This is a genomic window from Thalassotalea agarivorans (assembly GCF_030295955.1).
Classification (GTDB): Bacteria; Pseudomonadota; Gammaproteobacteria; order Enterobacterales; family Alteromonadaceae; genus Thalassotalea_D; species Thalassotalea_D agarivorans.
Window position 1 is genome coordinate 2,191,513 of sequence record NZ_AP027363.1, and the last position, 922,746, is coordinate 3,114,258.

The 922,746-nt window shown below is 41.6% G+C and carries 833 protein-coding genes, 7 tRNA genes, 6 rRNA genes, 1 other RNA gene and 4 pseudogenes (1 of these 851 only partly in view); 359 read left to right on the plus strand and 492 right to left on the minus strand.

Annotated features, from left to right (window positions below; translation table 11 throughout):
* Window positions 1-184: 184 nt before the first annotated feature.
* Genes QUD85_RS10010 through QUD85_RS10020 form a run of 3 tightly spaced genes read left to right on the plus strand, consistent with a single transcriptional unit; the run spans window position 185 to window position 3,667 of the window.
* A complete protein-coding gene (locus QUD85_RS10010; RefSeq protein ID WP_093328253.1) occupies window positions 185-1,342 on the plus strand; it encodes a glycoside hydrolase family 26 protein in 1,158 nt (385 codons plus the stop codon).
* A gap of 5 nt (window positions 1,343-1,347) precedes the next feature.
* Window positions 1,348-2,964, plus strand: a complete 1,617-nt coding sequence (locus QUD85_RS10015) for a glycoside hydrolase family 43 protein (protein ID WP_245732071.1) — start codon at window positions 1,348-1,350, stop codon at window positions 2,962-2,964.
* The gene (locus QUD85_RS10020; protein WP_245732070.1) at window positions 2,957-3,667 is read left to right on the plus strand and encodes a phytanoyl-CoA dioxygenase family protein; all 711 of its coding nucleotides are present in this window, start codon (window positions 2,957-2,959) and stop codon (window positions 3,665-3,667) included. Before QUD85_RS10015 ends, QUD85_RS10020 begins: the two co-directional genes overlap by 8 nt.
* A gap of 21 nt (window positions 3,668-3,688) precedes the next feature.
* Here QUD85_RS10020 and QUD85_RS10025 read toward each other — a convergent pair whose 3' ends face one another.
* The 3 genes from QUD85_RS10025 to QUD85_RS10035 form a co-directional block, all read right to left on the minus strand.
* Complete coding sequence (locus tag QUD85_RS10025) at window positions 3,689-4,726, minus strand: LacI family DNA-binding transcriptional regulator (RefSeq protein ID WP_093328251.1); 1,038 nt, start codon at window positions 4,724-4,726, stop codon at window positions 3,689-3,691.
* Between the two features lie 82 nt (window positions 4,727-4,808).
* Window positions 4,809-5,765 carry a Gfo/Idh/MocA family protein gene (locus QUD85_RS10030; protein WP_093328249.1) on the minus strand — a complete coding sequence of 319 codons (957 nt, stop codon included), beginning with the start codon at window positions 5,763-5,765 and terminating at the stop codon, window positions 4,809-4,811.
* A complete protein-coding gene (locus QUD85_RS10035; RefSeq protein ID WP_093328247.1) occupies window positions 5,765-7,366 on the minus strand; it encodes a sugar porter family MFS transporter in 1,602 nt (533 codons plus the stop codon). Before QUD85_RS10035 ends, QUD85_RS10030 begins: the two co-directional genes overlap by 1 nt.
* Window positions 7,367-7,667: 301 nt before the next feature.
* Between QUD85_RS10035 and xylB the strand changes: the two genes are divergently transcribed.
* The 3 genes from xylB to tal all read left to right on the plus strand — a co-directional run bounded on the left by xylB (window position 7,668) and on the right by tal (window position 11,479).
* Window positions 7,668-9,125: a xylulokinase gene (gene xylB, locus QUD85_RS10040; protein ID WP_093328246.1), complete on the plus strand. Its 1,458-nt coding sequence runs from the start codon at window positions 7,668-7,670 to the stop codon at window positions 9,123-9,125.
* 32 nt (window positions 9,126-9,157) lie between these two features.
* Window positions 9,158-10,474, plus strand: a complete 1,317-nt coding sequence (gene xylA, locus QUD85_RS10045; protein WP_093328245.1) for a xylose isomerase — start codon at window positions 9,158-9,160, stop codon at window positions 10,472-10,474.
* Window positions 10,475-10,546: 72 nt separating this feature from the next.
* On the plus strand, window positions 10,547-11,479 hold the full coding sequence (gene tal / locus QUD85_RS10050; protein ID WP_093328244.1) for a transaldolase: 933 nt from the start codon (window positions 10,547-10,549) through the stop codon (window positions 11,477-11,479).
* A 105-nt stretch (window positions 11,480-11,584) separates the two neighbouring features.
* Here the strand turns inward: tal and QUD85_RS10055 are convergent, their stop codons facing one another.
* The 3 genes from QUD85_RS10055 to QUD85_RS10065 are packed head-to-tail and all read right to left on the minus strand — an operon-like array spanning window position 11,585 to window position 13,219.
* The gene (locus QUD85_RS10055; protein WP_093328242.1) at window positions 11,585-11,911 is read right to left on the minus strand and encodes a hypothetical protein; all 327 of its coding nucleotides are present in this window, start codon (window positions 11,909-11,911) and stop codon (window positions 11,585-11,587) included.
* A 3-nt stretch (window positions 11,912-11,914) separates the two neighbouring features.
* Window positions 11,915-12,367: a hypothetical protein gene (locus tag QUD85_RS10060; protein WP_093328241.1), complete on the minus strand. Its 453-nt coding sequence runs from the start codon at window positions 12,365-12,367 to the stop codon at window positions 11,915-11,917.
* Between the two features lie 15 nt (window positions 12,368-12,382).
* Complete coding sequence (locus QUD85_RS10065; RefSeq protein WP_143047923.1) at window positions 12,383-13,219, minus strand: hypothetical protein; 837 nt, start codon at window positions 13,217-13,219, stop codon at window positions 12,383-12,385.
* Window positions 13,220-13,415: 196 nt separating this feature from the next.
* Between QUD85_RS10065 and QUD85_RS10070 the strand changes: the two genes are divergently transcribed.
* Window positions 13,416-13,835: a DUF1801 domain-containing protein gene (locus tag QUD85_RS10070; RefSeq protein ID WP_093328384.1), complete on the plus strand. Its 420-nt coding sequence runs from the start codon at window positions 13,416-13,418 to the stop codon at window positions 13,833-13,835.
* Between the two features lie 7 nt (window positions 13,836-13,842).
* On the opposite strand, the gene QUD85_RS10075 is transcribed toward QUD85_RS10070, so the two are convergent.
* Window positions 13,843-15,192, minus strand: a complete 1,350-nt coding sequence (locus QUD85_RS10075; RefSeq protein WP_093328238.1) for a DEAD/DEAH box helicase — start codon at window positions 15,190-15,192, stop codon at window positions 13,843-13,845.
* A 107-nt stretch (window positions 15,193-15,299) separates the two neighbouring features.
* The gene (gene gltX / locus QUD85_RS10080) at window positions 15,300-16,712 is read right to left on the minus strand and encodes a glutamate--tRNA ligase (protein WP_093328236.1); all 1,413 of its coding nucleotides are present in this window, start codon (window positions 16,710-16,712) and stop codon (window positions 15,300-15,302) included.
* 220 nt (window positions 16,713-16,932) lie between these two features.
* Here gltX and QUD85_RS10085 point away from each other — a divergent pair.
* The 3 genes from QUD85_RS10085 to QUD85_RS10095 all read left to right on the plus strand — a co-directional run bounded on the left by QUD85_RS10085 (window position 16,933) and on the right by QUD85_RS10095 (window position 17,197).
* A tRNA-Val gene (locus QUD85_RS10085) sits at window positions 16,933-17,008 on the plus strand.
* Window positions 17,009-17,026: 18 nt separating this feature from the next.
* A tRNA-Val gene (locus QUD85_RS10090) sits at window positions 17,027-17,102 on the plus strand.
* 19 nt (window positions 17,103-17,121) lie between these two features.
* Window positions 17,122-17,197 (plus strand) — tRNA-Val (locus tag QUD85_RS10095).
* Window positions 17,198-17,895: 698 nt separating this feature from the next.
* On the opposite strand, the gene QUD85_RS10100 is transcribed toward QUD85_RS10095, so the two are convergent.
* The 3 genes from QUD85_RS10100 to QUD85_RS10110 all read right to left on the minus strand — a co-directional run bounded on the left by QUD85_RS10100 (window position 17,896) and on the right by QUD85_RS10110 (window position 19,701).
* Window positions 17,896-18,843 carry an efflux RND transporter periplasmic adaptor subunit gene (locus QUD85_RS10100; protein WP_093328235.1) on the minus strand — a complete coding sequence of 316 codons (948 nt, stop codon included), beginning with the start codon at window positions 18,841-18,843 and terminating at the stop codon, window positions 17,896-17,898.
* 1 nt (window position 18,844) lies between these two features.
* Window positions 18,845-19,153, minus strand: a complete 309-nt coding sequence (locus QUD85_RS10105) for an Mg2+ and Co2+ transporter (protein WP_245732068.1) — start codon at window positions 19,151-19,153, stop codon at window positions 18,845-18,847.
* A 170-nt stretch (window positions 19,154-19,323) separates the two neighbouring features.
* Window positions 19,324-19,701 (minus strand): hypothetical protein, encoded by a 378-nt coding sequence (locus QUD85_RS10110; RefSeq protein ID WP_093328233.1) that lies wholly within the window; start codon window positions 19,699-19,701, stop codon window positions 19,324-19,326.
* 333 nt (window positions 19,702-20,034) lie between these two features.
* Here QUD85_RS10110 and QUD85_RS10115 point away from each other — a divergent pair, with 333 nt between their 5' ends.
* Genes QUD85_RS10115 through QUD85_RS10130 form a run of 4 tightly spaced genes read left to right on the plus strand, consistent with a single transcriptional unit; the run spans window position 20,035 to window position 21,911 of the window.
* Window positions 20,035-20,559, plus strand: coding sequence for a prepilin-type N-terminal cleavage/methylation domain-containing protein (locus QUD85_RS10115; protein WP_093328232.1), 525 nt, complete (start codon window positions 20,035-20,037; stop codon window positions 20,557-20,559).
* Window positions 20,559-20,852: an RNA-binding S4 domain-containing protein gene (locus tag QUD85_RS10120; RefSeq protein WP_093328231.1), complete on the plus strand. Its 294-nt coding sequence runs from the start codon at window positions 20,559-20,561 to the stop codon at window positions 20,850-20,852. The genes QUD85_RS10115 and QUD85_RS10120 overlap by 1 nt, the downstream gene beginning before the upstream one ends.
* 11 nt (window positions 20,853-20,863) lie before the next feature.
* A complete protein-coding gene (locus QUD85_RS10125; RefSeq protein ID WP_093328230.1) occupies window positions 20,864-21,379 on the plus strand; it encodes a type II secretion system protein in 516 nt (171 codons plus the stop codon).
* A gap of 13 nt (window positions 21,380-21,392) precedes the next feature.
* Window positions 21,393-21,911 (plus strand): type II secretion system protein, encoded by a 519-nt coding sequence (locus tag QUD85_RS10130; protein WP_093328228.1) that lies wholly within the window; start codon window positions 21,393-21,395, stop codon window positions 21,909-21,911.
* A gap of 48 nt (window positions 21,912-21,959) precedes the next feature.
* Here the strand turns inward: QUD85_RS10130 and QUD85_RS10135 are convergent, their stop codons facing one another.
* The gene (locus QUD85_RS10135) at window positions 21,960-22,454 is read right to left on the minus strand and encodes a GNAT family N-acetyltransferase (RefSeq protein WP_093328381.1); all 495 of its coding nucleotides are present in this window, start codon (window positions 22,452-22,454) and stop codon (window positions 21,960-21,962) included.
* A 125-nt stretch (window positions 22,455-22,579) separates the two neighbouring features.
* Here QUD85_RS10135 and QUD85_RS10140 point away from each other — a divergent pair, with 125 nt between their 5' ends.
* The 3 genes from QUD85_RS10140 (at window position 22,580) to yfbR (ending at window position 26,238) form a co-directional block, all read left to right on the plus strand.
* Entirely contained in the window at window positions 22,580-24,289 is a 1,710-nt protein-coding gene (locus QUD85_RS10140) for a proline--tRNA ligase (protein WP_093328227.1), read from the plus strand.
* A 131-nt stretch (window positions 24,290-24,420) separates the two neighbouring features.
* The gene (locus QUD85_RS10145; RefSeq protein ID WP_093328225.1) at window positions 24,421-25,638 is read left to right on the plus strand and encodes a pyridoxal phosphate-dependent aminotransferase; all 1,218 of its coding nucleotides are present in this window, start codon (window positions 24,421-24,423) and stop codon (window positions 25,636-25,638) included.
* A 9-nt stretch (window positions 25,639-25,647) separates the two neighbouring features.
* Window positions 25,648-26,238, plus strand: coding sequence for a 5'-deoxynucleotidase (gene yfbR / locus QUD85_RS10150; RefSeq protein WP_093328223.1), 591 nt, complete (start codon window positions 25,648-25,650; stop codon window positions 26,236-26,238).
* A 43-nt stretch (window positions 26,239-26,281) separates the two neighbouring features.
* Here yfbR and QUD85_RS10155 read toward each other — a convergent pair whose 3' ends face one another.
* Window positions 26,282-26,860, minus strand: a complete 579-nt coding sequence (locus QUD85_RS10155) for a DUF4136 domain-containing protein (RefSeq protein WP_093328222.1) — start codon at window positions 26,858-26,860, stop codon at window positions 26,282-26,284.
* Window positions 26,861-27,331: 471 nt separating this feature from the next.
* Here QUD85_RS10155 and QUD85_RS10160 point away from each other — a divergent pair, with 471 nt between their 5' ends.
* The 3 genes from QUD85_RS10160 to QUD85_RS10170 all read left to right on the plus strand — a co-directional run bounded on the left by QUD85_RS10160 (window position 27,332) and on the right by QUD85_RS10170 (window position 30,038).
* Complete coding sequence (locus QUD85_RS10160; protein ID WP_093328220.1) at window positions 27,332-29,059, plus strand: acetolactate synthase 3 large subunit; 1,728 nt, start codon at window positions 27,332-27,334, stop codon at window positions 29,057-29,059.
* The gene (ilvN, locus tag QUD85_RS10165) at window positions 29,059-29,556 is read left to right on the plus strand and encodes an acetolactate synthase small subunit (protein ID WP_093328219.1); all 498 of its coding nucleotides are present in this window, start codon (window positions 29,059-29,061) and stop codon (window positions 29,554-29,556) included. Before QUD85_RS10160 ends, ilvN begins: the two co-directional genes overlap by 1 nt.
* Window positions 29,557-29,684: 128 nt before the next feature.
* The gene (locus QUD85_RS10170) at window positions 29,685-30,038 is read left to right on the plus strand and encodes a GNAT family N-acetyltransferase (RefSeq protein ID WP_286218774.1); all 354 of its coding nucleotides are present in this window, start codon (window positions 29,685-29,687) and stop codon (window positions 30,036-30,038) included.
* Here QUD85_RS10170 and QUD85_RS10175 read toward each other — a convergent pair.
* The 4 genes from QUD85_RS10175 to prmB all read right to left on the minus strand — a co-directional run bounded on the left by QUD85_RS10175 (window position 30,035) and on the right by prmB (window position 35,117).
* On the minus strand, window positions 30,035-31,852 hold the full coding sequence (locus tag QUD85_RS10175; RefSeq protein ID WP_093328216.1) for a collagenase: 1,818 nt from the start codon (window positions 31,850-31,852) through the stop codon (window positions 30,035-30,037). The genes QUD85_RS10170 and QUD85_RS10175 overlap by 4 nt on opposite strands.
* A gap of 63 nt (window positions 31,853-31,915) precedes the next feature.
* Window positions 31,916-33,091 (minus strand): MFS transporter, encoded by a 1,176-nt coding sequence (locus QUD85_RS10180; protein WP_093328214.1) that lies wholly within the window; start codon window positions 33,089-33,091, stop codon window positions 31,916-31,918.
* Window positions 33,091-34,179: a chorismate synthase gene (aroC, locus tag QUD85_RS10185; RefSeq protein WP_093328213.1), complete on the minus strand. Its 1,089-nt coding sequence runs from the start codon at window positions 34,177-34,179 to the stop codon at window positions 33,091-33,093. Before aroC ends, QUD85_RS10180 begins: the two co-directional genes overlap by 1 nt.
* A complete protein-coding gene (gene prmB, locus QUD85_RS10190) occupies window positions 34,179-35,117 on the minus strand; it encodes a 50S ribosomal protein L3 N(5)-glutamine methyltransferase (RefSeq protein ID WP_093328380.1) in 939 nt (312 codons plus the stop codon). Before prmB ends, aroC begins: the two co-directional genes overlap by 1 nt.
* A gap of 65 nt (window positions 35,118-35,182) precedes the next feature.
* Here prmB and smrB point away from each other — a divergent pair, with 65 nt between their 5' ends.
* Complete coding sequence (gene smrB / locus QUD85_RS10195) at window positions 35,183-35,725, plus strand: endonuclease SmrB (protein WP_093328211.1); 543 nt, start codon at window positions 35,183-35,185, stop codon at window positions 35,723-35,725.
* Here the strand turns inward: smrB and sixA are convergent.
* A complete protein-coding gene (sixA, locus tag QUD85_RS10200) occupies window positions 35,722-36,204 on the minus strand; it encodes a phosphohistidine phosphatase SixA (protein WP_093328209.1) in 483 nt (160 codons plus the stop codon). The genes smrB and sixA overlap by 4 nt on opposite strands.
* A gap of 449 nt (window positions 36,205-36,653) precedes the next feature.
* Here sixA and QUD85_RS10205 point away from each other — a divergent pair, with 449 nt between their 5' ends.
* The 3 genes from QUD85_RS10205 (at window position 36,654) to QUD85_RS10215 (ending at window position 44,713) form a co-directional block, all read left to right on the plus strand.
* Window positions 36,654-39,419: an insulinase family protein gene (locus QUD85_RS10205; protein WP_093328207.1), complete on the plus strand. Its 2,766-nt coding sequence runs from the start codon at window positions 36,654-36,656 to the stop codon at window positions 39,417-39,419.
* A gap of 179 nt (window positions 39,420-39,598) precedes the next feature.
* Complete coding sequence (locus QUD85_RS10210; protein WP_093328206.1) at window positions 39,599-44,053, plus strand: EAL domain-containing protein; 4,455 nt, start codon at window positions 39,599-39,601, stop codon at window positions 44,051-44,053.
* Between the two features lie 252 nt (window positions 44,054-44,305).
* Window positions 44,306-44,713, plus strand: a complete 408-nt coding sequence (locus QUD85_RS10215) for a hypothetical protein (RefSeq protein ID WP_093328204.1) — start codon at window positions 44,306-44,308, stop codon at window positions 44,711-44,713.
* 158 nt (window positions 44,714-44,871) lie between these two features.
* Here QUD85_RS10215 and QUD85_RS10220 read toward each other — a convergent pair whose 3' ends face one another.
* From QUD85_RS10220 to fadI, 3 genes are all read right to left on the minus strand, one after another.
* Window positions 44,872-45,066 carry a hypothetical protein gene (locus QUD85_RS10220; RefSeq protein ID WP_286218791.1) on the minus strand — a complete coding sequence of 65 codons (195 nt, stop codon included), beginning with the start codon at window positions 45,064-45,066 and terminating at the stop codon, window positions 44,872-44,874.
* A gap of 126 nt (window positions 45,067-45,192) precedes the next feature.
* Complete coding sequence (fadJ, locus tag QUD85_RS10225; RefSeq protein ID WP_093328201.1) at window positions 45,193-47,313, minus strand: fatty acid oxidation complex subunit alpha FadJ; 2,121 nt, start codon at window positions 47,311-47,313, stop codon at window positions 45,193-45,195.
* Window positions 47,313-48,620 carry an acetyl-CoA C-acyltransferase FadI gene (gene fadI, locus QUD85_RS10230; protein ID WP_093328200.1) on the minus strand — a complete coding sequence of 436 codons (1,308 nt, stop codon included), beginning with the start codon at window positions 48,618-48,620 and terminating at the stop codon, window positions 47,313-47,315. The genes fadJ and fadI overlap by 1 nt, the downstream gene beginning before the upstream one ends.
* A 211-nt stretch (window positions 48,621-48,831) precedes the next feature.
* Between fadI and QUD85_RS10235 the strand changes: the two genes are divergently transcribed.
* The 8 genes from QUD85_RS10235 (at window position 48,832) to QUD85_RS10270 (ending at window position 56,968) form a co-directional block, all read left to right on the plus strand.
* Window positions 48,832-49,788, plus strand: coding sequence for an AAA family ATPase (locus QUD85_RS10235; protein WP_093328198.1), 957 nt, complete (start codon window positions 48,832-48,834; stop codon window positions 49,786-49,788).
* Between the two features lie 9 nt (window positions 49,789-49,797).
* Window positions 49,798-50,781 (plus strand): DUF58 domain-containing protein, encoded by a 984-nt coding sequence (locus tag QUD85_RS10240; RefSeq protein WP_093328196.1) that lies wholly within the window; start codon window positions 49,798-49,800, stop codon window positions 50,779-50,781.
* Window positions 50,782-50,783: 2 nt separating this feature from the next.
* Complete coding sequence (locus tag QUD85_RS10245) at window positions 50,784-51,245, plus strand: DUF4381 domain-containing protein (RefSeq protein WP_093328195.1); 462 nt, start codon at window positions 50,784-50,786, stop codon at window positions 51,243-51,245.
* Window positions 51,242-52,246: a vWA domain-containing protein gene (locus QUD85_RS10250; protein ID WP_093328193.1), complete on the plus strand. Its 1,005-nt coding sequence runs from the start codon at window positions 51,242-51,244 to the stop codon at window positions 52,244-52,246. Before QUD85_RS10245 ends, QUD85_RS10250 begins: the two co-directional genes overlap by 4 nt.
* Window positions 52,239-54,059, plus strand: a complete 1,821-nt coding sequence (locus tag QUD85_RS10255) for a vWA domain-containing protein (protein WP_093328191.1) — start codon at window positions 52,239-52,241, stop codon at window positions 54,057-54,059. The genes QUD85_RS10250 and QUD85_RS10255 overlap by 8 nt, the downstream gene beginning before the upstream one ends.
* A 5-nt stretch (window positions 54,060-54,064) precedes the next feature.
* On the plus strand, window positions 54,065-55,675 hold the full coding sequence (locus QUD85_RS10260; RefSeq protein WP_177168851.1) for a BatD family protein: 1,611 nt from the start codon (window positions 54,065-54,067) through the stop codon (window positions 55,673-55,675).
* 65 nt (window positions 55,676-55,740) lie between these two features.
* Complete coding sequence (locus tag QUD85_RS10265; RefSeq protein WP_093328188.1) at window positions 55,741-56,259, plus strand: sigma-70 family RNA polymerase sigma factor; 519 nt, start codon at window positions 55,741-55,743, stop codon at window positions 56,257-56,259.
* On the plus strand, window positions 56,252-56,968 hold the full coding sequence (locus QUD85_RS10270; protein ID WP_093328186.1) for a DUF3379 family protein: 717 nt from the start codon (window positions 56,252-56,254) through the stop codon (window positions 56,966-56,968). The genes QUD85_RS10265 and QUD85_RS10270 overlap by 8 nt, the downstream gene beginning before the upstream one ends.
* A 38-nt stretch (window positions 56,969-57,006) precedes the next feature.
* On the opposite strand, the gene QUD85_RS10275 is transcribed toward QUD85_RS10270, so the two are convergent.
* A complete protein-coding gene (locus QUD85_RS10275) occupies window positions 57,007-58,470 on the minus strand; it encodes an FG-GAP repeat domain-containing protein (RefSeq protein WP_093328185.1) in 1,464 nt (487 codons plus the stop codon).
* A gap of 96 nt (window positions 58,471-58,566) precedes the next feature.
* Here QUD85_RS10275 and QUD85_RS10280 point away from each other — a divergent pair, with 96 nt between their 5' ends.
* Together QUD85_RS10280 and QUD85_RS10285 are read left to right on the plus strand one after the other, a co-directional pair.
* Window positions 58,567-59,166 carry a sulfotransferase family protein gene (locus tag QUD85_RS10280; protein WP_093328183.1) on the plus strand — a complete coding sequence of 200 codons (600 nt, stop codon included), beginning with the start codon at window positions 58,567-58,569 and terminating at the stop codon, window positions 59,164-59,166.
* Between the two features lie 157 nt (window positions 59,167-59,323).
* Window positions 59,324-59,719: a hypothetical protein gene (locus QUD85_RS10285; protein WP_093328181.1), complete on the plus strand. Its 396-nt coding sequence runs from the start codon at window positions 59,324-59,326 to the stop codon at window positions 59,717-59,719.
* Between the two features lie 57 nt (window positions 59,720-59,776).
* Here the strand turns inward: QUD85_RS10285 and pntB are convergent, their stop codons facing one another.
* From pntB to QUD85_RS10355, 14 genes are all read right to left on the minus strand, one after another.
* Window positions 59,777-61,156: a Re/Si-specific NAD(P)(+) transhydrogenase subunit beta gene (gene pntB, locus QUD85_RS10290; RefSeq protein WP_093328180.1), complete on the minus strand. Its 1,380-nt coding sequence runs from the start codon at window positions 61,154-61,156 to the stop codon at window positions 59,777-59,779.
* Between the two features lie 10 nt (window positions 61,157-61,166).
* Window positions 61,167-62,705 (minus strand): Re/Si-specific NAD(P)(+) transhydrogenase subunit alpha, encoded by a 1,539-nt coding sequence (locus tag QUD85_RS10295; RefSeq protein ID WP_093328178.1) that lies wholly within the window; start codon window positions 62,703-62,705, stop codon window positions 61,167-61,169.
* 172 nt (window positions 62,706-62,877) lie between these two features.
* On the minus strand, window positions 62,878-63,411 hold the full coding sequence (locus QUD85_RS10300; RefSeq protein ID WP_143047921.1) for a hypothetical protein: 534 nt from the start codon (window positions 63,409-63,411) through the stop codon (window positions 62,878-62,880).
* A gap of 59 nt (window positions 63,412-63,470) precedes the next feature.
* Entirely contained in the window at window positions 63,471-63,989 is a 519-nt protein-coding gene (locus QUD85_RS10305) for a hypothetical protein (protein WP_093328174.1), read from the minus strand.
* Between the two features lie 101 nt (window positions 63,990-64,090).
* The gene (locus tag QUD85_RS10310) at window positions 64,091-64,426 is read right to left on the minus strand and encodes a DUF6559 family protein (protein WP_093328173.1); all 336 of its coding nucleotides are present in this window, start codon (window positions 64,424-64,426) and stop codon (window positions 64,091-64,093) included.
* A gap of 56 nt (window positions 64,427-64,482) precedes the next feature.
* Window positions 64,483-64,836, minus strand: coding sequence for a nuclear transport factor 2 family protein (locus QUD85_RS10315; protein WP_093328171.1), 354 nt, complete (start codon window positions 64,834-64,836; stop codon window positions 64,483-64,485).
* Between the two features lie 199 nt (window positions 64,837-65,035).
* Window positions 65,036-65,539, minus strand: a complete 504-nt coding sequence (locus QUD85_RS10320) for a YcgN family cysteine cluster protein (protein ID WP_093328169.1) — start codon at window positions 65,537-65,539, stop codon at window positions 65,036-65,038.
* A 3-nt stretch (window positions 65,540-65,542) separates the two neighbouring features.
* Window positions 65,543-66,565: a lytic murein transglycosylase gene (locus tag QUD85_RS10325; RefSeq protein WP_093328167.1), complete on the minus strand. Its 1,023-nt coding sequence runs from the start codon at window positions 66,563-66,565 to the stop codon at window positions 65,543-65,545.
* On the minus strand, window positions 66,558-66,851 hold the full coding sequence (locus QUD85_RS10330; RefSeq protein WP_093328166.1) for a YcgL domain-containing protein: 294 nt from the start codon (window positions 66,849-66,851) through the stop codon (window positions 66,558-66,560). Before QUD85_RS10330 ends, QUD85_RS10325 begins: the two co-directional genes overlap by 8 nt.
* Before the next feature lie 130 nt (window positions 66,852-66,981).
* A complete protein-coding gene (locus QUD85_RS10335; protein ID WP_245732067.1) occupies window positions 66,982-67,425 on the minus strand; it encodes a methylated-DNA--[protein]-cysteine S-methyltransferase in 444 nt (147 codons plus the stop codon).
* 65 nt (window positions 67,426-67,490) lie between these two features.
* Window positions 67,491-67,745 (minus strand): hypothetical protein, encoded by a 255-nt coding sequence (locus QUD85_RS10340; RefSeq protein ID WP_093328163.1) that lies wholly within the window; start codon window positions 67,743-67,745, stop codon window positions 67,491-67,493.
* 74 nt (window positions 67,746-67,819) lie between these two features.
* Window positions 67,820-68,428: a fumarylacetoacetate hydrolase family protein gene (locus QUD85_RS10345; RefSeq protein WP_093328161.1), complete on the minus strand. Its 609-nt coding sequence runs from the start codon at window positions 68,426-68,428 to the stop codon at window positions 67,820-67,822.
* Window positions 68,425-69,363, minus strand: coding sequence for an alpha/beta hydrolase (locus tag QUD85_RS10350; RefSeq protein WP_093328160.1), 939 nt, complete (start codon window positions 69,361-69,363; stop codon window positions 68,425-68,427). The genes QUD85_RS10345 and QUD85_RS10350 overlap by 4 nt, the downstream gene beginning before the upstream one ends.
* Before the next feature lie 8 nt (window positions 69,364-69,371).
* Window positions 69,372-70,175: a sulfite exporter TauE/SafE family protein gene (locus tag QUD85_RS10355; RefSeq protein WP_177168850.1), complete on the minus strand. Its 804-nt coding sequence runs from the start codon at window positions 70,173-70,175 to the stop codon at window positions 69,372-69,374.
* A 127-nt stretch (window positions 70,176-70,302) separates the two neighbouring features.
* Here QUD85_RS10355 and QUD85_RS10360 point away from each other — a divergent pair, with 127 nt between their 5' ends.
* From QUD85_RS10360 to QUD85_RS10370, 3 genes are all read left to right on the plus strand, one after another.
* The gene (locus QUD85_RS10360) at window positions 70,303-71,049 is read left to right on the plus strand and encodes an MBL fold metallo-hydrolase (RefSeq protein WP_093328158.1); all 747 of its coding nucleotides are present in this window, start codon (window positions 70,303-70,305) and stop codon (window positions 71,047-71,049) included.
* 66 nt (window positions 71,050-71,115) lie between these two features.
* The gene (gene mltF, locus QUD85_RS10365; RefSeq protein WP_286218846.1) at window positions 71,116-73,254 is read left to right on the plus strand and encodes a membrane-bound lytic murein transglycosylase MltF; all 2,139 of its coding nucleotides are present in this window, start codon (window positions 71,116-71,118) and stop codon (window positions 73,252-73,254) included.
* An 85-nt stretch (window positions 73,255-73,339) separates the two neighbouring features.
* Complete coding sequence (locus QUD85_RS10370; RefSeq protein ID WP_093328156.1) at window positions 73,340-73,957, plus strand: glutathione S-transferase family protein; 618 nt, start codon at window positions 73,340-73,342, stop codon at window positions 73,955-73,957.
* A gap of 16 nt (window positions 73,958-73,973) precedes the next feature.
* Here the strand turns inward: QUD85_RS10370 and QUD85_RS10375 are convergent, their stop codons facing one another.
* From QUD85_RS10375 to QUD85_RS10400, 6 genes are all read right to left on the minus strand, one after another.
* Complete coding sequence (locus QUD85_RS10375) at window positions 73,974-74,561, minus strand: GTP cyclohydrolase II (protein ID WP_093328154.1); 588 nt, start codon at window positions 74,559-74,561, stop codon at window positions 73,974-73,976.
* Window positions 74,562-74,599: 38 nt separating this feature from the next.
* Window positions 74,600-75,577 carry a glutathione S-transferase family protein gene (locus QUD85_RS10380; protein ID WP_093328153.1) on the minus strand — a complete coding sequence of 326 codons (978 nt, stop codon included), beginning with the start codon at window positions 75,575-75,577 and terminating at the stop codon, window positions 74,600-74,602.
* A gap of 116 nt (window positions 75,578-75,693) precedes the next feature.
* Window positions 75,694-75,945: a hypothetical protein gene (locus QUD85_RS10385; RefSeq protein ID WP_093328151.1), complete on the minus strand. Its 252-nt coding sequence runs from the start codon at window positions 75,943-75,945 to the stop codon at window positions 75,694-75,696.
* Window positions 75,945-76,349 carry a hypothetical protein gene (locus tag QUD85_RS10390; protein WP_093328150.1) on the minus strand — a complete coding sequence of 135 codons (405 nt, stop codon included), beginning with the start codon at window positions 76,347-76,349 and terminating at the stop codon, window positions 75,945-75,947. The genes QUD85_RS10385 and QUD85_RS10390 overlap by 1 nt, the downstream gene beginning before the upstream one ends.
* A gap of 214 nt (window positions 76,350-76,563) precedes the next feature.
* Complete coding sequence (locus tag QUD85_RS10395; protein WP_093328148.1) at window positions 76,564-77,826, minus strand: Kelch repeat-containing protein; 1,263 nt, start codon at window positions 77,824-77,826, stop codon at window positions 76,564-76,566.
* Window positions 77,827-77,929: 103 nt separating this feature from the next.
* Window positions 77,930-78,349 (minus strand): VOC family protein, encoded by a 420-nt coding sequence (locus QUD85_RS10400; protein WP_093328147.1) that lies wholly within the window; start codon window positions 78,347-78,349, stop codon window positions 77,930-77,932.
* A 91-nt stretch (window positions 78,350-78,440) separates the two neighbouring features.
* On the opposite strand from QUD85_RS10400, the gene soxR reads away from it, so the two are divergent.
* Both soxR and QUD85_RS10410 read left to right on the plus strand, forming a co-directional pair.
* The gene (gene soxR / locus QUD85_RS10405) at window positions 78,441-78,914 is read left to right on the plus strand and encodes a redox-sensitive transcriptional activator SoxR (protein ID WP_093328145.1); all 474 of its coding nucleotides are present in this window, start codon (window positions 78,441-78,443) and stop codon (window positions 78,912-78,914) included.
* The gene (locus tag QUD85_RS10410; protein WP_093328144.1) at window positions 78,901-79,581 is read left to right on the plus strand and encodes a DUF2982 domain-containing protein; all 681 of its coding nucleotides are present in this window, start codon (window positions 78,901-78,903) and stop codon (window positions 79,579-79,581) included. The genes soxR and QUD85_RS10410 overlap by 14 nt, the downstream gene beginning before the upstream one ends.
* A gap of 26 nt (window positions 79,582-79,607) precedes the next feature.
* Here the strand turns inward: QUD85_RS10410 and QUD85_RS10415 are convergent, their stop codons facing one another.
* On the minus strand, window positions 79,608-81,518 hold the full coding sequence (locus QUD85_RS10415) for a S9 family peptidase (protein WP_177168849.1): 1,911 nt from the start codon (window positions 81,516-81,518) through the stop codon (window positions 79,608-79,610).
* A gap of 131 nt (window positions 81,519-81,649) precedes the next feature.
* A complete protein-coding gene (efpL, locus tag QUD85_RS10420; protein WP_093328143.1) occupies window positions 81,650-82,216 on the minus strand; it encodes an elongation factor P-like protein EfpL in 567 nt (188 codons plus the stop codon).
* Between the two features lie 141 nt (window positions 82,217-82,357).
* On the opposite strand from efpL, the gene QUD85_RS10425 reads away from it, so the two are divergent.
* Window positions 82,358-82,948, plus strand: coding sequence for a hypothetical protein (locus QUD85_RS10425; RefSeq protein WP_093328142.1), 591 nt, complete (start codon window positions 82,358-82,360; stop codon window positions 82,946-82,948).
* On the opposite strand, the gene QUD85_RS10430 is transcribed toward QUD85_RS10425, so the two are convergent.
* Window positions 82,929-83,501 (minus strand): DUF6942 family protein, encoded by a 573-nt coding sequence (locus QUD85_RS10430; protein ID WP_093328141.1) that lies wholly within the window; start codon window positions 83,499-83,501, stop codon window positions 82,929-82,931. The two genes, QUD85_RS10425 and QUD85_RS10430, sit on opposite strands and share 20 nt — an antisense overlap.
* A gap of 81 nt (window positions 83,502-83,582) precedes the next feature.
* Between QUD85_RS10430 and QUD85_RS10435 the strand changes: the two genes are divergently transcribed.
* A complete protein-coding gene (locus QUD85_RS10435; RefSeq protein WP_093328139.1) occupies window positions 83,583-84,041 on the plus strand; it encodes a hypothetical protein in 459 nt (152 codons plus the stop codon).
* Between the two features lie 23 nt (window positions 84,042-84,064).
* Here the strand turns inward: QUD85_RS10435 and QUD85_RS10440 are convergent, their stop codons facing one another.
* The 4 genes from QUD85_RS10440 to QUD85_RS10455 form a co-directional block, all read right to left on the minus strand.
* On the minus strand, window positions 84,065-85,981 hold the full coding sequence (locus QUD85_RS10440) for a monovalent cation:proton antiporter-2 (CPA2) family protein (RefSeq protein WP_093328138.1): 1,917 nt from the start codon (window positions 85,979-85,981) through the stop codon (window positions 84,065-84,067).
* Window positions 85,981-86,610, minus strand: a complete 630-nt coding sequence (locus QUD85_RS10445) for an NAD(P)H-dependent oxidoreductase (RefSeq protein ID WP_093328136.1) — start codon at window positions 86,608-86,610, stop codon at window positions 85,981-85,983. Before QUD85_RS10445 ends, QUD85_RS10440 begins: the two co-directional genes overlap by 1 nt.
* 86 nt (window positions 86,611-86,696) lie before the next feature.
* Window positions 86,697-87,029: a DnaJ family domain-containing protein gene (locus QUD85_RS10450; protein ID WP_093328135.1), complete on the minus strand. Its 333-nt coding sequence runs from the start codon at window positions 87,027-87,029 to the stop codon at window positions 86,697-86,699.
* 129 nt (window positions 87,030-87,158) lie between these two features.
* Complete coding sequence (locus QUD85_RS10455) at window positions 87,159-87,719, minus strand: fasciclin domain-containing protein (RefSeq protein WP_177168848.1); 561 nt, start codon at window positions 87,717-87,719, stop codon at window positions 87,159-87,161.
* A gap of 243 nt (window positions 87,720-87,962) precedes the next feature.
* On the opposite strand from QUD85_RS10455, the gene QUD85_RS10460 reads away from it, so the two are divergent.
* A complete protein-coding gene (locus tag QUD85_RS10460; protein WP_093328132.1) occupies window positions 87,963-89,081 on the plus strand; it encodes a hypothetical protein in 1,119 nt (372 codons plus the stop codon).
* Window positions 89,082-89,085: 4 nt separating this feature from the next.
* Here QUD85_RS10460 and bfr (QUD85_RS10465) read toward each other — a convergent pair whose 3' ends face one another.
* The 3 genes from bfr (QUD85_RS10465) to QUD85_RS10475 all read right to left on the minus strand — a co-directional run bounded on the left by bfr (QUD85_RS10465) (window position 89,086) and on the right by QUD85_RS10475 (window position 90,420).
* Window positions 89,086-89,556 carry a bacterioferritin gene (bfr, locus tag QUD85_RS10465; RefSeq protein WP_093328130.1) on the minus strand — a complete coding sequence of 157 codons (471 nt, stop codon included), beginning with the start codon at window positions 89,554-89,556 and terminating at the stop codon, window positions 89,086-89,088.
* Window positions 89,557-89,564: 8 nt separating this feature from the next.
* Window positions 89,565-90,029, minus strand: coding sequence for a bacterioferritin (gene bfr / locus QUD85_RS10470; RefSeq protein WP_093328128.1), 465 nt, complete (start codon window positions 90,027-90,029; stop codon window positions 89,565-89,567).
* Between the two features lie 196 nt (window positions 90,030-90,225).
* Window positions 90,226-90,420 (minus strand): (2Fe-2S)-binding protein, encoded by a 195-nt coding sequence (locus QUD85_RS10475; RefSeq protein ID WP_093328127.1) that lies wholly within the window; start codon window positions 90,418-90,420, stop codon window positions 90,226-90,228.
* A gap of 190 nt (window positions 90,421-90,610) precedes the next feature.
* On the opposite strand from QUD85_RS10475, the gene ahr reads away from it, so the two are divergent.
* Window positions 90,611-91,609: an NADPH-dependent aldehyde reductase Ahr gene (ahr, locus tag QUD85_RS10480; RefSeq protein WP_093328125.1), complete on the plus strand. Its 999-nt coding sequence runs from the start codon at window positions 90,611-90,613 to the stop codon at window positions 91,607-91,609.
* Window positions 91,610-91,705: 96 nt separating this feature from the next.
* Here ahr and QUD85_RS10485 read toward each other — a convergent pair whose 3' ends face one another.
* Window positions 91,706-92,467: a PEP-CTERM sorting domain-containing protein gene (locus QUD85_RS10485; protein ID WP_093328124.1), complete on the minus strand. Its 762-nt coding sequence runs from the start codon at window positions 92,465-92,467 to the stop codon at window positions 91,706-91,708.
* A gap of 139 nt (window positions 92,468-92,606) precedes the next feature.
* Window positions 92,607-93,083 (minus strand): pyrimidine dimer DNA glycosylase/endonuclease V, encoded by a 477-nt coding sequence (locus tag QUD85_RS10490; protein ID WP_093328122.1) that lies wholly within the window; start codon window positions 93,081-93,083, stop codon window positions 92,607-92,609.
* Between the two features lie 239 nt (window positions 93,084-93,322).
* Between QUD85_RS10490 and QUD85_RS10495 the strand changes: the two genes are divergently transcribed.
* Window positions 93,323-94,000 carry a response regulator gene (locus QUD85_RS10495; RefSeq protein WP_093328120.1) on the plus strand — a complete coding sequence of 226 codons (678 nt, stop codon included), beginning with the start codon at window positions 93,323-93,325 and terminating at the stop codon, window positions 93,998-94,000.
* 3 nt (window positions 94,001-94,003) lie between these two features.
* Complete coding sequence (locus tag QUD85_RS10500) at window positions 94,004-96,148, plus strand: ATP-binding protein (RefSeq protein WP_093328118.1); 2,145 nt, start codon at window positions 94,004-94,006, stop codon at window positions 96,146-96,148.
* A 32-nt stretch (window positions 96,149-96,180) separates the two neighbouring features.
* Here QUD85_RS10500 and QUD85_RS10505 read toward each other — a convergent pair whose 3' ends face one another.
* The 11 genes from QUD85_RS10505 to QUD85_RS10555 form a co-directional block, all read right to left on the minus strand.
* On the minus strand, window positions 96,181-99,315 hold the full coding sequence (locus QUD85_RS10505; protein WP_093328116.1) for an efflux RND transporter permease subunit: 3,135 nt from the start codon (window positions 99,313-99,315) through the stop codon (window positions 96,181-96,183).
* Complete coding sequence (locus QUD85_RS10510) at window positions 99,315-100,373, minus strand: efflux RND transporter periplasmic adaptor subunit (protein WP_093328114.1); 1,059 nt, start codon at window positions 100,371-100,373, stop codon at window positions 99,315-99,317. Before QUD85_RS10510 ends, QUD85_RS10505 begins: the two co-directional genes overlap by 1 nt.
* A gap of 238 nt (window positions 100,374-100,611) precedes the next feature.
* Window positions 100,612-101,154, minus strand: a complete 543-nt coding sequence (locus QUD85_RS10515; RefSeq protein WP_093328113.1) for a redoxin domain-containing protein — start codon at window positions 101,152-101,154, stop codon at window positions 100,612-100,614.
* Between the two features lie 111 nt (window positions 101,155-101,265).
* On the minus strand, window positions 101,266-103,443 hold the full coding sequence (locus tag QUD85_RS10520; protein WP_093328111.1) for a S46 family peptidase: 2,178 nt from the start codon (window positions 103,441-103,443) through the stop codon (window positions 101,266-101,268).
* 235 nt (window positions 103,444-103,678) lie between these two features.
* Window positions 103,679-104,371 carry a DUF3299 domain-containing protein gene (locus tag QUD85_RS10525; RefSeq protein WP_093328109.1) on the minus strand — a complete coding sequence of 231 codons (693 nt, stop codon included), beginning with the start codon at window positions 104,369-104,371 and terminating at the stop codon, window positions 103,679-103,681.
* Window positions 104,372-104,383: 12 nt separating this feature from the next.
* Window positions 104,384-105,955 carry an ABC transporter permease gene (locus QUD85_RS10530; RefSeq protein ID WP_093328108.1) on the minus strand — a complete coding sequence of 524 codons (1,572 nt, stop codon included), beginning with the start codon at window positions 105,953-105,955 and terminating at the stop codon, window positions 104,384-104,386.
* Window positions 105,952-106,680 (minus strand): ATP-binding cassette domain-containing protein, encoded by a 729-nt coding sequence (locus tag QUD85_RS10535; RefSeq protein ID WP_218139582.1) that lies wholly within the window; start codon window positions 106,678-106,680, stop codon window positions 105,952-105,954. Before QUD85_RS10535 ends, QUD85_RS10530 begins: the two co-directional genes overlap by 4 nt.
* 297 nt (window positions 106,681-106,977) lie before the next feature.
* Entirely contained in the window at window positions 106,978-110,127 is a 3,150-nt protein-coding gene (locus tag QUD85_RS10540) for an efflux RND transporter permease subunit (protein WP_093328103.1), read from the minus strand.
* Between the two features lie 18 nt (window positions 110,128-110,145).
* Complete coding sequence (locus QUD85_RS10545; RefSeq protein WP_093328102.1) at window positions 110,146-111,915, minus strand: efflux RND transporter periplasmic adaptor subunit; 1,770 nt, start codon at window positions 111,913-111,915, stop codon at window positions 110,146-110,148.
* The gene (locus QUD85_RS10550; protein WP_093328100.1) at window positions 111,915-113,330 is read right to left on the minus strand and encodes a TolC family protein; all 1,416 of its coding nucleotides are present in this window, start codon (window positions 113,328-113,330) and stop codon (window positions 111,915-111,917) included. Before QUD85_RS10550 ends, QUD85_RS10545 begins: the two co-directional genes overlap by 1 nt.
* 102 nt (window positions 113,331-113,432) lie before the next feature.
* Complete coding sequence (locus tag QUD85_RS10555; protein WP_093328098.1) at window positions 113,433-113,843, minus strand: hypothetical protein; 411 nt, start codon at window positions 113,841-113,843, stop codon at window positions 113,433-113,435.
* A 308-nt stretch (window positions 113,844-114,151) separates the two neighbouring features.
* On the opposite strand from QUD85_RS10555, the gene QUD85_RS10560 reads away from it, so the two are divergent.
* Window positions 114,152-121,336, plus strand: coding sequence for a LamG-like jellyroll fold domain-containing protein (locus QUD85_RS10560; protein WP_286218889.1), 7,185 nt, complete (start codon window positions 114,152-114,154; stop codon window positions 121,334-121,336).
* Window positions 121,337-121,907: 571 nt separating this feature from the next.
* On the opposite strand, the gene QUD85_RS10565 is transcribed toward QUD85_RS10560, so the two are convergent.
* The 18 genes from QUD85_RS10565 to QUD85_RS10650 form a co-directional block, all read right to left on the minus strand.
* Window positions 121,908-122,261, minus strand: coding sequence for a cupredoxin domain-containing protein (locus tag QUD85_RS10565; protein WP_093328094.1), 354 nt, complete (start codon window positions 122,259-122,261; stop codon window positions 121,908-121,910).
* 8 nt (window positions 122,262-122,269) lie between these two features.
* Window positions 122,270-124,513 (minus strand): heavy metal translocating P-type ATPase, encoded by a 2,244-nt coding sequence (locus QUD85_RS10570; protein ID WP_093328093.1) that lies wholly within the window; start codon window positions 124,511-124,513, stop codon window positions 122,270-122,272.
* Complete coding sequence (locus tag QUD85_RS10575) at window positions 124,503-124,934, minus strand: MerR family transcriptional regulator (protein ID WP_093328091.1); 432 nt, start codon at window positions 124,932-124,934, stop codon at window positions 124,503-124,505. The genes QUD85_RS10570 and QUD85_RS10575 overlap by 11 nt, the downstream gene beginning before the upstream one ends.
* A gap of 90 nt (window positions 124,935-125,024) precedes the next feature.
* Window positions 125,025-125,489 carry a YybH family protein gene (locus QUD85_RS10580; RefSeq protein WP_093328089.1) on the minus strand — a complete coding sequence of 155 codons (465 nt, stop codon included), beginning with the start codon at window positions 125,487-125,489 and terminating at the stop codon, window positions 125,025-125,027.
* A 14-nt stretch (window positions 125,490-125,503) separates the two neighbouring features.
* The gene (locus QUD85_RS10585) at window positions 125,504-126,421 is read right to left on the minus strand and encodes a copper resistance D family protein (protein ID WP_093328088.1); all 918 of its coding nucleotides are present in this window, start codon (window positions 126,419-126,421) and stop codon (window positions 125,504-125,506) included.
* A gap of 18 nt (window positions 126,422-126,439) precedes the next feature.
* Complete coding sequence (locus QUD85_RS10590; RefSeq protein WP_071815622.1) at window positions 126,440-126,787, minus strand: copper resistance CopC family protein; 348 nt, start codon at window positions 126,785-126,787, stop codon at window positions 126,440-126,442.
* A gap of 26 nt (window positions 126,788-126,813) precedes the next feature.
* Window positions 126,814-128,670 (minus strand): 2Fe-2S iron-sulfur cluster-binding protein, encoded by a 1,857-nt coding sequence (locus QUD85_RS10595; RefSeq protein ID WP_093328086.1) that lies wholly within the window; start codon window positions 128,668-128,670, stop codon window positions 126,814-126,816.
* Complete coding sequence (locus tag QUD85_RS10600; protein ID WP_093328085.1) at window positions 128,670-132,533, minus strand: efflux RND transporter permease subunit; 3,864 nt, start codon at window positions 132,531-132,533, stop codon at window positions 128,670-128,672. The genes QUD85_RS10595 and QUD85_RS10600 overlap by 1 nt, the downstream gene beginning before the upstream one ends.
* Window positions 132,534-132,547: 14 nt before the next feature.
* Entirely contained in the window at window positions 132,548-134,311 is a 1,764-nt protein-coding gene (locus tag QUD85_RS10605; RefSeq protein WP_093328083.1) for an efflux RND transporter periplasmic adaptor subunit, read from the minus strand.
* Window positions 134,311-135,726, minus strand: a complete 1,416-nt coding sequence (locus tag QUD85_RS10610; RefSeq protein WP_245732065.1) for a TolC family protein — start codon at window positions 135,724-135,726, stop codon at window positions 134,311-134,313. The genes QUD85_RS10605 and QUD85_RS10610 overlap by 1 nt, the downstream gene beginning before the upstream one ends.
* Complete coding sequence (locus QUD85_RS10615) at window positions 135,726-136,211, minus strand: DUF411 domain-containing protein (RefSeq protein WP_093328082.1); 486 nt, start codon at window positions 136,209-136,211, stop codon at window positions 135,726-135,728. The genes QUD85_RS10610 and QUD85_RS10615 overlap by 1 nt, the downstream gene beginning before the upstream one ends.
* A 133-nt stretch (window positions 136,212-136,344) precedes the next feature.
* Entirely contained in the window at window positions 136,345-136,737 is a 393-nt protein-coding gene (locus tag QUD85_RS10620; protein WP_071815626.1) for a hypothetical protein, read from the minus strand.
* 378 nt (window positions 136,738-137,115) lie between these two features.
* Complete coding sequence (locus QUD85_RS10625) at window positions 137,116-137,433, minus strand: antitoxin Xre/MbcA/ParS toxin-binding domain-containing protein (protein ID WP_093328081.1); 318 nt, start codon at window positions 137,431-137,433, stop codon at window positions 137,116-137,118.
* Between the two features lie 375 nt (window positions 137,434-137,808).
* Window positions 137,809-139,200: a TnsD family Tn7-like transposition protein gene (locus QUD85_RS10630; protein ID WP_407705065.1), complete on the minus strand. Its 1,392-nt coding sequence runs from the start codon at window positions 139,198-139,200 to the stop codon at window positions 137,809-137,811.
* A gap of 50 nt (window positions 139,201-139,250) precedes the next feature.
* Entirely contained in the window at window positions 139,251-140,174 is a 924-nt protein-coding gene (locus QUD85_RS10635; protein ID WP_093328078.1) for a TniQ family protein, read from the minus strand.
* Between the two features lie 5 nt (window positions 140,175-140,179).
* On the minus strand, window positions 140,180-141,559 hold the full coding sequence (locus QUD85_RS10640; RefSeq protein ID WP_093328076.1) for an ATP-binding protein: 1,380 nt from the start codon (window positions 141,557-141,559) through the stop codon (window positions 140,180-140,182).
* A complete protein-coding gene (locus tag QUD85_RS10645; RefSeq protein ID WP_093328075.1) occupies window positions 141,556-143,826 on the minus strand; it encodes a hypothetical protein in 2,271 nt (756 codons plus the stop codon). Before QUD85_RS10645 ends, QUD85_RS10640 begins: the two co-directional genes overlap by 4 nt.
* The gene (locus QUD85_RS10650) at window positions 143,826-144,680 is read right to left on the minus strand and encodes a TnsA endonuclease N-terminal domain-containing protein (RefSeq protein ID WP_093328073.1); all 855 of its coding nucleotides are present in this window, start codon (window positions 144,678-144,680) and stop codon (window positions 143,826-143,828) included. Before QUD85_RS10650 ends, QUD85_RS10645 begins: the two co-directional genes overlap by 1 nt.
* Window positions 144,681-145,154: 474 nt before the next feature.
* Between QUD85_RS10650 and QUD85_RS10655 the strand changes: the two genes are divergently transcribed.
* From QUD85_RS10655 to QUD85_RS10665, 3 genes are all read left to right on the plus strand, one after another.
* Complete coding sequence (locus QUD85_RS10655) at window positions 145,155-145,559, plus strand: hypothetical protein (RefSeq protein WP_093328071.1); 405 nt, start codon at window positions 145,155-145,157, stop codon at window positions 145,557-145,559.
* A 59-nt stretch (window positions 145,560-145,618) separates the two neighbouring features.
* Window positions 145,619-146,769 (plus strand): IS3 family transposase gene (locus QUD85_RS10660; protein WP_286218627.1). Its coding sequence is split into 2 segments (ribosomal slippage): window positions 145,619-145,853 and window positions 145,853-146,769, totalling 1,152 coding nucleotides; the frame shifts between segments, so codons are not numbered across the junction.
* 33 nt (window positions 146,770-146,802) lie between these two features.
* Window positions 146,803-152,442: a P-loop domain-containing protein gene (locus QUD85_RS10665; RefSeq protein ID WP_093331755.1), complete on the plus strand. Its 5,640-nt coding sequence runs from the start codon at window positions 146,803-146,805 to the stop codon at window positions 152,440-152,442.
* A gap of 284 nt (window positions 152,443-152,726) precedes the next feature.
* On the opposite strand, the gene gcvP is transcribed toward QUD85_RS10665, so the two are convergent.
* From gcvP to QUD85_RS10700, 7 genes are all read right to left on the minus strand, one after another.
* Window positions 152,727-155,621 carry an aminomethyl-transferring glycine dehydrogenase gene (gcvP, locus tag QUD85_RS10670; protein ID WP_093331757.1) on the minus strand — a complete coding sequence of 965 codons (2,895 nt, stop codon included), beginning with the start codon at window positions 155,619-155,621 and terminating at the stop codon, window positions 152,727-152,729.
* A gap of 535 nt (window positions 155,622-156,156) precedes the next feature.
* Entirely contained in the window at window positions 156,157-156,543 is a 387-nt protein-coding gene (gene gcvH, locus QUD85_RS10675) for a glycine cleavage system protein GcvH (protein WP_093331760.1), read from the minus strand.
* Between the two features lie 83 nt (window positions 156,544-156,626).
* Window positions 156,627-157,715, minus strand: coding sequence for a glycine cleavage system aminomethyltransferase GcvT (gene gcvT, locus QUD85_RS10680; protein ID WP_093331762.1), 1,089 nt, complete (start codon window positions 157,713-157,715; stop codon window positions 156,627-156,629).
* Window positions 157,716-157,959: 244 nt separating this feature from the next.
* Complete coding sequence (locus QUD85_RS10685; RefSeq protein ID WP_093331765.1) at window positions 157,960-159,186, minus strand: FAD-dependent monooxygenase; 1,227 nt, start codon at window positions 159,184-159,186, stop codon at window positions 157,960-157,962.
* Window position 159,187: 1 nt separating this feature from the next.
* Window positions 159,188-160,369, minus strand: coding sequence for a 2-octaprenyl-6-methoxyphenyl hydroxylase (gene ubiH, locus QUD85_RS10690; protein ID WP_093331767.1), 1,182 nt, complete (start codon window positions 160,367-160,369; stop codon window positions 159,188-159,190).
* A 1-nt stretch (window position 160,370) separates the two neighbouring features.
* Complete coding sequence (gene pepP / locus QUD85_RS10695; protein ID WP_093331770.1) at window positions 160,371-161,702, minus strand: Xaa-Pro aminopeptidase; 1,332 nt, start codon at window positions 161,700-161,702, stop codon at window positions 160,371-160,373.
* Between the two features lie 11 nt (window positions 161,703-161,713).
* Window positions 161,714-162,283: a UPF0149 family protein gene (locus QUD85_RS10700; protein WP_093331773.1), complete on the minus strand. Its 570-nt coding sequence runs from the start codon at window positions 162,281-162,283 to the stop codon at window positions 161,714-161,716.
* Between the two features lie 268 nt (window positions 162,284-162,551).
* Here QUD85_RS10700 and QUD85_RS10705 point away from each other — a divergent pair, with 268 nt between their 5' ends.
* The 5 genes from QUD85_RS10705 to ssrS all read left to right on the plus strand — a co-directional run bounded on the left by QUD85_RS10705 (window position 162,552) and on the right by ssrS (window position 165,517).
* On the plus strand, window positions 162,552-162,854 hold the full coding sequence (locus tag QUD85_RS10705; RefSeq protein ID WP_093331775.1) for a cell division protein ZapA: 303 nt from the start codon (window positions 162,552-162,554) through the stop codon (window positions 162,852-162,854).
* A 9-nt stretch (window positions 162,855-162,863) separates the two neighbouring features.
* A complete protein-coding gene (locus QUD85_RS10710) occupies window positions 162,864-163,073 on the plus strand; it encodes a hypothetical protein (RefSeq protein ID WP_093331777.1) in 210 nt (69 codons plus the stop codon).
* Between the two features lie 161 nt (window positions 163,074-163,234).
* Window positions 163,235-164,065, plus strand: a complete 831-nt coding sequence (locus QUD85_RS10715; protein ID WP_093331779.1) for a hypothetical protein — start codon at window positions 163,235-163,237, stop codon at window positions 164,063-164,065.
* Window positions 164,066-164,083: 18 nt separating this feature from the next.
* Complete coding sequence (locus tag QUD85_RS10720; protein WP_093331782.1) at window positions 164,084-165,247, plus strand: hypothetical protein; 1,164 nt, start codon at window positions 164,084-164,086, stop codon at window positions 165,245-165,247.
* Between the two features lie 87 nt (window positions 165,248-165,334).
* Window positions 165,335-165,517, plus strand: a non-coding RNA gene (ssrS, locus tag QUD85_RS10725) — 6S RNA.
* A 51-nt stretch (window positions 165,518-165,568) separates the two neighbouring features.
* Here the strand turns inward: ssrS and QUD85_RS10730 are convergent.
* Window positions 165,569-166,726, minus strand: a complete 1,158-nt coding sequence (locus QUD85_RS10730) for a porin (protein WP_177168932.1) — start codon at window positions 166,724-166,726, stop codon at window positions 165,569-165,571.
* A gap of 269 nt (window positions 166,727-166,995) precedes the next feature.
* On the opposite strand from QUD85_RS10730, the gene metK reads away from it, so the two are divergent.
* Window positions 166,996-168,183, plus strand: coding sequence for a methionine adenosyltransferase (gene metK, locus QUD85_RS10735; protein WP_093331881.1), 1,188 nt, complete (start codon window positions 166,996-166,998; stop codon window positions 168,181-168,183).
* A gap of 209 nt (window positions 168,184-168,392) precedes the next feature.
* Here metK and QUD85_RS10740 read toward each other — a convergent pair whose 3' ends face one another.
* From QUD85_RS10740 to QUD85_RS10750, 3 genes are all read right to left on the minus strand, one after another.
* Complete coding sequence (locus tag QUD85_RS10740) at window positions 168,393-169,007, minus strand: DUF3313 family protein (protein ID WP_093331787.1); 615 nt, start codon at window positions 169,005-169,007, stop codon at window positions 168,393-168,395.
* A 61-nt stretch (window positions 169,008-169,068) separates the two neighbouring features.
* Window positions 169,069-172,185 (minus strand): efflux RND transporter permease subunit, encoded by a 3,117-nt coding sequence (locus QUD85_RS10745; protein WP_093331789.1) that lies wholly within the window; start codon window positions 172,183-172,185, stop codon window positions 169,069-169,071.
* Window positions 172,186-172,193: 8 nt separating this feature from the next.
* Window positions 172,194-173,417, minus strand: a complete 1,224-nt coding sequence (locus tag QUD85_RS10750) for an efflux RND transporter periplasmic adaptor subunit (RefSeq protein WP_245732146.1) — start codon at window positions 173,415-173,417, stop codon at window positions 172,194-172,196.
* 264 nt (window positions 173,418-173,681) lie between these two features.
* Here QUD85_RS10750 and rsmE point away from each other — a divergent pair, with 264 nt between their 5' ends.
* The 4 genes from rsmE to ruvX are packed head-to-tail and all read left to right on the plus strand — an operon-like array spanning window position 173,682 to window position 176,405.
* Complete coding sequence (gene rsmE / locus QUD85_RS10755; RefSeq protein ID WP_093331795.1) at window positions 173,682-174,428, plus strand: 16S rRNA (uracil(1498)-N(3))-methyltransferase; 747 nt, start codon at window positions 173,682-173,684, stop codon at window positions 174,426-174,428.
* Between the two features lie 15 nt (window positions 174,429-174,443).
* Window positions 174,444-175,397 (plus strand): glutathione synthase, encoded by a 954-nt coding sequence (gene gshB, locus QUD85_RS10760; RefSeq protein WP_093331797.1) that lies wholly within the window; start codon window positions 174,444-174,446, stop codon window positions 175,395-175,397.
* A 9-nt stretch (window positions 175,398-175,406) separates the two neighbouring features.
* Window positions 175,407-175,961, plus strand: a complete 555-nt coding sequence (locus QUD85_RS10765) for a YqgE/AlgH family protein (RefSeq protein ID WP_093331799.1) — start codon at window positions 175,407-175,409, stop codon at window positions 175,959-175,961.
* Window positions 175,962-175,964: 3 nt separating this feature from the next.
* Window positions 175,965-176,405, plus strand: coding sequence for a Holliday junction resolvase RuvX (ruvX, locus tag QUD85_RS10770; protein ID WP_093331802.1), 441 nt, complete (start codon window positions 175,965-175,967; stop codon window positions 176,403-176,405).
* Window positions 176,406-176,612: 207 nt separating this feature from the next.
* Here ruvX and cydB read toward each other — a convergent pair whose 3' ends face one another.
* The 6 genes from cydB to QUD85_RS10800 form a co-directional block, all read right to left on the minus strand.
* Window positions 176,613-177,611 (minus strand): cytochrome d ubiquinol oxidase subunit II, encoded by a 999-nt coding sequence (gene cydB / locus QUD85_RS10775; RefSeq protein ID WP_093331804.1) that lies wholly within the window; start codon window positions 177,609-177,611, stop codon window positions 176,613-176,615.
* Window positions 177,608-179,008: a cytochrome ubiquinol oxidase subunit I gene (locus QUD85_RS10780; RefSeq protein ID WP_218139606.1), complete on the minus strand. Its 1,401-nt coding sequence runs from the start codon at window positions 179,006-179,008 to the stop codon at window positions 177,608-177,610. The genes cydB and QUD85_RS10780 overlap by 4 nt, the downstream gene beginning before the upstream one ends.
* A 71-nt stretch (window positions 179,009-179,079) precedes the next feature.
* Window positions 179,080-179,625, minus strand: a complete 546-nt coding sequence (locus QUD85_RS10785; protein WP_093331805.1) for a GbsR/MarR family transcriptional regulator — start codon at window positions 179,623-179,625, stop codon at window positions 179,080-179,082.
* Between the two features lie 932 nt (window positions 179,626-180,557).
* Window positions 180,558-180,992 (minus strand): hypothetical protein, encoded by a 435-nt coding sequence (locus tag QUD85_RS10790; protein WP_093331807.1) that lies wholly within the window; start codon window positions 180,990-180,992, stop codon window positions 180,558-180,560.
* Window positions 180,993-181,277: 285 nt separating this feature from the next.
* Entirely contained in the window at window positions 181,278-182,405 is a 1,128-nt protein-coding gene (locus QUD85_RS10795) for a PilT/PilU family type 4a pilus ATPase (RefSeq protein WP_093331810.1), read from the minus strand.
* A 12-nt stretch (window positions 182,406-182,417) separates the two neighbouring features.
* Window positions 182,418-183,461: a type IV pilus twitching motility protein PilT gene (locus QUD85_RS10800; protein ID WP_093331813.1), complete on the minus strand. Its 1,044-nt coding sequence runs from the start codon at window positions 183,459-183,461 to the stop codon at window positions 182,418-182,420.
* A gap of 150 nt (window positions 183,462-183,611) precedes the next feature.
* Between QUD85_RS10800 and QUD85_RS10805 the strand changes: the two genes are divergently transcribed.
* From QUD85_RS10805 to tadA, 7 genes are all read left to right on the plus strand, one after another.
* Window positions 183,612-184,283, plus strand: coding sequence for a YggS family pyridoxal phosphate-dependent enzyme (locus QUD85_RS10805; RefSeq protein WP_093331815.1), 672 nt, complete (start codon window positions 183,612-183,614; stop codon window positions 184,281-184,283).
* Entirely contained in the window at window positions 184,280-185,101 is an 822-nt protein-coding gene (proC, locus tag QUD85_RS10810; RefSeq protein ID WP_093331818.1) for a pyrroline-5-carboxylate reductase, read from the plus strand. Before QUD85_RS10805 ends, proC begins: the two co-directional genes overlap by 4 nt.
* Window positions 185,102-185,116: 15 nt before the next feature.
* Complete coding sequence (locus QUD85_RS10815; RefSeq protein ID WP_093331820.1) at window positions 185,117-185,668, plus strand: YggT family protein; 552 nt, start codon at window positions 185,117-185,119, stop codon at window positions 185,666-185,668.
* Window positions 185,669-185,746: 78 nt separating this feature from the next.
* The gene (locus QUD85_RS10820) at window positions 185,747-186,190 is read left to right on the plus strand and encodes a DUF4426 domain-containing protein (RefSeq protein ID WP_407705066.1); all 444 of its coding nucleotides are present in this window, start codon (window positions 185,747-185,749) and stop codon (window positions 186,188-186,190) included.
* A gap of 97 nt (window positions 186,191-186,287) precedes the next feature.
* Window positions 186,288-186,875, plus strand: a complete 588-nt coding sequence (locus QUD85_RS10825; protein ID WP_093331889.1) for an XTP/dITP diphosphatase — start codon at window positions 186,288-186,290, stop codon at window positions 186,873-186,875.
* Window positions 186,875-188,020 carry a radical SAM family heme chaperone HemW gene (gene hemW / locus QUD85_RS10830; protein ID WP_093331823.1) on the plus strand — a complete coding sequence of 382 codons (1,146 nt, stop codon included), beginning with the start codon at window positions 186,875-186,877 and terminating at the stop codon, window positions 188,018-188,020. The genes QUD85_RS10825 and hemW overlap by 1 nt, the downstream gene beginning before the upstream one ends.
* 3 nt (window positions 188,021-188,023) lie before the next feature.
* Window positions 188,024-188,530, plus strand: coding sequence for a tRNA adenosine(34) deaminase TadA (tadA, locus tag QUD85_RS10835; RefSeq protein ID WP_093331825.1), 507 nt, complete (start codon window positions 188,024-188,026; stop codon window positions 188,528-188,530).
* Here tadA and QUD85_RS10840 read toward each other — a convergent pair.
* On the minus strand, window positions 188,527-188,658 hold the full coding sequence (locus QUD85_RS10840; RefSeq protein ID WP_281241775.1) for a hypothetical protein: 132 nt from the start codon (window positions 188,656-188,658) through the stop codon (window positions 188,527-188,529). The genes tadA and QUD85_RS10840 overlap by 4 nt on opposite strands.
* An 81-nt stretch (window positions 188,659-188,739) precedes the next feature.
* Entirely contained in the window at window positions 188,740-190,098 is a 1,359-nt protein-coding gene (mltF, locus tag QUD85_RS10845) for a membrane-bound lytic murein transglycosylase MltF (protein WP_093331828.1), read from the minus strand.
* 207 nt (window positions 190,099-190,305) lie between these two features.
* Between mltF (QUD85_RS10845) and purL the strand changes: the two genes are divergently transcribed.
* The gene (gene purL / locus QUD85_RS10850; protein ID WP_407705067.1) at window positions 190,306-194,220 is read left to right on the plus strand and encodes a phosphoribosylformylglycinamidine synthase; all 3,915 of its coding nucleotides are present in this window, start codon (window positions 190,306-190,308) and stop codon (window positions 194,218-194,220) included.
* Window positions 194,221-194,284: 64 nt separating this feature from the next.
* Here purL and QUD85_RS10855 read toward each other — a convergent pair whose 3' ends face one another.
* Window positions 194,285-195,166, minus strand: a complete 882-nt coding sequence (locus QUD85_RS10855; RefSeq protein ID WP_093331830.1) for a universal stress protein — start codon at window positions 195,164-195,166, stop codon at window positions 194,285-194,287.
* 236 nt (window positions 195,167-195,402) lie between these two features.
* Here QUD85_RS10855 and QUD85_RS10860 point away from each other — a divergent pair, with 236 nt between their 5' ends.
* The gene (locus QUD85_RS10860; RefSeq protein ID WP_093331832.1) at window positions 195,403-196,077 is read left to right on the plus strand and encodes a nitroreductase family protein; all 675 of its coding nucleotides are present in this window, start codon (window positions 195,403-195,405) and stop codon (window positions 196,075-196,077) included.
* Here the strand turns inward: QUD85_RS10860 and QUD85_RS10865 are convergent.
* On the minus strand, window positions 196,072-196,287 hold the full coding sequence (locus tag QUD85_RS10865) for a hypothetical protein (RefSeq protein ID WP_286218952.1): 216 nt from the start codon (window positions 196,285-196,287) through the stop codon (window positions 196,072-196,074). The genes QUD85_RS10860 and QUD85_RS10865 overlap by 6 nt on opposite strands.
* An 83-nt stretch (window positions 196,288-196,370) precedes the next feature.
* On the opposite strand from QUD85_RS10865, the gene QUD85_RS10870 reads away from it, so the two are divergent.
* Window positions 196,371-197,204, plus strand: coding sequence for a pseudouridine synthase family protein (locus QUD85_RS10870; RefSeq protein ID WP_093331834.1), 834 nt, complete (start codon window positions 196,371-196,373; stop codon window positions 197,202-197,204).
* Window positions 197,205-197,206: 2 nt separating this feature from the next.
* Here the strand turns inward: QUD85_RS10870 and QUD85_RS10875 are convergent, their stop codons facing one another.
* The 4 genes from QUD85_RS10875 to QUD85_RS10890 all read right to left on the minus strand — a co-directional run bounded on the left by QUD85_RS10875 (window position 197,207) and on the right by QUD85_RS10890 (window position 199,704).
* Window positions 197,207-197,476, minus strand: a complete 270-nt coding sequence (locus QUD85_RS10875) for a SelT/SelW/SelH family protein (protein WP_093331839.1) — start codon at window positions 197,474-197,476, stop codon at window positions 197,207-197,209.
* Window positions 197,477-197,530: 54 nt separating this feature from the next.
* Window positions 197,531-198,442, minus strand: a complete 912-nt coding sequence (gene dapA, locus QUD85_RS10880) for a 4-hydroxy-tetrahydrodipicolinate synthase (RefSeq protein ID WP_093331841.1) — start codon at window positions 198,440-198,442, stop codon at window positions 197,531-197,533.
* A gap of 27 nt (window positions 198,443-198,469) precedes the next feature.
* Entirely contained in the window at window positions 198,470-198,850 is a 381-nt protein-coding gene (locus QUD85_RS10885) for a hypothetical protein (protein WP_093331843.1), read from the minus strand.
* Between the two features lie 95 nt (window positions 198,851-198,945).
* Entirely contained in the window at window positions 198,946-199,704 is a 759-nt protein-coding gene (locus QUD85_RS10890) for a DUF4097 family beta strand repeat-containing protein (protein WP_093331845.1), read from the minus strand.
* 79 nt (window positions 199,705-199,783) lie between these two features.
* Here QUD85_RS10890 and QUD85_RS10895 point away from each other — a divergent pair, with 79 nt between their 5' ends.
* Window positions 199,784-201,094 (plus strand): CinA family nicotinamide mononucleotide deamidase-related protein, encoded by a 1,311-nt coding sequence (locus QUD85_RS10895; protein ID WP_093331848.1) that lies wholly within the window; start codon window positions 199,784-199,786, stop codon window positions 201,092-201,094.
* Window positions 201,091-201,861 carry a DUF2884 family protein gene (locus tag QUD85_RS10900; RefSeq protein ID WP_093331850.1) on the plus strand — a complete coding sequence of 257 codons (771 nt, stop codon included), beginning with the start codon at window positions 201,091-201,093 and terminating at the stop codon, window positions 201,859-201,861. The genes QUD85_RS10895 and QUD85_RS10900 overlap by 4 nt, the downstream gene beginning before the upstream one ends.
* Window positions 201,862-201,905: 44 nt before the next feature.
* On the opposite strand, the gene QUD85_RS10905 is transcribed toward QUD85_RS10900, so the two are convergent.
* Window positions 201,906-203,558 carry an electron transfer flavoprotein-ubiquinone oxidoreductase gene (locus QUD85_RS10905; RefSeq protein ID WP_093331853.1) on the minus strand — a complete coding sequence of 551 codons (1,653 nt, stop codon included), beginning with the start codon at window positions 203,556-203,558 and terminating at the stop codon, window positions 201,906-201,908.
* Window positions 203,559-203,603: 45 nt separating this feature from the next.
* Window positions 203,604-203,804 (minus strand): hypothetical protein, encoded by a 201-nt coding sequence (locus QUD85_RS10910; protein WP_143047973.1) that lies wholly within the window; start codon window positions 203,802-203,804, stop codon window positions 203,604-203,606.
* Window positions 203,805-203,850: 46 nt separating this feature from the next.
* Here QUD85_RS10910 and QUD85_RS10915 point away from each other — a divergent pair, with 46 nt between their 5' ends.
* From QUD85_RS10915 to QUD85_RS10925, 3 genes are all read left to right on the plus strand, one after another.
* Window positions 203,851-204,600 (plus strand): electron transfer flavoprotein subunit beta/FixA family protein, encoded by a 750-nt coding sequence (locus QUD85_RS10915; protein ID WP_093331856.1) that lies wholly within the window; start codon window positions 203,851-203,853, stop codon window positions 204,598-204,600.
* Complete coding sequence (locus tag QUD85_RS10920; protein WP_093331858.1) at window positions 204,600-205,526, plus strand: electron transfer flavoprotein subunit alpha/FixB family protein; 927 nt, start codon at window positions 204,600-204,602, stop codon at window positions 205,524-205,526. The genes QUD85_RS10915 and QUD85_RS10920 overlap by 1 nt, the downstream gene beginning before the upstream one ends.
* Before the next feature lie 100 nt (window positions 205,527-205,626).
* The gene (locus tag QUD85_RS10925) at window positions 205,627-205,956 is read left to right on the plus strand and encodes an SUI1 family translation initiation factor (RefSeq protein ID WP_093331897.1); all 330 of its coding nucleotides are present in this window, start codon (window positions 205,627-205,629) and stop codon (window positions 205,954-205,956) included.
* A 1-nt stretch (window position 205,957) separates the two neighbouring features.
* On the opposite strand, the gene QUD85_RS10930 is transcribed toward QUD85_RS10925, so the two are convergent.
* A complete protein-coding gene (locus QUD85_RS10930) occupies window positions 205,958-207,475 on the minus strand; it encodes a sigma 54-interacting transcriptional regulator (protein ID WP_093331861.1) in 1,518 nt (505 codons plus the stop codon).
* A 251-nt stretch (window positions 207,476-207,726) separates the two neighbouring features.
* Between QUD85_RS10930 and QUD85_RS10935 the strand changes: the two genes are divergently transcribed.
* A complete protein-coding gene (locus QUD85_RS10935) occupies window positions 207,727-208,932 on the plus strand; it encodes a trans-sulfuration enzyme family protein (RefSeq protein WP_093331863.1) in 1,206 nt (401 codons plus the stop codon).
* A 1-nt stretch (window position 208,933) separates the two neighbouring features.
* Here the strand turns inward: QUD85_RS10935 and QUD85_RS10940 are convergent, their stop codons facing one another.
* From QUD85_RS10940 to QUD85_RS10950, 3 genes are read right to left on the minus strand one after another with little or no spacing between them, the layout of a single operon-like run.
* On the minus strand, window positions 208,934-209,356 hold the full coding sequence (locus QUD85_RS10940; RefSeq protein WP_093331866.1) for an HIT domain-containing protein: 423 nt from the start codon (window positions 209,354-209,356) through the stop codon (window positions 208,934-208,936).
* 2 nt (window positions 209,357-209,358) lie between these two features.
* Entirely contained in the window at window positions 209,359-210,294 is a 936-nt protein-coding gene (gene ylqF, locus QUD85_RS10945) for a ribosome biogenesis GTPase YlqF (RefSeq protein WP_093331868.1), read from the minus strand.
* Window positions 210,295-210,301: 7 nt separating this feature from the next.
* Window positions 210,302-210,763, minus strand: coding sequence for a DUF3859 domain-containing protein (locus QUD85_RS10950; RefSeq protein WP_093331871.1), 462 nt, complete (start codon window positions 210,761-210,763; stop codon window positions 210,302-210,304).
* A gap of 115 nt (window positions 210,764-210,878) precedes the next feature.
* Between QUD85_RS10950 and QUD85_RS10955 the strand changes: the two genes are divergently transcribed.
* Together QUD85_RS10955 and QUD85_RS10960 are read left to right on the plus strand one after the other, a co-directional pair.
* On the plus strand, window positions 210,879-211,283 hold the full coding sequence (locus QUD85_RS10955) for an ExbD/TolR family protein (protein WP_093331873.1): 405 nt from the start codon (window positions 210,879-210,881) through the stop codon (window positions 211,281-211,283).
* Between the two features lie 71 nt (window positions 211,284-211,354).
* On the plus strand, window positions 211,355-211,585 hold the full coding sequence (locus tag QUD85_RS10960) for a hypothetical protein (protein WP_143047974.1): 231 nt from the start codon (window positions 211,355-211,357) through the stop codon (window positions 211,583-211,585).
* Window positions 211,586-211,645: 60 nt separating this feature from the next.
* Here QUD85_RS10960 and QUD85_RS10965 read toward each other — a convergent pair whose 3' ends face one another.
* From QUD85_RS10965 to pssA, 8 genes are all read right to left on the minus strand, one after another.
* On the minus strand, window positions 211,646-211,810 hold the full coding sequence (locus QUD85_RS10965; RefSeq protein WP_177168933.1) for a hypothetical protein: 165 nt from the start codon (window positions 211,808-211,810) through the stop codon (window positions 211,646-211,648).
* Window positions 211,811-211,889: 79 nt separating this feature from the next.
* The gene (locus QUD85_RS10970; protein WP_093331876.1) at window positions 211,890-212,510 is read right to left on the minus strand and encodes a MarC family protein; all 621 of its coding nucleotides are present in this window, start codon (window positions 212,508-212,510) and stop codon (window positions 211,890-211,892) included.
* Window positions 212,511-212,570: 60 nt separating this feature from the next.
* The gene (locus tag QUD85_RS10975; RefSeq protein ID WP_093331878.1) at window positions 212,571-213,179 is read right to left on the minus strand and encodes a MarC family protein; all 609 of its coding nucleotides are present in this window, start codon (window positions 213,177-213,179) and stop codon (window positions 212,571-212,573) included.
* Window positions 213,180-213,997: 818 nt separating this feature from the next.
* A 5S ribosomal RNA gene (rrf, locus tag QUD85_RS10980) occupies window positions 213,998-214,112 on the minus strand.
* Between the two features lie 93 nt (window positions 214,113-214,205).
* Window positions 214,206-217,090, minus strand: a 23S ribosomal RNA gene (locus tag QUD85_RS10985).
* Between the two features lie 319 nt (window positions 217,091-217,409).
* Window positions 217,410-217,485, minus strand: a tRNA-Ala gene (locus QUD85_RS10990).
* Window positions 217,486-217,612: 127 nt separating this feature from the next.
* A 16S ribosomal RNA gene (locus QUD85_RS10995) occupies window positions 217,613-219,155 on the minus strand.
* The 16S, 23S and 5S rRNA genes sit together here with 1 tRNA gene alongside, the layout of an rRNA operon.
* A 640-nt stretch (window positions 219,156-219,795) precedes the next feature.
* Window positions 219,796-220,641, minus strand: a complete 846-nt coding sequence (gene pssA / locus QUD85_RS11000) for a CDP-diacylglycerol--serine O-phosphatidyltransferase (protein ID WP_093327186.1) — start codon at window positions 220,639-220,641, stop codon at window positions 219,796-219,798.
* 219 nt (window positions 220,642-220,860) lie between these two features.
* Between pssA and QUD85_RS11005 the strand changes: the two genes are divergently transcribed.
* Entirely contained in the window at window positions 220,861-221,268 is a 408-nt protein-coding gene (locus QUD85_RS11005; protein ID WP_093327158.1) for a DUF4124 domain-containing protein, read from the plus strand.
* Between the two features lie 28 nt (window positions 221,269-221,296).
* On the opposite strand, the gene clpB is transcribed toward QUD85_RS11005, so the two are convergent.
* The 3 genes from clpB to rluD form a co-directional block, all read right to left on the minus strand.
* Complete coding sequence (gene clpB / locus QUD85_RS11010; RefSeq protein WP_093327156.1) at window positions 221,297-223,867, minus strand: ATP-dependent chaperone ClpB; 2,571 nt, start codon at window positions 223,865-223,867, stop codon at window positions 221,297-221,299.
* A gap of 90 nt (window positions 223,868-223,957) precedes the next feature.
* Window positions 223,958-224,707 (minus strand): peptidoglycan editing factor PgeF, encoded by a 750-nt coding sequence (gene pgeF / locus QUD85_RS11015; RefSeq protein ID WP_093327154.1) that lies wholly within the window; start codon window positions 224,705-224,707, stop codon window positions 223,958-223,960.
* Window positions 224,707-225,681 (minus strand): 23S rRNA pseudouridine(1911/1915/1917) synthase RluD, encoded by a 975-nt coding sequence (rluD, locus tag QUD85_RS11020; RefSeq protein WP_093327152.1) that lies wholly within the window; start codon window positions 225,679-225,681, stop codon window positions 224,707-224,709. Before rluD ends, pgeF begins: the two co-directional genes overlap by 1 nt.
* A gap of 128 nt (window positions 225,682-225,809) precedes the next feature.
* On the opposite strand from rluD, the gene QUD85_RS11025 reads away from it, so the two are divergent.
* Window positions 225,810-226,571, plus strand: a complete 762-nt coding sequence (locus QUD85_RS11025) for an outer membrane protein assembly factor BamD (RefSeq protein ID WP_093327184.1) — start codon at window positions 225,810-225,812, stop codon at window positions 226,569-226,571.
* Window positions 226,572-226,614: 43 nt separating this feature from the next.
* On the opposite strand, the gene glnB is transcribed toward QUD85_RS11025, so the two are convergent.
* Window positions 226,615-226,953: a nitrogen regulatory protein P-II gene (gene glnB / locus QUD85_RS11030; protein WP_093327150.1), complete on the minus strand. Its 339-nt coding sequence runs from the start codon at window positions 226,951-226,953 to the stop codon at window positions 226,615-226,617.
* 151 nt (window positions 226,954-227,104) lie between these two features.
* Between glnB and nadE the strand changes: the two genes are divergently transcribed.
* The 3 genes from nadE (at window position 227,105) to QUD85_RS11045 (ending at window position 229,289) form a co-directional block, all read left to right on the plus strand.
* Complete coding sequence (gene nadE, locus QUD85_RS11035) at window positions 227,105-227,935, plus strand: ammonia-dependent NAD(+) synthetase (protein WP_093327148.1); 831 nt, start codon at window positions 227,105-227,107, stop codon at window positions 227,933-227,935.
* A 95-nt stretch (window positions 227,936-228,030) separates the two neighbouring features.
* A complete protein-coding gene (locus QUD85_RS11040; RefSeq protein WP_093327146.1) occupies window positions 228,031-228,594 on the plus strand; it encodes a GspH/FimT family pseudopilin in 564 nt (187 codons plus the stop codon).
* A gap of 101 nt (window positions 228,595-228,695) precedes the next feature.
* Window positions 228,696-229,289, plus strand: coding sequence for a GspH/FimT family pseudopilin (locus QUD85_RS11045; RefSeq protein WP_093327144.1), 594 nt, complete (start codon window positions 228,696-228,698; stop codon window positions 229,287-229,289).
* Between the two features lie 39 nt (window positions 229,290-229,328).
* Here QUD85_RS11045 and QUD85_RS11050 read toward each other — a convergent pair whose 3' ends face one another.
* From QUD85_RS11050 to murJ, 12 genes are all read right to left on the minus strand, one after another.
* Window positions 229,329-229,643 carry a TapY2 family type IVa secretion system protein gene (locus QUD85_RS11050; protein WP_093327142.1) on the minus strand — a complete coding sequence of 105 codons (315 nt, stop codon included), beginning with the start codon at window positions 229,641-229,643 and terminating at the stop codon, window positions 229,329-229,331.
* Window positions 229,644-229,647: 4 nt separating this feature from the next.
* The gene (locus QUD85_RS11055; RefSeq protein ID WP_093327140.1) at window positions 229,648-230,055 is read right to left on the minus strand and encodes a type IV pilin protein; all 408 of its coding nucleotides are present in this window, start codon (window positions 230,053-230,055) and stop codon (window positions 229,648-229,650) included.
* A complete protein-coding gene (locus QUD85_RS11060) occupies window positions 230,055-233,588 on the minus strand; it encodes a pilus assembly protein (protein ID WP_143047901.1) in 3,534 nt (1,177 codons plus the stop codon). Before QUD85_RS11060 ends, QUD85_RS11055 begins: the two co-directional genes overlap by 1 nt.
* A gap of 149 nt (window positions 233,589-233,737) precedes the next feature.
* Complete coding sequence (locus QUD85_RS11065) at window positions 233,738-234,220, minus strand: pilus assembly PilX family protein (RefSeq protein ID WP_093327134.1); 483 nt, start codon at window positions 234,218-234,220, stop codon at window positions 233,738-233,740.
* Window positions 234,221-234,224: 4 nt separating this feature from the next.
* On the minus strand, window positions 234,225-235,163 hold the full coding sequence (locus QUD85_RS11070; protein WP_093327132.1) for a PilW family protein: 939 nt from the start codon (window positions 235,161-235,163) through the stop codon (window positions 234,225-234,227).
* On the minus strand, window positions 235,163-235,708 hold the full coding sequence (gene pilV / locus QUD85_RS11075) for a type IV pilus modification protein PilV (RefSeq protein ID WP_093327130.1): 546 nt from the start codon (window positions 235,706-235,708) through the stop codon (window positions 235,163-235,165). The genes QUD85_RS11070 and pilV overlap by 1 nt, the downstream gene beginning before the upstream one ends.
* 287 nt (window positions 235,709-235,995) lie before the next feature.
* Complete coding sequence (gene ispH / locus QUD85_RS11080; protein WP_093327128.1) at window positions 235,996-236,925, minus strand: 4-hydroxy-3-methylbut-2-enyl diphosphate reductase; 930 nt, start codon at window positions 236,923-236,925, stop codon at window positions 235,996-235,998.
* An 8-nt stretch (window positions 236,926-236,933) separates the two neighbouring features.
* Window positions 236,934-237,368 carry an FKBP-type peptidyl-prolyl cis-trans isomerase gene (fkpB, locus tag QUD85_RS11085; RefSeq protein ID WP_407705068.1) on the minus strand — a complete coding sequence of 145 codons (435 nt, stop codon included), beginning with the start codon at window positions 237,366-237,368 and terminating at the stop codon, window positions 236,934-236,936.
* Window positions 237,365-237,877, minus strand: coding sequence for a signal peptidase II (lspA, locus tag QUD85_RS11090; RefSeq protein ID WP_093327124.1), 513 nt, complete (start codon window positions 237,875-237,877; stop codon window positions 237,365-237,367). Before lspA ends, fkpB begins: the two co-directional genes overlap by 4 nt.
* 14 nt (window positions 237,878-237,891) lie before the next feature.
* Window positions 237,892-240,717 carry an isoleucine--tRNA ligase gene (gene ileS, locus QUD85_RS11095; protein WP_093327122.1) on the minus strand — a complete coding sequence of 942 codons (2,826 nt, stop codon included), beginning with the start codon at window positions 240,715-240,717 and terminating at the stop codon, window positions 237,892-237,894.
* Window positions 240,718-240,755: 38 nt separating this feature from the next.
* Window positions 240,756-241,688, minus strand: coding sequence for a bifunctional riboflavin kinase/FAD synthetase (ribF, locus tag QUD85_RS11100; protein WP_093327120.1), 933 nt, complete (start codon window positions 241,686-241,688; stop codon window positions 240,756-240,758).
* Window positions 241,689-241,805: 117 nt separating this feature from the next.
* The gene (gene murJ / locus QUD85_RS11105; protein ID WP_093327118.1) at window positions 241,806-243,398 is read right to left on the minus strand and encodes a murein biosynthesis integral membrane protein MurJ; all 1,593 of its coding nucleotides are present in this window, start codon (window positions 243,396-243,398) and stop codon (window positions 241,806-241,808) included.
* Between the two features lie 278 nt (window positions 243,399-243,676).
* Here murJ and rpsT point away from each other — a divergent pair, with 278 nt between their 5' ends.
* Together rpsT and QUD85_RS11115 are read left to right on the plus strand one after the other, a co-directional pair.
* On the plus strand, window positions 243,677-243,937 hold the full coding sequence (gene rpsT, locus QUD85_RS11110; protein WP_093327116.1) for a 30S ribosomal protein S20: 261 nt from the start codon (window positions 243,677-243,679) through the stop codon (window positions 243,935-243,937).
* 141 nt (window positions 243,938-244,078) lie between these two features.
* Window positions 244,079-245,719, plus strand: a complete 1,641-nt coding sequence (locus QUD85_RS11115) for a dipeptidyl-peptidase 3 family protein (protein WP_093327114.1) — start codon at window positions 244,079-244,081, stop codon at window positions 245,717-245,719.
* A 58-nt stretch (window positions 245,720-245,777) separates the two neighbouring features.
* On the opposite strand, the gene QUD85_RS11120 is transcribed toward QUD85_RS11115, so the two are convergent.
* Window positions 245,778-247,574: an acyl-CoA dehydrogenase C-terminal domain-containing protein gene (locus QUD85_RS11120; RefSeq protein WP_093327110.1), complete on the minus strand. Its 1,797-nt coding sequence runs from the start codon at window positions 247,572-247,574 to the stop codon at window positions 245,778-245,780.
* A 196-nt stretch (window positions 247,575-247,770) separates the two neighbouring features.
* Entirely contained in the window at window positions 247,771-248,208 is a 438-nt protein-coding gene (locus tag QUD85_RS11125; protein WP_093327108.1) for a DUF3010 family protein, read from the minus strand.
* A 102-nt stretch (window positions 248,209-248,310) separates the two neighbouring features.
* Here QUD85_RS11125 and QUD85_RS11130 point away from each other — a divergent pair, with 102 nt between their 5' ends.
* The 3 genes from QUD85_RS11130 to QUD85_RS11140 are packed head-to-tail and all read left to right on the plus strand — an operon-like array spanning window position 248,311 to window position 250,420.
* Window positions 248,311-249,036, plus strand: a complete 726-nt coding sequence (locus QUD85_RS11130) for an SDR family NAD(P)-dependent oxidoreductase (protein WP_093327106.1) — start codon at window positions 248,311-248,313, stop codon at window positions 249,034-249,036.
* Complete coding sequence (locus tag QUD85_RS11135) at window positions 249,036-249,905, plus strand: amidohydrolase family protein (RefSeq protein ID WP_093327102.1); 870 nt, start codon at window positions 249,036-249,038, stop codon at window positions 249,903-249,905. Before QUD85_RS11130 ends, QUD85_RS11135 begins: the two co-directional genes overlap by 1 nt.
* 56 nt (window positions 249,906-249,961) lie before the next feature.
* Window positions 249,962-250,420, plus strand: coding sequence for an Lrp/AsnC family transcriptional regulator (locus QUD85_RS11140; protein WP_093327100.1), 459 nt, complete (start codon window positions 249,962-249,964; stop codon window positions 250,418-250,420).
* Window positions 250,421-250,471: 51 nt separating this feature from the next.
* Here the strand turns inward: QUD85_RS11140 and rhlP are convergent, their stop codons facing one another.
* From rhlP to QUD85_RS11155, 3 genes are read right to left on the minus strand one after another with little or no spacing between them, the layout of a single operon-like run.
* A complete protein-coding gene (gene rhlP, locus QUD85_RS11145; protein WP_093327097.1) occupies window positions 250,472-251,335 on the minus strand; it encodes a rhombotarget lipoprotein in 864 nt (287 codons plus the stop codon).
* Window positions 251,336-251,392: 57 nt separating this feature from the next.
* The gene (locus tag QUD85_RS11150; protein ID WP_093327095.1) at window positions 251,393-252,568 is read right to left on the minus strand and encodes a mandelate racemase/muconate lactonizing enzyme family protein; all 1,176 of its coding nucleotides are present in this window, start codon (window positions 252,566-252,568) and stop codon (window positions 251,393-251,395) included.
* 8 nt (window positions 252,569-252,576) lie between these two features.
* The gene (locus QUD85_RS11155) at window positions 252,577-253,347 is read right to left on the minus strand and encodes a class II aldolase/adducin family protein (protein ID WP_093327094.1); all 771 of its coding nucleotides are present in this window, start codon (window positions 253,345-253,347) and stop codon (window positions 252,577-252,579) included.
* 87 nt (window positions 253,348-253,434) lie between these two features.
* Between QUD85_RS11155 and QUD85_RS11160 the strand changes: the two genes are divergently transcribed.
* A complete protein-coding gene (locus QUD85_RS11160) occupies window positions 253,435-254,196 on the plus strand; it encodes an NRDE family protein (protein ID WP_093327092.1) in 762 nt (253 codons plus the stop codon).
* On the opposite strand, the gene QUD85_RS11165 is transcribed toward QUD85_RS11160, so the two are convergent.
* Window positions 254,177-254,353, minus strand: coding sequence for a hypothetical protein (locus tag QUD85_RS11165; protein WP_177168823.1), 177 nt, complete (start codon window positions 254,351-254,353; stop codon window positions 254,177-254,179). The genes QUD85_RS11160 and QUD85_RS11165 overlap by 20 nt on opposite strands.
* Before the next feature lie 190 nt (window positions 254,354-254,543).
* Here QUD85_RS11165 and QUD85_RS11170 point away from each other — a divergent pair, with 190 nt between their 5' ends.
* The 6 genes from QUD85_RS11170 to ahpF all read left to right on the plus strand — a co-directional run bounded on the left by QUD85_RS11170 (window position 254,544) and on the right by ahpF (window position 262,630).
* On the plus strand, window positions 254,544-255,761 hold the full coding sequence (locus QUD85_RS11170; RefSeq protein WP_093327090.1) for a threonine/serine exporter family protein: 1,218 nt from the start codon (window positions 254,544-254,546) through the stop codon (window positions 255,759-255,761).
* Window positions 255,761-256,363 (plus strand): TetR/AcrR family transcriptional regulator, encoded by a 603-nt coding sequence (locus tag QUD85_RS11175; RefSeq protein WP_093327088.1) that lies wholly within the window; start codon window positions 255,761-255,763, stop codon window positions 256,361-256,363. The genes QUD85_RS11170 and QUD85_RS11175 overlap by 1 nt, the downstream gene beginning before the upstream one ends.
* Before the next feature lie 189 nt (window positions 256,364-256,552).
* A complete protein-coding gene (locus QUD85_RS11180; protein WP_093327087.1) occupies window positions 256,553-258,610 on the plus strand; it encodes a M13 family metallopeptidase in 2,058 nt (685 codons plus the stop codon).
* A 115-nt stretch (window positions 258,611-258,725) separates the two neighbouring features.
* A complete protein-coding gene (locus QUD85_RS11185; RefSeq protein WP_093327085.1) occupies window positions 258,726-260,192 on the plus strand; it encodes a carbon starvation CstA family protein in 1,467 nt (488 codons plus the stop codon).
* Window positions 260,193-260,340: 148 nt separating this feature from the next.
* Window positions 260,341-260,910 (plus strand): alkyl hydroperoxide reductase subunit C, encoded by a 570-nt coding sequence (ahpC, locus tag QUD85_RS11190; RefSeq protein WP_093327083.1) that lies wholly within the window; start codon window positions 260,341-260,343, stop codon window positions 260,908-260,910.
* 148 nt (window positions 260,911-261,058) lie between these two features.
* A complete protein-coding gene (gene ahpF, locus QUD85_RS11195) occupies window positions 261,059-262,630 on the plus strand; it encodes an alkyl hydroperoxide reductase subunit F (protein ID WP_093327081.1) in 1,572 nt (523 codons plus the stop codon).
* A 162-nt stretch (window positions 262,631-262,792) separates the two neighbouring features.
* Here ahpF and QUD85_RS11200 read toward each other — a convergent pair whose 3' ends face one another.
* Window positions 262,793-264,649 (minus strand): hypothetical protein, encoded by a 1,857-nt coding sequence (locus QUD85_RS11200; RefSeq protein WP_143047900.1) that lies wholly within the window; start codon window positions 264,647-264,649, stop codon window positions 262,793-262,795.
* 129 nt (window positions 264,650-264,778) lie between these two features.
* Between QUD85_RS11200 and ttcA the strand changes: the two genes are divergently transcribed.
* A complete protein-coding gene (gene ttcA / locus QUD85_RS11205; RefSeq protein ID WP_093327076.1) occupies window positions 264,779-265,684 on the plus strand; it encodes a tRNA 2-thiocytidine(32) synthetase TtcA in 906 nt (301 codons plus the stop codon).
* 99 nt (window positions 265,685-265,783) lie between these two features.
* Here ttcA and fdx read toward each other — a convergent pair whose 3' ends face one another.
* The 9 genes from fdx to trmJ form a co-directional block, all read right to left on the minus strand.
* A complete protein-coding gene (gene fdx / locus QUD85_RS11210; protein ID WP_093327074.1) occupies window positions 265,784-266,122 on the minus strand; it encodes an ISC system 2Fe-2S type ferredoxin in 339 nt (112 codons plus the stop codon).
* A gap of 7 nt (window positions 266,123-266,129) precedes the next feature.
* Window positions 266,130-267,995: a Fe-S protein assembly chaperone HscA gene (hscA, locus tag QUD85_RS11215; RefSeq protein WP_093327072.1), complete on the minus strand. Its 1,866-nt coding sequence runs from the start codon at window positions 267,993-267,995 to the stop codon at window positions 266,130-266,132.
* Window positions 267,996-268,015: 20 nt separating this feature from the next.
* Entirely contained in the window at window positions 268,016-268,543 is a 528-nt protein-coding gene (gene hscB, locus QUD85_RS11220) for a co-chaperone HscB (RefSeq protein ID WP_093327070.1), read from the minus strand.
* A gap of 75 nt (window positions 268,544-268,618) precedes the next feature.
* Window positions 268,619-268,942: an iron-sulfur cluster assembly protein IscA gene (gene iscA, locus QUD85_RS11225; protein WP_093327068.1), complete on the minus strand. Its 324-nt coding sequence runs from the start codon at window positions 268,940-268,942 to the stop codon at window positions 268,619-268,621.
* Window positions 268,943-268,947: 5 nt separating this feature from the next.
* The gene (iscU, locus tag QUD85_RS11230; protein ID WP_093327066.1) at window positions 268,948-269,331 is read right to left on the minus strand and encodes a Fe-S cluster assembly scaffold IscU; all 384 of its coding nucleotides are present in this window, start codon (window positions 269,329-269,331) and stop codon (window positions 268,948-268,950) included.
* Window positions 269,332-269,349: 18 nt separating this feature from the next.
* The gene (locus tag QUD85_RS11235; protein ID WP_093327064.1) at window positions 269,350-270,564 is read right to left on the minus strand and encodes an IscS subfamily cysteine desulfurase; all 1,215 of its coding nucleotides are present in this window, start codon (window positions 270,562-270,564) and stop codon (window positions 269,350-269,352) included.
* A 30-nt stretch (window positions 270,565-270,594) separates the two neighbouring features.
* The gene (gene iscR / locus QUD85_RS11240) at window positions 270,595-271,104 is read right to left on the minus strand and encodes a Fe-S cluster assembly transcriptional regulator IscR (RefSeq protein WP_093327062.1); all 510 of its coding nucleotides are present in this window, start codon (window positions 271,102-271,104) and stop codon (window positions 270,595-270,597) included.
* Between the two features lie 149 nt (window positions 271,105-271,253).
* On the minus strand, window positions 271,254-272,066 hold the full coding sequence (gene cysE, locus QUD85_RS11245) for a serine O-acetyltransferase (RefSeq protein WP_093327059.1): 813 nt from the start codon (window positions 272,064-272,066) through the stop codon (window positions 271,254-271,256).
* Between the two features lie 35 nt (window positions 272,067-272,101).
* Window positions 272,102-272,854: a tRNA (cytosine(32)/uridine(32)-2'-O)-methyltransferase TrmJ gene (trmJ, locus tag QUD85_RS11250; protein ID WP_093327182.1), complete on the minus strand. Its 753-nt coding sequence runs from the start codon at window positions 272,852-272,854 to the stop codon at window positions 272,102-272,104.
* 307 nt (window positions 272,855-273,161) lie between these two features.
* On the opposite strand from trmJ, the gene suhB reads away from it, so the two are divergent.
* On the plus strand, window positions 273,162-273,962 hold the full coding sequence (gene suhB, locus QUD85_RS11255; RefSeq protein ID WP_093327057.1) for an inositol-1-monophosphatase: 801 nt from the start codon (window positions 273,162-273,164) through the stop codon (window positions 273,960-273,962).
* 47 nt (window positions 273,963-274,009) lie between these two features.
* Here the strand turns inward: suhB and QUD85_RS11260 are convergent, their stop codons facing one another.
* Window positions 274,010-275,449 (minus strand): coniferyl aldehyde dehydrogenase, encoded by a 1,440-nt coding sequence (locus tag QUD85_RS11260; protein ID WP_093327056.1) that lies wholly within the window; start codon window positions 275,447-275,449, stop codon window positions 274,010-274,012.
* Between the two features lie 902 nt (window positions 275,450-276,351).
* On the opposite strand from QUD85_RS11260, the gene QUD85_RS11265 reads away from it, so the two are divergent.
* The 5 genes from QUD85_RS11265 to QUD85_RS11285 all read left to right on the plus strand — a co-directional run bounded on the left by QUD85_RS11265 (window position 276,352) and on the right by QUD85_RS11285 (window position 283,337).
* The gene (locus tag QUD85_RS11265; RefSeq protein ID WP_177168822.1) at window positions 276,352-277,206 is read left to right on the plus strand and encodes a putative porin; all 855 of its coding nucleotides are present in this window, start codon (window positions 276,352-276,354) and stop codon (window positions 277,204-277,206) included.
* 80 nt (window positions 277,207-277,286) lie between these two features.
* Window positions 277,287-278,966, plus strand: coding sequence for an energy-dependent translational throttle protein EttA (gene ettA / locus QUD85_RS11270; RefSeq protein WP_093327051.1), 1,680 nt, complete (start codon window positions 277,287-277,289; stop codon window positions 278,964-278,966).
* A gap of 144 nt (window positions 278,967-279,110) precedes the next feature.
* Window positions 279,111-279,608: a glycine cleavage system protein R gene (locus QUD85_RS11275; protein WP_093327180.1), complete on the plus strand. Its 498-nt coding sequence runs from the start codon at window positions 279,111-279,113 to the stop codon at window positions 279,606-279,608.
* A gap of 86 nt (window positions 279,609-279,694) precedes the next feature.
* A complete protein-coding gene (gene ppk1, locus QUD85_RS11280) occupies window positions 279,695-281,809 on the plus strand; it encodes a polyphosphate kinase 1 (protein ID WP_093327049.1) in 2,115 nt (704 codons plus the stop codon).
* A gap of 1 nt (window position 281,810) precedes the next feature.
* Window positions 281,811-283,337 (plus strand): Ppx/GppA phosphatase family protein, encoded by a 1,527-nt coding sequence (locus QUD85_RS11285; RefSeq protein ID WP_093327047.1) that lies wholly within the window; start codon window positions 281,811-281,813, stop codon window positions 283,335-283,337.
* Here the strand turns inward: QUD85_RS11285 and QUD85_RS11290 are convergent.
* The 7 genes from QUD85_RS11290 to QUD85_RS11320 form a co-directional block, all read right to left on the minus strand.
* Window positions 283,334-284,479 (minus strand): ABC transporter permease, encoded by a 1,146-nt coding sequence (locus QUD85_RS11290; RefSeq protein WP_093327045.1) that lies wholly within the window; start codon window positions 284,477-284,479, stop codon window positions 283,334-283,336. The genes QUD85_RS11285 and QUD85_RS11290 overlap by 4 nt on opposite strands.
* Window positions 284,472-285,410: an ABC transporter ATP-binding protein gene (locus tag QUD85_RS11295; RefSeq protein WP_093327043.1), complete on the minus strand. Its 939-nt coding sequence runs from the start codon at window positions 285,408-285,410 to the stop codon at window positions 284,472-284,474. Before QUD85_RS11295 ends, QUD85_RS11290 begins: the two co-directional genes overlap by 8 nt.
* Window positions 285,407-286,354: an HlyD family secretion protein gene (locus QUD85_RS11300; protein WP_093327041.1), complete on the minus strand. Its 948-nt coding sequence runs from the start codon at window positions 286,352-286,354 to the stop codon at window positions 285,407-285,409. The genes QUD85_RS11295 and QUD85_RS11300 overlap by 4 nt, the downstream gene beginning before the upstream one ends.
* A 126-nt stretch (window positions 286,355-286,480) precedes the next feature.
* On the minus strand, window positions 286,481-287,443 hold the full coding sequence (locus QUD85_RS11305; protein WP_093327040.1) for a PstS family phosphate ABC transporter substrate-binding protein: 963 nt from the start codon (window positions 287,441-287,443) through the stop codon (window positions 286,481-286,483).
* Window positions 287,444-287,581: 138 nt separating this feature from the next.
* Window positions 287,582-288,898: a phosphate regulon sensor histidine kinase PhoR gene (phoR, locus tag QUD85_RS11310; protein WP_093327038.1), complete on the minus strand. Its 1,317-nt coding sequence runs from the start codon at window positions 288,896-288,898 to the stop codon at window positions 287,582-287,584.
* Window positions 288,899-289,594 carry a phosphate regulon transcriptional regulator PhoB gene (gene phoB, locus QUD85_RS11315; RefSeq protein ID WP_093327036.1) on the minus strand — a complete coding sequence of 232 codons (696 nt, stop codon included), beginning with the start codon at window positions 289,592-289,594 and terminating at the stop codon, window positions 288,899-288,901.
* Window positions 289,595-289,786: 192 nt separating this feature from the next.
* Window positions 289,787-290,794, minus strand: coding sequence for a porin (locus QUD85_RS11320; protein ID WP_093327034.1), 1,008 nt, complete (start codon window positions 290,792-290,794; stop codon window positions 289,787-289,789).
* Window positions 290,795-291,085: 291 nt separating this feature from the next.
* Between QUD85_RS11320 and rdgC the strand changes: the two genes are divergently transcribed.
* From rdgC to trhP, 3 genes are all read left to right on the plus strand, one after another.
* Entirely contained in the window at window positions 291,086-292,009 is a 924-nt protein-coding gene (rdgC, locus tag QUD85_RS11325) for a recombination-associated protein RdgC (protein WP_093327033.1), read from the plus strand.
* A gap of 97 nt (window positions 292,010-292,106) precedes the next feature.
* Entirely contained in the window at window positions 292,107-292,712 is a 606-nt protein-coding gene (locus tag QUD85_RS11330) for an acyl carrier protein phosphodiesterase (RefSeq protein WP_093327031.1), read from the plus strand.
* Window positions 292,713-292,795: 83 nt separating this feature from the next.
* A complete protein-coding gene (gene trhP, locus QUD85_RS11335; RefSeq protein ID WP_093327030.1) occupies window positions 292,796-294,157 on the plus strand; it encodes a prephenate-dependent tRNA uridine(34) hydroxylase TrhP in 1,362 nt (453 codons plus the stop codon).
* A 22-nt stretch (window positions 294,158-294,179) separates the two neighbouring features.
* On the opposite strand, the gene QUD85_RS11340 is transcribed toward trhP, so the two are convergent.
* Window positions 294,180-295,457 (minus strand): MFS transporter, encoded by a 1,278-nt coding sequence (locus QUD85_RS11340; protein WP_093327028.1) that lies wholly within the window; start codon window positions 295,455-295,457, stop codon window positions 294,180-294,182.
* 104 nt (window positions 295,458-295,561) lie between these two features.
* Between QUD85_RS11340 and QUD85_RS11345 the strand changes: the two genes are divergently transcribed.
* Window positions 295,562-295,807, plus strand: coding sequence for a YfhL family 4Fe-4S dicluster ferredoxin (locus tag QUD85_RS11345; protein WP_093327027.1), 246 nt, complete (start codon window positions 295,562-295,564; stop codon window positions 295,805-295,807).
* Between the two features lie 134 nt (window positions 295,808-295,941).
* On the opposite strand, the gene QUD85_RS11350 is transcribed toward QUD85_RS11345, so the two are convergent.
* From QUD85_RS11350 to cspE, 3 genes are all read right to left on the minus strand, one after another.
* On the minus strand, window positions 295,942-296,508 hold the full coding sequence (locus QUD85_RS11350; protein WP_093327025.1) for a hypothetical protein: 567 nt from the start codon (window positions 296,506-296,508) through the stop codon (window positions 295,942-295,944).
* 146 nt (window positions 296,509-296,654) lie between these two features.
* Complete coding sequence (locus QUD85_RS11355; RefSeq protein WP_093327024.1) at window positions 296,655-297,452, minus strand: DUF2884 family protein; 798 nt, start codon at window positions 297,450-297,452, stop codon at window positions 296,655-296,657.
* A gap of 211 nt (window positions 297,453-297,663) precedes the next feature.
* Window positions 297,664-297,870 (minus strand): transcription antiterminator/RNA stability regulator CspE, encoded by a 207-nt coding sequence (cspE, locus tag QUD85_RS11360; protein ID WP_093327022.1) that lies wholly within the window; start codon window positions 297,868-297,870, stop codon window positions 297,664-297,666.
* Between the two features lie 316 nt (window positions 297,871-298,186).
* Here cspE and QUD85_RS11365 point away from each other — a divergent pair, with 316 nt between their 5' ends.
* Window positions 298,187-298,918, plus strand: a complete 732-nt coding sequence (locus QUD85_RS11365; RefSeq protein ID WP_093327020.1) for a peptidylprolyl isomerase — start codon at window positions 298,187-298,189, stop codon at window positions 298,916-298,918.
* Between the two features lie 58 nt (window positions 298,919-298,976).
* Here QUD85_RS11365 and arfB read toward each other — a convergent pair whose 3' ends face one another.
* The 3 genes from arfB to QUD85_RS11380 form a co-directional block, all read right to left on the minus strand.
* The gene (gene arfB / locus QUD85_RS11370; protein WP_093327018.1) at window positions 298,977-299,396 is read right to left on the minus strand and encodes an alternative ribosome rescue aminoacyl-tRNA hydrolase ArfB; all 420 of its coding nucleotides are present in this window, start codon (window positions 299,394-299,396) and stop codon (window positions 298,977-298,979) included.
* Between the two features lie 62 nt (window positions 299,397-299,458).
* Window positions 299,459-299,812: a ribosome hibernation-promoting factor, HPF/YfiA family gene (gene hpf, locus QUD85_RS11375; protein ID WP_093327017.1), complete on the minus strand. Its 354-nt coding sequence runs from the start codon at window positions 299,810-299,812 to the stop codon at window positions 299,459-299,461.
* A gap of 233 nt (window positions 299,813-300,045) precedes the next feature.
* Window positions 300,046-300,183: a hypothetical protein gene (locus QUD85_RS11380; protein ID WP_177168821.1), complete on the minus strand. Its 138-nt coding sequence runs from the start codon at window positions 300,181-300,183 to the stop codon at window positions 300,046-300,048.
* Window positions 300,184-300,457: 274 nt separating this feature from the next.
* Between QUD85_RS11380 and QUD85_RS11385 the strand changes: the two genes are divergently transcribed.
* The 3 genes from QUD85_RS11385 (at window position 300,458) to QUD85_RS11395 (ending at window position 301,315) form a co-directional block, all read left to right on the plus strand.
* Window positions 300,458-300,688 (plus strand): hypothetical protein, encoded by a 231-nt coding sequence (locus tag QUD85_RS11385; RefSeq protein WP_093327015.1) that lies wholly within the window; start codon window positions 300,458-300,460, stop codon window positions 300,686-300,688.
* Between the two features lie 5 nt (window positions 300,689-300,693).
* The gene (locus QUD85_RS11390; protein ID WP_093327014.1) at window positions 300,694-300,894 is read left to right on the plus strand and encodes a hypothetical protein; all 201 of its coding nucleotides are present in this window, start codon (window positions 300,694-300,696) and stop codon (window positions 300,892-300,894) included.
* Window positions 300,895-301,015: 121 nt separating this feature from the next.
* A complete protein-coding gene (locus QUD85_RS11395; protein ID WP_093327013.1) occupies window positions 301,016-301,315 on the plus strand; it encodes a hypothetical protein in 300 nt (99 codons plus the stop codon).
* Between the two features lie 38 nt (window positions 301,316-301,353).
* On the opposite strand, the gene putP is transcribed toward QUD85_RS11395, so the two are convergent.
* The gene (putP, locus tag QUD85_RS11400; RefSeq protein ID WP_093327012.1) at window positions 301,354-302,832 is read right to left on the minus strand and encodes a sodium/proline symporter PutP; all 1,479 of its coding nucleotides are present in this window, start codon (window positions 302,830-302,832) and stop codon (window positions 301,354-301,356) included.
* A 152-nt stretch (window positions 302,833-302,984) separates the two neighbouring features.
* Here putP and QUD85_RS11405 point away from each other — a divergent pair, with 152 nt between their 5' ends.
* On the plus strand, window positions 302,985-303,572 hold the full coding sequence (locus tag QUD85_RS11405; protein ID WP_093327010.1) for an EAL and HDOD domain-containing protein: 588 nt from the start codon (window positions 302,985-302,987) through the stop codon (window positions 303,570-303,572).
* 415 nt (window positions 303,573-303,987) lie between these two features.
* Here the strand turns inward: QUD85_RS11405 and galE are convergent, their stop codons facing one another.
* The 8 genes from galE to galU all read right to left on the minus strand — a co-directional run bounded on the left by galE (window position 303,988) and on the right by galU (window position 312,290).
* Window positions 303,988-304,998, minus strand: coding sequence for a UDP-glucose 4-epimerase GalE (gene galE, locus QUD85_RS11410; protein ID WP_093327009.1), 1,011 nt, complete (start codon window positions 304,996-304,998; stop codon window positions 303,988-303,990).
* A gap of 14 nt (window positions 304,999-305,012) precedes the next feature.
* The gene (locus QUD85_RS11415; protein WP_093327007.1) at window positions 305,013-305,969 is read right to left on the minus strand and encodes a DHHA1 domain-containing protein; all 957 of its coding nucleotides are present in this window, start codon (window positions 305,967-305,969) and stop codon (window positions 305,013-305,015) included.
* A 3-nt stretch (window positions 305,970-305,972) separates the two neighbouring features.
* The gene (cysC, locus tag QUD85_RS11420; protein WP_093327005.1) at window positions 305,973-306,581 is read right to left on the minus strand and encodes an adenylyl-sulfate kinase; all 609 of its coding nucleotides are present in this window, start codon (window positions 306,579-306,581) and stop codon (window positions 305,973-305,975) included.
* Between the two features lie 2 nt (window positions 306,582-306,583).
* The gene (locus tag QUD85_RS11425) at window positions 306,584-308,308 is read right to left on the minus strand and encodes an SLC13 family permease (RefSeq protein WP_093327004.1); all 1,725 of its coding nucleotides are present in this window, start codon (window positions 308,306-308,308) and stop codon (window positions 306,584-306,586) included.
* 81 nt (window positions 308,309-308,389) lie between these two features.
* Complete coding sequence (gene cysN, locus QUD85_RS11430; protein ID WP_093327002.1) at window positions 308,390-309,799, minus strand: sulfate adenylyltransferase subunit CysN; 1,410 nt, start codon at window positions 309,797-309,799, stop codon at window positions 308,390-308,392.
* 94 nt (window positions 309,800-309,893) lie between these two features.
* A complete protein-coding gene (locus QUD85_RS11435) occupies window positions 309,894-310,235 on the minus strand; it encodes a four helix bundle protein (RefSeq protein WP_093327000.1) in 342 nt (113 codons plus the stop codon).
* A 161-nt stretch (window positions 310,236-310,396) separates the two neighbouring features.
* On the minus strand, window positions 310,397-311,296 hold the full coding sequence (gene cysD, locus QUD85_RS11440; RefSeq protein WP_093326999.1) for a sulfate adenylyltransferase subunit CysD: 900 nt from the start codon (window positions 311,294-311,296) through the stop codon (window positions 310,397-310,399).
* A gap of 103 nt (window positions 311,297-311,399) precedes the next feature.
* Entirely contained in the window at window positions 311,400-312,290 is an 891-nt protein-coding gene (galU, locus tag QUD85_RS11445; RefSeq protein WP_093326997.1) for a UTP--glucose-1-phosphate uridylyltransferase GalU, read from the minus strand.
* Window positions 312,291-312,445: 155 nt separating this feature from the next.
* Here galU and QUD85_RS11450 point away from each other — a divergent pair, with 155 nt between their 5' ends.
* The 4 genes from QUD85_RS11450 to QUD85_RS11465 all read left to right on the plus strand — a co-directional run bounded on the left by QUD85_RS11450 (window position 312,446) and on the right by QUD85_RS11465 (window position 316,349).
* Window positions 312,446-313,303: a glycosyltransferase gene (locus tag QUD85_RS11450; protein ID WP_093326995.1), complete on the plus strand. Its 858-nt coding sequence runs from the start codon at window positions 312,446-312,448 to the stop codon at window positions 313,301-313,303.
* Window positions 313,296-314,159 (plus strand): glycosyltransferase family 2 protein, encoded by an 864-nt coding sequence (locus QUD85_RS11455; RefSeq protein WP_093326993.1) that lies wholly within the window; start codon window positions 313,296-313,298, stop codon window positions 314,157-314,159. Before QUD85_RS11450 ends, QUD85_RS11455 begins: the two co-directional genes overlap by 8 nt.
* A 53-nt stretch (window positions 314,160-314,212) precedes the next feature.
* Window positions 314,213-315,382 (plus strand): nucleotide sugar dehydrogenase, encoded by a 1,170-nt coding sequence (locus QUD85_RS11460; protein ID WP_093326992.1) that lies wholly within the window; start codon window positions 314,213-314,215, stop codon window positions 315,380-315,382.
* Window positions 315,383-315,656: 274 nt separating this feature from the next.
* The gene (locus QUD85_RS11465) at window positions 315,657-316,349 is read left to right on the plus strand and encodes a hypothetical protein (protein WP_093326990.1); all 693 of its coding nucleotides are present in this window, start codon (window positions 315,657-315,659) and stop codon (window positions 316,347-316,349) included.
* Window positions 316,350-316,357: 8 nt separating this feature from the next.
* On the opposite strand, the gene QUD85_RS11470 is transcribed toward QUD85_RS11465, so the two are convergent.
* From QUD85_RS11470 to QUD85_RS11495, 6 genes are read right to left on the minus strand one after another with little or no spacing between them, the layout of a single operon-like run.
* The gene (locus QUD85_RS11470; protein ID WP_093326989.1) at window positions 316,358-317,167 is read right to left on the minus strand and encodes a polysaccharide pyruvyl transferase family protein; all 810 of its coding nucleotides are present in this window, start codon (window positions 317,165-317,167) and stop codon (window positions 316,358-316,360) included.
* Complete coding sequence (locus QUD85_RS11475) at window positions 317,168-318,175, minus strand: hypothetical protein (protein WP_143047899.1); 1,008 nt, start codon at window positions 318,173-318,175, stop codon at window positions 317,168-317,170. It abuts the gene before it with no gap.
* Between the two features lie 37 nt (window positions 318,176-318,212).
* The gene (locus QUD85_RS11480) at window positions 318,213-319,166 is read right to left on the minus strand and encodes a sulfotransferase family 2 domain-containing protein (RefSeq protein ID WP_093326986.1); all 954 of its coding nucleotides are present in this window, start codon (window positions 319,164-319,166) and stop codon (window positions 318,213-318,215) included.
* Between the two features lies 1 nt (window position 319,167).
* Entirely contained in the window at window positions 319,168-320,862 is a 1,695-nt protein-coding gene (locus QUD85_RS11485) for a glycosyltransferase family 2 protein (protein ID WP_093326984.1), read from the minus strand.
* A 4-nt stretch (window positions 320,863-320,866) separates the two neighbouring features.
* Window positions 320,867-321,331, minus strand: a complete 465-nt coding sequence (tagD, locus tag QUD85_RS11490; protein WP_093326983.1) for a glycerol-3-phosphate cytidylyltransferase — start codon at window positions 321,329-321,331, stop codon at window positions 320,867-320,869.
* Window positions 321,331-325,137 (minus strand): CDP-glycerol glycerophosphotransferase family protein, encoded by a 3,807-nt coding sequence (locus tag QUD85_RS11495; RefSeq protein ID WP_093326981.1) that lies wholly within the window; start codon window positions 325,135-325,137, stop codon window positions 321,331-321,333. Before QUD85_RS11495 ends, tagD begins: the two co-directional genes overlap by 1 nt.
* Window positions 325,138-325,324: 187 nt before the next feature.
* On the opposite strand from QUD85_RS11495, the gene QUD85_RS11500 reads away from it, so the two are divergent.
* Window positions 325,325-326,197 (plus strand): exostosin domain-containing protein, encoded by an 873-nt coding sequence (locus QUD85_RS11500; protein ID WP_093326979.1) that lies wholly within the window; start codon window positions 325,325-325,327, stop codon window positions 326,195-326,197.
* Window positions 326,198-326,291: 94 nt separating this feature from the next.
* Here the strand turns inward: QUD85_RS11500 and QUD85_RS11505 are convergent, their stop codons facing one another.
* The 11 genes from QUD85_RS11505 to wecA all read right to left on the minus strand — a co-directional run bounded on the left by QUD85_RS11505 (window position 326,292) and on the right by wecA (window position 336,548).
* The gene (locus QUD85_RS11505; RefSeq protein WP_093326976.1) at window positions 326,292-327,227 is read right to left on the minus strand and encodes a UDP-glucuronic acid decarboxylase family protein; all 936 of its coding nucleotides are present in this window, start codon (window positions 327,225-327,227) and stop codon (window positions 326,292-326,294) included.
* A 56-nt stretch (window positions 327,228-327,283) separates the two neighbouring features.
* Entirely contained in the window at window positions 327,284-328,363 is a 1,080-nt protein-coding gene (rfbB, locus tag QUD85_RS11510; protein WP_093326974.1) for a dTDP-glucose 4,6-dehydratase, read from the minus strand.
* Window positions 328,364-328,382: 19 nt separating this feature from the next.
* A complete protein-coding gene (gene rfbD, locus QUD85_RS11515; protein ID WP_093326973.1) occupies window positions 328,383-329,252 on the minus strand; it encodes a dTDP-4-dehydrorhamnose reductase in 870 nt (289 codons plus the stop codon).
* Between the two features lie 2 nt (window positions 329,253-329,254).
* Window positions 329,255-329,800 carry a dTDP-4-dehydrorhamnose 3,5-epimerase gene (rfbC, locus tag QUD85_RS11520; protein ID WP_093326971.1) on the minus strand — a complete coding sequence of 182 codons (546 nt, stop codon included), beginning with the start codon at window positions 329,798-329,800 and terminating at the stop codon, window positions 329,255-329,257.
* A gap of 2 nt (window positions 329,801-329,802) precedes the next feature.
* Complete coding sequence (gene rfbA / locus QUD85_RS11525; RefSeq protein WP_093326969.1) at window positions 329,803-330,681, minus strand: glucose-1-phosphate thymidylyltransferase RfbA; 879 nt, start codon at window positions 330,679-330,681, stop codon at window positions 329,803-329,805.
* Between the two features lie 9 nt (window positions 330,682-330,690).
* A complete protein-coding gene (locus QUD85_RS11530) occupies window positions 330,691-331,818 on the minus strand; it encodes a hypothetical protein (protein WP_093326967.1) in 1,128 nt (375 codons plus the stop codon).
* A 14-nt stretch (window positions 331,819-331,832) separates the two neighbouring features.
* Entirely contained in the window at window positions 331,833-332,480 is a 648-nt protein-coding gene (locus tag QUD85_RS11535) for an ABC transporter ATP-binding protein (RefSeq protein ID WP_093326965.1), read from the minus strand.
* Complete coding sequence (locus QUD85_RS11540; protein WP_093326963.1) at window positions 332,477-333,262, minus strand: ABC transporter permease; 786 nt, start codon at window positions 333,260-333,262, stop codon at window positions 332,477-332,479. The genes QUD85_RS11535 and QUD85_RS11540 overlap by 4 nt, the downstream gene beginning before the upstream one ends.
* Before the next feature lies 1 nt (window position 333,263).
* Window positions 333,264-335,063, minus strand: a complete 1,800-nt coding sequence (locus tag QUD85_RS11545) for a polysaccharide biosynthesis/export family protein (RefSeq protein ID WP_093326961.1) — start codon at window positions 335,061-335,063, stop codon at window positions 333,264-333,266.
* Window positions 335,056-335,400, minus strand: coding sequence for a hypothetical protein (locus QUD85_RS11550; RefSeq protein ID WP_143047898.1), 345 nt, complete (start codon window positions 335,398-335,400; stop codon window positions 335,056-335,058). The genes QUD85_RS11545 and QUD85_RS11550 overlap by 8 nt, the downstream gene beginning before the upstream one ends.
* A gap of 98 nt (window positions 335,401-335,498) precedes the next feature.
* Entirely contained in the window at window positions 335,499-336,548 is a 1,050-nt protein-coding gene (gene wecA / locus QUD85_RS11555) for a UDP-N-acetylglucosamine--undecaprenyl-phosphate N-acetylglucosaminephosphotransferase (RefSeq protein WP_093326957.1), read from the minus strand.
* A 492-nt stretch (window positions 336,549-337,040) separates the two neighbouring features.
* On the opposite strand from wecA, the gene QUD85_RS11560 reads away from it, so the two are divergent.
* From QUD85_RS11560 to serA, 4 genes are all read left to right on the plus strand, one after another.
* Window positions 337,041-338,546: a peptide MFS transporter gene (locus QUD85_RS11560; RefSeq protein WP_093326955.1), complete on the plus strand. Its 1,506-nt coding sequence runs from the start codon at window positions 337,041-337,043 to the stop codon at window positions 338,544-338,546.
* Window positions 338,547-338,689: 143 nt separating this feature from the next.
* Window positions 338,690-339,280 (plus strand): 5-formyltetrahydrofolate cyclo-ligase, encoded by a 591-nt coding sequence (locus QUD85_RS11565; RefSeq protein WP_093326954.1) that lies wholly within the window; start codon window positions 338,690-338,692, stop codon window positions 339,278-339,280.
* Between the two features lie 64 nt (window positions 339,281-339,344).
* Window positions 339,345-340,004 (plus strand): ribose-5-phosphate isomerase RpiA, encoded by a 660-nt coding sequence (gene rpiA, locus QUD85_RS11570; RefSeq protein ID WP_093326952.1) that lies wholly within the window; start codon window positions 339,345-339,347, stop codon window positions 340,002-340,004.
* Between the two features lie 86 nt (window positions 340,005-340,090).
* Window positions 340,091-341,320, plus strand: coding sequence for a phosphoglycerate dehydrogenase (gene serA / locus QUD85_RS11575; RefSeq protein WP_093326950.1), 1,230 nt, complete (start codon window positions 340,091-340,093; stop codon window positions 341,318-341,320).
* Between the two features lie 292 nt (window positions 341,321-341,612).
* Here serA and QUD85_RS11580 read toward each other — a convergent pair whose 3' ends face one another.
* From QUD85_RS11580 to QUD85_RS11610, 7 genes are all read right to left on the minus strand, one after another.
* Window positions 341,613-342,089, minus strand: coding sequence for a phosphatidylglycerophosphatase A family protein (locus tag QUD85_RS11580; RefSeq protein WP_093326948.1), 477 nt, complete (start codon window positions 342,087-342,089; stop codon window positions 341,613-341,615).
* On the minus strand, window positions 342,082-343,050 hold the full coding sequence (thiL, locus tag QUD85_RS11585) for a thiamine-phosphate kinase (RefSeq protein WP_093326946.1): 969 nt from the start codon (window positions 343,048-343,050) through the stop codon (window positions 342,082-342,084). Before thiL ends, QUD85_RS11580 begins: the two co-directional genes overlap by 8 nt.
* Window positions 343,051-343,058: 8 nt before the next feature.
* Window positions 343,059-343,475: a transcription antitermination factor NusB gene (nusB, locus tag QUD85_RS11590; protein ID WP_093326944.1), complete on the minus strand. Its 417-nt coding sequence runs from the start codon at window positions 343,473-343,475 to the stop codon at window positions 343,059-343,061.
* Between the two features lie 12 nt (window positions 343,476-343,487).
* Window positions 343,488-343,952 (minus strand): 6,7-dimethyl-8-ribityllumazine synthase, encoded by a 465-nt coding sequence (ribH, locus tag QUD85_RS11595; protein WP_093326943.1) that lies wholly within the window; start codon window positions 343,950-343,952, stop codon window positions 343,488-343,490.
* A gap of 204 nt (window positions 343,953-344,156) precedes the next feature.
* Window positions 344,157-344,387: a (Na+)-NQR maturation NqrM gene (gene nqrM, locus QUD85_RS11600; protein ID WP_093326941.1), complete on the minus strand. Its 231-nt coding sequence runs from the start codon at window positions 344,385-344,387 to the stop codon at window positions 344,157-344,159.
* 96 nt (window positions 344,388-344,483) lie between these two features.
* Window positions 344,484-345,497, minus strand: coding sequence for an FAD:protein FMN transferase (locus tag QUD85_RS11605; protein WP_093326940.1), 1,014 nt, complete (start codon window positions 345,495-345,497; stop codon window positions 344,484-344,486).
* 88 nt (window positions 345,498-345,585) lie between these two features.
* Window positions 345,586-347,313 (minus strand): cyanophycinase, encoded by a 1,728-nt coding sequence (locus QUD85_RS11610; RefSeq protein ID WP_093326938.1) that lies wholly within the window; start codon window positions 347,311-347,313, stop codon window positions 345,586-345,588.
* A gap of 388 nt (window positions 347,314-347,701) precedes the next feature.
* Between QUD85_RS11610 and QUD85_RS11615 the strand changes: the two genes are divergently transcribed.
* From QUD85_RS11615 to iadA, 3 genes are all read left to right on the plus strand, one after another.
* On the plus strand, window positions 347,702-350,629 hold the full coding sequence (locus tag QUD85_RS11615) for a TonB-dependent receptor domain-containing protein (RefSeq protein ID WP_093326937.1): 2,928 nt from the start codon (window positions 347,702-347,704) through the stop codon (window positions 350,627-350,629).
* Between the two features lie 97 nt (window positions 350,630-350,726).
* Window positions 350,727-352,196, plus strand: coding sequence for a putative basic amino acid antiporter YfcC (gene yfcC / locus QUD85_RS11620; protein ID WP_093326935.1), 1,470 nt, complete (start codon window positions 350,727-350,729; stop codon window positions 352,194-352,196).
* Window positions 352,197-352,218: 22 nt separating this feature from the next.
* Window positions 352,219-353,346 (plus strand): beta-aspartyl-peptidase, encoded by a 1,128-nt coding sequence (gene iadA / locus QUD85_RS11625; RefSeq protein ID WP_093326933.1) that lies wholly within the window; start codon window positions 352,219-352,221, stop codon window positions 353,344-353,346.
* Window positions 353,347-353,417: 71 nt separating this feature from the next.
* Here iadA and nqrF read toward each other — a convergent pair whose 3' ends face one another.
* From nqrF to QUD85_RS11685, 12 genes are all read right to left on the minus strand, one after another.
* Window positions 353,418-354,641 carry an NADH:ubiquinone reductase (Na(+)-transporting) subunit F gene (nqrF, locus tag QUD85_RS11630; RefSeq protein WP_093326932.1) on the minus strand — a complete coding sequence of 408 codons (1,224 nt, stop codon included), beginning with the start codon at window positions 354,639-354,641 and terminating at the stop codon, window positions 353,418-353,420.
* A 60-nt stretch (window positions 354,642-354,701) separates the two neighbouring features.
* Window positions 354,702-355,325 (minus strand): NADH:ubiquinone reductase (Na(+)-transporting) subunit E, encoded by a 624-nt coding sequence (gene nqrE, locus QUD85_RS11635; protein ID WP_093326930.1) that lies wholly within the window; start codon window positions 355,323-355,325, stop codon window positions 354,702-354,704.
* A gap of 5 nt (window positions 355,326-355,330) precedes the next feature.
* The gene (locus QUD85_RS11640; RefSeq protein WP_093326928.1) at window positions 355,331-355,954 is read right to left on the minus strand and encodes an NADH:ubiquinone reductase (Na(+)-transporting) subunit D; all 624 of its coding nucleotides are present in this window, start codon (window positions 355,952-355,954) and stop codon (window positions 355,331-355,333) included.
* Entirely contained in the window at window positions 355,954-356,727 is a 774-nt protein-coding gene (locus QUD85_RS11645; RefSeq protein WP_093326926.1) for a Na(+)-translocating NADH-quinone reductase subunit C, read from the minus strand. Before QUD85_RS11645 ends, QUD85_RS11640 begins: the two co-directional genes overlap by 1 nt.
* A complete protein-coding gene (locus tag QUD85_RS11650) occupies window positions 356,717-357,925 on the minus strand; it encodes an NADH:ubiquinone reductase (Na(+)-transporting) subunit B (protein WP_093326925.1) in 1,209 nt (402 codons plus the stop codon). Before QUD85_RS11650 ends, QUD85_RS11645 begins: the two co-directional genes overlap by 11 nt.
* Window positions 357,926-357,927: 2 nt before the next feature.
* On the minus strand, window positions 357,928-359,265 hold the full coding sequence (locus tag QUD85_RS11655; protein ID WP_093326923.1) for a Na(+)-translocating NADH-quinone reductase subunit A: 1,338 nt from the start codon (window positions 359,263-359,265) through the stop codon (window positions 357,928-357,930).
* A gap of 335 nt (window positions 359,266-359,600) precedes the next feature.
* Window positions 359,601-360,788 (minus strand): enoyl-ACP reductase FabV, encoded by a 1,188-nt coding sequence (gene fabV, locus QUD85_RS11660; protein ID WP_093326921.1) that lies wholly within the window; start codon window positions 360,786-360,788, stop codon window positions 359,601-359,603.
* A gap of 114 nt (window positions 360,789-360,902) precedes the next feature.
* The gene (locus QUD85_RS11665) at window positions 360,903-361,994 is read right to left on the minus strand and encodes a TRAP transporter substrate-binding protein (RefSeq protein ID WP_093326920.1); all 1,092 of its coding nucleotides are present in this window, start codon (window positions 361,992-361,994) and stop codon (window positions 360,903-360,905) included.
* A gap of 15 nt (window positions 361,995-362,009) precedes the next feature.
* Complete coding sequence (locus QUD85_RS11670; RefSeq protein WP_093326918.1) at window positions 362,010-363,392, minus strand: TRAP transporter large permease; 1,383 nt, start codon at window positions 363,390-363,392, stop codon at window positions 362,010-362,012.
* Window position 363,393: 1 nt separating this feature from the next.
* The gene (locus tag QUD85_RS11675; protein ID WP_093326917.1) at window positions 363,394-363,909 is read right to left on the minus strand and encodes a TRAP transporter small permease subunit; all 516 of its coding nucleotides are present in this window, start codon (window positions 363,907-363,909) and stop codon (window positions 363,394-363,396) included.
* A gap of 126 nt (window positions 363,910-364,035) precedes the next feature.
* Entirely contained in the window at window positions 364,036-364,353 is a 318-nt protein-coding gene (locus QUD85_RS11680; protein ID WP_093326915.1) for a BolA family protein, read from the minus strand.
* A 55-nt stretch (window positions 364,354-364,408) separates the two neighbouring features.
* Window positions 364,409-364,993: an alpha-ketoglutarate-dependent dioxygenase AlkB family protein gene (locus QUD85_RS11685; RefSeq protein WP_093327178.1), complete on the minus strand. Its 585-nt coding sequence runs from the start codon at window positions 364,991-364,993 to the stop codon at window positions 364,409-364,411.
* Between the two features lie 125 nt (window positions 364,994-365,118).
* On the opposite strand from QUD85_RS11685, the gene QUD85_RS11690 reads away from it, so the two are divergent.
* The 7 genes from QUD85_RS11690 (at window position 365,119) to QUD85_RS11720 (ending at window position 375,708) form a co-directional block, all read left to right on the plus strand.
* Entirely contained in the window at window positions 365,119-366,264 is a 1,146-nt protein-coding gene (locus tag QUD85_RS11690) for a methyltransferase (protein WP_093326914.1), read from the plus strand.
* Window positions 366,265-366,279: 15 nt separating this feature from the next.
* Entirely contained in the window at window positions 366,280-366,834 is a 555-nt protein-coding gene (locus QUD85_RS11695; RefSeq protein WP_093326912.1) for a YajG family lipoprotein, read from the plus strand.
* Between the two features lie 9 nt (window positions 366,835-366,843).
* Entirely contained in the window at window positions 366,844-367,440 is a 597-nt protein-coding gene (locus QUD85_RS11700; RefSeq protein ID WP_093326911.1) for a peptidylprolyl isomerase, read from the plus strand.
* Between the two features lie 231 nt (window positions 367,441-367,671).
* Window positions 367,672-368,055, plus strand: coding sequence for a hypothetical protein (locus tag QUD85_RS11705; protein WP_245732032.1), 384 nt, complete (start codon window positions 367,672-367,674; stop codon window positions 368,053-368,055).
* Between the two features lie 95 nt (window positions 368,056-368,150).
* Window positions 368,151-369,734, plus strand: a complete 1,584-nt coding sequence (locus QUD85_RS11710) for an AmpG family muropeptide MFS transporter (protein WP_093326908.1) — start codon at window positions 368,151-368,153, stop codon at window positions 369,732-369,734.
* A 290-nt stretch (window positions 369,735-370,024) separates the two neighbouring features.
* Complete coding sequence (locus tag QUD85_RS11715; RefSeq protein WP_093326906.1) at window positions 370,025-371,890, plus strand: autotransporter assembly complex protein TamA; 1,866 nt, start codon at window positions 370,025-370,027, stop codon at window positions 371,888-371,890.
* The gene (locus tag QUD85_RS11720) at window positions 371,890-375,708 is read left to right on the plus strand and encodes a translocation/assembly module TamB domain-containing protein (RefSeq protein WP_093326905.1); all 3,819 of its coding nucleotides are present in this window, start codon (window positions 371,890-371,892) and stop codon (window positions 375,706-375,708) included. The genes QUD85_RS11715 and QUD85_RS11720 overlap by 1 nt, the downstream gene beginning before the upstream one ends.
* 7 nt (window positions 375,709-375,715) lie before the next feature.
* Here QUD85_RS11720 and QUD85_RS11725 read toward each other — a convergent pair whose 3' ends face one another.
* The 5 genes from QUD85_RS11725 to guaB form a co-directional block, all read right to left on the minus strand.
* Window positions 375,716-376,135, minus strand: a complete 420-nt coding sequence (locus QUD85_RS11725; RefSeq protein WP_093326903.1) for a hypothetical protein — start codon at window positions 376,133-376,135, stop codon at window positions 375,716-375,718.
* Window positions 376,136-376,215: 80 nt separating this feature from the next.
* Complete coding sequence (locus tag QUD85_RS11730) at window positions 376,216-376,569, minus strand: hypothetical protein (protein ID WP_093326902.1); 354 nt, start codon at window positions 376,567-376,569, stop codon at window positions 376,216-376,218.
* A complete protein-coding gene (locus QUD85_RS11735) occupies window positions 376,569-377,015 on the minus strand; it encodes a hypothetical protein (protein WP_093326900.1) in 447 nt (148 codons plus the stop codon). The genes QUD85_RS11730 and QUD85_RS11735 overlap by 1 nt, the downstream gene beginning before the upstream one ends.
* Before the next feature lie 108 nt (window positions 377,016-377,123).
* Window positions 377,124-378,701: a glutamine-hydrolyzing GMP synthase gene (gene guaA / locus QUD85_RS11740; protein WP_093326899.1), complete on the minus strand. Its 1,578-nt coding sequence runs from the start codon at window positions 378,699-378,701 to the stop codon at window positions 377,124-377,126.
* 61 nt (window positions 378,702-378,762) lie between these two features.
* The gene (gene guaB / locus QUD85_RS11745) at window positions 378,763-380,235 is read right to left on the minus strand and encodes an IMP dehydrogenase (protein WP_093326897.1); all 1,473 of its coding nucleotides are present in this window, start codon (window positions 380,233-380,235) and stop codon (window positions 378,763-378,765) included.
* 184 nt (window positions 380,236-380,419) lie between these two features.
* Here guaB and xseA point away from each other — a divergent pair, with 184 nt between their 5' ends.
* Window positions 380,420-381,757, plus strand: coding sequence for an exodeoxyribonuclease VII large subunit (gene xseA, locus QUD85_RS11750; protein ID WP_093326895.1), 1,338 nt, complete (start codon window positions 380,420-380,422; stop codon window positions 381,755-381,757).
* Window positions 381,758-382,082: 325 nt separating this feature from the next.
* On the opposite strand, the gene der is transcribed toward xseA, so the two are convergent.
* The 13 genes from der to QUD85_RS11815 all read right to left on the minus strand — a co-directional run bounded on the left by der (window position 382,083) and on the right by QUD85_RS11815 (window position 399,849).
* On the minus strand, window positions 382,083-383,534 hold the full coding sequence (gene der, locus QUD85_RS11755) for a ribosome biogenesis GTPase Der (RefSeq protein ID WP_093326893.1): 1,452 nt from the start codon (window positions 383,532-383,534) through the stop codon (window positions 382,083-382,085).
* Between the two features lie 151 nt (window positions 383,535-383,685).
* Entirely contained in the window at window positions 383,686-384,888 is a 1,203-nt protein-coding gene (gene bamB / locus QUD85_RS11760) for an outer membrane protein assembly factor BamB (RefSeq protein WP_093326892.1), read from the minus strand.
* A gap of 30 nt (window positions 384,889-384,918) precedes the next feature.
* On the minus strand, window positions 384,919-385,545 hold the full coding sequence (locus QUD85_RS11765) for a YfgM family protein (RefSeq protein WP_093326890.1): 627 nt from the start codon (window positions 385,543-385,545) through the stop codon (window positions 384,919-384,921).
* A 9-nt stretch (window positions 385,546-385,554) separates the two neighbouring features.
* Entirely contained in the window at window positions 385,555-386,829 is a 1,275-nt protein-coding gene (gene hisS / locus QUD85_RS11770) for a histidine--tRNA ligase (RefSeq protein ID WP_093326888.1), read from the minus strand.
* Between the two features lie 95 nt (window positions 386,830-386,924).
* Entirely contained in the window at window positions 386,925-388,055 is a 1,131-nt protein-coding gene (gene ispG / locus QUD85_RS11775) for a flavodoxin-dependent (E)-4-hydroxy-3-methylbut-2-enyl-diphosphate synthase (RefSeq protein ID WP_093326886.1), read from the minus strand.
* A 10-nt stretch (window positions 388,056-388,065) separates the two neighbouring features.
* Window positions 388,066-389,028 (minus strand): RodZ domain-containing protein, encoded by a 963-nt coding sequence (locus QUD85_RS11780; RefSeq protein WP_177168820.1) that lies wholly within the window; start codon window positions 389,026-389,028, stop codon window positions 388,066-388,068.
* Window positions 389,029-389,032: 4 nt separating this feature from the next.
* Window positions 389,033-390,439 (minus strand): type IV pilus biogenesis/stability protein PilW, encoded by a 1,407-nt coding sequence (pilW, locus tag QUD85_RS11785; protein WP_177168819.1) that lies wholly within the window; start codon window positions 390,437-390,439, stop codon window positions 389,033-389,035.
* 38 nt (window positions 390,440-390,477) lie between these two features.
* The gene (locus QUD85_RS11790) at window positions 390,478-391,620 is read right to left on the minus strand and encodes a bifunctional tRNA (adenosine(37)-C2)-methyltransferase TrmG/ribosomal RNA large subunit methyltransferase RlmN (RefSeq protein WP_093326881.1); all 1,143 of its coding nucleotides are present in this window, start codon (window positions 391,618-391,620) and stop codon (window positions 390,478-390,480) included.
* A 165-nt stretch (window positions 391,621-391,785) separates the two neighbouring features.
* Window positions 391,786-392,217: a nucleoside-diphosphate kinase gene (ndk, locus tag QUD85_RS11795; protein ID WP_093326879.1), complete on the minus strand. Its 432-nt coding sequence runs from the start codon at window positions 392,215-392,217 to the stop codon at window positions 391,786-391,788.
* A gap of 172 nt (window positions 392,218-392,389) precedes the next feature.
* The gene (locus QUD85_RS11800) at window positions 392,390-394,999 is read right to left on the minus strand and encodes a TonB-dependent receptor plug domain-containing protein (protein WP_093326877.1); all 2,610 of its coding nucleotides are present in this window, start codon (window positions 394,997-394,999) and stop codon (window positions 392,390-392,392) included.
* A 504-nt stretch (window positions 395,000-395,503) separates the two neighbouring features.
* Window positions 395,504-397,192: an NAD-dependent malic enzyme gene (locus QUD85_RS11805; protein ID WP_093326875.1), complete on the minus strand. Its 1,689-nt coding sequence runs from the start codon at window positions 397,190-397,192 to the stop codon at window positions 395,504-395,506.
* Between the two features lie 115 nt (window positions 397,193-397,307).
* The gene (iscX, locus tag QUD85_RS11810; RefSeq protein WP_093326874.1) at window positions 397,308-397,508 is read right to left on the minus strand and encodes a Fe-S cluster assembly protein IscX; all 201 of its coding nucleotides are present in this window, start codon (window positions 397,506-397,508) and stop codon (window positions 397,308-397,310) included.
* A gap of 181 nt (window positions 397,509-397,689) precedes the next feature.
* Window positions 397,690-399,849 carry a M3 family metallopeptidase gene (locus QUD85_RS11815; protein ID WP_093327175.1) on the minus strand — a complete coding sequence of 720 codons (2,160 nt, stop codon included), beginning with the start codon at window positions 399,847-399,849 and terminating at the stop codon, window positions 397,690-397,692.
* A 173-nt stretch (window positions 399,850-400,022) separates the two neighbouring features.
* Here QUD85_RS11815 and QUD85_RS11820 point away from each other — a divergent pair, with 173 nt between their 5' ends.
* Entirely contained in the window at window positions 400,023-400,970 is a 948-nt protein-coding gene (locus QUD85_RS11820; RefSeq protein WP_093326872.1) for a D-2-hydroxyacid dehydrogenase, read from the plus strand.
* Here the strand turns inward: QUD85_RS11820 and QUD85_RS11825 are convergent.
* The 4 genes from QUD85_RS11825 to rplU form a co-directional block, all read right to left on the minus strand.
* A complete protein-coding gene (locus QUD85_RS11825; RefSeq protein ID WP_093326871.1) occupies window positions 400,967-401,263 on the minus strand; it encodes a hypothetical protein in 297 nt (98 codons plus the stop codon). The genes QUD85_RS11820 and QUD85_RS11825 overlap by 4 nt on opposite strands.
* A gap of 42 nt (window positions 401,264-401,305) precedes the next feature.
* Complete coding sequence (gene cgtA, locus QUD85_RS11830; protein ID WP_093326868.1) at window positions 401,306-402,469, minus strand: Obg family GTPase CgtA; 1,164 nt, start codon at window positions 402,467-402,469, stop codon at window positions 401,306-401,308.
* Between the two features lie 192 nt (window positions 402,470-402,661).
* A complete protein-coding gene (rpmA, locus tag QUD85_RS11835) occupies window positions 402,662-402,919 on the minus strand; it encodes a 50S ribosomal protein L27 (protein WP_093326866.1) in 258 nt (85 codons plus the stop codon).
* A gap of 18 nt (window positions 402,920-402,937) precedes the next feature.
* The gene (gene rplU, locus QUD85_RS11840; RefSeq protein WP_093326865.1) at window positions 402,938-403,249 is read right to left on the minus strand and encodes a 50S ribosomal protein L21; all 312 of its coding nucleotides are present in this window, start codon (window positions 403,247-403,249) and stop codon (window positions 402,938-402,940) included.
* Between the two features lie 205 nt (window positions 403,250-403,454).
* On the opposite strand from rplU, the gene ispB reads away from it, so the two are divergent.
* Both ispB and QUD85_RS11850 read left to right on the plus strand, forming a co-directional pair.
* Window positions 403,455-404,426 (plus strand): octaprenyl diphosphate synthase, encoded by a 972-nt coding sequence (gene ispB / locus QUD85_RS11845; RefSeq protein WP_093326863.1) that lies wholly within the window; start codon window positions 403,455-403,457, stop codon window positions 404,424-404,426.
* A gap of 4 nt (window positions 404,427-404,430) precedes the next feature.
* Entirely contained in the window at window positions 404,431-405,183 is a 753-nt protein-coding gene (locus QUD85_RS11850) for a glycosyltransferase family 25 protein (protein ID WP_093326862.1), read from the plus strand.
* 16 nt (window positions 405,184-405,199) lie between these two features.
* Here the strand turns inward: QUD85_RS11850 and QUD85_RS11855 are convergent, their stop codons facing one another.
* The 3 genes from QUD85_RS11855 to mdh all read right to left on the minus strand — a co-directional run bounded on the left by QUD85_RS11855 (window position 405,200) and on the right by mdh (window position 411,734).
* On the minus strand, window positions 405,200-407,110 hold the full coding sequence (locus QUD85_RS11855) for an alpha/beta hydrolase family protein (protein ID WP_093326860.1): 1,911 nt from the start codon (window positions 407,108-407,110) through the stop codon (window positions 405,200-405,202).
* Between the two features lie 79 nt (window positions 407,111-407,189).
* Complete coding sequence (locus QUD85_RS11860) at window positions 407,190-410,438, minus strand: TonB-dependent receptor domain-containing protein (protein WP_093326858.1); 3,249 nt, start codon at window positions 410,436-410,438, stop codon at window positions 407,190-407,192.
* A gap of 357 nt (window positions 410,439-410,795) precedes the next feature.
* Complete coding sequence (mdh, locus tag QUD85_RS11865) at window positions 410,796-411,734, minus strand: malate dehydrogenase (protein WP_093326856.1); 939 nt, start codon at window positions 411,732-411,734, stop codon at window positions 410,796-410,798.
* 243 nt (window positions 411,735-411,977) lie between these two features.
* Here mdh and argR (QUD85_RS11870) point away from each other — a divergent pair, with 243 nt between their 5' ends.
* A complete protein-coding gene (gene argR / locus QUD85_RS11870) occupies window positions 411,978-412,451 on the plus strand; it encodes a transcriptional regulator ArgR (RefSeq protein ID WP_093326854.1) in 474 nt (157 codons plus the stop codon).
* A 23-nt stretch (window positions 412,452-412,474) separates the two neighbouring features.
* Here argR (QUD85_RS11870) and QUD85_RS11875 read toward each other — a convergent pair whose 3' ends face one another.
* The 4 genes from QUD85_RS11875 to glnK form a co-directional block, all read right to left on the minus strand.
* Window positions 412,475-413,377, minus strand: a complete 903-nt coding sequence (locus QUD85_RS11875; RefSeq protein WP_177168817.1) for a TIGR01777 family oxidoreductase — start codon at window positions 413,375-413,377, stop codon at window positions 412,475-412,477.
* Between the two features lie 99 nt (window positions 413,378-413,476).
* Window positions 413,477-414,394, minus strand: coding sequence for a Dyp-type peroxidase (locus QUD85_RS11880; protein WP_093326851.1), 918 nt, complete (start codon window positions 414,392-414,394; stop codon window positions 413,477-413,479).
* Between the two features lie 147 nt (window positions 414,395-414,541).
* Window positions 414,542-415,792 (minus strand): ammonium transporter, encoded by a 1,251-nt coding sequence (locus tag QUD85_RS11885; RefSeq protein ID WP_093326849.1) that lies wholly within the window; start codon window positions 415,790-415,792, stop codon window positions 414,542-414,544.
* 10 nt (window positions 415,793-415,802) lie between these two features.
* A complete protein-coding gene (gene glnK / locus QUD85_RS11890) occupies window positions 415,803-416,141 on the minus strand; it encodes a P-II family nitrogen regulator (protein WP_093326847.1) in 339 nt (112 codons plus the stop codon).
* Between the two features lie 267 nt (window positions 416,142-416,408).
* On the opposite strand from glnK, the gene QUD85_RS11895 reads away from it, so the two are divergent.
* From QUD85_RS11895 to QUD85_RS11910, 4 genes are read left to right on the plus strand one after another with little or no spacing between them, the layout of a single operon-like run.
* Window positions 416,409-417,077, plus strand: a complete 669-nt coding sequence (locus QUD85_RS11895; RefSeq protein WP_286219192.1) for a potassium channel family protein — start codon at window positions 416,409-416,411, stop codon at window positions 417,075-417,077.
* Window positions 417,078-417,096: 19 nt separating this feature from the next.
* Entirely contained in the window at window positions 417,097-418,161 is a 1,065-nt protein-coding gene (locus QUD85_RS11900) for an AI-2E family transporter (protein WP_093326844.1), read from the plus strand.
* Window positions 418,161-419,276: an HlyD family secretion protein gene (locus tag QUD85_RS11905; RefSeq protein ID WP_093326843.1), complete on the plus strand. Its 1,116-nt coding sequence runs from the start codon at window positions 418,161-418,163 to the stop codon at window positions 419,274-419,276. The genes QUD85_RS11900 and QUD85_RS11905 overlap by 1 nt, the downstream gene beginning before the upstream one ends.
* A 15-nt stretch (window positions 419,277-419,291) precedes the next feature.
* A complete protein-coding gene (locus tag QUD85_RS11910) occupies window positions 419,292-420,332 on the plus strand; it encodes a DUF2955 domain-containing protein (protein WP_093326841.1) in 1,041 nt (346 codons plus the stop codon).
* Here QUD85_RS11910 and QUD85_RS11915 read toward each other — a convergent pair.
* Entirely contained in the window at window positions 420,265-421,128 is an 864-nt protein-coding gene (locus QUD85_RS11915) for a DUF2797 domain-containing protein (RefSeq protein ID WP_093326839.1), read from the minus strand. The genes QUD85_RS11910 and QUD85_RS11915 overlap by 68 nt on opposite strands.
* Before the next feature lie 67 nt (window positions 421,129-421,195).
* On the opposite strand from QUD85_RS11915, the gene QUD85_RS11920 reads away from it, so the two are divergent.
* Window positions 421,196-421,453, plus strand: a complete 258-nt coding sequence (locus QUD85_RS11920; RefSeq protein WP_093326838.1) for a GIY-YIG nuclease family protein — start codon at window positions 421,196-421,198, stop codon at window positions 421,451-421,453.
* Between the two features lie 126 nt (window positions 421,454-421,579).
* Window positions 421,580-422,287 (plus strand): DUF3581 family protein, encoded by a 708-nt coding sequence (locus QUD85_RS11925; protein ID WP_093326837.1) that lies wholly within the window; start codon window positions 421,580-421,582, stop codon window positions 422,285-422,287.
* Between the two features lie 13 nt (window positions 422,288-422,300).
* Here the strand turns inward: QUD85_RS11925 and QUD85_RS11930 are convergent, their stop codons facing one another.
* The 7 genes from QUD85_RS11930 to QUD85_RS11960 all read right to left on the minus strand — a co-directional run bounded on the left by QUD85_RS11930 (window position 422,301) and on the right by QUD85_RS11960 (window position 430,493).
* Entirely contained in the window at window positions 422,301-423,173 is an 873-nt protein-coding gene (locus QUD85_RS11930) for an alpha/beta hydrolase (RefSeq protein ID WP_177168816.1), read from the minus strand.
* Window positions 423,151-424,983, minus strand: coding sequence for an Lnb N-terminal periplasmic domain-containing protein (locus tag QUD85_RS11935; RefSeq protein WP_093326834.1), 1,833 nt, complete (start codon window positions 424,981-424,983; stop codon window positions 423,151-423,153). The genes QUD85_RS11930 and QUD85_RS11935 overlap by 23 nt, the downstream gene beginning before the upstream one ends.
* A gap of 77 nt (window positions 424,984-425,060) precedes the next feature.
* Complete coding sequence (locus QUD85_RS11940; protein ID WP_093326833.1) at window positions 425,061-425,540, minus strand: DUF3015 domain-containing protein; 480 nt, start codon at window positions 425,538-425,540, stop codon at window positions 425,061-425,063.
* Between the two features lie 148 nt (window positions 425,541-425,688).
* Window positions 425,689-426,582, minus strand: a complete 894-nt coding sequence (locus tag QUD85_RS11945) for a class I SAM-dependent methyltransferase (RefSeq protein ID WP_093326832.1) — start codon at window positions 426,580-426,582, stop codon at window positions 425,689-425,691.
* A 60-nt stretch (window positions 426,583-426,642) separates the two neighbouring features.
* A complete protein-coding gene (locus tag QUD85_RS11950; protein WP_093326830.1) occupies window positions 426,643-428,058 on the minus strand; it encodes a sodium-dependent transporter in 1,416 nt (471 codons plus the stop codon).
* A gap of 145 nt (window positions 428,059-428,203) precedes the next feature.
* A complete protein-coding gene (locus tag QUD85_RS11955; RefSeq protein WP_093326828.1) occupies window positions 428,204-429,850 on the minus strand; it encodes a M28 family metallopeptidase in 1,647 nt (548 codons plus the stop codon).
* 166 nt (window positions 429,851-430,016) lie between these two features.
* Window positions 430,017-430,493, minus strand: coding sequence for a winged helix-turn-helix transcriptional regulator (locus QUD85_RS11960; protein ID WP_093326827.1), 477 nt, complete (start codon window positions 430,491-430,493; stop codon window positions 430,017-430,019).
* A gap of 142 nt (window positions 430,494-430,635) precedes the next feature.
* Here QUD85_RS11960 and putA point away from each other — a divergent pair, with 142 nt between their 5' ends.
* The 4 genes from putA to QUD85_RS11980 all read left to right on the plus strand — a co-directional run bounded on the left by putA (window position 430,636) and on the right by QUD85_RS11980 (window position 437,412).
* Complete coding sequence (putA, locus tag QUD85_RS11965) at window positions 430,636-434,436, plus strand: bifunctional proline dehydrogenase/L-glutamate gamma-semialdehyde dehydrogenase PutA (RefSeq protein WP_093326825.1); 3,801 nt, start codon at window positions 430,636-430,638, stop codon at window positions 434,434-434,436.
* Window positions 434,437-434,537: 101 nt separating this feature from the next.
* Window positions 434,538-435,017 (plus strand): C40 family peptidase, encoded by a 480-nt coding sequence (locus tag QUD85_RS11970; protein WP_093326823.1) that lies wholly within the window; start codon window positions 434,538-434,540, stop codon window positions 435,015-435,017.
* A 145-nt stretch (window positions 435,018-435,162) separates the two neighbouring features.
* Window positions 435,163-436,323 (plus strand): helix-turn-helix domain-containing protein, encoded by a 1,161-nt coding sequence (locus tag QUD85_RS11975; RefSeq protein WP_093326821.1) that lies wholly within the window; start codon window positions 435,163-435,165, stop codon window positions 436,321-436,323.
* Window positions 436,324-436,428: 105 nt separating this feature from the next.
* On the plus strand, window positions 436,429-437,412 hold the full coding sequence (locus QUD85_RS11980; protein ID WP_093326819.1) for a glycoside hydrolase family 5 protein: 984 nt from the start codon (window positions 436,429-436,431) through the stop codon (window positions 437,410-437,412).
* A 45-nt stretch (window positions 437,413-437,457) separates the two neighbouring features.
* Here QUD85_RS11980 and QUD85_RS11985 read toward each other — a convergent pair whose 3' ends face one another.
* The 7 genes from QUD85_RS11985 to QUD85_RS12015 form a co-directional block, all read right to left on the minus strand.
* The gene (locus tag QUD85_RS11985; protein WP_218139565.1) at window positions 437,458-437,685 is read right to left on the minus strand and encodes a hypothetical protein; all 228 of its coding nucleotides are present in this window, start codon (window positions 437,683-437,685) and stop codon (window positions 437,458-437,460) included.
* A gap of 48 nt (window positions 437,686-437,733) precedes the next feature.
* Window positions 437,734-438,414: a carboxylesterase family protein gene (locus tag QUD85_RS11990; RefSeq protein ID WP_286219213.1), complete on the minus strand. Its 681-nt coding sequence runs from the start codon at window positions 438,412-438,414 to the stop codon at window positions 437,734-437,736.
* Window position 438,415: 1 nt separating this feature from the next.
* Window positions 438,416-439,945: a tryptophan halogenase family protein gene (locus QUD85_RS11995; protein ID WP_093326817.1), complete on the minus strand. Its 1,530-nt coding sequence runs from the start codon at window positions 439,943-439,945 to the stop codon at window positions 438,416-438,418.
* Between the two features lie 8 nt (window positions 439,946-439,953).
* Entirely contained in the window at window positions 439,954-441,324 is a 1,371-nt protein-coding gene (locus tag QUD85_RS12000; protein WP_093326815.1) for a tryptophan 7-halogenase, read from the minus strand.
* A gap of 2 nt (window positions 441,325-441,326) precedes the next feature.
* On the minus strand, window positions 441,327-442,886 hold the full coding sequence (locus QUD85_RS12005) for a tryptophan halogenase family protein (RefSeq protein WP_093326813.1): 1,560 nt from the start codon (window positions 442,884-442,886) through the stop codon (window positions 441,327-441,329).
* A 135-nt stretch (window positions 442,887-443,021) separates the two neighbouring features.
* On the minus strand, window positions 443,022-446,042 hold the full coding sequence (locus QUD85_RS12010; protein WP_093326812.1) for a TonB-dependent receptor: 3,021 nt from the start codon (window positions 446,040-446,042) through the stop codon (window positions 443,022-443,024).
* A 255-nt stretch (window positions 446,043-446,297) separates the two neighbouring features.
* Window positions 446,298-446,600 carry a hypothetical protein gene (locus tag QUD85_RS12015; RefSeq protein ID WP_093326810.1) on the minus strand — a complete coding sequence of 101 codons (303 nt, stop codon included), beginning with the start codon at window positions 446,598-446,600 and terminating at the stop codon, window positions 446,298-446,300.
* An 83-nt stretch (window positions 446,601-446,683) separates the two neighbouring features.
* Here QUD85_RS12015 and QUD85_RS12020 point away from each other — a divergent pair, with 83 nt between their 5' ends.
* On the plus strand, window positions 446,684-447,526 hold the full coding sequence (locus tag QUD85_RS12020; RefSeq protein WP_093326808.1) for an isopenicillin N synthase family dioxygenase: 843 nt from the start codon (window positions 446,684-446,686) through the stop codon (window positions 447,524-447,526).
* Between the two features lie 38 nt (window positions 447,527-447,564).
* Here QUD85_RS12020 and QUD85_RS12025 read toward each other — a convergent pair whose 3' ends face one another.
* The 3 genes from QUD85_RS12025 to nagX form a co-directional block, all read right to left on the minus strand.
* Window positions 447,565-450,747: an efflux RND transporter permease subunit gene (locus QUD85_RS12025; protein WP_093326805.1), complete on the minus strand. Its 3,183-nt coding sequence runs from the start codon at window positions 450,745-450,747 to the stop codon at window positions 447,565-447,567.
* Window positions 450,748-450,750: 3 nt separating this feature from the next.
* The gene (locus QUD85_RS12030; protein ID WP_322787090.1) at window positions 450,751-451,980 is read right to left on the minus strand and encodes an efflux RND transporter periplasmic adaptor subunit; all 1,230 of its coding nucleotides are present in this window, start codon (window positions 451,978-451,980) and stop codon (window positions 450,751-450,753) included.
* Between the two features lie 263 nt (window positions 451,981-452,243).
* Window positions 452,244-453,365 (minus strand): transmembrane glucosamine N-acetyltransferase NagX, encoded by a 1,122-nt coding sequence (gene nagX, locus QUD85_RS12035; RefSeq protein ID WP_093327170.1) that lies wholly within the window; start codon window positions 453,363-453,365, stop codon window positions 452,244-452,246.
* A gap of 157 nt (window positions 453,366-453,522) precedes the next feature.
* Between nagX and QUD85_RS12040 the strand changes: the two genes are divergently transcribed.
* Window positions 453,523-454,353, plus strand: a complete 831-nt coding sequence (locus QUD85_RS12040) for a CvfB family protein (RefSeq protein WP_093326803.1) — start codon at window positions 453,523-453,525, stop codon at window positions 454,351-454,353.
* A 96-nt stretch (window positions 454,354-454,449) separates the two neighbouring features.
* Window positions 454,450-454,875: a hypothetical protein gene (locus QUD85_RS12045; protein WP_093326801.1), complete on the plus strand. Its 426-nt coding sequence runs from the start codon at window positions 454,450-454,452 to the stop codon at window positions 454,873-454,875.
* Window positions 454,876-454,883: 8 nt separating this feature from the next.
* On the opposite strand, the gene tsaD is transcribed toward QUD85_RS12045, so the two are convergent.
* The gene (gene tsaD / locus QUD85_RS12050; RefSeq protein ID WP_093326799.1) at window positions 454,884-455,909 is read right to left on the minus strand and encodes a tRNA (adenosine(37)-N6)-threonylcarbamoyltransferase complex transferase subunit TsaD; all 1,026 of its coding nucleotides are present in this window, start codon (window positions 455,907-455,909) and stop codon (window positions 454,884-454,886) included.
* Window positions 455,910-456,123: 214 nt separating this feature from the next.
* Here tsaD and rpsU point away from each other — a divergent pair, with 214 nt between their 5' ends.
* The 9 genes from rpsU (at window position 456,124) to QUD85_RS12095 (ending at window position 463,686) form a co-directional block, all read left to right on the plus strand.
* Window positions 456,124-456,339, plus strand: a complete 216-nt coding sequence (rpsU, locus tag QUD85_RS12055; protein WP_074500846.1) for a 30S ribosomal protein S21 — start codon at window positions 456,124-456,126, stop codon at window positions 456,337-456,339.
* Between the two features lie 37 nt (window positions 456,340-456,376).
* Window positions 456,377-456,823 carry a GatB/YqeY domain-containing protein gene (locus QUD85_RS12060; protein WP_093326798.1) on the plus strand — a complete coding sequence of 149 codons (447 nt, stop codon included), beginning with the start codon at window positions 456,377-456,379 and terminating at the stop codon, window positions 456,821-456,823.
* Between the two features lie 93 nt (window positions 456,824-456,916).
* Window positions 456,917-458,692, plus strand: a complete 1,776-nt coding sequence (dnaG, locus tag QUD85_RS12065; protein ID WP_407705076.1) for a DNA primase — start codon at window positions 456,917-456,919, stop codon at window positions 458,690-458,692.
* Window positions 458,693-458,828: 136 nt separating this feature from the next.
* The gene (gene rpoD, locus QUD85_RS12070) at window positions 458,829-460,670 is read left to right on the plus strand and encodes an RNA polymerase sigma factor RpoD (RefSeq protein ID WP_093326794.1); all 1,842 of its coding nucleotides are present in this window, start codon (window positions 458,829-458,831) and stop codon (window positions 460,668-460,670) included.
* An 81-nt stretch (window positions 460,671-460,751) separates the two neighbouring features.
* Complete coding sequence (locus QUD85_RS12075; protein ID WP_093326792.1) at window positions 460,752-461,363, plus strand: hypothetical protein; 612 nt, start codon at window positions 460,752-460,754, stop codon at window positions 461,361-461,363.
* A gap of 239 nt (window positions 461,364-461,602) precedes the next feature.
* Window positions 461,603-461,679, plus strand: a tRNA-Ile gene (locus QUD85_RS12080).
* A 205-nt stretch (window positions 461,680-461,884) separates the two neighbouring features.
* Complete coding sequence (locus QUD85_RS12085; RefSeq protein WP_093326790.1) at window positions 461,885-462,127, plus strand: hypothetical protein; 243 nt, start codon at window positions 461,885-461,887, stop codon at window positions 462,125-462,127.
* Between the two features lie 191 nt (window positions 462,128-462,318).
* Window positions 462,319-463,107 carry a collagen-like protein gene (locus QUD85_RS12090; protein ID WP_093326788.1) on the plus strand — a complete coding sequence of 263 codons (789 nt, stop codon included), beginning with the start codon at window positions 462,319-462,321 and terminating at the stop codon, window positions 463,105-463,107.
* A gap of 105 nt (window positions 463,108-463,212) precedes the next feature.
* Complete coding sequence (locus QUD85_RS12095; RefSeq protein WP_093326786.1) at window positions 463,213-463,686, plus strand: NAD(P)-dependent oxidoreductase; 474 nt, start codon at window positions 463,213-463,215, stop codon at window positions 463,684-463,686.
* A 201-nt stretch (window positions 463,687-463,887) separates the two neighbouring features.
* On the opposite strand, the gene QUD85_RS12100 is transcribed toward QUD85_RS12095, so the two are convergent.
* From QUD85_RS12100 to QUD85_RS12115, 4 genes are all read right to left on the minus strand, one after another.
* Window positions 463,888-464,481, minus strand: coding sequence for an efflux RND transporter permease subunit (locus tag QUD85_RS12100; protein ID WP_093326784.1), 594 nt, complete (start codon window positions 464,479-464,481; stop codon window positions 463,888-463,890).
* 63 nt (window positions 464,482-464,544) lie between these two features.
* Complete coding sequence (locus tag QUD85_RS12105; RefSeq protein WP_143047897.1) at window positions 464,545-465,000, minus strand: hypothetical protein; 456 nt, start codon at window positions 464,998-465,000, stop codon at window positions 464,545-464,547.
* A 62-nt stretch (window positions 465,001-465,062) separates the two neighbouring features.
* Complete coding sequence (locus QUD85_RS12110) at window positions 465,063-466,016, minus strand: MMPL family transporter (RefSeq protein ID WP_143047896.1); 954 nt, start codon at window positions 466,014-466,016, stop codon at window positions 465,063-465,065.
* 102 nt (window positions 466,017-466,118) lie between these two features.
* Entirely contained in the window at window positions 466,119-466,316 is a 198-nt protein-coding gene (locus QUD85_RS12115; RefSeq protein ID WP_093326780.1) for a hypothetical protein, read from the minus strand.
* A gap of 820 nt (window positions 466,317-467,136) precedes the next feature.
* On the opposite strand from QUD85_RS12115, the pseudogene QUD85_RS12120 reads away from it, so the two are divergent.
* The 3 genes and pseudogenes from QUD85_RS12120 (at window position 467,137) to QUD85_RS15285 (ending at window position 469,709) form a co-directional block, all read left to right on the plus strand.
* A pseudogene (locus QUD85_RS12120) lies at window positions 467,137-467,541 on the plus strand (ecotin family protein).
* Between the two features lie 726 nt (window positions 467,542-468,267).
* On the plus strand, window positions 468,268-468,585 hold the full coding sequence (locus QUD85_RS15280; RefSeq protein WP_218139560.1) for a sulfatase-like hydrolase/transferase: 318 nt from the start codon (window positions 468,268-468,270) through the stop codon (window positions 468,583-468,585).
* 17 nt (window positions 468,586-468,602) lie between these two features.
* Entirely contained in the window at window positions 468,603-469,709 is a 1,107-nt protein-coding gene (locus tag QUD85_RS15285; protein WP_407705077.1) for a sulfatase-like hydrolase/transferase, read from the plus strand.
* Between the two features lie 5 nt (window positions 469,710-469,714).
* Here QUD85_RS15285 and QUD85_RS12135 read toward each other — a convergent pair whose 3' ends face one another.
* Both QUD85_RS12135 and QUD85_RS12140 read right to left on the minus strand, forming a co-directional pair.
* On the minus strand, window positions 469,715-470,758 hold the full coding sequence (locus tag QUD85_RS12135) for a serine protease (RefSeq protein ID WP_093326778.1): 1,044 nt from the start codon (window positions 470,756-470,758) through the stop codon (window positions 469,715-469,717).
* 128 nt (window positions 470,759-470,886) lie between these two features.
* Window positions 470,887-471,612 (minus strand): AraC family transcriptional regulator, encoded by a 726-nt coding sequence (locus QUD85_RS12140; RefSeq protein WP_093327168.1) that lies wholly within the window; start codon window positions 471,610-471,612, stop codon window positions 470,887-470,889.
* Window positions 471,613-471,757: 145 nt separating this feature from the next.
* Between QUD85_RS12140 and QUD85_RS12145 the strand changes: the two genes are divergently transcribed.
* From QUD85_RS12145 to QUD85_RS12210, 14 genes are all read left to right on the plus strand, one after another.
* Window positions 471,758-472,912, plus strand: coding sequence for a Gfo/Idh/MocA family protein (locus QUD85_RS12145; RefSeq protein WP_245732030.1), 1,155 nt, complete (start codon window positions 471,758-471,760; stop codon window positions 472,910-472,912).
* A 14-nt stretch (window positions 472,913-472,926) separates the two neighbouring features.
* Window positions 472,927-473,982 carry a sugar phosphate isomerase/epimerase family protein gene (locus QUD85_RS12150; protein ID WP_093326774.1) on the plus strand — a complete coding sequence of 352 codons (1,056 nt, stop codon included), beginning with the start codon at window positions 472,927-472,929 and terminating at the stop codon, window positions 473,980-473,982.
* Between the two features lie 131 nt (window positions 473,983-474,113).
* On the plus strand, window positions 474,114-475,322 hold the full coding sequence (locus QUD85_RS12155) for an MFS transporter (RefSeq protein WP_093326773.1): 1,209 nt from the start codon (window positions 474,114-474,116) through the stop codon (window positions 475,320-475,322).
* A 10-nt stretch (window positions 475,323-475,332) separates the two neighbouring features.
* Complete coding sequence (locus tag QUD85_RS12160; RefSeq protein ID WP_093326771.1) at window positions 475,333-476,025, plus strand: 3-keto-disaccharide hydrolase; 693 nt, start codon at window positions 475,333-475,335, stop codon at window positions 476,023-476,025.
* A 1-nt stretch (window position 476,026) separates the two neighbouring features.
* Window positions 476,027-477,706: a GMC family oxidoreductase gene (locus tag QUD85_RS12165; RefSeq protein WP_093326769.1), complete on the plus strand. Its 1,680-nt coding sequence runs from the start codon at window positions 476,027-476,029 to the stop codon at window positions 477,704-477,706.
* 1 nt (window position 477,707) lies between these two features.
* Complete coding sequence (locus tag QUD85_RS12170; protein ID WP_093326768.1) at window positions 477,708-478,448, plus strand: gluconate 2-dehydrogenase subunit 3 family protein; 741 nt, start codon at window positions 477,708-477,710, stop codon at window positions 478,446-478,448.
* 9 nt (window positions 478,449-478,457) lie between these two features.
* On the plus strand, window positions 478,458-479,309 hold the full coding sequence (locus QUD85_RS12175) for a sugar phosphate isomerase/epimerase family protein (protein WP_093326766.1): 852 nt from the start codon (window positions 478,458-478,460) through the stop codon (window positions 479,307-479,309).
* A gap of 9 nt (window positions 479,310-479,318) precedes the next feature.
* Window positions 479,319-480,056 (plus strand): ThuA domain-containing protein, encoded by a 738-nt coding sequence (locus tag QUD85_RS12180; RefSeq protein ID WP_093326764.1) that lies wholly within the window; start codon window positions 479,319-479,321, stop codon window positions 480,054-480,056.
* Entirely contained in the window at window positions 480,049-480,576 is a 528-nt protein-coding gene (locus tag QUD85_RS12185) for a gluconate 2-dehydrogenase subunit 3 family protein (RefSeq protein ID WP_093326762.1), read from the plus strand. Before QUD85_RS12180 ends, QUD85_RS12185 begins: the two co-directional genes overlap by 8 nt.
* 9 nt (window positions 480,577-480,585) lie before the next feature.
* Window positions 480,586-482,280, plus strand: a complete 1,695-nt coding sequence (locus QUD85_RS12190; protein WP_093326760.1) for a GMC oxidoreductase — start codon at window positions 480,586-480,588, stop codon at window positions 482,278-482,280.
* A gap of 206 nt (window positions 482,281-482,486) precedes the next feature.
* Window positions 482,487-483,440: an LLM class oxidoreductase gene (locus QUD85_RS12195; RefSeq protein WP_093326758.1), complete on the plus strand. Its 954-nt coding sequence runs from the start codon at window positions 482,487-482,489 to the stop codon at window positions 483,438-483,440.
* A 10-nt stretch (window positions 483,441-483,450) separates the two neighbouring features.
* Entirely contained in the window at window positions 483,451-484,275 is an 825-nt protein-coding gene (locus QUD85_RS12200) for an SDR family NAD(P)-dependent oxidoreductase (RefSeq protein ID WP_093326756.1), read from the plus strand.
* 202 nt (window positions 484,276-484,477) lie between these two features.
* Window positions 484,478-485,218 carry a THxN family PEP-CTERM protein gene (locus QUD85_RS12205; protein ID WP_093326754.1) on the plus strand — a complete coding sequence of 247 codons (741 nt, stop codon included), beginning with the start codon at window positions 484,478-484,480 and terminating at the stop codon, window positions 485,216-485,218.
* Window positions 485,219-485,345: 127 nt separating this feature from the next.
* Window positions 485,346-485,669, plus strand: a complete 324-nt coding sequence (locus tag QUD85_RS12210) for a hypothetical protein (protein ID WP_093326753.1) — start codon at window positions 485,346-485,348, stop codon at window positions 485,667-485,669.
* A gap of 38 nt (window positions 485,670-485,707) precedes the next feature.
* Here QUD85_RS12210 and QUD85_RS12215 read toward each other — a convergent pair whose 3' ends face one another.
* The 7 genes from QUD85_RS12215 to QUD85_RS12245 all read right to left on the minus strand — a co-directional run bounded on the left by QUD85_RS12215 (window position 485,708) and on the right by QUD85_RS12245 (window position 495,508).
* On the minus strand, window positions 485,708-486,304 hold the full coding sequence (locus QUD85_RS12215) for a sortase domain-containing protein (protein ID WP_093326751.1): 597 nt from the start codon (window positions 486,302-486,304) through the stop codon (window positions 485,708-485,710).
* Window positions 486,297-488,462 (minus strand): marine proteobacterial sortase target protein, encoded by a 2,166-nt coding sequence (locus QUD85_RS12220; RefSeq protein ID WP_093326750.1) that lies wholly within the window; start codon window positions 488,460-488,462, stop codon window positions 486,297-486,299. The genes QUD85_RS12215 and QUD85_RS12220 overlap by 8 nt, the downstream gene beginning before the upstream one ends.
* A 212-nt stretch (window positions 488,463-488,674) precedes the next feature.
* Window positions 488,675-489,274 carry a transglycosylase SLT domain-containing protein gene (locus tag QUD85_RS12225; RefSeq protein WP_245732029.1) on the minus strand — a complete coding sequence of 200 codons (600 nt, stop codon included), beginning with the start codon at window positions 489,272-489,274 and terminating at the stop codon, window positions 488,675-488,677.
* Between the two features lie 187 nt (window positions 489,275-489,461).
* Window positions 489,462-490,577 carry a PQQ-dependent sugar dehydrogenase gene (locus tag QUD85_RS12230; protein ID WP_093326748.1) on the minus strand — a complete coding sequence of 372 codons (1,116 nt, stop codon included), beginning with the start codon at window positions 490,575-490,577 and terminating at the stop codon, window positions 489,462-489,464.
* Window position 490,578: 1 nt separating this feature from the next.
* Window positions 490,579-493,731 carry an efflux RND transporter permease subunit gene (locus QUD85_RS12235; protein WP_093326746.1) on the minus strand — a complete coding sequence of 1,051 codons (3,153 nt, stop codon included), beginning with the start codon at window positions 493,729-493,731 and terminating at the stop codon, window positions 490,579-490,581.
* Between the two features lie 2 nt (window positions 493,732-493,733).
* Window positions 493,734-495,014 carry an efflux RND transporter periplasmic adaptor subunit gene (locus tag QUD85_RS12240; protein WP_093326744.1) on the minus strand — a complete coding sequence of 427 codons (1,281 nt, stop codon included), beginning with the start codon at window positions 495,012-495,014 and terminating at the stop codon, window positions 493,734-493,736.
* Window positions 495,015-495,142: 128 nt separating this feature from the next.
* Complete coding sequence (locus tag QUD85_RS12245; RefSeq protein WP_093326743.1) at window positions 495,143-495,508, minus strand: YacL family protein; 366 nt, start codon at window positions 495,506-495,508, stop codon at window positions 495,143-495,145.
* 102 nt (window positions 495,509-495,610) lie between these two features.
* Between QUD85_RS12245 and QUD85_RS12250 the strand changes: the two genes are divergently transcribed.
* On the plus strand, window positions 495,611-496,327 hold the full coding sequence (locus QUD85_RS12250; RefSeq protein WP_093326741.1) for a hypothetical protein: 717 nt from the start codon (window positions 495,611-495,613) through the stop codon (window positions 496,325-496,327).
* 171 nt (window positions 496,328-496,498) lie between these two features.
* Here QUD85_RS12250 and QUD85_RS12255 read toward each other — a convergent pair whose 3' ends face one another.
* From QUD85_RS12255 to QUD85_RS12275, 5 genes are all read right to left on the minus strand, one after another.
* Complete coding sequence (locus QUD85_RS12255) at window positions 496,499-496,816, minus strand: hypothetical protein (RefSeq protein WP_093326739.1); 318 nt, start codon at window positions 496,814-496,816, stop codon at window positions 496,499-496,501.
* A complete protein-coding gene (locus QUD85_RS12260) occupies window positions 496,816-497,412 on the minus strand; it encodes a colicin E5-related ribonuclease (protein WP_093326738.1) in 597 nt (198 codons plus the stop codon). The genes QUD85_RS12255 and QUD85_RS12260 overlap by 1 nt, the downstream gene beginning before the upstream one ends.
* Window positions 497,413-497,565: 153 nt before the next feature.
* On the minus strand, window positions 497,566-500,154 hold the full coding sequence (acnB, locus tag QUD85_RS12265; protein ID WP_093326736.1) for a bifunctional aconitate hydratase 2/2-methylisocitrate dehydratase: 2,589 nt from the start codon (window positions 500,152-500,154) through the stop codon (window positions 497,566-497,568).
* 184 nt (window positions 500,155-500,338) lie between these two features.
* Window positions 500,339-500,674 (minus strand): hypothetical protein, encoded by a 336-nt coding sequence (locus QUD85_RS12270; RefSeq protein ID WP_093326735.1) that lies wholly within the window; start codon window positions 500,672-500,674, stop codon window positions 500,339-500,341.
* Complete coding sequence (locus QUD85_RS12275) at window positions 500,664-502,487, minus strand: tetratricopeptide repeat-containing diguanylate cyclase (RefSeq protein ID WP_177168815.1); 1,824 nt, start codon at window positions 502,485-502,487, stop codon at window positions 500,664-500,666. Before QUD85_RS12275 ends, QUD85_RS12270 begins: the two co-directional genes overlap by 11 nt.
* Before the next feature lie 256 nt (window positions 502,488-502,743).
* On the opposite strand from QUD85_RS12275, the gene QUD85_RS12280 reads away from it, so the two are divergent.
* From QUD85_RS12280 to QUD85_RS12290, 3 genes are read left to right on the plus strand one after another with little or no spacing between them, the layout of a single operon-like run.
* Window positions 502,744-503,169, plus strand: a complete 426-nt coding sequence (locus tag QUD85_RS12280; protein ID WP_093326731.1) for a cytochrome b562 — start codon at window positions 502,744-502,746, stop codon at window positions 503,167-503,169.
* Between the two features lie 6 nt (window positions 503,170-503,175).
* Window positions 503,176-503,805 (plus strand): cytochrome b/b6 domain-containing protein, encoded by a 630-nt coding sequence (locus QUD85_RS12285; protein ID WP_093326730.1) that lies wholly within the window; start codon window positions 503,176-503,178, stop codon window positions 503,803-503,805.
* 4 nt (window positions 503,806-503,809) lie between these two features.
* On the plus strand, window positions 503,810-504,619 hold the full coding sequence (locus QUD85_RS12290; protein ID WP_093326728.1) for a polysaccharide deacetylase family protein: 810 nt from the start codon (window positions 503,810-503,812) through the stop codon (window positions 504,617-504,619).
* Window positions 504,620-504,651: 32 nt separating this feature from the next.
* Here the strand turns inward: QUD85_RS12290 and QUD85_RS12295 are convergent, their stop codons facing one another.
* From QUD85_RS12295 to QUD85_RS12320, 6 genes are all read right to left on the minus strand, one after another.
* Window positions 504,652-505,608 carry an LPP20 family lipoprotein gene (locus QUD85_RS12295; protein WP_093326726.1) on the minus strand — a complete coding sequence of 319 codons (957 nt, stop codon included), beginning with the start codon at window positions 505,606-505,608 and terminating at the stop codon, window positions 504,652-504,654.
* 21 nt (window positions 505,609-505,629) lie between these two features.
* Window positions 505,630-506,925 carry a hypothetical protein gene (locus QUD85_RS12300; RefSeq protein ID WP_093326725.1) on the minus strand — a complete coding sequence of 432 codons (1,296 nt, stop codon included), beginning with the start codon at window positions 506,923-506,925 and terminating at the stop codon, window positions 505,630-505,632.
* A 24-nt stretch (window positions 506,926-506,949) separates the two neighbouring features.
* Window positions 506,950-507,537, minus strand: a complete 588-nt coding sequence (locus QUD85_RS12305) for a penicillin-binding protein activator LpoB (protein ID WP_093326723.1) — start codon at window positions 507,535-507,537, stop codon at window positions 506,950-506,952.
* Window positions 507,537-508,085 carry an LPP20 family lipoprotein gene (locus QUD85_RS12310; RefSeq protein WP_177168814.1) on the minus strand — a complete coding sequence of 183 codons (549 nt, stop codon included), beginning with the start codon at window positions 508,083-508,085 and terminating at the stop codon, window positions 507,537-507,539. Before QUD85_RS12310 ends, QUD85_RS12305 begins: the two co-directional genes overlap by 1 nt.
* Window positions 508,086-508,406: 321 nt before the next feature.
* Window positions 508,407-508,916: a transcriptional regulator ArgR gene (argR, locus tag QUD85_RS12315; protein WP_093326722.1), complete on the minus strand. Its 510-nt coding sequence runs from the start codon at window positions 508,914-508,916 to the stop codon at window positions 508,407-508,409.
* Between the two features lie 70 nt (window positions 508,917-508,986).
* Window positions 508,987-510,162: an acyl-CoA dehydrogenase gene (locus QUD85_RS12320; RefSeq protein WP_093326720.1), complete on the minus strand. Its 1,176-nt coding sequence runs from the start codon at window positions 510,160-510,162 to the stop codon at window positions 508,987-508,989.
* A 158-nt stretch (window positions 510,163-510,320) separates the two neighbouring features.
* Here QUD85_RS12320 and QUD85_RS12325 point away from each other — a divergent pair, with 158 nt between their 5' ends.
* Window positions 510,321-511,400: a phosphotransferase enzyme family protein gene (locus tag QUD85_RS12325; RefSeq protein WP_093326719.1), complete on the plus strand. Its 1,080-nt coding sequence runs from the start codon at window positions 510,321-510,323 to the stop codon at window positions 511,398-511,400.
* Between the two features lie 37 nt (window positions 511,401-511,437).
* On the opposite strand, the gene QUD85_RS12330 is transcribed toward QUD85_RS12325, so the two are convergent.
* The 18 genes from QUD85_RS12330 to QUD85_RS12415 form a co-directional block, all read right to left on the minus strand.
* Window positions 511,438-512,226: an META domain-containing protein gene (locus QUD85_RS12330; RefSeq protein WP_093326717.1), complete on the minus strand. Its 789-nt coding sequence runs from the start codon at window positions 512,224-512,226 to the stop codon at window positions 511,438-511,440.
* A 285-nt stretch (window positions 512,227-512,511) separates the two neighbouring features.
* A complete protein-coding gene (locus tag QUD85_RS12335; protein WP_093326716.1) occupies window positions 512,512-513,183 on the minus strand; it encodes a M15 family metallopeptidase in 672 nt (223 codons plus the stop codon).
* Between the two features lie 32 nt (window positions 513,184-513,215).
* Entirely contained in the window at window positions 513,216-514,607 is a 1,392-nt protein-coding gene (locus QUD85_RS12340) for a Na+/H+ antiporter NhaC family protein (RefSeq protein ID WP_093326714.1), read from the minus strand.
* Between the two features lie 177 nt (window positions 514,608-514,784).
* Window positions 514,785-516,050 (minus strand): cytochrome-c peroxidase, encoded by a 1,266-nt coding sequence (locus QUD85_RS12345; protein WP_093326713.1) that lies wholly within the window; start codon window positions 516,048-516,050, stop codon window positions 514,785-514,787.
* Between the two features lie 407 nt (window positions 516,051-516,457).
* Complete coding sequence (locus QUD85_RS12350; protein ID WP_407705098.1) at window positions 516,458-517,678, minus strand: SAM-dependent methyltransferase; 1,221 nt, start codon at window positions 517,676-517,678, stop codon at window positions 516,458-516,460.
* A complete protein-coding gene (locus QUD85_RS12355; RefSeq protein WP_093326710.1) occupies window positions 517,659-518,435 on the minus strand; it encodes a DUF1365 domain-containing protein in 777 nt (258 codons plus the stop codon). Before QUD85_RS12355 ends, QUD85_RS12350 begins: the two co-directional genes overlap by 20 nt.
* A complete protein-coding gene (locus tag QUD85_RS12360) occupies window positions 518,432-519,688 on the minus strand; it encodes an NAD(P)/FAD-dependent oxidoreductase (protein WP_093326708.1) in 1,257 nt (418 codons plus the stop codon). Before QUD85_RS12360 ends, QUD85_RS12355 begins: the two co-directional genes overlap by 4 nt.
* A complete protein-coding gene (locus tag QUD85_RS12365) occupies window positions 519,688-520,416 on the minus strand; it encodes an SDR family NAD(P)-dependent oxidoreductase (RefSeq protein ID WP_093326706.1) in 729 nt (242 codons plus the stop codon). Before QUD85_RS12365 ends, QUD85_RS12360 begins: the two co-directional genes overlap by 1 nt.
* Window positions 520,413-520,847 carry a nuclear transport factor 2 family protein gene (locus tag QUD85_RS12370; protein ID WP_093326705.1) on the minus strand — a complete coding sequence of 145 codons (435 nt, stop codon included), beginning with the start codon at window positions 520,845-520,847 and terminating at the stop codon, window positions 520,413-520,415. The genes QUD85_RS12365 and QUD85_RS12370 overlap by 4 nt, the downstream gene beginning before the upstream one ends.
* Before the next feature lie 88 nt (window positions 520,848-520,935).
* Complete coding sequence (locus QUD85_RS12375) at window positions 520,936-521,880, minus strand: YbgA family protein (RefSeq protein WP_093326703.1); 945 nt, start codon at window positions 521,878-521,880, stop codon at window positions 520,936-520,938.
* 11 nt (window positions 521,881-521,891) lie between these two features.
* The gene (locus tag QUD85_RS12380; protein ID WP_093326701.1) at window positions 521,892-522,566 is read right to left on the minus strand and encodes a ChrR family anti-sigma-E factor; all 675 of its coding nucleotides are present in this window, start codon (window positions 522,564-522,566) and stop codon (window positions 521,892-521,894) included.
* On the minus strand, window positions 522,559-523,185 hold the full coding sequence (locus tag QUD85_RS12385) for a sigma-70 family RNA polymerase sigma factor (RefSeq protein WP_093326699.1): 627 nt from the start codon (window positions 523,183-523,185) through the stop codon (window positions 522,559-522,561). Before QUD85_RS12385 ends, QUD85_RS12380 begins: the two co-directional genes overlap by 8 nt.
* A 137-nt stretch (window positions 523,186-523,322) precedes the next feature.
* A complete protein-coding gene (locus QUD85_RS12390) occupies window positions 523,323-524,714 on the minus strand; it encodes a DUF4397 domain-containing protein (RefSeq protein ID WP_177168812.1) in 1,392 nt (463 codons plus the stop codon).
* A gap of 70 nt (window positions 524,715-524,784) precedes the next feature.
* Entirely contained in the window at window positions 524,785-525,276 is a 492-nt protein-coding gene (locus tag QUD85_RS12395) for a chalcone isomerase family protein (protein WP_093326697.1), read from the minus strand.
* A 57-nt stretch (window positions 525,277-525,333) separates the two neighbouring features.
* A complete protein-coding gene (locus tag QUD85_RS12400) occupies window positions 525,334-526,896 on the minus strand; it encodes an AMP-binding protein (protein ID WP_093326695.1) in 1,563 nt (520 codons plus the stop codon).
* A 314-nt stretch (window positions 526,897-527,210) separates the two neighbouring features.
* Window positions 527,211-530,282 carry an efflux RND transporter permease subunit gene (locus QUD85_RS12405; protein ID WP_093326694.1) on the minus strand — a complete coding sequence of 1,024 codons (3,072 nt, stop codon included), beginning with the start codon at window positions 530,280-530,282 and terminating at the stop codon, window positions 527,211-527,213.
* Between the two features lie 8 nt (window positions 530,283-530,290).
* Window positions 530,291-531,394, minus strand: a complete 1,104-nt coding sequence (locus QUD85_RS12410) for an efflux RND transporter periplasmic adaptor subunit (protein WP_093326692.1) — start codon at window positions 531,392-531,394, stop codon at window positions 530,291-530,293.
* Window positions 531,395-531,407: 13 nt separating this feature from the next.
* Window positions 531,408-532,130 (minus strand): TetR/AcrR family transcriptional regulator, encoded by a 723-nt coding sequence (locus QUD85_RS12415; RefSeq protein ID WP_093326691.1) that lies wholly within the window; start codon window positions 532,128-532,130, stop codon window positions 531,408-531,410.
* Window positions 532,131-532,273: 143 nt separating this feature from the next.
* On the opposite strand from QUD85_RS12415, the gene QUD85_RS12420 reads away from it, so the two are divergent.
* Window positions 532,274-533,953 (plus strand): alkaline phosphatase family protein, encoded by a 1,680-nt coding sequence (locus QUD85_RS12420; protein WP_093326689.1) that lies wholly within the window; start codon window positions 532,274-532,276, stop codon window positions 533,951-533,953.
* 75 nt (window positions 533,954-534,028) lie between these two features.
* On the opposite strand, the gene rsmI is transcribed toward QUD85_RS12420, so the two are convergent.
* Entirely contained in the window at window positions 534,029-534,877 is an 849-nt protein-coding gene (gene rsmI / locus QUD85_RS12425) for a 16S rRNA (cytidine(1402)-2'-O)-methyltransferase (RefSeq protein ID WP_093326688.1), read from the minus strand.
* 115 nt (window positions 534,878-534,992) lie between these two features.
* Between rsmI and QUD85_RS12430 the strand changes: the two genes are divergently transcribed.
* From QUD85_RS12430 to zapD, 10 genes are all read left to right on the plus strand, one after another.
* Window positions 534,993-537,149: a penicillin-binding protein activator gene (locus tag QUD85_RS12430; protein WP_093326686.1), complete on the plus strand. Its 2,157-nt coding sequence runs from the start codon at window positions 534,993-534,995 to the stop codon at window positions 537,147-537,149.
* A gap of 12 nt (window positions 537,150-537,161) precedes the next feature.
* A complete protein-coding gene (locus QUD85_RS12435) occupies window positions 537,162-537,515 on the plus strand; it encodes a YraN family protein (RefSeq protein ID WP_093326685.1) in 354 nt (117 codons plus the stop codon).
* Between the two features lie 16 nt (window positions 537,516-537,531).
* The gene (locus QUD85_RS12440; protein ID WP_093326684.1) at window positions 537,532-538,122 is read left to right on the plus strand and encodes a phosphoheptose isomerase; all 591 of its coding nucleotides are present in this window, start codon (window positions 537,532-537,534) and stop codon (window positions 538,120-538,122) included.
* A gap of 3 nt (window positions 538,123-538,125) precedes the next feature.
* On the plus strand, window positions 538,126-538,701 hold the full coding sequence (locus QUD85_RS12445) for a BON domain-containing protein (RefSeq protein WP_093326682.1): 576 nt from the start codon (window positions 538,126-538,128) through the stop codon (window positions 538,699-538,701).
* A gap of 292 nt (window positions 538,702-538,993) precedes the next feature.
* Window positions 538,994-539,464: a pilin gene (locus QUD85_RS12450; protein ID WP_093327164.1), complete on the plus strand. Its 471-nt coding sequence runs from the start codon at window positions 538,994-538,996 to the stop codon at window positions 539,462-539,464.
* 113 nt (window positions 539,465-539,577) lie between these two features.
* On the plus strand, window positions 539,578-541,290 hold the full coding sequence (gene pilB / locus QUD85_RS12455; protein WP_407705099.1) for a type IV-A pilus assembly ATPase PilB: 1,713 nt from the start codon (window positions 539,578-539,580) through the stop codon (window positions 541,288-541,290).
* 115 nt (window positions 541,291-541,405) lie between these two features.
* Complete coding sequence (locus tag QUD85_RS12460) at window positions 541,406-542,647, plus strand: type II secretion system F family protein (protein WP_093326680.1); 1,242 nt, start codon at window positions 541,406-541,408, stop codon at window positions 542,645-542,647.
* Window positions 542,648-542,719: 72 nt separating this feature from the next.
* Window positions 542,720-543,601, plus strand: coding sequence for a prepilin peptidase (locus QUD85_RS12465; protein WP_093326678.1), 882 nt, complete (start codon window positions 542,720-542,722; stop codon window positions 543,599-543,601).
* 14 nt (window positions 543,602-543,615) lie between these two features.
* Window positions 543,616-544,221: a dephospho-CoA kinase gene (gene coaE, locus QUD85_RS12470; protein WP_093326677.1), complete on the plus strand. Its 606-nt coding sequence runs from the start codon at window positions 543,616-543,618 to the stop codon at window positions 544,219-544,221.
* A gap of 139 nt (window positions 544,222-544,360) precedes the next feature.
* Window positions 544,361-545,107 carry a cell division protein ZapD gene (zapD, locus tag QUD85_RS12475; RefSeq protein WP_093326675.1) on the plus strand — a complete coding sequence of 249 codons (747 nt, stop codon included), beginning with the start codon at window positions 544,361-544,363 and terminating at the stop codon, window positions 545,105-545,107.
* Between the two features lie 27 nt (window positions 545,108-545,134).
* On the opposite strand, the gene QUD85_RS12480 is transcribed toward zapD, so the two are convergent.
* The 3 genes from QUD85_RS12480 to QUD85_RS12490 all read right to left on the minus strand — a co-directional run bounded on the left by QUD85_RS12480 (window position 545,135) and on the right by QUD85_RS12490 (window position 547,138).
* Complete coding sequence (locus tag QUD85_RS12480) at window positions 545,135-545,959, minus strand: alpha/beta fold hydrolase (protein ID WP_245732028.1); 825 nt, start codon at window positions 545,957-545,959, stop codon at window positions 545,135-545,137.
* 49 nt (window positions 545,960-546,008) lie between these two features.
* On the minus strand, window positions 546,009-546,530 hold the full coding sequence (locus QUD85_RS12485; protein ID WP_093326674.1) for a hypothetical protein: 522 nt from the start codon (window positions 546,528-546,530) through the stop codon (window positions 546,009-546,011).
* Window positions 546,531-546,598: 68 nt separating this feature from the next.
* The gene (locus QUD85_RS12490; RefSeq protein ID WP_093326672.1) at window positions 546,599-547,138 is read right to left on the minus strand and encodes a hypothetical protein; all 540 of its coding nucleotides are present in this window, start codon (window positions 547,136-547,138) and stop codon (window positions 546,599-546,601) included.
* A 114-nt stretch (window positions 547,139-547,252) separates the two neighbouring features.
* Here QUD85_RS12490 and QUD85_RS12495 point away from each other — a divergent pair, with 114 nt between their 5' ends.
* From QUD85_RS12495 to QUD85_RS12590, 21 genes and pseudogenes are all read left to right on the plus strand, one after another.
* The gene (locus QUD85_RS12495; RefSeq protein WP_093326670.1) at window positions 547,253-547,822 is read left to right on the plus strand and encodes an SOS response-associated peptidase; all 570 of its coding nucleotides are present in this window, start codon (window positions 547,253-547,255) and stop codon (window positions 547,820-547,822) included.
* 118 nt (window positions 547,823-547,940) lie between these two features.
* On the plus strand, window positions 547,941-548,510 hold the full coding sequence (locus QUD85_RS15290; protein WP_218139558.1) for a transposase: 570 nt from the start codon (window positions 547,941-547,943) through the stop codon (window positions 548,508-548,510).
* A gap of 297 nt (window positions 548,511-548,807) precedes the next feature.
* Complete coding sequence (gene rfaH, locus QUD85_RS12500; protein WP_245732027.1) at window positions 548,808-549,332, plus strand: transcription/translation regulatory transformer protein RfaH; 525 nt, start codon at window positions 548,808-548,810, stop codon at window positions 549,330-549,332.
* A 100-nt stretch (window positions 549,333-549,432) separates the two neighbouring features.
* Window positions 549,433-549,864 carry a low molecular weight protein-tyrosine-phosphatase gene (locus QUD85_RS12505; protein ID WP_093326667.1) on the plus strand — a complete coding sequence of 144 codons (432 nt, stop codon included), beginning with the start codon at window positions 549,433-549,435 and terminating at the stop codon, window positions 549,862-549,864.
* Window position 549,865: 1 nt separating this feature from the next.
* The gene (locus QUD85_RS12510) at window positions 549,866-550,972 is read left to right on the plus strand and encodes a polysaccharide export protein (RefSeq protein WP_093326665.1); all 1,107 of its coding nucleotides are present in this window, start codon (window positions 549,866-549,868) and stop codon (window positions 550,970-550,972) included.
* A 32-nt stretch (window positions 550,973-551,004) separates the two neighbouring features.
* Window positions 551,005-553,251, plus strand: coding sequence for a polysaccharide biosynthesis tyrosine autokinase (locus QUD85_RS12515; protein WP_093326664.1), 2,247 nt, complete (start codon window positions 551,005-551,007; stop codon window positions 553,249-553,251).
* A gap of 185 nt (window positions 553,252-553,436) precedes the next feature.
* Window positions 553,437-554,711, plus strand: coding sequence for a Vi polysaccharide biosynthesis UDP-N-acetylglucosamine C-6 dehydrogenase TviB (gene tviB / locus QUD85_RS12520; RefSeq protein WP_093326663.1), 1,275 nt, complete (start codon window positions 553,437-553,439; stop codon window positions 554,709-554,711).
* A 295-nt stretch (window positions 554,712-555,006) separates the two neighbouring features.
* Window positions 555,007-555,354, plus strand: coding sequence for a four helix bundle protein (locus QUD85_RS12525; protein WP_093326661.1), 348 nt, complete (start codon window positions 555,007-555,009; stop codon window positions 555,352-555,354).
* 82 nt (window positions 555,355-555,436) lie between these two features.
* The gene (locus QUD85_RS12530; protein WP_093326660.1) at window positions 555,437-556,462 is read left to right on the plus strand and encodes an SDR family oxidoreductase; all 1,026 of its coding nucleotides are present in this window, start codon (window positions 555,437-555,439) and stop codon (window positions 556,460-556,462) included.
* Complete coding sequence (locus QUD85_RS12535; RefSeq protein WP_093326658.1) at window positions 556,446-557,642, plus strand: lipopolysaccharide biosynthesis protein; 1,197 nt, start codon at window positions 556,446-556,448, stop codon at window positions 557,640-557,642. Before QUD85_RS12530 ends, QUD85_RS12535 begins: the two co-directional genes overlap by 17 nt.
* A 4-nt stretch (window positions 557,643-557,646) precedes the next feature.
* Window positions 557,647-558,699 (plus strand): glycosyltransferase, encoded by a 1,053-nt coding sequence (locus QUD85_RS12540; RefSeq protein WP_093326657.1) that lies wholly within the window; start codon window positions 557,647-557,649, stop codon window positions 558,697-558,699.
* Between the two features lie 43 nt (window positions 558,700-558,742).
* On the plus strand, window positions 558,743-559,807 hold the full coding sequence (locus QUD85_RS12545; protein ID WP_143047895.1) for a hypothetical protein: 1,065 nt from the start codon (window positions 558,743-558,745) through the stop codon (window positions 559,805-559,807).
* Window positions 559,808-560,153: 346 nt separating this feature from the next.
* Window positions 560,154-560,309, plus strand: a pseudogene (locus QUD85_RS15295) (DapH/DapD/GlmU-related protein); the annotation flags it as partial.
* Window positions 560,310-560,317: 8 nt separating this feature from the next.
* Window positions 560,318-561,415, plus strand: a complete 1,098-nt coding sequence (locus QUD85_RS12555; protein WP_093326652.1) for a glycosyltransferase family 4 protein — start codon at window positions 560,318-560,320, stop codon at window positions 561,413-561,415.
* Window positions 561,416-561,483: 68 nt separating this feature from the next.
* Window positions 561,484-562,635: a glycosyltransferase family 4 protein gene (locus tag QUD85_RS12560; protein ID WP_177168811.1), complete on the plus strand. Its 1,152-nt coding sequence runs from the start codon at window positions 561,484-561,486 to the stop codon at window positions 562,633-562,635.
* On the plus strand, window positions 562,632-563,234 hold the full coding sequence (locus tag QUD85_RS12565) for a sugar transferase (RefSeq protein WP_093326649.1): 603 nt from the start codon (window positions 562,632-562,634) through the stop codon (window positions 563,232-563,234). The genes QUD85_RS12560 and QUD85_RS12565 overlap by 4 nt, the downstream gene beginning before the upstream one ends.
* Window positions 563,224-563,874: an acetyltransferase gene (locus tag QUD85_RS12570; RefSeq protein ID WP_093326648.1), complete on the plus strand. Its 651-nt coding sequence runs from the start codon at window positions 563,224-563,226 to the stop codon at window positions 563,872-563,874. The genes QUD85_RS12565 and QUD85_RS12570 overlap by 11 nt, the downstream gene beginning before the upstream one ends.
* 3 nt (window positions 563,875-563,877) lie before the next feature.
* Complete coding sequence (locus QUD85_RS12575) at window positions 563,878-565,071, plus strand: DegT/DnrJ/EryC1/StrS family aminotransferase (protein ID WP_093326646.1); 1,194 nt, start codon at window positions 563,878-563,880, stop codon at window positions 565,069-565,071.
* Window positions 565,072-565,277: 206 nt separating this feature from the next.
* Window positions 565,278-567,170: a polysaccharide biosynthesis protein gene (locus QUD85_RS12580; protein ID WP_093326645.1), complete on the plus strand. Its 1,893-nt coding sequence runs from the start codon at window positions 565,278-565,280 to the stop codon at window positions 567,168-567,170.
* Window positions 567,171-567,322: 152 nt separating this feature from the next.
* Window positions 567,323-568,099 (plus strand): hypothetical protein, encoded by a 777-nt coding sequence (locus QUD85_RS12585; protein WP_093326644.1) that lies wholly within the window; start codon window positions 567,323-567,325, stop codon window positions 568,097-568,099.
* Between the two features lie 350 nt (window positions 568,100-568,449).
* Window positions 568,450-568,962, plus strand: a pseudogene (locus QUD85_RS12590) (redoxin family protein); the annotation flags it as partial.
* A 98-nt stretch (window positions 568,963-569,060) separates the two neighbouring features.
* Here the strand turns inward: QUD85_RS12590 and hemH are convergent.
* Genes hemH through QUD85_RS12620 form a run of 6 tightly spaced genes read right to left on the minus strand, consistent with a single transcriptional unit; the run spans window position 569,061 to window position 574,929 of the window.
* The gene (gene hemH / locus QUD85_RS12595; RefSeq protein ID WP_093326641.1) at window positions 569,061-570,083 is read right to left on the minus strand and encodes a ferrochelatase; all 1,023 of its coding nucleotides are present in this window, start codon (window positions 570,081-570,083) and stop codon (window positions 569,061-569,063) included.
* 9 nt (window positions 570,084-570,092) lie between these two features.
* Window positions 570,093-570,656 carry a glutathione peroxidase gene (locus QUD85_RS12600; RefSeq protein ID WP_093326639.1) on the minus strand — a complete coding sequence of 188 codons (564 nt, stop codon included), beginning with the start codon at window positions 570,654-570,656 and terminating at the stop codon, window positions 570,093-570,095.
* Between the two features lie 24 nt (window positions 570,657-570,680).
* Window positions 570,681-571,943 carry a c-type cytochrome biogenesis protein CcmI gene (gene ccmI / locus QUD85_RS12605; protein ID WP_093326638.1) on the minus strand — a complete coding sequence of 421 codons (1,263 nt, stop codon included), beginning with the start codon at window positions 571,941-571,943 and terminating at the stop codon, window positions 570,681-570,683.
* Between the two features lie 6 nt (window positions 571,944-571,949).
* Window positions 571,950-572,408: a cytochrome c-type biogenesis protein gene (locus QUD85_RS12610; RefSeq protein WP_093326636.1), complete on the minus strand. Its 459-nt coding sequence runs from the start codon at window positions 572,406-572,408 to the stop codon at window positions 571,950-571,952.
* A gap of 2 nt (window positions 572,409-572,410) precedes the next feature.
* Window positions 572,411-572,950, minus strand: a complete 540-nt coding sequence (locus QUD85_RS12615; RefSeq protein ID WP_218139567.1) for a DsbE family thiol:disulfide interchange protein — start codon at window positions 572,948-572,950, stop codon at window positions 572,411-572,413.
* Window positions 572,951-572,955: 5 nt separating this feature from the next.
* Window positions 572,956-574,929 carry a heme lyase CcmF/NrfE family subunit gene (locus tag QUD85_RS12620; protein ID WP_093326633.1) on the minus strand — a complete coding sequence of 658 codons (1,974 nt, stop codon included), beginning with the start codon at window positions 574,927-574,929 and terminating at the stop codon, window positions 572,956-572,958.
* A gap of 312 nt (window positions 574,930-575,241) precedes the next feature.
* Between QUD85_RS12620 and ccmA the strand changes: the two genes are divergently transcribed.
* The 6 genes from ccmA (at window position 575,242) to QUD85_RS12650 (ending at window position 579,550) form a co-directional block, all read left to right on the plus strand.
* Window positions 575,242-575,883, plus strand: a complete 642-nt coding sequence (gene ccmA / locus QUD85_RS12625) for a cytochrome c biogenesis heme-transporting ATPase CcmA (protein WP_093326632.1) — start codon at window positions 575,242-575,244, stop codon at window positions 575,881-575,883.
* Between the two features lie 2 nt (window positions 575,884-575,885).
* Window positions 575,886-576,587, plus strand: coding sequence for a heme exporter protein CcmB (ccmB, locus tag QUD85_RS12630; RefSeq protein ID WP_093326630.1), 702 nt, complete (start codon window positions 575,886-575,888; stop codon window positions 576,585-576,587).
* A gap of 2 nt (window positions 576,588-576,589) precedes the next feature.
* Window positions 576,590-577,330, plus strand: coding sequence for a heme ABC transporter permease (locus tag QUD85_RS12635; protein WP_093326629.1), 741 nt, complete (start codon window positions 576,590-576,592; stop codon window positions 577,328-577,330).
* Window positions 577,331-577,332: 2 nt separating this feature from the next.
* Window positions 577,333-577,536, plus strand: coding sequence for a heme exporter protein CcmD (gene ccmD / locus QUD85_RS12640; RefSeq protein ID WP_093326627.1), 204 nt, complete (start codon window positions 577,333-577,335; stop codon window positions 577,534-577,536).
* A 13-nt stretch (window positions 577,537-577,549) separates the two neighbouring features.
* Window positions 577,550-578,035: a cytochrome c maturation protein CcmE gene (ccmE, locus tag QUD85_RS12645; protein WP_093326626.1), complete on the plus strand. Its 486-nt coding sequence runs from the start codon at window positions 577,550-577,552 to the stop codon at window positions 578,033-578,035.
* A 138-nt stretch (window positions 578,036-578,173) separates the two neighbouring features.
* The gene (locus QUD85_RS12650; RefSeq protein WP_093326625.1) at window positions 578,174-579,550 is read left to right on the plus strand and encodes a DUF3943 domain-containing protein; all 1,377 of its coding nucleotides are present in this window, start codon (window positions 578,174-578,176) and stop codon (window positions 579,548-579,550) included.
* Between the two features lie 155 nt (window positions 579,551-579,705).
* Here the strand turns inward: QUD85_RS12650 and lysS are convergent, their stop codons facing one another.
* The 4 genes from lysS to QUD85_RS12670 all read right to left on the minus strand — a co-directional run bounded on the left by lysS (window position 579,706) and on the right by QUD85_RS12670 (window position 585,113).
* On the minus strand, window positions 579,706-581,250 hold the full coding sequence (lysS, locus tag QUD85_RS12655) for a lysine--tRNA ligase (RefSeq protein ID WP_093326623.1): 1,545 nt from the start codon (window positions 581,248-581,250) through the stop codon (window positions 579,706-579,708).
* 27 nt (window positions 581,251-581,277) lie between these two features.
* Window positions 581,278-582,376 (minus strand): peptide chain release factor 2 gene (prfB, locus tag QUD85_RS12660; RefSeq protein ID WP_177168810.1). Its coding sequence is split into 2 segments (ribosomal slippage): window positions 581,278-582,300 and window positions 582,302-582,376, totalling 1,098 coding nucleotides; the frame shifts between segments, so codons are not numbered across the junction.
* Window positions 582,377-582,489: 113 nt separating this feature from the next.
* Window positions 582,490-584,223, minus strand: coding sequence for a single-stranded-DNA-specific exonuclease RecJ (gene recJ / locus QUD85_RS12665; protein ID WP_093326622.1), 1,734 nt, complete (start codon window positions 584,221-584,223; stop codon window positions 582,490-582,492).
* A gap of 65 nt (window positions 584,224-584,288) precedes the next feature.
* Complete coding sequence (locus tag QUD85_RS12670) at window positions 584,289-585,113, minus strand: thioredoxin fold domain-containing protein (RefSeq protein ID WP_245732026.1); 825 nt, start codon at window positions 585,111-585,113, stop codon at window positions 584,289-584,291.
* A gap of 202 nt (window positions 585,114-585,315) precedes the next feature.
* On the opposite strand from QUD85_RS12670, the gene fldB reads away from it, so the two are divergent.
* Entirely contained in the window at window positions 585,316-585,840 is a 525-nt protein-coding gene (gene fldB, locus QUD85_RS12675; RefSeq protein ID WP_093326620.1) for a flavodoxin FldB, read from the plus strand.
* A gap of 39 nt (window positions 585,841-585,879) precedes the next feature.
* Window positions 585,880-587,115 carry an ATP-dependent RNA helicase SrmB gene (srmB, locus tag QUD85_RS12680; protein ID WP_093326619.1) on the plus strand — a complete coding sequence of 412 codons (1,236 nt, stop codon included), beginning with the start codon at window positions 585,880-585,882 and terminating at the stop codon, window positions 587,113-587,115.
* 52 nt (window positions 587,116-587,167) lie between these two features.
* Here the strand turns inward: srmB and aqpZ are convergent, their stop codons facing one another.
* From aqpZ to yaaA, 4 genes are all read right to left on the minus strand, one after another.
* Window positions 587,168-587,878 carry an aquaporin Z gene (aqpZ, locus tag QUD85_RS12685; RefSeq protein WP_281241736.1) on the minus strand — a complete coding sequence of 237 codons (711 nt, stop codon included), beginning with the start codon at window positions 587,876-587,878 and terminating at the stop codon, window positions 587,168-587,170.
* 98 nt (window positions 587,879-587,976) lie between these two features.
* The gene (locus QUD85_RS12690; RefSeq protein WP_093326616.1) at window positions 587,977-589,767 is read right to left on the minus strand and encodes a TIGR03545 family protein; all 1,791 of its coding nucleotides are present in this window, start codon (window positions 589,765-589,767) and stop codon (window positions 587,977-587,979) included.
* On the minus strand, window positions 589,764-590,285 hold the full coding sequence (locus QUD85_RS12695) for a TIGR03546 family protein (protein WP_093326614.1): 522 nt from the start codon (window positions 590,283-590,285) through the stop codon (window positions 589,764-589,766). Before QUD85_RS12695 ends, QUD85_RS12690 begins: the two co-directional genes overlap by 4 nt.
* 90 nt (window positions 590,286-590,375) lie before the next feature.
* On the minus strand, window positions 590,376-591,152 hold the full coding sequence (gene yaaA, locus QUD85_RS12700; protein WP_093326613.1) for a peroxide stress protein YaaA: 777 nt from the start codon (window positions 591,150-591,152) through the stop codon (window positions 590,376-590,378).
* 278 nt (window positions 591,153-591,430) lie between these two features.
* On the opposite strand from yaaA, the gene QUD85_RS12705 reads away from it, so the two are divergent.
* Together QUD85_RS12705 and QUD85_RS12710 are read left to right on the plus strand one after the other, a co-directional pair.
* Window positions 591,431-591,604, plus strand: coding sequence for a DUF3545 family protein (locus QUD85_RS12705; protein ID WP_093326611.1), 174 nt, complete (start codon window positions 591,431-591,433; stop codon window positions 591,602-591,604).
* A gap of 116 nt (window positions 591,605-591,720) precedes the next feature.
* Complete coding sequence (locus QUD85_RS12710) at window positions 591,721-593,058, plus strand: IS4 family transposase (RefSeq protein ID WP_093332494.1); 1,338 nt, start codon at window positions 591,721-591,723, stop codon at window positions 593,056-593,058.
* Window positions 593,059-593,116: 58 nt separating this feature from the next.
* Here QUD85_RS12710 and parC read toward each other — a convergent pair whose 3' ends face one another.
* From parC to QUD85_RS12750, 8 genes are all read right to left on the minus strand, one after another.
* Entirely contained in the window at window positions 593,117-595,414 is a 2,298-nt protein-coding gene (gene parC, locus QUD85_RS12715) for a DNA topoisomerase IV subunit A (RefSeq protein ID WP_093332079.1), read from the minus strand.
* 91 nt (window positions 595,415-595,505) lie between these two features.
* Window positions 595,506-596,666: a GGDEF domain-containing protein gene (locus QUD85_RS12720; RefSeq protein ID WP_093332081.1), complete on the minus strand. Its 1,161-nt coding sequence runs from the start codon at window positions 596,664-596,666 to the stop codon at window positions 595,506-595,508.
* A complete protein-coding gene (locus QUD85_RS12725) occupies window positions 596,657-598,528 on the minus strand; it encodes a diguanylate cyclase (protein ID WP_093332083.1) in 1,872 nt (623 codons plus the stop codon). The genes QUD85_RS12720 and QUD85_RS12725 overlap by 10 nt, the downstream gene beginning before the upstream one ends.
* A 37-nt stretch (window positions 598,529-598,565) precedes the next feature.
* The gene (parE, locus tag QUD85_RS12730) at window positions 598,566-600,455 is read right to left on the minus strand and encodes a DNA topoisomerase IV subunit B (RefSeq protein WP_093332086.1); all 1,890 of its coding nucleotides are present in this window, start codon (window positions 600,453-600,455) and stop codon (window positions 598,566-598,568) included.
* Between the two features lie 93 nt (window positions 600,456-600,548).
* Complete coding sequence (locus tag QUD85_RS12735) at window positions 600,549-601,154, minus strand: YqiA/YcfP family alpha/beta fold hydrolase (protein WP_093332088.1); 606 nt, start codon at window positions 601,152-601,154, stop codon at window positions 600,549-600,551.
* Window positions 601,155-601,157: 3 nt separating this feature from the next.
* Window positions 601,158-601,907, minus strand: coding sequence for a metallophosphoesterase (locus tag QUD85_RS12740; protein WP_093332091.1), 750 nt, complete (start codon window positions 601,905-601,907; stop codon window positions 601,158-601,160).
* The gene (locus QUD85_RS12745; RefSeq protein ID WP_093332094.1) at window positions 601,907-602,359 is read right to left on the minus strand and encodes a DUF1249 domain-containing protein; all 453 of its coding nucleotides are present in this window, start codon (window positions 602,357-602,359) and stop codon (window positions 601,907-601,909) included. The genes QUD85_RS12740 and QUD85_RS12745 overlap by 1 nt, the downstream gene beginning before the upstream one ends.
* Window positions 602,352-602,981 carry an NUDIX domain-containing protein gene (locus QUD85_RS12750; RefSeq protein ID WP_093332096.1) on the minus strand — a complete coding sequence of 210 codons (630 nt, stop codon included), beginning with the start codon at window positions 602,979-602,981 and terminating at the stop codon, window positions 602,352-602,354. The genes QUD85_RS12745 and QUD85_RS12750 overlap by 8 nt, the downstream gene beginning before the upstream one ends.
* Before the next feature lie 194 nt (window positions 602,982-603,175).
* On the opposite strand from QUD85_RS12750, the gene tolC reads away from it, so the two are divergent.
* Window positions 603,176-604,516 carry an outer membrane channel protein TolC gene (gene tolC / locus QUD85_RS12755; RefSeq protein ID WP_093332099.1) on the plus strand — a complete coding sequence of 447 codons (1,341 nt, stop codon included), beginning with the start codon at window positions 603,176-603,178 and terminating at the stop codon, window positions 604,514-604,516.
* A gap of 47 nt (window positions 604,517-604,563) precedes the next feature.
* Here tolC and hldE read toward each other — a convergent pair whose 3' ends face one another.
* Window positions 604,564-606,000, minus strand: coding sequence for a bifunctional D-glycero-beta-D-manno-heptose-7-phosphate kinase/D-glycero-beta-D-manno-heptose 1-phosphate adenylyltransferase HldE (gene hldE, locus QUD85_RS12760; protein ID WP_093332101.1), 1,437 nt, complete (start codon window positions 605,998-606,000; stop codon window positions 604,564-604,566).
* Window positions 606,001-606,054: 54 nt separating this feature from the next.
* Here hldE and lpxL point away from each other — a divergent pair, with 54 nt between their 5' ends.
* Window positions 606,055-606,993: an LpxL/LpxP family Kdo(2)-lipid IV(A) lauroyl/palmitoleoyl acyltransferase gene (gene lpxL / locus QUD85_RS12765; RefSeq protein WP_093332105.1), complete on the plus strand. Its 939-nt coding sequence runs from the start codon at window positions 606,055-606,057 to the stop codon at window positions 606,991-606,993.
* 13 nt (window positions 606,994-607,006) lie between these two features.
* Here lpxL and glnE read toward each other — a convergent pair whose 3' ends face one another.
* Window positions 607,007-609,868: a bifunctional [glutamate--ammonia ligase]-adenylyl-L-tyrosine phosphorylase/[glutamate--ammonia-ligase] adenylyltransferase gene (glnE, locus tag QUD85_RS12770; RefSeq protein ID WP_093332108.1), complete on the minus strand. Its 2,862-nt coding sequence runs from the start codon at window positions 609,866-609,868 to the stop codon at window positions 607,007-607,009.
* Window positions 609,869-610,000: 132 nt separating this feature from the next.
* Between glnE and QUD85_RS12775 the strand changes: the two genes are divergently transcribed.
* Window positions 610,001-610,903 (plus strand): DUF350 domain-containing protein, encoded by a 903-nt coding sequence (locus tag QUD85_RS12775; protein ID WP_093332110.1) that lies wholly within the window; start codon window positions 610,001-610,003, stop codon window positions 610,901-610,903.
* Here the strand turns inward: QUD85_RS12775 and QUD85_RS12780 are convergent.
* The gene (locus QUD85_RS12780; RefSeq protein ID WP_093332113.1) at window positions 610,892-612,403 is read right to left on the minus strand and encodes a CYTH domain-containing protein; all 1,512 of its coding nucleotides are present in this window, start codon (window positions 612,401-612,403) and stop codon (window positions 610,892-610,894) included. The genes QUD85_RS12775 and QUD85_RS12780 overlap by 12 nt on opposite strands.
* A gap of 227 nt (window positions 612,404-612,630) precedes the next feature.
* On the opposite strand from QUD85_RS12780, the gene QUD85_RS12785 reads away from it, so the two are divergent.
* Window positions 612,631-613,221 carry a TIGR04211 family SH3 domain-containing protein gene (locus tag QUD85_RS12785; protein WP_093332115.1) on the plus strand — a complete coding sequence of 197 codons (591 nt, stop codon included), beginning with the start codon at window positions 612,631-612,633 and terminating at the stop codon, window positions 613,219-613,221.
* 3 nt (window positions 613,222-613,224) lie between these two features.
* Here QUD85_RS12785 and QUD85_RS12790 read toward each other — a convergent pair whose 3' ends face one another.
* Together QUD85_RS12790 and QUD85_RS12795 are read right to left on the minus strand one after the other, a co-directional pair.
* Window positions 613,225-614,313 carry a glycosyltransferase gene (locus QUD85_RS12790; protein ID WP_093332118.1) on the minus strand — a complete coding sequence of 363 codons (1,089 nt, stop codon included), beginning with the start codon at window positions 614,311-614,313 and terminating at the stop codon, window positions 613,225-613,227.
* A gap of 12 nt (window positions 614,314-614,325) precedes the next feature.
* Window positions 614,326-615,372, minus strand: coding sequence for a glycosyltransferase family 9 protein (locus QUD85_RS12795; protein WP_093332120.1), 1,047 nt, complete (start codon window positions 615,370-615,372; stop codon window positions 614,326-614,328).
* A 92-nt stretch (window positions 615,373-615,464) separates the two neighbouring features.
* Here QUD85_RS12795 and QUD85_RS12800 point away from each other — a divergent pair, with 92 nt between their 5' ends.
* The 5 genes from QUD85_RS12800 (at window position 615,465) to leuD (ending at window position 621,961) form a co-directional block, all read left to right on the plus strand.
* Complete coding sequence (locus tag QUD85_RS12800) at window positions 615,465-616,985, plus strand: capsule assembly Wzi family protein (RefSeq protein WP_093332123.1); 1,521 nt, start codon at window positions 615,465-615,467, stop codon at window positions 616,983-616,985.
* 291 nt (window positions 616,986-617,276) lie between these two features.
* Window positions 617,277-618,833 carry a 2-isopropylmalate synthase gene (gene leuA, locus QUD85_RS12805; protein WP_093332126.1) on the plus strand — a complete coding sequence of 519 codons (1,557 nt, stop codon included), beginning with the start codon at window positions 617,277-617,279 and terminating at the stop codon, window positions 618,831-618,833.
* Window positions 618,834-618,853: 20 nt separating this feature from the next.
* A complete protein-coding gene (leuB, locus tag QUD85_RS12810) occupies window positions 618,854-619,945 on the plus strand; it encodes a 3-isopropylmalate dehydrogenase (protein ID WP_093332128.1) in 1,092 nt (363 codons plus the stop codon).
* Entirely contained in the window at window positions 619,945-621,351 is a 1,407-nt protein-coding gene (leuC, locus tag QUD85_RS12815) for a 3-isopropylmalate dehydratase large subunit (protein ID WP_245732151.1), read from the plus strand. The genes leuB and leuC overlap by 1 nt, the downstream gene beginning before the upstream one ends.
* A 10-nt stretch (window positions 621,352-621,361) precedes the next feature.
* A complete protein-coding gene (gene leuD / locus QUD85_RS12820; RefSeq protein ID WP_093332131.1) occupies window positions 621,362-621,961 on the plus strand; it encodes a 3-isopropylmalate dehydratase small subunit in 600 nt (199 codons plus the stop codon).
* A gap of 83 nt (window positions 621,962-622,044) precedes the next feature.
* Here leuD and QUD85_RS12825 read toward each other — a convergent pair whose 3' ends face one another.
* Entirely contained in the window at window positions 622,045-623,589 is a 1,545-nt protein-coding gene (locus QUD85_RS12825; protein ID WP_093332133.1) for an AAA family ATPase, read from the minus strand.
* A gap of 114 nt (window positions 623,590-623,703) precedes the next feature.
* On the opposite strand from QUD85_RS12825, the gene QUD85_RS12830 reads away from it, so the two are divergent.
* Window positions 623,704-624,957 (plus strand): multifunctional CCA addition/repair protein, encoded by a 1,254-nt coding sequence (locus QUD85_RS12830; protein ID WP_245732152.1) that lies wholly within the window; start codon window positions 623,704-623,706, stop codon window positions 624,955-624,957.
* Window positions 624,958-625,614: 657 nt separating this feature from the next.
* Here the strand turns inward: QUD85_RS12830 and QUD85_RS12835 are convergent.
* The 6 genes from QUD85_RS12835 to QUD85_RS12860 all read right to left on the minus strand — a co-directional run bounded on the left by QUD85_RS12835 (window position 625,615) and on the right by QUD85_RS12860 (window position 633,330).
* On the minus strand, window positions 625,615-625,833 hold the full coding sequence (locus QUD85_RS12835; protein WP_093332141.1) for a TIGR02922 family protein: 219 nt from the start codon (window positions 625,831-625,833) through the stop codon (window positions 625,615-625,617).
* 321 nt (window positions 625,834-626,154) lie between these two features.
* A complete protein-coding gene (nagP, locus tag QUD85_RS12840) occupies window positions 626,155-627,453 on the minus strand; it encodes an N-acetylglucosamine MFS transporter NagP (protein ID WP_093332143.1) in 1,299 nt (432 codons plus the stop codon).
* A gap of 41 nt (window positions 627,454-627,494) precedes the next feature.
* Window positions 627,495-628,631: an N-acetylglucosamine-6-phosphate deacetylase gene (nagA, locus tag QUD85_RS12845; RefSeq protein WP_093332146.1), complete on the minus strand. Its 1,137-nt coding sequence runs from the start codon at window positions 628,629-628,631 to the stop codon at window positions 627,495-627,497.
* Window positions 628,632-628,633: 2 nt separating this feature from the next.
* Window positions 628,634-629,632 carry a glucosamine-6-phosphate deaminase NagB-II gene (gene nagB-II / locus QUD85_RS12850; RefSeq protein ID WP_093332148.1) on the minus strand — a complete coding sequence of 333 codons (999 nt, stop codon included), beginning with the start codon at window positions 629,630-629,632 and terminating at the stop codon, window positions 628,634-628,636.
* A gap of 17 nt (window positions 629,633-629,649) precedes the next feature.
* Complete coding sequence (nagK, locus tag QUD85_RS12855; protein WP_093332150.1) at window positions 629,650-630,537, minus strand: N-acetylglucosamine kinase; 888 nt, start codon at window positions 630,535-630,537, stop codon at window positions 629,650-629,652.
* A 174-nt stretch (window positions 630,538-630,711) separates the two neighbouring features.
* Window positions 630,712-633,330, minus strand: coding sequence for a family 20 glycosylhydrolase (locus QUD85_RS12860; protein WP_093332152.1), 2,619 nt, complete (start codon window positions 633,328-633,330; stop codon window positions 630,712-630,714).
* Window positions 633,331-633,487: 157 nt separating this feature from the next.
* Between QUD85_RS12860 and QUD85_RS12865 the strand changes: the two genes are divergently transcribed.
* Window positions 633,488-634,963, plus strand: a complete 1,476-nt coding sequence (locus QUD85_RS12865) for a tetratricopeptide repeat-containing sulfotransferase family protein (protein ID WP_093332154.1) — start codon at window positions 633,488-633,490, stop codon at window positions 634,961-634,963.
* Here the strand turns inward: QUD85_RS12865 and QUD85_RS12870 are convergent.
* The 3 genes from QUD85_RS12870 to QUD85_RS12880 all read right to left on the minus strand — a co-directional run bounded on the left by QUD85_RS12870 (window position 634,951) and on the right by QUD85_RS12880 (window position 639,935).
* Complete coding sequence (locus tag QUD85_RS12870; RefSeq protein ID WP_093332156.1) at window positions 634,951-636,498, minus strand: tryptophan halogenase family protein; 1,548 nt, start codon at window positions 636,496-636,498, stop codon at window positions 634,951-634,953. The two genes, QUD85_RS12865 and QUD85_RS12870, sit on opposite strands and share 13 nt — an antisense overlap.
* Before the next feature lie 29 nt (window positions 636,499-636,527).
* Window positions 636,528-637,229 carry a SapC family protein gene (locus QUD85_RS12875; RefSeq protein WP_093332159.1) on the minus strand — a complete coding sequence of 234 codons (702 nt, stop codon included), beginning with the start codon at window positions 637,227-637,229 and terminating at the stop codon, window positions 636,528-636,530.
* Window positions 637,230-637,322: 93 nt separating this feature from the next.
* Entirely contained in the window at window positions 637,323-639,935 is a 2,613-nt protein-coding gene (locus tag QUD85_RS12880) for a TonB-dependent receptor (protein WP_093332161.1), read from the minus strand.
* Window positions 639,936-640,441: 506 nt separating this feature from the next.
* Here QUD85_RS12880 and QUD85_RS12885 point away from each other — a divergent pair.
* Complete coding sequence (locus QUD85_RS12885; RefSeq protein ID WP_093332164.1) at window positions 640,442-641,464, plus strand: LacI family DNA-binding transcriptional regulator; 1,023 nt, start codon at window positions 640,442-640,444, stop codon at window positions 641,462-641,464.
* 5 nt (window positions 641,465-641,469) lie between these two features.
* Here QUD85_RS12885 and QUD85_RS12890 read toward each other — a convergent pair whose 3' ends face one another.
* The 10 genes from QUD85_RS12890 to QUD85_RS12935 all read right to left on the minus strand — a co-directional run bounded on the left by QUD85_RS12890 (window position 641,470) and on the right by QUD85_RS12935 (window position 649,125).
* Window positions 641,470-641,631, minus strand: a complete 162-nt coding sequence (locus tag QUD85_RS12890) for a hypothetical protein (RefSeq protein ID WP_177168938.1) — start codon at window positions 641,629-641,631, stop codon at window positions 641,470-641,472.
* 90 nt (window positions 641,632-641,721) lie between these two features.
* Window positions 641,722-642,051, minus strand: a complete 330-nt coding sequence (locus QUD85_RS12895) for a ribonuclease E inhibitor RraB (RefSeq protein WP_093332166.1) — start codon at window positions 642,049-642,051, stop codon at window positions 641,722-641,724.
* Between the two features lie 2 nt (window positions 642,052-642,053).
* Window positions 642,054-642,272, minus strand: a complete 219-nt coding sequence (locus QUD85_RS12900; protein WP_093332169.1) for a hypothetical protein — start codon at window positions 642,270-642,272, stop codon at window positions 642,054-642,056.
* Between the two features lie 12 nt (window positions 642,273-642,284).
* On the minus strand, window positions 642,285-643,076 hold the full coding sequence (locus tag QUD85_RS12905) for a Rossmann-fold NAD(P)-binding domain-containing protein (protein WP_143047977.1): 792 nt from the start codon (window positions 643,074-643,076) through the stop codon (window positions 642,285-642,287).
* 1 nt (window position 643,077) lies between these two features.
* Window positions 643,078-643,560 (minus strand): nuclear transport factor 2 family protein, encoded by a 483-nt coding sequence (locus QUD85_RS12910; protein ID WP_093332174.1) that lies wholly within the window; start codon window positions 643,558-643,560, stop codon window positions 643,078-643,080.
* Entirely contained in the window at window positions 643,557-644,000 is a 444-nt protein-coding gene (locus QUD85_RS12915) for a GNAT family N-acetyltransferase (protein WP_093332176.1), read from the minus strand. Before QUD85_RS12915 ends, QUD85_RS12910 begins: the two co-directional genes overlap by 4 nt.
* The gene (gene dtd / locus QUD85_RS12920; protein WP_093332179.1) at window positions 644,000-644,437 is read right to left on the minus strand and encodes a D-aminoacyl-tRNA deacylase; all 438 of its coding nucleotides are present in this window, start codon (window positions 644,435-644,437) and stop codon (window positions 644,000-644,002) included. Before dtd ends, QUD85_RS12915 begins: the two co-directional genes overlap by 1 nt.
* Before the next feature lie 84 nt (window positions 644,438-644,521).
* The gene (locus QUD85_RS12925; protein ID WP_245732153.1) at window positions 644,522-645,397 is read right to left on the minus strand and encodes a virulence factor BrkB family protein; all 876 of its coding nucleotides are present in this window, start codon (window positions 645,395-645,397) and stop codon (window positions 644,522-644,524) included.
* A 153-nt stretch (window positions 645,398-645,550) separates the two neighbouring features.
* Window positions 645,551-647,374: a translational GTPase TypA gene (typA, locus tag QUD85_RS12930; protein WP_218139609.1), complete on the minus strand. Its 1,824-nt coding sequence runs from the start codon at window positions 647,372-647,374 to the stop codon at window positions 645,551-645,553.
* Window positions 647,375-647,556: 182 nt separating this feature from the next.
* Window positions 647,557-649,125, minus strand: coding sequence for a sodium/sugar symporter (locus QUD85_RS12935; RefSeq protein WP_093332184.1), 1,569 nt, complete (start codon window positions 649,123-649,125; stop codon window positions 647,557-647,559).
* A gap of 467 nt (window positions 649,126-649,592) precedes the next feature.
* Between QUD85_RS12935 and glnA the strand changes: the two genes are divergently transcribed.
* The 4 genes from glnA to glnG all read left to right on the plus strand — a co-directional run bounded on the left by glnA (window position 649,593) and on the right by glnG (window position 654,307).
* Window positions 649,593-650,999 carry a glutamate--ammonia ligase gene (gene glnA / locus QUD85_RS12940; RefSeq protein WP_093332186.1) on the plus strand — a complete coding sequence of 469 codons (1,407 nt, stop codon included), beginning with the start codon at window positions 649,593-649,595 and terminating at the stop codon, window positions 650,997-650,999.
* Between the two features lie 220 nt (window positions 651,000-651,219).
* Window positions 651,220-651,744, plus strand: a complete 525-nt coding sequence (locus tag QUD85_RS12945; RefSeq protein ID WP_093332189.1) for a DUF4124 domain-containing protein — start codon at window positions 651,220-651,222, stop codon at window positions 651,742-651,744.
* Window positions 651,745-651,815: 71 nt separating this feature from the next.
* Entirely contained in the window at window positions 651,816-652,907 is a 1,092-nt protein-coding gene (gene glnL, locus QUD85_RS12950) for a nitrogen regulation protein NR(II) (protein ID WP_093332192.1), read from the plus strand.
* A complete protein-coding gene (glnG, locus tag QUD85_RS12955; protein WP_093332194.1) occupies window positions 652,904-654,307 on the plus strand; it encodes a nitrogen regulation protein NR(I) in 1,404 nt (467 codons plus the stop codon). Before glnL ends, glnG begins: the two co-directional genes overlap by 4 nt.
* 24 nt (window positions 654,308-654,331) lie before the next feature.
* Here the strand turns inward: glnG and QUD85_RS12960 are convergent, their stop codons facing one another.
* Window positions 654,332-654,712, minus strand: a complete 381-nt coding sequence (locus QUD85_RS12960; RefSeq protein ID WP_093332198.1) for a MerC domain-containing protein — start codon at window positions 654,710-654,712, stop codon at window positions 654,332-654,334.
* A gap of 72 nt (window positions 654,713-654,784) precedes the next feature.
* Window positions 654,785-655,756 (minus strand): elongation factor P--(R)-beta-lysine ligase, encoded by a 972-nt coding sequence (gene epmA, locus QUD85_RS12965; protein ID WP_093332201.1) that lies wholly within the window; start codon window positions 655,754-655,756, stop codon window positions 654,785-654,787.
* A 177-nt stretch (window positions 655,757-655,933) separates the two neighbouring features.
* On the opposite strand from epmA, the gene QUD85_RS12970 reads away from it, so the two are divergent.
* Window positions 655,934-656,320 (plus strand): DUF4345 domain-containing protein, encoded by a 387-nt coding sequence (locus QUD85_RS12970; protein ID WP_093332204.1) that lies wholly within the window; start codon window positions 655,934-655,936, stop codon window positions 656,318-656,320.
* A gap of 502 nt (window positions 656,321-656,822) precedes the next feature.
* Here the strand turns inward: QUD85_RS12970 and rrf (QUD85_RS12975) are convergent.
* The 5 genes from rrf (QUD85_RS12975) to QUD85_RS12995 all read right to left on the minus strand — a co-directional run bounded on the left by rrf (QUD85_RS12975) (window position 656,823) and on the right by QUD85_RS12995 (window position 662,459).
* Window positions 656,823-656,937: ribosomal RNA gene (rrf, locus tag QUD85_RS12975) — 5S ribosomal RNA — on the minus strand.
* Window positions 656,938-657,146: 209 nt separating this feature from the next.
* A 23S ribosomal RNA gene (locus QUD85_RS12980) occupies window positions 657,147-660,031 on the minus strand.
* Window positions 660,032-660,431: 400 nt separating this feature from the next.
* Window positions 660,432-660,507 (minus strand) — tRNA-Ala (locus QUD85_RS12985).
* Window positions 660,508-660,704: 197 nt separating this feature from the next.
* Window positions 660,705-660,781 (minus strand) — tRNA-Ile (locus QUD85_RS12990).
* Window positions 660,782-660,916: 135 nt separating this feature from the next.
* Window positions 660,917-662,459: ribosomal RNA gene (locus QUD85_RS12995) — 16S ribosomal RNA — on the minus strand.
* A gap of 691 nt (window positions 662,460-663,150) precedes the next feature.
* On the opposite strand from QUD85_RS12995, the gene QUD85_RS13000 reads away from it, so the two are divergent.
* Both QUD85_RS13000 and trmA read left to right on the plus strand, forming a co-directional pair.
* Window positions 663,151-663,591: an RNA recognition motif domain-containing protein gene (locus QUD85_RS13000; protein WP_093331127.1), complete on the plus strand. Its 441-nt coding sequence runs from the start codon at window positions 663,151-663,153 to the stop codon at window positions 663,589-663,591.
* Between the two features lie 183 nt (window positions 663,592-663,774).
* On the plus strand, window positions 663,775-664,869 hold the full coding sequence (trmA, locus tag QUD85_RS13005) for a tRNA (uridine(54)-C5)-methyltransferase TrmA (protein ID WP_093331124.1): 1,095 nt from the start codon (window positions 663,775-663,777) through the stop codon (window positions 664,867-664,869).
* A 6-nt stretch (window positions 664,870-664,875) separates the two neighbouring features.
* Here the strand turns inward: trmA and fabR are convergent, their stop codons facing one another.
* On the minus strand, window positions 664,876-665,490 hold the full coding sequence (fabR, locus tag QUD85_RS13010; RefSeq protein WP_093331122.1) for an HTH-type transcriptional repressor FabR: 615 nt from the start codon (window positions 665,488-665,490) through the stop codon (window positions 664,876-664,878).
* Window positions 665,491-665,637: 147 nt separating this feature from the next.
* On the opposite strand from fabR, the gene QUD85_RS13015 reads away from it, so the two are divergent.
* Together QUD85_RS13015 and QUD85_RS13020 are read left to right on the plus strand one after the other, a co-directional pair.
* Window positions 665,638-666,774: an acyl-CoA desaturase gene (locus tag QUD85_RS13015; RefSeq protein ID WP_093331118.1), complete on the plus strand. Its 1,137-nt coding sequence runs from the start codon at window positions 665,638-665,640 to the stop codon at window positions 666,772-666,774.
* A complete protein-coding gene (locus tag QUD85_RS13020; protein ID WP_093331114.1) occupies window positions 666,764-667,288 on the plus strand; it encodes a SixA phosphatase family protein in 525 nt (174 codons plus the stop codon). Before QUD85_RS13015 ends, QUD85_RS13020 begins: the two co-directional genes overlap by 11 nt.
* On the opposite strand, the gene QUD85_RS13025 is transcribed toward QUD85_RS13020, so the two are convergent.
* Window positions 667,260-667,811 carry a DUF4136 domain-containing protein gene (locus tag QUD85_RS13025; RefSeq protein ID WP_093331111.1) on the minus strand — a complete coding sequence of 184 codons (552 nt, stop codon included), beginning with the start codon at window positions 667,809-667,811 and terminating at the stop codon, window positions 667,260-667,262. The two genes, QUD85_RS13020 and QUD85_RS13025, sit on opposite strands and share 29 nt — an antisense overlap.
* A gap of 94 nt (window positions 667,812-667,905) precedes the next feature.
* Complete coding sequence (gene tyrS, locus QUD85_RS13030) at window positions 667,906-669,096, minus strand: tyrosine--tRNA ligase (protein ID WP_093331108.1); 1,191 nt, start codon at window positions 669,094-669,096, stop codon at window positions 667,906-667,908.
* 161 nt (window positions 669,097-669,257) lie between these two features.
* Between tyrS and QUD85_RS13035 the strand changes: the two genes are divergently transcribed.
* The 5 genes from QUD85_RS13035 to QUD85_RS13055 all read left to right on the plus strand — a co-directional run bounded on the left by QUD85_RS13035 (window position 669,258) and on the right by QUD85_RS13055 (window position 674,962).
* Entirely contained in the window at window positions 669,258-670,619 is a 1,362-nt protein-coding gene (locus QUD85_RS13035) for a peptidoglycan DD-metalloendopeptidase family protein (protein ID WP_245732135.1), read from the plus strand.
* Window positions 670,612-671,712 (plus strand): anhydro-N-acetylmuramic acid kinase, encoded by a 1,101-nt coding sequence (locus tag QUD85_RS13040; RefSeq protein ID WP_245732134.1) that lies wholly within the window; start codon window positions 670,612-670,614, stop codon window positions 671,710-671,712. The genes QUD85_RS13035 and QUD85_RS13040 overlap by 8 nt, the downstream gene beginning before the upstream one ends.
* Before the next feature lie 93 nt (window positions 671,713-671,805).
* On the plus strand, window positions 671,806-673,611 hold the full coding sequence (gene ggt / locus QUD85_RS13045; RefSeq protein WP_245732133.1) for a gamma-glutamyltransferase: 1,806 nt from the start codon (window positions 671,806-671,808) through the stop codon (window positions 673,609-673,611).
* 34 nt (window positions 673,612-673,645) lie between these two features.
* On the plus strand, window positions 673,646-674,371 hold the full coding sequence (locus tag QUD85_RS13050) for a hypothetical protein (protein WP_093331104.1): 726 nt from the start codon (window positions 673,646-673,648) through the stop codon (window positions 674,369-674,371).
* A gap of 27 nt (window positions 674,372-674,398) precedes the next feature.
* Complete coding sequence (locus QUD85_RS13055; protein WP_093331102.1) at window positions 674,399-674,962, plus strand: hypothetical protein; 564 nt, start codon at window positions 674,399-674,401, stop codon at window positions 674,960-674,962.
* 59 nt (window positions 674,963-675,021) lie between these two features.
* On the opposite strand, the gene ssb is transcribed toward QUD85_RS13055, so the two are convergent.
* Both ssb and QUD85_RS13065 read right to left on the minus strand, forming a co-directional pair.
* Window positions 675,022-675,663: a single-stranded DNA-binding protein gene (gene ssb, locus QUD85_RS13060; RefSeq protein ID WP_093331099.1), complete on the minus strand. Its 642-nt coding sequence runs from the start codon at window positions 675,661-675,663 to the stop codon at window positions 675,022-675,024.
* Window positions 675,664-675,811: 148 nt separating this feature from the next.
* Entirely contained in the window at window positions 675,812-676,207 is a 396-nt protein-coding gene (locus QUD85_RS13065; protein WP_093331096.1) for an acyl-CoA thioesterase, read from the minus strand.
* A gap of 330 nt (window positions 676,208-676,537) precedes the next feature.
* Between QUD85_RS13065 and QUD85_RS13070 the strand changes: the two genes are divergently transcribed.
* The gene (locus tag QUD85_RS13070; RefSeq protein WP_093331093.1) at window positions 676,538-677,407 is read left to right on the plus strand and encodes a PEP-CTERM sorting domain-containing protein; all 870 of its coding nucleotides are present in this window, start codon (window positions 676,538-676,540) and stop codon (window positions 677,405-677,407) included.
* 50 nt (window positions 677,408-677,457) lie between these two features.
* Here the strand turns inward: QUD85_RS13070 and QUD85_RS13075 are convergent, their stop codons facing one another.
* Window positions 677,458-679,485, minus strand: a complete 2,028-nt coding sequence (locus QUD85_RS13075) for an NADPH-dependent 2,4-dienoyl-CoA reductase (protein WP_093331091.1) — start codon at window positions 679,483-679,485, stop codon at window positions 677,458-677,460.
* Between the two features lie 129 nt (window positions 679,486-679,614).
* On the minus strand, window positions 679,615-680,976 hold the full coding sequence (locus QUD85_RS13080) for an MFS transporter (RefSeq protein ID WP_093331088.1): 1,362 nt from the start codon (window positions 680,974-680,976) through the stop codon (window positions 679,615-679,617).
* A 215-nt stretch (window positions 680,977-681,191) separates the two neighbouring features.
* On the opposite strand from QUD85_RS13080, the gene uvrA reads away from it, so the two are divergent.
* The 6 genes from uvrA to QUD85_RS13110 all read left to right on the plus strand — a co-directional run bounded on the left by uvrA (window position 681,192) and on the right by QUD85_RS13110 (window position 688,597).
* On the plus strand, window positions 681,192-684,017 hold the full coding sequence (uvrA, locus tag QUD85_RS13085) for an excinuclease ABC subunit UvrA (protein WP_093331086.1): 2,826 nt from the start codon (window positions 681,192-681,194) through the stop codon (window positions 684,015-684,017).
* A gap of 24 nt (window positions 684,018-684,041) precedes the next feature.
* A complete protein-coding gene (locus tag QUD85_RS13090) occupies window positions 684,042-684,605 on the plus strand; it encodes a hypothetical protein (RefSeq protein WP_093331083.1) in 564 nt (187 codons plus the stop codon).
* An 84-nt stretch (window positions 684,606-684,689) separates the two neighbouring features.
* A complete protein-coding gene (locus QUD85_RS13095; RefSeq protein WP_093331081.1) occupies window positions 684,690-685,331 on the plus strand; it encodes a fused MFS/spermidine synthase in 642 nt (213 codons plus the stop codon).
* Window positions 685,321-686,211: a spermidine synthase gene (locus QUD85_RS13100; protein ID WP_093331079.1), complete on the plus strand. Its 891-nt coding sequence runs from the start codon at window positions 685,321-685,323 to the stop codon at window positions 686,209-686,211. Before QUD85_RS13095 ends, QUD85_RS13100 begins: the two co-directional genes overlap by 11 nt.
* A gap of 142 nt (window positions 686,212-686,353) precedes the next feature.
* On the plus strand, window positions 686,354-688,246 hold the full coding sequence (locus QUD85_RS13105) for a propionyl-CoA synthetase (protein WP_093331076.1): 1,893 nt from the start codon (window positions 686,354-686,356) through the stop codon (window positions 688,244-688,246).
* A gap of 108 nt (window positions 688,247-688,354) precedes the next feature.
* Complete coding sequence (locus QUD85_RS13110) at window positions 688,355-688,597, plus strand: DUF6868 family protein (RefSeq protein ID WP_093331074.1); 243 nt, start codon at window positions 688,355-688,357, stop codon at window positions 688,595-688,597.
* A gap of 33 nt (window positions 688,598-688,630) precedes the next feature.
* Here QUD85_RS13110 and rluF read toward each other — a convergent pair whose 3' ends face one another.
* The 4 genes from rluF to hrpB all read right to left on the minus strand — a co-directional run bounded on the left by rluF (window position 688,631) and on the right by hrpB (window position 695,553).
* The gene (gene rluF, locus QUD85_RS13115; protein ID WP_093331071.1) at window positions 688,631-689,491 is read right to left on the minus strand and encodes a 23S rRNA pseudouridine(2604) synthase RluF; all 861 of its coding nucleotides are present in this window, start codon (window positions 689,489-689,491) and stop codon (window positions 688,631-688,633) included.
* An 87-nt stretch (window positions 689,492-689,578) separates the two neighbouring features.
* Window positions 689,579-691,909: a penicillin-binding protein 1B gene (gene mrcB / locus QUD85_RS13120; protein WP_093331068.1), complete on the minus strand. Its 2,331-nt coding sequence runs from the start codon at window positions 691,907-691,909 to the stop codon at window positions 689,579-689,581.
* The gene (locus QUD85_RS13125; RefSeq protein WP_093331066.1) at window positions 691,902-692,966 is read right to left on the minus strand and encodes a CNNM domain-containing protein; all 1,065 of its coding nucleotides are present in this window, start codon (window positions 692,964-692,966) and stop codon (window positions 691,902-691,904) included. Before QUD85_RS13125 ends, mrcB begins: the two co-directional genes overlap by 8 nt.
* 94 nt (window positions 692,967-693,060) lie before the next feature.
* Window positions 693,061-695,553, minus strand: a complete 2,493-nt coding sequence (gene hrpB / locus QUD85_RS13130) for an ATP-dependent helicase HrpB (protein WP_093331064.1) — start codon at window positions 695,551-695,553, stop codon at window positions 693,061-693,063.
* A 175-nt stretch (window positions 695,554-695,728) separates the two neighbouring features.
* Between hrpB and QUD85_RS13135 the strand changes: the two genes are divergently transcribed.
* The 8 genes from QUD85_RS13135 to panC all read left to right on the plus strand — a co-directional run bounded on the left by QUD85_RS13135 (window position 695,729) and on the right by panC (window position 702,270).
* Window positions 695,729-696,124: a hypothetical protein gene (locus QUD85_RS13135; protein WP_093331061.1), complete on the plus strand. Its 396-nt coding sequence runs from the start codon at window positions 695,729-695,731 to the stop codon at window positions 696,122-696,124.
* A 73-nt stretch (window positions 696,125-696,197) separates the two neighbouring features.
* A complete protein-coding gene (gene sfsA / locus QUD85_RS13140; RefSeq protein ID WP_093331059.1) occupies window positions 696,198-696,911 on the plus strand; it encodes a DNA/RNA nuclease SfsA in 714 nt (237 codons plus the stop codon).
* A 272-nt stretch (window positions 696,912-697,183) separates the two neighbouring features.
* Entirely contained in the window at window positions 697,184-697,624 is a 441-nt protein-coding gene (gene dksA, locus QUD85_RS13145; RefSeq protein ID WP_093331056.1) for an RNA polymerase-binding protein DksA, read from the plus strand.
* A 6-nt stretch (window positions 697,625-697,630) separates the two neighbouring features.
* Window positions 697,631-698,527: a tRNA glutamyl-Q(34) synthetase GluQRS gene (gluQRS, locus tag QUD85_RS13150; RefSeq protein ID WP_093331053.1), complete on the plus strand. Its 897-nt coding sequence runs from the start codon at window positions 697,631-697,633 to the stop codon at window positions 698,525-698,527.
* Window positions 698,528-698,738: 211 nt separating this feature from the next.
* The gene (gene pcnB / locus QUD85_RS13155) at window positions 698,739-700,067 is read left to right on the plus strand and encodes a polynucleotide adenylyltransferase PcnB (RefSeq protein ID WP_093331051.1); all 1,329 of its coding nucleotides are present in this window, start codon (window positions 698,739-698,741) and stop codon (window positions 700,065-700,067) included.
* Window positions 700,067-700,552, plus strand: coding sequence for a 2-amino-4-hydroxy-6-hydroxymethyldihydropteridine diphosphokinase (gene folK / locus QUD85_RS13160; protein WP_093331047.1), 486 nt, complete (start codon window positions 700,067-700,069; stop codon window positions 700,550-700,552). The genes pcnB and folK overlap by 1 nt, the downstream gene beginning before the upstream one ends.
* A gap of 57 nt (window positions 700,553-700,609) precedes the next feature.
* Window positions 700,610-701,404 carry a 3-methyl-2-oxobutanoate hydroxymethyltransferase gene (gene panB / locus QUD85_RS13165; protein WP_093331044.1) on the plus strand — a complete coding sequence of 265 codons (795 nt, stop codon included), beginning with the start codon at window positions 700,610-700,612 and terminating at the stop codon, window positions 701,402-701,404.
* 11 nt (window positions 701,405-701,415) lie between these two features.
* A complete protein-coding gene (panC, locus tag QUD85_RS13170; protein WP_093331042.1) occupies window positions 701,416-702,270 on the plus strand; it encodes a pantoate--beta-alanine ligase in 855 nt (284 codons plus the stop codon).
* On the opposite strand, the gene panP is transcribed toward panC, so the two are convergent.
* The 6 genes from panP to QUD85_RS13200 all read right to left on the minus strand — a co-directional run bounded on the left by panP (window position 702,267) and on the right by QUD85_RS13200 (window position 709,727).
* Window positions 702,267-703,892: a pyridoxal-dependent aspartate 1-decarboxylase PanP gene (gene panP, locus QUD85_RS13175; RefSeq protein WP_093331040.1), complete on the minus strand. Its 1,626-nt coding sequence runs from the start codon at window positions 703,890-703,892 to the stop codon at window positions 702,267-702,269. The genes panC and panP overlap by 4 nt on opposite strands.
* Before the next feature lie 2 nt (window positions 703,893-703,894).
* On the minus strand, window positions 703,895-706,093 hold the full coding sequence (locus QUD85_RS13180; RefSeq protein ID WP_093331037.1) for a cation:dicarboxylate symporter family transporter: 2,199 nt from the start codon (window positions 706,091-706,093) through the stop codon (window positions 703,895-703,897).
* Window positions 706,093-707,229 carry an N-acetyl-alpha-D-glucosaminyl L-malate synthase BshA gene (gene bshA, locus QUD85_RS13185; RefSeq protein WP_093331036.1) on the minus strand — a complete coding sequence of 379 codons (1,137 nt, stop codon included), beginning with the start codon at window positions 707,227-707,229 and terminating at the stop codon, window positions 706,093-706,095. The genes QUD85_RS13180 and bshA overlap by 1 nt, the downstream gene beginning before the upstream one ends.
* Before the next feature lie 113 nt (window positions 707,230-707,342).
* Window positions 707,343-708,026, minus strand: coding sequence for a tRNA (guanine(46)-N(7))-methyltransferase TrmB (gene trmB, locus QUD85_RS13190; protein ID WP_093331035.1), 684 nt, complete (start codon window positions 708,024-708,026; stop codon window positions 707,343-707,345).
* Window positions 708,026-708,799: an ABC transporter permease gene (locus QUD85_RS13195; protein WP_093331033.1), complete on the minus strand. Its 774-nt coding sequence runs from the start codon at window positions 708,797-708,799 to the stop codon at window positions 708,026-708,028. The genes trmB and QUD85_RS13195 overlap by 1 nt, the downstream gene beginning before the upstream one ends.
* Before the next feature lies 1 nt (window position 708,800).
* Window positions 708,801-709,727, minus strand: coding sequence for an ABC transporter ATP-binding protein (locus QUD85_RS13200; protein ID WP_093331027.1), 927 nt, complete (start codon window positions 709,725-709,727; stop codon window positions 708,801-708,803).
* Window positions 709,728-709,955: 228 nt separating this feature from the next.
* Between QUD85_RS13200 and QUD85_RS13205 the strand changes: the two genes are divergently transcribed.
* Window positions 709,956-712,229 carry a S9 family peptidase gene (locus QUD85_RS13205; RefSeq protein ID WP_093331022.1) on the plus strand — a complete coding sequence of 758 codons (2,274 nt, stop codon included), beginning with the start codon at window positions 709,956-709,958 and terminating at the stop codon, window positions 712,227-712,229.
* A 57-nt stretch (window positions 712,230-712,286) separates the two neighbouring features.
* On the opposite strand, the gene QUD85_RS13210 is transcribed toward QUD85_RS13205, so the two are convergent.
* A complete protein-coding gene (locus QUD85_RS13210) occupies window positions 712,287-712,955 on the minus strand; it encodes an outer membrane beta-barrel protein (protein WP_093331020.1) in 669 nt (222 codons plus the stop codon).
* A 143-nt stretch (window positions 712,956-713,098) separates the two neighbouring features.
* Window positions 713,099-713,668, minus strand: a complete 570-nt coding sequence (gene efp, locus QUD85_RS13215; protein WP_093331018.1) for an elongation factor P — start codon at window positions 713,666-713,668, stop codon at window positions 713,099-713,101.
* A gap of 46 nt (window positions 713,669-713,714) precedes the next feature.
* Here efp and epmB point away from each other — a divergent pair, with 46 nt between their 5' ends.
* Both epmB and QUD85_RS13225 read left to right on the plus strand, forming a co-directional pair.
* Entirely contained in the window at window positions 713,715-714,731 is a 1,017-nt protein-coding gene (gene epmB / locus QUD85_RS13220; protein WP_093331015.1) for an EF-P beta-lysylation protein EpmB, read from the plus strand.
* Between the two features lie 35 nt (window positions 714,732-714,766).
* The gene (locus tag QUD85_RS13225) at window positions 714,767-715,069 is read left to right on the plus strand and encodes a hypothetical protein (protein ID WP_245732132.1); all 303 of its coding nucleotides are present in this window, start codon (window positions 714,767-714,769) and stop codon (window positions 715,067-715,069) included.
* A gap of 1 nt (window position 715,070) precedes the next feature.
* Here QUD85_RS13225 and QUD85_RS13230 read toward each other — a convergent pair whose 3' ends face one another.
* The 6 genes from QUD85_RS13230 to mpl form a co-directional block, all read right to left on the minus strand.
* The gene (locus QUD85_RS13230; protein WP_245732131.1) at window positions 715,071-716,672 is read right to left on the minus strand and encodes a mechanosensitive ion channel family protein; all 1,602 of its coding nucleotides are present in this window, start codon (window positions 716,670-716,672) and stop codon (window positions 715,071-715,073) included.
* Between the two features lie 247 nt (window positions 716,673-716,919).
* On the minus strand, window positions 716,920-717,462 hold the full coding sequence (locus QUD85_RS13235; protein ID WP_093331007.1) for a DUF3016 domain-containing protein: 543 nt from the start codon (window positions 717,460-717,462) through the stop codon (window positions 716,920-716,922).
* 84 nt (window positions 717,463-717,546) lie between these two features.
* A complete protein-coding gene (locus tag QUD85_RS13240; protein ID WP_093331004.1) occupies window positions 717,547-718,104 on the minus strand; it encodes a DUF4136 domain-containing protein in 558 nt (185 codons plus the stop codon).
* A 125-nt stretch (window positions 718,105-718,229) separates the two neighbouring features.
* Window positions 718,230-718,673 carry a DUF3291 domain-containing protein gene (locus tag QUD85_RS13245; RefSeq protein WP_407705080.1) on the minus strand — a complete coding sequence of 148 codons (444 nt, stop codon included), beginning with the start codon at window positions 718,671-718,673 and terminating at the stop codon, window positions 718,230-718,232.
* A 41-nt stretch (window positions 718,674-718,714) separates the two neighbouring features.
* A complete protein-coding gene (locus QUD85_RS13250; protein WP_281241771.1) occupies window positions 718,715-719,335 on the minus strand; it encodes a flavin prenyltransferase UbiX in 621 nt (206 codons plus the stop codon).
* Window positions 719,336-719,386: 51 nt separating this feature from the next.
* Window positions 719,387-720,757, minus strand: coding sequence for a UDP-N-acetylmuramate:L-alanyl-gamma-D-glutamyl-meso-diaminopimelate ligase (gene mpl, locus QUD85_RS13255; protein ID WP_093330994.1), 1,371 nt, complete (start codon window positions 720,755-720,757; stop codon window positions 719,387-719,389).
* Between the two features lie 113 nt (window positions 720,758-720,870).
* On the opposite strand from mpl, the gene QUD85_RS13260 reads away from it, so the two are divergent.
* Complete coding sequence (locus QUD85_RS13260; RefSeq protein ID WP_093330992.1) at window positions 720,871-722,022, plus strand: YcbX family protein; 1,152 nt, start codon at window positions 720,871-720,873, stop codon at window positions 722,020-722,022.
* A 4-nt stretch (window positions 722,023-722,026) separates the two neighbouring features.
* Here QUD85_RS13260 and QUD85_RS13265 read toward each other — a convergent pair whose 3' ends face one another.
* Together QUD85_RS13265 and hutI are read right to left on the minus strand one after the other, a co-directional pair.
* On the minus strand, window positions 722,027-724,117 hold the full coding sequence (locus tag QUD85_RS13265) for an EAL domain-containing protein (RefSeq protein ID WP_093330989.1): 2,091 nt from the start codon (window positions 724,115-724,117) through the stop codon (window positions 722,027-722,029).
* Between the two features lie 165 nt (window positions 724,118-724,282).
* Complete coding sequence (gene hutI / locus QUD85_RS13270; protein WP_093330988.1) at window positions 724,283-725,521, minus strand: imidazolonepropionase; 1,239 nt, start codon at window positions 725,519-725,521, stop codon at window positions 724,283-724,285.
* 161 nt (window positions 725,522-725,682) lie between these two features.
* Here hutI and hutC point away from each other — a divergent pair, with 161 nt between their 5' ends.
* Genes hutC through hutH form a run of 3 tightly spaced genes read left to right on the plus strand, consistent with a single transcriptional unit; the run spans window position 725,683 to window position 729,639 of the window.
* Window positions 725,683-726,384 carry a histidine utilization repressor gene (hutC, locus tag QUD85_RS13275; RefSeq protein WP_093330985.1) on the plus strand — a complete coding sequence of 234 codons (702 nt, stop codon included), beginning with the start codon at window positions 725,683-725,685 and terminating at the stop codon, window positions 726,382-726,384.
* A 16-nt stretch (window positions 726,385-726,400) separates the two neighbouring features.
* Window positions 726,401-728,098, plus strand: a complete 1,698-nt coding sequence (gene hutU, locus QUD85_RS13280) for a urocanate hydratase (protein WP_093330981.1) — start codon at window positions 726,401-726,403, stop codon at window positions 728,096-728,098.
* Between the two features lie 2 nt (window positions 728,099-728,100).
* The gene (gene hutH / locus QUD85_RS13285; protein WP_218139602.1) at window positions 728,101-729,639 is read left to right on the plus strand and encodes a histidine ammonia-lyase; all 1,539 of its coding nucleotides are present in this window, start codon (window positions 728,101-728,103) and stop codon (window positions 729,637-729,639) included.
* 107 nt (window positions 729,640-729,746) lie between these two features.
* Here hutH and QUD85_RS13290 read toward each other — a convergent pair whose 3' ends face one another.
* The 3 genes from QUD85_RS13290 to QUD85_RS13300 all read right to left on the minus strand — a co-directional run bounded on the left by QUD85_RS13290 (window position 729,747) and on the right by QUD85_RS13300 (window position 734,819).
* Complete coding sequence (locus tag QUD85_RS13290; protein WP_093330978.1) at window positions 729,747-731,063, minus strand: M20 metallopeptidase family protein; 1,317 nt, start codon at window positions 731,061-731,063, stop codon at window positions 729,747-729,749.
* Between the two features lie 125 nt (window positions 731,064-731,188).
* On the minus strand, window positions 731,189-734,404 hold the full coding sequence (locus QUD85_RS13295) for an amidohydrolase family protein (protein WP_093330974.1): 3,216 nt from the start codon (window positions 734,402-734,404) through the stop codon (window positions 731,189-731,191).
* Between the two features lie 145 nt (window positions 734,405-734,549).
* Window positions 734,550-734,819 carry a hypothetical protein gene (locus tag QUD85_RS13300; protein ID WP_093330971.1) on the minus strand — a complete coding sequence of 90 codons (270 nt, stop codon included), beginning with the start codon at window positions 734,817-734,819 and terminating at the stop codon, window positions 734,550-734,552.
* A 396-nt stretch (window positions 734,820-735,215) separates the two neighbouring features.
* Here QUD85_RS13300 and QUD85_RS13305 point away from each other — a divergent pair, with 396 nt between their 5' ends.
* Window positions 735,216-735,587 (plus strand): hypothetical protein, encoded by a 372-nt coding sequence (locus tag QUD85_RS13305; protein ID WP_093330967.1) that lies wholly within the window; start codon window positions 735,216-735,218, stop codon window positions 735,585-735,587.
* A 62-nt stretch (window positions 735,588-735,649) separates the two neighbouring features.
* Here QUD85_RS13305 and radC (QUD85_RS13310) read toward each other — a convergent pair whose 3' ends face one another.
* Entirely contained in the window at window positions 735,650-736,108 is a 459-nt protein-coding gene (gene radC, locus QUD85_RS13310; RefSeq protein ID WP_093330963.1) for a RadC family protein, read from the minus strand.
* A gap of 806 nt (window positions 736,109-736,914) precedes the next feature.
* Between radC (QUD85_RS13310) and QUD85_RS13315 the strand changes: the two genes are divergently transcribed.
* Window positions 736,915-737,184, plus strand: coding sequence for a hypothetical protein (locus QUD85_RS13315; protein ID WP_143047962.1), 270 nt, complete (start codon window positions 736,915-736,917; stop codon window positions 737,182-737,184).
* Here the strand turns inward: QUD85_RS13315 and QUD85_RS13320 are convergent.
* The 5 genes from QUD85_RS13320 to QUD85_RS13340 all read right to left on the minus strand — a co-directional run bounded on the left by QUD85_RS13320 (window position 737,157) and on the right by QUD85_RS13340 (window position 741,472).
* Entirely contained in the window at window positions 737,157-737,933 is a 777-nt protein-coding gene (locus QUD85_RS13320) for a DnaJ domain-containing protein (RefSeq protein ID WP_093330958.1), read from the minus strand. The genes QUD85_RS13315 and QUD85_RS13320 overlap by 28 nt on opposite strands.
* A 247-nt stretch (window positions 737,934-738,180) precedes the next feature.
* Window positions 738,181-738,450: a hypothetical protein gene (locus tag QUD85_RS13325; protein WP_093330953.1), complete on the minus strand. Its 270-nt coding sequence runs from the start codon at window positions 738,448-738,450 to the stop codon at window positions 738,181-738,183.
* Window positions 738,451-738,538: 88 nt separating this feature from the next.
* A complete protein-coding gene (locus QUD85_RS13330; protein WP_093330949.1) occupies window positions 738,539-740,002 on the minus strand; it encodes a type IV secretory system conjugative DNA transfer family protein in 1,464 nt (487 codons plus the stop codon).
* Between the two features lie 76 nt (window positions 740,003-740,078).
* A complete protein-coding gene (locus QUD85_RS13335) occupies window positions 740,079-741,083 on the minus strand; it encodes a relaxase/mobilization nuclease domain-containing protein (protein WP_093330945.1) in 1,005 nt (334 codons plus the stop codon).
* Window positions 741,084-741,088: 5 nt separating this feature from the next.
* Entirely contained in the window at window positions 741,089-741,472 is a 384-nt protein-coding gene (locus tag QUD85_RS13340; RefSeq protein ID WP_093330941.1) for a plasmid mobilization protein, read from the minus strand.
* A 394-nt stretch (window positions 741,473-741,866) separates the two neighbouring features.
* Between QUD85_RS13340 and QUD85_RS13345 the strand changes: the two genes are divergently transcribed.
* Together QUD85_RS13345 and QUD85_RS13350 are read left to right on the plus strand one after the other, a co-directional pair.
* Window positions 741,867-742,193 carry a type II toxin-antitoxin system PrlF family antitoxin gene (locus QUD85_RS13345; protein WP_093330938.1) on the plus strand — a complete coding sequence of 109 codons (327 nt, stop codon included), beginning with the start codon at window positions 741,867-741,869 and terminating at the stop codon, window positions 742,191-742,193.
* A gap of 17 nt (window positions 742,194-742,210) precedes the next feature.
* Window positions 742,211-742,693: a type II toxin-antitoxin system YhaV family toxin gene (locus QUD85_RS13350; RefSeq protein ID WP_218139603.1), complete on the plus strand. Its 483-nt coding sequence runs from the start codon at window positions 742,211-742,213 to the stop codon at window positions 742,691-742,693.
* A 104-nt stretch (window positions 742,694-742,797) separates the two neighbouring features.
* Here the strand turns inward: QUD85_RS13350 and QUD85_RS15300 are convergent, their stop codons facing one another.
* The 3 genes from QUD85_RS15300 to QUD85_RS13360 form a co-directional block, all read right to left on the minus strand.
* Entirely contained in the window at window positions 742,798-742,884 is an 87-nt protein-coding gene (locus tag QUD85_RS15300) for a hypothetical protein (RefSeq protein ID WP_456154907.1), read from the minus strand.
* Window positions 742,885-743,290: 406 nt separating this feature from the next.
* Entirely contained in the window at window positions 743,291-744,118 is an 828-nt protein-coding gene (locus tag QUD85_RS13355) for an N-6 DNA methylase (protein WP_177168919.1), read from the minus strand.
* Window positions 744,119-744,804: 686 nt separating this feature from the next.
* On the minus strand, window positions 744,805-745,413 hold the full coding sequence (locus QUD85_RS13360) for a hypothetical protein (protein ID WP_093330926.1): 609 nt from the start codon (window positions 745,411-745,413) through the stop codon (window positions 744,805-744,807).
* A gap of 500 nt (window positions 745,414-745,913) precedes the next feature.
* Between QUD85_RS13360 and QUD85_RS13365 the strand changes: the two genes are divergently transcribed.
* Window positions 745,914-746,354 carry a helix-turn-helix transcriptional regulator gene (locus QUD85_RS13365; RefSeq protein ID WP_093330919.1) on the plus strand — a complete coding sequence of 147 codons (441 nt, stop codon included), beginning with the start codon at window positions 745,914-745,916 and terminating at the stop codon, window positions 746,352-746,354.
* A 219-nt stretch (window positions 746,355-746,573) separates the two neighbouring features.
* Complete coding sequence (locus QUD85_RS13370) at window positions 746,574-749,366, plus strand: outer membrane beta-barrel protein (RefSeq protein WP_093330916.1); 2,793 nt, start codon at window positions 746,574-746,576, stop codon at window positions 749,364-749,366.
* A 394-nt stretch (window positions 749,367-749,760) separates the two neighbouring features.
* Here QUD85_RS13370 and QUD85_RS13375 read toward each other — a convergent pair whose 3' ends face one another.
* The 4 genes from QUD85_RS13375 to QUD85_RS13390 form a co-directional block, all read right to left on the minus strand.
* Entirely contained in the window at window positions 749,761-750,957 is a 1,197-nt protein-coding gene (locus tag QUD85_RS13375; RefSeq protein WP_093330913.1) for a tyrosine-type recombinase/integrase, read from the minus strand.
* A gap of 237 nt (window positions 750,958-751,194) precedes the next feature.
* Window positions 751,195-752,847: a chaperonin GroEL gene (groL, locus tag QUD85_RS13380; RefSeq protein WP_093330909.1), complete on the minus strand. Its 1,653-nt coding sequence runs from the start codon at window positions 752,845-752,847 to the stop codon at window positions 751,195-751,197.
* 65 nt (window positions 752,848-752,912) lie between these two features.
* On the minus strand, window positions 752,913-753,203 hold the full coding sequence (locus QUD85_RS13385; protein ID WP_093330905.1) for a co-chaperone GroES: 291 nt from the start codon (window positions 753,201-753,203) through the stop codon (window positions 752,913-752,915).
* Window positions 753,204-753,303: 100 nt separating this feature from the next.
* Window positions 753,304-753,771, minus strand: coding sequence for an FxsA family protein (locus QUD85_RS13390; protein WP_093330903.1), 468 nt, complete (start codon window positions 753,769-753,771; stop codon window positions 753,304-753,306).
* Window positions 753,772-753,857: 86 nt separating this feature from the next.
* Here QUD85_RS13390 and cutA point away from each other — a divergent pair, with 86 nt between their 5' ends.
* From cutA to QUD85_RS13425, 7 genes are all read left to right on the plus strand, one after another.
* Window positions 753,858-754,169: a divalent-cation tolerance protein CutA gene (gene cutA / locus QUD85_RS13395; RefSeq protein WP_093330901.1), complete on the plus strand. Its 312-nt coding sequence runs from the start codon at window positions 753,858-753,860 to the stop codon at window positions 754,167-754,169.
* A 4-nt stretch (window positions 754,170-754,173) separates the two neighbouring features.
* Window positions 754,174-755,970 carry a protein-disulfide reductase DsbD gene (locus tag QUD85_RS13400; protein WP_093331130.1) on the plus strand — a complete coding sequence of 599 codons (1,797 nt, stop codon included), beginning with the start codon at window positions 754,174-754,176 and terminating at the stop codon, window positions 755,968-755,970.
* A gap of 245 nt (window positions 755,971-756,215) precedes the next feature.
* On the plus strand, window positions 756,216-756,662 hold the full coding sequence (gene aroQ / locus QUD85_RS13405; RefSeq protein ID WP_093330899.1) for a type II 3-dehydroquinate dehydratase: 447 nt from the start codon (window positions 756,216-756,218) through the stop codon (window positions 756,660-756,662).
* Window positions 756,663-756,706: 44 nt separating this feature from the next.
* Window positions 756,707-757,168 carry an acetyl-CoA carboxylase biotin carboxyl carrier protein gene (gene accB, locus QUD85_RS13410; RefSeq protein WP_093330896.1) on the plus strand — a complete coding sequence of 154 codons (462 nt, stop codon included), beginning with the start codon at window positions 756,707-756,709 and terminating at the stop codon, window positions 757,166-757,168.
* 23 nt (window positions 757,169-757,191) lie between these two features.
* The gene (gene accC / locus QUD85_RS13415) at window positions 757,192-758,538 is read left to right on the plus strand and encodes an acetyl-CoA carboxylase biotin carboxylase subunit (protein WP_093330894.1); all 1,347 of its coding nucleotides are present in this window, start codon (window positions 757,192-757,194) and stop codon (window positions 758,536-758,538) included.
* 99 nt (window positions 758,539-758,637) lie between these two features.
* Complete coding sequence (locus QUD85_RS13420) at window positions 758,638-758,805, plus strand: oxidoreductase-like domain-containing protein (protein ID WP_093330892.1); 168 nt, start codon at window positions 758,638-758,640, stop codon at window positions 758,803-758,805.
* A gap of 182 nt (window positions 758,806-758,987) precedes the next feature.
* Entirely contained in the window at window positions 758,988-759,719 is a 732-nt protein-coding gene (locus QUD85_RS13425; protein WP_143047961.1) for a class I SAM-dependent methyltransferase, read from the plus strand.
* A gap of 209 nt (window positions 759,720-759,928) precedes the next feature.
* Here the strand turns inward: QUD85_RS13425 and QUD85_RS13430 are convergent, their stop codons facing one another.
* Window positions 759,929-762,343, minus strand: a complete 2,415-nt coding sequence (locus QUD85_RS13430) for a zinc-dependent metalloprotease (RefSeq protein ID WP_093330887.1) — start codon at window positions 762,341-762,343, stop codon at window positions 759,929-759,931.
* Window positions 762,344-762,492: 149 nt separating this feature from the next.
* Between QUD85_RS13430 and QUD85_RS13435 the strand changes: the two genes are divergently transcribed.
* Window positions 762,493-763,461, plus strand: coding sequence for a class 1 fructose-bisphosphatase (locus tag QUD85_RS13435; RefSeq protein WP_093330886.1), 969 nt, complete (start codon window positions 762,493-762,495; stop codon window positions 763,459-763,461).
* Between the two features lie 61 nt (window positions 763,462-763,522).
* Here the strand turns inward: QUD85_RS13435 and QUD85_RS13440 are convergent, their stop codons facing one another.
* Complete coding sequence (locus tag QUD85_RS13440; RefSeq protein WP_093330883.1) at window positions 763,523-765,577, minus strand: S9 family peptidase; 2,055 nt, start codon at window positions 765,575-765,577, stop codon at window positions 763,523-763,525.
* Window positions 765,578-765,824: 247 nt separating this feature from the next.
* Between QUD85_RS13440 and QUD85_RS13445 the strand changes: the two genes are divergently transcribed.
* Window positions 765,825-766,748, plus strand: coding sequence for a manganese-dependent inorganic pyrophosphatase (locus tag QUD85_RS13445; protein WP_093330882.1), 924 nt, complete (start codon window positions 765,825-765,827; stop codon window positions 766,746-766,748).
* 92 nt (window positions 766,749-766,840) lie between these two features.
* Here QUD85_RS13445 and QUD85_RS13450 read toward each other — a convergent pair whose 3' ends face one another.
* Genes QUD85_RS13450 through QUD85_RS13465 form a run of 4 tightly spaced genes read right to left on the minus strand, consistent with a single transcriptional unit; the run spans window position 766,841 to window position 769,181 of the window.
* The gene (locus QUD85_RS13450) at window positions 766,841-767,095 is read right to left on the minus strand and encodes a hypothetical protein (RefSeq protein WP_093330880.1); all 255 of its coding nucleotides are present in this window, start codon (window positions 767,093-767,095) and stop codon (window positions 766,841-766,843) included.
* A gap of 51 nt (window positions 767,096-767,146) precedes the next feature.
* Window positions 767,147-768,073 (minus strand): M14 family metallopeptidase, encoded by a 927-nt coding sequence (locus QUD85_RS13455; protein WP_093330879.1) that lies wholly within the window; start codon window positions 768,071-768,073, stop codon window positions 767,147-767,149.
* 5 nt (window positions 768,074-768,078) lie between these two features.
* Window positions 768,079-768,537: a YccF domain-containing protein gene (locus QUD85_RS13460; protein WP_093330876.1), complete on the minus strand. Its 459-nt coding sequence runs from the start codon at window positions 768,535-768,537 to the stop codon at window positions 768,079-768,081.
* The gene (locus tag QUD85_RS13465) at window positions 768,537-769,181 is read right to left on the minus strand and encodes a DsbA family oxidoreductase (RefSeq protein ID WP_093330875.1); all 645 of its coding nucleotides are present in this window, start codon (window positions 769,179-769,181) and stop codon (window positions 768,537-768,539) included. The genes QUD85_RS13460 and QUD85_RS13465 overlap by 1 nt, the downstream gene beginning before the upstream one ends.
* Window positions 769,182-770,297: 1,116 nt before the next feature.
* On the opposite strand from QUD85_RS13465, the gene QUD85_RS13470 reads away from it, so the two are divergent.
* Window positions 770,298-770,636 carry a DUF6678 family protein gene (locus tag QUD85_RS13470; protein ID WP_143047960.1) on the plus strand — a complete coding sequence of 113 codons (339 nt, stop codon included), beginning with the start codon at window positions 770,298-770,300 and terminating at the stop codon, window positions 770,634-770,636.
* Between the two features lie 117 nt (window positions 770,637-770,753).
* Complete coding sequence (locus QUD85_RS13475; protein WP_093330870.1) at window positions 770,754-770,945, plus strand: hypothetical protein; 192 nt, start codon at window positions 770,754-770,756, stop codon at window positions 770,943-770,945.
* Window positions 770,946-771,457: 512 nt separating this feature from the next.
* Here QUD85_RS13475 and QUD85_RS13480 read toward each other — a convergent pair.
* Window positions 771,458-772,501, minus strand: a complete 1,044-nt coding sequence (locus QUD85_RS13480; RefSeq protein WP_286219531.1) for an IS110 family RNA-guided transposase — start codon at window positions 772,499-772,501, stop codon at window positions 771,458-771,460.
* 327 nt (window positions 772,502-772,828) lie between these two features.
* On the opposite strand from QUD85_RS13480, the gene QUD85_RS13485 reads away from it, so the two are divergent.
* Window positions 772,829-773,851, plus strand: coding sequence for a DUF484 family protein (locus tag QUD85_RS13485; RefSeq protein ID WP_093332316.1), 1,023 nt, complete (start codon window positions 772,829-772,831; stop codon window positions 773,849-773,851).
* A gap of 38 nt (window positions 773,852-773,889) precedes the next feature.
* Here the strand turns inward: QUD85_RS13485 and erpA are convergent, their stop codons facing one another.
* Together erpA and QUD85_RS13495 are read right to left on the minus strand one after the other, a co-directional pair.
* Window positions 773,890-774,228, minus strand: coding sequence for an iron-sulfur cluster insertion protein ErpA (gene erpA, locus QUD85_RS13490; RefSeq protein WP_093332321.1), 339 nt, complete (start codon window positions 774,226-774,228; stop codon window positions 773,890-773,892).
* 80 nt (window positions 774,229-774,308) lie between these two features.
* On the minus strand, window positions 774,309-775,037 hold the full coding sequence (locus tag QUD85_RS13495) for a DUF6776 family protein (RefSeq protein WP_093332328.1): 729 nt from the start codon (window positions 775,035-775,037) through the stop codon (window positions 774,309-774,311).
* 70 nt (window positions 775,038-775,107) lie between these two features.
* On the opposite strand from QUD85_RS13495, the gene QUD85_RS13500 reads away from it, so the two are divergent.
* The 6 genes from QUD85_RS13500 (at window position 775,108) to QUD85_RS13525 (ending at window position 780,675) form a co-directional block, all read left to right on the plus strand.
* Complete coding sequence (locus QUD85_RS13500) at window positions 775,108-776,763, plus strand: chloride channel protein (RefSeq protein ID WP_093332329.1); 1,656 nt, start codon at window positions 775,108-775,110, stop codon at window positions 776,761-776,763.
* Window positions 776,764-777,189: a protoporphyrinogen oxidase HemJ gene (gene hemJ, locus QUD85_RS13505; protein ID WP_093332330.1), complete on the plus strand. Its 426-nt coding sequence runs from the start codon at window positions 776,764-776,766 to the stop codon at window positions 777,187-777,189.
* Window positions 777,190-777,320: 131 nt separating this feature from the next.
* A complete protein-coding gene (locus QUD85_RS13510; RefSeq protein WP_177168943.1) occupies window positions 777,321-778,340 on the plus strand; it encodes an aspartate carbamoyltransferase in 1,020 nt (339 codons plus the stop codon).
* Window position 778,341: 1 nt separating this feature from the next.
* A complete protein-coding gene (gene hemL / locus QUD85_RS13515; protein ID WP_093332389.1) occupies window positions 778,342-779,622 on the plus strand; it encodes a glutamate-1-semialdehyde 2,1-aminomutase in 1,281 nt (426 codons plus the stop codon).
* Between the two features lie 50 nt (window positions 779,623-779,672).
* A complete protein-coding gene (locus QUD85_RS13520) occupies window positions 779,673-780,098 on the plus strand; it encodes a secondary thiamine-phosphate synthase enzyme YjbQ (RefSeq protein ID WP_093332333.1) in 426 nt (141 codons plus the stop codon).
* A complete protein-coding gene (locus QUD85_RS13525) occupies window positions 780,079-780,675 on the plus strand; it encodes a uracil-DNA glycosylase family protein (RefSeq protein ID WP_093332335.1) in 597 nt (198 codons plus the stop codon). Before QUD85_RS13520 ends, QUD85_RS13525 begins: the two co-directional genes overlap by 20 nt.
* A gap of 67 nt (window positions 780,676-780,742) precedes the next feature.
* Here QUD85_RS13525 and rpsQ read toward each other — a convergent pair whose 3' ends face one another.
* Genes rpsQ through rpsJ form a run of 11 tightly spaced genes read right to left on the minus strand, consistent with a single transcriptional unit; the run spans window position 780,743 to window position 785,696 of the window.
* Window positions 780,743-780,991, minus strand: a complete 249-nt coding sequence (rpsQ, locus tag QUD85_RS13530) for a 30S ribosomal protein S17 (protein WP_093332336.1) — start codon at window positions 780,989-780,991, stop codon at window positions 780,743-780,745.
* Window positions 780,991-781,182 carry a 50S ribosomal protein L29 gene (gene rpmC, locus QUD85_RS13535; RefSeq protein WP_093332338.1) on the minus strand — a complete coding sequence of 64 codons (192 nt, stop codon included), beginning with the start codon at window positions 781,180-781,182 and terminating at the stop codon, window positions 780,991-780,993. Before rpmC ends, rpsQ begins: the two co-directional genes overlap by 1 nt.
* The gene (rplP, locus tag QUD85_RS13540) at window positions 781,182-781,595 is read right to left on the minus strand and encodes a 50S ribosomal protein L16 (RefSeq protein WP_093332341.1); all 414 of its coding nucleotides are present in this window, start codon (window positions 781,593-781,595) and stop codon (window positions 781,182-781,184) included. Before rplP ends, rpmC begins: the two co-directional genes overlap by 1 nt.
* A gap of 10 nt (window positions 781,596-781,605) precedes the next feature.
* Complete coding sequence (gene rpsC, locus QUD85_RS13545; RefSeq protein ID WP_093332344.1) at window positions 781,606-782,301, minus strand: 30S ribosomal protein S3; 696 nt, start codon at window positions 782,299-782,301, stop codon at window positions 781,606-781,608.
* Window positions 782,302-782,312: 11 nt separating this feature from the next.
* Window positions 782,313-782,645, minus strand: a complete 333-nt coding sequence (gene rplV, locus QUD85_RS13550; RefSeq protein ID WP_093332347.1) for a 50S ribosomal protein L22 — start codon at window positions 782,643-782,645, stop codon at window positions 782,313-782,315.
* An 11-nt stretch (window positions 782,646-782,656) separates the two neighbouring features.
* On the minus strand, window positions 782,657-782,935 hold the full coding sequence (gene rpsS / locus QUD85_RS13555) for a 30S ribosomal protein S19 (RefSeq protein ID WP_093332350.1): 279 nt from the start codon (window positions 782,933-782,935) through the stop codon (window positions 782,657-782,659).
* A gap of 37 nt (window positions 782,936-782,972) precedes the next feature.
* Complete coding sequence (gene rplB / locus QUD85_RS13560; RefSeq protein WP_093332352.1) at window positions 782,973-783,797, minus strand: 50S ribosomal protein L2; 825 nt, start codon at window positions 783,795-783,797, stop codon at window positions 782,973-782,975.
* Window positions 783,798-783,808: 11 nt separating this feature from the next.
* Window positions 783,809-784,111, minus strand: coding sequence for a 50S ribosomal protein L23 (gene rplW, locus QUD85_RS13565; protein WP_093332356.1), 303 nt, complete (start codon window positions 784,109-784,111; stop codon window positions 783,809-783,811).
* Complete coding sequence (gene rplD, locus QUD85_RS13570) at window positions 784,108-784,713, minus strand: 50S ribosomal protein L4 (protein WP_093332358.1); 606 nt, start codon at window positions 784,711-784,713, stop codon at window positions 784,108-784,110. Before rplD ends, rplW begins: the two co-directional genes overlap by 4 nt.
* An 18-nt stretch (window positions 784,714-784,731) precedes the next feature.
* Complete coding sequence (gene rplC, locus QUD85_RS13575) at window positions 784,732-785,370, minus strand: 50S ribosomal protein L3 (RefSeq protein WP_093332360.1); 639 nt, start codon at window positions 785,368-785,370, stop codon at window positions 784,732-784,734.
* Between the two features lie 14 nt (window positions 785,371-785,384).
* Window positions 785,385-785,696 (minus strand): 30S ribosomal protein S10, encoded by a 312-nt coding sequence (gene rpsJ, locus QUD85_RS13580; protein WP_093332363.1) that lies wholly within the window; start codon window positions 785,694-785,696, stop codon window positions 785,385-785,387.
* A 209-nt stretch (window positions 785,697-785,905) separates the two neighbouring features.
* On the opposite strand from rpsJ, the gene QUD85_RS13585 reads away from it, so the two are divergent.
* The gene (locus QUD85_RS13585) at window positions 785,906-786,238 is read left to right on the plus strand and encodes a hypothetical protein (protein ID WP_143047981.1); all 333 of its coding nucleotides are present in this window, start codon (window positions 785,906-785,908) and stop codon (window positions 786,236-786,238) included.
* A gap of 228 nt (window positions 786,239-786,466) precedes the next feature.
* Here QUD85_RS13585 and QUD85_RS13590 read toward each other — a convergent pair whose 3' ends face one another.
* Window positions 786,467-787,063, minus strand: coding sequence for a LysE/ArgO family amino acid transporter (locus QUD85_RS13590; protein ID WP_093332375.1), 597 nt, complete (start codon window positions 787,061-787,063; stop codon window positions 786,467-786,469).
* Window positions 787,064-787,345: 282 nt separating this feature from the next.
* On the opposite strand from QUD85_RS13590, the gene fusA reads away from it, so the two are divergent.
* Together fusA and QUD85_RS13600 are read left to right on the plus strand one after the other, a co-directional pair.
* Window positions 787,346-789,433: an elongation factor G gene (gene fusA / locus QUD85_RS13595; RefSeq protein WP_093332377.1), complete on the plus strand. Its 2,088-nt coding sequence runs from the start codon at window positions 787,346-787,348 to the stop codon at window positions 789,431-789,433.
* 128 nt (window positions 789,434-789,561) lie between these two features.
* Window positions 789,562-790,899: an IS4 family transposase gene (locus QUD85_RS13600; protein ID WP_093332494.1), complete on the plus strand. Its 1,338-nt coding sequence runs from the start codon at window positions 789,562-789,564 to the stop codon at window positions 790,897-790,899.
* A gap of 208 nt (window positions 790,900-791,107) precedes the next feature.
* On the opposite strand, the gene QUD85_RS13605 is transcribed toward QUD85_RS13600, so the two are convergent.
* The 6 genes from QUD85_RS13605 to QUD85_RS13630 form a co-directional block, all read right to left on the minus strand.
* Window positions 791,108-791,761, minus strand: a complete 654-nt coding sequence (locus QUD85_RS13605; protein WP_093328395.1) for a hypothetical protein — start codon at window positions 791,759-791,761, stop codon at window positions 791,108-791,110.
* Window positions 791,762-791,990: 229 nt separating this feature from the next.
* Complete coding sequence (locus QUD85_RS13610; RefSeq protein ID WP_093328396.1) at window positions 791,991-792,587, minus strand: DUF6624 domain-containing protein; 597 nt, start codon at window positions 792,585-792,587, stop codon at window positions 791,991-791,993.
* Window positions 792,588-792,649: 62 nt separating this feature from the next.
* Window positions 792,650-794,836: an FdhF/YdeP family oxidoreductase gene (locus QUD85_RS13615; RefSeq protein ID WP_093328398.1), complete on the minus strand. Its 2,187-nt coding sequence runs from the start codon at window positions 794,834-794,836 to the stop codon at window positions 792,650-792,652.
* A gap of 134 nt (window positions 794,837-794,970) precedes the next feature.
* Complete coding sequence (gene hemE / locus QUD85_RS13620) at window positions 794,971-796,038, minus strand: uroporphyrinogen decarboxylase (protein ID WP_093328399.1); 1,068 nt, start codon at window positions 796,036-796,038, stop codon at window positions 794,971-794,973.
* Between the two features lie 539 nt (window positions 796,039-796,577).
* Window positions 796,578-797,390 (minus strand): hypothetical protein, encoded by an 813-nt coding sequence (locus QUD85_RS13625; protein WP_093328401.1) that lies wholly within the window; start codon window positions 797,388-797,390, stop codon window positions 796,578-796,580.
* Window positions 797,391-797,525: 135 nt separating this feature from the next.
* The gene (locus QUD85_RS13630; protein WP_093328403.1) at window positions 797,526-798,332 is read right to left on the minus strand and encodes a DUF2059 domain-containing protein; all 807 of its coding nucleotides are present in this window, start codon (window positions 798,330-798,332) and stop codon (window positions 797,526-797,528) included.
* Window positions 798,333-798,400: 68 nt separating this feature from the next.
* Between QUD85_RS13630 and QUD85_RS13635 the strand changes: the two genes are divergently transcribed.
* Both QUD85_RS13635 and rsd read left to right on the plus strand, forming a co-directional pair.
* A complete protein-coding gene (locus tag QUD85_RS13635) occupies window positions 798,401-799,291 on the plus strand; it encodes a S1/P1 nuclease (protein ID WP_093328404.1) in 891 nt (296 codons plus the stop codon).
* An 85-nt stretch (window positions 799,292-799,376) separates the two neighbouring features.
* The gene (rsd, locus tag QUD85_RS13640; protein ID WP_093328406.1) at window positions 799,377-799,829 is read left to right on the plus strand and encodes a sigma D regulator; all 453 of its coding nucleotides are present in this window, start codon (window positions 799,377-799,379) and stop codon (window positions 799,827-799,829) included.
* A 29-nt stretch (window positions 799,830-799,858) separates the two neighbouring features.
* On the opposite strand, the gene fkpA is transcribed toward rsd, so the two are convergent.
* Window positions 799,859-800,620: an FKBP-type peptidyl-prolyl cis-trans isomerase gene (fkpA, locus tag QUD85_RS13645; protein ID WP_093328408.1), complete on the minus strand. Its 762-nt coding sequence runs from the start codon at window positions 800,618-800,620 to the stop codon at window positions 799,859-799,861.
* Window positions 800,621-800,793: 173 nt separating this feature from the next.
* Here fkpA and QUD85_RS13650 point away from each other — a divergent pair, with 173 nt between their 5' ends.
* Window positions 800,794-801,018 (plus strand): SlyX family protein, encoded by a 225-nt coding sequence (locus QUD85_RS13650; protein WP_093328409.1) that lies wholly within the window; start codon window positions 800,794-800,796, stop codon window positions 801,016-801,018.
* Between the two features lie 5 nt (window positions 801,019-801,023).
* Here QUD85_RS13650 and QUD85_RS13655 read toward each other — a convergent pair whose 3' ends face one another.
* Window positions 801,024-801,218 carry a YheV family putative zinc ribbon protein gene (locus QUD85_RS13655; protein ID WP_093328411.1) on the minus strand — a complete coding sequence of 65 codons (195 nt, stop codon included), beginning with the start codon at window positions 801,216-801,218 and terminating at the stop codon, window positions 801,024-801,026.
* A 103-nt stretch (window positions 801,219-801,321) separates the two neighbouring features.
* Between QUD85_RS13655 and QUD85_RS13660 the strand changes: the two genes are divergently transcribed.
* The 3 genes from QUD85_RS13660 to QUD85_RS13670 are packed head-to-tail and all read left to right on the plus strand — an operon-like array spanning window position 801,322 to window position 804,347.
* A complete protein-coding gene (locus tag QUD85_RS13660) occupies window positions 801,322-803,226 on the plus strand; it encodes an ATP-binding cassette domain-containing protein (RefSeq protein WP_093328746.1) in 1,905 nt (634 codons plus the stop codon).
* Window positions 803,227-803,256: 30 nt separating this feature from the next.
* Window positions 803,257-803,736, plus strand: coding sequence for a TlpA disulfide reductase family protein (locus QUD85_RS13665; protein WP_093328413.1), 480 nt, complete (start codon window positions 803,257-803,259; stop codon window positions 803,734-803,736).
* A gap of 11 nt (window positions 803,737-803,747) precedes the next feature.
* Window positions 803,748-804,347, plus strand: a complete 600-nt coding sequence (locus tag QUD85_RS13670) for a DUF2238 domain-containing protein (RefSeq protein WP_093328415.1) — start codon at window positions 803,748-803,750, stop codon at window positions 804,345-804,347.
* A gap of 59 nt (window positions 804,348-804,406) precedes the next feature.
* Here QUD85_RS13670 and QUD85_RS13675 read toward each other — a convergent pair whose 3' ends face one another.
* Window positions 804,407-805,267 carry a mechanosensitive ion channel family protein gene (locus tag QUD85_RS13675; protein WP_245732077.1) on the minus strand — a complete coding sequence of 287 codons (861 nt, stop codon included), beginning with the start codon at window positions 805,265-805,267 and terminating at the stop codon, window positions 804,407-804,409.
* A gap of 157 nt (window positions 805,268-805,424) precedes the next feature.
* Between QUD85_RS13675 and QUD85_RS13680 the strand changes: the two genes are divergently transcribed.
* Entirely contained in the window at window positions 805,425-807,692 is a 2,268-nt protein-coding gene (locus tag QUD85_RS13680) for a hypothetical protein (protein ID WP_093328417.1), read from the plus strand.
* Window positions 807,693-807,747: 55 nt separating this feature from the next.
* Here the strand turns inward: QUD85_RS13680 and QUD85_RS13685 are convergent, their stop codons facing one another.
* A complete protein-coding gene (locus tag QUD85_RS13685) occupies window positions 807,748-808,800 on the minus strand; it encodes an aldo/keto reductase (protein ID WP_093328418.1) in 1,053 nt (350 codons plus the stop codon).
* A gap of 197 nt (window positions 808,801-808,997) precedes the next feature.
* Here QUD85_RS13685 and QUD85_RS13690 point away from each other — a divergent pair, with 197 nt between their 5' ends.
* Genes QUD85_RS13690 through QUD85_RS13700 form a run of 3 tightly spaced genes read left to right on the plus strand, consistent with a single transcriptional unit; the run spans window position 808,998 to window position 810,542 of the window.
* Complete coding sequence (locus QUD85_RS13690) at window positions 808,998-809,423, plus strand: DUF3429 domain-containing protein (RefSeq protein WP_143047930.1); 426 nt, start codon at window positions 808,998-809,000, stop codon at window positions 809,421-809,423.
* Between the two features lie 8 nt (window positions 809,424-809,431).
* Entirely contained in the window at window positions 809,432-809,827 is a 396-nt protein-coding gene (locus tag QUD85_RS13695; RefSeq protein WP_093328421.1) for a thiol-disulfide oxidoreductase DCC family protein, read from the plus strand.
* Complete coding sequence (locus QUD85_RS13700) at window positions 809,820-810,542, plus strand: SDR family NAD(P)-dependent oxidoreductase (RefSeq protein WP_177168857.1); 723 nt, start codon at window positions 809,820-809,822, stop codon at window positions 810,540-810,542. The genes QUD85_RS13695 and QUD85_RS13700 overlap by 8 nt, the downstream gene beginning before the upstream one ends.
* Before the next feature lie 16 nt (window positions 810,543-810,558).
* Here QUD85_RS13700 and QUD85_RS13705 read toward each other — a convergent pair whose 3' ends face one another.
* On the minus strand, window positions 810,559-810,783 hold the full coding sequence (locus tag QUD85_RS13705) for a TIGR02450 family Trp-rich protein (protein ID WP_093328423.1): 225 nt from the start codon (window positions 810,781-810,783) through the stop codon (window positions 810,559-810,561).
* Between the two features lie 27 nt (window positions 810,784-810,810).
* Window positions 810,811-811,065 carry a DUF3081 family protein gene (locus QUD85_RS13710; protein ID WP_093328424.1) on the minus strand — a complete coding sequence of 85 codons (255 nt, stop codon included), beginning with the start codon at window positions 811,063-811,065 and terminating at the stop codon, window positions 810,811-810,813.
* A gap of 198 nt (window positions 811,066-811,263) precedes the next feature.
* On the opposite strand from QUD85_RS13710, the gene QUD85_RS13715 reads away from it, so the two are divergent.
* From QUD85_RS13715 to QUD85_RS13725, 3 genes are all read left to right on the plus strand, one after another.
* Window positions 811,264-811,920: an outer membrane protein gene (locus tag QUD85_RS13715; protein ID WP_093328426.1), complete on the plus strand. Its 657-nt coding sequence runs from the start codon at window positions 811,264-811,266 to the stop codon at window positions 811,918-811,920.
* Window positions 811,921-811,982: 62 nt separating this feature from the next.
* The gene (locus tag QUD85_RS13720) at window positions 811,983-812,846 is read left to right on the plus strand and encodes an alpha/beta hydrolase family protein (protein WP_093328427.1); all 864 of its coding nucleotides are present in this window, start codon (window positions 811,983-811,985) and stop codon (window positions 812,844-812,846) included.
* A 146-nt stretch (window positions 812,847-812,992) separates the two neighbouring features.
* Complete coding sequence (locus tag QUD85_RS13725) at window positions 812,993-814,078, plus strand: OmpP1/FadL family transporter (protein WP_177168859.1); 1,086 nt, start codon at window positions 812,993-812,995, stop codon at window positions 814,076-814,078.
* A 34-nt stretch (window positions 814,079-814,112) separates the two neighbouring features.
* Here QUD85_RS13725 and QUD85_RS13730 read toward each other — a convergent pair whose 3' ends face one another.
* A complete protein-coding gene (locus QUD85_RS13730) occupies window positions 814,113-814,496 on the minus strand; it encodes an MmcQ/YjbR family DNA-binding protein (protein ID WP_177168860.1) in 384 nt (127 codons plus the stop codon).
* Between the two features lie 164 nt (window positions 814,497-814,660).
* Here QUD85_RS13730 and QUD85_RS13735 point away from each other — a divergent pair, with 164 nt between their 5' ends.
* From QUD85_RS13735 to QUD85_RS13745, 3 genes are all read left to right on the plus strand, one after another.
* Window positions 814,661-815,059: a hypothetical protein gene (locus QUD85_RS13735; RefSeq protein ID WP_093328432.1), complete on the plus strand. Its 399-nt coding sequence runs from the start codon at window positions 814,661-814,663 to the stop codon at window positions 815,057-815,059.
* Between the two features lie 17 nt (window positions 815,060-815,076).
* Window positions 815,077-815,478, plus strand: coding sequence for a DUF3718 domain-containing protein (locus QUD85_RS13740; RefSeq protein WP_093328433.1), 402 nt, complete (start codon window positions 815,077-815,079; stop codon window positions 815,476-815,478).
* Window positions 815,479-815,547: 69 nt separating this feature from the next.
* A complete protein-coding gene (locus QUD85_RS13745) occupies window positions 815,548-815,931 on the plus strand; it encodes a DUF3718 domain-containing protein (protein WP_093328434.1) in 384 nt (127 codons plus the stop codon).
* 34 nt (window positions 815,932-815,965) lie between these two features.
* Here QUD85_RS13745 and QUD85_RS13750 read toward each other — a convergent pair whose 3' ends face one another.
* Entirely contained in the window at window positions 815,966-817,501 is a 1,536-nt protein-coding gene (locus QUD85_RS13750) for a serine hydrolase (protein ID WP_245732078.1), read from the minus strand.
* A 158-nt stretch (window positions 817,502-817,659) separates the two neighbouring features.
* Here QUD85_RS13750 and QUD85_RS13755 point away from each other — a divergent pair, with 158 nt between their 5' ends.
* A complete protein-coding gene (locus tag QUD85_RS13755; protein ID WP_093328436.1) occupies window positions 817,660-818,913 on the plus strand; it encodes a S1 family peptidase in 1,254 nt (417 codons plus the stop codon).
* Window positions 818,904-819,872, plus strand: coding sequence for an FHA domain-containing protein (locus QUD85_RS13760; protein ID WP_093328437.1), 969 nt, complete (start codon window positions 818,904-818,906; stop codon window positions 819,870-819,872). Before QUD85_RS13755 ends, QUD85_RS13760 begins: the two co-directional genes overlap by 10 nt.
* A 62-nt stretch (window positions 819,873-819,934) precedes the next feature.
* Here the strand turns inward: QUD85_RS13760 and trpS are convergent, their stop codons facing one another.
* Together trpS and rpe are read right to left on the minus strand one after the other, a co-directional pair.
* On the minus strand, window positions 819,935-820,939 hold the full coding sequence (gene trpS / locus QUD85_RS13765; RefSeq protein WP_093328439.1) for a tryptophan--tRNA ligase: 1,005 nt from the start codon (window positions 820,937-820,939) through the stop codon (window positions 819,935-819,937).
* Between the two features lie 11 nt (window positions 820,940-820,950).
* Entirely contained in the window at window positions 820,951-821,640 is a 690-nt protein-coding gene (gene rpe, locus QUD85_RS13770; protein WP_093328441.1) for a ribulose-phosphate 3-epimerase, read from the minus strand.
* A gap of 266 nt (window positions 821,641-821,906) precedes the next feature.
* Here rpe and QUD85_RS13775 point away from each other — a divergent pair, with 266 nt between their 5' ends.
* From QUD85_RS13775 to QUD85_RS13790, 4 genes are all read left to right on the plus strand, one after another.
* Window positions 821,907-822,572, plus strand: coding sequence for a TorF family putative porin (locus tag QUD85_RS13775; RefSeq protein ID WP_093328442.1), 666 nt, complete (start codon window positions 821,907-821,909; stop codon window positions 822,570-822,572).
* A 141-nt stretch (window positions 822,573-822,713) separates the two neighbouring features.
* The gene (locus QUD85_RS13780) at window positions 822,714-822,896 is read left to right on the plus strand and encodes a DUF2970 domain-containing protein (RefSeq protein WP_093328444.1); all 183 of its coding nucleotides are present in this window, start codon (window positions 822,714-822,716) and stop codon (window positions 822,894-822,896) included.
* A 170-nt stretch (window positions 822,897-823,066) separates the two neighbouring features.
* Window positions 823,067-823,285 (plus strand): hypothetical protein, encoded by a 219-nt coding sequence (locus QUD85_RS13785; RefSeq protein WP_093328446.1) that lies wholly within the window; start codon window positions 823,067-823,069, stop codon window positions 823,283-823,285.
* A 52-nt stretch (window positions 823,286-823,337) separates the two neighbouring features.
* Complete coding sequence (locus QUD85_RS13790) at window positions 823,338-824,012, plus strand: hypothetical protein (RefSeq protein ID WP_143047931.1); 675 nt, start codon at window positions 823,338-823,340, stop codon at window positions 824,010-824,012.
* On the opposite strand, the gene QUD85_RS13795 is transcribed toward QUD85_RS13790, so the two are convergent.
* The 8 genes from QUD85_RS13795 to QUD85_RS13830 form a co-directional block, all read right to left on the minus strand.
* Entirely contained in the window at window positions 824,013-824,828 is an 816-nt protein-coding gene (locus tag QUD85_RS13795; protein ID WP_218139584.1) for a Dam family site-specific DNA-(adenine-N6)-methyltransferase, read from the minus strand. It lies immediately after the preceding gene.
* Window positions 824,829-824,898: 70 nt separating this feature from the next.
* A complete protein-coding gene (aroB, locus tag QUD85_RS13800) occupies window positions 824,899-825,963 on the minus strand; it encodes a 3-dehydroquinate synthase (protein WP_093328450.1) in 1,065 nt (354 codons plus the stop codon).
* Between the two features lie 3 nt (window positions 825,964-825,966).
* Window positions 825,967-826,485 (minus strand): shikimate kinase AroK, encoded by a 519-nt coding sequence (gene aroK, locus QUD85_RS13805; protein ID WP_093328451.1) that lies wholly within the window; start codon window positions 826,483-826,485, stop codon window positions 825,967-825,969.
* 143 nt (window positions 826,486-826,628) lie between these two features.
* Window positions 826,629-828,671, minus strand: a complete 2,043-nt coding sequence (locus QUD85_RS13810) for a type IV pilus secretin PilQ (RefSeq protein ID WP_245732079.1) — start codon at window positions 828,669-828,671, stop codon at window positions 826,629-826,631.
* A 31-nt stretch (window positions 828,672-828,702) separates the two neighbouring features.
* The gene (locus QUD85_RS13815; RefSeq protein ID WP_093328452.1) at window positions 828,703-829,224 is read right to left on the minus strand and encodes a pilus assembly protein PilP; all 522 of its coding nucleotides are present in this window, start codon (window positions 829,222-829,224) and stop codon (window positions 828,703-828,705) included.
* The gene (locus tag QUD85_RS13820) at window positions 829,224-829,835 is read right to left on the minus strand and encodes a type IV pilus inner membrane component PilO (RefSeq protein ID WP_093328453.1); all 612 of its coding nucleotides are present in this window, start codon (window positions 829,833-829,835) and stop codon (window positions 829,224-829,226) included. Before QUD85_RS13820 ends, QUD85_RS13815 begins: the two co-directional genes overlap by 1 nt.
* Window positions 829,835-830,425, minus strand: coding sequence for a PilN domain-containing protein (locus QUD85_RS13825; RefSeq protein WP_093328455.1), 591 nt, complete (start codon window positions 830,423-830,425; stop codon window positions 829,835-829,837). Before QUD85_RS13825 ends, QUD85_RS13820 begins: the two co-directional genes overlap by 1 nt.
* Window positions 830,413-831,492 (minus strand): pilus assembly protein PilM, encoded by a 1,080-nt coding sequence (locus QUD85_RS13830; RefSeq protein ID WP_093328456.1) that lies wholly within the window; start codon window positions 831,490-831,492, stop codon window positions 830,413-830,415. The genes QUD85_RS13825 and QUD85_RS13830 overlap by 13 nt, the downstream gene beginning before the upstream one ends.
* Window positions 831,493-831,760: 268 nt before the next feature.
* Between QUD85_RS13830 and QUD85_RS13835 the strand changes: the two genes are divergently transcribed.
* On the plus strand, window positions 831,761-834,388 hold the full coding sequence (locus tag QUD85_RS13835) for a penicillin-binding protein 1A (RefSeq protein WP_245732080.1): 2,628 nt from the start codon (window positions 831,761-831,763) through the stop codon (window positions 834,386-834,388).
* 55 nt (window positions 834,389-834,443) lie between these two features.
* Here the strand turns inward: QUD85_RS13835 and argH are convergent, their stop codons facing one another.
* From argH to metB, 9 genes are all read right to left on the minus strand, one after another.
* Window positions 834,444-836,318 carry an argininosuccinate lyase gene (gene argH / locus QUD85_RS13840; RefSeq protein WP_093328460.1) on the minus strand — a complete coding sequence of 625 codons (1,875 nt, stop codon included), beginning with the start codon at window positions 836,316-836,318 and terminating at the stop codon, window positions 834,444-834,446.
* A gap of 13 nt (window positions 836,319-836,331) precedes the next feature.
* Complete coding sequence (locus QUD85_RS13845; RefSeq protein WP_093328461.1) at window positions 836,332-837,555, minus strand: argininosuccinate synthase; 1,224 nt, start codon at window positions 837,553-837,555, stop codon at window positions 836,332-836,334.
* 49 nt (window positions 837,556-837,604) lie between these two features.
* The gene (locus QUD85_RS13850) at window positions 837,605-838,522 is read right to left on the minus strand and encodes an ornithine carbamoyltransferase (protein WP_093328462.1); all 918 of its coding nucleotides are present in this window, start codon (window positions 838,520-838,522) and stop codon (window positions 837,605-837,607) included.
* Between the two features lie 19 nt (window positions 838,523-838,541).
* Window positions 838,542-839,324 (minus strand): acetylglutamate kinase, encoded by a 783-nt coding sequence (argB, locus tag QUD85_RS13855; RefSeq protein WP_093328464.1) that lies wholly within the window; start codon window positions 839,322-839,324, stop codon window positions 838,542-838,544.
* Entirely contained in the window at window positions 839,317-840,348 is a 1,032-nt protein-coding gene (gene argC, locus QUD85_RS13860) for an N-acetyl-gamma-glutamyl-phosphate reductase (RefSeq protein ID WP_093328465.1), read from the minus strand. Before argC ends, argB begins: the two co-directional genes overlap by 8 nt.
* Window positions 840,349-840,811: 463 nt before the next feature.
* Window positions 840,812-841,942 carry a GGDEF domain-containing protein gene (locus tag QUD85_RS13865; protein WP_093328466.1) on the minus strand — a complete coding sequence of 377 codons (1,131 nt, stop codon included), beginning with the start codon at window positions 841,940-841,942 and terminating at the stop codon, window positions 840,812-840,814.
* A 126-nt stretch (window positions 841,943-842,068) separates the two neighbouring features.
* On the minus strand, window positions 842,069-842,953 hold the full coding sequence (gene metF, locus QUD85_RS13870; RefSeq protein ID WP_093328468.1) for a methylenetetrahydrofolate reductase: 885 nt from the start codon (window positions 842,951-842,953) through the stop codon (window positions 842,069-842,071).
* On the minus strand, window positions 842,954-845,398 hold the full coding sequence (gene metL, locus QUD85_RS13875; RefSeq protein WP_093328469.1) for a bifunctional aspartate kinase/homoserine dehydrogenase II: 2,445 nt from the start codon (window positions 845,396-845,398) through the stop codon (window positions 842,954-842,956).
* 18 nt (window positions 845,399-845,416) lie between these two features.
* Window positions 845,417-846,574 (minus strand): cystathionine gamma-synthase, encoded by a 1,158-nt coding sequence (gene metB / locus QUD85_RS13880; RefSeq protein WP_093328471.1) that lies wholly within the window; start codon window positions 846,572-846,574, stop codon window positions 845,417-845,419.
* Between the two features lie 178 nt (window positions 846,575-846,752).
* Here metB and metJ point away from each other — a divergent pair, with 178 nt between their 5' ends.
* Window positions 846,753-847,079 carry a met regulon transcriptional regulator MetJ gene (gene metJ / locus QUD85_RS13885; RefSeq protein ID WP_093328472.1) on the plus strand — a complete coding sequence of 109 codons (327 nt, stop codon included), beginning with the start codon at window positions 846,753-846,755 and terminating at the stop codon, window positions 847,077-847,079.
* A gap of 55 nt (window positions 847,080-847,134) precedes the next feature.
* Here the strand turns inward: metJ and QUD85_RS13890 are convergent, their stop codons facing one another.
* From QUD85_RS13890 to QUD85_RS13940, 11 genes are all read right to left on the minus strand, one after another.
* Window positions 847,135-848,373 (minus strand): malic enzyme-like NAD(P)-binding protein, encoded by a 1,239-nt coding sequence (locus QUD85_RS13890; protein ID WP_093328474.1) that lies wholly within the window; start codon window positions 848,371-848,373, stop codon window positions 847,135-847,137.
* 311 nt (window positions 848,374-848,684) lie between these two features.
* Window positions 848,685-849,980: an adenylosuccinate synthase gene (locus QUD85_RS13895; protein ID WP_093328475.1), complete on the minus strand. Its 1,296-nt coding sequence runs from the start codon at window positions 849,978-849,980 to the stop codon at window positions 848,685-848,687.
* A 217-nt stretch (window positions 849,981-850,197) separates the two neighbouring features.
* Window positions 850,198-851,085, minus strand: a complete 888-nt coding sequence (gene hflC, locus QUD85_RS13900) for a protease modulator HflC (protein WP_093328476.1) — start codon at window positions 851,083-851,085, stop codon at window positions 850,198-850,200.
* 2 nt (window positions 851,086-851,087) lie between these two features.
* Window positions 851,088-852,236, minus strand: coding sequence for an FtsH protease activity modulator HflK (hflK, locus tag QUD85_RS13905; RefSeq protein ID WP_093328477.1), 1,149 nt, complete (start codon window positions 852,234-852,236; stop codon window positions 851,088-851,090).
* Window positions 852,237-852,337: 101 nt separating this feature from the next.
* Window positions 852,338-853,624 carry a ribosome rescue GTPase HflX gene (gene hflX, locus QUD85_RS13910; RefSeq protein ID WP_093328479.1) on the minus strand — a complete coding sequence of 429 codons (1,287 nt, stop codon included), beginning with the start codon at window positions 853,622-853,624 and terminating at the stop codon, window positions 852,338-852,340.
* 32 nt (window positions 853,625-853,656) lie between these two features.
* Entirely contained in the window at window positions 853,657-853,917 is a 261-nt protein-coding gene (gene hfq / locus QUD85_RS13915) for an RNA chaperone Hfq (RefSeq protein WP_093328480.1), read from the minus strand.
* A 90-nt stretch (window positions 853,918-854,007) separates the two neighbouring features.
* Window positions 854,008-854,940 (minus strand): tRNA (adenosine(37)-N6)-dimethylallyltransferase MiaA, encoded by a 933-nt coding sequence (miaA, locus tag QUD85_RS13920; RefSeq protein ID WP_093328482.1) that lies wholly within the window; start codon window positions 854,938-854,940, stop codon window positions 854,008-854,010.
* Between the two features lie 20 nt (window positions 854,941-854,960).
* A complete protein-coding gene (gene mutL, locus QUD85_RS13925; protein ID WP_093328483.1) occupies window positions 854,961-856,754 on the minus strand; it encodes a DNA mismatch repair endonuclease MutL in 1,794 nt (597 codons plus the stop codon).
* A gap of 5 nt (window positions 856,755-856,759) precedes the next feature.
* Window positions 856,760-858,079, minus strand: a complete 1,320-nt coding sequence (locus QUD85_RS13930) for an N-acetylmuramoyl-L-alanine amidase (protein WP_093328485.1) — start codon at window positions 858,077-858,079, stop codon at window positions 856,760-856,762.
* Window positions 858,080-858,089: 10 nt separating this feature from the next.
* Window positions 858,090-858,563, minus strand: a complete 474-nt coding sequence (gene tsaE / locus QUD85_RS13935; RefSeq protein ID WP_093328487.1) for a tRNA (adenosine(37)-N6)-threonylcarbamoyltransferase complex ATPase subunit type 1 TsaE — start codon at window positions 858,561-858,563, stop codon at window positions 858,090-858,092.
* Between the two features lie 33 nt (window positions 858,564-858,596).
* Complete coding sequence (locus QUD85_RS13940) at window positions 858,597-860,105, minus strand: NAD(P)H-hydrate dehydratase (RefSeq protein WP_093328488.1); 1,509 nt, start codon at window positions 860,103-860,105, stop codon at window positions 858,597-858,599.
* A gap of 26 nt (window positions 860,106-860,131) precedes the next feature.
* Here QUD85_RS13940 and queG point away from each other — a divergent pair, with 26 nt between their 5' ends.
* Complete coding sequence (gene queG, locus QUD85_RS13945; protein WP_093328490.1) at window positions 860,132-861,271, plus strand: tRNA epoxyqueuosine(34) reductase QueG; 1,140 nt, start codon at window positions 860,132-860,134, stop codon at window positions 861,269-861,271.
* A gap of 28 nt (window positions 861,272-861,299) precedes the next feature.
* On the opposite strand, the gene QUD85_RS13950 is transcribed toward queG, so the two are convergent.
* From QUD85_RS13950 to cyaY, 6 genes are read right to left on the minus strand one after another with little or no spacing between them, the layout of a single operon-like run.
* Window positions 861,300-862,877, minus strand: a complete 1,578-nt coding sequence (locus QUD85_RS13950; RefSeq protein ID WP_143047932.1) for a hypothetical protein — start codon at window positions 862,875-862,877, stop codon at window positions 861,300-861,302.
* Window positions 862,878-862,916: 39 nt separating this feature from the next.
* Window positions 862,917-864,101, minus strand: coding sequence for a heme biosynthesis HemY N-terminal domain-containing protein (locus QUD85_RS13955; RefSeq protein ID WP_093328493.1), 1,185 nt, complete (start codon window positions 864,099-864,101; stop codon window positions 862,917-862,919).
* Window positions 864,098-865,429, minus strand: coding sequence for a uroporphyrinogen-III C-methyltransferase (locus QUD85_RS13960; RefSeq protein WP_093328495.1), 1,332 nt, complete (start codon window positions 865,427-865,429; stop codon window positions 864,098-864,100). The genes QUD85_RS13955 and QUD85_RS13960 overlap by 4 nt, the downstream gene beginning before the upstream one ends.
* A 5-nt stretch (window positions 865,430-865,434) precedes the next feature.
* Window positions 865,435-866,175 (minus strand): uroporphyrinogen-III synthase, encoded by a 741-nt coding sequence (locus tag QUD85_RS13965; RefSeq protein WP_093328496.1) that lies wholly within the window; start codon window positions 866,173-866,175, stop codon window positions 865,435-865,437.
* Complete coding sequence (hemC, locus tag QUD85_RS13970) at window positions 866,165-867,094, minus strand: hydroxymethylbilane synthase (protein ID WP_093328498.1); 930 nt, start codon at window positions 867,092-867,094, stop codon at window positions 866,165-866,167. Before hemC ends, QUD85_RS13965 begins: the two co-directional genes overlap by 11 nt.
* Window positions 867,095-867,106: 12 nt before the next feature.
* Window positions 867,107-867,439, minus strand: a complete 333-nt coding sequence (gene cyaY / locus QUD85_RS13975; RefSeq protein WP_093328499.1) for an iron donor protein CyaY — start codon at window positions 867,437-867,439, stop codon at window positions 867,107-867,109.
* A 109-nt stretch (window positions 867,440-867,548) separates the two neighbouring features.
* Between cyaY and lptM the strand changes: the two genes are divergently transcribed.
* The 7 genes and pseudogenes from lptM (at window position 867,549) to QUD85_RS14010 (ending at window position 873,928) form a co-directional block, all read left to right on the plus strand.
* Entirely contained in the window at window positions 867,549-867,698 is a 150-nt protein-coding gene (gene lptM / locus QUD85_RS13980) for an LPS translocon maturation chaperone LptM (protein WP_245732081.1), read from the plus strand.
* 10 nt (window positions 867,699-867,708) lie between these two features.
* Entirely contained in the window at window positions 867,709-868,956 is a 1,248-nt protein-coding gene (lysA, locus tag QUD85_RS13985) for a diaminopimelate decarboxylase (RefSeq protein ID WP_093328501.1), read from the plus strand.
* Window positions 868,956-869,807, plus strand: a complete 852-nt coding sequence (gene dapF / locus QUD85_RS13990; RefSeq protein WP_093328502.1) for a diaminopimelate epimerase — start codon at window positions 868,956-868,958, stop codon at window positions 869,805-869,807. The genes lysA and dapF overlap by 1 nt, the downstream gene beginning before the upstream one ends.
* Window positions 869,804-870,484, plus strand: a pseudogene (locus QUD85_RS13995) (DUF484 family protein). Before dapF ends, QUD85_RS13995 begins: the two are co-directional and overlap by 4 nt.
* A 14-nt stretch (window positions 870,485-870,498) precedes the next feature.
* Window positions 870,499-871,206, plus strand: coding sequence for an HAD-IA family hydrolase (locus tag QUD85_RS14000; protein ID WP_093328505.1), 708 nt, complete (start codon window positions 870,499-870,501; stop codon window positions 871,204-871,206).
* 9 nt (window positions 871,207-871,215) lie between these two features.
* On the plus strand, window positions 871,216-873,390 hold the full coding sequence (gene uvrD, locus QUD85_RS14005) for a DNA helicase II (protein WP_093328507.1): 2,175 nt from the start codon (window positions 871,216-871,218) through the stop codon (window positions 873,388-873,390).
* 271 nt (window positions 873,391-873,661) lie between these two features.
* Entirely contained in the window at window positions 873,662-873,928 is a 267-nt protein-coding gene (locus tag QUD85_RS14010) for a hypothetical protein (protein WP_093328753.1), read from the plus strand.
* A 4-nt stretch (window positions 873,929-873,932) separates the two neighbouring features.
* Here QUD85_RS14010 and rarD read toward each other — a convergent pair whose 3' ends face one another.
* A complete protein-coding gene (gene rarD / locus QUD85_RS14015) occupies window positions 873,933-874,820 on the minus strand; it encodes an EamA family transporter RarD (protein WP_093328508.1) in 888 nt (295 codons plus the stop codon).
* Between the two features lie 128 nt (window positions 874,821-874,948).
* Between rarD and recQ the strand changes: the two genes are divergently transcribed.
* Entirely contained in the window at window positions 874,949-876,775 is a 1,827-nt protein-coding gene (gene recQ / locus QUD85_RS14020; protein ID WP_093328510.1) for a DNA helicase RecQ, read from the plus strand.
* A 40-nt stretch (window positions 876,776-876,815) separates the two neighbouring features.
* On the opposite strand, the gene QUD85_RS14025 is transcribed toward recQ, so the two are convergent.
* Window positions 876,816-877,115, minus strand: a complete 300-nt coding sequence (locus tag QUD85_RS14025; RefSeq protein ID WP_093328754.1) for a c-type cytochrome — start codon at window positions 877,113-877,115, stop codon at window positions 876,816-876,818.
* Between the two features lie 239 nt (window positions 877,116-877,354).
* Here QUD85_RS14025 and traF point away from each other — a divergent pair, with 239 nt between their 5' ends.
* The 6 genes from traF to QUD85_RS14055 all read left to right on the plus strand — a co-directional run bounded on the left by traF (window position 877,355) and on the right by QUD85_RS14055 (window position 884,098).
* Window positions 877,355-878,788: a conjugal transfer protein TraF gene (traF, locus tag QUD85_RS14030; RefSeq protein WP_177168862.1), complete on the plus strand. Its 1,434-nt coding sequence runs from the start codon at window positions 877,355-877,357 to the stop codon at window positions 878,786-878,788.
* 58 nt (window positions 878,789-878,846) lie between these two features.
* Complete coding sequence (greB, locus tag QUD85_RS14035; protein ID WP_093328513.1) at window positions 878,847-879,323, plus strand: transcription elongation factor GreB; 477 nt, start codon at window positions 878,847-878,849, stop codon at window positions 879,321-879,323.
* On the plus strand, window positions 879,324-880,313 hold the full coding sequence (locus tag QUD85_RS14040; RefSeq protein WP_093328514.1) for a hypothetical protein: 990 nt from the start codon (window positions 879,324-879,326) through the stop codon (window positions 880,311-880,313).
* Window positions 880,310-880,744: a hypothetical protein gene (locus QUD85_RS14045; protein WP_093328516.1), complete on the plus strand. Its 435-nt coding sequence runs from the start codon at window positions 880,310-880,312 to the stop codon at window positions 880,742-880,744. Before QUD85_RS14040 ends, QUD85_RS14045 begins: the two co-directional genes overlap by 4 nt.
* 79 nt (window positions 880,745-880,823) lie before the next feature.
* A complete protein-coding gene (locus QUD85_RS14050; RefSeq protein WP_143047933.1) occupies window positions 880,824-881,699 on the plus strand; it encodes a hypothetical protein in 876 nt (291 codons plus the stop codon).
* A 95-nt stretch (window positions 881,700-881,794) separates the two neighbouring features.
* Window positions 881,795-884,098, plus strand: a complete 2,304-nt coding sequence (locus QUD85_RS14055; protein WP_093328519.1) for a Tex family protein — start codon at window positions 881,795-881,797, stop codon at window positions 884,096-884,098.
* Between the two features lie 2 nt (window positions 884,099-884,100).
* Here QUD85_RS14055 and QUD85_RS14060 read toward each other — a convergent pair whose 3' ends face one another.
* Window positions 884,101-885,051, minus strand: coding sequence for a transposase (locus QUD85_RS14060; RefSeq protein WP_093328520.1), 951 nt, complete (start codon window positions 885,049-885,051; stop codon window positions 884,101-884,103).
* A gap of 233 nt (window positions 885,052-885,284) precedes the next feature.
* On the opposite strand from QUD85_RS14060, the gene QUD85_RS14065 reads away from it, so the two are divergent.
* On the plus strand, window positions 885,285-886,919 hold the full coding sequence (locus tag QUD85_RS14065) for a phytoene desaturase family protein (RefSeq protein ID WP_093328522.1): 1,635 nt from the start codon (window positions 885,285-885,287) through the stop codon (window positions 886,917-886,919).
* Window positions 886,920-886,998: 79 nt separating this feature from the next.
* Here QUD85_RS14065 and QUD85_RS14070 read toward each other — a convergent pair whose 3' ends face one another.
* Complete coding sequence (locus QUD85_RS14070) at window positions 886,999-888,033, minus strand: DcaP family trimeric outer membrane transporter (protein WP_093328524.1); 1,035 nt, start codon at window positions 888,031-888,033, stop codon at window positions 886,999-887,001.
* An 83-nt stretch (window positions 888,034-888,116) separates the two neighbouring features.
* The gene (gene acs / locus QUD85_RS14075; protein WP_093328525.1) at window positions 888,117-890,015 is read right to left on the minus strand and encodes an acetate--CoA ligase; all 1,899 of its coding nucleotides are present in this window, start codon (window positions 890,013-890,015) and stop codon (window positions 888,117-888,119) included.
* Between the two features lie 316 nt (window positions 890,016-890,331).
* Between acs and QUD85_RS14080 the strand changes: the two genes are divergently transcribed.
* From QUD85_RS14080 to QUD85_RS14095, 4 genes are all read left to right on the plus strand, one after another.
* Complete coding sequence (locus QUD85_RS14080) at window positions 890,332-891,168, plus strand: AAA family ATPase (RefSeq protein ID WP_093328527.1); 837 nt, start codon at window positions 890,332-890,334, stop codon at window positions 891,166-891,168.
* A complete protein-coding gene (locus tag QUD85_RS14085; RefSeq protein ID WP_093328528.1) occupies window positions 891,168-892,340 on the plus strand; it encodes a vWA domain-containing protein in 1,173 nt (390 codons plus the stop codon). The genes QUD85_RS14080 and QUD85_RS14085 overlap by 1 nt, the downstream gene beginning before the upstream one ends.
* Window positions 892,341-892,416: 76 nt before the next feature.
* Entirely contained in the window at window positions 892,417-893,709 is a 1,293-nt protein-coding gene (locus QUD85_RS14090; RefSeq protein WP_093328530.1) for a dipeptidase, read from the plus strand.
* On the plus strand, window positions 893,710-894,165 hold the full coding sequence (locus QUD85_RS14095; RefSeq protein WP_093328531.1) for a GNAT family N-acetyltransferase: 456 nt from the start codon (window positions 893,710-893,712) through the stop codon (window positions 894,163-894,165).
* Between the two features lie 129 nt (window positions 894,166-894,294).
* On the opposite strand, the gene QUD85_RS14100 is transcribed toward QUD85_RS14095, so the two are convergent.
* From QUD85_RS14100 to QUD85_RS14110, 3 genes are all read right to left on the minus strand, one after another.
* The gene (locus QUD85_RS14100; protein ID WP_093328533.1) at window positions 894,295-894,783 is read right to left on the minus strand and encodes an AAA family ATPase; all 489 of its coding nucleotides are present in this window, start codon (window positions 894,781-894,783) and stop codon (window positions 894,295-894,297) included.
* A 20-nt stretch (window positions 894,784-894,803) separates the two neighbouring features.
* A complete protein-coding gene (locus tag QUD85_RS14105) occupies window positions 894,804-895,490 on the minus strand; it encodes an exonuclease domain-containing protein (protein ID WP_245732082.1) in 687 nt (228 codons plus the stop codon).
* Between the two features lie 160 nt (window positions 895,491-895,650).
* Window positions 895,651-897,504, minus strand: a complete 1,854-nt coding sequence (locus tag QUD85_RS14110) for a putative nucleotidyltransferase substrate binding domain-containing protein (RefSeq protein WP_093328535.1) — start codon at window positions 897,502-897,504, stop codon at window positions 895,651-895,653.
* Window positions 897,505-897,713: 209 nt separating this feature from the next.
* Here QUD85_RS14110 and QUD85_RS14115 point away from each other — a divergent pair, with 209 nt between their 5' ends.
* From QUD85_RS14115 to QUD85_RS14130, 4 genes are all read left to right on the plus strand, one after another.
* A complete protein-coding gene (locus tag QUD85_RS14115; RefSeq protein WP_093328536.1) occupies window positions 897,714-897,965 on the plus strand; it encodes a DUF4212 domain-containing protein in 252 nt (83 codons plus the stop codon).
* Window positions 897,965-899,704 (plus strand): sodium:solute symporter family protein, encoded by a 1,740-nt coding sequence (locus QUD85_RS14120; protein ID WP_093328537.1) that lies wholly within the window; start codon window positions 897,965-897,967, stop codon window positions 899,702-899,704. Before QUD85_RS14115 ends, QUD85_RS14120 begins: the two co-directional genes overlap by 1 nt.
* A gap of 177 nt (window positions 899,705-899,881) precedes the next feature.
* On the plus strand, window positions 899,882-900,319 hold the full coding sequence (locus QUD85_RS14125; RefSeq protein ID WP_093328538.1) for a hypothetical protein: 438 nt from the start codon (window positions 899,882-899,884) through the stop codon (window positions 900,317-900,319).
* Between the two features lie 10 nt (window positions 900,320-900,329).
* A complete protein-coding gene (locus QUD85_RS14130) occupies window positions 900,330-903,755 on the plus strand; it encodes a hybrid sensor histidine kinase/response regulator (protein ID WP_093328540.1) in 3,426 nt (1,141 codons plus the stop codon).
* Window positions 903,756-903,780: 25 nt separating this feature from the next.
* On the opposite strand, the gene QUD85_RS14135 is transcribed toward QUD85_RS14130, so the two are convergent.
* The 4 genes from QUD85_RS14135 to coaBC form a co-directional block, all read right to left on the minus strand.
* Window positions 903,781-904,437: a response regulator transcription factor gene (locus QUD85_RS14135; protein ID WP_093328542.1), complete on the minus strand. Its 657-nt coding sequence runs from the start codon at window positions 904,435-904,437 to the stop codon at window positions 903,781-903,783.
* A 61-nt stretch (window positions 904,438-904,498) separates the two neighbouring features.
* The gene (locus QUD85_RS14140; RefSeq protein ID WP_093328543.1) at window positions 904,499-905,956 is read right to left on the minus strand and encodes an aminoacyl-histidine dipeptidase; all 1,458 of its coding nucleotides are present in this window, start codon (window positions 905,954-905,956) and stop codon (window positions 904,499-904,501) included.
* Between the two features lie 28 nt (window positions 905,957-905,984).
* Complete coding sequence (slmA, locus tag QUD85_RS14145; protein ID WP_093328545.1) at window positions 905,985-906,569, minus strand: nucleoid occlusion factor SlmA; 585 nt, start codon at window positions 906,567-906,569, stop codon at window positions 905,985-905,987.
* Between the two features lie 123 nt (window positions 906,570-906,692).
* Window positions 906,693-907,886: a bifunctional phosphopantothenoylcysteine decarboxylase/phosphopantothenate--cysteine ligase CoaBC gene (gene coaBC, locus QUD85_RS14150; RefSeq protein WP_093328546.1), complete on the minus strand. Its 1,194-nt coding sequence runs from the start codon at window positions 907,884-907,886 to the stop codon at window positions 906,693-906,695.
* Between the two features lie 95 nt (window positions 907,887-907,981).
* On the opposite strand from coaBC, the gene radC (QUD85_RS14155) reads away from it, so the two are divergent.
* The 8 genes from radC (QUD85_RS14155) to mutM all read left to right on the plus strand — a co-directional run bounded on the left by radC (QUD85_RS14155) (window position 907,982) and on the right by mutM (window position 912,918).
* Entirely contained in the window at window positions 907,982-908,671 is a 690-nt protein-coding gene (gene radC, locus QUD85_RS14155) for a RadC family protein (protein WP_093328547.1), read from the plus strand.
* Between the two features lie 92 nt (window positions 908,672-908,763).
* Complete coding sequence (locus QUD85_RS14160; protein WP_093328548.1) at window positions 908,764-909,081, plus strand: PilZ domain-containing protein; 318 nt, start codon at window positions 908,764-908,766, stop codon at window positions 909,079-909,081.
* A gap of 42 nt (window positions 909,082-909,123) precedes the next feature.
* A complete protein-coding gene (locus QUD85_RS14165) occupies window positions 909,124-909,792 on the plus strand; it encodes an AAA family ATPase (RefSeq protein ID WP_093328550.1) in 669 nt (222 codons plus the stop codon).
* On the plus strand, window positions 909,779-910,237 hold the full coding sequence (locus QUD85_RS14170; RefSeq protein WP_093328551.1) for a hypothetical protein: 459 nt from the start codon (window positions 909,779-909,781) through the stop codon (window positions 910,235-910,237). The genes QUD85_RS14165 and QUD85_RS14170 overlap by 14 nt, the downstream gene beginning before the upstream one ends.
* Before the next feature lie 237 nt (window positions 910,238-910,474).
* Window positions 910,475-910,711 (plus strand): 50S ribosomal protein L28, encoded by a 237-nt coding sequence (gene rpmB / locus QUD85_RS14175; protein ID WP_093328552.1) that lies wholly within the window; start codon window positions 910,475-910,477, stop codon window positions 910,709-910,711.
* Between the two features lie 9 nt (window positions 910,712-910,720).
* Entirely contained in the window at window positions 910,721-910,876 is a 156-nt protein-coding gene (gene rpmG, locus QUD85_RS14180) for a 50S ribosomal protein L33 (protein WP_044834320.1), read from the plus strand.
* A 150-nt stretch (window positions 910,877-911,026) separates the two neighbouring features.
* On the plus strand, window positions 911,027-911,902 hold the full coding sequence (locus QUD85_RS14185; protein ID WP_093328554.1) for a TraB/GumN family protein: 876 nt from the start codon (window positions 911,027-911,029) through the stop codon (window positions 911,900-911,902).
* A 200-nt stretch (window positions 911,903-912,102) separates the two neighbouring features.
* The gene (gene mutM, locus QUD85_RS14190; protein WP_093328555.1) at window positions 912,103-912,918 is read left to right on the plus strand and encodes a bifunctional DNA-formamidopyrimidine glycosylase/DNA-(apurinic or apyrimidinic site) lyase; all 816 of its coding nucleotides are present in this window, start codon (window positions 912,103-912,105) and stop codon (window positions 912,916-912,918) included.
* A gap of 4 nt (window positions 912,919-912,922) precedes the next feature.
* Here the strand turns inward: mutM and QUD85_RS14195 are convergent, their stop codons facing one another.
* Window positions 912,923-913,303, minus strand: a complete 381-nt coding sequence (locus QUD85_RS14195; protein WP_143047934.1) for a hypothetical protein — start codon at window positions 913,301-913,303, stop codon at window positions 912,923-912,925.
* Window positions 913,304-913,368: 65 nt separating this feature from the next.
* Window positions 913,369-913,854 (minus strand): pantetheine-phosphate adenylyltransferase, encoded by a 486-nt coding sequence (gene coaD, locus QUD85_RS14200; RefSeq protein WP_093328558.1) that lies wholly within the window; start codon window positions 913,852-913,854, stop codon window positions 913,369-913,371.
* Between the two features lie 186 nt (window positions 913,855-914,040).
* On the opposite strand from coaD, the gene QUD85_RS14205 reads away from it, so the two are divergent.
* A complete protein-coding gene (locus tag QUD85_RS14205) occupies window positions 914,041-914,691 on the plus strand; it encodes a TetR/AcrR family transcriptional regulator (protein ID WP_093328560.1) in 651 nt (216 codons plus the stop codon).
* A gap of 28 nt (window positions 914,692-914,719) precedes the next feature.
* Here QUD85_RS14205 and QUD85_RS14210 read toward each other — a convergent pair whose 3' ends face one another.
* Window positions 914,720-915,463: a 3-deoxy-D-manno-octulosonic acid kinase gene (locus tag QUD85_RS14210; RefSeq protein ID WP_245732083.1), complete on the minus strand. Its 744-nt coding sequence runs from the start codon at window positions 915,461-915,463 to the stop codon at window positions 914,720-914,722.
* A 49-nt stretch (window positions 915,464-915,512) separates the two neighbouring features.
* Here QUD85_RS14210 and QUD85_RS14215 point away from each other — a divergent pair, with 49 nt between their 5' ends.
* Window positions 915,513-916,580 (plus strand): glycosyltransferase family 9 protein, encoded by a 1,068-nt coding sequence (locus QUD85_RS14215; RefSeq protein ID WP_093328562.1) that lies wholly within the window; start codon window positions 915,513-915,515, stop codon window positions 916,578-916,580.
* Here the strand turns inward: QUD85_RS14215 and QUD85_RS14220 are convergent.
* On the minus strand, window positions 916,577-917,869 hold the full coding sequence (locus QUD85_RS14220; protein ID WP_093328563.1) for a 3-deoxy-D-manno-octulosonic acid transferase: 1,293 nt from the start codon (window positions 917,867-917,869) through the stop codon (window positions 916,577-916,579). The two genes, QUD85_RS14215 and QUD85_RS14220, sit on opposite strands and share 4 nt — an antisense overlap.
* A gap of 228 nt (window positions 917,870-918,097) precedes the next feature.
* Between QUD85_RS14220 and QUD85_RS14225 the strand changes: the two genes are divergently transcribed.
* The 6 genes in view from QUD85_RS14225 to ubiA are tightly spaced (at most 52 nt apart) and all read left to right on the plus strand, a layout consistent with a single transcriptional unit that may run on beyond the window.
* Window positions 918,098-919,291, plus strand: a complete 1,194-nt coding sequence (locus tag QUD85_RS14225) for a glycine C-acetyltransferase (protein ID WP_093328565.1) — start codon at window positions 918,098-918,100, stop codon at window positions 919,289-919,291.
* Between the two features lie 16 nt (window positions 919,292-919,307).
* Window positions 919,308-920,336 (plus strand): L-threonine 3-dehydrogenase, encoded by a 1,029-nt coding sequence (tdh, locus tag QUD85_RS14230; RefSeq protein ID WP_093328567.1) that lies wholly within the window; start codon window positions 919,308-919,310, stop codon window positions 920,334-920,336.
* Window positions 920,336-920,656 carry a thiosulfate sulfurtransferase GlpE gene (gene glpE / locus QUD85_RS14235; RefSeq protein ID WP_093328568.1) on the plus strand — a complete coding sequence of 107 codons (321 nt, stop codon included), beginning with the start codon at window positions 920,336-920,338 and terminating at the stop codon, window positions 920,654-920,656. The genes tdh and glpE overlap by 1 nt, the downstream gene beginning before the upstream one ends.
* Window positions 920,656-921,522 carry a rhomboid family intramembrane serine protease GlpG gene (gene glpG, locus QUD85_RS14240; protein WP_093328570.1) on the plus strand — a complete coding sequence of 289 codons (867 nt, stop codon included), beginning with the start codon at window positions 920,656-920,658 and terminating at the stop codon, window positions 921,520-921,522. Before glpE ends, glpG begins: the two co-directional genes overlap by 1 nt.
* A gap of 52 nt (window positions 921,523-921,574) precedes the next feature.
* Window positions 921,575-922,144: a chorismate--pyruvate lyase family protein gene (locus tag QUD85_RS14245; RefSeq protein ID WP_093328572.1), complete on the plus strand. Its 570-nt coding sequence runs from the start codon at window positions 921,575-921,577 to the stop codon at window positions 922,142-922,144.
* A 12-nt stretch (window positions 922,145-922,156) separates the two neighbouring features.
* On the plus strand, window positions 922,157-922,746 hold the 5' portion of the coding sequence (ubiA, locus tag QUD85_RS14250) for a 4-hydroxybenzoate octaprenyltransferase (protein WP_093328573.1). It continues 250 nt past the right edge of the window; the window shows 590 of its 840 coding nt (coding positions 1-590); it begins with the start codon at window positions 922,157-922,159; its stop codon lies beyond the right edge, outside the window.

Here is a 922,746-nt window from a genome sequence, read left to right on the forward strand (position 1 = left end):
GACTAAAATAACAAGAATATTCAATTGTATTCTAGGCATTACGAATCTTTTTATGTTAACGTTATCACGAAATGGTAATTTACTAATATAGCTAGTATGAATAACATACATATAGAAAAATTGTTTGGGGGACTACAATATGCCGTATAGAAACGCTTTAATAACGGCTTCATTCGTTACATGCATGTTAACGGCATGCAACTCAAGTCAAGAAAGGGTTAATTCTGATGAAGCGACTCTCGTAGGCGAAGATAGCACGTCATTTATTAGCACCAGATTTGTACCTCCACAAAACAAACAATTATTATTTATTGGACAAGATTCAGACACTATTCGTGACTACATTGCAGCTGTTCCAGAAGACAACATTGAAGCGGTCACATTGTATAGCCAGTTAAAACATAGCGATCCCAATCAAACATTAAAAGGGATTCATGAAAGCGCATCTTGGAACTCAGGTGAAGTCAGTTTTCCTAAAACGCTTGCCGCATCGCCACAAGCAGCAATTGCTATTGGCCTAGCGTTAGATACGTGCAATGGCCAGGCAAATCACACCGAGAATGTGGCACAGGGTAACTATGACGCATCTCTAGCTCAGTTGGTTACAACCCTTAAATCTTGGGCGCCAAGAAAAGTATTCCTGCGCATAGGTTATGAATTTGACGGTCCATGGAACTGTTACCAGCCAGACAGTTATAAAGCTGCGTTTCGCCATATCAAACAAGCCATTGATAACAATGGAGCTACCAACATTGCCACTGTTTGGCAGTCAGCAACTTGGCCTGATGGCTATGGCAACAAAGACTATGATGTACGAGAAAAGGACCATTTTGAAAAATGGTACCCTGGCGACGACGTTGTAGACTGGGTAAGTATGTCTGTGTTTTATCGCGATCTTTCGAATTGGAACTACGTACCGCCCTCTACTCCTGATTTTGGTCAACAAAAAATGTTAGCCTTTGCTCGCGCCCATAATAAACCTCTAATGATTTCAGAGGCCGCGCCCCAAGGGTATAGGACAGAAGCGCTAACCCAAAGCGTTATTCAAGAAAACAAGCCGTCACCTGTCTCTGCAGAACAAATTTGGTTGCAGTGGTACCAGCCTTTCTTTGACTTTATTGAGCAGAACAAAGATGTAATTAGGGCAGTAGCCTATATTAATACGCAATGGGAAGCACAAGGTATGTGGATTTGTGAACCCAATATAGCGGCTGGACAGCAAGGTTGTAACAACGGCAATTGGGGTGACAGTAGAGTGCAAGCCAATGAATACATTAAGTCTAAATGGCTAGAACAAATAAATGATGAATCCACTTGGATTCAAACGAGTCAATACGAGTAATAAAGATGCCACAACAAATGATTCAAAACCCGATATTGAAGGGATTTAACCCAGATCCAAACATTGTCAAAGTCGGTGACGATTACTTTATCGCTACATCAACATTTGAATGGTTTCCAGGAGTACAAATTCATCATTCAAAAGATTTAGTCCATTGGCAACTTATTGGGCAAGCACTCAATAGAACCTCACAATTAGATATGAAAGGTGTACCCGATTCTTGTGGTGTATGGGCACCACAACTTAACTATCACCAAGGTACGTTTTATCTGATTTATAGCAATGTAAAAAGCTTTAATGGTCAATGGAAAGATACGCCAAATTACCTAGTTACTACCGACGATATTTTTGGTGAATGGTCTGAGCCGGTATTTCTAAATGCAAGTGGTTTTGACCCGTCGCTGTATCACGATGATGATGGTAAGTCTTATTTGCTCAATATGGTTATGGACCATAGGAACAACTTGTTTTTTGGTGGTGTTGTTGTTCAAGAATACTGTAAGGCACAACAAGAACTCGTTGGTGATATTCACTATATTTTTGAGGGTACAGAATGCGGACGCACTGAAGCGCCTCACATTTTAAAGAAAGATGGATACTACTACCTGATAACAGCAGAAGGCGGCACAAGTTATGAGCATTGTATGACCGTTGCTCGCTCGAAATCGTTGTTTGGCCCATATGAAGTGCATCCTGACAACCCTTTCCTAACCGCCAAAGGTGTACCAGACAATGCATTACAAAAAACTGGGCACGGAGATATCTTTGAAGGACCTGATGGTCAATGGTATACAGTCTTCCTTACGGGTCGTCCACTCACGACATTGGGCCGATGCATTACCGGCAGAGAAACGGGCATAGAACAAGTCCAATGGCGAGATGGCTGGCCGTATACAGTCCATGGCAGCAAAGCAGCTAGGTTGCAAGTTCCTGCACCTAATCTGCCACAACACCCTTTTGAGGCGCCGCAATCTACTGTCGATTTTTCAAAGCCTTTACCTAAAGATTTTCAATCACTCCGTGTACCAATGGAAGACTCTTGGTTGCAATTAGATAAGTCGAGAGAAACGCTCCGTTTAATAGGCCGTGAATCGCTAAGTAGTTGTCATGAACAAAGCCTCGTCGCAAGACGTGTGCAAGCACATCATACGGTAACAGAAACATGTGTTGATTTTTCACCGACAAACTATCAACAAATGGCAGGATTGGTTTGTTACTACAATACCTTGCATTTTCACTATTTGCATATCACAGGAGATAGCTTTGGAGCGAAAGACAAACGTACCTATCTGACTATTGTCTCTAACGATTATTTTGATACAACCGAACCTGCCGGTCGCATTGATATTACCGGGGCTTCAAAAGTGTACCTTAAAGCAGACTTTAATGGCGCAAATCTGCAGTTTTATTACGCACTTAAACAGGGAGAGTGGCAAAAAATTGGGCCAGTATTAGACGGTTCAATTCTGTCAGATGACTATGTTGAACATAGCGACATTCGTTTTCACCCGTGTTTTACCGGCGCGTTTGTAGGAATGTGTTGCCAAGATCTATCAGGGCAAGCACTTCATGCTGATTTTACGTATTTTGATTATAAAGAATTTGGAGAATCGCATGATTGATATCGATGCGCTTGCACAACAATTTTGGAAAGATGGTTACATCGTTGTAAAAAACTTTTTTGATAGCGAGGTTATGGATGACCTAAATCAGCAAATCATCGAACATTTTGGCATGAAGCCGGCGTTTGAACATACCGACGAGTTTATCGAAAAGTCAGCTGTCGAAGTGGTCCCTTGGTTTCCACAAAGAGAAGGGGTAACCTCGTTTGATGTTATTGGTAAAAATGATCAACTGAATGCATTAACCAACACAATTTTAGACAACGAATGGTATGAACAATATGCCATGGTGATGTTTTCAAAGAAAGGCACCAAAGGTCAGGCTTGGCATCAAGACTGCCCTCCTACCGACCCTAAAAAATTCAACATGAATCGCTTGATCTATACCATGGACATCGACGCCGAATTAACCGGCGGTCAAACCATGGTTATGCCTGGTTCTCATAAGCAAGGTTTACTACCCTCACCAAGCGAGGCGTTTGACGAGAGCAAAGCAGTCACACTTACACCGAAAAAAGGTGATTTAGTGTTATTACATGGTCACTGCTATCACAAGGTCACTGAGGTCACAGGACAGTATCGCGTGTCGACAAACTTTCGAGTAGCACCAGAAGGAACGCCTGAAGATATTACTGATATTGGCGTGTACCGCAATATGCTGTATCAGTTTTCAACATCCTCAGTCGTTGAAGAGCGCACATAAAAAAAGCCCTAACGGGCTTTTTTATTTTATTACTTGGCTTGACTCTCGCTGAATAAACTCAAAATCAAGCACGTGTCTATATTCTCCTGGTGATTCAGGTTTACCATCGCTGAACTTACCTGATGCAAGCAATTCAACGGCTAATACTGCCATAGCATCTATAGGTTGCCTAACCGTTGTAAGATGAGGCGATACCGTTGTTGCTAAGGTCGTATCATCAAAACCTACGACTGAAATTTCATCTGGAATGTTGATACGTTTTTTATGGGCAGCAGTTAACACACCAGCGGCCATTTCATCGTTAGCCGCAAAAATAGCGGTTGGCTTATCATCCAACGACATGAGTTGTTCACCTGCTTCCACACCGGATTGATAGGTAAATTGCCCCTGAACTATGTAACTAGGCGGCACAGAAATCTGATTTGAACGCAGTGCATCTAAAAACCCTTGGTAACGTAATCGTGAAGCGCCTTGGGCATCAGAGCCAATGATATGGGCAATTTTAGAATGCCCTTGTTTGATTAGCTGTTCGGTTGCCTTATAAGCGGCATTATAATCATCAATACAGACATAAGGCGCAATATCTAAACGTGCATCTGGTGCAACGCGAACATAAGGAATATTAGCCTTTTGAAGCAAGGCTAATACATCTTCATTATCGCTAATAGGAGGTAATAAAATAATGCCATCAACGCGCGTTACATCAATAAGTTCGTTAATAGAACTAAGAGAAGCGGTTTTATTATCTGGTAGATATTCATCAACAATCAGATGATAACCTTTTGAGCGGCACGTTTTTAACGCGCCCAATAAAAAACTACTGACATAGCTCGCTGGTAAATCGGTGTACACCAAACCGATAAAAAAAGATTTGCTGCTCGCTAAGCGTCGCGCTGACACGTTAGGACGATAGTTTAACGCCTTAACAGCATCCAACACTTTTTTGCGTTTATCTTCACTTACTTTGGCTTCATTGTTAAGTACGCGGGAGACTGTCATATTAGACACTCCAGCTAATTCTGCCACATCCTGTATTCTTGCTCTTTTCACTTCGCTCATTCGTTGATTTGTGCTTCGTTATTATTAGTAACGCAAAACGCAAAGATTAAAGTATTTTGTACTTTTTCACAATAATGCAACTTTAATATTTAGCTTTAACACGCTCCATAGTTTGTTGAAATTTAATGGATTGTTCGGGGGTTACTTTGTCTGATGTAAGTTTTCCTTGCGCGATATACTGAGCAACCGCTTCAGCTTCATAACAAAAACCCAAACTCTCCCTTTGGTCGTTGTAATAATCGACTTTCTCATCAAGTACATACAATGTACATTCATTCGCTCGCCAAAAATCTGGTATCGCAATGTACCCTTCGTCACCTATGATGTAAGCCCAATTTTGTAGTTTGCAGCTAAAAGAAGATGCTAATGTTGCTTTAGCTTCGCCATAATTACATATGAACAAGCTATCGGCGTCGGCTCCATTTGGCGCAAGGGTAGCTTCAACATAAATAGATTTAATATCCTTATTCAAAAAATAATCCGCGATAGCGATAGGATAAATCCCCATATCAAGAAGGCTACCACCAGCTAAGTTAATATCCCACTCTCGACGATCCTCTTGATAAGGAATTGGATAACCGAAATCAGCTTTAATATGTTTAATATTGCCTATTCGACCTTGCTCTACCCACGTTTTTGCTTTCAATATCGCCGGCAAGTAATAGGTCCACATTGCCTCCATTAAAAACACGCCCTTTTCTTTTGCTAGTGCATACAGTGCGATAGCTTGCTCGCTAGAAACCGTAATCGGTTTTTCACACAGAACATGTTTACCCGCGTTGATAGCATCGGCCACATTTTGATAATGAAAAGTATGAGGTGTGGCGACGTAAATCACATCAACTTCAGGGTCTGCGTACAAGGCTTCATAGCCTTGATATACATTTGGGATGTTATATTGCTTAGCAAATGTTTTCGCATCGTCTAACGATCTCGCTGCAATTGCTTGCAAGCTGCCATGTTCAACAAATTGCATATCATGACAAAATTGATGTGCAATACGCCCTGCACTTACTATTCCCCAGCGCAACGTGTTCACTATACAGTCTCCTGCATAGCTTGATTACCTTTTCGGCTTTGGCGTTTTGCTTCAAATACCGACTCAATTTCTTCCAGTGACTTTCCTTTTGTCTCAGGAAGTAATCGCATAACCAAAATCAAGCCAAGGACAGCAAAGCAGCCATAGATCATAAATGTTGCTGCTGTGCCTATATTGGCTAACTCCCATGGGAAAACAAATTGTACGGTAAAACTAACGGCGCTATTGATTAAGCCACAAAAAGCAATACCAATCCCCCTTAAATGATTGGGGAATATTTCAGCTAATAGCACCCACATTACTGGACCCAGTGAAACCGCGAAAGATGCTACAAAGCCTAAGATACCAATCAATATTAAGGTTGAATTCATATTCGCTGCGGCTTGAATTAACGTCGCTTGATTGTTTCTAGCTTCTTGCTCACCAAGTTGTGTTATTAACGCTTCTTTGAAATCCAAATCGGAATAATAAGTCGTACCAATGATAGGTTGGATTTGCTGCTGCAATTCTTGACTTTCTATTGATGCAACGCTTGTAGGCGTTAATGTAAAAGTCGCCTTTGAAAAGCCATACGCGGCGATACTCATACTAACAAAAACGCCTGCCAGACCAACAACCATGAGCGGCTTACGGCCCACTTTATCGATAAGTAACATGGCTACAATTGTAAATACTACATTGATAATACCTACCCATATCGCTTGTGAAAATGCAGCATCCTGCCCTACACCACTTTGTTCAAATATACTTGGTGCGTAAAAATACACTGCGTTCACACCTGTGATTTGTTGGCTAATGCCTACAACTAATCCAACAACTAAAATGTAACGCATCTTGCCAGACAATAGTTCTTTCAAGCGAGACCACAGCGACGGTAGCACTTCATCGTGTGTTTGCTTCACTTCACGCAGCACTTGCTCTGGATTTTGATCTGGAAACACGCGTTCAATAACAGCTTTTGCTCGCTCATCTTGATTGTTTACGGCTAACCAACGAGGACTTTCAGGAATCATGAATAGAAAGCCGAGATATATAACAGCTGGAATTAACTCTATACCTAACATCCAGCGCCAAACATTTTCGGTAATTCCAAGCGATTGAGCCAAACCATCAACGCCACCACTAAGCTGGAGAAGATAATAGTTAGCAAAATACGCTGCCGAGAAACCTACAACAATATTAAGTTGATTAATTGAAATCATTTTACCGCGCAGTTTTGCCGGAGAAATTTCCGCAATATACATTGGCGCTAAAACTAAAGATGCAAATGCGATTCCGCCGATAAAGCGCGCTGCAATTAATGTTTCAACATTAGGTGCAAACGCAGAAAAGAAAGCTGACACAACATAAAGCGTAGCAATAGTTATCAATACCTTTTTACGTCCAAAGGCATCAGCACAGGGACCAGCGAAAAATGAGCCCAATACCGCGCCGAGCGTTGGTGAGCTAACAACAAAGCCTTGTTGGAACTCATTAAGATTAAACTCTTGAGTAACAAAGCTAACAACGCCAGAGATGACGGAAGCATCAAAACCAAAAACAAAGCCTCCAAGGGCAACGACTACGGCGATAAAAATGCTTGAAGAATAATTACTGTTCATTATATTTAGATTTTTTCATTGTATTTATATCACTATAACAACAGATTCAACGCGACAAATCAACAAAAATGTTAGCGCTAACAATTATTCACTATCAGTTAGTGGCAAAACTAGCGTTATCGTCTAAACCCTCGGTATGACCAACACTTAGACTCAATCTAGGTAAAATCGTGCAAGCGCTATAAATTTATATCTATATTTTAATAAAAATAAGTAAATTGACTCTTGTAAAGCTGATGCTCAACTGATAATGTTAGCGTTAACATTTATTAAGTAATTTATACATTAGGCGATAGAACATATGTATTTAGGTATTGATTTAGGTACGTCGGGCGTAAAAGTCATCATTTTAGACGACGCTGATAACATAAAAGCGCAAGCTTCTGAAAGCATCGAAGTATCTAGACCTCAGCCGCTATGGTCAGAGCAAGCACCTGAAGACTGGTGGTTGGCAATAGACAAAGCAATTAAGTCGCTTAAAATAAACAATGCCGACCTGTTAAACCAAGTCAGTGCCGTAGGTATTGCTGGCCAAATGCACGGTGCCACCCTACTTGATGAAAACAATGACGTATTGCGTCCAGCCATACTGTGGAATGATGGTCGATGTCAGGCACAGTGCGAGACACTAGAGCAACGTGTACCTAATAGTCGCGATATTACGGGTAACATAGCAATGCCTGGTTTTACCGCGCCTAAATTGCTTTGGGTTGCCGAGCATGAACCCGAAGTATTTGCACAAGTTAAAAAGGTTCTGCTGCCGAAAGATTATTTACGACTACTAATGACAGGAGAGTTTGCTTCTGACATGTCTGATAGCGCAGGAACATTATGGTTAGATGTTGCAAATCGCTGTTGGTCAGAAGCTATGCTAAACGCGACAGGCTTAACTCTTGACCACATGCCCACTCTTTATGAAGGCAGTGAGATCACAGGTACATTATTGCCAGAGGTCGCTGATGCTTGGGGATTAAACCAGGTACCAGTAGTTGCAGGTGGTGGAGACAATGCTGCCGGTGCTGCAGGCATTGGGGTAACATCGCCTAACCAAGCATTTTTATCACTAGGTACGTCTGGTGTTTACTTTGTAGCTAACGATAGTTATTTGCCGAACCCTGAAGGTGCAGTGCATACGTTTTGTCACTGCTTGCCTGATACATGGCATCAAATGTCAGTCATTTTAAGTGCAGCAAGCTGTTTAAGCTGGGTCACCGCGCTTACTGGCGCAAAGGACGAAGCGCTGTTGCTTGAAGAAGTAGCGCAATTGGACTTTTCCTCTCCTTGTGAAGTGACATTCCTGCCATACCTATCAGGCGAAAGAACTCCCCATAACAATCCGCATGCAAAAGGCGTATTTTTTGGTATGCATGGCAAAACAAATCGTGCCGAGTTAGGTCGAGCGGTGCTAGAAGGTGTCGCATTTGCGTTTGCAGATGGTCAAAAAGTGTTGTTAGACGCTGGCGCTCAAATCGACAATATCACCGTTATTGGCGGTGGTGCTCGCAGCGAACTTTGGGGAAAAATATTGGCGTCAGCATTAGGCAGAACATTAACTTATCGTAAAGGTGGTGAAGTTGGTCCAGCTTATGGTGCTGCGCGCTTAGCTAAACTTGCTGTATCTAATCAATCTGTCGCAGACGTTTGTAGCGCAGGCGAAATAACACATGAAATATCGCCAGATGAGGTGCTCGTAGCACAATATCTGGAAAAACAAACTGTATTTAATAATTTATATAAAACTTTATCGCCTTTGTTCTAACAGGGATATAGCGATTACTTGGAGTCAACACTATGAGTGAATTTTTTGATAACGTCGGCAAAATTAAATATGAAGGCGAAAACAGTACTAACCCATTTGCATTTAGATTTTACAATGAAGATCAGGTTGTACTAGGTAAAACCATGAAGGAACACCTTCGCTTTGCAGCATGTTATTGGCACAACTTTTGTTGGCCAGGATCAGACGTATTTGGTGGTGGAACGTTTGATCGCCCATGGATTCAACCAACAGGTGACCAATTAGCGTTAGCAGAACAGAAAGCAAAAGTTGCGTTTGAATTTTTTGAAAAATTAACGGTTCCTTACTTTTGTTTTCACGATACAGACGTTGCACCTGAAGGCGCATCATTAAAAGAAACAATCGCAAACGTAAACCATATCGCTGACATTTTTGAAAAAGAAATGGACCGCACCGGCGTTGAGCTATTATGGGGAACAGCAAACTTGTTCTCTAACCCGAGGTTTTGTGCGGGTGCTGCTACCAACCCTAACGCAGATCTATTTGCTTATGCGGCAGCGCAAGTTAAGAATGCTATGGATGTAACCAATCGTTTAGGTGGACACAATTACGTATTATGGGGTGGTCGCGAAGGTTATGACACCTTGCTGAACACCAACCTTAAACAAGAAGGCGAGCAATTTGCGCGTTTCCTTAAAATGGTTGTTGAATACAAGCATAAGATTGGCTTCAACGGTACTTTACTTATTGAACCTAAACCACAAGAGCCTACAAAGCATCAGTATGACTACGATACAGCGACAGTTTATGGTTTCTTAGCAGAACATGGTCTAGAGAAAGAAATTCAAGTTAATATCGAAGCTAACCACGCAACGCTTGCTGGTCATAGTTTCCATCATGAAGTTGCAGTAGCCTGTTCAAAAGGCATTATGGGTAGTATTGACGCGAACCGCGGTGACATGCAAAACGGTTGGGACACAGACCAATTCCCTAACGACGTGCCTGAATGTTCATTGGTGATGTATGAAATCCTTAAAGCGGGTGGCTTTAAAACGGGTGGTTTGAACTTTGACACGAAGATCAGACGACAATCTGTCGAGCGTGACGACCTATTCCATGGCCATATCGGCGGTATGGACACTATGGCACGTGCATTATTGAATGCAGCGGCTATGATTGAAGATGGTTCTATTGAAAAATTCAAAACTGACCGTTATGCAACCTGGAACAATGACTTAGGTAAGAGCATTATGGACGGTAAGCAAAGTCTTGAAAGCCTATCAGAATACGCGCTAGGCAACGACATAGACCCTAAAGCAGTGTCTGGTCGTCAAGAACTACTTGAAAATATTGTGAACAGATTCGTATAAAGAAATACTTGATAAATGATAAAGGGCAGGTCATTCTGCCCTTTTTACTTAGAAGGAAGCTTAGGAGTTCCCATGAACTTATTAGAACAACTAAAGCAGGTGACAACCGTAGTTGCCGACAGCGGCGATGTAGATGCAATTAAGGAATTAAATCCGATTGATGCAACCACGAACCCTAGTTTGATTCTTCAAGCGGCGAAGTTGCCTCAATATAAACACCTGATTACTGATGCGATTGAAAAAGGCAGTGACACTGAAGATATTTGCGATCGACTAACAGTAAATTTTGGTTGTGAAATCCTCAAGCACGTCCCTGGTCGTGTATCAACAGAAGTAGACGCGCGTCTTTCGTTTGATACAGAGGCGAGTGTGGCAAAAGCGCATAAAATAATAGCTTTGTATGAGCAAGCTGGTGTTTCAAAAGAGCGTATTTTGATAAAACTTGCTTCAACGTGGCAAGGCATAAAAGCGGCAGAACAGCTCGAAAAAGAGGGAATTGGCTGTAACCTAACCCTACTCTTTAGTAAAGCCCAAGCAATTGCATGTGCTGAAGCTGAAGTAACGCTAATTTCGCCTTTTGTAGGTCGTATTTTAGACTGGTACAAAGCGAGCACAGGCCAAGACTATGTTGGCGCTGATGATCCAGGTGTGCAATCAGTAACTGGTATTTATACTTACTACAAGCAGTATGGTTACGACACTGTAGTAATGGGTGCCAGCTTTAGAAATACAGGTGAAATAATCGAACTTGCTGGTTGCGACCTACTGACGATTTCACCTGCACTATTAACCGAGCTGCAAAATACCGAAGGTACACTTGAGACCAAGCTTTCTGCAGATGCGGTAGAAAAACGCTCTCGCGATGAAATTACGCCTCTTACAGCGGAATCTTTCGCATGGCAACATAATGAAGATGCCATGGCGGTTGAAAAACTTTCTGAAGGTATTCGCAAGTTTGCTGTCGACCAACGTGCATTAGAAGATCTAGTTGAATCTTTAAAATAACGATTTAAGAGCACTTCTTTACGTTTAACTGTGGTTCCTCCCCCACTAAGTTGTGCTCGACTTATTAAAAAGCCAGCGTAATGCGCTGGCTTTTCTATTTCCCGTCTACACAAAGACACCTAATGCGGTATCAACCACTAAATCAATCATGCCTTGCCTGAATCGGTCTAGTTTTGTTAACGACACGCCTTGCTGCCGCAAAGCAAAAAGTTTAGCTACGGCCTTTTTAGCTTCAACAAGATCGCGAAAATCCTGCGCATTAATATCACCTGTTGCGAGCAAAACCGTCCACCTTTCAAGGTCTTCTTTGCTTTCAGCTATAAACGCATCAACATCGCGTTTAACCTCATCATCGAAGCCATCAAAGTTTTCTTTGGCTAACGCTATAGTGCCCTCTTTTAGGGTATCAATAAATTGTTCAAACTTTGCCATTTGTTAGCGCCCCTCTGGTAAACAATCTGTCGCTTTTTCTTTATTTGCTTCTAAGCAAATAATTTGATCAAACGCCTCTGCTGTAAGTTTTTTATATTCATCAATCAAAACCTTTGATAGCACGCCACGTTCACGCCACCTTTTGAAGAATTTACCTAATAGATCTCCTTCAGGATCTTTAAGAATTTGCCATTGCTTAGCCGACAATTGATTGTTTGGCACACCATTGACAAACTCGTACGCTTTTTCTGCTTTTAGCATAACCTCCGCTACTTCATCTTGGTGCTGTTCATAGGGTAAATTTGCTTTTGAGAGCAGTACTAACGTCTCCGCTTTTAATGACGTTGCGTTTTCATAAGCTGTTGGGCTATGGGGCCCAATAAGTGGTGTACAGGCAACGCATAGTAGCGCCAAAACTGTAAAGAAAACATATCGCTTGTTTGTACTTTGCTTCATGACAAATCCCTTTATTTAACTGGGCTGAGAAGTAGCTTCTTTATCCCGCCCTGCGCCGCTCACTCGCCCTAAAATGTAACCTGACAAGCCACCGAGTAATGCTGAGAGTTCCTTACTTTCTAATACACCCATAATACCGAATAGAATAATGGCGATAACAATCAGGAAAATAGTTACAAACTGAATCCCCTTTTCGCCGGCAAAAATAGATTCTGCGATGGACTCTTTTTTGAGTGCGATAACATAAAAGCCAATAATGACAATGGCGACCAAGATACAAAACGCCACGCTGACCAAGGTTCTAAACTTGTTTCGCTCTTCCTCTAAATTGAGTAAGTTTGCAATTTTCTGCTCTATTGCCGCAATACTATTAAAGAGCTCTTCTCGGTGCTGTTTAAGCAATTGTATCTTTGCATCTAACGAAATCGCTTTTGCCCGCTCTTCCCTCATGCGGCTAATTTGATATTCATCTTCTTGAACATAGGATTTCAATTGATTTAATAAAACGAGTTGGTCGTCATTCTTGTTATCAATCGCTTCAAGATCATCAATATCCTTCTTGTCTTTGTCAACACGCTGTTGAATCACTTTGACGCGCGATTCAACTTCAGCATCACTAGAAGGTAAATAACGGCGCTCTTCAGTCAACTTAGCCAATTCATCTTCCGACGCACTTTGATTAATAAGCATCTTTTTACGAAGCACGATTAACGATTGAAAATCGTCCGGTAATGTTTTTTGAAGTGCTGAGTTTTGTTTTAAGTTAATACTCTCTTTTTCCAGCGTTTCGCTACTGATAGCAAAAAAGGAGCACAACACTGTAAACAACAAAGCAACCTTGATTTTATACATGATAGATTCCATTGTGCGATTTCCCTGCAAAGGCCGCCGAAACTTCAAATCGTTTCGCTACAGAGACAAATACCTAGCCTTAAGTAAAGCGTGAGATGAAAAATTTAGCCAAAAATCAGTGCTTTTTTACGCTATATTGTTAGGTTTAGGGCGTTTTCAGCATGAAAATGCTATCGAAAATAGAGGAAAAATTAATATGAGCGCGTTGAAAACTCAGCAAAATAATGGCGATGTATTAGCTTTTATTAACCAAGCGCAGCCCGCACAACGACAGTCAGATGCACTCAAATTATTGCCCATTATGGAAAAAATTTCTGGTCAAAAAGCGACAATGTGGGGTACTAGCATTGTTGGGTTTGGGCAATATCATTACACCAATACTGGTAAGGGAGGTAGTTGGCCTATTACCGGGTTTTCCCCTAGAAAAAACGCGTTAACAATTTATGTCATGCCAGGGTTTGAACGCTACAAACCCATGATGGATAAACTAGGAAAATACACGACCGGCAAGTCATGTTTATACGTAAAGAAACTCAACGATATAAACCTTGAGGTATTAACGCAACTATTAAAAACTGCTTACAAGGATATGCAAGCGATGTACGAAACTGACTGAGTAAAGGTTACTCTTCGTCATCCTGTCGTTCAATTTCTTCTCGCGTTAACGACTGTTTCTTGCGCATTACCGGCATATCACCCATATCTTTCGCAACAAGGAAAGACTTTTTGCGTTTAATAGGTGCGGACGCTTTAACTGTTTGTTTCAGTGACGTATCTTCTTGTACTTTTTTGACAAGCTTAGGTTTTGCTTTCTTCGGTTTTAATCCCTTAAATTTAGCAGGAAGTGAATCCACTTTTTCAAAGGTTAAGCTTTGTTGTAAATACCCTTCGATGTTTTTAAAGCTCTGCCAATCTTTCGGGCCAACAAATGAAATCGCAATACCTTTATTTCCTGCTCGGCCTGTACGGCCAATACGGTGCACAAACTCCTCTACATGCTTAGGCAAATCAAAATTAAACACGTGAGAAATATTGCTGACATCTAGCCCCCGAGCTGCCAAGTCGGTGGTCACTAAGATTTTATGCCTACCACGAGAAAATTCATCCATGATTTGATTACGCTTCGACTGAATCAATTCTCCAGATAAAGCGACGGTTGAGTATCCTTGCGCTGTCAATTCGTTGGCTAATACTTCAGTATCTGCGCGCGTTGCTGTAAATACTATAGCTTGATCAAGCTGCTGCGCTTTTAAAAAGTGTTCAAGCAACGCTTTTTTGTGGTCAAGGTTATCTGCCAAATAAAACTGTTTAGCGATGTCATCGTGTTCTGCTATGTCAGCGTCAACCGCTATTCTTTTTGGATCTTTAAGCAACGACAAAGCAAACTCATTTACTTGTGCATGATCCATGGTTGCAGAAAACAACAAGGTTTGGCGTTTACGATGGTTTGCTTCTTCATTAATTTTGGTTAATTCCTTAGAAAAACCAAGATCTAACATACGATCGGCTTCATCAAGAATCAGCAGTTCCAAACCTTGTAAGTAAAAATGACCATGACCTAAATGGTCCGCTAAGCGCCCTGGCGTAGCAACAATGATGTGTGGCTCTTTTGCCAGCACCTTTGCTTGATCATTGAAATTTTCGCCACCGAGTATTAATACAGACTTGAATGAGCTACCGGCAGTAAACAACCTAACTTGCGAAAAAACTTGCTTTGCTAGTTCTCTGGTTGGAGCAAGAATAAGCGCGCGAGGATCCTTCTTACTCAATGCTTTTTGCTTTGTTAAACGTTGCATCATAGGTAATACAAACGCCAAAGTTTTTCCTGACCCAGTCTTAGAAGAGGCGATCAAATCGTGCCCACTCATGGCAGCAGGAATAGCTTGCTGTTGTATCTCTGTTGGCGTGTCAAAGCCCAAATGCTCGACTTGCCCTGCTAATCGTTTATCAAAACCAAAATCTTTAAATTGCAAAATAACCCCTGGTAAAGTGCGTTAAATACTCATTACTTTGTGTGTTAAAAAAGGCCAACTTGCGCTGGCCTTTAATCTAAGTGATACCTTATAGCCTAGTTCGCAACTTAGCTATTTGCTATACGCTCTTCAATAAATGCAATAGCCATATCTATTCGAGCTAACACTTTATCTTTGTCTAGTAGTGCAAGCGTGATATCAAGCGATGGAGAGTTACCTGCGCCCGTTGCGGCAACACGTAAAGGCATGCCTACTTTACCCATACCTACTTCAAGTTGCTCTGCCGTAGCATTGATAGCAGCATGAATGTCTGCAGCGTTCCAGTCGGCTAATGCTGATAGCTTTTCTTTAATGACTTGCAATGGTTCTAGTGCTACCGCGCGTAAATGCTTTTTAGCAGCATTGGCGTCAAACTCTGTAAAGTCGACATAAAAATAACGGCTAATTTCTGCCATTTCTTTCAATGTTTTTACGCGATCCGCCTGTACTTTAACGATCTCTTCTAGCGCTGGACCATTTGCAACATCAACACCCTGGTTTTCCATATGCCATGCAAGATGCTTAGCTACATAGGAAGGAGCAAGTGTCTTCATGTAATGTTGGTTAACCCAAACAAGCTTATCTGTGTTGAACGCAGAAGGTGCGCGGTTACAACCTGTTAAATCAAATAACTCGATCATTTCTTCACGAGAAAATATTTCCTGATCGCCATGTGACCAACCTAGACGAACTAGATAGTTAAGTAGCGCTTCTGGTAAATAACCATCATCGCGATACTGCATAACGCCAACAGCACCATGACGCTTAGATAATCGCTTGCCATCGTCACCCAAAATCATTGGAATGTGCGCGTATTCAGGTAATGGAGCGCCTAGCGCTTGTAAAATGTTAATTTGTCTTGGCGTATTATTAACATGATCATCACCACGAATAACGTGTGTAATGCCCATATCCCAATCGTCAACAACGACCGTAAGATTATACGTAGGCGTGCCGTCTGAGCGTGCAATAATCAGATCATCAAGTTCTTGGTTATTAATAACAATATCGCCTTTAACCAAGTCTTTAATAACAACATCGCCTTCTAGCGGGTTCTTAAAACGTATAACGTATGGTTCACCTTCAGGGTAATCTGTTCTGTTACGCCATTTCCCGTTGTATTTTTCTTTTTCGCCTTTAGCACGCGCTTCTTCACGCATCGCTTCAACTTCTTCAGGTGTGCTATAACAGCGATAAGCATCACCTTGCTCAATTAACTGAGCGATGACTTCTTTGTAACGGTCAAAGCGTTTGGTCTGAAAAAATGGACCTTGCGTCCAGGTTAAATTAAGCCAGTTCATACCATCCATAATGGCGTCTACTGACTCCTGCGTTGAACGCTCAAGGTCTGTATCTTCAATACGTAATACAAATTCGCCGCCGTTTTTCTGGGCGTATAACCAACTGTATAGAGCTGTTCTTGCTCCACCTACATGTAAGTACCCTGTTGGGCTTGGCGCAAATCGCGTCGTTAATGTCATGTTTATCTCGCTAAAAGCTAAAGTTTTGCCTTAAAAATTGCGACGTATTTTATCAGGCTAACGCAAACAATACACTAGTAAAAAGAGCGCGACGCTTAATTTAAGGTCAATTTGATTATTTTTAAATCGAACAAATAAAAGATTTGGAAAAAATACGTTTTTTTACTTAGTTTTTGTTGACAGCTTTTTCCATCTCCCTATAATACGCCCCCACAGAGACGGACGATTAGCTCAGTTGGGAGAGCACCGCCCTTACAAGGCGGGGGTCACTGGTTCAAGCCCAGTATCGTCCACCACTTCTCTGTTCCTATGATGGACGATTAGCTCAGTTGGGAGAGCACCGCCCTTACAAGGCGGGGGTCACTGGTTCAAGCCCAGTATCGTCCACCAACTTCTCTGTTCCTACGATGGACGATTAGCTCAGTTGGGAGAGCACCGCCCTTACAAGGCGGGGGTCACTGGTTCAAGCCCAGTATCGTCCACCAAATTTCATCATTATATGATTCAATAGCCATAGGCTGTAAGCTTTATGCTGTATGTAGGTTTAAACGTTATAGCTGATAGCTGTTAACCTATAGCCAACGCATTTTATGCGTTTGAGCACCGCCCGCTTATTCAATGCCCGGACCAAGTCACTGGTTCAAGCCCAGTATCGTCCACCAAATTTCATCATTATATGATTCAATAGCCATAGGCTGTAAGTTCTATGCTGTATGTAGGTTTAAACGCTATAGCTGATAGCTGTTAACCTAAAGCCAACGCATTTTATGCGTTTGAGCACCGCCCGCTTATTCAATGCCCGGACCAAGTCACTGGTTCAAGCCCAGTTCAATCACCAAATTTCATCATTATATGATTCAATAGCCCTAAGTTCTATGCTGTATGTAGGTTTAAACGTTACAGCTGATAGCAGTTAACCTATAGCCAACGCATTTCATGCGTTTGAGCACCGCCTGCTTATTCAATGCCCGATCCAAGTCACTGGTTCAAGCCCAGTATCGTCCACCAAATTTTCGTTTCTTCGAAACTCAAAAGCTCTATGCTCTAAGCTCTAAGCCCTAAGTTCTAAGTTCTAAGCCCTAAGTTCTAAGCTGTATGCTGTATGCTGTATTTAGGTTTAAACGTTATAGCTGATAGCTGTTAACCTATAGCCAACGCATTTCATGCGTTTGCGCGCAATGCGCTACATTGCAGACAAAAATGCTTTTGCTGAGTGTAGTCGTACAGTAGCGCCACCTATGATATCTACGAAACCTAGCAAGGGGCTCGGCTTTTCTGCACTAATCCATGCACTGCCGGTAGCACCAATGGGTAACATAGCTGCTGTTTCGCTATCCATTTCTAACACCACAATTCGACCTTTTGCGCTCATTCCCTTGCCAACAAACTGAGTCAAGCTCTCTTCTTGCGGCAACAATGTACCGGTTGTTTCACCCTTGGCCGTGCCGATCGATTTTACCCTTGCTCTAAAGACATGGCCTGCATGAGAATCTACATAAAATTCAGCAAATTGGCCTGCTTTAACAAAAGGGTATGCCTGCTCTGGAATCCGCATTTGTACAAACTTCTTAGATGTATCATAAATATGGAGCGAACCAATAACCGTGCCGTCGGCAATCATAACTAACGATACTTTGCCATCAAAAGGCGCTTCAACCGTATAGTCGTCTAACGATACTTCTAGACTATGAAGCTGCTCTTCTAAGTCTGTCACTTTGTTTCTAGCGTCATCTAGTTCAGCCTGTGACGCATACTGCCCGATTTTCTCGAGTCGCTTCAACTCAATATCGGCCAATGCCAATTCAGATTCTACCGCCCTTATATCTGACTGCACATAGGTGTCATAGAGCGTATACAACAACTCACCTTTTTTCACATACTGATTATGTTCTACAAAAACGTGTTTAACCTGAAAGCCAACCGCAGGTGACATCACTGCGTGCGGCGCCCTAACTTGTGTTGACTTTGTAAAGTCGACAGGCGACCAAAATCGATTCGCTACAAGTAATGAGAAGGCAATAAGTACGCCAAAAGATACTGCAGTAAATACATTGCGAGGGCGCGTTTTAATGACACCAAACTTAAACAACAACCACATTACTAAACAGTAGGGTAATAATAATTCCTTCATATCATTCTCCTTTTAACCAAGTGCGTAAAGCGGTGTAATCTATTGCCATCAATAAAATGGCAAGAATCCAAAGCGGTTTGAAAAACAAGCCACATATACTGAGCCAAAAAATTAAGTTTGCTTGAGGTAAGCCTTTTTCTTTCGCTATTTTTTTGGGAATACAGTGCAGCTGCCATAACTTCCAAGCGACGAAAGCAAAAATGCCTGTCGTCACGATGATAATGACCCAAAAAAAGGCAACGCTGTCGAGCAATGCCATTACGCTGGGTAACTCGTTGTAAGCTAACGACGTTTCATGAATGTTCATCATTAAAACTCCTAACCGAAATACTTAAACGAATACTGCAACAAACGCTAAATAGCGTGTTATTCGTGGTGTATTGATTAGTGTAATGAGTTTAAATTATGATTAGAAACGACTTAGAGAAATAGGTGTTATGCGTTTAGGTAATATTGTTAAAAAGCGCGAGATCGCGCTTTTTAATGGCGGGTGTCGTCTAGTTGTTCACGTATTTGGTGTGTTGTTTTGATTAACTGAGTAATGAACAATTTATCTTTATGCGCTAAAGCAGCCTTGCTTTGTGCTTCTCGCACAGCATCTGAATCGATCAACAGATGAAACTTACCTTGCTGGTACATTTTTAACTTAATCTCTAGCATTTGTAGGCGCATAGAAGTTTCTAGCTGAGCTTGAGATTCAGTATCATTTCTTTCCCAGGTTTTTTCGATATTTTCAGCAACCTTGAGTACCAAGTTTTCAAAGATTTCTCGATTATAAAAGCGATCTGTAGTCTTTGGTTGATACGCTGTTTCAATTGAAGTCTTCATGTGATCAATATTCTGTATAGTCAATTTCATCGCATGGCTCCTTTCACTTTTTTAACAATTGGCCATCAATGTAGAAGGCATTTTCAGATTTTAAAAGTATAGCAACTGCTCTATTAACAAAGTTACCACAGCAAGTTACAAGCATTTACAGTTTCATTTTGATGTTCTGGAATAATGTCATCCTAGAAAATTGCCGCCGCAAATTAGTATTAACTTTTTTTTTACAAATTGGACTAAGCTAAATAAGAAGTGTAATATTTTTAGTAAGTTATGCTATTTGAAACAACTAATTGATACGGCAATACATTGAGTTAAATGTATTACGCGCTAAATAGTCGCGTTTAAATGATGGAGTATTTACCAATGAAGCATTCAAAAGGTTTCACATTAATCGAATTAGTCGTTGTTATTGTTGTTTTAGGTGTATTAGCAGTCACTGCTGCACCACGATTTATAGATTTGCAATCAGACGCTCGTATAGCCACCCTACAAGGTCTTAAAGCCGCAATTATAGACGGCGCAGATTTAACCTATTCAAAAGCTTTAGTAGATGGCGTAGAGAGTGAGTCGGACGCAAGTGTGCAAAATCCTTCGTCACCAAATGGGTTTATAGTGACTCACTTCGGTTACCCCAATGCAGTATTTAATTTAGGTATATCACAGGCCATTGATATCGACATGGCCGACTGGGCAACGGCATCAAATGTTGATCACCCTAATGGCGATCCCGGACTATATGCAGAAGGGATCACACTGATTGAGCTAACAAATGGGGGGGCAGATGTTGACGAAGCCACGCTAAAAGCGACAAACTGTTATATAGTATATGGAGAGTCACCTGCACAAGGTGAGCAACCCCAAATTGAGATGGTTACAACAGGCTGTTAATGGAATCAGGAAATCATTATGAAGTTCAATTGGAAAGCGAACCAATTGAACTGTACAAACTACTTAAAATTGCCGATTTAGTATCAGGCGGTGGCGAGGCAAAAATCGTTATCAGTGAAGGATATGTGTATTTAAACGGCGAAGTTGAAACACAGAAACGAAAGAAAATATATAACGGCGATGTGATTGAGTTTAATGGTGATGTACTCACCTTAACCGTAGCAAACATATCACCACAAGCAGCACCAAAACAAAAAGCAACACCCAAAAAAAGAAAACCAATTAATTTCTAACGGGGGTCATTATGACTAACAGAAATAAGGGATTTACATTAATCGAGCTAGTTGTTGTTATCGTTATTCTAGGTATATTAGCTGTTACGGTCTTACCAAGGTTTGTTAACCTGCAAGATGACGCAAGAAAAGAAGTACTGCACGGCCTAAAGGCCGCTGTCATTGACGCCGCAGAAATGGTTTACGATAAGGCAGTGATTGAAGGCAAAGATGCGACACATAATAAAGTCGATATAGGCGGTGGTAACGAGATCGTCACACTTTATGGTTACCCTTTTGCTGTTGGCACAAATGGAATTCTGGGTGCTATCGATATCGACCCGTCCGAATGGGTAACCGCTAACGAATTTAATAATATGGGAGCTAACAATACCGACGTAGCTATGGTGTTTGGCTTTCCTTCGCTGTTAACAGGTAGCAAAACTAAATCTGCTGCCGACATAAAAGCCACCAAATGCTTTCTCTCTTATGGCGATTCATCAGGAAATAAAAAGTACATTATCATTTTAGAAGATAGTGGTTGTTAAAAAAGGAGACGACATGGATTTAAACGCTAAACGCGGCGGTTTCACTTTAGTTGAAATGATCGTAGTTATCGTCATTTTAGGCATACTAGCTGTCACTGTGCTGCCTAAATTTATTAATATTCAGGATGACGCTCGCAAAGCAACCTTGCATCAACTTAAAGGCAGTTTTAAAGAAACTGCTGAGTTAGTCTACGAAAAAGCTGTTATAGAAAACAAAACCAGTGGTGTTTCTAGGGTCGAAGTATCAAAAAATCTAATTATAGAAACGCTACACGGCTACCCTATATCCGTTGGCAACAAAGGCATACTCCAAGCAATGAATGTAGACCAATCTGAATGGATTGTATTAAATACGCTTGAAAAAGGTAGCAATGGATTGGACTACATAAGCGTGTATATGACTTTTCCTAAGCTAGTTGCAAGCGCTAAGCCAGGCTTGGATGAAGTAAAAGCCACTAACTGCTATGTTAGCTACGGCGAAGCAAAAGCAGACATGAAATATCGATTAGAAATGGTCGATACCGGCTGTTAAAGCAATGCCCCAGCATGTGCTGGGGTTAGACAGCACATGCACTGCAGGTTAGGTACGTTTTTTCAACGATTTTTGCCAAAAGATGGCCTGCCCCATACTCGCGTCTAATTCATAAGGTTTATATCCAGCCTTCTCATAAACACGCTTGGCTCGCTCATTTCCTGCCAACACTTCTAACGTCATCTTACAGCAATTCGCGTCAAGCGCATGCGCTTCAGCAGCTTTCATCAACGCACTACCTACACCTAGCCCTCTGACATCTTCTACAACAACAAGGTCGTGAATATTAAGCAAAGGAGCCGCGGCAAAGGTAGAAAAGCCGAAAACACAATTCGCTAAACCAACAGGCTTATCAGTTTGATAAGCAAGAAAACTAACCACATTGTTTTGTTGCTGCAGCGCTGGAATTAACTTTTCAATGGTTTCCTGTGCAATTGCTTCTCCGCCCCCCATTGGGTCGCTGGCATAGTGCTGCATCATGGTAATCAAATCTGCTGCTTGCTGCTTGTCATCATAATTTACTAGTAAGATGTTAATCGACATTCCTGCTCTCACATTGTTTTCTGGATTAATCCAATAATTTCGACTCAATTTATAGGCTAAATGCTTTTTTAGCAACGCCTTGCCTGATAGAATATCGCCACTTTTTTGACTTTTGGAACATATTAATGCGTACAAGTAAGTATTTACTGTCGACTTTAAAAGAAACACCTGCGAGTGCTGAAGTAATTAGCCATCAATTTATGCTAAGAGCAGGCCTCGTAAGAAACGTAGCATCGGGTCTTTATACCTGGCTACCGACAGGATTGCGCGTACTTAAAAAAGTAGAAAACATCGTACGAGAAGAAATGGAACGAGCTGGCGCGATAGAAACCTTGATGCCAATGGTTCAGCCTGCCGACCTCTGGCAAGAATCTGGTCGCTGGGACGACTACGGTCCAGAATTATTGCGCTTAAACGATCGTCACGAACGTCCATTTGTTTTAGGTCCTACGCACGAAGAAGTGATTACGAAGCTTATTAGTAATGAAGTAGCAAGTTACAAGCAACTGCCGCTCAATGTATTCCAAATTCAAACAAAATTTAGAGACGAAATTCGCCCTCGTTTCGGCGTAATGCGTGGCAGAGAATTCTTGATGAAGGATGCTTATTCTTTCCATACAAGTGATGACTGTTTAAAAGATACTTATCAGGTAATGTACGACGCGTACTGTCGTATATTTGAACGCCTAGGTCTTGACTACCGTCCTGTTATCGCTGATACCGGCTCAATTGGTGGCGATGCGTCACATGAATTTCATGTGTTAGCTGACTCTGGTGAAGATGACATCGCATTTAGTGATGGTAGTGATTTTGCAGCGAACGTAGAAAAAGCTGAGGCGCTAGCGCCTGCAGGTGAACGCCCTGCCCCAAGCCAATCTATTGAAAAAGTATCTACGCCTAACGTTAAATCGATTGCTGATGTCGCAACGTTTTTAAACGTAGATACAAACCAAACCGTTAAAACGCTATTAGTTGTTGGCGAAAGCGCTGAAGGAGAAACTGCGCCTGTTGTAGCGCTTGTTTTGCGTGGTGACCACGAGTTAAACGAAATCAAAGCAGAAAAGCTTGCTGGCGTCGCCTCGCCATTGGAAATGGCATCAGAGGAACAAATTAAAGCGGCAGTTGGCTGTGGCGCCGGTTCTATTGGCCCTGTTGAATTAACAGTACCAGTGATTGTTGACCGCAGTGCCGCCCACCTAGCAGACTTTGTCTGTGGTGCTAACCAAGACGATTTCCATTTTACTGGCGTAAACTGGGATCGTGATGCCAGCAATTACCAAGTTGAAGATATCCGTAACGTTGTTGAAGGTGACCCTAGTCCATGTGGTTCAGGTAATATAATCATCAAACGTGGTATTGAAGTTGGACACATTTTCCAGTTAGGTAAAAAATATGCTGATGCAATGAACTGTGGCGTATTAATGGAGTCAGGCAAGCACGAAACACTGACCATGGGTTGCTATGGTATTGGTGTATCTCGCATTGTTGCTGCTGCTATCGAACAAAACCATGACAAATATGGTATTAAGTGGCCAGAAGCTATTGCACCTTTTAACGTAGCCATTGTGCCAATGAATATGCACAAGTCAGCGCGTGTTCAAGAAACGGCAGAAAGCATTTATCAGCGCTTTTTAGACGCTGGCGTTGAAGTGCTATTTGACGATAGAAAAGAACGTCCAGGTGTCATGTTCAACGATCATGAACTTATTGGTACGCCATACATAGTAATTGTTGGCGAGCGCAATTTAGATGCTCAACAAGTAGAACTTAAGAATCGCCGCACGGGTGAAAAGACCTTAGTAGATATCGATAAAATATTAGATATCATTAAGTAACTCCCACTACTTTATAGAAAAACGCTGTTTATACAGCGTTTTTTTTTACCTTATACCAAATAAGCTGTTTACCTTCCGCTCAGATTAAGGAATGATTAGTCCGACTAACAACTCTCTTTAAAGGAAGGACAATGAAACCGGTATTAAAGTCTTCTAAACTCGACAACGTTTGCTATGAAATTCGCGGCCAGATCGCGGCCGAAGCCAAGCGTTTAGAAGATGAAGGACATAAAATCCTAAAACTCAATATCGGCAATCCGGCGCCATTTGGTTTTGAAGCGCCAGACGACATCCTCAAAGACGTTATTCATAACCTGCCCACAGCTCAAGGTTATAGCGATTCAAAAGGTATCTATTCTGCGCGTGTAGCTGTTATGCAGTACTTTCAGCAACAAGGTATTCGAGAGATTAGCATCGACGATATATTCATTGGAAACGGTGTTAGTGAACTTATTGTTATGGCGATGCAAGGGCTGATTAATAACCACGACGAAGTCTTAATTCCTGCACCAGACTATCCACTTTGGACGGCAGCCGTATCATTGTCTGGTGGCAAACCTGTGCATTATCAGTGTGACGAGGAAAACAATTGGTATCCGAATATTGAAGATATGCGTAGTAAAATTAGCGATAAAACAAAAGCTATCGTTTTAATCAACCCAAACAACCCTACAGGTAGTGTTTATTCAAAAGAAGTACTAGAAGATATATTAGCACTCGCTAAAGAGCATCAGCTCATCGTCTTTAGCGACGAAATATATGACAAAATATTGTATGACGAAGTAAAACATATACCGACGGCGTCTTTGTCAAATGACGTACTTGTTGTGACCATGGGAGGCCTTTCAAAAAACTATCGTATAGCAGGTTTTCGCGCCGGCTGGATGGTTATTTCGGGGCCTAAACTACATGCTCAAGACTATGTAGAAGGATTAAATATTCTTTCAGCTATGCGTCTTTGTGCAAATGTACCTTGTCAGCATGCCATCCAGACAGCGTTGGGTGGTTATCAGAGCATCAATGAACTTATTCAGGCCGATGGCCGGCTTAAGCAACAACGTGATCTGGCCTATCAAATGATCAACGATATTGACGGTTTAAGCTGTCAGCCGGCAATGGGTGCGCTATATTTGTTTGTAAAGGTCGATATTGAAAAATTTGGCATTACCAATGATGAGCAAATGGTATTGGATTTATTAAGACAAGAAAAAATTCTTCTCGTACATGGTCGAGGGTTTAATATCGATACGCCAAACTATTTTAGATTAGTGTTTTTACCGCATGTCGATGATCTTAAATTGGCGCTAACCAAATTAAAGAGCTTTTTCGATAGTTACCAACAAAATTAAGGGTTAATTATGCAAAGTACATTTCTTGCCTGGCTGTTTAGGATGCCACTAATAAAGCGCTGGGCATTAATGTACTGTGTAAAACCTGAAAATATTGCAGAGCATAGTCACCAAGTGGCCATCATTGCTCACCTGCTCGCAGAAACACGCAATAAACTTTATGACGGTACGCTAGATGCCAACAAAATAGCCATGATTGCGCTTTATCATGACGCGTCAGAAACACGTTTTGGCGATATCGTTAGTCCTACCAAATACGCCAATAAAGAAATCGCTCGTGAGTTTAAACACATTGAAACGCTAGCTGAGAAAGAATGTGTTGCTTCGTTGCCTAAACCATTTCAAGCGACCTTCAGCAACATTATTGTGCAGCAAAACATAGACCCAGAGATTAAGAAAGTCATTAAAGCAGCGGATATTTTGTCCGCTTACCTCAAAGCCAAAGACGAGTTAAACCACCACAATAATGAATTTTTGCACGTCAAAGAAAAGCTAGACAAGAAGTTAGAAAAGTTGACCCAAGAGATGCCGGAAGTCGATTACTTTCTTAAAACCTTTGCACAAGCGTGCACCGCCACAGTTGATAAATTATCCCAATAAAAAAGCCAGCATTTGTGCTGGCTTTATTTGTGTAAAGTAACGTCTACTTGCTCACTGGTGCGTTAAATTGTTCGATGATTTGACGAACAACATCTTTAATTGCCGCCTCAGGATTTTCTTTATCGCTTGAAGATATTTTCTTCACAGCCCAGCCATGCCAAGCAGGTTGCTTCGTTTTAACATCATATACGTCAATCGCTAAACGACCTTCCGTGTATGTACGTACGCGAGTTTCATTACCCATGTACATGCCACCGTAGTAGCCACGTCCCCAACCAAAACCTGCGTTATATGTTGCTGGGTATGTATCTACTTTAATCTTGTCACGGTTACCCACAGTATATGAGATAGCAAAATCCGCTTGTTCTGGATCAGCGACTAAGCTGTAGCCTTTCTTTTTAAACTCGTCTTCAATAGCCTTTTCCATGCGTTGCAGAGCGACTGGATTGGCTTCAGCGGCTTCAACTAGGATCTTGCCCGGTTTCAACCAAGCAAATGTTTTGTAGTTGGAGATATCTACATTGGCATTTTGATCGGCGTCTACTTTGGGTGCATAAGTCGAAGTACAAGCAGCAATCAAACTTGCTGCAACAAAAACACATAAAGCCTTAAATTTATTCATCATTTCTTCCTTCAAACTGATTCAAATACAGCGTACTTTATTTAGCAATTACAAACTGTTAATTAATGTTACTCTTTATACAGTAACAAGGATCAGGATTTATTTACAATAAAAACACCTAAATACATGACACAAATAGACATTATAGGTGTAATTAATACTGACAATAAGACCCCGAAAACACTCGCTTTATTTCTCATGTCAATTAAATATAAAAAATAATTACATCTAATTCGTAATTAATGGTTGACACTATTTAGCAAAGCCCTTAAAACTATACTCAAATTAACGGAAAATAGTTTAGATGAAACATATTATTGTACTCACAGTCATGCTCTTAGTCGTAGTGGTAGTCAAATCACTGCGGGGCACGGTGCGTCTATAAAAATCATCTAACGATTAATAGAATCCCAAAAAACCCCGCACCTTAGCGGGGTTTTTTATGTTTAGCATTTAAATGGAAACAATATTATGACAACCGAAACATACTCGGGAGCGCAGCTGGTAGTTAAAGCCTTAGATGCCTTAGATGTAAAATACATATTTGGTTATCCTGGTGGCTCTGTTCTAGATATTTATGACGCCATATTTGAGCAGTCTAGTGTAGAACATATTCTAGTTCGCCATGAACAAGCGGCGACGCATATGGCCGATGGCTATACTCGCGCTACTGGGGAAACAGGTGTTGTTTTAGCAACCTCAGGTCCAGGTAACACCAACTGTGTAACCGGTATCGCTACCGCTTACATGGACTCTATCCCAATGGTGGTGCTTGCAGGACAGGTGCCAAGCAATATGATTGGCGACGATGCGTTTCAAGAAACTGATATCATTGGTTGTTCTCGCCCTATTGTTAAACATAGCTTCAATTGCCGTACCATCGAAGAAATACCTAATGTCATTGCAAAAGCATTTTATATAGCGAGCACAGGTCGTCCTGGGCCGGTTGTGATTGAATTACCTAAAGACATTCTATTGCCGCAGAATAAAGCTCCTTTTGTACTAGAAAAGTCTGTCAGTATTCGCTCATACAATCCAAGTGCCAAAGGCCACCCAAAACAAATTCGAAAAGCGGTCAGCACAATTACAGCGGCTAAAAAGCTGGTTGTATATTCTGGTGGCGGCATTATTACCGCCGATGCCTCAGAATTACTGACACAATTGGTAGAACGTCTAAATGCGCCATGCACCAATACCTTAATGGGCTTAGGCGGCCTTTCGGGCGTTCATGACAACTTTATTGGTATGCTTGGCATGCATGGTACGGTTGAAGCAAACAAAGCCATGGCACACGCTGACGTGATTCTGGCTTTAGGTGCACGATTTGACGATCGCGTTACTAATAATGTTAAGAAGTTTTGCCCGAACGCAACCATTATTCATGTGGACATCGATCCGACATCGATTTCAAAAACCATTAATGCGCATATCCCTGTTGTTGGTTTGGTGGACATTGTTATCCAACAGTTGCTTGACGAAATGGATGCAACACAATATCAAGTTGACGAAGAAGCCAACGCTAGCTGGTGGCAACAAATCAATCAATGGCGTGCGTTAAAGAGCTTGAGCTATGAGCAGCCGGCAGAAGGGTTAATCAAACCACAAACCGTTGTTGAAGCCATTTATAAACTGACCGAGGGTAAAGCGTACGTAACTTCAGATGTTGGTCAACACCAAATGTTTGCCGCACAATACTACCCTTTTGCCAAGCCAAGGCAATGGATCAACTCTGGCGGCTTAGGCACCATGGGATTTGGTTTGCCAGCTGCAATGGGTGTAAAGCATGCTCTGCCAGAGGAAGAAGTAATTTGTATTACCGGCGACGGCTCTATCCAAATGAACATTCAAGAGCTTTCAACTTGTCAGCAATATAATCTACCAGTAAAAGTTGTGTCCCTGAACAATCGTTCATTGGGTATGGTAAGACAGTGGCAAGACATGATTTATGGTGGCCGACACTCTTCTTCTTACATGGAGTCATTGCCTGATTTTGTTAAGCTTGCAGAAGCTTATGGCCACGTTGGTATCCAAATCAACACAATAGATGAGTTAGACGAGAAACTAGCCGAGGCATTTGCCATTAAAGATAGACTCGTTTTTATTGACATTTTAGTAGACGAAACTGAACACGTTTATCCTATGCAAGTGCGTCATGGTGCTGTTGATGAGATGTGGATCAAAAAAGGAGAGAAAGTCTAATGCGCCGTATTTTAGCTATTCTATTGGAAAATGAACCTGGCAGCTTATCTCGCATTGTAGGTTTGTTCTCTCAACGCGCCTACAACATCGAAAGCCTTACTGTTGCGCCAACAGCTGATGCTAGTATTTCACGTATTACCATTGCTACCAACGGTGATGACAAGGTATTAGAGCAAATTGTAAAGCAGGTAAACAAGTTGATCGATGTGATAAAAATTACCGACCTTACAGAAAGAAGTCATATCGAACGAGAGATTTTGTTGATCAAAGTGTTGGCTATGAATGATAAGACGCGAACAGAAGTTAAGCGTATTACTGATATATTTAGAGCGGGTATTGTCGATGTCGGTAAGCAGGTATATACCATTCAAATAACCGGAGATGCAGACAAACTCAATGCATTTGTCACCGCACTTTCTCACGAAACCGAAATTATTGAATCAGCGCGCTCTGGCAGTGTAGGTCTGGCTCGAGGTGAGAAAGCTTTAAGGGTATGATTGATAGACTGTTATTCAATTAGGCGGTCATTGACCGCCTTTTTATTATGCATATTGTTACACTGAGCAAAGCACATAAAAAAGCGCTATTGCGCTTTTATAAATCGCAACATTACCCAATATCCTATATGGGATTCGATACATGTTATGTGTTGGCCGATAGTCCATCGGTTAATAATGAAAACGATATGTTGGCAGCAGCATTTTGCTCTGAAATTAACCCTGAATATGGCTATACCTTCTTACACGGTGTAGTTGTTAAAACGCAACACCAACACCAAGGATTAGGTTCAATACTTGTAAAACATGCTATAAATCAGCATCGCAATATATATTGCTTTGCCGATGCTAAGTTAACGCCTTTTTATCTGCAGCTTAACTTTGTCAAAAAGACCCAATCAAACTTGCCAACATCGCTTTGCAACAGGCTAAAAAGCTACCAAGTAAAACATCCTAACCTTGTTGCTTTTATTCACCCTTAGCCCCAATTTTCAAAATGTTTGTGCCTGTCATTTATCTCTAGTGACGCCGGCATCAGATAGGCGCGATACATATAACGCCACATATAAGTGGGCGTATATTCATCTGGCGTTTTAACGGCTTCTGTTTCGGCTGGTTTATGAGATGTTTGCCAAGCGCGAAAGTCTGCTTGGTGCTCACTTGCTAATGTATCGAGCAACCTCGCGTATCGCTCAAAATCGTTATCTTTAAGCGCGTGTCCTAATGCTTGAAGCTGCTCTAAATAATTTTCAGCAAGATAACGGATTGCCTGGTAGCTCCAACGATAAACGCGGTCTGCACCATCATTGTATGACGTCGCAAAAATATCTTTCAATGTCGGCCACTGCCCTTCCTCTTTTTTCCTGAGTAAGGCAAAGCTACGTTTATTGGCATTTTGTTTAGAAATATACTCGGCAATGCCTTCTGACCACCACACTAAATGGCTCGGAAAATGCCCAAAGGTACCGTACTTTACGAAGCGGCCATCTAAGTAATGAACATACTCATGATTGAGGTTCCACACACTAAAAGCAGGTTGCTTCCAGAAGGCCTCAAATGCATAATATGTTGCTTGGTTACCTTCTTTTGCAGGATCACCTTCAATATACATACCGCCATTGTCAGTGCCTATATTAAAAAAGAGTTGGCCCCATCGATTGTATTCACTGTAATTATCAAAGATTACGACACGCAACTTTGTATTTTGATCATCTGCCGTGGGTACCCTACCCGTGGCAAGCGTATCATGAAAGAAACGCTCTTGAGAGGTAAGTACTGTGCAAGATTGTTCTAGTTGCTCCGCAGTCATTTGCGTCGCACGAATAAACAAGGTGTCTGAACAGGTATGGTTTACCGGTAAAAACTCATCAATTGTTGGGATCTCACATTGACCTTTAAAATCAGTTTCACATTGCTCATGGTAGCGATAAGAATTAACGAGGTAATGCTGGGAAAAAAGTTCACGCTGTTCTAAGTCTGAAAGGTTAGCATGATTAAACAAGTACTCACTTACCTTTTTGTCCAGCGCGGTTTGCTGCGCCTCATTGGCTATATAATGCTGCGAAGCTGCTAGCCACAAGGTGTGCGTTAAAGGCCAATCATTAGTGGTAAGGGAGTGCATGTGCTTATCGATAGCATTCATCAGCGCCGTCGAATTTTCCTCATCACCCATTATTTTTTCTTTAAGTTCGCTTTGGTCGCGCGCTTCAAATGAAACAAAGCCCAATGTGCGATAAAGCTCCCACAACGTGTATTGACCTTGTTTGGATAAAGTACTTACATCGACACCATTAAACTGTGCCAGCAATGTAACAAGTGTAGATACGTGTTCGCTAACAACATTGGCGCCGTCGTCTGTAGCAAAATAGCGATAAAGCGTTACGAGTACGTGTTCTTGTAACCGCCTCGCACTATCGTTTTGGTGATAAAAATCAGCTCTTGTTGTAACCGCATCTATCGCGCTAGACAATTGCGCTCGTTGCGCTTTGGTTAACTCGTCTGTATCAACATAATATGAGTGTGCTCGCAGATAATACAATAAATCGTCTAAATCCTGTGAGACGCTTTGTTGCTGAGACTCAGCAATTATTGCAGCTGTGACAGAGTCAATTAACCCTTCACTCTGATGATTGAAGCAGCTATTCCAACCCTTGTGTTCCAATGATAAAAGGTATTGTGCTGTTGCGGGATACGCCTCAATACATGTGGTATTCGCGTTATCTTCTTGTTTACTTGTGGGCGCGTCTTTACATGCGGTCAATAATGCACATATCCCAACTAAAAATAGTTGCTTCATTCAAAATTACACTTAACACTCAATTTAGGTATATTGTATACAAAAAGGCGTGAGGTACAAGCATTAATCTTTTGAGGCTGTTCCTAGTGAAATTGGTTTCATCAACAGAGACAGCAGAAAAGCAACTAATACAAAGCCGGTGGCGATATCAAAACTGAGCGTCGCACCTTCACCTTGTTGCCAAACTAAACCTGTAAGATAAACACCTAAAGCACCACCAATACCAAAGACACCAGCGATGTATAACGCTTGCCCTCTGTTTTGCTGATCATGTTTGAAATGATGATTAATGAATTGCATAGCGCAAGCATGATAAAGGCCATACGAAAGACAGTGACTAATTTGGCAAGCAACCAGTACCCATGCATGTTCAGCGAAATGCCCCGTAAAGTACCAACGCATTGCTGTAACAATCAAAATAAAGGTAAACAAATGATGAATATGAAAGCCTTTAAATATCAAGCCGGCAATAATAAAAATAAAGATTTCAGCAATCGCACCTACCGCGATCAGCAAACCAATTTCGTAACCCGCATAGCCAAGGTCTTTTAGAAACAACGCAAAGAAACCATTAAACGGGCCAAAGCTTGCTTGCAACAACAAACCAACAACGAAGAAGATCATAAAATTAGGTTGTAGAATTTGAGCCTTGATTGGCGAAGACTGCGCTTGTTGTCGCTGTGCTCGTTTCGGTTGTCGCAGCAACAAGGTAAACAGAAACAAACAAAAAGAGATAAATAAGGTTAAATGTAGGTAGCTTTCATCACCAAATAGATCGAGAATTTCGCCCGAGATAATGGCAAAAATAATGAAACCTAAACTACCCCAGCTTCTAATGCGCGCGTAAATCTTGGCCTTCTTGCGAACGGAAGCAACAGTCATCGCTTCTAATTGCGGCATGACGGCATTCCAAAAGAAGCTGTACATGGTAAAGCAAACTGCAACAGCCCAATAACCTTGGCTAAAATAAAGCGGAATGCAAAACACAAGCGATAATAATGCGCCCAGTCGAATGATGGACGCCTGCTGACCTGTTTTGTCTGAAAGTACCGCCCAGATAGGTGGGCCGATGATTTTTGTTGCCATCACAAATGCCAGTAATTCACCGATTTCCACTGAGGTGAAACCTAGCGCATTTAAATAAACAGCAAGAAAAGGAGCCATCAAACCAATGACGGCAAAATACCAAAAGTAATTACCCGCTAACGCGACATATAAGGACGGTTTTGCGGATCTCATTACTCAACAATAGGCGTGTTACATTCTACGCCAGTATTCTGTGCGCGATGTCGCATCAAATGATCCAACAAAGTTATAGCCATCATCGCTTCTGCAATCGGTACAGCGCGAATACCTACACACGGATCGTGGCGACCCTTGGTAATAATATCGGTCGGATTACCATCGCTATCTATGGTCTTGCCGCTAATACCAATTGAGGAAGTTGGTTTAAGCGCGAGATACGCGACAATAGGTTGACCAGAAGATATTCCGCCTAACACGCCACCGGCATGATTAGACAAAAATCCCTCAGGCGTAATTTCATCTCTATGCTCTGAGCCTTTTTGATTAACCACTGCAAATCCATCACCTATCTCGATACCTTTAACAGCATTAATACTCATCAAGCTATGTGCTAAATCCGCGTCTAAACGATCAAACACTGGCTCTCCTAATCCTACAGGAACGCCTTCTGCAACCACCATCACCTTGGCACCAATGGAGTCTTTTTGTTTGATGATACCGCGCAGGAACTCGTCTAACGCATCCAATTTAGTGGTATCAGGGAAGAAAAATGGATTGTGAGGCACTTGTTCCCAATCAAATTGTTCTGCTTCAATTGGGCCTATTTGCGTGACACAGCCTTTAAAAGACACACCAAAAGATTCTTTTAAATATTTTTTAGCAATGGCACCTGCAGCAACGCGCATTGCTGTTTCACGCGCTGAAGAGCGACCGCCGCCGCGATAATCACGAAAGCCGTATTTGTGGGTATAAGTATAATCAGCATGACCAGGTCTAAAGCTTTGAGCAATGTTGCCATAGTCCTTAGAGCGTTGGTCTGTATTTTCTATCAGAAGACCAATAGGTGTCCCGGTAGTTTTACCTTCAAAGACACCAGAAACAATACGAACTTTATCTGCTTCCCGGCGTGCCGTGGTATAGCGAGACGTACCAGGCTTTCTGCGATCCAAGTCGTGCTGTAAATCTTCTTCCGTTAAGCTGATACCCGGAGGGCAACCATCTACAATGGCGCCCAAACCCGCACCATGACTTTCGCCAAACGTTGTAACCGTAAACAACTTTCCTATTGTATTTCCAGACATTATGCTTCTTTTACTATTCGTTGATTAAAAATATCTTGATACTTATCAAGCTCTGCTTTTGTCAGCTTAAATACGCCGTGACCGCCATGTTCAAACGTCAACCAAGTAAATGTTACTTCGGGGTAAGCGGACTCTACATGGATTTGAGAATTACCCACTTCACATATAAGTACCCCATCGTCGTTAAGGTGCTCAGCAGCCTGCGCTAAAATTTTGCGTGTTATATCTAAGCCATCGCTGCCGCTGCCTAAACCTATTTCAGGTTCGTGAAGATATTCATCAGGCAAGCTTTCTACGTCTTCCTGATCGACATACGGCGGATTAGTCACAATTAAATCATATTTAAAACCGTCTAGGTTAGAAAAAACATCAGATTGAATTGGAATAACTTGTGCCTCTAGACCATGCCCCTCGATATTGATTTGCGCAACATCAAGAGCGTCTATAGATATATCAACAGCATCAACCTCTGCTAGAGGAAACGCATAAGCACATGCAATGGCAATACAGCCGCTACCTGTACATAAATCTAAAATACGATGTGGCGCTCTATCTTGATTAAATTCAGGTGAAAATTTGTTGTGTATTAACTCTGCGATTGGAGAGCGCGGCACAAGTACGCGTTCATCGACATAAAAGCTTAAACCAGCAAATTGTGCTTGATTAATCAGGTAAGCTGCTGGCTTGTGCGACGTTACACGCTGTTCAAATAATGCCAAAACACTTGCCTTCTCTTCTTCAAGCAATGTCGCCATTTTCGCACGCTCAAACAAATCGCGCTCAAGATGCAATGCAAACATAGTTAAACTTACCGCTTCATCCCACGCGTTATCCGTGCCGTGACCAAAAAATAAGTCAGCTTGATTGAACTGAGACGCACCATAGCGCACCATATCAAGGATTGTAAGTAATTGAGATTGAATATTCGATGATGACACAGCCAAATTATTCCTATGCTTAGTATTTTTCTTGTCTTCTATTGTAAATCATTTAGACTGCTCACATGAAATTTAAAGATTTGCTGAGTGAGCAAGAAAAACAACTGTTTAAAGACGCTACTAGCGGCACAAAGCCGTTAGTGCAAGACAAGATACACCCTGTGAAATCTTCTCGCAAGCACCCATTAGCCACTAAAAACCATACTAAAAAGAAACAAATTGCCAGCTTTCACTTTTCTGACGAATACGAACCAGCTTTAAACGACTCCGGTCCCACAAAATATGTGCGTGACGACGTTGATAGTTTTGAGGCAAAAAATTTACGCCGTGGCATATATCACCCAGATTTGATTCTGGATTTACATGGTCTTGATCAGCAAACATCAAAAGCAGAGATTGCGGCCTTATTGCATGCATGCCAAAAAGAGCATGCTAAATGTGTGTGTATCGTGCACGGTTTAGGCAGCAGAATCTTAAAAAACAAAGTACCGCATTGGTTAGTTCAGCATCCCGATGTGATGGCATTCCACCAAGCCCCCCTAGAGTACGGTGGTGATGGTGCTTTGCTTGTATTAGTTGATATCCACGATAAAGATGGCAAGCTTTAGCACAAGTCGTTTGGTGCGATTAGCTCCAGTAACTGTCCCTTCATTTTCTTCATGTCATAGTCAATCACCGCAATCGCTGCAGTTTGGAATATAGGGGTATTGTTTCCATCGGTAAGTTCTGCGGTTAAATAGCTCACGATTGGCATGTGTGAAAACAAAGCAATACTTTGCCATTTTTCAATCGCCAGTAAACCATCTAGATAATCATGCACATTGCTTGCATTGCCAGAAGGGGTAATGAGTGAAGAGGTTTCTCGCGAAGGAACACCTTGTTGCTGGTTCAGCACTATATCAGCGGTTTGCTGCGCTCTGATGTATGGACTTGCGATAACGAAATCTAATGCAGGCTGATGCTTTGCCAACCAACTACCCATAACTTTTGCTTCAAGCTTACCTTGCTCTGTTAACACTCTTTGCGCATCGGGTTTGTCGATAGATTCGGCTTCTGCTTGCCCATGGCGCATAATAAACAGGCGCATGTATTAATACCGTGTAAATGTTCGCTACAAATATTGTAACCCCGTTATCGATTAATTGTTAAGTGTTGTTTTGTTTTTCCCACATTTAGCTGACAAATGCTGTTAAAATCTGGCTTACTACGAACAAAGTAGTAGATATATTTTTGAATAAGATGTTAGACTTTTCAATAACCTATTCAGCAAACAAATAGTTTTATCGCTGCACAAGAGCATTATCGCCTTTAAATACAACATTATTGCACAATTGACGTACCATTAATCAGCCATGCTAGGTCGTTTGTTTCGCATACGTTAATAAGTTGTAGTAATTATGATTAAATCAGTGCTAAGCTAAAGTTAACGCAATGATAAACCACACTTTTAACTGTCAAAGCTTACATTGTTGCTGTTTGTGATCTTCGGAACCAGTACTCGGTTTATCTACATAACGCGAACGTTAGGAGCAACAATTGAAGCAAAGTATCAATGATCCCAAATCTTATCGTGCCATTTCATTGGCCAATGGTTTGCGTGTTGTCGTTTGCCACAATCCTACATCCAAAATGTCAGCGGCAGCGCTTGCCGTTAATGTTGGACACTTTTCAGACCCCGAAGACAAACAAGGTCTTGCGCATTTTGTAGAGCACATGTTGTTTTTGGGCACCACTAAATACCCAGACGGCAGTGAATACCAAAAGTATATTGCTAGTCATGGCGGCAGCAACAATGCTTGGACAGCAACAGAACATACCTGCTTCTTTTTTGAAATCAACGCTGATGTTTTGGCGCCCGCATTAGATCGCTTTGCTCAGTTCTTTATTTCACCCGTATTAGCGCAAGAGTTTGTAGAAAAAGAACGAAAGAATGTAGATGCTGAATTTAAACTGAAACTGAAAGACGATATACGTCGCGTATACGACGTACATAAAGAAACCATTAATCAGAGCCATCCTTTTGCTAAGTTTTCTGTGGGTAACATAGACACACTTGCGGATAAACCAAATGACCCAATTAGAGACCATGTCGTTGCGTTTGTTGATGAACACTATTGTGCTCCTTTTATGACGCTCGCTATCGAGGGCCCTCAATCGCTTGATGAGTTAGCCCAATATGCTGATGAATACTTTAGTGATATTAAAACAACAACAAAGTCTAAAGAGCCGCTTAGTGAGCCGCTTTATCTTGATGAAAACAAAGGCATCAAAATAGATATACAGCCGGTGCGCGATGACACACAATTAGTGTTAAGTTTTCCCATGGAAAACACACTACCCTTTTATGAATCTAAACCAGATGCGCTGCTCGCCTATTTACTTGGATACGAAGGTGAAGGCAGCGTATTATCATACCTTAGAGAAAAACAATGGGCATTGTCACTTAGCGCTGGCGCCGGTGTTTCAGGCGAAAACTTCAAAGATTTTAATATTAATATTTCACTGACTGATAAGGGTGAAGAAAACATAAGAGCCATTGTCGGTGCGGTATTTAGCTATATCAATCTTCTTCATAAAACGCCTATCGAGGCGCATCATTTTGCAGACAAACAAGCCATTGCTAACATCAGTTTCAATTATAAAGAGCGCCTCAAGCCACTAGCATCCGTTAGCCAAATTGTGATGAATATGCACTATTACCCAGAGCAAGATTATCTCTATGGTGATTATGCTATGGAGTACTTCGACAAGGATGCCTACAATCATTTGCTCGGTTATTTGTCCGCAGATAACGTGCGCATTGCGCATATATCTAAATCGGTCGTCGCCGATCAACAAAGTAAATGGTATGAAGTACCTTTTAAGGTGACCAAGATTGAACAACAAGACCTTAAACTTTTATCAGAAATAGCGCCGTTAGATCGTTTTCACCTGCCGAGTAAAAACCCTTATACCATAGTGTCGCCGGAACTCGTTGAAAACACGCATCCAGATAAAGTGCTTTTACCTAAAATCAGTCAACAAAGTGATGGTCTAACTGTTTGGTTTAAACAAGATCAAACCTTTAAAACGCCAAAAGGCTTTATATATATTGGCATTGATTCTCCCTTGTGCGTTGAGTCGCCGAAGAACATCGCATTAACACGCCTTTTTGTGGATCTATTTCTGTATTCTGTAGCTGAAGAGTTTTACGATGCCGAACTTGCCGGCATGAGTTATGGTGTATTTTCTCATCAAGCTGGCATTTCTTTGCAGGTTTCAGGCTTTAGTGAGAAACAACATATACTACTAGAAAAACTGCTGATACGTTTAAAACAACCGCAGTTTCAAGCGGAAAGTTTTGAGTTAATAAAACATCAAATGCTGATCACATGGGCGAACGCGCGTCGAAGTAAATCAATGTCGCAACTTTTTTCATTATTAAGTAGCTACTTACAACCTGCTAACCCTCATGCCGACGAGCTCTACGAAGCGCTATTAGAAACCCCTTTTGAAGCATTTGTCGCATTTTCAGCTAAGTTACTAGACGCAATTTCTGTACAGGCGCTTATTCATGGCAATTGGCAACAACAAGATGCCAACAAAATTAGTGACATCATCAAACATCAACTCGGTGATGCCATGGCAGATGATAATGAAGTAGATCCGAAACATGTGCTGCTTGCCGGTAAAGGTCAAATCAACATTCCGTTGCTGTTACCTGAACATGATAATGGCACTATTGTGTACTATCCAATGGCCGATAAAAGTCCTTTATACACGGCGTTGTGTATGTTGGTTAGTCAGCTTTTGGCCCCCTTGTTTTTTGAAGAAATGCGCACGGAAAAACAATTAGGCTATCTTGTGGGTGTTGGTTTTGTACCCATCCATCAATATCCTGGCATTGCCTTTTATATTCAATCTCCACATACAAATGCAGAATCTCTCCTTGCTGAAATGAACACGTTCATTTTCAACGCGAAAAGTATCCTTGCTCAATTATCTGAACAGGAATGGCAAAACTTAAAGAATGGACTTGCGGGGCAATTGTTAGAAAAAGCCACCAGTATGCGCATTCAAAGTCAGCGCTTTTGGGCAGCCATTTGTAATAAAGACCTACAATTTAATCAAAAAGCGCTATTAATAGACGCTCTGCAACACATTAGCATAGAGCAAACCGCGTCTTTCATTGATCAACACTTGATAGCCGATCACCAACCCGATCGCTTAGCATTACTTTCCTACAAAATTGCAGAAGAAATGAACGAAATGCCAAAATCTGGCCGTATCGTAAAAACGGCAGAAGAGCTCAAAGCGCTCTAATAAAATTAATCTATTAAAAGTGTCGTAATTTTGACTCTATTTAGTTGACTTGTCATGCCGCATGCATTGTAATGACAGGATAATTAAAAAAGAGTCTGGTCTTTACACCTTAGCTCTTTGAAAATAAAACACTTTCCTTTTAGGGTTGTTGTATTTTGCTGTTTGAATGGAAAAAATTTGTGCGTATTTTCGTGTCTACCCCTAGTGTAGTCGCGTTAATTTTTGCGTCCTGTTTTTCTTATGCATCACAACAATCTGCCGCTATCGAACTCGACTTTAAAAACTACACCATTCAAAAAGATGGATCAGGACTGTCGAACAACAGTACCTTTGATGTGGTACAAGACAAACATGGCTTTGTTTGGATAGCAACTGAAGACGGGCTTAATAGGTTTGACGGCGAACAGTATGTGTTTTACCGCCACAACCCCAACAACCCAAAATCAATTCCAGACAATTTCATCAGGCGCTTATATATAGATAGTGCTAACACGCTCTGGATTGGTACTGAGAAAGGCTTGGTACGTTACAATAAACAAACTGATGACTTTTCCACCTATACCCAACAAAACAGCAAATTACGAGATAACATAGTTTGGGAAATATTCGAATCAGAAAGTAACCAACTCTTAGTCGCCACTCGCTCAGGCTTAAATACTTTTGACACACAAACTCGCCAAGCTACCGCTATCAATCTATCCCGAGAAAATCAGTCTCTCACTGAAATAAAAAGTATCTTCCAAGATACTAAAGACCGTTTTTGGATTGGTACTTATGAAAACGGATTGTTTTTAGCTGACAAACAGCTCACTTATGCCGTGTCATTGGCTAAGCCCAACAGATGGGATATTAACGTTGCTGCTAGTTCGGTGTTTGAAATCAAAAGTATCGACGACAATATCTGGGTCGCAACAGATAAGGGACTGTACGTTTTTGACGATAATTACAGACCAACATCAAATTCCATAACCCAACAAATGAATGGTTTGGAGATAAGAGCCTTAAACGCAATTTCAGAAAGATTTGTGTTGATAGGTTCTGTCAATGGCTTATACCTTTATGATTCAATTACTCAACGACTTGATTTGCAAAGAGAAGCAATTGAAAATCAGTTTATAACTAAGATTGTTAAAGGACAGTTTGACAAGTATTGGATTACAAGTTGGGGGGGCGGATTATTCTTGTTTAATAATTTTAGTTCCACACAACTACAACCTCCTTTTACCTTTGTTAAATCTAGTAATTCTGTAACTGGCGTGGCTGTAGTAAAAGATAAGCTGTTTTGGATAACTCCCGATGGGAACCAGTTATACTCAAACGTGAATAAGCCAATCAATCTAGATTCATACCCTTTTGAGTTGTTAACTCATAACAACGAGCTCTATGTCGTAACCTGGAATAACGCTTTATACAAAGTAGACCTAAAGAATAATCGAGCATTCGAAGTACTAGAGTTTATTCCAAACTTTGAGGCTGAGGTTCTTGGCAGAGCTTTTATCAATGAGAATAAACTTTGGTATGTTGGTGAAGATGGTAGCTTAAACATAATTGATCTAGTCAACCAATCACACAATTCCTTTAATTTAAAAAACAAAGACATCTCACAAATCGTTTTAAACTCAAATGAAAAAAACAAAATTCTAGTCGCATCTAACGATGGGCATATCTTTCAATTTGATTTCATTTCTGAAACTTTTTCCGTGTTAGTGTCTGCAAAAGAGCTCAAATTTAACTTATCAAGACAGGTTTCTATGCTATTCAGTAATGGTAACCTCTGGCTAGCAAATGATGGGCAAGGTGTATTAAGTTATGACATTGAAAATAAAAGGAAATTGCTGTTTGACGAGAACAAAGGATTAGCCAACAACGTTGTAACTAACTTGGCTAAAGATGACTACGACAATATTTGGGTCGCGACAAGTAAAGGTTTAAGCGTAATTAACAGCAACACTAACAAGCTTCAACATTACTCATTTGACTTTCTAGATACAAACACAACGTTTAGTGAACATGCAAGTGCCAAATTTGCTAATGGCAATCTAGTCTTTGGCGAATTTTCTGGTGTGCATATCATAAACCCTAAAGTATCACTCGCTATAGAGAACAAAGTTTCTAAACCAATTTTGTCCAACCTATCAATTGCGAACAAACCGCTTCCAATAATTAGTAACCAAACTGATGAACAATACCCGTTAGACAAAGCTCTTTTGTTTAAAAATGAACTCGTTTTAAAACACAAAGAATCTCCTTTTACGTTCTCCTTTATCAGTCCAAACAGTAAAATTCAGGGGCAAGTAGCTTACAGATACTTCCTAGAAGGATTCGACGAGAACTGGATAACAGCAGCCCCTAAACAGCGGTCTGCAACATATACAGGGATACCTCATGGAAGCTATCGCTTTAAGCTAGAAGCATACGACACGAGAAACTCAAACCTCAAACAGACAACACAGCTAGATATTACAATCTTGCCACCCTGGTTTTTAACAACTGTAGCTAAGCCAGTATATACCCTACTAGCCATTCTTTTCATGTGCTATGTGGTTTACCAAGTCTACAAAAAACGTGAATACACTCTGAAAATTAAACAAAGTGAGGAACGCCTTAAACTATCGCTTTGGGGTAGTGGTGATGAAATGTGGGATTGGAACTTAAAGAGTGGCCGTATTTATCGTTCTAATATTTGGGGTGTGCTCGACTTTCCGCAAGATGGTCGCCGAAGTGCTGGTCCAGAAGATACCAATATTCATCCACATGATATTCCGCGTGTAAGACAAGCGTTGAATGAACATTTTGCACAAATAACCGATCATTTTGAATCGACTTATCGCGTTAAAAGTACACGCGGCGATTGGGTGTGGGTACTAGACCGCGGTAAAGTCGTTGAGCGTGACCACAAGCAACAGCCTATTCGTATGACAGGTACATTGAAAGACATCAGTGTCCTTAAAAATACAGAAGAAAGTTTAAAACTGTTTGAAAAATGCGTCGAAAACATCTCAGATGCAGTGGTTATTTACGACCAACATTTCAATATCATTGAAGTTAACGAAGCCTATGAATTAATTACCGGTGAAACTCAACAGCAAATTCTTGGTAGACCATTAGCCTTCTCTTTATACCCAGATTCTTTTGTTGAGCGCTTAAAAGCTGATCTTATTCGAAATGGTAATTGGCACGATGAAATCGAGGCTAAGCGCCCAGATGGTGAAACCTACTTGATAGAGTTGAACCTGGATGTAATTCGTGATGAAAGCCAAGCTATTTCGCATTTTGTTGGTGTATTTTCAGATATCACCGAACGTAAGAAAACAGAATCAGAGCTACGTAAACTTGCTAATTCAGATAGCTTAACCCAATTACCGAATCGCGCATTTTTCCAAGCAACTCAAACAAAACTTGTTGAACAAGGCACACCGCATGCTCTACTTGTCTTTGATTTGGATAACTTCAAGAAAATCAATGATTCTATGGGACATGAAATTGGCGACATGTTGCTATGTTCTGTAGCTGATCGCATTTCCAACATCGGCAGAAAACAAGATACCGTGTACCGATTAGGTGGTGATGAATTTAGTTTGATTATTGAAAATACAAACGACATTCACACCATTACGTCTATTGCAAAAGAAGTGCTAGAAACCATTGCTCAACCGATGAAATTGCGTAGTCAAGAAGTTGTGTTGTATAGCAGTATTGGTATTGTGCTCTACCCAGAAGATGGAGCATCTAGCCAAGAGCTACTTAAAAACGCTGATACCGCCATGTATCACGCCAAAAACTTAGGTGGTAATCGTTATCAGTTCTTTAGCGACAACATGAACAAGCAAGCAGTAAAACGCTTGCAGGTAGAAAACTTAATTCGCCATGGTCTCAAAGAAGACTACTTCTCTGTGTTTTATCAACCTAAAATTAATATTGAAACGGGTAAGGTTTCGGGTATAGAAGCATTAGTTAGATTTGAAACGCCTTCAAAAGGTTTGATTAGCCCACTAGTGTTTATCCCTGTATCAGAAGAAACGGGGCAAATCATAGATATAGGTGCAGTTGTCCTTAAGAAAGCCTGCTACGCTACCAAGAAGTGGCTAGATGCTGGATTGTTTGACGGCAAAGTCGCGGTCAATCTATCAGCGATTCAATTTACGCAACCTAATTTAGTTGAATCTATAGCGAATATATTGCAAGAAAGTGGATTACCTGCCAATCACCTTGAGCTTGAAATAACTGAAGGCACGGTAATGGAGAATCCTCAAAAAGCCATTGAAACCATGCTGCAGCTGCGCCATATGGGAATACATCTGTCACTAGATGATTTTGGTACGGGATACTCTTCACTCGCCTACTTGCGTAAGTTCCCGCTGAATACCTTAAAAATTGATAAAGCCTTTGTTGACGATATCGAACATTCAGAGCAAGGTCGTAATATGGTGGCAACCATCGTTACTATCGCACACAACTTAGGACTAGAGGTTGTTGCTGAAGGTGTAGAAAGCAACGGTCAGCTAAAATATCTATCTGAATTAAAGTGTGAACAACTTCAAGGCTATTTGTATAGTAAGCCTATTTCAGAAAACGACTTCCATAAATATTTGTTGTCTCATCAAATAACAAATATCTCTACTTCATTTAAGTAAAGCCAATACCACATCACTATCCGCACGCGAACTATTCTTATGTTCGTGCCCTATTTTTATTGCACTTGCAATCAGTCTGTCAATTATTTGACGAAGAATTTCGTAGATAAATCTTAATTTAGAATGTAAAATGTCAAATTCTTGAACATATGCCACACCCCTTTATTTACAATGCTTTTACACTTTGGCACGAGTTTCGCATATAAGAGTCACTATTATTTTAAAAATTCATAAAAACTAAGGATTTATACAATGTTAAGCTCTATTTTGATGTCACTCGCTGTTTCTGTTAGCCCAGCTACTGAAAGTGTAAATAGCGTCCAGCAAAACGATACAGGATCTTTTGAACAACTAGCTAAAGGTCGTGGTAGTGCTAAGAGAATATTGTTAGAGCTTGAGTCTGAATTAAAAGCCAAAGGACGTGGAAGTGCTAAGCGCATTGATATGGAACTTGAAGAAGAATTGGCTAAAGGTCGCGGTAGTGCAAAGCGTATTGACATGCGTTTAGAAGAAGAATTGGCTAAAGGCCGCGGTAGCGCAAAGCGCATCGATATGCGTTTAGAAGAAGAACTGGCTAAAGGCCGTGGTAGTGCAAAGCGTATCGATATGCGTTTGCAAGAAGAGTTGGCTAAAGGCCGTGGCAGCGCGAAGCGCATTTAAGAGGAGTTCATACAATGATTAAATTTATTAAAGAACTATTTGTAGCGCAAAAAACAACGACTATCGATATTCCAGATATCGAGATTAAAGAGATGTCAGCACAAAGCTGGTGGTCGTAGAATTATCCCTACAAAAAAGGCGCTTGAAAGCGCCTTTTTTTATGCTTTAAATATTAAGCAATCCCAACCATACTGCTGATAACCTTTAGTTCGTCTTTTCATAAAGAACAAAGGTAACACGGCTGGACCAAACAACATGCCTGCGAAAGCCCAACGCTTTCTACCCAGGCCATTTGCCAACGCAGCACAGTAAAAACCAATAGCGAATATCAACGAAAAAACAACAGCGAGCAAAATCATATCTTCAAAAAACCAACATCAAAAAAATGGTTAAAATTTAAGCGGCGAAAGTGTATCAAATCTCGATTAAAAAACAAACAAAAAAGGCGCCATTTGGCGCCTTTTTTACGTAATAAATTGTTAATAGAAAGATTTACCTTCTTCAGCCATCTTCACTAACAGTTCGCACGGTTCAAATCTCTCGCCTAATGTACCCTGCCATTGCTGCATTTGCTCAACAACTGCTTGAATACCTAGTTTATCCATGTAGCTAAACGGTCCACCTAAAAATGGTGGGAAGCCAATACCAAATATCGCGCCAATATCACCGTCACGTGCATTACGAATAATACCTTCATCCAAACAGCGAGCAGCTTCATTAAGCATCATAAACGTTGCTCTTTTCGCCATTTCTAGCTCATTCAGTTTGCCTGCAGGCGTTAAACCTAGGACGCTGTATACAGATTCATCTACCGCTTTCTTCTTCACGTTTTTACCATACTGGTAGAAGCCTTTCTGCGCTTTCTTACCTAAACGGCCATCTGCGATTAGTTTGTCAAACGCATCTGGTGGCGTAAATCTATCACCAAGCTCTTTCTGCAGAATTGGGCCAATTTTAGCGCCAATATCGATACCAACTTCGTCAAGTAACTGCATTGGACCTACTGGGAAACCAAATTTAACTAGCGCTTTATCAAGTTTTTCTACTGGCTCACCAGCAAGTAGCATTTGTGCTGCTTCATTCATGTAGGGCGCTAAAATACGATTTACGTAGAAACCGGCTTTATCTTTTACAACGATTGGTGTTTTGCCTTGTTTCTTAGCAAACGCAACTGTTGTACTGATAGTTTGGTCTGACGTACCTTCATGCGCGATAATCTCAGCCAATGGCATTTTGTCCACTGGAGAAAAATAGTGTAAACCAATAACCTGATCTGGGCGTTGCGCTTTCTCGGCAATTTGACCTATCGGTAAACTAGACGTATTACTTGCAAAAATAGTTGATGTTTTACAATGCGTTTCTACGTCATTCACCATTTGTTGCTTCAGCGCTAAATCTTCAAATACGGCTTCTACCACAATATCGGTTTCTTTAAAGCCTTGATAGTCTGTCGCACCAGTGATCATTGCCATTTGCTTTTGCATCTCACTTTTCTTAATAAAGCGACGCTTAACCTTTTTGTTAAGTAAATCATATGAATACTTTAACGCGTGACTGATTCCTTGATGGCCAATATCTTTAATACGAACCGGTAGCTTCGCTTTTGTTGCCGTAACAAACGCAATACCACCGCCCATTAAACCACCGCCTAGCACAGCGACTTTAGAAAGTTTTTCTGGAGCAACTCCCTCAACACCGTCTTCTTTTTTCATTTCAGTGGTAGCAAAGAAAAGCTTGCGTAGTTGCGCAGACTCTTCACTCATTACCAGATCACCAAAATGTGATGCCTCTACCTGATAACCTTTTGCTCTAGCGCCACTTACCCCTGCTTTAACACAGTCAATTATTTTAATTGGCGCAGGATAGTTACCTTTAGTTTTAGCTAAGGTCATTTTCGTCGCTTGATTAAACACTATGTTGCGGCCAATAGACGTGCCTTCCAAGAATTTCTCTACTAGGCCTTTTTTGCGAGGTTTTGCCTTAACATTTCCTGACATCGCCATTTTTTCAGCAACGTCAATCAATACACTGTTTGGCACTACGTCGTTTACCAATCCAGCTTTCAATGCTTGTTTAGGACGCAACTGCTTACCCGCTAACATCATATCTAGCGACTTTTGAATGCCAACAAGCTTAGGTAGTCTTTGTGTACCACCGCCGCCAGGTAATAGACCAAGTTGCACTTCTGGCAAACCTAAAGCGGTTTTAGGGCTATCTGAACAAACACGTGCATGACAAGCCATCGCTAGCTCCAATCCACCACCTAGGCAAGGGCCATTAATTGCTGCAACAACTGGAATAGAAAGTGACTCTAGCTGATCAAAGATAACCTGACCTTGTCGTGACAAATTAACCGCTTCTTCAGCTGTTTCGCAGCTTGCAAGCATATTGATGTCTGCGCCAGCAACAAATGAATCGGCTTTGCCGCTCATTAAGACTAAACCAGTAATGCTTGCATCAGACTTAATTTCCTCAAGCATTGCTGATATTTCGTCGGCAAATGCTGACTTTAAGGTGTTCATGGTTTCACCAGGCACGTCCATAATTAAACGCGCGACGCCATTTTCTTGGCGTTGTAAAGTAAAAGTATTATCGGCCATTAGTCTGTCTCCACGATCATAGCTGCGCCCAAACCACCTGCTGCACAAGCAGTAGTTAAGCCTACGCCACCACCGCGACGTTTCAATTCATTCAATGTTTGTGTGATTAAACGAGCACCTGTAGCGGCAAATGGATGTCCATATGCAAGTGAACCGCCCATCACGTTAAATTTGTCCATATCAATGTCGCCAATCGCTTTATCACGACCTAGCTTTTCTTTTGCAAACTTGTCGCTCGACCACATTTTCATGTTGGCTAATGCCTGCGCAGCAAAAGCTTCGTGCATTTCAATAAGATCTAGGTCAGCTAATGTCATGCCCGCACGCTCTAACGCTAGAGGCGTTGCATAGCTTGGGCCCATTAGCATATCTTCCCATACGTCAATGGCAGTAAAGGCATAACTTCTGATGTAACCTAATGGTTCATAGCCAAGTTCTTTTGCACGCCCTTCTCTCATTAATAAAATTGCCGCAGCACCATCAGTAAGAGGTGTACTATTTGCCGCTGTCACGCTTCCGTGTTTACGGTCAAATACTGGACGAAGTTTCGCATAGCCTGCTAATTCAGAGTTTTCTCGAATACAGTTATCTTTATCAATAAAACCTTTATATGGCTCACTGTGCGCCACCATCACTTCATCAGCCAATTTGCCTTCTGCCCAACTTTGTGTTGCTAAGGTATGACTGCGGTGAGCCATTTCGTCTTGTGCTTGACGAGAAATTTGATGTGTTTTTGCCATTTGCTCTGCTGTTTGTCCCATCGACAAACCTGTTGAATATTCAGCAACCGCCGGAGGCACTGGCAATATATCTTTAAACTTAAGCTGCTTAATAAGCTGCCATTTCTGACCGAAAGTTTTTGTCTTGCTTAGGTCCAGCAAAGTACGAGCAAACTTTTTAGAAACACCAATAGGTGCAACAGATGAACTATCGGCACCGCCTGCAACACCAATATCCACTGTACCTGCCATAATTGACTCAGCAATGTTTACAGTAGATTGGAAACTGGTCGCACACGCACGAGAAACGCTGTAAGCGTCTGTGTGCACGTTCATACCTGTACCCAACACAATCTCGCGAGCAATGTTAGGTGCTTCTGGCATTTGGACAACTTGCCCAAAAACAAGTTGATCAACCAATGTTGGATCTAAATCAACTTTATTAATCAGTTCATTGACAACAATTTTGCCTAAGTCGACTGCTGGTACGCCATGAAACGCTGTTGCTTGCTTAGCAAATGGCGTTCTCAAACCTGAGACAATAGCTATACGCTCGCCTGTTGCTGTCTTTAATGTTTTATTTGACATAGTGTTCCCTTATAGAGGTCAGACCTCTGTAGAATTTGTACTGATTGTACTCACTTAATAAAAATTTTCAACCGACGGTTTTTCAAACACAAGATTTGCGACCAAATGCACATATTTGCCGATAAAAGTAGGGATAAAGCTTGCAATACAAGTCACTAGCCTTATATTAACTACCCATAATAGCATTATGACAAAGATAAATTATCCCGCCATGATCAGAGACGATTTTTCAGTATTACAACAACATCTAAGCAACCAGATAATTGGCCAACAAGCATTAGTAGAAAATTTACTGATCGCTTTGCTTGCTGATGGACACTTAATTGTAGAAGGTCCTCCTGGTTTAGCTAAAACACGTGCTGTTAACGCACTAGCGCAAGGATTAGAAGCAGATTTCCATCGTGTCCAGTTTACGCCAGATCTGTTACCTGCTGATTTAACCGGTACCGATATCTATCGTCCAGAAGATGGCAGTTTTACTTTCCAAGCTGGACCGCTATTTCGAAATCTTGTATTGGCAGATGAAATCAACCGAGCACCGGCTAAAGTGCAGTCAGCGCTTCTAGAAGCAATGGCCGAAGGGCAAATTACCGTTGGTAGAAACACCTACCCTTTGCCTGAACTATTTCTTGTTATGGCGACACAAAACCCGATTGAACAAGAAGGTACATACCCCCTACCAGAAGCGCAGTTGGACCGTTTTTTAATGCATCTAGAGGTGAATTACCCGGACGGTGAAAATGAACTTGCGATTTTAAAGCTTAATCGTGGCGAGGCACTATCTCAGACATCAGAAGCCATCAGTCAGTTATCGCAACAAGCCATATTTGCAGCGCGCAAGGAAGTGCTAGCTATCCACATGGCAGAATCTGTCGAGCAATACATCGTCGATTTGATTCTTGCGACTCGTCAACCAGAAAAATACGACCCTAAGCTAGCACAATGGGTCGCCTTTGGTGTAAGTCCTCGCGCAACAATAGCCCTGGACCGCTGTGCCCGAGCTCGTGCCTGGTTAGCAGGTCGAGACTTTGTTAGCCCTGACGATGTTAAAGCAGTCATTCACAATGTGTTGCGTCACCGCATCTTATTAACGTATCAAGCAGAGGCCGAAGGTGTTTCAACTAACCAAGTGATCGATGAACTTCTTTCGCTTGTAGCGGTAGCCTAACGATAGCCTATGTGGTTTAAACAAACATCAATCACGACACAAGCGAATCAGCGACTCGAAGCATTAAAATCTTCAGGCGTTGATATGACGATCGATGAATTGGTGCTTTACCAAAGCAAGTCCGCGTTAATCAACCTTGCACCAAGTAAACAGTTTTTTGGCCATATGGCGGGTAATTCGCTCGCTAAAAATAAAGGTCGAGGCATGGAGTTTGATGAAGTGCGTCATTACCAAACGGGTGATGATATCCGTGCCATTGATTGGCGAGTGACCGCACGCACAGGTAAAACCCATACCAAGCTATTTCGCGAAGAAATAGAGCGCCCAGTATTGATAGCGACAGACCTAAGCGACAGTATGCGTTTTGGTAGCCAACTATTATTCAAATCTGTACAAGCGGGTCATATTGCAGCCCTTGTTGCATGGCACGCGAAAAAGCGAGGCGATAAAGTTGGCGGTATGATATTTACCGATTCCGACCACTTAGAATTGAAACCACAGTCAAGGCAACAAGGCGTGCTGCATTACCTTCACGCGCTAACACAAATGCACAACGTACAAAGCAATGACAATATAAGTGCTGAAGACGCTGAACTCGCATTTGCCAATAACTGTCAAAGATTAAGGAAATTGTCAAAACCAGGTGGTCTAATTTACCTCATTACTGACGGTACGCATTTTAGCGAGCAAGCTATTCGTCATCTGCGAACGGTGTCGATGCATTGTGAGCTGGTCATTTGTCTAGTGCATGACCCTATCGAGCGTCAACTGCCAGAAGCCAGTCAAACCTTATCACTAGCCTTTACCGATGGCCGTAATAGACAAACCATTAATGTTGGCGACAAAAAAGTGGCGTCCGCCTACCAGGCAAATGCCAAGTTGATTGAACATGAACTCATGCGTTCACTGCAACATATTAAAGCCCGAGTTGTCGAATTTAGTGCGGGAGAAACACTCGAGGCACAGTTAAAAATGGGACACAGAATTAAGTAGTTATGCAAAATCTTGATTTAAAAGATATCCATTTACCACAAGCTATTTCAGATGCGCCAATCGCGCTTGGCTGGTGGTTTTTGTATGTTGCTGCCGTTACTTTTGTAGTGCTAGCGATTACTCAAAGCTATCGCTATGTAAAACGCAACAAAGCGAAAAAAATAGCAATAGCAAATCTTGCTAACTGTCGCACAGAACATCAAATGCTAGCCACCTTAAAATGGGCAATTTTACAATATCTGCCGCGTAGCGAAGCAGCTCATATACATGGTGAAGCATTAGCTGATTACATGGTGTCATTATTGCCTGAAAAGCATCACCTTACCTTTAAACAAGAGCATCGCGAAGTATTCAATCAGCTCTATCAACAACACCTCGATACACAAGCACTCGCTAGTGCCAGTAAGTTTTGGCTAACACATGCACTTCCTAGCGCAGTCAAGCGAGCAGAGGAATTACGATGATAGAGTTTGCTTGGCCATGGTTACTGTTACTACTGCCTTTACCGCTGGTATTTTTGTGGGTGCCTGCTGTTAAAAAGCAAAACGCGACGGCATTAAAGCTTCCGCAATTGCCGCAAGCGCTGGCGAGTCAATCGCAGCAAGTTAAACGTGGTAAACAACATCTTTGGTTACTATGGCTAATATGGATGCTATGCATCGTTGCTGCAGCTAGACCTCAATGGTTAGGTGAAATTATGCCGATGAGTCAAGAGAGCCGCGAAATGATGGTCGCAGTGGACTTATCCGGCAGTATGCGTATTGAAGATATGAAACTAAATGGCCGTCAGGTTTCACGTTTGGCGATGCTTAAAGTATTGCTCGGCGATTTTATCGAGCGTAGAGAGGGTGACCGACTGGGGCTTATTCTTTTCGCCAACGATGCCTACTTGCAAACCCCAATGACATTTGATCGAAAAACGGTACAACAAATGCTTGATGAGGCTGTACTGGGTTTAGTGGGAAAAAAAACCGCTATTGGCGACGCTATCGGGCTTGCTGTAAAACGTTTTGATCAAAAATCAGAATCAAACAAAGTATTGCTCCTACTTACCGACGGTCAAAACACAGCGGGAAAAATCAAACCTAAAGAGGCGCTTGAACTTGCGATAGCGAAGGACATAACGATTTACACTGTGGGTATCGGTGCAGAAACCATGGTGACCAACTCTATTTTTGGCCGCAGACAAGTCTCGCCGTCGAGCGACTTAGACGTAAAGCTATTGCAAGAGATTGCAGATAAAACCGGTGGCCAATATTTTAGAGCGACAGACGGGCAATCGATGGAAAATATATATGCCACGTTAGACCAATTAGAGCCTGTAGAACAAGAAGCACAGCAAGTCAGACCGATGACCGCCCTATTTTACTACCCTTTAGCACTCGCATTAATACTTTTACTTATTGCTTTAATTGCGCAGGCATTAAGCAATAGATTGACGCAAAAGGACGTAAGCTATGGCTGATTTTCATTTCTTACGACCGTACTGGTTACTAGCGCTTATTCCGGCCATGCTTGCCCTGTTTTACATGTTAAGGCAGTTTAAACATCAATCCGCTTGGCGCCAGTTTGTTCCGCAACATTTAGCCAGCAAGGTGATTTCTGATGCAAAAGGTTCTAGACGCAGTGCGGTATTCATTCCGTTTTTTTGCCTGTTACTAGCTATCATAGCGTTAGCTGGACCGACATGGAAAAAATTACCGCAACCTCTCTATCAGGCAAAGAAAGGCAGTGTATTGGTGATGGATATGTCATTATCGATGCTCTCCACTGATCTCGCGCCTAATCGGCTAACCAGAGCTCGATATAAAGCGTTGGATTTGCTTGAACAACTCAATGAAGGGGAAGTTGGTTTAATTGCCTACGCCGGTGATGCGTTTATCATTAGCCCGCTCACTAAAGATATTAACAATATAAAGATATTGCTGCCTTCTTTAACACCAGAAATTATGCCAGCGTTTGGTAACAACCCTTATGCTGCGCTAAACCTTGCGTCGCAAACTTTAGCTAATGCAGGCTTTAACCAAGGGCATATCTATTGGATTACCGATGATATCGACCGAGAAGATATGGCAGATATTGCACAGTGGCACAAAGATAACGGTTTTACTACACATATACTTGCCATTGGTACAAAAGCAGGAGCGCCAATAAAGTTACCTAATGGTGAACTACTAAAAGATGATTTTGGGCAAATTGTGATGCCAAAACTTCCGGTGGATCGGCTTAAAACAATGGCCAAGCAACTAGGTGGTGTTTATAGTACAGTGACCGCAGATGATACCGACATTGAACGCTTGTCATTACCCATGCTGACTGATGTAGAAAAAGAAGAAAATCAAATGCAACAAAGTGGTGATAAATGGCAAGAGTTCGGCCCCTACTTGGTATTAATACTGCTACCTGCCCTATTGTATTTATTCCGTCGAGGCGTGCTATTGAGCGGCCTAATAGCGGTGCTTCTATTGTCACCTCAGCCGGCGTATGCTGATACTTGGAGCGATTTATGGAAAACCAAGGATCAACAAGGTAAAGCATTGTTTAATGCTGAAGCTTATCAAGATGCTGCAACAACATTTACCAACAGCCAATGGCAAGGCAGCGCCTATTTCAGAGACGGTGATTTTGAAAATGCTTTAAAAGCTTTTCAACAAGGTGATGATGCCAATGCCTATTACAACCAAGGCAACGCATTAGCACAATTACAACGTTATCAAGAAGCGATAGAAGCATATAATCAAGCATTAGAGCTCGCGCCTGATCATCAAGATGCGATGCACAATAAAAAACAAATTGAAGAATTGCTTAAACAACAACAGCAAAATCAAAGTGACCAGCAAAACCAACAAGAGCAACAAAATCAAGATCAGCAACAGCAGGATCAACAACAGAATCAGCAACAAAACAATAGTGAACAGCAGCAACAAGACAGCGAGCAGCAAAGTAGCGATTCACAGCAACAAAACCAGCAAGAGCAGCAAAATCAGCAAGAGCAACAACAGCAAAATGCTCAACAAGATGAACAGCGGCAATCAGCAGAAGAACAAGCACAAGAACAAGAACAAGCTCAGCAGCAAGACGGTGAGCAACAACAGATGCAACAAGTAGATGCTGAAAACGCCGATGATGAAAAATCAAAAGAAGAACAACAAAAACATCAACAGATTCTAAAAAAAGTCACTGACGACCCTTACCTTTTGTTGCGCAATAAAATGCAACTTGAATACCAAAAAAGGCGTCATCAAACTTCTTCCAAAGGAGACAGTAAACAGTGGTAAGGCTATTGATTACCTTGATTTTTTGCGCATTATCAATACAAGCGCATGCAACCACCAAGATAACGGCTACGGTAGATCAAAACCCTGCTGTGGTGAATCAGTCTCTATTATTAGAAGTCACTGCAGATGATAGTTTAGGTGACAAGACGCTCGATTTAAGCGCATTGGAGCAAGACTTTTTGGTCGGCAGAACGTCGGTCAGTAGCCAAACCCAAAGTATCAACTTTAAAACAACACGCAAAACAATCTGGCGTACGGTGTTAGTACCCAAAAAAGTCGGTCAATTTACAATTCCAGCGTTTGAAATAGATGGACAATTCTCCGAAGCATTTCAGCTAAGCGTACAAGCTGCCAATGAGGCGTCTTCTGTCGCCAATGACGTCTTTATGACGGTTGATTTATCGCAACATGATATCTATGTGCAGCAGCAAAGTTTACTTACCGTTAGGCTTCATTTAGCCGCTGAATTGCAACGTGGCAGTTTATCTGAACCTATTATGCCTAATGCGCTGATTGAACAATTTGGTAAGGACACTGAACAGCAAGAAATTATTGACGGTAAACGCTACAATATAATAGAAAGAAAGTATCTCGTTAAGCCACAACAAAGCGGACAATATACCTTAACGCCACCCCTTTTCTCAGGTGAAGTCATGGTGCCTTCTGCTAGGCGAGGAAACTTTTTAAGCTTTAACACGACCAAACCTGTGTCTGTTGCAGGTGAAAAGATTGCTGTAACGGTAAAACCGCAACCAAGCGAAGCACAAGGCGATTGGCTGCCATCGGAGCTGGTAATATTAGCTGAAGAGCAATCTGAACAATCGACATTTTTTGTCGGTGATCCAATAACACGTAAAATCACCCTTACTGCGGTGGGCGTGTCACAAGAACAATTGCCGCAGATCAATCTGTCTTTACCTGATGGTTTGCGAGCTTATGCTGATCAACCGCAAATTACTTCTGGGACGCGCGAAAGTAGGTTGATTAGTCAATCCACCACTAGCTTTGCCATTGTTGCATTGAAACCTGGCACATACACCATGCCAGCAGTCACCATTCCATGGTGGAACACCATTACTAACAGACAAGAGTTTGCCACGATAAACGCTCAAACGGTCACGGTTGAAGCAAGTCCTGACATTATCTCAGAGGTCCCTACTACTAGTGACGAGACCAATACTGTTACCGTTATTGAGACGCAAGCACACTGGCTACAATGGCTATTTCTTGCTTTATGGCTAGCCACGTTAGCTGCTTGGTTTTTTACCTGGTATTTACAACGTCCTAAATCTCAAACAGTTGCAATTAAAAATGGGACGAATAAACCATACCTAGCCTTGCTAGCCGCGCTCAAGCAACAACAAGCATCGCAGTCATTACAATTACTTTTACCTTGGTTAAATCAGGTATTAAATAGTCAGTTTGTTTCTCTTGCACAGGCAACCGCTCATATAAATGATTCAGCACTGAATGCAGCGATCGCTGAACTAGAGGCAAGCTTATACGGCAGCAATGAAGGTAGTTGGAACAGTCAAACGTTGCTAGCACAAGTACAAAAAATCAATAAAGTTTCCTATGCTAAACAAGAAGAAGGGACGCTTAAGATAAATCCTTAAACATAATTTGCGATAATTATACTTTTATCTGAAATTATTTTTGGCAACGCAAGGTCAATAATGGCATGACGATAAAACAATTAAAATATGAAGCCCTAGTCAAGACCTACCATGGCGATCTGTATCGTTACGCCTACTGGTTATGTCATGACAAACATGTGGCAGAGGACCTAGTGCAAGAAACGTTTCTTCGAGCGTGGAGAGCATTAGACTCGCTAAAAGACGATAAAGCCGCAAAATCATGGTTAATTACCATTTTGCGTCGGGAAAATGCGCGACGTTTTGAACGCAAGCAGTTTGATATGTCTGAGTATGAAGAATCGAGTATTCAGGATACAAAGACAAATTCTGCAGAGCAAGACATGGAAAATGGATGGTTACATCAGCGCATCGGTAAACTAGCCGAAGAGTATCGTGAGCCGTTAATTTTACAGATTATCGGCGGCTTCAGTGGCGAAGAAATCGCTGAATTGTTGAATCTAAACAAAAATACCGTAATGACGAGGCTTTTCAGAGCGCGTAATCAGTTAAAAGAGGCGCTAGATGAGCAACCGATGCTAAGACGAGGTCAATACAATGGATGATTTGCAATTTAGGCGCAGTATTTACGCAGATCCAAATAGCGATGACAAGCTAATACGAGAGGCAATTGCTTCAGATCCAAAGAAGCAAAAGTTTGCTGAAGAAATTAAAACGCTCGACAATTCTATTGCTCGCGTGCTGAATGTTGACGTGCCAGCTGATCTGGAAAACAAGCTACTTTTGAGGCAAAGCTTTGCCCGTAGCGCTCAGTCAACGAAACGTAGACGCGTTCATTTAGCGTTAGCTGCATCAGTTGTTTTTGCTTTGGCCGCAACCTTAAGTTATGTGCAGTTTACCCCTGTTCACTCTAACTTAGGTGACTATGCACTTGCACATGTTTACCATGAAGCAGACCATTTCAATAATGGTTTAACACAACGTGTCAACCTGACAGATTTAAACCAGGAGTTATCGGACTACGGTGCAAGCTTTGTTAGCTCTATTGGTGAAGTGATAGCAAGTAAACATTGCTTCTTTGATGGTATGGATAGCCTTCATTTAGTGTTAAAAGGTAAAAACGCACCTGTAAACGTGTTTATTACGCCAAAAGCCGAGCATTTAGTGTTTAAAGACAAGTTTGCCGACGAATACCTAAATGGTCAGTCAATTGAATTTAAGCAAGCGAATGTCATCATCGTTGGCGATAAGTCAGAATCTTTGAGCCAATGGCAACAACAGATAAAAGATAAGATACGTTTTCAGACTTTATAGAAAAAGGGCCCTAAGGCCCTTTTTTTTGTCTATATACTTTATTTTGCCAGCATGTAGATTATGTCAGTGTCACTTTTTTCTTCATCTAATCGACCATACTTAAAAAGCACATCGTCTTTTCCATCACCATTTATGTCTGCAATAAAAACGCTATTACCATCGGCCGGTAAATCTATATCGACGCCTTTACTCTTCTTGGTAAATAAACTTTTTGAACGCACGCCAGCATATACACGAATTTCATCGTCATCATCCGACAGCACCATATCGTCAAGTCCATCGCCATTAAAATCACCTAGTTGCACAACCGGGAAGCCTGTTTGACCTTTAGTTAAACTAAAATTAAGCTCAACCTCGCGCTTTACATTGGGCTTTTTAGGGTAGTTACGACCAGACAGTTTAAACATATACACTTTTTGATCTATGCTACCGCTTAGCAGCGCACCAATGATCTGCGAAATACCGATATCAAAGCCAGAGACTAATACTTCTCGTATACCATCGTTATCGTAATCAACAAAATTAAAACCGGTTAAGGTACCGTCCATTTGTATCTTGGTATCTGCCGTTAAATGATAATAAATGTTGCCCGCTTCTTGTCGCCCAAAATAGATTTCGTAATCATTAACGCGATCAAGCACACCTTCACTTTTAGTATATCTAACCACCATGTCAGGTAAGGCGTCATCATTAATATCTTCCAGTTTTTCAAGGCGCCTATACACCAGATTACTTTGATCTAGGCTCTCACCGCTGCTGTTGCGCTGATGCCACCAGTCAGTGCCAGAAATAGTTGGCTCAATGTCTATCACCTCTCCCTGCAATTCAAACAAGCCATTATTCTGTTGCGGGAAATAAACAACCTTGCCATCAATGACATTAACTATGTCCTTCTTGGTATCGCCGTTCATATCCGCAAAATACAAATCACGCGTAATGAATCGTGCGCCATCGCCTTCTAGTTGGACAATAGGCTTAATGGCGATAGATTGCGACAGCGATTCTTCAGAGCCTAAATTGGTATAAACGTTAATGCTGTCAAAGTCAGGTAAAACAGCTTCAGGTTTGCCATCACTATTTAAATCATAAATAAAACTTCGTCTGCCGATATAGCGCGGATTGTCCTTTAAATAAATCGATGAAACTGTCTGGAGCGGTTGCCAGATAAAGTTTTTGTCTTGCCATGTAAGGGCAAATATGCCGCTTTGTGACATGAAATAGAGCGTTTGTTTGTCCTGCTTTTGTTCTTTTTTAGGTAAGTAATAGTCAAATGCAAATACACCTGAAGGAATGCGGTATTGCGCAAGTAATTCAGCCTTTTGTGCATTTTCTACCTTCCACACCAGTAGAAATTTTACGCCATTGTCATCTTCACCAATACTGACCACTTCAAGGTCAGAACCACCATCAATATTAAGTGTAAAAGGCGAATAAATTAATGGATGTGGAGAGGTAAGCTTGCCCTGGTTAAATTCTTGTCCTTGCGCAAAGAAAACTGTCAAGGAGACCAGTAGTAAAAGGGGCTTAATTGACTTTCGAATTTGCCGAGATAACTTGTTAGAATATGACACCTGTACTCACTTTTATTACTTATTAAATTGTCTGAAAAAATACTGGTTTTGGGATTACCTCGCACAGGTACAACAAGTTTTTGCGCAGCGACACTAGATCTTGGCTTCCCAACAGCACATACGGCCTATACCGATAAAGCGATCAAAAAAGCGACTGTTATTGCCGACGCACCCGTCTTTTGTGACTATCCCAATTTATATGAGCAATATCCAACAGCAAAGTTCATCTTATTGCATCGAGATTTTCGCCTTTGGATACCCTCAATAAGACAATTATTGTTGCGAATGCATACTAATGTTACGCGAAGTGATGGCGGCTTTAGCCCAACTATAAAACGCGTTTACACAACAGTCTTCTCACCTTTTACCATAGAAAACATCAATAGCGATAGCTTTTTAATCGATTGTTATCAACAGCATAGCAAACAAGTGCGTGAATTTTGCGATATTAACAAGGTTCCATTGTTAGAGCTTGATATTAGCGAAGAAGGCAGCGAGCAGGCATTAGTCGACTTTCTAGCAATAAAAACCGAACCCTTTACCTTTCCTCACGTAAACAAAGCAGGCAAAGTCATTTATTGGAACAAGATAAAGCACCCGCTAAAAGTGAATGCGCTAGAAAAGTAGCTGTATTTTCTCTTTACCTATAGGGTTATCAGCCGCAAAGTTATTCTTGAATTTTCTTGTAACCGCGAAAAGCTCAGCTAAAATAGTATGAGACTGATTGATTTTATTAATAAAATTACTCATAACGTTGGTCGAGGAAACTCAAAAGGAATAAAGTATGAAAAAACGTGTATTAGCTTCTTTATGTGCCGCTACCATGCTATTTACTCACGCTGCGCATGCAAATGTAAAAGTTGGTGTGGCTGCCGATATGGGCATAAGTGTAACGTCGCAATTTAACGGTAATATGAACCTTATTGTTGGTGACGACGGTATGGCATTTGATTACTTGTTTATGAACGGCAAAGTAGCAGATTCAGAAGTAGACTGGTACATCGGTGGTGGCGCTTGGGCTAATTGGAATAATGGCTGGGGTGTGCGTGTACCACTGGGCGTTGAGTGGAGCTTTGCTAAAGGTTGGGATGTATACGGCCAGGTTCACCCAACAGTAGATTTTGACTTTGATACCGATTTTGATTTTGATGGCGCGTTAGGCGTTCGTTTCTCTTTCTAGTCAGCAAAAACATAAAAAAAGCGAGCTATTGCTCGCTTTTTTTAATTTGTTTATATCTTACGCATCAATTGCTTTAGATATTGCTTCAACGGATGCTTTTGCATCGCCAAATAACATTTTTGTATTGTCTTTAAAGAACAATGGATTTTGAACGCCAGCATAACCTGTATTCATTGAACGTTTAAACACGACTACTTCTTTCGCATGCCATACCTCTAACACTGGCATACCTGCGATTGGGCTATTAGGATCTTCTGACGCCGCTGGGTTAACCGTATCATTAGCGCCGATTACCAGCACAACATCTGTTTCAGCAAAATCATCATTGATTTCTTCCATACCTTCAACAATGTCATAAGGGACTTTTGCTTCAGCAAGCAATACATTCATATGACCAGGTAAACGTCCTGCAACAGGGTGAATACCAAAACGCACTTTTATGCCTTTGTCTTGCAGCTTTTTAGTTAAATCATGTACTGGATACTGAGCCTGCGCCACCGCCATACCATAGCCTGGTGTGATGATTACCGACTTAGCTTGCGATAGCATTTGAGCTACTTCATCTGCCTGCGCTTCGACGTGCTCGCCATAGTCAACATCAGTATCAACATGAACGTCTGTACCAAAGCCACCTGCGATAACACTAATGAAACTTCTGTTCATGGCTTTACACATGATATACGACAGAATCGCACCAGAAGAACCAACCAGCGCACCTGTTACGATAAGCAAGTCATTACTTAACATGAAGCCTGCTGCCGCAGCAGCCCATCCTGAATATGAATTCAGCATAGACACCACAACTGGCATATCAGCACCACCAATCGATGCAACCAAGTGCCAACCAAACACCAATGCGATTGCTGTCATGATTAATAGAGACGTGGTATCGCCGCCGACATTAACGAAATAAATCATTAGCGCAAATGACGCAACACCCGCTGCCAAATTCATTTTGTGGCGATGGGGTAACATCAATGCAGACGAGTTAATAATGCCTCTTAACTTACCAAAAGCGACAACTGAACCAGTAAAAGTTACAGCGCCAATGAATACGCCTAAGAAGACTTCGGTTAAATGAATGTTTTGCTCTATGCTACTCAACGAAACGCCATGTTCAAAGTAGCTATTAAAACCTACTAGCACGGCAGCTAAACCAACGAAACTATGTAAAATAGCCACCAGTTCTGGCATTTCCGTCATTTCAACGCGTTTAGCTAAGCGCAAGCCTATGGTTGCACCAATCGCCATAGTAACGGCAATAATCCATACGTTATCTACTCTTGGGTCTAGGATTGTCGCAACAAGCGCAATCGCCATACCAATGATCCCGTACCAATTACCTTGGCTAGCAGTTTCCTGCTTACTTAAACCCGCCAAACTGAAAATAAACAGTAAAGCAGCAATGATATATGCAGCTGTAATTACACCTTCCATACTCTACCCCTTATTTCCTGAACATTTTTAACATACGCTTGGTAACGAAAAAGCCACCGGCAATGTTAATTGAAGCGATTAAAATAGCGATACCGGCTAATACTTGAATCAGCAAACTGTCGCTCCCAACTTGTAGTAACGCACCAACAATAATGATGCCAGAAATGGCATTGGTAACACTCATCAAAGGAGTATGTAAGGCATGGGTAACATTCCAAACCACGTGGTAACCCACAACACAAGCGAGTACGAATACAGTAAAATGCGACAAGAATGAAGCCGGTGCAACACTTGCTAGCCAAGCGAACAAAGCGCCACCAACGGCCATAGCCACATACTTCTTCGTTGAAGATTGCTCTTCCTCTACTTTTTCTTCAACCTTTTCCGGTGCTTTGGCGGCCGGTTTAGGCGCAGCAGCGCTTACTTGAATAGGTGGTGGTGGAAAAGTGATTTCACCGTCTTTTACCACTGTCATGTTGCGCACTACTTGGTCTTCAAAATCAAGCGTAATCGCACCATCTTTTTCAGGGCAAATAAGTTTAGTTAAGTTGACCAAATTATTCGCATAAAGCTGAGAAGATTGGTTAGGTAATCTAGAGACTAAATCGGTATAGCCGAGAATTTTTACCCCTTCAGCATCAATGGCTTTTCCTTCTACCGTTAGTTCACAGTTACCACCACCAGCGGCAGCAAGGTCAACAATAACACTACCGGTCTTCATAGATCTAACCATATCAGCAGTAATGAGCTTAGGTGCAGGTTTACCAGGAATCATCGCGGTTGTGATAATAATATCAACGTCTTTCGCTTGCTCTGCAAACAGCGCCATTTCAGCGTCGATAAAGGCTTGACTCATTTCTTTAGCATAACCATCACCAGAACCTGTATCTTCAGGTTCTTCATAGTCAAGCTCTAGAAATTCAGCGCCCATACTTTCAATTTGTTCTTTAACTTCGGGTCTAGTATCGAACGCTCGAACAACCGCGCCCAATGAGCCTGCCGTACCAATTGCAGCCAAGCCAGCAACGCCCGCGCCGATAATCAATACTTTTGCAGGTGGTAAGTTACCCGCCGCGGTAATTTGACCGGTTAAAAAGCGTCCAAAATGATGGGTAGCTTCAATAACTGCTCGATAACCTGCAATATTAGCCATAGAAGACAAGGCGTCCATCGACTGCGAACGTGTCATTCTCGGCACCATTTCCATGGCTAGTGTATTAATATTTTTTGCTTTAAGCTGCTCCAATAATTCGGCATTTTGCGCTGGTGCAATAAAGCTGGTGAGGGTTGCTCCCTCTTTCATTGAATCGATTTCAGCTTCTGTTGGTGCATTAACTTTATAAACGACATCAGACTGCCAAACCGCTTTTTTGGTTGCTAATTTAGCACCGGCGTCTGCATAATCTTGATCAGCAATGCTTGATTTAACACCTGCACCTTTTTGCACTTGAACGTCAAAGCCAAGCTTAATCAGCGCTTTTACGGAAGCTGGCGAAGCAGCAACTCTGTTTTCTCCCCGCAAGGATTCTTTAGGAATACCTATGATCATGTTTCATCCTTATGCGTTAATTTTTATGTTGTAAAACAAATGTATTTTACAGGTTAATGTTTTAACACTAATTGCATGAAATTAATACAAAGGTAATATTCACTTTAGCTATTTGTAATAAAAAAATGATGAATAATAATATTTAGTTATTACGCGTTTACTAATCGTGCGTTTATTCCGTGTAGGTAAATTCAATCGGCGCTTCATCGATAAGCGTTGTGTAGCCATCCTGTGGTGCCAGTCTCACCATCACGGAAATTGTATTATCTTCGGTTAATTCTGTAGAATCATCAAAATTTGCGGTAACACTTAGCGTGAGTGATTTTGGTAGCGACTGTCGAATATCATTTTGTAGCAACCTAAATTGCTTTATGCCGTCTTCTGTCAATTCTAGGGTGTAGACATGTGTTGGACCCACGTCAGAAAACCACCCTTCTTGTGCCTCAAAAAACTCCTTTTTAGAAACCTGTAACGGGAATTTAAACGTTTTTTTATTATCCTCATAATCTAATACGACTCCCAATTGACTGCCCTGTGGTTCAAGCGTCAAGCCGCCAACAAGGGACACTTTACTACTGACATCCTGTGCATTAACTTCCAAAAAGTCTTGCTCGTCAAATGTGCTGTACTTGACCATAGTGGATAGAGGAATATTGGCGCATGCTGACAAAGCACAAACTGCGAGGACGACCAAGATATATTTCATTACAAATCCTTATTAAAATGAATATTATGTTGAATGAGGGTTGTTGTAAGCTAACTGAGTTAATTTGCTATAGCTGAGGTTTTCACTTCAACTTGCACTGGCTCAGATTGAACTGGGTGTGCGTATTGGTCAAAGTGAAGAAAAAATGATTGGTCAAAGTAATGGCCATGATTTCGCCAAACTTGTCTAAAATTTTCGCGGTTGAACCATTCTTTTATTTCAATGTTCCAACCATACCATTGACTGCTTTTAGACGATGCAGTTGAACGTTGGTACATTAAAAAAGCTCTTTCGAATATCGAAATTCGAATCATCAATATCGCTTCTTCTTGTTTCTTTTGTTCTTCTGTAAGGTGTCGAGGAGTGTCATACGGCGAGTCAAACGCGTCAAGCTCCGGGTATTGCAAGCACAGCTGCTGTATTTCGATATACTTGGCATCTAAGGCGTCGAAGGTGCCATATTCTCGTTCGATGCGCTGCCTATATTGTTCCTTAACGTAAAGATATATGGCAGTAGGAACACCTAAAATGGTGATGATAAAGGTTGTAATTTCTAGATAACTAGCCAGTAATTCCATTTACATTCTCTCTAAACGCAGATCGTGTATGATACTGCAAAATTCTATTATGTTATTGTTTTTAATATCAAATAATTATGAATTGAGCAAGTATTAAAAACCTATTCTCCCCCCCCTCCTGCGTCAAAACCGCCACCATCTCCATCGCCAGAAACAAGACTTAAACCGATAGCCGTTAGTATTCCACCACTTGCAACTGTGGTGATTGTATCTTGCATGTCATTAATTTGCTTTTCGCTAAATTCCTTTCCTTGCAACAGTTGGTTGTCACAATACATGACATAAGCGTAATGTGCATATCGTCGATTAAGTTTAAGGTCCTCAATGGTGCGATCAACCTGAGCCACAGAATAAGGTGCTCCGCCGCCGTAGCGTTGTAGTAACGCATTTTGCAGGTGCTTTCGGTATTGTTTAATCGCTGCTTTCTTACCAAACATACGCTAATCTCCTTAATTTAATTCATATTTCTCTAAAAAATTATGACAAAACAGACCTACTCCACAGGCAGGTTATGCGCTCTTAAAAAACTGAGTTTATCCCAATAGCCTCGTTGAAACTGAATCAAGTTATGTTGAATATGGAAAAAACCGCAACCTCTAAGTCCAATAGGATCTTTCCACTCAAGAATTGCCCACTCTCCGTCTTCGTAAACACGCTCCACGATGCATACCATTTCAGCATTGCTAAACTCTTGTTCAAACATTTGCCTTATTGCTTCTTTGCCTTCAACTTTTGCATTAGCCACTTGATGGTTAACGGCATTTTCATCATAAAACGCTGATATCTCATCTGCATCGCCGCGGTTGAACGCTTCTACCCATTTATGGACAATTTCCTTTGGTCGCATGCGCTTTGCTCCTGATAGAAGGTAACTTAAGGCTCAAATTAAAATGGTTAACTGGTAATATCAAGTGGGGGATGACGTTTTATTAAAGCTGAGTGCTCCGGGCTATGTGCTACGTATTTAAAGAAAACCACGTTCCTTGTCCCCTTAAGGGGCGCGTTCCTGTCCTGCCCATGCCCCATCAGCAAAGCGCCAACGCTCGCTAATCAACATCATTAAGTGGCCAAGTCACTATATGCTCGTCGAAGTATTCCATATCCACTTCATTGTCTTTTACAACTTTGCCTCGCACTGACATTCCCGCTTTATGCATCGCTGACTTTTTGCCTTTATTAAGCAATGGATGCCAAGAAGGTAAGCCTCTGCCCTCGTGTAACCTGCGATAGCTGCAACTTGGCGGCATAAAGAATACATCATCTAGATTTTCTTGCGTCAGCTGCACACAATCAGGCACTAGTACTGTGCGCTCTTGATAGCGGGTACACTCACACTTTTTGTCGTTAAGAAGGTAACAAACGATATTGGAATAATGCATTTGCTCACCGCTTTCAATATAGTCGGTTGGCTGCATTTCGGTTGCTTCAGAGGTATCTTCGTCGTCTATAAATTTATGCAAACAACATTTAGCACAGCCGTCACAAATCGACTCCCATTCTTGGCGGGTCATTTCACTGAGGGTTTTTGATTCCCAAAATGGTTGTGCCATATGTTATCCGTTTAACTCCACTTTTGGGTACTTAATTCTGTCAGACAAGTAGCCAACAGAACTCACAAAATAGTAAGACAAATTCCAATGCATCAGATGCTTATAGTTGTCATAAGCTAAATACACACGGCCGTTATGGTCATCAGGAAAGACTAAAGCAGCTTTAATATCAACGTCTGGTAAGTCTCTGCCATCCATACGACGAATACCAAGCGCTTGCCATTGTGCCAATGTCTTTTCTTTTTGCTTGAATGCTTTTAACCAGTTGGCTCGGCCACCGGTATTTTTGGGAATCGAATAACTTAAGTCGAAACCGTCTGGCAGTTTTACTTGTCTGCCCCAAGTGTAATTTGCATCCCAACCAACACGCTTTAAGTAGTTAGCTGCAGAGGCAAACACGTCAGCATGATTATTCCAAATATCTTTTTTACCATCGCCATCGCCATCGACGGCAAAGGTTAGAAACGAGCTCGGCATAAATTGATTTTGCCCCATTGCGCCTGCCCAAGACCCCTTCATTTGATCGACACTGATATGCCCTTCTTCAATAATTTGCACTGCAGCAAACAGTTCACGTTTAAAGAAGGCTTCTCTGCGACCATCGTAAGCCAAGGTAGACAATGCTGATATAACGTTGAAGTTACCCATTATCTTGCCGAAATTTGTTTCCAATCCCCACAGCGCTACGATAAAGCGCGGTTGAACACCATATTTTTCACCAATAGGTTGTAACAGTTCATAATGCTCTTTGTATTTGTCGCGAGCTTTATCCACCTTCCACTGCGGTACTCGCTTAGGTAGATAGGTATCTAGGGTTTCTACTGTTTCTGGTTGTTTGCGATCTGCCGACACTGCTCGTTTGTAATATTTAACGTTAGCAAACACGTCGTCTACAAACTGTTGGTCGTAGCCTTTAGCGACAACTTCCTGCTTGAGGGTTGCTACATACTGCTCAAAGGTTGGTTTTTCAGCCTGTGCATTAAAGGCGAAACACGCGCACAAAACTGCGATACATCGTTTAATCATTGTCCGTCCCCTTAAGTTGTTGCATTTGCGCTTTGTGCCCTTCTAACAAGTTTTCTACCGGCGGCGGAATCTGCAAGTAAAAACCTTGCTCATTGAGGCTTGCTTTTACTTTTGCTAAATCGGCAAAACCTAATTTTTCTTTGGTTGCTAAGTTAATCATGGTAACAAGTTGAGGCGCGCCAAAAGTATCTAATAACACTTGCGGCACTTTGGCAAAATCATCGCGTTTTTCGATAAACAAATACGTTTGTTGTTTCTTGGGGCTTTTATAAACTGCACACAGCATAATGGAGACCTATGTAATTCAAACAAGTTAAAAAAGAAGAGGTTAACTCGTATACTTCTGAAAATTGATTCAACGCATATCGCGTAAGATTACTATAGCATGCAAGTTAACATGCACCCTATCGAATTTGTTACAAAATACCTTCAAGCGATAAAAGTTTCTGTTTTGTATCAACCCCTGATGCGTAACCAACCAATTTACCATTTTGACCAATGACACGATGGCAAGGAACAACAATAGCTAAACGATTTTTATTGTTTGCCCCACCAACCGCTCTCACCGCTTTTGGATTTCCTATGCGCTGTGCCAAGGTTTTATAACTGATGGTTTCGCCATAAGGTATGTCTTGCAACGCTTGCCACACCTTTTGTTGAAATTCTGTTCCGGTTTGCCCAATAGGTAAATGAAACTGTGTTCTATCGCCTGAAAAATACTCGCTAAGTTGCTGCTCTGCGGCGCGCAAAATTGCTGAGTGTTTTGCACTTTTTAACGGTTTATCGACAAAGGATACCGATAACAAGTGTGTTTTTGATGCGCACAGCTCGATGTGTCCAACAGGGCTGTCTATTACCATTGAAACAGTCATATATTTATATAGAAGCTCGGGTGGTGTAAAAGTTCATTTTATCCTAGCCGTAGCTAATCCTTATATTCGCTTTTTATGTTTTTATCTTTCGTATTTTCTTTTTTCATCCATAAAAAGGTTAAATACATTTTCGTCGGTAAAGAAAGTACAAGGCCAAGCGCCATACAAGACGCGCCTATCACCATACCCATAACGCCAAGCTTTTGTGGAAGATCAAGATAAGAAATCAACATATGTCCAACAACAAAAAGACAGATGCCAAAGATCATGATCATTTTTAGTATTCGAATGGTTTGCTTGTCTTTCATGGTTTCCGATGATATTGCACAGCAATGCTAACAGCATAGCAATATGTTGTTGCCAATTCCTTGCGCTATATCAGTTATTCAGCTGTCCATAAGTGACTTACTAACAGCGTATCATGCTGGAATATTTTCCCCTCAAACACCGCACCTTTAGCGACTTCACCAACACCAGCGGGGGTTCCCGTCATCACTACATCGCCATCGGTTAGCGACGTAAAACTTCCTAACTCTTCAATAATATCATCAGGCTTGTACATCATTAACTCTATGCCACCCGATTGTATCAGCTCACCATCAATCCATAACTCAAGTCTCAATCCTTCAACTGAATCTATAGCAACAAAATCACTTAATACCGCCGCACCGTCAAACGCCTTTGCGCGCTCCCAAGGCAAACCTTTTTGTTTTAGTTTAGATTGCAGGCCACGTTTGGTTAAATCTAAGCCAAAGCCTACATAGCCAAATTTGCCATGTTCAATCATCAAGCAGATTTCACCCTCATAATGCAGTGTTTCTTGGTGAAAGGATTGCAACACAGAAGAAATAGCCGAGTTTGGTTTCATAAAAACCACCATTTGATCGGGTACTTCGTTACCTAACTCTTCAATATGTGCGACATAATTACGCCCAATACAGACAACCTTTGCAGGCGATTTTAATTGTTTTTCTACGTTTACTTGATTCATAACGACTCGTTAGCTTTGATAAATGAGGTCATCGCTGGCATTAGCGATTCACTGAGCGGTGTGTCAGGCTGCATATAGGTAGCAAAGTTTGCCATACGCTCTTTCGGTGCATCTTTAAGTACGTGGTTCATACCCTCAATGATCACCAATTTAGCTTTAGGGTAAGCGGCGCTTAACGCTTTAGCGTCGACCTCTTTTACTTGAATATCTGTGGTTCCTTGCACAATAAGCACAGGTACCGACAGACGTTTAATTTCTTTTGCCGGATCATACTTTATCCAGCTCATTAAATACGGTTGAATACTAGGACGAAACAAAGCATTTAGCAGTGGATTTACATTGTCTACAGTTTCACCTACGACTAATTTGTCGATAATAGGCTCCGACTGTTCAAACACTGCAGGATTGCTCGCTAACTGTTCTTTCAACACAACATCTCCACTGCGTCCAAGACCAGCAATTGAAATAAACCCGGCGGACGAGCTTTTTGCTGTTGCCATCATGCCTACGAGCGAACCCTCGCTATGCCCGGCGACAAAAATACGCTTGAAGCCATGTTGTTGCTGTAAATAAGTTATCCACCCTGTCGCATCATTTACATAATGCTCGAAGCGTAAATCTTGCTCTGCAATAGCTGCAGGTGCAGAAGCAGCCACACCACGTTTGTCGTAACGCAACGATGCAATGCCATCTTTGGCGAAATGCTGAGCAACCATCTTTAAGGCATTGTTGGTCATTTGCGTATTGTTCCCATTACGATCAGTTGGTCCAGAACCAGCAATAATCAGCACCACGGTTTCGCTTTTGTTCGCAGGCATCAGCAAAGAGCCAGCTAGCTCGCCCTGTTCAGTTTTTAAGGTAACGTTTTGCTCTGCAGCATAAGCAGTGTTTATTAGTATAAGCGCGCTTAGCACCAGCATTATTTGTTTAACCATATTGCTTCCTATCCGAGTGTTTTTAACACCATTTTTAATGACACTAAGAGCAAAAATACTCCAAACAACTTGGCCAAAATATGTTTGGGGAGTCTATGAGCTAACTTCGCTCCTAACGGAGCACAAGCCATAGACAAAGGTATTATTGCACCAACTGCTATCCAATTTACATAGCCAAGGTTACCTAAAGGTAAATTTTGTTGGTGCCAACCAGCGACAATAAAACTAACCGCACTAGGCAAGCTAATAATAACGCCAAACACAGCAGACGTAGCAACAGCTTGATGAATCGTTTTGTTCATCATGGTTAACACCGGCACGCTTAATGTACCGCCACCAATGCCCATCATCGCCGATAAACTGCCAATTGCTGTTGGAAAACTTGCACCGACAATACCTTTTGGTGGCTTTTGCCAACGGGTTTTAACCGTAATCCCCAGTAGCATTTTTAAGCCTACCAAGGTTGCGATACATGCAAAGATAATCGACAAGCTCAAGCTACTTATCTTAGTCGCTACAAAGACACCCAATATGGAACCTAACACTAGAGGAAGCGCCCAGTGTAAAACCAAGTTTACATCGACTTTACCTTTTCGATAATGTGCATAGGCAGAAGATAAGCCAGTAAATACAATACATGTAAGCGAAGTGGCTACTGCGATATGCATAGAATATTGATCTGCCAGATTAAAATATCGCAACATAAAATCGAGTACGGGTACAATCACAATACCGCCACCTACACCCAATAGTCCGGCAAGGATACCCGACGCAACGCCAGTAATAATCATGGCTAAGAGAAAAATTAGCAAGGTAGAAAAATCCAAAGAAACGCGTTGCCAATTACTTTAACCTGAGAGCAAAGAAAAACAAAGCGGGGTCTTTTTTTTCTGGTCAGATGTGTTAGATTAGGCTCCCAAAAGAATGACAAGCAGTACCATGAAACTTCACAAAATTCCGGGTTATATACAAACCATCTATCTTGCAGAATATCGTAATAAGCTACTTTTGTTAGATGGCTGCTCCCGTGCTGATGTTTCCGTTGTCATTGATTACATCAAAAATACCCTGTCTCGTCCTGTCGAACATTTAGATACTGTTGTTGTTACTCACATGCATCCAGACCATGCTGGTGGTGCCACATTTTTGCGTAACTTAACGGGATGTAAAATCGTTACCGCAGACATCGCGGGAAATTGGTATGACGGTATCGATGGCTTTGCCATGCATCTGACAGATATCTGGTTAGCAAAATGGGTTGCAGGAAGAATGGGGAAAAAGAAAGTGCCTTTGTATTACCCTCGCATACTCGATCCAGATATCATGTTAGTAGATCGCGAGTACCTACCGGGTTTTTCAGATTGGCAAATCATTTACACTCAGGGTCATACAGACCGCGATATTTCGTTGTTGCATTTACCCACTAATCAGATTTACATTGCTGATCTTATTGTCAAAGTAAAAGACAAATTCGTACCACCGTATCCAATTTTTTATCCTAATCGCTACAGAGCATCAATTAAGCTACTTACTTTACTAGCGCCTACAAAGTATTTGTTGGCCCATGGTGGCGAGCAAGCCTTATCAGAAGAGCAGTTAACTAAGATAATTGAAGATGCGCCGACCGTGCCGCTAACCCATTGGCGAAGCGTAAAAGGAAAAATACGTAAAATATTGGGCTTCTAAAGTAGAAATTTTGTCCAATAATCGCTAAGGTTAAATCACACTCAACGACTAAAAATAATTCATAGCATGCGTGTGAAGTTACTGTTAGTTCTCTTTAGCTTATTTGCTATTTTGTCTTGCGACACAGCAAGCCAAGCCACTGAAAGTAATACAGATTCTACAATATCTGTAGCCTCTGAAGCTATAGAAACAGAACAACCAAATAAACAATCACCTGAACCTGCACCTATCGTTCGGGAAACATTTCGTAGCTGGCAAGAAATCAAAGACTCAGGCGTTATTATTGCCGTGAGACTAGATTGGGAGTCAGAGTCTGAATTGCATGCTGTCGCGTCTGCTAGCGATTATCATCATAGCCTGTTGGAAGATTTTGCTCGTAGTCAATCATTAACAGTTGATTGGGTAGAAGTTAAAAGCCTTACTGATATGTTCAGTAAGCTTGATAAATATGAAATCGACATAATTCCTAGACACCTAACGATATCTGATGCACGTTTAAAAGATGTGGACTTCACCGATGTATTATCTTCAGACAAAGAAGTCGTTATCGCCAAAAAAGGCACTAAAGAAGTTGCACTAACACAAGCGATTAATGTTGTTGTTCCGAGCGGTTCCGCTTACATTGATTCGATCAACACCTATGCCCCTTCATGGAACATCACACAAACAGACACCACTGATAATGTCGAAGATATTGCAGACAAAATAGATGCAGGTGTCATCCAATATAGTGTCATCGATCTATCTGAATACAAATTGCTGCGCCAGTATCATAAAGGGGTCAGCACAGTAAGTGCATTTCCAAAAGAAGTACACCAAGCCTGGGCTGTTGCCAAAGGAAACCAAGACTTATTGCACTATGTGAACAACTACATTGCGGCAAGTCATATTATCCAGCTTGCAGACACTGAGCGGAAACTCGATATCAAGGCAATGAAACAAAAGAAATTGCCTCTGCGTGTTATCACGAGAAATAGCCCTGAAACTTATTTTATGTGGCGTGGCGAATTGATGGGGTTTGAATATGACCTAATGAAGAAGTTTGCTAAAAAGTACAACATTAAATTGCAAATGGTTGTCGCCGACTCTTTTGAAGATATGATTTCAAAGCTTGAAAACGGTGAAGGAGACATGATTGCAGCGGGTTTAACTCGAACACCGGAACGTATTGAGAAAGCCAATAAAGCTGGCCTTGCGACCAGTATAAGATATGCTCGTGTCAGTGAAATGCTAGTTGCAAACACTCAAGCTGCTGCCATTAACACCTTAGAAGATCTTAAAGGTCGCACTATAGTGGTTAGAAAAACCAGCAGCTTTTGGGATACCGCGCAAAAGCTAGCAGAAGATTATGGCGCTATCGTAGAGGCGGCTGATGAATCTCTCGCAACAGAAATATTAATCAGCCAAGTCGCGAACCAAGAGATCGATTTAACAATTGCCGATAGTAATTTAGTGGCGATTGAGCAAAGCTTTAGAGAAAACATTGACGCCCCGCTTACACTAAAAGAAGATGTGCCTTATGCCTACGTAGTGCGTAAAAACAATCCTCAGCTACTTGACCATCTCAATCAATTTGTTAGAACGACTTATCGCACAACCTATTACAACGTTGTTCGGAATCGATACTTTAAAACGCCTGAAAAACGCGCGAAACAGATTCAAAATCGTTTAAAAATGGGATCGGACTTATCGCCGTACGACCATATTGTGCAGCCTTCGGCAGAAAAGCATGATTTTGATTGGCGCCTAATTGTGTCGCAAATGTACCAAGAGAGTAAGTTTAATCCAAAAGCAAAAAGCTATGCTGGTGCACAAGGGTTGATGCAGATATTGCCGCGTACAGCCAAAGAGTTTGGCGTCACAAACCTAGAAGATCCGGAACAGTCTATTCAAGGCGGTGTAAAGTATTTAAATTGGACACGTGACAGGTTTAGCGAAGATCTACCTGAGCATGAGCGCGTCTATTTCGCGCTAGCTGCGTACAACGCAGGTTTTGGTCACGTAAGAGACGCACAGCGTTTAGCAAGACAGATTGGACTGCGCGATGATAAATGGTTTGGCAATGTAGAAACAGCCATGTTAATGCTACAACAGCGTAAATATTATAGTAAGGCGCGATATGGTTATGTGCGCGGCACAGAGCCTGTGAATTACGTTTACGACATCAACCAACGATATTTAAACTATTTAAGAATTACTCGTTAATCGTTTAAATATTATCGTATTCCACTTGATTTTATTGCCATATTAGCCTGTATTTAATTGCAACATTTGGCAATGGATTCAGGCTATGGCACAGATTAAACTTACCTACTTCGATATCAATGGTGGCAGAGGGGAGCCCATTAGACTCGCCTTTCATTTAGGCAACATTGCCTTTGAAGATAACCGTTTTAACTTCGCCCAATTTCCCGAAATCAAAAAATCTGCACCATTACATAAAGTCCCTGTGATGCAACTCGATGGCAAGGTGATCACACAAAGCAATGCAATGCTTCGTTACGCTGGTAAGCTCGCTCACTTGTATCCCGAATCAGCAGAAGCAGCGCTGTTTTGTGACGAGATATTAGATGCTATAGAGGATGCGACAAATGCCCTTATCGACACCTTTGGCTTAGAAGGAGACGCATTGAAAAGCGCCCGTTTAAGCTACACCGATAAATGGCTAGTACCTTATTTAGTGTGGCTTGAGCAAAAGTATGCATCAAATAATGGGGATTACTTTATTGGCGAACATATTAGTATTGCCGATTTAAAAGCTTACGTATGGATTAAAGGGATAATGAGTGGTTCATTTGATTACATTAATGATGATGTAGTGAGCAACAATACGCCACAGCTCGCGCTTTTTTGTCAAACGATAGAAGCATTGCCAGCAATCAATTTGTACTATCAAGAGCGGGCTTAATCGCCCGCTGATAAGTTTAAAGTTGGTGCTTACCCACTGAAGATTTTGCTGCTAGATAGTTTTCATTGCCATCTTTTTCATGACGCTGTGTATTGATAACTTCTATAAGGTTAATTTCTGATTCAAGTGCGGCAATCTTGCGAGGATTATTGGTAATCAATCGAATATCAGGCAAATTGAGCGCTTGCAGCATGCTTATCGCATCTTCAAAGGTACGCTCATCTTCTGCAAAGCCCAAATGTTGGTTAGCTTCGTATGTGTTCATACCTTCGCTTTGCAGCACGTATGCATCGATTTTGTTATACAAACCAATGCCTCGTCCTTCTTGACGAAGATAAAGAATCACGCCGCCTTCCTCTGCCATCTTTTCTATGGTTTCATCAAGTTGTTCACCACAATCACAACGAGATGAGTGAAACACATCCCCCGTTAAACATTCAGAGTGCATACGCACTAAGGGAGCTTCAGCTTGTTTATCCGCTTCCTTAAAAATAATCGCAATATGTTCTTTATCTTTATCAAACGCTGTAAATGTGGCTAATTCAGCTGGTATATCACTGTTTTTACCCACTTTAAAAGATACTCGAGCACGTACCTGATTCATATGTTTCCGCTAACCTTTTCTGGTAGCTTTGCTACCGACTATATACTGTCTCTGTTATGTGCTGCCATATAGTCAACAAATGGTCCTTTTGGCACAACGCCAGTGGGGTTGATCATCGTATGGCTAGCATAGTAATGGCGTTTGATATGATAAAAATCAACCGTAGGAGCAACATTTTCCCATTGAAAAAGTTCGCGCAAATAGTTCGATATATTTGGATAATCTTCGATACGCTTTAGGTTGCACTTAAAGTGGCCAACGTAAACGCTGTCAAATCGAACTAAGGTTGTAAACAAACGCCAATCTGCTTCGGTAATTGTATCACCAATCAAATAACGATTGCTTGCTAATATTGATTCGATTTCGTCAAGCGCCTTAAATAATGCGTCAAATGCATGCTCATAGGCTTCTTGTGTCGTTGCAAAGCCACATTTGTATACGCCATTATTAATATTGTGATAAACAAACTCATTAATTTTATCTATTGCTTCGCGATGTTGCGGGGGATAAAAATCGAGTGTATTACCAGTTAGCTCATTAAACGCCTGGTTAAACATGCGAATGATCTCTGAAGATTCATTGCTGACAATCTTGTTTTGTGTTTTATCCCAAAGTACAGGCACCGTAACACGACCAGTGTAGTTTGCGTCATTTCGGGTATAAATCTGGTGCATGTATTCGCTTTCGAATAAATCATCTGCTGTACCGCCATTTTCAGGATCAAATTCCCATCCTTGTCCTAACATATCTGGCGCAACTACCGACACACTAATGTAGTCCTGCAACTGCTTTAATTGTCTAAAGATTAAAGTGCGATGGGCCCACGGACACGCGAGTGAAACATACAAATGATAACGCCCTTTTTCAGCTTTAAAGCCTGCAACGCCGGTATCACCTGCACTGCCATCTTCGGTAATCCAGTTACGCAATTGTGCGTCTTCACGTTTGAACGCGCCTTTTTGGCTTTTTGTGTCATACCATTTGTCTTGCCAAGTACCATTAACAAGTAAACCCATACTTTTTGCCTCTTAAATATGTATAGGGCTTAAGTTTAGAAGCTAGGCGCAAAAAATAAACAAGCAATTACGTAAATCATTATTCTATTTTTGGAACACACCAAACGTGATTGGCGTTAACACAAAGTGTTTGAAGATTTGCACAATAAACACGCCAAAAGCGTTTGATGCACCAATTGTTTGCTCTGTTTGTCTAGCGGGTGAATATCACTGATGGTCAATCGCTTTTCCCTAATCAGTTGCTGCAATACATTTAAGTCAATATCGATATTCACGTATTGAGGCTGTGTCACTTGCTCCGCACAACTTTCGGGTATCGTATAGTTACTTTGTTGATAAATACAGTTGTCACAATTAGCCATTTTCACTAGTGCACTCCTTCACTCATTGACAACCGATTGGCGATTTCGAGCAATCTGATTTGCTGTCTTACAGTATTTTTAAAACGTTGCTCTCTCTCTAGTTTTTGCTTAGTAAATACTAGAATAGCTTGTCCTTGTTTATCATCACCGCAGTGAATAAAACACTGAGCAAGTATAATCGCTGATTGCGTCAACCATTTCACAGGGAAGTCACTGTCTATCTGCTTGCACGTGCAAAGCACCTCAGAAATTTCAAAAGCGCTACCAATAGAGTAAAGTGCTTGTGCATAGTCTTCCTGTAATAAGTATTCTTGTCCCAATTCTATATTGTTGTACCAACTCGCAATCGCCCTTTGCGGCGTATTTGACATATGAATCTTGTTTTGTGGACAAAGAAACCTGTATTTCATCACTCACTCCTTTTCTTAATCAATACAAATGATAATAATTATCATTTACAATAAATCAAGTAATGAAATGTAGTAATTAGTTAAATAACTGTTAAATATACATTTTAAAAATTAGTGATATATAAATATGGCTATGAGGCAAGACAGAAACCACTCAGGGTAGCCAATAAAAAAGCGGCAAAAGCCGCTTTAACTATGTGCGCTTGCTACAACGCTAATCAAAATGATACAAAATTCGGCGTTTATCCAACTGATACGCCCAAGAGAATCGCCAGACATCGTTGTCTACTTTCGAAATTTGGTCAAAATCAAACGGATCGAACGTTTCTCTGTCGCCACCAAAAGTATAAATACTTGGTTTAAAGCGGCCATTTACCTTAACAACAGAAAACGCAGCAAAATCATATTTAATATCGGCGGGTGAATTGGCCTGCCAAGGTTTACCTGCGTCTCCAGACAATTGCTGCCAATGCTTGCCGGTAAAACTTACCCAAACATCTATTGGATTGGCTGGTGCAAATGGTTGTGTAGGATCGGGGCTTAGGCCGAATCCACCAAAGCAAACAATTCTAAACATCAATACTTCACATTGATGACCAGGGCGCGCTGACCAAGGCGCATTGGCAGTCATTTTTTGCCATCGCTTACCGTTTTTACTTCGCCATACATCATTAAAATAAGGGGGACAACGTGGTGTAAATTCGTTACAAACAAACCCATCCTCTCCGCCGATCATGTACATGTAGCCGCCTTTAACTAATGCCACTCCACCAGCTCTAGGCTCCCACGGCGCATTCATGGTCACTTTTTGCCAATGCCTACCATTTTTAGAGCGCCAAACGTCATTAAAGTATTTTCTTGCCGGTCCAAAATCGCCAATAATGGCTGAATCATCATTAACCGATCCTGCCATAACATAAATCCATCCTCGAAAACTCACCGCACTTAAACCTGCTCTGCCCTCCCAAGGAGCTGCAGCCGTCATGCGTTGCCAGTTTTTTCCATCTTTAGAGCGCCATACATCGTTGAAAAAGTTAGATTGAAGAACAAATGGTTGGCACTGCGGTAAGCAATTTACATTAAATCCAGGATTATTGACCGCAATTGAGTCTTGACCACCCAGCAGGTAGATATACCCTTTATGTTTAAATGCCTGAAAGTAAGCACGCGCTGCCCAAGGTGCTGTGCCATCTTGCACAACTTCTTGCCAGGTAGCACCGTAGTCACTACTTTGCCAAACATCGCTATAAAATTGGCTATTGCCAAACGCTGGAATCGATTGGTCGGGTACTCGGCCCCCTAATACGTAAAATTTCCCATTAAGCTCTATCGCCTGCAGCCCTGCACGTTTACCAAAACTGCTACTTGCACCGTCGTTAATCTGTGTCCAATCAAAGCGCTCTAACGTATTTGCATTAACGTTAAACAGCGCAAAGGTTAAGACAATGGACAGTAAGTGTTTGATCTTTTTATTCATCGCTTCACTCCACCTGTTTCATGTTTTTATAAGAATAAGTGTAGAAGTGATTAGACATATGTCTAATATCTCGAAAAATACAAAAGAACAATATACCTTACAGTTAATACTGATTTCTCAGCGCAGGGTCATCTGTTAAATATTCGACAAATTCAACTTCAAAACCATCGGGATCATAATAATAGGCGTTGCGTATATAGGGATTGTCGTTCTGGCTAAATTTATTGGCATCAAACCCTACAGTTGCTAGTCGCTTCATTAACGCGGGCAAATCATCAACGACAAAGCCAAAGTGAGCTAACCCCACTTGGTGGCCTGTTAAATCTCGGTTTTCGCCAATACCATCATCATTTAAAGTGATATACATACTATCGGTACCTAAGTGGCACCAACGTCTATCTTTACCATACCACTGCGCCTCTCCTTCGCCGCGCACACGCCATGAAGGAAACGCGGCTTGATAAAAATTGATGGACGCTTGAATGTTAGTCACCACTAAATTTAAATGTTCTAGTTTCATTATATTCTCCTATTTTTTCTTGCATTAATTGCTTCACTAGACTTAGCATAAAACCTCAAGTAAGCTTGAGGTAAAGTGTTTATTTGGTAACGTTATGCAAGAAGCAAATTGGTCTGTGGGTAAAATCGCGAAGCGCTGCGGCGTAAAAGTGTCTACACTGCATTTTTACGAAGACAAAGGGTTGATAAAAAGTTGGCGGAATGCGGGTAATCAAAGACGTTACAAACCTGATGTGATGCGACGTATATCTGTAATAAAAGCTGCGCAGCGATTAGGCATTTCATTAGAAGAAATCAAAAATGCTTTTGCTCAGTTGCCTGAAAATAGAACACCAGACAAACAAGATTGGGCCAAATTATCTGCACAATGGCACGCAACACTAACGGAAAAAATAGTGTATTTAACCGAACTTAGAGACTCATTAACCGACTGTATTGGGTGCGGTTGTTTATCTTTAACGTCCTGTCCGATATACAATAAAGAAGATAATCTCGGCAGCAAGGGTCATGGAGCTGTCTTGCTAAATCAACATGTACAAACGTCAATAAAGAACAATGAGCAAAGCTGAACTTATCTTTCAAGTAAAACCAATCAGTCGTCATCATGGTCTGTTTGTAACCCTAGTAGGCCTGGCTGGCTTGTTGACAATACTGCTGGTATCACAATTGTTTTGGATGCATTTTCGATTGCCACTTATTTTTCTGACGATGGCAGCGCTCGTTACGATTTTTATTGGACTGTTAAAGCTTACTGAACCTAAATTCAGCTACGAAATATACCCAGATCATTTTGTCTTTATTCATCGAGCAGGTTCTTGGGCTTTGCCCTGGCTTGCTATTGGGCGCGTCGCACAAGTTAAACTCGATCGTATCGCCGGTGACACGCCACTACCGTATATTGGTGTTAAGTTAACGCAGCTAGCACCATTAGCAGAGTCTATATCTCCAAGGCTTGCGAATAAGTTAATACATATACAAAAAGGCCTGCTAACAGCAGCCATTGGCCATCAACAAATGACCTTTGAACAAGGCATTATTAACTTCGAGCCGTTTGACATAGAAGGCAAGCTATATAAAGGTCCGATTGGCAGTTTCTTGCATCAGTGTGAAGTGTTAAACCAAGCCTATGGTTTCCACTTATATTTACCTTATGACAGCATGGATAGAGAAGCAGATGCGTTTGTAACTGCGCTGCAATCAAGTTTAGAAAAGGCAAAAAGAAAGGCGGCTATATAATACAACCGCCTTTGCTATGTTTATGTTTACAAGTGGTCTCGTAAGAAGGATAGATACTTATGTGCCGCTTCTATACGATTCTCTTTTTTGGCAAAGCCATGACCTTCATCGTCGAACACTAAGTAGTCTACGTAGGTGCCACCTTCTTTAATCGCAGCGACCATATCGTCACTCTCTACTTTGAGTACACGTGGATCGTTTGCGCCTTGTACAACCAGCACTGGACTTTTCACTTGATGACCAAAAAATACTGGTGAAATACTATGCAGACGTTCTTTATCTGTTGCAGGATCGCCCAGTTCATCGTAAAGCGCTTTTCTGAAGGCTTCCCAATAAGGAGGTATGCTTTCTAACGTGCGCACCCAGTTGGTAACGCCAAAAATATTTATGCCTAGTTTAAATTCATCGGTAAATGCCATCGCTGCCATGGTTAGATAGCCGCCATAGCTGCCGCCAATAACACCGATACGGTCAGCATCTACCCAGTCTAAAGACTGCAAATAATACTTGTTGTACACCACATCTTTTAGATCGTGATCACCATGCTTCTTATCATCTAAATGGAAGAAGGTTTTTCCGTAACCACTAGAACCACGGTTGTTGATCATCGCAATTGCATACCCTTGGTTAACAAGTAACTGTATTAACGCAGAATACCCCTTACGGCTTTGACCACCAGGACCACCATGAATCCAAATCAGCGCCGGCACTTTCTCGGTTGCAGCTTGTTTTGGCTTGTACAAAATAGTTGGAATCTCTAAGCCATCAAAGCTTTTAAAACGCACTACTTCACTTGTAACCAAGTTATCTTCGCTAATATCTGGATTACCATTATCCGTTAGTCGAGTGACTGTATCGGTGCCAATGGAGTGCACATACAAGTTGGATGGAGAAGTGTCAGAATTAATATAGAAAACCAGTGTTTTACCATCGCGAGAAAAGTTAACTCCACGTAAATCACCAGCCGGTAGCTGTGGTAAATCTATCCCTTTATTTTCCTGTAAGTCAGCGATAGTAATTTGTGTTTGCGCGTCTGCATTAATACCTGAAATTTGATATCGACCATCTCTAGAAAAATAGGTGAACATCACATCCCAATCATCTGTGACTTCTAACGCCTTATCACCGGAGTCAATATCATAGGCCCATGCTTCCCTGAACTCACCAAACTCATCGGTACCAAAAATCAATTTCTTGCTATCGCGAGTAAAGGTATAACTGCTGTGCTCTACATCACCCTCATGTTCGGTTATTAGTTTCGGCAATGCTTCTTTAGACTTGGTATCGACTAAAAATAGGTTTGAGTCTGCGCCAGAATTCACTTTACTCAGTACGATGTACTGGCCATTAGGACTGACTAAATCAATGCTATAGCCACCGTTGTTTTCATAAACAAGTTCACGGCCATAATCGTCAGTTCGATATTTGTACAAATCGAAAAATTTAGGATCACGTTCATTGCTCACTACAAAGAAAGCTTCATCATTTTCATGCCAACCAGCAAAACTTGCACGTAAGTTCTCGCCAGGTGTTAAATCGATTTCTTCGCCAGATAGCGTTTTAACAAACACATGATCTAGCTCGTTACCGCCTTTATCAGCTGTAAATAAAAAACGCTCATCTTTTGGAAACCAACTTACCGCAAAGATTGACTCTTTGGTTGAATGCGTTAACTGTGTCGGCGCATCACCATTAACAGGTACTTTGTAAGCATTGAATATGCCGGTTGAATCGTTACTCACCAATACCGCTGTGGCATCGCTATTGATAGACGAACCAAAGGTTGTAGTAGTTTGATAGAATTGTTCTGGCGTATATTGCTTGAACGTACTTTCTACTTGCTTAGGCGCTTGCGCTTCAGGTTGTGGTTGCTCACTACAAGCAACAAGAAACAACGCAGAAGTTGCGAGCATGCCTAAACGCTTTAAATTAGCCATGAAATGTCCTTTTTTATATTTTTAACAACAAGTTAATGCGGTGGATATAACATAGCGATGGAAAGAAAATAAGGCAATAAAAAAGGCGGTAAAACCGCCTCTATTCATATTTGTTTACATAAAAGTTTTCGCTATGCGCGGCTCATAAACTTTTTATCTTCAGTATTTACTTTTACTCTGTCACCGCTAGAGATGTATTCTGGTACTTGGATAACAAGGCCAGTGCTTAACGTTGCTGGCTTTGTACGAGAAGTTGCAGAGGCACCTTTAATTGAAGGGTCTGTTTCAACAATATCAAGCTCTACACTTGGCGGCACATCAATACCAACAGCATTGCCGTCAACAATAATGGCATACATACCCTCTGTCGATTCCGTAATAAATGGAATTTGACCTTCTATTTGCTCAGAATTTAGGTTGTACGGGGTATAGTCTTCATTATCCATAAAGACATATTCATCACCATCGATGTAAGAAAACATCGCTGGACGTCGAATCAGGTCGGCCATATTAAGCATATCGCTATCTTTAAACGTGTGATCGACCTTTTGACCGGTTACTACATCGTAAATACGCATTCTATATAAACTACCGCCTGCTCGTCCCTGTGGAACGCTGCGTTCGATATCTTTGACAATATAAACACCGTTATTGAATTCTATCGCCTGATTCTTTTTTATTTCACTTGCCTTTGGCATAACCGTTCTCTCATAAAATGTGATGCGCAGAAGATAGCATACTCAACTAAAACCACAAAATTGAAGATTTTCAAGATAAATCCAACTTTTTTGCCTTTGCCAACGACTGTAGTTAATAACACTAAAAAATAGGACATCGTAATGCACTTACTAAAATCAATAGCTATTGCCGCAACAGCATGCACAGTCGCCATCGCATCGGCTCAGCAACCCCTTAAAACAATTGAAGAAAATACAACAATTACCCGCTCTAACAACACGGTAGAAATTACCGCGCGACAACAAGGCAAAGAGAAAAGCATTACCTACAAGGTCAATGGTAAAACCTTTACTCATCAGCAGTTAACTGAGGCGCAACAACAAAAACTCAATGACATTCAACAAAAGCTACATATGGCTGAAGCAAAGCTCGATGTTAGCGAACATGAAATGGATATTGTTATTGAAAAGCTAGACAAAAAAGTCGCACAGCTCGACGTTGAAATAAAGCAGTTAGAAGACGCTAAAGTTGAAATTGAATATACGTCAGTTGGACACAAGGAACTTGATGAAATCCACCAACGCCTAGACAAAGAAACTGAGCAGCTCGAGAAAGTGATTGAAGTAAAGGAAATTGAAATCGCAGAAATTGAAGCGTCATTGCCTGATTTAGATGAGCAACAATTTGACGAGATAACCAAGCTAACAGAAGCATTGCATAGCGAGTTGGTGGCTATTGCTGAGACCTTGTAAGCGTTGACGAAAAATGCGCTAGAATTAGCTCTGTCAGATAAACTATCTTAATGTTAGAGAGCTGCCGATAATCAAAATAGGGACACACAATAAGGTTGTGCGCCTCACTTATCGCAAATTCATTATTTAGCCATTTGAGTGAAGGTAAATTGAGTGATTTTGCATATTGCCTGCCCATCACAATATGCAGTTGTTCGCTTTGTTTGGAGGTATCTGGCGCCGTAAAAAACAAACCGGTTTCACTCTTGTTCTGCAGTAATCGTTGGTCGCGATAGCTCTGCCAACGATCATACTGCTGCGAAATAGTGGCAATAACGCCATCAGTTTTTGATGAAAGGCAAAGTTGTGACGACAAAGCAAACATCACTTTCGCATAAACATTAAATACCTTGCGCCAGCCATTACCGCATGCTTGACCAATCTCATTAATATGACCTGCTTGCAACTCGCGTACCGAGCTAAGTTGATTATAAGGCGTTAGTTGTGGTGTATTGGCAATGTAAACGCAAATGCGCGCGTCGCTTTGACCTAAGCCGATAGTCTGTTGTGTCATTGCAAAAATGATTTAATTAAGTATGGTGAACATACTACGCTTTATTAGAGGCAAATTACTATTTTAAACACAGTTTTAGTTTTGTGGGCATCGTTTATATCCTCCAATGGAATCAACGTAGACGGTGAATGCGTACAAGTACCTCGTCAAGACAATACTGCTATTTGCACCTTTACTAACGCAAGTGAAACTGCGCCTTATCAGGACTACAAAATATCGGTCAAACAACCAGGTAAAATCACGAAATTGTTCGAGCAAACCTACGCTATTACCGTACCAGGGCATGTCTTTTTTAGTAATGGCGGGCGCTTAGTCGTATTTGAATTTGCTGAAGAGGGACATCCTCAGTATTGGATTTATGCCACAGCTGACGTGCTTAAAGGGAATATAGACGACATGGTGTATTATTTTGAGCGTTATGAGCTTAAATACATCGAATCGCTAAATGATGATGGTACCTTAGTTTTTGCTGTGCAATGTCATGAACAAGGCGAAGACACCTGCAAAGAGCAACTCAATATATACACAGCGCAAAAATAAAAAGCGCCGAAGCGCGCTTTTTGTTAATCTTTAAAATCATCCAGATAGTCTTTGGGCGGCGGCGTCCAACCTCGCTCGGTCGCATTATGTTTATCTAAACGATTGGCTTCCATCGCCGTTTTAATGGTTTCTTCTAGCGTCATAAACATGGTGCGATAGTCTTGCCCAAATTTTTCACCCTCTGTCCGTTTTTTCCACTCGTTATACAGCTCATCAGACGCGTTGTTTTCAACGGTATTAAACGCATGCTTTTTCTGCTCAATATCAAAGGGATGAAAACCTAAATGAGTTAAAGCAGATGCTCCCATTTCGAGCGCGGAAAAATAGGTTTCAGCGACAATAATATCAGCACCTTGATCTCTCAATTCGTAGGTATGGCCTTTATCGAATGAGCGCGCAAGAATTTTAACCTTAGGGTAACTGTGCTTAATATGATGCGTTAAGCTAACAGCCTCTTCTTTATCATCTATGGCAATAACAATCATGTCTGCCGTTTCAATACCTGCGGTATGAAGCAAATCTGGACGACTGGCATCACCATAATAGGACTTAATGTTGATACTGCGCAGGTTTTGCACTTGCGTGGCTTGTCTATCCAACACCACCGTATTAATACCATTGGCGGTGAGCATTCTATTGACGATTTGGCCAAAGCGTCCAACGCCAGCAATAATGACCGTTCCTTTGTGCATATCTTGATCGTATTCGCCTTGTTCATTTGACTGTAGCTCGTAGCGACGCAATATCACTTTCTCATACAAAATGAATAGCAGCGGTGTTAGGAACATTGATATGGCGACAACCAACTGCAGCATACTGGCAAGTTCATTCGACAATACATTGTTTTGCAGACTAAAACTGAGTAGAACAAAACCAAATTCACCTACTTGTGCAAGGCTTAACGCAAATAGCCATCGGTTGCTGCCTTTAACTTTGAATATGATCGCCAGCACATACAAAATCGCACCTTTGATCAAGATAACGGCCGCTGTAATGACTAATATCGGGGTTAAATTTTGCGATAAAATATCAAAATTAATTCCTGCACCTACTGTAATAAAGAACAAGCCGAGTAAAAGCCCTTTAAATGGCTCTATATTGGTTTCTAATTCATGTTTGAACTCACTATTTGCCAGCACCACACCCGCCAAAAAGGTACCGAGTGCAGGCGATAATCCAACCAGGCTCATCAGCGCGGCAATACCAATAACAAGCAGCAATGCTGTTGCTACAAATATTTCTCGCAGCCCCGAATTCGCAACATATTTAAATAACGGACGACTTAAGAAATGGCCACCAAAGATAACTGCTGAAATACTGGCGATAATAGCAAGGCCATATGCCCAACTCGGCAAGCCTGCTACTAGACTTAACTCTTCATGATGTTCTGTCGCTGTCTGTAGCGATGAAGCGGCTTCAACCAGCTCAGGTAAGGCAAGCATGGGAATAAAGGCAAGCATAGGTATGACCGCAATATCTTGCATCAACAGGACCGAAAATGCGCTTTGTCCGCCGGAAGATTTATTCAGCCCTTTTTCGTTGAGTGATTGCAAAACGATAGCGGTAGAAGATAACGAAAAAATTAAACCTATCGCTATCGCAACGGTAACGGGTTGACCAAATGCCAGTGCAATCGCCATTACAATGACCACTGTTAGCGACACTTGTAATCCACCTAAGCCGATCAACTTGGACTTCATATTCCATAGCATTTTTGGCTCGAGCTCTAAGCCCACCAAAAATAACATCATCACCACACCAAATTCAGCGAAATGCTGAATAGCCGTGGTTTCTTGCCCAACTAAGCCAATAACAGGACCAATGATAACACCGGCAATGAGGTAACCTAAGACGCTACCAAGTCCTAGCTTTTTAGCTAAAGGTACGGCAATAACAGCGGCAAAGAGATAAATAAAGGCTTGAATAAAGATAGAAGTCATTACTTGTTCTCCTCTGTTGTAGAGGCAATAACAGCTTCTAAATCATCGTTAATTCGTTGCAATTCACTGGCTTTGCTAAGGTCGACTCGCCCTTGATGTAATGCGGTAAGCAAGGCGACATAATCGCCAACATGTTGTTGTACGCGCCCCTCTTCTACAGCGGTGCGGCTGGCAAACAAAGCAAAAGGCGGAAGATATTTCATTCCGGTGAGATTGGCTGTTTGCTCAAGTGGTTGCAATAACTCCCGAATAGTAAAGTGATTATAACCTTGCGCTCGATAGGCCTTTTCGGCGCCACCAGCGGTTAACGCACACATAAAGGTTTTACCGTGCAATGCCGTGCCCTCGCTGCCATAAGCAAACCCATATTCAAGCACCAAGTCTTGCCACTCTTTTAAGATTGCAGGTGTTGAATACCAATAAAATGGAAATTGAAACACCACAATATCGTGGGCGTTCAATCGCTGTTGCTCTTTATCTATATCTATTTTGAAATTTGGATATTCGCCATACAAATCAACGACGGTAACAAAATCGAGTTCCTTAGCCGCTTTGAACATGGGTCGATTGACCTCGGAACGGCTTAAAGAAGGGTGAGCAAACAAGAGTAAAATCTTATTATTTTTCATGGCAATACCGATTGTTATAGGGGTATCAATCGATTATCGCTTATGTAGCAAAAGTTGCAAGTTTAACAGAGAAGCTAGCGCGTCGATTAACGGCAAAAATCTGAGAAGCCTCCAGGCATCATAGATTGCTGCTTTAAACGTAAATCTCTAATCGCTTTTTTGAGTTCGTTTTGCTGTTGCTTATCGGTTGTGCGTTCCAGCTCTTGTTGCAACGACTTTATGTCTTTCATTGTTTCAACCGCAGGTGGCACATAGCCAGCATTTTTTAGCATTTGATAGCCAGCCCGCAAATGTTTGGGTGCTCTGAAATAATCATCGAAAGACAATGACTCTCCACGATACGCATTGTTTTCAAGTTCAATGTCTGTTTGCTTTTGTTTGCGCCAAGCGCTAATCACATTTTCGGCAAGTAAAGACATATAATACTCCACACAATTATATGGAGATATTTTACGCAATTCCTTTAATATTTACCGTTGTATCTGGTTACCCCATGTAAAAAGATGTAAAAAAGCGGCCATTAGGCCGCTTCAACAAACGCGTTTGAATTAAAACTGTGGCAGCAATACGCTGTCGATTACCCAAACAGTACCATTGGTGGTTTTCACGCCGGTACAGCCTGTCACGAATGAAGACTGGTTAACCATCGGCTTGCCCTTGTCTAAATAGAAGAACAAATCACTACCTAGCAGTGTATTGATTTTGCGTGGGAAGAACGCTCTGCGTGGGTCAAAGCGCTTACCAATCACGTGATACTGCAACACAGCAGTTAACGTTGCTTGGTCGCCCACCAGACCGTTGAACACGTAGTCTGGTAGTGCTGCAAATGCTTCTGACGTTGGAGCGAACACAGTCAGATTACCATCAGCTTGTAGCGCTTCTGCAATCGCTGGGTCTGCTAGCGTGACTGCTGTTACAAGCGTATCTAAATTAATACCTAGGCTTGCTAGGGTTTCCGAATCTGTTGCAGCGTCAAAAATAGTACCTGGATATTCAATAGGCTTTTCTTTCAAACACTGAAAATATTGACCTCTAAAGTTTTTCGCTTCAGAGAGTGGGGATGCAAGTAGAGTGATAGCCACGACTGCGGCGGTAATTAACTGTTTCATAATAGACCTTTGTGTTTCAATCAAGTTCATGCCTGTCACTGACAAGCGAGTTAACATAACAAACGACCGCCGACTACCATTTGTTTTTCTGTCAATACGCAACATTTACTATTTAGATCACCACTGCTTTTGTTTAGAAACTAAGCTATTGATTAACTTAGCCTTATATAAACTGTCGTAACAACAGTGTCTTTCCAAATGCATGAACTATACTTTCGAAAGCATCATTGAAGAGACGTTTAGGTGAAAATAACAAATTTAAAGGATTCTACTCAGGGTGATAGGCGTACAATATCCGTTGATATCGGCGGCTTTGATTTGTTTTTTAACATGCCCACCAACTTTGGTCGGGTCGACAATGCCGATCCTTTTGTAGCAGCAGCACTGCTGCCTGCAATGTATAAAGGGGAAGATATTCATCTTGCTTTAGATTTGCCTATATCGCAGCGGTTGCTGAGCAACCTAAAGCAACTGCAAGACATATATGTGCAATGGTGGCCCGAACTTTCAGTGATTAATATTGATGTTGAACAGACTACCGTTTTGCAGTTGAAAAACAGCGAAACAGCCTCATTTTTCTCCGGTGGCGTAGATAGCTTATACAGCTTTTATGCTCATCAAGATGACATCGATTACTTACTCTATGTTGAAGGCATAGACATCCAACTGGACAATACGACATTATCAACTCAAGTGCATCAAGCGAATCAAGCGTTTGCCGATAAACATGCTACGCCGCTCATTTACGTGCAATCAAATATTCGTTATCTGCCTCATCATTTTGGTTTAAGTTGGAAAAAATATTACTGTGGTGCAGGATTAGGCGTAACAGCCATGCTTCTTGGCATAGGCACGGTACTCATACCTGGCAGCCAACCAATTATTGACGTTTATCCCGACGGTACAACGCCTGTGACTGACCCTTTGTATGGTAATGGTGCGACAAAGGTGTATTACGATAGCGCATTGGTGCGCCATGAAAAAATCGCCTACCTTGCAAAGCATCCTGATGCAATTGAGTTGCTGCGTGTATGTTGGATGGACAACGGTTACAACTGCGGCGTTTGTGAAAAATGTGTTCGAACAAGACTTATCTTTACCCTGCTTGACATCACAAGTCCGACGCTAACCCCCTTGTCGTCGATGAAACCTGTTCTTGCTTGGCGGTTACGCAGTGTTGAGGATTTTAAAGTGATAGACCATTTATTGCATGCCGCCGTGCCAAAAAAGGCGTATAAAATCGCCCTAACACTTTATTGGTTGAAACTCAGGGAAACATGCAAAAATGCATTGGGCAAAATGGAAAGGAAACTGTTTGCTGGCAAGCTAAAACGATTCATTCGTACTATTTTGCCAGCATAAATGGCTAGCCCATTTGCGATTGAAGGTAGTTTGCTAAGCCAATTTTATCGATCAAACCTAACTGTTGTTCCAACCAATAAGCATGATCTACTTCGGTATCATTAAGCAAGGTTTGCAATTGATCACGAGTAACGTAATCTTGCTTTGATTCACATAAAGCCATTACCTCTTTGAGTTTTTTATCTACCGCATACTCTACATCAAGGTCACTCTTTAACATGGCTGGTACATCTTGACCAATATTAATACCTGAACGAGTGCTCATATCAGGGACACCTTCAAGAAACAAAATACGCTCAATTAAGACTGAAGCATGCCCTTTTTCATCGTCAAATTCATGATCAATTCGTTCAAACAGCTTTTCTAAGCCCCAATCTTGATACATTCTTGAATGAATGAAATATTGATCCATTGCCGCTAGTTCAAAAGCAAGGAGCTCGTTTAAACTATCAATAATTTGTTTATCACCTTTCATAACGCCTCCTATAATTGCGATTGAATATATTTTTCCATACCAATGTTTTCAATTTGATATTGCTGCACTTCTAAAAAGTCGATGTACTCTTCTTCGCCCTCTAGAATTTCTACTAATATGTCTCTACTGACATAATCCTGTTGTTCTTCACAGTAAGCGATTGCTGCTTTTAAAACAGGTAATTGATCTAACTGAAAGCTATAGTCGCAATCCAACATCTCTTTGGTTTCTTCACCTATAGCTAACTTCCCTAGTTGCTGCAGATTAGGCAAGCCTTCTAAAAACAAGATGCGTTCAATCAACTTGTCTGCTTGTTTCATATCAAGTATGGATTTTTTATAGCACTTATCGTTTAACTGGCTAATACCCCAATTTTTATACATTCTGGCATGCAAAAAGTATTGGTTGATTGAAGTGAGCTCTACAGTAAGCACTTTGTTTAAATGAGAAACAACTTTAGCTTGCGATTTCATTGTTAGGTCCCTAAGTCTCGATCTAGTAAAGTATAGATATATTTAACGACATTTCAAAAAATATCAATAAAAACAACACTTTGAGAATAGGAATGATTATCAACATCACTTTTAAGACAAGTACATTAATCCATGTACTCAACGACATTGATGTTTTAAAAGTATTAACGAATGGGAATTGGGTTGTAAGGTGTGTTTAGCCGACGTTTTGGAACAAGCTTTCGTCAATGATGGTATCGTCAATAACTTGCTTGGCAGCTTTAACGCAAATACCACAATCGGTAGATACGTCGAGATGAGCTTTTAATTCACGCACACTACCAACACCTTTCTCTTGAACAAGTGCTGCTATTTGCTTATCTGTAATACCTCTACAAAGACAAACGTACATGATTAAATCGACCTCAAATAAATAATGAGGGAAGTTTATAGAAGGCAGTATAGGAAATCAAGTGATAATTATTCTTATTTACATTTATATAATTAATCAGATACTTAGCAGTCGTTAAACATAAAATGTGATCTGTTCAGTCTTCTATAATGTAAAAGTTAGCTAAACTTTCACATACTAAGGATTCGTTATGATCAACGCATATGCTGCCCAAGAGCCTAATGGCGCCCTCTCCCCTATCAGTTATGACCCTGGTGAATTAGGTGCCCACCAAGTTGAAATCGAAGTAGACTATTGTGGTATCTGCCATTCAGATTTATCTATGATCGATAACGAATGGGGTTTCACCCAATACCCTGTAATTCCAGGCCATGAAGTCGTTGGTCGAATTTCCGCGTTAGGCGAGCATGTCAATCATTTAGTCATCGGGCAAGTGGTTGGCTTAGGCTGGCATTCAGACTACTGTAACACCTGTGTTTCTTGCGCCAGTGGCGATGAAAACCTCTGTCAACAAGCGGTCCCTACGATTATGAGCCATGGTGGTTTTGCCGATAAGGTTCGAGCAAATGAAAAAGCCGTTGTACCCTTACCAAAAGGCTTAGATATCGAGTCTGCGGGACCACTGTTTTGTGGAGGCATTACAGTATTTAACCCGTTAGTACAATTCGATATTAAGCCAACAGATAAAGTAGCTGTCATCGGTATTGGTGGACTTGGCCACTTAGCGTTGAAATTTTTGAACGCTTGGGGATGTGATGTTACCGCCTTTACTTCGACTGAAGCGAAAGCAAGCGAAGCTATTGAGATGGGTGCTCACCAAACGTTGAACTCTAGAAGTGCCGAAGACATCGAAGCCGCGGCCAATCGTTTTGACTTCATAATTTCCACTGTTAACGTCAAACTTGATTGGAACCTGTACTTAGGTACGTTGAAACCAAAAGGTCGCCTGCATTTTGTCGGTGCAACATTAGATCCAATTGATATTGGCGCATTTGGACTCATTGGTGCACAAAAGCAAATATCTGGTTCGCCGGTTGGCAGCCCTGCTACCATCGCACAGATGTTAGAGTTTGCGCGACAGCACAATATAGCACCTCAAATTGAGCGCTTTAAAATGAGTGACGTTAACGACGCTATAGAGCATTTAAAATCAGGCAAAGCACGCTACAGAATTGTACTAGAGCGATAATCAGGCTAACCGGACTAGCTTATTATTCCCATAAAAAGAAATAGAAAAGGCAGCTAATCGCTGCCTTATTGATAACGCTTAAATTATCGATATTTACTAAACAGATCGTTTACGTAACCCTAACATCAGCAGTAATGCACTAAACAAACCAAGAGTTGCTGGCTCAGGCACCGGCTCGCGCACGATTTGCACACCGCCAACACCATCTGCGCCATACGCCGCTAGGGTATTCGTTGCTACAAAAACGCCAGCACCCGATGTCCTATCAAGCGAAATGGTATCGCCAGCTGAAGTAAATCCAAACAAAGTACCTTCGAAAAAGTTTAAACCGTAGACATTGTTGAAACCAATGTCGCCTAGCAAGGTTCCTGAACCATCTGACGTATCTAACGTCCACAAACTATTCGATGAACCTGAATTAGATGTCAAAAATAGCGTACCACTACCATCAAATGCGATATCGCCAGCAGAGCTGTAACCTCCACTACCAATTAATGTGGTGATACCGTTACCGATATCGACACTATATAGGCTATTCGATCCTGTTCCGTACAAGGTACCATCACTAGCGAAGGTGAGACCGTTTAAGCCAAAACCCGTGTTACCAATGAATGTCGTTGATGCGTCAGATGTTGATATTTCATATAGGTCACTACCACCGGTTACGCCGTACAATTTTCCTGTTAATGGGTTCATCGCGATATCAAACATCACACCTGAGCTACCGATAAAGGTGACCGAATTATTGTTGGTGTCTAAATCCCATAGACCACCATCACCTGTGCCTATTAACGTCGCTGAAGTATTTCCAGTAAAGGCAAGCGTGACAAGACAAATTAGTATTTTAATTATCCTCATTGTTGCTCCTTGTTCTTAATGTTGTGAGCACAACTAAAGTGCTCGGCACTAATGAGCAACAAATGTACCAAAGAAACTTTTGCTATTTTTTTCAACGAATTAGAAATGTACCTCAGTTAGATGAGGGAAATGTGTAAAACTAATCGACAGTTGCGCTAAGCCAAACAGGTGGCTGGCGTTTGCGCCAGGTGGCAAACTTCATTTTATCTTCGCGATAGAAGTTACGGTAAGCATCAACGGCATTTTGTTTTACTTTATAATCATCCGGCATCGCTTGCGCGAATTCAGTTAGGCCCTTTGATTCGTAGGGGTAATCCAATATCTTCTCCAACACTGCCATAGACTTATGGTCTGTCGTTTTGTCGTAGCGGTACTGATACTCTGTGTTCAGCGCACGTGTTAGCTCAACTAACCATAAAAAATTGTCATATGACTCTTCCACCCATAACACACATGGGTGCTTAGCATGCGTTGACTTATATGGTGTGCTAAAGCCTTTTTTGTTTAGCGCCGTGCAAAGCAACTGCACGCTTTCAAGAATCATTTTTACAACATGCTGGTCGCAGTGATACTGCGCGCAGCGCGTTATGTCTTCATCAAGTATAAAAATATTCATGGGTTTTTCCGCGTCTTTTCATATTTTACGGCGCTATTAGCAAAAAAGATTACATCAATAAGGATGGTTGCCGATGGAATGACAACCTAGTGTTAACACACTGCTCACACTTTTTTGATGATAAGACCTTGTAACTCAAATTTTAAAACACTACAGTAGCGACACAGTGATTATTGATAGTAGATAAGCGCGAATAGACGCTATCGCTCTAAAGCATTTTACGAGAGTGACAACACTTCATGCAGCAACACATTTTAATGGTGGAAGACGACGAAGATTTAGGTCAAATCTTGCACCAATTCTTGGAAGCCTCTTCTTACAAAGTAGACTGGATAAAAAGTGGCGAAAAAGTTTTACCATTTTTATCGTCGCAATCGCCAGATATTATTCTTATGGATGTTCAATTGCCTGTCATCAGCGGTATAGAGCTTACAAAAGCGATTCGTAAAACAAGCGATATCCCGATTATTATGGTGACCTCAAAAACGGATGAAGTTAGTCGCCTTATTGGTTTAGAAACTGGCGTAGATGATTATGTGTGTAAACCATTTTCGGCACCAGAACTCATTTTACGTATCAAAGCAATTCTAAGAAGAACGTCTTCAGTCAAAGATGTCAAAGCTGATTCAGATATAGTATTCGTTGATAAAAACCAATTGTGTGTAACGTATCAAGAACAAGCAGAAAAATTGACCTTACTTGAAGCAAATCTATTGGATTTATTGTTGTCCTCTCCTCATCGCATTTACAGCAGAGAGCAAATCCTCGATTTAGCCTATAACAATGACAGGCATACTAGCGATAGGACTATCGATAGTCACATTAAAAATGTGCGCAAAAAGCTAGAGAAAATCGGACTAGGTAAAAACGTAATAGAGTCGGTATACGGTGTTGGTTATCGATATGTTAAGAGTTAAATAATGAAGTATATCGATACAAAGCTTAAGCAGTTATTAGTCATAGTTACCTTAATGGTAATGACTTTCATACCTTCTACAAGTATTGCTGAAGAAAAGAAAGCAACAAAAGAAGCCTTGGTTGAGCAGCTTGCCAAACCTGAAAATATTAATGCTAAACGTATTCCAATCTTAGTAGAGCTGGTCAAGCTTTGCTGGCTTAAATGCCCGTTAGAAGCTGAATTATACGGCACAGAAGTGCTTTCATTGTTAAAGCAATACCCCGATCCAGTTCAAGAAACAAAACTACTCGTCTATTTGCCTCGCATCTACCTAGATAGAGGAGACACTGACACAGCATTTAGAATGGTCGAACAAGGGATTTCCGTAGCCACAAAATCCAATGATGATGAAGGCCTAGCGCTTATTTTATATAACAAAGCGATTTACTACTATAAAAATGACGAGCTTGTACTTGCTTTAGATATCTATCAAAAGTTAGAAGCGACATACAAGCGCTCGGAAGATCAGCAAGCGCTAGGGAGTGTCTACAACAACCTTGGCAATATTCAACGCAAACTAGGCAACAATGGCAGCGCACTAGAATATTATGAGCTTGCTGCGAGGCTGCAACAAAACAACCCAAGAAAAACATACTATGCCAATACCCTAATGAATATTGGAGATTTATATAGTAATCAAGGAGACTATCAGCAGGCGCTATATAACATTAATCTTGGTATGGAGCATTTAAGTGCCACTGAGGCGCCGTTGCAATTTGGAGAAGGACTATTACGACTTGCCAATGTTTATGGCCGATTAGGTGATATTGAAAAGGCGACCAATTTTTTTGAACAAACACAGCAGATCTCTAAAGAAAATGGTTATCAGCGTTTATTAGTTACTACTTATTATTACGAGATTATTCTTGCGCTTAACCTAGGCGACGTGGATTATGCAGAGCGTGCCATATCTAATGCAAAGGTAAACTTTTCAAATAAGCTTCCTCCGTATTACCACAATGCACTACGTTTTTTTGAATCGCGGCTTGCTGCTGAACATGGTAATTGGCAGAAAGCAGAAGAATTAGTGCAGCCACTACTAGACGATAAATTATATGAACAGCGATTTTATCGCTCATTAGCCTTATCTGCACACGTTGTGCGTATAAAAGAAAAACTCGGAAAGTTTGAGCAAGCAAACGAAATATTAACGGATTTTTTTGAGCAGTATCGAGAAAACGTCAAAGCTAACAAATTGAGTCTTGCTCAGCAGTATTCTGAACTTTATAAGGTCAGAGAAAAAGAACGTCAAATTGCTGTACTGCAAGAACAGTCAGCGAAGCAACAAGTGCAAGCACTTCTTGATAAGCAAGAGAAACGTCAACTCATCTATTTGCAAGTAGTACTGGTAATACTGGTGATTGCCGCCTTATTATTTGGCTTTCAAAGGCGCAAAGCGCTGCAAAAAGAAGCCGCTTTAACCAAGCAATTAATCGAGAAAAAGAACCAAGCATTGGCCGATATTTGCCATGAATTAAGAACACCATTTAGCGTACTTAAACTGCAAATTGAAGCGCTGTTATATAACATAGAAACCGATACAGAGCTTGCCCACAATCGTTTGTACAACAAAATTAATGAACTCACGACACTAATCACAGATATCGACCAGTTAGCTAAGGCCGATGCACTTGTATTCGATATGGATAAACAGCCTACTAACGTATGGCAGCTGCTTAACGAAAGCACGAGTGAACTTGAGGCATTGTTTGAAGAAGCTAATCTTGAGTTTGTCGTTCGAAATCAGTTGAGTGAGTCTCAAATGGCTACGGTTGACTATGCGCGCATCAAGCAAGTCGTTACTAATTTACTCACTAATTCGCTTCGCTATACCGATGCGCCTGGCAAGGTTGCTATTGCAGCACAAGTTATCCAAGGAGAACTAGTGCTTACGGTCGACGATTCTGCGCCCGGTGTACCAAGCGATCAATACAGCGCGATATTCGAGCGGCTGTTTCGTGTTGAAAAATCAAGAAGCAGAAAGACTGGTGGTTCTGGTTTAGGGCTATCTATTAGTAAGAGCTTAATCGAATTGCATGGTGGCCAGATAGCGGCAAAAGCTAGTCATTTAGGTGGCCTTTGCATCACGATACGCATGCCAATATAAAAAACGCGAGCAAATCGCTCGCGTTTATCTCATTACTGCGCGTCTTGCGGTGTTTCTTTTAACACCGCAACAAGCAATGCGGGCAAAAAGGTTAGTGTGATTAAAGTCGACACTAAAATACCACTCAGTACGATAACACCTACACCTCGATAAAGTTCAGTACCCTCACCGGGGATCAACACCAAGGGGGCTAAACCAAATATGGTCGTAGCAGTTGACATCAGTATTGGCTTTAAGCGTTTTTCTAACGCCATCATAACCGCTTGTTTTACAGCAATGCCCTGCTCTAAAACAAAGCGGCGGGTTTGATCAACAATCAATATCGGGTTGTTAACTACGGTGCCCAATAAGATCAAAAAGCCCAGCATGGTGATCATATCAAACGGCAAATGAAAGCTACTTAAGCCAACCGTTGCCATCAGCATATTAACACCGTTAACGGCGACTAAACCCAAAAGGCCCCCTGCCATTCCCAGCGGAACTGTCGCTAAGATAAACAACGGATATCGCCAATGCGTGAAAATAGCAACAAGCAATAAGTAACAAAGCACGAGCGCAATAATAAAATTACTAGAAAGCGAGGCTTTGGTTTCTTCCAATTGATCCGCTGCGCCACTAATACTCACCTTAATACCTTGTGCTATTTTTCCGTCTTGCCAAAGTGCGGGTAAAAGCTCTTCTCTTACCTTTTGTTCTGCAATTTCTAACGCAACATCTCTTGGCGGGATAATGTAAACAGATACAGTTCGATTGCCGTCAACGCGTCTTACTGAATTACTGTTTTGACTCTCTACCAAATCGGCTAAGGCATTAAGCGGTAGCACATTGCCTTGCGGTGTTACTAAAGGCGTATCTGCCAGTTGTTGCAGCCCTTGTTGATTGCCCGCGCCGCTGAATAAGAATATGTCGACCTTATCGTCACCCAAAATAAACTCATCGACATAAGCACCATCACTCATTGCAGCAACTGCATAGCCAAAATCGTTATTGTCGATATTAAGCTCCGCCAGTCGTTGCCAACGTGGTTTTATCTCTATTAGTGGCTGATCAAGGGTGAGTGAACCTGGATCTGAGTTGATTTGAGGGTTGTCGAACACCAGTGACGCTTGCTGATATACCGCTTCTGCCGCTTGATACAATTCATTGATGTTACTGCCCGCGATATCAACAGCTACCGCTCTTGTACCACCGTCGTTACTCGAAATAATTGAGCCACGTGAAGAAAACGCGCGCATATTGTCATAACTTCTAAATTTGGTGGTGATCGCATCCATCATCGCATTGATGTATTTAGGATCGCTTGGCGCACTTAAAAACCATATACGACCAACAGACACTGACATGGAATAGTATTCCAATGGCGGCATGTTGGTTTCACCGTTAAGAAACGTCTGCTCATCAGCCTCGATAAACGCATCAAAATAGGTGCGAAGTTCTTCACCTATTATCGCCATTTGTGACAAGTTATAACTGGGCGGCGCAATCATCATTGAAAACGCTTTAGGTTCTTCCCCTTCAGGTAAGTATTCTGCCGCGGGCATTAATGCATAAGCCGCGCCTAAGATACCTACAATAAAAGCGACGGTTACAAGGCGCGCACGCTCTTTAGTTTTAGTAAAAGCTTTCGCCCAAGATAACCAGCGCTTAGACAGTTCGAACTGTTTACCTTGTTTTAAATCTTCTTTTTTACTTAGGTGGGCAAGTGCCACAGGTACGACAAAAATAGCCACTAACATAGACGCAATAATGGCGCCTGAAATTGCGATAGCAATGTCAGAATAAAGCTGACCTGCTTCTTGTTCTATAAACAAAATAGGCGCAAATACTAATACCGTTGTTGCCGTAGATGCTAGCACTGCAGGCCATACTTCAGTCACACCATTAATTGCTGCCTCAATTTTACTTATGCCACGCTTTTTAGCTTGGACGATAGACTCTAAAACAACGATGGTATTGTCGACTGTCATCCCAATAGCAAATGCGACACCCGCAAGGGATATAACATTGATGGTGCGCCCAAATGCCATTAACGCGAGGAAAGCTGCAATCGTACACAGCGGAATACCAAGTACGCCAACCAAGGTTGCTTTGCCGCTACGCAAAAAGAAATACATCACTAGTGTGGCTAACAATGCGCCCAAGCCAAGGTTGGTCCATACATTTTCAAGCGAGCTTTTTACATACTTAACATCATCACTAGTCAATTTCAGCTCTAAGCCATTTTGCACCAGTAAAGACTCATTGATTTCCTGTACGATAGGTAACATGGCTTCTTTTATGGCCAATACATTAGAGCCACTTTCACGGCGCACCGACAGGCTCAATGTGCGTTCACCATCTTTAAAAGACAAACTACGCGTTTCAAAATGATCCAGGGTTACAACAGCAACGTCCTTAAGACGGATATTGGCATTGTTTTTACGGCTAATGATCAATTCTTCAAGCTCGGATAGTTCCTCAAAGCGCCCTATCACTCGCAACAAATAGCGGCTCTTGCCACTTTCAATATCACCTGCTGAGGTATCTTTGTTTCTTAATCGAATGGCTGAGCGTAGCTGCACTAAACTAATGCCGCGTTGCGCAAGTTTATTAGCATCGACTTTAATCTGTATTTGCCTTTGTGCACCACCACCAACGCGTACTTCCGAGACGCCTGGCACGCTTTCCATACGCGGTCTAATAAAGTCTTCCGCGAAATCCCTAAGCATATCCATATCGAGGTTTAGTGGGTTTCCAGATTGCGGTTTTAGAGAAAAATACATGAAAGCATTGCCAGAAAATGAGCTCGCGAATATTCGCGGTTGATCGACATTTTCTGGGTAGGCCGGTACTTGGCTTAGCGCATTATTTACCCGTATCAATGCATCATTTTCATCAACACCAAACGGAAACTCCAATTCAATAGAAGCGCTGCCCATTTCTGCATACGAAATCATACGCTTCAAGTTAGATAAACCACGCAGATAGCGCTCTTGTTCTATTAAAATTTCTTTTTCAACATCCTGTGGTGTTGCGCCTGGCCAACCTGTTTGTACGGTAATGGTTCGCACTTCAAGGTCAGGGATCATTTGTACCGGAATACTGAGTGCAGCAACCAAGCCCATAATGGTGCTAATTAACACGATAACGGCAACTAATATGCCGCGATTAACCGCTTGTGTGATCATTACTTAGCGTCCTGCGTTGCTGTAATTGTTACCTGAGTATTGGCCCGCAATACAGCGACACCCGAAATGATAATCGGGTAATTTCCTGGTGCACCTGAAACAGCAACCGAGTTATCCTTTTGCTCAACGATAGTGACCGGAAAGTTTTTAGCTTTGTTGTCAACAACAGCAAAAATGCTGCGACCACCGTCTGGGTGTTGCTTAATGGCCGATTTAGGTAACCAGACAACATTTTTTGAGCCACTGGCAATATTCATGCGCACTTGCGCCGACATACCCGGTAACAGGTTAGAGTTTGCTGGCAAATTAGCCCATGCACTAAATGCCCTACTGCCACTATCAGCAACTTTAACAATCGCATCTAGCTTAGCATTTATAGGATCAGCGCCAATTACATCAGGTAGCAGTATTACAGGAATGTCACCACCTTTTAGTGCCGTATAATATTGTTGTGGAATAGCCACTTTAACTCTTAACAGTGTTTGCTCTACCAAAGTAAACACAACACCCTGTTGCGTTACCCACTCACCTACATCAATATTTCTGGTTGCAATTACACCATCAAATGGCGCTACCAGAGTATGTCTTGCTAACTCTTCTTGTTGATGCGCCAATACTGCATTCGCTCGCCCTAACTGCGCGGTTGCAATAGCGACACCCGAGCGGCGCTCGCCAATGGTGGTTTTAGCTGCAACCTCTTTTTTCGACAACTCTAACACTTCTTGTAATAAGCGATTCGCTTCAGACAGATTAGCTTTCGCTGCCGCCACGTCGGCCTCACGCTCGGCGACCATCAATTTTGCTAACTTGTTATCCAATACCAGTAGCGGTTGGCCTTTTGTCACTGTGTCGCCGGCATCTACCAGCAACTGCGCTACAACGCCAGATTGCAAAGACGCAAGTCTTGCGTGTTGCTTAGCTTCAACAGTACCTGACAATGTCACCACATTAGCTGACTGAGTAGCAACAGGTTCCACCACGGTAACGCTGGTAGTATCACTTGCAAATGACAACCCACTGGCTGCAGTTAAAAAGAAAAGAGTAAAAAATTGGCGCATAGAGATAGCTAGTAAACTTTGTTAAATAATAATTATTATCAATAAGATAGGATATATCGACACAATATTCACCTTTTATCAGACAAATTGCGCCTTTTTTGCTGTCAGCGACAAGAATTCAAGAGCGTTTCAAAAATGGCTATTTTTATTCCGTCGAGTAATAGTTAAAAGCCGAACTCAATGTCTCACAGAGTAATTTTTGATTGTGCTTTTGCCGCGTGACATTAAGTCCGTTAGGTTATCTGTGCATTCCGCGAATAGGATAATTGTTTTCAGGGTTTCGTATCCAAGCTAAGCCGTTTACTAAGGTTCTTAGTTCTGGGCGAACAAAGGGGTTATTGGAGTAATCAACCACTTGAATAGTGCCTTCGCTGTTAACGACAAACAATGCGGGCTCTGCAAAGGGATGATCTGTTTCTTGCGGTGAGCGCGGATCAGAAATGTAGGTACCCAAGTCAGTCATCTGCTGAGTTGTTAAACCAAAACCTAGAGGAAAATCTAACTCTAAACGGGACATATGTTCACGAAGTTGTGCTTCACTGTCGCCGGAGGCAGCGACTAAATCGACACCTATCTCTGCAAGCTCTGCTTTAAATGTTTGTAGCTGATTTAAATATTTAGTGCATAGTGGGCAGTGTCTGCCGCGGTATATCACCACCATTTGCCAATCTAAACCATGTTGAGGTTGCCCTAAGGTTAAACTGTCGCCGCCCCTAACGGTGACTTCGATTGACGGAAACTTAACCCCTGGATGTAATTTCGATGTGTAATCTGAGCTCATGCGCACTCCTTAATAAAAATCACTTTTTATACTAGTCAAGCTTGTTAAAAAAGGCATAAAAAAAGCAGCTAAATAAGCTGCTTTTTAAGATGAACTAACATTATCAATGTCTTATCTAACAATCGTCATCTCATCTACGATGTTTTGTGCACCGTCGATCTTTTCCATTGTCCACAGCATGAATGGCACGCTGGTATGAATAGCACGATTGTATGTCGGGTTGTAATCCCAATCACCAATAATAGACTCATAAACACCATCAAACACTAGGCCAACAAATTCGCCTTTGCTATTTAATGTTGGAGAACCTGAATTACCACCGGTAATATCTAAGGTAGAAAGGTAGTTAACAGGCACAGAGTCTAAACTCTTACGGTAGTAGTTGCCGTAGTTTTTGTCAGCAATTGCCCTGCGAATATTCTCAAACAAATCAAATTCATGATCGCCAGCAATGTATTTCGCTAACATACCTTCAAGCGTAGTAAATGGTGTTGCAACTAGGCCATCTTGCGGCGAGTAACCTTTTACGTTACCAAAGGTAATGCGCAAAGAACCATTTGCATCAGCATACACTGGCTCGCCTTTACTTTGTTTAAAGGCGATCATTGCAGACATAAACTGAGGGCGAATTTGAGCAAGCTTACCCGCAAGTTCTTGTGCTTGTTTTTCTAGTTTCGTATCGTTTTCATACTGAGAAACAGCATACTGAATGTAAGGGTCTTTGCTTTCTTTGAATGCTTTAACTGGCTTTTTCATCCATGCTAAACGCATCGCTTCTTCGTCAAGCTGAGTATTGCTATGCATTGCATCAAGTTGTTTCGCTAGCTTTGCAGCGTCAAAACCTTTGTCTAAACCAAAGAATTTATCAAATGCTAAGTTACGTTCTGCCTTAGGGAATTGTGCGTATTGTGCAATGAAATGAGCAAGCACCGCTTTATCAACTTCGGCATCATAGCGACGATTAACACGCTTCATACCTTGTGTGAAACGATTCATATCACGCTCTTGGTAGCCCTGTTTACGCTCCGCATCCGGCTTTTCATTTTCATGAGCCAAACGATACAAACGTTTAGAAACGCCCATTAAATTAGTACGACCGATATACGCTAGGATCAGCCCGCGTGCCTGGTTCTCTTGGCTTTGCAAAATTAGCGCGTTAAGTTCGTCAAGTGTTTTGCCATATTGGCGTTTACGCTCGCTTGATGCATTTACCCAAGCTTGCAGCTCTGCTAATTCATTTTGCTTGCGCTGCAACATGTCGCCTTTGCTAAAACTTTCCATCATTGAGCCGTAGTTTTTTGCATAATTGGCTAAACCAGCTAATGTGCTTTCATATTTGATACGCGCGTCACTGCCTTCAGGTGCGACTGTTTTAATGATATCGATATACTCTTCGCGATAGCGCTTAGCTGTTGGGTAAACCCATGTAAACTGATTTTCAACTTCTTGAGCTGTACGGTATCGGTTTGTTCTACCAGGGTAACCTAACACCATAACGTAGTCGTTTTCTTCTACACCGTTGGCGTTAACTTTTAAGAATGCTTTTGGTTTAAATGGTACATTGTCTTTTGAATAATCCGCTGGCTTACCATCTTTGTTTACGTAAGCGCGATAAAATGCCCAGTCACCTGTATGTCTTGGCCACATCCAGTTGTCAGTGTCACCACCAAACTTACCAATACTTGACGGCGGCGCATAAACTAAACGTACATCACGAATGGCTAGCTGTTTAATTAGGAAATACTCCAAACCACCATGGAAACTATATACTTCACAACGATAGTCTTGTGATGTTTCACATGCTGCAACAAGCGCTTTTTCATTAGATTCAATCGCTTTGAAGTACGCTTCACCCTTTACAGATGCAGGAATGTTACCGGTGACTTTATCTGTCACGTTTGTCAATGACTCAGTCACGTATACGCGAGAGCCTGGCGCAGCCTGCACTTCTTCAGCCAAAGATTTTGCTACAAATCCTTGCTCTAGCAAGTTGTTATCTTCAGATGAATTGTATTGGATTGAACCGTAAGCACAGTGATGGTTTGTTACCACTAAGCCTTGTTCTGATAAAAATGAAGCGGTACAGCCACCTAAACTAATAATGGCATTCATTGGGAACTGATCTAGGTTCTGCATTTGCTTCGGGTCTAACGCTAACCCTGCTTTTTTAAGTTCAGCGCTGATATCTTTTAGTTGATGCGGTTGCCACATACCTTCTGACGCTTGTGACTGTGCAACAAACGCAAACGATATGAAAGACAATGCCTTCAATAGTTTTTTATTAATCATAATGTTTCCTAAAAGTACGTCCAATGTAATTTAGAATCGTCCTTGTTGTCAGGGAATGGATATGTTTTGTGATATTATCACACTATCTTTAACTTTATAATCGAGTCACCAAACAATGTTTAGTCAATTGCGATAGAGCGATAAGTTTTAAAGTTAAGGTGTCGTGTTTTCAAATAAACCAGCTAATACATGACTTTCATTTGAATACGTCTGTATCTTAAACAAAAGGTGAAGGTTAAAACAAATCACCTACATTGTTGCTATGTTCATTTACCTTTACAGAATCGGCGCTAATGGTATAACTCGTACCTACAGGTTCCGTGCCATCAACCAAGGTAAGGTTGGTTGTTAAAATTTCTTCTTTTAACTTGCCCTGTACAGTTACAGAAATAAAGGTTGATAACTCGGGGAAACTAATCGGTTGTTTGATTTTTACAAAAACAATTTGATTCGGTGGCGGCGTAGGCTGGTGAATACAGGCGCCAACGTATGGTACAAGCAGGAACTCTGACAGCTTCTTTCCTTGCCATTCGATTGGCAACACAAAACCTTGTATTTCAACGTTTTTATTTACAATAACCGGATTAACCGACATATTTTGCGCTTCCCATTGCGCTATAATTTCCAAGCGTTTCTTTAGCAATCCGTCGACATCAACGTTTAACGCTTTAAGCGAACTTCTTGCTTGCTCATATTCTTGTTCTTCGCCTGGGGTAACAGGCACGTTAGCATCGCGTTTGTCTTGATAAACAACAACGATACTAAGTAGCTCTAGTACGTCCATTTCTAGATCCCAAAAAGGATCATCTATTTGCTCATAGTTGACGTGTTGATTCAGTACCGAAAAATCAACCGGTTGGTAATCAGTGGCGTTGGTCGCGAAACAAAAGCCTGCAATAAAAACCAACCATAAGCGTTTTAACAACATAACAATTCCTAACTAAACTCGTACTGACATACCATCGGCTAAGGTATAACGATAAATCTGAATACTTGGCCATAAACTGATAACTAATGAACATGCTGCCATAGCCATTACTAGTTGCAGCTCATAACCACTTAACGGGGTAATACTAATAAATATACCCAAGCTCGACAACAACATAGGTTTAATCAATAACAGTGCGCCATAAAGGGTGGCGATACCTAGGCCAATGCCAAGTGCAACGATAACCAGTGCTTCTAACATCATCAAACTAAAAATGTGTGTCGGTCTTGCACCAATGGCTCTTAATATCGCCATTTCTCTTCGGCGTTGTCCTAAACTAGAGAGCAATATAATCAGCATACTGCTCAGTGCAATCGCAACAACAATCAAAGAGAGCACAAACAATACTTTTTCAACCATACTCATCATCGACCATAGTTCTAACAAGGCAACCCCTGGCATCACCGCCATCAACGGTTCGTCGGAAAAATCGTTAATAAATGCCATAACAGACAAGGCTTGTTGTCGCTGTTGCAAGCCAATATAAAAGCCCGATATCTGCTCCGATGTTAAATGGTTGTGGTGTTCATGCGAATCATGTCCTTCATCGTGAGATTGGTGATGCTCTTGACTCTCAATGCGCCCTTGATGGCTAAGAGCATGCTCATCGTCATATGCATGATGTTTATGTTCGCTATGTTGGTGATGATCATGGTCGTGATGACCTTCACTCGTAGCGTGCGGCTCATGGCTATGATCGTGCCCATCATCATGTGCTTGGTGTTTATGCCCGTCATGTTGATGACGATCATGGTCGTGATGCTCATCACTGTCAGCGTGGACAGTATGTGAATGCTGTTTTACTTGTTCGTTTTGCGACTGCGCTTTCCTAGCTTTGAAATTATCAAGTCTAGATCTAAACGGATCAGCGCCGCGCTCAAACGCTTTTTGCTGAACATGTAATTTATCTAGGTCAGCTAAATCTGCAAACAAACTTTTATCAATGGGCGTTGACGTCGGCGCTAGGATGCCAACCACATGAAAGGCGTGTGCATCATGGGTCATATAACTTTGTCCTTCGCCATGACTTAAGGTAATTTTGTTGCCCAATTGATAACCTAACTGCCTTGCTACTTCTGCCCCTAATACAACATCTAGTGGCTGTTCAAACCAATGACCTTGAGCGGCGCGTAACGCTTGTCTATTGCCATATTGGTAATGCAATAAATAGGTTTCGTTAGTACCAACAACTCGATACCCCCTGTGCGAGTCTCCCAAACTATATGGTATCGACCATTTTACTGCTGGTAGTTGACTGATTTTCTCAAAAGAATCTGTTGATATACCACCTGTTGCCGTGCCCATTTGAAAGACGGACGAAAGCAAGAGATTTACTTGGCTCGTTCTACCGCCAACAATCAAATCGACGCCGGAAATTGTCGAGGTGAAACTATCTTTAACTTGGGTTCTGATTTTTTCTACAGATAATAGCAATGCCGTGCTTATAGCGATCGACACAATTGCAAGTAGGGTTGCCGACTTTCGATATCTAAAGCTCTTTAGCGTTAACGTTACAACATTCATGATGTGCTTCGCTCAGGCTGTGTTAGTAATAATCGACTTTCCTGTTTGTCTTGGTCATGCATCAGTGTCCAAGTGCTATCAAATCGCTCTTTAAGTCGGGTGTCATGGCTGACAAACAATAACGTTGCGTTACACGCTTCAATTTCAGTAAACAATAAATCCAGAAACGATTCGCTCACTTCATGATCGAGCGACGAAGTTGGTTCATCTGCAATAATGATATCTGGTGAACCTATCAGTGCTCGCGCTGCTGCAATACGTTGTTGTTGGCCAATACTTAATTGCCCAACCGGCTTATTAAGGAGTTGTTGGTTAGATAGCTCAAGCTTGGCTAGTAGGCGTATGGCTTCTTGCTCAAGTGAGCCTGATTTTGCTATCGCTTTTTGCGCGCGCTGTTTTGAAAATTTACATGCCAGTACAACATTTTCTATTGCCGTTAGATAAGGCAGTAAATTAAACAACTGAAAAACCACGCCAATGTGATCTGCTCGAAACTGATCTCGTTGACCACCTGATAAACTAGAAAGTTGACTTCCCAACACTGATAGTTGTCCTGAATGGGTACGATTGACGCCACTAAGCAGACTAAGCAGGGTTGTTTTACCACAACCACTCGCTCCTTGAATAAACACTTTTTCGCCTTTGGTCACTGTTAAGTGGTCTATCGACAACGTAAAAGACGAAGATTTTGGCCACATAAATACTATGCTTTCAGCCTTAATCACATTGACCTTGGTCATATAATGCCCTTGCGGTTTGCACCTATAGTTTTTAGGTAACAGAAATAACGATTATATCGAGAGAAAGTGTAATGATATAACATATCACAATCAATTGATTAAGTGATTTTTGTATCCGAGCCCCCTTTTTGCAATGCCAGATGTCCCAGATAGAATTTATAACAGCGACACGACACACCAGCTCTAAAACTAAAAATCTTATATTTAGTAAGAGCTGAATACATCCGGGCCGCTGTAGCAATCGTTTTAAATGCGTCATTCAAAACTATGCTATTTCTTTGTTTAAGATTTTCTAGTCGCATTTTGCATTGGCTTTTTAACCAAAGAATAAATCACCGGCAAGACGATAAGGGTCAGTAACACGGCACTTGTCATGCCACCAACTAAAGGTGCTGCGATTCGGCTCATCACCTCAGAGCCTGTGCCTGTACCATACAAAATTGGCAATAAGCCAAGTATTATCGTTGCTACTGTCATCATCACAGGTCTAACTCTTAAACCTGCCCCTTCAATTAGCGCCTGCCGGTATGCTTGCTGCGTGATAGGTTCATTGTTCTCTTCAGCTTTTTCTTTGAGTTGCGCTAAGGCTTGATTAAGGTATACAAGCATGAGCACCCCTATTTCTACTGCAACGCCAGCAAGGGCGATAAAGCCAACACCAACAGCGACAGAGAAGTTAAAGCCTTCCAAGTACATCAACCAAAGACCGCCAATCATAGCCATAGGTAAGGTAACAATTATAATCGCTACTTCACTCAACGAACGGAAGTTTAAATAAAGTAGGATCACGATGATCGCAAGCGTTAGCGGCAACACATAAGAAAGCTTTTCTTTAGCGCGTTCCATGTATTCATATTGTCCCGCCCAAGTAATTGAATAGCCTGCAGGTAGCGCAAGGTTGTTTGCCAAATACGCTTTAGCGTTTTCTACATAGCTACCAACATCCACACCGTCAATATCGATAAATGTCCAACCGTTGATACGTGCATTTTCACTTTTGATGCCAGGCGGTCCGTTTTCAACGCGTATGTCTGCTACATCACCTAATGCAATACGCTGACCGTTCGGCGTAACAACGGGCAGCCTAGCAAGCTGTTCAGGAGAGTCACGATAGTCCTGAGGATAACGCAAATTAACAGGGTACCTTTCTTGCCCTTCAACTGTTTGTGTCACATTCATGCCACCGATGGCAGTAGACACCACTTGTTGAACGTCTTCGATATTAAGGCCAAAACGACTCGCTTTGTCGCGCGATATATCCACCTTTATATAACGACCTCCCGCTACGCGCTCCGAATAAACTGACGCTGTACCGGCAACTTGTGGCAGCAACTGTTCAATTTGTTGGCCAATGGTTTGAATAGTATCCAAATCAGGGCCTGCTACCTTAATTCCTACCGGCGTTTTAATACCTGTTGCTAACATGTCGATACGCGTTTTAATGGGCATTACCCAGGCATTGGTTAACCCTGGAAACTTCACTAAACTATCTAGTTCAGCTTTTAAAGATTCCGTGGTTACACCTTCTCGCCACTCTTCTCGAGGCTTAAGTTGTATAAAGGTTTCTATCATGGTCAAAGGCGCTGGATCCGTTGCTGTTTCGGCTCGCCCGACTTTACCAAAGACATTGTCAACTTCCGGCACCGTACGAATAAGCTTGTCGGTTTGTTGCAATAACTCTCTTGCCTTACCTATTGAAATGCCAGGATAGGTTGTTGGCATATACATCAGATCGCCTTCATCCAATGGAGGAATAAACTCACTCCCAATTTTGTTTACCGGATAAAAGCCGACAAGGGTAACGAGCAAAGCAGCCACCAGAGTTGACTTGGGGAATTTCATCACCGCTGTAAGCACAGGCATGTACAGTGAAATAAGCAGGCGATTTAACGGGTTTTTCTTTTCAGATATGACCTTCCCGCGAATAAAGTAGCCCATTAACACGGGTACTAAAGTGATTGCTAAACCTGCCGATGCCGCCATTGCATAAGTTTTGGTATAAGCCAGAGGAGAAAACATTCTTCCTTCTTGCGCTTCCAATATAAACACAGGCATGAATGACACCGTGATAATAAGCAAACTAAAGAACAAAGCAGGGCCAACTTCACTTGCCGCCCGCGCCACTATTTGCCAGCGGTTGTCATCGGTCAGCGGTATTCCTTTTTTGTTAAGAGCTTCCATGTGCTTGTGCATATTTTCTATCATCACAATAGCGCCGTCTGTCATGGCTCCTATCGCTATCGCGATCCCACCAAGCGACATAATGTTGGCATTGATTCCCTGCAAATGCATGATAATAAATGCCACTAAAATACCTAAAGGTAGGGTGACAACTGCGACAATGGACGAGCGAAGATGAAACAGAAACGCCACGCAAACAATGGCCACGATGGCGAGCTCTTCAAGCAATTTACTCCAGAGATTATCAACCGCCCTTTCAATCAATTTCGACCTATCGTAAACAGGCACAACCTCAACACCCTCAGGTAAAGACGATTTAAGCGTTTCAAGCTTTTCTTTTACGCCGTTTATGGTTTGCTGCGCATTTTCGCCAAAGCGCATCACCACAACACCGCCCACGACTTCGCCTTCACCATTTAACTCGGCAATGCCACGGCGCATTTGCGGTCCTAAGTTAACGTTGGCAACGTCGCCAATACGAAGTGGCGTGCCTTGCTCATTGATGCCTAGCGGTATTTTTTCTATGTCTTGCACGGATTGTATGTAACCCGTCGCGGTTACCATGTACTCGGCTTCTGCCATTTCGACAACAGATGCGCCAGTTTCTTGGTTACCGCGTTTAAGCGCCATTTGAATATGACTTAACGGCACGTTGTAGGCTCTTAGCTTGTCAGGGTCGACTTGCACTTGATATTGCTTCACCATACCGCCTACGGCAGCAACTTCAGATACGCCAGGTACAGTTTGCAGTTCATACTTTAAAAACCAATCTTGAATACTTCTTAACTGACTTAAATCGTGATGACCCGTTTTATCGGTTAACGCATAGATGTATACCCAACCCACGCCTGTCGCATCTGGTCCTAATTGCGGTTTAGCAGTATCTGGCAAACTAGAGGCAACTTGGCTTAAGTATTCAAGCACTCGGCTTCTCGCCCAATACAGGTCGGTGTCATCGTCAAAAATGATATACACGTACGAGTCACCAAAAAATGAGTAACCTCGCACTGTTTGAGCCCCTGGCACAGACAACATGGCTGTTGTAAGTGGAAAGGTGACTTGATCTTGCACAACTTGTGGCGCCTGCCCTGGGTAGCTGGTTTTGATAATCACCTGCACATCTGATAAATCAGGTATGGCATCTACAGGGGTATTCTTTAACGAGTAGAGCCCGCCAAAAGCTATGATTAACGTGATCAATACCACGAAAAAACGATTGCCTACAGACCACCTAATTATTGATTCAATCATAATAAAGTTTCCTATCAGCTATCCGTGATTACTGTGATCTACGCTATGGCTTTCAAAAGCGTCATCGCCCATGTCTTTTGAGCCTAAAGCGATATCAGTGATAATAAAGTCGTCACGAATTTCAAATGTGAAGATGATCTGATCACCAATATTGAAACCTGATATATCGAGCTCGTCTGCCACCACAAAGTCCATTGTTGCCGCCGCTCGATTCCATTTTTCAATAGGGCCTCGGCTAATATTCATGGTGCGTGTCGCAAGTTTAATCGCATTAATCGTGCCTGTTACCGTGGCGGAGGATATCGCTTCGCTGCCATCTTGAGGCTCTGACATAATATGGATACCTGTAACTTCATAGCCTCCAACGTCTGTTTTAGACACTTCAAAATGCAGTGTTTGCCCTGCTTTTAACTCGTTAATATCAACGCTGCCTGCCACATTAAAATCCATGGTCATTTCTGGCCAGTCCCACTCATCACTTGGACCATGGGAAATGTTTGCCATCTTCTGCTCTGCCATAACACGATTAACTTTGCCCTCCATCCATACTGACTGAGGCACGTTTTCGTATGTCATCCGCTTAAAGTCAGATGTTTTACTCGATTCTGAGTCAATTAAAAACTGAGCAGAGGTTACAATGACGTCATCTTCATTTAACCCTTCAATGATCTCGATGTTGTCCTGATCGACACGGCCAACAGCCACTGCAATCGATTTAAACTCACCATTACCAAGCGCTAATACCACGCGATCTTGTTTTCCGGTGCGAATAACCGCTTCTTTAGGTACCAGTAGCGCGTTGTCACCTTGATTGGCATGAATCGAAATTTGGGCAAACATATTAGGTTTTAACTGATAATTTGGATTCTCAAACTTTAACCGTACGCGCAGAGTTCGGGTTTTGTTATTCAGCGTTGGGTAAACATAATCAACTACGCCAGCCCAGCGTTTACCTGGTAAATAATCTAGCGTCATTGATACGGGAAGCCCTTTGCTAATAAGCGCTGCATCACGCTCAAATACTTCTGCTTCAACCCAAACTTGTTCCAACTTACCGATACTCATTAAGGTATTGCCCGGTTTCACAAAGAAGCCTTCACGAATTTTTAACCCATCAACTACACCGGATTGCGGCGAGTAAAAGGTGATGCTTTGCTTCACTTTTTTGGTTCTTGCAAGTTGATCAATAAACGTAGGCGAAAGTTGAAGCGCCTTTAAGCGGTTTTTAGCTGCTGATATCAAGGATTTGTTGTTGCGATTCAGCGCAATCAGCAGCTCTTCCTGCGCATTAACTAGTTGCGGTGAATAGAGTGTATAAAGCGGTTGTCCTTTTTCTACTGGGTTTCCCGCCGCCTTTACGAATAGTTTTTCTATCCAACCATCTACGCGAGGGTGAATATGAACAAGCTGATCTTCGTCATACTGCACATAACCCACGGTCGTCACTTCAGACAGCATTGGTTTTAATGCAACTTTTGATGTTCTTACACCTAGGTTATTAATAACTTGCGGCGATATTTTTATCGTGCCCGGGCTGTCTGCCGAGCTATCTTCTTGATAAACGGGCACCAGATCCATTCCCATCGGTGACTTGCCTGGTTTGTCTCTGCGATAATTCGAATCCATAGGTGCTACCCAATAGAGCGGCTTACTCTCTCCATCAGATTCATCTTGGTTGTCAGACAATGTCGACGCTTGATACATACTCAGTGCGCCAGCACCTATCATTGCACCTATTATGGCTACGATTACTAATTTAATGAATGCTATGTTGTTTTTATTTGACATTACTTGCCTCCAACCTGCGCCGTTGAACTGGTGTATTGTGCGCTACTAAAGTTATTGCTAGCTTGCTTTTCGCTTGGGTCGGCTGCGAAAAAATAGTTAATTCGAGCCACTGTTTTTAATGCATCAATATCTATTTTTAAGGCGGAAATTCTGGCATTTAACTCGGCAATTCTTGCACGAACCACTTCGGCAAAGTCGCCATCATCATTGGTGTAGGCAGTTAAAGAAGCTTCCGCTTGATCGTGTGTTTGTTTGAGCAATTGGTCTTGATATATCGTTTGCCTTTGGGACAACCTTTGCAGCTGCCTAAGCTCTTTTTCAATCGTACTTATCATGCGTTTTGTGACGATTAACTTTTCAGTTTTAATCGCTTCTGATTCAGCGACAGATGCAGCAACTTGCTTGTCTTGCCTGTTTTCAGTAAACAGCGGAATATCAAAGGTCACGCCAATCGAAAACAGGTCCGAACGACTATCGCCAGTCGGCATATCATCGCGATAAGCATAGCTGGCATTGACGCCCCATTGTGGGCCATATTGCTGTTCAGCAAGCTCTACCCCTTTTTGCATCGCTTTGTACTTGGCGTCGATAGCGCGAAGCGCTGGATGCTTAGCAAGCTCTCGTGCTAAGGCATTTCTCGAATAGTTTGAACGTTCAAGTACACTTGGGTTAGCTAGTTGAATTGTCGGCAATTGGTTAGCGACAGAAAAATCCATCGGGCTAGCATCAAAATCAAAAGGCTGATCAAGCTTTTGCGCGTCGTAGGTATGCAGCCATTCATTTAACTGAGCGTGTGTTGATTCCAACAATTGTTGCTGCATAGCAAGACGCTCTTCTAACTTTACAAGCTCTAGCTGTGCGCGAATCACATCTTGTTGTCTAACTCTGCCAACTACATTGGAATAGTTTGCTTCAGCAATTTCCACCATTTGTTCAAACAGCGCTCTATCTTGCTCAATTAGCGCGATGATTTGTTGCGCTAAGTAAGCATCTAACCACAACTGTGCAACATCTCGTTTTACTTGAGCCTTTCTATCTTCGCGCAATAGCGGATAGGCCGTTGATTCTATTTGCAATTGTTCCTGTTTGATCGCCAACGAGTCTCCTCTTGGAAACATTTGCGTAATACCTACCTTGAACTGGCTCATTGCCTCTTGGTCAAAATTCCATGTGTCAGTTGGCATATTCAGCAGGCCTATCGATACAGTAGGATCAGGCAACGTGCTAGACACCTTACTTCTATTTTCAATCGCTTGTTGTCGTAACTTATTACCATGCAACCATGGGTCATTAAAAAGTGCGACATCTATCGCATGCTCTAGCGATAATGCTTTTTGATGTTGAAGTTCGGTCGCATGAACGCCAAACGGCAGAAACAGTGAGACTACTGCAAGTTTTAAGTATGTATTGATCATCTTTGCCCCCAGACAATGCTGGCAGTTTCTTTAACGCATACGCGCTATGTTGATTAAGAAAATAAGTGGTTGTGCGTAAATTTCAGACGCACTGATGCTAGGTTAGGCAAAAATCGGTGGACGATATAACGAGGTGTAGATTGAAGTTGTGTGATTAACTGATGGAGAAAATACGGCTTCGCTTAGACGCGCTAAATAGGCTGTTTTTGGCTCTGAGCCAACCATGCTGATATTCATGCACGCCGCCACGGGACAAGCACAATCAGCACCACAACAATCTTCATGACTATTTTGGCTGTTGTTACTCATAGTGCCGTGATTCATGGTACTGTGATCCATCATGCTATGATCCATATCAGCATGACCCATAGCGCTGTGATCCATATTTTGGTGCGACTGATGAGATGATTCACTCGACATATCGCAAGACATAGCAGTAAACGCCAAGGCTTGCCCAACAAAGGCAACCAACATAGCGACAACTATAAATGCGTTTAATGTGCGTTTAATCATAAAAGTCTCATCAATAGATCACCGTAAGGGTAAGGCAAATTATTAAAAATGTAAATCTTTCAACACCTAAAACCGTGTTTGCTATGGCTGCTAGCAACGTTTACAAATACAATGATTATTTGGCAAACAACAGTTGTTAAAAATTTTCCATGTCTCTTGCTGTTGAATGCGGCCTATGTCCATTTTACGTACACGGCACCTTTAAACTCATTGATAAACATAATTTTTTTTCGTTCTCCATATTTAATCCACATTTAATTGTTAACTTGCGAGCGTGGGAGATATCCCCGATGTGCGGAGAACAATAAATGAACAAGAAAACTATCTTAAGCAGTATGTTTTTGGCAACAGGTGTCATGCCATATGCTGCGCTGGGGGAAACTTCCTTACCAGCACAAGTTTTCAACGTAGATGAAAACACGAAAGTTAACACGACGATAGGCACCATTCGTTTCCTTGATGGCGTATCAGACAAAACGGTACGTTTAGAAGTAGGAACAACGGATATAAAAAACTGGACGACTAACGGTGAAGCGTTTGAGCCTATCGCATTTAAATCGACGTTTGCCCAGGCTCCTATTGTGTTTGGTCAGATTCAATCAAATAGTGATTATCAAGTTGAATATGAAGTAAACACCTATTCATATTCAGGCGTAACCAGCAAAAACAATAATCAATTGCTGATGCGTCATCGTTTAGACAATGTAACTGCCCTAGGTTTTGACGCAGTACTTGAGTCTGAATTAGACAAAAAAGGCACCAGCGTTATCCAAAGCTTCCTTAATACTGGTGAAGGCGAAACACTAGGTTGGATAGCATTTGCTGAGCCTATTTCTGCTATATTGAATGACAAGCCTATTGAGGTAGCAAGTACAGGCATTGCTGTTACGCATAACACATATGGTCATGCGTTTAGCGCACCTTTCACAGATACTCCGAATATTTTGACATCCTTATCAACGTATAACGGCACTTCTCAAAGTGGCGTCGCGATTGATGAAATAAACGCAAATAGAGTAAAACTTCATATTGATAACCTCGACGATGATACGCATGTTGCTGAAAACGTGAACGTATTTGCGTTGCAAGGTACTGGATTATTGTTTACTGAGACTATGGCGATTGTTGGTGAAACAGGCGTGGTCACAGTTGAAGATACAGGTAAAGATAATCCATTCACGATCAATTTTTCAAAATCTTATAATAACCCGGTCGTCTTCGTGCAGGCGGTTGGTAAAGACAAAGACATTTATGATGCAGCAGTGCGCTTAAACTTCGTTGCACCTATGATGCTTGAGGCCTATTTGCATTCAGATAACGAAAGCGTTGTGCCAAAAAGCTTTGGCGAGTTTGACCTTCATTACCAAGTTTTTGAAGCTGGCCGTTGGGATATCCCTCTTGAGCATTACAGTTATGAAATTGTTGCTGGCAACGATGCAAGTGTATTCTCAATCGACGCAGTTAAAGGTGACATTAAAGTTGCAGATCAAACACAATTAGACTTCGAACTAGGCAACAACCAATACACACTAACGATTCGTGTAACCGACGGTGCGGGTAACCATTATGATACACCTGTGACCATTAACGTGAATGACATTAACGATTCACTCAACAACAATGCGCAATCTATCGATGGTTTAAGTGCTGATGAGTGGACAGGTTGGGCAGTTGCACCTGCTGGTGACGTAAACGGTGATGGTTTCGACGATATAATTGTTGGTTCTCCCAAAGCTGATCTGCTGGCAAATGATGGTTCTTATGTTTTAGAAGATAACGGAGCGGCATACGTTCTATTCAGTGATGCTACAGGTACTTTCCCGTCATTAACTGAAGTTCGAGGTGGAACTAGAGGTTTCGGCATCATGGGGGCGGCCTCTGGCGATAACGCAGGTTTTGCTGTTGCCGGTGGTGTAGACATAAACGGTGACGGTTTATCAGACGTTGTAGTAGGTGCGCCATATTCAAGTATAAATGGGGCGAGCTCAGGTTCTACCTACGTTGTGTTTGGTAAAACTGATACTAACTACGTTCCTTTATCATATTTAAATGACGGTGACAGCGACGACGGTTTCGCGATACACGGTGCATACGAGGACGACCTAGCTGGTGGTTCTTTAGTCGTTGGCGACGTTAATGGTGACGGTCTTGGTGACATCATTATTGGTGAAACGGTTACTCGCTACCTAGCAGGTACTGGTGTATTTGCATTAAGAGACCTGTTAGAAGACGCATCTCCAGATCCAAACCTCGCCTATGTTGTTTACGGTAAAACAAACACTGACGTGGTTCAGCTAGCAAATGTTGCTACCGACTACAACGAACAAGGTTTTGCTATAACTCGCCCTAGCCGCAAGCTATTTAGCGATTGGCAATACGGTGCCCAGGTGCTTCCAACAGGTGACTTTAATAGTGACGGTTTGACAGACTTTATTGTTAGCCATGGTTTGTACGTTGATTTTTCAGGTACAAGTTACGTGGTGTATGGTCGTATTGGTGGCGAAGCGGTTAAATACAACAGCATTAAATCAGCTGGCAATGGTATCAAAATTGTCCCTGAGGGAAGCGGTAATTATGGCTTTGACTTCGGTGCATCAACGTTAGATGCACTTCCTTCATTTACCACGTCTCACGTAGGCGATGTAAACGCTGATGGTGTCGACGATATCGCATTATTACTGACAGATACTGGATGTTGTTCTGCCATTGACCATCCTCGTGCGTATATTTTATTTGGTGGCGTAAACGTTGCCGATGAAATTAACCTAGCCGACATTGCTGATGGCAACGGAGGCTTTGTTATTCACAACGATGCGTCAAATATCGATCATCATCAATTACAAGTTATCTTGGGATCAATTGGTGGTGCCGGTGACCTAAATGGTGATGGTTTTGACGACATCATTATTGGCGACCCGTTTGCTGAAGGTAACAAAGGTCGTGTATATGCCGTTTATGGCCGTAAAGGTACCGACCCAGTTTATTTAAGCGAAATTATTGAAACCAGCCAAGGCTTTTACTCTGAAGGTAACGGTGGTGAGCAGCTAGGTCAGTTCATTGCTAGTGCCGGTGACATAAACGGCGACGGTATAAAAGACATTCAATTTGGTACGCCATCTTCAAACAAAAATAACCTAAACAATACAGGTGCTGTCTATGTGCTTAATGGTGATGGCAACCTAATCTCACTTTGGGGTACTGATGGTAATGATTCGATCACTGGGTCTTCTGCAGCTGACAATATAGCTACAGGTACCGGTGATGATGTTATTCTCACCAATGGTGGTGCAGATGCGGTTTATGCTGGCCCTGGTGAGGATACCATTTACATATCAGACAACGACTTTACCCGCATTGACGGTGGTGGTAATACCGATACGCTAGTGTTTGAGGGTTCTGGCATTAATCTTAACCTTGCTGCTGAGGCGTCTCGCGTTCGTAACGTTGAAGTGTTTGATATACGTGGTTCGGGTGCAAACTCCATTACGCTTAACAAGAGTGTGAGCAGCAACTCAAACTTACGCATTTTAGGTGATGACAATGACTATGTAGGTGCAGCGAACAACCAATGGGTTGATTCAGGCGCGACGCAGGTTATCGACAATATAACCTACAAAGTGTTTACTGCAGGCTCTGCCACTATGTTAGTGCAAGAAGCAGTGACGATTAGTGTTAACAATGCACCGACCATTGAAAGCCAAGTGTTTACGGTAAGTGAATCAGCAGCAAGTGGCACTGCAATTGGAACTATTGCAGCCGATCCAAACGATGTCGGCGACTTTGTGACGTTCCAAATATTAAGTGGAAATTCTGATGGCGACCTAGTGCTTGATACACAAACAGGTGTATTAACGATAAGTGACTCAATTTCCCGTTTAGACTTTGAGCATACCTCAACTTATTCGTTAGAAGTGATTGTTTATGACCAATACAACGTAACGGATAGCGCAACGGTTACCGTCAATGTATTGGACATGGATGCCATAACTGTCAGCTTCGACGGCGATGTCAGTGGTGAAGGCAGTTATTGGGGCGAAAACACCGTACTTGAGTTATTGGGTATGAGTTCTCCTGACTGGGCGTCTACAGAAACGAAAATGACTTGGACCCTGCCTGATGAAGATTCAGGAGCGGCCACATGGCCAGCTTTTAGAGTGCAATCTGGCGGTAAAATTCACTATGTTGGCGGTTTAGATGTATTCGGTGGTTGGGTTGAAGCCGATATTCCATTAACGATGGACTTGAAATACCCGGATGAAATCCAAGTTGGTCAACCTGTCAACTTAACAACCTTGTTTAAGGTTGATCAGAACGCAAACTTTATGGCGTCTTCTCCAGGTGTGGAAATTTCTGCAGAGTTAATTGTTGAAGACTTCTTTATGAGTTTCGAATCAGAAGTTTTCCCCAATATGAACGACACAACAGAAATCGATTACGGTTCTGTGTCGAAAAGTGTTGGCGCAGAATCGTCAGGTGTTTATGGGGATAACTGTGCTAATGCGCTTAATCGAGCCGATTGTTACAAGTTAGACGATAATACTGAAGTATTTGATTTAACTAGAGCATTAACCGACGATGAAATTACTGCGCTTATTACAAACAATTTCTATGAACTGTCGTTAGCAACAACAATCGCGCAAGCCAGAGAAATTAGCACAAACATCACCTACGATACTAGCATGGTGAACGGTGTGTATCAGGTTGATGTTGTTTATGCGCATGTTGGTGCGACTGATGGTATCGAAATAATCAGCGACGATATTTCAGATCCAACCGCAACAATCTACTCGTTCATTCCAGCGAATAGAACCAATCAAGAGATCTCACTATTCATTAAAAACCTGACGCGTGAAACCTTGGCCGGTGATGTAGAACCTAAGGCAAGAAAAGCCATTGAAAAAGCCATCAAGTTAGAAGTAGACAAATTACGCTTCCTTGCAGGGCACGATTTAGTGGATTGGGTTGCGGAAGAAATCTACTGGGGTAAAAATTGGACGAAATGGCATGCCAAAGCAGGTATGGAAGCCGTTGAAGGTTCAACGGATACCTGTATTGAAGATTACTTTGCGCCAGTAGGTGATGACTTATATCGTAGCTACAAGTTCAGTACCTTAGATACGTTTGTTAGCTTCACATTCGACTTATATCAAGACTTTGAATTGAATGTTGAATCTACGGCAATTCTTGTGTTGGAAGATGGTACAGAAATCTACTTCGATCCTGAAGAAGACATTAATTTTACGCCAGAACTAGCGCATGATGTAAACAATGACGGTATGATCGACGCCGTATTAACCGTCAACGCTGAATCGAACTTTGTGAACAAGAGTAAAATGGCAAGTTCACTGAAAATGCCGTTCAAGTTCTTAGAGTTTGAATATAACGTGCAAGAAGCGGTTTGTACTGCAGCCAATATTTACGTAAAAGGTAATCAAGGTGCAATATTCGAAAAGGGTTCTTATGGTCCGTTAATGGATACAGAGTATGTTGTACCATTTAGAGAAACTGATTTTGGTGGTTCAACAAAAATCACGTTAGCACAAAACACCTATACAACGCAGTTGTCTTTCGATTTGTGTAACCAAGGTGGTGTGTGTGGTGAACCGGTATTGTCATACAAAAACAACCCGCCAACGGCGTCTGATATCACGATAGCAGGTGATTACATTGGCAAGTCGACAGTGACTGCAACGTACGCCTATAGCGATCCAGAAGATGATATTGAAGAGTCATCAAATTACCAGTGGTACCGCTCTGCAACGGGCAGTGACACAGACGCACAAGTTATCGGCGATGAAGTGTATGAGTCGTATACCTTATCAACTGAAGATGTTGATAGCTATGTTGCATTTTGTGTAACGCCTTACGATGGTACGGATTATGGCAATCCAGCGTGTTCTGAATGGGCATACGTTGAAAGTCCATATTCACAAGACTTGTCGATAAAAAGTGGCTTTGGCAATGCGATTGTCTTTGATGGCACAGATCAAAGCATGGTTCAAACCATGAACACTGGCTTCAATCCAAACAGTTCGTATACGATGGAAGCTTGGGTGAAAGTTGATGCGCTAAACGTTGACGACAAGTCTAATATCGTGACGTTTACTCAGGGTGAAAATACATCCAAAGCAGCGATTAGGGTGCTATCTGACGGTCGCATACGTATCAAGGCGACAAATACCACGTTTATATCAACGGAAACTGTTAGTGTTGGTCAATGGCAGCATTACGCCATAAGTTATGATCAACCGACTCAGCAGTTATCGGTTTACCTAGATGGTGAATTGATCATCTCAGCTGTGGATGCGGCGGATACAAGTGACGTTTACTTTGTCTGGGCGTCAGGTAATGACGGTATAAGCAAAAAGCTCTACGGCCAAATTGATGAAATTCGAATTTGGAATCAAGCGTTATCTCAAGAAACGATTGCAGCGAATCGTACATTAGGCGTGTCATTAAACGATGCAAGCTTAGTGTCTTACTACAACTTCGATACACTTGTTAATGGTGAATTAGAAGACTTAACGGGTGCAAGCGAAATGGTATTGGTAAACGCGCCAACACTTGAAAAGCACAACGCGCACATGACGCTTGATGGTAATGGCGATTATATCAATTTGGGTGACCCGTCCGACGGTTCTCTAGATTTTGCTGGTGAGAATTTTACTATTCAAGCTTGGATTTATTTAGCGCCTGGTTCAAACGGTACCAAACGTATGATAGCGACTAAGAAGATTGGTGGTGCGGCAGGATATAAAGGTTGGACTTTTAGTATAAATGGTTCAAACCGATTAGAATATCACCATGATGCTGCTAATAACGGTGTAAAAACATACAGCGCAGGATCATTTAAGACAGGTCGTTGGTATCATGTCGCGGTTGTTGCGGACTGGGATCGTGGCAAGATAGCCTTGTATGTTGATGGTAGTGAAGTTTCTGGTTCAGGTAACGGCCTAGGCACGAAACGTAATATGAGCAATCATGCACCAATGAGAATAGGCGCTTACAGTGTCGATCAATATGCTTCATCTTCAGGAACGTATTTTGAAGGAAATATAGATGATTTTGCGGTATGGACACGAGCATTGTCTGCAGACGAAATCAAAGCGTGTAAAGACGAAATGGTACTGGGCTGTGAACAAGATCTATTGTTGTATTACGATTTCGAACTAGAAACCCGTAAGAACAAGGCAACAGATAGACATAACGGCTCTATCTTTGGCGCAATAACCGTTGAAAATGGCATTAACTTATCATTCGAAACAGGTCACAACGAAACCTTCACTGGTGTATTGCCAATTGGTGAGGGTGTTGAATTTAATATTGTCGACATGCCAAGCAATGGTGAACTAGTGTTCAGCCATTATACAGGTGAATTCACATACACACCTGACGGTGATAACACGATTACGACGGATTCATTCACGTATATTGTTTATACTGCTGATGATAGAGAAAGCCTTAAAAAAGTGGTCACAATTAACCGCCAATAATGGTTAATGAGAAATAAAAAAAGCAGCCTTAGTGCTGCTTTTTTATTGCATAGTGATAAATAACGAAAAGCTTATTAAGCATCAACAATAAAGTGCTAAGTGAACCGATATATACCCACTCTTTAGGGTTAAAGCGTCAAGGGAAATTCAATGTCTCTAAAAACCAAAAATTGTAGCTAGAACAGAAATTAGTATGAACTTTCATGCAAATTTTATCGATGTTTTGCATCCATCGGTTGATACCACAACTCATAGCTACCTTTCATGTAAGAACTTCAAACTGTCTATCAAAACTTTGAGTTCAACTATGAACGGAAGTGCACAGCCATAAAAAAAGCGAGCCTGATAGCTCGCTTTCTTATCTATACAGCTTAGGGCATATCGCCAATAGCTATGCTGTCAGATTCGAATAAAGTTTGCAACTTAAGAGCATTGTTTTAAAAGGAATTAATACAAAAAGCAAGTTTGAAACTAAACAACTAAAACCCTACTTTTGAACGTTAGAGTTAAAATAAAGTTTGAAACTCCTATTTTTTAAATAACTAGCGCTATTGTTATGTTGGTTACAAGTCTAAATTGCTCTTATCAGTCCTTTATACATATTCATTTGACAGTGAAACTTGTACTCCCCAATTGTGAGCGCTGGCAAAACAATTTCAGTTTCCTTATTAACTAATAATTGTTCACTAATTTCGAGCTCAGGGATCAATAACATTTCTGCACAAGGAGATTCATCTAAACGAGTGAACCTTAGTTGTATTGGTTTACCAGTCGGCACATTGATCAATGCTGGTGAGTAAACGCCATCTTTAACGATTACCTCTACATCAGTTTTGAGTGCATTTTTGGCCTCAGGTTTATAAAGCCAAAACCACCAAATAATAAGAGCGATTGTCGCCAAACCAACTATATTTGCTATCAACATATCAACTCCTAACTTTCTCTCGATTTGAATAAGCGTAATCTGTTTGCGTTGGAAACTACCGTTAATGAAGAGAACGCCATAGCAGCACCAGCAATAACGGGGCTCAGTAAGATGCCAAATACAGGATAAAGCACACCTGCCGCCACAGGGATCCCTGCGATGTTGTATATAAAAGCGCCAAATAAGTTTTGTTTTATATTTCTTAACGTCGCTTTACTCACTGCAATAGCATCAGCAAGACCATGTAAAGAGCCTCTCATTAAAGTAACATCGGCACTTTCGATGGCCACATCAGTACCTGTACCAATTGCAAAACCAACGTCTGCTAATGCCAAAGCTGGAGCGTCATTGATACCGTCTCCAGTCATACCAACAATTTCACCTAAGTTCTGAAGTTCCTTAACTTTACTCGCTTTATCTTCAGGAAGGACTTCTGCGTAAAATTCAGAGATCCCCACTTTTAACGCAACCGCCGCTGCGGTCTCTCTGTTGTCGCCAGTCAGCATAATCACTTTAATACCGTTTGCTTGCAGTCTCTTAATGGCAGAAATGGAGTCGTGTTTAATAGGGTCTGCCACCGCGATAATTGCTGCTAACTCGCCATCAACAGCAAAGTACATTGGAGTTTTTGCTTCTTTAGCTAGGGATTGTGCTCTTCCTGTAAAACCAGTCAGGTCTACATCTTCTTCAGCCATCAATTTAGCGTTGCCGAACAATAGCGACTTTCCTTCACATCTTGCTTTAACACCTTGGCCTGTAATCGCTTTAAATGATTGAATTTTTAACAGTTCGATTTTTTTCAGAGCTGCACTTTCTAAGATTGCTTCTGCAAGAGGATGTTCAGAACCATTTTCTAAACTGGCAGCTAACTGAAGCACTGACTTTTCATCTGTGGCATTTGCTAAGACTATATCAGTAACCTTAGGAGCGCCCTCTGTAATTGTGCCTGTTTTATCCAAAATCATTGCCGTAACTTTTGATGCTGTTTGTAATGCTTCACCGTTACGAATTAATACGCCAGCCTCAGCAGCTTTTCCAACGCCAACCATCACTGACATAGGAGTTGCTAAGCCCAATGCGCATGGACAAGCAATAATCAAAACTGTTGTCGCAGAAACGGTAGCAAAGGCAATGGCAGGCTCAGGACCAAAGTTGAGCCACGCTAAAGCACTTAACACAGAAATTATCATCACAGCTGGCACAAAATAGGCTGAAATAGAATCAGCTAAGCGACCAATAGGTGGTTTTGAATTTTGTGCTTTCTTTACCATATTAATAATTTGAGCAAGCGCAGTGTCTTTTCCAACTCGAGTAGCCCTAAAAAGGATTAAGCCTGACTTGTTAAGTGTTCCTGCCACTACTTGATCACTCACATTTTTTTCAACAGGTATTGGTTCACCTGTCAGCATTGACTCATCTATAGCGGTATGACCGTCCACGACTTCACCATCTACAGGAACTTTTTGGCCAGGCTTAACCTTTACAACGTCGTTCTCTAAGACTTGCTCAATACCTATTTCAACCTCTTTATTGTCTCGAATAACAATAGCCGTTTTTGCTTGCAACCCAATCAAACGTTTTATGGCTTGTGATGTCTTGCCCCGTGCTTTTAGTTCAAGTGCTAAACCTAAGTTGATTAACCCAATGATCATTGCTGTAGCTTCGAAATATACATGACGAGCCAAAAAGGGAAGTACGTCAGGTGAAAGCACAACAACCATTGAATAAATCCAAGCTGTGCCTGTGCCTACAGCTATAAGTGTATCCATATTGGCAGAGTGATTTTTGAAACTGTTCCATGCACCAACATAAAAATGCTTACCTGAAAAATACATCACACCCAAAGTGGCAATACCTACAATAAGCCATGATATTCGTTCTGTTGTTGTAACAACGGTCATCTCACCAATGAACAACCCATAGATCATTAGTGGAATACCTAGAGACAGTGCAATAAAAGTATCTCGCAGTAACTTCTTGTAATACTCCCAATCAGCAGCTTCTTTCTCATCCAAAATCTGATCCGCTTTTGCGTTATCCAATAGCTTTGCATTGTAGCCAGCCGACTCGACCGCTTTGATTAGTTCATTAGCGTGCGCTGTACCAGAAACCATCACCGTTCTATCTGCAAAGTTCATTTCAGCTGAAACAACTCCCGCAGTCGATTGAATTGCGGATTCAATTTTACCAACACAACTCGCACAACCTGCGCCTTCGATAATAAGTTGCTGGCTAGGTTCTTTATTTTTCATCACTTGGTTCCTCCGTACCTACAGGCTCGAAACTATCGATAAGATGACAAACCATCGTAGATGTTGGTGCTTTATCCTCTTTACATTCCCATTGCTCTAGGGCACTGCTCATATTTTCACGTAACTTTAGCATTGCCTGGAATTGTTTTTCTGTTTCAGCTAATCGCTCTTTAATAAGCGTTCGAACCAATGGACATGCAGCTTTGCCATGACTAGCCTCATCAACTATTTGCTGAATATCAGACACCGAAAAGCCAAGTTGCCTTGCACTTAAGATAAACTTGAATCGAGAAACCTCTGTGGGCGGATAATATTTGTAGCCATTTTCCGACTTTATCGGATTAAGCAACTTCAAACGCGTGTAATACCTTACTGTATCAGGCGTTGTGCCATAAGCCTTGGCTAGTTCGGACACTTTCATATGACCTCGCAACTTAAAATATTTGAGTAGTTAAGTTGAGTGTAGACCTGTGTGTAAGACACAGGTCAATACTAATTTTAAGTCATGAGTCTAATGTGACCAATGAATATGTTTGATTTTCCACTCACCACCTTGCTTTTCAAGCACCATGGTTTCCATGCCTTGATAATCGCGGTCTTTACCTTTGTAGGTGCCTACTGTGTGAGTACGTGAAGCAGATATAGCGGTATCCCCCAAAACAGTCACTTGATGTTCTAATATTTTGCTATCGACAGCAGCTAGGTATTTCATATCTGACAACATGTGGTGATGAGCATATTCATTCGCACTTCTTTCCACACGCCCCCCTTCATATATAGTGACATCATCAGCTAACAGACTTCTCGCTGTTTTTTTGTCGCCGGTTTTTAGTGCTAGATGAAATGCAACTACTACTTTCGCAGCGGGAGTATCAGCCCCTTTAAATAAGCCTTGCTCTTTACTTTTATCACCATGTGCATTAGCAAGTAGACTGGTTGTCACTAGTAAGCTGAGTATTATCTTTATTATTTTCATTTTTAATTTCTCTTTTAAAGGTAGCTTTCAGGACCAACTAAACTTGTTAGTGCTGATGTGGTTACTAAAATGGCGAGCGCTATCATTATTTCAATGGAAATAGATTTAGATAACATTTCTCGGCCGGTTGAATTGTTAAGTGCAGGAACTAGCTTAAATTTGTGCCTTGCTGCGAGTAATAAAATTGAATTAACTAAAATCAATTTAAAAAGAAGGACTTGTCCATAAGAAGTGGTCACAAGGGCGTCAATACTGCCTACAAGCTGAATAGATAACCAAAGGCCAGCAATAATTATCAGTGTCACCATGGGAACGGCTTGCTTGCCAAATTTTTCCATTAGTATAAAAAGCTCATTATGCGCTAAAACGCTACAAGCGTACCTCAACGGTAACAACGCCCCCATCCACCATGCGATTAAAAGGACATGAAAAATTAGCGTTATTCTTTCTAGCCAAGCTAATTCGGAGACATGTCCCAATACTGAAAATGAGTATGCCAGTAGTAGCAAACTGCACAAATAAAGTAAGTGAAAAACATAGCGCTTTATCTTAGTAGGTTTACTATATACAGAAAAAACAAATGCAAATATTGCAATTGAAAAGCCAATGGAACGATAAAACGTTACTTCGCCAATAGAGGAATCCCACATGAGCTCAATCATGTCGCTATCCAGAGCTCCTCTAATACCATCTTCAGCCATTGCACCTGTGCTAGCTATGAACCATATAAAATTGGCAACGAGCCCAACAAAAATCCAACCATTGATTAGCTTTAAAAATGTCGAAGGTGTTGTTGTCGTTTTCTGTTGAGCTTTCTGTTGAATTTGATCAATAACTTGTCCAAGAAATATATAACTAGCGATACTTACAAAGCCAAGGTAAAACGAAAATTTTGACAGTACAATTAGCGTACTCCAGATATACATTTCCATAGAATTTATCACTCCAAATTAATGAACCATAAAGCCAAAGCTTTCTTTCATTTTATGGCCATCCTTACCTAAAAACGTGGCCTCAACGATGTAATTTGCAGGTGCCAATTTAGGGAGTTTCCATGAGAATTCTCTGTTCGACTCTTTCGTTGGCTTAAAACCAAATTTAATCTTTTCACCTTGTTTATTTTTAAGTGACAACTTTACGATCTTTACATTTTTAGTGAAGCTCAAAGATAAGGTCTCTGGAGACTTCATTAGCATTGCATTATCTGTAGGCATTGACGCTTTTAAACTGACATGAGCTAACGCACTCACACTAAATGTCATAATTACGACCATAATAGTTTTGATTAATGTATTCATATTTTTACCTCTTTATACTTTATGAATTAACGAGTAAATTTATCTTTAAATATAAGCTGTGAAGGCACACCAATATCTAGGATCATATTTTCAACTTCCTCCATCATTGCCGCAGGCCCACACAGATAAAACTCAGTAGCGAAAGGCTGCACATTTTCACTGAGTTGCGACAGCAATGATTTTTGTACGTAGCCTCGATTACCTTTCCACTTTGGAGAAGGTGCTGATAATGTTGGTATATAAGTGAAATTGTCATGGCTCTGCTCTAACGCTTCTAACTCACTTTGGTATAACAAGTCTTCTTCCGTTCTAGCACCATAAATCAGTATCATCTCGTCTTGATGGTTGTGCTTTTTCAATTCTTCGAAAATGATGGCTCTCAAAGGAGCCAAGCCTGAACCTGCCCCAATAAATATACGTCGATGTTTGTTAGTGCTACCGGATTGGGACATCGCAAAGAAATCAGAATATGGACCTCTAGCCGTTACTGTTTCTCCCACTTCAAGTGCCCCTAAATACGAAGATCCAATACCCGCTCTATAACCATCGGCACTGGTTTGCCAACGTATGTTAAACGTTAGTTCATCGGTTTCTTGGTCAAAATTCGCTAAGGAGTAATGACGGCTTGCACCACTGTGGGTAAACCTTCCATGAGCATATTCGCTCCAGTATTTTTCAAATGCCTGGGGCATATCATTTGGACGCAAATCATTCATACCTGCTGGTATGTCAAATTCCATATACGCCCCCGCTTTGTATGTAAGTGGGTTGCCAGACTTAACCTTAAATTTCACTTCCTTGATGAATGGGGTTATGAACTGTGATGCAACGACTATTAATTCGTGGGTTTCAATTTTATTACTGGACATGACCTCCACAGAATCAACTTCTGAAATGGTATGCTGACAGCCTAGTCGATAACCTTGAGCCAATTCTTCTTCAGTAAGCTGTTCTATTTCAGCTGAAGTTGGAGGAAGGTCATTTTCGCTCTTAAAGACACATTTGCCACAGGTTCCACCACCTCCGCAGCTAGAAGGCAAGTAAACATGCGAGTTAGCTAACCCCTCAAGGATTGAATGATTTTCAGAAGCTGAAACATCACAGCTTGTTCCCGCCTCAGCAAACGTCACAGCAACTGTTTGATTGCTTTGATGCCATTTCAATTTGAGTAATCCATTCTTGTATAGTTGGACTAACCAAATAACGCCTGTAATTGATAAGAGTAAGGTACAAATGGCAAAAACAATTATCCACCAATGATTAAAGCCACCTGAATTTCCGTAGTCCATAAAGTGCAGCTTCATCATTAGGTCTTTAAGTCTGAAATCGTCATTGGCATGTCGAAGTACTTTACCTGTCGCTGCATCTAGGTAGATGGTTGTATTGTTTTTATCTCGAACGTTAACTTTCCACATCGGATTTTGTTGAGCAACATAGTCGTCAAACGGTGGTTGTGAGAGCTCTGGTTTCAACAATTCTCCTGGACCCGAATATGATTGCTGAGCAATGATTAACACCAGTGACGAAGAAAGCTTAAAAGGTTCTCCCGTTACAGCATCGAATAATTCAGAACGGCTTTTCTGGTAACTGTGTTGGCCCGCTTGGTAAACGAAGTGATAGTATGGGCGTTCCAGAATCCATATCAGTTTTACACTTATCGGCTGAATGTCCTTTGACACACGACCTACGACAGAAACAGGTTTAAGTTCAAACGCTGATAACTTGTGGTCACTATGAGAGTGAACACGATATTCATGTCCACCTGCTTTATGATGATCCATCAAATTGAAATAAACGCCGGTTCCCAACCAAATAAGTAATTGAATACCCACCACTAAAGAAAGCCACTTATGGAGGGTTTTGCTTGATTTAATAAATGACATTAAACCGCCTCACTTTTATTTGGCGCAGCTACACGGTAGTAAGTCAGGACAGCACCAGCCAATGCGGCTAAAAGTCCTAGCGACGCAACTAGCAACAAAAACCAGTTTGAGACATTTTCACCGTCGTCATAGTCCATAATGTGAAAACGCCACATCCAATCAAATAGTCGCCAAAAGTCATGTCTTTTAGCCACTACAGCTCCTGTATTTTGATTTACATATAACGTAGGCGAAGAAAGCCCTTCAAACTTGATCTGCCAAAACGGTAGGTGTCTAGGTGACAATTCCGCTGGCATCTCAGATGCTGAAGTCATTATAGTTAATGCTTCAATCTGCCCCGAACCGGCATAGTGGTAGTTTCCGATTTTTCTGGCCATAGTTTCGTCAATCTGAGGTATAACGTCACCAGTATTTGCGTCTACCGCGACTTTGCCTTCACCCCCATTGGTAAAACGATACACTTGCTTATCCAAAAGCTTACCTAGAGAGATATCTTTAGCCTCTGGAAAATTCTCGATTAAAGAAGCTGTAGTGAAGTTAACCTCGTTCAGCTCAAGTGTTTGATTTTGATTCTTTACTAAGGTTTCGCCATGTATATGGTGAATATCCATGCTCACCATATATAAACCTGTAATAGACCAGAACAGAAACTGCACGCTAATAAACGCCATTATCCATTTGTGATATTTACGGCTGGATTTCAACAAGTTGAATGGCGGTTTTGTTGGCTGTTGAACTGTTCTAACACGCCACAGATAGTAAATTGCAGGTAGTACGATTAAGGTTAAAATCACGGCGCTAGCCATGCCTCCAACCATAGGTGCAGCTATACGACTCATGACTTCTGAGCCGGTGCCTGTTCCATAGAGAATAGGCATTAATCCAATTATAATGGTCGCCACAGTCATCATTACTGGACGGATACGCATACCTGCGCCTTCCATAATCGCTTGCGCTAATTTTTGCTTGGTGAATGGTGTATTAGCTTGTTCACATTCTTCTTTTGCGCTCTGGTATGCTTGATTGAGGTATACAAGCATGATTACCCCAATTTCCACAGCCACCCCAGCTAGTGCAATAAACCCAACACCCACTGCCACTGAAAAATTAAAACCTTCTAAATACATCAACCATAGGCCTCCAATCATGGCCATAGGCAAAGTAGCAATAATAATCGCTACTTCACTAAATGATCGGAAATTTAGATAAAGCAGAATGACAATGATTGCAAAGGTTAGTGGCAATACGTATGTAAGTTTCTCTTTAGCACGTTCCATGTACTCATATTGACCAGCCCATGTAATCGAATAACCAGCTGGAAGCTCTAGATTATTGGCCAAATAAGATTTTGCATTTTCAACATAAGTACCAACATCTACGCCATCAATGTCGATAAACGTCCAGCCATTAATTCGAGCATTCTCACTCTTAATCCCTGGAGGCCCGTTTTCAACTCTAATGTCTGCAACATCACCTAATGCTATTCGTTGACCATTAGGCGTAACAACTGGCAACCTCGCAAGCTGCTCTGGAGAATCACGATAATCCTGAGGATAACGCAAATTGACGGGGTATCTCTCTTGTCCTTCAACGGTTTGGGTAACATTCATTCCGCCTATCGCTGTAGATACAACTTGTTGAACATCTTCAATATTAAGACCAAAGCGACTCGCTTTATCGCGAGATATATCAACTTTAATGTATCGACCTCCGGCAACGCGCTCAGAGTACACAGAGGCTGTACCTGCAACCTGCGGCAGCAGTTGTTCTATTTGCTGGCCAATCTCCTGAATTGTATCCAAATCAGGACCTGCAACTTTGATCCCTACAGGCGTCTTAATCCCAGTAGCAAGCATGTCGATACGTGTTTTTATTGGCATTACCCACGCATTGGTTAAGCCCGGAAATTTAACTAACTTATCAAACTCAGCTTTCAATGAGTCGGTTGTCACACCTTCACGCCACTGATCTTTTGGCTTAAGTTGTATAAAGGTTTCAATCATGGTTAATGGTGCCGGATCTGTTGCTGTTTCAGCTCGGCCAACCTTACCAAATACGTTTTCAACTTCAGGTACCGTGCGAATAAGCTTATCCGTTTGCTGTAATAACTCCCTTGCTTTACCTATTGAAATACCAGGATATGTGGTAGGCATATACATTAAATCGCCTTCATCCAACGGAGGGATGAACTCACTACCGATTTTATCAACAGGCCAGAAGCCAACAATTGTCACTAAAATGGCTGCGACAATAGTCGCTTTCGGGAACTTCATCACCAATCTTAAAACCGGCATATACATGGCAATAAGCAACCTGTTTAACGGATTTTTCTTTTCAGAGACTATTTTCCCCCGGATAAAGTAACCCATTAAGACCGGCACTAATGTAATTGCAAGACCCGCTGATGCTGCCATTGCGTAAGTCTTTGTATAAGCGAGCGGTGAAAACATTCTGCCTTCTTGGGCTTCCAAGATAAACACAGGTAAGAATGAGACAGTAATAATGAGCAAACTGAAAAACAGTGCAGGACCAACTTCACTTGCCGCCTTAGCAACGAGTTGCCATCTGTTTTCATCTGTCAGAGGTATTCCCTTTTTATTAAGAGCTTCCATGTGCTTGTGCATATTCTCGATCATGACAATTGCACCATCTGTCATAGCACCAATTGCAATAGCAATACCGCCAAGGGACATGATGTTTGCGTTAATCCCTTGCATATACATGATGATGAAAGACACCAAGATACCTAACGGCAGCGTTATTACGGCGACAATTGAAGAACGAAGATGAAACAAAAACGCTGCACAAACTAAGGCTACAACGACTAACTCTTCGAGTAACTTTTTCCAAAGGTTGTCTACAGCGTTGTTTATCAATTTAGATCTATCGTAAACAGGGACAATTTCGACGCCTTCAGGCAGTGAAGATTTAAGTGATGCAAGTTTCTCTTTTACACCATTGATAGTTTGCTGCGCATTTTCACCAAAGCGCATGACTACAACACCACCAACAACTTCCCCCTCACCATTAAGTTCGGCTATCCCTCGACGCATTTGAGGGCCTAGATTGACGTTTGCGACATCTCCTATACGAAGGGGTGTGCCTTGCTCGTTAATACCTAATGGTATTTTTTCGATGTCTTGTACAGATTGGATATAACCTGTCGCAGTAACCATATACTCGGCTTCTGCCATTTCGACAACTGATGCACCAGTTTCCTTATTACCTCGTTTAAGCGCCATTTGGATATGGCTTAACGGTACGTTGTAGGCTCTAAGTTTGTCAGGGTCAACCTGAACTTGGTATTGCTTTACCATTCCGCCCACTGCGGCGACTTCAGACACACCTGGGACAGTTTGAAGTTCATATTTTAGAAACCAATCCTGAATACTTCTTAGTTGGCTTAAATCGTGATTACCTGACTTATCTGTTAAAGCATAAATGTATACCCAACCCACACCTGTAGCGTCAGGTCCCAATTGCGGTTTAGCCGAGTCAGGTAAACTAGAGGCTACTTGGCTTAAGTATTCAAGAACGCGGCTTCTTGCCCAATACAAGTCGGTGTCATCATCAAATATGATGTAAACATATGAGTCACCGAAAAACGAGTAACCTCGAACGGTTTGAGCACCTGGAACCGATAACATGGCTGTTGTTAGCGGGAATGTAACCTGATCCTGAACAACCTGTGGTGCTTGACCCGGATAGCTAGTTTTAATGATCACCTGCACATCCGATAGATCAGGGATCGCATCAACAGGCGTATTCTTTAATGAAAATAGTCCACCGAAGGCAATGATTAACGTTATTAGTACAACGAAAAATCGATTGCCTACAGACCATCTAATAATTGATTCAATCATTACTGGTCTCCGTATTAATGGTGCGAGTGATCAACAGCAGAGCTGTTTTGTTCATTCGAATGTGGCATAGCTGCATTACGAGAAACCTCTGTAATGACAAAGTCATCTCTAATTTCAAATGTAAAGCTAATTTCATCGCCAACATTAACGCTAGAAAGTTCAAGGTCATCTGCCAATACAAAGTCCATTGTTGCGGCAGGTCTGTCCCACTTTTCAATTGGGCCACGACTAATGTTTAGCGTGCGAGATGTGGGGTCGATAGAGTTTATTGTTCCAGTTACTGTTGCTGATGAAACTTCTGGCTGTGACATGATATGAATACCCGTAACTTCATAGCCTCCGTCTTCTGTTTTTGACACTTCGAAATGCAACATTTGGCCTGCTTTTAATGAATCGATATCAACACTATCAGCTACATTGAAATCCATCGTCATTTCTGGCCAATCCCAAGCCTCAGCTGGACCATGAGTGATGTTGGCCACTCCTTGTTTAGAGCCGTGTCCTGCGGTTACGCTATTTATTTCTCCTTCCATCCAAACTGATTCAGGAACTTCTTCATGTGTCATTCTTTTAAAGTCAGAGCTTTTGCTAGACTCTGAATCAATTAGGAATTGAGCAGATGTCACAACAACATCGTCTTCATTTAAACCTTCCAGAATCTCGATGTTTTCTTGATCAACCCGCCCAATCGAAACTTCGATAGATTTAAATTGCCCATCACCTAGAGCTAGTACTACGCGGTCTTGTTTACCCGTTCTTATAACCGCTTCCTTAGGCACCAAAACTACATTTTCGCCTTGATTAGCATGAATAGATACTTGCGCAAACATATTGGGTTTTAATTGATGCTCCGGGTTATCAAATTTCAATCTCACTCGAAGCGTTCTTGTTTTACTGTTTAAGGTTGGATAGACATAATCAACAATGCCTGCCCATTCTTGACCAGGCAGATAGTCAAGTGTCATTGAAACAGGCAACCCTTCTTTGATTAATACTGCGTCTCGCTCGAAGACTTCAGCTTCAACCCAAACTTGTTCCAATTTACCAATACTTAATAACGTATTTCCTGGCTTGACGAAAAATCCTTCACGGATTTTTAATCCATCTACAACGCCTGATTGAGGTGAGTAGAAAGTGATGCTTTGTTGAACTTTGCCATCTCGCGATAACTGTTCAATAAAATCGTTAGATAATTGCAGTGCCTTAAGGCGATCTTTAGCAGCAGAAATCAACGACTTATTGTTACGATTTAACGCAATTAGCAGCTCCTCTTGCGCATTAACGAGCTGAGGAGAGTAAAGCGTATATAAGGGCTGACCTTTCTCTACTGGGTTACCAGCTGCTTTAACAAATAGTTTTTCAATCCAACCATCAACTCGAGGATGAATATGTACGAGTTGATCTTCATCATATTGAACGTAGCCCACCGTGTTGATTTCTGAGTGCATTGTTTTCAACTCAACTGGTGACGTCCTAACCCCAAGGTTATTGACGACATGAGGAGAGATAGTAACTGCTCCCGGACCAAAGTCGTCATTCGCAGAGTTTTCCTCATATACCGGAATCAAATCCATCCCCATCGGCGACTTGCCCGGCTGATCTCTTCGATAGTTAGAGTCCATTGGTGCTACCCAATACAAAGGTTTCTTCTCACCAGACTCTTCACCTTGCTCAGATGAGGTGGGCGAACCTTGGAACATATTCAATGCGCCAGCACCTAAAATAGCGCCAATTATGGCTGCGGCAATTAATTTAATTTGAGGTTTATTGTTCGACATTATTTATCTCCAAATTTCGCATTTGAGCCATTTTTAACCCCGTCACCAACCTGATGTGAGGGTACTGCTGCGAAAAAGTAGTTGATTCGTGCAACGGTTTTTAACGTTTCTACATCAATTTTCAATGCAGCTATTCTGGCGTTCAATTCAGCAATTCTGGCCCTAACCACTTCAGCAAAATCACCATCATCGTTGGTATAAGCAGTTAAGGAAGCCTCTGCTTGTTCATGCATTTGCTTCAATAAGTTATCTTTATAGAGTGACTGACGTTCCGACAAACGATTAAGCTGCCTTAGCTCTTTTTCAACAGCACTGATCATTTGCTTTGTCAGCAATAACTTCTCTGTTTTAACTGCTTCTGACTCAGCAATCGATGCTGCAACTTGTTTATCTTGTCGGTTCTCTGTGAAAAGTGGTAAATCGAATGAAACACCTACAGAAAACAAGTCGGCTCGCTCATCACCCGAAGGCATATCGTCTCTATATCCATAACTTGCATTAACGCCCCATTGAGGTTTGTATTGCTGTTTCGCAAGTTCAATCCCTTCTTCTGAAACCTTTCTCTTTATATCTATTGCTAATATTGCGGGGTGGTCTGAAAACTCGATCGCAAGCTTATTTCTCGAGTATCCTGTTGATTTCAACAGAGACGGGTTCTCTAGCCTTATTGTCGGGAGCTGCTCTGATACCCCAAATGCATTAGGTTGCGAATCAAAATCAAATATGTCATCTAAATTGCTGCTGTCATATACGTGCAACCATTCATTCAATAGAGCAATTGTCGTTTCAAGCTTTTGCTTTTGAGCTGTAAGTCTGTCTTCCAACTGAACAATTTCAAGCTGTGCTCTAATGACATCTTGCTGCCTTGTTTTACCTACGGCGTTCGAATAACTAGCCCTTGCTACTTCGGCCATTTGTTCAAAAAGAGTCCAATCCGACTCAATAAGCGCGATAGTTTTTTGCGCTTGATAAGCATCTAACCAAAGCTCAGATACTTTAGTTCTTAATTTTGCTTTTCGGTCTTCACGCATTAAAGGGAACTTAGAAGCTTCTATTTTTAATTGTTTTTCTTTTATCTCTAAGCTGTCTCCACGGGGGAACATTTGAGATACACCAACTTTAAACTGCGTCATACCCTCTTGGTCAAAATCCCATGAATCAGTAGGCAAATTCATCATGCTTATTGAAACCTTGGGATCTGGTAGAGAGCTTGTTGCGACACTTCGATTTTCCACAGCCGACTGTTTTAGCTTGCTACCATGCAGCCAAGGATCATTTTGCTCTGCAAGAGCAAGTGCTTGCTCGAGTGATATAGTCTTTTGTGCATGAGCAGAGAAGACTGACGTGCCTAACATTAAGCTTAAAGCCAATGTTGAAATAGTCGACATCTTGCCGGTTGAGGTGAAAGTCTTCATTAGAATTGTTCCTCGTAAGTATTAACTTCTGCGTAAACCTTACTAGAACCATCTTTAAGAAGGATAAGGATCTTGTAAGGCATAAAGCGATCGTCCACTTCCATTCCTGGTGAGCCCACAGGCATGGCAGGTACAGATAGACCTATAGCATTTGGATGTTCTTCAGTTAGGAATTTTTTTATAAATTTAGCTGGAACGTGGCCTTCAAAGGCAAAGCCGCCTCGACTCACGGCAGTATGGCAAGAGCGATAGTTTGGCTTGATACCATATTTATTCTTGATAGAACTTATACTGCGGTAGTCTTTTGAATAGGCAACAATACCCTCATCTTCAATATGACTTATCCACTTTTTACAACAACCACAGGTTGGGGTTTTATAAACCAATAGTTCGAATAATTTTTCGTCTTGTCGTTTCTCTTCAGCTTGCGCAAAAAGAGGTAAAAGCATTGCAAACAATGCTATGTTAAAAAATCTAATAATCATTTTGCCCCCAGATTACTCTGGATTATTTCAAACAAAACTTCGTAAAGAGTGTTCGTTTGAGGTTTAACGTTTTGTATAGAGAGTGTGCGAGAAAGGACGCTTTAACAGATAAAGCAGACGCACTGATCCTGTGTTAGGCAAAAATCGGTGGACGATATAGAGAAGTGGGGATTGACTTAGTTTGGTTAAGTGGCTGGAAAGATACACCTTCGCTTAAACGAGCCAAATATGCAGTTTTGGGTTCAGAGCCCACAATGCTAATACTCATACACGCACTGGCGGGACATACGCAATCTGAACCACAACATTCTTCATGGTTTTGTTGGCCACTTTGGTCAACAGAAGAATGATTCATCGAGGCATGATCCATACTTGAATGGTCCATAGAATCATGGCTCATATTCATATGAGACTCGTGTGAGCCATCAGACATTTCGCAAGACATAGAAGAATACGCCAATGCTTGCCCGATAAAGGCAATCAGCATAGCAGCAACTACTAAAACTTTTGAAAGTGGCTTTAACATATAAATCTCAATTAGAAATGCATCTACAGATTATTTCATTTGGATAAAAAAGTAAATGATAGAATTAAGTAGAGTGAAGTTCACATGCTATGCTCGTTGAGAAAGCTTGCATTCTTCAAGAGAAGTCGCCTCTTTGAATTTGATTTAATAAGTCCAAAGCTCGATTCGGCTCTAACTCCAATTGATCAGCTCGGGCAGCTCCATTTAATTGCGCTTTAGGTACCAACAACCACTTTGTAACTCTCTCTGGCTCGAGGAAGGCTTTAATAAAATCTTTTTAATTTCAGGATTATCCCTTACTAAGTGTTCAAACATAGTTTCATAATTCATTATGATAATTTCCTCTTAGATTTACGACATTTCAATTAACAGATAGCTTTATCTGATAAAAAGTCCCTCTTTTAAATAGTTGAATACTTTTATTAACTCGTTTAAACCTCCTGAGCTTACGACTTCAAGGGGCGTTTTACCTTTAAAAGTGTCGTTGTGATTTGGCATTCTCATAAAACCATTAATGTTGTCTGGGTTGTTGAACATAATTTTTAACGCTTGGTCGATTTGTAAAATCAGTCTACTCCTTTCTTCAAGCTCTTTTTCATTAACTCCTAACGGCAATATCGAATCAATTTGCCGAGAGCTTGCTTTCCAGTTTTGCAAAATTTTCTGAGCTTTTGTCACTGCGTATTCGTCTACCATGGTTCACTCCTTTATTTTTACTTGCCCGCTTCGCGGAACTGAAACCAGTTGCACTGTAAGCACCTGAAAATCTGCTTTTAGATCAATTTCATCAAATATGTGTCAAGCGATATATTGGCAAAATCGGTTACATGTACAGCGTTCGGTCACGCCGAATCAATGATTTAGCAAATTCACTGTTGCAAATTTTTTAATTCTCATTATTCTCTTTTTTGAGGCCAAAATAATTTCTCTTTTGGTGAGAAATTCCTTCCTGCTTACTACTTTTAACTGTTATTCATAACTCTCTGGATTTATTCACAGCTTGCTGTGGTACATAACGATAAGTTTGAAATCAAACAAACGCCGTATACCAATTTAAAAAATTCGAGCGACTCAAACACCGGATTTACCACCACGCGTATAACGTTGACTGCGTGGAATTTCAGCAGGAAGTTGCGAATACAACCAATCTTTGTCGTGCTTAAACAGCCAGGTATAACTAGAGGAAACTGCCTTCTTTACTTCTTGGCGGGAAGTACTGCTTTGAACAGCCGAAATTAACTGGCCACGATGCTTCTTGAGTAGATTGTGAAAACGAATTTTCTTTCTAAGCTGAACAATTTCAGGGTGACAAGAAAGTATTTGCTCAACTGCCCCCACTGACGTTTCCACCGAAGCAGCTATATTTTGCGTAGACAAGCCAACTAAGAGCTTACGCCATATTTCACGCCTTTTGCCTTCGTCAATAAATTGAGTGCGTCTATGGATAGTAATTCCATATATCTGTGAAATTTTCTTCGTATAACCTATGCTCACTCCGCACAGAATAGAAGTCCGCCTTAAGCTATAACCATTTTCTAAAAAGCCAAGAATCTTTTTGTCAGGCATACTGCGAGCTAAGTTATCACCATTTACTTCAACCTCAGAATCGACGCAAGGTTCTTGCCCTTTTTCAAATAAACGATATATCGACATAAATTCATCAAATGTATTAAACATATGACCAATAACTAGCAAATGCTTTAGAGGATGAAATGTCTTACTTTTTCCATACAACAAGTTTGCTGGATACTGCCAGGGTTTGGACTTGCTTAAAATCTGTGAAATTTGCGGATCATCGCAAATAGACTCCCAATAAAGCCTTAGGTGTTTTCGCCATTGACTAATCTTAATGCGAATTGACTGGTTACATGTTGCTAACCCGAGTTCTACTAAACGATGACGATAAACACGATTAATAATTTCTGAATTAAGCCCATACCCACCCAACTTAAATATGTTTTGGCTTAGCATTGCGAGTTTCACTGCTTTTTCATTTACTGTGCTAAGACTTGCTTTTTCAGTTGGAGGCAATATTAAGCGTTTTCGGTTTACCTTTATGCCTTCGAGTCTACAGTCATGAATTGCACAAGCTAAAGCGCCTGGCAGTTGATGCTGTAAATGCCAATAGCACCATGCATACTTTTCGATGTCTTGTTTCGTACATAGTGGGCAATACTTTAGTTCTCCTGTCATTTTTGAACGGTTAGCAACCAACGACATTTTTGATTCTAAATTTAATGTTCCACCAGCCAATAAAAGCTCTTCAACTTTAGTGGATACTGCTTTTGATAAGAATGTTCGATACAAGGGATAAACAGTATGCTTATACAGCAACTGCTGAAATGGAATACCTGAGAATGACGAAACTTGAGATATGAAGCTAGGAAAAGAGGCACTCCATTGCTTACTTGAGCTTCCTATTCTGTATTTTAACGCACACGCCAACGTTGGATAACCATCCATTAAACAACAGCGAGTAAGGTAACTATAAATGGTCTCATCTGGCAGGAGTACTAACATAGTACCTCCCTACAATAACGGCTAAATAACAGGTGAATTATTGGCGCATAATCATAACTTTTAAACACATAAGTACTGACATTAAATGCGGGATGCTCTGAGTTATTCCTGCCATTTGGCAAAGGTGTTAAATGATTTAATAAGTTGAGTGAGTCAATCCAGTTTCCAAATAAGTCTTGCTGATCTCTAATTTGTTTTCTCTCAGCTACAGACCACTGCCGCTTAAATTCACCAAAACCGTACTGTACTTTGAAGCATTCTTTAACTTTATTTTTATCAAACTTTAAACTTCCATTTAAAATACCGTTTGCACTTCTTTCGATCCATAAATCGTCGTAACTATCTTCTCTGTGACGCTCTGAGAATGTACTTCCACATTTAGGGCAACTCGCTGAGGGGCCAGGCCCTTGCAAAATTGAAGACCAAGCAAAACCGCAGCTCTGACAACCAGATAATAATAATGCCCCATGTTTTGTACATCGTTTTTTGAGCGGAAATTGGTGTTCACAATGCCAATAAGCGACTCCACACTCACCTTCATCATCGAATATACATTCAGGGCACCACTTCCAGCCTTTATGAACCTGTTCCAGATTTGCATGTTTGAGTTGTAACTTGCTGGGATACTTTACTTGCTCCGCCAATACAGTGGAAAAGTCACTTTCAATTAAACTGGTATAAACATTTAATAACGTATTGTTAAGCGCTAATTGATGGTGGTATTTGGGTAAGTATTGCTTGAGAATATCGGTATAAACAGATTGCCAATAACTGTTCGAATTAACTTTACTAACATTTGATGACACTCGTTTAGCTACTTTAACGTATTCCTTCCGGCCTTGGGGTAAGACGTAGCGCATTAAACATCCAAGAAGGTGCTCTTTTTCAAAAGGGGCAGGAAAGTGATAGACGCTCATAAGCACTAGCCTTTATGATCATTATTAATGTCCGGAACACTTACCCGCTTTTGGATTTTTTTTCCTTTCTGTTCTTCCAATGCCCAAACAACATTATTAGCATCATCTCGGTTCAATAGATTCTCTAGCATGTCTTCATTGCCCGTTTCGTGCAAACGTCTTAATGCTTCAGCTAACGGACCGAATTGTTCAATAAATATGTCTTCCAGTAGTTCTTCTTCAGGTATATCTGTCACACTCAACGCTATTCGATGATAAAGCTGCGCTAACCTCGTGATAACAGCTAATAAGCCAGCACTTAAAGTCGCTACCTTAAATTTAAAAGATTCACTAAACCCCTTTTGCTTCTGACTGAGGGATGCGGGAAAGAAGGCACTAAATAAATCATCAAATAAGTCGGAGTCTATCGGGGCAAGCTCAAACACATAGATCTGATCAGAATAGACGCGACGAGTTGTCGTTATTACATCGAGGTTATTCGAAAACTCAGCTGGCACAGGATCAAATAACTTTAAGCCTTCCGGCGTACAACTGGTTAAAGTCGGTACAGACAACTTATTAAAAAGAGCTTCGACGGCTTGCAAAGTAACAGAGTTTCGCCCCGAACCAAACTTCAACATAAATTGCATTTCATCAATGTGAATAAACCCGATATTGTACTTTAGTATCAGTAGTTGCATCGCCGCATAATGATGCTCTATTCCCTCTGATTTTCGCCCCTTCCATTCATTGTAGTAATTGCTACCAATTGCCATGTCTATAGCTCTAAAGAACGCTAATGCGAGTGCTTTAGGTGAGTCACTAGCTGGCATATCAAAGCTTAACCATACAATTTGAGTTAGCTTCTCTGGTGTATTATCAAACTCTGGATGAATGATCACCTGTGGAATTGCTAGCAGTGTTCGTCGAATTGTTGTTGTTTTGCCGCTACCCGAAGGGCCGGTGACAACAGCGTTACTAGTGGTTGTTAGCGGACTAAGAGGAGAAACAAATATTTTTTCATAGATCTCATCACGCTTTTTAAGCATTGATAAACTTGATAACTCTCTTTGAAACCTCCGAATTTCGGGTTTCCTAGGATCTCGGTTAATATATCCAAATAAAATTGCAGACAAAATATCTTCATAAAGTGCCGCAGACCAAGGGTGTACGACATTAATACAGCTCAGTCGATGTAATGCTGTTTTTTGATAAACACCGTTTAGACTTTGAATATTACTTGGTAATTTAGGAATATATCCTATTTCACTTTCAACATCGTCTGTATCTTTAACCGTGATAGCCCGGATCAATGGATTATCGTTTAACCATTCATCTTGATGATTATGATATTCAGCCTCTTCAATGAGCACAGGTTTAGGAAAAGCTGGGTCGAATAATTTCATTTGTCCCCCTTACCATTATTTTTTGAACGCTGTAGTCGAGAGTTTAAGCTTCGTTTCTTTGGCTTCTTAGTTTGAGGCTTTGTTTGCATTTCCTCATGATCGCCCTCACTTGCTTCTGTCTTCTCTATTTGCCCAATCGCTTGCTTATTACGTTTATCAATCTGAGCTTTATCAATAATCGCTTGCTCATCTTTTCGTTCTTGAATACCTTTTTGACGGGACTTTACTGTATTTTCAGGTATCCCACTTATCCCTTCTTTATTCCTATCAAGTAAGTCACGCTGTTGCTGCTCTTTGATTAATTCTTGCCTCGTTTTTTCGCGTTTGGCAGCATGCTTTTCTCTAGCGTATTCGTGCTGACGAATGGCCACAGCCTCCCAAGTCTGACGCATAAATCGACGACTTTTATCAGGTTTTATTTTCAAAGCGATGACTTCGTTTTCGGGCGTTTGATACCAAATTAAATCCGCTGAAACTCTACTCCATTTAACCGTAATCGGAAAAACTCCGAACTGCTTGGCTCGAAAATACCACTTTTGCTGCTTAGCATAAGGAGACGTGTAGTAAACTCCTTGAAACTTAATACCCTGAGCTGTAACTGAAGCCTCGTTTTCAGGAAGACACGCTAATCTGATCCGACCCTCATCTTTTTCAGTTGTTGGGTTACCACCTCCCATTTCTTCACCGATAAAAAAGTCAAAGATCGACTGAGCAGAAAGACCCGCACGTTTTTTTGCCGCTTTAAAATCATGATGTTCTTCTCTTAGGTTTGTATGGTTTTGATAGATTACCTCTAAAATAATCGCTTGATACAAAGACTCTAAATCCCAAACGGCGTTTTGCGATGGGTCCTGCTCTTCTCTGCGTACTTCATATACTGCACCTGGTTGATAATGAAGAAAGCTATCGTTAATAACACCGAATTTTCTTTCGGCTACAGCCTTAGCAACCCCCATATAACTTCGGGTCTTTGTCCACTCCTGAATACCTAAATTTGCTTTTAAAAGTGGCGATATATTCCCCAATGAATACTCTCCACCATTATCACTATTAATCCAGTAACATAGATGGTGGCATGGCCAATCTTTTTTATTTATTTTAAGACCATAGCGTGCAGCAAAAGAGACTTTATCCATAAATGCATTAACTAACGCCTCAGCAGCTCCAACCCAGTCAGGACCATGAAACCCTATATATATTCCAACAATACATGTAGAGAAAACGTCGACAACGACATAAAGCACAGGTCTCCCCATAGATAATCTTTCATTCTCTGAATATGGGTAACGAACGTGGATATCCATGACTGTTGCATCAATCTCATATAAATGCGTTGGCCCGATTAAAAACTCCCATGTAGATCCACTTCTATCAGCATGATCTTTATCAAAAACAATCTGTCCTTTGGCTGCTCTGATTTTATCTTCTTGAGTTATAAACTTTTGAAAATGGTATCTAAATTGCGCATCAGATAAACAATCAGGCTCTTCATCCCATTTTAGTTTTTTATTCGTACCATAGGGGGTTGCCTCATCAACAAATCGGCATTCATTTTCACGCCGATACAATAACCGGGCTCGAGCAGTAATATTTTTTCGTGCTGAGCTAATAACAGCCGTAACAGTTTTCTTAATTTTTTTTATTTCTTTTTTAGTGATCCCTGGAGCCACTGAAAAAACGGATTGATGCAAATGACCAAGCAGCTTAGGTGAAATAGTTTTACGTCCACGCTTTACATTTTCTACCCCACGTTCTTCAGGGATAAAATAATTACTACCGCAATTCTGATAGTCAAAAGGTAACAAAGCATTGTTGGTGCAACCATAAGTGATATAGCGATTTAGCTGTCTGTAATAATTACTAGATTTTTTCCAAATAGAGTTTTCTATTAGTAGAGCTCCTATTTTTTCTCCAACCCCGCTCCCGTATAAATATTCACGTACAGTGTCCTCGTTAAGTAAAGAACCTACTATGTTGAGCTTTTTATCCCGTTTAGCTACCCAATGCTCTTTGCCAGACTTAATTAATTTTTCATCGTCAAAATTAATCCATGCCGGCAACATTTCAACTGTCCGGTGTAGTTTGTTTTTTTTAATATAATCGGCAAATTTTTCAAAATTATATACCTTAGGTTTACAACAAGGCTTTCCTTCTTCTAAACGAACCAAATCAACCACAGCAATCAGAGCTAGATCTATTGCTACGTGGCAAACTTTAACTTGAATAGATTGCTTGATATCGCTAAAAACTTCATTAACGCTAAACATTACGCGTTCACCGCTACCGGCTCTGAAAGCCTAATTGGATATTCAATATTGAGACTGAGTTCATGATGATATGCAGCAAACTGAAAGATTGCTTGGGCATCTCGAAATGAACTGTTCATAAGCTTACACACATTGCTTAAGTGTTCTTCTAGCCATGCCCGAGGGTTATTCTTGTGACTCTTGATAAAATACGCTTTAAATTGCTCCAGTTCTTGCTGCCCAACATCTAAGTCATGCTGCATCTGAAACCAAGTAATATTTTGAACAGCTACCTTTGAGGAGTCTCTTTCAGTTGCCTGAATAAATTTGACGCTCTTTTCTAGCCAGTAAATTTCTTCTATCTTATTTTTTTGCCAAGTCCGCCAGCTCTTTTGGATGACAAAACCATCTTCAGAATATTGGTAAATGGCATCCCAATATTTAAAGTTATAGGATTGTTGGTAAACCTCACCAGTCTCGAAATCAACACGATCAACTAACAAGTCAGTTGTCATGATATACAATTCTTTAGTCTTCCAATTTCTGGGGTGAATAAATTTTAAACTTTTAGCTATTTCCAGTGTTTTTGGTAGGTGCAGTGGAAATTGCTCTCTAATACCGAGAATATCTGGCTCAAAGATCAGTCGCTTATAAGCATTTGCTTCTCCATCGCTAAGAAGATGAATTAATCGTTTCTGTATAGGGCAGGAATATAAATGTCTTCGACTAATAGAATTAACATCGTCAATAGTGATAAACGGGCGATAATATTGAAAACGATGCGCCAATTTTTGCTTACGAGCATCATCACACTTTTCTTTCCACTCTCTAAGTCTGGCTAATTCTTTTATGTTTACTTTATAAATCGGTTTCATTTTTACACCTATATCCAATTAATTCAGATATAGAGTAAAAACAAAACAAGATCAACATAAGTAATTGATTTACATACTATTTAACTAATTACACTTTCTGTCAATTTGATTTTTTTATTTAAATATTTCAAGTTCTTGTATTTACAGATTTCAATTTATTAGCGAGTTAATGTACGAAAAAAAATTAAAAAAAACAGCCCTATTTACAAAGGCAATTTAAATCAGACTAAAACATTGGTTAATTTTAGTTGAAGTGAACAAATATGCTCTTGCATGATTGCTATCTCTGAGCGCTTCAACAACAAAGCAATATTACTTTCATAAAATAAGAATATTGAATATTACTTTTAAATAAGTAGCCATTACTCTTGATATAAGCCGCTAATGCCCAAACCTATAATAATTAAGTAGTTTTACTATAATTTTAATTTCCAATTACTATCAGGAAGCAACGTATTAAAATAAGGATTTAGTTTGAAAGGTCGAGGATTAACCCCAGCTCATCAAGGATATCGATATCAAGATATTTTTACAGCGTATTTTTTTATGCGATGCCTTAGCGAAAGGTATGAATATATTTCTGTAGATAAAAAGCGTTTTGATGGTGATATATTTGACGATCTGCATATTCAACAGGGGCTTCTTACTAGACACTTCCAAGTAAAATCTAGCAGAAACGAAACAAAGCAATTTCACCATTCTCAGCTCTATCGAAAATCCTCTGACATTCGAATTGACTTGCTATTCGATAGTTTCCTTAAATCTGATAGCAAAGAGGACCTTTATATTTTATGTGCTACCTGGCTGCCCCCAGTAGAAACTAAATATTTGCGTGAAACTCGAACTTGTAAAAGTATCGAAAACACTTCAAGCTGGTAAGGCCCTAGTTCACTAAACAGTTCTTAGCTTTATAATATATAAAACTAAGAGGTGTAATAATGAGCCGTCAGCGCTATACAGAAGAATTTAAAATCCAAGCAGTCAAACAAGTAACAGAGCAAGGTCACTCGATGACTTCCGTTGCTGAGCGATTGGGAGTCAGCTACAAGTCCATTCATGATTGGGTAAAAAGATATTCCAAGCCCGCCAAGCAGCGTCAAGTAGATGATGCCCAATCTGATGAAATACGTCGCTTAAAAGCCGAATTAAAGCGGGTTACAATGGAACGTGACATCTTAAAGGAGGCCGCCGTGTACTTTGCAGGGGAGTCAAAGAAAAGTACACGTTCGTGAAATCTCGACTCAAGCAATATCCTGTCGAGTTAATGTGTCAGGTTCTTAACATCAACCGCAGTGGTTTTTATGCCTGGCAGAAAAAGCCATTGAGTAATCGTGCAATCGAAGACCAAAGGCTGTTGGGCAAGATTAAACAATTCTGGCTCGAAAGTGGCTGTACCTATGGTTATCGCAATATCACGATTGACTTGAAAAATGATGGTGAGATATGCGGTAAAAATCGCATCCATCGGATAATGCGAACCAATAAAATTAAAGCTATCAGAGGTTACAAACGCCACCGAGGCTTTGGAAATAATAAACAACATCCCGCAGCGCCTAACACTTTAAATAGGGAGTTCAAGGTGAATAAGCCCGATCAAACGTGGGTGACAGATTTCACATATATCCGCACTTACGAGGGGTGGCTATATCTCACGGTTGTGATTGACTTATTTTCTCGAAAAGTCGTTGGCTGGACGATGAAAAGCAGCCCCAAATCTGACCTAGTAATCGATGCTTTACTGATGGCCGTATGGCGTCGAAGACCACAAAGTAAGGTGCTGGTTCACTCTGATCAGGGAGTCCAATATACCTCCTCTGATTGGCGTAGCTTCTTAAAAGAGCACAACTTGGAAGCTAGCATGAGTCGGAAAGGTAATTGCCATGATAACGCCGTGGCGGAGAGCTTTTTCTCATTGCTCAAGAAGGACAGAGTTAAACGTAAGATCTATAAAACCCGTGACGAAGCAAGGGCTGAGATATTTGACTACATTGAATGTTTCTACAATTCAAAAAGAAATCATGGTACAAATGGTGGTGTTTCTCCAAACGAATTTGAGAAACGTTATTTTAAGGAGCTAGAAACTGTCTAGAATTCTGGGGCCTTACCAAGCATTAGCTACAAATTGGATGCTGAATCCATTTGGCCTATTAATTCAGCTCCAGTTTGGGAGCCTCTAATTGATAAAAAGTACGACAGACAAAAATTTATCAAATTTTGCGACGCTTTTACTATTGAATTGGCACTCCCAATTTCTAGTGAGACTCTCAATGAGCCAAGTATTTTAGAACAAGAGCTTATAAATTTAGTTAAGTATAAAGTCGGTATAGGCTCATACCCAAATCAAGATAGGGATCCTATTGATTTTTCCGGTTTATCAATTTCCCTCGCCAATTTAGCAAGAACTCAAAACGCAACACACACTCCTAGTAGCATCGAATCAGAACTAGGATTGAGGACTGATTTTGGAAAGCTCAACCAGATATTCCCTGTAAACTCAGATGTTTTTGTTAACAGAGATTCGTTTGAACAGTCACTTATTGCTAATGCAAAAAAGTTAAATCACCAAGTTGTTTTGGGAAGCCCTGGAGCCGGGAAATCTTGGAGTCTGACCCGACTGGCTGAAAAGCTTGAAGGCGAAGGAATATGTGTAGCAAAACATTACTGTTACCTTGAGCCTGGAGATGAAGAGCTAGAGAGAAGAATAAGTACCGAGAGTTTATTTGCTAACTTGCTGTACGAACTTACGAGCAAAAATACAAAGTTACGAGATAACCTAACTTCAAGATATTCATCAACTTTCGAGTCATTAGATGAAGCTATAAAAGTTGCGTGCGAACAAGAAGAGCTGGTGGTAATTATAGTAGACGGCCTAGACCACATCAGCAGGGTTTTGTCTGAAGCGGAACAATTAAGTTTTTCTGATACTGATATCATAGGCCAAATTTGTAGTTTATCACTCCCTAATAATGTAGTTTTAATACTTGGGTCTCAACCCGGCGAACATATACAACGAATCACAGAATCCCTAGGCGAACGCGTCTCTATAAACTCTGTTCCACCTTGGGATCGATTCGAAATCGAAATCCTGTTGAACGCTTTTAATATACGGCAAATCTACAATAGCAACTCAGCAATTACTTTCAAAAAACTAACTGATGCTATTTTGGTGAAGTCAGATGGTAACCCGCTATATGCAACTTTTTTGGCAAAAGAGATACTTAATAGAAATGATATTAACTCAATACATGATTTAGACGACTGGTTCGGTTTACAACCTACCGTAAATGGGAATGTATCTTCGTACTATCAGTATCTCTTGTCAAAAGAAGACGATGGAACGTTGTTAATTGCTAACATTTTAGGACTGATAGACTTTGGAATTACGACCGAAGAATTAAAGCAAATCACCCCTTTGTTAGCCCCTATAATAGATTCAAGCATCAAGCATTTATCTCCCATTTTAACAGACGTAACAGGACAAGGTGGCCTTAGAATTTATCATGAAAGTTTCAGGAGGTTTGTTGTTGAGAACCAATCTAATTCAGATCAGATTAGAAATATCTTACAACCAATAACCGAGTGGCTTTTTAAAATTGGTTTCTTCAAATCCGCAAAATCTTATCGTTTTTTGCTCGTTTTACTCAGACGACAAAAAGAGTCTGGCAAAGTGCTAGAACTAGTTTCCACCGAATTTATTTCTAAGAGTCTAGAATTCGGACACCCTGAATTGGCGATAGGAAAAAATCTTGAGATAGCTATAGAAGTCGCATCTCAGCAGAATAATTGGGCTGCACTAACAAAGCTCGCCGAATTAAAAAGATCTTTGCACACTTGTTTTGAAGAAAAACTTAACGAACAGTTCACATACTGGGAGACTTTTACAAAGGTTTTTGGTGCAGAATTAACCTCTGAGCGCTTACTGTTCGACGGTGAACCAACTTTACCCTCTGGATTAGGACTAGCAGTGTGTTCCCTCATAACAGATGCTGGACATGTCGCTCCTTGGAGGGAATATCTTCTCAAAGAGTCCACAGAAAATACCATTAACGATTCAGCTCGGTCGGCTGGCAACTCTGACTATGATGAAAGCTTCCAAAAATCCATAAATAGATTCAAAGGACTACTAGCTACAAAAGGAAAGCTAATAGGATACAAAAAATTAGTAAAGTTCCTTCTAAAGCAAAAAAGAGCACTAAAAGAAGATTACATATATGAATTAATCACAGCGCTACAATCATATTTTGACAACGATATAGGCCTAAGGATATCAAAATTTTTATCTCATCATACAAGTATAAACAGTAACTCAATATTAGGGATTTCACATTTATGCAAAGCAGAGCGTGAAACAGCTCAAAATAAGGCTTCCGAAGCCAACTTAGCTGTGGGATATTTGAAAAGTAGAGATAAAATCAAACTTTGTTTGATGCTTGGTGCGGTTCCAAGTAATTGTGTCTCTGTTTCCCAAAAGCCAAGTGACATAGACCTTTCCATTGGAAGCTACTCACCTGAATATGAGAACATTCTAGAATGGTTTGTTTCCCTGCATATTAACCCGAAGAGCTTTAGTGTCGAGTTAGAAAGGGTAAGAAAAGGTGATAATTGGTATTCCCAGTGGCTAGAGTTCTTAATTCGACTGGCGGAACACCGCACTTCAAATAATTCATTAGCTATTACAGACATTTTCAAGCTTATCTCTGAGAATACAGCCCCGTTTAAAGGGGAGCCTCGATCTTGTGACCTATACCGTGTACAACCACTAATTATTGAGTCAATTATTGACGGCTTAAAGCTGACCAATAGTGCAGAAGAGTTCAGGGAATGTATTCGCTACGTTAAGATAGCTATGAATGAAACAGCAACGTCTATGGATAGAGGCGAGTCGGGGCCAATACAAACAATCCCCCTGCTTACTCGGTTATGTTCCCTAAGCAATTTAAATTTTGCGCAGAATGAAATTCTAAAGTTCTCCATGGAAGTTGTTAAAGAATCAGAGTCCTACGGTACTTATTTTGAAAGCCATGCAGAGATGGGGATGTCGTTGGCTTATTTACTTTCTTCTTCTGGTTTTCAAGACGAATCCAAAAAAGAGTGGAGAAAAATCACACAATACTTGTGCGCATATGGTTGGAGAAAAGATGTTACAATTAACGAAATATTGGACTCTTTACCCTCCATCGCTAAGCCAAACTGGCCTGTGGGAAAAGATGCTTTTATCAAATCTCTTCCTTTAGCTCAAGCTTTGCGTAGACACACAGACGGCAGGGAAACCAAACATGCGATTAATCATTGGTTTTCAAGTCTATGCCATTCAAATTTAAACATAGCTTTAGAAGTACTAAGTGGCACTCTTCACGACTATGACGGTGGAGTGAGTTGGGTATTAGACAGTGCAACGCACTCAGTGCTTGATGAATATTTTAAGAAATCGATTGACCCGGTTGCTTACCATGTACTTTGCACTACCGAATTCAATTTCAGGTATGAAGGAGATGCAAAAGAAAGAATTAGAGAAGAGCTGAAAATAATCGAAGACTTCCTAAAAAATGATAAAAAACTCGGCACAAAATATTTTGAAAACTTAGTTAAGCGTTATCTTGGTAGCTCATCCAAGTATCCTGAAGAGGTTTTGCCACAGCTAGAAAAGTTTGCACAAATTTACTCTCTGAGCTTCAACCAACAAGTACCGCCGAAGCCAAAAGAAAAGAAATCAGAATATTTAAAACAAGATCAATTTTCAGTTTGTATTCGACAGAGAATAACTCCTCAAATCCGACTCCCTTTGACTAGTGCAGTTTCAAAAAACAAAGAAACCGAATTCAGAAAAATTATTAACTTTGTTACTGAAAAAATGGATTCTAGAGGCCGAGTTTCTATAGATGCGTTTATAAATTATTTTGGTTATGCCCTGTATGAATACTCGGAAACCAATGGAGAGCAACAAGCGGGAGAGTTCTTATTATTATTTGTTGAAAAAGCATATTCGGCATACATGTCTGATCACCATCCAATCATAGATTTAGCAGAAGGATTTAGTCGTCTAAAGAAATATGAATTGTCTTGTATTGCATATACGCTTTCGCATGTATACCGTAGAGGAAATAGAGGTTGGGGAAACATTGGCGATGAACTATCAGAGCATCACCTTTTAAAGGCAGTTGAGATCAATAAAGAGCTAGCACTGAACATATATGCGAGAGGTGCTGGTCATCTAATATCCACAAACAGTTACAATTATGGAATTACTGAAGGTATTATTAGTAGGCTATCTAGCGTGGGATTACACGACGATGCAAATCAAGCTTGGTGGGCCGCTTATGAAGTCATAAAGCACCGATTACCTCTAACCGAAGAGAGTGATTACTGTTGGCTAAACTCAACACCTTTAATAAAGTCTAAGAGCTGGTCCGAACAAGAAGGAATTATCGCTGTACTCCTAGCAAAACTAGATTCTCCATACATTGCAATTAAACATCAAGCAATGCTAGCAATAAAACACTTAATCGAAACAGATAACTCTAATTTGGTTAAACCACTGAGGTGGTATTTAACTGAATCTACACCTATTACATCTTTGGAAGTGTTATTAGCATTGTTATTGAAATATGACACCGAAGAATATTCACTATCGAAAAAAATAAAATCTACGTTGGAATTGTTAGCTAATTCTCCTTTATGGATTGTAAAGAACTGCGCTAGGGCCCTACTAAGACAATTTTGTAACGATGATTATAAAGACCATATGATTCATTTTGCTAAGGAAGCTTTGGAAGACAGGTTTGTAGTCGAGCTTCTTGCAATGGATAAATCCGACAAAACATTTTTTATGAGTTCTATTTGGAGTGATTTTGCGCAGGTTTATGCCAGCACCCTTAGTTATAGACTTTCAAAATCCGAATTCAATAAGGAACAATGGAAAACGAGAATACAACTTGTGCATGGTGATAGAGGAGATTGCTATCCTGGAGTTCAGGTTATGGGCTGGGATGAAGAACTTGCTGAAATGACTACTAATGAGGTTCTTAACAACTTAGAGATTCAAAAACAAGAATTCTCAGATCCATCTGAAGCAATGGAGTTGGCAGAATCACTACTTCCAGATGTCGAAGCATATATCACATTCAAGGAGCTTCAATGCACGAGGGAAAACTACCCTCTACCCGCTGAAATTAAAGAAACATATAAAAGTAAAGAATTCACTTACGTTATGAGCAATGGTCTATATAAAGGATGGATAAGAGCAGCATATATAGAGCGACAATGGCTATTTGATGAAGAGTCCTATTCCAAAGAAGCAAAAGAAAAAGTTGAAGTTCAATCTGCATTAGCAATAGAACCTGATGAATTTCCGGCTCCTGAGGGCATAGCACCAATATTCCCTTCAAATGATATTAGCTGGGAAGTTCCGATTGATGGGCTAGATATGCCAATGGGACTATGTTTTGGAAAAGCTGACTACAGTACATTTTTAGGCAGTATAGAAGTACTTATGCCTCACCCAAGTCTAATATCAGCTCTTAATCTGAAACTTAGTAGCCCATTTTCATTGAAGGATGAATCTGAGCAAGAAGTTGCAGTGTTTAGAAACTGGCGAAAAATCTATGAGCGCTCATATGATACTGAAGTAGTTGAATTGGAAGGCTCAGAGATACTAATTCATCCCAAGTTAATAGAAAAGATAGAACGTATTGACGGCAGTAAAATCATTACATTAACCTCGAAATTTAAAGAGGCCGTATCTAATCCAGTAAAAGGCAGATGAATTGATGGCAATAAATTGAAATTATTAATAACTAATTCAGATTATAACGTGTAGATTTGAGCATGATTTTACGTGCTAATTTTTAAACAACACTCTTCACTGGCTGATTAACTAAAATAGAAGTGGATCCCCCGAGATAAACTAAGGGTACATACTATTATTCGCTGACGCCCAATAAAAAGGCGAGCTAATAAGCTCGCCTTTAATAACTTTTACTTTCAAACTCTATTAAAGTTTCAAACTTGTTTATGTTGTTTCAAACTTCATTCGAAAGTGACATATGCTTATTCCGCGTCGATATACGTCTCAACGGCTGGGCAAGAACAAATTAGGTTACGGTCGCCGTATACATCGTCGATACGGTTAACCGTTGGCCAGAATTTGTTAGCTGCTGCCGCTGGTACTGGGAACACAGCTTCTTGTACTGAGTACGCTCGGTTCCAGTTAGCGTCTGTAATGTCGTCAAGTGTGTGCGGTGCGTTAGCAAGTGGATTGTCTTCCACTGTCCATTGGCCCTGCTCTACTTTACGAATCTCTTCACGGATTGATGTCATTGCTTCGATGAAACGGTCAAGTTCTACTTTTGCTTCCGATTCAGTTGGTTCGATCATCAATGTGCCCGCTACTGGGAATGACATAGTTGGTGCGTGGAAACCGTAGTCCATCAAACGCTTAGCTACGTCCATTTCAGTGATGCCTGACGCTTCTTTAATCGGACGTAAGTCAACAATACATTCGTGCGCAACACGACCATTGTTACCCGTATATAAAATTGGGAAGTGCTCACTTAACTTGTGTGCAAGGTAGTTTGCGTTAGTAATAGCGTACTTAGTTGAATCAGTTACACCTTGCTTACCTAACAATGCGATGTAAAGGTATGAAATACATAGGATACCTGCACTACCAAATGGCGCAGCAGAAATAGCACCGTTACCTTGTAGCTCGTTATTAAAGTCTACCAACTTGTGACCTGGTAAGAATGGCGCTAGGTGTGATTTAACACCGATAGGACCCATACCTGGACCACCACCACCATGTGGAATAGCAAACGTTTTGTGCAAGTTTAAGTGTGATACGTCAGCACCAATGAAGCCTGGTGAAGTAATTCCCACTTGTGCGTTCATGTTAGCGCCGTCTAGGTAAACCTGACCGCCATTAGCATGTACGATGTCGCAAATGTCTTTGATCGTTTCTTCATAAACACCATGCGTTGATGGGTAAGTAATCATGATACAAGACAAGTTATCTGCTAACTCTTCAGCTTTCGCTTTAAGGTCAGCCATGTCGACGTTACCGTTTTTATCACAATCAACCACAACCACTTTCATGCTAACCATTTGTGCAGATGCTGGGTTAGTACCGTGTGCTGAGCTTGGGATCAAACAAATGTTACGATGCCCTTCGCCACGGCTTTCATGGTACTTTTGAATAGCAACAAGACCTGCGTATTCACCTTGTGCACCAGAGTTTGGTTGCATTGAGATGTCGTCGTAGCCAGTTAACTCAACCAACCATTTGCCAAGTTCGTCGATCATCGACTTATAGCCTTGCGCTTGGTCTAGTGGAGCAAATGGGTGCATGTTGGCAAATTCAGGCCAGCTCACGGGGATCATTTGCGCTGTTGCATTCAGCTTCATGGTACAAGAACCTAGCGAAATCATTGAGTGATTAAGCGCTAAATCTTTGTTTTCTAATTTTTTGATATAACGAAGCATTTCTGTTTCGCTATGGTAAGAATTAAATACTGGGTGCGTTAATATCGCTGATTCGCGCACTAAGCTCGGTGGGATCGAGCTATGACCACACTCGATGATCTTAGCGTCTAATGCTGCAACATCTAAGCCATGACCTTCGCCTAGTAATACATCGAATAACACCGCAACATCTTCACGCGTTGTCGTTTCATCAAGTGAAACAGACACGTGACCATCAACATCTGTGCGTAAGTTGACATCGACTGCTAATGCACGAGCTACGACTTCGTCTTTGTTTGCTAACTTAAATGTTAACGTATCAAAATAGTGCTCGTGAATCGCTTGTACACCGTTAGTTGCTGTACCTAAGCAAAGAATATCAGTTAAGCGATGGATGCGCTCAGCGATTGTTTTAAGTCCTTGCGGACCGTGATATACCGCATAAAACGCTGCCATGTTTGCTAACAACACTTGCGCTGTACAAATGTTTGAGTTGGCTTTTTCACGGCGAATATGTTGTTCACGCGTTTGCATTGCCATTCTTAGCGCATCTTTACCACGTGTATCACGAGAAACACCGATAATACGACCTGGCATTGAACGTTTGTACTTGTCAGATGTTGTGAAGAATGCTGCGTGAGGACCACCGTAGCCCATTGGTACACCAAAACGTTGTGATGAACCAATTACAACATCAGCGCCTAATTCGCCCGGTGCTTTAAGCATCACAAGGCTCATTATGTCTGCCGCTACTGCTGCAATCGCTTTTTTGTCATGAACCGCATCAATTAATGACGTGATATCTGCTACTTCACCTGTTGCTGATGGGTATTGGAATAGCGCACCGAATACATCGTGTTCTGCAACTGTGTTAGCAGGTGCAACAATCACGTCAAAACCAAACATGTCAGCACGTAGTTTTACGACATCGATTGTTTGTGGATATACGTTGTCAGCAACAAAAAATAGGTTTGATTTTTTATTTTTAGATACACGCTTGGCAAGCGCCATTGCTTCAGCAGCCGCTGTACCTTCGTCAAGTAAAGATGCACTTGCTAGGTCTAAACCCGTTAGGTCTAAACACATTTGCTGATAGTTAAGTAAAGATTCAAGACGCCCTTGAGCGATTTCTGGCTGATACGGCGTATAGGCCGTATACCAACCTGGATTTTCCAGGACATTACGCAAAATAACGTTCGGCGTTAACGTACCGTAGTAACCCAAACCAATATAGGACTTGTTCACCTTGTTTAGGCTAGCTACCGCTTTAAGGTCGCTCAACGCCTTCACTTCAGTTTTGCTTTCTTCAATGTTTGGCAAGTCTGCTAAACGAATATCCGCAGGTACAATCTCATCGATTAGTGCATCTACAGAGTCAGCATTGATTTCAGCCAACATCGCTTTAGTTTGCTCTGCATCCGGGCCAATATGACGACGGATAAATTCTTGGTTTTGCTCTAAATCAGCTAAAGTGCGATTTGTCATAACAACTTCACTTAACAAAAAATAAAAAAAGAATTAAACCTACGGTTTAATTCAGGTAATGGTTTACACGGTACGAAAAAACTAAGGACTAAGGGCTAAGAATTAAGATCTAAGTGCTAAGAACTATTTATTTAGTCGTTACACTTTTACTAGCTACCCTTACCCCTCTCATCGTAATTTCTCAAAAAACACGACGCGACATTTCGTTAATTAGTTCGGCTTTAGACAAGGCTATTCCTTATTACTATCACCGACTCTCTATAGCTCTAGAAGATATAATTGCTTCCAGCCATTTCGCTAATTAGTTCGGCTTTAGACAAGGCGGAGTTTTAAAATTTTTCGGGAGTTTATATTGAATAAATGACCGAGAAAATTTAAAACTTCAACGCAGTATAAAGTCGAAATAAGACGCGAATTTCTCAGTGAATCGGATTTAGACAAGGCTTGAATCAAAATTTTCTTGGGTGTTTATACGTGATAAATGACCGAGAAAATTTTAATTCGTAACGCAGTATAAATTCGATTCACGACGAAATTACTCTTCGATTGAGTTTTCGTAACCTTCCGCGTCTAAAAGATTGCCCAATTCACCTTCATCAGAAAGCTTCACTTTGAACATCCAGCCGTCACCGTATGCGTCTGAGTTTACTAGCTCTGGGGAGTCTTCTAACTCTTCGTTTACTTCAACGATTTCACCTGATACTGGTGCGTAGATATCTGATGCTGCTTTAACAGATTCAGCTACTGCTACGTCGTCACCTGTGTCTACCGTATCACCTACTTCTGGTAATTCTACGAATACCATGTCGCCCAATAATTCTTGTGCGTGCTCTGTGATACCAACAGTTACGATACCGTCGCCTTCGTTACGCACCCATTCGTGCGAAGAAGCGTACTTTAATTCAGAAGGAATGTTGCTCATTTTAGTATTTCCTAATTAATCAACTTAAATATATTTATTGTTAAAGCAAAAGTGCGCTTAAAATATAGCGCACCTTTGTTTAATTAAAAGACTTTTTTACCGTTTCGAACGAATGAAGGTTTGATTACTTGTACCTTCACTAATTTCTTACGCATTTCTACTTCAACTATGTCACCAACTTTCACTGCTCTTGGCACACGAGCCATGGCAATTGAATGGCTTAATGTCGGTGAAAATGTACCTGATGTAATTGCTCCGTCGCCATGTTCGGTGACGACTTTTAGCCCGCTGCGAAGTACACCTTTTTCTTCTAGTACTAGGCCTACAAGTTTTGGTTGGTCACCTGCTTCACGCTGCGCTGCTAGTGCCTGGCGGCCATTGAAATCACGTTCGGCTGGCTCCCATGCTATGGTCCATGCCATGTTAGCGGCTAATGGAGATACAGACTCATCCATATCTAAGCCATATAAATTCATACCTGCTTCTAATCGCAAAGTATCACGTGCACCTAGACCTGCTGGTTTAACGCCTGCATCGAGTAGTTGCTGCCACAACGTTGCTGCTTGCGCTTCTGGTACAACGATTTCGTAACCGTCTTCACCTGTGTACCCCGTGGTCGCGATGAAAAGCTCGCCTGTTTGTACACCAAAAAATGGCTTCATACCAGCAACTGCGGTTTTTTGCTCGTCACTTAAAATAGTGTCTACTTTTGCTTTTGCATTTGGACCTTGAACAGCGATCATGCCAAATTCTGGGCGCTCGGTAACGGTTACGTCAAAACCTTCAGACTGCTGCGCAATCCATGCAAGGTCTTTTTCACGTGTCGCTGAGTTAACAACTAAGCGATATTCGGTTTCAGTGAAGAAATAAATAATTAGGTCGTCAATAACACCGCCATCTTGGTTACACATACCGGTGTAAAGTGCTTTACCTGCTACCTGTAGCTTTTCAACATCATTGATGACAAGTTTGCGAAGGAAAGGTTTTGCGTCGGCACCCTTTACGTCAACAATTGTCATGTGTGAAACGTCGAACATACCTGCATCTTGACGAACTGCATGATGCTCTTCGATTTGAGAACCATAGTTGATCGGCATTTCCCAGCCGTAAAAGTCAACCATTTTTGCGCCAGCTTCTAGGTGCTTAGCGTGAAGGACAGTTTGATTTGTCATCGTTTTTCCGCCGTTTAAATCTGTTGAAAATTGGGCTATCACCCAAGTATAAGTAACAAGATAAAATTTGGCTCAAAATTATAAACTTAGCTGGCACTATGATCAATGAAAAACAGCAACAAACTAGAATAAAAAACAATCACAAACAGATAATCCGAATTAAATCTAATTTTTACTATTATTTCGAATTTATATTTCTACAAAAGCTATATTACTGGAGATAATAGAATAATTGTCGCTTTGGCTATTTTTCCGTTGTTTTGGCAAGCGAAGGCAGATGAGATTTATAGCCCAATGCTTGTGCTGTTAGCGCTGATTTAATCGGTGAAAGTCGATTAATTGTCGACATACCAATACCTCGCATCAATTTTGCAAACGGATTACGCACCGCGAATACCTGCTTGATTGATTCCATCGCGGCAATTAAATCAACCGCTTCTGATTTGCGCCAACGAGCAAAAGCTAGCAGTTCGGTTTGCGGATATTCTTCGGCTAAAGGACGCGACAATTGTGAAAAGGTATCCGCAAGTGCTGCTGCATCGAGTAAGCCTAAGTTAACACCCTGTCCCGCCAAAGGATGTATGGTATGGGCAGCATCGCCTATAAGGATGATACGATTTTTAACGAAATCCTGCGCATAACGCATCGACAAAGGGTAAGTAAAGCGCTCACTAACTAGCTTAATGTTACCCAATTTGCCATCACTGGCGGCGCTAATGTGCTTGTTAAAATCAACTTCATCCATGGCCATTAGTTGGTTAGCATGCTCTGGCGAGGTTGACCAAACAATGGAGCATTGCTGAGCATTAAATAAAGGTAAAAAGGCTAACGGTCCCGTATCTAAAAAGCTTTGCCAAGCTGTATTTTGATGGCCACCAGTACTTTCGACGGTGGCAACGAGCGCGGTATGATCGTAGTCGCGAAAAGTTAATGTTATGCCCGCTTGTTTGCGCACCCAAGAATTCGCGCCATCTGCGCCTACAACACATTTCGCTAATACAGGGGCTGCATTTTCTAGCGTAATGAAGACCTCGCCATCACCTTGCGCTAATTGAGTAATAGATTGCCCTGTTAACAGGGTAATATTGGCGTTTTGCTCTGCCTGCTGGTATAGCGCATTTCTAATGACTTTATTTTCAATAATCCAGCCGATATTGTCGGTTGCATTTGCGCCCGTTAATGCTTTGGCGTCAAAGTCTAAATGGCCAAAACCAGCACTATCCCACACATGCATGTGTTGATATGGCTGTAATCGCGTTGCTTCAATTAAAGGCCACACACCCAGCTGTTGCAGTATCGTTTTACTGGCCATATTTATCGCACTAACGCGCACTTCAGCATCATCTGTTAACGGCGAAATACCTTGCGCATCTATTACAGCAACAGATAAATTGGTGAGTTTTTCAATCGCTAACGCTGCCGTCAAGCCAACCATTCCGGCACCAACAATCGCGATGTCGACTTTATTCATACTACTTATATCCCATGGTTTTATTGACAAACGCCTGCTTAAGTGGCGATACGTAATTAAGCACTTTTAGGGCAATATTTCGACCGGCGACGAGTGGCGCATGGTCATTTGAAAACAGCGTTACTAACGAATCGGTTAAGGAAATAATCGCTTGCTGATCTGATAACCTTTGCTGCTGATATTGGCTCAACAACGCCAACTGGCCAATGTCTTGTTGCTGCACAATAGCTTGTTGCACCAACGTCGCCATTAATTCAACGTCTCTTAAGCCTAAATTAAAGCCTTGCCCTGCAATTGGGTGAATGGTGTGCGATGCATTTCCAATTAATGCAATACGGTGGCTAATATTTTGCTTGGCTTGCACCAATGACAGCGGAAAACTGCCCCGTTCGCCAACCTTTACAACGCTGCCAAGCCAGTAACCAAAGGCCTTTTCAAGCTGCTTTGTAAATTCTTGCGTGTCAGCGTTTATGAGCGCCAATGCTTGCTCCGGTGTCGTTGTCCATACAAGCGAGGTATTGGTTTGTTTAAGTGGTAACATGGCAATGGGCCCATGACTGGTAAAGCGTTCATAAGCTTTACCAAGGTGAGCTTTTTCCATTTCAAGATTACATACTATCGCCGACTGCGCATATTCACTTTCGATGGTATCTATCGACAGTGACTGTCTTATTTTAGACTGGCCGCCATCGCAGGCGAGTAGTAATTTTGCTTGTAAATTGGACCCTGAATCTAGCGTGATATCAACATGCTGTTGATGCTGCTCAAACGCCACGATACTGTCGGGCGAGTACCAACATATATTGTCTGCGTTATTCACGGAATCTTGCAGCGCCTTACCTAGGTCTGCCATGGCGATGACATAACCTAACGCCTCAACATTGTGGTCGCAGGCATCGATACGTGCTTTACCGTAATTGCCACGATCTGAAATATGGATATGATTGATCGCCGTTGCATGGGCTTGGCAAGCAGGCCAGACGCCAATTTTCTCAAGGTATTTAGCACTATGATGAGATAGTGCTAACACGCGCTGATCAAACTGATTAGCTTGTTTAAAACTAATCGATTGCGACTCAACCACTGCAATTGAAAGCGATGGACTACTCGTTATTAAGCTGCGGGCTAGTAGTAAGCCTGATAAGCCGCCACCAGCTATAACAATATCGACAGAATTGTTCATCTTAGCTGCCCATCAACTGTTCAATGTCTTCAACCGACTTCGGCGCATTAATCGTGAGGTTTTGGCAGCCAGACTCCGTTACTAATACATTGTCTTCAATTCTTATCGCAATGCCTCGCCATTTTTCGTCGACATCAGCATCGAGCGGAATATAAATACCTGGTTCAATGGTCATCACCATACCCGGTTCAAAGGGTCTATGCTGCTTTCCATCTTCGCCAATGCCATAGTCGCCAACATCGTGCACATCCAAACCAAGCCAGTGACCAAGACCATGAATAAAATACTTTTTAACCATGTTTTCATCTAGCAGCGTTTGCAGGTCCCCCTGCAGAATACCTAAATCTACTAAACCATGAGTTAGAAAAGTATTTACTTTGGTGTTGAGCTCGGCAAAGCTAGCACCTGGCTTTATTGCATCGATTGCCAGCTGCTGTGCAGCTAGAACTAAGTTGTAAATGGTTTTTTGCGGGTCGGTGAAGGTGCCATTAACCGGAAATGTGCGGGTAATATCGGCGGCATATCCATTGAGCTCAGCACCGGCATCAATCAAAAGCAAATCGCCCTGCTTAAGCGCCATATCATTGGCGGTATAATGCAAAATATTACCGTTGTCGCCACCTGCAACAATACTATTGTAAGCAGCAAATCGCGCGCCATTTATCGCAAATTCGTGCAACATTTCTGCTTCAATTTGATATTCAAACTGAAACGTTTTACAGGCTGTCATCGCGCGTTGGTGGGCTTTACCACTAATCTCACTAGCCGCTTGCATTACCGCAATTTCCTGCGATGACTTGATTAAACGTTGCTCATGAATAATAGGTTTAGCATCAAGCAGCGCCGTTGGCGCAACAAATCCTTGTCGAGCTCTTACACGCACATCATCTAGCCAGCCTTGAATTTTAGCTGCTACACCTTGATTACCACTAAATGAATAATATACAGCATGCATGCCATTCAGAATGTCAGGCATATGGGTGTCGATATCATCAACTGAAAAACAAGCATCAACTCCTAAAGATTCGGTTGCGAGTGCTTGCCCTAATCGGCGACCATGCCACACTTCGTGATGCGGATCTTTTGGCAAAGAAAATAGCGTTGTTGACACTTCACCCTTTACTTTAGCGATCACTAAAATGCCGTCAGGTTCGTTAAAACCTGTTAAGTAGAAAAAGTTTTTATCTTGGCAAAAATGATATTCCGTGTCGTTACTTCGGGTAACCTCTGTATTAGCGAAAATGATGGCTACACTGTTGTTCTGCATTTGCGCAGCAAAAGTTGTTCTGCGCAATAAAAATTCATCCAATGAAATAGTAAACGTCGCTGACATCGAGGCTCTCTTTAATGCAAGGTTTCTTGTGCTTTTTTATCTTCGGGAGGAACGCCTAGTTCTGAAAAACACAGTAATGACGAAATACGTACATACTCTGATATTTCATAAAAGGCTTGTTCTGTATCTTCGTCTTCCTCTAGGTCTTCAGACAAGTTGGCTATTTCGCTAAAGTCATTTAAAACTTCTTTAACATCGTCCGACAAACTTGCCTTGCTGGTTTGTTGTAAACCAAAACCCAAATTGTAGCCTTGAACCCATACCGCTAAAGCATGGCATCGTTCAAGCAAGGATTCATCATCGTCTGGCAACAGCAATTGAAAAGCAAATTGGTCATCAAGCATGGCTTGCCAAGTTTGCGACACCATTCCCTTAACCGTGTTTTTGGCATTAATAGGTAAACCTTCGCCATTATTAAACATGTCGTTAATGATGGTTAAGTATTCACTGCTTTCAAAAGGCATACCTGCACTGATTAAGCCCGAGATAACACCATGCAATTCAGATGCGTGAAGTTGTACATCGTTAGATGTTAGCGCTGCCTGTAAAGAGGCGAAATCGATTGTTTCTTGATTTGTCATAAATAGAAGTAAGCCGTTGCTTTAATACTGTTAATACTAACACTGCCTGTCTATTGATACCAAATTTTAACGCCCGATAGATGAATAAAATCCAAGTCACTTTTGTTTGCTATTTCTAGTAAGAATTTGCAAGCAATGAAATGTCTACTTCGTTGATATATGCAGTGGTAAAACCACGCACTAAAAGTGAGGAAATTCTTGCCATTAACACACGATATCTTTATAGTTTCACCTGAGATCTCAATATTTTAGTTGCTAATAATAAAAAATGGACAATCGTTCTGTAGAAATTCAATTGGCTAATCGCAAAATGAAGGTTGCATGTCCGCTTGGGCAGGAATCTGCGTTGCTAAATGCCGCTGAATTGGTCAACGAACAATTTAAAAAGCAACAATCCCTTGCCGCTATTAATGCAACAGAGCAAGCCGCCTTAATGGTTGCGCTTAATCTAGCCAACGAATTACATGAAGTAAAACAACAGTTGGTAGCAGAACAAAAAACCAATCAAAATAAAATAGCGCTGTTACAAGCAACAATAGAAAACGCGCTAAATCAAAAGACAGGCAGTTAAGGAGACATCATGGATGATGACAAGAAAGACGAAAGGGTAAAAAGATTATTATTAGTGGTGTTTGCAGTTCTACTGACAACCTACTTCTTCATTGGCGAAGGCGGGTTATTCTCCGCTGACAAAAGCTCTGATAGCCTTCCTGCTACACCTACAACGCCTGTTGAAACTGAAACGATCAGCGCTGACGATGCAAACCCTACTCAAAAAAAAACACTTTAGCTTCTAACCTATCTATTAATCAGGACTCTCCTGATACTGCTAAGCGAAACTTTGCACAAGAATGTCAAACTAACCTTGAAGCGCTTAAACAGCAAGTTGCGATCAATGATGATGAAGTTCCATTAGAAAGCTATTGGGCAAACTCTACAGATGACAAAGTGATGCTTGCGCATGCATTGCATGTTTTCGAAGACGAACTGCTAATCGTTAATAGTGAATACTCACTTACCCAAGCAAGCAAAGAAGTTAGCCTACTTAACTACCACCAACAGTATCCAACGAATCAATTGGCGTATTTACACCTACTAAAACAATGTGCCATCAACGAACCAAGCTACTGCAGTGAGTCTTTTTACAGGAAAGCCGATGCGCTGTTTCCTAACAATGGCGCGCCAGACTTCATACGTGCCACTATTGCGGCCAAAAACAATAACCAAGCACAATTTGAACGTTTGATTGAATCCGCTGCAGAAAAAACCGCATTTGATTTCAAGTCTTTTGATTACAACGATTATTTCATTCACAGTTACACCAGTGTCAACGACATACCTATTGGTTATGCTGCCTTGAACAGTCAAGGTTATGTTGCAGCAATGGCTGTGCCCAACCCGACGCATGTTATAGAGCAGTGCGAACAAGCGTTTGATCAGAACCTATCGCTACATGAGAGCTGCTATATATTGGCGTCGACAATGTCTCGAAGTGGTGGGGAAATGATTGTACAAGCCATAGGCTTAAAGATTGAAGAAAACTATTTTCAACAAACCGGTAAGCCCGGCCTAGACGAGGTTTATGCGCAAAAGCAGCAATTTGAACAATCGCTCGACAAAATGCATCAATTGAACGGCATGACATTAAGTTTAGTGGATGAACAATTTGTTGAAGGTTGGTTATCGCGTGGCCTGAAAGGTGGCGAGCTTGCCGCACAAGCTTACGCAATAGAAGAATCTAAGCGGCTATCGCTTGATCAAAACTATCATCCCTGCTTATAGAAGGCTGCTGTATACATAATGAAGAAATGGATTATTATTATCATTCTTTTAGCGCTTTTCGTCGCTTATTTTTTTGGCCCTTCTGCACCTAGCAACGAAAAAGTAGAATCGCTAGCTGATGGTGAGCCTGAGATCTCAGGCGCGATAGAAAATACTTCGAAAAACAAAAACAAAGAACCTGTTGAAGATAAAGTTAATCTCGCTGAAGTTGCTTTAACAATGGATAAGCCTCGCGACTTTGAACAAGAATGTTTAGTCAAAATGACGGCTATTGCGATAAGCCAAGCAGACGTTTTTGATAATCTAGACAGCTATAGCGAATCTTTGCGCGATACGGGTGATATACAAGCGCAACTTAGCTACGCGTTAATGCATATAAATTATCCTGCTGTCTATGGAACAGAAACGACTATTGTAGAGCGGGAAGATATTTTGAATGAGCTTTATCAATTGTGGCGCGCAGACCAAAACGATAAAGCAGCCTACGCCTATTTGTTTCAGCAATGTATGGTCGAACAGGCTGAATATTGCTCTGACACGTTTTTATCTCAATATAGCACTGTTGACGCTGAAAATGCTTACTACGACCACCTGCTTTTTAACCAAGCCATAGCAAAGCAAGATGGAATCACTGCACAATATTACTTGGCGCAAGCGTCAAACAAAGCAAGGTATGACTTATACTTTTACAAACATGCTCGTATCATCAATCAAACACTTAACAGCCGATTAAATCTTAATAAAGGGCTAGCCTTTGCGCCGGCAATTAATGCAACAACCAAAAATTTACCAGCATATAACCCACTGATTGATTATTGCATAAAAAATGAATCTCTTTCGCCCGTTGATCTAGAGCATTGTGGTCAATTAGGACAGCTAATGGCTGAAAAAAGTCACGAATTGCTTTCACAAAGTATTGGCTATGAGCTTGAAGAAAGCTACTACAAAAAAACGGGAAAAACCGGCCTAGAAAAAGTTGCAATACAGCGACGAAGCTCTAAAGCAGTTAATCATTTGTTTAGTACAGTTCCAGTTTTCACGATGGCTGTTGTTGATGAAGATATAGCGGATTTATGGTTTCAAACAGGAGCCGAAGAAGGGGAAACAGCTGCGATGATCAAAATAGCGGTGAAAGTAACTGAGCTTGCAGATAATCCTGACTACCGCCCTTGCGGCAGTTAACCGGTAAGTTGTTGAAATTATCTGCACTTAACAATTTCTTACGTAGTTTTTCTTTCTACTTCAGGCAATCCTTTAGTATAATTACTATGCCTTCTAGGATGTTTGCATGTTAACGATGTCCCTGAGCCGATAAGTTTTACCTAAGGGAATTTATCGCTTGCTATTGCGCAAGCCCGACGCGTATCGGGAAGCCTACGGCAAGAGTGCGATTTCCGCCTTGAACACACGGTTGTTCAAGGGCTAAGTTGACAGCGGCATTCTGGAATGGCGATCAAAAAAAACGGCAACCTAAGTCGCCGTTTCCCATAGCTTTAAACTATTCTAAAAGTCCATTCTAAAGCCTAAACCAATTTGATCTTCACCTATATCTGATCCATCAGCACCCTTGGTAGAATCAAGTACCCCCTCGATATAAGCTGAAAAACCCTTCGTGAACTGATAATCGGTACCAAGGTATATATGAGTCAATTCATATTGATTTAACGGGCCGGAGCTTTCATCAGATAAGTAGTTGAAACCACCATGTACGCCCCAATTGTTCTCGAAGTTGTATTTAACCATCAACTCCGCACCCATAGCATCGGCCATAATCGAGTTTAAATCATTAATTTCGTGATATTCCATTGTGGTTAATACAAGTGCAGCATACAAACCTTTGTTGGCAAGAGAGCCATAGCTTGCACCAAAAGTTAAAAGCGTATCACTTACGTCTAAAGAGGGTAAAACACCAGCGTCGTCAATAATTTTTAAATTAGCTTTGTTATAAACTGCGCCAATCATCAAGCCAAAATCAAACGTGTACCCCACTTTCACAGCAAACGAGTTGTCATAAGCCAAATCAGTGTCTTCAATGATATCACCGGTATCGTCGTCTACGATGTAGATGGTTTCATCTGTAAACTGAAATTGTACACCTAAATCCAAACCACCTAAAATCTCTACGTCGTATTGCAATGCCTGTTCAGCACGACCGGTACCGGAAATACCACCGTCGATACCAAAGTTGTAAGTACCTGAGGCTTTACCACCAAAGACATAAAAATTATCGGTAACGCCACCAATATCGTAACTCAGCCCCCACTGCTTACCCAGTGTTAACTCACCTACGCCATCTTTTTTAATACCTACAAAACCTTTACGAATGAAGAAGCTTTCTCCATCTGCGCCAGCTGGTCTGAGACTGTTTCCGCCGGTGTTTCTGACAAACTCAACACCACCTACATTATTTGTTAATACCACACCCCATTCAGAGCGAGCAAAACCCGTCCAGCCATCGCCTAAATCTTTTGAAAAGATCAGCCATAAACGTGATGCGCCGTCTTCAACGGTATTAGTGTCTTTTCCTTGTAATATGAAGGCAGAATATGAAACCCCAAGGTCAACAGCCCCTACATCAGGATTATTATATAGCTCCGCGCCATTACTGCTTCCCGCAAATACTGCACTTGCGACCCCTACTGCTAACATTGATTTTGTCATTTTTAGCATAAGCTTCCCATTCTCTTAGCGATTGCTTGATCCAAAGTGGATTTTTATAAGTATTACCACCACTTAATACACATTTAACACATACAAATTTATAACATAATTATTACATCTATTCCTAATTTCACAACTTTAAGGTATATAGATTTAAAAACATATAGACGTCTAGACGTAAAAAACTGGAAATATAAAAATTACTCCGTATAATGCACGTCAATTACTTTGGGTAAATGCCCTTAAAAAAATTTTTGGAAAATATCATTATGTCGACCCATTTATTTACTTCAGAATCAGTATCGGAAGGTCATCCGGATAAAATTGCTGATCAGATTTCAGATGCTGTATTAGATGCAATCATTGCTGAAGACAAATATGCACGTGTTGCGTGTGAAACTATGGTTAAAACAGGTGTAGCGATAATATCAGGCGAAATCTCAACGTCAGCGTGGGTTGATTTAGAAGATTTAACGCGTAAAGTCATCACTGATATTGGTTACACTTCGTCAGACGTAGGTTTCGATGGCGAAACCTGTGGCATCATGAATTTAATTGGTAAACAGTCTGTCGATATTGCACAAGGTGTAGACCGCAGCAAGCCAGAAGACCAAGGTGCCGGTGACCAAGGGTTAATGTTTGGCTACGCAAGTAACGAAACTGACGTATTAATGCCTGCGCCGATTACGTATTCACATAGAATCGTTGAGCGCCAAGCTGAAGCACGTAAATCAGGTTTATTGCCGTGGCTTCGCCCAGATGCGAAAAGTCAGGTGACGTTTGTTTACGAAGATAATAAGCCTGTTGCCATCGATACAGTTGTCCTTTCTACTCAGCATAATCCAGATGTGACACAAGCCGATTTAAAAGAAGCGGCGATGGAACTCATTATTAAGCATGTTTTGCCTGAAGAGCTACTAACAAAAGCAACAAAATTCCATATAAACCCAACAGGTAACTTTGTTATCGGTGGTCCAGTAGGTGACTGTGGTTTAACTGGCCGTAAAATTATTGTTGATACCTATGGTGGTATGGCAAGACACGGTGGTGGTGCTTTCTCTGGTAAAGATCCATCAAAAGTAGATAGAAGTGCTGCTTATGCTGGCCGCTATGTTGCTAAGAACATTGTTGCTGCTGGTCTTGCAGACCGTTGCGAAATTCAAGTGTCATACGCAATTGGTGTTGCAGAGCCGACCTCAATTCACGTTGAAACATTTGGCACGGGTAAAATCTCAGATGAGAAATTAGTTGCCTTGGTGAGAGAGCATTTTGATTTGCGCCCATATGCAATTACAAAGATGCTTGATTTACTACATCCTATGTATCGCCCAACAGCAGCTTATGGTCACTTTGGTCGTAACCCTTATGAAATGACAGTAGCAGGTGAAACCTTTACAGCCTTCTCTTGGGAAAAAACGGATAAAGCTGACGAACTTCGCGCAGCGGCTGGGATATAAGCTACGGGCTACGGGCTACGGGCTACGGGCTACGGGCTACGGGCTACGGGCTACGGGCTACGGGCTACGGGCTACGGGCTACGGGCTACGGGCTAACAAATGATAAAGTCAGTTGAACTTGGTCAACAGATTTTTAATAACTAGCATTACTATTATTCAGTATAAAAAAAGGAGCTCCAAGAGCTCCTTTTTTTATTGCTTAAACTAACCTAGTTTGCTTTTTTATCATGCGCTTCGTCAACAAATGCACGTAAGTTTGTGCCCCATTGCTCAAACAACTCTTCTGTGTTTTCTTTACGCGCTAAATCAGTGTTTGGTTGGTAATCACTACCTACACTTTCTACACCTTCTAGCATATAAACTAATTCACCAGTGCCGCCGTCTCTTAATTGAATATTTACGCGCATTTCGCCTACACCCTTAGTGCGAGCTTCAACGTCGTCCTTTGAAACAAATGGCGTAAAGGCAATAATTGTCACGTGAACAACAAGCACACCTTTATCTGCTTCTGCCACTACGGCATATTTGTCTTTTAAAGCGCCTTCAATACTCTTTTTGAACTTGCCTTGCATCCATGAACGATTGCCAGGCTGAACATCCCATTTGAATGTTTTCTTGTCAATCCAAGGTGCAGGTACAATCTTTGAATGGCTTAAATCCAATTCATCTACATGAAACTTGTCGTAATCGGCAAGTGTTTTGTATTCATGCGTATATTGAATATCAACTTCAATAAACTTGCTCTCATTTGCTGTTGCCATAAACGATGTAGCACTTGCCAACACGGCGGTTAATGCTAATGTTTTAAGATTTTTAAACACCATAATCCATCCTTATTTTACTTGTTAATTTCACGTTACAAGTTAATTTATTCAGAGTCAATAATTAATCAGCGTCGGTTTGAGGACCTTTCACTTTTTCACGCATTCGCTGCACTAGCATGTAATAGAAAGGAACTAAAAACGTACCGATTAGTGTTGCAGCTAACATACCTGCTAACACAGTTAAACCCAGTGAAACCCTGCTCGCTGCACCCGCGCCAGTTGCAAATACTAGTGGTAATACACCAAGCACGAACGAAAGTGCCGTCATTAATACCGCTCTAAAACGCATACGCGCAGCAGTTAAAGCAGCATCAATAATTGATTTGCCCTCTGCTCGTTGCTCCATGGCAAATTCGACGATCAATATTGCGGTTTTAGTCGATAAACCTATCAACAACACCAAACCCACTTGCGCATAGATATTATTTGCCATGCCGACCAAAAACAGCGCCAGCATCGCGCCGAATATCGCTATCGGTACAGCGGCAATAACGCTAAATGGTATTGTCCAACTTTCATACTGAGCAACTAAGAACAAGTATACAAACACAACAGCTAAACCAAACAATACTGGCGCAAGGTTACCTGCTTCAATTTCTTGTTTAGACTGCCCGGCCCATTCATAAATAAAGCCTTGTGGCAGTTTATCAGCAAGTTCTTGCATAATTGCAATGGCATCACCAGATGAATACCCCGTTGCCGCTTGACCTGTAATACTTGCACTACGATACAAGTTAAAGTGATTGATACTGGTTGGCCCTAATACCGGCTCAAGTTTTGCAAGCGTCGTTAGTGGCACCATCTCTCCGTCTTTATTACGCACATAGTAGTGACGCAAGTCAGCCGGCTCTTTCCTAAATTCGGTTTCCGCTTGAATAGTTACCCTATAGGTGCGGCCAAACTGCGTAAAGTCATTAATATAAAGCGAGCCTAATTGCGCTTGTAAGGTCACAAAGATATCTGATAACGCAACACCTTGTGCCTTAACTTTGTCACGGTCTACTTCTAGGAAGTATTGCGGCACATTCGCTCGATAGGTACTAAATACACGTGATAGTTCTGGTCGTTGATTGGCTTCATAAATTAAACCATTCATCACCTGCGCAAGCTCAGCAGGCGAGCGCCCTTCACTGTCTTGTAGTCTGAACTCAAAACCGGCACTTGAGCCAAGGCCTGGAATTGGCGGTGGATTGAACATCATGATTTGGGCGTCAGGCAATGCCCATAGCTGGCCCATTAAACGGCCTATTACTTGTCTTAACCCAAGCTCTGGCGTTGTCCGCTCTTCCCAATCTTTGAGCATGACGATACCAAAACCATTGTTGGAGCCCGCGCCACCTAACAGTGAAAAGCCTGACACGGTAATCACTTCTTCAACTGCCGGGTCATTTAGTAAAGTTGGCGTGATTTTATCAATAAGCGCTTGCGTTCGATTGCTCGATGCTGCATCTGGCAGCTGAATATCTAAAAAGACAAAACCTTGGTCTTCTCCCGGCACGAAGCCGGTAGGCACTGTTTTAGCTAAGTAGGCAGTTGCGCCAAACAATATAAGTACCAGTATGCTAATACGGGCAACGCGTTTTAATAAAAAGCCAACCGTTGCAACATAACCGCCTGTCGATTTCTCGATAAGCTTTTCTACAGGTCGCAACCACTTCATTGTTTTCATGTGTTTTGCACTTAGCAGAACCGTACATAGTGCAGGGCTGAGCGTTAATGCATTTAACGAAGAAATCAGTACCGCAAACGATATCGTTACGGAAAACTGTTTGTATAACTCACCGGTGATACCTGGCATAAATCCGACCGGCACAAATACCGCCAACAATACTAGCGTCGTTGCAACTATCGGGCCCGATACCTGACTCATGGCTTTCGCCACGGCTTCCTTAATTGGCAATTGCTCTTCTTTAAGGATCCGTTCGACATTCTCAATAACGATAATGGCGTCATCTACCACGATACCAATGGCGAGTACTAAGCCAAACAAGGTGATTAGGTTAATTGAATACCCCATCACTAACATGAAGGCAAAGGTACCAATAAGTGATACTGGAATCGCAATACTTGGTATTAAGGTTGCGCGCCAATTTTGTAAGAATAAGAAAACGACAATGACAACAAGCCCAATAGCTTGGAACAGCGTTACCTTAACTTCGTCAATAGAGCGTAGAATAAACTCGGTTGTGTCGTAAGCAATAACGTACTCTAAGCCGTCAGGAAAGCGCGAAGATAACTTGTCCATTTCCGCTTTGACCAGCTGTGCAACTTCCGTAGCGTTGGCATCTGGTAATTGGTAAATAACCAAAAAGGCGGTGTCTTCACCATTGAGTCGCGCCTGAATATCGTAGTCTTGAGATCCCATTTCAATGCGCGCAATGTCGTTTAAGCGAACAAAGTTACCATCAAGGTTATCTCTTACTATCGTTTGCCCAAACTCTTCTGGCGTTTGCAATCGGCCACGTGCTTGAATGGAATATTCAAATTGCTGATTAGGCAAAGAAGGACTTGCACCAAGTTTACCAGCAGCAACAATCACGTTTTGTTCTTGCAAAGCTTGCTGTACTTCAGCTACGGTAATGCCAAGCGATGACATGCGATCTGGTCGCAACCATATGCGCATGCTATAGGTCATTTCACCCATCACTTCAGCAGAAGCAACGCCTTTAATACGACCAAGAGGCTCTACCAAATAGTTGGTGGCATAGTTACTTAAAAAGATTTGATCTAACGCATCTTGTTCTGAGTACAAGTTAATCGCCATCAACATACTAGTTGATTGCTTCTTAACGGTGACACCTTGCCTAATAACTTCCTGCGGCAAGGAATTCTCAGCAAGTGCTACCCTATTTTGCACGTTAACTTGGGCAATATCGTCGTCAATGCCAACCTTAAAATATACCGTTATCGTGGCAACGCCATTGTTTGACGCCGTTGATTCGATATAAAGCATATCTTCAACGCCATTGACCTGCTCTTCTATCGGCCGTATCACCGACTCCTCGACAACCTGTGCACTCGCCCCTGGGTACACAGCAGTAATTTGCACTTGTGGTGGTGTAATTTGCGGATATAAGTTGATCGGCAAGGTAAATAGCGCGATTAAACCCGCTATAACAATGACAATAGAGATTACAAAGGCAAATTTAGGGCGATGTATAAACGTATTACTAAACATAAGCGCCCCTATTCAGTTGCTGAACTTGTATCTGTACTACCGCTTTCTTCGCCCGATTGCTCGTGTGATTCTATCGTGCCCGTTACTGGATCGACTTTTCTTTCGGCTGGCATCACCTCAATACCTGCACGCACTTTCTGAACGCCCTCGATGATGACGCGCTCACCCTGTTTCAAGCCAGACTCTACCGCCCACATAGCATTCATACGGCGGCCCAGTTCAACGTGACGCTGAACGACTTTGTTGCTTTCATCAACCACCAATACAAATTTACCTTGTTGGTTCGTTTGCACTGCCACTTGTGGCACCAATGCCGTTAAGGTTTTATCTCTAGTTTCAATAATTAGGGTAACAAACATACCTGGAATAATAATGCGCTCTGGATTAGAGAACACAGCACGTAATTCAACCGTACCTGTACCTTCGTTAATGCGCGTATCGGCGTAATCTATGTAACCTTTTTCTTTGTATAGCTGATTGTTCGGCAAGCGAATAGACATATCGATAGGAATGTCTTTAGGGTTTTTAAATTCGCGGTGACGCTGCAAGTAATCGATGTAACCTTCTTCCTCAATTTGGAAGTTAACAAAACTAGGGTCTGTTACCGTAAGCTCTGCAAGCGAACCACTAGTAGGACCAACAATGTTACCAACGTTGTAGGTAACCTTACCGATGCGCGCATCAAAAGGTGCTGACACCGTGGTGTAACTTAAATTAAGTTCAGCTTGTTCTAACGCAGCTTCAGCAGCTTTCACAGCTGATTCTGCTTGGCTCGCTTCACTGTCTAGTTTGTCTAAGTCTGATTGGCTAATAAAACCATCTTTTGAAATCTTTTGGCCACGCGCTAAATTACGTTTTGCCGTTGCTGCGGCAGACTGGCGCGAATGCAAATCAGCTCTCGCCTTTGTTAAGTCCGCTTGATATTTGGCAGGATCGATTTTAAACAGCACCTGTCCCTGAGTAACTAAAGAGCCTTCTTTAAAACGTCGCTCTAAAAGCTCACCTTCTACTCGTGCTTTTAATTCGGCAACTTTAGACGCTTCTGTACGTGCAACAAACTCGCGATATCGCCCTATTTCTTCCGTTTTAATGGTATAGACGGACACTGCAGGCGGTGGCGCCTGAACGGCTGCTTGCTGATTGTCTCCGCAACCCGTTACTGAAACGAGTAACCCCAGTGGAAGTACCGTAACGATTGCTTTCGACATCTTACGGAAAAGTAGTTTTTGCATAACATACACTCAATTATTTTTTATCGTTCTATAAAGCAAAACAATAGCTTAGACATCTGATATAAATTTAATGCAATTTTTTGTTAATAACACGTTATTTTTTACTTATTGGGCATAAAACACGCCATTTGACCTTGAAAAAGAACAAGAATGGACTGATAAACAAAATCTTAGCGATCAAATAAAATCATTGATTAGTTACATTATACTTTGTCGCAAGCAAGACATTTTGTAGAATAAAGGTAAAAGTTAATAGCGTTCACTATGCGAAATCCACGACTCTATATCGATATTCCATTAACCGTAGGCTCAACTGTTGAGTTGTCTGCTGACGCATTTGGCCATGCCATTCGTGTACTTAGACTGAAACAAGGCGATCAAATCACTTTGTTTAATGGTCAGTGGCACGATGGAGAGGCATTGGATTTTAATGCTAGGTTAACTGAAGTGACCAAAAAGACGGCGAGTGCAACGCTTGAGAGCAGCACTGTAATAAATAGCGAGTCACCCGTGTCTATTCACCTGGGGCAAGGTATATCTAGAGGCGATCGTATGGATTTTACTTTGCAAAAATCCGTTGAATTAGGCGTTTCACAAATAACCCCAATATTTACAGAACGTTGCGGTGTGAAATTATCAGGCGAACGCCTCGCAAAAAAAGTCGACCAATGGCAAAAAATTGTCATTAGTGCGTGTGAACAAAGTGGTCGTGCAATCGTACCTAAGGTCAATGAACCGCTAACTTATCAACAATGGTTAGCAAATGACCGTGATGAGCTAAAATTAAACCTGCATCCAAAAGCGACGCAATCTATTATGACCTTGCCAATGGATACGCAATCTGTGCAATTGCTGATAGGCCCAGAAGGTGGTTTATCCGATGAAGAAATACAATTGGCAAATGATGCTGGCTATCAAGACGTCTTATTAGGTCCACGCGTTTTAAGAACCGAAACAGCAGCGCTTACCGCCATAACAGCTTTACAATGTCGCCTTGGCGACTTGGCCTAAACTAGGAAAACAACAATGACAATCAAACTTGGCATCGTCATGGATCCCATCCAAGACATCAAAGTAAAAAAAGATTCTTCGCTCGCTATGATGCTTGAAGCGCAAAGTCGTGGTTATGAAATTTACTATATGGAAATGGATGACCTGTTTCTAATTCAAGGCGAAGCGAAAGCGTTTTGTACGCCAGTAAAAGTGTTTGATGACGAGTCGCATTGGTACGAGTTTGGTGAACAACAAGAACTGTCATTGTCAGAACTTGATGCCATTTTAATGAGAAAAGATCCTCCGTTTGATACCGAATTCATTTATGCAACGTATATCCTAGAGAGAGCGGAGCTTGAAGGCACATTAATTGTGAATAAACCACAGAGCTTGCGCGACTGTAACGAAAAATTATTTACGGCGTGGTTTTCTGATTTAACGGCAAAAACCTTGGTAACTAGAAATGCAAAACAGATAAGAGCATTTCATCAGCAAGAAAAAGATGTCATCGTTAAACCACTTGATGGTATGGGCGGTTCGTCTATCTTTCGTATGAAAGAAGATGAGTCAAATGTTGGCGTAATTATAGAGACGTTAACGCAACACGGCAGTCAATATGCCATGGTGCAAGAATTCATGCCTGAAATAAAAGACGGTGATAAACGTATACTTATAGTAAATGGCGAAGTTATTCCTTATTGTTTGGCACGTATTCCAGCGCAAGGAGAAACAAGAGGAAACTTAGCTGCAGGTGGTACCGGCGAGCCAAGACCACTATCACCATCGGACAAATTAATTGCCGAAACTATTGCGCCAGAATTAAAAGCGCGAGGTTTGTATTTTGTTGGACTCGATGTCATCGGTGATAAAGTCACTGAAATTAATGTCACTAGCCCAACCTGTATTCGAGAGATTGAAGCCGCTTTCCCGATTAATATTAGCGGCAAACTGATGGATGCTATTGAAGCGGACATCAACAAAGCTTAGGAGCATATTGTGGACAGTTTAGAAAACCATCTATTAATTGCGATGCCCTCGTTAGACGATTCGTTTTTTCATAAAACGGTCACCTACATTTGTGAACATAACGAAGAAGGCGCGATGGGGTTGATAATAAACTTGCCACTAAATCTGACCGTTAACGATCTACTTAACCACATCAATCAAGAAGATAAGCACCTAGCCACTAGAGAACAGCAAGTACTCACGGGCGGCCCAGTGGCGCAAGATCGTGGTTTTGTATTGCATAGCCCGCAACCCGGGTGGCGCAGTTCATTATCGCTAAGCCGAGACATTATGATCACAACGTCAAAGGACATACTTGATGCCTTAGGCACAGAGCAAGCGCCTAACGATTTTATCGTGACACTCGGCTATGCCGGTTGGTCAGCGGGGCAGCTTGAGCAAGAATTGCAAGAAAATGCATGGCTTACCATTCCAGCATCTACCGAAATTCTGTTTCAAACGCCCGTGCCACAGCGCTGGCAAAAAGCAACGGAACTGCTCGGTATTGATGTCGGCCATTTGTCTAACGATATTGGACACGCATAGTTTATGGCAAGTAAACAAATCGGCGAACGCAGTGCCTTGGGTTTTGATTTTGGCAAAAAATATATTGGCGTGGCTGTTGGTCAAGAACTCACAGGAACTGCAACCGCATTAGGCAGCGTTAAAGCGTATGATGGTATTCCCCATTGGGATAACATCAAGAAGTATCTCGATGAATGGCAACCCGATTATGTTGTGGTTGGTTTACCCTTAAACATGGATGGCACCGAACAACAGCTAACCAAAGATGCCCGTAAGTTTGGTAATAGAATTCACGGACGATTTGGTATAAACGTGGAATTTCAAGACGAACGCTTAACCACCACCGATGCCAAGGCTCGCCTATTTGAACGCGGCGGCTATCGTAACCTCAAAAAAGACAATATTGACGCTGAATCGGCGAAACTGATTGTAGAAAGTTACTTTGAATCCCTGTGGGGGGAGTAAGGTTTCAAGCTACGAGCGGCGTGCGGCGAGCTTCGTGTTGTATGGAGCATGGGGCATGTGCGCTTCGCAGTGAGGGACAAGGGACAGGAGCGCGTTGCATAAGGGAACAATGAACGAGGCTTTCTTTTAACTCGTAGCACACAGCTCGAAGCACGTAGCACCAATAAAACGTCATCCCGTACTAGGATGACGATTAAGATTTTGACGTTAATAATTTAACTTACTGGTTTTGCCCCAAAACACTTTATAAGCAAATATGGTGTAGCCAATAATGGTAGGTAACACCACAACTGCACCCCAAAATATCACTAGCAAAGATTCTCGGCTACTTGCCGCGTCATAAATGGTTAGTTGGTTAGGCACAATGTAAGGGAAAAAACTATAGGCCAAACCGCCAAAACAAACGGTAAACACAATAATGGCTGACGCAAACGGATACCAACAGCCCAAGTCATCTTCAAGCGGCACTTTCTTCAAGTAAAACTCTACCGTTGAGAAGATAAATACAAATAGCAAAATCAGTGGTGCCAACACAAACACTTGTGGGAAGCCTAACCATTTTTCAGCAATGATTGGGTCTATCGATAAATTAGCAATACACACCGCCAAAATACCTAGCACCATCAATCTATTCGACCATAATGCCCATTGCGCCGAACGTTTTTGTAAAGAGCCTTCCGTTTTCATCACTAACCAAGCTGCGCCAACAAAGCAGTAACCTGCCGTCACGCAAACAGCGGATAACATTGAAAACATATAGCTAGCAAGGCTGGTATCAAAAGCCGTTACATAACGACCTAACATATACCCTTGGCATAGCGTTGCTAGTAGTGAACCCAGCTTAAAGGTTAAGTCCCACTTTTGCTTGTCTTTGCTTGGCGCTTTGGTGCGAAAATCAAACGACACACCACGTAATATAAGTCCTGCAAGCATTAGTGCGGTTGGCAGATAAAGCGCCTGTAACACAATAGAATGCGCTTTAGGAAAGGCTATCAGCATTAAACCAACTGCAAGTACCAACCACGTTTCATTAGCATCCCAAAATGGGCCGATTGAATAGATCATTTTGTCACGATGTTGTTGGCTGTCTTTTGGTAGCAAAACGCCAACACCTAAATCATATCCATCTAAAATGGCATAAACCAAAAACGACAATCCCATTAAACCGATAAACACCGCCGGTAACCAATCTATTGATGTATTCATGACTGCGCTCCTTGTTCAACTGGCAAGTGATTTTGTTCGTCTAGCACTTTCGGATTATGCTCCTCTAAATGCACTGCTCTATTTGCCATCACAAACAAAGTGCGTATGTAAGCAACGAGCAAGAAGCCATAAATAACCAAGTACATCGTTAATGAAAAAGCGATATTCTCTGGTGCGATAGTAGTTGCCGCATCTCGTGTATTTAATACGCCTGTTACTAAGTAAGGTTGTCTACCAATCTCGGTAACATACCAACCAGCCAAGGTTGCTATCCAACCTGAGAATGTCATAACCACAGCGGATTTAAGTAGCCAATTGGGGTAGCGCTTTTTAAAGCTAAAGTGATAACTAGCCAGCCAAGAAAACAGTAACATCAGCATGCCAATACCTACCATCACCCTAAAGCTATAAAACACAGGAGCGACCGGTGGATGCTCGCCCTTGAACTCATCTAGACCTGTTATTTCACCATCAATGTCATGGGTTAAAATCAAGCTAGCAAGATATGGCACCTTCACTTCAAAATGATTCGTTCGCGCCTCTTCGTCTGGCACAGCAAACAATAACAGTGGCGCTCCACGCTCGGTTTGCCACACGCCTTCCATCGCTGCAACTTTAGCGGGTTGATGTTTAAAGGTGTTCAAGCCATGTAAGTCACCGACGAAAATTTGCAATGGAATTAGCAATGCCGCCAGCACAACGGAAAAGTTGAGCGCATATTTTACCGAGCGTTTCTGGTCGCCTTTAAGCAAACGATAAGCAGATATACCCGCAATTAAAAAGGCAGCGGTTAAACCAGATGCTAACACCATATGGGCTAAACGATATGGCATTGAAGGATTGAAAATGACCTCAAACCAACTAGTAACATGCGCCACACCGTCGATCATTTCAAAACCCGCAGGGGTTTGCATCCATGAATCAAGTGCCAGTATCCAAAAGGCTGATAAACTTGTCCCTACAGCTACCAGTAGGGTTGCAAAAGTATGTACTCGATTAGATACCCGCTCCATGCCAAAGAGCATGATGGCTAGAAACGATGCTTCAAGGAAAAAAGCTGTCATAACCTCATAACCGAGCAATGGACCAGCTATATTGCCAACCGTTTCCATATACCCTGGCCAATTGGTGCCAAATTGAAACGACATGGTGATACCACTGACCACACCAATAGCAAACGTTAACGCGAATATGCGCACCCAAAAGCGGTACACGCGAATCCAGGCGTCATCGCCGGTTTTGTTGTATCGCAGTTTGAAAAATACCAAGATCCAGCACAGGGCTATGTTGATAGTAGGAAATAAAATGTGAAAACTAATGTTGGCTGCAAATTGAATGCGCGACAGCATAAAACCTGAATCGCTTGCAACTTGAGCTAATTCGCCAGTGGCTAGCATATGCACCTCCTTAGGTGCCCAAAAACTATATCTAAACGAGAAAAACGACTTAAATCGTGACTAAATACAAGTTATTTACTAGGTAGAAGTTTGTCTTTTACCTCCAATATTTTGCTTATGCCCTCACCTAATTTTAAAAGCGCCGACAGCTTTTCGGAGGACATGTGCTGCAATTCATTTGACCAAACGGTAACCATTTCCATAAGGTCATGCATTTCTTGCACCCGCTGCTGCACATATTCATCGCTATCGTTGCTCGGCTCTTGCAACAAAGTATCTCGAAGCATCGATAAGGTTGGATCGAGTTCACGCTTTCTGCGCTCTACTACTAGGGTACGGGCAATCTCCCAGACATCACTTGGCGCTGAGAAATACTCTTTTCTGTCGCCAGGAATGTGTTGTAGCCTGATCAGGTTCCAAGATTTCAATTCTTTCAGCCCCATAGATACATTGGAGCGAGAAATTTGCAGCGCATCACTAATTTGATCTGCATTTAAAGGCGCTTCTGTTAACACGATTAGCGCATACATTTGGCCTAAGGTGCGGTTTAAGCCCCATTTAGATCCCATTTCACCAAAGTGAAGAATCAGTGATTGCGTCATTGGAGAGACTTTCATTGTTTACCTATTTCTGAACTTTCAGTAATTTCTGAAAAATTGTAAACATTTGTTGATTTGTGTCAAGGAATGTTGTGAATTTATTTTGTACTGTGTAGAAGGGAAAGTTTACGTGTAGGCGCCAGCCTGCCATTTAGAGGTGTATTAATTGCTAAATTAGCTTTGAATGATAACAACTTCGACACAACTCATCAGGTAAGCAAACACAACGAGCCGTCCAACATAACCAATTCCCCATTGAGGGTTGCCGATAGTTTTTTTGATGATCACGTATAAGTTCTTCACGGACGAAGAACAAGGTGAAATAGGACAAGGATGTGCTATTGAGACGGTACGTCGACATCATCACAAAAAGATAGCGGGGTCTTCAAACCGAGTTGGGGCGTGGGGGTATGTCCTAGGGGTGTCACGCTACACCCCTGGACTATTGCTCCTTTAGGAGTAATAAACTGCACGTACATTGAAAACAAGCCTTTGTTCTGTACATTCACCTGAAACGACCTTATTTCCCAAAACTTTGGACCATTACAGGAACAAAAAGGCCTACGAATGAGAGGCCTCTTAGTTACGGTGGGTGTCATAGTTATTTATTTCAACCGGGCGTCCATATGTGTCTTAGTTATTTTCGAACATATGTATTGGCATGTAGGGTGGTAGAGTTAAAAAACTTAGCCACCCACAGTTTTAATGATTTAAAGGTTGCCACAAATATTGGTTTGGCTCCACAAGTAAAACAGTAACTTTCAAAGTGATTATGATGATGTTTGTTTACTTCGCAGTGAATTTGACGTGCTTAGGCTTATTTTAGCTATAACAATGCCTTAGCTCAGGCTAATGGTGTTTTTATGGTAGTTGTTTGTTTATCTTTTATGTCGTTAGCGATTTTGATTAAGACATCCATCGTTTGAATGGGTGTGACCAATAAAACAGAATCAACATTCAGCCGCATAAACCAAAATTTCAAACCAAGAAGCATTAACTTTTTTAGTAAAAGTGACGCTATCACCAAATTTTTCATTAGGTGACAACTTGAGCGTCAACTCTTTATGTATGAACACAAAATCTCCTGTATGCCCTTTTCCAAATCCTATCAATCTGTCAACAAGCACTATTGTGAAACATTCAACATTGTTTTCCAGATTTTCAATTGTATAGTCCACACTACAAACTTCTCCGATGCAATTTTCTTCTTCAAATTCAAGTATGTATTTTCTTTTGAGCAGTAAATCATCGCTGTTGGCAATAAATACACCTAAAATCAATACGGAAAGGATCACATAAAATGTGCTTAGGGCTTTTTGTTTCAAATGAGATAGCACACTCCACTGAGCCCGAGTAAACAATGATTTTAACTTTTTCAGTCCCATAAATTATCAACATCCATATTAATTGGGTATGTTCATTTTGGCTTAGTTGCAAAACCTAAAGTTCCCAGCCAAACAAGAAACGCGCGAAAACTATATTTTTAATAAGGTATATGTTTATTAAGCATTTTACTGTTAACGCACATTATACTTGAGCTTTTTCGTTGCATTTTTTCAATAGGGGTATCAATTTCTAGCACATGAACGAAGTTTCGTCACTCAATAAAAAACCACCTAAACGGTGGTTTTTTAACTAGTCATACAGCATAGAGCTACGCGCAAAGCGCGTTAAAACTCATCTTCCATACCATCTAAGGTAACACCTTTAAGCGAACCAACACCGTCTTGTTCATTACTACGTAATTTGATCATTAGACGAAGATCGTTCGGAGAATCAGCATGATGAAGCGCATCGGCATAACTAATTAGGCCACGTTGATACAAGTTAAATAAGGCTTGGTCAAAGGTCATCATGCCAAGCTCATTTGATTTTTGCATCACTTCCTTGATATCACCCACCTCACCTTTCTTGATGAGTTCAGCGATATACGGCGAATTAAGCAGTACTTCAATCGCAGCAACACGAGAGTGACCATCACGCGTAGGAATTAGCTGCTGTGCCACGATACCACGTAGGTTCAAGGCCAAATCAAATAACAATTTACCATGCTGCTCTGCTGGTACTAAGTGCATGATACGGTCAATTGCTTGGTTTGCGTTGTTGGCGTGAAGCGTAGCAATACACAAGTGGCCCGTTTCTGCGAAACTTAATGCAAATTCCATGGTTTCTTGATTACGAATCTCACCGATTAGGATAACGTCTGGCGCCTGACGAAGTGAACTTTTCAGCGCCGCATCAAAGCTTTCAGTATCAAGTCCAACTTCACGTTGTGTGATCATTGACTGCGCATGTTCATGAACAAATTCTACCGGGTCTTCAATAGTCAAAATATGACCGCGAGAATTACGATTACGATAGCCAATTAACGCCGCCATCGAGGTCGATTTACCGGTACCGGTACCACCAACGAAAAGTACAAGGCCACGTTTAGACATCACCACTTCTTTTAGTACAGGTGGCAAGCCTAACTCTTCTACATCAGGAATTTCAGTAACGATACGACGAATAACCATACCCGCCATATCTCGTTGCCAGAAGGCAGAGACCCTGAATCGACCGATTTCATCTATTGAAATTGCAAAGTTACACTCTTTCTCTTCGTGAAATTGGAGCTTTTGCTTGTCATTCATTGCATCTTCAACAAGTGCAATCGCTTGCTCTGGCGTTAAAGATTCTTGGTCAATTGGCGTTAACTCACCATTAACTTTGGCACTCACAGGTAACTTGGCAGTGACAAAGACATCAGACGCGTCTTTCTCTACCATGATGCGGAGTATATCGTTTAAAGAAAGCATACTTGTTGCTCCTTAGTAACCTTGGAATTGGTTTTTGTCTGCAGCTTTTGAAGCAGCATCTTGGCGGGTAATCAAGCCGCGGTTAACCAAGTCCATTAAACATTGATCCATGGTTTGCATACCATGTTGCATCCCGGTTTGAATCGCCGAGTACATTTGCGCCACTTTATCTTCACGAATTAGGTTACGAATCGCTGGAATACCTATCATGATCTCATGGGCAGCAACACGGCCGCCACCCACTTTTTTCACAAGTGTTTGTGAAATAACTGCACGTAATGATTCAGATAACATCGAGCGAACCATAGATTTTTCCTCTGCTGGGAATACATCGATAATACGGTCAATGGTTTTTGGCGCTGAGGTAGTATGCAAGGTACCAAATACTAAGTGACCCGTTTCCGCTGCAGTCATTGCAAGTCGAATCGTTTCAAGGTCACGCATCTCACCAACTAGAATAACATCTGGGTCTTCACGAAGCGCGCTACGCAGGGCGGCATTAAAGCTTAGTGTGTCACGATGCACTTCACGTTGGTTGATCAAACACTTTTTGTTGTCGTGAACGAATTCGATCGGATCCTCAATGGTTAGGATATGATCGTGCTTAGAGTTGTTGATGTAATCAATCATCGCAGCTAGCGTTGTTGACTTACCTGAACCTGTTGGTCCCGTTACCAGTACTAGGCCACGCGGGTTTTCTGAAATGTCTCTGAAGATATCAGGGCAACCGAGCTCTTCTAACGACAAAATTTTACTTGGGATAGTACGAAATACAGCAGAAGGACCGCGGTTTTGGTTAAACGCATTAACCCTGAAACGCGCCAAGTTAGGCACTTCAAACGAGAAATCCACTTCTAGGTTTTCTTCGTATTCTTTACGCTGGCGGTCATTCATGATGTCGTAAACTAAAGCGTTAACATCTTTTGCATCGAACGCTGGAATATTAAGTTTTCTCACATCACCATCTACACGAATAGAAGGCGGTGTTCCTGTCGATAAATGCAAGTCAGATGCGTTATTTTGTACACTAAACGCTAGTAGTTCAGTAATATCCATACAAACCTCTTTGTTAATCAAAATTGTTGAATATGCGAATTTAATGTTCGCTTTTAATTCTTTTTATTTACTCAAGCATCCCGATAAATCATAATTTGCGTTATTACTCTGCCACGTGATGCTAGACATCTTGTTACTAGAACAAGGCTCATGACTATTAAAAGTAACCTGTTAGCGGTAAAACAACAAATTATCAATGCTTGTTTTCAAGCTCAACGCGATAGCGCTGATGTAAAACTTCTTGCGGTAAGTAAAACTAAACCTACCTCGGCGATTGAAGCCGCGTATGCCGAAGGTCAAAAAGACTTTGGTGAAAACTACCTGCAAGAAGCGGTAGAAAAAATTGAATCTCTTCAACATTTGCCTGATATTTGTTGGCACTTTATTGGCCCGATACAATCAAACAAAACACGTTTAATTGCAGAGCATTTTAGCTGGGTTCACAGCGTAGACCGACTAAAAATAGCGCAACGTTTAAACGAGCAAAGGCGTTCTCAAGATACCCCGCTCAACGTTTGTTTACAAGTGAATATTAGTGAAGAAACAACGAAATCAGGTGCAACTGCTGAAGAAATAATTCAATTGGCTCAATATGTTGCAGAATCTGAGCATTTAGTACTCAGAGGTATCATGGCAATTCCCGCAAAAAATGCGCCGATTGAACACTATCAAAAAATGCAGACATTATTTCTTCAACTAGCTAAACAATATGATAGCGTAGACACCTTATCACTCGGTATGAGCAACGATTTAACTCAAGCAATATTGCACGGTAGCACTATGGTAAGAATAGGTACGGCGATATTTGGAACAAGAACATGAATAACGTAAAAATAGCTTTCATCGGCGCAGGTAATATGAACGGCGCTATCATCAAGGGGTTAGTGGCTAATGGCTACCCTGCCGATAATATTATTGTCTCTAACCCATCTTTAGAAAAACGTGAAGCGTTGCACCAATCACTTGGCATTCGTCATACTGCAAACAATGCTGAAGCGGCCACATTCGCAGATTTTATAGTACTAGGCGTCAAACCACATCTAATTCATGAAGTATGTGAGTCGTTAAAAGACATTATTGTTGCTGGCAACAAAACTGTTTTGTCTGTCGCCGCAGGTGTTACGCTTGAATCCATGCAAAAACGCTTAGGGAACATTGCCATTGTACGCACCATGCCTAACACACCTAGCCAAGTAGGGCTGGGCGTGACTGGCCTATTTGCTTCAACAGAATGTGAACAAGTGCAAAAAGACACTGCAGGCATGATCATGGCAAGTGTTGGCAATATTGTTTGGCTTGATAGTGAAGATGATATCGACCATGTTATTGCTATCTCGGGCTCTGGCCCTGCTTACTTTTTCTTATTTATGGAAGCATTAGAAGAGCAAGCTTTAGCGCTTGGATTTAGCGCGAATCAAGCGCGAGAAATGGTGCAGCAAACTGCCTTAGGCGCTGCCACTATGGTTAGAGACAACCCCGAATTAAGTATTGAAACATTGCGCCAGAACGTTACTTCTAAAGGTGGCACAACTAATGCTGCTATTGAAAAAATGAAATCTGACCATATACCACAACATATAAAAGCTGGCGCTTTGGAGGCTCTTGCACGCGCTAAAGAAATGGCTGCAGCAAACAAATAACCAATTGGATAGTTCATGGATATTGTAAATTACCTTCTTCGATTTGCTTTTGATGCGATCATTTCATTATTGATCATACGTGTTTGGCTACAACTGGTGCGTGCTGATTTTTACCACCCGTTAAGCCAATTCGTTGTGAAAGTGACCAACCCTGTGGTGGTGCCATTTAGACGCATCATCCCTGGCTTTGCTGGTATTGATATTGCCACCATTGTTATTGCGTTTATTTTTGCAACACTGAAATACAGCGTTATCCCTTTCTTAATGGGCGGGCCTTTTGACCCGCTAGCGGCAACATATTTTGGCGGCCTATTTTTGATCAAACAAACGGGCTTTTTATTGTTCATGTGCATGATTATCATGGCGGTGATGAGCTGGGTTGTGCAAGGCTATAACCCTACTATGGTCATTCTGCAACAGCTTACGCAACCGATTCTTGCTCCAATTCGTCGCATAATACCGCCTATTGGAGGCTTAGATTTATCGATTATTGCTGCTTTTCTGTTGTTGAACGTACTTAATATGTTTATCGGTAAATTCGTGCCTTATTGGCATACGCTGTTTTAAACAAAACCAGTACTTTAACGCTATACTAATTAGAAGTCAGGACGTATTCAGTAATCAATCTACTGGAAGGAGTTGCACATGAAAAATAGATTTAAACATTACCTGATGACCGCATTTTTGTTGATTGCGCCTTTAATGTCACCAGCACAAGCTGAGAACATGAAAAAAATGGGGTCGATGAATGTGCACTATATTGCCATCAACTCGACCTTTTTAACGCCAGCAATTGCAACGGCCTATGATATTCAACGTAGCCGATATAATGGCTTAGTTAATATTTCAGTGTTGGATAACAGCAAAGAAAATTTTCCCGCCAAACATGTGTCTATCACAGGCAAAGCCAAAAACTTAGCCGGGCAATTAATTTCGCTGGAATTTGTTGAAGTTACCGAAGGTGATGCGATTTATTATCTTGCACAAGTTAACTATTCAGATGAAGAGACCATTAGTTTTGATTTAACCATTACTGATGGCGTCGAAACACATAAGCTTCAATTTAAACAAAAGTTTTATGTAGATTAGCTTTCAAGCAGGTAAGCCCATTGGCGCTTACCTGCGTTTAATCATTGTGCGAGATAAAGTACAATACCCTCCTCTTATTTCTTAATTAATGCCTATCATGCAAAAAATAGTGTTAGCCACTGGCAACCAAGGAAAAGTAAAAGAAATGGCAAGCTTGCTTGCCGAGCGCGGTTATACTGTGTTGCCACAAAGTGAGTTCAATGTCGTCGATGCTGAAGAAACAGGCACAACATTCATTGAAAATGCCATCATCAAGGCAAGACATGCCGCCAAAATTACCGGACTTGCCACCATCGCTGACGATTCAGGTTTAGAAGTAGACGCGCTTAATGGCGCGCCAGGCATTTATTCGGCTCGTTATAGTGGTGAAGATGCCTCAGATAGCGATAATATTACCAAATTGCTTACAGAAATGGCTGATATTCCCGAACAGGAAAGAACAGCACGCTTTCATTGCGTGCTTGTTTACATGAAGCATGCGCTTGATCCAACGCCGCTAGTTTGTCATGGCACATGGGAAGGTAGAATCACTTCAGAGCGCAGTGGCGATGAAGGTTTTGGTTATGACCCAGTGTTTTGGGTTGACGATATGAGTAAAACTGCTGCGCAGCTCAGTAAAGCCGAAAAGCATGCACTCAGCCACCGCGGTAAAGCGCTAAAGCAATTATTTGAGCATATCAGTTAATGTTAGCGCAGCAGCCGTTATCGCTATATATACATATCCCTTGGTGCGTGCAAAAGTGCCCTTATTGTGACTTTAATTCACACGCACTTAAGCATGACATTCCAGAGCAAGATTATGTCAACGAGCTTCTTAAAGACTTAGACAGTGACATTGCAAGGTTTGAGCTTACTGGTAGAACACTACATACTATTTTTATCGGTGGTGGCACGCCAAGCCTATTTTCGGCAGACGCAATGTCCACGTTACTAGCGCAAGTTAAAACACGATTTAACTGCTCAGAAGACTTAGAAGTCACGCTAGAAGCGAATCCTGGCACAGTAGAAGCAGACAAATTTACCGGCTTTGCCAAAGCAGGTGTAACACGTTTATCGATTGGCGTGCAAAGCTTTGAAGGTGAGAAATTGCTTACTCTAGGCCGTATTCACGATAGCGAACAAGCAAAAAATGCTGCGCGTTTAGCTAAAACCTGTGGCGTAAAAAGCTTTAACTTGGACTTAATGCATGGGCTGCCCAACCAAGCTATTGACCAAGCATTAAACGATCTTAAAACAGCCATTTCGCTAAATCCTGATCATATTTCTTGGTATCAATTAACCATTGAACCTAACACGGCGTTTTACTCTAAGCCGCCAGAACTGCCGCAAGATGATGTACTATGGGATATACAGCAACAAGGCGTTGCATTGCTTGCAGCTAACGGCTACGAACAATATGAGATCTCCGCCTACGCCAAACCAGGTAAGCGTTGCCAGCACAATATTAACTATTGGCGCTTTGGTGACTACTTAGGTATCGGTTGTGGTGCGCATGGAAAAATTACCTTGCCCGAGCAAGGCAAGATTATGCGTACCGTAAAGGTCAAACACCCTAAAGGCTACCTAGATACCAACCGAGAACATCTAGATCATCTAACGACTATTGCAGGTGAAGAACTGCCTTTTGAATTTATGATGAATCAATTACGCTTGTGCGCAAGTTTTACCTATGATGACTATGAAAAAGCAACGGGGTTGTCGCGTCAGAGTATTGAGCACGAAATAGCAAAAGCAATCAAACTCGGGTTAATATCTAAGCAAGACGATGCGATGGCGGTCACTGAAAAGGGCCACCGTTACCTTAATGACTTACTAACGCGGTTTTTATAAACAATGGCTGAAACAACGCAAGACCTTTCATTTATGGATGAAGCGATGGCATTAGCACTGCAAGCGCAAGCTATCGGAGAAATACCTGTCGGGGCTGTTGTCGTCCACAACGGCGAAATAGTTGGCCGCGGATACAATCAGTCGATCACCTTAAATGATCCGTCTGCACACGCTGAAATGCTTGCCATTCGAGAAGCGGGTAAAACATTAGGCAATTATCGGTTGTTAGACTGTACCTTGTACGTGACTTTAGAGCCCTGTCCAATGTGTGCAGGTTTACTGGTGCATAGTCGGATCAAACGCCTTGTTTATGGCGCAAAAGATGAGAAAACAGGGAGTGCCGGTTCAATTATGGATTTAACTAATCACGTAGCGTTGAATCATAAAATTGAGGCGCAACAATCTTCACGAGCTGAGCAGTGCAGCGCGATGTTGTCTGCGTTTTTTAAACAACGCAGAAAAGAGATTAAAGCATTAAAAGCAGAAAAACGCGCTAACGCGCAAGACTAAGACGCTTTCAAGTCTTCTATTACTTGGCGATAAAACACATGTCGCCTTTCAACCACTTTTTTACGACGCTGATGCACCATTCTTTTTCTTTTATTCGCAATTGCTTGTCGTCTAAAGTTCTTGGCCATGACAAATTCCATTGGCTAATTGCCGCTCTTCTGCTCCCGTAAAGCACGGCATTGATTGACAAAGTCTTTATCCTTGGGTCGTTACTCTGTCACTTTTTCATCTAACCAAGTTAAAGTATCGTAGTAACGGCGGATATTGTCCACATAATTTACTGCTTCGTCACCACGTGCATAACCGTACTTGGTATGTTTGTAATATTTCTTTTGTCTTAATAGAGGCAGACGTTCTTTTACATCTACCCATCTATCAGCATCACCACCCTGCTTGCGGGTTATTGCCCTTGCATCATTTAAATGGCCATAACCAACGTTATATGCAGCAAGTGCAAACCAAAGCCTATCCGGCTCAGGAATACGTGCAGGCATTCTTGCAATCAGTTGCTGAAAATACTTTGCGCCACCGGCAATACTTTGTTCTGCATCGAGGCGATTTTTAACGCCCACTTGTTTCGCAGTTGGTAGTGTCAGCATCATCATGCCACGCACGCCAGTGTATGATTTTGCTCGTGGATTCCAATGAGACTCTTGGTAGCTAATGGCAGCTAGTAAACGCCAATCGATAATATCGCTATGCTTTTCAAAGGTGGCTCTGTACTTAGGCAAGGTTTTGTCTACGGCGCGAATAAAGGCGCGGGTATTTACAAAATTGAATTCTTGAATATGGCCGTAGTACTTGTCTTGCATGGCGATTATGGTGCCATCGTGATGCACTGTGCCAAAAAATTCTATTAACGAAGTGAACAAGGCTTTGTCGCTACTTTTGTTAATAACCCAAGCGATTGGCTCGGCTTTTTTTAACTCAAGCGCGGGCGAAATTTCTGGGTAATAGCGACGATTCACTGCAAGCTGATTACTATCTACAACCGTATATGCTATCTCGCCTATAGAAATTTTCGCCATTAATTCCTCAGCATCGTGCTCAGGAGATTCTTTCCACTGTAAATTAGGGTATGTTGCCTTAAGCGCAATTAAATTTTCTAGGTGTGAAGAGGCAGAAGTTACCAGCAACGGCTGAGTAATATCTGTGATTTCTCTTGGTCTTGTTGTACCGCGTTTGTAGACCAACAGCTGGCTAACTTCGTCATAGCTGGGGGAGAATTGATAATGCTTTTTACGCTCTTCGGTGACCGTTAAACCAGACGCGAGCATATCTACTTCATGATTATCTAGCTTGGCAAAAAGATCATCGAGGGAATAGCTGGCAACAACTTCTAACTCAACGTCTAAATACTTGGCATAAGCTTTGGCTAATTCATACTCAAAACCCTCAGGACCCTGCGCCCCCAAGTAATAGGTCGTAGGACCAAACATCATGCCGACACGCAAGGTTTTTGCAGAAAGGACAGTGCCAAGAGAGGTGTCGTTTGGTGCCGGTTTACAGGCTACAAGCGCCAATGTCAGCGCCAGTATCAAGCATAGTGTATAGGTGTTTCGAATCATTTTAGTCGTTATAAAACATGAATATATCTATTCAGCTAACGCTCACTATACGCGAATTAGTATGAAGGTGCATGTGGAATTACAACTAATTTAAAAAACTTAAAAAAAGACACCAATTCTCACAGAATTAAACTACTCAATAGCCACGGTTTACTTTATAATACGCGCGATTTCTTAATCCATTACAATTTGGTAAATAATATTATTATGGCGATGTTGATAAAGACCCTTCGTGGTGCACCGGCCCTTTCGGATTTCAGAATCCAAAAATTGTTGAGCCAGTGCCGAGATAAAAAGCTCCCAGTTTCAGACATTTATGCAGAGTTCTATCACTTTGCGCATGTAAGTGAAGCACTCTCTGACGAGCAACAATCTGTACTAGATAAGCTCTTAACTTACGGACCTAAGATTGAAGAACACGCCCCTGAAGGCCAACTTCTTCTTGTTACTCCTCGCCCAGGCACTATCTCGCCTTGGTCTTCTAAGTCTACCGACATCGCCCACAACTGCGGCCTTAGCAACATCATTCGCCTTGAGCGCGGTATTGCTTACTACGTTAAAGCCGACGCATTAACTGACGAACAACAGCAACAACTTATCGCTATTTTGCATGACCGCATGATGGAAGTTGTATTTGCTGAATTTAGCGACGCAGAGCAATTATTCGCAAGCGCGGAACCAGGACAATTATCATCAGTTGATATTTTATCCGGTGGTCGTGAAGCACTTGCAAAGGCAAACATTGAATTAGGTTTAGCGTTAGCCGAAGACGAGATTGACTACCTTGTCGAAAACTTTACTCGCATGGCGCGTAATCCTAACGACATTGAACTTTACATGTTTGCACAAGCAAACTCAGAGCATTGTCGTCATAAAATTTTCAATGCAGACTGGACAATCGACGGTCATGCGCAGCCAAAATCATTGTTTAAAATGATCAAAAACACCTATGAAACAAACAGCGACTACGTGCTAAGCGCATACAAAGATAACGCTGCTGTTATGGTAGGTAGTGAAGCCGGTCGTTTCTTCCCTGATCCAGAAACAAAAGAGTACGCCTACACAGAAGAAGAAATTAATATTCTGATGAAGGTCGAGACACATAACCACCCTACTGCTATTTCGCCTCATCCGGGTGCGGCAACTGGTTCTGGTGGCGAAATTCGTGACGAAGGCGCAACGGGTATTGGTTCAAAACCAAAAGCCGGCCTTGTAGGTTTTTCAGTATCGAATTTACGTATTCCTGGTTTTGAACAACCATGGGAAACTGACTTTGGTAAGCCAGAGCGTATTGTAAACGCTCTAGATATTATGGTTGAAGGCCCGCTAGGTGGCGCTGCCTTTAACAACGAATTTGGCCGTCCAAATATTCTTGGTTACTTCCGTACATACGAAGAGCAAGTGGATTCATTTAATGGCGCTGAAGTGCGCGGTTATCACAAGCCTATTATGATTGCTGGTGGTTTAGGTAATATCCGCCGTGAACATGTAGAAAAAGGCGAAATTAATGTTGGTGCTAACCTGATTGCATTAGGTGGCCCAGCAATGAACATTGGTTTAGGTGGTGGCGCAGCGTCGTCAATGGCATCAGGCCAATCAGCTGAAGACCTTGATTTTGCATCAGTACAACGTGAAAACCCAGAAATGGAACGTCGCTGTCAGGAAGTGATAGATCGCTGCTGGCAACTTGGTGACGACAACCCAATTTTATTCATCCACGACGTTGGTGCGGGCGGTTTATCAAACGCCTTCCCTGAGCTAGTTGCTGATGGCGGCCGTGGTGGTAACTTTGAGCTGCGTAACGTACCAAATGATGAGCGCAGTATGTCGCCTCTAGAAATTTGGTGTAATGAATCTCAAGAACGCTATGTATTGGCTGTTTCTGACGAACAGTTACCAGTGTTTGAAGCGATTTGTCGTCGTGAACGTGCACCGTTTGCTGTGGTTGGTAAAGCAACAGAAGAAGAGCACCTAACGTTAACAGACAGTCATTTCAACAATACACCAATTGATTTATCTTTGGATGTGTTACTAGGTAAGCCACCTAAAATGCACCGCGATGTAGTTAGCAAAACGGAAACAGGTAAGGCACTAGATCTCAACAACGTCGATGTTGCTGACGCTGCAGATCGTATTCTACGTTTACCTACTATCGCAGAGAAAACATTCCTTATTACTATTGGTGACCGTTCTGTAACTGGCATGGTTAGCCGCGACCAAATGGTTGGTCCTTGGCAAGTACCTGTTGCAGACTGTGCGGTTACAGCGGCAGCGCTAGACACCTACCATGGTGAAGCCATGTCTATGGGTGAGCGCACGCCAGTTGCACTACTAAACTATGGCGCATCAGCACGACTAGCAGTTGCTGAAGCGCTGACTAATATCGCAAGTGCCGATATTGGCGATTTAAATCGTATTAAACTGTCAGCTAACTGGATGTCGGCTGCTGGTCACCCTGGTGAAGATGCGGGCCTTTATGAAGCAGTAAAAGCGGTAGGTGAAGAACTTTGTCCTGCGCTTGGCCTGACTATCCCAGTTGGTAAAGATTCAATGTCTATGAAGACAAAGTGGCAGCAAGACGGCGAAGAAAAAGCAGTCACGGCGCCTATGTCTCTTATCATCACAGCCTTTGGCCGTGTTGAAGATATTCGCAAGACAGTAACGCCTGAGCTTAGAACAGACAAGGGCGATACACGTATCGTCGCGATCGACCTTTCTGGTGGTAAGAACCGTTTAGGCGCAAGCTGTTTAGCACAAGTTTATAAGCAATTAGGTAGTGAAGCACCTGATGTGGATAATGCTGAAACATTAAAAGCGTTCTTCAACGCTATTCAGCAATTAGTTGCAGAAGAAATGTTAATCGCTTACCACGACCGTAGTGACGGTGGTTTGTTCACAACGCTTGTTGAAATGGCGTTTGCAGGACACACAGGTATTGATGTTAATTTGTCTGCGCTTTCGGGTAGCAACTTAGAAGTACTGTTCAATGAAGAACTTGGCGCAGTGATTCAAATCGCAGAAAGCGATGTTGATTATATCCATCAAGTATTTGAGCAACACGGTATCCTAGCGCTTTGTAATGATATCGCTCGTTTGAACAACGACGATACCATTCGTTTTACTCGCGATGGCGAAACAGTACTAGAGAATTCACGCACGTATTATCGTACTGTTTGGGCTGAAACAACGCTTAAGATGCAAGCAATGCGTGACAACCCTGAGTGTGCTCAACAAGAGTTCGACGTTAAATTTGATACAGAAGATCCTGGCTTGAATGCAAGCTTAAGCTTCGACATTAATGAAGATATTGTTGCTGATTTAATTGTTAAGGATGCTGACAATGAAACCAACCCTCGCGTAGCAATTTTGCGTGAGCAAGGGGTTAACTCTCACGTTGAAATGGCAGCAGCATTTGATCGCGCTGGTTTCATTACAGTTGACGTTCATATGTCTGACATCTTAGGTGGTCGCACAGACTTAGCTGACTTCAATGGCCTTGTTGCATGTGGCGGTTTCTCTTACGGTGACGTACTTGGTGCTGGTGAAGGTTGGGCGAAATCAATCTTGTTTAACGCTAAAGCACGTGAAATGTTCAAAACATTCTTCGAGCGTAAAGACACCTTCTCTCTAGGTGTATGTAATGGTTGTCAGATGCTTTCTAACTTAAAAGAAATCATTCCAGGTAGCGACCATTGGCCACACTTTGTACAAAACAAATCAGAGCGTTTTGAAGCGCGCTTCTCATTAGTTGAAATTCAAGAAAGTCCGTCTATCTTCTTCAAAGGTATGGAAGGTTCGCGCATGCCAATCGCCGTGTCACATGGTGAAGGTCGCGCAGAATTTGCTAGTGAAGATGCAATAGCAAACGCCAATGATTCAGGTACAGTGTCGATGCGTTATGTAAACAACTACGGTGAAGTAACTGAAACGTATCCAGCGAACCCGAATGGTTCACCAGATGGTATTACGTCACTTACAACAACCGATGGTCGCGTTACAATCATGATGCCTCATCCAGAGCGTGTATTTAGAACAGTGTCGAATTCATGGCACCCAGATGAGTGGCAAGAAGATTCACCTTGGGTCCGCATGTTTAGAAACGCGCGTAAATTTATTGGCTAGTTAATCTAAGTCACAAAAAGGGAGCACTTGCTCCCTTTTTTATGTGCTATATAAAGCTGTAGAGTTAATGAACCGCTTTGTACGCCAGCATATCACTGTCTAGTTTGTCGATAACATATTCGCTGGTGTGGCCGCGCAGTCGACCCAAAATACCTTGATGGCTGCGAGCGCCTAAAATGAGAATATTACTCTGATGCTCTTTGACCACGCGCGGTAACACATCATCAGGCAAACCTTCCTCTATTCTGCATCGCTCTTGGGGAATTTGAAACTGGCTCGCTTCCGCTAAAATCTTTTGAATATGCTCTTCTTTTGGCGACAACTTTCTATGTTCAATATCGTCGGTATGACAAGACATGGTTAAATCGTCGTTTAAAAAGCAGGTTAACAACTGCACGTCAAAGTCGAGCAACTGCGCAATATACTGACTTTCTTCGACAAGTTGATCGTTTAGACCATTTGGCATATTAACTTCGCTTTCATCCAAATCTAACGCCGCTGTCAGGACACCATTTTTAAGCCAAGGCTTTTTATCAACAAACAGTACCGGCACATCAGTATCTCTAAGTAAATGCAAATCTAACGGCATGGTGAGCGGTAGCTTGTAATCGTGATGATGGTCATTCTCCACCACAATCAAATCTGCCATTTTGACCGAGAGTTCTTTTTGTACCGCCGAGAAAGGCATGCCCGATTCGGCTAGTTTAACCTTTGCTTGCGGCACAAAATCTTCATATTGATCAATTCGATCAAGCAATACTCTAAATTTTTGACGAATAATGGAGCGTTCAGTGCCCCACGTAAAAAATCGCTCTTCAATAGACAACACGATCAAAAAGGTGAGACTTGCCAGTGACGCAGCCGCTATTCGGCTGGCTTTGCTGATCACAGCGGCGTCGCTAGGTTTCCCTTTTAACACCGCCAAAATATGATGTAGGTCTTTCATAACAACCTCCTTGTAAGGTCACATAAAAGCCTAGTCAATTTTTCCTAAGTAGTATGTACCGGATAAGACTATTTCATTATAAAAACCCTTTTTTTATAATGAAATTATTAGTGGTTATTTAACTCTTTGTTTGTTCTTTGTTTAAAAACACTTTACCTTATATTCTCTGCATTTCTGCAGCCCAGTAAATTGTTACAAATGTTGTCTATATCAACACATCGACTAGAAAAATAATTATGCAAAAACACGATTGTTCCCCTTTATCAGATTTTATTGAATATCCACAAGAAGAAATGCTAGCGCGCTCACAAGCGTTTTTAGCTGACATTAGCCGCCGTCATTCTATTCGAAGTTTTAGCGACAAAGCTGTACCTAAAGAAATCATAGAAAACTGCATCATGGCTGCAGGCAAAGCACCAAGTGGAGCAAATCACCAACCTTGGCATTTTTGCGCCATTTCGTCGCATGAGATAAAACAACAAGTACGCGAACAAGCAGAACAGCACGAGCGAGGATTTTATGATGGCAGAGCCGGTGAAGAGTGGTTAGACGCTCTAAAACCATTAGGCACTGATGCTGAGAAACCTTATCTAGAACATGCACCATGGTTGATTGCGATATTTAGCCAAAAGAAAGGTGGCATTCACGCTGAAGATAAGAATACAAACTACTATGTACACGAATCTGTTGGTATTGCCACAGGCTTTTTAATTACTGCATTGCACAATGCTGGCTTAGCAACGCTGACTCATACACCCAAGCCCATGTCTTTCTTGAACAAAATTTGTCAGCGAGGCGATAATGAGCGCGCTTATATGCTGTTAATAGCAGGTTACCCTGCCGAAGATGCGACCATCCCTGCACACGCTAGTGTTAAAAAGTCTTTGGATGAGATAGCGAGCTTTTTATAGCTCAACCTCTAGTTCGATATCAGTACAGCCTTTTTTGCAACGAATTGAAGAAGGCGTACCTTTATTTAACGTAATCGTCAAAGCCTGCTGACAATGTTGGCAGGCAACTGTCTTTCCCAGCAGCATCTTTTTAATGATCGTTTTGTGATCAAAAAACGATTTACTTTTTAATTTAGTCTGTTGTTTAAGGGCAGATATATCTATAGTCACGCCAGTTTAAACGCTTAGTAAAATTTCTGATAGAATAACGCATTATCACCTAAATGCGTAACTGTATTCACGGTTAAAACGAGATGTCGCCTAAAGAATTTCATATTACTGTTGATGTGCCAGACCTTGGCTTGCTTCATCTTTTAAAAGAAGAAACGCAGTTATCGTCTTCGACGCTAAAAACAGCTATTCAAAAAGGCGCATTATGGTTGTCTCGCGGCAAACAAACGCGGCGAGTTCGAAGGTTAAAAACAACATTGCAGCCTAACGATAGTTTGCATTTTTATTATAACCAATCGGTACTGGCACAGACGTGCGAAGAGGCGATTTTACTGGCGGATATGCAGGATTATAGTTTTTGGTTTAAACCGTCAGGGATGTTATCCCAAGGCAGTAAATGGAGTGATCATCTCACCATAACGCGCTTTGCGGAAACACACCTCCAGCCGCAGCGTGTTGCATTCTTACTGCACCGTCTCGACAAAGCGGCAAGTGGCATTATTGTTATTGCGCATAGCAAAAAGGCGGCGCGAGCCTTGAGTCACTTATTTGAACATCATCAACTCAATAAACAGTATAAAATTATTGTTGCGGGCCACCTAAAAGCAGACGCGCCTATCGTTGTAGAACATGCTATTGACGGTAAAGCGGCGTACAGTGAATTTTTACCACTTGAGTACGATGCAAAGTTAGATAGAACGCTGATTCAGGTCACTATTAAGACCGGACGAAAGCACCAAATTCGAAAACACGCCGCGTTTCTTGGCCACCCCGTTGTTGGCGACAGGCTTCATGGTAACGCAACGGCCGAAGATGTAGATCTACAATTGCGCTCATCTCATTTAAGTTTTACCTGCCCACTGACCGAGCAGCACAGAGACATTACATTGCCAGAATCGCTGCAACTGACGCTTTAAAACTACCGGTCAATATGGCCTAAATCTTTTGACGGAATAACAATGTCACGAACGCGTTGCTTGAGTGTTTTAATATCAGGAAAGCCGCCGTCATGCTCACGTGACCAAACCCGTTTACCATTTACGACGATTTCAAACAAACCGCTGCTGGCTGGTTGTAAACTCACTTCATCTAGTTCTTGGCTAAACGTTGTCAGTAGCTCTTGTGCCATCCAAGACGACCGAATTAGCCACCCGCACAAACTACAGTATTTAATTTCAACTTTATTCATGGCTTTTCTCTAAACAAAAAAAAGGGAGCGTATGCTCCCTAATATTCATTTTTGCTAAGCGACATAGATAAAGTCATCATCTGATTTATCTTTTAAATGGCCGCCAACTATATCTGTTTTCTTAATAGCGTCAAATAACGCCTTACCTTGCTGTCGTTGCTCTTGGTTAAGTGCAATATAAGGTAGCTTAAACACCGGTTTTACCGCGCCATTCATCACTAGTGCAGTATTTAATGCGATTGGATTTGGCTCACAGAATAACCAATCGAAAACGTCTGTTAGTGATTCATTTAATTCACTGGCATTTGCATCGTCCATCAAGGTACGCATGTACCCTGGCAAAATATTAGAGGTCACCGAAATAACACCGTGTGAATTGCTTCTGTGTCTTGACGTAAATGCTTGGTCGTCATTACCCGACCAACAAGCGACACCACGCGACTCCCAGTAAGCGATACGCTCGTCACCTGCACATTCTTTAATACCAATTAAGTTTTCATGATGAGCAAGTGGTTTCAAAATCTCAGGTGTTAAATCCTGCCCTGTTCGACCGGGTACGTTGTAAATAAACGTTGGACCAATCTCAAGCACTTTAGAAAAGTGTGCTCTTAAACCTTCTGTTGACGTGCGACCATAATAAGGGTTGATTTGCAGCGCTGCATGCATACCCATAGCAAAACCATGTTTTGTCGCTTTTATCGCTTCTTTGGTATTGTTACTACCGGTGTTACCGATGATTAAAATACGATCGCCAAACTTATGGCTTGAATGGGCAATCAGCATTAAATGCTCTTCCCAGCTAAGCAAATGGCCCTCACCTGTTGTGCCACCTACGACAATACCGTCTACACCTGCGGCAATTTGCACCTCCATAAGGGCGTCATATGTCGTAATATCAATTTCACCAGACGGTAAAAAAGGCGTTTTTATTGCTGTTATTAAGCTCGCCGACTTAAATTGGTTCATTTTCTTTAATTCTTCACACGTTTGAGACTAACAGTAGGCAATTTTATCAATTACCCGCTTTAGGATAAACACTTCTTTGGTCACTATATGCTGATATTTAAAGACCTTATCACTTAATTCCAAAACGCGATAAGCGTGATAATTGTCGGCTAAGGTAAGGTCGCACGCAAAGTGCTCGTCATTGATGTATTCACTTTTCGCTGTCGTAAAGTGGATATCGCCACACAATCCCCAGTCCCCTAATTCGATAGACTGTTGTTTCACTTGACCGTCTTTGTCGTGGTAAACAAACGAAAACTCGTAGCCACCATCGGCAAATAGTTGAGCAAATTCAGACACTAAACAGCCTTGCTGATCAAGCTCATTGCGATACCATTGGCCGATAAGCTGGTTTCGTTCAAATGTCATTATTATTCTCAAAGAAATATCTTGCAGGCAGTGTAACTAAAAAAGGCGAGTATTTATACTCGCCTTTTATTACTATTTATATCCTTTAATACACTTTAGCGTTTATAAAGCTTTACGCTGCCATTCACAGTTTCGATTTCTACACTGACATCGCCACTACCAACGCGCCCAGACACGCTATTTCCAACAACCAAGCCCTCTTCTTCAACTAAACCAAATTGATTTTTAATGCTGCCGTTTAGTGTTTCGATATCGACATCCGCATTAAAAGGTTCAGGTACGTAGATTTGAATCACTCCATTGACTGTATCTACATCAATTTTTTGAGTGTTTGCTAGATCACTAACTGTCAATTTGATCTTTCCATTAACAGAATCCAATTCGATATCACCGGCAACATCTTCAATCATCATTTGACCATTAACAGTCGCTGCTTCCACGCCGCCTTGCACGCCAGTAATGGCTAAACTTCCATTAACAAGCTCCACGTCTGTTAACTCTGCAGACGCCGGCACCTTAACCTGATAAGTAACAGAAGCATTCACGTTATCGTCGCCACCCCACATAGATGATTCTTTGTGTTTAGTTTCAACTTCAACTTTGCTTGAACTCGATTTAAATTCAATTTTTACTTTATCTCTATCATCCTGTGTTTTCGCTTTGATCGTCGCGATAACTTCGATACTGTTTTGTGACCAGCTTTCGATAGTAACCCCACCGTTTATGTTTTCTAGTGAGAACTTAACGTCAGCATCGACATCAAATGTTTTTTGAATAACATCTTCGACATCAGCCAAGGTATTGAAGGAAATCGTTACAATTAATGTCGCCAGTATTTTCGATAAACTTTTCATTTTTTATCCCGTTTTCGTTTAGTATTATGGTGTTAGATGTCGCAATTTATTAAAAGGTTTAAAACCATATTAGGCGAATATGAAAAAAATTAGTATTCAGTTATTACTGACCGGCGATGAACTTATGGCGGGTGACATTGTTGATTCAAATTCAGCTTTTCTCGCACATGCGCTTGCAGAAAGCGGATTATCGATCGCTCGTAAAGTCACTGTCGGAGACGACCTTACCTTGCTCACGGAGGAAATATCGGCGATTTCAAAAAGCGCAGACATTTTGATCATAAATGGCGGCCTTGGACCCACCGTTGATGACCTTACCGCACAAGCGCTAGCACAAAGCATGGATACTAGCATTGAACAACACAGCGAGGCGCTAACGCAATTATCGCAGTGGTGTGAAAAAAGAGGTGCGCAACTTTCGCCAGCAAATCTAAAACAAACCATGCTTCCCAAAGGCGTTGATATTGTAAAAAACGAGATTGGTAGCGCGCCCGGTTTTATGACTGTACTTAATGGTTGCACAATTTTTTGCACGCCAGGCGTACCAAGAGAACTTAAGCTGATGATGCATCATCAGATCATGCCGCAAATTGTTGCGAGTTTACCGCAAGCACAAAAGACTAATACCATTCGCCTGCAAGTGTTTGGAATGGGCGAATCTCAAATACAAGAATTATTGTCAAGCAATATCCCCGATTGGCCGGAGCAACTTTCTCTCGGATTTCGCGCAGGCTTACCAAGCCTTGAAGTGAAAGTTACTGCCTATCGAGAACAGGATAATCAGCTACAACAAACTTACGTAAAAAAAATAGCGCAATTACTTGGCGATCATTTATTCAACTATGTTGATGAAAAGCCGTTATCGCTACAAGAGGTGGTGCTTAACTTACTCGCTGACAAAGGATATACCTTAACAACTGCTGAATCTTGCACGGGTGGTTTAATTGCAAGCCAGATCACTAGTATCGCCGGCGCGTCGCAAAATTTTCATGCAGGCTTTGTCACCTATGCTAATGAATCAAAACAGCAACTGGTCAATGTTAATGCTACAACATTGGCAGAATATGGCGCAGTGAGTGAACAAACTGTGAAGGAAATGGCGCTTGGCGCAATATCAACTGCAAAAGCGGATGTAGCCGTTGCAGTATCAGGTATTGCTGGCCCAGACGGTGGCAGTGAGGAAAAGCCTGTCGGAACAGTATGTATTGCATGGGGAAGCGCAAGCGATATGCGCACCATTACTCTACTTATTCCGGGCAATCGCGTTTTGTTTCAAAAATATGTTGCCTCTATTGCGCTAGACTTAATTAGGCGGTTTTTGCGCGCAACAACAAGCACGCCTACTTATGTTACACAGAGACAAGTTAAAAAAGAGGTTGAGTCCCTATGAAGTATTTAGCATCTCTTATGGTGTTTTTTAGCCTATTTGCACAGGGGCAGGAACAATCTTGCAATATTAGTTTTAGCTATGGCGTGATAATTGACCCATCACATATTCGCTTTGTTAAACATGGTCAAACGCAAATACAAATCAACAATGAGCATCAACTGTTCATTCATGGTAGAGAACAAACGCTAGACGACAAACAAAAACAATTGTTGTCGAGTTATGCTGCGGGGCTAAGAGAACAAATACCTGAAATCGTTGATATTGCATTAGAAAGTGCGGAAATGGGCCTTAAAACTGTTGATAAAATCGTAGGAACATTAACAGGTGAAAATAGCCGCGCACATCAAAAAGTACAAAAACAATTTGAAGAGCTCCATTGGCGATTAAGGATGCGTTTTAATCATAGTGACAATAGCTATTATTTAGCACCGCAAGATCTTGATAGTTTCGATCAAATATTCGCCGGCGAATTTGAAGCGCAAATTGAAGAAGTCATTTCTGAATCACTTGGCACGATATTATTAGCTGTCGGCGCCAACTTAAGTGAGCAAAATGACGAAAATAGTGAAGAGCGCATATCAACGATGGATGAACGGATCGACACCCTCACCGAAGATATTGACGCTGAAGTTAGTCAAAAAGCCCGTCGCATTGAATTAAAAGCGCAGCAGTTTTGCTATGAGTTAAATGAGCTTAATATGCTGGAGTTTGAACTTCACCAAAACATGCCTGCATTAGCAGAGTTTGATTTAATTAACGTTCAATAAAAAAGGCAGCAAACGCTGCCTTTTTCTTCCCTATTCTTTAATTACTACATATTAGGGTAATTTGGACCACCCGCGCCTTCTGGTGTTACCCAGGTAATGTTTTGGCTTGGGTCTTTAATATCGCAGGTTTTACAGTGGACGCAGTTCTGCGCGTTAATCACAAATTCCTGCTCGCCAGATTCAGTGGTTTGAACTTCGTATACACCGGCTGGACAATATCTTTGTGCAGGCTCAGCGTAAGTGGCTAAGTTCACCTTAATTGGGATCTCAGCATCCGCTAATTGCAGGTGACAAGGCTGTTCTTCTTCATGATTGGTATTAGATAAAAACACCGAAGATAGTTTGTCAAAACTTAGCACACCATCTGGTTTTGGATATTCAATTTCTTTACAGTTCTGCGCTGGTTTCATTTGTGCGTAGTCACGTGAATCATCTTTAAAGTTGAAAGGTAATCGCCCACCAAAAAAGTTTTGATCTAAGGTGTTGTATGCCCCACCCCAAAACGTACCTAGCTTATGCATTGCAGGACTAAAGTTTCGTGTATTGTGTAGCTCTGGTTGCAACCAAGACTGTGCAAAGTTTTGTTCAAAAGCGACTAAATCACTACCACCTTGATCACCACCAACAAGCGCTGCGGCTATGGTATCTGCAGCAATGATGCCAGACTTCATAGCAGTGTGGTTTCCTTTAATTTTTGCGGTATTGATTGTGCCAGCGTCGCATCCAACCAATAACCCACCTGGCATGGTCATTTTAGGTAAAGAATTTAATCCGCCTTTTGCCAGCGCTCTAGCGCCATAAGATACTCGTTTTGCACCCTTAAGATATTGTGCGATAACAGGGTGGTGTTTATAACGCTGAAACTCGTCAAAAGGACTCAAATAAGGGTTTGCATAATTAAGATCAATAATAAGCCCAACCAACACTTGGTTATTCTCGGCGTGATACAAGTAGCCACCGCCACCCGTGTCTGATTCTAGTGGCCAACCTGCTGTGTGAACAACCAATCCTTCTTCATGAAGGGCTGGGTCGATATCCCAAATTTCTTTAAAACCAATACCATAATGCTGTGGTGACTTGCCTTCATCTAGATTGTATTTTGCAATTAAACTTTTACCCAGATGACCACGACAACCTTCAGCGAAGACTGTATATTTGGCGCGCAACTCCATCCCTTGAACATAAGAGTCTTTAGGGTTGCCTGCTTTATCCAGTCCCATATCACCGGTTATAACACCTGCTACGCTGCCATTGTCATCATATAAGACTTCTTGTGCTGGAAAGCCTGGAAAAATCTCTACACCAAGTGCTTCGGCTTGCTCCGCCAACCAGCGACATACGTTACCCATACTGACAATGTAGTTACCTTCATTGTGCATAGTTTTAGGCACGACAAAGTTAGGTAATTTTGTCGCTTTTTCTTCATTTTTTAACAGGTAAATACCATCACCTGTTACCTTAGTAGTGACAGGCGCACCCATTGATTCCCACTCTGGGAACAATTCCGCCAATGAGCGAGGTTCAAACACGGCACCTGATAGAATGTGAGCGCCAACTTCTGAGCCTTTCTCTACAACACAAACCATTAATTCTTGATCATTTTTTTGTGCATTTTGCATGAGTCGTATTGCTGTAGATAAACCGGCTGGACCAGCACCCACTATAACGACGTCAAAATCCATTGATTCGCGTTCCATATTCGTACCCTCTAATTATTATAAATTCAAACACACGTTTGAAATTCAAACACCTGTTTGATAATATCGTTTCATTATCGATTTGTCACCACAAGAATCATAGTTTTCAACTATAGTTGATGACATATATCGCTTTATGTAATCCGTATTAGGTGTAAGGTCAACTTGACAGGTAAAATACTTATCCAGTTGACGTAAACGTAAACTAACAGTAACCTGTCGAGCATCCATAAAAATGAATGCCATGCTACCTATTAAAGGTAGTACAACAACAAGCACATAGAGGCTAAATATGAAAGTTTTAGTTCCAGTGAAACGCGTTATCGACTACAACGTAAAGGTACGTGTAAAAGCTGACAACACAGACGTTGATTTAACCAACGTAAAAATGTCTATTAATCCATTTTGTGAAATCGCTGTAGAAGAAGCGATTCGTTTAAAAGAAGCTGGTGTAGCTACAGAAGTAATCGCTGTTTCTATTGGCGATAAAGCGTGCCAAGAACAACTTCGCACAGCCTTAGCACTTGGTGCTGATCGCGCTATCCAAATTGACACTGCAGACAATTTAGAATCACTAAATGTTGCAAAACTACTTCAGAAAGTTGTTGAAGAAGAGCAACCAGGCCTGGTTATTTTAGGTAAGCAGTCTATCGATTCAGATAATAACCAAACCGGTCAAATGTTAGCGGCATTAACAGGTATGCCTCAAGGTACGTTTGCCTCAGAAGTGAAAGTTGAAGGCGACAAGGTTAACGTAACGCGCGAAGTTGACGGTGGCTTACAAACAGTAGCATTAACTTTACCAGCGATTGTTACCACTGACCTGCGCCTAAATGAACCACGCTATGCCAAGCTACCTGACATCATGAAAGCAAAGCGTAAGCCGTTAGAGGTTAAAGCTGCAGCAGACTTAGGTGTTGACCTAAAACCTCGCTCTACCGTTTTGAAAGTTACACCTCCAGCGCAACGTAGCGCAGGTATCGTGGTTGAAAGCGTAGAACAATTAGTAGAAAAACTTAAAAATGAAGCGAAGGTGATCTAATGAGTATTTTAGTTATTGCAGAACATGACAACGCTAGCTTAAAAGCTGATACGTTAAAAACTGTTGCAGCAGCTCAAGCGATCGGTGGAGACATTCATGTACTAGTTGCTGGTAGTGACTGTGCGGTGGCAGCAGAGCAAGCGAGTAAAGCTAATGGCGTAAGCAAAGTGTTTGTTGCTGACAACGCAGCATATACAAATCAACTGGCAGAAAATGTCAGTGCTTTAGTTGTTGAACTAGCCGGTGATTACGACCATATTCTGGCCGCAGCATCGACAACAGGTAAAAACTTTATGCCACGTGTAGCGGCGCTACTCGATGTTGCGCAAGTATCAGACATTATTGCGGTGGAGTCGGCAGACACGTTTGTTCGTCCTATCTATGCGGGTAACGCTATAGCGACAGTGCAAAGTTTAGATGAGAAAAAAGTGATCACTGTGCGTGCAACAGGCTTTGATGCGGTAGCAACAGATGGCAGCGCAGAAATCGTGACACTATCGCAAGCTACTGATGCAGGTATTTCTAGCCATGTAAGCGACGAGTTTACTGAAAGTGAGCGCCCTGATTTAGGTGCAGCTTCAGTCGTTATCTCTGGTGGTCGTGGTATGCAAAATGGTGAAAACTTTAAACTACTTGAAGGTATTGCAGATAAATTAGGTGCAGCTATTGGTGCATCACGTGCAGCTGTAGATGCTGGTTTTGTGCCAAATGATATGCAAGTTGGTCAAACAGGTAAAATCGTTGCACCAGACTTATATATCGCTGTTGGTATCTCAGGTGCTATTCAACATCTTGCCGGTATGAAAGATTCAAAAGTCATCGTGGCGATTAACAAAGATCCAGAAGCCCCTATTTTCCAAGTGGCGGATTACGGCTTAGTAGCAGATTTATTTGATGCCTTGCCGCAACTAGAATCGTCTTTGTAAAAGATAAGCGTTTGTGAAAAAACCAGCCAATTGGCTGGTTTTTTTATGTGCCAATTATTCTATAATAGCGCTATACCCATCAATCATTAAAGAGTGTTTTATGTCTTGGCAAGATCAACTGTCGCAACTCGTGTATTCCACTGACGGTGGCCGCGTTAAAGAAGAAAAACAAGAAGAGATCACCCCAAGCGATGGCTTTGCCAAAGTGCGCAGAGAAACCAAAGGCCGCAAGGGCAAAGGTGTAATGGTGGTGTCTGGTTTAGGACTTAACCAGAAAGAGTTAAAAGCGCTTGCCTCTAAGTTAAAAAAATCATGCGGCACTGGCGGCAGTGTGGTCGATCAAACGATTGAAATACAGGGCGATAAACGTGAACAAATTAAAGCCGTCTTAGAGAAAGAAGGTTTCAAAGTTAAGTTTACTGGCGGCTAGGCTACTCAATCTGGTACAGCCGTAACTTCATCGCTATTTTGTTGTGCGACACCCCTAACCGTTTAGCTAACTTTCGTGTGCTTGGGTATTGCTGGTACAAACGCTCAAGCAACGATTTTTCAAATTGTTGCTGAGCATCATGCCATGACTCGCAATCACTATAGTCAGCATCTGCTTCATTGGAAGCTGGCGTTTCAAATTGACTTATCGCATTGAGCACATCGTCAGCTTCAATAATTTCACTATCAGTGAGTGCCGCCACTCTAAAAAGTGTATTTTGCAATTGCCTAATGTTACCGGGCCAACGATATTGTTTGAGTGTCAGTAATGCATCACCTGAAAGTTTTTTTGTTGCCGTTGCCATCTGACTAGCCGCTTGTTGCAAAAACTCCCTACTCAATAAAGTAATGTCGTCGCCCCGCTGCGTTAATGCTGGCAATGCAATGTTAAGCACGTTAATTCTGTAATACAAATCTTCTCTAAAACGTTTTTGTGCCACCAATTCATTAAGGTCTTGGTGACTTGCAGAGATAATTCTTACGTTGGCAAATAGCTCTTTTTGCCCACCAATGCGTCTAAAGGTAAAGTCTTGCAAGAAACGCAGCAGCTTAACTTGTAAATAAGTCGACATTTCAGCAATTTCATCTAAGAAAATACTGCCGCCTTCGGCCAATTCAAACAAACCTGGCTTACCTTCTTTACGCGCCCCTGTAAATGCGCCAGTTTCATAACCAAACAACTCGCTTTCTAGCAAATGTTCTGGCAATGCGGCGCAGTTAATCGCCAAAAAAGGGCCCTCTTTACGCTGACTCTCAACATGTATCGCTTTCGCCATAAGCTCTTTACCTGTGCCTGTTTCACCAGCAATAAAGACAGGCATGTCCAGAGAGGCAAATCGCACGCCTTGGGCAATAACTTGCTTTATGGCTGGAGATTGACCAATAATTGCCTCCACACCTTGCACTTGTTGCGATTGAATGAGTGACAATTCTTTACCGACTTTCTTTAATTCTCTTAAGGTAATAACCGCACCGGCGTGACTATGTTCAATGAAAACAGGGTGAATTTCAGCAACGTAACTCCCCTGCTCCAAACTCACGGATTGCCTATGCTTAAGTTTCAGGTCAATTGGGTTTTGCTGAGCAAAAAGTTGTTGGATTGAATACTTCTCTTGCGCATCAACTTTAAACAAATGTTCTGCGGTGGCATTCATCGCGATGATAACGCCCGTTATGTCGACATCGATAATGGGGTCAGGTATTCGGTTAAGTAAGGTTTTTAAATGCTGTTCGCGCTCTTGAGTGGGCAGTAAGGCAACTTGCTTGCAATGAACAACATCATCAATATTGGTGACGATTGCTTGGACTTTTTTAAAATGTTTAGCATCACAGTCGATTTCAACAAAGGTTGTATGCTGCTCTACTTCCGTGGCAATTAGGTTGTAACCTTGTTGTGCGAGCGTGGTAAGAATATCACCACTAATACCCACTCGATCTCTTGACGATATTTTTAATCGCATGTCATACCTTAGTTACACTCGTAATATATACATTACAATATAGTAAAAATCATGCGAATACTAAGCATTAAACCGATAAAACTAGTTTCATTTTTACAAAAACCTCTCACACCGTAACTAAATTATTACAATCATACCAAAGCGAACACCTAACCCATTGAATTATATACATTTAAATTATTGGCAAAGATATTGCTCTGTTTATATCTCAATACTATTACAACAATAACAATCTTTTTCTGGGAGTTAACATGTCATCAAGTAAGCACATCGAAACACAAGCGATACATGCAGGTCGCATTAATGATGAGCAATTTGGATCTTTGGCAACGCCTTTATACCAGACCTCCACTTTTATCTTTGACGACGCTCAACAGGGCGCCGCGCGTTTCCAAGGAGAACAATCTGGCTATATTTATTCAAGATTAGGTAACCCAACAACGCGGCAACTAGAGCAGCGCGTAGCAGCGATGGAAGGAATGGAAGATGCAGCTGCAACAGCAACAGGTATGGCTGCGGTATCTGCTTCGTTATTAGCAAATTTGCAATCGGGAGATCATCTCATCGCATCAAAAGCGGTTTACGGCTGCAGTTATGCATTGATGAGTCATATGCTGACTAAATTCGGCATAGAAGTGACTTTTGTTGATATGGAGAATCCAGAAAATATTGTGACGGCATTTAAGCCCAATACTAAAGCTGTTTTTCTTGAAAGCCCAATTAACCCCAACTTAGTGGTATTGGACTTAAACACAATTGGTAAGATTTGCCAACAACACAATACCTTATTTATCGTCGACAATACCTTTTGCACCCCCGTACTGCAAAAGCCTGCAGAATTTGGCGCGGATATCGTCATTCACAGCGCAACCAAATACTTAAATGGTCACGGAGATGTGGTTGCCGGTATCATTTGTTCTACGCAGGAGATGATTGCCCACATAAAAACAACAGCATTAAAAGACATTGGCGCCACAATGAGCCCACATGACGCATGGCTAATTATTAGAGGATTGAAAACGCTTCCGATTCGCATGGAGCGCCATTGCGACAATGCGATGAAAATAGCCACATATCTATCACAACATGAAAAGATTGCACACGTGTATTACCCTGGTTTAGCCAACGATAAAGGTAACCAATATATCGGCAAGCAAATGAAGGCTGCAGGAGGCGTAATTGCCTTTGAATTAAAAACAGATATTGAAGGTGGCGCTGCGTTTATTAATCGCACCGCGCTTTTTTCTATCGCGGTGAGTTTGGGTGATGCCGAATCGCTGATTCAACATCCGGCGTCCATGACGCATTCACCTTATGAGGCAAATGAACGACTTGAAGCCGGCATCAGTGATTCATTGATTCGTATTTCATGTGGCCTTGAGCACGCTGACGATTTAATTGCGGATCTTGAACAAGCTCTGGCTGGTGTGCATTTAAGCCAAAATTGGGCCGCTTAAGTTAAGGGGCTATTTGAGCAAATTTCGCCTGAAGTTTACTTACTAATACATCTAGCGTTTCTTGCTGATAAGGAATCGCTGGGTGTTGGCCCCACACCGGTTTTGGCCAGCTGGCATCAGTTTTACGACGAACGACATGATGAATATGCAGTTGGGGACACAGGTTTCCAATAGCTGCAACATTAAGTTTATCTCCATCAAACATGCTCATGAGTAACTCGCTCACAACACTCGATTCATTTAAAAATTGTTGCTGCTGTTGCCATTCCAACTGATAAATCTCTGTGAGTGCCGGTTTGCGCGGTACTAAGATTAACCAGGGATACTGACTATCGTTCATCAACAACACTTTACATAGAGGCAGGTCGTATATCTCAATGCAATCATTGGCCAACATGGGGTGTAGTGTAAAGTCTGTTGTCATCGCTATTTCCTTTTATTTTTGCGACCGCGGCCACGTGCTTTCTTGCGGGCTTCTCGCTCAGCGATTTTCTTTTCTTCAAGCTCAGCAAAATGAATATTCTCTTGCTCCACCATCTCTGGTGTTTCAAAGGTTAGTTCGCCCAAGGTTTTATCGCGTATTTCATTAATTAAAATCTCGGAGGCTTTGTGAAAGTCGACCATGCCACCACTGCGCACACAACCGCGCTTTCTGCCGATCTCTTCAATCAATTCGACTTCTTGCTGCGGCAGTTGATCTATTTTATAGCGCTCTTCTAAACGCTTAGGGTAAGCCTCTAGTAAATACTCTGCGGCAAAGCATGCAATTTCTTCATGATCAAAGGCGGTATCTTTAACCGCACTTGTAATTGCAAGACGATAGCCACTATTTTCATTGACTATTTTTGGCCAAAGCATGCCCGGTGTATCATAAAGGTACAAACCTTCTTCAAGCCTGATTCTTTGTTGGCCTTTGGTCACAGCTGGCTCATTTCCAACTTTTGCTTTTACTTTGCCAACGAGCGTATTTATCAGGGTAGATTTGCCTACGTTTGGAATCCCCATAATTACGGCATTAATTTGTTTACCTGTTTCATCCTTATTGGGCACTAATTTGCGAATTAGCGCAGGTATCGTTTTCGCGATCGCAGGGTTTTCAGTGGTCAAGGCGATAGCTTTTACATGCTGCTGCGCATCTAAATAGGCTATCCATTGCTGGGTTAGCACAGGATCGGCTAAATCCGACTTATTTAGAATTTTAATCAGCGGTTTATTTCCCCTGATCTCTGTGATCATTGGGTTCTCACTACTAAACGGAAGCCGTGCATCGCAAACTTCTATTACCACATCTATCTGCGGTAATATTTCTTTAATTTCTTTTTGGGCCTTATGCATATGCCCAGGAAACCAATTTATCGCCATTACTTATTTATTTCCTTGCTGTTTTTCTTCTTTTGCCAAATGTGGGTGACAGCTGTTGATAGTAATTTTGTTCACTATCTTCATCTTTTATTACGTTAAAGAGCTCATCCGCTACAATACGGTCTTGCCATTTTATTACGATACGCCATGGCCCTATCTTATTCTCTATAGGCGCCCATATTGTATCACCCAAATAAAAATCCCAATCACTGTTTCTCACGTAAACTTCACCATCGAAGGGCGCCATTACCCTACCATTATCGTCGGGAATATCTGGATGATATATACAATAATCTAATTTAATGCCTTTGCCTTTCTGCACATTCAGAATATAACCAAATTCTATGTCTATTTTAGCAGGTACTTCATGGGTAAATGCTTTAATTTTAGGCAGGTTTTTTGAGGTTTCATCCCATGAAGAATGGATGCCACAAGTTTTTAAGGTGAAAACTGGTTTTTGTTTAGCCATATACAAAATTTTAAACTAAAAAACATTGATATTTTATCAAAGTTAAGTAAAGTTGTATGCCTGTTAAATCATCGGCAATTTCTTTATAATATCAGTCGATGAACTGGAGAGATTTATGAGCAGAAGAAAAAAGGCCGACGAGATCCAAGAAAGTGAAGTAGATATGACACCGATGCTAGACATCGTTTTCATTCTATTGATTTTCTTTATCGTAACTACCTCGTTCGTGAAAGAGGAAGGTTTAGAGATTAACCGCCCGAAAGCGGAAAATAATCCTAATCCACCTAAAACACCAGTAATTGGTATTAAAATTACGGATAACGGCCAAGTAGTTTTCAACAACAAGCTTGTTGATATTGAGCGTTTACCTGCTCGTATAGAAAACTTCTTAGCAAACACGCCAACAACTTCAGCAGTTATTATCCCAGAAGATAATGCTGTATATGAAGACGTTGTAGCGGTTATCGACCAAGTAAAACAGTTTAACGAATTAACGGTTTCTATCGGTAAAGCGAAATAACAAATCATACTTGACAAAAAAAGCGCCTGTTGGCGCTTTTTTTGTTTTTAAAGACGGTCTACACTGATTCTATGAAAATATTAAAAACCTGTTTAGCACTTAGCGCTTTGCTTTTAGCCAGTTGCACTACACAATATTCAAGCCCTGTATCTGATGGTGCAAGCAGCGATCAATGCAGTGAGGTTGCACGTTTTTGCCGTGAAAAGAATGTCGGTATCTATGATGAGTGGTATCGAGAAAACGGTGAGAAGAGCTGCGTATGCCATCAAAATGTAGACAATCCAGAACCAGTTAGGAAATAAAGAACTTAACCCAATACTTCTTTTACTAGTGGCTTATTCGAGGCATAACTTTTTAATGGGTTAATGTTTAGGTTTCTTTTTACCGTAATTAAAAATTCCTACCCAAAAGCCTAGTTCAAAAATAGCACCCAATATCAGAAAAAAACCACCACCTATTGCAAAGCCACGGGTGTAACAAATTAGAGCTAAAATAATTAAAGTAAGTAATATTAAAAAACGTTTCATAATGCCTACTCGCTACTGTTTTTAGCTATTAAAGCTCAAGCAAGCTTAAAAGTAAAAAATCAAATGTTACAGCATTTTGCTAGCTATTGGCCGAAGCAACAATAGCCATTGTGCCAGCAATAAACATTTGCGTGCCGATAACCGCAAGTATTAAGCCCATGAGTCGAGTAACGATACTTAGTCCGCTTGTACCAATAACCGACAATATTCTCCCGCTAAAAACAAAGCAAGCGAAAGTAACTAGACACAAAAAGGCAAATACAGATAGCGTAATTAAAATACCCGAAAAGCCGCCTGATGCGGAGTAATTCATCGCTGTTGCTATAGTGCCAGGGCCGGCAAGTAAAGGAACCGCTAAAGGCGAAACAGCGACATCTGATTCATCATCGCCTTGTGCCGAATGTAACTTAGAGCCATGGCCATTTAGCATATGATAACCGACAATAAACACCAAAATACCACCGGTTATTCGCAGTGCATCTATGGTAATGCCAAACAAATGAAAAATAGCTTTACCAAGCACAGAGAAGGCGACAATAATCAAGAATGTGATAAGTAGTGCTTTAGCTGCAATTTGCTTTTGTTCGCTTTTAGGTTTATTAACTACCAAACCAGCAAACGCCGCAGTATTAGCGATAGGATTCATTATCGCAAAGAAGCCAAGAAATACTGTAACTAACTGCGTTATCATTTCATTCATACTTACTGTTCTCGCTTAAATAATTACTGTTAATAGCGCCAGATTAAAGAACTGCCCCAACTACAAGGCATAATAAATCTTTAACCCTTCTAATACGTTAGCCGTTGCAACCGATGCTAGTATAAGCCCCATTACACGGCTTACAACGCTAGCACCGCTGTTACCGATAAACTTATGTATCCATGTAGCACATAACATCAACACTAGAGCAAGTCCCAATACAGCTAACAATGTAAGAGTCACTTGAGTTTGTTCCAACAGCGTATACTTAGCATTTTCTGTCATCAATACTGCGGCCAACATAGCACCTGGGCTTGCGATCGAAGGTATGGCCAATGGGAAAATAGCTGTTTCTTTAACATTGTTGAGCATTTTAATCTCTTCTTCAGGCTTACTTTCGCCAAAGATCATGCTAAATGCGAACATAAAGAGAATAATGCCACCAGCGGTTTGAAACGCTGATAGTGGTATATCCATAGCAGTTAGAATTAATTCACCAGCGATTACAAAAAACAATAACACCGCAGCTGCAACTATGGTGGCTATGAATGCAATTTTACGTTTATCGTGACCTTCATAACCATTTGTTGTTGCAATAAATACCGGTACGGTACCGATAGGATCTATTACTGCAAAGAAGAAAATAAAGGTAGCTAAGTAATCAATCACAACACTCTCCATACATCATTTACGTAGCTCTAATGCCGCAAAGTGGTGTCGTCACCTAACATTGGCTAACGTTTTATTGTTGTACATTGATTACATAATACGCAAAGTATTGAAGGATTGGCAATTATTGGGGGTTGGCTTGTGGCTTCGTGCTGCGTGTATAAAATCTGCGTTTCTATTTTAGCTACGTGCCTCGAGCTGTGTGCTGTGTGTAAAAAGACTCCACGTTCCTATTTTAGCTGCGTGCTTCGAGCTGTGTGCTGTGTGTAAAAAGACTCCACGTTCCTTGTTCCCTTAAGCAACGCGCACCTAAAAAGCTGTAGATCCCGTATCATAGTAAGGGATGACGATGTAAGAACTAGCTATAGGCTATTAGCTTTATGCGATAAGTAAAAACGATTCATACTTCGAGCTTCGTGCTGTGTGTAAAAAGACTCCACGTTCCTTGTTCCCTTAAGCAACGCGCACCTATAAAGCTGGAGATCCCGTGTAACGACATCACGGGATGACGATGCTTTTTTCGTCCCATGTACTGAGTAGACATCCTAAAATTATTCCAAAAAAAAAAGCCTGACGTAAGTCAGGCTTTTCTTAGGAATAAAAGCTTAGCTCAGGTCCAGGGTAAGCCAGAGGCTAACCCGCTTATATGGCCATGGATGGTCGGTATACCTAAACTGCAGGAGCAAGTTTAGGTGCTAGGGCAAACATAAAATTGTTTATCTTTACGAAAACCTGAAAAGCCCTACTCGAGAGTACGGACATGCAAGCGCTAATAACAAAAAAGCCCGCTCAATGAGCGGGCTTTCTCTTAATTAGAAGCTTAGCGATGTCCTACTCTCACATGGGACCTCCCACACTACCATCGGCGCTGCTGCATTTCACTTCTGAGTTCGGCATGGGATCAGGTGGTTCTACAGTGCTATTGTCGCTAAGCAAAAACTTGTTAACTTGGAAAGCGTCTACTAATACTCAATTCTTATCGATTCAATCAATCTTCATACAAGGCCTAAATCATTTAGGTGTTGTATGGTTAAGCCTCACGGGCAATTAGTACGGGTTAGCTCAACACCTCACAGTGCTTCCACATCCCGCCTATCAACGTCGTAGTCTCCAACGACCCTTCAGGGACCTTAAAGGTCCAGTGAGAACTCATCTCAAAGCCTGTTTCCCGCTTAGATGCTTTCAGCGGTTATCAGTTCCGAACGTAGCTACCGGGCAATGCCATTGGCATGACAACCCGAACACCAGAGGTTCGTCCACTCCGGTCCTCTCGTACTAGGAGCAGCCCTCTTCAATTCTCAAACGCCCACGGCAGATAGGGACCGAACTGTCTCACGACGTTCTAAACCCAGCTCGCGTACCACTTTAAATGGCGAACAGCCATACCCTTGGGACCGACTTCAGCCCCAGGATGTGATGAGCCGACATCGAGGTGCCAAACACCGCCGTCGATATGAACTCTTGGGCGGTATCAGCCTGTTATCCCCGGAGTACCTTTTATCCGTTGAGCGATGGCCCTTCCATACAGAACCACCGGATCACTATGACCTGCTTTCGCACCTGCTCGACGTGTCTGTCTCGCAGTTAAGCTGGCTTATGCCATTGCACTAACCGTATGATGTCCGACCATACTTAGCCAACCTTCGTGCTCCTCCGTTACGCTTTGGGAGGAGACCGCCCCAGTCAAACTACCCACCAGACAGTGTCCCCAAGCCCGATAAGGGCCCTAGGTTAGAACATCACGCATACAAGGGTGGTATTTCAAGGTTGGCTCCACACAAACTGGCGTCTGCGCTTCAAAGCCTCCCACCTATCCTACACATGTAGGAGCAATGTTCACTGTCAAGCTATAGTAAAGGTTCACGGGGTCTTTCCGTCTAGCCGCGGGTATACGGCATCTTAACCGCAATTTCAATTTCACTGAGTCTCGGGTGGAGACAGTGTGGCCATGATTACGCCATTCGTGCAGGTCGGAACTTACCCGACAAGGAATTTCGCTACCTTAGGACCGTTATAGTTACGGCCGCCGTTTACCGGGGCTTCGATCATGAGCTTCGCAAAGCTAACCCAATCAATTAACCTTCCGGCACCGGGCAGGCGTCACACCGTATACGTCATCTTTCGATTTTGCACAGTGCTGTGTTTTTAATAAACAGTTCCAGCCACCTGGTTACTTCGACCGACCAAAGCTTAGGGAGCAAGTCCCATCACCCTAGCCGGCGTACCTTCTCCCGAAGTTACGGTACTATTTTGCCTAGTTCCTTCACCCGAGTTCTCTCAAGCGCCTTAGTATTCTCTACCTAACCACCTGTGTCGGTTTGGGGTACGGTTCCTATATATCTGATGCTTAGAAGCTTTTCCTGGAAGCAGGGCATCAACAGCTTCTGTTCCGTAGAACATCGTCTCGACTCTCAGCCTTAAGGCGACCCGGATTTACCTAAGTCACCAGCCTACAATCTTTCACATGGACAACCAACGCCATGCCTGCCTAGCCTTCTCCGTCCCTCCTTCGCAATATATAGAAGTACAGAAATATTAATCTGTTTCCCATCGATTACACCTTTCGGTCTCACCTTAGGGGCCGACTTACCCTGCCCTGATTAACATGGGACAGGAAACCTTGGTCTTTCGGCGAGGGGGTTTTTCACCCCCTTTATCGTTACTCATGTCAGCATTCGCACTTCTGATACCTCCAGCATGCGTTACCACACACCTTCAACGGCTTACAGAACGCTCCCCTACCACTTATCCAAAAGGATAAATCCGCAGCTTCGGTGACTAGTTTAGCCCCGTTACATCTTCCGCGCAGGCCGACTCGACTAGTGAGCTATTACGCTTTCTTTAAAGGGTGGCTGCTTCTAAGCCAACCTCCTAGCTGTCTAGGCCTTCCCACATCGTTTCCCACTTAACTAGTACTTTGGGACCTTAGCTGGCGGTCTGGGTTGTTTCCCTCTTCACTATGGACGTTAGCACCCATAGTGTGTCTCCCGGATAGCACTCATCGGTATTCGGAGTTTGCAAAGGGTTGGTAAGTCGGGATGACCCCCTAGCCTTAACAGTGCTCTACCCCCGATGGTGTTCGTCCGAGGCTCTACCTAAATAGATTTCGGGGAGAACCAGCTATCTCCCGGCTTGATTAGCCTTTCACTCCGACCCACAGGTCATCACCGCATTTTTCAACATACGTGTGTTCGGTCCTCCAGTTGGTGTTACCCAACCTTCAACCTGCCCATGGGTAGATCGCCGGGTTTCGGGTCTATGCCTTGCAACTAAACGCGCAGTTAACACTCGCTTTCGCTACGGCTCCCCTAATCGGTTAACCTTGCTACAAAACATAAGTCGCTGACCCATTATACAAAAGGTACGCAGTCACCCCGAAGGGCTTCCACTGCTTGTACGTATACGGTTTCAGGTTCTATTTCACTCCCCTCACAGGGGTTCTTTTCGCCTTTCCCTCACGGTACTGGTTCACTATCGGTCAGTTAGGAGTATTTAGCCTTGGAGGATGGTCCCCCCATATTCAGTCAACATTTCACGTGTGCCGACCTACTCGTTTTCACAAAGTGCTTGTTTTCGTGTACGGGACTATCACCCTGTATCGTTGTCCTTTCCAGAACATTCCACTAACGCACACCCGCTTAAGGGCTAATTCCCGTTCGCTCGCCGCTACTAAGGAAATCTCGGTTGATTTCTTTTCCTCGGGGTACTTAGATGTTTCAGTTCTCCCGGTTCGCCTCTTTATCCTATGAATTCAGATAAAGATACCCGCCTGATGACGGGTGGGTTTCCCCATTCAGAAATCTCAGTCTATAACGGTTTTTATCACCTCAACTGAGCTTATCGCAGATTAACACGTCTTTCATCGCCTCTAACTGCCAAGGCATCCACCATATACGCTTAGTCACTTAACCATACAACCCTAAATAATCTAGGATGTATGCGGACTGATTGCGCTCATAATGAGCTTCTTGAGTAAGAATTTTGAGAACGTCTTAATAAATTAAAACGTTTTCTGATAAGTCGTTAAACTTATCGTGATACATAACAAGGAAGATTATGTATCTGTTGGTATTTATAGCGCGACACTATAAACACCGGGTATTAATATCAGCTTTCCAAATTGTTAAAGAGCATGTTTCTTAAAGAAACTAAATCTAAATAGTCGCTCAGTTTGTTGAACTGGCCATTTAGATTTAATTTCTAGCGTAAGAGTTATCAAGGGCGCCTAATTGGTGGAGCTAAGCAGGATCGAACTGCTGACCTCCTGCGTGCAAGGCAGGCGCTCTCCCAGCTGAGCTATAGCCCCAGTCAGGCTTCTCTTACATGCGTTATCAAAGCAATTTGTGTGAACACTCTTGGTACATGGATGTACCTGTGTCGATTTAACACGGATGTTATATTATCGACCGATAATGTTGTTTCACCTTTCAAGATAAGGAGGTGATCCAACCCCAGGTTCCCCTAGGGTTACCTTGTTACGACTTCACCCCAGTCATGAATCACAAAGTGGTGACCGTCCTCCCGAAGGTTAAACTAGCCACTTCTTTTGCAACCCACTCCCATGGTGTGACGGGCGGTGTGTACAAGGCCCGGGAACGTATTCACCGCGACATTCTGATTCGCGATTACTAGCGATTCCGACTTCATGGAGTCGAGTTGCAGACTCCAATCCGGACTACGACGTACTTTCTGGGATTCGCTCCACCTCGCGGTCTCGCTGCCCTCTGTATACGCCATTGTAGCACGTGTGTAGCCCATCCCGTAAGGGCCATGATGACTTGACGTCGTCCCCACCTTCCTCCGGTTTATCACCGGCAGTCTCCTTAAAGTTCCCGACATTACTCGCTGGCAAATAAGGATAAGGGTTGCGCTCGTTGCGGGACTTAACCCAACATTTCACAACACGAGCTGACGACAGCCATGCAGCACCTGTCTCAGAGTTCCCGAAGGCACTAATCTATCTCTAGAAAATTCTCTGGATGTCAAGGGATGGTAAGGTTCTTCGCGTTGCATCGAATTAAACCACATGCTCCACCGCTTGTGCGGGCCCCCGTCAATTCATTTGAGTTTTAACCTTGCGGCCGTACTCCCCAGGCGGTCAACTTAGCGCGTTAGCTACGTCACCCACGCATCAAGTGCACAGACAACTAGTTGACATCGTTTACGGCGTGGACTACCAGGGTATCTAATCCTGTTTGCTCCCCACGCTTTCGTGCCTCAGCGTCAGTATTTGTCCAGGTGGCCGCCTTCGCCACTGATGTTCCTTCCAATCTCTACGCATTTCACCGCTACACTGGAAATTCCACCACCCTCTACAATACTCTAGTCACACAGTTTCAAATGCAGTTCCGAGGTTGAGCCCCGGGCTTTCACATCTGACTTATGTAACCGCCTACGCACGCTTTACGCCCAGTAATTCCGATTAACGCTCGCACCCTCCGTATTACCGCGGCTGCTGGCACGGAGTTAGCCGGTGCTTCTTCTGTTGCTAACGTCACAGCTAGCAGGTATTAACTACTAACCTTTCCTCACAACTGAAAGTGCTTTACAACCCGAAGGCCTTCTTCACACACGCGGCATGGCTGCATCAGGGTTTCCCCCATTGTGCAATATTCCCCACTGCTGCCTCCCGTAGGAGTCTGGGCCGTGTCTCAGTCCCAGTGTGGCTGATCATCCTCTCAAACCAGCTAGAGATCGTCGCCTTGGTAGGCCATTACCCCACCAACTAGCTAATCTCACTTGGGCTAATCAAAAGGCGAAAGGTCCGAAGAGCCCCTCCTTTGGTCCGTAGACATTATGCGGTATTAGCAGTCGTTTCCAACTGTTGTCCCCCACCTTATGGCATATTCCCAAGCATTACTCACCCGTCCGCCGCTCGACGCCAGAGGTGCAAGCACCTCTTCGTTTCCGCTCGACTTGCATGTGTTAAGCCTGCCGCCAGCGTTCAATCTGAGCCATGATCAAACTCTTCAATTAAAATCGTTTGTGTATCGATAAATCGATACGATGCTCAATGAATATTAATCGTCTCCGCTTTTAAAAAAAGCAGAAGCAAAAAACTGACAAAAGCGCCTAATCAATAAAATATCGATTTAGACTTTGTGTCACTCACTGAGTTAATTATTTGGTAAAACCAACATTAACGTGAGTGCCCACACAAATTGCTTGATAACTATTTGTTAAAGAACGATTCTTGCGAATCTCACCGAATATCTCATTCGTATTCGGCGTGTGCTCTACCGTTGAGAGCGGATGCGCATTTTACGCGTCCCTGTTTTGATGTCAACCTTTTTCACAAAAAAACTTTAATTTATTTTGTGAGGTTTTGTTAACTGCTTAGTAACCATATTTGCTTACTAAACTTATCAAAACCGACCTTTCGTCATCCTGACTCGGCCTAATAAGTATTTCCTATACAAAACCTTCTTGGCTTGTCCCCGAGAAGTGGATGCGCATTTTAGGGATTTTTTAGGTCAATGCAACCCCTTTTTTAAAGTTTTGGTTTGTTCGCTCAAAATATAAACAAAACCATTAAAATTCTCGAAAGAGCATAAAGTATAGACAACAAAAAAGGAGCTTGCGCTCCTTTTTTAAGAAATCGGTGATTAAGTATAGATTAACTGTCGTCTTTACTCGCTTTATCGGTACTTTCTTCCGATTTCACCTTTTTTTGTTCAGCGACATCTTCCAATGTGAAGTCTGCATCTTCATCGTCGCCAACAACGTGCTCTAGTTTCAAAGACTCTACCGTTCTTAGTGTCGTAATAGGACCAGACAGTGCATACAATGCAAACACACCTAACAATAATTCAGCCGGACTTGATGCTACTACTACAAATACCAACACGATAATTAGCAATACTAGAAAATTGACTTTACCTTTCCAGTCAACCTCTTTAAAACTGTTGTACCTAAAATTACTAACCATCAGTAGCCCGGTAATGATTGTAATAACCCCCATTACAATGCCGTAGTCATGACCATTAATACCATTTTCTGTACCTGTCCAAACGATACTTGCAATTACAGCCGCCGCAGCTGGGCTAGCAAGGCCTTGAAAGAATCGTTTATCAGCTACACCAACTTGAGTATTGAATCGTGCTAAACGCAGCGCAGCACCCGCTACAAATACAAACGCGGCCAACCAACCAAATTTGCCTAAATCGTTCAAAGCCCAATTGTATGCAACGAGTCCCGGCGCAATTCCGAATGAGACCATATCGGCCATAGAATCATATTCTGCACCAAATTCACTCTGTGTATTTGTCATACGTGCAACACGGCCGTCTAAGCCGTCAAAAATCATTGCAATAAATATCGCAATAGCGGCTAACTCAAATTTTCCATTCATTGAAGAGACAACGGCATAAAAACCAGAGAATAACCCAGCCGTTGTTAGTACATTAGGTAGTAAATAGATGCCTCTATTTGGTGTTGAACTACCTGATTTGTTGTCTGACATAGTAAAACCATTATTTTTGTCATTGTTTAACTGCGCACAATTTAACATAAAATTGCTTACAGATCCCAATATAAACTTAGCGACCTAGCGGCTGCAAACTCAAAATAATTTGTAAAGCCATAGCTAGCTTGTTATAAACGTATCATAAGAAAAGGTATTGCAAACAAAAGGATAATTCTTTTTGTACGCTTTTCATAAATATAACAATAAGGATAAATAATGCGTTTGTTAATTATAGCGTCTGCATGCGCACTTTGGGTCTCACCGGCATTTAGCGCAGATAAATTGATTTATCGTTGGGTGGACAATAACAATGTTGTGCATTACAGCGAGCAACAACCTGATCACAATAACTACACCACCATTAAAGTAGCCGATACTAATAGCGCTCCGAAACAAACTCAATCAGCAAGCGAACTTGCACAAGAGCAAGCTAAAAAAGCGGACGAAAACGACAAAGCATTTAGCAAAGAGTTATGTGAAACGGCACAAACCAATTTGAAAACGCTCACAAGTTTCGACCATATTCGTATTCAAGAAGACGGTAAATCTAGGACATTAACGCCCGAAGAAGTTGAAACTCAGATAGCGAAAAACAAGAAACAAATTTCCGCCTATTGTGATTAAAAAAAGGCTGCATTGCAGCCTTTTTTATTTAATTAAACGCTAACTCTCCATTAGCAGCACTCACCTCGATAACATCCCCATTATCATATTGCCCTTGCAGTATGAGCTGAGCCAATGGATTTTCCAACTTATGTTGTATCGCCCTGTTAAGGGGTCTCGCGCCATAAACGGGATCGAATCCGGCTTGCGACAATAACGTTAATGCATCATCGTTAATCGACAATGACAAACCGCTACTTTCAATACGTTTAGCTAATTTTGCGACTTGAATTTCAGCAATAGCTTTAATCTGATTGGCAGCAAGCGAATGAAATACCACACTCTCATCTATCCTATTGATAAATTCGGGTTTGAAGAAATTGCCCACTTCTGCCATAACGCCTTCACGCATTAATTCGTATTCGCCGCTACCATCAAACTGCTGGATAACCTGAGAGCCTATGTTGGAGGTCATAATAATAACCGTATTTTTGAAATCTACAGTTCGACCTTGACCGTCGGTCAACCTGCCATCATCTAATACCTGTAAAAGAATATTGAATACATCAGGATGCGCTTTCTCTACTTCATCTAATAAGACAACCGAATAAGGTTTTCTTCTGACCGCTTCAGTTAAATAACCGCCTTCCTCATAGCCAACATAGCCAGGAGGTGCACCAACTAATCTAGCAACAGAATGTTTCTCCATAAACTCACTCATGTCGATGCGTATTAATTCATCTTCGGAGTCAAACATAAAGTTTGCCAGTGCTTTGGTTAATTCCGTTTTACCAACACCCGTTGGTCCTAGGAAAAGAAAAGAACCAATAGGTTGGTTGGGATCGCTTAAACCAGCTCTAGAGCGTCTAATCGCATTGGCGATAGCGGTGACAGCTTGCGCTTGTCCGATAACGCGTTGATGAAGTTCTGACTCCATATTAAGTAACTTATCACGTTCCTCTTCTAGCATTTTTGCAACAGGTATCCCTGTTGCTTTGCTGAGTACCTCGGCAATTTCGGCATCAGTTACTTTGTTCTTCAGCAAGCTGGTTTCTTGTGTTTCGTTTTCAGACGCTAGTGCTAGCTGTTGCTCTAGTTCTGGTATAACACCATGTTTAAGCTTGGCTGCTTGTTCAAAATCGTTATTACGCGTTGCTACTTCTAGTTCATAGCGGCTGCGCTCTAATGATTCTTTAATGCCATGTGTGCCGTGTAAAGCCGCTTTTTCACTTTTCCAAATCGCTTCTAACTGATCAAATTTCTCTTGTTGCTTTGCGATATCAGATGAAATGTCTGTTAGCCGCTTTTTAGAGGCATTGTCACTTTCCTGCTCCAACGCCTTTTGTTCAAGTTTCAATTGGATAAGTTTTCTCTCTAACCTGTCTAAATCTTCAGGTTTTGAGTCCATTTGCAAACGAATACTAGAAGCAGCTTCATCAATCAAATCAATGGCTTTATCCGGTAGTTGGCGATCACTAATATATCTGTGCGACAAAGTGGCAGCAGCTACGATAGCAGGATCAGTAATATCTACCGAATGATGTAGCTCATAGCGCTCTTTTAAACCGCGCAAAATGGCGATGGTATCTTCTACACTTGGCTCTTCGATAAGGACTTTTTGAAAACGACGTTCTAATGCAGCATCTTTTTCGATGTATTGACGATATTCGTCCAAAGTCGTTGCGCCAACGCAATGCAATTCACCTCGGGCTAATGCTGGTTTAAGCATATTACCGGCGTCCATAGCGCCGTCAGTTTTACCGGCACCGACCATAGTATGTAATTCGTCTATGAATAAAATGACTTGCCCTTCTAATTTTGCCAGTTCATTCAACACAGCTTTTAATCGCTCTTCAAATTCACCGCGATACTTAGCGCCAGCAACCAGTGCGCCCATATCTAAAGACAAAACTCGTTTATCCTTTAAACCTTCTGGTACTTCATTTTCAACAATACGTTGTGCCAACCCTTCAGCAATAGCTGTCTTACCAACACCTGGCTGACCAATTAATACTGGATTATTTTTTGTTCTGCGCTGCAGAACCTGAATGGTGCGGCGGATTTCATCGTCACGGCCAATGACAGGATCCAATTTACCCTGCTCGGCTCGTTCAGTCAGATCAACTGTGTATTTGTTAAGCGCCTGCCTAACATCCTCTGCGTTTTGATCATCCACCGTTTGACCTCCTCGAACACTTTCTATTGCAGCTTGCACTTTTGCCGCATCTGCTCCCAACGTTTTTAAAAGTTGACCAAGTTTGGACTTATCTTGAATTGCTGCCAAAACAAAAAGCTCGGAAGAAATAAACTTATCACCAAATTTTTGAGCAAATTTGTCACACAGGTTCAACAACGTGGCTAGTTGAGAAGATACTTGTACGTCTCCACCGCTGCCAGACACTTGCGGCATATCGGCAATGGCACGTTTAACTTCTTGTTTGAGCGTATTGGTGTTCACACCTGCGGTCGCTAGAATTGGCACGATAGTGCCACCTTGTTGGTTGATCAAGGCAAGCATTAAATGCAACGGCTCTATAAATTGATGGTCTTTGCCTAGCGCGATTGATTGCGCATCCGCAAGGGCATTTTGAAATGATTGGGTGAATTTATCTATTCGCATTACTACTCCTATTGCCATATTACTGGTCTTACGTTTACTAAATAAATAGGGGTAGATGGCGATTTTTCAAGCGTTTACATGAAAATTATCTTATTTGAGACAGATCACGCTAGCCATGCGTCCTGTATTTGGTTGACGTCTATAAGAGTAGAATGTGTCCTCTTCAGTATAAGTACAGCGGGCCAATTGTGTTACATCTTTGACACCTAACTGTTGCAGTTTATAACGCGCTATTCCCTGCAAATCTGCAAGGTATTTACCCGCTTTAGATTTTGGCTGAAAAAAAGAAGAGTAATTTAAATCCTGTTGCTTAAAAGCGTCGAGGACATCTTGTCCCACTTCAAAGTGCTGTTTTGATATACATGGGCCAAGCCATGCTTGTATATCTGAGGCAGACGTTTTCATTTGTTCAATGGTTTTTTCTATTAGCCCCGCAGCTAGGGGGCGCCAGCCACAATGCAAGGCAGCAATCTCATCGCCTGATTTAGCGGCAAGTAGCACAGGCAAACAGTCTGCCGTCATAATGGCAAGTGCTGCGCCCTTAGTAGATGTTAATTGTCCGTCAGCTGTAATCGGGTTGGTGCTGGGTGTTGATATTTGAGCCAATTCTATGCCGTGCACTTGATTTAGCCACTGGATCTGACTCTGCGCTGGCAATTTGCTCAATAAGGTCGCACGATTGTGATTGACAATGTTAGCATCGTCACCAACATGCAGGCCCAAATTAAATGCGCCAAAGTCACCCGACTTTGCAATACCCTCTGGGTGATGGATTGTCGTAGTGAATGCTACAACATTGGCGCTATTAAACGCGATATCAATAAACGCGTCACTATTCATTAATATTCAACTTCTTGATTTTCATTGGAATCGTCTCGAAGCGTATCCGTGAGCTTTACCATATCCTCTGGCACATCTGCATGCCAAGTCATCAACTCTCCAGTCGTGGGATGATACAGTGACAACATTGCTGCATGTAATGCTTGTCTTTTGAAACCACGAAGTTCAGAGAGCAACTCAGGTGTTGCATTTTTTGGTGGACGTGGGCGTCCGCCATATAAAGGATCCCCGACAAGCGGATGTTGTATATGGGCCATATGCACCCTGATTTGGTGAGTACGGCCCGTTTCTAATCGCAGTCGCAAGCGCGTATGCAATCTAAATTTTTCCATAACACGAAAATGTGTCACCGATGGTCTTCCGGATATAGTCACGGCCATATGCGTACGCTTTGTCGCATGACGGCCTATTGGTTCATCAACCGTGCCGCCACCAGTCATTTGACCACTGGCAATCGCCTCATATTCACGCGTAATTTCTCGGTGCTGGAGGGCATCGACTAAATATGTCTGAGCAGCGATATTTTTCGCAACAACCATCAAACCTGTTGTGTCTTTATCAAGTCGATGAACAATACCTGCTCTAGGAACCACTGCAATATCAGGGTAACGATGCAGCAAGGCATTTAAAATAGTGCCATCTGGATTGCCTGCACCAGGATGAACAACTAAGTCAGCAGGTTTGTTGATCACAAGTAAATCATCGTCTTCGTAAACCACATTTAGGGGAATATCTTGCGCTTCAAATCGTTGTTCTGCTTCGACGACGGCCTTAATTATAACAGCTTCACCACCAAGTACTTTCTCACGTGCTTTGCTAATTACAGCGCCATTTACACTGACATGGCCAGCTAAAATCCATTCTTTTATGCGCGATCTTGAATATTCTGGAAACATTTCGGCCAAAGCTTGGTCTAAACGTTTGCCAAGACATGATTCTGGGACGGTTTCTTTGTGTTCAATTTGTTCTGACATGGAACTCTCTTTGAATTAGCGCTGTGCAAGACACGATTGCTGAGTTAGAATGCTTGCAATTATTTTACCTCGTTGTGGCGATTAACGCCTAACAAATTTTATTAAAACAGATGTGTGATTTTAATATTATGAAAAATCTGACCCTAAAAGTAGCAACAGTACTTCTAGTTTTTGGCCTAGCTGGCTGCTCATCATCAAGTGAAGATGATTTAGAAGTTGTTCCTGATAAATCAGCTCAGGCGCTGCTAACTGACGCACGTGAAGCGCTTGACGTAGGCTTATACCAAAAAGCCATTCAAATTCTGTCGGCGGTAGATTCTAGATTCCCGTTTGGTCCTGTATCACATCAAGTACAACTAGATTTACTTTTTGCTTATTATAAAAGCGGCGATGCTGACCAAGGCATTGCATTAGCGGATCGTTTTATTCGTTTAAACCCTGATAATCAAAACCTAGATTATGTTTACTACATGCGTGGACTTATTAACTTGTCGACGGAAGAAAACCTATTCCAAGATTTAGTTGGCATAGACCGTTCAGATAGAGATCCTACAGCCGCACGCGACGCATTCGCAGATTTTAAAACAGTCGTTTCTCGCTACCCTGATAGTAAGTATGCAAACGATTCACGTAAGCGCATGATGGACATTAAATCGCGTTTAGCTAAATACGAGCTTGCAGTAGCTAAATTCTACATGAAACGCGACGCTTGGGCGTCTGCTGCAAACCGCGGTAAATACATCGTTAGATACTATTCACCGAGCCCAGAAGTAGAAGAAGCGTTAGAAATCATGGTTAAGTGTTATGAAGAAATGGAGTTAGAAGATTTACGCACTAACACTTTGCGTGTGCTAGCAGCGAATTACCCAAATAACTCGCTCGTCAATTAATTTATAAACTAAAAAAAAGGCCAACATCAAGTTGGCCTTTTTTTTATAACGCTTGTTCGTCTTCTTCGCCTGTTCGAATGCGCACGATGCGTTCAACCGATGTGACAAATATTTTACCATCACCAATTTTACCCGTATGTGCATTATCAACAATTGTTTGCACACATCTGTCAACTTCACTTTCAGCAACGACAATCTCTATTTTAACTTTTGGCAAAAAGTCGACCATATATTCTGCACCGCGATAAAGCTCTGTATGCCCCTTTTGACGGCCAAAGCCTTTGACTTCAGATACAGTCATACCTGTTATGCCAATTTCTCCTAATGCTTCCCTTACGTCATCCATTTTAAATGGCTTAATGATCGCTTCTATTTTTTTCATTGCCGATATTCCTAATGCATCGAATTAATAACCTTGATTGTACAAAGTAAGACTGCATAAACAAAGCATATAAGTGAAATCTTTTTTGGTATCTATTGACGTATTATTTGATACACTAACCTCGTTTAACAATACCCTGTAAGGAATAGCAATGGATCCGAAATTGATCATCGAAGAAATGAAGGTTTTACCTGAAATTGATGTCGATTTTGAAATTAATCGTCGTGTGGCATTTATCAAACAACAACTTGTCGCTTCCGGACTAAAAAATTTAGTACTGGGCATTAGCGGTGGTATCGACTCTTCCACCTGCGGCAGGTTAGCACAACTAGCGGTTGAGCAACTTAATCAAGAACATGGTGGCGGATATCAATTTATTGCAGTGAGACTACCCTACTATGTACAAGCCGACGAAGAAGATGCGCAACTTGCACTTTCATTTATCAAACCTAGTAAGTCTGTAACAACCAACATATATGCGGGTGCTAGAGGCATACATGAAGAAACGCTCAAAGGTTTGCAAGAGGCAGACTTACTTGATGCTAGCGAAGGACAAATTGATTTTTCAAAAGGTAATGTAAAAGCCAGAACTCGTATGGTTATGCAATATCATATTGCCGGCATTCTTGGTGCGCTCGTGTTAGGTACAGATCATTCCGCTGAAAATATTACTGGCTTCTTCACTAAATGGGGTGACGGTGCGTGTGATCTGATCCCATTATTTGGCTTGTCTAAACGCCAAGTTCGACAGCTCGCTATGCATTTGGGTGCACCAGAGCGCTTGGTCACTAAAGCCCCTACGGCGGACTTAGAAGACCTTGAGCCAGGCAAAAAAGATGAAGACGCTCTTGGGTTAAGCTATGACCAGCTTGACGACTTTTTAGAAGGCAAAGGGGTGTCTGCAGAGGTTGAAAAAGTTATTGTCGATACATACCGTAAAACGCAGCATAAACGCCTCGCCATTCCGACTGTTTACGATTAATCACTTTTGTAAAAGCTTGACTATAATGAAAAGGCTACGATTTGTAGCCTTTTTTTGTGCACGGACGCACGACTCTAAGAAACAAGGATGTGATCATGATTACTTCTCACTACACGTCTAGAGCTTTTTCATTGCTTGAAGGGCTTATTACTGTGTGTTTAATCGCTATATTTATGAGTATTTCTTTACCCAGTATAGAAGAATTTATTGTAAAACAACGGGTGCAAAAAGAGATAATAACGCTGCAAAGAACGCTTTCAATTGCTCGTAATTATGCGGTTAACTACGGCGACGTAACTGTTGTTTGTCCATTGAAAAACAATAAGTGCTCTAATGATTGGCAATCAGCTATCTCGGTATTTAGTGATGCGAATAGAAACTATCAGTTAGATAGTAAAGAAGAGGTTATTAACATTTCCGAATCAAGTTTTGAAACAAACCATCGTTACTTTTCTTCAAAAAGGCGATACATCGCTTTCGCTCCTACAGGAAGGCTTCGCGGATTATCAAATGGCACCTTTAAAATTTGTCCAATAGGAATGCCTCGATATGCTAAAGGGCTTATCGTATCACCCAGTGGAAGAACCTATAAATCGGTAAACCAAGATAGTAGCGATATTGAAAAAACACGTTCTGGAAAAACGATACTTTGCAATTAATACTAATGTTTACGTATTAAAAAGTAGAGTAAAGAACAATAAATTGATATAAATGATGTTTATAGGAGGTAACACCTCAGCAGTCTATAGAAGGGAACGGCATGGATAACAAAACAAAAACTGCCTTAACAATACAAAAGCGTAAAGGTTTTACTCTCGTTGAATTAATCGTGAGTATCGGTGTGGTAGCCATAATAGCGGCAATTGGTTTGCCCGCCTTAAGCAATTTTTTAGTAAAAAATAGAGTGGACAACGAGATTAACAGTTTTCAGCGAGTTTTCTTGTCGGCACGTAACGAAGCTATTAATACAGGGAAATTTGTCACTGTTTGCCCTCTAGACGCAAACAATACATGTTCGAATAACTGGGGCAACGAAATAACTGTCTTTTCAAATAGTGAAAATTCAATTGCAAATAGCATTGTTTACGACAATGCGAATGATACTGAGATATTAATAAAAGAAGCGATTAATCAAAGCGATACTGTGGTTTTTACGCCTAATCAGCTTATTTACAGCCCAACCGGCAGTTTAGTTATTCAAGTAAGTGGCACTATTGTTTATTGTCCTGAAGATAAGACGGAGTTTAATAGAGGTATAGAAGTATCGACCTCAGGAAGAGTATTAACGACTAAAGATTATGACAAGGATGGCGACAATGAAACAAGAGCAGGTACAGCACTAACTTGCGTTTAACATACAGCATAAGAAAAAGGCGGCTTATTGCCGCCTTTTTTATTTTGGTGTAACCTCGTCTAGGCGTTTTGCCGCTAATGTTTTAAATTCATCTTGCAATGCGACACATTCAAAAGCTTTAACTACTCTAGACTCCTTTTTTCTTTTTATATTGTAAAATTTTTGGCCTAAAATACCCTTTGTTTTAGTGTTTATTTTACTTTCTTTATCAACCGTAAACACTATTGCTTGGGTTTTGTCGGTGAACTCGACATGACATTTTATATCTATTTTCTTTACCGTATCTTTTTTAGCAGCAAATGCTAAGTTAAACGGTAACGATGCTAAAGCGGTTGCCAATACTAATCTTTTCATATTTTTACTCCCAACAACTACCTGTTCCAGAGGCCGATTTTCTGCCAGTATGTGTAATGGACAAATTCTTACATGCGTCGCGCGACGCCTGGCTTCCTTGAGGTACTGCTGTAAGCGTAAACGTAGCACCATTTACCGCCGCTGAAATAGAGTAGTGTGAATTTTCCGTTATAAACGGACTTGCATTTAAACCTAATTTTTTCAAGTCGGTTGTATAACTTTTGTTATCAATAAAATGTTGCTCTTGCAGGTTTGCTATCCTTACTAATTCCCTATGGCCTTCCGTTCTATTAGATCTAGTAACATGATCTGTATATGTAGGATAGGCGATAGACGCTAAGATGCCGACTATAGCAACCGCTATCATAAGCTCTATAAGCGTGAACCCGGATATATTAGCCTTGCTAAACATTACTGCTCCTCTTCAACATATAAATAAGTTTTCATCGTTTTTAGCTCGAAGCCAACAGGTATAATCCTACGTCCAACAATAATATTACCTTTACTTGTTGAAGTAGAGTCACCATCTACCTCCGGCAATACGATTAAGGTTGGGGCACCCAAAAACTGCTCACTAACATAGGCGATTCTATCTTCTCTATTCTTAGTATCTTCCGATTGCCATGCATATTTAGCTAAACCTTTTGCCAAATCAATCGCATACAACCAACCGCTTCCCGCAGGCGGCCTACAATTGACTAACTCCCCTCCCAATGGTGGTGGTGAGTATGTTGTAAAGTAAGCAACACCATTAATTACGATTGCTGAAGCGGAGTTCTTTTCCCCAGTAACACTTAAGTTCACAAACCAGCCATCTTTCTCACTAACGGCTAAAGAAAGCGTCTCTATTTCCGTTGTTGAAGATACTTTAGAAAATGGATTGTCAGAATAATCATATAGATCGCTTAATGTAATAGCAGACGGCACAGTCGCACCACTTGTTCCACCAAAAGTCTGCGTTTTCACGTTACTATCTTTGATCATAAACATGGCATCTTGATTGTTCTCTGCCAAAGGATTTGAACGATCACCACTACCAATCAAAATAGCGTCGTAAGGTCTTTCGACTTTTCGTATAACAGGCTGACCATTGGCATTATCAGCCTTCATCGTTTCGACAACCAATGTTCTCACAATCGATGGTTCATTAAAAAACCTGCGATCGCTAGCATGTGTTGTACCGCCGAGCTCAGCAAGTTTAAATACGCTCCATTTACTTGTATCAGCATCAGGCATATCAACGCGCCATAGGTTTCCACCAGTATCTCCAGCGTATAATCGGTCAGCAAAACCATCTCCGTCACTGTCTAGCGGCGCTAAACTTGACGGGATACTATCTGTACCAGAAAACAGGGTTGTACCACCAGTTGGCGAAGCACTCCACAATAAAGCCCCAGACGCAGCATCTATCATATACAGTGCTCTGCCTTTGGTATCGTTGCCACCGGCATTACTTCTATTGTCTTTAGCTATATCGTATCCGCCGCCAATAAATAGTACTGGTTTAGCGGTATACACTTTATTTCCATCAGTATCTGTCGTTGTTACAGCATTCTTTTTCGAATAAGCGACTTTAGGTTGCGACCAAGATTGTCCAAGTTCGCTAAAGCCAAGCGAATTATTGTCAATCTTCCACATTAACTTTGGATTACCTGGGCTTGATATATCAAGCGCGTAATAACTACTGCCACCACGTCTTAGTCCAAAAAAGATATAGACTTTGTCACCACTTTCAATAATACCGTCGCCGTCATAGTCCTTCACATATGACGTAATTTTTCCGTCGATACCATATACTTTAGAACTGGCTACATCGTTTTGGCGAAGGGATTTATGAATATCAAGTAGCTCTGAAGGCATAAATGCCCAATTTTCAGATACTGTAGCGCCCTTATCTTCGAACATATGTAAGGCACCAGCATTAGTACCGACTAAAATACGTATACTATTGCCATAGTTCACCACGAGTGGTTTCGAATGCAACGGGTCGCCAAATGTATCAGGTCTATAATCAGTTACCTTTCCGTCATTATTTTCATCATCGACATCTTTACCCGTTATCCAATCAAGCATTTCATCGACATTTTCACTGGCTACGTCTAACTCTGTTTCAAGATTAAGTCCGGCATTGACTAAATTTGTCTTATTAAATTCCTGCAAAGATCCAGACAAATCTGTGTAGATTTTTCTAGCGGTTGCACTTCTATACCAATCAACAACACCACCAGAGGCGACACGATTTCCATCGATATCTTTAGACCAAAAACTTTGTACCTGCGTAGAGAAGTGTCCAGTTGCCGGATCGACAGCTAGCTTTCCATTGGTACCTACTTGCAAGCCATTTTTAACTTGATACTTTTTAAGGTTACCTTGCCATCTTGTGCCAAGTTGCGGATCGAACATCGCATAATAAACCGCATTTAAGGTTTGAGTTCTATCGAAGTTATTGGCGGCAACTGATGCTGACGTTAGCGTATCATTTGCGGCTGCCAAATTTCGTAATGAATTCGATATTGCCTCCGCCAAAGTTGCGCCATTATCAGCGTATTGATATTTACCAATTATTCGGCCATATTCATCAACGCTTTGATTAGCAGTTTCTAACAGAACACCTTCAGCTTCTCGGACGGTGTTACCATCACTATCTACTTCCTCAATACCGAATCCTATGGTATGGGTAACCACTGTTTGTTTCCCATCAAGGTCTAGGTTCATATCTTGACTGGACATCCAGCTTGCTAACGCGGGTAGATAACTCTTTTTACCGTTTGGCAATGTGTATGGCGAGCCAGAAAAGCTCACTGATTCCATAACAGGCGCGCCATCTGCATCAGTGATGACGATACCATCTGAATCTCTTTTTGGTTGTAAAGATGACAATGCTAAAATCTTGCTATCAGCATCATTGTCGTGAGTGGGTAGACCATCGGTGATTAAAATAACATAAGCTGTATCGACACATTCGTCAAACGGACTTACATATGTGCCGCTCGACTGAGCTGTCATATCTTGTGGAGGCGTATTGCCTTTATATGAACTTCCAAAGTTCTTATCTTTGTCGCCAAAGGTTACTGCTCCGCCTTTGAAATATTGATGCGCTTCATATAACGATTCACATAAAGGCGTCCATGTTTCTGCGGCAAGCTGATTGTTGACCAAGTCTAATATACTGGATTTGTTTGTGGCATTCATCTCCTTAATGCCGGCGATAATACGCCCACCATCGGCCCCAGAATCTTTCGAATTATAATTAAATACCTCGATACCAAATTGCACACTTGGCGTCGCTTCAATTACGTTAGTTATCGCCTCTTGAGCCGTTTCTAAACGTGTTTTCAACGTCTCAGCAATCGTTTCACCATGGTGCCATCTTAGGTAATTATCTGAATAAAGTGTTACCAGCTGGCCTGTCCAAGCCACAGTATTTTCTGAGTCTTCCTTCGAACCAAAATACACTGGGTTTTTCTTATCACCAAAACCATTAACAGGATATCCATCTTGACCATCAGCGCTAAAAGTGTTGCCGGTCGCTGGGTTTACCCCTAAGTTAATACTTGAATCAACGCTTGGAGTAAATGTTTCTGGTATGCCATCAACATCATCCTTACAATCAATTACCTCTATATTTGCGCCATTATTGTCGGGAATTTCTTGCCAGCTGCCTGAATTTCCTTTTTGGACATACTCTCTAATGTATCCCGTATAGAAACCTTTGGTTTCGATTAAATGTCTTGCAGTTGCACAGTTGTTAATTGCCCCTAAAAATCGTCTAGCTTCACTTGGGCTATCTGGCACTGGTAGTGAAGAGCCATCGACACCACCTTTAGTGAAATAAACCATTCTCTCGGCAAAAGCATTGAGCGATCCAACCGCGGGATAATCTTCTGCTGGGTTATAACTTTCTTTGGCCGAAAAAGTAGCCCCCCATACTTCCAGAATTATCAAGAATTATAAGTACTTTCGCATTATTCGCTGACTTTTTGATACGATCATTGATATACAATTCAATATCTTCTGCAAATGCAGTAATTGATATTAATGCTACCAACGACGTTAAGATTTTATTCTTCATGCTTTGCTCCGAATCCTACTTCTTATCTAAGCAATTGTTGTGCAATGCCCGCGTTAACATCCACATCACTCGCTTTATTACGACCGTACTGTCTAGAAACTTTGACTTCTAATACGTTACAAGTGAATACTTGCGATGACGATGCTGTATTTGAATGAGGGCAGTCTGCTTCTAATTGAAACTCATTATTTACAATACCTACCTCAGCCGTAGTGTCTTTGCCCTTATTCGTTTGGACTAAGTCATTTGTTAGGTTTTTAGGGTAGGTGCTGATCGGTTTTGCAAAACTATTATTCGCGCTTCCACCAGTCACTTGTTTGTATATAGCCTCATCTACCGCGCTTATCGCTTCTTGTTTTGCAACTACCATTTCCTGTGTCGCGCCAGCCATTTTTATATCGGTTGTAGTGCTTTGCACAAGCACCACAGCAATTGCGGTCAACGAACTAAGAAAAACTAAGGCAATAACGAGTACCATACCTTGTTGTTTTGTCGGGTGAAACATAATGCTATACCCCTCCTGAATTATGTAACGTAACTGTGCTGGAGAAGAGCAGTCGCCTAAAGTTATCATTAGGTGTAACGCTTATTTGCCCCAACTGATATGTATTTCCATTTGTATAGTCAAAATCTTCAGTCACCGCTCTAGCTAACACATACACTTTAACGGCCAATATTTTTGAATCGATTGAACCATTCCAATATGCGTCCGTCATATCCGACGCAGCGATAAAGCTATTGACTGAACCATCACCATTAGTATCAATACCAAACTCAAAATGAATGCGCTCTATGCCTTCGACAAGCGGAGAAAATACCATTCCTGTCGTTAATCTACCTTGCATAAGCACTGGAACATTTGATGGTCCCTCTTCTCTTATATAGTAGATTCTGTGCTGATATTCCCACGTTCGGCTATTTTCTAGAAATGGAATGGAACCAGCGCCAGCATAAATAGCGCCAACCGACAAATTAGAGGTTAGATAGTAGCGCCCTGCCGTAGCGGCTGTTACGGGTGTCGATACGACCCGTTTTAATTGTAATAAATCAGAGTTAAGTTTTGCGTCAGCAATACAATTTATCGGGTTAGCGGCTGAAACCGCATCGCTCCATAATGTTCTAAATGGACCAACCGCCTGGGGAAATGTGCGATTGTTTAGCCCATCACCGATACAATCCGCACCTGTTGGTGATGCGGGTGAGCTGACGAGACTATCTTTACTAAATTTAGATGCAAAATCGCCCCAAAAATCGGCCCTTAGCAGTTCATCAGACAGCACTGCTAGCGCGAAACGACCATTTTCTTGGAGTTCTCCATAATCAGACGTTTCTTGTGTTGTCGCTCTCATACTGACAAAAATACTTAATACGCCTGCGAACAGAAATACGCCAATAGTTAAAGCGACCAGTATTTCCAATACTGTAAAACCTTTTTGACTTTTTTGCATTAAAACACAAACCCCTCTACAACCAATTGACGTCTTGTATTATTCGCAGCCCCACAGTCACCTGTTCCACCGTCGCTAGTTTCTGTTCTGCCTTGCCAGGAAATAGTAATCGTTACCGCATTAAGTGTGTGCTCGATACAACCTGTCGCGGACAACAGTCCACCGGCACCTGAAGCATTAGCGCCAATCAAGGCCTGCTCCCATTCGTAGAGATCTTGGTCTTTAATTTGTGCAGCGGTACAACTGACAGCCAGTTTACATATTGTTGGCTTAGTTAACCCTTTGCTTCCAAAGTTACCCACATAATCATTCAAAGCAGTTTCATTATTGCGCATTCGCTCAATAATATCTTGTGCTAACGACGTCGCAACACTGCGTTGCATGGCATCATAGCTGTTTCTTTTAGCTACACCTTCCAGCGCAACCGCGCCAAGAATGCCAGTAACAATAATGAAAAGCGCAACAAGTACTTCTAAAAAGGTCATCCCCTTAATTTTAGAAGGTGTGCGAGAAGAAATGTTTTTTGAAACTGCTTTAGTCAGCATTCATGTTTCCTCAACCTATCGAGAGAGGAATAAACTAATGCACAACTGACAACAACGTGAAAAGTTTTTACAAACCTTAGCAGCCTTGGGGCTACTAAGCTTACTGCGTTTTTGCCATATGTGTTAAAAATCACAAATGTGAACTGCATTAACCCATACCTCAATATCCATATAACAAACGACATTCCAAGCTTTTTTGTTAGTCTTAACGTGTCGTTTGATTGTCTTTATTTCTACTTAAGAATAACGACTTAAGTAGAAATATACAATTTTTCGTAGATATAAGGCTAGCGTAATTCGGCAGGAACCGCAAATACAATATTTTCTTCGCGGCCTTGGTGTTCAGATACGATCGTGCCACCATTAGATTTAAGTGCTTCTATCACTTGTTGCACAAGCACTTCTGGAGCTGAAGCACCTGCTGTTACACCGACTTTAGATACGTTTTTCAACCAGTCACAACTAATATCGTCAGAGGTGTCGATAAGGTAAGCTGTTGTACCAATTTTTTCCGCTAGTTCTCTAAGTCGGTTAGAGTTCGAACTATTTTTAGCGCCAACTACTAGCATTAAGTCAACTTCATGCGCTATAGCTCGCACGGCATCTTGGCGATTTTGAGTGGCATAACAGATATCATCTTTGCGTGGCCCTTCAATATTCGGGAACTTAGCACGCAATGCGTCTATCACGTCAGCTGTATCATCAACAGACAAGGTTGTTTGACTGCAATAATAGAGCTCATCTGGGTTTTTAACCTCGAGTGTATCAACATCACGTGCTGACTCGACAAGGTAAATACCGCCTTGGTCACTTTCATATTGGCCCATGGTGCCTTCAACTTCTGGGTGACCTGCATGTCCTATTAAGACACACTCAACGTTTTTTCTACTTGCTCGAGACACTTCCATATGCACTTTCGTGACAAGCGGACAGGTCGCATCAAATACTTTTAAACCACGTAGCTTGGCTTCTTGTCTAACCGCTTTTGATACACCATGGGCGCTAAAGATAACGGTTGAGTCATCCGGCACCTCATGCAGTTCATCTACAAACACCGCACCTCGGTTTTTCAAGCCATTAACAACAAACTTGTTATGCACAACTTCATGACGCACGTAAATTGGCGCATCAAACAAGTCTAATGCTCTATCAACAATACTAATTGCTCGGTCAACGCCGGCACAAAAGCCGCGCGGGTTTGCTAAAATGATTTCCATGAAAGCCTCTATTTCACCTCGATGACATCAATTACAAAGGTAACCGCCTGCCCTGCTAACGGATGGTTAAAATCCACCGTTACCGACAAATCCGAAACTTCTTTTACAATGCCTGGCAGCTCCACACCACCCGGTTGTGTAAAGGTAATGATACTACCTACTTTTGCCGGAGCGTCAGCACTAAATTTAGTTGCGTCTACGTAGTGGATATTATCAGGGTTAGACTCGCCAAACGCGTCTTTCGCTTCTAACGTAAATTCTTTGCTATCACCCGCTTTCAAGCCCAACATTTGTTGTTCAAACGCAGGTGAGATGCTCGCATTACCCATCACAATTTTTGCTGGTTTGTTATGCACCTTAGTGCTTTCTGCCGCACTTCCATCAGATAACTTCATGGTGATATGCGCCAAAATTGTTGAGGCATCGGTTATGACACTACTCATGATTTTTCACCTGCTGTCGTTTTCGAGTCATCATTAGACAAAAACGCGTCTAAAATCATAAACGCCGCGCCAATAAATATGGCAGAGTCTGCAACGTTAAAGGCCGGCCAATGATAGCTTCCCCAATAAAAATCAAGAAAGTCGATCACGTAACCAAATATCAATCGATCAATTAAGTTGCCCAAAGCACCGCTTAGCATCATGGAAAAAGCCACGTTTAAACGTGTATTACTTTTATCTTCTTTGGCAAGCCAATATACAAAAAGGATGCTAGCTGCAATCGCAATAAAGGTAAAAAACCAACGCTGCCAGCCACCTTGATCGGCTAAGAAACTAAAGGCTGCGCCATAGTTTCTTGCATAAGTTAAATCAAAAAATGGTAACAAATTAACGCTTTCACCAAGATAAAAGTTTTGCGCAATGAGTTGCTTTGTTACTTGGTCTAAAACCAAGAAAATAACGGTTAACCATAGGTAGGCTAATCCTGTTGTTTTAAACGCTTTCATCATACTTCGTACTTCTATTAAGCGAACTCGCGTTGCTCACCTTCACCATCAACATTTGTTACACAACGACCGCATAATAATGGATGCTCTTCATAGCTACCCACATCAGTTGTCACATGCCAACAACGGTCGCATTTTTTACCTGACGCCGGAGCAACTGCAACAGCTAACCCTTCTAGCTCTGTAGTGCCCGCTGATTGTGGTGCTTCTGACAGTGGCTTAACAAGCGCTTCAGAGGTCAGTAGTACAAAACGTAACTCGTCACCTAATTTGTTCACTAGCGCAGCTAATGCATCGCTTACATAGAGTGTTACGCTTGCTTCTAGCGCTTTGCCCACAGTTTTTTCTTTACGAGCAAGCTCTAAAACTTTATTTACTTCATTGCGCACTTGGATCAGCGACTGCCAATCATCATTACTTAACGATGATGCGTTATTAGAAGTTAAACCGTCATACCAAACATCAGTAAATACGAAATCGCCTCTCTCTCCTGGTAAAGCAGACCATATTTCTTGCGCAGTAAAAGACAAAATAGGTGCCATCCAACGCGTCATGGCTTCTGCAATAACGTACATCGCTGTTTGACATGAACGGCGCGCATGTCCATCAGCCTTAGCGGTGTATTGTCTATCTTTGATGATATCTAAATAGAAGCCACCTAATTCCGTAGTACAGAAATTCATTAGCTTGTGGACAACTTGGTGGAATTCGTAGTTGTCGTAGGCTTCGATAATTTCAGATTGAAGCTGAGCCGCTCTATCAACAACCCATGCATCAAGTGCCACCATGTCTTCAACTGCAACACTGTCTGTTTCTGGATTAAAGCCATTGATGTTAGCCAACAAGAATCGTGACGTGTTACGAATACGACGATAAGCATCTGCCTGACGGTTAAATATTTCGTCAGATACGGTAATTTCCTGCGTATAGTTTACTGACGCGACCCACAAACGCAGAATATCAGCACCAAGCTTGTTAGTGATTTGAGATGGTGTAATTACATTACCCAATGATTTCGACATTTTGTGGCCATTAACGTCTACAGTAAAACCGTGCGTTAATACTTGTCTATATGGCGCTTTACCATTCATCGCAACGGAAGACATCATAGAAGACATAAACCAACCACGATGTTGGTCACTACCTTCTAAATATAGGTCTGCAATATCATCAAATTCTTCACGAGCATTGATCACAGAATGGTGAGTAACACCGGAATCAAACCAAACATCTAAGGTATCTTTCACTTTGACGTATTCTGCTGCATCTTCGCCTAAAAGCTCTTCAACCTCTAAATCGAACCAAGCTTGGATACCTGTCTTTTCAACGCGCTGCGCCACTTCCTCAATCAACTCAACTGAACGAGGATGTAGAGCACCCGTATCTTTATGAATGAAGAATGCAATCGGCACACCCCACGTTCTTTGACGAGAAATACACCAATCTGGGCGGCCCTCTACCATTGATTCGATTCGGCTTTGTCCCCAGTCTGGGATCCACTGTGTTTTTTCGATCTCAGCCATTGAGTCTTTACGCAGATTATTTTTGTCCATGCTAATAAACCATTGTGGCGTAGCGCGGAAGATAATCGGCGTTTTATGACGCCAGCAATGCGGATAAGAATGCTCATAGGCATGATGGTGCAACAATGCGCCTTTTTCAGTTAGCACATCGACAACACTCGCGTTAGCTTTAAACACATGTTGACCTGCAAACAATGGCGTATCTTCGAGATAGACACCATTTGCGCCCACTGGATTTGCAACTTCTAAATCGTATTTTTTGCCAACAGAAAAGTCATCTACACCGTGACCTGGTGCTGTGTGAACACAACCTGTACCAGAGTCTGTAGTAACATGGTCACCTAAAATAACAGGCACAGTAAAGTCGTAAAATGGGTGTTTTAGTTGCACAAGTTCAAGCGCTTCACCCTTGGCAAAACCAAGTGCGTGGTAACTGTCTACTGAAAAACGGTCCATACAATCAGCAACTAAGTCTGATGCTAGGATGAGTCTAAACTTTTCACCGTCTTTTTCACATTGAACCAATGTGTATTCTACTTCAGGGTGGATTGCGACAGCTCTGTTAGCTGGCAATGTCCATGGCGTCGTTGTCCAAATAACAGCAGATACATCACCTTCGCCAGCATGGCCGTCAGGGTGAGAAAACAAGTCTGCAACGGCATCTGAATCAACGGCTGTAAACTTCACATCAATCGCTGGCGATTGCTTGTCTTTATATTCTACTTCCGCTTCTGCTAATGCTGAGCCGCAATCTGTACACCAGTGAACAGGTTTGAAGCCCTGCTGAATATGGCCATTTTCGGCGATTTTACCTAATGCACGTATAATGTTTGCTTCGGTGTCAAAATTCATTGTTAAGTATGGGTTTTCCCAATCACCAAACACACCTAAACGTTTAAAATCTTCGCGTTGGCCATCAACTTGTTTAATGGCGTACTCGCGACATTTTTGGCGAAAGTCAGCTGCCGACACTTTATGTCCTGGCTTACCCACTTTCTTTTCAACCATTAATTCAATCGGCAAACCATGACAATCCCAACCAGGCACATAAGGTGCATTGAAGTCTGATAAAGTTTTAGCCTTAACGATAATGTCTTTAAGTATCTTGTTAACTGAGTGACCTAAGTGAATATTGCCGTTGGCGTAAGGAGGGCCATCATGCAAAATAAATGATTTCTTACCTTTCTTCGCGGCACGAATTTGGCCGTACACATCTTGTGCAGCCCAATCTTTCAGCATCTGTGGTTCGCGATTTGCCATATTTCCACGCATGGGAAATTCAGTATCTGGCAAATTTAAAGTATGTTTGTAGTCACTCATTTACTTAGTATCCGTTTGGGTATTACCCATTTACTCAATTATAAAACAAGGTTATTGAGATATACTCGACCTTGTTTACTGTCTTCTATAATTTGTTTCGTTAATTCGTCTATCGAATCAAACTTTTTCTCATTTCTGATTTTGTTTAGAAAAGCAACTTCGATGGTTTGACCATATAAATCACTTTCAAAATCAAACAAATGTACTTCTAATTGTTGCCTAATACCAGCAACCGTTGGTCTCGAACCAACATTAGCAACACCATAATGTGTGCCATAACGAGTTGTCGCCTTTACCACGTAGACACCTGATACCGGCGAAACACGACGTTTTAACTTAATATTTGCCGTTGGAAAGCCTAAGGTACGCCCACGTTTATCGCCATGAAATACGCGGCCGATTATACTGTATGGCCTGCCAAGCATTTGCTGCGCTTCGTTTAGCGCATCTTTTTCGAGCGCCTGCCTAATTTCGGTACTAGAAATTCTGCAGTCAGATAGCATAAAACTTTTAGTATCTGTCACAGAAAAACCAAAGCGTTGACCAGCATCTACTAACGTCTGGTAGTTGCCTTGCCTATTCTTACCAAAATGAAAGTCATCACCAACAATTAGGTGTCTAACGCCCATCTTTTCAACCAGCAAGTGTTCAACAAAATAACTCGCGGATTGCGCCGCAAAAGCTAGGTTAAAATTAACGCATAACAATTTGTCGACACCTAGCTTTTCAAGCTGTTGATACTTTTCTCTTAATCGAGATAATCTGGCTGGTGCCGTATCAGGCGTAAACACTTCTCTTGGTTGTGGTTCAAACACCATAACCACGGCAGGTAATCCTGACGCTTTCGCTTTTTCAATCAGAGCTGAAATAACGCGTTGATGGCCTAAATGTACACCATCAAAATTACCAATAGTTAATACACAGCCGAAATCAGCTGTTTTAATATTGTGTATACCACGTATTAACTGCATGTAAGTATTTTAGCCCTTGTTGCGTATAGCCTAATTGGCATACTAAAAACCGCCGAATTATATATTAGTCCAGTCAAAGAATCAGCATTTTAACGTAATTACTGAGACTTTTTTTGTCTAAACTTGTTCGCTTTCTGAGCGGGTGGTCTGCACTTTAAAGTCTGATAACCTGACACCGAGTAACAACGCCAACACAAAATACACCGTAACCCCTAATAGAATAAGCCCTACAAGCAAACTGACTTTTCTAGCGAAAGTGAAAGTTAACCATTGTTCAAAAGCCGGAGAAAAGTGATATACCACTGCCGCCATCAAAGCAGCACTAACAACCAGTTTTAACGCAAATAACAGCGTTGCCTTGCTTAACGTAAACACTGACGATTTATGCAAACCACGATACAACAAAATGGCGTTTAATGTACCCGATAAAGTCGTCGCTAAAGCTAAGCCAACGTATCCTAATATTGGCGCTAACATCAGGTTTAGCACCATATTAGCAACCATTGCGATAATACCAATTTTGACGGGAGTTTTTGTATCCTGTCTGGCGTAATAACCGGGCGCAAATATCTTAATCAGCATGAAACTTACCAAGCCCGACAAATACGCAAACAAGGCGTAAGACACTTGCGCCACATCATAAGCTGTAAAGGCACCACGCATAAATAGTACACTGACAATTGGCTGGGCTAGTACCATTAAGCCAGCAAGTGCCGGCAGTCCCATGAATAATACGAATTTAAGTCCCCAGTCCATTGTATCGTTAAATTCTTGCGTACCTTTACTGGTATGGAGACGAGACAAAGTTGGTAGAATAACGGTTGCAATGCCAATTCCAAACACCCCTAACGGAAACTCAAGGAGTCTATCAGCGTAGTAAAGCCAACTGATTGAGCCGGAGACGAGAAAACTTGCAATCAATGTATCTAGTAACAAATTGATCTGTGTCACTGAAACACCAAACAGCGCAGGAATTAAAAGACGTTTTATCTTTTGCACACCCGGCGTTTTCCAACCCCAGGACGGCTTAACTAAAACTCCTGCTTTATACAAAAACGGCAGTTGAAAAAGAAACTGAACCAAGCCACCAAAAAATACACCCCATGCAAGTGCATAAGCCGGTAAATCAAAATAGTCGTGCCCAAACACAGCGGCTAAGATAATCGTAATATTAAGCAACACAGGGGTAAATGCTGCGACAGCAAACTTGCCTAAAGTATTTAAAATCGCACCTGCAAGCGCTGTTAGACTAATAAACCAAAGATAAGGGAAGGTGATTTTAAGTAAGCTCGACGCCAGTTCGAATTTGTCACCGTTTGGTCCATCATTTAGCCAATCGTAAAACCAACCAAAACCAAACAACATGACAAGTAGTGGCGATGCAACGACACCGACTAAGGTGACAATCGATAAGATAACGCCAAGCGTACCCGAGACATAAGCGATTAACTGACGGGTTTCGTCTAGGCTTTGTTCTTTTTCTTGTTCGTTAACTTCGCTCAAGACAGGCACAAATGCCTGTGCAAAGGCACCTTCAGCAAATAACTTTCGTAAAAAGTTAGGGATTTTATTAGCGAAAAAGAAGACATCAGCGCCAGAGCTTGCCCCCATAAAATTAGCCATAACAACGTCACGTACTAATCCGAGTACGCGTGAAATTAAGGTCATAAAGCTAACGATAAGTCCTGATTTTAGGAGCTTTTTACTCAAAGGTATCCCTGCTTAAGTGGTTGTTTTCGCTTTTTTGTTATTATCTATGTAAAACCAAAGGCTTCTCAAGCAAAGTTTTACAAAAATTGCTAAAAAAATAGACGACATTATTAAAACAATCAGGTACAATGCGCGCCAATGTCTCAGTCGAAAGCTTGTTTTTAACATCCCTCAGCGTGACGAAGCCCTTAAAACGGTTGACTTTACGTACAAAAGCAGGCATATTTCGCAGCCTTATTTTTAGGCTTAAACTTATTATTGTTAATTAGGAGTTCACCTTGGCTAACTCAAAACAAGCTAAGAAGCGCGCAGTACAATCTGAAAAGCGCCGTCAACACAACGCAAGTCGTCGCTCTATGATGCGTACTTTAGTTAAGAAAGTTATCGCTGCTATCGAAGCAGGTGATAAAGAGCTTGCAACTAAAGAATTAGCAGCTGCTACGCCAATCTTAGATCGTTACGCAACTAAAGGCCTTATTCACAAGAATAAAGCTGCACGTAGCAAGAGCCGTTTAAACGCTGCTATCAAAGCACTTTAATCGCTTACAAGATTTCTTAAAAGAACCAGCCTAGTGCTGGTTTTTTTATATCTCCATTTTATTCCAATAGTTGCACCTCGCCCCACATTGCTCTAGTCTCACTGACTATCCTATCTACTCAACGACAGTATGAGCGATATCATGAAAACAAAAATAGTGGCAATTGCCTTAACCATCAGCACACTAGTAGGCTGTGGTGAACAAAATCAAAGTAAACAACTTTCCCTTGTTGATGGCGCAGAGCAGCGTCTTGATATCTACTATCAAGTTCCCCTCACCGCAGATTTAACGCATCTTTCAGACAATCAAAAAGAAATGCTTGGTTTGCTTATTGAGGCTTCCAACATTATGGATGATTTATTTTGGCAGCAAGCTTTCGGTGAAGGCAAAGACCAATTTTTAGCGGCTATATCAGATCCAAAGGTGCGTAAATTTGCGCAAATGAATTACGGCCCTTGGGATCGGCTAAATGGTGACAAACCTTTCATACAAGGGTTTGAACAAAAAGCTGTTGGCGCACAATTTTATCCGCAAGATATGACTAAAGCGGAATTTGAGGCGCAAGACTTCGCAGACAAAGACGGCTTATACTCTTTAGTTAGACGAGACGAACAAGGAAAACTAACCGCTATTGCCTATTCTGAGGCATATCATGAGCAACTCACTCGCGCTGCAGCTATCTTAGAACGTGCGGCGAAGCTTGCTGACAACGAAGCTTTTGCGAACTATTTGAGTATGCGTGCATCGGCCTTTTTATCCGACGATTACCAACCATCCGACTTTGCTTGGATGGATATGAAAGACAATCCGATTGACGTCGTCATTGGCCCGATCGAAGTGTACGAAGATCAATTATACGGATATAGAGCTGGTTTTGAGTCATATGTCCTTATTAAAGATCTGGCATGGAGTGAAAAACTTGCCAAGTATGCACAGTGGCTCCCTAAACTGCAAAAAGGCCTACCTGTAAGTCGCAAATATAAGGCGGAAAAACCGGGTACTGACGCTGACTTAAACGCGTATGACGTCATCTACTACGCCGGTCACTCAAATGCTGGTAGTAAAACGATTGCCATAAACTTACCCAATGATGAGCAAGTACAGCTTGAAAAAGGAACGAGAAGATTACAACTTAAGAATGCGATGAAGGCAAAGTTTGATCACATATTAGTGCCGATTGCAGATGAGCTTATTGTTGAGCAGCAAAGAAAACACATTACCTTCAATGCCTTTTTCGCGAATACCATGTTTCATGAAGTTGCACATGGGCTAGGTATAAAAAATACAATTAATGACAAAGGTACTGTTCGCCACGCGCTTAAAGAACATGCCTCGGCATTGGAAGAAGGCAAAGCCGATATTTTGGGCTTGTATATGGTCCGTCAGTTGTTAGACGAAGGCGTAATCACCGAGGGCGAATTGGCCGATTATTATGTTACCTTCATGGCAGGCATATTCCGCAGCGTACGTTTTGGCGCAAGCTCCGCACATGGTAAAGCCAACATGGTGCGTTTTAATTATTTTGAAGAACAAGGCGCCTTTAGTCGCAACGAACAAGGCCTGTATCAAGTTGATTTCGATAAAATGACGGCAGCTATCGATAGCCTGTCAGAACTGATTCTAACCTTGCAAGGTAATGGCGATTACGACGGCGTAGATAAGTTAGTTAAGGAAACTGGCATGATCAAAGAAAATTTAGCCAACGATTTGGCACGCCTTGAGGCGGCTAGAATTCCGGTCGATATTGTATTTGACCAAGGCAAAAACGTTTTAGGGTTGTAAAATGAAAAGCCGAGCAATGCTCGGCTTTTTTTATCACACTAATTCCTGTTTTAATTACTTAAAACTGAAAACTATCTTCATCGTGCGCCATTAAGGTATCAACACCGTTTTCTACGCAAGCTGCATGTCCCAATGCTCTAGGCAGAATGCGAGCAAAATAGAACTTAGCGGTATTAATTTTCGCTAGGTAAAAAGCTGATTCGTCCGTACCTGCGGCTAATTTTTCTTGTGCAACTTTTGCCATTTTCGCCCAAAAGTATGCGAGCGTTACATAGCCAGCAAACATTAAGTAGTCCACCGATGCGCCACCAATTTCATCAGGGTTTTGCATAGCCTTTGCACCGATACCTTGTGTCATTTTTTGCAATTGTCCCGCATATTCCATTATCGGTTTAATGAACTCAACCATTGCTTCGTCCGCCATATTTGCCATACAAAATGCTGTTACTTCTGCAACAAATGGTTTGAGTATTTCACCTTGCGTACCTAATACCTTGCGTGCAAGCAGGTCAAGTGCTTGGATACCCGTAGTACCCTCGTAAATACAGCTTATTTTGGCGTCGCGCATTAATTGCTCCATGCCCCACTCTTTAATAAACCCGTGCCCGCCAAGGACCTGCACACCATGACTCGTTGCTTCCATTGCTAGCTCTGTCAAAAACGCTTTTGCAACAGGCGTTAACAAAGCAAGTATTTGTTCAGCATTATCAACCGCTGTTTGATCTTTCTGAACATGCACGATATCAACAAGTTGAGCTAGATAGGCTATCAGTGCTCTACCACCTTCAGCAATCGACTTTTGCGTCAACAACATTCTACGGACATCAGGATGAACGATGATAGGATCAGCTGCGCCTTCTGGATTCTTTGGACCAGATAAAGAGCGCATTTGTAAACGGTCTTTAGCGTAGGCTAGCGCTCCTTGGAACGAGATTTCACATGCTCCAACACCTTCATTGGCTACCCCTAAACGTGCAGCATTCATAAAAGTGAACATACAGTTCAAACCGCGATTTACTTCACCAATGAGATAACCTTTTGCACTATCAAAGTTGATAACACAGGTCGCATTGCCATGAATGCCCATTTTGTGTTCAATTGAGCCACAATTTACAGCATTTCTATCCGCTTTTTCACCTTCTGCAGTAACATCAAATTTTGGTACGGTAAACAGTGAGATACCTTTTGTGCCTGCTGGCGATCCAGGAATTCGGGCAATCACAATATGCACAATGTTTTCTGACAAGTCATGCTCGCCGGCAGAAATAAATATTTTAGAGCCAGTAATTGCGTAGCTACCATCATCGTTAAGCTCGGCTTTAGTGCGCAACAAACCTAAGTCTGTACCACAATGTGCTTCAGTTAAGCACATTGTACCTGTCCAGGTACCTTCGACTAATTTAGGTAAAAACATGGCTTGCTGCTCTTCCGTGCCATGTGCCTCTAATGTAGCAATTGCGCCATGACTTAGTCCTGGGTACATAGCGAAACTATGATTCGCCGCAGATAGGTATTCTCCAATGGCCGTATTTAAAGAATGGGGTAACCCTTGTCCGCCAAAATCGATATTTTGTGCAAGTGTCGGCCAGCCAGCTTCTACATACTGCGCATAGGCTTCTTTAAATCCATCTGGTGTGGATACGTTACCATCATTAAATTGACAGCCTTGTTCGTCGCCAATTTGATTCAATGGCGCTATAACTTGTTCGGTAAACTTTGCCGCTTCCGCTAAAATAGCGTCCACCATATCAGGTGATGCATCTTCATAACCTAACGATTGAAAATGTTGCTCGCTATTTAGTAACTCTTGCATGACAAATTGAGTGTCACGGACGGGCGCTTTATATTCAGGCATCCTCTTCTCCATTAATTCGCTAAACACTGGTAAGTGGTCAGATGTGTATACTGTTAAATTAAAGCATGCGATCACAATTTAGGAAAGGTGAATAGCTGTTTGAATCTGTAAAATACTGATTAAAGGTTTAAAAAACTTTTGTTTTTTTATATAAAAAAAAGCCCACTGGTGTGTGGGCTTTAATATTTAAGTGAAACTACTTGTTTGATTGATAATGTTCTAAAAACGCAAACGCCGTTTGGAATGCGCCTTCTTGAAACTTTTTAAGTCCTGTATCTCTAAAGTCGATTTGCAATTGTGTTTTTGCTAATGTCTGTTTAATGAAATTTGAAGAGACTATTTCACAATTGGCGCTGGGCAATAATTGAATAGCGGCTTCCAATTTAAAACCTACTGGGCCACCGGCAAATTTACCTTTCATCGCTCTGCCTTTGATCACCACTTTATCGATCGCATAATCCTGCAACAATTTCTCTATGGTAAACTGAAACTTTTGCATTTGTTCAGCATCACCCGCGTCATTGATAGCAATTTTAGGTACTCTAATTCTCGGCAAATCATAGAGTCCGTTAGCCAAAGACATCACACAAATAATTGCGTCATTCCCTTTCAATTCAACACCACAAACTTTCATGTTCCAACCCTTTACTGTTTTTGCATATTATAACAGGGGTGTTGCGTTTTATTAGGTAAAATTAGGTATACTGAGAAAAAACAACATAAAACTCGACTTTCTATGAATAAAGTATGCGTTATTACAGGTGGCAGTTCAGGTATCGGGCTTGCAATCGCTAAAAAATTTGCTTCACAAGACCATGATGTATTTAATCTAGACATCGCTCCCGGTGAATATGGTCAGCATATTCCATGTGATGTAACCGACACTGAGGCGATTCATAGTGCTATCACCCTCATTACAAAGACGCATAATATTGATTGTTTGGTGTGTAACGCAGGCAAGCATTTGTCGGCAAATATTGAAGAGACGTCAGAGCAACAACTAGACCAAATGTTTGCACTAAACGTCAAAGGCGCATTCAATGCGATTAAAGCCACCTTACCCAATATGAAAGCAAATCAGGCCGGCACCATTATTATCATGTCTTCTGATCAAGCCCTTGTCGGCAAGTACAACTCTTTCGCATACAACTTAACTAAAGCAGCGCTAGCCTCAATGGCGAAAACAACTGCTCTCGATTATGCCGCATTCAATATCCGTGTAAATGCAGTGTGCCCTGGTACAATTGAAACGCCGCTATACCATAAAGCAATCGAGAACTACTGCCAAACCTCGGGGGAATCACTCGACAAAGTTCACCAAGAAGAGGCAGAAATGCAGCCACTTGGGCGCATTGGCAAACCACAAGAAGTGGCTGAACTTGTAGCTTTCTTGGCATCTGATAAAGCATCGTTTATCACCGGATCATTACAGGTAATAGATGGCGGTTACACGGCAAAGTAATGAACGTTATCGATAGCCATATCCACCTGATTGCGCAACCACACGGCCACTATCAATGGCTAAAGTTAGATAATGCGCCGCATTGGCCAAACAAAGCACGAGTTGTTGAGCAAGCAAGGCTATCGACTCCTCAACTACCCACCCCATTGATAAGCAGCGGTGTGGTTCATATAGAAGCAGGATTTAACAACGAACACCCTTGGCAAGAGATTGCATATGTTGAGTCACTAGAAATAGAGCAGTTACGCAGTGTTGCTTACCTGGATTTTAGTTTGCCATTGGCGATGTTTGAACAACATCTTAGAAAACTAACGCAGTATCAATCTGTCGTCGGTGTTAGGGATATATTAGAAGATTCTTTTGACGCCACTTTCAGCCAAAAAGATATCCTTGATAAATTTACCATGCTTGCAAATGCAAACCTGCACTTTGAACTGCAATGCAACATCACGTTACCAAATATTGTTCCCACAATTAATCAGCTGCTAAGCGATGTACCCAACTTACGCTGCGTCATTTGTCATGCAGGAATTAGTGGTCTTGCGCAAAAAAGTCTTGATTGGAATGACTACGAAACGGCAGTGCATCACTTGCACTGCGACAGAGTATTTTGGAAGGTAAGTGGTATAGAAATGATGCTAGTTGGCGATGACGCTGAGCAAGAAAAAATGCTTAAGTTGCAACAACGCATTATCGAACTATTGTTGTTACATTGCACAGCGGCTCACGTGATGTTAGCTAGCAATTTTCCTGTTATGTACTTAATGACTACATACCAAGATTACTGGCACTATTGGCAGGAAAATCTACCCAAAGACATATTCTTAACTATCGCTTATTCTACACCAAAGCAGTGTTATAGCTTTTAAAATAGCATTTTATCCTTTACTCTGTTCTGAGAATTTTCATTTAAGAGTCCAAATTTATGGACAAGTTTGATCAACATATTCTAAAAATCTTGCAACAGGATGCTAGTATTTCCATGAATGACCTAGCAGAAAAAGTGGGTCTGTCTGCAACGCCTTGTTGGCGCAGAATTCAGGCAATGGAAAAAGCGGGAATCATTCGTGGCAAAGTTGCTTTAGCCGATGCAGAAAAACTCAATGTCGGATTAACTACGTTTGTTATGGTAAAGACCAATCAACATAACCAGGCTTGGTTAGAAAAGTTTGCTGCAGTTGCCGATGCTATGCCTGAAATTGTCGAGTTTTATCGCATGAGTGGCGAAGTCGATTACCTGCTAAAAGTTGTAGTACCAGACATGAAAGCTTATGACGCTTTTTACCAAGAGCTTATCGAAAAAGCTGACTTTTCTGACATATCTTCAAGTTTTGCTATGGAAGAAATCAAATATACTACTGCCCTACCGGTTACTTATAGTTAACTGTCGATATCAAATAGAAACAAAAAAGCCTGCTTTTGCAGGCTTTTTCTTTTAAACAACTCGCTTTCTTCGAACTAATGCATAAGCAAGAATTAATAAAACAACATGGATGGTACCACTACTAGAGGAATAACCTGGTTTGTAGCTTACTTCCACTGTTTTGTTATTGTTTTGAATATCTTGCTCAAACATCGCCAGTTGCGTATGCAAGTTGGTGATCATATCTGATGTAGCCAAATCAAACCCTTGTTCACTGTCAGCTTTGAGCTGCTCGCTTTGATTTACAGGAGTCGCAGTGCCTTTTACTCGGCTAATGCCCGGCGCTCGAAATAGCATTTTTTGACTATCGATATCGACTACCACCGTATCCATCATGGTGTTGGTGTCGTTTTTTTCACCTTTTACTACGTATGCACCTACTATCGTCCAATAGCTTAGAGATGATAAGCCTTCGTGCGTAAATTGCACTTGGTCATAGGCTACCAAAGCAACAACGTCGACTTCATACATGGTTTTTATTTGGGCTAAGTTGTTAAAACCGCCACCTGGTGTTAAATATGCACTTGGAATGATTTCGATTGTTTGCACATAATCCAGTTGCTTAAATTGTTGCGCGACTTTAGACAACAATTCCATTTTTACGGTTTCTTGCAAACTGCCATCATAACGTTTGCTAGTCCATTCATTGTAACCATAATCTTTGTCACTGCTTTCAGGAACAAAGGCTATCCCTACCTTTAAAGGTAATTTAAGTTTAGGGATAGAGGGTGTTATCGTTTTTTGTTCGATGTTTGGATAAAGGTAATCAACGACGCTACTTTTAGTACCCGCCTTTTGACCGGCGCAGCCAGCAAGCAGAGTTGTTAAACACAATAATGTAGTAAATGTAAAAAACGCTCTAGTTTTTCCAGACATAAATATCCTTTTTAAACAATTGTATTCGGAAAATTAGACCTAATTTTTAAAATTAGTTCACTTTACAACTACATACGGCGAACGTTTTACTACATCATCATTTAACTCTATACCAATACCTGGCGTGTCTGGCGCTTCAAAAAATCCGTCAACAGGTTGCGGGTCTTGAATACACAATTCTCTATTCCACTGTTTTATCGCATAAGTGTGATGCTCGTGGATTAAGAAATTCGGAATCGCTGTTTCTAAATGCAAAGACGCCGCCGTAGCAACAGGACCACCGCATACATGGGCCTGCACGCGAATATCGTAAACATCCGCGTAGTCGCACACTTTTTTAGCTTCAGTGAAACCGCCGCATAGTCCAACATCCGGTTGTAATACATCAATACTTTGGTCCTCAAAATATGGACGTACATCCCAACGATGGTACAAACGCTCCCCGCCAGCAATAGGCACATTAACATTGTCTGCAACTTTTTTATGGACGGCAGAATTAAGGTAATTAACTGGCTCTTCATACATCATACAGCCTACTTCCTCGATAACTTCCGCCATTTGAATAGCTGATGCTGCGCCCATCAAAGAGTGAGATTCAAAAATGATATCCACGTCGTCGCCAACGGCATTTCGAATGGCTCTCAAGCGATCACCAAATAGTCGCATTTGAGGCCTTGTGAATAACTTAGTGCGATCAAAGGACGAGTTACCATCTTTGTCATAAACAATAGGGTCAACTTTTACCGCATCATAACCTTGTGCAACAGCCTTGAGTGCCGCTTCACCATATTCTTCAGGTGCTAACAGTTTTTTACACTCAGTATCCCAATCAAATTGTAATTGGCTTGCGTAAGTACGCAATTTTCCATTGGTTTTACCGCCTAACAATTGATAAACAGGTAAACCGAGTGCTTTGCCTTTAATATCCCAAAGCGCTGTATCTATTGCGCTCATCGCAGCATAAATGACGGGTCCACCACCCAGTCCCCAGAAACTTTCTCTGAGCATTCTCGACCATAAAAGCTCGGTATTAAATGGGTTAAACCCAATTAAAACAGCTTCAGCAATTTCTTTGATCATGGCTGCTGCTGCGCTGTGCCCCCAGTCATAAGCCAAGCCTGCTTCACCAACACCGTGGATGCCTTCATCAGTATGTATACGAATAAAAACAGGATTCCATTGCTCGCGATCAGGACAATGAATATCAAAAATTTCTACATGGGTTATTTTCATTATTAATTTTACTCTGCAAAAGAGGGATCGATTTTATGTACGCGCCTTAACATTGCTGGCCACGCTTTTTGGCCGCCTGTTAATCCTGTATGAACAACATTTGCCTGTGCTTTTATACCGTCAATCACGCTTTGTGGCACATATATAGGTTCTTGCCCAGTCGACTGAATGTGAAGCTGTACCTGACAAGCTCGAATCAAGTCATACATATGCATAAAGGCATCACCGATAGTGCGCCCCATAGTGAGTGCACCATGATTTCTTAGCAGCATAAAGTTTTTGTCACCTAGATCTTGTTGCAAACGCAACTTTTCATCTTGGTTTACCGCTAAACCTTCATAGTCGTGATAGCTCATCGAAGCTAATGCAAACGCTGCATATTGACTCAATGGCTGTAAACCTTGTTTTAAGCTGGCAATGGCGATAGTTTCGTTGGTATGCACATGTAAAGCACAGATATCATCGTGTCGTACTTCATGTATGGCACTGTGAATAGTGTAACCGGCAGGATTAATTTCAAAAGGAAATTCTGGATCTATTTTATTCCCTTCTAGATCAATTTTAACCAGGTTTGATGCCGTTATTTCTTCAAAGGTGAGTCCGAAGGCATTAATTAACACGTGTTCAGTGTCCGGGATTCGAACGGAAATGTGTGTGTATATCAGATCATCCCAACCATGCAACGCTAAAAGGCGATAGCACGCGGCCAAATCAACGCGCAATTGCCACTCTAAATCCGATACTTTACCTTTAAGATTAGGCTTGACTAATTCCTGCATAACGCTTTCCCATTAAAATTTCGCCTTATTTTAGCTAAGCTTAACCTATGGTTAAAGAGATTCGTACTGGATAAATAGGTTTACTTGATGTGTATTTTGTTTTTTGCAATCAACCAACACCCCAAATACCCACTAGTGGTATGCGCTAATCGCGATGAATTTCATTTGCGCGAAACGCAAAGTATGCATTGGTGGCAATCACCTGCTATTTTAGCCGGCAAAGATTTGCAAGCAGGTGGGACTTGGCTTGGCGTTAATAAAGCAAAGAAATTTGCCGCCTTAACAAATTACCGCAGTGTCGACATTGCCAACAAACATGTGCAGTTAGTTAAACCAAGTAGAGGCGAACTGGTCACTATGGCACTGAGTATGGATACACAGGATTTTGAGCAATATTTAGATGAACACGGGCAAAGCTATGCAGGCTTTAATATTGTTTACGGCGACGTCAACGGCATAAAATGTTTTGACAATAAATCTAATCGCTTTGTCACACTAAACAATGGGTTTCACGCCTTGTGCAATGGCGCTATTGACGACATTTGGCCAAAGATGGCAAAAGGTGTGAATGCGTTAAGTTCTCTTGTTGCGAGCGAACAATTATCAAAGCAAGCGCTACTTGCACTAATGACAAATAAAGAAAAAGCATCTATTGAAGAGTTGCCTGAAACAGGCATAGGCATTGATTGGGAGCACTTACTGAGCAGTATTTTTATTGTGTCGCCAGAATACGGCACTCGAAGCACCAGTATTCTAACGATAGACGACAAAAATAATCTGACAATGTTGGAACAAAGTTACGATAGTGACGGTGAAGTGACGTCAGCGACTAACCTGTACAAGCTTTGAACGTAGCCGATACCAACATGATGACCATTAAAATAGGCAAGATTTTACCAAATTTTTGTTTTTGTTCATCCGTCATAGGTTTTCCATGTTTTTCGCCAACCGCCACCATAATGGCTAATCCCGCGAACAACACACCTAGAATAATCAATAAAGTCATATTTCACCTTTGTAATTAACAACGCGCTGCCACTAAGACAACAATGCGCCATAGTCTACTACACCAATCAGTTATGAATCCACATTCATTATTGGCATAAAAAGTTCGATTAAGTTCAACTAGCGCTTACATTTTTATCAAAATTTGGTAACAATATAGCCCATGTAATTGGTGCAAGTATGTAGTGACTATGGATTCAGTGTTTGACGAAAAAAGACGATTTATTATTCGCCTAGGTAAAGCATTGCATAAATTTGGTACGCCAGCCTATCGTTTAGAAGCGCATCTGCAAAATGTTGCTAAGCTATTGCAAATTGAAGCGAGCTTTATGGTCACGCCAACTGCCCTCACCTTTGTTTTATCTAACGAAGAGTCACAAGATTTCAATTATCATATCAGGGTAAAACCTGGCGATCTAAACCTTGGTGCTTTAGCCCGTACCGACCAGCTCGTTGATGAATTAGAAACGGGGCAACGCACTTTATCTGAAGCGATTGAACGCTTAGACGAAATTGCAGATAAGCATGACCCCTATGGCAAGTTTTTAACCTTTCTATCGTTTGGTGCGGCATCTGGTGCCTTTGCCATGCTAATGAATACTGGCTGGAATGATGTGTTTTGGTCGACTATTTTAGGCTTCATTGTCGGTTTGTATGTTTTTTGGGCCGAACGTTCTAGCCGAATCGCAGAAATGTTAGAACCTCTAGCTGCACTTACCTGCGCACTTTGTGCTTCAGCAATTACCCTTATCGATCCACACATTAACGCGCCACTTATTATCCTATCGAGTGTCATCGTCTTTATTCCAGGTCTTGCCCTCACACTAGGACTATCAGAGTTAGCAGCAAGACATTTAATGTCCGGTACCGCGCGTATTATGGACGCCTTAATGATGCTATTTAAGCTTTATTTTGGCGCCGTCTTAGGTATGGCTATTGGTACCAAACTATGGGGGATTGGCGAGTACGTTGCGCCAGAGGTAATCCCGGCTTGGACGGCTTGGTTAGCGGTGACTATTTTATCTATTTCGCTGGTGATCTCATTTAAGTCGAGAAAGAAAGACGCAGTTTGGGGCATTTTATCGGGCTACGTTGCATTTGGCGCCAGCATATTAGGCGCAGAGTACTTAGGTGCAGCCTTGGGCGCATTTGTAGGTGCCTTTGCACTCGGCGTATACAGCAATTTGTTCTCTCGCATTAGAAACCTTCCTTCAAGCATCGTTAAGCTACTTGGGTTAGTTGTTCTTGTTCCGGGCAGTAAAGTTTACATCGGCTTAAACTCTTTAGTGTCTGGTGAAATGATGGTTGCGACAGACAATATCGGTTCAACAACATTTTTGATCTTTATGTCTTTAGTGGCAGGACTCATTTTTTCTGATGTCGCTTTACGCTCACGGAAAACACTCTAATGATGAAAAAGAAGTATCATCACGGCGATTTAAAAAGCGCACTAGTTGACGGTGCAACACAGTATATTGAGACACACGGTGTTGAAGCCTTGTCCTTTAGAAAGTTAGCAGTAGAAATTGGCGTATCACGTACCGCCGCCTACCATCACTTTGCTGATAAGAATGATCTACTTTGTGAAGTCGCTGCAGCAGGATTTAAACGTTGGAGTGCAAGTTTTAGTGCGCTTTTCGCAGAAAAAGATGATCTCAGTGCAGAGCAAGTTTACCGACGCTTTGTTTTCCACTACATGCAATTTGCCATAGAGAATAATAAGCTTTATGACCTTATGTTTGGCGCCACTATTTGGAAAGAAAACAAAGGAACATCACGTCTAAAAAGTGCGGCCTACCCGTCTTTTGAACAACAACTCAACATGACTAGCTACTGGCAAGAACAAGGTGTGTTGCCTCGGCATATCAAAAGCTTGCGATTGTCCCAAGTTATTTGGGGAACGCTTCATGGAATTGCACGACTTGCGATTGATGGTGTATACCACGAGCAAAGCCCGATTGATGAAATGTGTGAATCGGCAATTCAATTATTTTTACACAATTCTCAATAACGATACGCTAGGTCGCATAGACGGCACAAACTGTCCTAGTGTCAGCATATCCATACACATTGTATGCAAAAGTTGTAAACGAATATGTCAAAGTCTAGATTTATTGCTTACATCTCATTTACACTGCCTAAGTACTAAAAAGGTCACCTATAGACCTTAACGGCTCAAAAAAAGATTAAGAGAGAGATTATGAAAACACTTATAACGGGTGCAGTATGTACTTCTCTGCTTTTGGTGGCTGGCTGTAACAGCTCATCAGATGTCGCAGAAAAGCCTGCAATGCAAAAGACGGCGTTAGCTTCCGGTATTGATAAAGCTAATATGGATCTGAGTGTTAGACCACAAGACAACTTCTACCGTTACGTTAACGGTGGCTGGATAAACAAACATGAGATTCCAGCAGACAAAACCGCTATTGGTTCTTTCTATGACCTACGTGATGAGTCAGAAGAAGCGGTAAAATCAATCATCGAAGAATTAGCGGCTACGCCTAATTTACAACAAGGTAGCGATGAGCAAAAAGTTGCTGATTTGTTTAACTCTTATATGGACAAAGACGCGAGAGAAGCAAAAGGTATTGAGCCTATCATGCCTGTGCTTAATGAGATCGCCGGCTTAAAAAGCAAAGATGATTTGGCTACGTTCTTTGGTACTTACCAAGCTAAAGGATTAGGCAGCCCACTTGCGTTTTACATTTCAATCGACGCAAAAGAATCAACACGTTACGCGACGCATATTTGGCAATCTGGTTTAGGCTTGTCAGATCGTGATTATTACTTTAATGAAGGCGAGCGCTTCGAAACGATGCGCGATGGTTATAAAAAACACATCGCTAACATGTATCAATTAGCTGGCTTTAAAAATGGTAGCCAAGCAGCTGATACTGTCATGGCAATTGAAACAAAGTTAGCCGAGCATCACTGGACCCGCGTTCAAACACGTGACAGTGAGAAGCGTTACAATAAATTTGCTGTGGCAGATTTGAACACAGTAACTGACAAGTTTAACTGGACAAATTATCTAACTGCACAAGGTGTTGCTAACCAACAAGATATCATTATTAACCAACCTGACTTTGTGAAAGCCTTTGGTGAAATCTTTGCTGATACCTCGATGACCGACTGGAAAACGTATTTACGTTTCCACGCGCTAAGTAGCTATGCAAGCTATTTAACGAAAGCAATCGATGATGAAAACTTTGACTTTTATGGTCGTCAAGTTAGTGGTCGTAAAGAACAAAGAGAAGCGTGGAAACGCGGTGTATCTGTTGTTAACGGTAGTTTAGGTGAAGTCATCGGTAAGGTTTATGTAGGACGTTACTTCAAGCCAGAAGCGAAAACCCGCATGAGTGTTTTAGTGGAGAACTTACGCAATGCCTACGGTGAAAGCATTAATGACTTAGAGTGGATGTCTGAAGATACCAAAAAGCAAGCTCAAATTAAGCTGGCGGCATTCACACCAAAGATTGGTTATCCGGACAAATGGCAGGATTACAGTGGCCTAGAAATTAAACGTGGTGACCTTGTTGGCAACATCATGCGTGCTAACCAAGACGCTCATAACAAGCAAGTGGCTAAACTAGGTGGCGCTATTCAAAAATGGGAATGGCTAATGACACCACAAACAGTCAACGCTTACTATATGCCACCGGCAAACGAAATCGTTTTTCCAGCCGCTATTTTGCAACCGCCATTTTTCAATATGGCTGCAGATGACGCAGTGAACTACGGTGGTATAGGCGCTGTTATTGGTCACGAAATGGGCCATGGTTTTGACGATCAGGGAAGTCGCTACGACGCAGAAGGTAACTTGCGTAACTGGTGGACAGACCAAGATCTCGAAGAGTTCAAAAAGCGCACGACACAACTAGTGGCGCAATACGATGGCTATCAAGTGTTTGATGATTTGGCTGTTAATGGCAAGCTTACTTTAGGCGAAAACATTGGTGACCTATCAGGCGTTACTATCGCTTATAAAGCTTACAAAGCATCGTTAAATGGTAAAGAAGCGCCCGTTATTGACGGATTGACAGGCGATCAGCGTTTCTTCATGGGTTTTGCTCAGATATGGCGCTCAAAGATTGTAGAAAAATCTATGCGTAACCGTGTCGAGACAGACCCGCATTCACCTGCAGAATTTAGAGCATTAGGAAGTTTATCAAACATGCCAGAATTCTATGAGGCATTTGATGTTAAAGAAGGCGACAAGATGTATATTGCGCCGGAAAACAGAGTTAAAATTTGGTAATTTTTATCAAATCAAAAAGCCACCATCGAGGTGGCTTTTTTTTGCCTCATCAATTCGCAAATTCAATAACTTAGCGCTACGCTTAAAGAATCTTTAACTGCACCACGCGTATACTATGCTTATATTTTTTATTTGCCTGACCATTTTGTTTTTAGGTTACAAACTTTATAGCCCGTTTATTGAGAAACAATCAGGCATCGATCCCAGTGCCGAGACTCCTCAAGCGAAATACAGCGAAGGGGTTGATTATGTAGCAGTTCATCCAGTAAAAGCCTATCTCATTCAGTTTCTCAATGTCGCTGGTGTCGGACCAATATTTGGCCCTATTTTAGGCGCATTATATGGCCCAGTTGCGCTCATATGGATAGTAATAGGTAATGTCATTGGTGGCGCCGTACATGACTATTTTTCTGGGGTGTTGAGTATAAAAGAAGGAGGTAAAAGTTTACCTGAGATAGCGGGTCATTATGTCAATAAAACTTTTAAAGCGATTATGCTGCTGTTTACCGCCATGTTACTGTTTTTCGTCGGGGTTGTATTTATCATGAGCCCTGCCGGGTTACTAAGTAATCTCGCTTATTTTGACGGTACAATTTTGGCAAACAATACTTTTTGGGTAGTGGTTATTTTAGGCTATTACTTTTTAGCAACCTTGCTACCTATTGATAAAATTATCACTAAATTGTATCCCGTGTTTGGCCTACTTATGATTGTAATGACAGTATCTATCGCCATTTCATTACTGGTATCAGCGCCTCATTTACCTACTGGAGATAGTTTTTTCGCATATTTCAATCACGAACTCTACAGTGAAGACTTACTCGCGCCGAATCCCAATGGCCTACCTGTTTGGCCGTTATTGTTTCTCACCATCACCTGTGGCGCTATTAGTGGATTTCATTCTACTCAAGCACCCATAATGGCACGTTGCCTAACCAATGAAAAATATGTACGCCCTGTCTACTATGGTGCCATGATTTCAGAAGGTGTAGTGGGTTGTGTATGGGCACTCGCTGGTATCGCAGCTTTCCCTGGTGGCTATGAGGAATTAAAAAGCGTCCTAGATCAGGGTGGTCCAGGATTGGTGGTTGATCAAATATCGACTCTTTATCTTGGCGTTGTCGGTGGCATAATGGCGATTGTTGCCGTTGCTATCTTCCCAATAACATCAGGTGATACCGCTTTTAGAAGCTTACGATTAACCATTGTTGATGCCTTTAGTATTCCCCAAAGTATTCGTAATCGTTTGCTATTAGCGACACCTATTCTAATCATCGCCTACTTTATGACTAAGATAGATTTCTCATTGATTTGGCGTTATTTTGCTTTTTCAAACATGCTACTTTCTACAAGCGTATTGTGGTTAGCAAGTATTTACATCTATCGTCGAAACGCATTTCATTGGATAACAAGTTTACCTGCCATTATCGGTACCAGCATTACTATTAGCTATATTATGACGGCAGATATTGGCTTTGACCTCCCGATGGAACAGGGTAAACCCATTGGCATCGCCGTTGGTATTGTTGCCTTAATCGCACTACTTTTTGCTCATAATAAACGAAAAACAGCCACCGCATAGGTGGCTTAAACCAACAACATCAAATCCTCATTTAAAAGGCCAGCTTTCCTAATCTATTTTTCCGATTGTAATAATCTAATCAATCAATTTTATCTATATTTGATAGCGTCATACACTAGCTTCCGTAAACTTTTAACGGAGAACAATAATGACTCAATCAATTATCAATACCAAACTTAAAGAATTTAACGCTACAGCTTTTCACAAAGGTGATTTTATTGACGTAAGCGAAGCAGACTTACTTGGAAAATGGTCAGTGGTCTTCTTTTACCCTGCAGACTTTACCTTTGTTTGTCCAACAGAATTAGGTGATATGGCAGATCACTATGCACAGCTTCAGGATATGGGTGTAGAGATTTACTCTGTATCAACAGACACCCACTTCACGCACAAAGCATGGCACGATTCATCTGACACGATTAACAAGATTCAATTCCCAATGATTGGTGACCCAACAGGTAAAATTAGCCGAAACTTTGGTGTAATGATTGAAGAAGACGGTCTAGCACTTCGTGGTACTTTTGTGATTAACCCAGAAGGTGAAATCAAAATAGCAGAGATTCACGATTTAGGTATTGGCCGAAGCGCTTCTGAACTTGTTCGTAAAGTTCAAGCAGCACAATATGTGGCTGAACACGACGGTGAAGTATGCCCTGCAGCATGGACACCAGGAGAAGAAACATTGGCTCCATCGTTAGACCTAGTAGGTAAGATCTAGGTTGCAATAGTATTAGAGGCGCCCTAGCGCCTCCAATACAACAAAATTCCGCTCGCTGAAGGTTTTCCTTCGTAGCCCAACTTGGGCAGTTTATGCCAGCGCTTCCCTTCTCTTCGCGCTGGCTTTTTTTAATTATCAGGAGTTAACTATGTTAAATGCACAGTTAGTTGATCAACTTAAAGCTTACTTACAACACATTAAAAACAACATCGTATTGTCGCTTGCACTTGATAACAGCGCTAAATCGCTAGAGCTAAAGCAATTGGCTGAGCAACTTGATACGTTATCTTCAAAAATCTCGATACAAACCAACGACACCCCAGACGCTCGCGTTCCGTCTATGACGCTATCTAATGAGCAAGGCAACCAAGTTGCTTTTGCCGGTATTCCGTTGGGCCACGAATTTACCTCACTAGTTTTAGCGCTTTTACATATCGGTGGTCATCCAACAAAAGTGGAAGCAGATATTGCAGAGCAGATTAAAAATCTCGAGGGCACATTTCATTTTGAGACATATATTTCGCTAAGTTGCCAAAACTGCCCAGATGTTGTTCAGGCGCTAAATATGATGGCCGCGATAAATCCTAATATTAGACATACCATGGTCGATGGTGCGCTGTTTCAAGATGAAGTTGACGCTAAAAACATCATGGCCGTGCCGACAGTTATGCTTAACGATGAAGTCTTTTCACAAGGTCGAATTTCGCTAACAGATATCGTCAGTAAAATTGATACCAACGCCGCTAAAACGCAAGCTAAAAAATTAAATGCCAAGAAACCATACGATGTATTGATCGTCGGTGGAGGTCCAGCGGGTGCTTCGGCAGCTGTATACGCCGCGCGCAAAGGGATACGCACAGGCCTAGTTGCTGACAAGTTTGGCGGGCAAGTAATGGATACCGTGGGTATCGAAAATTTTATTTCAGTAAAAGCTACTGAAGGGCCAAAGTTAGTCGCCAGCTTAGAAGAGCATGTTAAAGATTATGACGTCGATATTATGACAGGACAGCGCGCAACAGCCGTCTCTCAAAATGGCAATATCGAAGTTGAACTAGAAAATGGAGCTAAATTGCAAAGTAAGTCAATCATCCTTGCAACCGGTGCTCGTTGGAGGCAAATGAATGTGCCGGGCGAAACTGAGTACAAAGGAAAAGGCGTGGCTTATTGCCCGCACTGTGACGGACCTTTGTTTAAGCAAAAAGATGTAGCCGTTATTGGTGGCGGTAACTCGGGTATCGAAGCGGCAATAGATTTGGCAGGGATTGTTAATCACGTGACGGTTTTAGAGTTTGACAGCACATTGCGTGCAGATGACGTTTTAGTGAAAAAAGCACATTCACTAAATAACATTACCATCGTTAAAAATGCACAAACGACGCAAGTGCTGGGTGATGGCAATAAAGTTACAGGCTTGCATTACACAGATAGAGTGTCAGGTGAAGAGAAGCAGCTGAATTTATCAGGCATTTTTGTTCAAATTGGACTGGTGCCAAACAGCGAGTTTTTGCAAAATACGATTGATTTGACAGAGCGTGGTGAGATCATCGTAGATGGCCAAGGCGCAACATCAATGCCAGGCGTATTTGCCGCAGGTGATGTTACAAATTGTGCCTACAAACAAATCATTATTGCCATGGGCAGCGGCGCAAGTGCATCGTTAGGTGCGTTTGATTACCTGATAAGACAAAGCGATAACGTGGCAGAAACAAAAGCTGCATAATTTTTAATTAGCATTGATCCTTTATAGCAACGTCGCCGTATTTAACGCTGACTTCTTGAAAATCCCTTACGGATTTCCATTCAAAGATGCAAAGGACTGCCCTTGACCACGGGATAAGCCCCCTGCTTATCCCTTTTTTTTTGTCTGAAAATTATAAGTCTGTTACTCAGTCGCAACTTGGTAAATACGGCGAGAATTCCAGCCTCTTTCGAGCGCTCCATCAAGGTATAATCGAATTTTATATATCGCGTGATATTTATCATCCACTCTATCAAAAAACTCAACGTTACGAATCAAGACATATTGCCCAGAGTCTATGACTCTTGTTAAACATTGCTCAAATGTTTCACCATCACTACACGATAAACTAGACGACCAAGTTAAACTGCCATTGGTTTCAGTATTCATGGTGTAAGGCGATGAATCACTAAAATCCAGCACCGTTTTTTGGTCATCGAACAAATCATTAAACCCTACATCATAAAACGTTTGTTGATAGTCTTGTGAGGTATAAGTTGGTGGATTATATTCGACAAAACTGCGCAATTCAGCGTAAGTTTCATGATAAATAGCAGCCGCTAGTTGATCATTGGGAAGCATAAAAAATTCTAGTTTTAAATCTACGCTGCCAACAGTTAATATTGCGTCATCACCATTGTTTTGCCACGAGAATGACGCAGATTCTAAAGCATCACCGGCTAAATTGGAAAACAGTAACTCTCCCGCAGTTTCCGAGCTAAATGAAAACATTTGTCCACCATATTCAAGCTCACTTTCAGCCAACGCACCTTCGTCTAATCGAATTGATTTTGGTCCTAACCAAGTTTTGTTTGCTAAGTTGCTTGGTACCGATACTTTCTCAATTGGTATCAACAATTGCTCACTGCTCACAGTACCTAAAACTTCTGAAATAAGTTGACCGTCAGTTTCATAATGCTGAGGATCACGACCTTCTGCGTTTGCCCATTCAATGTCATAAACTGTTCTTTGTATGAGTTGTTCATTGTGCCCAGGGTTTAAGGTTACAGACCTTACTTTGAATGCAAACTCAGCTTGAACGGTTTCACAACATGTCATTGAATTTTCAACATTAATTGTCAGACTGTATGCTTGATTATTCGCAAATGAATCCATTTCTGCCTTGTCATTGCTTTGCGTCCACTGCCCTATGACACTACCTGTAAGGTTGGTATACGAATACCTTCCAAAAGAAAAATCACCGATATTGACGGTTACATTATCTTGTTCGGTGCCATTGAACGTCACTAGTTCGGCGTAAAGATCAGGCTCTAGCGTCGACGTATAGTAATCTGTTAGCTGGATAGTATCGGCTTTTGTTAATTCAACAACTTCCACTGAGTCACCTGAACCTATGCTTACTCTGATCTTGTTTTCCTGCTGAGCAACAATTTGCCACGTCTCATTATATTGCGCGTCACATGCTTCTGTGCAGTAGGCAGTCAATACGTTTACGGAAATACCATCGGATGACTGCCAATCAAGCGGAGAGTATGTATCTTCATGAGACATTACACCGCGACCATCAACAAATAGGTTATAGCTAGTCTCTGAACCAGATACTTTCCAAGCGCCAGTTAACTCTTCGTGTGTTAGTTCTATGTCACCCCAAGCACTAGGATTATCTTCAACCTCAATTTTTAAAGAATAGCCTTTCGACGCGGTTCCGTCAGATAAGGTGATATCGACGCTATGCTCTGCAATATCAAAAAAGCCGGGTTCTACAGACACGGTTAGTTCATTTGATTCGAAAGTATAGTTAAGCCAGCTTGGCGCATTATCAATTGAAATGGTTAACTCGTCGCCATCAGCATCAGACGCTGAAAACACTATATCCGTCGATACTGCGGCTTTGACAGTTTGACTGTAAGTACCGGACATGGAAGGTTCAGCGTTTGTAGGTGGAGGCGGAGGCGGTGGTGGCGTAACACCAGAATCTGAAGATCCGCCGCAGGCAACAAGGGTTGATGCCAGCGCACTCATGATTAAAAACCGTTTCATTACTACTCCAATATGTTTGTTATTTTTATTGCGGCATTAAACTACTACACATCGGAGTTGTTCGAAAGTATTTTTTAGTTGTTTTTGCTATAATCCGCGCGCGGAAAATCAGTTCAATTGGGCGCACAAATGGCAGAACATCAAAAGCAATCAAATAATTTCAATAAGCTTGAAAAACGCATCAGACGCGACACAGGTAAAGCAATCGCTGATTTCAATATGATTGAGGATGGCGACAAAATAATGGTGTGTTTATCTGGCGGGAAAGATAGTTATACATTGCTCGACACCTTACTACATATGCAGCGAGTTGCGCCTATTTCTTTTTCCATTGTCGCGGTTAATTTAGATCAAAAGCAACCGGGATTTCCAGAGCATGTGCTACCACAATACCTATCCAGCTTGGGTGTAGACTATCAAGTGGTTAACGAAGACACTTATTCTATTGTTAAAGAAAAAATTCCAGAGGGTAAAACTACCTGTTCACTGTGCTCACGATTACGTCGTGGAATTTTGTATCGAACGGCGAGTGAATTAAGTGCGACAAAAATTGCGCTTGGCCATCATCGCGATGACATTATTGAAACACTATTTTTAAATATGTTTTATGGCGGTAGCTTAAAAAGCATGCCACCTAAACTTGTGACGGACGATGGCAAGCATATTGTTATAAGACCCCTTGCTTATTGCCGCGAAAAAGATATTGCAAAGTACGCGGCGGGTAAAAACTACCCCATTATTCCGTGCAATTTATGTGGCTCTCAAGAAAATCTTCAACGACAAAATATTAAGCAGATGTTGCAGTTATGGGATAAGCAACATCCCGGCAGAATTGAATCAATGTTTAGAGCGTTGACTAATGTCGTGCCTTCACACCTTGCGGACTTTAGTCTATACGATTTTAAAGGGTTGCAAGCGACTGGAGAAGCTTTTGCAGAGGGCGATATAGGTTTCGATCAGCCAGTGTTTGAACACGCAAGTGTGCCACCAGATGACGATATTGAAGATTCTATTGAGGTAATTAATATATCCTAGCTTCGTTGTAGCTGCTCCGGCATTGCTGAGATGTAAAAAAGCCAGTTGAATATACATCAACTGGCTTTTGAAAAGATTCTTTTAAAATCTAAAAGCTTCCTAGTGATTTTCAGACACCATATTGACCGTGTATTTCGGTATTTCTACCACTAAATCTTCGTCTTTGATAATGGCTTGACACCCTAAGCGTGATTCAGGCTCCAAACCCCAGGCTTTATCTAGCATGTCGTCTTCAAGTTCATCACTTTCGTCTAATGAATCAAAACCTTCACGGATAACCACATGACATGTTGTACACGCGCATACTTTCTCACATGCGTGTTCAATACCAATATCACTTCTCAAAGCAACATCAAGTACGCTTTCACCTTGCTCTGCTTCAACAGCCGCGCCATCTGGACATAGTTCTTCATGTGGTAAAAAAATAATTTGTGGCATAACTCACCTATACTTTGTCAACAGATTGCCCAGACAATGCTGCACGGATAGAAGAATCCATGCGACGTTCTGCAAAATCTGCTGTTAACTTGTTTAACTGTTCAATAGCAGCTTCGATTAGCTCTGCTGCTTCTGCTTTTTCACTGATAGCGGCAAGTGACGCTATACCTGCCGTAATATCATTTAATTCTTGTTCGCTTAAAAGTGCGCCATCAGCGTCAATCGCCGATTGCACTGACTCAATAACACGTTGTGCTTCAACCTGCTGCTCTTTTATCATACGTGCTTGCATATCTTCTTGCGCATGGGTCATAGACGATACGATCATGTTTGAAATCTGAGATTCATCTAGACCAAAAGATGGTTTAACTTCGATACTTGCTTCAACGCCAGTTGATTTTTCCATTGCAGATACTTGTAACAAGCCATCAGCGTCTACTTTAAATGTGACGCGAATATGCGCAGCACCTGCTGCCATTGCTGGAATGCCTCTCAGTTCAAATCGAGCTAAAGAACGACAATGATCAACTAGTTCACGTTCACCTTGTAAAACGTGAATTGCCATCGCGGTTTGGCCATCTTTAAATGTGGTAAATTCTTGTGCTTTCGCGACAGGAATGGTTGTGTTTCGAGAAATAACCTTTTCGACAAGACCACCCATGGTTTCTAAACCAAGCGATAGCGGAATGACATCCAACAGCAACATATCACTGTCAGGTTTATTGCCCGCCAATATATCGGCTTGTATGGCTGCACCAATCGCTACAACTTTATCTGGGTCTATCGATGTTAATGGTGTTTTACCAAAATAATCAGCAACTTTTTCACGCACAACAGGCACACGTGTAGAGCCACCAACCATTACCACCTCGTTCACTTCTGATGCACTTACTTCTGCATCTTTCAGCGCTCTGCGACAAGCGCGCAAGGTTTTAGCGACTAAGCTTTCAACCAATTGGTCGAACTGTTCTCGAGTAACCTTAGTGTTATAGCTTTCACCAGTACTTAGAGTATAACTTGCTTGCACTGTATCTTGCTCAGATAATGATTCTTTTACATGGCAGGCCAACTCTTGCAACTGTCTTTCATCACTGTGCGAAAGTGGGCGTTGTAAATTAAACGCGTCAGCTAAATAGTCTGCAACAGCGTGGTCAAAGTCGTCGCCGCCAAGGGCTGAATCGCCACCGGTAGACAGCACTTCAAACACGCCTTTGTTTAGTCGCAAAATAGAGATATCAAAAGTACCGCCACCTAAATCGTATACCGCTATAACGCCTTCTTGACCACTATCTAAACCATAAGCCACGGCTGCAGCTGTCGGTTCATTCAATAATCTTAATACATTTAAACCCGCAAGCTTCGCTGCGTCTTTTGTACTTTGCCTTTGTGCATCATCAAAATAAGCAGGTACTGTGATTACCGCACCCGTTAACTCGCCACCTAAGGCTGACTCAGCGCGTTTCGATAAACTTTTTAATATTTCTGAGGATACTTGAACAGGGTTTATTTGCCCTTGATTAGTCAATATCTCAGGGTGATTTTCGTCACCGACAAATTGGTATGCTAGCTGCGGGTACTTCGCTTTTATATCAGGTAGTGAGCGACCTAAAAAGCGCTTAGCAGATACGATAGTATTTTGAGGGTCAACAACAGATTGTTTTTTAGCTTCCGCGCCAACAAGTACGCTATCTTTACCGTAATGTACTACCGACGGTAAAATTTCTTCGCCAAGCTCGTCGATTAACGTTTCTGGCAAGCCACTTTTGACCGTAGCAACTAAAGAGTTTGTTGTGCCTAAATCAATACCAATAGCCAATCGATGTTCGTGCGGTACGGTACTTTGACCAGGTTCTGCAATTTGTAATAATGCCATGTGTAATTCTTTACTTAAGACTAATCGTCAAACACTTGATCTTCAATGCGATCAAGCTCAATCAATAATTTGTGATAAAACTTCAGTTTACGAACAGTGTCAGCGGCTAGGTTATTTGAATCGGGCGTACTTTCAATTAGCGCAGCTCTAAGTTGTGTTAACACCGTTTGATAATCCCCTTCTAGGGTTTCTCTTGCTTCTTCAAGCGCCGCCTCTGCGTCGTTACTTGTCAAAATCTCTTCTAACATTTCGCGAAGCTCCATTTGACGCATTAAAAACGACATATCACCAACGGTAGCTTGCTCATCAGCAAGAACAACGCCACGCTCTGTAAGCATATATTCTGCACGGGATATTGGTTGCTTCAATGTATCAAAAGCATCATTAATCATAGAAGACTTTTGCACCGCTAGCAGTTGTTCTTGCGCGCTTGCATGCGCGAACCTGTCGGGGTGTACTGATTTTTGCAATTGCTGGTATGTTGCTTTCAGCGCTGACACATCAATATCAAATGAGCTGTCGATACCGAATAATTGAAAGTAATTCAAGGAAACTCCGCTACCTAATTTGATCAAGTTAGCAAGCTATATAACAAAAAAACTCCGGTGTTACCGGAGTTTTGATTATACGTTAAAGCTCTCTCCGCACCCACATTCGCCTTTGGCGTTAGGGTTGGTAAATTTAAAGCCTTCATTTAAGCCTTCTTTAACGAAGTCCAGCTGCGTGCCGTCCAAGTAAACTAAACTTTTACCATCGATAATGATGTTAACGTCATCCACTTGAAACATTTCGTCGCCTTCAGTCATTTCGTCGACAAACTCAAGTACGTACGCTAAGCCTGAACAACCCGTTGTTTTCACACCTAAACGTAAACCAAGGCCTTTACCTCTGTTTGAAAGAAATGCTTTTACGCGTTCAGAAGCCGCTGCCGTCATGGAAACTGCCATGTTAACTACTCACCTTGCTTCGTTTTGTAATCTTCAAGTGCCGCTTTAATTGCGTCTTCAGCTAGAATTGAACAGTGAATTTTAACAGGTGGTAATGCAAGCTCTTCTGCAATATCAGTATTCTTGATTTCAGACGCTTCATCAATTGACTTACCTTTAACCCACTCAGTTACTAGCGAGCTTGACGCAATCGCACTACCACAACCATATGTTTTGAATTTAGCATCTTCGATGATACCGTCATTCGAAATTTTAAGTTGAAGTTTCATTACGTCACCACAGGCAGGCGCACCTACCATACCGGTTGCAACTTGAGGATCGTTTTTGTCTAAAGAACCAACGTTACGTGGGTTCTCATAATGATCGATAACTTTTTCGCTATATGCCATAACTCTACTCCTAGGCGCTTAGTGCGCTACCCATTCAACCGAATCCAAATCGATGCCGTCTTGGAACATTTCCCAAAGAGGCGACATTTCACGTAGGTGGCTGATGGCGTTTTTAATTAATTCAATTGCGTAGTCAATTTCTTCCGTCGTTGTATAACGACCGAAGCTAAAACGAATTGAGCTATGCGCTAACTCGTCGTTTAATCCTAATGCACGTAGTACATATGAAGGCTCTAAGCTTGCAGATGTACATGCTGAACCCGATGATACCGCTAAGTCTTTCAGCGCCATGATAAGTGATTCACCTTCAACGAAGTTGAAGCTTACGTTTAGGTTACCTGGGTAACGTTTGTCGAAGTCGCCATTAACGAAGACTTGTTCCATATCTTTAACGCCAGCCCATAAACGATCTCTCATTGCTGTTACGTGCGCTAAATCTTGAGCCATTTCTTCTTTAGCAATGCGGCATGCTTCACCTAAGCCGACAATTTGATGCGTTGGTAATGTACCACTGCGCATACCGCGCTCGTGACCACCACCGTGCATTTGTGATTCTAAACGAATGCGTGGTTTACGACGCACGTATAATGCACCGATACCTTTAGGGCCATACATTTTATGAGCAGAAATTGATAACAAGTCTACTTTCAGTTGTTGCATATCAATGACAATTTTACCGGCACTTTGCGCTGCATCTACATGGAAGATGATCTTACGTGCACGGCACATTTCGCCAATTTCAGCAATATCTTGAATCACACCAATTTCATTGTTGACGTGCATTACTGATACCAACACAGTATCTTCACGCATTGCCGCTTCTAACTTGTTTAAGTCGATTAAGCCATTTGGCTCTGGATCAAGATACGTTACTTCGTAGCCTTGACGCTCTAGTTCACGACAAGTATCCAGCACAGCTTTGTGCTCTGTCTTCACCGTAATAATGTGCTTGCCTTTCTTGCTGTAGAAATTTGCAGCACCTTTAATGGCCAGGTTGTTTGATTCAGTTGCACCAGATGTGAATACAATTTCGCGAGGATCAGCATTTAATAGATCAGCGATGTGGTTACGTGCAATATCAACTGCCTCTTCTGCCTGCCAACCAAATTTGTGGGAGCGTGACGCCGGGTTACCATACAACCCGTCAGTCGTCATGTATTGCATCATTTTCTCTGCAACACGCTTGTCTACTGGCGTAGTTGCTGAGTAATCAAAATAAATAGGCAGCTTCATCGGCTTTAAATCTCCTAGTGCTACGCAGGCTTATTGCCAGTCGTGCATTACTTGTTTCGTCGATATCAATGTCTCTAAAATCGCGTCGTCATGATTCGCCAAATAGCGTTTATCCTGACGTGCAGACACTGACTTAACATCTCTTTTTTCTACGAGCTCAGATAAAGAAATGCTTTTTAAAAAATCTTCAATACGTTGGCTTAAGTCTTCCCAAAGAGAATGCGTTAAGCATTTGTCACCACCTTGGCAATTACCTTGCCCTTGGCAACGAGTAGCGTTAATGGACTCATCAACGGCATTTATTACATCTACGATAGATATTTGTGCTGAACATTTACCCAGTCGATAACCACCACCTGGGCCTCTAATACTAGAGACAAGACCATGTTTACGCAGTTTGGCAAACAATTGTTCAAGGTAAGATAACGAAATTTCTTGGCGCTCTGAAATATCAGCAAGAGGTACCGGACCAGAAGCCGCGTGAATAGCGACGTCAAGCATTGCCGTTACCGCATAGCGTCCTTTAGAAGTTAATTTCATACGTTACCCCATTTAAAATGCCGCGCAATTGTACATAACCAGACAAATTAGTCAACTATATACCCGAGTAATTTACTCAAGTATTTTACGCGCATTTTTAAGGGAGTCAATAAATACTTGAGCATTTTACTCAAGTATTTACGTTTTGGCTAAATTCCGGGATCAAACTTTTCAGCAGCTTGCTTGCGTCGCTCTGCTGCTTTGGCTTCATCTTCGACAAATTCTCCGACACTCAATTGAGGCAATTCGTCTTGGCAAACATTACCGCCAAGTTCATTTACCTCTTTACAAACGTCCGACATTTTTTTGTCGACAAGGTGGATATGGTCAAGCAATCGGCCAATCGCTTTAGCGACAGGATCAGGATTTTCATCAGATACAGCATAAGCGTCAAAACCATATTGCTTGGCCATTTCGGCACGTTCTTTCGTTTGCGACGCTTTGGTTGATGCATCATTAACAATACGGCCCGGAATCCCAATAACGGTAGCGCCAGGTGGAATGTCTTTTACGACAACGGCATTAGAACCAATACGAGCATTTTCGCCAATATCAAGCGGGCCTAGTATTTTGGCGCCAGCACCGACCACTACATTGTTACCCAACGTTGGATGACGCTTGCCCGCATTCCAGCTAGTACCACCAAGAGTTACGCCATGATAAAGCGTTACATCGTCGCCAATTTCCGCGGTTTCGCCAATAACAACGCCCATACCATGATCAATAAAAAATCGTCTGCCTAACGTGGCGCCTGGATGAATTTCCACCCCAGTGAACCAACGAAACAAAGTCGATACTGTGCGCCCTAGCCATTTAAAGCCGTTGCGCCAAAAGAAGTTGGAAAGTCTATGTCCCCATATCGCATGCATGCCTGGATAGTTTGTTAAAACTTCAAACATATTGCGTGCAGCAGGGTCTCGATCAAAGACGCTATTTATATCCTCTTTGAGCCTTTCAAACATGAACTTCCAACTCCTTCTATGCAGCTACTTGCTGCCTAATTTTCGCTTTTTGCGCGTTTTAACGCTTTCTCCACAGAAGAAAGAATACCACGCACCATTTTTAATTCTTTGACATCAGGTCTAGCACGGTTAAACAAGCGTCGAATCTTTGTCATCACTAAACCAGGATGTTTCGGTGTAATAAATCCCGTAGCACTAAGTGCTTCTTCAAAATGCTTATACATACGTTCGGTTTCTTCAACATTTGGATAAGCTTCTTCATCATCTGACAAGTACTGCGTATTTTTATCAGCTAAATAACCGTTGCGCACTTCGTAGCTTAGCAGTTGCACTGCCATGGCTAAGTTCAACGAGCTATACTCAGGGTTCGCTGGTATTTGCACATGAAAATGACACAGTTGCAATTCTTCGTTGGTTAAACCGCTGCTTTCGCGACCAAATACAAGTGCGACCGGATACTGTTTTGCTTCAGCCACCATTTTCTCGCCACATTCTCTTGGCTCTAGCATCGGCCAGGGTAATGTACGCGATCTGGCACTGGTTCCTACCACAAGACCACAATCAGCAACTGCTTCTTCCATAGTAGAAACAACTTTCGCGTTGGCCAATACATCAGTTGCGCCGGCGGCTAAAGCTTGCGCTTGTCCATTAGGCATTTCCAGCGGGTCGACCAAAACAAGTTGGCTGAGCCCCATTGTTTTCATCGCGCGGGCTGCTGAGCCCATATTGCGACAATCCGACGTATTTACTAATACGATTTTTACTTTATCTAATAATGAATCCGACATAGCACTTATAAACTGTACAAAAATTGCCGAGAATTCTATCACAGAACCTTAATTGTTTAGAGTAAAAAAAGCACCGTAATTTTGTGAGTTTGTTATCGAATTTCGCGATGATTTAGTTAAAAAATGCATAAAAACCAAATCGATGTACAATTTTTAACCAAAAATAGCCGTTCTTTACGTGCATTCCCCCATAGTGCCTGCTATAATTCGCGCCGATTTTAGGGCAAGCTGCCCCCTGTTCTTTTACAAAGTTTTGGTAACGCTGTCGCCTATGGCGAGGCGCTCATTTATTTGAAGGGTTTTCAATATGCATCCTATGCTAAATATTGCGGTGCGCGCTGCGCGTAACGCAGGTAAAGTAATCGTCCGTACTTTTGAGCAAACTGACAAAGTTGAAGTGGATTTAAAAGGGCAAAATGATTTAGTCACGAATATTGATCGTGAAGCAGAAAGTATCATTATCGATACGATTAAAAATGCATACCCAGAGCACAGCATCATTGGTGAAGAAACCGGTGTAGTGTCTGGCGAAGATGATAGTTACCAATGGATCATCGACCCTCTCGATGGTACCACTAACTTTGTAAAAGGTATTCCTCATTTCGCGGTTTCTATCGCATTAAAAGTTAACGGTAAACTAGATCAAGCGGTTGTATTTGATCCCATTCGTGGCGAACTTTTTACTGCAAGTCGTGGTAAAGGTGCGCAATTAAACGGTATGCGTATTCGCGTAAATAAAGCAAAAGAATTGTCGGGTGCTGTTTTAGCAACAGGCTTTCCATTTAAGCAAAAGCAACACATGAACGCGTTCATGGAAATGTTCAAAGCCATGTTCACCAAAACAGCAGATATGCGCCGTGCAGGTTCTGCAGCGCTAGATTTAGCTTATGTTGCAGCAGGCAGAGTCGATGGATACTTTGAGCTTGGTCTAAAACCTTGGGACAGCGCGGCAGGCGAATTACTTGTGATAGAAGCGGGCGGATTAGTTACCGACTTCCGTGGTGGCGCGGAACAATCAAAAACTGGCAACATCATCGCGGCAAGCCCGAAACTAGTAAAAGAGATGGTTAAAGATGTGCGCCCATTTTTAGGTGATGCTATTCGATAACGTAAATGAAATTACGTAAAAAAAGGCTGCAATTGCAGCCTTTTTTATTATCTTAAAAACATCTTATACAACATTTTATGGATTGGCTTACCAAAAGGCGGAATGGCCATCTTAGCTGAGTTAAACTTACCTTTGGCAAATACTGATTTTGCTTTTGATAAGGTTAAGAAGCCCTCATGACCGTGGTAGTGCCCCATGCCAGATGGTCCGATACCACCAAACGGCATATCATCTTGTGCTACGTGTAATGTCGCATCATTAATACACATGCCACCTGCATGAGTACCTTCTAACAATTGTTTCTGAACAGTTTTGTCGAATGAAATCACATACAAAGCAAGCGGACGTGGTCTGTCATTAACGTATTGCATTGCTTCTTCAATCGAATCATAACCAATGATTGGTAATAGCGGACCAAAAATCTCTTCTTGCATTAAGGTCATGTCATCATTCACATTGGTGACCAGAGTCAGCGGTATCTTACGTACACTTTTATCTGTTGTTTCTTCTGATAAAGGTAAAATTTCCGCACCTTTTTCTTTAGCATCCCCTAACCAACTAGTAAGTCGTTCAAACTGCGCGTCATTTATAATTGAACCATAGTCGGCATTGTCATTAATCGATGGGTACATTGTATTAAATTGCGCTTTACAAGCACTCACTACCGCATCAATTTTGTCATTTGGACATAAGATGTAATCTGGGGCAACACAGGTTTGACCCGCATTTAATGTTTTACCAAGTATAAAACGAGAAACGCCCTCATCAATTGCCATATCCGGACCAATGATCGTTGGTGATTTACCACCTAACTCTAATGTAACAGGGGTTAAATGCTGTGCTGCCGCCGCCATTACAAGCTTGCCAACACGAGTAGAACCGGTAAATAGCATATGGTCAAAAGGCTGTGACGAAAAATGTGCTGCCACACTTGGGCCTCCATCAATTATCGCAACTTTATCTTCAGGAAACACACTGGCAATCATCGATGCAATGACTTTGTTTGTTGCTGGTGTAAATTCAGACATTTTAATCATCGCACGATTGCCCGCGGCTAACGCTGTCGTTAACGGACCAAGCGCAAGGAATACAGGATAGTTCCACGGTGTAATAATGCCCACCACACCAAGTGGTTGATACATTACATAGGCCTTCGCGGGTTGGAACATCATGCCGACGTGACGCTTCGATGGCTTCATCCATTTTTTAACGCGCTTTATCGCGTAATTAATCCCCATCACTGTCGGCATAATATCGGCAATTTTTGAATCATCTGCGCTACGACAGCCAAAGTCCTGGTTTAATGCGTCTACTAGCGCTTGTTCATGAGACAAAATTGCCTGCTTAAGCGCTTTAAGATCTGCAATACGATAGTCCGCACTTGGATACGGCATCCCAGCATATGCGCTCTTTTGAATTGCGAGCGTTTGGTCAATTTTTTCTATTAGCGACTGATCATATTCAGCGCTGTATGGATTATCCGCCATATCACTTTCCTCAATACATGTTAAGCGGACTATATCAGCCCTCTTTTTATTTGCAAGCAGTGTAACCAAACAAGTGTTTAAACACCACTAAAATTGTACATTTATACAATTTTAGTGATTGTTTTTTTTCCGTGTATAGATAAATACCGCTTCTAATAGATTATCCTATCGATTGAAAATCTACGTTTTTTCTGCACGTGAATAGAAGTTATTCGTCGTTTATGTTTGCGCAACTCTTAATTTGAATCCATGCTTACTACTATTAAAGCACGGGGGTTTCATGCGTATTAGTGTACATGTTTTGTGGTTAACTTTAGGCTTACTGCCTGTTAAAGCTATCGCCTATGACTGGTCAAAAACCGTTAAACACAAACTCACACACAATGTTAACTACCAACCATATTGGCACAATTATTACGAGCCTACGTCGGCAAATTGGCTATTTCCGATAGGGAACAACACAAGTTCGAGTTGGTTAATAGGCTTCGAAGACAATACCCCTTTGTATACGACAAGCATACAATGGCAGCCTTATAGTAAACACAATACTTACCAATTAGAGAATTGCTGCTCACAGAGCAACAAACCCACTAGCCTTGCTACAAGTTATTACTCTGCTGAAACAACAAAACTCAATAATGTTTTACATGCAAAAACGGTTAACAATCAGCGCACCGTTGAGTTAAGACTAAAACGACAACAACAAACGTATAATCAAAGCTCTCGAAATATACTCCCAAAAGTCAAAAATAAATCCCCTTATAAGCACAAAGGGATCAATAGAAAATTTAGGCTACCACAACTAAGTAACCGGCTAAACAAAAGGGATTAACCTATTGATTTAAAGATGAAAACAAACTAGTATTTTTTACATGGACTTGATGTTTCAAATGGACTTAAAAATGAAAAAAATACTACTCGCCCTTATATGTTTAAGTGCAGCCTTGCCCGTATACGCAGAACAATATAGAACAATAGCAAACACTTCTTTGGGAAAAGAAGAAATCAAACCTTCCTTTGGTTCAAATGCAAAGGCTGACTTCTTTAATTTCAATGCTATTTACTACTTTGACGACAAACTAGCTTTAGGTCCTCTGGATGAATTTGGATACCTGAATCGAATATCTAATGTTTATGGTTCTGCTAATCATTTACAGAATGACTCATTCACATTAATAGATTATCACGTTGGTGGTGACTGGCATCTAGGAGATTTCATCGTTGGTGCAGAAATTAGAGGGATAGATATTTCTAACCGTAATGATTTTCAAGATGACAACAAGATATTGAAAGGAAAACTAGGCTATTTTATTGATGAAAATTTGTTGTTCAATCTAACCTACAATTATGATGATGAAACTAAAGATTCGATGGTCGATATCGGCGTAAATTATCAAGTAATATTGCCTGGTTATGACTATGTTGGTTTCGGATATAAAACTAATGACGAACTCGATGTACATAGTGTCGATGTTCAGTATTTTAGCAACATCAACGAAAGCCAATATATACGCTTGTACGCTGAGTACAATTATTGGGTCGACGCAGAGAATGACTCTTGGTCTGTTGGTGCAAATTATAACATTAGCCAAAATACCTCGTTCTATGCGACGTTAGATGTTAGCGGAGACAGCTATTCTGTTGGTGCTAAACACTATTTCAATCGTTCATGGGCGCTTGCAGGAGAATATCGTGAACTAGACGCTGACATTGCAGATGTGTCGCAATACACGCTCACTGTATCAATGCAGTTTTAACTAGAATATATTTGCGCCCTTAGCTAGTTAAAACTAAAATAAGCGCAATTCATAATAGCCAATAATTAAGGGCATTTAATATGGCGTTGCCAGACAAGTTCATATTCAGCATGTCTCGTGTGTCTAAGTACATTTCGAGTTCGAAAAAACATATTTTAAAAGACATCTCCCTTTCATTTTTTCCAGGTGCCAAAATTGGTGTACTAGGTCTAAACGGTGCCGGTAAGTCAACCTTGCTACGAATTATGGCAGGTGTCGACAAAGACTTTGAAGGCGAGGCGCACGCATTGTCAGGTACTAAGATTGGTTACTTGCCGCAAGAGCCTGTACTTGACGAAGAAAAAACGGTTCGCGACATCGTTGAAGAAGCTGTTTCAGAAGTAAAAGATGCCCTAGCTCGTCTTGATCAAGTATATGCTGCTTATGCTGAGGCTGATGCCGACTTTGACGCATTAGCTAAAGAACAAGGTGAATTAGAAAACATTATCAATGCCCATGATGGCCACAATATCGAGAATGCGCTAGAACGTGCTGCTGATGCGCTAAGACTGCCAGACTGGGACCAGAAAATAAAAGTATTATCCGGTGGTGAGCGCCGCCGTGTTGCCCTATGCCGACTGTTACTTGAAAAACCAGACATGCTGTTGCTTGATGAGCCAACTAACCACTTAGATGCAGAATCTGTTGCATGGTTAGAGCGTTTCTTACATGACTACAGCGGCACCGTAGTAGCCATTACCCATGACCGTTACTTCTTAGACAACGTAGCTGGTTGGATCCTCGAACTTGACCGTGGTGAAGGCATACCTTGGGAAGGTAATTACTCAACATGGCTTGAGCAAAAAGATAAACGTTTAGAGCAAGAAAAACGCGCTGAAAGTGCACTGCAAAAGACCATTAAGCAGGAATTAGAATGGGTGCGCCAAAATCCTAAAGCGCGCCAAGCAAAGAATAAAGCGCGTATGGCAAGGTTTGAAGAACTTAACAACCAAGACCATCAAAAACGTAACGAAACTAACGAACTTTATATTCCGCCTGGGCCTCGTCTTGGTGACAAGGTTATCGATGTAGAAAATGTACACAAAGGTTATGGCGAACGCGTTTTAATTGACGATCTATCATTTAGCATCCCTAAAGGCGCTATCGTCGGCATCATTGGCCCTAACGGTGCAGGTAAATCTACCTTGTTTAAAATGCTATCGGGCGCTGAACAGCCGGACTCAGGTTCAGTTGTTGTCGGTGAAACGGTTAAAATGGCAAGTGTTGATCAGTTTAGAGACAATATGAACGAAGCAGCGACTGTTTTCGACGAAATTTCTGAAGGTCACGATATTCTAGAGATTGGAAATTATCAGGTGCCATCACGTGCGTACGTAAGTCGTTTTAACTTCAAAGGTAGCGATCAGCAAAAGTTTATTAAAGACTTATCAGGTGGTGAACGAAATCGTGTGCATTTGGCAAAACTGCTTAAAGCTGGCGGTAACTTGTTATTACTCGATGAACCAACAAACGACCTAGATGTTGAAACGTTACGTGCACTTGAAGAAGCGTTATTGGAGTTTCCTGGATGCGCCATGGTTATTTCTCATGACCGTTGGTTTTTAGATCGCATTGCAACCCACATTATTGATTACCGCGACGAAGGTAAAATCAATTTCTTTGAAGGCAACTTCAGTGATTATGAAGAGTGGATGAAGAAAACCTATGGTGCTGAATCTGTGCAGCCTCATCGCATCAAATATAAGAAAATATCAGCGTAGCGGATATCTAATGCCATAATAGGTAATAAAGATATTACACCCTATTGATATTAAACAATAAAAGGCACTTTTTAAGTGCCTTTTTTATTTCCTTCGTCTATGCTGTTAGAAAGCAATATCACAATTATTCTTCAAGGTATTTTTATGTCATTACTTGTCGTTTCATTTATCTCTCCAGACCGTCCGGGTATCGTCGATACACTGTCAGATTTAATTAACCAACACGGAGGCAATTGGCAGACAAGTAGTTTGCATCACTTACATGGATTATTCGCTGGTACAGTAGAAATCGCGATAGAAGAAAACCTTATCGAGAAACTTATAGAAGACCTCCAAAGCATTCCATCGCTTAAAATAGTCAGTCAAACAACACCTAGAAAAGATTCGCAGCAAGATAATGTCATCGTATTAGAACTTACTGCAAATGATAGAAGCGGCATCATTCAAGAAATTTCGTCCAAGGTACACAAACAAGGTGGCAATCTAATGAAGCTCGTCAGTACAACTGGCCCTGCTGCCCACACAGGCCAAGACTTATTCAAGGCAAAAATGACGATTTCAATAAATCCGCAGGACAAAGATACGTTGATTGATGCCCTTGAAGGTATTTCAGATGACCTGATGATAGATATTACACATTAACTATCAATATCAACTAGTTATGTAATAAAGCAGTCATAAACAGGTCATATAATGTAGCGAATTTAGCAACAATAACAAGGGCAATAATGCAAGGCGAGCAAGGTTTTTTTGACAAAGAAATTAGTTGGCTATCGTTTAATGAACGGGTATTACAAGAAGCTATGGACAGCTCGGTACCGATTATTGAACGCGCTCGTTTTCTAGGTATATATTCAGCCAATATGGATGAGTTTTTTCAAGTCCGTTTTGCCAAGCTACGGCACAAAGCGCTGATCGAGATTGCTAAAAATATTGAAGACGGCCCTGCTCATCAATTGCTTGACAAAGTAAACGCTAAAGTCGCGATGCTAACTCAGCAATTTCAATTTGCTGTAGATACCTGCTTTTCAGAGTTGGATCGCAAACACATTCATATCCACTTTATCGACAAAGAGATAAAAGAACTCAAAGACAACTTATCGAGTAAACAGCTTCGCTGGCTAAATACTTACTTCAGACACAGAATTCTTAGGCACATTAACCCCATTATATTAACCGCTGATACGACTCTGGCTCAGACAGTTGACGACGACGATGAGATTTACTTTTTGGTTGCGTTAAAAAGTGAAAATCATAAACAGTTTGCCCTCATTGAAATTCCTAGGCTAGAGGAACAGCGCTTTATTATTGTGCCTGCAGATGGTTCTAAAAAAGAAAAGCATATCGTGTTGCTTGATGATGTTATTCATTACTTTATTGATGACATATTTGCTAGTTTCTTTAGCTACGATAGTATCGACGCCTATTCGATTAAGTTAACACGCGATGCTGAATTCAACATAAATGATGAACTTGACCAAAGTTTTCTAGACAAGATGTCAAAGGGATTAAAGCAACGCGTGAAAGGCGATTTAGTGCGTTTAGTGCATGATAAACTTATGCCCGACTACATGCTTAAATTTCTGCGCAAGTCGATGAAAATAAAAGTATTAGAAAACTTAGTACCGAGTATTCGATATCGTCATTTTAAAGATTTTGTAAAGTTTCCAAATCTTGGTCGTAAATCACTTGAAAGAGAAGATTTTAAAGCGCTTGATGCGCAACGTTTCACGCAGTATTCATCGGTATTTAGCGCATTAGAAAAACAAGATGTTTTGTTGTACTACCCTTATCATAAATTTAGCCATTTCACCGAATTTGTTCGCCAAGCGTGCTACCACCCAGAAGTGGTGGACATCAAACTTAATATCTACCGTGTCGCTAAAAACTCACGAATTATTCGTTCGCTCATGGAAGCGGTTAAAAATGGCAAAAAGGTCACCGTTGTTGTCGAGCTAAAAGCACGCTTTGACGAACAAGCAAATATAGATTGGGCCAAGCTGATGAAGGATGCCGGCATAAAAGTATTGTTTGGCATAGAAACCTTAAAAATACATTCAAAACTCTGCTTAGTAACGCGTAAAGAGCAAGACAAAAAAATTAGATATGCGCACATTGGCACAGGTAATTTTCATGAAAACAATGCGCGTGTCTATACAGATTTTTCATTGTTTACTCAGCACAAGGAAATTTGTCAGGAAGTCGAGAGTGTCTTTTCATTTATCTCGCATAGTTACCAAAGGTTTAGGTTTAATCATTTAATTGTGTCTCCGCTTACCTCAAGACGACGCATTTATCAGCTAATAGACAACGAAATTAGCCATGCACAGCAAGGAAAAAAAGCAGAAATAATCATTAAAGTAAATAATTTAGCTGACAATGGTTTAGTCAACCGTTTGTATGGGGCATCTCAAGTGGGTGTAAAAATTAAAATGATTGTGCGTGGCATGTGCACGTTAATCCCTAACCTGCCTACCTTGAGTGAAAATATTAAAATTATTTCTATAGTCGACCAATTTTTAGAACACCCACGAGTCATGGTGTTTCATAATTTAGGTGACAAACAGGTATATATTAGCTCAGCGGATTGGATGCATCGCAATATGGACGATAGGGTTGAAGTAAGCTGCCCTATTTATGATGAAACATTAAAAAGACGCATTCTAACAATCTTAGATTTACATTTTAAAGATACAGTTAAAGCCCGTATTATTAATAAAGCACAAGATAACAAGCGCGTAGCACGCGGCAATCGTAAAAAATTACGCTCGCAAGAGGCAATCTATAATTTTCTTGCGGAAGAAGAAAATGTCGATAAAACACAGATTTTGAATAAGGGCTAAGATGACACAAAGTGAGCTAATAGAACATGTTGCAAATGAAGAGGGGCAATACCTAGCCGCTTTAGATATTGGGTCAAATAGCTTTCACTTTGTTAGTGCTCGAATCGTTAAAAAAAACCTACAAATTTTGCATAGCGAAAAATATCAAGTACAGCTCGCGAATGGTCTGGATAGTAACGATTATCTATCAGATCAGGCTATGGAGCGCGGTCTAGAAACATTACGCAACCTAGTCTCTACAACAGCTGAATTTACCCCTGACAACTTTAAAATTGTCGCCACCTACACGCTACGTCAGGCTAAAAATGCTGAAAAATTTTTGAGAAAAGCAGCTAAGGTTTTTCCGTTTGATATCGAAATTATTACCGGTCATGAAGAAGCTCGGCTTATTTATCAAGGTGTGGCTTACTATACCGATCCGACCAAAGATATTTTAGTTGTAGACATTGGTGGCGGTAGCACGGAATGCGTGATAGGAAAAAACTTTAAAACCCGTGCGGTGTCGAGCACCAATATTGGTTGTGTGAGCTTTCAACAAGCTTATTTTCCCACTGGAGAAATCACAGAGGAAGCATTTGAGCAAGCAATTGTTGATGCGAAAATAGAATTAGAAGCCGTGGGTAACCGCTATAAAAAAATGGGCTGGCAGTTAGCCTACGGCACCTCAGGTACGATTAAAGCTATTAGTCGCCTAATATCAAATAGTGAAGAAGACTTAAGGCCCTTTAATCTTAAAGCACTCAATAAACTGAAGAAACAGTTAATCGCTTTTGGTCACGTCGATGACATAGAGTTAGCACTGCTTAAAGAAGCTAGAAGAAATGTGCTGTGCTCAGGGCTTGCCATTTTAATAGCATTGTTTGAGATGTTAGAAATAGACGAGCTAACCTACTGCGCATATGCATTAAGAGAAGGTGTACTTTACGAGCATATCGACGCCATTGCCCATGAAAACATCAAACAGCGTACCGTAGATAGTTTGAGCGAGCGTTACAACATCGACCAAGGGCAAGCGAACAACATCGTACGCATTGCTTTGTTATTGTTTAACCAAGTAAAAGACGACTGGAAAATAAAACAAGAGACGTATCAAATCTTGCTTCATTGGGCCGCACAATTGCACGAAATTGGTGTTGATATCAATTCAAGTGCTTACCACAAACATAGCGCTTACATTCTCGCCAATGCCGATTTAGCTGGTTTTAATAGAGAAGAACAAATGGCGTTGTCTTGGCTAGTAGAAAACCACCGTAAAAAAGTAACCAGCGCAAAAGAGCTCAATTGGTACCAGTTGAAAACTCACAAGTTAAACAAAACGCTGGCGGTGCTGCGTATCGCGGTGTTGCTTAATCAGCAAAGGCTTTTAAATCTCGATTTTGAACCTGAACTCACCTTGGTCGATCAAACGCTTTTGCTAACACTTGATCGTGACTGGATAGCGCAACGTCCACTGATGCGAGCAGAATTAGCAAGAGAAGCCAAGCAACTGGCTAATCTTGATATTACCTTTGAAGTAGCGCGAGATTAATCTAAGGTTTTCTTAAAGCGTAAACTCGCCACTAGCATTCCCACTAAAGTAAACACGCTCAGCCAGATTATATCGTCAGTTAAATGTGCGAGTTCATTGTCTTTTAAAACCACCGCTCTCACTAATCGCATAAAATGCGTGGCAGGTAATGCTTCCGCTATATATTGTGCCCCTTTAGGCATGCCCTCGTAAGGAAACATAAAGCCAGAAAGTAGAATAGACGGTAGTAATACAAAGACCGTCATCTGCATCGCTTGTAGTTGATTTTTAGCGATGGTTGAAATGACAAGACCCAGTACTAAACTGGCAGCAATGAATAACAGCGTAATCGCAAACAGTGTGTCCAAGCCGCCATTTATAGGGACATGAAATACGTAATGCCCGATCCCTAGAATAATGGCAACTTGTATCAATCCGATAAAAATATAGGGCACAATCTTGCCTACCATTAGTTCTATCGGCCTAATTGGGGTTGTAATAAGTAGCTCCATATTGCCGCGCTCTTGCTCTCGAACAATCGCTGCTGAGGTAAACATAATCATGGTCATGGTTAAAATAACGCCGACTAAACCCGGTACAATATTAACCGCGGTTCGTTGCTCCGGATTATAAAATAAGGTCACCTCAAAGGTCGGAGTATTGCGATTGGCGTTTTTATTGAGCAGTTCCGCCATTGGCATTTGCCGAAGTCCTTTAATTGCTGCTGCTATCATGGTGTCAGAACCATCTACAATCCAATGAGCAATTGGGCGCGATAATTCTTGTTCGGTAGAAGGCGGTGTTTTTAGTCCGACCGTTTGATGCCGAACTAAGCGCTTACTTACATCGGCAGGAATAATCAGCGCGGCTTTAATATGTCCATCAGCTATCGCCTGCTCTGCTGCTTGAATCGATTTTAATGATTCGGTAAAGGTGACCACCTGAGTTGCAGACACCGTTTGGGTTAATATACGACCAAGCGCAGACTCACTCTGGTCTACCACCGCCACAGGGATAAAACGGATGTTGGTATTGATGGCAAAACCAAACAACAACAATTGAATAAGCGGTATCATAATGACCATACCAAAGGTCATTTTATCTCGCTTTAGTTGCAGTAATTCTTTTTTGAAAATAGCGCCGATACGGCTAAGGCTAATCATGTTTAGCCTCCTTGCCAGTGCACATCACAAACACATCTTCTAAACTTGGCCTGACTTCGCTAATTTCATCGATAGTGAGTGAGCTGTTTGCAAGTGCTTGCTTTAAGTAAGCAATGGGATCAGTTTGTGCTTTGGTAACTAACACTCGTAAAAACGAACCTAATTGCGCCGCTGACTTTACATCCTTCAACGTTAATACTTGTCGTTTAACCTCTCTAATATCTTTACTACTAAGTTCAATGACATGGGCATCCATGTCTTGCATCAATTGTTTTGGAGAACCGTCGGCTCGTTTTACTCCGCCTTCTAAAATAGCCAGTTTATGGCACCGCTCCGCCTCATCCATGTAATGTGTTGAAACCAAGATGGACGTGCCCTGGGCGGATAAATCAAACAGTTTTTCCCAAAAGTCTCTACGTGTTTCAGGATCTACAGCAGATGTCGGCTCATCAAGAAATAAAATACTTGGATCGTGCAATACCGCGCCAGCAAGCGCTAGCCGTTGCCTTTGACCACCACTCATACTGCCAGTTATTTGCGAAAGAATATCAGTCAAATCATAAAGCTGTGTTAACTCATCAATACGAGCATTAGATTGCTTCTTGGAAAAACCATACGTGGTGGCGAGAAACTGCAAGTTTTCTTTCACAGTAAGGTCGTTATAAAGCGAAAATTTCTGTGTCATGTAACCAATATTGAGACGCAAATTCTCGGCGCCTTTAGGCAGCTGATGATTCAATACGTTGATATCACCACTGGAGGGTTTAAGCAGCCCTGTTAGCATACGAATAGTCGTTGTTTTGCCACAACCGTTAGGCCCCAAAAAACCATAGATTGTGCCCTTCTCTATCGCTAAATCCAATCGGTCAATTGCCGTAAAATCACCAAATTTACGCGTTAACTGATTAGCCGATATGACTATATCATTCATGGCATTTTGACCTGAGCGGGCAAACCTGTGGGTAAATCAGCGGCATCTTCACCTAGCTGTACTTCAGCCAAATACATCAAGCGAGCGCGATCTTCTTGATTCAGCGCATAATAAGGCGTAAATGCTGGCTCTGTTGCTATCCATTTAACTTCGCCTTGCAGCGGCGCTTGGATGCCATCAACATACACTGTCATGGTATCGCCTACGTTAACCTTTGCTCGATAAGTCTCAGGTACATACACTCTCGCATAAGGCGCAGTATCAGCTAAAACGATAGCGACGGGGCTACCAATAGTAACGCGCTCGCCAAGATTCCAGGGTAAATTATCAAGCCGCCCACTGCGCGTTGCTTTAATAGTTAAATCTTCAAGCAAGGTTTGCTCATAATCTAACTGTGCCTGAGCCGCCTGTAAGCTAGCTTCTCCCGCTTGTAAATCTTCAACACGAGTACCATTGGTAAGTTCTTTGAGTTGTTGTTGATTGGCTTCTAGTTCAGCTTGATTAGCGTCTCGTTGGGCAAGTGCTTTTGTGTAATCAGCTTCACTATTGAGTTTACTTTTGTATAACTGAGACTCGCGCTCAAAATTTGCTTGGCTTTCTCTTAAAGACGCCTTTGCGCCCTCCACTTTTGCAGTTGCCGCTGCTACCTCTTCTGCGCGGGCACCATTTCTTAACTTAGCCAATTGCGCTTGAGCTTGAAACATTTGTGCTTTTGCAAGGGCGACTTTTGCCTGTTGTCGATGTTTACTTAACTCAACCAGAATTTGCCCTTGCTCGACAAAACTACCTTCATTAATGGGCAAAGACTCAACGACTTCATTGGCCGTTGCAATATGAGCGACTCTTTCCCGCTCTAAGGTACCAAGTGCTACACCTGCTTCTCTGTTTTCACAAGCAAGTAATCCAGCAAGCATTAACATTGCAGTAATTTGACGAACAAACATGCCTCACCCCTTTTTTACACTGTTCTTACAAAATGGCATAAAAGCGTATAAATAACAATGAAGTAAAGGCATAAAAAAAGCCGGCAACAATGCCGGCTAATGGTTGGGAGAGAATAGACTTACTTATTACAGTAAACCTAATTTCTTAAACTCTTTTTCTACAACAGATGCTGGTAGTGGAATATAACCATCTTTTTCCACTATTTTCTGACCTTGCATAGACAAAATCATTTTCAAAAATTCAGCTTCTTTAGGTGCTAATGGCTTGTTTGGGTGCTTGTTAACATACACGTATAGGTAGCGTGACAATGGATAGTCACCAGAAACGGCATTGTCCATGTTTGCTTCTACGTAGTTTGTACCTTTTTTAGATAAAGGTAACGCACGTACACCAGATGTTTTATAACCAATACCTGAGTAGCCAATACCGTTTAATGACGCTGATACTGATTGAACAACAGATGCAGAACCTGGTTGCTCATTTACTGTGTTTTTAAAGTCTCCTTTACACAGTGCTTTTTTCTTAAAGTAGCCATAAGTACCAGACACAGAGTTACGACCGTACAACTGAATATCGCGTGCTGTCCAATCGCCGGTTAAACCTAAAACGCCCCAACGATCAGCATCTTTGTTAGCACCACATTTGCGATTGCTTGAGAATACTGCGTCTACTTGCTCAATTGATAAACCTTCAATTGGGTTATCTTTGTGAACGAATACCGCGAGAGCATCAATTGCTACTCGAACAGCAGTAGGCTTATAGCCGTAACGCTTTTCGAATGCTTCGACTTCCTTTGATTTCATCTTCCTACTCATAGGACCCATGTTAGAAGTCGCTTCAGTTAATGCTGGTGGCGCAGTTGATGAACCAGCAGCTTGAATTTGAATGTTTACATTAGGGTAAACACGCTTAAATTCTTCCGCCCAAAATGTCATCATATTTGCTAGCGTATCTGAACCAACAGATGAAACATTACCTGAAATACCGCTTACTTTTTCATAAACAGGTAAATCTTTGTCAACAGCGTTTGCTGTAAAGCTGATACCTGCAGAAATAGCTGCTACAGATAGTAAACGTTTGAAGTTCATAGTTTTCTCCAGTTAAAGCCAAACATTGGCAATACTTAGTTTCTAAATAATATGGTTGGCATTATACGGAGGGAATATGACAGTATTGTTACAGCAGTAATAAAAATGTCACTAAACGTTTGACACCTTGTAGCAGCGCTAATTAACGAGGCTTTTCTGGGTAAAAATTGATTTTTCGCCAAACTCTATAATGAACTCAGATCCTTTTCCAAGTTCGCTCGTGATAATGAGTTCACCGTCATGATGGTTAATCACATGTTTGACGATAGCAAGCCCTAAGCCAGAGCCGCCGGTATCACGAGAACGTGATTTATCAACGCGATAAAAACGCTCTGTTAAACGGTTTATGTCAGCAGGTTTAATGCCAACACCGGTATCTTTTACAGAGAAACGAGCTTTATCGCCAACACGCTTCCATGAGACAGTAATTGTGCCTTTAGCAGGCGTATAGTTAATTGCATTGGTAATTAAATTTAAACAAGCACTTTTAAGTTCAGTTTCTTGCCCTTTAACACCCAATGATTCATCCACGTCAACTTCAATACGATGTTGTTTGTCTTGATTCAGCCATTTTACATCATTCACCAACTTGTCGATCAGCGCAGGAACATTAACCTTTTGCTTCATATTAAGCTCGGTATTAACCTCAACTCGTGAAAGCACCAGTAATTGCTGCACCAGTCTGTCCATGCGGGTGACTTGATCTTCAATAGTAGAGAAAGCTTGAAGCCAGTGATCTGAAAAATCTTGCTCGCTTGCCTGAATCATTTCAACATAGCCGCGCACAACCGTTAGCGGCGTTTTTAATTCGTGAGAAACATTGGCAACAAAATCGCGACGCATTTCTTCTAGTTTATAGACTTTACTGATATCGCGGGCGAGTAATAAATATTGATCACTACCGTACGGCATGATCCTTATTTCCAACCTAACCTCAAGCAATATAGGTGACGGAATAACACACGGCTTGTCGAACTTATTTTTCTCGATGTACTGACTAAATTCAGGAAAACGAATTAGGTTATCTATTCTTTGTCCTTCATCTGCCGGCCATTTTACGCCGATCAGCTTTTTAGCTTTTTTGTTGCCCCATGTAATGGTTAGATCATCTGACAATAACAATGCGGCATCTGGTAGCGCCTCAGCACCATCTTTAAAGCGACGAATACGCTGATTAAGGGCTTTTTGTTTTATTCGACTTTTACGAATTAATCGATATAAACCGTCATAAATGTTGCCCCAGGTACCACTTGCAAGTGGCGGCGTTAATGACTTACTTTGCCAAAGCCAGTTAACAAGTTGGTTGACATGTCGATAATGCCAAAATAACAAAGCAAGGCTGACTATCGCGATAGATTGCCAAAAATAACCAATAAAAAAACCTATCAACCCCGCTATGACAAATAAAGCAGATAAGCGAATTAATAGGTTCTTAATTGAAAGTCTAAAATACATCTATGCTGTTACTTTTCCGGAAAATCTATAGCCGGCACCTCGAACAGTCTGGATAAAGTTTTCATGGCCTTGTCCAGTAATGGCTTTGCGAAGACGCCTAATATGGACATCTACCGTGCGATCTTCAACAAATACATTTGTTCCCCAAACATTGTCTAACAATTGCTCTCGTGAATACACACGTTCTGCGTGCGTCATAAAAAAATGCAACAGTTTAAACTCTGTAGGACCTAATTCGACAGGTTCACCGTCTATAGCGACTCTATAGGCTACAGGATCTAACATTAAACCCTGGAATTCAATAGGCTCTTCTAAAGAAGTTGGTGATACGCGACGAATAACGGCTTTAATGCGCGCGATAAGCTCTTTTGGCGAGAATGGTTTAGTGACGTAATCGTCAATCCCTGCATCAAACCCTGTTACTTTATCATCCTCATCGCTGCGCGCTGTTAACATAATAATAGGAATATTACGTGTATATTCATTGCGCTTTAATGTTTTGGCAATTTTCACACCTGAACCACCTGGCAACATCCAGTCAAGCATGATCAAATCAGGATAAGGTTCCTTGATCTGTTCCATGGCGCTATCAAAATCTTCGGCTTCGATGACGTTAAAGCCATTGTTATCTAATACAAAGGCTATCATTTCTCGAATAGGCGCTTCATCTTCAACAACTAATATATCTCTACTCATATCCTGTTTCCAATGCGTAGTAGTCAACTATGTAGGTTAAATGACTATTCTGCTTACTTTATATGACGCTTTTATGACAGTGAGTGATTCTTTGTGAATTATGACACAAATATTTAACAATGGGATGTAGAAAACAGTTAAATATGCACAAAAAAGGCCGCTTTAGCGGCCTTTTAAAACAACCTGTTAGGTCTAGAATACGTATTCTGTACCAATAGCAAAGTAGCTTTGCTCTAGCTCTGCTGCATTTGGATCATACGCAACACCTAAGTCGCTTTGCTCAAGATTAAACGTACTGAAGAAAGTGTACAATTTTACTTGTTTGTTTAAGTTATAGTCAGCACCTAAACTGATACCTGAGTTAGTACCACCTTGATCAAAACTTGCTTGTTGGTATTGTGCACGAATCACATACTTCTCTTGAACATAGCGTAGTGACGCGTTAAATCCGTCAAGCTCTTGGCCAGATACAGTGTCTTCTTGCATGTGGTAAATACCACCTAAGATAAAACCAGCACCAACATCAGCTTGTACACTCGCACGAGTAACATCATAAGTGCTCTTAGAATCTGACACACGTTTCATGCTACTTGAAACACCTGAATCTGCTGATAGAGCAGCGTAGATAGGTCCGCGCTTAAACTTCGAATCACCATAAATTAGTGCAGCTGAAAATTGTGCATCTTCGTCAGTTGCTTCAGGTGCAATGTATGTACCCCAGAAGCTAAAGTTTGCAACACGAGCCGACTTAAAAGTTACCGAATTTGATACACGGTTTTCACCAGCGAATAAACCAGCAACATCAGCCTCTAAATCGTTGAAAATATCGATACGGCCAACAGACTGTTTTAATGCACTATCGTTCTTACCGAAATATAGTTCACCAAACCAACCTCTGAAACCTACATAGATGTTACGGTGTTTGAATAACTCGTTGTCACCTTCCATGTCAACTTGGAATTCAGCACGGTAGTATACTTCTACGTCATCAGTGATGTCATAACCACCTTTAAAACCGATACGTGAAGCATTACTTTTCAACTCAGTAAATGAACCATCACCATCGTCAGACGATTGCATAGACACATTAGCTTTACCATAAATTTCGATTGTTGGTAGTTCTGTCTCAGCTAATGCTTGTGACGAAAATGCCATGACGCCTGCGGTTGAAAGCGCTGCAAAAACCTTGTTTAGTTTCATGTTTTTACCCTATTAAGTAAATAATACAAATATTTAAATACAAGTGACCTTGTTTTTGATGGCGCTAGTGTGACAACCGAATATTACAGATTTATGACAAAGTGACACTTTTGTTACAAATTTATTTATACATTCACCTTCATGAAATCAAAATGTCATAAACAGCAAGGACTTACGTTAACCTGTCGTAGGCAAATAAAAAGAACGCGTTTTTTTAACTTGTGCATGTAAAGCGCAATCGCTAATATCGCTCTTCATAATTTTCCCAGCTGTTATTCAAGGAATGTCTTCATGTGGTTTAAAAACCTTTACTTTTTCGCCTTCACAAAACCATTTAATTGGACACAAGAAGAGCTAGAAAAATATTTAACTGATCATAAATACACGCCATGCAAGTCCACTGAACAAATGCATTTTGGTTGGACCAATGCCTTAGGAAAACAAGGCCAAACATTAGTGCACGGTGTAAATCAGAGCTTCATCCTAACTGCTCGCAGAGAAGACAAGATCATTCCACCACAAGTGATTAAAGAAATGCTTGAAGAGAAAGTGTCTCTATTGGAAACAGAGCACAGCAGAAAGGCCACTAAAAAGGAAAAAGAACAGTTTAAAGAAGATATTGTACTTAGCCTTTTACCCCGTGCTTTTTCAAAGCTCAGTGATACGCAAGGCTATGTCAGCCCTAAAGACAACTTAATTGTTGTTAATGCCTCTAGTAGGTCAAAGGCAGAAGACTTTTTAGCCTTGTTGCGTAAATCCTTGGGTACGTTACCTGTGTCTAGCTTAACACCAGAGAACGTAGCACCCGATGAAGTGATGACAGATTGGTTAATCGATAAACCACTTTCAGGTCCATTCGAGCTTGGCACAGAAGCAGAGTTTAATGCGATTGGTGACGACGCGGCCGTGATCAAGGTGAAAAATCAAGACTTAGCCTCTGATGAAATTAAGCATCATTTAGACGCGGACAAATTTGTGGTTAAACTTGCCCTTGAATGGAAAGAATCATTGTCTTTTGTACTAGCTGACGACCTTTCGTTTAAGCGATTAAAATTTTTCGACGTGATCCAAGAGCAAAATGACGACATTGATAAAGAAGATGTTATGGCTAAATTAGACGCCGATTTTGCATTAATGATTGGCGAGTTGAATGAATTAATTCATGATTTGCTGCGAGAGTTTAGCTTAAACACAGAAAGCTACTTAACTGAATAAAAAATAAAAAGCCGCGCAAGCGGCTTTTTTTCATGTTGTTCCATTTTTAAACACTCCTTGTATACTTACATATCAAGCTTGTTCATAAGGAATAGGATTGAACTTTTTAGCCCACCTTTTTCTCGCGCAACCTACGCCTCATTCTTGTGTGGGTAATTTGTTAGGTGATTTTCGCAAAGGGATAGCAAGAGATGCTTTTCCACCACTGGTATTGGCTGGACTAGAAAACCACTATGCGGTGGATAAATTTACTGATACACACCCCGATATCCTCGCGTTAAAATCTCTTTTTTCACCGCAAAAACGGCGGTTTTCTGGCATTATCATTGACGTAACTTTCGACCATTTTTTACTTAAACATTGGCAGGAATATTCAACTCAAAACCAACAAAGCTACATCGCGCAATGCTACCAACATTTAGTTGACGGTCACAGCTATATGCCTGCGTCAATGCAGCTTACTATCGAGAAAATGGTAACGCAGGATTGGCTGTCAAGCTACCAAGATATTGAAGCCATTGGTCGAGCACTGAATAACATCGCAAACAGAATCCGTTTTAAAAACCAGTTCCAAAACAGTCTTGAAGAAATTAACGCAAATTACTCACAACTTGAGCAAACTTTCCTAGCATTTTTCCCTGCCTTGATGCGTCATGTTAACAGCCAAGCGATAGAAGGTAATTTGTTTCATCATGGCGATTAACGAATTGTAACCATATCCCGCTAGCCTTTATGCGCAAAAGCCTCTAAAATACCCTACTTTTTTTGTGGATATAGAGTTTGAGCATGTTTAAACCAGAACTTTTATCGCCTGCGGGTAGTTTGAAAAACATGAGATATGCCTTCGCTTACGGCGCAGATGCCGTTTATGCTGGCCAGCCAAGATACTCGCTTCGTGTGAGAAACAACGAGTTTAATCATGACACGATCAAACAAGGCATAGACGAAGCACATGCGCTCAATAAAAAGTTCTATCTGGTCAGTAATATCGCCCCACATAACAGTAAGCTTAAAACCTTTATCAAGGACATAGAGCCGGTGATAAACATGCAACCTGACGCACTGATCATGTCTGATCCAGGGCTTATCATGATGGTTAGAGAGCATTTTCCTGACATGCCTATTCACTTGTCTGTACAAGCGAACGCCGTGAACTGGGCAACCGTTAAATTTTGGTATCAACAAGGTGTAGAAAGAGTCATTCTCTCGCGCGAGCTATCACTCGATGAAATTGAAGAAATTCGTTTGCGTGTACCAGAAATGGAAATTGAAGTATTTGTCCATGGCGCGCTGTGCATGGCGTATTCCGGACGATGTTTACTCTCTGGTTATATTAATAAGCGAGATCCAAATCAAGGTACCTGTACTAATGCCTGCCGTTGGAAGTATGACGTGCATGAAGCAAAGGAAAGCGAAACAGGTGATGTTATTGCAGTACAACCAACCGGTATTATCTTGCCTGAAGAAAAACCGACATCCGATATTGTTTTACTACAAGAAGCTGGCCGACCAGGTGAATATATGCCTGCTTTTGAAGACGAACACGGCACTTACATTATGAACTCTAAAGACCTGCGCGCGGTAGAACATGTCGATAGGCTGGTAAAAATGGGTGTGCATTCTCTAAAAATTGAAGGTCGAACAAAGTCTTTTTACTATTGTGCTCGTACCGCACAAATATACAATCAAGCGATTGAAGATGCGCTTGCTGGACGCGACTTTAATGAGCGACTTAATACCGACTTAGAGCATCTCGCACATCGAGGGTACACCGATGGTTTCTTAAGACGTCATAGACACGATCAAAGACAAAACTATGACTATGGCTATTCAAAAAGTGATACCCAGCAATTTGTTGGCGAAATATTAGGTAGGGATCCGAAAACAGGGTACCTAGAGATTGACGTAAAGAATAAGTTTCTCGTTGGCGATTCGCTTGAAATTATGACGCCAAAAGGCAATATCAGCTTTACCTTAATGGATATGTTAAACCGCAAAGGTGAAGCCATTACTGATGCTAAAGGTTCAGGTCACTTCGTACGCATTCAATGTGATGCCGACATCGACTTAGAATACGGTATTTTGATGCGCTATTTAAACACTAACGAAACAACTCGCCAACCCTTTGTAAGTGCAGCAAATCTATAAGATTAAAGCATTGCGCGCGGCATCAAGCAGCGCGCAATGCTTTAACCCTTCGAATCAACAGGTACGTTGATATCGCGCCAATCGCACTGAATAGTCCCAGCATGATGAACAAATGGCTGAAACCAACAACGCCTGGATTGGCATCTATCAAACGTCCCGCTACAGGCGCTAGGAAAATATCAGGTGTATAGCCTACGACCGAAATAACACCAACAGCGGCGCCTGTTCTGGTGTCTGCAATCTTGCTTTCTTCTAACAGAGCAAAATATATCGCACGCACGGCAAACACCAACACAAAAGTGACAATAATGTTGGCTAGCACCAAAAACTGGGGTAATGCCTGCACCGGAGATGTAGCAAACAGCGCATAGCACACAACCAAAGCACTAAACGTGATTAAGACCGTTTTGCCAATACCAATTTTGTCCGCTAGAAAGCCAGCGCAAAGCGCAGCAAATACGCGAGTATAGGAAATATAAGCAACGGTTTGCGCCGATTGTACTGCGCCAAAATCCAATACATTGGTTAGATATAAACCAAAGTAATCAAGACCTTTGTAGCCACAATAGGCAGTGAGTACTATCATGCCTTGTAACCACACAACGGGGCGTTTTAACACAATAGAAAAGTCGTGTTTAATACTGCTTTGTTCACCGTCATCATCGGTCGACTGTACTCCACTTTCTTTTGGGATAACCAAAAAGACGATAAAAGCCGCAAATGTCGTAATCGCGCCATAATAATAGATGACCGACTGAATACCTTGACGCTTACTTGCTAGGTCTGTATCGATACCATCAGGTACAAACAAGGTTAAAATAGCAACGGCGCCTGTTGCCGCAGCCGCTGCCACCAACCCTCGCCCACCATCTAAAATAGCGAAAGCTTTGCCTTGCGCATGCGCGCCTCCCCATATGCGCGTTAGCTTAATCATCGCCGCCCAAAACAAAAATATGGTAGTCACGCCCCAAAAAGCAAACAAAAAGCCAAGTGAGCTAGCACTTGGAATTTGCGCGAAATAAAGTGAGCCTGATGCAGTAAGTAACAAGGATATCATCATTAATTTTCGGGCAGAGAAACGATCCGCCAGCGGCCCGCCGGGAAAATAAACCAGCATTGCCAAAATGCCATACAATCCAAAAATATCACCCAACTGTGTATTAGTTAAATTGAATACTTCTAAAAAGGTTGGTCTGAAAAATCGTACGACATGAAAAGGTAGGCTGAAAATCAATTCTCCTGCTAACACTATCGTGAAGATGACGAAGGCACGTCTAAGAGGAGAATGTATTGTTGTCATAGCTTCATTTTTTTGTATTTGTTTGTTCTAGATTGACCGATATCAATAAGAAACTCAACAAATGGATTATAATTAACAAAGGCTGAATAGGTTTACGATGAATTATGGCGCTATTGATTGAGAGCGATTGTATAAATTGCGATATGTGTGACCCAGAATGTCCCAATGAAGCGATATCGCTGGGTGATGAAATATATGAGATAGATCCCGACAAATGTACCGAATGTGTGGGTCATTATGATACGGCGCAATGCGTTGCTGTATGCCCTATTGATTGCATTTCCAAAGATCCAAATCATGAAGAAAATGAAGCGCAATTGTTAGCTAAGTTTACCCGCATGCATGGTTAAACTTTATCAGTCTGAACTCGAATTGCCAGTTGTGGACAATAGGTCTAAACCAAACCTAACAATAAAAATTAATCGCAGATCTGATAAATGGGCTATGACCGCTTTGTGCCAATAGCGGACAAAGTAGAGACTCCTTAGTCAACAAATGTGCTTTCCTTCCATAGTTGTTTAATAGGTGCTTTAGATTTTAAAATACTTAATAGGTGTTCAAGTTTATTTTCGATGAAGTCACAGGAGAGTTTTAACTTAATACATTCCCTTCTAGTTGTTCTAAGTGGATTGAGAAATACCTCCATCAAATAGAACTCATCTCCTTGGAATTTGATTTTTTCTATTTTTATATCTTTGATTTCATTTATGAAAAATTCAGGTTCATCGTCTGGTTTTTCGCATTTAGTCTCAGTATAAACTGCTACTTCAGTGACGCGAAAGAATGCGGGTTTACCTAAGTTAAACTTAGCCATTAAAAATAACATGGCGTAGCCCATTGGATAAATAGCAGTGAACAAAACAACAAAAATTGTCAAAAGCACATATTGGCTTTCAAACAGCTCATTATAAGAAATGAATAGGTATGGTAATAAACTTAGAGTCATAATTATAAGAGACCATTTTATTAACTTTTTATGGCTATTTTGATAATTATGCAAAGCCCACTTTTTAGTGTTGGTAGGTTCATACCAGCTTAGTAAAGTCTTCAATTAAATCTCTTTTTGTTATTGCTCTAGAATGGCTGCAATTCGCTCATAGCAGTCTGTCAGATCGCGTTTACCCATGTCAATTGTATGTATCAGATTAGACACTAGCTACTACGGATAAATAAAAAAAGAGGCTTTCGCCCCTTTTTTTACATCATTTTCTTTTTCGAACCTTTGTATTCAACCTTGAATACGTCTTGATTATTTAGTTCAGGTATTGCGTCCAGCATTTCGCTTTCTAGTGCATCGATTTTTTTCACCGATATACATAGCTGGTCAGCTTTTTGTTCAATAATCTCTGCACGAGCTTCCATATCTTTTTCGATTTGTTCGCCAAATTTTTCCATGCGAGTTTCAAACGCTTCACTGTCACCACCAGAGGCGATCATTTGTGTACCTAGTGCAATCATAATTTTGCCGATAGATTGCTCTACTGTGGTTTCTACCGCTTTCTCGATACGTTGCTCAAACTCCGGATCAAATACATCGCCTTCTATGCCATTGTCATCAATATATAATCTTTCACCTTCATTGAAACGTGTTTCAATCTCTACTTTAATGGCATCCAATTCAGCTACTAATTCATCAGTTAAACCGTTGTTTTCACCAAGTAGTTCAGTAAAAGCAATACCTATACCTTCGGCAGCAAGGTCGACCGCTTCAACAGCGATATCTTTAACTTGCGGTACAACCGCTCTAATTTCTTTTGAATACTGTTTTACCAGAGCTTGCTGGCTAGCGGTTAACGAAACCTGCTTGTCATTTACAAGTAAAATTTCATTATCAATAATTTTATATACTGGTTGCTTGTTATCAGAAAACTCAATATGTTTTTTGGTGATTTCTATACCTAAATCTAAGTCAACGTCACATTGATCTGTTTCGATGTTATGTGCCGATACCATTGACGAAAATAAAAATACAGACGTTGCTAAAAAAGCTTTCATGTTTAATCCCTAAAAAATGTTGTAATCACTGAAATACAATCAACTGTCGTGCCAACTATTAAAAACTCAATAATATCAATAAATTAAGGCAAAAACCGGATTGAAATACTAAAACTAAGTTCAGGTTGGGTTGTGTAAAAAACTATTTGTTAGTGAAAATGACAAAAAAAAAGCAAAACTTACGTTTTGCTTTTTCTACTGAATGTGTGCATTAAAGTGCAACGATGTTTTCTGCCTGTAGGCCTTTTTGACCTTCAGTAACATTAAACTCAACTTTCTGGCCTTCAGCAAGCGTTTTGAAGCCGTCGCCTTGAATAGCTGAAAAGTGCGCAAATACATCTGGTCCTGATTCTTGTGCAATAAAACCAAAGCCTTTAGATTCATTGAACCATTTTACGGTTCCAGTAGTTTTTGACATAACAAAATTGTCCTTAAATAAGTAATATTGCCCTACGGGCGGGTGTAGCTTGTTGTTTCACTATTACCTATTAAACAGGGTAATTGTTACATCACGATGAATAAATAGAATAGCAATTACATACTCGCAGCTACCATGCTACCGTTTTGCTTTGTAAATTCAACTAGTTTTTAACATTTTATTTGCATTCTATGCTCATTTTTTACGTTGTATATGAATAAGATAGGTCTGATGAGTTAAACAGAAGGCAAGAATGCTTGTATCTTAACCGCTAGCCATATAATATGCTGCCTCTTGTGGATTTAGGGCTGTAACTATGTTCAAACAAATACTCAAATATGCTGCATTAGCTGCAACATTTCTCGTTGGCACAACACACGCTACCATTGTTGAATTTCAAACCAACCAAGGTACTTTTCAAGTCAACTTATACGATCAAGGTACTCCAGGTACCGTAACTAACTTCTTGCGCTATGTAGACAGTGGAAGCTATAACGGTTCCGTTATTCACAGAAGCGTACCAGGATTTGTTGTACAAGGTGGTGGCTACTTCTACGATGGCACACCAAATCTTGCTTTCATTGAAGATTTCGGTGCGATTTTAAATGAACCCGTTTATTCAAATGTTCGTGGTACTATCGCCATGGCAAAAGTAGGCGGCAACCCAAATAGTGCAACAAGTCAGTGGTTTTTTAACTTAGTAGATAATAGCGCCAATCTTGATTTACAAAATGGTGGCTTTACTGCGTTTGGGCAAGTAATTGGTGATGGTATGACGGTTATTGACGCCATTGCAGATATTGCCATTTGTTCAGGCGTGCCTATGCCTGACTTTGATTGTTTAGCATCAAGTACGCCAGGTGCTGAAAATTTCGTGATTATTGAGCAAATTACCATTGTTGATTTCGCACAAGATAGCGCAAAAGACCTTAATCCGCCGCTTAACACTTTACTCGAAATAGAAGAGCCTGAAGATGAAAGTTCTGGTGGTACCTTATTCTATTTATTACTTCCGCTTCTTTATCTCGTAAAAAGAAGATACTTATAAATCATAAAAAACCGCCAACAGGCGGTTTTTTATTGGTCAGTGTTTATAGGCCAAAAGCTTAGTACTTCATTTTTTGTCTGAGCTTTTTCACATCGCCTCGTTTCTTTTTATCATCTGTGCGCTTTCGTTTGGCAGACTTTGAGGGTTTGGTAGCACGGCGTGTTTTTGCAACGACTGCATGTTTGTTAATCCACTGCATTAAACGCTCAAGCGCGTCATTTCGATTCGCTTCTTGCGTCCGAAATTGCTGCGCTTTAATAATTAAGATGCCTTCAGTCGTTAGCCGGGTATCCGACACATCAAGCAATAGCGCTTTTACAGCATCAGGCAAGTTTGACTGGGCAATATCAAAACGCAAATGCACAGCGGTTGATACTTTGTTTACCTTCTGGCCACCACTCCCCATCGCTCTTATATATTGCATCGAAAGCGCAGGGTCATCTAACAGTCGTTGAGGATTAGAAATAGAAAATTGCATGAGCAAAGCATAACAAAAAAAAGGAGGCTTATGCCTCCTTTTATTTTAGTAAGTGATGTTATTTAGAGTCTCATTTCTTGGACTTTTTCATGAGCCAATGACGATGTAGTGACATCAGGCTTATGATGTAAATTTGATTTTAAAATACCTTTACGATGCTTTAATGCAGCATCTAGCTTTTTAATAGCGCCTGCAATAGCAGGATACATTACCTCACCTTCAGCAGTTGCTGACAGGCGGCTACCCTCATAATTGGCAGTCATTTCAACTTGGTGTTTACCGTGTTGTTTAGTAATAAATACATTGGTAGAGATCAGGGTTGGAAAGTGATTAGCGATCTTATGGAACTTTTCTTCAACGTGCGCTTGAACAGCAGGAGTAACGTCTACATGATGACCAGTGATGTTTACTTTCATAAGGAGTCCTCTTTGTTATTTACTTGAAAGACTTATGTAAGCAGTAAACTAGTTTCTTCCTTAAAACATTGCGTTGCTTACACTATAAGAATTGAGCCAAATTGATCAAAAGACAAGTTATTTTTTGAGGATAAAAAGTAATTTATTGTAATCAAAAGAATTTAAGTAAAAAAAAGTGCTGTGTATTAACAACAGCACTCTTTAATTGCTTAAATGTTCAATATCCAAAATGACTACCTATGTTGAATTAAACTAGGAACACCATGACGACTATCCATCAGATGTTTTGCTTTTTCAGCACGTTTAACGTTTTTCTCCAATTGGTGCATGGCATGGCGTTTGAAGAATGTGGTTTGCTTGCTAAAGATCATGAGTTTTCCTCCTGTGTATTAATCAAGTGATTGTGAAGGCGCATTGTAGTGTAGCCGATCATATAGTGCTGTGAAATTGTGTAATTAAGGGTTAAACTAAGTAAATCAAAACACCTTTAAAATTCATCAAACTATTGATTTATATGTAATTAAATTCACTACCAGGTGTTTTTGGATAACAACAAATTACATTCTTACGATTACAAATATCTATTCAATCACAGTGAATAAAATATTAAATAATCGCTCATTTTCATCAAGATGGAGTATAAATATGTCAGGTACAACTATGGTGGTTATTATTGTTCTAATCTCTGTTGGTTTTGGAGTGATGTATGATATGTACAAAAAGCACCTAGAATTCAAAGAGAAAACGCTTGGTGTTAACGAAAAAGAGCAAGAACTAAAAGATGAAATAGCGGCGTTAAACAAACGTATCGAAGTATTGGAAAAAATTGTTACTGATGATGGCTATCAATTAAAAAATGAAATAGACCAATTGTAAACGATATGAAATTAATCATGCGCAGCGAGTTTGATGCACTTCGACTCAACCCTGATCACAGTTACGATGCAGACCGCAATGGCGATAAGCAGATTGTTCGAATTTATTGCGACGATAAGCTTATCGCTAAGAAGGTCACACAAAAAAAACACGTAAGATATTTTGGCGTAGCAGACTACAAACAATACTTGAGCGCGACAGAATAAAGAAGTAAGGATTTATCTTTAGACGTAACACGTCTACAAATTCATACCACTAATTTACAAAGCTTAACAGTGTTTCAAGCTTTATTTCGTACAATTTTTAGCCTAGTTAATAGAGGTTATTATGCGAAATTTAGTTGTATTAATAGTATCGGTTTTATTATTTGCTTGTGCTTCACCTTCAGGCGTTGCGCAATGGCAAGGAAAACCTCTTAATCAGGTAGTTGCGCAATATGGCGTGCCACATGGCTTCCACAAAATGGACGATGGCTCTAGGTTTGCTGAATATTACTACGACACCAAGACGCAACAACTTGATCCAGTAAACGGTCAATGTACTATCACTTTATTGGTGAACAAACAGGGTATTATTGAAGCTACCCACAAATCAAAAGACTGTGAACAACAAATAGCTGCTCATTAACAGAGCAGCTATTTAAATCTGTACTATAACGTGAGCATTTAACTAGTATGCTCGCGTTCTACTTCCTCAAACGTTGCTACAATTTGCTCGTCTGCAGGTTTAGTTATAAAGCTGCCAACAACAACTGCTAAGAACCCAACGATAAAGCCAGGAATAATTTCATAAACAGCCTCACCTGAAATCGTAATTGGGTATTGTTTAGCCAAGATTACGGTTGCAGCACCGGCTATGATGCCAGCTAGCGCACCATTCTTGTTCATTCGCTTCCAAAACAGACTAAGCAGTACGACAGGACCAAAGGCAGCACCAAAGCCTGCCCACGCATACCCAACTAGACTCAAAATAGTACTGTTTCTGTCATACGCTAACGCGATAGCAACAATAGCAACTAGAAGAACGGAAATACGCCCAACGGTTACTAATTGCTTTTCCGACGCTTCTTTGTTCAAAAATAGTTTATAAAAATCACCCGTTAACGAACTCGACGTAACCAACAACTGAGAAGAAATAGTACTCATAATTGCCGCTAAAATAGCCGCTAGTAAAAAACCACCGATAAAGGGATGAAATAGAACTTGTGACAATAAAATGAATATGGTTTCAGCATCTCCTAATGTAACATCATTGTTTGCTACATAGGCAATACCTGCAAAACCCGTTGCCATTGCGCCACAAATTGAGATGATCATCCACCCCATCCCTATACGCCTTGCAACAGGTAAATCTTTAACGCTTCTAATCGCCATAAAACGCACGATAATGTGCGGCTGGCCAAAATAACCAAGCCCCCAAGCCATTGCTGATATTATGGCAACGAAAGATACACCACTTAGCATATCAAGCAGTTGTGGGTTGATTTGGTCGATAGCTGTAACCATTTCGGCTGTACCACCAACATCTGTTAACACCACGACAGGTACTAATACCAATGCAATGATCATAATGATGCCTTGCACAAAATCGGTGAGACTTACTGCAAGGAACCCGCCAAATAAAGTGTAAATAACAACGATGCCCGCCGTGACATAAAGACCTAGCTCATAGGAAAGCCCAAACGAACTCTCAAACAGCTTACCGCCCGCAACCACGCCAGAAGAGGTATATAGAGTGAAAAAAATCACGATAACTAAAGACGATATAATGCGAATCAGGTGACTCTTATCATCAAACCGATTTTCGAAAAAATCAGGCAAAGTAATCGAGTCATTTGCTTTTTCTGTATAAGTTCTCAACCTAGGCGCCACTAACAAGTAGTTGCAATATGCACCAATGACTAAACCTACAGCAATCCAGGCACTGCTTAAGCCGCTGACATACATTGCCCCAGGCAAACCCATTAACATCCAACCACTCATATCTGATGCACCAGCAGATAAAGCAGTGACCGAAGGACTCAAATTTCGCCCACCTAACATATAACCCGAGATATCGCTTGTTGATTGTTTGTATGCATACAAACCGATGAGCAACATAACAATAAAATAAATAGACAAAGATACAATTGTTGCGGTAGCCAAAATCAGCCCCCTTTAAATAGTTTTTATGGCAAAACTATAGCATTTGTTGGATATGACTGACCATGTGAAAACATTCTTTAATCCAAAAAAAAGATGTCAATATTAATAAATATGTAATATATTCGAATGAGTAGGTAGTTTTGGAATTAATTATGCAGTTTTTCGCCGCTAGGCAACCTATCCTCGATAAAAATAAAAATCTTTACGCTTACGAACTACTCTTCCGTGACAGTGATTCGAATGCCTTTCCAGACATTGATGGAGACGAGGCAACCCAGAAAATGGTAACCCATTCAAACCATATAAATTTTAGTAAAGTCACAGAAAATAAGCCAGCGTTTATTAACTTTACCATGGGAACGCTAGTAAAAGGCTATCCGAAGCTTCTCAATAAGGCTGATGTGGTCATCGAAATCCTAGAAAGTGTAAAGCCGTGTGATGAACTTCTATCGTTATGTCGTGAGCTTCACAATGAAGGTTATACCATTGCCCTTGATGACTATGAGCATCAAGATATTTGGAAGCCTTTCTACCCATACATCGATATTATAAAAATCGATGTGCAGCAAAGTACGTTGAATGATATTGGCGAGTTAAAAACCGCTATAGAACAGTTTCCACATATAAAGTTGCTTGCCGAAAAAATTGAAACCCAGCAAGAATTTCAGCAAGTCAAAGACTTGGGCTGTGAATTGTTTCAAGGTTTTTTGTTTTCTCCACCAGAGATGGTGATGGGGTAAACTTCCGTGCCTTACGGTACTCAGTAGCTGCATGCTGCGAGCTTTAAGGCTGTGAGCTGTTCGTTTGAACGTTATAGCATAGAGTCTTAACCTCACCAAATACAATTGGAGAGCAATGACTTAGATTCTTGCGGTACTCAATAGCTGAATGCTGCGGGCTATGAGCGTCGAGCTGTTTTATTTACTACCTGAATGAGATACCGGCTCTAAGGCCGGTATGACGATGATTTAACTCGAGGCCCGCTGCCCGTAGCTCGCAGCACTTTAAACAACAATCGAAACCCTAAGTTCGTAGCTCTAGGCATTTAGCTTTAGGCCTGTATGACGATGATTTTTAAAACTCGAAGCCCGCGGCACGCTGCCCGAAGCACACAGCTCATTAACCTAAGCTCGCAGCCCATTGGCCATTTTTCTATTACTCAAAACCATTCGGGTTTTTTGACTGCCATCGCCAAGTGTCGGTTAACATTTCGACGAGCTTTTTTTCCGCGCGCCAATCTAATGTCTGGTGTGCTAACTGAGCATTTGCGTATACGGTGGCGATATCCCCTGACCGTCTTGGAACGATGTCATAAGGAATATCTTTTCCTGAAACACTTTCGAAGCCTTTAACAATTTCAAGAACGGAAGTCCCATTTCCTGTACCAAGGTTTATAGCACGGCACCCTTTAAGTTGCTGCAATGCTAATAATGCTTTGACGTGGCCGATAGCCAAATCAACCACATGGATGTAATCTCTAATACCGGTACCATCATGCGTATCATAATCGTCGCCAAATACTTGCAATTTTTCTAGGCGGCCAACGGCTACCTGAGCTACATAAGGCAATAGATTATTGGGAATACCATTAGGATTTTCACCAATAAGCCCAGACTCATGAGCACCAATCGGATTAAAATACCTCAAATTAATAATTGACCAATTAGGATCGCTTGCAGCTAAATCGAACAAGATTTGTTCAATCATTAACTTGGTTTGTCCGTAAGGATTAGTCGCAGAGGTTGGCATAGACTCAACAAGAGGCGACGCATTATGTTCGCCATATACGGTCGCAGAAGAGCTAAAAACCAAATTATAAACTTGGTGCTTAGCCATAGATTCGAGCAATACCAGCGTTCCAGTAACGTTGTTATGATAGTAGCTAAGGGGGTTTTGGCATGATTCACCTACCGCTTTTAAGCCAGCAAAGTGAATCACAGAATCGATATTGTAAGTGGAAAATAGCACATCCATTGCGACCCTGTCGCAAATATCACTTTCCACAAATACTGGTGTCTTTCCGGTTATTTGCTCAATTCTTTGCAGCACTTTAATTGATGAATTTGATAAGTTATCAACAATAACCACCTCTTGGTCAGCACTGAGCAATTCAACTACTGTGTGACTACCAATATAACCTGTTCCACCTGTTATCAATAACGCCATAACTTTCCCTTTATTTAACGATAATACGCCCCTAGCACCTCAATGAATTGTTCAAGTTGGTTCGCTGGTAACGCGTTAATTCCTGCAGCTCCGGCGCGACCGCCTCCTGAAGGAAACTGCACACAGATTTCGTCTGCACCTTGTTTGTTGTTTAGCGGTGCTCTTACCGACACAGTATAGCTATTGTCACTGTTAAGTGTGATAACAGCATGCGCTTTATCAGGAGATAAATTTGCCAGCTCATTGCCAAAAACACCGCTCACTCTGCGCGCCCAAGGTGCGTCGTCTAGTTCAACAACCTTAGCCGTATCATTGTCGGCTAAAACTTTAGCCGCTTTGGCGTTAGCCATATCTTCTTTATATGCTTTTTCTAACTGATGAAAAACAGAGTCTTTAGCATTAATAGCATCAAATGGTGACTCGAACTGCACTAGTTCTCTAAACAATAGATCCGGTGCAAAGTGCAAATCGTCAACCGTTCTACCGTAACCATTATAATTGACATAGATTCCAAAGTTTTTCAATTGCGCTCTTTGCGCATCCGTCAATCCCACTTCATCTGCTAAGCGCTCTGCTGAAGCTAACATATTGTCACCGTAGGCTGCTGTGATTGCCCAAAGTACATACTGCCCGTTCAAACGTTCATTTACTAGCAACGCGGTACACGTATTTGCATCAGTATCAATAACCGCTTCTAGTGCACTATTGCTCGGAATATCGCCCGATCTGTGATGATCAATATAAAGCACGTTTGTATTTTTATTAAGCAATTCGTTAAGGGCTTCAATGTTTTTTTCCATTGAAATATCTAGGGTAGTCACACTAGTTGCTGCTTTAACATCTACCTTCTTCAACAGGTTAATATCACGTTTAACCCCTGTAACGAGCACACTTTCTTTAGGCTCGGCTAGCCTTAATTGAACTAGACTCAATATGCCATCGGCATCGCCATTAAAAACGTCAAAATGCATTGATTAGGCCTCTAAAAATCCGTTTTTCTCTAAATAACTGACAATCTGCATAGCACATTCTTCAATGGATAACTTTGCGGTTTCCACATGAATTTCAGGCGACACAGGAACATCATAGCTTGAGTCAATGCCAGTGAAATTTTTAATTTCGCCTGCGCGAGCTTTCTTGTATAGCCCTTTGGGATCGCGCTGTTCACAAATTTCTATCGGGGTATCAATAAATACTTCGATAAACTCACCTTCAGGTAATTTTTCTCGTGCTTGCTGACGATCGCTTGCAAAAGGAGAAATAAACGCTGTGGACACAATAAGGCCAGCATCAGTAAACAACTTAGCCACTTCACTCAATCGACGAATATTTTCGATTCTATCTGTATCCGTAAATCCTAAATCACCATTGAGACCATGGCGCACATTGTCGCCATCTAACAAATAGCTATGATGACCTCGCTCAAACAATAGCGCATCCACGGCATTTGCCACCGTAGATTTGCCAGAGCCACTTAAGCCGGTATACCAAAGTAAACAAGGTTTTTGTTTTTTTAATTGGCCACGTTGCGATTTGCTCACTTTTTGCTCGTGCCAAACCGTATTTTCTGTTTTCATTGTCATCCTTAAAATGGAAATACTTTTGGGATCATATACAGCACTACCGCTGAATAGGTAATGGATACCGGTATCCCGAATTTTATAAAGTCTTGAATCTTGTAATTTGCTGCGTTAAATACCATGACATTGGTTTGATAGCCGTACGGGCTAATAAAACTACCACTAGCACCAAAGGCTACAGCCATTACAAAAGGCATAATGTTGACGTCAAACGCGAGCGCCAAGTTGTATGCGATTGGAAACACTAATGCTGCTGCAGCATTGTTTGTGACAAGTTCAGTGGTCAATAATGTGATAAAAAAGACCAAAACAAAGGCTACGTATATACTTTGCCCCGCTAAAAGGGATTCTGCCCACTGGGCAAAAATCACCATAACACCACTATTTTCAAGTGCCGTGGCGAGTGTTAATGCGCCAAGTACAATTGTCCAAATCTCAAGTGGGAATCGGCGTTTAATTTCATCGACATTTAAGCCACCTGAAAACACTAAAAATGAGAGGTAGAAAAACAAACAACTAAGTAGTGATATATCTGTGACAACTGAGATAGCAATCGTAAAAATAAACCCTGCTATTGTCGAAATATCTCGCCAACCCGATAAAATGTTATCTGGTTCATGCCCCGACAGAATATAGAAATTTTTTGACAAGTTGGTACGTGAGCTAAAGTCATTACCTACAGCAAGCACTAAGTAATCACCAGCTTGTATAACAATATCACCAAGCTTACCTGATAACACGCCCCCTTCACGCCTTAGCGCAACGACCGCCGCGTCAAATCTTGCACGAAAGCCCGCTGATTTTAAGCTTTTCCCAATAATTGCCGCACCAGGCTTTACCAATACTTCGGTTAAGTTCTCTCGCAAAAGACCATCTTTTTCAGCAAACAGGGTTAAGCCGTCGAACTGCTGAAGCACTTTTACTTTGGAAATGTCGCCAGTAAAAATCAGTTTGTCACCGGCGTGGATAAACTCATCGGGAGCAACTGGCGAAATCAACCGGTCATTGCGAATGATTTCAACCAAAAACAATGAATCTAGTTTACGTAAATCGTTTTCTTCAATGGTTAAGCCAATCAGTTTAGACTCTGCGCTTACCTCTGCTTCAACGAAATATTCTGCTGATTCTACATTTTCAAGCTCCATATTTGGCAAGCTATTGCGACGTAAAATAATAACAACAAAACAAGCTAGTAATGCAGCTAAACCTATCAAAGTAAAATCAAAAAAGTTAAAACCAGAATACCCCTTATCGATAAACAAAGAATTTACGATTAAGTTAGTGGATGTACCTACTAACGTTAGCGTTCCGCCCAATATCGCGGCAAAAGACAACGGTATAAGTAATTTACCAGGGTTTATTACCGTGTTTGCTTTAATGGTACTGATAAGTGAAGCAACTACAGCGGTATTGTTCATTAACGCAGAGGACACAGCAGTAATCGACAAGGTTTTTAGTGTGGTTTTAAATCTAGAGCCACTTAACATGGTAGAGCTTATTTTTCTAAGGATACTAGTTCGCTCAATTGCAAATGACGCGAGTACCAGTAAAAGTAAGGTGACTAACCCTGGGTTAACTGCGTTCTTAAGTACTTCTTCTGAGGAAACAAATGAAAAAATAAGACAGGCGAGAATGGTGCCCATAAACACACGCGCAGGCGAGTCTTGAAATTTGAATAAGCCGACAAAGGTACCAACAAAGATTGCCAGCATGAGCAATTGCATTAGCATATGAAACGCTCTTAATAATTATTGTTGTGTTAGCACTACTATAAAAGAGGCTAGCACCCTAGCCTCACTTTGCAACTTTTATTACTTTACCTTTAACAAATCGCGTGCACCCCAATGCGGGAAGTGTTTACGAACTAGCGCATTTAATTCTACTTCAAAATCAGAGTATGATTTTTCAGTTTGTTCATCTATTTCACTTGCAATCATGCCTGCACCAACAGTGATGTTAGTTAAGCGATCGACGATAATAAATGCACCCGTATCTTTGTTGTCGTCGTAGGCATCGAAATGTAGCGCTTCAGCCACTTCAAAATCAACGCTACCAATCTCATTTAACTGAAGCTGTGATGTCTCACTATGCTCCATGGTATTAACATCAATTCGGTGTTGTATTTTTAATGCGTGACCTGTGGTTAGCTTACTACCATGCTTGATGTAATATTCACGACCGGTCTCTAGTTCATCTTCATGCATCCAGACAACATGCGCGTTGAATTCTTTAGACGAATGAGGCAATGCCCCTTTACGCACAATCATTTCACCACGGCTAATATCAATCTCGTCTTCTAGCGTTAACGTGATCGCTTGTCCTTGTGCTGCACGCTCTAATTCGCCTTCAAAGGTAACAATCGATTTTACCTGGCTTTCTTTCATCGAAGGCAGCGCAACAATGTTATCACCAACACGAATATTGCCTGATGCGACCGTACCCGAGAAACCACGAAAATCTAGGTTTGGACGGTTTACATATTGTACTTGCATACGAAAATCAGAGAAGGTCTCTGCTGGCTCAACTTTAATGGTGTTTAATAACTTCATTAATGTTGCACCTGGGTACCAAGACATTGCGTCGCTTTCTTCTACGACGTTGTCACCTTTGAGTGCTGAAATAGGTACAAAACGGACATCATCAAAGTTTAAGTTTTCTGCAAACTCGCGATAATCCTTTTTGATTTGTTGGTACACTTCCTGATCGTAATCCACTAGATCCATTTTATTTACTGCAACTAATACATGCTTGATGCCTAGTAGCGAGCAAATAAATGAATGGCGACGCGTTTGCACTTGCACACCGCGACGAGCATCGACTAGGATGATTGCTAAGTCACATGTTGAGGCGCCTGTTGCCATGTTGCGGGTATATTGCTCATGACCTGGGGTATCAGCAATAATGAATTTGCGCGTATCTGTAGAGAAATAACGATAAGCGACGTCAATAGTAATGCCCTGTTCACGCTCAGACTGTAATCCATCGACTAGTAATGCTAAATCGACTTCCTCACCTTGTGTGCCCGACTTCTTACTATCTTTTTCAATTGCAGCCAGCTGATCTTCAAAAATCATTTTTGAATCATGTAATAAACGACCAATTAAGGTACTTTTACCATCATCTACACTGCCACATGTTAAAAAGCGCACTAGCTCTTTGTTTTCGTGCTGTTTTAAATATGCTTCTATATCTTGTTCAATTAGTTCTGATTGATGAGACATAATAATTTTCCTACTGAAAATTATTGGACGGATTAGCTGCGTGCTGCGTGCTTTAAGCTGCGAGTAACACTACCTCTAAACCCCAACAATGTATTTATTTATCCAGCGCTTTCATCAAACCCGAAAGCATTGCCGAAATAATATATATTTCCTTTTTCCAATTACTAGCAATAGAGCGTTCAATATAATCAATCTCACTGCCAATAATCACTTGTGTATTAAGTTCAGCTGAAGACGCTTTTGCAATCGCTAAAAAATGTCTTTTTTCTTTGTTTCCAAGCCTCGTCATACCTTCTGCAATGTTACTTGGTATAGACAAAACAGAACGAGTTAGCTGATCTTTGAATCCATAATCTTTGAAAGTTTTTGCGTATTTAAAAACTTCAATTGCTAGATTCGTAGCGCGCTGCCACACTTCTAATCTTTCATAATTCATAGTACCTCCATGTACTCAAATTTTGTTTGCGTAGCACTTGGGAATGTTCCAGACAACCCAAGTATACCGTCCATCCATAGACACACCCGTAGCCCGTAGCCCGTAGCCCGTAGAATATTATGTTGGCTGTTGAACATGGCTCAACACATATTCAGACGGTTTTAGAAATAACCTTCCATTTTCTTCTTCTCCATCGAGCCTGAAGAGTCGTGGTCGATTACACGACCTTGACGTTCCGACGTTTTGGTTAGAAGCATTTCTTGAATAATATCAGGTAATGTCGCCGCATCTGATTCAACCGCACCAGTTAATGGATAGCAACCTAGCGTTCTAAAACGCACATTTCTCATTTGCGGCTCTTCACCTTCCTCTAGCGGCATACGATCGTCGTCAACCATAATAAGTGTGCCATCACGCTCTACCACTGGACGAGGTGCTGAAAGATAAAGTGGAACAATTTCAATGTTTTCTAGGTAGATATACTGCCAGATATCAAGCTCAGTCCAGTTTGATAGTGGGAAAACACGGATGCTCTCACCTTTGTCAACTTTACTGTTATAAACGTTCCAAAGCTCTGGACGCTGACTCTTTGGATCCCAACGATGATTTTTATCGCGGAATGAATATACGCGCTCTTTTGCTCGTGATTTTTCTTCATCACGACGCGCGCCGCCAAATGCAGCGTCAAAGCCGTATTTATCTAGTGCCTGTTTTAAGCCTTGTGTTTTCATGATATCAGTGTGCTTGGCACTACCGTGGTCAAATGGATTTATACCCATTCTCAACCCTTCTGGGTTTTTATGCACTAACAACTCAAAGCCATATTGTTCAGCCATACGATCACGAAACGCGATCATTTCTTTAAATTTCCAATCTGTATCAACGTGCAGTAGTGGAAATGGAATTTTACCCGGCGCAAATGCTTTACGAGCAAGGTGAAGCAACACTGCTGAATCTTTACCAACAGAGTACAACATAACTGGTTTATCAAACTCAGCAGCAACTTCCCTGATGATATGAATCGATTCTGCTTCGAGCTTTTGAAGATGCGTTAAGTTCATGAATCTTCCGTAACGTATTTAAAAAAATTAAGGCTATTCTGCCATAAAGCCAGAATAGCCTCCATATGATAACAAGATTGCTTATAAGAAAAGGAAATAAAAACTACAAACTTAATGACTTTAAATAATCTTTAAATCGCTCTGCAAGCTCTGGATGACGCAAGCAATAATCAACATTCGCTTTCATGTACCCAAACTTTGAACCACAATCATGTGACTCTCCGGTTTGATGAAACGCTTCAACTGTTTCATTTTTCATTAAAATGGCAATAGCATCAGTCAATTGAATCTCGTCGCCAGCACCCGGCGGCGTAAACTCCAATAAATCCCAAATTTGTGCAGACAATACATACCGTCCGACAACGGCTAAATTTGAAGGTGCCTCATCAATTGTAGGTTTTTCTACCATCGCCTTTATTTTTGACGCTTCACCCGGCTTCAGTTTTTCACCATTGCAATCGACAACACCATAACTACTAACCTTTTCCATCGGAACCGGCTCAACAAGAATTTGGCTACATCCATTCTCGTTAAAACGATTAATCATTGCAGCTAAGTTTTCAGTTTTGGTATCAGCAGATGCATCATCTAAAATAACATCAGGTAGCACTACAACGAAAGGAGCATCGCCCACTAGTGGTCTTGCTTTAAGCACAGCATGACCTAAGCCTTTTGCTTCGCCTTGCCTGACTTGCATAATAGTAACATCCTTAGGACAAATCGATTGAATTTCCTCTAATAATTGGCGTTTCACACGTTTTTCAAGTGTCGTTTCTAATTCGAAAGATTTATCAAAATGGTTTTCTACAGCATTTTTAGATGAGTGCGTGACAAGCACAATTTCCTTAATGCCCGCATCAATACATTCATTTACGATATACTGAATGAGTGGCTTATCAACAATAGGAAGCATCTCTTTTGGAATAGCCTTTGTCGCAGGAAGCATTCGAGTGCCTAAACCAGCGACCGGTATAACTGCTTTTTTTATCTTCATACTTTAACAATCCTTTATAAGCTTAACCCTATTTTACATGACCTCTATTAGTTGTCATCAAAGCTTTGACAAAATTTTCTCACTTATAAAAAATTTCGTCATTACCTAATAAAATGATAACATTAGCTGAATATAATTAAGCCATCATCTAATTAATGAGTTCCTCAGATAAACCTCAAGTTGCAGTTTTAATGGCCGTATATCGTGGAGATGATGCGAGCCACTTCAAACTAAGTGCGGAAAGCGTTCTGAAACAAGATTACGATGCAACCTTCTTATACCTTGTTATTGATGGACCAATATCTAGGGAACTTAGTCAAGTTGTTTCACAACTAGATGATGAAGTTACCGTACTCGCTCTCGAAAAAAATCAGGGTTTAGCGAAAGCATTGAACCATGGATTGCACCACATTTTTAAGAGTAAAAAACAATTTAAATATATCGCTCGAATGGATGCTGACGATATTATGGTTGCTGAACGAATTTCGACGCAAGTCAAGTATATGGAAAACAATCCACATATAGGTGTATTGGGTAGCTGTTGTGAAGAAATAGATAGCGCCGGCAAGAAGATTGGCGAAAGAATTATGCCAACCCAGCACGATACCATTTATCAATCAATGGCCCGACATTGTTCAATGAATCATCCGACAGTTATGTTTAGGTCTAAAGAACTAAAAAACATTGATTACCCCCATTGGCTCCCTAATTCAGAAGATTATTTATTGTGGGGAGAACTGCTAGCCAAGGGTAAAAAATTTCATAACCTACCTCAAAATTTACTATTGTTTCGCAGAAGTAAAGATTTTTACAGCAAACGCGGGGTCAAAAAAGCGATTCAAGACCATAAAGCAAGAACCTACATTCAAAAGCGATTAAATTTAAATTCAGCGAGAAACATTTTATACAGTTACTTAGTGCTTGCAGTGCGATTATCACCAAAGTTTATAGTTAAGTTTGGCTATCGTATATTGGCTAAGTTTAGAACCAAACATCTGGAACCAAATGCATAAAATAAACGCCATTGTCGTCACATATTATCCCGATGATAGTGTCTTAAAGAAAAACATGCTTGCACTGTCGTCTCAAGTGGATCACGTCTTTATCATCGACAATACACCTAAAGGGCATTGCTTTAATAGTGATGTTGATTTGTCTAACATTAGTATTTTTAAACTAAATGAAAATTTAGGTATCGCCGCGGCTCAAAATGTAGGGTTAAAGATGTGTTTAGCATCATCGATTGACTACTGTATTTTGTTTGACCAAGATTCAACCATATCACCTGGACTGATAAATAAGCTATACAACGCCATCACATCTAAGGAAGCGATAGACAACAGTGTTGTCGCAGTTGGTCCTCGCATTATTGACGCTTACACCAATAAATGGGTAAAGCCCAAATTCCAACGAGAAAAAAAATCGGGGAGTAATTTAATGCTTACCCAGCAAATCATCGCTTCTGGTAAATTACTTCGGACAAACGCATTGCATACCATAGGACTTATGGAAGAAAGTTTGTTTATTGATGGTGTTGATCATGAATGGTGTTGGCGTGCAATAGGTAACGGGTGTAACATTGCCATTTGTAACGATGCCCTAATGGTTCACAGGTTGGGAGACGGCGTTAAGAGCTTTCTAGGTATGAAGTACCATGTTGGAAGTCCGAAAAGATTGTACTACCAGTACAGAAACTATTTTATTTTGAGCCAAAAGAAATACACCCCTTTTTACTGGAAACTTAGACATTTGTTTTCATATTCAGTTAAAATTTTCTTGTTTTTTGTTTTTGGTCCCGATCGACGATTACGAATGAAGTACATAAGCAATGGAATAAAAAGTGGCTTGAGATACAAATCAACCGAATAAATAGAAATAGACGATTTTTACACGTCAATCTACACTCAACTTAAGGATATTTAATGAAAATTGCGGTCGCTGGAACTGGCTATGTTGGTCTTTCAAATGCCATTCTACTATCACAACACAACGAAGTAATAGCTCTCGATATTGATCAACATAAGGTTGATCTTATCAATAATAAAACCTCTCCAATTGTAGATGCCGAAATATCTGATTACCTAGCTAACAAAGAACTAAAATTAACTGCCACAACTGATAAACATTTAGCTTTCACCGATGCAGACTATGTCATCGTCGCTACACCAACAGACTATGATCCAGAAAAGAACTACTTTAATACCTCAACTGTCGAAAGAGTTATCGAAGATATTGTTGCTATTAACCCTCAGACGCAAATAGTCATCAAATCGACTATTCCTCTAGGCTATACAGTAAAATTAAGAGAAACATTCGATTTTGACAACATTATGTTTTCGCCCGAATTTCTGAGAGAAGGTAAAGCTCTTTATGATAATCTTCATCCCTCTCGCATTTTGATTGGCAGAAAGTCCAAAGAGGCTCAAGTATTTGCGGACCTATTATTGCAAGGTGCAGAGAAAAAAGATGTCCCTATATTAATAACTAACGCAACAGAAGCCGAAGCTGTAAAACTATTTTCCAACACTTATCTTGCTATGCGTGTGGCGTTTTTTAATGAACTTGATACTTATGCAGAACTTCACGAATTGGATACCAAGCAAATTATTGAAGGTGTTGGACTAGACACTAGAATAGGTAGTCATTACAACAATCCTTCATTTGGCTACGGTGGTTATTGCCTCCCTAAAGATACAAAGCAACTACTTGCAAATTTCAGCGATGTACCCAACGAAATAATTTCGGCAATTGTAAAATCAAATAGCACGCGCAAAGATCATATAACCGATATGATATTATCTCAAAATCCAAAAGTAGTAGGTATCTATCGATTAATAATGAAAGAAGGATCAGATAATTTTAGAGCATCTGCAATTCAAGGTGTTATAAAAAGATTAAAGGAAAAAGGTGTTGAAGTAGTTATTTTCGAACCTGCCATTTCTGAGAGTACTTTTTGGAATTGTAGGGTAATTAAAAACTTATCTGAATTTAAAGCTAAAGCATCACCTATAGTAACTAATAGAATGACTCATGAACTAATGGATATTAAAGGAAAAGTTTATACTAGAGATGTTTTTGGCTCTGATATTTAATCGCTTGTGTTTAACATCATTTAGCGCCTATTCGCAAACTTAATTGGATGTTTCTTCTTCAACAAGGGAAACAGTTACAAACATGAGAAAATTTAAAATTTTTATTATATCGTTCAATAGACTTTCAGTATTGAAAAAGTCTTTGAACTCGTATCTTCCTTTTTTCCGGTACAGTGATATCTACATAATAGACAAGGGGAGCTCGTATCCCGAATTGTTTACGTACTATCAAGAATTAAAAAATTTAGGAGTAAACATAATTAACTCCACACCAATGGAAAATGGTCCTTCAGGTCCCGGAGGCTTGAATGACCTGTACAAAGATATCGAACCGAACAAATCGGATTGTGACTACTATGTTGTTACCGATCCTGATATAGAGTTAGACGGTTGCCCTAAAGATATGCTCGAAAGATATGCTGATATTTTAGATGCGGAAAATGATATAGAGATAGTGGGCCCAATGTTAAAGATAGATGATATTCCAGACAGTTATCCAGCTAAAGAGATTTGTCTGTGGCGCCATGTGGAGCAGTTTTGGAATAAAACCCCGCAAAAAAAGAAAGCGTTGGGCAAAACAATTTATGTTCAGAACGCACCAATAGATTCAACGTTTGGTTTAGTGCGCCAAAAAACTAAATATCAGAGACTATTACAAGGGTACCGTACTTACTTTCCATATGAAGCAAAACATTTAGATTGGTATATTACACCCGAGAACATAGAGTCAGATCAACAGCATTATATCGACAATAGTAATAACACTGTTTCCTCTTGGGGATCTCGATTATTAAAAAGCCAACCTAAATTTGACAAACTTGTTGCTGATCAGAGAATTATCCAATCTGTGCAACGCAAATGGGGTAAGCTTGTCCCTTACTCCTTGTATTTGGGTGAGCAAGGAGAAAGGAATAGGTTTGTTGACCGCAATATTTTGTCACTAATCATTAAATGGCTAAAAAGCTAGTTAAAAAGTTACCCAAATGGACAAGCATTAAGCAGTTTGTCTAAATCGATATCAATTTTATAGTCATAAAATGAATCAATAATTTCGTCTAAGTTGGATATGTTTATATCTAACTTAGACTTTTCTTTATCCCTACCTACTGACATAAAATAGTCTTCAAATTTAAAACCGTTACCTGCAACCTTATTGGATAGCTCTACCCATAAAGAAGGAATGTCGTATGCGTCTGCAATAATAACACCATGTAAAGAACTAGACACTATGCGTTCACATTTAGCTAACTCGTCTACAAACTTCTCTACATCATCTGTTTGTATATCAATTATGTTTACCGCAGCATTTTTAGATAAGTTTTCAACCCAAGGACTATTTTTATCTACATAGTGAGGAATGACACCAAGTTTATACTGCTTAGTTTGTTTTGGTTGATAAAATTTAGGAAGGAGAAGAGCTGGATCTCCATAAATTTCAGGACAGTCAATTTTTTCTCTCAATAATCTATCCCTGGTTTTAGGTCCCCTAACTGCACATATTTTTGCTGGAGCAGCCTTCAATCCACCTGAAGCAAACATATAACCACTGCCCCAAACAATACTGTGAGTATTAGCTTGTGAGAGCACAGAACCTATCACAAAGTAGTTTTTTTCTTGGAAAGTTTGAGGGTCAAAAGGAATTACATTTTCATCTGAGATTTTTTCAACTAAATAGACGTTTAATACATCGCCCAAATTTACAACTCTAGAAAACCAAAGTACTGGTAGCTTTTCTTTTTCTATCAATTTTAGCTTTAATCCAATACTTCTTATTAGTTTATTCATCTAACTCTCACTACTATTAATTTGTCGAATCGCCTGTTCGATATTAGCCATCAGCGTTGTATCAACAGAACGGATAAATTGTTCAATTTCTAATTTGATTTCGCTATCAAAAGACTGCTTTTTATAATTAGTTCGTTGGTAATTATAGATATTTTCCAGAAACTGAGTTTGTAAATCCTGTGGAACTCCATACTCTGGCAGAATATGTTTAACTCTGTTGATTGCTCGTTCTTTCAATTCTAAAAACACATCTTCGGGCAACAAAGTATACATTCGTTCTCCAGCTTTATAGGACTGTAAAATAACATCTAACTGCGAGTCTAAATTTCTATTTAAGCAAAACTTGTTGATCCATCTTTTATATTCGAGCGCTTGATAGGTATACGAATTATTCACTTCAAAAGTATTATCTAGATGCGTAATTGTTTTTACTTTAAAGATTTCTAAAAAATCATTTAAGATATTACCATCTTTTAAAATTTTTCTATCGTACAGTCTAATAATAAACTTTTCAGCACCCAAAGTTCTAAATGCAGGTAATACTTTTTGAGTTCCATAGGGATTCGGGGAATATGTATCGAGCCTATCAACTAAGGGAGCCGTAACGTAATTTCTTTTAACTACTTGATTGTAACTCGACTCAAAGAAATCAATAGGTGATCTTACATAATAGATAAATTTTATCTTATCAAAAAACTTATTAAAAACCCCTATGTGCATCCAAAATACTTCTGAAGAAATTAGTACTTTGTCGTAGTTCAATCTTTGTAATCTATTTCTAAACAACTCAAATTTTTGTAAATCGGGGTCGAGCTTTCCGTCTTGGTTATTAAACAGTAAATTCACATGGCCACTGCTTACTCCGTTAGCATCCAAATTATGGTTTGGGTAATATATGCCGTGTTTTTTCAGCAGCTTTCTATTATTTTTGCACCAGTTTTGTATCACTGACGTTCCAGTTTTTCCCGGACCAATATGCACAAAAAGCTCTGGTGTACTTCTATTCAACTTAAATAGAGTCTTAATAAATGAAATCATAGATTATTTAATTACTATCAACGGTCACGATTTGGTTAGTTTTTTGATCCTTTAAAACTATCGTTTTGTTGTTACTGAGATCTTCTATTGTTAGGGGAAATTGAAAACCTGTGTTCCCTAGGATAGCTTTACTGACATAGTTTGTGGGGCTCTCGGCAATCACTTGTCCTTTGTATTCACCATCGACATATACGTCTAGAATGACTTTTTCATTACTTAAGCCAAACCATGCATTACCGCAAAGAATTTCTTCTTTCATCTCAACATGACAATGTAGCCAATCACTTGCCTGCTTACGTTGCTCAAAGATTGACAAGGCTTCATTATAAAGAGCTACATCCTTAGCATTTGTGGTTAGTATTTTTTGGCGAGTCTGTTCAGACAACTGAAGAAACTTACTCTCAGAAGCTTTATTTGTGTTCATTTTTTTTATAGGCACTTTCAGACCAGTGTACCGGTTAAAAATGTTGATAGATTCGTTGTAGTATTCTGTAATTCCAATAAAGCCATATAAACCAACTGGTATGCCTGCCAGGTAATTATATTGGGTATTATGATAAATTGGATTATCCAAGAATTCTTCAAAACCAACTGAAATCTTGTTGTTCTTCTTTAGATGCTCATACAGAGAAACAGTTCTAGCCACAGGTTCTCGTATAAAAGTACACATATTCCGAGGAGGAATAATGTTAACGTACTCCTGACTCTTTTTGTGACCAGCTACTACAGCATTTCGTTTTAATATTGACTCATAAAACTGCTGCTCAGTCATATTGCCACTAAGCTTTTCACGTACCAATTTATGCGTTATTTTTTGATTTAACGCGTAATGTGGAACAACATATAGCTGCGACTCTAAACCGACACGAAAACTAGTTCCTGCTGTTTTGGGGATATGGATAAAAAATCGAGGTGTGTTTTTACGTTTTTTGCGAAAAAAATTAATAATTTTGAAATACATTTTAAAGCCTAGACAAGGAAAAATCTTCAGATGTTAGTGACAGATTAGGGTTGTATGCTGGATCAAAGTGAGATTCAGTTTTCCATTTTAATCGGAGGTTGTTTATCTCCATTTCAGCTCTTTTCGCCTTTTCTGGAGTTACATCATCTCCACGGCTAATTGATTCATGGTGATAAAGTAAGGCATAAGGAGTCCATAGGTTTCTTAAACCCAACGCTTGAACTTTCAAACAAAGATCAACATCATTAAATGCAACGGGAAACAACTCTTCATCAAACCCACCAACATCGTTGAACAATTTTTTCTCCATGACCAAGCAAGCTGCCGTTACCGCACTATAATTTTGTACCAACTGCAGTCTATCCATATAGCCATTTGAGTGTCTAGAATACATTTTATGAGAATGTCCAGCACCTCCCCACAAACCAATAACAACGCCTGCATGCTGGATAGTTTCGTTAGGATATAGAAGTTTTGCCCCTACACATCCAATGTCAGGACGAACTGCATGCATTACCATTTCACTCAACCAATTTCCTGATATCACTTCAATATCGTTATTGACAAAAGCTATCAGGTCACCTTTTGCTTGCTTCACAGCGTAATTATTGATAGCAGAATAATTAAATTCAAAATCGTAATCTAATATGCTGATATTATCTCTAGCAGAGAGCTCTTCCATGAAAGCAATTGTCTTTTGGCAATCACTTTGATTATTAATAATCAGAATATCGAAATTTGGATACAAGGTTTTTTCTACTATTGAATCAATCGCATTCTTTAGAATATCGTAACCATTTCGTGTAGGTACTATCAAAGTAACCTTTGGGCTATCGAGAAGTGGCCAATTAAATTTAACATGGGCGCTTTCTTTCACATCTGCCTCAATTGCTAAGGTATTTTCTGCAAGATTTATCATATCCTTTGAAAGGTGAGGCTGAGCACCTAAATTATGAAACAATATCGCTGCACAGTGCCCAACATTCACATTGTGCCAAGGTGTAGATAGTGAATTGAGGATCCGTCTATAACAAATTTCTTCCGAATCTATGTGTTGCTCTTTCCAGTTAGCATGCCATTTTATTGCGAAGCCTTTGGAAAAGTAGTTATTTACTAAGAAAAAATCTGGATTCCAGTCAGGAAAGAAGAATGGATTCTTGCGACGACCTTTATCATCGACACTATCTATATCAGAATAAACTACATCAAAATTGACACCTTTTGTTTTTGAACACTCAATAAAATAATTAAGTTCTGCTAAACAGTGCTGAGACAACACAACATCTTTATGCAAAGGCAATACCCAAGCTCCATCACGAATCTCTAATTCTTGCGCATTGCTGAAGCATTCCATTTCTATATCTGGATAGTCGATGTTTAGCGCTTCATTGTTAATAATTACGATTTTTTTATTGCTGTAGTTTTGTTTCGCAATAGAGGCTAATTGATTCGCCAACAATTGTTCTTCATTCAATTGATAATTATTACAATCTATTAAAACAAAAAATGTATTTTCTACATCTACGGTTTCAGAGAGGTAACTAAAAGACTCTGATTTCTTTATCCAGTTTTTATAACTTCTTGGGTACTTGATTTTATATAAATAATAAATATCTACTAGTTTCTTATAAGCGAAACTAAGGTATTTATGTTCACGAAAAAATTTTTTTGTTTTAAATACTACCGAATCTAACATCTCGCTACTCTAGATCTTTTCGTAATTGGTCTAGAATATCCAGCGCGCTAATAATATCTTTCTTGGATATTTTATTTATCGCGGACAAAGACTGTTTGAGCATAGTAGTTGAAACGCCATCGGTTCGACTCAAATACTCGACTTCACAATATTCTTCTAAAAAGTCAAATTTTCCAGACCAATCATCCCCTATTACAAAAAGGTCTATTTCGTGAGCTTTTATGTCTTCTATTTTTTGCTCCCAGGATGATTCTGGAATAACCAAATCTACATACTTAATCGCCTCTACAATAGCTGCGCGCTGCTCATACGGTATTAAGGTTTTTTTGCCTTTTAATTGATTAAATTCGTCTGTAGAAACGCCTACGATTAAACGACTCCCCATGTCCTTTATTCGCTTTAATAGATTTAAATGCCCAATATGAAACATGTCGAATGTTCCATAGGTAATTATTGTTCTCTTGACCATTACTTTAATCCAAAAACCATATTCGCTACACGTTCGCTATTGTTGGCATCGTCATACTTGAAAAACATAGAATGAACATCAAGATAATTTTCATGTAGAACATTGGTTGTCTCTAGTGAACTCTCAATTGCTTTCAATAGCGCTTCAAAAGTAGTGCAAATAGGTCCAGGGAATACATCTTGTATATCATAATAAAAGCCTCTCTCTTTTTGCATGTAGTTTTCTAAATCATATGCAAAACTAATCACTGGTTTCCTAGTGTTTAGAAAATCGATATAACAACTTGAGTAGTCTGTGATCAGGATATCGGCGGCACGATATAACATTTCAATATTGGAAATTTCTTTTGCAGAAAAATCTAAACACCCAATAGATTCCAACACAGAATTGTAACTACCCGTTGAATCAGCCATATGTTCCCGAACGCCAATTACAGCATTTGAGCCCTTTAACAAACTTCCCAATTTATCAAGTTCAGAATTTTGAAACTTAAAGTACCCTTCTTCCTGAGAGTTTCTAAACGTTGGAGCATACAAAACAAGTTTTCTATCGCCTACTTTCTCCTTGATATATTGCAACTCTTTTTGCAAATCAATAGGTAAATTTTCTTCAGGCATAGTAATAAAATCGACGCGAGGCAACCCAGTTATGTGCACCTGGTTAAAAGTTAAAGGAAAAAAGCCACTTGCCATGGCTAACCTGTCTATATTTGACGATGCAATAACGGCCTTATTGGGTTTATTGTGCGTAACAATATCGTTAAAGCCCCTTTCGTCAATATCTAAGGATGAAACACCTATTCTCTTTAGCGGGATACCATGCCACAAGTTGACAAAGTTGCGTGTATTAAATTCACAAGGATAAGGGATATTTATCCTTGGGCCATGCTTCAAAAATATATTACCGGCTCGCAGTATCAAATGCTGTGCTTCTGGTGATTCAATATCGTAATGAAAGACATTTACTCCCCCTTCCACAAATATAGACTTACTGCGAGTCAATATGACTTTGCGTATGCGGGGATCATTCTTAACATATTCAAACAACGCCTTATCATTACCTGTCAATAAATGATCATAGTAGCAGACAGGGAAAATCCATAAATTAGGGTCTTTAACGATACTTTTATCTAATACCTTAAAAGCGCGATTATCTAAGTATTCTGGAGATGCAATCTGATATGCATCTAATAAATTTAAATTTAAGTTACGTTGTACTACGTCGTTTCCAACCGTACGCTTTAAATGACTATTTATTTTTTCATCATTCAACAAATCGTAGTGCGTTAACAATTTACCTAACTGTGGAACATTGTAATGGTTGTTTGAAATAAAATATCGTTTTAAAAACGGAAAACCTTTCTTCTCAATCAAATGTAACAATGTTTCACTATAAATAGGATGAAATGCATATAGCTCTTCTATAAAAGTGTCTAGTTTGAATCCTTGAGACGTTAAAAAGCGACTTATCCCAACTTCAAACTGAAGAATCAGTTGTTTTTTATTAACATAAGAAACGGACTCAATGATTTTCCTAAAATACGGATTTTTAACGACATTAGACCTAAACGCTACAAAATACGAACCAATATGAAAGTCATAGTAAGGATTGTCTTCAAAACTTTCTAGCAAATCTCTAGACACTTCATCTGTTTTATTTTTGACAAGATTTTGAGAATGGCAATATTGCGTAAAGGCCATCCCTTTTGTCGCTTGAATACCCCACCAACTGCAATCACTTTGTTCCATTTTACTAAACACTTCGTCCAAAGGTTTAAGTAAATAAACGCTGTCGTTGGCAAACAATATTTCGTCGTATTGCTCAACTTTTTCCCAACCTAGTTTATCGACAAGAATGCGCTTGTAAGAACCAAAATCGTATTCGCCATGACGTTCAGCCCATGCCCCTTTTACGCAATGGGCCAGTTTGGCCAATTCATTTTCGGGCATATTGCAGTCAGCATAAAAATATATATCACTATACTTTGACAATTCTTCCAAATACTCTACTAAGGTGTCATCGACCATGCCGTCGGGATCATAAGCTGCGAAGATACAAGCACGTTTGATAACTTGATTGTTAAAGGTTATTTGTTTAGAAGTTTTAATGGGTGACGAGAATAAACTGCCACTGGATTTAGCAAAAAACAACGCATGAATAATGGGATGATAACTATCAAGATTAGCGTTATATTTGCCATTTGATAAGTCATACCACCATGAAGAAAAATGCTTACTCGCTTTTCTTCCTTCACGGGCACCTATATTTGTGAAGTGTTCTATACAGTTTTTACCCAATGCATCAGGGTACATATCTAAATAATCTACTTCATTGAGTAAACCACAATCCTGAATAATATCAGACCTGATATCTTTGTTGTTCAAAGCAAACTCATACAGGTCTGTTGGCGTGAACTCCATAAGAGAAACTTCTTTATTTGCTAAAAGAAACTTATACAACGTGTGAAGTTTAGCCGCGACAAAAGTTGCGCTGTGCGTCACCGCAATAGAAGTTTTTGCAGATTCACCAAGTTTTTGTCTAAACTCAGAGTTTTCAACTAACAGATTAATCGATGAAAGCCACTCAGTAGTATTTTTGGCTAACATGCCATTATGATTATGTTTTATTGTGCTTGAGAAGGCGTCGGTGGAACTGGCTACAGTTGGAATAGCATAGTATGCTGCCTCAAATATTTTTAGCTCGCTTTTACATTCTGTAAACTCATTGCCTATTTCCAACGGTGCTAAATTAATATGCATGGAAGATAAAAATTTAAGCATTTCTTCATGAGGCATAAAATCATGTCGAACAAGTTGGGCGTGTTGCTCTAACGTGTCCGGTAGCGTCAATTGCCCTACAATGTGTAATAACACATTACTATGAGTCTTTAATACTTCAACCAAGGCGTTAGCACATTCTTCAAAATCTCTATCATGTGTAGCCGTACCCGACAAATAAACAATATTCACGTTCTCATGACAATGTGAACTTTCTTCCTTCAAAGGCATATTGTTGTCTAGAGAATTAGGTATAACAAACGCATTCTTATTTATTGACCTAACCTGTTTTGCTAGCGCGTCGGTTGTTACGGTAACTAAATCAGCGTTCAAAACAGAATTGTTTATTTTAGCCATTGCAGCAAGTCTGGCATCTTGACCTGCTTTATCCCTTTTCTGGAAAGAATCCTGAAGTTTAGCTTTTTCAGGCAAGAAAATTAAATCATCAATATCATATATTAAGATCCCACCGCGTTTTCGATAAGCTTGTTGTGCCTTAATTAAAGAATCACCTGCCGCTATTCGATTAAATACAACAATATCCCAATGATTTGATAACTCACCTAAGGCTTGGTTGTCTTTAATAACTCTTACGGTCCAACCATAATCCGATAATTGTTTTGTAAAATTAAAGACTCGATATTTTTGAGTCGCAAAATCATAGTTATTTATTACAAAAAGGATGCTGCCTTGAAACGGACGTTTAGTTTTCTTGGAAAATACTACCGCTGCTTTAAAACCTTCACGCCCTTCGTTTTTGCCATGATAAATGTAGTGAATTAGAGGACACTCTCCTAATGCTTTTACATCCTCATAGCTATTCAAATATGTATTTGTTGAAAAATTTGGGCTAGGATCATTCCCCAGCTTCCATCCTACCTGCAAATAGTGCTCTAACGGGGAACCATCAAAGGTATATAACTGTTCTCCATATTGTTTTTCATACCAAACCTTTGAAAAAAGATTTGAACTACTAATCTTGTGTTTAAGTTTTAAATTTCTAATTAACTTTGATGCTGAATTGAACAACGGAGTTTCCTAAGCGATTTATTATCGAGTATTAACCGATTCTTATATCCTATATTGAATTGAAATTATAATGGAGTATAAACTCAAAATCGAGTTAAATAGAACTAAAAGAACTTAGGCAAGAAAGCACAAAGTAGCTAAACTTCAATGCGACTAAATTCTCTGAACAAGCAGGCATTCTTGCTCAATGACAAACAAAGCTGAGAAAAATATGCAAGATATAAAATTACAAAAACCATTCCATTTAATTCAAGAAATTCGCCTTGCACATGCAATTACCGAAAGTCGTTTTAATGTTGAAATTCCAACTAGCCAACAAGAAAAATTTTCGATTTTTGAAGAGACAATGGGAATTAATTTTAATCAACCAACCGCGGAGTCAGTTGATGTAGCTCATTTAATGAGTATTAACCACAAAGACCCGAAGACTTCATTTGGTGATATTGAAAGAACACTGATATTTCCGTTAGCAATAACTAATCACTGTAAAACACTTTGGAAAGAAAAACGTAAAAACAAGTATTCTTTTCAGGGACTTGTTACCGACAAAAGAAAAAAACTGCTAGAACATTGGATTTCTAACAATATTACAAAACATATCTTCAGCTTTGACGCGCCGCCATCTATTAAAGAAAAATTAACAAAAATATTTTTTCCAGTTGCCGTTCCCAAAGAAGGAAATATTGACGTCAGAAAAATTGGTAAACTTCTACTGTGGTCTTCTGATAGAGGGCGTAACTTTCCAATAAAAAGTTGGGACAATGAATACTTCAAAGTATTGGCGAATAGTAAGTTTGTGCTGTGCCCTAGTGGGGACTATGTTTGGTCTTACCGCTTTTTTGAGTCAATTTTGTGCGGAGCGATACCAGTCATTGAAGAGTATTGCGAGGCATACAATGGTTTTAGATTTCAATATATGTCGGAAAAAGCAAGTAACTTGAAGTGGAGTAAGGAAGACGCCGAATACAATTTCAATTTGTGTGTAGAAAGATTGACTATTCCTCAAAGAGATCTAGACAACGAAATTTTAAAACAACTAGAAAAAATAAAGTTAAAATAGTTTTAATGTATATAGCACAACTCTTTGTAAGTTGTGCTATTTTACTGCAAATCAACAATTTAGTAATAACTTAACTAACTAGAAAGCCTTGTAACTAGAGTTGTTTTTTAAAATACTCTATCGTTTTATTAAGACCTTCAGATAATTTTATTTTTGGCTCCCAATCTAATTCTTGTTTAGCTAGAGAAATTATTGGTTGGCGTTGCATAGGATCATCTTGAGGCAATGGTTGATATATAATTTGACTTTCACTACCAGTCAACTCGATCACCTTTTGCGCCAACTCTAACATAGTAAATTCATCAGGATTACCAATATTTACAGGACCGGTAAAATCGTCGGCAGAATTCATTAATCGCATCATCCCGTCGATTAAATCGTCTACGTAGCAAAAGCTTCTGGTTTGCAAACCATCCCCGTATATCGTAATGTCTTCACCTTTTAACGCTTGGACGATAAAATTGCTTACAACACGACCATCCTCAGGATTCATGTTTGGCCCATAAGTATTAAATATTCGCATTACTTTTATATCCACAGCGTATTGTCTGTGATAATCAAAAAACAACGATTCTGCACATCGCTTACCTTCATCATAACAAGCTCTAATTCCAATCGTATTAACAGCACCACGATAGCTTTCTGGTTGTGGATGAATTTCAGGGTCGCCATATACTTCGCTGGTGCTTGCTTGTAATATTTTAGCCTTACACTTTTTCGCTAAATCAAGCATATTTATTGCACCTAAAACTGACGTTTTAGTTGTTTGTATAGGGTCAAATTGATAGTGAGGAGGTGAAGCGGGACACGCTAAGTTGTATATCTCATCAACTTCTAAAGATATAGGAAACGAAACATCATGCCTAATCAGCTCAAAGAAAGGACTATCCATTAAATGTAGTATGTTTTTCTTATTACCAGTGAAATAATTGTCAAGGCAAATAACTTCATGCCCTTTATTGATCAATCGCGTACACAAATGGGAACCTAAAAAACCTGCTCCGCCGGTTACAAGTACTCTTTTTTTCATAAATTTCTTAATACCAATTATTCTGTTTCAATTTAACAGTAAACAACCCGTTGACCTTAAACTAAGTTATTCCACCAGTTGTCATTATTCAAATACCAGTTTACTGTCTTGTGAATGCCTGATTCAAAGGACTCTTTTGGTTTGTATGCCAACTCTAAATTAGTTTTCGTTGCATCAATTGCATAACGGCGGTCGTGTCCAGCCCTATCTTCTACATAGGTAATTAAAGATTCAGCACTATTATTTATTGCACTTATTGCATCAGGGTATTTCGCAGTTAACTGCTGATCCAAAGCAAAGGCTTCATTCATTAACTTACACACTAATTTCACAATATCTATATTGGCCCACTCATTGTGCCCGCCAATATTGTAGTTCTCACCAATACGCCCTTTCTTAAGCACTAAGTCAATACCTCGAGCATGGTCTTCGACGTATAACCAATCACGAATTTGCTGACCATCGCCATAAATCGGCAAAGGCTTATCTTTCAATACATTGGTAATAATCAGTGGAATCAACTTCTCTGGAAAATGATAGGGCCCATAGTTATTAGAGCAGTTGGAAGTTGTTACTTCTAGGTCGTACGTATGATGATAAGCTCTGACTAAATGGTCACTCGCAGCTTTTGATGCTGAGTAGGGTGAATTAGGTGCATATGGTGTATCTTCCGTAAACGCAGGGTCTGTTGGAGATAATGTACCATAGACTTCATCTGTAGATACATGATGAAAACGATGTGGTATAACCGTTTTACCTTCAGCTTTAGGTTCGTCAATCCACACCTGCTTTGCTGCTTTTAATAAGCTATATGTACCTAAGATGTTTGTTTCGATAAATGCATCGGGACCTGTGATCGAACGATCGACATGTGATTCAGCGGCAAAATGAACAATTGTATTGACTTGCTTGTTTTTGAGCAAAGACGTGACTAACTCAGTATTGCAAATGTTACCATGAACAAATTCAAAGTTTTCATTGTTTTCTACAGAAGCCAAATTCGCTCTATTGCCTGCGTATGTTAATGCATCTAATACAATAACACTGTCAGCTGGATACTTTTCCAACCAATATAAAGCGAAGTTAGCGCCTATAAAACCTGCGCCACCAGTCACTAAAAGAGTATTTTTTTCCATGTGGGGAACCTTAAAATTTTTAATTTAACTCATCAAGCATGTCAGATAACTGAGTTTGCCAATGCGTTGTTTGAATATCTAATGCTTGTTCCAAAGCTGTCTTTTCCAGGACACTAAATGATGGACGCTTTGCCGATGTAGGGTATGCAGAAGCAGGAATAGCGCTAATAGGAATGGCTTTTTGCAATAAACCTTTCTCTAGTGCCAGCGATTGTATGTTTACTGCAAAATCATACCAAGAGGTAACACCTGCGTCCGTCCAATGATAAATACCTGAAGGCACTGTATCTTTGCGTTCGATCAAACGCCATATTGCTAAAGCTAGGCCTTTCGCCCAAGTGGGGGTACCAATTTGGTCGTAGACCACGTCAAGCTTGTCTAGTTGCGCCATTAATCTGAGCATTGTTTTGACAAAATTGTTGCCATGCGACGAGTACACCCAGGCAGTTCTAATAATATAGCTACTTTCAGGTAACGACTCTATTAAGGCAAGTTCGCCTGCTCGTTTCGATTCGCCATAAACCCCCAAAGGGAAACATTCATCTTCTATTGAATAAGGCGTATTTTTTTCGCCATTAAAAACGAAATCTGTAGAGACATGTACGACTTTGGCGCCTACTTGCTTAGCAGCATCCGATAGGTGTTTGATACCATCTCTATTGACCCGAAACGCTGCTTCTCTATCTTCTTCTGCTTTATCAACTGCTGTATAAGCTGCCGCATTGATAATAATATCCGGTTGGATTTGGTTAATTGTTTCTATAACGTGTTCAAGCTGAGTAATGTCTAAAGTGGCAGAGTCAAACGTAAACAACTCAATACTCGCAGGTACAGTGCGCGACAACTCATAACCTAGCTGTCCATTTTTTCCGGTAATTAGTACTTTCATGACTAAAACTTTGGCGCCGCTTCAAATGACAAACCATCTTCATCTTTTGCCGACAAATTTGGCAATTGACAGTCAACAAGCGGCCACTTAATACCTATAGTAGGATCGTCCCACTTTACCGATACTTCTGCATTAGGATTGTACGAATCAGTGCATTTATAGACGAACTCCGCACTTTCACTAGTAACATAAAAGCCGTGAGCAAACCCTTCAGGAACCCATAGTTGACGCTTGTTCTTCTCAGACAAGTATACGCCAACCCACTTGCCAAATGTTGGGCTGTCTTTTCGCATGTCTACCGCAACGTCAAATACTTCACCACTAACAACACGAACAAGTTTCCCTTGTGTATTTTCAGTTTGATAATGAAGACCTCTTAGAATCCCCTGCGTCGACTTACTGTGATTGTCTTGAACAAAAGTGCGCTCGCCACATTGTTCATTAAACAAAGACAAGCGGAAAGTTTCCATAAAGAACCCTCTCTCATCTCCAAATACGGTCGGTTCGATTATTTTTACATCAGGGATATCTGTTTCAATAAACTTCATTGTTAAAACACTTTATATTCTAGTAAGTCGAGTAAATATTGACCGTAGCCGCTCTTTTTCAATGGCGTTGCTAGTGACTCTAATTGCTCTGCCGAGATATAGCCCATTCGATATGCAATTTCTTCTGGGCAGCAAATCTTAAGGCCTTGACGCTTTTCAATCGTTTCTATAAACGTTGCCGCCTGAAGCAGAGAATCATGCGTGCCTGTATCTAGCCATGCTGTGCCTCGACCCATGACTTCTACATTGAGTTCATCTGCCTGCAGATACTGATCAATCACGTCAGTGATTTCTAATTCGCCACGAGGCGATGGTTTTACATTTTTCGCAAATTCAACTACGCGTTCATCGAAAAAATACAACCCAGGTACCGCGTAATTAGATTTAGGCTTTGCTGGCTTTTCTTCGATAGAAATCGCTTTACCTGTTTCATCGAATTCAACCACGCCATATGCTGTTGGGTTGGCAACATGATAACCAAAAACAGTACCGCCAGATTCGCGAGCGCAAGCATTTTGAAGCGATTGTGCAAGATCATGACCGTAAAACAAATTGTCACCCAACACCAATGCTGCGCTTTCTCCAGCTAAAAACTCTTCCGCAAGAATAAATGCTTGTGCTAGACCGTCAGGCGATGGTTGTTCAACGTATTCAAAAGTAACGCCCCACTCTTTACCGTCACCAAGTAACTCTTTAAACCGAGGTAATTCTGCTGGTGTAGATATGATTAAAATTTCCTTTATACCCGCTACCATCAGTGTTGATATGGGGTAATAAATCATTGGTTTATCGTAAACAGGCATTAATTGTTTACTAACAACTTTAGTTAGCGGATACAAGCGCGTTCCGCTTCCTCCTGCAAGGATAATTCCTTTTGTCATAATTAGTCTCTAATTCAATTCTCTGATAGTTGCCAGGATAATTTTGCCAATTCCAAACAAAAACAATAGTGAAACACCCAACAAAACTAAGTTATAGGTTACTTTGGGATATGCATTAGCTTCTGGAAGCGTAGCTGACTCTACAGACACTAGATAGCTCATCTGTTTATACGCTTCTATTCGAGATTTTTCTAAAGAAATTAGAGAAGACGCATAAGCTTCTAATGCCAACTCTAAGGCAACTTTTAGTTCTGTAGAGCGAGCAATTTTTTCACTGACTGTAAGATTATCTTGTTTGTCGTGGCCGGAAAGACGTTTGTTTTCCTCTTCCAATTGGTTTTCAATCGCCTTAATTTCTCTTTCTAAAGCCATGACTTGAGGTGAGTCATTAGACATAATTTGTTGCAATGCATGTAAATTAGCCTTTTTTTCAGATAACAGACCTTCAAGCGAGTATGTAATTTTTTGATATGCGACACCTTCGACTTCAGGATCTAATAAATTATGTTCAGCCTGAAAAGACAATAGATTTGCTTTCGCGGACTCTAACCTCTTCCTAACTAATTCATGCTCCCCTTGCATAAACTCTAATTGTGTTTTTGCTATCATGTTGCTGACGTTATTAATGAACCATTCTGCACGACTCACTATTTCATTGCTAAGTTGTTGCGCAAATTCAGGCGTAAATGCTTGTACTTTAATCGTAATAACGGCATTAACATCGTTTGACTCTACAGTAACTCTAGATAGGTAATAAGCTAAGATGTCTTCTCTGCTGTCCCAGGCGTTAATTCTACTAAAAATATCAATCTCTGAGTTTTTATAGTGCTCCAATAGCCCTAAACTTTGATCAAGATACTCGAGCATGTCTGTGGACAAAATATAAGCTAATACTAAAGCTTTGTCTGAACCATCGGTTGACATTCCCAAGCCCGACAATATTGCCATGGACGAATCCATTAACGCCATATTATCTGGTTGACGCACGATTACTTGTGACTGACTTTCATATCTTGGAGTTGCAATAACTAATTGATAAAACGAAAAAATGAGCCATGGATACAACACAAAAATAGATATCGCTTTGGTTCTGTAGGGCTTTATTTTAGCTATTACACTTTTGATTGATTTCTTCATTATATAAGTTGTATCTATAAAGATTGATAAAATGAGATTGCTTCTTCAAGGTCTGCATAATAGGTTAATTGCATGTTATCAATTACGATAGCACTCTCGCAAAACTCTCTAATTTCTTTCATATTGTGGCTTACCATAATAAAATTAGCCTCTCCTAATTTACCTCTGAGTGCGTTTTTTACTTTACTTTTAAACTTTACATCACCTACAGCTGTAACTTCATCTATCAAATAAACATCAAAATCTATCGATATACAGCAAGCAAACGCTAGTCTAGAACGCATCCCACTTGAATACGATTTTACTGGTAAATGAAACTTGGGTCCAAGCTCTGCAAACTTTTTAACTTTTTCTTCAAATTCATTTAGATTCTTAACACCATTTACTCTCCCTATAAAGCGAGCATTTTCACTACCTGTCATCTGTGGATGTATACCCGTGGCAAGTGCTACAGGCCAAGAAATATGAAGATTCGTTGTAACTTTCCCACTGTTAGGGTATTCACTGCCAGCAATCATTCTAAAAAGAGTTGATTTACCGGCGCCATTGGCTCCAAGAATGGCAATATTACCTCTAGGAATAACAAAATCAATATTCTTAAAAATATATTGTTCGCCCAATGGTGAAGGATAGTATTTGGTTATATTATCTAGTTTAATCATCTACTTAAGAGACTTTTCCATGTTATTCGATACAAAGCTAGTGCCAAAAAAACTGAAAACAAAGTAAATAAGGTCAAATACATATGGCTTACACCTTCCGCAGCAAACGAAGGGTAGGCACTATCTCTTGACAATTCAATAGCATGTAAAATTGGATTCCAAGTTAAGTAGACCCAAAACTGCTCTGGTATATCCTTTAAACTAAAAAATGCTCCGGAAATAAAAAATAGAGGCCTAATAGCCAAATCGACAAGCTTCTCTACTTCTGGAACGTAACAGGACAAAATAGCTGCTATTAACCCTAAAGAAATAGCCAATAGCCACAATTGGAAGAATATAACTAAAACGTTCAGTGGATCTGCTAATTGTTTGTCTTCTTTCAACAAATAAACAATTAACACTAAAAAACAAACGATGAATAATTTTACTAATAACTCAAATAAACCAGCCGCTAAAGCCGCACTAATAGGCTGAACTTGTCGAAAAGCAAATAAAGATTTATTTCGCTTTATTGACTTGGCTACATTCTGAAACGTTGTGATGAATAACTGAATCAAAACCATGCCATACAGCATAAAAATGAAAATAGGGATGGTATGAATGACATCTCCCATCAACATGCCACGTCCATATGACAAAACAAAAATAAATAGCACAGGTTGAAAAACAGACCAACTCAACCCAAATTTGTCGTTAAAACTACTGCGAATATTTCTTAAAAATATTGCAAATACTACGTCACTCCAAATTTTGAATTTAGTCCGAGTTTCTACTATTGCCATTTTAATTCACTGCGTTTACGGCAACTGCTATTTGATAAAGTATTTGGGTAAAATCTTTTACAGATTGCATTGTTTTAGCCTCTACCCTTGGCAATACGATAATTTGGTCGCCTTTTTGAATGCGTTTGCCACTATCACCGGCATCAAAAAACTCTGACAAGCCATTGGCATGAACAACCACAATATCTTCGTAGTTAGCGCGCACCGAATAACCACCTGCCCATGCGATGTAATCTTCTATAGTAGCACCTTCGCTATAAACAACCGCTTGTGGCATCAATACTTCACCACCAACTTGAACCAAATCAGTTTTAGAAGGAATAACAATTTTATCGCCTTGCTCTAGCACAATATTAGCGACTTTACCTTTATCAGCCACAATAACCTTTCCCTGTGGCATAGTATTGCGAGCGCGTTCGATATACTGAGATATTAATGTTGCTTCTTGTGTGCGTATAGAAGCTTCCCCTGTTGAAGAAGCGGGCGCGGCATAAACTGATTGTTCAAGTCTATCTAAAGACCTGTCTAGCATTTCCTTCTGCTTTAAAGCGACGCTTTGCCTTAATATGTAAATCGAAGAAACATCGGCCAATTCAGGCTCCACTTCGATATGATCAAGTAAGTCATATAACTTTGTTTGTTTCTTAACCGCATAGTACGACGGACCAAGATATGCCCCAAGCACTTCAATGTCATATATTTGCGCGTGAAGGTCGTCATTAAAATACAGCTTGTCACCATTTTCTAGCGTATAATTTGCAAACTCATCAATCGGTAAGTAAACAGAGAAAGGGCCAGATTTTCTGCTACCAGCAACCGCGACGTGGCTAGTTTTTGATAAAGGTTTTACAATGCTGAGCAACTCCAAACCATTAACTTGCTCTTTTAAAAATTCAAATCGAAAGGGATTTTTAACACCTCCCGTGACATTAACCACAGCGGATTGACTATTGACTAAAATCACATCTTTATCTTTAAAGCTAAACGGCTCTAAGTACCCGAATTGAATAAATTTGTACAAATCGATAGCGTGTATCACTTCGCCATTTCGCAATACTTCTATATTCCTATAGCTGCCTCTTTCAGAATCGATACCACCAGCACGCTTTAGAAAATACAATAAACTGTCCGATGCCATGCCAGCATATTGCCCTGGACGAACCGCATAACCTGTCACATAAACAGATACGGGTGTCGCGGTTAATAAATTAACGTAAACTTCTACATTATTGCGATATATAGCTTTAATCTTTTGTGACACTAAATTATTGATGTTGCTTGCAGGCACATCCGCGACTTTTATAGGTCCTATATTGGGAATAAAAATATTACCTTGGTTATCCACTGTTGCTACATCTGAAAAGCTAACAGCACCCCACATCCAGATGGACAACTTGTCGCCGGCCGCAACCAGGTAATTGTCATTAAGCCCATCAATACGTTCTGTTTCATAACCACCAGCAAAAATATTGGCTCCAAATGGAGGTGCAAGACCATCTTCTGGCAAAGGCAATAAATCCCGAATGTTTGCTTCACCTGGTAAAAGCAAACCATTACGGTTTTCTAACTGTAATTGACCTTTGGTTTCCGGTCCCGAAGATAATTGTGACTGTAACTGCAGTAAATCGTCAGTTGATTGCCCCTTAGAAGACGCCACTGACGGAATGCTGTTAACTAACCCGGAAGGCTGCAGCGACTGCTGATTTTGATATTGTCTAAGCAATTCTTCTTGGGACTGTATGGCAAAAGATGAACACGACAAAACCGCAGTGATAAAGAAAAGAAATAGTTGTTTAGTCATTGCTATCTCCGCTAGAAAATAAAGGCGCTTGCTTGCCGTGCTTTACAATATCTGGGCTTAAGACCCAAAAAGTACTTTGTTTTTCCTCGCCTTTACCATTGGATTCTTTCTTGCAAGCTATACGTTTTTTATTAGAGCTACCTTCTACTATGTAAAGCTCACGGCATAATTCTAGTCGAGCAGACGTATAAAGTCGTCCTAGGTATATCTTCTTTTTGTGTATTTCAACGAACGTTTCAGATGATTGCCCCAAAAGAAAGTCATTGAATTTAGATGGGATTGCACTTGCTTGCTGCGAAGGAGTATCCTTAACAAGTGGTTTAGATGAAGTAAGCACAGGCGGGGTACCTGTGCAACCGGATATAACGACAAGAGCGCAAAGCGCTATTACTTTTTTTACGACACGCATGATTACTATAAAGAAAATTATTTTTATTAATCTTTGTTTACACTAAAACTAACATATTTTAGCGCACGACTGTACAAAATAAAAATAAGGATGAACGAAGAAACCATCAAGCTATCGTGGATTTGATAGATATGACCAATAATTCCTATAGAAGACATCACGACCGCCACAACGGACAGAATAAATAACGTTTGTTTCGCAGTATAGCCAGACCTTAATAAAATGTGATGAATGTGGTCTCTGTCCGGTTTAAAAGGTGAATTACCCTTTTTAACTCGACGGATAACTATAGCCAACATATCCATTAAAGGAAGCGCGGTTATCCATAAAGCAGTAACTGGACTAAAGGACGCATTTTCACCTTGAGTGCCTTTAGCAAGCAACCAAATCACGCTCAGACCAATAAACATGCTTCCTGCGTCACCCATGTATATTTTATTTCTGTCTTTTCTGGAAACGCCCAGATTAAATGCAAGATAAGGGACAATTGCAAACGAGATAATCAGTGGAAAATTGATATCTGATGTTTCACCCGACAGCAGCAGCAACAGCGTTATAGAAAGCAATGTATTTAGCGACAGCATCCCTAACAAACCATCAATACCATCAATCATGTTGAATGCATTGATTAGCACAAGAATAGCAAAATAAGTGAAGAATACGCCAAGTAGTCCAATATCTATTGAACCTAACCTGAACAAATCTCCTAAATTGGAAATATAGGTACCAACACCAAAAATTAAAATACTGGCAATCAAAATTTGACCAACAATACGAACTCGAACGCTGAGGTCATATTTATCATCTAAAATACCGATAAAAACCATCATGCCAGAGGCAATCAAATACATACGCAGTTCTTGCGTATCTGGCAACCAAATTGAAGAAGAGACCAATACGCCAATGAATATAGAAATACCGCCGATAAGCGGAATGTTACCAATGTGATTCTTACGGGATCCTGGGCGGTCAACTAACCCGACATCATAAGCAATAGGCTGTAGGGCTTTTAATGCTAAAAAAGCCAATAGTAGAGAAGTTAGTAATTGAGGCAAATAGTAAGTCGCTGCTAACATTGCTAACCTCTATTAAACATGCTGAAAAAAACGTGCTTGCAACTTTGCAAATCTAACGCAGTAGTGGAAATCGAATTCATAAATCCCTTTAAAGTAACATTTTTTTTACAAGATACAGTGGTTACTTTTCAATCAAATATTTTCCATGATTGTGTCGAATAATAGACGCTAGCCCCCTAAATTTCAAGTAAATTAATTTAATCTATGAGGAAATACGGAAATAGTCGTATTCCTGTAAAAACTATTACACTTTAGTGTTATTTTAGAGTTACGGCACTATATATGCCGAAACAATATACAATTCTTTGGAATTAGTGCTTTACGAAAATTGTATACAAAAATGGGCAAACACTTGCGTTTACTGCAACACAAAGGTATAACTCCCGCTAGCTAAATTTATCTAGCAATAATAAATAATCTTCTCTTAAAAGTTTTCGACACAATAAAAAACAATACTAGAAAACATTAGGTAGTTAATTACAGGAATATTTTATGAGTACACCTCAAGCAGGATCTGATGGCTTTTTCGGTCACCCGTCTGGATTAAAAACATTATTCTTTACTGAAATGTGGGAAAGAATGAGTTACTACGGCATGCGTATGTTACTTGTTCTATTTATGACCGCCACATTGCAGGAAGGCGGATTAGGCCTAACAGTAGCATCTGCTGCTGCTATATACGGTTTATACACAGCGAGTGTATATTTCATGGGCTTGCCTGGAGGTTGGATTTCTGATCGTTTAATCGGCGGACAAAAAGCAGTTTGGTACGGTGGTATTATCATCATGATCGGCCATATAGTGCTTGCAATCCCAAGCGAATATAGCTTTTTCATCGGATTGATATTAGTAATCTTAGGTACTGGTCTTTTGAAACCTAACATTGGTGCAATGGTAGGTATGATGTATTCCGACGAAGACAAGCGCCGTGATAGTGGATACGCAATTTACTACATGGGTATCAACATCGGTTCTATCATTGGTTACATTGTTTGTGGTTACTTAATGGAAAACCAAGGCTGGCATTACGCTTTCGGCGCTGCTGCAGTTGGTATGGCAATTGGTTTAATTGCTTATAAGAAAACACTACCAGACTTAAATGGTGTAGCGGAAAAACCAGCAAATCCAATGACGCCGAAAGGTCAGAAAATTAGTTGGTCAGTTATCGTCGCATTCCTTGTAGTGCTTACTATTACTGCTGGTTTAGTAATGACGGGAACAGTAGTAGTTGATCCTATTACTATCGCTGAATATGTTGCAGTAGGCTTTACCCTAATTTTTGTGCTTTACTATGCCGCTATATTCTTTTTAGGTGAGCTTAATGGCAGCGAAAAGAAACGTTTATTAGCCCTACTTCTTGTTTGTATCGCCTCTGCATGTTTTTGGTCTGGCTTTGAACAAGCTGGTTCATCGCTAAATTTATTCGCAAGAGACTATACTGACCGCATGATTGGTAGCTTTGAAGTACCAACAGGTTGGTTCCAATCGCTAAACTCTTTCTTCATTATCTTACTATCACCATTTTTTGCTGCTTTATGGATTAACATTGGTAAGCGCTTCGTTAGCCCTGGATATGGTATTAAGGCAGCCTTTGGTTTAATTATTATGGGTAGTGGCTTTATCGTAATGTTTTTTGCAGCTCAATACGCTGCAGCAGGCATGAAGGTTGCGCCATATTGGTTAGTCGCAGTTTACTTCTTACATACAGTAGGTGAGCTTTGCTTAAGCCCTGTTGCGTTGAGTGCGGTAAGTAAACTAGCGCCGCGTCGCTTCGCTGGTCAAATGATGGGTGTGTTTGTTTTAACCTACTCAATCGGCAATATTATCTCAGGGTTGCTAGCAGGTAACTTCGATCCAAATAATGTAGAACAAATTCCAAACCTATACGCACAAATTACTGTGTTTAGTATTGTTATATTATTGATAAGTTTAAAAAGTCGTTTCTGGGAAACCGTTACCGAAGAAGAAAATAAGGAAAAAGCTGCTGCAAATGCATAGCCTTTAACTTACAAACTTTCTTAAAAGGTAAAACAGCAATGTTTTACCTTTTTTTATGCGTTAAAAACAATTGCTATCTTTACTATTGTTTACCTATGTTAAATTCGCGACACTAAATTGACGCATTCAATGTAATCATAACCATGACAACTAGAACTGTAATACGCAAACAAGTGCGCACAAAGCGAAAAGCACTATCGAATACCGAGCAACATGATGCATCTTTAGCGGTGTGTAACATGTTAATTGAAAAGGACGTTATTCAGCGAGCCGATACGATAGCGCTATATCTTGCAAGCGATGGTGAACTAGATTTATCGCCATTCATTAACTGGTGTTGGCAACAAGGTAAAACATTGTACCTTCCTGTTATCCATCCCTTTAGTAAAGGCTACCTTTTGTTTTTAGCGTTTCGTAAAAATGAACAACTTGTCAACAACAAGTACGGCATCAAAGAGCCTAAATTGAGTGTGTGCAATGTATTACCGATGGAATCGCTCGATGTCATGCTTACGCCTTTGGTCGCATTTGACGATAAAGGCAATCGTTTAGGTATGGGCGGTGGCTATTACGACCGAACGCTACAGCAATGGCATTACGGCGGTTTACCTCAGTTGTCTGTCGTCGGAGTTGCTCATGATTGTCAGCTCGTTGAGCACGTGCCTATCGACAGTTGGGATATTCCAATTCCAACAATCATAACGCCTTCTAAGGTATTTCAATTTAACCAATAATAAACGTTTATTAATCAATTTAAGGCTTGTTATAATCTGCTTTTTCTGCTGCGAGAACGCCAATATGAACCAAGATGAATTAAAGAAACAAGTAGCGCTTAAAGCCGTTGAGTATGTCGAAGATGACGCTATTTTAGGTGTAGGTACTGGCTCTACTGTTAATCACTTTATTGATGCGCTTGCACCAATAGCGCATAAGATTAAAGGCGCGGTTTCAAGCTCAGAAGAATCAACGAAACGACTAAAAGCCATAGGCATTGATATTTATGACTTAAATGAAGTCGATTTACTGGATGTGTATGTTGATGGTGCAGACGAAATTACTGAGCACATGGCTATGATTAAAGGCGGTGGTGCAGCTTTGACTCGCGAGAAAATTGTCGCAGCTGTGGCAAAACAATTTGTTTGTATAGCTGACCAAACAAAACGTGTAGATGTCTTGGGTAAGTTCCCTTTGCCTGTTGAAGTTATTCCTATGGCTAGAAGCTACGTTGCAAGAGAGCTAGTGAAACTCGGCGGAGATCCTGTCTATCGCGAAGGTGTAGTGACAGATAATGGCAATGTAATCCTAGATGTGCATAACCTTACAATCCTTGACCCAAAGCAACTAGAATCACAAATTAATGCCATTGTCGGTGTCGTAACAAATGGTTTATTCGCGCACAGAGGCGCTGACACATTGCTACTTGCAAGCGAAAATGGCACGCAAAAATTCGGCGTCTAAATTGTATACAAAAATAACACTTTAGAGTTTTAGCACTATATGTTAGTTTAGATATCTAGCCATCTAAATAAATTTGAGACTTGGACATGACAACCCAATCTTTAGCAAAAGAAAAAATTAAAATCCTTCTGTTAGAAGGTGTACACCAAAGCGCGGTAGAAGAACTTAAAGCAAAGGGGTACAGCAATATTGAGTACCATAAATCTTCGTTAGCTGAAGAAGATTTAAAAGCGAAAATTAAAGATGTCCATTTTATTGGTATTCGCTCTCGCACAAACCTAACGGAAGACGTGTTGTCTCATGCTAAAAAATTAGTGGCAATCGGTTGTTTTTGTATTGGTACAAACCAAGTAGACTTAGCTGCAGCGAAGAAGCTAGGTGTACCCGTATTCAATGCGCCATTTTCAAATACTCGCTCGGTAGCAGAGCTAGTGTTAGGTGAAGCGTTGTTGCTACTACGTGGCATCCCAGAGAAAAATGCACAGGCGCACAAAGGTATTTGGAACAAATCAGCTGCTGGTTCGGTAGAAGCAAGAGGTAAAACCCTTGGTATCGTCGGTTATGGCCATATCGGTACACAGCTAGGTATTCTGGCCGAAACCTTAGGCATGAAAGTTAAGTTTTACGACATTGAAACAAAACTACCACTTGGTAATGCACAGCCAGTTCAAACATTAAATGCCCTGCTTGCCGAATCAGATGTTGTTAGCTTGCACGTACCAGAAACACCGCAAACGCAAAACATGATGGCAGCTGAGCAGTTTGCTGCAATGAAAGACGGCGCAATTTTTATCAACGCGTCTCGTGGCACTGTTGTAGACATTGATGCGCTAGCAGCTGCCGTAGAATCGAAAAAACTAGGTGGCGCTGCCATCGACGTATTCCCTGTTGAACCAAAGAGCAATGACGAAGAGTTTGTTTCTCCATTACGCGAGTTCGACAATGTGATTTTAACGCCACACATTGGCGGTAGTACGAAAGAAGCCCAAGAAAACATTGGCCTAGAAGTGGCGAGTAAGCTAGCTAAATATTCAGATAATGGCTCTACTCTATCTGCAGTTAACTTCCCTGAAGTGTCATTGCCAGAGCATACGCAAGCAAGCCGACTATTGCATATACATAAAAACCAACCTGGTGTGTTAACGCAAATAAACCAAATTTTTGCCGAGCTTAACATCAACATCGCCGCGCAATATCTACAAACCGATGACGAAATTGGTTATGTAGTTATCGATATCGATGCTGACTCAAGCAAAGCAGCACTCGCTGAATTAAAACAAATTGACGGTACAATTCGCGCTCGCGTTTTGCACTAAACAGCAGACCCCTTTACTCAAAAAAGGCGCATCTAGCGCCTTTTTTTATGCCTACTACATGAACATATGGGGTCAGAACATGTTCTGACCCCAGCCGATAAATACTTAGAATAAATTTCACGTTATTTAGTTAAGTTGCTGAATGAATTGAATAGTTGATAATTAAATGGATAAATTTGGGGTCAGAACATGATCTGACCCCAAATATTTTTAAAAACAAAAAAAGGCGCTTTATGCGCCTTTAACTACTTACTTTAGGCATATTGCCTATAGCTTTTAATGATGTAGTTCTTTAATGCAAAAACACGAAATACATAATCAACCAAGCCATCGCGCCAGCAAGAATATCATCTAGCATGATACCCAAACCGCCATGTACTTTTTTATCTAGCAGGCTAATAGGCCAAGGTTTTAGGATATCGAAAATCCTAAACAGTACGAAGCCTAAAGCAACAGATTGCCATGTTATTGGCATCATAAACATAGTCACCATAAGGCCAGCAATTTCATCCCATACAATTGCACCATGGTCGTGAACGCCTACATCACGCGCCGTTTTGCCACACAAATAGACGCCAAATACGATGGCTACAGACATCACTGCGGCATACTCTAACGCAGGTAGATAGGCCATTAGCAAAACCAGTGGAATAGCAGCTAATGTGCCAAAGGTTCCTGGCGCTTTAGGTGCTAATCCACTACCAAAGCCTAACGCTAGAAAATGGACAGGATCTGATAGCTTAAAATTAACTTTGGTTGATTTATTCATTGCTAGCAAAGTGCTGGTAGCCTTGAATATCTATTGCTACCGGTTTGTTATTCATGGTTGTTGTTATTTTACCCGAAGCGTTCGTTTGACCAATGCAAGAAAAAGGAATGTTGGCATTAGAAAGCGCGGTTTCTGCGGCCACTTTGTTGGATTCAGATACGGCAAACAACAATTCATAGTCGTCACCACCATTGAGCGCTAGTGAATAGGCTTTGTCTTGTGGAAGGTAGTGACTAATAGCCGCGTGCATGGGCATATCATCAAGCACAATATTGGCTCCAACCGATGACGCATTGCAAATATGGGTTAGATCAGCCAAAACCCCATCGGAGATATCGATTGCCGCGCTGGCATAATCTTTAATGATCTGTCCCGCTAATACGCGAGGAGATGGGTGATTTAACCGCTCAAATACGGCTTCTTTGTCTTCTTGTGACAATGTTAGTCGACCATAGTGTTGCTCGAGCGCAAGCGCTGCACCGCCAACATTACCAGTAACATACAACCAATCGCCTCTGGACGCGCCGCTGCGAGTTAAGAACTTGTCTTTATTAACGCTACCTTGTGCTGTTGTCGTAATGGTTAGAGGGCCTTGTGTGGTATCACCACCTACTAATTGCACGTTGTAGTATTCGCAAAGTTCAAACAAGCCTTCACAAAACTCTTCAATCCATGACTGCTCTACACGCGGAAGTGAAATAGCTAAAGATATCCAAAGCGGCTCGGCCCCCATAGAAGCTAAGTCCGATAAACTAACAGCTACGGCTTTATGTCCAATAGCTCTCGCAGGCGTATCTTCAGGGAAGTGTGTACCTGCAACGAGAGTATCGGTAGTGATTGCTATTTGCTTGTTTTCAGGGGCAGATAAGATGGCACAATCATCTCCAACGCCCAATGCAACGTCTTTACGTTTAACCAGTTGCTTCGCAAAATAGGTTTTGATCAGATCAAATTCTTTCATGACAAGCACTAGGCGCCAGGGCGTACTACCTTCACAGCCTTATCTAATACGCCATTAACGAACTTATGGCTATCATCAGCAGCAAAACTTTTTGCCAACTCAATAGCTTCATTAATAACAACACGATATGGCACATCTAAACATTCGCTTAATTCATATACAGCAACGCGAAGGATAGACTTTTCAACCAAATCAATATCTTCAAACGGACGATCAACATATGGCTTGATGGCCTCATCAAGCGAAGACATATTGCTATTAACGCCTTTAAACAGCTTTTGAAAATATTCAATGTCGAAACGACGTTTTGCGTTCTCAGTCAAAAAATGAGTTTCAACGTCTAACACGCTGTTGTTACTCATTTGCCAAGAATATACGGCTTGAACGGCAAGTTCTCTTGCTTTTCTACGCGGTGATGGTTTCACGCTTAATACCTATTAAAGTTGCTCTAGTACATTAACCATTTCAAGCGCGCTCAATGCCGCTTCACCACCTTTATTACCAGCTTTAGTGCCAGCACGTTCGATAGCTTGTTCAATGGTATCAGTTGTAATTACACCAAATGCTACTGGTGTATCGAATTCCATGGCAACCTGTGCAAGGCCTTTGTTACACTCGCCAGCAACAAAATCAAAATGTGGTGTACCGCCGCGAATAACAGCGCCAATAGCAATGATTGCGTCGAAATCGCCTTTAGAGGCAACACGTTTTGCTGCAACAGGAAGTTCATACGCACCAGGAACACGAATTACGGTAATGTCAGCATCGTTTACAGCGCCATGACGTTTCAACGCGTCAACTGCACCCTCTAACAAACTCTCTACAATAAAGCTGTTAAAGCGAGAAACAACAATAGCAAATTTCTTGCCTGTAGCGACAAAGTTACCTTCAATTACGTTCATTTAAATATCCCAGTGGAAAAAAGTGGCGCAATTCTACCAAAAACAAAGCATTTATACCAACATATTAGCGGTCGCTAAGTTTTGCGCTCTATTGAATAAAATAATAGTAGATCAAGGGATTAAAGTTTTCCGCAGAAGACTGGCAAAAAAGAAGAAGAATTAGATAAAGTGCAATAAAAAAAGCGCCATTTTAGGCGCTTTTATTTAAATATTTTTTACATCGATGAGGTTTTTAGCTTTCTCTTTTTGTGCCGCTTTCTTTTCTCTTTCTAAGCGTTTTTCACATGGGTTATCGCAGTCGCAAGCCTTTTCAATACCCATTGTAGATAAGCCACCACAACTACCCGCTAAACTTTTTTGCTGAAATATATAGCCCACGGCCATAGCCGCGACAACAACAATAAAAAAACCAAATGTAATAAGAAAAATTGTCATATTAAATTCCAGCAAATTATGCCCGATGAATAAAGCGGCGCTATTCTACCTATTTTTGCGCGACAACTCCAATGGCAAAGTCACGAAATTGTAACGCTACTTAAGGTATTGCATGAACGACTTTGTCACAATTTCTTCAAAGCCAGTGTCAGTTTTGACAATCATCAAAGCGGCAAGTTCATGCTCTTCTGCAAAGGCCAAACCAAGTTCTGGCCCCATCACCATTATAGCAGTCGACAAGCCATCCGAAATCATCGACGACGGATGGATAACCGTCACTGACACCAAACGATGTTCAATAGGATACGCAGTATCTGGATCTATGATGTGAGAATAACGCTTTCCATCAACTTCAATATAGTTGCGATAATCACCTGAGGTAGCGACTGAGTTATTTTTAGGTACGATGATTTGATGGACTGCACGCTCTGTTGTAACCGGCTTTTCTATTGCCACATGCCAAAGCTCACCTGTCGCTTTAAATCCGCTCAAACGCATTTCACCGCCGACCTCTACTAAATAGTCAGTAATGCCTTCAGCTTCTATTAACATGGCAACGACATCAACACCCCACCCTTTCGCAATGGTTGATAAATCAATGTAGATATCCGGTTGCGTTTTACTTAGTCCTTGCTCGGTTAGCACCACTTTGTTGTAACCGACACGCTCCCTGGCAATACTAATGTCTTGTTCTGAAGGAACTCGCTCAGGCTGTAAATCAGGTCCAAACCCCCATAAATTTACCAACGGGCCAACCGTAATATCTAACTTGCCATTAGTTTGTTCAGCGATTTTTAGCGCTTCGGTTAATACTGTGCGAAAGCCTGCTGAAATAGCCACAGGTTGCTTACCTTGAGACTGATTAAAGCGCGTTATTTCAGAATCTTGTTGATAAGTAGACATTTCATCATTAACTTGCACCAAAGCCGCATCAATCTTCGTTTGCAACGCTGCTGAGTCAAAGTCATTGTCGACGATAACTTTTACGTTATAGGTTGTACCCATGGTATATCCTTGCAAGTGCAATTCCTGTTTTTTAGGAATGCCCTGCCCAGGAAAACAACCTGCAAGAAAACACAGTAATATGACAAAAGTAAAACGTCTCAACATCAATCAACAACCTAGCAAAAATTTAATCGCGCTATTCTACCAATAAAACCGCCGCTATCACATGCAAAAATGCGCATTGAACTATTGTTTAATCGGTAAACGCGTAAGAGAAATCCAAGCCGACATAACTACAATAAATGCGCTCTGGTCTAAATTTGCTAAAACGCCCCTGTCCGCTTCTCCAATCATCAGTTTTTGTAAGGGTAACTAAGATATCTGAATCTAGATACTGACTAGTCAGTTGCATTTTTTTTGAAGCATTTTGACAAAATGCAGCAACAGCCTTAACAAATTTGTCGTCAGCAAACACATCTGAATCAACACTCAAGGGTTTAGTTGTCACTTTCGGCGTTTTTTTCCAATCGGCAAATTGCGCGCTTAATGTCGACTCGTTCAGAAACATTGAATCGCCACGCGTTAAGTAATGGACACTCACGTTATTGTTTTGCTTACCCTCAACAACAAAAACACCGGCTTGCCCAACTATATTCATACTAATTGGTGAATCTTCCTGCCACGACACCACTAATGCTGTTGCCTCATCAACACCAAAAGCAAATGGGACGGCGGTATCCTGCACTAATCGGACTAATCGGCCTTGTCTGCCGCGTTCTGAAAAATGAGTGTCCATTATCCCCCATTGAAACAAGCCAATCCCGCCAGAAGATTTGTAGGTTAGATCATCGTTTAACACATCATTTTTACATGCGTTTGCCTTTTGACATCCTGCGCTAGGCAGCACATTGGCTTTAGCGCCACGCACCAGGGCATTTTCACTTCTACCGTTAGTGATCATTGGTAACGATAATGCTTCATTACCAGACATTACAGCGGTACCGGCACTAGTGCCTCCCACGATTAACTTATTACTATTCATTTGCGTACGAATAGCTTTTAACACTGCATTGTCTTTACCATCGTTATTTTTAAAGGTAGCTGCGGTAAGTGATTGATCACCACCGTTAATAAACAACCCATCTGCGTCTTGTATCAGCTCAACAAAAGCTTGTTGGTTTGCGCACATTTTTTGCTGCTGCATAAAATGATCAGGATATATCTGCGCTCTTTTTAGGGTATTTAATGCGCTTGCTTGAAACTGCGCTAACTGCTGACACTGCCCACTGTTTTGCCATAACGTATTTAACGCTTTATCAATCGGTAACCATTGCGTTGTAGCGCCCGCTTGTTCAAACACTGAGGTATAAAAATCAACGGCTTCATAAGGATCTCTTGCTGATGCGGTAACAACTAATACAACCGGCTTTTCTCTTTGTTTTTGCTTGGCTTTTTGTTTGGCTAGTGAAACAAATTCATAAAAGATTTCCTGAGAAAATTCATTCTTTGACAATGAAAGCTGCACGACCTCTTTCATGCGAGTGCCATCTTCCAAAAATAACCCCACCTCTAAAGCATCCAGCATCAGGTAGAATTCTTTGTCAGCCAATGCATTAACTGTTTTGCGGCCATTATTGTCTAGCCACAATTCCCGTAGTTGCGTATAGGAAAGGTTTTTTCTATTTTTTCGCGCAATACGTTTAAGTAGACGCTCTAAATCACGCCTTTGCTGAGGCAAATGATCTGGCGACCAGTGCGAGAAAAGCAATGCTATATTTTCATTGGATAAACGATATAGGGGGGATTTTTTACTATCAGCAACAACGAAATCAGATCGCTGACAATGTTTAAGTGACATTGATGAGCAGGTATTTAAACCACCACCTACAAGAAAAAGCTTTGCGTCTTGATTAACATTTTTGCCCCAAGAAAGGCAGGAAATTAGTAATAATATCGACAAGATAGCGGATTTTAACAGCATTTTTTGTCCTTTGTTTTATTGATAAGTTAGTTTTTTTCTTGCATCAAAGTGTTGACAAGAAAATTCAACCAGAGTATTTCTAAAAATAAGACAACAAAAACACTGCTTGCGCCAACAAGCACTTTTTTAAACCCAAGATGAACAACACACTGTTTTTCATCGATGAGATAAGAACCTTTATATATGTACAAGAAAGCTTTCTCGCTATCAACATATTCTTATCAAAACTACTACCTTTCGGAGTGGTTTGACGAATAAATCGTAATACAAGTTATTGTATTTGCGAACGTTTGTCATTCGCCATCAAAACCCAATAAAAAATATAAATTGATTTGTCACGTCGCTGCGACTGTGCGCGCATGTCCGTCGTGCTTTGGAAGGATTTAACATGTCACTTTTTAAACCAAATTCTGTAGCACTTGCTATTGCGAGTGTTCTTTTTACCTCTTCTGCTTTAGCGCAAGAGGAACAACCGGCGCAAGAAACAGACGTCGAAAAAATTGTTGTAACAGGCAGTAATATTAAAGGCGTTGATCTAGAAGGTATGCAACCCATGGTTGTGTTATCGGCTGAGGATATAAAATCTTCAGGAGCCTCAACAGTGTCTGAGCTGATGGTACAAATTACGCAAACGCGCGGTGGTACTGGCTCATTTAACACTTCTGAAAGTGGTGCTACTTCAACCTCTACTCCGGCTGGTCAAGCTGCCGCTTCGCTAAGAGGCTTAGGCGCAAGTTCAACACTTACATTAATCAACGGCCGTCGCGTAGCTGCAAGCTCGTTTGCTTCTGGCACGCAAAACTTTGTCGATGTAAACAGTATTCCATTAGCAGCAATAGAGCGTATTGAAATTTTAGCGACAGGCGCATCAGCCACGTATGGTGCAGACGCGGTCGCCGGTGTAATTAATTATATTCTGAAGAAAGATTACGACGGCGCTGAAATTAACTTGTCGTACGGTAATAGCTTCGCCGATAGTGACGAAGGCAAATACAACATTAACTTTATTTGGGGCACTGAAGTACTTGGCGGTCAGTTGACCTTGTTTGCAGATTATTTTGATCGCAATAGCTTTAGCGCACAAGATCGCGACTACACGGCAACGCCAGTGTTAGAAAGCAACTATTCTTATCTGCCCAAAGATACGCCGAACATCTACTACCTTTCTTCATACTCTGGTTTAGATGAAATCGGCGCGCCAAATTGTAAAACGGAGTTTGTGACTACTGAATTTGGCGAAGAAATATGTGCTTATTATCGCAATGAAGATGATGAACTATTAAGCGCTTTGGAAGCGGGCTCTACAGGTTTGATCTTCAGTAAAGAATTCGGAGATATTACTTGGAACACCGACTTTTTTTACAGTCATAACAAGTCAGTTGCAGTATCCTCGCCTGCGCCAATAAACCGAGTGGATGATACTGAAGGTCCATTTGTACCAGTATCGGCACTTGACGTTTTCGATGACGAAACACGCGACGCATTGCTTTACGATATGTGGATTGAAGATTTTGATTCCTTGCTTGGCAGAGTTATTGATGAAGGCTTTATGTTTGACGCCAGATTCTCTGATCCTCGTACCATCGAAATCGAAACAAACTCCTTCAGACTTGTCTCAGGACTAAGCGGCGTAATCAACGATTGGGATTGGGAAAGTGCCATCACTCTATCTAAATCTGAATCGCAGCAAGAAGCGGTAAAAGGCATCTACAATCGCTACAAATATCATGCGGCTTTAACAGGTGAACTTTGTAACGATGGTTCAATTGCAAATTTTGACGGCGCCAACTTAAGCTGCGCAGCGGGCGGGCTTGCAGGAGTTTACAATCCATTTTTAGAAGGCGATAGCGCCAACAATGCAATTTTAGCGCTTGCGCAAGAAGTGCCAACACGTGACGGTGAAAGTACCGTTTACGCTTGGGACGCCAAAATTTCTGGTGAATTGTTCGAGCTTGGAAGCGACTACGTAAGATCAGCCTTTGGTGTTGAAGTGCGCAAAGAAGAAATCACTGATACGCCATCAATGAACGCTGTGGCAAGAGCAGAGAACGAATATCTTGTTGACGTGTTTGGCTTTGGCTCGAGTATTTCAGCTGCAGATAGAACGCAATATGGCGCTTTTGCCGAATTTTTTGTGCCTGTCACTGATCAGTTAGAAGTGCAATTAGCCGGTCGTTACGATCATTATGATGACTTTGGCGGAACCTTTAACCCGAAAGTTAGTTTTAGTTACAGACCATTTGATTCGTTAATCATGCGCGGTTCATGGTCAACCTCTTTTAGAGCACCTTCTTTAACCCAAGCCGGTGTGAAATTGCGCACCACCACAGCAACTTTTGATTGTGGTTCAAACCAAGCAGTAGCAGATTTGTATTGTGAAGGCTTTGGCGATGAGCGCAGCAACAACGTACTAGAGCTTGGTAACAGTGCATTAAAAGCAGAAGAGTCAGAGGCTGTAAGCTTTGGCTTTGCCTTTAGCCCAAGTAATGACACCACTCTTTCTGTCGATTATTGGCAGTTCGAACATGATGACCTGGTAGATACAGATATGACAGCGACATTGGACGCTGCTATCACCGACAGTAGCCTGCGCCATTGTGGTATTGTGCCAGAAGGCGAAATGGGGATTTCATATGAAGAAGATCTGTGTCTAGTGACAGATTTAAGCGGCCTAACAATTGAACAGGATGGTGCTAACTTAACTGAAATCTTGGATGAATGGGTGGCATTCGACAACCCTCGTTATGCTGAATTACCGCTTTATCGCGATCATGTTATTCAACTTGAAAACACTGGTTCACAATCGGTGAAAGGAGTTGACCTTGCCTTTGAACAATACTTTGATTTTTCGGCAGGTACTTTGTCATTCGATATCAATGCAACACATTACATTGAGTTTGACCGCAACAAGCCGGGATCAGATGAAATCGAAGCGTTAATCGGCACATGGCGTTACCCTGAAAACATCGCGAGCTTGCGAGTTGGTTGGTCACAAGATAACTTCTACGCAAGTATCACCGCGGATTATACCGATAGCTATGCAGATGATATTGATGGCCTGCGCGGACGCAATATCGATGAGTTAGAAGATTTGGGTGAGCTAGATAGCGAAGGCCAACGTGACGTTGAATCATGGACCACCATCCGTGCCAATATCGGATACGATTTCGACAATATGAATATCAACTTCACAGTGAATAACTTACTTGATGAAGAGCCACCTGTGGCTTACGGTTCATCACGTGGTTACGATTCATATAATCACAATGCGCTTGGCGCAAACTATCGCGTTTCTTTTACTTACTTTTTTAAATAAACGCACGCAGGTGGCTAGTTATTCTAGCCACCATTTTTCTCTCACTAATTTAGTGCTTTAATTAGTAATAACTCTATAGCCATTTTGGGTAAACGAAATGACTCAATCTTCGCAAGACACTGCTGCTAAGAGAATGCCTGATGCATTCATTATTTTATTTTTTGTAGTACTAGTTGCAGCAATATCAACCTACTTTATTCCTGCAGGAAAATTTGAAACCACGATTGATGCTGACACAGGCAAAAAAGTACTTGTTGCCGATAGTTATCAGGTTGTTGACGACTATCAAAGTGTCAAAGTGTTCGCCGATGGTGATGGCGTAGGCTTTATGAATTTTGCCTTTGAGGGCATGGTTTCCGGCGACAAATGGAGCTCTGCCATCGGCGTCATGATCTTTATCATTCTTACCGGTGGCGCGTTTGGCATTGTAATGAAGACGGCCGCTGTAGATAACGGTATTTTGGCGCTAATCAAAAAAACGCAGCATCTTAACGTACTATTTATTCCCATTCTGTTCGTGATTTTTTCTCTTGGGGGCGCGATATTTGGTATGGGAGAAGAGGCTATCGCTTTTTGTATCGTCCTCTTGCCTCTTATGCTAGCCATTGGCTATGACTCCATCACAACAGTGCTAGTCACCTACGTTGCCACTCAAATAGGATTTGCCGCCTCATGGATGAACCCTTTTAGTGTCGCAATTGCACAAGGAATAGCCGATGTACCGCTAATGTCAGGTATGCAGTTTCGCATGGTGATGTGGTTTGTACTAACAACCATAGGTGTTATTTTCACTATGCGATACGCAGCTAAAATAAGAAAGCAACCTGAACTATCGCCAAATTACCTGGTGGATAAACAGCACAAAAACACGGCGGATAAACCGCAAACACAGCAATACTCTTGGGTAGATACTGCAATTTTACTCACCTTTTTCGCTGCTATCTTATGGGTGATTTATGGTGTGGTTTCTAAAGGGTACTATATTCCTGAAATTGCTAGTCAATTTTTTACCATGGCGGTGGTAATTGGGTTTATCGCTGTCCTCGCCAAACGACTCCACGTCAATGAAGTAGCAGATGCATTCCAACAAGGCGCAAAAGATTTATTACCTGCAGCCATGATAGTCGGAATGGCAAAAGGTATCGTTATAATGCTAGGCGGTGACCAAGCAGATCAGCCAAGCGTTTTAAATACTATTCTGCACGCTACTGGCAACACGTTAAGTGAACTGCCAGCGATGTTATCTGCGTTGTTCATGTTTGTATTTCAATCGATTTTCAACTTCTTTATTGCGTCAGGCTCCGGGCAAGCAGCATTAACTATGCCCCTGATGGCACCATTAAGTGATATAGTTGGCGTCAATCGACAAATTTCAGTACTAGCCTTTCAACTTGGCGATGGTTTAACTAACCTGATCATTCCTACTTCCGCGTCATTAATTGGCTGTTTAGGGGTCGCTAGAATTGAATGGCTAGTATGGGCGAAATTTATTATTAAATTTATGGCAGTTATAATGTCGAGCGCTATGCTATTTATAATTTTGGCCGTACTGATCAATTTCAGTTAACAGTCAAAGCAAAGGATTCTTTATGAAGTTAATTCAACAGGTTGATGTATATGCACCTGATTCATTGGGCATTAAAGATGTACTCATTGCGGGCGAAAAGATAGTCGCCATTGAAAATGATTTATCTAGTTATGCATTACCTGACGTAGAAGTCATCGATGGACAAGGACAAATTCTTGTACCGGGATTTGTCGACTCGCTTGTTCACATCACAGGTGGTGGTGGTGAAGGCGGCTTTGCAACTCGCACACCTGAAATGTCTGTTGAAGACGCATTAAAAGGCGGCGTTACAACGGTTATAGGGGTACTTGGTACTGATTCTATCAGCCGAAGCTTGGAAAATTTACTAGCAAAAAGCTACGCCTTAGAAGAACAAGGTATTTCGGTGTTTAGTTACACCGGCTCGTACCATGTACCGGCGGTTAATGTCACTGGTTCTATTACCAAAGATATTATGATGATAGAAAAGTTCATTGGCATTGGCGAAGTTGCTATTGCTGACCATAGAGGTTCACAATTGACTGTAGCCGAACTTGCAAGGCTTGCATCAGAAGCGCGCGTCGGCGGTATGCTATCAAACAAAGCAGGTATAGTTAGTATCCATGTGGGGGATGAAGAAAGTGGGCTATCGCTATTACACAGTGTGGCTAACGAAACCGATATTCCTATTACGCAGTTTTATCCTACCCATATCAATCGAACAGGCGAACTTTTAGCGAAGGGTATTGATTACGCAAAACAAGGTGGATTCATCGATTTAACCACTAGTACAAATGAGCAAATTCTTGCATCTGGCGAGGTAAAGGCCGCTAGAGCACTAGCAATGGCTTTAGAGCAAGGCGTGCCAGTCGCGAACATCACCATGAGCTCCGACGGCAATGCAAGCCTGCCAGTATTCGATGAAGCGGGTAAGTTAACGGATTTACAAGTGGGCGAAGTCCGTAGCCTTCATGAGGCTATGGTAGAAGCAGTAAAAGTGCACAAAGTTGATTTATCGAGCGCGTTAGCAAGTATTTCTAGTACGCCTGCAAACATCTTAAAGCTAACGAACAAAGGAAGAATATACGTTGGCGCGGATGCTGATTTAAACTTACTAGATAAAGAAAGTCTTGAAATAATTTCCACAATTGCCAAAGGCATTTCGCACTAAGCCAATAGAAAAATAGTAAAAAAAAGAGCGACTATTAGTCGCTCTTTTTATATCAAATATATGATTTTGGATTAACCACCAAAGTCATCTAACATGATGTTTTCGTCTTCAACACCAAGATCTTTTAGCATGCCGATAACAGCTGCGTTCATCATTGGTGGACCACACATGTAGTATTCACAATCTTCTGGCGCTTCATGGTCCTTAAGATATTGTTCGTATAATACGTTGTGGATGAAACCTGTTAAGCCATCCCAGTTATCTTCAGGTTGAGGATCAGAAAGTGCTACATGCCAATCAAAGTTGTCATTTTCAGCCGCTAAGCCATTAAAGTCATCTTCATAGAACATTTCACGTAATGAACGCGCACCGTACCAGAAAGAGATCTTACGCTTAGAGTGAAGACGCTTAAGTTGGTCAAAGATATGTGAACGCATTGGCGCCATACCTGCACCACCACCGATAAAGACCATTTCTGCGTCAGTTTCTTTGGCGAAGAACTCACCAAATGGACCAGAAATCGTTACCTTATCACCTTCTTTTAAGCTCCAAATGTACGACGACATTTTACCCGCTGGCAAAGATAGATTATTAGGCGGCGGCGTAGCGATACGCACGTTAAGCATAATAATACCTTCTTCTTCAGGGTAGTTAGCCATTGAGTAGGCACGAAGCGTGTCAGTGTCTACTTTAGATTCGATATCGAAGAAGCCAAAACGCTCCCAGTCACCACGATATTCTTCTGGAATATCAAAATCACTGTATTTAACGTGATGGGCAGGTGCTTCGATTTGAATATATCCACCCGCACGGAATGGTACAGATTCACCCGCTGGGATAGCTAATTTAAGCTCTTTGATGAAGGTTGCTTTGTTATCGTTAGAGATAACTTCACATTCCCACTGTTGAACACCGAAGATTTCATCTTCTAGTTCAATATCCATGTCTTGCTTAACCGCTACCTGACAGGATAAACGACAGCCTTCTTTCGCTTCACGCTTTGTAATGTGGCCAAGCTCTGTTGGCAGAATGTCTCCACCACCTGAGTGAACGTGTACACGACACTGACCACATGTACCACCACCACCACAGGCAGATGGTACGAAAATACCTTTGTCGGCTAATACGCCTAAAAGCTTACCACCAGCAGCGGCTGTAATGCTTTTATCCGGGTCGCCGTTAATTGCGATGTTTACGTCACCCGTTGATACTAACTTAGACTTAGCAAATAAAATCACTAAAACTAATGCTAGTACTATAACTGTGAACATCGATACGCCGAGAATAATTTCCATCGACTTTTCCTTTGCTATTCTACAAGAGAAGGTAAGTTAACCTCACCTTCTACGTTAACCTTACAGTGAAATACCACCAAACGATAAGAAACCAAACGCCATTAAGCCTGCTGTAATAAAGGTAATACCTAAACCTTTCAGACCGTCAGGAATATCTGAGTATTTCATTTTCTCACGAAGACCCGCTAGCAATACGATAGCAAGTGCCCAACCGATACCAGAACCAATGCCGTAAACGACACTTTCACCTAGGGTTAAGTTTTTCGCAACCATAAACGAAACAGCACCAAAAATTGCACAGTTAACTGTGATAAGTGGTAAGAAGATACCTAGCGCTTGATACAAAGCTGGGAAGTACTTATCAAGTACCATCTCAAGAATTTGTACTAATGCCGCAATTACACCAATGAAGGTAATAAACGACAAGAAGCTAAGATCAACTGTTTCTGCTGGATCTGTAATTCCTAGCACACCATCTAACGCACCTGGCGCTAAGATCGCTTGATAAATAATTTGGTTAACAGGAACCGCTAAACCTAAAACAACGATAACCGCTACACCCAAACCTATCGCTGTGCTTACTTTCTTAGATACCGCTAAGAAGGTACACATACCTAGGAAGAATGATAAGGCGATGTTCTCGATGAAAATCGTTTTAACAAGTAATGATAAATAATGTTCCATCGTGACTAGTCCTTCTCAACCTGCTCTGGCTTCCATTGGCGAATTGCCCAAATGATCAAGCCAATAATGAAGAATGACGAGAATGGTAAAACTAGTAAACCATTCGCTTGATACCAACCACCGTTTTGAATAAGCGGTAGGATTTCGATACCGAACAAGGTACCAAAACCTAGCAATTCACGGAAGAAAGCAACGGCGATTAAGATGAAACCGTAACCTAAACCGTTACCGATACCATCTAAAAAGCTCACACCTGGCTTTTCTTTCATTGCGAACGCTTCTGCACGACCCATTACGATACAGTTGGTGATAATCAAACCAACGAATACCGACAGCTCTTTTGATAGCTGATAAGAGAAGGCTTTCAATACTTGGTCAACCACGATTACAAGTGAAGCGATAATCGCCATTTGCACTATGATACGTACACTTGAAGGAATGTGGTTGCGGATGATTGAGATAAACAAGTTCGAAAATGCTGTAACAAATACTACCGCTAACGTCATTACTAACGCGTTAGCCATAGAACTTGTTACCGCTAGCGCAGAACAAATACCAAGTACTTGTAATGCAATCGGGTTGTTATCAAAAATCGGTTTAGTTAAAACTTTGCTGTTTTCTGAAGACATTAGTTAAGCCCTCCACGATTTTTCTTGATGAAAGGTAAATATCCTTCTGCACCAAACCAGAACTGAAGCGTGTGTGTTACGCCGTTACTTGTTAGCGTAGCACCTGATAATGCATCAACACCGTGGATGTCATCTTCTTTAGCGCCGCCTTTAACAAGCTTAGCTTCAACAACATCACCTTCGCCGTAGATTTTCTTACCTGGCCATAAAGCAATCCACTTAGGGTTCATCACTTCCGCACCAAGGCCCGGAGTTTCTTTATGATCAGAGTAAATGACGTTTTTAACAGTGTTTAAGTCGGCTTCTAAGCCAACATAGCCGTGCATTAGGTCCCATAAACCAGAACCTACAATCGGTAATACTACTGTATCTACTACACCAGCACCGTTACGCACTAAGTAAACTACCGCGTCTTTTGAACGACGATTAATACCGGCAATATCATCTTCTGGCTTGTCTGATAACTTTGTATCACGCGCATTGCGACGCTCATCAAATAATTCAGGGTTGCCTTCAATGTATTCACCTGAGTCCAAATCAATCATTTTCGCTTCAACAAATTGTTTGAATGTTTGCTGAATTGAAGATTTAGATTGATCTTCAGGCAAAATACCAGCCGCTTGTAAAATTTTTGTTTGTTGGTCTAATAGCTTGTTTTCTACTTGCAATGGCTTTAATTGAACCGCTGCAAAAGATACTAACAATGCACAGACCAAACAAACTGCAACAACAAAACCTACCGTTCTGCCGAATGATTCTTTATTAGCTGACACGAGCGATCCTCCTTTTCACATTCGACTGAACCACAAAGTAGTCGAATAAAGGTGCAAACAAGTTAGCGAATAGAATTGCTAACATCATACCCTCAGGGAATGCTGGGTTAACAACACGAATAAGTACAACCATGACACCGACTAAAGCGCCGAACCAGTATTTACCCGTATTGGTAAATGACATAGTTACCGGGTCAGTTGCCATAAACATCATACCGAATGCAAAACCACCAACAACAAGGTGCCAGTACCAAGGCATTGCAAATAATGGATTGCTTTCACTACCAATTGCGTTAAACAATAACGAGGTAACAACCATACCGCCAAACACAGCAAGTACAATTCTCCACGACGCGATACCTTTATAAAGGATATACGCACCGCCGATAAATATAGCGAGTGTTGACACTTCACCTACAGAGCCTGGAATGAAGCCGTAGAATGCATCCATCCAACTTGCAGAGAAGATAGGCGCATATTCAAATGCTCCAGTTGCTGCAGCACTTAATACTGTTGCACCAGAGAAACCATCTACCGCTACCCATACTGCGTCACCAGAAATTTCAGCTGGATAAGCGAAGAATAAGAAAGCACGACCGGCTAATGCAGGGTTTAAGAAGTTCTTACCTGTACCACCAAAAATCTCTTTAGCAATGACAACACCGAATGTAATACCGATAGCTGCTTGCCAAAGTGGAATAGTTGCAGGAAGAATTAAGGCAAATAGAATTGAAGTTACGAAGAAACCTTCGTTTACTTCATGCTTACGTACCGCCGCAAATAATACTTCCCAGAAACCACCAACGATAAACACCGTCATATAGATAGGTAGGAAGAAACAGGCGCCGTAAAGCATCATGGTAAACCAACCACTGTCAGCACTTAACTCGCCACCTAGCATGTGGAACAAACCCACTTGCCAAGTATCAGCAAGGCTATAGCCTGCTTGTAGTGCATCTACGGCTTGGTAACCGATGTTATACATACCGAAAAACATGGCTGGGAATACCGCAAGCCATACTGTGATCATAATACGTTTTAAGTCGATGCTGTCACGGATATGCGTTTTACCCTTAGTTACATAACCAGGAGTAAACAAACCAGTAGCAATCGCTTCGTATAAAGCAAACCACTTTTCATGTTTGCCGCCTTTCTCAAAATGCGGCTCAATATCTTCAATAAAGGTTTTTAAGCTCATGTCTAACCTTCCTTCTCAATCGTGGTTAGGCAGTCACGAAGGTACACACCGTAATCTGTTTTACCTGGGCAAACAAATGTACATAGTGCTAAATCTTCTTCGTCTAGCTCAAGCGCACCTAAAGATTGTGCACCATCGGTATCGCCAGCCACTAAGTCACGTAATAACAACGTTGGTAAAATATCTAATGGCATTACGCGCTCGTAGTTACCAATTGGTACCATGGCACGAGGAGAACCATTCGTTGTTGATGTCATGTTGAATAATTTCTTCGGGAAGAAATGGGACATATAAGCACGTGTCACAGAGAACTTGTTAGGACCTGGATACATGTAACCGATAAATTCTTTTTCGCGGCCTTCTAGAATGAGGCTCACTTGCACATGGTAACGACCAAGATAAGCATGAGGTCCCTGTGCCGTAGTACCTGATAATAATGAACCAGATACAACACGTAATTCACCGTCTACCGCTTCACCTGCAACAAGTTCATTAGTACTAGCACCTAGAACTGTGCGTACTAAACGAGGATTTTGCGCAGCAGGGCCTGCAAGCGCTACAACTCTCTCGCTATTAAGTTCACCTGTTGTGAATAACTGACCAATAGCAATAACGTCTTGGTAGCCTACATGCCATACGAATTTTTCCGCACCGACAGGCTTAAGGTGATGAATATGAGTACCAACCAAACCAGCAGGATGCTTACCTGCAAATTCGTGTACCGTTGCAACACTATTTGTCGCAACTTCAGCATTCGGTGCTTTAGCAACAAATACTTCACCTTCAGTTAAACGAGATAAAATGGTAAGTCCGTCTTGGAAAGCTTGCGCTTGCTCAGCAATAATCACTGCAGGATCTGCCGCTAGCGGGTTAGTATCTAACGCGCTAACAAAAATTGCTTCTGGTTGAGCATCAACAGCAGGAATCTTGCTATATGGGCGCGTTCTAATTGCAGTCCATAAACCCGAATCAACTAAGTTTTTCACCACGTCTTCACGGGACACACTTGGTAATTCAGCTGCAGCAAACTTTGCAAACGTTTCTTGCTCTTCGCCGTCAGCTTCAATGACAACAGATTGCAAAACACGCTTTTCACCACGGTTAATTTCTTTAACCACACCGGCAACAGGAGCTGTGAATTTAACGCCAGGATTCTTTTTGTCTTCAAAAAGTACCTGACCTTTTTTTACGCGATCTTCAACACGAACATGCATTGTAGGTCGCATACCCACAAACTCTTCACCTAGCGTGGCAACGGTTTTGATGGCTGGGCCATCATGGATTACTTGCTGGGGAGCACCATTAACAGGAACATCCAGACCTTTTTTTATTGTAATCATAAACACTTGCACTACTTTGATGGGAGTTAAAGACAATAACTAGACCTAAAAAAAAGCGTTCAAGTTTCCCTAAACAGCTCTTTTACAAAGGAAAATCATTGCCCTAAGTGTATTACGGCAGCAACAATTTCGTTAGAAATCAAAGCCACCAACGCTTAAGTTAAAAATTTCTGGCGCGAATTCTATCAAAAACTATCCTTTTTAGCTATCAAAGAAAGCATTAAATATCGGTGATATTTATCATACTTAAGTATAACTTTTACAAACAAAAAAAAGCGCCAAGGATATTCCATGGCGCTTTTGTTGTAGTCGCTTAAATTCGCCTACTTTAAAGTTTAGACAAGATTATTTATTTCTGCCAAAGGAGACACGTCTTGATCATAATCAACGCCTGCAACATCAAAGCCAAATAGTTTCAAAAACTCTTGGTGATAGCTGGTGTAATCGGTTAACGAATCGATTGTATCAGTGGTAACACTATCCCAAATATCTTCAACGCGCGCTTGCACGTCGTCAGCTAATTCTTTGTAGTTTTGGCTAAAACGGCCCGCTTCATCAAATCGAGGCGAATCGCTGTAAAGGTTTTCATTAAACAAGGCTTGGATTTGCTCAATAACACCTTCATAAGTGCCATCTTCTTTCATTACCTTAAACATCGCTGAAATATAGAGCGGCATAATTGGAATAGCTGAGCTTGCTTGTGTAACTACAGCATTCAATGACGTGACATAGGCTTTACCCGGAATGCTTGCGCTGTCACTCATTGCTTTTGCAGCGCGATCTAAATCTTCTTTCGCGCGACCAATGGTTGCATGTCCATAAATAGGCCAAGTCAGTTTTTTACCAATGTAAGTATAAGCAGTTGTTTTAAAGTCTTGTGCTAATACACCAGCGTCATTAAGCGCATTAATCCATAATTCCCAATCTGCGCCACCCATGACGTCGATAGTACCTTGGATTTCTGCCTCATTTGCTGCTTCAACCGTCACTTCATCAATTTCACGTTTTGATGTATTTAAGTTTTTCGTCGTGACTGTCTTGCCAATAGGTTTAAGCGTAGAAGAGTATACTTCACCGGTATCAGGATCGGTGCGACGAGGAGAAGCTAGTGAGTAGATTACTAGATCGACTTGGCCTAGTTCTTCTTTAATCACGTCAATTGCTTTTGCTTTAACTTCATGCGAAAAGGCATCACCATTGATATTTTTCGCCCAAAGACCTGCCGCATCTGCTGCATTTTGAAAAGCTGCTGTATTATACCAACCAGCGCTAGCTGTTTTCTTTTCTGTCGGCGGCTTTTCAAAAAAGATACCTAATGTTTTTGCACCACTGCCAAAAGCAGCCGTAATTCTTGACGCTAGGCCGTAACCCGTTGATGCACCAATCACCAGCACATTTTTAGGCTGGGTACTAGGTTGTGTTTGGCTTTTTACATAATCAATTTGTTCTTGAACATGCGCAGCACATCCTACAGGGTGCGCATTAGTACAAATAAAACCACGAATTTTTGGCTTAATGACCATTCTATCTACCTTCTTAATTAGGTGGTTAGGTGAAATGATGCATAGTTTACCTTGCTTTCATTCCAGAGAGGTACGAGCAGTACAAAAAAGGGCAAACTCTCGTTGCCCTTTTATTTATCTATTTTGATAATACTCTTTAATGGTTAAATCGTTGTAACCACGAATTTGTAATAGGAATTCGCTATACGACACCCATACTTTTGCAAAAGCTTCATCGTTTGCTACTTGTTCTTCGATGACTTCAAAGGTTGTTGCTTTTAACGCTTTAACGACAGCGTCAGGAAATTGCTTCACTTCAACGCCATGCTTTTCTTTTAGTTCTTTCAAAGCGGTTAAATTACGCGCATTGTATTCATCTAGCGTATCTTCATTCACTGCTCTTGCAGCAACTTCAACGATTTTTTGCAGATCACTTGGCAAGCTATTAAACGCTTCTTCATTTATCAAAAACTCTAAACTTGCATTGGGCTCATGCCAAACCGTTGAATAATAATGATCTGCTGCTTGATAAAAACCAAAGGCTAAATCGTTGTATGGACCTACCCATTCGGTTGCATCAATAGCACCACTTTGCAATGAAGAAAAGATTTCGCCGCCTGGCAAGTTAACAGGAATACCACCCGCTTTTTTAAATACTTCACCACCCAAACCTGGGATGCGCATTTTTAGCCCTTGCAGATCGTCAATACTATTAATTTCTTTTTTAAACCAACCCGCAAATTGTGCACCCGTATGGCCCCCTGCCAAAGGAATAATGCCAAATGGTTTATACTGTTCACGCCACAATTCTATGCCGCCACCATAATGTAACCATGCATTAAGTTCTGTCGCTGTCATACCAAAAGGCATTGCGCCAAAAATAGGTGCTGCAGGTATTTTACCTTTCCAGTAATAAGGGCCACTGTGGCCCATTTGCACGGTACCACTAGAGACCGCATCAAACACTTCAAATCCAGGCACCAGTTCGCCAGCACCATAGACTTGCACGGTCAAACGACCATTGGTCATTTCGTTTACATACTTTGCAAATTTCTCTGGTGCCATACCTAAACCTGGAAAGTTTTTCGGCCAAGACGTCACCATTTTCCATTTATAGGTTTGCTGCTCAACTGTTGAGGCTTCGCTTACTGTCTGCTCTTTTGAGCAACCGGCTACAAACAGCACCACCAAAGATGCTAACGCGACAACTCGTGTTTTAAATCCCATAACTATTCTCTCATTTTAATTGTAAATTTGTGCTGGCAACCAGGTAATAAGTGCCGGCCAAATTGCGAGTACTCCCAATAGTATCAGTTGCATGATGATAAAGGGAATGACACCTTTGTATATAGCGGAGGTGGCAACTGTTTTAGGGGCCACACCTCTTAAATAAAAGAGTGCAAAGCCAAAGGGAGGTGTCAAAAAGGAGGTTTGCAAATTAATCGCTATCATGATGCCTAACCAAATAGGATCTAGCCCCATCGCCAATAAGACGGGGGCAACAATAGGCACAACGACGAAGGTTATTTCGATAAAATCGAGGATAAAACCTAATAAGAAAATGACTAACATTACAATTAGCGTTGCACCAATAACCCCACCTGGCATTTGCTCAAACACACTTTGTACAAGCTCTTCTCCACCAAAGCCTCTAAATACTAAACTAAATAGGCTGGCACCAATCAGGATCAAAAAGACCATGGAGGTAATTTTTAGCGTGCTGTCCATCACGGCTTTAAGGTTTATTTTACTCAATTGGCGTTGCCAAGCTGCAAGCAACGTGGCACCCATAGCGCCAACACCTGCAGCTTCCGTTGGTGTAGCAAAACCCAGTAATATCGAACCAAGTACAGCAAAAATAAGTAACAATGGTGGAACAAGTGCCGAAAGTGTTTGCTTAAGTAAAGAAGTGGTTATGTCTGATTGCGCGTCCTGCGCTGACGCAGCTGGTGCAAAATCAGGTTTAATTTTCGCGAGGAAAAAGCTGTAAGCTATATACATCAGCACTAAAATCATGCCCGGTACCACGGCACCAGCAAATAAGTCACCTACAGAAACCGTTTCAGGGTTAAAGATCCCCATCGACAGTTGGGCTTTTTGATAGGCACTACTTAAAACGTCGCCCAACAACACAAGTGCAATCGATGGCGGAATGATCTGGCCTAAGGTTCCAGTTGCGCAAATAATCCCTGTTGAAAAACTGGTGTTATATCCACGTTTAAGCATTGTTGGTAGTGACAATAGCCCCATGGTTACGACCGTCGCACCGACAATCCCCGTACTGGCGGCAAGCAGCATACCAACAAAGGTAACAGCGATGGCTAACCCGCCTGGAAATCTGCCGAAGAGTATAGACATAGTGGTCAATAAATTCTCGGCAATTTTAGCGCGCTCTAACATCGCTCCCATAAACACAAAGAGCGGCACGGCAAGCAATGTTTGATTATTAACAACACCAAATAAACGACTCGGAAAGGCGTTAAGAAAAGCGGGCTCAAAATACCCGGTAGCAATACCGGCGCCAGCAAAAATCAGCGCAGTTCCCGCTAAAGATAAAGCTACGGGGTAACCTAGTAGTAGCACAAAGCAAACGACTACAAACATTAAAATGGCGATATATTCCATGTTATGCCTCCTTTGCTTTTACAAGTATTAATGTGTTCTTACCTAACTCACTTAAGCCTTGTAGCGCCAGGGCAAAAGCAAACAGCAACAGGTAAGATTTACTCAAATAAACAAAAGGCAAACCGCCGGCTTCGCCAGATTTTTCCATGATGCGCCAAGCGCTCGCTACGTAGTCAAAGCTGATCGTGAACACAAACACACAAAACGGTAACAACAGAAAAAGTGTGCCGAGTAAATTTACCCAGGCTTTACCTTTATCTGAAAAGCGTTGATAAAAGATATCGACACGCACGTGACCATCTTCTTTAAGCGTGTATGCCGCGCCTAGCAAAAACACCAAACCATGGAAATAAAGAACAGATTCCTGCATTGCTATCCAGCCTAAATTAAAGCCATAACGCAAGACAACAATCAAAAAGGTAATAACCACCATCAGCAGCGTAAACCAAGCGATTACTCTGCCAGTAAGTTGAGAAAAGCGATCTAGGAAATGCACTAGCGCTGTAATGATGTTCATGAAAAATTCCGACAAGTGCTGCGGCGAGCTAGCGTCTCGGGGCAGCTTATTTTTTGTTATAGTCGGGAGATAATAGCGCTAATCTGGGGTAAGAGTAAACCATGCTTTTAGCATAGATTATTACCGTTATTTTTTACTACCACCCATACACTTAGGCGACAATGGTGTATTAGCTTGATAGTGGTCTACCCACTCTTTTTGAGTATAAGTATGTAAGGCAAGTGCATGTATTTTTTCGGCAAGCTCTTCTTTTAATACCGCATTAACCAAACGATGACGTTTAATCAATCGTTCGCCTTCAAAGGCTTTCGCAACAATAATCACTTTAAAATGAGATTCACTGCCTGGCGCAACGTTATGCATATGGCTCTCATTGACTACATCTAATTGATAAGGCTCAAATGCGGTTAAAAGTTTTTCTACAATGGTGTTTTCTACTGTCATGGAATATTCACTAGCGATAATATACGCAACTATTTTACGAAATACTGGCTAAGCTTCACAACAGAATTTTTCGAAAAGTTAGGTTAATGCGTTCACTCATTGCCTTGGCGGTTCTTGGTAATGCATGTACATAATTATGCTGAGTTTCACCTGACATCACTAATAAAGAACCGGGCGCTAACGCGAGCTTAGTTAACTGCTTTGTGCGCTTGTGCTTTAAATGAAACACGCGCTCAGCCCCCAAAGATAGAGATGCAATCACAGGATTTGTTCCCAGCTCCTTTTCATCATCACTATGCCAGCCCACGGTATCTTTCTGATTTCTGTATAAGTTTGCCAACACAGCATTAAAAGATGCCGAAGTTTCACGTTCTATGGTTTGTTTAATGCTCAACAACATAGGGTGCCAAGGGCGAGGCCACATCGTTAGTCCAGAATATTGATACTGCGTCCCCTCATCACCATACCAAGCTTGTAATCGAGGAATAGCAACCGATTTACCATACACAGTTATATTGTCTTGCTGCCAAGCAAGTTCTTGATAGAGCGTGTTGTATGCTTCAAAAGCAAATCGCTGACTTAAAAACTGCGGATAATAATCGACAGTAGCATCTTCTAACTTTACTGATATTTTTTGCATATAACCTTGTACGATTGGATCTGAAAAAATGTCCAATGCTCCAATATAAATGTATTTGCAAGCCCTAGCTTGCCACTGACTTTTTTGAGAAAATAGAGCCCAACCCTGTTTAACTAGTTCAGCTTATGCAAAGTCCTTTTGTTGTCAACGAGCAACCACTGATACTTCATCGCTTTCCCATTGCGCAAGTCAATAGAAGCTTGCAAGCTTGGGATTCAGCAGATGAGTATATATTGCAACATCTAATGCAACATGATCTGCTAAATCAGCCACGCCGATTTTTAATTTTTAACGACAGCTTTGGTGCGTTAACGTGCAATTTAACAGGCCATAACGTAACAGCCATTAATGACTCTTATGTTAGCCAACAAGGTATACGCTACAACTTGGACGAAAACTTTTTACCGTCAGAGAATATTACCCTACTGGACAGTTTGCATGAGTTACCTGAGCAAGTTGACATTATTTTGTTTAAGTTACCGAAAAGTAAAGCGCTACTTACCCATCAACTAGCCGCTGTTCGCAAGCAATATAGTAATAATGTTGTGTTTATTGCCGCAGGCAAAGCAAAGGAAATACACACTTCAACATTGGCACTTTTTGAAAAGTATATTGGCGACACAAAAACCTCGCTAGCCGTAAAAAAATCGCGTTTAATCTTCAGTGAAATAAACACAGAGCCTGCGCTTCCCATGCCAGCGAATAAAACTTGGCCATTGGAAAACGGTGCGTTTACTATTCACAATCTTGCTAACGTTTTTGCCCGCGATAAGCTCGATATTGGTGCCCGTTTCTTTTTGCAACATTTACCTGAGCTAAAAGACGGACAGCAAATTATCGATTTGGGCTGTGGTAATGGCGTGATTGGGCTCAGTGCACTTGCCAAAAAATCTGTCACTGTTACCTTTACCGATGAATCCTATATGGCAATCGCATCTGCAAGAACCAATGTTGAAAAAAACCTGCCTGAAAAATTAGATAATGCGAACTTTTTGGTCAACGACTGTCTGACAGATATCGCCGACGCAAGTGCTGATGTGGTGCTGTGCAATCCACCTTTCCATCAACAACAAGCGACTACCGATCATATTGCATGGCAAATGTTCAAACAAAGCTTTGCCGTATTGAAACCTGGCGGCGAGTTACGTATTGTGGGCAATCGACAATTAGGTTACCACGTTAAATTAAAACGACTTTTTGGCAATGCTACATTAATCGCTAGTGATAAAAAATTTGTAGTGCTGTCGGCAATAAAACAACATAACAACTAAATGTAAGGCTTACATATGAAAAAGACTTTAGTTCTACTTGCAGCTGCCCTGCTTGCCGCTTGTGCTACACCCGTTAAACATGTCATTGTGGCGCCACTGATGATGTACACACCAAGCAAAGTGTATTTAAACAAAGAAGCAAGTCTGACGGTGTCAGATGCACGTGCCTCAAAAAATGTACTTACCATCAACAAAAAAGATCAAGCCACTTATTTAGGTAGTCAAGAAGCACTAGATACCATTGTAGAAAGAGAGCTACGCATAGGTTTGTCAAAAAAAGGATTAACCTTAAACGGTGGCGCAAACAACAGCATCAACGTGGAGATTAAACAAGCTGACACTGTGGTTGAGCAGACCATGACCGATTATGTTGCGAAAAACGAGTTCAACTTTTTAGTCACTGTTAAAAGCGGCGAAAAAACGTTAACCAAAACCTTTAAAATAAACGGCGAGAATAACGGTGTACTTAACGCTGATGTCGCTGTTATGGAAAGAGACTACAATCAAAACTTAGGCAAAATTATCGCGCGTATTTTACAAAGCGCGGAAATTCAGCAAGCTATCAAGTAAATTTAAGTTATGAAAAATATCATCTTCATTGCATGCCTGGTATTAACAGCATTTAGCGCTAGTGCCACGCAAAAGAAAAATTTGGCTATCGACCCAGACAATTTATACCCGCAAGTAAAAATTGAAACGTCGATGGGTACCATGATTGTTGAACTCGATAGAGTGCGGGCACCTATTACTGTCGACAACTTTCTCACCTATGTTGTTCAAGGTGAGTACAACGGTACGATTTTTCATCGTGTCGAAGCTGACTTTGTGGTGCAAGGTGGTGGCTTTACCAAAGACTACATGGTGAAAAGAGATAAAGGCAACATTTTCAATGAGTCAGGTAATGGTCTAAAAAACACCTTTGGCACCATTGCCATGGCACGAGAAAGTGCGCCGCATTCAGCTAATCGCCAGTTTTTCTTCAACCTTGGAGATAACAAAAGTTTAGATCCTGGCAGACGCTGGGGCTACGCTGTATTTGGCATGATAGTCGAAGGTGACGAAGTGCTTGAAAAAATGGCACAAGTGAAAACTGATTACAATGATTATGTCGGTTGGGAAAACGTCCCTATTGAGCCTATCGTCATAACTAAAGTGACGCTACTAAGAGCACAGTAAGATAAGCGAGCCATGGCTCGCTTTTTTGTGTCAGCTAATTACTGATAAAAGACCCACACTATTTCTATTTTTCTTTTCCTAGATTTCAAACATTTGTACAAAATATTACAAGTTTTTTAAGTTTTGACTTTGACAATTTCACGCTTATAAACCATAACTATTTAGTGGATATTATAAAGATAAATTTGCGCACCTAAATAGCTTCCTTTTAGGGGTAATTGGTCAAGAAAAATGAATAATTTTCAATATATTAGGTCTTCTGGCTTAAGGGACTTTTGTGGAGAAAAAATGGTTGTTGAACAATTTATAAATGAAAAGATTCAACAAATTCACCACTATATTTCAGCGGTAATTTTGCATCAAATACATTATACCGAATTAGACAAATTTGTGACTGACACCATGGAAGAGTGGACGTTTTTTCAAGTAGCCGACGACATGCCAAGTAACGCTAGAGAGCGTGTATTTTGGCATGTTATTCACGAAATTATGCTAAATGGCGCTCAATCGCTTGATACCAATTTGTATTTTAAAAGTGAGATAACAACTTGCTTGGACTTTTTTCAAGGTACAGGAAGCTACCCCATCGATTGTGTTGGCTGGCGACCGGTTTAAGTTCACCATTTAAAATAAAAATAATTACTTCGATGTCAGGCAACGATCTGTTAGTCTGACAATCGTCTCTTCGCATTTTGGCAAATAGTGTTTGCATGACCGAATCCACTTCTTTTAGATCTGCCCTGTTATATTTCAAAGATAAACGTCTCGTTACCATATTTTGTTTTGGTCTCGCTAGTGGTTTCCCATGGATCATGATTGGTTCCGCCATGACGGCATGGTTGTCTGATGCTGGGTTAACACGTACTTCTATCGGATTGTTTGGTCTTATTTTTGGCGCATACAGCTTCAATTTTATGTGGTCGCCATTGGTCGATAGGCTCAAAGTTCCCTACCTTTGTAAGGCGTTAGGACAGCGTCGGGGATGGATTTTTGCCATGCAACTCATCATAGTATTAAGTTGTTTGGCGATCACGCAAATAGAAGTGGAAATAGGTCTAGCAACCCTCGCATTATGCGGACTCATTATCGCCATTAGCGGCGCTACACAAGACATTGCTATTGATGCTTATCGTATTGATATTTTATATGACAAAGACAAAAACTATTTGGCCGCGGGTTCTGCGATGGCTACTTCCGGTTGGTGGACAGGTTACGCCGGTTTAGGCAGCATACCGTTTATTTTGGCCGATAACCCAAATTGGCAGTGGCAGGAAATTTATTACGTGCTAGCACTAATAATGTTAGTGGTATCAATAGCAACATTTTTCGCCAAAGAGCCGGTTAATAATCGCGCGCAAACACAAGCGAACATTCAACAACAATATCAGTTCGCTTTAGTGCAACATGACAAAAAGCCTGCATTAATGTTATTACCCTTAATGCTGATTTTTACCGCTATAGTATTGGCTTTTGTCGATGTAGGGCAACACATCATATCTAACAACCAACAAATCCTATTAACAAGTATTGTCGCCGTAGCAGGTTTAGTGTGGCTGGCAAGGCTACTCTATCAGCTGCAAGTCAACATTCATCAATTGCCTCAAGTGCAGTACACCGAGCAAAGCCCTACTTCAGTAAAAATTGCCGCGTGGGTGTTATCGACACTAGTCGCGCCACTGCAGGAATTCTTTCAACGTAATGGCGTGAAACTGTCTTTGTCATTGCTCGCTTTTATCTTTCTGTTTAAGTTGGGCGAGGCTTATTTAGGCCGCATGTCTATCGTGTTTTATAAAGAAGTTGGCTTTTCAAACAGTGATATTGCCTATTATTCAAAGCTTATCAATTGGGCAGTTACCATCGTCTTTTCTCTGATTGGCAGTATCTTCACCATTCGATTTGGTATTCTTAAAGGCTTGTTTATTGGCGGTATTGCTATGGCCAGTAGTAACTTGCTGTTTGCTGTGATCGCGTTAGTAGGACCAAACAAAGGTCTATTTGCATTTACCGTGATTGTCGATGGCTTTACCTCTGCTTGGGGATCGGTGGCATTTGTCGCACTACTGAGTGTGTTATGCAATAAAACCTTTACTGCATCACAGTATGCTTTAATGGCCTCTTTGGGCACATTAGCAAGGGTTTTATTAGGTTCCTATTCCGGCATATTAGTTGACGCATTGAACGGAAACTGGGCGTTGTTTTTTGTGTTAACCGCATTGATGGTCATTCCCAGTTTACTGTTCTTGTATGCGATACGAAAACCGATAAATCGACTGATTGAATCAAACAGCGAATAAACATTTCTATGCTTTACCGATCCCGTATTGGTATTCGTAGATTATTGTTTTATTATGAATTCATGATTGAATATAAAACAAACAAGAACAGCCGTATATTATGATCAGATTGTTTTTTCTTTTGCCTATTTTCATGTGCCTTGTTTGGTACCTCTACATAAAACAGAAAGGATTTTCGATAAAACAATGCTGGCGCGGGTTTGCCTATATCCTCGCGTTTAACCTGATCATTTTTGGCTTCTTCGTTGTTATGCTTTATGTAACGAATTAACACGTTTATTGGCAGTTTGGTGTTATTAGTCGTATCGCTCTTTCAAAAAAACACCACAAGCTTACTAGCAAAGCTTGCACTTTTATTCGCGTTGCTTTTAATCTCCCCCCTTGCAAGTGCAGATGATGATGACGAAAACATTGTCGTTGAATTGCCAGAAGATCTGCCTGATCCGATCGCTGACAATATCATGGCGCACTTAGGCGAGCTGCCTACTACCCCTGAGGCGAGAACGAATTTTATCTTCTCCGCTGAAGGGCACGCAGAGAATGCATTACGAGCGCTTGGTTATTATCGCTCGGCAATCGATACTAAAATTACCAAAGATAAAGAAGATGATGAGTGGACGCTGACCTTTTTTATCGTGCTCAATCAACCAACTGTGATTAACCAAATCAATATCGAGCTAGTGGGTGAAGCAAAGCAGGATCCCGCCTTTACAAAATTACTGACAGAATTACCAGTAAAAGAAGGTGACACACTTAATCACGGCTTATATGAACAAATAAAGTCTAAGCTAACCTCATTGGCGCTAGAACATGGTTATTTTGATGCTAAATTTGAAAAAACCGATCTCGCTATAATCGACACCTTTATTTATGCCGACATTAATATTATTTTTAATGCCGGCAATCGATATTATTTTGGTGAAACATTTATTCAACCTTTTGATATCGAGCCTTGGTTATTGGAAAGCCTGATCCCTTACGAAGTTGGCGAACCATATACCACACAGCAGTTGTTTAGATTTCAAAATAACCTGCAACAAACACGCTACTTTAACAACACAATGGTTGTGCCCGATAAAGCCAATGCACAAGATTACCAGTTGCCGATAAATGTCGATTTACTCAAAAACAAGGTGCACTACTTTGATGTCGGTTTCGGTTGGTCTACCGATACTGAATATCGCGTATCAACGGGTTGGCGTACGCCACTGGTCAACCGATATGGTCACAGCCAAGAAACAAAAATTGAGTACTCTCAAGTTAACCCTACGGGACGATTTACCTATCGCATTCCTTGGACACATCCATTAAACGATATTATTCAGTTCCAAGTATTACTGGAAGATGATGAATACGGTGACTTAGAAGGTAAATCATTTGAAGTAAAGCTGAGTAACATTCGCAAGTTTGGCGCGTGGAATGCTCAAATTTACTTACGTTTTCTTAAAGAACTATGGAAGTTTAATGAAGAAGAAATCGATCTGGGTGAATATAGAGTTAACACCTTAAATGTGTGGGACGATCCAAGAGTCACCTTAAATGCCTACTATTTCTTTCCTGGTATTACCATAACGCGCGTAAAGCGTGAAGGTAATCCGTTAGACCCTTCTTGGGGCTACTTACAGTATTACAATATTGAAGGTGCCAGCGACAAGGCAGCCAGCGAGTTAACGGTTTTTCGTGCCATCGCTAAATGGAAATTAATTGTAACCCCAATATCACGTCATCGATTTGTATTCCGTCTGGAAGCAGGTGCTAACTACTTACCCAGTGATCCCAAAACATTTCTGGCACCAAGTTTGAGGTTTTATGTGGGTGGCGATCAAAGTTTGCGTGGCTTTGATTATCAATCGCAAGGACCTTCGTTGGAATTGCCAACACCAGATGGCGGCACACAAACTGCGGTTGTTGGTGGTAAATATATGTTAGTGGGTAGCGCCGAGTATCAATACTATTTTACCGAAAAATTTAGAACTGCATTGTTTACCGATATTGGTAATGCTATGGATACCATAGAAATAAATCCACTATATTCGGTAGGTACAGGCTTACACTACATATCGCCGATCGGGGCAATCAGGTTAGACTTTGGTTATTCCATCAGTGAAGAAGATCCTGATTGGAAGATTCATTTTAGTTTTGGAGCAGAGCTATAATGATCAAGCGCATCTTAAAAATACTGCTAGCCATATTCCTATTTTTGATCCTATTCATTCTCTTTTTAGTGGGTACCTCTTGGGGCGCACAATTAACCGTATGGGCAGTAAATAAAATAGAGTTTATCGATATTGAATACCAAGATGGTGCTCTACTCAACAAGGCTCAGTTCAAATATATTCGTATCGACTTACCCAGCTTCAAACTAGATGTTGAGTCTTTTACTTTAGATCTGAAACTAAATTGCCTATTAAGAAAGACCGTGTGTGTTGAAGAACTTTCGGCAAAAAGTATCAATGTCGACTTGCCTTATATTCCACCGCCAGAGGAAATCGAAACACCAGTGGTGGAAGAAGAAGTTACTGTACAGAACCAACTGTTTTCGCTACCCGTTGGCGCCGACGTAAAATTGCTTTCAGTTGATGAATTTACCTTAACTATGGATGGCTTAGCGGTGCGCGTAGATGCGTTTAAGACGGCCGCAAAAGCAAAGGGCACACTTGTTCAAATTCTACCTACAACAGTGAATAATGTTGACGTTACTTTGCTCGAAAGCAAAGCACCACCTGCACCACCAAGCGATGAATGGGCAATGGCTAACTTGCCTGAGGTTTATATTCCAATAGAGTTACATGTCGCCTCTTTGGATGTATCTCAAACCAGAATTATGCAGCAGCAAAGTCAGTTTAATATTACTGATATACATACTGAAATTGCTATTGGCAAACATACTTTCGATATTAGTGAGTTATCACTAACTTACCCAGAATACGGCAACGTTAATTTAGCGGGCGATATCCACCTTATTGAGCACTACCCACTAAATATCGAACTTAACACCGAACTTCAGCGCTTCGAACCTTATCCTCAACTAGCCAACTCTAATCAAAATTTATTCGCAAATGGCGATTTTTCAGATCTTAAGGTGAAGTTAAGAAGTCATGGCAGTTTGGAATTAGACAGTGATATTCATGTTAACCTGACGGATGAAACACTCCCATTTGATGTTTCGTTAATAGCGAACAAAGTACCGCTTCCTGCGAACGTTACCGCACAAGTGCAACCAGCACGTATGACGCTTGATACCCAAGGAGATTTGTCGAAGCAATTAGCAAAACTCATGGTCGAGATAAAAGGTTATGGCTATCAGGACGCCATTGTTAACACCGATATCATTCATGATATGCAATCTTCAACTGTCACCTTGAACACATTGCATTTTTCAGACGCACATACCGGCTCAGACCTATCAACTACCGGCCAGTTGATTTACGGCGATATACTGCGTTGGCAACTTGATCTGATCAGTGAAAAACTCACCATGCCAGTGATGCCAGAAAGCCTACCACCGCTGCCCGTAACCGGTGAAGTTACAGCAAGCCTGCATACTGAAGGTTTTTTTGATACCTCTCAGGAAATAAAAGGTAAAGATGAACTAGGCAGTTGGCAAGTACTATTAAATAACACCAATGTATCAGGTGAGTTAAATGATATTCCAGTTTCACTTAAAGCCGATATCAGTATTGATAGTAGCCTGAGAATGCCTGCAAGTGTTATAGAAGTAGCGGCTAAAGAAACAAGGTTGAACCTGCAGGCGCAAAACGCCGGTAGTTGGGATATTAACGGCACATTGTCGAGCCCAAATATTAATGAATGGTATAGTGAAGCTACCGCAAAAGTGGATACTAATTTCACTATTAGCGGTGATAACTTTGCGCCAATTGTTTCGCTAAACACCTTAGTGACTGATGCCAATTATGAAGACTACGCGATAAAAGAAACACGCTTAATAGCAGAGTATGAGTTTGCAAAAAATCACGCCTTTGATGTTCAATTACAGAGTCCAGAAATTCATCTAGACACTTTCATAATTAGCGAATTTGACCACCATATTGTTGGCGATATTAGTAAGCAATCGCTTACTCTAAACTTTGCCGGAGACGCGACAGCAGATATCGCTTTAGACAACGAATTCGATCAGTCTAAAAACAGTTTAACCACTGTATTAAATACCGCAGATTTTGAATATGGTGAACTAACGCTTAACCTTGACCAAAGCGCGAAGTATCAAACTTCAATCAATAATAAAACGCTCACGATATCACCCCATTGCTGGCTAACCATTGGTACCTCTTTGTGTATTGATGAAACTTCAACGGTTGGGGAATCAGGTAATTTGTCTATTAAGCTTAACATCGATAGCCAACCTATTAACGAATTGGTATTCCCACCTGAAATGAAATTGCTGACCAAACTGTCGGGCGACATAGACGCCAATTGGCAGCCAAATAAACAACCGATTGTTGCTGCAGATTTAGACTTACAACCAGGCAAAATAACACTACTATCCAATGGAGAAACGCTGGAATTGATGACCTGGCACGATGGCTCAATAGACGTTACAAATGATGCGCAACAATTGGTTGCCAATGTCAGCCTTAACAGATCCGACACTGACGCTATCCTCGATTTTGCGACTCGCATTGATTACCAAAATCAAAATTCGTTAGATGGTCATTTGAAAATTAATCAATTTAGTATTCAACCGATACAGGAACTTGTCATTGAACTTGAAGCAATTGAAGGTTTCATTAACAGTAATATTGCCATATCAGGCACGACAGCGGCTCCCAAGTTAGACGGTTTCTTGGCGTTAGAGCAAGGCAACATCGACTTGCTACGAAGCCCCAACGATATAGAAAATGTTGAAGTAAGAGCAGACATAGATCATCAAAAAGCGGAAATAAATGGTCAGTTTTTCATTCTAGATAATAAAGGCACATTGACCTCTAAAATTGAATGGGTTGATAAATTCCATGCCTATGCGCATCTCACCACGGAAACATTAACATTTGCGTTTCCGCCAAGTTTGACGGCAGATGTAGCTACAGATATAGAAGTCGATTTCACACCTGAACTGCTCAGTATCAATGGTAAAGTGGAAGTGTTTGACGGCTTGTTTCAATTGCAAGATTTGCCACCTGGCAGTGTTGCCATTAGTGACGATGCAATTATTGTTGATGCGCAAGGTAATCAAATTGAAAAACGTTCGCGCTTAAACATTGAAAACAACCTTGAGGTTATCATTCGCGATAAATTTACTGTTAGAGGCCAAGGCTTCAATGGCAACCTCGGCGGTAAGTTACAAATGACGCAGCGTAAACAGCAACCAATGCAAATTTATGGTGTTATGGGGATCAAAAACGGCAAATATCAGGCCTATGGACAGCACTTGAATGTCGACAATGGACGCGTAACGTTTAATGGGCCACCAGCCAACCCACACGTTGATCTGACTGCAACTAGGAAAATTACATCGGACGATGTCACAGTAGGTATATCAATCACCGGCCTTGCCAATGCGTTACAGATCAATTTGTTTTCGACGCCGAGTATGCAACAAAACGAAATCTTGTCTTATTTAGTTAGAGGTCGTGGCTTAGATTCAGGCACGAACAATGCTGCGGCTATGGGCGCTGTGCTGGCTACAACCATTAATCGCGCACAAGGCGTGCAAGAAGCATTGCAAGAGGTACCGCTGTTGACTGACATACAGGTTGGCGCCGAAGTTGATGGTGACGATGCACAAGCTACTATTAGTGGTTATCTTGGCGAGCGAACATATCTTAAATACGGTATTGGCGTCATTGAACCAGTAAATGAAATAACGATTCGCTTTTATTTACTTTCAAGGCTTTGGTTAGAAACGGTATCAGGGCTCGAGGATTCTGCGGATATCTACTATTCATTCGAAACTGGGAATTTGTTTACAGAAGAAACCGCGCCTGAAGCGCCCTCAGCACAACAAGACCCGTAAATAAGGGTTAATCTAGCTGCCTGAGTTGGCTTTTAACAGCTTGGCGGACCTGCTCTACGTTAGTCAAAACACGCTCCACTGAATCTACCTGCGTTGCAACATTGGGCCAGTTTTCACCCCACACCTGTTTTAAAGCTCTTGCTTGTTGCTCCACTTGTGGCGAAATAAACACCGCTAAATCGGCAATCAACCCTACTTTCACCCATCCTTTTCGCGGGCTACCCTCAACGGTATTTTGATCGTAATGCGCAGCAAATACTATTTGCTCAAATTCAGCCAATTCATTAAGCACTGAAAAAGACGCCATACGAATATTATTATTATCTTCAGTAACCTCTAGCCGCCAGGTATTGTATGAAAAGCCTAAAAACGCAAACGCAAAACTTATGATCGCTGTAAACAAATAGATCCTGTTTTTTCGTTCCATTGTTGTCCTTGCTTAAAACAAACTCTATATTGAGTTTAGTCAAAAACCTAGCGAACAATGAGTTTTTGCACTAACAAACCTTACACTGTGATAAAACAACCAAACGCTAATCCGCTTAAAAACGCTAGACCGATAACGACAGTTAATACTATCGACAGTAACTGGTGGCGCCAATAAGTATTCTTTTTATAAACAGAGACTGCAATCATCACCAATTGCGCGGCGATAATAAATGGCGTGACTAAGTAAATCCAGATGACGCCAGCGCCATAAAACGATTCATAGTCCAGAGAGTTTGGCGACAAGGTGCAGAACAATAAATACGGTGTTGTTATTAATAAACAGATTACCGGATTAGCAAAAATCAACAGAAGCTCTTCAGTGTGACTGGCTGCTGTATGGTTATTATCAATTTTGCCCGGTCGCTGAAACATCAGAAGGCCTCTTGCAATTGAAAGGTCACCATTAATTTATCCCCTTTCTTAATCACGTCAATTTTGTTCCATACAGTTGTGCGGACGCTAACGTCATAATAGATCATACTAAATGAGCCTGTATTCGCCGATTTGACAGTAAAATCATAGACATCAAAGTCCCTTTGACCTTTAACAAACTCGTCGACATCTAATTTATCAATGTCTTTCAAATATTCTTTTTTTGTGAACTCAACGGTAATACCCATCGCCGAGTCGCCTAGTTCAGTTTTAATCACAAAGTTTTCTGCCAGCACATCAACTATATCTAGCGGTCGTTTGGTGTATATTTCAACGAACTCATGAGCAAAAGTTTCAATGTCTTTAATTACAAGATCTTTCGCCGAAGCGGCATGGCTTATGATGCCTAACAAACATCCTATTATTGGGGCAAAAAAGTGTTTCATCGCTATCCTTGTCTTACTGCAATATCCTATTTTATTCATACTTTTTAGTATCTTGCAAAAAAAAAGCCAACCTAAATAGGTTGGCTTCTAAAACTTAATTGAAAGGCATTATTCCCATTCAATTGTGGCAGGTGGTTTACCTGAAATATCGTATACCACACGAGAAATACCGTCGATTTCATTAATGATACGGTTTGAAACGTGCCCTAAGAAATCATAAGGTAAATGTGCCCAGTGAGCTGTCATAAAGTCGATAGTTTCAACAGCTCTTAAACTAACAACCCAATCATATTTTCTGCCATCACCCATAACGCCAACAGAGCGCACAGGTAGGAACACTGTAAATGCTTGGCTTACTTTGTTATACAAGTCTGCCTTGTGTAATTCTTCAATGAAAATTGCATCAGCACGGCGTAATAAGTCACAGTACTCTTTCTTGATTTCGCCCAACACGCGAACGCCTAAACCTGGCCCTGGGAAAGGATGGCGATACAACATGTCGTATGGCAAACCTAACTCTAAACCAATCTTACGTACTTCATCTTTAAACAACTCACGTAACGGTTCAACCAAGCCAAGTTCCATGTCTTCAGGTAGGCCACCAACATTATGGTGAGACTTAATAACATGTGCTTTACCCGTTTTTGACGCGGCTGACTCTATAACGTCAGGGTAAATTGTACCCTGTGCTAACCATTTAGCGTTGCTTAGCTTTCCTGCTTCTTCGTCAAACACCTCAACGAAGACGTTACCGATAATCTTGCGTTTAGCTTCAGGGTCATTTTCACCTTTTAGGCGATCTAAAAATCTATCTTCGGCGTTTACGTGGACAATGTTTAAACCAAAATGGTCGCCAAACATATCCATTACTTGTTGCCCTTCATTCAAACGAAGCAAGCCGTTATCAACAAAAACGCAGGTTAACTTGTCACCAATGGCTCTGTGCAGCAACATAGCAACAACAGATGAATCGACACCACCAGATAAACCAAGCACAACCTCGTCTTGACCCACTTGCGCTTTGATTTTAGCAATCGCATCTTCAATGATAGAAGCAGATGTCCATAGTTTTTCACAACCACAAACATCAACAACAAAATGCTCTAAAATGCGCATCCCTTGTTTGGTATGAGTTACTTCAGGGTGAAACTGTACACCATAGAACTTGCGCTCTTCATCAGCCATAGCAGCATGGGCACAGCTAGGCGTTTGAGCAATTGTGGTAAAACTTTCTGGAATTGTCGCAACTTTGTCGCCATGACTCATCCAAACATCCAAACATGCATTACCTTGTTCGTTGATAGTATCTTCAATATGGTTGAATAATGCTGATGTTTTTAATACTTCAACAGAGGCATAACCAAACTCTTTGTGTTCAGAACTTTCTACGCTACCGCCTAATTGCTCAGCCATTGTTTGCATGCCGTAGCAAATACCCAATACAGGGATGCCTGCATTGAACACGTACTCTGGCGCACGAGGAGAGTTTGCTTCTGTTACACTTTCTGGACCACCGGCCAAAATAATGCCGGTTGGGTTAAATTCTTTAATTTGAGCTTCGGTAACATCCCATGCCCACAATTCACAATAAACACCAATTTCACGCACGCGTCGCGCGATTAACTGTGTGTATTGAGAACCAAAATCTAAAATTAAAATTCTAGAATCATGAATATCTTTGGTCATTGTAAACCTATATATTTGCGCTAAAACAAAGCCGCCAGCGTGTTGCTGGCGGCGTAATTTTTTATCCTAATCGGTAGTTAGGAGCTTCTTTGGTAATGGTCACGTCATGTACGTGCGACTCACCCATACCTGCTGAGGTTACGCGATTGAACATAGCTTTAGTATTCAGCTCTTCAATCGTTGCACAGCCAGTTAAACCCATACATGAACGTAAGCCGCCCATTTGCTGGTGAACAATGTTTGCAACAGGGCCTTTATAGGCAACACGTCCTTCAATACCTTCTGGTACAAGCTTGTCTGCTTCACCATCTGTTTTTTGGAAGTAGCGATCACTAGAGCCTTCTTTTTGTGCCATTGCACCTAAAGAACCCATACCACGGTATGATTTGTAATAACGGCCTTGGTATAACTCAACTTCGCCAGGAGACTCTTCAGTACCTGCAAGCATACTGCCTACCATCACACAATTTGCGCCAGCAACAAGGGCTTTTGCAATGTCGCCAGAAAAACGGATACCGCCATCGGCAATGACAGGAATACCCGTACCTTTCAACGCTTCAACAGCATTTGAAATAGCAGTAAGCTGCGGAACACCAACACCGGTAACAATACGTGTTGTACAAATAGAGCCTGGGCCTATTCCCACTTTAACCGCGTTTGCGCCAGCGTCTGCAAGTGCTTTTGCACCCTCACCTGTTGCCACATTACCAGCAACAATTTGAAGATCAGGGAATGCTTCACGGGTTGCTTTTACGCGATCAAGTACACCTTGAGAATGTCCGTGAGATGTATCAATAAGCAATACATCAACGCCTGCATCAACAAGCGCAGCGATACGCTCATCAGTACCTGCGCCTACACCAACGGCAGCACCTACACGTAAACGACCAAATTCGTCTTTACATGCATTTGGTTTCTTCTCTGCTTTTTTGTAGTCTTTAACGGTAATTAAGCCTTTCAGCTTAAAGGAATCGTCTGTCACCAATATTTTTTCAATACGGTGTACATGCATAAGATTTAAAATATCTTCTCTGCTCGCGCCTTCTTTCACCGTGACAAGCTTGTCTTTTGGCGTCATAAGTGCAGAAACAGGCTTTGATAAATCTGTTTCGAAGCGAAGATCTCGGCCAGTAATGATACCGGCTAAGTTATTGTCACTATCAACAACAGGAAAACCAGAAAAACCAAGGTCTTTGGCCAACTCTATTGTTTGAGCAATGGAATCGTCTGGATTCACTGTTACAGGATCTGCAACAATTCCACTTTCATATTTTTTAACTTGAGAGACATGACGCGCTTGTTCATCAATGGTCATGTTCTTGTGAATAAATCCGATGCCACCTTCTTGAGCCAAAGTAATAGCTAAACGTGCTTCAGTTACCGTATCCATAGAGGCGGATACCATAGGCACATTAAGGGCTATTTTCTCGGTTAATTGGGTGCGCAGGTCGGCAGTGTGGGGTAATACCTGTGAATGTGCAGGTACTAATAATACATCATCGAAGGTCAAAGCTTCTTGGGCTATACGTAGCATGGCAATATCTCACTGAACTTATATGGAGTGCTAATATTGCGGCAGCATTTTAATCTTTTTGGTCGGTCAGGTAAACCTAAATTAGCAAATAAATTGTAAATTATTGCAATTTGTTCAAAATTTACTGCTCAACTCGTTATAATAACGACAATTCTTGAAACAAAGCAGCACCATCCTTACAAAAATGACAACAAAAAATATATTAAAAGTAAGCCAATTAACGAAACAAGTTCGCTTTTTACTTGAATCTGAAATGAGAACAGTATGGCTAACTGGCGAAATATCGAATTTTGTCGCTGCAAGTTCAGGTCATTGGTATTTGTCGCTAAAAGACGAACGTTCACAAGTAAAGTGTGCAATGTTTCGTGGTAACAATATCAGAGCAAAAATTAAACCAAACAATGGTTTGCAGGTGTTGGTAAAAGCGCGGGTGTCCCTTTATGAACCTAGGGGTGATTTTCAGCTTATTATTGAGCAGATGGAAGATGCTGGTGCGGGCCTGCTACAGCAGCAATATGAAGCCTTAAAAAACAAATTGCATGCCGAAGGCTTATTCGACCTTTCTTACAAAAAAACATTACCTGAGCAAATAACCAAAGTGGGTATTGTGACATCGGCAACAGGCGCCGCTGTTAAAGATATTCTTACCGTATTAAATCGACGAGACGCATCGATTGAAGCGATTGTGTACCCCGTATTAGTACAAGGTGAACAAGCATCTCTAGATATTGCTAATACAATAGCCCTTGCAAATGCTAGGCAAGAAGTGGACGTATTAATTGTAGGACGCGGCGGCGGCTCTATCGAAGATTTATGGAGTTTTAATGAAGAACGCGTGGTAAGGGCAATTTTTGATAGCCACATACCTGTTATTAGCGCTGTAGGACATGAAACTGACACCACTCTCGCTGATTTTGTCGCCGATATGCGAGCGCCAACGCCAAGCGCTGCAGCGGAATTAGTGTCAAAGGATGTGCAGACTAAAATAGACAAACTTAACAAATTAAAACAACAATTAAGCTATAGCTATCAGCAAGTTTGTCATCGAAACAAGCAGCGTATCGCCTATTTGCAGCACCGACTAAGTCAAACGCACCCAGAGCAACAAATACTTCACAAAGCGCAGCGCATAGATGAACTCACTGCTAGATTGACCAGTGTTTCAAGCAAATTAACCTCTGTGCAATCACAATCTCAGCAGTATCTGCATAACCGTTTACTGGCTGTATCCCCTGAGCATAGCATTGTGCAGATGAAACAGACTTGTATTGATCTGTCTGAAAGAACGCAGCAAGCATTTAACTATTACTGGCAAAAAAAGACAGCTGATTTTGGACATTTAGCTGAGCAACTCCATATGGTTAGCCCACTAGCCACCATCGCAAGAGGTTATGGGGTTGTGCGAGATAATCAGCAAAACATCGTTAACAGCACATCTCAAGTGAGTAAAGGCGAGGAAATCGCCGTCCAATTAAAAGATGGTGAACTGTTCGCTCAAGTCACAGAAATAAAGCCCAAATAAAAAATTCACTATATTTGGGGTCAGAACATGTTCTGACCCCATTTGTTTATTCCATGTTATGGCCAAGTATGTCTTGATACGCAAGACCAAATCCTTCCCCCCCTACAAACTGCGTAACTCGCAAGCTGTCGCCCATTTCAGATGCATTGAACTTGGCAGTATCGCTTCGAACAAGCTCAACCATTTTGGATATTTGGGGTCAGAACATGTTCTGACCCCAAATGTTTTAGACGTTGCGTAGCTCTGCTTGTGGTTATACTTTCATTGGTTTTGAGGCATAAAAAAACCAGAAATAAATTCTGGTTTTTTAGATCGTTGGTTTGGGCTATTCGTCTTTCTTGTATCCCTGAGTCGCTCTTGCGCGCTTTTTCTGCTCGGTATAGTTAAGCTTTTTCTTACCCGCGAAAGGATTGGACGTTTCTCTAAATTCTATTTTAATCGGCGTACCCATAATTTTTAACGACTTACGATAGTAATTCATTAAGTAACGTTTATATGAAATCGGTAAATGTTTTACCTGGTTACCATGAATAACAACGATTGGCGGGTTGTAGCCACCTGCGTGCGCATATTTTAATTTGATGCGGCGACCATTGTGCATTGGCGGCTGATGGTCAAAAGCAGCCATTTCTAATACCTTAGTAACCATCGACGTTGAAATACGTTTAGTAGCCGAAACAAATGCTTCTTCAACCGATTCAAACAAATGCCCTACACCTGTGCCATGAAGCGCAGAGATAAAATGGATACGCGCAAAATCGATAAAACCTAATCGTCTGTCGATTTCTTTATTGATGCTATCTTTAACTGACTGATCAATGCCATCCCACTTGTTAACTGCAATCACCAACGAACGACCCGCTTCTAGAATAAAGCCCAATAGACTCAAATCTTGATCGGTCAAGCCTTCTCTTGCATCAACCACCAATAAACAAACGTTGGCATCTTCAATCGCGCGCAGCGTTTTAACAATAGAGTACTTCTCTACAACATCGGTAATATTTTTTCGGCGCCTAATGCCCGCTGTATCGATTAGCGTGTATTCTCTGCCGTTACGCTCCAACGGAATGTAAACACTATCTCTTGTAGTACCTGGCATATCGTAAACAACAACTCGATCTTCACCCAAAATACGGTTCGTTAGTGTTGACTTACCTACATTTGGTTTACCAATAATAGCCAGCTTTATCTTGTCATCGTGTTCAGGTGCTTCGACCTCTTCGACCGTCTCCTCAAGCTCAGCATCTAGCTGCTGGGCGTCTTCTTCGTTCGATACGTTTAAAGACTCAATGTAAGGAGAAAGTGCTAACGTAAGCAATTGCGTTACACCACGACCGTGTGCTGCGGCTATTTGATGCACGTCACCAAGCGCTAAGGCATAAAACTCAGCGACAGCGGAATCGGCATCAATACCATCTATTTTGTTAGCAACTAAGAACACTGTTTTATCTTGCTTTCGCAAGTAGTCAGCGATAGCTTCATCAGCAGAAGTTAGCCCCGCTCTTGCGTCCACGAGAAAAAGTACCGCATCCGCTTCATCTATAGCTGCAAGCGATTGCTGCGCCATAAGTGCATCAATGCCTTCTTCGTCGCCATGAATACCACCGGTATCGATAACGATAAAGGGTTCATCTTCTACATACGCTTGGCCATACTGACGGTCTCGCGTTAATCCAGGATAATCCGCTACTAACGCGTCTCGACTGCGAGTTAAGCGATTAAATAACGTTGATTTACCGACATTAGGGCGACCGACTAAAGCGACTACGGGTAACATTTAAACCTCAAAGAGTTAATTACTGGGGTTAGTGGTTATATTCTAACCGATATTAAAAGATAACTATAGCATTGCCACTATAGCCACAAAGAAAAGGCGCAGATTATACCCTTGTATAATCTGCGCCGCATGTATTTTGTTTGTGTAAAGACTAGTTTTCTAGTTCTGGCGTTTCGACAGCAACAATATCACCATTTCTTGCTTGCACGTAAATGATGTCTTCATGCACTACAGGTGTTGTATATATACCACTACCATTAACATAGAAGCGTGCTACGAATTCACCTGTTTCTTGGTCAATCCAGTGCAGAAAGCCTTCAGTATCACCGACTACAACATAATCACCAACAACAACTGGGCCTGTGACGCCACGATTAGTTAAGCTAAGCTGACTCCACTTTTCTAATCCATTGTTACGGTCCACGGCATAAACATGGCCTTTAACGTCTGTCAGGAAAATAGTATTTCTGTCTAACGATATTTGACGATAAGAAGAATATTGACGTTTCCACGCAATGCTACCGTTGCGAAGTTCAATCGCCACCAAGTTACCGCGAGCTGCAATCGCATACACTTTATCACCGTAAGCAATAGGCTTAGCGTCTACATCAATAACACGTTGCAATTCAGTTGTACCTGATGGTTCACCTACTTCAACTGACCAACCTTGCTGTCCTGTTTCTAGTAAAAATACTGATAGCTGGCCAGTAGCAGTACCTACCAACACACCACCTGAAGCAATAACTGGTGTACTTGTACCACGAAGAGTCAACGCAGGAATATCTTGCTCTACCATCCAGACTTCTTCGCCAGTCTCAGCATTGAAAGCATGCATAACACCCGACGTAGTGTTGACTATAACATAACCAGCGTCTACCGCTGGTGCCGAAACGACTTCACCTTTAAGCTTCGCTTCCCAAACTAGCTCTCCTGTTTCTGCATCTAAAGCAAACAGTTCGCCATTTTCGGTACCGTAAAAGACTTTGTTTATGCCGGTGACAGGGCCACCATTTACACGAGCATTGCGGCGATTGTCAAAAAATCCTCGCTCGTCGTGTATGTCACTTAAGTCTGCGTACCAAATTTCGTCACCGCTTTCTAAATCATAGGCTACCGCGTGTCCTTCGCGACTGGCAGTAAATATTTTGTTGTACGCAACGGTTGGTCTTAGTGTTGAAAAGTGACCACTAATCCCTTCACCAATACCGTCACTCCAAATCTCATCTGGAGAAAACTGCTCTTCGATCTCTACTAATTCAGCAACATAGTCATACGCTTCTTCATCATCTGTCGATGAACAGCTAACAACGGCTAGTGCCAATAGACTTGCTGTAATAAGTTTGTTTTTAAACATGTGCAACCACTACTCCAAACGAGAAAATACTTACTGTAAAACGTCTGCTTGCGCTAAGTCGTCTAACTTCATTTGTAGCGCAGCATTCATGCCTTGCTCAGATGCATCAAGGGCAGCTTGATACGCAACGCGCGCTTGTTCTGTATTTCCTTGTTTTATGTAGGCATCACCTTTTGTTTCTTCAACAATAGAAACGAAAGATTCTGGGAACTGAGCGCCTAACGTGGCTAAAGCTTGGTCATATTGCTCTAGTTGAATTTCTACGCGCGCTAAACGCACGGTAGCAATAGCTTTTATACCCTCGCTTTGCGCCTTAGCTACAGCAGTCTCAAGGTTAGTTTTAGCTAATGCCCAGTCTTCAGCTTCTACCGCTTTTTTAGCTGCTGCTAATGCAGAAAGGCTGGCATAGCTTGAATCACCATGCTCTGCAACAAACGCTTCAGTTTGCGCTTGGTCAACACCTTCTTCTTGTTCAACTAGTTGCAGAAATGCATCAGATGTTGCGTATTGCTCTGCCAATTTTGAATCTTTATAAAAATTGAATCCAACAAAGCCACCTAAGCCAATAACAATACCTGCAATCAATACATTGCCGTATTCTTTCCACAGCTTTTTGATCGCTTCAACTTGTTGTTCTTCAGTTTGATATGTTTCCACTGTACTTCCTTAAATTAATGTCTCTAGCAAAGCAGCCACATCTGATAATGCAACTGTTTGTTGTTCATGTTGCCCACGCAGATATTTTACGGTTATCTGCTGATTGGCTAATTCGTCTTCACCTAGTATCAAGGCAATTTGTGCACCTGATCTATCGGCTTTTTTCATTTGTTTTTTCATATTGCCGCCACCACAGTGGTTTTGAATATGAATATCAGGGACTTGACTACGCCATTGTTCAGCTAGCGCAACGCCCTTAATGTCGATACCTTCACCTAATGTAATTAAATAGGCGTCTACTTGAGGTCGAACATTATTCACTTTTTCTAAGCTGGTCAAGAGTAAAACTAAACGTTCAATACCCAAGGCAAAACCAAAGGCTGGTGACGCTTTACCGCCGAGCTGTTCTACCAAACCATCATAGCGGCCGCCGGCACATACAGTACCTTGAGCGCCAAGGCTAGAAGTTACCCATTCAAACACGGTGCGATTATAGTAATCGAGACCTCTCACTAACTTATCGTTAATGGTGTATTTGATACCTGCCGCATCTAAACGCGCGCACAACTGTTCAAAATGTTGCTGTGACTCTTCACCAAAATAATCACTCAGCTTCGGTGCACCTTGAAGTGCCGCCTGTACATCAGGATTCTTACTATCAAGCACACGTAACGGATTAGTATGCATTCGACGCTTACTATCTTCATCAAGCTGCGACTCTCTTTCTGTTAGAAACGCAACTAACGCATCACGATAAGCGGCGCGCTCTTCATTAGAACCTAACGAATTCAACTCTAGTTCGACAAACTCTGAGATACCAAGTTCCCGCCAAATGCGCGCAGATAGCATAATAATTTCAGCGTCAATATCTGGCGTTGCAATACCAAAGGCTTCAATACCAAATTGATGGAACTGTCTATATCGGCCTTTTTGAGGACGCTCATGTCGAAACATTGGGCCCATATACCACAATCGTTGTTCTTGGTTGTACAGTAAACCATGCTCGATACCCGCTCTCACGCAACTTGCTGTGCCTTCTGGACGAAGTGTTAAGCTGTCGCCATTACGGTCGTCAAAGGTATACATTTCCTTTTCAACGATGTCCGTTACTTCACCGATAGAACGTTTAAATAAATGGGTCGATTCAACGATCGGCATGCGGATCTCAGCAAAACCGTAGTTGCTTGCAACACGGCGTAATACCGACTCTACCATTTGCCAAATATTGGTTTCTGTTGGCAGGCAATCATTCATTCCTCGAATGGCCTGTATCGCTTTACTCACGTAGTTTTTACCTATTACGATTTAGGTTAAAGGGCGCATTATAATCAGGTTAAAGAAAAAGACACAAGACCTGACGCGTCCCTGTAACAATTTAGTTAGATATCGTCTTGATCAATTACTTTGACATCAAGGCGTTGTTCTTCATCCATCAACTTGGCTTTAGCGCGAATGCGTTGCTCTAACTGATCGACTAATTGATCATTGTCAAAGCGTTCTTTTTGTCTCACGCCATCAAGGTAATAACCGCTTTTCTTACTACCTCCGGTTAAACCAAGATCAGAAACTTCTGCTTCGCCTGGCCCATTGACAATACAGCCAATAATAGAGACATCCATCGGCGTTAATATATCTTCAACACGCTGCTCAAGTGCATTAACAGTGCCGATTACATCAAACTCTTGGCGTGAACAACTTGGGCAGGCAATAAAATTTATGCCTCTTGAACGCAGTTTAAGCGATTTCAATATATCAAAACCGACCTTAATTTCTTCGACAGGATCTGCTGCTAAAGACACTCTTAAGGTGTCACCTATGCCTTCATTCAATAACAGGCCCAAACCAATCGCTGATTTGACTGAACCTGATCTAAAGCCACCAGCTTCGGTTATGCCAAGATGCAAAGGGTTTTCAATCTGTTTTGCTAAAAGTCGGTACGAATCTACCGCTAAGAATACGTCGGAAGCTTTTACTGATACTTTAAATTGATCAAAGTTAAGTCTATCTAATATATCAATATGACGCATCGCAGACTCGACAAGCGCTTCTGGTGTTGGTTCACCATACTTTTCTTGTAAGTCGCGCTCTAAAGAGCCACCGTTAACGCCAATACGGATGGGAATATTTTTATCACGAGCAGACTCAACTACCGCTTTAACACGATCTTCTCGGCCAATGTTGCCTGGGTTAATGCGCAAACAGTCGGCACCATACTCTGCCACTTTTAAGGCAATGCGATAATCAAAATGGATATCAGTGACTAGCGGCACATTGACTTGTTTTTTAATTTCTTTAAATGCTTCAGCAGCATTCATGGTGGGTACGCTAACACGGACAATGTCTGCGCCTACAGATTCTAACGATTTAATTTGTGCAACAGTAGCATCTACATCAGTCGTTAGGGTGTTAGTCATTGATTGCACCGAGATAGGTGCGTCACCACCTACGGCAACATTACCGACATGAATTTGTTTTGATTTACGACGGACAATAGGAGATTCTTTAAACATAATTCGTTGTTTATTCTACAACAGCAGCTTGTGTTAATGGCAAAGTGAACTTGGCGATATTACCTTCACCAAATTGACTCATATCTACTTCTTGCCCATCTAAGTCGATAGCAACAAGTTCAGGTTTACCAAGTGTCACTGACAAAGGTGCGGCACCATTTATACGCATACTATAGCCACCTTTCTTGATACCCCAGGCTAATCGCTTACCATTGGCGTCAAAAATATTGACCCAACAGTCACCTGCAAAATCAAACACAGCAGAAACTAAAATAGCGGGATCGTCTTGTGGTAGCACACCCTCTTGTTGTGGTAACTGAATAACTACAGGTGTTGATTCTTGCGGCGCAGAAGATGTGTCGGCTGCTACTGGCGCTTGTTCAATTTCAACCGCTGGTTCACTGTTTTCAACAACGGCAGTTGTTGGCATAGATGTAGCCAAGGTTTCTTGTTCATTATTCGAAGGCGCGCTATCAACCGTTTGTTCGTTAGCCTCTGCTGGTTGCTCTGTTGTACTGGCTACAACAGCTGGCACTGGGACATCGCTTGATTCGTTTGATGCTTGTAACCACCAAACAAATGATGATCCAAATACAATAGCCGCAACCGCATAACTAATCCACATAACAATATTATGTTGCTTTTGTTTTTCGGTAACACGAGAGAAACTCAACATTTCTGCACTTTGCTCGGCCGCTACTTGTGTTGACTCATAACTGGCGATTACGTCGCTTTCAAGCAATCCAACAAGGCGCGCATAGTTTCTTAAAAAGCCTCTCACATAGGTTGGTGGCAAGCTTTCATCGATTTGCTCAGCTTCAATTTGTTCAACTAACGCAACACGCAAATTCAGCTTACTTGCGATATCTTTGGCTGTTAACCCCTTTGCTTCCCTGGCGTCTTTTAACAAAAGGCCAGGACCTACGATTTCAATGTCTTCAGTGAGTTCTTCTATTTTTAATTCTTCTGACATGATACTACTTCGACTGTTCAGGTTGAGAAACAACGAGTACATCACCCACTTCTATTTGGTCGGCGTTTGTAATGTCATTCCATTTCATTAAAGTACTTAAGCGAATGTTGTACATTTTAGAGATACGGAATAGTCCTTGTCCCTTTTCTACAACATGGGTTTTCGCCGCTGCAACTTTCTTCTCTTCTACCGCTTTTTCTTTCTCTAGGTCTACCTGACCTACTGAAATTACATCAGTATTTTCTTTGATATTCTCTTCGGGTAAATCTTCAGGCCTTTTCAACGCAACAGGCTGTGTACTAGTCACGCTGCGCTCTGGCACTTTAGTGTAATTAGCCGGTTGCTTCTTCGCAGGTGCATTTGGCTGCTGCGGCTTGCTCTCTGCCATAGCATTGCTCACTGCCAACATACTTGCATTCGCACCTAATTGTGCCGTGGGTTCGACAGCAGCTGCTGTTGATACCATTACAGGTGTTGCCGCTTTTTCTACAGATGGCGGTGCTGTTTTAACCGGAATTTCAGGCTTTTTGGTATTGGCTGTTAGGGTTTTCTTAGAAGGTGAAAGCACAACAACACGCTTTTTAGGTGCATGTAAAATGCGATACTCTTCAGCCCAATCATCTTCTGGAATATGTTGTAAGCGATTTTCTTTATACGCCTTCATTTGCTCTGATGCTGGATATAGCTGAAACAACAGCGCAGCATATTTGTTAGCGGCTGTTTCATTATTTTGATTGGCGTATATTTTGTATGCTAGCGCCAGCGCGTCGGGTGCATATTGGCTCATAGCACCTTCATAGCGTTTTAGATACGTCGCTGCTTTTTTATAATCCGCTTTAATGTATTGCACTTGCATCATCTGGTGCAGTGCAGACACGCTTGTAGGACTATGCAACACAGCTTTTTCGGTATATTGCTCAGCTTTTTTGTAGTCTTTTGCTTCAAGCTGACATAAGGCTAAATTTTGATAGCTTTGGCTCACCAATAAGTAACTTGGTACTGCAATCGCTTGTAGGAATTTTTCTTCAGACTCTTTGTATTTGGCATGCTTACATAAGAACACGCCATAGTTATTCAAAGTGTCTGCATTTTGTGGGTCTAAATCTAATGCTTTTTCAAAGCTTTTTACTGCTAACTCTGGCTCACTTACTGAGTCATAGTAATGGGCAAATGCTGTATGCACCTGCACAAGATTAGGTGAGGTTTTCTTAGCTTTTTCTAGATTTAGCTTAGCTTTACTAGTGTCGCCTTTGTTTAAGTAACTTAATCCAAGTGAAATTCGCGTCATCGCGATTTCATTGTTTGACGCTTCACTTAACACGATAGGTGTTTCGTTGTCAGCTTCATATGTTTGTGTAACACAAGCTGACAGCACCGAAATACATAGTGAAGATATTATAATTTTTTTCATTGTACTCATATTTTTACAGCCGTTTTTAGCGCACGTTACTATTGAACTAGTTTGACCGCTATATCACCGCCTTGTACTTTGCTTTTGGCTTGTCTTTCAGCCATTGTACGTTTGGTGCGGTCTAAAACATCACCCGCTAATTGACCACAGGCAGCGTCAATATCGTCACCACGGGTTCTGCGAGTAATTACAGTAAAACCATAACTTTGCAATACTTTATCAAAACGATCAATACGAGAATTACTCGAACGCTTGTAAGGAGAGCCGGGATAAGGATTAAATGGGATTAAATTTATCTTGCTCGGCGTATCTTTCAATGCATGTGCTAATTCGTGTGCTTGATCCGTACTATCGTTTACACCTTCTATCATGACATATTCTATCGTCACTTGCTTGTTTGCTTTTGATCCATCTATGTAACGACGTGATGCAGCTAAAAACTCTTCTAACGGATATTTCTTGTTAATTGGCACTAATTCATCGCGTAGCGCATTGTTTGGCGCGTGTACAGAAATAGCCAGGGCACAATCGATTTTTTCTTTTAACATGTCCAGTGCAGGTACAACGCCAGACGTGCTCACGGTTACTCGTCTTTTCGACAAACCGTAAGCCAAATCGTTCAACATTGTATCTAAGGCAGGGATCAAGTTCTTCATGTTAAGCAAAGGTTCACCCATGCCCATCATCACAATATTAGTGATTGGGCGAGTGCCGGCAATACGGGTAGCGCCAATATCATTTGCTACACGCCACACTTGACCTATGATTTCAGCCATCGACAAATTACGATTAAAACCTTGTTGCGCCGTCGAGCAGAACGAACATTCTAATGCACAACCGACTTGAGATGAGACACACAGTGTTGCGCGATTGTTTTCAGGAATCCATACGGTTTCTACTTCCTGTCCACTTTCAAGTTTTAACGCATACTTTATTGTGCCATCTTGTGAGACTTGTTTTTCAGAAATTTCAGGCGCAGTAATAACACAGTTGCGAGTAAGTTTTTCACGCAACTTTTTATTTAAGTTGGTCATTTTTTCAAAGTCGTCATAACCAAAATGGTATATCCACTTCATCAATTGATCTGCTCGAAACGGCTTTTCACCGATCGACTCAAAGTATTCACGCATACTTTTGTGATCAAAATTCAGTAAATTGACTTTTTCTGCTACTTCACTCATGCAATCTGTCTCTTTCCAACTCGTTAGGCTCAGCCCAGGTTTAACGCCGAAAAATTCGGGGGCGCAATTGTACACTTTTAGGGCATTGCTGACAAATTATTACGGCCTTACACATACAAAAAAGCCCCGCTAACTAGCGAGGCTTTTTGAACTCGATTCGCAATATTAGCGAGTGCGAGGACAAATCTCTTCGTCAGAGAAAAAGTACGCGATTTCACGTGCTGCTGATTCTAATGCATCAGAACCGTGAACAGCATTCTCATCGATTGAGTTTGCGTAGTCTGCACGTAATGTACCTGCTAATGCTTCAGCTGGGTTAGTAGCGCCCATGATTTCACGGTTTTTAAGTACTGCGTTTTCACCTTCAAGTACTTGAACCATTACTGGACCAGATGTCATGAACTCAACAAGTGCACCGAAGAAAGGACGCTCGCTGTGCTCAGCGTAGAAACCTTCAGCTTGCTCTTTTGAAAGGTGAACCATTTTTGAAGCAATGATAGTTAAACCAGCAGTTTCAAAGCGGTTGTAAATCTGACCAATAACGTTTTTAGCCACTGCATCAGGCTTAACGATAGAAAAAGTACGTTCGATAGCCATCGTGTGTCCTCTTAATAAAATAAATAATAATGGGTAAAAATTTTGCGCGGATTATAGACTAATTCGATGCGTTAACCAAATAAATTGCATAAATGATGGTAAAACGCAGTAAACATTGGCTTGCAGATAAAAAAAAGACCAGTAAAACTGGCCTTTTTAGTGTTTTCTTTGCTTAGAAGCGAACGGTTGCGCGAGCAAACAATGTTCTACCTAACACATCATAGGTGTATGGGTCGGTATTTGAGTCATTGTTACCCGTGTAATACGGCGGCGTTTTATCAAACAAGTTGTTGATACCACCAGACAAGGTGACTTGATCAGTGACGTGGTAAGAGGCGCTCACGTCATGATAAACAACACTTGGCGTGCTTGGCGCGTAACAACCACTTGGGTCGTCTAGACATGCATAGCTATCCATACCCGAGATAAATCTCGCTTTATAGGTTGCATCCCAGTCGTCTGCACGAGCCGTTAAGGTAAAGTTAGATTTAATATCGGCATAGCCACCTGAGCCACTTGTAATAATGCCAACATAGTCGATGGTCTCATCTAGAATAACTTCTTCAGATTCTAACAAGAAGGTACTATCGACACTCGCTTTCCAGTCTAATCCACCTGCTTCAAACAAATAAGACACATTTAAATCGATACCTTTAGTCGTCGATGCACCTATGTTTTGCAAGGTATTGTTAAAGATGATGCGATTTGAATTATCCATCGAAATATTGGCAGACTGACACAAAGCGCTACCAGTATTAATTGGGTTACCTGCTGCATCTAAACATTGATCTACGATGTACTGCGAGCTTACTTGTGCAATCGCGTTGTCAATCTCAATACTGTAGTAATCGGCAGTTAATGATAGACCGTCTACAAACGAAGGTTCATAAACTAAGCCTACGGTAAACGTATCGGCTTCTTCTGGTTGTAACATTGGGTTACCACCTACCGTCACTTCTGCTTGGTCTTGTCCGATTGGGTGCGAAACTTGATCGAAAGACGGAGACTTACCACCGTACAATTCATCCACGGTTGGCGCACGGAATGCCGTAGATGCCACACTGCGTAGCATTAAGTCTTCATAGACTTTCCAGGTTAAACCTAACTTCCAAGTAAAGTCATCACCAAAGGTTGAATAGTCAAAGTAGCGTATCGCTGTACTTAGCTCGACTGAATCAGCCAAAAAGCTGTCAGCAATAAGTGGAACAGCCAATTCAACATAGGCTTCGTTCACTTCAAAACCACCACGAGTTTCTTCAACGCGTGGATCGTTTGCTAAACCTTGCGAGGTTAACGAGTCAGGAATAAACCAAGCTTTTTCTTTACGATTTTCAATCCCTGAAGCAAAGCCAACATAGCCTGCTGGTAATTCGAATAGCTCACCCGATAAACTTGCCGCCAAAATCGCTACCTGGCTACCGCCTGAATTTTGTTCCGTATAAATATACGGGCTTAAGTTTTCAGTTTCCCAAGAGGCCTGATCTAACGGATTAAAAGTACCATCTTTGATTGCATCGCCAATGCTCCCCATATTGTGTAGGTTTGCTAAGCGGTCAACCGAGTCATTGCGACCGAAGTTGTATGAAAGATCCCAAGTCCAACCATTGTCCAAGAAGCCTTCTACACCAATCACATTTCTGAAGGTATCAACCACCTGTGAAAAACCACGTGCGCCTGTATCGGTCATACGACGGCCGTATGAAAGTTCATCGCCGTAATTTAAACCGTGGGAAATTAATGAGTCGCCCATCCAGTTTTCATAAGTGAAATCAAACCAAACTGGTTGTGGTGCCATTTGTTGCTCAGACCAACGTTTTGCATAGGTCACTTCTGAAAATAGATTTAAATCATCAGTCAATTCATAGTTTGCAAGGCCGGTTACATTGAACTTTTTCATCGGTGTAAACAAATAGCTTGTTGATGAATAGTTGTAGCGGTCAGCATCGCTAAAATCGTGCCAACCATTGCCAGCTTCGCCTTGTAAGCTCTCACCATTTGGTCCCCAAATGTGGCCATAAGGCGTGTAGCTTGAACCTGCGCAGAATAATTCTAACTCGCCAGCAGCGTTAGTGCGCTCAGCGATTGGGCATTCAGAAAACTTGCGGTCTGCTTGGCTTGCTTCACCGCGATCCATGTACTGAACACCTAAAACGATATTACCTTTATCAAACTCGGTACCAACGGTTAGATCAATATTGTATTCTTCGGCATCACCTTTGTCGGTCATTTGACCCGAGGTATTAAGCTCTAATCCTTCAAAGTCCTTCTTTAAGATGATATTTACAACGCCAGCAATAGCATCTGAACCATAAACGGCTGATGCGCCATCTTTTAGCACTTCAACACGCTGAATCATAGAAACAGGTATGGTATTCAAGTCAACACTAGAGGCTGCGCCTGTGCCCGAATTGACCATACGGCGACCATTAACTAATACTAAGGTACGAGCAGAGCCTAGGCCACGAAGATTGATAGTTGCGTTACCGCCTGAGCCATTGTTGATACCAGGGTTAACCATTGCACCGCTAGCAGCCGTTGTTTTTTGTAATATTTGGTCTATTGAGTTGGCACCTGAAGCAAGGATCTCGTCTGCGCCAATAACAGTAACGGGACTTGCAGTCTCCATATCAGAACGTTTGATGCGTGATCCGGTTACTTGGATTTTTTCTACTTCCTTAACTTGCGCGTCTGTTTCTTGAGCAAAAACTTGAGAGGATATTAGTGCAGTAGAGGAAACAGAACCCAACACTACCGCTTTTGTGATTACGTTTTTATTAAACATGATTTTCTCCGACATAAGTAAGCTTTTAATACAGCTTTAAAAGCTTCAGCTTCATCATAAGTAGGAGAATCACGCCTTCACAGACTTTATAACAAAGAGTAAACAGGTGTGTATTTTTTTGTTACCTAGGATAAAAACAATATTTAAACCATTGATTTACATTAAATTATATGGATTTTACAAATAAACCCTGTCATTTAAATTTACGTCTACGTAAAGGCAAAATGTTTAATAGTGTAAACACCATTAATCTTCAGAAAATCAGGGGGTTATTCAGCACTACTGGTTACCCTTACAAATTTGCTGTTCATAATGGAGAAAACTGTAACCAGAATGTAGCAAAACAAAACTTTTTTCATTGGGCAACATAGGGTTACATTGCCGCTTAAAAAACAATCAAATTGTTATAAAAACTTCACAACTTAGCGCTCAGGTGACGTTAGTTAACAAAGCTTGTAACCAAAAAAAGGGCCCTGAGGAGGCCCTTTTACACGTTAACTCTGATTAAATGCTGATACGTTTATATTCTCGGTATTCTGGTTGCCAAAAACATTTTTCAATATTTGCTAACAGCTGCTCATCCGAAAGCTCAAGCGCAAGGCCTTGCTCCATCGCAAGCTTACCTATATTAAAAGCGATCTTCTTGCTGAGCTCGCCAATAGATGTTAACGGCGGTAATAACTCGCCTTCGCCGTTATTAGCCAGCGGCGACTGAGATGCCAGTGTTTCACTTGCTACCATTAACATGTCATCGCTAATAAGATTAATGTTTGCCGCTACAACGCCAAGGCCAATACCAGGGAAAATATAACTATTGTTGCACTGCGCGATAGGATACGACTTGTTGTCGAATTGCACTGTATCAAACGGACTACCCGTTGCAATGATCACGTCGCCTTGCGTCCAAGCTATCACTTGCTCTGGTCTTGCTTCTACTTGTCTAGAAGGATTACTTAGCGGAAAGATAATAGGCGTTTTACAGCCTTTGTGCATAGCTTTAATCGCTTCTTCCGTAAACAAACCAGGTACACCTGATACACCAATAAGCACGGTTGGCTTCACGTTCTCCATGACATCGATAAGCTGCGCATATTCGCTTTCCATTGACCATTGCTTGGTTAAGGCTTTAGCTTGTACCAAGGCTTGTTGGAAGTCTCTTAATCCTTCCATGCCTTCAGTCAATAAACCAAAACGATCAATCATAAAGATTTGAGCGCGAGCTGACGCTTCATCTAACCCTTCTTTAACCATTTGCGCAATAATTTGTTCAGCAATACCGCAACCCGCTGAACCAGCGCCAACAAACACTACTTTCTGTTCAGACAGCTTCGCTCCCTTAGCGCGACACGCGGCAAGTAAACTACCTACCGTGACTGAAGCAGTTCCTTGGATATCGTCATTAAAGCAGCAGATCTCTTCTTTATAGCGTTTCAATAATGGCATGGCATTAGGCTGTGCAAAATCTTCAAACTGCAACATAGCCTTTGGCCAGCGACGTTTTACCGCTTTAATAAAGGCATCTAAGAAGTCGTCATATTCTTGTTGACTAATACGTTTATGGCGATTACCCATATACATAGGGTCATTTAACAGCTTCTCGTTATTGGTACCTACATCCAGAGTAATCGGCAAGGTGTAAGCTGGACTAATGCCACCACATGCTGTGTACAACGAAAGTTTACCGATAGGTATGCCCATGCCACCAATACCCTGATCGCCAAGACCTAGAATGCGTTCGCCATCGGTAACCACAATTACCTTAACTTTATTTTTAGTCGCGTTACGCAAAATATCATCTAGATTGTCTTTTTCTGTGTGAGAGATAAACAAACCACGCGAACTACGGTATATATCTGAAAATTGCTCACACGCGTCACCCACAGTTGGTGTGTAGATAATGGGCATCATTTCTTCTAGGTTTTGTTTGATCAACCTAAAAAACAACGTTTCATTTTTATCGTGAATCGCGCGTAGATAAATGTGCTTGTTTAGATTAGTTCTAAAGCTACTGTACTGCCTATACGCCCTGTCTACCTGCTCTTCAATCGTTTCATAGGCAGGTGGCAGTAGTCCATTTAAGTTAAAGTTAACACGTTCTTCACGCGTAAACGCACTGCCTTTGTTTAGCAATGGCGTTTCAAGTAACGTAGGACCTGCATAAGGGATGTAAAGAGGTTGATTGTTTTTAGACATTGATATGTATGTATCCTGGTCAGCTTTAGTACATAATAAATTTTTGGCGCATTATAGATGAGTTGTGGTCAAACAGAAATCAAACCACTTACTATTTCGTGTAAATAAGTGTGATCTAATCCATTTCATCAATCCAAGCCATTTGAATCGCTTCCAAAATGCGTTCACCGCAATGTTTTGGGTCGTCGTCAAACTCATCTAGAGCAAGCACCCATTGCATTAATTCTGGAAAATGCAACTGCATAGGATCAACGTCTGGATGTTCGTCAATTAAGGCTATTGCTATATCCAGTGAGTCTGTCCACTTTAATCCCATACGTCCTCCGCAAGCAATGATATATTCCGCTTAAGTTAGGTAAGTGATTCAAGTATAGATGAATTTTCACCACCTACTGTCGCAATATAGGAAAGCACAAACGCCATTGGCTGCTTTGTTAAAAACTCCAAGGCAAAAAAAAGCTGCGCCCTAAGGCGCAGCTTTTTTTGTTCGTCATGACTTATTCAATAAATCCGCGATCTTTAAGCAATGCTTCTACCTGAGCATCACGACCTCTGAAGGCGCGATAAGCATCAGCAGGGTCAACTGCGTTTCGAACGCTGAACAGATGCTCGACCAATTTCTTGGCAACATCTTCATCGTAGTAACCACCAGGCGCTTGCTCAAATGCCTGAGCTGCATCAGAAGTTAATACGTCTGCCCACATGTAACCATAGTAAGCAGCTGCATACCCTTCTCCACTGAAGATGTGTCCAAAATGCGGTGAACGATGACGCATTACAAGCTCGGTAGGCATATGTAATTTAGTTAACGTCACATATTCAAATTTGTCTGCATTGATGCCTTTCGGATCAGTCATATGAAACTTCATATCAACAAGCGCAGATGCTAAATATTCCGTCGTTTTAAAACCTTGGTTAAAGTTTGCCGCTGCTTTGATCTTAGCAATTAATTCAGCAGGCATGGGCTCGCCAGTTTTGTAATGTACTAGATAGTTATCGATAACTTCGTCAGTAGTTAACCAACGTTCTAATAGCTGCGATTGAAATTCAGTGTAATCTCTAACGCCGCCATTAAGGCTTGGGTAGGTGACATTTGAAGAAAGAGCATGCAGCGAATGGCCAAATTCATGGAAATAAGTTTCCGCATCATCCCATGAAATCAAAGTCGGCTGCCCGTCTACACCTTTCACGAAGTTTGAATTATTAGACGACAACACGTTTGTCTTACCTTCGAAAGTAGTATGGCTGCGGTAGCTTGTTGCCCAAGCACCAGAGCGTTTACCTTGTCGTGCAAACGGGTCTAGGTACCATAAGCCAACATTCTCACCTGTTGATTTACGTGTTACTTCCCAAACGCGCACGTCTGGATGAAACACAGGTACGCTGCCATCGCTGACTTCTTTAAATGAAAAGTCAAATAGTCTGCCTGCAACATAAAACATTGCTTCACGTAAATTGTCTAGTTCCAAATATTGTTTAACTTCATTTGAATCTAGGTCATACTTTTCTTTACGCACTTTTTCTGAGTAGTAGCGATAATCCCAAGGCTCTATTTTATCTAAACCATCGAGTTTTTCCGCCAGTACCGCCATATCTTCAACTTCTTCTTCTACTCGCTTGATCGCATATGGCCAAACAGTAGTCATCAGCTTCATTGCATTTTCTGGCGTTTTTGCCATGCGATCTTGTAATCGCCAGCTAGCATAATTTTCGTAACCTAACAGCTGTACGCGTTCGTGGCGCAGTTGTAAAATCTTGGCAATGTTTTCATTGTTATCAAACTCATCGCCATTATCGCCACGGTTATAATAGTTGTTCCAAACTTGTTCTCTTAACGCTCGCTCAGTTGAGTAAGTCAAGAAAGGCGACATAGAAGAGCGGGTATTGGTAACCGCATACATGCCCGGCTTTCCGCGCTGCTCTGCCGCTTTTGATGCCGCCGCAAGATATGACTGCGGTAAACCACCTGTTTGCTCTTCAGAGAAAAAGACCACATAGTTTTCTTCGTCTGCCAAAACATTATTAGCAAATTGCGTATGCAGGACAGAAAGCTCTTGGTTGATATCTGCGTAGCGTTTCTTCTTTTCTGCTGACAAAGTCGCGCCATAATGGGCAAAACCATTGTAAGTCAACCAAGTCAAACGCTGTTGCTCTGCGTTTAACGTTTTAAACTCTTCGCCTTCATAGACTGTTTGGATTCGTTTAAACAAGGCTTCGTTTTGGTTTATTTTAGAACCATAAGCAGACAGTTTTGGCCCAAGGTTTTTAGAAATTTCACGAAATTCTTTAGACGACATATTGCTTCGCCAGATACCATAATAGGTATATAAGCGGCGCAATGGTTTGCCGGCTTTTTCCATCGCAACGACAGTATTTTCAAATGTTGCCGGAGCTGGATTTTGTGCAATCGTTTCTATTTCGGCTAAATGTAGCGCCATCGCCTCGTCAAATGCGGCATCTAAGCCCACATAGTTCACCTTGTCAAAGGCAGGAACACCTTGATATGGACCTTCCCAAGGCGCAAGTAATTGAGCTTTCGCGCTTACAACATCACTCTGCTCACTAACGACTGGTTGCTCAGACGTGGTATTTGCGCCGCTGCATCCCATTAAAATTGCCGATAACAATAAGCTCGGCACAATATTAAAGTTTTTCATCATTATTTTTTTCAACCTGTATAGATGTCACTTACAGACTAACTGCAACTTCAAAACGCAGAAAGTAAAATCGTATTAAATCACGTATTTTTAAGATAAACGGAGAATGTATGTTGCATTTACTTCCGGCTACCTTAAGCTATGTGCTACTACCATATTACGCTTAGTATAGAATGAACATCGTTTTTTTAGATAAAAAGACATTCAGTAACTCGATTGATTTGAATGCGCTTGAAACAGAACATAGCCTCACAAGTTACGAAACAACCACACCAGAGCAAGTTGTTTCACGGTGTATACATGCCGACGTAGTGATCACCAATAAAGTCGTTATAGACAGCGACACCTTGTCTCTTCTGCCAGATTTAAAACTCATTTGTATTGCTGCAACAGGTACTAATAACGTCGATTTAGAAGCGGCTAAAGCGCTTAACGTTCGTGTGTGCAATGTATCAGGTTATTCAACGCCATCTGTTGCCCAGTATGTTTTTTCACAGTTGCTAGCTCATTTTCAACAAATTGTTGATCACAACGCCAATACGCAAGCGGGTAATTGGTCTAAAAGTGAGACTTTTTGCATTCTTGGGCAGCCAATCGATGAATTAAAAGATAAAACAATTGCGATTGTTGGCTATGGCACATTAGGACGCAAAGTTGCTGATATTGCCACCGCCTTTGACATGCAAGTTATCATCGCAGAGCGCCCTGGCGAAACACCTCGAGAAGGTCGCGTAGTGTTTGAAGAAGCGATGTCACAGGCCGATATTGTCACGCTACACTGCCCTTTAACACCACAAACTCAAGACTTGATTAATCAAGATACGTTGGCGTTAATGAAGCCAAACGCAATACTTGTTAATACCGCAAGAGGCGCTGTGGTAAACAGTCAGGCGCTATACACGGCGTTGAAGCAAAAACAAATAGCCTTGGCAATTGTTGATGTATTAGAACAAGAACCACCGCCACATGATCACATTTTATTGCAGGGCGATTTAACTAATTTAGTGGTAACGGCGCATATTGCGTGGGCGAGTCAGCAAGCGCAGCAGCGATTGATTAACCTGATTGCGCGCAATATCTCAGCATTTCAGCAGGGGCAGCCAACTAACGTCGTGGCCTAATATTTAGAGCGCCAAATGCCTAGCAGGGCAAGCAACGCGACTAAACTAATCGATAGATAAGCAAACCATATTAGGTACACCTGATTACCTTGCCAAAAAATATCAAGCACGCGAATATTCGAGTGAATGTTTAAAGTGCCGCTTTGGATTGCGGGTAATATAGAGTGATTAAAAATATAAAACGCAAAGTACAAAAAGCTCACGCCAACGGCAACAGCAAACAAGGTGGCGAGTATTTTACACAGCAGTAATCCGTATCTCATATTTTCATTGTGCAATAAAAAAAGGTACATGCAAATACATATACCTTTTTATTGATTAGAGCTAGTGGCTAACTATCGACGATATTCAACCTCAACGTCATAATCGTCTTCATCCCAGTCGTCATCGTCTAGAATGTCGTCATCTTCAAAATCATCTAAGGTATCTTGGTGGTAGGTATCCCACTTAAATTCTACCGCTTTCTCTTCTGCCGTTTCTTCTTCCTCAGCAGGAAGTGACTCAATGAAGCTCATAAGCTCTGTACAGAGCTCTTGTGTGCCCATTTTATTGAATGCTGAAATAGCAAATACCTTGTCATCCCAGTTCAACGCTTGTTTGATTTGCTCAGTGAGCTCCTTCGCTTCTTCTTCCAGCATTAGGTCAAGCTTATTAAGTACCAACCAACGAGGTTTGTCGGCGAGCTTTTCAGAATGTTTGCTTAGCTCGTCAATAATAATACGCGCGTTTTCAACAGGGTCACTTTCGTCTATTGGCATGACGTCAACAACGTGCAACAACACACGGCAACGTTCAAGATGCTTTAAGAACTGTGTACCTAAACCTGCACCATCGGCAGCGCCTTCAATTAACCCAGGAATATCGGCAATAACGAAACTGCGTTGAGCATCTAGGCGTACAACACCTAAATTAGGCACTAAGGTGGTAAATGGGTAGTCTGCAACTTTTGGCTTAGCCGCTGATACGCTACGAATTAACGTCGACTTACCTGCGTTTGGTAGCCCTAATAAGCCAACATCGGCAAGAAGCATTAACTCAAGTTGTAAACTGCGAATTTCGCCTGGTGTACCGTCTGTTTTTTGTCGCGGCGCCCTGTTTGTACTCGATTTAAATCGAGTATTGCCAAGTCCATGCCAGCCACCTTTGGCTACCATAAGCGTTTCTTTGTGCTTAGTTAAATCGCCAATTTGCTCGCCAGTATCTACATCAACGGCACGTGTTCCTACCGGTACTTTTAGGTACAAGTCTTGACCACGTTTACCCGTCATGTCTCGGCTTTTACCATTTTCACCACGCTGCGCACGATGAAAACGTTCAAAACGGTAATCGATCAGGGTATTTAAGCCTTCATCCGCAATGAGATAGACATCGCCACCGTCGCCACCGTCACCGCCATTTGGTCCACCAAATTCGATGTACTTTTCGCGGCGAAAACTGACACAGCCATTTCCACCGTCTCCGGCTTCAACTCTAATTTCGGCTTCATCAACAAATTTCATAGCCCTGATCTAACTCCTCGGTTATTTTTGGCATTGCACACTTTGCTAATTATAAGCGAATAATCAACAAAGCTACTGATCTTTTATGTAATTTCCTAATAGATTGGGGAAATCATCTCATATTCAAGAGAATTCCCTACTATAGGCAAAAAAAAACCCCGCTTTTGCGGGGTTTTCTAAGAATGCGTTATATTATTCAGCGATAATACTTACAAACTTGCGGTTTTTAGGACCTTTAACTTCAAACTGAACTTTACCGTCAGTTAAAGCAAATAAAGTGTGATCCTTACCGATACCCATGTTAGTACCTGCGTGGAACTTAGTACCACGTTGACGAACGATGATGTTACCAGCTAATACTGACTCACCACCAAAACGCTTAACACCTAGGCGTTTGCTTTCTGAATCGCGACCGTTCTTGGTACTACCTGCTGCCTTCTTATGTGCCATTTCTAAATGCTCCTAAAATTAGCCGTTAATACCAGTAATCTTCACTTCAGTGAACCATTGGCGATGGCCCATCTGCTTACGTGAATGCTTACGACGTCTAAACTTAACGATTTTAACTTTCTCACCACGACCTTGGCTTACAACTTCAGCAGTTACTTTACCACCGTTAATGTAAGGCGCGCCTACATTAACATCGTCGCCGTTAGCGATCATTAAAACGTTATCGAATTCTACAGTTGCACCTACTTCAAGCTCTAGCTTTTCTAGGCGTACAGTTTGACCTTCAGTCACACGGTGTTGTTTACCACCGCTTTGGAATACCGCGTACATAGCTACTCCGTACCGCGCCAACTCTTACATTTGACGCTAAAATTAAAAATATAGGGCGCGAATTCTACGCGAACTTATAAGTGAGGGCAAGCCTAATTTCACTTTTTATTATGATTTTTTTAAAGCGTGTCGATTATAGCTTCTTTCTGTTACAAAATGGTGTAAAATCTGCGCCATAAAAACTCGTAAAAACCCGTTAAATGCCATGGACCTAAAACAAATCCTCGCTTTAGCTGAAGAAGATATGACGGCTGTTAATCAGCTAATATTTGATCAGCTTGCTTCAGATGTCGCATTAATTAACCAGCTAGGTGTATATATCGTTAATGCCGGTGGCAAGCGTATGCGTCCATTGTTATCTGTACTCGCGGCAAAAGCGCTAGACTATTCAGGCAAAGACCATCAAGCCATAGCGGCTATCATTGAATTTATCCACACAGCTACCTTATTGCATGATGATGTCGTCGATGAATCTATGTTACGTCGTGGCAAAGATACCGCTAACGCCCTATTTGGTAATAGCGCTAGCGTGCTCGTTGGTGACTTCCTTTATACCCGTTCATTCCAAATGATGGTAAAACTGGACGATATGCGCATCATGGAAATTCTTTCTGATGCAACCAATATTGTTGCAGAAGGCGAAGTGTTGCAGCTAATGAATTGCAATGATCCCGACACGACTGAAGAAAGCTACATGCAAGTCATCTATTCAAAAACGGCAAAATTGTTTGAAGCAGCAACCCGTTTAGCCGCAGTAGTCAGTCATCAACCACAGGCAATCGAAGACGGTTTGAAAGATTACGGTATGTATCTGGGCACCGCCTTTCAGTTAGTGGACGACATAATGGATTACACCGCCGATGCCAAGGAAATGGGTAAAAATGTTGGTGACGACCTAGCCGAAGGTAAACCAACCTTACCGCTGCTTTATGCGATGAAACACGGCAATGAAAAACAAGTTGCCATTATTCGCGATGCGATAGAAAACTGCACAGGCATGGAGAATCTCGATGCGATATTAGCATGTCTCGAGGAGACAGGCGCACTTGCCTACTGCCAATCAAGAGCTGAAGAAGAAGCGGACAAAGCGATAAAGGCCTTAGCACCAATCCCTGATTCACCTTATAAACAAGCACTCGTTGCCCTTGCACATATAGCGGCGAATAGAAGCGCGTAAAGCCATGCCAACGCCCTTACCTATTTTCGTTATCAACCTAGATAGAAGCAAGTCTCGTTGGCAACAAGTAACGTCAAGGCTTTCACAGCTCAACCTTGAGCATCAACGCGTCAGTGCTGTTGATGGCAAAACATTGCAAGTAGAAGATATCAGCCAAGTATACTCGGCTACGTTAAATAAGTCCCTTTTTCGCTATGATTTAACCTTAGGTGAAATCGGCTGCTATTTAAGCCATCGTCATATTTGGCAAACGATGGTTGACCAGCAAATCCCTTACGCCGTTATTTTAGAAGACGATATTAATATTCAAACTGAATTTGCCCACGTTTTAGACATGCTTGTGCAGTATTCTGATTGGGAATTAGTAAAGCTTGGCGATGATAGGGACTTACCTTTTTACCAGCAGCACTCTGAGGCGCCATTTATTTGGGGAAATTATAAGAAAATACCCAACTGTACCTTAGCCTATGCCATTAGCTTGTCAGCAGCAAAGAAATTGTTATCACGAGAGAAGTTCTATCGACCTATTGATATCGATATGCAGTTTCCAACCAAGCTATCGTTAAATGTTTTGGGATTAAAACCTTACGCTGTATCACCCAATCTGGATTTTGATTCAGAGATTGTTGCCATCAACAAAGGCAAGCACAAAGGCAATACCTCGTTTTGGCGAAATCTAAAATATAGAATAATGCTAGCCTGGCAAAGAAAGAAATATACCTCAGGTAATTTGAATCAAATAAAAAAGGCTACCTAAGTAGCCTTTTTGTTGATTAAGCTTTAGTGCTTAATCCGCATTTGTTGTCTAACCAATCAATCAACTCACCATAAAACTCTTTTTTATGTTCATAGAAAAGATAATCGCCAAAATGATCAGCATCCTTTAATTCAACATATTTAAAGTCTTTGTCGTAATCTTCCAACTCATCAACGAACAAACGGCTATGTTTAACTGGCACACGCTGGTCTATGTCTCCATGCACAACTAAAATTGGTACATTCACTTTTTCAACCTGCGCTAAAGGAGATACACCTTCGATTGTGGGACGTTGCAATATCGACAGAAAACGACTGTCATTTAATGTTGCATTAATGCGGTTTAAGTCACTAACCCCTGCGCCTGCAACCGTACATTGATAGATGTTGTTTTCACGCATTGAGGCAGCGAAAGCAGCATAGCCACCGTAGGACCAACCAAACATTGCCAGTTTATCTTTTGTTGCTAGTCCTTTATTAACAAGAAACATCGCGGCATCGTCTAAATCATCTTGCATGCTTAAACCCCAGTTTTTATCACCGGCAATCCAATGATCTAATCCGTAACCTGTAGAGCCGCGATAATTGGGTTGAATAACAATATAACCACTTGATGCCAACAATTGAGCCCATTCATCAAAAATGATGGTATCTCTTACCCATGGTCCACCATGTGGCAATACAACCGCAGGAAATGGAGCCTTACCCTTAGGGATAGTAACATAAGCTTTTACTTTACGGCCATCGCGCGCTTTATAAGTAATGTACTTAACGTCACCTAGTTTCGCTTTATCAATGGCAGGGTGTGCTTCACCAATTTTATCTAGTTTCTTTTTATTTGTGATCAAATAATAGCTACCGGCATCATTTGCCGACTGAGTAAATATCACCAACGCATTATCGTCGTCTGAGCGACTACGAATACTGACATGCTGCTTAGGGAATAAACCTTGTAGTGACTTATAAAGGCTTTCTTCATTGGCATCAATCCAATAGCGTTTTGGTTGCTTAGTGGCATAACTATAGCCTTTTAGTTCGCCATAACGATCAAAAATAGCGCCGCCAGCATCAACATTTTCTAAGCCAAAAATACGATCAGATACTTTGTTTGTTTTAATATCATAGGTGTAGATGCCAGCTTTATCTTCGCCAAAATTTGCGCGGACAAATATTTCGTTTGGGTTATCCTTTGCAAAACCTAAAAAGTCATAATCTTCACGGTTTTCAGGGCTGACATGATAAGCGAGTTTCCAGTCTGTACTGCCTTTTTCGCGCACAAACAAATCGATACCACCTTTACTTCTATTCCATCCCGACGCAGCTCTCACTTCACCATCGTGGTCCGCTATAAAGCCACCATTAACCTTAGTATTACCGCGCATCACTGTTACAAAATTGCCCGTTTCAATATTCAAACGCACAACATCAGGGATAAAGTTTTCGTTAATATCAGTTTCAACCAATATTTCATTTTCAACGCTAGGGAGTAAATCTAAAATGCTAAAGCCACGCGCTTTGTTTTCCATTGGGATAACCCAATTGCCTTTTCCGTCAGCATCAACAATGGCAAATTCGTTAACCCAGTAACGACGAGCACCATCTTTTAGAATTTGTCTAAATGATACTCCTAACTTTTTGTTATTTAACCAAGTCACCGAAGAGATCTTCATTTTAGAAGAGCCAAGGCGGACAGGTTTGTCTAACAAGCTATAAGGGTTACGAACTTCGATAAAATAATTACCTGTTTTATCGGCGGCTCTTAATACTGCAAGCTGTTTACCGTCTGGAGATACTGTCACTGTTCTTACAGCAGGTAATATGGAGAATTGTTCAACCGTATCTAATGCATTTTCATCAGCAATTGAATGTGGAGCTACTAGCAACGACATTGCTACTAGGGCTGAACGTGAAAAGATTGTTAACTTCATTTATACCTTCCTACTTTACATTGCCATTAAACAAAATGGCCTCATAAGAGGCCATTTAATTCATTATTAACCCACGCTACTAGAAGCTAGCAGAGAAGTTAATGTATGGCGTACGACCATATGTATCATAACCAACACCTAATGGAATGTTAGTGTTAGAGAATGAACCACTTGGATCTACTTGCGGTGGCGCTTCGTTAAATACGTTACGAACACCTACAGATAGTAAATAATTATCTGTTGACCAAGATACGCTCATGTTATGAACGAAGTAGTCTTCAGTAAAGTCTTTCTCACGACACATTAGGTTAGAACCATCGTCGTTATATAGACCAGTACAACCGTTTGATAACTCATAGAACGGGTTCAACTCATCACCATCAGCATTAAATTGGTCTTCTTGACCTTTACCAATGAATCGAGTTTCCCAATTGAAACGGAAGTCTGAATATTCAAACTGCATACGCGCAAATGCACGCCATTCTGGATAATCAGGCTCACCTAAGTCATCATCAACTGTACCTAATACGTCATATAACGCTTCAGTCATTTTAGTTGCTTGTACATCTAACGTAACACCTAAGTTTTCATCACCTAGCACGAAGTCTTGGTTGTAGTAGATGTTGTAATCGTAACCTTTAGACGTAATCAAACCAATGTTGATAAAACTTTGGTCAACTAAAGAAATACGACCATCTGCGCTATCACGGTCAATACGGTCACAGAATGCAGTAATACCACCTGCAGAGTAACACTGGTTTACACTATATGCTGCTGAAGGCTCAGCAATTGAGTTTTTAACTTCGATATCGTAACGCGTCATTGATAGCGTTAATTCGAATTCTTCGCTAAATGGTTGCTCAATAATGAAACCGTATGTCTTAGCAGTAGACGTTTCTTCCACTACTTGCGTAGAACCACCAGTTACAACTTCAGCGCTATAGCTGCTTGTAAATTCAGGCGTGCCATTTTGGCCCATACCCAATGAAGTTGGATCTACACCATCACTTTGACAAGCTGCTAGTACAGAAGGGTCACGTTGATCTAATGTTGGATCATATGTTGGTGGAGCTGAAGGATCCGAAGGATCTTGAACTCGTGCATCATCTGGAACCACACAAGGGTCAGTTACAGTATTAAAACCTGTTGTACCATTGATGAAACGCTCACGTAAGTTAGGTGCACGGTATGAAGTACCTTGTGTACCACGTAACGTTACCCACTCAACAGGACGATACACACCTTTTAAGCTGTATGTAGTCGCTGGATCGTAGTAGCTCTCATCTGAAATACGGCCTGATGCTGTGAATGTTAATTCTTCAACGGCAGTCATACCACGAACTAATGGGAAATCAAATTCAGCAAATGCTTCTTTTAAGTTACGAGAACCGTCAGCACCTAAATCTGAGAAGTAGCCCCATAGTTGAGAACCATCAACACCAGCTGCTACGTCATTCGGATTAGATTTAATTTCATCTTTGCGGAATTCTATACCAACTACACCGTTAACCGTTTCGTTGTTCCAAGGAAGAGTTAAGAACTCACCACCAACGAAACCACTGACGATAAACTGAGAAACATCTGTTTCCATTACACGGTCAAGCATTAAGTAATCGTATGATGCTGGCGTTAAGTAACCACCACCTGCTTGCCATAAACCTGGACGGAAGAAGTTTGTTGGTACACAACCATCAGATGTATCAGCACAAGATACTGAACCGTCTGCATTAACAACGGCATCTAAAGAGTTGATTAACTGCGCTTCACCAACACCCGTACGAGTATCTTTACCAGAAGAAGCACTGTATGAAATAAACGCGTCATAGTACCAAGTGTCTGTGATGTTACCTGTAATACCTGTCACTAAACGGTATTGTGATACTTCAACATCAACTCTGTCTCTGTCACCACGGATATTCAATATAGGTCTAACCGCTTGTGGACCACCTGGACCAAATCCAAGTACACCAAAACAGTCAACACCATTTAGGCCATTAGGATTACAAGGGTTGAATGGGTTATTTGAAGGTACCCATTGGAAAATTTGCGCGCCAGGCGAAAAGATTGGCGATTCACGTTTTGCAAATAATGCTTCACCATAAATCGTTGTATCCATGCTATCTTGGAGATTGTATTCACCGTTAGCGATTACAGAGAAACGTTTGTTTTCGCTGCGATAATCACCTGACTTGTAATAGTCTGATTGCTGATAAGCATATAATGGGTCTTGGAAATCAAAATCTTGATAACCATCGCCATTTCCATCAACAGTTACACCGTCACCGTTGTTAAGATCAATAACACCGTCTTGGTTAAAGTCACCAGGTACCCATGTAGGCAATAAGTTTGCGTAAATTGAAGGCACTGATGATTCTGAGAAGTTTGGAATACCCGTGTTAGTATAACCAGGTGTATAGTACAGACTACCCCAGAAGAACTGGTCTTGCATACGGTTTGTTAGTGGGAATATATCACACGTATCGGCTGTAGGAAGTGCACCTAAACCTGAGTTACGCTTGATAATACGACCGTCTTCAGTTTCCCAAATTCGCTCTTCACAACCTTTCGCAAATGGGTTACCTGCATAAGATTGCGCTTCTTCTAACGTATATTCTGCACCGATAGTGAAATAACCATTATCTGATGAAGTACCATACATACCTGATACAGTTGTACGAGCACCTTCACCGCCTTTCGGCGCATTACGGTATGCTTGTACTTCAAATCCTTCAACGTCTTGCTTCAAGATAATGTTTGCAACACCAGCAACAGCATCAGAACCATATACGGTAGAAGCACCATCATATAAATTCTCAACTCGTTGAATCATTACACCTGGAATAAGGTTAAGGTCAGCAGACGTTGGTGCGCCACCTACACCTGCAGGCGCCATACGACGACCATTGATAAGTACTAACGTACGCTCTGCACCTAAACCACGGAAACCAACAGTTGAAGCACCCGGGCCATTATCTAATACGAAACCACCAAAAGTGTTATCGATTTGAAGACCAGAAGCTTGGTTAGTTTGTTGAAGCATATCACCGGCACTGAAAAGACCTAATTCACGAGATAGGTCACCACTGATAACTTGGACTGGAGAAGCACTGTCAAATTCAGCTTTACGAATACGAGAACCCGTAACCTGAATTTTTTCCGTTTCATCTTCTTCCTCTAAAATAGCTGTTTCTTGTGCAACTTGTTCTTGCACTGCAACAGTTTGCTCGGCTGCCGCTTCTTCTTGTGCAGCGAAAGCACCAAAGCTCCCAACAGCACCGAAAAGCAACGCAGTTTTTACACTACGAGCCAGTAGGTTTAATTCTCTCACAATGTTACTCCCTAGAGTGTTTAATTGTTTTTGTTAAAATGTGTAGAAAAGCTAGTTATTTTTTTTACTACCAGCTAATTTGTAACACACTTATTTACAAATGCAAATGCCGTTATAAGGTGTGCTTTTTTTTTATTAGAAAAGATTTCTTTACACCTGTATGAAAAACACTCAAGAAATAATTAAAAACCATATAAAACAGCAGGTTAAAATACGAAAAGAAACGTAGAAAATATTATCATTAAGAAAAAAAATTCATTCATCAATTGTAGCGAATTGTACAAACAAAAAAGCCCAGCTTTCGCTGGGCTTTTTGTAACACTTTGAATCTAAATAATATAACGATAAAAAGTCATATTATCCGTTAGCAAAATCAACACCTTCTTGGATGTCTTTATTTAAGGTAGCTAACATATCTTCTTTTGCTTTCGTTTCAAAAGCGCTTAACTCGCCATATGAAAGAATTTCTTCAACACCATTTTTACCTAAACGCACTGGATGTGCGAAGTAAGGGGCATCACCACCGTCAACTGCAACATATGCATAGTCAACAACATCTTCACCTTGAAGACCTTTCACTAAAGATAAACAAAAACGTGCTGCTGCAGCGCCCATTGAAAGCGTAGCACTACCACCACCCGCTTTTGCATTTACAACTTCTGTACCTGCGTTTTGGATACGGTCTGTTAACTTAGCAATATCTTCGTCGCTAAAGTTTGCACCTTCAACTTGAGAAAGCAATGGCAAAATTGTTGTGCCAGAGTGACCACCAATAACTGGTACTTTAACATCAGCAACATTGAAACCTTGGTTTTCTGCAACAAACGTTTCAGCACGAATCACGTCAAGTGTTGTTACACCAAAGATGCGGCGACCTTCATTGTAGATACCCGCTTTTTTAAATACTTCAGCAACAATTGGCACTGTACCGTTTACTGGGTTAGTGATTACACCAACCATAGCATTTGGACAGTTTGCAACGATACCTTCTGCTAACGTTCTAACAATACCTGCATTTACGTTGAAAAGGTCCGCACGGTCCATACCCGGCTTACGTGGCATACCTGCAGGAATGATTACGATATCAGCATCTTTTAGTGCCGCTCCTAAATCATCTGCGCCAAAACCTTTTACGTCTACAGCTGTTGGGATGTGGCTAAGGTCTACAGCAACACCTGGTACTACTGGTGCTACGTCGTATAAAGATAACTCAGAACCAGCAGGTAATTGAGTTTTTAATAATAAAGATAGTGCTTGACCGATACCGCCAGCAGCGCCGAGAACAGCTACTTTCATGAGTTAATCTCCAAAATTTGAGTAATTACGTAAATTTTTCGCCGCAAAAAGATAATCTATATTGCGGTAAAAAACAACAATTAACTGACTTAATGCATTACTAGTCTAACTAATATATTATTTTATGAAATAATACTTAGGTATTACGATATATTGTGTAAAGCATGGATTGTGTCACACCCATAGGCAAAGTTAAGGCGGGCACATGACTGGTATTCATTATAGAATAAATAGAGACTTACTATGACGGCTCAACAAAAACAAGAAGCACTAGTACAAGCGTTCAAAGATTTGTTAAAACAAGAACAGTTTGGTTCACAAGGCGACATCGTCAATGCGTTAAAATCTCAAGGCTTTGAAAACATTAGTCAGTCAAAAGTTTCTCGCATGTTAAGCAAATATGGCGCCGTTAGAACACGTAATGCTCGTCAAGAAATGGTCTATTGTTTACCTGCTGAATTAGGAGTTCCTACCGCAAAAAGTCCGCTACGCCAGCTGGTGCTCGATATCGAGCATAATGAAGTGATGATTATTATTAGAACAAGTCCTGGTGCAGCGCAGCTAATCGCTCGTTTGCTAGATAGTTTGAGTAAAAGCGACGGCGTTCTAGGTACCATTGCTGGGGATGATACGATTTTCATTGCCCCAACAAAAGTGTCAGAAATTGACGAAACCATTGCTCAGCTAGAATCGCTGTTTTCAAAAAACTTAGACTAGAACACTGACGAGATGCAAACAAACTAAAGCTTTTGTCTAATAAGCATCTCTATTTGTTTCTCCATCGGCAACTTATCGAACGAAAACTCATGCTCAATAAGCTTTGTTGGCACTACACGGTTACTCGCCAATAATAACTCTTCAGCCATTTCACCCAACATGATTTTGGCCACAAACGCTGGCAATGGAAATATAGCCGGCCGTGAAAGGGCTTTAGCTAACATATTAGCGAATCGATGATTAGTTATAGGCTGTTGTGAGACAAGATTGACCGGTCCTTCGATATCCTTAGTGTTAATAAGAAAATCGATCATATTGGCATATTCAGGCAGTGTTACCACACTCATATACTGCTGCCCTGTGCCCACTTTCCCTCCTAACCCAAGCTTAAAAGGTAACAACATTTTGGCCAAAGCGCCTCCATGGGTTGATAACACCACGCCAGTTCTCAGATTAACCAAACGAGTGGTATCTGATTTAACTGGCGAAATAGCTGCTTCCCATTGCTGACATATATCCGACATAAACTCATCAGGTGGCGATGAATGCTCGTCGACCTTTGTCGTTCCGGTATTACCATAAAACCCAATGGCACTGCCGGACATAACCAGACTTGGTGGTGATGGCATTCGTTCAATAATATCAACAAGTAAGGCTGTACTTTTTACGCGGCTATCGATAATCCGTTTCTTTCGCGCATCGCTCCAACGCTGAGCAGCAATATTTTCACCGGTTAGATGAATTACAACATCGCAGGTAAAATCAGCAGGAAGGTCCCAAGCGCCAGAATTAATATCCCAGTAAAATCGATTGGGATCGTCAAAACGATGGCGGTCCAAGGTGAACACCTGATGCCCTTGTTGTTGAAAACGTTTAAGTAGAAAACTGCCAATTAAGCCAGTACTGCCAGTGAGTAATATTTGCACGGTAATCCTCAAGTTGTCGTCTTTATAAACGTAGTACAAACTTAAATAGATTACTTTATTATCAGATAAAAAAAGCAGCTATTGCTGCTTTTTCTTTACTTATAAACTAGCTAACAGGGTGCGACTAGGCGCGAAAAAAGCAGCCCCGGTTTCTGCTTGCGTGTATTTAAGCATGTGATCAAAATGGCCATGACCGTCAGCGTAAATCATCGCTTTTAACATCTGCATGAAAGGTTCCGGTTCACGACAGTAGGATACAAAAAATAGCCCCTGAGTTTTCATATCACCATAAGGCATACTTTGCCTCAAAATTTCAATACTATCGCCATTTTCATCTTTCAAGTTAACACGTTTGATATGTGCTGTCGGCGGTTTCTCTTCAGATTTGTATTCAACATTTGCCATTTTTGTGCGAGCAAAAATGTCTTCCTGTTGTTTCTGCTTTAACGTACCCCACAAGGCTAAATTATGGCGGTAACGTTGAATATGCAGATAGCTTCCACCTTGAAACTGTTCATCGTAGTCGGCTTTAACAAGCGCCACTTCTCGGCGATGACGACCCTGAGGATTTTCTGTGCCATCTACAAAACCGGTTAAATCTCTGCCATCAAGAAAACGAAAAGCGCGCGTTTGCTCAACAAGTTCGACACTATCGCCAAACATTTCACAGACTTTAGAGGCAATAATATGATTTACATCAAAACGGTCGCTGCGCACCTCAACATAAATGTCATACCCAACAGCCGGTGCAATTCTATCTTCGTTTTCCATACCTAAGAAAGGTGCTAGCCCTTTCGGCCTAGCTTGTGGAAAGAAGTCATCCCAGTAGCTCGCACCAATAGCAACAACACAGTTTACATTTGATTCGGAGAAACGATCGCCGAAACGATCAAAGACTTCTGGCAGACTCGCCACGATAGCTCTCACCTCATCGTCTCTATCATCCATTACATTAAACAACAAATAATAGCCATGAAGATTTGGTTCCGAGCAAATGCCAAATTGTTCTATTGCCATAGTGTTTTTCCTAAAAGGCTTGTTGGTAAAAACGGTATACCTACATTGTATACTACACATTTAAAATATTTAATCTTTATCTATCAATCCGCTAGACATAAAAAAAGCAGCCTAAAGGCTGCTTTTTATAACAACATTATCGAGTGATTAGCTGCGAGTAAACTCTGGGTAAGCTTCTAAGCCGCAATCAGACTTATCAACACCTTCGTACTCTTCTTCTTCGCTTACGCGAATTCCAATAACAGCTTTCAGGATAGCCCAAACAATCAAGCTTGTAACAAATACCCATACAAAAATAGTAAGTGCACCTAACAATTGCATACCAAAAGAAGCCGCATCATTTGTCAGTGGAACGATAAGTAGGCCAAATAGACCTACTACACCGTGAACAGAGATAGCACCCACAGGATCGTCAATCTTAAGTTTGTCTAAACCGACAATTGAGAACACAACGATTACACCACCGATTGCGCCAAAGATAGTGGCTTGCAATGCTGTAGGTGTAGATGGTTCTGCTGTAATAGCAACTAAACCTGCTAATGCGCCGTTTAATGCCATAGTAAGGTCGGCTTTCTTAAACAATATTTTAGCTAACAATAATGCACCAATTGCGCCACCTGCTGCTGCCGCGTTAGTGTTTAGAAAGATCATTGCAACCGCAGAAGCGTCGTCAGATGTTGAAACGATTAATTGAGAACCACCGTTAAAACCGAACCAACCCATCCAAAGGATAAATGTACCTAATGTTGCTAGTGGTAAGTTTGCGCCAGGAATCGCGTTTACTTTACCATCAGCAGTATATTTGCCTTTACGAGCACCAAGTAACAATACACCTGCTAATGCTGCCGCAGCACCTGCCATGTGTACGATACCTGAACCAGCAAAATCTTGGAAATCAAATATGCCATTTTCCCCTGCACCTTCAATTCCTTTGATTTGGAATAGACCGAAAACAGATTGACCACCCCATGTCCAAGAACCTTCCATTGGATAGATAAAACCAGTCATTACAACGGTAAAGGCTAAAAATGCCCATAGCTTCATACGCTCAGCAACCGCACCAGAAACAATAGACATTGCTGTTGCAACAAATACTACCTGGAAGAAAAAGTCAGCTGGCTTAGCATATGATAAATCTTCTGCCGCGCCCATATTTGATAGGAAGAAGCCAAAATCATTACCGCCATACATGATGTGGTAACCACACACCATGAACATGGTGCAAGAAATAGCAAACAAGGCTACGTTTTTAGTTAAAATTTCTGCTGTGTTTTTAGCGCGAACAAGGCCTGCTTCTAGCATAGCGAAACCCGCTGCCATCCACATAACCAATGCACCACACACTAGAAAGTAAAACGTATCTAGTGCAAATTGAAGGTTTGTTATATTTTGTTCCATGACTTTACCCCTACAGCGCCGCTACATCTGATTCACCTGTACGGATACGCACAGCTTGCTCTAAATCGTAAACAAATATCTTGCCGTCACCGATTTTGCCGGTGTAAGCAGCTTTTGTGATCGCTTCTACTAAGCGCTCTACTAAGTCATCATTTACTGCAATTTCTAATTTTACTTTTGGTAAGAAATCTACTTGATATTCTGCACCACGATACAATTCCGTGTGACCTTTTTGACGGCCAAATCCCTTAACTTCGCTGACCGTAAGGCCTTCAACACCAACCTCTGAAATAGCTTCACGAACATCGTCAAGCTTAAAAGGCTTTATGATTGCGTTTATGAGTTTCATTATCTACCCCTTTATTATAGTTTCGCTGTTATTAAACAATTCACGTGCCAAGTAATTAAAAGCGTTTAATTACAGCAACTTAAGTAAATCACCATGTAAAATTGCGCAGCGCGTGCACCAAATATGTGCACCAACATAGGTGTGAATGGTTGATCATGGTGCGTCGGCAAAATAGGCGCTGTTATAACCAGCGCTTTACATACTTAACAAAGGCTTTACACTAGAGAATAAAAGAATAGATAACGCGCTAATAAGTCGGGGTTTTTCATGCGACACCATATGAGTCAACGCGATAATTTTGTTTACTTAACCTTTGCTTTAATCTTGTTGTTGCTAGGCATGGCATTGGCGCAACAGTTTTTCTCTAGTGCTGTGCAGCATTTGATGCAGTCCACCACAGTGATCACTTTACTAGTAGCTGTTTGGGGAGTAGAGAAAGACAAACACATATTAAGGCGAGCTGCTGTTTTTCCTGTCGCTATTATCGTTACAGCTTGGACAACTTACCTCGTCGACAGCGTCGGTGGTGATTATTTACTGCTGTCACTTATGCTTATCTTTTTTATTAGCACAGCCTATAAAACAGCTCGACAAGTGCTTTTCACCGGTGACGTTGACGGCAACAAAATTCTTGGAGCTATATGCCTCTACTTATTGATGGGACTGATATGGGCACTTATTTACTCGCTAATAGAAATATTTTTCCCAGAAGCCTTTAATAATTTACAACATCAAACGCATTGGTATTTGCTGTTACCCGAATTTGTCTATTTTTCTTTTGTTACCTTAACTACATTGGGTTTTGGCGACATAACACCAGCGATACCTTTGTCCCGCTTTTTTGTTTACATGCAGGCCGTTGTCGGTCAGTTTTATATCGCAATACTTGTTGCGAGCCTTGTTGGCTCTCGTATGAATGCGAGACAACACCACTAAAAAAAGGAACGTTTTGCAAATGAATAATACAAAACAGATTATTGATACATCAGTCAAAGTCGCAGCACTTTTTTTGACTTTGTATGTTTGCTACACCGTTTTAAAACCCTTTATCTTGCCTCTTGTTTGGGCGGCTATTTTAGCCATTGCCTTATTTCCTGCTCACAAAAAACTCAGTAGAGCGTTAGGAAAACGAGAAAAGACAAGCGCTACATTAATAGCACTTATAGGTATTGCCCTGCTTGTTGTACCTTCAGCAATTTTTGCTACTTCAACCATCGAAAGTGCTACTTACGTCATGGAAGAATCGCAAGCAGGTACGTTAGAGGTTCCGCCGCCTGGCGAAAGTGTAAAAGACTGGCCATTAGTGGGTGAAAAACTGTATACCTTATGGAGCGACGCTAATGCCGACATTCAGGACTTTTTTATAAAGCACATTGACCAAATTAAAAATGCTTTATCGGGCCTTTTTGGTGCAATCGCAGGCATTGGCGCAACGGTATTACAGATGGTGTTGTCGCTGATAATTGCCGCCGTATTTTTAGTAAAAGCACAAGCCTGTCAGCAAGGCTGTATTATGGTGTTCAAAACGCTAATGGGTGAAGAGCACGGCAACAAAGCACTTGAAACCTCAATACTAACGGTACGCAGTGTCGCTGTAGGTATTTTGGGTGTCGCCGCTATTCAAGCCTTTTTATCGGGGATAGGCTTAATGTTTGCCGGTATTCCTGGTGCTGGTGTTTGGGTGTTACTCGTGTTGCTATTTGCCATAATGCAACTACCTCCGATTATCGTGCTTGGCCCTATCGCTGCATATTATTTTTCAATCGCAGACACCACACCGGCAATCATATTCCTCGTATATGCCATTATTGTTAGTGGTAGTGACGCATTTTTAAAACCTATGTTTTTGGGACGTGGCATGGATACACCTATGCTGGTTATTTTACTCGGCGCACTTGGCGGGATGATGGCATCAGGCATTATTGGTCTATTCGCTGGTGCAGTTGTGCTGGCATTAGGATATCAATTGTTAATTGATTGGCTCGAAACCGAATATAGTGCACAGCAAGAGGAAAGCTAATGTCAGAAAGCAACGCGGCTGAGCAAGAAGTGGCAGAGAACGCGACACAAGAAAATAAAAAGGACTTTACCCATAAGTTTACCAAGATGGTATTGATTATCGCAGGCCTATATTTTGTTTGGTATTTGGTCAGCGATCGCATCACGCCAATAACGGATAATGCGCGAGTACGCGCTTTTGTTATCCCAATAGTGCCTGAAGTATCCGGCACCATCACCAAGATTCATGTCGGTGGAGACAAAGTCGTTAATCTTGGTGACCCGCTGTTTGAAATTGATAACAGGGACTATGTACTTGCCCAGCAACAAGCACGTGCGTCACTTGAGTTAGCGGGTCAGGAAGTTGGTGCTAATACCGCCTCGGTAGCAGCAGCGGAGGCTAGCGTTGCTAAAGCAGAAGCTGACTTATCATTGAAGCAAGCCAATGCCAATCGTATTTTGCCGCTTGAAGCGCAAGGCGTTGTCAGCTTTTCTGATGCTGATAGAGCGAGAAGCCAACTCGCGCAAGCAGAGCAAAATGTAGCAAATGCAAAAGCCGCGTATGAACAAGCTAAACAAACCCTTGGTCAAACAGGTCAAGAAAACGCGAAAGTACAAAGTGCAATGGCGCAATTGCGATTAGCGGAATTAAACCTAGAACGCACCAAAATTAATGCACCAGGTCGCGGCGCAATTTCGTATGCCAAAGTATATGAAGGGTATTACGCTAAAGCAGGTAGTCAGGTGATGACTTATATTTCTAGTGACTATGTGTGGATCGAAGCATCATATCGTGAAAATAATTTAGCCAATATTGATAAAGGCGACAGCGTTGATATTGTGCTTGATGCTCTGCCAGGTAAAGTGATTTCCGGCACGATTCAAAGCGTAGGTTATGGTGTCGACTTTGATAAGAGCAAACCCGGTAGCTTACCAGTGCCTGAGAAATCTACTAGCTGGATGCGAGACCCTCAGCGCTTCACCGTGATCATCAAATTTGACGATCCAAGGGCAATCGGTCAGTTAAGAGAAGGTGGTCAGGCAGACGTTATCACCTACACCGGCAACAACTTTGTATTTAATGCGTTAGGCAAAGTCTATATTCGATTGATTAGCTGGTTTTCTTACATTTATTAAAGCAACGCCGACGAGATGATTTTAAAACTGGGTAGTCGAAGCGAACTGACAACGCGAGAATGGCAATTCTTGCGTTTTGTCTTTGGCGTCACACTATCAATTGCCCTCGCCTACGCCATTAACTGGCCGCTGTCTTTCGTTGCGCCAGTATTCACCGCTAAATTTTTGGCTCCTGGCACACCGCGTATACCGCTCAAGCTTTTAGTGTCAATATTAATGGTAATAGCGACAGCATTTATCCTGGCCATTTTATTTACAAAAGTTCTGGTGCAATACCCAATAGTTTTTATGATGTGCTGCACGCTTATTGTGTTTTGGATAGCTTACTGGGCTAATTCAGGCGGCAATGAGTTTGTCATCACTATGTTATTAGTAGGCCTAACCTTGGTGCCTTTACTGTCGTTTATGCACCCTGCTCTTGTAACACAGGTAACCTTGGGGCTTTTATTCTCCTGCTTAATCGCCTTAACCATTGCCATGATAAGTAATGAGCTTTTTATTAAAGGCACTAGCCCAGCAGCTAAAAAAACAGCGCAAGCACAACTCGATAAAGCGACAAAAACCAAATTAGCCATGCTTACCACAGTGCTGATTATCCCGATGCTTGCGTTCTTTTTATTCAACAACTTAACGGGTGGTATTCTCGTAATAGTGTTTATTGCGATTATGGCATTAAAGCCCGATATTGTTGCCGGTGTACAAGGCGCAAAAGCTTTACTGATAGGTAATGCATTAGGCGGTGTTGCCGCGATAGTTGTCTATAACTTTTTAATTATTGCGCCTAACTACACCTTTGCCATATTGGTCTACGCGAGCGCTATTTGCTTGTTCACATTAAAAATATTGAAAGAAGATAAGCTCGCACCGATATATACCATGGCATTAACTACTATGATTATTATTGTATCTGGCGCGAGTTTGGGTGACGGTGGCGCGAGTAGTAAGTTTTACACTAGGCTAGGTCAAATCGCCCTAGCCTGTACTTATATTATATTTGCAATGTTTGTTGTTGATTGGTTGACGACTCGACGGAAAAATCGACAAAGTACGAAGTAAACTTACGCATATTGATGACACCTGTATCAAGCAACAAGTATTGACCTTTAATCCCCTGCAAAACGCCCGATACAATAGGCGCTTTATCTAAATTAAATGACGTTATCTTTGTCGGAAATTCAGTTACCGGAAAATCCAAATCAATAATATCTTCGTCGAGCTGTTCAATAGCGTCACTGCCATAAGTGAGTTTGAGTTGCGACAAACGCTCAGCTATTAAGGGAATAAGCTCACTCGCTTTGGCCTTTAAATCTATGGCTTCATTATTTCCTTTTAACATGGCTCGCCAATTAGTTTTGTCAGCTATAAATTCGGCTAATGCAGTTTCAACTAGTCCCGATTGAATGCGAGATGCCACTTTAAATATCGGTAACGCTTGGGTCGCACCTTGGTCGCACCATCTTGTGGGTATTTGGGAATGGCGAGTAATACCCACCTTTAACCCTGATGTATTGGCTAAATAAACATAATGAGGAATCATGCAGTTTTCTTGGCCCCACTCAGGCTCCCTGCATGTACCTTTTTCAAAATGGCAAGTTTCAGGTTTCATGATACACATATCGCATCGGGCTAATGATTGCATACACGGGAAGCAGTAACCTTGGGAATAGCTTTTTTTGGTTTTTCGATCACAGTGCTGACAACGAATTTCATTTAGAAAATGAATATTAACCGTTTGCCCGATCAATTCATTCATCGCAACTAAGGAATCGCCTACAGGAAGAGAATATTGGACTTGCCCATTGTCTAACGCGGTTTTCATTTTACGAATTGGGCCACTTGCTAATAGCTTCATGTTTTACTTTTTAGTTATTCTGTTTCATGTCATTATCAGCTAGTTGATCTCAAATACAAAGCATTTAATGTCCAATTGGTATGTTTACATGGTGCGCTGCGCCGACAATAGTCTTTACACAGGTGTCACCACTAATCCCACAAAACGAATAGATGAACATAACTCCTGCAATAAAAAAGGCGCTAAATATACAAGAGCAAGGCGACCAGTCACACTTGCTTATACAGAAGCGTGCAGCGACAAAATAGCGGCCTATAAACGAGAGTATCAAATCAAACAATTGTCCAAACAAAAGAAAGAGCTTTTGGTCGCCGAAAAACAGTAGCTCAACGTACACGTGTTCGCTCAACCCCTTGATTTTACTGGTCTGCCCAGTAAATAAACCTTCGATTTTTTGCTTTCTTCTTGCTAATATGCGCCAGTTTTTTAACCAGCGAGATGTAAAAGTAGTATGTTTTTAGAGCAATTTTTTGAGCAAAACGACGAACAAATTGTATTTAAAAGAGCGCATGGTTGCAGCTTTGCAAAACAAGTGGCAAACGATTTTAACCCGCTTCATGATCATGATGCGAAGCGTTTTGTTGTGCCTGGCGATCTGTTATTTGCTATCGTTTTAAAGCGTTGTGGCATCCATCAAAATATGCGTTTTACATTCTCCGGTATGGTGTCTGATGACACGCCGCTTAATTTCCCAACGCAGCTAGAGAGCGAAAGCTTTGTTACTGATGTTAACGACAAAGAATATGTCGGTATCAACTGCTCAGGTAATAGCATTAAAGACGACGCATTGACCCATGATTTGATTCAAGCCTATGTTGCCTTTTCAGGTCAAACATTCCCAGGCATGTTGGTAGAATTAATGGAAGAAAACAATGTCATGATAAACCCTGCGCGCCCAATGGTAATGTATGAAAACATGTCATTAACGTTAGATACTTTCGATATTAAAGGTCTACGATTAGAAACCGCATCAACAAACCTGTCTGTAGACGGGAAACGTGGTAAAGCTATCTTAGCGTTTAACATCGTTGATGATGCCGGCAATATTGTTGGCCATGGTGAAAAGAACATGTTGTTGAGCGGCTTAAAACCATATTGCTCTGATGCAATTTCAGACATTATCGAGCTATACAACGACCGCAAACAGACATACGCGTAAGTAAAATAATCCTCTATTGATTGCGCGTTGTGGCATTTTGCTGCGCGTCGATTTGGTCTTGCATATATTTTAGAACGGTTTTGCGATTATTGTGATTGAAAAAGACCGCAATATGATCGCCATGGTATTCAAAAAACGCTTTCGGTAATTGCGCTTTTTCATAAAGCGCTTGCCCGTGAGCAAACGGTATTACTTGGTCTTCTTTACTATGCAATATAAGCAGCGGTGTTGGCGACATTTCATCAATCACATTATCTAAGTTGTATTCACTCGGCATTGACCAAGCTACAGGATATTGAAACAACCAAGTAAGCCATGTGCGAGAGGCAACATCTTTACCAATTTCATCGTATCCAGTAAACGCAGAATCTAGCATGATTGCGGTCACAGCTTGTTTTAGTTGTGGGTCTGTTGCAAATACATAACCCGACATCGACGCACCAAGACTTTGCGCAAACACAAATATGGGTTTTTGTTTCACTTCTTCGCGCGTTAGCAAATACAAAAATCCGCTACGAATATCATCAAAAACATCAGGAATGACTGGAATACCAGTAGACCTGCCATAGCCTCGGTAGTCAATCATAAACACTTGATAGCCTGCTTCAGCCATCCATGCCACATTCATCATATGGGTACTGATGTTTTGAGCATTACCATGTAAAAAATAGACCGTCCCTTTTGCCGGACCAACGCTAGGCAACCACCATCCATGAAGTTTGATATCTCGAGACAAAGGTAAATAGACATCTTCATATTTAAGGTCGAGTATCTCTGGTGTCTGATACATAGTTTTATCAGGATAAAACAATAAACCACTGCAGCTTGAAAGCAGCAGCACAAGCAAAAGACATAACGCGCGTTTAATAGTAGTGGCGATATTCAAGTTTAACATCCACGTAGTCTAGATCTTCAACGTCATGATAATTAACGCCAAGACGAATACTATGATTTGTTGCAAAAGAAACGCTTTGTGAAAACCCTACCCTTATACGATAGATATCATTAATAAATTGATAGGCCTGCGCATCAAATAGCAATGAGGTATTGTCCCAAGCTTGCAAGTAACCGAGGTGCAGTCCGCCAGCAAGGTTTACTTTATGCTCAAAACCTTGGCTAAATTCAAGCCGAGCGGTCAACAATGCAAATAAATAGGCATTATCAACAGGTTGATAGCTCCAACCTGCGCCACCACTGCCTTGAAACGCATACCTAAATTTACCGCCCGACCAAGCTTGTTCTAACCCAACATTGGCATTCCAAGACAAAGGGCTAAAATACTGATTTCGGCCATTTAACGACATGATATCAAGCAATTCAAACTGCTGTACGACCACTTCATCCTCATAGGCTCTGGCCACAAATTTGAGCATATTAAGTGACATCCCTGGAAAAAAACCAGGGGCAGGGTCCAGCAAATCGTGATAACTCCCTCGCAGAGTAATGTCGCCATAAGCGCCCTTTTCATCATGGCCACCGCCAAATCCCCACATGGTCGTTAAATGGCCATCAAGCGGATCTGTGGGACGAGGTATTACAGGTAATTCGCCCAGTTTATTCGCCCGCATCAGTTTTAATAAAGCAAAACTGCGTTTACTAATTTCAGGGTCTCTTTGCGCATGGGTGTTTTGGTATCGTAAATAGCGATAAGCCGTATCTATAGCTAAGTTTTGCTGTTGCTGTGGCAGCTGTTTAAATGTTGAAGACTGCGCATAAGTTGCATCTTGTGCAAGCAATAAAACTGCTTGTTGGCCTGCCTCATCGAGCAAATCGATTTGATGTTTTAATTCAGTTAATACTGACGGTCTATAATACGCCGAGGCTATCATGTCATTTTGCTGCGCTATCCGTATGGTATCGATAGGAATCGCTGCCACTGGAAAGTCATCAAGTAGGTTAACCGTAGGTCTTGCCACTTCAAGCAGCTCTAGCAACCTAAATGAGCAATTTTCATCAAAGAAATAATAATCAAACTCTATCTCCTTAAGCTCCCAAACATGTTCTAGCAGTCGATTGACTTCATCAGGAGTAAGGTTGAGACGATATTCCCACATATCGCGATTTTCAAGGCGGCTGTATTCTTGAATTTTTTCAAAATAAGGGTTAGATGCAAAGGTACCAGGATAGCCGCCTGTCAGACCTTTTATCGCATATAAAGCGCCGCCATCATCTTCGGTTACATTCGCGCCAAAATTAAGCGCAAAAGACAAATAGGTAGAGTGCTTTTCTACATTTTTTGGATCGAAACGAAGGAATGTATGGCCATACATTGAAGAGGGGCTATTAAGCATCGCGGAGGCAAACACCAACACGATAGAATCGGTGTTCAGTTTTTCTCGCCAGCGGGTATACAAGTCGCAATGTTGGTCTTTAATGTGGGTTTTGAGATCAGGCAGTTGATCTAAAATAAAGCGCTTTCTTGCTTGGTAACGACATTGCGCTTCAGGCTCAGCAATCAAAACGTCAATAGTTGCCTGTAATTCAGCGACCGGATCAACATGCCCATTGGGGCTACTAAAGAATTTTTCGTCGTCTACATAGCTTTCTAGCCCACTTTGCTTGGTTTTTCCATCATAGTGTAAAAGCGCCAACCATGCTTTACTCCAAGCCAATTCTTCTAATTTTTGTGGGGCAACATCTGCGCCATAAGCTTGTGAAAACGTAAGTGTTACTAGTGCAACAATTAGATACTTCATGTACTTCGTCAAATTTTCCCAAAATAAAAAAAAGAGGTTGCTAGGCAACCTCCTTTATTAACACTTAGTTTATTTAATTAAGCAACATATTTTGCTAATTTTTGATCTTCTTTCATGATCGCAAACATAGTACTTACTACGTGCTCTGTTGTAACGTCTTCAGACGGGAACAGTGAATCGAAGTTTGTATGTAATGTTTGTTTGAAGTGTGAACGGTCTGCTTCAGTTACGCCCATTGATACAGCTACAGCAGTAATTGCTTCGCCATCACCACGTGCTACGTCTTCAGAAAACTCATCGATAATTTTACCTACATTAACTAAACCTTTACCGCCATACGTTAATGAACCGTCTGTAGAACAGCCGTTCGTGCCTGACGTCATACCAAAGGTGTTGTTTGCAGTAATACCGTTAGTAGTTGCTGCTAATACGTGAATAGGTAATCCATTTTTACCAGCAAATAACATACTACCCCAACCACATCCACTACCGCCTGGAGCTGTTGCCATTGCTGACGCTGAAACTAATAACGCAGAAGCTAAAAGAACTTTTTTCATAACTCATCCCTTCTTTCATTTTGTTGTTTTATGCAATTGCAAAAATACCGCCGTTAGGTCAACTACTTCCGACTGCTAAATAATTAACACGTAATGACTATTTCCGAGTCTAGTATAAATAAAATGTAAATACTAGATTAATAAAATATTAACATTTAGGTGAGTAATGAAATAACAGCACTTTTAGTCCTTTTCCTTGGTGTGCTTCCTTGTATACGTTGGGGTTATCTAACTTTTCGATGAACTGGCAATCTGCACATTCACGCGCGACTTCTTGCAGCAAAAAAGCTTCGTCTAAATCAGGCGAATTCAAACATAACAATAGCTGCCCACCGGGCTTTACTAGGGCTGGTATGCGTTTAATGATTTTTTTGTAGTCGCGAGCAATATCTACACTCCCTTTTTGAAAAGAAGGCGGATCACAGACCAAAATATCATAGGGGCCGAACTTTTTAAGACGACTATAGGATTTGAATATATCGACACCTTGAAACTTCACCCGTTCAAGGTTGTGGTCGTTGAGGCGATGATTTTCTCTGCCCTTAGCTAACGATGATTTACTGATATCGACATTAACCACTTGCTTGGCACCACCGGCAATGGCGGCAACTGAAAAAGCACACGTATATGCAAACAAATTGAGTACGTTCTTACCTTCAGCATGCTGATTGAGCCATGCCCTACCGTTAGCCATATCAAGAAACAGCCCCGAATTTTGTGCGTTACTCAAATCAATATTAAACTTTAGCGAACCCTCTTTAACAACGGTCGCTCTAACCTCTTCACCTAATATATGCTCGGTTGGCGACATAGAGAGATAACGACGTTGCACCAGCACAGATTTGCAACCGGTAATGTTTTTAGACAGCCAATTCGCCTGATGATGCAGCCAAGTATCTTCTACTTCGCTGTATAAAATAATGACAACAACAGGTGGATACCAGTCCACGTTTACATGTGACAAACCTTCATAGGCATGCCCTCTTCCATGGAATAAACGCTGACAGTAGGAAAAATCTTGAGCAGAAATATATTGATGCATAGCAATAAAAAAAGGCCACTAATGTGGCCTATTTTAGCTGAATGTTACACCTGGCAATAGCTAAATTAAGCTTTTCCCAAAGAATATTGTCGCCACTGTATTTATAAAAATACCTAAAACAATAACAGGAATAAACGTGCTCAGTGAAAAGTTCACGTACTTCGCCATCAATGTATTTGGGTAATTCTCATTGCCGACAGAAAGCTCCGCATTTAGGTTATGCTTTTTCCAGCGGTAGCTCACAAACAAACATAATAAGAAGCCATTAAGCGGCAGAATAGTGTCATAAAACACATCGTAAATTACGTCAAAAAATGACTTCGACTTATCGGCATACGACGTAAACTCGGTAAAGAATGACACCATACCGAAAGAGACCATAGCAAATACGGTCAATACGCCAGCAGTTATTAATAATACGCCTAGCGCTTTTTTACGGCTGTGATTCTTTTCCGTCACTAAATATGACACTGGTACTTCTATAATCGAAACTAAAGACGTAATCGCTGCAAAAAAGACAAGTAAGAAAAAGAAGATAGCGATTGCGCTAGCACCGATATAACCAACAGAACCTTCAAGCGCTAAAAAGATTTTTGGCAGAAAGTTAAAGATTAATGAAACCGAGCTATCACTTAAGTTGTTAGGATCAACATTAGGGTTAAATGAAAATACCGCAGGTAGAATCATTAGACCGGCCGTAAAGGCTACAGCAGTATCGGTTAATGCCACTAACTTAGCAGAGCCAGCAATGTCTGTTTTACGGTTAATGTATGAGCCATAAGTAATCAATATACCCATACCCAAAGATAGCGAGAAGAAGGCCTGGGCCAATGCTCCGTTGATCACCGTTGGCGTAATTTTATCAAAATCAGGGATAAGGAAAAACTTTACACCGGCCATGGCATTGTCTTGGAACAAAACAAACACTACCATCACTATTAACATCACGAACAAAGTTGGCATCAGTGATTTGGCGGCTTTTTCTATACCGTCTTTTACACCTGCAACTAAAATAAAACCAACGATTGCACTGACAACGGCTAGTGAAATAAACAAGTAAGGGCTGTTAATAAACTCACCAAAGCCACCGGCAGCTAAGTAATCAAGTTTACCCATCGCAGTTAGCGCGATGTAACCAAAAATCCATACGGTAATAACCATGTAGAAGACGCCGATCATAAATGGTGTAAGCACACCTAGAAAGCCAACGCCGCCCCAAAATTTGTTACCTTGGCTCAAATCTTTATAGGCACCAACAGGCTCCTTTTCAGTTTTACGACCAACTGCCATTTCGGCAATCATCACAGGTAAACAGATAAAAAATACGAATAATGCGTAAACAAGTAAGAATGCGCCACCACCATTTTTGGCTGCGTTTACTGGAAAACCAACCAGGTTACCAATACCAACAGCTGAACCAGCGGCAGCTAATATGAAACCAATACGTGAACTAAAATGTTCTCTATTTGCGCTCATAACTGTCCTTTATTTTATAATAATTTTTCATGTGCCAGACACAGACGCGTTGTGTGGCTAGGTTTCCTCGATGCTATCAAGGATTCAGTTCATTGTCTTGCAAAAAGAAAAGGAGTAGCCAAGCTACCCCTTTCTTGAGTAAAGATTATTGTGCGAACGTTTTACCAAAGAAATCATCTTGATTCCATTGTGGACGCTCGTCACCATTTGCGATTTCTAGACCAATCATGAAGTTAACTTCCGCAAAACGCGCAGCCGCATCGTAGTTAATTGGTAAATCTAACTCATCGCTATGTTGATGGTAATGATTCTTTAGAAAATCTCTAAATACTTCACCACCGTCGATTTCTGGATCTTGAGATTTAAACCCTGTCATTAGAAATACTGAAGGAATACCTTCTTTTACAAAAGAGTAATGGTCACTGCGTACAAAAAGCGATTGCTCTGGCATAGGATCTGGACTTAAGCCAATGTTTATTTTTCCTGCCGCTTTTTCAACAATAGGCCCTAATGTTGAATGAGTTGCACCAAAAGCCACAACATCAGCAAACGGGTATAGCAACAATGGCATATCTAAATTAACGTTACCGACCATTTGCACTTGCGGAACCGTTGGGTTTCTAGCGAAATAGCTTGAACCAAGTAAGCCTTTTTCTTCCCCTGTTACCACTACGAATAGAATAGAACGTTTAGGTTTGACGTCCATTGCAGAGAACACACGCGCGGTTTCCAACAAAGTTGATACACCTGATGCATTGTCCAACGCGCCATTATTAATCTTATCTTCATGATCGCCGTGCGTTGATACACCGATATGATCTAAATGTGCACTGAATACAACATACTCATCTTTAAGCACAGGGTCACTGCCTTCAATAACACCTACGACATTAGGGCTAGTGATTTCTTCATGACGTGACTTACTTTCAATAGCGATAGATGCATTTAATGCAAAACCTTTAACGGCTTTGTTTTCCTCGTCTAAGGCAAATACTTCTTCCGCACTCATTTGCGCACCTTCAAATAGTGCAACAGCGGCTTCGTGCGAAAGATATGCACCGCCACGAATATCACCATAGGTGTTTGCGGTCTTACCGGTCTTATCAACCCAAGTGTAGCGTGGTCCATAGGCAAAACGAGAGCTTACTTTAAACGAGCGTACCTTTTCTCTTTTTGGCGTGTGGATGGTCACAAAGCCAATAGCACCAGCGTCCGCGGCTGCTTGATATTTAATTGAGCTAGAACCTAGTACAGCACCTTCTTCCGATGGAATGTCTTCTGGACGACCTGATAGTGCAACCACTATCTTACCTTCGACATCTAAACCCTCGTAGTCATTCAAGCCAAATTGTTCAGAAACGATACCGTAACCAACAAATACTGTTTCACCCGAAAGATTAGTCTCTGCACGCGCCGTTGAGCCGCCAGCAATAAAGCCTTCACCTTCAACTAACGCTATCGAACCATTGCTATTGGTAATAGAAACTTTTGCGGTATCTTTTTCTAAGAATGCTTTTCGGAAAGTCACTTGTTGTTCATAACTGCCGTGGTCACCCTTTGGTTCAACCCCAATTTGTTTAAACTGAGAAACGACGTAATTAGCGGCAATTTGGTAGCCTTCGCTTCCTGTATCACGACCTTTAAGCGTGTCATCAGCTAAAAAGGTCATGTGAGCTTTTATTCTGTCAGCTTCCACTGAAGCGTTAGAAATTGGAGCATCTTGCTCTTGGCCACACCCAACTAATCCAGTGAGTAGCACCGCCCCTGTCAGTGATAATAAAGTTGTTTTCATTGTTTTGCTTCTATGCAGGTTAATCATTGTCATGGGCACTATATCAGGTTTATTACTTGATAAAAGTCACACACGACAAACGGGTAATGTTGCACGATAACATTTTTTGAAGCTAGCGACACCCTTCACAGCAATAGCGCTTATTGCAAGCGAATTATTTGTATCATTATGCTGACACTAACGGCACACCACCATCTTTTTTGACTTGTTCCATAACAACATAGGTGTGAGTTTGTGACACTGCAGGTAGTTCGACAATCACGCCCAATACTTCGCGATAAGCATCCATGTTTTCAAAACGTAGTTTCAACAAATAGTCAAAGCCGCCGGCAACCATATGGCACTCGGCGACCTCTTTAATCTTGACGACTTCATCTCTGAATTTGTTAAAAACGTCTCCTGTTGTACGGTCAAGGGTAACTTGAATAAAAGCCGACATACCATATTTAAGTTTTGCCGCATTTAAAAAGGCGCCGTATCGTTCAATATATCCTTCCTGCTCCAAACGTTTGACCCTATCTAAACAGGGACTTGGACTCAAATTGACCGTTTTCGCTAAATCTACGTTAGAAATTCGGCCATTTTTCTGAAGAGTGTCTAAAATTGTTAAATCGATACGATCTAAACTTCGTATTTTTTCCATACAGATAAGCACCATATAAGGCTAAAAGCATTTTATACAAAATAAAATACTGCATTTAGTGCAATTAAGCCATCATATACTGTGATTAATTGGATAAAATACACAACTAATACTAAGTAAAACATTTTTTTAAGGTACGGCTATGTTATTTGACGGTTCTCTCACGGCAACTACACCTATCAGACAAACGATTCGCGACCATTATCGTTGCGACGAAAACACCATACTGGATCATCTTTTACCGATTGCAGAAATCGATGTTGATGCAAAATCCCGCGCATGGGAGTTTGCGCGTAAATTGGTGGTAAACATTCGAAAAGATCAAGTAGGCAAAGGTGGCGTTGATGCCCTACTCAATGAATTCTCGTTGTCTACCGAAGAAGGTGTAGTGCTGATGTGTTTAGCCGAAGCCTTGTTGCGTGTACCAGATAAAGATACTGCTGACAGCCTTATTCGCGATAAATTGGCCCATGGTGATTGGTCTTCACACATTGGTAACAGTGAATCACTATTTGTAAACGCCTCTTCATGGGGCTTGTTGCTCACTGGCAAGCTAGTCAATTATTCAGACAAGAATAAAAAAGAGCAATTTGGTTTGTTAAAACAAACTGTAGGCCGCCTTGGTGAGCCTGTTATTCGCAAAGCCGTGCGTTATGCCATGAAGATTATGGGTACACAATTTGTTATGGGCCACAATATCAAGAGCGCTATTAAACGTGCCCGTGATACTGAAGCTAAAGGCTATACATATTCGTATGATATGCTCGGCGAAGGCGCTCGCACCATGGCTGATGCGGACCGTTATTTCGACGCCTACATGTCAGCAATTAACGCCATTGGTAAAGCAGCAAACAACAAGGGGCCACAAAAAAGCCCAGGCATTTCTATAAAGCTTTCAGCTATTCACCCACGCTATGAGTTTTCTCATCGCGATCGTGTCATGAGTGAATTAATCCCAAGATTAAAGGAACTTGCCATAGCAGCAAAAGGCTATGACATCGGCTTTACTGTTGACGCTGAAGAAGCTGACCGTTTGGATATTTCATTAGATATTATTGAAGCTGTATTTGCTGACGAAGATCTCGCAGGCTGGGATGGCTTTGGTATTGCCGTGCAAGCCTATCAAAAACGCGGCATATTTGTGATTGAATGGGTACGCGAACTGACTCAAAAAGTGGGCCGTCAAATGATGGTAAGGTTGGTAAAAGGCGCTTATTGGGACAGTGAAATTAAAGAAACACAAGTCGAAGGATTTAACGACTTCCCTGTGTTTTCTCGCAAACCATCAACCGATGTTTCCTACCAAGCATGTGCAAAAAAACTGCTTGAGTACCGCGACACTATCTATCCTCAATTTGCCACACATAATGCCTATACCGTAGCTACTATCATAGAAATGGCCGGCGATGCGCAAGGCTTTGAATTCCAGCGCTTACATGGCATGGGTGAAACGCTTTACGATCAAGTCGTCACCGGTAAAAATATTCCATGCCGCGTATATGCACCTGTAGGCGAACACTCTGATCTATTAGCTTACTTAGTTCGCCGCTTACTAGAAAATGGTGCAAACTCTTCATTTGTGAACAACATTGTTGATGACAATATTCCTGTTGAGTCACTATTGTCAGATCCAGTTGAGGTAGTCAAAGCTTGGCATAACAAATACAACCCAGAAATTCCTCAATCTCTTGAGTTGTATGGCGATGAGCGAGCAAACTCAAAGGGTATTGATTTAACCCATGTAGACGACCTAAATGTGATGCGCAAAAACCTAGATGATTGGTTTGCACAAGCATCACAAATCGAGGTTCCAGAAGATGCTCATGCCGTCGTTAATCCTGCCAACCATAGCCAAACCATTGGTTTTATCAACCACGTACCGGCTGAAGAAATGACCGCTATCGTTGATAAAGCACAAGATGCATTTGCTAGTTGGAGTGCATTAGACGTTAGCGAGCGTGCAGCAATTTTAAACAAAACCGCAGATGTACTTGAAGCACATCGTGACGAGCTTATTGCGCTTTGTGTTAAAGAAGCAGGTAAAACCATTCCAGATGGTGTTGCTGAGGTTCGCGAGGCCGTAGATTTTTGTCGTTATTACGCGGCTAGAGCGCAATCGTTAATGGCAGATCAGTCGCTAGTATCACGAGGCGTAGTGTTATGTATTAGTCCATGGAACTTCCCACTAGCGATCTTTTTAGGGCAAGTTGCTGCAGCGATTGTTACCGGCAACACAGTAGTTGCGAAACCTGCAGAGCAAACAAGTTTAATTGCACTACGTACAATCGAATTAATGCACCAAATTGGTCTACCTGAAGGCGTTGTTGTACCAGTAATTGCTCGCGGCAGTGTGGTTGGCCAAAACATCGTTCCAGATGAGCGCGTGCAAGCAGTTATGTTTACAGGCTCAACGGAAACCGGCACCTGGATATCGAAGAAACTTGCCGAGCGTGATGGTGACCCAGTGCCGCTAATCGCGGAAACAGGTGGTCAAAATTGTATGGTTGTTGACTCTACTGCACTTCCTGAGCAGGTTGTTGACGATGTCATTGCGTCAGGCTTCCAAAGCGCGGGACAACGTTGTTCAGCGTTGCGTGTATTGTTTTTGCAGGAAGATGTCGCCGATAAAATCATTGATATGATCAAAGGGGCAATGAAAGAATTGCATGTTGGTGACCCATCGCTATTATCAACAGATGTTGGCCCAGTTATTGATACAAAAGCTTATAACAGTTTGAACGAACACGTTGCTTACTTAGCAGATAAAGCAACGCTTCACTACGCTTGTGAAGGACCTGATATGGGCGATACAGGTAATTTCTTCTTTGTTCCTCGTCTCTATGAAATTGAAAACCTGTCTGTATTAACCAAAGAAGTGTTTGGCCCTTGCGTACATGTTATCCGATACAAAGCGTCAGAGCTAGAAAATGTAATCGACCAAATTAATGGTACCGGCTTTGGTTTAACTATGGGTATTCATACGCGAATTGAAGAGAAGAGTCAGTATTTAGCGGCTCGCTCACGCGCCGGTAACGTGTATGTTAATCGCAATATGATTGGCGCGGTTGTTGGTGTTCAACCATTTGGTGGCCGTGGTCTATCAGGCACCGGGCCTAAAGCAGGTGGACCGGCTTACCTCACTCGTTTGGTAAAAGATACCATGTCATTACCAAGTGTGTCGCTAAGCGAAGCGCAAGCGACAGATCTTGCAGAAAAGGTTGCACGCAGCACACCTGATAGCGTTATTGTTGATAGTGCAATGCATTCAGCGAAAGAAGACGAACTAACTTGGGGCTTTACTCCAGTAAACACTAAATTATCTATTGTTAGACAACTGTTAGCTAAATTAGCTTCTGGTGGCATTAAACTGAGCAACAGTGATGAGCTTAAGCCATTTTTAACAGCTGCTAGAGAACACGTGTTATATATGGAAAAACAATTATCTCACGCTACGGTATTACCGGGGCCAACAGGTGAATCAAACACGCTATACCTTGAGTCTCGAGGCACATTAGCAGCAATTAGATGTAGTGAAACAGGCTTTGGTTATTGGATGATGTCGGTTATCTCGGCCCTTGCAGCAGGTAATGTCGTTGTAGCATTAGTCGATGATGACTTCTTAGAAGAAACAAACGATATTGCTGCAGCATTACATGAAGCAGGCTTACCAAAAGGCAGTATTCAAGTCCTTAATATTGGCCACCTTTATACGGTTCTGGAGCATCCAACGTTGTCGGGTGCAATTGTCGATAACATCAGCCCATATAAGGGGCTAGTTGGAGAGACAGTAGCGGCTCGCAGCGGTGCAATATTGCCTTTAATTACCGCGTACACAAATAAGGGATTGTTTGAACGTATGGTCACTGAAAAAACAGTCACCATCGACACAACGGCAGCAGGTGGTAATGCGTCGCTGATGACGATGGAATCAAACGTCGCATAAACACTTTGTTTATAAAGCAAAAAGCCAGTGAAGAGTACTCACTGGCTTTTTTGTTTGCACATAACAATAGTGATAGTATTTGATAAAAACACGGTTTTTTCATGCGTTACCTTTTCGCCACTTTAATACTTTTACTCTCTGCGTGTTCCACGGTGCGGGAGCAAGATCGTACTGACATTGCCATTGAAACTAACTCGACGGTTAGTGACGACAAAACTGCGCAGATAAATAAATTTTATAGCGACTGGCAAGGAACACCCTACAAATTAGGGGGTATGTCAAAACGAGGCGTCGACTGCTCAGCTTTCACTCATATCGCGTACAAGCAATTGTTTGCGACCTACCTACCTCGGACGACCGAACTGCAAGCGCAACAAGGCCACATCGTTAAACAATCTGAATTGCAACAGGGCGACCTTGTATTTTTCAAAATAGATAAAAATACAAATCATGTTGGCGTCTACTTAACACAAGGGAAATTCATGCATGCCTCTAGTAGCAAGGGTGTCATGATTTCATCTCTATCAAACAGCTACTGGCGCGGTAAATATTGGCGCTCAGTTAGTATCCTTAAGCGCTAAGATACAGGCGACTTTGTTGTCGATAAAAGATTAATCTGTGATGAGAAAAGCGAAAGGTTTCAAGCGACAAATTCGTTGACTCTGGCGTCGATTAAGCGCACGATAAGGTTAATAGATAAGCGTTTTAAAAGAATAAAAATCATCAATGAGTGCTGTAATTTTTAATTTGCATGATGTGGTATTGCTGATCACCATCTACCAATGCATTTTGTTTGCCTGCTTTATTCTCCCGTTTAAGAAAGGAAAGAAGTTAAGTAACAAGTTACTCGCTTGCTTTTTGTTATGTTGGGCCGCAATTCCACTTGATATTCTGATCAATTTTGGCGAAGCATTTAGACAGTTTGCGCTCGACTTTTCCCCAAATGTATTCTTTATTTTTGGCTGTGCTTATTGGCTTGAATCCGTTTTCCTGTTGCTGTTTGTCAGGTCTCTAATTTATAAGGACTATCGTCTTAAAAGATCAGACTTATTATTTTTCTTACCCTTCTTGCTCTATCTTGTGTATGAAATGGATAATTGGTTTTTACTCAGCTACCAAGAAAAAATGAATTTTTTAACGGGTTATCACTTAGAAGATGAGCCTACCTACAAATTTGCAGTAAACATTTTTAGAGAATTGTTTAGGGCATTCTGTGGCGCACTTTGTATTATCGAATTACTGAAATACCAAAACCGTATCAAAGATGAATACGCCAGCATAGAAACCATTGATTTGAAATGGTTGAAATTGCTTATCGTTGGTTTTTTACTTGTTTACGTGCAAGCAGTATTTGTTGTAGTAGCCATTCTATTCTCGGTAGAATTGCACGTACTTATCGATTTTGAAGCGATGGGCCTTACCGCAAATTACTTCACAATGTTCTTAATTTCGCTCCTGATATTCTTCAGTACAAGTTACTCGCCAATATTCCAGGGGGTAACAAAAAGTTCATCTAAAGAACAAGAAAAATTACCTTTTGATCCGCAAGATATTCAGAAATTAGAAACCTATATGGCAGAGCAGAAACCGTTTCTTCACCATTTGTTAACGCTGGAAAGCTTGGCCAAACAAGTCAATATTTCTCCGCGATTATTAAGCCAGATCATTAACCGTCATTTTGAACAAAACTTCTTTGAGTTTATTAATGGTTATCGCATCGAAGAAAGTCAGCAACTCTTGCAGAATACCGACAACCATAAACTAACCATGTTAGATATTATGGATATGTCTGGCTTCAACAGCAAAGCGACATTTAACACCTTTTTTAAGAAGATTGTCGGTGCAACGCCAACTCAGTATCGGAAGCGTTTTATCAAGTATGAGTAATTGACGAAAAGAAAGTCATACGTTCAAGTTTTGCAAACGGTATTTGCTAAGACGACATGCGAATCCTGACTCCTAAAATAGACTTATCTATTGTAGGAGGTTTACATGAAGAAAACTGCGCTTATTTTATCTTGCATTATTGCAATACTAGTTCCCTCATTAGCTAAGGACACGCCAACTGGCATTGTCAGTAATCATGGCGCTTTAAGCGTCAAACAAAACACCATCGTTAACAGTCATGGTCAAGTAGCTTCACTTGCTGGCCCTTCATTCTTCTGGAGCAACACCGGTTGGGGACAAGAAAAATTCTATCATCAAGACGTTGTTAAATATTTCGCGACTAAATGGCATGCTGGTATTGTTCGTGCGGCAATAGGCGCTGACCATAATGGTGGTTTAGAAGAAGACTACGACGAAAACCTTGCTCGGGCGAAAACAATAATCGACGCTGCGATAAAGCAGGATATTTACGTTATTGTAGATTTTCACTCGCACCACGCAGAAGATAAAGTTGCACTGGCAAAACGCTTTTTTAGCGACATAGCAACCCAATATGGTAGCTATCCACACGTCATCTATGAAATTTACAATGAACCGCTTAACAACACTGATTGGGAATCAACCATCAAACCCTACTCGCAACAGCTAGTGGAGCATATTAGAGGTATCGATAAAGACAATATTATTATTGTTGGGACACAAACCTGGTCTCAAGATGTCGATAAGGCAGCCCTAAGTCCGCTAGAGGGTAAGAATCTCGCCTATGCCTTGCACTTTTATGCCGGTAGCCATAAAGCATCACTGATAGCGCGCGCGCAAAAGGCCATAGATAACGGCTTACCAATCATAATCTCAGAATGGGGTGCTGTGAATGCAAATGGAGATGGCGGTGTTGACAAAGAATCGGTCAGTTCATGGATGGCGTTTGCCAAAAAGAATCAGTTAATTCATCTATCATGGTCTGTTTCAGATAAAGATGAAGGTGCCTCTATTTTCAAACAGCAAACAAATCCTTCAACGCTATCTGCTGACAGCCTCACTGAAAATGGTCGTTTATTAAAAGGCATTATTTCAACTTGGAATGAATAAAGATAAACGCTTAGAAAAGGTACTCGGCAGCAGAGTACCTTTTTACTACTGAGCTAACTTATGAGTGAGTAGCCAAGAATAGAAATCCTCGCTTTGATAGACCCTAGTCCAAGCATCGTGTCCCATATCTTCATGCACAGTAAAGCGCACATCTTTATGCCCTAACGATTCTAGTGTTGCTAATCCCGGATAAAAATAACGAATATCAATAGCGCGATCTCTGCCAGCTGCAAATGCCCAAACAGGTATCTGATGCTGAGCAATTGGCGCCATTAAATCAGGGTGTCCCCAACCAACAACAGGTGCAATGGCGGCAAATCTTTACGGGTGCTTGCTTGCCATGTACCAGGTGCCAAAGCCACCATAGCTTAAGCCACTTAAATAAGTTCGCTTTGTATCAACACGATACTTTGCCGTTACAGCATCCAATATGCTTAGTAAGTCCCTTTCGCTTTTTTCCCAACCCAGCGGCAACAATGGTGCAACATCATTCATTGATGTAACACTTTGCGCACGCTGTATCGGTTGACTAGTAGCAAAAGCTTTGGGGCGAGCCTCTACCCCTTTTTCTAATCTTTGTGGGATCTCGTCTCTGGTTCTATTGCCAATGTAATCTAACTTTTTATCAAAGTCATACATATGCAATTGCGGTGAAATGATGATAAAGGGTAAGTCTTTCTTTTGTATCCAGGCCTCATATAAAGGGCCATGCTTTAACACGAAATCTAATTCATCTAAGCCATTGCCGCGTTCGCCATTACCATGCAAAAACAATAATACAGGCCATGTTTTATCGCTAGCCTGTTGATATCCTTTTGGTAGATATACAAAGTATTCTCGGGGCTTCTGATCTACGTTTGAAACGTAGCCTTCTCGATTTAAACTCGCATCAGAATCAGCAAAGTTGCAACCTTGTATCACCATAATTAATGCCAACAATAAAGTAGTTTTCATAAACAAGAGGTTTAATTCAAAGTAGACTAACACTTTTTTGTGAGACACTTTACACCATCTCTTTTTTCATGCTTTCGGCTTTGCAGTACTTATCAATGAAATCTTGTTGCTTAGGAATTAGCGTAACCGATTTATCGATAACCGATTTAATATGCATTAAACGGCGTTCTAGTTCCTGTTGCGATAGCACATCCACTAGCGGATGATAGCCCGCAGGCGTTACCCCTTGACCTTGCATCACAGCTAACCACGATGTTTCGTTAAACAGTTCACCGTCTTGTCGGTATATTCGACCATTTGCGCGATATAGGTCCATTTTTTTGGTTAAGTATTCTGGCACCTCCATATGCTTACAATACTGCCAAAATGGCGTATCTTCTCGTTCCGTTGCCTTGTAATGGAGAATTATGAAATCGCGAATCCTTTCCATTTCAACTGTCAATTGACTGTTATAAGCATCAATATCTTCCTGTGCAAAACCCTGGCTAGGAAAGAAGCCCAATAACTTGGCAATTGCCGATTGAATCAAATGCAGACCTGTTGATTCGAGCGGTTCGATAAAGCCCGCTGACAAACCAATCGCCACACAATTTTTGTTCCAGCCTTTCTTGCGAATACCTGTGGTCCAGCGCAAAAAGTTTGGCTCCGCAATCGGCTCACTTTCCATTGATTTGCGTAAAATAGCTACTGCTTCATCGTCACTGACAAATTTGCTTGGATAAACATAGCCATTACCAACACGGTGTTGCAGCGGTATCCGCCAAGTCCAGCCCGCATCACGTGCGGTTGAGATGGTATAAGGTAGAGACTCTTTTGTCGCCATACAAGGCATTGCAACAGCGCGATCGCAAGGCAACCAATGGCTCCAATCTTCGAATCCAGTTTCTAACGCTTGTTCGATTAATAACCCTTTAAAACCTGAGCAATCAATAAATAAATCCGCGTTAAGGTGTTCCCCTTTTTCCGTAACAACAGAATCGATAAATCCATCACTATGGCGAAGCACAACATCGACGATTTTACCTTCTTTACGCACAACGCCCCTTTGCTCAGCGTAGTTTCGCAAAAATTGAGCGTACAGGGTTGCATCAAAATGAAATGCATATGTGATTTGAGACAGCGGCGAGTTTCCCATATTTTGTGGGCGAACAAACCTACCTTGCCTTGCTGCTTGTGATGCAAGTGAATAACTGTCTAAGTTTGGTACTTTGCCTTGCTGATGGGCTTTAAGCCAATAATGATGAAATGGAATAGCATCCATGTCGTTGCCAATGGTTCCAAATGGATGCATATAGCTATGACCTTTGCGCAACCAATCGACGAACTCTATGCCAAGTTTAAACGTACCTTGTGTTTGTTTGATGAATTCATTCTCATCAATATCAAGAATACGATTAAACAGCTGTATTTGTGGAATTGTTGCTTCGCCTACGGAAACAGTACCAATAGCATCTGATTCAATTAACGTAATGTTGCAGTATTGGTCGCCCAATACTTTGGAAAACGCAGCAGCTGTCATCCAGCCTGCTGTACCTCCGCCAACAATGACGATGTTTTTTATACTATTATTTGTAGTCATTACGTGTCCTATTGGTGCTGCTTTAAATATGTCTGTCGATAATCTTGCTTACTTGGAAATGCGTTACTTTGTTGACTAAAAAACTGTGCTAATTGCGACAACTGTCGATCAATTTGTTGCGTTGGCATATGGCTAACAATAGCATCAACACTGTGTTGCTTTATACCCAAATTCATCAACAACGCTATCCACTGTTTGCTTTCAACTTGCCTGCCCTCTATTTCCGGCAATTGTCCGGTATGTGTAAACACTTCCAAATCATAGGTTAGCGCGTCAAGTTCGTGTTGCGACAACACAGATTGCACGTCATTCCAAAGGTAGGCAGGCAAAGCATAAAAAGTATTCATCGTGCTATTGCCCAAGACAGTTTGCGCATTAAACGAAGTAGCTAGTGCTTGAGAGTAACCGTTAAAAATTGGGTATTGCCAAAGGCGATTTAGGTCCCATCGCAGGTTAGTCATGTGCCCAATATGATGATAGCAATTTGCATAGGCAGACAACCCCAGTTTTATACCATCGCTACTCATCACCGTGGTCTCCATATGATGCGACGCATTGGTTTCCTGCCACGTGATTTGTTCGTGTTTAATAACATGGCGGCAAACATAATCAGTAAGCGCATCGATGTTTTCCTCAGACGCCACAATACATACTTCAACGTTGCTGTGACTTGGGCTTATTATGATGTGTCCCAAGGCGTGCTGATAATAGTACGTATCGGGTAGTGATACTTTACTGCGGTCTAATACAACTCTGCGTTGCCGTAACGAGTTAACTTTATCTGTTAAACCACACGCAAAACGCAAATCATGTGGTTGGCTCTGCTTACTAATATTGACGTTTTGTTTGTCCAAACGCTGCGCTAAAAGGTCGCAAAGTTGATTTAGATCGCAATTGAGCTGATATTCAATGGTCGAGGCAACATTTGTAGGGTCTTTGCTCGGGTGGGCGAATTTTTGGTGTTTTGCCAACAGCGCAGATAGACAAAAACTGTCAAAGCTATGCTGCGTTAGGTTGCTCGCAGAAAAATACTGATTGAATGCAAATCCCTCAAAACCAATACCATACTCACTGCTTGCCTGATAAAAATATTGCCCCGTTTGCAGATTTTCAAACCGTTGAGCACTAACAAAATCGGCATCAGCATCTGTTAGCAATAGTGCTTCTGTAACATCAAATTTCGCCAATAAATGTAGCCAATGTTGATCAAGCAATACCACACCATCAACGGTCTCTGTATCGGCAGGTTTTAGGATATTAACCGTTACTTGATTATTTGTTTTATCGACGATAAACAGCGCAGATAGTAACGCTTGTATTAGCCCGTACCCCATTAAATGGGAGTGATTATGCACGTCGATCTCTATTGTATATGGCATAACTAGGCTCTCCTTGCACCATATAAACTAAAGGTTGCAGGTGCTGGGCTTTGTTGGCTAGAGCCAAGAAACTTTTGTAATACTTGGCTGTGCTCATGGGCACCATCAACACAACGTAATACTTGCTCTTTATAGTGCTGCAATAAAGCCTTTCTGTCAGCGTCCGATAGCTGTGTTGTTCTGGTGTCAATTTGATTAGGTCGCACTCTTTGGCCATGATAAACCGCTTGCCAACTTGGCGTTAGAAACAAACCATATTGATACTTTTCGATATAACCTGTCGATTTGTACATCGCCATTTTCTGACCCAATGAATCTGGTAATTGCATATGTTTTACATAACGCCAAAACTCGCTATCTTCTCTCTCTGTTGCGCAATAATGGAGAATAAGAAAGTCTCTTATTCGATCCATTTCCATACCCATAAAGCGATTAAACTCTGTTCTGCATTGATTGATATTCTGCGATTGCGGTAAAAACTCTATGAGCTTCATAATGCTGCTTTGAATCAAGTAAATACTGGTTGATTCAAGCGGTTCTAAAAAGCCACTAGAGAGCCCTACTGCTACAACATTGTTTTTCCATGCACATTTAGTTTTCCCCGCCGTAAATGACAAGCTATTGATATCATTTATTTGCTCGCCGTTTAAATGCTGTTGCAAAGTATCTATGGCCTGTGTTTCGCTAATAAACTTGTCGCAATAAACATAGCCATTACCTTGCCTGTTTTGAAGCGGTATATTCCATTGCCAGCCCGCATCGCGAGCCATCGCTTTGGTATAAGGCAAAACGTTGCTATCAACCGCTTTTGTGGCCACGGCGACAGCACGGTTACAAGGAAGGAATTCACTCCAATCTTCAAAGGCAACACCCAACACTTTTTGCAGTAATATACTGCTAAAGCCGCTGCAGTCGATAAATAAGTCACCTTCAATGACTGCGCCGTTTTCCAGTATTAGTGATTCAATATTGCCAGATAATGCCCTGCGCTTAACATCAACTACTTTTCCTTCAATACGCCTTGCACCATGTTGCTCAGAAAATTGGCGCAAGAACGTGGCATAAAGGCCTGCGTCAATATGGTAAGCATACGAATAGGTAGACGAAATATTGGATAAATCATCGCTAGGAAAAGCGAATTTTTTAGCGTTACAAAGTGCCACAGGAAGCGAAAAGTTATCCAAGTCATGTATGTCAGCAATGCCTTCTGCGAGCCAATACTGATAAAAATCAACCCCATTGTGGCCCTCACCATAGTCGCCAAAAGGGTGAATGTAGGCATCGCCAATTTGAGCCCAATGAGAAAATTCTATGCCTAATTTGAAGGTTGCGTTGGTTGCACGCATAAATGCTTTTTCGTCAATGCCAAGGCGCTGATTAAAAAAACGTAAGTGTGGTAGGGTTGCTTCTCCGACACCGACAGTGCCGATTTGCTCTGATTCAACGAGCGTAACGGTATAATGTGTTTTAGGTAATAGTTTTGATAACGCCGCGGCTGTCATCCATCCCGCAGTGCCACCGCCCATAATCACGATACGGTTAATACTATTGACCTTACTCATTCACTACTCAAAAACCAGGTTGTTATTGTTTACTTGTTACCTTAAAAAGAAAACGCGTTGTTGTAAAAGAAAAATTTGGTGCCCTTTCGGGCACCAAACAGCGTGTAAGTGACTCTCGTCACTTGAGGGAGACTATTAGAAATTACCACGCACCACGATAGAGTAGCGTCTATCGTTGGTAAACCAAGAACGTATCACTCTGTCACCGTCCTCGTTCACCTGCATAGTTGTTTCCGTAATATTGTTGTTCAAGTTTGTCCCTTGGAAACCAATCTTCCAGTTTTCTGTTACATCATAGAAAATAGAAGCATCAAGTTGTCCATTGGCCTCGTTATAAATTGGCAATGTCGTAATAACATCACGTGTAGTTAGCAAGTAGTCACTACGCCAGCTATAAGCAACACGGGCTGATATTCCGTATTTTTCATACATAGCAGCAACATTGAAGTTATCTTGCGACAAGCCTTCTAATGGTAGGTTGTCAAAAGCAAAGTCACCTGCATCTACACTATCGCCCGCATCATCAGACAGACCCTCATTGGGTGAACCTTCTTCGTCTATATAGGTATAGTTAAACTGCATACCTAAACCAGACAATGCACCTGGTAAAAAGTCATAGAATTGCTGATAGGCAAATTCGAAACCTTTAATTGTACCTTCATCACCATTGGTTGCACCGGCAACTTCAACCTGTTGAGTAGCACCATTATTGGTGTAATCACGCACGGTAACGCCATTGATGAAATAGTTTTCTAAACTCTTATGGAATAAGGCTAAGGTTAATGAATCGCCCTCACCGAAGTAGTATTCAAAAGAGATATCAGAATTCATTGATTCCATCGGTTGTAAATACGGGTTACCTGAGGCCGCGGTATAACGGTCATAGGCAGCGCTTACAGGCACCGGTGGATCAACACTGTCGTCATAATCCACTTGTAAATCTTGACCACTGATACTGACGTAGTTACGCAAGTTACCGAGCGCAGGTAATGCAATCGCTTGTGACCAACCAATACGAATTAAGAATTCGTCGGTGATGTTGAACTTGACGTTCAAACTAGGTAACACAGTATCATAAGTACTGGATTCGACCGTATTTTCAGACGCACCATTACCAAAATCTTTTTGGTCTTGTGGTAAGTAGTTTTCAACCTCAGTCGGGTCATTTGGATCATCAGGGCGATCATCTGGGTAGCTAATGAAACCGTATGTGTCGTTTTCTAAACGCACATATCGCGCACCGACGTTTGCGTCGTATTCAAATCCACCAATCTCACCTTCAAAGTTCAAGCGTACATAAAAGGCCGTACTCATTTCATCGGTTTGGTTAATTTCATTTGGTAAGAAGTTACCTTCTGCGCCTGCACGCGCAGCCAAAGGTAACCAACCGCTATCATTTACACTGGCTAAACTGGTCGCAAGATTATTGTAATCTCGTACCATATCCATTGCTGGGAACAACAAATCGTTGCCGCCTTCAATAGCTAGTTGACCTCTAGCTAAGTTGTCAAAACTAACCACATCATAAGGTACTGTGTTTTGGTCGTACCAACGCGGGCCATTTGCCGTCCAACCTTCACTTAAGTTACCCCAGTTGTACGTTGATTGACGTGTTGTTTGTTCTCGAGATGAGTGACGCACACCCACCATAATTGACGTTAACACGCTATCATCTAGCGTATATTCTGTGTCAAAACGAGCTGCTAATTCCTTACCTTCGTTATCTGAGATGTGGTCCATCGCGTAACGCCAGAAGTAAGAAGAAGGGTCTTGTAAATAGGTTGAATCAAATGCATATCCAGGCTGATTGTTAAATGTTGGATCTAGTAAAACTACATCTGCAACACCGCTGCCACTGCGATCTAAACCAACAACCGCTCGAGCAGCACCACCAACTGACACATCAAGGATATCCATATCCGCATCAACTTGTTGCACGTCAAAATTAAATGCCCAATTTTCATTTGGTGTCCATTTAATATTGATACTCGCATCTGAAACTTGAGATTCCTGATCGCGCACACGCGTCAACAATGAGTGCTTCGCACCGTATATACCGCCTGGTGCGTCACCACGCCAGCCCGCATCCGATGTCATAACACCTGATTCAAAGTAGCCTGCACTATCTGTTTCAAATGTAGTGCCTTCGACTGGCAATAAATTAGTCGCCACACTGCCATCATCCGCCCATTCAACTACATTTTCACCCCAAGCCAATGTTGCTTCAGAGCGAATGTATTCACCGGTAACAAGTAGCGTTTTATCAGGACTTTCCCACTGTACTGAGCCACCAAAACCTTCACGTGTTCTATCGTCTAGCTTTTTACTTAAGCGCACAGACTCTGGCACAAATAGGTTTGGATCGCGATCTTGTGCTCGATAACGACCAATTTGGACAGCATCAGATTGCACGTCCATCGTCGCATTTGTGTAATTTACCAAGAAACCAAAACGACCCGCGTCTGTGTCGTAGTTTTCACTAATAAGACCTGAAAAGTTAGGTGACCATTCTTCACGTAAATCGGCATAAGTACCGTCTACAGTAAATGCAACCACACCATCATGATCGTCAAATGGTTTACGCGTGTTAAGGCTGATTGTGCCGGCGATACCGCCTTCAATCATATCAGCCGTTTGGTTTTTAAAGACTTGTACCGAGCCCATCAGCTCCGGCGATACATCTTCAAAACTCAAACCACGACCGGAGTCAGCAGAAAAACTGTCACGGCCATTAAATTCTGTTCTTGCATGAGTCAAACCACGAACTACCGCGCCACCACCTTCAACGCCAAAGTGATCAGGGTCGTTGGCTGCTGCAAATCGCTCAATGGCGACACCTGGTAATCTGGAGATAGCTTCTAGAACGCTTCGATCAGGTAGTGAACCCATATCTTCCGCGGAGATGGCATCCATAACTGTGTCGGCGCCCATTTTCATTTCACGGGCAGTAATAAGGTTACGGCGTTGACCCGTCACTTCAATAACTTCTACATTATTTTCAGCGTTTTCAGCGGCAACATTTTCGGTATCAGGCGACGGCTGAGCTTGTTCTTCTTGTGCAATTGCATTGGCAGAAATACCTAATACTGCGCAGGCAACTAAAGAGTACTTAAAAGCTGTTTTTTTGCTTCGCCCCTTTTTGGTTTGATGTCTCATATAAATCCCTAACTGAATGTTGTAAGCGAGCTTTTAATGCCCGCATTATTTTTTTATTCATGTTGAGATTAGCGAAGGGAATGTAAAGGGTCGTTCAATAAAGGAATTTAGCGTAAATTTGAACGTTCAACTTTCTACAAAACGTTCAAATACAGGTACCAAAAAAACACCAAGCTAATGAATTATATAGGTTTTATAAAAAACAAAAAAGCGCCACAAGAAAATGTAAGCGCTTTCAAAAAATAGTTAAAAAACCTACTTTTTCTCTTGTTTTTGCTTCTCTACAAACGCTTTTGCCTCTTCTTTGTTTTCGCAAATTGCAGGCTGTTTATCATCTCTATAGAAACGAATATCAACACAATCTTGTTCAAATCTGCGCTCTAGTTCAGTTCGTCTAAGCGGTTGATCTTTTGCGTTATCAATTTGTCTTTGCAGTGACTGACAATGCTGAATCTGCTGATGCTGAACATTAACATCTTCGCACGCGTTTTCGTTTGATGAACAGGCAGCTATGGTTGCCACGGTAGCCGCAATAAATAGTGTCTTAGTTATCTTCATTTGGTTAAATCTTTAGTAGAATGCTACATTTAGCTTAATTGTAACTAACAATTAATTCAAAGCCTAGCTTAGGAATTTCCACAATGTTCGTAGACGTCGTCAATTATGAAGATGAAAATGCCGCTGAAAAATTTGTAAAAAGCTTACATAACAGTGGATTTGGTGTTTTAACTCATCACCCGATCAAACAATCATTGGTCAATCGCATATATGAGCAATGGTATGCCTTTTTTCAATCACAAGAAAAAAACGACTTTGCCTTTAGCGTAGAAAAGCAGGACGGTTATTTTGCTCCTGAAATATCTGAAACTGCAAAAGGTCATACTAAAAAAGATATTAAAGAGTATTACCACGTATACCCTTGGGGGAGGATTCCTGATTCACTTAAGGACGATATTCTTGAATATTATGCACTTGCCTCCGAATTAGCCGCAGAGCTGCTAGACTGGGTAGAAAAATATAGCCCACCAGAGATTGCTCAAAAATATTCAGAGCCCTTGTCTAATATGATTAAGGATACCCCTAATACCTTGCTAAGAGTATTGCATTATCCGCCATTAACTGGTGATGAAGAGCCTGGCGCTATTCGCGCAGCCGCTCATGAAGATATTAACTTGTTGACTATTTTACCAGCAGCCAACGAACCTGGATTACAAGTACAACAAAAGGATGATACTTGGGTTGATGTACCAGCAGATTTTGGTACCTTGATCATTAATATCGGCGATATGCTGCAAGAAGCTTCAGGCGGTTATTTTCCATCAACAAGCCACAGGGTGATCAACCCAAGTGGTGAAGAAGCAATGAAGTCTCGTATTTCTTTGCCGTTGTTTTTGCATCCGCGCAGTGAAGTTGTGTTGTCTGAGAGGCACACACAACACAGTTATTTGATGGAACGATTAAAAGAACTCGGCGTTAAACCTTAAAATTTTCCAAAAAAAAGCCACCTTACGGTGGCTTTTTATTATTCATGCGATTTTCGCTGGAATGGTTTAGAAATAAGACCACCATACCACTTAAATCCTTTACCGGTATGATACCAAGTACGTGTGTTCATATGTCTAATATCATCAAATATTAAGTACAGTGATGGTATTAAGATTAATGTAACCGCCGTTGCAAACAAGACACCAAAGCCAAGTGATACAGCCATTGGAATGACCAACTGTGCTTGCAAGCTTGTTTCAAAGAACATGATTGGCACTAAGCCTATAAAGGTCGTTAGTGAGGTCAGCATAATCGCTCTAAAGCGTTTGGTGCCCGCATATTCAACAGCATCAACAAGTCGTATACCCTCTCTTCTTGCATTGTTGACATAATCAACCATGACCAGTGAATCATTCACTACCACCCCAACAACAGCCATAATACCGAAGACCGACATCATGCTCATATCCATACCCATGATGATGTGGCCATAGACTGCACCGACAATACCGAATGGAATAACTGTCATAATCATCATCGGTTGCGAATAAGAACGCAGCGGTATTGCTAACAACGAGAAGATAACCATCAATGAAATGACCAAATTCTTTAATTGTTCATTAGCACTGCGCATTTCTTCTTCTATACGACCCGAAACATTGGTTTTAACCGTTGGGAATTGGCGCAACAATTCTGGAATATAGTTGTCGCGAATGTCGTTAGCTACCTTGAATGGCTCTACTTGTTCAGCATCAACGCTACCCCAAATATTAATGGTTCTATTACCATTTTCACGACGGATACGTGTTACACCTTGCTTCATCGTAATATCTGCTAATTGGCTTAACGGTAATTCAGCGCCATTAGGAGCTTGAATAAGCGTATCTTCAACGTGTCCTACTGAGCTACGCTGCGCTTGTGGATAGCGCACCATCACGCGAATTTCTTCACTATCGCGCAAGATACGTTGCGCTTCTAAGCCATAGAAACTATAAGCGACTTGAGACGCGATATCAGACAATGATAAGCCTAAGCTATATGCCAATGGCTTAAGGGTAAATTGCACTTCCTTCGCACTAGTTTGACGAGAATCTGCAACATCACCGACACCTTTAATTGAGTTCAACTTGGCTTTCAGTGCAGTCGCCGCTGCTACTAATTGTTCGTCATTGGTACTTTCTAGCCTAAATGAGATATCACCATCCTCTCGGCCACCGCCATCTATTGTGTCTTGTACGCGAACAGATTTTACGCCTGGAAGTGATGGTATTGCCGTACGCCAGCGGTCAGACAGTTCAAACGGGTCAATTGGACGGTCATCAGGTTGCACTAGTTTCATCATAATGCGACCTTGGGTACGACCATTCATTTGCACGTGCATGTCTTCCACCATAGGCTTGCCGTACTCATCTACAATCTTCTGCTCTACGTCATTAACGATGTTTTCAACACGTAACAATGTAGCTAACGCATCTTTTTCAGCAGTATCAACATTCATTTCTATGGTAATACGCGGAAAATCATGTGGTATTTTTCCGTTACCAACGTAGCGAACAAGGCCACCTTGGAATAAGCCCACAGTAATAAAGATTACCGCGATGAAAAATGATAGTACTGCCCAACGATGTTTTAAAAACACCTTCAATGATGGGTGATAAACCTTATAAATCAAAAACTGTACACCGCCATCTACTTTACGACGCATGCGATCAGATAACGAATTAGAATCAGCTGGTTTTTCTTTCATTCCAGCTAAATGCGCAGGAAGAATCAACTTCGACTCTACCAGTGAGAACAGTAAACATAAGATAACGACGTAACCAATTGATTTACCAAAGGCACTTTCAGGACCATCGCCTAAGATAAATGGTACAAACACAGCGATTGTTGTTAACACCCCGAAGGTTGCTGGCATTGCAACACGTTTTACACCTCGAATCACGTTATCAACACTATGCCCTTTCGCTTCGGTTTCGGCATGCGCACTTTCTCCCATAACAATGGCGTCATCGACCACGATCCCCAGCACCATAATAAAGGCGAATAAACTCACCAGGTTAATGGTAACATTGGTGAATTCCATAGGCATAAGCATTAACGTACCTAGGAAACACACAGGTAAACCTATCATGACCCAAAACGCTAGTTTAATTCTTAAAAATAGCGCCAGCATCATGAAAACTAAGACCGCACCGCCAAGCATGTTTTCTAACATCATGTCTAAGCGACCTTCCAAATAGAAGGTTAAATCCACCCAAGGGTCAATCATCACACCATCAGGTAATTCAGCTTTCTTTGTTTCGATAAAACGATTAATAACACTGGCAACATCTGTAATACTTTGATTCTCAGCCGCGCCAATAAAGAAGCTTACCGCGTTCTTACCATTAAACTTAGAGTATTGAATACCTTCTTGAAAGCCATCAACAACTGTTGCTACGTCGCCAAGTAATATCTTGGTACCATCAGCGCGCGTAATAACAGGCAGGTTCTCAAATTCATGGCCTCTATAGGCCTGATTTTCAACACGTAGGTTGATGTAACCATTTTCTGCCCGTATTTGACCTGCAGACATGTTGCGAGAAAAACCTCTTACTGCGCTAGCAACTTGTTGGAAGCTCAAGCCATATTCACGCAGCTTATCTTTACTCACTTCAATTGATATTTCATAACCTAAACCGCCGTAAAAATCTGAAACGTTGATCATCGGCAGCTGCTGAATCTCATCATGAATATCGCGGCCTAGCTCTTTTAGATCTCGATAAGACAAGTCACCATACAAACTGACCCAAAGCACTTCTTGGGTAAACTTAATTCGTTCAATTTTGGGGCGTTCCATACCTGCGGGGAAACTCGGAATAGAATCAATTTGAGATTTAACTTCTTCCAAAACGACCTGAGGATCATAACCTTCTTCCACTTGAAACCAACCGTTTGAGTAGTTTCGGTTTGAATAGGTGATAACACGCTTTAAGCCCTGTACGGTTTCAAGCGCTTCTTCCACTTTAATGGTGATCCCTTCTTCCACTTCCTGTGGCGCAGCGCCTGGGTAAGCCGCGCTGTATTCAATCCAGTTAATTTTAAATTGTGGAAACATTTGCTTGTTGATGGTGCCTGCAGTTAGCAATCCACCAACAATAATGAATACCATCAACAAGTTTGCTGCAACGCTATTGCGAGCAAACCACGCAATAATGCCTTTATTGGTATCTATTTTCATGGCTTAGCCCTCGTTGCTCGCGATTTGTGGTTCTTGTTCTTCCTCTACCGCTTCTTTTTCTTCAAGGTCAGTTTTATTGCTAGGTAACGCAAGTTGCATTCCATCAACAGGGAAGTCCAATGCTGAGGTAATAATGCGATCGCCTTGATTTAAACCATGAGACACCACCACTTGTGCGCCATCTTGTCTTAATATAGTAATATCTACATATTGCAATTTAAGCTCTTCGTTTAAGATTGGTACACGAGAATCACTCACTAAATAACGTGGTACTGTAGTCGCTTGCGCTATTTCTTGTCCTTGAATTTTTGCGTTAACGTATGAACCAAAGCGCAATGGTGTTGTGTTTTCATCAATGTTTTCAACAAGACCTAATAGATACGGGTCTGATACTTCAGCAACCAGATAGCTCATGCGACTTTCGCCGTCTATTACACCTTCACTGCGTGCAACATGTGCGTGCCATGTCATTGGTTGGCCAGAAAATTTACCTTCTAATTCAACCTTAGCTGCAATGCCTTGGTCGATAAGAAATTGTAATTGTGAATCTGGTACCGGCAGACGAATTTCTGCAACATCAGTACCAAGCACCTTGCCTAAGCGAGAACCCATGTTTACGAATGCGCCTAAACCAATGTTTCGCATTTCAATCATGGCATCGTATGGCGCCTTAACTTGAGTTCTTTCTAAGTTTCTTTCCGCTCTAAGCACTGCAGCTTGCGCCGCTTTTACACGCGCTATTTCCTGAGCCAATTGTGGTTTACGTAAACTAAGTTCAGTCGGTGAAGCGTTAGTAATGCGTTTCCACTCTTCTTCCGCTACTTTCGCCTGCGCTTTCTCTTGCTCCAAACCGGCTTTAGCTGTTGCTAAGCTTGCTTGCGCTTCAATTAGTGCAGCTTCGTAATCACTTGGGTCAATACGCGCAAGTAATTCACCTTCTTTGACAAAGCCACCACGAACAAAAGCGTCAGACAGTTCAACAATTTGTCCACTTACTTGCGAAATGAGCTCAGTTTCAAACTTAGGTTTAACAACGCCGTATGATTTTACTTCTAACATTAACGGCGAGACTTCTACTTCCTGTACAGCGACAATAGGAGTGTTATCAACCTTCTCTTTTTCTGCAGGAGGCTGCTTCATGCCGCTAAACATGCCCATGAATACCACGCCGATGATAAGAATTAAGATAGGTAACAGTTTTTGTAAGATACGACCTTTTTTAGATTCAGCCACTTTTCAATCCTCGAAAATATTGCAATTACGATTGCTTTGCCACATAGACTACCTATTTAGATGCAACAAAACTTAACAAAGTTGTAAACAGGTATTACAAAATTCGCGCCTAAATCACGAAAACACGGAAATAAAATGCAAATAAAAAGAAAAAAGCTAATTAAAACAATACATTAAAAGTTTTAATTGGCTTTAAATTGTTACAATATTTTTTACAATTACAATAATGTAAATTTAGCTGAATTAGTCAATTACACCAATTTTTATACTTTTATAAAAATTTTGTGTCTAAATAACCAATACAATATTAACCACTGTACGGCGACCATAAAGAGGATAGTAAACAGCGCATGATACGCTGTTGGAAACGCCTGTATTACACCGCCAAATAAGCTTTGCGTTGTATACTGCCAGTTCACTAATGCACTAGCGAGGTAAATGATAATTGAGTTGACACCAATAATGGCGAAAAACTGCCCCCAGCGATTTATACCCAGCACATCTATAACACCATAAAATAGCGCTAGTAATAATATGCTGTAGCCAATGGTTAGTATCGCAAATGAAGATGTCCATAGCGTTTTGTTTATCGGCAATACGTTATGCCAAAGATAAGCAATTGCGATACATGCGACACCCGCGCCAACGAGGATACGAAGTAGCTTATTAGGGTTGTCCTGATATGCTTTAAGCCATCTACCGACAAACACACCAGCAACCGCGTTAACGATAGAGCCTAAATTGGATAAAATACCTTCTGGATCTAATGGCGCATTTTGATAAGTAATACCTGGCAACAAGTGTTGATCAAACCACACATTCAAGGCACCCGTTGCAGTGTAGTCGCCGCCGCCATAACCACCAATTGAAACCCAAGCTTGCAGTGCCCAATAACCTAACAGTAAACCTATAGTAACGGCGTATTGTGTTCGCACAGTGGTATACCAAACCAATAATGCCGCCAAATACCAAGCAATAGCAATTCGCCCTAAAACACTTGCATAGCGGATAGCGTCAAAGTCTGCAGGAATCCCACCGCCCCAGCCATGGTTGTACAGCACACCAAAAAACATCAGCAGGAGAAATCGCTTTACACCATGTATTTTTATTTGCCTAGCCTTTTCAGTTGGTAACTGACTTAGCGGTTTGGCGGCAATACCAAGGCTCACACCTGATAAAAAGATAAACAGCGGAAAGATAAGATCATAGGCAGTAAATCCATGCCACTGGCTGTGTAGCATTTGTCCCGCCAAAGATTGAAAAAAAGCAAAACCCGTAATGGTGAAAAGCGCAGCGAATATCCCTTCTAGGCCCAGAATCCAAATCATGTCGAAGCCACGCAAGGCATCAATCGATAGTATTCGTTTTTTTTGTTGTTGTGACATAGCAACCCCGTTATTAATGACAACGCTGTCAAAAGCTAATTGTATAGTAGCCAAAAAATCAGAATAATCACAGCACTTGTTTAAAACCCTCAGACAAACATCGCGATTTCGTGCTATTTAAAGTAAAATACAGAAAAATCATTCGTCGATGCCCACCATGTTAAAAATCGGTCAATACAACACCTTAGCAATAGTTAATGAAACACCTCAAGGGTTATACCTTGACGGCCTTGATCACGGAGAAATTATTCTTCCACACAAAGAAGTACCTGCAGATACTCAAAACGAAGTGTCCGTGTTTGTATACAAAGATGCTGCCGATAGATTAGTAGCAACAACAGCAAACGCTAAAGCAGTGGTAGATGATTTTGCTTGTTTAAAATGTATCGCTGTTAATAAGATGGGCGCGTTTCTTGATTGGGGTTTAAAAAAAGAACTATTGGTGCCTTACAACCTACAACATACTCGTATGGAAGTGGGTAAGCACTATATGGTAAAGGTGTTACTCGACGAACGAACTGAGCGCATTGTTGCCTCTAGCAAGCTAGACAAATATTTGCACATTTGGGCGCCTAACTATAGTCCATTTGAACAAGTTGACCTGACGGTCGCTGCTAAAACGGATCTAGGTTTTAAGGTAATCGTCAATAATGAACACTGGGGGCTGTTGTTTTTTTCTGATGTGTTTAAACCACTAAAAACCGGCCAGCAATTAAAGGGCTTTATAAAAGAGCAACGTGACGACGGCAGATTAACCATAACGCTGACGCGCCCCGGTAGAGGAAAAGTTATCGACTTTACTGATACGCTGTTAAAACATTTAGAAGAAAATGGTGGTCAATCACCACTACACGACAAAAGCTCGCCTGCACTGATTCAAAAAGTACTCGGTGTTAGTAAAAAAACATTCAAAGCAACAGTCGGGAACCTTCTTAAAAAAGGTAAAATCGAGTTAATTGACCATGGCATAAGGCTTAAGAAGCGTTAACTCTCGTTGTTCTCATTGTTTAATTTTCTTGTTAAATATTAACTATTTAACTATATTGGTGGTAGCAGTATAGTTAATAATAATAAGGAGATTGAAATGAAGAAAATAGTTGCCCTAGTCATCACTGCGCTGCTAAGTGCGTGTGCAAGTGAACCCTACGCCATCATAGACGGCTCAAAAAGTAATCCCGCAGATGATCAAAATGTTGATGTCTATATAACAGGTATAGACGGACAACGATATTTTGACGATAGAAAGTGGGATACACTAACACCCGGTCATCATGATATCCAATTTACCTCAAGTAAAGCCGATAAAAATGGAAACTACCGCTACACGTCTGTACCGCTTGTGCTCAAGCCATGTGTGCGCTATTCAGTGTCAGCACAACACGCAAGTGCCCTGCGCTATGACAATAAAGAGTGGAAAATTGTCATCGAAGAAAAACCAATTAAAAGCTGTGAATCGCTAATAAAGGAAACGCCGCAAAACGCTGATGTTGAGCAAACAACAGCGCCTTAAAAGTAGGGTTACTTCGTTGTTTTAATCGACGGCAAGGTATCTATTGGCCAGCGTGGTGTCGCCTTAAAGGTAAGATCCGCGCTTGTGCCAGCTTTTAATCTTTGCATCCCCGCAAATGCAATCATCGCGCCATTGTCGGTGCAAAACTCTGGTCTTGGGTAATACACTGTACCACCTAATTTTTGCGTGATTGTTGCTAACTTTTCTCGTAATGCAGTATTAGCACTTACGCCGCCTGCTATAACTAATCGATTGAGCTGACAATGTTCTAATGCTCTGCGACATTTTATTGCCAAGGTATCAACAACCGCTTCTTGGAAGGCATAAGCGATATCAGCAAACGTCTGCTCGTCTTGTTCATTGTCACGTATAGTATTAGCGGCAAACGTTTTAAGGCCAGAAAAACTAAAATCAAGACCCGGACGGTCGGTCATAGGGCGAGGGAATTTAAAGCGACCAGGGGTTCCATTTTCTGCCATTTTCGCTAGTACAGGACCACCTGGATAGTCTAAACCAAGCAGTTTAGCGGTTTTATCAAATGCTTCTCCGGCAGCGTCGTCAACAGATTCTCCTAACATTTGATATTCGCCGATATCGTCTACACGCACCATCATGGTGTGGCCACCCGATACTAACAAAGCGACAAATGGAAATTCAGGTACATCTTCTTCTAACATGGGTGCAAGCAAATGTCCTTCCATATGATGCACTGGCACAGCAGGTAATCCCCAACCATAAGCCAAACTGCGGCCGATAGAACAACCGACAAGTAATGCACCAACAAGCCCAGGGCCTGCGGTATATGCAACCCCATCTAAATCAGCAGGGGTTAAGTTGGCATCAGCTAACACTTCTTTTACCAGCGGGATTGTTTTTCGCACATGATCGCGAGAGGCAAGTTCAGGTACAACGCCACCATAATCGGCGTGCACAGCGATTTGGCTATATAAACGGTGCGCCATTATGCCTTGCTCTTCGTCATATATAGCAATACCGGTTTCGTCACATGAGGTTTCAATACCCAAAATTCGCATGAAAAGCCCTGAAAATAAGAATCTTTGATTAAAAACGGGGCGATTTTACACGGGTTAGACTAAATTCTCTAGAAAATTTAAAATATAGCTTTACAAATAGACATGCTCGGCATTAGAATACCGCACCATTTTTAACCAGTGAGCGGGTGAAAGCGAGGCCAAAGGCCGAAGTAACTAGCCGACTTATATAGATTTCAACTAAGGTAAAAGGCACATGCCAGTAATTAAAGTTAGAGAAAACGAACCATTTGACGTAGCACTACGTCGTTTCAAACGTTCTTGCGAAAAAGCAGGAATCTTATCAGAAGTTCGCCGTCGCGAATCATACGAAAAACCAACTTGGGAGCGTAAGCGCAAGAAAGCTGCTGCTGTTAAACGCGCTGCTAAGAAACTTTCTCGTGAGAACGCACGTCGCGTTCGCATGTACTAAGAATACCTTAGTTAAATATTCTATTTGAGTAAGTAGCATGAGCCTACTAGAACAACTCAAAGACGAAATGAAAAACGCCATGCGTGCTAAAGACAAAATCCGTCTTGGCGCTATTCGCATGGCGTTGTCAGCTGTAAAGCAAGCTGAAATCGACAACAAAGTCGAAACAACTGACGACTCTATCATCGCCGTGCTTACCAAAATGGTAAAACAGCGTAAAGAATCTATCGCCATGTTCACTGATGGCGGTAGAGAAGATATGGCTGCTCAAGAAGCAGAAGAAGTCAAAGCGTTGGAATTCTTTTTACCTCAACCGTTATCAAATGAAGAAGTAGAAGCCCTCATTGCTCAAGCAATTGCCTCTACCGGTGCTTCAAGTATGGCAGACATGGGTAAAGTAATGGGTTTATTAAAACCGCAACTGCAAGGCCGCGCAGATTTAGGCCAAGCAAGTGGTAAAGTAAGAAGCGCATTAAACAGCTAACACACACTAGCTATCGAATCCTATAAAACCGCGTTTATCGCGGTTTTATTTTCTCTGCATTCATGCCAAGATAACACTACTCGAAATAACAACATGCGAACAATGCCTGGCTTAATTCCGCGACACTTTATAGACGATTTACTTGCGCGAGCGGATATCGTAGAAATCATAGATGCCAGAGTACCGCTAAAAAAGGCGGGCAAAAACTATCAAGCATGTTGTCCTTTTCATACGGAAAAAACACCGTCTTTTAGCGTAAGCCAAGACAAACAATTTTATCATTGTTTCGGCTGTGGTGAGCATGGCAATGCGATTTCATTTATCATGGAATTTGATCGCTTAGAATTCCCAGATGCCGTCGAAGAATTGGCGTCATTTTACGGGATGGAAGTACCGCGCGAAGAACGCAATCAAACACCGGCTCAAATCGCACAACATCACCAACAACAACAGCAAAAACAAGACGATTTTGCTCTAATGCAAGAAATATCGCGTTTTTACCAACTGCAGTTAAGACAAGCAAGCGACAAAGCTACTGCCATTGACTATTTAAAAGGTCGAGGACTGTCAGGTGAAATCGTCAAAGCATTTGGTATTGGGTATATCAGCGATGCTTGGGATGGCATGATGAATCAATTCGCTACGACTCAGAGTTTATCAAAACAGCTTGTCGATCTGGGTATGGCAATAGAAAGTGATAAAGGCGGAAAGCCCTACGATCGTTTTCGCGGCCGGATTATGTTTCCAATTCATGACAGACGTGGTCGCGTTATAGGCTTTGGTGGCCGCGTGTTAGGTGACGGTACACCAAAATATTTAAACTCGCCTGAAACGCGGATTTATCACAAAGGGCAAGAGCTTTACGGTTTGTTTGAAGCTAAAAAAACAAACAAGCAATTAGAGCAACTGATCATTGTTGAAGGCTATATGGACGTAGTAGCACTTGCCCAACATGGTGTTACAAATGCGGTTGCATCGCTTGGTACATCGACAACGTTTGAACAGTTACAACTGCTTTTTAGAACGGTAAAAGAGGTGGTTTGTTGCTACGACGGTGACCGAGCAGGTCGCGAAGCAGCGTGGCGCGCCATGGAAAATGCATTGCCTTTAATACGAGATGGTATTTCATTAAAATTCGTCTTTGTGCCCGACGGAGAAGATCCTGATTCATTGGTGCGAAGCAAGGGAAAAGCCGCTTTTGAAGAAATCATTGCTCAAGCACAGCCACTTTCTGCCTTCTTGTTTGAACAATTGCTCACACAAGTGGATACAAATACATTAGAAGGCAAAGCGGCTCTCGTTGATAAGTTTCAACCGCTATTGAAAAAGCTTCCTGAAAGCGTACTAAAAGAAGCCATTATCAATGAGCTTGCCAACAACTTTGGTACTGGCAGTGAGCAAATTGCCAACAAGTTAAGTCAAAGCACTACCTTTGAAAGCAAAGTAGCTCAACAAAACAAATCAAGCAAAGGTACACCGGTGCGCCGAGCAATAGCCCTATTGCTAGAGTTTCCACAAATCACTTCGAGTTTTGACGACCTTAACGCGTTGACGCATATTGCAATGCCGGGATTACCATTGCTGATTGAAGTATTTGGCCTGTGCAAACAAAACCCTAATGGCAACAGCGCGCAATTTATTGAACATTTTAGGGGACGCCCGGAAGCCAACCAATTAGCCAAAGTGGCGACATGGGAGCATCACGTTACTGAAGGTGCTGCTGAACAAGAATTTATCGACACGATAGATAAAATTTTTGATCTGTATTTAGAGCAAAGATATGAAACTTTAAAGCAAAAAATACAGTCCAAAGACATAAGCCAAGACGAATACCAAGAATTCATTGAATTGGCGAGCAATAAACACTAACCAAGCACAAACGTAATCTATAAATTTTTTTACGATAAATTACCCTTTGATTCTGGCAATTTTTTGCCCTTTTTGCTAGAATTTCCTGCTTTACGTTTTAATCATTTGACAGTTGTTCTTAGGTGGATACTACTCTATGGCTCAAGCCCCGCAATCTAGACTTAAAGAGTTGATAACTAAAGGTAAAGAGCAAGGCTACTTAACCTTTTCTGAAGTTAACGACCATCTTCCTCAAGATATTATTGATTCCGATCAAGTTGAAGATATCATTCGCATGATTAATGACATGGGTATCCAGGTGTTCGAAAATGCACCAGATGCTGATGAATTAATGATGAGCGAAGCGAATACTGATGAGGACGCAGCCGAAGCTGCTGCTCAAGCACTTGCTACCGTAGAAAGTGAAATTGGCCGTACAACAGATCCTGTTCGCATGTACATGCGCGAAATGGGTACGGTAGAGCTTCTAACGCGTAAAGGCGAGATTGTAATCGCCAAGCGTATCGAAGAAGGTATCAAGGAAGTTCAGCGTTCAGTAGCTGAATATCCGCCAGCAATCAATTATTTACTTGAGCAATGGGACAACTTCTTAGCGGAAGAAATTCGCCTTAGCGATATCATTATCGGCTTCTTAGATCCGGATGCGGAAGAAGAAGACATTCCAGTGGCAGCAACACATGTTGGTTCTGAGCTATCTGAAGAAGAGCTTGAGGACGAAGATGATGATTCAACTGATGACGATGATGAAGAAGAACAGGACACTGGTCCTGATCCGGAGCTAGCAAAAGAAAAATTCGACGCACTTCGTGAGAAATACGAAGCAGCGAACAAAATCATCAATAAGAAAGGTCGCGATCATAAAGATGCAGCCGCTGCTATTGAAGAATTAGCAGAAGTATTTAAAGAGTTTCGTTTAGTACCAAAAGTATTTGATAAACTTGTGAAGAACATGCGTGAGGTAATGGATCGCTTACGAGTTCAAGAACGTCTCATCATGAAGCACTGCGTTGCCGGTGCTGGCATGCCTAAAACAACATTTATCAAGATATTCCCTGGCAATGAAACGTCAATGGATTGGTATGAAGAACAACGCAATGCAGGTGAAAGCTACTCAGCTAAGCTAGGTGACGTTGAGCTAGAGATTGAGCGTTGTGTTGTTAAACTAAACCAACTTGAAGAAGAAACCTATTTAAACGTGCACGGCATCAAGGACATCAACCGTAGAATGTCAATTGGTGAAGCAAAAGCTCGCCGTGCGAAAAAAGAAATGGTTGAAGCAAACTTACGTCTTGTAATTTCAATTGCGAAGAAATATACAAACCGCGGTTTACAATTTTTGGATCTTATCCAAGAAGGTAACATTGGTTTGATGAAGGCGGTTGATAAGTTTGAATATCGCCGTGGTTATAAGTTCTCGACTTATGCGACATGGTGGATTCGTCAGGCAATTACTCGTTCTATTGCCGACCAAGCAAGAACTATCCGTATTCCAGTACATATGATAGAAACGATTAACAAACTAAATCGTATTTCTCGTCAAATGCTGCAAGAAATGGGTCGTGAGCCAACACCTGAAGAATTAGCTGAACGCATGATCATGCCTGAAGATAAGATTCGTAAGGTTTTGAAAATCGCAAAAGAGCCTATTTCAATGGAAACGCCTATCGGTGACGATGAAGATTCGCACTTAGGTGACTTTATTGAAGATGGCAGTGGTGAATTACCTGTAGACTCTGCAACGTCTGAAAGCTTGAAAAATGCGACCCACGAAGTCCTAGCCGGCTTAACGGCAAGAGAAGCTAAAGTACTTCGCATGCGTTTTGGTATCGATATGAATACTGACCACACGTTGGAAGAAGTTGGTAAGCAATTTGATGTTACACGTGAACGTATTCGTCAAATTGAAGCTAAAGCCCTTCGTAAGCTAAGGCACCCTTCACGTTCTGAGCAACTGAAAAGTTTCTTAGACGGAGAATAATTGATAAAGCCACCATTAGGTGGCTTTTTTCTTATTCAGATTCATGTTAAAAATAAATAAAAAAGTAAGTGGACCCCGATCATGAAGTATTTGCCTTTGTTTCTCGCTGCCCTAACCCTTGCAACAACACTGCAAGCAGAAGAGCAAGATTCCTCATTCGAAATTACACCGTTTATTGGCTATCGCTTTGGTGGTAGCTTTGACGATACCTTGGCAGATACTGGCGTAGATGTTGACGAAGACCTTAGCTACGGTTTAGTTTTTGCGTGGGATTATGACCCTAAGCGTCAGGGTGAATTGCTACTGAGTCATTTTGAAGGTGCGACGCTAAATGGTAATGGTACAGTTAGTAGTATTGGCGATATTGCGATTACCTACTTACATATTGGCGGCAACGTACCATTGTCGGATGGTAATTTTAAGAACTATATTTCTGGTGGTTTAGGCTTAAGTCACTTTAGCCCTAAAAATGAAATCTACGCGAACGAAACCAAGTTTTCACTTAATGTTGGCTTTAATTCACGCTACTACTTTACAGACAATATTAGCTGGTATGGCGGCGTACGTGCATACGCGACATTCTTCAATTCAGACAGTGCGCTGTTTTGTAATGGCGGCAACTGTAACATCTTTATTTCATCAGATTTGTGGATCCAATCAGAGCTTACCACGGGTATAGGCTTTAAGTTTTAAGCTCATTTAATCCAAATTGTTCAAAAAGCGCGCGATCAGCTTTTGAATCAATAAATTTGTATCTCGGGGTGGTGACAACATTTAAAAAAATGCTTATACTGCCCCCGCTTTTTCTTAAAGCATTTCTGATTGCACATGCAATTCGATGGCCCCTTAGCTCAGTTGGTTAGAGCACCCGACTCATAACTATCGGGTCCGTGGTGGTACAATAGATAGCAAGTCCCAAGATTCCTAGTTTTGGGCCCGTAGCTCAGTTGGTTAGAGCATCCGACTCATAATCGGCAGGTCGAGTGTTCAAGTCACTCCGGGCCCACCATCTTCCCTTAAATCAAGCAGTTACATCATGATAACTGCTTTGATAATTCAACCTTACTAAAAAAGTAGACGCGTCCAACCATGGCTAACTTGGACACCGTAATTTTCGAGTGGAGTTGATGGATTAAAGTCGCCACATTCGGTGCAGTATCGCACCTCGTGTAAAAAGTCGTGTAATAGATTTTGTTAAATGGAAACAGAAAACCGTGAAGTTAGTAAAGCTGATCGAAGAAGGCAGAGCTATTCGGTTCTTTCAGGCTGATTTCAACCGTTTTGCCAAGCTATTGCTCAAGGAGCTGGGGTATACCTCGCAATACAAATTTTCAATACCAGCTGTATCCCATAGCCGAGATATGAATGGCCAGCGTGACATCTACAATATCCGATTACACATCGAAAAGCCGATTAAGGCGCATGAAATAGCTTACGAAGAAAAATTGAAACCCTAAAAAGAGAAAAGATACATGTCAAGATTTCACCCTAGATGGAACATTGAACTTATTTTTCAAGTGATGAATGGAATCGCCACCACTTAACAATCTGGAAGTCCAGTTTCTAAATAGGGTGCAGTTATTCAGTAATTGATTTATAGTTATTCCAAAAACATGTATGAACTTTAGCTATTATGGGAGTATTAACGATGATCAAATCATTAACTATAGTTGCAGTATGTATTTTATTAGCAGGTTGTCCTCTTGACGGAGATGACGGCAAATCAGGGGCTGCAGGCCCACAAGGCATTCAAGGCCCTCAGGGGCTAGCCGGGCCGCAGGGCGATAGAGGTATCGACTGCTGGGATATTAACAACGACGGAATTGACGATGCTAATGAAGATACAAATGGTGACGGTCAGTTCGATAGTGCTGACTGTCGAGTGCTTCCGTTTGCAGATCAGCACCCTGAGCTGAAGTTTAATCACAAAAGTATCTGCGATGCTTTTGCAAATCTCACTCCTCCTGCTTTCCCTAATGGCTGCCCTACCAGTACAGCTGGTTCTACCAAGCCTTCAGGTTCTATAGTTCGAATTGACGGTAATCAATTTTCCGATATTGATGCAGACCCTGACACCCTCGAATCGGGCCAGAGTGCATTTTTGAGCATTCGATATGACGGCTCAGTAGCTTACTGGTCACTAAAAAATGCCTACATAGTTAACCAATTCACTTTCCCCGCCAACACCACTGAAGGCAGGGTTTGTGAAAAGGCCTGCGGTTTACCGGATGGTGATGCAGATTGTATAGCCTCTTATGCAACGTTTCTTCCAGGGGCAACGACATTTTCTTGTAGTGTTTTTCATTACACTGACTCCGTGGTTGAGCCTTGGGAAAAACTCTGTGGCGGTGGTTCTGACAGAGATGGCGCTATGCAAATCTGCACCGACAACACGGGTGATGCGTTCCGTTGGTATGCTTTAGATCCAGGAACCTAATTCTGATTTGATACGGTTAAGACTGTCTTTGTTCAGGGTTAATAAGTCAACGGCTTAACCCTGTTCATCAACTTTAAATTCCACGTTTTTTAAAAAAGATAATGAATGAAAATAACTCTATTAGGCGCAACAGGTGATTTAGGTCTGGAATGTTTAAAGCAAAGCATTGCTGCCGGGCATGATATTACGTTGTTGGTGAGAACGCCCGCAAAACTGTCCGCAGAGTTGGCGGCCAAGGTGCAAGTTGTGCAAGGCGACGGCTTGGAATTGGAAGATGTCAGAAAGGCCATACCTGCTGAAACTCAAGGTATTCTATTTGCTGTGGGCGTGGATGAGAAAACATCGCCTGAAAACCTTTGTACTAATGTCACAAAAAATATTTTTCAGGTCATGAGGGAAACCCTCAAACCTGAAGTGCCATTTGTATGGTGTGGCGGTGGTTCTAACCTGTTGCCGGAAGATGTTGTTAGCTTTGGTTCAAAGTTTGTTTACTGGTATGCGGAGTTATTTTTGAAGTTGCGCCACAAAGACAAGGAGCGCCAGTTAGAATTTCTCGACAATAACAAAGATATCAACTAGATTGGTATCAGGCCTTTGCAGATGAAACATGGGCCACAAAAAAGCCAATACAAGTTGGGATATGATAAGTTTAGTGGGCTTTCAAAAATTCACTTTGCTGATTGCGCCCACGCAATGCTTGGCGATAACACCTGGTTGCACAAGGCGCCCATTATTCAGTACTCAACGCTCTCTAATAGAGTTTAGTAAAATTTTGCATGGCTACTTTTTCCAGAACAGCGTAAGCAGAACAGGGGCCAGCATCAGGTTTGCAAACAGCGCAATAAAAATGGCAAAGCTGAGTAAGGTGCCAAACTGATAAGAGGTTTCGAATACATCAAAGGCATATACCAAAAAGCTGCCAATCAACACAATCGATGTAAAGGTAATGGCTCTGCCTGACATTTCCAGCGAGTTGAAGATGGCTTTTTCAGAGCTATCATATTTTGCCAAGCCGTCTTTATAGTGATGCATAAAATGAATAGTGTCATCCACAGAGATACCAATAATAATGCAGCCCAGTAAGCTGGTTAGAATGTTCAATGGCATACCAATCCAGCCCATCATGCCCAAAGTAAATATGATTGGAATAATATTGGGGATAAACGCCAGTAAACCCTTTCTGAAAGATTTCATCAGCAGAAACATTAATAAACTCACAAAGATAAACGCCAGAATATAGCTTTCCACTGCGCTGCTGATCATGGAAACCAGAACAGCCACACCTACAATTACCCTGCCAATTAAATTGCTTTCCATCTCTGCCAGTTGGTGTTTTTCCTTGAGAACAGCGATACCGACTTCCAGTTCTGCCAATTAATCCCTGAAATACAACATATCCACGCTAGGTAATAATATGGTGGCGCGTGTGATTCTGAATTAATTGTCTGTAAAATCTTTTAGGCTATCAGCACCGCTGTTTTCAAAAAGCAGCAACTCCTGTGCAATTAATGCCCGTGTTTCAGGGATTGAATAAAACTCAGGTTTATTTTCATTCAAGGTTTGATGGGTTTGTTTGATGACATTCAAAATGGAATTCATTTTTTTTGCTTTAATGCCATGAACCTCCAGCTCGCCGATCAGTAATTCAATGTCTTCAAGAAGTAACAGTACATTACGATCATACAAACCATTTGCCATGCCGGTATCGATATATACTTCCAGAGTGCGTGAGCCACTAACATTTTCATCAAGTGTCTCTACCGCAATGCGTGTTGGGTGGCTTTCCGGGTACCAGCGCACATCGTCGTGGCTCATATAAACCTTGAAAATGCCTGCACAAGCGAACACAGTAAAAGTGCCGCAAATTGCGGTGATGATCTTTGGGTAGGCCATGCCGAATTTCCCGGTCGCCATCACAAAGCGGTCAATGAGTAAAAGCAACTGCTCAGATAGTTTTATACTTTTTTTGTGGTGGTGTCTTTTTGTTTCACCTTGGTCAATGCCAGCAAAGGTGGAACAATAGTCAGTGTCAGAATTAAAGCGATAAACACACCAACCGCACCAAAAATGCCGAGCATTCTAGTTGGTTCCAGGTCGGCAAATGAAAACGATAGCAAACCTGCAGCAGTGGTTACTGTTGTCATTAAAATCGCGGTTGCCGTTTTGCCAACGGCAAAGGTAATAGCCTGATTTTTTTCTCCGCTGCGATCATATTCACGATAAAAAATACTGAGTATGTGTACCGTATCGGCAATACCAATTGCCAATAAGAAGGTGGGAAGCACCTTATTAGTGGCCGTCATCGGCACGCCAAAAACCGGCATTAAAGCAATGGTGGTGGTGATAGAGGCAATCACAACAATCAAGGGTAAAATCACCCCAGAGACACGCTGAAATAAAACCCATAGCAACACAGCAACAACCAGCATGCCAAACACCATATTCTTGGTGATCATGTTGCTCATATCATGCGAAAGTTGATAGGTAACAACCCTGTCACCCGCAATAAACAGGTTTGCATTTTCAAGCTTGTAGTTTTCCACAAGCCTTAAAATACTTTCCACAAACTCTGTTTCTTCTTCGCCGCTTAAAAGTTCCAGTTGCTCGTCATCCATGCCGGCGTTATCAGAAAAGCCGCCTAAAATATCGTCCATGGAGTTATTGTTGAGGCTCTTCTGGGAAAACCTCTCAAGTAACACAACAATGTTTGCAAATTTGCCATCCTTGGAAATGATATTGCCAACATAGTTGGGGTTGCTGATTACCTCATCTTTAAACTCGGGAATGTCTTCGGGGGAAGGGGGCCAGATTTCGATAAGGTCTTTGGAGATAAGGCCTTCTTCAGTGCCTTTTAAATGATTCACAGATACCAGACTGGTAACGTCATCAATAAAAGGCACATTCTCCACAATGCTTTCATGCAAACTCTTAATGGTTTGCAGGTTTTCCAGAGTGAAAACCGTGTCTTCAAATTGCAGGGAAATAATTGTAGTGCTGCCAGAATCATATTTTCATTTGAAGTCATCAAGGTCACCAACTGCGGTTGCCCCTTCTGGCAAATAAGCTTCAGTGGAAACATCAATCCAGACATTTTTCAGCTGAAATGAAATAATCGCAACCAGGGCCAGTGTTATAGCCAAACTGGTTTTTGGTTTATTGATTAATGCAATACTGAACCTTTCCAGCAGAGACTCAGATGATTTTTTCATAAAAAAAGAGAAAGAAGGTGGAAGTGATTATGTTATCCAAGCTAATCGAAGTTGGCCATTTTACATTAAACGCCGCTAATAACAATCTGGCTTGCTCGAGAATCAGGAGTTTTTAATTGAATGGCGATTCTCAATGGGTTTGGCTCAATAAATATGTTCTTTCTATTGTGCTGCGTTCTGATGAGAATATTCGCCAGCTGTTAAACATGGCGCTTTTTATTTCTGGCATATGCTTGAGTGTAAAGCAAAAACCGGGTTGGAAAACCCAGTTTTTGTACCGCCGAGACTAGAAACGAGCCAGGACACCGATGAGGTAAGTGTTGATGCTGGTAAGCGGTAAAAGAACTCTTTTACTTATCTTTTTGTGCTGGTGGCTTGTTTATTGCTGGTTTTTCTGACTTCTGCAAGCTGGATCTATACGCTTCATAAAGAAAATGTTCATTTAGTAGAGTCACTTTAACAGTTAGTCATGCTGGTTGATTTGCATCAGCGACAGGCAGGTGTTTTACCAAAGCAGACTTGCCAGTCTTGATGGTTTCCCGGAAGACTTGAGGGAGCTTGTATTTGAACAATGGGGTATGGTGAACCATAATGCTAAAGTAGAGGTTTACTAGTTGCCTTCTGATAATGAGGACTACAGCATTAGTCTTCGCAAGGGCCAAAAATCCTGATACTACGAATCCACCTTGAGTGAGATTATACAACACAAGGAAGGGTGACAAATGAGTAGGAGAAGACCAAAGTGAAAACAAATATGCATAAACTTGTCTTGTTTATAGCGTCGCTATTGATCCAGCCATCTGCTCAAGCCACGGATTATATGAAAGCTTTTCCTGTCGCTGAGGGTGGAGCGCTGCGTTATGTTCTGAAACTGCCCGAAAAGGAAAACGAAAGCTTGCTTAAAATAGAATTGGTTGTTGGAAAGATAATTAATATCGATCAGGAAAATAGATATTTTTTTGCTGGCGCCATAAAAGAGGAAACCATTAAAGGCTGGGGTTTTGTTCGTTATGTGGTGAGTGACTTGGGGCCGATGGCTGGCACCATGATGGCAGTTGCCCCAAGTGCCCCTATATCCGAGCATTTTATAACCTTGGGTGGCAAACCTTATTTGATTCCCTAAAACAGTAAGTTGCCCGTGGTGGTTTATGTGCCTGAGGACGCCGAAGTTCGTTACCGCATTTGGAGCGCGGCGCCAGAAATGAAGCCAATGCTACAAAACTAGATTTTGCTGTTGAGGGGTAGTGTGCCGCAGCCTCCTCCCAAGCCGATTGAAGATTCACTTCCAGTTGTTCCTCTGCTCGCCCTCATCATTCCCAAATGATCAAGCAACATCGGGTTTTCGTTGGGTACCGAATGGCAAGAGCAGTCTACGGCACGTGTTAATCAATGCGGATTCTGCCTGTGTAGATACGAATCTAGCCTCGTAAGAGCACAACGGTTGATTTGATCGAGATAGACACCTTATTTCTTGTATCTCATTGATGACTTACGACTCAATGCATTTTGAAGTGATGAAGTCGTTACGAAATTAGTTATGGATTTTTAATCCATCAACTCCACTTATGGGGTAGTGGTAAGACTGCTATCGCATAGGTAGCATCTTCACTCTACATGGTACGGAAAACGGTAAGGTTCTGGTTATGGCTACGCTAAAAAGCGCGGGAAATGTGGTGTTTCTGTCACGCTAGTCGGGCCTCATAATCGGTAGGTCCCCTGTTCAAGTCAAGGAGGGGCCACCATCTTAATTTGAACAATTCAAATTAGCTCTAAGCTAAATGCTGTTAGCTGTAAGGTGTAAGGTGTAAGGTGTAAGGTGTAAGGTATAAGGTGTAAGAAAGAACATCCGCCTCTCTCATTACAAGATAAATCCGCACAATTTTTGTATCAACTGCCCACTTAGGCTATAAATAAAAAGTACTAAAATCATAATATTACGTGGAGAATTCCCATGAGAAGGATTTTGTCGCTTTTAACATTAGCAACAACTATGCTGTTTACCCCGTTGGCGTATAGCCAAGATAAACCAAATATTGTGCTCGTTTTCTTAGACAATTTTGGCTGGGGAGAACCTGGGTTTAACGGTGGTGGCATTACGCGAGGCGCTGCCACACCGCGATTAGACGAGATAGCTAATCAAGGTTTACGCCTAACCAATTTTAATGTTGAAGTGCAGTGTACGCCGTCAAGAGCAGCCCTTATGACAGGCGATACGCAATCAGAACTGGTAACGCTAAGGTTCCTATCGGTGAGGGCATATACGGTTTAGTGCAATGGGAAGTGACGATGGCAGAAATGCTATCAAGTGCCGGTTACGCGACGGGTATGTATGGCAAGTGGCATTTAGGAAGAACACCCGGTCGTTTTCCAACCGACCAAGGGTTTGATGAATGGTACGGCATTCCAAATTCCACCGATGAATCAACCTACGCTTCGCTCGACGGTTTTGCTCAATCAGGGGTAAAAGAAACCTATGTGTTAGACGCCGTAAAAGGCCAAACACCAAAACAAGTGCGCCCCTACAGATTAGATTATCGCCCTTTAATTGATAGAGATTTAACAGATAGAGCTAAATCATTTATTCGAAAAAATGCAAAAGCAAACAAGCCTTTTTTTGTGTACTTACCTTATACGGCTACCCATTTCCCCACCATGCCTCATCCCGTTTTTCGTGGAAAATCGGGTAATGGGCCTTGGGCGGATCTATTAATGCAAATCGACAGCTACACAGGAGAGTTACTCGATACACTTGAAGAGCTTGATATCGCTGATAACACTATTTTTATCTTTACCGCTGACAACGGCCCAGAGGCAGTTCGAAGAGACAATACAAATCTAACGACTGAGACGATTATTAATGGATCGTCTGGTCCATGGCGCAGCACACTATTTACCAGTTACGAGGGTGCACTGCGTGTACCATTTGCTATACGCTGGCCAAATAAAATCAAACCCGGTAGACACAGCGACGAAATAGTCCATGCCATGGATATGCTCCCTACCCTAGCAACAGTTGCCGGTGCAGAGGTTCCACAAGACCGTCCTATAGACGGTGTTGATGTCAGCGAATTTTTAACAGGTGATACCAATAAATCTGGGCGGGAAGGGTTTGTCGTCTATATGGGTGACCAGATATTTGCAGTTAAATGGCGAAATTGGAAATTGCACTTCAAAGAGCAGTCTGGTTGGGATGGCACCTTAAAAACGTATACCATGCCAAGAGTCTACAATCTGTTCTTAGACCCACAAGAAAGAAACAATGTACTGTTTCCACATACTTGGGTACCAAAAGCTGCATTAGGCCAGTTACAAGAGCATATCGTATCGCTGAAACAACATCCGCCAATTCCGATGGGCGCAAAAGATCCTTACTCACCTCCTGCTACAAAGTAGTATTTTCAATATTTGGGGTCAGAACATGTTCTGACCCCAAATATCAAAATCAATAATATCAATAACTTGAAATTTGACCCTGCTACAGAATCTGATGCTTCTGAGTCCGTTTGCTCTGAATGATGCACTTCAACCGAAGAATGTTGTGTGTTAATTGGCATTGAGTCGCTATTAAATGATGCTATTGCACGATCAATCCACTGCCTGTAATCAGCAACGCGCGTGTATACTGCGGGCTCTCCTAATAACCCACATCCAAACATACCGAAAGATGGGACGTGAGGACTGCCAAAACTCAAGAGACCAACCTGGAGATATCGCCCACCACTTTTTGCCAAAAGTGGACCTCCCGAATCGCCGTAACATGATTGAGGAGCACCAAAATATTTTGGTAATGCGCAGACGTGTTTCTCATTTAGCCAATTGGGATCGATATTGAGCGCCCGCCAATTTGGCGAACCTTGCTTAAAGAATGCAATACAATGATGATAACTTAAATACTTCAACTCTGTTTCTCGCAAGTTTGTCGAAGCATTACCATTGCGCTTTGTCATCCCCCAACCTACTAATAGCGTACGCTGCTCTGGTTCCATGCTGTCTATAAAATCTTTATCTGCAAGCTCAGCCAATTGATATCCATAAAGGTGAGGAACATATAACAACGCTATATCATGGTTGTACTTTTCTGGGTGATTATACTGCTTGTGTAACTTTGTCTTTGCGACACTAAATTCGAGGCCATATTTAGTTAAGTCGCTACTACCGAAATATACACGCAAACTTTCTGGCGATATATCTAATAAACAGTGTGCAGCGGTTAACACAATGTGATCGTCGATAAGAGTGCCCGCGCATAAATGCTGCCATTGCCCTTGATTATCGCGCTGAATACTAACTACGTAGGGTGTTTGATGGTATGAAGCTAAATCACCATCAATAATTGAATCTACTGATTGAGGCAAGGCGATAGTGCTGAAGGTTAAACCAACAACAAAACATGAATAGCCCATTATTTTTGCGGGCAACAACAAAAAGAGGAAGGTGTTCATACACAGTCCTTTGTTAACGTGTTAAAAATCCCTTTAACTGATTTTTGTTGTTGCTGTGTGAACGACAAGGGTGATGCCAATACTTAATCAAGTATAGCAGTTAATACTCACTATCACCTGTTACCTACCTACATACGCGATTTTCGGTACTGCAGCGGTTGCTCACCAAACATTTTGAAAAACTGTTTACTAAAGTAACTCGGCTCTGAAAAGCCGCACTGAAATGCTATATCTGCAATCGGTAGTTGCGACTCAATTAACAGACGTCTAGCGTGGTCTAATCGCACCTCGTTAATAAATTGATTAGGCGTTTTCGCTAAATACTTTCTAAAACGGCGTTCAAGGGCGCTGACCGACAAGTGCGCATCTTTTGCCAACTGTTCTACCGTAATCGCTTTGTGATAGTTCTTTTGAATATATTTAACCGGTGCATCTACAGCTTTGACATTTGACAAAGCTTTCGACGTTTTTTGTAGATGGCGCGTCAATCCATAGGTGCCAATGATGTCATCATTGCCGTTTTTTAATATACGTTTTGACGTTGAAAACCACCCAAGTTTGCCTGGTGATATTGAGTTTAATTCCAACCGATTGGTCACGAGTTTTCCAGACAATACCCTTTGGTCATCCTCTACATATTGCTTTGCCAAATGAGGCGGCGAAAAATCATAATCGTTTTTGCCAATTAAATGGTCCATATCTTTGCAACCTAAATGATGCATAAATTGACTGTTGCAATAGATAAAACGACTATCTATATCTTTAACCCAAAAGAGCACGTCCTGCAACAGGTCAAACGCTGTAATAATCTGCTTTACAGCTGAGTCATCTAAGAGGTTTTTACCATGAAACATAAAGAATTGAGCACTTACTCTAATAGTTATCGTTATTTTATTAAACGCCGATTTTTTACTATTTTCAACCGAAAATTTATTATCGAGCAACTAGCGCATAAGGATATGCTGTAATGCAATAAGAAAGCTTTAAGGTGCAGCAACAATGACTAGAAAAATTAGAATGGGTATGGTCGGAGGCGGTGAAGGCGCATTTATAGGCGCTGTACACCGAATGGCGGCAAACTTGGATGGACAGATAGAGCTAGTTTGCGGTGCCTTTAGCAGTAATGCCGAACGCTCTATAGCATCTGGCAAAAGTTTGTTTCTTGACCCTTCTCGCTGCTATGCAAGCTATCAAGAGATGTTTGAACAAGAAGCAAAACTTCCGCCACAACAGCGCATGGACTTTGTTGCTATTGTTACACCCAATCATCTTCACTTTCCTGTCGCTAAAATGGCGATGGAATATGGTTTTCATGTCATGTCAGACAAACCCGCCACCTTAAACCTTGATGAAGCAAAGCACCTTAACGCCATTATCAACGAAACAGGCAGACTTTATGGCTTAACTCATACCTACAATGGTTACCCTCTCGTCAAAGAAGCAAAGCAGCTTATTGCTGATGGCAAACTTGGTAAGGTGACAAAAGTTGTTGTTGAATACAGTCAAGGCTGGCTCGCCTCCGCTGATGACGAAGGAAGCAAACAGGCAAGCTGGCGTTTAGATGAAAAACAGGCTGGTATTAGTTGCTGTATGGGCGATATAGGTGTTCATGCCGCAAATCTTGCTGAGTATGTCAGTGGCCTCACCATCAGCGAGCTATGTGCCGATTTAACCTCGGTTGTTGCAGGAAGGACACTAGATGACGATGGTACGGTTATCCTTAGATTTAATAATGGTGTTAAAGGTCTGCTTTTTTCCAGTCAAATATCAGTTGGTGAAGAAAACAATCTACGCTTGCGCATTTATGGCGAAAAAGGGGCGATTGATTGGTCGCAACAAGAACCTAACACGCTGTGGCTTAGATCAAACAACAACCCTACTCAAATGATTCGAACAGGTGTTGGCCAAATGAGCGACGCTGCACTCAATGCGATCAGAACTCCCGCAGGTCACCCTGAAGGTTACATAGAGGCATTTGCCAACTTATACCTAAATTTTGCGAAGCAAATTCAGGCACACAATGCCGGCAATCCAGCAACTAATTCACAATTTGACGTACCAGGAATAAACGAAGCGCTGCGAGGTATGGCTTTTATAGAAAACGCTGTAGCAGCGAGTAATGCTGATACTAAATGGCATAAATTTACCGTCTAATAGGAATCATAAAGATGAAAGAGATTAAAGGTCCTGCAATATTTTTAGCACAATTTGCTGGTGACGAATCGCCTTTTAACAACTTCAAGGACATTTGTCGCTGGGCTTCAGGGCTAGGCTTTAAAGGCATTCAAGTCCCTAGTTGGGACGGTCGATTCATGGATTTGGAAAAAGCTGCAAGTAGCAAAGACTATTGCGATGAGCTTGCAGGCACTGCGGCTGAATTTGGATTAACCATCACTGAATTGTCGACGCATTTACAAGGCCAACTAGTGGCTGTTCATCCTGCCTACGATCAAATGTTTGACGGATTTGCTGCTGAGCACGTGCGAAACAATCCACAAGCTCGCACAGAATGGGCTGTTGAACAAATGAAGTTTGCAGCCAAAGCAAGTCAAAACCTCGGCTTGAATGCACACGCTAGCTTTTCCGGTGCGCTGCTCTGGCAAACTGTTTATCCATGGCCACAACGTCCCGCTGGCTTAGTTGAAAGCGGATTCAAAGAGCTCGCTAATCGTTGGCTTCCTATCCTCGATGCCTTTGACGAAGCGGGCGTTGATGTATGTTATGAACTCCACCCTGGAGAAGATTTACACGACGGTGTTACCTTTGAACGTTTCTTGGAAGCAACAGGCAATCATCCTCGCGCTAATATTTTGTACGATCCAAGTCACTTCGTGTTGCAACAGCTCGATTATCTAGCCTTTATTGACATCTATCATGAACGCATCAAAGCCTTTCATGTAAAAGACGCAGAATTTACACCAAATGGCCGCAGCGGTGTTTACGGTGGATACCAAGATTGGATAAACCGTCCTGGCAGATTCAGATCATTGGGTGATGGCCAAACAGATTTTAAAGCAATTTTTAGTAAACTGACTCAATATGGATTTGATGGTTGGGCCGTGCTTGAATGGGAATGCTGTATTAAACACCCACTGGATGGTGCTGCCGAGGGCGCTAAATTTATTCAAGACCATCTAATTAGGCCCACTGAAAAAGCCTTTGATGATTTTGCAGGTGTAGGTGCTGACGAAGATTTTAATAAAAAACTATTGGGCATCAAATAAACAATAGATTACAACAATAAAGATAAGGCAATGAGCATAGCGTTGTAGCTGTTCGACAATTCAAAAAATAATAAGTCGCAACAAGCTGTTTATGAAACTAAATTGCCTAATTGGTATGAGGAAAGCGAACAATGAACAAATCAAGATTATTCCAGCTGTGCTGTTTTGCACTGACGGTTACGTCGATGACATTTGCAATTCGAGCCGGCATTTTAGGTCAACTAGGCATTGATTTTGGACTAAGCGATACAGAGCTAGGCTGGGTCAATGCAATGGCCTTTTTAGGTTTTCCGATTGCAACCATGGTAGGTGGCGCAATCTATAATGCGATAGGCGCTAAACGCTTAATAGCTTTAGCATTTGCTTGCCACCTTATAGGGCTTGTAATGACCATTACAGCTGGAGGCTTTTGGGGGCTGCTAATCTCTACTTTCCTTATTGGCTTTGCAAATGGTGCCGTAGAAGCCGGTTGTAACCCGCTGATTGCGCAAATTTATAGCGATAACAAAACAACCATGTTGAATAGATTCCACGTCTGGTTTCCAGGTGGTATTGTTATTGGCGCACTCGCGTCTCAAGGCATGACAAGCATGGGATTGAATTGGCAGTGGCAAGTCAGCATTATTTTAATTCCTACCTTCATTTATGGCGCTATGTTGCTTAAAAGTGAATTCCCTGAATTTGATAAGCAATTAAATTCGACATTAAACAACTTAAAACATCTTATCTCGCCTTTATACCTATTCTTAGTAGTTATTATGACGTTTACCGCGACAGCAGAATTAGGTACTCAGCAGTGGATTGAGCGTATTTTAGGTGCTACCGGTGTATCGCCAATGATTGTGTTAGCCATGGTCACAGGTCTAATGGCCTTGGGCCGCTACTTCGCAGGCCCAATCATACATCGCTTTAATCCGACAGGCGTATTATTGGGTAGTGCAGTATTCACCTCTCTAGGTATCTACCTAATGAGCCAATCAACAGGTAGCATGGTTTATGTTGCGGCGATTATTTTTGCGCTAGGTGTCACTTACTTTTGGCCAACTATGTTGGGTTGCGTTGCGGAATACACACCTAAAACCGGCGCTTTAGGTTTATCACTTATAGGTGGCGCAGGCATGTTTGCTGTCAGTATGTGGAACCCCGTGATTGGTAGCTGGATTGATGGCGCAAAAGCCGAAGCAGCAGCACAAAATTTAGCAGCAACTGAAGCCGATATTATTGCAGGACAAACTGTTTTAGGGAATCTCTTGATGTTCCCTCTCATTGCTGTGGTGGCATTCATTATTTTGTATGTTTACATTAAAAAACAAACGCAACAAAGCCAGCAAGTAGCGTAAGGGTTTAAGTATGAAACAATGCTTATTTATAGCGCTGACAATTGCGTTGCTATGCATTACGCAAGCACAAGCAGGCGACAATCAACTGTCTAAACAGGAAATAGCTGATGGCTGGGTATTATTGTTTGATGGTAAAGACTTATCGCAATGGCGCAATTTCAAACAAAGCGACATTAGTCCTTTGTGGCAGGTACAAGACGGCGCTATCCACCTGACTAAAAAAGGTGGAGGCGACATCTTAACCAAGCAACAATTTCAAAATTTCTCCTTGAAGTTGGACTGGAAAATTATCGAAGCGGGCAACAGCGGCATTTTTATACTGGCCGATGAAAACGGCAAACGTATTTATTCACACGCGCCTGAAATACAAATTCTTGACAACGAGCGTCATAGCGACAACCTAGTAGATTCTCATTTATCCGGTTCACTCTATGATTTAGTGGCCTCTCCGGCGGTATCACACAAGCCAGCGGGGCAATGGAATCAAGTTGAGATATCACTAAAAGATAACCACTTACTGGTGAAACAAAATGATATCGTGACAGTGAGTATTGTTATTGGCAGTTCTACCTGGAATACGTTGGTAGCAGGCAGTAAGTTCGCTACTTGGCAAGGCTTTGGCGTTAACAAAGCGGGTCATATTGGTTTGCAAGACCACGATGACAAAGTGTGGTTCAAAAACATCAAAATAAAGGAGCACTAATATGGCTGAATTTAAGCATCAAGTATTAGTGGTTGGTTCAGGCGCAGGCGGTGCCATGGCAGCTTACATACTTGCCAAGCAAGGCCATAAAGTGCTGATGTTAGAAGCGGGACGAGATTATGATCCCAAAACTGAAACACCAATGTTCAAACGAAAAAATCAAGCGCCCTTAATGGGGACTGGCACACCAGATAAAGACTTTGGTTTTTATGACTCCACAGTCGATGGCGGCTGGCAGGTACCCGGAGAGCCATATACTAGCGCAGAGGGTTCAGACTTTATGTGGTGGCGAGCACGCATGTTAGGCGGTCGAACCAATCATTGGGGGCGTTACTCTCTGCGATTTAGTCGTCACGATTTCAAAGGAAAATCACGCGATGGCCTAGGTGCAGACTGGCCCTTTGACTATGACGAAATTGCGCCTTGGTATGACAAAACTGAAGCCTTGGTTGGTGTTTGTGGTAAAAATACCGGCTTAGATGACATGCCAGATTCATCAGCAGGTATCCTGCAAAAGCCACCTAAGGCGCGCGTACCTGAATTGCTCATCGCCGCTGCAGCAAAAAAGCATGGTATTGACGTTGCGCACATGCACAGAGCCGTATTAACTAAACCTTTAGATGATCGCGCTGCCTGTTTCTATGCGACGCCTTGTGGCCATGGCTGCTCTATTGGCGCAGCTTTTCAAACAACCACATCGCTTATTCCCATGGCAAAAGCCACCGGCAACTTGAAAGTCATCACCAATGCTATGGTGAAGTCGGTCGATACCGATGACGCCGGCAAGGTCATTGGTGTTACTTATATAGACAAAGAAAACAAAAGTGCAGTGTCCATAAACGCACAAGTGGTAATTCTTGCTGCAAGTGCATGTGAATCTGCGCGCGTTTTACTTAATTCAAAATCTAAAAAGCACCCAAATGGCTTGGCAAATTCGAGTGGTCAGGTAGGTCGCAATATTATGGACTCAACTGGCGCATACCTTGGCGCTATGGTGCCGGCTCTAAAGGGCCGCCCAAGGTACAATGAAGACGGACATACCGCAAATCACCTATTTATTCCTTGGTGGGGTCACAAAGCACAAGAAAAAGGCGAATTGGACTTCCCACGTGGCTATCATTTTGAATTGGGTACTGGCTTTGGTGAACCTGGTGCTGGCGTGCCCGGTAATCCACAAGGTTATGGAAAAGCCTTCAAGCAGGAAGCAAAAGATAGTTATGGCGCTTGGGTAGGTTTTTCATTAAGAGGGGAAATGGTCCCCAATGAAAACTGTTTTATGGAAATAGATGAGCAGGTTAAAGATGACTACGGCATTCCTGTTGCAAAGTTTCATTGGAAATGGAGCAAACATGAAATCAATCAGGTTGCCCACGGACTAAAAACTGCGAAGAAATTACTTGAAACCATGGGGGCAGAGGTGGGTGAATTGCCGCCAGCAGAGAAAGCTATTCTCAAAGGTGGGCAGATTATTCATGAAATAGGTACTACCCGCATGGGCAGTGACCCTGAGCAGTCAGTAACCAATCAATGGGGACAAACATGGGACTGTAACAATCTATTTGTCATGGACGGAGGCGTGTTTGCTTCTAATCCACATAAAAACTGCACACTAACCATTATGACGCTCGCTATGCGCAATGCTAATTGGCTGTCGATGCAATTGAAAACGGGGGATATTTAACATGAGTAAACCTTATATTGCTAGTATGACGCGTCGACAAACACTGAAATGGATGGGTAAACTTGCCGCAAGCGCTGCAGCTTTTCCGTTAATTTCAGGCTGCGGCGACCTTACTGACAAACCAAGCCTTAGCGGTGAGCATTGGCCTTCGTTAAACCTCACGCCAATTACTGGTGCGGGCTATGGCAAAGATCCTAATTTGATCATTGTGCCATCGTCACCATGGCCACTTACGTTATCTAACGATCAATTACAGTTAGTTGCATCCCTTTGCGATATGCTGATCCCGGCAGAGGGAAATATTCCTTCCGCGACTTCGCTTGGCGTGCCAGATGTTGTCAATGAATGGGTAAGTGCACCCTATCCTAACCAACAAAACGATAGAGATGTATTGTTGCACGCTTTTGCATGGATTGATGATGAAGCAAGGCTTAGATTTGATAAAACGTTTGTTAAGTTAAATAGTCAACAACAGGCTCAAATTTTAGACGATATTGCTTACCAAAATGCTCAAACGAAGCCTCAATTTCAGCGTATCGCCAAAGCTTTTAATCGCTTTTCTCGTTTGGCATTGGCCGCGTTTTTCTGCACAGACGAAGGCAGCAAAGATCTTGGCTATATGGGTAATGTCGCTATTTCAGGCGAGTACCCTGGCCCGTCTAACGAAGCGAAAGCACACCTTGACAGCATGTTGCATGATCTTGGGTTAACTGAATACGCCTTTGATGAAGGTTTAGACTAGGAGTCGCATATGAAAAAAATAATCAATATGAGCATTGTGGTAGCACTAATTTCACTGGTAAGTGCCTGTATGAGCAGCAGCAAAACAACTATTCCACCACTGAGTGTTCAGTTATGGTCGGTAAAGGATAGTCTAAAACAAGACTTCAAGGGTACTTTGTCACAATTAGCCGACATGGGATTTGATGGCGTAGAATTTGCCGGTGAATTTGGCGAATTTAAAGAAGATCCTAAGGGGCTTAAAACTTATTTGTCCTCTTTGGGTCTAGTGGCTAGCGGCGCGCATGTTGGTGTAGATCAACTAAACAGCGAAAACATAGATGCTACATTGACGTTTTACAAAAATCTTGGCGTTTCATTGTTGATCGTGCCGTGGGATGAAAGAGCATGGCACCCTGAGGGCGTTAAAGCCTTAGTGGCAGAATTAAACAGCGCAGCAAAATACGCTAAATCATCTGGCGTTGCCATAGGTTTCCACAATCATGACAAAGAATTTAACGAGTATGAAAACGAAACTTATTGGGATTACATTGCTCAAAATACTGCGCCTGATGTATTTCTTCAGCTCGATGTTGGCTGGGTCAATTATGCAGGTAAAGACGCTATTGCTTATGTTAAACGATACCCTAATAGAACCCTTACAACCCACTATAAAATTGTGACAAAAGAAGGCTTAAACCAATCGCCCATTTTGGGACAGGACGACTATGATTGGGCCGCATTAATTAACACAATGGTTAAATTTGGCAATACAAAATGGATTGTGGTTGAACAAGAAGAGTATCCAAATGGCCTGAGTGAATTGCAATCTGTTGCAGCCTCAAAAGCAGGTTTGGACGCCATTATTGCGGACATGAAGTAAGGTAAAAATATGAAAGTCTTGATTGCGCTACTCTTACTGGTATACCTACCGTTTGGTCACGCCGAGCCGGGCAAACACATTCTCGTGTTTTCAAAAACAGAAGGTTGGCGCCACAAGTCGATAGAACCGGCGATTAAACAAATAACGGCTTATGCCGAGAAATACAACATTGCAGTAACGAGTAGCGAAGACGCTCAACTGTTTAATAGCGAACAATTAGCAAAATATGACGCCGTAGTATTTTTATTAACAACAGGCAACGTATTAAATGCGTCGCAACAAAAATCCTTTGAGCAGTATATTAAAAATGGCAACGGATTTGTGGGCGTACATTCAGCCACAGATACTGGTTACGATTGGCCTTGGTACGGAAAGTTAGTGGGCGCCTACTTTAATGGGCACCCCAATGACCCGAACGTAAGAGATGCCTTGTTGTATCCTATGAATCAAGACCACGCCGCTACTGAGATGTTACCAACAACATGGCCAAAAAAAGACGAATGGTATGACTTTAAGTCACTTAACGCGGACGTCCAAGTATTAATCAACATAGACGAGCAAAGCTATAAAAAACCCAAAGAAAACCCTGTGAAAGAGCAAAGACCGATCAGCTGGTATCACGAATATGACGGCGGCCGGGCATTTTATACGGGCTTGGGCCACACCACTGAAAGTTATAGCGAACCTTTGTTTATGCAACATCTATTCGGTGGCATTCAGTACGCCATAGGAGGAAACAATGACTGATACATTTATCAGCCGTAGACGATTTTTAGCGGGTACATCAATGCTATTGGGCGCAGCGTTAACGCCAATAGCTAGTAAAGCGTTTGCCGCTATAGCAAATAACAACGACAACCAATTCAAGATGTTGATGTCCCCTGTGCAACTTAACGTTGCCAAACAAATGGCCGATACCATTATACCGACTACCAATACCCCTGGCGCAGCGGCGGCTATGGTCCATGATTTTATCAATATGATGGTCAGTAGTTACTTAACAGAAACTGAAAGAGCCATGATGCTAGCAGGCTTTGATAATCATCAAGCAATACTGAGCATGACAGAGCAGCAACGTATTGACTATGTATCAAACCTTGATAAAAACCGCCACAGCGATGAGTTCTTCAAATCATTCAAAGAACTCACTGTGATTGGTTATTACACCTCAAAAATTGGTGCAAGTGTTGAACTCAACTACGATCCAGTACCTGGTCCGTATAAAGAATTACCGTTTAAAGATGTTGGCAAAGTGTGGTCTACCTAAGGAGTTGCTATGAGTACGTATGATTATGACGTAATAATTGTTGGTTCTGGCATGTCAGGTGGCATTGCAGCCAAAGAGTTTTGCGAAAAAGGCTATAAAACCTTGGTGTTAGACCGAGGAAAGCCACTGGAACATCGTCACTACAAAACAGAAAATGTGCCGCCTTGGGAAATGGCACAACGTGGTCAGAAGCTGTCAAAGAAAGAGCTCGAAGAAAATTACCCCGTTAATCAACATTGCTACATTTTAAATGAATATACCAAAGGCTATATGTTGAAAGACGTTGATCACAAATATGTTCAGAAAAAGCCGTTTAATTGGTATCGAAGCAGCAGTGTTGGCGGTAAATCTTTGCTGTGGGCAAGGCAAGTGTATCGTTGGAATGAAATCGATTTTGAGGCTAACAAAAAAGATGGGCACGGCATAGATTGGCCAATAAGGTACCAAGATGTAGAGCCTTGGTATGATTACATTGAACCTTTTGTTGGCGTTTCAGGGAGTGTTGAGCAACTAGACATATTACCCGACAGTAAGTTTTTACCCGCGCATCCTTTAAACGTTGTCGAACGTGAGGCAAAACAAAAAGTTGAGCAGGCGTTTCCGGGTAGAAAAATTATCCCATCTCGAGTCGCTCATTTGACTGCGCCGCAGCCTATCCATACAAGACTAGGACGGGCGCAATGTCAGGCAAGAAGTGAATGCCAACGTGGGTGTTCATGGGGTGGATATTACTCTTCACTTGCCGGCGGTTTGGCAGCGGCTAAACTGACCAACAATATGACGCTAACAGCGAATGCGCAGGTGCAAAAGGTTTTGCTTGACGAAAAAACGGGCAAAACAACCGGTGTTCAGTATATAGATACAGAAACACTTAAAGCTAAAACAGTGTCTGCTAAGTTAGTATTTATGTGCGCTTCAACAGTCGCAAGCGTACAAATACTGCTTAATTCAACATCAAAAACATACCCAAATGGTATTGGAAATAACCACGACGTGTTGGGCCGTTATATTACCGATCATGTTGGTGGTGCTGGCGCAAGCGGCACCATTGAAGGGCATTTAGATAGCTATTATAAAGGCCGTCGCCCGAGTGGTATTTATGTTCCTCGCTTTCGCAATATTAATAAAGCCCATGGCAAATTCCTACGAGGGTTTGGTTATCAAGGTGGTGCGGGTCGAAGTGGCTGGAGAGATGGCATGTATAAAGATGGTATCGGTGCCGAGTTTAAACAAAGTAATCAGCTACCAGGGAATTGGTACCTGACTATGTGGGGCTTCGGCGAAATGTTACCGCGCTACGAAAACCGCATGTACCTGGATAAAGAAAAGACAGATATCTGGGGACTTCCGCAGCCGGTAATGGATGTTGCTGTTAATGACAATGAAGTAGAAATGCAAAAAGACATGGAGCAGAGTGCGATAGAAATGCTGACCGCCGCTGGCGCTACTAATATCAGTTCAGGACGTGGTGATTTCATCCCTGGCTCTACTATTCATGAAATGGGTGGAGCGGTGATGGGCAGAGATCCAAAAACCTCTTACTTGAATAAGTGGAACCAATGTCACGAAGTTGCTAATTTGTTTGTGACAGATGGTAGCGCTTTCCCTTCGCAGTCCTGTGTTAACCCATCGTTGACTTTTATGGCGTTGACTGCACGAGCTGTAGACTATGCCGATAAACAGCTTAAGGCGGGCAAACTCTAATTACTGTAGGCGCCTTAACGGGCGCCGTTTTATTTTCAAAAAATTTTTGAAAGTTATTCTGCTATTACCTCGTTTTTACTTCAAATTCAGCCCCTATAATTTATATCTCGATTTAAACATAAAGTTCGCCACAAACGAGTGACATTTGCGGTTATTCATAACAGCGAACACACCAGCTTTATGAAACAAAGCGCTAGAGGTAATCAATGCAAACAAGTTTTCCAACTTTTAACTCAGGTTACAACCAACTATTTAAGCTGGGCAAATTAACTGTGGGTATCATTGCGCCTGTAGATAACTATGCGGTAGGCGAACAGCCCGATTTAACCCAGCATGTGAAAAGAATCCAACTTGCTGAATCTATGGGGTTTAGCGGAGTATGGCTACGTGATGTGCCCTTTAATGTGCCGGCATTTGGCGACGTTGGTCAAGTCTTTGACCCGTTTGTCTACTTAGGTTTTTTAGCGGCGCAAACAAAGTCGATAGCATTAGGCGTAGCTAGTTTGATTTTACCCCTACGACACCCTGCTCATATAGCCAAGGCCATCGCCTCTGCGGATGTGCTATCGCAAGGTAGAGTCGTTGTAGGCGTTGCCTCAGGCGATAGACCAGAAGAATATCCAGCACTCAATAAGCCTTTTAGCAATCGTGGCGAAACTTTTCGTGATAGTGTCGAATACTTGCGCCAAATGTGGCAGAAGTTTCCAACCTTTAACAATGAACTCGGTTATTTCGACGGACAAGTTGATATGGTTCCGAAACCGACAACAGGTAATTTGCCACTTTTGTTTACAGGTGGCAGTCGCCAGCACCCTGAATGGATAGCACAGCATAGTGATGGGTGGATAACATACCCCAGGCCAATAGCAATGCAACAACAAATTATTGCGCAATACCGTGAAAATTTAAGAAAATTTGAGCGACCAATACAGCCCGTGATGCAATCTTTATATATAGATTTAGTAGATGATCCTAATGCCCTACCAACACCCATACACTTGGGCTATCGTTTAGGTGTTAATCAACTAGTCAATTATTTGATCGCGTTAGAAGAAATTGGCGTAAACCATGTAGCTTTAAATTTAAGGTTTAGTACAGGCCCCATCGAACAAACAATGGCAACACTGGCTGAAACTATTTTGCCAAAATTCAACCATTAGAGGATAACTTATGTCTGACAGCACGACTAAAACCATATTACTAACAGGTGCCACAGATGGTATTGGACTTGCCACTGCAAACAAGCTTGCCCAGCAGGGGCATACCTTATTGCTGCATGGGCGCAATCCAACCAAGCTTAATGACGTTATAGCGAAGTTAGAACAGACATACCAAACAACGGCTTACCCATTTATTGCAGATATGAGTGATTTGCATGAGGTTAACAAAATGTGCCAAAGCGTATTGGCACAACATGAGCGTATCGATGTCATAATAAATAATGCGGGTGTCTTTAAAATGTCTCAGCCGATCACAGCAGACGGACTTGATGCACGCTTTGTTGTCAATACGTTGGCGCCTTATCTTATCGCAATAAAACTAAATGCTTTACTACCTGCAGGTGGTCGCATTGTTAACCTATCATCTGCCGCACAGGCACCAGTAGATGTCGACGCTATGAATGGTCATAACCAACTAGGAGATGAATTTAGTGCTTACGCGCAAAGTAAACTTGCGCTAACGATGTGGAACAACGCCCTAGCTCAAACACCTGCGTTTATCAACAAAGTGCTTGTTGCGGTCAACCCGGGCTCTCTGTTAGCAAGTAAAATGGTAAAAACTGGCTTTGGTGTAGCGGGTAAAGATATAAACATTGGCGCAAGTATTTTGTGTGATGCTGCGTTGTCGGCTGGGTTTGCCAATGCCTCTGGCAAATATTTTGACAACGATATCGAAAATTTTGGACCACCGCATGGTGACGCTTTAAACCAAGACCTTTGTAAACAAATACTTGCCGATGTAGATGGCTTAACAACACAGCTAATATTGGGCTAAACAGTACAGAGCTAGCGGGTGTCAGCAATTTTTACAACTTGTTAACACCGCAACCATCTTATAATTGCATCTTTATGTTTTAATTAGCTTTTTCAATTCTGGATCAATACTTGCTTTAAGAGTAACAGTGGACTTAAGAGCGATTGGCTTTTGTCCCAAAGGATAAAATCTCATCGCTTTTAAAAGCACTTAGGAGAAGGAAATGAAATTTTTAGTTAGAAAAATATTGTTAGCTGCAGCGTTTTGTTTGCCGATGTACGCTAGCGCTGGCCTTATGGTTGGCGTAAGTAATGTAACAGCTGATTGGGAAAACCCTGTTGGGGGTATTTCAAGTATTTTCGATTTTGCAGGTGACCCTACTCAACCAGCGATCGAATGGGGTGTTACTGATGACGACGGTGACGTTAGTGGTTATTTGTTTGTGTTAGAAGACTTTCCGTTAGAAGTTATGACTGGTGAAGAATTCTTGTTTGGTACTTTGTTCCATGCAAACTTCCCTATTCAAGCCGGTACTGCAATCAGCCAAGTTGATTTAAGCTTAACAGCAGACATTTCGTACAACGGCGACACTGTGTCTCGTGGGCCGTTTAGCTTCACTATTGAGCACAACGAAACGCCAAATTTTTGTTCACCACAGCCAAATTGTTCTGATGATTTAGTTGATTTACCTACGGTATTACCTATTTCTCCAGTGGCATTTGCCGTGGGTGGTAACCTGTTTAAATTCCAAGTAGTTGGTTTTAAGCAAGTTCCAGATGGCGAAGATCCAGCTGATTACGCATTAACACCAGAATTTGTTTCTTCGGAAAACGGTGTTAACAATGCTCAGTTATACGGTAAGTTTATTGATTTTGGTGCAGCACCTGTGCCAGAGCCAAGCACACTTGCTATCTTAGCATTAGCACTATTAGGTTTTACTGCCGGTCGTCGCAGACGTCTATAGTAGAACTATTACCATAAAAGAAGCCGCTTTTAGCGGCTTTTTTATTACTTATTCTGTGCGTTTCTATTGCTAACAACGCTTATCCCTTGTAACCTACTGTTAACATTTGCAAATATTAGGGCAAGTTATGAAAAAAGTACTTCCGGTAATTATCGTATTAATTATTGTTGCGGTGTTTGCTGTGCCTAAACTAATGAGCTATATCGATAGCCAAAAAGAAGTAGACGGTGCGGTCTATTTTGCACTTGCAGATGAACTTAGCGATCACTACAAAAACAAGCAACTCAAAGCTTTGATTAATGATGCATTTGCCGATAAAAAAATTACCAATGCAGAAAAGGATGCCATCGTTGCTTTGCTACTCGATCACTATGGCCTTTACACAGAGCCACCTCATGATGGTGACCAAGTAGCGGGTAAAGCGGCACTAGAAGCCGCACTCGCTGATTAATTCGACCTCGCGTCCACCGACAGATATATACTCAAGTATCATAGTGAAACCAGTTCTGGTTGATGCGCCTTTGCAAAGACAACTAGTCGCTGTGATGTCTGCTCAAAATTAGTATTAAAAGGATAGCAAGTCACTAATAGTAGATGTGGTTCTTGTGGTGGTTGTGATACAAAAATTTCACCCTGTGAAAGATCGATTATCTGCGTATCAAAAACTCTGTATGACTGGCTTAATGAACGAGAAAACTGCTTCGACTCCAACGTAATCGTATCACCCTGTTCAAAATCCGCTATATCATCAAAATGTGTATCATTGTGAGCTGAAATTATAGTCAGATTTTCTTGGCTTACCCCATTGAGTCCAGGTGCAAATGCTAAAGCTTGCCCTGAGTCAGTATTTAATACAATGTAACGTTTCTCTTGCTTCTCAAATACTAACTCCGCAACTGGGTACATATCCGCCCATGGCCATGGCCGTTTAGGGGCGCTCGTTTTACTTTGTTTATAGTCCTGCCAAGAGTGTTGCAAAAGTTGTTGTGCGATAAATGCTTTCCCCTTGATAACAAGGATCTGGCCTAGAAGAATAAATGCAGTTAATACCGTCATCGCTAACAAGATTTTTATAAAGTTATGCATGACGCCCCCTTTTTGACTGAATCTGAACCAGGCACCATAAATTAGCTGCGCTAATCAGCATTATAATGAGCATGTTCCATAAACCATTTAATCCTAAGCTGGTATTTGCCATTGGTATGGCTTGTGCAGAGCCATGCGGCATTAAGTTTTTAACTCCGTGAGGTTTTAAAGGTGTATCAACAGGGCGCACTGGTTGCTGCTCTACAGCGACGAATGCTGTGTAGGGTGACATGATCTGATAACGTAAAGCCGTTTCCTTAATTTTGTTTGCAATGCTCGCGCGCTCGTTATGCTGCGATCTACGTAACTGATTTTGCATATCCTTTATTTTTGCGCGGGCCCAAAGCTTGTCTATACCAGCAAGCGTATGCTTGGTATTGGCAGTAACCTTAGTTTGCCAATCGCTGTTGGCACGTTTTCCAAAAATCTCCATGGAATTAGTGGCCGCTGCCGTCCTTGGCCAGCGAGAATAAAGTACCAATGGCTGACCACGATACAGATCTGGAATCTTTCTTGGATAAACACTGATATCGGCTTGACCCCATTCAATGGCAATATCCGTTAGTAAAGGGTAATTAATCACATCCACCAGAGCCTGCATTTGCTGCTGCACTTGGTTGATATCACTGATGTAGCGAAAACTGCCGCGACCCGATTCAGCAGCTTGAGACATGAAAAAACTATTGGGAGCGGAACCTATACCAATGGTATGAAGACGTGTATTTCCCAGTTCATTTTCTATGAGTGAAAACAGCTGCTCCTCATTACCTATCGCCCCGTCAGTAATAAAGATAACCTGCTTAGACTTGCCTTCAATTTCAGCGCTTTGTAGCACCTGAGCTAACGCTGGATACATATTGGTTCCGCCATCAGCAGTCAACTCTTTTACCCACCTTGATGCCCAGAAAATGTTTTCCTTATTTGCAAGTTGACTGGTTAAATACAAAGGCTGTACATCCGAGTCAAAGGCAATAATGTTAAAGCTATCTCGCTCAGCCAACTGGCTCAACGCGTACAGCAGGGCATTTTTTGCTTGTGTGATCGATACGCCGCCCATAGAACCCGACGTATCAATGATATAAACAACTTCTTTGTCTACACTCTTTGGTTTGCCTGTATTAGCTGGAAAAATAGAGGTGAAACCATAGTTGTATTGCTCATCTTGAGTAACAAACATAGCCGCTTTGGGTTGATTGTGGGGCTGAAATTGCCAAGTTAACGTAAAATCCCGATCGAGTTTGGTCTGTGCGTTGCTAAGCGAAATCAAGGTAGTATTTTTTGCAGACTGCTTGGCGATTGCATGGCTGTTACTGGAAATATAGGACAATGCGCCCCCTGCCGACAAAGCAACTCGTATTGCGACGTTTTGTTGAGCGTTCTCGTGTTTTGAGAGACGCTGCTGGAAAGGCGTGATTTGCGAAGCATCTGGCACAATATCGTTATCTATGCCCCAGCCAAAAGCATTGATTGAGATCTCACTCGATTTAGTGGCTGAGTTTGTTTCTGCCATCACATATTGTGGTTGAGGTATAAACCTAGGTGTAATCGTTAAGGGTAAGCGAAAACTAAATTGCCCATGACCAAACGCTACCGATTGATTGAACTTTATTTCAACAGTGATTTCTTCGTTAGGGGCAATATTAGCAACTTTTGAAGTAAACATATTGGGTCGTTGTTGGGTCAATAAACTCGTAACTTTGCCCGCCTTTTTAGCTTCCGTGTATATTTTCCTTGCTACTTGCTTTTCCTTAATTTCCCCTTTGATTCTTCTCTCACCAATAATCATATCCATTGCATAAACCGCGCTACCTTCTGCCAGTGGAAACACATAAATTGCTTCAACAAATTCGTTGGTTGGATTGCTAAACACTTGTTTAAGACTGATATCTGCAACAAGTCCATTGATCTCAACATCGAAATCACTCGATTGTGCTAAAACGGGTACATACCCATTCTCTTGCTTGATAAAAACTGTTCCAGATTCAACGTCATTGTATGGAATATGCTCAAATGAAATGCTGTTATCGGGTGAAAATGCCATTAATTTAAAAGGTAGCAATAACAACAAAATTACAAATAAAAAAGTACCTATATGATTAAGTGAGCTAACGAAAAAGAGCGATTCGAAGTCATGATTGTGTTTAGATAAAGTTGCCATTAAAGATCCCGTTTATTTTTTATTCACCAATAGTGTGAAACATAAACATGGAGTTTCAGTAGCTTAACTGTGACGTATGCGGGAACAAAAATGATCAAAAATGGCGAATATAGCCATTCCTGAATATTTGGGGTCAGAACATGTTCTGACCCCAAATATAAAAGGTAAGTTAATTAATGACTTAAGCTTTCAGAAATTAATGAAAATTAAAACTAGCTAGCAGATTTATAGCGTTTATGGAGAATTTGAACACGTTCTACGTATACTTTTGTTTCTTTATAAGGCGGAATACCGCCATACTTTTTAACGGCTCCTTCGCCAGCATTATAGGCAGCAGATGCTAGACGTGTATTGCCATTGTATTTTTTCAGCAACTTAGCTAAGTGTTTAACGCCACCGTTAATATTATCTTTTGCATCAAACGGATTCTTTACACCGAGCTCTTGTGCCGTTGCCGGCATTAATTGCATTAAGCCTTGCGCCCCTACTCTAGACACAGCGTCTTTTTTAAAATGTGATTCAGCGTGAATGATTGCTTTAACTAATGCGGGATCAACCTCAAACCGAATTGAAGCTGTCAGGATTTGGCTGTGATATTTATCTTGGATAAGTTTGGTTTTGTGCCAGTCTACATGGGTAGATACTTTGCATGCATAGCAATCTACTTTTATTAACTCGAAATGGCGATCTATAGGTTGCATATCAGAAAACGATACAACGCCATCCTTATCCTTGTATTTGTAAATTGGTTTGTCTTGCGCTGCCACGCCGTTTATAGACAAGGCTAAAAGCGCCAATAGAACTACACGCACTGTATCGGCCTTCTTAGATTGATTAGTCGTTAATTTAGCTAACACAGCTCAGAAAGTAAATTAGTTAACCTTATTTGGGGTCAGAACATGTTCTGACCCCAAATATTTTAAGTATAGTTATCAGTCAGTTAGTTGCTTTGAATTTGGGATTTTTTTACAAAAAAGCCGCTTTTCAGCGGCTTTTGTTTTAAGGTTCTAGGCGTTTGATGCCATAGCCATCAATACCTACATATATGTATCCGTCGGCACCCTGATGCAAGCTGCGAACACGGCCGATGCCTTGAAGTACTTTATATTGTTTAACCACTTTATCACCGTCCACTTCAAGTGCAGATAGGAAACTAAACTTCATTGAGCCCAATAGAAATTTGCCCTTCAGTTGCGGGTATCGATCAGACGTCACGTGAATCATTCCAGATGGTGCAATAGAAGGATCCCAATATAACACTGGATTTGTCATACCTTCTTTTTCAGTGAGGTCGGTAAATGATGTACCACTGTAGTTAACACCATAGCTCACAACCGGCCAACCGTAATTCGCACCTTTTTCGATGACATTAACTTCATCGCCACCACGTGGACCATGTTCGTGCGACCAGATTTTTCCTGTAAGTGCATTTTTGACTAAGCCTTGAGGATTGCGATGTCCATAGCTATATATTGCTGGTTTAGCATCTTTTACATTTACAAAGGGATTATCTGCTGGAACCTTACCGTCTTCGTGTAAACGGTAAACCTTGCCGCCATCAAGCGTTAAATCTTGAGGTAATACGTCTCTATTGCCTCTGTCACCGATAGAAAAATACACAAAACCTTCATTATCAAAGGCGATACGGCTACCAAAATGCCTGCCGTTATCGGTATTACCTTCACCTTTATACAATACCGTTTGGTCAGAAAGAGACAGCGATTGACGATCTAATTTAGCCCGCATTAATGCCGTGTGACCACCTTTTTCTTTCCCTTCTGGCGATGAGTAAGTGATATAAATCCAACCATTCTTGCGATAGTTAGGGTGAAGTTTAATATCGAGTAAGCCACCTTGGCTTTTCGCGAAAACTTCTGGTACACCCTTTACTTCTGTTTTTTTGCGCGTGGCTTTGTCGACAAAATATAAGCTACCTTGACGCTCAGTAACGAGCAAATTGCCATCAGGTAACTGTGCTATACCCCACGGGATGGTAAATCCGTCAGCGAAATCTACTGACTTTGCAGTTATGTTCAATGAACTTGCTTTGTCATAGTCGCTTGCACAAGCAAAAAATGTAAGGGAAAGCCCCAGTGCAGACAATAAATGTTTCATATTAAGCAATTAAATCCTGATCGTATTGAGTGTTTTTATTTTGTTTTCTGCGTCTAAATAAGTTCGCAATATCTTCTTTAATCATATAAAGAGACGGTATTAAAAACAGCGTGATAACGGTAGCAAACATAATACCGAAACCTAGTGATATTGCCATAGGAATAATGAACTGGGCTTGTAGACTTGTTTCGAAATAAAGCGGAAGTATACCAAAGAAAGTGGTTAGCGAGGTTAACAATATAGCTCTAAAGCGCATTGTTCCAGCTTCACATACTACGTCTATCATTCGCTGGCCCGAATCTTTTGCTTTATTAATGAAGTCGACCAAGATCAAACTGTCGTTGACGACGACACCTGTCAAGGCAATAAACCCATATAGCGACATCATATTAACCGTTTTACCCATAATGAAATGGCCGATTATCGCGCCAATAATACCAAAAGGTATAACAGACATAATAACCAATGGTTGAGCGTATGATTTCGTCGGTATAGCGATTAGGCCATAAATTAGAAACAGCGCACCTAATGCCGCAAAACCAAGTTGCCGTAAGAAGTCGGCTTGTTCTTTACTAGCACCTTCAACGCCATAGCTTACTGAAGGGTAGTTAGACAAAATTTCAGGAATGTAACGGCCGTTCATCTCACCTATGACGATACGTGACTCTACTTTTTCTGAATCGATATCAGCTGAAATAGTTATCGAGCGTTTTTGATTTACGCGGCGAATGGTTGAATAGCCTTGCCCTATTTCAATATCCGCTACTTGGTAGAATGGCACTAAATCGCCTGTTGGTGTGCGAATCCACATATCTTCTAAATCAGTTACAGATAAGCGTCTGTCTTTTGGATAGCGCACCATCACTTTTAATTCATCACGGCCACGCTGAATACGTTGAGCCTCATCGCCATAAAATGCCTGTCTAACTTGACGCGCTAAACTAGACAATGTCAGCCCAAGCACTTCAGCCTCTGGCTTGATGTTTAACTTAATTTCCTGATTACCACGGCTAAAAGAATTCCTAATATCATAGACACCATCATAAGAAGATAGTTGTGATTCTATGTCAGCTGCCGCCGCTTCTAATTCATCATCATTCTTTCCGTTTAACTGAAACTCTAACGCGGCACCACCGCCAACATTAGTACCGGCGAAGAAACGAATCTCCCGAGTACCAGGAATTTCACCAATTTCATCTCGCCATAGTTTTTCTATTTCATAGGCGTCCAACACCCTATCTTCAGACTTAACGAGCTCTAGCAAGAAAGTTGCAGAGGTATTGCCTTCAGTAAAAATAAGCGAGTGTTTGATAAAGCTTTGGCCATTATGTTGATTTTGCTCGGCTATGCGCTGCGCGGCATCATTTACCGCTTCTATAGCACGGTTTCGCGCCGTAGGAGAGCTTCCGTCGACCATCACCACTTGACCTTGAATAAAGTCAGAAGGGACATTTGGAAACACTTCTACTTTCACAAATGACGCGGCAATCAAGCCGATTGATAGCAACAGAATCGCAAAGAAGATAGCCAAAGTGTTGTATCTTGCCACTAGTGCAGTGCGCAAAAACGGCTTGTAAACATTATGGATAAAGTTGTCTAACCCTTTCTTAAACGACATTTGAAAACGCTCAAAGGCATTCGCATTTTCTTTAGTTAACGGTACATACTTCATATGAGCAATATGAGCAGGTAATATCCATTTCGACTCTACTAAAGAGAAAATCAAACAAAAGGTCACGACTAACGCGATTGCTCTAAAGAAAGCGGCAAAGGTAGCATCGATAAACAGTAAAGGCGCAAAGGCGGCAATAGTAGTTAAAACGCCAAAGGTTGCCGGCATTGCAACCCGCATTGTCCCTCGAATGACATTATCTGTTGAGTGCCCATAACGTTGTATTTCAGAATAGGCGCTTTCACCAATGACGATGGCATCGTCAACGACAATCCCCAGAACCATGATAAAGGCGAACAGGCTTAATAAGTTTATCGAGACCGCCCAATCACCAAACAGTGGCATTAATATAAAGGCACCTAAAAAGCTAATAGGAATACCTAGCATGACCCAAAACGCTATGCGTAGTCTTAAGAATAAGGTCAATACCAAAAATACTAACAAGGCACCCAAAAACATGTTCGAAATCATCATGTCTAAGCGCTCAGACAAGTAAAAAGAGGTATCTCCCCATACCGTAACTTTTGCCCCATCTGGCAGCTGCGTATTTTTTCTTTCTACAAATTGACGCACTTCCTTTGCAATGGCCAAATCATCCTGATCGCCCGTTGATTGCACCATAATACTGGTAGAAGGAAGGCCATCAAACTCAGCAAAATCATCGCTTTCTACAAAACCGTCGACAATATTAGCAACATCGCGCAATAGCAACCTTGTGCCGTCCATCGATGTTTTTAGTACAATACGACCAAATTCTTCTCCGGTGTAGGCTTGGCCATCGGTGCGCAATAATATATCGCCACCTTCGGTTTTGATTGTGCCACCGGGTAAATCAATTGATGAAGCGCGAACCGCTTGGGTTACTTGGTCAAAGGTTAAGCCATATTTCTGCAGTTTTTCTTCAGTAATTTCTATGCTGATTTCATAAGCACGCTTACCGACAACACGCGCACTGTTAACACTCGGCAGCAACATAATTTCGTCGCGAATTTGTTGCGCCATATTTTGTCGCGCTCGACGATCCATGGTGCCACTTACAGAAAGCCACATGACTTGGCTCATAAACTCTTGTTTTGTTACTAAAGGCTTTTCTGTTTGCTCTGGGAACGTGGTTATCGCGTTAACTTGCATTTGTACTTCATCAAGTTTCTCAGATAGCGAGTAACCCGATTGAAGTTCGATATTAACCACACCAACCCCTTCAAATGCCGACGAAGTCACACGCTTTATGCCGTTAATATCCTCTATAGCTTCTTCAACTTTGAGTACTACAGATTCTTCAACTTCTTCTGGTGATGCGCCTAAATGAGCAACACGCACCTGAATGCTGTTTGGGTTAAATTCAGGAAACATTTTCTTATTGATGTTTTGATAGGAAAACAAACCGACAACAATAATAAACACCATCAATAAGTTGGCAGCCACACTATTATTGGCAAACCAAGGAATTATGCCCCTTAAAGGCGCTTCATTTTGACTCATGTCTAGCCTTCCTCTGCACTAACGGCAGCGATGCCTTCTTCTGTATCCTGCTCGGAGTTTTCTTGATCTACTGGCGTAGAATCGGTTTCACCTTTAACGCGCAATGTCATGCCTGGAACGGGTGTTTCTAGTTTGGTTGTAACTAAACGATATCCCGATGGAAAGTCTTGGGTTGTGTATAAATTCACGTCATCAGCTCTAACAACATCTACCGTAAATTCACTTAATTTATAACTATCATCAAGTAAAAAGACTTTATTCGCGCCATACACAGCGCTGCGAGGGATGGTAATAACGCCATCCAAAGTTTTGCCGTAAATGGTTGCGTTGACGAAGGTTCCTATGCGAATTTCATCATGTTGCGTTACATCTTCAATGGCATATGGATCATCGATAAGAGCAACGACGTAATGAACGCGTGAATTGTTATCTACCACCCCTTCGTAGCGAGATAACTTTGAGCGCCACTGATAAGTTGTACCCGATAGGTCATAAAACAAATCGACATTAGACACGTACTTATCGGATTGATGAATGCGCGGTAAATTAATGTATTGGGCATCACGCTGTTTAATTGGTAATCGAATCTCTGCGTAATCGACAGCAAAGGTTTCAGCTAACTTTGTACCTGTTGATACATACTGACCGATATCAACATTTTTCATTTTTATCATGGCGTCATAAGGCGCTAATATTTTGGTGCGAGCAAGCTTCACCTCAGCCGCCTGTAAATCTGCCTCAGCAGCTTGTACGTCAGCTTTTGCTCGCTGCAATTGTGGAATACGCAACGCTAAAACGGGCGCTTCTTCTTCTGGCTTACCAGACAAACGCCATTCATCTCTTGCTTGTTGCGCCCTTGCTTCTTCTTCCGTTAGTGCCGCTTTAGCAGAATTAAGCCTCGCTTTCGCCTGAATATGCGCCACTTTGTAATTAATATCGTCAATTGCTAGTAACAGCTCGCCTTTCTTAAAATAGCCGCCCACTTTAAACTTGTCTGACACCATAGTTACCACGCCAGCAACTTCTGCCACTAAATTGGTTTCCGTACGCGGCGATACCGAACCTTGAGATTTAATGGTAAACGTAACGTCCTGCCTATCCATTGCCATAACTTCAACTAAAGGCGCTTTAATCACCGTAGGCTTTTGCATTGGTTTAGGTTTCATGCCCATCAGCACGAAGAGTGCAAAAAATGCCAAAAGAATAATGAGAATAGGCGTCAGTACATACCTTAAAGGGATCATGGTACGCTTTTTGGTTTTACGGGAATCAATTGTTGGCATAATTAACCTTTAGCATTTAATTTAATAAGCGAGACATCTTTTAGTGGATTAAGTTTATCTAATAATCAACGGCTTAACACCTTTATACGATAAATATTGTTTTTTTGGCGTTAAAATAAAATTCCACGCTATTTCGCCAATTTTGACCACGCTACTAGCATCTTTCTAAATTCCTCAGGATCACATTCTACTTTTTGAAACTGTTCAAAGGACAAGGTATCGTATGCTAGCTCTTCCGGTAAGTTGACGTTGTTATTCGTCTGCACGTTAGCAAACACCTGCACGTCATCTTGCTCGACTACTACGGAATATTCTTTGCCTTCGATCAACTTTTCTTGACCGTTTTTATTATCAATAGCCGTAAGCACCTCGGACAGCTTTTCGCTATCATTCTCAATTTCAGATTCCAACCAGCGGCCAATGAGCTCGTGCTCAAACGAAAATTTGGCTCTATTTTTGCCGGTTACAGAATCATTTATAAACTCGTATTCCATTGTTATATCGTGCAATTAAACATACCCTTAAGTTTAGCAGAGGAACTTTCAATCAAACATGTACTCTTAACAAAACAAACAAAATGGCGTTACTTAGATTAAATGAAGGCTAAAAAGCTCGAATTTTGGCACTATCTGTTACTTGCAATGCTGTTGCATGGCGCCCTATTTGTTTGGCTATTGCTTTCACCTCATACAGCTATTACTCCAAGCAATACTGCGGTCACGCCTATTGAAAGCTACCTTTATCAGCCGCCTGAAATCCCTGAACCTAACATTGAATCGCCGAAGCCTGTAAAGGAAGAAACGATAGTCACTAAAGAAATACATCAACAAGTCAGTACAACGGCGCCCCAAATAGAGACAAATGAGGAACAATTGCCCGCTGTGACAAGTGAAGATGTGGCAACAGCCGATGTAAATGAAGATGCAGTAACTGTGCCTCGCTTTGACGCAATCAACGCGTTGCAGTCTTTAAAGAAAAAACAGGCGGTTGCGCCGGAATATGGCTCTGTTAACACTAACCAAAACGCATCTGTGTTTAATCCGCAGCCACAAAGTGTGTCTCCGTCGCTAGGCACGCCTCTTACCGACAGAGAAAAACAAGAACAACGCACAACACATTATGGCGCAGTGGGACAAAAGATAATAAAGGGTGATGATGGCCGCTGCAGTTTAGTGCAAGACTTAAGTTTTGTCGGCATGGAGGGCATTACCGCAGTACAAAGCTTTGCTTGCGGCGAAACCAAAATGGAAAGGGATTTTAGAATGCATATGCAACAGTACAAAAAGAAAAGTCAGCTTCTTACTGATGACTGAATCAGATATAGCTACTTCCTAAATGTATATTCCACCCAAAACGGCCAGCAATCCAAACCAACAGGACCGCAGTTCCAATTTAACAGGACCACCATTCCAATAACCTTGGACCATTGCCCACATTAAAAAAACCTTCTACAATGAAAAGTTTTTTAATGATTCTTAATTGATTTACGTTTTAATTTGTTGAAGAGAAATAATAAATGCAGAGTGCTCCTCTGATTCATTTTCTATAAACCTTATAGCTTCTTCACATGCTGACAATTGTTTACCATTACAAACTATTCCTCTATCCCATATACAATCTAAGCGCATTTCAAATCCTGGGTTATGCCAAATTCCCCCTTCAACTCGAGATACAATATAATTTAAATCAGTGCTACGTCGGCAAACTTCTATGGCTGCCGCTGGAGTCAACTTCATTATATTATTACCTTGGTTTGTAAAAAACTCTGTTGCATCCGAATACAAGAAATTTCTATCAAGCATTACCTATTATCCTCTTTCCATTCAATTCGACTATCAGGTATCCAATTAGGATCATTTTTATCACTTACATGAGTAACTTCATTTGTATTGTCATTCACTACTACATGACCGCCATTTTTAGAACCATACACTGATGCGGGATCATTTCTCCCTTTTCCGTCTTCTGTTTTATCAGCCCCTCTATTATCAGTTGATTGACCTGTCAGTTCCGTGCTATCGACCAAATCATTGATTTCTTCTTCCGTCCAACCTCTATCACCTAGCTGATCTCTAACTTTATCATCTATCTCAACGCCACTATCAGATGATTCATTGTGCATTATATCCCAAGCTACATCTGCAATCATTCTGGACAACGTTCGCCCAGCTACGGCTCGGACACCAGCGTTAATTGCATTTCCGATCATCAAACCGCCTCGATAAGCAATATGAGCAGTTTTTCCATCTGGGTCTATATATTTATATGGGTTATTGTTCGCATAGGCATAGCGGTTAAACCCCTGAATACCATTAGGAGTAAATAAATGGCTAACAGTATCAACAGGATCATTCGAGTAGAAACGACCTATGACTGGATCATAGTATCGTGCCTGCATATAAATGCGGCAAACGAAAAGCCCTTAAAGCGCTGGAAACTATACATCATATCGAATTAGGCGCTTTGTCCAAACAGTACTAAAACACTACTATTGTACAAGCATAAAAAAAGCGCTACTAGGTAGCGCTTTTTATCGATAGTCGACTTGCTTTTACACAGCCGCTTGAACGATCACGTTGTCTGCTTTCTTCGTATACTCTTCCATTTTGTGGAAGTTTAAGTAACGGAAGGTGTCAGCAGCTTGTGCATCAATCAACTTCGCATATTCCATATATTCTGCTACCGTTGGAATACGTCCAACAATTGCACCTACCGCTGCAAGTTCTGCTGATGTTAAGTAAACATTAGCACCCGTACCTAAACGGTTAGGGAAGTTACGCGTTGACGTTGAAAGTACAGTCGCTTTATCAGCAACACGTGCTTGGTTACCCATACATAATGAACAACCTGGCGTTTCAATACGAACACCAGCTTTACCATATGTAGAGTAGTACCCTTCAGCGGTTAATTGATCGCGATCCATTTTCGTTGGAGGCGCAACCCACATACGTGTTTTCAAAACACCGCCAAAGTTTTCAAGTAATTTACCTGCTGCACGGAAGTGACCAATGTTAGTCATACATGAACCGATGAATACTTCATCAACTGAATCGCCAGCAACGTCTGACAATAGTTTTGCGTCGTCAGGGTCATTTGGACAACATACGATTGGCTCGTTGATTTCAGCAAGATCGATTTCGATAACATGTGCATATTCTGCATCAGCATCAGCTTCCATTAAGCTTGGGTTAGCAAGCCATTCTTGCATTGCAACAATGCGGCGCTCGATAGTACGGACATCACCGTAGCCTTCAGCGATCATCCACTTAAGCATAACAATGTTAGATTCTAAGTATTCTTTAACAGAATCTTCAGAAAGCTTGATTGTACAACCAGCAGCACTACGTTCAGCAGACGCGTCAGATAATTCGAACGCTTGCTCAACAGTTAAGTTTTCTAAACCTTCAATCTCTAGTACGCGACCAGAGAATTCATTGATCTTACCGGCTTTCTCTACAGTCAATAGACCTTGCTTGATACCGTAGTAAGGAATTGCATGTACTAAGTCACGCAATGTAATACCTTCTTGCATCTCACCTTTAAAGCGAACAAGTACTGATTCAGGCATATCTAGTGGCATAACACCTGTTGCAGCAGCAAATGCTACAAGACCAGAACCCGCTGGGAATGAAATACCTAGAGGGAAACGCGTATGAGAGTCACCACCTGTACCAACTGTGTCAGGCAATAACATACGGTTTAACCAAGAGTGAATAACACCGTCACCTGGGCGCAGAGAAACACCGCCACGGTTCATGATGAAATCAGGTAATGTGTGATGTGTTTGCACATCAACTGGCTTAGGGTATGCCGACGTATGACAGAAAGATTGCATTGTTAAGTCTGCAGAGAAACCTAAACATGCTAAGTCTTTAAGCTCATCACGTGTCATAGGGCCGGTAGTATCTTGTGAACCTACAGTAGTCATTTTAGGCTCACAGTATTGACCAGCGCGAACACCTTCAACACCACATGCCTTACCTACCATCTTCTGCGCTAGCGTAAAGCCTTTGTTTGATGCTTCTGGATCAACTGGCTTAGCGAAAAGATCAGTTTCAGCTAAACCTAATGCTTCACGTGCACGACCGGTTAAACCACGGCCGATAATTAATGGGATACGACCACCAGCACGCACTTCATCTAATAATACTGGACTTAGTTCAAACGTTGAAATAACGTCGTCACCTTTTTTCACAACACCTTCGTATGGGTAGATATCAATCACATCACCCATGTTCATTTGTTGTACATCTAATTCAATTGGTAGGGCACCTGAATCTTCCATTGTGTTGTAGAAGATTGGCGCAATTTTACCACCTAAACATACGCCACCTGTGCGCTTGTTTGGTACGTAAGGAATATCGTCGCCCATGAACCAAAGCACAGAGTTTGTAGCAGATTTACGAGAAGAACCTGTACCAACAACGTCACCTACATAAGCTAACGGGATACCGTCTTCTTGAAGCGCTTCAATTTGCTTGATTGGACCAACAGTACCTGGCTCGTCAGGGTTAATACCTTCACGTTCCATTTTTAGCATAGCTTTAGCATGTACAGGGATATCTGGGCGTGACCATGCATCTGGTGCCGGTGACAAATCATCAGTATTTGTTTCGCCAGTAACCTTGAATACTTTAACGGTAATTTTTTCAGCTACTTTATCGCGTGACGTGAACCATTCAGCATCTGCCCATGATTGCATCACTTCTTTGGCTGCCGCATTGCCAGCGTCTGCTTTTTCTTTAACGTCATAAAACGCGTCGAACATAAGCAAGGTTTTTTTCAAACCATCAGCCGCAGTATTTGCTAATGCTGCGTCGTCCAACAACTGGATCATAGGTTCGATGTTGTAACCACCTAACATGGTGCCTAGTAATTCAGTTGCACGCTCTGCACTCAGGATAGAAGAGCTCGCTTCGCCTTTAGCAACAGCAGCTAAAAAACCAGCTTTAACATAAGCGGCGTCATCTACACCCGGAGGTACGCGATTTACAAGCAAATCAAGAATAAACTCTTCTTCGCCTGCAGGTGGGTTTTTAATTAATTCTACTAATGCTGCAACTTGAGTTGCATCTAACGGCTTAGGTACTACGCCTTCAGCCGCACGTTCTTCGACGTGTTTACGATATTCTTGGAGCACAATTTTCTCCTTGGCCTAACGGGGATTATCTGAAGAATAGCAGACAATCGAATGATTAAAATTTTTCCGAGGCGGATTATACGTCAATTGCGATTAAAGTTGAATTAAACCTACAATCATTGAGGTTATAACTGGTATAACTGGTATTTATAATAGTTAAATTTTAATCAATTTGATGAATACTCTAAGCAGAACAATGGACGTCCGCTTTTAAGGTAGGTGTAATGCGATTAGGCTCTGCCTTCATACTATCAAAGGTCTGAACGCCTTCAATGTTGCGCAAACTAAAGGGTTTCGATTTGCACAGTTTTTCTGCTTGTCGAATTAAAAAAGCGGACATACGCACAAAACGTGTTTTGCTGTTAGGGATAACAGAAAGTCTTACTACATTTTCGCTCAGACGCTGCTGATAGTATTGGACTTGATGGTCAAAATCCCACTTTAGGTTGTCATTCGCCTGTGCACTATTGAGTGTGAACATAGTTGCAATCAATAGCATAGCTAATTGTTTAAGTTTCATCTGTTTTATCCTGCGCGCAAACAATACAATCTTTACCCGCTTTTTTGGCTTCATACAAAGCTTGGTCCGCTTGTAAATAAAGACCGTTATTTTGGCGATTAGTTGCATTGATACTAGCAATACCTGCACTCATGGTAACTTTTATCGGCATGTGTTCTTTATTTTTAGCAACAAACTTTTGAGTTCGTATTTTTTCTAAAATACGTTCGGTGATAAACAATGCTTGCTTCTTATCGGTACGTGGCAATACACACATAAACTCTTCACCACCGATGCGTCCAAACACATCGCCCTTTCGAAGTTGAGACTGCGCTATTTTTGCTATTTGTCTAATTACGTAATCGCCAAAGGGATGCCCGAATGCATCATTAAGTTGCTTAAAGTTATCAATATCAAACATTGCAATGGCAAAGTTATGCTTTTCATTTTCAGGCTCGTCTAACAACGAACGTAAATACTCAAAGGTATAACGGCGATTAAACAGGCCGCTTAACTCGTCGGTAATGGATAACTTACGCATTTTTCTGTTGGCACGCAGTTGCATAACAAAAGCAATCAATAAAATAGCGAACAATATAGTTGCTAACACGTAGACACTGTAACGCAACGACTTATTGTCTTGCTGCCGCGCTGCATTTAAAGCATTAATTTCTTCAACTGATGGCATCAATGATTTTTCTTGCTGCCTAAGCGACGCTTCTAAGCTCATGCGTTGTTGACTCAACTTTTCACTATTTCGCTTTTCAATGAGTTGTTTGTGCTGTTGATGGTAACGGTGCATGAGCGTATAAGCGCGCTCGTGGTTACCTTCGCCATTGGCAATTTGCGCTTCGATATAAAACAGCGAAATATGCCACGTAGTACCTATTAATTCAGGATATTTTTCAATTAATACTGTGGCATTTTTATGAGCATCTTTTGCCTGTTGATAATTCCCCTGCTTCACTAAACACAGTGCCCTGCTTTTATACAATTCCGCTTTAAAGTCACCTGCTCCAGGGTAGTTTAGCGCTTGCTGAATGACTTTCAGTGCGGCGGTACAATCGCCAACTATCTGATGGGTCGTACCTAAGCCGTAATAGCCAAAAAAGTCTTGTCTTGGATTTTCAAAAACCTGAACTTGCTCTAAATACAGATTGTACTTATCTATTGCTCGCTGCGGTTTTCCCCAATCTCTGTAAATCGTGGCTAGGCCGTACAAAGCATCGGCTCGCTGAACTTGATAGCCAAGCTTTTCATATCGCTCGAGCGCTTTTAGGTAATATTCTTCGGCTTTCTCATTGTCTTCAATGTAGCTATATATCGAACCATATATTTCATACAACTCTGCAATTAAACCCAAATCATTATTAGCAAATGCAATTAGATAAGCTTCTTTTAGATGGGTAATCGAATTTGAATAAGCATCGGTTTGGCTCAAAGTGTAGCTATAGTCGCCCTTTGCTCGAATAAACAGGGCGTTATCCCCGATGCGCTGTGCCTTTTCGATAGCAGCTTGAAAAAAGCCTAAGGCTAATTGGTAGTTTCCTTGTCGTAGCGCTACGGTTGCATTTAAGTAGTCTATTTTTGCGACCGAGGACAAAGGCGCATATTCATCGACAAGGCCATTAGCATAATCAAGCGAGACAGGTATTAAATCGTCGTAATATAGCAGACGTTCAATATCTGCCTTTTGCAACCACCACATGAGTTGCACTGTGTTGGAATAAGTTGGAAGGTTTTTCTCATAGGCTAGCGTTGCTCGATAGCTTATTAATGGCGAACGATTAATTTCATCTTGCGATAAAATAAAATCGGGTTCCATCTGCGCCATTGCAATGTTGCTGAACATTGGCAACAAACAAACTATTATCAAAAACCTATGCATTACTCAGTTAGATACAAGAAAGTATATTCGGAAGATAACATACAAAATACCGAATTAACACGTGAATAGTACCAAGCAATGCGCTAACTAAAGCATAAGCTTTACCTCAAAAAATAGGTAAATCATCTAAATTTAGATAGCAAAATGAAGACAAGGGCTGTTAATATCGGGACAAATAATCATAAAGGTATGAAACAACGATATGAAAAAATTAACACTTTTACTTTCTGCTTTATTACTAAGCACGTCTGCATTAGCAAGTCACCCACAATGCGGTAAAACTGACCTTGCCGAAGTAATGGATGAAATGAAAGACAGCATGAAGGCTTATAAACAAGCATTTAAAGCAAGTGACGAAGCTAAAATGGCTGCAGTTGTAGAGCAACTTTTACAACAAATTGATAAAGCAGAAACGCTTGTTCCTCTTCAGATCAGCGACCAAGCAACGTTAACTGCTGAGCAACAAGCTCAATTTGAAAAATACCAAAAAGGCATGGCATATCTTGAAAAGTCAGTGCTAACGCTTAAAGACGCTAAAACTGCCGACGAACGCAAAGCAGCATTAAATGCTATCGGCAAATCAAGCAAGAAAGGGCACAAAGCATTCAAAATGAAGTGTGACGACTAAGCCCTGATGAAAAGCTACAAAGTCTGGGACAGCTACACCCGCCTATACCATGCCGCTCAAATTGTGTTATTTGGACTGCTTTGGTACAGCGGGGACGAAGGCGATTTTGATAACCACTTTTTATATGGTTACGCGCTAATAGCGCTTTGGTTTAGCAGACTTTGTTGGGGCTTTATGGGTAGTGAGAGTGCAAGATTTTCCCATTTTTTGCGCTCTCCACTAACCCTTATCAAGTCACCTCAGTTGCTGAGAAAGCAACATGCTAGTCATAACCCTCTGTCGGGTTATATGGTTATCGCCTTGTTAATTGCACTCGCAACGCAATTCACTTCAGGGTTGTTTATTTCTGACGATGTGCTTTACGACGGTCCACTATATGACATGGTTAGTGAGTCGACGGCAGAAACAATGAAATCTATCCACTATCAAACCTTTGATATTTTGCTGATATTAATTTCAATCCACATATTGTTTGCCCTTGTCCATTTGTTTAAGAAAGATAACCTTATTTGGGGCATTGTTTCAGGCAATAAAAAACTAGAACAAGCGCCTAATTTGTTTTTTAAGCCCAGCATCATCGGCATAGTAATCTGGTTGGCGATCTTCACCTCCCTCTACCTTATGTGGGCAGAGTAAATCCATGCCAGCATTGCGAGTAAGTGTATTGTGCTTATTAGCAATAGCGACCACCAGCGCATTTGCGCAACAACAACTCGAGTTTAAATGGCCTAACAATGCCAAAATCGCTGTATCACTTGGATATGATGATTCACTTGCGTCTCACTTAGATACAGCGGTGAAAGATCTCAACGATTTTAAACTGAAAGGGACATTTTATTTAACGTTATCACACCCCAGTATTGCCAACAGAATAGATGAGTGGCGAGATGTCGCGAAACAAGGTCATGAGCTAGCAAACCATTCGTTGTTTCATCCCTGCTCGGCGACGCCAAAAGGCAGGGAATGGGTAAGCGAAGCGAATAATTTAGACACCAAAACAATTGCTGCAATGGCGCAAGAAATACAATTAGCCAACCACTATTTGCACGCAATAGATGGCAACAATCAACGCACATTCACGGCACCTTGTGGCGACCAGTTCACGAAAAACGGGAACTATTTACCAGCGATAGCTAACTTATTTGAAGGGATGAAAACACATATTGGTCCAAGCCCTAAAAACATAGCATCATTAAATCGTATGGACCTACCTACTTGGGCACCTCATCAAGTAGATGGAAAAACATTAATTGATTACGTTAAAAGCGCCGAAAAAACGGGGACTATTGCCAGCTTTACCTTTCATGGCATAGGTGCAGATCACCTAGCAGTAAGCCAAAAAGCTCACCGAGAATTGCTCGCCTACCTAAGCGAACATAGTGATAAGTACTATGTAGATACTTATCTGAATATCAGTTTATACCTCAAGCGCGCGCAACAGCAGCCTTAATTAGTCTTGTGCTAGGCACAATTGATTTGGCATTAATCGCTTGCTCGCACGAGCGCCAGCAAATAATCCATCATACTTTCTGACATCTTATCTTTGAGCCTTTTATCTAACATAGACTCCTGTTGAGCAGATACTTTGACATCATATCTGTTTTTACTGGTACTAACGCCATCTTCTGTAGCCGTTAGGTTGAGGCTACCTCTGAGCCAATACCAACCCTGTTCTTGCAACACAGGCTGATTGTCAAAGTTTGCAGTGATAACTAATGGCGACTCTGCAACTACCGCCGCACCTAATTGCGATACTGCAGCACTTACCTGACTTTGTAATTCTGGTGAATTAGCATCGACTTGTACGGCTAATCCGGCAAGCTTATTACGATACAGGGTTTCTATACTATTAACGGAATGTTGCGCTGGCATACCTTTGTCCGCTACCAATATTAGGTCGCGATTAATATTGTCTCGAGCTTGCTGACTCAGGTAGGCTTTCTCGATAGCCGCAAGTGCTCGAAAAACATTAGGCGCTTTATTTGCTGCGTACAAAAGCTGCTCATTTACACGCTCGTCTAGTACTGCGATATCTTGTTTAAACTTGGTTGCTGCTTGCGCCTTATCGAGTGTTGCTACAGCAAAAACACTGCCATTTTCTTGGCGAAAATACTCGGCGATTTTAGCCCCTTCTAGCTCTTTTTGCGCGTTAGTTGAAATAAAGCGTGACACGTTCACATCAGTTGACTGATTACGCGTGCTAAATGTACTAGAGTCAATTTGCTTCTCTACAATAGAAACACTAAAAATTTTGCTTAAGTTCGCCAGTGCGCGCTGACTTGCTTGCTCATTATTGCTGCCTTCACCTACTGCCGACAAATATTTATTGGTGTCGAAACTTTCTTCTGGATTTGAAACCCAATCGGGTGCTGACGTACTTTGGCACGCAACCAACATGGCCGCTAATACCAACCAAGTTAAGCGTTTAATCAAATGCATAAAGCCCCCTTTTCAATAAAGCTACTGGTTTAATTGGACAAAATGTGCCGAACTAGAAATTGATGTAAGAAAAATAACCGTATGGCTAGGGTTATCATTGGTAATCTCAACATTCGCACGAGGTGTTGCTACAGAATATAGAGGCAAATTCGGAATATATCGAGCGACTTGTGCCGATGATGGCATGGTATTCCACTGCCTTAAATCCGCAACTTCACTCGCCAAAGTCAAAATATTCGCAAATGCCCCCAACATAGGATCTTGATCGTGTGCGCTTTTTACTGCTGCATATTTAGTCGCCGCTCGTGCCACGGCTGTAGCAGTAATTCTTGGCAATTCATCGTCAAAATCATTTCGCGCTCTACGCTCTAAATCTTCTATCATCTCAGTTCGTAGCAAGTTGGACTGAGTTTCAACCGTTGCATTGCGTGGCGAGTAATTGTCGCGACCAAAACGAGGCAGTGCCACGTTTAAATATGTCCCGTCAATGTCATACCAAACCATAGTGCGCGTTTCTTTCAGCTGAGAAACAACACCATCAAAATAGATGACATGATGAGCTACGCCCTGCATTTCAGATTGATTAACGGCCTCAACATCAAAAGCGGCTCGATATTGATCGTACTCATTTTTCAAACCAACTTGTTGACTCATTCTAAGTAATGCCACTTGCAGTGCATGAGGCACAAACTGACTTCGTTGTTCGACAATCTCATAACTTTTACGGTAGCTAATCAACGCATTGTCGGTTTCACCATTTAACTCATAAACAAGACCGGCTAAATAACGAATAAACGCGAGTTGACCAAGTTCATTATTAGATTCTGCTAGTTGCTGCATCAATGTATCCGCCTGCAACATTTCAACCCGCGCACCATCTACGTCAGATTTCATGATGTAGGCAATAGCTAGCAGCCCATGTGTCATGACCCTATCTGTTGGCCAACCCGTATAAGCGCGCAACGTTTCGTTAACCGTTACTGCAGACAAATTCTCAGACACCGACATTGCTTGCAGATTTCGCATCGTTACTTTTGCACGAGTAAGGCTAGAAATTGCAGAGTCAAAATCACCAGTTACCAGCTGTAAATAGCCTAAATTCAGATAATGCTGAGCCGTATCTCTGTCGTTGTAGTCTATCTTTGCGATCTTCTCTACAGCGGTTTCCGCAGCCATGGTGCGATTCAACTGTTGAGCAATTGAAGCGGCAGTACGATTATTTGCCGTACATGCACTAAGTAAAAGTAGAATAACAGGAAGAGCAAAACGCCAACGATTAACTGTTGGCGTCTTTAAACCCAAGTATGCAGCTATCAAAAGAACTGTCCCTAGATCTTTGTGTTAGTAACGAATCTTAGCGTTAGATACCAGTTTCTTGATTTTCTCTTGACCAACCCAAACAACGCGGTTGTCTTTAAGGCTTATCAGATTCAAATCCACTTGATAAAAGCGTACTTGGTTTTTACCTTCAACGTCTAAGATTGTGTTGATTTGACCTTTCATCATGTAATCAGCACCAATTTCTTGACCAGCTTCACTGCGAGTATCTTCTCTTGCATTTAGGTCTTGGTCTTTTCTCTCATTACGAATTTCTTGACGTTGGGTACTATCGGCAACAAATTCAACTTTGCCAGAATTAATCAATTCGCGTTGAATATCGCTAACAAACGTACCCGTGCTAATGTGCTCGTGGCTTAGATTACGAATTTGGCCAACAATTACTGTTGGTTGTTTTCCCGTACTAGCCACGTGGTTGTTAATCCAAGCACTTGATAAAGACTGCTCTACCATGGTTTTTGCTACGCGAGCAGAGTCCGCATCGTTCCATGCACCTGAAAGATCTACTGTTGAATTAGGATCTACACGTTTTACTGATGTCGAACATGCCGCCAACACCACAACTAAACAACATAACAGCAGTTTCTTCATTAGTTTTGCTCCTTCTTCATAAAGCGATCAAAATTGGCGTCAAATTCATCGTCAAAGTATTTTTGAAAAGACTTATTCATGATATCCGCATTAGCAACGGCTTCTTTCAATTTGCTCATGTCTAACTCTGCAAAAGAGAACAAGATACCTGTTTCAGGATCACGCCAGTTACCCATGATTTTTGAGCCATTCAACGCGATTTGGGTAGATGACTTGATGACTTGTTGCACTTGCATGTCAAATTCTTCGCCGTTACTCGCTGAATAGTCTGACATTGTTGCATCCATAAAGGTTGACATAATACGTGCTATTTCGGCACGAGCTCGATTATCAGCCGTTGATTTTTGAAGTGATAAGTCACCCATTTTTGGCGCGCTACCCACACCTTGAACAAGTCGACCATCGTCGTTATCAATTGCTTTTGAACCTTCATTAACCCAGTCTGGGGCATTTTCTAAACCAAGATCAGATTCTATATCTGTGCCACTGGAGCACCCGACAATTACGACCACGATAGATAAAGTTAATAATTTAAATAGCTTTTTCATTGCATCCTCTCATTAGCATTCTTAGGTGGCCTAAACGACAGTGTTCAGGATTCATTAACCATGTATTAACAATAGCAAATCAATTAATTAGGGTATAGTTTATTTGATTTGCCTACACGCAATCCCGCGTGTAAACCGATACATTTAAGATACTATAACTTTTTAAAAGTTCAATAAAATTAATACGTTAATATTGGCATCAAATATATTGATAGCCGCATGAAATACAAGTAAAAACCCAAAAAGCGCTAATAAAACAAACTCAATTAGACCAATGCAATAGGTAACAGCACCAAGCGTTTAATTGCTCACTAAAAAAGGCTAGGGGTTGGTTGCTTTCTCAACACCAAGCAATTGCGCTATTTCTTGTGTGATGTCGTCAATGTTTAATGGATCGGTTGGGGCGATAAAAATAGTATCGTCACCGGCTATGGTACCTAAAATACCTGCCGACTCTCCCAAACTATCTAGCATTCGAGCAATTAAAGGTGCGCCGCCGATACCGGTTTTAAGAACAATTTGGTGCCCATTATGCTTCACACTTTGCACCACAGACTCAATCGCTTGTTTGGATTTAGGTACGGCGAGTTCCTCGGGTAATACATAGACTTTTTGGTTAGAAGCATTGCGCATCTTAACTGCTCCCAGTCGAGCTAGTAACCGAGAAATTTTCGCTTGCGCAATATTAGGATACCCATGCTGTGCTAAAGCCTGCGCGAGCTCACCTTGAGAGCCGTAGTTTTGCTCTTTCAGTAGCTTTTTAAAGGTTTGCACAAATGCAGATTCACCGTGGTTGCGACTAAGGCGAATGTCTTCAGGTGATATGGCCATATCCTCATTAACTCCATTACGTATGCGAAACTAAATTTTATCCTTAATTATTACGATAATCTACGTGCACTTAGAAAAATGCTTGAATACCCGTTTGTGCTCTTCCTAAAATTAACGCGTGGATATCATGCGTGCCTTCATAAGTATTGACTGCCTCTAGATTCATTACGTGGCGAATAACGTGATATTCATCGGCGATACCATTACCACCGTGCATATCTCGAGCCGTGCGAGCAATGTCTAATGCCTTTCCACAAGAGTTACGCTTTATCAAGCTAATAGACTCTACTGGCAAAGTATCAGCATCCATCAGCCGCCCTGCTTGCAAACAGGCAAGTAGCCCTATTGATATATCTGTTTGCATATCTGCCAGCTTTTTCTGAATCAGTTGTGTCGCTGCTAACGGGCGCCCAAATTGCGTTCTATCTAAGGTATATTGTCGCGCAGCATACCAGCAATACTCAGCCGCACCGAGCGCCCCCCAAGCTATGCCATATCGAGCTTTGTTGAGGCATGCAAAAGGACCGGCTAAACCATGTGCTTTGCTAAGTAAATTTTCACTTGGCACAAAAACGTCTTCCATCACAATCTCCCCTGTAATAGACGCTCTGAGCGAAAATTTACCGTCTATCTTTGGAGTGGTTAACCCTTTCATATCTCGGGTTAAAATGAACCCTTTTATCTCGTCCGCTAGCTTTGCCCATACCACGAATACATCTGCTATGGGGGCATTAGTAATCCACATTTTACTACCGGATAAAAGATAACCGCCGTCGACTTGTGTCGCTTTTGTTTTCATACTGGCAGGATCAGAACCAGAATCTGGTTCCGTTAGACCAAAACATCCAATCCATTCACCACTTGCCAGTTTGGGTAAAAAACGTTGTCTTTGATTTTCATCACCAAATTGATAGATCGGAAACATGACTAATGACGATTGCACGCTCATCGCACTGCGATAGCCGCTATCAACTCGTTCGACTTCTCTTGCTATAAGCCCATAGGACACATAACTTGATTCCGCGCAGCCATATTCACTTGGTAGTGTGCTGCCCAATAATCCTAGTTCACCCATTTGGCTGACGATAGAAGGATCAAACGTTTCCTGACGGTTCGCCTTTAAAATGCCAGGCATGAGTTGCTGTTGGCAAAATTCATGTGTTGTATCTTGGATCAAACGCTCTTCTTCAGAAAGCAATGATGTTAGCAGCAAAGGATCTTGCCAATTGAAAACAGGTTTACTCATAGTATCTACCCTATTAAATATATCTGCATAGTAGCGAACATTGATAATGATGTCTGAAAAATACCACCGTCTTTTGATCTCAAACAATAAGATAAATCTGACAAACTACCAAAAATCACGCATAATCAGGCCATTATTCGTAATTGTCTCCAAGGTATATGGAACAAACATTAAGTACACGAGAACTCGTTGAAGTACTGAGTCATTACGAACTCGACATAAATGACTGCAAAGTTGAGCCATTGGGCAATGGTTTGATCAATACCACTTATCAAGTGAGAACACCTGACAAGAAGTATGTATTGCAAAAAATAAATAACCAAGTTTTCACAGAACCTTTGCTGCTGATTAATAACACGCAATATGTCAATCGTTGCCTAATTGATGCTATCGAAAAACAGCAATATCAACTTACTGCGACCCCACAAATAACAACCAAGCATGGCGTAAAATATGCTTTGGTTAATGGTAGCTTTTGGCGATTAATTAATTTTGTGACAAACAGCTATACCATTGAGCAAGTTGAATCACCGCAACAAGCCGCAATGGCGGCTGAAGCATTCGCGCATTTTACAGCGACTTTGTCAGTGTATGATGCCACTCAAGTTGACGAGATTATCCCTGATTTTCATCATCTTCCATTTCGATTGCAGCAGTTACAAAAAGCAATTGATGCCGATATGATCGGCCGGGTTAAACATGCAAAATCATTGATAGAATTCTGCCAAAGTCAGCATAAATTTATCAGCGAAATTGCTGACATTTCTTCAAAGCTGCCACTGCACATTACTCACAATGATACCAAGATAAACAATTTGTTATTCAGTAAAGATACGGACAAACCGATTGCCGTGATTGACTTAGATACCTGTATGCCTGGTTTTCTGATGAACGATTTTGGCGATATGGTGCGTACTTGTGTTAGTAGCCTTGCTGAAGACGACCCTAATATAGAACATATGGAGATAGATCTTGATGTTTTAGAGGCGCTATCAACAGCATATGTTGGCGGGTTAGCGAACAAAATCACTGATATCGAAAAAGAAAGTTTAGTACTTGGCGCCCGCTTGCTACCATTTATGGTGGGTGTAAGATTTTTGACCGACTACCTAGATGGCGACAACTACTTTCATGTTGCGCACAACAGCCACAACAAAGATCGCGCTGCAAACCAGTTTCAGTTATATAGGCTTTTGACTCAGGTGCAGCCGACGATCTCAGGGTTTATCAAGCAATAATTGCTTGAACGAGAAAAAGGCGCAAATTGCGCCTTAATTATTTTAAGTACACTGCGGCAAATGTTATTAATGTTTGACCATCTGCATCCATCAAAGACATACCGTCACCATCAATCGAAAATTGAGTGGCTTTAGCTAACTGAGTAAAAAACAGTAACTCCTGCGTTGAAACATCTTCCTCGGCACAAGACCGCAACTGCGCAGCCATAGGTGCTAAGGTTAGAGTATTACCATTGACTTCATACCCTCCCTGAAAATTGTTGCAACCAGCATAACCGCGCACAATATTTTGCTGAGTAAAAGTAACACTTAATTCCTTGTCGCCAGCACCTATTACAACGGGTTGTTCATCTATAGTTAACACTTTCCAATAAGTATTGCTAAAACTTGCATCAGGCTTACTTCGCCTTTGCGAGCGAGCCACACTTTGAACCATGACTTTGACAGGGCTTTGATCAAAGGCATTGTATGCTTGGGTATTAATCATACTTAATGCACCATCAACTTCGATTTTTGCGCGAATTGTATAACGAGCTTTTTCATCTAGCCTACTTGCATCTATATCGAAGGTCACCAAATAAGGCGGAGCTTGCAAGTTTGATAGTGTTTTACTCACCAATGTTGTGGCAGCCACATCCATTTTTGACGTATCTTCTATCGCTACATAAAGCGTAGCATTGGGCGGTAATAACATACGCTCTCGATAAAACACTTCGACAGATACCTGTTTCATTTCTTTACCTTTGGGCGATTCGGCTTTACCACAACCCAATAACGTCACCGTCAATACAGCAACTAAAAAGCTTTGTAACAATTCTCTTCGCATGGTCAATCCTAAGTCATCTATTTAGCTAAAGTATTGCACAGATTTATCAAACCATAAAAAAGAGACATTTGGGGTCAGAATATGTTCTGACCCCAAGTATGAAGTAAAGATTTGGAATCAAATTTTTAAACAAGTATATCCAACTAATTATTTGTTAAGAGTATGAATCTCTTATAGAAAAAGAGCAGAGAACTTAAAAACACCAAAGTTGCACACGTGCAAACTACTTAAAAATGGGGTCAGAACATGATCTGACCCCAAATATAAAAACAAAAAAAGAGAGGGTTACTTTACGTCAAAATCGTAAAACGTTGCGCGTTCGTTTGAAGGGACAGCGGTGTAAGTGAAATGCCACCATTCCATATCGTAAGCACTAAAGCCGACTGCTTCTAATGACTTTTTAAGCAAATATCGATTTGCTTTTTGCTGTTTAGTAATGCTCGGATTGTCGGTATTAGATACTAGATCAAACATATCAAATGCACTGCCCATATCCACTTCGGTGTAACTACCATTTGGCTGTTTTTGTTCCAAGGTAAGATCAACGGTATAGCCTTTACTGTGGCCCGATCTCGGTGCAATGTAAGGCCCCACAAAAGCAGATTTATCGAGGTTTGGATAGTAAGTTTTTTTTGTTTTAATATCTTCTAAGTCTTTCGCCCAACGCATAAAATGCGCGACCGCCTTTTCAGGGCGATAGCAATCAAAAAACTTAAACCTATCTCCTGCTTTGTTTAATGCTTCGCTCGCTTTAGATAAGGCTGCTATCGCATTTTTATGAACAAGACATTTTGCCGCTTTGTAGCCATCAATGCGTTCGCCCACAAAATTGTTTCCACTGTAATAACGGATGTCATAATTTACATTGGTTATATGGCTTTTAATATCAACAAACTCTTGCTCTTTTGCTTGTACTTGCACCGCCACTAAAGCAAGAATTAATATCCGTTTACTCATCCTTGTTCACTACCTTTTATAAGCCTTTGAAACTAAATTCCAATCATGACAATGCCCATGATTAAGTAGGCAACTAATGAAGCACCACCGGCAACCAATGCATAAGGTAGCTGGGTTCTAACATGTTCTAACAAGTCACAACCAGACGCCACCGAGCTCACTGCCGTGGTATCAGATATTGGAGAACAGTGGTCACCGAATACACCGCCACCTAAGATCGCCGCTAGTAACAGCGGAGCCGGTAAACCAAGTTCGACAACAAGTGGCATGCCAATAGGGATCAATAAAGCGAAAGTGCCCCATGAGGTGCCCGTGGTAAATGACATAATTCCACCTGCAATAAATAACATGGCAGGCACTAAAAATAGCGGCAGATTTTCTGCAACTAAGCCGGACACGAAATGCCCAGTGCCTAATTGTTTTAAACTTGCCCCGAGCGCTAAAGAAAACAATACGATTGTTACTAGTGGCAATAACTCCGCCATACCTTTGAAACCAATTTCGGTCATTTGTTTGTGACCAAAACGTTTGCTAGACACCATCATTACGTAGCTCACTACGCACGCCAGCACTGTCGCATATAGTACAGACTTGCTACCTGAACCATCAGTAAATGTGCCACCGCCGGTATAAAACATAAAACCAACAATTGAAAATGACATAGTTAAAAGTGGCACTAACATAAATGAAGGTTTAGAAGGCTCTACATCAAGTTCCATGCGGGTATTAGTCGAGTTTTGTTGTAGTTCGGCCTGCTTCATCGGCCCATGCACTTTGTCTGCCCAAATGGTGTAAAACACAATGGCAAGCGTGATAAGTGCATAGAAATTTAATGGTATTGTTTGAACCAAAATGCTCACCACCGACTGATCTAAATCATATGCACCAAGCAAACCAAGCACATAAGCACCCCATCCATTTAACAACAGCAAAATACAAATCGGCGCACTGGTACTATCAATGATATAAGCCAAACGAGCTCGGCTCATATTAAACTTATCGAACAATCCACGAGACAAAATACCTGACATCAACACGCTCAGATTTGACTCAATGAACACAGCAATACCAGTAAAGAAAGGGAGTAATCTAGCGCGCCTAGCTGTACCGCTTAAGCCTTTTTGAATCAGAAAGTTTACCGTTGCACTAACGCCACCCGATGCTCGCATATAGGCAAGCAAAGCACCAACAAGTAATGAGAAAACCAATACTCTAGTATTGCCGCCATCGCCAAACACATTAACAACTCGCTCAACTGACGCGATAGAAAAAGTAAGGATAGACGTTGTTGCATCCTGGCCTGCCAGCAGAATGAGTAATTCAGAACAACAGATAGCCGCGAGTAGCGCAACAATCACTTCTTTTTTCCATAACACTACTATTATGGCGACTAATGGGGGTAATATTGAAAACCAATCCGACACGTTCACTCCGCTTTTTTGTAGGCGTCTTAAGCTGTCGCCTAGAGTATCTAAGCGATAGCACAATAGCAAAAAAATAATTGCCTAACCTACTATAATTTCAAGCAATATACTGGTCGTTTGGATTCATTAGAAGCTTCATAAAAAGCAGAAAAAAGCTATAAATTACAGATGATTAAGTTACTCAATAAAAGGATCATTATACTTTTCGTCTGTTAACATTTCATCGTCGGTCAATGTATTTAGAAAGGCAACTAATGCTGCTTTTTCTTCCTCACTGAAAGCAAATTGTACTGGCTCCCCAGAGTCTGTACGCAAAGGGCCGGCAAGTTGCGGATGATTTTGGATATTGGTGCTGTAATGATCAATTACTTCATCTAGTGTCGCAAACCGACCGTCGTGCATATAAGGTGGTCTTATGGCAATATTGCGCAATGAGGGAACTTTGAACTTCCCTGTATCCCTTTGTAACCCTGTTGTTTCTGCAACGCCTAAATCGTCATTAGATATCGCATCTAAACCATTGTTGGTTGCTATCGTGCTGCCAACACCATCGTTGGGCACCGGGCCAACAAAAGCTTCACTAACATGACATCCTGCGCAATTTGCGCGTTCGCCATTTTCGAGTACTCTCGGTAAAAAGAATAAGTCTTTCCCTAAGTTTTCTTGCGCAGTAAACGCTGGAAAGTCTGCCGTAGGCGAGGATACTTGTGCTCTGGCAACATCGTATCTAGACGTTGTACTAACTAAACTTCTAACAAACTGCGCCAACGCAAATGATATACGTTCGCTTGAGACATCTGAATCGCCAAATGCCTGTTCAAACAACGGCGGGTAGTACGCTTGATTCGAGACTATTTCTTCAAGTTCTGCAAGCACTAATCCCATCTCCACAGGATCTTGGAATGGCATTAATACTTGGTCTTCCAATGCAGCCGCCCTTTCATCCCAGAAAAATTTACCGGTAAAGTAAAACCTTGCGTTAACTAACCCCATTGAATGTCTTCGGGTAAGTCCACCGTCAAAACCTTCGCTAAGGACTTTTGGATCTGAAAAACCATGCGCTGGTAAATGGCAAGACGCACATGCTACGGAGCCATTTGCACTAAGTTTCTTGTCAAAGAATAAAACCCTACCCAAGGTTGCTCCAGCATCTGTTATCGGGTTATGAGCAGGAGTGTTATCTAAATCTGAAGCAGGGCGCTGAAACATGAATTGCGCGCCAAATGCGTTAGAAGTGAGGTGCTCTGGCAACTCAATATTTGCGTAATTAAATGGCGTATCGGGCAAGTTTAGCTGAGCAAATGGATCATCTTGTTCTATGGGATCGTTTGGTTCAGCGGATGCGTTATTGTCGGGTTCTATGGTATTACTCGACTCTCCGCCACAAGCAAGCAGGCTTAACGACAAAAATACAATAAAAAAGTTTTGTAGACGTAGTTTCATTTAATGTACCGGGACTAAGCATTTCCTCTATGCCAACAAAAGCGCAGGCTATCTTAATTTTTCGTTGCAGCAAACTAGGAGCAGCGAAAAAACATTGCATGAGGGTATTATTAGGCTGTTTGGAATAGCTTAACAATTGCAATGTAAAGATATGTCAATGAAATTAAAAGTTGCGTAAAAAAGAAAGTAAGTAGCCCTGTTCGATTCAATCAATATTTGGGGTCAGAACATATTCTGACCCCAAATACAGAAAAAGAGACAAGCGAATAGTATAAAATTCATATACTTAACTTATTTTCGGTAAGCAAATAACCAGATGGGATGCCTGGGGTCAGAACATGTTCTGACCCCAAATGTAAAAAAGACCTGCTAAGGTGCAGGTCTTTTTTGTTTATTGATGGGTTGGCTTAAGTTCTGATGAGTAAATGGATTGTGCTGGTGTGGCGCGCTAAAAAAGCACCCTCGCAATAACCAAAGTAATATAACCACAAACGTTTAAAACGCTCGTCAAAGCCATAGGTCGCAATGGTGTCCCAATTTTGCAAAAAGTTTTCACGCCAGTGCGATAATGTTTTCGCGTAATCTAACCCTATATCGTCAATACGCTCTATGGTACCACGTGTTTGCTCAGCGACTTGTTTAGACAACTCTGAAATAGCAGGTAAGCAACCTCCAGGAAAAATATAGCGCTGGATGAAGTCGGTACCCTTCAGGTAGTCTTTGTACTGCTGGTCATTAATGGTAATGGCTTGGATCAGCATCTTCCCAGACGGTTTTAGTAGTTGCTGACAAACATTAAAAAACGTTGGGAAATACTTATGCCCCACTGCCTCGATCATTTCTATCGACACTAATTTGTCAAACTGACCAACCAAAGACCGATAATCCTTATTAAGCAAGGTGATTTTGTCACTTAGCCCTTCTTTTTCGATGCGTTGTTTAGCCCATTCATATTGAGCGTCAGAAATAGTTGTAGTGGTTACATGGACGTCGTAATGCTTGGCGGCATAAATTGCAAAGCCTCCCCAACCCGTGCCAATTTCAACAACATTTTCTCCTGGCTGAAGGTCAAGCTTTTCACAGATTTGCTGCAATTTATATTGTTGCGCTTGTGCCAAAGATGCATCTTCATTAGGATACACAGCGCTTGAGTACATCATGCTGTCATCGAGAAAATGTCTATAGAGCTCATTACCTAAATCGTAGTGAGCCAAAATATTTTTCTTTGAACCTGAAACGGTATTTTGAGTCACCCATGCGTAGGCTTTGCGTTTAATTTTCGAAAAAAGCCCTACTTGTTCTTCTATAGCATCCAACTGTTGTTTGTTGATTGCAAAAAGTTTTATCAGCTCCGGCAAGTTATCTGTTGTCCATTTTCCTTCAATAAAGGCTTCAGCAACGCCGATGCTGCCCCCCATAACAAAGTCTTTGTATAGTGACTGATCCAACACCGTTAATTGTATCTTTAGGGCTGCATCAATATCACCATATTGCACCGTATCTCCATCTTCATGAATGACGATACAAGCACCTGATGTAGCGGCTAGGATGTTGTGCACTTGTTGCTTGTAAAATTTCAAAAATGTAGGAAGCGCTTTCGTTGCAGAACTAGTAGCTAATTTTTCCATCATTGTTTCCTTTATTAATTTCATCCGCTCTAGGTGCTTGTTGATATGGGACAAAAGGTACCCGCTTGCACAAAAGTTTCAATGCTTGCCAGTAAATAAGAATAACAACCTTTAATGTTGCCACCCCAACTTTAAGCATAGACAAAAACCACTGCTTGTCAGTTATCGGTTTTTGACGTAACGCCATAGAAGCATTAAATATTTTTTCATCTGTAACATTGTCAATGCCAATAATAACTTGATTGTCACGCAGTGAAATCTTCCAATGGTACTTCATATTTAAGTCCATAAAAGGAGAAACGTGAAACGTTTTTTGACTTGCTTTTGGTTCAACCATGTCCACTAGGTAATAATGCCTTTTATTCCAAGGTGTATTGCTAACTTCCGCTAACATATAACTTTTACCATCATCTTGTATGCAAAAAAACAGATTAATTGGACTAAAGTAAATACCAAAATGTCTACATTGAGCTACAGCGAAAATACGTCCGGATCTAAACTGACCACCTAGAGTATTAATCTTGTTGATGATACGTTGTTGAAGCGTCCCTGGTTCACCTTTTAGGTAATCGTTTTGGTTAAATCGAATAGGTTTGTACCATTGTTCCCCAAACAACACCGACCGTTTTTGTTTGATTTCATCAAGCCATACACCGGCCATATAATAGCTGTATTTGAAGCTATTAAGCTTAGGCGCATAACGTTTATGAAACACCAACCCTTGGTATATACCAGAGTCTACCTTTAGATCGGTCATAACTCGCAACCAAGTTTATTTGCGACATCAACCGCGCTTCTAACGCCATCTTCATGGAAGCCGTTGTACCAATAAGCGCCAGCAAAATAGGTATTATTCTGGCCACATATTTCTGATTTTCTCTGCTGTGCAGCTAAAGAGGTTTTGTTAAAAACAGGGTGAGCGTAAACAAATTTTTGTATAATTTTACTCTCATCGATATGTGCTGTTTGGTTCAGCGTGACACAAAATGTTGTATTCGTGCTCAATCGCTGCAAAATATTCATATTGTAAGTCACACTTGCGGGTTGCTCGTCATCATTAGACAAGAGGTAATTCCAGCTCGCCCACGCTGCCCGTTTTGTTGGCAACATTTTCTCATCAGTATGCAACACCACATCATTGTTTTGATAAGGCATTGCAGACAAAATCTCTTGCTCTTTACTTGACGGGTCTGATAGTAAATTTAACGCTTGATCAGAATGACAAGCAAACACAACCGCATCAAAAACTTGTTGTTCACCTTCAGAAAAATGCAGAATTGCTTGTTCAGCTGAGCGCTCAACTTTGACAATATTTGCATCAAGCACAATATTGTTTTCAAAAGGCTTAATCAAACTTGGAATATACTGGCACGACCCACCCTTGATTACATACCATTGCGGACGGTTAGCTATATCAAGCAAGCCGTGATTAATAAAAAAGCGAATAAAAAACTTCAATTGAAATTCATTCATGCCAGCTAAGCTAGTTGACCAAATTGCAGCGCCCATAGGCAAAATGTAATGGGTCCTAAAATAGTCGTTAAAACCATGTTTATTTAGGAAATCAACTAATGTCAGTGCAGGGTCAATATCTCCTCTTTCGTGGAGTTGCTTGCAAAGTTTATTAAATCGCAAAATATCTTTAAGCAGTCGCCAAAACTTAACATTTAAGATGTTTCTCTTTTGAGCAAACAAACTCGCAAAACTATGGCCGTTATATTCCAGTCCATTTAACGGGTTGAATACGCTAAAGCTCATTTCTGTCGGCAAAGACTCAACGTCGAGCTGAGCGAGTAGGCGATTGAAGTTGGGGTATGTTCGATCGTTAAATACGATAAAACCAGTATCTATTGCGTGTTGTTCGCCAGCATAATCAACACCTATAGTCGCCGTATGACCACCTAGTTTTGATGCTTTTTCAAACAAGGTAACTTCATATTTTTGCGACAACAAGTAAGCGCTCGCCAACCCGGATATGCCACTACCAATTACTGCTATACGCTTAGTCATTACAATTTACTCTTCATCATGTTGAAATACAGCGACTTGGGCAAGGCATTTAACATATGCAGCGTCCAGATAAGCCTTTTGGGAAACGCAATGTCATGCTTGCGTTTATTTATACCTTGGTAAATTCGATTAGCAGCGTCTTCGGCGCTTATCATAAATGGCATGTCGAATTCGTTTTTATCAGTTAAAGGCGTTTTGACAAACCCTGGTGATATCGTGGCGACGTGAATATCTTTAACGTGCCATTCAAGTGCAAGCGATTCAGCCAGATAGGCTATTGCCGCTTTTGACGCACCATATGCTTGCGCCTTAGGAAAGGGTAAATACCTAGCACTTGAACTCATTAAAGCTAGCACCGAACCAGTGCGCAACGTATGTTGAAGGGCTTCAATACAATAAACCATACTAGCAAGGTTTTCCCGCATTTGGCTGGTAAAATATTGGCTATCAAACTGAGAAACATCCATATATCTACAGGTGCCGGCGTTCAACACAATCACATCAAATGAGGCATCTTTGTATTCTGCTTTTAACGATTCAATGGCAGACGCATGTGATAAATCACAAGCATACCCAGAAATAGAAGAAGACTGTTCTTGCATCTCGGTCAGTTTGTCTTGATTGCGTCCTATCGCGTGTACAAGCCAACCTTGATCTGCATAAAAATAGGCAAGTGCTTCGCCAATACCGGACGTAGCACCTGTAATGAGTATGGACTGAGCACTCATACAGCTGCTCGCTGATTGATATATTTAATTACTTTACCAAGCACAGGAACGTGCTGATATACCATAGCACCTAGGTCAACATAATCTCTATGTTGAGCAATCAGCCCATCCTTAGCGCTTAGCATGCTATGGCCTTCAACAATAATTTGTTGACCACCGTTTAACTTGCTGTGGCGATAGGTCATTTGCCAGTATATGGCAGCGTTATCTTCGCTCGAGATTACTTGTGTAATATCAAAGCGACATTCAGAAACATGCGTGTAAATGCGATGAAAATACTGCATCAAGGCTTCTTTGCCTTGCAACAAATGCATGGGGTCCTGAAACGTGACGTTGTCATCGTACAAGCTGGCAATAGTATCTATGTTATCAACGGATAGCTGCTGATAAACTTCAATAAACCTTGCCAACCATTGAGGGTGGTTCGACATATATATTCCTCGATAAATCTTTTATTGTTATACGCTAACGACGCTTATTTAGTTCTTTATCATGTCATTTAAAATTGCTATCGATGCTCTAAAAGTTAACTCTTAGTCGCAACGCAGCAGGATGTGGAGAAAAGTACGCTTGCTTTTCCAAGTAGGCATTGGGATATTTTTTCAAATAATGATTCAGTAGAGCCAATGGCACCATAAAAGGCACCAGACCTTTTCTATAATCATGCACCTGCTGAGTAAGCTCCTCTTTTTCTTCTTTGCTCAAAAGCTTAGAAAAGTAGCCTTGCAAATGTTGTAGGGTATTTACGTGCTTCTTACGCGTAGCAATCTTCTTCAGCGCTTTCATTAGGCCAGCTATGTATTCCTCGGCCAATTGTTCTGGGCTTTTTTCAGATTCACCTAACAAACGACCAAGCTGACGATAGCCTTCTACATCATGACTCATCACCAAATATTTGTGCTGGCTATGAAAATCATAGAGTTTGGCTTTGGTAATCTCCTCCGAAGCAAGTACCTGCCACTTTTGGTAAACAAATAAGCGAGTGATAAAGTTTTCACGGATCTGCGCATCGTTAAGTCGTCCATTTTCTTCGCAAGGAAGGTTAGGATTCATTTCCATCACGCGCCTTGCGAAAGCGCCAATGCCGTCGTGACGAATTGTTACGCCGTTTTCATCATAAACTTTAACGCGCTCCATACCGCAGCTTGGGCTTTTGGCACAAAAGATGAAACCAGTTAATGATTTCACCTTTTCCTCGAGAGAATTCGCATAACTGGTCATGTTTTGACCATATCCGTCTTCTTCGTTTGGACGTGTAACAAGAATAACGTCGTCTTTTTCGACGAGTCGAATGGTGGGGCGTGGCGATCCTAAACCGATCGCCATTTCTGGGCAAACAGGATGATAATCAGCATACTCTGAAAGAATATCGGTACAAAACTGCGAACGTTTGTGTCCGCCATCAAAACGCACCTTGTTGCCAAGTAAGCAACTACTGATGCCGATTTTCATCGTTTCAACCATATTGGTACTCCTTAATAAATGAAACTACCAATTGGGTTTAATAATTTTCCCAAGCCCTTAGTAAAGTGTAGTGCATCATTTGACACTGTGTAGCATAAACAGCCTTCATCACTCACTGGGTTGTGAGTATTTGCCTGGTCTAGCCAGATAAAATCGCCAGCAACATAGTCGCCTTTGTCATCTGAAAAGCTACCATCTAAAATTAATGTCAACTCAAAGCCTTTGTGAGTATGCTCTGGCACACCGCCGCCAGGTTGCATATGCAACAGGCTCGTGTGAACATCTCCTTCGCCAAGTTCTATACGTGCTCTGGACAGTTTTCCTAAGCTATTAAATTCTGCTATATCCATATTTTGAATCGCGCGAGGAAGCTTGTATTGATCGCCTTTTACGTCGATAGTGACAGCTTTCGCAAGTTTTACTTCGTCCATCGCGACATCCATAACAATGTCATCGATCATCGCGTCGAAATCTAAAGTGTCCTGCGGCGCTTCTTCCACTGTTGCTAATTCTTCGCCATCAAACATAAAAGCCTTGCTCGCCTGAGCATGCGTTATTGCATCGACCTTCTCTTTGCAAATTGGGCACATGTCTGTGTGCATTACAATCGCAGCAGTTAACGATGCAGGCAATTCGCCGGCAACAAATGAATGTAATAGCGCTGATGTAGGGTGATGTTTAATCATGCTGATCTCCCAACAAATGTTTTAGTTTTCCAAGGGCAAGTCTCAATCTTGATTTGACGGTTCCAAGAGGAACATCAAGTTGTTGAGCCAACTGCTCTTGGGTTAAATCTTGAAAATAAAACCCGATCACCACTTGCTTTTGCCCCTCAGGCAAAGAAGATAGGTGTCGCTCTACTTTTTCCGACAGTAAGTGATCTTTAAAAAGCACGCTGTCGTCCACTGGTTTCTCCACCATTGGCCATAAGTCGTCACTGAGTTGTTGTTCATTTTGAGATCTGAGTTTTCTCAGATAATCAAAAATCACATTTCTCATAATTGTATATACCCAGGTGGTGGCATTGCCTTTCTCTGGATAGTACAAATGTGCCTTACGCCAAACGTTGGACATAGTTTCCTGTAAAATATCGTGCGCTTGCGCTTCATTGTTTAATTGCTTAAAAGCCACAGCTCTTATCTTCGGCGCAAACCAAAGAAAAATCTGCTTAAACGCGCCAGCATCTCTATATTCGGCAACGGAAAGTATCCAGCCACTTAATTGTTGTTGTTCATTACCCTTCATACTTAAATTTTTAGCTTTAAATACAGGGCTTTGCAACTCTTTTATTGTTGCTACGCTCATTGTCGACCTTTTAATAAAAAACCAACCTGTCCAATAATACGGACAGGTTGGCTAATGAGATCACTTTTTAAACGAGAAAAACACCTAGCAGCGAATTGCCACTAGGTGATTGATTACTAAGACCTTTACTTTATTAACTAGTTAACAAAGTCGTCTTGTAAGATTAAGTTAGCTGGAGTACCGCCGGCATTATCTACTGCTGTTGCAGAGTAAACACCGCCGCCCATCAACATTAATGAACCAGTATCAATAACTACTGTTTTGTCGCCAGGAGGGGTAATCTTCACGTTGTATTCACCCGGTGGTAAAGCTACATAACCTGTACTTGCTTTGAATGGGATATCAGCAAATGTTGGGTCAACACCATCGATTACACCATCACCTGTTACATAAATATCTACATTACCTACCGTTGGGTGTGCGTGCGTTAAACGAACGCTTGCTTGCGTTGCAATGCTGCGCACTTCATCCATCAATACATAGAATTCTAATGGAATGTCTGGGTCTTCCGCCGCTAAAGTACCAACCGCATATACTGTGTAAGACATATCTGCTGACACATCTAGGTCACCTTCAATGCCTACAACATTATTGTCTGAAGACAAAGCAACTTTCACGTTGTAGATACCATCTGGCAGAGGCAGATAATCTGAAGCGCCTGTGAATGGCACGTTTGTTAGTGCCGCTGTATCGTTCACTAGAATATCAACTTCAGGTACATCTGGAGCGGCATGTACAACACGCACCCAAGATTCAGTTCTGTCATCAATAATCGTTAACGTGTCTGTACCGTTATTTGCAATCAACTGCACTGGTGATGTAGTTACGCCAGTTTTTGGTGCAGCTGCAACAAATAGGTCACTGCCTGCAGGCAAATCTGGTAGCACAGCGTCAAACGCTACAGCGCCCATACTATCGCCTTCTGCGATAACTAAACGTACACGGTACGTGCCCGCTGCAACTTCTACTTGATCTGTCACATCACCGTAGGCTAGCGTACCTAGTGGGTCGCCAAGCTCATCTGTAGCGCCTGTCACGTGCAGGTCTACTGTTGGTGCGTTTGGAGCGCCATGTAAGACTTGAAGGCGGATGTTACCTTCAGTTACGTCTGATTTTGCATTTGCAATTACAGCCGTGGTTAAATCGTTTGTTGTATCACCGTCGTCTGCAACATATCCATGCGCAAACACTGTGTATTCCATGTCAGCCATCAAATCTACTGCGCCTAAGTCTAAAACTTGCACAGTTGACTCGTCCGCTAAAATGCCGTCTACCGTTACCATGTAGCTACCTTCATCCAACATGATGAAGCCAGAACCCTCAGTATAATCAACCATAGAAAGCGCTTCCGCACCATCTACGTTAACGTTTACCGCAGGCGCATCAGCACTACCGTGGATAACTCGGATGTAAGAAGAGCCAGGCTCGACCGGTGGTGGTGAAATAACAACATCATCGTCGTCATCATCACATGCTGCAAGCACTGAAATGGACAATGCTATGAGAAGCGATTTTGTAATTTTATTCATTGTTAAACCCTCGTTTAAAAAGTGCATTGGGCAATACGCCTTGCCGTAAGTATCAGATCACAAAAAAGTTTTATTTTTCTGAAAGCCCCAGAAGACGTGCTCTAAGCTCTGGTTCACTAGTTCCTTCTGACAACCAAATAGCTGCAAACAACGGACCAAAATCCTGATCTTGGACTTGCCCGATCATTTCATTGTTGAAGTGGAACATGCTGCCGTTTTCGTTCACAGTTAGCGTTAACGAGTCACCTTCTTTGATGTCCGGCCACATGGTAAGGAGCATTGGAATGTAGTCTTGATAGTTTTGCGAAGGCACGTTTAAGTGTTGCCATTGTTCTTGAGTAGATTCGACAAGCGCTTTCGCCTTGATGTCGCGTAGATAGGTAATTTGGAGTTGAATCGGCCACTCGCTTTCATTGTAAGAGCCAGTGGGCGTTAGAAGCTTGCTGTCGTAAATATCCCAGAAAAAGTAAGAAAAGCGAGCAGAGCCCACTTCTTTAAAGTTGTCAGTGCCCCAGGATAGGTTAGAAAAAATAATTAAAAAACAAAATGATAATATACGCATCACGCCTGACTCCGCAGTTCTAATACTTAGCTATACGGAGTAAGACGTTTTAGGGATCTATTTCCTTAATTCACGTCTAAGGATTTTACCTACTGTAGATTTTGGCAATTCATCCATAACGGTTATTTTTCTGGGCACTTTATAGCCGGTTAGTTGTTCTCGACAAAAGTTGATAACCTCCCTTTCCTCAATAGTGTCATTGATAGTCACGTAAGCTACGACTTTTTCACCCGCTCGGGCGTCCTGCTCTGAAACAACCGCTGCTTCAACAATATTTGGATGCTGGACAAGCACATCTTCAACTTCATTCGGGTACACGTTAAAGCCGGAAACTATAATCAGGTCCTTTAAGCGATCCACTATTTTAATCGCGCCAGAGGCTTGCTTGATGCCAACGTCCCCTGTTTTAAAGAATCCATCACTAGTAAAAACAAGCTTTGTTTCATCTGCCTTTTGCCAATAGCCAGACATTACTTGAACGCCCTTTACAGCGACTTCACCTTCTTCGCCATCAGGAACCGCTTCTTCGTTTTGGTCGATAATTTTAACGTCAGTACCCTTTAAAGGCGGGCCTACTGTGCCAACTTCTTCGAAGCCAGGTTTATTAAAGCAAACAACAGGTGAAGTTTCAGATAAGCCATAGCCTTCACTTATTGAACACCCTGTAACTTGCTTCCACAAATTAAATGCGGCCATGGTGAGAGCGGTTCCGCCGCTGATGGTTAATTTGAAACTAGAGAAATCTAACGCTTTAAAGTCTGGATGGTTGCATAACCCGACAAAGAGCGCATTTAACCCTGACATACCGGTAAATTGAAACGGCTTAATTGCAGCGACAAACGCATTAATATCACGAGGATTTGGTATTAGGACGTTTAAATTACCTTGACCGAAAAACACCACCATATTTACCGTAAACGCATAAATATGATATAGCGGCAGTGGGCAAATAAAGGTCTCCTCCCCTTCCTTACAACCATCACCTAATCGTTCAAGAAGTTGCATCGCATTGCCAACAATATTGCCATGGGTCAATGCTGCACCTTTAGATACGCCGGTAGTGCCACCCGTGTATTGTAAGATACATACATCTGATAACTGCGCATTAACATGTTGCTGCAACTGCAAAAACTTACCCTTTGACAGCGCATCGTTGAATGCTGTTGCGCCTTCAACTTCAGGTTTATTGCCTGTAAGAATATCAGCAGCATCTGTTACCAGTGTTGTTTCTATGCTCGTATTAGAGGCGATTTGCTCAAACTTAGGAAACAAGTCAGAAAGGATAACAAGCGCCTTCGCACCCGAATCTGCAAATTGGTGCTGCATTTCTCTGGGCGTATACATTGGATTGGTATTCACAATAACAAGACCTGCGCGCAACGCTGCATATACAGCTATTGGAAATTGCAAAATATTGGGCAGTTGAATCGCTATTCTGTCACCCGGATTTAAATGAGCTTCCTGTTGAAACCAAGCAGCCAAATCTTTCGACTTATCGTCAATTTCCGCAAACGTTAGTGTTTGCCCCAAACACGAAAATGCAGGTAAGTCAGCATGCTGATGAAACGCATACTCTATAAAGTCCACTAAATTATTAACACTATGGTTAGCAATACTCATTCACCCAGTCCTTAACGCTAAGTTATTGAAAGACATACAATGACATTAAGTATGGCAGTTAAATAAAAACGTGCCTAAATATTTGGGGTCAGAATATGTTCTGACCCCAACCAACCGCTCCCATTCTTTTATAGCCAAACCTGCTCAATGTTCAAACATCCCTGATTCACTGAGATAGCGCCGAAATTGGCGTATATGGATTTAATTCTTGGATAAGTTATATGTGGCTAGATGTATCTTTTTAACATTTGGGGTCAGAACATGTTCTGACCCCAAATGTTGCAGGCATAAAAAAAGGCCTTGCGGCCTTTTTTTTAATCCCAAGCGGGTTCAGGTTTATGGCGAGTTTCCGCAAGCCACAAATAGAAGCAAGGTAGTACCACTAAAGTAAAGAAAGTACCAACCAACATACCGGCAACTAAAATAATACCAATACTGTTTCGTGCTTCAGCGCCGGCTCCTGTTACAAGTACCAGTGGGAAGTGACCCAATACGGTTGCGCCCGTCGTCATCAAGATAGGACGCAAACGCGTTGTTGCTGCTTCCTTAACTGCCTCTAGTTTAGATTTGCCTTGCAATTGAACATGGTTGGCAAACTCAACAATTAAGATACCGTTTTTCGCAATCAAACCAATCAGTGTAATCAATCCGATCTGCGAATAGATGTTGATCGTGACATCTTTTATTTCTAAGAAAGTGAGTAGCAGCGCGCCGCTAAGCGCCAACGGGACACAGCCTAATAGAATAACTAAAGGATCTCTGAAGCTATTAAACTGAACAGCCAATACTAAGAACACGATTAAGCAAGAAACTGCAAGCACTGTCATTAATGTGCTTCCTTCCTTGCGCAACTGACGTGACTCACCGGTATAATCTAAAGAGTAATTCGGTGGCAAAATATCTCTTGCTGTGGCTTCTAACGTCGCTAAAGCCTGTTCTTTGGTAACACCTGGCGCAGCACCACCATAGACTTTGAACGAGTTTTGTTGACCAAATGTTGCGAGCGATCTAGGCACTGTTTTCCAATTTAAACTGGCAAAGCTTGAAACCGGTACTAAGTCGCCTGAAGGGGTTTTAATATCAAGATCCAATATACTTTCCGTTTGCCCACGCACTTCGTTCGATACAATAGGTATAACGCGATACGCCTTACCATTAGAGTCAAATCTATTAACAAAGTTGCTCGACAGTAATATCGCCATTTGATTAGAAATTTCGGCCATGCTTAAGCCCAAATCAGCAACCTTTTGACGGTCAATTTGCAGCTCTACCTGAGGTAAATCTATCTTAAGGTCAGTATCAGCAAACAAAAATTGTCCGCTACCAAAGGCCGCGCCAACAAGCTGATCAGCATAACCTTTCATTTCCTCATAAGGTGCAGACGCTTTAACGACCAGTTCTACATCGAACTGCCCCGGCGTTGGCAATGGTGGAAACAATATTGGGAAAAAGTTTAGCCCAGGAATAGAGATGATCTGACCATACACCATAGGTAAAATTTCTTCCGAAGACATTTCACGTTGGTCAGCTGATACCAGCTCCAAGCCCCCAAATCCGCCAGATGGGAAAACTATTTGCCATACTTGCTTGCCGCCATCAACCGTCTTTAATTTTTCAACCAACGTATTCATGTGTGACACATTGTATTCTAGGGACGCTTCAGGCGGAGACTGGATCACGAACATTACGCCATTTTGATCTTCCGTTGGCGCCAATTCTTTTTTGGAGCCTAAATAAAATGGGATGGCCGCTAGTGCTACAGTGAGTGCAATTAGAAATACTATGGCTTGATTCTTAAATATTTTCTCTAACGCTCGTCCATATAAGCGCTGCATGCCATCAAAAACACCATTCACTGACTTAGTAAAACGCCCTTCTTCTCCACCTCTTGGTGACACATAGGCACTCATAATCGGTGATAGCGTGATAGCAACAATACCTGAGAAAATAACGGCGATTGCTAATGTAAAGGCAAACTCTTTAAACAAGACACCGGTAAGTCCAGATAAAAAGCCTATTGGCGCATAAACAGCTGCTAGCGTAAGCGTCATTGATATAATCGGCACCAATAACTGTCTGGAGCTCAGCAAGGCAGCATGTGTTTTTGACATGCCTTGACGCATATATCTTGCAACGTTTTCTACAACAACAATGGCATCATCTACTACTAAACCTACCGACAATACAATAGCCAAAATCGTGAGTAAGTTTAATGAGAATCCCATTAATGACATCGCTGCAACAGCACCTAAAATCGAAATAGGTATGGTGATTAGTGGCACCATCGCGCTACGCAATGAACCCATCATCAGTAGTACAACGATACCCACCAGAGTTACTGTTTCAGCTAACGTTGTGAATATTTCTCGTAGCGCATCGCGCATATAAATAGTAGCGTCAAAGGCGTAACCAATTTCCATCCCCATAGGTAAAGATTGGTTGATCTCATCTATTTTCTCATAGAGTCGATCGCCAATAGCAATTTCATTAGCACCAGGTAAGGGCCAGATAGAGATGTATACGGTATCGTTCTCGTCAAGTCGTGCAGTTACTGCAGCATCCTCAGCCCCTAGCTCGATACGGGCAACATCACCGAGATAAATAACGTCATTATCGACGCGTTTAACTACTAACTTATTAAACTCACTTACATCACTTAATTGCGTGTTAGCGACAATATCGATGCGTTGTCGACTATTTTCAGCGTAACCCATCGTAGCAATGGTATTGTTTGTTGCTAGAGCTTGATATACATCTGTAGCGCTTAGATTAAACATCGCTAATCGTTGCTTATCTAGCCAAACGCGCATCGCTGGAGTTCTAGCTCCTTCAATGCCAACTCGTTGAACACCTTCAATAGATGTCAGTACCGGAGTCACTTGCCTTGTTAAGTAATCCGTTACTCGAGACAGTTCATTTCCTTTGGTATCAACATCCAAATAGAAAATAGCAAAGGGTCTATCAGCTCGTGTTACAGAAACCACGGGATCTTGCGAGCCAGCCGGCAATTCGTACCTAATCTGACTTAGCCTTGAGTTAAGCTCCGCAAGTGCCGCCGTACTGTCCTCATTCATTTTCAACCAGGCAGTAACTGTACTGCTTCCTGACGTTGTATTTGAATCAACAAATTCAACACCTGGAACCGTAGCAGCTACCCGTTCTATAGGTTCAGTTACATAGCCTTTGACAACTTCCGCTGATGCCCCAATATAGTAGGTATTAATTACAAGAGATGCACTTTGGATACGAGGAAACTGCAATACAGAAATAGTATTGCTCGCCCATAAGCCCGCTAAACAAATAACAAGAGACAGCACTATAGCGATAACGGGTTTTCTAACGAAAACATCCATTACCGATGATTTGGATTCTAATTGTTGGTTCATAATGCTGATTATTCCCCGCCAGATGATGCAGGCATGCCATCACCATTTTGCACAATAACCTTCATTTGAGGGCGTAATTTGAAAGAACCTTTTGCAGCAATTAACTGACCAGGTTGTATTCCATCACTCACTAAAACCTGATCGCCAACTCGCTCTTCGACGGTTATTTTTTGTAAAGAAGCACGATACGCACCGCCTTCTTCAGGTGTTAACAAGAACACGAAGTTACCTAGCTGGTCGCGTTTTATTGCGACATCAGGAATTGACACAAGCTCATTTTCTGGCGCTACCGGAACGGTTACACCGACAAGTGTATTTGGCTTCAAGGCAACGTAATCATTAGATAGTTGAGCACGATATTTTAAATTACGTGTACTTGCCGACAAATGTGGATCAACCGCAATCACTCTCGCATCAAACGACTCTTTTGTACTAATTTTTTGAATCGAGACAGCATCACCTACCGCTAATTCGTTATAAACCTGCGGCATAGAAAAATCGACCCAAATGTGGTCTTGAGTACCCACCAAGGAGACAATATCTGAATTCGCCTGCAAATATTGACCCACCTCCAAATGATGGATACCAATAGTCGCATCGAATGGCGCTCTAAGTTGCTTTTTACTGATGCTGTTTTGCAGTAACGCGATATCTGCCTTTGCAATATCGACTGCAGCCTGACTTTGATCAAACAACTCATCACTAATTTCTTTGCGCTTGTGCAGTTTTGCATGTCTAGCCAAAGTTTGTTGGTTTAACTTTAACTGTGCTTTTGCCGCGAGTAACTGTGCATCTTCTGCATCATGGTTGATTTCAAGTAAAAGTGTCCCTTTCTTAACAACCTCGCCGGCAGGTAAGTTTAACGTGACTATTTTGCCCGCTAGTTCATTCATCATTTCAACATGTTGTGGCGCGCGAACATGACCATTTACGTTAATCGACTTAGTGTAAGCAACCGAAGGTACTTCCAATGACTCTACGAATGCAACGGGCTCAGGCATCATGGCGTCTTGAGCCGCTTGTTCGTCTAATAAATTCGCTTTGTATAAATAAATGCCAGAGCCAATAGCAGCGAGAATAACAATGGCAAAAATCCAATTTAAAAATTTCATAATTTTCCTGTGGTTATCGATAACCTAATCCTGAAAGAGCATCACAAACCGCCGCAATACTTTGGTCGTCCAGCGGTTTATTAAAAGGGTAACTGTTTAATAGGCGCGTCATCGCCTGAATATATGTATCATCTGCGCTAAGTGGCTTTTGCTTCGTAGGAACGCCCGTTTCGCGTTCTTGATACCAAGTTAAGTGTACTTGCACCGTACTGAAATAGCCCACCGCAATAGACCAGCAAGCGAGGTTTAATTGTTCACACAATTTATTATCTGCATCGAGTTCACCTGACTCAACTGCCGAATTCAGCATATTAACAAACGTCGCTTCGCAAACTTTGTTCGCACTAATCATTTGCTCAGCCCAATAATTACTGCTGCGTTTTAATACCGCTTTAGAATTTACAAAGTTTTCTAATTCTGGTTCGAAGCTGTAAATAGCAACCTTAGAAAAATCGAGCAAACTTAAGGCGATCATTTTCTGAGGTGTTGTTAAAGCCATTTCGTTGATAACAGCAAAGACAGACTGTCTTTGTTTAAACATGCGAGTAGCAAGCGCAATTAGAACGTCTTCCTTGCTTTGCACATGCTTATATACTGAGCCCATAGAAATGCCGGCTTCTTTGGCGATAGCAGACATAGTGAAGTCGAGCAAACTGGTTTGCTCGATAATAGTTTCAGCCGCTTTGAGCACGATTTGCTCTTGTTGCTGATGTGAATACTTTGGCGCTGGCGACATTTAAATACCTATTCGAACATTATTCGAATGTAAAATTCTAGCTTAAATTCAATGTATTTAAAAGCTAAATTATTAAAATTCTATCAAGTAATGTAATTAACTGTTAACTTTACATTAACACCTTTGCATTATAGAAAAGATACATGAAAAACCACTATCTACTGTCGATTTTATTAGTAACAAGTTTTGTCACGCTAGCAAAAGATAAACCAAAACTGGTTCTTCAAATAACAGTGGATCAAATGCGTGGAGACTTTATTAATCGATATCAAGGTAACTTGAGCAAAGGTGGATTTAACTATTTGGTAAAAAACGGTGCGGTGTTTTCTCAAGCACATCACATGCACGCCAACACCGAAACCATCATTGGGCACACCACCCTTGCAACCGGTGCTCACCCTTCGGTTCATGGCATGGTTGCCAACTTATGGTATGACCAAAAACTCAATCGTTTGCAATACAATGTAGAAGATCCCAACTTCCCACTGCTATCAAAAGGTGCAGGCGTTAATAAAAGTACGGAAATTGATCCTACGCAGGCAGCCGCAAACTCTGATGGCAGAAGCCCAAATGCTATATTAACTACGACGTTATCCGACGAAATTGCGATAAGTAGCAATAAACAAGCAAAAGTATTTGGGATAAGTGTAAAAGACAGAGGCGCTATCGCAATGGCGGGACATAGCGGCAAAGCTTTTTGGTTTTCCAAGAAAAATGGTGAATTTATCACCAGCCAATACTACTACTCGAAGTATCCTCAATGGGTAGAGCAGTTTAATAATAAAAATTCAGCGGCTAAATATGGCAATCAACAATGGTCGTTATTAAAAAACCAATCAAGCTATTTATTTGCGAAAGATGATGAGCAAGCTTGGGAACAAGATATTGCAGGTTTTGGCACTACTTTCCCTCACCCATACGGAGATAATTCAAGTCCCTACTTCAATACGTTATTAACACTAAGTCCCGCTGGAGATGAATTAACCTTACAATTTGCAAAAGCGTTGATAAAACAAGAGAAGCTTGGAAAAGATAACATCACCGATTATTTATCAATCAGTTTTAGTTCTACTGATTACGTTGGGCATATTTTCGGCCCTAATAGCCTAGAATCGGAAGATAACTTCTTAAGGCTCGATAAAAAAATAGCAGAACTTATCGCCTATGTTGACGACCAAGTCGGTATCGAAAACACCTTGATTGTACTTTCGGCTGATCATGGCGCAGCGAATACACCAGGCTATTTAAATAAGATAGGCGTTAAAGCAAGCTATGTGTCTCCAGAGGCATGGAATATAGAAGAGAAAATAACTGCGCTTGAAAAGAAATGGCGACTAAAAGGGAAACTGTTGGAGCAATTTGTTTCTCCCTATGTTTATTTAAATGATTCAGTGCTTGCCAGCCATAAAAACAAAGATGAAATAATAAGCGAAGTTGTAGCCATGTTTGCAAGCTTTGATGGAGTTTTACATGCGATCCCCGCTACGCACATCGAAAATGGACAACTTCCTGACACTATGACCATGAAAAGAATAACCAATAATCATCATAACGATCGCTCTGGTGATATTTATCTGGTGTATGAAGTGAACCATTTTATCAACGACTTCGACGGCCTCCATGTTGCCTCAACACACGGTTCTCCTTGGCACTATGATACTTACGTGCCACTTATTTTCGCGGGCTGGGAAATAGAAACTGGTGAACATTCAACGTCAGTTGCCACCGCAGATATTGCTGTGACGTTAGCCGATTTACTTGGCATTAATGCGCCAAGTGGCGCGTCTGGAAAAAGCCTGAAACACTTTCTTTTAGACGACTAACATCTAATATTTGGGGTCAGAACATGTTCTGACCCCAAATGTTATTAATATAAAAATCAGCTACTTAATTTTTTGTTACTTGAAAGATAGGGCTAAATTGTACAAGGCATTTTTCTTGACGCCATGAATTTCGGCCGCAATGGCACATGCTTTTTTAGGAGGTAATTCTTTAAGTAACAGTTTTAACGTTTGAATGGTTGCATCGTCTATCGCATTAGGATCAACTTTATGCCCTTCGATTATTAATACCATTTCACCTTTTAATTGATTGGCATCGCTATTTAACCATTGCAATAAAGCGCCAGCGGAATCAGATACAATAGTCTCAAAGGTTTTAGTCAATTCACGCGCAATAACCACTTGCCGATTATCTCCTAACGTGTCGCAAATATCTTGTACGGTATCAATAGCTCTTCGTGGAGCGTCATAAAACACCATAGTTCTTGGTTCTGAAGCTAACGCTGAAAGTGTTGCTTTTCTAGCGCCTGATTTTGATGGAAGAAATCCTTCAAATGAAAATCGATCGGTTGGCAGGCCCGCCGCACTCAATGCTGCGATAGCCGCGCACGCACCTGGAACAGGCACCACTTTGTGGTTGTTTTCTTGGCAGAAACGAACGATGTGAAAGCCTGGATCGCTAATCAATGGCGTACCAGCATCAGACACCAAAGCAATCGATTTGCCCTGCGATAACAATTCACCGATATAGTCTTGGCGCTGCCTTTCATTATGATCATGTAAAGATATCGTCTTATTGGTGATAGAAAAAGCCGACAAAAGTTTGTGGGTATGACGCGTGTCTTCGCATGCGATTAAATCAACGTCAGCGAGCAATTTAAGTGCTCTGTCGGTTATGTCAGCCAAGTTTCCAATGGGCGTAGCAACAATATATAAAGTGCCAGGCTGTGCAGTTATCGCTGTCATTTAACTTTCTTTTATTGAGAGAAAACAAGATGATGTTTATTATACATATATCTTGAATCGTTCGAGCGAGATTTTTCGCTTTCTTATAGCTCGTAATTGGTAATCAAATTCATATATGCAAAAACATCTGTCTAAAGCCGCAATATTAAGCGTATTCCTTGTTGGTTGTGCTACGTCGCCACCTCCAACGCCAACTCCTGTAGAACAGGACCTATCTACCATTACGACACTCGAAGAAGATCATGCGGTTACCGCACAAACTTACCTTGATTATGCTGCAGATGCAGAGCAACTTCAGTCGCTTGACTATTTGGTTTATGCCAGTGAACAGTTTGCCAATGAAGAAAATTATCACAAAGCACTTTGGTTAGCGCTTCAAACCGATGTGTTGATTGATGAGGCTAGTGCAAATGCTGACTACCAATCGGAAGAACAACAGTTAAAGTTTGAGATAGCTCATTATCGTTTGGCCTTAGTTAAGGCAACTAGTCTGGTTTCAATGCAAGAGTTTACACGCGCAAGTAAAAGCCTAGACACTGCAAATGAAATCGCTACTACATATAGCTTGCAGCACTTGAGCCACTATTATTATCTTGAAAATCAAGTGCAGTTGGAGCAAAAACGCGACGTATTAGCATTAAATGCTTATTTGAATGCTGTAGCCTTGAATGAAGAAACAGATGAACAGGATATTTACACGATTTGGTTTGAGCTAACGCAGTTAACAAGTTGGCAGGTTGATCAATTAGAGGCACTTTCACCACCAGATTTTGCCCCTTGGAAGGCACTTATATTAGCCGCCCACAAATACGGTTATGACCAAGATGCATTCAACACACAATTAAGCAAATGGCAAAGTGAGTATCCCGGTCATGATGCGAATGCATTAATAGCGCATCTATCTACGCCTTTATCAGAGCGCCCTGCACTATTCGATAAGTTTGAATCGCAGCAGGTAGAAATGCCTATTGATGACCTTTCAAACAGTAATGAGAGCGAATCAAACTTAACTTCTGATTCACTCGACGAGCCGCAATTGGCAGAAAATTTATCAGACACCTTACCCGATGAATCAACTGCTGATAGCAACGTTTTAGCTAATGAAATAGCACCTGAAAGCAACGAGATGCTAGGTGAGGACAGCATGCTCGAAGGCGATGAACTTATCGAGCACGAAGGCGAAGAACAGACACAAATATTGCCACCAAACAAAGATCATATTGCGGTATTGCTACCACTTACCGGGCGTGCCAAAACAGCGGGACTTGCTGCGCAACAAGGGATCATGACAGCTTACGAGAAAAAGCCAGGCAAGAAACTGTTTTTTTATGACACCAATGCCCAGGACATGACAGAAATTGTCGGTCAATTTGAACAACAAGCCATAGGTTACGTTATCGGACCGTTATTGAAGTCTAATATCGATGATTATATGGCACAAAGCACCTTGGCTTTGCCTACGCTTTTCTTAAACTTACCTAACAAATCGATCGTCGAAGAGAAGCAAGTTGCCTTTTCAATGCGACCAGAAGACGAAGCGGTGCAAGCAGCAACAACACTTGCGCGACAAAACTACAAGTATCCTTTAGTTATGGCGCATAAAGACAAAACAAGTGAGCGCATTACGCAAGCGTTTATCACCCGTTGGCAACAAGAAACCGGCGTTAAACCGCAAGTAAGCTTTTTCTCAAAAGGGTCAACCATGCAAACTGCGTTAAAAGACGGCTTTGAAGTAACAGAGAGTAAAAAGCGTATTGCTTCAGTGAGCCGACAGTTCCCGGTAAGCATAAAGTCAGAAGCGCGTAATAGACGTGATATAGACATGGTTTACATTATTGGTAGTCCTCGCCAAACCAGACTGCTAAAACCTTATATCGACGTTAACGTTAGTCCTTTCGCTAAATTAGTGCCTGTTTTTGCTTCATCAAAAAGCCATAGTCTTAAAATTGAAGGTGTTGACTACCGCGACTTACGCGGGCTTATTTTTACCGATATGCCAGTAGCGCTTGAAGACCCAGCCAATGAGCAATCATTAATAAGGTTGGCAAACCAATTATGGCCTACACGCAGTGACACACTGCATCGAATTTTCGCTATGGGCTATGACAGTTACCAATTAGTCGAAAAAATAGAAACAATGAAACAAGCGCCTTATGTACGACACTTTGGCGAAACAGGTGTGCTGCAATTAACGGACGAAAATATCATATTGCGTAGTTTGTTATGGGGCCGTTACGACACCAACGAAATTCAACAAGTGGTACTAAACTAGGGAAAGAATTTAATGAAACGCGAAACAGGGAAGTTAGCGGAGCAAAAAGCAGAATACTATTTAAAATCAAAAGGACTAAACGCCATTACGCAAAATTTTTTGTGTAAACTAGGTGAAATAGATTTAATCATGTCAGAACTAAACACCTTAGTTTTTGTCGAAGTAAAATATAGAAAATCAACTTTGTTTGGTGGAGCCATCTCCGCAGTTTCTGCACAAAAAATAGATAAAATAAAAAGAAGCGCGCTAATTTATATGCAACAACAATCAATTAATGCCTATAATACCGCCTGTCGCTTTGACGTCGTCGCATTGAGCGGCGATGTAAATCACCCCAAAATAGAATGGATAAAAAACGCCTTTTAGCGGAGTTTTCTTACATATGTTAGAGCTTATTAAAGCCAATTTTACCGAGAGTATTCAAACCAAAATAGCTGCCAGCGAAGCGCTAGCTAGCCCTATAGAACAAGCAGCAATGTTACTTGTGCAATGCCTATTAGCAGGAAACAAAATTCTAACCTGCGGTAATGGTGGCAGTGCAGGCGATGCTCAACATTTTTCTTCAGAGTTACTCAACAGGTATGAAACTGAGCGTCCAAGCTTACCGGCAATAGCACTTACCACTGACTCTTCAACGCTTACTTCTATTGCAAATGACTACGCTTATGAGGAAGTTTTTTCTAAGCAAATACGTGGATTAGGTAATCAAGGCGATATTTTATTAGCGATATCCACAAGCGGCAATTCTCGCAATATCGTTAAAGCGATAGAGGCTGCAGTGTCTAGAGATATGCCGATCATTGCCCTAACAGGTGGTGACGGTGGCGATGTTGCGGGTTTGCTTGGCGAAAATGACATTGAAATTCGCGTGCCTTCAAATAGAACAGCACGTATTCAAGAAGTACACCTATTAGTTATTCATTGCTTATGTGACCTAATAGACTCCATTTTATTTCCTCAAGGTGATTCTTAACCAATGCAAGCAGTAAAGCTATATTCCACATTACTTTTGTTGTTCGTCCTGCAAGGATGTGCAGCGGCAGCAGCAGTCGCTGTAATCGGTGGCGCAACGCTTGCAACAGACGAGCGCAGTTTGGAACAACAAGCGATAGATCAACAAAATGAAATTGAAGCAGCAGCGACCTTTGCCGAAGACGAAGCACTCAATGAGCAAACGAATCTCACCGCCATTAGTATGAATGGCAAGATGCTCATTGTAGGTCAAGCACCCACTCGACTACTGAGGGATTCTGCCATTAGACAAATTGGTGAAATTAAGGGTGTAGAGAAGTTATACGACCAAATCCGCATTAGTAACATTACCACCTTTACCACACGCCGTAATGACGAGTGGCTAACAACAAAAGTAAAAACCCTGCTTTTTGGCGGTGATCACGTGAACGCAACCAATGTAAAAGTGGTTACTGAAAATGGTGAAGTGTTTTTGATGGGTTTAGTGACTGAAAAGCAAGCGGCGGAAGCGGTAGAAATTGCGCGAAACATTAGCGGCGTGCATCGAGTGTATCGCCTCTTTGAAATTATTCCGGAATAACTAAAAAAGCGCCAACTCACATGGCGCTTTTTTTAAAACGTATTGCTCAAAATACAAAAATTATTTTCCAATATTCCCTACTTTTTTGTAAATCCTGAATTTACAGCTGTTAATACTGAATTAAATACCGCCTAAATTAGAAACACTTATGTTAATTTTCCGTTAAAAAGCATAAAAATCGCACTTTTCAAGCAAAAAAATGAAAAAAAGTGGCTTACAAGGTTTTACATTTCAAAAAAAATAACGCAGTATTGGTCTCAGCCCCCTAAACAATCTATGGATGTTTATAACAATGAAAAACTTAACAACTATGAAAAAAGCTAAGGGTTTTACCTTAATCGAATTAATGATCGTTGTAGCGATTATCGGTATTTTGGCTGCGGTAGCATTACCTGCTTACCAAAAATACGCTGACAGAGCAAAATTCTCAGAAGCTATGATGGCATCAACTATCTATAAAACAGCGGCTGAATTAGCCTACCAAACAAAAACTAAGACTGACGCAAATACTGGTGCAGTGACCAAACTAGCAAAAGCAGATTTAAGTGCTGGTTCATACGGTATTCCTGCGGCAAATGATGCAGGCGCGCTAAACGGTGCTTACGTAACTGGTGCTACAATGGCAGCTGGTGTTGTTACTATCACTACTAACCTAGGCGCAAATGGCAACGCTACTTATACGTTGGAAGCAACAGTTGATGCAACATCTGGTGGTATTAGATGGGCTGAAGGCGGTACTTGCTTAGCTGAAGGTTTATGCTAATTAGCTAACCATACATATCTTTAAAAATGCTCCTTCGGAGCATTTTTTTTGCTTGTCGTTTACGACAATTACTATAAACTGATATTACAATTGAAAATGACAAGGTAAGCTGTATCAGCATGAAAGGACTTCACCAACAATCTAGCTTGTTAAACGTGCTCATGGATAACGATATTATCTCAAAGCATCAAGCAGAGAAGATCAGTGTTGAATTTATCCGTCAAAAAAAACCGTTTGTAAAATTTCTTGTTGAAGACAAGAACGTCAATGCAGTACAAATTGCGCAAACGCTGTCTACCACCTATGGTTACCCATTTATTGACCTAACAGCGTTTGATTTAAGCCAAATTCCCGAAGGTGTCCGCAACGAAAAATTGATGAACAAGCACAATGCGTTGCCACTCTACCTCAAGGGCAAAGTATTATACATAGCGGTTTCTGACCCAACCAATCTAGAAGCACTCGAAGAAATCAAGTTCAATACCGGTTATACGACAGAGTTTGTATTAACCGACGAAATAAGCTTGCACAGATCCATAGAAAAGGTGCTTGAAGAAGAAGGCGATGGCTTAGATATAACAGACATCGATTCCGAAGAATTGGCCGGAATGGATGTTGAAGAAGAGCGCAAAGAAGATGATTCTGGAGGCGATGGCAAAGATGATGCGCCAATCGTTGTCTACATTAATAAGATACTTCTTGATGCGATTAAAAAAGGTGCATCGGATTTACATTTTGAGCCCTATGAAAAAGCCTATCGTATCCGTTTTCGTATAGATGGTGTTTTACAGGAAATTGCAAGACCACCTGTAACGCTCGCTGCACGTATGGCTGCACGTTTAAAAGTTATGTCTAAACTAGATATAGCCGAACGTCGAGTACCGCAAGATGGCCGCATAAAACTCGCTCTTTCAAAGAAAAAATCGATCGATTTTCGTGTCTCTACCCTACCAACTATGTGGGGAGAGAAAATCGTAATGCGTATCCTAGATTCGTCGAGCGCTATGCTTGGTATCGATATGCTTGGATACGAACCCGATCAAAAAGCCATTTATATGGAAGCACTCGCTCAACCTCAAGGCATGATACTTATTACTGGACCAACGGGTTCTGGTAAAACAGTATCGCTATACACGGGTTTGAATATTCTTAACACCCCAGAACGAAATATTTCTACTGCTGAAGATCCAGTAGAAATCAACTTAGAAGGAATTAATCAGGTTCAAATTAATACTAAAGCTGGCCTTACCTTCCCTTCTGCTTTACGTTCATTCCTGCGTCAAGATCCTGATATTGTCATGGTTGGTGAGATTCGAGACTTAGAAACCGCCGAAATCGCCATTAAAGCAGCGCAAACCGGTCACTTGGTGTTATCAACTTTACATACTAACTCCGCACCAGAGACACTAACTCGTCTACTTAATATGGGTGTCCCGTCCTATAACGTGGCCAGCTCAGTCAGTATTATTATCGCGCAGCGTCTTGCGAGACGATTGTGCCAAGCGTGTAAAACTGAAGACAATGTGCCAAACGAGGAGCTTTTAAAACTTGGGTTTCCACCAGAAAAGGTGGCACAAGGTGTAACACTATATAAACCAGTGGGTTGTGAGCAATGTACTGGCGGATATAAGGGCCGAGTTGGTATTTATGAAGTAGTAAAAATTACTGAAGAGTTATCTGATATTATTATGCGCGGTGGTAATTCACTAGATATCGCAGAAGCTTGTAACAAACTTGGTTTTAATGATTTACGCCAATCTGGCATAGAAAAAGCAATCCAAGGCGTAACCAGTTTAGAAGAAGTAAATCGTGTTACCGAAGGTTAAAATCTAGCGTTAGAAAATAAACTTGATTTTGGTCACTAAAAACCGATATAACTGTACGAAAGAATTCCTAATAAAATTCGCGCACAATAACGAAGAAGAACAATAGTAGGACGTTATGGCAACAGACACATCAAAACAAGTAAAGCCTCAAGAATCAATTACCTTTGTATGGAGTGGTGTTAACCGAAAAGGTAAAAAAGTATCTGGTGAGTTGCAAGCCAATAGCCAACTGGAACTTAAAGCTCAACTTAGAAAGCAAGGGGTTACGCCAGGCTCCGTAAAAAGAAAACCTAAGCCTTTATTTGGGTTAGGGGGCGACAAACCTATAAAACCAGCAGATATTGCTGTGATTACTCGCCAAATTGCCACTATGTTGGGCGCAGGTGTTCCGTTGGTGCAAACAATCGATATGATAGGCAGTGGACACAATAATGGTAATGTTAGAAAACTGTTAGCAGATGTGCATCAAAAGTTAGCTTCAGGTATTCCTTTATCTGATTGTTTACGCGAGCATCCAAAGTATTTTGACGACTTGTATTGTGATTTGGTAGCGTCTGGCGAGCAATCAGGTTCTTTAGAAACCATCTATGACAGAATTGCAACATACAAAGAGAAAGCTGAAGCGCTAAAAGCAAAAATTAAGAAAGCATTAACTTACCCAATTGCAGTAATAGTAGTTGCAATAATAGTTACATCCATACTTTTAATTTTTGTTGTCCCTGTATTTGAAGAAATCTTTGCAAGTTTTGGTGCCGAGCTACCTGCATTTACTCAAATGGTTATCAATTTGTCTGAGTTTTTACAATCTTGGTGGTACTTCATATTGGCTGCTTTATTTGCTTTTGGTTATGCTTTCAAAAAAGCACATCAAGCCAACCCTAAATTTAGGGACCAAGTAGATGCCCAAATTTTAAAGCTACCTGTTGTAGGTGATATCCTTGAAAAAGCCGCCGTCGCTCGGTATGCAAGAACACTATCGACGACCTTTGCTGCTGGTGTACCTTTGCCAGACGCATTGGAATCCGCTGCTGGTGCATCAGGTAACGCTGTATTTAGAAATGCCATACTAGATATTAGAAGCGAAGTTGTTGCAGGTATGCAAATGAACCTAGCAATGCGAAATACCGATATTTTCCCTGATATGGTTATTCAAATGGTCGCTATTGGTGAAGAGTCAGGATCAGTTGATGACATGCTAGCCAAAGTGGCTAACGTATATGAAGCAGAAGTCGATAATGCTGTTGATAACCTAACAGCCCTTCTAGAGCCTCTTATTATGGCGGTTCTAGGTGTGCTTATTGGTGGGCTTATTATTGCTATGTATCTACCAATCTTCCAAATGGGTATGGTAGTTTAACACCTGTTTTGATACTTTACAGAGGCTAGCAAACGCTAGCCTTTTTTCGTTTTTTATTAAAAGAATAATATTATGTTTCAACAACTCATTGAATCTTTTCAGCAAAACCCTACTTTTTTCTTAAGTTTTGTTGGATTGGCAAGTTTAGCTATAGGTAGTTTTTTAAACGTTGTCATTTATCGCTTTCCCAAAATGCTAGAGCGCGGATGGTATCAAGAGTGTCGTGAGTTTCTTGGCGACGAAGTAAAAGATATTCCAGAAAAAACCTTTGAACAGCTATCACTATCTAAACCTGATTCCACTTGCCCAAAATGTGGGCATGCTATCCGCTGGTATGAAAACATTCCGGTGTTAAGCTGGATTGTTCTGCGTGGCAAATGTAGTAATTGTAAAAACGGCATTTCTTTTCGTTATCCCAGTATAGAACTAGCAACAGCAGTATTAAGCGTGATTGTGGCACACTATTTCGGTGTTAGCCTATTGACCGTAGCTGTTTTATTACTCACTTGGGGGTTAATAGTGCTTACTATGATCGACCTAGATCATATGATCTTGCCCGACCAATTTGTATACCCGCTGCTATGGCTTGGTTTGCTGATTAATATTGACGGAACGTTTGTCCCTCTAGAGACAGCCGTTATTGGCGCGGTTGTAGGCTATTTAAGTTTATGGGTTGTTTTTCAACTATTTAAGTTACTAACTGGCAGAGAAGGTATGGGGCATGGTGATTTTAAACTTATTGCTGTGTTCGGTGCATGGTTTGGTTGGCAGTTGTTACCTTTACTCATTCTTATGTCCTCCGCCGTGGGTGCTGTTGTCGGCGTGATTATGATGTTCGCGCAAAACAAAGGACGACAAACAGCGATACCTTTTGGTCCATACATTGCCACTGCAGGATGGATTTGTTTGCTGTGGGGTAACCAAATATGGGACTGGTATTTGTCTAAAATTTAACTAAACATAATGTTATGAGCAACTTAATTATTGGCCTAACAGGCGGCATTGGCAGCGGTAAAACTACCGTAGCAAACCTTTTTATTGCACTAGGTGTTGACGCTGTAGACGCTGACCAAGTTGCTCGTGACGTTGTTATACCAGGTACTTTAAGTTTATCCCGTATTGTCGAACGCTACTCTGACGACATATTATTAGCAACGGGTGAACTTAATAGAGCTAAGTTAAGAGAAATCGTTTTTAACAATGACGCTGAAAAACAATGGTTAAATGATTTGTTACACCCTCTGATAAGAGAGAAAATGTTAAGAGATTTAGCTGCCTGCGATTCACCCTACTGTCTGTTGATAGCCCCTCTACTCATTGAAAATGACCTAACAAAATACGTGGATAAAACCCTGGTAGTCGACGTCCCCGAAGAAATTCAGCTTACTAGGACGTTAAAACGCGACAAAAGTAATGAAACGACCATCAGACAGATAATGAAGTCGCAGATAACTCGCAAAAAACGATTAGCATCTGCAGACTATATTATTGATAATACGTCGGAAAATTTGGCAGTAATTGAAGAAAGTGTATTTCAGTTACATCAAAAATTTACGGAACTCGCCTCTAATTAACCTTATTTTTACATTAATTTGTCAACTTTCTAATAAAGATAAAATAATTCATCAATAACTGCGAAAACATTCGCCATTTCTTACTTTCGTGGTTAGTATTAATACAGTTTTGTAACGGAATTGTAATCCAAGCGTTTGTATGGCAAAGATTTTATACGAACATCCATTGAATCAGCGCGTAAGGAACTATCTTAAATTAGAGCACCTTTTTACGCAGGCTCAGGATTGTATCGAATGTGACATAAGTGTGAGTCAGGGGGTGTTTTTCAATGCGCTCTTTGCCCTTATAGATACGCTTGAACGAAACGATATTCGCGGCGATCTAATTAAAGATCTCGAAAAATTGGAACAAAACCTTGTTTCTTGGAAATCGTTACCCGATGCAGATACCAATGCCGTCGAACAAAAATTGCAAGAAGTCGTTACCCTCATTTCTCAATTAAAAACGCCGAAACAGCTATGGTGGCAGCTTAAAGACGATAAGTTCCTCAATAGTGTAAAACAGCGATACGCTATTCAAGGCGGCAATGCCAGTTACGACTTACCTCAGTTACATTATTGGCTAAGTAGAGAGCGTTCACTTCAATTCAAAGACATCGAAAGTTGGTTGACGAAATTTGAACATATTAGAAACGCGTTAGAATTGGTACTTGTTTTTATTCGCCAAAAAGCCACGTTCGAAAAGATATCGACAGAATCAGGATTCTATCAAGATAATGGTGAAGGGATTGTGCTGCTTAGGATTCAAGTTGCCGAAGATTTAAATTACTACCCTACTGTCAGTGGCAATCGTTTTAGGTATTCCATCCGATTTATGTCCCCTTGCCAAGAAAACGGTAGGAAGTACTCTACCAGTGCCACTTTATTCGAACTAGCGAAATGCTAGTACTCGCGCACCATTGAATATAATGATCTAACTAGCTTCAGAAATAAATTTAATCGAGTGCCGGTTGAACACATCTGCTTTCTCAACATTGCATACATGGCCGCAATCATCGATTTCAATCAATGTCGATGCACTATGGTTTTTCGCCATCTCTCTAACGGGTCTAATGAACATATAATCATTGACGCCCATTAAATAAAGCGTAGGGATGTTGAGGTCTTTTTCTTTGAGGAATTTCATTAGCGGATTGACGTCGCCAGCAAGCTTGAACCAACGTTTAAACTCTTTTTGGCAAAGTTTTTTAGCTTCTCGAATGAACATATTTCTCGATTCATCCTGTGCTTTGGTCGGCATCAATACATGAGCAAAAAGTCGGTACAGCCACATATACGGTATAAAGTGTTTACACGCGTCGCCAAGCTTTACAAGCGTTTGAGTGCGAAAGCCCAGACGAGTAACCGCTCCGCCCATTACCATGCTTGCAACACGTTGTGGCGCTAACTCGGCAAGGTTTCGAATCAAAATAGTGCCTAACGACATGCCAACAAAATGTGCTTTTGCTATCTTAAGGTGGTCTAACAACTCCAATATGTCATTGGTAACTTCTTTGAAGGAATACGTACGCAGAAAGCCCTTGGGCTTCTTTTGGTAACTGCGGCCATGTCCACGTAAATCTAAAAACAGCAAATTGAAGTGTTTTTTGTACTCTTTGATTTGTTTAAACCAAATTGAAGAACTACCACCAGCGCCGTGAACAAACACGACCCATTTGTTACTAGAGGGGTTAGGTACTATTTTGTGATACAACATGTCCATTATCAATACGTCAAACAATGGGGAAACAACGGGCACAATACCGACTTCCTGCCCTGATGTAAACCACCAAATAATCTATACACAGCTAGACCAATTTTTGAAGCAAAGGTATCTGTTCGCCGCGCCCCTGCTCTTTGGCAAGAGGAAAACCTTTCATTAGCTTGTTTAACAGTCGCTCTTGTGTGTGTTTAATATCGACAAACAGCACGTGTTTTCCTCTTAATAGGGTACTGTTGAATCGTTTTAATAATTGGTTTTGACGATGCATACCAATAAGGCCGCCTTCCCATGTAAAAAAGCCGACAGCCGCTATTGCTAAGAAAATAAATGGCATCCAGCCCACTTGTGATTGGTACCACTGCAACTGGTAGGTGAATATTAGTAATGTTGTCGCTAGAATCGTGCCAATACCTGCACCAATAATTGCGCATCTTAATGCGTCTTGCTGCAATATTGACTCCACTGCAGGCAAACGGCGTTTGCTAAGTTCTGCTTCGCTTTTGCTTAAAACATGAAGTTGCTTTTTGTTGATACCTTTATCGGTCAGCGCTCGCTTGAGCCCTGATATAGTATCTAAATCGTCTGTTACGTAAAAATGTCTTAACATGATGTACTCTCCTTAACAGTGAGTATTTATTAATTACGTCTTTTCATTAGGGCTGGATCAGAATAAGCCTACAAAGCCTTTTTACGCTTGAATTTAGCCTCCACAACCTGCTTCTGATATGCCATCAATGGAAAAAAAGACCGAATAGTTATTTCTTCTATAGGGCTGTATACACTAATATCTCTCAGCCACTCAATGTTGTATGGGCACTTATCGATAAGTAGCTTGATATGAACTAAAGCGTTGTCAAAATCTTCATGCAAGTAATGTCTAAACAGCGATTCAGCGAACATAGTTGGCGTGACACAATAAATTCTATGCTGATTGGGCGCTATATAAGCATCGATAAAGCTTGAATGAGCAAGCAGCCTGCTAGGTTTTGGTAAAATAACTTCGTATTCATCTCGCACCATTTTCGATCCGGATGCTAGACTAAAACCCCAGCGCTCAAAAAAATGTATTAAATACTTTCTCTGACCATGTGTTAATACATCGTAATCGTTTCGTACAAACCAATTGTCATCATAAATTGTAATGATGGGCAGATCTTTAACGGCGTAAAGGTGTTTATCTTTGTTTATTTCACCAAGTTGTTCTTTTGAGAACATAAACTCTCCTCATACTTATCTATTCATTTCTACGCAAAGCACAGTTAAAAAGATCCATCGTCAGTAAAGTATGATATAAGGTTAATAGAGTTGCAGCGACAGGAGTGCCCCTTTATGTGTGGACGATTAAACGTACTTGATGATCCATTGGCACAAATGGTCAGTGACTTGTTGGGTATTAACTTCTCTACCGAGACAAATGTCGATTTATGCCCAAGCCAACGAGTCGCGGCTATCATTAAGCCTCCTTCTGGGTTTCAGCAGCTTGATACTATTTGGGGAATTCAGCCGGTTTGGGCAAAAAAGCTATTAATCAACGCGCAAAGCGAAACAATAGCATCCAAACCTACTTTTCGAGAGTCTATTCAAATAAGGCGTTGTCTTGTGCCCTGCACTGGCTGGTATGAGTGGAAAACAGAAGCAGGTAAAAAACAAAAATACAGTTTTACACATAGCCAGCATGAACCCTTTTATATGGCGGGTATTTGGTATGATCACAAACAACCTGAGCTAGTAACTTTAACAACAAGACCCAATGAGCTCTGCGGCCAAATTCATAGCCGAATGCCAGTGATCATAACACCGGACAACATCGACTATTGGTTCCATTCATCAGTAGACGCCTTGCCGCCCCTGTTTGACGCCATTGATGAAGCACTCATCACGATAGAAAAGGCTAGCTAGTTAGCACAAACATTGGTGTCGTACACCACTCTGACACCACTCTGGCACCAACTAACGTCTTCGTGCTAACTGCGTTATACTCAGAAATGAAACATTAATCATTCAAGGAAGAAAGATAATGGGCAGACCCAAACGAAACATTGTAGCAGGCGTTCCACAGCACATAATTATCCGCGGTATTAATAAGCAAAGCTGTTTTTGTGAGAATACTGACTTTAGGCTTTACCTCCATCGACTGCGAATTAACGCTAAAGAACTAGGCGTAGCTATACATGCGTGGGTATTAATGACAAACCATGTTCATTTGCTTTGCACAGCGCCTGATTCACGTGCTATTAGCAAAATGATGCAAAAACAAAATGTTAAATATACTCATTATTTTAACAAAAAGTATGAACGGACTGGCACATTGTGGGAAGGTCGCTTCAAATCCATCGCTGTCGAAGATGAGTTTTACCTGTTTGAGTTATACAGATACATCGAAATGAATCCGGTGAGGGCCAAAATGGTCAGATCGCCAGCAGACTATGCTTGGTCAAGTTACCTGATAAATATAGGTGAAATACATTCAGAGCTTTGCACGCCTCATGTTTTGTTCCAGCGCTTGTGCGACGACACAACTGAACGAACAAAATTTTATAAAAATTACGTTATTGAGCGCGAGAATGTTTGGGACGTTCATAGGTAAAGTTCAAATTGGTGTCAGAGTGGTGTCAGAGAGGTGTCAGAGTGGTACCGGGTTGGTGTACGACACCAATATGCCCCTTCCCGTGGTTGATGCGATGGATGCATGACACATAAACATTGATAGGACTTGAATAGCTTATTTACCGCAATATTCTTTATTTTAGAGCACAATTGTTATCAAATTTTCACATCCGCATTATTAGGTAGTATTTCGTAATTTATTTACATATAATTCGTTCGCTAAATGTCTATTTGTATTAAATGTAAAGTAAGTTGTAATAAAATTTCAGGTTGTAACGTGTTTAATGAAAAACCTGGTCAGTGGCATGTACTCACCACTAAACCGAAGAATGAAAAGCGAGCACATGATAACCTGAAAGCTCAAGGATTTGAGGTATTCTTGCCACTAATTGCGCAAGTCAAGAAAAGACAAGGATTAAAGTCTGTTGCAATAGAACCTCTCTTCCCCAATTATTTGTTTGTAAAATTCAATCAAAAAGATACTAACTTCAACGCGATTAGATCGACCCGAGGTGTTGGCCAGCTGTTACGCTTTGGAAAAATGTTGGCAACCATTGATGAAGCGATTATAGAGAAGATCGCGGAGCAGACATCTCATGAAGAGCAAACATTTAAACAACTAGATGAGATATTAAATTATCAAGCAGGCGATAAAGTTGAGATAAATGCTGGCCCGTTTAAGGGGTTAGAGGCAATTTACAAAGCTAAAGACGGTTTTGAACGTAGTGTGCTTCTCATTAATCTGCTCGGCAAAGAGCATGATGTATCTATAGAAACACAGCACTTTGATAAAATATCTTAGATTAAAATAAGCCGCTTGTATGCAAATGCATAAAAGTTAAAATTTTGCTTTTTGGAGCCAAACCAAAGGGCGGAAGCGTGAAAAAAATATAGGTTTGCCAATGTTTAACAACATTCTAATTGTGTGTGTCGGGAATATTTGTCGCTCCCCATCGGCAGAAGTTATTCTAAAGGAGCTTCTGCCAAACAAAGACATTTCTTCAGCTGGCATACACGCGGTTGTTGGCGCAGATATAGAGAGTAACGCCGCCAACCAGTTAAACATACATGGCCATCCATATAACACACACCAAGCTACACAATTAACTGAAGAATTGGCGGCTCGTGCTGAATTAATCCTAGTGATGGAAAAAAAACATCAACAAATATTAATGCAAAAATACCCTTCAGCATCAGGTAAAATTATGTTGCTTGGTAAATGGAACTGTGACGAAGACATCCCAGATCCATACAAAAAAGATACTGTTGCTTTCGAGCACGCTTACAATCAAATCAACAAACACTGCGCACTTTGGGCGGACAAGATTAAATAAAATGAATGTAATAAGACTATACACTGTTACCTGTCTAACAATACTAGCCTCTGCATGTACAGTAGTACCTGGTGGCCATATTGATGATTTATCCTCTCAAAACGAGTCACTAGATTTAACAGACAAAATCAACACACACTATGTTACGCCTGCGGTAATAGCCAATTTAAAAAAGGCGGAACCAGAGGCAAAGGCAAACTTATCGCTTGATGCCGAAATTGAAGCTTACGACTATATCATTGGCATTGGCGATGTGCTTAACGTAACAGTTTGGGATCATCCTGAATTAACAATTCCAGCCGGACAATTTAGAAGCGCCGGTGAAGCCGGAAACGTTGTTCATGCTGACGGTACGATTTTTTATCCCTACATTGGCAAAACAAAAGTTGCGGGCAAAAGCGTAACGCAGGTGCGTGACCTTATTGCCAAAAGGCTCGCCAAGTATATTGAAGCACCGCAATTAGATGTAACCATCGCGGCATTTCGTTCAAAGCGTACTTTTGTTACGGGAGAAGTAAAAGCACCATCAGTACTTCCTATCACAAATGTGCCATTAACGTTACTGGATGCGCTAAACACGTCTGGTGGCTTAAGTCCACTTGCCGACTGGCGTTCGGTAGTGCTTACGCGAAAAAATAAAGAAGAAACGCTAGATTTATATGCGTTGTACCAAAAAGGTGACATGACCCAAAACAGGTTGTTGCAGCACAACGATATCATTCATGTGCCACGCAACGACGCGCTTAAAGTGTTTGTAATGGGAGACGTCAAACAAGCCCAAACGCAGGTGATTTCTCGCGCTGGGTTAACCATAGCTGAAGCATTAAACAACAGCGGTGGTTTCAGTGAACAAACTGCAGACGCAAGTGGTATTTTTGTACTAAGAGCAAGTAAGCAGGAAGGCAAGCTCATCGACGTATATCAGTTAGATGCATCGAATAGTAGTGCGCTAGTGCTGGGCACACAATTTGAGTTACAACCTATGGATATTGTCTATGTTACTTCGGCGCCAATCTCTCGCTGGAATCGAGTTATTCAACAATTGCTGCCAACAGCTCAGCTAATTTACTACTCTAGCAATACTTATTCTGAATTCGACAGCTTGTAATTGAATTCGCAAATACATTAATCAAAAACGTTATGACAGAACAAAAATATAAAAAAACCGACAACGACTCACATGACGAAATAGACTTGGCACGACTATTTGGTTTATTGATCGATAAAAAGTGGCTGATTGTTGCGATAACGACTTTATTCTTTCTAGTAGGTGTAGCATACGCTTTGTTAGCAACTCCTATTTACAAAGCTGATGCCTTAGTACAAATAGAGCAAAAGTCTTCAGGCATGCCAGGCTTAGATAGCTTAGGCGACATGTTTGCCGCTGAAAGCGAAGCCGTTACTGAAATAGAGCTAATGAAATCGCGCTATGTTATCGGCCAAGTAGTAGAACAGTTGAAGTTAGACATTATCGTAAAGCCAAATACGTTTGGTGCAATTGGTAAACGCTATTCTCGCAAGTTTACATCAACAGACGGTAAGCCATTTAATGCACCCGCTTTAGCAAGCTTGTTAAGCGATGAATATGCTTGGGGCGGCGAAATAATCAATGTTGCAAGTTTTGACGTAGCGCCGCATTTTGAAGACAAGCCTTTTACGATTACCTTCCTTGGAAACGAGAGCTATCAATTAACGTTTAATGAGCAAGCCATACTTACTGGTAAATTAAATCAACTCGCCAGTAATAGTAGCGAAACCATAAAGCTATTAATTACAGATTTAAAAGCACAAAGTGGTACAAGCTTCACTATAGAAAAGCAAAACAAAGCTGAAGCCGTTGCAGCTTTACAAAAGCGTATATCAAGCAGTGAAAAAGGTAAAAAATCAGGCATTTTATACGTTGCATTGGAAGGCGAAAACGCCAAGCTTACGGAACAAGTGTTAAACGGTGTAGTGAATACCTACTTACTCCAAAATGTCGAACGTCAAAGTGCAGAAGTGCAAAGCTCTATTGATTTCTTAGACAGTGAGCTACCTAAAATTAAAGAAAGGTTAGATATTGCAGAAGCACAATTGAATCAATATCGCCTAGACAATCAATCAGTAGACTTATCGTTAGAAACTCAAGCGGTGCTTGAACAAATTGTCGAACTAGACACAGCGTTGCAAGAACTCAGCTTTAAAGAGGCGGAAATTTCTCAACGCTATACCAAAGAGCATCCTAGCTATGTGTCTTTAATGAAGAAAAAAAACGAGTTGGAACGCCAAAAAGCAAATTTGTCTCAGTCGGTTAAAAACCTACCAGAAACACAACAGCAAATTCTTCGTTTAACACGCGATGTTGAAGTTAATCAAGAAATCTACCTTGCGCTCCTTAACAATGTGCAACAATTGAAAGTGGCTAAGGCAGGTACGGTAGGAAATGTGCGCATCATCGATACCGCGCAAGCGCAGCGTAAAGCTGTAAAGCCTAAAAAAGCACTAATCGTTGTCCTAGCAACCATGCTAGGCGGTATGTTTTCTATTGCTTTCGTGTTGGTAAAAGCAGCGTTTAATCGTGGTGTTTCTAATCCTCAAGAATTTGAAGACATTGGTTTAACGGTATACGCCACTGTGCCAGTAAGCGAAGCACAGCAAAAATTCTTAAGCATTACTCGTGTTAAAAACAAAATTCGTGGTAAGTTAAAACGAACGCAAAAAGTTAAACAGTCGTTGCTAGTTGCGCAGGAGCACCCCACCGATTTAGCGGTTGAAGCGCTGCGCAGTTTACGTACTTCCCTGCACTTTGCGATGATGGAAGCTAAAAATAATATTGTAATGATTTCTGGCGCAAGCCCTGGCGTAGGCAAGTCTTTTGTTTCAACGAACCTTGCTGCTGTGCTTGCTCAGGCGGGACAAAAAATTCTACTAATAGACGCAGATATGCGTAAAGGCTACAGCCACGAATTGTTGCATACCTCAGAAAACATTGGGCTATCTGGTTATCTCGTTGGCGACAGAACAATAGAAGACATTGTAAAAACAACAGAAATAGAAAATCTCCATTTTATTAGTCGTGGGCAAATACCACCCAACCCATCAGAATTGTTAATGAGCAAACGATTCGCTGGTTTGCTCGGTGCACTTGAAAGTGAATATGACCTAATTATTATTGATACGCCGCCAATTTTAGCGGTTACCGACCCAACAATTATTGGTGCGCATGCTGGCACTGCATTTATGTTAGCGCGTTTTGAGCAATCTAGTTTGAAGGAAATAGCCACCGCAGCAAACAGATTTGAACTCAACGGTATAGAAATCAAAGGTTTAATCTTTAACGCAGTGGAAAAGCGGGCAAGTAGCTACTATGGTGACTATGGCTACTACACAAACGAATATAAAACGTAGAAAACTAGCATTAGGTGCTGCGGGCTTCGTGTTACAAGATATTGCGCCCCGCGCATAGACTAGTGAATTAGTTAGAAAGAAATAAAATAAAATATTTTCTCGTACCGCGTACCTTGTACCTTGTACCTTGTACCTTGTACCTAGTTTCGTCGGTAACGAATGCTAAATTAGAGTGAATAAAAAATATGAACTTAGAAAACCTAAATATTGCAGTAATAGGCCAAGGTTATGTAGGCCTGCCGTTAGCGGTTGAGTTTGGCAAAAAAGTAAATACGCTCGGCTTTGACATTAACCAAGCCCGTATTGCCGAACTGCAATCAGGCCACGATTCTACCTTAGAAGTAAGCGACGAAGAATTAGCGCAATCACCGCACATTACCTATTCTCACAATGTTGAAGACCTAAAAGCCTGTAACGTTTATATTGTTACCGTACCTACCCCTATCGACGATTATAAAAACCCTGACTTAACACCGCTTATAAAAGCCAGTGAAATGTTAGGTAAAGTGGTGAGCAAAGGTGATGTTATTATTTATGAATCAACGGTTTACCCCGGCGCAACAGAAGAAGACTGCTTACCGGTTGTTGAAAAAGTATCAGGCTTAACCTTTAACCAAGACTTTTTCGCAGGCTACAGCCCAGAGCGTATTAACCCCGGTGACAAAGAACACCGCGTAACTAACATTAAAAAAGTCACATCAGGTTCAACCCCTGAAATAGCGCAATACGTTGACGATATTTACAACCTAATTATTGAAGCGGGGACGCACAAGGCAAGCAGCATTAAAGTGGCAGAAGCGGCTAAAGTTATTGAAAACACCCAACGTGACGTAAACATTGCGTTAATTAATGAACTTGCTCTTATCTTCAATAAGTTAGATATCGACACATTAGAAGTGCTCGAAGCAGCCGGCACCAAATGGAACTTCTTACCATTTCGCCCGGGCTTAGTAGGTGGTCACTGTATTGGTGTAGATCCATATTACCTAACGCACAAAGCACAAAGCATTGGCTATCATCCAGAAATGATCCTTGCTGGTCGCCGCCTGAACGACAATATAGGTAGCTATGTCGTATCCAACCTAGTGAAAACTATGGTGAAAAAAGACGTACAAGTGCGCAAAGCAAACGTGCTGTTAATGGGCTTAACTTTTAAAGAAAACTGCCCAGATTTACGCAATACAAAAGTGGTAGATATTGTTACTGAGCTACACGACTTAAACATGAATGTGGATATTCTGGAACCTTGGTGTTCTAGCGAAGAAGCTCAGCATGAATATGGCTTAACCACCATTAAAGAAGCTGAAGAAGGCAAGTACGACGCAGTCATCATTGCCGTTGCGCATAACGAATTTAAAGCCATGGGCACAGACAAAATCCGCGCGTTGTGTAAGCCAGAGCATGTAATTTATGACTTGAAATATGTGCTACCGAAGGAAGATGTGGACATAAGACTTTAACAAAGTCTTATAGGTACGCGTAAATAGGTACGAGGTACTAGCAAAAGACCGTCATCCCGTGATGTTGTTACACGGGATCTCCCTCCCCTTTAAGGAGCGCTTCGCTGATGTAAATGGATTTACTAATACTGCGAAAGCCTGGACGCGAAACAGCAGTGAAGGGAGCAAGGAACGCGGAGCCTCAAACAAATTGGTGCGTGTACGCTTCGCTAATGGGGCGTAAATATTCTCGTACCGCGTCCCTAGTCCCTCGTACCCACATATTAACGAATAATTATCAACAAGGAGGTTGATTATGTATTTTGAACGATTAGAGGTTTGGAAACGAGCTCACAAACTGACAGTAATGGCGTATAAAGCTCTTTCTCAATGTAGAGATTTTGGTTTTAAAGATCAGATTACGCGCTCTGTATTGTCAGTTCCTTCAAATATTGCAGAAGGTATGGGACATATCTCTATAAAAGAAAGAGCTCGCTTCTATCAATATGCTAGAGCATCCATAAGTGAATTTAGAGCACAAGTGTTAGTAGCAAAAGATATTGGTTACTTAACACCTGAAGACTCAACGTTCTTCGTAGAGGAAAGTTTAGCGATTTCCAAAATGCTATATGCACTTCAGAAAAGCTTAACTTCTATAAATTAAATTTAATTTTCGAGGAGCAGGCGACGTAAATACTCTCGTACCGCGTCCCTAGTTCCTCGTACCAACATATTAACGAACAATTATGAAATACAATGAAATAATCACTGAGTTAACATCGGCCCCCCGCACCTGGTTGGTGACAGGCGTAACCGGCTTTATCGGCTCAAACCTGCTGGAAACTCTATTAAAGCTAAACCAACGTGTAGTTGGATTGGATAACTTTGCGACGGGTTATCAGAAAAACCTCGACGAAGTGCAGGGTGAGGTCACAAGCGAGCAATGGGCTAACTTCAACTTTATTGAAGGTGATATTCGCGATGCAGCAACCTGTCAAGCGGCTGTCGCAGGTGTTGACTACGTGCTACATCAAGCCGCCCTTGGCAGCGTACCTCGTTCAATTAACGATCCGCTAACGTCAAACGAAGTGAATGTATCTGGCTTTTTAAACATGCTCAATGCTGCACGCGAAGAAAACGTAAAAAGCTTCACTTACGCTGCTTCAAGCTCTACCTATGGTGACCACCCTGCTCTACCAAAAGTAGAAGAAAATATCGGCAATCCATTATCACCTTACGCGGTCACCAAATACGTAAACGAGTTGTATGCAGACGTATTTAACCGTTGTTATAACTTTAAAACTATTGGTCTGCGTTATTTTAACGTGTTTGGCAAACGCCAAGATCCAGACGGCGCTTACGCAGCAGTTATTCCTAAATGGACAGCGGCACTTATTAAAGACGAAACAGTATTTGTTAATGGCGACGGCGAAACTAGCCGCGATTTTTGTTACATCGACAACGTGGTACAAATGAACATTCTAGCAGCCACCGCAAATGATGATGCAAAAGGTGAAGTGTATAACGTCGCCGTTGGCGACAGAACCACCCTGAATACGCTTTTTGACAGCATTAAAAACGCGCTAAATGAGCAAGGCGTAAATTGCGATGCATCACCTACTTACCGCGACTTCCGCGCTGGCGATGTTCGCCACTCTCAAGCTGATATTTCAAAAGCGAAAAAACTCCTCGGCTATGCTCCTCAGTATCGTATTCAACAGGGGATATCGTTGGCGATGGGTTGGTACTGTAGCAGTGAAGCAATTCAATAAACAGTTTTTAACTCTCTTCAGCGGTGTAGGTTTTGCGCAAGCAATCCCTGTTTTGATTAGCCCAATACTCACTAGAATTTATTTAGATGTTGAATTGGGCGAATTGGGAAGGTACCTGGCAATTGTTGGGATACTATCAATTGCACTAAACTTTAAGTTTGATGCAGCTATTGTTCTAAGTAAGTCGAAAACAATAGCGAAAATTGGTTTACAGTTCAATCTACTATTAATCATAATAAATAGCTCAATTGCTACTTTGCTTGGTGGAGTGCTGATTTTTTTCAACGTAATTGATGTACTCGTTTATGATTTGCTATTAGTCATAATATCTTCGCTATTGCTTTCTTTATTTAATAGTTATTTATTCTTCAATAACTTCACTGAAGAGTATATAAAGTCTTCAATTTTCAAAGTCAGTCAAAATGCGGCTATAGCAATTTTACAAGTTGGACTCTCGACTACAGGTAAAGGATTGTTGCTAGGTGACTCTTTAGGAAGACTTGTAAATACTTCTGCAGCTTTGAGTAGATGTATTTTTCCTATTAAATTGACCCCAAAAAGAATCGGATACTTCTTTAAAAAAAATATCCGGTTTTTATACTTTTCTTTTCCGCATGCTTTGCTAGGATCAATATCGTCTAACTTCTTGACAATTTTATTATTCTATTATTCTCCAAAAGCAGCAGGTTTATTCTTTTTAGCAAATAAGTTAGTAATGCTTCCCTCGACACTAGTTTCTAAAACGATTGCTCAGCTATATTACAAACAAGTTTCTACACATAAATTTGCTAGAACTCGAAATGTAAATCTCATTAGAAACACGTCTTACAAAATGTTGTTTCTTTGGGGGGGATTCATATTATTTGTCGTATTGCTTGGAAAGGAAACTTTTGAGCTGATTTTTGGTTTAGGGTGGGGCAAAGCAGCTGAAACTTGTTTATTAATAGCACCTATGGCTTTTGCGACGTTTTTTTCCGGTACTTTAGGTTTTATTCCGAATGTATATGATGCTCAAAAGCAAAGTTTTGTATTGGAAATTATTTCTACACTTTTTCGATACAGTATATTTTTAGTGTTAGTTAATGTTCATGACATAGATTCTGCCATACTGGGCTATTCTATAGCGGTGTCAATATTTGCAGTTATCAAGTTCTTTTGGTGTTTAAAGTTACTAAAGTAGATTTATGAAGAGTGTATTATTTTTTGGGAATGATAGAAGTCCTCTATCGAATGAACGCTTTATGCTGCTCAGGAAAAGTTTAGAGAGGGATGTTTATTATTTCGCTTACAATAAACTTGAAATAAGGAATGATGACAAAGTTATATCGAGTTTGCCTGTAATTTTTAATTTAAGTGTAATTAGATTGTTTGCCATGTTTTTTTTAATGGGATGGTTTTTATTTCGCAAACAAATAAGTGTAATTCACTTCCATGGAGCGAGCACAGTATTTTGCTCGCTGTATAGCTTTTTACCTCGAACAAAAATAATTACTACTCCTCAAGGAAGTGATATAAATCAAAATTTTAAAGGATATAGAAAACTTTTTACATGGTTACTTCTTAAAAATTCTAACGTAATAACAGCCAAGTCCAAAACTATGGCGAAAAGAGTTTATGAAATAGCTTCAAAGCAAGCAAAGATATTAAATTGGGGACTTGCAGATGAAGTATTTGAATTTAAATATAATCCTAGCGAATCAGATAAAAAAATTAAGTTTCTTTCTCCTAGAGGAGGTAGCTCTATTTACAATTTGGATCTTATTTTTAAAGCAATAGCACAACTAAAGAGAAAACATCGTAATATTGAATTTACATATATAGATTTTAATAAAAAAGAACAACTGGAATTAGATAAATCGATAGTAGATATAGAATACAAGGATCTGAATAAAAAGGAATTTTATGCTGTATTATCCAAAAACGACTTTATTTTGAGCTTACCAAGTCACGATGGCTTTTCAACTACAATCATGGAAGCTCTAGCTGTTGGCAGTTTGCCCGTCATTAGTGATATTCCGGCTTATAAAGCAGAGTTTGATGAAAGAGAAAATATAGTGTCTAAAGTAAGTATTAACAATATATCTGTTCTAGTTGCACATTTGGAAGAATTAATAGCAGCGATAGCAGATGTAAGAGCAGGGCAAAAGAGAAGAACATTATTTGCTTATGACAATTACTCCTTGGAAATGCAGGTAGCAATTTTAAAAGCAATCTACCACAACCTGAATAGTAAATAACTTAGTGATTTATTCCATCTTTATTTTAATGGCGTCATTTTTAGTGACGGCTCCAGAAGGAGAATCTACCTTTGTCTATTTATATAATCTGCTTTTATTGACTCTAATAGCCTTTCTAAATCGTAGTTTTCCATCTTCTTTAAATAAAAATGTTCTAGTATTTTCATTTGTCCTTCTTAGCGCATATGCGATTAGAATATCGACAGACTCGCTATTTCAATTTATTAATCTTGCGATCGTTGTTTTAGTTTCCATCTTGTTTGTTAACTTACTGAGAAAACAAAAAAGTTTAATTATTGCATCAATCAACATCGCTTTGTTGTTCAATGTAAGTGTTTTCTTTATCCAGTTTTTAGTATGGGTGACATTTGGTTCTATTATCGATTTTTATGGCTATATAATGCCATGGGAAGTGGTAGGGTATTCTGTTTATGAAGATATAGGCTTGTTTAGAGCCACGGGTATTCATAATGAACCGGGAACTTATGCAACAGTTATTACTATTCTCACCTTTTGGTATATTATTCTAGCTCCTACTAAATTGGTAACACCAGTGTTAGCTATGAGCACCGTGGCGTTAACAAGCTCTGGTACTGGCATAGTATTTTCTGGATTGTTTTTTTCTTTGTTGTTTGTGAATTTTTTACAGAATAAGAAAGGGGTTTTAAAGAATATTATCTTGATATCAATAATATGTTTACTAGGTTATTTAGTCTTATTTCTAACCCCTATTGGCGAATACCTATATTGGAGATTTATATCAGGTGATGTTGATCACTCATCAGGAACTGTTGGGTTGAAATATGATGCCATGAGATTCCTGGTTGAATCCACCGAATCCCGCCAACTATTAGGTAGTGGGAGCTTTCTGAATGATTGTTTATATTGTAAAAGCATCAATGACACAGGGCTTATCTTTAATATCATCTTTCAGTTGGGGTTGGTGGGTTTTGTACTGCTCGCTTATTTAATTTATAAAACGATAACTTTACAAGTTTTCTCGATTGGCTTAGTAGTAGTTGTATTGCTTTCTAAATTACCTATTAGTTCACCTGTCATTATTATATCTTTATTTATTTTGTGCTTTAAAAAATATGAATCTACTTAAAACTGTACTCGCAATATTTGTTGGTGCAATCTACTTAATTCCATTTTCTAAATTTGCTAGAAAACTTCGCTTATACCTTTATCAATATAAACGAAATGATTGGTCTAAAGAGTTAAATACAATCAACATCTCCAGGAATGTAAGATTTTTTGGTTATAAAAACATTAAGATCAATCCAAACGTTTTTATAGGTGAATCATGCAGAATAGTGGCTTACGAAGCGCAAGTTGTTATTGGAAATAATACTTTGATCGCTGCAGAGACCATTATAATTACGCGAAATCATAATTATAGTGATCTTAATACACCAATTATTAAACAAGGGTACAATAATAGAGCCATCTCTATAGGAAGCAATGTTTGGATTGGATATCGATGCACTATTTTGCCTGGCGTAAACATAGGTGATGGAGCTATTATTGCAGCGAACTCTGTCGTAACTAAGGACGTCCCCCCCAACAATATCTATGGGGGTGTGCCTGCAAAAAAGATATCTGAAAGAGTGTAGCTATGAATATCTTGCACTTTTGTAGTTATTTTGTTGGTTCCAAAGTTTATTCAAAATTGTTTGTTGAATTAAAAAAACAAAAAATACACCAAAGAATAATCGTGCCTATTCGTTGCTCAAACTTATATTATCAAAATAATGAAAATCTTGAAGAAAATATTCTATATATAAAATGTTTAAACACATTAACTAGAGCCTTGTATTCTTTTAAGTTACTTTCATATTTCATATTCGTTTTTCCTAAAATTAAGAAGACTAGCAATGCTGTAATACATGCCCATACTCTTTATTCAGATGGAATCCCCGCATATTTATATTCACTGTTTTTCAAATCTAAAGAGTTAATTATTACTGTAAGAAATACTGATGTAAATTTAGGTTTTAAATTTTATCCTCAGTATAAATGGCTCGCTAAAAGAGCTTTAAGAAAATCTAAGAAAGTAGTTTTCATTTCTCACCAACATCTACTTAAATTTCAGAGTTATTTTGGACGAGAGTTTGATAAGAAGCTTGAAGTAGTTCCTAATGGAATAGATGAAAGTTTTCTTAGAAAAACAGTTAGATTACCTAATAAATCAACCGAAGGAAAATCAATACTTTTCGTTGGACGGATAGACAAAAATAAGAATGTAGAGAGTCTTGTAAAGGCGCTATACGTACTTCAAGAATGGCAACTTAAAGTTGTAGGAGGTACTTACGCTGATTATCACGCTGTGCATGGAACTATAAGTGTCGAACTACGTAAAAGGGTAGACTTTTTAGGGAAAGTCCAATGTAAATCAGAATTACGTAGACTGTATCAATCTGCCGATGTCTTTGCTATGGCGTCATTCAGCGAAACTTTTGGTTTAAGCTATGTAGAATCGTTAAGCCAAGGAACACCTATAGTCTATACCCAAGGAGAAGGGATAGATGGATACTTTGAAGAAGGACAATGTGGCTATTCATGTGACCCGTATTCAGTTGTAAGTATTATAAATGCTATTACACAATGCAAAGCGAAATTTCCAAAAGGTATTGATATGAGAAGCCATTCTTTTATTAAAAATTTCAATTGGGAATATATCGCGAAAAATTATCTAAGCTCTATTTATAAATAATGAAAATCACCTATCTACACCAGTACTTTTGCACGCCTAACTCTAACGGTGGAATTCGATCATATGAAATGGCTACTCGATTAGCAGCAAAAGGAGAAGATGTAACATTAGTCACATCTTCGGCTTTCATTGAGAATGAGTTTGACCTCCAAAAAGGCTGGAATGAGTTATCAGTTTCCGGAGTAAAAGTTTGGGCTTATAAGCAAGCATATTCAAATGAGATGTCCTTCACTCAGAGGCTAAAAGCCTTTATCTTATTTGCATACCACTCATACAAAAAGTCAGCTGAGACTAAAGCAGATATAGTTTTTGCAACAAGCACCCCTCTTACTATTGCATTACCAGCTGTGTTAGCGTCTAAGAAACGTAAGATACCTCTAGTATTTGAAGTAAGAGATCTATGGCCTGAAGCCCCCATAGCTATTGGTGCTTTAAAACATCCTATTTTAATATGGCTAGCTAAAAAGCTAGAAGCATGGGCTTACAAACACTCTACGCAAATAATCGCTTTGTCTCCAGGGATGAGTGAAGGTGTAAAGGCAGTAGACTCTCGAGCCAAAGTAACAACGATTCCAAATGCCGCTGATATAAAGCTATTTGAATCATTCACGGACACCCTCCCTAACTTTATAACTGAAGAACCTTCTCTCGAAAGGCGAAAGATTCTGACTTATACAGGAACATTTGGAGAAGTTAACAATTTAACATACCTTATTAATCTTGCTGAACAACTAAAGGCAATAGATTCAAATGTAGCTATTGTTTTAATTGGTAAAGGAAAAGAAAGAGGTTATTTAGAAAAGCTTGCACTAGATAAACAGGTATTAAATGAATATTTTTATATTTTTAATCCCGTACAGAAAAGAGAACTTGCTGATGTTTTAAAGCATTCAGATATGATGATCTCGACAGTAAAACCAATACCTGAACTTTGGAAAAATTCAGCTAACAAATTTTTTGATGCTTTAGCAGCTGGGAAGCCAATTGCTATAAACCATGGAGGCTGGCAAGCAGACTTAATACAAAATGAGAAATTAGGCATAGTCCTTTCTAGTAATAAGCCAGAAGATGCAGCACATTTATTGCACGATAGTATGAATGATAAAGATTTGCTGAAAGCCCTTGGAAATAATGCAAAAAGATTAGCTGTTGATAAGTTTTCCAGAGATATTCTTTTTGAAAAATTCCATCAAGCTTTAAAGAAGGCAGCAGAAAAATGATTAAAAGATTGTTTGATATTGTGGTTTCTCTGATTGCATTAATTATATTTTCCCCAATTATTTTGTTAGTTGCGTATAAGATAGCTAAAAACTTGGGCAAGCCAGTGTTATTTAAACAAAAACGTCCTGGTTTGCATGGCAAAGTGTTCGAAATGATAAAATTTCGCAGCATGAAAGATGCAAAGGACGAAAATGGCAATCCGTTACCAGATCAACAGCGCTTAACGCCATTTGGTATGAAACTTAGATCATCTAGCTTGGATGAATTACCAGGCCTTTGGAATGTATTAAAAGGCGACATGAGCCTTGTTGGCCCTCGCCCTTTACTGGTTGAATATTTGCCCTTATACAATGAAGAACAAGCTAAACGTCATAATGTTCGCCCTGGTATTACCGGTTGGGCGCAGATAAATGGTAGAAATGCCATTAGTTGGGAAGATAAATTTAAACTTGATGTGTGGTATGTTGAGAATCAAAGTTTTTGGTTAGATATTAAAATACTGTTTTTAACCGTTAAAAAAGTATTTATTAAAGACGGGATTTCCGCTGAAGGAGAAGCAACTATGACTAGATTTACGGGAACCAAAAATGACAACTAAATGTATTGGTATATATGGCGCGAGCGGATTCGGTAAAGAAGTTTTGCCACTTGTTAGGCAGCTTATTCATAAAGATAAAAGTAAAATAGAAATTGTTTTTATTGATGATAACGAAAGCGTACAAAAGCTTTCTGGGTTAGCTGTTCTTCCTTACCAAGTATTCAAAGAAAAATATGAAGAAAAAAGCGTAGTTATCGCAATTGCTAATAGTCAGGTTAGAGAAAAAATAGCAGCTAAACTAGAGGGCGATGGAATATCACAGTTAGCTGTTTGTGCCGATAACAATATAATTATGGATGATGTTGAAATAGATCAGGGCTCGTTACTTTGCCCCTTTGTAACATTAACGTCCAATATCAAAATAGGTAAATCATTCCATGCAAATATATATAGCTACGTAGCACATGACTGTGTTATTGGTGATTATGTGACGTTTGCACCTAGAGTCATGTGTAATGGCAACATCCATATAGAAGATCATGCCTATATCGGAACGGGAGCAATAATCAAACAAGGTACCCCTGATAAACCTTTAGTAATTGGTTCAGGTGCTATTGTGGGAATGGGAGCGGTAGTAACTAAAGATGTACCACCCAATACTGTAGTTGTCGGAAACCCAGCTAAACCTCTTAAGAAATAAATTATGTTGAATACTAAATTCTCTCCTTGGCCGTCATTTTCTCAGCAAGAGGCTGACAAAGTATCTGAAGTCTTATTGTCGAACAAAGTAAACTATTGGACAGGGCAAGAAGGTCGTGAATTTGAAAAAGAATTTGCTGCTTTTACTGATTGCGGATATGCCGTAGCGGTATCTAATGGAACGCTTGCGCTAGATTTAGCGCTTGTTGCGTTAGGTATTGGCGCACGTAATGGAGGCAGTGAACAAGATGAAGTTGTTGTTACTTCTCGCACATTTTTAGCTTCCGCTTCTTCCATTGTTACCGCTGGCGCAAAACCTGTTTTTGCTGATGTAGATGCGAATTCACAGAATATTACGGCCGATACCGTTAATGCCGTAATAACAGGCAAAACTAAAGGTATTGTTGCTGTTCATTTAGCTGGTATGCCATGCGAAATGGATGAGCTAATGTCGCTTGCTAAAGAACATAACTTAGCGGTTATTGAAGATTGCGCTCAAGCACACGGCGCAAAATATAAAGGGCGTTCTGTTGGTTCAATTGGCGATATTGGCTGTTGGTCGTTTTGTCAGGACAAAATTATGACCACAGGTGGCGAAGGTGGCATGGTAACCACTAACGACAAAGCGTTGTGGGATAAAATGTGGTCGTATAAAGATCATGGTAAATCGTTTGATGCTGTATATAAGACACAACATCCACCGGGGTTTAGGTGGTTACACGAATCGTTCGGCACCAATTGGCGACTAACAGAAATGCAGTCTGCTATTGGCCGTATACAACTAACAAAAATGCCGCAGTGGTTTGCCAAGCGCGAATTATATGCAGGCATGATAGAAGCTACATGTAGCGAATTTTCCTGTATTCGGGTGCCAGAAGTGCCAGAGCACATGGAACATGCCAACTATAAATACTATGTGTTTGTAGAGCCGGAGCAATTAGCCGAAGGTTGGACTCGCGACCGTATAGTAGATGAAATTAATCAGCTAGGCGTACCTTGTATGCAAGGTAGCTGTTCAGAAGTATATTTGGAAAAAGCATTTGATAACACAGGCTTTAGGCCTGAAGAGTCTTTACCCGTAGCAAAAGAACTTGGCGAAACCAGCTTGATGTTTTTAGTACACCCAACCTTAACCGAAGGTGAATTAGAAACTACGTGCCATGCGATTCGCGAAGTACTAACGCTAGCACAAAAATAAAAAACTAGAGCTTAGAAGCTAAGGGCTAAAAACAGGCAGGAACAAATCTCCACGTCCCTTGTTCCCTTTCACTGCTGTTAAGCGTCCACGCTTTCGCAGTATGAGTAAATCCATATACGTCAGCGAAGCGTACATGCACCATACACCTATAGCAAAGCGCAGAATCCGCGCTTCACGAAAAATAACCAACATGGAAAAGCAGTTTAATGGATAAAATATTTAAATTACCCCGCTATACCAAACGTATTATAAGCGTGCTTATTGATACGGTATTTATTGTGTTTGCTTTTTGGGCTGCGATGGTACTGCGTTTAGAGTCTTTAGACTATTTTACCAATGTTCACTACTGGGCAATGTTAGCGATTGTCGTTGTTGTGAGTATTCTGATTAACATTGTGTTGCGATTGTATCGCTCGGTTATGCGCTATTTAGGCAGCAAAGCGTTTGCAGTAGTAATAACGAGTGTATTGTTTTCTTCGTTCTCAGTGTGGCTGGTATGTTTTAACTTAGATTTGTTCTTGCCTCGATCCGTGCCAATCATTTACTGCGCCATTTTACTCGTGCTGATTGGCGGTAGTCGTCTATCTGTTCGCACATTAGCAACTAGCATAAACCGTAAAACAAGAGGTAGTGTCATTATTTATGGTGCTGGAGACTCCGGTACTCAACTAATGAACGCACTGAACACAAGCCGCGAATATCGCCCTGTTGCGTTTGTAGACGACAACCCTGCTCTGCGAAAGCTTTCTATAAATAATATTCGCGTATATGAAGTGGAGGCATTAGAAAAGCTAATCAAAAAACACAAGGTAAAACGTGTACTGTTAGCTATTCCATCGGCAAGTAAATCGCGTCGCGCAGAAATACTTAATACATTAGAAGCATACGCAGTAGAAGTATTAGCTATTCCTAGTTTTAGTAATTTGGTTAGCGGTAAATCCAAAATTGACGACTTGGTGGAAGTCTCCATCGAAGATTTATTAGGGCGTGATCCCGTGCCACCAAACACAGCATTGATGCATGCAAATATTAAAGACAAGGTAGTGATGGTCACTGGCGCAGGCGGTTCGATTGGTAGTGAACTTTGCAGGCAGATAATCCAACAGCAGCCGTCGTCTTTATTGCTGTTTGAGTTAAATGAGTACGCACTTTACGCGATCAACAAAGAACTTGAACAAGTCATTCGTGAACAAGAATTGGCTATTCAGCTAGTACCATTAATTGGTTCTGTTAACAATCGTGAACGCCTTAATGCTGTAATGCGCTCCTTTAAGGTAAATACTATTTACCATGCCGCCGCATTTAAACATGTACCGTTAGTTGAACACAACGTTTGTGAAGGTGTACGTAACAATACCTTCGGCACATTAAAATGTGCACAAGCGGCGATTGCCAATAAGGTTGAAACTTTTGTATTGATATCAACCGATAAAGCCGTACGCCCTACCAATGTTATGGGTACAACCAAGCGAATGGCAGAGCTTTGTTTACAAGCCTTGGCAAACAAAAACGACCATAGTACCCGATTTTGTATGGTGCGCTTTGGCAATGTGCTTGGCTCTTCTGGTTCTGTCGTCCCTTTGTTTAAACAGCAAATTGCTATAGGCGGGCCAATTACGTTAACGCACAAAGACATCACTCGTTACTTTATGACAATTCCAGAGGCTGCACAGCTTGTTATTCAAGCTGGTGCTATGGGTAAAGGCGGCGACGTGTTTGTATTAGACATGGGTGAACCTGTAAAAATTTACGACTTAGCGTATAAGCTTATTCATTTATCTGGCCTTCACTTAAAACATCAAGGCAACCCGCATGGCGATATTGAAATAGTCGAAACTGGCTTGCGCCCTGGTGAAAAGCTTTTTGAAGAACTGCTCATTGGCGACGGCGTTGAACGTACCTCGAATGAACGCATTATGACCGCAAATGAGGTGTTTCTGCCTTGGCCTGAACTCGAAAAGACACTTGCACAACTGAAGCAAGATTGTGATAACTTAGCTTTTGAAGCCATTCGTGAAACATTGATAAATGCGCCAACCGCTTTTACACCTGTAAACGAAATTAGCGATTTTATTTATATAGAAAGTAATCAACAGTAATCAATAACATTAGCGCTACGGTATAGAGTAGTACGCAGTGCTTTAACTTAAAAGAACAAAAAGCAGTTTTGTTGTTAAGCTACTCTATGCCCAAGCCCCCCCACTCAACTAAACGCCACTCATGGCGTTGTTTCCGCCTTTGTGCATTATATATGCTATCTTTGCAAGTCACTGCAAATGAAGACACTGGCATGCTTTGTGACGCCAACAACTGTGGTACAGCAGACGACCCAATTTTGTTTGGTGAACCTGTGCCTAATCCTGAATTACGTGGCTTAGAGTTGTCTAACCTTATTTTCCTAGACGAAGTAAGTACCGGCTTTATCGACATTCAAGCAAGTGTTATTACAACGTTAGCAACAGAAATTTTTATTGAGTCAATTATTTTGGTGGATAGCGACTTATCGGCTTATACCGCCGAAGGGTTGTTGAATATTCAACGATCTATCACTAAAACGTTGTCGCTTATGTTTGGTATAACGTCAGATGCGAACGCCAACCTATTTATGTTGACACTACCAAATTTAAATGATGAAGAAGAGTCAATGAACGCTGTAGGGTATGACGCCACATGGAGCGTTGTCAACGCGGCAACAGGTAACAACATTAATGAAAGCGTACAAAAAGCTGTAGATATTATTATTGACGCAGTTGTCGCGATTTCAAATACACCTCCTTCAGATCCAAACTACGATGAAGTAGCCAGCAATTGGGAGTCAAATCAACAATTTGTCATGAATGCTGCGGTAGAGTTGCTAAACAGCGGTAACTTAAGCTTACCTGAAGAAAGCATGGAATTTACCGATGCCATTATAGATGCAGCTAACAATGGCGTTGATATTGAAGCGATTGCAGCAGCTATTGAAGAAACAACCGCAATAATTGGCAACAACGGTGAAACAGGTGGCACAGGCGGCACAGGCGGCTAACCATTAACGGTTGGTGTCGGAGTGGTGTCAGACACCAACCCGACACCTTAAAATAGAACAAGGCATTTCATTAGCCATGGCTTGCTGAATAGCCCATCATCAAAAAAAAGCGCTACCAACGTAGCGCTTAAACAACAAACAGTATGAAAGCATAGAAATCGGGGAGATTTCAAGCATGGGACTATACTAATCTGCCTCACTTTCCTCGACAAACGAAAGCTATTCAACCAACACGTTAAAAAAAATCATTTGTTTTATGCTTTTTTTATTTTTGAAAGTGATTGCAATTAGCACCTTTTTTTTTTTATTCGTCTATAGTTAATTAAGTCGTTAAATCATAGGAGAAAAAAATGAGATCAAAGGTACCCAACGTCGTTTTTAAAACTCGCGTTAGAAATGATGCGCTAGGTGGTGACAACCCGTTTGAATGGAAAGACCTATCTAGTGACGAACTCTTTGGCGGCAAAAACGTCGTGGTATTTTCATTACCAGGGGCGTTTACACCTACCTGTTCAACTTCCCACTTACCTCGCTTTGAAGAGCTATATGACGACTTTAAAGCGTTAGGCGTAGACGAGATCGTGTGTATATCAGTTAACGATGCATTTGTTATGTATCAATGGGGATTAAGCCAAGGTGCGAAAAATGTCTTCTTATTACCGGATGGTAACGGAGAGTTTTCACGCAAGATGGGGATGCTTGTAGACAAGTCTAATCTAGGCTTTGGTTATCGCAGTTGGCGTTACTCGATGTATGTTGAAAATGGTGACATTCAGAAGTTGTTTATTGAAGATGACTATTCTGATAACTGCCCTACCGATCCGTTCGAGGTCTCTGACGCAGATACTATGCTTAATTACTTGAAAAACAAGTAAACACAGCGGTTTATTGATGTTAAAAAAGGAGCCTTAGGCTCCTTTTTTGGTGTCGGAGTGGTGTCAGACACCACTTGGTAGTGTGATTATTGCGTATTTTTGAGGTATGGTGTTATCAAACTGACGATTGCGTCGATATGATCTTCGCGCGCGTTTAAACAGGGTATATAGTGATACGACTCACCACCCGCCTCTTCAAATATCTCTCGATTTTCTTCTTCAAGCTCTTCGAGCGTTTCAAGGCAATCAGCACTAAATGCAGGACTGACAATCGCAATATGTTTTGTTCCAGCTTTAGCTAAAGACTCCAACGTTTCGTCAGTATAAGGCTTAAGCCACTCCGCATTACCAAAACGAGATTGGAAGGTAAGTATGTATTCATCTTCCTTTAAGCCTAGGCGTTTGGTTACTATTTCTGTTGTTTTGTGGCAAAAATCGAAATAAGGGTCACCAAGGTTATGAAAACGTTTCGGCATACCATGATAAGAAAATACCAGTTTTTCCGGTTTACCATGCTCTGCAAAATGCTCTTCTATCGATTTGCGCAGTGCTCGAATATAAAGCGGATTGTCATGGTAGCTGCTAATAAAACTGATGCTAGGCACCCAACGCCACGTACCTACTTCTTTAGCAATGGCGTCAAAGGTTGAGCCGGTAGTCGGGCTGGCATATTGCGGATATAGCGGCAACACAATAATGTTGTTGATACCCTGCTCTTGCATTGCTTTGAGGCGACTTGGAATTGAAGGATTTCCATAACGCATTGCAATATCTACAACAACATCGTCGCCATAGCTTTTATGTAATTGTGCTGCCACAGCATCTCTTTGTTTCTGGGTGATAGCCAATAACGGTGAACCTTCTTCGGTCCAAATGCTATCGTACAGTTTGGCTGATTTTGCTGGGCGAATACGTAAAATAATACCATGCAAAATGACCATCCAAATTAGTCGAGAAATTTCCACCACTCTTGGATCCGATAAGAATTCTGCTAAATATCTCCTTAGCGCAGGAGCGGTGGGAGCATCAGGTGTACCTAAATTAGTTAGCAGTACACCTGTCTTAGGCGTTTTTTTACTAAAGGCTAAATCGCCTTTAAATCGGGACATTACCTATCCTTATAAAGCCGCTTCGATAGCGTCGACAAACGCTTTATCGTCTGGAGCTACACGTGTATTAAAATGCTGTACTTCGCCGTCTTTATTAACTAAATACTTGTAGAAATTCCACTTCGGAGCGGTTGTTTCAGACGCCAAATGCTGAAAGACTGGATGCGCTTCATCGCCACGTACTTCTACGGTATTTACCATAGTAAAAGTTACACCATAGTCGATAAAACATACCTTCGCGGTTTCTTTCTCGTCATCACGCTCTTGAAAAAACTCACCTGATGGAAAACCAACAACAACTAAGCCCTGATCTTTATATTTTTTATGAAGTGCTTCCAACCCTTCAAATTGCGGCGTGTAACCACAATCAGATGCAGTGTTTATAATCAACGTTGCTTTGCCTGCTGTTAATTCACATAAATCTATTTCATTGGTTGCGTTCAATTTACGTACTTTATGATCTAGAAAAGATGCACATTCTGCGGTTTCGGCTTTAGCAGCGTCATTTGCTTGCGCGGGAGAATAGGTAAACGCTACAAGCGTAACTAGTGAAGAAATTAATAACTTATTCATGAAAACTTCCTATATAAAAATGTTTTACGGCACTACGCTATCGACTACTAATGAGATCACATCCGTGGTGCTCACCGCGACATTTAATTTTTCTGCTTTGTAATCGCCCGATTTAATACCTGCACCGCCGGATTCAGATACGATAGCATAGATATTAACGAATTCTGCACTACTTAATTTGGCTTGCTCCATCATCGCTTTAGAGTCGTCAAGTAAGACAACCGCTGGCAGATCGCTAGCTTGCAATTTGACTGCCGCTAACGGCATACGCCCGCCACCACTTGGAGTTGCGTAAACAAACACCACGCGGTCAGAACCTGCCATCAATTTTTCCAAAATTTCATCGGAAAGCGACACTTCAATTTGCAGTTGTGGTCCGTCTATAACCTCTGGTGTAGGCGCGACTTCTTGACCTGCCATAGCCATACGACTTTTAGCTTCCGCTACAGCGCCTTGCAGGGCTTCTATATTCACAGACTCACGTCCTGAATCAATGACTTTTTGCCAAAAATCAATAGCGCCTTGATAGTTTTGGTGCATAAACTCATGCATACCCAGCAATATATTGGTTGATGGGTCTAGCGGATCCAATGCCAATGCCTTGTCTACAAGCGCTTGTACAGGTGGTGTAATCTCTTGGTTTTCAGCGTAAAACATTGCTTGTGCTTTAGCGCCATACAAATCTGCGTGTTCACCATCGATAGCAATAACCTTATCAAATGCAGCTGCAGCTTCTAAAAACTCGCCAGCGCCAACCAAGGCTTGCCCTAGCATATACCAAGCTTCACCATTTTCAGGTTCTTGCTCAGTTAGCATTTTTAACTGCCTTACTCTAACTAGCGCTTGCTGATCAGCAGTCAGATTTTGATGCCCCTGTTGCTCGCTCATTTGGCCACTGTTGACTTGAGCGGCTAATTCGACCCCCTCATACGCACCTGTTTTTAGGTAGACGGCAAAACTAAACACGATAACGAACAATGAAGTGACAACTGGCCACGTAATCGCGATATTGCCCTCGGCTTCCGGTTGTTTGTTTTCATTCTCTTCAATATCTTGCAACAATCCTCGGTTAAGCTCTTCCATTAAATAGTCAAAATTTTCTTGATCTATCTTACCTTGCTCAAAGTCTTGCTCTATTTCCGCTTTATGTTCTTTATAGAGCGCTACATTAGTTTCATCGCGCACTGAAGGTTGCACTGGACGATTATTCTGTCCTAAAAAAGGCAGCCAAATAATGACCAGTAACAACAACACAAAAACAACAATAAGGAGTAATGATACGACCATAATTATTTATTTCTCTTTCAATAAGTCTTCGAGCTTTTGTTGTTGCTCAGCGGTAAGTGTTTTTGCTTTTTTCTCAGGCTTTTTTCTAAGAATTAGAATAAGCGCTATAAAGCCAACAATAACAAGTACAATAGGACCAAACCATAATACGTAGGTCAGTGGACTAATTTTAGGGCGATACAGAACAAACTCACCATAGCGCTCCACCATAAACTGCACGATTTCTTGGTCAGAGCGGCCTTGTTGCAACATGTCGTATACTTGTTGACGCAGGTCAATTGCTATTTCAGAATTAGAATCCGCCAGATTTTGATTTTGACACTTTGGACAACGTAATTCTTTAACCAAAGACTGATAACGTTTTTTAGTGACTTCGTCTTGAAAAACATATGTATCTGAAGACGCGTTCACTGCAAATGTAGCTGAGACAATAATAAATAAAACTAACGTAATTATCGGCTTCACTCTTACTCTCCTCGCGCTATTTCTTGTTCTATCATTTTAACGACGGGTTCAAATTTTTGAGCCCAGCTATTACTGTCCACGATACCTGCATAACGCATACGGATAAGCCCATGATGGTCGATAATAAACGTTTCCGGTGCTCCATAAACACCTAAATTCAAACCTAAACTACCCATTTCGTCAAACAAGGAAAACACATAAGGGTCACCTAGTTTATCTAGCCACTCACGTGCAATACTGCGTTCATCTTTGTAGTTGACGCCATATAGGGTGAATCTATCACTTTTCGCTAAATCTAATAAATATGGATGTTCTACCCGGCAACCAGGACACCATGTACCCCATACATTTAGCAAAACAATCTCGCCCTTTAAGTCAGCAGCAGTAAATTGCGCATTTTTATCTTTCACACTGGAAAGGTTAAACGCAGGAACGGGTTTACCAATAAGTGCAGAAGGTAACTCTTGTGGGTTTAAGGACAAGCCTCGATACAGCACAATGGCTAAAACCACAAATAGTATTAACGGCAGAAAACGAATCATTTTATTCACGCTAAGCTCTCCTTCGCCGACGGTGTTTTTTCCACTGTTTTTTGTTTTCTGCGGCGATAGCGCTTGTCTAAAATTGCGCATAGTCCACCTAACGCCATAAAGATAGCACCTAACCAAATCCAACGAACAAATGGTTTATAGTGAATGCGAATAGCCCAAGCGCCGTCACCTAGCGGATCGCCCAGGGCTACATAGACATCGCGGAATAAGCCAGGATCGATACCTGCTTCTGTCATGCCCATGGTTTGTACTAAATAGGTACGTCTTTCAGGTTTAAGATGACTAATAAATTTGTCGCCTTTATAGACCATCAGCTGCCCCTGTTCGGCACTATAATTTGGTCCCTGCACCTGCTTTGTGCCTTCAAAAGCAATGGTATAGCCTGAGACGGTATAAGTGTCGCCTTTCGCCATTCTAACGTTCGTTTCCGATTCATAGTTAGATACGATGGTTACACCCACTATAGTAATGGCAATACCTGTATGTGCTAATGTCATACCCAACTGGCTAAGCGAGAACTTAGGACCAGCTTTTCCATTTCTTGCTTTAACCTGATTGATAAAATCACGTGCAACAACTAGAAATACCCACATTGCCAGCGCCATGCCCAAAGCGACTTTCCAATTGAAACCATCACCATAAACGAATGGGAAAGCAATACCAAAGACAATACTAAAGACAGATGCCTTACTAATTTGTTTTCTTAATTCACCAGACTTCGCTTTTTTCCACCGTATCAGCGGCCCTATTCCCATGGCTAAGAACAGCAGTACCATGATAGGTACAAAAACGGCATTAAAGTACGGCGGTCCAACTGAAATTTTCCCTTGGCCCATTGCATCAATTAGCAATGGATACAGTGTACCGATTAGCACCGTAATTGCTGAAACAACCAATAAAATATTACAGATCAGCAACGCCGTTTCACGCGAATATAGAGAGAAGCGACTAAAACTTTGAACATTTGACGCTCTAAAAGCAAATAGCGTGAGAGAACCGCCAACCGCTATGGCAAGCAGCACCAAAATAAACGCGCCTCTACTGGGGTCTGCTGCAAAAGAGTGAACCGATGTCAGCACCCCTGAACGCACGAGGAATGTACCTAATAAACTTAAGCTAAAGGCAAATATGGCAAGCAGCACAGTCCAGTTTCTAAACGTGCCGCGTTTTTCGGTCACCGCCAATGAATGTATAAGCGCTGTACCTACAAGCCAAGGCATAAATGACGCGTTTTCTACCGGATCCCAAAACCACCAGCCACCCCAGCCAAGTTCGTAATATGCCCACCAACTGCCAAGGGCAATGCCTAAGGTTAAAAATGCCCAAGCAGCAACAGTCCAAGGACGAGACCACCTAGCCCATGCGGCATCCATTTTGCCAGAAATTAAGGCCGCCACCGCAAACGCAAAAGCGACTGAAAAGCCGACGTAGCCAAGGTACAGAAGTGGCGGATGAATTATCAGTCCAATATCTTGTAGCAGAGGATTAAGGTCCCTACCTTCTTCCGGCGAAATAGGTAAAAGTCGATCAAACGGGTTCGATGTAAGTATGGTAAACAACATGAAGCCCAACGCAATCATGCCCATTATTGACAGCACAATAGCGATGAACTTAGGTTCTAACTCTTTGCTAAATTTGGCAACCGCCATTGTCCAAGCGGTCAGCGCTAAGACCCAAAGTAACAATGAACCTTCGTGTCCACCCCAAACGGCGGATATTTTAAAATAGATAGGAAGTTGAGTATTGGAGTGACTTGCTATGTAACGTATGGAGAAGTCATCTATCGTAAAACTGTACGTTAGAATAACAAAACTGATGGCAGTAAATGCGAACATACCAAAAGTAAGGGGACGAGCGAAATTATATAATGCTCGATTATTGCTATATACCCCTATCATCGGGATAAAAGACAAACATATCGCGAAAGCCAGCGCGATTATCAGGGCAAAATGGCCCAGTTCTGGTAACATGCAAACTCTCCAAGCTTGAATAAGCAAGCACTCAAGGCGCGAATGGCGCGTTGTAAATGTGCTTCTCTAATTTACGTGGTAGCAGACCAACAAGATTACATTTTTTGTTTTTTGTTGGCATTAGCGAAATTCTAACATTAACTGACTTTAAAACGCATCCAAGATAGCTATGTTTCGATGATTAAATGCATAAAAAGTTAAGCTATTTCAAAAAAACTTAGTTTTATGAGAAAACAACAGGCTTTGCCACTGGCAAGGTGCGCTATAAATCTGTAGTATTTTCCTCACCATAACACCAGAAATCAGCTAACTTTGACAAAAGATTCAACGACTTTGTTATCTGCTCAAAACCTCACTTGCATAAGAGAGGACCGTATATTATTCGAGCACCTTTCTTTTACAATTAACGCTGGTGATATTGTCCAAATTGAAGGTCCTAACGGTGCTGGAAAAACCAGCTTGTTGAGAATTTTGGCGGGCTTGTCTCAGCCATTTGAAGGCGAGGTGTTGTTTACAAATAAAGACATCAACAAGCACCGCGAAGACTATGTCAGCGAACTCACCTATTTAGGTCATCTCGCGGGCGTAAAAGGTGAAATGACGGCCGAAGAAAATTTAGCATTTAACTTAGCATTGCACGGCCATGAAAACATCGATAGTGACCAAGCATTAGCCAAAGTAAACTTAACTGGTTTCGAAGATGCGTTAGCATCACATTTGAGCGCGGGGCAGCACCGTCGAATAGCCTTGGCAAAACTATGGCAAACTAACACACCTGTTTGGATTCTGGATGAACCCTTTACCGCTATAGATAAGCAAGGTGTAGCTACTCTCGAAAAACTATTTGTAGAGCACGCTAAACGAGGTGGTTGCGTGATATTGACGACGCATCAAGATCTGTCTTTATCAGATGATTTGTATAGTAAAATAACGCTTGAATACAGGTACTTTTAATCATGACTGATTCAATAGTTTCTCAAGCACCAAGTTATTCAAAAGCGTTCAAGCTTATCGTTGGCCGCGACCTTACCATAGCTTTTCGCCATAAAGACGACATAGCGAACCCTTTACTGTTTTTTATCATCGTCATTACGCTATTTCCGCTAGGAATTGGTCCAGAGCCCAATATGTTGACACGCATAGCGCCTGGTATCCTTTGGGTATCTGCCTTGCTCGCAACCCTGCTGTCTCTCGATAGAATGTTTAAATCAGATTACGCCGATGGTTCTTTAGAACAAATGATGCTGTCGCCTACCCCTATGTTTGTGCTGGTGCTTGCTAAGGTGACCGCACATTGGCTACTGACGGGACTACCTCTGATTTTGATGGCTCCCCTGTTAGCCACAATGTTGCACCTTGCGCCAGAAAGCTACATTCCGTTGTTAATTACTCTGTTGTTGGGAACGCCGGTACTCAGCATGATAGGGGCTATTGGGGCGGCATTAACTTTGGGCATTAAAAAAGGCGGTGTATTGCTAAGCTTATTGGTAATACCGCTCTACATTCCATTACTTATCTTTGCGACGAGTGCCATCGATACTGCCGCAATGAACTTACCTTATGATTTTCAACTTGCTATAATAGCGGCGTTATTTTTTGGCACACTAACGCTATCACCCTTTGCTGTGAGCGCAGCCTTAAAAGTGAGTACAAACTAATTATGTGGAAATGGTTACACCCCTACGCTAACCCTGAAGTAACTTATCACTTTACCAATAAACTTATCCCGTGGTTTAACCGTATTGCCTTTATATTGTTATTAACCGGTATGGTATGGGCACTACTTTTTGTGCCACCTGATTATCAACAAGGCAATAGCTTTAGAATATTTTATATCCACGTACCGGCTGCTATTTTGTCCATGGCTATCTATTTTTGGATGGCGGTTGCCGCGCTAACGAGTTTGGTTTGGCAAGTTAGACTCGCCGACGCCTCTGCTGCTGCAATGGCTCCTATTGGTGCCATCTTTACCGCAATTGCCTTATTTACAGGTGCAGCTTGGGGCAAACCAACATGGGGTACTTGGTGGGTGTGGGATGCTAGGCTTACGTCAGAGTTAATACTGCTTTTCTTGTATCTAGGTGTCATCGCACTGCATAACGCCTTTGACGACAAAGTATTAGCAGGAAGAGCCGCAAGTATTTTAGCACTTGTTGGCGTTGTAAATTTACCTATCATCCATTACTCGGTTGAATGGTGGAATACCTTGCATCAAGGTTCAACGGTCACCAAACTCGGCGCGCCTAATATGGCGATGGAAATGTATTGGCCGTTTGTAGTATGTTTCTTTGGGTTTGCATTTTTAGCAGGCAGTATTATTTGTACTCGATTTAAAACAGAAATATTGGCCAGAAATAGTATGCGCCCTTGGGTAAAATCATTAGTGAGTGAAGGAGCGTAGCAATGCAATTTGACACGTTTTCACAGTTTATCAATATGGATGGCCACGGCTTTTATGTCTGGTTATCGTATGGGTTTTCTTGGCTACTGATTGCTGTAATAGCGGTAATGAGTAAAAAAAGTTTAACCGATAAAAAACAAGAGATCGCCAAGCGTATTGCAAGGCAAGATCGCTTGAAAGCTGCTCAAAAACAGCAGTCATCATAGTTTGAGGTAGTTTATGCATCCGCGTCGTAAAAAAAGATTAACCGTTGTCACATCAATACTTGTGGGATTTGCAGTGGTACTAGGGTTCGTGCTTTACGCATTAAGTAATACGGTCGACTTATTCTTTACCCCATCCGAAATCGTACAAGGGAAAAAAGAAACAGGTGAAAAACCTGTTATTGGCCAGCGTATACGAGTTGGTGGCCTTGTAGTACCAGGTACCGTAAGCCGTGACCCGAAGAGTCTAAAAGTGAGTTTTCAACTTGTCGATACAGGCCCAATAATTACTGTTAAGTATGATGGAATCCTGCCAGATCTATTCAGAGAAGGGCAAGGCATCGTTGCCAATGGCATACTTGTGGGTGATACCGTGCTAGAAGCTAATGAAGTTTTGGCAAAACATGACGAAAACTATATGCCAAAAGAAATTGCAGATGCAGTTGGTCAATATCACGACAAACCAAGCTACAGTAAAGAGCAGTTAGAAAACAAAAACTAAGCCAACACCATTCTTAAACAAATGAGCGAGAAACATGCATTTAGGCCGTGTTTCTCGCTTTTTTCTACCTTTTTAACCCCTATTGTGCGACACTATCAGGTATAAAAATCTTCTACATCAATTAAATAGGATTGCCCAGTGACGGCGTTTTCAAAAAGTTATAGGTTTAAGAAATCTATTTCTTCTCTTATTTTTTCCAGTGTATTGATTGGCATGCCGTCTTTTGCCAATGCACAGCAAGACCAACAAGAAGAACCTGAGTTGGTTGAAATTGAATACACACCTCGTATCACCAATACCGATTGGCAAAACTTTAAAGTAGATCCTTCGTTTTATGAAGATCCTTTCCAAATGTCTTTGTTCTCGCCGCAAAATGGTGAAGATAGTGAAAGACTATGGTCTCAAACCAAGTCAATCTTTACCTTTGGGTTTGCAGTAATTGGGGTTATCGCCTTGCTACCGGAAGATATATCCAACTGGGAGAAAGGTAACATCCTGGGTAAATGGGATGAAAATGTTAAAAACCCTGTGTGGGACCGAGACGGCTGGGTGATTAATGTCGTTGGCCATGGTTACTTTGGTGGTGTTTATTATCAAGCCGCGCGAAAGTCAGGTTACCGTCAGTGGGATTCATTCCTTTATTCAACGCTTATGTCTACCTTTTATTGGGAATTTGGCATTGAAGCGTTTGCTGAAAAGCCGTCAATTCAAGATTTATGGCTAACGCCAGTGATTGGTTGGGGTCTCGGTGAATGGATGTATCAACAGGAAAGAAGCATTCTCGCCGATAATGGCGAAGTTTGGGGCTCTGAAACGCTTGGTAGCGTTACGCTTGCGGTATTGGATCCAGTTGATGCTATTTCAGTTGGCGTCAATAATCTTTTTGATCACGAAGTCTTTACCGCAGGTACAGGGTATATCTCGGCAAATGAAGTGCCACTGGCAAACGGTGAAACAGAAAATCAATATCAAGTTGGTGTCACCTATCAATTAGGTTCTGGTAAGCGCAAGCATCGCAAGTACAGAAGTACCTACAGTAAAGTATCTGGAGACCCAGTTGATGTAGGTGTTTTAGGGATTAGCTTTGGTTTTGGCCGAGTTCACTTTGACCCCGTATGGCAGATTCCTGATGACAATTGGTACGAATACGCCATGGGCCTATATTTGTCGCCCCGTTACTCGTTAAGACTTCAGTACGCAAGACAAGATATTTTTCAAGCAGGTGTAGACCGCAAGCAGCGCTATGAGAATTATTCAATTAGCAACCAAGTTTATTTCTATCCTGAATATGACTTAAGGCCATTCGTAAGTTTTGGTTTTGGTGAAAGCATATTGGATAAGGACTACGACCGTAAAACGTTCCAGCTTCACTATGGCGCTGGATTACACTACAAGATTGCCACCAAACTTGCGCTCCAGGTTGACGCTAGAAACTACTATTCAACTAATACTGACACGACTGAATCAAGCATAACCACTACCTTGATTTATCGTTTCGGCCAAGGCGAATTTTAATCAATATTTGGGGTCAGAACATGTTCTGACCCCAAATTTTTTCTCTATAAATTTTAGTTAGTTAACTTTTCATTTGCGACGTAATAGCGCTACTTTTCAGAATTATGGTAATAAAAAAGGCTGCAATTGCAGCCTTTTTTAATGAGTGCGAAATGTTACTCGCCGCCTTGAGGTTTCATGTGCGGGAATAAAATAACGTCTTTAATTGTTGGTGAGTCGGTAAATAACATTACTAAGCGGTCAATACCAATACCTTCACCTGCTGTTGGCGGTAGGCCAAACTCTAAAGCACGCACATAATCTTCATCAAAATGCATTGCTTCATCGTCACCAGCATCTTTTTCTTCTACCTGCTTACGGAAACGCTCTGCTTGGTCTTCAGCATCGTTAAGCTCTGAGAAACCATTAGCAAGTTCTCTTCCACCGACAAAAAATTCAAAACGATCGGTAATAAAAGGATTGTCGTCGTTACGACGCGCCAATGGTGATACTTCCCAAGGATACTCTGTAATAAATGTCGGCTGATCAAGTTTATGTTCAGCAACTTCTTCGAAAATCTCACAGATATATTTACCAGGGCCCCAAACTTTAGCAGCTTCGCCTTCTTTAACGCCTACCTGTTTAGCCATAGCTTTAAGCGCGTCAAAATTTTCTTCAGGGTTACGCAGCACGCTCTCATCCAAGTTAGGAGCATGTTTTAAAATAGCGTCAACCATAGACAAACGAGCAAATGGCTGGCCAAAGTCATAGAATTTTTCTTCTGCTACTTCACCTTCACTATTTTTAACTGTATTACGCACCGTCGTTGTACCCAGAACATCTTGTGCTAAGGTGCGCAGCATCTCTTCAGTTAAATCCATCAAGTCGTTGTAATCGGCATATGCCTGATAGAATTCAATCATGGTGAATTCTGGGTTGTGACGGGTAGACAAACCTTCGTTACGGAAGTTACGGTTAATTTCGAATACTCGCTCAAAACCACCAACTACAAGACGCTTCAAGTAAAGCTCTGGTGCAATACGCATAAACATTTCAATGTCTAATGCGTTGTGATACGTCACAAATGGCTTAGCTGTCGCACCCCCTGGGATTGTCTGTAACATCGGCGTTTCGACTTCCATGAAGTCACGCTCTGTTAAAAACTTACGAATTCCGTCAACGATTTTTGAACGCACTTTAAAGGTATTGCGTGTTTCTTCGTTGATAATCAAGTCAACGTAACGTTGGCGATATTTCGTTTCTTGGTCTGATAAACCGTGGAATTTTTCAGGAAGCGGACGCAACGATTTTGTCAGTAACGAATACTCATCCATATTGACATACAAGTCGCCTTTGCCTGATTTATGCAATGTACCTGTTACACCGATAATGTCACCAATATCTAACAAGCCCCAACGCGCTTTAATGTCTTTTTGCACGTTTTTATCAGCATACGCTTGAATACGGCCAGTCATATCTTGTAAAACAAGAAATGGACCACGCTTAGCCATTACACGACCCGCTACACTGTATGTAGCCGTTTCAGCTTCTAACGTTTCCTTATCCTTTTCACCGTGCGCCAACTGAAGATCGTTCGCATAGTCTTTGCGATCGAACGTATTAGGGTGGCCGTTTGCCGAGCAATTTTCACGGATTTTCTCAAGCTTACCGCGACGTTCTGCAATTAGCTTGTTTTCATCTTGTTTTATTTGATCTGTCATTTCAAATCTCTATCTTTGGATAAACTGTTATAAGCCTGACTTTAACGAGGCTTCAATAAATTTGTCTAAGTCACCGTCTAACACGGCTTGGGTATTTCTGTTCTCAACACCCGTTCGCAAGTCTTTAATGCGGCTATCATCAAGCACGTAAGAACGTATCTGACTGCCCCACCCTATGTCTGACTTGCCGTCTTCTAGCAGTTGCTTGTCTTTATTCTGCTTTTGAATTTCTAATTCGTATAACTTCGCTTTTAATAGCTTCATCGCAGTCGCGCGATTTTTATGCTGTGAACGATCATTTTGGCATTGCACAACCGTATTGGTTGGCAAATGCGTAATACGAATAGCTGAATCTGTTTTGTTAACGTGTTGGCCGCCAGCACCCGAGGCTCTGTAGGTGTCAACGCGCAAGTCTGCCGGATTAATATCTATTTCGATATTGTCATCAATTTCTGGGTAAATAAACGCAGATGCAAATGATGTATGACGCTTCGCATTTGAATCAAATGGCGATTTGCGAACCAATCGGTGAACACCGGTTTCTGTGCGTAACCAACCATAAGCGTAGTCGCCGCTGAATTTAATTGTACAACCTTTAATACCAGCGACATCACCAGCGGTTTCTTCAATAAGTTCAGTTTTGAAACCGTGCGCTTCCCCCCAACGTAAATACATACGTTGCAGCATTTCAGCCCAGTCTTGTGCTTCAGTGCCGCCTGAGCCAGATTGAATATCAAGATAACAATCAGCTTGGTCTTGATCGCCAGCGAACATGCGACGAAACTCAAGCGCTTGCAATTGCTCATCTAAAGCATTTGCCTCAGTTGTAGCATCATCAAATGTTTCTTGATCGCTTTCTTCAACAGCCAGTTCAATCAAGCCCTCAACGTCTTCGCAGCCAGCAGTCAAATCGTCTATGGTTTTAACGACCGCTTCTAAAGACGAACGTTCCTTGCCTAATTGTTGCGCCCTTTCAGGCTCATTCCAGACATCGGGCAGCTCTAATTCACGGCAAACTTCTACTAGGCGCTCTGCTTTAGTTTCGTAGTCAAAGATACCCCCTAAGCATTTCAGTACGCTCACGGATTTCTTTTAATTGATTAACTAAAGGATTTGTTTCAAACATAACGCCAAGATCGCTAATTACAGCTAACAAAATACAAGCGCGGTATTTTATCGGAAAACGCGCACTAATGGTAGCCCAAAGTTTGGGCTAATAGCACAATATAACAGCGTTTTTTATAGGTTATCCAACGATAATTGTTCGACCATCAGTTGCACATTTTGTTTACCTCTAAACTCATTAATATCGAGCTTAAAAGCGACATGGACTTGTGTTGCGGTAGCGTTAGGCCAAATGTCTAAATCAACGTTGAAGGCTATCGCATCTAGTGCTACGTCTTCTTTCGCTAGCACCAACTTTAAGTGCTTCTCGCCAACAATTCGTTGCTGAACAATAGTAAAAACATCATCAAATACAGGTTCTTCAAATTTTTGCCCCCACGGTCCAGACTCGCGCAGTAAACTGGCAAACTCTATTGAGTAGGCTTCAACTGGAAGTTCTCCATCTGACAAGACAACACCTTGCAAGTCTTTTTCATCAAGCGCTTCTATGGCAAAAAGGTCGAATAGTTTTTCAAACTGTTCAAAGTCCGTTTCTGCTATCGTAAGGCCGGCGGCCATAGCATGACCACCAAACTTTTTAATCAAGCCAGGATGCTGGCTGCTAATGTTTTCAAGCAAATCTCTGATATGTAGCCCAGGGATAGATCGAGCGGAGCCCTTTATATCCTGACCGTTTTCATCTTGTGCAAAGACAATACAAGGACGGTGTAGTTTTTCCTTTAATCGGCCGGCAACTATGCCAATAACACCTTGATGCCAATCTCTTTGATATAGCGCAATAGCGGTCGCATTATGTTTTGAGGAGTCATTAAGCTGCTGCAGAATCATCTCTGCTTGATGTTGCATAGATTGCTCTATTTCACGACGCGCTTTATTAAGCAGATCCAGTTCTTGCGCCATCTCCTTTGCTTGTTGATCACTTTTAGCCAATAAGCAACGAATACCAAATGTCATATCATCTAATCGCCCGGCGGCATTAATTCTTGGCCCCAAAGCAAAGCCAAAATCGCTGGCAACCAAGTTAAACTGATTTCGCTTCGCTACATTAATTAATGCTTGTATGCCTGGTCGAGTTAGGCCCCTGCGAATACGCTCAATACCTTGGGCAACTAGAATACGATTGTTTTTATCTAACGCTACGACATCGGCCACAGTTCCCAAAGCGACGATATCTAGCAATTGTGCCAAATTTGGCTCGTCAAACCCTTGTTCTGAGAACCAATTTTTTTCTCGTAGTAAAGCGCGTAATGCGAGAGCTAGATAAAATGCAACGCCTACACCAGCAATCGATTTGCTCGCAAAAGAGCAATCCAATTGATTAGGGTTTACTATCGCTGCAGCTTCTGGCAAATGTGCACCAGGTAGATGATGGTCTGTTATCACCACATCAATACCTAACTCGTTTGCCCTTTCAACACCTTGATGGCAACTAATTCCGCTATCAACCGTAACAATTACATTAGCTCCTTGTTTGCTCGCAACCTCTACAATTTCGGGTGACAAACCATAGCCAAATTCAAAACGGTTAGGAACTAAAAAGTCATGATTGAAACTACCGAACAAGCTAAGCGCTTCCATCATAAGCGCGGTACTTGTTGCACCGTCAGCGTCAAAGTCGCCAATTATGATTATTTTATCTTGATTGAGAATGGCTTGATAAAGAATCAAAGCTGCTTGTTGCAAGCCTTTCATTGTGTTTGGCGGTAACAAGCCTTTTAGTGTCAAATCGGCATCAGCGGGATCAGACATTCCCCGACTGGCGTACACTTGTCTGATAATCGGGTGAAGGTCTTGCGGTAAATGAGCGTCATCCACTTTAGCGCGGCGAAAAATAGTTTTTATCGTCATACAAACAAAAATGGCAAGGAAGTCCTTGCCATTCTAACGAGTGTTTATGCTTTACGCACTTATTTTTAGCCTTGCGCGTAATAATCCAAAATACGTTTTAAATCTTCTGGATCGCGTTTTCCTGATAGCATAGTGCCATCTTCTAGTATAATTGCCGGTGTACCTGTTACACCAACTTGTCTACCGAAGTTAAATTCAGCTTCAATCGGTGTTTCACAAATGCGACGCTGAGCTACATGGCCACGCTGTGCTTTTGCACTGGTCAACGCTTTTGCAGGATCTTCATTACACCAAATAGAGCGCAGGTTTTCATAACCTTGGGTGTAGTTGCCACTGCGATCTCTTATGCCTTCTCTAGGATAAGCTAAATAACGTACAGTAATACCTAGGTCATTGTATTGATTCATCATAGTATGCATTTGACGACAAAAGCCGCAAGTAATGTCGGTAAATACAGTTACCACATACTGTTCGTTTTCGGCTTTGTATTCAATCATGTCGTCTTTAAATTTTTCGACACCTGACAAACGCATTTTTGTCATTGCTTGTTCGGTAACATCGATAACGCGATCAGCCATACTGTAAATTTTTCCTTGCATGAAAAACTCACCGTCATAGCTGATGTAAAACAAACCTCTATTGGTTACCACTTCGGCAAAATTAGGTACCGGACTTGGCGATACACTTTCTACCTCAAGATTTAGCATCATCGCAATTTTAGCGCTTAAATATGCTTCGTTGTATGCAGCGTCATTCGGGGCAGCCAATGGTTTTGCAGTATCAGCTTGTACATGTGGCGCACCTTTTTCTTTGTCAGAAACAGTAGCGTAAACACCATATGTGAGCGCGAGTATAAAGCCTAATGAGATCAAGCCTACATTTTTAATCATTACTACTTCCTATATTTTGGGGTCTTCTAAAAACTGACCTATAGTGATTATAGCTTACTAAGACCCTTGAATAGCCGCTAAACTTACAGATAAAAACAACACAATTCAATGATAATGTGCGTTTTAATAACAAATGAATTACCCATTAAGGGTTTGCTTCTGTTAAAATCGCGGCAAAAATTTTAACGAGATCATCAGGATTATGAAAATAGGCCTATTTTACGGCTCTAGCACATGCTATACCGAAATGGCTGCTGAAAAAATTCAAGCCCATTTTGGTAGTGACACGTTAGATATTTTCAATATTAAAGATACGCCGATAGCGCATTGCCACCAATATGACATCATTATTTTCGGTATTTCTACCTGGGATTACGGTGAATTGCAGGAAGATTGGGAGTCTCACTGGGAGCAAGTTGGTGAACTACAATTAGAGGGCAAAATAGTCGCCCTTTATGGTATGGGTGACCAAATCGGCTATACCGACTGGTTTCAAGATGCTTTGGGGTTATTACATGAAGCGTTGCAAGTAACGGGCGCGTATATTATTGGTCAATGGCCAAACCAAGGATATGAATTTGCAAAGTCAAAGGCGCTAACAGAAGACAAATCACACTTTGTTGGCTTGGCTCTTGATGAAGACAATCAATATATGTTGAGCGACGAGCGCATAGCGACGTGGTGTCAACAGTTACAAAATGAACTAGACGATATACTTTCGTCTTAACAACATTAAATGCGTTACACGCAAAAAGGTTACTAATACATGTTTGAGCAATTTGACCTAGATGAAGCGCTGCTTGGCGGCATTCAAGCATTGGGTTACAAGAAACCTACATCGATACAAGAATTGGTATTGCCTGAGGCTATGGCAGGTAAAGATGTACTTGCAAGCGCGCCTACAGGCACGGGAAAAACAGCCGCATTTTTGTTGCCAGCTGCTCAACATTTGTTAGATTACCCGCGCACTAAACCTGGATACCCAAGAGTACTTGTACTTACCCCTACCCGCGAACTCGCCATGCAAATCAGTGACCTTAACAGCGACCTGACAAAACATACTCAAATTAAAACAGGGGTTATTACAGGCGGTGTCAACTACGGTAGTCATAAAGATATTTTGACGAGCACCACTGACATGCTTATCGCGACACCGGGTCGCCTGCTTGAGTATATAGAAAACGAACAGTTTGATGCGCGTGAAATTGAAATCCTTATTCTAGATGAAGCCGATCGTATGTTAGATATGGGGTTTGCTGAAACGATTAATCGTATTGTCGGTGAAGCTCGTTGGCGCAAGCAAACCTTACTGTTTTCTGCAACGTTAGAAGGCTCTGCAGTCCTTAAGTTTTCTAAAGACATTCTTAATGAACCTGTCTTTTTGGAATCAAATCCTTCACGCAAAGAAAAGGCTAAGATTCATCAATGGATTCATCTAGCTGATAACAAAGAACATAAGTTTGCCTTGTTATCACATATTCTCAAACAAGAGGAAGTGACAAGAGCTGTCGTCTTTGCCAATAAACGTGAAACAGTTCAGTTTTTGCAAGGCAAGTTGCTCTCTGAAGATATTCGAGCTGCTTGGCTCGAAGGTGAAATGCCTCAAGATAAACGTAACAATGCCATCGATCGCGTTAAATCTGGTCGAGTAAACGTACTTGTTGCTACAGATGTTGCTGCTCGCGGCCTAGATATTGACGATATTACCCATGTCATCAATTATGATATGCCTCGCAAAGCAGACATCTATCTACACCGTATTGGTCGCACCGGCAGAGCAGGTAACAAGGGTACTGCGATTTCGTTGGTTGAAGCACATGACATGTTATATATCGCTAAGATAGAGCGTTATATGAAAGAGAAATTCCCGAGGCGTGTTATAGACTCCTTACGTCCAATGCACAAAGAAGCGAAGGTTCCACTTAAAAAGCCAAAAGTGAAAAAAACCACAGCACAAAAGAAAGCAAAAGCGAAAAAAATTGCCAAGCGTAAAAAGAAATAAAACGCGAATAACGATGTTTAACTTATAAATAAAGGGGCTTTCGCCCCTTTTTTTATTCGCTCTCTTTCGCGAACATATTATAAAGTTTAGCGCCGATGAATCCACCGACAATTGGTGCGAGCCAAAACAGCCAAAGCTGAGATACGGCCCAATCACCAACAAACACAGCAACACCTGTACTACGTGCTGGATTAACAGACGTATTTGTTACTGGAATACTGATTAAGTGAATCAAGGTTAAACATAAACCTATCGCGATAGGCGCAAAACCCGCCGGTGCGCGTTTATCAGTTGCACCCATGATAACGATAATAAATACAGCAGTAAGCACCACTTCCGCTACCAATGCTGCCGTCATTGAATAACCACCTGGCGAGTGCTCACCAAAACCGTTCGAAGCAAATCCAGAGGCAACGACATCAAAGCCTGCTTGACCGGTTGCTATGACGTAAAGAATACCACCACCAATAACACCACCTATGACTTGCGCAACGATATAAGGCAATAGTTCTTTTGTTTCGAAACGACCGCCAGCCCACAAACCAACCGATACCGCGGGATTAAGATGACATCCTGAAATGTGCCCGATAGCATATGCCATAGTCAACACGGTTAAACCAAATGCCAATGACACCCCTAAGAGACCAATGCCCACATCGGGAAAACCTGCTGCTAAAACAGCACTACCACAGCCCCCTAAAACTAACCAAAAAGTACCTATACACTCTGCAACATATTTATTCATATTTCTTTCCTTCTTCAGAAATGAAATCAATACGATACTGCTGTATTAATTGTAGCTACTATCAGATTATTATTATCGGTTCTGATAGATCACCTATCGGCAATACTTTTTAAAAGTTAGTTGAATAAATCACCCAACTTTTCTTTAATCTTATTCTTTGCTTTATCTTCCAACTGTTTCTTTTGCGCTTTCACAACGTCTGAACTCATTAAATCATTGAGCGCTTGATCTGTATTGTTTAGCAATTTATCCAATGACACTATTTCTTGGCCTGCTTGCGCATTTAGGTTTGTTGCACCAGCAATTTTTTCATTCAAGCCCGCTTGCACCTTATTTTGAAAAGATGCGACTTTGTCGCTAACTTGCTTTTGCAATACTTTAGATAACAAATTGTTTAAAGGTGACGTAATCGAAAAGGATGGTTTTTGCCATGGACCAGAAGCGACAACAACTAAACTAAATTGTTGTGCGTCGTTTAGTGTATCAACTACACTACCATTGATTGAAGAGCTATTGCCGCCAGCAAAGTTTACGTCAGTTAAATTTGCGGTTGTTTTTGCTTTAAGCTCACCGTTAATCAATGCTAACTCACCGTTACCTTGCATGGCACCTTGGGTTAATGTTAACGAAAACTTGTCGCTATCTTGTAGTACTTTGTCAGTCAGTTTTATATTTTCATAATGCCAATCACTGTCAGCTTCATATTCACCGCTTTCGAGTGATTTATAACGAGCACTAAAGTCTGCTTTACCCTCGCCCATTAAATCATCTGAAGCAAGCTTGATAGCAGACGGTTTATTCCTGATCCAATGTTGGTGAGTAAGCTCTTCACCCGAGCCTGTCATAAAGCCTTGTGGTGTTTTTACTGACAGCGTTAATTGCTCTATCAAAAAAGAGGGCATGGGATTTTCTTCTTTGAAATATACAAAACGTCCCTGGCTGCGTTTTTTCTGAACTTGCTCTTGGTTGTCTTCACCAGCACTTAAAAAAGGTGCAATGGCATCCATTCCTTTCTTCAAATATGCATAGTATTGTCGTGCTTGAGCGCCGAACAAAATATGGGCAAAGTCTGCTGTATCAATTTTATCTAGCTGATACTTTTCCTTGATTAGTTGCCAATCTTGACCCGGTGCATCCTTTACATCTTTTGCGGCTTGCGCAAGTACTTTTTTCGAATTAGCTAACTGTGTTTTTGCCGCTTCGACCTTTGCTTTATCCGCTTCAAACTGCGCTTTTAAGGCATCAAACTCTGTTTTAATAGCGTTTACATCGTCTACCGTTTTAACCTTACGTTTTGACAGCGCTTTAACTTTTTGTTGGTACTGCTCTAGAACCGCTTTATCAGGTAAGTCATCTTTTAGTGACGCTAGTGCTGCTTTCTCTTGCTCGTAAACTTGTTTAAACGCCTCAGCTGATTGGTAGCTTCTCAAACCGGCGTCAGCCATCAAGTCATCCACATTGGGCAGTGAAATATCAACGCTCGGCATTACCGCTTTCATTTGATCTTTAAATGAAGCGTCGTCGTCTGCGTCACTGGCAACAAAAACCTCACCAGCACGTGTGCGCTTTTCACCAAACGCTAGTTCTTCTAGCGCCATTTCTCTAATAACTGTTTTACCAAATAGATACTGCCAAAAATCTAACGATGCTGTTGCTCTATTAAATGAGACCAGATTATATTCAGGACGTTCTTTATCTGTTGCCTGAAACTGTATGACCGTCAAGCTCAATGGTGAATAGGTTATCTCAACCGCTTCAACATTAACTTCGGCACCTGTATATAACCCAACACCATATTCTATGCCACGTTTGACCGCGCTCTCTGCAATGAGATAGACAAACGCCAGCAGTAACGCCAAGAATACTAAAAAGCCAATTAGGCCTTGCCAACGGATAAATCGCTTCATATCGTTTCTCCTTGGCCGGCGAACTTGAGATAAATACGATAAAACTTACTTGCTTTGATCGCTTTGACTATCTTGAATTTATTGATATAGGCCATGACTTTGTCGCGATACTTCTCAACTAAAAACTTAGCGATAAAATAAATCGGCACTAACAACAACCAGCCGAGTACGACAGCCCCAAGCATGTAGGTATGATGGAAGTGAGCTAACTTGAACAAATTGATTTGGTATAGGCTGTTAAACAACCCATTGAGAGCAGGTGACGTTAGTAAAGATTCACCGATACTAACGATAAGAGGTGATAGCGGAAAACTAGCAAGTTTAGCTAAGCCAATGGTTAGTATAAATGCGCCCAAATTCACTTTAATTAGCGCGACGATAAGAATGATGAACAAACCATGTACTGAGAAAATCGGCGCTAAACCGACCATAAAGCCCAAGGCAACTGCCAGTGCAATTTGACGACTTGAGCTTTCAGAATTAAGTGCTTTTAAAAGCTTGGCTAACAAAGTGAGCATCAATTCTCCTTAAAAGAGCACTTTGCACTTCGTGTTAATATTTTTATGTTACATTCAATATTAACACGAATTTTACAATCTCAAAGCGAATTATGCTTCTTGCTTACGAGTGAAAACCCAGTCATTACCTTTCGATAGAGATTCATTGTAACTATAACCCGCTACATCGAATTGTTTCACTTGCTCGACATCAGTGATTCGGTTTTCGATGATATATCTTGCCATCAGGCCACGGGCCTTCTTAGCAAAGAAACTAATCATCTTATATTGGCCATTCTTCCAATCTTTAAATGCCGGTGTAATGATGTCTGCATTTAACTGCTTTTTCTTCACCGATTTGAAATACTCATTCGAGGCAAGGTTCACTAGCGCTGTAGTGTTACTGCTCGCTATAGCGTCATTCACTTTATCGGTAATAATGTCACCCCAAAACTGGTACAGATTGTCACCGCGCTCATTCTTTAACTTAGTACCCATTTCTAAGCGGTACGCTTGCATTAAATCAAGTGGCTTTAGTAATCCATACAAACCCGAAAGAATACGCAAATGCGATTGTGCAAATGCAAAATCTTCCTCTGAAAATGACGCGGCATCTAACCCCGTATATACATCGCCATTGAAAGCTAGCACAGCAGGTCTTGCGTTGTCTGGTGAAAATGGTTGTTGCCACTCGCCAAAACGCGCAGCATTGAGTCCAGCGATCTTATCGCTCACACCCATCAGCGATGAGATATCTGCAGGTGAAAGTTGCTTACACTGATCAATCAATAATTGGCTATGGGCCAATAACTCTGGTTGTGAAAATGTTTGTGTCGCTAGTGGTGACTCATAGTCTAGATTTTTTGCTGGTGATACAAGCATTAACATCGTTTTGGTCTCTTTCTTACACGTTAAATTAATTGTTTTGCACTATAACACAGGCAGCAAGAAAACTACCAAATGGAAATGTCGATTAGCGCAATCGATTAAACCAACATCTATTATGCTTATTTGCAATTAACTTAAGCAATTTTGGTATACATAATGAACGCCTTGTTATCCGTACAAAAAATTACAAATCAGTAAAAAAATCGTAAAAAAAGGATTTTATTCTTAGAAAAGATGTGATATTAAAAAGGTGCAGTTGTCTAAAAAAGGAGCATTTTATGGATAGTTTCCAACAAGTATTGGATACCCTTGGCAAACAACAAAAAAGCAGTGGGGGAAATAATAAAAAACGTAAATGGCGAGAGATTGAACAACTGAAAGAGCAGTTTGAATTAGAAAAAGAACTTAAAACATACGATGACTCATTAGAGCACATGCTAGACGAATTCTAGTCAGATAAAAAAGCCCAGCATTAGCTGCAATGCTGATCTATTAAGAATGTGATCAGTTGACCGATCCAAATGATCGTGCAAAATCCGTAGTCAGTTTTCTGATTACGGATTTTTTTATGCCTGCCTTCACCCAGTTTCACGATTTTATCGAAGAATCCCCAGTAGATATTGCCAAGTTAACCACCTTTTGTGAGCACATTCCTGACGATTGGGTTTATCAAGCGACAGGGTTGTCAGCCAAAGCTACAATCCGAAGACGGCGTTTGCCCAGTGATATGGTGCTTTGGTTGGTAGTTGGTATGGCATTTTTTAGAAACGAACCGATTGCTGAAGTAGCAAGGCGTATGAACATATGTGCTGAAGGCTTAGCTGATGAAAAACTTTTAGCTAAAAGTGCATTAACCGAAGCGAGAAAACGTCTTGGCTCTGAATCGATGGCATGGCTATTTAGGCAATGCAGCAACCAATGGGGATTAGAGCGTTACCCAGGTGACACTTGGCACGGCCTTCAGGTTTTTGCTGTTGATGGGGCTTTATTTCGCACAAATGATACGCCTGAATTACGTGAGCATTTCGGCTCTGGAAATACGAGCACAAATCGGCAAACGCCATTTCCTATGTTAAGGCTCGTGACGCTAATGAATGTTCGCTCTCATGTGATTGTTGATGGCGATATAAGCCCTTATCGAAAAGGTGAAATTCCTCTCGCAAAGGGGTTCATGGATAAGTTGCCAGATAACTCAGTTACCCTACTAGACAAAGGTTTCTATAGCGCAGAGCTACTTCTGGGTATAAACAAACTGGGAGACAACAGTCATTGGCTTATTCCCGCAAGAAAAGGTTTAAAGTACACGCTGCTCGACAAGCAAGAAAGTAATGACCAATTGGTCGAGATGAAGGTCTCCCCTCAGGCAAGAAAGAAGAATCCTGACTTACCGGAAACTTGGAAAGTTAGGGCTGTAACGTATGAAGTTGCTGGCAAAGTAAAAACGGTATTCACATCATTACCTCGTGATAAATACAACGCTCAAGATGTTGCCGAGTTATACCATGAGCGTTGGGAAATTGAGCTAGGTTACCGAGACATCAAATCATCAATGCAACACAATGCGATCACCCTTAGAAGCAAAACAGTTGATCTTGTATATCAAGAGTTATGGGGACTTGTGCTGGGTTACAACCTTGTTCGAAGAGAAGCTAGTCAAGCGGCCGTTTCTCATCAAAGAGCTCCTAACGAAATTAGTTTCAAATATGCTTGCCAGTTCATCGCCAGTCAATTGAAAGTGATGGCAAAAGCGCTATCACCTGGTAATACACCAAAACGATTAGCTCAGCTTCGAGGTGACTTGACCATGCTCTTCAAAGAAAACCGCCCTAGGCCATCAAGACCTAGGGCGGTAAAGATATCAAAGACCCGTTATCCAATTAATCGCAATGCTGCTCCACTAAAGTGAACAGCATTGCAGCATTAGCTGGGCTTTTTGTTTTAAACCTTACTACAGTTAATTTGCATTAATCCTCTGTCGCCGATTCGTCCTTCGCTTCCTCAACTTCGCTTGGTAATTCCATTTCAATGCTATCAACGCGTTGTAATCCTCTTGGCAGTTTGTTGCCTCTTCTGCCACGCTCGCCTCTATAGTGTTCAATATCTGCTGCTTTAAGCGTAAGTTTTCGCTTACCTGCATGCAAGGTCACCGCACTGTCTGAAGATATAACTTTGACTAGAGTGACATATTCTTCTCGCGATTTTGCGCGTGCCGATGGAATATTGATTATTTTGTTCCCTTTACCTTTACTTAGTTCAGGTAAATCTTTCACTGGGAAGACCAGCATTCGACCTTCGGAAGTGACCGATAACACCAAGTCGTTGTCAAAATCATTGATCGACTGTGGTGGCTGCACTTTTGCCGCCGTTGGCAAACTGATAAGCGCCTTACCATTTTTATTACGACTGATCATGTCTTCAAACTTACCAACAAAGCCATAACCAGCATCGCTACTTAATAGGTAACGTTGACCATCATCCGCCATGACTGCCTGTTCAAAGGTTTCACCCGCAACCAAATTAAAGCGACCCGTTAAAGGCTCACCTTGGCTACGTGCACTTGGCAAGGTATGAGCATCCGTTGCAAACGCTCGTCCTGATGAGTCTATAAACACCACAGGTTTGTTGCTACGTCCGCGAGCACTGCATAAAAAAGTATCTCCCGACTTATAGTTCATTGCACTAGGGTCAATATCATGACCTTTGGCACAACGAGCCCAGCCTTTCTCCGATACAACAACAGTAACTGCTTCACTTGGCACTAGATCTTTTTGCGACAAGGCTTTTGCCTCACCACGCTCAACTAGGACTGACCTGCGCTCATCACCATATTTTTCTGCTGCCTCAATAAGCTCTTTCTTCATCAAGGTATTCATACGGGCTTTAGAGTTTAAAGTTTTCTCTAAATAGTCGCGCTCTTTACTCAGCTCTTCTTGTTCGCCACGTATTTTAATTTCTTCTAATTTGGCAAGTTGTCGCAATTTAATTTCTAGTATTGCATCCGCTTGCTTTTCCGATAAAGAAAAGCGGCTAATCAACTCAGCTTTAGGGTCATCAAAATTGCGAATGATTTCTATCACTTCATCTATATTGAGATAGGCGATAAGTAAACCATCTAAGATGTGCAATCTAGCCAATACTTTATCTAGTCGATACTGCAAACGTTTTGTAATTGTGTCTCGTCTAAACACCAACCACTCAGACAAAATATCACGCAGATTCTTAACCGCTGGTTTTGCATCAAGCCCAATCATGTTGAGGTTAACGCGATAGTTTTTCTCTAAATCTGTTGTCGCAAACAGATGTTGCATAACTTGTTCAACATCTACACGATTTGAACGCGGTACGACTACTAATCTGATCGGGTTTTCGTGATCAGATTCATCTCTCAAATCAACCACCATAGGTAGTTTTTTGGCCTGCATTTGAGCTGCTATTTGCTCTAAAATTTTAGCGCCACTTGCTTGGTGAGGTAACGCGGTAATAACGATTTCACCGTGCTCCATTTCATACTTAGCACGCATTTTAATGCTGCCACGCCCTTGCTCATAAATTTTCGTTATTTCATGTTTAGGCGTAATAATCTCTGCGTCTGTTGGATAATCAGGACCTTGCACAAACTCAAGTACATCAGCTACGTCTGCTTTAGGGTTCTCGATTAAATGGACACAGGCATTAGTAATTTCTCTGACATTGTGTGGCGGGATATCCGTCGCCATACCAACGGCAATACCGGTAATACCATTAAGTAAGATGTGAGGTAATCGAGCGGGCAGCGTTTTAGGTTCTTTCATGGTGCCATCGAAGTTAGGAATCCAATCCACAGTACCCTGCCCTAACTCAGACAGCAGTACTTCACTAAACTTCGACAGGCGTGCCTCGGTGTAACGCATCGCCGCAAACGATTTAGGATCATCAGGAGCACCCCAGTTTCCCTGTCCATCTACCAGTGGGTAACGATAAGAGAACGGTTGCGCCATTAGCACCATAGCTTCGTAACAAGCTGAGTCGCCGTGAGGGTGAAACTTACCTAACACATCACCAACTGTACGCGCCGATTTTTTATACTTAGCAACGGCTGACAAGCCCAGTTCGGACATGGCATAAACAATTCTTCGCTGTACCGGCTTAAGGCCATCTCCAATATGTGGAAGTGCGCGATCCATGATCACGTACATCGAGTAATTTAAGTAAGCGTCTTCAGTAAATTGTCTTAAAGGTACCTGCTCGATCCCTTCAAGGCTTAGGTCAATAGCGTCTGACATAATGATGAGTGTCCCAAAATATTACGCACGAATAATTTTAATGATGATGTGCTAACAACAAGCTTATCGCATCTTTGAATGGCTTAAAACCCTAATAACACATTACCGCATTCTTACCTTGCTCTTTGGCGCGATACATCGCGACATCGGCTTGCTTGAGTAAGGATGAAAAGTCGCTATCTAGCGTATGGCTACTACTGATGCCAAAACTCGCAGTGATGTATTTCCCTTGAGGTAAAAAGCCATATTCTTGTTGGCACAGCTTTTCTTGAATACGCTTGGCTATTGAAGTTGCCTCTTCTATCGACGTATTTGGCAGAACGACGACGAATTCTTCGCCACCAAGTCGTGCAAAAATGTCACGTGCACGCAAAACATCCTTTGTCACTTTGGTTATTTTCTTAAGCACGCTGTCACCGATATGATGGCCGTGGTTATCATTGATGGCCTTAAATTCATCTAAGTCGAATAAAATCAAGCTAATGCTTTTGTTGCTCGCAGCGTGCTCAGCTAATAGTTGCTCTCCTTGTGAAAACAAACTTCTGCGATTGATGAGACCTGTAAGGCCGTCTCTTTCAGCGAGATAACTTAGCTTTTGCTTAACAATCAATTGTCTAACTACTGCGATGGCAACAATTGAGCATAATAGAATCAGTAGGATATTGTTCCGCCTAGCAATGCTATTTTTTTGCTGTGCCTGTTCCAGTGACAATGCCACCAATTCCTGCTCTTGCACTAGCAACTGATGTTGTTGGCGTTTTTTGACAGAATTGTACTCAATCTCTAATTGCGTTATTTGAATTTCGCGCTCAAGCTGTTGCTGCACTTGATACTTTTCTACGTATGTCTTTCTCTCTTGTAAGGCAGATTTATAATCACCAAGTTCTTGGTATGCCGACGACATCAAATGATGAATGGCGGCAAATTTTTCGCGATGAAGTTGGCGCTCAGGGATCTCACTAGCAAGCAATAGTGCTTTTTTACAGAGCTCAATCACTGTGACTGCATCATTTTCTCGCTTGGCTACTTCTGCTTTGGCAAACAACAACAAATATTGCTCAGCAGGATTTAATACATAATCCTGTTGCTGAGCAAACGCTATGTTTTCCTTAGCTTGATTGAGGGGTATCTGATCCACATTTGCAAGTACATGAATGGCTGCCCGTAGCGGCAATTCAGCACGTTGAAAACCTTCAACGGGTAAAACTAATAATATGATAAAACATAACGCAAGCCTGTTAATTAGTAACATACCCTATCCTTCCCTGCTCGCTTCGCTTCGTAAAGATGTTTATCTGCAACGATAGCTAAATGTTCAAAGGTATCCGCCATGTCTTGTTGTACCGCTATACCAATACTCACTGTTTTTGCATGCGCACCCGCTACTTGCCAATGTATTTTTGCTAACATTTCTCTAATGCGGTTGGCGATTTCAATGGCTTGTTGCAAGGTTATTTTGGGTAAAATAGCAATGAATTCTTCACCACCTAAGCGCCCTAGTGCATCGTCTGTTCTTAAGGTAGATCGAATACTGTTTGCTATTGTGCGTAACACCTCGTCGCCAACATCGTGGCCATATTTATCATTCAACGCCTTAAACTCATCAACATCTATCATCATCACCACTAACGGTTTTTGAGCGTCTTTACTGCGGCGCAGCATCACTGGCCCAAGTTCCATAATAGCGCGTCTATTGAGTACACGAGTTAAGTCATCAACCGTGGTTGCCATGGTTAATTTTTTTCTATTTTTTACCAAACGATAAGCAACAAACAGCAAGGTTAATAGGCAGAGCAATAGCAAAACACTGAACAAACTTTTTTGTTCTATTTGCTCTTCGTGGGCATCAAGCTCGAGCTGACTAATTTCCTTATTTTTCTGCAGTATTTCTGCTTCTAATCGCTGTTCTAATTGCTCGAATTTAAGGTGATTGGCATCTACTTCTCTTTTATTTATCGCTGTTAAGTAGGAAGTATAACGACGTTCAAAATCATTATAGAGTTCAAATGCTTTTTGATAGTCCTGCTTTTGTTCATATATTCTTGCACGTATACGAGAGGCTCTTAGCCTTACGTACATAACACTGTCATGGGGTATTTGGAGAAGCAGTTCATCTATCTCTGCCATCGTTTCAAGAGCAGAGTCAAAACGCTCTACTTCAGCCAAAATTTGCGCCTTTTCTAATAGGGAATCTATCAGCTCGAGGGGTGATTCGATTTGTCGAGCCAATCGCTCCGCAATATCGACGTATTCCAGGGCTTTAGTTAAGTTTCCATTGTCGGATTTAACATGAGCAGAAGCTAAATTAGCAAAAATACCGGCTAATACCTCTTCCGAGCCGTCTTCTTCAACCGACTCTATTGCTTCAGTTAGAATGAATATCGCCTTATCATGCTCTTCACTATTGATATAAGCGATACCAATATTTCTCGCTAAGCCAAGTGCTTCTAAAGGTTGCTCTAACGACTTGTAAATATCATATGAGCGTTGGTAGTAATTGATTGAACGTTGTTCTTTATTAATGTTGCCATAAAGAACGCCCAACACATTATATACATATGCTAAAAGCTGCTGATCTTGCAATTCTTGCGCAATTTGAAGTGCTTCATTAAGTGTTTTTATAGACTCTTCGTATCGATAGGTTTGATAATAAACAGCGCCTAAGTCCGTTAAGCCAGAGGCGATACTTTCTTGATCGTCTAAGATTCGAGAGAATGAGAGTCCACGTTCATAGTCATTTTCAGCTGCATCCAGCTGACCTTGTACTTCGTATGCGTAGCCTCGACTGTAATACAAAAGTTGCAAACATCGGCTGGGTTTACCCAAGCTATTTGCTAGTGTCAGCCCCTGATCTGCAATCTCTATGGCTTGTTTGTACAGGCCTAACTGATTAAACACTTCTGCTTGGTTTTGATAGAAACGAACCCGCTCTCCTTGCGAGGCTGTTGGTAGGTGCTCTGCCAGTTTGTTTAACAACAATTGAGCTTGTTCAGCGTCATTGTCTTTGACTGACTCAATATAGAGAATACGTTCTTTAAAGGTAGCGTTATCAGCAACACATAAGGGCGCGGCAGCAAAAATAAAAATCAATAAAACAACTTTGACTACTGGCACGTTATTCCCTTATTTACTGCACATCGAGCGGTATTAACTACAACTCAACTAGGTCGCCTTTATTCTGCAACCAGCTTTTGCGGTCACCACTACGTTTTTTGGATAACAGCATATCCATCATTTCCATTGTCTCGTCGTGTTCGTCAACGGTCAGTTGTACCAAACGGCGAGTATTTGGATCCATGGTCGTTTCTCGAAGCTGCATAGGGTTCATTTCACCCAATCCTTTAAAGCGTTGTACGTTTACTTTACCTCGTTTTTTTTCTGCTTCGATTCGATCTAATACGCCATCTTTTTCTGATTCATCAAGCGCGTAATAAACTTCTTTGCCTACATCGATTCGATATAGGGGTGGCATCGCTACATATACGTGGCCGGCTCTAACAAGCGGCAGAAAGTGCTGTGTAAATAAAGCGCACAGTAATGTCGCTATATGCAAGCCGTCGGAATCGGCATCAGCCAAAATACAGACCTTGCCATATCGCAATGCAGATAAATCTTCACTTTCTGGATCAATGCCTAAAGCGACAGATATATCATGGACTTCTTGTGACGCAAGAATTTGACCTGATTCAACTTCCCACGTATTAAGAATCTTACCTCGCAGCGGCATAACTGCCTGAAACTCGCGATCACGCGCTTGTTTCGCACTACCACCGGCTGAATCACCCTCTACAAGGAACAGTTCTGTTTTCTCGCTTTCTTGACTACCGCAGTCAGTCAACTTACCAGGTAAAGCAGGCCCCTGAGTGACTTTTTTACGCACAACTTTCTTCGCGGCGCGCAAACGCCTTTGCGCGTTAGCAATACAAAATTCAGCCAGCGCTTCTGCTATTTCAGTATGCTCATTGAGCCATAGCGAAAATGAGTCTTTAACAACGCCCGTGACAAATGCTGCGCTTTGGCGCGAAGATAGGCGCTCTTTCGTTTGCCCAGCAAACTGAGGGTCAGCCATTTTTATCGACAGAATATATGAACACTTATCCCAAATATCATCAGGCGTTAGCTTTACACCTCTTGGGATCAGGTTTCTGAATTCACAAAACTCACGCATAGATTCCAGTAAACCCTGTCTTAGACCATTAACATGGGTACCGCCTTGAATCGTCGGAATTAAGTTTACGTAACTTTCACCAATACTATCGCCACCTTCTGGGAGCCAAGTAACCGCCCAGTCAGCCGCTTCACTTTGTGCACTAAAACTCCCAACAAACGGCTCTTGAGGTAGACTTTCAAACGCTTTAACAGATTCTTTTAAATAGTCTCTTAGGCCATCTTCGTAACACCACTGATGTTTACTATCATCGTTTTTATCGTGAAATTTGATCGTTAAACCAGGGCATAAAACCGCCTTGGCTTTTAACAAATGAATTAAACTTTTGGCTGAAAATTTTGGTGAATCAAAGTAACTACCATCAGGCCAAAATTTAACACGAGAACCGGTATTACGTTTACCAACCGTGCCAACTTCAGTTAATTCTTGTACTTTTTCGCCATTCTCGAAGGCCATTTCAAACACTTTGCCATCGCGTTTAACAGTTACATCAACGCGTGTAGACAAGGCATTCACAACAGATATACCAACACCATGCAAACCACCAGAAAACTGATAGTTTTTATTGCTAAATTTGCCACCAGCATGGAGTTTACAAAAAATTAATTCTACCCCTGAAACACCCTCTTCTGGGTGAATATCAGTGGGCATACCTCGACCATCATCGAGTACTTCCAAAGATTGGTCTTTATCCAGAATAACCGTGATGTTTTTACAGTGACCTGCCAGCGCCTCATCGACAGAGTTATCAATGACTTCTTGGCCTAAGTGATTAGGGCGGTTTGTATCGGTATACATGCCCGGGCGACGCCTAACTGGCTCAAGACCACTTAAGACTTCAATAGAATCAGAATTATATTGTTGTTCACTCATGAATATTTAGAATCGTTGTTATAGTGAAATTTACAGCTAATAAGTACAAATTGCCTTAATACAAGCTTCAGGTCAAGGCATTAAAAAAGCAGATTATGCTTGGGCAACACGCAAGGACAATTTTTGTTCAAAGAACTGGCCGATACGCGGCAATTGGCGCTCGTAATTAACAAAGCTATGATCGCCACCTTTTTCTACTAGCAGATCTGTTTTTGCGTATTTTTTTTGTGCTTGACGATAGTCGAGTACCTCATCACCGGTTTGTACCAGTACTTTAAACAGTGATGGTTCAATGGCGTCAATAAATAGTGAACGCAATTGTTCCATATGCTGAGGTAGTACTTGATATACCTCATGCGTGTATGGGTTCGTTTGCTCTCCAATAAAATCCTGCAACAATTCAAAAGGTTTTACCGCCGGATTAATCAATACCGCAGGAGCATTGTACTTAGTCGCTAAGTAAGTAGAAAAATACCCCCCTAGCGAAGAGCCCATAAACAGCCACTGCGTATCAGGATACTCATCGACAATGCTTTGTAATTGCGATATGGCCTCTTGCGGCGAATTTTTTAACTGCGGGCATACAAAGCCAATATCAGGGAAGTGTTCATTAAAATACTGTTTAGTTTGCTCTGCCTTTACGGATAACGGCGATGAATTAAAACCGTGAATATAGAGAATAGAGACGTTGTTATTCAATACTTACTCCAAATAATGGCATTGCGTTGTATAGCTGCCATCTTGATAGAATTGCCAAATGCGTAAGCCCGGCCTTATAGACGCGGCAACTAAGTCCGCTGGGTGCTTATCGAATTCAATCGACGTAGCTGGGCAAGTGTATACGTTGCAACAAAGACCTGTGTCTTCTTTGCTAAATTTCAATCCTTTGTGCACATGGCCACAGGCTACCAGTTTTACATTATTATGCTCTGTTAAAGCAGGCCAAAATGATGCGCTATTCTTTAGGCCATGGCGATCTATGAAATAACCTACGGGAACAGGATGATGATGCATGAACAAGGCTATATGTCGCTCCGCATCAAATTCAGCTAACTGGGCTACATCAAAATACCCTGCAGGCGTATCAGATGTAGAGTCTGTAAAAGCACATTGCCAATAGGCTGTTTTAAGCGAATTTGCTTGCACAAAGGGGTTGTCATTGAGGACGGTTTGTAAATAGTGGCTGTCATCATGATTCCCAGGCAAAACATAAACGGGTATACGTATATCGGCACCTTGAAATGCATCAACAAACCTTTGATAAGATGCTTCACTGTGATCTTGCGTCAGGTCACCCGTAAAAACAATCGCATCCAATGAAAACTGTTTACTATACTCGAGAACTTCAACAAGGTTGTTGTAGACAGATGCACCAAAATGTAGTCCATCTTTCTCTGCAAAAAGGTGGCTATCCGAAATTTGAAGAATGGAAAGATCTAATTTAGACGTCATTAAACAACCGACTCAGATATCCTGCCTTGTTCAATACACATGTTTAACCATTCTTTTAAAAATTGGTTAATTTGCATTTTTTCATCCGGCAATTTCATTTCTTTATTTGGATAAGGGTATTTTGGTTTTATTTGCCTCACCCCTTGACTTGAAATCACCTCTGCAACGCGCGCGTCATGATAAAGGCGCACCTCCATCGTCGGTGTAATCATAGTGGGAATGGCGACATTTTGTGCATTAGCTACCTGTTCTAAATGAACCAACGTGGTGTACTTGGTCACTTCTTTTATGTCCAGAGTCAGAGTTAAATTTGTAGCAACATTGAAGACTAGCGAATGCCCCTTTTTCTCATTTTTCACTATCAACCGAGACAACAAGGCATAGTTTTGTGCACACAACCGCATTAATTGCGCAAGGCTTGGATGATAAGGTTTTGTGCCAAATTTAGTCATGAGTAATTGTGTTGTAGTGTAAAGCCAACCATTGTAGCGCAATTATAGTCGAAGCATTAACAATTTCGCCTTTCTCAACCATGGATAAAGCATGCTCCCTTGATACTTTATGCACTTTAATATCTTCATGTTCATACTCCACACCAAAGACGCCGCAAACATTTTTACTATCAACGCGCGCTACAAACATGGTTATACGTTCGCTGGTGCCACCTGGACTGGTGTAATAAGTAAAAACTTCACGCAAATCTGTTGGCTTAATGTCAAGATTTGCTTCTTCCTTTGCCTCGCGTATGGCCACATCAGCAGGTGACTCTCCAGTGTCGTACATACCTGCAACACATTCCAACATCCAGGGGGAATTAGCATCTTTTAATGCGCCTGCTCTAAACTGTTCTTGCAACACGACCATATCTTCAATGGGATCATACGGAAGCACAACAACGGCGTCACCTCGTTCAAATACTTCTCTCGAAAATACCTCTGTTGACCCGCCGTTGAACAGCGCATGACTTATCTGGTAACACTCTATTTTAAAAAAACCTTTGTAGTATGTTTTTTTGGCATGAACCGTTGCATCTAGTTTGGTAAAAGTGGGCTTTAGCATGGTTTTCTCTTTCATAATTGTTCACTTGTTTCAACAAAGTGGCTTAAACCCGCATAAATCTTAAGCCATACATGGTGATTGCTTATCCTTTCTTAAATATTTTGTTACACTAGATCGCATCGGTAAACATTTATTTTATTTGGCTTTAATACAAAGCCGTGTAGGATAAACAAAAAATAAAAGCAGCTGACATTAGGAATTGCTTATCTATGAAAAGAACCATTTCATCTTTACTAATTGGTTTGGCTTGGATTGCCCCATCTTCAGCAGAAGATCTAAAAACAGTTTATGAACAAGCAAAAGCAAATGACCCGGTTGTGCTTAAAGCGCAAGCGTTGTATTTGGCTTCAGAAGAAAGTGTTGATGTAGCGCGTTCAGTGTTATTGCCGCAAATCAACGCAAATGCTAGCGCAGGCTTTAGCAGCACAGAATCTGATCGTCTCGGGACTGTCATTGAATCTGAAGGTACCACGGTAGGCTGGGGTGCCAGCCTAAACATGCAACTTTATCATCACGATTCTTGGTTAAACATGGACATTGCAGACATGCAAGCCCATCAGGCGGACATTGCCTTTCAAGCAGCGAAGCAAGACTTGATATTACGCGTAACACAAGCCTACTTCGATGTGCTTCAATCTGAAGATGATTTAGAATTTGCAATCGCCGAAACAGCTGCCATCGAACGCCAGCTTGAACAAACTAAGCAAAGATACTCTGTTGGCTTAACGGCCATTACGTCGGTACATGAAGCACAAGCACAATACGATTCTTCAGTTACTGAACAGATTCGAGCTGAAAACGAACTTGCGAATTCAAAAGAAGCACTCCGCGTGCTTACCAATGTTTACCCTGGTCCACTACATAAGTTAGATATCGCGAAGTTTAGTACGACACGGCCAACACCTGATAGTGCTGATGGCTGGCAGCAATATGCGGAAGATAAAAATTTAGACCTGATTTTTCAAAAAATTGGTGTCGATATTGCCAAACAAAACATCGACGCGACTCGCGCAGGTCATTACCCAACGTTAGACTTGGCCGCCACTTATGATTCAGATTCAACAGAACCTGATGTAGGTAATGATTTTTACAACGACCAGTTGTTTGTTGGTGTGCAGTTCAACCTACCTATTTATTCAGGTGGTAGAACATCAAGTCAAACTGACGTCGCACAGAATCAATATGTTGCATCTAGCCAAGATTTAGCACAAACACATCGACAAGTTGTGCAAGTGGCACGCAATTCATATAACTTAGTGATTGCGGCTATCTCGGCGATTAGAGCATTCGAACAGTCGGTAGTTTCAGCAGAAAGTGCGCTTAAAGCGACACAAGCCGGTTTTGATGTAGGTACTCGTACAATCGTTGATGTTTTGGATAGTACACGTAATGTCTACAATGCCAAAAGAAATCTATCGTCAACACGTTACGGCTATATCAGCGCTATTTTAACGTTGAAACGTGCAGGGGGCATGATTACAGAGCAAGACCTGCTTGATATCAACAAAGGCTTAATTCCAGCAGAATTAGCGCCGCCAACAACGAATTAGTTTTCTGTTTCAAACTAAAAAGCCCAAGACAATGTCTTGGGCTTTTTTTATGACGTTTCGGCGTTATCTTTTATCACTTGGATAATGTTTGATGTTGATATGCCTGCTTCAAAATTAAGCACCTGCACGTCACCACCGTTAGCAAAGACTTCTTTAGCCCCTGCAATTTCATCAACATGGTAGTCACCGCCTTTAACAAGAAGGTCTGGTAAGATATCTGCAATCAGTTGTTGCGGCGTATCATCAGAAAAACTTACAACCCAATCGACTGCGGTAAGCCCGGCAAGCACTTCCATGCGCTGAGCTAAAGGATTAACCGGACGAGACTCGCCTTTCAACGTTCGCACCGAATCGTCTGAGTTTACGGCAACAATTAATCGATGCCCCATCTCTGCCGCTTTGTTCAAATAAGAGACATGTCCCGCGTGTAATATATCGAAACAACCGTTGGTCATTACAATGCGCTCACCCTTTTCTTGCGCTGTTTGCACAAGCACTTTCAATTGCTCTTTTGAAACAACTCCTGATTTAGTGGCATGCCATAAATCATTTCTCGAACGCAATTCATCTTTAGTTACGTTTGATGTCCCGAGCTTACCTACTGCTATTCCCGCAGACAAATTAGACAGCGTTGCGGCTTGCTGCAGATTAGTTGACGCAGCGATAGCTATCGCCATAGTTGCGATAACAGTATCGCCGGCACCTGTGACATCAAAAACATCTTGTGCTTGAGTAGGAATATGAAAAGGTGGTTTGTTAGGTTCAAATAACGTCATACCATGTTCACTACGCGTTAATAGAAGCGCACTGAGCGAAAAGTTATTAAGCAACCGTTGCGCCTTTTCAGTTACAACCTGCTCTGAATCGCATTTACCCATAATGCGTTCAAATTCCGACATATTAGGCGTGAGTAAATTAGCGCCTCTGTATTTATCAAAAGAGGGACCTTTTGGGTCAACTAACACCGGAACTCCTTGTGCAGTTGCTAATTCGATCAATTCGCGACAATGCGATAAAGTTCCTTTGTTATAATCTGACAAAACAATTAAATCATGTGTTGCTAGCAGTGCTTGAGCAACCGTTACCAGTGATTCTTTTGAAAGCTCATGCATAGGTTCTTCAAAATCAACACGTAACATCTGTTGGTGGTGGCTAACAACTCTATGTTTGGTAATAGTTGGAACATCTGGAGAGCGAATAAGATGATGCGTGATCCCTTGTTCGTTTAACAGCGATTGCACACTATCCGCGGCTTCATCTTGACCAACTAGTCCTATCAAGGTTGCTTGCCCACCAAGGGCTTGAATATTAGAAGCGACATTAGCTGCACCGCCAAGCCTGTCTTCACTTTGTGCTACATTTACAATGGGTACTGGTGCTTCTGGAGAGATTCTGTTGGAGCTTCCATGCCAATAGCGATCAAGCATAACGTCGCCAACTACCAGTACGTTTACCTGAGAAAATTCAGGAAGTTCTACTTTCATCCTTAGTTCCTTAATGGATATAATATGGTTAGTGTAACATGATATGGGCCGATTGTGAGTAAAAATAAAGTCTTACAACCTAATTTTAAAGTGTCTTTTCTTTTGCCAAAGTATTGGTTAACTTGGCTCGGTGTAGTTGTTCTTTATTCCATTTCTTGGCTCCCCTATAAACTCCAACTAGCAATGGGACGCGGTCTTGGTTTGATATTTTACCGCATTGGCTCAAAACGCCAGCATGTCGCGCGCACCAATTTAAAGCTATGCTTTCCAGAAAAATCTGAACAAGAAATCGAATTTTTACTCAAAGAAAACTTCAAAAACACCGGTATCGCTTTATTTGAAACGGGCATGGGTTGGTGGTGGCCAGATTGGCGGGTTCGCAAACATGCCACAATTGAAGGTGTCGAGCATTTAGAAAAAGCTCATGCTGAAGGTAAAGGCGTTTTAATGATTGCAATGCATTATCTTAGCGTTGAAATTAATTGCCGCTCTATTGGCTTTGGACACCCTATGGTGGTGTTTTATCGCCCGCACAACAACCAATTAATGGAGTATTTCCAGTTCAGAGGCCGTGGTCGCTCGAATAAATACATGCTAGGAAAACGCGATGTTAAAGGACTTATAAAGGCGCTACGCGATGGCGAAGTCTGTGTTTATTTGCCTGATCAGGACTACGGTAGAAATAAAAGCATGTTTGTACCGTTTTTTGCGGTACCAGATGCGGCAACTACCATGGGAACACTTATCTTTGCTAGGCAGCCTGATATAGAAACAGTAATGGTAACGCCAACAAGAAACGACGACGATTCTGGTTATACGCTGACTATATCGCCCCCGTTTAAGGACTTCCCGACAGGTGACGATGAGCAAGATTTAATTAGAATAAACCAAGAGTTAGAAAAGGCGATAAGCTACAAGCCTGAACAATACATGTGGCTTCATAGACGTTTCAAAACACGTCCTGATGCTGACGCGCCCTCTGTCTATAAATAGGCGAACTAACTGCTTAATGTTTTGGTGTTACAAGTGCTGGTAAATACTGATGGCATATTGAGAGTACTTGTGTCGCTAAACGTTCAAATGAAGCCTTTTCTAGCATCCGCTGACCACCTCTTAGCGTCGCATGATGACCAGCATCCCTTAATTGACAGTAGCTTTCTATCAATAACAGTGCTTCTGATTGTGCAATAACTCCTGTGCTTGCAAGCGCTTCAAACATTCTTACATTATCACTGTATTCGTAAATGACGGGATTCTTTTTGCTATATGCCAATACCAGGTATTGCGCTAAAAATTCTATATCTACAAGTCCACCAAGCCCTTGTTTAATATCTATGTGGTCCTCGGATGATTTGTCCAAATGGTCTCGCATTTTTGCGCGCATAGTGGCTACGTCCGCCGAAAGAGAGTCCAAGTCCCGTTCAAGTGAGAGTATATTGCCCCTAATGTCATCGAATCGTTTCAAAATACTTTGATGCCCAAAAATACACCGAGCACGCACTAAGGCTTGATGTTCCCATGTCCAAGCCTCATGCATCTGGTAATGTTCATAGGTGTCTACATGAACAACGAGTAGACCTGAATTACCAGAAGGTCTTAACCTTAAATCAAGTTCATATAAAATACCTGTTGCCATACGTGTGTTGAAAATATGCATCACACGTTGTGCCAATTTCAAATAAAATTGGCCGGCAGACACGGTATTCGTGCCGTTAGTGAATTCATTCACATCTCGATCATGAACAAAGACTAAATCTAAATCGCTACTATAACCAAGCTCAATGCCACCCACTTTGCCATAACCAATAACACCAAACCCTTTCTCATCAGTACCTTCCAAAGACGCAGGAATGCCAAACCGTTCACTTACCTGTTGCCAAGCTATTTGTATCACCTCGTCTAATATTGCACTAGCAAGCGCGGTTAGGTGATCACTCACTTGCATAATAGGTAATACGCCAGAAATATCTGCAGCCGCAATACGCAATGACTGTGCTTTTTTGAAATGACGTAACTGTTCCATTTGCGCTTCTAAATCTTCCTCTGGAATTCGCAGCATAACTTCTCGAATATCCAAGGCATATTGCGCTAACTGTGGGGGGTTATGCAGCAGTTTTGGATCAAGTAGTTCATCAAGTAAAATTGGGTACTGTGCGATTTGCTCTGCAACCCAATCGCTAGCTGAACATAGCTTGATGAGCTGCTTTAGCGCCCCTTCATTCTCAAAAAGAAGCTCCAGATAAGCCGTACGAGTTAGTACTTTCCGAACAATGTTAAACAACAAATTGAGCGTAGCAACACTGGCCTTTACTTCGATCAAATGCCAAAACAAAATAGGAACAAGCTTATCAAGCACCTGCCTGCCGCGCTGACCTATGGCGCGCTTGCTCACTTCCAACTGGAAGTCTTTGACGGTTGCCCAATATTTATCGCTATCAGTTTTGGTGACGAACTCTTCGATATACTCAATCGCGGTTTCATCATCCCAATTGTTATTCCAAAGGAGCTGCCACTTCTCCTCTTTCGCCTCAATATTGGGTGTTTCTTCACCTATAAGTAGATGAAATTCTTGATGCACCGCCGTGGTATGCCGTGAGAGCAAACTCAAAAAATCAGACCAAGTGTCGATAGACAATACGTTAAGTAGACGAGCTTGATTGAGCGCGTCATCAGGCAAAGTTTGCGTTTGTTTATCCGCAAATGCTTGAATCGCATTTTCAACCCGCCTCAAAAACAAATAGGCGTCAGTCAATACACCAGCAGTTTGTGCTGAAACCACCTCTTTTTGTTTCAACATGTCTAGTGCGTTGAGCAAATGCCGTTGCTGCAGCTGTGGCACACGACCGCCTCTAATCAATTGAAATACTTGTACAATAAACTCAATTTCTCTGATACCGCCAAGGCCTAGTTTAATATTGTTTTTAAGCTGCTTTCGTCTCACTTCCTGTGCAATCATTAGTTTCATTTTGCGCAAGCTATCGATAACACTAAAGTCGATATATCGCCGATATACAAAGGGTTTAAATAATGATGTTAGTGCCTGATTATGTTCTGGTGTGACAACACGTGCTTTGAGCATGGCATACCTTTCCCAGTCCCTACCCTGCTCTTGATAGTAGTCTTCCATTGCGCTGTAAGTAAGTACTAACGGACCGCTTTCACCAAAAGGTCTCAACCTCATATCCACACGATATACAAAGCCATCGATTGTCTGCTGGTGAAGCGCCGCAATGAGTTTTTGTGCTAGACGCGTAAAAAAGGTTTGAGTGTCTAGCGTCTTGCCACTACCTTGTGTTTCGCCCACTTCGGGATAACAAAATATCAAATCGATATCAGAAGAAAAGTTGAGTTCTCGACCACCTAATTTGCCCATACCAAGCACAGAGAGCTGCTGAACATTTCCATGTTTATCTATAGGTGTTCCCCATTTTTCACAACAAAATGTCATCAGCCAATCTCTAGCAGCAACGATAAGCGCGTCAGCTAAACTAGACAAATTTGCCAGAGAGACATGAATAGGTGCATCAAACACTAGGTCACCAATAGCGATTTCGGTTAGCTTTTGATGGCGAAAAATACGCAGTTGTTGATGTAAACTGCTTTCAGAATCACAATTTGAAAGCAGGTCTTTTAGCTCAGATAAATAGCTTTCAATCGTTGATTGAAAGGATTGTTTTTGAATGATGGAAAATACGGCGTCAGGTTGCGATAACGCTGTTTGCAGTATGTAGTCACTGAGTGTGATTGCGCGCTTAAAGTCAGCCAAATCTTGCGCTGACAGTTGCTCGGTAACCCCTTCATCATACTTATCAATAAATTGTTGCCATGCGTTACTTTGTTGTGCATCAAGTTGTACCTGCGCAGACATCGAGCTTCTCCATCAATACTCAGTAAAATAATAGGCTATTGATATAGTTCAAATTTCGCCAAAAAATATGCTAATTTAAGAATACCACTTTTTAAAGGGCTAGCCGTAAAAAGTTAGCGCAAGCTATTGTCCATGAATCCGTTTATAACTATTACTAACTTTACTAGTCATCAAGTACTGTTGCTTTTCGCCGACTTCGTATTGGCCCTTATGCTGCTTTTTGCTACTCGTATTTTTCTCAAATCTCGCGTCAAATCAAAGCCTGAGGATATGCTAGCGTCTCAAGACAACTTCGCTTACGGCATTAGCTTTGCTGGAAGTTTAGTGGCGATGGCAATCATCTTAAGTGGTGCCATTTCAAGTGGCATGCGATCAGATTTTATTGAAGATTTCTCTCGTATGCTCAGCTATGGCATTTATGGTCTGATTTTAATTCGCGTGGGAACCTATTTATTCGACCGCATTGCCCTAAATCAGCTCGACAAATGGCAAGAGCTTTATAATAAAAACATCAGCGTGAGTATTGTCGACGCGGCAAGCGCCATTGCTATTGCCATTGTTATTCGCGAATTATTGATTTGGGTCCATGGATTAAGTGTTTACACTGTCATTGCCGTAACGGTCGGCTTCGTTATTGCGTTTTGTGTCCTGATTATCGTGACCAGAATGAAAGAAAAAGAGTACGCAAAAAACAATCAAGCAGATTCAATGCAAAAGGCCTTTAAACTTGGGCAGGAAGCACTTGCGCTTCGATTTTCTGGACAATTGATTAGTACTTCGTTAGCTGTCTCTGCAGCAGGTCAATTTTTTATTTTTGACCCGGCTACCCTAGTCTCTGCGCTGCTTGGCTGGAGCGCTATTGCTTTGATCATGATACTACTGGTATCAACAATATCACGTATTGCAAAGCACTTTATTCTTTGGAAGGTCAACCTAGTGACTGAGGTAGATCATCAACACAATATCGGTGTCGCTAGTATCGAAATGGCCACCAGTATCTCAATCGCGTTAATTCTGACCTCTTTAATCGGCTAGCCAATATGGTTGTTGCTCGAGCGCATTTAGCCTCGAGCTCTCCAAGGCCACGAGTAGTTTACTTAGCTTAGTACTTTGCCATTTTAAAAGCTTTTGTTCAGGGGTATCTAGGGTCAACAATTGTTGATGTAACAGCCACAGCACTTCAAGTTCGCTTATACCTTGTTTGATATCCAACCACGGGTTGCGAAACTCTAATCGCGCGGCTTTATCAAATAGGTTTCCAAACCAGCAGCCGGTCAACAGACTTCTCACCACAAGCTTATGCCGCTCGAGATACTGCTCAACAGGCAAAGGTGTTTGGCTTGCCATCGCAGGGATAAGGTTTTGAAAGTGAACATCTAAACACGCTCTTGCCACGTCAAATGTTTTTTCATTTTTTGGATTTACCGTAACACCATTGTTTTCAATAGCTAAAACAAGCTTTAACAATTCAAGCAGTAGCTGATTAAATGATTGGCTATGCAAAATTTGAATAACGCTGTCCGCTTCTGGCAGTGCTTGTTGCTCTAGATCCAATTGTTCGATTAATTGCTCACTGTATTCTATTTTACGGCGAAAATTTCCGGTTTTGTTGGTCAACTCATTTAAATACGTCGCTTTGTCTACCCAAGAAAATTGCTGCATAAATGCGCTAAGCTGTTCTCGAAGCACTAAAACTTGCGCAGGCAACGCTTGCTCAAACATCCAGAATCCATGACGCATGATGGCAAGCATTTCAGTCATTTTAACTAAATAAATCAACCTAGGCCGCTGTGTATAGGCGTTAATCAAACCATGTAATTGCGCCAAGCTCTCGCTGATTGCTTTGCTAAATACCGAATCTAAGGTATCACTAGGTTTTACTGCGATTAAACTAAGCGGTGTTAAATCGGGCTCAATTGGCCGACGATGAAAGAGTGCATAACCACGAGCGGCTTTACTGACGTTGCCAACACGAAGCGGTAAAAATTCAAACAACTTTTCGGCTAACAAAAATAAACTTTCACGAGCACCTGAAAGCAGTTCAAGCTCTATCTCGTTAATTTTCTCATTGCCATTGTTACTAGAAATAGAGCCGCTGTCATAAGCGAGTTCTATTGAACCTCCAGCAATGTTTTCTACCGTAAATACCTGACGCACAAAATGCGTGTCAAAGAGTGGCGTAAGTTGCTCTTGAATGAGCTGGCATTGACTAGCGTCTTGCCAAAGCTGTTCTGGGAAAAGCGCGAGCTCAGGCACAGAGCCTGATATTTCAACATTGTATTCTGGTCTTGAGTGCAAACCAGAAACAACTTGCCCTCTGGTTTTAATCGTCTGCTCTTGGAAAGTACTATATGTTCGGATTCTCAGACCATAGTCAAGCTGACGCAGTTTAAGATCTGGCGTATCAAAATAGGTATTTTTAAGTGTTTTTTCTTCTTCTTTAAATGTGAAATTATGATGGGTCAGACATTGTCTGATGTTATCTGCAACATTTTCACCTTGAACCAAAAACTTCAGCTCTATTTCAGTGTCCATATAGTGGTAATTTGACGAGTTTTTTCTTATGCGTTTAACTAAACATACAAAAGCTTTGTCATCCCCGCAAATAATTCACGTTAATTGCTTAAAAAAAAAGCAAACAAACCTTATTTTACACGCTTTTTCGCTACAAACTTGCTATAAATAAAGCAACGTTCTAATATCGTGGCTTATCTACGAAAAACACTCTAGTTTAAAGCTCACACGCTTTTCTTGGTTTAAATATGAAAAATGTAAAGCAAATCATTATTGCTTGGACGCTGGTGCTGAGCGCACTTTTTAGTTTTGGTGCTAACGCGCAACAAGGCTATGTCATTGATGACTTATTTATCTACATGCACTCTGGTGCAGGTAATCAATATCGTATCGTGGGTACGGTAAACGCCGGTGCTGATGTAAAACTAACTGGTCAAGTGGCTAATGGTTATACTCAGATCATCACAGATAAAAATGTAACCGCTTGGGTCGAATCAAAGTTTGTTACCCGTACAGCAGGTATTCGTGTTGCCTATGCTCACTTAAACAATCAACTTAAAGAGAGCAATTCAGGTATCAATGCGTTATCAAGCAAATTAGAAAGCGCTCGCGATCAAGTCATTACACTGAAGAGTGAAAATACTGACTTGACGAATCAAATCGCTCAACTAACCACAGAGTTAGCACAAGTAAAAAGCGATATGAAAAGCCAAGACAGTAGTTTGATCAATCATTGGATGATGCGTGGCGCAATGATTCTTGGTGTTGGATTGATATTAGGCCTTGTGCTTCCTCGTTTAGGAGGAAGCAAAAAACGTCACTCACAGTCTTGGAAATAGAACTTAGTCTTTAATTAGCTTTAGGTATTGTTTTGCAATATCTAAAGCGCCTACCTTATCTAGTATTTCTGGCTTCGGTATAACACCTTCTTTGTGTTCTAGTATGCCGTCAAGCTGATTCGCTAATGCCCCTGAATCGCCAACAGGCCACAAGCAACGAGAGAGCTTGCCCGTTAATATTTCACTTGGACCATGCGGACAGTTTGTACTCACTACCGCTACACTAAGTGCCAACGCCTCAACCAAGACGTTGCCAAAGCCTTCATAATCCGACGTTAATACAAGACACTCAGCGTGTTTTATCCAAGCATAAGGGTTTTGAACAAAACCTGGAGTAATCACCTGATCATCCACCTGATATTTTCGAGCAATTGTTCGCACTTTTTTAATGTTACTGCACAGCACCACTACTGATATCTTTTGCTTCATTTTAGCCAAGGCGCTAAAAAGAACATCATGTCTTTTTTGCTTGGCCACACGGCCAACATGAATAATATAGGGATGCTTGGGAATACCCATTTGTTTTTCTTGTGCAAACCGCTTTATTTCTTGGAAATTAAAGGGGTTATAAATGCGCGTTATGGATTTTGGGACAAGCCAATCCAATGATTCGATTTCACTTTTAATACCGTCTGATACTGCCACTAGATTTTCACCAGACAACCTTTGTTTAGATGATTTCAGGTAGCGATAGGAAAAGAAACCAAGCTTAGTTTGACGTTCAAGCTCACCTTTAATCGAGTTATGTACTACATAAAATACGTTATTTATTTTTGATTGGGTGAGTAAATTATTCGCTTTGTCTAAGTGTGAAAGCACTAAATCAGCAGGAATTGGTAACCCATCAAACCAACGTTCCAATAACTTAATACTGTAACGCTTTCGCCAAAAAGCATCTATCTTGCGTCGATTATCTATATATAAAAACTCGACATCAATGTCGACAGGAAGGTCATAATCGTGCTTTTTTACTAGAGACAAAAACGTCACTTTATGTCCCAAAGCCTGCAGAGACTGCGCCAACACAATCGCCATTTTTTCTGCGCCGCCACCAGATAAGCTGTCGATGACACAAACGATGTGTTTTTGCATAGCAATCCTTTATTAGTTTGACATAAGTGCTTCTAGTATAGTGCTTAAACCATTTTTTAACGGCGGCTGAGAACTTACCCCTTGTTGTTTGAATAATGTCATCACTTTTGTCGCTTGAATCACTATTTTCTTGGGTTCAACTGCAAGGGTAAGCCCTTCACTTTGAAATTGCTGTAAGCGGCGATATTGGTCTTTAGCTATTGCCTGGCATAACGACGGCACTTGCATTGCCGCAGACTGAACTAAGGTATCTCCCGCGCTTATGACAACAAGTTCCGCTAACTTGAGCAAACCGACAAAGGTATCGTTTTGCAATGCCCTAACATACGTGATGGCCGCTGAGTTTTCAGGGGCTTCATAAGGGTAGTTTGGACCAATAACCACGATACAATGAAGCTTGAGTGCTTGCGATAACTGCAGCGCATAGTCATTAAAAAGCTCCGTCGCATAAAGTCCGTTAATATGGTGGCCACCTGATCCAGCGCTTAACAACACAAAAGGTTTATCGTTCAAGTTATGGTCGATTAACCATTGCTGCGTTTTTGCGATATCAGGCTCATTGTAAACCGCGTCAATGTGCGTAGGTCTCGCCGCAGGAAAAATCCGAAGCTTTAAACGTGCAACAAGCGATAATGGCGGTAAGCAGAAGCTTGGTTGAACAACAAAATGATGGTCTATGTAAGGCAAGCGGTTTAATTTGAGACCACGCGCTCTTTTTTTCTTGTGTTGAGAAATAAAGACAACTTTTGCACCTAAGCGTTTTGCTAATTTGAATTGTTTCGCCCGACCAGACGCATCAAAGATGACTACATCTGGCTGAAATTCTTTCAATGCCTGTTCAACCGCTTTTGAATCCTTTGTTGCTGACCCTTTTGAACCAAAAACTGTATATGGACAGTGTGCGGTATAAGGCGCTCTCTCATTCAAAATAAATGCGATTTCAGCATTTGCTCTTTTTTCTTGTAGTGCATCAGCCACCAGCAAACTGCGCATATATTCACCCATACCTTCGGGTGAAGATACAGGAATAAAAAGCACCTTTAACGGTTGATTTTCCAACTAAAGCACCAAGTATTTAAAAAAAGACTAAGTTCCTATTCTAGCCTTTGATACACTACGAAGTCATTAAAAAGAACAACAAGGATTTAGCGATGCTTTTTTCCAAAGCCAGCATAGTATTAAGCGCTGCATTGTTATACTCCGCGTTTTCGAACGCGGCAAAATGGATTGATACCGACAACCTTACGCTTAGACATCATATACAACTGCTTGCTGATACAGGGATATTATCAGCGCCTACTTCGACTTATCCACTAAAATGGGCCTCGATCGCTGGAGATCTAAATAAAGCCCAATCGTCGAATTTATCAGCGTCACAACAATATGCATTGAATTATGTATTGGCGGCATATCAAGCCCAGCAAAAGACAATGCAGTTAAACGTGCGATTGCAAGCAAGCAAAAACGAACGTTTTTTCACAGGTTTTGGTGATGAAGTGCGTGACAAAGCCAAATTGACGGCAAGTGCACAGTACAATGGTGAGCGATTTTTTGGCAAGTTATCACTAAATGCCCTGCCCGCTATCGATGATGCAACAAATTATAGCGATCAAAACACGATTAATGTTGATTATAGTTACGTTGCCATGACGCTTGGAAATTGGTTGCTGTCTGCCGGCAGTGTTTCTCAATGGTATGGCCCAGGTTTAGATACCAGTTTAGTGTTATCCAACAATGCGCGTCCTATGCCTGGCATAACCGTAAGCCGCAATGATTCTTCGGCATTTGAGACCCCATGGCTAAGTTGGATAGGCCCATGGACCTACACCGCAACCATGTCTAAACTTGAGCAGCAACGCTTTGTACCGGACGCATTACTCTTTCAAAACCGAGGGACGCTTCGACCATTTACAGGACTAGAACTTGGTATTTCGTGGGTCGCTCAATGGGGTGGCGAAGGCCAACCAAGCGGCGTTTCGGACTTCTTTGATATTATATTAGGTAAGGAAGATTGTGCGGTCAATATTGACCCCTGTCCGCCAGGTCAAGATACACAGTTCGGTAACCAGTTGGCGGGGTATGACGTTCGATGGTCTGATACTCTGTTTGAGCTACCATATGCGCTCTATTATCAAACTATTGGCGAAGACAAATCACCTAATTTTGGCGTGACAGATAAGGGCCATCTTTTCGGTATTGAAATTAGACCATTTGTAAACAATACACCTTGGCTATTTAACCTTGAATATACAGATACCTTTGCCGTTGATTGCGGTGGACGTGGTGGCGTTTTAGGCAATTGTTATTACGAGCATAATATATACGAGAGCGGCTACAGGTACCATCGCAGAAGCATTGGCGGCCAATATGATAATGATGCGACCAGCGTTGTGCTTACTGTGCTTGCTCCACTTTCGTGGGCTAACCATTGGCAAAGCAAACTCCGCTACATCGAACTAAACAAAGATAATAGCGATAAATACAAATCACAGCCTTGGCTGGGTAATACGCTATCAAAAGTTGCCCAAGAGTTATGGCAGTTTGACAATCAAGTGAGTTTTAATATGCTCGATAGCCAAGTGATGCTTGGTGTTTCTATTACGCAACGTGATGATGGTGTTCAAAGCGATACAGACGCCAATGTTTACGGAAGTTGGCAATACAATTTTTAGCGAGTCGATATAATGCTATATGCCTAGCTAATAATTATTAATTATATCTGCATAAAAATTTGTTGTTGCAACCTACCCGTAACTGCGGTAAAAATAAGTCAGTTAGATAGAGAGATATCGATGAATACTACGAAGCAAACCTTATTACTAAACCTCCTCCTCGCGACATTATCGCGCGGTTAGGTCGTTGTTTGCTTTTTTAATTAGAACACATTCCAGAAACCCGCGCTAAATACGCGGGTTTTTTTATACCTGTAAATTGGTGCAGCATTGAATCTAAAGGAATAAGTCATGGACAATCAGGTAATTATATTTGATACAACATTAAGAGATGGTGAGCAGGCCTTAAATGCGAGTTTATCCGTCAATGAAAAATTACAAATAGCGCAAGCGATTGAACGTCTTGGCGTGGACATCATGGAAGTAGGCTTTCCGGTGTCTTCACCTGGAGATTTTGAATCGGTCCAAAAAATCGCGCAAACGGTTAAAAATAGCCGTGTCTGTGCATTAGCTCGAGCCGTAGAAGCTGATATTAAAGCCTGTGCAGATGCATTAAAACCAGCTGACCAATTTCGTATTCATACCTTTATTTCAACCTCTGATGTTCATGTACAACACAAGTTAAAGAAGGAGTTTACTGATGTTGAAGCAATGGCTGTACATGCGGTTAAGTACGCTAGGCAGTTTACTGATGATGTAGAATTTTCTTGTGAAGATGCTGGTAGAACGCCAATAGACAACTTATGCCGCATGGTTGAAAAAGCTATCGATGCCGGTGCAACCACAGTCAATATTCCTGATACCGTTGGCTATACACTGCCGTTTGAATTCCAAGGCATTATTGAACAGTTATTTAATCGTGTACCAAACATTGATAAAGCCGTTATTTCTGTTCATTGTCACAATGATTTAGGGTTGGCGGTAGCAAACTCGATGGCTGCGGTGCAAGCCGGTGCAAGACAAATTGAATGCACAGTGAATGGTATCGGTGAGCGCGCAGGTAACTGCTCTTTAGAGGAAGTTGCCATGATTATGAAAACGCGCGAGTCTTTATTAAATGTGCACACCAATATTAATCACCATGAAATCGCCCGCACGTCAAAGATGGTGAGCACGCTATGTAATATGCCTGTTCAGCCGAACAAAGCAATTGTCGGTGGCAACGCCTTTAGCCACTCTTCTGGTATTCACCAAGACGGTATGTTGAAAGCCAGCAATACCTACGAAATTATGACGCCGGAAAGTGTTGGTATAAGCAAAACCAAGCTTAACCTAACGTCTCGCTCAGGCCGCCACGTGATTAAACACAGAATGGAGACTTTAGGTTACAAAGACACCGACTATGTGTTGGACGATTTGTACGCAGACTTTTTAGCGCTTGCAGATAAAAAAGGGCAAGTCTTTGATGATGATCTAGAGGCGATTTTATTTAATAAGCAGCAACAAGAAGCCGATGATTACTACCAACTTAAGGCGCAAAATGTGCAGTGTGGTAGTGGCGAGTTTGCTACTGCAAGTATCAAATTCTGTAAAGGGCAAGACGATGTTATCGAGTCTGCAACGGGTAATGGCCCAGTTGATGCACTTTATCGAGCAATCAAACAAGCCGTTGATATCGAATTCGAGATAGCCGACTACAAAATTTCTAACAAAGGAAGTGGTGAAGATGGTTTAGGCCAAGCTGACCTTGTCGTCGCTTGGAATGGCAGAAATTTCCACGGTTATGGTCTAGCTACAGATGTAATTGAAGCATCTGGGCAAGCACTTATACATGCGTTAAATAGCATACGTCGTGCAATCACTATTTCACAGCTAAAGCAAGCTGCACAAGATAAAAAACAAGCTTAATAGAAGGATTAATAAATCAAATGTCAAAAATTGCAATACTAGCGGGTGACGGTATCGGCCCTGAAGTAATGGCCCAAGCCGAACGTGTATTGGAGACCGTCGCAGAAAAATACAAATTTCCACTATCCATGCATCGCTATGATGTAGGTGGTTGCGCTATCGATAATCACGGTGAAGCACTTCCGCGCTCAACCATCGAAGGTTGTGAACACGCGGATGCTATCTTGTTTGGTTCGGTAGGTGGTCCAAAATGGGAATCATTGCCGCCAACCGAGCAACCTGAACGAGCCTCTTTGTTAGGCCTTAGAGGTCACTTTGGTCTGTTTTGTAATATGCGCCCTGCTAGCTTGCAAGATGCGATGTCGCATCTATCACCATTGAGAAGCGATATCTCAGACCAAGGCTTCGACATTCTTGTCATGCGTGAATTAACTGGTGGTATTTACTTTGGCGAACCAAAAGGAAGACATAATCCTGGCACACCAGAAGAAGCTGGCTACGACACCATGATTTATAGTCGCGCTGAAATTACACGCATTACCCGTTTAGCGTTTGAAGCAGCGCAAAAACGCAATAAAAAAGTTACCTCTATCGATAAAGCAAACGTCCTTCAAACTTCTGTACTTTGGCGTGAAGTCGTTAATGAAATTGCTGGTGAATATCCAGATGTAGCGCTTGAACATATGTATGTCGACAATGCGGCAATGCAACTGGTGCGCAATCCAGCACAATTTGATGTGATGTTATGTTCAAACTTGTTTGGTGATATTTTGTCTGATATCTGCGCCATGATCACAGGCTCTATGGGGTTATTGCCTTCAGCGAGCTTAAATGAACAAGGCTTTGGTATGTATGAACCGGCAGGTGGCAGCGCACCAGATATAGCTGGTAAAGGCATTGCCAACCCGGTTGCCCAAATTTTGTCAGCGGCGCTAATGCTGCGTCATAGCCTCAATCAAACAGAAGCCGCAAATGCAATTGAGCGTGCAGTTGCCAAAGCATTTGACGCAAACTACTTTACCCGAGATTTGCTATCAGCAGATCAAGCGGAGCAAGCAAAAACAACCGCCGAAATGGGCGATGTTATCTGTCAATTTATCAAGGAAGCCTAATGATGACTTCTCAAGCAATCACATTATATGACAAGTTATGGCAACGACATATTGTCGATGAAACGCCCGGAGAAACGCCACTTATTTACGTAGATCGCCACTTAATTCACGAAGTGACATCGCCACAAGCTTTCGCTAACTTGCGTTTTCACGATCGTCCATTGAGACATCCACAGCGCACGACAGCAACAATGGATCACAACATTTCGACGCGTTCAATTGAAATCCATGCTGCAGGTGAAGGTGCTGCCAACCAGCTAAGAACACTAGAGAAAAACTGCAAAGCGTTCGATATTGAGCTGTTTGGTATGGGCCACAAAAACCAAGGCATAGTGCATGTTATGGGGCCAGAATTAGGTTTAACCTTACCAGGCACTGTGATTGTTTGTGGTGACTCTCATACTGCAACGCATGGTGCGTTTGGTGCATTAGCGTTTGGCATAGGCACATCAGAAGTAGAACATGTTTTTGCAACACAAACACTTCGCCAAAATAAAGCAAAATCGATGAAAATCGAAATCACAGGTGATGTTGGCGTTGGCATTAGTGCGAAAGATATTATTCTAGCCATCATCGGTAAAACCGGCAGCGCCGGTGCCACTGGCTACGTAGTGGAATACTGCGGTGACGCCATCAAAAAATTATCGATGGAAGAACGTATGACCATTTGTAACATGAGTATCGAATTTGGCGCGAAAGCAGGCCTTATCGCGCCAGATGAGACAACCTTTGAATATTTAAAAGGTCGTGAATACGCGCCAAAAGATGATCTGTGGCAAATGGCTGTAGAAGATTGGCGTAGCCTTAAAACAGACGATGGTGCCGCATTTGACGCCGTTGTTACGCTAAAAGGTGAAGACATCAAAGCACAAGTGACATGGGGCACAAACCCAGGGCAAGTGGTTTCTGTCGATGGCGCAGTGCCCGCACCGGAAGATTTTAGCGATCCAGTTGAAAAAGAGTCTTGTGTCAATGCTTTGAAATATATGGATTTAGCGCCAGGCACAAAAATAACAGATATATCAGTTAACAAAGTCTTTATCGGTTCATGTACGAATTCTCGTATCGAAGATTTGCGCGCAGCGGCGGCAATTGCTCGCGGCAAAAAAGTTGCAAGCTCTGTTGAGGCGATCGTTGTGCCAGGTTCTTATCGCGTGAAAGAACAAGCCGAGCAAGAAGGGTTAGCAGATATATTTACTGAGGCAGGCTTTCAATGGCGCTTACCTGGCTGTTCAATGTGCTTAGGTATGAACGATGACATTTTAGCGGAAGGCGATCGTTGTGCATCTACAAGTAATCGTAACTTTGAAGGACGACAAGGGCGCGGCAGTCGTACCCACTTAGTGAGTCCTGAAATGGCAGCTGCTGCAGCGATTGCAGGGCATTTTGTAGACGTTAACGGTTAAGGAGAGAACAATGGAAAAGTTTACTACACATCACGGTTTAGTCGTGCCATTAGATGCTGCTAACGTCGACACAGACCAAATTATTCCAAAGCAGTTTTTGCAAAAAACTGAGCGCGTTGGTTTTGGCCAGCACTTGTTTCATGATTGGCGGTATTTAGATCACGAAGGCAAACAAGAAAATCCAGATTTTATTATTAACCAACCTAAATATAAATCAGCCTCTATCTTATTGGCTCGTGAGAACTTCGGATGCGGCTCTAGTAGAGAACACGCGCCATGGGCATTGCAAGAGTACGGTTTTAAAGTCATTATCGCGCCGAGTTTTGCCGATATATTCTATGGCAACTGCATTAACATTGGTGTTTTACCTATAAAACTGGCCGATGAGCAAATTAATCAATTGTTTGCCGCTGCCAATAACGCCGAACTATCACTAGAAGTTAATTTAGAAGCGCAGTATGTGAAAGCTGGCGATGTAAGTTTTAGCTTCGAATTAGACAAATTCCATAAATATTGTCTCGTAGAAGGTATAGATAGCGTCGGTTGGACCCTTACAAAATTAGATAAAATTAAGGCGTATGAAACAACCAGACCTGCTTGGTTAAAATAAAAAAAGGAGCTTAGGCTCCTTTTTTATTGCTTCAATACAACACCGCTGCATTAATGCTTTTGAATTTCTACCTTACAAAAGGGTTACCAGCTGGTTAGTGCTGGTAGCGAAAATACATAGCCATCCATTGATAGGACAACATGTTGCGGATGGATTTCCTCAAGAACAACGTTTGGCGCAATTAAACTGCCTTCGTATTTGTCGCGACCATTAACTCGAACCCAACCCTCGCCTTGCGTTGCGTACATATGCATTTCAAAGGCTAATGATGGCACAGCCTCTTGCACATGAGTAGGCATTTGAGAAAGCGGCGTTACATCGCTTTCGTTAGACAGCTCTGACACTGCAACCTCATCACTCTCTTCATTGCCATTGTCGGTTTCTTCCATGGCATTTTGAAACAACGTCATCATCTCGTCAGACACGCCATCGACGGCTTCAACTGTGAATGTTTGAGATGCGTTGTCAGGTGCAGTCGACGCGTAGTCTCCCAAATCAGTATAGCCAGAGGTTTCACCCAAGATTAAAGGCTGTTGCTCTGCTTGTTGCTGAGCGGCTTGCTGTTGCGCGCTAATCGATGCATCTAATGCTTTTTGTTGCTGTTCAACGTTGTCACTTAATTGGTTGATCGCTGTGATTAAATCCGCTTGTTGCTGCTGTTCTTTGGTTTGTTGTGTTATCGCAGTATATTGCTCCTGCGCTGACTGCTGATAAAAATGAAACGTGATAAAACCGGCTGCTGCACAAACAAAAGAAAACGCGCCACCGTATATCAATGGTTTAAAATCCATACTGGGCGATTTCGGCTTATCTTGCGTATCAAAAACGAGCACTTCGCGGGCAACTTGGTCGACCGTTTTTTTACTTACACTATCCACTTTTTCTAGATAACTGTGTAATAACGCTTTGTCGGCGAGTAAATTAATCAACCGAGGAATACCGCCACTTTTCTGATATATACGGCTAATTGCAGATTTACTAAACAGGTGTGGTTCAGAACCGGCAACCTCTAGGCGGTGGGCGATATACTGAAACACTTCCTTTTTGGTCAATGGCATCAAGTGATAACGTGCTGTAATGCGCTGCGCAAGCTGTCTCAAATCTCTTCGGTGAAGGAGCGTTTTCAGCTCAGGTTGGCCGATTAACACAATTTGCATCAGCTTTTGTGTATTCGTTTCTAAGTTAGTGAGTAGTCGCAACTGCTCTAATACTTCAGCCTGCAAATGCTGCGCTTCATCAATAATCAACAGGGTGTTTTTATTTTCCTGATGATTTTGCGTTAATTTTTTAAGAATCTTATCTGTCAGGGTTTTTAATGACGGATCGGTTTTTCTGTAACGAATCTTCAACTGGTCACATATTGTCGCTAACAATTCATGGCTCGATAGCGTTGGATTAAGTATGTAAGCAACTTCAGTATTCTCTGGTACACGCTCTAATACATAGCGACTAATGGTTGTTTTCCCTGTCCCTACTTCGCCAGTGAGCAATACAAAGCCACCACTTTCGCCTAAACCATGAGACAAGTGTTGTAGTGCTTCTTTATGCCTGTCGCTAAGAAACAAAAATGCAGGGTTGGGCGCTATTGAAAATGGCGCCTGAGAAAATCCAAAATAATTGAGATACATGCCTAATTCATTAAAAAAGCCTTTACGGCGATGCTGTAAAAACTAACCTGTTCAATTGCTGATGTCAAAGCTATGATACACTGTGAAAACAATTGCCGTAAAAACTTTAACAGCTTGAAACAAACTCAACTACAAATCTCTGATTTAGATACCTATTTGGTGGGCGGTGCTGTGCGTGACTCACTATTGGGTCATCCAGTAAAAGATAAAGATTACTTGGTCGTTGGCGCAGACGTTGAGCGCATGCTGTCGTTGGGCTTTACCCAAGTTGGTAAGGATTTTCCTGTCTTCCTTCATCCGGAATCAAAAGACGAATATGCGTTGGCTCGCACTGAAAAAAAGGCCGGACAGGGCTATGCAGGCTTTACTTGCTATGCTGAGCCGGACGTTACACTCGAGCAAGATCTATTGAGGCGAGACCTTACAATTAATGCGATGGCAATAGCAAAAGACGGTAGTTTGCTAGATCCATACGATGGGCAAGCCGATCTAGATAATCGACTTTTAAGGCACGTATCACCTGCTTTTGTTGAAGACCCGTTACGTGTGCTTCGTGTCGCACGTTTTGCTGCTAGATACCACCAATATGGTTTTGTCGTTGCAGAAGAAACACTGTCATTAATGACACAACTATCTCAATCAGGCGAGCTAAACACTTTGTCAGGCGAGAGAGTATGGCAAGAAATGGTGCGAGCTTTAGCTGAACCCAATCCCGAAATATTTATCGAAGTGCTGCGCGCCTGCGGCGCCTTGGCAGCACTTTTACCAGAATTGGATAAGCTTTGGGGAATACCTAATCCGGCGCAGTGGCACCCAGAAATAGACTCCGGCGTTCATACCCTGATGGTGCTTAAGCAAGCGGTGATATATACCAAGGACACTAAAATTAGATTTGCCACGCTAATGCATGACGTTGGTAAAGGGCTTACGCCAGAAAATGAGTGGCCTTCGCATCGAGGACATGAAAAGGCCGGTATAGCACTGATAGACAACGTTTGTGAGCGTTTAAGAATACCCAACGACTATAGAAAACTTGCTAGATTAGTCAGTGAGTTTCATTTACATGCGCATCGGGCATTTGAGCTGAAACCTGTAACCATTTTAAAAGTTTTTAATGCCTTAGATATTTGGCGTAATCCAGATATGTTAGATGCCTTTGTAATCAGTTGCCAAGCGGACTTTACAGGCCGCACCGGTAGTGAGCAAAGTCCATACCCGCAAGCCGATTACTTAATGCAATGTGCTAAAGCATGCAGTTCGATTAGCGCTCGCCATTTTGTCGAACGAGGCTTGCAAGGAGCCCAAATAAAGCAGGCAATTATTGAAAACAGGATTGCTGCAATTGACGAAATAAAAAAGGCCGTTTGACAATTAATACAGACACCACTATTGTCGTAAGTCATACCTGTTTAAAGGACTAAATAGAGGTTGGTTATATGCCATTTTTAAGGAAAGAAGTAGATTCTTTTAATTATTTTTATCTAAAGTGTGTGTTAATTGCACTGAGATCCCTTTTCCGCTGGCACAGAATGCTTTTGCAAAGAAGCCAGATCTAAGCACCAGCTAGCAAAAAATCCAACATAAATATCTTGTATTAAAGCATTGTAAGGGGCGCAAACATGAAAACATTGGTAGTTATCTTGTTAGCGATAGCAGTACATTTACTAGTCACTCATTTTTTTATTTCGTCTTACAACCCGTTTGTGGATGAGTTTAATCTACCTAAGCTAATTCTAGATGTTTTAGTCTTTGTTCTAATTTGCTTGATTATTAATGGAGTTTGGAGTTTTATAACTAAATATTTCAAAAAGCAGCAAAGCTAGCAATTCAAATAGGTTTAGCTATCATCGAACCCCAACTAGTTAATCTTAAGACTAGCCTTAGATTCTGTTCATCGAGTAAGAAAGCGTGCCAATCATCAAGGAGCAAATCAGTATCCTAACTCCCCAAAGGGCAGCGATACATAGCATTGATGCATAAGCACCTAAAAAATAAAAAAGGCCGTTTAACGGCCTTTTTTGATACTTAAGCTACCCACTCTATCGCGGCTACTCGGTCGCCAACTTTATTCAGTACTTCGACTTCGCCGTCTACTACCGCAATAATTGACTTACCTATTTTAAAAGATTCTGGGATCTGAACTCGGCCATCTGATTCTTGTGGATATTGACCGATATGTTGATTAATTTCGAGAGAACCATCTTTGTAAAATAAAATGGTTACGGTGCGCTTTGCATTGTCCATGACTACTCCGACATACTTCTTATAATTGTTAGGAATAACTTCCTGTCATTCTACGGCTAAGGGTTTCATTTTAGGGCGATAAATGACGATTGCAAGACAATTTTCTATCCCTTTCAGCACCTTACAGACCGCAATTTAGCTGGAGCCTAGATAAAACCTGCAGTTTATACGAAAAATTTAGTATTTGAGCATAAAAAAAACCTCGGCATTTGCCGAGGTGACCAACTATCGCTAAGGTCTATTAAGTTTCATCACATGATGAAATGCCACTTAAAAAACAAGGGGGATTTGGTGACGTTGAGGGTAAACAACCCTCAACAATTATTTCCAAGAAGTCATTTTATGACCTTTGACGGCATAAAATAGAATGAAGATATAACACGGTAGCATTACTAAGTAGGCACCCTGTTGTCCAATACTAGTACCTGACGCCAAGCCCCAAAACAACGGACCAAATGCTCCACCTGCTATGCCCATAATCAATAAGGCAGAACCTGTACTAGTTAGTTTCCCTAATCCAGATAACGCAAGTGGCCAAACAGCAGGCCAAACAATAGCGTTAGCTAAGCCCAGAAAAGCAATAAACATTAAGGTATCTGGTAATTGGGCACCACCAAATGGCACCAGTAATGCGTTAGAGATAACAAACGAATCATTGCTACCAAAGGCTACTAAGAAAGTTAAAATCACACCTAGTACGGCTGAAACCATTAAAGCAGTTGGCTGCGAGATATAACGTGGGATTAAGATAATACCTAGAGTATAACCTAACACCATGCATACCATGGTATATGAGGTCATCACAGCGTAATTTTCTACACCTAACGACAAGGCGTAAGTACCTATTGTATCGCCGGCAATAACTTCAACGGCAACATAGACAAACAGTGCAACTACACCTAAAGCTAAGTTTGGTTTAGCCAATACATCTTTAATTCGGCCGCTTTCTTGACCTTCTTCATCGTCTTCACTATCTAATTCTGGCAACGGTGATTTTTTGACCAGCAAAGCTAAAAATCCAATAAACAATGCCATACCTAGATATGGGAATACCAAGCTATTGGCCATATCGTCAATTTGGGTTTGAGAAAGTTCTTGACCAACAGTATCTGAGAAACCGCTCGAAATTAATGCAGCAAAAACAATCGGTGCAACAACACCCGCCGTTTTGTTAAGGATACCCATGATACTTATACGTGCAGCAGCTGATTCTTCTGGACCTATGCGCACAACGTAGGGGTTAACAGAGGTTTGCAACAGTGTTTGACCCGCACCCATCACTAATTGTGCCAACAAAAACAGAGGAAAGATCTGCGTCTTCGCTGCCGGTATAAACATCAAACCAGCCAACATCATGCCAGCCATACCTAGCGCCATACCATTTTTGTATCCGACTTTGCGAATTACCCATGAAGATGGAATCGCAGTGAAGGTAACAGCAATATAAAAAGAGAATAAAATAAGTGACGCTTGAAAAGGCGTAAGTTGTAAAATTTGCTTGAGATACGGCATTAAACTGCCGTTAATCCAAGTCGCAAATCCTAAGATAAAAAATAAGCCTGCTACGATCGCCATTGGGATCCAGCTAGATTTACTTTGCTGCTGTACAGTTGATTCCATACTTTCCTCACATAGTATTGGCTGTGCCAATCTGATTATTGTTATTGTTGATTAAAAACTTGTTTGCCTGCAATCCATGTTTGCGCAACGGTTAAGTCATCATTAAGCACGGCAAAATCTGCCTGTGCACCTTTAACTAGCGTGCCCAACAAGGGATCTTTATTGATATATTGCGCTGGATACAAGCTCGCCATACGTATCGCTTCATCTAGCGGTACATTCAAATGGTTTTGTGTATTCTTTACGGCCGTTGCCATATCAAGCGCAGAACCCGCAAGTTCTCCAGTAGTGGATGTTAATTTGCCATCTTCAAGGAAGACTTGTCTATCAAAGAAGTCGAATTTGTCATCATCCGTTCCAACTGGCGGCATAGCATCTGTGACGAGAAATAGCTTGCCACTTGGTTTTGCGTTGAGCGCCACTTGGCAACTGGTATAATCGACGTGATGTCCATCAACGATAAGGCCACAACTGGTATTATCGTACAACAATGCAGCGCCTACGACACCAGGCTCTCTGCCTTGTAGCGGTGACATTGCATTAAATAGATGAGTGAAACCATCAGCGCCTGCTTGCAAGGCTTTGTTTGCTATTTCATATGTTGCGTTAGTATGACCCAAACAAACCTTAATGCCTAAAGACACCATTTTTTCTATATCATCAGGTGCCACATTTTCAGGCGCTAATGTCACCAGGATTTGACCTAAGTCTTTTCGAGACAACACTGCCCACTCGCGTTCACTTATTGGGCGAATAAATTCTTCACTATGTGCGCCTTTTTTAGCAACACTTAAATGTGGCCCTTCAAAATGAACACCAATAATACCCGGGACGTTTTGTGAAATTGCCTCGGCTATCGCATCCGCGGCTTTTTCCATAACCTCAATCTGATCGGTGATCAAGGTTGGCAGCATGGCTGTGGTGCCATACTTACTATGAGCGGTCATGATGGCTTTGATTCCGTCTAGCGAGGGAGAAGCATTAAACAAAACACCGCCACCACCATTGACCTGTAAATCGATATAACCCGGCACAACTATCCCTGGTAACACACTATCTGTATTCGACGTATCGCGATCGATTGCAACTATCTTGCCATCGGCAATAACGAGTACATGATCATCAAAAAAATGCTGACCATCAAATAGGCGTTTGGTTAAAATCCGAGTAATCGTCATCTTTATAAAGTCCGTGTTACCTTTTTCAGGCCTTTAGGTTCATCTGGGTTAAAGCCTCTGTCTACGGCTACTTTTGCAACGTCCAAATAAAAGCGTTGCAACACTGCAAGCGGCGCAAAACGCGGATGAATATCATTATCTACCTGCTTCATATGAACAAGCTCTGCACCACGACTAGCAACTTCGTCAATTTGTTCTTGATGAGACTGCGCACTTTCATCATTTACAAAACAGTTTAGAATCGCTAAACCCTGCTCTACAAGTGTTACAGGCCCATGTAAGAACTCTGCACTTGAAAAAGCTTCGGCATGGATACTACTAACTTCTTTAAGCTTAAGCGCCATTTCTTTAGAAACAGCATAACCTAAGCCGCGGCCAAGCACGACCATGTTCTTCACGTTTTCTATAGAATTAGGCGTTAATTGTGGCTGTGCATCAATCATGGTTTGCAGTGCAGCAGGTAATGTATCTAACGCCTTAATAAGTTCTTCATTTTCCGTCCAATGAGCGGTCATTTGAAGTAAGGCTGATAGCGTAGCTAAATAACTTTTTGTTGCCGCGACTGAAATTTCTGCGCCAGCTTTTAAAGGTAAAACAACATCCACAATATCTTTAAGTGGTGCTGACTCGTCGTTAACTAAAGCAACACAATACGCACCGGCTTTTTTAGCCATCTCTGCTTGCGCTAAAATATCTGGGCTTCTGCCAGATTGAGAAATAACAATAACTAGCGCATCTTTCAACTTAAGTGATTTTCCATATACGCTCGCCACAGATGGTGCAGCAGCAAACGTCGGTACGCCAGCTTCTACTTCAATTAAGTACTTACCAAATACACCTGCGTGATCTGAACTTCCTCGTCCAATGATCATCACCATTTTAGGATCTATTGTTCTTAAGGTATTACCTAAAGAGATCGCCAAAGCATGATTGTCACTAAGCTGTTTCGCGATGACACTAGGTGTCTCCATCGCTTCTTTTTCCATGATTGTTTGAGTCATTGTTTAATACCTAATTATTAATTGTTCAACGCCAATTGTTGTCTAGCGTAGATAACCGAACCTATTTCAGGTGGTTGTAGTGGTTCCTCTAGAACGGCTTGGATATTATTTGCTAACCAAGGTTTAATCCTTGGCGTTAATCCACCGATCAGGGATAGACGTGGGGGCTTATCCTTAAGTAAACTTTCGGCCAGCTTGTTGATGTATTGCGAGCCTTCATCGACGATAGATAACGCTATTTGATCGCCCTCTTCGGCTGCGTCAAATACCAGGTTTGCCAATTGAGCAAAGAAGGTTGCTGGTTTTTTAGCAACCGCTTCTACTAGTTCGGTAGCGTCTTTTATTTTCAAAAGATCAAAGAGTTTTGGGGTTAATGCGGTCTCTTGTACTAAACCATCAGTTGCTTCAAGTGCCTGTTCAACGGCTTGTAAACCAAACCAAGCACCACTACCTTTATCGCCATGAGGGAAACCGTGCGCGCCCAACATATGTGCTTTTCCATCAATGTAAGAAAAACCGCAAGAGCCCGTGCCTGTTATCATAACTGCACCATCATGTCCCTGATGCGCACCTAGGCAAGCCACTAATAAATCAGTCGCTAAATACATATCTTTAAATGGATGTTGCCAATGCTCTATCTGATCGAATAAAACAGGTAGATTTACGCCGGCTAGGCCAATGCCAGCAACAATATTGCTCAGTTCACTTTCGTCAATATTGGCAGCCTGAAGTGCAAGCTTTGCCGACTTAACAATATTGGTCGTCGCTTGCTCAAAACCATGCAAAGGATTGCCTGGGCCGGCAATACCCTCTCCTAGAATATTTTCCCCTCGCATGAGGACGGCTTTGCATTTACTGCCGCCACCATCAATACCTAGGATTAGTTCATTGTTGCTTGAATTCATGTTCAACCCGTTAAACCGTGACGCTGTCGTCACCTTTAGCCATTTGACAACGTTGTCATTCATAGCTTTAGTGTACCAAAAATGACAGCGTTGTCATTTATTTTTTATTACATTCTTTAACAAATTATCAAGTCTATGATTTTGTTATGTTTTTAAGTGTTATTTTTGGTTGCATTAAGGTGCAACAGTGGTGGTTCTACCCTTTCTGTTTGACAATGGGTCAATACTTCTTACCCATACTTGACCAGAAACCGGAATAGGTGCCGTGTAACGCTTCCAGGTATTTGCCTCATCCTTAAATTCTATTGCAAGACCAGGAAAAGCGATATTCGCCTTAAGCGTGCCATTTTCAATAATCGCACCTACCGTGGGTAGTCGGAACTGGATGTTTGACTGACTTAGCTTGGCCAATTCTTTCTTACCGAGAGCATGCGCAAATAAATGCCATGCGTTATCTCGTTGCAGTCGTTTCTCTGTCGTAAACGCACCGCTTGATTGGTCATATTTAGCTCCCTGAAAATTATAGGGTACTGCCCAACTTGGTTTGTGCCACGCACGCTCAGCGAGCGCAATAGCACGAGGAAAGAGTTTATGCTCTGCCATTTCGTCGCTGCGTAGGTTTTCGCTCCATAGCTGCCCTTGCATGCCTAAAAATGAAACATTAGGCGCCAACATCGACTTGGTGTCGTCAGCAACATAGGGGTTGTCTTCTCTATCAAGCCAAAATTCAGCATGAACAGGTAAATTATCCGGCATCATTTGGAACACTTTTTCCGTGTTTGTGTGGCGGCCTGCCCAATAGTATCCATGTTCTTTTGGATCGGCTTCATAAGGAAAATCAAAATACAACGCATCTGGTGAAGAGATAACAATTTGCCACTTTCGGTTTGCCATTTCATGAACTCTAGCGTGTCCACCCCAGAAAAGTGTATCCCAAGCATTTGCTTGAACAATGGCCGGCATTTTTTCAACACGTGTTGCATGCATTCCATCACTCCAGCCAGCTGCCTCTATACCAAGTTCTTCAAGAATTGTTGACACACGCTCGACAAAATAAGCACCTAATTGCTCAGGCTTATCGATACCTTCATCGTTGTTTGCGAGAAACGCTTTACAAATCGGCGATTCAACCCAAGCGCCTGCCGTCTCGTCAGCTCCGATATGGTATCGAGTTAACGGATGATTTGCCTCGCTATGAATAGTTTTAACTTGTTGCATGACCTCAGTTACAAAGTCGTAAGAAGACTCCATACAAGCGTTAATCGTATTATCGCCATAGAACTGAACAGAGTGATACTTAGTTTTATCATCAAAGTCGTGCAACAAAAATTGCGTTGCTTTTTCTTCATCTTCAGCTGCCATATAACGATTATATCTGGCTGTCATTGCTTTAATCGCAGCTCGCGCATGCCCTGGCATGTCTAAAGAAGGAATTACTTGGATGTGTCGAGCTGAAGCGGCCGCTAGAATTTCTTGATAATCAGCAACAGAGTAAAAACCATTGTTTTCAGCATTAGGATCTAAACCAGCACCAAGTTGTGGCATCAAACAATTTTGTTCGCTTGGATCGAAACAACGATGGGCGCCAACTTCTGTCAACTCCGGTAATGAAGGAATTTCTAACCTCCAACCTTCATCATCCCCTAAGTGAAAGTGCAGTTTATTAAGTTTGTATGCCGCCATTTGATCAAGTAGATCCAGGATGAATTGCTTACTTCGAAAGTTGCGAGCGACATCAACCAACACGCCCCTAAAATCATATCTCGGTGCATCGACTATTTGACCATAAGGTACAACAGCAGAATCGATAGAGATAAGAGCAGCCAATGACTGTAAACCATAAAAAGCGCCAGCGGCGTCGACACCAATAATTGTTATACCTACGTCGTTTAGGGTGACTTGATACGCGCCAGAAATATTATCATCACTACTGACTTTAATGGAAACAGCTACACCCTGTTGTTGCTCAGCAATACCAAAATACGCTAAGCGTTCAATGGCAGCTTGAACGTCTTCCCTTGCCACGTTTTCAAAAGAAAAATTTACGCCATTAGCTAAATCTAGCTGCCCTGCTTTTTTGTCTAGTGCAACAAACTCTGGCGTAGGAATGATTTGAGCATCAACCTCGACTTGCGCTTCATTCACCGCTTTGTTTCTGTAATAAAGAGATTCACTATTAAGCCAAGGGGTACTGTCATTTTCAGTGCGTTTAAACTGCGTCTCATAGTCACTAATAGTGACCACATGAGGAATGATTTCCAACCCTGTTTCTGGATCTGTTTTCAATTGGGTGCTTGCCAATACAACAGGCTCAAAACCCTCTACCGCTAAAATGTAATTAGGCATGATATCTGAGTCGGATAAATGCCAGAACATCGCTCTAAAGTCGATAAAGGCTTTCTCGCCTTGCACAAACTGCTTAAAACTCTCTTTTGGCGAAATTACATGGATGTCACCATTAACATGTTTAACGTCAAAAAACTCGCTTTGCGAACTTTGAATTGGCGCCATGTGACTAAAGTAAATCTTCCAATTTTGCGCCTCGAAGTTTGTGTTGCTTAAAAATGAAATACGCGCTTGGAAACAAGTATCCGTTTCAGCACCTTTTGTACATTTGTCATCTGAACGATTAGTTAACACCTGATACTTAACTTGTACTTGCTGTGCGAACGCACTGACCATTTGCTGACTAAGGGGGGTACTAACGTCATTGTCAGGCGTTTTAGAAGACTCGCTGCAGGAGAAAAGCAACAATAAAAATGTAAGTAATGTAAATGAACGTATTGGTTTCATAGCGCTTGATGTAGGGTATTTGATTAATTTTTATTACCTTACTATCGCTGTTTTTGACAGCGCTGTCAAAAACTATTTACCCTTTTGTCATTTACGCGCTACTATAGCTTCTTAAACAGGTAATTAGGCTGCCAACAATTATTTTGTTGAGGGTGATGTGGAACAATTAAAACAACTAAGGCAACAACTTAACGCTGCAATGCATCGCAGAGATATAAGCACTGCGTTACAAGTCGCTGATAAGATTTGCTCTTATACGACAGCAACGGAACAAGACTATGAAATGGTCTTATCTATGTATAGCCAAACTACCCATTACGACAACCTCAAAAGCGCAACTAAATTAGCCATTCATGCCTTTCCATCCAACGCTAGTTTTTACTATACGTATTACCAAGCCTTGCGTTTTTTTCGAGAGACAGAGAGCGCTAAGAACGCGCTACAAGAAGCGATTAGGCTAGCGCCAAACCAAGCGGAGTGGCAACTTGATTTAGGGAATTGGTATCGAGAACATGGTGAGTTCGACGCAGCGATAAAAGTATTTGAGCGTGTTATTAAAACAACACCACATTTGTATAAAACCTACTGGTATCTCAGTAGTATCCAACCAATACTTAACAGCGATGCGTTGGCCCTGTTAAAGAAGATGTTTGCTCAGGAAAACGTCAATCAATCGGATGCAAAAACCTACATTGGTTACGCCCTTTTTAATCATTACCATGCACAACAAGCCCATGAAAAAGCGTTCCACTATTTGACAGTTGCAGCTGAACATCGCAAAAGTTTAGCGCCGTTCAATATTAATAAAGAACGCGCAGATACTAACGCGCTTTTAGACATATTCAATAAATCCTACATCAAATCAAATCTACCGGCGGTTGATCTAAAGACCGATAGTAAGCCTATTTTTATTTGTGGCTTGCCTCGCAGTGGCACGACCCTATGCGAGCAAATTCTTTCAAGCCATAGTGAAGTTACCGGCGGTGATGAGATTTTTGCTTTTTCAGAAGCGGTCGCAAGTATCGTTGAAGAAAATAACGTTACTTCGCCATATCCAGCTTTGTTTAAGGAATTGGATAAAGGCCATTATCACGAAATCGCTCAAAACTACTTGTATCGCACAACATATTTGCAAAACACACCTCTTTTTACAGACAAAATGTTATTGAACTACAAGGTAGTTGGTGCGATTCTGCTCGCGTTCCAGCAAAGTAAACTGGTGTTTTGCACGCGTGATCCGATGGACACCTTATTTGCGTGTTATCGCCAAATACTTGGCAGTGGTAATCAATACTCTTACTGTTTAGATCAAATGAGTGACATGATTGTGATGTATCACCAACTTTTAAAACATTGGCAGAAGCTATTTCCACAGCGTGTTTTTCATCTGCAATATGAGCAGCTAGTCGAGCATCCCGAGCGGACAATCAAAGCACTTGTTGCTAGTGCCGAGCTAGATTGGCAAACTCAATGTTTGCACTTTTATGAAAATGAACGCCCTGTGCATACCTTAAGTAACACGCAAGTGCGTAAACCAATAAACAAACAGCACGTTGCGAGTTGGAAGTGCTATCAAAAGCAATTACAAAAGTATCATGAAAAGTTTGTTGAGAAGGGGCTCTATACTTTTTGAAGACCAAAACGTTTTATTTTTTCTAAAAGCTCGCGATGTTTAGGCAGTCTGTCTAACGCTGTCTGACAATGTTGCTCTAATTGCTGAAAATACGCCTTAGCGTGTTCTTCTTGCCCCGCTTTGTATGCCAAGTGAGTCGCGTCAGTGTCAAAGTGCATGCCATAAAGCACATAAAGGTAATTTTCTTTATTGAAGACAGAAAATTTATTCTCAAAGTCATACGCATGTGGGGGCTGCAACGCCCATCGTTCCAGCTTTTGTTGTAATGATAATGGAATAGAAGCTAATGAACGATTGTCACGCCAGAAAGGCGTATCGTCTCGCTTGCTAATACAGTAATGCAATTTAATAAAATCTATAACATGCAACCAACTGGCTTTGACGCGCTCATTAAAACAATCAGCCATTAGTGGCATTTGTTCTTTAAAGGTAGGAAACTGCTCTGCTAACATTCGGGCTGTAGCATCAAAGACTAAAAGGCCTGTAGCCTCCAGCGGTTCAACAAACCCCTGAGAAAGACCTATTGCCGCACAGTTTTTGAACCAAAACTTTTCTCGATAACCAATATTCATGTCGATAAAGCGAGCACCTTCGACTAAAGCGTCATCACCTAGGTATTGTGCTAGCGTGTATTTAGCTTGTTCGTCACTACAGTATTTAGATGAAAAGACATAACCAGTGCCTCGCCTCGTCGTTAGTCCAATATCCCAAATCCAGCCTGCATCTTGAGCCGATGCAATGGTGTAGGAGGGAATTTCATCTGATGGCGCAACGTAAGGCACCTGAACAGCAAGCGCTCTATCGGCAAAAAGGACGTCACTTTGATCAATGAAGCTAACATCAAGCGTTTTACCCAACAGCAAACTTTGAAAGCCAGTACAATCGACAAAAAAATCACCAGAAATGGCACCTAATTCTTTAGTGATAATCGCAGAGATATCACCTAAAGGCGCTGTTTCAACCTGCTCAACCGTCGCCTTTACATGCTTTACGCCCATGTCGGTCGCATGCTTAGTCAGTAATTTTGCAAACTTTGCGGCATCAAGATGGTAGGCGTAAGAAACCGCACCCTGATATTCCGGCGTAGTGATGAGTTTTGGCGCCAAGTTGTTGTCGCACACTCTCCCCTGAATAGAAACCGCATCAACAAAGCTTTGATGGGTGTTACTATTTAGCCAATACAATGTTGAATCAATGTCGGCTGGCGCAGGATAATCAAAAATATGATGATAACTATGCTCGCCTTTATCGGCTGGATTGTGCTCCCAATTTACAAACTTAATACCTTGTTTAAATGTGGCATCACATTGTTGCAGAAAATCGGTTTCTGATATGCCAAGGTACTGCAACGATTGACGCATCATAGGCACAGTCCCTTCGCCAACACCTACCGTTGGAATATTGGGCGATTCGACTAACGTAATCGTTACATCAGTATTTGAACTTGGTTGGAGTTGTTTGGCTAAATGATTCGCCGTAAGCCAGCCGGCAGTACCGCCACCGACGATGACAATATGACGTATTTTCTCAGACATAATGTCGACCTTACTCCAACCTAATTGACCTAGTTACTTGCTTTTAAGCGAGCAACATTTTTTAGCTGATGAAGCGAACCAAGATGATGATAAATTAAGGCGATAAAACCTTTTTCACGCAACGTCAGATAATCTTCATCTGAAAGCTGAGCAAGCGCTTTTTCGTCAACTAAATAGACTCCTTCAATAAGGATTTTGTCACCACTAAAGTTAAGTGTCAGTTGTTGCTCTTTTAACAGGCCCATATCAGACAACATTTTAACAAAAGCCGTTGTTACCTGTGCATTTTCAAAATAGCGACCGAGTGCATTCTTGCGTTGCGTTAAATACTCACTTTCGTTACCAACATCATCAAATAGACCTTCACCTTCAGTCTTGTTAACCAAAGGGCTTTCTTCGTTGATCAACAACTGCAATTGCGTTTCGTCAGACACAGAAGGCATTAGCGCAAAAGGCTGGTGAGTTAAAATACTCGGAATATAATGACCACGCCATTTTTCATCTTGATAAAATACATTTTCTTTCTGGTTTAAGCCCAGCAATGCTACCGCTTGAAATGCACCAGTTTCTGCATTCTTCACAAACACTACTGGCATCTCCGAACCCGCTGTCGCGAATTCATGCGCCGCTACTGGCACAATTTGTTGTGTTTCAAGCCCAGGAAAAGAAGTGATTGGTTTTACTTTAAGTTCACTATGAAGCTCAAAATTGAGTGGTTTGAAAGAAGACATGTTACACCTAGAAAAGTCATTAAAATTTTAGAAGTTAAATTTAGCGACAAAAAAGGGGAGTTACAACTCCCCTTTTGTTACTTTTCGCTAATTTTAGAAGCGAACCGCTACACCAGCAACAACACGTGTTGCCATTTCATATTGGTATAGTGGGAAGCCGTCAGCAAAGCCACTTGCATTTGTTTGGAACGCATTGTTACCAAATTGCAATGAGTCTTCACCTGTCGCATTGATTACGTCAAGTGACAAATCAATGTTCTCAGTTACGTGGTATACACCGCTGATATCAAGTGTACCGAAACCATCGTGTAAACGGTTACCGTATGCACCTTCTTCACGTAACATGTATTCGCTACGGTAGTTGTATGAAACGCGTACTGAGAAATCATCGTTTTCATAGTAACCCGTCGCATTGAATACGTGATCTGAACTGTCACTTAAGAACGGGTTCATATCTGTAAACGTATCAGAATCAGTCGACGTATCAGTGTATGTATAGTTAGCTAACAAACCGAAACCGTTGCTGAAATCTTGTTGGTATTGAAGTTCTAAACCAGAAACATCACCTTTTTTCGAGTTTTGCTTCTCTTGAACTGTCCAACCGTTTGCGATTTCATCAGGGCGCATGTTTGCTGTGTCGTAACTACCATTTGGTAAGTCTTCTGTCGCAACATTGTATGTCTCAGCAATGCTGATGAAGTTTTCTACTTGCTTCATAAATACTGTTGCAGAAAGTAGAGAACTCTCGTTGAAGTACCACTCAACACCAATTTCAAACTGGTTTGCTAAGAACGGATCCAAATCAACGTTACCCATGATCCAGAATTGGTTATCTGGTACATCATCGTTTGCACCAACCGCACTTGGGTTAGTATACATATCGTTATACTGAGGACGTGCCATTACACGCGCAGCAGCTGCACGAAGAACAACTTCATCAGTTAGGTCATACGCTAATGTGAAACTTGGAAGAATTTCGCTGTAGTCACCTTCTGCTTCTGTTTTATTACCGTCTAAGTAATATGTAGATGTTGCATCAGTTTGTACGTAACGAACACCAAAGTTACCGCGGAAGTTTTCACCACCGTAGTTAGCCATTACGTATAGCGCAGTGTTGGTTTCATCAATTTCACTGTAAGCACCAAGCTCTTCAGTTTCACCAACGATACTTGCTTTCGCCCATGCTTTGATTGCATCTACGTCAAATTTTGAAATTTGGTAGTCGCCGTAGCCTACATCAATTGTACCAACACGTAGGTCAGCTGTAGAAATACGGTTATTAAAACCAGCTTCTTGATCTAAGTACATTTGACGAGAAGTTGTGTTGTGTTGACCAACACGAGCACCCATCTTAACGCTTGAGATAAAGTCCATATCTAGTGGAAGCTCTAAATCAATTTGTGCGTAAGTTTCTTCGTCAGTTTTCGGTGTTTTGTTGAATGCAGTACCAGTACCCATTAGTAATGAACCTGGGTCATAGTCAGCCATAGATTGGCCGCCGATACCATTTGGTAATGACCAAGTTAACTCGTCACCAGTAAAGTCATATGTGCCGTCTACGATAGGTGTGTTTACACCGTCATCAACAACCATTTCAAAGTCAGTACCACCTGTTGATGTTGTTCTACCGATTTGAACATCTAAAGTGAAGCTATCAGCTTCATATGTTGTTACTAAATCGATAACATCAGAATTCATTGTCGCTTCACGAGGACGCGCTTGATAGTAACCTGTTGCTAGTTGACCTTGAACAGCTGTACCACGAGGGTTTACACAATTACCACCTAAACATGCATCTGGTGTATTACCTGACCAAGATGTATCACCTTGCGTTAACCATAATGCGTAGTTTGTATTGTCCGCTTCCATTTTCATGTCTAGCGCATTAAATACAAAAGAAAGGTTTTCAGTCGGTGCGTATTCTAAAGCTACAGTTAAAGCGCTACGCTTACGATCTTGTTCGAATGCAACCGGACCTGCACCCCATTCCCAGAATGCTTCGTTACCTTGACGCTGAAGAGCACGCTCTTGTGCTACAGCTGATACTAAAACACCAAAGTTTTCTGCATCGTTTTTCCAGCTATACATACCTGAAAGTTGAGGTGATACTTCACCTGAATCGTCAGAATGTTCGCCTTCTAATGAAGCGTAAACAGTATTGGCGTCTAACTCTAGCGGAGTGCGCGTGTTTACAATTACAGTACCACCAACACCACCTTCAATTAGGTCAGCTTGAGCAGACTTGTAAACTTCTAAGTCACCAACAAGTTCAGATGGAAGCAACTCATAGTTAAAACTACGCTTAGCCGGCTCTAATACGAACCAACCTGTTGAAGCAACGTTTTGACCATTTAACGTTGTTTTAGTGAATTCAGCACCAGCACCACGAATTGATACTGCAGAACCTTCACCAAATTGTCTTTGGATAGTTACACCCGGAATACGCGCTAAAGATTCAGCTACGTTTCTGTCTGGAAACTTACCAATATCTTCTGCTGTGATTACATCAACTACGCCGTCAGAAAAACGTTTCGCATTGATATTTTCTTTTAAAGAACCACGTAAACCGCGGACTTCAATTACTTCTGTTTCGTCATTAGTAGCATTAGCTTCTTCAGCTGCAATTGCCATTGGTGCAGATACACCAGCGACAGCCATTGCGATTGAAGTTGCTAAGATGCCTTTTTTAAAAGTTTTAGATGACATCGACTTTCCCTTACACACGTTTTTATAGAAATATGCTTGTTAACACCAATAGACAACACTTTCATCTCCCTAATGACAGCGTTGTCAATTTGATTATGTAAACCATACACATAAAAAACCGTCTTGGCTACATTTTATAACAACAAAATTATTACATTATATTAAGGTGCTGATTTTAAAAGAATTATATAAACAAGATTGGAGCGTTAACCACACCGTAAAATGTAAATTTATCGTTAATAACAAGAAAATAATGCTAGTTTTGTAACCAAATTCGCACTAAAAAGATGACTTTTTGTCAATATGAAATGACAACGCTGTCCAATTGATGATTATTTTGTTATAAGATTACTAAAGAATTACATTCACCCAAGAAAATTTGAGCATATTGACTTAAAAAGTGGTAATTTTTCTACATTACAAAACAACAAGATAAAGTGTAAAATATGGCGATCAAAGGTTAATTATCCGTTAATTTTTTGGTTCGCAATAAGTGAGCAATAGCAATGTCTAAAGCAACAATAAATGAAGTGGCTAAAGAAGCCGGCGTTTCAATAAAAACGGTTTCTCGAGTAATGAACAATGAGCCGTCAGTGAGAACGGCAACGCGAGAAAAAGTCTTAGCGGCAGTGGCGAAATTACATTATCAGCCCAACTTAGCAGCTCGCAACCTCGCTGGCACTAAATCTTATAGTTTGGCGTATATATACGACAATCCAAATGCTTACTATGTTATTGATATGCAGGAAGGTATTTTATCTGCTTGTCGGCAACAGGGTTTTGAACTTGTCATTCATCCTTGTAGCGCTAAGAACGAAAATATTGTTGAAGAAATCAGTGAAATGGTGAAGCACTCTCGCGTCTCTGGTTTGATACTTACACCGCCATTTTCCGAACGACCTGACTTTGTTAAAGCGCTGATGGCTCTTGACATAAATATAGTCCGAATTATGTCTGGCGATGCCGTACCTGACGACCTAACACCTTGCATTATGGTAAACGACCATGAAGCAGCCTATACCATTACTCAGCATTTATTGTCTCTCGGTCATAAGCAAATTGGTTTTATAGCAGGGGATTCAAGTCACCAATCTACGGTTGAGCGACTCAAAGGTTACAAGAAGGCCCTAGCTGATGCCAATGTGTCACTTGATGAATCACTGATATACAACGGCAACTACTCTTTTGAAACGGGTGTAGACGGTGCAAAACATTTACTTGCAAATAAGGCTAAACCTACGGCGATTTTTAGTTGTAACGATGAGATAGCGGCAGGTGCATTATTCGCTGCTCGACTTATGAATGTCTCGATACCTGGGGAGCTGTCGCTTGCGGGATTTGAGAACAGTCCCTTCTCTAGACAAACGTGGCCTCGATTAACAACCGCAGATCAACCAAACAAAGAAATCGCGGAAAATGCGGCAAACTTACTGATAGCACAAGGCCGTAAGCAAAAACCTACGCATGTTTCAATGCAGTACACGCCGCAACTGGTAAAAAGGGACTCAACATCGCTGAAAGAGCAATAGGAATATTAATTAGCGTCAGGGTCGATACCCTGTTTGATCTTTTCAATACGCTCATGATGTCGATGGTGAGCTTTAAGCGCTGCCACTAAAAACGCTCCTACAATAGCAACGATAGGAATGAGTAAAGCGAGCGTTTCCGCTTTGAACAGGTTTTGAATCCAATCCATGATGAACCTACAAATAGTTGAAGTTGATTATAAAATTAACACAATATCCTTGCTTTTCAAGCGTATGTATAACTTTTTTCGGTTACCGGGCTAATCATTTATTTCAATACCCCAGCCATCATTGTAGCCATTAAACTTTGCTGACAATTTTTCAAACCACTGCTCTTGCTCAACAATATTGTCGTAGCTTGGTATCTGCTTAACTACACAATCGACATCCCAAACATTTGGTATTTCATCGGGTTTGAGCGTGACTTGGTACTCTTGGTATTGCGTTTCTATGTGGGCAGCTAATGCTTGTGCGTCGTCTTTATTTTCAAATAAGTGGAAATAAACAACATTATGCTCGACCGATAAATCAACACCTGCTTCAGCCATATCGGCTAATACATTGCCTGTATCATCATTAGGAAAGTACACGTTTACCTCATACTCGAAATTAACTTATAGACAATAAACACGATGGCCAATACCAACAAATGCATGCCTTGCGTTACAAAACTTAGATTCTCCTGCCACATAACAACAGCACCTTGCTCCGAAATATAAAAAAGATCGAGTAAGGTAATATGTAGAAAGAGAAACAAAAATAGGTATCGCTTTCGATCAAAAGATTTAGCTTTTCGTACCGAATACTTCATGCGATTACTTCCTTAATTATTTATCCAATGCACTAAGTCATCTACTTGATAGCTGTAATTTAGCCGATCTCTAGTGATGGCGTCCATAACTATTCTATTTTTACCGTCATCATTATTCGGCAGAGCATTAAACTGGCGACCTATCGATTGTGCCGCCATTTTATAAAATTCATATTTGCTTAGATGGCAGTGACTAACACCATGAAATATGCCGCCAAGTTTAGGGCTTTCTATCAATTTAAGTAGTAAACCTATTGCATCTTGCTGGTGTATCAAATTAATAGCTTGTGTGGCACTAATAGTTTGAGCCTTTCTAAGAAAGTTGCCGGGATGCCTGTCTTCACCAATCAGCCCCGATAGCCTTAGTACCGCATTATATTCACTTGCATTTAGTACATGTTGCTCTGCTTGATTGAGTAAAGTCGCTTTTTCTGAAGAAAGGTCCGGAGCTGTTTGCTCATCGACGTCACCGATGTGATTCTCAAATACGCCTGTAGAGCTCACTAGTATGATGCGTTTTTCTGTTTTTTTCGCCATATCACAGACACTTAGGATGTTATCAGCATAATCCTTTTTGCCACGTTTGAGCCCCGGTGTTATCGCAATCACTATGGTGTCATTAAACTGCATTTGCGCCTGTTCAGTTAGTGGCAACTGGCATTCAAATGCATCTATGCCCTGTCGCTCAAGTTTAGCGACACCTGTATCGCTGCGCGAAGTACCGTTGACGCCCATTTGCTGACTTTTTAACGCTTGAGCAAGTGGCGCACCTAACCACCCACACCCTATTATTGTTACCGACACGTTATTTACGTTGCTCATTTTTCTGATATTGACGAATTTGTTTTACAAGAAGTTTTGCGATGTCATTTGGCATGGGTATAGACAAATTGTATTGCGCTATTTGCCAACCTTTAGCTGTTTTTACTAAAACACCCGAACCTCTGGTTTGGCCATAATTATCGTTATGCAGCAATTCATCAAAAAAGGCGACCTCCGCATTAACCTGCGTTATTAGGCGCTTGGTTGGAGTATATGTCCACCCAATACCTTTATCGAAATAAGGTTTTACATAGTCGGAAAACATGTCTTTTGTCCAACGTTCCGTGGCATCGGTACCTAAAAATATTGCTTGTGGTGTTAATGCACCAAAATAAGCGTCATAATTTGCTTCGGACGCTGCTTGATGAAAGCCGTCGAGCAGATTGTTTTGCGCTTTTTCAATATCGCTTGCGTAAACCTTCAATTGCACGACGCAGCAAAGCACGATTAGCATTATTTTTTTCATAGTAAATCCTTCGCCATTTTAAAATGGTTCACCTCGCCATAAAGGCAGTGGCTAAACCCTAACTCTCGATAACCTAGTTTAAGATAAAATGCCAACGCATTTTCGCGAGCGTTAAGCACCACAGTGTTGAGATTTTTGCTCTTCGCCCATTGTTCCAATGCTTCAATCACCATTGCACCAAGCCCTTCACCTTGGGAACTCTCTTGTACCGCCATGTAGCGAATTTGTGCTTCAGATGCTGACGCTTGATGAATTCTGCCTACGGCCACAACCATTCCTGATTTGTCTACAGCGATAATGTGCTTGCTACTATCTTCTAACTCATCTTTTTCAGAACCTATTGGCTGTTGCCAAGGCTGTCGCAGGATTTGATAGCGCAACTGGTAATACTGCTCAAACTCTTCAGGCGTTTGTGGGCTTCGAATAATATATTTCATCATTACACCTTTAGTTGAAAGGTAACCGGTCCATCATTTAATAACGACACTTTCATATCTGCACCAAAGCGACCTGTAGGCGCTTTAAACCCTTTTTCACGCAGGCATTGCGTAAAGTATTTATAGAGAGATTTCGACATATCTGGTGCAGCAGCACTTGTAAAGCTAGGGCGCATTCCGCGCGTTGTATCAGCAGCTAAAGTGAATTGTGATACCACTAAAATATCGCCACTAGCCTGTGATACATTTAAATTCATTTTTCCATTGTCATCTTCAAAAATGCGATAGCCCGAAACACGCTCTGCTAAGCGTTTAGCCTTTGCTTCATCGTCTTCTGGCTCTATCGCAAGCAAAACTAATAAGCCTTTACTTATTTCACCTACAGTCTCGTTGTCTACAGCAACGTTGGCATGCGATACACGTTGAATGAGCGCAATCATGATTTTTCCAAGCAATTAAAAGGTGTCACAGTATAAATCTAGCGACGCAGAAATTCATTACTAATAGCTGCACAATTGGCAGCATTAATTTTGCGAGCGACCTTTCGACTTGATAACCGCATCAAAATTTTGAAGTGCTACTGTGGTCACGGCACCTGATAACACCACAAACCACGAAATATAGACCCACAAAAAAAGTATTGGAATACTCGCTAATGCGCCATAAATCGCTTCATAAGATGGGATTGCAGTCACATAGGCTGCGAAACCTTTCTTTGCAATTTCAAACAGTAAGGCAGCAAATACACCACCTATGGCGGCAAAACGAATGTAAACCTGCGTGTTGGGTACGACAGAATACATAAAAGTGAAAAACGCGACTGAAGCTATGAGCGGTAGCATACGCAACAATATGTCAGCAAAACCAAACAAGTTGTATTCACCGCGCGAGACAAGCGAAATGATATATGAACTTACAGCAATTGAACTACCAAGCAAAATTGGACCCAAGGTTAATACGGTCCAATACATTGCAAGCGATGTTGCAAACTTACGGCGCTTATTCACACCCCAAATATTGTTAATTGTTTTGTCGATTGACGATATCAATAATATGGCAAAAATCACCAATAGCGAAATCGCAAATGTCGACATTTTCTTCGCATTTATAACAAAGCTTGTAATATATTCATGCACCACTTCGCCGGAGGCTGGGACAAAATTAGAAAAAACAAATTCTTCTACTTGGTGTGAGATATCACTGAACACTGGAAATGCCGTCATCACGGTGAAGATGACCATTAAAATAGGCACTAAAGACATGACGGATACAAACGATAGGTACCCTGCTATAACGCCTATTTGTTCTTGTTTGACTCGTCGCCAAAAAAAGCTTGCGAAAAAGAGCATAGCGTTTTTATTAAGCAATTTTTTCCAGCTTTGAGGAATATGAATATCCATTTAGCCCCTAACGAAAGACGCTTATACTGCAACATTAAGCTAAGTTACTGTTTTAACTAATATAGCATGCTGTCTAGAGAGCGTCACGGGTTAGCGTTATGCAACGATAAATATTCACCATAAAAAAAGCCGGATTAATTCCGGCTTTCTTATCTATTTTTTCGCTTGTCTTGATTCGCGTTTACGGTCTGACTCTTTTAGCCACTTCTTACGAATACGAATATTCTCAGGCGTGACTTCAACTAGCTCGTCATCATCGATAAACTCAAGCGCTTGCTCTAGCGTCATCTTGATTGGCGGAGTTAACACCTGCGCATCATCTGTACCCGCTGCACGCACGTTGGTCAATTGCTTACCTTTTAGCGCATTAACGGTTAAGTCATTGTCGCGGCTATGAATACCAATAATCATACCCTCATAAACTTCAACACCGTGACCAATCATCAAGCGACCACGCTCTTGTAAGTTAAATAATGCGTTAGTTAATGCTTTACCCTGTGCATTAGCGATAAGTACACCATTGATACGTTGACCAATTTCACCACCTTTGTGTGGGCCATACTCGTAGAAGGTATGGTAAATTAGGCCAGAACCAGAAGTTAGTGTCATGAATTCAGTTTGGAAACCAATTAAACCACGACTTGGCATTATAAAGTCCATACGAATACGACCTTTACCATCTGGCGCCATATCTGTTAGCTCAGCTTTACGTAAGCCCATTTTCTCCATGATCGCACCTTGATGTTCGTCTTCAACATCAACTGTCACAGTTTCATACGGCTCTTGTAACTCGCCGTCGATTTCACGCATGATAACTTCAGGACGAGATACAGCAAGTTCGAAACCTTCGCGACGCATGTTCTCGATCAAAATACCTAAGTGCAATTCACCACGACCTGACACGCGGAATTTATCCGGATCATCAGTTTCTTCAACACGCAGTGCTACGTTATGTACAAGCTCTTTCTCTAAACGCTCTAGGATATTACGAGAAGTAACAAACTTACCTTCTTGACCGGCAAAAGGCGACGTATTTACTTGGAATGTCATCGTTACAGTTGGCTCATCAACAGACAATGCTGGCAATGCTTCCACTTCGTTTGGACAACAAACGGTATCAGAAATCTTTAATTCACCAAGACCAGTGATGGCTATAATGTCACCCGCTTGCGCTTGTTCAACTTCATTACGCTCTAGTCCTAAGTAACCAAATACTTTACCAACTTTACCGTTGTGAATGTTGCCATTAGCTGCCTGCACCGTCACTTGTTGATTCGGTTTAACAGTACCGCGAGTAACACGGCCAACACCAATAACACCAAGATATGAGCTGTAATCTAGCTGTGAGATTTGCATTTGGAAAGGACCATCTAGGTCTGCATCTGGCGCTGGCACTTGTTCAACGATGGTTTCAAAAAGCGGCGTCATATCGCTGCCCTGCTCACCTTCTTCTAGTGAAGCCCAACCATTGATAGCAGAAGCATATACAACTTGGAAATCAAGTTGCTCATCCGTTGCACCTAAGTTATCGAATAAATCGAATACTTGATCCATTACCCATTCAGGGCGTGCACCCGGCTTATCAATTTTATTGATAACTACGATAGGCTTTAGCCCCTGAGCAAATGCTTTTTGCGTTACAAAACGCGTTTGAGGCATTGGACCTTCTTGCGCATCAACAATAAGTAATACTGAATCAACCATCGACATTACACGCTCTACCTCACCACCGAAATCGGCGTGACCAGGGGTGTCTACGATGTTTACACGGTAATCATTCCATGTGATTGCTGTATTCTTAGCAAGAATCGTGATACCACGCTCTTTCTCAATGTCGTTGGAATCCATAACACGTTCGTCGTGGTCACTACGAGCGTCAAGCGTACCTGACTGCTCCAACAATTTGTCGACTAACGTGGTTTTACCATGGTCAACGTGCGCAATAATCGCAATGTTTCTTAACTTATCTAACACAATAATGCTCTACCTAGAAAATATGGGCGCGAATTATACGCTAAAGCAATGATTAAATAAAACGAAAGGAGGTTTTACCTGCATAAATTGACAAAAAATTACGCAATTAAAACGATTTTATCGAAAAGTAGGGGTTAAATTAACGATTTACGCCCTAGCCCAAAGGCTAAGGCGTCACATCAAAATTACCACCAGACGGTGTAAAACACCACTAAGATCACTGTGACCCCAAGTGCTGCGATGTTAAAAGTACGGTCAGTTGCAAAACTCACTTCGGATAAGTGCACGCTAGTATCATTTTTCTCTTTGTTAGTCATTAATGAGAAGATAATTGCAAGTGCAATACATAAAACGAACACTAAACCGATGCGGTCCATAAACGGCAACTCTGGCCAAAACTGTCTAAACAGTAACGAGAAGCCGGCGGAGCCGATAGCCGCTGCAAGTGCGCCTGTTGATGTTGTGCGCTTCCAGAACATGCCCATAATAAATATAGCGGTAATACCTGGCGAGAATAGACCAGTAAACTCTTGAATATACTGGAACGCCTGATCAAATTTACCGAGCAATGGCTCAGCCATAAACAAAGCAATGACCAAAGACACTAACGTGGTTATACGGCCAACGGTAACGTAATGATTCTGGCTTTTATCTTTGTTAATACTCTTATAAATATCCATTGTGAAAATGGTGGAAATACTGTTTGTCATCGATGCTAGCGACGAAACAATTGCAGCGACTAAAGCCGCAAAAACCAGACCTTTAATACCAATAGGCATTAGATTCATCATTGTTGGATAAGCTTGGTCTGGTTTCGCTAATGTCGGGTAAAGTACAGCAGCTGCGATCCCTGGCAATACTACAATCACCGGCATTAATAGTTTTAGATAGGCTGCAAACGCTATACCCTTTTGCGCTTCACCAACACTTTTAGCCGCCAAAGCACGTTGAATAATGTATTGGTTAAAACCCCAATAGCCAACGTTCATTACCCATAAGCCACCAATTAACACCGAGATACCTGGTAAGCTCATATAGTGTTCGTTTTCAGGACTTAGAATCATATCAAAATGACCAGGCATTTCTTCGGTTAGCTTTGTAAACCCTGCAACAACGCCTTGGCCATCTGACACTTGATTTAGTGCTAAATAACTGAGTAACAAACCACCAAAAACAAGTAATACAACTTGAATAATATCGGTATAAGCGACCGCTTTTAGTCCACCATAAAGAGAATAAGCGACAGAAAACAACGCAAGGAAAATCATGCCGTACAACCAATCAACACCGGTGACAGTTTCTATCGCTAAGCCACCTAGCCAAAGCACAGATGTAAGATTTACGAAGATAAATACCGCTAACCAAAATAGCGCTAAGGTCACTCTAATTCTTCCGTCGAAACGCTGCTCCAGATATTGAGGCATGGTATAAATTTGATTCTTCAAAAATATTGGTAACAAGTACTTACCGACAAGGATAAGTGTAATTGCAGCCATCCATTCATAAGATGCAATGGCTAGACCTAGCGCATAACCTGAGCCCGACATACCTATAATTTGCTCTGCTGATATATTCGACGCTATTAACGACGCGCCAATTGCCCACCAGGGTAATGATTTACCTGCTAGAAAATAGTCTTTGGTATCTCGTTGATGATTTTTGTCTGCTCTTGAAATCCACAATGCTATGGCGATTAGGGCTAACACATAACCGACAAAAACGGTTATGTCGAGCGTGCCTAATTTAAGGTCCATGATTATTCCTTATTATTTTTGTTATGTATAAAACATGTACTTTGTTGCAGCCTCTTGAACAATAAATTGTTCTGTTAATATTGCTTGTGGTGAAGAACTAGCACTCAAATATACCTGCGGTAGGCACTATACTTTGAGGCTTGCTTTCTTTGCAAGAAAACGATTAATTGAAAATAAAAAGACCGACCAGTTTTACAAGAGCGCTAGCTAAAATTTCAAAACATCTAAAATAGAAACCCAAAAAACAAATTTGTTTCAAAGCCGACTCGTATGAGCAAAAGCACCTCATTGCACCATAACAGAACATAAAAGCACCAAATTAGTGCAAAGAACAGTTTTTTCGCTAAACTATAAACACGGTTTTACAGGTTTTATATGTATTTATAATATTGGCACGATAATCGCATACGATTAGCCAACATATTTTATGTATTTAATTATTACTCGAACAACTCTGGAGACAAAACATGTCACAAGCAGTATTAGACTTAATCAAAGAAAACGACGTTAAGTTCGTTGATCTTCGTTTTACTGATTCTAAAGGTAAAGAACAACACGTATCACTTCCATTTCATCAAGTAGATGAAGACTTCTTCGAAGAAGGCAAAATGTTTGACGGTTCTTCAATCGCTGGCTGGAAAGGTATTAACGAATCAGACATGGTATTAATGCCAGATGCTAGTACTGCAGTTTTAGACCCATTCACTGAAGAAGTAACGTTAAACATACGTTGTGACATCATTGAACCAGCTACAATGCAAGGCTACAGCCGTGACCCTCGTTCAGTTGCTAAGCGCGCTGAAGAGTACATGCGTTCTACAGGCATTGCAGACACAGTATTATTTGGTCCAGAGCCAGAGTTTTTCGTATTTGACGACGTAAAATTCCACGCTGACATGAGCGGCGCTAGCTACTCTATCGACGATAAAGAAGCAGAGTGGAACTCTAATAAAGATTATGAAGATGGTAACTACGGTCACCGTCCTGGCGTTAAAGGTGGTTACTTCCCAGTAGCTCCAGTTGACTCTTCACAAGACTTACGCTCTGCAATGTGTTTAGTAATGGAAGAAATGGGCTTAGTTGTTGAAGCACATCACCATGAAGTTGCAACTTGTGGCCAAAACGAAATCGCTTGTCGTTTCAACACTATGGTAGCAAAAGCTGATGAAGTTCAAATCTACAAGTATGTTGTTCACAATGTTGCTCACGCTTACGGGAAAACAGCTACATTCATGCCTAAGCCATTAGTTGGTGATAACGGTACTGGTATGCACTGTCACCAATCTCTAGCAAAAGACGGTGAAAACCTTTTTGCTGGTGACAAGTACGGTGGCCTTTCTGAAACAGCTTTATACTACATTGGTGGTATCATTAAGCACGCTAAAGCAATCAATGCTTTCACAAACGCTTCAACTAACTCATACAAGCGTCTAGTTCCAGGTTTTGAAGCACCAGTAATGCTAGCTTACTCAGCACGTAACCGTTCTGCTTCAATCCGTATCCCAGTAGTTCCTTCTCCGAAAGCTCGTCGTATCGAAGTACGTTTCCCTGATCCAACAGCAAACCCATACTTAGCATTTACAGCAATGCTTATGGCTGGCCTTGACGGTATCAAAAACAAAATCCACCCTGGCGATGCTATGGACAAGGATTTGTATGACCTTCCAGCTGAAGAAGCTGCAGCTATCCCACAAGTAGCTTCATCTTTCGAAGAAGCGTTAGACGCGTTAGAAGCAGACAAAGACTTCTTAACTGCTGGTGGCGTTATGGACGAAGACATGATCGATGCATACATCGGCCTTAAGCGTGAAGAAGTAGAAACATTGAACATGACTACTCACCCAGTTGAGTTCAAAATGTACTACAGCGTTTAATTTCGCATTTATGAAAAAAGCTTACTTCGGTAAGCTTTTTTTTTGCTTTTTTTTCATAATTAAAAAGACAGGCAATCATTTATATTCGCTGGCTTACATCCACGCAAAAATAAGATTTGCCCTTGCCAAAACAACTTTTTTTGTGTCAAAGTCTTTGTTCAGGCTTATTTTTTGAGCAAATTCATATTACACTTATACTTAATGGACTAAGGATTTTTGTATGTTTAAACAGCTGGCATTCGTTTTATTTTGTATAGTCTTTGCTGTACCAGTTAATGCGGTACAAGCAAAAGTATACGTGTGGCGAAACGAAGATGGTGTATTGGTGTTTTCTGACACACCAAAACCAGGTGCCGAAGAAATGGAAGTCGAGTCAACTAACGTCGTTCAATCCTCAGTTGATACCTCTATATTAGACATCAAAAAACAAGCCCCAAAAGACGAGTATACTGTCACTATTACCCAACCTGCTAGTGATGCCACTATCCGCGATAATACCGGCTCTGTACATGTTACAGGCCAAATAGGTCCAGTGTTTAAGCGAGGATTTAAAATTCAACTTATCGTCGACGGGCAACCCTACGAAAAACCTCAAACTCATACCATGTTCGCTTTAAGAGATATTGATCGTGGCGAACATCAATTAAAAATGCAATTAATCGACACAAACGGCAAGGTTATTGCAACCTCAGAAGAAGTAACCTTCTATATGCATCGAGCGGCCCTTAAAAAGCGCGCTAGATAGCACTAATTACGTGCAATATAGATAAAACAACATTAAACTAATTTTATCATGCACAGTTTTGGTGCAACTATATGACTATACGCGATCGTCAAGAATTACTGTCGATTAAAGAAAAATATCAACACCAGTTAGCCAACCAATTGGTTACGGCTGTCTTGGTGTTGGATGATAGCTTAACTATCCAGTACCTAAATCCTGCTGCTGAAGCGCTATTGTCGAAAAGCTTTAACCGCACCATAGGCAAAAACTTTTTTGATATTGCCTATGCTTCATCTATTTCGTCTGAAAGACTGCAACAACTATTGATCACAGGGCAAGAATTTTCCGATGCGGATGTAAGGCTTGATGTGAAAGAAATCAAACCGATGTCCGTAGAAATTACAGCCTCTTACGTTGAGTTTGATAAAGCGCCTCATGTTTTGCTTGAGTTTAAGCAAATCGACAAGCAGAAACAAATTAGTGCAGAAGCATTTCAACAGCAGCAGTGGGAAAACGCGCGTGACCTGATCAGAGGATTAGCGCATGAAATTAAAAATCCTTTAGGTGGTTTGCGAGGCGCAGCACAGTTACTTAATAAAGAGCTAAACGATACGCAAAAAGAATACACCGCCATGATAATTGAGCAGTCGGATCGACTAACTAATCTTGTCGATAGACTGTTAGGCCCTAATCAATTGCCCAACATGTCTGTTCAAAATATTCATCTGGTTTTGGAGAAAGTGAGTCAGTTGACAAGTTTTAATAACCCCAAGGGTATTAAGATTTGTCGAGATTATGATCCGTCGATTCCGGAAATTTGTTTTGACGAAGAAAAGCTGCAACAAGCAGTTTTAAATATCGTCAGCAATGCAATACAAGTGATTGATGCAGACGACACCGTTACATTAAAAACCCGTATTGCTTCAAATCAAACGATCAACAATCAATTAGTCAAAATGTGCGTTCGGATTAGCATAATTGATACAGGTCCAGGTATTCCACCTAATATCCAAGATACATTATTTTACCCAATGGTTTCAGGGCGTGCTAATGGCACCGGTTTAGGTTTATCTATTTCACAAACATTAATTAACCAACACAGCGGAAAGCTTTCTTGTGTGAGCTACCCTGGACACACTGAATTTATTATTTTATTACCAATTTCTGAAGAGGGAAGCCCATGATTACAGAGCAAGTCTGGATAGTAGACGACGACAGTTCAATTCGTTGGGTGTTAGAAAAGGCGCTCTCCGGCGACAATATTACCTGCGCATCTTTTGAAAATGCGAGCAATTTACTGGTCGCATTAGACCATGGACAACCAGAAGTGATCATTTCAGATATAAGGATGCCAGATATAGATGGTATGACGCTTTTGGCTGACATAAATCAGCGATACCCAGATATCCCAGTGATTATTATGACTGCGCATTCCGATCTTGATAGCGCAGTAAACGCATATCAAGGCGGCGCTTTTGAATATCTGCCGAAACCCTTTGATATTGATGATGCCGTAGTTTTAACTAAACGCGCATTAACACATGCTCGTGAAAATAAATCAAACGCTCAACAAGAGCAAGACTCAAAAGTAGCTGTTGGTATGATTGGTGAAGCACCAGCTATGCAAGATGTGTTTAGAGCGATTGGTCGATTGTCTCGTTCAAGCATCAGCGTACTGATTAATGGTGAATCAGGTACTGGTAAGGAGCTTGTAGCACACGCACTGCACATGCATTCACCACGGTCTAACGCTCCATTTATCCCACTTAATATGGCCGCGATCCCAAAAGATCTTATTGAATCGGAGCTATTTGGCCACGAAAAAGGTGCTTTTACTGGCGCCAATTCAGTAAGACAGGGGCGCTTTGAACAAGCGCATAAAGGGACATTGTTTCTTGATGAAATTGGCGACATGCCACTTGATATTCAAACAAGACTACTTCGTGTACTTGCCGATGGGCAATTCTATCGCGTAGGCGGTCACTCACCAATTCAAGTGGATGTGAGAATCATTGCTGCAACACATCAAAACCTTGAAGATTTAGTTAAGAAAAATGAGTTTAGGGAAGATCTTTTCCACCGCTTAAATGTTATTCGCATTCAGATTCCAGCACTAAGAGATAGGAAGGAAGATATAGAGCAACTTTCAAATCACTTCCTGCAATTAGCAGCAAAGGAGCTGAGCGTAGAACCTAAAACATTATCAAAGACTGTCGTTGATTATCTAACCCAATGCAGTTGGCCAGGCAATGTTAGGCAACTGGAAAATATTTGTAGGTTCTTAACGGTAATGGCAAGTGGTCAGGAGGTGTTAGTTGACGACTTACCACCAGAATTAACAGACGAACCACAATCTACATCGGTGAATGGAGAGGGATCTTGGCAAACGTTATTAGCGCAATGGATGGACGACCAGCTCAAAGTAGGAAGAAACGCTATTTTAGATGAAGCAATGCCAGAGTTTGAAAAAATTATGCTTAATCGCGCCCTTGCTTATACAAAAGGGCATAAACAAGAAGCGGCTAAAAAATTAGGATGGGGTAGAAATACGCTCACCCGAAAATTGAAAGATTTTAATATGTAAAAAAAAGAGCCATATGGCTCTTTTTTATTCTGTATTACAGCTATCATCACAAGATTTGCATTGATTGCATAATCTCAAATTAATCCAATGAGAAGCAACAATTAAACCTGCGCCAATAATAATGAACACCAGTTCATAATCTGCAGGTACATCATGCTTCATCCAATAAATAATAATACCCAATACCAGTAAATAAAATGGGTAAAGTTTTCTATGGTATCGCTTAAAACCTGAGTACAGCGCTATTGCACCGAGAACCGCGGTAAGCAACAAAAATATATGTTCCCAAGTATGATCAGCTAGAAAACTCAAACCTAAAAGAGGTAAAACTGGCAGAAGAATGGGAACTAATATACAGTGCAACGCACATAAAGACGTCGCTGTAATACCAATTCTATCTAACATAAAAGTTGGTTAATAATCTGAAGTGTTGTTAGTTGATACAGTATAACACAACCTTTGATACAATATCACATCTTATGCGCGATCAAATGGGAACGTGAGTACTTGTTTTATATTGTTTTTATTTAGAGCAAGCATGGCCAACCTATCTACACCTAGGGCTACTCCAGAACATGTTGGCATACCATTTTCCAGTGCACTAATGAAACGTTGATCAATCGGCTTTTTAACCAGATTCAACTTATTTCTCATCTCATTATCATGTTCAAACCGTTGTAATTGCTCAAAACTATCCGTTAATTCTTGAAAACCATTAGCTAGTTCAACACCTTTAAAGTAACACTCAAATCGGTGTGCAACTCTTTCATCCTGTTTCGATACTTGCGCAAGGGACGCCTGGCTTGCCGGAAAGTCATAGACAAAGCAAGGATGTGTTTTACCGATACAAGTCTCGACAAATTCAGCAAATATAAACTGCAATAACGTATCAATACTTGTTTCTTTGTCTAACCAATCGTCTAACTTATTTTGTTCCAATAGAAATGATTTTAATTGTTCTATTGTGGTTTCAAGCGGGTCAATACCTGTAAATGTTAAAAAGGCTGTCTGATAGCTGTACTCTTCAAAAGACTGACTACCCAATAAGTCTGTAAGTAGAGATTTAATCTCTTCTATTAATTGTCGATAATCAAAACCCACTCGATACCATTCCAACATGGTAAATTCTGCATTATGAACCTTGCCGTTACTTTCATGCCTAAATGATTTTCCTAAAAAATAAATTGATTCGTAACCGTTAGACAATAAACGCTTCATGCCAAATTCTGGGGAGGTTTGCAAATAATAGGTTTCTGTTTTTCCACTATTCGAAAAATCAAAAGATGTACTAAAGCCCTCCAAATGTACATCTGTTACTGTCCCTTTAGATAGCAGTGGAACTTCCACCTCTATGACATTTAAATGATAGAAAAATGCTCTAATTTTAGCTAATAATGCGGCTCTATCTTTTGCAGTTTGCCAATCCATTGTAGATTGCCATTCATTCATACAGTGGCCTAGGTTTAGTTGATGTTATTTAATTGTGCATAATAGCAAGGTCTTTAACATAATTCCCTTTCTATACGCTGATTACCATTCACTAGAGACAATAGTGAGTTATGTAAGATTGCTACATTCCTTACTTTTGGTTAAATTCAAAAGAAACATATTTTACTAGGTTCAAAAATGACTATTGCAAAAGCCTTTATCTACTTTACCGCTATTGTCTTTTTCGGTTACGGTGTCCTTTTTCTTGTCAAGCCAGGGGAGCAATTCTATTGGCTGACACATCAAGTCATTATTGAAAACAACGCTTTTATAGATCTAAGAGCGACATATGGCGGCTTCTCAATCGCCATTGGTATTTCTCTATTTTACTTAGCACGACAAAACGCATTGATAAAACTAGCACTAGCTTGGATAGTAATATTGATGATTGCTATGGGTGGTTCCCGTACTATGGGCATGATTATTGATGGCGAAGCTAACAATTTAATGATCGCTTACCTAGCTTCTGAGATATTCGCTGCAATCTTTGCTTTTTGGTTACTGAAACGATTAGATAATAAATAAGTCACATCATCCACGTTTTCATTGCGGGTTGCGAGCCTCGAGCTACGTGCTGCGTGTAAAAGAACCTACTTTCCTTGTTCCCTTAAGCAACGCGAACCTATAAAGCTGGAGATCCCGTGTAACGACATCACGGGATGACGATGCTTTTTTCGTTCCTATTCTGCTACGTGCTTCGAGCTGTGTGCTGTGTGTAAAAAGACTCCACGTTCCTTGTTCCCTTAAGCAACGCGAACCAAAAACGTTGGAGATCCCGTATCATAGTACGGGATGACGGTGTAAGAACTAGCTATAGGCTATTAGCTTTATGCGATAAGTAAAAACGATTCATACTTCGAGCTTCGTGCTGTGTGTAAAAAGACTCCACGTTCCTTGTTCCCTTAAGCAACGCGCACCAAAAACATAGGAAATCCCGTATCATAGTAGGGATGACGATGTTTTTCTCGTCCCTTTTTTATTCCAAAAAAAAAGCCTGACATAAGTCAGGCTTTTCTTAGGAATAAAAGCTTAGCGATGTCCTACTCTCACATGGGACCTCCCACACTACCATCGGCGCTGCTGCATTTCACTTCTGAGTTCGGCATGGGATCAGGTGGTTCTACAGTGCTATTGTCGCTAAGCAAAAACTTTGTACATGGATGTACTTATGTCGCGATGCCATGGAAGGCAAGGAGCGACGTCTATCCATCTACTTCAATATTGGAAAACTAATAGTTAATACTCAATTCTTATCGATTCAATCAATCGTTACATACGAGGCCTACATGGATGTAGGTCATCAGGTACCTGTCTGGAACATGGTACGTGGCCTAAATCATTTAGGTGTTGTATGGTTAAGCCTCACGGGCAATTAGTACGGGTTAGCTCAACACCTCACAGTGCTTCCACATCCCGCCTATCAACGTCGTAGTCTCCAACGACCCTTCAGGGACCTTAAAGGTCCAGTGAGAACTCATCTCAAAGCCTGTTTCCCGCTTAGATGCTTTCAGCGGTTATCAGTTCCGAACGTAGCTACCGGGCAATGCCATTGGCATGACAACCCGAACACCAGAGGTTCGTCCACTCCGGTCCTCTCGTACTAGGAGCAGCCCTCTTCAATTCTCAAACGCCCACGGCAGATAGGGACCGAACTGTCTCACGACGTTCTAAACCCAGCTCGCGTACCACTTTAAATGGCGAACAGCCATACCCTTGGGACCGACTTCAGCCCCAGGATGTGATGAGCCGACATCGAGGTGCCAAACACCGCCGTCGATATGAACTCTTGGGCGGTATCAGCCTGTTATCCCCGGAGTACCTTTTATCCGTTGAGCGATGGCCCTTCCATACAGAACCACCGGATCACTATGACCTGCTTTCGCACCTGCTCGACGTGTCTGTCTCGCAGTTAAGCTGGCTTATGCCATTGCACTAACCGTATGATGTCCGACCATACTTAGCCAACCTTCGTGCTCCTCCGTTACGCTTTGGGAGGAGACCGCCCCAGTCAAACTACCCACCAGACAGTGTCCCCAAGCCCGATAAGGGCCCTAGGTTAGAACATCACGCATACAAGGGTGGTATTTCAAGGTTGGCTCCACACAAACTGGCGTCTGCGCTTCAAAGCCTCCCACCTATCCTACACATGTAGGAGCAATGTTCACTGTCAAGCTATAGTAAAGGTTCACGGGGTCTTTCCGTCTAGCCGCGGGTATACGGCATCTTAACCGCAATTTCAATTTCACTGAGTCTCGGGTGGAGACAGTGTGGCCATGATTACGCCATTCGTGCAGGTCGGAACTTACCCGACAAGGAATTTCGCTACCTTAGGACCGTTATAGTTACGGCCGCCGTTTACCGGGGCTTCGATCATGAGCTTCGCAAAGCTAACCCAATCAATTAACCTTCCGGCACCGGGCAGGCGTCACACCGTATACGTCATCTTTCGATTTTGCACAGTGCTGTGTTTTTAATAAACAGTTCCAGCCACCTGGTTACTTCGACCGACCAAAGCTTAGGGAGCAAGTCCCATCACCCTAGCCGGCGTACCTTCTCCCGAAGTTACGGTACTATTTTGCCTAGTTCCTTCACCCGAGTTCTCTCAAGCGCCTTAGTATTCTCTACCTAACCACCTGTGTCGGTTTGGGGTACGGTTCCTATATATCTGATGCTTAGAAGCTTTTCCTGGAAGCAGGGCATCAACAGCTTCTGTTCCGTAGAACATCGTCTCGACTCTCAGCCTTAAGGCGACCCGGATTTACCTAAGTCACCAGCCTACAATCTTTCACATGGACAACCAACGCCATGCCTGCCTAGCCTTCTCCGTCCCTCCTTCGCAATATATAGAAGTACAGAAATATTAATCTGTTTCCCATCGATTACACCTTTCGGTCTCACCTTAGGGGCCGACTTACCCTGCCCTGATTAACATGGGACAGGAAACCTTGGTCTTTCGGCGAGGGGGTTTTTCACCCCCTTTATCGTTACTCATGTCAGCATTCGCACTTCTGATACCTCCAGCATGCGTTACCACACACCTTCAACGGCTTACAGAACGCTCCCCTACCACTTATCCAAAAGGATAAATCCGCAGCTTCGGTGACTAGTTTAGCCCCGTTACATCTTCCGCGCAGGCCGACTCGACTAGTGAGCTATTACGCTTTCTTTAAAGGGTGGCTGCTTCTAAGCCAACCTCCTAGCTGTCTAGGCCTTCCCACATCGTTTCCCACTTAACTAGTACTTTGGGACCTTAGCTGGCGGTCTGGGTTGTTTCCCTCTTCACTATGGACGTTAGCACCCATAGTGTGTCTCCCGGATAGCACTCATCGGTATTCGGAGTTTGCAAAGGGTTGGTAAGTCGGGATGACCCCCTAGCCTTAACAGTGCTCTACCCCCGATGGTGTTCGTCCGAGGCTCTACCTAAATAGATTTCGGGGAGAACCAGCTATCTCCCGGCTTGATTAGCCTTTCACTCCGACCCACAGGTCATCACCGCATTTTTCAACATACGTGTGTTCGGTCCTCCAGTTGGTGTTACCCAACCTTCAACCTGCCCATGGGTAGATCGCCGGGTTTCGGGTCTATGCCTTGCAACTAAACGCGCAGTTAACACTCGCTTTCGCTACGGCTCCCCTAATCGGTTAACCTTGCTACAAAACATAAGTCGCTGACCCATTATACAAAAGGTACGCAGTCACCCCGAAGGGCTTCCACTGCTTGTACGTATACGGTTTCAGGTTCTATTTCACTCCCCTCACAGGGGTTCTTTTCGCCTTTCCCTCACGGTACTGGTTCACTATCGGTCAGTTAGGAGTATTTAGCCTTGGAGGATGGTCCCCCCATATTCAGTCAACATTTCACGTGTGCCGACCTACTCGTTTTCACAAAGTGCTTGTTTTCGTGTACGGGACTATCACCCTGTATCGTTGTCCTTTCCAGAACATTCCACTAACGCACACCCGCTTAAGGGCTAATTCCCGTTCGCTCGCCGCTACTAAGGAAATCTCGGTTGATTTCTTTTCCTCGGGGTACTTAGATGTTTCAGTTCTCCCGGTTCGCCTCTTTATCCTATGAATTCAGATAAAGATACCCGCCTGATGACGGGTGGGTTTCCCCATTCAGAAATCTCAGTCTATAACGGTTTTTATCACCTCAACTGAGCTTATCGCAGATTAACACGTCTTTCATCGCCTCTAACTGCCAAGGCATCCACCATATACGCTTAGTCACTTAACCATACAACCCTAAATAATCTACCGATTATTTGCTGTAAGCTGTCAGCGATAAGGCGATAACGAAAAAATCATTAACGCTTTACGGCTAAAAACCTAAAACAACACGGATGTGTATGTGGACTGATTGCGCTCATAATGAGCTTCTTGAGTAAGAATTTTGAGAACGTCTTAATAAATTAAAACGTTATCTGATAAGTCGTTAAACTTATCGTGATACATAACAAGGAAGATTATGTATCAAGTTGGTATTTATAGCGCGACACTATAAACACCGGGTATTAATATCAGCTTTCCAAATTGTTAAAGAGCATGTTCCTTAAAGAAACTAAATCTAAATAGTCGCTCAGTTTGTTGAACTGGCCATTTAGATTTAATTTCTAGCGTAAGAGAGTATGTGAAATTGGTGGAGCTAAGCAGGATCGAACTGCTGACCTCCTGCGTGCAAGGCAGGCGCTCTCCCAGCTGAGCTATAGCCCCATATTTCTATGGCAGGTCTGAGCAGACTTGAACAAAAACAGGCCGACCTCACCGCTTTTTATAGCTTCGCGACGGGGTGCGCTCTATTGAGTATGCATGTTCTATCCAATCATTTAGGATGAATATCGTTAGTTCTTTTATGGCGACGTTTACTTTAGCTAAACGAGTCATGAAAAAATGACGATAGGCGCCTAAATTGGTAGGTCTGGGCAGACTTGAACTGCCGACCTCACCCTTATCAGGGGTGCGCTCTAACCAGCTGAGCTACAGACCTTCTGCAGTTTCATTTCTTCTCTTACATTCGTTATCAAAGCAATTTGTGTGAACACTCTTGGTACATGGATGTACCTGTGTCGATTTAACACGGATGTTATATTATCGACCGATAATGTTGTTTCACCTTTCAAGATAAGGAGGTGATCCAACCCCAGGTTCCCCTAGGGTTACCTTGTTACGACTTCACCCCAGTCATGAATCACAAAGTGGTGACCGTCCTCCCGAAGGTTAAACTAGCCACTTCTTTTGCAACCCACTCCCATGGTGTGACGGGCGGTGTGTACAAGGCCCGGGAACGTATTCACCGCGACATTCTGATTCGCGATTACTAGCGATTCCGACTTCATGGAGTCGAGTTGCAGACTCCAATCCGGACTACGACGTACTTTCTGGGATTCGCTCCACCTCGCGGTCTCGCTGCCCTCTGTATACGCCATTGTAGCACGTGTGTAGCCCATCCCGTAAGGGCCATGATGACTTGACGTCGTCCCCACCTTCCTCCGGTTTATCACCGGCAGTCTCCTTAAAGTTCCCGACATTACTCGCTGGCAAATAAGGATAAGGGTTGCGCTCGTTGCGGGACTTAACCCAACATTTCACAACACGAGCTGACGACAGCCATGCAGCACCTGTCTCAGAGTTCCCGAAGGCACTAATCTATCTCTAGAAAATTCTCTGGATGTCAAGGGATGGTAAGGTTCTTCGCGTTGCATCGAATTAAACCACATGCTCCACCGCTTGTGCGGGCCCCCGTCAATTCATTTGAGTTTTAACCTTGCGGCCGTACTCCCCAGGCGGTCAACTTAGCGCGTTAGCTACGTCACCCACGCATCAAGTGCACAGACAACTAGTTGACATCGTTTACGGCGTGGACTACCAGGGTATCTAATCCTGTTTGCTCCCCACGCTTTCGTGCCTCAGCGTCAGTATTTGTCCAGGTGGCCGCCTTCGCCACTGATGTTCCTTCCAATCTCTACGCATTTCACCGCTACACTGGAAATTCCACCACCCTCTACAATACTCTAGTCACACAGTTTCAAATGCAGTTCCGAGGTTGAGCCCCGGGCTTTCACATCTGACTTATGTAACCGCCTACGCACGCTTTACGCCCAGTAATTCCGATTAACGCTCGCACCCTCCGTATTACCGCGGCTGCTGGCACGGAGTTAGCCGGTGCTTCTTCTGTTGCTAACGTCACAGCTAGCAGGTATTAACTACTAACCTTTCCTCACAACTGAAAGTGCTTTACAACCCGAAGGCCTTCTTCACACACGCGGCATGGCTGCATCAGGGTTTCCCCCATTGTGCAATATTCCCCACTGCTGCCTCCCGTAGGAGTCTGGGCCGTGTCTCAGTCCCAGTGTGGCTGATCATCCTCTCAAACCAGCTAGAGATCGTCGCCTTGGTAGGCCATTACCCCACCAACTAGCTAATCTCACTTGGGCTAATCAAAAGGCGAAAGGTCCGAAGAGCCCCTCCTTTGGTCCGTAGACATTATGCGGTATTAGCAGTCGTTTCCAACTGTTGTCCCCCACCTTATGGCATATTCCCAAGCATTACTCACCCGTCCGCCGCTCGACGCCAGAGGTGCAAGCACCTCTTCGTTTCCGCTCGACTTGCATGTGTTAAGCCTGCCGCCAGCGTTCAATCTGAGCCATGATCAAACTCTTCAATTAAAATCGTTTGTGTATCGATAAATCGATACGATGCTCAATGAATATTAATCGTCTCCGCTTTTAAAAAAAGCAGAAGCAAAAAACTGACAAAAGCGCCTAATCAATATAAACATTGATTTAGACTTTGTGTCACTCACTGAGTTAATTATTTGGTAAAACCAACATTAACGTGAGTGCCCACACAAATTGCTTGATAACTATTTGTTAAAGAACGATTCTTGCGAATCTCGCTAAACATCACACTCGTGTTCAGCGTGTGCTCTACCGTTGAGAGCGGATGCGCATTTTACGCGCCCCTGTTTTGATGTCAACCTTTTTTACAAAAAAACTTTAATTTATTTTGTGAGGTTTTGTTAACTGCTTAATAACCATATTCGCTTACTAAACTTATCAAAACAGCTTCTTGGCTTGTCCCCGAGAAGTGGATGCGCATTTTAGGGATTTTTTAGGTCAATGCAACCCCTTTTTTAAAGTTTTGGTTTGTTCGCTCAATAAACCAACAATAACGATGCAGAGCAAATATCCATAACTGTATGTAAAGCAAGCATTATTAATGCTTTAATATTGATTTTATTAGAATTTTTATTCAAATAGTTGCACTTCATAAAAAGCTCGGTAACATAAGACATGCAGCGTTATTTTCTTTTACTACTGCATATAACAAAATTTAGAATAATAATTAGGTATAACTATGAATAATCGTCATCTTATAACGATATTAATTGCCATTATCTTAGGCACCATCGGGTACTTTGTATTTCCTTATGTTTTAACTAACTTGTCACACCAAGGTGCAATCGGGATATTAGTAGGCGCGTTACTTTCTCCTTATATAGTTCAAGCTATTTGCAAGGATGCCAATAACACCAATCAAGATATTAAAACTTTATATGTTGGCAATCTGCCATACAGAGCTAATGAAGCAGCGGTTCGCACCTTGTTTTCAAACCACGGTTATGTGCACTCTGTTAGACTTATGAAGGATAAGCAAACAGGCAAAAGACGTGGATTTGGTTTTGTGGAAATTGCTGCAAGCAGTGCAAAAAGCGCGATAAATGCGTTGAATGATTCAGAGTTTCAGCAACGCACTCTAAAAGTGAGAGAAGCTAAAGAAAGACCAGAACATAATTAAAGAAAAACATAGACGATTAATTAGGCCCCATTATATGGGGCTTTTTTGTATCTATTACTAAAATAACTATAAATCTGGGTACAAAGCACAATCTTTTATAGTTTTGTATTTGTTAACACGGTTTTTATGGACAACTAAAAATCTATCAGTAGAATTTGCGCGTTTCCATAAAGAGGGTAAAAAATGTTCGACCACATTAAGGCAGAAAACTACGAGTCACAATTAGCATCTAAGCAAGCTAAAATGCGCGAGCTTTTTGAAGATATGGATATGCCAACGTTTGACGTATTCACGTCAACGCCTCTTAACTATCGCCAACGCGCCGAGTTTCGTGTTTGGCATGACGGGGACGACTTGTTTTACATTATGTTTAATAGTGAAACAAAGGAAAAATATAGGGTCGATCAATTTCCTGTAGCTAGTCTAACCATCAATAAAGCGATGGAAGCACTTATCACTTACTGTCGCCAGAATGAAACATTACGACGTAAATTGTTCCAAGTAGATTTTTTATCAACCAAAAGTGAAGAATTACTGGTCAGCCTGCTTTATCACAAGCCGCTCGATGACAATTGGCAAAAAGAAGCCGCATTACTTAAGGCTGAATTAAATAACATTGCACCAACCAATATTATTGGTCGATCGAGAAAACAGAAAGTCGTAATCGACAAAGATTTTGTCAATGAAACACTGACTGTTAATGGTCAGCAGTTTCATTATCAGCAAGTAGAGAATAGCTTCACTCAACCCAATGCTGGTGTAAACGAAAAAATGCTGACCTGGGCGCAAAATGCCACAAAAGGGCTAGGCGGAGATTTAATCGAGTTCTACTGTGGTAATGGCAATTTTAGTATTGCACTTGCACAAAACTTTGACCGTGTATTAGGAACAGAAATTAGTAAATCTTCCGTTTATTCCGCACAGGAAAACATAAAAAGAAACAATCTTGATAATGTTGATATTGTCAGAATATCGGCGGAAGAGTTTAGTCAAGCTATGGCTGGCGAAAGAACTTTTCGTCGCTTAGCTGATTTTGATTTGACCACATACAGCTGGGAGACTGTGTTGGTCGATCCGCCGCGCGCAGGATTAGATGAAGACAGCTGCAAATTGATTAGCCGCTTCAATCGTATCATTTATATTTCGTGTAACCCGGCAACATTAAAAAATAATCTAAATGTTCTGCTGCAAACACACACGATTGAAAACTCTGCGCTATTTGATCAATTTCCCTATACGGACCACATAGAAATGGGCGTTGTTCTGGTTAAGAAATAAACGCACCTATTTTTTATAGCGCGCGTTGTAATCTGCAGCGCCGCGCGCAACGATTCGAAGTTGCTGAATTGTGCGCATCGCTATGATTTCTCTTTCCTTACTATTAGCGTCCAACGCTTCTGAGCCCGCACTAAAGACTATCGTTACAGCCGCATTCGCCTGCAAATAAGCGACTTCCACATCCATACTATTGGCAATTTGCAAATAGTCTGAAAGTTCTAGGGTGAAATAACGAATTTCCCGATTTACCGCCGAACGAAACGCTTTACTTGTTCCTGAGCGTTCACGCAGTAGCAATCTGAAAATATTCGGGCTTTGCTCAATAAACTCCATAAAGGTATGAACAGCGCTCTGTATAACTGAGCCACCTTTTTCAATGCGTTGCCGTGCTTGACGCATTAATTGACGCAATGTCAAACCTGCTTCATCTACTAAAGTTAAGCCTAACTCATCCATATCTGAGAAATGTCGATAAAAACTGGTGGGCGCCAATCCAGCCTCTTTGGCTACTTCGCGCAAGCTTAAACTAGAAAAACTTCGCTCAGCACTCAATTGGCCTAACGCGGCATCAATTAATTGGCGTCTCGTTTTTTCTTTTTGTTGAGCTCTAATACCCGTCATTGCGTCTTACTTGTAATAAATAGTGAAGCATAGTTTACAAAAAATACCGTTTTAATAGCAACTTAGTAAATCAATCAAGATTGGGACTTGATACTTTTAGCGTGAGAATTAAAATAGCGTACACGTGTACACTTAAATTTTTAAAAGATGACTGATAACAAACCACGCATTATTTGGTTAAACGTAATCATATTTGTTTCTACTTTTCTCGTCGCCGCTATTGGCGTGCCATATCGAGCATTCACGCATGGGTTTACTGGACTCGAACTTTTCGCAGCTCTGATTTGTTTTATTTTTTGCGGCATATCTATAACCGCTGGTTACCATAGATTATGGTCCCACAAAACCTACAGTGGACATTGGAGCGTGAGGTTGTTGTTTGCTATAGGTGGAGCCTTTGCACTGCAAAATAGTATTCTACACTGGGCGTCTGACCATCGTGTCCACCACAAACATGTAGATAACAACGACAAAGATCCCTACTCGGCAAAGAAAGGGTTTTGGTATTCTCATATTGGTTGGATGTGCCGAGAGTATACTGCCAGCTCATACAGTGACTACAGCAATGCGCGTGATCTTCAAAAAGATAAAATAGTGATGTGGCAACACAACAACTACATACTATTAGCGGCGCTAACTAATTTTGGTATTCCAATTTTGTTTGGACTAGCAACGGGCGATGTGATTAACAGCTTACTATTGCTGGGCTTTTTACGTTTAGTGCTTAGCCACCACACAACATTCTTTATCAATTCTCTAGCACACATTTGGGGTAAACAAACCTATACCGATAAAAACACGGCACGTGACAACGGTGTTTTAGCGTTTTTTACGTTTGGTGAAGGTTATCACAATTTCCATCATATCTTTGAGAACGACTACAGAAATGGGATCCGTTGGTGGCATTTTGATCCAACTAAATGGCTAATCAAAAGCTTTGCTTTTTTGGGGTTAGCCACCAAGTTACGAGTAACACCTGAAGATAAAATCAGAAAAGCTAAATTGGCCATGATTCTTAAACGTAGTAAATCTCGCGTCGCTAAAAAAGCGCTGCCTAATGCTGACCAAATTATAGAAAATTTGCAGCATGACTATGAGCAATTGCTACTGAAAATGAATGAATTTTATGAGGCGAAAAAACAAGTTATTACCCTAAAAAAGGAACAGTTGTTAGCTGACGTTGAGCATTCTGAATTAATGCACCAATACCAAGAGCTTAAGCAACACTTAAAAATGATGCAAAAGCATTGGATAAGGCAAGCCCAGGCGGCTTATGCCGGCTAAAATTTTCTGGATTTTAACCACTGTGGTATTACTGCTGGGGTGCACTAGCACTCCGGCAGATACACACTCTCATTCGTTTTACTTAGTCCGGCACGCTGAAAAACAAGACACTAAAGACACCCCTCACTTAACTGAATGTGGTCAGTTACGAGCTCTTTCGCTGAGTAAGTACCTGTCCGACGCGAATATCAAACAGATTTTCTCCACACAATACAATCGCACTTATGAAACGGCCCTGCCGCTTGCAAAAAAGCAAGGTTTACCTATTCAGTATTATCAACCACGTGCATTGGCAGATTTTGCCAGTCAACTCCAAAAGATAGATGACAATACGCTGATAGTCGGGCACTCAAACACCACGCCTATGCTCGTTAATGCATTGGTTGGGTCAAACTATGCTTGGATTAATGAAGATGAGTACGATGTTTTGTTTAAAATCAATTACACGAAAGAACACATGCACGTAGAAAAATTAACACATACATTTACTTGCCCTTTAAAGGGATCTGACTAAACATCTCAGCAATCATAGCACGGACTTTTTGCTGAACTTGATTACTATTGTCTTCTTCTTCTAATTTAAGTTCACCGACACTTCGCCAGATCACTCTTTCGTGCTCAGTCTCTAGTAAATCTACAACCAAAGAACCTGGATAGGCTGGTAAGATAGTGCGTTTCTCATCCTCTCTACCATAGGCAGCCAGGCAATATTCACAGAACCTTACACCACGATTGTAACGCTTAAAATTTCGGCTTGAGTTACTGACAATGTAATAGGCAACGATAATATCGCTATCATCAGTTTCTACATAGGTGAGACCGTTTAAATCGAGCGTTTTTTCTATCGCTATTTCAATACTGTTTCGAAACGAAAAAGACAGATTTTGGTAATCTGAAAACTGAGAATTACGTTCATAAAAGCGATACGTTTCGATATCGCCAAAATCATAATTACGTTGATACTTAGCAAAAACTACAGGCGAAGAACTGCATGCACTAAGCAGTGTGAGCAACAATAATGACGAGAGTAGTTTCATAGAGCTAAGGGAGTCTATCCAAAAACATTACAAGATTTTTTTAATGCTATCTATCAAAACAAAAAAGGCCATTGCAAGCAATGACCTTTTTCAATTAAGCGATTGTGACACGGGCAAACTTTCGTTTACCCACTTGAAACACTGCGTGGGTGCCAGATTCGACAAGTAGCTTATTATCCGTAATTTTTTCACCATCAATTTTAGCTGCACCTTGCTTGATCATGCGCATAGCTTCTGACGTACTAGCAACTAAACCGGCCTCTTTTAACAGATTAGCGATTGGCATTTCGGAATCGAAGGTAAATTCTGGCATTTCATCTGGGATCGCTCCTTTTTGGAAACGATTGATAAATTCTTGATGCGCACCTTCGGCCGCTGCGTCATCATGAAAACGTGCAATAATTTCTTTAGCAAGCAAGATTTTAAAATCTCTTGGGTTAGCACCTGCTGAAACTTGACCTTTAAACTGATTGAGCTCTTCAAGTGGTCTAAAGCTTAACAAATCAAAATAGCGCCACATCAAATCGTCGGAAATAGACATTACTTTACCAAACATATCTGATGGCGTATCAGTGATACCAATATAATTGCCCAAAGACTTTGACATTTTTTGTACGCCATCTAGGCCTTCAAGGAGTGGCATCATCAAGACAGTTTGCGGACGTTGTCCTTCACCTTTTTGAAGCTCGCGTCCCATCAACAGGTTGAATTTTTGGTCTGTTCCACCTAGCTCTACATCTGATTCAAGCGCGACTGAATCCCAACCTTGTACAAGTGGGTACATGAATTCGTGAATAGCAATCGATTGGCCAGCGCTGTAACGCTTTTTAAAATCATCTCGTTCCATCATGCGAGCAACTGTTTGACGACTTGCTAGTTTCAACATACCAGCAGCACCAAGTTGTTCCATCCAAGTAGAGTTGAATTCAACACGAGTTTTCGCCGGATCGAGAATTTTAAATACTTGCTCTTTGTAGGTTTCAGCATTCGCTAGCACGTCTTCTTTAGTTAACGGCTTACGAGTTACATTCTTACCAGTCGGATCGCCTATCATACCGGTGAAATCACCAATCAAGAAAATGACTTCATGGCCTAGCTGCTGAAATTGGCGTAATTTGTTTATAAGTACTGTATGCCCTAGGTGAAGATCGGGTGCCGTCGGATCAAAACCCGCTTTTATCTTAAGCGGTTTACCTTCTTTTAGCTTTTCTAACAGCTCATCTTCTAACAAGATTTCTTCGGCACCACGTTTGATTTCTGCAAACGCGTGGTTAACGTCAGTCATTACTTCGACTCCGGGTTGTACAATATTTATTAACACATTAATTGCCGAATTCTACTGTATATTAGACACGTTAGGAAACCCTAAAGCTGTTTAGATTAAACTTTTTTGATATAGTTGCTGTCTATAAACGTATATCAATCCCCTAGTTTGCAGTTAATATCTTGAATACGCTAAAGAATTTATATTTTCAGTTTCCAGAGAAGCACAGAGCGATGATCGTCATCGTGCTGTTGGCCGCCTTTGTTTTCCTTATTTTGTCCGCTTTTTTAGGTAACGATGAACCTGCACCGGAATTTAGTCCGGGCGAACGCTATCACATTGCATTACCGAACGAAGATACGCCTACTATGGTCATTGATGCAGATGCGCCAATACTAACGCCGAAAAAAAAATCTTCGCTCTTTTCTGACCAGTTAACTTGGTTGAAAGAGTCGGTTAAAAGTGGTGATTCATTAGCTAAAATTCTCAATAGACTCGGTTTTAACAGCCGCGTCACACATGATATTGCCAACGCGAGCGGAGAAGACACCGGTTTTCTCAGAAGCATAAAGCCGGGCGATGAGATAAATGTTGGAACAAATACTGAAGGCAAATTAATCGAACTTATTTATGTGGTCTCAAAAACTGACAGCTACCATATTAAATATGACGGCACAGAATATGTTGCTACCAAGCAAGTTAAAGACGTTGAAATCAGATCAGCGTTTGCTCATGGCTACATAGAAACAAGCTTTTGGAACGCTGGAATCACAGCTGGTTTAAGCGATAGCCAAATCATCAATTTCGCTAACATTTTTGGTTGGGATATCGATTTTGCACTAGATATTAGAGAAGGCGACAGCTTCCATATCACCTATGAAAAGCGTTTTGTAGACGGCGAGTTTATCGGTACGGGAAAAATATTAACGGCAGAATTTATCAACCGAAATGAGGAATTTCAGGCCATCCGATTTAAAGATGGAGAGTATTATTCTCCTGATGGAAAAAGTATGCGAAAAGCATTCTTGCGCGCCCCCGTTAATTTTCGATATATCAGTTCAAATTTCCAACGAAAGCGATTCCACCCTATTCAAAAACGCTGGAAAGCACATAATGGTGTAGACTATCGCGCCAAAACAGGTACCCCTGTGGTAGCGGCAGGCAACGGTCGCGTTACACATTCAACATACAACAAATACAATGGCCACTATGTATTCATCCAACATGGTAATGGCATAGTGACCAAGTATCTGCACTTTTCAAAACGAGCCGTAAAAAAAGGCCAACGCGTCAAGCAAGGACAAGTTATCGGTTATGTCGGCTCAACCGGCATGTCTCAGGCTCCACATTTGCATTATGAGTTTTTGCTCAATGGCGTTCACAGAAACCCGAGAACGGTCAAATTACCCGATGCAAAACCTATAGCAAAGGAATACAAAGTTGAGTTTGAACAACTGGCACAACAAAGACTGAGCGAACTGTTTAGTTCAAAACAAGCATTCACCATGTCTTATCCAACGCAGGATGTCGTAACTGGTGGCTAACTATTATCTTGGTTTGATGTCAGGTACCAGCGTAGATGGTATCGACATTGCTTTGGCCGAGATTAACCACGAACAAACAACGTTAGTTACTGCAGAAACCTACCCTTTTTCGATCGAAATAGCGTCACAAATACGTGCACTATTCAATGATGGCGAACGAGAAATAGAACAACTTGGCCGTCTAGACAAGCAACTTGGTGGTATATACGCAGAGGTTGTAAATGATTTTCTCTTGAAGCAGAAAATCAAACCGTCAGAGATTGTTGCCATTGGAAACCATGGTCAAACTGTGCGTCATCGACCTAATATCAAGCACCCTTTTAGCTTACAACTTGGCTGCAATCAAACGCTCGCTACCTTAACTAACATTCCCGTTGTAGGTGATTTCAGAACCAAAGATATCGTATTTGGTGGTCAAGGAGCACCTTTGGTACCTGCATTCCACAACTATTTGTTTTCACAACGAAAGCAAAATTACATCATTGTGAATCTTGGCGGGATCGCAAACATAACGGTACTTCCTGAAGACAAGTCCATGCCAGTTCTTGGTTTTGATACTGGACCCGCCAATTGTTTACTCGATGATTGGTATCAGCAACATTTTGATGGTAGCTATGATGTAGATGGCGAATTTGCTGCTTCAGGACAATCAATAGCGCCTTTGTTGACAAACTTACTAGCCGATCCGTATTTTGCAAAGCCATCGCCTAAAAGTACCGGTAGAGAATATTTTAACTTAGATTGGTTAGCATCTTTTAATGTTAACCAGTTTAAAAAAGAAGATGTTCAAGCGACATTGGTTGCGCTTACAGCACATTCTATTGCCGATTCAATTAAGCATAGCTGCGACGCGGGTCAAATCATTTTGTGTGGCGGTGGCGTGGCCAATCCAGTTTTATTCGATGCAATCAATGCAGCATTACCGAGCTTCACCTTCGACTCTCTTCATAACTTAGGGTACGAAAGCGACTCGTTTGAAGCCCTAGCCTTCGCTTGGCTAGCGTATGCACACCAACATCAGATAGTAAGCAACATACCTTCTGTTACTGGCGCACGAGCGAACACGACATTAGGCGTAACTTTCCTACCGTAGAACGCACTTCAACTTGCACTTTTGTGCACTATTCAATAGTCTGATTTTAAGCAATTTATCCGTGTAAAAAACAGTCATTCTGGGTTGGTGTACATGAAAAAAATAATGATAAGCTTGTTTGCTTGCCTCGCTTTTAGCGTGATAGCGAACACTGAATTTAAACAACATAATATTGTTGTAGATGATCAAACAGGTAAAGAGGTTGCCTTGCGAGAGGATGGTCGAGGAGACCGTGTTGTGGGGGCACCTTGGGCAACGCGCTCACCTGTACTCGCTGTTAACGGTATGGCGGCTACTTCACACCCTTTAGCAACGCAAGTTGCCATTGACGTACTAAAAGATGGCGGCAATGCAGTGGATGCTGCCATTGCAGCAAATGCTGCTATAGGATTAATGGAGCCCACGGGTAACGGCATAGGCGGCGATTTGTTTGCTATCGTTTGGGATCCAAAATCAAAGCAATTATACGGTTTGAATGGTTCAGGGCGAAGTGCAAAAGGTCAAACATTAGCGCAACTTAAAGCCAAAATAGGCGATGTTTCACAAATTCCTAACTGGGGCACACCACCTGTAACCGTGCCGGGAACCGTCGATGCATGGTATGAATTACATGGAAAATTCGGCAAGCAATCAATGGCAAAGAATTTAGCGCCAGCAATTCAATACGCGGATCAAGGCTTTCCTGTAACCGAAGTCATTGCCTACTATATGGATATTTATCAAAAGCGCTATGAAAAATTATTTGCAAACGGCGAAATTGAAGAGATTAGCAATTACAAATCAACCTATCTAATCAATGAGAAGTCGCCTACAGAAGGGCAAGTATTCAAAAACCCTGATTTAGCTAACACCTACAAGAAAATTGCGAAAGGAGGGCGTGACGCATTTTACAAAGGTGACATTGCTAAAACGATGGACGCGTACTTTAAACGTATTGGTGGTCCACTTCGTTTTGACGACTTCGCCTCTCATACCAGCACTTGGGTAACCCCGGTATCCGTCAACTATCGCGGTTATGACGTCTGGGAACTGCCACCAAATGGTCAAGGTATTGCAGCATTGCAGATGCTAACAGTATTGGAACAATATGACCTAAAAAAAATGGGACACAACAGCGCTGACTATTTGCATGTAATGACAGAGGCTAAAAAACTGGCTTTTGAAGACAGAGCAAGATTTTATGCTGATCCAGCCTATCACGATATTGACCTGTCTTACCTGCTTTCTGAAGCATACGGCAAACAACGTGCTAAGCTCATTAATATGGACAAAGCCGCGACGCAAGTTGAACACGGCGATCCAAAACTTATTGAAGGCGATACTATATATCTAACCGTAGCTGACAAAGACGGCATGATGGTCAGCTTAATTCAAAGTAACTATCGTGGCATGGGCACTGGACTTGTTGCTGATGGACTAGGATTCATTTTCCAAAATCGTGGTGCGCAGTATTCTTTAACACCAGGGCATCCAAACGTGTATGCGCCAAACAAACGTCCTTTTCATACCATCATTCCTGCATTTATTACCAAAGACGACAAACCTTATATGAGTTTTGGTCTTATGGGCGGCGCGATGCAACCTCAGGGGCATGTGCAAATGGTCACCAATATTGTTGATTTTGGTATGAATGTGCAACAAGCTGGCGATGCTGCGCGTTTTCACCATAAGGGCTCTACATCGCCGACATGGGAAGGCCGCATGAATGACGGTGGCACGCTTGAACTCGAAAGCGGTGTTAAAGCAAGCGTTGTACGAGAATTGCAAAAACGAGGTCATAAAGTTCACATTACCAGTGGACCTTTTGGTGGCTATCAGGCCATATTAAAGGACCCAAAGTCTGGCGTGTATCACGGTGCAAGTGAAATGCGAAAAGATGGTCAAGCAAGTGGTTACTAAGTAAAGTAGATAAAAACAAAAAGGACGTCAACTTATGAAATATTTAACTACAGCGATTTTGTATTGGAGCCTTATTTTTAGTGTACAAGCAAGCGAATACTGGCTCGATGAGAATACAAACGAAGTGATAAAACTATACGAAAGTGGTAATGGTTTTTACGTGCAACTGCCGTTGGCTTTTGATAGCAGTAAAGATCTTAAAAGAGTGTCCTTTGTTTTTGTAAAAGCAAATAACAGCGAGCTAATTTTTACTATCGAAGGGCGTCGATACCGCACAAAAGTAGATATAAAAAACCAAATCATAGAATTTCCTTCACCACTCAAAGGTAAAGCGGGAAAGTTTCAACGAATAAAGGCTGTTGATGCCAAGCAACTCATCGGTATCTGGCAAGGAAAAATAGAAGATCCAGATGAAAACCTAACGACCCATGTAACAGCGGACTACTCTGAAAACTATGTAACTGTGAGAATGTTAGAACTAGATAATAGCGCTAAAACCTATAATTATCAGACCTATACCAATATGCCTTACAAGTGGTCATATAACCTCTATGTTACTGAATGTGAAAATACTGAAAGCCGCTATGCTTACGCTTTAATTAATCAAAATAAAAACACTAAAGGGCAGCCTCAACTTTTATTGAAAGATGACTATGAGATAACTAGATATACCAAAACAAACGATCCAACACTACCCTCACCTCCTTCTGGTTACAGCCAATCAAAAAAACCGTCGATCACTAGTGGCTGTGAAAGTTAATATGAAGCAATTCAAGAGGAACATAGGTTGTCGACTTCCAAGTTAAAAAATAAGCTTGATAGGCTTAACCACTTAAACGCGGTTAAACAAGAAGTCGCCGCGTTTAACGTTGTTGTAGCCGAGCTTCAGCTTTCTACTAACAAAATATCGTGGGCGAGCGACCGTTTCATAGGGGTTGGTTACAACACTGGCGTGTTTGCCGGTGCTGTTGATACAAAAACGTTTAATTGTGAAGACTGGATTGAACAACACTTTGGCTGGCAAAAAATCAGCAGTTACTACGTGCAGCCAAGACCAACAAACAATTCTAAAACGCTTGCATCATGCAGCGAACTTACTCTTAGCCCAGAAGATTTGGCCACATTTGACCAAGCTCTTAAACTATCTAAACCGGATGGTTTAGCCTACATATTTGGTGAAAGCTTTTCTGGAATTTGGATAAAGGCTAAGGATTGGCAACAGGTAGTACAAAACAGTCAACATACTCATCTCGTTTGGTGGATTGCCTTTTTAGATGATGAAAAAATCTTACAATTAGATTGTTCAAATCATCTTAGTAATGAGGGAACAATCACTCTAATCCAGCATTAGTTGTCTTGTAGCATAAAAAAACCAGCATAAAGCTGGTTTTTTTATAAATCATTAACGTCTTAGAACGGAATATCGTCGTCAAAATCGATAGTAGGCTCTTGTGGGTTAACTTTAGCAGGTTGCTGCTGATTCTGCTGTTGGTTGAATCCACCCTGTTGTTGACCACTAAAATTACTATTTTGTTGCTGTCCACCACTAAACCCTTGATTTTGGTTTTGTGATGGTGGCTGATAGTTATTTTGTTGCATGCTTGCAGGTGCTGCTTGCTGCTGTTGACCACCAAATCCTTGATTTTGGTTTTGGTTGTTAAAACCGCCTTGCTGTGCATTTTGGTTAAAACCACCAGCACCCTGACCTGCACCGCGCGAATCTAGCATTTGCATATCGCCACAGATAATTTCTGTCGTATATTGATCAGCACCTTGTTGGTTTTGCCATTTACGCGTTTGTAAGCGACCTTCTAGGTATACTTTTGAACCTTTTTTGAGGTATTCACCAGCAATTTCAGCTAAGCGGTTATACATCACAATACGATGCCACTCAGTTTTCTCTTTTTGTTCACCTGTTTGTTTGTCTTTCCAGGTTTCCGATGTTGCAACGGTAAAGTTCGCAACAGCACCACCGTTTGGCATAAAACGAACCTCAGGATCTTGCCCCAAGTTGCCGACGATAATGACTTTGTTAATTCCTCTGCTGGCCATATTTCCTCTCTTATATATTAGGTTTTAGTGACTGCCGATGTCGCGTGAGAACTGAGGATCCTTAGGTGCGCATCGGTAAAATTTTCTGTAAAACAGAAGCAACATTGTACTGCCAATTTTTCGCAATAGCGAGTACAAAAACATGCTTTTATTCAACTTTTAAATGCTGCTGCATTTGCGCTCTTATATCGTCTGGAATTTGCGCAGATTTTTGCTTTTTATAGTCGAAATGAACCATAACTGCCTCACCATTTGCACAACATTTTCCGTCTTGCCATACCTCTTGAAACACAGTGAAAGAGCTTCCACCAATGCGTGACAAAGAGGTTCTTATTTCAACCGTTTTTCCGTAGTAAATTTGTGCTAGAAAATTAACGCTGATATTGGCAAGAATTAGTCGCCACTCTTTGGGCGAAAGCGTTGGTGTAAACCATTTGAATATAGGCTCTCTGGCCCCTTCAAACCAGACCGGTATAACGGTGTTGTTGATATGTCCTAATGCGTCGGTATCAGTAAACCGAGGCTCAATATGTTGTACAAACATAGAAATGCCTTACAGGTGATTTTTAACTTGAATGAATTAAAACATAGTTAAACCTTGGATTCGAGAACTGACGGAGTGATCTTCATAAATTCTCAAGATTAATTCATCCAATCTCAATAGGCCATAAATACACTTTGATGAAACTCTTTCCAGGTAACCAACCTCCATAAAATCGACATTGCGATGTCAGTTATCTTTACACTTCAAAACCACTTTTTTGTAGTGAAGACAATAAAACCATGTTTTCTTTATGGTTTTTTAGTCAGGTATATTTTATGCATAAAACAGACGCTACCAAGTAAGGTGGCGCTTACTAACAAGGAGATAATTATGCTGAAATATAATTGTTTGAAAGCAATTTTATGCAGTATGTTGTTTGTAGTTTCAAGCTATTCCTCCGCCGGTTACATTGTCGGTGGAGCTTCAACAACCATAACACCTCAAAGTAACTGCTGGGCATGGGATAGCACCTGTGTGGCAGATTTTCGTGCTGCTTTGGAGAATCCAGACTATTTTGGCCCAGACGGCATTGTAAAAGAAACGATCACCACGGTTACCCTTAGTGAAGTAACCGAGGAATCTCTAAGCGGTGTCAATATGTTCATTGCACCTTGGGTAGGAGATGGCGATGGTTTTGCCTTTTCATCTGCGGTAATCGATTTCTTTTTAAACGGCGGCGATTTGTTTTTACTCCAAGATGACTCGGCCCATGATGTTCTAGGCACATTGTTAGGTATGAGCACGACCGGAAGTGATGGGAGCGTTTCTAATGGTGGCGCTCCACTGTTTGACGGTCCTTTTGGTACAGCATCAAATGTGACTCAACACTACAATGTAGGGCAACTAAGTGAAGCAGAAATACTAGCGAAAAATGGTAATATTGGAGGTGTAAATGCATCAGGCCAAATTACCTCTGCCTACTGGGCAGCTGGCGAGTACGCAGCGGGCGCAGGTTCGCTATTTATCATTGCCGATGTGGATATGATAGCGACCACATCAAATTGTGGCTTGCCTGTTTGTGGAGGCGATTACACGAACTTGAATGACAATGCTATTTATGGCCTTAACGTCTTTCATTTTCTGCGCACAAGTGGCGGATCTAGCAGCCCTCCGGGAGCACCACCTGCTACAGGCGTGCCAGAGCCAGCAAGTTTCATGTTGCTGATGTTAGGTTTGTTAGGCTTTGTAAGAAGAAAGTAATAAAAAAGCCGGGGTAACCCGGCTTTTTCTTAAATCACATAGTTCGCGGCTTATAGCGTCATAGCTAGTTCTGCGGCTTGACGAATTGCGCGTTTAGCGTCTAGCTCTGCAGCTACATTTGCGCCACCAATCAAGTGAGTACTAACACCCGCATCAAGCAACCCTTGATATAAACTACGGTTTGGCTCTTGACCAGCACAAATAACAACGTTATCGACTTCAAGTAATTGTTCTTTACCATCAATATCGATAACCAAACCTTTGTCATTTATCTCTTTATAAGAAACACCCGGAATCATCTGCACACCATTTTTTTGCAACGTTGCACGATGGATCCAACCTGTTGTTTTGCCTAAACCTGCACCTACCTTCGTGGTTTTACGTTGCAACAAAAAGACTTCTCGTTCAGATTTATGAAATTCTGGTTGCGATAATAGTGCGCCAGCATGTTCGTAATTTTTGTCTACACCCCACGCTTTCATCCACTCTTCAGGTTTAGTTGTCAAAGATTCGTCTTCAACCAAATATTCACTGACGTCAAAACCAATACCGCCAGCACCCACAACAGCAACACGTTTGCCCACAGGCTCTTTGTCTTTTAACACTTGGATATAGCTCTTTACCTTTTCATGGTCTATACCAGGAATATCAAGCTTCCTTGGTACAATACCCGTGGCAAGCACTACTTCATCAAAGCCTTGTTTAAGTGATTCTACAGATTGTTCACTGCCTAACTTAACCTCAACACCAAGTGCTTCCATGCGATGAGTAAAGTAACGCATCGTTTCATAAAACTCTTCTTTGCCTGGTATTTGTTTGGCTATGTTAAATTGACCACCAATTTCATCGGCTTTATCAAATAACGTGACCTGATGTCCTTTTTCAGCAGCGTAACAACTAAATGCCATACCAGCTGGACCTGCACCAACAACGGCAAGTTTTTTCGGAGAGGTTGTTTTTTCAAAGGTAAGTTCTGTTTCATAGCAAGCAACAGGGTTAACCAAACAGGAAGCTCTTTGCTGCTTAAATACGTGATCTAAACAGGCCTGATTACAGCCAATACAGGTGTTGATGTCATGTGCTCTATCTTCTGCAGCTTTTATCACGAAATCAGCATCTGCTAAAAACGGCCTCGCCATCGATACCATATCAGCATGTCCTTTTGCCAACACATCTTCAGCGACATCCGGCATATTGATACGGTTGGTCGTTACGAGCGGAACCTTTACTTCTTTTTTCATACGTTCAGTAATCCATGTGAACGCTGCACGAGGCACTGAAGTTGCTATAGTAGGTACCCTAGCTTCATGCCAACCAATACCTGTATTGATAATAGACACACCCGCTTGTTCAAGCGCCTTAGCCATAGTGACGACTTCTTCCCAAGTATTACCACCTTCAACTAAATCAAGCATTGAAAGTCGGAAAATAATAATAAAATCATCTCCTGCTGATTGCCTTACTTCTTTGACTATCTCAACAGCTAAGCGCATACGGTTTTCAATACTACCGCCCCACTCGTCATTTCTTTTGTTGACGCGTTTACAGGCAAATTGGTTAATCAAATAACCTTCCGAGCCCATAATCTCAACGCCGTCATAACCTGCCTTTTTGGCAAGTTTAACTGAGCGTCCATAATCTTTGATGGTCGACTTAATTTGTCTGACTGATAATTCAGACGGTGTAAAAGGCGTAATAGGTGCCTTTATCTTGGTTGCAGACACACTAAACGGGTGATAACCGTATCGGCCGGCATGTAGTAATTGAACACAAATTTTAGTGGGATACTTATGGACAGCCTCAGTTATGATTTTATGTTTTTTTACGTGCCAAAAATGACTCAATTGGCTGCCAAATGGTGCTAATCGACCGCGAAAATTTGGACTGATACCGCCCGTAACAATGATGCCCACGCCACCTTTGGCACGTGCTTCATAAAAAGCAGCCATCTTTTGAAAGCCACCTTTTTCCTCTTCAAGGCCTAAGTGCATAGAACCCATCAGTGTGCGGTTTTGAATTTGTGTAAAGCCTAAATCTAATGGCTCCATTAAATGCGGATATGCCGTATTTTTTGTCATCTTTTTTCGTACCATTGGTCTAACCAGTTATCATTAAGTGTATCGTTCTACGGCGAAAGATCAAGCAATTTTGACAGGTGTCAGTTTAAGTCAAAAGAGGAGTGTTGATTCACGCGATAAAGTTACTCTTTAACTAAGGACTTGCTTAACGCGGTTTATATCTGTTTCTTTGTCATTGAGTTTGACGTAAGCAACTGACTCGGAATGGACAATTGTTGCTTCTAATACGCCTGGAATAGCCGTTAATTTAGATAGGGCAATCTCAGCTGTTTGCTCGTCATATTGTGGCGTCTTAAAACTAAAGTTTTTGCCTTTTGGCGCCATTTTTAGCGATAAATTAAGTAAGAACCAACCAACAATACAGAGTGTCATCACGGCAAAAAGCATATGATCGTTGTATTCTACGGTTAACCACCCACCTACTAAGCCGCCAACGAATGCACCAAAAAATTGGCTACTCGAATAGATACCCATTGCACTGCCTTTTACGCCTGCCGGAGTAATGCGAGACAACAGCGATGGCATTGTTGCTTCTAGATAATTAAATGCAATGAAAAAGGCCATCAATATCACGATTAAATTGATCAAAGTCACAGGCGCAACATATGCGGCAAACATCGCAATAGCTAGAAGCGCTATAGCACTGTTAAACATGCCCTTTTCTTTGTTTTTCTTCATTGCCCAAATCATAAAAGGCACCATAACAAAGAACGAACCAAGCAAAACAGGTAAGTATACAAGCCAATGAGATTCTAGATTTAGACCAGCAGACACTAGATACGTAGGAATAACCACAAAACAAGCAGTAAGCGCCATATGAAGTACAAATACACCAACATTAAGTCGCAGTAGCTGCGGATGCGAGATCAGCTTTTTCATTTGCTGTGGCATAGGCAGATTGTCGCCCTTAGGGGCCTTATTGATGGCATTGGGTACAACAAACTGAATCGCCAACATCGCGAAAAGTGTGAGCAATGCGGTCAACCAAAACAAGCCAGACAATGCGAATGCATCAGCAACAATAGGGCCAATAACCATTGCCAAGGTAAAAGACAAACCGATAAACATACCAATAGTTGCCATTACTTTGGGGCGCTGTTCTTCTCGCGTTAGATCTGCGGCCAATGCTAAGATGGCACTAGCAATAGCCCCCATGCCCTGCAATGCTCTACCAAACACTACCTCGTATATCGTTTCGGCATTTGCTGCAATAACACTACCGAGTAAAAAGACAAAAAGTCCGGCGAGAATAATCGGCTTACGGCCAAATTTGTCCGATAACATGCCCATTGGGATCTGTAAAATAGCTTGCGTTAAGCCATATGCACCTATCGCTATACCGACCCAAAGCGGGCTATATCCCTCTAGTTCAGTGCCATAAATAGCAAAAACAGGCAGTAGCATAAATAAGCCAAGCATACGCAGGCCAAATACTGCAGCTAAAGAGATTGCTGCTTTTTTTTCTGTAGTGTTAAGTGCATCGACACGCATGATTCGTTGAAGGTGTAATAGCTCACGGGATTTTTGTTGCGTTATTCTAGCACGCTTAATTATGTTTCATAAACACAGCTAAACTTTTCTTTTGCTCGTTTTGGTAGCAATGCAAATAAAACAATCCGAAAGTGTTTATTCTTTTTGTATTGATAGGTGAAATCCTGACCAAAGTTATGACATAATGTTTGGTTCCATCATTTAATGGCGCCATTATGAAAAAGATAGAAGTTAGAGGGGCTAGAACCCACAATCTTAAAAATTTTGATCTTGATATTCCCCGCGACAAACTCATCGTTATAACCGGTCTATCGGGTTCCGGTAAGTCTTCTCTTGCTTTTGATACCTTATACGCTGAAGGGCAGCGACGGTATGTTGAATCGCTCTCTGCGTATGCAAGACAATTTCTATCGTTAATGGAAAAGCCTGATGTTGATCATATAGAAGGCTTATCGCCGGCGATTTCTATAGAACAAAAATCAACATCGCATAACCCTCGCTCAACGGTTGGTACCATTACTGAAATATATGATTATTTGAGATTGCTTTACGCTCGTGTTGGTGAGCCGCGATGCCCAGATCATAGTATTCCGTTGGCGGCGCAAACCGTGTCTCAAATGGTAGATAAAGTATTAGCGCTAGATGAAGGGACCAAAGTCATGGTGCTAGCGCCCGTGTTACAAGATCGAAAAGGCGAGCACATAAAGCTACTCGACAACCTTGCTGCACAGGGTTACATTCGCGCTCGCATTGATGGCGAGGTATGTGATTTATCCGATCCACCGGAATTAGAACTTCATAAAAAACACACTATTGAAGTCGTTGTCGACCGTTTGAAGGTGCGCGACGATATTCAATTACGCTTGTCAGAATCATTTGAAACAGCGCTAGCGCTTACTTCTGGTACAGCAAAAGTAGCCTTTATGGATGAGCCAGATCGTGAAGAATTAATCTTTTCTGCTAATTTTGCCTGTCCTGTTTGTGGTTACAGCATGCAAGAACTCGAACCTCGCTTGTTCTCATTCAATAATCCCGCAGGTGCCTGTCAAACGTGTGATGGTCTTGGTACGCAGCAATTTTTTGATCCAAGTCGAGTTATTGTTAACCCAGAGCTATCTTTATCGGGCGGCGCGATTCGCGGCTGGGACAAGCGCAATTTTTATTATTTTCAAATGCTACAAGCGCTCGCCGAGCACTTTAACTTTGATCTATCCAAGCCATACAATGAATTGCCTGAGCAAGCAAAAACACTGATTTTATATGGTTCTGGAAAAGAAGAAATAGAATTCAAATACATGAATGATCGCGGTGATGTTGTAATTCGCAAGCATCCATTTGAAGGTATTTTGAATAATATGGACAGGCGATATCGAGAGACTGAATCAAATGCTGTGCGCGAAGAACTAGCCAAGTATTTAAACAGCCAGCCTTGCCCTGATTGTCATGGTAGCCGTTTACGTCTAGAAGCGCGTAACGTATTTATTGATGATACACCGCTACCTACGATTACTGAGTATTCTATAGCTGAAGCCCTTAGTTTCTTCGAGTCGGCTGATTTTCAAGGACAGCGGGCGCAAATAGCAGAAAAAATTCTAAAAGAAATTAATGACCGTTTAGGCTTTTTGGTCAATGTTGGCCTTAACTACCTAAACCTGTCACGCAGTGCTGACACGTTGTCAGGGGGCGAAGCCCAGCGTATCCGTTTGGCGAGCCAAATTGGTGCGGGTTTAGTGGGTGTCATGTACGTGCTAGATGAACCCTCAATTGGTTTGCATCAGCGCGACAATGAACGCCTATTAAATACCTTGGTCCATCTGCGCGATCTAGGTAACACGGTTATCGTTGTTGAACACGATGAAGATGCTATTAAAGAAGCAGATTATATTATTGATATCGGCCCTGGCGCTGGTGTACACGGTGGTAACGTCATTGCACAAGGTTCACTAGAAGACATTTTAAATAATAGTGAATCACTCACCGGTAAGTATCTCTCGGGTAAGGAATCAATCGATATCCCTGAGAAACGTACGCCGTTCAACGCAAAAGAAGTGGTTGAACTTAAAGGTGCGAGTGGTAACAACCTTAAAAATGTCGATTTAACCGTGCCTATTGGCCTAATGACCTGTATTACGGGTGTATCTGGCTCCGGTAAATCCACGCTAATTAACGATACGTTGTATAAGCTTGCGCACACTGAACTTAATGGCGCAACAACGGCGGAACCCGCTCCTTACACATCGATAACTGGATTAGAAAAACTAGATAAAGTCATCGATATTGACCAGAGCCCGATAGGACGTACGCCAAGATCAAACCCTGCAACCTACACAGGTATTTTTACCGCTGTACGTGAAATTTTTGCTGGTACGCAAGAAGCTCGTTCACGCGGTTATAAACCTGGCAGATTCAGCTTTAATGTCAAAGGTGGACGCTGTGAAGCTTGCCAAGGTGATGGTGTGATTAAAGTAGAAATGCACTTCTTACCTGATGTTTACGTGCCTTGCGATGTGTGTAAAGGCAAGCGCTACAACCGTGAAACATTAGAAGTAAAATACAAAGGCAAGAACATTCATCAAGTATTGGATATGACCATTGAGGATGCCTTTGAGTTTTTCGCGCCAATTCCAGCAGTTAAACGAAAACTGCAAACCTTAATGGATGTCGGCCTAAGCTACATCAAGTTAGGACAATCGGCTACAACCTTGTCTGGTGGTGAAGCACAGCGGGTTAAGTTGTCGAAAGAACTATCAAAACGAGATACAGGTAAAACCTTGTATATTTTGGATGAGCCAACCACAGGTCTGCATTTTCACGACATAAAACAGTTATTACAGGTCATTCATAGGCTACGCGATCACGGCAACACTATCGTTGTCATAGAGCATAATCTAGATGTTGTAAAAACGGCTGACTGGATTGTAGATTTAGGCCCTGAGGGTGGCTCCGGTGGTGGCGAAATTCTCGTCGCTGGTAGCCCTGAAGATATTTGTACTGAAAAACGTTCTCATACCGCTAGGTTCCTTAAACCTATGTTGAAGTAAATAGAAATTATATAGAGGTAAAGTGTGAAGCAATTTTTAACGATTATTTCATTCGCTTTGGCGTCCACAAGTGTTGGTGCGCAGCAGGTTGAACTATCACAATTACAAGCATGTAAAAAAATAAATAATAGCTTAGAAAAATTAAGCTGTTATGAAAAGTTAACTGACGACCTATCGCAGTCAGCAACTGAAACAGCAAGCGCAACTACCGCAGCCGAAACCGTCAAGGAAGCTGACAAGTTACCCGCGCCTACTGAAGCAGAAATAGCTGCGCCGGCGGTTGCGGCAACATCTAGTAGCACTGCTGCACCACAAGCAATCAAAGAAGACAATTTTGGCTTGGAAGAAAAGCGCGCATTAGAAGACGTTATTGATGAAATTTCAGCGACAGTAACCAACGTTAAGAAAAACCCACATGGTCTGTTTATTTTGTATTTAGACAATGGACAAACGTGGAAACAAACAAGTAGTAAACGATTTAAAGTAAAAGTTGGCGACACTCTGATTATCACTAGAGGTTCATTTGGTTCATTTAGAGCGCAACGCCAAGATAGCAACAGAACAATTAATGTAAAAAGGCTAAAATAGCATCAAATTATTGGCGGAAATTGCTACTAATTTTCGCCAATAAAGCATAAGATAAAGCCACTGTTGTTCTAAGTATAATTATAAATGGCTAACCAATCTCGTAGCTCTTTTGCCTACAATCTTTTTATTTATGTTCTCGCGTTCACATCAGGTTTTTCTATCATGGGCATAGAGTTACTTGGTGGACGTATCCTTGCGCCTTATTTCGGATCTAGTGTCCATATTTGGGGCAGTATTATCACCGTGTTTATGTTGGCACTGTCCATTGGCTACCTTATTGGTGGTAAGTGGTCGGTTACTAACGCTAACCTAAAAAAATACGGTTCAATTTTTGGTGTTGCAGGTGTTTTAGTTTTGCCTATTGCGCTGTTTGCTACACCTATCATGGAAGCAGTTTTCCTTGCGATAGAAGACCCTAGATATGGTTCACTTGTTACCTCGATGATTCTGTTTTTTATCCCAACGATCGTACTTGGGATGATTTCTCCTTATTCAGTTAGACTGCTGGTAACTGACAAAGAACATAGTGGTCAAGTTGCCGGTACCTTGTACTTTGTATCAACACTAGGCAGTGCTTTGGGGACAATTTTCACATCGTTTTATTTTGTCCTTTATTTTGAAGTTAACACCCTAATTGTCACCTATAGCAGTTTGCTTGTATTCCTTGGCGTAGTTGCTATTTTACTTAATAAAAAGCATCAAGAGGCAATGGCACATGCGCAATAAACTCTTTGTATTATTGTTGGCGGCTTTAACGAGTACACTTGCTAACGCTGATATTATTCATCAAGAGAAATCCCTTTATCGCAATATTTTTGTTGAAGATAGAGACAATTTACGCTGCTTAAAATTCAACGTAAAAGATACCCTGACGCATCAAAGCTGTATGTTAAAAAATGACCCTGATTACTTAGTGTTTAATTACACTAAAATGATGTTCGCTAGCTTGTTGATGATAGAGCCACCAAAAAGCGTACTTATTATCGGGCTTGGTGGCGGTACAATGTCAAACACCATTCATCACCTATATCCAGATGCGATAATAGACAATGTTGAAATCGACCCTGCCGTTGTAAAAGTGGCAAGGAAGTACTTTGATTTCATCGAAAATGACAAGATTTCCACCATTGAAGCGGACGGCCGAATTTTCATAAAACGTGCAGCACTGCGCAAACAATCTTATGACTGGATTATCTTAGATGCGTTTAACGGTGACTACATTCCAGAACATTTACTTACCAAAGAATTCCTAGAAGAAACAAAAGCTTTATTAAGTGAAAACGGCGTAGTTGCAGCGAATACATTTAGTAGCTCAGCCTTATATGATTATGAATCAGCGACCTATTACGACGTATTTGGAGATTACTACCAAGTCCAAACACAGCGTAGAAGTAATCGCATTATTTTAGCGACTAAGTCTGGTCAAGTTGATAGTGAGCTCATCACAAAACGAGCTGAAGCAGTTGATGCAAGTTTAAAAGATTATGGTATTGATATTTATGAATTAATTAATGCCATGTCATCCACAAAAAACAATCAAGATTGGCCTAAAAATACGCGTATTTTAACCGACCAATATTCGCCGGCTAATTTACTTAACCAGTAAGCAATCTGTTAAAAGAGCATGTCGTTCCTGAGATCAGCATGCTCCTCTCTTTCTAAAGACTATTAGCCAAAGGTCTAATTCAAACTAGCACAATCTCGCTCTAGACTAACTCTTACAAAACCACAATAGGATTGAGGTTATTATGAGTTACGCTGAGCACTATCAACATTCCATAGCTAAACCAGAAGAGTTCTGGCAACAAAACAGCCAACGTATTGATTGGTTTGAATCGCCCAAACAAATACTGTCACAAGATCAATCTGGTTTTTATCGATGGTACGAAGGCGGTATGCTTAACACCAGTTATCTCGCGTTGGACTACCATATTAACCATGGTCGAGGCGAACAAACGGCGCTGATTTATGACTCTCCCGTAACCAATACAAAACGTCGATATAGCTATGTTGAACTAAAGCATCTTGTTGCTAAATTTGCTGATGTGCTCGCTAAAAAAGGAATTGCTAAGGGCGATAGAGTGCTAATTTATATGCCTATGATTCCAGAGGCTGCTATTGCAATGTTGGCAACAGCACGTTTAGGTGCGGTCCATTCTGTGGTCTTCGGCGGCTTCGCCCCTCACGAACTTGCTGTACGTATTGATGACGCTAAACCTAAAGTAATTGTTACCGCCAGCTGCGGTATAGAAGTTAGCAAGCTCATTCCTTATAAGCCATTGGTAGATAAAGCAATCGAAGAGTCTGTAAACAAACCCGAAAGCTGTATTGTTTTTCAACGGGACATGCACATCAGTGAGCTCATTGTTGGCCGCGATTTTAATTGGCAAGAGCTAATGTCAGAAGCCACAGAACACCCTCCCGTACCGGTTAATGCAACAGACCCGCTATATGTACTTTATACCTCCGGCACAACAGGTACGCCAAAAGGCGTGATGCGCGACAATGGCGGCCATGCGGTAGCCATGCACTATAGTATGGAGGCGGTTTATGGCATGCGCCCCGGAGAAGTCTTTTGGGCGGCTTCAGATGTAGGTTGGGTTGTTGGTCACTCCTATATTGTGTATGCACCTTTGATTTATGGATGTACGACCGTGCTGTATGAAGGTAAACCGGTTATGACACCAGACGCAGGCGCTTTTTGGCGGGTGTGCGAAGAATACAAGGTGACCGCTTTATTTAGTGCGCCAACTGCTTTTCGCGCCATTCGCAAAGAAGATCCTGACGCCACATTGATGGAAGGCTATGATCTTACTTCGCTCAAACGCCTATATTTGGCGGGTGAAAGGCTCGACCCAGCAACTTATCATTGGCTGCAAGAAACAACCAAACGACCTGTTATAGATCATTGGTGGCAAACAGAAACCGGATGGGCAATTGCAGGAAACCCTGTTGGTATAGAACCAATTGCTACTAAAGCTGGCTCTGCTGGCAAGCCTACACCTGGCTACCATATAGAAATACTAAGCCCTGAAGGTCAGCCGATGCCTCCTGGCGAGGAAGGCTGCATCGCGATCAAACTTCCGCTGCCACCAGGCACGCTGCCGACTATCTGGAATAACCCCGAACGCTTTAAAGCGGGCTACTTAAATACCTTCCCTGGCTATTATATTACTGGCGATGGTGGCTATATTGATGAACAAGGTTATGTACACATTATGGGGCGTACCGACGACATCATTAACATCGCAGGACATCGCTTATCTACCGGTGAAATGGAGCAAGTTGTTGCTCATAATCACTTGGTTGTAGAGTGCGCTGTTGTTGGTATTAAATGTCCGATTAAAGGACAAGTTCCGCTCGCTCTGGTTGTAGTCAAAGATGGAATAGACTTCGAAAAAGCGAACTTAACATCAGCTCTCAAACAGGACATTCGTCATAAAATTGGTGCAATCGCGTCCTTAAAGCAAGTGCTTATCGTGCCTCGTTTACCTAAAACACGCTCGGGAAAAATACTGCGAAAAGTGATGCGACAAATGGCCGATGGCGAACAATATGTGGTGCCATCCACCATAGACGAACCCGATACAATTGATGCGCTTGATGTGCAATTTAAACAAGAGCTTGAGGCAATAATCTAAACCCCATAAAAAGCGAAGTAGAATTACAATTTTCAACAACTATAACTTTGCCTATCAGATGCTTATGCGATATAAATAGCATAGAAAACAGGCCAAAGGAGTAGCATTATGGGTATTGCAGAACTGACTGCGTTTTTTGGTTGGATGACAGTAATTAATCTTTCAATTATTGCCTTTACTGGTATTTTTCTGGTGTTTTTTATCAATGTTGTGAGCCCCATTCATCAAAAAATGTTTGAACTCTCAGACGTTGAAATAAAAAAGGCCTATTTCAAATACTTAGCTAACTACAAAATGCTTTTTATTACCTTTAATTTGGTACCGTATATTGCGCTAAAATTTATGCTTTAAGAAAAAAAGCCAGTGGTTATCACTGGCTTTTTCTTATGTAGGTTTCTTTAGCGAAAGCTTTCCTTTCAATGGCTTTTTGTGCCTCGTTTCTTGTTGTTTGGCTCGAACCGGTTTTACAGCAGGTTTTTGCTGATATTTTTCCTGCATTTCTGCTTTGACAGAGGTTTTTCTGCTGCCTTTAACAGCGTCATTAATCTGCGCCATTTCCTGTTTTGTCAAATTGCGCCACTTTCCAACGGGCAAACCTTCAAGGGTAACGTTCATTATGCGCGTCCGTCGTAACTTTTTGACTTCATAACCGAGATATTCGCACATACGGCGAATTTGCCTATTAAGTCCCTGTGTAAGCACTATTTTAAAAACAAACTTAGAAACTGGATAAACCTTACAAGGATTTGTGATGGTACCTAAAATAGGAACACCGCGTGACATACGCTCGACAAAGCGCTCACTAATAGGCTTATCAACGGTGACCACGTACTCTTTGTCGTGAGCATTTTCAGCACGCAGAATTTTATTAACGATATCGCCATCTGAGGTAAGAAAAATAAGCCCTTCTGACGGTTTATCGAGTCGACCTATGGGAAAGATACGCTGCTTATGTTTAATTGCGTCAATGATATTTCCTTTAACATGACGCTCTGTTGTACAAGTGATACCAATAGGCTTGTTATAGGCAATATAAACGCGATCTGATTTGTTGTCCGGCATAGCAGCGATAAGTTTGCCATTGACCGCAACCTTATCCGTAGGCATAACCTTAGTGCCGAGGGCGGGAATGACGCCATTTATCGTCACTTTTTGTTGTTCTATTAACTTGTCAGCTTCTCTTCGTGAACAAAAACCTGATTCGCTAATAAATTTATTGAGTCGTTTACCTTCACTTTCTGTCATTGCTGCCTCCCGGCGTTTTATGTTGCGGTTGAATTATACCTGCGACAGCTTCACAAGACCAATTAACCTTTAATACCGCAAGGCACGCTATTCATCATCTCCAAATAGTCTTCCAAGCCAAGTATTAATTTTACCACGGGGCTGTTGGCATTGCTCAGAGACTACGATACCAGCAACAATAGCTGGATACTGCCTTGTATCAGCGCAATAGTCTGTCACTGCATTACCTGTGGTGTTTTCAAAACGCATCATAGCGACGCCATCTGGCGCTGTTCGTTGCAAAGGTACAACACCCTGCTGTTTCATAAATTCTGCAAATACCACCAGCGCACCGCTACTACCTGTATGTGAAGTCGCTTTGTTGTCATCTCTACCAACCCAGGTAGTAACAAGGTGGCGATTATCATAACCAACAAACCAACTATCGCGTTGCTCATTGGTGGTGCCGGTCTTTCCTGCGAGCGTCTGCTCGGGCAATCGCCATTTTAGTGAACGCGCTGAGCCTCGTTCGGTGACTTGCTGCAGACTATAATCAATTAAGTATGACGCCTGCAAAGACAACCGTTGTTCCTTAGGATGGTCATATTGATACAAGGTTTCACCTTGCGCCGACAACACCTTTTCAATCGTATGTGCGCGCTGATATCTACCATGATCTGATAATGGCAGGTATATCTGATTGACTTGCCAAGGGGTCATATCTATTGCCCCTAACAACATCGATGGATTATGTCGTACGTCTTCATCATAACCCAATATGTGTAATAAATTAGCAACCCTGTCCAGACTAATTTCCATGCCAAGATTTACGGTAGGCACATTGAGCGAATACACTAAGGCATCGAGTAGACTCACCCTTCCTCTAAATTCGCCGTCATAGTTTTTGGGTTGCCATGTTTTTCCTGCGTCACTTGTTAATGTAATTGCTTCGTCATTAAGTATACTACCCAATTGATAAGACTCGTATTGCTCCAATGCGCCAGCATAAACAATAGGCTTTATTAACGAACCAATGGGACGCGCCGCATTTAACGCTCGGTTAAAACCAGCATATTGCGTTTCCTTTCCGCCGACAATTGCCCGAACTTGGCCACTATAGCTATCAGTAACAATCATCGCACTTTGCAATGCTTGCTCACCATCTTTGGCAAATAGTGACAAGCGCTTAGCCACTGCTTGTTCTGCATTTTTTTGAATTGATGGCGAAAAGCCAGTAAAAATCCGTATCCCAGATTGTTGTAATTGAGGCGACAATATATCTGCTAATTCTCGTTTAACCTGTTGAATATAAGCAGGGTAATCTTGTTGGCTTAACCGGCGTGTTTTGCGCACGGACAAGGGCGATTCAACGGCGTGCTGATACTCAACATGGTTAATTAAGTTGTTTTCAGCCATCATGCGTAGAATCAGGTCGCGCCTTTTTGTTGCGCGCTCAGGGTAACGCCAAGGGTCGTAGTAACTCGGGCCTTTAATCTGACCTATTAAAGTAGCCATTTGCGCAGGTGACAACTGATCGATTGTTTTACCAAAATAAAATTTTGCCGCTAAGCCAAAACCATAAATACCATTGGCATAATGCTGCCCCAAATACACTTCATTAATGTACGCTTCAAGTAATTGGTCTTTGCTGTAACGATATTCCAAAATTAGCGCCATTAACGCTTCGTTCGCTTTACGCGTGAGTGTTTTTTCACGCGTTAAGTACATATTTTTCACCAATTGCTGAGTAAGCGTACTCCCGCCCTGCACGGTTCTGCCAGCAGCTAAATTGGCAAAAAGCGCTCGAACGATAGCTAACGGCGCAACCCCTTTATGAAAATAAAAATCTCTATCTTCAACTAATAGTAAAGTGTCTATTAGTCGTTCAGGTACCGTTTGCAATGGCGCTATGACGCGGTCTTCTTTATTGTCAGGCACAATCCTAGCGATAAGTTTGGGTTCTAAACGCACAACAAATGCTGGGCTATCTTCTAAGTAAACTTGGCTAACCTGATTGTCTTCAACGTCGATAGTTATCCGCACGGGTTGCTCGAGTCCACTGCCAAAATCGAACGACCGACGATAAATGATGATGCGACTTTCTGACATGGCAAACTGCCCAGGCTCAAATACCGTTTTAACTTTTTGATAGCCCAATAGCGTCAAGTTTGTGCGCAGTTCAGATAAATTTAGAAAGTTGCCTTGGGCAAAAGTTTCTATCTCACCATAGACTTGGACAGGTACATGCCAACGTTGCCCTTCAAACGTTTTTCGAACTTTCGAGTCTAAATAAATAACGTATAAACCAAGGGCAAGAATAAACACCAAGCTTGCTTTGAGACAAAACAAGCTGAAGCGTTTAAGTTTACTTTGAGGAACGTTTGAAGACGGTTTGCTGACTGCTTTTTTTGATGGGGATGTGCGTCTTTTCTTACTCATCAGAATCTGTATCACTTACGGTGATTTTAGGGTTTGACCTTACGCGGGCACGATAGTTCTTTTTCGCCAGTGCTTGCATGTCTTCTACTTGGTCACTTTCGTCTACAATTTCTCGCCCAAGCAAGGTTTCAATCGCATCTTCTAAAGTAACAATGCCCGCTGTTTGACCATATTCGTCTTCAACTAAAAAGATGTGCGCCTTGCGTTTAATAAACAAGTCTAACAATGCTAGTACTGGAAGGTTCTCTGACACGCGCTTCAATGGCTTAGTATATTGTTCGATTGCTTGGTCGCCATGACCTTGGCGATCTTGTTCATACAACGCACTTTTATGAATAAAGCCAACCACTTTATCAATAGTGCCGTCATAAACCGGTATGCGCGTAAAATTCGCCGTGCTTTCCTGCTCTAAAGCTTCTGATACCGATACTGATTTGTTAAGCGCATGAACGACTGTCCTTGGTGTTAAAATATCGTCAGTTTTTGCTGCTCTTAAATTAAGGATATTCTCCACAAGAATACTTTCGTTATAGGCAATAGCACCCGCTTTGTGACTCAACGCGGCAAGGGCAAGGACTTCTTCTCTACTGATCACGTCACCTTGTTTACTATTGAACAAACGGGTAATTTTGCTCGACAACCAAACCAGTGGGAACACTAGTTTAACCAATACATTGATCAAATAGGCTGAGGGTAGAGCGAGTTGTCGCCAATACCTAGCACCCAGTGTCTTAGGAATAATTTCTGATAAATACAAAATGGCAAGCGTTAGAACAAATGCGACTAGCGTTTCTTTTTCCGGCCCAAATACGCTAATGGCTTGAGCACCTACACCCGCTGCACCCATAGTATGAGCAAATGTATTTAAAATTAGAATGCTTGAAATCGACTGATCCAAGTTGTTCTTTATCTTAACTAACAGCTTGGCTGCTCGCGGCGATTCTTGTACTTTTTGCTCAACAAAACTAGGCGTGACAGACAGTAAGACGGCTTCAAGAATAGAACACAAGAATGAAACGCCAATCGCGATACAAAGATAAAAAATTAGTAGAGTCATATATGTTTAAACGTTGCTGTTAAGTCAGATTTAACCATTGAAACGTGATGTAAACATTGTAACCAGTTAAACAACCTGGGTATAGATCTTTATATTACATGCGCCGTTTGGTTTTAATGGTTGGTTTCGCTTGAGCAGGATTGTCAGGCCAGAAATGTTTAGGGTATTTCGCTTTCATGTCTTTTTGCACTTCACTATACGAACCTGCCCAAAATCTAGCTAGGTCTTGAGTTAACTGAATCGGTCGACCTGCTGGTGACACGATTTCAAGTAAAACTGCTATACCTTTTCCTGCGCTGGAATCACCCACTTCTGGTGTATTTTCTTGCCCATAGAGTTCTTGCATGGGTACAGACAAAATCGGTGATTTTTCTTCCCCATAGCGAATAGGGCATTTTCTTCCGGTCGGGCCAACATAATGACTTGGTGCTACCTTAGTTAGTAATTGCTGTTGCTGATAGGTGAGCAATGACAATAGCTGCGCTTTTAAATCGAGCTGTTTAAGCTTTTTCAAAGACACAATGTCACCAACAAAAGGCACCAACCAATCGTCCAGTTTACTTAGTAATGCCTGTTCATCGAAACTGGGCAGCTCAAGGTGAGATTGATGCCGATTTAACCAGCGTAGCTTAGCTAAAAATAATTGATCAGCAGCTTGCCAATTTAGGCAACCTAACCCTTTCTTCTCAATGAACGTGCGCCACATATCGCTAATTTGTTCAGCGGTTAATGTCTCTTTTATTGGTTTGCTGTCCAATACAATACGACCAATAACAGTTTGTCGTTGCGCAATAACAGCTTGTTTTCGTTCGTCAAAATAGACAGTATCCACATCTTCCGGCGCAATTATGTCCAATGCCTTTAGTTGCGTTAAAGATGCCCTCGCAGCCATCCTCACCAAATTCTGATGCTTAATGGTGTAACTGCTCGCATAGACGATGACCTCTTCAAAGCTCAATTCATCTTGCACAGGCACAACAACCCCTTTGCCATCATAGGTTAAATAGCGTCCTTCACTTTGGGTTTGTTTTGCAATGTTTTCGGGGAAAGCCAACGCCAATAAACAGCCACTATATTCAAGGGGCAGGCTGTCTACTTTTTTAACATTGAGCGCTCGCGATAGTCGCGTTACTTGCCGACCAATATGTTCAAAGCGTTTTGGCGCGTCACGCCATAGCATTACTCGCCTGTTAATGTCTGTTTGATTACGACCTTGATCGCCGCTTAATATATCTTTTTCCTCAAGCAATGAAACTAGTATGCAGGCCAAATAGGCTAAGCCATGAATTTCATGTTTTTGTTCAATTGATTTGCCGCCAATTAACATATGTGCAAATCTCGGCGACGTTGGAAATGCGGCTACAGAATCGCCATGGGCAGTAAGTTTTCGATTGTCATCAACAATCTTTAATTGTTTAAGCTCTTGCCAAGCCAAGTTTTCCGTAACCAAAACGGGGAGCGTAAGTAATGGAAGTTGCGACAATGCGGTTACACCCCATCGAGCAGCCTCGAGGACCACAGGTAGTAAATCAGTCCTCAAAATCTCACTTTCATGCTGTGCAGGCCGTCTAGCGTAAGCTTCTTTGTCATAAAGCCGGATACATACGCCCTCACTCAATCGCCCTGCTCGGCCAGCACGCTGGGTTGCTGAAGACTTTGCTATTTGCTGAACAACTAAGCGATTACTGCGTACATTTGGATCATACTTTGCCGCTTTTTCAAAGCCCGCATCAATAACAATACGTATACCTTCAATCGTTAAACTCGTTTCAGCGATATTGGTACTTAACACTACTTTACGTTGCCCCGTTTGATGCGCGATGGCAAGTTGTTGCTGTTGCGGCGTCAAACTGCCATGTAAGGCGACAACTTTTACGTCTTCATGTTGGCTTTCCGATAATTGACGAGCGATAAAATTAATATCTTTGACACCAGGTAAAAAAACCAAAATCGAGCCTTGATATTGCGTCAAAGCCCGTTTAATTTCTTTCGTAGCATGTAACTGCCAATCAAGTGCATTAGCAGGCGCATAATGAATATCAACTGGAAAAGATTTGCCCTGACTATGCAAAAACACCGCGTCTGGAAGTGCGCTTTGCAAATACTCCACATCTAGCGTCGCAGACATCAAAACTAATTTCAGCGATTCGTTAAAACCTTGTTGAATATCACGAGCAATCGCAAACGCTAAATCGGCATGTACCGACCTTTCATGAAACTCATCAAGCAGAATCATTGCGCAATCATTCATCTCTGGATCTGATTGCATTATCTGGGTCAATATCCCTTCAGTAATCACCTCTAATTGCGTGTGTTTTGAGACACACACGTCATGTTTTAAGCGATAGCCCACTCGCTGCCCAACCTCTTCTTGTAGCTGACTTGCGAGATATAAGGCAATCATCTTTGCGGCAATTCTGCGAGGTTGTAACAAGTAAATCTTTTTACCTTTAAAAGCATCGATATCTAACAGCCAAAGCGGTAATACCGTAGACTTACCCGCACCTGGAGGTGCAGTTAAAACTACAGTGTCATGTTGCAAAATAGCATCAATAAAAGGCTGTTGGATTTCAGATATAGGGTACATACAACTCGCTGTTTTACTTTTTAAACTATTATATCTAGATGCAGGTAAAGACGTGAGTAAAAGTTTGGTCCAATACAACCGTCTATTTAACTTGCAATTGGAGAAAAATCTGCTTACTTGGCTTTAAAAAAACAACTTGATATAAAAACTTATCCACTCACCCTAGGTCTAACATATGCTTAAAGAAGGCACATACAAACTCAACGTTACCGATAATATTTTGTTTGTGGAAGCACGTGGTCCATTTGATGAAGATGTTGTGAAGCAGTTTTCACAAGAAGCGCAATCCAGCGCGCATCAATTTAATGGACGCCGTTGGGGTAGCATTGTCACCTATTATGGAAAGGGGATTTTTACACCTGATGCGGAAGAAGCGCTGATATCCCTAACCAAACACCGCGTTGAACATGGCATGGTTGCTAATGCCAGTATTTTGCTAGAAACCAATCATGGTGACCTACAACAAATGCAATTACAGCGCGTATATCAAGCATGTAATGTGCAGTTTCATACCTTTTGTGACAAGCAAAGTGCGACCGATTGGATGCAAACCTTTTTAGCAAAAAAATAACTGATAAATCAATCTAAACAGTGCTTAGTCATTAAGGCATAATATAACCAATGATGTTTTTGTGACTGTTGCTATGAAGCTTACTCTTTTTCGCTCTACCCTAATTAAACGCTATAAACGCTTTTTAGCGGATATTTTTTTACCCAATGGGCAACAAGATACGATCCATGTTGCCAATACCGGTGCGATGACAGGCTGCGCTGCCCCCGGCGACACTGTTTGGTTTAGCGAAAGCAATAGCAAGACTCGCAAGTACCCACGCAGCTGGGAAATTACGCAAACAGCCCAAAATCACTTTATTTGTGTGAATACCATTCGCGCTAATCAACTGGTAGAAGAAGCTTTAATGAATGGCGTTTTCGATGAGTACTTTACCTTTGATACCTTAAAGCGAGAAGTAAAGTACGGCAACGAGAATAGTAAGGCCGATTTCATGCTTTATCAGGGAGACTCTGCCCACATCATTGAAGTTAAATCAGTGACACTGCTCGAAGGTAACCAAGGGTATTTTCCTGACGCTGTTACGCTGCGAGGTCAAAAACATTTGCGTGAACTTGCAGATATTGCAAAAAGCGGTGACAAGGCAACACTTATATTCGCGGTTCTACACTCTGGCATAGACTCTGTAGAGGCAGCTGAGCATATAGATGCAAAGTACGCACAACTCTGTGTTGAAGCCCAAAATGCAGGTGTCAATTTTCTGGGCATTAAAGCGCAATTTGCTCAAGCCGCAGAATCATTCGACATTTCTCTACTTAATCATGTGCCCGTTTTACAAAACCAGTAACAAATAAGTAACATTTTTAATCGAAATTATTTGACGAGCATGGTAAAAAATTGCTAAAAGGTCATGTTCATTCATAATGAATGGCCGTTTAAAATTGGTCTCTGCGCTAATATTTTCATAAGCTTTTGATTTAATTAAATAATAAATAAAATCATTCGGTTTACTTGAAATTACAATTCGAGACACAATATAAGCGAGTAGTTTTATCAGATGTATTGGCAGTCCAGTTTACGTTTGCCAGAGCGTTAACTGCTAGCATTAGGAGAGTCAGCATGCCAACAAACAAACCTTTAGGTATTTTAGCCCTTGCCGGTGTTGAACCGTATCAAGAAAAGAAAGGCGAAGAATACATGAACCCTGAGCAACTAGAACATTTTAAAAAGATTCTAGAAGCTTGGCGTAATCAACTTCGTGAAGAAGTAGATCGTACGGTTACACATATGCAAGATGAAGCTGCTAATTTCCCAGATCCTGTTGATCGAGCAGCGCAAGAAGAAGAGTTCAGTTTAGAGTTAAGAACACGTGACCGTGAGCGTAAACTCATCAAGAAAATTGAAAAAACACTTCAGTTAATTGAAGAAGATGATTTCGGTTTCTGTGATGCGTGTGGCATCGAAATAGGCATTCGTCGTTTAGAGGCACGCCCTACAGCGGACCTTTGTATCGAATGTAAAACATTAGCAGAAATTAAAGAGCGTCAAATGGCAGGTTAGTCCTGCATGCTCAGTACAGTAAGTCAGCGACCGACTCCTTATCGCGGTCGCTTTGCTCCCTCTCCCTCGGGCCTGTTACACTTTGGCTCCCTGATCGCAGCACTCGCGAGTTATTTAGACGCAAAAGCCCATCAAGGCCAATGGTTACTTCGAATAGAAGATATCGATCCACCTAGAGAAATGGAAGGAGCTGCCGACCAAATACAACGTACGCTAGAGGCATACGGCTTGTATTGGGACGAGTCGCCACTTTATCAAAGCCAACAGTCGAGCTATTACAAAGAGTTATTGGCCGAGTTGCATGCTAGGCGGTTAACCTATCATTGCAATTGCACGCGAGCACAAATAAAAGCTGATGGCGGTATTTACCAAGGTCGCTGTAAAAACAAAGAAGATGTTAGCGCACCTTATGCTATTAGACTGAATAATCAGCAAGCTATTTATCAATTCAATGATTTGATTCAAGGTAAAGTCGTCTGTGACAAAGCACTCGCTGCAGAAGACTTTATACTGTTTAGAAAAGACGGGTTATTTGCATATAACTTAGCAGCGGTTGCCGACGATGCCTATCAGAACATTAGTCATGTAATTAGAGGCTGTGATTTACTCGAACCAACAGCAAGGCAGCTGTCTTTATTTCATACCTTGAATCTGCAAGCGCCGACTTACGGTCATTTTCCTTTAGCAACAACGGATCAAGGATATAAGCTGAGTAAGCAAAACAAAGCCCCAGCGATAGACTGTAACAACCCCACTCCAACACTAATAGCCGCTTTAAACTTTTTGGGGCTGACAACACCAAAAGAGTTATCAGAAGGAACACATACAGAAATTTTAGGTTGGGCCATATCTCATTGGCAACGCCAATTAGTTCCTCAAACCACAACTATCGAAATCAGCTAGAAGTACACATATTTTCGTAGAAAAAACCATCAAAATACAGCAAAATTAACCGAATTTGCATTCTCATTTATACGCGCTTGGTATATCATACTCGCCTTATTTTTAACCAAAACAAGCACTAAATCTATCTTCTAAGGATTTGGTCTACACTAGTTTCTTACATCATTTGATTAAACGAATTTTATCCAAACTTAAGAATGGCAAGGCGAATATGAAACAGGCCGGCACAACCAAATTGACACGCGATCAACATCCCGTGTCGCGCAAGATGCTGAGCCCAAATGCCGTAAAAGTAATGTATCGTCTCAACAAAGCTGGCTTCAAGGCTTACTTAGTTGGAGGTGGCGTTAGAGATATTCTGTTAGGTCTTAAACCCAAAGACTTTGATATAGCGACCGATGCAACGCCAGAACAAGTTAAATCTGTATTTAGAAATTGTCGCTTAATTGGACGCAGATTCCGTTTGGCGCATATTTTGTTTGGAAAGGAAATCATTGAAGTGGCGACCTTTAGGGGTCACCATGACGCGAATGAAAAGGCGCATCACGACAAAATATCTAAAAAAAGTAACGAAGGCATGTTACTTCGAGACAATATCTACGGCTCGATTGAAGAAGATGCGCAGCGACGTGATTTCACCGTCAACGCTTTATATTACGGCGTGGATGATTATTGTGTATATGACTACGCCAATGGTTTGCAAGATATTGCCAATAGGCAAATCCGATTAATTGGTGACCCCGAAACACGTTACCGTGAAGATCCTGTGCGCATGATCAGAGCGATTCGTTTTGCCACTAAGCTGGATATGACCATTCATCCAGATACACAGGCGCCTATCGCAGAGCTTTCGTCGTTGATGGGTAATATCCCGCCAGCACGTATGTTTGAAGAATACACCAAAATGTTTTTATCGGGCAAAGCGTTGGCTAATTTTGAAATGTTGCGTCAGTACGGTTTGTTCCGCTACTTTTTCCCTGCAGCAGATCGCATGCTAAACGATGATAATCCGCAATTACTGGCTTTTATCAGACAAGCTCTGAGCAACACAGATCAACGTATAGCGAATGAACAGCGGGTCACGCCTGCCTTTTTATTAGCTGTTATGTTGTGGGTTCCGTTACAACATCATTATCAACGTTTCATGGAAAAGAAAGGCGCCGTTGCACAAGATGCAATGTACGCTGCCATGGGGCAAGTGATCGACGAGCAGCAAGCGGCGATCGCGATACCTCGCCGTTTTCAAACGGTGATGCGAGATATATGGATGTTGCAAGAGCGCTTAACTCGTCGCGAAGGAAAGAAAGCATTTCGACTCGTTACACATCCTAAGTTTAGAGCCGGCTACGACTTCCTATTGCTGCGCGCCGATACTGCAGAAGTAGATAAAGAAACCTTATCTGCGCTTGCAAAATGGTGGACAGATTTCCAACAAGTGCCTGCACAAACGCAAAACCACATGGTAAAAGCTGTTAATAGTGGAAGAACGACAAAGAAACGTAGTTATCGCCGCAGAAAAAAGCCGAGTACAGGTAACTAATGAATACCGTGTTTATTGGTTTAGGGAGTAATTTAGACGACCCTCTAAATCAGCTAAAGCAAGCGATTGAAGCATTAAAGCGTTTACCTCAGTCTACGTTAACAGGTGTGTCGTCCTTATATGGCAGCAAACCAATGGGACCGCAAGATCAACCTGATTATGTTAATGCCGTTGCACAATTATCTACGTCTTTGGAGCCCATTTTATTACTAGATTCGCTACAAGCCATTGAGCAAGATTTTGGCCGTGAGCGCATTAAACGTTGGGGCGCGAGAACCTTGGATCTAGACATTTTGCTTTATGGCCAACACATTATCGACGAACCGAGACTTGTTGTGCCCCACTATGGCTTAACTGAACGTGAATTTGTGTTGATCCCACTTGCAGAAATTTCCCCAGAATTAACGCTTCCAAACGGACAATCTATCCAAGCATTAGCAGAGACAATTGACCGCAATGGTCTTGAACGTCTTTGTACAATATAATAGGCAAAATTTAGCACGCAGTATCTGCTATAACTTTATATAAAAGCGAGTCTACCTATGGCAAAAATCACCACCGCTACACTTCGAAAAATGAAAGACAACGGTGAAAAAATCGCAACTATCACCGCATATGATGCAAGTTTTGCGAAGCTTTTTGATCAAGCTGGCGTACATGCCATTTTAATTGGCGATTCATTAGGCATGGTATTACAAGGCAATGACGATACGCTGCCAGTATCAGTCGATGATATGGCCTATCATACCCGTAGCGTTGCCAATGGTGTAAGCGAAACCTTAGTAATCGCTGACATGCCATTTATGAGTTATGCCACCAAAACACAAGCGTATGAGAATGCCACTAAGCTTATGCAAGCGGGTGCCTCAATGGTAAAAATGGAAGGTGGCCGCTGGTTGGTTGACACCATTGAAGGGCTAGTAGAGCGAGGCATTCCTGTGTGTGGTCACTTGGGCCTAACCCCACAGTCAGTCAATGTGTTTGGTGGTTTTAAAGTGCAAGGTCGTAGTGAAGAACAAGCTGCTGATATGATTGAGCAAGCCAAAGCACTAGAAAAAGCAGGCGTGCAGTTAATTGTATTAGAGTGTGTCCCTGCATCATTAGGCAAAGCAATTACAGATGCTGTCAATGTGCCAACAATTGGCATCGGTGCAGGTAAAGAAACAGACGGTCAAATCTTAGTCATGCACGACGCACTTGGGATTTCATTTAGCTATATGCCAAAGTTCTCTCGCAATTTTCTGGTTGACACCGGCGACATAAAAGCGGCTGTTGAACTTTATATAAAGGAAGTTCAAAACGGAAACTTCCCTGGTCCTGAGCATACCTTTAACTAAAAGACGCTAATATGATCACAGTAGACAACATAGAGCAACTTAGACAACAAATTCAAGCGTGGAAACGAGAAGGCCTAACCATAGGTTTTGTACCAACCATGGGCAACTTGCATGCCGGCCATATTTCCTTGGTTGAGGAAGCACATAAACACGCGGATAAAATTGTAGCGAGTATTTTTGTCAACCCAATGCAATTTGGCGCTAATGAAGATATTGATAACTACCCGCGCACTTTGGAAGATGACAAGTCAAAATTAGTCGCAGTTAATACGGATTTGCTGTTTTTACCTACCCCTGAAATCATGTATCCAAAAGGATTAGACAAGCAAAGCTTTGTCGAAGTGCCTAATGTGTCAAACATATACTGTGGTGAAAGCCGCCCAGGCCATTTTAGAGGCGTGGCTACTGTGGTGTGTAAACTTTTCAATTTGGTGCAACCTGACAACGCCTGTTTTGGCCTTAAAGACTATCAGCAGGTCAAAGTTATCCAAACGATGGTCGAAGATTTATCTATGCCTGTTGAGATAATTCCTGTTGCTACAAAACGTGAAGCAAGTGGACTTGCCATGAGTTCGCGCAATAACTACCTGAGCGATGAAGAAAAGGCGCAAGCCGCTGAGTTGTTTAAAGCGCTAAGCTGGTTGGCGGAAAAAGTGTCGCAAGATTCGGACTTTATTGGCTTGTCAAAGCAAGCAGGTGAAATGATAGATAATGCAGGCATGCAGGTGGATTACATCCATATTGTTAATGCCCGTACATTACAACCTGCTAGCGAAGACGATAGAAACCTTGTCATTTTAGCGGCTGCCCATTGCGGTAAGGCGCGACTAATCGACAATCTAGCGGTTAGTCGCAAAGCCTCTTAAGTAAAGTCAGCGAGTAAGTGCTGATGCTGTTCAGCAATAGCAACTTGCTCGTTGAGAATCTCTTGTAATACTTCCTTACTGGTCAGCGGATTCGCCAGTACGACCCGAAAGACAACTACTAAACGATTATTGTATCGTTCCATATTAATACGCGTCCGTGATACAAAAGATTGACCGCTTTCACGTTGTTGCTTTTGTATCACTTTAGTTAATCTATCAAGTTTAGCGTTGATAAGTTCTTCCGTCGCCAAAGGCGTGTTCTTGTTCTTCAGCTTTTGTTGCAACCAAGCAGGCACGTAACGATAAGTGAGTAAACACAGCTCAGGTGCTGTCATCAATTCAAAATCATCATGCTGTGCTATCAGCTGAGCAAAATAATGAGCTTTTTCAATGCCCTTATCGATTAACAGCTCATATCCAGGGCGGCTGATAATGTGCAAACTTGCATACAGTAACAAAGCCATACCCGGTCTTGAACCTTCTAACGTATGAGAACCTAAATCCTTAGAGCCCTTACGTAAAATATACTCTGCATGATGTTTAATGATATTAGCAGCTTCCGCATCTTTAAATACGACTATGCCTGCTCCCATCGGGATATACATCTGTTTATGAGCATCAATAGTAACAGAGTCTGCCTCGTCGATACCTGCCAATAGATGACGATAATTGTTAGACAATAAAGTGGCTCCACCCCAAGCCGCATCAACATGAAAATGCGCTTGATACTGGCGAGCTACCTCTGCCATTTCAGCGAGCGGATCAACTTTGCCGGTTTCGGTAGTACCTGCAATACCAACGATTGCCATGATTTTTTTGTTCTGTTTTGACAGCGATTCACAGCATTTTCGCAGTTGTTCAATATCGATTTTTTGCTCGGAGTCTGTTGCTACTGCGATCACGTTGTCGCGCCCTAATCCAAGCACGTCAGCAGACTTTTTAATGGAGTAATGGCCACGCTCAGACACTAAAATTACCGCATCGTCATAGCCGTAATACGCTAGTGCTTTATGCAGCCCCTCAGCCGCGATGCCTTTAAACGAACCTTGTGCCTTAAAAGCGTTGTTTCGCGCCACCCAAAGCGCGGTTAAATTGGCAATAGTGCCACCTGAACAAAACGCACCAAGCGCATGAGTGCGGCTGTGCATATGAGCGTCATAGAAATCGTCTGCTTGTTTATATACAAGATTGTGCATCATCCCAAGCACTTGGCGTTCAAGCGGAGTAAACGCTTTCGATGTTTCAATTTTGACGAGGTTTTGGTTTAGACCCACCATGATTTTAGACAAAGGCAAAACAAAATAAGGTAATGCCGAAGTCATATGGCCGATAAAGCTGGGGCTTGCAGTATGGACAGACTGTGCAACTAATTTATCAAGGAGGTGTTGAGTATGATCTGAAACAAAACTTGGTTGCTCAGGTATGTTGGCGCCGCTAAAGTCTTGTTCGATTTCAGTCAAAGGCTTTTCTAACGCAACAATATGTTCGTTTAAGAATCCACCCAAATTTTCAGAGATTTGTCTTTCTATTTTTCCTAATGTCGTTTCTGGCGACTCAGGTATAGTAAAAATGCGATTGAGCGTTGCTTCTGTCGCTTTCGCTTGTTGTTTTTCAATGGTCATAATTACGGATCGTTATTCTTTTTAGCTGAGCTCTTATCATCTTCTACCCAACCTAATACGTCCTTTATTATCGACCATCTTGAGCCTTTAGGCACGGCATTTTCACCTAAAATCCAATAACTATACAATTCATTAACAAAACCTGAGGCATGTTGAATGGTTAACCAGTTGTTTAAGAATGTATGTAAAGACTCATTTCGCTTAGCTACTGCATAGGAAGCAGGATATGACTTAATTTTTTCTCGATTAAACAGCGTGGTATATCCAGGATACAAAATTGTCCAAGCTTTACCCGCCTCTAAGCTAATCAATAAACCGTCCCAAGTCTTGCCATCATCTTCAAAAAAGGTGCGATCTGAATCTATATTTTCTACCACCAAATTAGGATAGCGTTTCTTCAACTGTGGAATAATTGAATAGTCACCAACTGCTGCAAGCCGCACTTCTCTGTGATCAAGTATGTTTTTCTCGTTACTAAATTCTTGTACACGATGATCTTTTACAACAACCGAGTAATGAAGCTCTAGTACAGGGTCGGTATACATAAGGCGCTGGATACTGCTCGTTGTCATTTGCAAACCCGAAACAGCAATATCAAATTCACCACGATTCATCGCTGTCGATGCTTGTGATATACGATAAGGAATAAACGCAATTTTAACGCCAATTTCAGACGCTAATTGCTCCATCATATCAACATCGAAACCAACCAATTTACCATTTTGATTAAAATAACTAAAAGGCACCTGCTTAGGGTTGTAGCCAACACGCAATACACCGCTTTTTTGGATTGCAGCAATATTTCGAGGTGGTGTTGGCTCGGTATTCGTGTCTAAATGGTATGTGCGTACTTCCTCTGGTAAATCCTTGGCTGTACTCATTTGCGCAATCACTTCATCCATTACGTATTCAGTATCGATAAAGCGATTTAACGTTACCGTTGTAGCAACCAATATGCCGCCAACGACAACAGGCGTGAGTAAGCTGTATGCAAGCAAACGTTTCGCGTTAAATTTGGCTCTACCAGTTAAAATAGCCGTGCCACCAACAGCGAGTACAAAAATATTCATGGCAGCAAGCAAAGACGTAAAACGACTGGTAAACAAACTTGAAACCATATAGAGCTGGAATAAATCGGCTGGTAATTCAAGCGAGTCTAATAACATAGGCACTGTTAGGTAGACACTACCAAAGAGGCTAATCAAACCGTTGATAGCCATGGGAATATAACCGACAAAATCGACATCCCTGCCGGCAAACCAACCCGCAAACAAAACAAATACTATGGTCAGTAGCTTGCCTAGATTTGGGAAACTAAAGACGATTGGAATAATAATATTGGCGTAGTCATCGGTACTTTTATCGCCGATATCATATTTGTGAAACAGCTCTTTGGTGCGCTCAATAAGCAGCGGCAAAATAATAAAAATATTACCAGCTGCAAAGGCCGTAATGAGTGCATCGCGAGCAATCGTCGTGATATCGCGATAACTAAATGGCGTAAAGGCTGCCAATATTGCCGGCAATAACCAATAAGTAAGAATGACGGTCATAATGATATGCGCGACAAAATATACTTGTAGCTTTTCAAACTCGCCGATATCCATTGTGCCAGCGGTAGATGCGGTCATCGCAAAAATACCCAAAGGCATCAATTTAACAATGTATTGTGTAACCTTGTTAAATGCCTCTCCCAGCAGTTGCATAGGCTCTAACAATATTTCTTTTTTATCCATTGAAATAAGTGCAATACCTGTTGCAACACAGAACAATACAATGGCAGGAATATAGCTATTAGATAGCGAGAAAAATGGGTTTGACGGTATATACAAATCCAATAGGTTGACCGTAGGTGGCGCTTCCAAAGTTTTTAAGTTGAAGAAATCCCCTGCTTCCCAAACTGGAAAGGTAAACTTAATCAGGTAGATGAACAGCAGGCCAAAGAACCAGATGACCAACATAAGTTTGCCCACCTGCACACCCAACGATCGTGCCTGCTGGTGAGACAATCGTCCTAAACTTGAAATGAGGCTCACCAAAATATATGGAATGATGGTCATTTGCAGTAATTTGATGAAGGCATCACCAATAATGGCCATCCAAGCCACCATTTCACCAAAAAACAAACCAACAACGATCCCTATTGCAAAAGACAATAGGATCAAAGTAGACATACTCATTTTTAGTTTTTTAAATGCCATTAACACTTCTCATTTTGGCGCAATACGATTGCCTGTTGATACACAGCTTCATACTCACTGACCTTCTCTTCCCAAGCAAAGGTTTTAATGGCATGCGCTCTGCCTGCATCAGCCATTTTTTCGGCCAACACACGATCACTTAAGATTTTATAACACGCATCTGTTAATTTTTCGACATCTAACGGGTCTGCCATAAACCCTGTAACGCCATCAACAACAACTTCTGGTATGCCATCACAATTGCTCAGCACAGGCGGGACTCCACATGCCATAGCTTCTAGCGCCACCATGGAAAACGATTCATTAAAACTTGGTTGAATAATACAGTCAGCAACAGGAAGCAAAGTTTCGACATTTCTGACCTTTCCCAATGCAGTAACTTTATCGCCAATACCCAGTTCGGCGCACATGGTTTTTGTTCTTGCAAGCTCAGGGCCGTCCCCTAATAAAATTAGTCTAGCATTTACTTTTTCGGTCAAGTTCTTAAATACCTTAATCACCGTATCGGTATTTTTCACCGGTCTGAAATTCGAAATATGCATAATGATTTTTTCATCAGCGGCAGCCAATTTCGCGCGTGTTTTATCACTGTAGTTATTCGGCGTAAAAACTTTTGAATCGATAAAGTTATGCACAACAACAATTTCTTTTTCGATATCAAAATGTTTCTCGACATAATGTTTTTGGAAATGAGACACAGTGGTTACCATACAACTGCGATTGATACTAAACCGATTTAATGGAAATAACGGCTTGTCACGACCAACAATGGTGACATCGGTGCCATGTATGGTGGTAATTACGGCAAATTTATGTGGACTAATTTCATTTGCTAAATAACAACTTAGCGAGTGTGGAATAGAATAGTGAGCATGAACGATATCAAGTTGAAACTCGGTGGCAACTTCGACAATTTTTGCTGTTAACGCAAATGTCACCAAAGGGTCGTCAAACAACGGATAGTTAATGCGCTCTACGTCATGAAAGAATACATTGGGCAATTCATCTAACTTGAAAGGTCTCATCTGTGCGATAAAGTGCACTTCATGGCCTTTTTTTGCTAGCCCTACACCTAACTGAGTCGCAACAAGACCCGAACCACCTATGCTAGGGTGGCAAACAATACCTATCTTCATCGCTTTGCTTTCTAATACCTGATGTCTGGAATTTTGTAGACACAACAAACGTCACAAAACAAGGTGAACTGTTTATATATTAGTAGCTTAGCTTTTAAACTTGCAACTATTTATTAACTTAATTTTAACTTGAGTTGCCAGCACTGTTGACTGCTGTTTTGGTACTTTGCTTCAAAGGGAGTAAGCGCTTGTTGCGCAGGTGCAACAGCACTGATTTCACTACTGATATTCAACAATTGAGCGGCGTATTGAAACTCTTCTAGATATAAACGCCAGTTACTTCGCAAAATCATCTCTTTGCCAATATTGAGCATCGTTGGAAAAACAGCACTGCCATGCCAGCGGCGCTGAACATGCTTAGATTTTGGCCATGGATTAGGGTACAACACATAATGCTTGGTTACCGGCCACTTTGCTTGTTCAACGAGTCTGAAAAAATCATTTAAATCTGCACGCACTAAAACATAATTATCTGCAGACCAAATATCCTCCACCTGCCGTTCGATACGATTAGCTGATTTGTCCACCCCAATCACTAAAGCGTCAGGATGTTGTTGTGCGAGAATTCGCGTGCTTTGCCCGACACCGCAGCATGCATCAAGAATAATGTCGCCTTGGTGTGCCTGAACTAATTTATTAACTTCATCAAAGGCGATTTGCGTATGCGCTTGAATAGGCTTTTGAAAAGCATGCTTAGCATGCTTCTCAACGATTTTCTGCAAATTGTCATGTATGCCCGTCTGGTTGCTGATGATCGCCTTTGAATCACCCGATGGTGTTGTTTCAATATCAGACATTACGAGCGTAACCCTATCCCTTTAGTTATCAGTGTCATTGCAACGGTAAACAAAGTCACAATAAATACGCCAAGCACGGTAAAACTCAAGGTTAAATCGACATCGGTATAGCCTAAAAATCCATACCTAAACGCGTTAACCATATAAACGATTGGATTGACTTTTGACACCCACTGCCAAAACTCAGGTAATAAGCTCAATGAATAAAACACGCCACCCAAATAAGTTAATGGGGTTAATACGAAAGTTGGGATGATTGATATATCATCGAAACTGCCGGCAAAAATCGCATTAATCAAGCCACCAAGCGCAAAAGTAGCAGAGGTAAGTGCAACGGTTACGATGATTACCCAAATATTGTGAATTTGAATTTGAGTAAAAAACATCGCAATAATGGTAACAATGATACCGACTAGGATACCTCTTGCCATGCCGCCACCCACGTAGCCGGCGACAATAACCCAATTAGGCACAGGTGCTACCAACATTTCTTCAAGGTTTCGCTGCCATTTAGCCGAGAAAAAGCTCGATGCCACATTAGAGTAGGAGTTTGTTATTACACTCATCATAATCAGGCCAGGGACGATAAATGACATATAATCAAATCCCCCCATTTGACCTATTCTAGAACCAATCAACGAGCCAAAGATTATAAAATATAAACTTATGGTAATGGCAGGCGGTACAAGTGTTTGCACCCAGATACGCATAAAGCGGTGTGTTTCTTTATGTAGAATGCTTTTTAGAGCAATGTAATTCACACTCGATGACATGTTATGCGTTCTCCTGTTGTGCGCTTTTTACAAGGTTAACGAAAAGCTCTTCCAAGCGGTTTGATTTATTGCGCATACTGATCACGTCGATGCCTTGCTGTGACAGCTGAGCAAATACCTGGTTTACGCGACGCGTTTTCTCAACATCTACTTCCATCGTTGTTTCGTCGATGCGTCGATACTCGAAACCTTCCAGAATTGCTTCGCCACTACCTGTCGCTAGATCCAAGACAAACGTTTCTTTATCAAGTTTTGCCAAAAGCGACTTCATATCGGTATTTTCAACGATGGTACCTTTGTCGATAATAGCGATATTGCGACACAACATTTCAGCTTCTTCGAGATAATGCGTTGTCAAAATAATGGTGATTCCTTGCTGATTTAGGGTGCGCAAAAAATCCCACATAGAACGTCTTAATTCGATATCTACGCCAGCAGTTGGCTCATCGAGTATAAGAATTTTTGGTTCATGCATTAACGCCCTTGCGATCATCAAACGACGTTTCATACCACCTGACAACATGCGAGCAGCATTGTCGCGTTTGTCCCATAAATCGAGTTGCTTTAAATACTTTTCGGCGCGTACATGTGCTTCTTTTCTTTCTACGCCATAGTAACCCGCCTGATTAACCAAAATTCGGGTGAGCGATTCAAACTGATTGAAGTTGAATTCTTGAGGCACTAATCCAATATAACTTTTGGCGGTTTCCAATTCGCTGTCGATACTATGCCCAAAGACTTCAACTTGACCAGCAGTTTTGTTGACTAGCGAGGTAATAATACCGATGGTGGTAGACTTGCCTGCGCCATTAGGCCCAAGTAAAGCAAAAAAATCGCCCTCTTTAACAGATAGGTCGATACCTTTTAACGCCTCAAAGCCACCTTTATAGGTCTTTTTTAATTGCGTTATTTCCAATGCATGTTGCATATAAAACGACTCCTCGCGTAGGAAAATTAGTGCTAATCATATGATAAGTCAGGCAGTTTAGCAGATTCACAATCAACTTATTAGCATTGTTCATTACTAAGCCATCAAGCTCAATTATAAGCCCCGTCAACACCTGTTTAAACACATTTTGAAGATTGTATACAATTAGTTGTAACTCAAACTTAAACAACTTATAGTGTTTGCGTACAGTCTATATGGTATGTAAACATGAATTTTAAACCCTTTACAAAGGCATTGCTAATTTCGGCGGCCACTGCCTCCACATTATTTGGTTGTCAGCAAGAAGATAAAAACACCCAACACATAAATGACACAGCGCCATCATTAACATTGGAACAAATCTACAAAGACCAAACTTTTCGTTCTGATGGTATAGGCCGCATCAGATGGTTAGCCGACGGTTCAGGTTATACCGCAGTAGAAAACGGCGAAAGCGGCAAAGATATTGTCGTTTATAATCCGGATACATTAGCCCGAACTGTTTTGGTAAGCGCGGCTCAATTGACTCCCAAAGGAAGCGACAAGGCATTAACCATCGACGATTACAGCTGGTCAGCAGATCGTTCAAAGTTACTGATTTACACCAATAGCAAAAAAGTTTGGCGCTCAAATAGTCGTGGTGACTATTGGGTGTTGGACTTATCAACAAATGCACTTAAGCAATTAGGTGGCGAGATGCAAACGCCTAGCAGTTTGATGTTTGCTAAGTTTTCACCCGATGGTGAGCAAGTTGCCTATGTACATGCTGACAATATTTATGTCGAATCCTTGAGTAGCAGTGCAATAGATGCGCTAACCAAAGACGGTAAAGACGGTATTATTAACGGTTTGTTTGACTGGGTTTATGAAGAAGAATTCATCATCAGAGACGGCTTTAGGTGGAGCCCTGATGGACAACACATCGCGTATTGGCAACTCGATACTAGCGGTAGCAAAGACTTCATCATGATTAACAACACCGATACCTTGTATCCAACCATTACCAAATTCCCATACCCTAAAGTAGGCGAAACCAATGCACTTGCTAAAGTCGCTATTGTTAATCTAGAGACCAAGAAAACATTATGGCCAGAATTGCCTAACAATTCCCGAGAAATGTATATCCCGCGAATGAATTGGGCCGGTAATAGCGACGCTATTCTGATTCAACATGTCAATCGCAAACAAGACACCAATTTGCTTTATCTTGCCGATGCTAAAACCGGTAATACACGCCATGTTTTTACCGAGAAAGAAGAACACTTTTTAGATTTTTATGATGATGCGCATTGGCTTGACGGCGGCGAGGATTTTATCTGGACAAGTGAACGCAGTGGCTGGCGTCATTTTTACAAAGTATCTCGTGACGGTTCGTCACTTGTTAACTTAACGGATGGCAATTTTGACGTCACCGGTTTACAAGCCATCGATCAAACCAACGGTTGGTTGTACTTTATCGCTTCGCCCGATGACGTTGCTCAACGCTATTTGTATCGCAGTAAACTTGACGGCTCTGTATTAAATCAGCGCGTCACGCCAAACAATTTCTCTGGTTCGAATAACTATTACATGTCTGACAATGGTCAATGGGCTATTCACTATCACTCAAGTTTTACTGAGCCAACACAAATCAGATTAGTTGCTGTTGATGGTCATGAGACTAAACACACCTTGATGGATAACAAAGCATTACGGGATAAACTTGCCACATTTGAACATGCGAAAACAGAGTTTTTCCAAGTAAAAGCGCAAGATGGATTACCACTAGATGGTTATATCACAAGACCTGCAGACTTTGATCCAAACAAAAAGTATCCGATTATCTTTTTCGTTTATGGCGAACCATGGGGACAAACGGTACAAGACAGGTGGCGTGGCAACAGTTATTTGTGGGATCAGTTACTCACCCAAAAAGGCTTTATAGTTGCTTCAATAGATAATCGTGGTACGCGAGCGCCAAAAGGCCAGGCGTGGCGTAAATCAATTTATGGCGCGGTTGGTGTGCTATCTTCACGAGATCAGTCTGATGCATTAACAGCTATGGCAAAGCAATGGCCTTATATCGACACAGACAGAGTGGGTATTTGGGGACATTCAGGTGGTGGTTCTATGACACTTAACATGTTGTTTAGATATCCGAAACAATACCATGTAGGTATTTCTTCTGCACCGGTACCCGATCAGAAGCTTTACGATACTATTTACCAAGAACGTTATTCAGGATTATTACCTGAGTATGAAGAAGGCTATGTAGAAGGTTCACCGATTACTCATGCAAAAAACTTAGAAGGTAAGTTATTGCTTATTCATGGTACAGGTGACGACAACGTGCATTATCAGGGGGCCGAAAGTTTAATTAACGAACTTATTAAACATAATCGTCAATTTGATTTTATGTCGTACCCAAATAGAAGCCATTCGATTCGAGAAGGCGAAGGTACGGTATTGCATTATAAAACCATGCAAACAAACTACTTTGTTGAACACTTGAAACCAGAGTAATTTGCTACAAAAAAAAGCCAGTAGCATGCTACTGGCTTTTTTATTTCTTTCGCTTGATTAAAACAGCGAACCAATCTCTAGTTTTACCACAGTTAGATCGAGGTCTTCCCCGCTATTTGTGCTGACAAAGTTCATGCCGACACCCGCACGTACAAAACTATAGTTATCAAATTCATACTTCAAACCCACGGCGCCATTGTATGAAAAGCGCGAGTCATTGTAGGTCGCTTGATAGGTGTCGCAAATCCAACCCCACCAAGGATCCCACCAACAAACGCCTTCTGGCGGCGCGCTGGCAATGTTCGAATCAATATAGGTCCAGCCAACGCCAGCTTGAACGTACGGCGTAAACTTTGTGCTAAATACGTTATAAACCAGATTAAATTGGCTATGCCAAATATCTGCTTTGTGATGAATCTCAGGTACTTCATTACCATTGTCATCGATTAAGTTGGCTTTATAGGTAGGTCTTGTCGCTACCATTTCAAAATTTACGGCGACGTGTGGGTTAAAGTTATACCCTAAAGTAAAACCCCAACCTAAATCATCTTTAATTTCGAGTGTTGAGCCTTCGTAACTTTCAATGAATTGATCATCAGCACCAATAATTTGGAAACTGCCTTCCCATTTGCCCGAGCGAATGGATTCATTGGCAAGCGCTTGTGTCGTTGTGATCCAAAAGAGCAATATACTCCCGACGATAGTACCCCATTTACTCATTTTCATATCTCGTCCTTATTGTTGCTGCGATGTCCTCTAAAAAGTTAACACAAAATTTACATCGATGACTAGCGTATGTCGATATATAGTCAGAAATACAAATAAAAAAGCCACGCTTTTGCGTGGCTTATCAACATTATATGGGCTTTCTATTTACCAGCACGAGAGACGTATTCACCTGAACGAGTATCAACCTTTACTACCTCACCAATCTGAACAAACAAAGGTACTCTGACTACAGCACCCGTTGTTAAAGTAGCTGGTTTACCACCAGTTCCGGCAGTATCACCTTTAAGGCCTGGATCTGTTTCAGTAATTTCCAACTCAACAAAATTTGGCGGGGTTACTGAAATTGGAGAACCATTCCAGTTAGTGATCGTACAGATATCACCTTCAACTAACCATTTTGCCATGTCACCAACTGCTTTCTCGTCAGCAGCAATTTGCTCAAAGGTTTCATTGTTCATGAAATGCCAGAATTCACCATCAGCATACAAGTATGCTAAGTCAACATCCATAACATCAGCGCCTTCAACAGAGTCACCTGACTTGAATGTTTTTTCCAGCACTTTACCCGATAATAATTTGCGAATTTTTACGCGGTTAAATGCTTGTCCTTTACCTGGCTTAACAATTTCGTTCTCTAAAATGTTGCAAGGTTCGCCGTCAACCATTATTTTAAGGCCGGCTTTAAATTGGTTTGTACTGAAATTAGCCATAATATAAATTCTCTTATGGAAGCTTTTGACTTTACGAAATATAGAAATGCCGCAAATAATAACGCAAATCGAACCAAATTTGCACACTTCTTGGAAAAAAGAATTGGCAGAAGTGATCACAGATCCCAAAGAACTGTTGCTCGCTTTATCCATTCCACCTGAACAATACGAACAAGCCTTTGCTGCGCGTAAACTTTTTCCTGTGCGCGTACCGCGTCCGTACCTATCACGAATTGAGCAGGGCAACATCAACGATCCGTTGCTAAAACAAGTGATGCCGATGGCTGACGAGTTTGTGGAAACACCTGGTTATGTAACCGACCCGTTAGAAGAGCATGATACTGCGGTTGAAGGTTTACTACATAAATACAAAAATCGAGTGCTGTTAATCGTAAAGGCCGGATGTGCAATCAATTGCCGTTACTGTTTTAGGCGACACTTTCCCTACGAAGATAACAGCCCCAATAAAGTGAGGTGGCAACAAGCACTCGACTATATCGAGCAGCACAGCGAAATAGACGAAGTGATTTTTAGCGGTGGCGACCCATTGATGGCAAACGATCAGCAATTAGCATGGTTTGTCGAAAAAATAGAGCAGATAAGCCACATAAAAAGGTTGCGCATTCATACTCGATTAGCGGTGGTAATACCGAGCCGTATCACTCAGGCCTTTTGCCAAATGTTAGCGCAATCGCGCCTTAATGTTGTACTAGTTACTCATATCAATCACGCCAATGAAATCGACCAAGATGTCGCTGATGCTGTTGAAAAACTTAAACGTGCAGGTATCACGCTGTTAAACCAAAGCGTTTTACTTAAAGAGGTTAATGACAATGTTGAACAGCTAGTTGCGTTAAGTAATGCATTATTTGATATCGGTATTTTACCCTATTACTTGCATACTTTTGACGCCGTCCAAGGTGCAGCACATTTCGATACAGGCATCGAGAAAGCGCAAGCTTTGTATGAACAATTGTTAGCAAACTTGTCGGGCTATTTAGTCCCTAAATTGGTAAAAGAAATCGCAGGCGAACCTAACAAAACGCCTATAAATTTGAGATAATAACTGGGTCTTGTAATTAAACCCTAAGCCTTATCATGAGCGATATTAATCAACAATTGATCGACAACATATCGATAATTCTGAAAAAATCTTTGGCAGCAGACGCCACGTTGGCTGATTTACGAGCTAACGACAAAGCGAAGTTTAAGTCTATTTTTACGACAGATTCAGCGTTCAGTGTAAGCGCAGATACCTTTCAACCTTATGTCGAAGAACTAGCGGATGATTTAGTGCGTTGGCAACAGTCGCAAAGCCAAACCACGTTAGTGGCAATGGTGAAAAAGATAGAACAATTGTTTGCGGTACTTGGACAGTTTGAAAGTAGTTACAGCGACTAAATCACGTCGCTGTATTCATGTCGATAGTATATACTACTTTAACGTCATGTTTATTAAGCAACTCCAATGCTTGCAAGTTAATCTCACTTGTCGTACTTAAATACAGCTCCCAATCCAAGGTACCCACGTACGCCAGTACATAAAGATCTAACCCTTGAACGGTAAAGCCCCGCAAAAACACACGACATGGCTTTTCCAAAATCATATCATGAGCATCAAGCAGCGCTTTAAAGTCGGTCATAAATGCCTGTAACTTTGCATGCTTAGTATCTGGCGCTACCCGAATTCTTGGTCTGTAAGCGATTCGCTCGCGTTCCGTATAGTTTTCGATTTGTAGGTCAACAAACTGAGAATTGGCAATATGAACAACTGTGCGTTCAACAGTACGAATACGCGTTGCTCTTAATCCTATTTCTTCAACCACACCACGTTGCGTGCCAAAACGGCAATAGTCGCCAATTTTAACGGGCGCCGAAGTATATAAGGTCACCGCACCAATGATGTTTTCAATAGTTTTTTGGGCGGCCAAAGCAAACGCGATACCACCAATACCTAAACCCGCTAGCAGCGTGGTTGCGCTAAAGCCAAGATTTTCCAACCAAACTAAAAAGCCGACGATAACGATAATACTTTTAAACACTGTACCTGCTGGACGCAGTAAGTAGACGGCTAGCGGTTTTTCTTGTGAAATAAAGCGCTCTTTCATCACTTCATTAACAAGATCTACCGCGCGGAAGAAGAACCAACACCATGCAAATATCAGTATGGTGGCCCCTTCAAATATCGCCCTAACGGCAAATGTCATGTTCTCTTCGACTAGAATTGATCGTGCAATAATAATCGTAGCGAGCAAGGTAACAGGACCACGAATAAAACTAATGGTGTAAGGTTTAACTTCTTTATTGACGCGTTTAATAATCAAGGTAGCGATAAAGGTTACGATTGCCACCGCTAGGTAATACGCAAAGGTAATTGACAAGTAATACAGCCATTGCCAAAGCTCAACACCAAACGCACTTGCTGAAGGCAGATGACGACTTAACCACTCTCCGTACGCGTCATAACCAAATTCTTTGTATAGCGCAGGAATTTGTTCTACTGTTGCGTTTGAGATTTTCCAAATTCGTACCCGATCTTCCTTGCGCGGAATACGCTGCAGTAGCACGTTCACGCGACCATTTTTGGTTGTGATTTTGCCTACCAGTTCTCGGTAACTAGGTACTTCTTCAGTCAAATTCCCTTTGGGGTGTTCACTAATGGCATGCAAGTCTACCCATAATGATCGATTCAGTATGACGTAAAGCTTACGTGCAAGTTCTTCACCACCATACACTTTGGTCGCGTCTGATAGGTTGCGTAAATCAAGATAGTTTGCCGCCAATGCAAAGTCATTATTTCTTGCTGCACGCAAAAAACCCGCCATTGCACTTCTTGGTTGGCCGCGATTAAATTCGTCAGAAGGCACATCAAAGGCATTTTCAGCTCCTTCTAGCTGTTCTTTTTCAGCGTCTTCTTGTTGCTCTAGCACTTGTTTAACGGATACACCTTCCTCCTGATAAGCGAACGCTTCAGGACTCAAAAACAATAGTAAGCTAGCAAACATTAAGACTCTGACCATAAATCAACAACTCTATCTATCTGAAATAAAAGTAGTGTTTTGTAATAACAGCATATAAGTAGATCAAAATCTAGGCAACAAAAAGCCGCACAGTATGCGGCTTTAGTTATTTTCTATTCAATTAAGATTGATAATAAGGTTTATATGTTGATTCAAAACTGTTACTCAACATATGTTTCATTCACAATAAAAAAGCCGCTTCAAGAGCGGCTTTTTTTAATGTTTAGCTAAACTATTTTGCTTCGTAAAATTCACCAAAGGTATCTTTGAACCATTTATCGAACATAAATTTCTCATGTCCTAAAAAGTCTCTACGATATTTCAAGGTAACACTTTGTAAGAAGTTCATGTCTTTTACATTAACATCTGTAGCTTCAGCTACAACCTTACCTGTGTTGTCCATCAATTTGTATGAAAAATCAAAGCTTGGGTAGTATGGCTCTTTAATCACACGGATTTGATTTGTGGTCATAATCGTATCACCAGCTAAATCAACATTGGTAACAACCATATCTAACTTGTAACCTTGTGGTAAGTTACCCATAAGCTCATTGAAATGTTTGTTCATAGTATTGAATACACGCTCTCTAAAGCCCTTGCGAGACTCTTGTCCGGAGCGAATATCACGATACTTGTCAAAGTCTTGCCAAGTAATTTTTACCGTTTCAAAACTATCAGAAACATACGAAGTTTCTTGCTCTCCAGTAGAAGAACAACCCGCCATTAACGCTGCGCCAAACACTAACACAGCTATTTTAGAAACTAATTTTTTCATACGCTCTCCTCAAAGCAATAAAAATTAATTCAGCTACAAACTAAATATACGACAATTTCACTAAATAATTGTATTTATTTGTAATTATTTTGGCTGATATTGTTTAAACACTTGTGAAACGATATTTTCTGTACGTGCAATACGCTCATTTACAGGCAATTCTTCATGCACAAAACCCTGTGCAGCGCCACGCCATACACGTTGCATTTGTTCTGCATCTTCTATAGCAACAAGAAAGCTGCCCTTTTCTAAACCGTCTGTATGAGGTAATCCAGGTACAACGCCAAATTTCTCCGCAATCGTCGCATCAGACACATCTTCTTCTAGGACAAGCGCAAAACGCACCCATATCTTGGCTATTTTTGGCTCCTGAACAACAGTGTAACCTCTGTCGATCATCTGTTGTGTGATCGCATTAGCATAAATGTGGTAAGCGCCGTCGACCTCTTCGTCGCTATAACGTTGGTGCTCGACCTTTATCGGCACAATGGCAAATGTGCTACCTTGTTCAAAATTAGCCGGCATATCTTGTACTGCAGATACAGCTAAGCGAGATGCCTGAGTACTGTTTTCTTGCACTTGAACGCATGCACTTATTAAAAGGATAGATGCAATTAAACTAATAATACGGGGAGTAGTCATTGTTATTATTTCCTTGTGTTATTTACTTCATTTTTACACTTTATCAGCAAAAAATCATAACTATTTTGCAACGATTTGTATTCACGTTAGCAAACTGCTGTGATGGCAGTTTTCAAAACCTACGTCTATTCTTTGGCAGCAAAAAGATGTTTAAACGTAAATGCTTGCTCTGTCTCACCATGAGCGCGTAAATAATGTAATTTTTGCGCGGCTTCTTCTAGCGAAGGGATATGATCTTTAGGAATCCACCATAGTACATAACTAGCGGCTTTTATTGGCTCAAACCACTCTTTCTTACGACTTAGAAAGGGTTTGTGTTGGTCACCCATCATAAACTGCTTGAGCGTGTCTGGCGAGGTCCAAACGGACATGTTTACGATGACATTTGATTCGTTAAACAGCGGGATATTAGCCGTTTCCCCCTCTGTTTCTTGCCAACGCCAAACAAAGCCTTCGCTTTGTTCAGCATTTAAATTCACGGGTTCAAGATTCTCGACAAAGGGCTGTATTTCTGGTGCATCTAACGGGTATTTAGCTTTAGCAATATTTAGTTGGGCAAGATACATCATGTTTTCCTTATTGTTGTATAAAAAGCCCTTGTAAAAAGCGCTTAACTTTCGCCGTAACCCCAACGCGGCATAATCGATTGATCGATTCCCAAGTGGTCTAAAATACGACCCACAACAAAATCAACAAGATCGTTTATATCTTTAGGGTTGTGATAAAAACCTGGGTTGGCTGGCATTATCGTGACGCCCTGCTCAGATAGACTAAGCATGTTGCGTAAATGAATGGTTGAAAATGGCATCTCGCGAATCAACATCACAAGTTGACCCTTTTCCTTGATCACTACGTCAGCAGCTCGCTCAATCAAAGTATCACTCAAACCATTAGCGATAGATGCTAAGGTGCCTGCAGTGCACGGAACAACAACCATCTGTTTTGGCGCTGCAGATCCCGATGCCACAGGCGAGAACCATTCGTGTTTGCCAAAAACTTTGATCTGCTCTGCTTTCGCATTAAAGTGCTGAGTAAATTTTTCTGTTGCAGCATCCGGTGATGAAGGCAACTTAAAACCTTCTTCTGTATCTAAAACGATTCGCCCTGCACTAGAAACAAGGATATACAGTTGGTAATTTGCCGCCAGCAAGCACTCTATCAAACGCATGGTATAAGGCGCACCTGACGCACCTGTAATTGCTAACGTAATCGTTTTTTCAAATGAAGCCACATCTTCTCCAATCATTGGGGTCAGAACATGTTCTGACCCCAAATATAAATATTAACTCGCGAGCGCCTTTAATAGTTTGTCATGTATTGCACCAAAACCACCGTTGCTCATTACCACAATGGCATCATCAGGCATCGCATCTTTTGCTATTTTATCAACTAATTGCGAAAGTTGCGATGTGGCAAACCCTTTTGCTTTATCCGCAATAACATCATCTACCGACCACTGCACATCTTCACCCTGATAGAGATAGACATAATCTGCAATAGCTAAAGCATCGGCGAGCGCCTGCTTATGTATGCCTAGTTTCATTGTATTGGATCGCGGTTCAAGTACCGCAATCACTCGACCTTGGTGTTTATCCGCCTGCACACTTTTTAACGTTTGAGAAATAGCGGTTGGATGATGGGCAAAATCATCGTAGACCTTGATTTGATTAACCTCGCCTTTTAACTCTAGTCGGCGTTTAGTATTAATAAACTCGCCTAACGCTTGGCACGCAATATCAACCGTAACGCCGGCATGCCTTGTAGCTGCTATCGCTGACAACGCGTTCTCAATATTAAAATCGCCGATGAGTTGCCAAGCGACATGTCCCACTTTTTGTTGGTCAAAATAAACGTCAAAAGCACTACCATTGCCATGGGTTTTCACTGCTTGCCAGCCATTGTTAATCTCGTCTTCTGAGACCACACCATGACTCACTTCTTGTTCACTCCATATACCTTTGTCTATAACTTGTTTAATTGATTGAACCGGCGGGTAAATAACACGGCCGTTACTGGGTACCATGCGAATGACATGATGAAACTGAGTTTGGATTGCGCCAAGGTCGGCAAAAATATCAGCATGGTCAAACTCTAAATTGTTTATCACCAACGTTCTTGGTCTGTAATGAACGAACTTAGAGCGTTTATCAAAAAATGCGGTGTCGTATTCATCAGCTTCTATCACGAAAAAAGGGCTTTCACCGAGTCGTGCAGACTGACCAAAGTTTTGTGGCACGCCGCCAATTAAATAGCCAGGGGATAACTCGGCGTATTCCAAAATCCAAGCCACCATTGACGCAGTTGTTGTTTTGCCGTGCGTACCCGACAATGCAACTACCCATCGATCTTTCAATACATGTTCCAGCAGCCATTGTGGTCCTGAGATATAAGGAATATTGCGATCTAATACATACTCAACCATTGCATTACCACGACTCATGGCATTACCAATAATCACCATATCAGGTTCATCATTTTCTAAGTGCTTACTGTCATAGCCTTGATAAAGCTCGATACCAAGTTGTGCTAATTGAGTGCTCATCGGTGGGTAAACATTGGCGTCAGTGCCGGACACCTTAAAACCAAGTGACTTAGCAATAGCGGCAATGCCGCCCATGAAGGTGCCACACACCCCTAAAATATGAATATGCATAATAGAATTCTTAACAGTGCAATGAGCAAAATATACCGTAGACGTGAAGTATTTGCATTACCCGAATTTAGCTTTCAAAATAAAAGCCTATAATTTTTTACCCACACAAAGCTATGACTGACATTTTTGTATCCGACATCGTCACCTACCCGATAAAATCAATTAAAGGCGTGCACCTATCTAATAGTTGGATTGACGACTATGGATTATCCTTTGATAGACGATTTGTTGTCAGTGATTTACTCGGTAAATTTATTACTGCTCGCAGCGATAGCAAACTTTGTTTGATTCAGGCCAATATTACGCCAACAGGCCTAATACTGATCGCGCCCGATATGCCGAAACTCGAGTTGAATTATCAAAGCTTTAGCCAACGCTACCAAACGGTTACTGTGTGGAGTAGCGAAATAGCAGCGCAACATTGCGGCCAGCAAATAGATAAGTGGTTTAGCCAATATCTAAATAAGCCCTGTCAATTACTGTACTTTGGCAGCGATTCGAGCCGTCTGGTAAAAAATTCTACCAAACAAGTCGCGTTTGCCGACGGTTATCCGCTATTACTCGCTTCGCAATCATCTCTTGCCGATCTATCCGACAAAGCCGGGCAAACATTTTCAATGGCGCAGTTTAGGCCAAACATTGAAATTTCAGGTGCTGAAGCTTTTGCTGAAGACCAATGGCTGCATATTCGAATCGGCGAAGTAGAGTTTGAAGTTGTGAAACCCTGTACGCGCTGTAACTTCACGACAATAGATCCCAAAACGGGCGAAGCATCTTCCGACAATGAGCCACTTGCTACATTAATGAAATATCGTCGCGACGAAGAAGGAGAAGTGCTGTTTGGACAAAACATGATCCCCCTTAATCAAGGCCAAATTAACGTTGGTGATAGCGTAGAGATTATCCGCACAAAAGCAACAAGGCCAACGTTAGTGCCGCAAAAAAAGTCTAACGAGAAAACAACGGAAATTGAAAAAATCGCACCACCTTCAAATGAAACAAGCGTTAATATACTTTTTGACAGTTGGGACACTTACCATAAAGGTAACAACCAAGAAACTATACTAGAGCAAGGTGAAGCGGCAGGTCTGATATTGCCCTATTCTTGTCGAGGTGGTATTTGTGGTCGCTGCAAAATCAAAGTGGCAGATGGGCAAGTACTGCAGCTAAAAGATGATGCATTAACAGATCAAGAAAAGGGTGAGGGCTATGTGCTTGCATGTAGTAGTATTCCACTGGGCAACATAACCCTCGTTCAGGGATAAATTGTTAATGGAGTGCGTATGGATGGCGCTCAAAATAAGCAGAGAGCCACGGCGTAAATTCGGTAATTTCTAATGGTTTTTGCGCCGCATGACCCTGCGTCCAGTTGCCACCGCTACCTCTAAATATACGTACCACTTCTTGGCTGTCCACATTAATACCAATAACAGGTATATTCATGCTTTGAGCCAGTTGAATAAAAGTGAGTAGTATCGCTCTATCTGCGCCATTGTCGTCTTGTTCAGACAAGTGTCCACAATCTATTTTTATTTCATCAACCGCAGTGCGACGAATGTAGCGCAGTGATTCATAGCTACCTGAAAAATAATCAATTGAGATGACCACACCAATTGCTTTTAACTGGTCAACAATAAACTTGCTTCGTTCACACGCGTCAATTACTACCTGTTCATTAAGCTCTATTTTCAATCGCTCTGCCGGGATATCGTGCAGTGCCAACTGCATTTCGATAAAGTCGATAAGGTCTGCTTCTAGCAGGTCGGTACTCGATAGGTTAATTGCTACTGGCAGGTGACTATTAAGCTCGTTTAGTTCCTTAATCAGCGCAATCGCATGCGTAATCGCGAGCTTAGTTACGGCATAAACGTCACCACTATGCTCTGCAATTTTAACAAACTCATTCAGCGGCAAGACAACGCCCGTATTAGTTACCCATTGCACCTTAAGCTCAAAGCCACACAAGGTATCTTCAGTTAGACTAACTTGCGGCAATACTCGCCATTGCAAGTTGTCCTGAGCGATATCTTCTTGAAGTTGTTCCATTTGCGCTAGTTGTGTATCGGTATAAAACGCATCCGCCGCGTCATAATGGTGAATTAACTGTTCTTGCTGCTGAGCAACACGAAGCGCATCCTCAGCTTTTGCAATAGCATCAGCAGGCGAAGTATTAAAATCACCGATAATGGCGCTACCAAAAGATAATTTAAAATTTAATGAAAAATTCTTAAAGCTCATCGCATCGGGCACGGCGCCAGCAATCTTTTTGGCCATATCTCTAATCATGATATCTGCGGGATGATTAGTGCTAGTTAAATTCAATGCCACAATAAATTGTAAGCCGTGCGCGCGTGCTACTCGTACAGGCGAAGCCGAGCCTTCAAAATTGAGAAGTGATTCTTCTTCGGCGAGTGCAAGCTGCAAACGATAAGCAAACTGCAACAACAAAATATCAGAGTTCTTATGGCCAAGAATGTTGTTAACCTGAGAAAAATTGACAGGTTTAAAGACTAAAACGGCAAAACGATTATCGGGCGATTTTTGTAGCTGACTTTCGATCTTGTGGACAGCATGTTGTTCGGTTGGCAAGTTAGTTGCCGGATCATGGCTGTATACGAACAATGATTCATAATCTTGCTCGTCACGACCGGCCTTTTCTGACACATAGGTCAGTAATTTAAGTACCATCATCCAACTACCATTAACTAAAGCGACGAGATAACTTGTCACCGTATACACAACAAGCGCTGTATCTGTAATGGCATTAGTTAAATAAAAGTAAGTTGCTACGGCAAATATAAGTGCACCTGCCCATTGGCTAATATAGCGTGCAAAATGATGCTCGCTGTTGGCGCTGAAACTGATCATTCGATAAGCACCAAGTAACAGAGGCACACTGGCAAAAGCAATCCAGGTAAGTCCAGCTGACATATCTGGAAACAGCCATAAAGCAAACACATAAAAACCGGTAATAAATCCAGTAAGGTAGGTTAATCCATTAAGCACCATGCCTTCTTTCTTATTTAGGATGTTGAACGGCCACATATACACAACCAGCAAAAATATTGCCGCGCATGACAGCATCAACGACTGCTGATAAGGGGAAGACTGAGACAAGGCGTTAAGCATGGCAAGGGCACTGCCGGAAAGTAACAATGCATACTTAAGTTTGACCGAGAACATCGGCTTTATGAGTACAGCAAATACAACAACAGGCAGACTAATACCAAGGACAAACGCGAAAATAAAATCGACAAACGTGAAGCCTGAATCACTAGCCGAAGCTGGTAATGCAAACAATAGCGCAAAGAACAATACGAACTTACGCCCTGAATATGTAGAAGAAAATATGCCGTCCATGAATAACTATATAGTATTGTTGTTTTTTTACTTAGGCTAAAGATAGCAAAGTACGAAATCCATTGTAAGTACTTTTATCAACTATTTTTCACGCTATCGCCTATATTTCCTGCAAGAATATCGTTTTATATTTACTATCAATAAGTTACTAATACGCCTTATTGTTTAATTTTCAACCACTTGTTGACCATTAACGATAAGAGTATGTAGCGGATTAACACCGAATTGATAACAAAGGCTTGCAGGCTGTTCTATATTCCAAATAGCAATATCTGCGTCCATACCCACTTTAAGTTGACCTTTAACGTTTGATAAACCCAACGCTTTAGCGGCGTTTATGGTAACGCCTTTTATTGCCTCTAAAGGAGTTAGCCTGAATAAGGTGCACGCCATATTTAGCATAAGCTGTAAATTACACAGTGGTGACGAACCCGGGTTTGTATCCGTTGCAACGGCCATGCTTACCCCGTGTTTACGCAATAGCTCAATTGGGGGTAGTTGTGTTTCTCTTAGAAAATAAAAAGCGCCTGGCAACAACACCGCAGTGGTACCAGAAGACGCCATCGCTTTGACACCCTGTTCATCTAAGAACTCGACATGATCTGAAGACAATGCCTGATATGAAGCGGCTAATTCTGTGCCGCCTAAATTTGATAATTGCTCTGCATGAATTTTGATAGGCAAAGATAATTTTGTCGCAGCGTCGAATACACGCTGAGTTTGTGCCAAATTGAAGCCAACGCCTTCGCAAAAAACATCCACCGCATCGGCAAGACCCTGCTCGGCAACTTTTGGCATCATTTCATTGCACACTAGATCAATATAGCCATCGGCATCGCCACTATATTCTTTAGGCAGAGCATGTGCTCCCAAAAAAGTCTTTTGAATAGTAACCGGGTTACTATCAGCTAACGTTTGCGCTACGGCTAACATTTTCAATTCAGTTTCAATATCAAGCCCATATCCTGATTTAATTTCTACTGTAGAGACACCTTGTGACATTAACGCAGATAATCGTTGCTGGGCACCTGCTAATAACTCTTCTTTAGAGGCTTGGCGCGTAGCGGCGACGGTTGAGACAATACCACCACCAGCATTTGCAATTTCTTCATAGCTGGCGCCATTTAATCGCATTTCAAATTCGTTGGCTCTACTACCACCAAACACTAAATGTGTATGGCAATCAATCAAACCAGGGGTGACCCAGCGACCACCACCATCGATTACATCAACTTGCTCTTGTGGATAGTTTGGTAGTTTTGAAGCTTCGCCTAACCACACAATTTTGCCATCACTTATCGCAATAGCACCATTTTCAATAACACCATATCCTTGCTCATTTTCAGACATGGTCGCGATATGAACATTGATCAAGAGGGTTTGCCAGCCAGATGTTTCTTGCATGATGAATTCCAAGGTTAGTGATAACAGCAGTGTAGACAGTGCATACGAATTGGTCGAATGCTTTGCGTGAGCACTCTAACTGAAACTATTTTGCAACGCAAGGTTGTATATACAACTAAATCGGTTAAAATAACCTGTATATACAACTTGAGAATTCCCTGATGAGCACACCAAAGTTCCAACAAATAAAAGCTTATATCATCGCTAGAATTGAAGCGGGCGAATGGCCTCACAATAAAAAAGTGCCTTCAGAAAATGAACTTTCCCAGCAATTCACTGTAAGTCGAATGACCGCTAGACGTGCATTGCAGGACCTGACTGAACAAGGCGTGTTAGTACGCTCGCAAGGTGCCGGAACCTTTGTCGCTTCGTTGAAATCTCAATCTTCGCTGCTCGAGATTCGCAACATAGCGGACGAAATAACGGACCGCGGGCACAAGCATCATGCTGTGCAATCCGCGCTTAACACTATCTCGGTAAATGAAGAGCTCGCCATACTGCTCAATGTGCCAACAGAAAGCCAGATTTTTTACTCTGAAGTACTACACTTTGAAAACGACGCCCCCATTCAGTTGGAGCAAAGATACGTGAACAAACGCCTTGTACCTGAATATCTTGAGCAAGATTTTTCAGCGCAAACACCACACGAATACTTATCGTCTGTTGCCCCATTAACAGAAGCAACACACGAAATAGAAGCCGTTAATGTCAATGGTCATACATGCCAATTACTCAACATTTCGGCAACAACTCCCTGTTTACAAATAAAGCGCCGCACTTGGTCAAGCCAAGGGGTGGTGAGCTTTGCTATTTTAACTTCACCTGGTGATCGCTATCGTTTAGGCGGCCACCTCGTATTTTGATTTTGAGGACTTTTTCATGTCGACAGATAATCGTTTAGACACAAGTCGCACTATTCGCGCCGACCGTGGTAGTGAAATAACCGCAAAAAGCTGGTTAACCGAAGCAGCTAAACGCATGCTTATGAACAACTTAGATGACGAAGTTGCCGAACATCCACAATCACTTGTTGTATATGGTGGTATCGGTCGTGCTGCTCGCAATTGGGAGAGTTACGACAAAATTATTGAGGTACTTAACCGTTTAGAAGACGACGAAACCTTAATGGTGCAATCGGGTAAGCCAGTTGGCGTGTTTAAAACACATGCTGATGCACCTCGTGTGTTGATTGCCAATTCTAACCTTGTGCCAAATTGGGCAAATTGGGAACACTTCAATGAGCTCGATAAAAAAGGCCTGATGATGTATGGCCAAATGACAGCAGGCTCTTGGATCTATATTGGTTCTCAAGGTATCGTTCAAGGCACTTATGAAACCTTCGTCGCAATGGCCAAACAACACTTTGGTGGTGATGCCAAAGGTAAGTGGGTGCTTACGGGCGGTTTAGGTGGCATGGGTGGTGCGCAACCACTTGCAGCGACCATGGCGGGCTTTTCAGCGCTTGTTGTTGAGTGCGACGAAACACGCATCGATTTCCGCTTAAAAACACGTTATGTCGACAAGAAAGCGACAACATTAGACGAAGCCCTAGCGATGATTAATGACGCATGCGCGAAAGGTGAAGCGATTTCTGTTGGGTTACTAGGCAACGCCGCTGATGTATTCCCAGAGTTAGTAAAAAGAGGTATCACACCTGATGTCGTTACTGATCAAACATCTGCTCATGACCCACTAAATGGTTACTTACCGCAGGGTTGGAGCATGGCACATGCTGCAGAAATGCGTAAGCAAGATGAAGCAGCCGTGGTAAAGGCAGCAAAGCAATCTATGGCTGTGCAAGTACAAGCAATGCTTGACCTGCAAGCAGCGGGCGCGGCGACGACTGACTACGGCAACAACATTCGTCAAATGGCGCTAGAAGAAGGTGTAAGCAATGCCTTTGATTTCCCGGGATTTGTCCCAGCATATATTCGTCCACTATTCTGCGAAGGTATTGGGCCATTCCGCTGGGTTGCACTATCTGGCGATCCAGAAGATATCTATAAAACCGACCAAAAAGTAAAAGAGCTTATTCCTAACGACCCACACTTGCATAACTGGCTTGATATGGCCAGAGAGCGCATTGAGTTCCAGGGATTACCTGCACGTATTTGTTGGGTAGGGTTAAAAGATCGCGCTCGTTTGGCGCTCGCTTTCAACGAAATGGTCAAAAATGGCGAATTAAAAGCGCCTATCGTGATTGGACGTGACCACTTAGATTCTGGTTCAGTGTCATCACCAAACCGCGAAACTGAGGCGATGTTAGATGGTTCAGATACTGTTTCAGATTGGCCTTTACTTAATGCGTTATTGTCTACTTCAGGTGGCGCTACATGGGTAAGCTTGCACCATGGTGGTGGCGTTGGCATGGGCTTTAGCCAGCATGCTGGTGTGGTTATTGTAGCTGACGGTACAGATGCAGCGGAAAAACGTCTGGCTCGCGTATTGTGGAATGACCCTGCTACGGGTGTCATGCGTCATGCCGATGCTGGTTACGATATCGCAATTAACTGCGCACGTGAGCAAGGGCTAGACCTGCCTATGGTTGAAGGTGCAAACGGCAAGAAAGGAGCGTAACGATGATAGATACGTTAAACATTGTTCCCGGCACATTAACACTGGCGCAACTGCGCGATGTGAGTCGCTATGATGGCATCAACTATTCTTTGGATGAAAGCGCCTTTGAAGCGATTAATAAAAGTGCTGAAGCGGTTCAAAATGTTATTCGCGAAGATCGCGTAGTATATGGCATTAATACCGGCTTCGGTTTACTAGCGAGCACCCGAATCAAAGAAGACGAATTAGAGCTTTTACAGCGTTCGATTGTATTGTCTCATTCAGCAGGTTTTGGCGAATACATGGAAGATGCCACGGTTCGACTGATGATGGTGTTAAAGATAAACTCGTTAGCTCGCGGATTTTCAGGTATTCGTTTAAGTGTTATTCAAGCACTTATAGCGCTACTAAATGCGCAAGTATATCCGTGTGTTCCTAAGAAAGGTTCTGTTGGCGCATCTGGCGATTTAGCGCCACTGTCACACATGGTGTTACCGCTGTTAGGTGAAGGCGAAATGTCTCACAACGACCAAATTATTCCTGCCGTTGAAGGCCTAAAAATAGCAGGACTTGAGCCAATCACTCTTGCCGCTAAAGAAGGTTTAGCGTTGCTAAACGGCACACAAGCATCGACAGCATTCGCACTAGAAGGTTTGTTCTTTGCAGAAGATTTGTATGCCGCAGGCACCGTTGTTGGCAGTATGTCGGTTGAAGCCGCTATGGGTTCTCGTGCGCCTTTTGACGCACGTGTGCACGAAGTTCGCGGTCAAATAGGTCAGATAGATGCGGCCGCACTTTACCGAGACATATTAAGTGATGCTTCCGAGATTGGTGCGTCACATGTTGATTGTGAAAAGGTACAAGATCCTTATTCACTGCGTTGCCAACCACAAGTTATGGGCGCATGTTTAACGCAAATTAGGCAAGCCGCGCAAGTGCTTCACACCGAAGCAAACGGTGTCACTGATAACCCTCTCGTTTTTGCCAATGAAGATGACTTTATCAGCGCTGGTAATTTCCATGCTGAGCCGGTTGCTATGGCTGCGGATAACCTAGCGCTTGCTATCGCTGAGATTGGTTCATTGTCAGAGCGCAGAATGGCGCTACTTATTGATGCGAACCTAAGTAAGCTACCTGCATTTTTAGTCGACAATGGTGGCGTAAATTCTGGATTTATGATCGCACAAGTCACCTCTGCAGCGCTTGCTTCTGAAAATAAAACACTGGCACATCCTGGTTCTGTTGATAGTCTACCAACATCAGCAAACCAAGAAGATCACGTGTCGATGGCAACTTTTGCCGCTCGACGTTTGCAAGATATGGGTGAAAACACCTGTGGCGTGTTAGCGGTTGAGTATCTTGCTGCTGCCCAAGGTCTTGATTTTAGAGCGCCATTAAAGGGCTCTGAAAAAGTCGAACAAGCCAAAGCAATTCTGCGTGAGTATGTCGCGTTCTACGACAAAGATAGATACTTTGCGCCAGACATCAACGAAGCTTCTGGCATTATCGCTGATGCAGAATTAAACACCTTGATTCCTGCTGGTATTTTGCCAAGTATGTAAGCAGTGTACATGTGTGAAAATAAAAAAAGCAGTTGCCATTGGTAACTGCTTTTTTATTGGTTGAACTAAACGCTTTACATTCAAAATAAAACGTTTTCGCAAAGGCGTTATTTACCCATTAATTCCATCAAGGCTAATACCGTAGTTTGTACGCCAAAAGGTACTGAGTCGGCTGATACTTTGAAAAACGGTGAATGATGGCTAGCGATTGAGCTACCACCACCGTTGGCAGCCTCTAGTTCTGCTTTCGGTGTGCCACCTATCGCCCAATAAACGCTAGGGATATAAGGGTCCATAATAAAATAGGAAAAGTCTTCGGCGCCCATCCCTTTGTTTGGCAAGTCAACTACTTTGTCTTTGCCAAGGGCCGCTTTCCACGTTGCTTTCATGCGCTTAGTCAGCAAGGTGTCGTTTAGCGTTGGTGGCGTAGCTTCTTCTTTGGAAATGATCACTTCTGGCAATTTATCTTCGGGTAACCCATTGGCGCGGCCGATATTGGTAGCGATGCGCTTAACACCGTTTAGCAATAAATCACGCGTCTCAATGCTGGCATTACGCACTGTTAACTGTAAATGAGCTTTATCAGAAATAATGTTGTGTTTAAAACCCGAGTTAAACGCGCCAACAGTTATTACCCCCGCATCTTTTGGCGGTAGCTCTCGACTAATCAAACCTTGCAATGCGATAACAATTTGAGAACCGATGTAAATAGGATCTTTACCTGCATGTGGATATGCGCCATGCGCCCCTACCCCGTGTACGATAATATCGACACTATTTGAACCGGCATATGCAGCACCTTCTTGAACATCAATTACACCCGTTTCTAAACCCGCACTGACATGAAAAGCAAAAGCATAATCCGGTTTACCATATTTATCCCAAATGCCTTCTTCCATCATTTTGCGCGCACCCATTATGCGCTCTTCGGCCGGTTGGCCAATTAGCATCAACGTGCCTTGCCATTTGTCTTTATTAGCCGCCATATAGCGCGCTGTACCTACCAAAGAAGTTATGTGTACATCATGACCACAAGCATGCATTACCGGCATTTCTTGACCGCTAATTGGGTCAACCTGCGTCACTTTTGACTGGTAGCTTAAGCCACTATCTTCTTTAACAGGTAATCCGTCCATATCGGCGCGCATCATCACGGTAGGGCCATCCCCGTTTTTCATAATTGCGACAATGCCAGTTTTACCTATGCCCTCATGCACTTCGAATCCAGCGGCACGAATCTCAGTGGCTAAACGTTTAGAGGTTTTAAACTCAGCCATGGACAATTCTGGATTTTGATGAAAATGGATAAATAGAGATTTCAAATGGGCTTTGTAATCTTTGGCAACCGCTTTTTCCAAGGCAACATTATCAATGGCAAAAGCCGAGGTACTAATCGCGAGTAGCGACGCAATAATTAGTTTCATACAAATCCCGTTTTTAAGTTTTATTGTCTGTTTTTATCAATCCATTGTTTAAAAATAACGCAATTCAGTCAATAAATAAAAAAGCCACGCGAAAGCGTGGCTTTTTTTAGTAACTATTGGCAAGCCTATTTTTCAAAATAAAACGCGTCGCGTTTGTTATCATAATTGCCAATTTCATTCATGGTTTCAGCGTCGAATAAACGACCATTTAACATGGTGTGCGTTACCTTATCACTGATATAAATATCCGAGGCTAAATCACCGTCAACAACAATTAAATCGGCAAGTTTACCCACCTTGATCGAACCTATTTCTTTGTCTAAACCTAACGAGATTGCCGGTGAAATAGTTGCTGTTCTCAAAGCTTCTAATGGCGACATACCACCTTGTGCCATCATCCAAATTTCCCAGTGCATCGCTAAACCTTCACGTTGACCATGGCCACCTGAATTAACTTCGATACCTAGGTCTTGAATTTCTTTGGCCGTGCGAGCAACGTTGAAATGATTATAATGATGATGCGGCGCTTTTTGACGGCGCATTGAGATAGGATCTAGCACTTCCGCCGGCACATACTTGCTTAAACGTGGGTGCTTCCATACGTTGGTAGTGTCATACCAAAAAAGCTCACCTTGAATACCGCCGTAAGCAACACCCATGGTAGGTGTATAAGCCATTTTTGAAGCTGACCAAAGTTGCTTGATATCGTCATAAATATGCTCGGTAGGAATCGAGTGCTCAAGCGTTGTATGTCCATCAACCACCATAGTTAAATTGTGTTGTAGTAATGAACCACCCTCTGGCACAACCATTACACCTAGCTCACGTCCAGCTTGAATGAACTGCTGACGTTGATTGCGTCGCGGTTGGTTATAGCTTTTTACGCTAAATGCACCCGCTTTTTGCAAACGCGTAATATGGAACTTGGCATCTTCAAGACTATCGACATGTGACGTATAACCTGGCACCGTTGCACCGTATAAAATCGTACCGGTAGACCAAAGGCGCGCCGCCGTTATTTTGCCTGCTTTTTGCATTTCGCTAGCAGCAAAGAAGGTCGTGGTATCGTTTGACGGATCGTGAATACTGGTAACACCTAATGCAAGACCGGCGTAGTTCTTCCAGTTTTGCTGAGGAATAAGTTCACTCGTACCTTGCGGGCCGTGAGCATGGGCATCGATTAATCCCGGTGCAATAGACTTACCAGTAATATCAATCACTTTGGCATCACTTGGAACTTGTACCTGATCTTTACTGCCAACAGCTGTAATTTTGTTGCCTGTAACAACAACTACGCCGTCCTCAATCACTTGCTCACCTTCCATAGTGATCACTTTACCGCCAACAAACGCAATGCTTCCTTCTGGCTTATCCATTTTGTATTTGAAGCCGATATTAGTGACACTTGGTTCAATCGTTTGCGCCTCTGCGTCTTTTGCTTTGACATCAAACAGCCCAGCGATATTCGCCTGATATAAATCTGGGCCTAATGTCCAATAAAGTGCATTGCCGCTACCTGCCCAGTTTAACCCTTCACCAGCGCGTACAGACGAAAGCTGTTTTACCGGTACGTTGCTTGCCTTAGGCCCAACGGTAACAACATCACCTCGTTCAAACATTGGCGTAACAAAAACCTTGAAACGTTCTGCAAAGGCGACATATTCACCATTAGGTGAAACGCGATACTCTGTTGAGAACGACCCTTGGAATAATTTGGTATCGTTTTGACCATCTAAGTCGATGCGAGAAATACTTGGCATCTCGCCAGCACGTGTCACGTATATGCGGTCATTGCGTTTGCCAAAATGAGGCTTTTGACCATAATCCGTCACCAAGGTCATTTCACTACCGTCTGCATCTACCTTATAAATACCTGGATTTAATCCCCATTTAGGGTCGGTAATATAGCCACCGCGAACCTTTCTAAAGACAACGGTTTCACCGTCTGGCGAAAACTCTGGCTCAACATATTTACCTGGCTCTTCAGTAATCACTTTACCACGGCCGCCACGTGCAGAAACCACGCGTACACTGCCTAACTTGTTGTCATCCCAAGTGACGTAAACCACTTTTCTGCCATCGCGAGAGAAACTCGGATTAAATTCAAAATGATCTTTCTGCTTGGTTAGTCTCTTCGGTTTGCCATTGGGTAGATCACGAACATATATATTACCCATGGCTTCAAAGACTGCTTTTTTACCATTAGGAGACACTTTTACATCGCGCAGCATTTTTACATCAAAGGCGTCCATATCGATTTGTTGATCAAATCTAAGCGCCGTTTGAATTTGTTTTTTGGTGTTAACTTCAAACGGGATGTTTTCTGCTTTTTTAGACTCAATATCTAAACGGTGGAAGGTACCACCTTGCCAATAAATGATTTCTTCACTGTCAGGTGTCCATGCCATTGTTGGGTATACGCCATGTATCGCCCATGTTTCTTGCATGTCTCGTTCCATTTTGTCATGGATTAAAGTGTGCTCACCGCTCTTAAGATTGTATAGATAAAGCTTTGATTGGAAGTCATCGCGACTAATATAAGCCAAATACTTGCCATCTGGTGATGGTGTTGGACGAATCGCGCCACCTTTTCCAGAAATAATGGTATCGATTTCACCAGTCTCTAGTTCAAAGCGTTTGATCTTATAGATACCCTTTTCAGAGTCCTTACTGTAGTGAAAGGTTTTACCTGGCGTCGCATCTTGAGAAAAGTATACGTATTTACCGTCAGGAGAAAACGCTGGCTCACCCAAATCTTTTTGTTGGTTAGGGCGCTTGGTTAGCATTACGCCGCTACCACCTGTCTTGTGGTACATCCACACTTCCCCCGCACCTAATGAGCGAGAGCCGGTGTAATGTTTACGTCCAACTAGGTAATTACCATCTGGAGACCAAGCTGGGCTATTAACCAATCTAAATGTTTCTTTAGTAACAGGGCGCGCATCACTGCCATCAACATTCATTATCCATAAGTTATCGCCGCCATCTTCATCTGAAGTAAAGGCAATATATTTGCCGTCAGGACTGAAAGTTGGTTGCATTTGCCAGGCGATGTCTGTCATTAATGCCGTTGCTTTACCGCCTGATACAGGCATGGTGTAGATGTCACCAAGCAAGTCAAAAACCAACGTTTTGCCATCTGGGCTAATGTCTATGTTTAACCAAGTACCGTTTGTTACGTTTATATCAACGGTTTTGAATTCGCCCATAGGTTCATTAACAGACCAAGCTTTGTTTTCCTTTTTCTCTTCTGCCTTGTTTGCATCTGCTGCGAGTGCACTAGGCACAAGTAACGCTGCGCTAAGCGCGAGACTTGCTAAAGAAACACATGTCTTTTTCATTATGTAGTTACCTTTTTTTATTAACGCGATTACTAAAACACACTTACATTGCAATGTTAAGTCTCTGTCGATGAAGGGTAACATTTAAGCGGTTAGGGAGTGTAAGGAAGAGCATACTGCATGTTAGCTCTTCTTAAAATTATTGCTATGGTTTGTTTTGCTCTTTTAGTTGTTTCTCTGCTTGTTTTCTCGCCTCAAGATATGCGGGGTCTCGATGGCTTTTAAATACATCGCTAACACATTTGTCGTGTGCATTTTTTGAACGTTGCCAACAATGATCCTCATCATCTGCCAAACAATGCTCAAGTAACTTAACTGCTAGCTTTTTGCAGGGCACAAATTCATTCGCCGTTGGCGAGGCAAGCACACTCGATGTGACAAAGCACCCAAGGACGAAAACGAGAATCCTAGCCATAGCTTAACTCCTGTATTTAAAATCTGCGTCATCAATAACATAACATGAAAATACGCATATTGTTCACCTTGATACACGCGCAACAAAAAAGGCTCCACAGAGGAGCCTTTTTCATATATTCACTAGGATAGTGATACATCATGCCGCCCATATAAATATAAGTTATTGTTTATATTGGGATAATATATTTTTACGGCGAAAAGATACCCCACTTTGTACCCCACCCTGAAAGCTGATGGGGCTGCGAGGTGTTTCAAGAACGGCAGCCCACATGAAATGACACCAATAGAACCATCATCGCATTTTACAGCATATAAATGAAGATACTTTGCTCATCTGCAAAATCAAAGATAATATAGGCATAATAGCTTAAAGCATTTACGGATTATTAACTTTATGGCTGATTCGGCACACATCGACTTTTCTGAAGGCAGCTCCCTTCAATCGAAGGCGCGTGCATACCAAAAAGCCTCGGCGGCTCATAGAGATATTGAAAACAGCATGGAACACGCTGACGCAGACAATGACTGGGCGCAAAGACTAGGCTCTGCGCAAGAACTCCAGGATGCTAAGAAAATTATTGAAAACAGCCGAATTCAGGCTGCCAGATCATTCACTACAGAAGATATTCAAGAAGCTACAGAGCAAGAGCTTATTTCTGAGCAAGAAGCTCGACAGCTTATAGCCATCAGAAGAAAAGCGGAAATGCAGGAACGCGAAAATGGACGCTCCTCCTCCAAGTCACGCTCTAATTCACGCAAACGATAGCAACCAGCTTTTCAAAGATAAATCGACCCAGCTCTGAGCTGGGTCGATTTTTTTGGGCTACCTTAAAGTAGTCCATGTTCAGCAAAGCTATATGGTGAATCATTACCCACGATGAAATGATCTAAAACTCGAATATCCAGCAAACCCATTGCATCAACAATCCTTGTTGTGATCTGCTTATCTGCGTTACTCGGTGTCATATCACCTGACGGGTGATTATGAGCAATAATCAATGCCGCAGAATTATGCTTTAAAGCAGCCTTGGCAATTTCTCGTGGATATACTGCTGAGCTATCAATCGTGCCGAAAAACATCTTCTCAAACTCAATAACCTGATGACGGTTATTCAGAAAAATAACAGCGAATACCTCTCGCTCTTCTTCACCCAACGCCAAGTGCAGATAGTCTCGGACTGCTTTTGGTGAATCCAGCTCTTTTCCTTCATTCAACATACGCTTATAAAGAATATTCTTTGCCTCTTCGATAAGCTCCTGCTCTGACAGCTCTGATAAAAGTTTCATAATCTTTCCTCTCAAATCTTTAGATTTCAAAACCCCATCCCTCTGGGGTTGAAAACCCCAAGAACACGAGCAGAGCGAGAGGAAGCTCGGCGCTTTTCTATGTCCAGATCGGGGAACCGCCCAGGTTGCAGGGAATGAAATGAGCGAAACTAGGGGGATATCTGGACTAAAGAAAAAGCCGTGCTAGTCTGCGGCTTTAGCCCAGAGGGATAGTTTTTCCATGCATAGCATGGCTACGTTAGTGATCGGAAAGGCAGCGAAGCTGTTCCAAAGGAATGAAGCAAATTGCGGAACCTGAGAGAAGCACGACTCTCATCTAGAATGATGAGAGAAACGCCAATCCCACCCCCTTCCGTTAAGGGTATTTTGATTTGCACAAATACAATTTTTGAGTATAAAGACTATGTGTATTTTTTAAACGATCAGAAATGAAAATCGCCATCTATAACCTCAAGGGTGGTGTCTGAAAAACCACCATTGCCACTAATCTTGCCCTGGAACATGATTACTCTATCGGCTGTAACAATCCGTTCCCTGTTTATGATGGCCTGATTCATTCTGACCGGGTGCTTTATGTTCACCCAGAAGAGACTTTCCCTGAGATCAACCAAGATATTGATATGGTTTTTGACCTTAACGGTTCGATCAGTAAATGATCTAAAAGCATCACCTCTGCACTCAGTCAGAGCGATGTTGTTATCGTACCTATTTGTAATGACGACAGAACGATTGAGGAGAGCTTGTACGCCATTTCAGAAATCATGTATTTCAACACTCGAATACTCATTGTAGGAACCAAGCTCAGAATGCGTGGAAAAGATGATGTTTTTGAAAATTGGGAAGACTGTGAAGATATGCAGGCAATCAAGCAAGCTATTCACATGAGAATCAACCCAAAGATTCCTGTATTACCCTTACAGTACAGTCCAGCATTTGACCTGATAATAGATGAAGGAAAATCGCTGACCTGGCTGGCTAACACCTCAAAACAGGCAAAGCCGTATTTCAAAAAACTATTAAGGCAATGGCAGGACATTGGCTCTGCAATTCAAGCTCTCTTAAGCAATTCCTCATAAGCCTGAGTAAGCTCAACGAAAGCCTTCTCAGAACCGCCTTGATCAGGGTGAGCTTTAAATCGCATTTTTCGATATTGCTTTTTTAAATCTGACTTAGAATAGGTTTTACTTGGATCAAGCCCCATGAGCCTATGCATCCGCTGCCGCCTTTCTTCGGGAGTTTCTTCATAGGCTTCATTTTTAGACTCCTCTTGATAGGAGCTATTTGAACTGCTGCTTTTGCGAGAATCATCAGAACGCTTATAAGAACCCTGCGACTCTCCAGTTCGACCTCTACTCGAAGAGTGACCTTTTGAACGGCCTTGGCCACTTGAATAACTTTCGCTGGATGACTCGCTTCGTTCACGCTGGTTTCGTTCTGCTTCCTCTCGCCTTCTTTGTTGCTCATAACGCCTGCGCTCTTCATTTGCCTGATCACGCGCTCGCTCATAATGAGCTTTGGCTTCCTCGGCTTCACGCTGCTTCCGTTTAAGATCATCAAATTCACTCTTATAGCGAATTTTATCTATAAAAATACTGATGGAATTTGTAATTCCTGCAAAGATCGAAGCATGTGGTATCGCATAGCCTATCGCAAATGCAACACCGGAAATTATCATGGAAGTTTGTTTAGCTTCGCCAAAAAATAGATACAGAACAAATGCTGCTGGCAGCAACTTCCAGAAATTCATATTTCTGGATTCTGCGATTACATACCCAATAGCAAACGGAAAGATTGTTATATAGACCAGTGTTGATATTGATGGCACAGCTAATCCCTTACAGCAAAAAAGCGATAGCAAAAACCTAATGCTACCGCGATAGATAAAACGCTATTCTGCATATCTGCAACCATTGCGTTATATAAAAGAACTGTTAGTCCCACAGTAAAAATAAAGAAGCCGCCGATTAACACACCGTATCGTTCCCAAATCGATTGAAGGTTTTTAAAAAAATAGGCGGTGAAATGTCCTAACAACATACAACCTAAGCTATAAATAATGAGATAGGATTCGCTCATCTTCTCCACCTCTCAAACCGGTGATATTGAGAACGGATATGTTCAACCCCATGAAAACCAATGATTGCTGCTATCGCAAAAGGAATAGTCATCCATAACTGATTAAATGCAGCCATTATATCGAGCGGGTACGGCAAAATAACAAACCATGCTACAACCTTCCAAAAGCTTATATCTCTAAACAACCAGCCAGCCCAATATCCGAAAGCAATAGCAGCCGCTACAAAGGGCAAGGCTCTAGTGATTAGAATGTCTGGACTTTCCATGCGTTAAAACCTGATCTACTTTTGTTTTTACTTGGTGTTCAATTTTTTTGAACACCTGTTTTATATTTATGTTTTCCGCGCTTTCTCATCATTTAATCGGCACTCGCACAAACCCTGATCGCTTATCATTATGTATTTCTACGGGCGGCATATTGGTTGCTCGATTGAACGTAGGATTTTGATAGTATCGAGTGTTCTGCATAAGCACCGGCTTTTTATTGCTCGATACGATGAGTTGTTGCTGATCTTGGATTGTTCTGATTTCAGCGGCATGTATCAGGTTAAATTCCCGATACTCATGCACCAGATCAGTCAGGTTCCGTTTTTGCGTTTCCCTGACTTTACCGATCATGTTTTCAAAGAATTGTGCTGTTTGATTATCCGAACCTGAATAGGTGATATAGAAACCGAAACCACCCATGATGACATTTGCTAGGTCATCGTTATAACGGGCATTTAGTTGTTTGATACTCTGAAGCACGATAGAGATAGAAACATTGTATTTCCGTATCGTGGTAATCGTTGTCGGAAAGCTTGGCAGCGTAGCATGACCAAACTCATCAAAGAGTACATAGACAGGCAAATCATTCTTGCTCGGTAGATTTCTCATCAAACCATTAAAGAGCGACTGGAAGAACAAACTCACCAGTGGCGCGTAGTAATCCAAGTCCTGACTGTTTACCGAAAAGTAAACTATCGTCTTTTCCTTTCGTAAATCTTCTATTGAAAAATCCGAGCTGGCTGTCACATCCACCACATCAGGATTAGAGAAAACCCGTAAGCTGGTTCCGGCAGTCATCAATACCGATTGCAAACCATCGTTGTGATGACTGGTCAAACGCATCCATTCTTGCCACAAACTATCATCATCAATGTTGTCGTTATAGATGCTGTAGTTCGACATAAATTCCGTTAAACCCTCGCCTGCCTCACCAAAGCTTTGAAACAGCCTGTAAAGGTTCCCCAGGTTGTAATAATCTGGATTATCAATCTGTGAGTTTTTTAGGCATTTAAGAAACAGGCTAACGAACTGAGTTGCACCTTTCGCCCAAAAATCATCTTCATCCAAACCGGCTCGAACCAATAGCGTTGCCATCTTGTCGATCTCAGTATTGGTCTTGGCTTCCATCAATGGGTTAAATCGATGAGACGTTGTAAGATTGTCTGGCGTGATATGGATAACCCGAAAACCTTTGCTTTTCATATAGCCGGAAGTTTTTTGAAATAGCTCACCGGATGGGTCGTTGACCACCAATGAGGCTTTGTCTTTTGCCTTATCCAAAATAACAGGGGCGATATATCCGGCGGTTTTACCACGCCCTGTTTTAGCAATGACACAGATATTGGAAAAACTGTCTGTTGATGAGATGCGCAATCTGTTTCCATCAACCAATACACCATCGTTACCGCTATTCAGGTATGAGCTGAATTCATGCCGTTTGGCAAAGGATGCGCCTTCCTGTTTGGTCAGCACTTCGCGCTTAAACAGAAAACCAATAATCCTGAATGGCAGTTTGAATATTTCCCAAAGGGATTCTGTTGGTGATTTCATAGCTTTATTCTTTAGAAGGTAAACGGTTTCTTGCCCTTGGGTGTTTTTCCCTGAGCGTTAGTCGCTGTCTGATAATTCACTTCTTGCGGCCTCGACCACCCGAACCACCATCGGTATTTTTACGGTTAGCGGTTCTAGATTTGAATTCAGCTTTACGTTTTTCAGCCGTTTGCTGTCGTTTACTTTTCTCCTGTGACTTCTTCTCCTTGTTGCTGGACTGATGATCACTTTTGCTTTGTTCTTGTTTTTGCTTTTTGTCCTTTTCTGTCTTCTGTTCAGCTTTTTGTTTTGCCTTCTGCTCAGATTCGTGAGTGAAAACATACTGCATTTCATCAAACTCTTCAGACAGACCCAGTGTAGTAATTCTGTGTCGTCTGCCATTGTCCTTATTGATAAAACCCATTGCGTTTCCACGAATATAGGACTCAATATTCGCTTCTCGCAGTCTTTTAATATAATCCGTTTGTGAAGTTGATTCTTTAAAAATCTCAGCGAGTTTGTCTCGCATGATGTCTTTCTGTGATGGTTTCTTTGTTCTTCGTTTCAGTTCGGCTTCTTTGTTCGAGTTTTTGCCCTTCTTGTCTTTGTTACTGATGAGCTTTTCCTGCTCCAGCTCTGGGTATCGCTCAAGCGCATATAACTCGGCATTAACCTTGGCATCATCAAACTCATTTTTGCTGAGCCGGTATCGCTTACTTTCACCAATCTGGTTGGCACTGATGATGAAGTGATAGTGAAGCTGGTTATCTTTTTCATCGTGCATCCCACCAAAAGCCAAACATCCGTTTGCTCTGGATTTGAGATATTGCTGTGCCAGGTCACGCAGGATTTCTTTTTGCTGTGCTTCAGACAGTTGCTTGCTACGGGTGACAGACAGCACTTCGTGATAAAGATAGTTACCACCTTTTCTTCGCCTGAGCAGGCTGGAGTTATCCATAAACTCATCCAGAATTTGCTCACGATTAACCCCAAAGCAGTTATGTGTGAAGTTGAATTTCACATCATTATCTTTGTCTCGCACTATGTAGTCGTAAAGCTGCTCAAAGCTTGGCTGCTTACGGGACATGCTTTTGATAATCATGGCTACTACTGGTTAAGTTCTCCTTCGATGAAGGCTTGTACTTTGGCATCCAAATCGCGCAGGTGTTGGAAAACGACTGCCTGATCGACCTCATGGAAAATATTGGTCTGATGGGCAATCTGATTGAGGTTGTTGGCTATATTCCGAATCAGGCGGTTATGCTCCTTCATGCCCTCCTCGAACTCAGGAGGGATGATGGTACTCCCGTCCAACTGAGCAAAAGCCAGTTCTCTGAGGTAGGTCGATGTCGGCTTTTTGAGCTTTTTCGCTCTGGCTTCCAGACGCTTGAAATCCTTCATTTCGAGCCGGACATTAACGTACTTATTTTGCTTGTCGTACTCCTTTCGATAGTCACGAAAGTAGTCTGATCTGCCTTCTTCGTTATCCATCTTGCCAACCTATTTAGGGTGTAAATAAAGGAAGTTTTTTGGCTTGTATAAGCCGCAAACCTGCTGGTTTGACATCCCTTAAATTCATGGGATGATTAACTTTCCTTATGTTCATTGTATGGATAACTGTAAAAACGCAAGTTTTTTTCAGGGGATTCAAAAGGGGATATTTTTTAAAACATCCCCTTTGTGGGTCTCCAGGGCAACGCCTTGGGCAAGTTGCGATTTACAGTAATATCTTTGATGTTACTATGTAAATTGCAATCTTGCCATGTGCTTACGCCCAAGTTATGTGAAGACTTCGTGAAGCGTGTTTTTTAACCCAGCTTGACAAGGTAATGCATTTGCATTACCATAAAGCATATAGGTTAATTTCAACGTAGGAGGTTTCATCATGGCTGAAATACTATATGCCGAAGCTACCCTGACTGAGCGTTATCAGAACACCGTTCCAGCGGCTGTGCGTAAAGCCCTGCACCTGGAAAAAGGAGATAAGGTTCGCTACGCCGTCAGCGATACTGGCGAAGTAAAACTATCGCGTGCCGACTCAGAACAAGCCGATCCTGTTATTGGTCAGTTCCTGAGCTTTCTGGCAGACGATATGCAAAATCACCCAGACCGACTGCAAGCTGTTACCCCTGCTTTGCGAGGTCGCATTGATGCGCTGGTTGGCGATATGGATGTTGATCTGGATGCACCGCTTTCTGAAGAGGACGAATAAATTTGTCTGATTCAGAAATGCTCGTTATAAATGGATGGACAATTTATGCCCATCCATTTTTTTTGGATCAGCTTGAAGAGCTGATTCAAAAGGTAGAAAGCCTGAAGGCGAAAGACCCAAAAGGCTACAAGAAGAAAAACGCGACCAAGCGTTTGGCTGCCATCAACAAACTGGCCTTTGAGAATATTCCTCAAGACCCGACAATGGATAAGTATCGCCAAGGCGATACGCTGGGTGGCGAATACAAACATTGGTTTCGCGATAAATTCTACCAGCAATACCGCCTGTTCTTTCGCTACCATAAAGAGGCAAAAATCATCATCTATGCCTGGGTGAATGACGACAAAACATTGAGAGCATACGATAGCAAAACAGATGCCTACAAAGTATTCGCTGGCATGCTAGATGATGGCAACCCACCCGATGATTGGGATGAACTATTGAAAGCAGCCAAGAAAGAACAGGCGCGCTTGGACAAAGCAATAAAAAAAGAGGGCTAAAATTCGCCCCCTAATATATTGCAGTAAATGTCTCGCGCTGTTTCTTCATAAGCCAGCCACGCCAGAAAGTTCTTTAAATCATTCTGACCAATCTCAGGCATGATTCATTGTTCTTCAAGCTCCATACGCCAATACTCAATTTCATCATAATGTTCATCGAAAAAAGCGTGAGTGTCATGGTAGCTGATCATCGATCAAATCATCCCTGACTGGCAACCATACTCCAGTAGGTTTTGAAAGAAATCATCAAATGATGAGTAACCGCTAGTAAGGGCTTCTTGAGCAACTATAGATTTAAGCCCAGCATCGCTATTAGCGATTTCAGTTAATGTTTTTATCGTGTCCATAAGCATACGATTAAATAATAAAGTGGGCATGGTAAATCGGGCAGCCTTTTCTTAGGCGATAGCCGCCGAGTCAAAGAACCGTTATTTCGCCAGAAATCGGTTATTGACTCGAAGAAACGCCCGATACCATTGCCAAGCTTTATGATTGTTTTTCTTGGATTCACCACCCCACACTGCCGGAGAACGCGAAGCAAAAAAGCCCAACCGCAAGGTCGGGCTTTTAATCTGATTGAAAGCCGCAAGCGATTGCTTACAGCTCGAAATCGAAAGCAACTTGCTCACCTGTTGAAATATTAATTTTATGGCATCCTGAACCAAGTTGTTGTGGTGGCGTTTTTTGAATTCCCTCCTCTGTTGGTGACAGGTGATCGCAAGTTGTGGATTTTGATGCTGTGAGTAGTGCTTGCATCCTTAGTCGGTATTCCCAGTTGTTAAGATAATGTGCTGGCGTTAGCCAGCGCTCTCTCATTTCCATCGACAGGGCATTACCAACGATGATTTCACCTGGAATATTCCAAAGACTAAGTTGCAAGTACGCCATCAGCGCAGCGACACGATTAATGTCGATACAACTGACCCAAAGCTTATCCGCAGGATTATGCTTATGACTTAACATGATTTTAGCGAAAGCTAAAACCATGCCGCCTGCGCCGCAGGCTGGTTCGCTTAGTGTGACAAAAGGCTTATCCAAATTTCGTAAACCATCCCCGTGCCCAATTTGAGCCATGAGTTCTGAAACCGCCGCAGGCGTAAAATACTGCCCGTTTTGCTCACTACCCAAACCAATTTCCATATACAAGCCTCCAAGAATGTCGGTCGGTTCTGGCTCCAATAACATCGTCAACAAACCTAACATCTCGCACATTCGTTGAATGTCCTCTGAATTGTAGGTATTGATAATGTTCAGGTATTCCGTCTCCAACTCTTCATTCATATTGACTGCATTATGAATTGCGATTGCTGAGGTCGTTACAAAATCCCTAAAGACATCATGGCGATGTCTTTCAAGTGCGATACCCCTAAACAATGTTAGGAATTCAGACCGCATTGCTGACGGTGAGAGTGAGTTTTTTTCCATTAGTGACTCCATTAAAAATGAAGCGCACCGCTGGCACCAAGCCAGCATTGCGCTGACTTGATTTGCCGAAAATCTTCGGCACCCACGTTTCAGTTATCCATCACATGAATGATGAATAACTGAAACATAGGATGGAGGATTTATTTTTTACCTTATTGAGAAACTGTACTTTGTCAAATTTTAATAAAATGCAGTCTCTGTATTTATTAAATGTTCTTATCCTATGTATTAAATGATGTACTCATTTTTTGTGTGACTGCTATGCTAGCCAAAAACTGATTACTTATTTCCGTAAAGAGTCGTGATGATTGGCACAAGGAATCTTACTGGCTGGCGAAAAGTATCTAACCGGCTGACACAAACTGTCGTGCGTTCTCTGGTCTATACTCGCAGCCTTTATCGCAGGGTTTAATCCAGCCATAACCTAGAGAGTGCGCAACTCGATGAAGCACAATACTAAAGTATTTTGCTTTGCTTCTTACGCCTCAATCCCGATACCGTTCTTTGAATTCACCTAGCGCACGGTGAATTGCATTTTCGCTATAGTGAAGTGCAAACTTTTTATAGAGCGAAAGATTTTCTTTGCCTCATACGACTTCGTAAATTTGTGACGCAAGGTAGCTGACGATTGCAGGGTCAGAATTTTTGATAGGCAAACTAACAGATTGTTGAGGCTTAGACAGGCTTCACTTAACGGTTCTAAATCGGCACTTCCAGTCTGCACCGTCAGACGTTTTTAAAATATCAATTTTAAGAATACTAAGGGTTGAAAGCATCTTACCATCCAGTGAAGCCTTAAAATCTTCAAGCAAGGTTTTACGCTTGCTTTTGTAAGCATAACGGCTTGCACTTAAATTCAAATCATCGACCAGATTCCTGGCCGTTCTTTCATAGATACCGTTCTTTACCAAAAACAGGTCAACCATATCGTAAAGCACCCGTTGTACGGGTGAGTTGATTGAGTGCCTGACACTCAAATTCATAGGGGCTGTTTTTTTGTTTCTGAGATTCTCGATGATCCTATCATCGAATTGAATCTCACAGGTTTGGTCAAACTGAGTTGAAGCAGAGCTTCGTTCAGACGGGCTGCTGTAATTGTACTGATTCAGAATATGCTGATTCTTCACCGTTTGCGGTGATGACTCATCCGCATAAAAAGACAGCACCCAACTAATCGTGGTTTTATATAGACAGTCCAACTCTTCAGAAACAATTTTTGACCATTTTCCGTTAGATGGTACGCCCATGTATTTGATGATTTCGTTGATAGAAGTTGTGATGATGCCTTCAGTCATTCATCGCTCATAAAAAATCTGTGTGAGAGCCAGATAGACTTCTTTAGTTCTGTCGGTATAACAACGATTTGCCTTGGATGGCTCGATCACGATTTTTCAGACCGCCTTCAGGCTGTCTGGCAACTTTATCTTGAACGCCTTTTCTCTGACCAGATTCAATCACCTGGACTTTCTATGAGGAAAGATAAAGTTGCTGAATTTTTCCAGATTCAGCTCTGGTCGAATAATGGTAATAACCTCATTTTCTGAAAGACTGATTTGTTCAATATGTGAGATTTGTCTTTCCAAAGGTTTGGTTAAGCAAGGAACTATCTTATTCGCTGTTTTATTCATAGGGGGATGATTAGAAAATAAGCCTGCGACACTTTGTGCCAAACCCATCTTACTTATTTCGGATTAAAAGCAAGCTTAATCCGTTGACAGTTGCTTAAACTGTTATTTAACTAGGCTCAGGGAGCAATCATTTTGCCTTTAGGTAGCAAAAACGGTATTTTTATTAGATGGAGCCACCTTTTTCTGAACAGCTATGCCAGATTGCCGACAGTATGGGAATCGCAATGTATCAGCGATTTACCATCGCTGAGGCAGCACTGTTTTTGCGTTGTCCAGTTTCCGACCTTGAAGAGCTGATCAACAACAATAGCATCTCATTTATTCAGGTTACAAAAACGGAAATTAACTTTTTTGGCTTTCAATTGCTCGAACACTTACTTGGAAACGTCAACGAAGCACCCACACCAAAAACGCAAACCGCCCACGCCCAAAGTGAAGATAGAATTATGCGAATTCAGGAAATCATAGAAATCACTGGCGTGTCTCGAAGCACTATTTGGAGAATGGAGCGCCGAGGTGAATTTCCTTCAAGGGTTCCGCTGGGAGCAAGCAGTATCGGCTGGTTAAAAAGCGATATCGATACCTGGCTTAAAACAAAGAAAGAGTAAATGCGGTCATTCATAGTCAAGACTGCCAAATACGACTCAGAGGCTTTAGCTGTCATTAACAGTTCAAACTTATTGATTTAGAGTGCTTTCGAAGCAGCCATTCAGGATGTATGCATATGTTAAAGCAAATACTAATACTTCAAGATTATATAATAACCTTCTATTACGAAAGTTTTGTGTATACTAAAACAAATTAAAGTAAGAACAGGTCATCGCAATATGCTTCTGCATTTATTTAAATTGTCTTTTTCAGCGCTAGTATTCGTCCATCTTATTACCCCAGCTATTGCTGCTACGTATAACGTAACATCTACAAACTGTTTGGGGTCAGACTCAATAACCGAAGCCATATCATTGGCTAATGCCAACCCAGGTGAGGATACAATAGAAATTTCGAGTGGAATTAGTATATCTGGCTGTGGCCCGTTAGACCCCAGAGCTCCTTTCTATCTTGTTATTACTGATTCGCTTATTATCAATGGTAATTTTTCAACCATTCGTGGTTTTAACGATTGGTTAACGCCAAATGGCAACCTCAGCCCACTTTATCCCGATGATGAAAGCTGCCCTAGTCAAGCAGTCGGCTGGAAGTTTATAGGTGCTTCAAATGGCCTATTCCAGATCGGTGAATATCAAACAGATAATTCAGGGCTTGTCGTTAAAGTTAATGATCTTTTCGTTGAAAAAATGTCTATGCTGGCTGAAGTAGAAGATAATGCTTCTTTAGAGTTAACCCGTGTGTTCACTAATAAAATAACTAGCCTGCTTTCATCGTGTCAAGCACCGCTAATTTTTGCCAACCCTGGGGCAGATATCAGTATCGAAAGTTCACTATTTCAAAAGTCAAAATCATGGTCAACATTACCCCCAAGTGTAAAGGGCATGATAAAAAATTCCGGTTCCAGCCCACAAAGTAATTCAGAGCTACTAATTAAAAACTCTACATTTGACGCTAACTACCAAAAGGCCGCTATTGTTTGGAGAGGTGATGTCAATATTGTTTCTTCAAAACTCTATAATTCTGGTGGATTGTTCTTTTACGATGGTACCGCAAATCTTATCAATTCTATTGTTTTTCAGGATGGCAGATTAAATGGTCGTGATAGGGATTGGATTTTTGTTTGGGATGCAGACCTTAATGTTATTGCCTCTACACTTTCTTTTGGGCACACAAGTTGTGATAAAACCTTGTTTCCTACTACCTGCGTAAGCCCTAACTGGCCTAACTTTGATTTTGTTAATCGATCGCTAATTATGTCATTTTTATCAGGAAGTATTTCATTCAAAGAATCAGCAGTACAAGTTCGGTTACCAAGCTTCGGAGATGAGCAGCAACCGCTTATGCGGGCTTATGACGCAAGCACAATAACGGCAGATGCTAATACTTTTATACAACCAGTTCCCCTACAGGATGCAACTGCTCTGGAAACTTTAACCTCTCAACCTTCCCTCTTAACAGGCAGCCCTTCAATGCCTGTACTAGCTAACGAGGTGGAGCTTTTACAAACTTACCCTCCTTCTGTCGTTACACCAATTATCAGTCAATCAAGCACGCCTGGTATATTAATCGACGCTATCGATAATGCTGGTAGTGGGCAAATAAACGAGCTTTTGGATCATGAGGGTAACCCCATTACAACGGATGCTTTAGGTAACCCTCGAGTAGATAGTAACGACAGAAGAAATATTGGTGCCGTACAAACAACTTTATCCCCCCATCTTATTGTATCAGGTATAGATAATGGCTTGGTTCAATTAGCTTGGAGTAAACCTATTGACCCTGTTGGAGGGGCGCTAACAAACTATGATGTTTGTTATGGCTCAGGAGCTAGCCCTGACCCTGTTGCATTAGGTACATCTTGCAGTGGCACGCTTCAAGTTATTGCCAATATGCCTGACACCCTGTCTGGTGATGTAAGTGGTCTAACGAACGGTACGAAGTATTGGTTCTTGGTGAGAGCGAACAGTGCAGGTGGTGCTTCTCCATGGAGTAATGTAGTTGAAGAAACGCCTTATGGCCCTATAGCTGCTCCCGTCATAACCGCAACACCCAAGTACAATCAAGTTGATTTGCAATGGGGACATATTGATGCTGGTGGAAAACAAGTTTCTCACTACATCGTAAAATGGCGAATACAAGGTACTGATAATTGGTTAGGGTTTAAGCAGGTTGAACTGCCTAACAATGGCATGATCAATGTTGGCACTACTATCAAAGCCAGTGTCACCAATACCGAACATACATTAGGCACTTATTACGAATATGCCGTTTTTGCTCAAACTACGGATGGTGACAATGGTGAACGCGGCTTTGCTACCGTTCCCACGACAGCCGAACTAGGTAAAGCAGAGACAGGCACCAAAAAAGGTGGTGGTAGCTTATCTTTTGTTTTACTGCTTGGCGCTATTCTTGTTTTTAGGGTTCGAAAGTTAACAACTCTGCTGTCTAAACCTTTATTGTTAGTTTCAACTTTAGCCTTGTCTACTTTTTCACAAGCAGAAGAAACGGGGTCAGATAAATACAAAGGCTTTACCGTCGATTTAGGTCTTGGTGTTTCTTATTTGTCGCCTGATCTAGACGCTACTGACTGGGAACAGGATAAAAAAGCTCAACCTGCTTTTGGTTTCGGCATTGGTTATCAATTTGATGAAAATTGGTCTGTCGACATCAGTTACCACTGGCTTAACCATGTAAAGCTTCAATCTGATAATCTTAACTACCCTGAGACAGAGCTTCATTACCACATGCTTAGCGGTAATGCGAAATACAGGTTAAATCAATTGTGGGGGAACAATTACGCACCGTTCGTTATGCTTGGTGTAAGCCATTTAGACGTAACTGTAAGCGGAAGTTCCTCTCTAATTGAAGAAGATAAAAATACTCAAATTGATTACGGCATAGGAATCAATTTAAGTGATACTGATTTAGGTAAAGTAGACTTAAGCTGGAAAAAAGTTACTGGTGACGTTCAATTATTAGAGATTAGAGTTGTTGTAGATATTACAGACTGATCATTTTAAAAGTAAATAATCTTTCTGCTTGGCTTTTTGGCGCGGCCGTTTTCCTAGAATAGGTCAACTCGAAAGACTTAAGCCCAAAGGTAGCTTCAGCCTCATTTCTGACATGTATTGAATGTCTGCTTTTCTGGAATATGTTAAATTACGAACTTGAAATCCAATGACCGCTATAGCCTCACAGCAGACTAACACCTTAAAAATATGAATGGCCACTTTCAGGTGCGGTCTATCCTCTGTCATTCTGAGTAAAACGAAGAATCTCGTTTTTGAGTATTAGGATCGAGATCCTTCACTGCGTTCAGGATGACAAATAGAGGAGGCAGTTAAAGCCTCTAGGCAGTATATCGACAATGCAGCTTTGAGTGACCGCTTTGTGAGCCTTTTACATCTAATATTTTTCTTTTATCTCGTCCAAGTAATCAGCCCAATACTGCATCAATTTCTTTCTTTCAGACAAGTAGATAGACCGGTTATATGCTCGCGAAGTTGCCGTGCCAATCAAGTGAGCCAACTGCACCTCAATAACATCATGTTCCCACCCCTTTTCATGCAAAATCGTGGATGCTGAAGCTCTAAATCCATGTGTGGACATTACATCTGCGGTATAACCTAAAACTCTTAAACGGTTCGTCATTACATTTTTACTGATTGGTCTGCTGCTATTCCTTTCACTTGGAAAAACATACTGCGAATAGCCAGTAGCCAGCTTTATCTCCTGGAGTTGCTTCACCACTTGATCAGCCATCGGCACCAGATGTTCACGCTGTTTTTTCATTTCCTCTTCAGGAATACGAATCAGCCTGTCTTCAAAATCAATATAATCCCATTTCAAATTCCTTATTTCCGTAGGTCTGAGAAACACGCGAGGGATTAATTTCAGCGCCTCACTGGTGCAATAGCTGCCAGAAGTATTGCTATCAATATCAGAGATCAGCTTCCCTAGCTCCTTCGGATTAACAATCGCAGCCAAATGCTGCACTTTTGGTGCTGGCTTTAGAATATCTCTTAAAGGAAGTCCTTGAGCTGGATTGACCCTCGTCAGTCGGTGAGCCAACGCATAACCAAAAATTCTATTGATAATCGACAGTACAACCGGCGCTTTTTTCCTTGCACCTGTTGCCTCAATAGACAGCATCAAATCTGTTATGTGTCCTGCATCAATTTCATCAATAGGAAGATCGGAAATATCTTTCATATCATTTTGAATCCAGCGCCGCACTCGCCCTGCATGATCGACTGACCAAGCACCTTTTTGCTGCTCCCACCATTTCATTGCAACAATGCCAAAGGCTTGATCACCCGGATTGCTCGACCTTTTTCTTTCTCTTCGCTCTTCCATTGGGTTGATAGCCTGAATAAGCGATATACGGGCTTCTTCCGCCATTTTTCGGGCGTCACTCAACGAAATAGTGGGGTACCGACCCAGCGCCATCTCTTGGTGCTTGCCAGCATACTTGTAGCGGAAGCGCCAGAACTTCGAGCCATTACTTTTTACTAATATAAACAAGCCCTTACCATCAGATTTTTTAATCTGCTTCTTGCCTGGAGGGCATGACATGCTCTTGATTTCTTGCGCTGTTAACATCACTTCTCCCTCTAAAGTGGGGTACCATTGGGGTATCAGGTGGGGTACCAGTCTATGAAATATAGCAATAAATGACCACTAAATTTTGCGATACCCCACCTTCAACTCACCAGCACCTTAAACTCACTGAAGAAAAATGAAACAAACTGAACAGCTGAAAAATAAAAAAGCCCTGTAAATCAACGATTTACAGGGCTTTGAAACGCGATAAACGCGGATGAATAATCTACATCAAGATTACATCATACCTGGCATGCCACCCATGCCGCCCATGCCGCCCATGTCAGCTGGCATAGCTGGCGCTGCATCTTTCGCTGGAAGCTCTGTAATCATCGCTTCTGTGGTTAGCATTAAACCTGCAATTGATGCTGCAAATTGCAATGCACTACGCGTCACTTTTGTTGGGTCAAGAATACCTTCAGCTACTAGGTCTACATACTCACCTGTTGCTGCGTTGTAGCCTTCGTTACCTGATTTTGCTTTAACCGCATTAACAACAACTGATGCTTCTTCACCACAGTTGTCTACGATTTGGCGCAATGGCGCTTCCATAGCACGTAATGCTACGTTAATACCGTGGTTTTGATCTTCGTTGTCACCTTTAAGGCCTTCAAGTTTAGCCGCTACACGCACAAGTGCCGTACCACCGCCTGCTACAACGCCTTCTTCTACCGCTGCGCGAGTAGCGTGAAGTGCGTCATCTACACGATCTTTTTTCTCTTTCATTTCGACTTCAGTGGCTGCACCAACCTTGATTACGGCAACACCGCCTGCAAGCTTAGCTAAACGCTCCTGAAGTTTTTCTTTGTCGTAGTCTGACGAAGATTCTTCGATTTGACCACGAATTTGGCTTACGCGTGCATCGATATCAGCTTCTTCACCAATACCGTCGATGATTGTTGTATTGTCTTTTGAAATAACAACTTTCTTCGCTTGGCCTAAATCTTCTAATGTCGCTTTTTCAAGCTCCATACCAATTTCTTCAGAAATCACTGTACCCGCAGTTAGGATAGCGATGTCTTGCAACATAGCTTTACGACGGTCACCAAAACCTGGCGCTTTAACTGCAGCTACTTTAACGATACCGCGCATGTTGTTTACAACTAATGTCGCTAGTGCTTCACCTTCTACGTCTTCAGCAATGATAAGCAATGGCTTACCTGCTTTAGCAACACCTTCTAGTGTTGTCAGTAGTTCACGGATGTTAGAGATTTTCTTATCAACCAATAGGATGAATGGATTTTCTAGTTCTACACTGCCATTTTCTTGGTTGTTAATGAAATAGGGCGAAAGGTAACCACGGTCAAACTGCATACCTTCAACAACGTCAAGTTCGTCAGTTAATGATTGACCTTCTTCAACAGTGATAACACCTTCTGTACCAACACGGTCCATTGCTTGCGCAATAATTTCACCTACTGACGCGTCAGAGTTTGCCGAAATTGTACCAACTTGCTCAATAGCTTTGTTGTCAGCACATGGCGTAGAAAGTGCTTTAAGCTCTTCTGTTGCTGCTACTACAGCTTTGTCGATACCGCGCTTAAGATCCATTGGGTTCATACCAGCTGCGATAGACTTAAGGCCTTCGTTAACAATTGCTTGCGCTAATACTGTTGCCGTCGTTGTGCCGTCACCTGCTTCATCATTCGCTTTTGACGCAACTTCTTTCACCATTTGTGCGCCCATGTTTTCAAACTTGTCTTCAAGTTCGATTTCTTTTGCTACTGAAACACCATCTTTAGTGATTGCTGGACCACCAAATGCTTTGTCCAATACAACATTACGACCTTTCGGGCCTAGCGTTACTTTTACTGCGTCTGCTAAAAGGTTTACACCTGTTAGCATTTTAATACGTGCATCGTTGCCAAATTTTACGTCTTTAGCTGCCATGATATTTTCCTATCTATTTTTTCTAACAAAAGCCGGCGCTTTTGATTGGATAATTATGTTAAGTCTTATTCGACGATCGCTAGGATGTCTGCTTCGCTTAGGATAAGTACTTCTTCGCCGTCAATTTTTTCAGTTTTAACGCCGTAACCTTCGTTAAAGATAACTTGATCACCAACTTTTACGTCTAATGCACGGACATCACCATTTTCTAAAATACGGCCATTGCCAACAGCAATTACTTCACCGCGCGTTGACTTTTCTGCAGCACTACCTGTTAAAACAATACCGCCAGCTGATTTAGATTCTACTTCTTTACGCTTGATGATAACGCGATCATGTAAAGGACGAATGCTCATTTGTATCTCCTGAGTCTTAAATTTTGTGTGGTTAACAATCTATGTATGCTTGCTTTTATGGGGTTAAATTTAGTCGACTCAACCCCAAATACTATTTTTTTTACTCTTTTCTTTCGAACTCACCATCTATGGTGCGATCTTGCTTTGATTTTTCTTGCGTCGTGTAGACGTTATGGCTTTCAAATTGGGTAAAACCATTGCGTTGCATTTGCGCAACAAATACGTGCTTTTTAACGCCATTGATCAAGTTTTTTCGAACCTGCGGAATTAATAAAGACAAGCCAAAGATATCAGTAACAAAACCAGGCGTTACCAGTAACACGCCGGCAACAAGCAAAAGCATACCTGCAACGATATCGTCTGAAGGCATTTCGCCTTGTGCCATTTTAAGTTGCACTTTTTGCATAGTAGCAATGCCTTGTGCTCTTACATTTTTAGCGCCAAGCCATGCCGTTAAAATAACGATTGCGACCGTTGGCCAGACGCCCAATATCGATCCCACTTGGATGATCACGGCTATCTCGATAATCGGGATAACGATAAAAAGTAAAAACAAAATCTGAAACATATCATGCCTTTTTCATTTATGATGAAACTAATATGAGGGAAGTTAGGTCAATTTCAAGTAATCTAGCAGCAATTAATGAGATAAACATGTATCAAATTGTTTTAACCACGTGCCCTGACAAGGAAACAGGGCTCGCAATGGCGCGTACTTTAGTTGAAGAAAAACTCGCCGCATGTATCAACATTATCGACAACATCACGTCGATTTACCAATGGCAAGGTGAAATGCAACAAGGTACAGAGGTACAACTGGTGATCAAAACCTTAGCTAACAACTTTGACGCCGTGCGTGATAGAATAAACCAATTACACAGCTATGAAATAGCCGAGATTCTCGCCGTTGATATTCAAAAAGGCGATAAACATTACCTACAGTGGGTTTCAGAGAGTTTGGCTTAAGATGATGAAAAAATTACTAACTATTTGCTTACTGTTTGTTGCGATAACAGTAGGCGCGACACAACAGTCCCCATTTGATACTTCCGATCAATCGCTATTTTCTAACCAAAGCGACTTTTTGCCGGTAGACAAAGCATTCCTATTCGACTTTTATCAAAATAAGAATACGCTAGAAATCAGTTTCAATATTGCACCAGGCTACTATTTATATCGCCATAAAACGCAGTTTAGTGCCACCAATGCTACGCTAGTTGAACCACAACTTCCTGTTGGTATTGAACATGAAGATGAATACTTTGGGGTACAGCAAATTTATCGCCAGTCGCTAGATTTAACGTTGAACTTCGACGAAATTGGCGAGAATGCAACCATCGCTATTAAGTATCAAGGCTGCGCTGATAAAGGCTTGTGCTACCCTCCTGAAGTGATCAACTTGGACTTAACCGCTGTTGCAAGTGCAGCAAGTAGTAGCGATGTTCTAGGTGCACTTTCTCAACAAAGCGGTGACTCAAGCAGCAATAATATCAGTGAACAAGGCAAACTGGCTCAAGCGCTAGCAAGCGGCAGTTTATGGATTATTGTTACCGGCTTTTTCATCGGCGGTATCGTTTTAGCCTTTACGCCATGTGTCTATCCGATGTACCCAATCTTAACCGGTATAATCGTTGGCCAAGGTGACAAACTAAGCAATAAGCAGGCCTTTAGATTGTCGTTCGTTTATGTACAAGGCATGGCAATTACTTACACCTTATTAGGGGTCGTTGTTGCGTTAGCAGGCGCACAATTTCAAGCCATGTTCCAGCACCCAATTGTATTAGGTGTTCTAAGTGTACTCTTCATTGTATTAGCCTTATCTATGTTTGGTGTGATTACCTTATCTATGCCTGCATCATGGCAAACCAAACTGAACAACTTAAGTAATAAGCAAAAAGGTGGCTCATACTGGGGCGTATTTGTGATGGGCGTTATTTCAGGTCTTGTCGCATCGCCTTGCACTACTGCGCCGCTTACTGGTGCACTGTTGTATATCTCGAACACTGGCGATGTCGTTATTGGTGCTGCAGCGCTTTACGCGTTAAGCCTTGGCATGGGATTACCACTTCTGGCACTTGGTAGCTCGGGTGGCAAGTTACTACCTAAAGCAGGTGCTTGGATGGATGTTATTAAGAATGCCTTTGGCTTCTTGTTATTAGCGGTACCGATCTTCCTACTTGAGCGCTTTATTCCTGCTGCGTGGACTACGGTGTTGTGGTCTATCCTTGGGTTAAGTGCTGCAACGTACTTGTATGTTGTTAATCAAAATACAGTAAAAGGCTTTTTCTACGGTGTGCGCAGCTTGGTGGTATTTGTATTGCTATTCTTTTCCGCAATGCAATTGTACCAGCAAGTCTTTCCACAGCCAGTGGTTGCGCATCAGCAAGCTGACATCAAACACTTTGTCTATGCCAAAAACAGCGCGGAGCTAGATGCGCTAGTCGCGCAAGCAAACGCCAATGGTCAAACTGTAATGGTAGATTTGTATGCTGACTGGTGTGTTGCCTGTAAGGAATTTGAAGAACTTACCTTCCCAACACCTCAGGTGCAAGATGCGCTGAGTAATACGCTGCTAGTACAAATCGACTTAACCGATACCGGTACTCCCCAAGCACGTGAGCTAATGAGTCAGTATCAAATTTTTGGTTTACCTTCTATTTTGTTCTTTGACTTAAACGGTCAAGAATTAAAGAACAATCGGGTAACAGGGTTTATGGCGGCAGATCCTTTTGCAGCCCATATCAACCAAATATTTGCACAAAATTAACTCGGTTAACATCGTTTTACTACCCTTCCTTTCGTAGAAAGTCGCTTGCAAACGCTTGTTGTAAGCGACTTTTTTATAACCCTCTCAAGAGATAAGACCAGTATTTTGCTGTGATTTTCTGCGAAAAGCCTATAATAATCGTCAAATTTCGAAAAAGTGTGTTTTTTTGTTATTTGCTAGTTGCAAGCAAGTCAAAATATGCAAAGATAACAACATAGCCACTTTTACAGGTATTATTACAGCAAATGTCGACAAAATTTGAAATTTTAGTGTTAAATGGCCCAAACCTAAACATGCTAGGTAAAAGAGAGCCGAACGTCTATGGCAGCAAAACACTTGCTGACATAGAGCAAGCACTTGCAGCACAGGCTAAAGACCTCGCTGTTAACATTTCGTTTGTACAATCAAACGCTGAACATGAGTTGATCGATGCAATTCATCAAAGTTTTGAAAAAGTCGACTTTATCTTGATTAATCCTGCCGCATTTACCCATACAAGTGTTGCGCTAAGAGACGCGTTACTTGCCGTGAGCATCCCGTTTATTGAAGTACATTTGTCAAATGTGCATCAGCGTGAAGCGTTCAGACATCATTCATATTTGTCTGATGTTGCAGACGCGGTAATTTGTGGTTTAGGAAGCGATGGATATCACTATGCATTGGACGCTGCTGTTAAAAGATTAAACGGTTAATAAGGCATTAACCTCAGAACAAACAAAACTGAAAAGGTGTTTAAATGGATATTCGTAAAATTAAAAAATTGATTGAGTTAGTAGAAGATTCTGGCATCAATGAATTAGAAATTTCTGAAGGTGAAGAGTCGGTACGCATTAGCAGAGGTGGCTCTGTTGTTGCTGCACCAGCGCAAACTGTTGTACAAGCGGCTCCAGTAGCAGCGCCAGCAGCTGCACCAGCTCCTGCAGCAGCACCAGCGGCAGCAGAGAGTGCGAGCGATGACCTATCTGGTCATGTTGTTCGTTCACCAATGGTTGGTACATTCTACGCTTCTCCATCTCCAGACGCAGCGTCATTCGTAGAAGTAGGTCAGCAAGTTAACGTTGGCGACACACTATGTATCGTTGAAGCAATGAAAATGATGAACCAAATTGAAGCGGACAAAGCAGGTACTGTTAAAAAGATTCTTGCTAAAAACGAAGACGCTATCGAATTCGATCAACCGCTATTCATCATTGAATAAGCCCACACTGAAAGGGTCATTCTATGTTAGATAAAGTTGTTATCGCCAACCGAGGCGAAATAGCGCTGAGAATATTACGTGCTTGTAAAGAGTTAGGTATAAAAACGGTCGCAGTTCATTCAACTGCCGACAGAAACCTAAAGCACGTGTTATTAGCAGACGAAACGATTTGTATTGGCAAACCGCCAGCAACCGAAAGTTACCTTAACATTCCGATGATATTAACAGCAGCTGAAGTGACTAACGCAGTTGCAATTCATCCAGGTTACGGCTTCTTAGCGGAAAATGCTGACTTTGCAGAGCAAGTAGAGCAATCAGGTTTTACCTTTATTGGTCCAAAAGCTGAAAGTATTCGCGTAATGGGTGACAAAGTTGCCGCTATCCGTGCAATGAAATCAGCGGGTGTACCTTGTGTACCAGGTTCTGATGGTCCATTAACGGACGATGATGAAGCAAACTTAGCACACGGTCGTCGTATTGGTTATCCCGTTATTATTAAAGCGTCAGGTGGTGGCGGTGGTCGTGGTATGCGTGTTGTGCGCGAAGAAAGCGAACTACTTGAGTCTATCCAACTTACGCAATCAGAAGCTCGTTCTGCATTTGGTAACGACATGGTTTACATGGAAAAATTCCTTGAAAACCCTCGTCACGTTGAGATCCAAGTCATTGCAGACGGTCAAGGTGGTGCAGTGCACTTAGGTGAACGTGATTGTTCAATGCAACGTCGTCACCAGAAAGTTGTAGAAGAAGCACCAGCGCCGGGTATTACTCCTGAAATGCGCAAGCAAATTGGTGAGCGTTGTTGTAGAGCCTGTATCGAAATTGACTATCGCGGTGCAGGTACATTTGAATTCTTGTATGAAAACGGTGAGTTTTATTTCATCGAAATGAATACGCGTATTCAGGTAGAGCATCCGGTAACTGAAATGATCACTGGCGTCGATTTGATCAAAGAACAACTGCGTGTTGCTGCTGGTCAACCGCTATCAATCACGCAAGAAGATATCAAGATTAACGGTCACGCTATTGAGTGTCGTATTAATGCTGAAGATCCAAAAACATTTATTCCTTCACCGGGTAAAATTACACGATTCCACCCACCGGGCGGTCTAGGTGTACGTTGGGATTCGCACATCTACGCGGACTACTCAGTACCTCCTTACTATGATTCTATGGTAGGTAAGCTAATTACATACGGTGATAACCGCGACGTAGCAATTGCACGTATGCGTAACGCGTTAAATGAACTCGTGGTAGATGGTATTAAAACCAATATTGAACTACACAAAGACATTTTAAATGACGAAGGCTTCGTTTCAGGTGGTGCAAATATCCACTACTTGGAAAAGAAACTTGCCGACGAGTTATAAATCAACATCCATTGATTGTATAAAGAGCCCTGCATTGCAGGGCTTTTTCATTTATAATGCGCGAAAAGTAGGCAGTAGCAGTAGAAACGAAGTAGATTTATGTCAAACAGTGTATTAGAAAAACCTTTCCCACCAGCAGATGGCGAATGTTGCGAAAGTGGTTCTTGCCAGCCATGTGTGTGGGATAATTACTACACAGAGTTACAAAAATGGCGCATTGAACAAGCTAAGTTAAATGAGCAAGTTCCTACTAATTCTGGTGTCTAAACTCAATCTCAAAGTTTGTTAGTTCACAAGCGCCCACAATATTTTCGTATAATAACAAGTGAGCAATACTTAGAGCTTGCTTTTCTTTTTGAATCAGTTGAATATTCTCCCTACATAAGTGGTTAGGGGATGTTAATTTGACGCGAGGTTACCAGTACAACTTCTCAGACAATGGTACTGAGATGTTCAACACAGAAGGCAGAAGGCGTAAAGCCGAGACAATGGTTAGAGTATCGTCTGACGTTCAAGGACCTTCTTTAAAATCCCTTAGTGTGCTGAATATCGGTGGTTCCTCTGGAATAATAGATGATTATCTCTCACAGTTTTTTTCAGAGGTCACCTGTATCGATATTGATCACAAAGCGATAACTTTCGCTAAAGAAAATTTTGAGCGTGAGGGACTTCACTTCATAGAAGGTGATGCGCTTAATACCGGTTTTCCGTCAGATAAATTTGATACTATTATCTGCTCACAAGTATATGAACATGTTGCTGATGCAAATCAACTTGTCAAAGAGATGTATCGAATACTCAAGCCCGGTGGAAAGATCTACTTTGCGGCTGGGAATCGAATTATGTTTAACGAACCGCATTATAACTTACCATTACTTTCAGTACTTCCGAGGTTTTTCTCTCACCTGTATTTACGGGCATTTGGGAAAGGAAAATACTACTACGAAAAACATTTAACTTATTGGGGACTGAAGAAACTTGTAAAAGAATTTGAATTGATCGATTACACCAAAAAAATACTCGCTCAACCTAGCAAATTCGGTGCAGAATACATGATCAAACCTGGTACGATTAAATATAAGGTTGCTAATTTTGTCGCTAAATACTTTTTTTGGCTAGTGCCTGGTTATGTTTGGGTACTAAAAAAGCCAGACAATTTAGATACTAGTTCAAACGGATAAACTACTGTCTTGAAGGTCGCTTTGCTAAAAAAAAGCGGCTCGTTTCGTAGCGTTATAAGCCACATATTTAATGGCTGTTCACATGAATATGTATAACTTACAATGTAAAACGTTAGACCTACAGTGCTTGCGATCAACAACTGCCCACTTGTACAAACGCCCTAGTGACAATTTAAAGGCCGCTTATGCGGCCTTTTTAACAATATCAGTTACTCATTTCCAATTGGCGAGCCTGGTGGCAATTTATCGTCATTCATTGGTTGTACCGCCTCTTTGTGCTCAAGCGCATAAGTAATTTGCTCGTGAAGCAACATAAAATGGGTCGACAACGCCTTATACTTGCGTGAGTCAGCTTGATCTTCTAATTGCTCTAGCATTTCACGCAATTGATACGTTACCTCTGCTTTTACTTCAGGTACTAAGCTAGCGTCTTTGTTGAGCGCGATCAGATGATCAACCACTTGCTGATTAACTCGTTGCTGCACAAGAACGGCAAGGCCACTGTTGGTTGGCTGTTGAAGTGTTGCTTTGTTCAATTGAGTGATCAGATTGCCTACGCTAGAAATGTCAGTTTGCAATTGGTGCTGCTGAGCAAGTCTTGCCAAACGCCCTTTATTTAGCATTAATGCTATGGTGTGTTTTGCACTTGCGCTCGCTGCACTTACCGGATCAAATGCTAAACCTGTATTTGACTGAAAACTCTCTCGACTGCGGTAATAGCCATAAGCCTTTGGTGGAATTAACGCAATTAGCTGTGGCGATAGTGTTAACGTTTCTGCAGATAGCGTGGCGAGCAATGCATCTATAGCTTGCTGTTGCGCTTTTGCACTTACCATAGTAACGCCTTTCGGCGTTTCTGCTGTTTTCACTTCGTAGCTATAGTCGATACCAGCAATAAGCTTTGCGGCAGCTTCAACTTGATAACGATGGAAGTTATAAATAGGCACCAATGCTTCTTCGATTTGCGACAGCGGTGTGCCCGTTGCGATACTATTAATGCCAAAGTCGCTAAGCGCTTTAGCACGCACTTGCATTACTCGGTTAAGTTCAACGGCAGGGTTTTCACCGTTGTCCCATAAATGAGCACTAGCATGGCCACCTGATTTTGGTCGAGCATCGGCATCGGAAATATATTGCAGTTTGTTTTGCTGGGCGCTACTAATAATCGCATTGAGTTGCTGCGCTTCATCAGCGGCAAAGTCGCTGTAGCCATACGCGACAACATGCTTATCCCATTCACCCATACCAACTGCATAAGCCTGCGATAGATCGATTTTATCATTCACAATCTTTACCAGCGGGTGCGGATAGTCCATAACCGAAGCACGATTGTCAGCACTAGCGGCAAAGTTATGTGCAATACCTAAGGTATGACCGACTTCATGGGCACTTAGCTGACGAATGCGTGCTAAAGCCATTTCTTTCATTGTTGACGTATCAACGTCAGCGGCTGTAAATGGTGAAGTTAAACCAGTAGCAATTAAGTAGTCCTGTCTAACACGCAGCGAACCTAAAGTAACATGCCCTTTTAAAATTTCGCCAGTTCGAGGGTCAATAACTGATGCGCCATAGGACCAACCACGTGTAGCACGATGAACCCATTGAATCACGTTGTATCTTACATCCATTGGATCTGCATCAGCAGGTAGCATTTTTACCACAAAAGCGTCTTTGTAGCCGATGGCTTCAAACGCCTGATTCCACCAACGTGCGCCATCTAGCAATGCACTTTTTACAGGTTCTGGCACGCCAGCATCTAAATAATAAACAATAGGCTCTATTGCTTCTGATACGTCGGCACTTGGGTCTTTCTTATTGAGCCTGTGTCGCGGGATTAAACGTTGCTGAATCGGCTGATCGATAGCCGTTGCATAATCGGCGTATTCCACTGACCAAAATCCACTATAAGGATGAAAAGCTCGCGGCTTATATTCGTTGTCGGGTAACGCGATCAATGAATGATGTAAGTGCACAGTAACTGCGCTTTCCTCTGGCGTTACACTGCGTAAATATGCACCTGCGCCACTCCCCTTAAACGTAACCATGGCTTCAAGTTCAGTATTGCGAGGAAACGCTTTAGTGCGTTTTTTATATACTGCGCTACGCGCTTTATCTATTGCATAATTACCTTGTTTAGTGCGTTTTAAGGTATTGGCTAAACCGTGAATATCAGACAACAAAAATGGGGTGTAATCGATTAATACTTTGCCCTTACTTTCTGCTGCGACCGTAAAACCCCAGATAATAGAGCTTGCAAATGCTTCATCCATTGCTTGTTGTTCTAATGCATTGTCAGAATCCGCGCGATAATAGGTATTAAGTTGGCGCAGGAACACTTTGTCACCAGCACGTTCAAAGCGAACAATTCGGGTGTCACCCAATTGCCCTCTATCTAATCCAATATCATTTGAGCCTACGCCATGCGGTAAACTGCTTTGAAACAGAAAATCTTGATCAAATTTGTCTATTTCGATAAAAACTTTCGCCTTACTTTCATCGTAGTAAAATGAAAAATACCCTTTTTGATATTGTTTTCCCTTAGTAAATCCTTGATATGCGTCAGCTGACACAGCTGAAAACGCTAACAAAGCCAAGAAAGGCAAAAATAGTCGTAAAAATTTCATGGTTTCCCTTGTTTTAACTGCACAAACGCAATTGAATGTTGTTATAATTCGCCCGTAATTTATTTTGAAAGTTTTCACGTTAAGTGATCAAACTTCAAAATATCGATTTGTATAAAATATGCATTACTTTACGGCAAATAGGTATCTCTATGCAACGACTTGCGCCAGCGTTAAGGGATGATGAAGTTCCTTTAGATCTGATCTCACTCATTAAAACAATTTTAGCGGCCACAAAGGAAATATCTTTCCGTGTAAGCCAAGCTCATTTGGGCGGTTTAATGGGCTCTACCCTTGATGAAAATATTCAAGGTGAAATCCAGAAGAAGTTGGACGTTGTTGCCAACGAACTGTTTAAGGATATCCTACTCGAATCAGGCTTTGTAAAAGCCATTTCTTCTGAAGAAGAAGATACCTCAGTTGCAGGTGAGGAACACGGTAAGTTTATTGTTTCATTTGATCCGCTGGACGGTAGTTCAAATATCGAAATAAACTCACTTATCGGTACAATTTTTTCTATCCATTATGCAGATCCAGACCTAGCAGCTAATGACCCCGACCAGTTTAAACAAGCTGGTACAAAGCAATGTTGTGCCGGTTATGTATTATACGGCCCATCAACAATGCTTGTGATGACAACAGGTAAAGGTACACATTTGTATGTCCTTGATCGCACACATGGCGGTTATCTTTTGGTAGAGCGTAATATGCAAATTCCTCAAGATACACAAGAATTTGCCATCAATATGTCAAATCAACGCCACTGGCAAGCGCCGATGCAGCAGTATATAGCTGATTTACTTAAAGGCGAAGAAGGCCCGCGCGGCAAAAACTTCAACATGCGTTGGATTGCAGCTATGGTTGGAGATATTCACCGTTTACTTTGTCGCGGTGGTATTTTTACTTACCCAACGGATAACAAAAACCCTGATAAGCCCTACAAATTACGCTTAATGTATGAAGCTAATCCAATGGCGTTCTTAGTTGAACAAGCTGGTGGCCTAGCTGTAACAAGTGAGGGGCGCATTATGGACATTGACCCAACCGATATTCACCAGCGCGTTGAAGTGATTATGGGTAGTAAAAACGAAGTCGAACAATGTCTTAGCTACTACAAATAGCTACCTTATATTAGGTAAAAAAAAGCCAGCAATCTTGCTGGCTTTTTTATTGAGGTAAGATTTACTTACTGTCTTTTTTCTTTGCATCCATATTTGCTTTATGGTCGATTTTGTATGGAGGCATCGCTTTCTTACCCGCGATTAAATAGTTATCCATCCAACGCATCAAACGCAAGCTATAGTCATATTGTGCCGCTACTTTGCGATTTCCATGACCTTCACCAGGGTAATAAACTAAACGTACGTCTTTACCTTGTACCTTCATATAACGATACATTTCCATAGACTGTGCAGGATGAACACGAGGATCGTCTTTACCGTGCATAATCAATAAAGGCGTTTTTGACTGTGCTACCCAGTAAATAGGGCTACGCTCTAGATAATATTGCCACTTTTCCCAAGGGTAAGAACGTGCGTGGACTAAATGCATTTCGTTTGAAATATCAGTAGTACCAAATTTAGATGTTTGGTTAGCAATACCAACGAACATAACAGATGCTGCAAAATGCTCTGTTAATTTAGTTGCACCCCAAGCAGACGCGTAGCCACCATATGAGCCACCTGTAATACCAACACGTTTGCTATCAACTAATCCCATCTCTACCAAGTGGTTTTTAAAACGTACCAAGTCGTTAAATTCTTCTCCGGCATAATCATTTTGCCCTAATTTAGAATAGGCAACGCCTTTACCTGTAGAACCACGATAGTTTGGATAGAATACTGCATAACCGCGAGCAGCACCCATTTGACCAGGACGAGAATAGGCAGTTACCCAACCGTCTTTGTCATGTGCTTCTGGACCACCATGAACAGACATAATTAGCGGATAACGCTTACCTTTTTTATAGTCTAGCGGATACACTAGTACGCCATCGAGCTCTGTGCCATCTTCCGCTTTAAAGCTCACTGTCTCTTGTTTTGCAAAACGCTTATTTGCAAGCCAAGCATTAGAGTTAGATACGCGTGTCTCTTTGCCTTTTCTGACCATAAACACCTCATTTGGATGTTTAGCTGTATGGCCTTTTGTTACTAAGGTTTTATCAGAATTTGATACTGAAAGGTTGCTCGCGATAAATGTGCCATTTTCTACAATTACGTCTATGTCACTGCTACCCGGTTTGATAGTTGCTATGTAGCTTTGCGTGCCGACATTAGCAACAAAGTGCAACGTATTGCTCTTATTTGCCCATTCTATATCGCCAACATGCCCCATGAAATTAGGTAACCAATCGGTCAATTTGCCGGTTTTAGTCTCAACTAAAAATAGTCGGCCTGTTGCTGGGTCATGCTTATCTTCAGCGCCAACAATAGCAATGTATTTGCCGTCTGGAGATAATTCAGCACTACCTAACTTACCTTCTGTCGCAATAGACAAAGCGACCTTCTTTGACGCTGTGTTAAACACGTGCCATTGAGATTTCATGTATTGGTCGTCGATAAGAGAAGTTGGCTGAGTTTTTACCAATAAAGTATCTTGCGCTTTACCCCAAGAAATGTCACTGACATAGGCGTCAATGGCAACCGCTTTAGGATCTATCGCTTTATCACTGGCAACAAGATCAACGAAAAACAGCTGCTTGTTTTTCAAGTTTTCTTCATAAACTTCAGCCATAAAGCCAAGTTCTTTTAATTGTTTTTCAGACTTGTCTTTAGCTGGATTTGCTAAAATTGCCACTTGCTTGCCATTAGGGCTCAGTTGATAGCGGCTGACTGATTTCTCTTTTAACGCGATAACTACCTGACGCTCACCACCACTAAAAGGTATACGGTAAAGCTTAGTGAACTTGTCGTCGTCAAACTTACCTAGAAAGTAGATAAATTGGCCATCAGCTGACCAAGCGATGCTACCAAGATTGACTTTACCTGTAATAAATGCGCGCTCTTCGCCCTTTGCATTGGTAACAAAAAGGTTACTGTAGTTACGGCCATTTTTATCCACATAAAGCTCACGTGGAATTGATCGTGTGAACGCTACATAGTCGCCACTTGGGCTGACTTGCGATTGAATAACCGATTTAACTTTCGGAATGTCTTCAATTGTAATTGTGTTGTTCGCTGCTGCACTCACACTTAACGTGCCAATACATAGCGCAAACAATGCTTTGAACTTAAGCATAATATTCCCATGTTTGTAATAATTGCGATCAGTCTAGCGAAAGATTAAATCAAAACCTAGATGTAGATTACAAATCGATACGCAATTCATCTACTTTTGTGTTCACCTGCCGTTACAACGCAAAAGTCTGTCACTATTGCTCTCTTTCCGGCTTAAATCCGTATAAAAGTACAAAATAACAGCATTTTCGCACTCGAAATTTGGCAAAAATTTGCTAGAATACGCGCCAATTAAAGGAGAAAGATTTATGCCAGCATATGTGGTGGGACACAAAATCCCAGATTCAGATTCTATTTGTTCAGCAATAGCTCTTAGTTATTTAAAAAATGCTATTGGTGAAGAGTGCGTTCCTGCGCGATTAGGTGAGCTTTCACCTGAAACACTTTTCATTTTAGATAAGTTTGGTTTTGAACAACCAGAGCTTAAGTTAAGCTATGCTGGTGAAAGCTTATACATTGTCGATCATTCAGACCGCGTACAAGGCCCTGACGATATTGATGATGCAACTATTTTAGGCATTATTGATCACCACAAGCTTGGTGATATTACAACGTCGACGCCACTAGAGTGTTGGATTCGCCCTGTTGGTTGTACAAATACCATCATCAAAATGATGTATGATTTTCACGGTGTAGAGATCCCAGCAAACATCGCTGGCGCAATGATGTGCGCTATCTTAAGTGACACAGTTATCTTTAAATCACCAACCTGCACAACGGCTGATATCAAATGTGTTGAAGCACTAGCAGAGATTGCGGGCATTGAAGATCCACAAGCATTGGGCATGGAAATGTTCAAAGTAAAATCTGCTGTTGAAGGCACGCCTATTCGTGACTTAGTGTTACGCGACTTTAAAGACTTTGACATGAGCGGTAATAAAGTGGGTATCGGCCAACTTGAAGTTATCGATCTAGCTATCTTTGACGAAATGAAAGATGACTTACATGCGGACCTAGCAGCTTTGAAAGAAGAAGGCGGCCGCCACAGTGTTATGTTACTGCTTACCGATATTATGAAGGAAGGTTCTGAAATCCTAGTAGTAAGTGACGATGACGACTTAACAGCAAAAGCTTACGGCAAAGCAACAACTGAAGGTCGTGTATGGATTGACGGTATTATGAGTCGTAAGAAGCAAGTAGTACCACCACTACAAGATTCATTTGCAGGATAACTTAAGAGCGAAGCTCTAAGTGCTAAGTGCTAAGTGCTAAGTGCTAAGTGCTACAAGATGTTAAATTAAAGCCCAGCATTCGCTGGGCTTTTTTATAACTCATCTATTTTACTCGACAAATCATATTGTTTATCTGTGACAATCGCTTCTAATACTTCGATGCGTTTGCTTAACTGGCTGAACTGTTGATTGACCTGTTCAAGCGACTTTTCTGCTAGCTGCTCTTGCGCTTGCAACATACTTAACTCTATTTGCTTCATTTTACGCTTATGGCCAGCATAAATTGCAAAGAAAGCTAGCGGAACACCAAATACAACGGCGGTACATAGAAATATCCAAAGGTTCATCTATTATTTACTCACAATGACTGTATCAGTGTTTAAGCTATCAAAAACTATTTAAGAATCAAGTTGCGCGAGAACATAATCTAAACCACCGACGATCGCTGCCACTTGCGCCTGTACACAATTTTCGTCATCGACTAGCTCTGAATCTGGATAAACTTCCGTTGTAGACACATAGCTAGCGTCTGTCATGCCAGCACATAAACTTAGGCCTTTGCAGTCATAATTGATCACGCCAAATTGCTCTAATGCAACGCCAATGTATTTACCGTTTTCATCCGCTGGCGCTATATGAGTCACTTGCTTTACGCTATCGATTATCGCCTTTTGAAATGCGGGATCGTCTCTACCCGTATCTCCGACACCATAAAATCCGTCGGGAATATTCCATGATTTTTGATCAATAGCATCTCTTGCTGAAAGTGCAGGGCGAAATTCAGTATTGTCGGTATCGGTTGTTTCGTGCAAATCGATATGCATAAGCGGTTTAATATCGTGCTCAGCTAAATACGCCATAATCGCTGCAGATTCCTGCGCCGGCGTATCAGCGTAAAATGAGCGATTGGGATCAATTGCATCAACATTCCAGCGATTAATCGTTTCATAACCCCATGGACTAATGCACGGTGCTACAACAAAATTAACGCGACCTTGATAGGCTTTAAGTTTGTCTTTTACAAATCTTAATGCGCCGTGCACACCGCTTGTTTCATAGCCGTGGACACCACCTGTGATCAAAATGGTAGGTTTATCCTGCTGCCAATCAAGCGATTTTATAACAAACAACGGATAATCGTTATTGGGATATTGCAACAATCCATATTGTTCGACTTTAATGGTTGCAGCCATGGTAGCGGCAATTTCTTCGAGCTCTGATAGTACAAGCTCAAAATAACTACGTTTGATCGTTTGCGCTTGATACCATTGATATTTTTCTTTGCTAGACCAAGGTGTGCCAGGCGTACCAATAGGGTAACTCATGATAATTAATCTCTTCTATATTGATTAAGTCTTTCTTCACCGTTGCGGGCATAGGCGGCATAGGCCACTTCTTTGTCTACAACTGTTTTACCAACTGGAGCAAAGGAAATTTCAGCGAGCTTTAAGTGCTGAATGCCAAACGGTATGCCAATGATGGTGATAAACCAAAAGACTGCATGAAAAAGGTGGAAAATAGCCAGGATTAATCCCGGGAAAATAAACCAAATGATGTTACCCAAAAGGCCTAAAGCGCCAGTACCAATATCTTCTCTTCCGGTTAGTGCGTCTCGTGCAATCACTTCTTTACCAAACGGGAATAATGAAAATGCGCCTAACACAAAACATGATCGAGCCCATGGAATACCGACAATACTAATCAGTGCGATTACACCTATTGCCCACCAAATCAGTGCCATCGTTAGGCCACCCAACAGTAGCCATAAAATATTTCCTAGTAATCTCATTAAGCTTGCTCGGCTAATATTTGATTAATAATACTGACATAGTTTTCGACACCCTGAGCACCAGCGACAAGATACTTATCAACGATTATCATCGACGGGACACTACTAATGCCATGCCCAGTCCAGGTATTTGCCTGACTTTGCACACGTTGTTGCAAGCTTTCATCTGCAAGAGCAAGTTCTGCTTGCGCCACATCTAAACCAACTGAGTCCAAAATTTCCATTAAAATTGCAAGGTCGCTTATGTTTTTGCCTTGCGAAAAGTAAGCCTCAAACAAAGCGAGCTTTAGTTCGTGTTGCTTATTATATTTTTCTGCCCAATAAAGTAACACATGGCAGGCAAAGGTATTATAAATACGACTTTCATCGGCAAAGTTGAAAGTAATCCCCAAATCTTCACCAATAGTTTGTAAGCGCGCTCTCGCGTCAGCACTTTCTTGCGCTGTTGAGCCATATTTTTCCATAATATGCTCACGCAAATTCTGCCCTTGTTCAGGCATTTGAGGGTTTAGCTGAAATGGTTGCCAGGTGATATCAAGTTCAACACCTAATTGATTTGCTGCGGTTTCTAATTGTTTGTATCCCACATAACACCAAGGACAAACAACATCTGAAACAATGTCTATTTTTAATGATTGAGCCATAAGTCAACACATCGAGTTAAAGATAACTATGATCTTGGGTCGAATCACTTTGTTTCAACCCTTGGCTAAATTCTTTACTTCGATAAGTCGCTAATGTAATTCGTTTCGAAAGCTCTCTTATATTTATCACTCCTATAGGAGCAATAGTCCAGGGGTGTTGCGTGACACCCCTAGGATTGGGACTTAATACCCTTAGAAATCAACTCTGCAGTAACTAATTAAAAAGATAGCAAGGCAGATTCGATGGTCTGTAGCTAGCTACGTCCGAGGATATACTGCAGACAGGTTTTATAAGTAGTTGCTGCCCGAAGGGTGCTTGTAAATCCAAACTGCTTTTTGTTGCTCCTCCAAGCATTAGATGACTAAAGCATTGAACTCTCGCCGCAAGCACTTCGGATTTTCAAAGCACAGCGTTAGATTTTTAAGGGTAGTAAGTCCCTAACCCCCACGCCCCAACTCGGTTTGACGACCCCGCTATCAATTTTCGATGATGTCGATGTACCGTCTCAATAGCACATCCTTGTCCTATTTCATCTTATGCTTCGTCCTTGAAGACAAATACCAATCCACTTTTAAAATTAGCTACTCAGCAAGAATTGAAGGGCATTACATCAAGGCTTTAGGTGTAGGGAATGATATTTCATTTGCAAAGCTAGTAACGCAGATGTAAAGAATTTCAAACTTGCCTAGCAGGGACACATCAAGCAGAAAATAATTGCGCTAAATTAATAATGAATAGATGACTATATCAATAATAATTTAGCTTACTCTTTTCACCCTGATGATGTCCTGAGTAGCTAATTTTAACAGTGGATTGGTATTCGGACATGATCATCAAAAAATGATATCGGCAACCCTCAATGGGGAATTGGTTATGTTGCACTGCTCGCTTTGAAAGTAGCCGAACAGATAAATAGCGTCTCGCTTAACATCTTTTTAACTTATTGTTTTACAGTAGATTTTTGTTCTTTAATAGGTTTTAATAGGAAACTCGCTAAATAAATCAATAAGTTATTGGGACTCATTTTTTAAAACCATAATTAAAATGTGGGGTATTAACAGGAATTCCCGATATTAAGCGTTAGTTGTTTCTCAGGTATGGAGTAAATGAAAAGTATGGATGCTAATCAAATAAAAGCCTTGATAGCTTCAATTGAGGCTGAATTACCATTCACTCCTCCATTTCAATACAAAAAATTTGGTGAAGATCCTTATCCTCTAAACTTTTCCGAAAATGTAACTTATTTAGGAGATTGGTCGGCACATTGTTTGCGCCCTTATTCCAAAATTGAGTGGTTTTGTATTAGACCTCAGTATCTCAAGAGAGTTGGAAAACTAGTGCCTCCTAAAGTAATTTCGTGTGAGTCAGATTTCATAAGTCTTTTACATAAATTAAAAGTTTCTTTTGTATTTCAGGGTGATAGTATTTTAATCCATTGTAATAAAAACAACTAACAAGGTGCTCAACATGATAAGTAACATTGTCACAGTTTTAGCAAAAGACGCAAAAAGCGGTGCCATTATTATTTACACGTTAGCTTAGCGTTATGTGTACCGGAAAGGAAGCGAGTCTTGCCTAAATATCAAATACCAAAATCCCCAGGCGAATTCGAAATTGTTGAATCTAAATCTGGAACACCTTTAATTTGGAACCGCAAGAATGGTAAAGGTAAGGTTTCTATTCCTTGTAGAAACTGGAGCCATGCTGAAGAGGTGTTAGAAAAGTTAAATGACTTAAAGAAAGGTGGCGAGTTGTGGGTTTAAAAATTCACCCTCATTGCGTTTTGTACACATAACACATATGAACCTTCCACCCGTCAATAGGCAATAAGGTTTTTTATTAGCTACCGCAAGGTAGCTAATTTGTTTAGCAATCAGCAAAATCTATTACTTCGCTCTGTCAGTTAACCGTTAAATCATTTACGGCAAACACATATTGAGGCTCTCTTAGTGTGATCTCATCACTGCCAACCTTGTCATTCCCTTCGTTAAGCTGGGGCACTAGACAGTTATCGGTTAACCTTAGTTGGCACTATTCAAGCGAATGATTCAGTGGCTAATAGCCCTGTTCAGTTAGTGTCAGGCTCAGCTAAGGTGTAAACGATTTTGCTCATTGTTTATTAGTGCGCACCAATAGGGTGTCTAATCAAGCCGACAAGGCTTATACAACGACAACACTTACCTGCAATGGGATGACAATTTCATACTTAATCGCAAATAATGCAAGGTTGTTCATGCTCATCCAGTTAGGTGTTCAGCTCACCCCATTGTGCGACTTAAACCGTTAAGAATCGTTCATCATCAAACACCGTTTTATGTTTCAGCATGTAGTAAACGCAGCGACCAATTTTATGAGCGAGTACTGATAAGGCTTTTGCTTTGCTCATGCGCTTTTGCAGTTTGTTCAAGTAGCGACGGGCTTTGTCATTTCCACGTAAATACAACACGGCTGCTTCACTGAATGCCCACTTTAAATGGCCGTTGCCTATTTTATTGCCTGACGTGCCGTAGGTTTTACCTGCCGATTCGGCTTTGCATTTGACTAAGCGGCAATAGGACGCAAAATTTTGTACAGATTCGAATCTGTCGATGTCGCCAATTTCATACAAAATTGTCATCGCGAGAATAATGCCTATACCTGGGATAGTTCTAAGTTGTGCGTAATAGTCTGGTCGATGCTGTTTGGCTTTTCGCTCAATAAAGTATTCAAGGTACTTTAGCTCTTTGGCGTAGCTATCGAGTATTGCTAAATCAAAATTCACATTACGTTGCACCACTTCATCGTCAAAGCGGTGACGAAAGGCTTCGCGCGCTGACGGATTTTTCATATGCAACTCTAGTGCTGGGTAGTTGTATTGGCTATTGGTATTAACGATATGCGCTTTAAGTTGTGCGCCATGCCTGACGAGCTTGGTTCTTCTGCGTAGTAAATCGCGCGTGGAGCGCATGGTTTGTGGGTAGGTATAGGCTAATGGGAAATTACCACCACGAAGTAAGCTGGCAATTTTATAGGAGTCTATTTTGTCATTTTTGGCTTTGCCGCCGTGAATGGCCTTCATATAAAGTGCATGACCGAGAACAAAATTAATGCCTTGTTGTTCGCACCAATCACTCACCCAGTACCAGCAATGCATGCATTCAACACCGATAACGATATTGCCAAAGTACGGTGAAAGCAGTTGATTTAATGCTGCTTGTTCAGCCTTAATTTTTTGGTGAACGACTTTTTCGCCGTCTCTATTCAAAATGCAGACATAAAGAATTCTGGCGTGTAAGTCGATTCCACAATAAAAATCGTGTAATTTAGTATAGAATTTCATTGAGCTTTCTCCTTTTGGTTTGGTCGCCTTGAAGTTTAGCCAATGGTTAAACTTCGGGGAGAAGGTTCAATAAGTATCAAGCCGATTAAAATAGACAAAACACAGTTGGCTTGTGCTCCTTCGTTGCTAATTTTATCCAACATTAGCATTGCCCTGCTGCAGAGTGTTGCAAGATTGATAAGAAATATTGTAGTTGTACTTTGTTCCTTGCTCCTTGCGCCTTGCTCCTTGCTCCTTGCTCCTTGCTCCCTGTTCAACAATAATATTTTGACTTTAACTACCTAACACTTCAGAATATTTTTAACCTATTGCTATGGCTGTTTACTGATGTCTGAACTTGAACAATTGATTGCCAATTCAAGAGTAAATGAAAGCATTTCACGCAAACTTTTTGCGATTGAGACAGAAATTCTTGCTTGTCGTTCAAGCAACGAATTACTCAAAACCTTGCTCGATTCCATTCAAGATAAATTTAAACTTCAAGGGATTTGTTTACTCCTTGTCGAGCCATCGCCCATTAGCTATATCAACCATGCAGAAAATACGTCTGACTGGCATCAACAACATATATTAAAAGTGTCGTCTTATGAGCTCAACGCTTTTCACCATGACGACAAGCCCTTTTTAACAAATCAGTTGGCTGAACTAGGTAATACCTTGCCACTCAATATACTAGCGCAAGCGAGCTCTGTAGCGCTTACGCCTCTAAAAATGGAAAACAAGTTGTTTGCTAGTTTGGTGTTTATTTCCAATGACCCACAACGCTTTCATAGTGGCCTTGGTACTTTTCATCTAGAGCAACTTGCCGTGAAAATAGGCCTGTGTTTGTCCAACGTATTGATACGAGAACAGCTCGAATACATGGCGCTTTATGACAATCTTACAGGCGTAGGTAATCGTCGCTTGATGGAAAATGATTTAAAAGAAGAGCTAATGCGCCACCAGCGTTACAAAATTCCATTTTCAGTGCTGTTTATCGACTTAAACAAGTTTAAACCAATCAATGACACCTATGGTCACGATTGTGGTGACGCCGTTTTGCATTATGTGGCCAATACCTTAAAAGAACTAGTGCGTGAAAATGACAAAGTGTACCGCTATGCCGGGGATGAATTTGTTGTTTTACTCTCGGGACAAAACTATCAAGAAGCTGAACTTGCTGCGAAACGTCTTAGCGATTATTTCTTTGCGAGAAAAATGCCCTATCAAGACAAGCAACTCACGGTTACTATCAGTGCTGGCGCCGCGGCAAGCGATGCTAAAAAGAGTGTAGATCAATTGCTAAAGGAAGCTGACGAGCAACTATATCATTACAAAAAGCTTGCCCATCAACGATTGGCTCAGGGTTAAGCAGACATTAAAAAAGCCGGCGATTGCCGGCTTTTTTATTAAATCGAAAATGAGGCGCCACAGCCACAGGTGGTTTCAGCATTTGGATTATTCACCAAGAAGCGGCTACCTTCTAGCCCTTCAACATAATCCACTTCACCGCCGACAAGGTATTGTAAGCTCATTGGGTCTACAACCATGGTTACACCATTTTTCTCAATCGTCATATCACCTTCGTTAACTTTTTCGTCAAAGGTGAAGCCGTATTGGAAACCAGAACAACCACCGCCAGTTACGTAAACACGTAATTTTAGCGCCGGATTTTCTTCTTCAGTGATAAGCGTATGCACTTTTGAAGCGGCTGCATCGGTAAATTGAATTGGTAATGCGTCAGACATTAATGAACCCTCTAAAAATTCTAGGCGCGAATTATCTTAAACTTGACTATTTTAATCAAGTATAGACCGCTTTATTTCGATTATGATTTTGTAAATAAGTCAGACCAAGGGTAATGTTTGTCGATGCGCTGATATTTTTGCCACGAATTTTGCGTTAAAACACCGGCTACAACCACTTTTTCAGGTTTGAAATCTTTCGGTAGTGTTAACTCGCCATCAATAATTTGAAAGTAACGGAAACTAAAACTCAAATCTTTCTTTGAGACTTCCGAAACATCACCCACGTCATAAGTTACCGGTCTACCTTTCAAACTGCCCACCAACTTAATATCAATATAACCCTTAGCATATTGTTTCTTAAGTACTTGTTGCACGAGTACGGTTTGAAAGCGGTAATGGTTTAAACTTTCTGTTTTGAAAATATTGAAATCATCAATAACTAGACCGTCGGCTTGTTTCTCTGGCGCCATCACTTTTTCATAAAAAGCGAGTTCTTTTTTCGTTTGATAATAGTCCTTCTCAACGCCTTTTAAAGTGCTTTGTGCGCGTTGATTGGCCATTCTTTCAACTTCTAGTTCAGTCTCTAAAATATGGATATGACGTTGCTGATCTTGTTGCTGCTGATGCAGCTTTTGCAGTCTCTGCTTTTGCAATGCAAGTAAGTTATTTTGATAACCATGATAAAAGTTACCTACTCGATAACCACAAAACAAACACGCAGCAATAAGTGCGATAAGTAAGATTGCGCTTCTTAACGGACCAAGTTTGGTAACGATAATATTAAGGTCGATTTTTGCTAACCAATTCATTTAAATAGTATTATGATTATTAACTAGTAATGTGATGTAAATTTATTCGGCAATATAACAACATAAGCCCATGTCTTTCGATAGTCTAAAACAACGATTAGCTCTGCCACAAACAACGTGGCAACTGTGTTTACTGGCTGTAATTGTCGGTATCGCTTCTGCTTTTCTTATCATCGCATTTAACTTATGTATTGAAAAGCTACAATTATTGTACCTGCACCGAGAGAATGATTATACCGATATTGATGAAAATATTCGGTTACTCGTGCCAATCATTGGTGTGCTGGTGATTTTGGCCTTTGCGCGCATTACTGGCTACAAATATATGCGTACAGGTATTCCTTTCGTGCTGCATCGCTTAAAAGTTGCACATGGCATGATACCATTTCGTAATACGCTCAATCAGTTTTTTGGTTCGGTTGTTGCATTAAGCTCTGGCTTTAGTGTCGGTAAAGAAGGACCCGCCGTACATTTAGGCGCTGCATGTGCCTCTTTTATTGGTGAGCGCTTTTCTTTGCCCTTTAACAGTGTAAGAACATTGTGTGCCTGCGGGATTGCCGCCGGTATTTCTGCGAGTTTTAATACCCCTGTTGCAGCGGTAATTTTTGTTATGGAAGTTATTCTGCGTGAATACAAGGTGTACATGTTCATTCCTATTATGCTCGCTTCCATCATTGGCGCCATGATTACTCAAGGCATCCATGGGTTGAACTATGAACTCTCCTTTTTTAAAGATTTTTCGCTCACCGTAACGCACTACCCCTACTTAGTGTTATTGGGGCTCTGTTTAGGTGTTTTAGCGTTCTTGTTTAATCATTATTTAACCCGCCTAATTAAGATGTCAGCACGTTTGTCGGTGACCAAACGTTTATTAATTGCAGCAGTACTAACTAGCGCTTTAGGTTATATCGCGCCACATGCGATGAGTAATTCTTTGATTACCGACTTCAGCTCCGCATCGCAATGGCCAATGCAATTGTTGTTTACCTTACTACTAGCGAAGTTGCTGATGACGATTGTGGCCATCGGTCTTGGTATTCCCGGTGGCGTTGTTGGTCCTATTATTTCCATTGGTGCAATCGCTGGGCTATGTGCTGCTGTGCTACTAAGTAACTATTTCCCGAGCAATCAAATTACCAGTGACTTTGCCCTGATGGGTATGGCTGGATTTATGGCTGCCACGTTAAATGCGCCGCTGGCGGCCTTGATGGCGGTTACAGAACTATCCCATCAAATTGACTTAATCGTGCCCGCCATGATTGTCATTACCTCTTCATGTTTATCTGCCGGCCAATTCTTTAAAAATCGTTCGCTGTTTACCATGCAGCTTGATATTCAAGGTTTAACGTATAGGCAAACGCCTATCGAGTCGTCTTTACAAAAAATTGGCGTACTTGCGGTCATGCAACGCACATTCAAAATGATCAAAAGTGAAGAAAAGGAAGCCATAATTGAACACTTTAATGATGAAAATGACGAACTCATTGTGATCAAAGTAGAAGAAGAGCAAACCCATTATCAATTGTTAAGTAAGATTGACAACAAACTGACCGGCACGCCTCTTTATCCGCTTTCGAGCAAGGTAACGTTAGCGGAGGCTTATCAATTAACATCAAGGCATCGCAGCGGCGGTGTGTTAATATATCAAGATAATGTAGAAGAGTTTCTAGGTATCGTTACCTTTGAACAAATAAGGCAATATTTATTGCAAGGAAAACTGAGTTAAATGACATTACTATGGTTAAAAGCATTTCACGTAATTTTTGTGGTTACTTGGTTTGCTGGTATTTTTTATCTCCCCCGTCTATTTGTTAATCACGCTGAAACCACCTCAAAAGAAGTCAGTGAGCAGTTAAAAGTGATGGAAAAACGCTTACTGTATTTCATTACACCCTTTCCAATTTTTGTCATCGTATTGGGTATCGCGCTTTGCTACCAGTACAGTTGGGCATGGTTTGTACAAGCCACATGGTTACATATAAAGATTACATTGGTTGCTATTCTGGTGCTTTATCATCTTTATTGTTTCAAATTGGTGAGTGATTTTAAGCAGGACAAAAACACGCGCAGTGGTCGTTGGTATCGTGTATTTAACGAAGTGCCTGTGCTGATTCTTTTTGCCGTTATCATACTGGTTTATATCAAACCTTAACGCGCTAGCGTAAGCGCCTGACAAGGCGCTTGATACACTGTTATCTAGAGCGGAATTATGCTATATTCTGCGGCAAAACTAAGCTATTACTAGCTGATGATTCTTAAGGTTTATCCTGTTAGGACACGCATATGATGAAGTTTCAGGGAAGTCATATACTTTCCGTTTCGCAATTTGATCGAGAATCAATCACTCGCATTCTCGATGTTTCTGCAAAAATGGCACCTTACGCAGCAAGACAAAAACGCTGCCATGTTCTAGACGGTGCAATCCTAAACAATTTGTTTTTTGAACCAAGCACCCGTACTCGCGTAAGTTTTGGTACTGCGTTTAATTTATTAGGCGGTTTCGTGCGAGAAACTGTCGGATTAGAAAGCTCTTCATTAACCAAAGGTGAGTCACTTTATGATACCGCTCAGGTGCTAAGTGGCTATTCAGATGTTATTGCTATGCGTCACCCTACGATGCACTCTGTTAGTGAATTTGCCGAAGGCAGCAGCGTCCCTGTAATTAATGGTGGCGATGGTGCTAATGAACATCCCACGCAAGCGCTACTTGATTTATTTACTATCCAATCAGAAATGAAGCGCTTTGACAAAGGCCTTGATGGCTTAAATATTGTGTTAATGGGCGACCTAAAACATGGCCGCACCGTGCATTCATTGTCTAAATTGTTAAGCCTTTACGAAAAAGTAAAAGTTACAATGATCTCACCTGACGCATTACAAATGCCGGACAGCGTTGTTTCTACACTGAGTGATGCAGGGCATGAAATAGTTATTGCTAATCAAATTGATGAAAATTTAGCGTGTGATGTCATTTATCAAACACGGATTCAACAGGAACGCTTCGCTTCTCCTGCTGAAGCTGATCTTTATCGTGGCCATTTCAGTTTAAATAAAGACGTGTATCAACAATATTGCAAAGACCACACGGTTATTATGCATCCACTGCCGCGCGATTCACGCCCGGAAGCCAATGAACTTGATACCGATCTAAACGACCTAGAGAATCTCGCTATTTTCAGACAAGCGCAAAATGGTGTGCTAGTAAGAATGGCACTTTTCGCACTGACACTGGGTGTTGAAGATAAACTGACACAATATGAAAAGCCCGTTTCGTGGGTTTCAAACAAAGGTACAAATTTTTAGTATGACGCGTTCACAACAACTTTTTGAACATGCCAAGGATATTATTCCTGGTGGCGTAAATTCACCTGTACGAGCTTTCAAAGCAGTAGGTGGTACTCCTCGTTTTATTAAGAAAGCTGAAGGTGCGTTTATTTACGACGCAGACGACAAAGCTTATATTGATTATGTCGGTTCCTGGGGGCCAATGATTTTAGGCCATAACCACCCTGCAATATTAAATGCTGTTGTTGAGACGGCACAAAATGGTTTAAGTTTTGGTGCACCAACTGAACTAGAAATCACCATGGCTGAAAAAGTTAAAGCTATCGTACCGTCGATGGAAAAGCTACGTATGGTAAGTTCAGGGACTGAAGCAACGATGAGTGCAATCCGACTTGCTCGCGGTTATACCAACAGAGATAAAATCGTTAAGTTTGAAGGTTGTTATCACGGCCATGCAGATTCATTACTAGTAAAAGCAGGATCTGGCGCATTAACGCTGGGCGTGCCTAGCTCACCGGGTATTCCAGAAGATTTTGCTAAGCATACACTTACGCTTGAATACAATAATCTAGATGAAGTAAAACAAGTATTTGCTGAATTAGGCGACCAGATCGCTTGTATTATTGTAGAGCCTGTCGCTGGTAACATGAATTGTATTCCGCCAGTCGAAGGCTTTTTAGAAGGTCTTCGCGACGTCTGCACTGAGTACGGTAGTGTACTTATTTTTGATGAAGTTATGACGGGTTTTCGCGTGTCGTTAGGCGGCGCACAGCAGCATTATAATATTACCCCTGATTTAACCACATTGGGCAAAGTCATTGGTGGCGGTATGCCAGTCGGCGCTTTTGGTGGTAAGGCTGAAATAATGGATTACATCGCGCCTGTTGGACCTGTTTATCAAGCAGGCACACTGTCGGGTAATCCAATTGCGATGGCCGCAGGTTTAGCTGCGCTTACAGAGATCGAAAAAGGCAATTTCCACGACGAACTTGCCGCTAAAACTGAAACGCTTGCACTGGGCATAAAAGCATTGGCAGACAAACATAACATTCCAATGACAGTGAATTATGTCGGCGCTATGTTTGGCTTTTTCTTTACCGACATAGAAAAAGTAACCACTTACCAACAAGCGATTAACTGTAATCAAGATCAGTTTAACCGTTTCTATCATATGATGTTGGAAGAAGGTGTTTATATGGCGCCCGCATCTTATGAAGCGAGCTTTTTATCAGCAGCGCACAGTGACGAACTTATTGCACAAACGCTCGATGCAGTCGATCGCTGTTTCGCAAAATTGTAAATGTAAAAAGGGAGCTTAGGCTCCCATTTTTTATAGAGAAAGAGACATTTATGTGGCATCAACAAGAGTTAAAGTTATCAGCTAGATCGCGAGGCTTTCACCTGATAACCCAGGAGATAGAGCGACAGCTTGATCTGTCGAATATTGCCGTTGGTGTATTGCATTTGTTCATTAAGCACTCTTCCGCGTCCTTAACCATCAATGAGAATGCCGATCCGACAGTGCGTACAGATATGGAAGCTCACTTTAATCACTTCGTGCCTGAAAATGCGCGTTACTATCAGCATACCTATGAGGGGCCCGACGATATGCCTGCTCATATTAAAGCGTCGACATTAGGCAGTAGCGTGTCTATCCCGATTAGTAATGGCAGACTTAACTTAGGCACATGGCAAGGTGTGTATTTGGGCGAGCATAGGGATTATGGTGGTAGCCGTACACTGGTAGCAACGATTAATGGCCAATCAAACAGCTAGTTTTGTTGGACTAGTATCGAAAATAAGGGCTTGCACCTTATGTCAAAGCGCATTGCCGCTTGAAGCTAAACCCATCGTTCAACTTAATCAAAATGCACGTATTCTTATTGCCGGTCAAGCGCCGGGCATAAAGGCCCACAACAGTGGCATACCGTTTAACGACGCGAGTGGGAAACGCCTTCAACAATGGCTTGGTGTAGATCAAGCGACCTTTTACAACGAAAACATCTTCGCTATCTTACCCATGGGGTTTTGCTACCCAGGTAAGGGAGAAAGTGGCGATTTGCCTCCAGAAAAACGGTGTGCAAATACGTGGCGAGAACAGGTGCTAAATAGCTTAACAAAAATCGAGTTAATCCTTGTACTTGGCCAGTACGCTCATACTTGGCATCTGCCCCATAGAAAGGGCATATCTTTAACCGATAGCATTAAACAAAATGAATATAAGACGGGCACTACGTTTGTTTTGCCTCACCCAAGTCCTAGAAACAACATTTGGCTAAAGCGCAATGCTTGGTTTGAGCAATGCCATGTTGAACAACTACAACAGCGCATACAAACAGCACTGGCAAGATAATTTATAGGTATAAAAAAACCCGCCAAATGGCGGGTTTTTTATTTGAACTAATCTGTTAAATCAGCAATTAAGCTTTTTCAACAACGTCCACTAATGTCCAAGATTTGCTCTTAGAAATTGGTGCACATTCACGAATAGTTACTACATCACCCATTGCACATTGGTTAGTTTCATCATGTGCTTTCAACTTAGTTGAACGCGTAATGAATTTACCGTAGATAGGGTGCTTAACACGACGCTCAATCAGAACAGTGATAGACTTGTCCATTTTGTCACTGATTACGCGACCTTGTAGTGTACGAATTTTTTCGCTCATTACTTACCTGCCTTCTCAGTTAGGATAGTCTTAACACGTGCAATATTGCGACGTACTTCTTTCAACAAGTGAGTTTGTGCTAACTGACCTGTGCTTGCTTGCATGCGGTAGTTAAACTGCTCGCGTAGCAAGTTAAGTAGTTCTGCATTTAACTCTTCAATGCTTTTTTCTTTAAGTTCGCTAGCTTTCATTACATCACCTTACGAGTTACGAAAGTTGTTTTGAATGGTAATTTAGCAGCTGCTAAAGCAAATGCTTCGCGTGCTAATTCTTCAGATACACCTTCCATTTCATAAAGAACACGACCTGGCTGAATTTGACAAACCCAATATTCAACAGAACCTTTACCTTTACCCATACGAACTTCTAATGGCTTCTTGGTAATTGGCTTGTCTGGGAATACACGAATCCAGATCTTACCTTGACGTTTAACGTGACGAGTCATAGCACGACGAGCTGCCTCAATTTGACGCGCAGTCATACGACCACGTTCAACTGATTTTAACCCGAAAGTACCGAAGCTAACTGAGCTACCAGTGTGTGAAAGACCACGGTTGCGCAATTTGAACTGCTTACGGAATTTGGTACGTTTTGGTTGTAACATAACTTAACTCCTATTTGCTTTTGCGCGCGTTTCTTTTCTTAGGCTTAGGAGCTGGTGCTTCTACCTGAGCAGGTACACCGCCGATAACTTCGCCTTTGAAGATCCACACTTTAATACCGATAACACCATAAGTAGTGTCAGCACGCGCGATTGCGTAATCGATATCTGCACGTAATGTATGTAGAGGTACACGACCTTCACGATACCATTCGCTACGCGCGATATCAGCGCCGCCTAAACGACCGCTAACTTCTACTTTGATACCTTTAGCACCTAAACGCATAGCGTTTTGTACTGCACGCTTCATAGCGCGACGGAACATAACACGACGCTCTAATTGGCTAGCAATGCTGTCAGCAACAAGCTGCGCATCCATTTCTGGCTTACGAACTTCAGCAATGTTGATCTGAGCAGGAACACCTGCAATTTTAGATACTTGTACACGTAACTTCTCTACGTCTTCACCTTTCTTACCGATAACAACACCAGGACGAGCTGTGTGAATAGTTACACGGATAGATTTAGCTGGACGCTCAATCACGATTTTTGATAATGATGCACGCTTAAGCTTTTCAGTTAAGTATTCACGAACTAAGTGATCGCCGTGAAGGTTATCTGCAAACTCGTTGCTACTTGCATACCAAGTAGACGCGTAAGGCTTTGTGATACCTAAGCGAATACCATTTGGATGGACTTTTTGACCCATTCTAATATCTCCTAGCTATCAGCAACAACCACAGTGATGTGGCTAGTACGTTTAAGGATACGATCCGCACGACCTTTCGCGCGAGGCTTAATACGTTTCATTGTTGGACCATCGTCAACCATGATAGTTTTTACGAATAGTTCATCAATGTCTGCACCTTCGTTGTGCTCTGCGTTAGCAATCGCTGAGTTAAGTACTTTCTTAACTAAAACAGCAGCTGATTTGTTGCTGTATTCTAAGATTTCCAAAGCTTTCTCAACGTGAAGACCACGGATTTGATCTACTACTAAACGTGCTTTTTGAGCAGAACCGCGGGCAAATTTATGTTTAGCTACAGCTTCCATTTAATTTCCCCTTATTTCTTCTTCGCTTTCTTATCAGCAGCGTGGCCGCGATAAGTACGAGTTGGTGCAAATTCACCCAATTTGTGACCGATCATTTCTTCAGTAACAAATACAGGAACGTGTTGGCGACCATTATGGACAGCAATAGTCAATCCGATCATTGTAGGAATGATCATTGAACGACGAGACCAAGTCTTAATTGGCTTTTTATTCCCGCTTTCTACTGCTTTCTCTACCTTCGTCAACAAGTGTAGGTCAATAAAAGGACCTTTCTTGAGAGAACGTGGCATGGCAATTCCTCTTTAATTAATTTAAATAAAGTACTAATTACTTAGTACGACGACGTACGATGAACTTATCAGTACGCTTGTTCTTACGAGTTTTGTAACCCTTAGTAGGTACACCCCAAGGAGATACCGGATGACGGCCTCCAGAAGTTTTACCTTCACCACCACCGTGTGGGTGATCAACCGGGTTCATAGCAACACCACGAACAGTTGGGCGGACACCGCGCCAACGGTTAGCACCAGCTTTACCTAGAGAGCGAAGCATGTGCTCAGCGTTACCGATTTCACCTAAAGTTGCACGACATTCCGCTTCAACTTTACGCATTTCGCCAGAGCGAAGACGTAATGTTACGTATGCGCCGTCTTTCGCAACTAATTGTGCGTAAGTACCAGCAGCACGAGCGATTTGTGCACCTTTACCAGGCTTTAACTCGATTGCGTGAATAACACTACCTAGAGGCATGTTGCGTAGTGGTAATGTGTTACCAGTCTTGATTGGCGCATCAGCACCAGACTGAACAGCATCACCCGCTCTTAAACCTTTAGGAGCAAGGATATAACGACGCTCGCCGTCTGCATAAAGTACTAACGCAATGTTTGCGCTACGGTTTGGATCATATTCCAAACGCTCTACAGTTGCAGGAATACCGTCTTTAGTACGTTTGAAGTCAACGATACGGTAATGATGCTTGTGACCACCACCAACGTGACGAACTGTAATACGACCAGTATTGTTACGACCACCAGATTTAGAGTTTTTCTCTAAAAGAGGAGCGTAAGGCTTACCTTTGTGTAGATCAGGGTTAACCACTTTAACAACATGGCGGCGACCCGGAGAAGTTGGTTTACATTTTACAATAGCCATTACTACGTCTCCTATGCTTCTGCGCCAACGAAGTCGATGTCGCTACCTTCAGCAAGAGTTACGTAAGCTTTCTTCCAATCGCTACGACGGCCCATACGCATACCAGTGCGCTTAGCCTTACCCTTAACGTTAAGTGTACGAACACCTTCAACTTTAACTTCGAATAGTTTCTCAACAGCTGCTTTAATTTCAGCTTTGCTAGCATCAGTAGCTACTTTGAAAACAACAGTGTTGTTTGCTTCAGCAGATAAAGTTGCTTTTTCAGAAATGTTTGGTGCTAATAGCACCTTCAGTAAACGTTCTTCGTTTATCATGCGAACATCTCCTCAACTTGCTTAACTGCGTCTGCAGTCATTAAAACTTTCTCAAAGCCAACTAAGCTAACTGGATCGATAGCTTGTACGTCTACAGCGTCAACTTTGTATAAGTTACGTGCAGATAAGAATAAGTTTTCAGTAACTTCACCAGTTACGATTAAAACGTCTTTTAACTCAAGACCTTTTAACTTAGCTACTAATTCTTTTGTCTTTGGCGTTTCAACCGCAAATTCGTTAACTACTACTAAACGATCCTGACGAACTAATTCAGAAAGGATGCTCTTAATAGCACCACGGTACATTTTACGGTTAACTTTTTGGCTGTGATCTTGTGGCTTAGCAGCGAATGTTACGCCACCAGTACGCCAGATTGGACCACGAGTTGTACCAGCACGTGCACGGCCAGTACCTTTTTGACGCCATGGCTTCTTGCCACCGCCGCTAACTTCAGAACGAGTCTTTTGAGCACGTGTACCTTGACGAGCACCAGCTGCATATGCAACTACTACTTGGTGTACTAATGCTTCATTAAACTCACGTCCGAATGTTGCTTCAGAAACTTCAAGAGCGCCTGACGCGTCTTTTAATGCTAATTCCATCAAAATTCTCCTCAGACGTTAGGCTTTAACAGCCGGCTTAACGATCACGTTGCCGTTGATTGCGCCAGGTACTGCACCTTTAATAAGAAGCAGATTGCGCTCAGCGTCTACGCGAACAAGTTCAAGGTTTTGCGTTGTAACTTTCGCAGCACCCATATGGCCAGACATTTTCTTGCCTTTAAATACACGGCCTGGTGTTTGACACTGACCGATTGAACCATTTGAACGGTGAGAGATAGAGTTACCGTGAGTAGCGTCTTGCATGCTAAAGTTCCAACGCTTAACGCCACCTTGGAAACCTTTACCTTTAGACGTACCAGTAACATCTACTAATTTTGTTTCGTTGAATAGTTCAACAGTGATTTCGCTACCTGCTGCTAATTCAGCACCTTCGCCTTCAGTAAGACGAAATTCCCATAAACCACGACCTGCTTCGATACCTGCTTTTGCGAAGTGACCAGCTGCTGGCTTGCTTACACGGTTTGCTTTCTTAGTACCAGTAGTTACTTGTACTGCTGAGTAACCATCGTTGTCTACAGTTTTAACCTGAGCAACACGGTTTGCTTCAACTTCTAGGACAGTTACAGGAGTAGAAACGCCATCTTCAGTGAAGATACGAGTCATACCAACTTTACGTCCAACTAGACCTATAGTCATGTTAAAACTCCTTATTAACCCAAGCTGATTTGTACGTCAACGCCAGCTGCTAAGTCTAAACGCATAAGTGCGTCAACAGTCTTATCAGTAGGTTCAACGATATCAATTAAACGCTTGTGAGTACGGATTTCGTACTGGTCACGCGCGTCTTTGTTAACGTGTGGAGAAATCAATACTGTGAAACGCTCTTTACGTGTAGGAAGTGGAATAGGACCACGAACCTGAGCACCTGTACGCTTAGCAGTGTCAACGATTTCAGCTGTAGATTGATCAATCAAACGATGATCGAACGCTTTCAAACGAATGCGAATTCTTTGATTTGACATGGAATCAAATCCCCTAATAAAAAAAGAACGAACAAAGTACAGCCCATCACCTTTCTTTTTGAGAAAGGGGGGAGTACCGCTTGTAACATTCAACCCCAAATCGGGGTTGCTGTAATTGCGCTTTACCTCAGTAAAACTGTGGCTTAGCGACATAATCACACTTAAGCTTACCTAAGTGCGGACGCGTATTATACGTAAACTGCACATAAATGCAACAGTTATTTATGGTTGCTTTATCGCTGCGCAAAGAGGGGCGTGACTTACTGGGTCGCGTTGCAGACGTAAATGGTCTTACTAATACTGCGAAAGCATGGACGCGTAACAGCAGTGAAAGGGAACAAGGGACACGCAGCAAGCAGCTGGGGACGAGGGACGAAAAAATCTTAGCTCTTATCGCTAGACGAATATGCGCTGCGCTGAAGGGGCAAGGGGCATGGTGCATGGTGCATGGTGCATGGTGCATGGTGCATGGTGCATGGTGCAAATTGTTTCATTTAAAGCTTATGGCAAATATTTTCTACCGTCATCCCGTGATGCTTTAACACGGGACCTCCATGGGGTTAATTGTGCGTTTAACATATAAGATTGCTATTGGTGCCAAACACCATTTCTTCTTTCATTAATAGTAGAGATCCCGGATCAAGTCCGGGATGACGTTTACTTGGGAGCTTTTCACGGAGCCCGTAGCTCGAAGCCAGCAGCATTTAGTCAATAACTCCGTCATCCCACTATATATAAGAAGAGCCTACTTTCTTATTAAGTCTGCATTTTTACCAAATAAGTGAAATCGCGATAACTGACATAATAATGCCGATAGCAATTTCTAACACCTTCCATGACAGCGGTTTTTCAAAGATTGGTGCTAAGAATCTTGCACCAAAGCCAAGAGAGAAAAAGAACACAAAAGAGGAGGTAATAGCACCAGCGCCAAACACCAATTGCGCAGGTGCATATTGTGTTGAAATAGATCCCAACAAAACCACAGTATCTAGATAAACATGAGGGTTTAACCAAGTAAACGCCAAACACATCAATACAGTTTGCCAAAGACCCGCATTGGTATCGGCTTTTGCTTTTAGGGCATGGTCTGTTGTTAGCGCACTACGAAAGCTTAACAACGCATAACATCCTAAAAATAATGCTCCGCCATATCGTGCAAAGGTTTCTATTTCTGGCACCTGTTTCACAATCGCGCCAAAGCCAGCAACACCTAAGGATATGAGTATTGCGTCAGATATTGCACATACCGCACAAACGATAAAAACAAAATGATTTTTGAGGCCTTGCTTTAAAACAAATGCGTTTTGAGCACCAATAGGTAAAATCAGCGATAGGCCTAGCGTAAATCCAGCCAAATACGTTGACATATAAAAAGTATCCTGTGATTTGTTGCTAGACAATGAAGCGTTATTAGAGCGGATTTTGTCAAAGAGTGCTAGCGCGAATTAACAACCATGATGCTTTCAATGCCAACAAGGCCACAAAAAGTTACTGCTGCATATATGCTGCATATATATAAACAAAAGTAACGTTTACCGATCTATTACAACAATTTTTGCATCAAACTATGTAGCTTTGTTAGATCTTCTGGTATACTCGCGCGGTTTTTATACACTAAACCCAATTTTTATATTAAATAGAGCAGAACAATGGCAGATTTAAGCAAATACAGAAACATTGGTATTTTCGCTCACGTTGATGCGGGTAAGACCACAACAACTGAACGAATTCTGAAACTTACAGGTATGATCCACAAGATTGGTGAAGTACATGATGGTGAGTCAACTACTGACTTCATGGAACAGGAAGCTGAGCGTGGTATTACAATCCAGTCTGCTGCTGTTACTTGTGAATGGAAAAAGCACCGTTTTAACGTAATCGACACTCCTGGTCACGTTGACTTCACTGTTGAAGTTTACCGTTCATTAAAAGTACTAGACGGTGGTATTGGTGTATTCTGTGGTTCAGGTGGTGTTGAGCCGCAATCAGAAACGAACTGGCGTTACGCTAACGAATCAAAAGTTGCACGTCTTATCTTCGTAAACAAGTTAGACCGTTTAGGTGCAAACTTCTTCCGCGTTAAAGATCAAGTACAAAACGTACTTGGCGCACGTCCTTTGGTAATGACTTTACCAATCGGTGAAGAAGATGGCTTCAAAGGTGTAGTAGACGTATTATCTCAAAAAGCATACATCTGGGATGATTCAGGTCAGCCTGAGAACTATGAAATTCAAGATATCCCTGCAGACATGGTAGATGATGCAGCGGCATACCGTGAAGAAATGATCGAAACTGCTTTAGAAGCGGACGAAGATTTACTAATGGAATACCTTGAAGGTGAATTAGACCCAACAGAAGAGCAAATCAAAGCGTGTATCCGTAAAGGTACTAACGAATTGTTATTCTTCCCTACATACTGTGGTTCTGCATTCAAGAACAAAGGTATGCAACTTCTTCTTGACGCTGTTGTTGATTACTTACCGTCTCCAACTGAAGTTCCACCACAGCCACTAACTGACGAAGAAGGTGAGCCTACTGGTGAATTCGCTATCGTTGACGCTGAAGAGCCTTTCCGTGCATTAGCATTCAAAATTATGGATGACCGTTTCGGTGCTCTTACGTTCGTACGTATATATTCAGGTCGTCTTAAGAAAGGTGACACAGTACTTAACTCTTTCACAGGTAAAACTGAACGTATCGGCCGTATGGTTGAGATGCAAGCAGAAGACCGTACTGAACTAACTGAAGCGCAAGCAGGTGACATCCTAGCTATCGTTGGTATGAAGAACGTTCAAACTGGTCACACATTATGTGATGTTAAGCAACCTTGTACACTTGAAGCAATGGTATTCCCAGAGCCAGTAATCTCAATCGCTGTTTCTCCTAAAGAGAAAGGCGGTGCAGAGAAGATGGGTATCGCTATCGGTAAGATGGTTGCTGAAGATCCAACGTTCCAAGTTGAAACTGACGAAGATTCAGGTGAAACAATCCTTAAAGGTATGGGTGAACTTCACTTAGATATCAAAGTAGACATCCTTAAGCGTACTTACGGTGTTGAATTAGAAGTAGGTAAGCCACAAGTAGCATACCGTGAAACAATCACGCAAGAGATTGAAGATTCTTACACGCATAAGAAACAATCTGGTGGTTCTGGTCAATTCGGTAAGATCGATTACCGCATCAAGCCAGGTGAGCCAAACTCAGGCTTCAAGTTCACATCAACAGTTGTTGGTGGTAACGTACCAAAAGAATTCTTCCCAGCGATCGAAAAAGGTTTCGCGGGTATGATGGAAAATGGTCCGGTTGCTGGCTTCCCAGTACTTGACGTTGAAGTTGAACTATTTGACGGTGGCTACCACGCAGTTGACTCGTCAGCAGTAGCTTTCGAAATCGCAGCGAAAGGCGCTTTCCGTCAATCAATGCCAAAAGCTGGTGCACAATTACTTGAGCCAGTAATGAAAGTTGACGTGTTCACACCAGAAGACAACGTTGGTGACGTAATCGGTGACCTTAACCGTCGTCGTGGTATGATCAAAGACCAAGAAGCTGGTAACACTGGCGTTCGCATCAAAGCAGACGTACCATTATCAGAAATGTTTGGTTACATCGGTCACTTACGTACTATCACTTCAGGTCGTGGTCAATTCTCTATGGAATTCAGCCACTACGCTGCAGCACCAAACAATGTTGCTGAAGAAGTTATTGCTGAAGTTAAAGCACGTAACGAAAAGAAATAATGTAGCATTTTGCTAGATTAAAAAAGCCCCGCAATAGCGCAATGCTGATCTATTAAGAATGTGATCAGTTGACCGATCCAAATGATCGTGCAAAATCCGTAGTCAGTTTTCTGATTACGGATTTTTTTATGCCTGCCTTCACCCAGTTTCACGATTTTATCGAAGAATCCCCAGTAGATATTGCCAAGTTAACCACCTTTTGTGAGCACATTCCTGACGATTGGGTTTATCAAGCGACAGGGTTGTCAGCCAAAGCTACAATCCGAAGACGGCGTTTGCCCAGTGATATGGTGCTTTGGTTGGTAGTTGGTATGGCATTTTTTAGAAACGAACCGATTGCTGAAGTAGCAAGGCGTATGAACATATGTGCTGAAGGCTTAGCTGATGAAAAACTTTTAGCTAAAAGTGCATTAACCGAAGCGAGAAAACGTCTTGGCTCTGAATCGATGGCATGGCTATTTAGGCAATGCAGCAACCAATGGGGATTAGAGCGTTACCCAGGTGACACTTGGCACGGCCTTCAGGTTTTTGCTGTTGATGGGGCTTTATTTCGCACAAATGATACGCCTGAATTACGTGAGCATTTCGGCTCTGGAAATACGAGCACAAATCGGCAAACGCCATTTCCTATGTTAAGGCTCGTGACGCTAATGAATGTTCGCTCTCATGTGATTGTTGATGGCGATATAAGCCCTTATCGAAAAGGTGAAATTCCTCTCGCAAAGGGGTTCATGGATAAGTTGCCAGATAACTCAGTTACCCTACTAGACAAAGGTTTCTATAGCGCAGAGCTACTTCTGGGTATAAACAAACTGGGAGACAACAGTCATTGGCTTATTCCCGCAAGAAAAGGTTTAAAGTACACGCTGCTCGACAAGCAAGAAAGTAATGACCAATTGGTCGAGATGAAGGTCTCCCCTCAGGCAAGAAAGAAGAATCCTGACTTACCGGAAACTTGGAAAGTTAGGGCTGTAACGTATGAAGTTGCTGGCAAAGTAAAAACGGTATTCACATCATTACCTCGTGATAAATACAACGCTCAAGATGTTGCCGAGTTATACCATGAGCGTTGGGAAATTGAGCTAGGTTACCGAGACATCAAATCATCAATGCAACACAATGCGATCACCCTTAGAAGCAAAACAGTTGATCTTGTATATCAAGAGTTATGGGGACTTGTGCTGGGTTACAACCTTGTTCGAAGAGAAGCTAGTCAAGCGGCCGTTTCTCATCAAAGAGCTCCTAACGAAATTAGTTTCAAATATGCTTGCCAGTTCATCGCCAGTCAATTGAAAGTGATGGCAAAAGCGCTATCACCTGGTAATACACCAAAACGATTAGCTCAGCTTCGAGGTGACTTGACCATGCTCTTCAAAGAAAACCGCCCTAGGCCATCAAGACCTAGGGCGGTAAAGATATCAAAGACCCGTTATCCAATTAATCGCAATGCTGCTCCACTAAAGTGAACAGCATTGCCGCAATAGCGGGGCTTTTTGTTTTAGGGTTCCCCATGAAAAATGTGGGGCGTGTACGCTACGCTTATGGAGCGTGGCGCAAGGGGCGTAACCTGATGGATCGCGCTGCTTAAGGGAACAAGGGACGTGGAGTTCTTTTCGACACTCTGCACTTAGGCCGCAGTACATAATGCTTGTTCATAGTCTCTTTCTCTAGTGCTTAGGCAACAGCCATATCCGACTTAAATCGCGATTTGACTACCAGATAATGAACGCAAGTCATCACGATAAATGAAACCGCGACACACATAGGTACTGGAATATTCATAATATTGCCGATCGCACTTGCTAATGCCAAACCAAAGGTTAAGAACATACGATAAAAGTGGCGCGAGACTCTCTTTTGTTGAGACACTTGTTCTGCAAAAGCAAAGCGCAAATCAGCAACCAATAAGCTCACGACAAGGACAATGTGCGTAACTAAAACGAATACTCGTACTGGTATTTGAAAATTTTGTTTTAACAAGGCTGCTAACCCTATGACCACGAGTATTAAAATAACAGCAAAGAAAATATGGCTTGCTTTTCTAACCTTGTCATAACGTTTAAACGATAGAATAGCGGAGCTCACAAAGTACAAAGCTAACGTTGCACCAAGTACCTCAAACGGCCCTGTCGGCCTTTGATAAAAAAAGAAGTATGCGGTTGCACTTGTCACTGCGATGGCGGCGACAAAAAACCATCCAAATTTTCTATGGTGGCTTCCACCTTTTACCACAGACATAGCGACTAGTGCAGCGAATAAGCTGAGTAACCCAACAACTGCGTGAGCAATATACGTGATGGGTTCAAAATGCCCCATTTGATCGAACATAGTGTTTCCTTATTTTTATTGTTTTTTCCAAGCGTTATAAATGTAGAACAATCAAATAAAAGGGGCAAGGTTACGAGGGACGCGAGGCGAGTAAATCAGTATGTCGCGTTGCTTCAAGGGGCGAGGGACAAGGAACAAGAAAAGGGCCGTCATCCCGTGATGCTTTTACACGGGATCTCGCTTAACAACGCACGCAGCTCGAAGCACGTAGCATGAAGCTACCCTCCTACTAATCCGGTATCTCTTTGCAATCGTAGTTAAACTTTTCGTTAATCTCAGCGCAATAAGCTTTTAATGTAGGCAAACCTAGTTCAGCTCGCCGAGCATTTACTGCGCTTGGGTTTTCTATCGGTTTAAAACTCACGCCATCAACCTTGATATCAACTTGTGTACCATAGCGTTGCTTCTTTTTCTGCTTAACGAGCACGCGGTCTGTTAACAACGCTAGTTGTACACCCGAAATACCAGCATCCTTTTGAAAGGCTTGATGCAATTGTTCAATCATGGTTAATTGAAATGATTGATCGTGTGAATGCTGAACAATGAGGGAAAACGCATCTATCGCAATATCACCTGATGCCAAAATTGCGTTGAGGCCCTCAGATTTTAGCATCGCTTTTAATGCGATAGTGTTATCTCTATCAACTTGATTATGCTGCTCTATCAGTTCTGGTGTTACACCCTGAACTCCGCGCATTTGCACCGTTAGTCGTACTTTTTCTCGTACCGCTTGATCAGCTTGCTCCAACGCAACCAAGCGATCTTTAACTGACTCTGCGCTCGTTGTAAAAGAAAAAAAGGCAATAAAATAAATAAGATAACGCAACAAGTTACTCCTTAAGCTTTACCTTAATAATAGAAGTAACTTAACCGTTTTTACAAGAAGCCTTATGCCCCATTTGCCGGGCTGATGTTTACCGCGACATGTTTAAACGCTGGTGTTTTGCTGCGAGGGTCGATGGCAAGTCCCGTTAGCACATTTGCTTCTGGGTAGTAGGACAAGAAATTACCTTCGGGCACATCAAAAGCAAACACCTTGACGCCTTTCATTTCACCATTTGCAGAGGTTAAATTCGCTCGTCCACCCTCCGTTAAACCTAGCGATGCAATATCTTTTGCATTCATCATGACCGCCCAACGTTCATCGGTTTGGCGATAACTGTCTTTGTATTCATAGATGATGGAATTAAACTGGCCTTCGCTTCTCAGGGTACTTAACTTGAAAGGAAAATCGTTGGACACTTCATGTTGGGGCAAAGAGACCGCTTGAAAATGTGCGTTATTATCCGGTGTATTAAAATGCCTGCGATGAAGAATACGGCCTTTAATATGAAATTCTTGTTTGGCTACATCGATATCTTTAAGTTGCTCCATACCAGGCACAATTTCGGCAATTGCTTGTCGAGTTTTCTTATGATCTTTAAATGGTGCAAAAGAAAAATTCGAATCAATCAATACACCATCTGCAATATCCGCTAAAACAACACTTTCTGGACGAATATTGGTATGCCTAATGATGCCGCCATCACTGAGTCTAACAAAATTGAACATGGATTCTTGGGTCGTAGGACTCCATTCCTCATCCCTAGCGGTGACGGGTATGATTAACGATTCACCGTCTACACCGTGAATGTGCCCAGCATTGATAGTGGTCGTTAAAAAGACTTTAAAAGGCACAGCATCTAATGCTCGTCCAGCAAATGCGGAATCTGGCGTTGCCTCATATAGGTTTCCTCCCAAGATTAACGCCGCATCCATTTCCCCTCGCTCTGCTGCCTGCAAACAAGCGAGCGTGTGCATCCCTTCAGTTTTAGGTAACTGAACGTTAAATTGCTGCTCGATATTTTCAATCACCGTTTCCGCTAGCACCGGCTTTACACCGATAGTGCCAATACCTTGCACATTAGAATGACCGCGCAGAGGCAGTAATCCTGCATGCTGCTTACCTACCATACCGCGAAGCAGTGCCAAATTAATAAGCGCTTCAATGTTTTCTACGCCATTAGTGTGATGGGTCAATCCCATCCCCCAAGCAAATACTGCATTTTTACTCTTTGCGTAACATGCAGCTACCGCTTCAAGTTGTGCTTGGGATAAGCCAGATTCATTTTCAATTTGATGCCAAGTTACTTGCTCGACACTGGTTAAAAACGCTTGATAACCTGTGCTCGACTGCTTGATAAAGTCATCGTCTTGGGCATCTAAAGACAACACTGCCTTTGCAAGACCGATCATTACCGCGACGTCGCTACCTATGTTAGGTTGCAAATAATGACTGGCGATTTCATCGCCCCCTTTTAATAAAGATTTAGGGCTTTTAGGCACCGCAAATTTTACTAGACCAGCTTCCTTGGCAGGATTGATTACAATGACATCACCACCGCGCTCTCGCACAGCTTTTAGTTTATGAATAAATCTAGGATGGTTTGACGAAGGGTTAGCGCCAACAACAAAAACGAGATCACAGCCATTTAAATCAGCCAATTCTACTGTCGCTGTGCCAGTACCAATAGTTGAACCCAGAGCAACACTAGTCGCTTGATGACAGTAGTAAGAGCAGTTAGTGACATTGTTGCTGCCATATAGACGTGCAAATAACTGGAAAATAAAACCTGCTTCATTGGATGAGCGGCCCGATGAATAGAAAAAGCTGCGCGCCGCCTCGGTTTTTTGAAAGCCCTTAACAGCGATATCCAGTGCTTCTTGCCAGTCAATGACGCGGTATTTCTGTTCACCTGCTCCTTTATAAATAGGCGAGGTTAAACGGCCGAGATGTTCTAATTCGTAGCCATCTAATTCTCGTAATTCCGCCAAACTATGATCGAAAATTTCATGCGGAATGGCGGCTTGAACATCACTAGATTGTGCTTGTACGCTTTTATTACACACCGAAGGAAACTCGCCAAGCTCGTTGGTCATGCCGCCAAGTTGTCCGCCCATGCCGAGTCCACAAGCTTTGCAGGTATTATTCGCTTTTAGCGCCTTTGCAGCCTTTAATGGGCCCATTTTTCGCACCGTATCTAAGGTGTATAGTACCTTTTTAAAGCCACCACCGATGACTTGTTCTTTCGCCATTTGAATGTCCAACGTCGCGTATAATAATTAAAGAATATAACAAGGTTAGAATAAACAAACTGTTATGTCTTCTTGCACAAATAACAAAAAGCCGATGCTGGGCATCGGCTTTCTTAAGCTTCTAAAGTTCGTTTTTACTTGTGATAGGCCTTAGATAATCTTTTTACTTCATTAATAAAGTGACCTGCATGTTCCGGGTTCACGTCTGGGTGAATACCATGGCCTAGGTTAAATACGTGGCCCGTGCCTGTATCACCATAACCGGCTAATATTTTCTCTACTTCTTCGGTAATACGCTCTTTAGGGGCATATAGCATTGAAGGATCCATATTACCTTGCAAGGCAACTTTATCGCCTACACGAGCTTTGGCATTTTCAATATCAATCGTCCAATCTAAACCTAAAGCGTCACAACCTGTGGCAGCTATTTTTTCTAGCCACATACCGCCATTTTTTGTAAATAAGGTAACCGGTACTTTGCGGCCATCGTTTTCACGCGTTAAGCCATCTACAATTTTAGCCATGTATTGTAATGAGAAATCATTATAGTCGCGCGGAGAAAGCACTCCACCCCAGGTATCAAATACCATCACTGATTGAGCACCAGCCGCTATTTGTGCATTTAAGTATTCAATAACAGAATCAGCCAACTTATCTAACAACAAGTGCAAAGTTTGTGGCTCTGAATACATCATCTTTTTGATTTTTGTAAAGGCCTTGGAACTACCACCTTCAACCATATATGTCGCCAGCGTCCATGGACTGCCAGAAAAACCAATTAACGGCACTTCACCTTTCAGTTCACGGCGTATCATGCGCACTGCATCCATTACATACTTTAGTTCGCCTTCAGGATCTGGCAAACCAATTTTATCTACGTCTGCTTTCGATTGAATTGGACGCTCAAAACGTGGGCCTTCCCCTGTTTCAAAGTACAAACCTAATCCCATCGCGTCAGGAATTGTCAAAATGTCACTAAACAAAATAGCCGCATCTAATGGAAAACGACGCAGAGGTTGTAATGTTACTTCACACGCTAACTCTGTATTGCGACACAAAGACATAAAATCGCCTGCTTGCGCGCGTGTCGCTTTGTATTCTGGTAAATAACGACCGGCCTGTCTCATCATCCATATTGGGGTATGTTCTACAGGTTGTTTTAAAAGTGCTCTTAAATACGCATCGTTTTTTAGTTCGGTCATGTAGGGGTCTCAGAAATCTTTATTTAATTGGCGCGCATTTTACCATCGCATTCCCAGCGATGCCATTAGCTACTACAAATCAATTAAAAATAAAAAAGTTCAAATTTTTTTCAATTAATTTCAAGGGTGTTTTTTACATAAATTTAACAAATAATCTAGTTCTTGTTTAATTTTCATCCAAACATTGACCAAAGGTACAATTTTACATATCAGACCTCGATTAATATTTGTACACTTAGCAGTATGTTATTAGCGCTTTAAAATTAAGTAATTAGCGTAATCTATTGTCCATAATAACTACCAAAGCAATCGTCTCATACCAAGTATACGAAAAGTTTCGTTGATTTGGTTTTGTATACAAAAGTCAGGAATTTTTATCGAATAATTACTCTATTAAAGTTATTGCAGGGCTAAAATTGCTTTGCTATAACTTGTCTCGCGCTAACAAAATAATTAACAAGAAGCTAGTTAAACTAGACCTTACAGCGAGCATTTCAGGCCTTTCTTCGGAAAGGCTTTTTTATTTCCTGCGAATCAATCTAGCCGCGCTTAGCTATGATTTCTTGAGCGAGGTTTTCACCCCAACTGATCAAAGCTTGATTGAGTGCGCCATAGTAGCGTAACAATTCTTTTTGACCATGGCCGGTAAGATAATGATGCCCAAATTGCGCTATTTCGCCTGGTGAGAAAGGTTGATAAAGGTACATGTAGCGATAATGTAGATGTTTAGAAAGTTGCGGTTTAATAGTGGCAAGCCAGCCTGATGCCTTTTGATTGACAATCCGCTGAGCCTGCAAGCGAGACATGTTGTCGACCGTAATAAGTTGTGCGATGGTAATTTCTTTCAGTGCTAGTAATACCGCATGAGCGTATCTTTCTACCATCCGTGTGCGTGACAAAAAGTGGCTGACCGCTAGCAGTTTTTCTTCTGATACGTTTTGTTGTTTAGTTGACTCAATGTATTGCGCTAGTTTTATTTGAAATGTATCACTCTCCAAGGCACCTTCTGCTTGCTTGATACGAGCGGCTACATCACTTTGATACCAACTATTGATCTGTTCAATTTCGTCGACTTCAAAACCAAGAGCCATCCGCCATTGCATCGAAAAAAGAATATCGTCAACAAGCAAGGTTTCATTCACCATAGACTTTATTTCGTCATTCAAACGAATCTCAAGAAGGTTGGCTTGTGTAAATGCGATATGTTTAATGGAATGTGTTGTGCCGGCGACAAGCCCTTGCTGTTGGCTCAGCGCATAATAGTCCCGAATAGCAAGGTATTTTTGTACATTTGGCGTAACTACAATGAGGCAAAGCGCTACAAGCAGCCCCACTAATACTAGCTTTTTCATCAAAATCCTTTTTGTACTAGCCGTGATTAAAGAAGCATCAATTTTAAGCCTTTATTCAAATATATCAATAGGCTAAGGCAACAAAAAAAAGCCGCTATATAGCGGCTCTTATTTACAGATTCGTGTCCGGTTATGCTATTTAGCTAACGCCTGACCTAACTCAGAACCCCACGCGCTAATTGCGGTGATCATACTCTCATTAACAACAGATAGTTCTTTTTGACCTAATGATGTTTTGTAGAAATCTGCATATTTGCCTATTGCTTCCGCCGAACTATCTTGGAAAGCGTAACCAAAAGCTAACTTCAATTGAGGCTCTATTTGACTGCGTAACATGCCATCCATCGCATTCACTTGAGCAGCCACCTGTTGGTCGGCTACTTCAGCAGTAACCCCCTGAGCACTTTGCATAATTGGCGACATCATAGCTTTTGTAAGTGTTAAATAAACATCTGCACTATTGTTTGTCGCATCAGTATTTGTGATCAGGTTAGCAATTGCCGCTTCTTGTTCTGGCGACGGCTTCTTACCCGCTCCCATATACTGCATTATCTTGTTATTGATATCAGAATCAAAAAGCTTTTGTTCCGCTTGTTTCATTTCTTTACCAACACCCTCAGAAACAAAGGTATTAAGCTCTGTTAATTCTTTGTCACTGAATTTTTGACTCAACTCAGAGGCAACTACTTTTTTCATATCTGCTTTTGCTAAAGAACTTTTCACTGCAGCAAAAAAAGCCTGTTGTTTAGTCGTATCACCCATACCCATTGCAAATTGTTGCGACAATCCATCTATTTGCTGCGAGAGACCATCAATTGATTTATTTAGTCCTGAAGCATTCATGTAGGCTTGCACTTGATCAGCTGTTGGTTGTTTTGCCGAAAGCGACGTGGAAATTAGCATCACTGCAGATAAAAAGGCGACCGATATTTTTCTAATCATTTTTCCTTTCCCGTAAATTAATGGTTATTATCAAAACTATCTCTGAGGCAATTCAATCTATATGAGAAATGAATAAATTACCAACACTTCACAAACTATTTACATTCTTAAGCATCACCTTACTGTGTCTTAGCACTTTCTTATTTTCGCTTGATGCATATGCGTTTGGTAAAAAAGGTCACAAGCTTGTTTGTCAATTAGCCTTTGAACAACTCACCAAAGAAAAACAAGTTCAGATTACACAATTGCTTGCCACATTGCCCCAAAAACACGTAAGCCGACTTAACAAATACAACTATCAGCCGAGCAAACAATCTATAGATTTTGCCACCGCGTGTACCTGGGCTGACGCGATCAAAAAATGGGATTACTACGACAAGTTTAAACCTTGGCACTACATGAATGTGCCGCGGAACGCTCGAAGTGTTTCTCAGTGCAAAAATTGCGTGCTTTCAGCAATAACTCATCACACAGATGCGCTAGCAACGAACACGCAATCATGGGATAAATTGCAAGCATTGATGTTTTTAGGCCATTGGGTCGGTGACATTCATCAGCCATTCCATGTCAGTTTTGCTGATGATTTGGGCGGCAATAAAATTCAGATAAGTAATCAAGATATCAAGTGTAAAAATCTGCATTGGTATTGGGATGAATGCATGCTTAATGTTAAAAGTTCGCAAGATAAAGACCTATACCAGTCTTTGAAGGAGCAATGGCAACACTATAAATTAAAACCACAAAGCGTGAGCCATTGGGCAAATGAATCATTACACTTAGCACGCAACCCATCACTTTTATACTGCACATTAGACGCCAGCAGCGTATGTTCAAAACCTAAAAATAGCAAGGTTACTTTGCCAGCCTACTACCAAGCTGTACACCAAGAGGCACTTGAACTCAGGCTATTATTGGCGGCAAAAAGATTGCACTATATTTTACAAAAAACCAGCTTTTAAACTTGTCTGACCATGCATTTATTTGTTGATTTTTTAACCAGAGTTGTTAAAAAGATGTTTCCAACTGACTGTTTCGGGAGGTTTTATGCTCACGCGAGTTGAACAAGCACAACGCCAATGGGGCGGCGCTAATAATGTCATTGATAAATGGTTAGCTGACCGTCAAGCTATGCTCGTTGCTTACACCGAACTTGCTGGCTTACCCCCATATCAAAGGCAAGACAGTGCATTACCTTCCGTTACCGAGATCAAACACTTCTGTCAGCTACTTGTAGATTATATCTGCGCAGGGCATTTTGAGGTATTTGAAACCATCAAAGCGCAAACACCCGATAAGTCGCAGGATATTGCGGAAATTCTTGATCGTGTCTATTACTCCACCGATGCAGCGTTGCAGTTTAATGACAAGTATACGCAGCTTAACGACACAGAAATTTTAGAAGGCTTTGACGACGCGCTATCAAGGTTAGTGCAGTATTTAGATAAACGCTTTGAACTGGAAGATAAACTGATAGGGTTTTTATTGAAACACGATTAAAAAAGGCACCGTACGGTGCCTTTTCTTTTTTACTTAAGCGTTTCTGCTTCTTTTTCTTCAGCAGGCTGAACAATTTCTAGTAGCTCTACTTCAAAAATTAAGGTTGCATTACCTGGAATGCGAGGTGGATTTCCACGTTCGCCATAAGCTAATTCACCTGGAATAACGAAGGTGTACTTTTCGCCAACAGACATAAGCTGTAGGCCTTCAGTCCAACCGGCAATAACGCGGTTTAATGGGAAGGTTGCTGGCTGACCACGTTCAACTGAGCTGTCAAATACTTCACCATCTAAGAATTTACCTGTGTAATGTACAACAACGCTGTCAGTTGCTAACGGCTTATCACCCTCTGCAGCTTGCTCTACTTTATAAGCGATACCTGACTCAGTTTTTTGAGCATCTGGGTTAGCCGCTAAAAATTCTTCGATAAACTTCTCGCCAGCTTCAATATTAGCGATTGCTTCGGCAGCGATTTTTTCTTGCTGAACTTGTTGCATCTCTTGTTGCACAGACATAACAACTTCATCGATTTCTTCTTTTGTTAATACAGACTTGTCATTTACGCTGTCTGATAAACCACGAATGATCAATTCACGGTCTAGGTGTAAACCTAAATCTTCTTGACCTTGTAGATTCTTTTTAAGGTAAATACCTAATGAAGCGCCTAAGCCATACGCTTGTTTTTCTTTTTCAGTTTTTAGTTCAACTGCCTTTGGCTCTTCTGCCGCGTCTTGGCATGCCATCAGGCCAGTTAGGGCAACTGCAACCATAGCTGGTTTAAATAATTTCATTCTCTTCTCCAAATACTTCTGCTGGAAAATTCCCCGAAGCCTGTTGTTTGTAATAAAGCGTCTAATACTAGCGATAATATGCGCAGTTAGAAAGAGTATTTGCGATAAAAATTGTTCTTTTTGCGAGGATATTGAGATAATCACACTATCGTACACGATAGATTTTATCTTATATGACAGAAAGTGACCGAACAATACAGGCACGTATCGACGAACTAGAAGCCAAAGTGGCGTTTCAAGACGATATAATTGAGCAATTAAATCAAGAGATTACGTTGCACCAAGCGCAATTAACCGCTGTATCCGAGCAACTCAAACTACTTGCAAGTCGAGTAAAACAAGGTAGCACCATGCAAATGATGAAGCCTGAGGATGAGCCACCGCCGCCACATTATTAATGGAACTATTCAGGTTTGAATACGCCTATCACTTGCTCGGATTCACGTGTTGCTTTTTCAACACGTGCTTCAGGTTGCGTCATTTGCTTGCCGCAGGCTACACAAGTGACTTTTTCCACACCCATTTCTTTGGTTAGCGCCATGGTATCTTGCTCGCCACATGAAGGGCAAATTGCACCGGCGATAAATCGTTTACGCATATAATCACATTTTAAAACGTTTGATTGTCAGCGCTATTTTAACTTGAATAGCGATGACGGTAAAAGCGACAATATTAGAAATAAGGTTTTTTTAACTACCATTATGATTCTCGCCAGCAATTTACGCCTAAATCGCGGAAACAAAACACTCTTTGATGGAGCCCAATTCGCTATTCACGCTGGACAAAAGGTTGGCTTAGTCGGCGCTAATGGTTGCGGTAAGTCGTCTTTTTTTGCAGCGCTGTTGTCCGAACTAAGCGCAGATGAGGGTGAGCTCACGCTACCTGCAAACTGGTCAATTGCCAATGTAAAACAAGAAACGCCTGCGCTTGCCATGAGTGCTATCGAATATGTGATTGATGGTGACAAAGCCTATAGAGCATTAGAGAAACAATTGGCGGCGGCTCGAGAAAACGAAGACGGCACTTTGGAAGCTGATATTCTCACCAAAATAGATACCATAGGTGGCTATTCCTTGCAGGCAAGAGCAGGGGAATTGTTGCATGGCTTGGGTTTTAGCCAAGACCAGTTGTCTTTGCCTGTTAAAGATTTCTCCGGTGGCTGGCGTATGCGCCTCAACTTAGCCCAAGCGTTAATATCAAGAGCAGATCTATTATTGCTCGATGAACCGACAAACCATTTAGATCTTGATGCAGTGATTTGGCTTCAAAAATGGTTAAAACGATATCAGGGTACCTTGGTTCTGATTTCTCATGACCGTGATTTTCTGGACGATGTTGTACAACACATATTGCATATTGAGCATGCCAAAGCAAAGCTTTACACGGGCAACTACTCTAGCTTTGAAAAACAGCGAGCAGAGCATTTGGCTCAGCAAGACGCGCAATATCAAAAGCAGCAAAAAGAAGTTGCGCACTTAACCGCATTCGTTGATCGATTTAGAGCCAAAGCCAGTAAAGCGAAACAAGCGCAAAGCCGATTGAAGCGTTTACAAAAATTACCTGATTTAGCGCCAGCGCATGTAGATTCTCAGTTTACCTTTTCTTTTGAAAACCCTGATCACATGCCCTACCCTTTGCTCAGCATAGATCAAGCTAACTGTGGCTATGGTGAAAATGCGCTCATTATTGAGCAGGCGAAACTAACACTAGTGCCAGGTAGCAGAATTGGATTACTTGGCAGAAATGGTGCGGGTAAATCTACGCTGATTAAATCGCTCGCAGGTGAGTTAGACTTAATGTCTGGTGAACGCTATCGTGCGCAAGAGCTAACCATTGGCTATTTTTCGCAACACCAGTTAGAACAATTACATGGACCGTCTACGCCGCTAGAGCATATTCTTAATGCTAACAAACAATTCGGTGAGCTAGAGGGACGCAATTATTTGGGTCGTTTTGGCTTTTCCGGTGATCAATCTTTGTCCATTGTCAGTAGTATGTCGGGAGGAGAAAAAGCGAGACTAGTATTAGCGCTTATTGTGCTTCAAAAACCACAACTATTGCTGCTAGATGAACCAACCAACCACTTAGATTTAGAGATGCGACAAGCACTCGTCATGGCATTACAAGCGTTTAACGGCGCCATAATACTGATTGCGCATGATCGCTATTTATTGGAAAGCTGTGTCGATGAATTCTACCTAGTAGGAGATGGCGCGTTACAACCTTTCAGTGGTGACATTGACGACTATCATCAATGGTTACATAGCGACAAAAAGGCTCAGGTTTCGAAAACAACCAGTGCTAGCACGCAGGTAGACAAGAAACAGCAACGTAAGGCCCAAGCGCAACTTCGACAAAAAGTTGCTCCGCTTAAAAAACAAGCACAAAAATTTGAAATGGACATCGGCAACTGGCAAGCTGAACTTGATAATGTAGAACATCAATTGGCAGACTGCGCTACATACAATGCTGAAAACAAAGAGATGTTAGCTCAGCTGTTGAAAACACAAGCACAATTAAAGCAGTCCATAGAAGATGCCGAAGAACAATGGATGATGCTTGAAGAGGAGATAGAAGCGGTCATGTTGTCGGAACAAGCAGAGTAACCTAGCTGCATTCCGCGCCGTTCAATAATTATGATGACGACAATCATTCGTTTATTTATTCCATTTGCCATTGGCGCACTGCTAATAACCGCAGTGCTGATTCCTAAAACGCCATCCACGCCAAAGCAGCAGCTCACCCAATTGCTTGAACAACACCAAGGCAAGGTAGTTTTTGTTGATTTCTGGGCCTCTTGGTGCCTGCCATGTCGCGAAGCTATGCCATGGCTAAATGAAATGCAGTCACAACATACCGAAAAAAATTTCCAAGTGATTAGCATTAACTTAGATGCTGAAAAACAGTATGCCGATGAATTTTTAAACGAGTTTCCAGCTTCTTTTCCTGTTATCTTTGACAGCGAAGGCGAAACGGCTCAAGCCTATCAGTTGAAGGGCATGCCAAGCAGCTATATTTATGACAAAACAGGCAAACTTGTTGCGGTACATCAAGGATTTAATCAAGACAAAAAACAACAGTTCGAACAAGAGATAAAAACACTTATAGAACAATAAAGGAGCTAAAAATGGTTAAAGCATGGATTATCATTTTTTTTGCTGTATTGATTTGGTCAGGCATTGCGCCTAAAGATACCTTCACTTGGTTTTTAGAAGTGCTGCCAGCAATGATTGGCGGCGTCATTCTAGCGGTCACCTACAACACCTTTAGATTAACCTCATTATTGTACGTATTAATATTATTGCACTGTATCGTCCTTATGGTGGGCGGTCATTACACCTATGCCGAAGTCCCCATGTTTGATTGGTTCAAAGACTGGTTTGGATTTGAACGCAATAATTACGATAAAGTAGGGCACTTTATGCAAGGCTTTGTGCCAGCGATGATTTGTCGTGAAATTTTTATTCGTAAAAACGTGATCAATGGCACAGCTTGGCGCAATTTTCTATCCGTTTGCTTTTGTTTGGCATTTAGTGCTTTTTACGAGTTGATTGAATGGTGGGTTGCATTAGGTACTGGCGAAGATGCCGAAGCCTTTTTAGGCACACAAGGGTATGTTTGGGATACCCAATCAGATATGGCGTGGGCTTTAGGTGGTGCGATCATAGCACTTGCGATACTGGGCAAATGGCACGACAAACAATTGAGCCAACAACACACCTCATAACAATATAGAAAAACAAAAAAGGCTGGATAACCCAGCCTTTTTTAATGCATTTATCCTGATTATTCTGCAGGAATCATATGTACATCGCGTTGCGGGAATGGAATTGTTACACCTTCCTCGTCGAACGCTAGTTTTACTCTTTCCATCATATCGAAATACACTTCCCAATAGTCATCTGATCTAACCCACGGACGCGCATACATGTTAATAGAACTGTCCGCATGTTGACCCACCCAAATATCGATAGCAGGGCTTTTTAGTACGCGTTCATCCGCCTCTAATATGCGTTGTAAAATTTCTTTCACTTTAGGGATATCATCGCCGTAACTAATACCAAAAATTAAATCTACTCGGCGTGTAGGTTCCGCAAACACATTTTTCACAATACCATTTGAAAGCATACCATTTGGTATGATCACGCGTTGATTGTCTATCGTACGCATTATGGTATTGAAGATTTGAATTTCTACGACTTCACCAGCAACGCCTTGGGCTTCAATGTAGTCGCCCGCCTTAAAGGGACGAAACATCAACACTAAAATACCACCGGCAAAATTAGCTAAACTGCCCTGTAGTGCCAGTCCAACCGCCAAACCTGCAGCACCTAGCATAGCGATAAGCGACGCTGTCTCAACCCCAATCATCGAAGCAAAGATTATGATTTGAATGGCTTTAAAGGTGATGCTAAATATCGATACTAAGAACTTATGAAGGGTTACCTCCACCTTCTTTCGGTTCATGCCGAGTTCAATGACTTTTACCACCCTGCCAAATATCCAACCAATGACTAAATAAACGAGGACAGCCACTAGCAGGCTAGAACCAAACTCTACTCCCCAATCTGTAATCTTTTCTAAGTATTTTGTAATTAAATCGACTTTTTCTTCTATATTTTCTTGGACTTCTTCTGCTGCAAACATATTTGTTATCTCAACGTTAATAAAACCTATCTAAAGTGTTACTCTGCTTTTAAAAAAAAGTCAAAAAAGTGAGGGGTTTATCTACTAGTTGCGAAGTTGTCTATTGGTTATTTTTTGTACTATTATAAGTGAGGTATAAGGAAAAAAAACAAACAACATGGGCATCTTCAGTGAATTAAAACGACGTAACGTGATTAAAGTCGCGATCAGCTATTTAGTATTAGCTTGGGTCGTTATACAAGTAACCGCAATTGCCGTTCCTGCCTTGCACTTACCGCATTGGGTCAATACCCTTGTGTTTTTTTTCGGCGCCATTGGCTTCCCATTTGCGTTGTTTTTTACTTGGACATTCGAATTAACACCTGAGGGTATTAAGCGCTCTAGAGAGGTAGAAGCCAGCGAATCTATCACCCATCTTACCGGTCGAAAATTAGACTTTGTTATTATTGGTCTGCTCATCATTGCTGTTGTAGTTTTATTGATAGAGCGACAGTGGAAGTCGGGGATTACGGATCAGCCAAGTAAAAATATCGTCGCTGATATACCAACCACGATACAACAGACAAGCAGTGATGAGACCAGTGAGAATATACCCGCATCTATTGCCGTATTACCCTTTGTCAACATGTCGTCCGATCCCGAACAAGAGTACTTTAGCGATGGTATTACGGACGAAATACTCAACTATTTAGTAAAAGTAACGGACTTACGAGTTGTAGCGCGTACATCTAGTTTTGCTTTTAAAGGCAAAAACATCGATCTGCGTGATATCGGCGCACAACTTGGCGTTGAATATCTGCTTGAAGGTAGCATAAGAAAATATGACAACGATATTCGTATAACTGCCCAACTGATTAGTGTAAAAGATGGCATGCATCTTTGGTCTGAAACTTATGCCCATACCCTAGATGACGTGTTTCTTGTACAAAGCGAAATTGCTCAGGAAATAGCGAGAGAATTAAGAATAAATTTAGATGCAAATGGCAACGATGCTATTCAAGTTGTATCTCCTGACGCACATAACTTCTACCTGCTTGGTCTAGAACGGTTGAAAAAAGGAGAGTACCAGCCTTATATTGAAGCAAGGGAATATTTTGTAAAAGCGTTAGAAGTGGAGCCTAACTATATAGATGCGCAAATTGGATTGGCAAATTCGCTGATTGAATTGTTTCGCTATGGCAATATTGAAGAAGTCGAGTTTTTACCCCGCTTTAAGGCTGCCATAGATAAATTGTCTACCATGGTTGAACCAGATCATCCCAGTCTATTGGTATTCAAAGCCTATTTTTACGTAGTCAAAAAAGAGTTTGAATTGAGCTCTCAATTAATAGACCAAGCCTATCAAATTGCCCCTAATAATCCTGACGTTGTTGCCGCTTATATCATTGCAACAGGTTTTAAGCTAACCGACAAACAAAAACTAGATTTTACCCTACAACAATTGCAGTCTGATCCACTAAATTTAAAGCTACATATGGCGTTAGCAAGTCAGTATCAATGGGTATTTTATGAGTACGAAAAAGCCTATAAAGTAACAGACGACATGGAACGTATAGATCCAGAATATTCTGGTCTTTATCTGCTTCGAACGCGCATCGCAATCTCTAGAGGCAATATGGTAAAAGCGCTACAGATGGCGCTACTCACCTTCGAAAAAGATAGAGATGACCCTGAAGGTGCGGCTCAAATCGCTTTGTTATACGCGCAATTGGGCTTTTATGACCAGGCTGAATACTACATTAAAGTAGCGGACAGTCTTAAAAAAGATACGTCTCTTGCGATCGGCTCAAGAATCTATTTATTGTGGGCACAAAATAAAAATCAAGAAGCTTTTGAGCTATCGAAGGAGTTTATTTTTAGTGAACGTACCGGCAGATTTTGGTCGGATGGTGTTCCTAAAAGCGTTTATATCAACACCTTATTTGAGGAGCAAAAGTATGACGAACTAACGTCTTACATCTACAAAAATAGCGATAAGATTATCGACAATAGACTTAAGATAATTGCAAGTCGTGACATGTCATGGAGAGACGTAACGCTCGCCGTTCAGTTGGCTCATTTACTGAAAGCAAAAGGAGATGAAAGCTACCTATTGCTGGTTGAAGACATAAACCAATTTTTTGAGCAATGGAATATGCTAGTGACCGAAGAAGATATTGTCGATAATACTTGGTTTAGAATGAATATGGTGGATTTAAGCGAGGATTTTAATTCGCTATATGACGATCTGTTGGCGAGCCATAAACGGGAATCAATGCTGCGATACTTTGCATTAGGTAAAGGCTTTATTTCCCCACATTATCTATCAAAGCAACCTAAATACATTGAATTTGAGGCATTGTTAAACCAAGAAATGGAGCGCCAACGCAACATTATTATTGACCAGCACCCTGAGCTCATTGATATACCGATGAACAACCTCTGACCCGCTTTTATTGCTGACTCACACTTTCAATCACTCATTGTCTAAATGCTGCAATTTAAAAAGGTGAAGGATACTGCTTCAGAAACTGCTGAATGATGTCGAGTTGTTGACTCGACAAGGTTAAATCAAATGCTGCAATATTTTCTTCCAATTGGGCAAGTGTTGTGGCGCCAATAATAGTAGATGAAACGCCATTAACATGATTGCACCAAGCCAGTGCGAGTTGTGCAGGCGACATCGCAAATTGGTTTGCTAGTTCAACAAAAGCTACAACTGCCTGATTAGATTGCTCTGTGTCACGAAACAAGCCATTGCGCTGTAGCATTGACCAGCGGCTCCCCTTTGGTCTTGCGCCATCAATGTACTTTCCAGTAAGTGCTCCGCCTGCTAGTGGTGACCATGGCAGATAAGCCACATCTTCATGCACACAAGTTTCAATTAAGTAGGGCCAATCTTTAGTGTGTAGCGCACTAAATTCATTTTGAATCGAAACCATTTTTGGCAGGTTTAAAGACTTAGCTAAGTTCAAATAGGTGTGAATACCCCAAGGAGTTTCGTCAGACAAGCCAACATGTTTTATTTTGCCTTGTTCAATACACAGTTGTAGCCCTTCCAATATATTGGCCATCTCTGCTATTTCTGCATCTTTAGATGTGTCGGTGAATTTGTAGCTACCGGGCCAATGTCTAGAAAAATGTGGAGAAGTGCGATTAGGCCAATGAATTTGGTACAAATCAATCGCTTCTACTTTTAACCTTTTTAGCGATGCTTCTACTGCATCAACAACCGCTTGTTTATCTACTGTCTGACCGCCACGAATCCATTTTAAACCTGGACCGGCTACTTTTGTGGCAAGCACTAGTTGATTGCGTTTCGCAGGATTGCGAGCCAAATAGTCGCCAATGATTTCCTCTGTTTTGTGAGCAGTGGCAGCCGCTGGAGGAACCGGGTACATTTCTGCAGTATCAATAAAGTTAACGCCGGCATCAAGGGCAAAGTCTAACTGTGAATCAGCATCTTGTTGTGTGTTTTGTTCACCCCAAGTCATAGTGCCAAGACACACGCGAGAAATCTTTATATTGCTACTGCCCAGTCGACTATACTGCAATGTAATCACCTTTTTATTGTATTTGATGTAAATTCAATGACGTATATACGCGCTTTGTTATAACACGGATCTAGCCACTATTAAAAAGGATTTGCATGATTTATCTTTCGCGAAAAATCCTAGGCAAGGCGTAAACCGATCTTTCACCAATTTCATCGCGTATACCTTTTAGGTGATGTCTTTTAGTGGGTGATGTGATGCAGATACATAAAACGTTGGGATACTTAGGCCTTTTACCCTTCCTATTCGCTATCGCGATGACCCTAACAACAACGACATTGTTTGGTCATTCAGGCGCAACGCTATTTGTCGCTTACAGCGTGGCTATTGCATGTTTCCTTTGTGGCACCATGTGGTTGCAACAAAGCCATCAAGAAGAAAACAAACTACCACTCTACAGCAATATACTAACGCTCGTTGCTGCAACTTGCTTATTGCTCAGTACCAGTCTTGCTTTGGCTATACTTACGCTGATTTACTTAGCGATTTACGTAATGGAAGTGCGAATTGTTAGATTCAATGAACAGGCCAGTGGCATAAGCGTTATCGACTACGGCGTTATGCGTTTAACGCTCACTATTATCGTTGTGGCATTGCATCTGGCCATGCAAATATTCACCTAGGAGGTAGGATGTTAACATTTTTTTATGACAGCCAATGTCCTCTGTGTGTAAGAGAGGTGGACGCATTAAGAGAGCGGGATAAGTTTAACGACATTAGCTTTGTCGACGTCCATGATGAGCATGCCATGAAAGCGCATGAAGATATCGACAAAGACCGTGCTTTAAATGTATTGCATGGAAAAATAAATGACACTGTCGTTACTGGATTAGATGTTACTTACCATGCTTGGCGCGTGATCGGCTATGGTTGTTTGGTGGCCCCTTTGCAATGGCGATTCACCAAACCCTTGTTTGAGCGAGGCTATACCTTTTTTGCCAAAAGGCGACACAAAATAGCACGTTTTTTGTATCCTAACGATGTGTGTGAAAATGGCGTATGTGAAAAAGGTTCTCATAATGAGTAACCCTCCACAGGCACTGGTTATTGGTGCGGGCAGTGCAATCGCTACCAGCCTAATAGTTTCGCTTTTAGACAAAGGTTATGCTGTAACAGCGGTAAGTAGAAAGCCAGCAAAACAGTTATCATCAAAGGAACTAACCTGGCATGAAACCGAATACACGGACCAAGCTATAGCGCATATCTGCAAGACGATAGCCAGCCAAGACATTTCTTTTTCCAATATCTTTATCTGCAATGGTCTACTGCACACGCAAGAAGTGATGCCTGAAAAGCAAATCAATCAGTTTTCCTCGGAATCTTTTCTTACCGTGTTGTCGGCAAATACCTTAACCCCGATGCTTTGGATAAGCCATCTACCTAAATTGCTCACTAAGGGCATTAAGACGGAGGTTGTCATATTTAGTGCTCGAGTGGGCAGTATCGGCGACAATCGATTAGGCGGTTGGTATAGCTACAGAGCGAGTAAGGCTGCATTAAATATGTTAGTTAAAACTAGCGCTATAGAGTTAAAACGCCGGTTTAAACAGGCTCAATTTATATTGTTTCACCCCGGCACAACACAGAGCCCGCTTTCTAAACCGTTTACTCAAGGCAGCAACAACAAAACAGTGTTTACACCCGAGTTCGTTGCTACGCAGCTGCTGTCTATCTTAGAACAAGGACCGCAAAGCGATACTTGCCTCTATTTGGATTGGCAAGGCAAAGCTATCGATTGGTAGTGCTAATAGACTGCGATTACTTCCATCCGGGCAACCAAACAGTTTTGTCTTTTAACAGTCGCCAATCTATTCGTTGTCGTTGTTGATTTATCACGGCTTCAATGTCACAGGCTTGCACAACGTTATCATCATCGACAATAAGTTCGACGACAATAAAATGTTTTTGCTTTTTCACCACTTGTTGGGCTGTCCATTTGGAATGTAATAAATGTTTTGGGTTAACCACATTTTTTTGTGTCATAAGCTAGGCTCGTGAATTGCTGTGCCACTAATGAGAGACAAATTTAACTAGATGTTTTTCGAATTGAGTAAGATCGTCTTTCAATTCATAGTCAAGGGCGTACTTTCCATGGAACATCAAGGTAAGGAGTACCGTGCGGTACTGGATAAAACAGTGATAACCATCAAAGTCAGACCACGCTGAAAAGCCGTTCAAGCGATAGACCTCGCCGTCTTTTTCACCGTAGTCGATGATCTTATTGTACGCCATTAAGCAGGTCTTTAAATCAAAACTATTTTGCATAAGGCTTCTATTTTCAAATCGGTAATACTCGTATTACGTATATGGGCTGCCGCTAGATCAAGGGCCTTTGTAACAAGTTACGTCAATTCACACGTTAACTCATTCACTACGTAAATAACCAACTATACTTGACACTAGCAAGCACAATTTTCATCCGCTAACAGGTTGTTTTGCATTGTTTAGATTAGGAGGATTAACATGTCTTATGCCCGTATTTCGATATTAATCATTTTACTCTCCCACTTGTTTTGCACACAGAGTCTCGCTAACCAAAAATGGTATGTAAAGCCTACCTTGGGCCTAAGCTATATAGAAGATATTGACGCAACAACGGCTGAACTTCTGCGCACTTTTGGAGATACCGACATCGATCTTGATATTGGTTATGCTGCAGGGTTTGGCATCGGTTACTTTATAAATCCCAATCTTGTTGTTGAACTAGCTTGGGAATATCGAAGCAACGAAAGTAGCACTGTTATTGCAAATCAGGCCGCGTATCCCGACGGTAACTATGCGACCAACCTATTCTTTGCCAATGCCTACTTCGTATCTCAAGGCAGCAAACGACTAAAACCTTATATTGGATTTGGTATGGCGGTCTCACAAGAAGTAGATATAGATCTCGAAAACAGTGACACATCTCTGTCTTACTCTTCCTCTGGCGACATTGGCTTCCAAGTGATGGGCGGGTTTAATTTTCTTGTTATGAAACGTCTGTGGTTGCAAGCGGAATTAAGATATACCCAACTTGCAGACATAGAATTAGATGGTGAAGGTGATGCAGCCGCAGGTTTGATTACTGATATCGATTACACTGCTGTTACAGCACAAATAGCTGCTGTCTATCGTTTTTAAACACTTGCATGCTGGTAAGACCACTTATATAGTTAGGCTATTGTTCCTTAAAAACCTTCATTATGCCCCAACATCAAACTATTGATATCACCTGCGCAGATAACACCGTGTTGGCCGCAACCATTTTCACGCCAGCAATCACGCCCAAGGGGGCAGTGCTTATCGCACCTGCAACAGGTATTAAGCGGGCATTTTACTTTGCTTTTGCTGAATTTTTAGCTGAGCAAGGTTATATCGCACTAACCTTTGACAATCGTGGTATCGGTGATTCACTCGAGGGGCACATAAAACATTGTAATGCGTCTTTACAGCAATGGGGTGAACTAGATTTAACCGCCGCACTTAACTATTTGCAAACACACTATCCCGACTTTCAGTATCACTTAGTCGGTCATAGCGCAGGTGGTCAACTCATTGGATTAATGCCCAACGCAGATCAGCTAGCATCTGTTTGCAATATTGCTTGTTCTTCAGGGCGATTGCGTAATATGCGCTTTAGTTACCAGCTACAAGCACATTTTTTTATGAATATGTTTATCCCTGTAAGTAACGCAATCTTTGGTTACACACAGTCCTCTTGGGTGGGTATGGGTGAGCCACTACCCAAGCGCGTAGCTCGACAATGGCAGCAATGGTGCAATGGTAGCGGCTATGTCAAAATGGCATTTGGCAAAACCATTAGCAAACACTATTACGACACCTTAACGGTACCCTCGCTATGGCTTAACGCCATCGACGATGATATTGCTAATGAGAGAAACCTAGATGATATGCTTAGTGTTTTTACCAAGTTACCCGCCGAAACACGCATGCTGTCACCACAGCAATATGGCTTAACAGAAATAGGTCATATGAAGTTTTTTAGTCGTAAAGCCAAGGTGCTTTGGCCGATGACTCTCGATTGGATTGAGCAACACACGCTTTAGCAATAACGTTGAAGCGCGGTATGCTTTCGACTAATCAAAGAGCTGAGTGAGACACAAAATCTGAGGCCATTGCTAATTATACTGTCTTTGTTAAAGTTATTTGTAAGCATGCTAATGGTTTTACTGGACTACTGATGCGCTACACCTTGAAAACTTTATTTTTGAGCCTTTCTTCCCTCACTTGCACTTCCATTAGTGCGACCGGACTAAATTTTTGGGAAACATCCACATTAAATAGCGCTTTAGCAAGTGCTAACGGTGCTAGTGCTGTCGATGCTTCAATTTTAGCGTTAGCTCCTTCTAGTATTACTCAATTAGAACAGTCGAGTTTGAGCGCTAGTGTGACGTACTATGATGTTACGACCGATTACAATATTTTTGGCGATGAAAGTAAATACAACACCAAAAACCCGATACCAATGGGTTTTGTTACCACGGAGATAAATGATTCATACTTCTTTGGCTTAGCTGTATACAGCAGGACGGCGGCGGATATCGTTGTACCCAAAATACCCTTCATTAATCCTAAAGAAACGCGCGTAAAGCCGATTCTGGTGTCAGTTTCACCTACCCTGGCTTATGCGCACGGAAATTTAAGTGTTGCTGCCTCACTAGAATATATACACACCGCACACACGTTAGAGCAAACTACGTGCATATTCAATGTTTGTGACAAGAGCCTAGAAGAAGGCACTACGTCTGGATGGACGGGTGCATTAAGCGCGACTTGGAAGGTAACCTCAACGACTTCTTTAGCATTTACTCATCGTTTTAGTACCAGTTTTGGTGATCAAGATATTAGCGTTGAATTGCCCAGTATTTCTTCTGTCTACGGTACCTTAATGATTACACCTAAAACCGCATGGCATGCTTCTTACAGCTACTCTACATATGACGGTAAAGGCGTTAGGTACGCAAATTACACTGATCCTATTGGACTATTGGTCGGTTATCAGAACAGTCAACGGATTGCCACAAGTATTGATCATAAACTAGGTCATTGGTCACTAAGGGGTGGCATTAGTTTAGATGAAGCGATAGACAGATTGGGTGGAATAGATAAGCGATATAGATTGGGTGTAGGTTATCAGTTCACTAAGCAATTTACGCTTAATGCTGCCTGGGTTTATGAAGACTACGCTATTAAAGAAGCAGCGGCAGGCGACACCACACTAGTTAAAGTGCAAAATAGTGGCAGTGCGCTAAGCTTGGGCATTCAATACGATTTCTAGTTTTACGCGCTAGTCAGTTTTGACGTTGTTTTTGTTATTTCAAGACGTTGATAGATGTTTGTTCTTTCTTCGTTAATTGTCCAACCACTAGATCAAAAGAGCTATCTATCATACGTTCAATCTCTCCTTGAGGTATTGAACCGTCGATAATGACAGTATTCCAGTGTTGTTTGTTCATATGGTAGCCTGGAATGACTGCATCAAAGACATCTCTTAGCATGATTGCCTCATTAGGATCGCACTTTAAATTCATCCAATACTCTCGCTTATCGCCGTCACCTTTGCCCATTTTTCCAATTGCTAAGGTCGCAAACATTTTTCCTTTAACCTTGTACACTTCTATTTCTTCTCCGAAAGGAAAATCGAGCTGGGCACGAGGTTTGTCAAGTAAATAGGTTCTTAAAATTGCTACGGTCATGTGTCTTTTGAAATATTTATTTACAGGCATTTACTACTCTACATCAACTTCATAAGCCCAGAAACAACTCTTACATTTGCCTACAAAGCGACTGCAGTTGCTTACAACTATTTCTGCCTTTTACGCCTACATATAAATATAGGCCAACTATTGAGAGACGAAAAATGAAAACCTTAATTACAAGTTTGTTGTTAGGCGCTGTTATTTTTCCTGTGGTAGCTGAAGAGGAAATTACGGTTGTCGCCAAGGATACGTCGCTAGCTTCGCAGTTATGCATGCATGCGGCAAATGATGATTACCCAAAACTGAAGCAAACCTTAACGGCAATGAATGCCAGAGACTTTGCTAATACCGCCAGAATTGTGGCGAACAACTATCAGTGTAACGAGCTTCCCATAGCGCACTTCGCGCATTATGCCGGAGCTAAAACAACCTTGTTGTTATTAAATCGCCATGCTTATGGTGACAACAAAGCAACTGAAGATACATTGGAACAACCCACCAATGCGAACAATGTAGCTGTCGAAAATGTAGTTTATGTTTTGGGTGAAAACAGAAAATAAATGAAAGGAGAAGGAAAATGAAAACGTTATTATGTGGAACTTGTGCTGTTATGCTAACAACATTTGCTATGCCAGCGGCAGCGCAGCAATACCAATTTGAAGCCGCGGACGATTCAGTCACCACGAAGCTATGTATTGAAGCAGTAAAAGACAATAAATATGCGGTGAAGCGTTTAATGCGCAATGTAGGTACAACTGGACATAACTTACATAAAGCTAAATTTGCCGCCAATCATGTGCGTTGCAATGATTTACCTATATCTCAATTTGCATACAAATATGGTGCCGACTCAACCGCTAACTACTTAAACAAGTTTAGCTACGGTGAAAACAAAATTGGCACAACAAAAGTTGAAATTAAAGATCTTGCGGCAACGAACAAAACCATTGTAATTCTCGTTTCCAGCAGCGCTCCTTAAGTTATTAAAAAGGGCTACATATGTAGCCCTTTTTCATAGCTTGCGATTTTCGCAGGTAAGGAGACCATTATGAAAACTATTAAGCTGTTAACATTAGCGATGGCTGTTTTAGCGCTTCCAGCCATTGCGACACAATACAAATTTGTTGCCATGGACGCTTCATCAGCAACCAAAATTTGTATCCACGCAGGTGAGAACCAAGTGTTCAAATTAAAGCGTGCTATTAGATATTATGAACGCGGCATGCATCAATACGTGGCCAATGAAATTGTATGTAATGAGCTGCCTATTGCCCAATTTTCTGCGCAATATGGCGCCGCCAAAACAACTAAGTTCCTAAATCAGTATGCTAAAAGCAAAAACAAAGGCAGCGTCCCTACCGTTGAAATTACTGATCTAGCCAAGCACGATGACGAAGTGATAGTCATCAAAGTCGGGACAGCCCCGCACTAAAGCTTTATCGGGCACCTAGGTGCCCGATTTTTTTCTACTTAGGCGTTAACTGTAAATTGTGAAAATCAAAACTAAAGTCAGTGTAATACGACACTGCTTTCATTTTTACAGATTCAACGTCGCCTTTTTCATCAATTGAAAAGGTAACAAATGCATCAGCTTCCAATGTGCGATCGTACCAACGTACAATAAATGTATCGTACTGAAAGTGTTCTAATTTCCCAACAAGAAGATCGGTATGTTTAAAACGCATTTCCAAACTACCTTTACTCTCTACTATTTCAACATCCCCATACCATTGATCTTGATATAGTTGAGCGTATTTAGATAACGGCAATGATGGCTTGCTCTGCTGATTTTTCTCATGAAAAACTTTTGCCAATCTTGCTTTTTCCTTATCGCGCCCTTGTTTGTCTCTTTTGGCAAAATAGCTAACCCAATCTTTATCTTCAAGCGCTAAATATTGTTCTAATATTTCGCGATAGATCGCGTTGAACGCCGCGCCAGATTGCTGGTTGGTTAGCACAACGAGCCCTAGGTTTTGCTCAGGCACTAGCACAACTTTAGATACCATCCCTAAAATTCCGCCGCTATGATGTGCCAGTTTGTAACCTTGGTAGTCGCCAATAAACCAACCTAATCCGTAACTGTTAAACTGGGTGCCATCGCGCTCTGTTGCTGTATTGGAGACCGCCAATGGATTAGCTTGCGTCCACATTTTGTGGCTTTGCGTTTCGCTAAACAATTGATAACCGTTCAAACTTCCGCGGTTTAGCGCAAGCCTAATCCATTGCGACATATCCGTCACCGTTGAGCCAACAGCACCGGCCGCTTCAAAGTCTTCCAGAAAATTACCACCCACAACATGTAGCTCACCATTTAGCGGCACGTGGGCACTGGCAACCTGTTGATTAGCTGTGTCAATATCGCTGTATCGCGCATAGGTCGAATTCATTGCTAATGGTTCAAAAATCTTTTCTTTAATAACCTCTTGCCAAGGTTTGTTTGATACGCGAGCAATCACTTCCCCAGCGGTGACAAACATCAAATTGTTATAGGCAAAGGCGCTTCTAAAGCTGGATTTTGGTTGCAGGTATTTTAGTTTCGACAAAACATAGCGACTATCATGACTTGTTGCTGGCCATATCATTAAGTCACCCTGCCCTAATCCTAATCCACTGTTGTGTTGCAACAAATCGATGATTTGAAATTCACGTGTTACATAAGGGTCGTATAACTGAAATTCAGGCAAAATATCGATTACAGGTGTAGACCATTTAATTTTTCCCTGATCCACTAGATTTGCTAACAAAGCAGCAGTCATTGCCTTGGTATTAGATGCAACACCAAAGATAGTATCGCTTGTTACGGCTTTTTTACTGCCTTTTTCAACAACACCGTAGCCTTTAGAGACGACGATTTTGTCATCTTTAACGATCGCAATAGCGACACCTGGGATATTAAAAGTGGCCATGGCCTTTTCAACGGCTGCATCTATCTGCGCTTGATGGTCTTGCGCAAAGGATACAAAGCTCCAGAGTAAGGCAATGGAAAATAAACACTTATTCATCAGTACTTCTCTTTTTATTCTTGGTAATTTGTACGACTTTAACAGTGACAAATCATTTTTCAATGGCACAATAGGAATAAGCTTTTAAGTGTTGTAAACATTCAACTGTTTTACAGGTCATTTAGAATTCCATCAGTGCAATAAATATAAGGAATGTCATGCGTGGTATCATCGTTTGGCTCTCGCTGTTAGTTACCTTTACCAGCGTAGCCCAAGAGCAAGCGAAAGAAATTTTTAAAGAGCTCGCCCCGTCGTTGTTTCAAATAAAAATTATCGATAAAGCCAGTGGAGAAAAGTCGTCCATCGGTTCTGGTTTCCAGATTTCTGCTCAGGGACTGATAGCAACCAACTATCACGTTATTTCTAGTTTTGCGCGACACCCTGAAAAGTACACCATGGAATACCTCGATCATAATGGTGATACCGGTGAATTAAGCTTACTCAGTGTAGATATCATCAATGACCTAGCATTAGTCAAACGAGAAATCGAAAATGATGCGCCTTATTTCGTTATTGCCAACAACACACCGGTAAAAGGGGAAGAAATATACTCTTTGGGTAACCCGCATGATTTAGGGATGATCGTAGTGCCAGGCACCTACAATGGCCTGAAGAAGGAATCTTTCAACGATAAAATTCATTTTACTGGTTCTGTGAACCCAGGCATGAGTGGTGGCCCAGTAGTCAATAGAGACAAAGAAGTGGTTGGCATCAATGTTGCGACGGCGGGCAACCAAATCGGCTTTTTAATTCCGCACCAAAAGCTTGTTGCACTAGTTGATGACTATCAAGAAAATGGCGAAACAACAGACATCAACGTGCAGATGACGGCGCAGTTAAAACAAAACCAACAGAAATTAATCGATGCATTGCTAGAAGCAGAATGGGAGCCAAGATTACTCGACAACAGCGGCATATTCCCATTAGTTAAGGCACCGTTTATTCGTTGTTGGGGCGATTCGAACAGCGACGAAGAAAAGCTGGTTAATTGGGCGGCGGCTTCTTGTATGTTGGAAGAAGACGTGTATATCGACCAGCAGTTTAACACCGGCACGGTTGAGCTAGATTTCAGGTTGTATCGTGGCAATGATATTAGCGCATCTAAATTCTATAATTTGTATGAAAACTCGCTTACATTTCGCTCAGGCAACGATGTATCTAAAGACGATTCAACCGAATTCAAATGCCAACACAATATAGTGGATAATGGCGAGCAAAGTTTTACCAGCAAAACGGTTTTTTGTACGCGCGCATACAAAGACTTTAAAGGACTATTCGATGTGATGTTTGTCGCCTTTAGCGTAGACAAAAACGATAAAGCACTCATCAGTCATTTCACATTAGCTGGCGTAGAGCAAGCACCGGCATTAAAGTTTACCCGTAAGTTTATGGAGTCAGTATCATGGAATTAATCATTGAAGAACTTACTCGTGGAAATAAACTTGTTGCCAGACACAAATACACTGCGAACGATATTTCTGTTGGTCGCGGCTACAATAACGACCTCATTTTGTCTGATCCACACGTTTGCCCTGAGCATTTAAATTTATCGTTTGACGGTGAACAATGGACTATTACCGACTTAGGCACAGTCAATGGTAGCTTTTTCTCAAAGAGTGATACGCCAGTGTCGGGAAACGTGGTGCGCTCTGGTGATATCATTCAAATGGGACACAGCAAAATACGCATCGTCTTTCCAAACCATCCCGTTGAAGCCAGTATCGAGCTAAGTCGCTTAGAAGGATTTATCAATTTTGTAAGGCATCCAGCCATCCTTATCGCAAACCTTGTAATATTTACGTTGGTTTCGATGTACATGCTTTATTTGAACCAAGTCGAAGAGACCACCATTACTAAGTTGTTTGTCGAAAGCACAATGCAAAAACTTTTAGTGTTCGGTTTATGGCCAGTTGCAGTTGCTATAGTTGCTCAATTGACGAAAAACGAAGCTCGAATATTTGCGCAAATTAGCGCTAGCTTCACTATATTCAATATCTCAATGTTGATCGACTTTTTTGAAAAAATCATGTTATTCAACACCTCTAGTGCGATCACATTAACCTGGCTAGTGACCATAGTTTCTATTGCCACTACATACTGCTTATTTTGGCTCAATTGCTACATTAGCTTCGTTATGACAGCTAAACGCCGCATTAAGATTGCAGGTTTAATGACAGCATTTTTGTTTGGCTTAATTTTTCTCTATCAAATCGCGTCAAAGCCAGAGTTTAGGTACCAGCCAAGATACAACGGTACCGTCATGGCACCTAAATATGTGTTGAAAGAAGGTCAGTCAGTAGATGAGTATCTCGAAGAAACACAGGCCTTGTTCGAGGATAGAATGAAAGAAGCAGAGAAAACTGACGACTAAGTTAGTTTTATCGCAATAAAAAAGCCAGCAATTACGCTGGCTTTTTTTTGCAAATAATTCGCTTACGGACGCTTTATAAATCCTACCGCGTCATACACTTGAGCAACGATTTTGTCTGCACGCTCTGACGCTTTTTCAGCACCTTGAGCCATTACTTTATTAAGGAATGCTGCATCTTCTCGATACTCATGATAACGTTGCTGGATAGGCGTTAGCATGCCGACAACGGCTTCGGCTACATCACCTTTTAAATGACCATACATTTTATCTTCATATTGAGGGACAAGCGCTTCAATAGACTCGCCCGTTGCACACGACAATAGGCTAAGCAGATTTGAAACACCTGGTTTTTCTTCGATATCAAAATAAATGCGAGCTTGTTCGTCAGAATCTGTTTTAGCCGATTTTATTTTCTTGGTAATTTTCTTAGGATCTTCTAACAAGCCAATAAAGTTTTTCGGGTTAGCATCCGACTTAGACATTTTTTTGGTCGGCTCTTGAAGACTCATTACACGAGCGCCATGCTCTGGGATATAAGGGTCTGGAATGGTAAAGATATCACCATACAAATTGTTAAAGCGTGTCGCCACATCGCGAGCAAGCTCTAAATGTTGTTTTTGATCGTCACCCACTGGCACGCGATTCGCGTTATACAATAAGATATCTGCAGCCATCAATACAGGATAAGTAAACAAACCAGAATTCATGTTTGCTTCAGACTTTTGAGACTTGTCCTTATATTGCGTCATTCTGTTTAGTTCACCCATCTGCGTATAACAATTTAGAATCCAACTTAATTGACTATGTGCAGGTACGTGGCTTTGAACAAAAATCGTGCTTTTTTCGGGATCAACACCACAAGCTAGGTACAATGCTAGCCCATCTAAACAGGCCTTGTGCAATGCTTTAGGATCTTGGCGCACTGTTATCGCGTGTAAATCTACAATGGAGTAATAGCAGTTGTGGTCATCTTGCATGTTTACCCACTGGCGTAATGCACCAAGATAGTTACCAATGGTTAATTCACCCGAAGGCTGACAGCCACTTAATACGACCGGTTTACTCATAAGATTCCTTATTACTTTCTAACTGCTGAGTGCGTTACTTGGCTTAACTGTTCTCGCATCTCATTTATGACTTTTTGATAATCTGGTTGTGAAAATATTGCCGAACCCGCCACAAACATATCGGCACCAGCTTCTGCAATTTCTTTTATATTGTTAACGTTGACGCCACCGTCTATTTCTAGTCGGATTTTTCGCCCTGATTGCTCGATGAGCGCTCTTACTTGGCGCAACTTCTCGATAGTATGTGGTATAAACGTCTGCCCTCCAAAACCGGGATTGACAGACATCAGCATAATAACATCGAGCTTATCCAAAACATGTTCTAAAGTTGTTAAAGGCGTTGCAGGGTTCAATACCAAACCTGCCTGACAACCGTGATCCTTAATCAACTGCAATGTTCTATCAACATGCTTAGACGCTTCGGGATGAAACGTAATAATATTAGCACCTGCCTTTGCAAATGCCGGCACGATCTGATCAACAGGCTCTATCATCAGATGAACATCAATAGGTGCTGTTATGCCATAGTCTCTTAATGCCTGACAAAACATAGGGCCAAAGGTTAAATTAGGCACATAATGATTGTCCATTACGTCAAAGTGAACAACGTCAGCACCAGCAGCGAGTACCTTCTCGACATCCTCACCTAAGCGAGCAAAATCTGCTGACAAAATTGACGGTGCAATTAAATAAGACGACATATAGCTTCCCCTTTTCTTAATGGCGCTACTTTATAACAAATTGATTAAATAATCGATAATCAAAATCATAAACCAATTCAATAAATTACTCGCACCATTGCGGAACGTGCGCACCATGAAAGTGCAAAAGTTGAGCAGTAACTCTAAATAAAGCAAACCTATAACATGTGTAACCTATTGAATATAAAAGAAATAGTGGCTTTTGGCACGAGTGGGCATTTTCCTTGCTTTAAATTACAGCAATTATAAAAACAGAGAGAAAAAACATGAAAAAATCACTTTTAACTATCGCTTTAAGTTCAGCGCTAGCTGCTACTACTTTTCAAGCTTCTGCAGAAGAAACATCTGGCACAGGCGTTGAAGGTTTAAGCACTAATGTTGGTTTAGTATCTCAATATTACTACCGCGGTATTCAACAAACTGGTAGCGCTTCAGCGAGTGCTGGTATTGACTATGACATCGGTGCTGGTTTTGCAGTAGGTGCATGGACAGCGGATGTAGGCGACGGTATCGAAGTTGACCTATACGGTAGCTGGGGTATGGAAACTGAAAGCGGTTTCGGTTTCTCAGTAGGCGCAACAACTTACCAGTACACTGGTGACTTTGATTCTGCGTATAACGAGATCAACCTTGGTGCAAGCTTCAGCTTCGTATCTGTAGACTTTGCTGCTGGTAAGCACGAAGAAGACCTAGGTTTAGGCATTGTAGAATCAGATTACACGTTTGTATCGATTACAGCTGAATACGAAGGTTTCTACGGTACTTTCGGTTTACACGGCGGTGACTTTGAAGGCGACTATGTAGAGTTAGGTTGGGGCACAGACATCGGTGGTTTCGATGCAGGTGTTGCACTTATCCTTAACTCAGAAGAGTTAGCTGGTGGCGGTGACGCAGACCAAGCATTAGTATTTAGCTTAGGTAAATCTTTCTAAGCTAAACCCTGTTTGTTACACGAAAAAGCCGACAATCATGTCGGCTTTTTTATTGCTTAACGCTTCTATATCTTAAACTAAAGATTGTGTTAGGCTAAAAAAGCGCAAAATTTTAGCGATAAATAACTTATAAAACTATAGATGAACTTTAAACAAACATTAAAAAGTGTTGCTGCTGCTTTTTTTGGCGTGCAAAGTGACAAAAATAGAGAAAGAGACTTTACCCAAGGTAAATTTTCACACTTTGTTGTGGCTGGAGTTATTGCGGTAGTAGTATTTATTTGTACTTTAGTAGTTATTGTTCAAGCGGTAATGCCAAGTTAGTAAGCTTTATGTTCAGCTACCTTTTAAAATATTGTCCTTTATGAAGATTTAGTATTGATTCTTACTATTTTTTTTGATAACAATAGGTTAGAGTCTAATTGACTCGATAGCTCATCCCAATTTTTACAAAGAAGGATGAAAGGATTCAATAATAAGAAAATAGGATTTTTATGGACAATATAAATAGAAATTTAAAACACTCTGCTCTTTTTATAATAGGTGCCTTATTTGCGTTTTTAGCTATCGCTAGAGAAAGTACCGTCATTACTTCAAAAGGAACTTTTCGATGTGAAAATGCCTGCGTAGTTGACGAAAACGGAAATGTAACCGACAATGCCGGAGGAAAAGTTTGGAAGTTAGTTGTACCAGAAGCTCCAAAAGATACTTAAAGGAAATAATTAGAGCCACAGTAGTGGCTCTATAATACATATGGATATAAAAATGACTTTTAAAAAATTAATCTGCTTACTGTTTGTAATTGCAACAATTGTTTATTTATCTTTCTTTCTTAATGGTAATGTAAAAAACTCAAGCTCATACATCAAAAATAGTTATTCAGAAATAACAGACGCACCTGCGCAACTATTAACAGACAACATGCTTAGTTATGAATCAATACAAACCAAAGAAGCCTTCCCAATTGATAAACATATTACTAATAATACCAGTATAGATAGCACTAATCCCTCTAATACTAAACTTACGCATCTTGATAACTTACTAGAGGAAGATCATAACTCGGTAACACTAGATAGTACTACAATAGAATCGTTAAGCTTAAATGAAACTCGCATACTAATTACAAATTTAGAAAGCAAATTGTATAAACCTGAAAGCCAAGAACTTCTAATTGCATTACAAGAAATAGCATATAAAGATCTCTCAGAAATGGAAGGTATGAATTTAGAATCTATCTCATGTTCAGACAATCTTTGTGGAGTAATTTTTTCTGGAAATAAAATGAAAAGTGTTATTGATGCGCTTAATAATCTTTCTCAAAGTTCTGATATGTCGAGTAAAATAAAGGGAGGCACATTACGAGTTATTGAAGATAATGAGGAATTTTACGGAGTAATTATTGCTTCAATTGGGGCAAAACCAATAACTCTAAAATAGTTATTTATAAAGTGCGAGTAGCTCACCTACTTTTTTACGTGTTGTGGTTGCTCGGCTAATGGTGCGCGACACTTTTATTTTCTTAATGCTAGAGGCATTTTCATAAATTTTTCGCGTCCAAACGGTGTCATGATTAGAAATCAACACTCGTGCACCAATTGCTTGTGCAGCTTCGGCTACGTTAGCTAAGTCTGCTTGTTCATCTAAACCAAAGCCGTTGCCCGCGTAACTAACAAAACTCGCTGTTTTGCTTAAAGGAACATATGGTGGATCGCAGTAAATTACATCGCCCTTACCCGCACGTTTAAAGGTATTTCGGTAACATTCAGAGGTAAATTCAACACGCTGTGCTTTCTCAGCAAAAAACTTTAATTCTTCCAACGGAAAGTAAGGTTTTTTGTACTTGCCAAAAGGCACATTGTAACCGCCAGATTTGTTGTAACGACATAAGCCGTTGTAACCATGACGGTTTAGGTATAAAAACAAAAGGGAGCGGTAGTAGGTATCCGTGGTTTGATTAAACTCAGCGCGAAGATGGTAATACTGCTCAGACTCATTGTTTTGCATAGAAAACAACATTTGAGCGTCGGCTATAAATGTCGCACTATCTCGTTGCAGTGTTTTGTAAAGGTTAACCAGGTCGCGATTGATATCATTTAATAAATAGCTATCGTAATCACTATTAAGAAAAATAGAACCAGCGCCGACAAACGGCTCTATTAGGCGCTCTCCTTTCGGCAGCATTTTGTTGATTGTGTCGCTTAGCGCATACTTGCCACCAGCCCACTTTAAAAACGCTCTATTTTTCTTCACCATTTAACGGCTTTCTATACCACCTAAAACTGGACATGATTGTATCTTTATTTCTAGCAAGATGCAGTAAAAGCTAAAGAATTTTAGCAAGATGTTGTGCCGTCACATCATCTCTAATTTCGCTTTTACCAATAGCCGTTGGCACAATGAAACGAAGCTTTCCTGCAATATTTTTTTTGTCTCTCGCCATGTGACGTAGATAATCATCCAGCGACATAGTATCTGGCCCGGAGACAGGTAAATCAAAATACTCGATAAGTGCCTTAATGCGAGCAACATCATTATCGCTCAACAAATCCATTTCATTAGCGAGTTGCGCAGCTTGTACCATGCCGGCAGCTACCGCTTCGCCATGCAACCATTGCCCGTATCCTTGTTCAGCTTCAATAGCATGACCAAAAGTGTGGCCTAAATTAAGCAATGCTCTTAAACCAGCTTCTGTCTCATCTGCTGCTACGATATCGGCTTTACATTGACAACATTTGAGAATCATCTCTGCCAAAATCGTATCATCATGGGCTGCAATCAATGCTTTGTTGTCATCTATCCATTGAAAAAATGCTGCATCACCTAAAATACCGTATTTGATCACTTCAGCCATGCCAGCTGCAAATTCACGTGATGGCAATGTTTTCAATGTATTGATATCAACGATAACAGCCTTTGGCTGATAGAAGGCACCAATCATGTTTTTACCCAACGGGTGATTTACCGCTGTTTTTCCACCAACAGACGAATCTACTTGTGAAAGTAACGTTGTTGGTATCTGAATAAAATTAACGCCTCGTTGATAGCACGCAGCAGCAAAGCCAGTAATATCACCTATAACACCGCCACCTAGTGCAATCAACGTGGTATCTCTACCGTGAACGTTTTGCAGTAGATGCGACATGATCACTTCGAAGTTCTCGAGCGTTTTCTGTGATTCGCCATCGGGTAAAATTACTTCATCAACATCAAAGTCGATAAGATTAGTTTTAATAGCATCTAGGTATAGAGGTGCTACCACATCATTGGTAACGATACAGACACGTTTACCGGCTATAAAAGAAGAGAGCAGGCGTTGCTGCGAGAACAAGCCTGCTTCTATATGTATTGGATAACTGCGATCATCCAGATCAACAATAAGTTGAGTCATGAGTTAGAAATCTAATTTCTCTACAATACGATTTGCGACAACTTTTGCACTTTGTTCGTCCGTTTGAATAACAACGTCAGACACTTCTTCATAAAGCGGGTTGCGCTCTACTGCCAAGCGTTCTAACACAGAACGAGGCTCTTCAGACGTTTGTAAAAGTGGACGACGACGATCACGTTGCGTGCGTGCTACTTGTTTATCAATAGTTGTTTCTAAATAAACCACAATGCCTCGCGCTGAAAGGCGATTGCGAATATGATCACTAATTACAGAACCACCACCAGTGGCGAGTACAATTCCTTGTTTCTCTGTTAAGTCATCGATAACTGTTTCTTCTCTTTTGCGAAAACCTTCTTCGCCTTCAAGATCAAAAACCCAAGAAATATCAGCACCAGTGCGGCGCTCTATTTCCTGATCCGAATCAAAAAATTCTAAGTGAAGCTTTTCTGCTAGTTCTCTACCAATTGTGCTTTTACCTGCACCCATTGGCCCTACAAGGAAGATATTACGTTTTTCTGCCATTTGACTAATTTAATACTCGTTAAATGAACACCAAAAATGGGTATAAAATTACCCTCTCTAAAAATTTAAGCGCGTAATTATCGCAATTGTTGAGGTAGAAAAGCAAGTAAGTGGTGAAAATTTCCACCACTTACTTTTCAAGATTAAAATTCTTCGGTTACGATGCGCGGTGTAACGAAGATAAGTAGTTCTTTTTTCTCGTTAAAGTTGTTTGTATTACGGAACATCCAACCAACATATGGAATGTCGCCTAACACAGGAACTTTAGTTACTGTGTTAATGGTTTGTTGCTGATAGATACCACCCAACACAATTGTTTGGTCATTGTTGGCCAATACTTGTGTTGTTAAGCGTTGCGTATCAATCGCAGGCGCCTGTCCATTAGTTACTTCAGATACCGTATCTTGAGTTACCGCTAAGTCTAAAATAATGCGATCATCAGGTGTGATGTGTGGCGTTACTGTTAAACTTAATACCGCTTTCTTAAACTGTGTTGCTGTAGCACCACTAGAAGCTGCTTCTTGATAAGGAATTTCAACACCCTGCTCAATATAGGCTTCTTTTTGGTTAGACGTAGTAATACGCGGACTCGCAATGATTTCACCTTTGTTTTCTTTTTCCATCGCACTAAGCTCTAGATTTAGAATGGTGCCGTCAGCTAATCGCGCAACCTGCAGTGCAATACTACCTGCTGGTGTTGCAGAAGGCAGGTTTACATTCATGCGGTCAGTAATCGCAGGTACACCGCCAGTAATTGGGCCAAGTGTATCAGCACCTGCCGTTGTACCAGATGTAGTAAATGAACCATTGTTCTCAGAAACACCCCAACGAATACCTAGCTCTTCATTGATATTATCTTTAACAGTAACCATACGTGCTTCAATAACCACCTGGCGAACTGGAATATCCAATACTTTGATCAGTTCTTGAACGTTTTCGATGGTGTCAGCAGTATCTTTGATTAGTAACGTGTTAGTACGTTCATCAACCGTAACACTACCACGCGGAGATAAAATAGAGTTTTCTTCATTCTTAACTAACGCCGCAAGTTCAGTGTCTTTCGCATAGTTAATCTGAATGTATTCAGAATATAGTGGTGCTAACTCTTCAACTGCTTGTTGTGCTTCCAACTCACGTGCTTCACGCGCAGCAATTTCATCACTTGGTGCAACCATTAGAATGTTGCCTTTCATACGCTTGTCTAAGCCTTTCACCTTCAAGATGATATCAAGCGCCTGATCCCAAGGGACACCGTCTAAACGAAGCGTGATATTACCTGTTACAGTGTCACTAGTGACAAGGTTAAAGCCGTTGTAGTCAGCGATGATTTGGATAGCAGTTCTTACAGAAATATCTTGGAAGTTCAGTGAAATTGCCTTGCCGTCATAGGTTTTTTCTTGCAATACACCTTTACGTTCAGCTTTCTTAGACACAACAAGTGAAAATACGTTGTCTACTTGTTCATGCGTGAAGTCGAATGTACCGTCTATATCAATAACTAAACGAGCATTGCGGCCTTCGCGGAAAGTTTCTATACCACTAACAATCGTACCAAAATCAGTTACGTCAAGCGTATACAGTAAGTCTTCAGAAATCTCAGTATTGTGAAACTCAACAAATAGCTTGCCTAACTTATCACTAACATCAACTGCAACCATGCTATCTGCAAGTGTAACTAAAATTGCAGCTTCGTCATCTTGCGTACGACGAAAATCAATGTTGCTTACACTGTTAATAAATTTTGCGTTAGTACTAACAACCTTAGAAGCAGGCGAATTAACGCTGTCTTTGTTTAAAATCAAAGAAAAGCTAGCTTCGTCTTGCACAACATCAAACACAGATAATTTTTCTAAGTTAACAGTTGCAACAACCTTGCCACCGAGCTTTTTCACCGAAATATCATTAACGCCGGCATGATCTACTACTGTAGAAGCAAGCATTGGATCAAATGCCTCAGCATTGAATGTGATTTCAATACTGGCAGGGTCCATTGATGTTTTTACACTAGGTTGTTCAGCAATAGCTTCTGAAAGCGTGAACACCAACTCTATTTCATTTGATTGCATGGTGTTGTACTTAACACCCGTTAAGTCGGTAGCGTGCGCTAACGACGAGACCAAACACATTAATCCGGCAAATACAGCCTTAACATTCGTGCAAGCTTTAAATATTCTATAATTCTTCATTTTTCTTACTAGCAACATTGTTCCTTTGCCCCTATGCATCCGATTTTACCATGACTATTGTTGACTCACGTTCAACCCAACACCCGGCACCATCTGGAACTAATTCTACAATTTTGATGTTATCCTGATTTACTTCCGTAATTCGTCCATTGTACAGGCCTACATAACTTCCCACTGCAACACGATGAATCGTTGCATCTGACGCTTCCATTAACGCCCAAGTGACATCCAATTCTCCAAGTGTCCCCCGCATAGCCAAATCACTTAAAGCGAATTTTTCTAACGGTTGTTTACGACGTCTTGGGTCAGGACTTAAACAGCCTGACATTTGCTGGATTTTTTTCTGAATCGCTTCAGGCCTCGGAATGTCGAATGGGCTGCGCAATTCTCCCGCCTGATAATCAACGTGATTAAAAGGGGTTATTTGTGGCATGGGATCAACATACGCTTTCGTAGTCGACTGAACATCAGCCATGTATTGCTTCAAATCACTGGTATCACTAAAGCAACCAGCAAGCAAAACAGAAAGTGTAATAACGCTTAGCTTCTTCATTATTTTGCACCTCCCGCCGCGTTAGCACGCTCTTGATATCGGTAGGTCTTTGCCTGCAAATGAAAATCTAACATGCCATTTTCTAACTTCTTAATTTGGAAGTTATGTAAAGTAACGATACGAGGTAAGCCGGCCACTTTACTAACAAACTCACCAAAGTCATGATAATTGCCAACAACTTCTATATCGATTGGCAATTCCACGTAAATTTCTCGTGCAATTTCTGGTTGCCAATTCAACTTTGTAAAACTCAAATTAGAGGTTGTACCGACAAACGTAATATCATCAAGTAAACCTGCAGTTTCATGTTTGTCAGGTAAGCTCTTAAGTTGCGACGCAAATAACTCTTCTGCTTCGACCATTTGCTGTCGGAACAACTCTATGTTTGCCGCAATACGATATTTGGTTTGATATTGCTCTTTTAACGTACCTTCCTCTTCGGTGATACGCTCAAGCGTATTTACTTGGTCTTTAATTACAAACCAATATCCACCCAGTAAAACTAATACTGCGATAAAAATACCCGTTAGCAATTTTGCTGCTGGTGGCCAATTCGCAATATTTTCTAAATCTAAATCAGCATCTTTTAACTGTGAAAAATCAATCGCCATTATCGACCTCCTTGCGAAACTGAATTAACAGCATCATTCAAGTTTCCAACTAAGCCTCGAATACGAACACGCATTCTAAATTCACTTAGTAAACGACTATTGTTTTCATCGCTTGTAATGGTTTCCATGCTTGGATCAGCAAACAATTCACTGCGGTCAATCTCACGGATCATATTTGCCAAGTGATTGTTTGATTCTGACTTACCAATGATTTGTAGTGTATTTTCTTCTTTTTCGATGCTTATTAAGTAAACACCTGTAGGAACAATCTTAGCGATTTCGTTTAATACTTGAGTACCTACATTACGACTGCGTTGTAATTGTTCAACAACACGGATACGTTTTTCAAGCTCAGCTTTTTTAGCATTTAGCTCTTTAATTTCGGCTATTCGAGAATCCAAAATCGTAATTTCGTTGGTCAGAAATTGATTGCGCTTTTCTTGGTTACTAATACTAGCTGAGTAAAACTGGCTGACAGCTAAGATAATAGCGATACCAGACAAGGCTACTAAAGCAAGTAAACTAAAGAATTCGCGTTGCTTCGCTTTTTGCGCTTCTTCGCGCCAAGGAAGTAAGTTTATATATGCCATGGCGAAAAACTCCTTAACGCTAGTCCTGCCGCTACCATAAACTTAGCGCCATGCTTATCAACTAATTCCTGTTTAACACCGTTACCAATTTTCATATTTTTGAACGGTGTAGCGATTACAGTATGTATTCCAAGTTCTTCAGTAAGTAACTCTTCAACACCTTCAACGGCTGAAGTACCGCCCGATATAATCAAGTAATCAATTTTACTTTTACCGCTTGAGGTTAAAAACATTTGAATTGCGCGACGTACTTGCTGCACTAAAATCGTGTGGAAAGGCGCTAAAACTTCAAAGGTATAGTTAGGCGGTAAGTCACCAGAGACCTTAGCAGCCTCTGCTTCCTCAAAACTCTTGTTGTAATATGAAACAATTGAGCGGGTATATTGCTCACCACCAAACATTTGATCTCGGCTGTATATATGTTGACCATTCTCGGCTACCGAAAATAGTGTCATATTGGCACCAACATCCACAATTGCCACAGTTTTTTCCACGGCATCTTCTGGTAATGTATTTACGATTAGGTCATATGAACGGCTAATAGCATAAGACTCCACGTCAATAACTTTAGCTTCATAGCCACCAGCTTCAAGGCTGGAAACACGAGCACCAACAGATTCTGTCCGAGCGGCACTCAGTAATACATTAACTTTACTTGGGTCAGACTCATTAACATCTAACTTTTCAAAGTCGAGACTAACTTCATCAAGCGGATATGGGATCAAGCTGTCCGCTTCAATCTCAATCTGACTTGCTAACTCTTCATCAGTTAATGAAGCGTCCATATAAATAACTTTGGTAATGACGGTTTGGCCAGATACGGCCGCAGCAGCTTGTGCTATCGAAGACGAAAGCTTCTTTTTCAATTTGGCAATCACATTGCCAACAGCTTCTATATCCTGAATCTCACGGTCTATAACTGCACCTCGCGGCATCGGCTCAATAGCTAATGCTTCGAGGATATAACCATCGTTTCCTTGATTTAGAACAACGGCTTTAATGGCATGCGAACCTATATCGATCCCAACCATCATCGACGTTTTCTTTTTCCATAGCGTGCTTAGCATAACATCCTACTAAATTTTTATTGTTATAATAAAAAGCGAAAAATAATGTAAGAAATGTATTTATTACATCTTTTAACTCTATATACTAGAACTATCGTACATATTTTACAACCAAGAGTTTTTTTGCGTGTTTTCAATAAAACGTTTGATTCAGCTAATAATTTCAATATGCCTATTAGGGACTCTAGCATTATTTATTCTTTATATAAACCTCAAGGATGAATTGCCAAGTGTTGAATCCCTTAAAAACGTAGAGTGGCAAACACCTATGCAAATCTTTAGTGCAGACGGTGAATTAATCTCTCAATTTGGTGCATCAAAACGTATTCCTCTAACAATTGATGAAATGCCGCAACAACTTGTTGATGCGCTTTTAGCAACAGAGGATGATAGATTCTACTTACACTTTGGCGTGGACCCTATCGGCCTAGGCAGAGCGGTGTGGGGACAAATCATCGGTCAAAACAAAGGTGGAGCTAGTACCATCACCATGCAAGTAGCGCGTAACTTTTTTCTAACGCGTGAACAAACGTATATCCGTAAGATTCGCGAAATATTCCTAGCTATTCATATAGAAAGCCTGCTCACAAAGGATGAAATCCTTGAGCTTTACATGAACAAGATTGAATTAGGTCATCGCTCATTTGGTTATGGCGCAGCGGCGCAAATATATTACGGTAAAGACCTGAGCGACCTAACACTAGCACAATATGCGGTATTAGCTGGTTTACCTAAAGCGCCATCTACCCTCAATCCTATATCGTCGCCTAAGCGTGCTAAAGAACGTAGAAGCGTAGTACTGCAACGTATGTTAAGTAGTGGTTATATTACTCAGGCAGAATACGAAGAAGCCAATAGTGCGCCAATTACAGCTAAAAGACACGGCGTAGAAATATCGTTAAGTGCCCCTTATGTGGCGGAGATGGCTCACCAAAAAACCGTCGAGTTATTCGGTACGGAACAAGCTTACACGAGTGGTTATAAGGTTTACACAACGGTAACAGCTAAATTGCAACGTGCCGCCCAAGATGCGCTCGTAAAAAATGTACATGCTTACGACCAGCGCCATGGTTACCGTGGCGCGGTAGCGTCAATTCGCAGTGACTACAAACGACAGCTAACTGAAGGATTAGCGGATGGTGAAGAATTGATCACACCAGAGCCAGTGATTGTTGAAGAAGCTGTCGCAGCATTAGCAAACATTGAGGATTACCCTTTACTCTACCCTGCAGTGATTACTGATGTACAAGAGCAAAGCGCTACCGCTATTTTAGCTGATGGCTACTCAACACAATTGCTTTGGGATGATATTAAATGGGCTAGACCTTTTATTAATGACCAAAGACAAGGCCCTCCCCCTAAAAAAGCCGCTGATATTTTTGCTTTAGGCGACATTGTTTATTTGTCAGAAAAAGCGTCGAAAGTTACAACTGACGAAGCAATCGAAGAAACGGATGCTGACGTGGCAAGTGAGGAAGAACTTGCGTTAGTTGATGAACCGGCAGCAGAAGAAACTATCGTAAAGTATTATCGTTTAAATCAATTACCGGAAGTTAGCTCTACTATTGTCGCAATTTCGCCCGATGATGGCGCAATTAAAGCATTACTAGGTGGCTACAACTTTAAGCAAAGCCAATTCAACCGTGCAACACAGGCGAAACGTCAAGTCGGCTCCAATATTAAACCTTTCATCTATTCTGCTGCCATTAATAAAGGCTTTACTCTCGGCACATTGGTAAATGATGCGCCGATAAATAAATGGGATAGAAGTTCAGGTTTTGTGTGGCGACCAAAGAACTCTCCAGAAAATTACGCGGGACCTATTCGCGTTAGAGATGCGCTAGCACAGTCAAAGAACGTAGTTGCAGTTAGGCTGTTGCGCGAGGTTGGTCTGGATAACATGATTAACTACCTCACACGCTTTGGTTTCGAGAAAAGTGAATTACCCAGAAATGAATCTCTTGCTTTAGGTTCAGCATCGTTAACCCCGCTGCAAGTAGTGACAGGCTTCGCGTCGTTTGCCAATGGCGGTTATTTAGTAGAACCATACGTCGTTGAGCGTATAGAAGACAACGAAGGCAATATTGTTTACCAAGCAGCGCCAAGTTATGCATGCGACCAAGATTGCAGTGCCTTTGGTGAACAAATACCTGAAGAATCAGAAATAGCTGAAAATGCTGAACAAGACGAGAGTACCGCAGTAGATAGCACAGAATTGGCAGCGGATAGCAAAATCGACCCTGATCAACCTTTAATGGCTGATGATGAACAAGTGTTTACTCCATTAAAGCGTGCGACACACATTATAAGTGAAGAAAATGCCTTTCTCATGAGCCAAGCCATGTATAGCGTAATATGGGGTGCTGACTGGAGCGCATCACCTGGCTGGCAAGGTACTGGTTTTAGAGGCCGAGTGTTAAAACGCCACGATATAGCGGGCAAAACAGGCACAACCAATGAATCAAAAGATGCTTGGTTCTCTGGCTTTAGTCGCAGATTAGCAGTCACTAGTTGGATTGGCTTTGATGATCACGCCCGCAAACTTGGTAGCACAACATTAAATACTAATTTGCCGAAAAAAGACCCTGACACTGGCCTTAATCAAATAACGGGCTCGGAATTTGGCGCTAAATCAGCACAGCCACCTTGGATTGATTTTATGGCGGTTGCATTGCAAGATTTGGATGAAGAGTACATTGAGCAGCCCGCTGATATTGTATCGATACGCATAGATAAAGCGAGCGGTAAATTAACCCGTAAGACTGACCGTAGCACGCGCTGGGAATACTTTAGAGCAGAATCTGCACCCACTGACTATGTTACTGTAGAGGAAGTTACTCGCGACATATTCAATGAAGAAGATGAAGATTCTCTTGAGGAAGAAGAAATCTTTTAAAGACACATCGTTTTAATTGCGAATACAAAAAAGCGAGCTTAAGCTCGCTTTTTTTTTACGCCACTGTAGTTAAAGATATCTCCAGTGGATTTTTATCGTTCAAGTAAAATAGTAACGCTGTTTCGTCACAATTATCTTGCCTTGGACATAAGTCACAATCTTTCATGACTTTTTCTGGAAGTTTTTCCTTCGCACTGTGTTCAAAACCCAAGCGAGCAAAGAACTCAGGCTTGCGCGTTAGCACCAATATTTTATGTAGCGCTAAATCTTTCGCTCGTGCTAACAAGTGATCAACAAGCGCTTTACCGTAGCCCTTTCCTTGATAGTTGGTCGAAACACCGAGTGAGCGTATTTCCGCTAAACCAGTACTGTAAATGTACAATGCCGCACAAGCACACACCTGACCGTTCACTTCAATTACCGCAAAATCACGAATAGATTTAATGAGCTCATCTTCAGCGCGAGGTAAGTTTTCTTCTTTGCCCGCCCAGTAATCAACAAGCTTCTTGATCGCTCGCAAATCGGTAAGTTTAGCATCGCGCACAAGGTAATCTGCACTACCTAAATCATGTTGGTATTCTGCAATGATCTTGCTTACTGGCTCTATACCCGTGCCGCCTAAAATGTTTCGTTTATCAACAAGGTACTCTAGTTCTAGAATAGGGTAGACATCTTCTTCTATTAATGGAGAAAACTGTTGTAACTCCTCCAAACGCAGGCTTTCAATCGGTTCTTGCTGTGCCAATGCATACAGCACAACTTCACCTGATATCTCATGAGCCGTTCTAAATGGCACGCCTTTCGAGACTAGATAGTCTGCCAATTCTGTCGCATTAGCATAGCCTTCACGCGCTGCTTTTTGGCAAGCCGCACTATTTAATTCAATCGACGAGACAACCTCTCCTGCCATCAGCAAGCAGGTATGCCATTGAGCCACTGTTTCAAACAAACCCTCTTTGTCTTCCTGCAAGTCTTTGTTGTAAGCCAAAGGTAAACCTTTAAGCGTTACCAAAAGGCCTTGAAGCGCACCAAATACTCGCCCACATTTGCCACGGATAAGTTCTAAGGCATCAGGGTTCTTCTTTTGCGGCATTAACGATGAACCTGATGTCACCTGATCACCTAAGGTGACAAAATTTGCTTCACCTGAATTAAAGAAAATCAAATCTTCAGCAAAACGCGAGAGGTGCATCATGCTAGTACTGGCAGCAAATAAGATTTCCAACACGAAATCTCTATCAGATACTGCGTCTAAACTATTAACGCAGGCAGAATCAAAACCAAGTGATTGCGCTAATTCTTCGCGATCAATTGGATAGGTAGTACCGGCTAACGCCCCGCACCCTAGTGGTGATTGGTTCAATCGTTTACGGGTGTCCACCAAGCGCGAACTGTCGCGTTTAAACATTTCAATGTAGGCGAGGCACCAATGTGCGAAACGAATAGGCTGTGCACGCTGTAAATGGGTATAACCTGGCAAAATATGATCTTTATTGTTTTCCGCTAGCGTTAACAACTTTTGCTGCACAGTATTTAGTGCATCAATCAATACATCGAGTTGTTCTCTTGACCACAGTCTTAAATCTGTCGCTACCTGATCGTTACGGCTTCTTCCCGTATGCAATTTACGCGCTATATCACCAAGTACTTCAGTCAGCTCAGCTTCTACCCAACTATGGACATCTTCTGCGCTAGATGCCGTAATATCAAGGTCGCCATTTGCCACCTTAGCCGATAAGTCGATCAGCGCTTGTTCTAGTTTTTGCTGTTCTTCTAACGTTAATACGCCAGCTTGTTGAATAGCTTTAGACCATCCAATCGACCCTTGAATATCTTGTTGAACCAAAATATGGTCAAACGGAAGTGAATCATTGAATGCTTTAAACAATTCACTGCTACCCGCTTGGAATCTTCCGCCCCAAAGTGCCATAACTTGCTCCTACTTATTTGTTTTGATGCAATGCAGCGATACGACTAGACAAGCTGTATAGGCGAATAAAGCCTTCTGCATGTTTTTGGTCGTAAACATCATCAGCACCAAATGTTGCGAATTCTTCAGAGTATAGGCTGTTTGGACTTCTGCGCTGCGTCACAACGGCCTGCCCTTTGTATAACTTAACAACGATGTCACCAGTCACTTGTTCAGCGAAAGAAGCTGCTGCCGCCAATTGTGCTTTTGCCAATGGCGTAAACCAGCGGCCATCATAAATAACATGTGAAAACTCTAGGCCAACTGATTCACGAAATTTCAGTGATTCCTTATCAAGAACCAGTGTTTCTAATCCTTTGTACGCAGCCATCAGAACAGTGCCGCCAGGCGTTTCATAACAGCCGCGAGATTTCATGCCCACTAATCTGTTCTCAACAATATCAATTCGCCCAACGCCATGTGCTGCGGCCTTCTCGTTTAGATACATTAGCGCGGCATAAGGTGTCATTGATTCGCCATCTACGGCTACTAGTTCACCTTTATCAAATGACAAGGTGACACTGCCAGGTTCATTTGGTGCATCCAATGGGTCTACCGTCATCGTCCAAACTTCTTTTGACGGTTCACACCAAGGGTCTTCGAGTTCGCCACCCTCATGAGAAATATGCCATGCATTAGCATCTCTACTATAAATTTTAGTCAATGAAGCAGAACAAGGAATATTGCGCTCATCCAAGTAGGCTAATAGGTCTTCACGCGATACCATGTCCCATTCACGCCACGGAGCAATCACCGTAAGCTGCGGAGCTAAGGCAGCAAAACACGATTCAAATCTTACCTGGTCATTACCCTTACCGGTACAACCATGACACACCGCATCCGCGCCAACTTTTAAGGCAACGTCTACTTGCGCTTTGGCAATGATCGGACGTGCCATCGAAGTACCAAGCAAATACTGTCCTTCATAAACCGCACCGGTTTTGATAATTGGGTAGATATAGTCAGCGACAAAGGCTTCTTTCAAATCAACCACATGACACTCTGATGCACCAGACGCTATAGCTTTTTCAACGATGCCCTCTAGCTCTTCTTCGCCTTGTCCAACATCAGCACAAAATGCGACAACTTCGCAATCGTCATAGTTTTCTTTTAACCATGGAATAATTGCTGACGTATCTAAGCCACCTGAATATGCTAATACTACTTTTTTAATCTGTTTTTTTGCTGATAAAGCCATGTTCTACCTACTTAACTTTTACTTGATTGCTGATCATGCAATTCATGGTTTATTGGTTACTAAAGAATGAAACGAGCACCGCATTTTGTGCCCACATTCTATTTTCAGCCTGTTCAAAGGCTAAGCACATTTCACTATCAAAAAGTGCTGTTGTAATTTCTTCATCTAAGTGCGCTGGTTGACAATGCATCACGTATTTCGCACCGGTTGTCGCCATAACGTCATGATTGATTTGATATGGCATAAACTTATCCAAGTAGTTGTCAACTTTCCCTTCGTCTCCCATCGAGACCCAAGTATCGGTATAAATCACATCAATACCGTTTAGTGCGTCCATGTTACTTGTCACAGTAAAGTTACTACCTGATTGTGCTGCAAGCGCTTTTGTTTTATCGATCATTACTGAATCGCTGCCGTGTCCACCTGGGCAGACTAAGGTAAAATCTACGCCTAGCGTTGCGGCCATGATCATCAGAGAATTTGAGACATTATTGCCGTCTCCAACATAAGCGAGTTTGAGCATAGACAAATCCGCAAATTGTTCTGACAAAGTGACAAAGTCCGCAAGGGCTTGGCATGGGTGGTACTTGTCGCATAAGGCATTAATTACTGGAACACTGGCATGGTTTCCAAGTTCGACAATCGCCTCGTGTTCGAAAACACGCGCCACAATAACATCAGCCCAACGCGAGAGGTTTTTTGCATAGTCACTAACACGCTCGCGCTCACCTAACTTGCCATTTTGCTGACCTAAATATAGTGCATGTCCGCCGAGTTTGTTTATACCTATATCAAAGCTCACATGGGTGCGCAGTGATGGCTTTTCAAAAATCATTGCCACTGACTTTCCAGACAATGTTTGTTGGTACTGTTGTGGGTTAGCTTTAATGTCTTTGGCCAACGCCAATAGTGCAGTAATCTGATCTTTGTTATACAAATCATCTGCGAGAAAATGAGATAAATTCATTGATATTCCTAGTGTTAAGTTAATTCAATTTGCTGTATTCAATGCGGGTACCTACAGTTTCACCAGCAAGCAGTTGTTGTATTTGCTCTGGGAAACGCCAACTGGCCACCGCGATACTTCGTCGCAATTGATTAGCAGCTAAAAATGCTGCATTAACTTTTGCCGTCATGCCGCCGGCAATAACACCTTCTTTTATCAATGTGTTCGCTTGTGTTTGATCAAGCGACGTTAAATATTCTCCATCAGCGCCTTTAACGCCGTTTACATCCGTTAGTAGTAGCAATTGGGCGTTCAGTAATTGGCAAATAGCTACGGCGGCGTCATCAGCATTAACATTAACTAAGTCACCATTTTTAAGTGCGCCAATTGACGAAACAATCGGTAAGAAGCCGCCTTGTAACAAAGCGTCTAATAATCGACTGTCATTTGCTTTAGGCACGCCTACCTGACCAATTTGTGCTGGATGCACATCACATTGCACCATATCGCCATCCGCCAACGCTAAGCCAACAGCTTTAATTTCCATACTCACGGCATTAGCAACAATTTCTTTGTTTACGCTGCCGGCTAATGCACCGCTAATTAACGGCATTTGTTGCTTAGGCGTAACACGCAGGCCTTGTTTCTTCTCACTTTGAAAGCCCGCTTGTTGCAACATATCGTCAACCACACAGCCACCACCATGCACGAGAACAACAGGTTGTTTTAGCTGTTTCAAAGCAGCGAGCAGCTGAGTAAGTGCTGACGCACTCTCTAAAATTGCGCCACCAATTTTTATTACTAGTGCCTGTTGCTTAGACATGCTGACCTCCCGGTAACAACGTAAAGTGACTATCTTCGCCAATCACTAAATTAAAACATTGCACCGCTTGCGATGCAGCGCCTTTTAACAGGTTGTCTATCGCGCAACTTATTACGGTAACACCTAATTTTTCATCCGTTTGCCAATGAACATCAGCAAATGGCGAAAATGCTACATTGTCTATTTTTGGCCAAGCTTTCGGCATTCTCACAATAGCACTATCGCAATAAGCTTGATTGAATGCGTCATCCACTTGCGCTGCGGTAACACCCTCGGCTAAAGGTACGGTAACTGTAGCCATTAAGCCTCGCTTATAAGGCGCTAAATGTGGATTAAAAATTACTTGAGTTGATGCCTCTTGCGAAATCTCTGGCTGGTGTCTGTGTACTAAAATATTGTATGGCGATAGGCTTACTTCGTTGAAACTTGTCGCTAACGATGCCTTTCTACCAGCCCCACTCACGCCACTAATACCATTGACGGAGATAACAGCACCAGGTAGATGAAGGTTATTAGAAACCAGCGGCTTTAACGCGGTTAAGCTAGCTGTTGGATAGCAACCCGGAACAGCAACTAAATTGGCATCGGCAATCTGCTGTGCATTCCATTCAGCTAATCCATAAACTGCAGATGCTAGCGCTTTACCATCGCCATGAGAAAAACCATAAAAGGTAGGGTATTGCGTTGCATCCTTTAAACGAAACGCACCTGACAGATCAAATACCTTGACGCCTTTTGCTACAAAGCTTGCGCCCCACTGGGCAGAGAATTCATGAGGTGTCGCAAAGAAAACGGCATCCAACTGATCAACTGATTGCTCGAACCACGCCTGAGAAAAAGATTGAAGGGGAACATCACAAATCCCCAACCACCGAGCATGTAACTCGGAAAAGTGTAGTCCACAGGAATCACTGTTTTCAGAAACCAATAAATGCGTCAATTCAACTTTAGGATGTTGAATGAGCAACCCGATAAGTTCTGCACCAACATAACCGCTGGCACCTATTACTGCTACTTTCATCACAATTTTGCAATTCTATTCAAATTTAACCACTAAAACACTAACGAATTCACCTGATAACATGCCTATTAATAGCCGCCAGGTAGATAATAAAATCACTTATCGTCGTCGAAATAGAAGCATTTTGAATATTTCCCGTAGCCTTATCAGTTAGTCTTCATCAAACTCAGAGGGAGTCTATCAAGTTAAAGGGTAGTTATGCAACTATTTTGCATAACTATTTATGATAATTTATAGCAAAAAATGAAAAATGAGTGGCAAATGTGAGTATTAAAATCGAGAACAGATAGATGCCCATGACTTCGGTGAAAAGTAATTTATTGATTTATTTAGCTAAATGCTAAGTTCCACCAGTAAAGCAGAAGATGAACCAATGGGAGATATAAAAAATAGAAATTAATGTGGAGATAGCAGAAAACGCCCTGTTATCGGACGGTTAGTTGTTTACCTATAGTGTAAAAAACGTTTAGGCTAGTGAAGCGCGATTAACAAGTACGACCTGATTGCGGCCATTTTCTTTTGCCTGATAGAGTGCTTTGTCGGCATTTTCAATACTTTCGTCAATATCATCAAACGAAGCAACTTGCGCAACACCGAAGCTCACAGTGAAATTGATCAGGTGTTTACCCGCTTTGATTGAAAGGTCAGCGGCTTTATCTCGCATACGTTCGGCTACTTGTCTAGCACCGTCGCTATTGGTTTGAGGCAACAAAATAACAAACTCTTCACCACCATAGCGCGCAACGATATCACCGACACGCAATAAGCTTTCCATCAGCTTGGCATATTCGCGCAATACTGCATCACCGGCAGGGTGACCATATTTATCATTAATCGCTTTAAAGTGATCGATATCACACATGATCACACTAATTGGAAACTTATGACGACCCGCTAACGCCAGCAACTTATTCGATGCCCGAATAAAGTGACGTCGATTAAATAGGCCGGTTAATGCGTCGGTCGATGCTTTGAATTCCAATTCCTTTTGCACGTCCAGCATGTAACTTAAGAAGATAAATACCGTAACGCCAGACACAAACGCTGGTACAAATAGGAAAACATCGATGACAATATTAAGGTCATCATGATCCGCCGTCATCCAGCTATCAGATTGCAAATGTGTAAACATTAGTGCTAAGTAGCCGATCATTACCAGACCTAAACCCTTATCACCAGCATTGCTATTCTCGCGATTAAACAGAGCGTAGACCGCAAAAATAGCGCATATACCGTTGAACAATGAAGGCCATCTAAAGTTAGGTGCAAACTCCGATAAATCAGCGACAATTATAGCAATAGCAATGAAATAGATTAAGGACACAGGTATTTTGCTACGACAACGCCACATAATACCGGTCACTAGGCTCGAGACACTTAATGCAATAAAGATTTTAGTGGAAATAACAAAATATTCGTAATGAAGATAAGATTCGGCAACTAGACCACAAAAAATTAAGAGGGTGAAAAAGTAAAACAATCGAAAAGCAAATCGAGCCGGTTTTTCACGCTCGCCATCTTTGAACAAAAACGACGCAAAAAACATCATTGCAGAAATGATGATTACCGTAATTGAAATCGATAAATTTGCGTCCATAGTTGTCCGAAGTATGTAGGAAATCCACCCAATATGGGGAGCGCTTAGGAAATTATAGCTAAAGTTATACCAAACGCTTTGAAATTACTACTATTTGTTCACTGGCAAAACCTGTGTTTAATATCGCTATGGGCGAATACCTAACATATGACAAATTGCATAAGTAAGCTCGGCTCGGTTTAACGTGTAAAAATGAAAGTTCTTCACCCCTTCACTATTAAGTACCTTGACCTGCTCCATCGCTATGTTTGCACCGACCAAACGGCGAGTGGTTTCATCGTCTTCCAAACCATCAAACATCTTTGGCATCCAGTTAGGGATATTGACATTAGTTAGCTTGGCAAAGCGCGCTAACGTTTTGTAATTAGTTACTGGCAAAATACCTGGCACGATTTCAACGTCGATACCCACGTTGACACAGCGATCTCTGAAACGTAAGTACGACTCTATATCAAAAAAGAACTGGCTAATGGCGCGGTTTGCTCCTGCCTCTACCTTGCGCTTAAGGTTTAGCAAATCAAACTGTGGGTTTGGTGCTTCAGGGTGCCCTTCTGGATAAGCAGCTACCGAAATATCAAAATCCGCGACATCTTTAAGCAAACTCACCAAATCCGACGCGTACATATTTGGTTTTTCATTGCTATCAGGTAAATCACCTCTCAAAGCAACAATGTGTCTAACACCTGTATCCCAATATTCTTTTGCAATTGTTTTAAGTTCGTCACGCGACGCATCAATGCATGTAAGATGGGGGGCTGCGATAAGCGCCGTATCTTTTTGAATACGCTTAATAACATCATGTGTACGATCTCGCGTTCCGCTACCTGCGCCATAAGTCACCGAAACAAAGCTTGGTTTCAGTGGTGCAAGTCTTTCAATTGAATTCCACAGGGTAGTTTCCATTTCAGGAGAGTTAGGAGGGAAAAACTCAAACGAAATCTGTAGATCGCCATTAATTTCACTCAGACTACGATTTAGCGATTCTACCTGTCTGGCATGACTATAACTCATTTAATTTATCCCTCTAATTTCAACTGGTTTTGATTTCTTGTTTAATGTTTGACATGCCACTACAAGGTCTGAATGAACGCCACCCGCAGTAACTTCACGGCCTGCACCTGGGCCTCTAATAATTAATGGATTGTCGTGATACCACTGACTTTTAATTTGGAAAATATTGTCACACGGCGTTAGGCTGGCAAAAGCATGTGAAAGACCAAGTTGTGCTAGACATACTTCCGCTTTGTAACCAGCAGACGTTTTTGCAAATTTGGCGACATAGCGTATGCATTGATTCTGCGCTTTCGCGTCGCTGAAAGCTTGTTCAAAATAGTCGTCAAGTTCTTCACAACGCGCTAAAAACTCATCTATAGATATTGTCTGCAATGCTTCTGGTACTAAGTTCTGCACAGAGATATCACTAAGCGATAATTCAAATCCTGCCAATCTAGCTAAAATTAGCAGTTTACGTTGTACATCTTTTCCTGAAAGATCTTCGCGTGGATCTGGCTCTGTTAGGCCCTGATTTCGAGCATCTTTAAGCAAGGTTGAAAATGGAACACTGGCATCATAACTTTCGAACAACCAAGATAAAGTGCCCGAAAATATACCTGATATTTCAATCACTTTATCACCACTTCGGGCTAAATCATTAAGCGCGTAGTTCACTGGCAGGCCTGCACCAACCGTGGTGTTTCCATACCAAAGACTACCTGTTTCACTAGCTGTTGATAGTAATCGATTGTATTGCGGGGTATCTGCTGAGGCTGCCCATTTATTAGCACCAATCACATGAATGCCTTTAGCAAAGAATTCTTGGTAGTAATCACTAAATTCCTCACTAGGCGTCAGGTCAACAACGATCAACTCGTCATAAGGATGATTACCCAACCATTCCATTAACGCCGCCTTGTCATAATCGTTAGCATGCTGTTCATATAACGCTTTTGCTAGCGCAGGATTGATACCATCGTCGCGAATCAACGCTTTCTTACTACCTAAAAGACCTACTAGATAAGTGTTTTCTAAGCTGTGGTGTCTGCTAAGTTGCTCTGGCAGCATAGATAAGAATACTTCGCCAATATTACCTAATCCGGCAACGACAAGACCAATATGGCGAGCGTCTTTTGTCATTGCATGATGCACCCTGTTGAGTAATTCTATGGTGCAGTTTTCTTTGAGTACCGCAATGATGCTGTGGTTGTTACTGCTTTGAATAAAGCGCAGTGGCTTCGCCGATTTTGTTGCGCGTTTAAAGCGAGCAAACATGTTACCTTGCTGCGCTATATTGTGCCCAACCGCGGCGACTAAAGCGATAGGTGTCACTCGAACTTGAACATTTGATGATGCAAGCCAATCCGTGACTTGTTGTTGCGTGTGCTGTTGCACGACGACAAAACCCAATTCATGATCTATTTGCTCTACAGAAAACTGTTCAAAAGCAATTTTGGCTTGCTCCGTTTTTAAAAATTCAGATTCAATGAGTAGCAAGTCATTTAACCGTGTGACCGATAGCTCTTGTTTCGCTATTTCACCAAATGAGCCTATTTCACTGCCTAAAACCTCTGGCGCAAAACTACTAGCTACGTGTAAATGCACGGTATGTGGAAGTTGCTCGAAAGAAAGCGGTTTAAGTGTTTTTGCATGCAATACCGGGTTACCTAAGCGCCCCAGTTCTTTAGCTACTTCATTAGGTAAACGATGCAATTTTCTTGCATTTGGAACAACTCTAGGATCAGCACTGTATATACCGTCGACGTCGGTCCACAAGGTCACATTTTTTGCTTGCGCAAGTGCTGCCACGATTGTTGCTGAATAGTCACTGCCATTGCGACCAAGGGTGATAGCCTCGCCTTTACTGTCTTTGCCAATGTAACCTGTAATGACGGCTAATTTTTGATCTTCCAACAATTGATTAAATTGCTGCTGGCTTGCCTCATATTGTACTTGGCAATGCTTGGCATCGTCGACAATTAAATAGTCACGCGCATCGATAGTATAGCTTGCGGTGTATTCTTGGCTGATATAAGCAGATAAAAGGCGAGCAGACCAAACTTCACCAAAAGCCAAAATTTGATTGGTAAATTGTTGCGGTTGATTCAACAACCAAAAGGTAAGCTGTTTAATATCGGCATCTAATGCCTCAATTAACGGCTGACCAGATTCAATAGATAATAACTCTCTAATCAATTTTAGCTGCGACAGTTTTAACGATTCAATAGCACTACTTAGCGCTTCATCGTGCGCCTCAGCTAACTCAAACAAAGCAAACAGCGTATCTGTAGTATCACCATTGGCTGAGACAACAATTAAATCATCTTTCTTACAGTGCCTTCTAACTATAGTAAGTACTCGCTTTATGCAAGCGCTATCAGCCAAGCTACTACCACCAAATTTATGTACGTTGGTGCTAATAGCATTCGCTTGTTCAGTATGTACTGGGTTAACTCTGCTCATTTACTTTACCGTAACGTGTTAAGATTGGCTGGCTGCTAAGCCCTGCTCCAAATCTGCCAATATGTCGTCAATATCTTCTATTCCCACTGATAGTCGCACCAAATTTTGGCCGATTCCAGCGGCTTTTTGTGCGTCTAATTCCATTCCCGCATGGGTCATGGTAGATGGGTGACTAATTAAACTTTCAACGCCACCTAATGATTGCGCCAGGGTAAACAGCGAAAGGCCGTCGAACAGTTTCTTTACTGCATCAACACCGCCAACAAGTTCAAAACTCATCATGCTACCAAAATCCTTTTGTTGCTGTTTAGCAAGCTCATGATCCGGATGTGATGCTAACCCCGGATAATATACGTGTGCCACCGCTGGATGATCGGCAAGATACTGTGCGACGGCATTGGCATTTTGTTGATGTTGCTTAATACGCAGAGGTAATGTTTTTAAACCTCTCATGGCTAGATAGCTATCAAATGCGCTGCCCGTAACTCCGATACAGTTTGCCCACCATGCTAATGTCTCTCCAAGAGCTTTATCTTTGGTGATTACCGCACCACCAACCATGTCACTATGGCCATTTATAAATTTCGTTGTTGAATGAAAAACAATGTCTGCACCTAGTGCAAGTGGTTGTTGTAAAACTGGAGACAGAAATGTGTTGTCTACTGCAACCAAGGAACCAACAGCTTTGGCTTGTTCTACAATGCGTTTAATATCAACTAACCTCAGAAGCGGATTGCTCGGTGTTTCAACCAAGGTCAGTGTAGGTTTTAACGCCATCGCCTCGGCAAATGCCTGATCATTGGTTTGGTCAACAACTTTCAGTTTAAACTGTCCTTTCGCAGCCAAATGCGTGTACAAACGATAGCTGCCACCATAGCAGTCGTGTGGGATGACTAACAAATCATCTTTCGTTAATGTTTGTACAATGACGTGTGCTGCAGCCATACCCGTAGCGGTTACTATACCGACACTACCCCCTTCTAGTTGGGCGAGTGCGTCAGCAAATAATGCTCGTGTAGGGTTACCGGTTCTTGAATAATCAAAAGCACCTTTGTCATTAAATCCGTTCAATGCATACGTACTCGATAAATGCAGAGGTGCCACCACAGCTTTGTGATGCTCGTCACTGTTAATGCCGGCTCTAACGGCCTGCGTAGCAAACTTTTTGTCAGTCATGACGACTCCATATTTACGTTTAGGTGTTTAGACGTCTAAAACTCTAAACGTTTTAAATTTTATGTCAAGATCTTTTTAGACATCTAAACTTCTACACATATATAGTTGACTGTGTTTTTTGACACAGTACAATTTAACTATGGGCTAAAGCACAAGGTAAAGTTAAAGGGGAAGATGTATGGCAGAATGGAATGGGGAATATATTAACCCATATGCTGAACATGGTAAGAAAAGCGAACAAGTTAAAAAAATTACCGTTTCAATTCCATTGCGTGTGCTAAAAGTGTTGACCGATGAACGCACTCGTCGACAAGTAAACAACCTGCGTCATGCAACTAATAGTGAATTGCTATGTGAAGCATTCTTGCATGCGTTTACAGGACAACCTTTGCCAAATGACAATGATCTTGCAAAAGATAACCCTGAAAAGCTGCCTGAAGTTGTTAGAAAGGTTTTGGCAGAAAATGGCATAACAGATTTTAGCCAGTTCGAAGATCAAGACTAAGTTTAGTTAGATTAAAAAAGGCGCTATAAGCGCCTTTTTTATTGCTTAAAGCTAGCTACTGATACTTTGCCGGTAGCGGCAATTTTGCTACGCCTGATTCAACCGCAGCCGTCGCAACAGCTTTAGCCACTTTTTCGCACAATCTTTCATCCATTGGTTTTGGGATAATATACCCGGGACCAAATGCTAATGACGCTTCACCCGTTGCAGCAAGCACCTTTTCTGGTACTGCCAATTGTGCAAGACCTCTAATAGCCTCTACTGCGGCGATTTTCATCGCATCATTGATTTCAGTGGCCCTAACATCAAGTGCCCCTCTAAATATAAAAGGAAAACATAGAACATTGTTAACCTGATTCGGATAATCGGAACGACCCGTTGCCATAATAGCATCGGGGCGCGTTTTATGGACGAGTTCAGGAGAAATTTCAGGATCCGGGTTTGAACAGGCGAATACAATAGGCTTTGAAGCCATTAACGCTAATTGCTGGGCTGACAATAAATTAGGACCAGAAACACCAACAAAGACATCTGCATCTTTGATCGCATCGGTAAGCGTTTTGCTATCCGTGTCATTAGCAAACTGCTGCTTATAACGATTTAGCCCAGAGCGTCTAGTAGTAATAACCCCTTGTCTATCCAGCATGAAAATGTTGCTTCGATTTGCGCCGCATTTTATCAGTAAATCCATACAAGCGATGGCAGCAGCACCAGCCCCTAGACAAACAATTTTAGCTGTTGCGATAGATTTGTCTTGTATCTCCAAAGCGTTAAGCAGGCCCGCCGCAGTAACAATTGCCGTTCCATGTTGATCGTCATGAAAAACAGGCACGTCGCATTGTGCGATCAAGGCTCGCTCAATTTCAAAACATTCGGGCGCTTTGATATCTTCCAAATTAATACCGCCAAATGAATCGGCAATATTAGCGACAGTAGCAACAAACTCTTCTACCGTATTGTGTTTAACTTGAATATCAAAGGAATCAATATTTGCAAAGCGTTTGAATAATAATGCCTTACCTTCCATGACAGGTTTTGACGCCATTGGGCCTAAATTACCTAGCCCCAAAATCGCAGTACCATTTGAAATTACCGCCACGGTATTACCTTTTGCCGTATATTTGTATACGTCTTCTGGGTTTTGCGCTATTTCTCTCACTGGCTCAGCGACACCTGGGCTGTATGCTAGCGACAGATCTTGTGTTGTCTCTGCTGGAGAAGTAATTTCAATACTAATTTTACCTGGAGAAGGGAAGGCGTGATAATCCAGCGCCTGTTGGCGTATATCTAACATGTTGGGGAGATCCTACTTGTGCCGCGAGAAAATTATTTTTCATCAGAAAACCATCGAAGACACAAATAATACACAAATATTTAACCTAAGCTATTAAAAATAAAGAGGTTGGATGAGATCTTTTTTACATTTAATAGAAGGAAAAAGGCAGTTAAATCGTAATAAAACATATATTTTTGGCGCAAAAGCGACATAAATTGAGTAAAACTCTTTAAAAAACGTATTTATGATGTAATTTTACTACAAAGTTATAAAATTCAGGCATAAAAAAACCAGCCATAAGGCTGGTTTTTATTTAGTATAAACGATACTTATTCGAACGGATTAACCAGTACCATTGTCTCTACACGGTCTGGGCCAGTAGATACGATATCAATTGGTACGCCAGTTACTTCCTCTAAACGCTTGATGTACGCTTTAGCATTCGCTGGTAACTGTTCGTAATCAGTTACACCGAATGTTTTTTCTGACCAACCAGGCATTTCTTCGTAAACAGGTTCGATTTCTTCGTAACCTTCAGCAGCTGTCGGTGGTACAGTTAACACTTCACCAGTGTTCGTTTTATAACCAACACAAATTTTAAGTGTTTCAAGACCATCTAGTACATCAAGCTTAGTTAAACAAAAACCTGAAATACTGTTAACTTGTACTGCGCGATGCATTGCAACAGCATCAAACCAACCACAACGACGCTCACGACCTGTAGTTGCGCCAAATTCATGGCCTACAGTACCTAAATGGTTACCAATATCGTCATTTAATTCTGTCGGGAAAGGACCAGAGCCAACACGTGTTGTATAAGCTTTGGTAATACCTAGTACATAATCGATGTAGCGAGGACCAACACCACAACCTGTTGATACACCACCAACCGTTGTGTTTGAAGAGGTTACATAAGGGTAAGTACCGTGATCAATATCTAGAAGCGTACCTTGAGCACCTTCAAACATGATTGATTCACCATTCTTACGCGCTTGGTCAAGAATCTCTGCAACATCGCCAACCATACCAGTAATGATGTCTGCAATAGCAAGTGCATCTTCAAGTACTTTCTCGTAGCTTACCGCTTCTGCTTTGTAATATTGCGTTAACGCGAAGTTATGATACTCAACAATTTCTTTTAGCTTAGCCGCAAAGCTTTCTTTGTCGAAAAGGTCACCTACACGAAGGCCGCGACGAGCGACTTTATCTTCATATGCTGGACCAATACCACGACCTGTAGTACCGATAGCCTTGTTACCGCGAGCCGCTTCACGCGCTTGGTCTAACGCTACGTGGTAAGGCAAAATTAATGGACAAGCGTCACTGATAATCAAGCGCTCACGTACCGGAACATCACGTGCTTCAAGCATCGTAATTTCCTTCATTAGCGCTTCAGGACTTAATACTACACCGTTACCAATCATACATTTTACATTGTCACGCAAAATACCAGATGGAATTAAGTGAAGTACGGTTTTTTCACCGTCTACAATTAGCGTATGACCAGCATTGTGGCCACCTTGATAACGTACAACATACTTAGCTTTATCTGTAAGTAAGTCGACAACCTTACCTTTGCCTTCGTCACCCCATTGAGTGCCAAGGACTACGACGTTTTTACCCATATTTACATTTAGGAAAGAAAATTAGGCGGGGATTCTACCAAAATTCAACTTTGAGGAAAAGAGAAAGTTGATGATTAATACATCAATTATTGTGATCAAAATGTTTCTTACCATCAAGCATCAACACTTTTATCCGTTGAGTAAAATAACTCGATGATATGAAATAAAAAACTCCGTGAGCTTTGGGCATCACGGAGTTTTTACGGGTAATTACCGTTTATTTAGATTTTGACGGCTCTTTTAAATAGTGGAAAAACTCGCTGTCAGGCTTAACCACTAAGATATCGCTCTTTTTGTTGAAGCTTTTTTCATAGGCTTCCAAACTTCTAAAGAACGAGAAGAACTCGGCGTCTTGTTGATAGGCATCAGCGTAAATCTTTGCTGCTTGCGCATCACCTTCACCGCGTACTTCAGCTGCTTCTTTTTGTGCTGTCGCAATCATGACCGTCACTCGCGCGTCTACCTCTGAGCGAATAACTTCCGCTTGCTCTTTACCTTCACTGCGATGCTCTTTTGCTACAGCAGTACGTTCAGCGCGCATACGATCATAGATTGAGTTACTAACCTCTGTCGGTAAGTTGATGGCTTTTACACGCACATCGATAACTTCAATGCCTAGATCTTCTCTTGAACTACGTGCACTTTCTAGCGCTTGAGACATAACCGAAGAACGGTCGCCAGAAACGATTTCTTTAATGGTACGGTTACCAAATTCAGTACGCAGTCCGTTATTAATTTTTTGTTTCAATAATAGACGCGCGTTGTCTATCGAGCCTGATGTACGCAGGTAGTAAGTTGAGAAGTCAACAATTCGCCATTTCGCATAAGAGTCAACCATAAGGTCTTTCTTTTCTGCCGTAACGAAACGGTCTGGCGCTTCATCGAGTGTTTGAATACGGGCATCTATTTTTTTCACGTTTTCAATCAACGGAATTTTAAAATGCAAACCTGGCTCATATACACGCATATCGCCTGTAGCATCATCTCGTTTAATTTTTGAAAACTGGAACACGATACCGCGCTGGCCTTCGCCTACAACAAAAATCGATGACACAAATAGCACTAATAGAGCAACTAAAACGATCAATAAAAAATTCTTATTCATGATTAGTTTCTCCCATTGTTAAAACGGTCATTTCTGCCTAAAGAAGACGGCATAGACGGTTGAGAAACAGGCGTGTTACTACCTGATTGCTTAATTGGCGGAATAGAAATCGTGGTATTTGGTTGCGCACCTAAAATACGATCAAGTGGTAAATACATCATGTTGTTACCACCCTCAACATCAACCATAACTTTACTAGTGTTACCGTATATTTTTTCCATCGTCGACAGGTAAATACGATTACGAGTAACTTCTGGCGCTGCTTGGTATTCTGGCAACAATTTAACGAAACGAGCAACTTCACCCTGAGCATTCAATACAGTCTGCTCTTTATAAGCACTTGCTTCTTGTTCCATACGCTTAACTTGACCACGAGCAATAGGTTCTACACTTCGCGCGTAAGCTTCAGCTTCACGGATATAACGTACTTCATCCTCTTGTGCTGCAATCGCGTCATCAAATGCATCTTTAACTGCTTCTGGTGGACGAGCATCTTTGAAGTTAACGTCGACAATAATCATGCCCATGTCATAAGGTGCAATGATTTTTTCAAGTTCACTCCACACTTTCTGGCGCACATCTTCACGGCCTGACGTTAAAATATCATCCATATCAGAATGACCGATGACATAACGAAGCGCACTATCTAGCGCTTGCTCTAAGCTGTTGTCTGCATTAGTTACGCTAAATACGTAGTTGCGAGCGTTTTCCACTCGATACTGTACTTGCATTTCAACTAAAACAACGTTTTCGTCTTGCGTTAACATGAAGCCTGACGCATTCAATGCTCGCGTTGTTTGAACATCGATAGGAATAACTTCTTCTACAAATGTCCATTTCCAGCTTAAGCCCGGTTCTACAACACCGACATATTCACCGAAGCGCAGCTTAATCGCGCGCTCAGCTTCTTTTACGGTATAAATACACGAAAACAAATAAGCTACTAGTGCAATAAATAGCGGTAACATTAGTGCGAAACCACCAATACCACCTGAAGAGCTTCCCGATGACTTTCCGCCACCGCCGAATACTCCGCCCATTTTATTGCCTAAGTCTTTGAAAAACTCGTCTAAATCTGGTGGACCTTGGTTGTTTCCACCTTTGTTTTTCCAGGGGTCTTTATCGTCCTTCCCCGGCTCATTCCAAGCCATGCTGCTCTCCGCTAGGTTTGATTGTTATTGAATGAATGGCTTTAGTATTGCTACTAAAGCACGTTTAAATCTAAATATATCAGAAAGTTGTTTTACTGTGTTTAACTTTCTATAAATCCTTCGATTGTTGATTGGTCCTGTTTTAAAAACTGATACCAATCCTTTGTCGGCAATTTAATTGATAATAAACAATTACCTTGCTCGTCATAATTTTCTTTGTCGATACAGTTCAATTGATACAATTGCGCACGTAATTTTGACGCATTTGGTGGAATCTTCAATGTATGTTTGACCACCTGTCTATCGATACGTTCAGTGAGTGCCTGATAGAGCAGGTCTATGCCCTGGCCCGTTCGTGCCGACAACCACACCCTAATTGGCATGCCACTATCGTCTCTATCTATACGTGGCGAAACATCATCAAGATTATCAATTTTATTGCATATCAGCAGTTGCGTTACTTCGCCTGCTTCAATTTCATCAAGTACTTCTTGTACTTGTTCGATATTTTCTGTTCTTCTCGGATCCGAAATATCAATCACATGGAGCAACAATTCGGCTTCACGTGTTTCAGTTAATGTTGCTTTAAATGCCGCGACCAAGTCGTGAGGAAGATGACGTATGAATCCCACCGTATCGGCCAAAATAACTGGCCCAACATCTTCAACCTGAATTCGACGTAATGTCGGATCAAGTGTCGCGAACAATTGATCTGCAGCATAAACGCTTGCTTGTGTAATGGTGTTAAACAAGGTTGATTTGCCGGCATTGGTATAGCCAACCAAAGAGACTGTCGGTATTTCTGCTCTATTTCGAGCTCGACGCCCTTGTTGACGCTGCTTTTCAACCTTTTCTAAACGCTTACGGATGTTAACCATACGTTCACGAAGTAGACGTCTGTCTGTTTCTAATTGGGTTTCACCGGGTCCACGCAGGCCGATACCACCTTTTTGTCTCTCTAAGTGAGTCCAACCACGAATAAGCCTTGAGCTAATATGTTTAAGCTGCGCCAGCTCTACTTGCAATTTACCTTCATGCGTTCTCGCTCGTTGCGCAAAAATATCAAGAATCAATGTCGTGCGATCTATAACACGGCATTTGCACAAAGCTTCGATATTCTTTTCTTGAGAAGGGCTTAAACTATGATTAACCAGTATTACATTGGCATCGAACAGTTTAACTGCTTCAGCGATTTCTTCTGCTTTACCGCTACCAACAAAAAATTTGGGATGTGGACTGCTACGCTTGCCTGTTACTACAGTAAGCGCATTAACGCCCGCTGAACTAACAAGCATTTCAAATTCTTGTAAGTCTTCGCGAGCGTTTTCATCGGGGAAGTCAATATGAACAAGTACTGCCTGTTCACCAGCTTGATAACGGTCAAACAACTAAACCGCTCCAGACAATACTGATTTGTTCATTACTCTTGAGCTTCTCCAGCATTGAAGCCTGATTGGCCTTGAGCAGGCATGGTCGATACTGCGCGAGCAGGCACTACCGTTGAAATAGCATGCTTGTAAACCATTTGGCTAACAGTGTTTTTTAGTAAAATTACAAATTGGTCGAACGACTCTACTTGTCCCTGTAATTTAATACCGTTGACTAAATAAATCGCGACAGGAATGCGATCACGACGTAACGCATTCAAAAACGGATCTTGTAAAGATTGCCCCTTCGCCATTTTTAGGCCCCTTTTGTTATTTTTAGAAAGTTAAAAACTTCATTTTTTTTCGTTAGTTACGCACTAACATTGTTCATTATACACCAAAGATTAAAGTTTGCTCATTGCATTCAAGATTTGTTGCAAATTATCGCTTGCTTCCATTTTTAGTGTATGCACGTTTGGCCAACTTCTCAGCCAGGTCAATTGACGCTTAGCCAATTGCCTTGTTGCGCAAACACCACGGAAAATCATTTCTTCGTGGTCGAACTCCCCATCTAGGTATTGCCACATTTGGCGATAACCGACACAGCGAATAGACGGTAAATCTAGATGTAAGTCCCCTCGCGCCTTTAATTTAACCACTTCTTGCTCAAAATTTTGAGCGATCATTTGGTCAAATCTTAACTCAATACGATCATGCAACACTTTTCGATCGTTTGGGATCAAAGCAAATTGTAATACGTCACCGTCTACTTTATCACCTTTTTCTTGAATTAATTGTGACAAGGTGTGTCCGCTTACTCGAAATACTTCAATTGCTCGAGTTAAACGCTGCGGATCATTGGGATGGATCCGCTCTGCCGATTCAGCATCAAAGCTAGCTAATAGCTCATGCATCGCAGGCCATCCCTTGTCTTTTGCTTCTTGTTCTATTTCTGCTCGCACTGCTGCATTAGCTTCAGGTAAGTTAGAAATCCCGTCAATAAGACTTTTAAAGTACATCATGGTGCCACCCACCAGAATAGGTACCTTACCTTGCGATCTGATGCGCGCTATTTGTGCTAAAGCATCTTTGCAAAACTCTGCTGCCGAATAACTCTCCAATGGATCAATCAAATCAATCAATTGATGAGGATACTGCGCTAGCTCTTCCTGTGTTGGTTTAGCTGTTCCAATGTCCATGCCTTTATACACAAGCGCACTATCAACACTTACAATTTCACAAGGCAACTGATCATAAAGTTGCATCGCAAGTGCTGTTTTGCCTGAGGCCGTTGGTCCCATAATGGTGACAACAGGAGGAAGTTTCGTTTTTGCCATATTAAATCAATAGCGAACAATTACTTTGTAAAAGCAGATATCGTTGATGTAAGGTCTAAGGGCTGTGAATTCAAGTGTAGTAGTTGATTAAATTCTTCACCACCAAGCAAATGAGCTTGTTCAATAAATTTATTGGCACTTAACTCGTCGTCAATTTTTGGTGAAAAAATAAGAGCAAGTGGCTGATACCACTGACTTTCTTGAGCTTCATCAAGGGTGAGCAATTGCGAGACAAATTGCAAAAACAATTCGCTCACATTTTTTTCACGAATGGCCGCAGGTACATGGGTTATCTTTACTTTTTTACTTTGCGTCGTGGTTTCATAATCAAAACCTATATGTGCAAACATTGCTTGCTGCGCGCATACAAACGAAAAAGCTTGTGCAGACAAAGTCATTGTTACGGGCAATAGAAGCGGCTGACTCACAAACCCTTGCGACCAACGCTGAGCAATATCTTTTTCGGTTACAGCCAAGGCTAATCCGTTTAAATCAGTTAAATGAACACCTGCACTCAACGTAGTAATGATGAAGTGTGGCGGATAATAAACGTAGTTAGGTAAGGCCTCGTTCGTCACTGCAACAGGCTTAGGCTGATGTTCGGCTATTGCTGGACTATCCGCTTTACCTTGTAGTAGCTGTTGATACACTTGCGCTGCCTTCGTCGACATCGTATTGCTTTGACCATACAAGTGTTTTGCTTGCTGGCCTGACGGCGTTACTCGCGCTAACTCTTGTTGATACTGCCTACCTGACTGAATAGGCGCTTCAACATATGGCGCTGCAACGGTTTCTGGTTGAGAAAATTCACTTGTTAATGACGGCGCTAAAGCTCGATGACAAACTGAATAGATAAAGTCATGTACATAACGCGCTTGATGGAACCTGACCTCATGCTTCGCTGGATGCACATTGACATCAACTTCCCGCACATCCAAATCTAAATACAAAATAAACGCAGGATACATGTCAGATGGCAATAACTCATCATAGGCTTGACGGATAGCATGGTTGATTAGCTTGTCCCGCATCATGCGACCATTGACATAGCTATAGCACAAATCATTTTGCGATCTGGCAAAACTTGGCGCTGCTATCCAGCCGCTTAAAGTTAAGCCATCATGCTGGCAGTTTATTTCAATGGCATTGTCGATAAAACCGTTACCACATATTTGCCCAATTCTTTTTTGACGCTGCTGTGTATTAGCCGCCTGACGAAATTGCTTAACTGTTTTACCATTGTGGATAAGGGTAAATGCTACGTCCATGCGAGCAAGTGCTATCCGCTTAATCACTTCTTCAATATGGCTAAATTCTGTTTTTTCTGTACGTAAAAATTTGCGACGAGCCGGTGTATTAAAAAACAAATCTTGAACATCAATTGAAGTACCATCTGGATGCGCAGCTGGCGACACTTTAACCGCCATATCGCGACCAAACGCTTGTGCTTGCCAAGCCGCGGACTGTTTTTCGGGCTTTGACGTCAAGGTTAAACGCGCTACCGAGGAGATACTCGCTAATGCCTCACCCCTAAACCCTAAACTTGCAATACCTTCTAGATCGTCAAAATCTTTAATTTTGCTGGTAGCATGACGGCTTAACGCTAAAACAAGTTCGTCTTTATCGATTCCACAACCGTCATCCGTAATTTTGATGCGTTTTGCACCACCTTTATCAATGGTTACCGTAATGTGCTTTGCGCCAGCATCTAAACTATTTTCTACAAGTTCTTTAACGACAGAAGCTGGGCGCTCAACAACCTCGCCGGCTGCGATTTGGTTAGCAAGGCGAGTGGGTAATATCGCTATGGACACGTCATTTATCCTGCGCGTGGAATTTTTAAGGTTTGGCCAATACGTAAAGTGTTTCCACTTAAATTGTTCGCCGATTTAATTGAACTGACTGAGGTGTTGTACCTTTGAGCAAGGACAGACAAGGAATCACCGCTTCGCACTTTATGTTTACGGTAGCCGATGGTTGCGTAATAGGTTCCTGCGATCGGGTACTCCATAAAATAAGATTGAATACCGTTAAACATCGCTTGCGCTAAGCGCTGCTGATGTTTAGACCACATTAAGTTTTTTTCTTCATTGTGGTTAGAAATAAAACCAACCTCGACCAGAATCGAAGGAATATCAGATGATTTAAGCACCGCTAAACTTTTATATTGCGGCGTTTTTTTATGCATCTTAGTAATTTTTTTAAGCTCTGCAATAACGTCTGTTGCCATCGATATGCTGGCACTAAGCGAATGATTTTGTTTTAAATCACCTAGCATTAACGCCAAACTGTCGTCTTGGGTATTTTTAATGACTTCACCGCCGCCACCTAGTAATTCTGAGTTTCTTTGGCGGTTATCTAACCAACGGGCAAGCTCAGATTCCGCGCGTCTGTTAGATACAACCCAAACTGAAGCACCACTTGGTTGTGGTGTTCTGAATGCATCAGCATGTATCGATACAAAAAAGTCGACTCGTTTATTACGGGCAATTTCAGTGCGCTTATCTAAGTTGACGTAGTAGTCACCATCACGGATCATCACCGCTTTGAGACCTTTCTCTGCATTGATTAATTTTTCTAGCCTACGTGCAACAGCAAGCGTGACGCGTTTTTCATACGTGCCTTTGTAACCAATAGAGCCCGGATCTTCACCACCGTGACCAGCATCGATGGCCACAATAATGTCGCGTTTGTTGTTTGGTGGCGCTTTAACGACTGGCGCCGTTGGTTTGTTTTTATCATACAAGTCAACGACTAAGCGGTCCCCATATTGACCTGCCGGCTGCAGCGCAAATACGTTGACCTTATATTCATCTTTTAGCTCTACTACGATTCGAGAAGTGCTTTTTATTTTATGTGTGCTGGTGCGAATTAACTTTATGCGAGGGTCGTTAGCTACTGCATTTTTTAAGGCAGCGATATTTTTACTGTCTTTGAAATCTAATACTAAACGCTGAGGGGATTTTAATGAGAAATAAGAATATTTAGTATTTTTACTTAAATCGAAAACGATTCTTGTATGATCAGGCGCAGGCCAAACACGCACTCCTTCAATTTCAGATTGCGCAAATGACGTGGGTATCACCAAGATACCTAGCAATAACCCAATAAGTGGTTTTAATAGCCCCTTATTCCACATGGTATTACCCTTAATCCCTCTTTAAATAATCTACCAAGTTTTCGCCCCGTGTAGTTTGAGCGATAATTTCGACACTTCTTTTGGTGTCTTCATATGCTATGTTAATCGTTACGTCAGCATTAGCCAAGATCCCTTCGCCTTTTTCTGGCCATTCAATAAAACAACAGCTGTTTTCACTGAAGTAATCACGTATACCCATAAATTCCAACTCTTCGGGATCCGCCAAGCGATACAAATCAAAATGATAAACTTGCCATTGCCCTAGATCATAAGGTTCCACAAGTGTATAGGTTGGACTTTTAACATGCCCTTCATGCCCCATACCTTGCACAAATCCACGTGTCATCGTGGTTTTACCTGCACCTAAATCGCCATTCAAATAAGCAACAAATCCTTGATCAAAATGTTTAACGGCATCTGCCATCTTGCGCCCTAAAGCGACAGTATCTTGCTCATCTTGTAAAAGTCGGTGTAAGTTGGCCATAGTTCATTCATGTATTACTTGTTAGTCTTCATTTTAAGGTAAAAGTTGCGGCAATGTCACAAATAAATCACTTGCCAATAAACTTGATTCGCTCTTATTTGTCACCGCAAGGTCTGCAGATCTACCATGTAAATAAACAGCTGTGCGCACTGCATCTAGCACTGGTATGGGCTGCAATAACATGGTTGCAATTATGCCACTTAGCACATCCCCCATTCCGCCACTAGCCATACCTGGATTACCTGTTTTATTAATCCATATCGTTTTTCCGTCTGAAATCAAACTACCAGGCCCTTTTAGCACACAAACGCAATGGTATTGTTGCGCAATTTGCTTCACTGCTTCAAAACGATGAGTTTCAATCCAGTCTACTGTTGTATCGAGCAGCTGAGATGCTTCAGCAGCATGTGGTGTCAGTACCCATGTTTGCGCTTCTCTTGCTTTACCATTCAAGTACTTTAGTGCATCCGCATCTATAACTAGCGTTTTCTCAGAAGACGTTACAAACTTAACCAGAGACTGACTGTGTTGTTCCTCACCAAGCCCCGGGCCAATGACTACTGTGCGAGCTTTTTTCCAACTAATATGATGCACCAGTGCTTCTTCTTGAAAGGGCGCGAGCATTAGTTCTGGTCGCCCATCAAGCAGAATATTTCGATTCATATGATCGCTAGCAACCGCTACACAACCAGCACCAGCAATTAAGGCAGCTTCACTGGTTAGGCGAATTGCCCCTGGCATGTATTCACTCCCGCCAATAGCAAGCACAAAGCCCGCATCACCTTTATGTACTGACTGCGATCTTGGCGCTAAAGTCGGCTGATTGTGGTCATGGCTTAACTTCACAGTACTTGAAAACATAGCTTCAAATTTATCTTTAACGCCCAACCCAGCAAAATGAAATTGCCCGACAAAATCAGCCGCTATTCCAGTTAGCAACCCTTGTTTGAGCGCAATAAAGCTTATGGTATGTTGCGCCTTTATTGCGCCATTTGCGACTTCGCCCGTTGTGGCATTAACACCTGAAGGGGTATCGAGGCTTACGGCTATAGCGTCAACGTGATTAAACAAAGAAAACCAATTCTCATATTGGCTTTTAATAGCGCCGTTAAAACCTATACCAAAGACTGCGTCTACTTTAATGTCATATCGACTTTTAATGTCACCAATATCGAGCGATTTGGAGAGCAAATCATCATAAAGGGTTAAATGTTTACTATTCAATGCTTGCAGTGTTTGCAGGGCTTTTTTGGCTTCACCTTGATACTCAGACAATGGTGTTAAACAGAGCAAATCAACGTGGATACCTTGTTGCAATGCGTGACGCGCCAAAACCAAACCATCTCCGCCATTATTGCCTTTTCCACAAAGGATTAAATATCGCGAAGCATTGGGCTGTAATGTTAAACACATTTCAAATGCGGCAAGTCCAGCAAGAGACATCAATTCATACAGGTCAATATCAAGCGCTTGCGCGAGCTCGCGCTCATACGCCAGAACTTGTGTCGCTGAATAGCATTGCTGTGGTAAACTTTGCGTCATAACAACTTGTCTTTACTTACATTATTGTGGCCGAACCTACTATCAACTATCAGCAATTGGCAGAAAAAATCAAGTCCTGGGGCGAGGAACTTGGATTTGCTGGTGTGGGTATTTGTGGTATCGATTTAGCAGAACACGAAAAGCCTTTACTTGATTGGCTCGACAATAATTACCATGGCAGCATGGATTACATGGCAAGACATGGTCTGATGCGAGCGCGCGCTTATGAGCTTGTGCCTGGTACACTTCGCGTTGTTAGTGTGCGCATGAATTACCTGCCTGAAGGTGCTAAATTCGCCCAAACATTAAAGCAGCCCGACAAAGCTTACGTCAGCCGTTATGCACTTGGTCGAGACTATCACAAGTTAATGCGCAAGCGATTGAAGCAACTGGGCGAAAAAATTAAGTCGCATTGTGCAAGTTTCAATTACCGTCCTTTCGTTGACTCCGCGCCTGTATTAGAAAGGCCACTAGCGGAAAATGCTGGGCTAGGTTGGGTTGGCAAACACAGTTTAGTCATTGACGAAAAATCTGGCTCTTGGTTTTTTCTTGGCGAATTACTCGTAGATATTCCACTGCCAGTAGATACTAAACCAGAAAATAAATGTGGTAGCTGCGTTGCTTGTATGACAATTTGCCCCACCGGAGCCATTGTTGAACCATATGTGGTCGATGCTCGAAAGTGTATTTCTTACCTAACCATCGAACACAAAGGCGTTATTGATGAAGCGCTACGGCCATTGATGGGAAATAGAATATATGGCTGCGATGATTGCCAACTCATTTGTCCTTGGAATAAATACGCAAGCTTATCGAATGAGAGCGATTTTCAGTCTCGTCATAACCTTGATAACAGCAACCTTCTCGATTTATTTGCCTTTGATGAGCCAACCTTCATGAAAACATTTGAAGGCTCTCCCATTAGGCGTATTGGTATCGATGCATGGCATCGTAATATTGCCATAGCATTAGGCAACGCCCCCTACCAACAAGAAGTTGTTGACGCACTCGAACAAAAACTCTCTCAATGCAGCGATTTAGTCGCTGAACACGTGACTTGGGCTTTGCATCAGCAACACAAAAAGGCAACGTTGGTGGTTGAACCAAAACGCCAAACTTTACGGCTTATACGTGCCGTTGAAAAGGGCCTACCCCGCGATGCGTGATTACGACAGTTTCCGTGTCGAAAGCTAGTTAGATGGCTTTCGCGTAGGCCACAAGGTCCGCTAAGTTTGCCTGCAATCGCTCAAAAAATTCTTCGTTGATGTGCGCCTGATGAACAACCATTTCATCTAGCGTTGTTTGTAGCTGACCCGCCGCCATAATATGCGCGACAACAAGCATATCATTTAAGACATCCTTTACTTGTTTCGCATCTTCTTGCTGCCAATATTTTCTTAAGCGCTCGATATCATTGGATAGTTGTTTCGGGTATTCAAGCAACATCATCGAAGCCAGTTCAGCGCTGCCCTGATTTGCTATAAATTGCTCAAAATCAAAAGGCTGCTCATCCAACTGTTTTTCTATCGTTTTGTTTTCATTATCTTCTGACGCTTGCTTAGCTTGCTCTGAAAAAGCTTCGTTGCTGATGACAGATAACGCAGGTTTGTCGCTAACAAACCTTTGCTGCTCTCTATACTTGGATAACAGTAACTGCTTCTGTTCTTTTTCACTTTCCAGCGCAGTTTCTAACCGGTCGACATGTCGTTGTAATTTGCTCGCAACTTCACCTTGATTTGACAAGTCTTGTTCTAACGCCGCTATAACACCCTGTTGTTCAAGTGCTTTGTGCTGCTCTGCCGCAATTTTATTATTGGCATTAACGGTAAACTTCACACTTTGTGAAATTTGCCACGCCAATAGTAACCACAGCACGATAAAGATAAAAACAAACGCCAGCAATACATACCCTATATCAAAGCCCAATGTAGTTTCCAACAAGTCCAACATGGGTGAGGATGGTGCTGCTAGGTAACTTGGTTGCGTATCGAATAGCGTGTTTTCAAGCAGTAAAACATTACTCAAGTATGGCTGTGCGATTCGAATGTAGCCTCGCCATTTGCCTACGATATTGTATTGCTGTTTGATACGGCTTTCTGTGTCTTGATAAGCTGCACGAAACTGCGCGGTAACACCGGGGCGCGCTAAAATAGCCTGATATTGATTTTGAACTTGCTGAAATTTCTGCTCGAGCCGCGTTATTTGATCGCCGCTGGTATGCACAGATAGATTGCTAACATGCCATTGCAACTGCTCAACATATAGCAAAGCTTGCTGTAGTTGTATTTGCAAACGCTGTGCAGATGATGAGGCACTTTTGATGCTCGTTTGCTGTAATTGCGTTTGAACATAAAGTTCAGACAGGGCAGCGTTGACGTCGATTTTTAGTTGCTGATTTACCTTGCCTGCCTGCACTAAACGATTAATCAGCGCTTTCGTTTTCGTATAGCCAAAGTAGTTTCTCAAACTTGTATCTAGGGTCAGCCTACCTTGGCTTGCAAGTAAAAATGAAGAAATTTGCTGATGGTATTCCTGCCAGTCTTTATTTGGTTGAGACGCCAGCATGTCATTTATTGCGCGTAAGGTTTTTCTAAACGCTTGGTAGTCACTTTCAGCATGAATAATTGATTTTTTATCAGGAGAAGTATGCCATGAAGACTGCGTTTGAAAGTTACTAACAAACAAAAACGCGTAGCCAATAATCAGCATAGTTACTAGCAAGATAGCGATTGCTAAGGAGCGTAGATAAAAATGCCGACGTATGTTGTTCATAGTTCCTCCGAGTTAATCCTCAACCCCGAGGATTAACCATTATTTTTTTGCTGCCAACGCGTTGTATGCCTCAGCATGTCTATTTTGTTGTGCTAGCGCTTTTGCTATCGCATCATAGTCTTGCGAAAGTGGCTTAACATCCGATTGATTAAAAATGCTATTGAATGCTTTCTCTGCCGTATCCCATTGCTCTGTAGCAAGCGCTAAGTGCCCCATGCATCTTAACCATTTAGTGCTTTTAGGGTCTTTACTTAAATGCTTCTGCACAACCTGCATCAACGGTTCTGCACTTGCATTCGGAAGCGTGACAATCTGTTGCAAAAATCGATCAGACGCATCACTTTTCACAATAGGTAGCAATACATCTGTTAATTGATCCGATATTTTATGTTTAGCCAATATCTGACAATAACTCAACACCATCATTTCCCTATTTTTAACCTTTCTAGGTAAGGTGCTGAAAAAGTTAACTAATGCGTTTTTGTCCTGTTGAATTAATATTTCTTCAAAGGCTCCGTAATAGGCAACTTTTTCCCAATGTTGAAGTGTATTGTCACTGATCTCTTTTTGTTTTCTTGCCAACGCGATGTGTGACACGGCGGTTTGATAGCGCTTTTCAATTAAACATAGATCAATTTCTTGGGTAAGCAATCTGTAATCGTGACCTAGTTGTTTATGATGTTCGTCCAACAGTGCACGAGCCTCTTCTAGCGCATCAGCGTTAATAAGCAGTTTTGCCTGAACAATGATTGCATCTAGCCCCGTAACTTTTAACGAGTCACGCATTTTTTGCACCTGCTCTACGTAATGTTTTGCGTTGGTACGTTCATTCTGTTTTTGTGCTGCATCTGCCGCCATTAAATAGGCACTTTGCTCAAACTGCGATTTTTCTGCGCTACGCACTAAAAGATGTTCGGCATTAACATTGTCTTGCAATATATAGGCTGCTACGCCTTTGTTGAAATCTCTGCGTGCGCGGCGTTGACCTGCAAACACGACTTTATTCCACGCGCCAAAGCTCAAAGTCAAACCATGTCGTAATAAGCGCAATACGATAAGAAAAAGCAGTAATACAAAAATGAGCATAATTGCCGCATATACAACGGTCGTTTCATAGGTTGTATTACCCATTGCAACAAGGACATAGCCTTTTTCACCAATTAAAATAGGTGCAAGTGCAACTAGGACTAGAAAGAACACGACCCATAAAAAGGCTTTAATCATATTGCCTCCTGATCGTCCTTAGACGATACAACTGGCTCTGGTTTCTCTTCTTCGCCAGGCTGGAGGTCGCTCTCTTCTATAGCATTAGGTAGAGACTCTATTTCTGCTTCACGAGTGTTATCTTCAGGTTCTACTAGATGGTCGATGTTTTTATCATCCAATAACGCTCTAACCGCTTTCAATGCATCCAATTCGGTTGGCAATTGCACGGTAATTAGCTCACTTTTGAGTAATTGAATGGATTGATAAAAACGTTGATTTACGACTTGGTCCATATCAAAAAATTGCTCCATCCACGATTGGATTTCTGCTAATTCTTGATCATAAATAGACTGATTTTCTTGCGTCACCGCCCATTTTGCCATTTGAATTTTTAGGCTAACATTGTGGCGCAAATTTTCTTGATATTTGGGCTCCATTAAAGGCTTCACATTACCTTTGCGGGTGGTGATTTTGATAAAATCTTTAGTAAACCTATTCCAAGAACGTCGCAAGTTTTCTTGCCAGTCGCCTATATCTTCCGATAACTCAAAGGTATTTTCTGCTTCAGCACTTTCGGGAATATAAACCATGGCAAAAGGTAATTGAGGTAACTGACTATCTAAAGCCATTAGCTTCAATATCACTTGCTCTTTATTTGTAGGCGGTAAGAGGTTTAGTGTTTCAATATCTTGTTGTATGACTTTGCGCAGAGGCAAATATTGAGGATTGTTTAATTCTTCTAAACGCTTGTTAGCATCTTTTAGTAATGATATTGCTGCTTGAGTGTCGTGCGACAACCACAATGTTCGCCCAGCTATTCTGATCAGATACTCTACTTCATATAGCAACCAATCACTTGGCTGATTTTGACGCAAAATATGCACCTGTTGCTTTAAAGACGCCATTTCCTCTAGGTAAGACGCTTTTTCTTGCGCGAACATTTCAGAAAGTCGCTTATCAAAAGTATTTTTTTGCACACTCAACATTTGTTCAGTTTGCTGTTTTAGCTGTGCAGTATCATTGTTTAATGTTGTACGAATTTCTTGTGCTAATTTTTGTTGTGCCAAGGTTAACCAATAATAAACACCGGCTGCCGAAGCGACCGCCAATATAGCTAATAAAAATGCAAACACGGCTGTTTTTGAACGTTTTCTATCGCTACTTGCAGTATTTGAAGTTCGTAAACTCGCTGAAGGTTTTTTTGAAGCAACCGTTGTTTTTTTTGCAGTCGTGGTTTTTTGTTGACCAGCGGTAGTTGTCTTCTCAGCGGACTTATCTTCATTTTTCTCAGGCGCAGCCTTGGGTGTATTTGCTTTTTCGTCTGCTGACTTTTTGGTATCTGTCATTGAATTTATCCAATCATTGCAAGTTGCTTACAAATCGCTTCATCGCTAGCGCCATTTGCTACGGACACTTGCTTAAATCCCATCGAGTTTGCCGCATTTAAAATGCGTTTACTCGGCACGACAATTTGACAATCTGTTAACCAATACGCTTTATATTCACTATATTGTAGCGCTTTAAATAAGTGATTTAGCATGTGTTCGCTTGTCACTACAATACAATTTATCCCCTCGATGTACCAATTTTTTACATCGTTTTCATGAATTTGCTGCCAATCTTTTGCATAGCTTTCAATATAGCTTACGAGGTTGTTTTTGGCGGTTAAACGCTCAAACAGTAATTCCCGACCTGCTTCACCGCGGACAATATAGATTGGTGTGTTACTAAGCGCATCTATTTGAGGCATTGCGAGCAGACCCTCGCTATTTTGTTGCGTCGGAGATAAGCATTGTATGCCGCATTGTGCAAGCGCATTGGCCGTTGCATCACCAATCGCAAACACTTGTGTCATTGGCCAATCAGATAACGGCAAACGCTGTTGCGCACATTGCACTGCTGCTACGCTCACAAAAATAAACACACCAGCTTTTGTTGGCACCTCAGCATCTTGATTTGGCTGATAGCGAAACAATGGATACACGATTGTAGTGGCAACTTTTTCGGCCAATCGTCGTGTAATTGATTCAGCTAGTTTCTCGCCCGAAGGCATCGGGCGAGTTACCAACACGTTAAGTAGACTATTTGTCATAGACCTCTTTTAGAATCTTATCTGCACCTGCATCTAAAAGTTCGTTTGCTAGCGCTAAACCAAGTTGTTCTGCCTCAGATACATCGCCGCTAACGTCTGCTGTAAGCATAGAATCACCATCGATTGAGCCTACTAATCCGCGCAGCCACAAACGTTCATTTTCAAGCGTGGCGTAACTACCAATAGGTACTTGGCAACCCCCTTCAAGCGCTCTATTCATTGCTCTTTCAGCCAACACACGTACTCTTGTTTGCTGACACTCCAACGGTGCTAAAAGCGCTTTTGTTGTCTCATCATCGACACGGCATTCAATACCTACTGCCCCTTGCCCATTTGCGGGTAGCATGGTTTCTGGCGCAATGTACTCGCTAATTCGTTCGGGCATTTCTAAACGAATAAGGCCAGCTGAAGCTAGTATAATGGCGTCATATTCTCCATTATCGAGCTTTGCTAGGCGCGTATTTACGTTGCCTCGAAGATCTTTGATTACAAGGTCAGGGCGCATCGCTCTTAATTGACATTGTCTACGCAGACTGCTGGTTCCAACAACTGCACCTTGAGGTAAATCTGCCAACGTGTTGTAGTCATTAGAGACGAACGCATCTCTTGGATCTTCACGCGGACAAATCACTTCAAGCCCAAGGCCAGGAGGAAAGTCTACCGGCACATCTTTCATAGAATGCACAGCAATATCTGCGCGGCCTTCTAACATGGCAACTTCTAGTTCTTTGACAAACAGTCCTTTACCACCCACTTTTGCTAGCGGGGTATCTAGGATAATGTCACCTTTGGTCGTCATAGGTAACAATTCGACAACGATGTCTGAATGAAAATGCTCTAATTGAGCTTTTACATACTCAGCCTGCCACATCGCCAATGCACTCTTGCGTGTTGCGATACGAATACGTTTTTCTTGCATTATTAAAACCTTTTATGCGCCACGTAAATCAACATGAATACCCGATTGTTTCTCTATCGCTGCTGAGATGAACTGCCAAAACTCGCCGCCTCCGCGTTTGTCTAACCAAATATCATCGGTAAACGCAAAATGATGGCCGTTGAACTTAGTTGCCACCCAAATTTCATGGAGCGGTGCTTGCTTATTAATAATAATCTTAGAACCATCGACAAAAGTAAGTGATAACTTACCGCCTACCGATTCATAATCAAGCTCTTCATCTTGCTCTTCAAAGGCTTCTTCAACTGCTTCTTCTATTGCTAACAACAATTCATCAGCCATCAAATTGTATTGGCTATCGTTCATTTCATACCCTTTTTAAAAAAAATCTTCTTTGCAGTGGAAATCTTGTATTCATGTGATTATAAAACGACTATCATGTGAAAAACATCGATAAACGCAAAATACTTCGCAAATGTTGAAAAAAATTTGTGCACTATGCACCCTACTACTGTTGTGTGGTTGTGGCCTAAAAGGGCCGCTTTACTTGGACGAGCCAAAACCTGAAAAGAGTAGTGAACAAACTCAACCGGAAGAACCAGCAAAAGACGAACAAGAGAAGTAGGAATTAAGCAGTGGATTTTTTCAATTACCAAGCGCAGCAACTACATGCTGAAGACTGTGCCGTTTCCGCGCTTGTTAAGCAGCACGGAACGCCTCTATACATATATTCAAAAGCGACGATTGAACGCCATTGGCATGCTTTCAACAACGCAGCAGGTTCGCATCCACATCTAGTATGCTATGCGGTAAAAGCAAACAGCAACTTAGCGGTGCTTAGTTTGATGGCTAAAATGGGGTCGGGATTCGATATTGTATCGCAAGGCGAATTAGCCCGAGTTATTGCCGCTGGTGGCGATCCGGGTAAAACCGTGTTTTCGGGGGTTGGAAAAAAATCCAGTGAAATAGCCTATGCTTTAAAGCATGGCATCCACTGTATTAACATTGAATCAGTGGCAGAACTTGATCGCATTCAAACTGTTGCCAGCGAACTTGATATAAAAGCGCCTGTGTCATTTCGCGTAAATCCAGATGTAGACGCCGGTACGCATCCCTATATTTCTACAGGCTTAAGTGAAAACAAGTTTGGCGTAAGCATTGATGATGCAGAAGCGATTTATCTTCAAGCATCAAAAATGTCTCACATTAATATTCAAGGTGTTGATTGCCATATTGGTTCACAACTAACTGAAATTGAACCCTTTATAGATGCATTAGAGCGGGTGCTTTTATTGGTAGACAAACTTGCTGAACAAGGCATTCAATTAAGTCACATAGATGTTGGCGGCGGTCTTGGTGTTCGCTACAAAGATGAACAACCACCAGAACCCGCAGATTATGCAAAAGCGATCATGGAAAAATTAGCCGATCGTGAACTAACCGTTATTTTTGAGCCAGGACGCGCGATCATGGCTAATGCTGGCATATTAGTGACAGAAGTTGAGTTTTTGAAAACCAATGAGAGCAAGAACTTTGCAATTGTCGATGCGGCAATGAATGACATGTTACGACCTGCGTTATATCAAGCATGGCAAGAAATCATTCCTGTGGATTTAAACACCTCTGCACAAGAATCAGTTTACGACATAGTCGGTCCAGTATGTGAAACGGGTGATTTTCTAGGTAAAGATAGAACACTTGCAATCAATGCTGGTGATTTACTAGCCGTAAGAAGCGCCGGCGCTTATGGTTTTACCATGAGCTCTAACTACAATAGCCGTCCACGCGCGGCGGAAGTTATGGTGGATGGTGAGCAAGCACATATTGTGCGTGAACGCGAAACACAAGAACAACTTTGGCAAGGTGAGAAAGTACTACCCTAATGCGAGATAAGCAACAACGAACAACCCTGAACTTTTCAAAGATGCAGGGGCTTGGTAATGATTTTATGGTGTTGGACAACGTGACACAGAATGTGTTTTTGTCTAACGACCAAATAAAACGACTTGCCGATCGAAACTTTGGCGTAGGTTTTGATCAACTGCTTGTTGTTGAACCGCCTTACGATCCGGATCTAGATTTTCACTACCGCATATTTAATGCTGATGGCAGCGAAGTCAGCCAATGTGGTAACGGCGCTCGCTGTTTTGCGAGGTTTGTGCGTCTCAAAGGGCTAACCAACAAAAACAAAATTAGAGTGTCGACGGCCTCTGGTAAAATGACACTTTTTGTCGAGCGAGACGGTAATGTTACCGTTAATATGCCAGTACCTATTTTTGAGCCAAGTAAAGTGCCATTCTCTGCTCAAAAAACAGAAGGAACATACATTCTTCGCAGTGAAGAAGACACCGTTTTTTGTGGTGTAGTATCGATGGGCAACCCACACTGTGTCGTTACGGTTGATTCTGTGAAAACCGCACCAGTAGAGACCCTCGGCCATGCTTTATCGCATCATGAAAGGTTTCCAGAGCAAGCCAATGTTGGTTTTATGGAAATTGTCGAGCCTAATTTCATTAAGCTTCGCGTATATGAAAGGGGCGCAGCCGAAACGCTTGCCTGTGGCAGTGGTGCCTGTGCCGCCGTGGTAGTAGGTCAAATTCAAAAAAAACTAGCCGAGCAAGTGACGGTTGAGCTGCCAGGCGGTAAACTAAAAATATCTTGGAGAGGGCAAGGCCATCCTGTGAAAATGACAGGCCCGGCCGTTCACGTATTCGACGGACAAATGCAGCTATGACAGAACAAACAACAATAACAAACGACGAGCTTACCCTGAATGACGATTTAGTTGTGCAATTTTTGCAAGACGATCCGGAATTCTTTTCTCGCAACCCTCAATTAGTTGCCTCTTTGCGCCTGAATGACGATCGCAGAGGAACGGTATCGTTAGTAGAGCGCCAACAACAACAATTACGAGACAAAGCCAAAGCACTTGAAGAATAGATCACACAGCTACTAACGGTCGCTAGCTACAATGAAAAGTTGTACAAACAGTACAGTGAACTAAACCTTCGTTTGGTTGAATGTATCGACTTAGCATCGCTGATCGATGTATTAGCCAAAGATACGGCGCAAATTATGTCATTAGCGACCATCAAATTGTGGCTCAAGCAACAACCTGCTGTCGCGCACAATGCCCTAGTAAAAGAGGACGCTTCTGCTATTTTGGATAGCAAACTCACTAAAGATGACTACTATTTTGGGCGCTTGCAACAAAGCGAACAAATGACGCTTTTTAATGCTGAACTTAATGGTTCGGTTGTACTAGTGAAACTAACAAATGGTGAAGATGTGTTAGGTATCCTTGCCTTCCAAAGTGAAGATGCAGAGCATTTTGACCCGCGCATGGATACCTTGTTACTCGACCAGTTCAAACAGCTTGTGGCAAAACTCATCGTCAAACTGTCGGATTAATATTTGAGGCCGCGGTGATTATTTATAAACGATTGACACCAATTAAAGCGATAAGCTTTGATTTAGATGACACGCTTTATGAAAATCACCCTCAGATGCTGGCTTGCTATCAACAAATGTTGACTTTTTTTAAGCAGCATTTGGGTGGCGACAGAGTCTACGATCATGCCTTTTGGATCCCGTTTAGGAATCAAGCCGTTGTCGAAAACGAACGCATTCGACATGATGTAGGCAAATTGCGTTTGCAATCCTATTATTTAGGTATTCAATCGCTCGGCTATGATAAAAACGAAGCGCTTAAGCTTGCTGAGCAGGCAATGGCCCACTTTTTATTTTGGCGAAGTAATTTTACTGTACCGCAAGAAAGTATTGAGCTGTTAGAGACTCTCAAAAAAAAATACCCCATTGTTGCTATAACCAATGGCAATGTTGACGCAGAAAAAATAGGCATCGCGCGCTATTTTGACGCTATTTTTCACGCAAATGAACAGTATGCATTAAAGCCAGCGCCAGACATGTTCGCCGCAGCATGTCAGCAATTAAACATCACGCCAAATCAACTGTTACATGTTGGCGATTGCGGGCGCTCTGATATATTTGGTGCCGCTAGATATGGTTGCCAAACAGCCTACTTCAATCGCTATGGCATTGGTAAGCCATTAAAAATATTACCAAATATCGCACTTACGAAGGTAAGTGAGTTAGCAAACCTAGTGAGATAAAATTTACCGATGGACGTTTCTGAATTACTTGACGGCTTAAACGATAAGCAACGAGATGCCGTTGCTGCACCACTACAACACATGCTTGTGCTTGCAGGCGCGGGCAGTGGAAAAACGCGCGTATTAGTTCATCGTATTGCTTGGTTAATGCAAGTTGAGCAAGCATCTCCACATAGTATTTTAGCGGTAACCTTTACTAACAAAGCTGCCAGCGAAATGCGCGCAAGAGTAGAATCTTCCGTAGGTGGTAATACACATGGTATGTGGATAGGTACCTTTCACGGCCTAGCACACCGATTACTTCGCATGCATTTTCAAGAAGCAAAACTACCGCAAAGTTTTCAGGTGCTAGATTCTGACGATCAAGTGCGACTACTAAAACGCATTATACGTACGCTAAATTTAGATGAAAAAAAATGGCCTGCGAAGCAAGCGGCTTGGTATATCAATGGTAAAAAGGATGAAGGCCTTAGACCACAGCACATTGATGCTGGTTATGATCCAACCGAGCAAACCTTCATTAACATCTACAAAAATTATCAAGAGACATGTGATCGCTCAGGGTTAGTCGATTTTGCAGAATTGCTCCTTAGAGCCCACGAACTTTGGCTAAACAACCCAATTCTTTTAGCGCATTATCAGCAGCGATTTAAGCATATCTTAGTGGACGAATTTCAAGATACCAACGCCATTCAATATGCTTGGCTGAGTCTTTTAGGACAACAAAGCAGCCGCGTTATGATCGTAGGAGATGACGACCAGTCTATTTATGGCTGGCGTGGCGCAAAAGTTGAAAATATTCAACGATTTTTGGATGATTTTAGTGGTGCAAAGACTATTCGTTTAGAACAAAATTATCGTTCTACCGGTAATATCCTAAAAGCTGCCAACCAACTTATCGCCAATAATAACAACCGTTTAGGTAAAGACCTTTGGACCGATGATAACGCTGGCGACAAAATAGCCATCTATAGTGCGTTTAACGAAATCGATGAAGCTAGATTTATCGCAGGCAGAGCCAAGCACTGGTTTGAAGAACAAGGCAGTTACGATGATATCGCGATACTTTATCGCTCTAACGCGCAATCACGTATTGTTGAAGAAGCCTTAATGCAGGCCAATATTCCGTATCGAATTTATGGTGGTGTGCGCTTTTTCGAGCGTCAAGAAATCAAAGATGCCTTGGCTTATCTGCGTTTAATGAACAATCGTAACGACGATGCAGCATTTGAGCGTATCATCAATACACCAACGCGTGGTATTGGTAATCAAACGCTATCGCTCGTTAGAGATGCAGCAAGATCGCTGGGCAAAACAATGTGGGACACATGTAAGCATATGCTTGCATTGCAAGAGCTAAAGGGCAGAAGTGCCAATGCCATCACTAACTTTGTCAATTTGATCGAGCAATTAGAAGACGACAGTTGCGATTTAAATTTAGATCAACAGGCGAATCATGTGATTCAACACTCGGGTTTAAAGGCGATGTACCAAGCGGAAAAAGGTGAAAAAGCCGAGCGCCGAATTGATAACCTAAATGAGCTTGTAACCGCTTGCCAAACGTTTGAGAAAGATCCTGATTTAGTTGAAGAAGTGTCAGACCTGACGGCGTTTCTGACTCATGCCGCGCTAGAAGCAGGCGAGTCGCAGGCAGATGAATTTGAAAGTGCCGTTCAATTAATGACCATGCACAGTGCTAAAGGCTTGGAATTTCCACTGGTTTTTATTGCCGGCATGGAAGAAGGTATGTTCCCGTCACAGCAGTCTGTTGAAGATATTGGCCGATTAGAAGAAGAAAGGCGTCTTTGTTATGTTGGCATGACACGCGCAATGCAAAAGCTCTACCTTTGCCATGCAGAAGCTAGACGTCTTTATGGTCAGGAAAAATATCATCGTCCATCACGTTTTCTAAAAGAACTTCCTGACGAATGTGTTGAAGAAATTCGCATGCAGTCTCAAGTTTCACGCCCAGCAACCACAGGCCGCTTTGCCAACACCATCACCTTAGAATCATTCGAAAATACCGGATTCAGCCTAGGGCAAAGAGTGTTACATGCCAAGTTTGGTGAAGGCGTTATTCTCAACTATGAAGGAAGCGACGCACAAGCTCGTGTACAAGTAAACTTCGATGAAGTCGGCGTTAAATGGCTGATGGTTTCCTACGCCAACTTGCAAGCAATCTAATACTGCCATTATCGGGACACTCACCTTAAATCCTCCTCAAGTTCCTCTTATCAGGACAGGCACCTTACCTAGAAATTTTAACTAACTAATTAAGGTGCTTCGCAACAATTTCATCAGGTTTTTATGGCAACACATACAGCCACAAAGCGTTAACTCATTGATTTTTATTATATTGATATAAAAATATTGAGTTACAGTGACTGTCCCGATAAGACAATCGCAATTACGATTTGTAACAGTATTGTAAGCGCAAGCTGTTATGCTTTATGGCATGAAACCAGATCGTATTACCGCCATGAGAGACCTCATTATTGAGGTTAGAAATGAATTTCCTTTTGCTTTACCAGAAGCGGAGATTTGTGCGGGCAAATGTGTGGGCTGTCCTAAAAAGCTGCTTGAGCTGGCAGACACAGAATTGACTCATTGGGAAACAGAGCTTGATGCTGGAGAAACACCAAGCTTTGGCGAAATTGCGCGCCTTGGCAAAATGTGTAAGAACATTCGCCGTGGCTTAGTCAGAAACGAGCTTATTCACTAGCGCGTTATTTTCTTCGCGCCCTAAGGTTATCCCAACTAAATACGATTAATGCGAGCCAAATAAATAAAAAGGTATATAGTTTTCCTGCCGCCAATGGCTCTGCATAGTAAAATGTTGCCAACAAAAACATGATACTTGGCCCAACGTACTGGAAAAAGCCTAGCGCTTTAAGCGACAACCTTTTAGCCGCAGCTGTAAAACATAGTAGTGGTGCTGTAGTTACCACGCCGGCACAAATCAACAATACATTTAAGTCCATAGAATTATTAAAAAAGTTACTATGTGGCGTTTCTATATAGCACCAGTATGCTATTGCTATAGGCAACATAATTAATGATTCCACTAACAAGCCGACAAAGGTATCAATCGCCATTTTTTTGCGCATCAATCCATACAAACCGAAACTTGCTGCCAGCGCCAGTGATATTACAGGTAGCGTGCCCAAGGTAATCACTTGGATAGCGACACCAATAAAAGCAAGCGCCACCGCCCAAGCCTGCCACTTTCTCAGTTTCTCATTTAAAAAGACAATACCTAAAAAGACACTAAACAAAGGATTGATGTAATACCCAAGACTGGCATCCAAAATATGGTCTGTATTCACCGCCCATATAAAGATAAACCAATTAATCGCCAGCAAGGTTGCCGACACAAAAAGCCTCTGCATCATGGCTTTGTCGCGCAATACACTGACTACTTGCGTAGTCTTATTCATAGCCACAACGATAACAGCAAGAATCAATACCGCCCATACGACACGATGCATTAGTATTTCTGTTGCGCTAACCTCAGACACCAGCTTGAAATAGATGGGTGCGAAACCCCACATACTGTATGCAAGTAATGCATTAATGGCGCCTTTCTTTGTTTCTGCACTAACGGGATTGTTCATGAATACGAATCGGAAAAAATTTTCTGAATGTTAACATACAAATAGCGATTTCGAGCAGATATTCAGTGAACTTTGTTGTCGAACTAAGGTAAAATTATTGATACAAAAATAAGGCCCGAAAACGGTACATGAATCTCGCTACTGACACATCAACAGAGCAACAACTGCATAACGCACTAAAACAATATTTTGGCTACGAGTCGTTTAGGCCCGGCCAGCTTGACGTGATTAAAGCAATGCTTTCAGGGCAAGATAGTCTTGTACTTATGCCTACCGGTGGCGGTAAATCAATGTGTTACCAGCTGCCTGCAGTTGTTATGCCTGGCATAACCATTGTCGTGTCGCCATTAATCGCATTAATGAAAGATCAAGTAGACGGGTTAACGCGTTCAGGCATCCCCGCGGCTTTCATTAATAGCACGCTGAGCCAACAAGAAATTCACGATATTTTTAGAAAGCTCGGTAGTGGTGACCTAAAGCTGCTATATGTAGCCCCTGAAAGACTCACTCAGCACTATTTCATTGAAGGGTTACAGCAACTGCCAATATCGCTGTTTGCAATAGACGAAGCACATTGTATATCACAATGGGGACATGATTTTCGCCCTGCCTACACACGATTGAACACACTAAAATCGTTAATGCCTCATGTGCCAATGATGGCACTAACCGCAACCGCAGACGTTGCTACACGCAAAGATATTTTGTCTCAGCTTGCGTTGAACAACCCTTTTGTTCACTTAGGCAGTTTTGACCGACCAAATATACGGGTAACTTTGGCAGACAAATTTAATGGCATTGAACAACTTGCAAGTTATATCAAAAAACATCGTCAAGATAGCGGTATTGTCTACTGCAATTCTCGCTGGCAAGTAGAGAACTTAAGCAAAAAATTAGGCGAAAAAGGCATAAACTGTGCGGCTTATCATGCCGGTTTAGAGGCCGAAATTAGGGATTATGTTCAAAATGCATTTACCAAGGATACAATCCAAGTTGTTATTGCCACAGTCGCATTTGGCTTAGGTATTAATAAACCTAATATTCGTTTTGTGGTTCATTTTGAACCACCTAGAACCCTGGAAGGCTACTACCAAGAAATTGGCAGAGCCGGTAGAGATGGGTTGCCTGCAGAAGCCTTATTTCTTTACGACGAAAAAGATGCTCAACGTATAAAAAAGCGGATAGAAGAAGCCGAAGAAAACGGTAGGAATGAGGTTGAATTACAGCGCTTTGATGCAATTCAAGGCTTTATTGATGCCGAAAACTGTCGCAGAAAAGTCGTGCTCAATTACTTTGCCGAGTTTACTGAACAAGCCTGCAATAATTGTGATATTTGTCTAGACCCACCCAGCACGTTCGATGCCACAGAAGCTGCGCAAAAAGTGCTTTCTTGTGTTTTTCGCGTGCAACAAAAAGGCGATATACAGCATATTTTGAATGTATTACGAGGTGTTAAAACCACTCAAGTGACACAAGCCCAGCATGACACACTTTCCACTTTTGCGATTGGCAAAGATCAATCTGCCAGTTACTGGTATTCGATTATTCGTCAACTGATCCATCTTGGTTACCTACAACAAGATATCAGCGCTAAGTCTGCGCTGCAGCTAACTGAAGCTTCGCGAGTGATTCTAAAAGGCGAAAAAACCTTAAGCCTTTCTACACCTCGCCTACAGCAGCTCAGTTATTGGAAGTCTGCAACGGCTAGTAAGCTAATGGATAAAAAATTGTATGCCAAGCTACGCGACTTAAGAAAAGATCTAGCTCGCTCTGAAGATGTAGCGCCTTACATTATCTTTAATGACGCAACCTTATCTGAACTCGCCAAATTAAAACCACGTAACGAACAAAGCATGCTGCGCGTTAGCGGTATTGGTGCGATAAAATTTGCGCGTTATGGTGCGCCTTTCTTGGCCATTATTAATGACCACGAAACCTTCAAATCTAACGCATAAAAAAAGCGCCTTATGGCGCTTTTCTCATTAAAATATTTGCTTACTTCAAGCTAGCGTAATACGCAGACAAGTTTGCAATATCTTCATCACTTAATGGCATAGCCATTGGCGCCATTACAGGATCTTTACGTGCGCCTGATTTGAAATCTTTAAGTTGTTTCTTAAGATATTCTTCTTTTTGACCCGCTAAATTTGGGTACATAGGTACAGCAGATACACCTGCTTGACCGTGACAAGCCGCACAAACTGCTGATTTTGCCTTACCTGCTGCAATATCTGCTGCTAAAGAAGGCGCAGCCATCAATACTGTAGCGGCTAAAGTCATCATGATTTTTTTCATACCATCTACTCTCTTATTAATCACAAAAATACTCTGCGTACGATTATATGGAAAAACATCCCTGCTGTCCTTGATTTTTCTCAATAAAATCGTGGTTTTTTCAATCAACCTAGCTATAGCTAAATTCATTAGCACTGTTATAGTATTGTTACGTAGGCTAGCTTGTCTGGGTTCAATTAAATACACTACCCGTTTACGATTAAAATTTGTACTATTTTTTTAACAAAAGGTTAATAAGTTTGCGTTACACGACTTTAGCGATCACATTACTGGCTATTTTAACGTTGCCTAGAGCGATAGGCGATACGCATTCAAGTACCACCAGTTTAAGTTATACGCAACGCGCTTTATCTAGTCACGCTAACCCCGCCGCCGCAAATTTAGTGATTCGTCGTAAAGATCCGCATTTGATGACTGGCGGTATGCTAGAAGTTGGTGTTGGTGTTGAGTATGGTGACATCGACAACCTTTTAGATTTAATTAACGACCTTAAGAATGATTTTGAGCCAAGTGAACCTGCGCCTCCGCCTGGCGAAATACCGCCGCCGGGGGATGACGATATTGACTGGGACAAAATATTTGAGATGTACCCAGATCTTGAAGACCGATTGGATCAAGTTAAAAAAGAAGCAACGCGTCGCGCAGCCTATTTTGCTCTTATAGCCGCTGAAGGATACGGAAAGGCAGAACTATATTTAGACTCGCCTTGGGTGATCAAAGAAGATCTTTGGGGTGGTTCGCTCATAGGCTCGATAAGCGCACGCGGTAATTCTAAGGCCATAGGGCTTTTTGAAAATATCGAATTTGATGCCGACATTGCAAAAGACTCCCTAAGTCAAATCCCTACTTTTGGGCCAAATGACGGTATTCAGGAATTAGACTTAAGCGCAGGTTTAACGCTTCACTACGACCCACTAAACAGACGCGCCAAGTTGACTATCGACAACGATAGCCTACTGCTTGTAAAGGCAACAAAAATATACGAATTTTCATTGTCGTATTCTAACCAATTGCTCGCAACTGACTATGGCGAACTATATGTAGGTGTGCAACCCACCGTTTATCGCGTTGGTTTAACCAATATTACCACTCGACTTGGCGACGTTAACGACGCCAATGAAATACTCGAAGATATTTTTAACGGTGATTATCGTTATGAAACAGGGTTTGATGCTGATATTGGGATGATATGGGCAAGTGACCATTATCAGGTTGGATTTGCTGCGAACAATATTTGGGAATGGAACTACGGTTATCCAGAGGTCGATCGAAGCCGTTTTAAAAGCGACGATATCAACAGAAAGCTCGACTTTCATCAAAAATATACCATGCAACGTCAATATAGAATGGAAGCCGCTATTTATACCGACCAACGCCATTGGAGTTTAAATTTTGATGCCGACTTGAACGCGATTACTGATCCAATGCGCGACCAATATCAATGGGTAAATATTGCCGCCGGTTATGCTTCAGATAGCTGGTGGCTACCCAGCGCAAGGGTAGGTTTTAGTAAAAATCTCGTTGGTAGCAAATTGCGGTATCTAAATGCAGGAGCCACCTTCGCCAAAATATTTAATTTGGATGTTTCGGCATCTTTAGACAAAGCAGATATTGTAGAAGACCGTTATTTTAGAGGTGTAACCGTAACCCTTGGCGTGCAATACGATTACTAGTTGCCGATTAGCCTCTTTTTTAACTATAGTTTTATAAAAATAACGATTTAGCTCACTTGTGAAAACAAACTTAATAACAAGAGAAGGTTTTCAAGCCTTACAAACAGAACTCGATCATTTGTGGCGCGAAAAGCGTCCTGAAGTTACCAAGAAAGTATCTTGGGCGGCTTCGCTGGGCGATCGCAGTGAAAATGCCGACTATCAATATAATAAAAAATTGCTGCGCGAAATTGATCGACGCGTCCGTTTTCTGCGCAAACGTCTTGAATCACTAAAAATCGTCGATTTTTCCCCGCAACAATCAGGCAAAGTATTTTTTGGCGCCTGGGTAGATATCGAAAATGAAACAGGTGAAGAAAAGCGCCTTCGCATTGTCGGTGTTGATGAAATTTATGGACGCAATGACTATATTTCTATCGAATCCCCGATGGCTCGAGCCTTGTTGAAAAAGGAAGTCGACGATGAAGCTACTGTAGAAACACCTAACGGCCCATCGCTCTGGTACGTAAACAAGATTTGGTACGAGCGAGAATAAATGAAAAAAGTTGCAGTAGTCATAACAAAGTTAATAACAGTTGCTTTATTGATGCCGCTGCACGCTTTGGCTCTGCAAGACGAGTCAGGTTTTAATAGTATTTCGCTAGAGGATGTGACGCCCAACGATGTAAGCCGAGCGGCAGTTGCGTTTATTAACTTAAGTACCTCACCAGGCATTGATGGTAGCGTCATCAATGTAAATAAAGGCGAGCAAAGGCAAACTAAATTTACTCGAGGTAGCTTGGGCTTTGCCAATGATTTTTCATTGGATTGGACGTTTATGAATTTTTATACGTCGGGTTCAATAACAGCGGCTCACCTAGACGATCAAATCCTGTTCAATACGCAAGATAGTCGAGAATTCCTCGTTAATATAGATCGGCAAATAATTGCGATTGAATTAAGTGGCGGCTTCCTGATTCCTATCACCAAGAATCTAAAAGTAACGCCCTATATTTCGGTTATCTCTTCCAATTTTAAAAATGATTCCGATGCTCAGCGTCTAGGTGCCAACAATCCTTTAGTAAAATTACCACCTATTGCAGAGATTGAGTCGACAACTCATGCGCTTACTACCGCTTATACCATCGATATCGAATACGAACGTTGGTTAAAATTTGGTTTACTTGAAATCGAAGCACAATACGCCTCGTCTACAACTAAAACAGAAGACAAAATCAATGCCTTCTTAAATTTTAATGAATCTATTCAAACGCTCACGGCGCAAGCTAGATGGAATGCTCCGACATCTCTTGAGCTTTTCGATTTAACTTGGGACTGGCATACGTACTACAAACACACTCACTTTTTAAACCTTAACCGCAACGCAATTGGCTTTAACTATTTTCATGAAATAGGGATAGGCGCGGACTACCAGTGGAACATCAAAGCTCTTAATTTGTTTGGTGTGCGTTATATTGGCATTCGCAGCAGCGTACTCTTTGGTGATGATGTGGAAGGCGTAAGCACGGAGATATATTTCAAATGAAAAAGACGCTCTGTTTTTGCTTGTTAACAATTAGCCTCTCTGGTTGCAGTGTTTTCGAATATTTTCAGTTAAAACCTATCGAACAAGATGTGGTTAAGCTTTCAACTGTTGCCGAGTTTATTTCAATCAATAACGAAGCTATTAATGGCCATGACGCAACACTGTCACCCGGGAGCTACACCATAAAAGTACAGTATCGCACGTTGTTAAGAGATTACATTTGCACCTTTGAATTTGACGCCATTGGTGGCAACTACTACGAAATTGTTGATTATATGAACGAGCAACCCATCACGCTGTATCGACTCGAGCAAACTACAGCGGTATGGAGTAATCGCTTCGACCCAATCTCACCACTAGGGTGTAATATTACTTATCGATTCAGGGATAAACCGGATACCGAAAGTAAACCTAACCCAAAGAAAAACTAGGCGAAATCGTTGAAAACTTGCCAAAACAGGGTTTTGTAACCACACTTCCTAGCAATTAATGGAATAGGGAGCGTGAATCTTGAAACGGTTTTTCGAACAATTAAGGCCTTTTTATTGGTTGCTATGTTGCGCTGCCTTGCCTGTAATTTCAGCGGACGAGCCACAACGTTCTTCTACATCTGACATGAACAAACGCAATAATGTTGTGTCAATTTACCTACCTATACACGCTACCAGCCTGGAACTTAAAGGTATTGAAAATTTAGATCCAATAACAGTGGGTTTAGATGAATTGCTTGAAGTGAGCACGGCGTATTTTACTATTGGCGTAAAATGGCAAAACAACGATTGGTTCCATAGTTTTGAGCTTTGGGAAGGGAAATACGAACCCTTTGGAGAACTGGGACAGCAAGAAGATTTAGGTGATATTCCGTTGACTGACGACGGGAAAATAGTGCTTATCGACGCAACCGGGAATGTCTATTTGCACTTGCGGCAACGTATTATGGAGTATCGCGGTGGCTATCGTTTTGGTGGTTTGGACAACCTTGATTACTATGTCATCGGTGGTATTAAAGAATACGATATTACAACGGATATCGAAGCAAATGTTGTTGCAGAATCAGTCGCTATAGGGGGAAGTGTTTGCTTGCCAATAAACTGCATTGAACTTGGTAATAGGGGGCTCGATATTAAACGTACCATCAACACCCGTTGGGCGGAGGCAGTAATTGGGTTACAGGCAGACTATATGCCGTTTAAAAATAGTAAATTTACATTCCTTTTTAATAAAGGGCTTATTGGTGGTTCTAGCCATCAAATCGATGTAAAAGGTGGGTATATCTTTGACAGTGGTTTGTTTACTGAACTTGGTTATCGTTGGCATCAATTTGAGGAAGATGGCTTAGAATTTACACAAAATGGCGCATTTCTTTCATTGGGTTACTCATTTTAAAAGCTAATTTCTATTTAATTTGCGTTAAGCATTTATTTTTATTTCGTTCCTTGTAAAATCCGTTGAAGTTTTGTTCCTGACTTCATGGCTTTCATATGCAATCTATTGTCGACATTATCGCTCAAGAGTTGAGTGTTTCTTCTAACCAGGTAAACGCAGCCGTTGCACTCATTGACGACGGTGCTACCGTTCCCTTCATCGCTCGATACAGAAAAGAGGTAACCGGCGGCTTAGACGATGGTCATTTGAGACACCTTTCACAGCGCCTAACGTATTTAAGAGAACTAGAAGATCGCAGACAAGTTGTATTGGCGTCTATTGAACAACAAGGCAAACTAACGGCCGAACTTAAAGCCGACATTGAAGCGGCTGACAACAAGACACGATTAGAAGATTTATACCTACCTTACAAACCAAAACGCCGCACAAAAGGGCAAATCGCGATTGAAGCGGGTATCGAGCCTCTAGCCGATGCTTTACTAGACAATTGGAACCTCGACCCTGAATTAGAGGGACAGTCATACTTAAACAAAGAGGCTGGCTTTGAAGATGTAAAATCAGTGCTAGATGGCGCTTGTTTTATCCTAATGGAACGCTTTGCCGAAGACGCAAATCTACTTCAAAAATTAAGAAAACACTTATTGGGACAGTCACACTTAACAAGTACTGTAGCCCCAGGCAAAGAAGCAGAAGCTAGCAAGTATCAAGACTATTTCGCTCACTCTGAACGATTGGCAAATGTACCTTCTCATCGCGCACTAGCTATGCTTCGCGGCCGTAATGAAGGGCTTTTACAACTTTCTATTGATGTTGATCCAGGTGATGACAACAAACTTTATTCAAGCTCAGAAGGGATTATTTCCAACCATTTTGGCCTGAATTTATCAGACCAGACGGCGGCAGCTTTTCTCAACAAAGTGGTGCGTTGGACATGGAAAGTAAAGCTTAGCTTGTCGCTAGAAACGGAATTACTGGGGCAAATGAGAGAACAAGCTGAAACAGATGCTATTAAGGTCTTTTCAACCAACCTATCAGATTTGTTGATGGCGGCTCCAGCCGGTGCGAAAGTTACGTTAGGATTAGATCCCGGTTTTAGAACCGGCTGTAAACTAGCTGTTGTAGATAATACTGGGAAACTGCTGCATACAGGCACAATTTTCCCTCATCAGCCGCAAGGGCATTGGGACAAAGCTATCCGCACATTAGTCAACATTTTTCAGCAGTTCAACGTTGAATTGGTAGCAATTGGAAACGGTACGGCATCGCGCGAAAGTGACAAACTTGTCGGAGAAGCGATCAAAGCAAGTGCAAGCATTAAGCCACAAAAACTGATCGTCAGTGAAGCCGGTGCTTCGGTTTATTCTGCATCTGAATTTGCAGCGCAAGAATTTCCAGAACTTGATGTATCTATTAGAGGAGCAATTTCCATTGCACGACGTCTACAAGACCCACTTGCAGAACTCGTAAAAATTGACCCTAAGGCAATAGGCGTAGGCCAATATCAGCATGACGTGAGCCAAAGTCAGTTGAGTAAAACTTTAGATGATGTCATCGAAGATTGCGTAAATGCTGTAGGCGTTGATTTAAATATTGCGTCTATCCCTTTGTTGACTCGAGTGTCTGGATTAAACAAGTCGATGGCGCAAAACATCGTCAATTACAGGGACAGTCACGGTAAATTTGAAAATAGAAATGATCTCATGTCGGTCCCAAGGCTTGGACCAAAAGCTTTTGAACAAGCAGCTGGCTTTTTGCGTATTTCCAATGGAAGTAACCCTCTAGATAAGTCTGGCGTTCACCCAGAAACATACCCTGTTATTACTAAGCTAATCGAACAACTCAACCAACCTATTGAAGAGTTGTTAGGAAACAAAGCGGCACTACGAAAAGCTGACATCACTTCATTAACCACAGAATCTTTTGGTTCTATTACTGTTAAGGATGTAATTGCAGAACTTGAAAAACCTGGAAGAGATCCGCGACCAGCATTCAAAACGGCGGAGTTTAAGGAAGGGGTCGAGAAGATATCAGATCTGAAACCAGGTATGACTTTAGAGGGTGTGATATCCAATGTAGCTAACTTTGGTGCATTTGTTGATATTGGGGTACATCAAGATGGACTAGTGCATATTTCTTCACTAACTAACAAATTTGTTAGTGACCCTAGAGAAGTTGTTAAGGCAGGGGACATTGTCAAAGTTAAAGTACTTGAAGTTGATGTCCACAGAAAACGCATCAGCCTCACCATGAGAATGGATGAAGAGGTAAGAATGCAAAAACAACCTTCTGCTCGAACTAAAAAGGTACAGAAAGCATCAAACAAACAAGGATCAACAAAGTCTGCAAATGCTGCTATGGGTAACGCTTTTGCCGATGCATTTGCAAAGCTAAAAAAATAATCTTAGCCAAAATATTTTTTTGCATTCTGTACATTTGGGCGTCGTTTACGCCGTGTGTTCTTTATAAATTTATCTAAAGACGACACAGTGCCAACGGCGCCATAAAAGTATAGCTCGAAATTTTGAGTGACCTGTCGCCATGTGCGCAAGTCAAACCCTATCTTTGATAAGATTTGGGTTGCATTAATAGCTACGACATTCTCTTGTTTAAGCTTTATATTGATAATCGACAAGTAATCACCAAACGTGATCGAAAATGGCGACGCACTGCTAGATTTTCTTGTGTTTTCAGCCGCAAATGGCATTAAGCATTGTCCTCTGCCAGCAAGTCTCCTGCTGATACTTGTGTACTGACCGGCTTTAACATTACGCACAATCCCAGCTCTGACGGGATTTAAGTCGACATAAGCCATACAGGCAAGTACCGCTTTTTCATCTAACAGTGGTTGTGATACAAATCTGCCTTCCCAAAACCTTCCAGTACATTCGTCTTCTATATTTGCATGTTTTGCAATGAATTCGTTTAGCAATTTCATGAACCAGCTAATAGAAAATAGCCTAGACCGAAATTTTTCGATATCGCACTTCAGTTGAGATTTTAACGGCTCAGGCACAGAACCCTCCTGAATAAATTGGCGTGTCAGGTGCGTTCCTTTTGTTAGCTTATGCCAACGATTTATTACCTCTGTATCAGTCAATGACTCAGCAAGGTCCTTCTTTACATTGAGCACAATATGGGTGTGATTGTGCATAATAGCATAAGCACAAATCTCGATACAAAAACTGCGGGCTAACGACAGCATTCTATGCTCAACCCAAGCTCGGCGATGCTCATAGCTTTTGCCAGAAATGCGGTCTTTTCCACATAAAAAGGCTCTTCTTACACAGCGAGAAACACAATGATAATAGGTAGTTGTATGTAGGCAAATTTGATTGCTTCTTGCAATTGTCATGTTCCCATCCTTGGAATATGAAGATACATCAACTTTAGTACATATTTTTTATATATCTAGTTATGCGTCAACACATTGGTTTCACTCACCAAATTATTTAACTAAGAAAGACAGAGCTTAGCGGGACATGCACCCTAGGCGCTTATATTGAAAACTAATTTTTGTTATCGTGACTGTCCCTTCTATGCAAAAGTTGATAAGCTAAAAATTCAAACTAACAAGAGTCAAGATTAATGACCGAAGCGACTAGTTCTCCAAAAAAAGTGTCTGTAAGAACAGGCAGAAGATTCCAACCGAAAAATGTTAAAGATGATTACGATTTAATTGTCATCGGTTCCGGTATTGGCGGCCTAACATGCGCCGCAGTTATGTCTCTGATGGGAAAAAAGGTGTGTGTCCTGGAACAGCACTACACCGCTGGTGGTTTTACGCATGCGTATCAGCGAAAAGGATATGAATGGGATGTTGGGGTGCACTACATTGGTGAGGTGCATAGACCACAAACACCACTTAGAAAAATATTTGATACGATCAGCGGCGAACGGTTGAAATGGCAAGCAATGGACGATGTTTATGACCGTATTATTATTGGAGATAAGCATTTTGATTTACCTGCTGGGACAGACAACTTTATCAACGCTTTGGTCAAGGAATTTCCACAAGAAGAAAAGGCCATACAACAGTATGTATCGCTTGTAAGAGAAATTAGTTACCATTCTAACAAGTTCTTTGCTGGACAAGCATTGCCCAAATGGCTTGCAACAATTTACAACAAATTTAGGCCTGTCCTTTTAAAGAAAGTGTACTTTCAAACAACAAGAGAAGTGTTGGAGTCGCTTACACAAAACCAAGAACTTATTGCTGTATTAACGGGGCAATGGGGAGATTATGGGCTACCACCAGCAGAGTCTAGTTTCCTGATGCATGCGCTGCTAGTTAAACATTATTTAAATGGCAGTGCCTATCCAGTTGGTGGAGCTGCAGCAATTGCTCGAGAAATCATCCCTACGATAACAGCCCAAGGTGGAGACGTATTCACCGACGCTGAAGTCACTTCTTTACTTTGCAAATCAGGCAAAGTAACAGGTGTGAAACTAGCAAATGGTCATCAAATTAAGGCCAATATTGTAGTCAGCAATACGGGTTACCTTAACAGCTATTCAAAGTTATTGCCGAATCATCTAAAAACAGCAGATTTTGAGAAAAAACTACCAAAAATTAAGCGTTCTGGCGCATCATTATGTTTGTACGCTGGCTTTACCGGAACGGCTGATATGCTTGGACTTGAAACAACAAATCTATGGATATATCAATCGCCAGATCATGAACTTCAAGTAACTCAGTACAAAACGCAAGCCCATGCTGATGGTAACTTCCCGCTGATTTATATTTCATTCCCTTCAGCAAAAGACCCTACGTGGGACAGTCGCTTTCCAAACAAAACTACGGTTGAGATTGTTACGCTATCGCATATGAAATGGTTTGAACAATGGAAAGATACAGAATGGAATAAGCGCGGAGAAGAATATGAAGCGCTGAAAGAGTCTATGTCTCAAAAGCTACTCAAAGTGTTGTTTGAACATCGCCCTCAACTTGAAGCAGCATTAGATTACTACGAACTTTCAACACCGTTATCTACCTTGTATTACCAACACAATGATGAAGGTGAAATTTACGGGTTAGATCACTCTATCGAGCGATTTACAAAGTATCAACCACACCCAGAAACACCACTTAAAGGCTTTTATCTTACGGGTGCAGATACCCTAACAGCAGGTGTTGGAGGCGCGACAATGGCCGGAATTATTACTGCTATGCGAATTGTTGGATTACGAAAAGCCGGTGAAATAAAGAAGATATTTAAGTAATAAAAAAGGGGGAAAGCTACCTTTCCCCCAAAACAACCCGTTTTTCAGGGTCAACTAACGCAAGAGTGTATTAATTCATTTATAAAACATACTTAAAAGAAACTTGTCCGTAGAAAGAATCAGCATCTTTGTCAGCCATTTCGAATTGACCTACTTCGACACCATATGAAAGATCTTTATTAATATCTGAGAAAAAGTTAACGCCCCAGTGACTTCTATCAATGTCACCAACATCGGTCGTTATATTACCTAAAAATACAGATGTTCTAGCTGCTTCTGTCCAAAAATGACGATAGGAAACCATATATGAAACAGTTTCTTCCGCTTCATTACCTACAACATCTGGTGTCGCACCAACACCTACATACCTACCTGTGTTCCCGCCATGAATTTGGAATTTTAAATCGCTCTTGCCATAAAGCTTAATGCTACCAGCAACTGAAACACCTAATCCGGTTTCACTGTTATCTGCATCTACGTTTAACTGTCTAAACAAACCAGCAACGGAAACGTTACCCCAATCTCCTGCAAAGGTATATTTACCGACTACATCAGGTAATACATCTTGAGATGGATCGCCACCGGCTGTTTCAGGGTTTTCTAGTGCTACCTGAAAATCACCAATTTCATAACGCACCATAGTTTGTCGTATGAAGGCTTCACCCACAGTTGGGCCTGCAAAATCAGCTGTTTCTGGTAGTGCACTTACGTTCATAAACGTTGTCCATGTTTGTCCAACTGTAAAGTTTTTGTATTTAATAAATGCGTGTCTTAATCTGGGGTGGACTGAATTTGAAACCACCTCATTACCACCGCCACCATAAAAATCCATTTCGATAAAACCTGTTACATCGCCATGAACATATTTAGTATTGAAGCGAGATTCGTTTACAAAAAACTTTGTTGATGTAGTGTCTTCCAACAGCACATCGCCCGTACCGGTCCAAAAGTCTTTAAACGCTATATTACCCGATGTCACTCTCATATCGGCCTTGATGTAACCGCCAAATATAAGTTTTCCATCTTCTCCAACCGTAAATTCATATCCTGCATAGCTCGCGCTTGATGCACTCATCAATGCAGCAGCTATCGCCAGTTTTAAACGTTGTAACATGTGTTATCTCCCCATATTGTGCCATCAAGGCTTTTTATGAGGGGGCTTAATGCCCCCATTAAGTATTAGGGGTGGAAAGTACCTTATTCTTCCAATGTACTTAAATCACCCTCATCCTGACCTAGTGCTCTTGCTTTTAATACGCGTCGCATAATTTTTCCACTTCGCGTTTTAGGTAAGGCTTCAACAAACTCAACAGCTTCAGGTGTAGCTATTTTGCCCATCTCGTTGCCCACATGAGTTTTAAGCTCAAGCATTAATTCTTTCGACGGTTCAACACCGTCTATCAAAATGACGTAGGTATGAATCGCATTACCTTTAAGTTCATGCGGCAAACCTACAGCAGCAGCTTCGCTCACCTTAGGGTGGCTAACAAGAGCACTTTCGATTTCCGCGGTACCTAAGCGATAACCTGACACCTTAAGTACTTCATCCATACGACCGATCACCCAAATGTAGCCGTCGTCGTCTATTTTCGCACTGTCACCGGCTAAATAACGCCAGCTACCATCTTCACGTTGGCTCCAATACAATTCAGCGTAGCGAGCATCATCTTTAAATATCGTTCTAGCCATACCTGGCCATGGGTTTTTGATGATCAATTTACCCTCTTCATTCACCTCTACTTCTTCACCATCGTCGTCAACTACAGCTAACTCGTTACCAAAAAATGGTTTTGTGGCAGAGCCCGGCTTAAGCGGCGTAATAGGTAATGGGCAAACCATAAATCCACCCGTTTCTGTTTGCCACCAAGTATCAATAATTGGACACTTATCTTGGCCGATAACATTGTGGTACCAACGCCATGCTTCAGGATTAATCGGTTCGCCGACACTACCCAACAAACGCAGGCTCGATAAGTCATGCTTTTTAGGCCAGCGGTCACCAAATCTCATCAAGCCACGAATGGCCGTTGGCGAGGTGTAAAGAATGTTAATGCCGTAGTTTTCGATGATTTGCCACCAGCGATTTGGGTAAGGATAATTTGGCGCACCTTCGTAAAGCATAATGGTGGCGCCATTAATCAGTGGGCCATAAACAATATAGCTGTGACCTGTAATCCAACCTGGATCAGCCGCACACCACCAACGATCTTGTGGTTTTATATCAAAGGCCATGCGATGGGTTGTTGAGGTATATACAGAATAACCACCGTGAGTATGCAACATTCCCTTTGGTTTACCTGTGGTGCCCGAAGTATAAAGGATGAACAGCGGATCTTCGGCGTCAGTTGGCACAGTTTCACATTTTGAACTAGCAATAGGTAAAGCAAATAAATCGTGCAACCAAAAGTCTCTGGTTGGTTCCATTTCGACATCCAATCCATTGTTCTTGACACAAATACATACTTCAATGCTTGGTGAACGTTCCATGGCTGCATTAGCAATAGACTTTAAGTCGATTTGTTTACCACGGCGCCAACCACCGTCGGCCGTAACAAGTACACGTGAATGCGCATCATCAATTCGAGATGCTAGTGCCTCCGTACTAAAACCACCATATACAACAGAGTGGATTGCACCAATTTTCGCACAGGCTAACATCGCAAACACAAGCTCAGGGATTTGAGGCATATAGATAGTAACAATGTCGCCTTTTTCAACGCCCATACTGCGCAGAACATTGGCAAACTTGCATACTTCGCGATTTAATCCGTTATAAGAGAAGTTTCTGACTTCTCCATGCTCACTTTCCCAAATAATCGCCATCTTGTTGCGATTAGCATTTTCTAAATGTCTATCAACGGCATTGTGCACGATATTGATTTGACCACCGTCAAACCATTTGTAAAATGGGGCGTTGCTCTCGTCTAGCACGGTATCCCACTTTTTAAACCAATTAAGCGTTTCAGCTTGCTCTGCCCAAAATTGCTCTCTATTTTCAACAGAATACTTGTACATTTCTTCGTATTCGTTCACGTTCGCTTGGTTAAGCACTTCTTCGCTTGGGTAAAAAATGTCAGGCTTAGCTGCATCGTTCATCTGTATTCTCCAAATATGCGTTAGTTTTTATTGGCTTGTATGCCTATTTTTATTTTAAGTAATTAAAGGTGATGTATATAAAGTAGAAGTTTTATTTGGATTTAGGAATTAGACCTAAGTCTAAGACTTAGAAAAAAGGTGATTAAAATGTTTTCCAATCAAAAGTAAACAACAGGGACAGTCACCTTTGCTGCTGCGCCAACGCCATTGTTTGACTGCGCTTTTATTTTAATGTGACTGTCCTGATAAATGGCAATGCACTAGGGGCAAATGGTATAGTGCGTGGTAATAAATCATTCGAACATTGAGGATGTCTATGTCTTTTAAAGGCACGAAGAATTACATCGCGACAGATGAATTGCGCTTGGCGGTAAATGCCGCTATCACCCTAGAGAGGCCACTTCTCATAAAAGGGGAGCCTGGCACCGGTAAGACGATGCTCGCACAAGAGTTAGCAGATAGTTTAGGCGTTGAGCTTATTCAGTGGCACATCAAATCCACTACTAAAGCGCAACAAGGTTTGTACGAATATGACGCCGTTTCTCGCCTAAGAGACTCGCAATTAGGTGATGAAAAGGTTCATGATATTTCAAACTACATTATCAAAGGTAAACTTTGGCAAGCATTTGAATCAGAGAAGCGCCCTGTTTTACTTATCGATGAAATCGACAAAGCCGATATTGAATTTCCTAATGACTTGTTACTTGAACTCGACAAAATGTCATTTCACGTATACGAGACTCAACAAGAAATTATCGCTATACAGCGCCCTATTATCGTTATCACTAGTAACAACGAAAAAGAACTGCCCGATGCCTTTCTTAGACGCTGCTTTTTTCACTACATAAAGTTTCCAGATAAAGCAGACATGCAAAAAATTGTTGAAGTTCATCACCCTGGGGTTACCAAACAATTACTGCAACAAGCGCTCGAAGTCTTTTTTGAATTGCGTGAAGTAAATGGTCTTAAAAAAAAGCCGTCTACCTCTGAACTGATAGACTGGCTTAAATTGCTGATTGCTGACGATTTATCACAACAAACCTTGTTAGACAAACAACAGTCTATTGTGCCTTTGATTGGCGCACTGTTGAAAAACGAGCAAGATACACAATTGATTGAAAAACTCGCTTTCATGAGTCGACGCAGAGACTAATGTTTATAGACTTTTTTTTCACCCTAAAAAAACATGGTGTACCTTGTTCAGTAAGGGAGTTGTTAGATTTAATCAATGCGCTAAAGCAAGGCGTCATCTTTGCTAACGTAAACGACTTCTATTCACTTAGTCGAACGCTGTTAGTAAAAGACGAAGTGCATTATGACCGATTTGATCGTGCCTTTGCCGACTACTTTGAGGGCGTTGAGCAAATAGACATATTCGACACTCTGTTACCGGAAGACTGGCTTCGCAAAGAATTCGAAAAACACCTTAGTGATGAAGAAAAGAAACAAATAGAAGCAATGGGTGGTCTTGAAGCTTTGATGAAAACATTGCAAGAAAGGTTAAAAGAACAAGAAAAGAGACACGCTGGCGGAAACAAGTGGATTGGCACAGGCGGTACATCGCCTTTTGGCGCCTATGGATACAACCCCGAAGGCATCAGAATTGGTCAAGACGGTAATCGACACAGACAAGCCGTAAAGGTTTGGGACAAACGTGAATTTCGAAATTTTGACCAAGACAGAGAAATTGGTACTCGCAACATAAAGTTAGCTTTGAAAAAACTTCGAAAGTTTGCGCGAGACGGCAATAGTGAAAAACTCGATATCAACCAAACTATCCATTCCACTGCGCAAAATGCGGGGTTGCTTGATATCAAAATGGAACAAGAACGACACAACGCTATAAAGGTGCTTATGTTCTTTGATGTAGGCGGTTCAATGGATGATTACATCCAAACCTGTGAAGAGCTATTCGCGGCGGCTCACTCAGAATTTAAACATATGGAATTTTATTACTTTCATAATTGCCTGTATGAAAAAGTATGGAAAGACAATGTCCGCAGAAGAATAGAAACCATCGATGTAGACGAAATCATCAGAACGTTTGGCAGAGACTACAAAGTAATTTTTGTCGGTGACGCAACCATGAGCCCTTACGAAATTACCTACCCCGGTGGTAGTGTTGAGCATTGGAATGAAAAGCCTGGCATTGATTGGATGAACAAAGTGCTTGCTCATTTTGACAAGGTAGCTTGGCTAAACCCTCAACCAGAATCTCATTGGTCTTACTACCATTCGATTCAAATTATGCAGCATATCGTTTTAAATAATATGTACCCTTTAACTGTTGATGGTATTGGGCGCGCAATTAAACACCTCAGCTAAATCACATACCGCTATACAAAAACGCTAAAAACTTGCTAAGGTAAATTTACCTCCAACAGAATAAAAAAATACATCGATGCGATTAAAACTAACTGCTCTAGCAACTCTTTTTGCTATTACCGCCTGCACAGACCCTGTAGTACAAGAACCTAGCTTGATGGAACAAGCGCAGACGCTCCATAAAAAGATTATTATCTTAGATACACACCATGATATTAGCGTGGCTAATTTTACCGCAGAGAAAAACTACACTATGGAGCTCGCCACGCAGGTGAACTTACCCAAAATGGACGCCGGCCTTATGGATGTGTCTTGGCTTATCGTATATACAGGTCAGGGTCCGCTCACGGAACAAGGATATAAAGATGCTTATGCCAATGCTGTCGCCAAATTTGACGCGATCCATCGCTTGGTTGAAGAAATAGCACCGCAGCAAATTGAATTAGCACTCACCTCACAGGATGTACGCAGCATTATCTCTTCTGGAAAAAAAGTGGCAATGATAGGTGTTGAAAATGGTTACCCTATTGGCACAGACATAACCCGTGTAAAAGAATTTGCAGAACGTGGTGCGAGATACATGTCACTGGCACACAATGGGCATAATCAGCTGAGTGATTCGCATACAGGCGAAAGCGAAGGGCAATGGCTAAATAATGGTTTGAGTGACCTTGGCAAACTAGCCGTTAGTGAGATGAACAAGTGGGGCATCATGATTGATATTTCACATCCATCTAAAGTCGCAAACCTCGAAATGATAGCTCTTTCGAAAGCGCCAGTTATCGCGTCACATTCAAGTGCTAGGGCTTTGTATGACCACAGCCGCAATCTCGATGATGAAGAGCTGCTTGCCGTCAAAGAAAATGGTGGTGTTGTGCAAACAGTTGCATTTCGCGGCTATGTAAATGGTGACAAAGCTAAGACATTTTCCGATGCAAAAAAAGCCATTTATCAAGAGATAGCAAAAGAGCAAGGTATCAGTTTGGTGCCGTGGAGCAAATTTAGAACCATTTCAACTGAAGAACAAAACAAAGCGCGCGCAGATTGGCTTCTAGTAGAGTCACTGTCAACCGAAAAAATAGCGATTGCCGGCTCAAATATAGATCAAGTTGATGTAGCCGACTTTGTTGACCACATTGACTATATGGTCAAATTAATAGGGATAGATCATGTAGGCATCAGCTCCGATTTTGATGGTGGTGGCGGTATAAAGGGTTGGAACGACGCAAGTGAAACGCTAAATGTTACTGTGGAACTCATTAAACGCGGCTATAGCGACCAAGAAATCGCCAAACTGTGGGGAGAAAACCTATTGCGTGTACTCGATGAAGTGCAACGGGTAGCATCCCAAATGCAGGAAACAAATTAAATGCTCACTATCGTGTGCAATCAGCCTGATACCTATCAGGCTTTTGCTGAATTAAATTTGGCTTGGATAAAAAAATATTTTCATGTTGAAGAGAGCGATCGAGCACTTGCAGACAACCCTGCCATATACGTTGATGCGGGCGGCTATGTATTGGCGGCAGTGAAGGATGATATCGTGCTCGGCGCCGTTGCATTAGTTGAACGCGAAGCTAACGTATATGAGTTGACAAAAATGGCTGTTGATCCCAATTTTCATGGTCAGGGGATAGCTAATAAGTTAATGCTGGCTATCTTTGATAAGTTGGAAGAACTCAACGCAGAAATGGTATATCTAGTTTCAAATACCAAATTAAAGTCTGCTATTAACCTCTATAAAAAATATGGATTTGAAACAGTGCATCTTGGGCCACACCACTCATACAAGCGTTGCGATATTATTATGGAAAAACCGTTATAAACTATCCTCACACCCACTATCACGTAAGTATCTGATTTTCGGTAAATAGAACCTTTTCACCGGTAAAACTATCATGCAACTTTTGATGGGCGACCAACGAAAAGGTGTCTGTCCTGCTAGCATATCCTATCACGTAAGTATCTGATTTTCGGTAAATAGAACCTTTTCACCGGTAAAACTATCATGCAACTTTTGATGGGCGACCAACGAAAAGGTGTCTGTCCTGCTAGCATATTGTTCTATCCAGTCAATTAACATAGATAGGTTTTCATCTTGCGCTGCTTTCGTTGCGTACTTGTGAGGCTCCCACGGCCTATTTTTGGCATTTTCTATACACTGCTCAATGCTTAAATTTAAAAATATTGCGGTATCAGCTGGTTCACTAACTAAAGCCAACAAATCGCTGTAACACCCTTCAATCACCCATGCATTGTTTTCGTTCATAAAGGCGTTGATTTGCTGTTTTGACACCTCAAGAGGTAGACGAGTTGGAGGTTTTGTCGGCGACCAGGCTAACGTATCTAGATCCAAATGTGCGAGCTGATTTTTCGTCGCTAAATGCTTAGCAAATGTCGATTTTCCCGAGCCCGAATTTCCGAATACAATTATTTTTTTCACTGAAGTACCTTTTGCACATTTTATAGTAGAAGTTTACCCAGAGGTGTTTCTATGCCCTCTGGCATCTCGTTAACCATAGCAAGCAATAATTCAGCGGTAGCAATCGCATCGTTCAATGCATTGTGAGCAAAATGGTCTGGCAAATGATACTGCTGACGCAAATTGCCTAGTCGCAATTGCGAAGGATCATACGCAACATCGCGCATTTCAAGTTTTCGTTTAGCTAACGCTAAGGTATCTATAATAGCCAATGGCGGTACAAAACCATAAATAAGTTTGCATGCTTGCTGCAAAAATTGTTTCTCGATTCGAGCAAAATGCACCAACATCACTTTCCCCTTTAACGCTGACAATAGTTCGTCTACGGCGGTTTTTATATGTGCGCCGGCATCTTTTTGACTATCGGTAATTTGATGTATCGACACATTATCAGCATCCAACGCTCCTTTACTTCGAACCACCTGATGAAAACAAGAGTTGAGTTTTATGATGCCGTACTCAATGCTTACATGGCCAACACTAAGTAGCTTGTCATCAATCGCATTTAAACCCGTGGTCTCAAAATCGACTGACACTATGTCTAATGCAGAAAATGGTGTGTTTTTATCTGGAAAAGGGGCAGATAAGTAGTCTTGCAAAGCGCCATCAACGCCCTTCTTAAGCAGCCTTTTGCGCTGCGCTTCTATGCCAAACAAAAAATCAAACATGATTTTGTAATGCCTTATAGCGCAAAAAATTACTGGAGCTTACTCTGCTAACGTGACTGTCCCGATAGTGACTTGTTAACGTGCCTGTCCCGATAGTGGTTGAAAATGTTTGGTTTAACATAAAGGTGTCTGTCCCGCTAACAAAGTCTATAAGATGGGGTTAATAAGTGCTTTGGCGAGCATCTTGTAACGTTTTAATCACTTTAAACGCATCTTTTAGGTGCTCTCTTTCGAGTTTTGACAGCGATTTTGGTGACAAAAAGTTATTCGCTTTATTGCCCGCTATCATATTCTTGAGTTGATGCTCCATGCGCAACATATTCAAAAACTCAAAGGCGTCTATAAGATTGTCCGCACTACTTTGTGTTAGCGATTTTGTGCCGCCAGCAAGCTTTAATCGGGTTAAGGTGTTTACTTCACTTATGCCTTCACTCAACGCGTAGATGCGAGCCAGGTCAACAATAGGCGCAATTCCATTGTGTTTTAAGTCTAACGTGGCCTTATTTTCCCCTTCTGAAATCAAAACAAAATCTCTAAAAAAGCCGAGCGGTGGTCGCAGCGACAGCGCGTTACGCGTTAAATGTGCGATAAATAACGTATTGTTCTGCGTTTTTTGCAGCATTCTGCCACGCACTTCTTCAAGCAAGTTCTCATCTCCATGCACAGTAACCAAATCGAAGAAAATGCTACTATGCATCAGCGCTTTTGGATCTGGCTTATCAACCCATTGCTGAAAATACTTATGCCAACCTTTCTGAGTTTTTCGCCATTTAGGGTTAGTTGCCATAACTTCCCCAGGACAGTAAACAAAACCGCAAGCTGCCAAACCATCACATACAAAAGTTGCTAAGTCGTAGAAATAATAATCATGCTCGGGCTGCATCTCATCGCTAATAATGAGTGCATTGTCCTGATCCGAGTTTGACAACTGCTCTTGCCTTGCCTGCGAGCCGGCAGCAAGCCATGCATAGGGCACAGGAGGCGGTCCTTGAATATCTTCTGCCATACTCAACAATCGCGTTGTTAATGCGGCTGTTATAGCGCTCATACTTTTAGCAACATGATCCGCACTACTGCCTAGCTTGGTCATCCGCACCTGCAGTTGTGGCAACATTTTACTAATCGTCGCTAACGCTTCAACCGACTTGGCTTTGCTAATTAAACTAGCTATATGAATTGCATTGTGCCCTTCCTGATTGATTAAATCTGTCACTGTCACCATGCCGGTAAGCTCGCCAAATTCCATTACAGGTAAATGATGTAGATGCTTACTTGTCATGATCATCAGTGCATCATAGGCACTCATTTTGCCATCTATCGATAAAATATCTGGCGTCATTATGGTTTTAACAAGCTCGCTGGTGGCAAGACCTGCTGCTACGCATCGGCGTCTTATATCTTTATCTGTAACAATGCCTACCGGCGTTGTTTTCTCCATCACCACCAAACAAGAATGTCGCAGTGCCGACATTTTCTTCGCGCAGTCCACAATAGTGGCGTCAACAGCAATGGTACTGACAGGCGTATGATAAAAATCAGTGACCAAGGCATTACTCAATGAAGACGCCACCACCGCCTCTGCGGTGGCATGTTCCATACGCTGATTTAATCGCTCTTCCGCACTTTGTTTAAAAAATGCCGCAAAAGCAGGAATAGAAGCGGTGATTGTTAGCAGTTGTTGCCAAGAAATCGCGTACAGTAACGTATCTTCGGTAGCAGCAACGCGGTACATTGCAGCTTCTTGGTCATCAAAAAACACCGTGCAAATATCGCCTTCGCCATACATCCCTAAAAATTCTGGCATATCGCCAGCAATCGCGTAATAAGACAAAGCGCCTTTACGTAAAATGAACAAACTGCGCGTGTCAACTTGCGCCGGCGGTAGCTGCTCAGATTGCCTGACATAACAAATAGACATTTCGCGCACGATTTGATTAACAACATCGTTAGGCAATGTATCAAACGGCGGTATGTCTTTTACAAACGCCATCAGTTCTGCCAGTTCATTATCCATTTGATATCCCATGCAATTACATTAACTAAATTAAAAGCGTTAGTACTGATTCGGTCAATGTTTTCATGCGCATTCTAGACTAAAGTTTAATACCTTAGACCCAAAATTCTTGCTAGCTTGTAACAGTAGGAGCGGTTTAAACAACGCCCTTTATACAATTACAACAGCGTATAAATAACAATAAGCGCTTAAGTGCTAGGAGAACAACAGTGGAAGGTAACACATCATATTGGCAGGAAAACCTGCGACTAATATTTATCTGCCTCGCCATCTGGTTTGTGGTGTCATTTGGGTTTGGATTACTGTTAGTCGAACCATTAAATGCCATTCGTATCGGCGGCTATAAGCTAGGTTTCTGGTTTGCCCAACAAGGGTCAATTTATACTTTTGTTGCGCTCATTTTTTGGTATAGCGCCAAAATGAACCAGCTAGACAAAAAATACAACGTGGAGGAGTCGTAATGGATGAGTTAAAACTCTATACATATATTGCCGTTTTCGGCTCTTTCGGTCTTTACTTTGCAATTGCGTGGTGGGCTCGCGCAGGCTCTACAAGTGATTTCTATGTTGCTGGCGGTGGCATAACACCTATTCAAAATGGTATGGCAATTGGCGCCGATTGGATGAGTGCGGCATCATTTATTTCTATGGCTGGGATGATTGCATTCCTAGGCTATGGTGGCAGTGTCTTTTTAATGGGTTGGACCGGTGGCTACGTATTACTCGCCATGCTCCTTGCTCCTTATATGCGTAAGCACGGAAAGTTCACCGTACCAGAGTTCATTTCCGATAGATACTACTCAAAAACGGCGCGTATTGTGGCGGTCGTTTGTCTAATCGTAGCATCTATTACCTATATTATCGGTCAGATGAAAGGTGTCGGCGTAGCATTTTCACAGTTCTTAGAGCTTGAGTACGAACATGGCCTATATGCAGGTATGTTTGTTGTTTGGGTTTACGCTGTGTTAGGTGGCATGAAAGGCATTACTTACACACAAATTGCGCAATATTGTGTACTTATTTTCGCCTATACCATCCCGGCTGTGTTTATCTCGCTGCAGCTTACAGGCAACCCAATTCCTCAGCTTGGATTAGGTAGCACGTTAGCCGACGGTAGCGGTGTCTATTTATTAGATAAACTTGATGCCGTTGTGACAGATTTAGGCTTTAAAGAATATACAACAGATAACTTAGGCGGCACGTTAAACATGTTCGCTTATACTATGTCTCTGATGATTGGTACCGCAGGTTTGCCTCACGTTATTATGCGCTTTTTCACCGTTCCTTCGGTAAAAGCAGCGCGTTCATCTGCCGGTTATGCTTTAGTATTTATCGCAATTCTTTATACGGTTGCTCCAGCTGTTGGCGCAATGGCACGTTTAAACCTTATCACCACGATCGAACCAGCTGCTGGTCAGCACCTTGTTTATGACGAGCGTCCACAGTGGTTCAAAGATTGGGAACATACAGGTTTATTAAAGTTTGAAGATAAAAACGGCGACGGCAAAATTCAATATTCAGCTAACGCTGAAACCAATGAAATGGTGAAAGTAGACCGCGATATTATGGTGTTAGCAAATCCAGCTATCGCTAATCTACCTAACTGGGTCATCGCTTTAGTCGCAGCAGGTGGCTTAGCCGCCGCACTATCGACCGCTGCAGGCTTGTTATTGGCTATATCGTCCGCGGTATCTCATGATTTAATGAAAGGGGTATTAACACCTGATTTATCCGAGAAAAACGAGCTATTAGCAGGGCGGATAGTGATGACGCTGTCGGTAGGTGTCGCTGGTTGGCTCGGGCTCAATCCGCCCGGATTCGCCGCCGGCACGGTGGCACTCGCCTTTGGTTTAGCCGCTTCAAGTTTATTCCCAGCGCTAATGATGGGTATATTCTCGAAGAAGATGAGCGGCAAAGCAGCTGTAGCAGGTATGTGTGCAGGTATTGGCGTTACCTTGCTATACGTATTCCAACACAAAGGCATTATGTTCATCCAAGGTACTGAGTTCCTTGGTGGGCTTGAACCAAACTGGTTCTTAGGTATTTCACCAAATGCCTTTGGTGCAGTCGGTGCACTAGTTAACTTTACCGTTGCATTTATCGTGTTGAAATTTACCGGTCCAGCGCCAGCAAACATTCAACAACTTGTAGACAACTTCCGTTCCCCGCACGGAGAGGTTGCTGCAGCGCACGATCATTAGTCTCGTGTGAGTTGATTAAGGCCCTTCGGGGCCTTTTTTATCGTTTAATATAAAATTTCTACAAGATTTTTGCCGTTGGCTTTTCACCTAAAATCGCATTACTATTTGTAGCATATAGTGATGTAATTACACGCCAACAGCAGATGTTCTCGCAGTCAACAGAGGTTAACAACAATAATGAATCGACATACTAAAATAGCCTTATTCATCGCGCCTGTACTGCTCATTGGTGGTTACGGTCTGATGGATTTATATTTAGGGGAAAAAGCTAAAAACGACGTATTTGAGCTCTCGCAAAAAGGCTTTTGCGACGTGATTAATGGCGACTGTATTTTGTCTGCAGGTGATTTGGAAGCTAATATTTTTGAAAAAGATGATTACACCTCGGTAAACACTACACTGCCGTTGGACAAAGCGACCTTGTTTCTTGTCGATGAAAATAACCAGGCAACCCCATACAGGATGGGTATGATAGAAAGCCCCTATTATTGGCATGCCGCTACCAATTTGAAAGAGCTGGCAGGGCAAAAAGGTCAAGGATATAAAATGAGGGTCATTTTGCAGTACAAAGGCAGTCAATATATTGCTGAATTTCAAACGCAAACAGCGCAATAAGGCGATGTAAATGTTTCCCAACTGGCAACTCGGGTTATTAAGTCTAAGTTACATTGGTCTTTTGTTTGTTATTGCCTATTTAGGTGACAAATACAAACACACTTATTCCAAGAACAAGCAAGCGATCATTTATGCACTATCGCTTGGCGTGTATTGCACCTCTTGGAGCTTTATGGGCACAACTGCACAAGCGGCCGAAAGCGTTGTTTCTCATATTCCTATCTACCTCGGTCCCATTTTACTATTCATCTTTGCTTGGCCCTTTATTCAGCGCATTATTCGCGTCAGCTTAAAGCTTAACCTTACCTCTATCGCCGATTTACTAGCGGCACGATTTGGAAAGTCGCACAATCTCGCTATTTTGGTGACGCTAGTCGCCCTTATTGGCACCATGCCTTATATCGCCTTGCAGTTAAAAGCGATCGTTTATTCCTTTCAACAGCTTGAAGCTCAGCCTTCAGGCGAAACTTGGTTTTTTGGCTTAGTGGTCAGCATTATTTTGGCAGGCTTTACCATTGTTTTTGGTATTCGCAATATCGACGTAACAGAGAGGCACCCTGGTGTTGTCCTCGCCATCGCCTTTGAATCTTTAGTTAAAATCGTATCGTTTATCGCTGTCGGCATCTTTGCGACTTTATTTTTGATGGATTCTCCGGCCAACTTATTTGAAACACAAAACATTTCTGAGCAACTGCAAGCGCAATGGCAAGGACCGCAATTACTTAGCATGCTTGCGATGTTGATTATTGTAATGGCAGCATTCTTGTCCCTGCCGAGACAATTCCAGGTTATGGTGGTAGAGCTTAAAAATGAAAAAGACACCCATTTAAGCCGCAAAGTCTTTCCCCTTTATTTGCTCGTATTTGCCGTTTTCGCCATTCCGTTGGGCTTAGCTGGGAATCACTTTTTAGGTACTAGCGTGCCAAGCGATGCCTACGTACTGCATTTGCCGATGTACGGTGAAAAACCTTGGCTTGCCTTGTTTACTTTCCTTGGCGCCATTTCAGCAGCTAGCTCTATGGTGATCATTTCCGCGATTGCACTGAGCACCATGCTAAGCAATGAAATATTGTTCCCGGCAATGTTTCGCTCGAAAAAACAAACCAGTAATTACGAAGCATTCAGATCCCATTTACTTAATGTACGTAAAGGGCTTGTCGCATTAGTTATCGCCCTGGGGTATGTGTTTTTCTTACTTGCTTCGCCCGACACGTTAGCATCGTTAGGAGAAGTCGCCTTTGGTGCGTTCGCCCAGTTAACGCCAGCACTTATCGCCGCATTTTACTGGCGAAGGGCCAGTTTGATGGGTGTCTATGGCGGTATATTAGTAGGCTCAATGTGTTGGTTACTGCTTAACTTCTTACCGCAATTTGGTTTGTACCAACAACCTCTTGAAAGTGCGCTGTTGCCTGATAAAACCTTCGCCACCATCGTCAGCCTGAGCGCTAACATTTTCGTACTATGGGCCCTATCTTTGATCAGTCGACAATCTGTGCAAGAACGCATTCAAGCATCGCTTTTCTTAGAATGGAAAAACAAACCAACCTACAACCAAGGTAAACGCCGCGTTGTTGATATTGGCGAATTAGAAGCGCTTATTGCCCGTTTTGTCGGTAGTAATAAAGCCAAAGCAAGCTTATTAAATTTTGCCCAGCAAAACGCACATTTGAGTGCGTCAGAATTAAACCAACAATTGCTTGAACATACAGAAAATACCCTTGCTAGTGTCATGGGCTCGTCATCGGCACGTCTGGTGTTGTCTTCGGCGGTAGAAGGCAGAGACATAGTACTAGACGAAATAGCGTTGCTAGTAGAAGAAGCTTCAAATCAGAAACAAGCATTTAGCCAAACGCTACTGCAAAGCGCTATCGAAAATGCCTCAGAAGGTATTTCGATTGTCGATGAGCAATTAAATTTAGTCGCGTGGAACAAAAAATACCTAGAGCTATTTGACTATCCAAATGAGCTTATTTATATCGGCTGCCCAATAGAAAAGTTGATTCGCTATAACGTTGAAAGTGGTCTCTGTGGTCCGGGTGATGTTGAAGCACAAATAGCGAAGCGACTAAATTATTTAAAGCAAGGCAGTCCGCACAGCTCAGAGCGTCAGCATGGTACCGATAAGGTTATCCGTATTGAAGGTAATCCACTACCTGACGGTGGTTTTGTTATGTTGTTTTCTGATATTACCGCTTATCGTCAGGCAGAAGAAGTTTTACAAGAAGCCAATCAAGACTTGGAAACGCGTGTACTCGAGCGTACCCAAAAACTTGCAAAAGCGAATGAAGAATTAGCGGAAGCTCGCTTAAAGGCTGAGCAGTCTCACTTGAAAAAAAGCCAATACCTCAAAGCTTGTAGCCACGATTTAATGCAACCACTTGAGGCGGCAAGGTTGTTTACTTCTGCGCTTACACAGCAAAACAATTTAAATGATGATCAGCTTCGTATCGTCGACAACCTAAAACGTTCTCTCTCGGTTGCTAGTGGCTTGTTATCTGATTTAGGCGAAATTGCGCGTATTGAAAGTGGCAATATAACCCCTGTGATCACCGCTGTAGATTTATACCGATTGTTTGAAGAATTAGAAAACGAATTCTCGGCAACAGCTACTGAGCTTGGCGTAGAGTTTCGTGTCGTTAAAAAGCAACTGTGGGTAGCATCTGACGTTAAACTGCTTAGACGTATATTGCAAAACCTGATTGGCAACGCGTTTCGATACGCTAGCCCTGGCAAAGTGTTGCTGGGCGTGAAAGAAATCAATAAACAGGTCCATATTCATGTACTCGATAATGGGCCAGGGATCCCAGTTGAAAAACAAGCACTTGTATTTGAGCAGTTTACCCAACTCGATAGAGACGGTGGCCAACAAGGCAAAGGGCTGGGGCTAGGCTTGAATATTACGCAAAGTTTAAGTGCGCTGCTTGGTCATCAATTAGGATTAAAATCGCAGTCAGACGAAGGCTGTAAGTTTACTATTAGCTTGGCACAAGCAGAGGCCGAACCTAAACAAGAAACGCCTAGCGTAAGCACACCGTCGAGCTTTAATGGCATAACGGTGCTATGTATCGATAACGATCCAGACGTACTAGAAGGCATGTCTGAATTACTCAATGCTTGGCAGTGTAATGTATTAATAGCAGACAGTTTTGAACATGCGAAAACTTTATTTGAACGTCATGCCAGTGACATTGAGATTTTGCTGGTGGACTATCAACTCAATAATAACTTGGATGGCCTCACCTTAATAAGTGAGCTCCGCGATGCCGTGAATCACTATCTTCCTGCAATATTAATAACGGCGACAACCGAAGAAGGTATAGATCAAAAAGCAGAAGAAATGGATGTAGGGTTTATGCGAAAAATGGTGAAACCCGCCGCGTTAAGAGCCATGATAAGCGCGATGCTAGCGAAACGCCTACACGATAAATTTAGCTAAAATACATTGATGTTGCAGAGAGCTATCAAGAAACGTCACCTGCTTCGCCAACTTCAAGTTGACTAATTGCAATCACCGCTTGTGTGCGATTGCGGACATTTAGTTTTCTAAAAATCGCAGTAGCGTGAGCTTTGATAGTTGCTTCAGACACGTTTAAGTCGTAGGCGATTTGCTTATTAAGCAGCCCCTGAGCAAACATCATTAATATCTTATATTGCTGCTGTGTTAACGAGGCAACACGTTCAGCGATTTCAGCATGGCCTGCATCCATTGACTGGTTTTGGTAGTTTTTGGGTAGCCACACATCACCCATTAAAATCGAATTAATTGCAGAGATAATGTCTTCAACTGGTGTTGATTTTGGCACATAACCAGCGGCGCCATAAGAAACAGCTTGTGAAATAGTGTCATTGTCTTCATGGGCTGACACCACAACAACAGGAATTTGCGGAAAATGATTGCGTACGTAGATTAGCGTACTAAAACCGTGAGCACCCGGAATGTTGAGATCAAGCAGCAGTAAATCGGCATCACTGTTGCTTTGTAATAAAGCTTCAAGCGCAGGAATCGTTTGCGCTTCTAGCCAGCTTGTTTGTGAAAATTGCGGCTTAAGTGCGCCAAGTAATGCCTGACGAAACAAGGGATGGTCGTCTGCTATTATAATTTTTTCGGGCTGAAACATAGCGGTAATTCCACAAAAATCCTAGGGTTATCTTATCGAATAACCCCAGGAATACAATAGCTTACTTTTCAGGGGTATTAGCAAGCGTTGCAATCAACAATTGCCAGTATTGCTCGACTGTTGCTATCTCTACCTTTTCATCCGGTGAATGTGGGAATTTGATGGTCGGCCCAAACGATACCATGTCCCAATGAGGATAAGCCGTTTTAAACAAACCACATTCTAAACCAGCGTGAATCACCATTACTTCTGGAATCTTACCGAACAAAGATTGATAGGTATCGCGCACCGTATTCATGATGGCTGAATCTGTATCTGGTTTCCAACCCGGGTAAGCGCCCGAAAAGGTCATCGTAGCACCTGCCAAGTCAAATACAGATTGCACCTGCTCTTGCGCCGACAAGCGGCCATCGTCATGCAAGCTGCGAATTAAAGTTAAAGCAACAAATTTATTGCCCTTGCAACGCATAACGCCCAAGTTTAACGACGTTTCTACGATGCCTTCAATATCATCACTCATGCGAAGTACGCCATTAGGGCATGCGTTTAAACCGTTAAGAATATTGCTTTGGATGTCTGCCTGCCAACAATGGTCAAAGGTTTCAGGTGAAATCAATAACATCGTCAGGTCATTTTCGATAACAGCCAGATTCTGCTGTATTTGCGCAAGATGCTTCGCTACCGCTGCTTTTACAGCATCAACATGCTCTGGTGCGACAACAAAACTTGCATTAGCTTCTCGCGGAATGGCATTGCGTAAACTGCCGCCATTAAGCTCAGTTAAGCGTATACCAAATTGGTGGCTAAGCTGTGTTAAACAGCGCACCAGTAATTTACACGCGTTCGCTCTGCCGGTATGGATATCAACGCCAGAATGGCCGCCTTTTAAACCCGAAATAGATAAATTGAATGATTGCCAAGTCGCGGGGACATCGTCAAAAGCTAGCGCAAAGCTCGCTTCACCATCGATACCACCTGCGCAGCCCATGTAGACTTCGCCTTCTTGCTCAGAGTCGGTATTAATTAAAATATCACCCTCTAACCAACCAGCTTCTAGTCCAAAGGCGCCAGACATGCCTGCTTCTTCATCAATTGTCACCAACACTTCTAATGGGCCATGCGGTACATCGTCACTGGCCAATACTGCCAATGCAGAAGCCAAACCAATACCATTATCAGCGCCTAGCGTTGTGCCTTCAGCAGTCACCCATTCGCCGTCAATATATGGTTTGATTGGGTCGGTTAGAAAATCATGTGCAGTGTCATTATTCTTTTGTGGCACCATATCCATATGGGCTTGCAATATAACCCCTTTACGCGATTCCATGCCCGGCGTTGCTGGCTTTTTAATAAAAAGATTGCCAACACTATCTTCTTTTACCGATAACCCTTGTGCCTTAGCCCAAGATTGGATCCATGCGGATATTTTTTGCTCGTGTTTTGACGGATGCGGTATTGAACAGATGTGTTCAAAAAGTTGCCATAACTTGTTAGGCGCGAGCTCAGATAATGTCGCCACGTAATTCTCCTCTAAACCGCAGGAAGAACTATTTTCCTGCCATTAAAAATTGCCATTGTTCGTTAAAATCGGCGCTTGGTTTCTTATCAAAACCACTGCGCACGTATTGAGTAATTTTGCCTTCTGCATAAGACACAAGTAAATTTGCCAATGCTTGCTCTGCAATCGCAAATTCTTGACCGTCTCTAAGTTTACGCTCTCTGATCACTTGTTTAAATTGCGATTCGAGTTTTTCGAAGAATTGATGGATGCGCGTGCGTAAACGTTCGTTTTCACCTACCAAGGCATCGCCCGCTAATAAACGGCACATACCCGGGTTACGTTCTGAAAAGACCAACAGAACATGCATGATATGTGAGCAACGTGTTACCGCTTCTTTGTGGTCAGTTAGAATGATATTAATACGAGTAAAAATTGAATCTTCAATGAAATCAATCAACCCCTCAAACATACGGGCTTTAGACGGGAAATGACGATATAGTGCAGCCTCAGAAACACCGACCTCTGACGCGAGTTTAGCGGTGGTAATGCGTTGCCCCGGCATAGTTTCCAACATCAACGCAAGGCTTTGTAATATTTGTTCTTTTCTACTTGGTTTTGGATTTGCGGTCATTTTGTTCTCAGTATAATTGACTCATGGTTACTAAAAATACGAGGTTGGTCGATGTGTGGTTCAATTGCATGAATAAAGCAAAACGCTTACCAACTTCGTAAGAATATTGAATATGACTAATTGCTAACTACGTTTCTCGGCGATGAGTTTAACCAGTTGGGTTGCCACCATAGCCTTGTCAGCAAGCGGTATCTCTGTTGACGAATCTTTATCAAACACAGTTAATGCGTTTTGATTCGCATTAAATCCTTGCGTTGCAATAGATACGTCGTTGGCGCATATCATATCTAATTTTTTCGATGTCAGTTTACCTAAAGCATAGGTTTCGACATCTTGCGTCTCGGCAGCAAAGCCAACCACAAAAGGTTTGTTCGCTTTCGCTGCCACATCTTTCACTATATCGGGGTTTCGTACAAGTGAAATTGACATGTCTTGTGATGATTTTTTCATTTTTTGTGGTGCGATATCGGCAGCGCGATAGTCAGCAACAGCCGCACACGCAATAAAAACATCAGCATTGTCAGATTGCTTCATGGCCGCCTGATGCATTTGCTCTGCCGATTCTACATTAATTACCTTACAACCTGCAGGTGCACTGATAGACACAGGACCAGAAATAATAGTTACGTTAGCACCTGCATTGACCGCAGCTTGCGCAATTGCGTAGCCCATTTTACCGGAGCTATGATTAGAGATGTACCTTACTGGATCAATGGCTTCTCGCGTTGGACCTGCTGTTATCACCCAATGCTGTCCGCCCAACGTTTTTTCTTGGAAAAAAAGCAAGGTTAGTTCAACAAGTTCTGGTACATCTAGCATGCGTCCAGCACCTATATCGCCACATGCTTGGTCGCCTACGCCAGGTCCCCAAACGGTAACACCACGCGATACTAATGTATCCATGTTGTGCTGTGTTGCGCTAGCCTTCCACATTTGTTGGTTCATCGCTGGCGCGACAACAATAGGCGCGGCTGTTGCTAAACAAATCGTGGTAAGTAAATCTGATGCTAAGCCGTGACTTACTTTCGCCAACGTATCAGCTGTAGCAGGCGCAATGATCACTACATCTGCCCATTTAGCGAGTTCGATATGGCCCATTGCCAGTTCTGCTTGCGGGTCGAGTAATGAATCAGATACAGGATTTGCCGACACTGCTTGCAATGTAAGCGGTGTTATAAATGCTTTCGCACCCTCGGTCATAACCACACGCACATCTGCGCCATGGTCTTTTAGACGTCGAACGAATTCAGGTGCCTTGTATGCAGCAATGCCGCCGGTGACACCTAATACTATGTTTTTACCCTGTAGTTCTTGCATAAGCTGCTATGCTTTAAAAGCACATCACATTTAACTAAAAGTGCGCATACAATACCATTTATCCCTAACAGGTTAAAATAATTGTCGAGGCAAGGATGCTAAATACGATAAAAAATTGGCCCAAACAGCAACGGCCAAGAGAAAAACTGCTGCAATATGGCGCCCAGAGTTTAAGTGACGCTGAACTACTCGCTATATTTCTCAGGACAGGAATTAAAGGCTGCAATGCGGTGGAATTAGCTCAACGAGTGATCACCCAATGTGGTTCTCTGCAAGCGCTGTTACAAAGTGATTTAAACGCCTTTTGTCATATTAAAGGATTAGGAAAAGCTAAGTATGTGCAGTTGCAAGCATGCTTAGAGTTTAGCCGCAGGTACTTGCAAGAATCTATGGTTGAACAAGCCACTTTAACAAGTCCTTCACAAAGCTATGACTTTCTTAAAGCCGCACTCAAGCATGAAACGCGTGAAGTATTTGCTCTGTTGTTACTCAATAACCAGCATAAAGTCCTGCGTTTTGACAAGTTATTCTATGGCACAATTGACGCAGCGGCGGTGTATCCTCGCATCGTTGTACAGCACGCTTTAAGCCATAACGCGGCTGCAGTTATCTTTTGCCACAATCATCCCTCGGGCATTGCAGAAGCAAGCCATGCCGACGAAGCGCTGACGCATACACTAGTGCAAGCGCTTAAACTCGTTGATATACGCACGCTCGACCATATTATTGTGGCCGGTCACCTATGTTATTCCTTTGCTGAACAAGGAAAATTACCGAATTTTTGAACAAATTCAATATTAACTGTTGCATCAAAAGGCAATGACAGTTAATTTACAAAGTTGAAACAAAAATAAAAAGACAGTTAAAAGGTGTTCAGATGACTGATAGTAGTAATGAAGATGTAGAACGTCGTCAATCTATCCGCCTCGATATGGAAAAAGAGATAGTCGACATCCAATGGACTGATGAAAACAACAACACGCGCATGAAAAAAGTTGCCTGCGTTGATATTTCACGTGCAGGTATCAAATTAGATTGCGATCAAGATATTCCTCTCGAAACCCGAGTACAAGTAACGTTAAAACCTAATACTGATGGTAGCCAAGAGCTCGGCGGCACTGTAGCGCGCTGTATCCAGCAAGACAATGGTTGGTTCGACATTGCGTTGGCTTGGGATGAAGGTTCTTCCATTTAACTTCAGCCCCCCAAGAAGTAGTAGTATAAGGAATTTAGAAAAATGATGATTTTGGTAGGTGGCGAAAAGGGCGGTAGTGGTAAAAGCTGTTTAGCGCAGAACCTTGCTGTGTACTTCGCACGAGATAAAAATGCCATCGTGCTTATGGTCGATTGTGACCCGCAAAGAACGACTTCCGACTGGATTCAGGCGCGTAATTCAGATCCGTCTTTACCGGCAATAAATTGTATTCAGTTATACGGCAAAATCCGTAATGACTTGCTAAGCTTAAATGAACATTATGATTACGTGATCGTGGATTGTGGTGGTCAAGATAACTTAGCACTTCGTGCTGCTATGTCTGTAGCAGACCACGTACTTATTCCACTGCGTCCTAAGCGCCGTGACTTAAAAACAGTACCACATATGGAAGATATGCTAAGTACATGTAAGATGGTTAACCCTAAAATGCTAGCCTCTTTCATTCTTACGCAATGCCCTTCTTTGCCTAATCAAGCAAATCGCATTTTAGAAGCGAAAGAAGTGTGTAATTCATATGGTGTAAATGTGCTTGACGGCGTGACGTTTAGCCGTAATATCTATGATGATAGTGAAGAAGCTGGTTCATCTGTACTTGAAGCAGAACCTAACGGTAAAGCGGCTGGCGAAATCACTGGAATCGCAGAAGAAATTTTAGCCATGAAACCGGACGACTCCCATGAGTTTAACTGATCTAAAGAAATCTAAAACTGACAAAGGCAAGAAAAAGTCCTTTACTGTTGATGAATTTATTTCAGATTCTGAAAACTATGCTAAAGGTACGCCTGAGATAGTTAACGAAGGTAAACCGGTTGTTGAAGATGTAGATTTAGCAGCAACCATTGCTGACGCCCAAAAAATGGCAGAAAATAAGGTAAATACGCCTTCGCCACAAGTATCGTCAGCGCCAAAACCACCGGTAGTAGGTCAAGCGGTAACACCTAACCCTAAATATAAGCAAAACAGACACTTTAAGCACGCAACCTTTACGCTAAGTAAAGAAGTGATTGAAGAGTTAAATCGCATGTCGGTAGAAACCAAGCTTGCTAAATCGCTGATTATTCGCCTCTTGATTAATCATACTAGCGATCAGGATCTTATTGATCTTGCGCAGGATCAGAGTGAAAATATCGATTGAAAGGGTTTGGGTGCCTGGATTTACCAGGAATTACCTTTATAAAGACAAATCTCAAGTAAAAAAATAAGCCGTAACTTATTGATTTTATATTAGTTAAGATCAAAGTTCGGCTAATTTTTGATTTAGGCTAGATTTCAGCAATTTCTTTCACTATAATATGCCACCTTTTTCAGGATCCCAAGGCGACGGCCGAGGGGAAGTAAAGCTCGAGCTGAAATTAATTTTGGAGTGACTCACATGTCTAGAATTTGCCAAGTAACTGGCAAAAAACCAGTTGTAGGGAACAATCGTTCTCACGCTAGAAACGCGACACGTCGTCGTTTCTTACCTAACCTTCAATCTCACCGTTTTTGGGTTGAGAGCGAAAACCGTTTCGTTAAATTACGTTTAACTCCGAAAGGAATGCGTATTATTGACAAAAAAGGTATCGATGCAGTATTAGCTGACATCCGTGCCCGCGGTGAGAAAATCTAAGGAACCATTATGCGCGATAAAATTCGTTTAGTTTCTAGTGCAGGTACAGGTCATTTTTATACTACTGACAAGAATAAAAAGACTATGCCTGAAAAAATGGAAATCAAAAAATTTGATCCTAAAGCACGTAAACACGTGATGTACAAAGAAGCAAAAATCAAGTAATTGTTTCTTTCAGGAATGCAAAAACCCAGCCTCGGCTGGGTTTTTTATTGCCTAAAATTTATGTTTACTTTCTTTACAAGGACAGGCACTGTAACCACTATAATTTGCGCTTACGCATTTTTATCTCACCAATTAAATAGGACGTAATCAATGAGTAAACTTTTCTTCACCAGACTACTGATGCTAACCACTTTCTTTATCAGTAGCGTATCACTTGCACAAACCTCCATTTGGAAAGTCAGTAAAGGCGACGACTATTTTTATCTAGGTGGCACCATCCATATGTTGAGTGCATCTGATCATCCTCTACCATCACAATATGCTGAGGCGTACAAAGCATCGAATAGTATTATTTTTGAAACAGACTTAGACGCCACTACAGATCCACAATTTCAAGCGAAAATGATGCAGATGATTTCATACCAGGATGGACGCACGCTTGATTCAGAACTAACAGAAGAAACCTACAAGCGTTTAAAGGCATTCACTGACAGCCGCGAAATCCCATTAGATATGTTCAAAACGCTTAAGCCTTGGGGCGTAACTTTAATGATCACTGTTCTAGAGTACCAACGCTTAGGTATGATGCCGACCTATGGCATAGACAATTACTTCAATGTTTTAGCCAAGCAAGACGGTAAAAAAATTGGCGGTTTGGAAACACCTGAAGAGCAGTTAGGGTTCCTTTCATCAATGGGCACAATTGAACCAAATAAATCAGTGAACTACACATTAAGAGATTTAGAGCGTTTGCCTGAATTTATCGAATCAATGAAACAAACATGGCGCTCAGGCGAACTAGAAAAGTTCAGTGAGCACGCTTTTATTGAAGAAATGAAAACAGAATATCCAGCCGTTTATAATGCGTTGCTTAAAACTCGAAACAACAACTGGATTGCACCTCTTCAAGCCTTATCAAATAATGGTGATACCGAGTTTGTACTAGTCGGTGCAATGCACATTCCTGGCGAAGATGGCTTGCTTACTTTATTAAAAGCTAAAGGTTATACCTTAGAGCAGCTATAGCATGTGAAATAACCAAAAAAAGCGACGTTAAGTCGCTTTTTTTATCTCTGCAAAACTCCATTTACTAAAAAGAAACAATAACTTAGATATTCAAATAAGGCATATATATTGATAAAGGTGACTGTCCCTGTAAGGAAAAATTGTGCATCTTGTAGGTAATTTAGGTAGTATTTCGCCACGTCTTTTTGATTCGTATTATTATGCCCGAGTTACCTGAAGTTGAAGTCTGCCGTTTAGGCATTTCGCCCCATATTCAAGATCAAACTATTACCGATATCGTCGTTAGGCAGTGGCAACTTCGCTGGCCTATTCCAGAAGAAGTAAAGACAATCACTGGACAAAAAGTGGTATCGGTAAAAAGACGCTCGAAATACCTACTGATTGCCTTTAACACAGGGACGCTCGTATTGCACTTAGGTATGTCTGGTACGCTTCGTATATTGCCCACTAAAACACAACCTGTAAAACACGATCACGTAGACATTCATTTTGACAATGGCGTGATGTTAAAACTTAACGATCCTCGTCGGTTTGGTGCAGTGCTTTGGTTACCTGAACATCAAGATGTTGATGGCATTTTAGCAAAACTTGGGCCTGAACCACTCACCGAAGCATTTAATGGCGACTATCTCGCTGACAAAGCTAAAAATAGAACAACAGCCATCAAGCAATTCATCATGAATAATCCGATTGTTGTCGGCGTAGGTAATATTTATGCCAATGAGTCCTTATTTATGGCAGGCATTAGGCCAGACGCCCAAGCGGGAAAATTATCTAAGAAGCGATTAACCTTGTTGGTCGACTGTATTAAACAGGTGCTGGAAAAAGCAATTGCACAAGGCGGTACGACGCTCAAAGATTTTACCCAATCAGACGGAAAGCCAGGCTATTTTGCTCAAGAGCTTCAAATTTATGGCAAAGCAGGTAAGCCTTGTCCTAAATGTCAGTCACCTCTAATGGAAATACGCCAATCCGGCAGAAGTAGTGTCTTTTGTAAATCTTGCCAAAAAAAGTAAGCGCCTACTCTACGCACTTCCCTTGCAAAATATAGTATGTAGGCTCAGAAACGCGTTGAGTAATATCATAGCCATTGCTGCATAGTTCGTTAGCTTCAAGCTCATGTTCAAGCATAGCGGCTAAGTATAGATATTGGTCTTGTTCCATCGCAGCGCGATGTTGTGTTGGCGTTAAATACCCGTCGTCATCTTGAGATAGGTTTTCCACCTCATCAGCAAATCCACGGTTGTCCAACATTAAAATGATATGAAAACTCGTTGGCTTTCCTGCGCCTTGTGGTTGAGAGGAAAAATGATAGGCGCTGGCTGGCGTAGTATAAGGCTGATATATACAAGCACACAGGGGAAGCACTGTGAGTAAAGTGACTAGCTTTCGTCCCAACATGTCCTTGTAACCGCATAATTCTACAACTACGAAAACATTAGTGGAATTAGAAAAATAGTCAACCTTTATTTATGTTGCAGAGCTTGCGCAATAGCCTGATTGACTTTATCGGCAACAAACTCACTAATATTGCCGCCGTGTAAGGCTACCTCTTTTACTAACGTTGATGAAATAAACGAGTTCTCTTCTGCTGGTGTTAGAAACACACTTTCTAAATCGGGCGACAAACGTCGATTCATATTCGCTAATTGGAACTCATATTCAAAGTCTGAAACAGCACGTAGACCACGCACTAGCACATTGGCATTGTGCTCCTTCGCAAAATCCACCAACAAACCACTAAAACCAACTACAGTGACGTTATCAAGATGTTCAGTTACCGACTCAAGCAGTGCTACTCGTGTGTTCAAATCAAACAACGGCTTTTTACTTGGGCTCGCTGCTACACCTACAACGACCTCTGAAAATAGCTTACTTGCGCGCTCGATTAGGTCGGTGTGACCATTAGTAACCGGGTCAAACGTTCCCGGATAAATTGCTTTAGTTGTCATATTCTTATGCTCAATTTTTTCCTACATTGTAAAGTTTGTGCGACGACTTTTCTACTTTGGTTAAAGTAATTACTCAAAAAGACTTTCCGTCAATCGAACTTTAGTTGTATGATAGGCGAATAATTATTAATCATCTATTTAATTGCAGCGCTAGCTCAAGGTTTTATTAAAGGGAAATCCGGTTAAATGAAAACGCGTGAAAAGATTATTCAAGCAAGCATTGAACTGTTTAATGATCGTGGTGAACGTAACGTTACAACAAACCATATCGCAGCGCACCTAGGCATCAGCCCTGGTAATTTGTATTATCACTTTCGAAATAAAGAAGACATTATCTTTTCAATTTATGAAGAGTATGCACGTAATCTTTTACTTGATACCTTTCCTAAAGTGTCGGCTGATGTTAAACCGTTAGATGCCATTATTTTGTATATGGATGCGGTATTCCAAGCGATGATGAAATTTCGCTTTTTCTACGCAAATCTTCCGGTATTGCTTGGCAAAAATCCAAGCTTGCGTGAAAAATACGTTGAAGTTCAACATTGTTTAACTGACCGTGTAAGTCAGTTGCTATTATCGCTACGCGATACTGATATCATGACATTTGAAGATGATGAGCTACCTGACATTGTTAGCATATTGCGTTTAGTGAACACCTTTTGGTTGAGTTTTTATCAAACTCAAACCAGTGACACGGAAATAAACGACGCAGTATTTTATCAGGGTGTACTTAAAATTTTGGTCATCATAAGACCGTACACCACTAAAACTGCATTGCCTGAATTGCTCAAGGCACGAGATATGTATCAAGAACGATTCGAAAAAGCGGCCAGTTAGCCGCTTTTTTTATGCTCGTTAGTACTAATTAGCTTTGTTGATACCCTGCCATTAACAGCTGCCAATCCTCTTGCTGCCAATAAAATGTTGGTAGTCGCGCCAATTCTTTTTCAAAAGAACGTTTCAAACGCGCCATGTTTTGTTGCTGCCATTGTTGATTCGGCTGTCTTAACTGGCCGCGATCAAAATCGATTAGCCACGGCTTGTCATTCGCATCAAGCAAAATATTGTGACTATTTAAATCATCGTGATATACACCCGCTTGATGAAAACGTGCAATCATTTGCCCAATACTGTGCCATTGCGCCGGCGTTATAGCTTGTTCGGCTAACACCGCCACCAAATCTCGCGCATGTTCAATACGCTCGGTAATAATGTCCGCCTGATAGCTAAGACCTCTTTTTATCACACGACAAGCAATGGGTTTTGGCGCAGGCAACCCTAGTTGAGCAATGGCATCAAGTAGCCTAAATTCAGCGACAGAACGCGTTGTTTCAAGGCCCGTATAAAAATAATTATCGTGCACAAGCTTACCAATTAGCCCACCTCGGTAATAATGCTTAAGTACCCATTGTTGCTCCTGATAGGTCACAAAATAGGTGGTGCCTCGGCCCGTTGCACTGCCGACAATCGCATCATTTTCTTGCCAATAGTCTGCTGTAAAAAACGCCGACGGACAGTTTTTCACAAGATTTCGATTGAATAATATGCGTTCACACCCCTGTTGCGAATATTCAATGTGATCTGATTTTACTTTTGACTCGAGGTTCAAGATAATATGCTCTATGCTTTACGTATGTTCGCCATTCTAACCATCCTCAATGACCGATAACACTATTACATTGAAAAATATTTGTATTTTGCGCCTGTCGGCTATTGGTGATGTTTGCCATGCCGTTGCCCTAGTGCAATACCTGCAACAGCAACTGCCTCAATGTAAAATAACGTGGATAGTCGGAAAAGTCGAAGCCCAGCTTATAAAATCCCTGAACTTAAGCAATGTATCATTAGTTGCTTTTGACAAAAAAGCCGGTCTAAAAAGCTATTTTGCCCTTAAACGTCAACTTAATGGGCAAGAGTTCGATGCGCTGCTACACATGCAAACGGCAACACGAGCGAGCGCGGCCAGTTTATTTATTAAAGCTAAGCGTAAAATTGGCTTTGACGTTAAACGCAGCCGTGAATTACAGCGCCTATTTGTTAATGAATTTATCGCTGAACAAGAAAATCCCCACGTTGCAGAAGGTTTTATGGCCTTTGCCCAGGCGCTAGGGTTGCCGTATAAACAACCGACGTGGTCAGTCAAACCAGATGCACAAAGTAGTTTATGGGCAAACAATATTGTGACCAGTAATCGCCCTATTGCACTCATCTGTGCCAGCGCAAGTAAAGATGAACGAAACTGGCATACAGAGCATTATGCTGCCGTAGCCGATCACATCCACAATCAAGGCTACAAGGTAATTCTGGTTGGTGGTAACACGCAACGCGAACAGGCGTTAAGCGAAAATATCATTGCAAAATCAACAACAAAACCAGCAAGTTTAGTAGGTAAAACAAGCTTGCCGCAACTGCTGGCTATTATCGACAGAGCTCGTTTTATTGTGGCGCCAGATACAGGACCTGTGCACATGGCGGTTATGGTAAATACTCCGGTCATTGGTCTATATGCACACAGTAACCCTGACCGCACAGGACCGTACTTATATCCGCAATACACCATTAGTTGCTATCAACAGCACATAGAAGCGCAGCAACACAAATCGCTTGCTGATATCCCGTGGGGCAAACGTGCCAAGGGTGAAGATTTAATGGATAGCATCTCTCTTCCTAGTGTTATCGACACCATAGACAAAGTGATTACCACACAGCTTTCAGCAACTATTTAGCGCGATAATAAGCTATCAACAGAATTGAGTGTTTTTGCCGTTGCACCTTGGTTTTGATCGACGACAGCACGGGCATTAACACCAAACGCGGCTCGTTTTTCTGGGTTTTCTAGCAGCGCTTTTACCTTTTCAAAAAGTGCCTGCTCAATATTGTCATTGGCGGTTAGTTGCTCCATACCATGTGCATCAAGTAGCTGCTGTGAAACTTCGGCAAAGTTTTTCATGCGAGGGCCAACAACAAGCGCTCGCTGATAGTAAGCAGGTTCAAGCGGATTATGACCTTCAATATCGCTAAAGCTTCCCCCCATGGTCACCACATCAGCATGTGGAAACAACGCCATGAGCTCACCAAGTGAGTCAATCAGCCAAACATCATGCTCCGCCACTACATTTGTGTTCTCACTGCGTTTAACCGTTGCAAATCCTGCTTGTACGCATAGGTTTGCGACATTAGAAAAACGCTCTGGGTGACGAGGTACCAGCACTAACAACACTGATGGCAGTTTTTGTTTGAGTTGTTGTAATACATGAAGTGCAATCGCTTCATCACCGGGATGAGTGCTTGCCACCATCCAAACATGTTCTCTTTCTCCCAACAAGCGACCCAACTCTTTTGTCTTTGACACCACTTTCTCAGATACAGAGAGGTCATATTTCAAATTGCCGATACATTCTGTTGTATCTGGGTTCGCACCAAGTGCGATAAAATGCTCTTTCGCAAACTGCGACTGTGTTTCGATCACATCAAAGGCAGCAATGGCTGGTGAGAAAATACCTGATAACTTGTTGTAAGGACCGATAGATTTTTCTGTCAAACGACCATTAATAAGCATTAGCTTTGTGCCCTTGCGTTTCAACTGAACCAACATACTTGGCCAAATCTCAGTTTCCATAAACAAGCAAAGTTGTGGCTTTAATCGGGCAAAAAATAGTGTGTGCGTCAGTATATTATCGAGCGGTAAATAACAATGTTGAACTCGATCGCCATACAAAGAAGTTACTTGTTCCGAGCCTGTTGGTGTAAAGGTAGTAACCGTTAAAGGAATCTCAGGGTATCGACTTAACAAGGCATCAATAAAAGGCCTTAATGCCATGATTTCGCCAACACTGGCGGCATGCAACATAATACCGCGCTGTTTAAACGATTTTGGGGCGAACCCTAAACGTTCGCTAAGACGCTTTCGATATGCGGCTTGTGTTTTGCTGCGCAACAATAATAACAACAGCGCAATGGGTAACAATACAAACCACAAAATGCGATACAAAAACAATGAGATGAAGGCTTTCAAAATAAACCCTTTAATTCCTTGATTAGCCGCTAGTATAACCTAGGCTTTTGTATAGTCGCCTAAGAAATTTTAAAAGCGACCAAATTTCAACGTGTTTGTCAGCTCTAATGTACAATTAAACACAACTGAAAGCGGCAAATAAACTGTGCTAAGTAAACTATTTAGGTAAAATAAGCGCAATGATTACATCCTACGTTTTGTCATAACAACAAGGTTAACGGGGCAACTATGGCTTCTAATTTTTATCAACACATACAACAACAGCTTGAACAAGTTAAAGCAGATGGTCTTTATAAGTCTGAACGCGTTATTACCACAGCGCAGCAGGCGCAAATTGCGGTAGCAAGTGGCGAGCAAGTGGTCAACTTTTGTGCCAACAACTATCTTGGCCTAGCTAATCACCCTGCACTGATTGATGCAGCTAAAGCGGGCTTAGACGATCACGGCTTTGGCATGGCGTCAGTTCGTTTTATCTGTGGTACACAAGACATCCACAAAACCCTTGAAAACAAGCTAAGCGCATTTCTAGGCACAGAAGATACCATTTTGTATTCTTCTTGTTTCGACGCAAATGCTGGCTTATTTGAGACTATATTAGGCCCAGAAGATGCCATTATTAGTGATGCCTTAAACCATGCGTCTATTATCGACGGTGTGCGTTTATGTAAGGCAAAACGTTTTAGATACGCTAATAATGATATGCAAGAATTAGAAGCAAGACTACAAGAAGCAGAAGCAGCGGGTGCTCGTCACAAGCTCATCGCAACAGACGGTGTCTTTTCAATGGATGGTGTCATCGCAAACTTAAAAGGTATTTGCGACCTTGCTGACAAATACAACGCGCTTGTCATGGTTGACGATTCTCACGCTGTTGGCTTCGTTGGTGACAAAGGTCGCGGAAGCCATGAGCACTGCGACGTGTTGGATCGTGTTGATATTATTACCGGTACTTTAGGTAAAGCCATGGGCGGTGCCTCAGGTGGTTATACCTCGGGTAAAAAAGAAGTAATCGATTGGTTGCGCCAACGTTCTCGCCCTTATTTATTCTCTAATTCACTGGCACCAGCGATCGTAAGCGCGTCTATTCGCGTATTAGATTTACTTGCAGAAAGTGATGACTTACGCGATACCCTAAAACAAAATGCGGCCTATTTCAGAACAGAAATGGAAGCTGCCGGATTTACCTGTGCAGGTGCAGATCATGCCATCGTGCCAGTAATGATTGGCGACGCAAAGCTTGCAAGCGATATGGCAGACAGACTGTTAGCTGAAGGCATCTATGTTATCGGCTTTTCTTTCCCAGTTGTTCCGCAAGGCAAAGCACGCATTAGAACCCAAATTTCTGCTGCGCATACAAGAGCGCAACTAGATCAAGCTATTGAAGCCTTTACCCGCATCGGTAAAGACATGAACATCATATAATTGCCTGGAGACTAACATGAAATCTCTTGCCAAACTCGAAGCCAAAGAAGGCATTTGGATGACAGACTCACCAAAACCAGAGGTGGGTCACAACGATTTACTTATAAAAATCAAAAAAACGGCAATTTGTGGTACTGATATCCACATTTACAACTGGGATGAATGGTCACAAAAAACCATTCCTGTGCCTATGGTAGTTGGGCATGAGTATGCGGGCGAAGTCGTTGGCATGGGCCAAGAGGTAAAAGGCTTTGCCATTGGTGACCGTGTGTCAGGCGAAGGTCATATAACCTGTGGCCATTGTCGCAACTGCCGCGGTGGTCGCACGCACCTTTGTCGCAATACCGTGGGAGTTGGTGTTGATAGAGAAGGGGCATTTGCCGAATACCTTGTTATTCCTGCCTACAACGCATTTAAATTGCCAGATGAAATCTCTGATGATCTAGCTGCGATTTTTGACCCATTTGGTAACGCTGTGCACACTGCGTTGTCTTTTGATTTAGTCGGTGAAGACGTATTAATTACTGGCGCTGGCCCAATTGGCATTATGGCAGCCGCTGTGGCAAAACATGTCGGAGCACGTCATGTTGTCATTACAGATGTGAATGAATACCGATTAGACTTAGCACGCAAAATGGGTGCAACGAGAGCGGTCGACGTCAGCAAACAAAAATTATCGGACGTGATGAGTGAATTAGGCATGACCGAAGGCTTTGACGTTGGCTTAGAAATGTCTGGTGTCCCTATGGCATTTCAGGACATGTTAGAAAACATGAACAATGGCGGCAAAATTGCCATGCTAGGTATTCCAGGCCAAGATATGGCGATTGATTGGAGTAAAGTCATTTTTAAAGGACTTACTATCAAAGGAATATACGGTCGCGAAATGTTTGAAACCTGGTATAAAATGGCCAGTCTTATTCAATCAGGCCTTGATTTATCGCCGATTATCACGCATCAATTTTCAGTAGATGAATTCCAACAAGGATTTGATACTATGCGCAGTGGTCAGTCAGGCAAAGTCATTTTAAACTGGGAGTCATAATGACGTCGTTTCAACACATGAATGTCGCACAATTGCATGAACGCTTAAATGAAGAGTCTCTTGTGATTGTCGATATTCGCGATCCAAACACGTTTGCACAGGGTCGCGTCACCAAATCACAACACTTAACTAACGACAATCTAGCGGATTTTCTCAGAGAAGCTGATTTAGATGCACCTACTGTCGTGGTTTGTTATCACGGTAATTCTAGTCAACAAGCAGCCGATTTTCTTGCCAGCCAAGATTTCACCGAGGTTTACTCACTTGATGGTGGATTTACCCAGTGGCAACTTGTTTACCCTGAGCATGTTGAAAAGTAATGTCAGATACGCCTTCGCTCACGCCGTTTGTCACAATCAACACGCACAACATTGCGTTGTTGTTTGCTCAATACCTTAACTCACAACACATCACCTGTGAGGTTAAGCAGGCGGAAGAAGGCTTTGTACTGTATTGCGATCCAAATCAAATCAATCAAGCAAAAACCTTGTTTGAAGAATTTATCCAACAACCTAACAATCCTAAATATCAGCAGTCGGCTTGGCAGTCGAATGATACAACCCAAGTTAAACGCAGTTATCCAAGCCTGCTAAGCGAGTTTAAGCGTCAGTTTATTGCGGGTTCAGGCACGGTCACAACCAGTGTATTTCTGATCATTTGGGCAGTGTTTGCCAGCGCATTTATCTTCAAGACAGACACTCTATACAACTTGCTGATGTTCTATGGCGTTGTCTCTATAGATAGTTTTCTAGCCAACCCACTTAAGCTTATCGGCCCTGCTTTTATCCATTTTTCATGGCTTCATATTATTTTTAATTCCATGTGGTGGTGGCAGCTAGGCGGCGCGATAGAGCAACGCTTAGGTAAAGGCGCCTTGCTTAATTTATTACTTGTGTCTGCTGTGGTATCTAATTGTGCGCAATTCGTCGCTAGCGGCCCATATTTTGGCGGTTTGTCGGGTGTCGTATATGCTCTACTAGGCTATGTTGCAGCACTGGGTTATTTCGCACCTCGCGTTGGTCTTGGTTTACCGACAAATATCATGTTCTTTATGTTGGCATGGCTTGCTTTTGGCTACCTAGATTTACTGCCGGTTAAGTTTGCCAATACCGCTCACACGGTTGGTTTAATTTCAGGTGTTGTTTTGGCCTACATAAGTAGCAAAAAATTGCGAAATAGTCGCTAGTGATTAGTAGGCCATGCTACACTAGCCTCAATATTTTAATAACACTAAAACGATGACAACATCCTCTCCTTTGTTTCCCGTGACCATGCCAGAAAAATGGCAATTACCTGAGCAATTTTCGTTATCAGCTAAATTGCTAGATTGGTTAAGTGACTCCGGATCGCTGACAAGTCGTTTAAAATCGCTTAGTGATCAATTTGAAGTTGTGGTGTTGGGCCAACAAATTCAGCCTTGTAGCGAACACGAAGCAACTGAAGACATTAAAGCCGATGAGCAAATATTGGTGCGAGAAGTCCTATTAAAATGTGACGATAAGCCTGTCGTATTTGCTCGCTCTCTCATTCCAATGAGCAGCCTTACAGGCGACCAAAAAGCACTAGCCAATGTTGGTAACCAATCGTTAGGGCAATTGCTGTTTAATGACCCAGCGCTCGAGCGAACCGCCTTTACTGTTGCTGAATTTTCCCAAAGCGGCCCTATCATCTCTCTGTGTGAACATCTTGGACTGCAGGTGAGTTATCCACTTTATGGCCGTCGCTCAATATTCAAACTTGCTGGCAAGCCATTGAGTGTAGCAGAAATCTTTTTACCAGATAGTTTTCCCTATCAGCAGGAGTCTTAATTGGTGAATAAAATGGCGGCATTAGGCCAACTAATGCGATTAGATAAACCCATCGGCACTTACCTGTTGTTGTGGCCAACATATTGGGCGCTATGGATTGCCTCTGATGGTTGGCCAAATGCGCATCTGATAGTGGTGTTTACCCTTGGAGTTTTTATTATGCGTAGCGCCGGTTGTGTTATAAATGATTTTGCCGATAGAAAGGTTGATGGTCAGGTCAAACGCACCAGCGAAAGGCCACTAGTTACTGGCGCTGTAACCACGAAAGAAGCCTTGGCGCTATTTGCTGGGCTGGTTATTGTCGCATTTTTATTGGTGCTCACCCTATCAAGCTTTACCATAAAAATGTCTGTTGTCGCGCTCGCACTCGCCAGTATGTATCCATTTATGAAACGCTACACCAATATGCCGCAACTTGTGCTGGGGTTAGCCTTTAGCTGGGGCATGATTATGGCCTTTGCAGAAGCACAAGGTGCAATACCACTGACAGCTTGGTTACTATTTAGCGCAAATGTATTGTGGACTATTGCATACGATACTATGTACGCCATGGTTGATAGAGACGACGACCTTAAAGTCGGTATTAAATCGACAGCCATTCT

What these genes read in the sequence shown, in the direction of transcription:
- QUD85_RS10010 (WP_093328253.1), top strand. Translation starts at nt 185, where the DNA reads ATGTTAACGGCATGCAACTCAAGTCAAGAAAGGGTTAATTCTGATGAA.
- QUD85_RS10015 (WP_245732071.1), top strand. Translation starts at nt 1,348, where the DNA reads ATGCCACAACAAATGATTCAAAACCCGATATTGAAGGGATTTAACCCA.
- QUD85_RS10020 (WP_245732070.1), top strand. Translation starts at nt 2,957, where the DNA reads ATGATTGATATCGATGCGCTTGCACAACAATTTTGGAAAGATGGTTAC.
- QUD85_RS10025 (WP_093328251.1), bottom strand. Translation starts at nt 4,726, where the DNA reads ATGAGCGAAGTGAAAAGAGCAAGAATACAGGATGTGGCAGAATTAGCT.
- QUD85_RS10035 (WP_093328247.1), bottom strand. Translation starts at nt 7,366, where the DNA reads ATGAACAGTAATTATTCTTCAAGCATTTTTATCGCCGTAGTCGTTGCC.
- xylB (WP_093328246.1), top strand. Translation starts at nt 7,668, where the DNA reads ATGTATTTAGGTATTGATTTAGGTACGTCGGGCGTAAAAGTCATCATT.
- xylA (WP_093328245.1), top strand. Translation starts at nt 9,158, where the DNA reads ATGAGTGAATTTTTTGATAACGTCGGCAAAATTAAATATGAAGGCGAA.
- tal (WP_093328244.1), top strand. Translation starts at nt 10,547, where the DNA reads ATGAACTTATTAGAACAACTAAAGCAGGTGACAACCGTAGTTGCCGAC.
- QUD85_RS10055 (WP_093328242.1), bottom strand. Translation starts at nt 11,911, where the DNA reads ATGGCAAAGTTTGAACAATTTATTGATACCCTAAAAGAGGGCACTATA.
- QUD85_RS10060 (WP_093328241.1), bottom strand. Translation starts at nt 12,367, where the DNA reads ATGAAGCAAAGTACAAACAAGCGATATGTTTTCTTTACAGTTTTGGCG.
- QUD85_RS10065 (WP_143047923.1), bottom strand. Translation starts at nt 13,219, where the DNA reads ATGTATAAAATCAAGGTTGCTTTGTTGTTTACAGTGTTGTGCTCCTTT.
- QUD85_RS10070 (WP_093328384.1), top strand. Translation starts at nt 13,416, where the DNA reads ATGAGCGCGTTGAAAACTCAGCAAAATAATGGCGATGTATTAGCTTTT.
- gltX (WP_093328236.1), bottom strand. Translation starts at nt 16,712, where the DNA reads ATGACATTAACGACGCGATTTGCGCCAAGCCCAACAGGGTACTTACAT.
- QUD85_RS10100 (WP_093328235.1), bottom strand. Translation starts at nt 18,843, where the DNA reads ATGAAGGAATTATTATTACCCTACTGTTTAGTAATGTGGTTGTTGTTT.
- QUD85_RS10105 (WP_245732068.1), bottom strand. Translation starts at nt 19,153, where the DNA reads ATGATGAACATTCATGAAACGTCGTTAGCTTACAACGAGTTACCCAGC.
- QUD85_RS10110 (WP_093328233.1), bottom strand. Translation starts at nt 19,701, where the DNA reads ATGAAATTGACTATACAGAATATTGATCACATGAAGACTTCAATTGAA.
- QUD85_RS10115 (WP_093328232.1), top strand. Translation starts at nt 20,035, where the DNA reads ATGAAGCATTCAAAAGGTTTCACATTAATCGAATTAGTCGTTGTTATT.
- QUD85_RS10120 (WP_093328231.1), top strand. Translation starts at nt 20,559, where the DNA reads ATGGAATCAGGAAATCATTATGAAGTTCAATTGGAAAGCGAACCAATT.
- QUD85_RS10125 (WP_093328230.1), top strand. Translation starts at nt 20,864, where the DNA reads ATGACTAACAGAAATAAGGGATTTACATTAATCGAGCTAGTTGTTGTT.
- QUD85_RS10130 (WP_093328228.1), top strand. Translation starts at nt 21,393, where the DNA reads ATGGATTTAAACGCTAAACGCGGCGGTTTCACTTTAGTTGAAATGATC.
- QUD85_RS10135 (WP_093328381.1), bottom strand. Translation starts at nt 22,454, where the DNA reads ATGTCGATTAACATCTTACTAGTAAATTATGATGACAAGCAGCAAGCA.
- QUD85_RS10140 (WP_093328227.1), top strand. Translation starts at nt 22,580, where the DNA reads ATGCGTACAAGTAAGTATTTACTGTCGACTTTAAAAGAAACACCTGCG.
- QUD85_RS10145 (WP_093328225.1), top strand. Translation starts at nt 24,421, where the DNA reads ATGAAACCGGTATTAAAGTCTTCTAAACTCGACAACGTTTGCTATGAA.
- yfbR (WP_093328223.1), top strand. Translation starts at nt 25,648, where the DNA reads ATGCAAAGTACATTTCTTGCCTGGCTGTTTAGGATGCCACTAATAAAG.
- QUD85_RS10155 (WP_093328222.1), bottom strand. Translation starts at nt 26,860, where the DNA reads ATGAATAAATTTAAGGCTTTATGTGTTTTTGTTGCAGCAAGTTTGATT.
- QUD85_RS10160 (WP_093328220.1), top strand. Translation starts at nt 27,332, where the DNA reads ATGACAACCGAAACATACTCGGGAGCGCAGCTGGTAGTTAAAGCCTTA.
- ilvN (WP_093328219.1), top strand. Translation starts at nt 29,059, where the DNA reads ATGCGCCGTATTTTAGCTATTCTATTGGAAAATGAACCTGGCAGCTTA.
- QUD85_RS10170 (WP_286218774.1), top strand. Translation starts at nt 29,685, where the DNA reads ATGGGATTCGATACATGTTATGTGTTGGCCGATAGTCCATCGGTTAAT.
- QUD85_RS10175 (WP_093328216.1), bottom strand. Translation starts at nt 31,852, where the DNA reads ATGAAGCAACTATTTTTAGTTGGGATATGTGCATTATTGACCGCATGT.
- QUD85_RS10180 (WP_093328214.1), bottom strand. Translation starts at nt 33,091, where the DNA reads ATGAGATCCGCAAAACCGTCCTTATATGTCGCGTTAGCGGGTAATTAC.
- aroC (WP_093328213.1), bottom strand. Translation starts at nt 34,179, where the DNA reads ATGTCTGGAAATACAATAGGAAAGTTGTTTACGGTTACAACGTTTGGC.
- smrB (WP_093328211.1), top strand. Translation starts at nt 35,183, where the DNA reads ATGAAATTTAAAGATTTGCTGAGTGAGCAAGAAAAACAACTGTTTAAA.
- sixA (WP_093328209.1), bottom strand. Translation starts at nt 36,204, where the DNA reads ATGCGCCTGTTTATTATGCGCCATGGGCAAGCAGAAGCCGAATCTATC.
- QUD85_RS10215 (WP_093328204.1), top strand. Translation starts at nt 44,306, where the DNA reads ATGTTAAGCTCTATTTTGATGTCACTCGCTGTTTCTGTTAGCCCAGCT.
- fadJ (WP_093328201.1), bottom strand. Translation starts at nt 47,313, where the DNA reads ATGGCCGATAATACTTTTACTTTACAACGCCAAGAAAATGGCGTCGCG.
- fadI (WP_093328200.1), bottom strand. Translation starts at nt 48,620, where the DNA reads ATGTCAAATAAAACATTAAAGACAGCAACAGGCGAGCGTATAGCTATT.
- QUD85_RS10235 (WP_093328198.1), top strand. Translation starts at nt 48,832, where the DNA reads ATGATCAGAGACGATTTTTCAGTATTACAACAACATCTAAGCAACCAG.
- QUD85_RS10240 (WP_093328196.1), top strand. Translation starts at nt 49,798, where the DNA reads ATGTGGTTTAAACAAACATCAATCACGACACAAGCGAATCAGCGACTC.
- QUD85_RS10245 (WP_093328195.1), top strand. Translation starts at nt 50,784, where the DNA reads ATGCAAAATCTTGATTTAAAAGATATCCATTTACCACAAGCTATTTCA.
- QUD85_RS10250 (WP_093328193.1), top strand. Translation starts at nt 51,242, where the DNA reads ATGATAGAGTTTGCTTGGCCATGGTTACTGTTACTACTGCCTTTACCG.
- QUD85_RS10255 (WP_093328191.1), top strand. Translation starts at nt 52,239, where the DNA reads ATGGCTGATTTTCATTTCTTACGACCGTACTGGTTACTAGCGCTTATT.
- QUD85_RS10265 (WP_093328188.1), top strand. Translation starts at nt 55,741, where the DNA reads ATGACGATAAAACAATTAAAATATGAAGCCCTAGTCAAGACCTACCAT.
- QUD85_RS10270 (WP_093328186.1), top strand. Translation starts at nt 56,252, where the DNA reads ATGGATGATTTGCAATTTAGGCGCAGTATTTACGCAGATCCAAATAGC.
- QUD85_RS10285 (WP_093328181.1), top strand. Translation starts at nt 59,324, where the DNA reads ATGAAAAAACGTGTATTAGCTTCTTTATGTGCCGCTACCATGCTATTT.
- pntB (WP_093328180.1), bottom strand. Translation starts at nt 61,156, where the DNA reads ATGGAAGGTGTAATTACAGCTGCATATATCATTGCTGCTTTACTGTTT.
- QUD85_RS10295 (WP_093328178.1), bottom strand. Translation starts at nt 62,705, where the DNA reads ATGATCATAGGTATTCCTAAAGAATCCTTGCGGGGAGAAAACAGAGTT.
- QUD85_RS10300 (WP_143047921.1), bottom strand. Translation starts at nt 63,411, where the DNA reads ATGAAATATATCTTGGTCGTCCTCGCAGTTTGTGCTTTGTCAGCATGC.
- QUD85_RS10305 (WP_093328174.1), bottom strand. Translation starts at nt 63,989, where the DNA reads ATGGAATTACTGGCTAGTTATCTAGAAATTACAACCTTTATCATCACC.
- QUD85_RS10310 (WP_093328173.1), bottom strand. Translation starts at nt 64,426, where the DNA reads ATGTTTGGTAAGAAAGCAGCGATTAAACAATACCGAAAGCACCTGCAA.
- QUD85_RS10315 (WP_093328171.1), bottom strand. Translation starts at nt 64,836, where the DNA reads ATGCGACCAAAGGAAATTGTCCATAAATGGGTAGAAGCGTTCAACCGC.
- QUD85_RS10320 (WP_093328169.1), bottom strand. Translation starts at nt 65,539, where the DNA reads ATGGCACAACCATTTTGGGAATCAAAAACCCTCAGTGAAATGACCCGC.
- QUD85_RS10325 (WP_093328167.1), bottom strand. Translation starts at nt 66,565, where the DNA reads ATGATTAAACGATGTATCGCAGTTTTGTGCGCGTGTTTCGCCTTTAAT.
- QUD85_RS10330 (WP_093328166.1), bottom strand. Translation starts at nt 66,851, where the DNA reads ATGCTGTGTGCAGTTTATAAAAGCCCCAAGAAACAACAAACGTATTTG.
- QUD85_RS10335 (WP_245732067.1), bottom strand. Translation starts at nt 67,425, where the DNA reads ATGGTAATAGACAGCCCTGTTGGACACATCGAGCTGTGCGCATCAAAA.
- QUD85_RS10340 (WP_093328163.1), bottom strand. Translation starts at nt 67,745, where the DNA reads ATGAAAGACAAGCAAACCATTCGAATACTAAAAATGATCATGATCTTT.
- QUD85_RS10345 (WP_093328161.1), bottom strand. Translation starts at nt 68,428, where the DNA reads ATGAATCAAGTAAACGTAGAAAAACAATTAAAATCGCCTGCAAAGGTT.
- QUD85_RS10350 (WP_093328160.1), bottom strand. Translation starts at nt 69,363, where the DNA reads ATGGTTAAACAAATAATGCTGGTGCTAAGCGCGCTTATACTAATAAAC.
- QUD85_RS10360 (WP_093328158.1), top strand. Translation starts at nt 70,303, where the DNA reads ATGAAACTTCACAAAATTCCGGGTTATATACAAACCATCTATCTTGCA.
- mltF (WP_286218846.1), top strand. Translation starts at nt 71,116, where the DNA reads ATGCGTGTGAAGTTACTGTTAGTTCTCTTTAGCTTATTTGCTATTTTG.
- QUD85_RS10370 (WP_093328156.1), top strand. Translation starts at nt 73,340, where the DNA reads ATGGCACAGATTAAACTTACCTACTTCGATATCAATGGTGGCAGAGGG.
- QUD85_RS10375 (WP_093328154.1), bottom strand. Translation starts at nt 74,561, where the DNA reads ATGAATCAGGTACGTGCTCGAGTATCTTTTAAAGTGGGTAAAAACAGT.
- QUD85_RS10380 (WP_093328153.1), bottom strand. Translation starts at nt 75,577, where the DNA reads ATGGGTTTACTTGTTAATGGTACTTGGCAAGACAAATGGTATGACACA.
- QUD85_RS10390 (WP_093328150.1), bottom strand. Translation starts at nt 76,349, where the DNA reads ATGAAATACAGGTTTCTTTGTCCACAAAACAAGATTCATATGTCAAAT.
- QUD85_RS10395 (WP_093328148.1), bottom strand. Translation starts at nt 77,826, where the DNA reads ATGAATAAAAAGATCAAACACTTACTGTCCATTGTCTTAACCTTTGCG.
- soxR (WP_093328145.1), top strand. Translation starts at nt 78,441, where the DNA reads ATGCAAGAAGCAAATTGGTCTGTGGGTAAAATCGCGAAGCGCTGCGGC.
- QUD85_RS10410 (WP_093328144.1), top strand. Translation starts at nt 78,901, where the DNA reads ATGAGCAAAGCTGAACTTATCTTTCAAGTAAAACCAATCAGTCGTCAT.
- QUD85_RS10415 (WP_177168849.1), bottom strand. Translation starts at nt 81,518, where the DNA reads ATGGCTAATTTAAAGCGTTTAGGCATGCTCGCAACTTCTGCGTTGTTT.
- efpL (WP_093328143.1), bottom strand. Translation starts at nt 82,216, where the DNA reads ATGCCAAAGGCAAGTGAAATAAAAAAGAATCAGGCGATAGAATTCAAT.
- QUD85_RS10425 (WP_093328142.1), top strand. Translation starts at nt 82,358, where the DNA reads ATGCACTTACTAAAATCAATAGCTATTGCCGCAACAGCATGCACAGTC.
- QUD85_RS10430 (WP_093328141.1), bottom strand. Translation starts at nt 83,501, where the DNA reads ATGACACAACAGACTATCGGCTTAGGTCAAAGCGACGCGCGCATTTGC.
- QUD85_RS10440 (WP_093328138.1), bottom strand. Translation starts at nt 85,981, where the DNA reads ATGACTTCTATCTTTATTCAAGCCTTTATTTATCTCTTTGCCGCTGTT.
- QUD85_RS10445 (WP_093328136.1), bottom strand. Translation starts at nt 86,610, where the DNA reads ATGAAAAATAATAAGATTTTACTCTTGTTTGCTCACCCTTCTTTAAGC.
- QUD85_RS10450 (WP_093328135.1), bottom strand. Translation starts at nt 87,029, where the DNA reads ATGTCTTTACTTGCCGAAAATGTGATTAGCGCTTGGCGCAAACAAAAG.
- QUD85_RS10455 (WP_177168848.1), bottom strand. Translation starts at nt 87,719, where the DNA reads ATGAAACAGTTAATTACCGCCGCAGTCGTGGCTATCACTCTACTTGCA.
- bfr (WP_093328130.1), bottom strand. Translation starts at nt 89,556, where the DNA reads ATGAAAGGTGATAAACAAATTATTGATAGTTTAAACGAGCTCCTTGCT.
- bfr (WP_093328128.1), bottom strand. Translation starts at nt 90,029, where the DNA reads ATGAAATCGCAAGCTAAAGTTGTTTCTCATTTAAACAAAGTGCTTACT.
- QUD85_RS10475 (WP_093328127.1), bottom strand. Translation starts at nt 90,420, where the DNA reads ATGTACGTTTGTCTTTGTAGAGGTATTACAGATAAGCAAATAGCAGCA.
- ahr (WP_093328125.1), top strand. Translation starts at nt 90,611, where the DNA reads ATGATCAACGCATATGCTGCCCAAGAGCCTAATGGCGCCCTCTCCCCT.
- QUD85_RS10485 (WP_093328124.1), bottom strand. Translation starts at nt 92,467, where the DNA reads ATGAGGATAATTAAAATACTAATTTGTCTTGTCACGCTTGCCTTTACT.
- QUD85_RS10490 (WP_093328122.1), bottom strand. Translation starts at nt 93,083, where the DNA reads ATGAATATTTTTATACTTGATGAAGACATAACGCGCTGCGCGCAGTAT.
- QUD85_RS10495 (WP_093328120.1), top strand. Translation starts at nt 93,323, where the DNA reads ATGCAGCAACACATTTTAATGGTGGAAGACGACGAAGATTTAGGTCAA.
- QUD85_RS10500 (WP_093328118.1), top strand. Translation starts at nt 94,004, where the DNA reads ATGAAGTATATCGATACAAAGCTTAAGCAGTTATTAGTCATAGTTACC.
- QUD85_RS10505 (WP_093328116.1), bottom strand. Translation starts at nt 99,315, where the DNA reads ATGATCACACAAGCGGTTAATCGCGGCATATTAGTTGCCGTTATCGTG.
- QUD85_RS10510 (WP_093328114.1), bottom strand. Translation starts at nt 100,373, where the DNA reads ATGCGCCAATTTTTTACTCTTTTCTTTTTAACTGCAGCCAGTGGGTTG.
- QUD85_RS10515 (WP_093328113.1), bottom strand. Translation starts at nt 101,154, where the DNA reads ATGAGCTCAGATTACACATCGAAATTACATCCAGGGGTTAAGTTTCCG.
- QUD85_RS10520 (WP_093328111.1), bottom strand. Translation starts at nt 103,443, where the DNA reads ATGATTAATAAAAAACTATTGAAGGCATTGTCTTTCATATCGTTTGCG.
- QUD85_RS10525 (WP_093328109.1), bottom strand. Translation starts at nt 104,371, where the DNA reads ATGTTGTTAAAACGCTTATGGTTGGTTTTTATTGCAGGCTTTTGTTTC.
- QUD85_RS10530 (WP_093328108.1), bottom strand. Translation starts at nt 105,955, where the DNA reads ATGAATGTTGTAACGTTAACGCTAAAGAGCTTTAGATATCGAAAGTCG.
- QUD85_RS10540 (WP_093328103.1), bottom strand. Translation starts at nt 110,127, where the DNA reads ATGATTGAATCAATAATTAGGTGGTCTGTAGGCAATCGTTTTTTCGTG.
- QUD85_RS10545 (WP_093328102.1), bottom strand. Translation starts at nt 111,915, where the DNA reads ATGTCAAATAAAAACAACATAGCATTCATTAAATTAGTAATCGTAGCC.
- QUD85_RS10550 (WP_093328100.1), bottom strand. Translation starts at nt 113,330, where the DNA reads ATGATCAATACATACTTAAAACTTGCAGTAGTCTCACTGTTTCTGCCG.
- QUD85_RS10555 (WP_093328098.1), bottom strand. Translation starts at nt 113,843, where the DNA reads ATGATTAAACGCACATTAAACGCATTTATAGTTGTCGCTATGTTGGTT.
- QUD85_RS10560 (WP_286218889.1), top strand. Translation starts at nt 114,152, where the DNA reads ATGAACAAGAAAACTATCTTAAGCAGTATGTTTTTGGCAACAGGTGTC.
- QUD85_RS10565 (WP_093328094.1), bottom strand. Translation starts at nt 122,261, where the DNA reads ATGTTGATAGCAAATATAGTTGGTTTGGCGACAATCGCTCTTATTATT.
- QUD85_RS10570 (WP_093328093.1), bottom strand. Translation starts at nt 124,513, where the DNA reads ATGAAAAATAAAGAACCTAGCCAGCAACTTATTATCGAAGGCGCAGGT.
- QUD85_RS10575 (WP_093328091.1), bottom strand. Translation starts at nt 124,934, where the DNA reads ATGAAAGTGTCCGAACTAGCCAAGGCTTATGGCACAACGCCTGATACA.
- QUD85_RS10580 (WP_093328089.1), bottom strand. Translation starts at nt 125,489, where the DNA reads ATGAAAATAATAAAGATAATACTCAGCTTACTAGTGACAACCAGTCTA.
- QUD85_RS10585 (WP_093328088.1), bottom strand. Translation starts at nt 126,421, where the DNA reads ATGGAAATGTATATCTGGAGTACGCTAATTGTACTGTCAAAATTTTCG.
- QUD85_RS10590 (WP_071815622.1), bottom strand. Translation starts at nt 126,787, where the DNA reads ATGAATACATTAATCAAAACTATTATGGTCGTAATTATGACATTTAGT.
- QUD85_RS10595 (WP_093328086.1), bottom strand. Translation starts at nt 128,670, where the DNA reads ATGTCATTTATTAAATCAAGCAAAACCCTCCATAAGTGGCTTTCTTTA.
- QUD85_RS10600 (WP_093328085.1), bottom strand. Translation starts at nt 132,533, where the DNA reads ATGATTGAATCAATTATTAGATGGTCTGTAGGCAATCGATTTTTCGTT.
- QUD85_RS10605 (WP_093328083.1), bottom strand. Translation starts at nt 134,311, where the DNA reads ATGTCGAACAATAAACCTCAAATTAAATTAATTGCCGCAGCCATAATT.
- QUD85_RS10610 (WP_245732065.1), bottom strand. Translation starts at nt 135,726, where the DNA reads ATGAAGACTTTCACCTCAACCGGCAAGATGTCGACTATTTCAACATTG.
- QUD85_RS10615 (WP_093328082.1), bottom strand. Translation starts at nt 136,211, where the DNA reads ATGATTATTAGATTTTTTAACATAGCATTGTTTGCAATGCTTTTACCT.
- QUD85_RS10620 (WP_071815626.1), bottom strand. Translation starts at nt 136,737, where the DNA reads ATGTTAAAGCCACTTTCAAAAGTTTTAGTAGTTGCTGCTATGCTGATT.
- QUD85_RS10625 (WP_093328081.1), bottom strand. Translation starts at nt 137,433, where the DNA reads ATGGTAGACGAATACGCAGTGACAAAAGCTCAGAAAATTTTGCAAAAC.
- QUD85_RS10630 (WP_407705065.1), bottom strand. Translation starts at nt 139,200, where the DNA reads ATGGATGGTTATCCAACGTTGGCGTGTGCGTTAAAATACAGAATAGGA.
- QUD85_RS10635 (WP_093328078.1), bottom strand. Translation starts at nt 140,174, where the DNA reads ATGAGCGTCTATCACTTTCCTGCCCCTTTTGAAAAAGAGCACCTTCTT.
- QUD85_RS10640 (WP_093328076.1), bottom strand. Translation starts at nt 141,559, where the DNA reads ATGAAATTATTCGACCCAGCTTTTCCTAAACCTGTGCTCATTGAAGAG.
- QUD85_RS10645 (WP_093328075.1), bottom strand. Translation starts at nt 143,826, where the DNA reads ATGTTTAGCGTTAATGAAGTTTTTAGCGATATCAAGCAATCTATTCAA.
- QUD85_RS10650 (WP_093328073.1), bottom strand. Translation starts at nt 144,680, where the DNA reads ATGAAACCGATTTATAAAGTAAACATAAAAGAATTAGCCAGACTTAGA.
- gcvP (WP_093331757.1), bottom strand. Translation starts at nt 155,621, where the DNA reads ATGACAAATCGCACTTTAGCTGATTTAGAGCAAAACCAAGAATTTATC.
- gcvH (WP_093331760.1), bottom strand. Translation starts at nt 156,543, where the DNA reads ATGAGCAACATTCCTTCTGAATTAAAGTACGCTTCTTCGCACGAATGG.
- gcvT (WP_093331762.1), bottom strand. Translation starts at nt 157,715, where the DNA reads ATGACAAATCAAACTGTCCTTCACGCTAAGCACCTAGAAGCTGGCGCA.
- QUD85_RS10685 (WP_093331765.1), bottom strand. Translation starts at nt 159,186, where the DNA reads ATGAATAAAGTCGACATCGCGATTGTTGGTGCCGGAATGGTTGGCTTG.
- ubiH (WP_093331767.1), bottom strand. Translation starts at nt 160,369, where the DNA reads ATGAACAATTCTGTCGATATTGTTATAGCTGGTGGCGGCTTATCAGGC.
- pepP (WP_093331770.1), bottom strand. Translation starts at nt 161,702, where the DNA reads ATGTCAGCGACGTTTACTATTTCATTGGATGAATTTTTATTGCGCAGA.
- QUD85_RS10700 (WP_093331773.1), bottom strand. Translation starts at nt 162,283, where the DNA reads ATGACAAATCAAGAAACAATCGATTTCGCCTCTTTACAGGCAGCGCTA.
- QUD85_RS10705 (WP_093331775.1), top strand. Translation starts at nt 162,552, where the DNA reads ATGGACAATCGTTCTGTAGAAATTCAATTGGCTAATCGCAAAATGAAG.
- QUD85_RS10710 (WP_093331777.1), top strand. Translation starts at nt 162,864, where the DNA reads ATGGATGATGACAAGAAAGACGAAAGGGTAAAAAGATTATTATTAGTG.
- QUD85_RS10715 (WP_093331779.1), top strand. Translation starts at nt 163,235, where the DNA reads ATGCTTGCGCATGCATTGCATGTTTTCGAAGACGAACTGCTAATCGTT.
- QUD85_RS10720 (WP_093331782.1), top strand. Translation starts at nt 164,084, where the DNA reads ATGAAGAAATGGATTATTATTATCATTCTTTTAGCGCTTTTCGTCGCT.
- QUD85_RS10730 (WP_177168932.1), bottom strand. Translation starts at nt 166,726, where the DNA reads ATGACAAAATCAATGTTAGCAGTAGGGGTCGCAAGTGCAGTATTTGCG.
- metK (WP_093331881.1), top strand. Translation starts at nt 166,996, where the DNA reads ATGTCGACCCATTTATTTACTTCAGAATCAGTATCGGAAGGTCATCCG.
- QUD85_RS10740 (WP_093331787.1), bottom strand. Translation starts at nt 169,007, where the DNA reads ATGGTGTTTAAAAATCTTAAAACATTAGCATTAACCGCCGTGTTGGCA.
- QUD85_RS10745 (WP_093331789.1), bottom strand. Translation starts at nt 172,185, where the DNA reads ATGTTTAGTAATACGTTTATACATCGCCCTAAATTTGCCTTTGTAATC.
- QUD85_RS10750 (WP_245732146.1), bottom strand. Translation starts at nt 173,417, where the DNA reads ATGCAAAAACTACTTTTCCGTAAGATGTCGAAAGCAATCGTTACGGTA.
- rsmE (WP_093331795.1), top strand. Translation starts at nt 173,682, where the DNA reads ATGCGAAATCCACGACTCTATATCGATATTCCATTAACCGTAGGCTCA.
- gshB (WP_093331797.1), top strand. Translation starts at nt 174,444, where the DNA reads ATGACAATCAAACTTGGCATCGTCATGGATCCCATCCAAGACATCAAA.
- ruvX (WP_093331802.1), top strand. Translation starts at nt 175,965, where the DNA reads ATGGCAAGTAAACAAATCGGCGAACGCAGTGCCTTGGGTTTTGATTTT.
- cydB (WP_093331804.1), bottom strand. Translation starts at nt 177,611, where the DNA reads ATGAATACATCAATAGATTGGTTACCGGCGGTGTTTATCGGTTTAATG.
- QUD85_RS10780 (WP_218139606.1), bottom strand. Translation starts at nt 179,008, where the DNA reads ATGCTAGCCACTGGCGAATTAGCTCAAGTTGCAAGCGATTCAGGTTTT.
- QUD85_RS10785 (WP_093331805.1), bottom strand. Translation starts at nt 179,625, where the DNA reads ATGAAAGTCTCTCCAATGACGCAATCACTGATTCTTCACTTTGGTGAA.
- QUD85_RS10790 (WP_093331807.1), bottom strand. Translation starts at nt 180,992, where the DNA reads ATGGGACTGAAAAAGTTAAAATCATTGTTTACTCGGGCTCAGTGGAGT.
- QUD85_RS10795 (WP_093331810.1), bottom strand. Translation starts at nt 182,405, where the DNA reads ATGCTTTCTTTAAACGATATACTCCGCATCATGGTAGAGAAAGACGCG.
- QUD85_RS10800 (WP_093331813.1), bottom strand. Translation starts at nt 183,461, where the DNA reads ATGGATATTACTGAACTACTAGCGTTTAGTGTACAAAATAACGCATCT.
- QUD85_RS10805 (WP_093331815.1), top strand. Translation starts at nt 183,612, where the DNA reads ATGACTATTAAAAGTAACCTGTTAGCGGTAAAACAACAAATTATCAAT.
- proC (WP_093331818.1), top strand. Translation starts at nt 184,280, where the DNA reads ATGAATAACGTAAAAATAGCTTTCATCGGCGCAGGTAATATGAACGGC.
- QUD85_RS10815 (WP_093331820.1), top strand. Translation starts at nt 185,117, where the DNA reads ATGGATATTGTAAATTACCTTCTTCGATTTGCTTTTGATGCGATCATT.
- QUD85_RS10820 (WP_407705066.1), top strand. Translation starts at nt 185,747, where the DNA reads ATGAAAAATAGATTTAAACATTACCTGATGACCGCATTTTTGTTGATT.
- QUD85_RS10825 (WP_093331889.1), top strand. Translation starts at nt 186,288, where the DNA reads ATGCAAAAAATAGTGTTAGCCACTGGCAACCAAGGAAAAGTAAAAGAA.
- hemW (WP_093331823.1), top strand. Translation starts at nt 186,875, where the DNA reads ATGTTAGCGCAGCAGCCGTTATCGCTATATATACATATCCCTTGGTGC.
- tadA (WP_093331825.1), top strand. Translation starts at nt 188,024, where the DNA reads ATGGCTGAAACAACGCAAGACCTTTCATTTATGGATGAAGCGATGGCA.
- QUD85_RS10840 (WP_281241775.1), bottom strand. Translation starts at nt 188,658, where the DNA reads ATGGCCAAGAACTTTAGACGACAAGCAATTGCGAATAAAAGAAAAAGA.
- mltF (WP_093331828.1), bottom strand. Translation starts at nt 190,098, where the DNA reads ATGATTCGAAACACCTATACACTATGCTTGATACTGGCGCTGACATTG.
- purL (WP_407705067.1), top strand. Translation starts at nt 190,306, where the DNA reads ATGGCGATGTTGATAAAGACCCTTCGTGGTGCACCGGCCCTTTCGGAT.
- QUD85_RS10855 (WP_093331830.1), bottom strand. Translation starts at nt 195,166, where the DNA reads ATGAAAGACCTACATCATATTTTGGCGGTGTTAAAAGGGAAACCTAGC.
- QUD85_RS10860 (WP_093331832.1), top strand. Translation starts at nt 195,403, where the DNA reads ATGCAAAAACACGATTGTTCCCCTTTATCAGATTTTATTGAATATCCA.
- QUD85_RS10870 (WP_093331834.1), top strand. Translation starts at nt 196,371, where the DNA reads ATGTCGCCTAAAGAATTTCATATTACTGTTGATGTGCCAGACCTTGGC.
- QUD85_RS10875 (WP_093331839.1), bottom strand. Translation starts at nt 197,476, where the DNA reads ATGAATAAAGTTGAAATTAAATACTGTAGTTTGTGCGGGTGGCTAATT.
- dapA (WP_093331841.1), bottom strand. Translation starts at nt 198,442, where the DNA reads ATGAACCAATTTAAGTCGGCGAGCTTAATAACAGCAATAAAAACGCCT.
- QUD85_RS10885 (WP_093331843.1), bottom strand. Translation starts at nt 198,850, where the DNA reads ATGACATTTGAACGAAACCAGCTTATCGGCCAATGGTATCGCAATGAG.
- QUD85_RS10890 (WP_093331845.1), bottom strand. Translation starts at nt 199,704, where the DNA reads ATGAAAAGTTTATCGAAAATACTGGCGACATTAATTGTAACGATTTCC.
- QUD85_RS10895 (WP_093331848.1), top strand. Translation starts at nt 199,784, where the DNA reads ATGAAAAAAATTAGTATTCAGTTATTACTGACCGGCGATGAACTTATG.
- QUD85_RS10900 (WP_093331850.1), top strand. Translation starts at nt 201,091, where the DNA reads ATGAAGTATTTAGCATCTCTTATGGTGTTTTTTAGCCTATTTGCACAG.
- QUD85_RS10905 (WP_093331853.1), bottom strand. Translation starts at nt 203,558, where the DNA reads ATGGAACGCGAATCAATGGATTTTGACGTCGTTATAGTGGGTGCTGGT.
- QUD85_RS10910 (WP_143047973.1), bottom strand. Translation starts at nt 203,804, where the DNA reads ATGGCATTCATTTTTATGGATGCTCGACAGGTTACTGTTAGTTTACGT.
- QUD85_RS10915 (WP_093331856.1), top strand. Translation starts at nt 203,851, where the DNA reads ATGAAAGTTTTAGTTCCAGTGAAACGCGTTATCGACTACAACGTAAAG.
- QUD85_RS10920 (WP_093331858.1), top strand. Translation starts at nt 204,600, where the DNA reads ATGAGTATTTTAGTTATTGCAGAACATGACAACGCTAGCTTAAAAGCT.
- QUD85_RS10925 (WP_093331897.1), top strand. Translation starts at nt 205,627, where the DNA reads ATGTCTTGGCAAGATCAACTGTCGCAACTCGTGTATTCCACTGACGGT.
- QUD85_RS10930 (WP_093331861.1), bottom strand. Translation starts at nt 207,475, where the DNA reads ATGCGATTAAAAATATCGTCAAGAGATCGAGTGGGTATTAGTGGTGAT.
- QUD85_RS10935 (WP_093331863.1), top strand. Translation starts at nt 207,727, where the DNA reads ATGTCATCAAGTAAGCACATCGAAACACAAGCGATACATGCAGGTCGC.
- QUD85_RS10940 (WP_093331866.1), bottom strand. Translation starts at nt 209,356, where the DNA reads ATGACAACAGACTTTACACTACACCCCATGTTGGCCAATGATTGCATT.
- ylqF (WP_093331868.1), bottom strand. Translation starts at nt 210,294, where the DNA reads ATGGCGATAAATTGGTTTCCTGGGCATATGCATAAGGCCCAAAAAGAA.
- QUD85_RS10950 (WP_093331871.1), bottom strand. Translation starts at nt 210,763, where the DNA reads ATGGCTAAACAAAAACCAGTTTTCACCTTAAAAACTTGTGGCATCCAT.
- QUD85_RS10955 (WP_093331873.1), top strand. Translation starts at nt 210,879, where the DNA reads ATGAGCAGAAGAAAAAAGGCCGACGAGATCCAAGAAAGTGAAGTAGAT.
- QUD85_RS10960 (WP_143047974.1), top strand. Translation starts at nt 211,355, where the DNA reads ATGAAAATATTAAAAACCTGTTTAGCACTTAGCGCTTTGCTTTTAGCC.
- QUD85_RS10965 (WP_177168933.1), bottom strand. Translation starts at nt 211,810, where the DNA reads ATGAAACGTTTTTTAATATTACTTACTTTAATTATTTTAGCTCTAATT.
- QUD85_RS10970 (WP_093331876.1), bottom strand. Translation starts at nt 212,510, where the DNA reads ATGAATGAAATGATAACGCAGTTAGTTACAGTATTTCTTGGCTTCTTT.
- pssA (WP_093327186.1), bottom strand. Translation starts at nt 220,641, where the DNA reads ATGTCAGACAACAAATCAGGTAGTTCAACACCAAATAGAGGCATCTAT.
- QUD85_RS11005 (WP_093327158.1), top strand. Translation starts at nt 220,861, where the DNA reads ATGCGTTTGTTAATTATAGCGTCTGCATGCGCACTTTGGGTCTCACCG.
- clpB (WP_093327156.1), bottom strand. Translation starts at nt 223,867, where the DNA reads ATGCGAATAGATAAATTCACCCAATCATTTCAAAATGCCCTTGCGGAT.
- pgeF (WP_093327154.1), bottom strand. Translation starts at nt 224,707, where the DNA reads ATGAATAGTGACGCGTTTATTGATATCGCGTTTAATAGCGCCAATGTT.
- rluD (WP_093327152.1), bottom strand. Translation starts at nt 225,681, where the DNA reads ATGTCAGAACAAATTGAACACAAAGAAACCGTCCCAGAATCATGTCTT.
- QUD85_RS11025 (WP_093327184.1), top strand. Translation starts at nt 225,810, where the DNA reads ATGAAAAATCTGACCCTAAAAGTAGCAACAGTACTTCTAGTTTTTGGC.
- glnB (WP_093327150.1), bottom strand. Translation starts at nt 226,953, where the DNA reads ATGAAAAAAATAGAAGCGATCATTAAGCCATTTAAAATGGATGACGTA.
- nadE (WP_093327148.1), top strand. Translation starts at nt 227,105, where the DNA reads ATGGATCCGAAATTGATCATCGAAGAAATGAAGGTTTTACCTGAAATT.
- QUD85_RS11040 (WP_093327146.1), top strand. Translation starts at nt 228,031, where the DNA reads ATGATTACTTCTCACTACACGTCTAGAGCTTTTTCATTGCTTGAAGGG.
- QUD85_RS11045 (WP_093327144.1), top strand. Translation starts at nt 228,696, where the DNA reads ATGGATAACAAAACAAAAACTGCCTTAACAATACAAAAGCGTAAAGGT.
- QUD85_RS11050 (WP_093327142.1), bottom strand. Translation starts at nt 229,643, where the DNA reads ATGAAAAGATTAGTATTGGCAACCGCTTTAGCATCGTTACCGTTTAAC.
- QUD85_RS11055 (WP_093327140.1), bottom strand. Translation starts at nt 230,055, where the DNA reads ATGTTTAGCAAGGCTAATATATCCGGGTTCACGCTTATAGAGCTTATG.
- QUD85_RS11065 (WP_093327134.1), bottom strand. Translation starts at nt 234,220, where the DNA reads ATGTTTCACCCGACAAAACAACAAGGTATGGTACTCGTTATTGCCTTA.
- QUD85_RS11070 (WP_093327132.1), bottom strand. Translation starts at nt 235,163, where the DNA reads ATGCAAAAAAGTCAAAAAGGTTTTACAGTATTGGAAATACTGGTCGCT.
- pilV (WP_093327130.1), bottom strand. Translation starts at nt 235,708, where the DNA reads ATGCTGACTAAAGCAGTTTCAAAAAACATTTCTTCTCGCACACCTTCT.
- ispH (WP_093327128.1), bottom strand. Translation starts at nt 236,925, where the DNA reads ATGGAAATCATTTTAGCAAACCCGCGCGGCTTTTGTGCCGGCGTTGAC.
- fkpB (WP_407705068.1), bottom strand. Translation starts at nt 237,368, where the DNA reads ATGAGTAGTGTCATAACCGATGCCTCAACAATTTTGGCGCATATCACC.
- lspA (WP_093327124.1), bottom strand. Translation starts at nt 237,877, where the DNA reads ATGATGAAAGCGTTTAAAACAACAGGATTAGCCTACCTATGGTTAACC.
- ileS (WP_093327122.1), bottom strand. Translation starts at nt 240,717, where the DNA reads ATGAGTGACTACAAACATACTTTAAATTTGCCAGATACTGAATTTCCC.
- ribF (WP_093327120.1), bottom strand. Translation starts at nt 241,688, where the DNA reads ATGCAGTTAATACGTGGTATACACAATATTAAAACAGCTGATTTCGGC.
- QUD85_RS11115 (WP_093327114.1), top strand. Translation starts at nt 244,079, where the DNA reads ATGAAAACAAAAATAGTGGCAATTGCCTTAACCATCAGCACACTAGTA.
- QUD85_RS11120 (WP_093327110.1), bottom strand. Translation starts at nt 247,574, where the DNA reads ATGCCTGAATATAAAGCGCCCGTCCGTGACACTCAATTTGTCATGCAA.
- QUD85_RS11125 (WP_093327108.1), bottom strand. Translation starts at nt 248,208, where the DNA reads ATGAAAGTTTGTGGTGTTGAATTGAAAGGGAATGACGCAATTATTTGT.
- QUD85_RS11130 (WP_093327106.1), top strand. Translation starts at nt 248,311, where the DNA reads ATGAATAAAGTATGCGTTATTACAGGTGGCAGTTCAGGTATCGGGCTT.
- QUD85_RS11135 (WP_093327102.1), top strand. Translation starts at nt 249,036, where the DNA reads ATGAACGTTATCGATAGCCATATCCACCTGATTGCGCAACCACACGGC.
- QUD85_RS11140 (WP_093327100.1), top strand. Translation starts at nt 249,962, where the DNA reads ATGGACAAGTTTGATCAACATATTCTAAAAATCTTGCAACAGGATGCT.
- rhlP (WP_093327097.1), bottom strand. Translation starts at nt 251,335, where the DNA reads ATGTCTGGAAAAACTAGAGCGTTTTTTACATTTACTACATTATTGTGT.
- QUD85_RS11150 (WP_093327095.1), bottom strand. Translation starts at nt 252,568, where the DNA reads ATGAAAATAACCCATGTAGAAATTTTTGATATTCATTGTCCTGATCGC.
- QUD85_RS11155 (WP_093327094.1), bottom strand. Translation starts at nt 253,347, where the DNA reads ATGCAGGAATTAGTCAAGCCTAATCTTAAAGGTAAAGTATCGGATTTA.
- QUD85_RS11160 (WP_093327092.1), top strand. Translation starts at nt 253,435, where the DNA reads ATGTGTATTTTGTTTTTTGCAATCAACCAACACCCCAAATACCCACTA.
- QUD85_RS11165 (WP_177168823.1), bottom strand. Translation starts at nt 254,353, where the DNA reads ATGACTTTATTGATTATTCTAGGTGTGTTGTTCGCGGGATTAGCCATT.
- QUD85_RS11170 (WP_093327090.1), top strand. Translation starts at nt 254,544, where the DNA reads ATGGATTCAGTGTTTGACGAAAAAAGACGATTTATTATTCGCCTAGGT.
- QUD85_RS11175 (WP_093327088.1), top strand. Translation starts at nt 255,761, where the DNA reads ATGATGAAAAAGAAGTATCATCACGGCGATTTAAAAAGCGCACTAGTT.
- QUD85_RS11180 (WP_093327087.1), top strand. Translation starts at nt 256,553, where the DNA reads ATGAAAACACTTATAACGGGTGCAGTATGTACTTCTCTGCTTTTGGTG.
- QUD85_RS11185 (WP_093327085.1), top strand. Translation starts at nt 258,726, where the DNA reads ATGCTTATATTTTTTATTTGCCTGACCATTTTGTTTTTAGGTTACAAA.
- ahpC (WP_093327083.1), top strand. Translation starts at nt 260,341, where the DNA reads ATGACTCAATCAATTATCAATACCAAACTTAAAGAATTTAACGCTACA.
- ahpF (WP_093327081.1), top strand. Translation starts at nt 261,059, where the DNA reads ATGTTAAATGCACAGTTAGTTGATCAACTTAAAGCTTACTTACAACAC.
- QUD85_RS11200 (WP_143047900.1), bottom strand. Translation starts at nt 264,649, where the DNA reads ATGAAACGGTTTTTAATCATGAGTGCGCTGGCATCAACCCTTGTTGCC.
- ttcA (WP_093327076.1), top strand. Translation starts at nt 264,779, where the DNA reads ATGGCAGAACATCAAAAGCAATCAAATAATTTCAATAAGCTTGAAAAA.
- fdx (WP_093327074.1), bottom strand. Translation starts at nt 266,122, where the DNA reads ATGCCACAAATTATTTTTTTACCACATGAAGAACTATGTCCAGATGGC.
- hscA (WP_093327072.1), bottom strand. Translation starts at nt 267,995, where the DNA reads ATGGCATTATTACAAATTGCAGAACCTGGTCAAAGTACCGTACCGCAC.
- iscA (WP_093327068.1), bottom strand. Translation starts at nt 268,942, where the DNA reads ATGGCAGTTTCCATGACGGCAGCGGCTTCTGAACGCGTAAAAGCATTT.
- iscU (WP_093327066.1), bottom strand. Translation starts at nt 269,331, where the DNA reads ATGGCATATAGCGAAAAAGTTATCGATCATTATGAGAACCCACGTAAC.
- QUD85_RS11235 (WP_093327064.1), bottom strand. Translation starts at nt 270,564, where the DNA reads ATGAAGCTGCCTATTTATTTTGATTACTCAGCAACTACGCCAGTAGAC.
- iscR (WP_093327062.1), bottom strand. Translation starts at nt 271,104, where the DNA reads ATGAAATTAACTTCTAAAGGACGCTATGCGGTAACGGCAATGCTTGAC.
- cysE (WP_093327059.1), bottom strand. Translation starts at nt 272,066, where the DNA reads ATGTTTGAAAGGCTCAAAGAGGATATAAATAGCGTCTTTGATCGAGAC.
- trmJ (WP_093327182.1), bottom strand. Translation starts at nt 272,854, where the DNA reads ATGTCGGATTCATTATTAGATAAAGTAAAAATCGTATTAGTAAATACG.
- suhB (WP_093327057.1), top strand. Translation starts at nt 273,162, where the DNA reads ATGCATCCTATGCTAAATATTGCGGTGCGCGCTGCGCGTAACGCAGGT.
- QUD85_RS11260 (WP_093327056.1), bottom strand. Translation starts at nt 275,449, where the DNA reads ATGGCGGATAATCCATACAGCGCTGAATATGATCAGTCGCTAATAGAA.
- QUD85_RS11265 (WP_177168822.1), top strand. Translation starts at nt 276,352, where the DNA reads ATGAAAAAAATACTACTCGCCCTTATATGTTTAAGTGCAGCCTTGCCC.
- ettA (WP_093327051.1), top strand. Translation starts at nt 277,287, where the DNA reads ATGGCGTTGCCAGACAAGTTCATATTCAGCATGTCTCGTGTGTCTAAG.
- QUD85_RS11275 (WP_093327180.1), top strand. Translation starts at nt 279,111, where the DNA reads ATGTCATTACTTGTCGTTTCATTTATCTCTCCAGACCGTCCGGGTATC.
- ppk1 (WP_093327049.1), top strand. Translation starts at nt 279,695, where the DNA reads ATGCAAGGCGAGCAAGGTTTTTTTGACAAAGAAATTAGTTGGCTATCG.
- QUD85_RS11285 (WP_093327047.1), top strand. Translation starts at nt 281,811, where the DNA reads ATGACACAAAGTGAGCTAATAGAACATGTTGCAAATGAAGAGGGGCAA.
- QUD85_RS11290 (WP_093327045.1), bottom strand. Translation starts at nt 284,479, where the DNA reads ATGATTAGCCTTAGCCGTATCGGCGCTATTTTCAAAAAAGAATTACTG.
- QUD85_RS11295 (WP_093327043.1), bottom strand. Translation starts at nt 285,410, where the DNA reads ATGAATGATATAGTCATATCGGCTAATCAGTTAACGCGTAAATTTGGT.
- QUD85_RS11300 (WP_093327041.1), bottom strand. Translation starts at nt 286,354, where the DNA reads ATGTTTGTTCGTCAAATTACTGCAATGTTAATGCTTGCTGGATTACTT.
- QUD85_RS11305 (WP_093327040.1), bottom strand. Translation starts at nt 287,443, where the DNA reads ATGAACTTCAAACGTTTACTATCTGTAGCAGCTATTTCTGCAGGTATC.
- phoR (WP_093327038.1), bottom strand. Translation starts at nt 288,898, where the DNA reads ATGTATTTTAGACTTTCAATTAAGAACCTATTAATTCGCTTATCTGCT.
- phoB (WP_093327036.1), bottom strand. Translation starts at nt 289,594, where the DNA reads ATGAGTAGAGATATATTAGTTGTTGAAGATGAAGCGCCTATTCGAGAA.
- QUD85_RS11320 (WP_093327034.1), bottom strand. Translation starts at nt 290,794, where the DNA reads ATGAAACTAAACAAGGTTTTTGCAGCGCTTTCAACCGCAGGCGTCATG.
- rdgC (WP_093327033.1), top strand. Translation starts at nt 291,086, where the DNA reads ATGTGGTTTAAAAACCTTTACTTTTTCGCCTTCACAAAACCATTTAAT.
- trhP (WP_093327030.1), top strand. Translation starts at nt 292,796, where the DNA reads ATGTTTAAACCAGAACTTTTATCGCCTGCGGGTAGTTTGAAAAACATG.
- QUD85_RS11340 (WP_093327028.1), bottom strand. Translation starts at nt 295,457, where the DNA reads ATGACAACAATACATTCTCCTCTTAGACGTGCCTTCGTCATCTTCACG.
- QUD85_RS11345 (WP_093327027.1), top strand. Translation starts at nt 295,562, where the DNA reads ATGGCGCTATTGATTGAGAGCGATTGTATAAATTGCGATATGTGTGAC.
- QUD85_RS11355 (WP_093327024.1), bottom strand. Translation starts at nt 297,452, where the DNA reads ATGAAAGCTTTTTTAGCAACGTCTGTATTTTTATTTTCGTCAATGGTA.
- cspE (WP_093327022.1), bottom strand. Translation starts at nt 297,870, where the DNA reads ATGTCAAAAACTACTGGAACCGTAAAATGGTTCAATGAATCTAAAGGC.
- QUD85_RS11365 (WP_093327020.1), top strand. Translation starts at nt 298,187, where the DNA reads ATGTTCAAACAAATACTCAAATATGCTGCATTAGCTGCAACATTTCTC.
- arfB (WP_093327018.1), bottom strand. Translation starts at nt 299,396, where the DNA reads ATGCAATTTTCTATTTCTAATCCTCAACGACTGTTAGATGACCCTGCG.
- hpf (WP_093327017.1), bottom strand. Translation starts at nt 299,812, where the DNA reads ATGAAAGTAAACATCACTGGTCATCATGTAGACGTTACTCCTGCTGTT.
- QUD85_RS11380 (WP_177168821.1), bottom strand. Translation starts at nt 300,183, where the DNA reads ATGATCTTTAGCAAGCAAACCACATTCTTCAAACGCCATGCCATGCAC.
- QUD85_RS11385 (WP_093327015.1), top strand. Translation starts at nt 300,458, where the DNA reads ATGTCAGGTACAACTATGGTGGTTATTATTGTTCTAATCTCTGTTGGT.
- QUD85_RS11390 (WP_093327014.1), top strand. Translation starts at nt 300,694, where the DNA reads ATGAAATTAATCATGCGCAGCGAGTTTGATGCACTTCGACTCAACCCT.
- QUD85_RS11395 (WP_093327013.1), top strand. Translation starts at nt 301,016, where the DNA reads ATGCGAAATTTAGTTGTATTAATAGTATCGGTTTTATTATTTGCTTGT.
- QUD85_RS11405 (WP_093327010.1), top strand. Translation starts at nt 302,985, where the DNA reads ATGCAGTTTTTCGCCGCTAGGCAACCTATCCTCGATAAAAATAAAAAT.
- galE (WP_093327009.1), bottom strand. Translation starts at nt 304,998, where the DNA reads ATGGCGTTATTGATAACAGGTGGAACAGGTTATATTGGTAGTCACACA.
- QUD85_RS11415 (WP_093327007.1), bottom strand. Translation starts at nt 305,969, where the DNA reads ATGCATTTTGACGTTTTTAATGGCGATGCCGATGGCATATTGAGTCTA.
- cysC (WP_093327005.1), bottom strand. Translation starts at nt 306,581, where the DNA reads ATGACAATGAAAACAGAAAATACGGTTTGGCACGAGCAAAAAGTGAGC.
- QUD85_RS11425 (WP_093327004.1), bottom strand. Translation starts at nt 308,308, where the DNA reads ATGCTAATGCAATTGCTCATGCTGGCAATCTTTGTTGGTACCTTTGTC.
- cysN (WP_093327002.1), bottom strand. Translation starts at nt 309,799, where the DNA reads ATGTCTCATCAATCAGAACTAATTGAACAAGATATAGAAGCATATTTA.
- QUD85_RS11435 (WP_093327000.1), bottom strand. Translation starts at nt 310,235, where the DNA reads ATGAATTATGAAAGATTAGAAGTGTGGCAGCGCGCTACGAATCTAGCA.
- cysD (WP_093326999.1), bottom strand. Translation starts at nt 311,296, where the DNA reads ATGAACTTAACGCATCTTCAAAAGCTCGAAGCAGAATCGATTCATATC.
- galU (WP_093326997.1), bottom strand. Translation starts at nt 312,290, where the DNA reads ATGAAGATAAAAAAAGCAGTTATACCGGTCGCTGGTTTAGGCACTCGA.
- QUD85_RS11450 (WP_093326995.1), top strand. Translation starts at nt 312,446, where the DNA reads ATGAGTTCCTCAGATAAACCTCAAGTTGCAGTTTTAATGGCCGTATAT.
- QUD85_RS11455 (WP_093326993.1), top strand. Translation starts at nt 313,296, where the DNA reads ATGCATAAAATAAACGCCATTGTCGTCACATATTATCCCGATGATAGT.
- QUD85_RS11460 (WP_093326992.1), top strand. Translation starts at nt 314,213, where the DNA reads ATGAAAATTGCGGTCGCTGGAACTGGCTATGTTGGTCTTTCAAATGCC.
- QUD85_RS11465 (WP_093326990.1), top strand. Translation starts at nt 315,657, where the DNA reads ATGGAAAATGGTCCTTCAGGTCCCGGAGGCTTGAATGACCTGTACAAA.
- QUD85_RS11470 (WP_093326989.1), bottom strand. Translation starts at nt 317,167, where the DNA reads ATGAATAAACTAATAAGAAGTATTGGATTAAAGCTAAAATTGATAGAA.
- QUD85_RS11480 (WP_093326986.1), bottom strand. Translation starts at nt 319,166, where the DNA reads ATGTATTTCAAAATTATTAATTTTTTTCGCAAAAAACGTAAAAACACA.
- QUD85_RS11485 (WP_093326984.1), bottom strand. Translation starts at nt 320,862, where the DNA reads ATGTTAGATTCGGTAGTATTTAAAACAAAAAAATTTTTTCGTGAACAT.
- tagD (WP_093326983.1), bottom strand. Translation starts at nt 321,331, where the DNA reads ATGGTCAAGAGAACAATAATTACCTATGGAACATTCGACATGTTTCAT.
- QUD85_RS11500 (WP_093326979.1), top strand. Translation starts at nt 325,325, where the DNA reads ATGACAAACAAAGCTGAGAAAAATATGCAAGATATAAAATTACAAAAA.
- QUD85_RS11505 (WP_093326976.1), bottom strand. Translation starts at nt 327,227, where the DNA reads ATGAAAAAAAGAGTACTTGTAACCGGCGGAGCAGGTTTTTTAGGTTCC.
- rfbB (WP_093326974.1), bottom strand. Translation starts at nt 328,363, where the DNA reads ATGGAAAAAAATACTCTTTTAGTGACTGGTGGCGCAGGTTTTATAGGC.
- rfbD (WP_093326973.1), bottom strand. Translation starts at nt 329,252, where the DNA reads ATGAAAGTACTAATTACCGGAAAAAATGGACAGCTAGGTTATGAGTTG.
- rfbC (WP_093326971.1), bottom strand. Translation starts at nt 329,800, where the DNA reads ATGAAGTTTATTGAAACAGATATCCCTGATGTAAAAATAATCGAACCG.
- rfbA (WP_093326969.1), bottom strand. Translation starts at nt 330,681, where the DNA reads ATGACAAAAGGAATTATCCTTGCAGGAGGAAGCGGAACGCGCTTGTAT.
- QUD85_RS11530 (WP_093326967.1), bottom strand. Translation starts at nt 331,818, where the DNA reads ATGAAGAAATCAATCAAAAGTGTAATAGCTAAAATAAAGCCCTACAGA.
- QUD85_RS11535 (WP_093326965.1), bottom strand. Translation starts at nt 332,480, where the DNA reads ATGATTAAACTAGATAATATAACCAAATACTATCCTTCACCATTGGGC.
- QUD85_RS11540 (WP_093326963.1), bottom strand. Translation starts at nt 333,262, where the DNA reads ATGGCAATAGTAGAAACTCGGACTAAATTCAAAATTTGGAGTGACGTA.
- QUD85_RS11545 (WP_093326961.1), bottom strand. Translation starts at nt 335,063, where the DNA reads ATGACTAAACAACTATTTCTTTTCTTTATCACTGCGGTTTTGTCGTGT.
- wecA (WP_093326957.1), bottom strand. Translation starts at nt 336,548, where the DNA reads ATGTTAGCAGCGACTTACTATTTGCCTCAATTACTAACTTCTCTACTA.
- QUD85_RS11560 (WP_093326955.1), top strand. Translation starts at nt 337,041, where the DNA reads ATGAGTACACCTCAAGCAGGATCTGATGGCTTTTTCGGTCACCCGTCT.
- QUD85_RS11565 (WP_093326954.1), top strand. Translation starts at nt 338,690, where the DNA reads ATGACAACTAGAACTGTAATACGCAAACAAGTGCGCACAAAGCGAAAA.
- rpiA (WP_093326952.1), top strand. Translation starts at nt 339,345, where the DNA reads ATGAACCAAGATGAATTAAAGAAACAAGTAGCGCTTAAAGCCGTTGAG.
- serA (WP_093326950.1), top strand. Translation starts at nt 340,091, where the DNA reads ATGACAACCCAATCTTTAGCAAAAGAAAAAATTAAAATCCTTCTGTTA.
- QUD85_RS11580 (WP_093326948.1), bottom strand. Translation starts at nt 342,089, where the DNA reads ATGAATAAATCAACCAAAGTTAATTTTAAGCTATCAGATCCTGTCCAT.
- thiL (WP_093326946.1), bottom strand. Translation starts at nt 343,050, where the DNA reads ATGAAAGAATTTGATCTGATCAAAACCTATTTTGCGAAGCAACTGGTT.
- ribH (WP_093326943.1), bottom strand. Translation starts at nt 343,952, where the DNA reads ATGAACGTAATTGAAGGTAACTTTGTCGCTACAGGCAAGAAATTTGCT.
- nqrM (WP_093326941.1), bottom strand. Translation starts at nt 344,387, where the DNA reads ATGACAATTTTTCTTATTACATTTGGTTTTTTTATTGTTGTTGTCGCG.
- QUD85_RS11605 (WP_093326940.1), bottom strand. Translation starts at nt 345,497, where the DNA reads ATGTTGAGACGTTTTACTTTTGTCATATTACTGTGTTTTCTTGCAGGT.
- QUD85_RS11610 (WP_093326938.1), bottom strand. Translation starts at nt 347,313, where the DNA reads ATGCTGTTAAAATCCGCTATCTTGTCGATATTATTACTAATTTCCTGC.
- QUD85_RS11615 (WP_093326937.1), top strand. Translation starts at nt 347,702, where the DNA reads ATGTCACTTTTTAAACCAAATTCTGTAGCACTTGCTATTGCGAGTGTT.
- yfcC (WP_093326935.1), top strand. Translation starts at nt 350,727, where the DNA reads ATGACTCAATCTTCGCAAGACACTGCTGCTAAGAGAATGCCTGATGCA.
- iadA (WP_093326933.1), top strand. Translation starts at nt 352,219, where the DNA reads ATGAAGTTAATTCAACAGGTTGATGTATATGCACCTGATTCATTGGGC.
- nqrF (WP_093326932.1), bottom strand. Translation starts at nt 354,641, where the DNA reads ATGGAAATTATTCTCGGCGTATCGATGTTCACAGTTATAGTACTAGCA.
- nqrE (WP_093326930.1), bottom strand. Translation starts at nt 355,325, where the DNA reads ATGGAACATTATTTATCATTACTTGTTAAAACGATTTTCATCGAGAAC.
- QUD85_RS11640 (WP_093326928.1), bottom strand. Translation starts at nt 355,954, where the DNA reads ATGTCTTCAGAAAACAGCAAAGTTTTAACTAAACCGATTTTTGATAAC.
- QUD85_RS11650 (WP_093326925.1), bottom strand. Translation starts at nt 357,925, where the DNA reads ATGAGCTTAAAAACCTTTATTGAAGATATTGAGCCGCATTTTGAGAAA.
- QUD85_RS11655 (WP_093326923.1), bottom strand. Translation starts at nt 359,265, where the DNA reads ATGATTACAATAAAAAAAGGTCTGGATGTTCCTGTTAATGGTGCTCCC.
- fabV (WP_093326921.1), bottom strand. Translation starts at nt 360,788, where the DNA reads ATGGTCATTAAGCCAAAAATTCGTGGTTTTATTTGTACTAATGCGCAC.
- QUD85_RS11665 (WP_093326920.1), bottom strand. Translation starts at nt 361,994, where the DNA reads ATGGGATTTAAAACACGAGTTGTCGCGTTAGCATCTTTGGTGGTGCTG.
- QUD85_RS11670 (WP_093326918.1), bottom strand. Translation starts at nt 363,392, where the DNA reads ATGGAATATATCGCCATTTTAATGTTTGTAGTCGTTTGCTTTGTGCTA.
- QUD85_RS11675 (WP_093326917.1), bottom strand. Translation starts at nt 363,909, where the DNA reads ATGAACATCATTACAGCGCTAGTGCATTTCCTAGATCGCTTTTCTCAA.
- QUD85_RS11680 (WP_093326915.1), bottom strand. Translation starts at nt 364,353, where the DNA reads ATGACAGTAGAAAACACCATTGTAGAAAAACTTTTAACCGCATTTGAG.
- QUD85_RS11685 (WP_093327178.1), bottom strand. Translation starts at nt 364,993, where the DNA reads ATGCAAAAAATATCAGTAAAGTTAGAAGATGCTACTGTCGATTATTAT.
- QUD85_RS11690 (WP_093326914.1), top strand. Translation starts at nt 365,119, where the DNA reads ATGCAAAGTCCTTTTGTTGTCAACGAGCAACCACTGATACTTCATCGC.
- QUD85_RS11695 (WP_093326912.1), top strand. Translation starts at nt 366,280, where the DNA reads ATGAAAAAGACTTTAGTTCTACTTGCAGCTGCCCTGCTTGCCGCTTGT.
- QUD85_RS11700 (WP_093326911.1), top strand. Translation starts at nt 366,844, where the DNA reads ATGAAAAATATCATCTTCATTGCATGCCTGGTATTAACAGCATTTAGC.
- QUD85_RS11705 (WP_245732032.1), top strand. Translation starts at nt 367,672, where the DNA reads ATGAATAATTTTCAATATATTAGGTCTTCTGGCTTAAGGGACTTTTGT.
- QUD85_RS11710 (WP_093326908.1), top strand. Translation starts at nt 368,151, where the DNA reads ATGACCGAATCCACTTCTTTTAGATCTGCCCTGTTATATTTCAAAGAT.
- QUD85_RS11720 (WP_093326905.1), top strand. Translation starts at nt 371,890, where the DNA reads ATGATCAAGCGCATCTTAAAAATACTGCTAGCCATATTCCTATTTTTG.
- QUD85_RS11725 (WP_093326903.1), bottom strand. Translation starts at nt 376,135, where the DNA reads ATGGAACGAAAAAACAGGATCTATTTGTTTACAGCGATCATAAGTTTT.
- QUD85_RS11730 (WP_093326902.1), bottom strand. Translation starts at nt 376,569, where the DNA reads ATGTTTCAGCGACCGGGCAAAATTGATAATAACCATACAGCAGCCAGT.
- QUD85_RS11735 (WP_093326900.1), bottom strand. Translation starts at nt 377,015, where the DNA reads ATGAAACACTTTTTTGCCCCAATAATAGGATGTTTGTTAGGCATCATA.
- guaA (WP_093326899.1), bottom strand. Translation starts at nt 378,701, where the DNA reads ATGACCAAAGATATTCATGATTCTAGAATTTTAATTTTAGATTTTGGT.
- guaB (WP_093326897.1), bottom strand. Translation starts at nt 380,235, where the DNA reads ATGCTACGTATAGCCCAAGAAGCTTTGACCTTCGATGATGTATTATTA.
- xseA (WP_093326895.1), top strand. Translation starts at nt 380,420, where the DNA reads ATGACAACAAAAAATATATTAAAAGTAAGCCAATTAACGAAACAAGTT.
- der (WP_093326893.1), bottom strand. Translation starts at nt 383,534, where the DNA reads ATGTTACCCGTAGTCGCTTTAGTCGGTCGCCCTAATGTCGGTAAATCA.
- bamB (WP_093326892.1), bottom strand. Translation starts at nt 384,888, where the DNA reads ATGTTTAAAAACAAACTTATTACAGCAAGTCTATTGGCACTAGCCGTT.
- ispG (WP_093326886.1), bottom strand. Translation starts at nt 388,055, where the DNA reads ATGTTTAAAGAATCTCCTATTGTCCGTCGTAAATCAAAACAAATTCAT.
- QUD85_RS11780 (WP_177168820.1), bottom strand. Translation starts at nt 389,028, where the DNA reads ATGTCAGAAGAATTAAAAATAGAAGAACTCACTGAAGACATTGAAATC.
- pilW (WP_177168819.1), bottom strand. Translation starts at nt 390,439, where the DNA reads ATGAAAAAAATTATAATATCTTCACTATGTATTTCGGTGCTGTCAGCT.
- QUD85_RS11790 (WP_093326881.1), bottom strand. Translation starts at nt 391,620, where the DNA reads ATGAGTGAAGTAGCAGAAAAAGTCAATTTACTGAATTTTGATCACAAA.
- ndk (WP_093326879.1), bottom strand. Translation starts at nt 392,217, where the DNA reads ATGGCTATCGAACGTACTTTTTCTATCGTTAAGCCTGATGCAGTGGCT.
- QUD85_RS11800 (WP_093326877.1), bottom strand. Translation starts at nt 394,999, where the DNA reads ATGTTTAATAAAAACGTAATCACAAAAGCGGTAGTGTTGGGTTCTGTT.
- QUD85_RS11805 (WP_093326875.1), bottom strand. Translation starts at nt 397,192, where the DNA reads ATGTCTAAAAACAATCAACCTCTTTACATCCCTTATGCAGGTCCTACG.
- iscX (WP_093326874.1), bottom strand. Translation starts at nt 397,508, where the DNA reads ATGGGATTAAAGTGGACAGACTCACTGGATATAGCAATAGCCTTAATT.
- QUD85_RS11815 (WP_093327175.1), bottom strand. Translation starts at nt 399,849, where the DNA reads ATGAAAAACTTTAATATTGTGCCGAGCTTATTGTTATCGGCAATTTTA.
- QUD85_RS11820 (WP_093326872.1), top strand. Translation starts at nt 400,023, where the DNA reads ATGAACATCGTTTTTTTAGATAAAAAGACATTCAGTAACTCGATTGAT.
- QUD85_RS11825 (WP_093326871.1), bottom strand. Translation starts at nt 401,263, where the DNA reads ATGTACCTTTTTTTATTGCACAATGAAAATATGAGATACGGATTACTG.
- cgtA (WP_093326868.1), bottom strand. Translation starts at nt 402,469, where the DNA reads ATGAAATTTGTTGATGAAGCCGAAATTAGAGTTGAAGCCGGAGACGGT.
- rpmA (WP_093326866.1), bottom strand. Translation starts at nt 402,919, where the DNA reads ATGGCACATAAGAAGGCAGCAGGTAGTACCAAGAACGGTCGCGATTCA.
- rplU (WP_093326865.1), bottom strand. Translation starts at nt 403,249, where the DNA reads ATGTACGCGGTATTCCAAAGCGGTGGTAAACAACACCGTGTGACTGAA.
- ispB (WP_093326863.1), top strand. Translation starts at nt 403,455, where the DNA reads ATGGACCTAAAACAAATCCTCGCTTTAGCTGAAGAAGATATGACGGCT.
- QUD85_RS11850 (WP_093326862.1), top strand. Translation starts at nt 404,431, where the DNA reads ATGCCAACGCCCTTACCTATTTTCGTTATCAACCTAGATAGAAGCAAG.
- QUD85_RS11855 (WP_093326860.1), bottom strand. Translation starts at nt 407,110, where the DNA reads ATGAAGTTAACAATCTTTTCACGTTCAGCCCTAGTAGCAATGTCGTTG.
- mdh (WP_093326856.1), bottom strand. Translation starts at nt 411,734, where the DNA reads ATGAAAGTAGCTGTTCTCGGCGCTGCTGGCGGTATCGGTCAAGCACTA.
- argR (WP_093326854.1), top strand. Translation starts at nt 411,978, where the DNA reads ATGACGGCTCAACAAAAACAAGAAGCACTAGTACAAGCGTTCAAAGAT.
- QUD85_RS11880 (WP_093326851.1), bottom strand. Translation starts at nt 414,394, where the DNA reads ATGGCAATAGAACAATTTGGCATTTGCTCGGAACCAAATCTTCATGGC.
- QUD85_RS11885 (WP_093326849.1), bottom strand. Translation starts at nt 415,792, where the DNA reads ATGGAACAAAATATAACAAACCTTCAATTTGCACTAGATACGTTTTAC.
- glnK (WP_093326847.1), bottom strand. Translation starts at nt 416,141, where the DNA reads ATGAAACTCATAAACGCAATCATAAAGCCTTTTAAGCTTGACGATGTT.
- QUD85_RS11895 (WP_286219192.1), top strand. Translation starts at nt 416,409, where the DNA reads ATGCGACACCATATGAGTCAACGCGATAATTTTGTTTACTTAACCTTT.
- QUD85_RS11900 (WP_093326844.1), top strand. Translation starts at nt 417,097, where the DNA reads ATGAATAATACAAAACAGATTATTGATACATCAGTCAAAGTCGCAGCA.
- QUD85_RS11905 (WP_093326843.1), top strand. Translation starts at nt 418,161, where the DNA reads ATGTCAGAAAGCAACGCGGCTGAGCAAGAAGTGGCAGAGAACGCGACA.
- QUD85_RS11910 (WP_093326841.1), top strand. Translation starts at nt 419,292, where the DNA reads ATGATTTTAAAACTGGGTAGTCGAAGCGAACTGACAACGCGAGAATGG.
- QUD85_RS11915 (WP_093326839.1), bottom strand. Translation starts at nt 421,128, where the DNA reads ATGAAGCTATTAGCAAGTGGCCCAATTCGTAAAATGAAAACCGCGTTA.
- QUD85_RS11920 (WP_093326838.1), top strand. Translation starts at nt 421,196, where the DNA reads ATGTCCAATTGGTATGTTTACATGGTGCGCTGCGCCGACAATAGTCTT.
- QUD85_RS11925 (WP_093326837.1), top strand. Translation starts at nt 421,580, where the DNA reads ATGTTTTTAGAGCAATTTTTTGAGCAAAACGACGAACAAATTGTATTT.
- QUD85_RS11935 (WP_093326834.1), bottom strand. Translation starts at nt 424,983, where the DNA reads ATGAAGTATCTAATTGTTGCACTAGTAACACTTACGTTTTCACAAGCT.
- QUD85_RS11940 (WP_093326833.1), bottom strand. Translation starts at nt 425,540, where the DNA reads ATGAAAAAAGTTCTTTTAGCTTCTGCGTTATTAGTTTCAGCGTCAGCA.
- QUD85_RS11945 (WP_093326832.1), bottom strand. Translation starts at nt 426,582, where the DNA reads ATGCATCAATATATTTCTGCTCAAGATTTTTCCTACTGTCAGCGTTTA.
- QUD85_RS11950 (WP_093326830.1), bottom strand. Translation starts at nt 428,058, where the DNA reads ATGAGCGCAAATAGAGAACATTTTAGTTCACGTATTGGTTTCATATTA.
- QUD85_RS11955 (WP_093326828.1), bottom strand. Translation starts at nt 429,850, where the DNA reads ATGAAAACAACTTTATTATCACTGACAGGGGCGGTGCTACTCACTGGA.
- QUD85_RS11960 (WP_093326827.1), bottom strand. Translation starts at nt 430,493, where the DNA reads ATGGAAAAAATACGAAGTTTAGATCGTATCGATTTAACAATTTTAGAC.
- putA (WP_093326825.1), top strand. Translation starts at nt 430,636, where the DNA reads ATGTTATTTGACGGTTCTCTCACGGCAACTACACCTATCAGACAAACG.
- QUD85_RS11970 (WP_093326823.1), top strand. Translation starts at nt 434,538, where the DNA reads ATGCGTTACCTTTTCGCCACTTTAATACTTTTACTCTCTGCGTGTTCC.
- QUD85_RS11975 (WP_093326821.1), top strand. Translation starts at nt 435,163, where the DNA reads ATGAGTGCTGTAATTTTTAATTTGCATGATGTGGTATTGCTGATCACC.
- QUD85_RS11980 (WP_093326819.1), top strand. Translation starts at nt 436,429, where the DNA reads ATGAAGAAAACTGCGCTTATTTTATCTTGCATTATTGCAATACTAGTT.
- QUD85_RS11985 (WP_218139565.1), bottom strand. Translation starts at nt 437,685, where the DNA reads ATGGCGCCAATTGCTCAGCATCAGATACCTGTTTGGGCATTTGCAGCT.
- QUD85_RS11995 (WP_093326817.1), bottom strand. Translation starts at nt 439,945, where the DNA reads ATGACTACAAATAATAGTATAAAAAACATCGTCATTGTTGGCGGAGGT.
- QUD85_RS12000 (WP_093326815.1), bottom strand. Translation starts at nt 441,324, where the DNA reads ATGCCATATACAATAGAGATCGACGTGCATAATCACTCCCATTTAATG.
- QUD85_RS12005 (WP_093326813.1), bottom strand. Translation starts at nt 442,886, where the DNA reads ATGAGTAAGGTCAATAGTATTAACCGTATCGTGATTATGGGCGGTGGC.
- QUD85_RS12010 (WP_093326812.1), bottom strand. Translation starts at nt 446,042, where the DNA reads ATGAGACATCAAACCAAAAAGGGGCGAAGCAAAAAAACAGCTTTTAAG.
- QUD85_RS12015 (WP_093326810.1), bottom strand. Translation starts at nt 446,600, where the DNA reads ATGAAGATAACTAAGACACTATTTATTGCGGCTACCGTGGCAACCATA.
- QUD85_RS12020 (WP_093326808.1), top strand. Translation starts at nt 446,684, where the DNA reads ATGTTCGTAGACGTCGTCAATTATGAAGATGAAAATGCCGCTGAAAAA.
- QUD85_RS12025 (WP_093326805.1), bottom strand. Translation starts at nt 450,747, where the DNA reads ATGAAAATAGATACCAATAAAGGCATTATTGCGTGGTTTGCTCGCAAT.
- nagX (WP_093327170.1), bottom strand. Translation starts at nt 453,365, where the DNA reads ATGTCACAACAACAAAAAAAACGAATACTATCGATTGATGCCTTGCGT.
- QUD85_RS12040 (WP_093326803.1), top strand. Translation starts at nt 453,523, where the DNA reads ATGTTAAAAATCGGTCAATACAACACCTTAGCAATAGTTAATGAAACA.
- QUD85_RS12045 (WP_093326801.1), top strand. Translation starts at nt 454,450, where the DNA reads ATGAAGAAAATAGTTGCCCTAGTCATCACTGCGCTGCTAAGTGCGTGT.
- tsaD (WP_093326799.1), bottom strand. Translation starts at nt 455,909, where the DNA reads ATGCGAATTTTGGGTATTGAAACCTCATGTGACGAAACCGGTATTGCT.
- rpsU (WP_074500846.1), top strand. Translation starts at nt 456,124, where the DNA reads ATGCCAGTAATTAAAGTTAGAGAAAACGAACCATTTGACGTAGCACTA.
- QUD85_RS12060 (WP_093326798.1), top strand. Translation starts at nt 456,377, where the DNA reads ATGAGCCTACTAGAACAACTCAAAGACGAAATGAAAAACGCCATGCGT.
- dnaG (WP_407705076.1), top strand. Translation starts at nt 456,917, where the DNA reads ATGCGAACAATGCCTGGCTTAATTCCGCGACACTTTATAGACGATTTA.
- rpoD (WP_093326794.1), top strand. Translation starts at nt 458,829, where the DNA reads ATGGCTCAAGCCCCGCAATCTAGACTTAAAGAGTTGATAACTAAAGGT.
- QUD85_RS12075 (WP_093326792.1), top strand. Translation starts at nt 460,752, where the DNA reads ATGAAGTATTTGCCTTTGTTTCTCGCTGCCCTAACCCTTGCAACAACA.
- QUD85_RS12090 (WP_093326788.1), top strand. Translation starts at nt 462,319, where the DNA reads ATGATCAAATCATTAACTATAGTTGCAGTATGTATTTTATTAGCAGGT.
- QUD85_RS12095 (WP_093326786.1), top strand. Translation starts at nt 463,213, where the DNA reads ATGAAAATAACTCTATTAGGCGCAACAGGTGATTTAGGTCTGGAATGT.
- QUD85_RS12105 (WP_143047897.1), bottom strand. Translation starts at nt 465,000, where the DNA reads ATGGCCTACCCAAAGATCATCACCGCAATTTGCGGCACTTTTACTGTG.
- QUD85_RS12115 (WP_093326780.1), bottom strand. Translation starts at nt 466,316, where the DNA reads ATGAAAAAATCATCTGAGTCTCTGCTGGAAAGGTTCAGTATTGCATTA.
- QUD85_RS15280 (WP_218139560.1), top strand. Translation starts at nt 468,268, where the DNA reads ATGAGAAGGATTTTGTCGCTTTTAACATTAGCAACAACTATGCTGTTT.
- QUD85_RS15285 (WP_407705077.1), top strand. Translation starts at nt 468,603, where the DNA reads ATGGCAGAAATGCTATCAAGTGCCGGTTACGCGACGGGTATGTATGGC.
- QUD85_RS12135 (WP_093326778.1), bottom strand. Translation starts at nt 470,758, where the DNA reads ATGAACACCTTCCTCTTTTTGTTGTTGCCCGCAAAAATAATGGGCTAT.
- QUD85_RS12140 (WP_093327168.1), bottom strand. Translation starts at nt 471,612, where the DNA reads ATGTTTCATGGTAAAAACCTCTTAGATGACTCAGCTGTAAAGCAGATT.
- QUD85_RS12145 (WP_245732030.1), top strand. Translation starts at nt 471,758, where the DNA reads ATGACTAGAAAAATTAGAATGGGTATGGTCGGAGGCGGTGAAGGCGCA.
- QUD85_RS12150 (WP_093326774.1), top strand. Translation starts at nt 472,927, where the DNA reads ATGAAAGAGATTAAAGGTCCTGCAATATTTTTAGCACAATTTGCTGGT.
- QUD85_RS12155 (WP_093326773.1), top strand. Translation starts at nt 474,114, where the DNA reads ATGAACAAATCAAGATTATTCCAGCTGTGCTGTTTTGCACTGACGGTT.
- QUD85_RS12160 (WP_093326771.1), top strand. Translation starts at nt 475,333, where the DNA reads ATGAAACAATGCTTATTTATAGCGCTGACAATTGCGTTGCTATGCATT.
- QUD85_RS12165 (WP_093326769.1), top strand. Translation starts at nt 476,027, where the DNA reads ATGGCTGAATTTAAGCATCAAGTATTAGTGGTTGGTTCAGGCGCAGGC.
- QUD85_RS12170 (WP_093326768.1), top strand. Translation starts at nt 477,708, where the DNA reads ATGAGTAAACCTTATATTGCTAGTATGACGCGTCGACAAACACTGAAA.
- QUD85_RS12175 (WP_093326766.1), top strand. Translation starts at nt 478,458, where the DNA reads ATGAAAAAAATAATCAATATGAGCATTGTGGTAGCACTAATTTCACTG.
- QUD85_RS12180 (WP_093326764.1), top strand. Translation starts at nt 479,319, where the DNA reads ATGAAAGTCTTGATTGCGCTACTCTTACTGGTATACCTACCGTTTGGT.
- QUD85_RS12185 (WP_093326762.1), top strand. Translation starts at nt 480,049, where the DNA reads ATGACTGATACATTTATCAGCCGTAGACGATTTTTAGCGGGTACATCA.
- QUD85_RS12190 (WP_093326760.1), top strand. Translation starts at nt 480,586, where the DNA reads ATGAGTACGTATGATTATGACGTAATAATTGTTGGTTCTGGCATGTCA.
- QUD85_RS12195 (WP_093326758.1), top strand. Translation starts at nt 482,487, where the DNA reads ATGCAAACAAGTTTTCCAACTTTTAACTCAGGTTACAACCAACTATTT.
- QUD85_RS12200 (WP_093326756.1), top strand. Translation starts at nt 483,451, where the DNA reads ATGTCTGACAGCACGACTAAAACCATATTACTAACAGGTGCCACAGAT.
- QUD85_RS12205 (WP_093326754.1), top strand. Translation starts at nt 484,478, where the DNA reads ATGAAATTTTTAGTTAGAAAAATATTGTTAGCTGCAGCGTTTTGTTTG.
- QUD85_RS12210 (WP_093326753.1), top strand. Translation starts at nt 485,346, where the DNA reads ATGAAAAAAGTACTTCCGGTAATTATCGTATTAATTATTGTTGCGGTG.
- QUD85_RS12215 (WP_093326751.1), bottom strand. Translation starts at nt 486,304, where the DNA reads ATGCATAACTTTATAAAAATCTTGTTAGCGATGACGGTATTAACTGCA.
- QUD85_RS12220 (WP_093326750.1), bottom strand. Translation starts at nt 488,462, where the DNA reads ATGGCAACTTTATCTAAACACAATCATGACTTCGAATCGCTCTTTTTC.
- QUD85_RS12230 (WP_093326748.1), bottom strand. Translation starts at nt 490,577, where the DNA reads ATGAAACATTTATTGTCTGCACTGGGGCTTTCCCTTACATTTTTTGCT.
- QUD85_RS12235 (WP_093326746.1), bottom strand. Translation starts at nt 493,731, where the DNA reads ATGAGTCAAAATGAAGCGCCTTTAAGGGGCATAATTCCTTGGTTTGCC.
- QUD85_RS12240 (WP_093326744.1), bottom strand. Translation starts at nt 495,014, where the DNA reads ATGCCAACAATTGATTCCCGTAAAACCAAAAAGCGTACCATGATCCCT.
- QUD85_RS12245 (WP_093326743.1), bottom strand. Translation starts at nt 495,508, where the DNA reads ATGGAATACGAGTTTATAAATGATTCTGTAACCGGCAAAAATAGAGCC.
- QUD85_RS12250 (WP_093326741.1), top strand. Translation starts at nt 495,611, where the DNA reads ATGAAGGCTAAAAAGCTCGAATTTTGGCACTATCTGTTACTTGCAATG.
- QUD85_RS12255 (WP_093326739.1), bottom strand. Translation starts at nt 496,816, where the DNA reads ATGCTTGATAGAAATTTCTTGTATTCGGATGCAACAGAGTTTTTTACA.
- QUD85_RS12260 (WP_093326738.1), bottom strand. Translation starts at nt 497,412, where the DNA reads ATGCAGGCACGATACTATGATCCAGTCATAGGTCGTTTCTACTCGAAT.
- QUD85_RS12270 (WP_093326735.1), bottom strand. Translation starts at nt 500,674, where the DNA reads ATGAAACTTAAACAATTAGCTATGCTATTGATTGCAACTATGTTCACA.
- QUD85_RS12275 (WP_177168815.1), bottom strand. Translation starts at nt 502,487, where the DNA reads ATGGCGCAGATGGAACCCGATTTTATTTTATCGCAAGATGAAATTAAT.
- QUD85_RS12280 (WP_093326731.1), top strand. Translation starts at nt 502,744, where the DNA reads ATGAAAAAATTAACACTTTTACTTTCTGCTTTATTACTAAGCACGTCT.
- QUD85_RS12285 (WP_093326730.1), top strand. Translation starts at nt 503,176, where the DNA reads ATGAAAAGCTACAAAGTCTGGGACAGCTACACCCGCCTATACCATGCC.
- QUD85_RS12290 (WP_093326728.1), top strand. Translation starts at nt 503,810, where the DNA reads ATGCCAGCATTGCGAGTAAGTGTATTGTGCTTATTAGCAATAGCGACC.
- QUD85_RS12295 (WP_093326726.1), bottom strand. Translation starts at nt 505,608, where the DNA reads ATGCATTTGATTAAACGCTTAACTTGGTTGGTATTAGCGGCCATGTTG.
- QUD85_RS12305 (WP_093326723.1), bottom strand. Translation starts at nt 507,537, where the DNA reads ATGAAGAAACTGCTGTTATGTTGTTTAGTTGTGGTGTTGGCGGCATGT.
- QUD85_RS12310 (WP_177168814.1), bottom strand. Translation starts at nt 508,085, where the DNA reads ATGAAAAAGCTATTTAAATTATTAACTTTATCTATCGTGGTCGTAATT.
- argR (WP_093326722.1), bottom strand. Translation starts at nt 508,916, where the DNA reads ATGGCCATATCACCTGAAGACATTCGCCTTAGTCGCAACCACGGTGAA.
- QUD85_RS12320 (WP_093326720.1), bottom strand. Translation starts at nt 510,162, where the DNA reads ATGAGTAAACCTGTTTTCAATTGGCAAGATCCTTTGCTGCTAACATCA.
- QUD85_RS12325 (WP_093326719.1), top strand. Translation starts at nt 510,321, where the DNA reads ATGGAACAAACATTAAGTACACGAGAACTCGTTGAAGTACTGAGTCAT.
- QUD85_RS12330 (WP_093326717.1), bottom strand. Translation starts at nt 512,226, where the DNA reads ATGCGAAGAGAATTGTTACAAAGCTTTTTAGTTGCTGTATTGACGGTG.
- QUD85_RS12335 (WP_093326716.1), bottom strand. Translation starts at nt 513,183, where the DNA reads ATGAGTAAACGGATATTAATTCTTGCTTTAGTGGCGGTGCAAGTACAA.
- QUD85_RS12345 (WP_093326713.1), bottom strand. Translation starts at nt 516,050, where the DNA reads ATGAAACTACGTCTACAAAACTTTTTTATTGTATTTTTGTCGTTAAGC.
- QUD85_RS12350 (WP_407705098.1), bottom strand. Translation starts at nt 517,678, where the DNA reads ATGGAAAAATTAGCTACTAGTTCTGCAACGAAAGCGCTTCCTACATTT.
- QUD85_RS12355 (WP_093326710.1), bottom strand. Translation starts at nt 518,435, where the DNA reads ATGACCGATCTAAAGGTAGACTCTGGTATATACCAAGGGTTGGTGTTT.
- QUD85_RS12360 (WP_093326708.1), bottom strand. Translation starts at nt 519,688, where the DNA reads ATGACTAAGCGTATAGCAGTAATTGGTAGTGGCATATCCGGGTTGGCG.
- QUD85_RS12365 (WP_093326706.1), bottom strand. Translation starts at nt 520,416, where the DNA reads ATGAGTGCTCAGTCCATACTCATTACAGGTGCTACGTCCGGTATTGGC.
- QUD85_RS12370 (WP_093326705.1), bottom strand. Translation starts at nt 520,847, where the DNA reads ATGTCGAACCACCCTCAATGGTTGGCAAGGTTTATTGAAGTTTATCAG.
- QUD85_RS12375 (WP_093326703.1), bottom strand. Translation starts at nt 521,880, where the DNA reads ATGGTTGAAACGATGAAAATCGGCATCAGTAGTTGCTTACTTGGCAAC.
- QUD85_RS12380 (WP_093326701.1), bottom strand. Translation starts at nt 522,566, where the DNA reads ATGATTAAACATCACCCTACATCAGCGCTATTACATTCATTTGTTGCC.
- QUD85_RS12385 (WP_093326699.1), bottom strand. Translation starts at nt 523,185, where the DNA reads ATGAGCGTAGCAACAATAAAAGAGTTGCAAAGCCCTGTATTTAAAGCT.
- QUD85_RS12390 (WP_177168812.1), bottom strand. Translation starts at nt 524,714, where the DNA reads ATGAATAAAATTACAAAATCGCTTCTCATAGCATTGTCCATTTCAGTG.
- QUD85_RS12395 (WP_093326697.1), bottom strand. Translation starts at nt 525,276, where the DNA reads ATGCGTATATTATCATTTTGTTTTTTAATTATTTTTTCTAACCTATCC.
- QUD85_RS12400 (WP_093326695.1), bottom strand. Translation starts at nt 526,896, where the DNA reads ATGAGTATTGCTAACCATAGTGTTAATAATTTAGTGGACTTTATAGAG.
- QUD85_RS12405 (WP_093326694.1), bottom strand. Translation starts at nt 530,282, where the DNA reads ATGAACCAACAATTAGAATCCAAATCATCGGTAATGGATGTTTTCGTT.
- QUD85_RS12410 (WP_093326692.1), bottom strand. Translation starts at nt 531,394, where the DNA reads ATGAAATTTTTAAATTGGATTTTTGCCATTGTTATTCTCGCTGCTATT.
- QUD85_RS12415 (WP_093326691.1), bottom strand. Translation starts at nt 532,130, where the DNA reads ATGTCGCCAGCGCCAAAGTATTCACATCAGCAACAAGAGCAAATCGTG.
- QUD85_RS12420 (WP_093326689.1), top strand. Translation starts at nt 532,274, where the DNA reads ATGAAAAACCACTATCTACTGTCGATTTTATTAGTAACAAGTTTTGTC.
- rsmI (WP_093326688.1), bottom strand. Translation starts at nt 534,877, where the DNA reads ATGACAGCGATAACTGCACAGCCTGGCACTTTATATATTGTTGCTACG.
- QUD85_RS12430 (WP_093326686.1), top strand. Translation starts at nt 534,993, where the DNA reads ATGCAAAAACATCTGTCTAAAGCCGCAATATTAAGCGTATTCCTTGTT.
- QUD85_RS12435 (WP_093326685.1), top strand. Translation starts at nt 537,162, where the DNA reads ATGAAACGCGAAACAGGGAAGTTAGCGGAGCAAAAAGCAGAATACTAT.
- QUD85_RS12440 (WP_093326684.1), top strand. Translation starts at nt 537,532, where the DNA reads ATGTTAGAGCTTATTAAAGCCAATTTTACCGAGAGTATTCAAACCAAA.
- QUD85_RS12445 (WP_093326682.1), top strand. Translation starts at nt 538,126, where the DNA reads ATGCAAGCAGTAAAGCTATATTCCACATTACTTTTGTTGTTCGTCCTG.
- QUD85_RS12450 (WP_093327164.1), top strand. Translation starts at nt 538,994, where the DNA reads ATGAAAAACTTAACAACTATGAAAAAAGCTAAGGGTTTTACCTTAATC.
- QUD85_RS12460 (WP_093326680.1), top strand. Translation starts at nt 541,406, where the DNA reads ATGGCAACAGACACATCAAAACAAGTAAAGCCTCAAGAATCAATTACC.
- QUD85_RS12465 (WP_093326678.1), top strand. Translation starts at nt 542,720, where the DNA reads ATGTTTCAACAACTCATTGAATCTTTTCAGCAAAACCCTACTTTTTTC.
- coaE (WP_093326677.1), top strand. Translation starts at nt 543,616, where the DNA reads ATGAGCAACTTAATTATTGGCCTAACAGGCGGCATTGGCAGCGGTAAA.
- zapD (WP_093326675.1), top strand. Translation starts at nt 544,361, where the DNA reads ATGGCAAAGATTTTATACGAACATCCATTGAATCAGCGCGTAAGGAAC.
- QUD85_RS12485 (WP_093326674.1), bottom strand. Translation starts at nt 546,530, where the DNA reads ATGTTAAGACATTTTTACGTAACAGACGATTTAGATACTATATCAGGG.
- QUD85_RS12490 (WP_093326672.1), bottom strand. Translation starts at nt 547,138, where the DNA reads ATGTTCTCAAAAGAACAACTTGGTGAAATAAACAAAGATAAACACCTT.
- QUD85_RS12495 (WP_093326670.1), top strand. Translation starts at nt 547,253, where the DNA reads ATGTGTGGACGATTAAACGTACTTGATGATCCATTGGCACAAATGGTC.
- QUD85_RS15290 (WP_218139558.1), top strand. Translation starts at nt 547,941, where the DNA reads ATGGGCAGACCCAAACGAAACATTGTAGCAGGCGTTCCACAGCACATA.
- QUD85_RS12505 (WP_093326667.1), top strand. Translation starts at nt 549,433, where the DNA reads ATGTTTAACAACATTCTAATTGTGTGTGTCGGGAATATTTGTCGCTCC.
- QUD85_RS12510 (WP_093326665.1), top strand. Translation starts at nt 549,866, where the DNA reads ATGAATGTAATAAGACTATACACTGTTACCTGTCTAACAATACTAGCC.
- QUD85_RS12515 (WP_093326664.1), top strand. Translation starts at nt 551,005, where the DNA reads ATGACAGAACAAAAATATAAAAAAACCGACAACGACTCACATGACGAA.
- tviB (WP_093326663.1), top strand. Translation starts at nt 553,437, where the DNA reads ATGAACTTAGAAAACCTAAATATTGCAGTAATAGGCCAAGGTTATGTA.
- QUD85_RS12525 (WP_093326661.1), top strand. Translation starts at nt 555,007, where the DNA reads ATGTATTTTGAACGATTAGAGGTTTGGAAACGAGCTCACAAACTGACA.
- QUD85_RS12530 (WP_093326660.1), top strand. Translation starts at nt 555,437, where the DNA reads ATGAAATACAATGAAATAATCACTGAGTTAACATCGGCCCCCCGCACC.
- QUD85_RS12540 (WP_093326657.1), top strand. Translation starts at nt 557,647, where the DNA reads ATGAAGAGTGTATTATTTTTTGGGAATGATAGAAGTCCTCTATCGAAT.
- QUD85_RS12555 (WP_093326652.1), top strand. Translation starts at nt 560,318, where the DNA reads ATGAATATCTTGCACTTTTGTAGTTATTTTGTTGGTTCCAAAGTTTAT.
- QUD85_RS12560 (WP_177168811.1), top strand. Translation starts at nt 561,484, where the DNA reads ATGGCTACTCGATTAGCAGCAAAAGGAGAAGATGTAACATTAGTCACA.
- QUD85_RS12565 (WP_093326649.1), top strand. Translation starts at nt 562,632, where the DNA reads ATGATTAAAAGATTGTTTGATATTGTGGTTTCTCTGATTGCATTAATT.
- QUD85_RS12570 (WP_093326648.1), top strand. Translation starts at nt 563,224, where the DNA reads ATGACAACTAAATGTATTGGTATATATGGCGCGAGCGGATTCGGTAAA.
- QUD85_RS12575 (WP_093326646.1), top strand. Translation starts at nt 563,878, where the DNA reads ATGTTGAATACTAAATTCTCTCCTTGGCCGTCATTTTCTCAGCAAGAG.
- QUD85_RS12580 (WP_093326645.1), top strand. Translation starts at nt 565,278, where the DNA reads ATGGATAAAATATTTAAATTACCCCGCTATACCAAACGTATTATAAGC.
- QUD85_RS12585 (WP_093326644.1), top strand. Translation starts at nt 567,323, where the DNA reads ATGCTATCTTTGCAAGTCACTGCAAATGAAGACACTGGCATGCTTTGT.
- hemH (WP_093326641.1), bottom strand. Translation starts at nt 570,083, where the DNA reads ATGTCCCGATTTAAAGGCGATTTAGCCTTTAGTAAAAAAACGCCTAAG.
- QUD85_RS12600 (WP_093326639.1), bottom strand. Translation starts at nt 570,656, where the DNA reads ATGAATAAGTTATTAATTTCTTCACTAGTTACGCTTGTAGCGTTTACC.
- ccmI (WP_093326638.1), bottom strand. Translation starts at nt 571,943, where the DNA reads ATGGTCGTATCATTACTCCTTATTGTTGTTTTTGTGTTGTTGTTACTG.
- QUD85_RS12615 (WP_218139567.1), bottom strand. Translation starts at nt 572,950, where the DNA reads ATGATTCGTTTTCTGCCGTTAATACTATTTGTGGTTTTAGCCATTGTG.
- QUD85_RS12620 (WP_093326633.1), bottom strand. Translation starts at nt 574,929, where the DNA reads ATGTTACCAGAACTGGGCCATTTTGCCCTGATAATCGCGCTGGCTTTC.
- ccmB (WP_093326630.1), top strand. Translation starts at nt 575,886, where the DNA reads ATGACTGATTCAATAGTTTCTCAAGCACCAAGTTATTCAAAAGCGTTC.
- QUD85_RS12635 (WP_093326629.1), top strand. Translation starts at nt 576,590, where the DNA reads ATGTGGAAATGGTTACACCCCTACGCTAACCCTGAAGTAACTTATCAC.
- ccmD (WP_093326627.1), top strand. Translation starts at nt 577,333, where the DNA reads ATGCAATTTGACACGTTTTCACAGTTTATCAATATGGATGGCCACGGC.
- ccmE (WP_093326626.1), top strand. Translation starts at nt 577,550, where the DNA reads ATGCATCCGCGTCGTAAAAAAAGATTAACCGTTGTCACATCAATACTT.
- lysS (WP_093326623.1), bottom strand. Translation starts at nt 581,250, where the DNA reads ATGACAGATCAAATAAAACAAGATGAAAACAAGCTAATTGCAGAACGT.
- recJ (WP_093326622.1), bottom strand. Translation starts at nt 584,223, where the DNA reads ATGACGATAAAAACTATTTTTCGCCGCGCTAAAGTGGATGACGCTCAT.
- QUD85_RS12670 (WP_245732026.1), bottom strand. Translation starts at nt 585,113, where the DNA reads ATGATTAAAAATGTAGGCTTGATCTCATTAGGCTTTATACTCGCGCTC.
- fldB (WP_093326620.1), top strand. Translation starts at nt 585,316, where the DNA reads ATGAAAATAGGCCTATTTTACGGCTCTAGCACATGCTATACCGAAATG.
- srmB (WP_093326619.1), top strand. Translation starts at nt 585,880, where the DNA reads ATGTTTGAGCAATTTGACCTAGATGAAGCGCTGCTTGGCGGCATTCAA.
- QUD85_RS12690 (WP_093326616.1), bottom strand. Translation starts at nt 589,767, where the DNA reads ATGAAGCGATTTATCCGTTGGCAAGGCCTAATTGGCTTTTTAGTATTC.
- QUD85_RS12695 (WP_093326614.1), bottom strand. Translation starts at nt 590,285, where the DNA reads ATGCTCACTTTGTTAGCCAAGCTTTTAAAAGCACTTAATTCTGAAAGC.
- yaaA (WP_093326613.1), bottom strand. Translation starts at nt 591,152, where the DNA reads ATGTTAATGCTTGTATCACCAGCAAAAAATCTAGACTATGAGTCACCA.
- QUD85_RS12705 (WP_093326611.1), top strand. Translation starts at nt 591,431, where the DNA reads ATGGATAGTTTCCAACAAGTATTGGATACCCTTGGCAAACAACAAAAA.
- QUD85_RS12710 (WP_093332494.1), top strand. Translation starts at nt 591,721, where the DNA reads ATGCCTGCCTTCACCCAGTTTCACGATTTTATCGAAGAATCCCCAGTA.
- parC (WP_093332079.1), bottom strand. Translation starts at nt 595,414, where the DNA reads ATGTCAGACGCTATTGACCTAAGCCTTGAAGGGATCGAGCAGGTACCT.
- QUD85_RS12720 (WP_093332081.1), bottom strand. Translation starts at nt 596,666, where the DNA reads ATGTTACTAATTAACAGGCTTGCGTTATGTTTTATCATATTATTAGTT.
- parE (WP_093332086.1), bottom strand. Translation starts at nt 600,455, where the DNA reads ATGAGTGAACAACAATATAATTCTGATTCTATTGAAGTCTTAAGTGGT.
- QUD85_RS12740 (WP_093332091.1), bottom strand. Translation starts at nt 601,907, where the DNA reads ATGACGTCTAAATTAGATCTTTCCATTCTTCAAATTTCGGATAGCCAC.
- QUD85_RS12745 (WP_093332094.1), bottom strand. Translation starts at nt 602,359, where the DNA reads ATGACTAAATTTGGCACAAAACCTTATCATCCAAGCCTTGCGCAATTA.
- QUD85_RS12750 (WP_093332096.1), bottom strand. Translation starts at nt 602,981, where the DNA reads ATGAAAGAGAAAACCATGCTAAAGCCCACTTTTACCAAACTAGATGCA.
- tolC (WP_093332099.1), top strand. Translation starts at nt 603,176, where the DNA reads ATGAAAAGAACCATTTCATCTTTACTAATTGGTTTGGCTTGGATTGCC.
- hldE (WP_093332101.1), bottom strand. Translation starts at nt 606,000, where the DNA reads ATGAAAGTAGAACTTCCTGAATTTTCTCAGGTAAACGTACTGGTAGTT.
- glnE (WP_093332108.1), bottom strand. Translation starts at nt 609,868, where the DNA reads ATGTCTGCGCAGGTACAACTTGATGCACAACAAAGTAACGCATGGCAA.
- QUD85_RS12775 (WP_093332110.1), top strand. Translation starts at nt 610,001, where the DNA reads ATGAATCCGTTTATAACTATTACTAACTTTACTAGTCATCAAGTACTG.
- QUD85_RS12780 (WP_093332113.1), bottom strand. Translation starts at nt 612,403, where the DNA reads ATGGACACTGAAATAGAGCTGAAGTTTTTGGTTCAAGGTGAAAATGTT.
- QUD85_RS12785 (WP_093332115.1), top strand. Translation starts at nt 612,631, where the DNA reads ATGAAAAATGTAAAGCAAATCATTATTGCTTGGACGCTGGTGCTGAGC.
- QUD85_RS12790 (WP_093332118.1), bottom strand. Translation starts at nt 614,313, where the DNA reads ATGCAAAAACACATCGTTTGTGTCATCGACAGCTTATCTGGTGGCGGC.
- QUD85_RS12800 (WP_093332123.1), top strand. Translation starts at nt 615,465, where the DNA reads ATGCTTTTTTCCAAAGCCAGCATAGTATTAAGCGCTGCATTGTTATAC.
- leuA (WP_093332126.1), top strand. Translation starts at nt 617,277, where the DNA reads ATGGACAATCAGGTAATTATATTTGATACAACATTAAGAGATGGTGAG.
- leuB (WP_093332128.1), top strand. Translation starts at nt 618,854, where the DNA reads ATGTCAAAAATTGCAATACTAGCGGGTGACGGTATCGGCCCTGAAGTA.
- leuC (WP_245732151.1), top strand. Translation starts at nt 619,945, where the DNA reads ATGATGACTTCTCAAGCAATCACATTATATGACAAGTTATGGCAACGA.
- leuD (WP_093332131.1), top strand. Translation starts at nt 621,362, where the DNA reads ATGGAAAAGTTTACTACACATCACGGTTTAGTCGTGCCATTAGATGCT.
- QUD85_RS12825 (WP_093332133.1), bottom strand. Translation starts at nt 623,589, where the DNA reads ATGTATCTCAATTATTTTGGATTTTCTCAGGCGCCATTTTCAATAGCG.
- QUD85_RS12835 (WP_093332141.1), bottom strand. Translation starts at nt 625,833, where the DNA reads ATGGACAATGCAAAGCGCACCGTAACCATTTTATTTTACAAAGATGGT.
- nagP (WP_093332143.1), bottom strand. Translation starts at nt 627,453, where the DNA reads ATGGAATCAACTGTACAGCAGCAAAGTAAATCTAGCTGGATCCCAATG.
- nagA (WP_093332146.1), bottom strand. Translation starts at nt 628,631, where the DNA reads ATGACGATTACTCGGATTTTAACCAAACGCCTATTTGATGGTCAGCAT.
- nagB-II (WP_093332148.1), bottom strand. Translation starts at nt 629,632, where the DNA reads ATGACTCAAACAATCATGGAAAAAGAAGCGATGGAGACACCTAGTGTC.
- nagK (WP_093332150.1), bottom strand. Translation starts at nt 630,537, where the DNA reads ATGAATTCAAGCAACAATGAACTAATCCTAGGTATTGATGGTGGCGGC.
- QUD85_RS12860 (WP_093332152.1), bottom strand. Translation starts at nt 633,330, where the DNA reads ATGAAACCAATACGTTCATTTACATTACTTACATTTTTATTGTTGCTT.
- QUD85_RS12870 (WP_093332156.1), bottom strand. Translation starts at nt 636,498, where the DNA reads ATGTCTGAGAAAATACGTCATATTGTCATCGTCGGTGGCGGTACTGCC.
- QUD85_RS12875 (WP_093332159.1), bottom strand. Translation starts at nt 637,229, where the DNA reads ATGTCTTCTTTCAAACCACTCAATTTTGAGCTTCATAGTGAACTTAAA.
- QUD85_RS12880 (WP_093332161.1), bottom strand. Translation starts at nt 639,935, where the DNA reads ATGTCATCTAAAACTTTTAAAAAAGGCATCTTAGCAACTTCAATCGCA.
- QUD85_RS12885 (WP_093332164.1), top strand. Translation starts at nt 640,442, where the DNA reads ATGTCTAAAGCAACAATAAATGAAGTGGCTAAAGAAGCCGGCGTTTCA.
- QUD85_RS12890 (WP_177168938.1), bottom strand. Translation starts at nt 641,631, where the DNA reads ATGGATTGGATTCAAAACCTGTTCAAAGCGGAAACGCTCGCTTTACTC.
- QUD85_RS12900 (WP_093332169.1), bottom strand. Translation starts at nt 642,272, where the DNA reads ATGAAGTATTCGGTACGAAAAGCTAAATCTTTTGATCGAAAGCGATAC.
- QUD85_RS12910 (WP_093332174.1), bottom strand. Translation starts at nt 643,560, where the DNA reads ATGAAAAAAATAATGCTAATCGTGCTTTGCTGCGTCGTGCAATTGAAG.
- QUD85_RS12915 (WP_093332176.1), bottom strand. Translation starts at nt 644,000, where the DNA reads ATGATGAAATATATTATTCGAAGCCCACAAACGCCTGAAGAGTTTGAG.
- dtd (WP_093332179.1), bottom strand. Translation starts at nt 644,437, where the DNA reads ATGATTGCGCTCATTCAACGTGTATCGCATGCCAACGTTGCTGTAGAC.
- QUD85_RS12925 (WP_245732153.1), bottom strand. Translation starts at nt 645,397, where the DNA reads ATGGATATTCATATTCCTCAAAGCTGGAAAAAATTGCTTAATAAAAAC.
- QUD85_RS12935 (WP_093332184.1), bottom strand. Translation starts at nt 649,125, where the DNA reads ATGGACCTTAAATTAGGCACGCTCGACATAACCGTTTTTGTCGGTTAT.
- glnA (WP_093332186.1), top strand. Translation starts at nt 649,593, where the DNA reads ATGTCACAAGCAGTATTAGACTTAATCAAAGAAAACGACGTTAAGTTC.
- QUD85_RS12945 (WP_093332189.1), top strand. Translation starts at nt 651,220, where the DNA reads ATGTTTAAACAGCTGGCATTCGTTTTATTTTGTATAGTCTTTGCTGTA.
- glnL (WP_093332192.1), top strand. Translation starts at nt 651,816, where the DNA reads ATGACTATACGCGATCGTCAAGAATTACTGTCGATTAAAGAAAAATAT.
- glnG (WP_093332194.1), top strand. Translation starts at nt 652,904, where the DNA reads ATGATTACAGAGCAAGTCTGGATAGTAGACGACGACAGTTCAATTCGT.
- QUD85_RS12960 (WP_093332198.1), bottom strand. Translation starts at nt 654,712, where the DNA reads ATGTTAGATAGAATTGGTATTACAGCGACGTCTTTATGTGCGTTGCAC.
- epmA (WP_093332201.1), bottom strand. Translation starts at nt 655,756, where the DNA reads ATGAATGAATGGCAATCTACAATGGATTGGCAAACTGCAAAAGATAGA.
- QUD85_RS12970 (WP_093332204.1), top strand. Translation starts at nt 655,934, where the DNA reads ATGACTATTGCAAAAGCCTTTATCTACTTTACCGCTATTGTCTTTTTC.
- QUD85_RS13000 (WP_093331127.1), top strand. Translation starts at nt 663,151, where the DNA reads ATGAATAATCGTCATCTTATAACGATATTAATTGCCATTATCTTAGGC.
- trmA (WP_093331124.1), top strand. Translation starts at nt 663,775, where the DNA reads ATGTTCGACCACATTAAGGCAGAAAACTACGAGTCACAATTAGCATCT.
- fabR (WP_093331122.1), bottom strand. Translation starts at nt 665,490, where the DNA reads ATGACGGGTATTAGAGCTCAACAAAAAGAAAAAACGAGACGCCAATTA.
- QUD85_RS13015 (WP_093331118.1), top strand. Translation starts at nt 665,638, where the DNA reads ATGACTGATAACAAACCACGCATTATTTGGTTAAACGTAATCATATTT.
- QUD85_RS13020 (WP_093331114.1), top strand. Translation starts at nt 666,764, where the DNA reads ATGCCGGCTAAAATTTTCTGGATTTTAACCACTGTGGTATTACTGCTG.
- QUD85_RS13025 (WP_093331111.1), bottom strand. Translation starts at nt 667,811, where the DNA reads ATGAAACTACTCTCGTCATTATTGTTGCTCACACTGCTTAGTGCATGC.
- tyrS (WP_093331108.1), bottom strand. Translation starts at nt 669,096, where the DNA reads ATGACTGACGTTAACCACGCGTTTGCAGAAATCAAACGTGGTGCCGAA.
- ggt (WP_245732133.1), top strand. Translation starts at nt 671,806, where the DNA reads ATGAAAAAAATAATGATAAGCTTGTTTGCTTGCCTCGCTTTTAGCGTG.
- QUD85_RS13050 (WP_093331104.1), top strand. Translation starts at nt 673,646, where the DNA reads ATGAAATATTTAACTACAGCGATTTTGTATTGGAGCCTTATTTTTAGT.
- ssb (WP_093331099.1), bottom strand. Translation starts at nt 675,663, where the DNA reads ATGGCCAGCAGAGGAATTAACAAAGTCATTATCGTCGGCAACTTGGGG.
- QUD85_RS13065 (WP_093331096.1), bottom strand. Translation starts at nt 676,207, where the DNA reads ATGTTTGTACAACATATTGAGCCTCGGTTTACTGATACCGACGCATTA.
- QUD85_RS13070 (WP_093331093.1), top strand. Translation starts at nt 676,538, where the DNA reads ATGCTGAAATATAATTGTTTGAAAGCAATTTTATGCAGTATGTTGTTT.
- QUD85_RS13075 (WP_093331091.1), bottom strand. Translation starts at nt 679,485, where the DNA reads ATGACAAAAAATACGGCATATCCGCATTTAATGGAGCCATTAGATTTA.
- QUD85_RS13080 (WP_093331088.1), bottom strand. Translation starts at nt 680,976, where the DNA reads ATGCGTGTCGATGCACTTAACACTACAGAAAAAAAAGCAGCAATCTCT.
- uvrA (WP_093331086.1), top strand. Translation starts at nt 681,192, where the DNA reads ATGAAAAAGATAGAAGTTAGAGGGGCTAGAACCCACAATCTTAAAAAT.
- QUD85_RS13095 (WP_093331081.1), top strand. Translation starts at nt 684,690, where the DNA reads ATGGCTAACCAATCTCGTAGCTCTTTTGCCTACAATCTTTTTATTTAT.
- QUD85_RS13100 (WP_093331079.1), top strand. Translation starts at nt 685,321, where the DNA reads ATGCGCAATAAACTCTTTGTATTATTGTTGGCGGCTTTAACGAGTACA.
- QUD85_RS13105 (WP_093331076.1), top strand. Translation starts at nt 686,354, where the DNA reads ATGAGTTACGCTGAGCACTATCAACATTCCATAGCTAAACCAGAAGAG.
- QUD85_RS13110 (WP_093331074.1), top strand. Translation starts at nt 688,355, where the DNA reads ATGGGTATTGCAGAACTGACTGCGTTTTTTGGTTGGATGACAGTAATT.
- rluF (WP_093331071.1), bottom strand. Translation starts at nt 689,491, where the DNA reads ATGACAGAAAGTGAAGGTAAACGACTCAATAAATTTATTAGCGAATCA.
- mrcB (WP_093331068.1), bottom strand. Translation starts at nt 691,909, where the DNA reads ATGAGTAAGAAAAGACGCACATCCCCATCAAAAAAAGCAGTCAGCAAA.
- QUD85_RS13125 (WP_093331066.1), bottom strand. Translation starts at nt 692,966, where the DNA reads ATGACTCTACTAATTTTTTATCTTTGTATCGCGATTGGCGTTTCATTC.
- hrpB (WP_093331064.1), bottom strand. Translation starts at nt 695,553, where the DNA reads ATGTACCCTATATCTGAAATCCAACAGCCTTTTATTGATGCTATTTTG.
- QUD85_RS13135 (WP_093331061.1), top strand. Translation starts at nt 695,729, where the DNA reads ATGCTTAAAGAAGGCACATACAAACTCAACGTTACCGATAATATTTTG.
- sfsA (WP_093331059.1), top strand. Translation starts at nt 696,198, where the DNA reads ATGAAGCTTACTCTTTTTCGCTCTACCCTAATTAAACGCTATAAACGC.
- dksA (WP_093331056.1), top strand. Translation starts at nt 697,184, where the DNA reads ATGCCAACAAACAAACCTTTAGGTATTTTAGCCCTTGCCGGTGTTGAA.
- gluQRS (WP_093331053.1), top strand. Translation starts at nt 697,631, where the DNA reads ATGCTCAGTACAGTAAGTCAGCGACCGACTCCTTATCGCGGTCGCTTT.
- pcnB (WP_093331051.1), top strand. Translation starts at nt 698,739, where the DNA reads ATGAAACAGGCCGGCACAACCAAATTGACACGCGATCAACATCCCGTG.
- folK (WP_093331047.1), top strand. Translation starts at nt 700,067, where the DNA reads ATGAATACCGTGTTTATTGGTTTAGGGAGTAATTTAGACGACCCTCTA.
- panB (WP_093331044.1), top strand. Translation starts at nt 700,610, where the DNA reads ATGGCAAAAATCACCACCGCTACACTTCGAAAAATGAAAGACAACGGT.
- panC (WP_093331042.1), top strand. Translation starts at nt 701,416, where the DNA reads ATGATCACAGTAGACAACATAGAGCAACTTAGACAACAAATTCAAGCG.
- panP (WP_093331040.1), bottom strand. Translation starts at nt 703,892, where the DNA reads ATGACCATTGAAAAACAACAAGCGAAAGCGACAGAAGCAACGCTCAAT.
- QUD85_RS13180 (WP_093331037.1), bottom strand. Translation starts at nt 706,093, where the DNA reads ATGGCATTTAAAAAACTAAAAATGAGTATGTCTACTTTGATCCTATTG.
- bshA (WP_093331036.1), bottom strand. Translation starts at nt 707,229, where the DNA reads ATGAAGATAGGTATTGTTTGCCACCCTAGCATAGGTGGTTCGGGTCTT.
- trmB (WP_093331035.1), bottom strand. Translation starts at nt 708,026, where the DNA reads ATGTCTGATATTGAAACAACACCATCGGGTGATTCAAAGGCGATCATC.
- QUD85_RS13195 (WP_093331033.1), bottom strand. Translation starts at nt 708,799, where the DNA reads ATGTCATCGAGTGTGAATTACATTGCTCTAAAAAGCATTCTACATAAA.
- QUD85_RS13200 (WP_093331027.1), bottom strand. Translation starts at nt 709,727, where the DNA reads ATGCAACATGCATTGGAAATAACGCAATTAAAAAAGACCTATAAAGGT.
- QUD85_RS13205 (WP_093331022.1), top strand. Translation starts at nt 709,956, where the DNA reads ATGAATTTTAAACCCTTTACAAAGGCATTGCTAATTTCGGCGGCCACT.
- QUD85_RS13210 (WP_093331020.1), bottom strand. Translation starts at nt 712,955, where the DNA reads ATGAAAATGAGTAAATGGGGTACTATCGTCGGGAGTATATTGCTCTTT.
- efp (WP_093331018.1), bottom strand. Translation starts at nt 713,668, where the DNA reads ATGGCTAATTTCAGTACAAACCAATTTAAAGCCGGCCTTAAAATAATG.
- epmB (WP_093331015.1), top strand. Translation starts at nt 713,715, where the DNA reads ATGCCGCAAATAATAACGCAAATCGAACCAAATTTGCACACTTCTTGG.
- QUD85_RS13225 (WP_245732132.1), top strand. Translation starts at nt 714,767, where the DNA reads ATGAGCGATATTAATCAACAATTGATCGACAACATATCGATAATTCTG.
- QUD85_RS13230 (WP_245732131.1), bottom strand. Translation starts at nt 716,672, where the DNA reads ATGTTTGCTAGCTTACTATTGTTTTTGAGTCCTGAAGCGTTCGCTTAT.
- QUD85_RS13235 (WP_093331007.1), bottom strand. Translation starts at nt 717,462, where the DNA reads ATGAAAAAATTAGTTTCTAAAATAGCTGTGTTAGTGTTTGGCGCAGCG.
- QUD85_RS13240 (WP_093331004.1), bottom strand. Translation starts at nt 718,104, where the DNA reads ATGACTACTCCCCGTATTATTAGTTTAATTGCATCTATCCTTTTAATA.
- QUD85_RS13245 (WP_407705080.1), bottom strand. Translation starts at nt 718,673, where the DNA reads ATGATGTATCTTGCCCAACTAAATATTGCTAAAGCTAAATACCCGTTA.
- mpl (WP_093330994.1), bottom strand. Translation starts at nt 720,757, where the DNA reads ATGCATATTCATATTTTAGGGGTGTGTGGCACCTTCATGGGCGGCATT.
- QUD85_RS13260 (WP_093330992.1), top strand. Translation starts at nt 720,871, where the DNA reads ATGACTGACATTTTTGTATCCGACATCGTCACCTACCCGATAAAATCA.
- QUD85_RS13265 (WP_093330989.1), bottom strand. Translation starts at nt 724,117, where the DNA reads ATGGACGGCATATTTTCTTCTACATATTCAGGGCGTAAGTTCGTATTG.
- hutI (WP_093330988.1), bottom strand. Translation starts at nt 725,521, where the DNA reads ATGCAAGAAACATCTGGCTGGCAAACCCTCTTGATCAATGTTCATATC.
- hutC (WP_093330985.1), top strand. Translation starts at nt 725,683, where the DNA reads ATGAGCACACCAAAGTTCCAACAAATAAAAGCTTATATCATCGCTAGA.
- hutU (WP_093330981.1), top strand. Translation starts at nt 726,401, where the DNA reads ATGTCGACAGATAATCGTTTAGACACAAGTCGCACTATTCGCGCCGAC.
- hutH (WP_218139602.1), top strand. Translation starts at nt 728,101, where the DNA reads ATGATAGATACGTTAAACATTGTTCCCGGCACATTAACACTGGCGCAA.
- QUD85_RS13290 (WP_093330978.1), bottom strand. Translation starts at nt 731,063, where the DNA reads ATGAAACTAATTATTGCGTCGCTACTCGCGATTAGTACCTCGGCTTTT.
- QUD85_RS13295 (WP_093330974.1), bottom strand. Translation starts at nt 734,404, where the DNA reads ATGAAAAAGACATGTGTTTCTTTAGCAAGTCTCGCGCTTAGCGCAGCG.
- QUD85_RS13300 (WP_093330971.1), bottom strand. Translation starts at nt 734,819, where the DNA reads ATGGCTAGGATTCTCGTTTTCGTCCTTGGGTGCTTTGTCACATCGAGT.
- QUD85_RS13305 (WP_093330967.1), top strand. Translation starts at nt 735,216, where the DNA reads ATGGCTGATTCGGCACACATCGACTTTTCTGAAGGCAGCTCCCTTCAA.
- radC (WP_093330963.1), bottom strand. Translation starts at nt 736,108, where the DNA reads ATGAAACTTTTATCAGAGCTGTCAGAGCAGGAGCTTATCGAAGAGGCA.
- QUD85_RS13315 (WP_143047962.1), top strand. Translation starts at nt 736,915, where the DNA reads ATGCGTGGAAAAGATGATGTTTTTGAAAATTGGGAAGACTGTGAAGAT.
- QUD85_RS13325 (WP_093330953.1), bottom strand. Translation starts at nt 738,450, where the DNA reads ATGGAAAGTCCAGACATTCTAATCACTAGAGCCTTGCCCTTTGTAGCG.
- QUD85_RS13330 (WP_093330949.1), bottom strand. Translation starts at nt 740,002, where the DNA reads ATGAAATCACCAACAGAATCCCTTTGGGAAATATTCAAACTGCCATTC.
- QUD85_RS13335 (WP_093330945.1), bottom strand. Translation starts at nt 741,083, where the DNA reads ATGATTATCAAAAGCATGTCCCGTAAGCAGCCAAGCTTTGAGCAGCTT.
- QUD85_RS13340 (WP_093330941.1), bottom strand. Translation starts at nt 741,472, where the DNA reads ATGGATAACGAAGAAGGCAGATCAGACTACTTTCGTGACTATCGAAAG.
- QUD85_RS13345 (WP_093330938.1), top strand. Translation starts at nt 741,867, where the DNA reads ATGGCTGAAATACTATATGCCGAAGCTACCCTGACTGAGCGTTATCAG.
- QUD85_RS13350 (WP_218139603.1), top strand. Translation starts at nt 742,211, where the DNA reads ATGCTCGTTATAAATGGATGGACAATTTATGCCCATCCATTTTTTTTG.
- QUD85_RS15300 (WP_456154907.1), bottom strand. Translation starts at nt 742,884, where the DNA reads ATGATCAGCTACCATGACACTCACGCTTTTTTCGATGAACATTATGAT.
- QUD85_RS13355 (WP_177168919.1), bottom strand. Translation starts at nt 744,118, where the DNA reads ATGGAAAAAAACTCACTCTCACCGTCAGCAATGCGGTCTGAATTCCTA.
- QUD85_RS13360 (WP_093330926.1), bottom strand. Translation starts at nt 745,413, where the DNA reads ATGACTGAAGGCATCATCACAACTTCTATCAACGAAATCATCAAATAC.
- QUD85_RS13365 (WP_093330919.1), top strand. Translation starts at nt 745,914, where the DNA reads ATGGAGCCACCTTTTTCTGAACAGCTATGCCAGATTGCCGACAGTATG.
- QUD85_RS13370 (WP_093330916.1), top strand. Translation starts at nt 746,574, where the DNA reads ATGCTTCTGCATTTATTTAAATTGTCTTTTTCAGCGCTAGTATTCGTC.
- QUD85_RS13375 (WP_093330913.1), bottom strand. Translation starts at nt 750,957, where the DNA reads ATGTTAACAGCGCAAGAAATCAAGAGCATGTCATGCCCTCCAGGCAAG.
- groL (WP_093330909.1), bottom strand. Translation starts at nt 752,847, where the DNA reads ATGGCAGCTAAAGACGTAAAATTTGGCAACGATGCACGTATTAAAATG.
- QUD85_RS13385 (WP_093330905.1), bottom strand. Translation starts at nt 753,203, where the DNA reads ATGAGCATTCGTCCTTTACATGATCGCGTTATCATCAAGCGTAAAGAA.
- QUD85_RS13390 (WP_093330903.1), bottom strand. Translation starts at nt 753,771, where the DNA reads ATGTTTCAGATTTTGTTTTTACTTTTTATCGTTATCCCGATTATCGAG.
- cutA (WP_093330901.1), top strand. Translation starts at nt 753,858, where the DNA reads ATGTATCAAATTGTTTTAACCACGTGCCCTGACAAGGAAACAGGGCTC.
- QUD85_RS13400 (WP_093331130.1), top strand. Translation starts at nt 754,174, where the DNA reads ATGAAAAAATTACTAACTATTTGCTTACTGTTTGTTGCGATAACAGTA.
- aroQ (WP_093330899.1), top strand. Translation starts at nt 756,216, where the DNA reads ATGTCGACAAAATTTGAAATTTTAGTGTTAAATGGCCCAAACCTAAAC.
- accB (WP_093330896.1), top strand. Translation starts at nt 756,707, where the DNA reads ATGGATATTCGTAAAATTAAAAAATTGATTGAGTTAGTAGAAGATTCT.
- accC (WP_093330894.1), top strand. Translation starts at nt 757,192, where the DNA reads ATGTTAGATAAAGTTGTTATCGCCAACCGAGGCGAAATAGCGCTGAGA.
- QUD85_RS13420 (WP_093330892.1), top strand. Translation starts at nt 758,638, where the DNA reads ATGTCAAACAGTGTATTAGAAAAACCTTTCCCACCAGCAGATGGCGAA.
- QUD85_RS13425 (WP_143047961.1), top strand. Translation starts at nt 758,988, where the DNA reads ATGTTCAACACAGAAGGCAGAAGGCGTAAAGCCGAGACAATGGTTAGA.
- QUD85_RS13430 (WP_093330887.1), bottom strand. Translation starts at nt 762,343, where the DNA reads ATGAAATTTTTACGACTATTTTTGCCTTTCTTGGCTTTGTTAGCGTTT.
- QUD85_RS13435 (WP_093330886.1), top strand. Translation starts at nt 762,493, where the DNA reads ATGCAACGACTTGCGCCAGCGTTAAGGGATGATGAAGTTCCTTTAGAT.
- QUD85_RS13440 (WP_093330883.1), bottom strand. Translation starts at nt 765,577, where the DNA reads ATGCTTAAGTTCAAAGCATTGTTTGCGCTATGTATTGGCACGTTAAGT.
- QUD85_RS13445 (WP_093330882.1), top strand. Translation starts at nt 765,825, where the DNA reads ATGCCAGCATATGTGGTGGGACACAAAATCCCAGATTCAGATTCTATT.
- QUD85_RS13450 (WP_093330880.1), bottom strand. Translation starts at nt 767,095, where the DNA reads ATGAACCTTTGGATATTTCTATGTACCGCCGTTGTATTTGGTGTTCCG.
- QUD85_RS13455 (WP_093330879.1), bottom strand. Translation starts at nt 768,073, where the DNA reads ATGAGTTACCCTATTGGTACGCCTGGCACACCTTGGTCTAGCAAAGAA.
- QUD85_RS13460 (WP_093330876.1), bottom strand. Translation starts at nt 768,537, where the DNA reads ATGAGATTACTAGGAAATATTTTATGGCTACTGTTGGGTGGCCTAACG.
- QUD85_RS13465 (WP_093330875.1), bottom strand. Translation starts at nt 769,181, where the DNA reads ATGGCTCAATCATTAAAAATAGACATTGTTTCAGATGTTGTTTGTCCT.
- QUD85_RS13470 (WP_143047960.1), top strand. Translation starts at nt 770,298, where the DNA reads ATGGATGCTAATCAAATAAAAGCCTTGATAGCTTCAATTGAGGCTGAA.
- QUD85_RS13480 (WP_286219531.1), bottom strand. Translation starts at nt 772,501, where the DNA reads ATGAAATTCTATACTAAATTACACGATTTTTATTGTGGAATCGACTTA.
- QUD85_RS13485 (WP_093332316.1), top strand. Translation starts at nt 772,829, where the DNA reads ATGTCTGAACTTGAACAATTGATTGCCAATTCAAGAGTAAATGAAAGC.
- erpA (WP_093332321.1), bottom strand. Translation starts at nt 774,228, where the DNA reads ATGTCTGACGCATTACCAATTCAATTTACCGATGCAGCCGCTTCAAAA.
- QUD85_RS13495 (WP_093332328.1), bottom strand. Translation starts at nt 775,037, where the DNA reads ATGAATTGGTTAGCAAAAATCGACCTTAATATTATCGTTACCAAACTT.
- QUD85_RS13500 (WP_093332329.1), top strand. Translation starts at nt 775,108, where the DNA reads ATGTCTTTCGATAGTCTAAAACAACGATTAGCTCTGCCACAAACAACG.
- hemJ (WP_093332330.1), top strand. Translation starts at nt 776,764, where the DNA reads ATGACATTACTATGGTTAAAAGCATTTCACGTAATTTTTGTGGTTACT.
- QUD85_RS13510 (WP_177168943.1), top strand. Translation starts at nt 777,321, where the DNA reads ATGATGAAGTTTCAGGGAAGTCATATACTTTCCGTTTCGCAATTTGAT.
- hemL (WP_093332389.1), top strand. Translation starts at nt 778,342, where the DNA reads ATGACGCGTTCACAACAACTTTTTGAACATGCCAAGGATATTATTCCT.
- QUD85_RS13520 (WP_093332333.1), top strand. Translation starts at nt 779,673, where the DNA reads ATGTGGCATCAACAAGAGTTAAAGTTATCAGCTAGATCGCGAGGCTTT.
- QUD85_RS13525 (WP_093332335.1), top strand. Translation starts at nt 780,079, where the DNA reads ATGGCCAATCAAACAGCTAGTTTTGTTGGACTAGTATCGAAAATAAGG.
- rpsQ (WP_093332336.1), bottom strand. Translation starts at nt 780,991, where the DNA reads ATGAGCGAAAAAATTCGTACACTACAAGGTCGCGTAATCAGTGACAAA.
- rpmC (WP_093332338.1), bottom strand. Translation starts at nt 781,182, where the DNA reads ATGAAAGCTAGCGAACTTAAAGAAAAAAGCATTGAAGAGTTAAATGCA.
- rplP (WP_093332341.1), bottom strand. Translation starts at nt 781,595, where the DNA reads ATGTTACAACCAAAACGTACCAAATTCCGTAAGCAGTTCAAATTGCGC.
- rpsC (WP_093332344.1), bottom strand. Translation starts at nt 782,301, where the DNA reads ATGGGTCAAAAAGTCCATCCAAATGGTATTCGCTTAGGTATCACAAAG.
- rplV (WP_093332347.1), bottom strand. Translation starts at nt 782,645, where the DNA reads ATGGAAGCTGTAGCTAAACATAAATTTGCCCGCGGTTCTGCTCAAAAA.
- rpsS (WP_093332350.1), bottom strand. Translation starts at nt 782,935, where the DNA reads ATGCCACGTTCTCTCAAGAAAGGTCCTTTTATTGACCTACACTTGTTG.
- rplB (WP_093332352.1), bottom strand. Translation starts at nt 783,797, where the DNA reads ATGGCTATTGTAAAATGTAAACCAACTTCTCCGGGTCGCCGCCATGTT.
- rplW (WP_093332356.1), bottom strand. Translation starts at nt 784,111, where the DNA reads ATGATAAACGAAGAACGTTTACTGAAGGTGCTATTAGCACCAAACATT.
- rplD (WP_093332358.1), bottom strand. Translation starts at nt 784,713, where the DNA reads ATGGAATTAGCATTAAAAGACGCGTCAGGCGCTCTTGAAGTTTCTGAA.
- rplC (WP_093332360.1), bottom strand. Translation starts at nt 785,370, where the DNA reads ATGACTATAGGTCTAGTTGGACGTAAAGTTGGTATGACTCGTATCTTC.
- rpsJ (WP_093332363.1), bottom strand. Translation starts at nt 785,696, where the DNA reads ATGTCAAATCAAAGAATTCGCATTCGTTTGAAAGCGTTCGATCATCGT.
- QUD85_RS13585 (WP_143047981.1), top strand. Translation starts at nt 785,906, where the DNA reads ATGCAACAGTTATTTATGGTTGCTTTATCGCTGCGCAAAGAGGGGCGT.
- QUD85_RS13590 (WP_093332375.1), bottom strand. Translation starts at nt 787,063, where the DNA reads ATGTCAACGTATTTGGCTGGATTTACGCTAGGCCTATCGCTGATTTTA.
- fusA (WP_093332377.1), top strand. Translation starts at nt 787,346, where the DNA reads ATGGCAGATTTAAGCAAATACAGAAACATTGGTATTTTCGCTCACGTT.
- QUD85_RS13600 (WP_093332494.1), top strand. Translation starts at nt 789,562, where the DNA reads ATGCCTGCCTTCACCCAGTTTCACGATTTTATCGAAGAATCCCCAGTA.
- QUD85_RS13605 (WP_093328395.1), bottom strand. Translation starts at nt 791,761, where the DNA reads ATGTTCGATCAAATGGGGCATTTTGAACCCATCACGTATATTGCTCAC.
- QUD85_RS13615 (WP_093328398.1), bottom strand. Translation starts at nt 794,836, where the DNA reads ATGGCGAAAGAACAAGTCATCGGTGGTGGCTTTAAAAAGGTACTATAC.
- hemE (WP_093328399.1), bottom strand. Translation starts at nt 796,038, where the DNA reads ATGACCGAACTAAAAAACGATGCGTATTTAAGAGCACTTTTAAAACAA.
- QUD85_RS13625 (WP_093328401.1), bottom strand. Translation starts at nt 797,390, where the DNA reads ATGAAAAAGCTAGTATTAGTGGGGCTGCTTGTAGCGCTTTGCCTCATT.
- QUD85_RS13630 (WP_093328403.1), bottom strand. Translation starts at nt 798,332, where the DNA reads ATGATTAGAAAAATATCGGTCGCCTTTTTATCTGCAGTGATGCTAATT.
- QUD85_RS13635 (WP_093328404.1), top strand. Translation starts at nt 798,401, where the DNA reads ATGAATAAATTACCAACACTTCACAAACTATTTACATTCTTAAGCATC.
- rsd (WP_093328406.1), top strand. Translation starts at nt 799,377, where the DNA reads ATGCTCACGCGAGTTGAACAAGCACAACGCCAATGGGGCGGCGCTAAT.
- fkpA (WP_093328408.1), bottom strand. Translation starts at nt 800,620, where the DNA reads ATGAAATTATTTAAACCAGCTATGGTTGCAGTTGCCCTAACTGGCCTG.
- QUD85_RS13650 (WP_093328409.1), top strand. Translation starts at nt 800,794, where the DNA reads ATGACAGAAAGTGACCGAACAATACAGGCACGTATCGACGAACTAGAA.
- QUD85_RS13655 (WP_093328411.1), bottom strand. Translation starts at nt 801,218, where the DNA reads ATGCGTAAACGATTTATCGCCGGTGCAATTTGCCCTTCATGTGGCGAG.
- QUD85_RS13660 (WP_093328746.1), top strand. Translation starts at nt 801,322, where the DNA reads ATGATTCTCGCCAGCAATTTACGCCTAAATCGCGGAAACAAAACACTC.
- QUD85_RS13665 (WP_093328413.1), top strand. Translation starts at nt 803,257, where the DNA reads ATGATGACGACAATCATTCGTTTATTTATTCCATTTGCCATTGGCGCA.
- QUD85_RS13670 (WP_093328415.1), top strand. Translation starts at nt 803,748, where the DNA reads ATGGTTAAAGCATGGATTATCATTTTTTTTGCTGTATTGATTTGGTCA.
- QUD85_RS13675 (WP_245732077.1), bottom strand. Translation starts at nt 805,267, where the DNA reads ATGTTTGCAGCAGAAGAAGTCCAAGAAAATATAGAAGAAAAAGTCGAT.
- QUD85_RS13680 (WP_093328417.1), top strand. Translation starts at nt 805,425, where the DNA reads ATGGGCATCTTCAGTGAATTAAAACGACGTAACGTGATTAAAGTCGCG.
- QUD85_RS13690 (WP_143047930.1), top strand. Translation starts at nt 808,998, where the DNA reads ATGCAGATACATAAAACGTTGGGATACTTAGGCCTTTTACCCTTCCTA.
- QUD85_RS13695 (WP_093328421.1), top strand. Translation starts at nt 809,432, where the DNA reads ATGTTAACATTTTTTTATGACAGCCAATGTCCTCTGTGTGTAAGAGAG.
- QUD85_RS13700 (WP_177168857.1), top strand. Translation starts at nt 809,820, where the DNA reads ATGAGTAACCCTCCACAGGCACTGGTTATTGGTGCGGGCAGTGCAATC.
- QUD85_RS13705 (WP_093328423.1), bottom strand. Translation starts at nt 810,783, where the DNA reads ATGACACAAAAAAATGTGGTTAACCCAAAACATTTATTACATTCCAAA.
- QUD85_RS13710 (WP_093328424.1), bottom strand. Translation starts at nt 811,065, where the DNA reads ATGCAAAATAGTTTTGATTTAAAGACCTGCTTAATGGCGTACAATAAG.
- QUD85_RS13715 (WP_093328426.1), top strand. Translation starts at nt 811,264, where the DNA reads ATGTCTTATGCCCGTATTTCGATATTAATCATTTTACTCTCCCACTTG.
- QUD85_RS13720 (WP_093328427.1), top strand. Translation starts at nt 811,983, where the DNA reads ATGCCCCAACATCAAACTATTGATATCACCTGCGCAGATAACACCGTG.
- QUD85_RS13730 (WP_177168860.1), bottom strand. Translation starts at nt 814,496, where the DNA reads ATGACCGTAGCAATTTTAAGAACCTATTTACTTGACAAACCTCGTGCC.
- QUD85_RS13735 (WP_093328432.1), top strand. Translation starts at nt 814,661, where the DNA reads ATGAAAACCTTAATTACAAGTTTGTTGTTAGGCGCTGTTATTTTTCCT.
- QUD85_RS13740 (WP_093328433.1), top strand. Translation starts at nt 815,077, where the DNA reads ATGAAAACGTTATTATGTGGAACTTGTGCTGTTATGCTAACAACATTT.
- QUD85_RS13745 (WP_093328434.1), top strand. Translation starts at nt 815,548, where the DNA reads ATGAAAACTATTAAGCTGTTAACATTAGCGATGGCTGTTTTAGCGCTT.
- QUD85_RS13750 (WP_245732078.1), bottom strand. Translation starts at nt 817,501, where the DNA reads ATGAATAAGTGTTTATTTTCCATTGCCTTACTCTGGAGCTTTGTATCC.
- QUD85_RS13755 (WP_093328436.1), top strand. Translation starts at nt 817,660, where the DNA reads ATGCGTGGTATCATCGTTTGGCTCTCGCTGTTAGTTACCTTTACCAGC.
- QUD85_RS13760 (WP_093328437.1), top strand. Translation starts at nt 818,904, where the DNA reads ATGGAATTAATCATTGAAGAACTTACTCGTGGAAATAAACTTGTTGCC.
- trpS (WP_093328439.1), bottom strand. Translation starts at nt 820,939, where the DNA reads ATGAGTAAACCGGTCGTATTAAGTGGCTGTCAGCCTTCGGGTGAATTA.
- rpe (WP_093328441.1), bottom strand. Translation starts at nt 821,640, where the DNA reads ATGTCGTCTTATTTAATTGCACCGTCAATTTTGTCAGCAGATTTTGCT.
- QUD85_RS13775 (WP_093328442.1), top strand. Translation starts at nt 821,907, where the DNA reads ATGAAAAAATCACTTTTAACTATCGCTTTAAGTTCAGCGCTAGCTGCT.
- QUD85_RS13780 (WP_093328444.1), top strand. Translation starts at nt 822,714, where the DNA reads ATGAACTTTAAACAAACATTAAAAAGTGTTGCTGCTGCTTTTTTTGGC.
- QUD85_RS13785 (WP_093328446.1), top strand. Translation starts at nt 823,067, where the DNA reads ATGGACAATATAAATAGAAATTTAAAACACTCTGCTCTTTTTATAATA.
- QUD85_RS13790 (WP_143047931.1), top strand. Translation starts at nt 823,338, where the DNA reads ATGACTTTTAAAAAATTAATCTGCTTACTGTTTGTAATTGCAACAATT.
- QUD85_RS13795 (WP_218139584.1), bottom strand. Translation starts at nt 824,828, where the DNA reads ATGGTGAAGAAAAATAGAGCGTTTTTAAAGTGGGCTGGTGGCAAGTAT.
- aroB (WP_093328450.1), bottom strand. Translation starts at nt 825,963, where the DNA reads ATGACTCAACTTATTGTTGATCTGGATGATCGCAGTTATCCAATACAT.
- aroK (WP_093328451.1), bottom strand. Translation starts at nt 826,485, where the DNA reads ATGGCAGAAAAACGTAATATCTTCCTTGTAGGGCCAATGGGTGCAGGT.
- QUD85_RS13810 (WP_245732079.1), bottom strand. Translation starts at nt 828,671, where the DNA reads ATGAAGAATTATAGAATATTTAAAGCTTGCACGAATGTTAAGGCTGTA.
- QUD85_RS13815 (WP_093328452.1), bottom strand. Translation starts at nt 829,224, where the DNA reads ATGAAGAAGCTAAGCGTTATTACACTTTCTGTTTTGCTTGCTGGTTGC.
- QUD85_RS13820 (WP_093328453.1), bottom strand. Translation starts at nt 829,835, where the DNA reads ATGGCGATTGATTTTTCACAGTTAAAAGATGCTGATTTAGATTTAGAA.
- QUD85_RS13825 (WP_093328455.1), bottom strand. Translation starts at nt 830,425, where the DNA reads ATGGCATATATAAACTTACTTCCTTGGCGCGAAGAAGCGCAAAAAGCG.
- QUD85_RS13830 (WP_093328456.1), bottom strand. Translation starts at nt 831,492, where the DNA reads ATGCTAAGCACGCTATGGAAAAAGAAAACGTCGATGATGGTTGGGATC.
- QUD85_RS13835 (WP_245732080.1), top strand. Translation starts at nt 831,761, where the DNA reads ATGCAAATCTTTAGTGCAGACGGTGAATTAATCTCTCAATTTGGTGCA.
- argH (WP_093328460.1), bottom strand. Translation starts at nt 836,318, where the DNA reads ATGGCACTTTGGGGCGGAAGATTCCAAGCGGGTAGCAGTGAATTGTTT.
- QUD85_RS13845 (WP_093328461.1), bottom strand. Translation starts at nt 837,555, where the DNA reads ATGGCTTTATCAGCAAAAAAACAGATTAAAAAAGTAGTATTAGCATAT.
- QUD85_RS13850 (WP_093328462.1), bottom strand. Translation starts at nt 838,522, where the DNA reads ATGAATTTATCTCATTTTCTCGCAGATGATTTGTATAACAAAGATCAG.
- argB (WP_093328464.1), bottom strand. Translation starts at nt 839,324, where the DNA reads ATGTCTAAGCAACAGGCACTAGTAATAAAAATTGGTGGCGCAATTTTA.
- QUD85_RS13865 (WP_093328466.1), bottom strand. Translation starts at nt 841,942, where the DNA reads ATGGACGCAAATTTATCGATTTCAATTACGGTAATCATCATTTCTGCA.
- metF (WP_093328468.1), bottom strand. Translation starts at nt 842,953, where the DNA reads ATGAGTTATAGTCATGCCAGACAGGTAGAATCGCTAAATCGTAGTCTG.
- metL (WP_093328469.1), bottom strand. Translation starts at nt 845,398, where the DNA reads ATGAGCAGAGTTAACCCAGTACATACTGAACAAGCGAATGCTATTAGC.
- metB (WP_093328471.1), bottom strand. Translation starts at nt 846,574, where the DNA reads ATGACTGACAAAAAGTTTGCTACGCAGGCCGTTAGAGCCGGCATTAAC.
- metJ (WP_093328472.1), top strand. Translation starts at nt 846,753, where the DNA reads ATGGCAGAATGGAATGGGGAATATATTAACCCATATGCTGAACATGGT.
- QUD85_RS13890 (WP_093328474.1), bottom strand. Translation starts at nt 848,373, where the DNA reads ATGTTAGATATACGCCAACAGGCGCTGGATTATCACGCCTTCCCTTCT.
- QUD85_RS13895 (WP_093328475.1), bottom strand. Translation starts at nt 849,980, where the DNA reads ATGGGTAAAAACGTCGTAGTCCTTGGCACTCAATGGGGTGACGAAGGC.
- hflC (WP_093328476.1), bottom strand. Translation starts at nt 851,085, where the DNA reads ATGAATAAGAATTTTTTATTGATCGTTTTAGTTGCTCTATTAGTGCTA.
- hflK (WP_093328477.1), bottom strand. Translation starts at nt 852,236, where the DNA reads ATGGCTTGGAATGAGCCGGGGAAGGACGATAAAGACCCCTGGAAAAAC.
- hfq (WP_093328480.1), bottom strand. Translation starts at nt 853,917, where the DNA reads ATGGCGAAGGGGCAATCTTTACAAGATCCGTTTTTGAATGCGTTACGT.
- miaA (WP_093328482.1), bottom strand. Translation starts at nt 854,940, where the DNA reads ATGGCAAAAACGAAACTTCCTCCTGTTGTCACCATTATGGGACCAACG.
- QUD85_RS13930 (WP_093328485.1), bottom strand. Translation starts at nt 858,079, where the DNA reads ATGTGGAATAAGGGGCTATTAAAACCACTTATTGGGTTATTGCTAGGT.
- tsaE (WP_093328487.1), bottom strand. Translation starts at nt 858,563, where the DNA reads ATGGCCAACTTACACCGACTTTTACAAGATGAGCAAGATACTGTCGCT.
- QUD85_RS13940 (WP_093328488.1), bottom strand. Translation starts at nt 860,105, where the DNA reads ATGACGCAAAGTTTACCACAGCAATGCTATTCAGCGACACAAGTTCTG.
- QUD85_RS13950 (WP_143047932.1), bottom strand. Translation starts at nt 862,877, where the DNA reads ATGAACAACATACGTCGGCATTTTTATCTACGCTCCTTAGCAATCGCT.
- QUD85_RS13955 (WP_093328493.1), bottom strand. Translation starts at nt 864,101, where the DNA reads ATGATTAAAGCCTTTTTATGGGTCGTGTTCTTTCTAGTCCTAGTTGCA.
- QUD85_RS13960 (WP_093328495.1), bottom strand. Translation starts at nt 865,429, where the DNA reads ATGACAGATACCAAAAAGTCAGCAGACGAAAAAGCAAATACACCCAAG.
- QUD85_RS13965 (WP_093328496.1), bottom strand. Translation starts at nt 866,175, where the DNA reads ATGACAAATAGTCTACTTAACGTGTTGGTAACTCGCCCGATGCCTTCG.
- hemC (WP_093328498.1), bottom strand. Translation starts at nt 867,094, where the DNA reads ATGCAAGAAAAACGTATTCGTATCGCAACACGCAAGAGTGCATTGGCG.
- cyaY (WP_093328499.1), bottom strand. Translation starts at nt 867,439, where the DNA reads ATGAACGATAGCCAATACAATTTGATGGCTGATGAATTGTTGTTAGCA.
- lptM (WP_245732081.1), top strand. Translation starts at nt 867,549, where the DNA reads ATGTTGAAAAAAATTTGTGCACTATGCACCCTACTACTGTTGTGTGGT.
- dapF (WP_093328502.1), top strand. Translation starts at nt 868,956, where the DNA reads ATGCGAGATAAGCAACAACGAACAACCCTGAACTTTTCAAAGATGCAG.
- uvrD (WP_093328507.1), top strand. Translation starts at nt 871,216, where the DNA reads ATGGACGTTTCTGAATTACTTGACGGCTTAAACGATAAGCAACGAGAT.
- QUD85_RS14010 (WP_093328753.1), top strand. Translation starts at nt 873,662, where the DNA reads ATGAAACCAGATCGTATTACCGCCATGAGAGACCTCATTATTGAGGTT.
- rarD (WP_093328508.1), bottom strand. Translation starts at nt 874,820, where the DNA reads ATGAACAATCCCGTTAGTGCAGAAACAAAGAAAGGCGCCATTAATGCA.
- recQ (WP_093328510.1), top strand. Translation starts at nt 874,949, where the DNA reads ATGAATCTCGCTACTGACACATCAACAGAGCAACAACTGCATAACGCA.
- QUD85_RS14025 (WP_093328754.1), bottom strand. Translation starts at nt 877,115, where the DNA reads ATGAAAAAAATCATGATGACTTTAGCCGCTACAGTATTGATGGCTGCG.
- QUD85_RS14040 (WP_093328514.1), top strand. Translation starts at nt 879,324, where the DNA reads ATGAAAAAAGTTGCAGTAGTCATAACAAAGTTAATAACAGTTGCTTTA.
- QUD85_RS14045 (WP_093328516.1), top strand. Translation starts at nt 880,310, where the DNA reads ATGAAAAAGACGCTCTGTTTTTGCTTGTTAACAATTAGCCTCTCTGGT.
- QUD85_RS14055 (WP_093328519.1), top strand. Translation starts at nt 881,795, where the DNA reads ATGCAATCTATTGTCGACATTATCGCTCAAGAGTTGAGTGTTTCTTCT.
- QUD85_RS14060 (WP_093328520.1), bottom strand. Translation starts at nt 885,051, where the DNA reads ATGACAATTGCAAGAAGCAATCAAATTTGCCTACATACAACTACCTAT.
- QUD85_RS14065 (WP_093328522.1), top strand. Translation starts at nt 885,285, where the DNA reads ATGACCGAAGCGACTAGTTCTCCAAAAAAAGTGTCTGTAAGAACAGGC.
- QUD85_RS14070 (WP_093328524.1), bottom strand. Translation starts at nt 888,033, where the DNA reads ATGTTACAACGTTTAAAACTGGCGATAGCTGCTGCATTGATGAGTGCA.
- acs (WP_093328525.1), bottom strand. Translation starts at nt 890,015, where the DNA reads ATGAACGATGCAGCTAAGCCTGACATTTTTTACCCAAGCGAAGAAGTG.
- QUD85_RS14080 (WP_093328527.1), top strand. Translation starts at nt 890,332, where the DNA reads ATGTCTTTTAAAGGCACGAAGAATTACATCGCGACAGATGAATTGCGC.
- QUD85_RS14085 (WP_093328528.1), top strand. Translation starts at nt 891,168, where the DNA reads ATGTTTATAGACTTTTTTTTCACCCTAAAAAAACATGGTGTACCTTGT.
- QUD85_RS14090 (WP_093328530.1), top strand. Translation starts at nt 892,417, where the DNA reads ATGCGATTAAAACTAACTGCTCTAGCAACTCTTTTTGCTATTACCGCC.
- QUD85_RS14095 (WP_093328531.1), top strand. Translation starts at nt 893,710, where the DNA reads ATGCTCACTATCGTGTGCAATCAGCCTGATACCTATCAGGCTTTTGCT.
- QUD85_RS14105 (WP_245732082.1), bottom strand. Translation starts at nt 895,490, where the DNA reads ATGTTTGATTTTTTGTTTGGCATAGAAGCGCAGCGCAAAAGGCTGCTT.
- QUD85_RS14110 (WP_093328535.1), bottom strand. Translation starts at nt 897,504, where the DNA reads ATGGATAATGAACTGGCAGAACTGATGGCGTTTGTAAAAGACATACCG.
- QUD85_RS14120 (WP_093328537.1), top strand. Translation starts at nt 897,965, where the DNA reads ATGGATGAGTTAAAACTCTATACATATATTGCCGTTTTCGGCTCTTTC.
- QUD85_RS14125 (WP_093328538.1), top strand. Translation starts at nt 899,882, where the DNA reads ATGAATCGACATACTAAAATAGCCTTATTCATCGCGCCTGTACTGCTC.
- QUD85_RS14130 (WP_093328540.1), top strand. Translation starts at nt 900,330, where the DNA reads ATGTTTCCCAACTGGCAACTCGGGTTATTAAGTCTAAGTTACATTGGT.
- QUD85_RS14135 (WP_093328542.1), bottom strand. Translation starts at nt 904,437, where the DNA reads ATGTTTCAGCCCGAAAAAATTATAATAGCAGACGACCATCCCTTGTTT.
- slmA (WP_093328545.1), bottom strand. Translation starts at nt 906,569, where the DNA reads ATGACCGCAAATCCAAAACCAAGTAGAAAAGAACAAATATTACAAAGC.
- coaBC (WP_093328546.1), bottom strand. Translation starts at nt 907,886, where the DNA reads ATGCAAGAACTACAGGGTAAAAACATAGTATTAGGTGTCACCGGCGGC.
- radC (WP_093328547.1), top strand. Translation starts at nt 907,982, where the DNA reads ATGCTAAATACGATAAAAAATTGGCCCAAACAGCAACGGCCAAGAGAA.
- QUD85_RS14160 (WP_093328548.1), top strand. Translation starts at nt 908,764, where the DNA reads ATGACTGATAGTAGTAATGAAGATGTAGAACGTCGTCAATCTATCCGC.
- QUD85_RS14165 (WP_093328550.1), top strand. Translation starts at nt 909,124, where the DNA reads ATGATGATTTTGGTAGGTGGCGAAAAGGGCGGTAGTGGTAAAAGCTGT.
- QUD85_RS14170 (WP_093328551.1), top strand. Translation starts at nt 909,779, where the DNA reads ATGAGTTTAACTGATCTAAAGAAATCTAAAACTGACAAAGGCAAGAAA.
- rpmB (WP_093328552.1), top strand. Translation starts at nt 910,475, where the DNA reads ATGTCTAGAATTTGCCAAGTAACTGGCAAAAAACCAGTTGTAGGGAAC.
- rpmG (WP_044834320.1), top strand. Translation starts at nt 910,721, where the DNA reads ATGCGCGATAAAATTCGTTTAGTTTCTAGTGCAGGTACAGGTCATTTT.
- QUD85_RS14185 (WP_093328554.1), top strand. Translation starts at nt 911,027, where the DNA reads ATGAGTAAACTTTTCTTCACCAGACTACTGATGCTAACCACTTTCTTT.
- mutM (WP_093328555.1), top strand. Translation starts at nt 912,103, where the DNA reads ATGCCCGAGTTACCTGAAGTTGAAGTCTGCCGTTTAGGCATTTCGCCC.
- QUD85_RS14195 (WP_143047934.1), bottom strand. Translation starts at nt 913,303, where the DNA reads ATGTTGGGACGAAAGCTAGTCACTTTACTCACAGTGCTTCCCCTGTGT.
- coaD (WP_093328558.1), bottom strand. Translation starts at nt 913,854, where the DNA reads ATGACAACTAAAGCAATTTATCCGGGAACGTTTGACCCGGTTACTAAT.
- QUD85_RS14205 (WP_093328560.1), top strand. Translation starts at nt 914,041, where the DNA reads ATGAAAACGCGTGAAAAGATTATTCAAGCAAGCATTGAACTGTTTAAT.
- QUD85_RS14215 (WP_093328562.1), top strand. Translation starts at nt 915,513, where the DNA reads ATGACCGATAACACTATTACATTGAAAAATATTTGTATTTTGCGCCTG.
- QUD85_RS14225 (WP_093328565.1), top strand. Translation starts at nt 918,098, where the DNA reads ATGGCTTCTAATTTTTATCAACACATACAACAACAGCTTGAACAAGTT.
- tdh (WP_093328567.1), top strand. Translation starts at nt 919,308, where the DNA reads ATGAAATCTCTTGCCAAACTCGAAGCCAAAGAAGGCATTTGGATGACA.
- glpE (WP_093328568.1), top strand. Translation starts at nt 920,336, where the DNA reads ATGACGTCGTTTCAACACATGAATGTCGCACAATTGCATGAACGCTTA.
- glpG (WP_093328570.1), top strand. Translation starts at nt 920,656, where the DNA reads ATGTCAGATACGCCTTCGCTCACGCCGTTTGTCACAATCAACACGCAC.
- QUD85_RS14245 (WP_093328572.1), top strand. Translation starts at nt 921,575, where the DNA reads ATGACAACATCCTCTCCTTTGTTTCCCGTGACCATGCCAGAAAAATGG.